This window comes from Bacillus sp. FSL L8-0167, from assembly GCF_038630295.1.
Lineage (GTDB): Bacteria > Bacillota > Bacilli > Bacillales > Bacillaceae > Bacillus > Bacillus safensis.
Window position 1 is genome coordinate 1,785,499 of sequence record NZ_CP152027.1, and the last position, 922,746, is coordinate 2,708,244.

Genomic DNA, 922,746 nt, shown 5'->3' on the forward strand with positions numbered 1-922,746 from the left:
AGAAAAGTAGAAGGCATTTCAGAGGTCCGAGATGAGACAGACCGTACTGGGCTTCGAATCGTAGTAGAGCTGAAAAAAGAAGCAGATGCAAATGGTGTGCTGAATTTCTTATATAAAAACTCAGATCTGCAAATCCCATATAACTTTAATATGGTAGCGATACATAATCGAAGACCGACTTTAATGACGCTGACAACTATACTAGATGCATATATTGCCCATCAAAAAGAAGTGGTGACGAACCGCTCAGCGTACGAGCTTCGAAAAGCGAAGGAACGCCACCATATTGTCGACGGCTTAATTAAGGCACTTTCCATCTTAGATGAAGTCATTGCCACAATCCGCTCCTCTAATGATAAGCGTGATGCAAAGAACAACTTGATGGCGAAATATGACTTTACAGAAGCACAATCAGAAGCGATTGTTTCACTCCAGTTATATCGTTTAACGAATACAGATATTACGCAATTAAGAGACGAAGCAAGAGAGCTAGATGTGCGCATAGCAGAGCTTGAAGACATTTTAGCGAACGAGAAAAAGCTGCTGAAGGTCATTACAAACAGCCTGAAAAAGCTCAAAAAGACATATGCTGATGAGAGAAGATCCGTTATTGAGGAAAAAATCGAAGAAATTAAGATTAACCTTGAAGTGATGATCGCATCAGAGGATGTTTATGTGACAGTCACGAAGGATGGTTACATCAAGCGAACAAGCCAGCGCTCCTATGCTGCCTCTAACGGTAAGGACTTTGGCATGAAGGATACTGACCGTTTGATTCATCAGTTTGAAATGAATACAACGGATGTTCTTCTGCTGTTTACGAATAAAGGAAGCTACATTTATTGTCCTGTTCATCAGCTGCCAGATATACGCTGGAAAGACATGGGGCAGCATATTACGAATATCATTTCGATTGATCGCGAGGAATCAATCCAAAAAGCCATTCCAATAAAAGAATTTGATGAAACATCATATCTTTTATTCTTTACGAAAGGCGGAATGGTGAAGAAAACAGAGCTTCTTCAATATAAAGCGCAGCGTTATTCGAAACCGCTTGTCGCCTTGAACCTAAAAGGTGACGATGAACTCGTCGATGTTCATGTCACAACAGGACAGCAGGAATTGTTTATTGCAACGAAAAATGGTTACGGTTTGTGGTTTGATGAAGAAGAAGTAAGTGTTGTTGGACCGAGAGCGGCCGGCGTCAAAGGAATCAATTTGAAGGAAGGGGACGAGGTAGTCTCTGGCCAGATCATCGATTCGAAAAACGATGTCCTTGTGCTCACGACACAAAGAGGGGCTGTAAAGCGAATGAACCTCTCTGAGTTTGATAAAACATCAAGAGCGAAACGCGGGGTTCTTATGCTGAGAGAATTAAAGAAAAACCCGCACCGTATTGTTGCTGTGATCGCTGCATCTCTGCACGATACACTTGAAATAGATACAGAAAAGGGTACAACGATTCCGCTTGAAATCTCTACTCTAAGAGCAAATGACCGTTATAGCAATGGATCGTTTATTGTAGATGAGGAAGAGCAGGGAGAAGTGACTCATGTCCTTCTGACGCCTGAACGTGTGCCAGATGACAATAAATAAGCAAACGAAAACCCCCTGCCAGTCGCAGGGGGTTTCTTTTATATACGGATCTTTTAGCTCTCGTGGTTGCCAAACATGCTTGAAATGGCGTGCACTACTTCAATTCCTTGGTAGACGAAAAGAGAAAGTGAAGTGACAGAGAATAGACCTAGAATGAAAATTCTTAAGAAAAATAACATCGTGTAAAACCTCCCAATTTTTGTTTTGATTTAGATGGTTGGGTTAAACACGAGCTAGTCGGAAATAAGAAGATTGGTAGAACACTGCAAGTAAATGCTTCTTTTTCCGGTCAAATCGATCAGTATGAGTGATGCGTGCAAATCCAGCTGTCATACTGCCAATAATCAGCAGTGCTGTAAATGCGGCAAATACTGCGCTCACATGTTTTTGTTTCTTTTCATCGCCCATTGTCTGAACGATTTTCATTTCATGTGATTCTTGATCGGCAACCACCTTTGCATGATGGTATACCTGAACGGAATGAGGCATTGAGAACAAATGAAAACTTGCAAGTGCTATGCATAAAACACCTAATTTTAATAGCATATTTTTTTTCATTTTTCTCACCCCTTCCTGGTTATTTTCATGATCTTACCACGTTTTCAGTTATTTGAAAAGTCTTATTTTTTTACTTTCCCTCTTTAAAAAAGCGATAAACATCAGGACATCTATAGGACTGTTTCACTTCATGAAAGGTTTCAATTTTATTTTTTAAATTTAAAAAAAGTGCCATGATCATGGATCAGACACTTTTAGTGAGCTTGTAATGAATGCGGTTTTGCTACAGCTTTAGTAAAGATTCCTGCAATACATATGGCAAATAGAACAAAGATAAAGGCATGAAGCAGTCCTACTTGATTGGCAAGCAGCCCTAATATAGGAGGACCGGAAAGGGAGGCTGTGTAACCAGATAAGGTCACAATACTGACGCGTTTGACAGCGTACCGGCTATCATCGCCAGCTGCAGAAATGGTCAGCGGAAAGCCTAAAGATGCGCCAAGTCCCCATAAAAAGATCGATATCATACATACAACAAGTGAAATTTTTAAAATGACTAAGAATAGGCCGGCAGCTGCTGATAAAATCGCAACTCTTAGCAATAACACTCTGCCAAAGCGATCGATCAAACGTCCGCTGATCAGTCTACCACTAATCATGCCGCACAAAAACAAAGCATAGATGACTGTACTCATGGAATGTGAAACTTGGTAGCCATCTACCATTGCAAGTGGAATCCAATCATTGGCCGAGCCTTCGACAAATGCAAGACATAAGGCGATCATCGCAAGAGATATCGTTCGTTTGTTCAGCCATGCCGTTTGACTAGACTCAACTGTATCGAGCTGCTTCTCATGCTGATCCTTTCCTGTCCCATGCGGGATAAACCGTGTACAAATCAATATGCTGAGGAACAGCAGAAGGGCAATAGCGAGAAGGTGTATCAATACAGAGATGCCTAGATGGATAAAAAGAATACCAGCACCTGCTCCAATTAAAGTCCCAATACTAAAGGAAGCGTGCAATATAGGCAGAATGGTTTTCTTGATGCTGTATTCAATCTCTGTTCCTTCTAAGTTCATCGCTACATTACACATGCCAGAGCCTGCGCCAAAAAGAAAAAGACCGGCAGTGACGACAAAGATAGAAGAGAGCGTTGAACCAATGGCAAGAGTAGTGAATCCAAGGAACATCAAAAAAGCACTGATCACAATCGCCACTCGGCCGCCTTTTTTGCGGACGAATACATTTGAAAGAACAAGCCCAACAATTGAACCAACAGATAAACCGAGTAAAATAAGTCCCATTGTTCCTGTGTTTGCTTGTAATAAATCTCTCACTTCCGGTGTCCGTGAAAACCATGTAGAAATGGAGATTCCAGACATCGTAAAGATCACAATAATTGCTTTATACCACTTTAATTCCATCTAATCCCTCACATTTAAAGATATATATGTTATTGAACAAATCTACTCGATTATAAATGAGACTTGCTGATTCGTAAATAACTTGCTGGAGGAACAAGGTCAATTCTAGTCAAAAGAAATCATTCCTTCCCAATTCTTATGATGAGAAGGTAAAATAAACATAAAGGGGGCGGTAGGATGTAATCATATCGCATCGGTATAAATAGAAGGGAGGAGGAGATCAACATGAAAAGTGAAAAGGAAAAAATGATCCAAGGAGAACATTATGTATCTAGTGACCAAACACTGATCGCAGATCGTGAAAGAGCCAGACGATTGACATACGCATATCAGCAAACCAATCAGCAAGAAAAAAGAACATCCATTTTAAAGGAATTATTAGGCGCTTGCGGAAATGATGTCGTTTTTGAAGGAAGACTGCAGTGCGATTACGGATACAATATCGAGATTGGTGATCATTTTTTTGCAAATTTTGATGCAGTATTTTTAGACGTTTGCAAAATTACCATTGGACATCACTGTTTATTAGGTCCGAATGTACATATTTATACGGCTGGACACCCGCTTGATCCGATAGAACGTGCAAAGGGCATTGAATTCGGAAAACCAGTCACCATTGGAAACCATGTATGGATTGGCGGCGGTGCTATTATTAATCCAGGTGTCACAATTGGCGACAATGCTGTCATTGCATCTGGTGCCGTTGTGACAAAAAGTGTTCCAGCAAACGTGGTGGTTGGCGGAAATCCTGCGAAAATCATTAAATATCTTGATGAATCAAAATCTGGCGAATAAACGGCAGATTTTGATTTTTTCTATTTTGTCTCAATAAGATAAGTATACTCAATTATGAGACAAAAGAAATTCGTTTAATACTTAACTTCCTAGAATATATATTATGTAAACTAGGAAATGAGAATACATATTAGCGTCATTCCATTATTTGAATCTCCATCCCCCATGATGTTGTGATATAGAAAAATCCAAGAGGGCTCAGCTCTCTAACTTTAACATCAGGCTGTTCTGCAAAATATTTCAAAGCCTCTTCTATATTGGTCACTGTAATAGCTAAATGAGCTACACCGATATCACTCGGTTTTAGGTGAACATTCTGTTGATCTGGCGTCGACCATTGGACCAGTTCGATCTTTCTACCGCCGTATTGCAAAAATGCCGCCCCTTCTACAACTGAATGATCGTGAACCCCAAAGTATCTTTTAAAACTATCGTCTTCAAAGTGCATCCGTCCTGGCCGGAACAAGACTTCAAAACCCAAAATATTAGTGAAGAATTCAACTGCTGCTTCGATATCGGGTACTACAAATCCTGAATGCTCTATTGTGCCTTGAAAAATTGTATTTTTCATATCGCTAAACCCCTTTGATTTTTTTGGAAGTAAACGATTAATTATAAAGTAGTATTTAATGCAGCTATATAACACAAGCACCGATGATGTTGGCACTACTACAAGATTTAGAACAACAATACCTAAGCCTTGAGATACTATATGATTTTTTTGTAATTTCTATCTTTTTTGATTATCCATTAAAATTTACATGTTCCATCTGAACAATAATCATCGAGCGACGACTCTAATTTATGCTCTTCAACCTTAGCATTCGCGTACTCTTCTTTCCAAACCTGTTGTAATGTTTCTAAAAATACTTCGCTAGGTTGTGCTCCTGAGATGACATATTTATCATTCACTACGTAAAAGGGAACGCCCTGAATCCCAATTTTTGATCCCTCGGCTCTATCAGCTGCAATATTCTCGCTATATTTATCATTTGCTAAAACATCCAAAGCTTCGTTGCCATCAAGACCTATTTCACTTGTAAGTTGAGCAAGTGTTGCGTGATCACCGATATCTAGTGAATCCGTGAAATGAGCTTTCAAAATACGCTCCATAAACTCCCGTATCTTCCCTTTCTCTTTTGCATAATAAGAAAGACGAAGTGCATCATATGAATTCGTGGGAATCATTGTATCAAATTGATAATCTAATTCAACATCTTTTGCTTTCTGTTTCAATTGATTGTTCAGTACTTTTGCTTTTTCATATGGGACACCATGCTTGGAGGATAATACTTGATGGATATCCATTCCTGTATTTTTTTTCGCATATGGATCTAATTGGAAATGACGAAATAAGACTTCTACCTCTTCTTTATATTCAAACTGTTCTAACCCTATTTCAAATTGACGTTTGCCAATATAACAAAACGGACAAACAAAATCAGACCAAATTTCTACTTTCATCATATGTTCCCCCTTTATGATTTTGATGAATGTGCGAGGGGGATTATGTTAATAAACATCTTTTTAACTAATCCCACCAAAGCTCTTTTTTAAAAAGTTCGTGCTGCCGCTTTTGCCTTTTCAATTGCTACAGCAACAACTTCTTCTTTCTTAGTTGGATCATAGTCAATACCTTCAACAAAAATCGTTGGTTCCACTTCAATTCCAACAAACTTTAGCGCACCTCTCACGTAAGAATCGGAATGTTCCATTCCAATTGCCTGCGAATAAAATCCTCCCATTCCATGAATATGGATTGCTTTTTTTCCTTTCATCAATCCTTCTGGACCTTCTGCTGTATATTTAAACGTTTTTCCAGCACTCATGATTGTATCAAAATAGGCTTTTAATAATGGTTGGATTCCTAAATTCCACATTGAAGACTGAATGATGTATTTATCTACTTCCATAAATTGCTTTGTGAAAGCATTCACTGCTTCTATTTTTTGTGCTTCAACATCTGTTAGCGCTTCGCTACTTCTTAACTTCTTTTGTCCAGTTAAAAAATCAGCATCAATTAATGGAACATTTGCATAATAGACATCTACTTCTATTATTTCATCCGTTGGATTTACTTCCTTATATTCATTGATAAATGCTCTAGCAACTTGCGTACTTCTTGATTGTTCCTCACTTTGGGGTGTTCCTTTAACAAATAATACTTTTGACATGATCATTTCCCCTTTATGATTTTGATGAATGTTTTTTGTTCCTAAACACTTTTTGAATACTTATTAAAAGAATTTACACGTTTCATCTAAACAATATTTTCGGTATGATTCCTATAATTTTTGCTGAATCAACACCCTCACACAAAAAGCTGAATTAATGATTATAGACAATGGGCATTTTTCCGATTAATTGGCTTTGCCTAGCGGCGTCATACATGAGTTTAGCGACATTCTCCTTTGATACGGACATTTTAGCTGGCTGATCGCCGAATGAATAACCGTAAGATTGCCCTTTGTATTTGATATTAGGATTAATGATTCGAACGACTGTCCAATCCAGGTTTGATTGTTTAATCAGTTCTCCTATCTTCTTCATTTCGGCATAACCATTTGGCATGAAAAGTTTAGGCAGTATTCTCGGCAGTATCGTCGATAAGCTTTTCTTATCGTCTTCAGATTGCAAGGCTGGCGTCGCGAGTGTAATCAACCTTTTTTTGGTGAACTTCTTCATCGCTTTGACAATCCGGTTATGTCCGTCGGCAATCGGTGTGCCTTTTCGTTTTCGCGACAAATCAATCCCAGGGCCTAAGGTGCTTATCACGACATCAGCTTCTGAAACTGCCGTTTCAATAGCTGAATTGTTCGTTAGTTCCCCCGTTACAATGCGTAAATTCGAATGCTTTTGCTTGATTTTCTCAGGGTTTCTAACATATACCGTAACGAAATCTCCGTTTTCTAATGCAAACTGTGTTAAAAGTTGACCGATTGCACCAGTTGCCCCAAAAATAGTGATGTTCATGGTCTTCTATCTCCTTTTGTTATTCTGAATGATCACAATTATTTCCTTGATCAAAACTTTTTCGTAATAACATGTGTTATTTAAGCAACGCGCGTTGTATAATTTGATGATAAGATGAAAAAGAATAATAAACAATAACCAAAATAGCCAATATGTTGTTTACGCAACACTTCTATTGTATTGTCGTTTTTAAACACCATATGAACCCTTAAAAGGAGAAGAAAAAATGATTATGCCAAAAAAAGATCCAAGAACACTTCGTACAAGACAATTGATTGTAGACTCTTTTCTTTCGTTAGCTAGTGAAAAAGATTTCAACAATATAACGGTACGTGATATCACAGAAAAGGCTACTATTAACCGCGCTACATTTTATGCGCACTTTGACGATAAATTTGATTTATTACATTCTACAATCACCAATACATTTACAGACAAATTGAAAAAAAGATTAAATGATCACGATGGATTCAATGAAAAAGTCATTGCAAATATTTTTCTAGCCATGTGTGATCATCATAAAGAGCTAAGCGAATTATGTCCTAAAGGTTATAATTCTTTAGGAACGATTATAGAAAGTAAAATTAAAGAGGAGTTACAGAAGCTCATAGCTGATCTTGTGCTAAAAGGAACTGAAAATACGATTGAATTAGAGGATAAACAATTGATAACAATCCTATCTACTATGCTAAGTTGGGGGATATACGGAGCTGCATACACATGGAATAAGGATGGTAGACCTATTTTATCAGAAGAGCTAGTGACTAAGACCCTGCCTATCTTTAAAAATGGTATGAGTAAGTATTTTCTTTAATGAATATCAATTATTTTCAGCTATTTTAAAGTAGCCTTTATTAATAAATTACGCAACAAATCGTTATTAGAATAAAACAGTTGCTGTAATTGGCAGTGGGCATTCTGCTGTTAGCACTCTGTTTGAGCTGGCAGAGCTAAAAATACCTCTTTTAAATTTCAAAAACCTCTACGACCTTCTCAATAAATTAAATCGGTCGTAGAGGTTGGGCCTTTTTGGGCTTCCTTGATTTGTTACCGAATTTGTTGGTACTGTAAATCAAATATTCTGTGATATTTCTTTTAAAAATTGCTTTCTCTTTTCATCAGTTGTTAAGTTAACTCCCGAAAAATGAATCCATTTGGTGTCTTCATTTTTAATTCCCAAGTCAGCAAGAGTTCTGTTAATAAAAACGCTTTGAATCGCATTCCCGCCTTCAGATTCTATATAATCCTTATCTGTTGTAGATGTTGAGATGACGGTTGTTTTTTTTATATTTGTCAATAAACCTTTTAAAGCCCCAGTGTTTTTATCTTCCAAGAATGCGAAACCTCTTAACATGACTTTATCAATAAATCCTTTTAAAATTGCAGGTAAATCCCACCACCAGACAGGAAATATAAATATTAATTCAGTTGACTGACTTAATTTCTTTTGATAATCCTTAACTAATTGATAAGGCGTTTCTCCTTTATGAAAATACTTCAATTCCTCAGCTGAAAAAACGGGATTGAACCCATCTTTATATAAATCGATCACTTGAAATGGTTCTCTCTTTGTTTCTAGATTTTCTGTAATGGAAGTCAAAATGGCATGATTATAGCTTCCGTCCCAAGGATGTGCATAGACAATTGTTTTCATGATTCATTCACCCTTTTTTATTATTTTTCATCATATTTTGATGTACATTCATTTTATTGTATGCTATAACGTACTACAAGTACGGTAATTAAAGTGCGATACTAACCTAAAGGAGAGTGTAAAATGACCGAAGAATCCTTTACAGCTCATGTTGATCTAAAAGAAACTGGATTTGGGTACACTTTATCATTAATTGGTGGGAAATATAAGATGACGGTACTGTATGCTTTATATGCAAACAATGCTCCTATTCGCTATAATCAGTTGAAACGAATGCTTGGGGCAATCTCTTTTAAAACATTAACCAATACACTAAAAGAACTTGAAGCAGATCAGTTAATTAATCGTAAAGAATATCCTCAAGTGCCTCCAAAAGTAGAATATAGTTTATCGGAAAAGGGATTATCATTGATACCTGTATTAGATGAGATTTGTTATTGGGGAGAAGAACAAATGAAAATGAAATAGTTAGGCTGGGAAATCTTTCTCCTCAAAGCTGCAACTACAGCTACTAAAATAAGTAACCAACCGATTAACATTCGTTTAGGCTTCATAAAAGCAAAGTTTCCTAAGTTATATAAAAATTTAGCCATTCACTTACTCCTTTTTCATCGAATTCATGATATTCACCTCTTTATTCTACGCAATGAAATAGTGAAGTAAAATTGTACTTTTGGGCAAAAGGGATTGTACATTCAGGCAAGAAAAAGAGCATCTCTCTTGAGATACCCTTCATATATATATTGAAGATCTGGCATATGACAACATATCCTCTTCCTATATAAATCCCAATATCTCATTTTGTTGATGCGCTAGTTCCATTCCCTCTGCTAGATAGAGAGCGTTCATTTTATCTATATCATCATCTGGCCAATGGCGGATCAGTTGACGCAATCTAGCTGCAACGGTCTGACAAACATCTGGTGATAAGCAGCTATCAGAATCGGGCTGTTCCAACAATGGGATGATGTCATCTTGGTAGTTTTTAAAGGGTATTTTCCCACCAAACCCCTCCATATCATCTAAATACATACCAATACAAGCAGCTAACCTTTTTCTAAAACCATGGAAGTCACTGTATGACCAATGTGCTTCGCAATGAGTAAAATCCAAACCCATGAAACATTCCTCCGATATCAAGTTTGGGTTATTTTGATTTAATTCCTGCACCACAAAGAGGTATGACGATTGTTTCTTTTGATTTCTTTTTATATTTCATGTAGCCAGCAAAATTGACTGCAGATGTCACTTCCACATAAAATCCTTTCTCACTTAGTTTAGAGCGTGCATTCAATATCTCTTCTTCTTCAATATCTATAAATGTGCCATTGGTATTTTGTACAGCTTCTAGAATTTGTTTGGAGCGCGCCGGTGCAGCAATGGCTATCCCTTCTGCCAAGGTTCCTGTATTCGTAACAGGCGATGCTGATTCTTTCGCATTTTGATAAGCTTTCACAAGAGGTGCACAGTTTTTCGCTTGTATGGCAATGATTTTCGGTATTTGATGAATCAAACCATTTTCAAATAACTCTTTAAAACCATAATACGCACCTAGGAGGAGAGTACCGTTTCCAACTGGAATGATTAAAACATCAGGTGCTCCTTTTAGTTGCTCATAGATTTCATAGGCGTATGTTTTTGTTCCTTCAAAAAAATAAGGGTTATAGACATGACTTGCATAAAAAACCTTTTCATTGTCTACTGCTTTTTGTGCCGCAGCTGCAATGTCCTCTCGCGTCCCGTGAATTTCTTTAATCGTTGCGCCATGGGCTTTGATTTGAGCGACTTTTTTTGGTGAAGTGTCATCGCTTAGATAGATGTCACAGGCGATATCGCAACGTGCTGCATATGCTGCAATCGCCGTTCCTGCATTCCCACTACTATCAGCAATCACCTTTGATACCCCTAATTCTTTTGCATGTGTCATCAACACAGCGGCTCCTCGGTCTTTAAAGGATAATGTCGGCATCATATAATCAACTTTTACATAAGTGTTTGGCTCATTAGGATCTAAAACGATTAACGGAGTTTGACCTTCACCCATTGTCACAGATTCCCAAGTCTTAGAATCTTTTGAAAATGGCATGGTTTCAACATAACGCCATAAGGAGTTTGGGTAGTGATTCCAAGCCTCTATATCTATTTTAGGGGTATCTTTCACCAGATTTAATACGCCGTTACAATCACATTTCCATAAAGTTGGTGTCATCTCATACTTTTTGCCGCAATGGTTGCAAATCAATTGATTCATCAATCATCAGCCCCTTTAAATAATTTTTTATATGAAATATATTTTTTTATATAACATGGGCAAAAAAATAATCTAAATATAAGAAATAGCATCAATTTCAATTTTGAAACCAAAATGTAATTCATTCGTTGGTACAACAGTCCGTGCTGGTTGATGTTCCCCGAAAAATTCAGTATAAACCGCATCTACTTTGTCCCATAGTTCAATATCCGAAATGTATAATGTCATACGCAAAATCTTTTCTTTTTTACTTCCGGCTGCTTCTACAATCATCTCCACATTCTTAAGCGTTTGTAATGTCTCTTCTTCAATGGGGCCGAATTCTTTTTCTCTCGTTTCTGGATTGATGGCAAATTGTCCTGAAACGTAGACCGTGTTTTGATGAATGGTTGCGAATGCATAGTGTCCGTTGGATTTTAGATTCCCTACCTCAAGGATACTTTTCATTTCGTTTTCCCTTCATTCGATTTATGTTTGATCTCATCCAAATAGCTGTAGACAGTGACTTTAGAAATACCTAACATAGAAGCGACCTTTTCAACAGATCCTTTCATTAAAAAAATCCCCTTTTCATCCATGAACCTTATTAATTCAATTTTTTCATGACGTTTCATAACTGGGTGGACACTGTTTTGAATGATCTGTTGAATCAATTGATCTACTATTCCTTCCACATTATCAAAATCATCATTTGGTGTTGTTTCATTCTCTTGAACTTCAACTTTTGAAGAAAGAAAAGTATCCATAAATTGCTGCATTTGATTCAAAGCTTCAACATCAAAATTGATACAGAATGCTCCAACCACCTTTTTCTTAGAATCACGAATTAATGAAGTCGAAGAACGAATGGTACGGTTGTCTTCTGTTTTAAATGTATACCCAGCAAGATAATCTTCTTTAAAATCTTCTGATTGTAATACAGTCTTGACTAGATGATCAAATGATTGACCGATTTCTCTTCCTGTCACATGGTTATTTACTGTAAACATGACAGATGCTTGAGGGTTCGTTAAATCATGAATCACTACTTCACAATTTGGTCCAAACATTTTTGCCGTAGATTTTGCTAAAGGAATATAGCTCTCTAATAAATTCTTCGTATTTTCCATGCCTAAGCACCTCATTTGTTTATTCCACTAGATTATATAATTTTTTATATATAAAAACAATATATAGATTTTTTTATATATGTTGAAAAGGTTGAGAAAATATAAAAAAAGCAGCCATTGACTGCTTTTTGCTCGTGCTCCTTTCTAATTGATTTCTTACTGTATTCCATACAAAATGACTTCAATTCCCCACCTGAACCGTTCCATTGATACGGTATCACCTGCAAACATTTCTTCTTTTAGGCTATGGATGAAAGAAATGCCGTCATCGTATGCATCTCCTCTTCTTTATGGAAATCGTTTAAAGCTACATCACACTTATATTATAACGAACACTGTTCGTTTAAAAAGTTTATTTCACGATTGTGTGTTTTAATGAAAAGAAACCAATCGTCCGCCATCATATGATACACTCCAACTAGGAATGTGATAACGATGATTCTTGAATCAGTCGTTTCCATTGTTCTAATTCTGAGTGTAAGAGGTGTTTCTATGAATAAATTATTGGCAACGTTGATATTAGGATTGGGCTTTAGTGGTGCGGCTCTCATTCTTTCTGTCCCTTTGTTATTCAAGTCCAAACCAGAACAATTTGAGCTGGTGTTTACTGCTGGATCAGCGGGCGCTTTCGCAGTATTCGCTGTCTCGTGCCTAGTTATTCGAAAACAATTCATTCGCTAAAAAACCTAAACACAATTGGCCATTAGAACAACAAGTCCAATTAATCCTGCTAGTTGACCCATCAGATGTACGTTTTTTTATGGAGAAGGAACTTCCGCGAGAGCAGTATCAAATGAAAGAAGTGCTGGGAGAACTCTATTTTACAACTTCAACATAAGGAGAATGACGATAGTACACTTATTACAGATAGATTTTAAGATGAAGGGTCCTTTCGGTGATGAAATGGCAAAAGAGTTTTCTGATTTAGCGAAAAGTATAAATGAGGAAGACGGATTCATATGGAAAATATGGACGGAGAATCCGGAGAAAAATGCTGGCGGAATCTACTTATTCGAAACAAAAGAAGCAGCTGAAAACTATCTCGATATGCATTCTAAAAGAATCACTAGCTTTGGAATAACAGACATTAACGCTAAAATCTTTGACATCAATGCTCATCTTACTCATATCACAAAAGGTCCATTAAAAACTCATCAAGGTTGACACTCGAAAAAAAGAGCGGCTGATGGCTGCTCTTTTTTTGTTGGGATTTTATCGATTCATCCACTTTACATTTTCTTTTTTCTCTTCATTGACGACGAGCTGGAAAACATCAGGCCTTGAATAATGACCTACTACATCGAAGTCAAATTGACTAGAAGAAATATCACGCAAATCAAGATCAGCCAGCAGTATCTCTTCTTGACCATAGACAGGTTCTTTTATATATTCGCCTAACGGACCGACGATTGCACTTCCCCCTCGGCACATTTCATCAGGAGAAGATGCTAATTCTTCATAGCAGGCTAAATCTTTAGGGTACATCTCTTTATTCACATATTGATTACAAGATAGAACGAAGCACCGGCCTTCTGCGGCAATATGGCGAATCGTAGATTGCCATAGCTCCCTGGAATCTGCCGTAGGGGCTATATAGATTTGGACACCTTTTGCATACATCGCTGCTCTAGCTAATGGCATATAGTTTTCCCAGCAAATTAAAGCGCCTATTTTTCCATACGGTGTATCGAAAACCGGCAGTGTGCTGCCATCCCCCTCTCCCCATATGAGTCGTTCAGAACCTGTCGGCTTTAGTTTACGGTGCTTTCCAAGTAAGGCTCCATCTGGTCCGAAAAACAATACGGAACAATATAAGGTCCCGCGACTTGATTCATCATCTCTTTCAATGACACCAATGACGAGGTAGACACCAGCTTTGCGGGCTGCTTCTCCTAATCTGTCTGTCGTTCTACTTGGAACTGGAACTGAATTTTCTAAGTAACGAAGCCAGTCCTTTCTTCCTTCTGGAGAACGGCTTCCTACTGTGGCGCCAAAAGCTAGTCCTCTTGGATAAGCAGGTATAAAAGCCTCAGGAAAGACAACAATATTGGCTCCTTTTTCTCCGGCCTCAAGTGTTAACGAAATGGCTTTTTCAGTACAGGCTTCTCTATCCATAATGACAGAAGCAGCTTGCACAACAGCAACTCTACATGTTGACATCTTAACCCCTCCTTAGTCTTAGTGTAAAAACAACCGATTATAATGTACAATATATCATCATCATAATGAGTATGCATTATTGGAATAATGGGAGGATCAAATGAACATACGGGACTTTGAAATTTTTAAAACGATTGCGGAATGTGGAAGTTTTTCAAGAGCAAGTGAAAAGCTTTTTATTGCCCAGCCTTCCCTTTCTAAAACCATTCAAAAATTAGAGAAAAAACTGGGTGTCATCCTTTTCGATCGGTCAAATCGAATTTTCAGGTTAACGGATGAAGGACAGCTTGTATATGAAAAAGCGATTACGGTGCTGCAGCAAATGAATGAGTTGCAAATGGAGCTGGGTGATACAGAAACGCATATTCGCGGCCATTTAAAGATCGGACTGCCGCAAGTGATTGGAACCTTTTTCTTTTCGAAAGTGGCAAAAGCTTTTACTAAAAAGCATCCAGATGTGACGCTTGAAATGATTGAGGAGGGCGGCTTGCATGTAGAAAAACTCGTTGAGAATGGCGAAGTAGATGTTGCCTTTGTTGTCATACCTGCGCAAAGTCATGAATTAGAAGAACAACTCATTTTTGAAGCGCCGTTTGTGGCTTGTTTACCAAAAAATCACGCTTTAAAAGATGAACAACAGCTCTCACTCGAACAGCTTAAAGAGGATAACTGGATATTGTTTGATTCTTCATTTGCGTTGAGTCAAGTGATTTTGGAAAGCTGCCGTAAGGAACATTTTGTTCCCAAAATCGCTTACAGCACAACACAATGGGATTTATTGATGACATTAGTTCGTGATGAACTAGGAGTGGCGATCCTTCCAAGTCCTTTAACGAACATGTACAAAGAGGACATTTGTGTAAAACCAATTAGCAGTCAATATATTCCCTGGAAAATTGGAATTGTCGTGAAGAAAGATCGTTATAAGACACGTGCTTTGAAAGCTTTTTTAAAAATCGTCGCGGATATATATTCTAGGGATCAAAAATAGAAACAAATAAAAAATGATCCTTCTTGTTTTCTACCATGTAGAAACTGAAAAAAGCCTAATTCCAAGGCTTTTTTTCATTTTATATGCTGTTATCTGACCATGATAGCACCTGTCAGCCATGCAATAGACATGAGAACTAAACATGTGAGTATGGACCATTTAAGGGCGAAACGTACGTATTCGGCAATATTCAGCTTGAGCATTCCTGTTAATAGAATTGTAGCAGGTACCAGTGGCAATAAGAAATGGGCAGCTTGTGTCAAAACGACTGTTCGCACAATTTCTATTGGTTCAATTCCGTAAGCTTGAGCGGTACTTGCAAAGATTGGAACGACTCCGAAATAAAAGGCATCATTGGACATAACAAATGTAAAGGGAATGCTGATTAAACCCACAATGATAGGGAAAAATGGCCCCCAAGCTTCAGGAATAATTGAAACCAAGTTTGAGGCGATAGAATCCACCATTTTTGTGCCTGATAATATCCCTGTAAATGCCCCGCCTGCAAACACGACAAGTAATACTAACAAAGCGTTGCCACCGTGATCTTTAATTCTACATTTCTGCTGTTCCAGGGTAGGATAATTGATGAGCATAGCTACGACGACAGCAATTAAAAATAAGATCGCCGGCTGCATAAGATCTAATATTAATGCAGCCATTACAGTAACAGTTAAGGTTAAATTCACCCAAATCAACTTTGGCCGTTTAACTGATTCATCTTGGTCAAAAGCTATATTCGCAGATGATTCTTCATTCGCTACAGCAGCTTCCTTAAGATCAACCACACCTAATCTTTTTCTTTCCATCTTTCCTAGAATAAAGGAGACAAGTAAGACCCATAAAGAACCTAAAATTAATGTTGGTATAAGGGGAACAAAGAAGTCCGATTGACTAAGTCCGAGCACTGATAATGCCCGAATTCCAGGTCCTCCCCACGGTGTAACACCACACACGACGCTAAAAGCAAGCATCGAAATTGTCGCTAAAACAAGAGGATTCATCTTTAATTTCTTATATAAAGGTAGCATAGAAGAAATGACAATAATAAAAGTTGTCGTACCGTCCCCGTCTAATGCTACTAAAAGTGTTAGAATTGCTGTCCCAACTGCTACCTTTAAAGGATCTCCTTTAACTGTTTTTAATATTTTTTTAATTAAAGGATCAAACATACCTGCATCAATCATGATCCCAAAAAATAAAAGTGCAAATAATAGAAATGCAGCTGAAGTCGCTACAAGCTTAATTCCCTCAAGCATCATGTCGTCTACAGTTGTCACAAATCCTCCAATAATAGCAAAGATAACTGGAATGATGGTTAAAGCCGTGAACGATGATAACCGCCCTGACATAATAAAATATGTAAAGACTGTTATCATCGTTACCCCAAGTATTGTCAACATGTACGTTCCCCCTTGCATTCTCTTATTTCCCAAAGCTGGCCGTTTTGATAACGCTTACAAAAAATGTTTAAGTGTGAAATATATCAACTCTATTCCACACTATTTACGATCACAGATCATTTGGCCTCAGTATAATGAAAGAATCCTGAGCCCGTTTTTACCCCTAGTTTGCCAGCTTTCACATATTTTCTTAGTAAAGGACATGGTCTGTATTTTTCCCCCAACGTTTGATGCAAATATTCCATATTTCTCAATCTCGTATCCAAACCGACTAAATCTGCCAACGCAAGCGGTCCCATCGGATGGTTTAATCCTAAGTTGATCGCTTTATCAATATCCTCTGCGGAGGCAACTCCTTCCTGTAACATATTCATTGCTTCATTTCCAATGAGGCAGTTCATACGGCTAGTAATAAATCCTGGAAACTCGTTCACTTCTACTGTTTCTTTCTTCATTTTTGTTCCAATGTCTCTTACAAAGTCCACGGTTTTTTGTGATGTATCCAGTCCTCTGATCACTTCAATTAACTTCATCTTATGAACAGGGTTAAAGAAGTGCATAGCGATCACTTTGTCTGGACGGCCAGTTTGCGCACCAATTTCTGTAGGGCTCATTGTAGAGGTATTCGTTGCTAAAACTGTTCTAGGCGGGCAGAGTTTATCGAGCTTTTGAAATACATCTATCTTCACGTCCATAATCTCTAATACTGCTTCAATCGCGATATCACAATCTTCAACAGCTAATGTTAAATCTGAATGAAAAGTAAGATTTTCTAAACATGTCTTGATATCTTGTTTAGAGATATATCCCCGCTGTTCACTTTTAATGAGTTCTTGTTGAATATAGTTTTCTGCTAATGCGAGCGATTCAGTATTGATATCATGTACTGCTACAGAGAACCCATTGAGGGCTGCTACATAAGCAATCCCTCTGCCCATTGTTCCTGAGCCTATAATCGCCATCTTAGTCATAGATTTACCCCCTTCTAAACTTGTAAATTTTCAAAAATCGTCGTAATCCCTTGACCTCCTGCAATGCATAAAGTCACCAAACCATATTTTTCTCCCCGGCGTTCCATTTCATGAAGTAGTTTTGTAGTTAAGATTGCTCCAGTCGCTCCTATTGGATGACCAAGGGCGATCGCTCCGCCATTGACATTTACTTTTTCTATGTCTAAATGCAATTCTTTTATAACAGCTAAAGCTTGCGCAGAAAAAGCCTCGTTTAATTCAATTAATCCAATGTCATCTATTGTTAAATGACACATTTCTAATGCTTTTATTGTTGAAGATACTGGGCCAATTCCCATGATGTCTGGGGCAACTCCAGTGCTTGCCTGCCCAATAATTTTTGTTTTAGGCACGAATCCTTTTTCCATCGCAATGGTTTTATTCATCATAAGTACGGCAGAAGCTGCATCATTTCTTCCGCTTGCATTACCAGCTGTTACTGTACCATCTGTTTGAAATACGGGTTTCAACGCTGATAGTTTTTCCATAGTCGTATTGCGGGGATGCTCATCTGTTTCAAACAAGAAGACGTCTTTCTTTCTCTTGACCTCATATGGCACAATTTCTTTCAGAAATACGCCTTTTTCTATTGCTTTTCTTGCTAATTCTTGGCTTCGAAGAGCAAATTCATCTTGTTCTAGCCGATCGATTTTGTATTTTTTGGCTATATTTTCAGCTGTAGCACCCATTGTGAGATGTCCGTAATCTTCAATCGGCTGTGAATAAGGCTGGCTTTCGGTATTTGGGTCAAGTAATAAGCCATTTCCTGCACCATATCCATATCGAGCATTTCGTAAATAGTAAGGAGCTGTGCTCATACTTTCTGCGCCGCCTGCAATCACTACATCGCTCAAACCTAATTTAATTTGCATGTCAGCAGTATTAATGGATTGTAAGCCTGAACCGCATTGTCTGTGAATTGTATAACCTGGTATATGAACAGGCAGTCCTGCCCTTAGTAATGAAAGGCGGGCAAGGTTAGAGGAATCTGCGCTTTGCTTTGCTTGACCCATAATGACTTCGCTCACTGCATTTGGATCTAGCTTGGCACGATGCAGAACTTCCTTTATCACTTTTGCAGCTAAGAAATCTACTAGTTCCGAACTTAACGCTCCGCCTAGCTTTCCAATAGGAGTTCGAACGGCTTCTACGATCACGACCTCGTTCATTTATTTTTCGCCACCTTGTTTATAATTCTTTATAGAAAGTAGGTTTTCGTTTTTCTAGAAACGCTTTCGTACCCTCATGTTTTTCATCCGAACTAAATAAAATGGTTTGAGCAAATTTTTCTAACATCGAAGCAGTATGAAAGTCTGCATCTTGTCCTTGATTCACCACCATTTTAGCGAGTTTGAGTGCTAAAGGACCCTTCGATAAAAGTGAATTGATGAATCCGTCTAATTCAGATTTCAATTCACTAACATCTACAGCTTTCGTTACGAGACCGATACGTTCTGCTTCTGCCCCATCAACTAACTTTCCCGTTAAGATCATCTCTAGAGCGCGGCCCTTACCGATCATTCTTGTTAATCTTTGAGTACCACCTGCACCAGGAATAATACCTAGGTTCAGCTCTGGCAAGCCTATTTTTGCTTGGGTTGAGGCAATTCTTATATCACATGCTAAGGCAAGCTCACAGCCTCCACCTAAAGCGTGACCATTTATGACAGCGATGGTCACTTTATTGGATTGTTCAATTTCTTGATACATTTTTTGCAGTCCCGGCATGAGCGCTTCAAGCATTGTTCTCTCATGTAATTCTGTGATATCAGCTCCTGCTACGAACGCTTTGCTGCCTGCACCTGTGATCACAATGATCCTCAAATGCTCATCCTGCTCTAATTCGTATAAGGCTTTTTGCAGTTCTTCAATGGTCTTTTTATTTAAAGCATTTCTAACCTCTTGCCGATCAATCATAATCGTTGCGACGTACTTATTTCTTTCAACTTTTATGTGCTGAAACAATTCCTTCACCCTCTATCAAAAATGGTGGAAATTCTGTAGACCTTTTGAAAGCGCTATTATTTGGAAGCGTAAAGACATTCTATTTTCCTTTCCAAACTGGCTTTCGTTTCTCAAGAAAGGCTTGCGCTCCTTCAATTCGATCTTCACTTTCATATACATTAGGTCCGATATCCAGCTGCAAAGCTTGGAATAAAGGGACATCCATTGTCTTCCATATCGTTTCTTTGATTCTCTGTACAGAAAGGGGCGCACACTCGCAAATTTCTAGTGCTAGTTCAGTGGCTCTTTCTAATAAAAGTTCTTGATTTTCTAATATTTCATCGACTAAGCCTATCCTTAGAGCCTCTTCAGCTGTTACTAATTTACCCGTATACAACATGTTAGCTGCAAAGCTGGGTGAAATGAGTTTAGGTAATATTGTCGCTCCAAAGGTAGCACCCATTCCTCTTTTCGCCTCTGGCATTCCCAGCTTGCAATCTACAGTGGCAAGACGAATATCACTTGCCAAGGCGATTTCACAACCCGCTCCAACAGCTACACCATTCATGGCACATATGACAGGTTTATACGTTTCGATAATGGCGTTAAACAATCTCCCTCTTAAAGGTTTCTTCTTAAAAGCCTCTGGATTTTCTTTTGCTTCCTTTAAATCCCTGCCGCTGCAAAAAGCTTTATCTCCTTTCCCAGTTAAAATAAGAACACGAGCTTTCGAATCGCTTTTAAAATCCTCTAAATATTCCAAAAATAAATCCGACATGATGGAATCGATTGCATTTCTTTTTTCGGGTTTATTTATATAAAGGTAGGCGATTTCACCTTTTTTTTCATAATGGATTGGTTTCAATTGATGAACCTCCTATCAATGTTATTTTCCAATAAAGTTTGGTTTTCTTTTTTCTTTAAATGCTGCGACACCTTCCTTGTGATCCTTTGTTTCTTTGATAATCGCATAATGAGAGGAAATTAAATCAAGTGCAGGCTCTAATTCCATATTTCGAGAGTACTTCACGGCTCTTTTTGTCATCTTAATCGCAATTTGAGGTCCGTTAGCAATTTGTTCAGCTAACTCAATTGTTTTTTGCATAAACTCATTCTGAGGATAAACATGGTTGACAATCCCTAAGCTCAAGGCCTCTTGTGAGCCGATAAAGTTTCCAGTCCATAATAATTCAAGGGCTTTTGCTTCACCTACAATTTTCGGAAGAAAGAAAGCGCCTCCATCTCCAGGTATAAGTCCTACTTTTACATACCCCTCACTCACCTTTGAATCATCAATCATTGTACGAATATCGCACATGAGAGCCATATCTAATCCTGCTCCAACTGCTGGCCCATTAATTGCAGCGATGATCGGTTTATCAATATCTCTTAAGGCAAGAGGAATGCGGTGAATATTTTCCCAAAGTTTATTTTTATTGTTTAGAGGTGTTGGATCTGATTTCATTCCGCCCACATCTCCGCCTGAACAGAAGGCATTACCTGATCCCGTTAGCAAAATCACATGAACGTCATCGTTTTCTTTAGCACTTTGAAGAGCAGCTACCCACTCATCGATCATTTCTTTATTTAATGCATTTTTCTTTTCTGGACGGTTTAATGTAATCGTTTGAACATGGTTTTGAATTGCCGTTAAAATGGTTCGTTCCATTTTGATGCCTCCCTTAAACGCATTAGTTTTTGTTTGTCATTTCTTCTTTGGAGCGAATGACTTTCTTATGACGCAAATCCTGTAACTGTTCATGATTCATCCCTAATAGTTCTTGTAAAACTTCATCTGTATGTTCGCCAATTGCAGGCGCTGCAAAGACTTTTTCTAGCGGAGAAGCCGATAATCGAATAGGTGAGCCAGGAACTTTGATTTTCCCCTCTTTTGGACGTTCAACTTCTTGAATCATTCCTCTGTATTTTAGGTGAGGATCGTCTGCTACCTCAGCGATCGATTGAACAGGTGCATGAGGAACGTTTGCTTCTATTAAAGCATCTGCAATATCCATCTTCTTTTTGTTAGAAGTCCAGCTTGTCACGATCTCATCGACAATGTACGTATTGGCTGAACGATCGATATTTGTTTGAAAACGTGGATCATCTAATAATTCATCTTTTTCCATCACCTTCAGTAATGACTGCCACTGACGATCAGCTACACAGAGTATAGCGATATAACCATCTTGTGTCGGATAGACATTGTAAGGAGCCGTTGCCATCCCGCTATGTTGATTTCCTGTTCTTTCTGCCACTTTTCCCCCTTGGCTGTAGAACGCTCCTAGTGCAGATGCTAGTGTTGGATAGATTGTATCGTGCATAGATACTTCTACTAGCTGACCCTTCCCAGTGCTCTCTCGCTGATAAAGAGCTGTTGTAATTCCTCCAAATAAATGAATGCCCCCGAGGAAATCACATATGGCTGGTCCTGCTTTGACTGGTGGTTTATCTGCAAATCCTGTGGTCGCCATCACGCCTCCCATTGCTTGAACAGTCAGATCCATTGCTGGCCTGGCGGCATAAGGACCATCTAAACCGTAGCCTTTACCTGACGCATAAATAAGGCGAGGATTGATTTCACTCAAGACGTCGTATCCTAAACCGAGCCGTTCCATCGCGCCGAGCGAAAAATTTTCTACTAAAACATCCGCTTTTTTCACTAATTCAATAAATACTTCTTTTCCTTCTGGAGACTTAAGATCTAATGATACGCCTAACTTATTTGAATTCAGCATCAATAACTCATGACAGTCTCCTTTTCTCCTTACACGCAGGTTTTCTCCTTTAAGCGGTTCTATTTTAATAACCTTAGCGCCTTGATAAGCTAACATGAGTGAACAATAAGGTCCGTTGTAGATTTGACCTAAATCTAAAACAACAATATCTTCCAATGCCTTTTTCATCATAATCCTCCTATCTTAGTGATGAAGCTGTTAAGTGTATTTTCACGTTATGCCGATAATCGGATTATATTTCCGATAATCAGAATTTTAGCACGAGAATTGATGGTGTTCAATAAAAAGTTTGACAATTCTGTTTATTTGTTTTGATTTTATTTTTTTGAAAAAATAAGAAACTCCCTCGAATTACTTATATCAGTAAGTAACTAGAGGGAGTTTCTATAAAAAACGATATTTATATTATCATATGAAGAGAATAAAAATGATTGGTCGTATTGCACATCCGTTAAGAGGGTGTAGCCTCTGTTTTTTCTACATGACGTTCTATCTCCAGTGCTGCTTCTTTGGCAAGTTGAGCAAAGTACTCAACAGTGTCATCTTTTTTTCGATAAGTAGGGCAATGTATAGAGAGACCTGCAAGAATGTGTCCTTCTTGAGACAGAATGGGCACAGCGACATTTAGCGCGCCTTCATTTACTTCTCCTTCTGTATAGGCAAACCCCTTAGTTTTTATTTGATCTAAATCTTCTTTTAGTCTATCAATCTCTATCTCATATTTGGACGACAATCTTCGAATCATCAGTTCTTGCTGCTTATGATCCATGAATGCAAGTAATACCTTCCTGGATGCTCCTTTATGAATAGGTTTGCTTAATCCGATAGGTCTTGAAAATTTAACATCATGAGGGCTTTCGATAGATGCAATACATACGCCCTCTTTCGTCACTGGATCCATGATATTTAAACTGACGGTTTCTTTCGTCTTTTGAGCAATATCTTCTATAAAGGGCATCGCAATTTCACGAAGTTCTGGGATGGGATCTGCATAAATTCCTAATTTATAAGCATTTAACCCAAGTCTTATTTTTCCGGTTGATGTATTCTTAGTGAGATAGCCGCATTCCATTAAAGTATTTACTAAACGAAAAGTAACAGTAGTTGATATACCCATTTTTTCTGTTATTTCTTTTACAGTAAATTCTTTATTTACTTTATGAAAAAGGTCTAGAATATGCAGACCTCTGCGTAAAGTTTGGGAGGTAGATTTATCAGTCATAAAAAAGCTCCTTTCCGTTCTTTCCTGATAGCTTTATTCTAACTTTAGATTCTAAATCCCTCCAGTGAAAAATTGCCTTTCTTCACTCGACCATCTTTTCAAGCTTGTATAAAAGGGGAAATCTCAGCTAGATCACTTTCTGCTCGTTTTCTTAATCAAGTCCACGCCATCGTATGACAGACTTTCCACATGTACAGGCTTTTGCAGAATGTAATGATCAAAAAAGGTCCTCGTATAGTCTGTGACAAGATTCCGCATCTCCATTGCATCGCGTTCGCCTCTCAGTTCTTCGTTCACACCGGTAAACACGATGTCGCAATAATCTAAATGTGCAGCATGGTCAACAGAGAAATAATAGGTTTCCATGCTATTGTTAGCGCCAATGATCGCATTCATATGATAGTTAGGCTCAGAAAACAGCAGTAAAAAGGGTTTTTTCAGATCGCTGTCAAGAAGACCGAAGGCACCGCTATCGAGGCCAATCCCGCAGGCGAATCGGTCGTCATCCCGGCAAACAATCGCTGTCGTAGGCCCTCCGTAAGAATGTCCGACTATGCCCATGCCGGCGTCAAGCAGCAATCTGCCATTAAAGATGGAATGGAGTTCCCCAGCGTCTAGTTTGTAAAGATAATCGGCTGCATACCTTACATCCTCTGCCTGTAATTCACTATATTTAGTTAACTGATGAAGTATTGGTAGTGTAAGGACGTTACGGCATGTCTCAATGGCAGTTTCATCGTCTGGCTGCATCGTCATCTGACCAGCCAGCGCCATCATTTCTGGATCTTCAGAAAACGCCATAATGTCATCTGAAAAATCCTTTGATACATTAAACAGGCGTCCATCTTTACACTTATACATCGTGCTATTCTGATGACCGATACTGACGACAATGTACCCCATGCTTGCAAGGTCTGTACAGATCACTGTCCCCCATTCTGGAGAACCGCCCCCGCCGCAAACATAGAATAACACTGGATAGCGTTCTTCCTTCCCGGAAAGAGCCAGGTCGTCGTAACAATACGTTTGAATATCGATAGAGAAAAAATCCTTTTCCTTCATATACTCTGTGACAAGCGGCTGGTCATGCAGCATTTCGTATACTTCAGGAAACATGTACGTTGATGGGGTCTTCCCTTCATTGCTATCAGACGGATAGTATACAAATGCGGTCAGTTCTCTTTTTGAGTGATCAGATGCCGTGTACTCTAAATCCATCTGTGTGCGTCCGGCAGTATAGCTGCCGATTGGTTCTGGGAAAGCGTCATACCTTTTCATTCTTTTGTTCCCCCTTCTTGATTTAAAATGAATGTGAAATACACATTGTGATATAAGCGCTTTTCAAAACGATGACCGCTCTCTTTATGTTTCTAGCTTTATGATATAATAACTTGTCAGTGCCAAACGCTTAGTGAAACCGAAATGAACTTGCTGGAAGGTATTCATCATTGGAAAAGATTCTGAAGAAATGATAGGTGATCACAATGAGAAGGCTTGAGTCTGGAATGTCAGTAGACAACGAAATATTTTCTGATATTGTCAGGTATGAACATGAAACAATAAGCGCAGCGACGATCAACAACTCGAATGTTCATTCACCTATATTTTGGAGCTGTCACCTGCGTCATCTTGTATTTGATACGTGTGATCTAACGAATGCGAGATTTTTTGCAGGTAGTACGATCGAGCATTGTACGTTTATTCGTTCCGATTTGCGTTCTGTTGGAATTGCTAGAGAAGAGGCTGTTTTTACGAATTGCGAATTCTCCTCCTGTGATATGAGAGGAATGACATTGGAAAATGCTGCGTTTATCAACTGTACATTTTATCAATGCAGGTTTAATGACCGCGTTTTACAAGCAGCGAATATCGTAAATTGTACCTTTACCGGTAAGCTGGTGGATATAACGTTTGAGGGAAATGGTAAACAAAAGCTGATTGCCAATTTTGAAAACTGCACCCTTGACGGTGTTTGTTTTAAAGGCTGTGACCTATCGCAATGTATTCCGCCAGCATCCAAAAACCATCTATATGTTGAAGAAATCTCCGCGCGTGTCAAATCTGCATTGACGAAGATAAATAATGACTGTCAACTTTCTGACGAGGATCGCAAAGTACTGGTACGCAGACTGCGCAAGCTTGAGCATATGGAACAATATATTTTTAACACGGCGCAAATGGAGAAAATACATGGAGCTGTTTTTGTGGAGCGATTTTTCAGTTATTTAGAATGCAATAAAGAAAACACTTGATGCTTGCTGCATCCCTCTTCCTGCTAAGTCTAGGTCGTATATCAACTTCGAGTATATTTGAGTGGAATGAGTTCTCCAATTTTCACTTTGACTAGTCCGCCATCTATTTCTATGATGACAAAACATTCTGGTCCGAAATCTGAAATGAGCTCTCTGCAGATGCCGCAAGTTCTATATGGACAGCCGAGATCATTTCTCCTGTTTTCATGCGGATAGCGGCTCCTACATGGTGTTTATCCTCTTCATAAAGGCTCATAATCTTCTTTTTTGCTTCGTCTATTAACTCTACATCTTTTGGAGTAAGATCAAATGTGTGCATTGTGTTCCCTTCGCCCTTCTATGCTCGTTTTGAATGTACTGATCTATTATACCAAACTTCAGTTAATGGGCGGTTCCGCAAGATGAAGAATGGGTACAAAAAAGCTGATTTTTTGACCATCAGCTTTTTCGTTATGCTCTTTTATAGCGGGCATACATATATCGAATGATTTTTGTGATGACAGAGGTACACATGCATAAAAAGGTCATCACCACGACCCAATACATATTTGACATGTCAAACCCAGTATAGGCAAATATGAAAATAGTGGAGACTGCAAATGTGATGATAAGAACGATGTAAACTCGCTTAAAGATGCAGTAGCCAACAATCCCCCATATCAAAGATAATAAAGGCAATGTAAATAAGATCAGCGCCATGGGATTGAGAAAGAAAGCACTCATCATGTCACTCTCCTTTTATGAACCGGTGAAGAACCGAATATGTATCATATTAATAGGAAATTAGCACGTTGTAAACAAAAATTGGAATTTAAGGAATATTTAATCTGAGGTGAATTGACATTCCGAATGTATGTCATGTTGAATGGAAAAAGACTGCTTTCAGTAAGCAGCCCATTTCGCTAAGCTTTCAAATATTCAAGCCGGAGCATTTTGATATGTGAAAAGAGAATCTAACTATTTATCACCTGAATGATTTTTTCCTGAGCGTCTTGTGCCTCAGGGATTGGCATGACGACAAATACATGCAGCATTTCTGGATAAACAAAGGTTTTCATGTCAATTCCTTGTTCTGCTAGTTTTTCATCAAGCTTTAGTGCATCTGGATATAAAATATCATGTGTTCCAATAAAATGAGTGATCTTCGCAAGACCGTTAAAGTCACCGTGAATTGGACTGATTAATGGGTCAGTTACCTTTTTATCTGCTGCCCACATTTTTGTAATGACATCTATTCCTTCTGGCGCTAGAATGGGATCTTTATCGGCATATTCAAATATAAGAGGATTGCTTAAACTCATATCAACACATGCAGATAATAAAATGATATCCTTCGGCTGCGGCAGATCTTCCATCTTTAAGAGGTGCGCAAGGCCAAGAGAGATATTTCCGCCCGCTGAATCACCCATGATCGTTAATTGATCGGTACTCTCAACCGTTTTTAGTATTTCTTTATATAGATTTAAGATTTTCGGATAGGTATCTTGGTAGCTGTAATGAGGTAATTTAGGGTAAATAGGAGCGATCACTTTGGCGTTAAGGGACCTAGCCAATTTATCCATGTACCACCAATGGAAATCGAGAGGCTGGTTTACCCAGGCACCACCATGTATATATAAAATCACCTTTTGTTTTTGCGACATTTGGTCATTCAATGTGAAAACCTGCATTCCTTCGAAAGACTGCTCCTTTATCTCACTCTTTAATTTCACATCGTCTCCGATTGCATAAGGCTTTATATTTTCTATTTGAGACAGAAGTTTTTTGGTTTTTTCGACACTAGCAAAACTTTCTTTATTACTTTGGGACGTGAATAATGTTTCAAATTGAATACTTTCTTCAGAACGTTCTCCATTAAAAATGTCGACACTCATTTTGTTTTCTCTCCTTTAAGCATATATGTTTATTCGTCATCCTGATTCATCATACGAAATGATTTGAGATACACTTGTACTTCTTTCTCAGGAGTCTTTAATAAGTTAGATAAAAGGTCTTGTATGAGACGGAGACTGTTAATTTTCTTTTCAATTTCTTCATGTTTTTGATGTACAATTCTTTTTAAAGTATCAGGTTCTATGTCTTGACTCAGCATTTCCAATATTCCTTTTATTTCCTTTAGTGAATAACCCAATGATTTGGCATCTTTGATCAATTGAATTTTCACGATATAATCTTCTGTGTATAGTCTATAACCGTTCGAACGGCGTCTAGGGACAGGTAAAATGTTGTGTTCTTCATAGTAACGAATTGCGGCAGGGCTTATTCCTGTTTGTTTGGCAAGTTCTCCTCTAGTCATCAACTCAAGTCGTTACTCCTTTTTCGTGATTTTGTCTTTCTATATTTACATTATAAAGGTTGAAGGATACTTCAAGGTCAAGATACGTTTTCGTAAAAAACAAAACACCATCGCATGCAGCCGGTTAAGGCGCCCCGCGATGGTGTTTTACATCATTCAATCTGCTTTTATAGATCTTCCCCATTTGATGCGATTACATTTTTGTACCAGAAGAATGAGTCTTTCCGGTAACGATTCAGTGTACCGTTTCCTAGGTCGTCTTGATCCACATAAATTAAACCATAGCGTTTAGTCATTTGAGATGTTCCGCAGCTGATTAAATCAATGCAGCCCCAAGGTGTATATCCCATTAAGTCAACACCTTCTTTTACGGCTTCTTTCATCTGTTCAATATGTTTTTTCAAATAATCAATTCGATAATCATCGTGTACTTTTCCGTCTTGTGTCAATGTATCCCTTGCACCAAGTCCATTTTCACAAACAAATAAAGGCTTTTGGTATCTGTCATACAGTTTAATTAATGAAATGCGCAGACCCATTGGATCGATCGGCCAATCCCATTGTGATAATTCCAAGTGTTCATTTTTAATCGGACTGTCAAACGTACCCGCTAGCTCAGCTGCATCTTCACGTGCTTCTGCTACGTGGGACATATAATAGCTGATCGCAACAAAATCAACAGTGCCCTCTTTTAAAATTTGTTCATCCTGCTCTTTAATATCAAGCTTGATTTGATTATCAGCAAAGTATTTCACCATGTATGTTGGATATTCGCCTCTAGCTTGAACATCAGGATAGAACATATTCAATTGATTCGATTTAACTGCCTGCAGCTGATCCTCTGGTTTTGTTGTTTTTGCATAGGCTTCAATCTGGTTAATCATACAGCCAATTTGGACATCTGGAATGATTTCCTTCGCAGCCTTCACTGTTAAGGCACTTGCCACAAATTGATGATGAGATGCTTGGTAAGCAGCTTGTAATTTATGGTCTACTAGATCCTCTAAAATTCCAGCACCTGTATAAAGGCTGTTGAGGTTCATATTCATTTCATTAAACGTAATCCAGTACTTCACTTTGTTTTTATATCTTTCTAAAATCGCACGTGCGTATTTTTCGAACAATGGGACAAGCTCTCTACTCATCCATCCATTGTATTTCTCTGTTAAAGTAATCGGCATTTCATAATGAGACATCGTTACTAGCGGTTCAATTCCATATTTCGCACATTCATCAAATACTTTATCGTAAAAAGCCAATCCTTCTTCATTCGGCTTGTCCTCTAAATCTGTTGGAAAGATTCTTGCCCATGAGATAGACAAACGAAAGACCTTAAATCCCATTTCTGCAAACAGTGCAATATCTTCTTCATAACGATGATAAAAATCAATTCCGCGTCTTTTTGGGAAATCAAATGCATCAGGATTTTCCTTGTACTTGTTTAGTTCAGCTGAACTAACATCGAATGTAAAGTTGTTCACTTTTCCTTTTGCATATGGATCTTTATATGCAGCGAAGTCTGAAGTTGACAGCCCTTTTCCGCCTTCTAAATATGCACCCTCTATTTGATTGGCAGCGGTTGCGCCACCCCATAGAAAATTATCTGAAAATCCTTTTTTTAATTCTTTCATTTCAATCATCCCTTCTATTATGATTAATGAATAAGCATTAAGAGTTTATTTTCTCCTGCGTTGACATAAGAGTCACCTGTATAGATAACATCCAGGTACTTCGAGGAATTAGTGACAATAATAGGTGTCACGACATCTAATCCTTTTGATTGAATTCCTTCTATATCAAATGATAATAAATGATCCCCGATGTTGATTTCATCTCCTTCTTCCACCAATACCTCAAAGAATTGACCATTTAGGCTGACGGTATCAATCCCTACATGTATTAATAATTCAACCCCATCATCTGAAACCAAACCTATTGCATGTTTAGTAGGTGTAACGGTCACTACTTTTCCGGAAAACGGCGCTTGTACCACCCCCTTATCAGGCATAATCGCTACTCCCTTGCCCATCATTTCGCTTGAAAAGACGGCATCATTTACGTCAGATAAAGGAACGACTTTACCAGTTATAGGTGCTTGTACTTCATAAGGATTTACTTGTCTCACAGCTTGTTGATTGACTGCATTTTCTGGATTTTTAGATGGCTTTTCCTGTTTTTCCGGCTGACCTTCATCCTTTGTGGCAGGTTCCTTGAAGCCAAGAAACATAGTGGCAAGCAGTGAGACCAAAAAGCTCAGCGCTATTCCAATTAAAGCCAGCTGGAAATTATTTGTGCCTTTCATAATGTAAGTTGGCAGAGATGTCATTCCTGGAATTGAAAATGCTGTCGTTTTGACAGAGAATAAACCATAAAAACATCCGCCAACTGCGCCGCCTATTAATGAAGCATAGAAAGGCTTTTTCAGTCTCAGTGTTACTCCATAAATGGCTGGTTCTGTAATTCCAAAGAAACTCGGAAGCAATGTTGATAACGCCAAAGACCTTGTTTCTACTCGTTTTGTGCGAATGATAACACCTAAAACGGCACCTGCTTGTGCCATATTGGCAATAAAGTTCATCGGAAGCAGCATGACATCGTAACCAACTTTTTCAAAGCTGGCAAACGTGCTTGGGAAGAATGCGTAATGCATCCCAGTTAGCACAATTAAAGGCATGAGGCCTCCCATTAATAAACCTGCAATCGGTCCAGCAAAATGGAATAAAGAAGTGAAAAAGATCTCTAAATATTGACCGAAAACGTTCCCAATAGGCGCTATGAAAGCTAGTGTAAGAGGCGCTGTAATCATTAAGCTCAGTACCGGTGTAAATACGATACTTAAGGATTTTGGAATCACTTTCGTCATCCACTTATCGATAAAGCTAAGAAGCAGCACGCCTAAAATAATCGGTAAGACAGAAGAAGTATAATTATTTAATGGAATACTCAATCCTAAAAAACTAAGTGGATCTGCCCCTTTTGCTGCCCCTTCCACCATTGTCGGATATAATAAAATCCCAGCAAGTGCCATCGCGAGAGATTCTCGTGTTTTAAATTTCTTCGCTGCAGAATAAGCAATGAGGAAAGGTAAAAAGTAAAAGACAGCATTTGAAAAGATTTGAAGTACAGCATAGGTAGAGCTTTTTTCCGTCATCCAGCCTAAACTAACGAACAAAGCCATGATCCCTTTTATCAATCCACTACCAACAATCGCCGGCAAAATCGGTGTGAAAATTCCGCTAATGACATCGAATACGACTTCGATTGGATTCATTTTTGACGTATTTTTAGCAGGAGTAGAATCATTGCTGCTCTCACCAATCAGATGGTCGATTTCCTCATAGACTTCTGCAACTTTTGCTCCAATAATGACTTGGAATTGTCCGCTTTGGAATTGTGCTCCCAGCACACCGTCTACTGTTTTCAGTTCATCTACTTTCACCTGTTTTTCATCGTTGATATTAAATCTCAGCCTCGTAATACAATGCCAGCTTTGAGATATATTGCCGGTTCCACCGATTAATTTGATAATTTCTTGCGCCAATTCTTTGTTTCCCATGTCTTCACCCCTTCATTTTCACAAAAAAAACCTAAACAAAATCCACCATTAGAAAGACTTCTAAATGGAGATTTGTTTAGGTTAATGCTTTTTCATAACACGCCTAAAAGAAATCATTTATTCTGTTGATGTTTCTTTGTAATCCTTTCAATATGAATGACTAGAAAAACCAGTTCGTCTTCAGTGACATTCCAATTGAATTCCCGCTTTAACATTTCTTTAATAATCAATCCGCATGCATAGCTCTTCATATAACGATCCTGAATTAATTCCTTTAATGAATCATCCATCTGCTGCGGCGGTTGATTTGTTTCTTGTCTGACAATAAAATATCTCAAATGAGTAATAAACCTCGAATAATCTATCGATGATTTATCTAATACCATCTCGAAAATGTTTTGAATAATCTTAACGATTTCCTTCGTGAGATGGGTCATTTTGATGGTATCTCCCATAGACTGACCATCTATTTGAGCGTTTACAAAATGAAGGGCAATGAGTGAAGCCTCTGTATCTTGAAAAGTAATCCCCATCATTTTTTGAATAATTTTAAGTGCTTTTTTCCCAATTTGATATTCTTGAAAATATAGATGTGGAATTTCCCATACAATAGGGTTTTCATACTCCATTTTTTCTTGATGCCTTTGAATTGAAAAAGTCAGATGATCAGATAGCGAAAACAGCAAGCTAGAACCTAATTTTTTATTCAACATCTCTTCGCCCATATGAATGATTTTTTCAGTTAATAAAAGAATATCAGTTGGGATAGCGGCAAGTTGAGATTCTAATGGAGACGTCTGATCAGAATAAAATGTCTTACTGACAGCGCTCTCATCAAGAGTATCACCCTTTTTCTTCTTAAAGCCTATTCCTGTACCAAAAACAACTACTTCATTTTGAGTGTCTGTTAGAGCTAATACGATATTATTGTTTAAAACTTTAACGACGGTGAACATCTTCATCCCACCTTACCTAAAACTGCTAAAAAAGCATAAAAAAAACACCAAAATCTCAGCAAACAACGTACAAATGTACAACATGTTTACCTGACTTGGTGGTGCCTGATGATATCAGTAACACTCCTGCATCGGTTACGATTTTATTGTAAACACAGGATAAACCAAAGTCAACTATTTTTTTCGGTAAAATAGATTTAAATACCTATATTATAGTATGTCGTTTATAAATTATTTTAAAAGGTAAACATTTTTAAGGTTGCTGTAAGGTTCAGATTAATACGGATTAAGGTTGAGGTAGTACAATGTGTTTGTAGTGAATAAATCATAGAGGTGAAACGTTATGAAAGGAAATAAAGTCTTGTCATCATTATGTTATTTCAGTATCTTTTTTGCACCATTTTTGTTCCCAATTATCGTCTATTTTTTAGGTCAGGACGAAGTGAAATATCATGCGAAAAAATCATTATGGACCCATGTCATACCTTATTTGATTTTTGGTATTGGCATCCTTGGTTCAGGTTTACTTGGTATGAAAGATATCAGCCATGCGGGGCCTTTTTTAATTGCGACATATGCAGTGACATTCCTTGTTGCCATCTACTTCTTCATTTGGAACATTGTTAAAGGCATCAAAGTATTTTCAGAATAAATAATAGGTAAAAAAACGGTTCTGTTGTTGATCAGAACCGTTTTTTTGTCTATTTTCATGCTGGTAGTTGGATATCAATTGTTGTTCCTTTCCCTATACTGCTGCGGATCGTGATGTCCCCGCCGTGCTTGACGATAATATCCTTTGCAATGGCCATCCCAAGACCAGAGCCAGCATGTGAAACTCCTGTATTCGTCCCCCTGTAATAGCGGTCAAACACTTTTTCCAGCTCTGCCTCTTCTATTCCTCTGCCGTTGTCTTTAATCGTGATATGGGTTTTTTCTTTTTGTTCAAGCTGTACAATGATCGTCACATCAGAATCATTGTGAACGAGGGCATTTAAAATCAGATTGGTAACCGCTCTTCGAATGAGGATTTTATCAATATTCAGCATGAGCTTGTCTTCATTCGTTTGAAGCTCAATCGTCTGATCTGCATATCTTGAATCGTTTAAAATATCAATTAACGTTTCCCGCAGCAGTGACACAATGTTGACCAGCTCTTTATTGAGCATTACGCCGTTATTTTTCAGCCTTGTCGTTAAATTCAGATCCTCCATGACATCTTTGATATATAATGATTTATTCTCAATGATGCCCGCGTAATGTCTGATGTCTTGCTTTGAAAGAGGATACTTTGGGTCTTTCATGATTTCTGCATAGCCTTGAATAGAAGCGAGCGGCGTTTTAATATCATGAGAAATATGGCTGATCCATTCTTCCCGCATTTGCTCTAGTTTGTCTTTTTCTTTTTTGCTTGAAGCGAGCTGCTCTGATAAGTGATTGACATTATAGAAGACATCTTTATAAATTCCTTTAGCAGGCAGATTTGTCGTGTAATCTCCGTTTGCCAGCCGCTGGATGCTATGAATGGCACGGCCGAGCGGTTTTGTGAGCTGCCGGCTGAATAAGTAACCAATGAGTAATGCTATGATGGCATCAATTGATAATAAAATCATCGTCCCGATATTGAATCTTGTTACTAAATCCTTCGTGTCAAACGAGAATAGGTATTTTCCGATGGAAGGGTCTTTAAAACCGATAAAGTAGCTGTATTCTTTGCCCTTTACTTTTTTTCCGCCAGCATAAATGGTCGATAATAATTGCTTATCTTTATATTTATGTAAGTTCACGATTTCTATCGGTGTATATTTGTTCTTTAATCCTTTAGGTGCTTGCGCATGATACACGTTTTGGCCATTTTCGTCTAAAATTTGAATCCATGCATTCTGTTGTTTTAAGGCTTTCTGCCCTTCTTTGTTTACGGTCATTCCTTGATCAGAAAAAGAGATGTATTGTTCAAATGATCTTGTGAAGGTTTCGGGCGTATTTTCCTCGTTATGCTGGCTGTTTGCCTGAAGTACGAGCCAAATCATAAATACGAATAAGTTGATAAAGACCGTGATAATGGTCACGATAATGACAGAGACCATATACCTGCCTGTTAATCGCCATTTCATCCTTACGCATCCTTTACAACAAATTTATAGCCAAGCCCTTTGACTGTGACGAGAAACTCTGGTGTGGACGGGGAATTTTCTATTTTTTCCCGAAGTCTTCGGATATGAACCATCACCGTATTGTCAGAACCGAAGAAGTCTTCCCCCCAAACAGTTTGATAAAGCGTTTCTTTACTGATGATGCGGTTCGGGTGCTGCAAGAAGTAGGTCATCAGCAGAAGCTCTTTCGGCGTGAGCTCAATGACCGCGCCATTTTTCTTCAGTTCTGCTTGCTGCTCGTTTAACTCAAACGGCCCTTTTTTGATGACGGGATCCGCTTGAGATGACTGCAAGTATGAGAGCCGTCTTAGCTGCGCTTTCACCCGGTAGGCGACTTCCTTTGGACTGAACGGTTTTGTAATGTAGTCATCCCCGCCGATGGCAAGACCTACAATTTTGTCTGTTTCCTCTCCCTTTGCTGATAAAAAGATAATCGGAACATGGGAGGTCTCTCTAATTTGTCTGCAAATATCATAGCCTTCACCGTCTGGCAGCATAATATCAAGTATGACAAGATCAGGCTGTTCTTGGTGGAATTTCGTGAGCCCATCACGGGCAGTTGAAGCTGTTATAACGCGATCAATGCCTTCTCTTGTTAATACTGTGTTGATTAATTCCAAAATTTCTTTTTCATCATCGATCATTAATACTTTGCTTTGATGCTTTGGCATACATTGATCACTCTCCTGAAGTCATTGCCATTATTATACCCAATGTAAGAACATAGTGAAAAAATCAACTTCCTATTTGCATAAAAAAAGCCAATTTTCTTTTGAAATGAGAAAATTGGCTTTTGGTGATTCAATTGATTCTAGCGTTTGACTACAAATGTTGTCACACTTTGAGCCGGGAGATGAGCCCAAAATTGATTACCTGATATATTTAAGTCTGTACCGGGCTGAAGGTTGCTGTTGCTGCTTGTAATCCATCTTGATGCTTGCGAAGCAGTTCCATTTTGCATTACAAAGTGCTGATTGACTCCTGTATTGTTTTTGTTAATCGCGACAATAACAACCTGATTGTTTCCTTTGTAGGCAGATACGAAAACATTTGGTTCAGGACTTTTCGTTGCATCAATTCTGACGTATCCTGGGCGTACAAACTTGGAGAAATGCGCCATGTTGTAACCGCGTTTACTGATCAGGCCATCTTCCTTCATAGGGCCGTAGGATCTGCGGATGTACCACCAAACATATGCCTGAAAGTCCCCTTCTACCATCGAATGGTGAATATGCTCTGAAACCCCTAATGCCTCAGGCCAGCGGTCCGCTGAATTGTTATCGCTATTCGGGTAGTAGACCTCTGTCATCCAAAGCTCCTTCCCCCCTCCTTTTTGTTTGAAAAGAGGATATGGAAGCTGGCTGATTTGGGTTCCGTACAAATGGGCTCCGAGAATGTCCATATTTCTAAGCGCTTGCGGATCATTTAAGATAGGATCTGATATATTTTTAAGGTATTGAAAGGATTCTGGCGCAATCACGCGGGCATTAATGGAGCCGGCATTTTCTCTCATGAAACGCAGGATTTCCTGAGGAGTCCACCATGTCCATTCATGTGCATAATCAGGCTCGTTTTGTACTGATATCGCATAGAGATTGACGCCATTATTTTTCATATACGTCACAAAATCGTTCAGATGCTGAGCATATGCAGCGTATTGATTGTATCTCAGCCGCTTTGCAGTTGTACCATTACGGTTGAAAGTCTCGACCATATGGCTTGGAGGATTCCAAGGTGAAGCGATCACTAAAGCTCCATGCTCTATTGCTCTTTTGGCTGTGGCGACCTCTCTGTGCCAATTATTTCTGTTCTCATCTACAAAAATTCTTAGAATGGAAAACCCTAACTGATTCTGCCCATTGCCAAAGGCGGTTTCCCTTTGAGGTGCGGTCAAATCACCAATCCAAGCCGGATGGTTCATTCCGCCAAAGCCGCGAATCACTTGTCTTTCTGCATTGATATTAATATTGGCATCTGCTGCTGAAACTTCAGTTGCGCCAGGTCCGATGAACATGACAGACAGCATGGTGAAGCAGATCAATAAAGTACAGATTGTTTTTTTGATCATTGACATCAAATTTTTCCACTCTCCTATCATTTTCTCATCCTTTGTTATTGAGTAAACCGCCAGGAATCAAACTGAAATAGGTTTGCACCTGTTCCAGTAAAGACAAAAAATACGTTGTGCACGCCAGCTGCTCCGTTTACTGTCGTTTCTACTTCTCGCCAATTGTTTGTTCCGCCTGTGGAAGGGACATTTAATGTTCCGACGAGTCTGCCGTCAGGGCTTCCGAGGCGTACTTCTATTTTTCCGCCTGTATTTGATGCTACATTCGCTTTAAATGTTCTTGCGCCGTTTGATCCGAAATCGACGTTACTGGCAGCCACCCAATCTCCGTTTTGAATGTTTGTGACATGCTGGTTATTGACCGGTCCGCCTGGAGCTGAAGAGGCCTCTGTCAAAATGCGTCCATTCCATGCAAATGTTTCAGCTTCTACCCGCTGATAAGGATTCAGGTTGGAAAGCTGTTTGACCCCTTCAAAATTGGCTGCAACCTCTCGAAGGGAGCCGTCAGCATTATGCACAAGCTTATTAATATGCGGAGATCTGTAGCCTTTTCCTGCCCCGTATAAAGCAGAGCTGACCGTTTGGGTATGATACACGACATACCACTCGTTTTTAAAATTGAACACCGCATGATGGTTGTTACCGCCTCCGCCAAAAAATGCACCCGGATTTTTCAGGAAATGCCCTCTATACGTAAATGGACCCATCGGACTTGAGCTCGTCATATAACCGATCTCACCAGGTGGTTTATCTGCTGGGTGGGAGCCGCCAAAGTTGATGCAATAGGAATAGTAATAGGTTCCGTTATACTTATGCATCCCTGAGTCTTCAAACATAAATGGAGCATCAATGGTCGAGGCGCTACTGGCAACACTTGTCATATCAGGCCCAAGTTTTAAGACTCTTGCTGTTTTAGGATTGGCCCATTGTCCCTGCGTTGGATTAGAACCGCCTGGAACGCCTCCGCCGGCATATAAATAACCAGTGCCGTCATCATCTACAAAAACGGCTGGATCAAACAGCCATACCACCCCGGACATTCCTGGTGTATTTGGCGTGACAAGCGCTTTTCCGATAGGATCTGTCCATGGACCGATTGGGGAATCTGCTGTCAGAACCCCAATCCCTCCGCCGCTGTTCGCGAAATAAAGGAAAAATTTATCCTTCCCATTGATTTTTTTCACCGCCGCTGATGGAGCCCAGGAAGCACCTGCCCATTTAGCAATCCCTTTGCCTCCATTTGCCCCATTTGCACCGGCTACTGGAATCGCGCCATGATCTGTCCAGTTCACCATATCTGCTGAAGAGATGACGAAGACCCTATTCAAATTGGCAAAAGAATTATCTTTAATCGTACCGTTGCTGTGATATTCATAGTCATCACTCGACATATAAATGTACACTCTTCCGTTATAGGTGAGCGCAAACGGATCAGCGCCCAAGTGGTGGTCTATGAGCGGGTTTGCATTTCCTACACGTTTTGCAATTGTTGTGCTTGCCGCACTCGCATCATATACCGGTAAACAACTCAGTACCAAAGCAAAAATCAATAAACCAACGCCGCACTTCATCCTCGTCCTCATCGTTTCATTTCCTCCTGTTTTCATCTTCCTAATATTGGGGTTTAGGCCCAATTTCAAAATATGTTGATAGATACTGATGAAGAATGAATAGAAAGAATGATTTCTAGTGCAAATCCTTGCTGTAATCATGATGAAAACCCTTACTTTTTGACTAGAAGACAACAAAAAATGCAGTTCTCCTTTTGGAACTGCATTTTCTAAGTTAATTGATGAGTGTTGATCACATATAACGAGCGGTCACCATCTTCTTTCTTGTGTAAAACTCCACTCCGTCTGTTCCATTGGCGTGCAAATCCCCGTAGAAAGAATCCTTCCAGCCGGAAAACGGGAAAAATGCCATTGGTGCGGGAACACCGATATTGACGCCGAGCATCCCTGCTTCAATATTTTCGCGAAATTCTCTGATGCTTGATGCACTGTCTGTGTACAGGCAGGCACCGTTCGCAAATTTTGATTGATTAGACAGGTCGATCGCTTCTGTCAGTGAAGAGACACGAACTATTGATAAGACTGGGGCGAAAATCTCGTCCTGCCAAATTTTCATTTGATTTGTCACATGGTCAAAGATCGTTGGTCCAACGAAATACCCTTTTCCATTTGTTTCGTGATCTTTCCTGCCATCTCGAATGAGACTTGCGCCTTCTTCAATCCCTGACTGAATGTATTGAAGCGTTCGCTCCTTATGTTCCTCTCGAATGACTGGACCAAGAAAGACCTCTTCATTTATTCCGTTTCCAATGACAAGCTTATTCGATTCATCAACTAATTTTTGAATGAGATCATCTGCCACTTCTTCTTCCACTGCGACAACGGCCGCGGCCATGCAGCGCTCTCCTGCTGATCCAAAGGCAGCACCAATGATTTGTTTCGTTGTCGCGTCTAAATCTGCATCTTTGAGGACAATGGAGTGATTTTTTGCTCCTGCAAGTGCTTGGACACGTTTGCCATGCTCTGTGCCTTTTTTATAGACGTATTCTGCAACTGGCTGAGAGCCGACAAATGAAATGGCTTTGACCTTTTGGTGTTCAAGCAGACCATTGACGACATCATGAGCTCCATTGACAATGTTAAGAACCCCTTTTGGAAGACCAGCTTCTTCAAATAATTCGGCTAATCGTGCGGCAAGAATCGGCGTGCGCTCTGAAGGTTTTAAAACAAACGTATTTCCGCAGGCAATGGCAAGCGGGAACATCCAGCAAGGAACCATCATCGGAAAGTTAAATGGTGTAATTCCGCCGATGACGCCAATTGGATAGCGGTACATGCCAGATTCGAGTCCAGATGCGATATCTGGTAATTGTTTTCCCATCATTAAGGTTGGTGCACCAGCGGCAAATTCGACACATTCAATTCCGCGCTGCACTTCTCCTTTTGCTTCTGTGATGCTTTTTCCGTTTTCAATCGTTACGAGTTCAGCCAGCTCATCCCATTTGTCAACGAGTAACTGTTGGTATTTAAATAAAATGCGTGCACGGCGGGGAACGGGAGTTTTCGACCAAGTGGCAAATGCTTCTTGTGCTGCCTGTACCGCATGTTCGACATCTTTTTTTGTTGAAAGCGGCACTTCTGCGATGATCTCGCCAGTAGCTGGGTTATATACTTCCTCTGTTTGACTAGTTTCTGCCTCAATCCATTGTCCGCCGATATAATTTTTCAACGTTTGTACATCTGTTTTGGTCATGTTCCCTCTCTCCTCTTTGTTAAAGAATGTCATGCTTAAAGGGTGTGTATGTATCGTCATTGTCTCATCTAACGGGCATTCATCTGTATACACTCTTTGTCAAATCAAACGGCAGTTTTGGTTTACGTTGTGATAAACATTTTAGTCAGGCTCTTGTTCAACACAGATTGGTTTGTTTGTGACATTTAACACTAGAATACCGAAATTTCATGATGTGTTTTTGATTAACTATTGGGTAACTTTAGAAAAATCATAATATTAAAATGGGTCTCAGTCAATCCTCTTTTTGCTTCATAAGAAAAACCTGATGCGCGGTGCATCAGGTAGAGGCTGGTTCATTTCTGTTATTTGGTTGATGCGGCATATTGATTTGGTTCTATATAATTTGGCAGCATCTCACCATGTTCTTCAATGAGTTCATCGCATAATTTGATGATGTCATCAATCGACAGTTCAGCACTTGTGTGTGGATCTAGTAATGCCGCTTGATAAATGTGTTCTTTTTTCCCGCTGATTGCTGCTTCAATTGTCATCAGTTGTGAGCTGATATTGGTTCGATTGAGTCCAGCCAATTGTTCAGGTATTTCTCCGACATAGCATGGCATGATACCGCTCCGGTCTGCAACACACGGCACTTCGACACACGCTTTTTCAGGCAGGTTGTGAATGAGCCCGCCTGTGTTCAGCACATTCCCGGCAAATTTAAAGGGAACGTTCGTTTCGATCGCTTCAATGATACGTGAACCATATTCTTTAGAGCGGGTATGTGTGATCTGTGTGTTCCCCACTAGATCATGCTTCATTGTATTCCAATTGTTGATTTGTTCCTCGCAGCGTCTCAGGTATTCATCGAGCGGAATGTTAAACTGACCGATTAGTTCTGGGTACCGTGATTTGATGAAATATGGATGGTATTCGGCATTGTGCTCTGAGGATTCTGTGACATAGTAGCCGAATTTATCCATCAGTTCAAAACGTACCATATCATGATGCCTCGATTGCTGCTTTTCTTTTGCCCGTCTTTTGATTTCTGGATACAAGTCTTTTCCGTCCCGTTTTACCTCTAATAACCATGCCATATGGTTAATGCCGGCAATTTTTTCTTCAATGCCTTCATGTTCCATTTCAAGAGATTCAAATAGGTCCTTTGTACAGACTTGCACACTATGACAGAGACCAATCGTTTGAACCTGAGTATAGCGCAGCATCGCACCTGTCAGTGTGGCCATTGGGTTCGTGTAATTTAACAATAAAGCATTTGGACAAACCTCTTCCATGTCCTTTGCAAATTCCAGCATGACAGGAATCGTTCGAAGGGAGCGGAAGATGCCGCCGATCCCAACCGTATCCGCAATCGTTTGTCTTAATCCGTATTTTTTTGGTATTTCAAAATCAATGACAGTACTTGGCCGGTAGCCTCCAACTTGGATGGCATTGATAACATATTTCGCATCCTTTAAGGCTTCTTTCCGGTTGTGATAGGACTGGATGGTCACATTTGCACCGTAATTTGCTTTTAAATGCCGGAGCATCGTTTCTGATTCTTTCAGCCGGTTGTGGTCGATATCATATAATGCGAATTCAAAGCCTGCAAGGGCGGGAACAAACAGACAATCTCCTAATATATTTTTAGCAAACACGGTACTCCCTGCACCGATAAATGTAATTTTAGACATAGACGACTCTCCTTTTTACATCTATATTGGGCTAGCCTTTGACAGAGCCTTGTGAAAGCCCTGCGATAAAATATTTTTGCAAAAGTAAAAACATCGTGACCATTGGCAGCATCGCAATGAGTGCAGCTGCCCCAACGAGCTGAAGCTGATGCTGATTTTGACCAAAAAAATGGGATAAGGCGACTGTGAGTGTATGCATCTCTTTATCTTGCAAAAAGAAGATAGCAAATTGATAGTCGTTCCAAATATACACGCAGGCAATAATTAATACAGAAGCGGTAATGGGCTTCAGAAGCGGAAAAACGACTGTGAAAAAAACTCTGAGTGTCCCTGCACCATCAATACGGGCAGCTTCTTCAAGCTCCTTTGGAATTGTCGACCGGATAAAGCCTGCGTATAAGAAAATTGTCAGCGGCAAAAAAGCAGCCACATTATTTAAAACAGCAATTTGATAGGTGTTCATCATCCCGATTTGAACGACCATTTTATAGAGCGGGACAAGGGCTGTAAGCGGTGGAATGACCATAATGGCAATAAATAAAACATAGACTGCTTTATTCAGCTTTGTGTTCCTTCTTGCAAGCGGATAGGCTGCAAGAGATCCAAAGATAATGAGCAATACAGCGGAACTGAACGTAATGATCACTGTATTCAAAAAGGACTGGCCAAGCTGAGCCTCTGTCCATGCTGTGCGGAAGTTTTCAAGATGCAGTGCTTTCGGAAACAGCCATTTTGAACTGAAATCTCCTATCCCCTTTAATGATGTCGTCACCAAAATATAAAATGGAATGAGGTGCAGCAATGTGATCAATAGTGCGAGGAAGGAGTAGCATCTTTTCTTGCGTTTATAGGCGTTATCCATCACACCTCAGTCTCCTTTCGTTTGAAATAAATCAGCGCTGCGACACTAATGACAAGGATGATGACCGCCATGAACACCCCTTGCGTCGCTGCATAGCCTGCATCCTGGCGTTTGAAGTACAGATCATACATAAAGGTCGACATGGATTGCGAGGAATCTCCAGGTCCGCCGCCCGTGAGTGCCACAATGACATCAAAGAGCTTGAGCCCGCCAATGACATTCAGTACAACATTAATGGTGATCGACGGCATAAGCAGCGGCAATGTAATCCGCCTGAATTGCTGGAAGCTCGATGCGCCGTCTAATTGAGCCGCTTCATAATAATCCTTAGGAATACTTTGAAGTCCTGCTAAATAAATGATCATCGCAATCCCGACGAATTGATATGTGTTGACAAGCACAATGATCCATGTGTTGAATTGCGGGTTGCCGAGCGCATTTATTTGATCAAATCCAAAAAGCGTCACCACATCATTTAAGGCACCGCCTTGGTAAGCAAACACAAAATACCAAATATAGCCCATCGCAATCGGGCTGATCATGACAGGTAAATAGATGACCGTTCTTGTGATGGCTTTCATCTTTAAGCTTTGATTTAATAAAAGAGCATATCCAAGTCCGATGATATTTTGTAAGACAGTGCTCCCGATTCCATAGAGAAGCGTGTTTTTGACAACAAGCCATGTCGCTTGATCCTGAAGCAGTCTTTGATATTGCTCAAGACCAATCCATTGATAAGTTTGTGAGAAACCGTTCCAATTCGTAAAAGAAAGCTGAATGCCGTTTAAAAAAGGATAAATGATAAAGGTACTGACGACGAGAACAGCTGGCATGTACATCCACCAAAGTGATGAATTCTGGCGTTTTTGTATCTTTTGTTTTGGTAAAGAGGTGAATGCGGCGGGCTGTTTTGCTTTTGTGATGTCATTCATTGGCTTCACTCCTGTTTCAGCATCCATCGGCTATTGTTTTTTCAAACGCTTATATTCCTCTTCCATTTTCTTTGATAACTGTTCTGGTGTGATGGAGCCTGCTAATAATTCTTGACCGGTTGTTGCCATGACCGCCCACATTCCGCTTGGTAAGTATTTTCGATCGAAATACGGTTCAATCTTCACCTGTTCGTATTGATCGTAAAATGCAGAGTAATAGTTTTTCGCTTTCACTTGTTTTAGAGCTGTTTCAGAGGATGTGCCCTCTGCGATTTTTTTTGCGTTTTCAGGTTTTGCTAAAAAATCGATGAATTGTTTTGCTTCTTTTAGATGCTTAGAGTCTTTCCAAGCAGCAACAGTAAAACGTTCTCCGCCAATCCAGCTTTGTTCATCTCCTTTATGAATGGCTGGAACAGGCATCGTGCCTACTTTGATCGATGAATTCAGCTCTGTTGCTTCAGGTCCTAAGGATCCTCCGACAAAGGTGAAGGCGATTTTGTTTTGTGCCATGAGTTCAGGCGCTTGAGAGAGTTTCGCTGTCAGGACATCCTTGTTTAAAAGGTCTTGATCCTTCAGATCTTTCATGAATTGTGCAAGCGGTGTATAGAGAGACCAATCAAATGATCCGTTTTCAAGTTCCTTTCCGTATTGATGCTTTTGATCGGTGATTAATAAAGGCGTCGCCAGCTCATCAAAGACTTGGGCAATATTTGAGTTATCTCCTCCTGGTATCCAGAGCGGCACAACATCTCCTTTGCTCTTTTCTTTCACTGTCAGCAAAGCAGATTTTAATTCATCAAGTGTTCTAGGGACTTCTATGCCATATTCCTTTAATAGATTGGCATTAAAGCTAAGCCCGTCTTTTGCTTGATTCAGCGGGTAAGCGTACACTTTCCCATCTTGGTCTTTTAAAATTTGGTCGAGTGAAGGATCAAGCTGTTTGACCCAATCCATCTCTTTTAAATCAGCCACATACTCGCTATAGCGCAGTTTGGCCCAGCCATGTGTATCAAACAGGTCTGGCATATCGTTTGCTCCCATTTTGACGCGGATCATATCTTCATAGCTGTTGCCTGGAAAATTAGCATCGATTCGAATCTGCTCATGCTTCTTCTCAAACTCACGAATGACTTCTTCAAACGCTTTTCTTTCCCCGCTGTTGCTCATTGTTGAAAATAGCGTCAAGGTGACCTTTCCATTTGCTTCAGATGAGCTGTTATTACCGCAAGCAGACAAAATCATGGTCAAGAAAATGGCTGCAGTCAGCAGCATGATTTTTTTATTCATGGTTTCCTCCTTTTGATCACTGAAAATTCAGACGATTATCGGTAGAATTCATGCAGTTGCGGAAACAAAGGAAGTCCATTATACTGGAATTCTATTCTTTTCAAAGAGATAAGAGAGCATAGCGGCAGGCTGCCTTGTGTTCAGCATGATCTGGCCATCATGCTAAGCAGCTTGCTTTCTGCTTTTTTGTCTCTTTTTTGTTAGCTGAAATCTATGGTTCACCCCCTTTCATGGATGAGACATGTACTGCCTCGCTCGATGAGTGTTGTTGGAACGACGACTTTCAGAGGAAGTTTTCTTCCGTTTATTCTCTCAAGCAAAAGCTTCAGACCGACTTCCCCCATTTCTTCTGTATATACTTTGACGGTCGTAAGCGGCGGGCTTGAAAATGAAGCGGCTTCAATGTCATTAAACCCAACAATGGATACATCTGAAGGTACGTGTAGACCGGCTTCATGCAGAGCGCGCATTGCGCCGATTGCCATAGAGTCACTTCCAATGAAAAAGGCTTGCGGCAGTTTTCCCTTTTTGATCGCTTGCTGCATAAGCGTATAGCCTTCTTGCATGGAGTATTCACCAATGTGGATGTCTTCCATATGAAGAGCGCCCGTCTCCTGCATTCTTTTCATAAACGTCGTTTGTCTTTCGTCCTCAATCACAGCATTACCTTCGAAATAATGCTCCCGCTCTTTCCCGCCAATATAGCCTAGATGTGTATAGCCGAGAGATTGCAGATGACGAATGGCGCGATCTGCCGCTCTGACAAAATCCACATGTACACAATCATACAAATCTTCATCCGCATAATGATTGATAAAAACAATGTGTTCCATTCGATTTGTCATTTTTTCAACCGTATCGGGGCTGATTCGTCCAATGACGATCAAGCCGTCAATTTCCTTTAGCATCGTCCCTTTATCCATGCTTCTTAGGCGAAAGGTATGGAGAGTGGACAGGCCTTGTTTGGCATATTCTTTTTCAATTCCTTTTCGAATCGATGAAAAAAAGGGATCATTTAATTCTTCGTCAATGGATTGAGCGACAACGACACCGATGACTGGGGATTCAGATGGGCTTTTTTCTTCTGCTTGATCGGCTTTTCTTGCTCTCACTGGGGTATAGTTTAACTTCTTAGCAATGTCGAGGATGTTTTGTCTCGTTGTGTGTGAAACGGCAAGCGTTTGATCGCCATTTAACACACGGGATACAGTGGAAACGGACACTTTTGCATCATGAGCAATATCTTTGAGTGTGGTCATAGGCAAACTCCTCATCGTTATTTGACTAAATATTTACTAAAGATATTTGAAGGATAACACATAAATAAAGCGCTTTCAATTATGAATTTTTGATTTTTATTTTGTTTTTGGGTAAGTTTTGGTGAATGAATTGTGTTTTAGTAAAATTTGCGTAAAAAAAGAGGATGGTTTTCATCCTCTCTTTTACTAACGTGATTCGATTGAGGCTGTTTCTTTTGCAAATATTTGCTTCATTCTTTCCCAAGCAGTGTCGAGTTCTTTATGAAGTCCAAATAAACCTGAGGTGCCGATGATGTAGATCTCATTTCCAGCCTCAGCAAGCAGCCGGAACGTGCTCTCATTACAAGAGCCGTCTACTTCAATTGAAAACGAGTATCCTTCGTGTTTTTTGATATCTTTCACCTGTTTAATTTTCTGAAGCATTTCTTTAATAAAAGGCTGTCCGGCAAAGCCTGGATCGATTGTCATGATCGTCACTCTGTCTATTAAATGAATAAAGGAATCTAATGCTGCAACAGGTGTGGCGGGATTTAGAACAAAGCCAACCTCACATTTTCTTTGGTGAATATGGCGTATGATTCGAAAGGCATCTTTTTGCACGACTTCTGGGTGTAAACAAATCATCGTTGCGCCTGCATCAATACATGCATCGATTAAAAATTCCTGCGGATGTTCGGCCATTAGATGAACATCAATCGGTAAATTTGTCAGTTTCCGAAGCTGTTCAATGAAAAAGGGTGATAACGTAATATTCTTCACATAATGCCCATCCATCACGTCGACATGGTACCGGTCTGCTCTCGTGTTGAGAAGATGAATTTGTTCACGGAAATGCGTTAGATCCATGCACATCAGTGAAGGTGAAAAAACGGCTGTCATTCTCAGGCTCCTCCTTTTTACAGTTGAAATAAAAACTTGATCAATCCAATCAAGATTCCGATGATACCAAAGTCTGTATCTCCAAACGTTGTCCCTTCAAAGCCAAGGGTTCCTAACACAGGTAATAAACAAGCAGGTAAAAAGGAAAGAAGCAATCCATTTACAAAGGCCCCAGCGACAGCCCCTCTAACCCCTCCAGTTGCATTGCCATACACGCCTGCTGTAGCACCGCAAAAAAAGTGCGGGACAAGACCAGGGACAATGACAGTTAAACCAAACAAAGGTAAAAGAAAAATGGATACGATACCTCCTGCAAAGCTGCATAAAAAACCGATAATGACCGCATTTGGCGCAAATGGAAAAACGGTTGGCGCATCAAGTGCTGGCTTTGCCCCCTTCACGAATCGATCGGCAATCCCTTTAAATGCAGGCACGATCTCGCCAATGGCCATCCGTACCCCTGCTAAAATAATGTACACACCAGCAGCAAACGTAATCGCCTGAATGAGAATGAAGACAGCGAAGTTCGTGCCCCCGCTAATTTGTTCTATATAAGGAATTCCTGCAAACGGTGCAATTGCAAAGAACAGTAAAGCCATCGTAATCGAAATGGCAACAGATGTATCTCTTAGAAAACCGAGTGATTTAGGCACTTGAATGGTTTCCGTTGATTTTTCAGGAGAACCAACCCATTTGCCGATCATTCCCGCAGTAAAATACCCGAAAGTACTGAAGTGTCCGAGCGCGAGATCATTGCTTCCGGTGACTTTCCTCGTAAACGGCTGAAGGATTGCGGGTGCAATGACCATAGCTGCACCTAATATCATTGAGCCAGTAGAGATGAGCAGCCATCCGTGCAGGCCGGCTGTCGAGAGAACGACGGCGAGCATAGCCGCCATATACAATGTGTGGTGACCAGTCAAAAAGACGTATTTAAAGGGTGTGAATCTTGCAAGTAACAAATTGACCAGCATACCAAAAATCATGATAAGTGCTGTCTGTGTACCGAATTCCTTTTGAGCAATGGCTGCCATAGCATCTGTATTTGGGACAACCCCTTGAATGTGAAAGGCTGCTTCAAACATCTTTCGAAAAACCCCGAGTGAATCAGAGACTACTGTAGCGCCCGCCCCTAATATTAAGAAACCCATGGTTGTTTTCAAGGTGCCTGACACAGTGTCTGCAGCTGATTTTTTCTGTAAAAGTAAACCGGCTAGTGCAAACAAACCGATGAGAATGGCAGGTGTGCCCAATATATCGTTCATGATCAGTTCTATCATGATGTGAATCCCCCTTTTTCATGACTTAAATATGTTGACGAAGGACGTCTTTAATGGCTTCCTGGTCTAACAAATTGTTTAAGCCAGCCACATTTCTTGTGCCGTCATTCAGCTGGTCAATAATATCAGCTGCTCCGATATAAAGGTCTGCTTGTTCATTTTTACTTGTACTGAGATCGGTATGATCCACTTCAGCTTTAAGACCTAATTCTTCTAATGCTTTTTTGACATTCATTTCTACAATAAAGCTGCTTCCTAACCCGTTTCCACATACAACAAGAATTTTTTTCATTTTCTTACTCCTCCTTTATACTTGTGAAAATTGATCGATTAGTTTTTGAACGGATGCTAAATCTTCTGCTTCAATCAATTGTTTCGTCCGTTTCTCTTCACTTAACAGCATGGTCAGCTGTTTGAGTGCTTTCAGGTGGGTCATGCTGTCAATAGCCGCTAGCACTATGACGAGCCGCACCTGCTTTTTTCCATCCTTTGAAAACGAAATGGGCTGTTTGAATGACATGAGTGTCATGCTCAATTTGTTCACGCCGTCCTCGGGCCTTGCATGTGGAATGGCCACTTGTGGTGCAATGACAATATAAGGACCATTTTGAAGAACAGACTGTATCATGGCTTCTACATAACTTGGTTTAATAGCATGTTGATCAAGTAAAGGCTGCGCCGCTTTTGTAATCGCCTCTTGCCATGTGTCTGCTGTTTGGTGGAGCTTGATGGTTTGTTCTGTTAATAAATCATTTAACACTGGATTCCACCCTTTCTGATAGGATACATATGTGGGATAAAGCAGCTCCCTAATATCATGAAGCAGTGCTTGTTTATTTTGTACGATGGTATGCTGCTGAATGATGTTAAATAAAGCGTTTACATGCTTCTCTTCAATCTTCGTTTCTGAGCCTTTCCCGTATTGAAGTAATGTTTTTTTCTCATAGGCAGTTAAAATAGGATGAACGAGATGAACTGGTTTTCCTTTAAACGAAATAGGTGTTGTGGACACAACGAAATCTGCATCAACGGCTGTTAATTCTTCATATGCACGCTTTGATAACAGTCCGCGTACTTCAATGTAGCCAATTAATTCGAGAAGCTGAGTTTTCAGCATGTTACTTGTGCCGATTCCTTCTCCGCAGACAATGTATACAGAACGCCTGACAATGGATGAAATTCCTTCTCTTCTCATCCAGCTGCCAAAATGCATGGCGAGATATGCAATTTCATGGTCACTCAACTTTGAACAGGCCACCTTTTCTAAATGACAAGCAACTTTTTGAGTGATTTCAAACACTTCTGGCTGTGCCTTTTTTATAGAATCCGTCAATTCATTGATGATACCAATGTGATAGATGAGCCTGTAATAAGCTGGAATTAAATGCATTGTCAAGTTTTGCTCCAATGCTTTTGGTTCTTGAAAGGAAATACAAGCATATCTCTGAAAGTCAAATATCATTTGTCTGGCGATCGTGCGAATGAGATGTTCTTCTGGTTTTTTAATTGATGGAAGTTTTTGTTTTTTGGCACTGAGCCATAAGGTGCTAAGAAAATAGATCTCATCATCATGAACAATGAGACTGGCCTCTTTTTGAATCTGCGCCATGAAACGAATAGCAGCCAAGCATTCCTCTGTTTCCTGCAATGTTCGCTTTTCTTCGTTTGAAATGTGTACAGCATGCCCCAGCTTCATCCGCTTGAAGTAGAAAAAGAGATCCAAAGAGAGCTGTTCCAGCATCTCATCTGCAAATTCAAGCTTAAGTTCTTGTTCTGACTGCTGGAGGAGATGGTGTACCCGTTTGGATGAAATAGGTCCCTTTAACCAAAACGACGGAAACGTTTTTTCGTTTTTTATCATGGTGCGAATGAAATGTATATAAGGTTTGAGTGCCAATCGAATGGCCCTTTCGTCTCCTGATATGACATAGCCGCTTGCTGATTGATAGCGGAGTGTGATCTCCTGCTTTGAAAGCGCTTCTTTTAGCTGTTTCATATCCTCGAGCAATGTATTTCGGCTCACCTTTGTCATCTTCATAAAATCATCAATTCTTAGGCAATGCTCGCTGCATGCAATGGATAAAAGCAAAATGGCCCTTCGTTCCTTTACACATGGTTCATAATCGTGACCAATAAGAATGGTATCAGCTTTTTGAATAATGACTTCTTTTTCATGAGGGTTTAAATAATAGCCAAGTTGGCCTTTTCGCTGCACACCACTAAGCTGATGAGTTTCCAGCCAGCTGTTCATTCGTTTGATTTCAGCGTAAACGGTTCGAGTCGAGACATTCATTCGATTCTGTAAATCTTCTATTGATAGAAAAGATGTCGTATGAAGCAGCATAGATAGTAACGTCGTGCCCCTTTTGGTTAAGTACAGTTGGAATTCCTCCCTTCTTCCCTTAGGTTATAAGTTTAATCAACTCACATGCATCAAAGAAGCCCAAATGTCTTCAGCACGTGCTGTGCAGCGATTGTGTGCTCTTTTCATAAGAAAAACACACTATAAGGCTTATATACAAAGAGTCTTTTGTCTTTTTTACGTGTTTAAGGAGCAATAAAAGCAAAAAACCTTGATTGGTATAAAGCCATTCAAGGTTTTTTCACTTCTTATCATTTTTTATTTTTCCTATACGTGACGATCAAAATTATTTGTTGTTTAAACTAAATCCGAAATCCAAATAGTTTTCAAATGAAAGACAGATACACCAATCCCCTTCTAATGATATAAAGTAGTGATGCTGTGGGATATCTAAAAAATAGACTAGTAACTCTTTTAAATGTTTTAATTCAAACTGGTACCCAAACTCTGTAAGGTTATCCCCTATGTAAATTACTTGTAAGTCATTAGCTAAATATTTTTCTTTTAATTCAGTTATAAATAGAAGAGCATCAGAAAGTAACGATTCATTATTTGAGCTCTTACTATGGTGTTTATTGGTTTGTAACCAATTTATTTTTGAAACAGCAAAAACAAATTTTTGTTCTATTAAATCTAAATAAATTTCTGGATTTTCATGTACTTTGACATATTTAAGTAGGTCTTTTAATTCCAAATCCTTTATTAGATCTTCATCATAAGAATTCAATAAAATGAACCCCTTTATCTAAATGTATTTATTTAACTACCTTCTTGTCAAAATTCATAGGAATCGCTGTGAGGTCTAACCAGCATTGATTATGGACAATATAGGAGGAGTCTCTCTTGTAAACCTTCCAAGATTTCTACAGGCATTTCCCTGACCTTGATATCATCGCCTAGGAAAAATAGCCAATTTGTTATTTCGGTTATTTCTTCTGAATGATTAACATCGATAAAAGTCTTTAAAATGGCTGTAGTTTGGTAAGGATTCGTATAAGAAATTGACATTTTGAAAGGATGGTATTTTTTGAACTGTGCAATTGCCTTTGGACCAAGTTCAAGGACAAGGTTGATTACTTCCTCCTGTTTACTTAGTTTTTCTAAAATCTTTTTCCTGCTTAATCTATTTTTTGTAGAGCATGGTTCTACATCTGTGAGGTTGTCGACAGGCAAAATCCGTTTCTTCTCTTCCTTTAAATCAAAGCCTTCAATCAGCCAAAGGCTTTTTTCACGATAAAGATTCAAGAGGTAAATAGGATAGGACTTTATCACGTTCTCCTCTCTCATGGTAATCAGTAAATATCGATCCAAAATAAGCAGTTGGATTAATTTTTCTAACATGGGATGAGGGAGATCTGTCAAATCAAGCAGATCAGGATTATTTGGATTAGTCCCTTCAAATAGCAAGAGGCGATTTAACAGAACAAGGTCATCTTGCTGGGTTTCTGAGATGAGTCCTAGTAATTTTTCAGCTAAAGACTGGCGACTCTTTAAATAAGGGAGTTGTTGGTTTCTTGTGGCCATAAAGGCAATAAAAAGAGCTTTAATCTCATTATCGGTAAAACGAACAGTTGGCAGGACGGAATTGTTCATCACAAAATACCCCCCGTCCCTTCCGACTTCTGCGACAAGCGGCATCCCCATAGCTTCAATTTCTCTGATGTCTCTAATTGCTGTCGAACGAGAGATATTAAATTCTCTCATGATTTCAGAAATTGTAAAGTTGGCGCGGTTGTTGATATACCGCATGATGGTATTAATCCGTTCAACTTTTTTCATCTGGCCCCCCTAAACAGTATCATTTTTTGACATGGTTTAAGCCTATTATATATTTATCAAGTGAAAAGAAAAAACATTTGATCAATTTTTCAAAAGGATGTGTAGAATATGACAGATTATATACTAGAACAAAAAGACAGCTTTCACGTGTTAGGTATTGGAACTGAACTTAAGAGTCATTACACAGACTATGCGGGCATAACGAAGGAAAAAGCAGACTTTTGGCAAGCAGTCAACCAAGAAGGTAAGCTTGACACCTTAAAAGCCATTGCCTCAAATGACTATATTTTTATCGTAAACGAAGCTATAAATAACAAGCTGATGCATTATGTCGGGGTCATGACAGAGGAATCGTTACCAGAAGCGGACAGAGTGATTCAATTTCCTAAAGGGGAATATCTAATCGTTAAAGGGGAAGCTAAAACCGCTGATGACTTGCATCAAACGCTTACTGGTATTGCATTTGGTCAAGTCTTGCCTGAAGCAAAGAATTTCGCCTATGTTGGTGGACCAAATGCAGTGGTAGAGATGGGGCAGCGTAACGGCTTATTACTTGGTGAGATGTGGATTCCTGTTGTACGAAAATAAGAAGGATATGGAGGGATAGAAATGGCCTATATCGTTGATTTTAAAAATGTGTCTACGATTGGTTTAGAGTCTTCACCTGTAGCAGACGCACTTGCTGGCTTACGAGCGAATGAGGCTCGTTACTTTATGAACAAATATAAGCATGAATTGACAGTATTACCTGCCAGCGAAAGTCAGGAGACCCTTGATTATGTGAACCGAGTGTTAAAAGAAGAACGTGAACTAGAGTTTGCAGCCAAACCTTTAGAAACGGCAAGTTTTCAAGTAGAAAATATCAAATGGACCTACGTCTTTTATGAAGATGGTCTTGCAATTAACGTCCTGTATACAGTGGATGACCCGAAAAAACGTGCTGTTGGTTTTAAGCTTTCTGAAGGGATGGAAGTACCAAAGGAATTAGAAGGGAAATTTAAATTTGCTAGGCAGAAGTCTAAACTAGCTGGAACGATTCGTGGGTCATTTTTTAAAATTAAAGGGGAATATTGAACTCGAATTTGTGAATCTGATGAAACAAATAAATTAAAATTATTTCCCCCTTCTAAACAGAGCAGCATTCTCTATGCATTATTAGAGGATGTTTTTCTGTTTATTGTACCAACTTTATTTTCTTATGAAGAAGTTATACGATGAGGTCGATCCCCTTTTGGTCGTTTTTTTAATTTGAAGTCCAATAACACAAAAAGACTTGTAAGGCATTAAGCCAATCAAGTTTTTTTTGCGTAATCTCATTAAAAACGAACTAATTTGAATTCATCTTTGAAAGAAAGTCTTGAAAAATTACTTTTACTAGTGAATTCTCAGTAGTAGCCACTACATGATTTACACGTTCTAAAATTTGAGGATGCTTCAATATCAATTTCTTTCCTTCTTCAATTGGGAAACTTCTCAATGTATCAATACAAATCTCAAATAATTCTTTATCATTAGTATTCAACAAATCTATTAAAATATTTAACTCATATTCATTGCACTCATTATCCAGGCAATAAGCAATTTTACGCTGCCACTCTATTGGTTTATTAAGCACCTGATTTGATAGTTCTTCCCAGTCATTTAGGCTAAAATCAGAGAGTATCTCACTAGCCATCAAACACCCGTCATCATACCATGAATCTACTGTTGTATCAACAGATAAAAGATTATCTAATTCTCTAAACATATTGAATCCCCTAATTATGAAATTACTCTGAGGACACATTCGAGTACCTACAGCCCCAAAAATTGATCATAAACGAGTAAAACTGAAGAAACTAGCGATGTTAATTTGTTAGTAATTAAGTATCTACTATTTTATTTCCACCAGTTGGATGTAATTTCTTTCAAATGAAATTCTATAAAATCAATCACTTTGGTATAGTCATCCGAGCTGAATTCCTGAATAGGATTGTCCCAATCTGTATTTTTAACTATTAGAACAATATAGTTACCATCAGAAGATAAATCGGGATACCACCCTAAATCCAACGTTATTGATGATTTCTCATGATAAAGTTGTAATAAACTTTCAGTGAACATAAACCATCTATCATCTTCTGTTTCTAACTTTTTAGGGTCAATTTCCCTGAAATTATTATAACGTACAATCCAACCTTCAGTTATTCTTAAAGGATGAATGTTGAATACAGGGACTTCGAGTTTTATATTTCTTCTCATTATTCTCCAACTTATTCATAAATTTGATAGTAATTTAAGTCCTAATTTATTATTTAGCCTATAAATTATCAATTAGAATTGTCTTTAATCATTCTACTAATTTCAATACTTAGTTGCTCAACTATTTTCAGAGGTTGCTTCTGTCAATTGGCCAATCTATATTTTTCAAAAACCTTCCTTAACACCTCGCTAATAGTTTTCTTATCCTGAGGATACTCTGTAATGTACGTGTTACAGGCGTGCTCAAGATAATAGTAGAATGTCTGATAATCAACAATAACCTCATCATCATGAAGTGCAAATAGTACTCCATGAAAGGGCTCCTCGTCGGGTTCCAGATCATTTGGAAATGTGCAATCCACATCGTTAATTCCATAACCTACCCCCGTAGATAAATGCTGAACAATATTTACAAAGCTATCATCAGTAATGGCATTGAAAAAAGCCACCACAGGAAAGTGTTCATCTCTTAACATTTGAGTTTCTAAAATTTTTTTTAACATACTATCTGAATCCTCCTACCTATAATTCAGGATAAAACGAGGTCACTGCCCCATCCTTATCTGTATAACCTCTCCATTTTATACCTTGTCCATCATAACCTTCCCATTCTCTCCCTAAAACACCCTTTGAAGAAGCATTATTTACAGCTTCTTTTCCTCGTTTAATAAAATCTTCATCAGAAATTAACTTAGGATCATAAACAGTTTTATCAAATGGCTTTGCTTTCCATCCAATTTTTTGACCTGTTTTAGCATCTAAAGAAGGAACTTGGTAAGTTATTTTTTCCACTCCTGGCAAAGCATCATGCTTCTTAACATTTAATATATTTACATCATTTTTCATAAATTCATCTTTGTTATGCGCCCCACCAATTCCTCTTCTCCTTGGAACATTGGGATCAACTTTTCTTATATGATCTTCTAAGCTAGATGAGAACTTAACTTTTTCCCTACCCGTAATTCCCATCTTCCCCCGAAAGCCTTTCGCCCCAAACGGCAAAAGCATCCCCAGAGCCGCGTTCATACTCGCTTCCTGCTGTTCTTTCGAGATCTTATTTCCAAACATGTCTCGGCCTGTGATCGCTTCGCTGAAGCCGTTGGTGGCAGTGAGGCCATATAGTCCTTTTTGAGATGTTTTTAAGGCGTCAAAGGATTTTTGTGATGTCTTATAGATGTCAACTGCCCTGACTGCGGCTGATGTGGCTTGAGTCGTTTTATAGACGGCCTTTCCGCCTTTGAAAATGCGGCCTGCCCAGCCAACGATAGGGATGTAGCCGGCTGCAGCCATTCCTCCTGCAGCGACTCGCTGGCCTGCGGTGAGTTCCTCCCCTGTGATTGGATCGACGCCTGTTGCGGCACGTTTTGCATCGTTCACACCTGTTAGTTCATTGACAATATTTCCGCCATAATCCAGGGCTTTTTCATACCAAGGGCGGTTGGCGAGGGCTTCTTGTTCCTTTGCGATCTTGCGGGCTTCTTCTTGTTCTTTTTTGATTTTCAGATATTCAGAAGTTTGCTTCTCAATATCGCTTTTTGCCTTGTAAATTTCGCTATTTTGATACGCTTTCTTATCAAAATTCATAGGTGAAATCGCTTTTCCGTCATTTGTCGCATTCATCATTTCAGCATACAATGCCATTGTAGCTTGCTGCTCCGTCTCTGACAAAGCATATTCATCTTTTAAATTTTGATCAAGCTCTCTTAGTTCTTTGACCGTCTTTTTTCGTTCATCTTCCGCATCTTCTATTTTTTCATCAAAGGTTTGGCTATCAAATACCTCTAGGGAAATGAGGTCATCAATGTCTTGAAAAATCGTTTTGAGTGCCTTTTTTTGATCCTTCACAATGCTTTTGGCATTCTTGATGCCCATATGTACTGCGTTGTCTAAAAAGTGTTCTTCTACAAAGGTATCGCCGCCAAAGCTCGTATCATCCAGTGTCCCAGAAAGACCTTCATGAAAGGCTTTTTGCTTATCAATGAAGCTGATAAACATGTCTACATTTCCAGCGAGCTCTTTATAAAAGCTTTTAATGTTATCGGCACCTTTCCCAGTAAAATCATCACCGAGATTGGCCACACCTTGTAATGCCTTTTTTAAATCCACCATTTGTTCGCGGAGTTCCTGGTAGTGTTTTGCCCTTGTGTCCATGGCACTGGTTAGTGCTTTTGCATCAAGTATCTTCCCCAGCAGAATTCACTCCTTCCCATTCATTGACAAGGTCAATTTTACCAATAAAAATTTTGTCATTAAATAGGAATATTGATACAAAAAACAGTACTTATTATGTAAATGAACAATGTTTCAATAGAATACTTTAGCTCCACTTTTGTCAGTAATAATTATGATGCGATATTTAGAACATCTTTTAAATAAATATTTTTTTAAGCTACTTCATTATAAAATTGTTATAGAGCACTTCCATGGTAAGGAAGATGTCACTAGTCGAGGCAATCCCTACATGAATTAGGAATGCACTTAGAAAAAGCACACCCGCATCAGTGTACTTTTTACGATTTAGACTTCAGCAATTGCAGCTCTTGCTCCATGATATCTGCTGCTTCTGTTATAAATTGAATAATTAAATCTAATTCTTCTGCTTTGTATTCGTTTGTAAGCTGTTTAGTTGATGCTGATAAGGATTGGAAAAGTTCTTTCACTTGTGATTTTCCTGCTGTTAGTGGGACAATGATGACTCTTCGTTTGTCCTTTGGGTCCTTTTCTCTTTTGGCGTAGCCCGCTTTTTCAAGCCGGTCAATGAGAGCTGTGACTGCACCTGAGCTAAGGCCTGTTTTTTCACTTAATTCCCCCGCTGTGAGGGGGCCGAGTTCGTTTAAAAGATCGGCGGATTTGAGATCTGTTGGAAAAAGGCCGAGCGATTGAGCGGCCGCTTGGTGGAACAAGACGGTTCGTGTGGCGAGGCGCCTCATTGTATGGATGATCTGGGCTGCTCTGTCTTCAGCCTCGTTCTTTATTGACAACTTGTTCTCCTCCCTTTAAAATCAATTTATCTTGATCATCAAGATAAATGTTCTCTTACTTTATGGTTAAGTTGATCATAGCAAAAATAATGAGAGAACGTAAGCAGGAGGTAAATGAAATGAATCATGTGGATAAAGGCAAGGCATCCACTCGCTTTGTTGTCATCGGTTTGCTGTTAGGGATTTTTATGGCAGCGATGGACAATACCATTGTTGCAACAGCAATGGGAAGCATCGTAGCAGATTTAGGCAGTTTTGATAAATTTGCTTGGGTGACGGCTTCTTATATGGTGGCAGTGATGGCGGGAATGCCGATTTACGGAAAGCTTTCTGATATGTATGGTCGAAAGCGTTTTTTTCTGTTTGGACTTATTTTCTTTTTAATTGGATCAGCGCTGTGCGGTATCGCGCAAACGATGGATCAGCTCATTATTTACCGAGCCATTCAAGGGCTTGGGGGCGGTGCACTTCTTCCGATCGCATTTACGATTATCTTTGACATCTTCCCGCCTGAAAAGCGCGGAAAAATGTCTGGTATGTTTGGAGCAGTCTTTGGTTTATCAAGTGTACTCGGACCGCTTTTAGGTGCTATTATTACGGATTCGATCGGCTGGCATTGGGTTTTCTATATTAATGTGCCAATTGGTATTGTCAGTGTCTTCTTGATCGCCAGATACTATCAGGAATCGCTTGAACATCGTAAGCAGAAAATCGACTGGTCAGGTGCTATTACACTTGTCGTTGCGGTTGTCAGCTTAATGTTCGCGCTTGAGCTTGGCGGTAAATCTTATGCTTGGGATTCGGTGCAAATCCTCACACTTTTTGCTGTGTTTCTTGTGTTCGGTACGATCTTCTTTATTGTCGAGCGTAAAGCTGAGGAACCGATTATCTCATTTTGGATGTTTAAAAATCGATTATTTGCAACATCTCAAATTTTGGCGTTTTTATATGGCGGGACATTTATTATTCTTGCTGTCTTTATTCCTATTTTCGTGCAGGCTGTGTACGGTGAATCTGCGACAAGTGCAGGGTTCATTTTAACACCGATGATGATTGGATCAGTCATTGGCAGTATGATTGGCGGAACGATGCAGACGAAAGTGCCTTTCAGACGTCTTATGACTATTTCTGTCATTTCATTTTTCGCTGGGATGCTGCTGCTTGCCAATATGTCACCAGATACAGCAAGACTGTGGCTCACACTCTTTATGATGATATCAGGCTTTGGCGTCGGGTTCAGCTTCTCCCTTCTGCCGTCAGCTTCAATGAATGATCTTGAGCCGCGCTACCGAGGCAGTGCAAACTCGACCAATTCATTTATGAGATCACTTGGAATGACGCTCGGTGTAACGATTTTCGGGACGATTCAAACCAATGTGCTGACAAATCGTTTAGCTGATGCCTTTAGCGGAATGAAAGGAGCCCCTTCTCAAGTAGGCGATCCACAGGCTATTTTCCAAGAAGGTGCCCGCTCACAAATTCCGCCTGATATTTTAAATAAAGTCATCGATGCGATGTCACAAAGTATTACGTACGTATTTTTGCTTGCATTATTCCCTATTGCACTTGCGGCGATTACGGTCGTATTTATGGGAAATGCACGGGTACGCACATCTAATGAAATGAAGGAAAACGAATAAAGGGAAAAAGCAGAGCGATAGCAGCTCTGCTTTTTTTCTTATTGATATAACGGATGGGCTTTGCCCTCACTGCCAACGATTCGTATTTTCGACTGGACCATGTCTTTCGCTGCTTGTTTTGCTTTTTGTAAATACATACGTGGATCTAAGCTTTCAGGTTCGTTTGAGAAATGATCACGTATTGCTTCGGAATACGCATTTTTCAGTTCAGTTGAGACATTCACCTTTGCCATACCAAGTGCAACGCATCGCTTGACATCCTCATCTGGTACAGCGGAACCACCGTGCAGGACAAGTGGTACATCGACCAGCGCTGCAATTTCTTCAATGCGGGCAAAGTCAATATCCGGCACCCCTTTATAAATGCCATGGGCAGTACCAATCGCAGGCGCTAAAGTAGGCACCCCAGTTTCTTCTACAAATTGGCGGCATTCTGATGGAACGGCTTTTTCAGCATCCTTTTCGTCGACGACGATATCATCTTCTACGCCGCCTACCTTGCCTAGCTCTGCTTCGACATTTACACCGACTTTTAAGGCAAGATCTACGACTTCTTTTGTGCGGCGTACATTTTCTTCATATGAGTGCATAGATGCATCGATCATAACGGATGTATATCCAGCTCTGATACAGGTGAGAATCACATCAAAGTCTGTGCAGTGATCCAGGTGAAGACCGATTGGGATTTGATATTGATCAGCCGCCGCCTTCACTGTATCTGCAATCGCTTTTGCTCCAAGAGATTGAACCGTTCCAACCGTTGTTTGCAAAATCACAGGTGACTTTAATTCTGCAGCAGTTTCGAGCACCCAATAGATACTGTCAAAGGAGTGTACATTGAATGCCACAATTCCGTATTTTTCTTTTTTCGCAGCCTCAAGCATTGGTGTTGTTGAAAGTAAAGGCATGATCAAACATCCTCTCTAGTTAAAATATCCGTTTCTAATACAGCAAGCATGTCTTCATTTGTTCTTGTTTCCAGCAGTTTTTGTCGTTTCGCTTCATCCATTAAGCCTCGTGAAAGGGCAGAAAGAGCCTTTAAATGAGTGGTCCCTGCTTCATTTTTTGGGATCAGTAAGGATAAGAAGAAAAAGCAAGGCTTCCCATCAAAAGCGTCCCATTCAATTCCTGTTTCCGTGCGGACGATCACAAGTGCTGGTTTCGTGATGGCGTCTGTTTGTGTATGCGGAATGGCAAATCCATCTTGAAATCCGGTTGTACTAAGTGCTTCTCTTTCCGCTAAGCCTTTTTTGACATCCTCTGGTGAGGTGCAAACACCTGCTTTGTAGGCAATGTCAGCAATGGCTGCGAACACGCCAGCCTGTGAAGAAGCTGTTTCGTGAAGATTCATATAGATATGTTCCATCATTTCTCCTCCTCCGTTTTAAACTGCGGGGTTGTCTATTTTTTTACGGTAAAGTCCGTAGAGAATCGCACCTACGAGTGAGCCGATTAGTATGGAAAGCACCCATTGGAATGCACCTGTGACGACCGGAAGAACAAGGAATCCACCATGCGGAGCTGGAACCTGTACGCCAAACAAATATGTCAATATAGCAGAGATGGCAGAGCCAAACATGATAATTGGCAGGACAACGACCGGGTTTTTGGCCGCAAATGGGATGGCTCCTTCTGTAATATGTGTCGCTCCTAGAATATAGTTGATTGCCCCTGCATTTCGTTCTTGTGGCGTGAAATGTTTTCGGAAAATCGTTGTGGCAATCGCAATGATAAGCGGCGGTGTGATACATGCTGCTGACACACCTGCCATGAAGTAAAGGTTACCTTCTGCAAGTAAAGCCGTTCCTGTGACATAGGCTGCTTTGTTAAAAGGTCCTCCCATATCAAATCCACACATCGCTCCAACAATTAAACCTAAAAGCAGTGGATTCGTGGATTGTACAGATGAGAGAAAATCCATTAGGGAATTATTTAGCCCTGTGATTGGGACTAACAACGGGGTCATGACAGCCCCAATTAAGAAAATACCGATGACAGGATAGATGAAGATTGATTTTAATCCATCAAGTGATGCTGGTAATTTTTGAAGCAAGAATTGAAGCAATAAAATGATATATCCTGCTGCAAAACCTGCGATAATACCGCCTAAGAATCCAGCACCTCCATCATTTGCAAGGAGACCCCCTATAAATCCGACGACCATCCCCGGGCGTCTAGCGATCGAATCAGCGATAAATGCTGCTAAAATTGGTACCATTAAGCTGAAGCCAAGTCCGCCAATGCTTTTCAAATAGGCAGCAAATGGATGATACGTTTCGTGCTTAGGATCAGCAGAGTAGATACCAAATAAGAAAGAAAGGGCAATTAAGACACCGCCTCCAACAACAAATGGGAGCATGTGTGATACACCGTTCATTAAGTGCTTATAGATCGTGTGTATCCATTTATTTGCCGACTTTTGTTGAGCTGATGTAGGAGCAGATGTTTTTTCTGTTCCAGAAGCTCTTCCTTTCACTTGATGAACGGGGGCATCTCCATTGATAATGCCTTGGATCAGTTCATTTGGCGTGCGGATACCCTTCGCTACAGGCACTTCAATCAGTGGTTTGCCGTGAAAACGATCTGTATGCACATCTTTATCGGCTGCCACGATGACCCCATCTGCTTCCATAATGTCTTGATCAGTTAAAGCGTTTTCAATTCCTACTTGACCATGCGTTTCGACTTTAATGTCGACCCCTAGCTGCTCAGCAGCGATTTTTAAAGCTTCAGCTGCCATAAATGTGTGTGCAATACCTGTTGGACAGCCGGTTGCAGCGACAATTTTTTTACGGCTCATGTGTAATTCCCCCTTATATCTTCTGAATGTGTACTTGCTCAATCAATGAATCAATATCATGTAAATCACTTAAGCCTTTTGAAAACGCAGTGGATGCTCCCGTTGCAATGCCGTAGCGTAAGCATTCTTCAGGCGAATGTCCTTCAAGATGTTTACTAAGAAAAGCTGCGAGCATTGCATCTCCAGAACAAGCTGTGTTTACGACAGTGCCTGTTGGTGCGTTTCCTTTAAACACTGCGTCCTTCGTAATGAATAAAGCCCCTTCTCCCCCGCGGGAAATAAGCACTTGCTCTGCACCCATCTCAATGAGTTTCTCTCCTGATTGAATGAGTTCTTTTTCTGACAAAGGATGTGTTTTACCGAAAAAAGCAGCAATTTCTTCTTCATTCGGTTTTAGTAAATACGGCTTGTATTGAAGTGTTTCAAGAACTGCTGCTGAGCTTGTGTCTAAAATGAACTTGACCTTCTGTTGATGGCAAATAGCTGCTACTTCTGAAAAAATGCTGGCAGGAACGCCTTTTGGCAGACTGCCTGACATGATGAGGATGCCTCCCTGCGGGATAGCCGCAATTTTCTCACGAAAGGCGTGAAGCGCTTTTTCTTCAATTGCAGGGCCCTGATTCACGAGCTTGTATTCTTCTGTCGTATTGATAAAAACATTAATTCGTGTGATTCCTTCAACCGAGATAAAATCGGTCTGAATGGAGAGATCCTTTAAAGATTGTTCAATATAAGAGCCTGAAAACCCAGCGATAAATCCTAATGCAGTGCTGGTGAAGCCATATTTCTTTAGCATAATTGACACGTTCACGCCTTTTCCATTCGGCTGATAATCTTCATCTTCCGTCCGGTTGACTGCATTTGCCCGCATTTCTTTTAATGCAATATATAGGTCAATAGCAGGATTTAAGGTGCATGTATAAATCAATTGGTTTCACCTTCTTTCTTTTCTCTAAAGAAAGTATCTCATACGATTCAGTGAAAATGTTTTCAGAATGTGTAAAGGTTTTCATGAGAAAAAACCTTCCAGATCAAAGTCTCGAAGGCTTTCTTATTGGTTATTTCATTCGGATCACATAAGCGTCAAGTAAAATGCGGGCAATGACATGAAGAGACAGGCGGGATCTCACTTCATAATCTGGGAAGAAAGATTGTTCCCCTTTATATCCGACTAGTGTCATATCTGATATTTTGCTTAATGTAGAATCTATTCTTGTCGTAAGCGTAATAGTTGTGACTTGCTTCATGCTGAGGTTTTGACATGCTTCAACAAGCTCAGCTGTTTCGCCATTTAATGAAACAAAGATGGCAAGCTCACTTTTATCAATGTCTCGCGATTTCAGCCGAATGATATTCGGATCGTCGTGTACTTCACATGTTTTCCCGATGAGCTGTAATTTGATGGTCATCTCTTTGGCGATCATCTCTGAGAAGCCCCTGCCGAAAATATAAATTTTGTCTGCATTATGTATTTTTTGAACGGCATCTTCAATTTGTCCAATACTTTGCAGCTGTATCGTTTTTAAAACCTCTTCTTCATTTTTCCGAATTGCTAGTTTGATGTCTTCATCAATATTTTTGAGCTGGTCGCTTGCATCTGTCATTTTCTTTTCTTGTTTCAATCGATATTTAAAGGATGTATAGCCGTTATAGCCAATTTTTTTCATCAGCCTGACTATCGTGGCCGTTGAAACATTGGCTCTTTCGCTTAAAGTGACAATGGATAAGGTGGAGATATCCTCTAAATGCTGGTGAATATAATTGAGTAAATATCGTTCTGTTTCACTTAACGTTTGATATACATCACTTGGGATGTTAAATAATGATTCATTCAATTCGATTCCCCCTTATTCATTTCATACTATAATTAAATGCCCAATAAAAACAAGATGATTCTTTTGTCATGTATTTAAATAAAAGGCGAAAATGAGTGAAATTTTATTTTTGACATAAACTAAGGAAAAGTTGTGTCTATGTGAAAGGAGCTGATCCGTATGCTTCATCTTTTGTTTTTTCTGATCCTTCTCTATGTCGTTTATGTCTTTTTGACCGCATTTGTTTTGTTTTATTTACCGATCCAAAAAACATGCAAAGAACATTGTATCTATAAAGCCTCTTCGATCTCAGGAGACGATCAGGGCACAAATCAAGTGATGCTTCTTGACGATGGATTTGAGTCTGGTCAGGCCAGAATCCAAATGATTCGTGAGGCAAAGAGGATGATCCGCCTAAGTTATTATTCCATTCAAAAAGGAAAAACAGCCGAATGGGTACTAGGTGCTTTAATTGAAGCTGCTGATCGAGGGGTGAAAGTTCAGCTGCTTTTAGACGGCATCTGCCACAGTTTGCGTGGACCGCTGAAGCATTTACGATATGCCGTGGCAAATCACCCGAACATGGCCATTCGTTTTTATGAGCCCTTTAGGTTATTTAAGCCATGGACGTGGCATAACCGCCTTCATGATAAGCTGCTGCTGGCAGATGGCCGAGTGGCTGTGATGGGCGGAAGAAATATCGGTGATAAATACTTTGCAGATCAGCCCCCGAAAGATTTTGCATTTGACCGCGATGTGCTGCTTTATAACGACAAAAAAGGAAAAGTATTAGATGAAATGGAGCAATATTTCGTTTATTTATGGAATCATGACTTTACGAAAAGAACAAAAGCTGTGTTCTCCAAACAAAAAGCAAAGAAAGGCTTAAAACTAAGAAAGAAACTGCTTAGATCCTATCAGGAGGCAGTGCATGCGAAAGAACCTTTTGTGATGTCGTCCTTTAATTGGGCAGCAGATGGCACCTCAGTAAAGCAGATTGCATTTTTTACAAATCCTGTGGAGCGCTTCAATAAGCGTCCTCTTGTGCTCAAAAAACTAAACGATCTAGCCCACCGGGCAAAGCGTTCTGTGCTCATACAGACGCCTTATGTCATCCCAACACGACCCATGAAAGACGGCCTCACTCCCTTAGACAGCGGAATCCAAACGACAGTTGTTACGAATTCTCTTACAGCGACGCCAAATCCGTTAGCTTTTGCAGGTTACTTAAGCACGAAAAAGGAACTGATGAAAACAGGCGTTCATTTGTACGAATATGAAGGCCCGTATTCCATTCATGCGAAATCAATGGTCATTGATGATTATTTAAGTATTATTGGCACATATAATTTAGATGCGAGGTCTAGTTTTTTAAATACAGAGTCAATTTTGGTCATTGATAGTGCCCCTTTTGCGCTATCACTTACTCAGGCAATAGAAGGTAAAATTGCCTATAGTATACTTGTCGCGAAGGACAAAGCAGCCTATAAAGCGCAGTCCTATGGGCAGAAAAAAAAGCCTTTGATGAAAAGGCTCCTTTTAAATGGTTTATCCGCGATCACTGTTCTATGGCGGCGGTTGATCTAAAGGGCAGCTTACTCTTGTGGCAGCCCTTTTTCTTCTGATTGATCCTCTTCTGCTGACTCCAATTTGGTCAATTTAAACACTAGGATCCCCGCAACAATTACAATGACACCTAATAGTTTTGCGGGAGAAAATTCCACTTTCTCTAACCCAAGCCAGCCAAGCGAATCGAACAAAAGCGCAGAACCGAGCTGTGAAATCAGGACAATCGAGATTCCATAAGTCGGACCAAGACGTTTGATACTTTGAACGAGGCAGATGACCACCCCTACTCCAATGGCTCCGCTCATCCAGTACCACGCTTCCATATGTCTTAATTGAAACATGCCGGTTCCTTCTAGCAAAAGACCCATCAAAAGTGAAGCAATAAAGCCCATACCTAGAACGAGAGTGGTCGTTGACCAAGAGCCTGTCTGCTCATTGACCTTACTGTTAAAAATGGTTTGTAAGCTGACGAGTGCGCCAGCCGTGATGGCTAATCCTATTCCTATAATCATGTCTGAATCCCTTCATTTCTTCTATTCATAAATGTTTCGCTCCGCTATTTCTAAGAGTCCTTCCCGGTCAAGAATCGTAATCTTCCCTCTTCGCCTCTCTATCAGCCCTTTTTCACAAAATTGCTGAATCACCCGGTTAATATGACGGTAGCTTGTACCAATTAAGCTCGCCGCATCAGTAAGACGAAGTGCGCTCGCGCTGTTATCCCCTGTTAACACAGACAATAAGTAGCTTGCAAGCCTGACCTCTACAGGATATAAAAGGTGGAAACTCAAATCGTTTGATTTCGTATAAAATTTGTTTGTGATGCCCTTTAGTAAAAAGGTTAAAACGCGGGGGTCATCCTTCGCATGGCGCATGAGCGCTTGATGAGAAATCCTTAGCATATGTACTTCTGTGACAGCCTCCACTGTATTGACCATATCAGTCTGCTGAACGTATTCAATATCTCCAATCGCTTCAAGAGGATGTTTAAAACAAAGAATAAAGGTCTTCCCTTCTTTTGTGGTGGTGAAAATCTTTAATTTTCCTTTTACTAACAAGTACAAGTGCTCCCTCTGATCTCCCTTTGAACAAATCAGCTCACCTTGCTCATAGCGCCATAAGCTGACGTGTGATATGAGTTTCTGATGAAAGACGGTTTCTAATTCATGTGCCTTGAGATAAGAGGAAAATAGAGATTCATCATGAAGCTCCTCCATCTGACGCCCTCCTTTATAGCTTTAAAATGATGACGCCTGCGATCATCAATAGAATTCCTGCATAATGCGGCCATTTCATTCTCTTCTTCTGTACACCAAACCATCCTTTTGCATCGATTGCAAAGGTAAATGCAAGCTGTGCAATGAGTAAAGCAGCGATGGTCAGTGTGACACCGATCATTTGAATTGCAGTGACTTCATTGAAAATAATAATGGCTGCAAATGCACCGCCTACTATATAAAGCGGCTGCACCTTTCGATATTCCCTGAAGTGTCCGTCACGTACGATCAGTAAAATGATCAGTGCAATAATAAAACCGGTCAGCTGCGTGATGGTTGCCGCCTGCCATGTCCCGATATCCTGGCTGATTCTTGCGTTTGCTACGCCTTGCAGTGTAATACAAGCGCCTCCTAATAAAGCGAAAATAACACCTTTCATTCGTTCAAATGCTCCTTCTTTTTTCAGTCTAGTTCCATTAAATGATAGATGCCCTGATGTTGAAAAGGACATATGTCCCACTTTGCGTATTATATCAGAAACTTTTTCTTTTGCAGTTTCATCGTTTTAGATTTTTCACAGTGGGTACAGTTTTATATCACCTGAAAACAGAATATTGAATGGAATCACATATAAAAAGGAGACATGTCAGAATGAGAAATCAAGAGAAACATTTTATTAACGGAGAATGGATCGCATCAACAGGAAACGAAACGACGGAAGTCATCAATCCTGCTACAGAGGAAGTCATTGGCACCATTAGTTTAGGAACAAAAGAAGATTTAGATAAGGCAGTCAAAGCTGCTCGTGCCGCCTTTCCTTCTTTCTCAAAAACATCTCGAAATGAACGCGTAAAGATGCTGGAAAACATTGTGCGCGGCTACGAAAAGCGTAAGGATGAACTGATAGAAGTCATGACACAAGAGCTTGGTGCACCGCTGAAAGTATCAGAAGAGGTTCATTACAAAATGGGATATGAACATTTTTCTAAAGCAGCGGAAGCACTTAAATCGTATACATTTACTGAGGACCGCGGCGGACACACCATTATAAAAGAAGCGATTGGTGTCAGCGGATTGATTACACCTTGGAATTTCCCAACGAATCAAACATCACTTAAAATCGCGGGTGCCATTGCAGCAGGCTCGCCAGTTGTCTTAAAGCCTGCGGAAATTACACCTTTTGCCGCAATGATTCTTGCAGACATCATTGATGAAGCAGGCGTACCAAAAGGCGTCTTCAACCTAGTAAACGGAACTGGTGACGTCATTGGTGACGGCATTAGCTCACATCCTGATATTGATTTTGTTTCATTTACGGGATCGGGTGCTGTCGGCTCTAAAATAATGGAAAATGCTGCAGACAATATTAAGAAAGTGGCTCTTGAGCTTGGCGGGAAATCCCCTCTTATCGTCTTAGATGATGCAGATGTGGATGAGGCAGGCGAAACAGCCGTTCATCATATTGCGATGAATACAGGTCAAGTATGTTCCGCAGCTACACGTGTGCTGATTCCTGAATCAATGAAAGACGCATTTGAAAAAGCGCTGCTGAATGCTCTGCCTAAGTTTACAGTTGGTGATCCGAGAGAAGATCACGCCACTGGCCCGCTTGTGTCCAAAAAGCAATGGGATACCGTGCAGTCTTATATTGAAAAAGGAATTGAAGAAGGTGCTAATCTGCTTGCTGGGGGAACTGGTAAGCCGGACGGACTAGACAAAGGATATTTCGCCAAGCATACTATTTTCACAAATGTGAAAAATGATATGACCATTGCGCAAGAGGAAATATTCGGACCCGTCATGAGTGTGATCACATATAAGGACCTTGATCATGCCCTTGAGATTGTCAATGATACAGTGTATGGCCTTGCTGGCTATGTGGTTGGAAAAGATGAAAAAACATTAAAATATGTAGCTGAACATATTCGTGCCGGTCAAATTACCATCAACAATGCCGAAACAGATTACTTTGCCCCGTTTGGCGGCTTTAAGCAATCTGGTATTGGAAGAGAATGGGGAGACTTCGGAATCGAGGAATATTTAGAAGTGAAAGCTGTAATGGGACTTCCAACAGCATAATTTGAGAAAGGAGAAAAACCTTAGGGTTTTTCTCCTTTTTCTTGATAGAAAGAATCTGCCCCTGCTCCCCTACTTATCCATCATGATGTGATATTTTTTGACCGTTGCTTTAGGAGGAAACGATTCTTGTAACTCATCAAACCAAACCTCAATCGTTTGACCCTGTGACAGCTCTTTAGAATCTACTTTTGTTAAATCAGAACATAAAAAAGTGATTGGGGTTTAAAGTGGTGCCTATAATAATGATCGTGAACTCACTTTTCCACTAATCCCAAAATTACTTTAACCTCTTTAATATGATCTAATTCATAGAACATAAAAAATTCAGCTTCTTTTCGATTTGGAGATTTCATTAAAATCTCGAAACGGTCAGAATAATGAACACAAGAAATTACCTTCCAATTCATAGCTCTTCTCTTTTGCATTTGTTTATAATCCTCTTGAAATTTTTCCTCTCGTTTTAATTTCATGTCATATATTTCATCAATTAAATTGAAAAGTTTATTTGTTTTGGAAACATCAATTCTTCTACTGAGAAGAACAATAAAAACACAAAACAATATACTTAAAGCGATATTCAGATAAGTATCCATTATATTTATTGAAATTTCATCGAAAGCATTTTGCAATTTCGAATCGTTAGTTTTGTGCTTTTTAGTAATAAAATCTAATCCATAGTTAAAATATGAATTAAAGTAAGAGTTCAAAAATAAAAATGCTGGCACAATTGTTATTGTTATAATAGAAGCTTTTGTGGAAAAGTTGGCAGCTCTCTCGTATTTATCTTTCGCATAAATTCGAAGATCTGCAATTTGTCTCAGATTTAATTTTTCTAGTTCCTGTCTTTGGATAGATACATTTTTTATTAATTTAAACTTAACTTTTGGATCTTCCAAATCTCTAATAATACTCATATTTCCTCCTTGACAGAATAAATTAATTTCACCTTGCAAAGGTATTAGAAATCTTAATCATGACAATCAATATTATATATTTTACTTAATGGCAAACTTTCGGTAAAGTTCAAATTGAACCTATATATATAATTCCTATCGAATTAATCTATGTTTATATTCCTTGTGAGGTGGATATCGTTGCAACTTCATGTATTGAACAGTCCGTTTAGTCAGGAGCAGGCAGAACTGCTTAATCAGCTGCTTCCGACTTTAACAGATCAGCAAAAAATTTGGCTTACCGGTTATTTATCAGCACAGGCAGCTTTAACCGGATTAGAAAATACTGCCCAAACCCCTTCTCCTTCTGCTGCAGCACCAGCGCAGCCTGTCAGTAAAGATGTGACCGTGCTTTATGGCTCGCAAACAGGCAATTCTGAAGGGTTAGCAAAAAAGACAGCGCAGCATCTTGAAGAGAAAGGTTTTCAAGTGACGCTCTCTTCTATGTCAGATTTTAAACCAAATAGTCTGAAAAAAATAAACAATTTATTGATTATCGTCAGCACACATGGCGAGGGAGATCCGCCTGATAATGCCCTTTCTTTCCATGAATATGTTCACGGCAGACGTGCACCAAAGCTTGATCATTTAAGCTTTTCTGTCCTATCACTTGGTGACAGCTCTTACGAATTCTTCTGTCAAACAGGTAAAGAATTTGATGAGCGCTTAAAAGAGCTTGGCGGAACGCGTCTTTTCGATCGAGTGGACTGTGATCTTGATTATGATGAGCCGTTTTCTGAATGGCTTCAAGGGGTGGCATCTTCACTTAGCGAAGGCGGAGCCGCAGCAGCCCCGCAGGAATCAGCGGAAGCAAACACTCAAACAGCTGCATCTGAATACTCAAGAACAAATCCTTTTTATGCTGAAGTGCTTGAAAATATTAACCTAAATGGCCGCGGTTCTAACAAAGAAACCCGTCATTTGGAGCTTTCTCTTGAAGGTTCAGGACTTGTTTATGAGCCGGGTGACAGCCTTGGTATTTATCCAACAAATGATCCAGCGCTTGTTGATGAACTGATCAAGGCATGCGGATGGGATGCAGAGGAAACCGTAACCGTTCATAAAAACGGCAACACGCTTCCTTTAAAGGAAGCACTCACCTCTCATTTTGAGATTACTGTCTTAACAAAACCTCTTCTTCAAAAGATGACGTCCTTTACAAAGAGCGAAGCCTTGCAGGCCCTTTTAGAAGAAGGAAACGAAGAAAAGTTAAAAGCATATATAGCAGGAAGAGATTTAGTAGATGCTGCTCGTGATTTCGGTCCTTTTGAAGGAACAGCGGCAGACTTCACTGCCATTTTAAGAAAAATTCCGGCACGCCTTTATTCCATTGCAAGCAGCCTTAAAGCAAATGAAGAAGAAGTTCATTTGACGATCGGTGCTGTGAGATATGATGCTCACGGAAGAGAACGTCAAGGTGTCTGCTCAATCTTATGTGCGGAGCGCTTAGAGCCAGGTGATAAGCTGCCTGTTTATATTCAGCACAATCAAAACTTTAAGCTTCCTGAAAACCCTGATGCACCGATCATTATGGTAGGACCAGGCACAGGCATTGCGCCTTTCCGTTCCTTTATACAGGAGCGCGAGGAAGTCGGTGCAGACGGAAAGTCATGGTTGTTCTTCGGTGATCAGCACTTTGTGACGGATTTCTTATATCAAACCGAATGGCAAAAGTGGTTAAAAGATGGTGTGTTAACGAAAATGGATGTGGCTTTTTCAAGAGATTCAGAGGAAAAAGTATATGTCCAGCATCAAATGAAGAAACAAAGTAAAGAATTATTCGAATGGCTGGAGCAAGGTGCCTATGTATATGTCTGCGGAGATGAAAAACATATGGCGCATGATGTTCATGATACCCTTCTATCAATCATCCAAGAAGAAGGTGCGATGAGCAAAGAGAAAGCTGAAAGCTATCTAGCCAACTTGCAGCAGCAAAAACGCTATCAGCGTGACGTATATTGATTGAATGCTTGAAAGAAAGGAGCTTTTACTTACATGGTGAAGACAGCATTAACAGCGCCGGATGGACCTCCGAGCGACGTAGAGGAAATCAAAGAAAAAAGTGATTATTTACGGGGTACATTAAAAGAAGTGATGCTTGATCCGATTTCAGCGGGTATTCCTGATGATGATAACCGTCTGATGAAGCATCACGGCAGTTATTTACAGGATGATCGTGACCTGAGAAATGAACGGCAAAAACAAAAGCTTGAGCCTGCCTATCAATTTATGCTGCGCGTCCGCCTGCCTGGCGGAATCGCTACATCCAAACAGTGGCTTGTAATGGATGAGCTTGCTCATAAATATGGAAACGGTACGTTAAAGCTGACAACTCGTGAAACCTTTCAGCTTCACGGTATTCTAAAATGGAACATGAAAAAGACCATTCAAGACATTCATTCCACTATGCTTGATACGATCGCTGCTTGCGGCGATGTGAACCGTAATGTCATGTGTACGTCAAATCCTTATCAATCAGAAGTGCACCATGATGTATACGAGCTCGCCAAAAAATTAAGTGATGACCTGCTTCCGCAAACAAGAGCGTACCATGAAATTTGGCTTGATGAGGAAAAGGTAGCAGCAACGCCTGATACAGAGGTTGAGCCGATGTATGGTCCACTTTATTTGCCAAGAAAATTCAAGATTGGTGTGGCGGTCCCTCCTGCTAACGATATTGATGTGTTTTCGCAGGATTTAGGCTTCATTGCGATTATTGAAAATGATCAATTAGTCGGTTTTAATGTCGCGATTGGCGGTGGAATGGGCATGACTCATGGTGATACAGCGACCTATCCTCAGCTTGCAAAAGTAATTGGCTTTTGTACACCGGAACAAGTTGTAGAGATTGCCAAACAAGTAATCACCATTCAGCGGGACTATGGAAACCGTTCGGTGAGAAAAAGTGCCCGCTTTAAATATACAGTGGACCGCCTCGGTCTTGAGAATGTAAAAGAAGAGCTTGAGCGCCGCCTTGGATTTACCCTATTAGATGCAAGAGATTATCACTTCGATCATAACGGTGACCGCTATGGCTGGGTAAAAGGCATCAATGGCAGATGGCATTATACGATGTTTGTAGAAGGCGGACGCATCACGGATTACGATGACTACCCGCTGATGACAGGCATTCGTGAAATCGCAAAGATTCATACAGGTGACTTCCGCTTAACAGCGAATCAAAATTTGATCATTGGAAACGTCACATCTCACAAAAAGAAACAAATCGAGCAGCTCATTCAGGAGTTTGGTTTGTCAGATGGACAGCAGCACTCTGCACTGCGCCGCAGTTCAATGGCCTGTGTTGCTCTTCCGACATGCGGCTTAGCAATGGCAGAGGCAGAACGCTACCTCCCGCGCTTGATTGACAAAATTGAAGAGATTGTCGAAGAAAATGGCTTAAGTGATAAAGAAATCACGATTCGTATGACTGGATGTCCAAATGGATGCGCCCGTCATGCGCTTGGTGAAATTGGCTTTATCGGGAAATCACCTGGTAAATACAACATGTATCTTGGCGCTGCGTTTGATGGCAGCAGATTAAGTAAACTGTACCGAGAAAATGTAGGAGAAGAAGACATTTTAAACGAGCTTGGCTCTCTTCTCCCCCGCTATGCAAAAGAACGCGAGGAACATGAACATTTCGGTGATTTTGTGATTCGGGCAGGTATTGTAAAAGAAACAACAGATGGCACGAATTTTCATGTGCAATAAAAAAGACAGGATGCTCTCCTGTCTTTTTTTATGGATTTTGTTTTCTTTTCAAGTATTCGCAAATGCTGTTATACACATCAGGATTATCTAGAGACGAAAGATCTGGTGAATGCTGCTGTTCATAAGCTCCTTTTAATAAACGACGGACGATTTTTCCGTTTCTTGTTTTCGGTAAAGCTGAAATGAGATGAATTTCCTTTGGTGTGAGCGCTTTTCCCGCATATGAACCAACATGTATTTTGAGCTCTTGAATGAATGCTGCTTCTTCGAAAGACTGTGAACTTGCCACAATGAAGCAAACTAGTGCTTCTCCCTTCACCTCATCCTTTACTCCAATCACAGCAGCCTCATGTACGGCTGGATGCCCGACAAGAATGGATTCAATTTCAGCTGGGCCAATGCGTTTACCAGCTGTATTAATGACATCATCCGATCTGCCCGTGATATGGAATGCGCCATCCTCTGATTGCATCACCCAATCACCGTGCGTCCACACCCCATCAAATCGTTTAAAATAGGTGTCTTCATATCGCTTCGGATCTTTCCAAAACCCACATGTCATGCCGACCCACGGCTTTTTCACAACAAGCTCTCCTACTTCATTCAGGACGCTCTCTCCTGCCTCATTATACACATCTGCCGCCATTCCTAAGATTGACGCATTAAAAAGGATCGGTTTGATTGGGCGAAGCAGCGTACTTCCTACAATTCCGCCAGAAACCTCTGTTCCCCCTGAGTAATTTAAGATCGGAATGTGCTTTTGACCAATGGTGTCAAAAAGCCATTGCCATGGTGCTTCATTCCACGGTTCACCTGTAGAAATGATGGCTTTCACGTGCGGCAGCTCAATGTCTGAAAGGTTTTGCTGCATCGCAGATCGAACAAAAGTAGGTGAAAGTCCAAAATGGGTGACTTTTTGCTCGTGGATGAATGACCAAATGTGCTGTTCATCTGGATAATCGGGGGCGCCGTCATATAAAACAATTGCAGCTCCATTGATCAAGCCGCCAAAGACGAGAAAGGGCCCCATCATCCATCCCATGTCTGTGAGCCAAAACAAACGGTCTCCTTTTGAAACGTCCATACAAAGACCGGCATCAAAAGCTGCTTTTACAGGAAAGCCTGCGTGTGTATGGACAGCTCCTTTGGGTGTACCGGTTGTTCCAGAAGTGTATAAGATCATAAGAGGATCTTCATTTGAAAGATAAGTCGTTTCACTCATTGGTTCTTCTTTTAACAAATCGTTTAGCTGAATATCCTCTTTATATCCAGTAGGAGAGGAAGCATGTACAATGACTGTTTGGACAGTCTTGGTTTTGTCGATTGCTTCTGCCGCACATTCACGCATGTTGATCGTCTTTCCCCGGCGCGTCACGCTAGAGCCTGTGACGACAATGGTTGCACCTGATGCACGAATACGTACGGCAAGAGGTTCACTTCCATAGCCAGAAAAAACCGGGCTAAAGATGACACCAATCTTTGCAAAGGCAAGCATGACGGCAGCCGTTTCCGGAAGCATCGGCATATAAATGACCGCCACATCCCCTTTTTGTACTCCCTTCTTCAAAAAACCAGCAGCTAGACGATTGACATTTTCCTGAAGTTCGAGGAACGTCCATCTTCTCTCTTCTCCCGCTTCATTTCTCCAAATCACAGCTGGTTGATGCTGGGTTTCTTCATTCTCTGCCCATTTGTCAACAGCCGTTTCGACCACGTTGAGCCGGCCGCCTTTATACCAATTGGGCCACATGAATGAATCTTGGCCTAATGCGGCTTCATACGGCTCCTTCCACACGATGCCGACCGCCTTTTCGGCTTCTCTCCAAAACCAATCGGTGCGCTCGATACTAGCTTGATAGAACGCATCATAAGTAGAAAAACCAAGTGAATGCATCCATTTGTAAAGGCGTGTTTGTTTCATCATCTGCTCTTCGGGTATCCACGCTGGTTTTAGGTTCATCATGAGGCCGCCCCCTTTAGACCGGATAAACCGGGTGTTTTCGTCTTGTAAATGTCATCTCTTTAGAGGTATAGGCTTGTAATCTATGACAAAGCTCATCTCGCAAATGGTCAAATGGGATGACACCATCGACAATCATTTCAGAGGCAAGCTCATATATATTCATATCTTCCTGGTATTCCTTGCGTTTCTCTTGAATAAATGCTGCTCTTTCCTCAGCAGGCAGTTCGGCAATTTTATTCGCATAGACAGCATTTACAGCGGCTTCTGGCCCCATGACAGCAATTTGCGCAGATGGAAGAGCGAGACAGCAGTCCGGTTCAAAGGCTGGACCTGCCATTGCATATAAACCTGCACCGTATGCTTTACGAACAATGACGGATATTTTCGGAACTGTTGCCTCTGACATGGCGGAAATCATTTTCGCCCCGTGCCTGATAATGCCTGCTTGTTCCACTTTTGTTCCGATCATAAACCCCGGTATATCGGCAAGGAAAAGGAGTGGAATATGAAAGGCGTCACATAGCTGAATAAACTTGGCGGCTTTGTCGGCTGAATCATGGAATAAAACGCCGCCTTTTACCCTCGGCTGGTTGGCAATAAGACCGACAGGCTGACCATTCATACGGCCAAAGCCTGTGATCAATTCTGCGGCAAACAGTTTTTTGATTTCAAAAAATGATCCTTCATCAATGAGTAAATCAATGAGCTGATACATATCAAAAGGGGTATTCTGCCCCTTAGGGATAAGGTCTTGGAGGGTGATCTCTGATGGTTTAGGTGCGATTGCGGCTGCCCGTTTTGGTTTTTCTGTATAGTTGGCAGGCATGTAAGTTAAATAAGTGCGGGCGGTTTGAATGGCTTCTTCCTCTGTTTTTGCTAAAATATCGCCGCATCCAGAAATGCTGCAATGCATTTTTGCCCCGCCCATTTCTTCAAGTGATACTTTCTCTCCAATCACCATTTCGGCCATTCGCGGTGAGCCTAAGTACATTGAGGCATTCCCTTCGACCATGACGACGATGTCACAAAAAGCAGGAATGTAAGCACCTCCGGCTGCCGAAGGACCAAATAGTAAACAAATTTGCGGAATACGTCCAGACAGCTTCACCTGGTTATAAAAAATGCGGCCTGCACCCCTTCTGCCTGGAAACATGGCGATTTGATCGGTGATTCTAGCACCCGCAGAGTCAACTAAATACAGCATTGGGCAGTTGAGCTTTTCGGCTGATTCCTGGATTCTAATGATTTTTTCTACCGTTTTGACGCCCCATGATCCTGCTTTGACGGTAGAATCATTTGCCATGACACAAACAGTCTGCCCATTCATCCGCCCTGTCCCTGTGATAACACCATCTGCTGGTAAATGTTTATTTTGACACTCGGCAAACATGGCATCCTCAATGAAAGAATCTTCATCTAATAACAATTGGAGGCGGTCACGGACGAACAATTTTCCTTTTTCTTTGTTTTTTTGATGGTATCGCTCAGCCCCGCCTTTTACAATCCGTTGTTTTTTCAGTTCATATTCTTCGATCATACCCATTCCCCTTTCTTGCTACCTGCCTCTGTATTGAGGCGTGCGTTTTTCTTGGAAGGCTTGAAGACCTTCCGTTCGATCTTCTGTCTCAATGAGCCGTAGATAGGCTTCGTATTCCTTTGTCAAACCTGTATGCAAATCGTGATCAAGGCTTGATTGAATCGCTTGTTTCGCTTCTTTTAAGGCAAGCGGGCCATTTTTGATGATTTGTTTTGCAAGAGAGATGGCCTCGTTCATGAGGGAATCTGCTAAAGAGATATGCTCAATGAGCCCGATTTGAATGGCTTCTTCTGCTTGTAATGATGCGCCTGTGAAAATAAGTTCTTTTGCTTTACCGAGTCCAATGAGGCGCGGAAGCCGCTGTGTCCCTCCGGCTCCTGGTATGATAGCTAGTCCTGTTTCTGGCAGGCCGAGTCTTGCTCCGGCTCGTGCAATGCGGAGATCACAAGCGAGCGCGAGCTCAAGTCCTCCGCCTAGTGCGTGTCCGTTCATCACTGCAATGACAGGTACAGGAATGGATTCAATCTCGATAAACGTTTGCTGAATCGAGAGAACAGCTCCTTTCGCTTCTGCTTCTGTCATCAATCGTCGTTCTTTTAAATCTGCTCCAGCACAAAAGACTTTTGAACCGGCTCCTGTAATGAGCAGACAGCGAATGCTTTCATCGTGTTTGATTTCTTGAATGATTTGATTGATCTCCTCCAGCATTAGAGCAGATAGGGAATTCGCTTGTTCTGGCCTGTTTAAGGTCATGATGCCGATCTGTTCATCTTGTATCGAAAAATGGACCAATGATGTCATGTTATTCATCCTTTATGAAGTAGTCTGAGAGTGAAAAGCGCGTAAACAGTGACTAGGCAGGGTTCGATCTACTTTTGCTTCAATCCATTCTGCCGCTTTAATTAATGCAGGAAGGTGAATATTTGTCTCAATTCCTAGTTTTTGAAGCATATGCACCACATCTTCTGTCGCCACATTTCCGCTGGAACCAGGTGCATAAGGACATCCGCCAAGCCCGCCGCTGGAGGAGTCAAATATGGTAATCCCTGCTTTTAATGCCGTATAAATATTGGCAAGAGCCATCCCCTTCGTATCATGAAAATGAAGAGCGATTTTATCAGCAGGAAAACGTTCAAGTAAAATGTCTAAGCGCCTTTCTACTTGAAGCGGATGGGCTTCACCGATGGTGTCACCGAGAGATATTTCATCAATGTCATAAGAAAGCAAAATATCCGTTAACCGAAGGACTTGATCCATTGGCACTTGTTTTTCATACGGGCAGCCAAACACAGTGGAAATATACGCGCGCGTGTTTTTTCCTGCTGCTTTTAAATCAGCTGTCATTTGTTTGATAACAGGAAGTGTTTCATGGATGGATTGATTCATATTTTTCTTGTTATGTGTTTCACTCGAAGAGATAAACATAGCGCCTGTGTCAAGATTGGCTTCAAAAAAATGAGCTAAGCCTTTTTCATTGGGAATGAGTGCTGCATAGGTGATGTCGTCTTTTTTGTTAAAGGATTGGGTGAGTTCTTTGGCATCTTTTAAGGCTGGAACCCATTTAGGATGAACAAATGATGTGACTTCAATATAAGGGAGCTGGGCTGCTGCGAGCAGGTCAATCCACGTTCGCTTCTCGTCTGTGTCCAGCCAGACTGATTCATTTTGCAGTCCGTCCCGCGGGCCGACCTCCCTGATAATCACACTCTTTGGTAATGTCATCTGGCTCCCTCCTATTCTGTCAGTTCTAGAAGAACCTCTCCTTCATCGACAAACTCTCCCTCTGCCTTATGCACTTTGCTGATGGTTCCGGTCTCTTCAGCAACGATCGGAATCTCCATTTTCATTGATTCTAAGATGGCAACCTCCTGTCCTTTTTGCACTTCATCGCCTTGTTTCACAAGAAGCTTCCATAAGTTTCCGGCCATTTGAATTGTGACAGTTTTCATGAACGGTTTCCCTCCCTTTTTTTCATGAGAAAATCGGTTGTGATGCTGCCTTGTAAGAAAGCAGAAGATCCGGCCATTTCCCTTAAAAGCGGTAAGTTGGTTTTGATCCCTTCTATTTCATATGCTTGTAATGCCTCTTTTAATCGTTCTATTGCAAGTTTTCGCGTATCACCGTAAACGATCATTTTCGCAATCATAGGATCGTAAAAAGGGGTAATGAGGCTTCCATTTGTCACACTTGACTCATGACGGATATACGGAGCTTCAGGTGTGGAGAGCCGAGTGATTGTTCCTGGTGATGGATAAAAGGTGACGGGATCTTCCGCATAAATTCTAACCTCGATGGCATGACCAATTTGATGAATATCTTCCTGATTAAAGGAAAGCGGCTCACGTGCAGCGATTTTCAGCTGCTCCTCGACAAGGTCAATGCCTGTAATTTCTTCTGTGACAGGATGCTCTACTTGTAATCTCGTGTTCATTTCTAGGAAATAAAATTGTTGATGCTGATCGACTAAACATTCAATCGTTCCTGCATTTTCATACCCAATCGCTTTAGCTGCTTTGACGGCCATCTCCCCCATTTGATGTCTCACCGATTCATCGAGACAGGCGGCTGGTGCTTCTTCAATGATTTTTTGATGTCTTCGCTGGAGTGAACAGTCGCGCTCAAATAAGTGGACCCCATGGCCGAAGGAATCAAAAAGGACCTGAATTTCAATGTGACGCGCGTTTTCAATGACCTTTTCCATATACAGCGTCCCATCGTTGAAAAAGCTTTTCGCTCTTTTTTGATTCCCTTCAAAAGCCCTGTACAGCTCATCGTCATTTTGCACGAGCTGCATGCCAATTCCTCCGCCCCCGCTTGATGCCTTGAGCATGATCGGATAACCGAGTGACTGCGCTTGACTGACCCCTTCTTCTGCATCATGCAGCGGAGCTGAAACGCCTGGTACAATGGGGATACCTGCTTGAGCCATCGTTTTTCTTGCTTCAATTTTATTCCCCATTCGCTGAATGACTTGTGCGGATGGGCCAATAAAGGCGATTCCTTCGCTGTGGCAGCGTTCTGCAAAGGCTGCATTTTCTGATAAGAGGCCATATCCTGGGTGGATGGCATCTGTATTTGTCTGTTTGGCTGCCCTAATGATTGCTTCCATGTTTAAATAGCTTTCAGATACTTTCGCGCCTCCAATCGGATAGGCGCTGTCTGCTTCTTGCACATGAAGTGCATGTTGATCTGCTTCTGAATAAACGGCGACGGTGTAGATCCCGAGCCTTTTACACGTTCGAATAATTCGCCTGGCAATTTCGCCTCGATTTGCAATCAGTACTTTTTGAAACATCGCTGCCTTCACTCCTTTATTAGATCAAGCGCCTGCTTTTTCAGACGAAATTTTTGAATCTTCCCTGATGCAGTCATTGGATACTCGTCAGTGATGAAAAAATATTTAGGAATTTTGTAGCGTGCCATTTGCGACTGACAATAGCTGGTGAGTGTCTCAATCGTCACCGCCCTGCCTTGCTTGAGCCGAATGAATGCGGCGGCTTCTTCTCCATACGTCTCGTCAGGTATACCAACGACCTGTGCATCAAGAATGTCCGGATGAGTATAAAGAACGTCCTCAATCTCTTTTGGGTATACATTTTCCCCGCCTCTAATGATCATATCTTTCAGCCGTCCTGTGATTTTCACATAGCCGTCCTCATCCATCTCTGCTAAATCACCCGTATGAAGCCAGCCGTCCTGATCAATCACTTCATTTGTGGCTTCTTCATTTTTATAGTAGCCTTTCATCACATGATAACCTCTTGTACACAGCTCTCCTTGTTCTCCTCTTGGTACTTCCTCCGGTGTGCCTGGAACGGTGATTTTCACTTCGATGTGAGGAAGCGCCCGGCCGACCGTTTGAACCCGCCTTTCAAATGAATCATCCGTTCTTGTTTGGGTAATGACAGGAGAGCTTTCGGTCTGTCCGTAGGCAATCGTGAGCTCCTTCAATCCCATTTGTTCAATGACGGCCTTCATCACATGAGATGGGCAAAGAGATCCTGCCATAATGCCCGTTCGTAATGTGGACAGATCGTATTGGTGAAAATTCGGATGGTCGAGCTCTGCAATGAACATTGTCGGGACGCCGTGAAGGACGGTGCACTTCTCTTTTTCTACGGTTTGAAGAACTCGCTCTGGGTGGAAGGATTCAATTGGAATGATCGTTCCTCCTTTTGTGAGACAAGCAAGCACGCCAAGAACGGATCCAAAGCAATGAAAGAAAGGAACAGGGATACACATTCGATCCTTTTGGGTAAGCTTCATACAATCTGCGATTTGGCTGGCATTGCAGACAATGTTTGTATGGCTGAGCATGACTCCTTTTGGATAGCCGGTTGTGCCTGAAGTATATTGCATATTAATGACATCATCAGGCGCAAGCTCATCCATTCGTTTCTCCCACTCATGATCCTCTGTTCTTTTAGCAGCTGCTTGAATACTATCCCAGCTGCGCATGCCCTTTGGCGTGTGCTCGCCAATATAGACGACACTTTTTAAATAAGGAAAAGATGAGGATGTGATCTCACCTTGATGAGCGTTTTGAAACTCCGGTATAAGTTCTTCAAGCATTTTGACATAGGATGTCTCTTTAAACCCGTCTACGATAAACAGCATGCTGCTATCAGAGTGCTTGAGTAAATAAGCGAGTTCTTGTGATTGAAAGTTTGTATTTACGGTGACGAGAACGGCTCCAATCGACGCGCAGGCGAATTGCAGCATGAGCCATTCGGGTACATTGGGCGCCATGATGGCGATATGATCGCCTTTTTGAACACCTAATGCCATAAGACCTTTCCCGGTTTCCTTGACTTCTCGATAAAACGCTTCATATGAAAAACGTAAGGAACGTTCTGGATACACAATGGCTTCATGTGCTGGATGCTGCTCCATTTTCCCTTTTAATAAGGAACCGATCGTTTGTGGATGAATCGACATCATGGCTTTCCTCCTCCATTGATGGTAAGCGTTTTCATTATCGGATTACGCTAACAGTTGTCTTGCGATGACTAGACGCTGAATTTCAGAGGTCCCTTCTCCAATTTCCATTAGCTTCGCATCTCTCACAAGTCGTTCTACACCACATTCTTTCATGTAGCCTGTTCCCCCGTGAATTTGAACAGCATCAAGACTTGCTTTTGTCGCCATTTCAGAAGCGAAAAGCTTGGCATAGGCAGCTTCTTTTGTAAACGGCTTGCCGTGATCTTTCAGCCAAGCGGCTTTCCAAACCATTTGTCTGGCGAGCTCTATTTGCATCGCCATATCTGCCAGCTTAAACTGAATCGCTTGGAAGGAAGAAAGGGTCTGCCCAAATTGCTTTCTTTCTTTTGCATGCGAGAGCGAAGCATCTAGTGCAGCTTGTGCGATACCAACTGATAACGCAGCAATTGAAATGCGTCCCCCGTCTAATGTATATAAAAATTGCTTAAAGCCTTTCGCTGGGTCTCCTAAAATATTCTGGGCGGGTACACGTACACTGTCTAAAATGATTTCTGCTGTATCTGATCCGCGCACACCCATTTTGTCATATGGATTTGTAATGGACAGCCCTTTTTGCCCTTTCTCCACAATGAAGGCGGAGATGATTGGGCGGCCGTTTTCATCATAATCCGAGACAGCAGTGACGATAATGGTTCTGGCAAAATTGGCGTTTGTGATCCAGCATTTCTCCCCGCTGATGACATATTCTTGTCCGTCTTTGACCGCTTTTGTTTTTGTCCCTTTTGCATCTGACCCTGCATTTGGTTCTGTTAATCCAAAGGAACCGAGTGCTGTTCCAGATGCCAGCGGGACAAGATGATCCATCTTTTGCTCCTCTGTACCGAAATAATAAAGCGGGCTTGCGCCTAAGGAAACGGCTGCAGCATAGCTAAGACCTGTACTACCGCACTGTTTGCCGATTTCTTCTACAGCCAGTGCATATGATATCGTATCTCCACCTGAGCCTCCGTATTTCTCTGGAAAGGGGATGCCCATAAAGCCGAGCTCCCCCATTTTTTGAAACGTTTTGACTGGGAATACGGCCTGTTCATCAATGGTTTGAGCGAGTGGTGCAATTTCTGCTTTGGCGAAATCTTTGACCATCTGGCGGATCATTTGTTGTTCTTTCGTTAATTCAAAATCCATCTTGTTTCCCCCTTTGGCTCTTTTCTATCATATTTATTAATCAAGCAGCTGCTTCATGCCAAGCTTGATTGAATTCAGAAAATTAAAACAAAAATAATAGAAAAAAAGCATGATTGAAGAAAAATCCTCATTCATGCTTTTTTTCTATTATTTCACTATTTTTGTAGAAGGCTTGCTTTCGTGATGAAGACGATTAAGAGCCGTAATCTTGTAAGTATCCATTTTCTTTTGATTGACTGGGAGGTCTTTGATCGTTGTTATGGCGCCTTTTTCTTTTCTGACTGTTTGCAGTAATTCGTATGTTCCTTTATTTGTTAATCGATAGACTGCATAATAGGATACGGTAGAATGCGGATCATTTTTGATTTGTAAAGCCGCACCATCCGCTGTCTTTTTCACAGATTGAATGATTGGTTTTTTAGGTACTTTCTGATGAAGCCAAGGCATTTCTGGAATGAGAGCTGGTTTGCGGTATGACTCTTCTATCAATCGATCCTTTACATTCAAAGGGTTGCGATTGAGATCCTTCAGGCTGAAATGCATGCTTCCCTGCACGAGCTGTGTCTGCCTGTTCAGCTCAATCTGCCTAAAATATTCTTCCGGATCAGACCAAGCAGGATCACTGTTTTGATTAATTTTATACGCCGCCTGACCAATGTACAGGTGAACCGGCTCCCCTTTCACCTCATTTGACCACCATTTCGTCAGCACATCATAAGCGGCAGCTTGAAAGCCGATGCTCCAGTAAATTTGCGGAGTAACATAATCAATATCGTGCTGCTGAATCCACTCTCTTGTATCAGCATACAAATCATCGTAGTTGGTCATTCCTGCTGTGGTGTTTGAACCAGTCGGGTCATCTTTTATGTTGCGCCATACCCCGAATGGACTAATACCAAATTTCACATACGGTTTCTCTTTTTTAATGGTGTCATTGATTTGCTTCACGAGCTGGTTCACATTATCTCTTCGCCAATCTTCTATATGAGTAAATGCTTTTTTTCCATATGTTTCATACGTTTCTTGATCTGGAAACGGGACACCAGCTATTTTATTAGGGTAAAAATAATCATCCATATGAACCGCATCAATATCGTAGTTTTTCACAACTTCTTCTATGCCGCCTACAATGAAGTCCTGGGCCTCAGGAATGCCTGGGTTGTAATAAAGCTGATTACCATACGCAATCGTCCAATCAGGATGCTCTCTTGCGGGGTGATCGGCAGACAAACGGCTGAGATCAGTATGATTCATTGTGATTCGGTAAGGATTAAACCAAGCGTGAAATTCAAGGCCGCGTTTATGAGCTTCTTTGATCATAAACTCAAGCGGATCGTACCCAGGATCTTTCCCTTGTGTTCCAGTCAAATATTCTGACCACGGCCCGTATGCTGAAGGATAAAAGGCATCTGCTGTTGGTTTAATTTGCATAATGACGGCATTCATATTCATCGCTTTGATCTCATCTAACAAACGAATAAACTCTTGTTTCTGCTCTGCTACGGGCAGCCCTTTCTTTGAGGGCCAATCTAAGTTATAAACCGATGCAATCCATACCGCGCGCATCTCTCTTGTGCTCTCAAGCTTTCCTTTTGGCACTGGGCGAGCAGCTAGACTGCTAGAAGGAATCAATAAAAATACAAACATCAACATCAGTGTTAAAACTGTCATACTGATCTTTTTCAGCATGTTTTGCATCACCTCACCTTAAGTTTATTCCGCTTTTTGTGATGGAATGCCAGCAGATGGTGTGAGCAGAATGTTTTTCATTTCATTGAGCTGAGCTTCAGGGACTTTGCAGGCTTCAATTAAATACTGCTCTGCACTCCCGTATGTCTCCAGCATTTCGTGCAGCACATCTTCAAGATAATCTTGCTGCACACCGACAAGCGGCTGAATTTGTTCTTTTGACACCCGGTATAAACTCATCAATCGGACAAATCGTTCCTGCCTTCTGACGAGCATTTGCACGCCTTCATTGGAACGCATATATTCACTTAAAACGACAGCCAGCGGTACACCTGCTGTTAACTGAATCAGGGCAGATAAAAAACCTGTACGGTCCTTGCCACTCGTGCAGTGAAGCATCAGCGGGTAATGGCTTTGATCTGAAAGCAGTGTGAACAGCTGCCGAATCTCTTCTTTACGCTCTGTCAGCATGCTTTCATATAACTCTTTCATGATCGGTGTAAATGAGAGAGACTTCCCTTCTGTTACCAGCATACGAAACATGGTCCATTTACTCGGCATCTTACTGTCAGGCTGCATCGGAATATGAACGATTTTGTCGTGTTCCTTGATCTTTGCTGGATGTGATTTACGTTCTGAGGCTGTACGGAGGTCGCAAACGGTTTGAATCCCAAGTGCTGAGAATATCTCGATGTCTTGTTTCGTCAAACGGGATAAGTCTGCGGATCGATAAATCATTCCCTTTTTGATCACCATCCCATCTGTTGTTTGAAGTCCCCCTACTTCTCTAAAATTCGCAAGCTTTGAAAATGGGTTGTTTGATTGATTCATAGAAGTGAAAGTTCCTTTCTGGTTTCTTTCTTTTTTCTATCATACGCTTTTATATCAAAGGAGAAAAGAGAATCAATTGGCCTAATCCCAGTAAGAGAATTTATTGGTATAATGGAAAAAGGACATTCGGATTGATTGGAGATATGAAGTATGATAAAAACAAAACGGATTCAGCAACTCAAAGAGTATGTATTTGACCGGGAATCTGCCTCACTTGATGAGCTTGTGGCGCATTTTGGTGTCTCAAAAAACACGATACGCCGAGATGTACAGGCATTGGTCGAGTCTGGCGTGCTCAAAAAAGTGTATGGCGGAGTGGCTGTGAACCATTCAACGTTAGTGGTGTATCAGGAGCGAAAGACCCGTCAGCTCAGTAAAAAGCAATTGATCGGTCAGACGGCTGCCGCTTTTGTGGAAAACGGGGATATGATTTTTATTGATTCTGGTACGACAACGCTTGAGATGCTCCCCTATTTGACTGAGAAACAGGTGACCATTGTGACCAATAATGTGGATTTCATTACACAGGCGATGCCTTATGAAAATCTCACCATCTTTTCCACTGGCGGGATGCTTGAAAGAAAAACGAATTCTTTCGTTGGCTATCAAAGTGTTGAGCGCTTAAAAGCTTACAATGTCAATAAAGCCTTTATCGCATCAACTGGTTTATCCATTGATCACGGCGTCACGAATTCGTCTCCGCTTGAAACCGATATTAAAAAGACGCTTGTTCAAAAAAGTGCCAAAACCTTTTTATTAGTGGATGATAGCAAATTCGATCATTACGCCTTGACCACGTTTTGTGATTTGCACGAGATTGATATCGTCGTGACCAATCAGGAGCCAAATGAAGATTATCTTCAATATGGAAAAGAGCATGATGTACGGTTTGTCACACCTTCATCAAATGAATAGATGGACAAAAAAACGGCTCAGGAATTTGAGCCGTTTTTTGATTCATTGATTTCAAGCTGCATGATCATACGGAATAAAAATCGATACACGGCCGAGATGACGTCAATGAAAGCCGTATCTTCGTGGATATCCTCAAGCTCAAGAAGCTGCAAATTCACATCAAATAAGCCATCTTGTCCATTAAATTGAAGCTGAGCACCATTTAATGGCGATAGCATGTCCTTTAGAATATTCGTGTCTTTTTTAGGACGTTTTAAACCGAATAGGACGGTATACGTTTGAAACACTTCATCCCATTCAATGGCCAAGCCATCCACTTTCACGACATCAAACCACTTGGATTCGATATAAATGAATTCTTTTTGATGTTTTTTCACATATGTAAGCGGTGTGTTTAGAAATGAGGCGTTTTCTGTTTGAATCATGTTCTCTGATTCCTTGTCTACACGCTCTATATATACATCGCCAAAACGGGCTTCTTCTTTTATTCTCGCCCCTTCTAATGTCCAATTGCGGCGCGCCGCTTCATCATATTCAAAGTCGGTCAGCGCCTGTCCTTCTTTTAGTAAGTCTTGTAAGCGATTTTGCAGTGACATGGCTATGTCTCCTTTCTTCTCCTTCATGTGTGTTTATTATTTTAGCATAACTCATGAAAAGAAAGATATGTCCCAGCATATGATGGTATGATAGTGTCAAAAGAAACATCTCGGAGGGGTACGTTTTGCTCACAATGACACTGGCAGAAAAAATCGTAGATGAGGTTAAAAAGGTGCTGACTGAGGAAATCATCATCGCACAAACAAACGGCACCATCATTGCAGCAACAGATCCAGCGCGCGTTGGACAATTTCATGAAGGAGCGTATCTGACATCTTTTGAAGGACAGAAACGAATTCTCACAAAGGATGACCAGCAGCACATGAAAGGCGTCAAAGCTGGCATCAATCTGCCTATTTATTTTAAGCAAGAGGTCATCGGGGTCATTGGAATGACAGGAGATCCTGTACATGTGTCTCCTTTTGGCGAAATATTAAGAAAAATGACCGAGCTGCTTATTCATGAACATGAATTTTTTCAAGAAACTGAAACGGATGAACGTCAGCTCGAAGCGTTTGTATTCGACTGGCTTCATCTGCCAGAGACAGCGATTGATCTCACTGAAAAAGCGTCGCGGCTTCAGCTTGATATCAATAAGGAGCGCGCAGTTGTCCTGATCGATTGTCAGGATGAATCGTTTATGAAGCAGAATCAATACAAAGAATTGAAGGAAACGCTGCATCTTACTATGCAGGAGATCATCGTCCGCTGGGGGCATGCCCGTTTTTTGCTCATGCTGCAGACAACAGCAGATGATCGTAAAGCCTTGCAGCAGCGCCTGTTTCACATCCATGCCTCCCTTACGGCGCAGGGCACACAGGGGGTTTTGATTGGAGCAGGAAAACCAGCAGCTGCTCATTTGATGAAGCAATCCTTTCAACAAGCCTTTCGAGCATTAAAAATGGCACATGCTGATACACCGATTGTATTTGATGAAGATTTAACGCTTGAACTTTTTATGGAGGAAGTGAGTCAGGAAACAAAAGAAGTGTTTCTTGATCGAACAATCGCCCCTCTTCTCCCCTATCCTGAATTAGTGAAAACATTGAGGGTGCTTATGACATCAGATTGCTCATTGAAATATACAGCAGAAGCGATGCATGTCCATATCAATACACTGCATTACAGGCTAAAACGCATCCAAGATTTAACGACACTTGATCCAAAGCGTATGCAAGATGCAATGCTCTTTTATTTAGCCTTCATGTTATTAGATCATGATCCAAAAAAACGAAGCGAACAGCCCGATATTTTGTAGAATCGTCCATAGGCATGAGGCGATTCTTTTTTTATACTGAAAGAAACGATACGTCTCATCAATAGGAGTTGAATGCGTATGTTACATTCTGAATTTTTAAATCAATTAAAAAAGATTGTCGGTGCTTCTTACATGCAGGACAGTAAAGCCGATCGGCTTGCCTACTCTTATGATGCAACACCAAATTTTCAGCATATGCCAGATGTCATCGTAAGCCCGCATACGGCTGAGGAAATCCAGCAAATTGTCCGGCTCTGCTCCTCATATAACATTCCGATCGTGCCAAGAGGATCAGGAACGAACCTTTGTGCAGGCACATGTCCCACTCAAGGCGGACTTGTGATGCTGTTTACAAGAATGAACCAATTAATAGAAATAGATGAAGAAAACCTGACAGCAACGGTGCAGCCTGGTTTGATCACACAGGAACTCATTCGCCAAGTAGAGGCGAAAGGCCTCTTCTATCCACCTGATCCAAGCTCTATGAAAATCTCTACATTAGGCGGAAATATTAATGAAAATTCAGGTGGTCTCCGGGGATTAAAGTATGGAGTGACGAGAGATTATGTACTTGGACTTGAAGTCGTTCTGCCAAACGGTGACATCATCAAAACAGGCGGCAAGCTTGCAAAAGACGTGGCTGGGTATGATATGACCCGTTTGTTCGTAGGTTCAGAAGGAACGCTCGGGATTGTCACTGAAGCCACGCTGAAGCTTTTGCCGCTTCCAGAAACAAAACAAACGATGCTTTGCTTATATGAAAGTTTAGAGGAAGCCGCCGCTTCAGTGTCGGCGATTATTGCAGAGCGTATCATCCCCGCCACATTAGAATTTATGGATCAGCCGACTTTGGAAGTCGTTGAAGACTTTGCAAAAATCGGTTTGCCGACTGACGTTCAAGCGGTGCTGTTAATCGAACAAGACGGCCATCCTGAGGCGGTTACCTGTGATATGCAGCGCATCGCAAAAGTGTGCCAGCAGCACGGTGCAAAAGAAGTGAATATCGCACATTCTGAAGAAGAGGCCAATGCCCTTTTAACAGCGAGACGATCTGCTTTATCAGCTCTCGCCCGGTTAAGTCCGACGACCATTTTAGAAGATGCCACAGTCCCCCGGTCTGAAATTGCCAGCATGGTGCGGGCGATCGAAGACATTGCGAGAGAGTACGATGTGAAAATCTGTACATTTGGTCATGCAGGTGATGGCAATTTGCATCCTACTTGTGCAGCAGATGCAAGAAATGAAGAAGAAATGAAACGGGTGGAAGAAGCCTTTCAGGCCATTTTTGAAAAAGCAGTCTCACTTGGCGGCACCATTACGGGTGAACATGGCGTAGGTCTTATGAAAGCCCCTTACTTAGAACTAAAGGTTAAAAAAGAAGGCATTGCGGCAATGAAAGCGATCAAACAAGCGCTTGACCCGGAAAATATCATGAACCCTGATAAAGTGCTTGGAAAAGCCGCAAGAAAGCGGGTGGTGGTCTCATGAGTTCTAAACAAACAGAGATTCAGCAAGCATTTCAGCAGCAAATGGACGAAAAAGAGCTGCTCAATTGCATGCGCTGCGGATTCTGCCTTCCTTCCTGCCCGACTTATATTGAATCTGGTCAACAAGAAACACACTCTCCCCGCGGCCGAATTGCTTTAATGAAGGCGGTGAGAGAAGGCGTCATTGAGCCAGATGAAGATGTCGAGCATTCACTGAATCTTTGTCTTGGCTGCCGTGCATGTGAACCGGTCTGCCCTTCCGGCGTTAAATATGGACGGTTACTTGAAGATGCAAGAGACATCATTCAGCAGCACAAAAAACAATCCATCCCTGTCAAACTTATAAGACGTGTAGTGTTTAAAGGTCTCTTTCCTTCACAAAGCCGAATGCGGAAAGCGGCAGGACTTCTTCGATTTTATCAAACATCTGGTCTGCAAACGGCAGCCCGCAAAACTGGCATGCTGAAGGTGCTTCCACCGCACTTACGCCTGATGGAACAGGCGCTTCCAAAGGTGCCGCGTCAACAGAAAAGCCGTTTGACGGAATACAAAGCCGCCGGCCCAGCGAGAAAACGGGTCGCCTTTTTTACTGGCTGTTTAATGGACACCGTTTTTTCCAGCACAAACGAAGCGACCATCCAGCTTTTGCAGCTGGCAGGCTGTGACGTCATCGTCCCTCCTATTCAGACGTGCTGTGGAGCGCTCCATGGCCATAGCGGTGAAAAAGAACAAGCGAAACAGTTAGCAAAGCGGAATATTGAAGCTTTTGAAGAGATAGATGCGGATGCCATTGTCATGAATGCGGGCGGTTGTGGCGCTTTTTTAAGTGATTACGATCATTTGCTTTGCGATGATCCGGATTTTCAAAAGCGAAGTGAAGCCTTCTCAAAGAAAATCACGGATATATCAGACATTTTAGTGGAGCTGGAATTTCACCGCCGCATGCCGCTTGCTTTGCCAGAGCAAGTCATCACCTATCAAGATTCTTGTCATTTGCGGAACGGAATGGGTGTACAGCATGCGCCACGGGTGCTGATGAAGGCCATTCAGGGTGTATCATTTAAAGAAATGAAGGATGCGGGCCGGTGCTGCGGCTCAGCTGGTATTTACAACATTTTGCAGCCAAAGATGTCGATGCAAATTTTAGATCATAAAATGACAGAAGCCAGCCAAACAAAGGCGGCTGCCATTGTTACATCTAATCCAGGCTGTCAGTTGCAAATGGCAGCAGGCATCAAACGCTCAGGGCACTCGCCGAGCATGCGCGCGGTCCATTTAGCTGATTTATTATTAGAAGCCGTTCTATATGGAAAAAAAGCGTCCAGCCCATCAAGCTGAACGCTTTTTTTCATGCATATCTTTAGACAATTGGTTAGATAATAGAGGCAAATCGCCGAAGGAGCTGGTTCAAATGCTGAAGAAAAACAAACAACAAAAGGACCCGAATTCAGTATTTGAAGCATTGTCACGTTCTGCTGATTTTACAAATGAGCTGTCTCGAAATGGAGATTTTCTGTATAGGACTTCCTTTTTTCGTTCATTGATTAATGGACATCTTCTACATGAACAAATTCTCCCCACCCTCAAACAAATGCATCTGACACCCACTCTTGAAGAGTTGAAAGAACGAATTCCCATTGAGCAGGCTGTCATCACGAGCGATCTTCAAAAAGTGGAAGAAGCCCTTCACCGGGGCAGCATTGCCATTAGACTTGAGACAGACTGGGGCGAAACGCTTCTTTTGCCGATTGAAGAAAAGAAAGGCAGACAAGTAGGTCCGCCTGAGATTGAATTTGGGATTATTAGTGCACAGGAAGCATTTGTAGAGTCTTTAGATACCAATTTGAATTTAGTCAGGCGGCGGCTGCCAACGCCTAACCTGAAAGTTGAGGAAAAGACGGTTGGTACGCTGTCTCAAACAAAAGTAGCCGTGTTATATATTGAAGAAATCGCCAACCCGGAAAACATCGAAACGGTTCTTCAGCGAATTGAGGACGTTAATTATGATCAGATTTTAGATGCGAATTACCTTGCTCAAATGCTTTATGATGTGTCCAATACGATCTTTCCGTTGTTTTTGAATACAGAAAGACCCGACCGCGTGTCTTCAGGTTTATCAGAAGGGAAAATTGCCATATTAGTGGATGGTTCGCCTCATGTCTTGCTTGCCCCGACTATTTTACTTGAGTATTTTTCCACTATGGAAGACTATAATATGTCATGGATTGCGGCTTCTTGCTTTAGGCTGTTGCGCATATTTGCTGTGATATTTTCCATTTTTGCGACACCTTTATATGTAGCCGTTTTAACCTTTCATTATGAGCTGATCCCAAAGGATTTATTAGAAACCATTGTGTCCTCGCGCTATCTTGTGCCATTTCCTCCGATCATTGAGGCACTATTTTTAGAGATTTCGATTGAATTACTAAGAGAGGCTGGATCCAGGCTTCCGACAAAGGTAGGACAAACACTCGGGATTGTTGGCGGGATCGTCATTGGACAGGCGGCGGTGGCAGCGGGCTTAACAAGTAATATCCTGCTGATTATTGTGGCATTGTCTGCTCTAGCTTCCTTTGTCACCCCGATCTATAAAATGGGAAATGCCATCCGGCTTTTGAGGTTCCCTTTTCTATTTGCAGCACAGGTTTGGGGAGCCTTAGGAATTTCACTGATGGGCGCTTTTCTGATCACCCATTTGATGAAATTAACCTCTATTGGGCAGCCATACCTTGAACCCATTTATCCACCTCGTCTAGCTGATTTAAAGAGCAGTTTGATTCGCCCTCAGCTTCGCTTTTTGAATAAAAGGCCGGATAATTTACGCGGACAAAATAGAACCATTCACCAGCCAAAGCCTAAGCAAGGCCGGAAGGGGAAAAATGATTTTTATGAATAAGGAAGTGAAGGCATGAGCTCTTCTTCTGTCAAAGAGAAATTTCAAATATCCCCTTTTTTTGTGTTTTTTCTCATTAATGCCAATCAAGTAGGTGTCGGCATTTTAAACTTTCAAACGAACCTTGTCCGTTCCATGAATAATGACGGATGGATCGCCATTCTAATTTCTGGCATCAGTGTCAATGTGATGATCTTTCTGATTTACTTGATGTTTAAAAAGGCTCCTTCGGATGAATTTGTTCATATTACAAAATTCGTGTTTGGTAAATGGATTGGGCAATTATTCAATATTCTCTACATCTTATACTTTTCATGTTTGTCGCTTACTGTCCTCGTCCATTATATGGATGTAATCCATGTGTGGCTGTTTAAAGAAATTCCGGGTTTTTTGTTTGCTGCTGTACTGCTTGTGCTAGTGTATTACATTCATACCGGCGGCTTTAGAACCATTGCAGGATGGGCGTTTTTTAGCATTATACTCACATATTGGATGACGTTTATTTGCTTTTACGTCATGAAATATAGTCACATTCGCTTTATGTTTCCAATGTTTGATCATACATTCTCGCAGCTGGTAATGGGTCTCAAAGATGCCTCCTTACCCATGTTTGGTTTTGGAACGCTGCTTGTCTATTATCCCTTTATTAAAAAAGCACAAACGTCACAAAAATTTGCCCACATGGGAGCATTATTCACGACATGCTTAAATTTACTTGTCTTTCTCGTATCCATTGCGTATTATTCGAGTGCTCAGCTTAAATTAACAAAATGGCCAACATTGACGTTAACAAGCATTGTGAAACTTCCCTTCATTCAGCGCTTTGAATTTATTGAAGTGTCTCTTTGGCTGCTTCTTATTATTCCAAATATCGCAATTCCATTATGGGCAGCGAGCCGAATGGCGAAACAAGTATTTCATACAAGCCAGCGCGTCAATTTAATCGGTCTCAGCATTCTCATTCTGATCATGTTTTCGTTTTTTGCCGGTGCAACTTCTTTTGAAACCTTTAATCAATGGGTGGAATATAGCGGATTCATTCTGATCTATGGATTGATTGTCTGTATGGTCATTGGACTGATGCTGAAAAAAAGGTGGGTGAAAAAACGAACATGAAACAGTATGTACTCATAGGTCTTATGTTGTTTAGTCTTTTGTTAACTAGCTGTGCACAGCCCCGGCTATTAGATGAATTAAATATCTCTCAGGCGGCAGGATTTGATTTAATGGAAGATGGCGAAATGAAGGGCTTTTTTGTCTTTCCCGTCTTTAAAAGTGAAGAGCAAGGCAGCTATCAAATATTAAGTGCAAAGTCAAACACGATTAGTAATATCCAATTTCTCGTGTCAGAAAAATCGCCTTTTCCGGTGGTTATGGGCCAGGTGCTCGTTATTTTAGTCAGTGAAAAGTTAGCAAAAGAAGTCGGCATGATCGATTTAATGAATTACATTTATCGTGATCCTATTATTGGTTCACGCCAAGTGTTTGCGATTGTTGGCGGAGAAGTCGAAGAATTATTATACACAAAAATGAATCAAACGAACTTAAATATAGGTGTATATCTCTCTGATCTGTTAGCGCAAAATATGCGAAATGGCAATGAGCCGGTCACAAATCAGCATATTTTTATGAATCAGATGATGGCAAAAGGGGTCGATGCTTATCTCCCTTACATTGAAAGAACAAGCAATGCCATCAAGGTCTCGGGCGTTGCTCTATTTGATCAAGAAAAAATGGTGGGTCATATTCCAGGAGAAGACACGTTCACATTTAAAGCGATGATTGAAAATCATAAAAATGGCATCTATGAGTTTCAATTGCAAGATCGAGCGAAGACTCATGTTGTCATTGAAAATATCAAATCACATGTGTCTTACCAGATCAAACCGACGAAAAACCTAACAAAAAAGCCTCATATCACGATTGATATCAAACTAAAAGGCGAATTGAAAGAATTCATGAAGTCCAAAAAAATCGATAAACCGAATATATTGGACCAAGTCGAAAAAGAAGTTGAAAAACGTATCACTCAGCAAGGAGAAGATCTTGTACAGTCCTTTAAAAAGCAAAACATAGACCCGCTTGGACTGGGCCTTAGATATAGATCAAAAGACAAGGCAATGACACCAGAAAAATGGCAAGACATTTATCCTGATGCGGATGTAAAAGTGAAATGCCGCATGAAAATTGTTCAAACGGGAGTCAGCCAATAAAAAGGCTTATTCAAATATGTCTTGTTTGTTCTCCAAGATTTTGGACACTTTCATTTTCACTCGTGGAACCTGATCTTTTTGATTAACATCATGTAAAATCTTCTCTACTTCATTTTTATCAGTTTTAAGGATTTTAGGTGAAAATTGTTCCACTAGGGCCGGTCTATTTCCTGCACAGTTTGCCATTGTATCTAGTGCAATTAAGCTGAAAGACCTTCCTTTGTTTAGCCAAGATTTCATTCTTTCCCAGGTTGGACAGCTGACGGCTGCCAGCCTTCCCCACTGATCGTGAAAATGGGTGCAATTTGACTCCATCCAATCCAATATTTTGTGAGAACGGAAACGGTGCAGGCAAATAAAAGCCTCTAACGGCAATTCTTTTTCACTGATCGATTTCATTTTTTTCAATATATGGTGTAATCCCTCATCTTCTGGCAAACAGCTGGCTGCTGCCCACAAAAGCGGATAAAGGAATTCTTCGTCCGCCTGATCCAAAAGTTCCCTTACCCATTCAGCGGCAACTGTACCTAGAACATCAGCTGCGATTTCTAACATTCGTGATTTCACTTCGGCATGCTCCGTTTCATAAAACCTACTATGAACAGAATCCAAGATTTTTTGCCGGTCGTGCTGTTTCAGCGCATCGATGACATCATCCTCAAGAAACCATCTAGTAATTGAAAAGTCTATTAAAGACGCCAAATCATGCCTAACGACGTGTAATGTTGGTGCTTTCTCACTTTTGGTGACGATGACGTCCTTCTCTGATTGGAAAGCCTGTCCGTCCTCTCCATAAAAATCATCGTGCAGTAAAAATTGGTTAGGAGAATGGAGAACGGAGAACGGCTAAGTGATAAGGCTGTTTCGGTTCATCAGACGCTTCTACAACATTCATTTCGTTTTTTTGACAGGCGTCACATAAAGTAGTTGTCCCCACCATTTTCACTTCCTTTTACTGCTAATGATTGTCATTCGAGAAAGAGCGGAAACCATTTGAGCATAAGTTAATATAAAGATTATTCTTTCTACATTGATCCATGTTGAATCAATTGAAAAAATGACAATATTCTAATCTTCATCCTTTACATCGGGGTCTTCCGGAATCGGTTCATTTAAGATCTCTTGGACGAGCTCTTTATATTGTTCGAGCTGCTTTAAATGCGTTTGAAACTGCCCTTGATAAATAAGATAAGATTCCCCGTCAAATACGTAACGGATCTTTTTTTGCTGGATTAATTTTTTAATATACGCTTCTGATACTTCCAAGTATTCAGCTGTTTCTGCAATTGTTAAATACATGTTTGTGCACCACCCGTTCGTTTCATCTAGCAAATTATATCATGTTCTGCTGAAAAAACGGATGCAGCCTATTCTTTTATGGTGACTATTTTTCACATAGCAAGTAGATCGTCTAAATGCCGGCAAATATGGTATGATAAAATCTGCTAGACGAGAGCTTTTTAACATAGACTTGATGAAAAAGCCAGGTTCAGTGGTGTCTGTATGAGCCGCAAGCCATGCTGGCATATATAGAAAGCATACTCATGAGAAAAGCAAAACAAGCATAGGCTCTTATAAGGATGCTTGAAGAAAAATCGTATTTAAAGGCAGAGTGAAATGAATGGGAACCTTTTTTAATGAAATTTTAACCTGGCTGACAAGCCTTGGTTATGTAGGTGTAGCACTAGGGCTGATGATTGAAATCATTCCGAGTGAAATTGTACTTGCCTATGGCGGATATATGGTGTCAACAGGCACAATTGGTTTTGTAGGAGCTGTGATTGCCGGCGTCATCGGTGGTACGCTCGCCCAGTGTTTTATTTACTGGATCGGTCTGTACGGCGGAAGACCTTTTTTAACAAAGTATGGAAAGTATTTGTTCATCCATGAACATCATATCGCGACTGCAGAGCGCTGGTTTGACCGGTATGGAACCGGTGTAGTCTTTACCGCCCGCTTTATCCCTGTTGTCCGTCATGCCATCTCGATTCCAGCGGGTATTGCCAAGATGCCTTTTTTGAAATTCGTTTTCTTGACAGGATTAGCTGCCATCCCTTGGTCTATCTTATTTATCTATCTTGGCATGCAGCTTGGGACAAAATGGGATCATATTCAAAGTGTTGCTCATGCTTATACAACCCCTATTATGGTCATTGCCATTGTCCTGATTGTTCTCTACTTTGTACTCAAAAAAATTCGGACGAATCGAAAACGGACAATCTAACCAAAACGCCTTTCACTGATCTGGTGAAAGGCGTTTTTTTATGAGTGTGCTGATTGTTTTTCCATATATCGGGATAGCTCTATTATCATTGCACCCATTCTCTCAAGTGACGGGGCAAGAATTCGGTCTATTCCCTCTTCTTTTAAAGCTTCAGCAGTGACTTTCCCGACGGCTACTGCAAGCACGTGCTGCTCGAATAATGCTTGCAATTCTTCTTTTCTTCCCCATTCTGCAGCTAGTTTGAAAAAGGCGTGAACTTGGACAGCGGTTGTAAAACAAACGGCATGTACTTGTCCATCTTTCATTTCTTTCAGCAGCGTTTCAGCTGCCTCTGGTTCAGGAGGTGTGTGCTGATATGGTAAAAGCGGCAAAACATCTGCCCCTTTTTCATGTAAAAACTGAATGAGAGCTGGTGCATTTTCACCATGAAGCTGCACCATCACACGTTTGCCTTGAAATTCCTTGTCTTCAAGCTTTGAAATCAAGTCACGAACTGTACCGTCTTCATCAGAGAGCTCAGGCTGAATTCCGCGTTTTTTCAAAGCAGCAAAGGTTTTGTACCCTCTTGAAGCAATATGGGCATTTGATAGAATGTTCATAAATTCTTTACCAAGCTGCAGCTCTTCTGCACTCTCAATCAATGTATCTGTACCGATGCCTGTTGTCAAGATCACCCAGTCGGCCCCTTGTTTCACAAAGGTTTCTATGCCTGGCTTTAATTCCTCTTTGGCTAAAAATACGGTTCCTTGAAGAGAACGAATAACGGCTTGTCCCCCTTGCTTTTCGACAAGTGTACGCATTTCTTCTGTTTTTCTCGTTCCACAAATGGCAATCGTTTTTCCAGATAAGCCCTTCCTCATTTTATCCCTCTTTTTCTATCACATTTGATATGTATTAAATATAGATTTATTTGGAAGACGATGCAAGTGTCTACTAAAAAAGAGCTTGACGTTTCTATCGAATTCGAGTATCTTTTGTAAGTGCAAATTGTAGGAGGTCATTATGGAAAAACAGAATGTTCAAGCAATTCGATTATCAATTGCAGACCCAACACCACTTGGTTTGTTTGGTTTAGCAATGGTGACGCTCGTTGCGTCCTCACAAAAACTAGGAATCACAGATGGCACTTCCCTTATTTTACCTTGGGCTATCTTCCTTGGAGGAATCGCGCAGCTGATCGCGTCCATACAAGATTCAAAGCATCATAATATTTTTGGAGCCACTGCTTTTGGCGCATTCGGTCTTTTCTGGATGGGCGTTGGAACAACTTGGCTCATTCAAGCCGGCGTTTTTGGGAAAACGCTTGCGGGAGCAGCAGATCCAAAACAGTTAGGTTTTGCGTTTATTGGTTATTTGATTTTCAGCTTGTTTATGACGATTGGTGCAATGGAAACACATAAAGTATTATTTTTGATTTTCGTCTTTATTGATTTCTTATTCATTGGTCTTTCCCTTAGCACTTTTGGTGTGATGTACGATGTGACTCATACCATGGCTGGTATTGCGGAATTGATTATTTCCCTGCTTTCATTTTATGGTTCTGCAGCTGTTGTCCTTAATACACATTTTGGCCGTATTGTTCTGCCAATCGGACAACCATTTCGCATTTTTACAAAAGCTTAAATAAAAAAGAACTGCTCTGTGCAGTTCTTTTTTTATGTTTATTTTTCTTGTGCCTCTTGAAAGATCTCTCCGATGATTTCATACGAACGCATTCTTTCTTGATGATCGAACATATCAGAATTAATCATCACTTCATCTGCTTGTGTAGCTTCAATAAAGGCTTCTAATTCTATTTTTACTTTTTCTTTATCCCCAATGATAGTCGAGCTTAATTGTTCATCCACCATCGCCTTTTCATATGGACTCCAAAGACCGTCCATGCTGTCGACAGGCGCCTTCAGTTTTCCTGGTGTGTTGCGAATGAGACTTAAAAACCGCTGATAATGAGAGGTTGCCAAGTATTCAGCCCGTTCTGTTTGATCTGCAGCAAAAACCGTCACACCGACCATGGCATAAGGCTCTTTTAATACATCAGAAGGTCTAAATGACTGTCTGTACAACTCTAACGCAGGAATTGTATTTTTAGGTGAGAAATGTGCTGCAAAGGCAAATGGTAATCCAAGTTCTCCTGCAAGTCTGGCGCTAAAACCACTTGAACCAAGGAGCCAAATCGGAATGTCCAGACCTTCTCCTGGAACAGCTCTTACATGTTTTTTAACCTGACCGGTCGGCTTGAAATATTGACGAAGTTCTTCAAGCTGCTCTGGGAAATCTTCTCCGTTATGAAGATTACGTCTAAGCGCTCTTGCTGTTAACTGATCCGTCCCTGGTGCTCTGCCAAGACCTAAATCAATTCTCCCTGGATACAATGTCTCAAGTGTGCCAAATTGTTCGGCAATGACAAGTGAAGAGTGGTTTGGCAGCATAATCCCGCCAGATCCTACTCGAATTTTTTCGGTTCCTCCCGCAATATATCCAATTAAAACAGACGTTGCAGAGCTCGCTACCCCTTCCATGTTATGGTGTTCTGCCAGCCAGTATCTATGATAGCCCCACTTCTCCGCCTTCTTTGCTAAATCCATACTACGATCAAAAGATTCTTTAATGGTACCTCCTTCTGTCACTGAGGATAAATTTAAAACGGAATAGGCTTTGCCTTGTAAAACTGATTGACTCATAAATGATGTCCCCATTTCTGTCAAAAATCATACTATTTTATACTTTCAACACCATAACACAAATTCATGAAAGATTTAAATGATTTGATTCGATGATTTTCGAAATGATGATTTCCTAGGTTTTACTTCCAATTTGAAAATTTGCACATAGAATGAAATATCAATTCTAGGAGATGGGCAATTTGTACAATCAATTCGAACACAAATGTCCCTTTTGCGGTAAATACCATGAACAGCCTCATTACAAAAGATCACGTCATGACCGTCCTCGAAAAAGAGACTGTCCATTCATTAAACAAGAATATCCAAAACAAAAGATATCTCAAGGGAATCAACCTTGCCAGATTGCAAAAGGAATAAAACATTCAAAACCAAATCAAAGAGCTGGACCAAGAGGCCCAGCAGGTCCCCCTGGACCAACCGGACCTACTGGACCTGCTGGCGGGTTAACCGGCGCTCTTCCTTTTGATCCCTCACAATCACAAGATTATGATGCAGGGCAAGTGGTCACGTTTAATGGCAGTACTTACATTGCCAATGTTGACGATCCATCAGGAATACCTGGACTCTCCCCCGACTATACCCTTTTGGCTGCTTCTGGAGAAACTGGGCCTACGGGGCCTACTGGGATCGGATTAAGTGGTGTTGAAGCCTATGATCCTGTTATGGCAACAACATATTCAGTAGGGCAAGTGGTCACTTATGGTGGTGGTACGTATATAGTGGATTCTGCACCACCTTCAGGTACGCCAGATACGTCGTCAGATTACACACTTTTAGCAGCACCAGGTGAAACTGGGCCTGCAGGCGCTACGGGTATTACTGGATCTACCGGTCCTACTGGTGCCACCGGTATCACTGGAGCTACCGGATCTACCGGGGCCACGGGGATTACTGGAGCTACCGGTCCTACTGGTGCGACAGGGATTACTGGATCAACTGGCTCTACCGGTGCCACGGGCATCACTGGAGCTACTGGTCCTACTGGTGCCACGGGGATCACCGGTTCAACCGGATCTACCGGTCCTACTGGTGTTACTGGTATTACTGGATCAACTGGCTCTACCGGCGCTACGGGGATCACTGGAGCTACCGGACCTACCGGGGCCACGGGCATCACTGGACCAACTGGTCCTACTGGTGTGACGGGGATCACTGGAGCTACTGGCGCTACTGGCGCCACGGGCATCACTGGTTCTACTGGACCTACTGGTGCCACGGGGATCACCGGTTCAACTGGACCTACTGGTGTGACGGGGATCACCGGTTCAACCGGATCTACCGGTCCTACTGGTGCCACGGGGATTACTGGAGCTACTGGACCTACCGGCGCTACGGGGATCACTGGAGCTACCGGTCCTACGGGTGCGACAGGGATTACTGGATCAACTGGCTCTACCGGCGCTACGGGGATCACTGGATCAACTGGACCTACTGGTGCCACCGGTATTACCGGATCTACCGGTCCTACTGGTGTCACTGGTATTACTGGACCAACAGGTCCTACTGGTGTGACGGGGATCACTGGAGCTACCGGTCCTACTGGTGCCACGGGCATCACTGGATCAACTGGACCTACTGGTGCCACCGGTATTACCGGATCTACCGGTCCTACTGGTGTCACTGGTATTACTGGACCAACAGGTCCTACTGGTGTGACGGGGATCACTGGAGCTACCGGTCCTACTGGTGCCACGGGCATCACTGGAGCTACTGGTCCTACTGGTGCCACCGGTATTACCGGATCTACCGGTCCTACTGGTGCCACGGGCATCACTGGAGCTACTGGACCTACTGGTGCCACGGGCATCACTGGTTCAACTGGACCTACTGGTGCCACGGGCATCACTGGAGCTACTGGTCCTACTGGTGCGACAGGGATTACTGGAGCTACCGGTCCTACTGGCGCCACGGGGATTACTGGATCAACTGGACCTACTGGTGCCACCGGTATTACCGGATCTACCGGTCCTACTGGTGCCACGGGGATCACTGGATCTACCGGTCCTACTGGTGCCACGGGCATCACTGGAGCTACCGGTCCTACTGGTGCCACGGGCATCACTGGAGCTACTGGTCCTACTGGTGCGACAGGGATTACTGGAGCTACCGGTCCTACTGGCGCCACGGGGATTACTGGATCAACTGGACCTACTGGTGCCACCGGTATTACCGGATCTACCGGTCCTACTGGTGCCACGGGGATCACTGGATCTACCGGTCCTACTGGTGCCACGGGCATCACTGGAGCTACCGGTCCTACTGGTGCCACGGGCATCACTGGAGCTACTGGTCCTACTGGTGCGACAGGGATTACTGGAGCTACCGGTCCTACTGGCGCCACGGGGATTACTGGATCAACTGGCTCTACCGGCGCTACGGGGATCACTGGAGCTACCGGGGCCACAGGGGCGACGGGCATCACTGGATCAACTGGACCTACTGGTGCCACCGGTATTACCGGATCTACCGGTCCTACTGGTGCCACGGGGATTACTGGATCAACTGGCTCTACCGGCGCTACGGGGATCACTGGATCTACCGGTCCTACGGGTGCGACAGGGATTACTGGATCAACTGGCTCTACCGGGGCCACGGGCATCACTGGTTCTACCGGTCCTACTGGCGCCACGGGCATCACTGGAGCTACTGGTGATACAGGGGCGACGGGCATCACTGGATCAACTGGTCCTACGGGTGCCACGGGCATCACTGGAGCTACTGGTGATACAGGGGCGACGGGCATCACTGGATCAACTGGTCCTACTGGTGCCACCGGTATTACCGGATCTACCGGTCCTACGGGTGTCACTGGTATTACTGGACCAACAGGTCCTACTGGTGTGACGGGTATCACTGGATCTACCGGTCCTACGGGTGCCACGGGCATCACTGGAGCTACTGGACCTACTGGTGCCACCGGTATTACCGGATCTACCGGTCCTACTGGTGTTACTGGTATTACTGGATCAACTGGCTCTACCGGCGCTACGGGGATCACTGGAGCTACCGGACCTACCGGGGCCACGGGCATCACTGGACCAACTGGTCCTACTGGTGTGACGGGGATCACTGGAGCTACTGGTGATACAGGGGCCACGGGCATCACTGGAGCTACTGGACCTACTGGTGCGACAGGGATTACCGGAGCTACTGGTGATACAGGAGCCACGGGCATCACTGGACCAACAGGGATTACTGGATCAACTGGCTCTACCGGGGCCACGGGCATCACTGGTTCTACCGGTCCTACTGGCGCCACGGGCATCACTGGATCAACTGGCTCTACCGGGGCCACGGGCATCACCGGTTCAACTGGACCTACCGGTGCCACGGGGATTACTGGATCTACCGGACCTACCGGGGCCACGGGCATCACTGGTTCTACTGGACCTACTGGTGCCACCGATATTACCGGATCTACCGGTCCTACTGGCGCCACGGGGATTACTGGATCAACTGGACCTACTGGTGCCACCGGTATTACCGGATCTACCGGTCCTACTGGCGCCACGGGCATCACTGGATCAACTGGTCCTACGGGTGCCACGGGCATCACTGGATCAACTGGACCTACTGGTGCCACCGGTATTACCGGATCTACCGGTCCTACGGGTGTCACTGGTATTACTGGAGCTACTGGTCCTACTGGTGCGACAGGGATTACTGGAGCTACCGGTCCTACTGGCGCCACGGGGATTACTGGATCAACTGGACCTACTGGTGCCACCGGTATTACCGGATCTACCGGTCCTACTGGTGTCACTGGTATTACTGGACCAACAGGTCCTACTGGTGTGACGGGCATCACTGGATCAACTGGCTCTACCGGTGCCACGGGCATCACCGGTTCAACTGGACCTACCGGTGCCACGGGGATTACTGGATCTACCGGACCTACCGGGGCCACGGGCATCACTGGTTCTACTGGACCTACTGGTGCCACCGGTATTACCGGATCTACCGGTCCTACTGGCGCCACGGGGATTACCGGATCTACCGGTCCTACTGGTGCCACCGGTATTACCGGATCTACCGGTCCTACGGGTGTCACTGGTATTACTGGACCAACAGGTCCTACTGGTGTGACGGGTATCACTGGATCTACCGGTCCTACGGGTGCCACGGGGATTACTGGAGCTACCGGTCCTACTGGTGCCACCGGTATTACCGGATCTACCGGTCCTACTGGTGCGACAGGGATTACTGGTTCTACCGGTCCTACTGGCGCCACGGGCATCACTGGATCAACTGGTCCTACGGGTGCCACGGGCATCACTGGAGCTACTGGTCCTACGGGTGCCACCGGTATTACCGGATCTACCGGTCCTACGGGTGTCACTGGTATTACTGGAGCTACTGGTCCTACTGGTGCGACAGGGATTACTGGAGCTACCGGTCCTACTGGCGCCACGGGGATTACTGGATCAACTGGACCTACTGGTGCCACCGGTATTACCGGATCTACCGGTCCTACTGGTGTCACTGGTATTACTGGACCAACAGGTCCTACTGGTGTGACGGGCATCACTGGAGCTACTGGACCTACTGGTGTGACGGGGATCACTGGAGCTACTGGACCTACTGGCGCCACGGGCATCACTGGATCAACTGGACCTACTGGTGCCACGGGCATCACTGGAGCTACTGGTGATACAGGGGCGACGGGCATCACTGGATCAACTGGACCTACTGGTGCCACCGGTATTACCGGATCTACCGGTCCTACTGGTGCCACGGGGATTACTGGATCAACTGGCTCTACCGGCGCTACGGGGATCACTGGAGCTACCGGTCCTACTGGTGCGACAGGGATTACTGGATCAACTGGCTCTACCGGCGCTACGGGGATCACTGGATCAACTGGACCTACTGGTGCCACCGGTATTACCGGATCTACCGGTCCTACGGGTGTCACTGGTATTACTGGACCAACAGGTCCTACTGGTGTGACGGGTATCACTGGATCTACCGGTCCTACGGGTGCCACGGGGATCACTGGATCAACTGGACCTACTGGTGCCACCGGTATTACCGGATCTACCGGTCCTACGGGTGTCACTGGTATTACTGGACCAACAGGTCCTACTGGTGTGACGGGTATCACTGGATCTACCGGTCCTACGGGTGCCACGGGCATCACTGGAGCTACTGGTCCTACTGGTGCGACAGGGATTACCGGAGCTACTGGTGATACAGGAGCCACGGGCATCACTGGACCAACAGGGATTACTGGATCAACTGGCTCTACCGGGGCCACGGGCATCACTGGTTCTACCGGTCCTACTGGTGCCACCGGTATTACCGGATCTACCGGTCCTACGGGTGCCACGGGGATTACTGGAGCTACCGGTCCTACTGGTGTCACTGGTATTACTGGACCTACCGGTGCCACGGGTATTACTGGACCAACAGGTCCTACTGGCGTGACAGGTGTCACTGGGGCTACTGGAACAGGTGGTTTTACAGATACAGCACTTTATGCTGCTAATAGTTCTGGCCCTACCATCGTTACTGTAGCAGGAGGAACGAATATTCCTTTGCCAAACTTTCAAAATATTACTGGTTTTACAGCAAACGGCACTAGTACTGTTTTTACCGTTCTGCAAACTGGTAAATATTATATTACGTATCAAATCAACACCACTACAGCTCTTTTGATTAATACACGTTTGCTTTTAAATGGAACAACTACTATTTCTGGTTCTGTTCAATCACCTGTTATCTCAACTTCATTAATCAACAACACTGTTATTGTTAATTTAACAGCTGGTAATACCATCTCACTGCAGTTTTTTGGGGCGGTTGTCACAGCTATTTTAGTTGGCGGAGGTGGTGCTGCTGGAGCAGCCTTGACCATCATACGTCTTAGCTAAACTAAAAAAAGAAAGGCTTTTTCAGCCTTTCTTTTTTATGTCTTCTATTACATTTATACACTGTTCAATATCATACGATTGCAAAAGATGAAAAATAGATTGGATGATTGAAAACTCTAAATTCCACCATTCTAATAACTGCAGTTTTTCGATTATTTCGGATGAAAATCGATATTTCATGAGCTGCTGGGGATTTCCTGCGGCAATTGCATATGGCGGCACATCTTTTGTGATCACACTATTTGCCCCGATCACGGCCCCGTTTCCTATACGTACTCCTGACATAATCGTCGCACCATATCCAATCCATACGTCATGTCCAATATGAACATCTCCCTTCGATTTGGGATGTCCTTTAATGTCGGCAGCTTCTTTGAAAATTTGATTAAACGGATACGTTGTGACCCAATCTGTACGGTGTTCCCCGCCTAGAAAAATTTTCACTTCGTTTGCGATGGAACAAAACTTCCCAATATTTAATGTCGTTCCTTCCCCCCACGTCAACACTTGGAAATCTGGTCCGGCATAAGAAAAGTCACCGATATTGTACGAGCTCAGTTCACTTCTTTGATTCAAAAACATAGAAGATCCGGCCTCCTTAAAGTGAGAGATCTTCGTATGTATATGCTGCTTTAACCCTTTACATTATGATTGAACAAGCGCTACAATTTGTTTTTTCTTCCATACGAGCTGATAGTAGCTGTATTGGAGGAGTAAGTTTACAAAGAAAGCTGCAGGGTAGCCAATCCATATTCCTTTAATGCCAAGGGATGTATAGTGTGATAGCACATAAGCGACTGGTACTTCTACAAGCCAAATGGAACAAATACTAAAGATCGTCGGCCAAAGAACCGTCCCGCTTGCTCTCATTGTGGCTGCAACAATTTGGGCCGTTCCAAAAATGAGATAGCTCCATAATGTAATGACGACCAAACTATAGGCAATGTCTATCGTCTTAGGATCTGTTAAAAAGATAGATAAAATCTGCGGTGCAAAAATATAAACGAAAATAATGATACATCCGCCTATGGCAAAGTTAAGACCTAACCCAATTTTAATGACATCTTTCAGTCGATTCATATTTCCTGCGCCAATGAATTGAGCTGCAAAGATCGAGACCGCAATGCCAAGGCTCACTGCCGGCATCTGCACATAACTCACGACTTGATTGACAACACCATAGGCAGCTGTTGCCTGTGATCCATAATCGTTGACGAAAGAAATAACGGCAATTTCTGATAAAGAAATGAGGATCATATTAATGCTTGATGGGATACTGAGCTTTAATAACGTTTTTAATAGATCTCCTTTCATCAATAAATGCTTTCTCACCGACGCATCAATGCGAAGCGGGTGCTTTGTCTTATATAAGTAGATGTGTAGAATGATAAATGTCACAATTGTTGAAATCACAGAAGCATACGCAGCGCCGTATAAGCCGAATGCTGGCAGTCCCAGCCATCCAAATAATAAAATGGGCAGCATCAAAATATTCGTTGCCGTACTAATCATTAAGAAATAAAATGGCGTTTTCGAATCCCCTGTCCCTCGCAAGAAGGTCGTATAAACAAAATAAAGAAATAAGATCGGCATTGAGATGAATAGAATTCTAGCATAGCCCGCACTTTCCTCCACGATATTAGCGGGTGTTCCCATAAGGTTTAAGATGTCTGTTGCGAAAAAACCTCCAATGATCGCTAAAGATACTCCGATCAAAAAAGTGAATGAAAGCGTTGTGCCAATAATTTCTTTTAATTTCTGTTCATTTTTTGCTCCATACGCTTGTCCAATAAGGATCGAGCTTCCCGATCCAATTCCAATGGAAAAAGAAACGAGTAAAAAGAAAAGCGGAAAGAATGCAGAAATGGCAGCTACTGCATTCTCTCCAATCCATCTTCCGACAAGAACAATAGACACTAATTGTCCGATCGATTGCAAAATATTACTTAGCAAAAGCGGGATGAGAAAAATGGACATGGTTTTTACTAAAGATTGATTATTATCTAACGTCATGATGGTTCTCCTTCTCTCTCTAAATCTAAAGATTCTCAGCTAGTATGCTGACAATACGGTCTTCTATCTCTTTCCCTTTTTCGTCATCAACAAGGTGATTTAATAAGATGGAAAAAGCGAGCGTTTTCCCGCCCTGCGTGTCAATATATCCAGAAAGTGTGCTGACCGTTGTTAACGACCCTGTTTTTGCACGTACTTTTTCTAGTGTAGCTGGTTCCTTCAATCTGTTCCTTAACGTTCCCCCCACCATTCGTTCACTTGCCCCTGCTAAAGGGAGCGCATGTTCATAGGTTTTAAACCATTTTTCCTTTTGAATGTTTGTCAAAAATAAAGTGAACTGGTTAGCAGAGACAAGGTTAATAGGTGATATGCCCGATCCGTCACGCAGCACTGCAAGCGAAGGATCGATGCCAAACGCAGGAAGCCGTTCATTCATGACGTCCAGCCCAGCTTCAAAGCTCCCTTTGTTCTTCACTTTTTTCCCTAGTTCCTTTAGCAAAATTTCTGCATGGGTATTGTTGCTTAATTTCATCATAGGAACAAGCAGCTCTGATAATGGCATCGATGTATGGGAGGCAATTTTTTTGGCTTTTTTAGGAACTTGTTTTGATTTCAGCGGTCCCTTTACTTGAATCCCTTCCGCCTTTAACGCTCGTTTCATTAAGTCTAAAGCATAGGCGGACGGATCCCATAAAGCTACCCATTGTTTAGATGAGCTCGCTTTAACCGGAATAGTCCCAGTCAACGTAATCTTGTTGGTTCCGTGAGAGCGCTTAAAAGAGATTTTCTTTTTTTCACCTTCTGGAACTGTTTTCACTTGATTGATGACTTGAGCGACATCCGTCTTTGGGATCATATCATATGCGGCTTTCTGTCCTGCTCTTTTTCCTGGTTTTACTTCGAGAATCACGGTCCCTGCATCATAATCTTGATTCGGTGAAGCCGTGAGAGCAGAAATTTGTGCCCCGTAATATTGATCCTCATCACTCCAAGGCAGGTCAATGGAGTATCTCGTGTCATCAAACCAAGTGTCATCTGCCGCAAGCTGCCCGCGAATGGTATGTATTCCGGCCTTTTTGACTTGTTTGGCAAGTGCTGCAAAATCCTCCTCTAATAAAGCCGGATCGCCGGTGCCGCGAAGATAAAGGCTGCCATGTAGCGTTTTCTTTTGAATGGAACCATCCATCCAGATGTCTGTAGGGAATGTGTGTGTTTCTCCAAGTATATCAAGTGCGATGGCTGATGTGAGCAGTTTCATATTAGAAGCAGGAGTAAGACGAATATCGGCTTGATGTTCATAAAGAAGAGAGGTGTCAGAAGTATCGCGGACGCTGATGCCAGAGATCGCGCCCTCTAAATCAGGTGCTGTTCGTATGAATTCGTCTAAAGCTGTCATCCATTGAAGTGAATCGTCACGAGCTTTGAGTTGTTCATCTTTCGCTGAAAAAGGGAGAAATAAAATCGACAGGATACATATTTGTAAAAACATGAGCTGTGAAAAACGCTTCACGCAATCCCTCCTTTTTGTTGCAGCCAATTTTAGAAGAATATGTTCATTATACACAAAAGAACGTTTGTTCTCAAAGGTTTTTTAAACAGAAAAGTCAGCTTTCTTTGACGAAAACTGACAAGCCCCTTACCTCTTTTCTGGATTCCAGCCATCGGTTCCGCGAAGAACAGCCTGAACCGTGATTTGACTTGCTTCATTTTGGGTTAAAATGGTTGACCATTTTACGCGGTTTGCTGGACTGCTTCCCGCTCCTGTCGATCCAAATTCTTTATATCTGGCCGTTCTTTCATTGTCACGGTTATCCCAGTTATGCCATCCCTCTGCTTTCACATGATCCATCCATTTTTGTATGAAGGAATGTTACAGCCGAATGAGGTCTCCACGGACGTCCTAAATAAACCGATTGCGCAGCTGCCGTCCCCTTTTTCAGCGTAGAATCCATGAATACATAGCCGTACCTTTGCGCTTCTGTTGTGGATGCTGCAGTAATATACCCATTTCCAAGGCTTTTTATTTCAGCTCTTTTAAACACAGCTGTGGCTGATCCAAAAATAAAATCGACCGTGCCCTCAATATAGCAATTTTCATAATATTGCCGCCCTGTGCCTGTTGCATAAAGTGTATCTTGATAGCCTAACACGCGTATTTGCTTGAACACAGCCCGGTCGCCAGACACATACAGCGCAACTGCCTGACCAGCATGTCTGCCAGCTGTATTTTGAAAGGTGATATTTTCTGCATAAAAATCGTTTGCACGAATCATTGTGCTTGAGCTGTTTGTTGTACTCCCAGTGCTTGCGTTTGTATCATCATACGTAAGGATCGTCTTGTGCTGGTTTTCGCCAATAAAGGATACGTGTGGTTTATTTTGCGGAAGCAAAATTTTTTCTTTATATACGCCATTTTTAATATAGATCGTTGCCGGTTGTTGATTGTTTGCTGGAATCGCATCAATGGCAGACTGAACGGTGCGGTATGTACCGCTTCCCTTTTGATCAACGACAAGAACGCGGTTATGCCCGGCTTCTGCTGCTTGAAGTGAAGCGAAGTCAAAAAGAAAGAAAGACAAGACCATAACAATCCATACGTTTCTATATTTCATCACATATCTCCTCCTCATTTTGTGAACGTTTTCATCATTCTTTTTGATCCTATTCCATACACGCACAAAAAAACACCCACGTTTTTATGTTGTGGATGTTTTTTTAGACTTTTCATATTGCATCGCATAAATCCCTTCATTTTCAATCCATTCACAAAATAGAACGTCTCGATAAGAGGAAATATGCTGCTTTTTTAATTGCTTATTCAGCCAGGATTCATCAAAGCCGGCTTCTTGTAAATCATCTTTTAAGATTTCGCCGTCAATAATAAATGTTCTAGGCAATTTCACTTCTTTTCCCTTCACGTTCACATCTTCTGCTGTGGCTGGCGCGTATTTCATTTTCGGAAGAACACTGACAGAACCGTCCGTTTCCAAAATGGCATATTCAATTTCATTCAGTGCAAAATGGCCTTTTGCGCGAACCAGTGTCTGCAGCTGATTGATATCAAGCATATTCTTCTTCAACCGATTGTAGTGAATCTTCCCCTTATCAATCACAAGAGTAGGTCTTCCTTCTAAAAAAGCGCGAATGGATTTAAAGCGCTGTGAAAGCCATTCAACTGTATAAATAAGTACGCCCCATACCGCAACAGCAAATAAAATGTGCTGAATCCTGACTTCTGGGTCAAAAATGGCGTTTCCGACCATTTCGCCTAAAATTAGTGCAGAAATAAAATCAAACGGTGTGATTTGTGCAAATTGTGTTTTCCCTAATAATTTTGTAATAAAAAATAAAGCGAAAAATCCGATTAAGAGTTCAATCAAAATATTAACGAACGGCACAAAAATTCCTTCCTTTCTTGCTGCATTTATATACAGCATATACATGAAAGGAAGGATCTAAACCATTTATGAAGGCAATAAAATAAAGACATTGTCCCCTTCAACGAATGTTTCATATGTTTTAACGCATCCGTGATCTGGTGCTTGCACGTTTCCTGATGAAAGATCAATTTTCCAATCATGCATTGGGCAGAAAACGTGATTCCCGCTGACCATGCCTTCAGCCAGAACGCCGCCTTTATGAGGACAGCGATTTTCAATGGCTTTGAACTGCTTATTAGAGGTTTGAAAAACAGCTAATTCAAGTGTACCGGCTTCAACTGTTTTACCTAGCTGTAGCGGAAAATCTGATAGGGTGCCAATGTGAACTTTAACAACTGAAACTGTCATATGATCTCATCCCTTCAATTGATTTATACGGAAGCCGTCGCTTTTTGAAATAATTGTCTCGTGTCTTTTTGACTCTCGCGAAGCTCCTGCCAAGGCTCTTCATATGTTGAAAGCGCAATGTCCATTCTTTCGATTAAGGCTGCTCGTTTTTCATCATCCAGGAGTACTGATTGAATATGATCTAACCCAAGTCGCTCAACCCAAGCAGAGGTTCTTTCTAAATAATTTGCCGTTTCTCTGTAATATTGCAGGTATGCTGCGGCCATTTGCTCTACTTCTTCTGCTGTACTGACCTTCATTAATAAATCTCCAGCCCGCAGGTGTGTGCCGCCATTTCCGCCGGCGTACAATTCAAACCCCCCATCTATCCCCACAATACCGAGGTCTTTAATTCCGGACTCTGCACAGTTTCTCGGACAAGCAGAGACGGCCATTTTTACTTTATGCGGTGTCGCAAGACCTTCAAATTTCTTTTCAAGTGCAATTCCAAGAGCCATGGAGTCCTGCGTGCCGAACCTGCAAAATTGTTCTCCAACACATGTTTTAACTGTTCTTAAAGATTTTCCATATGCATAACCCGATGGCATATCTAGATCCGCCCACACTTTAGGTAAATCTTCTTTTTTGACACCTAGAAGGTCAATACGCTGACCGCCAGTCATTTTCACAAGCGGTATTTCATATTTGTCGACGACATCGGCTATTTTTCTCAAGTCATTTGCATTGGTGACGCCGCCGTACATTCGCGGAACAACTGAATAGGTGCCATCGTTTTGAATATTGGCGTGCATGCGTTCATTTACAAAGCGTGAGCTCTTTTCATCTTTGTATTCAAGTGGATGAAGCATGCCTAAATAATAATTCAGTGCAGGGCGGCATTTTGAACAGCCCTCTTCTGTATTCCAGTCAAGTACATTCATCACTTCTTTGACATGCTGCAGCCCTTTCTCTTTGATTTCATGAATGACTTCATCTCGTGAAAGGGTAGTGCAGGCGCAGATGGTTTCTTTTTGGGCTGTCCGGCTTGCATCCTCACCTAGCGTATGCCAAAGAATCTCTTCGACAACAGGCTGACAGCCTCCGCAAGATCGTGAGGCACTTGTACATTGCTTGACTTCCTGAAACGTTGTTAAGCCTTCTTTCTGAATGGCTTCCACAATCTGCCCTTTTGACACGCCATTACAGCCGCAAACGATATGGTCGTTTGCCATGCTGTCAATCGTGCTTTCTTGCGCCGGATCATTGGAGGTTAAGACAGATACCTTCTCCATATCCGACATATCTATTCCTTCTTTAATGTACGAGAATAAACGAGGTCCGTCGCTTGTTTCTCCAAACATGACGGCGCCTACTAATCGGTTTTGCTGGAAGACGAGTTTTTGATAGATGCCTTTTTGTTCGTCAAAAATCTTAATCGCTTTTTTCTCATCGTTTTCAATAAAATCACCAGCTGAAAATACATCAACTCCTGATACTTTCAGCTGTGTTGACAGAACAGAGCCTTCATATGGAGCAGGGTTCAAGCCGCATACATGCTTGGCAAGTACAGTCGCTTGATCGTATAAAGGAGCAACTAATCCGTACGTTTGTCCCCTGTGTTCCACACATTCTCCGACGGCATAAATGCCCGGGACACTTGTTTCCATAAAATCATTGACGATAATCCCACGGTTCACTTCAAGCCCGCTTATTTCTGCAAGCATTTTACTTGGTTTAATTCCCGCAGCCATGACGACTAGGTCTGTCTCAAGTGTAGTGCCGTCTGAAAATGATAATCCTTCTACTCTTGTATCTCCTAAAATCTCATTTGTCTGTTTTCCTAACAGGAATTTCATCCCCTGTTCTTCTAATGCTTTTTGAAGAAGCTGGCCTGCAATAGGGTCTAGCTGGCGTTCCATTAAATGAGAGCTGAGGTGGATGACATTCACTTCCATGCCTAAGTTTAATAGACCGCGTGCTGCTTCAAGCCCAAGGAGTCCGCCTCCGATGACTGCTGCTTTTTTGTACATAGTAGAGGCATTGACCATTTCCTCAGTGTCTTGCAATGTACGAAAAGCCGTCACGCCTTTTTTATCACTCCCTGGAATTGGAAGGATGAATGGAAGTGACCCTGTTGCTAAAATCAATCGGTCATAATGCACGGTCCGTCCTTGATCACTGGTGACTGTTTGGTTCTCTGTATCGATCTTCACTATGGTCTCGTTTGTAAACAGCTGAATATCATGCTTTTGATACCAGTTCCAATCGTTTAACGTAATATCTTCGACCTTCGTATCCCCTTGAAGCACTTTCGATAAAAGAATTCGGTTATAGTTAGGATGCGGTTCAGTCCCAAATACCGTCATGTCGAAACGTTCGCCGTCTGTTTTTAAAATGTTTTCAAGGCTTCGAATGCCGGCCATACCGTTCCCCACTAATACGAGTTTTTCTTTCATGATAAAACACCCCTCATGTGATCATTTTTTAGAAAGTACCATAATCTAAACATAGATGGAAAATACATGTTAAAATTTCTCACATAGTTTTTCATTCACGCCGGCTGACAGCTGTACAGGACAATATTTAAAGCCTGGCATTTTACTTTGCGGATCTAGTTGATCATCAATTAATTGATTAATTGATTGATGTTTGCTCCAGTGAAATGGAACAAATACGGTATCTTTTCGAATGGTGTCTGATATGCGGCATCTGATGATGACACTTCCTCTTTTTGACTTGATGGTCACGAGCTCCCCGTGCTGAAGTCCATACGTTTTCGCTGTGTCAGGGTGAAGCTCTGCATATGCTTCAAACTGTCTGGCAACAAGAGAGGTGCTCCTTCTTGTTTGAACGCCTGTTTGGTAATGAGCCATCACCCTGCCGGTCGTTAAATAAAGAGGGTATTCTTGACTGACGGGTTCCTTTGCAGCCTTTTTTCCATGTGTGACAACGGCAAACTTCGCTAAACTGTCAGAATGTGAGAATGCATGTTCAAATAATCTTTCAGTTCCCGGGTCTTCTAAATGAGTACAAGGCCACCTTATGCCTTGTTCCTTCCTCAGCCTTTCATAGGTTATGCCTGAATAATCAGCCTTTGCACCTTTCGTTACGGCTCTTATTTCCTCAAAGATCTCTTCTGCGGATGAAAAGGAAAAATGGCTGCCTTTTCCTAATACAGCTGCTATTTCACAAATGATTTGCCAATCGTGCTTTCTTTGGTGTTTAAGTGGATATGTTGCTTCTCTAAGCGTAACGCGCCCCTCTATGTTTGTCACGGTACCTTCATCCTCTAAATATGACGAAGTCGGTAAAATTACATCTGCCAGCGCAGCTGTCTCAGACATAAATAAATCAACGGCAACAAAAAAGGACAAGTTCTTGATGGCTTGCTGAATCAAGTGCGCGTTCGGCCCTGACTGGACAGGGTTTGAGCACATTAAAAAGAGCGCTTTGATCTCACCTGCCTCCATTTTTTCAAACATCTCAAAAGCAGACACGCCCTTTCCTGGGAGTTCTTTTTCATCAATGTTCCATCGTTCAGCCATTTCTTTTCTGTGAGCAGGGTTTGAGATATCTCGATATCCTGGAAGCTGATCTGCTTTTTGCCCATGCTCTCTTGCTCCCTGGCCATTTCCCTGGCCGGTTATTGCGCCATAGCCGCATCCAAAGCGGCCGATCTTCCCAGTAACAAGCAGAATATTCAGGAAATTACGCACAGAGGCTGTACCGTCTATTTGCTGCTCAATGCCTCTTGCTGTAAAAATCATGCCTGTCTTTTCTTGTGCGAATTTCCTTGCTATTTTCTGCATCACATCAATCGTCACACCGGTTTGCTCAGCAATGTCTGGCAGGGAGATGCGTGAGATATGCTCCTTTAGTTCTTGGAAACCTGACGTTCGTTGATGAATAAATGATTCATCGATTAAATGCTCATGCATCATGATGTGCAATATGCCGTTTGCCAGTGCGGCATCTGACCCTGGTTTTAGGCTGACATGTAAATCGGCTAATTGGGCCGTCGGAGTTCTGCGCGGATCAATGACGATGAGAAATGCGCCATTGTTTTTCGCCTCTTCGATGTAGGGCAGGAAGGTTGGCTGACATTCCGCTATATTCGTTCCAACCAATATCAACACTCGTGCATGCTTGATGTCGCTGAGAGGAAAGGTCAGGCCACGGTCAAGTCCGAATGTTTGATTTGCGGCAGTTGCTGCCGAAGACATACATAGTCTCCCGTTATAATCGATGTATTTTGTTTTCAGCGCCACTCTTGCAAATTTCCCGAGTAAGTACGCTTCCTCATTTGTAATTGATGCGCTTCCGTACACACTGATCACATCATGGCCATGTGACAGCTGAAGGGATTCTATGTTTGTTTTGATTTCCTCAAGAGCCTCCTGCCATGTCGCTTTTACAAACTGTCCGTTTCTTTTGATCAGCGGGTGATTCAGGCGATCTTTATGAAGCGCGTGCTGGTGTGCATGCTGTCCTTTCATACAAAGTCTTCCGTGCGAAGTTGGATTGTGTACGCCAATCGTTTGGTAGCGTGTTCGTCCTTCCACATGCTGCTCGATTAACTGCATTTTGCACTGCATACTGCAAAAAGGACATTGGGCTGGGAACACTCGCTTTTGTTCTTCCTGCTTTGATTTTTGCTGGGCATATTGTAAAAAAGATTGACTCATACCTTCACATCCTTATGACTTACATTTTCTTGTCTGCTTTGGTCAAATTGCGCACAGAGCTCTTCTCTTATTTCCTCATCAAGCAACTTTTCTCGAATAGAAATGTTTCCATGCCGGGAAAGCCAATCGCCAATAGATTCTTGAAAGTAAGCATTTTTCCTATACTCTTCAAGCAGCGCTTTAAAAAGTGGGATAAGCTCACTTGAATGAGCCAAGGTGTAAAAAATCTGGCCTCCTATATAAATGTTCCATTCACCCAGCTGCTTTTTCAGACAGATGTCATCAATTAGAGCAAGTTTACACGTGCAGGAAGCACCGGTGATATGAATGGAGGTGACAGCTGGTAAAAGTGTATCTTCCACTTGTCTTTCCAGCTCTATCACAAGTGACGTGACTGCTGGATCACTGCAGTCGCATGAAAGGATATGAGATAGTCTTCTTTTCTCATTGGGCATAATTGGCCAATGTTTTTTGACGATTTGTGCCGCCTGTTTTGACACACCGATAAGCCGTATTCGTTTATGCTTTGTCAGCTCTGCCTGCTCAATCAGCCTGTTCTCTAACAAAGAAGTAATGATTTTCAAAAAATCCAAATCAAGCCGGCCTCCATATAATTGAGGAATCAACATGTCTTCCTGCTCAGCAGCGCCGATTTTTTCCACCGATCCTTGAAATTGCTCGAGATAGTATTGAATGGCCGGCCGGCAGATGCCGCAGCCGTGATTCGTTTTCCATTGAAAATGTCTTCTTATTTCTTCAGCATTCACCGGCTGCTGCTTTTTAATAAACGAAAAAATGGTCTGCTCATCTACTTCTGTACATGGACAATAAAAGGCCTGCAATTCCGTTTGTTCATGTGATGATAACTGGCAGCAAGCACGGACGAGCTCTTGACACCCGCCGCACCCGGTTGCTGCCCCTGTCTGTTTTTTCACCTCTTCGAAGTTTGTCAGCTGATGAACCGAAATGCTTTTTAAAATCGCCCCTTTTGTAACGGTTTGACATTGGCAGACTGGATCTTCCATTTTTAATGAATCTAGTGGGGATGCTTGCTTTTCATAAAGGGATTTCATGACCACACTTTTATCACGTCCCACTTTCACATCTTGCAAAAGCTGATCGGCATGCTCCAGCTCTCCGACGAATAAAATGCCTGCCAGCGCCTCACGTTCAAAGACGAATTTTTTATATACCTCTTGCTCTTCATCTAAATAAGTCACAGCTGACATAAACGGAGAATGATGTTCAATACATCCAGCAGAATAAATCGGCAAATCAGGTACTTTTAATTTTGTTGAGTAAATGGGCTTGGGTGTATGTGTGATTTTTTCCCCTAAAAGATGCTTAGCGAGCACGCTTGCTTGTTCATAAACGGGCTGAACAAGACCGTGCACCATCCCTTTGTGCTCTGCACATTCTCCAATCGCATAAATATTTGGGATATTTGTCTCCATCACGTCATTGACAACAATGGCTTTTCTCGTGTGTATGCCATAATTCTCTGCAAGCTGTATATTCGGACGGATACCTGTTGTAAAAACAACAAGATCAGCCTCCACGCTGTCGCCATTTTTCAATAGAACGCCTTCTACCCTCTCACCGCCTAAGCATGCAATGGTATGGGCATTTGTTTTCACCTGAATCCCTTTTCGTATAAATTGTCGCTGTAATAATCCGGCGGCTGTTTCATCTAATTGTCGCTGCATGAGCCGCTCCGTATGATGAATGATGGTGGTTTCCAGCCCCGCAATCTGCAGACCAGCTGCCACCTCCACACCAAGCACGCCGCCTCCGATCACTGCTGCTTGTTGATAATGCACCGCATCCGCACAAATGGCCTCATAATCATCAATTGTCCGAAAAGCGTATATCCCTTTTTTGGACACACCCTGAATAGGAAGAAAATTCGGCGATGAACCCGTTGCAATGACGAGCTTGTCATAGGAAATTTCCCGGCGCGCATCTGTCATGACACATTTTCGATTTGTATCGATATGTATAACTGATTCTCCTTTGTACAATGTGATGTCATGCGCGGTGTACCATTCTTTATCCTTTAGTTCAATTTGAGCTAATGATTCGCTTTTTTGTAGAATGGGCGAAAGTTTTATTCGATTGTAGGCAGAGTGCTTCTCTTTTCCAATGACTGTTATGGCGTAATGTTCTGGCTGCTTTTGAATGATCTCTTCGATACATTTCATACTCGCCATGCCGTTTCCGATAAACACAAGTTTGCGTTTTGCCATCTGAAATCAACCTTTCTAAGCCTCTTGCTCGAGCACATTGTATGGATTGATTATGGCACACACTTGTAAAAAAGTGTTTATTCATGTCAATTTTTCTCACATAATACTTTCATTACATAAGTGAACTCGCTATCTTTAAGTCAGAAAATTCAATAGAGGAGGCGTTTTATGAAACTCTCAGAATTAAAATCAAGTGGTCATCCTAAGACATTGTTTGGTTCCTTTTTATATTTCGATGTGAGCTTTATGATCTGGGTTTTGTTAGGAGCGCTGGGTGCTTTTATTGCGCAAGATTTTGCTTTATCAACCGTAGAGAAGGGCATGATTGTCGCCATTCCAATTCTATCTGGTTCTTTTTTTCGGATTGTGCTCGGTTTATTCACCGATCGAATAGGACCTAAAAAGACTGCAGTGATGGGAATGCTCTTAACGACCATTCCGCTCATTTGGGGGTTTATCGCTGGTACAACCCTTTCAGAGCTCGTACTGATTGGGATTTTGCTTGGAGTAGCAGGAGCAAGTTTTGCTGTTGCTTTGCCAATGGCAAGCCGCTGGTATCCTCCTCACTTACAAGGAGTAGCTATGGGGATTGCAGGCGCGGGGAATAGTGGAACACTGATCTCCACATTATTTGGTCCAAGGCTTGCGGAGATTTACGGGTGGCATGCCGTAATGGGGCTCGCTCTGATTCCGTTAAGTCTTGTCTTTTTGTTCTTTATTTTCACTGCAAAAGATGCACCAAATCAGCCCGCTCCTCAGCCGATTCGGTCGTACTTTTCAGTATTTCAAGTGAAATCGACATGGTTTTTCTGTCTGCTTTATGCGATCACATTCGGAGGGTTTGTCGGGCTTTCCAGTTTCCTCAGTATTTTCTTTGTGGATCAATATGGGGTTTCGAAGATTCATGCTGGTGATTTTGTGACCCTTTGTGTGGCGGCAGGCAGCTTCTTTCGTCCTGTGGGCGGTCTCATTGCCGATAAAATAGGTGGAATGAAAGTACTGCTTGGATTATTCGGAATCATCGGCATCTGCTTAGGGGGAGTGAGCAGTCTTCCAGCTTTACCTGTGGTCATTGCGCTTTTGTTTGCCGGGATGATGTGTCTTGGGATGGGGAATGGCGCTGTTTTTCAGCTGGTGCCTCAAGTATTTCATAAAGAAATTGGGATTGTGACCGGAATTGTTGGGGCTGCTGGAGGCATTGGCGGATTCTTTTTACCTAATATTCTTGGCAGTTTAAAAGAATTGACTGGCTCATATACGTTTGGCTTTTTGACCATTTCTCTTTTTGTTCTTATTGTCTTCCTCTGTTTAGTCGTATCGCAGCTTAAACGTAAAAAAGTGTTGATCAATCATACCATTTCTGAATCATAAAAAGCCATGACCACACGTTGGTCATGGCTTTTCTTTATATTGTAACACCCTTTGTTTGACCTATTTTGGCAGAACCGAACTCCCCATTAAATAACGGTCTACCTCGTGCGCCACTTGTCTGCCTTCATTAATTGCCCAGACAATCAAGCTTTGCCCGCGTCTTGCATCTCCCGCTGCAAATACGCCTTCTACATTTGTTGTATATTCCCCATATTTTGCGTCAATGCGATTGTTTTTGCTGTCCACGCCAAAGTGTTTCACAAGCGGCTGTTCAGTTCCCTCAAAACCAATTGCAATAAAGACGAGCTGAGCAGGCCATACCTTCTCTGTTCCTGGAATCTCATGAAATTCAAACTTCCCTTGTTCGTTTTTCACCTTTTCCATTTGAATGGTATGAAGCTCTTTTAATTTCCCATTTTTATCTGCCACAATTTTTGTGGTTTGAATTGAATATTGACGCGGATCTTCTCCGAATTTGGCTTGTGCTTCTTCATAAGCATAATCCAGCGAGAAGACATAAGGCTGTTCTGGCCACATGTTATCCCCTACACGTGTATCCGGAAGCTTTGGATGCTTCCCGAATTGAACAACACTTTTTGCTTTTTGGCGAAGTGCAGTTGCAACGCAGTCTGCACCTGTGTCTCCTCCGCCAATCACAATCACGTCTTTTCCTTTTGCATCAATGAAGTTTTTGTCTTTAAATCCTGAATCAAGCATGCTTTTCGTTGCCAGGGTTAAATAATCCATCGCAAGGTGAATCCCTTTTGCTTCCCGGCCTTCAATCAACAGATCACGCTGCTTTTGTGCACCTGTACAAAGGATAACGGCATCAAACTGCTCTTTCAGTTCATCTGCAGTAATATCCACACCGATTTCTGTGTTCGTCACAAAGTCAATGCCTTCTTGTCTTAGAAGTTTGACTCTTCGCTCGACCACTTCTTTATCGAGCTTCATATTCGGAATCCCGTATGTCAGCAGTCCGCCAAGGCGGTCAGAACGCTCGAACACTGTTACAGCGTGCCCTGCTTGGTTTAATTGATCAGCACTTGCAAGTCCTGCTGGTCCTGAGCCGACAATGGCAATTTTCTTCCCTGTACGGCTTGAAGGGATTCTTGGTGTGATCCATCCATTTTCAAAGCCTTTATCAATGATCGTACGTTCGATATTTTTAATCGAAACAGCTGGATCATTAATAGCGACTGTACATGACCCTTCACAAGGGGCAGGACATACTCTCCCAGTAAACTCAGGAAAATTATTTGTTTTTTGAAGTCTTTCGAGAGCTTCTTTCCATCTTCCGCGATAGACAAGATCATTCCACTCTGGAATTAAATTGTAGATCGGGCAGCCAGACACGCCGCCCCTGATCTCCATCCCAATTTGACAAAACGGTGTTCCGCAATCCATACATCTAGCGCCCTGCTTTTTCAATACGTCATCTGTATAAGGAGCTGAATATTCTTTCCAGTCATTTTGACGAGTGAGAGGGTCACGTTCATTTGGCTTTTCTCTTTTATAATCCATAAAACCTGTTGCTTTGCCCATTGTCCTCTCCCCTTTCTTAATGAGCGAGGGCTGCTTTTTGCCCGTTTGCCGTTTCTTGATTTTTCGGTTTTGTGTTTGCTTCAAAGGCAAACATCACCGCTTCTTCATGACTGAGGCCCGCTTGTTTTTGTTCTTCGATGCTTTGAAGCATCATTTTGTAATTTCTCGGAATGACTTTGATGAATTGATCCTTTTCTTGCTCCCAGTTTTCAAGAAGTGCTGCTGCTTTTGAGCTGTTTGTATAATCAAGGTGTTCCTTGATCATTTGTTTCACTTCTTGTTCTTCTTCATGATCTGTGAGCTTTTCAAACATGATCATTTCCATATTGCACATTCTTTTGAACTGTTTTGCATCCGATGTATGGATGTAAGCCACACCGCCAGACATACCTGCACCAAAGTTTTTCCCAACGTCTCCTAAAATAACGACACGTCCGCCAGTCATGTATTCACAGCCGTGATCTCCGATTCCTTCAACAACCACATGTACACCTGAATTACGAACAGCAAATCGTTCACCAGCACGCCCGTTAATATAAGCTTTTCCGCTAGTTGCGCCGTAAAATGCGACGTTTCCTACAATGACGTTTTCATGTCCATTTTGTACAAAATGATCAGACGTTTTAACAGCAATTTTGCCTCCTGAGAGTCCTTTGCCGATATAGTCATTTGAATCACCTGTTAAATAGAGAGACATGCCCTTTGGCACAAATGCGCCGAAGCTTTGTCCAGCTGAACCAGTGAATCTTAGTGTGATGGTATCCTCTGGCAAGCCCTCTTCCCCGTAGCGCTTAGACACTTCACTGCCAGTAATGGTTCCGGCCACACGGTTGATATTGCGAATGTTCAATGATAGATCAACCGGTGTTTGATGATTCAGCGCTTCTTGCACATAAGGAAGGATTTCATTCATATCCAGCGATTCATCAATTTTATGATTTTGCGGTGTTCTGAATGTCCGCGCTCCTTCTGGCTGATAAAGCAGTGTTTCAAGGTTTAGCTGGCCTGCTTTCCAGTGAGCTTTTGCTCGTTCACTGACCGCTAGGACGTCCGTGCGTCCGATTAATTCATCCATTGATGTAAAGCCGAGTTCCGCTAAGATTTCTCTTACTTCCTCTGCAATAAACATCATGAAGTTCACAATGTGATCGGGGTTACCCATGAATTTTTTGCGGAGCTCTGGATTTTGTGTGGCTACACCGACTGGGCAAGTATCTAAATGACATGCTCTCATCATCACACAGCCCAGCACGACAAGTGGAGCTGTCGCAAAGCCATACTCTTCTGCTCCTAAAATCGCAGCCATCACAACGTCGCGGCCAGTCATTAACTTTCCGTCTGTTTCAAGAACGACTCTCTCGCGAAGACCATTTAACACAAGGGTTTGATGCGCCTCTGCCAATCCAAGCTCCCAAGGAAGTCCTGTGTGTTTAATACTCGTTTTCGGTGAAGCGCCTGTACCGCCGTCATAACCACTGATGACAATGACATCCGCAGTTCCTTTTGCTACACCTGCTGCAATCGTGCCAACGCCGGCTTTAGATACAAGCTTGACACTGATGCGTGCATCACGGTTCGCGTTTTTCAAATCATGAATCAGCTGTGCCAAATCCTCAATGGAATAAATATCATGATGCGGCGGTGGTGAAATCAATCCAACACCTGGCGTAGAACCACGTACATCGGCCACCCAAGGATACACTTTATTTCCTGGCAGCTGTCCGCCTTCTCCAGGTTTTGCTCCTTGCGCCATTTTAATTTGCAGTTCATCTGCATTGACCAAGTAATGACTTTTCACACCAAATCGGCCAGAAGCGATTTGTTTAATTGCACTTCTGCGGTCATCACCATGTTCATCTACTGTAAAGCGGGCAGGATCTTCTCCGCCTTCTCCGCTGTTACTTTTACCGCCAATTCGGTTCATCGCAATCGCAAGTGCCTCATGCGCTTCTTTACTTAAAGATCCAAATGACATGGCACCTGTCTTAAAGCGGCGCACGATGGATTCAGCAGATTCAACCTCTTCCAGACGAACCGGCTTTTGTTTTGGCTGAAATGCAAACAAGTTTCTGAGGAAGCCGATTCTTTCTTCATCCGCTGCTTTTGTATATTGTTTAAATAGATCGTAATCTTCATTACGGCATGCCCACTGGAGCGTATGGATCGTTTTTGGATTAAAGGCATGATGCTCTCCATTTTTTCTCCACTGGAATTCACTGCCTGATTCAAGTGTCTGGTCAGTTGCTGCTTGATACCCTGCTTCATGGCGAAGTTTTGCCTCATGAGCAATGGTGTCAAGATCAATTCCGCCAAGCTGAGAAGCTGTTCCTGTGAAATACGCTTGAATGACGTCTTCACTAATCCCGACTGCTTCAAAGATTTGCGCGCCTCTATAGCTTTGCACAGTGGAAATCCCCACTTTGGACATGACTTTGACGACACCTTCTGTCACGCTTTTACCAAACTTTGTAACAGCTTCATCAAAGCTGATCGAAATCGCTTCGTCTGCAATCAGCTGTTTATACGTTTCATAGACAAGGTAAGGGTGGATCGCATCTGCCCCGTAGCCAATTAGTGCGGCAAAATGATGGACCTCTCTCACCTCTCCAGATTCAACGATCAGACTGACCTTTGTCCGCAGGCCTTGACGCACAAGATGCTGATGAAGTGCACTTAGCGCAAGAAGTGGTGGAATCGGTACTTTTTCTTCTGTCATTTCACGATCTGAAAGGATTAATAAAGAGACACCTTCTCTGATCGCTTTTTCCGCCTCTTCAAACATCGCATCCAGTCCGCGCTTTAAATCATCGGTGAAAAGTGTATGGATTGTTTTGCTTTTAAAGGCATTATGAACAATCGTTTTCAAGCCGTTAAATTGCCCGCTCGTTAAGACCGGTGTATAAAGTTTAATTCTTCGGCATGAATATTCATTCGGATGTAAAATATCGCCTTCGGCACCTAACCAAGTCATGGTTGATGTCACGAGCTGCTCACGAATGGCATCAATCGGCGGGTTCGTGACTTGTGCAAACAGCTGCTTAAAATAATGAAAAAGAGACTGCGCACGATCTGATAACACAGCAAGCGGTGTGTCACTTCCCATTGAACCGATTGGATCCTTGCCTTCCTCTAGTAAAGGAATTAAATACTTTTGAATGTCTTCATACGTATAATGGAACGCACGCTGACGCGTCAATAAATCATCCATTATACTAGAATTTTCTGAATTTTCTTCCGAGCGATTGACGTGGACCATTTCTTCATCGAGCCATTTTTGATAAGGCAGTTCATTCGCAATGGTCGATTTCACTTCTTCGTCAGAAATAATTCGTCCTTCTTCTAGATCAATGAGCAGCATTTTACCAGGCTCAAGTCGATCTTTATACTTAACATCTTCTTCATTTGTGTCGATTACGCCAACCTCAGAAGAGAAAATGATATGATCATCATTCGTGACATAATATCTTGCCGGTCTTAATCCATTTCGGTCTAAGATGGCCCCGATTTGTTTCCCGTCCGTAAAGGAAATCGCTGTTGGTCCATCCCATGGCTCCATGAGAGAACTATGGTATTCATAAAATGCCCGTTTCTCTTTCGACATGTGCGTGTTTTCCGTCCAAGGCTCAGGAATCAGCATCATTGCTGTATGAGCAGGTGTACGGCCTGCAAGCACAAAGAATTCAAAGGCATTGTCTAAAATGGATGAATCACTTCCGTCTGCATTCAGCACTGGCAAAATCTTGTCTAAATCGTCTCCGAAAGCTTCAGATACGAATTGTTGCTCTCTTGCTCTCATCCAATTGATGTTCCCTCTTAATGTGTTGATTTCTCCGTTGTGAATTAAGTAACGGTTTGGATGGGCTCTTTCCCATGTAGGAAATGTATTTGTACTAAATCTTGAATGGACAAGTGAAAATGCAGAAACAAATGTTTCATCCTGTAGATCAAGATAAAAAGCATCGACTTGATCTGATGTTAAAAGCCCCTTGTATACGATGGTTTGACTCGACAGGCTGACAAAGTAAAATTGTTTTTCTTCTCTTGTTCCCCAGTTCTCAGCCTGTTTACGGATGACATATAATTTTCGTTCAAATGACAAACGATCTGTGATCTTGTCGTTTGCTCCGATAAAGACCTGTCTCACAACCGGACAGCTCTTCGCTGCGACAGTACCAATTTTTCCTGGATCGACAGGAACCGTTCTCCAGCCAATTAATGTTTGGCCTTCTTGTTTAATGAACCCGTTGATTTTCTGTTCGATGGCTTGACGCGTTTTTTCGTCATCATCTTTTGAAAAGAAGACCATTCCTACCCCGTAACGGCCTTTTTCAGGAAGTGCAAATTCTTTGCAGTTCTTTCTAAAGAAAGCGTCTGGCAGCTGTACCATTAAACCGGCACCATCACCTGTATACGGATCACTGCCTTGCCCGCCGCGATGATCAAGCTGGCACAGCATTTGTAATCCCTTTTTGACGATGCTATGTGTCGCCTCCCCTTTTAAATGGGCGTACAGTCCGATTCCACATGCATCATGTTCAAATTCAGGACGGTAGAGACCTTGTGGTTGTGGTAGTTGATTATAAGTCATCGTTTCTCTCCCCCGTTTAAAAGATCCGTTTTTTCACAGTAATAAAATCTCACAAACTCTGTAACTTATTTTAAGTTTTCAAATTGATATAAACAATATATAATTTAGATCAAAACAATCTCTTTTTGAGATAGATGGGTGTGAAGTGCAAAAATGGAGCTTCGTCAGTTACGTTATTTTGTAGAAGTCGCAGACCGTGAACACGTGTCAGAAGCGGCTGAAAACTTACATGTTGCCCAATCTGCCATCAGCCGGCAGATTGCGAATTTAGAAGAAGAACTTGGAGTGGCCTTATTCGAACGAGAAGGACGAAATATCAAATTAACGAAGATCGGCAGACAATTTTTAGAGCATGTCAGAACTGCACTCAAAGCCATTGATTATGCGAAAGAGCAAATTGATGAATACTTAGATCCGCACAAAGGAACGGTGAATATTGGCTTTCCTACAAGTCTAGCAAGCCAAGTACTCCCTTCTGTCATCTCCGCCTTTAAGCAGGAATATCCAGAGGTCGATTTTTTACTTCGTCAAGGATCCTATAAATTTCTCATTGAAGCGGTCAAAAATCGAGATATCGATCTCGCCTTTTTAGGACCCGTACCGACAAACGATTCTCAAATAGAAGGAAATATTTTGTTTTCCGAGAGCATTTATGCCCTTTTACCGGTTAGCCACCCCTTTAGTGGACAAAGAAGTATTCATTTAAGTGATTTAAGAAAGGATCATTTCGTGTTATTTCCTGAAGGGTATGTGCTGAGACAAATTGCGGTTGATGCTTGCAAGCAGGCAGGCTATGAGCCTACCATTTCATCTGAAGGAGAAGATTTGGATGCCATTAAAGGTCTCGTATCTGCAGGTATGGGCGTTACCTTATTACCCGAAAGCGCCTTTTATGAAACAACACCGCGATTTACAGTGAAAATTCCGATCGATTTCCCTCAAGTGAGAAGAACGGTTGGAATTATTGCATCTAAAACGCGCGAAATGTCTCCTTCTGCCCATGATTTTTATGTGTTTGTGAAGGATTTCTTTTCTAAAATTGAACAATATAAATAATTCACTAAAACAAGACATTTCATTTGTAGAAATAATCCCACTTTGTATATGATGGGTTACAGAACAAAAGACTATATGGAAGAAAGGTATTCATATGAAATCAATTTTATCGTTTTTAAAGCCGTATCGGCTGTCCGTTGTGTCCATTGTCATTCTCACCTTTTTAAGCAGTATGCTCCAGCTGTATTTACCGACGTTAACAGCAGATATCGTTGATGTCGGTATCGTCCAGGGAGATATTGCTTACATATGGAAGGTTGGCGGCTGGATGGTGGCTTGTTCTTTACTCGCCATTTTGCTCACCATTTGGAAGTCTTACTTGTCATCAAAAACAGCACTTGGCTTCGGGCGTGATATGAGAAGACAGCTGTTTGTGCATGTCGAACAATTTTCATTAGAAGAATTTCAAAAGATCGGCACATCTTCCTTTATTACGAGATCAACAAATGATGTGAAACAAGTCCAAGATGTGACGATTATGATTTTACAAATGATGACGCGGGCCCCGCTCATGCTTGTGGGTGGAATTATTTTGGCTGTTTCCAGGGATGCTGTCCTGTCTCTTATCTTTTTAGCAGCCCTCCCCCTTCTTGGCGGATTCATCTATTTAGTGTCAAGAAAAGCCATCCCGCTATTCGGCCAGCTTCAGAAAAAAACAGACCGGCTGAATTTAATTATGCGGGAATCTCTTTCAGGCATCCGCGTCATTCGCGCCTTTAACCGTGTGGATGATGAAAAGGAGCGATTCCAAGAAGCCAACACGTCCTATAAGGATACTGGTCTTAGAGTCAACCGATTAATGGCTTACTTGTTTCCATTTATGCTGATTATCATGAACTTCACGAATATCGGCATTGTCTGGCTTGGCGCAAACCGAATTGATGCCGGAGAAATGGAAGTTGGAAATCTCATTGCCTTCATTCAATATGCGATGATGATTTTAATGGCACTTATTATGCTGTCGATGAGCTTTATTATGGTCCCAAGAGCACAAGCATCAGCTAAACGCATGAATGAAGTGTTAAACATGGAACCAAAGATTAAAGACAAAGAAGAGTCTATCACTGACCTTCACGAGCCCGCCCAATCCATTCGCTTTGAGGATGTGTCATTTTATTACTCAAATGCTGAGAAACCAGCCGTTCAAGGTATCACGTTTGAAGCCAAAACTGGTGAAACAACAGCCATCATCGGAAGTACGGGTTCTGGGAAAACAACGCTTCTTCAGCTGATGACGCGCTTTTATGAAGTGACAGAAGGCCGGATTACACTAGATGGTGTAGACATTAGAGAGCTGCCTCAAGAGAAACTGAGAAACCAGATGGGCTATGTCTCTCAAAAAGCTGTTCTATTCAGTGGAACCATTGCCGAGAATGTACGCTTTGGCAAGCAGGATGCAAGCGATGAAGACATCTGGCAGGCGCTGCGAACTGCGCAGGCCGAAGAATTTGTTTTGCAAAAAGATGGCGGAATTGATGCAGAAATTGATCAAGGTGGTTCCAATCTATCCGGCGGCCAAAAGCAGCGGCTTTCCATTGCAAGGGCGCTAGTGAGAAAACCATCATTCTATCTGTTTGACGATAGCTTTTCAGCACTTGATTACAAAACAGATGCAAAGCTGCGGGCATCATTAGAAGCAGAAAAAGCTCATGCAGCCCTCATCATTGTGGCTCAACGAATCAGTACAGTGAAGCATAGTGATAAAATCATTGTACTTGATGAAGGAAAAATTGCAGGTATCGGAACACATGAACAATTAATAAAGGATAATCTTGTATATCAAGAGATTGTCGCATCTCAGGAAGGTCAGGAGGTGAGCGAGGATGAGTAAGAAAATGTCTTCTGGCATGGGCCATAAAGGCGGCCACCCTAAAGGGCCAGCCGCAAAACCGAAGGAATTTAAGAAAACACTGCTTCGTTTGACAGGCTATTTAAAACCAAGGAAATTTCAGCTGATCATCGTCCTTATTGCAGCGATTGGTTCAACTGTCTTTAACGTCATTAGTCCAAAGCTGCTTGGGGATGCCACCTCTTCCTTATTTGACAGCTTTACGAATGGAACAGGCGTTCAATTTGATGTCATTTCACGAATTCTTTTGCTGCTTGTCGTGCTGTACGTCGTTGCTTCCCTCTTTTCATTCGTTCAGCAATATGTCATGGCTGGTGTCTCTCAACAGACCATTGCTGAATTACGGCAGGAAGCAAATGACAAGCTCACACGTCTCCCCCTTCGTTATTTTGATAAAACAACCCACGGGGACACACTGAGCCGTGTGATGAATGATATCGATAATATTAATACATCGCTTCAGCAGGCGCTCACCCAAGTGATTACATCTGTGATTACAGTCATTGGGATTGTCGTCATGATGCTCTTCATCAGTCCGCTGCTTACGTTGCTTGTTTGTTTGACGCTGCCACTCAGCCTGTTTGCGATTCGCGGCATTACGTCATTTTCTCAAAAGCATTTTAAAGCGCAGCAAAAAGAGCTTGGGACGATCAATGGACATATTAATGAGATGTTCACAGGACATCAGACTGTTCGTGCGTATGGCTACGAAAAGAAAGCAATCGATACATTTGATGAATTAAATGAAAAGCTGTATGAATCTTCAAGGAAAGCGCAGTTCATTTCTGGTTTAATGATGCCAATGATGACCTTTATCGGGAACCTTGGCTATGTGGCAGTCAGTGTAGCCGGCGGGATTCTTGTCATAAACGGGAATATCCGTGTCGGGGATGTGCAGGCGTTTATCCAATACACGCAGCAAATGTCTCAGCCGCTTGTGCAAGCATCAAGTGTCGCAAACTTAGTTCAATCAGCGATCGCGTCTGCTGAAAGGGTGTTTGAAATCCTTGATGAAGAAGAAGAAAGTACCGAAGAAGATGCGGCAATTGATCTTGCATCACTCTCAGGTGATGTGAGCTTTGAACAAGTTCAATTCGGATATGAAAAAGATCATCCGATTATTAAAGATTTGAATTTAGATGTGCAAGAAGGTCAGACGGTTGCCATTGTCGGGCCAACAGGTGCAGGAAAAACAACCATCATCAATCTTTTAATGCGTTTTTACGAATTAGATCAAGGCTCCATACGCATTGGCGGTGTCAAAACAACTGACCTCAGCCGTCAGCAAGTACGAGACTTATTTGCGATGGTTCTTCAGGATACGTGGCTCTTTGAAGGAACGATTTACGACAACATTGCCTATGGCAGGCAGAATGTTTCCAAAGAGGATGTCATCAAAGCCGCCAAACATGCCTATGCAGATGATTTCATCCGCACGCTTCCAGATGGATATGACACACTCTTAACAGAAGATGCCGGCAACCTGTCACAAGGTCAGCGCCAGCTGTTAACCATCGCCCGTGCCATTTTATCTGATCCAAAGATCTTGATATTAGATGAAGCAACAAGCAGCGTGGATACACGGACAGAGATGCATATTCAAAAAGCAATGAATGAATTGATGAAAGGCAGAACGAGCTTCGTGATTGCACACAGACTTTCAACGATTAAGGATGCAGACCTTATTTTAGTCATGAAGGATGGAAGCATCATTGAAAAAGGATCGCACAGCGAACTCTTAAAACAAAAAGGCTTCTATGCAGACTTATATATGAGTCAATTTGCCGAAAATCAAGTGGGATAACATCAAAAAAGAGGATAGACACGCATGTCACATGCTGTCTATCCTCTTTTCAATTGTCATCTGCTCGCTTCTTCACTTTTACACTGAGCTTCGTTATATACTCTGCTTCATCTTTAGACATGAGCGAATGAAGTAAATACTCCTCAAATACATCTCCATCCAGCATCATGCCCTCTTTCTCGATTTCATCTAACAAATGCGAATAAGCAGATTCGATCTGATCAAATGTTCCTTGATCATACATCACCGCATAGAGCCCGCCAGGTTTTTTGACTGCCCCCGGGCCATCCATTCGGCAGAACAGCTGATCTGACTGATGATAGTGCCGCTTACGGAACTGCTCCTTTTTTAAGACAGAACCATTTGCCGCAGCCCCTTTTATGCCAACTCCCTTTAAAAATTCCCCTACAATACGTGATATTTCTTCTACAGGTGTATTGAAGTCGATCGGGTTTGATGCACTTAGTACAACGGGTTCTTCTGGCAGCTCTTGAAACAGGACCTCCCCTATTTTCACATTTGCTAATTCAAGTGTCGTCTCCATCACCCGCATAAGAAAAGCCTGGATGTCTTGAAGCTTTTCAATCTCTTGTTTGACCTTTTTTATTTGGTCGGCCGCTAGGCTTTGCAGTCTCTCGTGGGAAGGTTCTGTGAAATATTGTTTTAACTCTTTGATCGGAAATTGAACAGCTCGCAAGGATTGAATCGCAATAAAATGGTCAAATTGCTCAAGTGTATAGTAACGGTACCCATTTTTATGCACACCAGCCGGCTTAAATAAATCGATTTTATCATAATACAGAAGCGTATCTTTTTTGACATCAAATAGCTTGGCAAATTCTCCAGTGAAAAACGTTTTTTGCACATCATTGATCATGATGAAGACTCCTTTCTTGACTATGGAGTAACTCCATCCTTTATCATAACATGCAGAAACACCACTACGCAGGGAAAGGATAAGAAAATGAACAAAATAACTCAACATGAAGTGACATTAGCACATGCAAATAAAGAGGACTTCCCTTCTATGAAAAAAGAGCTTCAGAAAGCTTTTACAGCTGGCGTGATCGACGCATTTGGCGATGCGCAGGATGGACCGATTCCTCCAGATGAAGTGATTGATGAATCTTTTCATTCCAATGACCACATTGTTTATCATATTATGCTAAATGGTGAAAAGGCAGGCGGCGTTGTGATCAAAATCAACCAAGAGACACATCACAACTCGGTTGATTTGCTATACATTTCATCATCCTTTCACGGCCGGGGCATTGGTCAGGCAGCATGGAAAGCCATCGAGGCGCAATATCCAGAAACGATTGTATGGGAGGTTGTGACTCCATACTTTGAAAAACGCAACATTCATTTTTATGTCAATAAATGCGGTTTTCAAATAGTTGAATTTTATCACTTACACCATCCAGATCCAAACGCACATCATGAAGCACATCACGGCAATGAACCTTTAGCACCTGAGGAATTTGAATTTTTTAAATTTGAGAAGGTCATGAAGAAAAATTGTGCAAACGTAGGATAACGTGTATTTCTTTTAAATAAAGTTAAAAACACTACCTCATAAAAAGGTAGTGTTTCTTGAATCTTTCTAGCTTCTAATCTGACCGTCACCACACAGAAGCAGCTTAGTTGTCGTAAGTGCAGGAAGTCCCATTGGCCCTCTTGCGTGCAGTTTTTGAGTAGAGATGCCGATTTCAGCTCCATAGCCAAGTGCACCGCCGTCTGTAAAGCGAGTCGATGCGTTATGATAAACAGCCGCCGCATCTACTTCGTTTAGAAACGTGAGTGCATTTTTTTCATCTTCTGTCACGATGGCTTCTGAATGTTTTGTGCCGTACTGATCGATATGGCTGATTGCTTCCTCAATTGAATCGACTACCTTTACTGCAAGATCCAGACTTAAATACTCATCTGTCCAATCCACTTCTCCAGCAGGAACCGCGTTTGAGAAGTAAGACTCTGCTGCCTGGTCGCCATGTACAGTGACACGATGCTCCTGCAAAGCTTCATTTAATGAGGCTGCATTCTCTTTCAGCCAATCGCGATGAATAATCAGCGTCTCAAGTGCATTACATACGGCCGGACGATTCGTTTTCGCATTGATCACAATCTCAATGGCTTTTTTCACATTCGCGGTTTGATCAATATAGACATGACAGTTTCCTGTCCCTGTTTCAAGCACTGGGATAGTGGATTCTTCTACCACTGTTTTGATTAAGGAAGCTCCGCCTCGCGGAATTAAAACATCGATCCATTCTTTTAGTTGAAACATCGCCTGAACCGATGAACGATCTGTTTGTTCAATCAATTGCACCGCATCACGAGGAATCTTTGTTTGATCCAATGCTTCATGGATCACACTGACAATGGCTTTGTTGGAAGAAATAGCGGAGGAACCGCCTTTTAAAATCACTGAGTTGCCTGCCTTAAGGGCAAGGCCTGCTGCATCGACAGTGACGTTCGGTCTCGCTTCATAGATCATCCCGATCACACCGAGCGGTACTCTTCGGCTTTTCACGTGTAAGCCGTTATCAAGAGTCCATTCATCCAATATTTCTCCAACAGGATCTGTTAATCTCGTCACAAGCCGCAAACTTTCAGCAAACTCGTGAATTCTTTCTTCATTTAACATTAATCGATCCATGAGTGCCTCTGAGAAGCCCTTTTCTTTCCCAGCATCTAAGTCCTTTTGATTCTCCTGTAAAATAAAGCGGCTGTTTTGCTCTAATGCTTCTGCCATTTTAAGAAGCGCGTCATTTTTTTCCTCTGTCTGAAGTAAACCGAGTTTTTTTGAAACATGCTTTGCTTTCTTCGCTTTTTCTTTGACCGATGTGACAACTTCAGCTGTCAGTGTCATGGAATTCCTCCCTTTTGGTTAACAAACTGGAATCGATAAATCTAAATGACAAACAAATGCTTCTAGATCGACGACATGCACGATTTCATCTTGTAACAAGTCACTCTTACGTGCGAGTTCATCTGATGCATAATTCACAACGCCAAGCCCTATTTCTCTTTTATCTTGATCTAAAATACGGACCACATCGCCTTTTTTAAATGAACCTTTCACATTGACAATCCCATCAGAATCAAGACTTCCCTCACGGTGCATGAGAAATTCCTGTGTTTTCTCTTGAACCACGATCTCACCCTTTGGCCCAGAATGAAAGGCAATCCACTGCTTCTTATAATTGAGTGGCGCTACATTTTCGTCAGCGGTAAAATAAGTGCCGTCCTCTGTCCCATTGATCGCTTTGTCTAAAATGTGAGGCGTATCTGCTTTTCCTAAAAAGCCGTTGATCCCTGCGGCCATTGATATTTTAAAGGCATCGAGCTTTGATTTCATTCCGCCTGTACCTACGCTGCTTCCTGCGTCTCCAGCAGCTGCTTCGATGTCTTCTGTGATGTCTGTCACTTCAAGAATTCTCTTCGCATTTGGATTTGTATGAGGATTATCTTCATACAAGCCATCAATATCAGATAAAATAGCAAGGAAATCCGCATCAATGAGTCCAGCTACTTTTGCAGACAATGTATCGTTGTCTCCAAACTTCAACCGATTGATCGTCACTGTATCATTCTCATTAATAATTGGGATGATGCCTCGATCCAATAACACGTTCATTGTGTTACGCACATTTTGATAGCGCGTTTCATCAGAAAAATCACTTCTTGTGATTAAGAGCTGTGAAGCAATATAACCATGTGATAAAAATAAAGTAGAATATGATTCCATTAATAGCCCTTGCCCAATTGAGGCAGATGCCTGCTTTTCCGGCAGTGTTTTGGGTCTATCGATAAATCCTAGTTTTCGGTAACCAGCTGCAACCGCACCAGATGAAACCAAAATGACTTCGTGTCCTTCATCTTTAAGTTTCACAATTTGATTGACGAGGTTTTCTAGTTTTTTCAAACTAATCTCACCTTGAAAGCTAGTAAGAGAGCTGCTTCCGATTTTCACAACAATTCGTTTTCTCTCTTTATCTGCGTACACCTAATCACTCCTGTACCTGAGCTCTATTTATATAGATACTTTTTGTTTTTGCTGATTGCTTATCTCTTTTGAACGATTAGCCGCATGTTTGACAGCCTGCTTGATCGCTTCTCCCCCGCCAAAATCATCTAATGCATTCAGTCCTGCAGCAGTTGTTCCATTTGGTGACGTAATTTTCTCTCTTAGGACAGAAGGATTTTCCTCTGTTTCTTGCAGCATTTTTGCCGCACCGAGGAGTGTCTGCGCGCCAATTTGGCGAGACAATTCCTTTGATAAACCTGCCTCTTCTCCTGCTTCTTCGATTCTTTCCATTAAGAAATAAAAGTAGGCGGGCCCGCTTCCAGCAATTCCAGTGAAAATATCCATTTGCTCTTCCCGAATGGTATAGACTTCGCCCATTTCAGACAAAAGAGCCTGGCTTATGCTCATATGGTCGTTTTTCACGTAACGTCCAGCAGATAAAGCAGTCGCTGACGCCCCGATCGTACTTGATGTATTTGGCATGACCCTCATAACAGGCTGGCCTTCATGCAGCATGTCTTCAATATACGATAGCTTAACACCTGCAAGGACAGACATGATGAGCTGATCTGGCTGAATACGAGGTTTTAATGATTCAAGGGCTGCTTCAGCATCCTTTGGCTTCATGGCCAGGATCAACATATCCATTTCTTCAAAAGGAAATGAATCCATTGCGGCTGTTTGGATGCCGTATCGTTTCGTTAGTTCATTCAATCGAAGTTGATTTTGTCTGTTTGTTGCGTAAATTTGGCCTAGCGGCATCTGTCCTGATCGCACAATCCCTGCGATCATTCCTTCCGCCATAGAACCTGCTCCAATGAAAGCAACTTTCTTTTGATCAATGATATTGATCCTCTCCCTTGTTCGCTTTTTGTTCGTGTTTTTCGCACGTTAGTAATCGTAACATGATGAGAAATCGTGTCAAGAAAGAGCCAGCGTTTTTCAAAAGTCCCGAATGCATGGCCGGCAGCTTGCTGCAAGTATGTTAGCCGTGTTTTTCAAATACAGCATTTTAGATCAAAAGAACTATGATCATTTGAATCATAGGACCCTTTCGTTCGACTGAATTCACCATTTTATTTTTGGTTTCGGTGACTTCAATTCTATTTTTTAGAAAGCGCTCTCATTTTAATGACTTTCTATTTTCCTATATGGTGAATGTGCTTGAATCTTTCGATTAGACTATTGACATATTTTAGAAAACATGTCCGTTGAAATGATATTTTACTGGTGATACCGTGAAAGAGAAATCATGTGAAAAAGGAGCGTTCATAATGAAAGTGAAAGAAAACTATGTCAATGTGATTCCAATGAAAGAAATCCGTTCTACCGATGACCTTCTTTTCCCATTCCCTATTTACAATGAGCTGCGTGCAGAGAGTGATATTAGATATGATGAGACAAGAAAGTGCTGGGATCTTTTTCGATATGCGGATATTCAGTCTGTTCTAAAGCAGCCTAAAGTGTTCTCTTCACAGCGAGGAAGAAGCACGTCTAAAACAAGTATTTTAACGATGGATCCTCCAAAACATACAAAGATGAGAGCGCTTGTGAATAAAGCATTCACCCCAAAAGCGATCAAGCAATTAGAAGATAAGATCAAAGACCTGACACATGATCTATTAAATCAAGTAAAGGATCAACGTACGTTTGATATTGTGCAAGATTTAGCAGCTCCCCTGCCAGTGATGATCATCGCTGAGCTTCTCGGTGCAGAGGTGCAGGACAGAGAGCTGATTAAAAAACATTCTGATGCCCTTGTGGCAGGTGCTAAGGATGAATCAAAGGAAGCCATTCAGGCTGTTGTAGATATGCAGAAACGCGCTGAAGAGGAGCTGTCCATTTATTTTGCTCATTTGATCAAAAAAAGAAAAGAAACACCTGCTGATGACTTGATCTCGCTTCTCATTCAAGCGGAAATCGATGGAGAGCGTTTAACCGAGAATGAACTGCTTGGCTTTTGTATTCTATTACTCGTTGCAGGCAATGAGACAACGACCAATTTAATAACCAATGCCGTACGACTGCTGACAGAGCAGCCGCATATTGCTGAATCAGTTCGGCAGGACCCCTCTCTTATTCCTCAATTGACTGAGGAAACGCTGCGGTATTATCCGCCTGTTCAAGCCATTGGCCGAATCGCCGCAGAGGATGTTGAAATTGCAGGCGCGCACATTCAAAAAGGAGACTACCTCATCAGCTGGGTTGCTTCAGCAAATCGGGATGAACAGAAGTTTGAAGATCCAGATACGTTCCGGCTTGACCGAAAATCAAATCCGCATATGAGCTTTGGATTTGGCATTCATTTTTGTCTCGGTGCACCGCTTGCCCGGCTTGAAAGCAACATTGCGCTTGACGTTTTACTCCAAACGTTTCAAGACATCACCTGCGCTACAGATCAGCTAAAACCTATTCAAAGCACGTTTGTTTTCGGGATAAAAGAATTTCCTGTACATGTCACCCGTTTTTAAAAGTCCCTTTTTCAGGGGCTTTTTTTCATTTTCTTCAATTCATCACCTCTTTCTTACCTTCCACCTCCGAACATGCTAAAATAAAGTCCATACAAAGTGATAACGGAATGAAGAAAGGAAGCCAAAAACTCATGACCGATTATACAGCGATGAAAGACGGAATATTCAAATCAGTTTGTTCGTTAGATTGCCCGGATCAGTGCGGTCTTTTAATACATAAAGAAAATGGAAAGATCGTGAAAGTGCAGGGAGATCCGGACCACCCTGTCACACAAGGAAACATATGCAACAAAGTGCGTAATGTCACAGCCCGTTTATATGATGAAAAAAGGCTGACCACTCCTTTAAAACGTGTTGGCCAAAAAGGCGAAGGTCAGTTTGAACCGATTACGTGGGAAGAAGCCATTGAAACCATTCGTCAAAAATGGACAAAGCTGATCGAAGAAAAAGGACCAGAAAGCATTCTGCCTTACAGCTTCTATGGGAACATGGGCAATCTCAACGCAGAAGGAATGGACCGCCGCTTTTTTTATCGTCTTGGTTCAAGCCAGTTAGACCGGACGATCTGTCAGTCAGCAGGAACGACTGGCTATAAATATACAATGGGCGCAAGCATTGGGACAGATCCTGAAGACACCATTCATACGAAACTATTTATCTTTTGGGGCATCAATGCTGTGTCGACCAATATGCACCAAATCACCTTGGCACAAAAAGCGCGAAAGCAAGGAGCTAAGATTGTCGTGATTGATGTTCACAAGAACCAAACCGGCCGGATGGCAGATTGGTTCATTCCGCTTCGGCCTGGTACTGACAGTGCGCTTGCACTTGGCATCATGCATGTCCTTTTCAAAGAGGAACGTACAGATGAAGCCTTTTTAGAGGCTTACACGGTCGGCCATAAAGAGCTGCGCGAGCATGTAAAGCAGTATGATCCAGACACGGTTGAGCGCATCACAGGTGTCCCTAAAGGCGACATCATTACACTTGCAAGAATGTACGCTGAGACATCACCCTCTCTCATTCGCATTGGGAATGGTTTACAGCACCATGATAATGGCGGGATGAGTATTAGAACCATTTCCTGCCTCCCTGCCCTGACTGGTCAATGGCTGCACAAGGGCGGCGGAGCAATGAAATCAAACTCTTCTTTTCTCAGCTATAATGAACCAGCTCTTCAGCGGCCGGATTTATTAAAAGAACGCACGCCTAGATCATTTAATATGAATCAGCTGGGCAGCGTGCTGACAAGCGCAGAGCCTTCCGTTGATTCTCTCTTTATCTACTCGTGCAACCCTGCGGTTGTGACACCTGAAGCGAATAAAGTCAGAGAAGGTTTGATGAGAGAGGATTTATTTACAGTGGTTCATGATTTATTCCTGACAGAAACAGCGGCGTATGCAGACATTGTCCTGCCGGCGACATCAGCCTTTGAAAATGAGGATTTCTATACATCATACTGGCATCATTATATTCAAATTCAGGAGCCAGTGATAGAACGCTACGGAGAAAGCAAATCCAATACTGAAGTATTCCGCCTGTTAGCCCATGCGATGGGCTTTGAAGATGAAGCCTTCCGCGAGACAGATGCTGAACTGATGGAACAAGCTCTTCATCATCCAGAAAATCCGCATTATGAGGACATTTCATACGAGGCATTAAAAGAAAAGAAATGGATCAAAGCAAAACGTGGACCTTTCCAGGAATTAAAGCTTCAAACCCCAAGCGGGAAAATTGAGCTTTATTCTGAACAAATGAAAAAAGACGGGTATCCAGCACTTCCAACCTATGTGCCCCTTTATCAGGAAAGCGATTATCCGCTTACCTTTATACCGGGACCGAACCATAATTTTCTGAACTCCACCTTCTCACTTCATGAAAAGCATCAAAAGCTTGAGAAATTTCCGAAGCTTCACATGAATGAACAGGATGCAAAGGAAAGAAAAATTGAAGATGGTGACATGGTGCGTGTGCTAAACGACCGAGGAGAGTGTGAGCTTGTCGTGTCAGTCGGTCAAAATGTATTATCTGGTGTTGTGGTCAGTCAAGGATTATGGGCAGATCAAAAAGGCAAAAAGCATTTAGTGAATGGATTAACACCTGATCGATTGGCAGATATGGGCGGCGGCGCGACGTTCTTTTCTGGCAGAGTGGAAGTTGAAAAATTATCATAGAAAAAAGCCAGCCGTTTTTTGCTGGCTTTTTTCATATGCTTTTATCGAATCATCAGCTGATTCGTCATGACATTCGCACTTCCGTTGCTTCGGTAGCCTTCTACAGTTAATGCTGTTTCATACATTTTTCCCATTGGCATGCCTAAGCTTTCCCATTTTTTAAAATGCTCACTGACGGAGACAGTTCCGCTTGTGCGTTTTGTTTGACGTACACTCCAATATTGTTTGAAGGTAGCGTCTCCAATGATAGAAGGCTGATTGACACGGAGCGTTTCATATATGTCATATGTGCCTCCATCGGCATAAAATGATCCTTTATACGTTCCTGTTGGACGATATGTGCCCCATGACTCAACAATGTAGTATTCAGCTAATGGAGATTGTGTCCAGCCATAGACACATAAATAGGAATTCCCGCCCGGGTTAAAGGCTGCGTTGTAGTTGATGGAGATGTTGCCAAGTTGATGATGAGTTTTAGTGGAATCAAACTTCTTTCCTTTTCGAAATAAGGCATTTCCAATATTGTTCCAGCTTGCACTAAATGCCCCGCCGTTATTGAGTGTCATCGAGGTATTTCCGTAATCCTTCCATAATTCAAAATCGTATCCGCTGTGTGTCCCTATCCTATTATCATAAATCGTTTCCGCATGAGCTGGCACAGCCGTCAGTGTCAGCACAAATCCAATACACATCACAAACAACAGCCTCAATCTTTTCAATTTCATTTTCCATCCCTCTCCTTTTTTCATCCGTATTGTTCTGTCATCCCTAAGGTGAAAAACCCATCACCTCCTTTCATGCAGCCCTTTCTGCTAGATGGAACGATACTGCTTTAACCCGGCATGGATGTCTTTTGTTTGTGTATAAATCCTTTGATACAAATGAAATAGATCGGCATATACTTCTGCGTGCGGCTGATTTGGCTCATAAACAGCAGCTTGATGGATCAACTGATGTGCACATACTTCAAGTGACGGATACCATTCGCAGCCAACTGCGGCAAGCATCGCTGCACCTAAAGCGGGCCCTTGTTCATTGTCTAACTGGATGACTTCAGCCTGAAAAATGTCTGCTTGCATTTGAAGCCATGTCCGGCTTCTCGCACCGCCGCCAATAGATACAATAGAATCTATGTTTTTTCCTGCCTGCCGGAATAATGCGATAGATTCATTTAGCGAAAAGGTAATTCCCTCTAAAACAGCTCTGACAACATGTGCCCTTTCATGCCTGCTGTCTAATCCAATCAAGCTGCCGCGAATGATCGAATCCGCATGAGGTGTTCTTTCCCCAACTAAATAGGGTGTAAAGAGCAATCCTTTCGCTCCTGGTGCAACATGAGCCGCACCTTCTAAAAGTGACTGAAACGATTCCTCAGGAGCCAGTAAGTGTTTTGCCCAGTTCAGGCTATATCCTGCTGAAAGGGTGACACCCATTGTGTAAAAAGCGTCTTTTTTTGCATGATGAAACAAATGCAAATTCCCTTGAAGCTCCCTTTCATGATCCTCTTCATAGGAAAGAATGACCCCAGATGTGCCGATACTGCATAACGTGCGGTCAGAGGACAAGATGCCAGCACCAATTGCTCCGCAGGCATTATCTGCCCCGCCGGCAAAAACCTTTGCGCCTTCTTTCATCCCAACTTCACGTGCAATGTGCGGCAAAAGTGTACCAACCTCTGCCTCTGATGTGACAAGCGGCGGGCAAATGTGAGGAGAAATATCAAACGCCTGACAAATCTCCTCACTCCACGTCTGTTCACCGATATTTAACAGCAAGGTGCCAGCCGCATCAGAATAATCCATATGGACTGCGCCTGTTAAACGAAATCTGACATAATCTTTTGGGAGTAAAAACATGTCGATTTGCTGATCAATATGTGGTTCATGTTCCTTTACCCATAATAATTTTGGCAGTGTGAATCCTTCTAACGCCTGGTTTTTTGTGATCTTTTGCAGCCGGTCTCCCAGCTTTTTTGTCATGTGCGTACATTGTGCTGTCGTCCGTGTATCATTCCATAAAATTGCAGGGCGGAGCACTTCGCGAGATTCATTTAATAGAACTAATCCATGCATCTGGCCGGAAAAGCTGATGCCTTCAACTCGTCTTGAATGAACAGGCTGCTTTGCCATCAGTTCTTTCATCGCAGCCATTGTCTGCTTTACCCAATCCTCGGGGTGCTGCTCACAATATCCAGGCTTCTCTTGAATGAGGCGGTACGGCTTAGAGGCTTCGCAGCACACCTTCCCGCTCTCATCCACTAATATCGCCTTGACCCCGCTTGTTCCAAGATCAATTCCCATCACATATTTCATGTTTTCACTCCTTCAAAACAGGTCCACCTCTTCAATTAATCTTCTAACAAGTATTGATTTAAACGGGCTTTCAGCTGTTCCTCTCTTCCCGATTCGTTTCTGATCAAAGGATGTTTCAGCGCATATTCTTCTAATGTATGAAAGTTTGCCTTTCCTTCTGAAATATCACGTCCAATTCCTTCAGAAAAGCTGCGATACCGGTGCTTTATAACATCTTCAAACACACGGTCTTCTATGAGTCTATGAGCGACCCGCAGTCCTTTTGCGAATGCATCCATCCCGGCAATATGGGCATATAAAATATCTTCAAGTTCAAAGGAAGCTCTTCTCACTTTTGCATCAAAATTGAGACCGCCAGTCCCTAGACCGCCATTTTGCAGAATTTCATACATGGCAAGAGTTGTGGCATACAGATCGGTTGGAAATTCATCTGTATCCCACCCAAGAAGCGAATTTCCTTGGTTTGCATCAACAGAACCGAGCAGCCCATGAATTCTTGCGACACGTAATTCATGCTCAAACGTATGGCCGGCCAGTGTCGCATGATTGGCCTCGATATTTAATTTGAAATGGGAATCTAATCCGTATTGTTTTAAAAAGGCGATGGATGTCGCTGCATCTGTGTCGTATTGATGAGTGGTTGGTTCCTTTGGTTTTGGTTCGATTAAAAATTGGCCATTGTACCCAATTTCTTTTGCATAATCAACAGCCATATGCAAGAAAGCCGCCATGTGATCAAGCTCTCTTTTCATATCTGTATTGAGCAGCGTATCGTACCCTTCTCGTCCACCCCAGAAAACATAATTTTCTGCACCGAGTTCTTTGGCGGTTTCAATGCCTTTTTTGACCTGTGCGGCCGCATAGGCAAAGACATCTGCATGACAAGATGTCGCTGCACCGTGTACAAATCTAGGATGCTTGAACATATTGGCCGTGTTCCACAGCAGCTTGACACCGCTTTGCTTCATGTATTCTTTCATTCTTTCTAAAATGATGTCTAATTGTTGATTGGTCTCTTGAAGCGTCTCTCCCTCTGGCGCGATGTCACGGTCATGAAATGAAAAATACGGAACATCCAATAGGTCAAAAAGCTGAAAAGCCACTTCCAATCTAGCTTTTGCTAAATCCATTCCGCTATAGGAGTCCCATGCTCTTTGCATCGTCCCAGTTCCAAACATGTCTGTTCCATCAGCAGTCAATGTATGCCAATAAGCAACTGAAAAGCGCAGGTGGTCTTTCATTGTTTTTCCGCCAATCACTTCGCTTGGATTATAGTATTGAAAAGCGAGTGGATTTTTTGATTGTTTTCCTTCATATTGAATTTTGCCGATTCCTTCTAAGCTGTATAACGTTTTCATATTTGATTTGGTCATGCTTCATTCCTCCTGAGTACACTTTGTAAGTTTATTCAACAAACTAATGATCAATCTATGAAAAAATCACTTTGAATTTTCCATATTTTTTAGTTTTTTAAAAATATTTTCGTTATAATAAAGTTAAAATCATTTATCTTACTAAATACATGCTGAAAAAAGCAGCTCTTCTCAACTTAATCTAAAGACGAAACAAATGGAGTGGATAACGTGGATATCGCTGATCAGAACTTTGTAAAAAAAATAAATCAAAAACTATTATTAAAAGAAATTCTCCAGCATGCGCCCATTTCGAGAGCAAAATTATCTGAACGCACTGGATTAAATAAATCGACTGTTTCTTCTCAGGTAAGTACGTTAATGAAAGAACATCTTGTCTATGAAATCGGTCAAGGTGAGTCTAGCGGCGGGAGAAGACCGGTTTTACTAATGTTTAATAAACGTGCTGGCTGCTCCATTGGGATCGATGTCGGCGTTGATTATGTCAATGGCATATTAACTGACCTTGAAGGGTCCATTCTTTACGAAGAGCAGATCAAGCTCCCACCCAGCTCTCCTGAGGTCACAATACGTAAATTAATTGAATTAATACAGCAGCTCATCTCACAAATGCCCTCTTCCCCATACGGGCTCATTGGCATTGGCCTATGCATACATGGTTTAGTGGATGCAGGTGAACAAATCGTGTTTACGCCTCATTCCAAATGGAAAAATGTTGATCTGAAAACCACGCTGCAAGAGACATTCCAAGTACCGATCTTCATTGAAAATGAAGCAAATGCCGGTGCATATGGTGAAAAAATCTTTGGTGCCGCTAAACATTATGACCATTTGATCTATGCAAGCATCGGCACTGGCATCGGGATCGGAATCATCATCGATCATCATTTATACAGAGGAGCGTATGGCTTTTCTGGTGAAATGGGACATATGACAATCGATTTTAACGGACCGACATGCAGCTGCGGGAACCGTGGATGCTGGGAATTGTATGCTTCTGAGAAAGCCTTGTTTCAGTCTCTTCAAACAGATGATCAGCACATCTCCCATCAAGACCTGGAACAGCTGGCCAAGTTAAATGATATGAAAACGCTCAATGCCCTGCGCAACTTTGGCTTTTACCTTGGTGTCGGTCTCACAAACGTCCTGCATACCTTTAACCCGCAAGCCATTATTTTAAGAAACAAAGTGATCGAATCACATCAGGCGGTTCTACATGTGATTGAGGAGGAGGTATCCTCGCGAATGGATACGCAATTCAGCTCACATGTAGAGCTGCTCCCTTCATCATTAGGACACAATGCGCCAGTGTTGGGGATGACATCTCTTGTCATAGAAGCTTTTCTGCAAGATGCCACCCTCACAACATGACCTATTTGTTTTTCAAAAAGAGACAGCTCGTAGCGAGTTGTCTTTCTTATTCGTCTGTTTCCTCATAGCGAAAATAGTGAAAATCAGCAGGAAGACGCTCGCCGCTCGTATCTTGGCACTGCATACCGACAAATGCCCCTGTAAAAAACCCCCCGCCTCGAATAAAATCATCGGATAAATGGATGGATTCAAGCGGTACATCAATTTCCTTCCACTCTTTCTGATCAAATGAATAAGAATATTTATATGTCTCTTTCCGAACGGTCACTTTTAAATAGACATAAGTGACCTCCTCTGGAATGATGATTTTATGTGCCAATGGCTGAGAAAAGGCAAGGTTTTCACAGACAGATAGTTCAAGCGTGCGGCCAAGTTCCTCATCATATGTCACCTGGAGTGCTGTCCAGTTTTCCGTATTATAATAATTCACAAGACCAGCTGATTGCTGAAAGTTTTCTGGGAAGAACGAAACAGCTGTCTCTGCTTCAAAATAAAAGCTTTGCCAGCGTCTTGCAACAAATGCTTGGGTAAACTTAGACGTTAAAGATTCGCGGCCGAATAACCTTAAATGCTGAGGTTTCTCCGTTAACGAACCAATCTGATCGGTAAACGGAATTCTTAATGTTTGGAAGTGTCTATTTAGTGTTGATTCTCTAAATTCATCGACTGTATGATAGGTTGGTGCAAAAACCTTTTCTTCGATCTTTGGCGCTTCAACCTCAAGCGTCCCCTCCTTTCCGCCTACAACATAAGGCCAGCCATCCTTCCATTCAAGCTTTTGTAACGCTGTTTCTCTTCCTAAAGGACACCAACCTCTCTGTTGAAAAATAGATTCCTTGTTTGATTGAATCGGACGGCCAGTGAGATGAGCGAGATACCATTCATTTGTATGCGTTTGAACGATTGAAGCATGCCCGCATTTTTGAAGCGGATGTTCAGGCGCGTGGAAGGCACTTAAGATCGGGTTATCAGGATGAACCTCATAAGGCCCTTCAATATGCGAGGAACGGGCGATCGTTGCTGCATGCTCATACCTGGTACCTCCTTCTGCCGTTAATAAATAGTAGTAGTCACCGATATGATACAGATGCGGCGCTTCTGTCAGTTTAATCGGTGTGCCTTTAAAAATGACCTTCCTTCGACCGATGAGCTTCTTTTCAGCCACACTATATTCCTGCAAGGCAATACCTGCAAAGGAATGATGCTTTTCTCTATGGTCCCACAGCATATTTAAGACGTATTTCTTCCCGCTTTGATCATGGAATAAAGATGGATCAAAGCCGGAGCTGTTGAGCCGGATCGGTTCACTCCAATCGCCGTCCACTTCGCTTGCCGTGACCAAATAATTATGACCGTCTTTAAATGGACCATCCACTACTTTGATATCTGAATAAATAAGCCAAAACTGCCCATCCGCATAGCTTAAGCACGGCGCCCATACTCCGCCAGAATCAGGATTTCCCTTCATATCCAGCTGCGACGTTTTTTGCAAAGGACGCGCAGCAAGGCGCCAATGGACGAGATCCTTCGAATGATAAATTTGTACCCCTGGGAACCATTCAAATGTAGAGACGGCCATATAATAATCTTCTCCAACACGGCAAATACTTGGATCGGGGTTAAACCCTTTGAGCACTGGATTGGTAATCTTCATTGAACTTCCTCCTCTTTCAGAGACCTACATTTTAAAATCGTCCATATGATCGAGATACACTTTGTCTCTATTCTCAAGCTCCCGTACGACTTTTTTATGTTTTTCTTCATCTAGGTTATAAAAATTAATATCCACCATCGCTAAAATCAGTAAGCATACAGGAATCACCGTTGTCGTGATTAAAATGCCCAGTAAAGCTTCTGGTGTTTGCATTTGGTTGGCAACATAGCCAAAGCGATCGAGTACAAGCCCTGGCACAATCCCGCCTAATGCCATCCCAAATTTAAAGAAAAATCCGATGATGGCATAGATGAGCCCGCCCATTCTTTTTCCTGTTTTATATTCGCCATATTCAACGGTTTCAGGAATGAGCGCCCACATGTAAGCACCGGCTGTAATACTTCCTGCAGCTGCGACAAGCCTGAAAACAAGTATTAAAGTGACTTGACTCGGCGGTATCACAAGTAATGCAAGAAGACCTACAATATTCAGCAATAATGAATAATTCAGCAGCTTTTTCTTTCCTAACAGCTTGTGCAGTTTTGGAATAAAGGGCAGCACCATTAATGCTGGCAGACTGCCAATGAGTCCGTACCATTTCACTAAATCTTCTCTGCCAAGGTTATACGTCACATAATAGATCCCAACAGAGTTACTGATCGAATTCACGCCAAAAATAATAATAAAGAAAATGCTTAATACAACAAGCGGACGATTGACACGTAACTGCACAAAGATATCACTGAACTTAATTTTTTCCTCCGGCTTTTGAAGCGTGACACGTTCATTCGTGCTTTTAAAACAGAAAATAAGTAATGCACCGCCAAGAACGCCGAGAAAAGCCATCGTCATCTGCCAGCCGAGGGCTGTATTTCCTGTTTTATCACTCAAAAAAGTCGCAAGAAAAGGAACAAAAAAAGCAACAACTAGACCTCCGAGATTAGCAAAAAGCATACGAACAGACGTAATACTGACAACCTCTTGGTTATTTCTTGTCATTGCTGATGTTAAAGCACCATAAGGAACATTGATGAATGTGTATGTAAGCGATAAACCAACATACGTGATGTAGGCATAAACGAGTTTACCCATTTCAGAAAGATCAGGTGTTGTAAAGCAAAGAATAGCAAGTACTACAAAAGGAAACGCACCGAATAACAAGTAAGGTCTGAACCTGCCAAAACGGCTGTTCGTTCGATCCACCAATGCACCAATAAACGGATCTGCAAGCGCATCAATGGCGCGGACAACTAAAAACATCGTCCCTGCTGCCGCCGCTGATAAACCATACACATCTGTATAAAAAAATAATAGATACGTAGAGACAGTTGCATAAATTAAGTTACATGCGAAATCTCCTGAAGCATATCCCACTTTTTCAGACATACGAATCTTTTTTAAATTCTCACTTACCATGAGCTTTCTCCCTTCTTCTCTTAGCCTCTTCTAACGAACAGATGATGGAGGGCAGCAGCAGTCAATGCGAAGAATATAAAGCGCTTTCAATTTGTTGTAAAAATGAAGCTGAACATCTGATCTTTCAGCTTAGCCCACATACGCAGCAAATGATTTGAATGACGGAATCATCCCCTTTAATGGTCGGATCATCACTTGGAATTCATCTTAGTTTATCGACTAAACAAACTAAGATGAATTCATTTTATAAAATCTGATCTGACTTTTCAATATTTTTCGAAAAAATAATCCAAATAATTGATTTCTTGTCATTTTTCCGGCTGAAATGACGTGAAAAACTGAAGTGAATCATTTAATGGTTGCAATTCAGCTCATCCCATGCTATATTTATCAAGCGATGAGCTGAATTGTGTAAGTCGGGTAACATGTCTCCTTGAGACACACACGAATGTGGCGTGTGGTTATTCCGCCTCAATACGCAAAAGACATCTTCTCAGGAAGATGTCTTTTTTCTTATCCTATTTTTGTTCCATTTTCAACAGGCTCATCTGTGGCTAGTAAAACCACGTCTTCTTTTGACGGCATGCCCCCTAAGACAAGCACTTCTGATTTGAACCCTGCAATTCTTCTTGGCGGAAAATTGACGACTGCTACGATTTGTCTGCCAGTGAGATTCTCAGCCGTATAACGTTTTGTCAGCTGAGCACTGGATTGCTTTAAACCAATCTCTTCACCAAAATCAATCTTGAGTTTCAATGCAGGAACTCTTGCCTCTGCAAAGAATTCTGCTTCAATGATCGTTCCAACACGAATATCTAACGCCAAAAACTGTTCAATATCTGCCATCTGTTTCTCTCCTCTTCTTTCAAGGGTAAGTTCATTTACTAGAGTCATCTATTGTTTTTTTCATTGTAGCACATTCATTTCGTAAAAAAGTGAGTCAAAAAGCCGATTCACGGCAAAAACCACCCTTTAGTTTACATAATGTTTTTATCGTCGTGTATTAAATGTTTGCATCCTGAAAATGAATTCAGTAAAATGGCAAATAATCCTACTGCTTCCTCCCAAATATATTGGGGAGGGGTTAACACTTGTTTACATTATCAGATATGTGGACATTTTGCTGGTCGTTTTTCGTCATTCTTCCTATCGTTGCCATCTTGCATCAGCTTGGCCATATTATGGTCGCATGGATGTTTGGCGCAAAGGTTTCTTTTGCTCTTGGCAGAGGCAAAAAAGTATTGAAAATAGGCGTTGTTGAAATTAGACGAATCTATTTTCTAGATGCATTTTGCCATTATGAAGAAATGAGGAAAAATAACCGATTCTCGCACATTCTTGTCTACCTAGGCGGATCATTATGCAACCTGCTCAGTGTTCTCATACTGAATACAATGATCGCCAATGATATCCTGCCAGAACATCAATTTTTCTATCAATTTGCTTACTTCTCAGTCTACTATGTATTTTTTGCACTGCTGCCAGTCCAGTATGCAGATCATCATCCGAGTGATGGGCAAGCAATTGTGAACATCATTCGGCACGGTGAACCATGTGACATCATTGATTAACAGGATGGCTTCCCGCTGTTAATTTGATAATGAATCGTTAAAAAGGGAATACCGAATAGCTTCATTTGATGAACCGCTGTGAGACTTTTATCTGTCTCCGGCTTCATATGAAAGCTTTCTTCCATTGGCAGTTTCATGGTGATAAAAGGTGTATGCAAATACAACCCTTCGTCACCGGTACTGCCTTTTGGACATGCACTTTTTAATAGAAAGTCTTCCTTTTCATTAAAAGGTTTTAAAATGGCGGTCAGCTGAGAATATGGAAGCGGCAGCGCAATATTCATATAGCCGGCAGTCGCATCGTGATGATGAGCATAAAGTGCAAAAAAAACCTGCTCCCCCTTTTCGTTATAACGAATCCACGCCCTGACATTCTTTCGCTCTTCTTTACGATGTTGAAATGCAGTCAGACGCCCCTTCATTTCATACGGCTTACGAGATGTTCCCAAATAGAGCTGGCCTAGTTTCTTAAAAATGGGCTGAAGTAAAAAAACAAACGGCCTCACCCACCAATGAAAACAGACTGCTGCTTTTAACGTAAACGCCATCGGATTCTCATAAAACCTTCGAATCACAGGTGACACCCTTTCAGCTGAAAATGTCGTTCCATTTAAATCATCAAGTGAATTGACTAAACCTAGGTTCTCTCGATCACCCATTCTTTCCTTTTGAAAAGAGATTAAATGAAAACGGCCATGCACTTTTGATATCGGAAAGTGCTTCTGCTTCAATTGATCCTTTGGCCCTTCGATCAGCCATCCAATCAAACCTGGTAAAATCACAAAAAAGGCATTAATACTGCCATGAAACCAAATCATCTGATCAATGCTGATGTAGGTCACGCGCATGAGCATGCCAGCGGAATAAAGAAGAGATAGCACGATTGTTCCCATTAAGACGCAGCTAGAAAACACAATCAGCACTTTTGCCACAGTCGATCGAAACCTTGTTTTCATACAAAGAATGCCGTACAAGTAGAGGGCAATGACATATAGCGTGACGCTGAACGTATCAAATAGACGGGAGAAGCTAATCCCAACAGCGATCATCACAGGCGACAGCAAAATCACCCAGCCTGCCGCTTTGTATAAAGCTGTCTCTTTTTCTCGATTTCTCCCTAATAATCCATAGAAAAGCGGGATAAAAAAAGCCGAGTAATGAAAATGAATAGCGGTCAAAAGCACGATGATTGGTGAAAAGGTCATTACCTGTATATCTGCCGTGTACAGCCAAAACCAAAGCCCTCCTAAAGCGAGATACATCCATGCACCACCCGTCATCAATTCATGAAGTGGAAAGATTCCCCTTTTCAGCAAACGAGTACAGCCATATAACGCCAAAAGAATCGTATACAAAAACCATCCCGATGCAAACAAGGCAGAATGATAGATGAATGCAGCCGTTGCACAAAGAGCAGCTAATGGAAAGGCTTTCATTAAAAAGCCGAGCAGTATCCACGGCTTACTCTCCCTCTCTTCCTTCACAAAAAAGGCTAAAACTGCAGGAAGGAAAAACAGAATCGCTATCAGTACAAACAACTCTGCTAACGGACCTGTCATTAAACGGGTGGCGATAAACCAGCACATAAAGAGGAAGCTTGATATCAAATGCCATTTATTCATCATGAGACATCACCCTTTCAGTAAACCGGCCTTTATATGTAAAAAGGGTCCCAAACAGTCGATTTTTCACATGCACATCAATGGTATACTCACCCGCGTGCTCGTCGTAGCCTTCTGTGACATCTGACACACCGTAAAGCCATGAAGGCAGCGGCCACTCACGTCCTAACATCAACAGCTTCTGCCGGCCGGATTGAATGTGAAGGAACCCATGCTTTGTTACTGTAAAATGAAGCTCTGACATAAGAAGTCTAGGCTTTCCAAAATAGTCTAGTACTTTATGACTCTTCTGATCAATGATCATATCTGCATCAAAGTGACGTTCCTTCTTTGGGAAATAAAACGTACGGAACCAGTGCATGCCTTCCTCTCCCTTATTTGTCATAAAGGGTTTATTGACAATTCGGAAGGGAATGTTTTTTCCTCTCTCAGGGAAAAAACAGTGAAAGAGTGGACCAATTTTGAAGAAAAATCGAATGAGCCTCGTTCCGCCGCCTATTTCCTCCATAGTGCCTTCAGCGGTAAACGCACGGTTGTATCTTTCTTTTAATTTTGGATGAAGCTTATCGTAATCCTTTACTTGATGACGATGAACGACCATGTCTACCTCCCCTTTTTCGTTTGATCGAGAATACGTCTATACAATCTTTTAAATTAATCATTCCTGCAATGGATAGGATCAAAAATGCACTCATCACAAGCGGCTCATGGAGTGTCGTTTGGGGGGATAGGATCCCGATACAAAGCATCAGCAGCAGAAACACACTTTGAAGAATGAACAAATATTTCTTTGATAGCTTAGGTATCAGCCATGATACGCCTATAAAGGCATAAAACAACCGAAATCCGGTGCTATGATCAAAAGCAGAATGTGAAAAAGGAATAACCGCTTGGCATAGCCAAACGATGGCAAACAGCAAACAAATTCCATAATGGGCAAGTGTTCTCTCCAGTAACAACCGAGGGTGCGTACCCTTTTCAAGCCACGTCTTTAGTGCGCCAAAACTAAAGGCCGTCATAAGCCCCATCATCGGGCGAAAAAGAAATCGATCTGCCCACGCCCATCCTTTTCCTTCTTTCGGTTCATAATCAAATTGCGTTTGAAACACAATATGATCGTTTGTTTTCACATATTTCCAATAGCCGCCGCCTTCTTTGATAAAAGACAACGGGTGTGACGATTTGAATTTAAGTGAGGATGACCTTTCATTTCGTTCATCCATCATTCTAGTTCGATATGCTCCTGTCCCTGTGACACTTACACCAAATCCAAGATGCTTTTCATACAAAAAGGTTTGGGGCTGTTCATCTTGAGGTCCATTTAATGAAATGGTTGAAAAACGCAAATCCCACTGTTCATGAAGCTTTGGATTTTGCGTATATTCCCATACTTTCTCTAAAGGTGCATGAATGGTTGTTTCCACATAAACAGGCTTTCTTTTCATCTGCCTCTACTCCTCTATGTGAATTATTTCACATAATAAGCATACCATGTTTCACAAAACTGTCAAATCTTTATTCGTTTTCTCTCAAAAAAATGGTTCCAGAAGGATGCTTCTCTATGCTATCGGTTCACTGTAAAAAAAAAAGACCTGTCAAATAGACAGATCTTCTTTTTGCAATACACCTGTGATATAGAGCCGAACCGCATAGCTCACACTTTCTTCAAGCTGTTCTTTTCGTTGGAATCCCTTTTTATTAGAAATATCACCGAAGCCGTGCAGTAAGCTTCTCAGTCCTCTGACGACATGTGTCATTTCCTCTTCCTTTACACCAAAGCGTGACATGATGGTTTGGACAAACTGAACAAGGCGCTCTGCTGCAATACGTACTTCTTTTTCGTTCATATGTGAAAAGGCAGCTTCATAAAGACCTGGGTGTTCTCGGACAAATTGCACATATTGTCTGGCAAAGGCTAAAACAGCTTCTTCTTTTTCCAGCCCCTCTGTGACTTGCATCCCTTCCTCACAAAGCATGGAGAGCCCCTTTACTGCGAGTGCTGCCTGAATCTCATGAAGGCCGGATACATGATTATAAAGAGAAGGCGGCCTGATATTCAGTCTTTTAGACAATGTAGCAATAGTCAAAGCGGAGAAGCCCTCTTCATCAACAAATGCAGCCGCTGTATCCATAATTTTTTCTTGTGTAATTCCCATTCTTGGAGACACGGTTTACTGCCCTCCTTTTTTTAGCTGGTGCTGTCTTTTTTTAACGGCAGCTTGAAGCTTTTCATGAGGCTCTATGATAAGGTCACCATGTCCTGCAGCAAGACAGGATATGCGCAGCGCTAGTAATTTTTCAGCGCTTTTTAATGCGGTTTCTGCATCCCATGTGGCAAAAGCCGGGAACGGGAAGCTCCACCGAAACTCACCCGTTACTGATAAGCCGCCTTTTGTCACAAGTGCATCCCCTGCAATGACAACTCCTGACCTTTCATCGTATAAAGAAATGCTGCCAGGTGTATGCCCTGGTGTTGCAATCACTTTGAGCGGCCCAATCTCATCTCCTTCTTCAACAAGCACATCTGGTTTTGTATAAATATTTTTCATAAAACTGCCTTTGATTTTTTGCTGAGGTTCATCAGGGAGCAAGGAAAAGTCACCTTCAAAAAGGCGTGCATCACGTTTTGATAAATAGACAACTGCCTCTGGAAAAGCCTTCTTCACCTCATCTAATGCGCCGATATGATCCATATGGCTATGAGTGAGAATAATCTTATGAATTGGTTTGTTCTTTTTACGGGCAAATTCGATGATCGAGTTCGCCGCCATTTTTAAAGCAGCATCAATTAAGATGAGTCCTTCCTCTTCCTCAAAGACATAGCAATTTACCGGAAATAATCGCGGCATCAATGTAAGCTGGTGCAGACGGTCAAAAGTTGTTAATCTCATGATTGCCCTCCTAAAACTAATATCCTTAGTTTTATATTAACTAATGGTATTAGTTTTAGCAATCATTTTTTCATCAACCGCAATATAAATATCAATTTGCGCTTCTTTTGGATCAATAGATCTTTCATCATACCATTCAAAATCACCTGTATAAGTGCGGTATTGACGCTGATCCCACGTCCAAATCTTGTGCCATGTTTCAAGCACGACCTCTTCAATCGGTCCTTTTCTCGTTTGAAATCTTGCGTAGGTGGATGCAGGAATCTCTTTTACATGTTCGATCTGCTGATCCGCAAACTCTCCAGCTGTAAATAAATAAGAACCATGTTCATCTTTTTCATAATCTGAATACAGCCCTATGACTGGAGCTTGTCCCCCATGTAGCTGCTGCGCAAAAAAATCCTGCCAAAGCGGTGCAATCTTACGCTCTTTTGTTTTCTCTATTTCATTTGTTGTTCGAACAGACAACCCTTTGACCCATTGTTTCTCTAATGTGACGATATCGTACATACATTCTCATCTCCTTTTCTCCCATCATATAAAAAGAAACCTGACAACAGTGTGTCAAGTTCCTAATCGCTTCATAAATTGTTTTAATTGGAGATCAAATGCTTCCTTGATGTGCTGCGGTGAAAGAATGTCGGCGTCCGGTCCTAAATGGAATAGGAAACTGTGCAGCCAATCATCTTGCGACACAGTCAATGTTGCCAGATAGGTTCCGTCTGAACATATGATCAATTCGTTCTCATCCACCCATTCCTTCACTTTGCCAACTGATGCTTCCGTTAACCTAAGCGTGAGCGTTGTGACTGAAGGTTCTTCATGCCAAGAGTCATTCCAAGGCTTCTCTTCATTTTTGATTCTTTTCGGCCTGAAATATGCTGAAATGGTGATGAGGTCTGTCATTCTGGTCAGCTTGAATAGACGAAAATCATTTTTCACACAACAAAACGCATACAAGTACCAATGCCTTCCTTTTAAGACAAGCGTATAAGGCTCCACTTTACGTGGAAGTGTTTCACCTTTTGCGTTGCGATAAGTGAATTGAATGAATTGATGCGCGGAAGCAGCTGTATGGATCAGCTGAAGCTTCTTTTCTGCCTGGCTGTCTTTCCCCCAGGAGCTTAAATCAATAAAGACATGGTGCTGTTTCTCGCTTTCATCGCTTTTTGGCGGAATGAGAGATTTGATTTTTTTCAGTACATGTTCACTTTCTTTAAAGGAGTATGCACTCGTCATGCTTTCAAGGGCTGTTAAAATCAGCTCAATGTCATCATCGGTAAATAATTTTTTCTCTAAACGATAGTCGTCAACAAGTGAAATGCCTCCACCTGCTCCTTGGGTTGTCACAACAGGGATTCCCGCTTGATTGATGGTATCAATATCACGATAAATGGTCCTCACACTCACTTCGTGAAGTTCAGCGAGGTCCTTCGCTTGTACTTGCTTTTTGCTAATGAGCAGCATCACAATAGACAAAATACGATCAATTTTCATGACTTTTCCTCTTTTTCATAAATGTAGGTTTTGATTTGATAAAAAAAGAAAGAATGGTAAAGATAAGGAACAGCCAGCATCGTTTACATCCCTGCACATGCAGGAGGAGGTTGCATCATGACACATCACGTGTGGCAGTTATTCATCATTGGGAGCATTATGCTGATCTGCATCATCTTTCGAATGAACCGAATGAGACGCTATCAGCTTGTGCGCCCGATCAGTCTTTTGATGAGAATGTATGTATTTGGACTCACTGCCCTTATTCTCTTATTAGAAGGCTGGCAAAATCACAGCATTTTCATCTACGCCGCTATTGGTATGCTCTTTGGAAGCAGTCTGGCCGTTCATGCCTATGAGACGATCCGCATGAAAGAAGAAAATGGCCGTCTTTATGTGAAAACGAGTAAATGGATTGAAAGCTTCATTTTATGCCTATTTTTATCTCGACTTAGTTTTAAGCTGGGTGAACTGACGAACCATTCGCTCACAAAGATTGGTGTCGTTGAACTGTATCAGCATATTGTGAGTGATGATGCCCTGACCATGCTCAGCTTTTTTCTGTTAGCTGCTTACTATGTTGTTTTTTCTTATCAAATGATGAAAGCAGGTAAACGAACAGCACATACGCATCATGCGTAAAAACCTTCCTATTTGAGTAGGAAGGTTTTTATTAGTCATGCTGTGCATGATGAATCATTTGTTCAAGCACTTCCATCACATGCTGATCTTCAGGGCTGTAAAAAATCGATGTCCCTGCTCGTCTAGATTTCACGAGACGAAGGTTTTTTAAAAAACGCAGCTGATGAGAAACAGTTGATTGCATGAGATTCAGTGTTTCTGCGATATCATTTACCGAGTATTCACCTTGAGACAGCAGGTGCAGAATACGAATACGTGTCGGATCAGATAAGGCTTTAAACGTTTGGGAGACAAGAAATAAACTTTCTTCATCCAGCTCCATCCGTTCCTGTTCTTGATTTGTATTCAGTTCTTCCTTCATTTCGCTTCACCTTTCTTGTTAGTCAAATCACGACTTATTCTATGTATCATCATATACTAAAACGTCCGGCGTGCAAAGCGGGCACACTTTAGAAAAAAGATTTATTCAAATAGCATTGACACTTGGTAGCATTCTTTTTAAAATGAGCATTATTTATTCATTTTTTTAGAGGAGCTGATAGGCAAATTGACTGAAGAGCCAAGACTAAAACGCAGCCTGACTGTCTTTCCACTTGTTGTGATCGGGCTTGCTTATATGGATCCACTTGTCGTATTTGATTCATACGGCATTGTTGCTCAGCTGACGAAAGGACACGTCGCTGCAGCTTATATATTTACGTTACTTGCATTACTATTGACAGCGCTTAGCTATGGGAATATGGTGAAGGCTTTTCCAAAAGCAGGATCTGCTTATACATATGCGCAAAAAAGTATTCATCCTCATGTCGGCTTCCTTGTGGGCTGGACACTTTTACTGGATTATTTATTTCTGCCTATGGTGAATTTTGCGATCGGTAGTGCTTATTTAACCGCAGCCTTTCCTGATGTACCTCATTACATTTGGATCATCATACTTGCTATCGCCATAACGACTGTCAATGTCATCGGTATACGGCTTACAGCCAACATTACGGCGCTATTTGTGACGTTTCAGGTCATTGTCGCCGTCACCTTTGTTGGGTTTGTTATTTATGGGCTCACACAAAACACTGGCAGTGGAGCGTTATTGTCAGCCCGGCCTTTTTATTCAGCGAGCTTAGATCCAGCGCTTATTTTTTCAGGAGCGACCATTTTATGTTTCTCCTTTCTAGGATTTGATGCCATTTCGACGATGTCTGAGGAAACCATTAAACCAAAAAAGACCATTCCGCTTGCCATTTTCTTAACAGTTGCGATTGGAGGCGTACTGTTTACTTTGACGTCTTATTTTTTGCAGCAGGTGTTTCCAAATTTTCAGCAGTTCAAGCATCCTGATGCAGCCTCACTTGAAATTGCAGAATTTGTGGGCGGCGCATTTCTCCACTCGTTCTTTTTAGCAGGCACAATGGTGGCTGTCATTTCTTCCTCCTTATCGTCACATGCGAGTGCAGCAAGGCTTTTATATGCAATGGGAAGAGATCAATCGTTACCGAAGCGTTTCTTCGGGTATATTCATCCGAGATTAAAAACCCCTGTTTTTAATATTTTATTAATCGGAGCTTTCTCCTTAACCGCAGTCGTTGGCGAACTTGAAGTCATTTATTCCTTTATCAGCTTCGGCGCGTTAATTGGATTTACCTTTGTGAATTTGTCTGTTTTTGCGTACTTTTTCGTCAGACAAAAACAAAGAGGTGTGCTGAATACATTGAGATATGCAGTGATCCCTCTATGCGGGACGGCGTTTTGTCTTTGGCTGTTAACGAGCATCAGCACAAATGCATTAATCATTGGCATGATGTGGCTGATTATCGGTTTTGTTTATTTCTGCTTCAGGCTGAAAACACGACCTGAATTTACGTTTGGATATGATTGATTATAAGGTTTTCACTTGGTATCCTGCACAGGATATGGCATAATAAAAAGGCTGTACTTCCCTTTTAAAAGCGGGGCAAAACAGGGGTGAACTGACCTTGAAAAAGAAAAAAACAGGATGTTTTGCCATTTCAGGCTGTTTCACGATTTTTCTCTTTGTTTTCGTATTAGCAGCCATTGCCATCTCCTTTAATCAAAAGGAGTTAAAAAAGCTGCCGATTGATACGGAATCAATTGTTTTGTCGAGATTGGATGATTACAAACCGCTTGTAGAAACAGAGTTAAGAGATCAAGATTTAGATCAGTATACCGGGTTAATCCTCGGTATGATGTATCAAGAATCAAAAGGCAGAGGCGGAGATCCAATGCAGGCCTCTGAATCTCTTGGTTTGAAACGAAATGAAATCAATGACCCTCAGAAAAGCATTAAACAAGGAGTCCATCATTTTTCGACTATGTACAAGCATGGGAAGAAAAAAGGCGTTGATTTGGAAACCATTATTCAAAGCTATAACATGGGAATCGGCTATATTGATTTTGTTGCAAAAAACGGGGGAAAACATTCCGAGAAACTGGCAAAGCAATACTCCAAAAAGCAAGTGAAACGAAACCCCAAGGTCTATACGTGCGGCGGCAACAAAGATAACTTCCGCTATCCGTATTGCTACGGTGACTTCACTTACGCTGAAAAAGTAAAAGAAAAAACGAAAACAGTTGAAGAAAAGATGAAATTGGCTTCTTCATCCACACCATCATCGTAAAAAAGCACTTCCTTGACGGAAGTGCTTTTCATTTTATCGCTGCTCTTTCCCAATTTCCGGGAGGATCGTTTTTGCTAAATGCTGGTCCATTTCCTCATATTCATCATAATGAATCGTTTCATACAGCTCTTTCCTCGTTTGCATATCCCCAAGTATCCCCTGCTGCGTTCCCTTTTCCATGATTTCTGTAAATAAACGCTCATACGCTTTTGCAGCGACTCTAAGTGATGACACAGGGTAAATGACCATTTGAAAGCCAAACATAGAAAATTCGTCTGCATGATAATAAGGCGTCTTGCCAAACTCCGTCATGTTTGCAAGGAGCGGCCCTTTAATATTACTTGACGCATGCGTGAAGTCCTCCGCTGTGATGAGTGCCTCAGGAAAAATAGCGTCAGCTCCTGCTTCTACGTAAAGATTGGCCCGGCGGATGACATCCTCCATTCCATTTACGGACTTTGCATCGGTTCTCGCAATCACCAAAAGCGTTGGTGCCGCTTGTTTGATGGCTTTGATTTTTGCGACCATTTCTTCTACTGGAACGAGTGATTTCCCGTTTAAATGCCCGCATTTTTTCGGCATTTGCTGATCTTCAATTTGAACAGCTGCCACTTTGCTCTCAACCATTTCTTTTGCCGCTCTTGCTGCATTTAAAACACCGCCATAACCTGTGTCCATATCGACCAAAAGCGGCAGCTGGGAAGCTCGAATGATCTCCTTCGCTTTTTCTGCCATTTCTGTTGAATGGATCATGCCGAGATCAGGCAGTCCTTTGCTGGCACAAAAAGCGGCACCTGATAAATAGAGCCCTTGAAAGCCCATTTTTTTCGCATAGAGCGCAGACATTCCATCGTGAACGCCTGGAATTTGAAATAAAGCTGATTTGTTCATTTGTTCTTTAAAGGCTGCGGCTAAATCAGCCTGACTTCTTTCTTCATTCACGATCCACACGCTAGCTCCCCCTTATATGACGAATAAGTCCATAAATGCTGGTACTGTTGTTGTTTTTAATTGATTTGGATTTTGGCAGAGTGACACAATTTGATCCACTTGCTTTTGTGGAAATCTTGTCTTTAAATGATAGACCCATTTCTTTTCAAGCAGCGGAATGCCTTCCTGTCTTCTTCTGCGATGACCAAGCGGGTATTCAATTTCAATTCGGTCTGTCATCGTCCCGTCTTTAAAGAAAATTTGTACACAGTTTGCAATCGATCTCTTTTTCGGATCTAAATAATCCTCTGTATAACGTTTATCCTCTTTCACAATCATTCGATCACGAAGACGATCAATGGCTGGATTTTGCGCCGTTTCTTCTTCATAATGGTCAGCTGTCAGTTCACCATAAATCAGTCCAATGGCTGTAATATACTGCAAGCAATGATCACGGTCTGCCGGATTGTAAAGCGGCCCTTTCTTATCAATAATCCGAATCGCTGACTCATGTGTCGTAATCTCTACCCGGTCAATTTCATCTAAACGATCTTTTACAGCGTCATGCAGCATCACAGCCGCCTCTGCAGCTGTCTGTGCATGAAATTCAGCAGGATAAGCAATTTTGAAAAGAACATTTTCTATGACGTATGATCCAAGGGGCTGGGCGAGCGTAAGTGGTTTTCCTTTCATAAGAACATCTTCAAAGCCCCACTTCTCTGCACTGAGGGGCGTTTGATAACCCATTTCTCCTTTACGTGTCATCATTGCCAGTCTCACTCCGCGGCTTGTTGCGTCCCCTGCTGCCCATGATTTCCTCGATCCTGTGTTTGGGGCGTGGCGATACGTCCTAAGCGGGGAATTATCAACAAACGCTTGTGATAAAACATGCTGGACCTCTTCCTTTGTTCCGCCAAGCATTGCACACACAACTGCACTTGTTGCCACTTTGACAAATAACACATGGTCCAATCCATTTCGATTTAGACAATTTTCTAAAGCAAGGACACCTTGAATTTCATGTGCCTTGACGATTGCATGCAGTACATCATTCATCGTTAGCGGCTCTTCTCCGTTTGCAAGGCGTGTTCTGCTGATATAATCACTTACAGCTAATATTCCGCCTAAGTTATCTGACGGATGCCCCCACTCCTGTGCAAGCCACGTGTCATTATAATCTAACCAGCGGATCATACAGCCAATATCAAAAGCCGCTTGAACGGGATCTAGCACAAACGAAGTGCCGGGAACTCTTGCTCCGTTAGGCACAACAGTTCCAGGTACGATAGGTCCAAGGTGCTTCGTACATTCTGGAAAATTGAGCGCCAGCATTCCGCACCCGAGCGTGTCTATGAGCACATACCGCGCGGTTTCAATGGCCTCTTTGCTCGTAATTTCTCCGTCTACTGCATAGGCAGCGATTTCTTCTAATAGCTGATCTGTTTGATTGACGACTGCTGTTTTGTTCATGTTCATTCCCCCGTTTTTCCATCATCATTTGAAACCTTTAATCCTCTTGGCCCTAGATACCGGACTCTCGGTCTAAAAATGCGATTATGCAAATGCTGTTCAATCACATGTGCGGCTAATCCGCTAGCTCTTGCAGCAAAGAAAATGGGTGTATAAAGTGAAATGGGGATTCCGAGCACGTAATAAATCGGTGCAGCATAATAATCAAGATTTGGATAAAGGTTTTTCTGCTCTTTCATGTATGCCTCTCCTGCTACACACATGTCATATAGTGTTGTATCTCCCTTTGATTCCGTAAGCGTTTTCAATGAGCGTTTTAAAAGAGCGGCTCGCGGGTCCATTTTTCTCATGTATACCCTGTGGCCAAAGCCCATCATTTTTTCTTTTGCGGCTAATTTTCGTTCAATGAGCGCAAGAAATCCTTCTGTTGTTTTTCCTTCAAGAAGCATGTGCATGACAGCTTCATTTGCTCCTCCGTGGAGGTCACCTTTTAATGAAGAGATCGCTCCAGTAAAAGCACCATACATGTCAGAATGCGTGGATGCAATCACTCTAGCCGCAAATGTTGAATTCGGTAGCTCATGTTCGCTATATAATGTGAGTGTTTGGTCAAAAGCGGTAATTTCGTCTTGTGCCGGGGTGCGTCCTGTTAACATGGATAAAAAGTTTTCAGTGTAGGATTTGGACTGATCTGGAGAAATAGCGGCGTCTTTTGTGAGAATATAATAGCTTCCAGCAACAATGGCCGGCAGCTGGCCTAATAATCGAACTGCACGCCTTACTTGGCACGCTTCAGATCGATCATGTAATGCGTCATCATACCCTGCAAGAGCAGATAAGCACGTTCTCATCGCATCCATAGGGTGAGTGGTTTTTGGCAGATTCGTTAATATGGTTTGAATGGTTGGATGTAAGCTCGTTTGTGAGGATATATCTTGCTGAAATTGGTGATATTCCATCTGATCTGGTAATCTTCCATAAATAAGCAGATAGGCTGTTTCTAAATATGTCTTGTTTTGTGCCAGCTCAATGAGGTCGTACCCGCGAATCACAATTTCCTCTTGCTCCACATCTAAGTATGATATGGATGTTTCGCTTGCCACAATGTCTTCAAGCCCCGGTTTATACTGCAATTGTTCAGTCATCATATAACCCCCGTTTCGTCCAATTGTTGATCTCCAAACGAGCAAACGGCCAAAAATGATGTGAATCTATAGATGGGAAGATACCGTGCTAGTCGGATACCCAATTTCCATTCTATCCAAAGCACTTCATCTTGTAAATAAAAGAACGTATGTCCAGTTGGACATACGTTAGCTGTAATATGGAGAAATCATGATATAGACAATGACGCCAGTGAGACTAACATAGAGCCAAAGCGGCATCGTCCAGCGGGCAATCTTACGGTGACGCTCGACCTGCATCTGTGCGCCTCTAAATAGTGTAATCAGTGCAAGCGGTACAATAATAGCTGAGAGTACAATATGTGTAATCAAAATAAAGAAGTAAATCGGACGGATGATCCCTTCTCCTCCGAAGTGTGTATCAGCTGCCATTGAATGATATGTCACATAGGAAATTAAAAAGACAAGTGTTGTTGAAAATGCAGCAAAGATAAATCGTCTATGTGCTTTAATGTTCTTTTGTTTAATCATAATGAGTGCTGAAAGTAAGAAGATAAACGTAAAGCTGTTCATCACGGCATTCAGTAACGGCAGAAATGTAATATCCAGATGACTAAATTTATCTGTTTTTGGCATTAAAAATAATAAAGCGATTAATCCGTTTATGGCAATTGTTAAAATGACAACAATGCCGGTGAAATTTTTCGGTTTTTGATTCTGTTCGTTCATGTTTGAAAACCTCTCTTTATTAGTTCCGACTAAGAGTATGTTATTTAACTTTCTCTATAAAGTCAATGAATTCGCTGTCTTCGTCGAATTTTAGACAAACTTGCCGATTACTGGCGTTTTAACGGGTTGAAAGATTCATCCACTTCCTTTAAAATTGGAATTTATGTGATTTTTATCATTTCTTATATGAAAGGAGTAATGGACTTGTCAATCTTACAGGAAACACCCAAAGATGTGAAGGCGTTAGAGCAAGAATTACAGCAATTGCAGTTCCAAATGTATCGAATGCAAGAAAATATGAAAGATATTTCGAAAAAGGCAAAGATCATTGGCATTGATCAGGCGAAAGAAGATGAATGGATGATTGTCTCTGCCATTGAAAATGCTGATACATGTAAAATCATGCTGACTGATTGTGAAAAAGCTTTTCGCGGACAATCTGATTTTTCCTTAATTGCGGAATATCCTGAAGAAGGAAAGATTCATATTGCTGATATAAAAGGCCCTCCCGATAATGGGTACGGCTCAATCTGTATGAAGCATTTAAAAGAAATCGCAAGAGAGCAGAACATCCCAGTCATCACAGGTGACCTCGTCAAAAGAGATTGGAATCATGTGGACCGCTTGATTCATTTTTATGAAAAGCATCAATTTGATGTCCAAATCAATTGGAAAGAACAAAGCGGAGAAATTTATTGGGTGGACAGCTAACGACAAAAAACCAGCGTGTAAGATGGAATATACGCTGGTTTTTGTCGAAAATGCAAATTTTTCTGAAAAATGTGTGTTTTTTTGACCAAAAAAAGGGTACAATAAAAGCATCAGGCCGCCACCTGATGCTTTCTTCCAAAAAACAATAAGTTACTAGTTAAGTACTTTTACTTTGACTGATTTTACGCCCCAATTTTTTGCTTGGGATTTGCTTGGTACATGAACATCAATTTTGTTACCTTTAATTGCGCCGCCAGTATCTGCTGCGATGGCTTCACCGTAGCCTTCAACATAAACCTTACTTCCTAATGGAATGACATTAGGATCTACTGCAATCACTTTCGCATTTGGGTTTTTGTTTAAGTTTACCCCTGTTGCAGTGATACCTGAGATGCCACCATCATTTGCTGTATAAGCCGTAGCCGTTACAGTCATTTCTTTTTGTACACTTTGACTAGCAGAAGATGATTCTGCTTTAGCTGTTTCCTGTTTAGGAGCAGCTTTTTTCGGTGCTTCCTGTTTAGGAGCAGCTTTTTGTGTTGTTTGCTCTTTTTGGACAGGCTCCTGTTTTTGTACAGGCTCTGAGCTTACCGGAGCTGAGCTTTGACCAGCAACACTTAGTGTTGAACCAATCATAATTATATCTGAGTTTAAGTTATTCCAAGACTTAATATCGCTAATTGACACATTGAATTTTTGAGCGATTTTCCAGAGGCTGTCCCCCTTCTGGACTTTATACTGCTCCTGAGTTTTCTCTTTTGAAGAGATTGTCAATTTATCACCTACATAAATCATGTCTGTAGATAAATTGTTCCAACCCTTTAGGTCCTTTAGAGACACATCATTTTTTTGAGAGATTCCCCAAAGTGTATCACCTTTCTTCACAGTGATTTCCTTTGCAGAAGCTTGCTGTGCTCCAAATGCTGTTGTAGAGATTGCTGCAACAGCAACCAAGGACATAATAGTCTTCTTCATAAAGTAAATCCTCCCTTGTTAGCTTTTTATGGCGGCTAACGAGTGCTATCGTAACATATGTAAATGTCAATTCAATAACAAAACGATATGTTTTAGATTACAGTTCCTTTACATGAAACATCTCTCTCCATTGGTAAATCAGACCACAAAACAGCTCGATTACCCACCATATCAAGGTTTTGAAAGGATCAGAAACCTCCTGTTGAAAACGTGTCCAAACGCAGCGAAAAAAATTTATTTTTCTTCTTCAACCTCTTTATTTTTTTCTTTTTCTATAAATAAACGGATTTCTTCTAAAAAAACATCCCCGTATTTCTCTCTTTTTTGAGCTCCTATTCCCTTAATATGGAGAAGTTCTTCTTCTGTTTTAGGCTGAACGGCTGACATTTCCTTCAAGGTTTGATCAGAAAATACAACAAATGGCGGAACACCCTGCTCTCTCGCCAGCTTCATTCTCACCGCTCTCAGCTGCTCAAATAATGCATCGTTTTCTTGAATCGCCTCTCTTTTCACTGCCTGTTTTTTATACACAGCCTCTTGCCCGACTAACACTTTCTTTCCTTTATGTGTCACTTTTAATGTTGGGTAAGCTCCTTCAGACATGTGCAAATACTCTTCTGTAATTAAAAATTCGATGAAATCACTGATTTGCTGGGCTGATTGCTGCTTCATTAAAGCGTATGTAGGAAGACGGTCGAAACCGAGGTCAAGCACTTTTTTATTTTTAGAGCCTGCCAGTACTTGAGCAATCATCATTTTTCCAAACCGCTCGTTCATTCTAACCGTACACGATAAAACCATTTGCGCTTCTCGAGTGACCTCTTCACGCTCTCTTTCATCAAGGCAATTGCTGCATTTTTGGCAAGGGGTACTTGCTGATTGATCAAAGTAGTCCATCACAAATTGCTGCAGACATTGCTCAGTATGACAGTAATCGACCATTTGCCTTAGTTTAAGCAGTTCATGCTGATAGCGCACTTCATCCTCTGTTGACTGTTCAATGAGGAATCGCTGCATTCGTACGCCCTGCGGCGAGAACAGTAAAATGCATTCACTTTGGAGCCCGTCTCTGCCGGCGCGTCCAGCTTCTTGATAGTAGCTTTCAATATCCCTTGGAATTTGGTGATGAATCACAAAACGGACATTTGATTTATTAATTCCCATGCCAAATGCAGATGTAGCGACCATAACCTGGATGTCATCATTTAAAAACAGGTTTTGCTGCTCTTCTCTTACATTGTCATCTAACCCGCCATGATAAATGCCAGCTTTGATCTTTTGTTTCTTTAGCCGATTGTAAATGTTTTCGGCTTCTTTTCTTGTAGCAGTATAGATAATGCCGGACTCAAGTTTATTTTTCTTCATATAATGTGTGATAAAGCGGTCACTATTTTCTCCTTTGACCACCTGAAAAGATAAATTTTCTCTAGCAAACCCAGTAAAAATGGTTTCTTCTTCGTTCATGCCAAGCTGTTCACATATATCTCGGTGGACCTTTTTCGTGGCTGTAGCAGTTAATGCGACAATCACTGGTCTTTTTGTCAGCTGATTTAAGCATTCTTGAATAAAGCGGTAGCTTGGCCTAAAATCATGCCCCCACTCAGATATACAGTGCGCTTCATCAATTGCAATTAAAGGGATAGTTAACCGATCAAGCAGCTGAAAAAAACGCTCATTTTGTAAACGTTCAGGTGTGATATAAAGCAGCTGATATTCCCCATCTTCACATTTTTTCAGCCTTTTATTCATTTCAGCTGCGGAAAGTGTGCTGTTTAAAAAGGACGATCGTATGCCCATCTCATTTAGCGCATCGACTTGATCTTTCATTAAAGAAATTAGCGGGGATACAACGATCGTTGTTCCTTCCATCATCAGGGCAGGAATCTGGTAGCAAACCGATTTCCCTCCGCCTGTCGGCATAATACAGACGGTATCCTTCTGTTTGTTTACAATCGATTCAATGGCTTGTTTCTGTCCCTGCCTAAATGCGTCAAAGCCAAAGTATTGTTTCAGGAGTGCTTCTGCTTGTTCTAACATCCAATTCCCTCTCCGTCTTTTGTTTTGTCTATTTTAACATACATTCATGCCTCTTCCGGCCGACTGTGCAATTTCGTTTTTTCACAAAATAAAAAGCCATTTTCCGCAATGGAAAATGGCTTGAATCATCCTAGGAAAAGCTGCGGATGCCGTAATCTAAGTAAGAAAGTTTTAAACCACCACTCCTCAAAGTGGGTGTTTGCAGAAACGTTCCTGTCTTCCTCGCTAAGGAGGCATGACATTCCGGCTTCAATATAAAACTCCCTATTACAGCTTAAAGGTTAAAACTTAATTAACATTACGCGCATCGCAGCCTTTAAACTATATTACACGAAAGTTTATTAAATTTCAAGAGATCTTTTTTCTATGAAATACTCATGTATACAAGTTATTTGTTCATGTGTACATAAGAAAAAATTATTCTGAAAAAATTTAACCTTCGCTTATGATCCTATTTTTCCTCATCTACATCAACATCCTGCTCTTCCTCTAATCTTTCATACGTATCTGAATGCATCTGATCCATTGTTTCTCTATTTGTTAAATCGCGCATTTGATCGGAGAATGAACGGTCAAATTCGTTTGGATCTTGAGTGGTTTCTTCATTTTTCTTTGCATCGATTGAATAACGTGTATATGGAACTGCTTTTAAACGCTCGTATGGAATCTCTTTCCCCGTTTTCTCACATATCCCATATGTTCCGTCTTCCATTCGTTTCAGTGCTGCATCGATTTCACCTTCAAGCTGATCATCGACCTGATCCAGCGTTTGTTCTGTCATACGGTCTAAATAGATGCTCCCATGATCAGCGATATGATTTCCAACACCATTTGAAATCTCACTCGATTCAACGAGCATCGATTCTTCTTTCTTTTTTGATCCCTTCACATCTTCTTTTAATTGAATCAATCTTTCGTATAAATCAGCTTGTTGTTCTTTCGTTAAGCCCACGGTCAATCACTCCTTTCTCATTACCTTCCCGCTGAAAGGGAAAAGAAAACATCAAAAAAGCCGCCGCCTCTTTGGCAGCAGCTTTCTTTTCTTACAGATGGCGAAGTGCTTCTTCTACTGATTTTCCGCCTTTCATCAAGTCGAAGGACTTATTTTTCACATTGGATTCTGTTAAGCTCTCCACAAGAACAATGGCTACGTCCTCTCTTGAAATCTCGATGTTTTGATCATCTGGAATATGTTCGGCAGCTTCAATCTTTCCTGTCTTCTCCTCATGCAGCAAGGCACCTGGGCGGACAATCGTATAGGAAAGACCAGACTGTCTTAAGTGCTCATCGGCTTTTCTTTTTGCTTCATAATAGGTTTCCATACTTCCTTGCCCTTTTCCTTGGTTCGGATCATCTGCATTATAGGCACTAAGCATAACAAAATGCTGGATGTTTTCTTTTTTCGCTGTATCAACGAGGCGTTTTGCACCTTCTTGATCGACCGCAATGGTCTTATCTGCCCCTGTTTTTGAGCCTGAACCAGCTGCAAAGATGACAGCGTCTGCTTGTTTTACAGCATCTGTCACATCTTTTTCAAGATCACCGATGACAGGTGCTGCACCAAGTTCCTTTAGTGCATCAGCTTGTTTTTCATCTCGAATGAGAGCAAGCGGCTCATGTCCTTTTTCTTTTAAATAACGAACGACAAGTCTGCCTGTATGTCCATTTGCTCCTGCAACTAACACTTTCATTGTTCATTCTCCTTTCTGTATCTGTTTCATCTTTATCCTTTTTTGCTATCATTCAAACACTTAAGCAGAAAAAAGCCCTTCCCATCAGATGGGAAGGACTTAGCAATGTGCGATCTATAAAAATAAGAACGAAGAATGAGAAAAGTGCATATGATCTATGTAATCGCAAGATTGATCAGCAAAGATGTTTTGTCAAAATGGCTTGCACATCACTCAAATCCGTCTCTTTGGAAAAGTCGAGTTCAAATACTTTTGAGCTTGTGACAAGCAGCATACCTGTGTCCTGATCAAACACGCCAGCTTCTTGTATGGCAAAACTTTCAATTGATCGATACGGCAAGGAGACCCTGACTTTCTTCTTAGAAAATACGCGGTTATCGCCAAAGATCAGTCGTTTATTGGTAAAGCAAATTTGGTCGTGACGCAGTCTGTAAACAGCCTCAATTCTTTCCCCTTCAATCAATAAGGATTCGAATTTCTTATCATTTTGTTTACTGACAGAAAAAATACCCACGTAAACCCCCTCTTCCTGCATCAAATTCCTTTATGACAAAACGGCCACACGGCTCTGTGGGTACGTTTTATTCTCACTTATAGAATACGCTATAAATGGTCGTTATTCCATTACGAATAGATTAAATTTCATTTAACTTTTTCTTTTTGATCCGATGCTCTTTCCTCTACTTATTTAGACTGTTAAAGCAGGAAAAAAGTTTCAGTTCTTTTCGAGAAAAAATGCTGCTTCATTCCAATAAAAAAACAGTGATTATGCAAATCACTGTTTTTAAATGACTATTCGTCTTTTGGTGTATCAATGGTTCCCTCGGCATACACGTCGGAAATCTGTTCAAGCGTAATTGCCATATCAGCGTCCTCATGTTCATGCCAAGCATGTTGACTTTTCTGCTCGTCATTTTGCTGCTTTTTCATCATCATCACCCTTTACTGTTTTTCTTAGTATGAGTGATGGTCCTCAAAATCATTCAGCTGAAATATCTTCGAAATACTCCTTGTAATACCCGCCTACTTTACCCGTATTGTCAACGACAAACAGAAATTCTTCTGTTTCATTTTTCACTTCATATGTGCTTCCAACCGTTAATGCCCGATCGACCATATATTTTTTCGCATTTGTATGTACACATTTTACTTGTTTTAACGTTTGAGCCGTTTGCCAGTTTTGATGGATCATGATTTAAAAACTCCTTTTTTCATCTATACATTTATTGTAGCCAAATTTTCGCGAAATGCAATGAGTGTTATGGATTGCTTTCAAACATGTCGTGTAATATGATTAATGTATACGTTTACATCTTTGTGCGTATAAAGTTTCGTTGCATGTCCGCTTTTCCCACCTAGAACTCGCAGAAAACAATCCATATCTTTAAGGAGGTTTGTTTATTTATGAGCTCTACAACACTTCAAATTAGTTCAAAACTCGAATCTTTTCTCCATGGGACGAAAAAACTCTACATTAATGGTCAGTTTGTCACAAGTCACGATAACAAAACCTTTGCTACTCCTAACCCAGCCACAGGCGAAACCCTTATTGATGTTTATGAAGCAGGTGCAAAAGATATTGATGAGGCAGTAAAAGCTGCAAAAAAAGCCTTTCATGGTCCTTGGCGCTCCATGTCTGCCGCTGAACGCGCCCGCCTCATGTTCAAGCTTGCTGATTTAATGGAAGAAAATCAGGAAGAGCTTGCACAGCTAGAAACTTTAGATAACGGAAAACCAATTAATGAAACAACAAATGCAGATATCCCCCTCGCTATAGAGCACATGCGCTATTATGCGGGCTGGACGACAAAAATGAATGGACAAACCCTTCCTGTCAGTCAAGGATATTTTAATTATACCCGACATGAGCCGGTTGGTGTTGTAGGACAAATCATCCCATGGAACTTCCCTCTGCTCATGGCTATGTGGAAAATGGGCGCCGCACTTGCAACAGGGTGCACCATCGTTTTAAAGCCAGCCGAACAAACTCCACTCTCTGCTCTTTACTTAGCAGAATTAGTGGACAAAGCCGGCTTCCCAGAAGGCGTGATTAACATCGTTCCTGGATTTGGCGAAACAGCCGGAGAAGCCTTAACTGATCATCCTGACGTGAACAAGCTGGCCTTCACAGGGTCAACAAGTGTTGGGAAATTAATTATGGAGAAAGCGGCTAAAACCATTAAGAGGGTCACATTAGAGCTTGGCGGAAAATCACCGAATATTATTTTACCTGATGCCGATTTAAAGAAAGCCATTCCAGGTGCTTTAAATGGCGTCATGTTTAACCAAGGCCAAGTATGCTGCGCGGGTTCCAGAGTCTTTGTTCATCGGAGCCAATATGATGAAGTGGTCGATCAAATGGCCAAATATGCAGGATCCCTCAAGCAAGGCGCTGGTCTTCATCAAGATACGCAAATTGGACCTCTTGTAAGTAAAGAACAGCACGAACGCGTGTTAGGCTATATTGAAAAAGGTAAATCCGAAGGGGCAACAGCCGTTGTCGGGGGCGATTGCCCTTATGAGGCTGGCTATTTCGTCTCCCCTACTATTTTTAAAGATGTAGAAGATGAAATGACCATTGCTAAAGAGGAAATCTTTGGACCTGTCTTATCTGCCATTCCTTACGATTCCATTGATGAAGTGGTTGAACGAGCCAACCAGTCTGAATATGGATTAGCAGCAGGACTTTGGACAGAAAACTTAAAGCATGCCCATGATATCGCTGCACGTCTTGAAGCAGGAACGATTTGGGTCAACTGTTATAATGTCTTTGATGCCGCCTCCCCGTTTGGAGGATATAAGCAATCAGGTCTTGGCAGAGAAATGGGATCATATGCCCTTAACAACTATACAGAAGTCAAAAGTGTATGGATTAATCTCCAAGACTAATGACGTCAAGAAAGCCGGTGACCGTGTCATCGGCTTTTTTGTGTTTGCATGTGACAGGCCGGCACCTGAATATAGTATGAAAGGAAAGGAGCATGGCCGCATATGCAAGATTTTAAATTGAAAGTAAACGAATTTATTGAAGAATTGAACATGCAAATGCAGCGAAGACAACGAGAAGATGGCGCCTTTGTTTTCTGCTTTGAAGGTCCAATGATGACAAATGCTTTTTTGATTATGCTGTTAAAGGCTGTCGGCGATTCGGATCAGGCTTTGGTTCATCAATTAGCAGAAGCAATACGCGAAAAACAAAATGAGGATGGGTCTTTTTCTTTGTATCATGATCAAACGGGACATGTAACAGCCACTGTGCAGGGCTATTGCGGAATGCTCGTTTCAGGCAGGTTTCAACAAGATGAGCCTCATATGGAAAAAGCAGCGCAATATATTCGATCAAATGGCGGATTAAAGAACGTTCACTTTATGACAAAGTGGATGCTCGCCGTCAACGGCATGCACCCTTGGCCGTACTTCTATGCACCACTTTCCTTTTTACTCATCCCTACATACTTTCCGCTTCACTTCTATCATCTTAGTGCATATGCAAGAATTCACTTTGTGCCAATGATGATTGCACTCAACAAACGATATACTTCTCATGAGAAATTTCCAAGCCTAGCACACCTTGATGCAAACATGTCTAAGAATCCATTTGACTGGTTTATGGCAAGAGAAGAACGTTCCACTCATCACTTTCTGACTTACATGCGATCGTATACAGCACTCGACAGCCGGCTGGACTTTTTCGGATATGAAGCAGCAAAGCGATATATGTTTGACCGCCTCGAAAAAGATGGCACACTGTACAGCTATTTAAGTGCAAGTATTTTTATGGTCTATGCACTGATGAGCCTTGGATACTCCCCGGGACATCATCTCATTTTAAAAGCAGTCAAAGGCATGAAAAAGCTAGTCACAAACTGTCAGGGCAGAATGTATGCAGAAAATTCCACATCCACAGTTTGGGATACAGCACTTGTCAGTTATGCTTCTCAAAAAGCTGGCAAAAAACAAGAAGACCCAGTCATCACAAAGTCTTTCTCATACTTACTGAACCGGCAGCAAATGAAGAAAGCAGACTGGGCGATCCATAACCGGCATGCTGCTCCGGGAGGCTTTGGTTTTTCAGATATCAACACGAATAATCCTGATTGTGATGATACGCAAATTGTCTTAAAAGCCATTCCTCGAACGTACGCACCAGTTCAGTGGAATCGAGGATTCAATTGGCTTCTTTCCATGCAAAACCGTGATGGCGGGTTTTCTGCTTTTGAAAAAAATCAAGATCACTTCCTGCTTCGACATCTGCCGCTTGAATCTGCGGAGGATGCAGCTATTGATCCATCGACTCCCGATATTACAGGCCGCGTGCTTCATCTCATGGGTCTTGAAGAGAAAAACATGTCACCGCCTATTCACAGGCAAAAAGACCAATGTGTCAAATGGCTCCTAAATCATCAAGAGAAAAATGGATCATGGTTTGGCAGATGGGGTGTTTGCTATATTTATGGAACGTGGGCAGCATTAACAGGTCTAAAAGCTGCCGGCATCCCCTCCACCCATCCTGCTGTCCAAAAAGCATGCCGATTTTTAAAGCAGATTCAACGAGAAGATGGCGGCTTCGGAGAATCATGTAAAAGTGCAGAGGTAAAAACGTATGTCCCCCTCCCGTTTGGCACAGTGGTTCAGACGGCTTGGGCAGCAGAGGCACTTTTACAATATGAGAAGCCCGATGACAAAACGATTTTAAAAGCCATCTCATTTTTGATCCATCATCAGCACACGAGTGAAGCCTTGCACTATCCAGTAGGCATTGGCCTGCCAAAGCAATTTTACATCACTTATCATAGCTACCCATTTGTCTTTCCGATGATGGCTTGTTCCACATTTTTAGAAGAAATGAGGCGTAAGAATGAATAAGGAAGAGTACCGTTTGCAGCTCAAAGAGTGGCTTAGCTCCATTCAACCCGCGATTCAAGATGACAACATCCGTCAGAAAGTAGACCATTTATGGTTCTCAATGGATGATGAACATTCCAGTGAACAAGAGTGGTACGAACTGGCAGAACGTATTGCTGAGGACATGAACCCACAAGAAGACATGCGAGAGGTAGCAGCTGGAAGTCACAAGTTACCTCCTCTCCCTTACCGGTATGATGCACTAGAACCGTTTATTTCAAAAGAAATTATGTATTTGCATCACCAGAAGCATCATCAATCATATGTAGATGGTTTGAACCAAGCTGAGCTTGCATTAAAAAATGCAAGAAGAACCAATGATTTTAAAATGATTAAGCATTGGGAACGGGAGCTTGCCTTCAATGGTGCGGGGCACTATTTACATTGTATTTTTTGGTTTTCCATGAGTCCTTCAGGAAAACGAAAGCCCACTGGACAAATGCTTCGTCTCATTGAACAATCGTTTGACAGCTATGATGCATTTAAATCTCAATTTTCAGCAGCGGCCAAACAAGTAGAGGGTGTTGGCTGGGCCATTCTCGTATGGGCGCCCAGATCTCAGCGATTAGAGATTTTACAAGCAGAACGCCATCAATTTTTGTCACAATGGGACGTGATCCCCCTTCTAGCCCTTGATGTATGGGAGCACGCCTACTACCTTCAATATCTGAATGAAAAAGCGAAATACGTAGATCGTTGGTGGAGTGTAGTCGACTGGCGTGAGCCAGAAGCTAGGCTTAAGCAGGCACAACAAGTGAGATGGACCCCTTTTTAAAACGATGCTCCATATAGGCCAATGCTTATATGGGGTATTTTTAGTTTACATAATTTTATTATTAACACCTTTATAAAGAATGGGTTGTTTTTTCAGAAAATTCGTTTAAAATAGGAAAGATATGTGAGGAAAGTGAGATGAAGCAATGAATGAACATTCTTTTAACCATTAGTCAATTTGCAGGAAGAACCTTTGCAATCTGGGTCATTATCTTTGCATGTCTTGGATTTACTTTTCCTGACGTATTTTCTCAGATTGGACCGTATATCCCTTTTTTATTAGGTGTCATTATGTTTGGGATGGGGCTTACGTTATCTGGTGAAGATTTTAAGGAGCTTTATCGTAAACCTCTCTATGTGTTAATCGGGGTTTTGGCGCAGTACACACTCATGCCGCTGATCGCCTTTCTATTAGCTTACGGATTACGGCTGCCATCTGAAATTGCTGTAGGCGTTATTCTTGTGGGCTGCTGCCCGGGCGGTACAGCATCCAATGTCATGACCTTCTTGGCAAAAGGCAATATGGCATTATCCGTAGCGGTCACAACTATATCGACCCTTCTTGCTCCCTTTTTAACGCCTCTCTTTATCTATATTTTTGCAAGATCATGGTTACCTGTATCACCGGAGGCATTATTTTTGTCCATTGTCCAAGTTGTGCTAATTCCTATTATCCTAGGTGTTATCGTTAAGGTATTTTTCAAAAAACAAGTAAACTATGCAGTTCAAGCATTGCCGCTTGTATCTGTTGCTGGAATTGTGTTGATCATTGCAGCGGTTGTCAGTGCAAATAAAGAGCAGATTCTTCAATCTGGATTACTGATATTTGCCGTTGTTATATTACATAATGGACTTGGTCTCTTATTTGGTTACCTGATCGCAAAGTGGTGCAGAATGGATATTCCTTCTCGTAGAGCGATCTCGATCGAAGTAGGCATGCAAAACTCCGGGCTCGGTGCAGCGCTAGCAACAGCACACTTCTCACCGCTCGCAGCCGTACCAAGTGCAATTTTTAGTGTGTGGCATAATTTATCTGGTTCCTGGCTTGCGACGTATTGGTCAAAACGAGGACAACATGACAGTGAAAAGAAAAAAAGCTAGCACCTTAACAGGTGCTAGCTTTTTATAATTGAAGATTAACCTTCAAGTAATAGCTGCTCAGGATCTTCAAGCAGATTTTTAATCGTAACGAGGAATCCAACTGCTTCTTTACCATCGACAATACGGTGGTCATAAGAAAGAGCTAAATACATCATCGGACGGTTCTCAAAACGTTCTTCATCAATCGCCACAGGACGAAGCTGAATTTTATGCATCCCTAAAATTCCAACTTGCGGACTGTTTAAAATCGGAGTTGATAGCAGAGAACCAAATGTTCCGCCGTTTGTGATCGTGAATGATCCACCTTGTAACTCATTAAGAGACAATTTGTTATCTCTTGCTTTTTTCGCAAGATGACCAATTTCTTTTTCAATCCCCGCAAATGACAATCTGTCTGCATCACGGACAACCGGTACGACAAGTCCTTCGTTTGCAGCAACAGCGATGCCGATGTCATAGAATTTCTTCAAGACAAGCTCATCACCTTGAATTTCTGCGTTAAGCAGCGGATATTTCTTCAGTGCTGCTACAACTGCTTTTGTAAAGAAGGACATGAAGCCAAGCTTGACATCATTTTGTTCTAGGAAGGCATCTTTACGACGCTTTCTTAAATCCATCACAGCTGTCATATCGACTTCATTAAATGTCGTCAGCATCGCAGCCGTTTGTTGAACTTCAACTAAACGTTTTGCAATTGTTTGTCTGCGGCGTGACATTCTTTCACGTTCAATAGGCTTTCCTGTTTGTTCAGTTTGCACCGCAGCATTTGCTTTTGGCGCGGCTTTCGGTGCACTTGCAGGTGCTTCATTCTTTTGATAAGAAGCGACATCCTGCTTTCGTACCCTGCCCAGCGGATCTACGGTTGGAATCTCAGATAAGTCTAACCCCTTCTCTCTCGCTAATTTTCTAGCTGCAGGAGAAGCGATAGTTCTGCCATTACCAGCTTTCGGCTCTTCTTTCACTGCTTCTTCTTTTTGAGCAGCTGCCGGTTCTTCTTTCGAAGCTGGTGCAGAAGCTTGCTCAGGTGCTGGAGCTGCGGACTCGCTTCCGCCAGCTTCACCTGCTGCAATCGTTCCGATGACCTCTCCAACTTGTACAGTGTCACCAGAATCTTTCAGTACTTCTTTTAATACACCAGATTCTTCAGCAGTCAGTTCGACATTGACTTTATCTGTTTCAAGTTCCAGCAGGTACTCCCCCTGCTCCACATAATCGCCCGGCTGCTTTAGCCATTGAGCAATCGTTCCTTCCGAGATTGATTCCGCTAATTCAGGTACTTTAATTTCCGCCATTTTTCATTTCCCCCTTAGTTTTTGCGAGTCAAGCTATCAGATACAATTCGTTCTTGTTCTTTTTTATGCACAGTTGGATCACCCTCAGCCGTACTTGAACGTCTTCTTCGGCCGATGTAACGTACTTTTACTTTTTCAGGTGCAATTTCACGTAAATATGGCTCAATGTATCCCCAAGCTCCCATATTTTGCGGTTCTTCTTGCACCCATACGATTTCTTCTAAGTTTGTCAGCTTTGTTAAAATTCCTTTAATATCTTTGGCTGGGAACGGATATAGCTGTTCCACTCTTGCAACGTGAAGCCAATCTTTCGGCTCTTCCATTTGAGTAAAACGATCACTAATATCAATGGATACCTTCCCGCTAGATAGCACGAGACGCGATACTTTTTCGTGATCATGTACAAGACCCGGCTGTTCAAGAACTGGACGGAACTGTCCATCTGTTAATTCTTGGACTTCAGACAATGTGTTCGGGTTACGAAGCAGACTCTTCGGTGTCATAATGACAAGCGGACGAATCTCTTCACGAAGCAGCATTTTCGCCTGTCTTCTAAGAATATGGAAATATTGCGCTGCACTAGTCAGGTTCGCAACTGTCCAGTTATTCTCAGCAGCTGATTGCAGGAAGCGTTCTGTTCTTCCACTTGAATGCTCAGGACCTTGTCCTTCATATCCATGCGGCAGCAGCATGACTAAACCTGATTTTTGTCCCCATTTTGCACGGCCAGCTGAGATAAATTGATCGAAATACACTTGAGCCGCATTTGCGAAGTCTCCGAATTGAGCTTCCCAAATCACTAACGTTTCAGGAGAATAGACATTATAACCATATTCAAACCCGATGACTGAGCCTTCTGACAGTGGACTGTTATGGACTGTAAACGATGCATTCGCATCACTTAGTTCATGAAGAGCAATAAATTCATCTCCCGTTTGACTGTCGTGAAGAACAAGGTTTCTTTGAGCAAAAGTACCACGCTCTGAATCCTGTCCGGTCATTCGAATTGGCGTACCGTCTTTTAATATAGATGCAAATGCGAGTGCTTCCCCAAGTGACCATTCTACTTTACGGTCATCTGTAAACACTTTTGCACGTTTTTCAAGGATCCGCTTCAGCTTACCAAATACTTGGAAATCATTCGGCCAGCTGATCAATTCTTCATTCAGCTTTCTGAGTACATCAAATTCTACTGATGTATCAACTGCTGGGAAGCCGTTTGATACAGGCTCTGGCAGTTCGATTTCTTGAATCGTATGCTCTTTCTTTGAAGGCACCTTTTTATAAGCTTCTTCTATTTTTGCTGTCACAGCCTGCTCGATTTCTTCACGCTGCTCTTTTGTCAAAAGACCTTCTGAGACAAGTTTATCTGCAAAGATATTCTTGACCGTTTTGTGCTTTCTGACCGCATCGTACAGCATTGGCTGAGTTGTAGAAGGCTCATCCATTTCGTTATGACCGTATCTGCGGTAACCGATCAAGTCAATAAGGAAATCCTTCTTGAAGCGTTTGCGGTATTCTACAGCCAGCTGAACAGCCGCTAAACACGCTTCTGGATCATCTGCATTGACGTGAACAATAGGGATCTCAAATCCTTTTGCAAGGTCACTCGCATATTTCGTCGAGCGGGATTCATTGCTTTCTGTTGTAAACCCGATCATATTGTTGGCAATAATATGGATGGTTCCGCCTACTTGATAGCCTACAAGTTGGCTTAAATTTAATGTTTCTGCCACAATTCCTTCTCCAGGGAATGCTGCATCCCCATGAATTAAGATGGCTAACGCTTTTTCAACGTCTTGAACTGGATAGCCTTTTTGAGTACGTGATTCCTGAGCGGCACGCGTGCTTCCTTCAATGATTGGATCAATGAACTCCAAGTGACTTGGGTTATTAGCAAGCGTAACTCTCGCACTCTTTGTATCTTCGTCTTTGATTTGACGGTCAGCTCCAAGATGGTACTTAACATCCCCTGTCCATCCGTAGCTGATGCCAATAGAGCCTTCTGATGGAACGAGCTCTTTATTTGGCGCATGCTGGAATTCTGAGAAAATGATCTCATATGGCTTTCCTAACACATGTGCTAATACATTTAAACGGCCTCTGTGTGCCATTCCAATGTTAATATTTGAAGTCCCTTGTGTAACAGACTCTGAAATAATTTCATCAAGTACTGGGACAAGTGCGTCTAAACCTTCTATAGAGAAGCGCTTTTGCCCAACAAATGTTTTATGAAGAAACTGCTCGAACTGCTCAACTTCTGTTAATCTCTTGAAAACAGAAACTAATTTATCTGCTGGTTTTTTCTTAAATAGTTCACCAGATTCAATTGATTTTGAGAGCCAGTTTCGCTCTTCGAAGTCATGCACGTGATCAAACTCAAATGAAATGGTACGTTTATACGTATTTCTCAAATGGTTAATGGCTTCTATGCCGTTTGAAATGTGTTTTGGTGCATCCGGACTAATAATAGATATCGGAATATTCTTGACATCTTCTTCTGTTAAACCGTACTCCTTTAAAGGAAACAGCTCTTGTAATTCCTTTTCTTTGCGAAGAGGATTGACGGAAGCATTTAAATGGCCATACGTTCTGATGTCTTCTGCCAGTTTAACGACTGATGCTATCTTTTGGATTTGTTCAGAAGTAACTACGCTATTTTCTTTTTTCCCAATTTCCTCCTTCATTTCACTCGGTGGTGCACCAAGTTCATCAAATATGCCTCTTAGATCTTCATCAACACTAGTAGGATCCTGGACATACTGATCGTAGAGCTCGAGCACATAGCCGAGGTTCGGACCATGAAATTCTTCCCAACTCAACGGTTGTTTCACATCATTTTGAAACATTTTGAACACTACCCCCAACTTTGATCATCAAGTGATTGAACACTATCTCGATATAACTTCCAGAACACAATGACCAAATTTATGTAATAAAACGCTTCCAATAATATTCTACCACTGTTTTGGATTACTTTCTACATTCTTTGTTCAATTAAAGATAAAAAATTCACAGAAAAACAAAAAATTTAAATCATTCCGAAAAATAATTTGAAGAAAGGGGCAAAACCTTATGCCCCAATGCTTTTATGCAGCAGTTTCTTCAGTAATGGATATAAAACATCTGGCAATGTATCGACATCTGGTACAAAAATGCTGAACTTGCCATACATATCTTGAATGGTTTTCATCTGTGCTTCTTCTATCGGCGAATTGGATAAAAACACATTGATCACCTCAATGCCCTTTTTCCTCGCTTCAAGAACTGCTTCATGTGTATCGACAATCCCATTTTGTTCGTAGCTGAACGCAGCTGGCTCTCCGTCTGAAAAGACAATCAGAAACTTTTGCTCTTCTCTTCGCTTTAAAATCATCTTTGTCATTTGGCGGATCGCATAGCCATCCCGGTTATCCTCTTCTGGCTCAAGAGACATAATAGAAGGCCCTGCGTCAAATAGAGAATCTTTGAACGACACAACTGTGTTGAAGTAGTTTGGCTGACTTGTTTCTGTTGCGTCGTTTGTATCTTCCCAAAACCCAACAATTTGATGTGGGACTTGCACGGATTTTAACGCTTCATGAAAGAGAACAATGCCTTTTTTCGTCTCATCCATCTTGTCAAACATGCTCGCTGAACAGTCTACTAATAAGGTGAAAACAGCATCAATCTGAGAAGACGGTGCCTGTTTTTTATAGAAAAGACGCGGGTTAGACTCTGTAAAGTAGCGAATCAGCTTTTTACTGAGACGTCCTGCATGAAGGTCTGTTTTAGGCCATGATTTTTTATGTTCAAGTGTTTTTTGGATCATTTGTTTTAAGCGTTTCTGATAAGGCTCAATTTCCTTCGCATGCTGCTTGTAGGCATCGATTTGTTCTGGCTTAGGAGGATCTGGTGAAATCATGACTGGAAACGCATATTTGTTTTCTTTTCCATTCTCATGACCATCTGCTCCGCTTTCTTCACCTTCAGCCTCTTCCAGCGCTTCAAGCTTTGAATAATCTTTTCGGTGTGTTTGCTTTGCAGAGCCTTGGACAGTACCGAGTGCCTGATCTCCGTCATCACCTTCTCTTGCCGCATCCTTACCAAGATCACTTTTACCGCCGTGCTCTAAATCAAATTGAAGGAAGCTTTTGGATGGCGCTTCGGTTTCTCGATGCCACACTTCCATATACTCTTGGTGAATGTCTTCATCGCCTTCTTTTTCTCGGTCGACTTTGATGTCCTCACTTAATGTAGGTTTTCTTTTTAAGTCATGGAACAGCGGTTCTTTTGCCGCTTGTTCATAGTCCAATTCAGGGAAGAAAAAGTACGTATTCAGCATATCCTTTTCAAGCAGTTCATCGAACCCTTCCATCAATTCTTTGACAATAGCTGCGATGTCTGCAGTTGAACCCGCATCATATACACGTTCAAGACTTGACTCAATAAACGGAATCATCGGGTTGATCTGCTCATGAAGAGGCGGAATCTCTTCGAGCGGAGAATCAGCTGTCAGCTTCAGATAAATCGCACAAAAGAGTGCATCTGTTAAAATACTTCGTTCTTGGTTAATCGTTAATTGTGTCTTAAAGTGACGCCGGTACAGCTCTCTTCTTCGTTTAAATACCTTTTTTGTTCCTGGGCGGTCATGCTTAATCCGCTCTTCAATCCGGATATCTTCAAACAGCATAAACAATTGTTTACATACATCAGGAATGGATAATGTATGAGCAAAGCGAATGATCTCCTGAAATACCGTAAGATCACTATAAACCGTGCCTACTGCACGAAGGAACACATCACTTTTCAGCCCTGCTAGCATATCTTCTTGTTTACGATCATCCCAAAAATGACTGATGAAAATTTTCTTTTCAAACGGTTCATAGTAGGACTGCACACCGTATTCAAGCTCGACATCATCACTTTTTGCTAACGTTTTGGCTAAATCCGTTAATTCCATAAATAAAAATGAATCGATTCTGCTGTCATTAAATTTGATGAATTTCAAAAGTTAGAACCTCACTCGAATAATGTTTGGGCGATATTTCTTACCGCTGCTTTTTCCCGGTCATCTTCCAGCTTTTCAACAATGCCTCGTTCAACGGCACGAAGCGGCGGGATGTATTGCGCAAGATCACAAGTATCTAGAAGCGCGCGGATGGATGCTGCTTCTTCACTCACCTGTCCGTTATGAGCTTGTGTAATAAGGTCTGATGAGAGCTGAACGAATTGATCAATTAACCGCTCATCCTTTAAAACAGATTGAGATTGCAGTACATCTTTCAGGATACCGCCGCCGATATATGGAACGTCAATGACCACAAAACGGTTTTTTAACGCTTCATTTAGAGGCACTGTGCCGACATATCCTTCATTGATTGCCGCAATGACCCCAAAGCCTTCTTCTGCTTTAACAACCTCACCTGTAAATGGGTTTGTCATCATTTTTCTGTAATCGAGTACACCATTTAAAATAGGCAGTGTTTCTGGCTTCGCCATGTTGATTTCATCAATATATAAAAGATGGCCTTTTTTCATTGCTTTTGTCACAGGTCCTTCAATGAATTCAATCGAAGCCACCTGACCATCATTGTGGATGGTTTTATAGCCAATCAAGCTTTCAGCATCAAGATCAACCGAGCAGTTCACACTGTGCATCGGCTGCTGAAAGAAAGCGGATAATGTTTCTGCTAGTTTGGTTTTACCTGAGCCGGTCGGTCCCTTTAAAAGAACGTTTTTTCCTAGTGCTAATGCAATCATGGCATCTTGAATGATAGAAGTATCCTGTGATTCATAGCCGCCTGTTCCAATAAGTGGACGAAATTCTTCTTCCAGCACTTTTGCTTTTGCTTTAATCATTGCTTGAATTTCTTCTGGGAGTGATTGTTCGTTAAACATGTATGATTAATTCCTCTCTTCGATCATTTTCCTCACCAAGTATACTAAAAAAACCTTTATGCACTCAATACATAAAGGTTAGACTTCTGTTATTTTGCCATTTCTTTTGTTATCGCTCCGCAAGCGATACGTTTTCCTGAGTTACCAGAAGGGTTACTTAAGTAATCATCTGCTTCTGCATGAATGATAAAGCTTCGCCCATTTTGATCGATTAATTGATTCGGGCCTCCCTTTAACATCACATCTGGTACATTCACGACAACATCAATTTGTCCATCTGCTCCTACCTCTAAATTAGGCATATCTCCAGCATGGTGCCCCTTTGGATTGTCAAAACCATGCTCTCTATGGGTTGGATTAAAGTGAGCTCCTGCCGTTTCAAAATCTGGCGTTTCACATATTCCTGTTTCATGAATATGAAAACCGTGAGGACCTGGTGGCAGCCCTTTCGCTTTCACATGCAGATCCAGCCCATTTTCTGAGGACTCTCTTATTTCAATGCTTCCTATTTTTTGCCCGCTTTCGTTTATGAGTGGCGTCGTGACTGGTGCTTGTTTAGGTGCTGAAACTTCGCTTGTTTCTTCTGTCGTTTCTTTTTTTGGCGGTGCATGACATGCTGATGCGGTAAAGATCAAACATATCATGATCATCCACACTGACTTTTTCATTTATGACTGCCCCCTTTTGTTATCAGTATGGACAATCACAGCAGCAGGCAAACAAAAAAAGCCGAAAATCGGCTTTTTTTAGAAGAAACGTTTTGCACCTAAGTAGGCTTTTTTCCAATATGGGTTGCTTAAGTTCGAGATTCCTACTCCATTGTCACTTGCATGAAGGAAATCTCCTCCGCCAAGGTATAGTCCCATATGAGAAGGGCCTGCTTTGTACGTTGTAAAATAAACAAAATCTCCAACTTGTGGTGTGCTTACAGGAGTCATCATATTCCAGTAGCCAGCTGTGCTTAATCTGGATACAGATGAAACTTTGTTAATGAGATAGTAAACAAAGCCGCTGCAGTCAAATCCTGCTGGTGTATTACCGCCCCATCTGTAAGGAACGCCTGTCAGCTTTTTCCCCTCTTGAATCATTGTCGTGATCTTTGCATTCATTGGTACATCATTTTTGTTATTGTCGACTGGCTTTGTTGAACCGTTAGACGTAGAGCCATTCGATCCAGTTGAACCGGAAGCTGCACCATTGATTTTTAATACTTGTCCAATTCTAAGCACATCACTTTTTAAGTTGTTGGCTGTGCGGATTGATTGAACCTGTACTTTGAATTGATTCGCAATTTTCCATAACGAATCACCTGATTTTACAGTATAAGATGTTGTTTTCCCGCTAGAAGACTGGTTACTGTTTGAATTGCTTGGTTTAGTAGGTTTCGGCTGACTTGGTTTTGATGCAGCCGTCCCTTTTACTTTCAATACTTGATTCGGATAAATCATATCAGATTTTAATCCGTTCAATGTTTTGATTTCACCAATCGACATATTTAGCGAATTCGCAATTTTCCAAAGTGAATCCCCTAATTTAACCTTGTATGTACTTGATGATGAACTATTTGAATTCGTTGTCTTATTGCTTGAGCTGGAATTTGAAGATGAGTTTGAATTTGATGACTGGTTTCCGCTCGTCTTCGTGCTGCCAGATACCTTTAGCTTTTGACCAGGACGAATCAGGTCGCTGTTTAAGCTGTTTAGGCTTTTTAAGCTCGCAACTGACATTTTATGATTTTTTGCAATCAGCCATAAAGAATCGCCAAGCTTTACAGTATAGCTGGAAGTCTTTGAAGCACTTGATTTCGTTGCTTTTGACCCTGTTGATGAACTGGATTTCTTGCTTTTTTCGCCAGGAATTTTCAAGCTTTGTCCTGCAAAAATCATTGTCGTTTTTAATTGATTAAGAGATTGAAGCTCCGAAATACTTGTATTGTACTGTTCGGCAATCTTCCAAAGTGAGTCACCGCTTTTCACCTTGATCGTCTGTGCTTCTGCCGGTGCAGCAAACACAGCTGAGCCAGCGATCGCTGAAACTGTGAGTCCGGTTACTACTTTTTTCTTCATAGAGGAATCTCCGCCTTTCATGATTTTGTTCAATAAGACTTATGTACTAGTTTTGAGTTTAGCATTTAATGGTTCTGCTTCTCTTGCACTATTTTATCTTTATTTCTATTATATTACTCGACATGAAGACGTTGGGCAATAACAAATAGGCTAAAGCAGCCAACTCAAAATGCTAAAATAAAGCCATATCGTTTCTATCGGCTGTTTGTTGTATTTATAAACATTTTTTAAGGAATTTTTAAGTTGACGTTTAGAAATTTGTCAAAACAAGCACGCTGCTAGTTTCATAGTTCTATTCTACATGACAAATTTTTCTGTATCAAATGACTTTTTACTTAATTGGCTGATTTTTCTCCGCAAATAAAAAAGCATCCTTCCGAATGAAGAATGCAGCGTTCGTTATTATTTTCTTATTTCCGGATCTTTTACGGTAAGCGGGTAAAGCACGCCTTCTTTCGCAAACGACATTTTTCCCGTTTCTTCTGACACGACAAGAACAAGTGCATCGGTCATACCAGAGAGTCCGATCGCTGCCCTGTGCCTTGTGCCAAGCGAAGGACTCACTTTTTCCGATGTAAGCGGCAGCACATTTGCAGCAGAGACAAGTGTATTTTCTTTGACTAAAAGAGCACCGTCATGCAGTGGATTTCCCGGATAGAAAATGCTTTCTATTAAGGAAGCACTAATTTTCGCATGAAGGTTTGTCCCTTTTTGAATAAAATCCTCAACCTCATCGCGTCTTTGGATCACAATGAGTGCTCCATGCTTTTGTTTTGATAAATTCTCAATGGCTAAAGAAAATTGAGCAAATCCTGGTGTGAATTCTTCCATATACGCTTGTAAATAAAACGACGAGGCCTCTGCATGCATTTCATTAAACTGATCATGCAATGCTTCGAGATCACAAAGTAAACACTGCTCTGTTTCATCAAGAGAATCAATGATGTCACTTGCATCCTTTGTAATGTTCATCAAATGTGTTCTCATCCCGGCTTTAAATATCACTTCTTCGTTCGTCCGATGGATCATCTGACTTTTCCCTCCTTCTTTCGCTTGTTGTTATAAAATAGCAAATTTTGCACATTCTATTTGTATGGAGGTGAGCTTAATATGACCATTCAGAAAATCATTCAATATGCTTGCAGCATTTTAGGTGTTGTCAGTCTTTCTTTTATTTATGCCCAAATGTTTAAAAAAACGAAGCCATCTAAGAAAAATAATCCGACGGAGAATTGATTTTTTTACATAGCGTGGTATAATTCCTCTCGTTATTTCTGTTCAGAGAGGAACTTATAATGAGAGAAACGAATAGCATTCGAGCAAAGCTGACACTATTTTTAACCATTTTGATTCCGATTTTAATTACCCAAGCAGGTCTTTCGCTTATTACCTTTTTAGATACGGTGATGTCTGGAAAAGTGAGTGCAGAAGACCTTGCGGGTGTTGCGATCGGTTCTAGTATTTGGACACCTGTTTATACGGGACTTGCCGGGATTTTGATGGCCGTTACTCCGATTGTGGCTCAGCTGATGGGCGCTGGGCATAAAGAAGATGTTCCCCGGGCTGTCTTTCAGGCGATCTATTTGTCCTTTCTTTTAAGTATCGCTGTGATTGTGATTGGTACGATTAGCGTTCCTTACATACTAGGAGGACTTGGACTCGAGCACTCTGTAGAGGATATTGCCCGGCATTTTCTCAGCTTTCTTGCTTTTGGCATCCTCCCGCTGTTTGGTTATTCGGTTCTACGGTCATTTATTGATGCATTAGGGAAAACACGTGTGACAATGTTCATCACGCTCACAGCACTTCCTATTAACTTTGTTTTAAATTACGTATTTATTTTTGGGAATTTGGGCTTTCCAAAGCTTGGCGGTGCGGGTGCCGGTCTTGCATCTGCAATGACGTATTGGGCGATTTTCATCATGAGCATTTGTATTGTCATTAAAGCAGAACCATTTGCCTCATTTCGTTTGTTTCAAAAACTGCCTCGAATGAATATCTCCCGTATAGGGCAAATACTGAAAATTGGCCTTCCTATCGGGTTTGCGATCTTTTTTGAAACGAGTATCTTTGCAGCAGTGACGCTATTAATGGGTCACTTTGATACCATTACAATCGCCAGTCACCAAGCAGCGATGAACTTTGCTTCTATTCTTTATATTTTACCGCTTAGCATCTCAATGGCGTTAACGATCGTTGTTGGGTTTGAAGCGGGGGCTAAGAGGTATAAAGACGCGCAAAGCTACAGCTATATCGGCATTGGAACGGCGGTATTATTCTCATTATGTACGGCGGCCCTCATCTTGCTATTCAGACCAGAGATCGCTGGTTTATACACAGCTGAATCAGCTGTTTTACAAATGACACAGCACTTTTTGATTTACGCGATCTTTTTCCAGCTGTCAGATGCGATTGCTGCACCCATTCAAGGGGCTCTGCGCGGCTATAAAGATGTGAATTATACGCTCATTGCTGCTTTTGTCTCTTACTGGGTCATCGGTCTTCCTGCCGGTTATCTCATTGGCACATATACCTCCTTTGGGGCGTTTGGTTATTGGATCGGACTGATTGCCGGGCTTGCCGCAGGTGCCATCGTCCTCTTTATCCGTCTTAAGTTGATTCAAAAACGTCAACTTAGGCATGTATCGAATCACTAAATACAACACAAAAAAGCAGCTGACATAGATCAGCTGCTTTTTTGATTAATCATTCCAATGATACGTCCAGAAAATTTCTTCATCAAACCATTTTTGGACGACTGGTTCTTTGTTTTTCAGCTTTTGTTCAAGCTCTCTCAGCATGCCCTCTGTTTGCGTTCTATGCGCTCTCAGTGCATTTAATTTGATATCTGCCACATCTGTAATATCAATCACAATATCCGCATGTCCAAGTACTTCTTCTCTATTTTTCGTAATGGCCATGCAGTATGTGACAGGACGGTCTTCTTTTTTCTTGCGGTATAGAGCACGAATCACAGCTTCACCTGTCGCATCATGATCAGGGTGTACACCGTGTCCTGGATAAAACGTCACAATGAGTGTCGGTTTGACTTCATCAATGATGGTTTCCATCACATCTGCCAAATACTCGTCGTCTTCAAATTCCAATGTTTTATCACGCAGTCCAAGCATACGTAAGTCAGTGATATCCATTTCTTTGCAGGCATTGATTAATTCCTGTTTTCTTAATTCAGGAAGTGTTTCACGGTTAGCATATGTTGGGCTTCCCATATTTCTGCCCATTTCCCCAAGTGTCCCGCATGCATATGTGACGGGAATTCCGCGTTTTCTGCTTTGTGCAATGAGACCAGCAACCCCAAAGGATTCATCATCGGGGTGAGGCAGCATCACTAGTACATGTTCGTTCATGACTTGTCACCCTTTCTTCTACACCTGAAATGGTGTTTCACTAATTTGTAATGAGATCGCTAGTTTGCCGTCTGGCAAGTGTCCAGCTAATAGCAGTCGGCCTTGGTCATCAAACACATAATCGGTTAATCCTTCTGCGTAAATCCAGCCATCTTCTGTTTTCATTCCAATACGGTATGGACCTTGTCCTTTTATTTTCGCCTGTGAATAGACGACTTTCGCGTTGCGGATATACGCCACAACCGTCATATTTTGTTCATTTACATGAGCTGAATAAGAACCAGTTGTCGTTTCAAGATGAACGAAGACTGGACGATTTAAAAACGATTCAAGATGTGTTGTGACATCTTCCGTTTGAATTGGTTTCATGAGTGGTTCCTTCCTTCATTTTGAATTAATTCTCGCAGCTTTTTCGTATGTAAGCTGATCAGCTGCAGCTGATGATCATGCTTAAGCTCACTTTCTAAAATTCTCTCCACAGCAAGCACATACTTTTGGTGTAAGGATTTCCTCGCCCGCGGATGAGTTCGTGCATCGAGTAAATCATCACATATGGCCTCGTGTAAAGAAGACATATCATCAACATCAAGCTGACGATTTTTCCATAAAGATTGATAGGCGGCTGCAAGCTCATGAGCTGACGACATATGATCACCTCTACAGTTTTGTTAACAACTTATTATGACATGATCCGCCTGCAAAAAAAAGCAAACTGCTCGTTTGGCTTAATGAGAATTCGCTGTTTTTTTCATGCGTAATTGAGAGGTGGTAAACAGTAAAATCGCCACCCAAATACAAAGGAACGTCACAATTTTAGCTGCGGATAAGTGTTCGTGATAGACAAACAGCCCTAAAAACAGCGTAATTGTCGGTGCAATGTATTGCAAAATGCCCACTTGATAAAGTGGAATTCTTTTTGCGCCTTCTGAGAATAAAAGAAGTGGTACGGCTGTAAAAACGCCTGCAAAAAATAAGAGACCGAGCGACCCGAAGCTGTTAGGATTCATAGTCACCACAGGTTCTTTTAAGAAAAATAATAAGTACACAAGTGCAGCCGGTGCGAGAAGCAGCGTTTCAATCGTCAAACCAATCGCGCTCGTGAAGCTCATCCTTTTTTTGATCAAACCATAAAAGCCGAAGCTAAGGGCTAATAAGAAAGCAACGACAGGAAATGACCCGTATTGAACTGTTGAAAGGATCACCCCAAATGCGGCAATAAGAATGGCAATGGTTTGCCATTTATTTAGTCGTTCTTTTAAGAAAATAATCCCTAATAGAACGGATACAAGCGGATTAATATAATACCCTAAACTTGCTTCTAGCATAAGACCATGATTGACTGCCCAAATGTAGACATACCAGTTGACTGAAATTAAAATAGCAGATAAAAGTAATGAAAAAAATGCTTTACCATCCAGTATGAGACCCTTTACTGTCTGCATCGCTGGGCGGACTTGTTTTAAATACAAAAGAATACCGCACATAAACACAAATGACCATAAAATTCTGTGTGCTAAAATTTCGCCTGACGAAATATGTTCCATCAGCTTCCAATATAACGGGAATAAACCCCAGAGTGTAAAAGATGCTGCCGTGTAGAGAACACCTTTTGATTGCTGTTCGTTCAATGTAACCATCCCTTTCTAAATCTAACGTATATTATAGCACGCACGCAGGCGAATGGGCATATACTAATTCAGGGCATTTAGAAAGGATGATTCGCATGTTCGACTGGAACCGATTATTCCCTTTTCAAAAGCAGTTCTCAAAAGAAGCTTTAAAGAATTCAGATCCTAAAGACGTTGAGCAGTATGTCAATCAAGTCATGGAAAGTGTATTCGGCTCCAATTATCCTGCTCAGTTCCCATTTCAGGACCCGCTTTCTCAAAATCAAAAAACGAGAGAAACTGATGTCGAAAAAGAAAAAGAGCCAGAAGTCGAAGTGTTCGAGACGACTGATCATGTGTTTGTCAAAATTGAAATTGCTCGTCCGAACACAGAAAAAGTCAAAATCAAACATACAGCCAATCTGCTGTTTATTGATCATTTTCCTGAAGAAGGGACGCAGAAGAAAGTCGTCCTCCCTGCTGCTGTGAAACGAAAAGGAACGAAGGCGTCGTATCAAGATGGTATATTGGAAATTATGTTTTTAAAGCATGATGATCCAGGAATTTCTGAAATTGATATTCCATTATAAAAAGCCTGCTTTAAGAACGGAAGCAGGCTTACTCTTTTTTCTTAATAATATGGTGGATATCCGCCGCCATAAGGTGGTGGAGCAGGCGGTGGTGGCGGCGGGTAATATGGACGGGGATAATTAAAAATCGCACTTCCTAGAAATCCGCCAAGCAGTCCGCCGACTAAAGGAGCGCCAAAACCAAAAAACAAAGGGACTCTGGATTCATATGGCGGAATGCCAGGGGCGCCGCCTCGAAAATACGGAGTATGAGGGTACATGCATTTCTCCTCCTTTGTCATGTGCCTAACATCAGCATATTCATCAGGAGTCAAAATGTTTGGGCAAACCTGAAACTAGGCTTGCTCCTTTTTCCCGTGAGAGTCTGTATACTCCCCTGCCCACCGAGATACCTCATGAAACACATCATGCAACGCATTCCCTTTTTCAGTTAAACTGTAAATGACTTTGACAGGCGTCTCAGGCAGGACGGTCCGCTCTATAATCCCTTCTTGCTCGAGCTCTTTTAAGCGCTCTGCGAGCATTTTTTGACTGATCGACGGGATCGTGTCTGTGAGGTCTTTAAAACGCTTTGGTCCATCAAGCAATACATGTATAATGAGACCGTTCCACCTTTTGCCTAGGAGTAAAAAAGCTTGCTGAATGTGTGGACATAATTGGAATTCCATAAATTTCAGCCTTTCTTTTCATGATTGTTTGACAAACTAACGGTGTACAATTTAAAATAACTCTAGTTACAATAAGTAAGTTTCTCACTTTTTAGTTATTGTACCATATTATTTGCAAAAACGGGAGGAAATATCCATATGGCGACCGATCAAAAAACGATTGATATCTTAAAACAAAGAGCTTCAGTAAAAGAGTATGATACTTCTCATGAAATGACAAAAGAAGAGTTAACAGAGCTTCTTGAAATCACAACAAAAGCACCATCTGCTTGGAACCTTCAGCATTGGCATTTCACTGTTTTCCATAGTGCTGAAGCAAAAGCAAAATTACTTCCAATCGCTTACAACCAAAAGCAAGTATCACAGGCATCAGCTGTTATTGCAGTTCTAGGTGACCTTGAAGCTAACCAAAATGGCGAAAAAATCTACAGTGAACTGGCAGAACTAGGCTTCATTACTGAAGACATTAAAGAAACATTGATGACTCAAATCAATGGCGCATACCAAAGCGAGCAATATGCACGCGAAGCAGCGTATTCAAATGCTTCATTAGCTGCTATGCAATTAATGATTGCGGCAAAAGCAATGGGCTATGATACATGTGCAATGGGTGGTTTCAGTAAAGACGCGTACATCAAAGAATTCAATGTAAGCGGCCGCTACGAACCGGTTATGCTGATTTCAGTTGGTAAAGCAGCGAAAGAAGCTCATAAAAGCAATCGTTTCGACATCGAAGAAGTATCTGATTTCCTTTAAAAATTGGAAAAGCCTCAGCCTTTATGCTGGGCTTTTTTATTTGCTTTAAATATTATTTCTACATACTTTCTTTCACCTCCCCCCTCTTTACATCTTCACTCTTTCTCCTTTTTGAAGAATGAAAGCGTTATATTAGTATGATATTCACCAAAATGATTGTTTTTTCTGAAAATGGTCTTGTGATCTAATCTGACAACTGCTATTATTATGAAATTACAAAATATTCAGGAGGAAATCATGAACAAAAAATTGATGCTGGCACTACTTATCGCGATTCCATTCATCGGACAGCTCGCATTGCTGCCTTTTGCAAATCGCATTCATCCATTTGTCATCGGCCTGCCCTTTTTCCACTTCTGGCTCTTGCTATGGATTGTACTCACACCAATTTGCACATTTATCATTTATAAGATGCAACATTCAAATGGAGGAACTGACTAATGCAAGGAAATTTAACAGCTTTATTGATTACTGCAAGTATTATTCTCATCGTCGTGGTCATCGGATTTGCCGCTGGTCGTGACAAATCATCAAGACAGTCAGTAGAAGAATGGTCTGTCGGCGGAAGAAAATTTGGCGGACTGCTCGTCTGGTTCCTCGTTGGCGCAGACTTATATACAGCTTATACCTTTTTAGGGCTTACAAGTACAGCTTATACAGCTGGAAGCGTCGCTTTTTTCGCTATTCCTTATTCCGTCCTAGCTTATTTTATTGCTTATTTCTTTTTACCGAAACTATGGACTGTTGCGAAAAATCACAACCTTACAACACTTGCCGATTATGCACGTGAGCGGTTTGACAGCAAGCTGTTATCCAGTTTGATTGCGATTGTTGGAGTACTTATGCTGATTCCTTATATTTGTCTTCAGCTGAGCGGGATTCAAGATACGTTAACTGTCGCTGGAACTAGTTATATTAATGTGAATGCAGTTGTTATTATTTCATTTATTTTAGTTGCACTTTATACATTTTTCAGTGGTATTAAAGGTCCTACATATACAGCCATTATTAAAGATATTCTCGTTTGGGTGATCATGCTGTTTATGGTCGTTTCACTGCCGATCATTCATTTTAACGGCTGGACACCGATGATGAATACGTTAGCCAAAGAAGCACCTCAGCTTCTAACGATCCCTGAAGGCGGTCCTAAAGGCATTTTATGGTTTATTACTGCTTCAGGCGTTTCTGCTCTTGCTTTGTTTATGTGGGCACACGCAGCAACTGGGGTTTTTACAGCCAAAAGCGCAGATGCCATCCGTAAAAACAGCATGTTTTTGCCTCTTTATAATATTGTATTGATTTTGGTCATCTTCCTTGGATTTATTGCTTTTTTAGTCTTACCAGAAGATACAAATCCGAGATTTGCTCTTCTTCATTTAATTCAAACATCATATGGCGGCGTGATGCAGGGACTCGCCTATTCTACGATTGCACTGGCTTCCCTCATTCCATGCTCCATCATGGCCATTGGCGCATCGAATTTATTTGCCAATAATTTATACCGTGACTTAATTCATCCGAATGTGTCACCTAAAAGATTGACCATCATTACACGTTCGATGGTGTTTATCGTCATCGGACTCGCTCTTTTATTCGGGATGCTGTTCCCAACTGCACTTGTCACGCTTCAGCTCATTGGTGTTTCAGGAATGGTTCAAATCTTCCCAGCTATTGCCATCAGCTTATTCTGGAAAAAACAATCGAGAGAAGCAACGATTGCCGGGTTACTCATTGGAATCATCGTTACCTTTACAGCGAATATCTCACAAGTCACGTTCGGCCTTTATGAAGGTTTTCTTGGTTTACTAGCAAACGTCATCGTCATCTTGATTTTGAATCCATTCTTCCAAAACAAGGTCACATCCAATTCTGTCATGAATGATCTATTTGAAAAGGATCATGAAAAAACAGAAGCGCTCACAAACGAAGTGTAAGGATAAGAAAAAGCAGTCCCCTGATGAGGACTGCTTTTTTTATTTCATTTCTTTTTTCAAGACTTCAATGGCTTTTTTCATTTGTGTATCGTTGTTCTTTAGCTTATCTTGGATCTTTGTCATCAGAACGGTCGTTGTATCTCCTGTCAGAATACCGTCTGATTTAAGATCGTTGTCTGTTTGGAAGCTTTTGACGATAGACTGGAATGCTTGATCATACTCACCGTTTGCTTTTGCTTTGTAGCCAAGCGCTTGGAACATTTTTTGAGCTGCTTTGACTTCATCTCCATTGTCATTTAGCTCATATGATTTTTTCGGGCTTAAGTAAGGCAGCTTTGCATAACTCGGAAGAGCTGCTTTGACCTGTGGTTCGATACCTTTTTTGTGGATCCAAGAACCGTCTGGTGTCAGCCATTTTGCAATGGTTAACTTGACACTAGAACCATCATTATAGTTTTGCGCATTTTGAACAGTTCCTTTGCCAAACGTCTTTTCACCCACAATTTGAATGCCTGAAGATTGGTGCAGAGCCGCCGCCATGATTTCAGCAGCGCTGGCTGATCCTCCATTTACAAGGACAACTGCCGGCTGATGGACTTTGCGTTCTTTTTCAGCCTTGTACACTTGTTTCTTCCCTTTTTCTTCAACCTGCATGATGACTTTTCCTTTATCAATAAAGTCATTGCTCATTTCAATGGCTTCTGTCATGATGCCGCCTGGATTATCTCTCAGGTCAATGACAAAACCTTTTGCCCCTTTTTTCTCGAGGTCATCAATTGCTTTATCCAGCTCTTTCGACGTGGTTTCAGCAAAGGACGTAATTTGGATTTCTCCTATTTTGTCTTTTGTGAGTTTTGCATACACCGTTTCAAGCGGAATCGTGTCTCTTGTGATGGTCACATCTACATTACCGACTCCTTGACGATTGAGATGCAGCTTAACATCCGTTCCTTTTTTCCCTCTAATGAGAGAGACTGCTTTATTGACCGACATTCCTTTGGTGCTTTTTCCATCCACTTTTAAAATATGATCATGAGGTTTCAAACCAGCTTTTTCAGCAGGAGAGCCTTTAATCGGCGCGACAATTAAAATTTGTCCATCCTTCTCTTCTACTTGTGCACCAATTCCTTCAAATGAAGAAGAAATGGTATTGTTAAATCCTTCGGCTTCCTCCTGATCCATATATGTAGAGTATGGATCATCAAGTGATGCAATCATTCCTTGGATCGCACCATCTACTAGTTTTTGATCATCCGTTTTTTCGTAATACTCATCCTTTACCTTCGTATACGCAGCCATGAGTTTACTAAACTTCTCGTCTCCTGAGACGCTGACAGCACCTTGTTTTGTGATCACAAATGTAATCGCTGAGGACAGTGCAGCAGTCACCAGAATGGCTACCACGAACTTCATTTGTTTTTTCAAAAAAACACCACCTTTATCTCCTTTCATTATTATCAAGGACGATGCTTCATCCGTCAACCAAAGGATCAACTTCTATTTGAAAAGATAAGCCATTTGCCCCTCTATTGCATAATCTTTAGAGAGGAACAGGATAAGGAAAGAAGGGATTATATGAGTGATTATGTAGAAATGCTTGCTTATTTTGGCGTATCAGGTGCCCATCCTGGCGGAATTGAGTTAACAAAAACGATGATTGAGCATATAAAACTGCCGCCTCATGCACGAATACTTGACGCTGGATGCGGTACAGGACAGACCGCCGCCTATTTAGGAAATATAGGTTATCAGGTGGAGGCCATTGATACGCATCCATTGATGATTGAAAAGGCGAACCTGCGATTCAAACGGGAGGAACTACCGATCCGTGCTTTAGAGGCATCCATTGAGCAGCTGCCCTTTCCAGATCAAGCGTTCTCTCTACTCATCAGTGAATCTGTTTTAAGCTTTACCAAGCTGCGTGATGCACTAGCTGAGATCAAACGTGTGCTTGCTCCTGGCAGCCAATTGATTGCAAATGAAGCTGTGTTAAAAGCCCCTCTTACGCCTGAAGAGCTTGCAGCGGTTCGGAATTTTTACGGCTTCCACTCGCTCTTGTCGCTTGAAGAATGGAAGGAGCAGTTAACCGAAGCGGGCTTCCGTGACATTCAGATTCTCTCATTCGATGAACATATGGGGCAGGAGGAGCCGACAGAGATGGAATTATCTGAACACATACCCCCTTCTCTTTACGAAACGCTGCAAACACACTACGATCTCATTGGGGCACACCGAAAGCAGCTAAGTCACATTCTATTTGAATGTACCGTATAAAATGAGCGAATCTCCTATATGTTTTGTCCAAACTCTATGAAGTCTCTCGCATAGGATAAGAGTGAAAAGAGTTTGTCATAAGGAGGAAAAACATGGAGCGCTACTACAAGCTTTGTCAGCAGCACATGGGGAAAGTCGCTAGAATCACTGACCGTAATGGCAGAGTACACGTCGGACGCATTGAGCGTGTGACAAACCGTAAAGTTTATATTCGTCCAGTCGGCGGGTCTCGCGGAGGCTTTGGCTTTGGCTATTGGGGCGGATATTATGGCTGGGGTGCAGCGTATGGCATCGGCCTCGGTTTCATTACCGGCTTCGCATTAGCAGGATTGTTCTTTTTTTAAAAGAAGAATAAGAGAAGGCCTCCCGAATAGCTGGGAGGCCTTTAACTTGTTTAGATTTTCTTTACTTTGTTCATGTATTCTTCAAATGTTAAATCATGATCATGCATCGCTTTTGCGGCTTCTTTTCCCACATAGCGCAGATGCCACGGCTCATATTCGTATTTCGTAATGTCTTCTTTTCCTTTTGGATAACGGATGATAAAGCCATATTTATAGGCGTTTTTAGCCACCCATTTGCCATCTGGTGTTTCACCAAACTTTTCAGAGATCTCAAAACCGGCACTTTTTGAGGAAATGTCCATGGCTAAACCTGTTTGATGTTCACTTTCGCCTGGTAAAGCGACTGCTTCTTGTGCTTTTTCTTTGCCTTTTAATTTGACCTCACTATCAAAAATGACTTTTTGACGGTCATAGGAGCGATAGCCAGATACTGCAGCAAGCTCGAAGTTTTCCTTTTTTGCACCTTTGAATAACTTCTCAAGCGCTTCCGCTGCTTCTTTGCGGATATATCGCTTTTCAATATCTTCCGAAAAAGAGAATTCTACTTTTGGTACAACGAGATCAGAAGGTTTATAGGTTCCTGGTAATGCATATTCTTTGTTGACAAGTGCTAGCACATTTTCAGGATTTTGAATGGTTTTCAGACCGCTCACAACCTTGATGTCATTGAAATATTCACTCTTTAACGTCAGCTCTTGATTCGATGAATCTGCCTTATCGTTTGAGTTGTGCTGGGGAGATGAACTTGCTGCGTTTTTTTGTTCGTTTGTTTTGTTTGAGTCAGATGTACCGCTTTTTTGATCCAGCAACTGGCAGCCTGATAGCGCGGCTGTCAAACCAAGAATCGATGCGATTGAGAGTATTTTGTAGCTTTTCTTCATGACATACCTTCCTTTTGCTCTTCTAAAAAAATAAAGATGCGCTACATTGTAGCACACCCTTTATACTATTATAAAACGGAGTCTAGCGCAATTAAGATCATTTCATCAAACGTTGTTTGACGCTCTTCAGCTGTTGTTTCTTCTCCTGTTAGAACGTGATCACTCACAGTCAAAATTGATAACGCTTTTCGATCAAATTTTGCTGCAAGAGAATAAAGAGCGGTTGTCTCCATTTCGATCGCTAGGATACCATATTGAGCCATGAGCTCAAGTGGTTTTTCATTGTAAAATTGGTCTGCTGTAAATACATTTCCGACACGTACAGCGACATTTTTTGCTTCTGCCGTGTCGTAGGCTTTCTTGAGCAGGCCAAAATCAGCGCATGGCGCATAATCAATCGGTCCAAATGCCACACGATTCATTTGTGAATCTGTTGATGATGTCTGGGCTAAAATGACGTCACGTACATTGACATCTCTTTTGATGGCTCCGCAAGATCCAACGCGAATTAAGTTTTGAACATCATAGCTTTGAATGAGTTCATTCACATAAATCGAAATAGACGGTACGCCCATCCCAGTGCCCTGTACAGAAACACGTTTTCCTTTATAGGTTCCAGTATAACCATACATTCCGCGCACTTCGTTATAGCACTCAACATCTTCTAAATATGTATCTGCAATATATTTCGCACGCAGCGGATCGCCTGGCAGCAATACCGTTTCTGCAATTTGTCCTTTTTCTGCTCCAATATGTACACTCATTTTTTAGCCTCCACTTACGTTTACTATGTATTTTATCCTATTTATTATAAACGATTGAGCTAAAAAAAGAAAATACCAGCTGAATCTCAAGCTGGCATCATCAATCATCTATTTAACTTATCGTCATCATTCGTTCACTGCGTTTCCACCCTGCCGGAGAGAGCTGATAATAGCACTTCCCCTTTTTCTTATCATCAATCACAACAATATCACCTGTTGTGATAAACCGCGCATTGTAATCATTAGGGACTGTATCATGTACATTAAATGTCGAGAATGCTTTTTCCAGTACATCAAGGTGTGTTCTGCCGCCAATCTTTGTCCGGTACACAGGCAGATGCCCGCTTGCAGCGCCATATTCAGGTGTCTGATAAATGGTTAAGTGAAATGCTGAAGGTTTCTTTTGAAAAAATCTCAACGTCAATTGCATTCAAATCCCTCCCCTTTTATATAAAATTGGCTGGGATCTGTCAATTTCCTTCTTCTATTTTTGTCGAATGACAGGCAATCTTTCGTCAATCTTTTTACAAATGAGAAATAAAGCGAGTCCTATCGCAAAGCCTCCTGCAACATCTGTCAAATAATGCACCCCGATATACATCCGGCTGATGCCAATGGCCAGAATGCAAAGCCCTGTGATCAAATAGACGATTTTTTGTCTTTCTTTCAGCCATGGGATCATTTCAACTAATAGATAAGCCATAAAAGGGTATATGGTGGCTGCATTCATCGAATGTCCGCTCGGAAAGCTGTAATACGTTTCACCTACAAGGTGATCAAAGGCCGGACGCTCTCTAGCAAACAGCCCCTTTAATTCATGATTGATTGTTTTTTCTGTGAGATATAGTAGAAAAAGCATCATGATAGAGTAGTAGCGCTTATACATAAACAAGACCACACTAAAAATGAGCATGATTGGAACGAGCAGCGCGCTGATGCCTAAGTCCGTCAAAGCCAGCATGACATCATTTAAAAAAGGGAGTCTGATGCTTTCAAACCATAAGATGATCTGGTTGTCCAAATCTTGAAAAGCCCCAGATACCATGAGCGCAGCAATGGCGCCAAATAAAATGAAAAGATATAGGATGTACACGCGAAAGATTCCCCTCCCTCTCTCTTCAGAATCTCTTCAAAGTATAGTACCTACCACGCCTCTTCTTCAACTATCATTGCTTTTTTCAGCATATATTCAAATGTAATGTCGGCCAGCTCAAATGTTTCAAGCTCAGCAGGTATGTACCCTCTTTTGATCAGCTCCACGTAGAAGAACTCCGCAATTTCCTCTGTATCAATCACCAAATCTGCTTCTTTCATTGCATTCCGCCTCCTTTTTTATGATGTATGAACGCCGGCTGTTTTTTATTACAGTTTGTCATAATGGCTCATTCCATACATATAAATGCAGTAAACAAAAAGAAAAGGGGCTTGAGGCAATGAAATGGTTAAGCATATTAGATGGAGAAACTTTTGATCAGGTGATGGGCCGTATCTTGAGGGGATGGTTTTATGTGATTGCATTTTTCTGTGTGCCTTATTTTTTATTCGTGTTAGGACAAGTCTTTCTTTAACCAAAATGTTCGTGTAAACTTTCCAAAATAAAATCCATCATATCCTTATATTCTGGATCTTTGAAAAATTCATAGAGAATTTTATAATCGTTATAAATATCAAGAAGCTCATCCACTATAGATACAGCCAGAAATTCAAGTGAAGATTCGCTTTCTTGTTTCTCTTCCAGCTGCAATAGAGCCGTTTGGACCATATCTTCTTCTAACTCTTTTGAGGTTTCTCCGACGTAATGCACAAAAAGAAGCTGATGAACAAACTGGTCCATCTCATATTTTCTTAGGACAAGCGTTAAATCTTCCTCTTCTGTTTCCAGCCACTCTCCGTCTTTCAGCCTCGTGAGTTCGTAAATGACATCTTCCCAGCCATCTTCAAGGTAGCGCCAAATTTCAGTCCGATGACCGATGATTTTAAACAGCTCTTTTCCGTAATCTTTTACATATACAACATCGCCAATGAGGAACTCATATTCAATGTCCAGCTTTTCTGTATCGACAATCACTCCGCTATACTCATCGTAAAGCTGAAGTGATGTTTCAAAATAAAGCACCTCATTATGATTGACCTCATATAAATAGTGCTGGTCAATTTGATGGACTTTTGTAATCGTTCCGACTGTGCCGTACATGACAACGACGACAATATCCCCTACTTGATATTTTGGTGCTTTCGCCTTCATTCTGTCTCCCCCTTGCCCGACTTTTGGTCTTAACGTATCGTATGCCGGCGCAAGGAATTCTGCATGGGCAACCACACCATGCAAAACGCCATTTTATTTCTCATGAAAAAACCGCTTCTCCATCCGGATAAGCGGTTGTGTGTTATTTTTTTTTGACTTCTACTTCGTATTGCTCAAACGCTTCGTCAAATGTTGTCATTGAGCTTAAATAATCACCATTTAATTCTAAATAAGCGCACAGCTCATGATAATCTGTGGAAGCTTTAGGAAAGCTGTGATCCTCGTACGCAGCATTTGCGAAATGGCTGATTTCATCTTTCGGTTTTGGATGTCTGAACTTCATTAAATAATGGTAAAACGACTTCACCTGTTTTTCCCTCCGCGACACACTATTTTGTTGTTATATTATACAGCAATTTGATGACTTGTATAGGCAGAGGTACAACTTATGATGAAAAGTCAAAGTAATTTCGTTTTAATAACCGCTCCATGCTCATTAATTCTTCATAGGAGATTTTTTCTGGAAGTTTTGTCTGATCCACTAAAATTAATTGATCTTCAATCTCTTTGACCGTCTCATCCTTTTGATAGGTCATCCCGCAGTGCGTGCAGGAAATGGATGGCGTTTCGATGATTTCAATTGATTGTGTGCCCGTGATCAGTTCCCAATAGACTGTTGTCTGCTCCGCATTTGCTTTATTTTCCTCACACCAATCACATGTCAGCAAGGCTATTTCTCCTCCTTTACGGTTTGTTCTTTTTTGAGCTGCGCTTGATATTTCTTCTCTTTTAATTCATCTCGTTTTTCACGTTTGTTTTTAAGTGTGTCGTGCTCAGGATTTGTCTCATATGCTTCTCTACGTTTCATTCGGCTTAAATTCTCAGGCGTAAACGATCTCGCTTCATCCTCTAATAGTGCGGTAATACCAATTGCCGGTTCTTGTTTCTCTTCATAAATTTCATTAAAATACGCATCTGCCTGGCCTGCGACGTAATGCTCTGGTTCTGGATAAGAGGTGATGACACCTTCAAAGTTACGAAGGACGACTTTGTCAGGGCTTTGCGATAATAAATAATTTGGCTGTAAAGCAATTTTCCCTCCGCCTCCTGGCGCATCTACTACAAAGCTTGGTACTGCATAACCACTCGTATGTCCTCTTAAGCCTTCAATGATTTCAAGCCCTTTTGATACCGGCGTTCTAAAGTGGCCAATGCCCTCAGATAAATCACATTGATAAATATAATATGGTCTGACCCGAATCTTCACAAGATCGTGCATCAGCTTCTTCATAATCGGCACACTGTCATTAATACCTGCAAGGATGACGGCCTGATTCCCTACAGGAACACCGGCATTCACAAGACGTTCGCACGCTTCTTTTGCTTCTTTTGTGATTTCAATACTTGTATTGAAATGGGTGTTCAGCCAAACTGGGTGATATTTTTTCAAAATCTCGCACAGCTCATCTGTAATACGCTGCGGAAAGACAACCGGCGCGCGGGTTCCAATCCGAATGATCTCAACGTGCGGAATATCCCGTAAGTTTTTCAAAATGTATTCAAGCACTTGATCATTGATTAACAGCCCATCTCCGCCAGAAATTAACACGTCCCGCACCTCAGGTGTTTCTCTAATATATCCAATTGCAGCATCTAACTGCTTTTTCGGCACACCCATACCAATCTGGCCGGAAAAACGTCTTCTCGTACAATAACGGCAGTACATGGAGCACTGATTTGTCACAAGAAACAGTACACGATCTGGATATCGGTGCGTGAGCCCCGGGACAGGTGAGTCCTCATCTTCATGCAGCGGGTCTTCCAGATCATATTTTGTTTTATGAAGCTCTTCTGCAATTGGCACAGATTGCATACGTATTGGACATCTTGGATCGTCTGGATTCATCAGTGAGGCATAGTAGGGTGTAATGTTGAGTGGAATGGTTTTAGTGGAAATCTTCACCCCTTCTCGTTCCTCTTCTGTTAAGTTTACGATTTTTTCTAAATCCTCAAGCGTTTTCACAGTATGCGTCAGCTGCCAAATCCAGTCGTTCCACTTTTCCTCAGGTACATCCTTCCAAAGCTCAATGTCCTTCCAGTGACGTGCCGGTTCATACAATTTCTGATTCATATCCATTCCCCCTATCAGCATTCACTTTATACTATGCAAGTTATGTGCCAACATGGGAAAATGCCCCTATTCTTTACAAAAGGAGCTTTTACCCGTCATATTCAATTGGATGTTGTGCCTATATTTCGGCATCTGCATATTTCTTTAATTTATATTGCAGCGTTTGTCGAGGAATTTTTAAAGCAGCGGCGGTTTTTTTAATATTTCCATTATGCTGATGTAAAGCTTCTTGAATCAATGTTTGTTCAAATGAAGACACTTGATTTTTTAAGGAGGATTCAGATGTTTCTTTTTCCAGCTTTTGCTCACGTAAATGAGCCGGAAGGTATAGAGGGATGATCTCTTCCGCTTCCTTTGGCATCATCAACACGGCATGCTCTATCGTATGTTTTAATTCTCTAACATTCCCAGGCCAGTGGTGCGCCATAAACAATCGTTCCGTTTCTTCAGAAAGGCGTGTAACGTTTTTTGAAAACTGCTGATGATAGGTTTGAATGAAGTAGCGGGATAGCAGCGTGATATCTTGCTTTCTTTCACGAAGCGGCGGGATATGAAAAGATGATACATGCAGTCTATAAAATAAATCTTCTCTTAAAATTTGCTTTTTCACTGCTTCGAATGGGTCCATATTGAGCGCAGTAATGAGCCGAACATCCACTTGAATGGATTTTGCGTCACCGATGCGGCGGACAACGCCATCCTCTAACACACGTAATAATTTCGTCTGCAGCGTGAGCGGCATCTCTTGCAGCTCATCAAGAAAAAGTGTGCCCCCATCAGCTAATTCGAAAAGTCCCTTGCGATCAAGCGCGCCCGTATAGCTCCCTTTGACAGATCCGAACAATAAACTTTCAAGTAATGATTCTGGGAGTGCTGCGCAGTTTTGCGGAATGAACACTTGATTTTTCCGGTCAGATTCATGGACAATGGCTTGAACGAGCACTTCTTTTCCTGTCCCTGTTTCCCCGTAGACAACAACTGATGATGGATAAGCAGCTGCTTTTTTTGCCCTTTCAAGCATTTCTTTTAAAAGCGGATCATTTGTTAAAAATGAAGCAAAATCATGCATTTGTACGGCCTCAGCCGCGTCTTGTGTCCGCTTTTTTTGCCCTAACCGATTGGAAAGAGCCGACAGCTTTGATACATCTTTTGCGACTTCGACCGCGCCTATTAACTCGTTATCTTCGATAATAGGCAATGTCGTGTTCACTGTTTCAATCCTTTCTCCATTTTTATTCAAATAGGTTTGCAGCGAATGATAAATGGGCTTTCCTGTTCGCAACACATGCATGAGCGTACTTGTTTTTTCAGTTAAAGAGGGATACACATCAAGGATGTACTTGCCAATCACCTCTTCTTTTTGTAAAGAGTCAAACTTAGCGGCATTATGATTGTAAAAAATCGTCATCCCTCGATCATCTACAACGTGAATGGCTTCATCAATAGCTTCTAAAATCAATTCAAACCAATCTGCTCTTTCGACAACCTTCCCCATTCTTTCCCCCTCACTTTCAGTGCCAAAAAACCGGCATCAATTGCCAAGTTTTCAGCGGCTTGATCATTTCTTAAAGGTTCCTGTCCTTTTCATGTTTCGCTTTTTCCTTTCTACTTCCTGCAATCATTGCGAAAAAAGCACCCCTCTTATGAGGAGTGCTTTCGTCCGGATGTTTGATAAAGAGACATATCGAATTCTTGCAGCGATTCCCTATACAGCGGCACAATCGGCTTTCCTTCCTGAAAAAACGCAAATTGGGATGGGTACAGCTTAATCGGCTGATGATAAAAAGCAAATCGCTTCACGACCTCAGGATCAATACGGCAAAAGGCATAATGCACAAGTAAATAAACATCTTGTTTCCATTTAAACAGGCGCCTGTTTGGCGGACTGAAAACTGGAGAAGCCTGAATTATGCTGCCATCCTCAAATGCCTGAAGCTGATCATTTGAAATCGTATAGATCTCCTTAGGGTGAAACTGAAAATATTGCACGTCACGTTTTGAAGCAAACCGTCTTTTTTTCTGATCTTCAATATAAAAGAACGTTTTCCCATTATCTGCGGTAACGACTGTATAATTGGGTACTGCCAGCTTCTCTTTCATTTCATATTTCATCTCACATAACAGCGGAACACGGATCGCACGCCTGTTCTTTTCATTGATCCAGCGTTTTTCAATTCCATGAAGTTTCCCGTCTGCGATTTGATAATAATCTCCTTCTTTTTCAATGACCGTTCCGTCAATTAAATCATACGGCATACTCGAAAACAGATGATGAAAGGAATGGGGCGTTTTATACGTTGTATCCAGTACATCTTTTAATGGAAAAAACGCAGCGAAATGATTCAGCCTCATCCAAAATACAGAATCTGCATGATGCCAGTGCTTTGGCTCATCATCCCAATATTGTCCGTATTTTTCATAGATCAGTGGAAGCAAGCAGCTTCTGTGCATGACCGAACAATGGTCCACTTGAAAGGACGCATGCTCTAAGATTTGATCTGCTTCTCGAATAAAACTCATCGTTTCCACTAAATGCTGATCAACATGCACGACCCGCTGCGAGGAATACACAATATCTATGTGAGGCTTCGACCGAAAAACATCCACCATTTTAAGCAAACGATCTTGATGGTACATGGTATCATCGGTTAAATAACAAATGAGCTCACCTGTTATACGGGTTAATGCTTCATTAATAAGCGTCGCATATCGTGCGGTTAACAGCCGTTTTGCTGGATGAACTGTGTGCGAATACAGCTGAATGCGTTCATCACTTAAATAGGGCTGGATCTTTTGAATGGTGCCCTCTTCTGAGCCATCATCCATAATCAAAAGCTCCCAATGCGGATACGTTTGTTCTAGCATACTCTTTAGCACACGATCAATGAAATCTGGTTTATTGTAGCTTGTTAAAATCACCGATACTTTCATGATCATTATCCTTTTTGATTAGATTAAAAAGCCCCCCAGCTGACAATGTTCACATAAGGAACACTCACTCTTAGCTGATTTGTCGCGTTTTTAAAGACCGCTACCGTATCAAACAATTGCACGACAACCACGTTTTGAAGTACATCTCCATTAACTAAATGAACACGCGGCACCGGAATGCCAAGCTCAAGCCATGGACGAAGTAATTCTTTGATGTCTGACACATTCTCATCATCACTTTCTTCTAAAAGGCGAAGAAGAAGTAAAATCAAGATGACTTCAAGCACTCCTTCCGACTCTAGTAATTCTTCGTTCCAACCATCTAATAATTGTTCAAATTCCATTCATAATCCCTCTCTCTTCACATTTAATCTTTACTAGAGTATGAGAACTGCTTCATTTAGCCTCAGCATTTGAAAACATTTTTAAAAATGTGTGAACTGATTAATTGAAAAAAAGAACAAGGAATCAGCGTTATGCTTATGCCAAAAAAAATGAATGGCATATACATAGGGGTGAGTTTGAATTGATGAGGAAAGGATGGGGAAAAAATGAGCGAAAAGCGTGCTGAATTAAAAAAGGAACTATTGAAAGTGTTTTTCAAACCAATTACTCATGCATTAACAGCTAATCTCGAAGAAGGAGGAGTTCAAATGGAAGAAAAATTGAACGATTTATTAAGTGAAGTGGCAGCTGAGGCATCACCTTCAGATTCTGCTACAACACTCGATGTATCTCAGCCAGCAAGATGGATCTTTGCAAGACTTGCACCAGGAACAGTCATTAGCATTGTCACTGACTCAGGAGATTTAATTGGGCCAGTTCAATTTGTATCATTCGATGCTTCAACAGGCGTTGTATTTGTTACACAAGAAAGCTCTGTCACACCTACAGGCTCAGCAACGACTCTATTAGATGTAGATAAAGTTGAAAGTGTTACATTCACTTCTTAATGTGAGAGGATCATCATGAAGCTTCTTTATATCAGTTCTGGCTACGGCGGAATCTATCACATGTTTGATCAATGGGTAGAAGAAAGCTTCATTGATTCCCCCTTTTCATGTGTAAAGATTGATAGAGAATCTCTACCCACGAACATGCACAAAATCCGGACATTTTCTCCGGATTTTGTTTTGATGATGATCGGTGATCATGTTCCGAAAGATGTGCTTCATCAATTCAAACAAGAAAAAATCCCGATTGTTCTTTGGATGACAGAAGATCCCTTTTATACAGATGTGTCAGCTGCTTGCGCACATGAAGCTCAGCTTATATTAACGATTGATGAAGGGGTTTTGCCATTTTATAAACAATTAGGCGCTGATCATACGCACTACTTTCCCATTCCGGCAAATACACGTGTCTTTCAGAAAAATGAATCGCCAGAAGAGATGTGCACGTATGACATTGCACTCATTGGCTACCCTTATCCCAACCGCATCAAAGCCATCGATACACTCTTGCAGCAAAACAAATGGCGTATTCTCGTTGCAGGTAAGGAATGGCACCGTCACTTAAACAAATCACGGAGACATTATCGTGATTTCACACTCATAACGAATTGGCTGAGTCCTCAGCAAATGGCGGACATTTATCAGCAGACAGCGATTGTCCTGAATCCGCATAGGCCGGCTCAATTTGCGTATAACAAAAACAAAGCCATGATTCAAAATATGAGCCTCAATAACAGAGCATTTGACATTGCTGCAACTGGGAGTTTTCAATTGACGGATCTACCTCCGCCGCCTGCTTTTTCAAGCTTTGCTTTTTACAAAGATGAGGACGATTTGATAGAACAGGTTGAATACTATGGATCAAATGCAGGTGAAAGAAAGACGGCCGCACTGAACAACTACGAGCAAGCCGTTCGCTGGAATACATTTGATACGATGCCACAAAGGCTTTATGACATTGTAAAAAGCGCCCTATAACTGGGCGCTTTTTCTCGTTGAATGCCAGCTTATGCATGATCTTCCGCATCTCGGTGAGCTAATAAGATTTTCTCTGCCTCTTTCCGGTCTGCCTCCTGTTTCACCACAAGCGACCGCGTGCGATCCATCATATAAGCTCCGACAGATCCTTCTAAAAAGGAATGAATGCATTCTTTTGCATAATGAGCATGAAAAGCATATACCGCACCATTTAGCCGGCCATACGTATATGGCTGCTCATGCTTTGGCATGAAAAAGTAATGATTGTCCTTATATAAAGTAGCTTCATTGTTTTCATGCAGTGTCCAAGTTTCATTTGGGTTTTCTAACGCCTCTGTAAAAGATGCGGTGCAGTCATATCCCCCTTCCACTAAAAGCTGCAAGCACTTCTCGATATCTGCCGGCTGTCTTAGAGGAGACGATGGATGCAGATACAGCACAATATCAAAGGTTTTTCCCTCCCGCTCTAAATAAGCAAGCGCATGCTTCACAGCTAACAGTGACGGCGTTTGTTCTGTCACATGTGTGCTTGGCAGTTCAATCACATTTGCTCCGTAGTGAGATGAAATGATTTGCGTATTGACATCCTCTGAGGAGACGATGACTTCATCTAATTCAATCATTTGCAGTAACGGCTGAATGGTCCAATAGATAAGCGGCCTCTCTGCCAATATGCGTATGTGTTCATCATGCTGGCCGTCGTGACTTCTAAATGCAGGTATCATAGCTAAAATACGATTTCCCCTATACATGTCTTCTCTTCTCCCCTCGCGCACAGCTCCCTTACCATTTTCTTCCCGAGCTGACCGCAGTACTGAAGTATTCAGGTCTCTCGTTTTTCTAGTTGATCTCTTATCTCTCCATATTCTATTAAGACGACTAGCAGATGGTTATAATTTGTTCACCTAATTTATGCATGAAGTGGTTCTTTTCCTCAAACGAATGCCGCTCTTTCACATATGATGCAAAGTAGAGAAATGAGAGTTGGGGGATTAGATATGTCCAAACAGATAGAAACGACTTTGAAGACCTTTTTTCGTGACAAAACGATATTGGTTACAGGCGGTACGGGGTCAATCGGCCGGCAAATCGTGAATAAATTAACAAGTTGCTCTCCAAAGAAGATAATCGTCTTCAGTAAAGATGACAGCAAACAATACATGATGAAAAATGAGTACGCAGAACATCCAGAAGTCGTATTCGCTTTAGGAGATGTCCGGGATGCAAGCCGCGTGAGACAGCTCGTCAAGGGTGTGGATATCATTTTCCATGCAGCGGCCTTAAAACAAGTACCCACTTGTGAAGATAATCCGTTCGAAGCCGTTCAAACGAATATCATCGGCGGACAGCACGTCATTGAAGCCGCCCTCGAACATGAAGTGAGTCATGTCGTCAACATTTCAACTGACAAAGCGGTTTCTCCGACGAATGCCATGGGTGCAACAAAATTGATTTCAGAAAAACTATTTTTCCAAGCAAACGAAAGTATTCCGAATCAAAAAACCAGGTTTTGCTCTGTACGCTTTGGCAATGTGCTTGGATCTAGAGGTTCCGTTATTCCGATCATGCTCCAGCAGCTATTAAATGAAAAACCTTTGACCGTGACTGATCCTCATATGACACGTTTTTTTATGTCTATTGAAGAGGCTGTTTCCCTCACACTTCAAGCAGCAATTATGATGAAAGGCGGCGAAACCTTCATTCTCAAGATGGAGTCCTTACAGCTTGCCGATCTTTTAAAAGCGTTTCACGAATATGCCGCTCAAATCAATGCTCAATCTCCAGATGTTCTTGTAGTCGGAAAAAGACCTGGCGAAAAGCTTCACGAGGAGCTCACATTCCCGCACGAAGCAGATGCACTGTTTGAACATGAACAATTTTATGCCATTTTACCAAGACCACATTTGCACCCTGCCTTTCAAAAAGTCGACTTAACGAATTACACCTCAAAAGAAGCACCGCTCATTACAAAAGAAAAGCTGTTCCACATCATTGAACAATTACATCATACACATCATAAAAAATAAAAAATCGTCACACGGAAGCAGCTGCTTTCCATGTGACGATTTTTAGATGGATCAATCAAATAGATGTTTCAAATCCCCGTAGCCTTCTTTTTCAAGATCATCCTTTGGGATAAACTTTAAAGCGGCTGAGTTAATACAATACCGAAGACCGTTTGGCCCTGGGCCATCAGGGAAAACATGACCTAGATGAGAATCAGCTGTTTTACTGCGAACCTCTGTCCGCACCATTCCATGACTCGTATCAACCTTCTCTGCTACTTCTTCCTCTTCAAGCGGTTTTGTAAAACTTGGCCATCCGCAGTGGGCATCAAACTTATCTAAAGAAGAAAAAAGCGGCTTTCCTGAAATGATATCCACATAGATACCTTCTTCTTTATGATCCCAAAATTCATTTTGAAATGGCGGCTCCGTGCCATTATTTTGCGTGACTTCGTACTGCATGCGGTTTAATTCTTTTATACGCTTTTCTTTTTCATTTGCCATTATTTATCACTCCAATGGGACTCAATAAAACCGGCTCTGCCCGAACCGACATGATATCGTTCGTAGTGCATTTTGTTTTTCTTATAATAATGCTGATGATATTCCTCTGCTGGATAAAAAGGACCTGCGTCTAAAATTTCTGTAACGATTGGCTTTTTGAAAATCCCGCTTTGGCTCAGCTGCTCTTTCGATGCTTCTGCTAGCTTTCGCTGCTCGTCATGATGAACATAAATACCTGTACGGTAAGATTCCCCTCTATCGCCAAATTGCCCCCCATCGTCTGTTGGGTCTATTTGCTGCCAATACAGCTCTAGCAGCTTCTCATACGGGAACACGTCAGGATCAAACGTGATTTGAACCGCTTCTCTATGTCCCGTTGTATTTGTACATACTTCCTCATAGGTCGGATTCACTGTATGTCCGCCAGTATACCCTGATTCAACTTTGATAATGCCCGGCTGTTCATCAAAAGGTTTAACCATACACCAGAAGCAGCCTCCTGCAAATGTGGCTAATTCTTGTTTTTCAGACATATTAGTGCCCCCTTCATTTAAAAAATGGTATCATCATATTATAACATGATAAAAAATAATGAAAATGATACGACTTGTCTACCTAAAATAAAAGAAAGCATTCTGTCGTATCTTTAAAATATAATGGGGGTTTAATGATTGGAACAAAGAAAACAAATGATGTACGAAATGGACACTTTACTGAGAACCGTATTTAAGCAGATCCGTTATGAAATTAACAGCCTGCTCGAAAACGAATTATCTCGGAATGAATTTCTTATTTTAAATCTGCTCCGTGAGCAAGGTGCAAAAAAAGTAACGGAATTCGCTTCCATTCTTGGAGTGTCAGCAAGTCATATTACCGCTGTGACTGACACACTCGTAGAAAAAGGCTGGATCACCCGTATCCGCTCAAAAGAGGACCGCCGCATCATCAAAATCCACTTAACCGATAAGGGTAAGGAAATTACTGAGCATTTTGAGAAAAAGAAAACCGAATACTTTATGGAGCGATTTGAATCATTTGATGACGAAGAACTAAAAACAATGATCAAATTATTTAAAAAGCTGGATAAAAGTCAAAAGGATTAAGCATAGATTTTAGCGCTCAGGACATGCTACGGATAAAAAGAGGTGGAACAAACCATGACAAGCCCTTATCTTTGTCCAAACTGTAAAACAAACAGAACGCGCTTTAATCTCATTGAGCAGCTTTCAGAACCTGTAAAGCTTGATCCAGCAACAGGAGCAGTTGTTGAAAGATACGAAGGAGAACAGCTGTCTCCTTTTCACTTGAGCTATCAAGGTCCTCAAATGAAAGTCCAGTGCGGTGTTTGTGGTTTAATTGAGGATGAAAAAACGTTCATTAAACTAGCTGAATATCATCAATATTCTTCTCCTTCTTAACATGCCGGCCTGACGGAAAACGTCAGGCTTTTTTCTATGCTTCTTTTGCCTATACAGATCGTCTTTTTCATGCATACGCTACAAAAAACACCATTGCATGAGAAAGAAGGGATTGATGACATGCAGCAGCTCTTTTATCATGACTTTCCATATCGGCCATTCGCTGACACCTACGAGCATCTTCAAAGCAGCCCTTCATCAAAAGCCTTTATTCGATTATTTCACGCTGCACCAGATCTCAGTGAGCTCGCTGTTTATGTGAACCGGAAGCAGATAATGAAACCAATGCCTTACAGCCATTTGACCGCTTATATGGAGTGGGATGAGGGAATGTATGAAATAGAAGTGTTCAAACTGGCTACAAATGAGAGAATTCTTCATTCCCGCATTCGATTTAAGAGCGGCGAGGTCTACACATTATGTATCACAGGTGCCCGTGCAGGCTTTGCACTCTTGACTGAGCAGCAGGCTACTTTGATCAAGCAAGATGACCTGTCAGCACTTACATTTGTACAGCTGTCTCCGGACCTTCCTTCTATAGATATATACGAACGAGACCATGGGGTTATATCGAAGGAGCTTGATTATGTAAACAGCACCCACATTCATCATTTCTCCCCGAACAAATATCATTTTGAATTGAAAGCCGCCGGCACTCAAAGTGTACTGCTTGATATCCCAAAAGTTCATCTGCAAACAAAGCGTGCATACCTGATTCTGCTTCATGGTTTTGCTAACGGAGATCCTGAACTTATGGCAAAGGTGGTCTTGTCTCGGCAATTATAAAAAAGAGCCTTTCCTAAAGTGGAAAAGGCTCCTTACGAGACATCTTCAGCTTTTTCTTGCTTTTGAAAATCAAAAGCAAGAATCATCGTGCCTAGAAATAATGCACAGTAGGCAATATTTAAGTAAAACTGATCGATATTTTCTGCTTTTAAAGCATTGGCAGCTGTTATGCCAAAGTACGCAGCAAATAAAAACGACAGTAAACTAAAATATTGATAGACTCGCTTCATGATTTCACTCCTGACTCACACGTTCTATTGCTTTGGATGATAATATGAGAATTCAATTTCATCGTTCTGCAGATCAATTTTATTTGCTTTCACATACATATCATTCGTCAGCGGCATTTCTGAAAGACGCACTTCAACCGTTTTTTGATCCGGTTTTACATGAACGAACTCTGGCAGCTCATAGAACTGACCCATGTAGCTTAAAACAAAACTAATCGGAATGCTCAATTGTCCAATTGAAAAGTCATCCACTTTCAAAAGCACATCACCATTATCTTCAACAGTTGGCGTAAATGAGACGTTTGCATCAATCGTTGAAGAGAAAGCTTTAATTGCGCCTGTTACTTTCACATCTTGATCGATTGCTACATGAAAGTCTGGCATATCATTTGATCCTTGATTTTTCAAATAATCATTCACAAAGCTGGTGAGTGATTCCTTTGAGCTGGATATATTAAAAGCATATTCGCTTTTCACTTCTTTGGTTGAAGCGGATTGACCGCCTGGCAGCAGCATCAAAATACCGCAGCCAATCACAATCAATAGATTGATTGCAAGTAAAATAAAAAATAAGCTTTTCCATTTTTTCATCTGTTTCACCCTATTCCTTCGGCAGTCCTTCTTTTTTCACTTCGGAGAATAAACGATTTGCCATAAGAGAGTACCCCTTTTGGTTTGGGTGGAAATCATCTTCTGCCAGTAATTTTTCATCAGAACCTTCTTCAAATAAATCTGCTACATTGATCATATCCGCATTGCCGTCTTTTTTGAGTTCCTTTTTGGCAGCGGCATTCCAGTCTTGAACGACTTCATCAATATCTCGCAGCTCAGACAAACTGAATTTAAAAGGATTGTACATGCTGACATACATGATTTTCGCATGGTCATTCTGTTCTCTCAGTTGAGCAAGAATGGTTTTAAAGCGCTCTTCAAAAGGACCTTGCTCTTTTTGAAAAGGAGCAAACGTCAAATTAAGCACATTTTGACGGACAACATGCATGAGATCATTCCCGCCGATCGTAAAGAAAATATAGTCAGCGTCTTTCAGTCCGTCCTGCACCTTTTTTTCTTTTAATCTTTTTAATAAATCTACTGTTCTACTGCCTTTAATGGCATAGTTTTTTAATGTGACAGACTGCACGCCGTCCACTGCTTCTATCTTGTCACGGGTTATGCCTGCATAGCCTTTTTTATCTTGATCTCCGATTCCTTCTGTTAAGGAATCTCCAACCGCTGCGATGGTAATATGTTCTTTTACTTTTGGTGTGTCTTCTAGTTTATCCTTTATGCCAGCCTCTTGCGCGGAACATGCAGAAAGAACAAAAGCTAGAGACATCACAATCAAAATCAAACGAGCCTTCAAACGATGATGTCCCTCCTTTTTCTGATTAAAAAAGTGTATCATGTTTTCGCCCATTTGAACATCCTTATGCTAGCTTCGGTTCAGCGTTTTGATGTCCTTGATGATATCATCATAAGGTGTGTTTTGCACGCCATCATAATTTTTCATCACTTTCCCATCTTGATTGACAAGAAAAAACAGAGACTGATGAATCACTTGGTCTTCATCTTCAGGTTTTTTTACAATGGTTTTAAAGCTTTTCATTGCGAATTTTTCAATTTCTGACTGTGAATACCCAGTGAGAAAATCCCAATTTTTAAAGGACAATGGATAGGCTTTTGCAAATTCCTTTAGCTTTTTCGGTGAATCGACCTCTGGGTCCACGCTAAAGGAAATGATATGCGCATCCAATTTTTCTTCTTTTAACCGTTTTTGCAGCTCTGTCATATGAGCAGTCATCGGCGGACAAATCGTTTCACAGCTTGTGAAAATAAAATCAGCTACCCATACTTTCCCCTTCAAATCATCCAATGACACCTTTTGGCCATCTTGGTTTTCAAACTCAAACGGCTCTATTTGATAATTTAAAGCATCCTTGATTTGCCCATTTGAACATGAGACTAAAAGAAGCACGCTTATCGTCATAAGCGCACCAAGTAAGGCTCCCCTTTTTCTATACATGATATGTCCATCCCCTTTTTCTATCAATCGGTATAAAAAGTAAAGCCTATTGCGCCCTTTCCGGTATGACAAGAAATAATCGGTGTTGTGTAGGCGATGTCAATCAGTGCTTCAGGTGTGTGGTCAAGTAGCGCTTTTTTTAGCTTTTCAGCGAGTTCTAATGCATCTGCATGTGCGATCCCAATGGCTTGAACTGTTTTTCCCTTCACCGCCTGTACATACTGTTTTGTCAGATGGCGGACAAGCGCAGAGTAGCTTCTCACATTCGCTTCTGGCGTATATACCCCGTCTGTCAAGCTGGCAATTGGTTTGATGTGAAGAAGTGAGCCGATCAGCGCCTTTCCTCTTCCGATTCTGCCGCCTTTGACGAGATTTTCTAATGTATCGATCGTGACATATAGCTTTGTTTGAAGACGGATTTTATCTAATTCTGTGATAATATCTTCACGGCTTGCACCCTTTTTGGCTAGTTCTGCTGCTTTGACGACTTGAAATCCTAATCCATAGGAAATAAAATTCGAATCAATCACCGTGATATTTCCATCTACCATTTTCGAAGCGCTTTCAGCAGTTTGAACAGTACCGCTCATACCACCAGTTAAATGGATACTGATCACTTCGCTTCCATCTGCCGTCAGCTTTTCATATAATTCGACGAATTGACCGATCGCAGGTTGAGACGTTTTCGGCAGTTCCTCAGCGGCCTCCATTTTTTCAATAAATTCATCTGGCTGTATATTCACCCGGTCAATATAATCAACTCCGGAAATGGAGATATTGAGCGGAATCACGTGAATAGAAAGTTCATTGATTTTTTCTTGCGGAAGGTCCACAGTTGAATCTGTTACAATTTTAATTTGTTTCACTATCGTCTCATCCTTGCTGTCTTAGTCTTTACTTATGATATTACCTTATTTCCTGCACACTTGAAAACAACTGACCTAACGTTTTTGAAATTGTCACATTTTCTTCTTGTCACGAAAAAAATCCTTGCCAAACTGAGCAGCAGCCATTTCAAAATGGCTGCTTCCCCCTTTTGACAAAGATTCCTGCTTACGCATTGTGTTTCAGTGTAGGCTCCTGATAGATCTGTTCATATGTGCTCCACTTGACGTTACGTTTCACATCCTCTCTGAAAGAGTACACAGTTCTCTTTCCTTTAGATACATAGACTTTTTTCAAGAAAGCTTCAAGTCTAAAGGTGAGCATGAAACGATACGTCTCATCTCCCTTTAGAACAGGGACTTCTGTTACCTTGATCTGAGCTCCATCCATCCGTCTAAAACATATTGTTTTGAGCAGCACAAACGATCAATCCTCTTTTCCAATTATCTGTTAAGCCTAAATAAATAGGTGGAATAAATCTTGATCTTTATTCACTTCAACATAGTGAAAGCCTTTTCTATCCATCCGCTCAATCAGCGCTGCATAGTCATCTCTTTCTTTCAATTCGATGCCGACTAGCGCAGGACCTTTGCTTCGGTTATTCTTTTTCGTATATTCAAAGCGTGAGATATCGTCATTTGGCCCTAACACTTCATCTAAAAATTCACGAAGCGCTCCTGCTCTTTGCGGAAAATTGACAATAAAGTAATGTTGAAGCCCTTCATAGATCATCGAGCGTTCTTTGATTTCCTGCATTCTGCCGATGTCATTATTTCCTCCACTGACAATACAGACAACATTTTTCCCTTTGATCTCCTCGCGATGGGCATCTAATGCTGCGATTGGCAATGCGCCTGCCGGTTCTGCTACAATCGCACATTGATTATACAGCTCTAAAATCGTTGTACACACTTTCCCTTCTGGTACAAGACTGATTTTATCGACAACAGACTGAAGCGATGTAAACGTCTTTTCGCCAATCCGCTGAACCGCTGCTCCGTCTACAAACTTATCAATCGAATCAAGTGTCACAACCTCGCCCTTCTCATGCGAGGCATGCAGTGAAGCTGCGCCAAGCGGTTCGACTGCAATGATTTCGGTTTCTGGTGAGATATTTTTGATATATGTACCAACACCAGATAACAGACCTCCACCTCCGACACTTGCAAATAAAAAGTGAGGCTCCACTTCGATATCATTTAAGATTTCGACAGCAGTCGTTCCTTGTCCTGCCATCACATCCAGATCATCAAACGGATGGATAAATTCGCGCTTCTCTTCATCTCCGCATTTTACGGCTTCATGATACGAATCATCAAACGTATCTCCGGTTAAGATAATTTCAACATATTCTTTTCCGAACAGCTCCACTTGTGATACTTTTTGCCTTGGCGTCGTAGCAGGCATAAAGATTTTCCCGTGGATGCCTAAATATTTACAAGAATAGGCAACACCCTGTGCGTGATTTCCTGCACTTGCACAGACAATGCCATTTTCTAGTTTATCTTTTGGAAGCTGGCTCATTTTATTAAAAGCGCCTCTTAATTTAAAGGAACGAACTACTTGAAGATCCTCTCTTTTTAAGTAGACATTACATTCATATCGTTCAGAAAGTCGCTCATTTTTTTGAAGTGGTGTATGAATGACTACATCCTTCAAATTTTGATGGGCTTTTAAGATGTCTTTCACTTGAATTAGCGTATTTTCTTTGAGCAACGGTTTCATGTACAAGATCCTTTCTCTTTAACCTTATTTAATTTGTCATTATAACATGAATATTCAAAAAATAAACCAATAGATCATGGATCCATCATAAATTTTATAAACTTTTTCGTTTTCCTGTACATTTGTTTTAATTGGGTGTTACAATTGAACCAATTAGAACCACAAAGAAAGGAATCACCCAATGGCCACTCAATCATTCGCATCTATCTATGGTGATCATCAAGATATCAAGCATGCAATTCATCTGGCAAAACAATTTTCGAAAAACGAACAGCCGGTCTTGATAACAGGAGACATCGGCACAGGCAAAACGCTATTCGCCCAAGAAATGGCGAACGTATCACACGCATCACTGACACACATGTATTGCCCCATCTTGAATGAAGAAACCTTACAGAAAGCCTTCATAGAAAAAAACAATCAAATTCTTTATTTAGATGAAATCGGTGCATTAAGTATTTCTATGCAGCACCAGGTCTTTCACTTTCTAGAAACGTCACCTGCAACAAAAGTAATCGCTTCTTCGTCTTTATCAATAGAAGCACTCAGGGTTTCTTCTACCTTTTTACCCGAGCTGTTTTATCGTCTGAATGTTCTTCATTTGGCCCTTCCAGCTTTAGCCGAACGAAAAACAGATATTCCTGTGTTAACAAATGTTTTCTTTCAAGAGCTGAACATGGCACCTGATATTGATCCAAGTGTTTGGGAAGCCTTGCAGCAGTATCCATTTGAAGGAAATGTCCAAGAACTCAAAAATATCGTTCATTACGCTGCGTCCATACTCGAGGGCCACACGGTATTTTTACATCATTTACCGCCCTTTGTATTAGCACCTCTTCCCTCAGCCGTGAAAGGTAAAAAGGAAGAACACCAGCTCACACTAATGGAAAAACAAGAGTTTGTTTTCTTGCTGGAAGCCATTAAATCTCTCAATGAAAAAGGAGAAGCAGCCAGCAGGCGCATCTTGTCTGAATTAAGCAAACAAGGAGACATCCCGCTGACCCCTCAGCAGGTGCGAAACCGCTTAGATGATCTTGAGAAAAAAGCATACGTGACGAAAGGAAAAGGCAGGGCCGGAACGAAGATTACACTTGAAGGTCTTTCATTCCTGAAGTCGCTTGATGGTTATATACCGGTTCAATAAAAGGAGGACATCCATTGTTTACTGTAAAAGAAGAAATTGCAAACGCCATTACACATGGCATAGGTGTTATTTTATCCATCCCAGCCATTGTGTTTCTCGTCTTATTCGCTGTTCAATACGGCACTGTCACAGACATTATCAGCTTTTCGATATTTGGTGCATCCATGCTGCTGCTTTATTTAAGCTCAACCCTGCTTCATAGCATTCGGCACAAAAAAACAAAAGATATTTTTGAAATCCTTGACCACTCGGCTATTTATGTATTGATTGCTGGTACATATACACCCTTTTTACTTGGACCACTAAAAGGTGCACTCGGCTATACGCTCCTTGCCATTGTATGGGCGCTTGCTGCTGGTGGGATTGTCTTTAAAATCTTTTTCGTCAAACGCTTTATTATCGTATCTACCCTTGTCTATTTATTAATGGGCTGGATGATCATCATCGCCATCAAACCGCTTTATATCCAATTAACAGGTGCAGGATTTGGCCTCTTACTGTTAGGCGGCATATTATATTCAGTCGGAACCATCTTTTATATTTGGCGGAAAATTCCCTATCATCATGCGATTTGGCACAGCTTTGTTCTTGGCGGCAGCGCATCGATGTTCTTCTGTATTTTATTCTATTGCGTAAACATTCCTGCTGCATAGAATGAAAAAACCAGCATCCACTATTCGGATGCTGGTTTTTTCTATGCACGTTTTTGTGCGTAATCACTGATCATGACAGGAGCTTTAATATGAATATCGACATTAACAGGACGCAGTCTTTTCACGATCTTCCCAGTTAAAAGACGATCCGTTCCGCTAGTTTCAATTGGTACAAGCGGACAATCGTATTCTTCAGCAAGCGCCTCTGCAATATGACGATACGCTTCTGAAAGCAATAGACTCTGCCCAGACACGATTCTTTCCTTTGCTTCTTCTAATAAGACCTCATCCGTTTGATTCTGATGGATAACCGCCATTTTTTTGAGCCATTGTTTTAAAATCGGATACCGAAAAAGCTTCGGCTTTGCCATGAAAGCAAATGGCTTCTCAAGGTGGCCGATCAATAATGTCGTCGTGACTGGATTCAGCTCTTTTGTGACATAAATAACCGGGCCATCTGGCAGCTTCTTTTGCTGATGAATGGTCATGACTGATCCTGATTGATCAATACATCCCCGGGAAAACCTTTTTGCATGCTCATGAATGAGATGCATTCGTTTCGTATAGGAAATGCGTGGATCCGTTAATTCATGATCGTACAAATGCCTCATACTTTTTAAAAAGGATACAACAACATAAATCGTTAAAAACCAATAACGAAACAACCGTACTCCTCCTACTCACTTATCCTTTTTTGTCATATACGACAAATTCATAATTGTAGGGGTTCTTTTCGTCACGATGGCCTTTTTCGCGTGATACAATCGTCCATTCATCTTCATTGTAATACGGGAAATAGCGGTCTCCTTCAAACGCATGGTGAATGTGCGTGATATAGAGACGATCAGCATATGGCATCATTTCTTCATACAGCTTAGACCCGCCAATGATAAATAGCTCTGTCTCGCTTTCCCCAATTGCCAAAATATCAGCAATTGAATGAACAACCTCGCATCCTTCTGCTTTAAAAGAAGAACTTGTGGTCAGCACAATATTTCGGCGGTTAGGCAGCGCTCGTCCAATCGATTCAAAGGTTTTTCTGCCCATGACAATCGTATGACCGCCTGTGACTTTTTTAAAATACGCTAAATCTGCTGGTAAATGCCAAGGCATTTGATTATCTAGACCAATGACTCTGTCTTCTCCTGTCGCCGCAATCATGGAAATCATACACTGACTTCTCCTTTTATATGCGGATGCGGATCATAGTTCTCAAGCACAAAATCATCAAACGTAAAATCAAAAATGCTCTTTACATCTCTTGTAATACGAAGCGTAGGAAGCGTGCGTTCCTCGCGCTCTAGCTGCATTTTCACCTGTGGAAGATGATTTTGATAAATATGAGCATCTCCGAGTGTGTGAATAAACTCTCCTGGCTCAAGATTTGTGACTTTGGCAATCATCATCGTTAGAAGGGCATATGAAGCAATATTAAATGGCACGCCTAAAAAGATATCTGCCGATCTTTGATATAGCTGGCAGGAAAGCTTCCCGTTTGATACGTAAAATTGAAATAGACAATGACAAGGAGGCAGCGCCATTTGATCAATTTCCCCCGGGTTCCAAGCGCTGACGATCAGTCGTCTTGAATTCGGGTTGTGCTCAATATCATGAATCAGCTTTGTGATCTGATCCACTGTCTCGCCGTCTCCGCTCGCCCATGATCTCCACTGTGCACCGTATACACGGCCCAGCTCTCCATTTTCATCTGCCCATTCGTTCCAAATGCGGACACCATTTTCTTGAAGATATTTGACATTTGTATCACCTTTTAAAAACCAAAGCAACTCATGAATGATCGATTTCAGGTGTAATTTCTTTGTGGTTAAAAGAGGAAATCCTTCCTGTAAATCAAATCTCATCTGGTAACCGAACGTGCTGATTGTACCTGTACCCGTTCTGTCACCTTTTTCATCCCCGTGCTGTAATACATGACGGCATAACTCTTTGTATTGTTTCATTTTTTTCATCCTTTATTTATGTTCTTGTTGTAGTTTACCTTATTTCGGCTTTTCTTGAAACCAAAAAAACATGCCTGCATGATGAGCAGACATGTTTTTCTTTTTATGCTTGATTCACTCGTTCCTGCTCTTCATCCTTAATATCTTGGTGTGAGTGAGCAATGCGGCTTGCAGCTGCTGCGGCAAGTGCAGCGACTAGGTCATCAAGGAAAGTATGCACTTCACCTGGACGGCCTTCATCTAATTCACGAATAATACCAAATTTCTCTTTATCTAAATAACCGAAGTTGGTCAAGCCGATTGATCCATATACATTGACAATGGAAAGCGGAATAATCTCATCAATTCCATATAGCGGCTCATCTGTTTCAACTAAGTGCTGTAAAGGTTCTGGCAAGAGCTTTTTTTCTGCCAGCTGATCAAGGGCAAGTCCTGTTAAAACTGCATGGACAATTTCTCTTTTATTCAGCACTTTTTCAACATTTTCAATACAGACACTAAGTGGAAGGTTTGGATGATATTTTTCTTGGAGCTTCAGCACAATGTGTGCGATATCTTCAATTTTCACTCCGCGATCGTTTAACATTTGTTTTGTAATCTGCACCATTTCGTTCATTGTATATTTTTTCAATTGGCATGACATCTCCTTCTAGTGGCTCATCCAGCTCGGCGGGGTGTTTTTGTCCCAGTAAATATTACCGAGTTCGTGATGTGTCTGGAATCCATCTTCTGCTGTATGGTAATGAAAGTTAAACCAATATCCGCTGTGAGGCGGCTGATCTCTTCTGACATGAAAACGGAGCAAATCTTCTCCGGTCTTGCGGTTGTAAATGTGGAAGATTTTTTCGCCATTTCCGCTTGAAGGCTGATCAGTTAAAACAACATCTTGAAATTTTTCGTCATCTTTGAAATTTGTTAAATAGTCGGTTAACACTTGTTCAATCTTCGGCTGAATCTCTTCTCTGTACTCGTCCTCAATGACAGGTGTGATTTTACGGCCAAATTTGAGAAAGGATTGATTTTCTGCACTTGACAGCACCTCTTGCTTATATTGCTCAAAGGGGTCTAACTGTTCTTTGCTTTCCTCTTGCGTTAGTTCCCAGCTGCGCATTTCATCTGATGTATCATAAACAGCTGTATAAGGCGTTTTATCAGATGAAGAAAGTTCAGAGGGCTTGTCTGTCATCAAAGCCGACGGAGGAGAGACTAAACCAAAAGTTGCAATCGTAAAGAGCGCAACAAGCGTTTTTCTCATCCACATCTTCATGATATCTAATTCCTTCCATAAGTTATCATACTGCTATTCTAGCATATAATGAATTTTCAGTCATTCAATTTGGTCACCGATTTGAGACTTTCTTTTTCATAATAAAACGTTTACAATGGCAGTAATGACGACTAAAATTTGGGAGGAATGGGTATGCTTGAAGGTTTTTTTATTACGGCTTCCTTGCTGACATTATTTTATTTTGTCTATATGGAGATTACAGATTAAAAGCCCTGAATAAGGGCTTTTTTAGATGATTGACAAGGAATTAAAAAGAATTGTCTGCACACCTGAACCTTTAGCGAGGGCTTTTTTCTTTCTCAATATATCCATAATGAAATTGGGCTGTTTTTCGTTTTAAAACGTGAAATTGATAGGATTCTGCTAGAAATCGGGTGCTTTTCCAATGATCTTTTAAAACCACTCTTTTTCTCGCCACTCTCAGCGCTTCTTGGACGGCTGTTTCGTGGTCAAAGTGGTGCTCTGCCGCATGACGGAGCGGTGCGATACTTGCAGATTCTTGAATCGTCTCCTCAAACATCGGGTCAAAATAGACGACATCAAATGATTCATCAGAGAGCTTTTTTAGCTGCTCGATACTGTCTCCACTTACAACAGATATCCGGTTCATCGCTTCATCTGCCTCTCTTACCCCTGTCTCCCATGTGTTTAGTCCTTCTCGCACTAGCAATGCTGTCATCGGACTCTTTTCGATACCGACGACCCTTCCATTCGCACCTACTCGCAGGCTTGCTGTAATGGCATCTGATCCTAGGCCAAGCGTACAATCTAAAAAGGAATCGCCCGGCTGAAGCTGCGTGGCTTCGATTAAAGGATCCTTTTCCCCGCGCATGAGCCGCTTCACCCTGAACATCGCTGAGCTTGGATGGAAGAAGAACTTTTCACCATTTGGCTGATACCATTCAAATCTTTCTTTCCCCACAACAAGGACATCTCCTCGTTTCATCGCAAGCTGCTTGACGGATTGTTTGCGCCTTTCTACATACTCACCATGTAAATCCTCTGCAAGGGCTTTTGCTGTTTCAATTGTTTGTTCATTTGCTCTAAAGCTTGTTGTGATAAGCATGCGGTTCCTCCATCATGATCAAGAAAAAATGCCCTGACTTGATCACAGGACATTTCAACATGTGTATTAGCAATGTTTTTCAAATGCAGATAAGACGTTGTTCATGATGTCTTCCATTTCATGACCTTCAATCTCGTCACGCGGAATAAAATGAACGAGTTCATTTCCTTTTAAAAGTGCCATAGATGGAGACGATGGCTCTTCGCCTGTGAAGTATTCTCTCATTTTTGCCGTTGCTTCCCTGTCCTGACCAGCAAAAACTGTGACAATTCGATCTGGAGTTTTTTCTGCCTTCATCACAGCTTGAGTAGCAGCTGGGCGTGCTAAGCCGGCAGCGCACCCGCATACAGAATTAACAACTACAAATGTCGTTCCTTCTGCTTCTAGCATCGTTTGTTCTACTTCTTCTTCCGTTGTTAGTTCTTGAAATCCTGCACTTGTCAGCTCTTGACGCATCGGTACAACGAGCTGGCGCATGTATTCTTCATATGCCATTGACATAAAAAAGCCCCCTCTATAATCCTTATGTTGTGAATAAAGGATACTATAGAGAGAGCCAATTTTCAAATGTTCGATATCAGATTAAATTTTCATGATTCCGCCTGTATTGGCTGATGTCACAAGTTTTGAATATCTAGCAAGATAACCCGTTTTTACTTTTGGCTCAAAGCCTTTCCAGTTTGCTTTTCTTCTTTCCCATTCTTCCTCTGGAACATCTACGCTTAAAATGCGCTGTTCGATATCGACAACGACATGGTCACCATTTTCAACAAATGCAAGCGGGCCGCCCTCAGCTGCCTCTGGAGAGACGTGCCCAATAGACAATCCGCGAGAAGCGCCGGAAAAACGTCCGTCTGTAATTAAAGCAACCTTTGGTCCAAGTCCCATGCCGACGATTTGTGAAGTAGGTGCAAGCATTTCAGGCATGCCAGGTCCGCCTTTAGGTCCTTCGTAGCGAATGATGACAACATGTCCTGCTTCTACTTTTCTATTAATGATACCTTCAAGGGCTTCTTCCTGGGATTCAAATACGATCGCAGGCCCCTCGTGGCGTGTGATCCCGTCTTGTACCCCGCCCGTTTTAATGATGGCTCCATCTGGCGCAAGGTTTCCAAATAAAACGGCTAAGCCGCCTTTTTCAGTAAATGGCTTGTCAATTGGATAAATGACGTTATAATCTTTTACCTCATGCCCCGCAATGTTCTCGCCAAGCGTTTTCGCAGTGACAGTCATTGTATCTAAATGAAGAGCTCCTTCTTTTTTAGACAATTCATTTAGTGCCGCTGTAACACCGCCTGCTTCATGTAAATCCTCAATATAAACGTCTGAAGCTGGAGCAAGTTTTGATAAATGAGGCACACGTTCTGCTACTTCATTGATACGTTCAAGTGAATATTCAACACCTGCTTCATTCGCAATTGCCAATGTGTGAAGAACGGTATTGGTTGAACCACCAAGTGCCATATCTAATGCAAATGCATTATCAATTGCTTTTTCAGTGACAATATCCCGTGGTTTAATATCTTTTTTGATGAGCTCCATGAGTTGTTTTGCAGACTTCTTCGCAAATTCTCTTCGTTCTGGTGATGTCGCCAAAATCGTTCCATTTCCAGGAAGAGCGATCCCGAGTGCTTCCGCTAAACAGTTCATTGAGTTAGCTGTAAACATACCTGAACAAGATCCGCAGGTTGGACAGCCAAACTGCTCTAATTCATTTAATTCCTCTTCATTGATTTTACCTGACTGGTATGCACCAACGCCTTCAAACACAGAAGAAAGAGAAATTTTTCTGCCGTCACTTGTTCTACCCGCTTCCATCGGTCCCCCGCTCACAAAGACAGTCGGGATATTCACGCGCATCGCTGCCATCATCATTCCTGGTGTGATTTTATCGCAGTTAGGAATACAAACCATTCCATCAAACCAATGAGCAGATACAACGGTTTCTACAGAGTCCGCAATGATTTCACGGCTTGGCAATGAATATCTCATCCCGATATGACCCATGGCAATTCCATCATCGACGCCAATCGTATTGAATTCAAATGGCACTCCGCCAGCTTCACGAATGGCTTCCTTCACAATCTTCCCGAATTCCTGAAGATGGACATGTCCTGGGACAATATCAATATAGGAATTACATACGGCAATAAATGGCTTGCCGAAATCCTCATCCTTTACCCCCGCCGCTCTTAGTAAGCTTCGGTGAGGTGCTCTGTCGATTCCTTGTTTAATCATGTTACTGCGTAGTTCTGCCATCTGTTTAAAAAGCCTCCTATACTACAAGTCTTGTTGACTGCATGATTTTGAGTTGATTTTATTTTACAAATTTTCTGTTTATTTAGCCACCTATGAATGACCGATGACTAACATGGCTGCTGAAGCAAGCGCTCAGCAAGGTTCGTGTCATAAAATCTGACCTCCAATATTCTATATTGGTACTACTATATAGAGTTTTTTCGCATATTTCAACAATATTCAAAATAATTTTTCTAAAAAAATTTTTCTGTCTATCATTTTTAGAAAAACAAGCTGCTTTTCATTGGCAGCTTGTTCATCTTTCTCATCATTCTGATGAATTCTTTCTACTTTCTGTCATTTGCTTCCATACAGAGCCTTTTGCTTCTTCTCCATGCTCAATGCGCTCAATCGCCATTTTCACTTGAAGACTGACTTCAAACTCAGGGTCTTGCTCTGCTTCTTTTAATGCTTCAAGTGCCGTTTCGTCCCCTTCTTCATAAAGAAACATAGCTGCACGCCAGCGGACGAGCTTACTCGGGTCCTTTAATGCTGCGATCATGGCTTCGATAGCACTCGGGTCACCAAGGTCAGAAATACAGTCACCAGCCGTTCTGCGGACCGTCACTGTTTTGTCTTCGAGCCCTTTATATAAAATAGGCAGAATGGCAGGATCTTCAATCATGCCAGCATTCACAACGGCTTGTCTGCGAATAGACGTTTTGGGATCCTCCATTGCTTTCATTAAAACAGGTATATCCTTTAGCTCTGGCTGCATTTGCTCTAAATGGGCAAAACGTTTTTTCCAATCTTCCTCTTGCAGCATGTCTTCTGTTACATCATATGCCTTTCGGTTCACCTGTCTATCTACAGCTTCCTGCCCTTCTTTCACTGCCTCTGTTAAGCGGGCTAAACGCTCATCATCATAGGCTGCTTGCAGCTCCTCTGTGACTTCCTGACCGATATCAGCAAATTCTCCAAAACGAACGCCGTGTTCCTTCCAGACACGTTCAAACACGACATTGTCTGAGCTGCTTCTAAGCTTTAAAATGGCTGCTTGAAAACGTTCAGGCATGCCAAACCGCTCTTCTCTTTCACCGTCTGACAGTTTGACCTGCATTGGAATCCCATTAAACATTTGGACAAACACTTTCACTTCCCCAAATGTGTCATCGCCTGACTGCGATCCTTCCTGAAGACCTTCTGTTTCTTGTCCAAAGGCTTCTCTAACCTGTTGTAAAATACCCTGCCAGTCAAACTTTGCATTTCGCTCAACCGCTAAGAAATCTGCAACATGATAAACCCCTTTTACACCTTCAATGCTTAAAATACGCTTGATCATTTCTGGCGCTTCGTCTTTTTGATCCTTTTTGTAGTTGTTGCTTTTACCGCCAGCAAGTGCTTCTGTCAAAATTACCTTCATGGTATTCGGACTTGGCGTTGGTTCTATAGCTGTTATTTTCATTGATATATCCTCCTTACACACATAAAGACCCTACTCATCTGTAAGGCCGCATTCTTCTTTCCACTTCTTGATAAATAAACTCATCAATTCATGCCGCTCATCAGCAAGCTGCTTTCCTGCATGAGTGTTCATCAAGTCTTTTAATTTGAGCAGTTTTTCTTCCATATGCTTTAGCACAGAGCCCTGCTGCATGTCCTCTGTATAATGGGGCTCACCTGTTGCGCCAGCATACGTAAACACTCTAGCGATACCGCTTGCTCCTATCGCATCCAGCCTATCGGCATCTTGAACAATGGCCCCCTCTAACGTCATTGGCCTAAACTGCTTATGCCGATGACGAAAAGACATCGTTGTAATGATGTCCATGATATAGCGGACATCCCGCGTGTCCAATTCCCACAAAAGGAGCTGGTTCTCAAGCTGCTTTTCAGTGACCTTCCATTCACTTGACAGCTTTTCATCAATGACATCATGTACAATCGCTGCCATCTCGATGATAAATAGAGAGCCGCCTTCCTGATTTGCAATACGGACGGCAAGCTGGCGCACACGAGCAACATGAGCCGCATCGTGTCCAGTCGGTTCATCCTTCAGCCTGTCTGAAACAAAGGAGGCAGCTGCCTCCAATTGTTTTCGCTGCATGACTGTCAGCATCTTATTTGTTGAGCAGAGCGATGATTGAGCTTTCTAATTCTTTTGGTGGTGTTTTCGGCGAGAATCGTTCAATAACTTCTCCGTCTTGGTCCACGATAAATTTTGTGAAATTCCATTTCACTGTTTTTGTCCCAAGCACACCTTTCGCTTGACTTGTTAAATGCTTGAACAGCGGGTGCGCCTCTTCGCCATTGACATCTACTTTCGCAAACATAGGGAAGGTCACTCCATAATTCAAAGAACAGAATTCTTGAATGGCTTCTTCTCCTTCTGGCTCTTGGTTCATAAATTGGTTACACGGAAATCCTAAAATTTCAAGGCCCTTTTCATGATATTGATCATATAACTCTTGTAATTGTTTAAATTGAGGAGTCAGCCCACATTTGCTTGCTGTATTTACAATAATGAGCACTTTTCCTTTATAATCTGCCATTGATTGTTCCTGACCGTTAATGGTCTTGACCTGAATATCATAAATTGACATCTCATAGCCTCCTAGGATTCACTTTTTCCTATCGTAACATGCTTCTTTTAGAAAATCGCTTTTTATGCTCCCGTTTAAAAGAGTCCTGTTACACTGCCGTCTTCTAATAAATCCATTTTAAGAGCCGCGGGTTTTTTAGGTAATCCAGGCATTGTTAAAATGCTTCCGGTTAAGGCTACAATAAACCCTGCTCCTACAGACGGCTTTAACTCTCGAATCGTAATGGTAAAGCCTTTAGGTCTGCCGATTAAAGCTGGATCATCCGAAAGAGAATATTGTGTTTTTGCCATACAAACCGGTAAATGAGCCCAGCCGTTTTCTTCAATGGCAGCCAGCTGCCTTCTTGCTTTAGTTGTGAGCGTGACCCCATCTGCCCCGTAAACCACTTTGGCCACTTTAGATAACTTTTCTTCGATGGAATCATTCTCTTCATACAAATAGGTAAAGTTGTTCTTTTTCTTTTCAATGAGTGCTGCTAGTTCCTCGGCAAGAGCTGTCCCGCCTTCGCCTCCTTCTTCCCATACATTCACGGCTTTGACTGGATGGCCATGTTTCTCGCACCAATCTTCTATCGCTTGAATCTCTTCTTTTGTATCCGTCATAAACCGGTTTACCGCGACGATATATGGAAGTCCAAAAGCTTGCACGGTTTCAATATGCTTTTCTAAATTATGTATACCTTCTATTACGGCGTGTGCATTCTCTTCTTTGAGTTCGGTTTTCTTCATTCCGCCATGCATCTTTAATGCTCTCACTGTCGCCACAATGACAACTGCACCAGGTTTGAAATCCCCAGCTCTTGTTTTAATGTGGAGGAATTTTTCTGCTCCAAGATCTGCTCCGAATCCTGCTTCTGTTACGACATAATCAGCTAATTTTGCTGCCATTTTGGTTGCAATTAAACTATTGCATCCATGTGCAATATTAGCAAAAGGACCGCCATGGACAAGGGCTGGGGTTCCTTCAATCGTTTGAACAAGGTTTGGTTTGAGTGCATCTTTTAAAAGTAACGTCAGAACACCTTCATATCCAAGTGCTCCCACTGTGACTGGCTCGCCTTCTTGATTATAGGCAACAACAATAGAAGAAAGACGTTTTTTTAAGTCGTTTAAGTCTTCTGCTAAACAGAGGATCGCCATCATTTCGGAAGCCACTGTAATATCAAATCCGTCTTCTCTAGGATACCCATTTAACTGACCGCCAAGTCCGACAACGACCTGTCTTAATGCACGATCGTTTAAATCAAGCACCCGCTTCCACACAATGCGCCGCGTGTCGATGCCGAGTTCATTTCCGTGATGGATATGGTTATCAATAAATGCAGATAAGGCGTTATGTGCAGATGTAATGGCATGAAAATCCCCTGTGAAATGAAGATTGATTTCTTCCATTGGCAGCACCTGTGAATATCCTCCGCCCGCTGCACCGCCTTTAATTCCCATTGTAGGACCTAATGATGGCTCACGCATCGCAATGATCGCTTTTTTGCCAATTTTTTCGAAGGCTTGACCAAGGCCGACTGTTACCGTGGATTTCCCCTCACCTGCTGGCGTAGGGTTAATCGAAGTGACAAGAATCACGTGTCCTTCTTTTTGTTTCTTTAAACGGTCAAAAATAGTCAAAGATATTTTCGCTTTTGTGAAACCATAGCATTCTAATTCTTCGTCATGTATTTGCAGCTTTGCTGCGATGTCTTGAATCGGTCTCAGCTTAGCCTTTTGGGCAATGTCAATATCAGATAAATGCTTTGTGATCATAACAAAATGGCCTCCTTTTTTTACAGAAACAGCATTCTTTTTTGCTCTATTTTTCATTGTAACATAATTGAAACATTGAAATATCGCCAGAAAGTTCCTATAATGAAGTGAAATTAGCTTTGGTTCAGGGGGTGGCGAGTTGCCTATTAACATACCAGTTCATCTGCCGGCAAAACAAATACTAGAGAGCGAAAATATTTTCGTCATGGATGAGACAAGGGCATTCAAGCAAGATATCCGTCCTTTGAATATCGTGATCTTAAATTTAATGCCAAAAAAAATACAAACTGAAACGCAGCTGCTGAGAATGCTCGGAAATTCTCCTTTACAAGTGTACTTCACGTTTTTGATTCCAAGTACACATACACCGAAGAATACGTCGAGAGAGCATCTAGATGAATTTTATACGACCTTTGAATCGATCCGCCATAAAAAATTTGATGGAATGATCATCACTGGCGCACCAATTGAGCACTTACCTTTTGAAGAAGTTTCTTATTGGAAAGAGCTGCAGGACATTTTGGACTGGAGTAAAACCAATGTAACGTCTACCCTTCATATTTGCTGGGGTGCACAGGCAGGTTTATATCACCATTACGGGATTGAAAAAATCAAGCTTCCCGAGAAAAAATTTGGTGTATTTGAGCATATTGTGAAAGAGAAAAAAGAAAGATTAGTCAGAGGTTTTGATGAAGTATACTATGTCCCACATTCTAGGCATACAGATATTAATACAGAACAATTAAAAAACACGCCGAATTTGAAAGTCTTGAGTATGTCTGAAGAAGCGGGTGTTTGTTTAATTGTTTCAGATGATGATAAACAAGTATTTTTAACTGGACATCCTGAATATGATACAGATACATTGATGCAGGAATATGAAAGAGATTTGTTGAAACATGATACAGTCCAAAAACCTGTCCACTATTTTATAGAAGATGGTGACACATTAATCCCAGTAAATCGCTGGAAAGCCCATGCAACCTTATTGTTTATGAATTGGCTAAATTATTATGTTTATCAAGAAACACCATACGTTTGGGAATAAAATAGACTGTGGTCTGATGATAAATCGTCAAAATGTGTTAAAATACAAATGGCTCTGTCTTCCATTATCAATTGAATCTGTTTGTTTTTTAAAATTAGTTTAATTCTTTCGTAACGAATGATATGCTCTAACTGTTTATATGTTATCTTTATGTATATGTAGACCTATGAGATTAATAGTTTTCGTACGAAGTTTTGTTGTTGTTGATTACATTTGAGGTGAATATTCTTGAATACCAATAAAAAAATATTAATCTTGACCGCAAATTATGGAAATGGACATATGCAGGTAGCAAAAACACTGTATGATGAATGCAAATCCCAAGGGTTTGAACATGTTGTAGTTTCTAATTTGTATCAAGAATCGAATCCCATTGTGTCAGAAGTGACTCAATATTTATACTTGAAGAGCTTTTCCATTGGGAAACAATTTTATCGCTTGTTTTATTACGGTGTAGATAAAATTTACAATAAACGCAAATTTAATATTTATTTAAAGATGGGAAATAAGCGTCTCGATGAATTAATTCAGTTACACAATCCGGACATCATCATTATTACATTCCCGATGATTGTTGTACCAGAATACCGAAACAAAACAGGTAAAGTGATTCCGACTTTTAATGTCATGACAGATTTTTGTCTCCATAAGATTTGGGTACATGAAAACATCGACCGATACTATGTTGCAACCGATTATGTGAAACAAAAATTAGTGGAAATCGGCACACATCCAAGCGATGTCAAGGTGACAGGTATTCCTATTAGACCACAGTTTGAAGCAGACGTGCCAAAATCGATGATCTATAAGAAATATGGATTATCATCAGATAAAAAAGTTCTTCTCATCATGGCCGGTGCTCACGGTGTACTAAAAAATGTGAAGGAATTATGTGAGGCGCTGCTTCTCGACAGTGAAGTACAAATTGTTGTTGTATGCGGAAAGAACGCCGCGCTGAAACAATCGCTTAGCGTTCTTGAACAAGCACACCCAGATCAATTGAAGGCGCTTGGATATGTGGAACAAATTGATGAATTGTTCAGAGTAACAGATTGTATGATTACAAAACCAGGCGGCATTACTTTAACAGAAGCAACTGCAATCGGTGTCCCGGTCATTCTTTATAAGCCTGTCCCTGGACAAGAAAAGGAAAATGCTCTTTTCTTTGAGGATTATGGTGCTGCCATTGTCATTAACCGACATGAAGACATTTTAGAATCTGTGACCAACTTGCTGCAGGACGAAGAAAAATTAGAAACAATGAAACAAAACATGAAAAAACTGCACTTAAAACAATCTTCTCAAACCATTTTGGAAGATATCGTTGAGCAGTCAGATCTCATCATGAATAACAAAACATATGCTCGCGCATTATCATAAAAAGGTGTCCGTCATTGACGGACACCTTTTTCCTCACCCTTGATTTCCATTTGTTGTGTATACTTCTTCAAACGGCTGAACGACAACAAAGCCGCTTCCGGTAAACTTCATTTGAATGGACTCTCCGCTTCCCCTGCCAATAAACGTTTTAAAGGAAACATCTGTCACAAATTCAGTTTTTAAATCCCCTGACCACGCAACAGTCGCATTCGGATCTGTATAAACAGAATCACCCGGCTGAACAATGAGTGTCAGCGGCTCATAATGACTTGTGATTGCAACTAAGCCCGCCCCTTCTAATTTGACATTAAATAATCCACCTGCAAGCATACCAGATACTTTTTTCATCAATTTGATATCCCAGCGGACAGATGGTTCAAACGCAAGCAGGTCGTTTCCATTCACAAAAATGGATTCTCCTTGAGCCAAACGAAGAATCGAGATTTTTTTACCTTGATCTGCCACGTATAATTTCCCATCACCTGTCGCCTTCATTAGTGAGGTGCCTTCTCCTGAAAGCATTTTTTTGAACATCTTGGAGACGCCGTGCTCAAAAACACCTTCACGTTCAAATTTGATTTTCCCTCGATAGGAAACCATGGAACCCGTTTTTGCCCAAATCGTGTCAGTCAAATTAATTTCTAAAAGTCTTGGTGTTTCAAGTTCGAAGACCCCTTCTCCTTTATCTTCTTGCTGCGTATTCTGAACAAATTCTTCAAGTGTATAACGATTCATGATTGCACCTCTTTCTGTATTTTTTTTATATACGGACAAGCTGCACGTGAGGTTCCGAAAACGTTTTATATTTCATTGTTATTCACCAAAAAAACAAAAAAATCAAACATTCTGCTCAAAATTTGGCTCGCCTGCTTGACGCTTTACTTTTGATGGTGTATAGTGGAACCATCATTTAACAACTGCAAAGTCGTTAGGTGATGAAAATTTTTTTTAGTATGCCAAAAGGTGTGCTACAGTACTAGGAGGAAAAAGCAATATGCAAAACGGTAAAGTAAAATGGTTCAATAATGAAAAAGGTTTCGGCTTCATTGAAGTTGAAGGCGGAGACGATGTATTCGTTCACTTCACAGCTATCGAAGGTGACGGCTACAAGTCTTTAGAAGAAGGACAAGAAGTTTCTTTTGAAATCGTTGAAGGTAATCGTGGACCTCAAGCTGCAAACGTAACAAAAATCTAATCAACTAAATCAATGATGAAACGACAAAATAAAGAGAGGCATATGCCTCTCTTATTTGATTTTCAGCTGAATTTCAATTGCTAAAATATTTTGCTTCAGTCGTTGTTCAATTTCAGAAATATCTTTTTCGAGAAAAGGTCTTCCCTTCTTTGCTACATCTACTAGCTGCTCTAGATCGCTGTATACCTCTTGAAATGTTCGATGTAATACCGTTTCGAAATCCTTATTATCCATGCCGGCCTTCCCCTTTTCCTCTATTATCCGTCACTTAGTCAAAAAGTAACTCAACCAAAACTTTCTATAGTTATATCGGCTCATTTTTCAGAATATGTTCTCTTTTTACACATTCTATCCGTTTTTTTTCATGAGCGGATGTTTGAGCAGGGAAAACCGGGGCGGCAGCCGCTTACTTTTTAAGCAGCGTCTGTCCGTATTCTTTTATTTTCTCTCCTACTGTGCATTGCTGAATACAAAAGGAGTGGGCGTATTTTTTTCCATATTCTTTTCGAAAGTGCTTCTTAATCAAACAATCTGAACAATACGTGTCTTGGAGATCCGTCAATTCTTGTACTGCTGTTTTTTTATCCACATTATTCAGCTCCGTCTGCTTCTAATTTCAATTTACTTTCAATTGGAACGTCTGCAAGCATCTGCCTTGCAAGCTGATCCGCTTCTGCATTTTGTTTACGATCGATGACTTCATATGTTGGCGTAAGCCTCAGCTCCTTTAAAGCCGCTTCAATCCGGTCGAGCCATTTGTTATGTATATCATCATAACAAGGCCATTCTCCTTTTAACTGATTCATGACAACAAGTGAATCGCCTCTAATCGTGACAGAATTTCTGCTTGCTCCAAGGTCTTTTAAAGCTTTGACAGCCTCAAATAAAGCTGCATACTCTGCTTCATTATTGGTGATTCCTTGGAAGGGCTGATTTTTTCTCAAACGATAAGCATCTTCTCCGAGCTTATAGTAAACGACAACCCCAAGACCAGAGTCGCCTGTTTCTTTGTGAAAACTTGCATCAAAATAGACCTGAAGCTGATCAGGTTCAAGCTTTAGTTCTTCATTTAGCTTTTCAAGTTCTTTAATAGACCACATCGCCCCTTTTTCATCTTCAAATGATAGGAGTGACTGTGGTTCTTTTTTATCGATATGTTTTGCTAAAATCAAGGCCTCTTTTAGCTCCATCCAATCTTCTTGGAAAAAAGCAATGGACCCAATCGATTTCACTTTCATTGTATAGTGTGCTCTTAATTTCATTGATCACATCGCCTTCCCGTACTTTTAAGGTAAACGTTCGTTATGCTATAATCAAAAAGTTACATTTCACAATGAGAAAGGAAGTTCATGTCACTTGTTTAATGAAGGTATTTGGATCTTATTTGCGATCATTAATTTTATCATTGTTCTTCTATTTTATAAAGGATTTGGCAAGATGGGCCTTTTCGTCTGGATTGGCTTTGCGACGGTTGCTGCAAATTTACAAGTGGTCAAAACCGTTGAATTGTTTGGCTTAACGGCAACACTTGGAAACATTTTATACGGCAGTGTATTCTTTGCAACGGACGTATTGAATGAAAAATATGGACAAAATGAGGCGAGAAAAGCTGTCTGGATTGGTTTTGCCACTCTTTTAACACTAACCGTTGTCATGCAGGAGGCTTTACTTTTCCATCCCGCTCCATCCGACATTTCTCAAACATCCCTGGAAACCATTTTTGGCTTTATGCCAAGGGTCGCACTTGGCAGTCTTGCTGCTTATATCATCAGTCAAATGTTAGATGTTTATGTATATTCGTTTATTCGCCGGATATTTCCTTCCGATGGTGCGCTCTGGGTGCGCAACGCTGGAAGTACGATGATCAGCCAGCTGCTTGATACACTGATCTTCACAACAATTGCCTTTCTTGGCACCTATCCATTTCATGTATGGATCGAGATCTTCATCACGACTTATGTGATTAAATTTATCGTCGCCGCGATTGCGACACCATACGCGTATGCAGCGAAAAAAATGGTTCCGCTTGATGAAAGGGTGAAATAAATTGCCAGCTGAAATATACATTGATGGTGCTAGCGCAGGTAATCCGGGTCCTTCTGGCATCGGCATTTTCATTAAATATGATGGAAAGGCAGAATCTTTCTCGATTCCTCTTGGATCAATGAGCAATCACGAAGCAGAATTTTCCGCTCTCATTGAAGGGATGAAAATCTGCGTAGAAAAAGGACTGCGATCCGTTTCGTTTCGAACAGATTCACAGGTAGTTGACCGTGCAGCCAATGCAGGATTTGCTAAAAATCCAGCCTTTCAGCATTTTATAAAAGAGATGATCGAGCTTCAAAGCCAGTTTGATTTATTTTTCATTAAGTGGATTCCAAGCAAGGAAAATCATGTAGCTGATCAGCTCGCTAGAAAAGCGATTCACCTTTCTAAAGGATGAATCGCTTTTTTTCGGTTATGCTAATGTATGAGGTGATACTGATTGGATAAAGAAAATAAAGGTCGTGTCACAAATGGGACAACGCCTCAAGGTGATGCGCAAACAAAAGATAAGCAGCCACTATCTCAGCTCGAAAATAGAGCGAAGAAAAGCAATACAAAAAGATGAATTTAGGGATCAGCTTAGCTGATCTCTATTTTACTTAAACGATTCACCATCGGTTCAATTCCTTTGATTTGATGGTATCGCAGCATGGCAGCAGCCCGTTCTTGATTGATGTTCACCTTCGTCTCATCAATTGGACAGCTCAGCGGGACATCACATTTGATCTCTGCCAATAAACGAGAAAGCTTCAAATCTTCTAATCCTGCTTGCATTTTCTTTTGCTGGGCAGCCGTTAGTTCATGAACATTTTCTAATAATCCGTCAATGGTTTGATATGTTTGAATAAATTTTAATGCTGTTTTTTCTCCGATTCCTTTGACGCCTGGGTAATTATCACTTGAATCCCCCATAAGTGCTTTCATATCGATCAGCGCCTTTGGAGAGATGCCCATTTCCTCTTCAAATAAAGCTTTAGTATAATGTTTATAGTTCCCGATTCCTTTTTGCATTAGAGCAACCGTCACTTGTTCATTCAATATTTGCAGCAAATCTCTGTCCCCAGTTAGGACAGTCACACGTGCTTCATTCTGATAGACTGCCGCCAGCGTGCCGATACAATCATCTGCCTCAAAGCCCTTTATACCAACGTTTACAATTCCTAGTTCTTCTGTCGCTTCCTTTGCTAAATCGAATTGCGGAATAAGCTCGACAGGTGCCTCTCCTCGATTTGCTTTATAATCTTGAAACAATTCATTTCGGTATGTTTGGCTTCCCATATCCCAGCAGCAAACAATATGGGTTGGCTCAAATGTTTGAACAGCGGTTAATAAATGCTTCAAATAGCCATTTACTCCATTCGTCGGGACACCGTGATCATTTATCATAAAATTTCGATGGACAGCCGTTGCATAAAACGATCTGAATAGAAGCGCCATGCCATCAACAAGCAATACGTGTTTATTCATTCTTATAAACTCCCTTTTTCAAAACAATACTCCTATTCTATCATAGAACATAGAATTCGACATAAAAAAGGCGCCTTCTTCTTTTGGAAAAGAAGTGGCACCTGGAGATTACTTTTGACCGTATTGCATTTTTTTCGATTCTGCTTCTGCGTAGGACGGCATCTCTTTTTGTTTAGGGTGACGCTCATCCTGCTTTTTTGCATGCTGTTTTTTTTCCATCATCATTCCCCTTTCTCGGTTCACTTGTTAAGATGACCAAAAAAGAGAAAGTTACTCTTTACTTCTGTTTTCGTTCGACATACTCCCTGACCATATCAATCGTGACATGCTTACGCAGCGGAACAATTCCGCCTCGTGCAAGCTCATTCATCTTCGAAGTAATTTCATTGATCTCGTCAGTTGTAAATGGCTCGTTTTGCTCACACTTCAAAACAGCAGTCTCTATTGCCTGCTCTCTTTTCTGCTCAAGCGCAAGAAACGACTTGATATGAGCATTCTGTTTTTGTGAATGTGCGGAAATTTCTTCGTGTACGCTCGTCATTTTTTATCAACTGCTTTCTTTTTATATAGTCTATCATGAATCAAATGGTTTTCAACTGGTTCTTCCATTCATTTGTTTGCTTGTATACTTGTTCTATCATCGCCTGCTCTTTCGCATCTGTCGTTAAGCTCATGATAAATGTTTGTTTTTGTTCACTCAGCTGCTTGAGCGCTTCTGTTTCATATCTTTTAGTAAAGGTCTTCACCATCATATCGTATCTGCTCTGTAGTTCTTCTTTTTCTTTATCTGCCCATTTCGTCGTTAACTGGAAAAGAACATCTCGAATCGCTTCTATAAACGCTGCCTTCCCGTTCTGTTCAAAGAAAGATTTCGCTGATTTTTGCTTCTTTAAGAGCGGCTCAAACGGCGTCAGGTCCGCTTCCACTTCAATTTGTTTCAGCTCGGCATTTTTCTCATCTGGCGGCGACAGCCGGAGAGAAAAGTAAGGATCTTCTGCACACGCAGCCTGTAATCCTTTCTCCCACTCCTCTTTGAAATATTGAGTGATAAACGATTCCATTCGAATATCAAGCGCTTTTATCTCCTGTACAAATTCAAATTCATAATCCTTTAGCGCCTGTTCAAGCGCTTTTTTCAACTCCTGTCTGAAGTCCCCTTGAGATATTCCAGGATAAAAGGCTGTCTTTAACAGATCATTAGCATAAAGTGACAAGCGCTGAACAATGTGGTAAAGCTGTTCGTGCAAGTCCTTTTTCACACTTTCTGTTACTAACTTAGATCGTTTAATATAGCTCATTTGATCAACGATCGCTTCATAGGATGTGTTTATCTTTTTCTTTTCTGCTTGCTTTTCATCTTCCGACTGATGCAGCGTCTCATGCAGCTTGTCAACTGTTCTACATAATGTACTAGCTTCAAAATACAGAAGCTCAATCGCATCTTTCGTTAATTCTTCCTCAATAAAATAGTCGAGCTGTGTTCTAAGCTGTGCATACTGGTTATAAGGCGACTGTCCCTTTCCTTCGATCTCTTCCTTACTCGATACGTGATGAAGGTTTGGATGCCGGATGCCTTCTTTTGTGAGCTCATTTTTCACATAGTCAAAGACGGTTTCAAGCTCTGCTTGATCCTTTGCGAGGTCAGCTGCATTGATAATAAAAAACATTTTATCCATGCTAAATGAATCTTTTACAAGCCCGAGTTTACGTAAAAATGACCGGTCTGCTTTTGAGAAAGAATGCTGGTAGTAAGTTAAATAAAGAAGGGCATCAGCATCCTTCATATATTGAAAGGCAATCTCTGTGTGACGTTTATTCATACTGCTGGCGCCTGGTGTATCAACAATCGTCAGTCCTTTATCTGTTAAAGGTGTACTTAAATAGACCGTCACTTCCTTCACCACACAAGAAACAGCCTCTTCCGCCACATATGGCTTTAATTCTTGCAGGGTGACATTGAGCGGCGTTTGTTTTTGAATCGAATCACGGAACTTTTCATGAGCGTTTAAAAAATGGTCAACAATGATGCGGTGATCCTGTTCAAGCTCTCTTTTTTTCAGCGTTCGCTCGAGTTTCGCTTGAAACGTATCTCCCTTTTCTTCTGTTATAGAATAACCGAGAATTTGATCGAGCTCCTCTAATATTTCCTGCTCGGTTTTGAACACCACTTTCACACTTTCATGCGGATGGTCTTCTGTCGGCCGCGTCAGCTTATTGATCGTGGCCGTCGTTGGTGTAGGAGATGATGGCAGCACCTTTCTCCCAACAAGGGCATTGGCAAACGAAGATTTCCCCGAACTAAAAGCACCGAATAAGGCGAGTGTAAATTCCTTCGCTTGCAGCCGCTTTGTTCGTTTTTCAAAAGACTTTCTTTGAGACTCAAGCGCGTTTAATGGCATTAACATTTGAGAAAGCTGCTCAAACTGGCCAATCGACTGCGCTGTCGTGATGTGCTGTGATTGACGCATTTGATCAAGCTCTGTCTGCTGATTTTCTTTCTCGATTTCTTCCGTATGAGTTGACGTTTGATGCTGCTTTAGCTCGTCATGCTGTACACAATGTTTTTTCGCATAAAACCAATCTTCTTCAACCTGCTCATTTGTTCCGTTTTGCCATATATCCCATATATGTTCAATATCTCTTCTGATGTGATCATTTTTTTCCATGTATTGCTCCAGCGCTTGGAGCTCCTGAGCTGCCTGGGTCCATTTTTCTTGGTGCTTTCCCTCTTCATTCATGAGCTGGGTTTTCAGCATCTCGGTCATTTGTTCAATCAATGGTATTGCTTTCTGTTTCGTCTGTCTTTTCAGTGCTTCACCCGCATCTTTTGCATATTGCAAAACGTATTCATTTGAAAATGTCGCACCGTGATGGATCACGTTTTCAAGCAGTGATTCTTCTACAGGTGTTTCAAATGCCATCACTTGATTTAATAGCTCTTCACCAAGCTGATGTTTCTTGACTTCTTTTTTGAGCAGCTCAGCAATATGCCAGTCTACTTCTGCTTTCATTCTTGCTTTGACATCTGCTAAGAACTCGTTCGCCCGCTTTTCTTTTTCCTGCTCGGTTTTATTTTTAGCGAACAGCAGACCTACCTTAAAGCCAGGTGCTTTCGATTCAATATAATCACTTGCGAGCTCCCTCATTTTAAATGGGGTTAGATTTGCATTTTTTAAAATGTTCTCGACTTCAGAAGACACTTCATCTTCTAACTGTTTTGCTCCATTTTCAATGAAGCTGCTTCTCGCTTCAAGTTCCTTCACTTCTTTTCTTTTTTCTTGAAGCTGTAAATCCAGATCCTCTTCCTGCAGCTCTTCTTTTAATGAGTCAATATGTTCTTTTAAAACATGCTCTATTTTCTGCTCGGTATAGGCGCGAAGCGATGCTTTCGGCAATGTTTGTAATTCTTGCAGTTTCTCGATTAAACGAATCATTTCGTTTCTTGGATGCGATTCATCGGTTACAGATGTAAAGTATAGATGTTCTTCTTCAATGCCTTCTTTTTGAAGCATATCAACTACTTGATTTTTGTAGTCTTCAAATGCTGTCTCATGCTCATCATGTCGATCGACTTGATTGACGATGAAATAAAGATTTGGCACTTTCTCTTTAATGGAGCGAATGAAACGAATGTTTTCCTCAGAATGAACATGGTTGTAATGAACGACATAAAAAAGAGCATCTGCTTGATGAAGAATAGACGCAGCAGATAAAAAGTGAGCATGATCCGTTGAATCAATTCCGGGTGTATCAATCACTGCTACCTTTTCTTCCAGTCCTCTATAGTCCCCGCTAATTTCCACCATTTCAATCTGTTCTCCATCCTTACAAAAACGCTGAACTGCTTCTTTATCATAAGAACCGCTCATTTTTGCAAAGCGGCCATCTGAGGTGTGAAGCTTTACTTCACTCTTCCCCTTCCTCACGACGACCAAGTTGGCACTTGTTGGAATTGGACTCGTTGGCAGGATGTGATCATGAAGCAGATGATTCACAAGAGATGACTTTCCAGCTGAATAGTGGCCGGTAAATGCGATATACACTTCTTCTTCTGCTTCCTTTTTGATAATTGATGCAAGTTTGGCTGCGCGTTCATGATCATCCCTTTTAAGAAGGCTTTGATATAAAGCACCTGTAGTTTGAACGAGCGAATCTCGAATAGACAAGTCTTCCATGACGATAAACCCCTTTGTTTTTAGAAAAGTCAGTTATGTATGTGATACCATTTTACACAAAATGAAGAGATTTTTCTTCTGATCTGAGGAAATAAAAAAAATCTGCTTCCCGATCAGTCGCAATTGACTGCGATCAGGAAGCAGATTTTTTAGAGACACCTTTTAATACGAAGCCAATTAATAGGCTGTATACACAGACCGTACCGAGTAAGAAAACCATTGTCATGTGATCACCGTCCATCCTTCGTGATTGAGAATGCTTATCATTAATGAAAGTGTATCACAATTGATAATGATTTTCAATATTAATTTAACAAATACTGATTGAGCGCTTTCTCTTCTGTTTGAATTCTCACACCCATCATCCATGCATTTAAACATGTGAACAAAATGGCGGTAAAATAAGCATTAAACAAAAGCGGGATCAGCAAAAGCTCAATCGCCACCACGACATAGTTAGGATGCTTTAACCAGCGATAAGGTCCTTTTTTCACCATCATCGCATTTGGTACAACTAAAATCTTTGTATTCCAATACGTCCCAAGAGAACATAATGCCCAGTATCGAATCACCTGTGCGGCCAGCAGGAAAACGAGAAGCACAAGAAAATAGCGCGACGGCGGCCTGTTTAACCCCCATACCTCAACCATAAGTGAGACAAAAAAGCCCGCATGCATAGCGACCATATAAGGATAATGACTTGCACCAAATTCAATGGCACCGATCGTTTTTACTTTCTTTTCATTTCTTTTAGCCACAAGCATTTCAATAAGCCGCTGACAAACGAAGAAACCAATGACGAGCCAAATGATCATGATTAGACCTCCTCCCATTTCATGAGCAGCAGCTCTGAGGAAAAGCCCGGACCAAGCGCTCCGCAAAGACCCATATCTCCCGCTTCAGCGGATTGATGTTCAAGATAATGTTTGATCACATACAAAACTGTGGCAGAGGACATATTCCCGTGTTGTTTAAGTACCTCTTTTGATGAAAAAAGTTGATCCTCTTGTAAGGATAGACTTTCAATATAGGCGTCAATCACTTTTTTTCCTCCAGGATGGGCAAGAAAAACTGATAGATCTTCTGCCGAATACCCTTGCTGCTCTAAAAATTGATCAACCTGCTCTTTTAACCAGCCGGAAATAATGGAAGGAATGTCACGGGAGAAAATAACCCGAAATCCGTCACTTGTAAATTCCCAGCCCATTACATCCTCAGACTCTTTCATTGTGACGGATTGTGTACCAATCACTTTAGGGACTGTTTTTAGATGGGTATATTCTGATACACCTTTTTGTCCAGTTAAGAGTAATGCTGCTGTCCCGTCTCCGAACAAAGATGTCCCGATTAAATTGCTTTTTGATTGATCTTGCGGCTGGAAAGTTAAACTGCACAGTTCACAGGCGACAACCAGCACCTTTGCTTCTGGAAATGCCCTTATGTATTCGTAAGCACGGGACAACCCTGCCGCTCCGCCCCCGCACCCTAATCCCCAGATCGGCACTCGTTTCGTATAAGGCGAAAAAGGAAGAACATTCATCAGTTTTGCATCAAGACTTGGTGTCGAAAGTCCGGTGCTTGAAATAAAAAACAATGCATCGATCTCTTCAAACGGAATCGGTTTTTTCAGGAACGCCTTCTCATGAAGACAGTGTATGACCGCTTCTTTTGCATGAGCCAATGCTTTTTCCAAATAGAGATTGTTTTTCTCCTCAAAAGAGTGGTGCGTCTGATACCATTCAATTGGCTGCACAAACTGTCTGCTCTCGATTTCTCCGTTTTGAAAAGCTCTCAGCAGCCGGTCGATATCTTTAAACGATCGTTTAAATTGGGATCTAGCAAAATCAGCCGCCTTTTTCTGATCCACATGATGTTTTGGCAGACTCGTTCCAACAGAAAGAATGTACGCCATCGGCTTCACCTCTTTTTTCGATTAATATCCCCTATCGAAAAAAGGATATACATGCCAAAACGTCACAATTCAGTCAAAATATTTTCCTCCGGCTAACTTTTTGTCTTGACGACAATTGATAAATATTGGATAATATAGGTGAAAACATGATGTAGTTTTCCTCCTTCACAGGTTCGTTCTAAGCCAAGCGAACCTGCTTTTTTTATGCAAAAAAACACCTCTAAAAGAGAAGTGTTCAGAACGTAGACACCCCCCCTTTACTTATACAACACTTTCATACGGAATCTCCCTTTCGCTTCGAATTAATGGTCAAATCTGCTGCTATCTTAGCGTATAAATATTAACGTTTCGATCATTATTCAGAATGATTTTATTTAAACATGAATGGATCACCTTTTTTTGCTGATCAACACAAAGTAACAACCATAAATTTCTAATTCATTTGAATTTTCTATATAAAAAGGATTTTTTCCACTATATATTTAATCAATATGAGTACCAGGAAAAACAGTGAAAAAAGAAAGAATCTACAACATGGTTCGGCTCAAAATTTAATTGACTGGAGTGATTGTAATGAAAAAGGTTTCCAAAAAAAAGACACCCTACAACACGATACTTCTCTCAAAGGTAATTGGTTTAGTGCTTCTTACACTGTTTCTCTTTTTTATCTGGGATATGTCTAAACCCCATTTGCAGGCGACCAATGGGCAAGCAAAAAATGCTGCCAGCAGTGACTTCCGTGACACAAGCATCAGTCTGAAAGCAAAAGATCAGTCTACAAGAACATTGGATACACATTTTAAGACCAATCCAAACCAACAGGCAACGAATAAAACAGTCTTTTTAACATTTGATGATGGTCCTTCTGCTACATCAAATCAGCTGTTAAATGTATTAAAAGCACATCACGTGAAGGCGACGTTCTTCATGCTTGGACCGCAAATCCAAGCACACCAATCAGCTGTGAAAAGACTTTATCAAGAAGGACATCAATTAGGTCTTCATGGCATGACGCATGATATAAACCTCTTTTATCAGAACAGCGAGTCTCCAGCAAATGAAATGATAGAAGCTCAGCGTATTCTTGCCTCTGTTACAGGCGTCTACAGCCGTCTTGTAAGAACCCCCTTTGGCAGTGTTCCAAATTTAACATATCATCAAAAAGTACGTTTAAACCAAAATGGCTTTATTTACTGGGACTGGACGATTGATAGTCTTGACTGGAGATATAAAAACTCACAATATGTTCCAGAGGTATTGAATCAATTGCAAATGTTTGAGAAAAATAAACCATGGGAACCAAAAGTTATATTAATGCATGATCAACCCTCTACCACAAACTATTTAGATAGCCTGATTATACAGCTAAAAGCAAGGGGCTATACATTTGCAGTCATTAACGAAACAATGCCGCCGGTACAACATTAATAGTGCTAATCACAAAAAGCCCGTATCCAAAAGATGCGGGCTTTCAGCTTGTAGACAAACCCTCACACGCTCCTTCCTAGGATCCTAGGACTTCAAAGGTTTTTTATCAAGCTAAAAAGAAGACAAAGAGCTAAAATAAAAGGTCATTTTAGCTCTTTGTCCATAATCTGAACCGCCTCTCCAAGAGAGGGGTTTACATAACAGATTGCTTAGGTTCTTCTACCAGGTCATGCCCGGCTTCTTTTTTAAAAGGAATCATGTGATAAATAATATGAAGCAAAATAGCGGTAAAGCTTCCGGCCACAATGCCGTTACTTGTTAATAATTTAATCGAATCTGGCAGATGCTCAAACATTTGCGGTACGACAGTAACTCCTAAGCCGATTCCCACGGAGCAAGCGACGATCAGCAAGTTCTCCTGCTTTGCAAAGTCCACGCGCGAGAGCATTTTAATACCGTATGCAATGACCATGCCAAACATGGCAACCATTGCACCGCCAAGGACTGACTTTGGAATAATCGTCGTAAAGGCAGCGATCTTAGGAAAAAGACCAAATAACATGAGCAATGCCCCTGTGACGACAATGACTTGGTTTTTCTTGACTCCTGTTAACTGGATCAATCCAACGTTTTGCGAGTAGGCTGTGTATGGAAAAGCATTAAAGATTCCGCCTAATAACACAGCAATCCCCTCTGCCCGATAGCCTTTAGCCAAATCCTTCTCTTTTAATGGCCGGTTTGTTAAATCACCTAGTGCGAAATAAACGCCTGTTGATTCAACTAATGACACAATCGCAACTAACGTCATGGTCATGATCGGTGCAAATTCAAAGGTCGGCATGCCAAAATAAAATGGCTCAATCATGCGGAAAACCTGAGCGTTTGCCACCTCAGCTGTTTCCACTTTCCCCATAAACGCAGCAACTGCTGTCCCAAGAAGAATACCGATTAAAATGGCGATCGCCTTCATAAATCCTTTCGTGAATCGATAAAGCAGTACAATGATAAACAGTACAAGGAAAGCGAGTCCTAGATTTTCAAAAGAACCATAGTCTGCACTTCCTTCTCCTCCTGCCATATTGTTCATTGCTACAGGAATGAGGGTGATACCAATAATGGTGACGACAGAACCTGTGACAACGGGCGGGAAAAATTTCACAAGCTTTCCAAAGAAAAATGAAAGAAGAATGATAATACATCCTGAAGCGATAATACTTCCATAGATAGACGAAATCCCATACTTAGAGCCAATCGCAATCATAGGCGAAACCGCAGTAAATGTACAGCCTAATACAACAGGCAGACCGATCCCAAAGAAGCGGTTTTTCCATACTTGAAGCAATGTAGCAGCCCCGCACATGAAAATATCCGCCGAGATTAAGTAAGTCAGCTGTGCAGGCGTGAGCCCGAGCGCATCTCCAACAATGAGCGGTACAAGAACAGCACCGGCATACATCGCCAGCACATGCTGAATACCCAGTGAGAGCGTTTTGACTTTTTTAGCGGTACTCATGATTGTACCTCCCGTACAAACGTGACTTTCCCTTCCTCAAGTGATTCAATACGTGCGAGGGACTCAACGCGGTAGCCCATTTGCACAAGCGCATTTCTTCCAGGCTGGAATGATTTTTCGATGACAATGCCAAATCCGGCTACTTTTGCCTTCGCCTGCTTTGCAATTGCAGCAAGTCCTTTCGCAGCTTCACCATTCGCTAAAAAGTCATCGATGATTAACACACAATCATTTTCACTAAGATGCGTATTTGAGACAGCAATCGTGCTTTCTACTTTTTTCGTAAAAGAGTACACACTGGCTGTTAACAGGTTATCCGTTAATGTGAGTGATTGACGTTTTCTTGCAAACACAACAGGTACTTGAAGAGCAAGCCCAGCCATCACAGCAGGTGCGATGCCAGAAGATTCGATTGTGATGATTTTTGTAATGCCATCGTGCTTAAATAATCTAGCAAACTCTTGCCCGATCTCATGCATTAACACAGGATCAATTTGGTGATTTAAAAAAGCATCTACTTTTAACACTTGATTTGACAGAACGATTCCTTCGTTCTCAATTTTTTGACGTAACAATTCCATCATTCTTCCCCCTAGCATAATTGGCAAACATTCAATTTTTGGCATAAAAAAAGCATTGCTGTCCATGAGGAGCAAGCAATGCGAAAACGATCAACGGATCTTCAGCTCAAACAAGAGCTGTTTCATTTTGCTCACTCATAGTCGGACCTTATCGGTGTCCGGTAGAAACTTGCGTGCCATCATCACGCGATTATATGAGTGTTATAGTGTTCAAATTATAACAAGATTTCAGACGCTTGGAAAGCACTTTTCTAGAAAAATACCGAACTTAAATAATAGATCAGAACAAAATGTTCGTTTTTAGAATATTCAAGCATCAAAAAAGCACCCCTCTCATGAAAGGGTGCCCTTCTTTTATGATAAATACAGTTTTGTATATTTATCTGTTAAGTAGTCGATTAAATATTGAACATTTAATTCTTCGCCTGTTGCATCTTGAATGATTTCAGATGGCTTTTTCCGTTTTCCATGCTGGTGAACATGTTCCGTCAGCCATTCTTTTATCGGTGCAAAAGACCCATTTTGAATAAGCTCATCAAAATTTGGTAAATCTTTGATCATTTGCTGCTTTAATTGCGCTGCATACATATAACCAAGAGCATATGAAGGGAAATAGCCAAAGCTTCCATCAGACCAGTGAACATCCTGCAAGATACCGAGTGCATCATTAGGAGGCGTAATGCCAAGATACGCTTGATATTTTTCATTCCAAAGTGCAGGCAGATCTTCAACTGCTACTTCTTCATTGAAAATCGCTTTCTCAATTTCATAGCGGATGATAATGTGAAGCGGATACGTCAGTTCATCGGCTTCAATTCGAATGTAAGTCGGCTTCGATTCATTCACTGCATGCACAAAGTCTTCTAAAGAAACATCTTTAAATTGCTCAGGAGAAGCTTCTTGCAGCTTTTGATAATACGTTTTCCAGAAATCTTCGTGTCTGCCGATAAAGTTCTCAAAGAAAAGAGACTGTGATTCATGGATTCCCATCGAAGTCCCATCACATAAAAGTGTTCCGCTCAGTGCTTCATCAATGTTTTGCTCATAGATCGCATGACCACATTCATGAATCGTTCCAAAGATCGCCATTCGAAAATCATGCTCATCATAACGGGTCGTAACACGTACATCGCCTCTGCTTAACGTTACAGCAAATGGATGAACTGTTGTATCCAGGCGGCCTGCGTCAAAGTCATATCCTAATTCTTTTAAGAAAAAGAGACTCAATTCCTTTTGTTTATCGATTGGGAAGCTTTTCGATAAAAATGAAGTATCCGGCTTATTAGGTGAGGCTTCGATTTTTTTCACAAGAGGAACAATAGCGTCACGAAGTGCACCAAACTTTTGATCAAGCTGTTCAACCGTCATATCTGGCTCATAGTTATTGAGCAGCACATCATAAGGCGTTTTTTTCACGCCCCAATATTGGATGAAACGCTTGTTAAAGTCAATAAGCTGTTTTAAGTATGGTGCAAAGAGTGAAAAGTCTGATTTCTCCCTTGCTTCTACCCAAACATGCTCCGCTTTTGATTGTAAAATCGAGTATTCTTTAAATTCTTCTTTCGGAATTTTACTGTTTTCATCATACTCTTTTTGTGATAATTCGAGCGCCTTCTGTGTATCTTTTGACAGCTCATCTCGGTGTTTGTTTAATGCGTGAAGAAGATCTCTCATTTCGTCAGAAGTCTTCATATTAAAAATATCACTTGATAATTGACCGATCGTTTCAGCTCTAAAATCCGCACTTTTTTTAGGTGCTTGTGTTCTAGAGTCCCAGTAAAGTAAATGGAGCGCCTCTGTATAATGGGCGATTTTCCCTAGTAATTGATAAAACGCTTTCTCAGTTGCTTCAAGACTCATGCGTTTGTTCCCCCAATCAATAAAATATGTATGTACGTTTCAAGGCTACTTCAATGAATGTTCTTTTGTCAATGAAAAAGGAGGATACACCGTGGTATCCTCCTCATTTGCAAGTTTTCAGCTATTTAAGATGTGATGATGGGCTTCACTGGCAGGACGGATTCAATTTTACTTTGAAGCTTAGTATCTTCTTTACGATCAAAGTAAATATGAATGCTTCCTGCGTCTTGGCTTGTCCGGATCAGTCTTCCGATACCTTGGCGTAAGCGAAGCAGCATATACGGAAGGTCAACTTCAGCATGTGCATCCTTTGCTTCATTCCGTTTCGCTTCAAATACCGGATCATGCGGCGGATAAGGAAGTCCCCAGATGATCACATTCGTTAATGATTGACCTGGAATATCAAGCCCTTCCCACAGATGAACAGAGCATAACACGGATGTTTCATCTGCTTGGAACTTTTGAACAATCGTGCTGATTTCCTCGTCTCCCTCAAAATATACGTCAAACGGCAGTGATTCATTTGATGCTTCAAGCTGTTTTCTAAAGAAATGAAGTTCATCAAATGAAGGGAAGAGAATCAGAGATCGTCCTCCATTTTCTTTCAGCTGAGTCATCACTTGCTGTGCTTTTGCCTCTTGCTCAGCGAGCTGCTGAATTCCATGGAAATAAATCTTCATTTGTTCATCGTAATCATACGGCGAAGCGACACTCATTGATAAGTAATCTTTAATCCCAAGACTTTCAGCTAAATAATCAAAGGATTGATTCTCAGACAATGTAGCGGAAGAGAAAATATATGGTCTTTTTTGCGAGAATACTTTTTCGCCAAGCACCTCTGCAACCGTCTTTGGCATCACAACAAATGTTGTATCTAATTCCTGTTTTTCCAGCCAGCTAATGGCATTTTTTTGATAAAGCGATAAAGAATACGCCATTTGTTCAATGTATTCTTCCACAACAGATAATTCGTATTGATCGATTGTATACATCTCAGATTCAAACACGAGCGCTTCTCCGATTTTTTCAAGCAAGTCACACAATTCACTTGCAGAACGCTTCACCTCATCGACACGCCCAATTTCAAGCCGGTGCGAGCCTTTGACTTCTTTGGCATGTGTTTTTAAGAGATAAAAGAACTCATCGTTTGTTGCAAGTGCATCTTCAACAAGCTCTGCAAATTCTTCGCGTATGTCGTTTTGCAAAAGACGTTCCAAAAATGTTTCGAGCGTTGATTGCTTCACTCGGTACGTTAACGCTTTTTGTGCGGCAAACTCGAGAAGATGTCCCTCATCAAATACGACGGAGCTATGCTCAGGAAGCAGCGGAAGCTGGCCCTCACGTTTCCGGGATTCCTTCGTCCACACATGCTCCATGTAAAAATCATGTGAACAGATGATGAGATCTGTCGCTTTCCGGTAATGATCTCTTGATAAATTCAAACCACAGCGATGACGCATATCGCACGTCAGACAGTCCTGAAACGAGTCATAGCCAATTCGTGACCATTCATCATTTGATAACTCCGGATACTCTTTTCGATCGCCATACGGATAAAAGGTTTGCATGCCATGTGATTCATGAACAAATGAAGGCAGTGATTCATAAATATCGAGCCACTTTTCATCATCTTCACGCTGCATCGTTTTCTCCAGCTTCTTTAAGCATAAATATTGATCATGCGATTTACTTAATCTCGCATCTATTTGAATATCAAGGTGATTGGCAATTTTATAGATATCACCTTCTTGTTTAACGAGCTGTTCAATTAACGTTTCGTCTGCACATGCAATAATCGCAGGCTTCCCTGTATACCTTGCATATGTGACGGCAAATAATAGATAGACGATAGTTTTGCCTGTGCCTACCCCAGCTTCGGCAAACATCACACTTTTTTCTTTAAAGGCTCTTTCTAGTTGAAAAGCCATAAATATTTGTTCATCTCGAAGATCAAAGCCCTTTTCTGGCAAAATGTCATAAAACACATCACCAATCCAGTTGCCCAGTTCTTCGTAAAAATTGTGTTCTTTTGATAATGAAAAAGGCAAACGAGATGCTGTCACCTGCTTCAACCCCCAACTTTTGAATCATTCAGACATTCAATAGTACCATTTACGCTGGGGAAAAACAATCTTTTTTTATGAGCGCAGGCGATGTTGATAGCTTTCCTTCATTAAAAATGCATGCTCAGAACGTTCTATGTATGCCTGAGCCAGCGCCAAATCTTCGATGGCTGCCGTAAGCTGAGCAGATTGTCCACCTTCATGCCCTTCTATTTCTTGAGCAGTCGAATTGAGTGCTTTTTGGATTAACTGAATTTGATCATAATGAATCATGAAGACACCTCTTTTTTTAAAATCAAGTTCAGTTTATTCCGCCACGCGAGGAGTTATACCTTTTCAGCATAAAAAAGCCGCACCTTCTTTCGGTGCGGCCATTTATTACGATTCGGTTGGTTGCTTTCTAGGCGGGCGTTTTCCCCAATATTGATAATAGTCTGTTTTAATAAATCCATTAAACAGCTTTCTCTTTTTCGTCGCTTTTCTTCCGAAGCACTCTTCGAATTTTTCGTGTGACGTTAAGATGTAAATGGACCATGTATCTAGGTTCTTAAACGCTTCACCCATTCCTTGATACATTTTTTCAACAGCTGGTTTATCACTCAGTCGTTCACCATAAGGAGGATTTCCAACAATCACACCGTACTCTTCTTTTGTTTGAAAGTCTTTTACTTGCATTTGTTTGAACTCAATCAGTTCACTCAGTCCTGCTTCTTCTGCATTCATTTTTGCGATGTCCACCATACGATGGTCGATGTCACTTGCGATAATGCGGAGCGGCTGATCATAGTTTGCTTTTTCTTCGACTTCCACACGCGCTTTGTTCCATACGTCTTCACCGATCCATTCCCATGATTCAGACGCAAAATCTCGGTTAAATCCTGGAGCAATGTTTTGTCCTATCATCGCCGCTTCTATGGCGATTGTTCCTGATCCGCAGAAAGGATCAACAAACGGACGGTCAGGTGTCCAGTTCGTTAATAAGACGAGCGCAGCAGCAAGCGTTTCTTTAATAGGTGCTCCGCCTTGATCCATGCGGTATCCGCGTTTATGAAGACCTACACCAGATGTATCAAGCGTAAGAACCGCTTTATCTTTTAAAAGAGCGATCTCGATTTTATATTCAGGTCCCGTCTCTTCAAGCCATTCAGACTGAATGTTGTAGGAGGATTTAAGCTTTTGAGCGATGGCTTTTTTGACGATGCGCTGGCAGTCAGGCACACTGGCAAGCTGAGATTTCACAGATTTCCCGATGACAGGAAACGTACTGTTTTTTGGTAAAAAAGCGGCCCAGTCAATCGCTTTCGTTTGTTCAAAAAGCTCATCAAATGTTTTTGCCGAAAATTCAGCAACTTGTACCTTGATCCGGTCTGCTGTACGCAGCCAAAGGTTTGCACGGCAAATCGCAAGAGCATCCCCCTTGAAAATCACTTTTCCGTTGTCGACTGTGCACTCATAGCCAAGGTCTCTTACTTCTTTTGCAACAATTGCTTCAATTCCCATTGGAGCTGTTGCGATGAGTGTATAGGTTTTCATTGATTTATCACCTGTTTTCTCGTCCTTTTATGTATTCAAGATAAAAGCTCTCCATATGTTGAAATAGGAGAGCTTTGTTTCATCATGTTTATGATAACGGATTTAACGTTCTGTAAGCCATGTTTTGTTCCATCGTACTGCAAACGGCAAATGCCTCGTACTCAGGTGGTAATCATCTATCTACAGAATTCTCTGTCCTTCTCTCCGTTTGGTTCCTTTGAGAAAGTTCCCCTACCAAGTTTGGGTTTCTCGCTCGAGGGGTTTACCGCGTTCCACTCTCACCATTTCTAGTGAGACTTCGTCACTGTGGCACTTTCAAGGATACTTTGCCATATCCTAAAAAGGACGTAGGCATTTTTCCTGCCGTCAGCCTTTCCCAGGCTGCCCTGGCTTATTTTTTCGCCAGGCACGAACACTACGGGCATCTCAGCACCGTGCGAGCATGGACTTTCCTCTGCAATGCCCTAAATAGCATTACAGCGATTACCCGAACGTTAATCAATAAGCGTTATTATAAACGACAATGACATCTGACACAAGCTTTTTCAGCAAGACTCAATCATAAAGTTTGCTGCCGAAAACGTGTTTCTCAAGGTTCGATAGTCTTTTTAAAATATCAAAGTTTGTTGTATTAGACTGTGCAGGCTGTCTTTTCCCTTGTTCAACAGCTTCTTCAAGCTGTTTTGACAAGTGGAGGTTTTCTTGTTGAAGTTTTTCGATTTCTTGGTTGAATGTCTCATAGTCTTTAATGACCATATCTAAAAATTTATCGACTTCTTCTTGTTTGTACCCTCTGACACCTGTTTTAAATTCTTTTTCTAAAATTTCTTTCGCAGAAAGCTTTACTTTATCAGCAAGCATCTTTTTCACCTCATATCGTGAATTCATAGTATATTTTTTCAGAAATACGTGACGTTGTCAAATTTTCTCTTGCTTTTAATCAAAAAACGGATCTTCCGCCTCGACCTGCGCTCTTAGATCATCCATCGTGATATACATAATGGGGTAATCGGTATAGGCTTCCGCCTCCCTGATCATATACTTCGGCGATCCCTCATGCTCGGAATCATATAAGACGAGAAGACCATCTGTTTTTTCAATAAAAAAGCGATTCTTTTGTTTAAATTGTGCCGGACTTTCGTACGGTCTATGCGTGACACTTTCTACAAAATCGGCCTGTGCAAGAATTCCTTCATACAACTCTTTGTTTTGTTCATTCCAGCGCTCTTCCTGTTCATAAAATGGCGTAATGACTGCAAGTTTTAACGCTGGATATTCCTCCTGAAGCTCAAACACCACTTCGGCTGTCCAAATTTCTGCCCCAAGCTGCCCTGATATGAGCACCCATTCCAGACCTTCTTCGATAAGGGCTGTCAGCCTTTTTTGAAGCTCCGCTTTTATGTATTGAAGTGCAGGCTCGTCTTGTTTGAATATCCCAAGCTCAAAGGGCTTGTACCCTGTGACAGCAATAATTTTCATTTTTTCACCTGCTTTTAAAAAATGGGACTTATAAAAGTCCCATTCACTTTATCTGTTACAGCAAGGTCCACCGCAGTTAAAGTGTTGATGTGTTGTCGGGTCCACCTGAGAAAACGTATGCGGGAAGTAGTGAACATGTTTGAAATTATGGTGGTGAACATTTGTCACATGCTGCGGGTGGATATGCGGCACAATTGTTGTTGACTCGCTGTGTGTACAGCAATGATTCGTCGGATGAACAATTGGCTGTGTAACATTCGGATGGCAATGATGGTGATGATGGTACATGTAGCATTCCCCTCTCCTTTATTTTCTTACATTAACAATGTATGAATTAAGAGGTGTACATGTACTAATGCATTAACCTATTTTAAAAGTTGGCAAGAAAAATATCTTTATAGTTTGAAAACACAAAAGCGACCAAAATGACCACAAGAAAAAACAAGTAGAAAAGACCCTTATACATGCTATACGCTCCTCATTCAATATCTAACGTTATTTTACAGGATTCGCGGACTTTCTACAATAAAAGTGCTAAACAATTTTTATTTTCGGCCGAGAGCCGAACGTTGTCATTTTTTGCGCTTTCCCGGGTAATAATATTTCATTGCCCAGCTTTTCTCAATAGCCGTTTTTTTCGCTTCTCAAGCTCTTCCGTGTCTCGCTCGCTTAACGATGAGAAAGATAATAAAGATTCCGTGATGGAAAGAGCTGACCTTGCATCTTTTTGGCGATGCTCTTTACACTTCGCAAGCTCTATACCCGCTTTTAATGCTAAATGGACATCACTTGATTCAAATAATGTTTCCCAAATTCGAACTGCTTCATCCCACTCGTTTAGCCGTTTATATTGTAAGGAGAGATCAAAAGCCGCCTGATTGGCATGTTCAAAATCAGCACCTGTTAATTCCCGCAAATGCTTCGTAGCTTCCTGTACATCACGATGCGCAAGATGCCACCTAGCCAGCGCGTATTTCTCATCGTGCTCCTTTACTGCATCCATAGATAGAATTTTTTTGGATAGATGAATGTAGAGGCTGATTAACGAAAGGACGTCTAATTCATTATGAGTCAAAATCCCTTCAATGAGCTTCGGTTTTTGTTCCTTTAAAAAGTGAAAATAGATCATCGGTGCCAAAAAACCCGGTGTGTCTCCTTCCCGGTGAACGTGCAGCTCTTCTTTTTCAACCACAGACAGCGCCATTCGTTCATATTTATGCTTCCACAACCGTCTTGACCCATGCAGAAGATCAAAGTGGCCAAACTCTGGAAGCGCAGGGATTTGATCTCTCAACAAAGTATGTCTCGTTTTCACTTGCGGCCAATCGAATGATTTTCCATTATATGTAACGAGTGATTCTACGTTCACTTCATCGAGAAAGCTTTTATAAAGAGCCGCTTCATTTCCCGGATTTGTGAGCAGGTGCTGTTTCACCACTACTTTGTCAGCAAAAACCCGCGCATGTCCTAGCAAGAAGATCATATTTCCCGTTCCGCCAGATAATCCAGTTGTTTCTGTATCAAAGAAAAACAGTTCATGCGGCTTGTAACCTTTAGCCGATAGAGAATGCTGGATGCTGCTTTTGTTCCATGCCTCGATGATCTTTGGCAGTTCCGCAAACGAGTAGAGTCCATGCTTATCATCTAATGAATAGGTGACTTCTCGAATAAGACAAAAAGAATCCTCAAAGTGATAAGGAGCTGTTCCCAACTTCTCCCATTCCTTTAAAAATGGAATGTTTTCGGTCGTCACAGGCTGAGGTTGCCCTTCCACTGCTTTTTGCCGTTTTTCGTTTGGCTGGTTGTGCGATAGGTGCTTCTTCATTCGATTTAATTTCCCTTTTAAAGACATGAGTAGGTATCTTCCTCCTTCCCCTTAAAATACAGACATCAATTCAACAATGCTGCTTTTTCCGCTCACCTCTTTCATTTCCATGCCAATGCAGGATGGACAGCCGTTCTCACAGCGGCACCGCTCTATCAGCTGAATGGCTGCACCTGCTATTTCATCGAAACGAGCTTGGACTTCTTTGCTTAAACCGATTCCGCCAGGGTAATGGTCATATAAAAAGACTGTCGGTTTACCGGTATGTGCCGCTTTAATTTGTGAAACAACATGAATATCTGAGCGGTCACACATCACAAAAGCAGGTACAATGTGCTGAAGAACATTTGCGATGCCAAGCAGCAGCTGTTCAAGTGTCTTCTCTTCAAATCTCCGCTCTGCCTCGTGTAATTCAAACCAAGCAGCACTCGTATGAATTTCTTCTTCCGGTAAGTGAATCGGTCCAGACCCGATATTTTCACCAGTACTGAGCCGGATTTTTTTGAAAATTGTAGGCATTGCGTTGACAGTCACATCACCGTAGTGAACAGATACAGCTTCTTTCTCTGTCGTCTGATCGATTTCCAGTACCTTGAGCTGAACAGCTAAATTCGCATCTGTATAGTATTCTACATCTACTTGTTTCACATAAGCCTTCAGATGCTCGTAATCTAGCTTTTCTACTTGATACTGAACCCCTTCATGTAAATAAATCGCCTCATCATGTAGCAGTGTCATTGCACTGAATCGATCCATCTCTCCAATAATCCGAACATTCGCTACGTCGGATTGATCCACAATCACCACATTTTCTTGGCTTGCAGATCTCAGGCTGATCCCATGCGCTGGGAACGATTGATCTGACCAATAATACCGGTTCCCGCTAAAATGAAGAACCCCTTCCTCATGTAAGTATTGCAAAATGTCTTCTACTTCCATGCCGCCAAACTGTTCATCCGTCCGAAATGGCAGCTCGTAGGAAGCACATTTTAGATGATCCACTAAAATAATGAGATTTTCAGGATTGATTCTGGCTGCTTCAGGCGGTCTATTAAAGAAATATTCAGGGTGTCTGACAATATATTGATCAAGGGGTGAGGAACTTGCTACCATGATAATGAGCGCCTCCTCATGACGCCTTCCAGCACGTCCTGCCTGCTGCCATGTACTCGCTACACTGCCAGGATACCCCGTCATAATGCATACCTTTAGCTGACCTATATCTACCCCTAATTCTAGTGCGTTCGTGCTGACGACACCTAGAATGTCTCCTTCTCTTAACCCCTTTTCAATCACGCGGCGCTCTTTTGGCAAATAGCCTCCGCGATACCCGCGAATCGATTTTGGACCGATTTCTTTTTTCACAAGCTCTTGAATATGACTTAAAATCACTTCTACTCGTACCCTGCTTCTAGCAAAAACGATCGTTTGAATTTTTTCTTTTAAAAATGTTTTAGCCAATTGGTTGACGACAGTGGCAGCGCTTTGTCTAATATTTAATGGTTTATTCACCACTGGCGGGTTATAAAACACAAAATTCTTTTTACCGCTGGGCGCTCCGTTTCGTTCAATAAGATGCACTTTGCTCCCTGTGAGCTGCTGCGCCAGCTCTTTTGGATTCGCAATCGTTGCGGAAGTACAAATGAAAATCGGATCACTTCCATAAAATGCACAAATTCGCTTTAATCTTCGAATCACATTGGCCACATGACTGCCAAACACACCTCGATATGTATGAAGTTCATCAATGACAATATACTTCAAATTCTCAAACAAGCTGACCCATTTCGTATGATGAGGCAAAATAGCTGAATGCAGCATATCTGGGTTTGTGATGACAATATGCCCTGCTTGTCTGACTCGCTGCCGAATGGCCGGGGAGGTGTCCCCGTCATATGTTTCACTATGAATCGGAACATCCATCTCGCGGATGATCTCGTTAAGTTCACTCTTTTGATCCTGTGCGAGCGCTTTTGTTGGGAATAAATAAAGAGAGCGGTTTGTCTGGTCTTCTGCGATCGACTGAAGAACAGGCAGATTGTAGCAAAGCGTTTTACCTGAAGCTGTTGGTGTAACCGTTACTACATGCTCACCATCCATTACTCGTTCAAAGGCTTCTTTTTGATGAATGTACAGCTCTTTCACGCCTCGTTTTTCAAGCGCCTTTTTTAGCCTGTCGTCCACTCTTTCAGGAACGGGAGAGGTCTGTGCAGGCTTTGCTTCAATTTCATGCCAATGCTCTACCTGTTCGTCTTTCTTTAATTCTTCTATCAGTTCATTCATTGTTTTCTTTTTCATATTGCGTCCACCTCTCATTCTAGTGTACCGAATATTTGTTTGCATGACTAGGCGGCAATTTTTTGATGCGGACTTATGAGCAAATACTTTGAACTGTTGTAACAATATCTATTACACTTCTAAAGTGAAATGATTTTATCAAGGAAGAAGATGATCAGATTGAAAAACGAATTTAAGCCTTTATTTGAACCATTTACGTTTCCAGGAGGCGCTTCTATTGATGGCCGGTTAGTCGTTGCTCCAATGACACACTTCGGTTCTCATGACGACGGCACCATTTCAAAAGACGAAATTGACTTCATTACAGCTAGATCAAGTGAAATGGGCATGGTGATTACTGCATGTGCGAATGTGACTCCAGATGGGAAGGCATTTGAAGGACAGCCTTCTATCGCAAGAGATGAAGATATCCCTGGCCTGAAAAAACTGGCTTCAGCTATCCAGGCAAAAGGAACAAAAGCCATCATTCAAATTCATCACGGCGGCTCTCAGGCTCTCCCTCATTTAGTTCCAAACGGTGATGTGGTTGCGCCAAGTGATGTGTTCAAAGATGGAAAACAAATTGCACGCGCTTTAAAAGAAGAGGAAATTACGCAAATTATCGACTCCTTTAAAGAAGCAGCAAGACGAGCGGTTCAAGCAGGGTTTGACGGCGTGGAAATTCACGGGGCAAACGGTTATTTATTACAACAATTTTACTCACCGCATAGCAATCAGCGTACAGATCAATGGGGAGGAAATGAAGAAAAACGTCTAGCTTTCCCTATTGCTGTTGTAGATGCAGTTAAAGAGGCCATCAAAGAACATGCGGCTAAACCGTTTATCTTTGGATACCGGTTATCTCCTGAAGAACCAGAAACACCTGGTTTAACAATGACAGAGACGTTTACATTAGTGGATGTTCTCAAAACAAAAAGCCTCGATTATTTGCATATCTCTCTAATGGAGATTGGCTCTAAAGCAAGACGAGGCGCAGATTCTAATAAAACTCGTATGGAACTGCTAAAAGAACGCTGCGGCGATGCTCTTCCGCTTATTGGAGTAGGCAGTGTCATTACAGCTGAAGATGCACTCCATGCTTACAATCAAGGGATTCCTCTCATCGCTGTCGCACGAGAGCTGATCGTCGACCCAGATTGGGCTAAGAAGATTAAAGAAGGCAGAGAACAAGAGATTGAAACCGTCATTAAACGCAGCCAAAAAGACAAGTATCTCATTCCAGAAGGATTGTGGTCTGTCATGGAAGCAAGTCAAGGCTGGGTTCCGATGGAGGATTAATGTCCTCAGCACAATAAAAAACTACCCTATCAGTGGGTAGTTTTTTCTATTCATGGATTATTTCATTTTCACTGTAAAGAGCTTGGACATCTGCTTTTCTACAGAGCCTTTTGGTTCTTTATCAAGTCGTTCGATAAGGTCACCATTCATAATCACAATCGGTGTCACTGTACTTGATGCTTTCTCTTCAATCAGTTCTAAATCACATGTAATAAGAGGATCACCGATTTTCACTTTATCCCCTTCTTTCATGTGGGCTTCAAATCCTTCACCATTTAACCCAACTGTTTCAAGTCCGATATGAATCAGAAGCTCAAGCCCCGAGAGTGTTCGAATGCCAATTGCATGTTTTGTATGGAAGAGCTGAATGATTTCACCCTCTACTGGAGACACAATCGTCCCACTTTTTGGTTTTACTGCTACGCCGTCTCCCATCATCTTTTGAGAAAAGACGGGATCTGGTACATCAGTCATATCCATTAACTCTCCATCAACTGGAGAATAAATGACTTCTTCCTTTACATCATCTTGTTTTTTTCCGAAACCGAATAATTTTTTCAGCAATGTCAATTTGCTCCCTTCAAGCTTTGCTTCCTAAATCTATTTCGTGTATGAAACTTTACGCCCATACACCTTGCTTCATTCAACACTATTTAATCATAATTTTTTCCTCTCATCAATTGATAACCGCCTGAGCCCCCTCTGCATAGGCTGTAGATGAGAGGTGATTCAGATGAAACATGAAGGCGAAAAAAAACATGAAATGCTGGCAAATGAAGATATGCTATATGAAGCGATTGAACAATTTTTTGCATCCTCCCCGTTTCACGAGATATTAAATAGTGCAGAGGCACTCATGACCACATCGCATTCACTTGCATCCATTACGACCGGTGTGACAGAGGATGAACAGAATGTGTATATCGAGATTCAATTTCCAGACCATTTTGTCGAAGGAGACATTGCGCTAGAAGTAAAAGCCCAATATTTACACTTATCAGTACAGGAAAAAATCAAAACAGATACGACTTCTTCGTATTCAAGCTTTACCAAAACCATTTTAATGCCGGCAAAAATAGATGAAACGAAAATGAAGAGTGTGTGGAAAGATCAATCGCTTCATGTGTCTGCGCCAAAGCAAACAACCCAATAGATCAATCTATTGGGTTTTAGCTATGCTTTAAAAATGCTTGTAAATCCTTTCGCCAATGAGCCTACTTGATTCATTGTACTCATCATTTGGCCAGCTGTATCAAACATTTTGTTAAAATCGTATTGCCCATTCGTCTTTTTGAATTGTGACAGCACACTTTTAAATTGAGATGGCTGCTGTTTTTGCGGCCTTGGCAATGGATAAGGGTTCATAGGCGGCTGCATGGGCATCATACCTGGAGGCTGCTGCATTTGGGGTGGATTCATCGCTTCTGGCGGCTGTAAAGGCGGCACGTTTTCTTGGTATCCATAAGGCGGCTGATAAACAGTAGATGGTGCCTGATTCATTCCCCCTCCACCTTGATACGGCGGCATGAAATAGTCTGGAGGCTGCGGAGGCTGCTGCTGCATCTCTGGATACGGAAAAGGCCTTTGCTTGAATTGATTGAATTCATAAGGCTGCTGGTTTGAATAAGGGAACATCTATCTCGCTCCTCTCGCTCTCAACACATATTGATGACACTCATATATTATGACCAAGAGCAGAAGATGTGCCTAAAGAAGCCATAAGAAAAACGCAGCATCATGTCTTTAGCTGCGCTTTTTGATTTCTTCTATTAAAAGGTTCAGAGTGTAAACCACTGACTCAACTAAATTTTTTACACGGGGTGCGTGCTGTTTACCAAAATAAGATTGCAGGACAACCTCTTTTCCATTTTCTTTTACGGCTTCAAGCTGTTCTTGGTGTAAATATCTAGGTTTGGCCTGCTCAATAAACGAGATGGCAGCGGTGAGCCACTCCTCCATTTTCTGATCAAATGTAACAACGGCCGGCTGAATATCCGTATAAAAATCATACGATGGGTACTCCTCTTCAGCCTTTCCCTTTTGGTACTGCTCATACGCTTCTTCGATCCATATTCTCAAGTTTTGTGTATGTTCAAGTAATGTTTGATTATCCAAAGTGTTCACCTCTATGAACCATCCTATCAAACGTTTACCTATTGCTCAAATAGAAAAGCTATCCGGCGTGATATGCCGGTCTTGCTGCCAGTTTATACTCGGCTGCATGAAGCTTCACTTCACAGTCCTTTACTTCTGATTCAAGCCGGTCAATCATTTGTTCTTGCTCTTCTATCGCTGCACGTTTCGTCTGCTTCACAGCTAGAGACAGCTCTTCCTCTACCGCATCAATTTTTCGCTCGATTTCCTCTAACAACTGCATAATGGATTCTTTTGATACAAATTCGCTCATCATCAGATTCCTCCTTTATCGTCTCTCGTTACATTCTCTTTTCTTTCTCACCCTCCTTCACACATGACAAAACTAGAAGCAAATCGCCAATCTAAGTGTAGATAAGCGCTATTTCTTCCTTTTCGACAGATGCTTGTCCTTCTTTGTATGATTGCGTCCGATTGTGTAAATTCTAAAGACAAAAGGAGGTAGATTTCATGAAAAAGCAGCCAGCACCAAAAGAGCAAAAGCCAAAAGGGAAAGAAAACAGTCCAGATCAGCTGGATAAAAAGCTCGGCGGTCCTAATCGTCCATCTACGTAAAAAAAGCAGGCACCCCCTGCTTTTTATTTATGCAAAAAATAGTGCTCTAATGAGAAAAGAAAACGAAGCTGTCTTTTTTTATGAAAATACCAGTCGGTCAGCTCAATCTGCTTTGGCAGCGGCTCTGCCTCAAATAAAGATGGACTCAATTTCTTTTGAAACCAATCTTCCCTTTGATCGTCTAATGAATGTGTCATCACCGGATAAACCGTCCGAAGAAAAGGTGTTGACCTTCTAGCGATCCCTAAAAACGGTTCAAAATCAAACCGAGACCCCGTATGCGGCACGGTATGCAAAAAATGATAAAAATCCGAAAACAAATCGGCTCGAAATAATAGTTTCGCTAATTTTTTACCTAATGTAATGCGATCCTTTACATTGGAAAACTTCCGTATGGTTAAGCCGTACAAATGCCCGTCCACCGTTGGAAAAACAACGGTTTGGAAATGTCCCCACTCGCTGAAAAGATATTGAATCGAGTGAAAAACATTCTTTTTCAGAAGAGGATTTTGTATAATAGGAGATTGTATAGTATATTGTTCATTTATGATGAGTGCATAAAGCAGACGCTCTGTGTCACGCTTTAGCCAGAAGCGTTCCCACTCAGCGCTCATAAACCGAGACACGGAGAAATAAGGAAGCAGATGAAACAAAGGTTGACTGCATCGCTTAGACCATTCGTACAAAAGAAGCTGAGGGTAAGCATCCGAAAAGATCAGCCAATTCGCTCTTTCATATGCTGTGAAAAAAAGGTGCCCCTGCTGATCCGTTAAACCTGGATGGAAGAGCTCGCCTTTTAAATCCGTCATGGACCACCCAGCATTTCTCGAGACAAAGGAAGCGAGCAGCGACCATTTCATCTCTGGATGCCGGTCATAAAAGCGCTTGTAAGCATTTGTCCTCGTCAGGTTGTCTTTATTTTTTGCTTTCGTTTCACGCAAAATTTGCTGAGTGATGATATGCTCTTCTTGGGACAACATGGTGATCTCTCCAATACAAAATGCATTAAAAGGAGGCTGAAACTTGATGATTCGGTATCCAAACGGAAAATCGTATCAGCCCATACAACAAATTGGGACAAAAAAAAGAATCAGCGGCGAATCCTCTTATAGTAACCGCGGGATGACGCTTGAGGCTGATTTAAATGAAACAAACCAATACTATTTGGTCAACGGGATCGCAGTCATTCATAAAAAGCCTACCCCAGTTCAAATTGTGAATGTGGATTATCCAAAAAGAAGTGCTGCTGTCATTAAAGAAGCCTATTTTAAACAATCATCCACAACAGACTATAACGGGGTGTATAAAGGCCGCTATATCGATTTTGAAGCAAAGGAAACCAAAAGCACTACCTCGTTTCCGCTCAAAAATTTCCACGACCATCAAATTGAGCATATGAAACAGGTTGAAAAGCAAGGCGGTATTTGTTTCGTTATTATATCCGCTTTTGGCTCCGTTTATTATTTGCCCGCTTCAGATCTCTTTTTCTTCTGGGAGCGGCAGAAAAAAAACGGCCGTAAATCCATTAGCAAAGACGAATTAATGGAAGCTGGCCACATAATGACACTTGGATATTCGCCAAGAATTGATTATATTAAAGTAGTGGAGACACTTCATTTTTCGGATGAAAGCAAGCAGCAATTACGTTCGAAAAAGGTTTAACACGAAAGGTTGAGATGTGATGTCTGATCAATTTACAAGTCGTGAACAGCGACGTAAAGCAAGTCAAGAAAACAATAAGAAGCAAAAGAACAAAAAAGGCAAAAAGAAAGCAGGTCTATTTAAAAAAATATTTTTATCTTTACTCGTGATCGGTCTACTTTGTTTAGTTGCCGGAATCACAACTTTTGCCGTTTTTGCATCAAGCGCTCCTTCTATTGATGATAGTAAGCTTAAAACACCATACTCTTCAAAGCTTTATGATAAAGACAAGAAAGTGTTTGCAGAAGTTGGTGCAGAAAAAAGAACGTATGTCTCGATAAAAGATATACCCGATGTGGTAAAAGACGCGTTTATTGCGACTGAAGATGCACGTTTTTATAAGCACCACGGGATTGATCCAATCCGTATCGGCGGTGCCCTTGTCGCAAACGTTGAGGACGGCTTTGGTGCTGAAGGCGGAAGTACCATTACACAGCAGGTTGTGAAAAACTCCCTCCTAACCAATCAAAAGACGTTAAAACGGAAAGTACAGGAAGTATGGCTCTCTATTCAGCTTGAGCAAAAATACTCTAAAGATGAAATTTTAGAAATGTATTTAAACCGGATTTTCTTCTCTCCTTATGCTTATGGAGTTGGGAAAGCAGCTGAACAATTTTTCGGAGTCACAGATTTAAATAAACTAACCGTTGCACAAGCTGCTACACTTGCAGGTATGCCGCAGAGTCCTTCTGCCTATAATCCAGTGAAACATCCCGAGGCAGCGGAAAAACGCCGTAATATCGTTTTAAGCCTTATGAAAAAACAAGGCTACATTTCAGAAAAAGAATATGACGTTGCAAAAGCAACCCCTGTCAGCAAGACAGTTGTTTCAGCTAGTAAATATAAGAGCCAAAACTCTAGTAAGTACTCTGCCTACATTGAAGAAGTGATGGAAGAAGTACAGAAAAAAGCCAAAGTGGATGCATCAACTGATGGATTAAAAATCTATACATCACTTGATCGAAATGCACAGGATCATCTAAATGATATCATCAATGGAGATTCAGTTGGATTTACGAAAGGGATGCAGGCGGGTGTCACCCTGCTTGATACGAAAAATGGTGAAATACGCGCCATTGGCGGTGGACGTGATGTACCAGCAGGCGGCTTTAACTATGCGACGGATGCAAAACGCCAGCCAGGGTCCACAATTAAACCGATCTTAGATTACGGCCCAGTCATTGAAAACAAAAAATGGTCCACATATCAGCAAATTGATGATGCACCATATACGTACTCAGATGGTACACCGATTAACAACTTTGACAGAAGACATTTAGGTAAAATGTCGATGAGAAGTGCTTTGGCACAATCGCGTAACATCCCTGCACTTAAAGCATTCCAAGAAGCTGGTTCAGCCAATGCCGCTCAATTTGCTAATAATTTAGGCATGGACTTACCTTCTGATATTCCAGAATCTTATTCCATTGGTGGATTTGAAGATGGTGTGTCTTCATTAAAAATGGCAGGTGCATTTAGTGCATTCGGTAATAACGGATACTATAATGAACCGCACGCTGTTACATCTGTTGAATTTAATGATGGGACAAAGCTTGACCTTACGCCGGACTCAAAAGCAGCAATGAGTGATTACACAGCATTTATGATTACAGATATGCTGAAAACTGCTGTCCAATCTGGTACTGGTACACTTGCACAAGTACCGAACGTTCAAGTAGCTGGTAAAACAGGTACAACGAACTTCACACAAGATGTTATTAATAAACACAATATCCCTTCTGGCGGTGCGAAAGATTCGTGGTTTGTCGGTTATACGCCGCAATATACAGCAGCCGTTTGGACTGGAATCGGTAATTCAAAAGATGCAGACGGCAAAATGTGGCTGAATGATTACGAGCAGCGTGTTGCCAAAATCGTCTTCCAGCGATTAATTTCTCAAATTGATGATGGAAGCGGCTCATTTGAAAAACCAGACAGTGTCGTTGAAGCTACGGTTGAAAAAGGATCCGATCCAGCAAAATTAGCCGGACCAAATACACCAAGTGACAAGAAGACAACAGAATACTTTGTTAAAGGAACGGTACCAACAAAAGTCTCTGACACATACGAGAAAAAAGAAGCCGATAAGCCTTCTGATTTAAAAGCGGTGTATGATGAAGAGAAAAAATCCATCACACTGACTTGGGGCTATTCTGACGACGCTGATGCTACATTTAATGTCAAGCAAGCAGTTGATAATGGCGGCTATAAAGAGATTCAAAACAGCTCTGCTAAAGAAGCGGTCATCTCTGATGTGAAGCCTGGCTCCACATATAAATTCCAAGTGACAGCCACTGTAGATGATGTCACGAGTAAAGCGGCATCTACCTTCCTCACCATTAAGGATGACGCAGATGAGGAAGAAAAAGCGGATGATGAGAATAAAGAAGAAGAAGAACCGCAGCAGCCTGACGACGATCAGACAGACCAAACTGACGATAACAAAAATCAGCCCCCTGGCACTGATGAGCAAAAGCCTGATGACAAAAAAGATCAAGATAAGGATAAGGATCAGGACCAAGGTGGAAATACAGAAAACGGAAATAATGGTTCTTCAGATAATGGCTCAGACAGTACAAATGGGAACAGCAACTCGCAAACTGATAATAAAGATAAAAAGAAAGATGATGAGAAAGCCAACTCTCAAAGTTCCAATTCGCAATCAAATGCTACTTCTCGAAAAGAAGATGAATAATAAAAAAGCACTTGCCTCCTATGGCAAGTGCTTTTTTTAACGCTGCTGTTTGATTTTTTTAAGTGCTTCATATTTTCCATACTGCTTTTTTAATTCCGTGTATAGCTCGTCCAATTGAATAAAGCAGTGATATTGAGTTGGTTTTAGCAAGATGAACTCTAAACGTTCCGTCCAATTAATCGGAGCAACAGGAAATGTCTCTTGCTTGATATGTTCCCATTCAAACGTTTGGACACTCTCCCCTTTGATCCAGTAAAACATCGCAATCATACTGACGATTCCTTGCAGCATATCATCTTCTTCACAGCGGGATTTTCTTGTTTGGAAACGAGGAAGCATTTTTTCTTTTAATTCGTCCCACAGCTCAAACATCACAGGAACAAATTCTTCAGTTTCCTGCCATGGAAGCTCGTCTGTTAAAGGTTCTGAAGATAGATCATATGCGAGCGGATTGGCCCTCAGTATATCTACTCGATCACCTTTAATCTCTACCTTTTTTTCTTTTAGCTTTTCGACATATGAGGTGAAAACAGCTGCCCCGCTCATGCCAGCTTCACCAATCCTTTTTTCAGCCTCTTCTGCCCTTCTCTGCACATATCAAGAAGCGGACACGATTCGCACTGCGGCCGCTGCGCCTTACAATGATATCTCCCAAAAAAGATCAGGCGGTGATGCGTCACAGACCAATCTTCTTTTGGCACCTTTTTCATCAAGGTTTGCTCTACTTCAAGCACAGAATCTTTCCAGCGGCAGATGCCTAGACGTTTACTGACTCGTTCTACGTGTGTATCTACTGCTATTGCCGGTACACCAAAAGCGACCGAAACGACGACATTTGCTGTTTTCCGGCCAACCCCAGGAAGCTTAACAAGCTCATCCCGGTCCTTTGGTACTTCACCGCCATATTCTTCAATCAGCATTTTGCTCAATTTTTGAATGTTTTTAGCCTTATTTCGATAAAGACCAATCGAGCGAATATCTTGCTGCAGTTCTTCAAGCGGTACACTTAAATAGTCTTCTGGTGTTTTATATTTTTGAAAAAGCGTTTTGGTGACCTTGTTTACAAGCACGTCTGTACATTGAGCAGAGAGTGCAACAGCAATCACAAGCTCAAATGGATTGTCATGAACAAGCTCACACTCAGCCTCTGGAAACATATCTCCTATAATATCTAAACACTCATTGATTTGTTTTTTTGTTAACATGCCTTCTCCTTTATTGGTTATTGTTCCAGCCAATTATAAAAAGGAACTTGTCGTTTATAAGTGGACGTCTCTTCTTTTGAAGGCGGCGTTTTCTGCTGAGAACGGAAATGCTGGCTATGCTCTTTTGCTTCTTCCGCTGTTTTCAGCCCTTTCTTTTTCCACTCAAATAAAATTCGATCAATATAACGGAAATTTAATTTCCCTGATAAAACGGCTTCTCTTAGCGCCAGCCGAATCATCTCAGTATCATGATGGTCTTGATCCATCCAGATCGAAAGTGTTTCTCCTTCAAGAGGAGACAGCGGTCTGCCGAATTCATCTTCAAATAAAGCATATAAAGATTTTTCAGCCTGCACATGATGTTTTTGCGCTTCTTTCGCCTGTTTTGCTTCTAAAAAGTCATACAGCACGCCCCATAAAGGTTCTACTGAATAGCGGTCATGCTGAATACCAGACCTGTCTTCAAATGGCTGAATCGAGATAAATCCTTTTTGAATGAGATGCTGAACCATATACGCACACTCTTCCGCTGAAATGGTCATGCCTTGAGAAAGCTCTTCAAATGTTTGGAAGAAAACGCCTTGTTCTTCATTCATTTTAATTTTAAGCATCACCATCATCTGTGATTCATTCAGTCCTAACTGCTCATAATGAGCAATCAGCAAATTAGGCAAAGTTGTCGACCCCATTTGCTGCATATTAATAAATTGCTGTCTATTCATCGGATACACCTCTTCATTTTAAGTATATCACGTTTTATTTCACGTGCCCCTCTAAAAAGACGTTTGAAAAAGCCTCCATTTGTTGGAGGCTTTCACGTCTTAAGGGTATAAACGGTTTAATAATCTTGGGAAAGGAATGGTTTCACGCACATGCGGCGCTCCGCTAATCCAAGCAACTGTACGTTCAAGTCCAAGACCAAAACCTGAATGCGGTACAGAACCGTATTGTCTTAATTCTGTATACCATTTGTAAGTTTCCTGATCAAGCCCATGTTCTTTCAATCTTGCTTCAAGAAGCTCTAAATCATGAACACGCTCAGAACCGCCAATAATCTCTCCGTAGCCTTCTGGTGCAATCAAGTCTGCACAAAGGACAACATCTTCACGATCCGGTGCTGGCTGCATATAAAACGGTTTTAATGATGTTGGGTAATGAGTGATAAACACTGGTTTATCATAGCTTTCGGCGATCGCAGTTTCGTGAGGCGCGCCGAAATCATCTCCCCATTCGATATCATCAAAGCCTTTTTCCTGCAAGAATTTAATCGCTTCATCGTAAGTGATGCGCGGGAATGGTGCTTTGATCTTTTCTAATTTTGCTGTATCACGGCCTAGTGTTTGCAGCTCCACTTTACAGTTTTCAAGTACACTTTGAACAACATGAGACACATAATTTTCTTGATACTCAAGGTTTTCATTGAATTCGACAAAAGCCATCTCCGGCTCGATCATCCAAAACTCAATTAAATGACGTTTTGTTTTAGATTTTTCAGCTCTAAATGTTGGGCCAAATGAGAATACTTTTCCGAGTGCCATTGCTGCAGCTTCCATGTAAAGCTGCCCGCTTTGAGAAAGGTATGCATCTTCATCAAAATATTTCGTAGCAAACAGTTCCGTTGTGCCTTCAGGTGCACTTCCAGTTAAAATTGGCGGATCTACTTTCACGAAACCTTCTTGATGGAAGTATTCATATGTAGCACGAATAATTTCGTTACGGATTTTCATAATGGCATGCTGTTTTTTAGAACGAAGCCATAAATGACGGTGATCCATTAAGAATTCTGTTCCATGCTCTTTTGGTGTAATTGGATAATCTGTCGCTTCATGAATCACTTCAATGGATTTCACTTGCAATTCAAAACCTAGCGGTGAACGCTCATCTTTTGTCACTTGACCTGTTACATAGACAGATGTTTCTTGAGTGACTGATTTCGCAAGCTTAAAGACTTCCTCTTCCACTTCTGCTTTTACTACGACTCCTTGAATAAAGCCTGTCCCGTCACGCAGCTGCAAAAATGCAATTTTTCCGCTTGAACGTTTATTGGCAATCCATGCGCCGATGGTTACTTCTTGATCGACGTGTTTGAACACTTGATTAATCGTTGTTTTCAACATAATTCCCTCCAAAGCCAGAAAGAAACTCACCTATTTGGCAGGTGTGAATCTTTTTTCATACATTTTATTATAACCGTTCTAAATCAGCATGGTCAACGCAAGACAGGAGAAACTACGGTGTTAAATTTTTTTCCACGTGTCCTGTCGAGAAGTCGACATAGCTGAAGCTATATTGATTGTTCTCATTTAAGTATGTCACTTCCCAAAGAAGTACGTCACCTTCTCTCGCTAATTTGACTTCTTTTAGCTTAGAGACTGTGTTCTCCTTTTGAACGGCTTGTACTGCTTGATTCGAGGTAATGCCTTCTTTTGCTTTTTTTGCGATCACTTTTTCTTTTTTGCTGGCAGGAACCCAAACGTAGGTCGTTTCATTCTGTTTGTTTTTCCCTTCAACAATAAATTGTTTTTCTTTCCCGACAAAGGTTTCCACTTGCTCCACTTGTACGATGTTTGCTTGTTCTTTTGCTCGTTCGATCGCTGCTTCATGCCCTTGTTCTCTTTGCCCCATGGCAATTTGATAAATCCACGTAAAGCTGATGATGCCAATAAGCAGAACGAGAGCCACTACAGATGAAATAATCCAGACTATTTTTTTCATGTCAAGCTTCCCCTATGTGCGGTATATCGTAAATACCGCTTGATTTTGGTCTTCTTGATCTAATGCTAATCCAAACATAAGATCTTCTCTTTTAAGCGTTCTGTTCAATAAATCAACGATTTTGTACAGGTCTTCTGAATGTTTAATTTGAACAGTTGAAAGTACCTCTATTTTACTTTCCACTTCTAATTCCTCCTCGGTACGTAAATATTGTTAGTCATACTTTTCTGCACGGGAACCGATACTATTTTTACAACGGAACACAAAAAGCCGTTACGATAAATTAACTCCAAACCCACACCAGCTAAAGGCCGCTTATGACAGCGGCTTTTCGTTGTTAAGGTTTTCTATATACGCCTCAAGTGACTCTTTTGACATCTCGTGAACCGGCGCATGAGGGAGTGATTCTAAAAATAGTTTTCCATATGAAGCGGTTTTCACTCGGCGGTCTAAAATCAGCAATGTGCCTATGTCTTTTTCAGAGCGCAACAAGCGTCCAGCTCCTTGCTTAAAGGTTAACACAGCTTCTGGTAAAGCGACGGCTTTAAACGGATTTTTCCCTTGTTTTTTTGCTGCATCACATTTGGCTTCAATAAGCGGAGAATCAGGCGGCCTGAACGGAAGACGTGCCATGATGACTGTTGTCAGCTCTGCGCCCGGAAAATCCACACCTTCCCAAAAACTACCCGTACCAAGTAAAATGGCCTGTTTTGCTAATTTGAACATTTTCGTTAATTTTACGGGGCTTCCGCCTGTTAGACCTTGAGCAAAAAGGGCTGACTGCATCCCTTCTGTTTTTAGCTCTTCATAGACTGCTTTTAACATCTCATGTGAATTAAACAAAACCAATATTTTTGCATGCTGCTGCTTTTCCATGATCTTAATATATCGTGCGGCTTGCTTTACATAATCTCGTTCATCACGGTTTGTAATCGGCGGCATGTCTGCTGGAACAATGACCTTAAGCTGTTTTTCAAGTTCGAAAGGTGAATCAATTTGCACGAGATGAGGGTAAAAATCTTGCAGGCCAAACCGTTCCAAGCAATAATCAAAACGGTGATTAATGGTAAGCGTCCCTGATGTGAGGACAACACTCTTTTTGTTCATAAAGAAACGGTCAGCCAAAAGCTCCCCAGTATCTAACGGCTGTGCATGCATAAAGACAGCGTTTTTGGCCCCTTTTGCATCAATTTCAATCCAAACCGTTTCATCGCTTTTCGGTTCAAAGATAAACCGGTACAGTGTACTGCAAAAAGTATGCATAAACGACATGACTTGGTCGTATTCCTCTGCTTCAAAGGCAAAGTGTTCTGTCAGCTGATCACTTTTTTGAAGAAGCTCATTTTTTTGCTGTTCATACAGCTTCTCACAAGCAATTAACAAGGAACAAAGCTTACTTGCCGTTTCTTTAATCCGTTTCCACTGAGCATGCTTTGAATGATGACGTACTCTATGAATGAGACGATTGATGTCGGCTTTTGGTTTTGTCCTTTTCACAAATGAATGGACGGTGCTAAAGAAAGCATCACTTTCCATTTGAAGCTGATTGAGATACTCATCCATTTCAATAAAGGTGTCTGTCTGTAACCCTGCATGATGAAATCTCTTTTTCAGTTTCTTTAACAATCCGCCTTGCAAGGAGCCAAGCTGTGTTAACTTCGCGTGAAGCTGGATATAAGACGCACTATCCCCTAGGGTTTCATTGGCTGTTTTCTCAAATTGATGGGCTTCGTCTATCACATATACGTCAGCATGCTGAAAGATAGACGATGCCTCCGTTTGTGATAAGAGCAGACGATGATTCGTTAAAATTAAATCAGCTGTTTTTGCCCTTTTTTTAGCGCGCTCATAAAAGCAATACTCTTTAAAACGACGCTTTTTCGATGTAAACGGCATATGCACACAGGAAATGCGGTCTTTTATATTGGCAGCTCCTGACGGTAAATTCAGTTCAGATAAATCACCTGTTTCTGTTACAAGGAGCCACATTAAAATTTGCGCCTTCGTTAAGACGACATCATAGTTATCATCTTCCTCATGAAGCACATGCTCAAACTTATCTAAACAAATATAATGCGCCCGACCTTTAAATACACAGGCAGCAGGCTCAAACGGGAGCAATTGATTCAACATCGGCACATCACGCTGAAGCATTTGCTGCTGCAAAAGTATGGAATATGTACTAATAATGACAGGTTTTCCTGATTTCCTCGCTTCTAGAGCAGCTGGGATGAGGTAAGCGAGCGTTTTCCCAATACCCGGTGCCGCCTCAATTAATGCATAGGCTCTTTCATGAAACACATCTCTCACTTTATTCATCATTGTAAGCTGTCCTTCTCTTACCTCATAGCCTTCTACCGTTTGCGGAAGCTTCTTTTTGATTTCCTCAAACAGCTGTTCATCATCTTCACCTACTGAATGTGTCGCCCTACTGATAGAATTGGTGACATCTTTTACAGCAAAAGAGCCGACTTCCACCAAAGAATCTTCCCGGCTAGCATGACTTGTTTCAAGCTGCTGAATTAAAAGTCCTATATCACTTAGGAGATAAGAGGATAATCTGCGCAGCTGCTTCAGCACAATTTTCGGTGTATGTTTTAATTGATGTAATAAAGTTAAAAATAACATGGCAGTAACTTCCGCATCACTATCCGCCCTATGCGGGTGGTCATGTGGAAGCATGAGCTCTTCACTTAATTCAGTGAGCTTATAACCTTCAAGCTCAGGATAAAGAATTCTAGAGATCTCAACTGTATCAATTGCTAGCACATCCAGCTCATTTTTCCCGCATGCTTTTAGTTCATCATTTAAAAAATTCAAGTCAAAATGAACATTGTGCGCAACAAAATAAGCACCCTGTATGAGATCATATACCTCTTGGGCAATATCCTCAAAAAACACCGCATCCTCAACCATGTGCTGCTGAATGCCTGTCAGCTGTTCAATAAATCCAGGGATTGCTTTTCCCGGGTTCACATATTTTGAATACCGTTCGACAATTTGTCCATTTTCAATGACCACCGCAGCTATTTGAATGATTTTATCACCCTTTTTAGGTGAATTTCCGGTGGTTTCAATATCAACGACAACAAACCTTTGATCGGTCATAAAATGGACACCTCAATTCCTCGTTTCACCCTGAAGTGAAACACACTCTGGACAAAATAGATGAAACAGAACAGCCTCTCTTCTGAAACTGTTCTGTTTCCATGGAGCTTGCGTTATAAAATCGTTCTCGCAGGCTCTTGCCCAATCATTTGTTCAATTTGATTTTGTTTATTTAACACGACCACTTTTGGTGTATGTGTCTTTGCTTCTTCTTCTGACAGCATCCCATAAGCGATAATAATGACTTCATCCCCTGGCTGAACGAGTCTCGCCGCCGCCCCATTTAGACAAATGACACCGCTCTTTCTTTCGCCGGGAATAATATATGTTTCAAGTCTTGCGCCATTATGATTATTGACAATTTGTACTTTCTCATTTGCCATCATACCTGCCGCATCAAGTAAATCTTCGTCAATTGTAATACTTCCCACATAATGTAAGTTTGCTTCTGTTACCGTTGCTTTATGAAGCTTAGATGTCATAAAGGTTCTATACATGTTTTTCACCGCTTTCAGGAACATGGAAAATCACATTATCAATCAGTCTTGCCCGTGAAAATTTCACCGCAATCGCCATAATGACTTGACCTGTTAACTGCTCAAGCGGCTCAAGTTCTGGATATGAGTAGATCTCAATATAATCAATTTCTCCGCACGTCTGAACAAGTTCCTCTTCAATCAGCTGGTATACACGACTGACATCACGTTCACCTTTTTCAACAGCTGACCGTCCTTTTTTTAATGCGCGGTATAAAGCGGGTGCTTCTTGTCTTTCTTTTTCTGACAAGTACACATTCCTTGAGCTTTTCGCTAAACCGTCTTCTTCTCTGACTGTCGGTACAGATACAAGGTGAAGATCAAAGAAGAAATCCTTGATCATCGCATCGATCACAGCGACTTGCTGTGCATCCTTTAGTCCAAAGTAGACATTTGTTGGTGACACAAGATGAAACAGCTTTGTGAGCACAGTGACAACGCCGTCAAAATGTCCTGGACGTTTTTTTCCGCATAAGACATCCGTCCGCTTTTGAACCGTCATCGTAATAGATGGTTCATTTTGGTACATTTCCTTCACATCAGGTGTAAATAAAATATCCACCCCTGCTTGTTCTGCAAGACGCTGGTCTCTTTCCATATCCCTTGGATAGGATTCAAAGTCTTCATTTGGTCCGAATTGCAAAGGATTGACAAAAATACTCATCACGACAATGTCATTTTGACCTCTTGCCTCTTTCGCAAGCGTCAGATGTCCTTCATGAAGAAAGCCCATCGTTGGGACAAAGCCGATGGAATGCTGGTTTTCTTGATGCTGCTTAATTAATTCTTTTAGCTCGTGAATATGGGAGACAACGTTCATTTTTTGATTCCCCCATATAAGCCATCAAGGACTTCTTCTTTGATATGAAACGTGTGCATGTCCTCTGGAAATGTGCGTGCTTTTACTTCTTTCGTATATTGAATGAGCGCTTCTTCTAAAACAGTATCAATTTGCGCGTATTGTTTCACAAACTTAGGTGTTCTAGACACCCCGTATCCTACCACATCATGGTAAACGAGAACTTGTCCGTCTGCCTCAGCTCCTGCACCAATTCCGATCACAGGAATCTTCAGCATGTCGGTAATTCGTTTTGTCAGTTCGCCAGGTACGCATTCCAGCACAAGTGCGATCGCTCCGGCTTCCTCACATTTCAAGCTGTCTTCAATCAATTTTTGAGCACTTTCGTGGTCTTTTCCTTGCACTTTATACCCGCCAAGTACACCAACTGATTGAGGTGTGAGGCCTAAATGACTGACGACAGGAATTCCGCCTCTTGTTAAAGCTTGAATGGATTCAAATACTCCATCTCCGCCTTCTAGCTTTAAGGCATCGGCACCGCTTTCTTGCATGATGCGTGCTGCATTTTTCATTGTTTCTTCTAACGAATAATGGTAAGACATAAATGGCATATCAGTCACAACAAATGTGTCTTTTGCGCCTCTTTTCACTGCTTTTGTGTGATGGATCATATCATCCATCGTGACTTGAACTGTGGAATCTAGTCCAAGTACAACCATCCCAAGTGAATCACCAACTAAGATCATGTCGACTTCCGCTTTTTCCGCTTGCTTTGCAGCTGGATAGTCGTATGCGGTCAGCATCACAATAGGTTCGTTTTGTTCTTTCATTTTGAAAAAATCTAGCTTTGTCTTCATTTGTTCCTCCTCATTCTGGAGAGGAGATGGCTAGCCTCACATCACATGCTTTGATTTCTCATGTGCGGCGAATCATCCCTCTGTCCAAGTCCCTTAGGATCAAGGCAGAAATTTATCGAATTTTTCTTCCTAACAGGTACAGTTCTTTGCAGATACTGCCCACACGAAGTATATCAAAAATGCGCCGGGTGTTCCACTCAAGTTGACTTGATCTCAATGTCTGCGGAGTAGATTTTTTGGATACCGTCCTCTGTTTCAAGCAATAAAACACCTTCTTCATTGATGCCAAGCGCCTTCCCCGTATATTGCCCATTGACGGTGCGGGCAACAATATGTTGACCGATCGTCATCGCAAACGATTCCCATAATTGTTTAATCGGCGCAAATCCTTGCTTCATGTAATCGTCATACCTTTTTTCAAAAGTGGACATCATCTGTTGTATGAGTGCAGCCCGATCCACTTTTTCATTCAGTTCCATTCGCAGACTTGTGGCGACATCCTTTAGTTCATCCGGGAAGTCATCAGCTGTTTGGTTCACATTAATGCCCGGCCCAATGATGACCGCATGAACCTGGTCAGCTTCTGCTTTTAATTCAGTCAGAATGCCAACGACCTTTTTTCCATTCAACAAAATATCGTTTGGCCATTTAATAGATGGATTGAGTCCTGTTTGCTGCGCAATCGCTTCTGCGATGGCTACAGATGCCAAAAGCGTCATTTGCGGCGCTTTATGCAGCGCGATCTCAGGCCGGAGAATAAGACTCATCCAAATGCCTGTCCCATTTGGTGAATGCCACGTTCTTTGAAGACGCCCTTTTCCGTTTGTCTGATGATCGCTGACAACGATTGTGCCGTGGGGCGCACCTTCATTGACAAGATCATGGGCAATCAGCTGAGTGGAAGCGACTTCTTTCTGAAAGTAAATATGCCTGCCGAAGCTCTCTGTTTCCAGACCAAACAGAATTTCGTCCTCACTAATTTTGTCCGGTTTACGAAGCAGACGGTATCCTTTTCTTCTAACTGCTTCTACCTCATACCCCTCTTTTCGCAAGTCCTCCATATGCTTCCACACAGCTGTTCGGGAGCAGCCAAGCTCATCACAAATCTGCTGACTTGAGACAAAATCCTGGCTGGATTCTGTAAATAGTTCAATTAATCGTTTTCTAATTGCGGATCGCATGCTTTAAGCCACTCCTCTATGGCTTCTTTTCGGTTTTCTAAACGGTTTTGCAAAACAGCTTTTTTCACAAAATTGAGCTCCTCTGCAATCCATTTCCCAGACGACTTTTGCCGAAATGCCATTAAATCTTTTCCTGAAACAGCGAGGTCTTGGAGCTTTTTAATCGGCAGTGCATCATAAGAACGCTTCGCTGCCTCCAGCTCATCAAAGAAAATGCGGCGCTCATGTTTTAGCTGTGTGATCTTCAAACTAGATAAGAGCACGTGTTCACCAGCTTCAAACATGGTTTCCGCATCCCAGTCACAATCAACGTATTGACTAATAGCTACTGCGTCTTTCAAAAGCTTCGTTGACAGCTTCCATTCTTTTAAGAAGGCCGCAGCCTCCGCTTCATCTAGGCCGAGCAAATGGATGAAAGCCCCCCATACCTCTTCTAGTCCATCCAGTAAATAATATGGAAAGGCTTGAAAGGATTTATTAAGACGCTCCTCTTTGAGACCTGGCAATTCTTCATATAATTTGGTTGAAATGAGTACTTGAATGGCCTTCTCACAATGACGGCCTTTTAAAAGCTTCTCCATTTCAATCTTTTTGCGCTCAACTGATATGTTGGCAAGCAGATGCTTATCCTTTTTCATAGCTTCAGCCGTTTCATCAGCGAGTTCAAAGCCAAGCTGGCTTAAAAAACGGACAGCTCTCATCATGCGAAGCGCATCTTCTTGAAAGCGGCACGCAGGATCTCCTACGGTTTGAATTCGTTTCCGCTTAATATCCTGTTTTCCACCTACATGATCAATAATTTCCCCATTTATATCCATGGCCATCGCATTAATCGTTAAATCTCTTCTTAAAAGATCTTCCTTAAGCGACGTGATAAACGCCACTTCTTTCGGTCTGCGAAAATCTTCATATTCTGATTCCGTTCGAAACGTCGTGACCTCATAGCTGACACCATCATGCAACACAATGACAGTGCCATGCTCCTTACCGACATCTACTGTTTTTTCAAATAAAGACTCAACCTTATCAGGTGTTGCATCTGTCGCAATATCGATATCGCCGATTTCCCGTCCTAATAGAACATCTCTCACCGCTCCGCCGACAAAGTAAGCCTGATGCCCATGCTCGTGCAGTGTATGTAATATAGGGATCGCATGTGTGAATGGTTCATTCATCTTCATCATCACCTTCGATCAATTCTACGTAAAGCTTCTCATATTCACTCACAATCTTATCAGAGGAGAAATGAGCCTGAACACTAGACTGTGCTGCCGCTGACACTTTTTCATGAAGCGCTTCGTCTTTGAGCAGAGACACTGCGTGCTTTGCTGCTCCATCTATATCGCCGAGCGGGACAAGAAACCCTGTTTCTCCATGTGTAATGACCTCTGGAATACCGCCGACATCCGTACCGATACAAGGGACACCGCATGCCATTGCTTCAAGAAGCACTAGCCCAAAGCTCTCCTTCTCCGAAAGAAGCAGCTTCAAATCACTTATTGAATAAAGCTCCTCAACCTTCTCTTGCTTGCCTAAAAACAATACGCGGTCTGTCAGTCCTAATTTTTTCACGAGTTCACATACAACCGATTTCTCAGGACCATCACCAATGAGCAGCAGCTTTGCCTGCACCTGTTCAGAAATCTTTTGAAACACATGAATCACATCATGCACTCGTTTCACCTTTCGAAAGTTTGATACATGGATGATGACCTTTTCGTTCGGTAAAAGACCATAATGTGTCTTTAACAAATCGTGATCTTCACGCAAATACACCCGTTCATCAACAAAATTATGAATCGTATCAATTTTTTTATCTGGTTTGATGAGATCGTACGTCTGCGCAGCTAACGAATGCGACACCGCTGTTACGCGGTCCGATGATTCGATGGCGAACCGGATCACTTCTTTTAATGATGGATCATAGCCTAAAACCGTAATATCCGTTCCATGAAGCGTCGTAACGACTTTCACAGAGTGTCCAGTCATTTGTTTGGCTAGAAACGCACAGACAGCATGCGGGACTGCATAATGCGCGTGAATAATATCAAGCTTTTCTCGTTTTGCGACTTCTGCCAATTTACTTGCCAGCGCAAGGTCATAAGGCGGATATTGAAAAACTGCATATTGATTCACATCCACCTCATGAAAATAAATATTCGGATATACTTTATTAAGCCTAAACGGAATGCTAGAGGTAATGAAATGAACATCGTGCCCTTTTTCAGCTAAACGTTTTCCAAGCTCCGTGGCGATAATGCCTGAGCCGCCGACACTTGGATAACAAGTAATTCCGATCCTCAGTTTTTTCATAATTACCCCCCAAGTAAGTCATCGTCTATCAAAAGTGGTTTCTTTGTGATAAACCCTTCTGCATAAGCTTTGTTGACTTCTCTTCCATACATAGACTCTCTCATTTTGACAAAATCAATATAACCGTTCACAAGAGGTGTCTCTACTGAGTTTGCCGATTTAACAAATTGGCTTTTATACGCGTGCAAGCTATCAATTTTTTGGTGCATTTCCTCAGAAATATCGATCACAAAATCTGGACGATGGTGCCCATTAATCATGTAATAATACATTTGGCTTATTTTATGCGCTGGCTGCTTGTATGAATCTTCAAATTTATGTATACCTGCAGAAAAAGCGGCCTCTTCTACAAGTGAGCCCGCATGGCCATGATCTGGATGCCGATCTTGGTGGTACGGAGCGAAAATCAGTTTCGGTTTGTATGTTCGAATCACGCCTGCAATTTCCTTCATCGCTTCGTCGTTTAGATAAAGCCCTCTATCTGGCAGTGTAAGCTGGATTCTCGCTCTGACACCTAAAATAGCGGCGGCGGCTTTTGCTTCTTCTTTGCGGCTCTCTACTGTTCCATTTGAAGATAATTCGGCCTGGGTCAAGTCGCAAATCCCGACGCGCGCCCCTTTTTTTACGTATTTTGCAATCGTTCCGCCCATTCCGATCTCTACATCATCGCTATGGGCACCGAATGCAAGGATATCAAGTCGTTTCATTTGTTCCTCCGTTTTTTGCTACATCTCGAAAATCAAACGTACCTTTATTTAAATTCCTGACTAAAATTTCAGCAGTTCCCATATTGGTGGCTAATGGAATGGTATACACATCGCAAAGCCGGATGAGTGCAGATACATCCGGTTCATGCGGCTGCGCAGTTAGCGGGTCTCTAAAAAAGAGCACAAGATCCATTGCATTATCAGCAATTAAAGCACCGATCTGCTGATCTCCCCCAAGTGGTCCTGATTGGAAACGATGAATGGGAAGCCCCGTCGCTTCTTTCACTCTCAAACCTGTTGTCCCTGTTGCGTAAAGTGTATGATCTGCCAAAATATCACGATACGCGGTGGTAAACTGAATCATGTCACTTTTTTTCTTATCATGAGCGATTAAAGCAATGTTCATCAGGAATCCACTCCTTATTAGTCGATGATATTTTCTAAACCATAAACGAGCTGATCAATGTGCATGACCTGCTCTACTGAAAGCTTCACGCCTGACATAAAGGATGCACGGTTATAAGAATCATGACGAATGGTGAGCGTCTGTCCGTCCATTCCAAACAGCACTTCTTGATGTGCAATCATACCAGGAAGTCTCACGCTGTGCAGACGGATACCATCATAATCGGCTCCTCGTGCCCCTTCGATTAATTCTTTCTCTTCTGGATGTCCCTGCTTTTTGCTTTCTCTTACTTCTGCAATCATTTCAGCCGTTTTTAAGCCCGTACCGCTTGGGGCATCTAGTTTTTTATCGTGGTGAAGCTCAATGATTTCAACGTCAGGGAAATAATTCGCGGCCATTTTGGCAAATTTCATCATTAAGACCGCACCGACAGCAAAGTTTGGTGCAATAATACAGCCTATGCCCTTTTCTTCTGTTAATTGCTGAAGCTCTTTTAGGTCATCTTCTGAAAATCCAGTTGTTCCTACGACTGGACGCACGCCATGTTCAAGTGCTTTTTTTGTATGTACTTTCCCGATTTCAGGTGTTGTCAGATCAATTAATACATCTGGTGCTGTTTCTGAAAGACACACATCAATATCCGTATAAATCGGTGCATTAGATGTCGTATGAATCACATCAGATAATTTTTTTCCTTCATGCGTGTGATCAAGTGCGGCCACCAGCTCAAAATGGCCTGTTTCTTCCGCCAGCTTCACAGCCTCTATCCCCATTCTTCCTCTTGCTCCAGCGATTACTACTTTGATGGTTTCGTTTGTCATCGTCTCTACTTCCCTTCTTTTTTCGTCCAGCGGTCTTTATCTCTTGTATTGAATTTATGCATCACACGATCATGTGCTTCTTCTAGTGAAATATCAAGTGAATTAGCGAGGCATGTTAACACAAACAAAACATCGCCAATTTCTTCTTCCATGCTTTTTTCTGTTTCCGTTGTTTTTTTCGGCTTTTCTCCATAGTAATGGTTAACCTCTCTTGCCAGCTCCCCTAATTCTTCTGTCAGGCGGGCCATCATCGCAAGAGGGCTGAAATAGCCTTCTTTAAATTGTCCTATGTAATCATCTACTTCTTGCTGCACGTGACGCAGCGTTTTTTCTTTCGTCATGAAGCTCATCCTCCTATCCATCTCTTACATGTTAGCGAAATCATAAATATTTGACAAATGTTTAAGACTCAGTTTGCTTGTTTCTCTCCCATACCATATAATATTATCGCTGTCTAAGCAAAAAAAGGAGTGGTCTCTTGCTAAAAGAAATTCGTCTTAAAAATATCGTATTTATTTTAATAGGATCTGCGATTTTTTCTTTCGGTCTTGTTCATTTTAATATGCAGAACAATTTGGCGGAAGGCGGATTTACAGGTATTACACTGCTTTTATATTTTCTATTTCACATTGACCCATCTATTTCAAACCTTGTCTTAAACATTCCGATCTTTTTTATAGGCTGGAAAATGCTTGGCAGAACGATGTTTACTTATACAATTGTAGGAACAGTGAGTCTTTCTGTCTTTCTTGCCATCTTCCAGCGCTTTCAAATACATATGCCTCTCCAGCACGATTTAGCCTTAGCCGCCCTCTTTGCAGGTGTATTTATCGGAACAGGCCTCGGGATCATCTTTAAATTCGGCGGTACAACAGGCGGTGTGGACATCATTGCAAGACTGATCAACAAGCATTATCAGGTGGCAATGGGACGAACGATGTTCATCTTCGACGCATGCGTCATTACCATCTCTCTGACCTACTTAAATTATAAAGAAGCGATGTATACACTTGTCGCAGTGTTTGTTGCTGCGAAGGTCATTGACTTCATGCAGGAAGGCGCTTACGCTGCCAAAGGCGCCATGATTATCTCTGAAAAAGATGACATCATTCAAAAGAAAATCACGGATGAAATGGAGCGCGGTGTCACCATCTTAAAAGGGGTCGGTTCCTATACGAAGCAGGAGCGCAACGTCCTTTATTGCGTCGTTCCGAAAAACGAGCTTGTCCACCTCAAAAGTGTCGTGACCTCAGTCGATCCTCATGCGTTTGTATCTGTCAGTGACGTGCATGATGTACTCGGTGAAGGCTTTACATTAGATGAACACAAAAAGCCGCTCAATCCACATTAAAAAAGAAGCACCAGTTTTGGGCTTCTTTTTTTATGATTTAGGATAATCAGCCTGACGTTTTTGTTTCTTTTCTTTTTCGGCACGATATTTCCGAAATCCAACATACGTTAACGTTAATAAAATGATACTCCCGGTTGTTAGGATGACCCATAAAAGCGATGGATCAGCTTCATCTTCATCGATGTGAGCAAACACACTCGATAAATCCTCTTCCAGCTTCGTGAGACGTTCAAGCTTTGTCCCACTTGATGCTTTTAAAAACTCACCTTGCTCAATTACTTCCATGTGCTGCTTAATCGTCTGGAGCTTTTCAGGCGAAATATCAATGGTTAAACTTGGATAGATCATATCGTATAAAGAAACCAGCTCATTCCAAGTTTCATAAAATGTCGTCGATTCTGGATCTTTTACTTCTTTTTTCAAAGTAGGAAAAGACCCCATAATGGGCTTCTCCAGCGAACCCCAAAGAGGCTCAGAATCCGACTGGATCGCATCAAGCAGCATTCTAAATTGAGAGGCATAACGAAGCTTTTCACGCTCATTCAATTCTTCCTGCGGCAGCCCTTTTATCATATCTTGATAGCCAAGTGTAATTTGCCGAATCTGCGTATTCGTCAAAGTTCCACGCCAATTCTCAGCTTTAAATGTCTTTTCAACATACAATGCGACTTGTAACGCCTCATCATATTTAGCTTGTCTCGTTAATTGAAAGATGGAATCTGATAGTTCCGTTAATTCTTGCAGCGTGTTAGCAGCTGTTTCCTCACCTTTGGCAACTGCTGGCTGTAATACGAGAAAAAATAATAGAATCATCGCGATTGGCTTTCGTTTCATGCAAGTCCCTCCTAGCCCTTCTCCTTACAGCGTATGAAGAAAAGGACAAGGTTAGACCAACATTGTTAAGGGAGTTCCAGCTTGACCGATTTTTTCGATAGAACGAGATAATACGAAACAAGAAGAACCGCAATACTTAGCCAAAACGTCACGTAGCCGATCTCGTTTGAGTAAGCAGACAGCATAGAATAACGGGGCATCATACCAAATACATAATCAATTACATCATTATGTAAGATCCAAATGCCTGCTACCACGAGATGACGCATTTGAAAACGATAATATGGCGCAAACAATACAGCCTGAACCGCCATCGCAAAGTGAGACCCAATCAGCATGTATCCTTCCCACGGAAAATCATCAACAGATAAAAGCACAAAGATATTCATTCCTACCGCCCATAACCCATATTTAATCAAGGTCACAAGAGCAAGTGCTTCAAAATAAGGAGCATTTCGTTTCATCAAAAACGCAAGTAATACAAATAAAAAGAAAAAGCTGGCCGTTGGACTGTCTGGTACAAAAGCTAAAAAGACAGCCGGTGTCTCTACGAGCTGCGGAATATACCAATAGTAGCCGTACACAGTGCCAAGGAAATTGATCATAAGCACCAGCACAAGCATGTAGCGCGTCGCTAGCAAATATTGAATCCATCTCATATGTCTCTTCACTCACGATCTGTTAAAATCAGAAAAAAGCTGACAGCGCCAGCTTTTTCTCTTTTGAGTATATCCTTGTACTTGCATTTAAACAACTGAATTATTTTGATTTGACCTCAGATAAATATTTAGAGAGCTTCTCGAGTTCTTCATCACTGCCTTTAAAAACACCCTTCGGCATGTTGCCTTTACCTTCTACAGCGATTTTAGCGATCTCTTCAGGCGAAAGACCGTTGTCAACAAGTGACGGTCCAGCTGCTCCGCCCTGCATGTTATCCCCATGGCAGGAGATACATGTCTGCTCTTGATAAATTTTATACTCTTCAGCTGAAGTATCAATCTCTGCTTCTTTCTTAATCTCACCTTGTTTTGCCGCTGCTTCCCAATCATGAGTTGCAACAGACTCCCACGTTAAATATGTTGCTGCGCCGACTGCAAGAATCATCATCCCGACTGCAATTGGTCTTCTATACGGTCTGCGTTCTGGACCTGAATCAAGAAATGGTGCGAGCAAAAGTGCACCAAACGCAATTCCAGGCATAATCATCGCGCCGACGACAGTGAAGTTTCCTGCAGCAAATTCATATTTTAATAACTGGTACAAAAATAGGAAATACCAGTCTGGCAGCGGAATATAGCCAGTATCTGTTGGATCAGCCATCCGCTCAAGCGGAGGCGCATGAACAACAGTTAGGACAAGAAATCCAATTAAAAAAACGGCACCTACAAGCCATTCCTTTAAAAGAAAGTTCGGCCAAAAGGCTTCTGTTTTTCCCGGATATTCGGAATAGTCTTTAGGTATGTTAGGTTTTCTTTCTGCCGGTATTCTGGAATCTCCGACAAACTTCATCCCTTTTCCCCTATGCAAAGTCATCCCCTCCTCATTGAACATTCATCAAACGCAGCATTTTAAAGCGGTCCAGAAATTCCTTGCTTACGAATCATAATAAAGTGGGCAGCCATCAGCCCAAATAATGCCGCTGGCAAGAAAAAGACATGGATAGCGAAAAATCTCGTCAGCGTTTGTGCCCCTACAATGTCAGGATGACCTGCAAGCAGCGTTTTGATCTCTTTACCAATGAAAGGTGTTGCTTCTGCTATTTGAAGACCAACCTTAGTCGCAAACAGCGCCTTCATATCCCATGGTAAAAGATAACCTGTAAAACCAAGTCCAAGCATCACAAAGAAAATGAGCACACCAACAATCCAGTTCAGCTCTCTAGGCTTTTTATACGCCCCTTGGAAAAAGACCCTTAGCGTATGTAAAAACATCATCACAATAACTAAACTCGCACCCCAGTGGTGCATCCCTCTGACAATCTGGCCAAATGCCACTTCATTTTGCAAATAATAGACAGATTCCCAGGCATTTTTAATATCCGGCACGTAATACATCGTTAAAAACATGCCCGAAAGGACTTGAATGACTGTCACAAAAAACGTTAAACCGCCAAAACAATACACAAAAGCGGAGAAATGATGTGCTGGGTTGACGTGCTCTGGCACCTCGTGATCCGCAATATCTCTCCATATTGGTGTAATGTCCAGCCGCTCATCTACCCAATCGTAAATCTTGTTAAGCATCGTTACCCTTCCCCTTTCGGCACAGCTTTTCCAAGATAGAGGTATCCGTCCTTCACTTGCTGCTTATAATGGTCAAGCGGTGCAAGCGGTGGAGTTCCGGGTACGTTTGTACCATCCTTGTCGTACAGCCCATAATGGCACGGGCAGAAAAATTTGTTTGGATTTTTCGGATCACTGTTCCAGTTCACTGTACATCCTAAATGTTTACAGATTGGCGATAAAGCGACAATTTCATCCCCTTCTTTGTACACCCATGCTGACCTAGATTCCTTTGACTCGTACCATGCATCTACTTGATCAATTTTAAAGTCAAAGCGCTTCGGTTCCTTTGTCAGTTCATCTACACTGACAACTTGAACCATATCCTGATCCTCTGTTCCTTTTAGCACAGGGTCAAGCGCAAAGCGAACCATAGGCATGAGCATTCCAGCGGCCATAAATCCCCCCACGCCGGTCAACGTGTAATTCAAAAATTGACGCCTGGACACTCCATGTCTCTTCTCGCTCATTTTTTTCTCCCCCCCTCAGGTCGTCAGCTACTTTATAACTGAATTAGAAAAAATTTCATAAAACTAGGACACCCTCATAATATATCAATCTATTCACAAGGTCAACATCCTAAAAAGCTATGTACAATGCAAATGTAAGGGTTTTTATGAAGGGTTCCATTTTTGTAACAAAAAGTTCAAAATTTGTTCTACACTGTCTTGAATCACTTTTTGCTTTAATTCAACCTTCAAATGCTCCAGCGGAACCGGCTTGAGCAAAAATAGCGATTCACTGATCTCAGTATGCTCTTTCCACTGGTGATCAGATGTGATCAATACGACATGCTGAAAATGATCTTTGAGCGACTGCTTCATTGTGAGTATGTCTTCTTGTTTCCGGTCACTCACTTCCAAATATGTATGTGGCGGAAAAAGAAAAACCCGCCCTTTTAACTGTCTTTCAAGTTCATCTGCTACAAGAATAGTAAACTCTCCTAAAGACACGGTTTGTTTCATTTGATCGGCATCAATCCCAACTAATGGAATGATAGCGGTATCAATGTAAGCTTTAGATTGCAAAAAGCGATCCGCGTCCTCTGCTTGAAACTTCATCAATTTCCCCTCTTTCATGACATAAGCCCTGCCTGTATAGGGCAAGGCTTATTCGCTCAGTTTATGACAATAGGCTTAATTCTTTTGCCAGCTTATTAAATGTTTCTTGATCATGACGGTCAAGTGCTTCATCTATCTCTTTCATGAGCCGTTCTTTTTGGAAAGTTGCGATTGAGTGCTCAAGCACTTTCTCAGCAAGATCCTTATCTTTTTCGTTCTCATAAAGATCCTTTGGAATATGAGGATTTGTTTCAAGAACAGCTGCATATTCCGGCGAACGATAAGCAGAACGGAAATTCAATTGAATAAACAAATCCTGCTGTTTATTCAAACGAATATCATGAAATGACTTTTCAGCATCTGTCGTCATGATGTTTTCTTTATAAAATCTAAAGGGAACTTCATCCACACAGTGTGTTGACATGATGATTCCCCTTGGGCAAAATTCTGCTTGCTCTACAAAATGAACCTTTTCCATCAAAGAGTCGTGACTCATTAAATAATTTAATATCCAAACACACTCTCTTCGCTTTAGCTGATAATGGTTTAAGAACCACCGGATAAATTCCTTTTTTTCATTGACAGAAACAGGGGTCTGCATGTTATTCCCTCCTCTATCGTAAATTAAATTGCTATACATGAATTATTCAACAAACCAGTTCTTCATTCCTGCAAACTATAAGGAAATTTCGTCTTCAATTCTTAAAATCGTTTCTTCAATTTCTTCATTCGTGCCATCTTTCTCTAGAACTTTGCGTAATAACGGCAATGCTTCTTTTTGTCTGCCCTCTTCTAAAAGGAACGAAGCGTATTCATATAAAAAGTCACGTTCCTCATCAAAATCAGGCAGGGCAAGCTTGAAATACTCGGCAGCTTCTTTGTATTCTTCTCGCCCGACAGAAGCAGATGCAGCATACCAATTCCATTTTGGATCATCTTCCCCAAAGCTTTTAACCTCTTTAATAACATCCAGAATTTCATCAAACAGCTCTTCATTTAAATAGATCGCCAGCAATGTTTGAACTGCTTCAATATAACCCGGATCGAGAGCAAGTGCTTCTTGAAGCAGTTTTTTCGCATCTTCTGAATTCCCATTTTTCAAATCAATCTTGGCACCATATAAATATAATTCTTTGTTATACTCATCAACTTTAATACCCTCTTTTACTACCTCTAAAGCCTCGTGATATAGTCCTTCTTCCTCATAACTTTTCGCTAAAGGCATATAAAGTGACGAATAGGAGGGATCAATATCTTTCAGTTCTGTAAGCTGCTGAATGGCTGTTTTCGTTCTGCCAGCCCTCATTGCTGTAAATCCGTAGCCAAAAAGAGTATTCGGGTCTGCTTGATCTTTTACTGCCTTTTCATACCATTCAAGTGCATCCTCAAATTCTCCAGCTGTGCTGAGCGATTCAGCGAGCCGCTGATACACATTGACACCGCCAACCTCATGCTGTTGATCTGCCACTTTGTAGAAATAATCGGCCGCTTTCTTTGAAAGACCTTGAGAAAAATACAACTCACCTAATGCAAAATCGATGATGGCTTCATTCGGAAGTAGTTCTTTCGCTTTTAAAAGCTTTTGTTCACTGACTTCAAATAGTCCTTGCATTTGATACAAATCTGCCATTAACAATAAACTCTCTGGGTACGCATCATCATCTTCAGGAATCGTTTCTAATACTGCAATCGCCTTCTCTTCATCATCAGAGTCAATCAACAGCTCTGCATAAAAACACGTTAAACCTGTTTCCTCTGGATATAAATCATGTAAATCACTGATGAGATTCCGTGCTTTATCGATATCTCCCCAATCATAATATAATTGAGCCGCTTGCGCCTTTTCTTCATCATGCAAATGCTTCTCTGCTTGAGCAAGTGTTTGGAGTCCTTTTTCAGTCTCACCCGCCTCAACTAATTTTATGGCTTCTTGTAATGAACTATTCAAATCAAACCGTTCCTTTCTGTTTCCAAAAACCTAAACTATTGTTACTTCATATCATAATCGACAGGTACACATCCAGCAAATATGTTGCTCTTTTAAAATGAACCCATTTTTGTGTTTTAAAGACTGTTTTTCATTTCATCCTATACGAAACTGATGATTTGTAAACTGCAGACACTATTTTTATCGGACAAAATGTTTTTTTTCAAGGTTTCACCTTGAGACAAGCTATGCTATATTTCTGACAAATATGCAAAAGGAAAGAAAAAGCCTGAGGACCTCCTCAGACTGTTTTCGTTAAATATTCAATGTGTTCAAAGAAATTCGGGTATGAGACACGAACAGCATCTGTATCTTCAATCTCAATGGCTTGCTTTGTCACACATGCGGCAATTCCCAGCATCATACCGATACGGTGATCTCCGTAGCTTGAGACGACTGCGCCGCCTTGAAGCGTAGTTTTACCATGAATCTTCATACCATCATCTGTTGCTTCAATATCAGCACCGAGTTTTTTAAGTTCTGATACGACTGTATCAATTCGATTGGTTTCTTTAACTTTTAACTCAGCAGCATCTTTAATGATCGTTGTTCCTTCTGCTTGGGTCGCAAGAAGCGCAATAATCGGAATTTCATCGATGAGTCTTGAAATCATGTCACCAGAAATTTCAATCCCTTTTAATGATGAAGTAGAAATCGTTAAATCACCATACGGTTCTCCGCCTTTGGCATCTACTTCATTAATCTCAAGGTTTGCACCCATAAGTTTCAGCACATCAATAATACCTGTTCTTGTTTTGTTTAACCCGACATTTTTTAAGACAATCCGGCTGTTAGGAACGATTGATCCAGCTACAAGGAAAAATGCAGCTGAAGAGATGTCTCCTGGAACAAATATATCTGTTGCTGTTAATGTCTGGCCGCCTTCAATGGAAACACTTTGTTCATCTTCATCTAGTTTTACACCAAACATAGAGAGCATTCTTTCTGTATGATCTCTTGATTTATGAGGTTCAGTTAAAGTCGTTGTTCCCTCTGCTTGAAGTCCAGCTAAAAGGACAGCCGACTTAATTTGTGCACTTGCCACCGGGGACTCATAAGAGATTCCTTTTAAATGACCGCCACGAATAGACAGTGGTGTAAACTCGCCATTTGCTCTGCCGTCTATTTTGGCTCCTAGTTGTTTAAGCGGACCCGTCACACGTTTCATTGGTCTTTTGGCAATACTCTCATCACCGATTAGTGTACTGTGAAACTCACAACCAGCTAATATTCCCAACATTAATCGAATGGTTGTACCAGAATTGCCAACATCGAGAATGTCAGACGGCTCCTTGAGCTCTTTCAGTCCTTTACCATGAATGACAACATCTGTCCCTTTTTGTTCAATTTCAACGCCCATCTTTCTAAAGCAATCAATCGTACTTAAACAGTCAGCTCCAGGAAGAAAGTTTTTCACTACTGTGGTCCCTTCAGCAATTGCACCAAACATCACTGATCTATGTGAAATAGATTTATCACCTGGGATATGAATTTCTCCATTCATAGGAGCATTTTTATGAATTTTCATGTTTGTCACCTCAGTCAGCATAAAATGTATCGTAATTCGCTCTATTTTTTATACAGATTTCTGCACGCTTGCGGTCGTCGTCTGTTTGAAAACTAATGCGTAAAATCCCATTAATGTCTTCCCGCGTCTCAATAATACGGATATTTGTAATACTAATGTTTTCACTTGCTAGATGCCCTGTAATCTCCGAAATGACCCCAGGGTGATCCGGAACATCGACATACAGATCATAAAAAGCAGGAATGGCTCCTTTTTTCCTTAGAGGAAGTCCATCGCGATATTCCTTAGCATCTTGAAAATAAGAGAACAATCCTTCAGCATCTTCTTGCTCTACGAAGGTTTCAATGCGGTTAATCTCTTTTTTCCATTCATGGAATCGGTCTAAAATCTTGTGTTTATTGTGCAGCAGGATATCCCTCCACATTGCAGGATTGCTTGAAGCAATTCGTGTGATATCACGAAAGCCTCCAGCAGCAAACCTTTTAACAAGTGGGAATTGTTCTTCAAAATGATGTGCTTGATGCACAAGGCTGGCTGCAACAATATGAGGGAAATGGCTGATAACACTTGTCACAGCATCATGTTCTTCTGGTGTCATTTCGATGAAATGAGCATGTGTCCCCTTTAACAAATCCATCAACCGATCAACAGCTTGACGTTTTGTTTCCTTTGCAGGCGTTAAAATATAGAACGCATTTTCAAATAAAAAGTCTTTCGCTGCAATAACACCTGACTTATGAGAGCCTGCCATTGGATGTCCACCAATAAATTGGTACTGCTCAGGCAGCGCTTTTTCAGCAAAATGGACGACCTTTTGCTTTGTGCTGCCGACATCAGTGATTGTGAGCTCTCTTTCAATTCCAGAGTCTGCAATATCACTAAGCATCTTTATTGTTTGCTGGACAGGAGTTGCCAAAATAATGGTCGAAGATTCTTCTAAACCAGCCAAAAACGAATCAGCTGTTGCATCAATAATTCCCAGCTTTGTTGCAGCAACCATTTGTTCTTTGGAAACATCAAATCCTACAATTTTTTTATGAGGATGCTCTTTTTTAATTGAGAGTGCAATAGATCCCCCAATTAAACCGAGTCCAGCGATTAATATTGTTTCGTTTGCATCATTCATATTCATCACCTGATTTTTCGCGAAAATTAAACAACCTATTTCAACAGCTTATATGTATTGAGGTTGGTACAATGAAAGCCATATCCTGCCTTAGGATATGACTTTCTGGTTATGCTACGCACGAATGCCTTGCAGTAAATCGGCAAGTGTGCTTAGAATGTCTTCATTTTGCTCTTTTGTTCCGACGGTAATACGTAAAGAAGTCGGAAAACCAAGTGCTTTACCGGAACGAACAATGTAACCTTTTTTCAATAATGCATTGAACAATTCATCGGCATCTCTTTTAAAATCAATCAGCACAAAGTTTGTTTGAGATGGATAGATATATAGTCCAAAACGGTCAGCAAAATCTTGATATTGCTTGAGACCTGCTTCGTTTTTCTGTCTGCATGATTGTATGAAATCTTGATCTTTGATCGCTGCACGAGCAGCTGCTTGAGCGATACGGCTGGTATTAAACGGCTCTCTCGCTGGTTCAATGGCAGTAATCAGCTCTTCTGATGCAATTCCGTAGCCTACTCGAAGCGCTGCAAGTCCATATGCTTTAGAAAACGTTCGAAGTACAATGACATTTTGATAATTGTGTAATAAAGATAAACTGTTTGGAAAATCTTCTGCACGAACGTATTCAAAATACGCTTCATCTAGTACAACAAGCACGTGAGCTGGCACTTCATCTAAAAACGCCACAATCTCAGATTCTGACAAATGATTTCCTGTCGGGTTATTTGGATTACATACCCAGACAACCTTCGTGTTTTCATCGATCGCATCCAGCATGCCCTTCAGATCGTGAGCTCCTCCTTCTAAAAGAGGCACTTCTCGAATTTCAGCATGTTCAATCACTGCATTGTGACGGTATTGCGGAAACGATGGAGATGGGATGACGGTATTTGTATGTTGGTCAAGGAATGCTCTCGCAATAATTTGCACAAGTTCATCTGAGCCATTCCCGAAAATTAATTGTTTTTCACTTACTTGAAGAAACTCAGCAAGCTCCGTTCTTAAACTTGCGCTGTATCCATCAGGATAAATCGCTAGATGTTCGAGCTCGGCTTGTATTGCCTCTCTTGCATGTACAGAACATCCAAAAGGGTTTTCATTTGAAGCCAATTTCACAATTTTGTCTAATTGATATTCTTTTTTGACCTCTTCAATTGGTTTCCCAGGTTGATACGGTTTTAGCTGTTTTAATTGATCTTTGATTTGCAAAATGTTTCACCTCATTTGAATGAATAGAGGGGACTAAATGTTTTTGCATATGTTTCAAATTCTCTTAAAGCCTCTTGACGTGTATCACTTGCCAGCAATTGTTCTTGAAGCTCTTCAATTTTTTTCACAAGTGCACTTCCGACAACAACACCGTCACTCAGTTTATTCATTGAGTCTACCTGCTCTCTTGTTGAGATGCCAAAACCGACAGCAACCGGTATGTGACTCAGCTGTTTCACTTGTTGAATAAAATCTGTAATTGACGCGTCAAAGGATTGCCTGACACCTGTTACACCAAGAGATGAAACACAATACACAAAACCTTCTGCCTGCTCTACAATGTTTACTAATCGTTCCTTGCTTGTTGGTGCAACGAGTGAAATATATGAAATGCCATGTGTTTGACAGTTCTTTTGCAGCTCGCTGCTCTCTTCAAACGGCAAGTCGGGTGTTAAGAGTCCCGAAATATGATTTTTGCGCAGTAAAGCGAAAAAGTATTCTGTGTCTAATTGTAACACAGGATTATAATACGTAAATAGAATTACAGGAATTTTTACTCCGTTTTTTTTCATCTTCCCTGCTAATTCTATCGCTTTTACGATATTCATGCCATGATTTAGAGCTCTTTTGGAGGCTCTTTGAATGACAGGACCGTCTGCTAATGGATCGGAATAAGGAACACCGAGTTCAATCGCATGTGCACCGGCTGCTTGAAGGGAGACAGCTAAATCAATCGTAATGTCTTGTGACGGATCTCCCGCTGTGATAAATGGGATAAATAATTTTTCGCCTTGCTCTAATTGAAACGTGATCATTTTGTTTTTCCCTCACTTTCAAGCACGTTCATTAATGTATGCACATCCTTATCGCCTCTTCCTGACAGGCAGACAAGAACAATTTCATCTTCATTCATCGTCTTGCTTACCTCAAACGCCTTGGCTAACGCATGTGCAGTTTCAATTGCTGGCAGAATTCCTTCTTTTTCAGTCAGCAGCTTTAGTGCATCTAGTGCTTCTTGATCTGTCGCACTCACATATTGAACCCGCCCGCTCGCATGTAAATATGCGTGCTCTGGTCCAATTCCCGGATAATCTAAACCAGCGGAAATCGAATATGGCTCAATAATTTGGCCAAATTCGTCTTGGATTAAGTATGTCAAAGACCCGTGGATCACACCTTTGGTTCCTTTCGTGATGGTTGCAGCATGGAGCGGCGTATCGATTCCTTTTCCAGCTGCCTCTACACCAATGATATCTACCTCTTCATCTAAAAATGCCCGGTACATTCCAATGGCATTACTTCCGCCGCCAACACAGGCAATGACTTTATGAGGAAGCCTTCCTTCTTTTTCAAGCAGCTGCTCTTTTGCTTCATTACCAATCATCCGCTGGAACTCACTGACGATTTGAGGATACGGATGAGGGCCTACAACGGAGCCAATCATGTAAAAATGATCACTGCAGTGCTGAACCCAATAGCGGATAGCTTCGTTGGTTGCATCTTTTAGTGTGCCATTCCCGCTTGTGACAGGTATGACTTCAGCGCCAAGCAGCTTCATCCGAAAGACATTGAGTGATTGTCTTTCCACATCTTCTTTTCCCATAAATACCGTGCAGGATAACCCGAACTTTGCGGCCACCGTTGCAGCAGCTACTCCGTGCTGGCCCGCGCCTGTTTCCGCGATGATGTTTGATTTCCCCATTTTTTTCGCAAGCAGGGCCTGACCAAGCGCATTGTTAATTTTATGAGCACCCGTGTGGTTTAAATCTTCTCTTTTTAAATAGATCTTTGCGCCGCCGAGGTATGCTGATAATTGTTCAGCATATGTAAGCGCAGTTGGTCTGCCTGAATAGTTTCGAAGTAGTGATACATATTCTGCTTGAAAAGCAGGGTCTTCTTTTAATTCACGAAATGCCTGCTCGATTTCTGCAAGTGGCTGCATGAGCGTTTCCGGGACAAATTTCCCTCCGAATTCTCCGTATCTGCCAATCTCATTTGGATATGCGTACATCATTTAACATCCTTTCTTCGAGCGCTTCGATCTTAGCGCTGCTTTTCTTCCCGTTTTCTTCTATTCCGCTTGAAAGATCGAGCGCTTCTGGACCATAGGCAAGGAGCTCTGCTACCGTTTCTGGTGTGATACCGCCTGCAATTATGCAAGTTTTCTCCAGCCGTTTTGCGTGCTGAACGTATGCAGGCACCGCCTCCCAAGTAAATGCTGTTCCAGAGCCGCCTCTCATCCCTTTTACTTTCGCATCAATGAGGAAGCCATCGACAACAGGGGCAAATGCCGTCATTTTTTCAAGCGTGTTTGTGATATTGGATTCGTGGTGGAACACTTTCCAAACGACAGCCCCTGTTTGTTGTTTGATTTCTTTAGCGTCATCCTGCGTTTCGTCTCCATGAAGCTGTACGATATCTAAAGGTATATGTTTTGTGATCTCACACACTTTTTCGATCTTTTCATTTACAAATACACCGGCAATTTTTTTCTCACACTTTGTTTGAATGAGCCATTGTTTCACTTGATCTGGCTGGACTTGTCTTTTACTTGGAGCAAAAATAAATCCAATGGCATCTGCGTGAGATTGCGCAATACATTCCACATCGCCTTGTGATACTGCTCCGCAATATTTTAAGTAAGGCTTCATCCTGTTCATTCTCCAAACAATGTTTGAACGGCTTTTTCTTGTGATTGTTCTCTCATTAATGATTCTCCTACAAGAACTGCACCCGCTCCATGTTCCTTCACAAAGGTCAGATCATCAAATGTTTGAATACCGCTCTCACTCACTAGTAAGACATCGTTTGGAACGAGGGGTGCGATCTCTTTTGTTTGTTCAACTGTTGTTGTAAATGTATTTAAATTCCGGTTGTTCACTCCAATGATTTCAGGGGTAAACAACTTCAAAATATTTTCCAGTGTATCTGCTGCATGTACTTCGACAAGGACATCTAGGCCTTTCTCTTTCGCTTCAGCATAGAGCTCGTGCAGCTTTTGCGGCTCAAGTACTTCTCCGATTAATAAAATGGCATCTGCTCCTATACGTCTTGACTCTTCTACCTGTATGGAGTCAATGATGAAATCTTTTCTTAAAATTGGACGATCTACGTGTTTTTTAATGAGGGATAAGTATTCGTTTTTCCCTTGAAAGAACGGTTCATCTGTTAAAACAGATAAGCAATCAGCATTTGATTTTTCGTAAGCTTTTGCTGTTTGTAAAGGATCAAAATTCGGTTGAATGATTCCTTTGGAAGGAGACGCCTTTTTCACCTCCGCAATTAGACCAATTGAGCGATGAGGATTCATGAGTGCTTCTTTAAATGATCGTCTTTCAAAGTGTCCATCCACTGGTAACTGCAATGTTTGGATATGTTCTTTTTTGCGGGCAATGATTTGATTAAGCATAGATCTCTTCCTCTCTCGTTTTTTGTTTTAATCGAGCCAATTGTTCTTTGGCTGCGCCGTTTTTAATTGTTTCAATCGCTTTTAATGTCCCGGCCATGAGGCTTTCTGACTTCCCTGCGACATATAAAGCCGCTCCAGCATTCAGGGCTGTAATATGAAGCGGCGCCCCTTCTGTTTGATGATTCAATATATTCTGAATCAATTTAGCACTCTCTTCCGGTGATTGGACCTGAATATCTGATAAATATCCTTTTTGCAGCCCAAAGTCTTCTGGATTGAGTGTATATTCTGTCATGACATCTTTTTTGAGTTCAATCACATATGAATTTGCTGTAATCGTTAATTCATCCAGCCCATCTTCTCCGCAAACAAACAGCACATGTTCTGGCTCTAACGGTGCAAGGGCTTTTGCCATTAATTTCGCCTTTTCCTTTGAGTAAACGCCGATGATTTGCTTTTTGGCTTGCATTGGGTGGCAAAGCGGGCCTAATAGATTAAATACCGTCCGGAAGCCGAGCTGCTTGCGGACTGCGGCTACTTGTTTCATAGATGAATGATACAATGGGGCAAATAAAAAACCCATGTTTTTCTCTTGTATTTGTCTTCTTGTTTCTTCTGGTGTGGATTGAATATGAATCCCAAGACACTCAAGTACATCGGCACTCCCGCTTTTAGAAGAAACTGATCGATTTCCGTGTTTGGCGATTTTGGCTCCAGCAGCGGAAGCGACAATGGCGGCGGCAGTTGATATATTAAAGGTGGAGAGTCCATCGCCTCCTGTGCCGCAAGTGTCAACAACATCAAGCGATCGTTCCATTGGTGCTGCATTTTGCCGCATAGCTTTCACAAAACCCGTCATTTCTTCAGCGGTTTCTCCTCTATGCGCTAAAATCGAGAGACTAGCAGCGACTTCAGCATCTGTTAAAAAGCCGCTCATCATATCATGCATGAGTTTATTTGCTTCATTTTCTGATAGAAAGCCTCCATTAACAAGAGCTGATAGTCGGTGATTCATCCTGCACACTCTCCTTTTCTGAGAAAATATGTTCCGCAAGCTGAATGGCTTTCAAAAGTGCTCCTGCCTTGTTACAAGTCTCTTCCCATTCATTTTCTGGGACAGAATCAGCCACAATGCCGGCGCCTGCTTGTATAGAAGCGGTCTGATTTTTGACGCTCATCGTACGAATGGTAATACAGGAGTCGATATTGCCGTCGAATCCAATATAGGCAATACAGCCGCCATACGTTTCTCTTGGCTCAGGCTCCATTTCATTTAATAATTGCATCGCTCTTATTTTTGGGGCACCTGTTAATGTGCCTGCAGGGAATGCGGACATGAGCGCATCGACTGGATGTGTATCCCGCTTTAGCTTTCCAGTCACAATGGAGATGATGTGCATGACATGTGAAAAATTCACTACTTTTGTAAAGGTAGGTACGGATACACTGCCGTATTCTGCCACACGGCCAACATCATTTCTGGCAAGATCCACTAACATGTAATGCTCGGCTTTTTCCTTTTCATCTTCAAGCAGCTCTTTTGCTAGCTCAGCATCCTCTTCTATCGTTCTTCCTCGTTTTCTTGTGCCAGCAATAGGATGAATTTCTAAATGCCCATTTTTGGCATGGATTAATCGTTCTGGCGAGCTGCCGACTAAATCACGATCTTTTAATTTCATAAAATACATATAAGGAGATGGATTCACAATCCGAAGCACGCGGTATAATTCAAATGAACTCACTGACACAGGGATATCAAAGCGCTGCGAGAGTACGCCTTGAAAAATGTCACCCGCTCGAATGTATTCTTTTATTTTTTCAACATCTTTTAGAAATTGCGCTTTTTCATAGGTTGACGTCACATGTTCAAAGGACGGCGGCTCATTCATATTCCCTGATAAAATCAGTTCTTTCATATCAACCTTTGAATGAAGCTTGTGAATCATCTGTTCAAGCTGTTTTTGATTTTCTTTGTAAGCGCGTATTTTTTCGTCTTCTGTTTCATGTCCGGTTAGCTGGGTGTACTGGATAAAATGAACATGATTTGTTTCATGATCAAAAGCAATCATCGTTTGGCAGACAAATAATGTGCAATTTTCTGCCAGCGATGCGCTGCGGTGAGGCCTGACAGAAGGTTCAATGTTTGGGATTAGATCGTAGCTTAAGTACCCAACAGCCCCGCCTGTAAATGGGATATCAATATCTGGCGTTTTGATTTGATATTGCTCTTTCATCCAATCCAGCAGTTTTTTCAGCTCTTGCTTTTGCATGACTTCCTGCCCCGCAGCATCACGTGCAACGTATTTGTTTTGGTCATCATGTAAGGTTAAAAACGGATGCAATCCAATGAAGGAATATCTCGACCAGCTGGAAGACTCATCTTTGCTTTCTAGCAAATACACAATATCTTGTTTGAGCTTTTCAACAATTTGAATCGGTGAGAGCGTATCGACTGTAATGGTTTCAACAATTGGGATCGTTTTGTAGGACTCACTATCCTTTAAAAATTGAGTCAGGTTTGATTGGGAATTCATAAGCACACTCCTTAAATGGGATTAAGGAGAATGAGGGGACATATAGAGGGTTTGTATGAGTATACAAAATAAGCCTAAAAGAGGGTTACTCTTTTAGGCAGTATGATTAAATAGAAGTATCGTATCTCTGCTCAACTCTACTCATCTCAACTACCCTAGTCTCATTCTCATCTTCTCTAAGCTTGCAATGCCGTTTACACCTGTGTGTAAACTTCGGCTGTTCATATCGTATTATAATTCCTTGTTTTTTGTCAACTGTAAATCAGGGCGAAGCGTCACAGCTTCTTCCAAGTATACATGCTGTATGTCTTCCTGCTTTGTATCTGTCTGGACAGTCATTAAGACACGAATACATTGCTTTAAACCGCCATCAATGTCCAGTTCCTGCATACAAGTAACCGGTACATATGTCCATCCTTCAAATTGACGAAGTGCTTTTGCCGGAAAAACGGAGTGAATATCTTGTGTAGCTGAAATCAAGATCTGCACGACACGTTCTGGATCTACTTGGTTTCTTGAAATGATCGCTTCTAGCAGCTGTTTCGTTTTATTTAACACTTCTGTTTCTGTATCTTCTATCACAGTTGTAGCCCCACGTATCCCGCGAAACATCATAGACATCCCTCCTCCCGTTTCCATTCTTCGAGCCAGTAGTGCAGCTCATCTTTTGTGAAAGACTGTAAGGTGACGTCTCCAACCTGTTTTAATAAAACAAATTGAACACTGCCGCCTCTTGCTTTTTTATCACCAATCATCCGGTCAACAAATGTTTTCGTGGAAATATCTTTTGTGACTTTGACCGGGAAACCGAGCTCTTTCATCCACTCTTTTAGTTCCAAACGATTAAGGCTGAGCCCCAGCTGCTTTTCGCTCACATACAGCGCAAACTGCATGCCGATTGCAATGGCATCTCCGTGCGTGATGGCGCCATATCCATACTCTGCTTCAATGGCATGCCCTAGTGTATGGCCTAAATTCAAAAATGCACGCACACCTTGTTCTTTTTCATCTTCTTGAACGATTGACGCTTTGACTTGAATGCCTTGATACAGCATATGTGCCAGCTCGCTTTTTGATAAATCCGTCAAAGAACGAATGGACATGAGTTCTGATAAAAATTCTTCACTTGAAATCAGTGCATGTTTGATGACTTCTGCAAAGCCTGATCTTCGTTCAATTTGAGAGAGGGTCTCAAGCATACTAGTATCATAGATCACAGCTTTCGGCTGATGAAACGCACCGATTAAATTTTTACCGAGCGGATGGTTGATCCCTGTTTTCCCGCCAACTGCACTATCATGTGCCAGCAGCGTCGTCGGCACTTGGATAAAATCAATGCCTCTCATATAAGTGGCAGCAGCAAAGCCAGCCAAATCTCCAATCACGCCTCCTCCCAGCGCAATGATGCAGGAGGAACGATCAAGCTGAAATTGAATGGCTTTCGTATGAATATGCTCAAATTCGGCAAAGGATTTTGACTGCTCTCCGCTTGGCACAACCACTTTGTTCACAGGCCACTTCTGCTGAAGTAAGCGAACCATCTCATCCCCATAAATGGCATCAACAGCTGCATCTGTGACGATTAAGAGCTTCGTATAGGAATGCCCAGTGGAAGTTATCAAGTCGACGATATTGCGTTTAATCCCATCACCGATAAATACAGGATAAGTGGCTGAAGACGTCTTAACTTCCAGTGTTTTCATTAAAATTCCCTCTGAAGCTGGCGCATTTTCTCAACATTTTCTTTAATGCGGTCGATTTGGTCAAGGCCAAACTGCTCCACAACTGCATTGGCAATTTCCCATGCAACGACTGCTTCTGCAACAACACTTGCAGCAGGAACAGCACAGCTGTCAGATCGTTCAATACTTGCAGAGAAAGGTTCTTTTGTTTCAATGTCAACGCTTTGAAGCGGCTTATAAAGCGTTGGGATTGGTTTCATAACCCCTCTTACGACAATTGGCATACCGGTTGACATTCCGCCTTCAAGACCACCTAGGCGATTTGTTTTTCTCGTATAGCCCTTTTCTTCATCCCAGATGATTTCATCATGGACCTCACTGCCGTTTTTAGAGGCTGCCTCGAAGCCAATACCGAATTCAACCCCTTTAAAAGCGTTGATACTAAGTACAGCGCCCGCAAGCTTGCTGTCCAATTTACGGTCGTAATGAACATAGCTGCCAACCCCAACCGGCATCCCTTCAACGATGACTTCAACAATTCCGCCAATTGAATCGCCGTTTTTCTTCGCTTCATCAATTGCATCCATCATTTTCTGACCTGCTTCACTGTCATAGCAGCGAACAGGTGATTCTTCTGTTACCTTCTGCAAATCTTCAATAGACTCATATGCTGTATGAGCTGCTTTCACTCCGCCAATTTCAAGAACGTGGCCAGCTACTTTAATCCCTAGATGTGCCAAGATTTGTTTGGCAACTGCGCCTGCTGCTACGCGAACAGTTGTCTCGCGGGCTGATGAACGCTCTAAAACGTTTCTCATATCACGGTGTCCATATTTGATCGCCCCATTTAAATCCGCATGTCCTGGTCTTGGACGGGAGATTTGACGCTTCATTTCACTTTCTTCTTCTTCCGTGATCGGCTCTGCCCCCATCACCTTTGTCCAATGCTTCCAGTCGTTGTTTTCAACAACAAGTGCGATTGGGGAACCTAATGTTCTTCCGTGGCGAACACCACTTAACACTTTCGCCTGGTCTTTTTCAATCTGCATTCTTCTTCCGCGGCCATGACCTTTTTGTCTTCTAGCCAATTCATAATTGATGTCATCCTGCTCTATGTAAAGTCCCGCTGGAACTCCTTCAATAATTGTGGTCAGTTGTGGACCATGTGATTCACCTGCTGTTAAGTATCTCATGACTCAATCTCCCTTCATCGCATTAACGCTTTTAAGTAAAAATATAATAACACACTTGCTACTAAAAAGTCAGCTACATACCCTTCTTTTGATAAAAGAAAGTATCAGCAGATGTCAGTCCAAACTTTTCTGGGTGAAAAATTTGCTCTGTAGAACCAACAAATAATACGCCATTTTGTTTTAAACTGCTGCTCATTTTTAAGTAAATTTCTTCTTTTGCCTCTTCAGTAAAGTAAATCAGTACATTTCGGCAGACGATGAGGTCAAGCTGTTTTTCATATGGATCTGCTAAAAGGTTGTGCTTCTTAAATTGAATATGCTTTCGAACCTCATCCTTCACAGTGTAAAATGAAGAATCTTCTTTTGTGAAATATTTTTGCTTGATATGATCTGGCACCTCTTGCAGAGAGCGTTCATGATATCTGCCTTTTTGAGCTGACTGCAGAACTTTATCATCAATATCAGTTGCAATAATTTGGAAGTCTTTCACAAGAGGATGGCTTGACAGCAGCATGGAGAGTGTATATGGCTCCTCTCCTGTCGAACATGCTGCACTCCAAATCTTTAAGGTGCCGCCATTTTTCGAAAGCAGCGGCAGAATTTTTTGATCAAGTACTTCCCAGCGCTGATAGTTTCGGTAAAATTCTGACACATTTATCGTCATGCGGTCCATCGTTTCATCTAATAATGCTCTATCCTTTTCAAGCGCGGCCGCGAATGCTTCAAAATTTTTATATCCTTTTTTATCATAAAGTGATGTTAATCTCCGTTTCATTTGTGCTTCTTTATATAAATTCAGATCAACCCCGGTTAGTTTTTTCCATTTTCCAACAAATACTTGATATGGATCCATCAATGTCCTCTCCTGTCTCATCTATCTTTGTCCTAGTATAGCTGTTTTTATCGAAAATTTGTATCTTCTCATGCGAAATTTCGTGCAGAAAGTTCAATATAAAAAAAAGCCAAAGTGCCCATTAGATGAACACCTTGGCTTGAATCTTAATAAATCCAGCTTGAGATGGTTTGATCCCAGCTTGTGAGTTCTTCTTGTTTGAAGAATAAGTTAATTTCTCTTTCAGCACTTTCTGGTGAGTCAGACCCATGGATAATGTTTTTCCCAACAGTCAATCCATAGTCTCCTCTTATTGTTCCTGGAAGCGCTTCCTTTGGATTTGTTTTGCCGATAATCTGTCTTGTTACGTCTACTACCTGTTCACCTTGCCATACCATTGCAAATACAGGTCCTGACGTAATAAAGTCAACCAATTCCCCGAAAAATGGTTTTTCTTTATGCTCTCCGTAATGTGTTTCTGCTACTTCCTTTGGAATACTCATTAGTTTTGCACCAACAAGCTGAAGCCCCTTTTTTTCGAATCTTGACACAATGTCACCGATTAATTGTCTTTCCACACCATCAGGTTTGACCATAAGAAATGTTTTGTCCATATACGTTTTCCACCCCGTCGTTATGTATGTATAGGCTTACATTGTTACAAAGTGATCGTATCATTTTTTTTTATAATAATCAATTTTTGACAAAAAATTTCACAAAAAAACCAATCAACATCACGTTGATTAGAATTTTCGTTTCCCAATATATTTTGCAATGGAGGCAAGTGACGTTCTCGCTCGTCCTCGAGGAAGTTTGTCGAGCTGTTCAAAAGCTTTTTTCAAATACATTTCACTTACTCGAATCGAGCGGTCGATCGCATCTGTTTGTTTAAGGCTTTCAATGACAGGCTCCAGCTGCTTCTCCGTCGTTTCACTATTGATCAGCTTCAATTGGCCTTCTAGTGTCGGATTTTTCAGTGCATATAAGACTGGGAGTGTGACATTCCCTTGTAAAAGGTCTCCTCCGACAGGCTTGCCCAGCTCTTCTTCAGTTGATGTGAAATCAAGGACATCATCAATGATTTGATAGGACATGCCGACATAGTATCCAAACCAATAGAGGGCTTTATGTGTTTTTTCATCTGTTCCTGCTGCAATGGCGCCTAATTGACAGCTGCCTGCAATGAGCAAGGCTGTTTTTCGTTTGATTCTTCTTAAATATGTACGGAGGTTTTGATCCATATTATATTTATCTTTCACTTGCTCTATCTCACCAAGACAAAGCTCAACAACCATTTTTGACAAAATTTCATGTGCCATTGGGTGATTGATTTTTGTCATGTATTCAAGTGATCTCGCAAACATATAATCCCCTGTGTACATGGCAATTCTGTTATCCCATTTTGCCTTTATCGTTGGTTTGCCTCTTCTCAGCTCTGCATCATCAATGACATCATCGTGAACAAGTGATGCCATATGAATCAGCTCGAGGGCAACGGCAACATATTTAATTTTATTAATGTCATAGTCACCAAACATGCCTGAAAGGAGAACAAAAACGGGGCGGATTCGTTTTCCGCCCGCTTGCAGCAAATGAAGACCTGCTTCACTTAACAATGCATAATCAGAGCGAACGGTTTGTTCAAGCTCTTTTTCAATTATATCGATATCATGATTTAAAAAAGAGATCATTGCTTTTAGTTTCATTATCTTCACCCAAATATCGTTTATTCAAAGCTTCTTTCCGATATGTGTTGCTGCTACACCGCCTGTAAATGGATGATACGAGACATCAGACAACCCGGCCTCCTCGAACAGAGCCGCCAGCTCTTTCATGCCAGGGAACGTTTTGGCTGATTCTTGAAGCCATGAATACTCCTGATAACTTTTGGCAAACAGTTTACCAAAGAGCGGCATAATGTATTTGAAATAGATGTAGTAGCCCTGTTTAAAACCGATCATCTCAGGCTGTGATGTCTCAAGACAGACAACCATTCCGCCAGGCTTCACTACTCTTGTCATTTCCTTTAGCACCGTTAAATAATCAGGAACGTTTCTAAGTCCAAAACCGATGGTGACATAATCAAATGAGTTGTCTTCAAAAGGAAGCTCCATCGCATTGCCGTGAAGCAATTCAATCTGATTGTAGCCCCCAGTCTTCACCTTCGTTTCTCCAACACTCAGCATGTTTTTACTGAAATCAAGGCCTTTGACCTCGCCTTTTTCTCCAACAGCATCTGCAAGCGCAATTGTCCAATCGGCTGTCCCGCAGCATACATCTAATGCTTTAGAGCCTTTTTGCACATTCATGAGCTTCATTGTTTTATCGCGCCATTTCTTATGCTGTTTAAAGCTGATGACAGAGTTCATTTGATCGTAGTTTTTATAAATTTTTTCAAATACACCGTGTACTCGCTGTTCTTTTGATTGCTGCATGACTTACCCTTCTTCCACTTTCTGATGGTACGCAGGCTCATTTTTCATATGATCCAAGCGATTTAATAGCTCTTTTTGAACGACCGGAGATGACACAAGATGCTCCTCGATCGGTCGTTTGGCCTTTTCATAGCCTTCATTCTCAAAGTTGTCAAAACACGAATAGGCGTCCGTATAACGATCGTTCAAAAAAAGTTTTAAATGTTTGTCATTTTCTGCTTGTTTCATGAAGCGTTTATAAACAAGAAAACGACTTGCAATCTCATTCCAATGCGTTAATTGAAAGTGCTCAGAAATCCTTTGGAAAAGCGCAGATTCAACTGTAGCTACACTTTTGTAAAAGTGCGCTGCATCTTGAATGGACCGGTCATACAGTCTAATTTTATGTTCATTGATCTCTTTGATCGCCGTAGCGAGCGTGCGGATCATATAAATGTCTTTCATGTCAGAGAGAAGAGAATAATAGAGACCACTGAAATAGTCTCCTGCCAGGATGGTCAGCTGACGATTTTTGAATTCGTCTTGCTTGATGGCTGCAGCAGTTGTGACTTCGTCATGGGTATCAAGGGCAATTTGCACAAGCATCGCCGTTAAAATATAATTTTCTTTTTTCTCTGCATCAATTTGAGCTTCTTCAAACATTGCATGAAAAAGAAGGAGCTTATCTTCATCGATGAGTGGTGCGCGTAAATGCTTCGCCAAATAAGGATGAGAAAGCTTTTTATTTAATTTTATATTTAGATTAGATAAAATTCCGTAGATGTCTTGCAAAGATATCACCCTTGTCCCAAAAATTACAGTTTCATATGTAGACCTGCACATTGTATAGAGATTTATTATACCATATCAGCTCTCACTTTTATGCTATCAAGTGCTACAAGTTCTTTATTTCTTTGCTTCGCTTTGAATTTCGCCGAAGCTTGTTTGAATGACAGCATCGCCTCTTACTTTGATCGCTGACGTATGCTCAGTAAATTGTGCAATGATCACTTCACCTTTATCGAGTTTCTCGGAATGGTGAAATCTTGTATCAGAGCCTCTTGTTAGGCCGATGACGTTTACACCATTATCAATGGCTTTAATCACCACAAAATCAGATGCTTTATTTTCACTCATTTTGTTCACCTTCCATCTATTGAATTAGTCGTTTTTAATAAAGGAAAGCACTTCTGCTCTTGCGGCTGCGTCATTTGCAAATGTGCCGCGGACGGCTGAGGTCACTGTTTTAGCGCCTGGCTTTTTCACTCCGCGCATCGTCATACACATATGCTCTGCTTCAACGACAATCATCACGCCATGCGGATTAAGTGTTTCCACCATACTATCTGCAATCGTTGATGTAATGCGTTCCTGAAGCTGCGGGCGTTTTGCCACGGCTTCTACAGCTCTTGCCAGCTTACTAAGTCCCGTTACTTTTCCTCCGCGCGGAATATAAGCGACATGGGCTTTCCCGTAGAAAGGCACAAGGTGGTGTTCACACATTGAATGGAAAGCAATATCTTTTACAAGGACGAGTTCTTCGTGGTCTTCGCCAAAAATGGTTTTAAAATGTTCTTTTGGATCTTCATTTAATCCCGAGAACACTTCTTCATACATTTTTGCGACTCGTTTTGGAGTATCAAGAAGTCCTTCACGATCCGGATCTTCTCCGATTGCTTTTAATATATCGCGTACTGCGTGTTCGATTAATTCTTTATTTATTTCACTCATGTATTATATCCTCCAAAGGCGATTACATTTCATTCAGATTCTAGCACACTTCAGATCCTAAAAGCAAAGGAGAGCGTTCTAAACGAACCTTTTGATTCAAAAGGAAAAGCCCCTTATGAAAGGGGCTTTTCTAGACCAGTGTGAAACTGTATATGTATAACTCCTTCAACAGGATCATTACACATAACGATTATTTACCTGCCACCGCGTCTTTAAGTGCTTTACCTGGTTTGAAAGCAGGTACTTTGCTTGCAGGGATTTCGATCTCTGCACCAGTTTGTGGGTTACGTCCTTTACGAGCTGAACGCTCACGTACTTCAAAGTTACCAAAACCAATAAGTTGGATTTTGTCACCATTTTTAAGTGCATCTAAAATTGTATCAAAAACAGAATCAACTGCTTTTGTCGCGTCTTTTTTAGATAACTCGCTTGCTTCAGCAACCGCGTTAATAAGTTCTGTCTTGTTCATGCCTTTCACCTCCTCCCAAAAATATGCATTCAGTAGATTGTTATCATTTCTTCACAATTCATCTTCTTTCTATACCCTTTTTCAGAAAAAAAGAGCGTCTAGAAAGCGTTATACATGGCTTTTCATTAGAAAACATCTCTTTGAAGGAATGTTTGTCCAACAAAGTGAAGATTTTCTGTAAGTAGATTAACACATATGAAATACCATATCAAGCATTTTAAAGGGAAGAATCCTTATTCGTCAAGGATTAAGGGCACTTTTACGAACGAATATTCCTAATTTCAGCCTGAATCTGACTAATCTTTATACAATTGTCTTTTTATGACTCATTCTACACGCAAAAAAAAGACCCCATCAATGAGAGGTCTCACTTGCTATAAAATAATCGCGATCAAACCGCCTGATCCTTCGTTGATGATTCTTTCAAGTGTTTCCTTCAGCTTATATCTTGCGTTTTCCGGCATAAGAGACAGCTTCGCTTGAATGCCTTCTCTGACAAGGGAGCTGAGGGAGCGGCCAAATATATCTGAATTCCAAATCGAAAGCGGATCATCTTCAAAATCTTGCATTAAGTAGCGGACGAGCTCTTCACTTTGTTTTTCTGTTCCGATAATCGGTGCAAATTCACTCTCTACATCTACTTTGATCATATGAATAGATGGAGCGACCGCTTTTAATCTCACACCGAATCTTGATCCCTGCCTAATGATTTCTGGCTCATCTAAACTCATATCGGACAACGCTGGCGCTGCAATCCCGTAACCAGTCTGCTTCACCATTTTTAATGCGTCTGATACTTGATCATATTCTGTCTTAGCATGAGCAAAATCTTGCATCAGCTCTAGAAGATGGTCTTTTCCTCTAATTTCTACACCAACCACTTCTTTTAAAATATGATCATATAGATCATCTGGCGCATACAGGTCAATCTCTGCAATCCCCTGACCCATTTCAATTCCTGCTAAACCCGCTCTTTCGATAAAATCAAATTCACTGAATTGACCAACGACACGGTCGACATCTCTTAATCTTTTAATATCCTTTACAGTTTCCTTTACTGAATCCTGATAGCTTTCTCTCAGCCAGTGATCTTCTTTTAGCACCATCACCCAGCTTGGCAGGTTCACATTCACCTCTAGGACTGGGAATTCATATAATGCTTCACGAAGAACGCTGAGTACGTCTTGCTCTCTCATACTTTCTACGCTCATGGCGAGTACTGGAATATCATACTTTTGGCTAAGTTCCTGCCGGAGCGCTTCTGTTTCAGGATGATATGGCCTCACAGAGTTAATGACCATAATAAACGGCTTTCCAACCTCTTTGAGTTCATCAATCACACGTTCTTCAGATTCAATATAATCATGTCTTGGAATTTCTCCAATGGAACCATCTGTTGTAATCACTACACCTATTGTTGAATGCTCTTGAATGACCTTGCGTGTACCAATTTCCGCTGCTTCATGAAACGGGATTGGCTCTTCATACCACGGCGTATTGATCATTCTTGGGCCATTTTCATCTTCATACCCGCGCGCACCAGGGACAGTATATCCCACACAATCGACAAGTCTGATGTTGACATCAAGGCCGTCACTCACGTGAATTGATGCGGCTTGATTCGGTACAAATTTTGGCTCTGTGGTCATAATGGTTTTTCCTGCTGCGCTTTGCGGCAATTCATCCTGTGCTCTTGCACGATCTGCCTCATTATTGATATTCGGGAGCACCACGAGCTCCATAAACTTTTTAATAAACGTAGATTTCCCTGTACGAACAGCGCCAACGACTCCTAAATATATATCGCCTCCTGTTCGTTCAGCGATATCCTTGAAAATATCGACTTTTTCCAAGTGATCCCCTCCCGGACTTGCTATCCTCGTTTTCAAATGAAATACTCTATTCTTCAATCAAACTGTGCTTGAAAGGTGTCTGGACAATATATGTGTATGACGTTGTCCTATTTGAATATGACACCTTTTTGTTTTGAGAGTAAGTTTAGCCATAAAAAAACCTTTCTCCTCATTTATATGCAGAGGAAAAAGGTTCATTCTTGTTTATGACGTCTTTTTTTCTAAAAAGGCAGGCTCACCTTTTTTGTTGATGGTATATGGGACAGAAAACGCGGGTACAAACGGGGTTTCCTGCCAATATACATCCTGAATGTTTTCACCTGGTTTCAGCTTTTGCTTCGTATTCTTCAAAATATGAGCAAAATCACTGCGGTAGTCCACATAGATGTCACCGTTTGATGAAATCAGTAATGGGAGGGAATTCCCTGTCACAGGACTTATCACCGCAATCGGCGATTTTAATCCTAGTTTTTTTTCATTTAACGTATATAAATTGGCTGATACGACTTTGCCGTATGGCGGATATGTATGTTCATCTTGATACACCTTGATTCTAAGCCGTAATTCATTGATGGTCTGCGTCATTTTGACATCAAGCAGTTTCACAGTGGGTTTCTTTTCGACGTCTGTGAGGACATAAATATATTCGCCCCCGCCTTCATAAGATGTAGACGGTACATCGTGTAAATATCTTGGTGACAAGCGCTTAAAGTCGATGACATATTTCTGATAAACCGGCGTGTCTGCTTCTTTTGTTTCTATAGGCAGAAGACCATTTGTTGCTTTTTGAAATTCCTCAATCGCTGTCTGTACACTTTGCAGCTGCTCTTCGTATGGCACCCGGTTCTCAGCTTTGCGATTCTCTGGATACAGACATCCTGTTAATAAAATAAGTGCTAACAGCGTGACACTGACTTTTGCTTTGATCATCACATTCTTCCTTTTTCTTTATTCATTAACCGGTCCGCTAATGACAACTAAAAACACAATGATACCTGATATAAGCATCAAGCTGTACGCAACGGTCGAGGCCGTTATTTTAAGAAATTTGCTTTTCAGCTTAAACCTGCTGAAATAAATGGTTACTACGGCTAAAAACATGAGCCCCATTGAACCAAGCGCAAACCACATCTTGATTAAAGCAAAACTCATCGTGCCTGTCCCCCTTCAAAACGAACGAATTGTAAGCGTTTATATTTCATTTTAAACCAAAAATAAGGTAAATATCAATCATTTTTCCAATCATTCAGAAAAAAGCGCATAAAAAAACTGAAGCAAAGAGGGGGACTCTGCTTCAGTCATTGGATCGACTATTTTCCTCATTCTGTAGAGGCAAAGCTCTATTCAAACTTCATTGCTATGTTATGCAAGTCTTCCCCTTCTTGCATCCTCTACATGCCTAAGTTCAGTCTTTCCTTTTATTTTGTTTGGTTTTCAAACATGTTCACAAGGTCTTCCATCTCATGTGTTTTCACACGTGCCATCAACGATTCTACAGCATCGTCAACCTTTTTCCCTTCAAACAGGACGCCGTAAAGAGCCTCTGTAATCGGCATGCTGACCTTGTATTCTTTTGAGAGCTGATAAGCGCCTTTTGTTGTGCGGACGCCTTCGACAACCATGCCCATTTTTTCAAGCACTTCTTCGAGCTTGTATCCTTTACCGAGTAAATTCCCGCAGCGCCAGTTACGCGAATGAACACTTGTACATGTCACGATCAAATCACCAACGCCTGTTAATCCGGCAAATGTAAGGGGATTCCCTCCCATTTTCGTGCCAAGACGTGCGATTTCAGCAAGTCCTCTAGTGATAAGCGCCGCTTTTGCATTGTCACCATATCCAAGTCCGTCTGTGATACCAGCCGCAAGAGCAATGATATTTTTCAATGCGCCGCCAATTTCCACCCCAATCACATCAGGGTTGGTGTACACTCTAAAATGATTGTTCATGAACAAATCTTGAACAAATTGAGCTGCTTCAATGTTTTCTGACGAGACAGTGACAGTTGTCGGATGACGCAGACCTACTTCTTCTGCATGACTCGGCCCTGATAGGACAACGACAGCCTCTCTTTTCTCAGATGGAACTTCTTGTTCAATCATTTGAGAAATTCTAAGAAGTGTATCTGGTTCAATTCCCTTACTGACATGGACAAATGGCACCTTCGATGAGATCAGCTCATTTGCCTGCTTCAATACCTCACGAATGGCCTTTGTTGGCACAGCGACAATAACCGCCTCTGTCCCCTCTAAAGCCTGCTTCATATCGGTTGTCGCCTGAATAGACGCTGGCAGTTCGACATTTGGCAAGTAATCATGATTTTCATGTTTCTCATTGATTTGATCAATGAGCTCTTGTCTATGTCCCCACATGTGTACATCATGATGATTATCAGCTAATACAAGCGCAAGAGCTGTTCCCCAGCTGCCTGCTCCAAGTACTGAAATTTTCTTCATCCTGCTCACCCTTTTTATTTTCTCGCTCTCGCAAATATTTTAATCGGTGTTCCTTCAAAACCAAATGCATCTCGAATGCGGTTTTCTAGAAAACGCTCATAAGAAAAGTGCATAAGCTCTGGATCGTTGACAAACACAACAAAGGAAGGAGGCTTAATGGCCACCTGTGTTGCATAGTAAATCTTTAGGCGCTGTCCATTATGGGTCGGCGTTGGATTCATCGCCACCGCATCCATGATGATATCATTTAAAATATTGGTTTGAACGCGCATTGCATGGTTTTCGCTTGCTGTGATAATAGACGGCATTAATGTATGAATTCTCTTTTTCGTAAGAGCAGACATAAACAAGACAGGTGCATAATCAAGGAACTGAAAATGCTCGCGGATGTTTTGCTCAAATTCCTTCATCGTGCGCTCATCTTTTTCAACAGCATCCCATTTGTTCACAATGATGACAACAGCTTTACCAGCTTCGTGTGCATAGCCCGCAATTCGTTTATCCTGCTCAATAATGCCTTCCTCGCCGTCAAGTACAACAGCGACAACATCAGAGCGGTCAATGGCTTTTAATGCACGAAGTACACTGTATTTCTCTGTTGTTTCATATACTTTCCCTTTTTTCCTCATACCTGCTGTATCGACAATGACAAAGTCACGCTGATTGTACGTAAACATCGTATCGACAGCATCTCTTGTTGTACCAGCAATGTTGCTGACAATGACGCGGTCTTCTCCGAGCATCGCATTCACTAAAGAAGATTTTCCTACATTCGGGCGGCCAATTAAGCAGAACTGAACAACTTCTTCAGCATATTGCGTATCCGGTAAGTTCTTAAAGTGTTCTGCCACTGCATCAAGCAGATCACCAAGACCTAATCCGTGCGTTCCAGAAATCGGAAACGGCTCGCCAAATCCGAGTGCATAAAAGTCATACACATCGCTTCTCATTTCAGGGTTGTCCAGTTTATTGACAGCAAGTACAACTGGCTTTTTCGTACGATATAAAATTTTTGCGACTTCTTCATCCGCAGATGTCACGCCATCTCGGCCATTCACCATAAAGATAATGACATCCGCTTCATCCATTGCGATTTCTGCCTGATGGCGAATTTGCGCCAAGAATGGCTCATCTCCAATATCAATTCCACCAGTATCTATTAAATTAAAGTCATAATTTAACCATTCAGCAGAGCTATAGATTCGATCTCTTGTTACACCAGGTGTGTCTTCTACAATCGATATTCTTTCGCCTGCGATTCGATTAAAAATTGTAGATTTTCCAACGTTGGGCCTTCCAACAATGGCTACGACAGGTTTACCCATAGTACCCTTCCTTTCAATCCAGCCGCGATTCAATATGTTCATCATCATGTTTCAACCGGGATTTATAATTTTCATTCAGTTTTATGAAATAAACCCTTCAAACATGAAGGGTTCAACTTATATATTATATCAATTTTTAATCAGACCACAATGAATAACTTAAAAATGTTTGACAATCAAGTAAAGATCTTCTCCAATGCCGTGTGCAATTCCATCTAAAATGGCCTCTAAATTCATGGCATACATGTCGAGCTCTTCTTTATTTTCACAGAAAAAAACCGCTGTTCCGCCAATGACCCGCTCTTTATTAGTTGTCGCCACAGCCAATATAAATTGTTCAATGGTGTTCGCCATATCTCGTTACCTCACTTTCTTTTTAATGAAATCTGTCGGCATTCTAATGGCATTTTCTAAAATAGGCACCTCTTCTAATACACGGACAGCCAAATCTTCACGCTGCCATTGCGGTAATATGAACACACCAAGTGTACCGGTATTCAGATCACGTTTTGCGAGCGGACAGAGCGATGGTTCACCAGAATCGCGGTACACGCCAAGCACGTTTGATAAATCAAATAAAATGGCTTGCCGCTGTCCAAGGTTGGCAATCGTTGTAGCAGAGTTGAAATTTTTCGGTGTCAAAATAAAGCCCATCCCATGTTCTAAAATGAGTTTTTGCTTTTCAGGCAGCCCGATATTCATAATGTATATATCATTCACATAAAGCCCTGCCCCATCAAAGCGAAGTTCCCCTTTTTGAATGCTGACGATATCCTTTAATTGACTGCCTGACATTAATAGCTTTGCCATGAAAAAACAAAGAATACCGACTACTGTTCCAACAACAAGCGAGAAGAAAATACAGGCTGTCGTTGTAATAAGTGCAGTGAGAATGGCAATATAATTTCGACTTTCAAAGGCAATGGCAATGCCTTCTATATATGTACTGCCTCGTGAGACAAGCTCATACGAATCCATTTGGGTTAACGTATTTCTTTCCATATTTCGGACATCTCGAAATTGTGTGGCTGCCAAAGTGAGAAAGGTAATCGCTGTAAATTCCTCCTGAATTAGTGCAGGCATAATGATCGCACCTAATCCTGACGCAATAAAACCAAGTGCAATGTGAATCACTTGTCCATGAATATACGTCGGGTATTGCCGGTAATCCGTTCTTAACATGTAAAGTCTGGCCGCCATCCCAAAGATGACACCAATAATCACAGGAAACGTATAGTCTGTCATGTTGATTTTGCAGCCCCTTTTACTGATTTTCTTGATGAACGGGCGTTTAAGAGCTTTTCAAGCTGATCGACACCTAATAGGAAGACCGCTCCTTGTACAACGAAGGAAAGAAAAGAGAGATCCCCTAGGACAATTGATGATGTGAGGCGGTGAATCGTCAGCGCATAAAGGGCTTCGCCGAGACATACTGACATCATCCATAAGGTGATTCTTTCCGTTAACGGCTGTCCATATGTCATACACATTAAGATCAGCAGGGCAAATACGACCCAATCCACCTTTATTATCGTGAACCAAACAGGGTCATATAATGCAAACATCATAAAAAAGGCATACGCACTCACCATCGAGCCCAATTGCATGATTCTCATCATTCGGTAACTAGGCCTATATATGACGAAAGCAGCACATGCATATAAAAAAGTCATCAAGAATCCCGCATTGATGCTCATATCTAAAACGGATATCATGATATGACTGAATATAATATGGACAAGTACACAGATGCCCAGCACGCTGCGCCACAAACTTTTTTCCATGATAAATGTCACCATAATCCAAACGAACCATATAGACCAATAATAGTACAAAGCCTCCAACGCCTCATCACCTCAATTACATTATGGGAAAATCTCCAATTTTTAAACATGCGGATCGTTACCGGCTCTGTATGAAATAAACAAGAGGTGACACCCTAATAACCTGAGGAGGGATACATTATGGGAAAAGATAGACAGGAAAAACGTTTAAAGGCGTCAAAAAGAGTGGAATCTGACCGCGATCAATCCATTCATCATAAAGGTGCAACAGCATTAGAAGGTCCAGAAAGCGCTCGAAAAAGAAATCAATAAAAAAAGGCATGTGATAATCACATGCCTTAGATTTATTGACAAAGGGCTAAAATGTTCTTTATTTTGGATCTTTGTCTTCTTTTCAGCGTGATAGAAAACCTTTGCAGCCCTAGGAAGGGCGAGTACCGGGGCGGAGCGAATTTGGCATTCGTGAGCACCGGCACGCAGGACTGACACCGAATGCGAGGGTTTGTCTACGCGCTGAGGCATGTGATATCACATGCCTCTCTGACTATAGTACGTTGTGTCAACGCCTCTTTCTTTGAGCCAATGACTTGTTTCCCCTGAGATCACAACTTGAGCCTGTCTCAGTTCTTCAATCGTCTTCACGCCAAGCACTGTCATCATCATCTTGATATCTTCTTGAAGTTCCATGATATCTTCGATGAGGCCGCTTTCTCCTCCACTGGTCAATGATTTTAAGAAAAATCCAGCTAGACCAGCAGCAGATGCGCCAAGAGCCATTGATTTGGTTACATCAAGAGCATCTTGAATACCTCCGGAGGCTAAAATCGTTTGACTCTGAAAGGCTGTATGTACTTCAGCAAGACTCGCTGCAGTTGGAATTCCCCATTGATCAAAATAACGAAGTGCTTTTTGGCGTCGGAGATTTTCAATCTTGGAGAAGTTCGTTCCACCAAATCCGCCTACATCAACGGCTGCAACCCCAGTATGGAACAACTTTCCTGCCGTCTCCTTGCTCATGCCAAACCCGACTTCTTTTACAACAACAGGCACACCAACAGATTCAACGATCGCTGCAATCCGCTCAAGCGCCCCCCTGAAATCGCGATCGCCTTCAGGCATGACAATCTCTTGGATGACATTCAGATGAATTTGGAGCATATTCGCCTCGAGCATGTTGACTGCTTCTTGAGCTTGCTTCATTGTCGCTTCACTGCCTAAATTCGCAAAGACAATTCCATCCGGATTGACTTTACGAACGACTTCATATGTTCGTCTTTCTTCTTTATCTTTCAGTGCAGCCATTTGTGATCCAACTGCTACTGGGATATTGGTCTCCTTCGCTGCGATCGATAAAGAGCGGTTGATCTCATAGGTGGACTCTCCGCCTCCGCCAGTCATTGCATTGATAAAAATTGGCGAACCGAAAGTCAGTCCGCCAATTGTCGTTTGTGTATCAATTTGTGATGTCGCAAGATCTGGTAAACTGGCGTGAACGAAGGAAACATCATCTAAACCTGTTGCTGCATGCTGGCCAGTGGACAACGCATGCTCAATATGCTGCTTCTTTCTTTCTGCTCGCGTCAATTTTGATCACCAAATTATTTTAGTTTATTGAGTTTATCGCCGATCAGATCACCAAGCTGGAATCCGCTTGTGTTTTCTTCTTTCGCCTGATATTGACGATAATCCTCTTCGATTTGTTTTTCAGGATTTTCTTCTAAATCACGGATGCTTAGTGAGATGCGCTCTTCGTCTTCATTCACATCAAGCACTTTCACTTTCACAGTCTGCCCTTCTTCAAGGACTTCTTGCGGCGTGCCGATATGTTTATGAGAGATTTGGGAAATATGCACAAGTCCTTCTACACCTGGCAGAATTTCAACAAATGCACCAAAGCTCACAAGACGTTGAACGGTTCCTTCAAGCACATCACCTTGTTTTACCTTTTCACCAATTTGGCTCCAAGGTCCTGGTAATGTTTCTTTAATAGATAGTGAGATACGTTCGTTATCACGATCAACAGCAAGTACTTTGACCTTGACTTCCTGTCCTTCTTCTACTACGTCAGATGGCTTTTCAACATGCGCATGGGATAGTTGAGAAATGTGAACTAATCCGTCAATGCCGCCAATGTCAACAAATGCACCAAAATCAGTAAGCCGCTGCACTTTACCATCAATCACACTGCCTACTTCAAGCTTTTGCAGGAAGTCTTGCTTTTTGTCTAATTGCTCTTGCTCAACGACTGCACGGTGCGAGAGAATCACGCGATTTTTTTCGCGGTCAAGTTCTACCACGACTAGTGAGAGTGTTTTCCCTTTGTAATCTGTGAAGTCTTCTACATAGTGTGCTTCTACAAGAGATGCAGGAATAAATCCGCGCACACCAATGTCAACGACAAGACCACCTTTTACAACGTCTTTTACTTCAGCTTCAAATACTTCTTTTGTTTCAAACTTTTTCTCTAGGTCTTCCCAAGCGCGGTCTGCATCAACAGCACGTTTAGATAAAATCAAAGCATCGTCTTCGACCTTTGTTACTTTAAGCTCTAACTCGTCGCCATCTTTCACGACATCTGATGCTTTTTCAACGTGAAGACTTGATAATTCACTGATTGGGATGATACCAGGTTGTTTCACATTGACGATATCTACATTGACATGCTTGTCCTCAACTTTAGAAACAATCCCTTTCACTACATCTCCAACCTCTGGTACCTGAACATCGATTTGATTCATTTCCTCTGTCATTTCGATAACCTCCTTGGTCCAAACCTACACAGCTTAGTTAAAACGACTGGGCGAATATGTGTCTTAAGCATGATGATTGCCAGCCGAATATGTATTATAGAAACATTCAAATCAATATAATTGCTTGAATGATCAATAAAAATAGTATTAGTATAAACTTCTAATAAAAGATCTTGTTTGTCAAGAGATAAACCTCTAACTTATAAAAGTTTTCTAAAATTTCTTACTGTTTCTCCACGCGGTCTGCTGCATCTAAAATTTTCCCTGCCACCTCTTGAATAGAAAGGGAAGTGGTGTCAATTTCAATGGCGTCATCCGCTTTCTTCAAAGGTGAAACTTCGCGCTCAGAATCAAGCTTATCGCGTCTTGCAATCTCTTCGATCAACTGATCGTAATTGACATCGTAGCCTTTTTTCTGATTCTCTTCAAAGCGGCGTTTTGCTCTTTCTTCTACTGATGCAAGCAAGAAAATTTTCACTTCAGCATCTGGAAGTACATGAGTACCTATGTCTCTTCCGTCCATAACGACGCCGCCTCGTTTGCCAAGCTCTTGCTGCCTGCGGACCATTTCTTCCCGAACAGCTCTGTGCTTTGCAACAACCGATACCTGGTTGCTTACGCGGTCTGTGCGAATATCCTCTGTGACATCCGTATTGTTTAGATGGACTTTTTGACCCTCGTCTGTTGTTACTAGTTCAATGACCGTTTTTTTCAGTAAAGAATCAAGTGCCTGTTCGTCTTCAAGGTCTACACCTTGATTGAGTGCCGCAAGTGTAATCGCGCGGTACATAGCACCTGTATCAATATAAATATATGATTTTTTGGCTGCGACAATTTTTGCCACAGTGCTTTTGCCTGCTGCTGCAGGACCGTCAATTGCAATAGATAATTTCTTTTTCATAATACCTCTCCTTGATTGAATCTCCCTTATGAATTGTAACACGATCACCGCTCAAACGGGGGAATTTTCTATCAATCCTTCTGCTTAAACGTTTCAATCCATTCTTTAATACTCATGTTATTCACACCCTCATACTGGACGACTTTTGACAAAAAAAGCTCTCCTTTCGTCAAATGAAGTGTAATCTGAACAGTTAGCAATAAAACAAGCTGAATGAGCACCACTTTCAATAACCATCTTTCCATTGTCTTCATACAAAAAGCCTCCACGCTAGATTCTTTCCTCTCTAGTATGGAAGCTTTTTACACCCTTTATTCTTATGCTTTTTTCACACGTGTTAAAAGCTGCTGCTGGAAGCAGTATTTCATGATGTGCTGCTGGTGATCACTTGTGATCTCTGAAAACTCCATGATCGCTCTTGTTTTGCCGGACTGTTCATCTTGATATACTCGATTCATCTCTGCAACCGCTTTTATTTTCACGGGCTCTTTTAGGGGAAGTTCAAACTCTGTGACCACTTCTCCATATTCTTTCAATGACACGCCCTCTGGAACAGAAATTGCTACGCCGCCAGCACTCATATTCACAATAAACGTTTCAAAGGCTTCTTCATCCGTTTGCATAATGGTGGCTTTGACCATCGTATCCACTCTCAGATATTCTCTTCGCTGAAGCCGAATCATTTTTTCTTTTGGCGGAATGGAAATAACAATCATCGGGATATCTTCTTTTCTTTTTCCGATGACTTCGCTTGTACATTTGTATGGAATTTGGTTTTCGTCAAAAAAGAAGACGGTGATTTCTGTTTGCTGGTTTAAGTAGATGGTGCGTCCCGTTTCTTTATCAGCTGGATAATTAATGCAAATATCATCGTTATTATTTTCCAAAACTTTCGATTTTGCTGTTTTCACTTCTTTGTTCTCATTGACATATTCAATTGTGATTGCATCCCCTATTTGTAACATTCCTCATCACTCTTTTCATCTGTGAAATCGTATCCTCTCCTATATTAAACCATGTCTAAAACAAAAGGAAAAGACTTATTAGCCTTTTCCTTGTTTCCTTTTCTATAGGTCTTTATATATAGGTTCTGCGTTTTTTAGTTTATCTACTCGTTCTTCTTTTCCAGTATCTGCATTAATGAACATGCGATACGTATCGTTTTTTATCGTTCCGAGGAACTCATAGCACAGAACTTCCTCTGACATATCATTTTGCACAATCGCTAAATGAGTATCTTCGATCTTTACATGCTGATTTAATGTTTTCTTCGCTTCTTTTTGCGAGATTTTAGGTGATTTAATGTCACGTGTTTTATGATTCGTTAAATAATCCTTCGCTGAAAACCCAACAACCTCACCATCGTCCAATGCGACTTTCATGCGTATGCTATCTGGATAAAGCAGAACATTTTTCTGAAGAGGAACATAGGTAAATACACCGATATTATCAAATTGTGCACTTTCATCTAAATGGAACGATTCTGTATCAAACCCTTGCTTCTTTAAAAAGCTGAGTGCTTTTTCTGATGCATCATTTAAACTGATTTTCTGTTTTTTCACGTCACGATTCTGAAGAAGGTAAACTGGGTGTCCTCCTTTTTCAGTTAAGTCTAAATAAAAGTTTGCATGGCTGTCTGGATCAGACATCGATAAGCTGTACACGTCGCGATTGGTTTTGCTGCCGCTTTTTCTCACTTTAAAATGTTGATTATGGTCAGGTGTGAATTGCTGTGCAATGCGGATCGCTTCTTTTTTTGAAATCTTATCGCCTTTTAAATGATTGTATCCTTGTGTTTCTTTTTCTGTGGACACATTTGTAGGCCCAAGATCGACATCTGCAAATGCATCTGCATTTCTCTCGACTGTTTTCAGCCCGTCAATGATGGTGTTGTCGTTCTTTCGATCGCCGTCAGCGAGCGCCATTTCAACATCCATCCATTTTAAGTTTTTATTAAGTACGAGGTGCTGCACTTGTCTAAGTTCGTTTTGGATATCTGACGCTTGATTATATAGAGCTGTAATGGTTTTGTGTGTATCTTTATTTAATGGTTCATCTGATAAAGATTTGACTGATGATTTGTAGCTAAAGTCTCCGACATTCGCCAGAAATTCTTCCGTTTTATTAAAAGGCATCAATGTAAGCGGGAGCTGGCTGACATTGTTATGCGCTTCTGATGACATTCTCCATACATCTGCAAGTGCTGGTGAGATGGATGTTTGGCTGTTCATCGCAAGTGTTGCGCCCAGTTTGTCATGCAGCTGATCCACCTGATACGTTAAATCGTGGAAGGCTCTTTGGTAGTTGTTCTCAGCATGAAGCAGGACGGCGTCTTTTTCTTGATGTTCTTTATAGCCCCAGTAACCTGTTGAGATGACAGCAATTCCTAAAATAGCAATCAATATTCCTCTGATCATTTATTTACACCCCTTTTTATTCGCAGAATATATGTTTCCCGATTCGTTTAATTTGTGGTCTTCCCCAAATCCATGGACTTGTTGCTGTATCAGGATTAAAGTAATAGATGGCGCTTTCAGATGGATCCCAGCCATTGATTGCATCAAATACAGCTTTTTTTGCCGTTTCATCTGGCGTCATATAAAATTGCCCATCTGCTACAGCAGTAAACGCAAGCGGTTCAAAAATGACTCCTGCGATCGTATTTGGAAAGGTCGGATTGTTCAAGCGGTTTAAGATAACGGACGCGATGGCCACCTGTCCTTCATACGGCTCACCTCTTGCTTCACTGTAAACAGCTTGCGACAAGAGCTGAATGTCATTACTAGAAAAACCACCAGGCATGTTGGCTGCTGTTTGTTTTGGTGTTTGATTTCCCTGCTGGCTGCCTGACTGATTGCCGGACTTCCCAGATGATCCACTTTGACTTTTTTGATTTTCTTTTGTACCTTGGGCTGTCTTTTTTTGCGAGCCTTTTTGCGCAGGAGCCTTTGTTTGCTGATCAAGAGGCTTTCCGCCATAATGGGTAAACTGGTTCCCTTGCTGCAGCTGTTTTTGAACAAACTCTTTGTAGTATTTCGTCTTTTGAACTAATAAGTTTTTTGTTTTCTCACCTACAAGTCCATCGACCTTCTTCATGCCAAATTGGTTTTGAAAGTTGCGAACGGCCCAGTACGTCCCCCAGCCATAGACGCCATCGATTTTGCCATTGTAAAACCCATTGTATTGGAGCCGCGCTTGCAGCTCGACTACATCTTCTCCTGTTGCCCCGCGCTGGATGACTTGGCCGGTGAATGCTTCACTTTTACTGGCTGTCAAAAGTGAAGACGCAAGAAGAACGATTGAGAAGATAAGAACAATTTGTTTCATGAAACGAGCTTTATCCATATTTGATCCTCCTGTACTTTTGATGTTTGAATATATGTTTCTTCCGATCCCTATTTTTATACATTCAACACAGGAGAGAATTGGATGGAAAAGACAAAAAAACGCCCTATAAACAAATAGGACGTTTTCCAAATTAAATTTGCACCATTTTTACCGCACGGGCTTTTTTTGCTTTCCTTAAACCAAACCACCATAAAAAAATCATGAACGGCACCATGATATATCCCCAGTTTTTCATCCCTAATAGAATGAAATCATACAGGCCGTGAAACAGCACAGGGAGCGTTAAAGAAAGGATCAGCCATTTGCGCTGCTCTTTTTTATCAGAGAAGCGGGCTTTTCCGATATAAAATCCCATCACAACACCAAATAATGCGTGACTTGATACAGGTAATAAAGCACGGGTAAACGCATATTCGACCCCGTGGCCGACTAAGTAAAGGATATTTTCAAGTGTTGCAAAACCAAGTGAGACACTCGTTCCATACACAATTCCGTCATAGTGTTCGTCAAACTGGGCATGTGCATAAACGCTGACCATTAAAATAAACCATTTTAATGATTCCTCTAAAAAGCCCGACGTCACAAATGAAATCAAGATAGGATTTGTTGCAATATTTTCCTCTTGAAGGACATATTGAATAAACATGGTTGGAAACACAAGTATGACACCTAGCATAAAAGATCTGATGACCATGTGAACCGGCTCATTGTCGTACTGATCTTTCAAATAAAAATAACTTAAAAGTGCGATGCCGGGAGCTAAACCTGCTGAGATGATTGCGATCATAACCAGACCTCTTTCCCTACATTATCCTTCATTATCGTACCATGATTTACCCTTTTTTTATATGACTCGGGCCCATTTTTCTAAAAATACCTTTCTATATAATCCCAATTTATAAAAAAAAAGAACCGAACCCCTTTGAAGGATTCAGTTCTTTTTTTATCCGTTAATTCTTTTTTTGATTTCTTCTGCAATGAGTCCGCCATGAAATCTTCCATTTTCGATAAAAATTTCATTGGCATTATTTCCAGCTGCAATGACTCCTGCAATGAAAATGCCTTCAACATTCGTTTCCATCGTCTCTTCATCAAATGCTGGACGGCCTGATTCTTGGTCAATCGTGACACCCATTTTTTCTAAGAAAGAATGATCTGGGTGATAGCCAGTCATGGCAAATACATAGTCACTTTTCACTCGATCCGTTTGATTTTGCTGGTTTGTGAAGATCACATCTTCTTCTGTGACTTCTTTCACCTGCGCACCAAACTCCATTCGAATCGTTCCATTACGGACAAGCGCTTCAAACTCTGGTAAAATCCAAGGCTTGATGCTGGATGAATATTCAGTTCCTCTATACAGCACAGTGACTCTGCTTCCGCATTTCACAAGTTCTAACGCAGCATCAACACTGGAGTTCTTCCCGCCGATCACCGTCACATCTTTATCAAAATATGGATGTCCTTCTTTAAAATAGTGATATACGTGGGGAAGGTCTTCTCCTTTGACGTTCATATAGTTTGGATGATCATAGTAGCCAGTCGCAATGACGACGTAATCACATGCATAGTCGTCTTTTGATGTATTCACCGTAAAACGGCCATCTTGTTTCGTCACGGCGTTTACTTTTTCAAAAGCATGCACACGCAGTTTTTTTCGTCTGACGACCTCTCGGTAATAGGAAAGCGCCTGAATACGAACGGGCTTACGGTTTTCAGTAATAAAAGCAACATCACCGATTTCAAGCTTTTCACTTGTACTAAAAAAGGTTTGATGTGTTGGGTAATGATAAATACTGTTCACGACATTCCCCTTTTCAATCACAAGTGCATCAATCCCAATTTGCTTGAATGCAATGGCAGCTGATAACCCGCATGGGCCGCCTCCTATTATGATCGCTTTTTCTTGTTTCATTTGTTCCACTCCTGTCATTTCACTGCAATAACAATTGCTGGGCTGTTTGATTCTTTGTTCCATTCCATAAAAAAATCTCCTATTTAAGGATAGGAGATTTTAAGGCGCGATGCAAATCAGCCGCTTAAATCCAGCCTCTGAATCGAGAAGCTTCAGCCATTTTACGTACACCGACCATATATGCAGCAAGACGCATATCAATTCGGCGGTTTTGCGCCATTTCATAAATATTATTAAATGATTTCACCATCATATCTTCTAAACGAGTTTCAACTTCTTCTTCTGTCCAGTAGAACCCTTGGTTATTCTGAACCCATTCAAAGTAAGAAACAGTTACACCACCCGCACTCGCAAGTACGTCTGGAACAAGCAGTACACCACGATCTGAAAGAATTTTGGTTCCTTCCAGCGTCGTTGGGCCATTTGCTGCTTCTACGACAATTTTGGCTTTAATGTTTGCCGCATTATCTTCTGTGATTTGGTTTTCAATGGCTGCAGGTACTAAGATATCACAATCCAGCTCAAGCAGCTCTTGGTTTGTAATTGTATCGTTAAATAGTTTAGTGACGGTTCCAAAGCTGTCACGCCGGTCAAGCAAGTAGTCAATGTCTAGACCATCTTCATCGTATAATCCGCCGTACGCATCTGAAATTCCTACGATTTTTGCTCCAGCATCATACATGAATTTAGCTAAGTAGCTTCCTGCATTTCCGAATCCCTGTACGACAACACGAGCCCCGTTAATGTCAATTCCTTTTTTCTTCGCCGCTTCTTTGATGCAGATCGTCACACCTTTTGCTGTTGCAGTATCACGTCCGTGTGATCCTCCAAGAACAATTGGTTTTCCTGTAATAAATCCTGGCGAGTTAAATTCATCAATTCTAGAATATTCATCCATCATCCATGCCATAATTTGAGAGTTCGTAAACACGTCTGGTGCTGGAACATCTTTTGTTGGTCCAACGATTTGACTGATGGCGCGAACATAGCCGCGGCTTAGTTTTTCAAGCTCTCTGAATGACATTTCTCTTGGATCACAGATAATACCGCCTTTTCCTCCGCCATAAGGAAGATCCACAATTCCACATTTTAAACTCATCCAAATTGAAAGCGCTTTTACTTCTTTTTCCGTAACGTTCGGGTGGAAACGGATTCCGCCTTTTGTTGGACCGACAGCATCATTGTGCTGTGCGCGGTAACCAGTGAAAATTTTCACCGATCCATCATCCATACGTACTGGAATTTTGACCGTTAATAGACGAATTGGCTCCTTCAGCAATTCATACACTTCCTGCGGATACCCTAATTTGTCTAGCGCTTTATGTATGACGGTTTGAGTTGACTTTAAAACATCTAGCTTATCTTCTGCGTTATGAGCGGCGTTTTGATCGGCTGCCATTAAAATAAACCCCCTAGAAATCTTTCATGATCTACTGCTCCCTTTCAAGCAATAGTATACACCTTCGTACTGGTAAAGCAAAGGTAAAAAGCGTTTTTTATCAAAATAAAATATCAGCGTTTATAAATATAAAAAAGGATATAAAAAAATACTGTTGTTTCATCACAACAGTATTAAATATAATAGAAAAAAGTGATTAAAAATACATTTGAATCGTTTTCACAGCATCTTCTTGCATGATCACTTTTCCATATTCTTTTAGCCGGTGAATGGTGAGTGTCGTAGGTGAACCAAACTCTGCTAAAATCGAAATGACTGTATCAGCAGATAATTCTCCAACATCATCCAGGCTGAGGTAATATTGACCTTCATAATGGTAAACTGTACCCCCTAAAAGTCCAATACGACTTAAACTATGGGACAGTTGAATCACATCTTCAAACGAGGCAAATTGATAGAGCACATGCTTACTCTCGTCGAGCTTGACTTGCATCTCAATGTAATCTTCATCAAACTCATCATCAGCATCTTCCTGCTGACTCTTTGTGACAATGACGACCATCCCCTGCGCCTGAAGAGAAAATACTTCAACAGCAATCGGTCCATTCGCTTCAAAACCGAGCTCCTGATTCGCTTCGTTCATCATGTCTTTAAACAGCTGATGGACTTTGAACGAATCTTTCCAAAGGTCTTCTTTCGTAAGACCTCGGTCTGTCAGGTCATCTAGTGTGAGAAAAATTTTGATTTTATTATAATTCAGACGCTCCAGTCGCATAACGTTCCCTCCTGCCTCTTCTAAACACACATCATACTGTAGTATATGAGATGATGAGTCATAGGTTCTTAATTTTGTATTCAGTTTACACTGTGTCAAGACGGAAGACAAGCACGAAGCTACGCTTACGGTGACTATTATGGAAAATATTGAGGGTGCCGCAAGTTAACGCGTTTTTAGAGGCATTAAATAGATCAGATGGGTTTCTGGTTCTGCTCCGAGACGCAAGGGAATTTTTGTTGTTCCGTAGCCATTACTAATGAGAAAGAACGCACCTTTGACCTGGCCTGTTCTTCCTTTTTCATACGGTCCAAATTTCCCAATTCGGATCTGTCCCCCATGCGTATGACCGCTCAGGACAAGATCGATTCCTTCTTCTTCACTCATCAAATGATGTACATCTGGATTGTGTGATAAGAGAATATTGACATCATCTTTCACAAACTCAGGCCGTATCGCTTCATAATCTGCTTTTTCAAGCCGAATATCATCAATTCCTCCAATTTTGATTCGCTGCCCTTCGAAATTCCATACAGCCGTTTCATTTTGCAAAGTCGTGACATCGTATGCATGAAGAATTTCTTTAAACCTTTGCTGGTCCAGCTCATGATCATTATTTCCCCAGACAAAATAAACCGGCGCAATTCTTGATAAACGTTTCACATTTTCTTCAATCCTTGCATAGGGTACACCTTTTTCTGCTAAATCTCCGCCAATCATAATCACATCTGGCTCTTCCTGTCTGATTTCTGCTAATAAAGTGTCACTGATGAGACGTCTGTGTGTATCAGAAATAAAGAAAATGACAGCAGGCCGGTCTGATTGAAGTGCTTCTATTGTAAAGTAATGCTTTTTGATGTTGTTTTGTTTTGCCGTTTTCACCATTTTTGCCGTTACACACACACCTGTTGTAACAGCCGCAATGGCGGCAGTAAATCCGATGGCATATTTCATCACAAATGGCTCCCTTACATATCTTTCTTTCATAAGACGCTTGAATGAAAAAAGACGTTTCAACTGTTAAACGTCTTTTTTTCTCATTTATTTACTTTCATAATAGAGATTAATGTCGTATTGCTTCTGCATATAGTGAAAAACCGTCTCGCGCTCTTTCCACTGATTTGATTGCGGCCATAAATCTGTGCTTTTTTGTATAATTTCACATCGAAGCCGATGATATTCATCCTCAGCCTTTTCTTCTTTTTTCTTATAGTAATAAGAGGCGTAAAAAGCAAAGACTTCAGCCATGATCCAAAACAGAAAAACTTCATGACCAAGCAGTGTGGCAATCATGGCTTCCGGCTGAAGCGAGCCGCCTCCCGCATTTGCCGTGATCACAAAATAAAACAAAAGAATGGCCAGCGATAGAAGGGCTGTCCATTGCCATCTTTTGCACTGCTTGGCAAAGCCCTCATATTTTTGCTTTCTTTTGATCAATGTTTCCATCATTTTCTGTGTCGGCTGATCCATATATCGGCTGATTGCGTGCAATGTCATCACATACACCCTGTCCCTTTTTTCTACATATGTATGTGCGTGCTTCTTCATTCATGTCAGGTGATTAGTTTTCTAGTGGAATATTCAGCACTTGACCACTGTATACGCTGTTACCTTTTAAGTGATTATAGGCTCTAATTTTCTCTTCACCCGAACGGTTTTTGTAATACTTCATTGAAATTCGATACAGGTTTTCCTCTGGACCAACAGTGTGCTGCACAACACGGACTGGCTTTTCTTCCTGCTTCTTTTTCTCTTCGGCTTCTTTTCTTTTTTTCTCTTCCTGCTGCTTTTGCAAGGCTAGCTGCTGCTGTTCACGCTTTTTGGCAGCTTCAGCTCTCTCGCGTTCTTTTTCTTTCGCTGCTTGTTCACGCTCTTCTTTCTCTTTAGCTGCTTTTTCTTTTTTCTTCTGTTCAGCTTTTTCTTTCGATCGTTGTTTTTCTTCCTCTTTCTTTTGCTTCTCATCATCAGACGCATCCGCTTTATCAGCGCTTGAGTCATTTTTTGTTTCGGCAAGTGCTGACGGGACTGGGTCTGTGTCAGCACTTGATGTAGAATCAATATTATATACATCTTGATTATTATTATGGTTGATTTCCTTTGATGTGTAGTAGATCAAAAGGAAGAACACCGTGACGACAATAATAGGAAAGATAATAGCCAGTGTTGTAAACAATGGATTGCGCACCTTTTTCGTGCGCTGCTTTTTATATTCATGGAAATCTTCTCGTGTAGGAAAGAGAGAGTCATCTGAAGGCTCTACTTCTTCTTCAAGAATTTCCTCTACATCATCATGGATGTTTGTCAGCTGCTCCTTCTTTCTCTTCATTCTCGACATTTCTTCCATGTTCATCCCTCCCCCTATATTTCAAACGAATTTGACAAGCAAAGACTAAGTCAATGACAAAATGGGTCATGACAGGAACAAATAAATTCCCCGTCCACTCGTATAAAAGTCCTAAAAAAATACTAATAGAAACCACAAGGATAAACAAGAGTATTTTTGATAAGTAGCGAAAGTGAAGGAGCGCAAACACAATACTGGCAATTTCCAGTCCAAATTGCTGCTGGACGATCCCTCGGAATAGAATTTCCTCTGAAAAGGCGATGAGCAGTGTTAACCAAACAATATGCGGGATGCTGCGGTTTTTGAACATTTTTTCATTTAATCCGCCATCATCATACATATGAGCAGGAAACACCTTCATGACAATCGCATCCACAATGATCACAACCGCAGCGCCGCCAATTCCATAGGTCAGTATCCGCGCATCTTGGATCTCCCAAAGAGATGTGAAATCTGTCCAATGATCGAACATAAATATACCTAGTAAAAAGGAAATGACCAGCATCAGCAGCTGCGTGAAATACAGCTGTTCTACCACTTGTCGATCGGTTAATTTTTCGATGATCCGGCGATGTTGTTCAATCAATGCTGCGCCTCTTTTGTCAGATGAAACATACGATCCAGCACGGTCTTCCAGTGTTTCATTTCATTCAGCTCCAATGGTTGATCTTTTTTTTCATAATCAGACAGGTCAAGTCCGCAAGAAGAGCAGCAGCTGCCAGAGGATGCGCTCTCTGTTTGATCAAGCTGTTCGTAAAAGTATGATAACAGAGATTGTCTAAAGCAGCCATGATCTGTGATCCGCTCCTTAAATTGCCACACTTTTCTCAGTTTTTCTGTTTGTCTGTCCTGCAATTTCTCTTTCAGTTTCATCAGGAGCACACGCGGCTCGTCAGACTGATACATCCTGTAATAATGGATCAGCATTCTTGCACGTGTCTCCTGAAGCCCTGATTCCATCAATTGTTCACGTAATTTCTTTTCATCATTTGTCTGCATTTGTGTCAGCCTTGCTAAGAAGAAATCAATTTCTGGCTCATCAAAGCCCTCTGCTTGTATTAAATGCTGTTGAATGTCCGCATCCTCTTCTGTATATAAAAGAATGCTGATACTCTTTTTCCCGTCCCGTCCTGCTCTTCCAATTTCCTGCATAAATGCTTCAATTGACTGCGGCGGGCTCATATGAATAACAAATCGTATATCTGCTTTATCAATTCCCATTCCAAAAGCACTTGTACAACAAATAAGATCAAGCTGTCCGCTGATAAATTGCTGCTGAATAAGCATACGGTCTCCTGCATCCATCCCGCCATGGTAATACTCTACACGCTGATGGGTTTTTTGTTTCATAATGAGCGCCATATCTTCTGTCATTTGCCGGGTTGGGCAATAAATCAGACCGGGGCCCTGCAAATATTCAACAAGCTCAATAGCCCGTTTTTCTTTTGCTTCTTTCGTTTCGTGCGCTTCTTTGACTAAAGCGATGTTTGGCCGGTTGACAGAATGGATATGAAAGTCTGGATGCTGCAATCTTAACGTTTGTACGGTATCTTTTAGCGTTTGTTTTGTTGCAGTTGCCGTCAGTGCTAAGGCGACAGGATGACCTAACGCTTCTCTCCATTCTCCCAGCTTGGAATATTCCGGACGGAAATCATGCCCCCATTCGGATATACAATGGGCTTCATCGACGACGAACAGACCAATATGCATCGATTTGAGCTGTTCTAGCAGCACCTCTGTCATTAATGCCTCAGGGGCGACGAATAAAAATTTATATGATGGCAAATGCCGAATGATATGTCGTCTCTCCTGAAAAGACAATGTGCTGTTCAGTGCCGCCACTCGTTTTTCTCCGCGCATTTTCATTCGTTCGACTTGATCCTCCATAAGCGATAACAGCGGCGAAATAATGAGAACTAATCCATCTGTCATATAGCCGGGAATTTGATAGCAGATGGATTTCCCGCCGCCAGTAGGCAGCATGGCCACCGTATCCTTTTGATTCAGTACACTTTGAATAATGTCCTCTTGACCCGTTTTAAATGAGTCGTAACCAAAATATCGCATGAGCGTCTGATGAAGCTTATCCATTTGCTTTCACCATCCTTGTCAGAGCCAATCGTATTTGAAAATAAGTAAATGGATGTTCGAGTTTTTCTTTAATCAGCTTCATCTTATTTGTTTGAAGCTCTCTGGCTACTGCATGAATGGCCTGCTGCTCTTCTTCGCTCACATACGGCTCTATTGAGAAGCTCGGTTCATGTATGGAAAGCTCGACAATATGGTCTTCGATCGTTGCCTTTTTTAAAGAGCGAATGTGAGCAATTTGATCAATATCAAAGCCTTTTTGCACAAGCTCGAGCGTTTTGTGCGTAGAGGTTGTCAGCACGCGTTTGAATTCAAGGTCACCTACGAGCTTTTGCATGAGCTGCGTCTCACCTTTTTGGGCAGCATGAATAAAATAATGGAGGACATTCCAAAAAAGCAGGTACACATACCACACATCTTCTTTTAGCCACTCTGCCATTTGCTGATACGTAAGCCCAATTCTTTCATTTGAAGTCAATGAATAAACAAATATCAGCGCCTCTTGATCACTTATACGGCTAAGGAGCTTTTCGAGTTCATGATGCAGCTCTTCCGATAGCTTATTCTTCTCGTGATGCTGTTTTAAGAAGGATTTCGTCCAGCTCTGTACAGATACATCTCTTTGTATTGGGACATATTGATGCGATCCAGCCAGATGGTGAGACAGCACTTGTACAAGTAATGAGAGCCTCATCCATAACACCTTTGCTTTATCATGATATTTGGCACCATGAAAATAAGCGGGCATCGGTTTTTCTGAGAAATACTGGTTTAGCATTTGCTGTCCTGCATCTGTAACAATGAATGTCTCCCCTGTTTTTTTGATGTAGTGCTTTTCGTCAAGCTTTATAGTAGAGCGATTCAGCTGATCCCTCGTAAACCCCGGATAACAGCCGAAATACTTTGAAAGCTGAAACAAACTGGCATCCTGTATGGTTTGTGATGATTTTTTTCCTTTAAAAAGATGGTAGACAGCACTTATGGAGCGTTCGCCGTTCAATTTATATACGCTGTCCATTAACATGACATCCAAGTAATGAAGAGTCATTCGCCAAAGCACCTGTCTTCCTGACAAAATTCGAATATTTTCTCCCTTTATTTTAACAGATTTCATAGAAGAAGAAATGTTTAAACTCAATTTGTGGGGGAAAGTTATGAACAAACCCTTATGTGATAAGCATTCTCAATCACTTTACAGTTGAAATGTGAAATTAAAATCATTACAATAAGGTTTGAGGAAATTGTTTTTTATCGGTGAAACTAAAAAGGTTAGACCATTTGTTCCATCGAACAATCTGGGAGGTATTTTTTTAACATGGCAAAATATACAATTGTAGACAAAGACACATGTATTGCTTGCGGCGCATGCGGTGCAGCTGCTCCAGACATTTATGATTATGATGATGAAGGCATTGCATTTGTTACGCTTGATGACAACCAAGGGACTGTAGAAGTTCCAGAAGTACTTGAAGAAGATATGCTTGATGCATTTGAAGGATGTCCAACAGATTCAATCAAAGTTGCGGACGAATCTTTCGATGGTGACCCGCTTAAGCATGAATAGTATAAAAGCCCCTTATACAGGGGCTTTTTTTATATTAACTATTTTGAAGTCGTCGTTTATTTTCAAACCATGGACGCATTTTCACAAAAATGAGACTAAACACGATGGTAATGATGATTCCTTTAATAAAGTTAAATGGTAAGATCCCTGCTGTAATGGTCGTCTTGAGCGCATGATCGGATAGTTCTGGCGCGTTTAAGAACCATGTGTAAGCTGGCAGGAATAAGAAGTAATTTAAAATACTCATCATCACAGTCATAAGCAATGTACCCGTGATCATAGACCATGCCATCCCTTTTGCTGATTTGATTTTTTTAAACATAAAGGCGACTGGCAAGATAAATAGTGTGCCTGCAATGAAGTTCGCAACTTGCCCAACTGGAACGCCGGACATACTGCCTTGAATGAGGTAATGCAGTACATTTTTTAATGCCTCAACAGCAATCCCTGCACCCGGTCCATAAATTAAAATCGCAATAATTGCCGGGATATCACTAAAATCAATTTTCAAATACGCTGGAAGACCCGGGAAAGGAAAATCCAATAAAATTAACACAAACGAAATACTGCTGAGCATACTGGTAACAACTAAACGCTTTACTTTACTTTGATTCAATATTCTCTCTCCTTTTCGATCAAATCTTTCGAAAAGAGGATTGTTCCATTTTAGCCACAAAAAAACCGCCCTTGAAAACAGGAGCGGGGAAATTGGGCTAGACAAATAAACGTGTGAACATCAATGTTTTCAACGTTTATGAACCTCCATCTTCTCCCATCCAGACTATACTGTCGGCTTCGGAATCACACCGAATCCTGCCAAAAAGGCTCGCGGGCTTAGAGACTATGCTCATCACCGCCGGTAGGGAATTACACCCTGCCCCGAAGATTGATCATTATTCAATTCGACATCATTATATATGATATATGAGCATTTGTACAGATAAAAATCTGAGCAAATTCATCAGTTTTAAGAAATCGTAAAAAACACAAAAATTATAATGACAAATGCGCAAAAATTGGTTATCTTTTGTTTAAAGGTGTTCATTCTTTATAAAGACACAAAGAAATGTTCGTGTTTTCTTTTTCACTTTACTGCTTTAATTTGATTGACACAGTGAAAAGGAATATGGTAAATTATCAGATATTTATGACGTTTATTTTAGGAGGAAATCTTACGATGTTTCGAGTATTAGTCTCAGATAAGATGAGCAATGATGGTCTTCTACCACTTTTAGAATCAGATTTTGTTGAAATTGTCCAAAAAAATGTAGCAGAAGCAGAAGATGAATTACACACGTTTGATGCCTTACTTGTCAGAAGTGCCACGAAAGTAACGAAAGAGCTTTATGAAAAAATGACTTCATTAAAAATTGTCGGCCGTGCCGGTGTGGGAGTAGACAATATTGACATTGATGAAGCGACCAAACACGGCGTCATTGTGATCAATGCACCAAACGGTAATACGATCTCGACAGCTGAGCATACGTTCGCTATGATTTCATCACTTATGCGTCATATTCCGCAAGCCAACATTTCTGTCAAATCAAAAGAATGGAACAGAGGTGCATATGTTGGTGCTGAGCTTTACGGAAAATCTCTTGGGATTGTCGGCTTAGGCAGAATCGGAAGTGAAATCGCGCAGCGTGCAAGAGCATTTGGCATGACAATCAACGTGTTTGACCCATTTCTCACAAAGGAACGTGCAGAAAAAATTGGCGTCAATGCGAAATCACTTGATGAAGTACTCGAAGTATCAGATATTATTACTGTACATACGCCATTAACAAAAGAAACAAGAGGACTTCTCAATAAAGAAACGATTGCAAAAACGAAAAAAGGTGTTCGCCTTGTAAACTGTGCGCGCGGCGGCATTATTGACGAGGCTGACCTTCTTGAGGCACTTGAAAGCGGCCATGTCGCAGGAGCTGCACTCGATGTATTCGAGGTAGAACCGCCAACTGATAATCCGCTTGTGGATCATCCACATGTCATTGCAACTCCGCATCTTGGTGCCTCTACAAAAGAAGCACAATTAAATGTAGCGGCGCAAGTATCTGAAGAAGTCCTTCAATTTGCAAAAGGTCTTCCTGTCATGTCATCTATTAATCTACCAGCGATGACAAAAGACGAGTTCAAAAAGATTCAGCCTTATCATCAATTTGCAGGAAAACTTGGACGTCTTGTCTCTCAATCAATGAGAGAACCTGTAAAAGAAGTAGGCATTTCTTATGAAGGCTCTATTTCAAAACTCGAAACATCCTTTATCACAAAGAGTCTTCTGTCAGGCTTTTTAAAAGAGCGTGTTGATTCGACTGTGAATGAAGTAAATGCTGGAATGGTCGCAAAAGAACGAGGCATTAGCTTTAGTGAAAAAATTTCTTCCAGCGAATCTGGTTACGAAAACAGTATTTCCATTGAAGTCAAAGGTGATCTTTCAACCTTTACTCTAAAAGCGACTTACATCCCGCATCTAGGGGAGCGCGTTGTTTCTATTAATGGTTTTAATATTGATTTTTATCCAGATGGACACCTTGTCTATATCCAGCATACAGATGCACCTGGTGTGATTGGAAAGGTTGGACAGATTTTAGGCGACCATGATGTCAACATCGCCACAATGCAGGTGGGACGTAAAGAAAAAGGCGGCGAAGCCATTATGATGCTTTCTTTCGACAAGCATCTAGAGGACGAAATTGTGAAAAAATTAACTGAAGTGCAGGATATTCTTTCTGTCCGCCTGATTGATCTATAAAAAACAGTGATAAACCTCATGCTTTGCATGAGGTTTATTTTGTTGAAACCATTAAACGGTCTCCTGTTCGAATGAGATGAGTCGTCAGCTCATTGATCTTTTTCAATTGTTCCACAGTCATTTCATGCGCCTTTGCTATCGACCAAAGGGTATCCCCTTGTTTAATGACATATGTATTTTTTTCATGTCCATTTACATGAAGAGCCGGCTCTTGGAAACGTTCCACAGCAATCATTTTGAGCGGATCTACCGCATCCTTTTTGCTGACTGACCAATTGCCACGATGTACTTCAAAATGCAAATGAGTGCCTCTGGAGGCTCCTGTGTTGCCAATTATGCCAATCGGCTGTCCCGCTTGTACATGGTCACCCTTTTTCACAAAACGCTCGTGTAAATGAGCATAGACGGTTTCGTATCCATTTGGATGCTGAATAAATATAACTTCTCCATATGTAGCCGATACATACGAACGCGTGACCACACCTTCACTTGCAGCAAAAATGGATTCTCCTTCTGGCGCAGCTATATCTAATCCCTTATGCGAGCCGCCCCTTGTCCCAAACAAGTCAGTGACTTCTCCTTTCACTGGTTCCACCCATTCGTTTGTCTTCTGCGCATGGGCAGATGGCGCTAAGATCAAGAGCAAAAAACAGCTGGCACCTATGAAGCAATACCTTTTCATCAGTGACTCCCCTTTTTTGAGGTTCTTTTCATGACAGCTTAGTATACAGCAAGAAGACCCTTTTCTATACATCAAAAAAGAACGCATTGAAATGCTTGCGTCCTTTAACGATCTTTAATGACAACTGGATTCGGCAGGGCCGGTACCTCTATTGGTTCATTTAATTCATATGGTCCTACTTGATCTGTTCCTTCATATTGAATGGTGACATCTGTAAAACCAAAATCTTTCGCTGTGAGCAGCAGACCTTCAATGAGTAGAGTATGATCAATTGAGTCCGATAATTGTGCTGATGCTCCAAACGTGATGGTTACATGCTTACCTTTTGATGTCACTTCTTTAATGGGTTCTTCTTTAATTAATGGTTCAAGTCCAGAATCACTCGTGCGTTTCATGGCCTCTACAGCTTCTTCATAAGAAGAATAATGTGTTTTGGAGGGCACCAAAAAAGTCCCGCTCTTATTTTCTAGCACGTAATAAGCTTTCTTCGTTTGTTTATCAATTGATATCGTGCCAATGCTGCTAGCCCCTAATTGAAGATGAGAGCCTTTGACTGATTTGACTTCCACTTGTTTATACCTGCTCCATTTGAGCGTTTCTTTTACCATATCTTTAAATCGATTGGCTTCCTTTATCGTATCAAGGGACAAATCATTTTTTAACTGAAAAACAAGTGTATTCCCATTTTCACGAAGGTCCACCATCTCAAGATAAGATTGAAGAGGCTTTGTCATTTCAGGCAGCTGCACCTGTTCATATGTGTTCATCATTTCCTGCAAATGGCCATGATCATTCTCTTTTTCAATACTTATGGGAACCACTTGAGATGTTGATTCATCTATGTATGCAACCGTCATATACTTTTGCTTGTCTTCATGAAAAACAACGTGTGTGGTACCATTTGCCTGTTTGACGGGCTCTAATGTGGCATTTGCCTGTCCTTTGTCAGCACTTGAGTCCATTTTTATCTGTTTATGCTGTTCTTGAGCAGCCGGCTGAAATAAATGAGGAGAAATTAAAAACGCCATAAATAAAACCACAACGGTTGCCACCGCCGGACCGATCCATTTGACACTTTTCTTTTTCTTCCCGCTTGCCATCAGCACCTGCTGGTATATCTGCTTAGATGAACGGTTGTCCTCCACCTTTGGAAGCTGACTTAGTAACACCTTGATTCGTTCTTCGCTCCAATCGGACCTGTTCGTTTTCATTCACTAGCTCCTCCTTCAAAAGCTCCATATGTTTTCGGAGCACTTTCAGGCCTCGGTGCTGCGTTGTTTTGACTTTGCTTTCCGAGAACTTTAGCGCCTTTGCCGTCTCCATGATTGAGTAGCCCTGGATAAACCTTAAAATGATGACAGCTCTTTGATCAATCGTGCAGTGATCAAGCGCGGCATAAATTTCTTTAGTATTTTCATCCTGTACAGCCAGTTCGTCTGGGAGCAAGTCTGGGTCTTTTACATCCTGCTTATCCCAATCAAACGTGCCGAGTACCCGTTGTCTAATGGTTTGCTGCTTGCGAAACCAGTCAATCGCCACATGCCTTGCAATTGAAAACAGCCATGTTTTCTCGCTGCTTCTTCCTTCAAAAGTTTTATATGAGTGAAGTACCCGAATGTAAACCTCCTGTACGAGATCCTCTGCCTGATTTTTATCTTTAACCATATAAAATAAAAACTGGTACAAATCTTGATGGTACGAATCATATATTTTTTGAAAGGTTTCATGCATAGGAAACCCCTCCGTTCACTTATTTTTGTCGAGTGACTCTTATAAAACGTTACATTACAACTTTATGACAAATATATTACAAGTTCGACAGTTTGGAAAGGGCTTTTTGTTTAACTTCTCCTTAAAAATTTTAAAATAGAAAAAACACTTCATTTTCTTTACGAAAAGAAGTGTTTCTCATGTAACAAGATTCTTCGTCAAGATTAGACGAGTTCCTGCTTTTTTCTCGGAATATAGAATGTGAAGTGTGTACCTGCCCCCGCTTTGCTGTGAGCATGTATAGAGCCTTGATGCGCCTCGATGATGTTCTTCACAATCGCAAGGCCAAGTCCAGTACCAGAACGCCCTCTCGTCCTTGCTTTATCGGCTTTATAAAAGCGTTCGAAAATAAAGGGCAGATCCTCTTCCGGAATTCCGCTCCCCGAATCTTTTACATCCATTTTCAGTCCGTTTTCCACCGATTGAACCGAGAAGTGAACCTCGCCGCCCTCTGGTGTATGACGAATAGCATTATCAATGAGATTCGTAAACACTTGCTCAATCTTATCTGGATCGAATACAAAGTGCGGTTCATCCACTTGAATATCATACGTAAGGTCGATTTGTTTTTCTTTCGCAATCCCGAGAAACTTACGGAAGATCTTCTCTGTCAGCTCTTCCGTATCTGTTGATTCAAGATTCAGTGTAATATGACCTGCTTCCATTCTCGCTAGATCTAGAAGGTCATTCACAAGACGTCCCATTCGAAGTGATTCATCATAGATAATTTGCGCAATCTCTTTCTTTTCCTCTTCTGATCCCGCAATATCATCTACAATTGCCTCACTGTACCCTTGCAGCATGGCAATTGGTGTACGAAGTTCATGACTGACATTGGCAATGAAGTCTTTTCTCAGTTTATCAAGTCTTCGTTCCTCCGTCATATCACGAAGGACTGCAACTGCTCCCCTGACATCCTGCTGATTATACAGCGGAGACATGAGAAGAACCCAGGTACGCCCTTGCAGCGTAACTTCGATCATTTGCTCTTTTTCTGTGCTGACAGCTGTATGAAATAGCTCGCGCGCTTCTGGCGGCAGTTCATCTCCATCCTTGATCTTCATATTTTGCTCGTAATACCATGCCTGCAAAAATCGTTCTGCAGGAGGATTTGTCATCAAAATCGTTCCATCAATATTGATGGTGATGACGCCATCAGCCATACTGCTTAAAATATTAGATAAATGTTCTTTTTCTTGATTTAAGGCTGTGATATGGAATTTAAGCTGCTTCCCCATTTGATTAAAGGCGATTGCCAGTTCTCCAATTTCATCTTGCGTTAAAATAGGAATCTTTGTATCAAATTTCCCTTTCGCCAAATCTTGTGCACCCTCTCTCATCTTTCTGAGAGGATAGGTGACACGTGTTGACAAGAAGAAAGCGAATATAGTGGTCAGTACAATCGCAATTCCGGCGGCTAAAAAGATGTAGCGTGTCGTATGTTTCGTTGTTTGTTCTACAGCGAGGAGTGATTGAGAAAGAAAGACCATGCCTTTTTTTCCGTTCGCCTCGTATGGAACACCGACTACAATCCGTTCATCTTTTCGATTGCCTGCATCAGGTTCTGCACGTTTACTGATTTTTTTACGATCTTTCAGTGCTTGATTTAAATCGTTGTCCGCTTCAATTTGTTTCTTTGTAATCGCAGGAAGCTTCCCGTCTTTTTCAGACGAATACCACTCTAGCCCGTCCTCTTGGATGATCGCAATACTCGTCAATTTGTCAGCGAGTTCTGATGTAATCGACCTCGCAAGCGATTGATCCTCATGGCTTTCTAAAATGACCGCTACTTTGTTTGCCATTTGTGTTAAATCAGATTTTGCTTCTTCTACATGATAATTCTCAATGAACTCTAAAAGAAGCACAGTTAAAATAGATAAAACGATCAAGACGAGGAAAAGAATGGTTAACCATAGCTTTCCTACAACACTTTTCCACAGTTTCATTCAGCGCCGACCTCAAATTTGTACCCGACACCCCATACAGTTACGATTTTTTTCGCTGCTTCTGGTGACACTTTATTCAGTTTTTCACGAAGTCGTTTGACATGAGTATCAACTGTTCGTAAGTCTCCAAAGAATTCATATTGCCATACTTCTTTTAGCAGCTTTTCTCTGTCATAGACCTTATCTGGTGTTTTTGCAAGGAAATATAAAAGCTCATATTCCTTCGGCGTGAGGCTGACTTCTTTGCCATCAGCCGTCACTCTATGTGCATCATGGTCAATAGAAAGATGAGAAAACACAAGAACATCCTTTGTTGTTGTCCCAGTATTCAAATAAGACGTTTGAGACGATCTTCTGAGCAATGCCTTTACGCGTAAAACCACTTCACGCGGGCTGAAAGGTTTGACGATGTAGTCATCCGTTCCTGCCTCAAATCCTTGAACACGGTTGGCTTCTTCTCCTTTTGCCGTCAGCATAATGATTGGAGTCGCTTTTTTATCTCGAATTTGATTACACACTTCGATTCCATCTGTACCAGGCATCATTAAATCGAGCAAAATGAGGTCGTAATCGGTTTGAAGCCCTTTTTGAATCGCTTCATCTCCATTTTCCGCTTCATCGATTTCATAATTTTCACGTTCTAAATACATTTTTAAAAGGCGGCGAATTCTTGCCTCATCATCTACGACTAATATTTTCGTTTGAGTTGTGTGTTCCATTAGACAGTCCTCCTGCTTTCTCCGTTGTTACATTCATTTTAACAAAAAGCCGAATTGAATCATAAAAGTTGGCTTTTCCTTGTGATTATGCGTAAGAATGAAGCCCCGCAATGACAAGGTTAACAAAGATGAGATTAAACATAATAATGGCGAAGCCGATCACAGCAAGCCATGCGGACTTTTCACCATGCCAGCCTCGCGACAAGCGAAGATGAAGATAGGCAGCATAAAAGAGAAACGTAATCAATGCCCATACTTCCTTCGGGTCCCAGCCCCAAAACCTAGTCCATGCAATTTGCGCCCAGATCATGGCAAAGATCAGCCCGCCTAACGCAAATACAGGGAAACCAATCGAAACAGCCCTATACCCAATTTCATCGACTAAATCTAGGTTCACCTGTTTCACTAACGGTTGAAGCAGTGCGCTCAGTCGTTTGCGAATGATCAATCGAATGAGTCCGTATATAATCAGCCCTACGCCAAATGACCATAACACTGTATTGACCTTTCTACCTGAAAAAACAGGCGGCAGCTCAACAAACGGTTCCAAACGATCTTCCGTCACAAGCTCCCCTTTATGAGGTCCGACAAGAGCTGGGAGCTCATAGACCATCTCACTTTTTTCTTTATTTTTATCAATCCAATTAAATGTTGCTTCATATCCTGTCATTCTAAAGATAGACGTAACAGCGATAAATGCAAGTGTGACCACAATCATAAACATGACAAGCTCTAAACCAAACGTCTTCTTCCCTGGCTTTGTTTGATCCACATGCTTTAGTAGAAAGATGACACCTGCCACAAAGCTGATGGCTAAAATGGCTTGGCCAAGTGCTGCTGTTGTCACGTGAATATAAAGCCAATTACTTTGAAGTGAAGGAATCAGCGGTGAAATATCTGATGGGAACATACTTGCATAGGCAATAATCAATAAAGCGATTGGAAGTGTAAATAAACCAAGTACAGACACTTGATACACAAAATATAAAATGATGAATGCAAGCACCAGCATCATGCCAAAAGCCGTTGTGAACTCAAACAAATTACTGACAGGTGCATGACCAGATGCGATCCATCTTGAAATAAAATAGCCCAACTGGCTCAAAAAACCGATGATGGTAAGCGTAATGCCAATGAGTGCCGCCTTATTTCTGTGCGGTCCTTCTTCTTTCTTTTTTCCCTTAATGGCACCACCAAAAAAAGGAACTGCCGCTAAATAAAATAGAAAAGCTGCAAATAACAGATTTTCACTGACTGCCGCCATCTAATCCTTCCCCCTTGCTTTTGCTGATACTTGTTGTATCAGGCAGTTCTTTTTGATCAACTGGCTGTTTGATGCCACTGCCGTGCAGTAACACACCAAGATCGGACTTTAAGCCGAACCAGTTTTTGTTTGTATGTCCTGCCACCAATACTTTTCCATCCTTTGCCGACAGCCAGATTCTTCTATGCTGCCAATACATCCCCTGCACGACACCGATCATGAAGATGATTCCGCCTACTATGAGCACGCCAAGTGTTAAATCCTTTCTCACTGTTAACCCTGTGACGTTTTTCGTTTCGACCCGATCAAACTTCATTTTATATAGATTGTTATCAGAACCCTCTACTGTCTCTTGAATGGCGACAAAGCTTTTTTCACCTTTAGGTTTTTCAGGAGAAATCATTTCAAACACGAAAGCAGGATTATTCGGATTCCTTGTTTTCGTACTTGGCGTTCCATCATCGTCAAAATAAAAATCAGGCAGATAGCTCATCACCTTGACTTTGTAACCGCTACCAAGATCATATTCTGACTTAGGCTCCAGCAGATTAATCTTCACTGTACCGAAAGATTTTTCTGTATCTTTACGAATCAGCTGAAAGACCATTTGATCGAGTTCATTTTGTTTAAAATCCACTTGATATAATGAGAAATTGTCAAACTTGAGCGGTTCATTTACTTTGATATCGTGTTCTGTTACCTGCTTCAGCTTGGGCTTTTCACCAAATACAACTTCTCCTTCACGTTTGTATAAAATGGCATCCGTTTTATAGCTTTTCACCACTTGACCATCGCCAGCTTTTTCAATGGCATTCTCAAACACTTCTTTTTCATTTCCAGTTTCATAGCGATCAATTGAAAACGCATTATTTTTCAAGAAGTATTGACCATCCGTACCTGGAATTGGTGCAGTTTCCCCTTCTCTGACCCAAAGCGTTTCATCCACGTACATGCCCGGGACAAACCGGAGCATCGCTCCAATGAGAAAGATGATTAGTCCAATGTGATTGACGTAAGGTCCCCAGCGTGAAAAACGTCCTTTTTCGGCTAAAATATGCCCATTTTCTTCTCGCACGCGGTAACGCTTTTGTTTCATTGCTCTTATGATGCCTTCATATGTATGCTGATCTAATGTTTTGTCTGTCTCGCTAAACAGACGCTGTCTTCTCATAAAGCCTTCTTTTTTGATAACCCCTTGGTTTTTGAGTGCTCGATAAAGAGGAATAACGCGGTCGAGACTGCAAATGACAAGGGAGATTCCGATTGATGCGACAAGAGCTAAAAACCACCAAGAATTATAAAGATCATGGAATCCAAGTGTGTAATACAGCTTGCCAAACGATCCATATTGCTCTTCATAATACGTGGAAGCAGATGCACCTGGCGGAATAAATCGCTCCTGCGGAAAAATCGTTCCAAGCGAAGAAGCGAGCAGTGTAATGACAATCAGCCACACACCCACTTTAACGGAAGAAAAAAAGTTCCATACTTTATCAACAATCGTTTTGTTGTATGTTTGCGAGCGTCTTGCACTGCCGTCATATCTCATATCAAGCAGCTTTGAAGAGTTTTTCTCTTTAGCCGCAATGGGATTCCCGCATGATTCACATAGAACAGTACCGATTGGATTAATATGTCCACACTCGCACTTTACCTCTTTCATTCTATGACCCCTTTGGTTTAATCAAATTCATATATTCATAGACATTACGTTCTGTCATCGTTCCCTTTATGACTTTGATTACCTTGCCTTCAGGATTGATTAAAAATGTGGTTGGCAGCGGCGTAATATCATATGCCTCTGTCACTTGACGATCTTTGTCCATGGCAACAGGAAAATTCACGCCATAGGATTCCATAAAATTTTTCACGGCAATCTTGGATTCCGCAACATTGACTGCAACAATTTCCACACCGCGATCCTTGAACACTTCATATTGATTCGCCATATAAGGAAATTCTTGTTTACACGGTCCACACCATGTACCCCAAAAATTAAGAAAGACACCTTTGCCTTTTAAGTCCTTTAACTCAATCCGATCCCCATCGACAGATTGAAGGACAAAGTTTGGCGCAATAGATCCTTCTTTGACTCGATCCTGTTTGGCAAATACTGAGTTATACATTGTATAACATAGTGCCGCTAGCATCACGAGGAGAATGCCCGTCCGTATGAAAAACCGTCTTTTTTTCATCTGAAGTACCCCTTCCCCATAGACATTCAGGTAAATTATAGCATTCTCCTTCTTTTGATGCTTCTTCATTTTTTGAAGTTTATGTGAAAATTAAAAAGCGCTTTTCCCATGATCGGCAATTGCTCTCAGGCGCTTTACTTCATGCGGAGACAATTCTCTGCGGTCTCCTGGTCTCATACCTTCAATATGAAGGAACGAATATTGCTCCCTTTTTAGCTTTAACACATCATGTCCAATCGCTTCAAACATGCGGCGCACCTGTCTGTTTCTGCCTTCGTGAATGGTTAATTGAACAATACAAGTTTGCTTTCGTTTATCAATAGAAAGCATTTTCGCACGAGCAGGTGCTGTTTTTTTATGATCTAACATGATCCCTTTTTCTAGCTTTCTAAGCAGTTCCTTTGAAGGAATGCCTTTTAGCTTCGCTGCATACGTTTTATCAATTTCGTATTTCGGGTGCATGAGCTTATGGGCAAATTCCCCATCATTTGTAATTAAAATCAAACCGCTCGTATCATAATCTAACCGGCCGATTGGATAAAGACGCTGCGGGACATCATCAAAGAAATCTGTGACGACCTTGCGTCCTTTATCATCCTCGGCAGCCGAAATGACGCCGCGCGGTTTATAAAGCATAAAGTAAACCGGTTCTTCTCTTTCAAGCTTTAATCCATTGACTTCAATTTTATCTGAAGAGCCCACCTTCACTCCGAGCTCTGTCACTGTTTGACCATTAACGGTAACTCGTCCTTCTTTAATTAATTCTTCAGCCTTTCGTCTTGAAGCGACGCCGGCATGTGCAATTACTTTCTGTAAACGTTCCATTTGTCTTTCACCTCATGTACTATCTTACTTGCTTGACTTAAAACAAACAAGCATTCGTGGAAAAATAAGCGTTTCGTCTGTCTAATTTCAGCTAAAAAGCGATTTTCCATCCATGAAATACAAAAAAGCGCCTGATTAGGCGCCGCTAAATAACAAACTGACGATAATGACAGATGCAATGACACCAATGAGATCTGCTAACAAACCTACTTTCAGCGCATCTCCCATTTTTTTAATACCGACTGCTCCAAAATAGACCGTTAAAATGTAAAGGGTGGTGTCTGTTGACCCTTGCATGACAGCTGCAAGCTGGCCAATAAAAGAATCTGGGCCATACGTCGCTATCAAGTCTGATGTCATTCCAAGTGCAGCCGTTCCTGATATCGGACGAATAAACGCAAGCGGCACCACTTCTGGCGGGAAACCAATCGCTGTAAAGACTGGTTTTAATAGTCCCATAACAAAATCAAGCGCACCTGACGCACGGAATATCGTAATGGCTACAAGCATACCGACTAAATAGGGAATGATTGAAAAGGCAATTTGAATGCCCTCTTTTCCTCCCTCCACAAATGTTTCATAGGTTGGTACCTTTTTAATGGTTCCAGCAATCAAAATTCCTGCGATGATCAGTGGTATCAAAGCAAGTGACAGCCAGTTAATAAATGCCACAAGATCACCCCCGCCTGCTTCTGCGATAGTGGAAATAACGATCGATGATAATTGCACCGATTCCTGAAATGAGTGTTGCTAAAATGGTTGGCCCTACAATGTCTGTTGGCTGATCTGCCCCATAGGTCATTCTTATTGCAATGACGGTTGTTGGCACAAGTGTGATAGAGGATGTGTTGACCGCTAGAAATGTAATCATAGAACGGCTTGCTTCATTTTTCCCGCCGTTTAATGATTTCATCTGCTCCATCGCCTTAATTCCAAGCGGTGTAGCGGCATTCCCGAGACCAAAGAAATTCGCCATGAGATTGGACAAAATATACCCCATTGCAGGATGATTAGGCGGAATATCCGGGAATAGCTTTGAAATAAAGGGCCGGCACAATTTACTAAAGAAATTTAACAGCCCTGCCTCTTCGGCAATCTTCATAAGCCCGAGCCAAAAAACGAGGACACTAATCAAACCAATTGAAATAGTAACCGCTTCTTTTGAGCCTTTAAATACAGCCTCGTTCACTTCCTGCATCGTTCCATTAAACATCGCATAGACAAGACCGATGACAGTGAGAAATACCCAAATTAGATTGACCATGAAGATCCGCCTATAGATGTCTGAAAGACAGACTTAAACATTTCTTGGAAACTTTTTTGAGGCATGCGGTTTCGTTTATTTTCATAAAAGATCGGTAATTGCTCGATCACCTGTCCATCTAATAAAATCGTCATTTTTCCGACAACATCTGGGATGGTTTCGGCGTTTTTTTTCCATTTCTTTTTTGGAGCGAGCATTTCCGTTTCAATTTTCACAAGTTTTTTTTCATCTTCATTTAAAAAATAGTCCACATCACGCTTGATAAACGCTTTTTTTTCGTAAAAGGTCCCTTTTAACGAAGCAAGCCTTCCTTTTTCAGCAAGCACATACGTTTTATAGTGATCAAATGCATATTCAAACATAGAGATATGATCCTTCCAGTCGTCCGGCGCATTAATGGTCACAGCGATCAGCTCGGCATCACCTTTTGCAGCGGTGGAGACAAGTGTTCGTTTTGCAAGCTTTGTATATCCTGTTTTCCCTCCAGTGGAATATTCGTATAAACCGGTGAGCAGCTTGTTTTTATTTTTCCAATAGCCTTCCATTGTCTTCGCTTTATAGAAAGTTGTACCGGCAATTTTTTGATATTGTTTATGCTTCATTGCGTATTTTGTTAGGATCGCCATGTCATAGGCTGATGAATAATGATTTTTATGATCATCGAGTCCGTGCGGATTTTGAAAATTTGTATTCTCCATTCCTAGTTCAGCCGCCTTTTGATTCATCATAAAAATAAAGCCTTCTAAGCTGCCGCCAACATGCTCTGCAATGGCAACAGCTGCATCATTTCCAGAACGCAGCATGAGCCCGTATGTCAAATCTTCTAAGCTCACCTTCTGCCCTTCCTTTAAATAAATGGATGACCCCTCTGCCCCAATCGCACGTTTTGATACTTTAACGGTATCTTTCATTTTTCCTGATTCAATGGCTAATACAGCCGTCATGATTTTTGTAATACTGGCGATTCTTCTTTTTTCGTGCTCGTCCTTTCCAAATAGGACTCTGCCTGACTGTCCATCTATTAAAATGGCGCTTCTTGCACTCACTGATAATGAAATGTCTGCTTTGGCATGTGAAGAAAAAGGCAGTAAGAGTGTAAATAGAAGAAGGACTGCTGTTCCAATTTTTAAATAGGGCATGTTCATTCACGTCCTTGTCCGTTTTGTACAAGTGTATGCTCAGCTGAAAAAGTTATGATGCCTCGTCCATAAAAAAAAGCGCCTCTACATGTAGAGGCGCTTCTTCAAGTTGCTTATACCATTTTCACTTGCTGATGAGATGCCGTATATTCCAGCTCTTCTCTCATCGCTAAAAAGTCTTTTTCTAATGAAGAAAATAATTGTTTCATATCAGCGGATACTTCATGGTGAAAGACAATGCTGCTTTTTCCTGTATAGGCCGATCGGCTGTCTTCATACCATGTATCCTTTTTTGGCGTGAAAAATTCTTCAATGCATTGATGATAAATACGGTGAAGCATCTGCTGTGCGGCCTGCTGCGGGAATGTCTGCTGCTGGCCCATTTTCCTGCAAACTGCTGCTGCATCCTCGCTGTACACTGCAAGCTTCCGTAATGTACTCAATATGTCACAATAATAGGCTTCCGCTTCGGGGTTTAATCGTTTCAAGCTTGATAAGGTGGCTTCGTTCAGAAAACCATTCATTTCAATTGCAACCTTTGATAAAAAGACGCCTGCTTGATCAACTTGAGCCTTTACATTCATATGTGCCATTTGTTTCGTGTTTACCTTCCCCTCATGGCTTTGTCACCATTTTATCTGTCATCAAAAGATTTTAGACCTAAAATCTTTTTTATATTTTATCATACATTTTTCCTTCTTTTGAACTATTTTATGTCTTCAAATGTTTGATTGAAGTTTTCAAAAAATAGATCAGCCTCTTCTTGTACCCCGTCTGCTTCCACATTTTCTGGAAGCGGCGGTAATTCATCTAAGGCTTTTAAGCCAAATTGCTCTAAAAAGGTAGGGGTTGTCCCATAAAGAATCGCTCGTCCCGGACCATCGGCACGTCCTACTTCACAGAGCAGTGCTTTGGCTACTAAGCTATGAAGTACCCGCTCTGATTTGACTCCTCTAATCTCCTCTACCTCACTGCGTGTAATCGGCTGTTTATAAGAAACAATGGCAAGCACCTCCAGCGCTGCCTGCGACAAACCCTTGGATGGTGTCTCGACTAATTTTTTTAAATACATGCTGTATTCTTTTTTCGTCAGCAGCATATATGAATCTGCATATTCAATGAGCTCAATCCCTCGTTCTTGTTTTTGATATTCTTCCTTTACGGAAGACATAATGTCGAGTAATACCGACTCATCTACTTCAAGAACAGACATGAGCTGTTTTCTTGTTAAGCCTTCGTCACCTGCTGCATACAGCAGCGCTTCTAAGATGGCTTTCCAATTCACGATATCAAGCGTCATGAATCGTTTCACTCCCTATGATATAAATGTCTTCAAAGTTCCCTTCCTGCTCTAACATGATTTGATGACTTTTCATCAATTCGAGAACAGCAAGAAACGTCACGACAAGGTGCTCCTTTTGATCATGCTGAAATAGAGTCATGAAATTGGTCCGCTTTTTTGTTTTTCTTAAATGGTTCATAATCTCATTCATTTTGTCTTCAATCGGGATTTCTTGTCTTGTAATCCTTGATGGTGCTGGTTTCGTTATTTTCTTTCGATTTAATACCTTTTGGAACGCACCTAACATATCATACACCGTTACGTGTAAATTTGTGTCCTTCGCTTCTGATTCTTTTGCAAATTCGCTTAAATCACTCGGTGGTTTTGTAAAGGCATTTTGCCTTTCTTCTTCGCGTTCCTTTAGTTCTTGTGCTGCATTTTTATACTTGCGGTATTCAATCAATTTGCCAATCAGCTCTTCTCGAGGGTCTTCTTCCTCTTCGAGCAGGTCTTCATCAAACAGCTCTTCCTCTTGTTTCGGAAGAAGCATTCTGCTTTTAATACTCAGGAGGGTTGCAGCCATGACCAAATATTCGCTCGCAACATCGAGCTCAAGCTCCCTCATCGTGTGGACATATAATAAATACTGCTCCGTAATTTTAGCGACGGGAATATCATAAATATCAATTTCCAACCGGTTAATTAAATGCAAAAGCAAGTCCAAAGGACCCTCGAACGAATCTATTTTCACCTGATATTCCAGCATCTTTTTCTCACCATTTCTACTGTCTTCTAAGTACCGTTTCACCGGCTAACCTTTAGTATAAGACAGGATAAAGCTCTCGTCCAATATAATTTCGGCCATAATGCCTTAGGCAAATCAAGAAAAACAGTGGATCCGCCCATACCAATAAGGGCATTTATACATAGAATACCATTGTAATCAGAACTGATGAAAAAGGAGGCCGTATCATTATGGGAGATGGCTATAACTTCGGCGGAGGATTCGCGCTTATTGTCGTGCTTTTCATCTTGCTGATCATCGTTGGCGCGGCTTGGGTTTATTAAAGAAACAGAGCGTCCTTTTCACTAAAGGGACGCTCTTTCTTCTTTTCTTTTCGATATGTTAGACTGAGAGTGGAAAAGGAGATGACCGCTGTGTATCCTGAAGCGTACGTGGCTTTTTTACACGAATTTCATACGACAAGAGATTATTTTGAGTGTCATGAAATTCTAGAGGAATATTGGAAAGAAGATCCCCCTGAGCAGCGCAAAGAATATTGGGTCGGGCTCATTCAGCTCGCTGTTGCCTTGTATCATCAAAGACGGGGAAATGGAAAAGGAGCAAAACGGCTCATTTCTAACAGTCTTCATTTGTTAGAAGCAAACCGTTCAGTATTATCGAATCTCGGTCTGGATGATGAGGCATTTCTGATGCTTCTGAGAACGCTGAAAAAGAAAATGGATGAAGATATGCCCTATGAGAGTGTGATGCTGCCGATCAAAGATGAAGCACTTCTTTCTTTATGCCAAGAAATGGCCCAAAAAGAAGGACTGCTCTTTGGACAGGAGAGCAACTTATCCCATACATTTTTAATCGAAAAACATAGACTCCGTGACCGGACAGAAGTTTTGCTGGAACGAAAAAAGCAGATTGAACGTAAAAAAAGCAGAGGACTGTAGCCTCTGCTTTTACATGTGTGATATTTAATTTGATTCGCTGTGACACTTATGAAAGAAGCCTTGCGTTAATTCATTTGGAATGAGTGTTTTGGTTTTAAATATTTCTTCCACGGCTAAAACCATTTCCTTGCCGATTCCTTGATCACGATGGGATGGATTCACACTAATATGCTCAATTTGTACTTGGTCGTCTGTTTTGAGCACACCAATAGCACCTACAATATCCTCGCCATCTTTCCATAGGAACAGCTGCCGATCTTCATCCATTTCATATGACTTCATCGTCTGCTGAAGCTGTTTGACGTCTTTCTCACCCGGCATAAAGGACAGAAGTCCCATGGCAATTTTTTCAAAAGACCTCTTGTAACGAATTAACATATATACCCCTCAATATTCAAATTATCCTAATTTCCAGCAAATGTCTTATGATTCATTTGCTCATCACACATTATAAACATTTTTATACCGTTTTTAAACTCTTTTTCACTAAATTAAGAGAACGTTCGATTGAGATTCGCCATTTCAATAGCAGCAGCAGCCGATTCGCTGCCTTTATTTCCTGCTTTTGTACCAGCTCTTTCAATGGCTTGTTCAATAGATTCTGTTGTGAGTACACCAAAGATAATCGGTACCCCTGTTGACATAGCACTCTGAGCAATTCCTTTAGCAGCTTCATTACAAACGTAATCATAGTGAGTCGTTGCGCCTCTGATCACGGTTCCAAGTGTGATGACTGCATCATATTTTTTGGTTTCTGCTAATTTTTTTGCCATGTACGGGATTTCAAAAGCGCCTGGTACCCACACAACATCGATATCATCACCATTTGCTCCGTGTCTGAGTAATGTATCTTCTGCTCCATCTAACAGTTTACTTGTAATAAAATCATTGAATCTCGCTACAACGATTGCAAATTTTAGTCCTTCTGCTACTACATGACCTTGTATTGTATTCATATGTTGATCATCCTTTTTTGTGATTTTTATTTTGTTTCAATAGCGGCTGTTCGATTGTTGTTTAAATATGTCTGTAATGCTTCGATTGTCAGCATCTTTAAATCATGCTGTTTTTGGATCTCCTTTAGTTCAGGGACGCGCGCCATTGATCCATCTGCATTCATAATTTCACATATGACACCCGCTGGCTCTGAGCCTGCCAGTTTAGCAAGATCAACCGCCGCCTCTGTATGACCCGGTCTTTCTAGTACGCCGCCCTCTTTTGCAATAAGCGGAAAAACATGACCTGGACGGGCAAATTCGTCTGGTTTTGCGTCTTTATTTAACATGGCCAGCATGGTCGTGGAGCGCTCAAAAGCACTAATACCAGTTGTCGTTGTCACATGGTCGATGCTTACTGTAAATGCTGTATGGTGTGCATCCGTATTATGTTCAACCATTGGATGCAGATTCAGGTGTTTTGCGATCGACGCATCGACTGGCGTACAAATGAGGCCTCTTCCATGTAAAGCCATGAAGTTAATCACCTCAGGTGTGGCATGCTCAGCAAGTGCCACAAAGTCTCCTTCATTTTCTCTGTCTTCATCATCCACTACGATAATGATTTCTCCTTGTTTAAGGGCATTTACTGCCTCATCAACGGAATGATACATACAATCGCCTCCTAGAATCCGTGCTCTTTTAGAAATGATGGGGTCAATCGAGATGGCTGTTTTTCGCTCTGCTCTTTTGTTAAAAAGCGATAAATGTATTTACCGATCATGTCACACTCTATATTCACGATATCCCCCATAGATTTAGTCGGGAAAATAGTTCCTTCAAGCGTGTGAGGAATAATAGAGACTGTGACATGTGAATCTCGCAAATCGAAAATGGTCAAGCTGACACCATCTATTGCGATCGAACCCTTTTGGGTGAGCATATCTGTGAGGGTCTTGTTCATCTTTAAATCATAGTAAATGGCATTACTCTTCTTTTCTATCCGGGTAATGACAGCCGTTCCATCAACATGGCCTGAGACAAAGTGGCCGCCAAATCGTCCATTTGAGGACATGGCTCGCTCTAAATTTACTGGACTGCCTTTTGTCAGCTGATCCAGCGATGTGGCTTTGACCGTCTCTGGCATCACATCTGCCGCGAACTGTTCTTTTGTGAAGCTAGTGACTGTGAGACATACTCCATTAATGGCGATACTGTCTCCGAGGTGAACATCTTCCAGCACACGGCTGCATGTAATGACAATTTCCATGGCATCTGCTGACTTTTTACTTAATGACTGAACGGTGCCAACTTCTTCAATTATCCCCGTAAACATGTGATCCTCCCTTTCGTTTCATTTGTATTTCTCACTTTTAAAAAAAGCGATGTTAGGGACATGTGATCGATTGAGCACCTTCGTCGCTTTTTATGGTCCATACAAGGTAGATGAGGGATCACCTAATAAACACTGCATGCAGTCTATTAACGACAAAATCATACAGAAAGCCCCGGAAAAAATTCCGGGGCTGTGGTTTTTTTGCATCAGAAATAAGACTATGATCAACAAATATTTTTCGTTCATAGCTTTCTTTATCCTTCTCCCATCCAGACTTTCACTGTCGGCTTCAGCTTTTCACTGAATCAACCGTTAATAAATTAACGGGTCACGGGCTGTAAAGCATTTGCTTTATTACCGTCGGTCGGGATTTTCACCCTGCCCCGAAGGATACAATCGATATTTAGCTGTCCTTAGGGGCTATTATAGCGATCCTTGTTGTCAAATGCAACAATCAAGATTTCTTCACAAAAAAAGCCTCCTTATAGGAAAGGAGACATGTTAATTGACGACTTTTACAACTTTTATCAGCCCATCTATTCTTTTTTCATTACTAAAGTAGGCTTTAATACGATCTCCTTTTTTCAGATCGGCCACATCATCTTCAAATTTCTTACCATTAAAAATGATTTTTGTGCCATTCTTCGCTTGACCGTAATATTCATCTCCATCAATTTTCGTAATGGTATATTCATAGATGGTGTAATCTTTATCATTATTTGTTAAGCTTTCGCCAATAGCTGTTGGCACATCTTCAATTTTCATGCCATTCATGTATAAATAACCTGCGCCTAAACAAAGCAGTAAAACAAATAAGATCGCAATTTTTAATTTAATTTTCCCCATATTTAGAACCTCCATCATCTGCACTTCGCCTATTTGTATGTTTTATTCCTTCTTTTATTGAAATAAAACCAAAAAAGCTGATTTTCATTAATGGTTACTTATATAACGATTCAGATGGCCCTTTGGTTCCACCTCTTAATCATTACATATGATACGAATATGCGTTCTTTATTAAGGGGGTCTTTTTCCTATTTATTAGTTCGTAACACACCATACTGCAAGCTTTTCATTATATTCTTTTTTCGAGTGCGAATAAGTCTTCCTCTAACAATTGTGACCGCTGAACAGCGATGCTGCGGCTGTCGCGAACCCCTTGATTATAGTAGTAGCTTCCAAGGTTTTTTGTGATAAATTCTAGTATATTAATGGCTGCTAATTCACCAATCTCTTCTTCTCGTTCTTCGGCAAAATAATACTGAATAGCCATCGTCATTTGATTTCTCTCTTCTTTTGTGAGTGGTTTCAAAGTCTCCCCTTCTTTCTTTTCGCTTTCTACATTTGCATTCTGGATGTGCTGGAGCCCGCGCGAATACGAATGTTTGTTCTCTTATCATATCATAAAAACATATTCTGTGCATGACTGCCCTATAAGAAAAAGCGTATTTTGATGTAATGGATCAAATACGCTTTCACTATGCTGTATGATTTTTTCACGGAAGCTGTCATAGCGTGTTGTCCATTTTATTTTAAAATGGATAGGATCGTCGCTACAGAATGATCTACGAATGAACGCTCTGGACGTGACTTCATGAGGACGGTAAGCCCGATGAAAGAAACGACCATTGTCTGTGCTAAGGCTTTAGCATTCAAGCTGCTTTCAAGCTCACCCGAGCGAATACCTTGCACAATCTTTTCTTCAAATATGACCGAAAGATACATCTGATGCTCTCTTGTCAGAATTTCAAATTTCTCTTCGTGTGGAGCAAGTTCCACTATCGTATTAATGCAAAAACAGCCTTTACTCGGGCCATCCCTATATTCCTCTTCCACTACATCTGTAAATAATGTATGAAATGCTTCCTTTACAGATTGATTGTTTTGAAGTTTTGTTCGAATACGGGCTGCATGCTGCTTTGTATATTTGCGTAAGGCAGCCTCAAATAACTCCTCTTTATCTCCAAAGGCTGAGTATAAGCTTGGCCGCTGTATTCCCATTTTTGCAGTCAAATCGCTTAACGTTGTAGCTCTATATCCCTTTTCCCAAAAAAGCACCATTGCATCATCCAACGCTTTTTCCTCATCAAACTCACGCTGTCGAACCATCATCAATTCCTCTTTTCAACAATAAAATCATTTCATGATAACATTACCAATCAGTACATTATAATTTTATTTTATTCACGTAAAATTGTCAAACTACCTTTCTGCTTTCAAGATTAACATAGAATAACTGGAATAAATCTTGACTTTAAAACATTTTGTTGGTTATCCTTAACAGGAATCATTTTATACCGATTAGTATATTATACTTTTTAGTACAAAAAAGAAGGGATGTAATGAATGGTTAAAGATAAAATGACTCCAAGAGATCATCCTGATATGAAAACGGCTCATTTTCGAATAAAGCCTGGATCAAAAATGACTCACTATATGGCACTACTTTTTGCAGCATCGTGCGGGATGGCTGTTGCAAACATATACTTCGCACAACCGTTACTAGATTCACTGGCAGACGAGTTCGGTATCACGTATTCATCCATCGGTATTGTCATTACGATTACTCAGCTTTGTTATGCAGCGGGGCTGCTACTGATAGTACCACTTGGTGATCTGTTGAATCGACGCCGGCTCATCATTGGTCAGATGCTTTTATCTGTGCTTGCCCTCATTCTAGTCGGCATTGCTCCTATCATCGCCGTCCTATTTCTAGGATTAGCAGTGGTCGGACTGCTCGCTGTAGTCACTCAGGTACTCGTTGCGTTTGCAGCAAGTTGGGCTGCTCCAGAAGAGCGCGGCCGTATAGTCGGCTTGGTGCAAAGTGGAATTGTAATCGGTATTCTTCTCGCCCGGACCTTTGCCGGTGTATTAACCGATTTTGCTGGCTGGAGGTTTGTTTATCTTGTTTCTACCGTCATCATGCTTATCCTGACTGGCGTATTGTTCCGAGTGCTCCCGCATGATAACAGCAAAAGAGAATCATTATCCTATGCTGATCTGCTTCGTTCAATGTTTACATTGTTTATACAAGAACGAATTCTCCGCATCCGTGGGATTCTGGCTCTTCTGATTTTTATTGTCTTTGGTACGTTATGGACTTCACTCGTGCTGCCTCTCAGTACAGCGCCATACTCTCTTTCACATACTGCTATTGGCGCATTTGGTCTTGCTGGGGCAGCCGGAGCGTTAGGAGCTGCTCGGGCTGGCAGCCTTGCTGATCGAGGTTTTGGACAGTTCACAACCGGTATAGCCCTTGTCCTCTTATTCATTTCATGGTTTTTCATCAGTTTGACTGAATATTCACTTATTGCATTAGTCATTGGCATTATTATTCTTGACCTATCTGTGCAGGCAGTACATGTGACCAATCAGAGTATGATTTTTACAGTACGGCCTGAGGCGAGAAGCCGGCTTACTGCCGCTTACATGATTTTTTACTCCATCGGAAGTGCGACCGGTTCAATTGTTTCAACCAGCATATACGCAGCCTATGGCTGGAGCGGAGTATGTCTTTTTGGTGCCTCTATCAGCGCTTTAGCCATTTTGTATTGGCTCATCACCTACCGCATAACGAAACAAATCACGGTAGAATCAGAAACAAAATAAAAAAACACCGCGATTAAGCGGTGTCTTTTATTGTTGACAAAGGGCTAAAATGAACTTGATTTTAGCCCTTTGTCTTCTTTTCAGCGTGTTTGAAAACCTTTGAAGTCTAGGAAGGGCGAGCACTGGAACGGAGCGAATTTAACATTCGTGAGTACCGGAGCGCAGACCTGACACCGAATGCAAGGGTTTGTCTACACGCTGAAACACCGCGATTAAGCGGTGTTTTAGATTAAGCATCTACAACTTCAACTTTTTCCATGCCTTGGCCTTGCTCCATATCAAGTACAGCCTCGATACCAGATGTTACCTTGCCAAAAACAGTGTGAACACCGTTTAAGTGCGGCTGCGGGTCATGTACGATAAAGAATTGGCTGCCGCCTGTGTCTTTACCAGCATGCGCCATTGATAATGAACCTCTTTCGTGCTGATGTGGATTTCCTTCTGTTTCACATTTAATTGTGTAACCAGGACCACCCGTTCCATTACCGTTTGGGTCGCCGCCTTGGCTGACGAAACCTGGAATCACGCGGTGGAATTTCAATCCATCGTAGAAGCCTTCATTCGCTAATTTTTCAAAGTTTGCTACTGTACCTGGAGCAGCCTCTGGGTAAAGTTCAAACTCAATTTTCTTTCCATTCGTTAATTGTATGTATCCTTTTTTCGCCATTTTTCACATTCTCCTTTCAGGTTAAACAACGCTCATTATAGCACATTTTCGGTGATGTTAAACATCCCCTGCTCTTCGATTGTCATTTACCTCTTAACTGATGATTGATAAAATAGGGTTGCTTGATTCTTTTTTCCTAATAAAATGATATTTGACTAAATGACATGTCTTCATTTATTGGAAAAGGAACACATCTTAAAAAGAAAATTGAAACGTCGAGCCAATTTGTTACGTCTATATGATGGAGTGCACTTCAACACGTGTACTCAAAAGATGAGTTTCTCTTGAAAGAGGAACGCTTTCGACTTGAAGGAGGTCAACATGTTTAAAAAAATGATGCTTGGTATGATGGCAGCGCTCCTTTTCCTAATTGGTGCGCCAAAAGTCAGCTTAGCGGATGCAGCTGTCGGCGATGTCATCGTCACACTCGGGCAAGACCTAACACCGGCTGATCGCCAGAAGGTGCTTGACGAGTTGAACCCACCTGAAAATGCGACAAAAATTGAAGTAACCAATAAAGAAGAGCACGAATATTTAGGAAAGTATATCCCTCGTTCTTCTATCGGGACGAGAGCATTATCATCTTCATCGATCACCATTGAAAAATCAGGTACTGGTCTGACTGTGGATACACACAACATCAAGACCATTACAGATGAGATGTATTTAAATGCTTTAATGACAGCAGGTGTCAAAGATGCCAAGGTTGTCGTGACTGCTCCATTTGAAGTATCTGGTACAGCCGCACTGACGGGCTTACTAAAAGCGTATGAGGTGTCAAGCGACAAAGCCATTCCAGAAGATGTGAAGCAGGTGGCAAACGAAGAGCTTGTGACAACTTCTAAATTGGGTGACTCTATCGGAAAAGACAACGCTTCTGCCCTTATTGCAAAAATCAAAGATGACATTGCAAAAAATGGTGTTCCTAAAACCACAAAAGAAGTAGAAGAAAAAGTGGATCAGGCTGCTTCTGATTTGAACTTAAATCTGACGCAGGATCAAAAAGATCAGCTTGTCTCGCTATTTGATAAAATGAAAAACATCAATATCGATTGGAATCAAGTAGGATCTCAAATTGATAAAGCAAAAGACAAGATTACTAAATTCATAGAATCGGATGAAGGGAAAAACCTTCTTCAAAAGATTTGGGATTTCTTTGTCTCCATTTGGAATGCGATCGTTTCTGTATTCACTGGAGGAAAATAATTCATGAAAAAAAGCTGCCTGAACACCAGGCGGCTTTTTTAAGTAGATGATTTCACTTTTGATTGATACGGTAAATCAAGTTTGACAATGTCCTCATATGTTTCACGCTCAACCACAAGCTGCGCTTCCCCGTCTTCTACAAAAACAACAGCTGGGCGCGGGATACGGTTATAGTTGTTTGACATACTATAGCCGTAAGCTCCGGTACAAAAGACAGCTAATAAATCCCCTTGTGATAATTCTGGCAGATCGATATCCCAAATGAGCATATCTCCGCTTTCACAGCATTTACCGGCAATTGAAACCGTTTGATCATGCGTTTGGCTCATTTTGTTGGCACTTGCGGCTTCATATTTCGCTTGATATAAAGCTGGACGAATGTTATCACTCATTCCGCCATCTATCGCCACATAATCGCGGATGCCAGGTACATGTTTTGATGATCCGATCGTATAAAGAGTCGTCCCTGCATCTCCTACAAGAGAACGGCCTGGTTCTATCCAAATCTCTGGCATATCAAACTCATAGCGGGCAACGTTCTCTTTCACAGCTTGGATAATTTTCTCGACATATTCTGTTGCAGGAAGTGGTTCATCCTCTTCTGTATAACGAATCCCAAAACCGCCGCCTAAGTTTAATACTGTAGAAATAAAACCAAATGATTCTCTCCATTCATCCAGCTTCAAAAAGATTTTATCTGCTGCAAGGACAAAACCAGCCGTATCAAAAATTTGTGAACCGATATGACAATGGACTCCTAAAAGCTCGATGACTTCTGATCCAAGCACTTGTTTCACCGCTTCATCTGCTTGTCCATTGTGAAGATCAAAGCCAAATTTTGAATCCTCTTGACCTGTCGTAATGTAATCATGCGTATGCGCTTCGACACCAGGCGTGATGCGGAGCAATACTTTTACTTTTTTTGACAGCTCTTGACCAAGCTGTTCAATGAGCTTCATTTCATAGAAATTATCCACAACAATACAGCCGATCCCATGCTCTAAAGCCATTTTTAATTCTTCTCTGCTTTTATTATTGCCATGGAAATGAATTTTTTCTACTGGGAATCCAGCGCAAATGGCTGTGTGAAGCTCACCGCCTGATACGACATCAAGAGATAATCCTTCTTCTTTGGCAAGCTGAAACATAGCGATGGAGGAAAATGCTTTACTCGCATATGCTACCTGCGCCGTTAATTCTTCTTCTATAAACGCTTTTTGAAAGCTTTTTGCGCGCTCCCGTATTAAAGCCACATCATATACATAAAGTGGTGTCCCATACGTTTCAGCTAAAGAAACGGCATCAACACCACCAATTTCTAAATGACCGAGTTCATTTTGTCTGCAAGTGCCGTGTAAATACAATGTCATTCCCTCTTTCTCCGCTTCGGCTGAAAAAAGGCAGCTGCGTGAGCTGCCTTTTGCCGTGTCTCAAAGTTAAAAATACAATATCACAATCTTCAGCCACTTTCAATGAGCGTTAAGAATTTGGCGGAATTTTTGATCTGTTTTGAGGGTGAACGATGCTCGGCCTTACTTTTGAGCCAGGAACAGACGTCCGAATTAGCACTTGCCACAAAGCCTTCCCATTAAAAGGAATGAACGGCCACATATAAGGCGTCTGCAATGAACGAATGGATGTTAAATAAATGATTAACAACGTAAAACCAATGATGAGTCCATTCAGCTTAAAGATCGCTACTAGTGCTAGGATGATGAGCCTTACAATCTTATTGGCGACACTCAGTTCATAGCTTGGCGTTGTAAAGGTACCGATCGCTGCCAGCGAGACGTATAAGATGACCTCTGGTGTAAATAAACCAACATCAATGGCGATTTGTCCAATTAAAACAGCCGCGATCAGCCCCATGGCGGTCGACAATGCGGTTGGCGTATGAATCGCAGCCATCCTTAAAAATTCCACCCCGAAATCAGCAAGAAATACTTGGAGAATCACAGGGATATGAGAAGGTTTGTTAAATCCAATATAGCTTAAATTGTCTGGCAGGAGATTTGGTTCGAGGATAAAAAGAAACCAAATCGGCAAAAGAAAGGTAGAACATAAAATGCCTAAAAAGCGTACCCATCTTAAGAATGTACCAACGGCAGGTGCCTGGCGGTATTCTTCTGCATGCTGAACGTGGTGAAAAATAGTGGTTGGTGTAATGATGACACTAGGGGATGTATCCGTAATGATGATGACATGCCCTTCTAATATGTGGTTAGCGGCGACATCTGGACGCTCGGTGTAACGCACTAGCGGAAAGGGATTATATCCTTGCTTAATAATAAATTCTTCAATCGTTTTATCAGACATCGTCAGCCCATCGACTTTGATTCCTGATACTTCTTTTTCTATAATATCTACTAAGTCAGGGTCTGCAATATCTTCAATATAGCAAACACAGACATCCGCTTTTGAACGTTCGCCTACTTTGAGCATTTTGTATCGCAGCTTTTCATCCCGTACTCTTCTTCGAATCAGCGCTGTGTTTACAATAATGTTTTCAACAAAGCCGTCCCTTGCTCCCCGGACCACCTTTTCTGTATCCGGCTCCTCAGGCATTCTGCCAGGATAGCTTCTAACATCAATGATAAAGGCGTAGTTTTCACCTTCTACAACGACTGCTACAAGCCCAGACAGTACTTGATCCACTGCTTCATCCAGCGTTTCTACCTTGGACACCTGCTGATTGACAAGGCGGTTCTCGACTACATGTGCAAGATCATCTGATTCAGGTTCGTTGTCATTGATTTCGATTAGCTCTTTTAATAAGTAGATGACATACTGTGTATCACACAATCCGTTTACATAGTAAAGCTGGATTTCCTGATCGTGTATATAAATTTTCCGAACACCAAGGTCAAAGCTGAGACCCATCCCGACATTTTCCTTGAAGTAATCTTCATTTTTCTTCGGGTCTCGGTACACGTTTACCTTGTCTTTCTTCATGGTAACCACTCCTTTCTAGTATTAATTCCACTGCTTTCATCGTGATTGGAGATCCCTTGCTCAGATCATCTTTTCGTCCCATCTTGCCAATATCTCCAATCCCGACAACTAACGGAAGGTTGAGGGAGTCAAGGCAATACACTGTATCCCCGCTCATTTTATGGGGCTCCATTTCGGGAAGACCGTGTTTGTCGACACCATATTCTGTCAGTTCACCTTCCCGGTCAATCGAGACATGAACCTTTGTCCATTCTGCTTGATGCGTCTTGGATGCAACTGCGATCGCACCAATAACTTCGATTTCAGGGTGGCGCGCCACATGTTTCATCGCCGTCTCCCCTGTTCCTTCACCTGTCAGACCAGAATCATCAAACATCACAAAGACTGGATCATACGGCGTTTTTAAAATCATCTGAACAAGTTCAGGTCCTGTCCGTTTGCTTGGATTTCCTTTTGAGCTGGAAATACATCGTCCGCCGACGTTTTTAGCAGCAAGCTCTATAGTTTTGGCAGCATATATATCTCCGTCTGTCACTAAAATGACTTTCCGTCTTTGCCCCATATTCGGTTATCCTTTCGGTTTAAAGATAAGTGCGACAATAAATGAGAATAAAATCGCAGCTGATATTCCAGCAGAGGTTAATTCAAAAATACCGATACCGATGCCGATGAATCCATGTACATCTGCCTGATGCATTGCCCCATGAAGCAAGCTATGACCAAAGCTGACGATTGGTACGGTGGCGCCCGCACCTGCAAATTCAATAAATTTATCATAAATACCGAATCCATCTAAAATGGTACCCGCTACAACAAAAGTAGTCATGACATGTGCAGGCGTGAGTTTAAGTACGTCTAGTAAAAGCTGGCCAATGACGCAAATAAGTCCGCCTGCCACAAAAGCGATAAGATAATCCATTAGCTCTCTCCTCCTGCACGCTCAAATACGACACCGTGCGCAATGGTTGGAATGGTCTCTTTTTGCTGAACCATCATCGGGCTGAGTAACGCCCCGGTTGCCACAACAAGTACTCTTTGCAAATTCCCTGCTTTCATTTCTTGAAAAATATGACTAAATGTCACAATAGCTGAACAAGCACAGCCGCTGCCTCCTGCGAATACGTTTTGGTCGGGTGTATAGATAATTAAACCGCAATCATCGTGCTTTCGCCCAAGCTGAATGCCGTCTTCTTTCAGAAGATCCTTTAAGATCGGTGAACCAATGCCTGATAAATCACCAGTTAAAATCAGATCGTAATCATCTACTGTTCTTCCTAAGTCTTCTAAATGCTGCTTGATGGTGTCTGCCGCTGCCGGTGCCATGGCCGATCCCATATCAAATGGATCTGTAATGCCAAGATCCATGACCCTGCCTACTGTTGCGCTTGTAATTTGAATGTCAGAGATTTCTTGGCTGATAATAACGGCTCCGCTTCCTGTCACTGTACTTGTTGCTGTATCGGGCTTTTGTCCGCCGTATTCTGTCGGATTACGAAATTGGCGTTCTGCCGTCGCATTATGGCTGCTTGTCGCTGCAATGGCTCTATTTGCAAAACCGCCATCAATGAGCGCTGACGCAATGGCAACCGATTCCATTGAAGTCGAGCATGCCCCAAACAAGCAAAGAAACGGGATCTTCAGCTCTCTTGCCACATAGTTTGCAGTGACGTTCTGATTGAGTAAATCTCCAGCCAGCAACAGGTCAATATCGCTTTTTTGCAAATTTGCTTTTGATAAAGCGGTTGATATCGCATCATCCATGAGCTTCCTTTCAGCCATTTCCCAATTCTTTTGATCACAGTGCATTTCATCGTACGTTTTATCAATTAAATGGCCAATCGGGCCTTCTTTTTCTTTCGGTCCTGCAGCAGTTCCTTCTGCATTGACATAAAGCTTGTGCTCAAATACCCAAGATTGTTTACCTGTTAGTTTCACCTTTCATTCCTCCTACGAAAACATCTTTTCAAAGACGTATCGAATGATCCCTACGACATATGCGGAAACGACACCAAACACAATGACGTTCCCAGCGAGTTTAAACATATTTGTGGCAACACCTAAAACAAGCCCTTCACTTTTATGCTCAAGGGCAGCACTTGTCATACTGTTAGCAAAGCCTGTCACTGGTACAGCTGATCCGGCTCCAGCAAACTGGCCGATTCTATCGTAAATACCGATACCCGTTAATAGAGAAGAAATTAAAATGAGGGTTGCCACCGTCGGATTCCCTGCTGTCTTTTCGTTAAAATCAAAAAAATGGATATAGAAATTTTGCAGCCCCTCACCTATCAGACAGATTAAGCCGCCAACTAAAAACGCCTTGATGCAGTTGATGACATAAGGAGGTTTGGGCTGATACGTTTTCACCTTAGATGGATAGTTCTCTTTTAAACTCGACACGTGTTGTTCCCTCCAATTTCTTAAATATAAATAAGCCAATGAAATAGTGAACCAAATACCTTTCCTAAGACGATGGCCATGAGCAGCAAAACAATTTTCCCGTCCATTCCAATTCTTTTCGTTAATATAGGAAGTACATTTAATACTTCAGTGAGTGCAGCTGCAAGCATGCCGACAAAGATACCTGATAAAAGACCGACCGGCAGTGCCAGCCATTTGGTTAAATGCAGATGTATTTGACTTAAGGTGGCCCAGCCGCCAACGACCGCCCCGCTAATGACAGCCGCCTCGTACCCTTGTATGAAGCGCTGCGTTTTGGTTAATTGCATTAAGCGGGGAATGATGCCAAGCACTGTAAGAAATGCCACAAATCCTGCTCCGACCGTTAAACCGCCGCCAAGTCCAACGAGTACGACAAACAGCCATTTACCGATCATGGATATCTTTCAATGTTTCTTTATTTTCGTTGAGTGCGACGTAATGATCGAGATCAAGCTGATATTTAAACATTTCCACCTCGAGCGGACTTGGTTCTTCATTTAAACGCTTTTTAAATACATGATTGAAAAACAAAATCATGCCAAAGCCGAGTCCAAAGCTATATGGAATTTGTAATAAATACGGATGCTCAACCGTTTTTCCAGTGATCATTTCATATAGACGGATATGAACGAGCCGCATACTGACATCCTCGTGGAAATTCATAATGGCAAGGGCCGCTCCGACAAATAATAAGAGCCATACAAACACAAATAAAACGGGAGAAAGCTGGCGTTTGCCTGTATCAATTTCAACAATAGCTTCAGAGCCGCCGACGGTTTGAATGTCGATATCCGGCCACGTTTTTTTGATCGTTTTGACGACATGCATGATATCAAGTACGGCGATGTGACGATCCTTTTTGCTGACATGATACACCGGCATTTTGCTAAGCTTTTGCACAGCAAACTCATCACCAGTGATTTGGGCGATATCCTCTAAATAAATGAGCTGATCAATACCAGTTTTGATTCGATGGCGCAGCCGAATAAAGATTTGTCCGTCCATCCAAGTCACTTCCTATACGATGGGTTAAAAATAGTATGTGGTGAAAAATGGTTCTCATACTGATAGAACTTGATTTACCGGTAATTACCACACAAAAAAAGCCAGCCGAATTGGCTAGCTGTCTTTTTGATCCATTTGCATTTGGATTTGTTTTAAAATTTTCTTTTCAAGCCGTGAGACTTGTACTTGTGAAATGCCAAGTCTTTCTGCAACCTCAGATTGTGTCTGATCTTTATAATACCTTAAATACACAATGAGTTTTTCCCGTTCTTCTAATTCCTTGATCGCTTCTTTCAGTGCGATTTTGTCAAACCATCTTTCCTCAGAATGATCAGCAATTTGATCAAGCAATGTAATCGGATCCCCATCATTTTCATACACCGTTTCATGAATGGATGATGGGGAGCGCACCGCTTCTTGGGCGAGGACGACATCCTCTGGTGTGATATCAAGATATTCAGCAATTTCCTGAACGGTCGGCATTCTTCCATGAGACTTAGACAATTCATCCCTTGCCCGCCGAATTTTATTTCCGAGTTCCTTTAGTGACCGGCTGACTTTGACCGTTCCATCATCCCGAATGAATCGTTGAATTTCACCAATGATCATAGGAACGGCGTACGTTGAAAACTTTACATCATATGACAAATCAAATTTATCAACAGATTTCAGCAGTCCAATACAGCCAATCTGAAACAGATCATCTGGTTCATATCCCCTATTTAAAAAGCGCTGAACAACGGACCAAACAAGACGCATGTTTTTTTCTACGAGGAGGTCTCTTGCTTGCTGATCACCGTCTTGGCTTTTTTTGATGAGCTCTTTGACTTCATCATTTGACAGCTGGGCTTTTTTAGCTTGCTTTTTTACCTCCACATCCATATGAGCAGCTCCTTTAATTACAAAGCGCTTTGCTTTTTGATAGATGCTTTGTTAAACGGATGGTCGTGCCCATTTCTGGTGATGAGTCCACCATGACATCATCCATAAAATTCTCCATGATGGTAAAGCCCATTCCAGAGCGCTCTAAGTCTGGTTTTGTTGTAAAAAGCGGCTGTCTTGCTTCCTCAAGATCTGTAATACCCATACCTTCGTCACGAATGGTAAGATAAACGACATGGTCATCTAGCGTGACATGGATATGCACCTTTCCATCTGGATTCCCATCATAGCCATGGATGATGGAGTTTGTCACTGCCTCAGATACAACGGTCTTGATTTCTGTTAATTCATCTAAAGTCGGGTCAAGCTGAGCGATAAACGCCGCGACTGTCACCCTTGCAAACGATTCATTCTGGCTTAATGCCGAAAAAGTCAGGTTCATTTCATTTCTCATGATGCCACCCCCAATGTTTGCAAAGCCGTTTGCTCAGAAGGCTCCATCCGAATGATTTTAAACAAACCAGACATATCAAATAACCGGTTCACCGCTGGCGAGATGGCACAGACGACCATTTCCCCGCCAAGCTGCTTAATTTCTTTATATCTTCCTAAAATCACTCCGAGTCCAGAGCTGTCCATAAACGATAAATCAGCCAGATTCAGCACAATGTGGCGAATGTCCTCTGTTTCCAAATAATTCGTCACCTTTTGTCTCAATGTTTCTGCGGAGTGATGATCGAGCTCTCCTGTTAACCGAATGCAAAGTACACTCTCTTTTACTTGAAAATCAATACCAAGGCTCATTTTTTTATTCCTCCTTGCTCTAATTTCGGATAAAGAATGTTTCTCTTTTATATGAAGTAAATCCTTCACCATGACAAAACTAGTGACCATTCGTCACATTTAGATGTTCTTTTCTTTTCTCATAGCAAAAAGACTGCCAATTACAGCAGCCTTTCGCCTTTTATTTCCATTTCACAAAATCAGCCATTGCTCGTTTGAAGAAAGTCCAAACGCCTGCCTTTTCCATTCCTTCTTTTGCTTCTACAGGGCTTTCATGCAGCACTTTTCCGTCTTTTTTCAAGACGATCGTACCAAGTTCCGTTCCTTTTGAAAATGGAGCTTTGACATCATGAGACAATTTGATTTCTTTTTTGATCTGATCCACATTTTCGCCTTTTTTCGTTAAAAGGGATATCGGTTCAGAAGTAACGAGCTGAATGTTTTTCTTTTTCCCTTTGCTCACTTTGACCTCCGCCACATCTTGCCCTCTTTTGTAAAGCGGATGAGTCGTATATTGACTAAATGCGTAATCTAACATTTTGACTACCTGAGCATTTCTGTCTTTCGGAGTGCTTGCGCCAAAGACAACCGCAATGACGCGCATGTTGCCTTTTTTAGCAGATGCAGTTAAACAGTATTTCGCTTCACCTGTAAAACCGGTTTTTACCCCATCGACCCCTGGATAAAATTTAATCAGACGGTTTGTGTTGACAAGCCAGAATTTTTTATCTGTGTTTTGCCGTAAATAGTCTTCGTAGACACCTGTGAATTTGGTGATTTGTTCATATTTCAACAGCTCTTTTGCCATTTTTGCCATATCGTGAGCTGTGCTGTAATGGTCTTTTTCAGGAAGTCCTGTTGGGTTTTGAAAGACCGTTGAGGTGAGGCCAAGCTCTTTCGCCCTTTTGTTCATCTGCTCAACGAACTGTTCTTCAGATCCTGCAATATGCTCTGCCATGGCAACTGAAGCATCATTTCCTGACGCAATCGCAATGCCTTTCAGCATTTCTTTCACGGTCATTTCTTCTCCTGGTTCAAGGAAGATTTGTGAGCCTCCCATGGACGCTGCATAGTCGCTCGTTCTGACCTTGTCTGTCATTTTTAGTTTACCCTGATCAATGGCTTCCATGATGAGAAGCATCGTCATGATTTTGGTCATACTTGCGGGTGCAAGCTTTTCATCGCTGTTTTTATTGTAAAGCACCTTTCCCGTGTCTCGTTCTATTAAGATCGCTGATTTGGCTTCGTGTGCCAATTCTGATGTTTGTTTTTCTCCTGGTTTTTCAATCTTTTCTTTTGCTATCGCTGATGGTGAAACCATTGAGATAAGGATCATTAAAATAAACAATGCACATATATGACGTTTCAAGTGGCAGACCTCCATTATCGTAATCCTTTCTATTTTTTCCTCATATAGGCTGTTTTATTCAGAGATCGTATGATTGCAAATAAAAAAAACCTTCTGCTTGGGTAGCAGAAGGCTTCTGGACACATGCTATGAAAGTTGTTTGACAATGTCTTTTACTAAATCAAGAAAACTTGCTTTCACTTTTTCCGTTACTTCGATCACTTCATCATGAGACAGCGGCTGATCCAAAATACCAGATGCCGCATTGGAAATGCATGAAATGCCAAGTACTTTGATTCCCGCATGACGCGCAACAATGACTTCTGGAACAGTCGACATTCCGACCGCATCTGCTCCAAGTGTTCTTAAGAAACGAACTTCAGCAGGTGTTTCATATGAAGGCCCTGTCATCCCTGCATAAACCCCTTGCTGTACAGATATACCTAAACGCTGGGCTGTTTCTTCTGCAAGTGCCATTAGTTCTTTATCGTACGGTGCAGACATATCAGGGAAGCGAACGCCTTGACTGTCATTTGGGCCAATTAATGGATTGGTTCCCATCATATTGATATGATCTGTGATCAGCATGAGATCTCCTGGGCGGAATGACGTATTCACACCGCCGGCTGCATTTGTGACAATGCATGTGTCAATGCCAATTTCTTTCATCACACGGACAGGAAACGTCACTTGCTTCATATCATATCCTTCATAGAAATGAAAACGTCCTTGCATAGCGCAAACGACAGTGCCTTTCAGCGTTCCGATCACGAGCTGCCCTGCATGTCCCTCTACTGTTGAAACAGGGAATCCAGGAATATCTTCATATTTTATTTTGATTGGATTTTCAATCTCATCTGCTAAAATGCCAAGTCCTGATCCTAAAATGAGCCCAACTGTTGGTACATATGTCGATGCTTGTTTAATGTATGCCGCCGCTTCTGAAAACTGTGCTCCCACGAAATTTCCCCCTATTTGAGTTTAGATAAAAAGCTTGTTCCGTATTTTGGCATCGTTGTCTTGAAATTATCTGCAACGGTTGCCCCAAGATCAGCAAACGTTTTTGCTGTTGGCAGTTCATTTGCTTCCTGATGCTTTTTGCTGTAAGCAATGAGCGGAACATATTCTCTTGTATGATCTGTTCCGTGATGAACTGGGTCATTACCATGATCTGCTGTGATCACAAGAAGGTCATCCTCTTTCAACAGGTCAAACACTTCAGGAAGACGTGCATCAAATTCCTCTAGTGCTTTTCCATAACCCTCTGGATCTCTTCTATGTCCGTAAAGAGCGTCAAAATCAACAAGGTTTAAAAAGCTGAGTCCTGTAAAGTCTGTTTTAAGTGTATCGACCAGCTTGTCCATTCCATCCATGTTTGATTTTGTTCTAAGAGATGATGTGATACCCTCGCCGTCATAAATATCAGAAATTTTTCCGATCGCAATGACATCGAGTCCATCATCTTTCAGTTCATTCATGACTGTACGGTCAAATGGTTTTAACGCATAGTCATGACGGTTTGGCGTTCTAACAAATGCGCCAGGCTCTCCGACAAACGGACGAGCGATAATCCGACCAACCATATATTTTTCATCTAATGTGAGTTCACGGGCAATTTCACAAATACGATAAAGTTCATCTAATGGCACAACTTCTTCGTGCGCAGCAATTTGCAGCACAGAATCCGCAGATGTATAAACAATTAAATCGCCTGTTTTCATGTGCTCTTCGCCAAGCTCATCTAAAATTTCCGTACCAGACGCAGGTTTATTTCCAATAATACCTCGGCCTGTTTTTTCTTTTAGTTCATTTAATAGTTCATCTGGGAATCCTTCTGGAAAGACTTTGAACGGTGTGTCTATGTAAAGACCCATGATTTCCCAGTGTCCTGTCATTGTGTCTTTACCGTTTGATGCTTCTTGCATTTTTCCATAATACGCAAGCGGTTTTTCATCCGCTGGAATTCCTTTGATTTCTTTAATATGACTCAGCCCAAGCTTCGCCATATTCGGCATATGAAGCCCGTTCATTTTTTCAGCAATATGTCCAAGTGTATCTGCACCTACATCATTAAAATCAGCAGCATCTGGTGCTTCCCCAATTCCTACTGAATCCATGACGACGAGGAAAATACGTTTATACTGATAATCAGGCATTAAAAAGCGCCTCCTTCAATATTCTTGTCTTTTGACCTTACAAACAGTGAGAGGTCAGACATCTCAAGTATAAACCGTTTACAAGCCAGTTGACAACCATAAACGGTGTAAACATGAAAAAGCATGACACCCGTTCACTGTGTCATGCTTTACTTATGCCCTTGGATGGAATTTGTGATACACATCTTTCAGTCTTGTTTTCGTCACATGTGTATAAATTTGTGTTGTCGAGATATCGGCATGTCCGAGCATTTCCTGTACAGCTCTTAAGTCCGCACCGTTTTCAAGCAGGTGTGTAGCAAATGAATGTCTGAGCGTATGAGGCGTCAGTTCCTTTTGAATCCCTGCTTCGATGGCTCGTTTTTTCAAGTTCTTCCAGAAGCCTTGACGCGACATTTTTTTTCCATGATGATTGAGAAATAGGGCATCGGACGGCTGTTTTTTTAACAGCTTGCTTCTTCCCTTTTCGATATATTCTTCAATTGCGCTTGCAGCAGCTTCACCGATTGGCACAATACGCTCTTTTCTTCCTTTTCCAAAACAGCGGACAAAGCCCATTGTGAGGTGAACATCGGCAAGGGTCAGATCCAGCATTTCACTGACGCGAATCCCCGTTGCATATAAGAGCTCAAGCATTGCTTTGTCTCGGTAGTCAAAGGGAGTGTGCTGATTTGGTGTATCAAGCAGCTTTTCGACCTCCCCTAATGATAAAACTTTCGGTAAAGTCCGCTCTGTTTTTTGCGTTTCAATGTTCCATGACGGGTCATTCGTTGTCACTTTTTCCCGAAGCAGAAATTGATGAAAGGAACGGATCGATGATAGATGCCGTACAGACGTTTTACTCGATTTCCCTTCCTCTTTTAGCTGCTTTAAATAATGAATGATATGCAGACGCGTGACATCGCTAATATCCGTCAGCTGTTCATGTGTCATTAAAAAAGACAAGTAGTTCTGTAAATCTCTTTTATAAGAAACAATGGTATTTTCAGAGAGTCCTCTCTCTACGGTCATAAAATGAATAAAGTCGGATAATTGATCGTTCAATGATTTCTACTCCCCGTTTTGATAAAAATAAATCAATCGGTCTTGCCAATTTTCTTGGTTCGGCTGATCCATTTCCATCACTTTAATTGCTGCACCCTCTGGTTTATCATAACGATGGTAGCTTTCATATTCTGAATTTATCCATATCATAGCATAATAGAACAGGACGGTAAAACCAGTGAACAAGATAAATACTTTGATCACTTCACCTGTTGTTTTGAGCCATTTTCGCATAAACTTCAAGTCCTTTCTCACCTTCTCATTACTTCAGCATATGCCAGGTGGGACAAGGAATATACAGCGAAAATGCAAAAAACCTCTTCATCTTAAATGAAAAGGTTCCAATTCGGATTATTTGCCGGATTCATCATCATGACACCGGTGGCAAATACCATGGAATGTCAATCTATGATCCTTAATTTTAAATTTCCAGTCACGTTCAATAATCTCTTCGACATCTTCTAATAAATCATCTTCTATCTCATCGACTGTTCCGCATTCCATGCAGACAAGATGATGATGGAAGTGAGCGGCTCCTTCTTTGCGAAGATCATATCGCGAAACGCCGTCTCCAAAGTTAATTTTATCAACAACTTTCAGTTCAGTGAGCAATTCTAACGTCCGATAAACAGTAGCAAGACCAATTTCAGGAGACTTCTCTTTTACGAGGAGGTATACATCTTCTGCACTTAAATGGTCTTCTTCATTCTCAAGCAGTACTCTTACTGTGGCTTCACGCTGTGGCGTGAGCTTGTAGCTGGAAGAATGAAGCTGCTTCTTAATTCGATCAATCCTATTTTCCATTGACTTTCCCTCCTACGCCACATTACTTGATCATTATATCAAATGATGTGCTGAGAGCCAACTATAATCATTTTAAATTGATAAATAAATTGATTATTAATTAATAACAATTATAAAAGAACACCTGCCAGCTTTTTCATCAGCATGAATGATATGTACGATTCAAAAAAAGACGACAGTGCAGCAAGCGCTAAAATCATCAGCAGAACAGATGCATACCGGCCAAACCACTGGACGGGTGCTTGACTGATGGTTTTTTTCATGAAGAGCTGTCCAATGAGCCGGATGGAAAACGCAATCGCACAAGTGCCAATCACTAAATAGGCTGGAATGAGCAAAATGTTTTGCGGAAGCACCGATACAAACGAGAGAAAAAATCCACTCAGCCCCATTTGATTCACGAGAAAACCAACAGTAAACCCAACAACAATTCCTTTTAAAAAGATCATGAGAAAGATGAGCGGCAGACCAACGATGGAGATTCCAAGTATCCACATAAGGCCTAAATATTTCATATGATGCAGGAAGCTTTGTAAAAACATTTCTTTTGATTCTGCTGCTTTCTCATTTGTCAGCTGACCAAAAAATTGATTTAAATAATAGAATAAATCCTCTTTCTGGCTGAATGTCATGCTATTGACAATAATCGCCCCGAAGATCACACCCATTAAAAAGAGTACAGAGACAAATAAATAAATCGAGAGATGATCTTTTACGTGCTGAAGAAGATGCTCCTTCCAAGACTTTTTCCGCATGTGTCTTCCTCCCAAATAGTAAGGTTACTAGATTCTATGAGAGAGATTACGAAACATGACAGTTTTATCGAAAGAAAAAAGAGAAAGCAGCCTGCTCACTGCTTTCTCTTTTTCATTTATCGAGCGGCTTTTTGTACGTTCACAAGCCCGGCACCGTAATAAAAAGGTTCTCCAAGCTTTGTCGCCGTTTTTGACAGTCTCTCGCGTACTTCATCGTTTGTCAGATTCGGATGTTTTGATAGAATGACAGCCGCAGCGCCCGCTACATGCGGTGATGCCATTGACGTTCCGCTCATGTAGCCATATTCGTTATGAGGAATGGTGCTCAGCGTTGAAACGCCTGGTGCTGAGACTTCCAGTTCTTCGCCAACAGATGAATCAAAAGCTCTTTGCTTTTTTTGGTCAACAGAGGCAACCGCCATCACGGAGCTGTATTTAGCCGGATAGTCAATCGTATTGAGAGAGCCATAGCTTCCTTCATTCCCTGCAGAAGCCACAATGAGAATCCCTTTATCATACGCTCGATCTACCGCTTCTTTCAGCGCCTCAGATTCACTTGCTCCCCCCATACTAATATTGATGACTTCCATGTCATTCTCAATGGCCCATTCAATCCCTTTTATGATCCAGCTATAGTAGCCGTCACCATTTTCATCTGCCACCTTGACAGCATAGATAGAAGCTTTTGGTGCAACACCCACGACACCTACCTTATTATCTAATGCTGCAATTGTGCCTGCCACATGCGTTCCATGTTTATGCGGATCAACAAACGGATCAGACTCTGCCGGTACAAAGCTCACCCCGCCGGTGACATGTAAATCCTCATGTTTGCCGTCGATGCCGCTGTCAAGAACGGCTACTTTGACATTCTGTCCAGCGTATCCATGTTTATGTACCTTTTGTGCTTTGATGCTTTTGACGCCGTATGGAATCGTTTGAGCGCTTGTTTTTGCTTTTTGGTCTTCCTCGATAAAGGTCACTTCTTTTGCTTCATTCAGTTTCTTTTTCGAAGTCTCATTCAGCGACACTTTCATCATATCTATTTGCTCTATTGATTCTTTCACATGCCCGCCAGCTTCTTCTACAAGCTGTTTTTGTGTTTTGTCTTGAACGGAAGAAGAAAAGCCGATCATGTACTCTTTTTTTGTTTGCTCCTTTGCAGAAATATCTGACGCGCCAAACATGACGGATGTCACAAGCACACTTGCCATACAAAGCCCTGCTCCAAATGACTTGACGTTCACGATACTCACTCTCCCTTTCGTTTCTTTTTGTCATTTAACTACATATTTAGACAAAAAGAAACGACCGTTTGTCCTATTTTTTAAATTTTTCCATTTATTTGATCTAGTTGTCACAAAAAAGCAAAATAAAAATGCTTATGATCCTCTTGATAGTGATCATAAGCATTTCGTCCTTTATGTTTCTTCATCATATGCTGCAAGGCTTCCTGTTTTGTTTTTGTCTTCCTTTCGTGTGTGCTAAAATGCGGCATGTTTCCTCTCGACAGTTCTGGATTTCGGCTCTGCTGCCTTTGGATATGCTCTCGTTTTTTCTTTGCTTTGCTTTTTCCCATTTGGCAAAACCCCTTTCGTTGACGTTATGATACACGATGTTACATAAAAAAGATAGACGTAAAAACGTCTATCTTTCTGTTTTCACCATATCAAGATGCGGAATCCCATCTTCATCATAAACATCTGAGACAGCCTTGAAACCAAATGATTCGTAAAATGACTTCAGGTAGGCTTGCGCCTGTATTTTGACACTTGTTTCACCTAGTTCACTAAGCTTTTCCAAAGCCTTGATGAGCAGCAGCTTTCCATAGCCTTTTTTCCGCCCGGCCTGCGTCACAAGCACGCGGCCGATGGACGCCTCCTTGTACATGATCCCGTTTTGGAAAATTCGGCAATAAGCCACAATCGTGCCGTTCTCTTTTGCGATGAGATGAAGCGCCTCTTGGTCCCGGTGATCAATTTCAGGGTAAGGGCATGTTTGTTCTACAACAAACACGTTGACTCTTTCCATGAGAATCAAGTAAAGATCCTCTTTTGACAATTGTTCAAACGTTTGACATGTCCATTTAATGTGACTCATGATTGATATCCACCTTACCGTACACTCCGCCTCCACCAGCGATCAGTTCGACTTCGCCCTTCCTTGCTTTGATGATGTAGCCCGCTGTCTTTTCTGGCAGAACGGCTTTTAGTTCTTGTTCTGTTGCTTGATGTAGAATATTCATCTCTGTGTGAAACACGGCTTTTAGCTTCTCCAGCGTTTTTGGTCCAACACCCGGAATAAACTGAAGCGGGAGCTGATGAACATAAGGAGGTCTCGTTCCTTTTTCACTTTCTTGGTCAGCAAGCTCTTTTAAACGTTCACTTACTCCTTTTGTCATCCGTGTATGTCCGCATACATGGCACTCTTCTTGATCTGGTGCGTGAGGTCTAACCCCGCATTTCTCGCAGGTCGTATGATAATACTTCCCAAGCCGCGGAGCAAGTCCATAATTTCCTGTGACGGCTCTGCCATCTTTTTCTTCAAGAGCTAGCTTGAATTCGGCAAAAGAGGCATGATCCATTTTGATTTTTGTATATTCCCGCGCGATTTTTCCTAAAGAATGAGCATCTGAATTCGTTAAAAAAGGATACCGGTTCAGCTCACTCAGCTGGGACGCCATTGACGTATCACAGCTAAGACCAAGCTCAACAGCATCAATAAGGTCAGGATCAAATACTTCCGTCAAAGAAGTGTTGACCCCTTTGCCGTATAGACTTTTATGAGGCGTGAATATATGAGCAGGAATAAACAATCCTCCCAGCTCCTTAACCTTGCGCTGAAGTGTTTTCCCATCAACATAGAGGCGCTGTGAACTCAAATGCACATTTTTCATATGAAGCGAAAGCCATGCGGAAAACTCAGACATTTTGTGTAGTGTGGGCATAAATGCCAGCACATGAATCGGACCCTTTGAATGGTCATCATTGATTTCTAATTCACTGCCTAAAAGGAGCACTGTCTCTCCAAATGATAAACCGCCGTCATTTAGTTCCGTGTACCTGCCTTCCTCTACACCTTCTATTAATTCTTCTAGGACTTCTGGAGATTGTGCATCAATCACACCAATCATCCCCATCCCTTTACTTTCTGCTGCTTCAATAAGAATTTGGTCAATTGTCAGTGACCTTGCACCTGTAATTTTGACAGCTCTGCCTGTTCTTGTTCTGCCAATATGGATATGGATGTCTGCAAAAAATTCCTTCATTTTGTTGACTCAAGTACCTCTTGCAGTTGTAAGTACTGAATGGCATAGGCTGTTTTTGCATCATAAATATGCTGCTTTTCAATGAGGTGCAGAGCTTCTTCTAATGAAACTTCCATTACTTCGACAAATTCATCTTCATCCAGCTCTCTTTTTTCTTCAAGCGGAACTAGCTGATCTGCTAGATAGATGTGAACAATTTCATCTGCAAAACCAGGTGATGTATAAAAGGCCGTCAGCTTTTGAAGCTGCTGGGTTGTATATCCTGTTTCTTCTTCTAATTCTCTTAATGCTGTATGTGCCGGCTCTTCCCCTTTTTCTAGTTTTCCGGCCGGAATTTCAACGATGGCTCTCTCTAGTGCTTTACGGTATTGTTTGACCAAGATGATTTTATTTTCGTCTGTACGTGCAATGACGGCTACTGCACCAGGATGTTTAATGATTTCGCGTTTGCCTTGTTTTCCGTTAGGCAATTCTACATCTTCAAGAACCAAATCAATGATTTTTCCGTTGTATAATTCTTTCGACGATAATGTTTTTTCTTCAAAGTCCTTCAATTTTGTCAGCTCCTCGTTCTACTTTCACTTTTTACTTCATTTATTTTAACATAGATGATTTAAGAGAAGCGAAAAGCGAAACGTTTGCTTCAATACGCCATTTGAAATCACCTAGCTTGAATTCCTGATTTTTTTCACTTAATGTGAAGGGATAGGAGTGTGATGGAATTGAAAAAAAGACGAATTGGCACCTCAGATCTCTTAGTGAGCGAGGCGGCACTAGGATGCATGTCTCTTGGGACTGAAAAAGAAAAAGCGCTCTCTTTATTAGATGAGGCCATTGATCTCGGAATTAACTATCTGGATACAGCCGATTTATATGATTTTGGGACAAATGAGGAAATTGTCGGGGAAGCCATTAAAAACAGACGGCAGGATTTGATTTTGGCGACAAAAGGCGGCAACCGCTTTGAAAAAGGCAAACCAGGCTGGGACTGGGACCCTTCAAAAGCGTACATAAAGGAAGCAGTAAAACAAAGCCTCAAGCGGCTTCAAACAGATTATATTGATTTATATCAATTGCACGGAGGCACGATTGATGACCCCATTGATGAAACGATTGAGGCTTTTGAAGAATTAGTAGAGGAAGGCGTTATTCGTTATTATGGCATTTCATCTATCCGTCCAAATGTCATTAAAGAATATGCCAAAAAGTCCAATATCGTAAGCGTGATGATGCAATATAGTTTACTCGACCGCCGCCCAGAAGAATGGTTCTCTCTACTTGAAGAACAAAGCATTAGTGTCGTCGCAAGAGGTCCTTTAACGAAAGGATTATTAACTGAAAAGCCACTTTCTCAAGCAAGTGCAGCGATTCAAAAAAACGGCTATCTTCAATATTCATTTGAAGAGCTTCAGCAGATCATTCCTTCTTTAAAGAAAGTCGCTTATGACCTATCACTCACTGAACTGTCCATTCAGTATATACTGAAACATTCTGCGGTCAGTTCCGTTGTATTTGGTGCAAGCTCAGTGGATCAGTTAAAAGAAAATATAGCAGCAGCAAATGCACGTTCATTAAGTGACCAAGAAGTCAAAGCATTAACTTACTATACAAAACCATCTGTGTATGAAACGCATCGGTTCAAATAACAAAAAAGATCACATGATGTGATCTCTCAGATTGTAGAAGAACTCATGTTTTTCTACAATCTTTTTATTTTAGCGTATGTATGATGCTAGTGTTTCTCTATTAAAAATGAGGAGGGGCTAAAAGCCCCGTTGTCCTTATCTTGCACTTTCATAATATGCATAATTTCCAGATTTTCCTTTAAGATAAAATGTAGTACCAAAGCGACTGAAACTATTTGCAAAAGAACCATTATCTGAATACATACATAGTCGATTACTTGCGCCTTTAAAAGGGGTTACAGAACAATCTACAATTGAAGTAGCCTTTGTACTCAAATCAGCATTCGTTAAATCATTTGTTGCAAGAGCTTGTCCAGAAACAGGTAAAAGCAATCCTAAAGATAAAGCGACTCCAGCCATTGTTTTTCTCAATTTCATGTGAATCATCTCCATTACCAAATTTTGTAATACACCTTCATTATAAGGAGAATGATCCTCTATCAAAAGGGTCTTAATAACCATATTTTCAATAAAAAGGAATTTAAATAATTCAATACTCACCTTTTTACTTCTATCTTAAACATAAGTTATGGGATTTCGTTTCGTTTGACTGTAAATATCATACTGTCACGATTCTGAAATGAAGCGATGTGAAGGGGGAAGAAGTGCTTTTCTTTTTAAACACTTCTATGTTTCTGCTGTGGATCTATCTTAAGAAAAAAAGAGAGCATCATCGCCCTCTTTTTTAGCTTTTATACTTTCTCCAGTCTAAATGGCTTTCATCTAGCAGCTCTGAAAAACTTTTGTTTTTTTCTTTTTCTTTCTGCTGCCGAAGGAGGTCTTGTCGTTTTTGTTCTTCTCTTTTTTCTGTCTCGACGGCAAGGTTCTGCTTCATTTGAAGAAGCTGCTGTTTGACATCATCGTTTATGCCATCCTTTAATTTCGCTTGATCTTGTTTGGTCTTTTTCATTGTGCCTCTCTCCTTTTGACTTAGTGTATCATCCGTTTTATTTTCTGAGCAAGAGGCACGCCAATCTCCCAAGATGTGGTATGATCTTCATAGAAAAAAACCCAGAAAGGAAGAATCGGCTAGATGAAGAAATGGATCGCTATATTTGCCTTCATATTATGTCCACTCGCTGCAATCGGTATTTTTTTCACCAATAAAATGATGTATATTCGAAAATTAACGGATGAAGAGCTCATCAAACGAGAATCAGATGGAGGCCATTATCAACACGAGGAATTTCAACAGCTTAAAAAAGAGAAAGTGTGTATTCCTTCAGCATTTGGTTATGATCTCCATGGCTATTTTGTGCCGTATCCCCATACAACACGAACAATCGTCCTTTGCCACGGTGTTACAGTCAGTTTGATTAACTCCGTTAAGTATATGAAATTATTCCAAAAGCTCGGATGGAATGTGATGCTTTATGATCATAGAAGACATGGAATGAGCGGCGGGAAAACCACAAGTTATGGATATTATGAAAAAGAAGATCTAGCAAAGATCGTAAAGTGGCTCAGACAAAAACTCGGAGAAAGTGCCATCATTGGGATACACGGAGAATCAATGGGTGCAGTCACGACCTTGTTATATGCTGCAAAGCCGGAAGCAAACGCCAATTTTTACATAGCAGACTGCCCTTTTGCTTCTTTTGAGGACCAGCTTCTTTATCGATTAAAAACAGATTTTCGCCTTTCAGGAAAATGGATTCTTCCACTAAGTGATCAAGTGTTAAAATGGCGGGACGGATACCGCATCCGGCAAGTTTCCCCTCTTGATGTGATCGATCAGGTGAAAGAACCTGTACTTTTTATTCATAGCCGCCATGACGACTATATCCCCTGTGAGCAAAGTCAGCAGTTATATACTCGAAAAAAGGGTGACAAACAGTTATTTATTGCGCCACACGGTGCGCATGCAATGTCTTTTAGCGAAAATAAGGAAGCTTATGAGCAAGAAATTCAAGCATTTCTTCAAAGATTTGAATTGAATGAAAATAAAAGAGGAGAATGAACAGCAGTTCGTCCCCTCTTTTTGAGCTAACTTATGCGATAGTCACCACTGTTGTATGGTGTCTGCCCGCAAGCTCCATATGGCTCTCTTCCGATTGCTGCTGACTCATGACCGATAATCCTGCAGTTGCTGCCAATAAAAGAACTATCAAACTCGTTTTCATATAAATGACCCCCATTTTGGATTTTTGATATGGCTTGAATTTTCCTTTCGTAAAACCGGGTAGATACTTCAAACAGTCCAAGCTCATTGTAATAATGAGCCGCATCAAGTGCCAATTCCTCAATATCTGGGTATAAGCGCTTGTCCTCGAGCAGGTCTAATGTATCGTCTATGATTGTTATGTCTGCATCAACGTACAATGCTTTTAAGAATTGAAATTTGCAGATGTAAATTTCATCTTCTAATTCACAGGCCTTCATAATACCTTGTTGATAGAGGGTTAATGACTCTTCTATTTGTTTTTGTTTAAACAGGATTTGTGTCAGCATAAATAGTGGGTCTAGAGAGCGATTAAGATGGGTTAAATTCTCCTTTTCAAACACTTCAATAGAGTCTTTCAGATAACGCCTTGCTTCCGCAAGATCGTTCATTTGATAATAACAGTTACCTAAGTTGAAAAGGGCCGAACCTATGACTCGAGGGTTTCCAATTGAGCGTGCTCGCTTTAGAGCATTTTTAAAGTAGGGCAATGCATGTTCATAGCATTTCAAATCATCATAGTTTGCACCAATGACAAATTCACAGTGGATGATTCTCAGCGTGTACGTTCTGTAGGCAGAATACGTATCTAACGCTTGCAAGGCATAGTGCATCGAAAAGTGGGTTTGTTTCATGTGGTAGTAAATTTCTGCTAATTTAAAGTAAAATTCTGCTCTTTCTATATCATCTGATATGAGATTGAGCTTTTTTTCTGCTGAGCGGTAATAAGCAATGGCACTTAAATAGTTTCTCTGTTCAAATTCAAACATTCCTGTGAAAAAATGAACATAGTATTCAAGCATATCCGTTAATTTCGTTTGTGAATGTTCAATCGTTTCTAGCAAATTCTTAATCTCTTCATCATTCGAGGCTTTCTTTGCCGGTTCAAAATATTCAAGCATCACCTTGTGGCGAAAATCCATCAGCTGGTAAAACAATAATAAGTTTTGATCCTGCTCCATCTCCAGGATTTCCTGCTCGATCTCCGCCTTCAGCTTCTCTGCTTTCATCACATGAAATCCGCAAATCTGCCTATACCATTCGTTTATTTTGATTCCAACCTGAGGCGATGACAGCTTGAGCTTCAATTCACTTTAGCACCTCCCTTCTCATATACGATACATGTTGTATTCTATCACATTTCCTCGAATGGAAGAAATATGAAAAGTCATTTTTCGCAAAGTTTTCGGTATCCCGCAATAAACGCTGCAAATGCCTATTTTTCGGCATTTACAGCCATTATTTTTTTATTTCCAGCTTGCTCATTTTGTCGAATTGTTTGTTGAAAAACGGGTTTTTCCGTTCTCAAAAGCTCATTTTCCGGATTAGACAGCCATACGGTGTGATGAGATGATGAACGCACGAAAAAAACCCTTTCGAAAAAGGGCTTTTATAATACATCTGTTACTTGGTCCATATTCTCTTTGATCCAATTGACAGCTAAATCGAGCGTTGGAAATTCTTCTGTTTCAAATGTGACTTCATCTTGAAGAAGCCAAACGTCCTTTTTCACCGAATCCATTCCACCTATTGACCAGTGCAAAAGGCTATAGGGATGATTGTTATTTAAAAACGACACCCATGTTTTATTTTTTGCCGTATTTTGTATTGCTTTTAGCTTTTGATCCACTACATTTCCACCTTACTTTACAAGTATACCCATTCTCGGGCTGAGTATTTGTTGAGGACTTTTCAACATGAGTGTGTTGGCTTTTTCGTTAAAATCAATCGTCATTTCCTCGTCAAAAAAGACCTTTTGTGCTGTGTGTATGTACAGCTTAAAGAGCTGATTATGCTTGAGTTCTTCCCATTCGCCTGTTCTTTCGCCTGTGAGCCAAATCATTGGGACACCGCTTACCGCACAGCCGCACCCATCTGAATCATATCGAAGGAGCAGTTCTTTTGTTTCATGCCCTGCTTGTTGTTTTGTAAGGAACGCTGCTGCTGGTTCTGTTATATGAATATACATGCCGAACATCCTTTTTTCGTTGATTGTTACATTGTAACATATCAGTCATCAATTAAACATGTTCACGCCCTGTCAGCTCTTATGTCTGATCATTTGTCTTTAACTGGTCTGACCAATTGTACGCTTCTTGTTCAATTTCTTTAATGAGCTCATCTTTTCCTTTGATATAACTTGCCATATCTTCAGGATAGGCTTTTGCCAATTGACGCTTTTTATCTGCATAGACTTTGGCACGGTCAGGTGCAGCTTTTAAATAATCTCGGAACACCAAATGCCTTTTTACATCATCATGTCCGGCTTCATAGGCGTGAACGTGATGTGTTCGGTTCAAGCCGCCTTTTCTAAAAAAACGTCTTCCCTTGAGTCCATTTTCTCCGAGCGGTTCATATCCAAGCTGGCGAAACAGATGGTTACACTCATCTAAGCTGCTGATATGCTTCACCTCTAGCAAGATATCAATAATTGGCTTAGCCGCCATTCCTATGACTGACGTACTGCCAATATGGTGGCCATATACCCAGTTGTCGCCAACTATCTTTTTCAGCTTGTCATGCTCATCTTGAAATTGTTTTGGCCAGCTCGATTGGTATTCAATCACTTCCACCTTTCGAAGCATCAAACGTTCCATCTTTGTTAACATCAGATTGTTTTCCACCTGCAAACGGGCCTTCTGTTTAAACCCTAATTTTTCATAAAGCTTGATTGCTGGTGTATTTGCCTCTGCTGTTGTGAGCTCGATTGTTTTTTGATGCTGGATAATGGATTGCAGGAGCGCTGTCCCGATTCCTTGATTGACATGATGTGGGTGCACAGCTAACCGGCTGAGGATGATCCGATCGTCATGCAGTTCATATGAAGCGATCCCTAACAAATGCCCCTCTTTTTCAAATCCTATGAAAATCTCATCTGTTTCTATTATGTCTTTAACCGTTTCTTTTAAGGGCGGTAAATCTTGATAGCCAATTTGTTCTGCCTCCCGCTGATATGCGGCTAATTGTATATGTAACAGCTCTTTTGCTATTTCTTTATTTTTTTGATCCAGTCTGATGATCATGCTTTCGCCTCCAGCTTTTTCACAAATAGCACCCGGTCTTCATGAATGCCGTCGTAATCTGAAAAAACTGAAATGCCATCCACTGTTTTATCTCCCTTTTCTATCTGAAAACCGAGCTTTGTATGGTAAGCAATCGAGACTTTATTGACAGGAGCTGTGATGGCCTTAATCGTCGTTCTTCCTTCCTTTTCAGCCGCTTCATAAAACGCTTGATAGAGAATTTTACCAATCTTTAATTTCCGGTGGTCTGGATGTACCCCGACAAAGTGAATATACGCTTCATCTGAATGTGATTGCGATAAAAAACCGACTAAAAAGCCGATCAGTTCACCTTTTTCAACAACAACAAAACTTGTTTGCTGAAAATGTTCGAAAAATAGCTTTGGCAATTTTGCGCGCAAATCTCTGCCTCCCCACCAGCTTTGAATGACGGATGTGACCGCATAAAAATCTGACGGTTTTACTTGACGTATCATGATGACCTCGCCCCTTTTCATTTTTAGCTGTACCGCTCTTTTTTCACAAAAAATCAACTGTTTCAATAGTCTACCTGTCTGATCAATTGTTTGTAAAGGTGATGTATCAGCCTTTTTTCCTTTCAGCTTTGTTGGTTCTTCGTTCTTTCGCTGTCATCTCCTTTTAAATCTTCACACTTATTTCAAAAAGTTCACTTTTTGTGCGAAAGTTTTATTCTTTTGTTATGTTAAGATGGATCATATAGGAAATGGAACAAACGTTTATTGGAGATGATGATATTGGTTTGGATTGTTACTTCACTTGTTGTGTTTAGTCTTTTAAAGCTGCTTGTCACTTCGCTGCCTTCGGGTGTTGTTGAACGCCTTTTTAGTCGTTATGCGGTGCATGCAAAAGTAACAAGTGATCAAACAACGATGACGTTTCAAGGACGTCCACTCGATGATCAGCAAACATCTGAAATTATTCAACATTTTAATGATGCGATCTTTATTGAACGCTACTATATTTACCCTGGTGACGAAGAGCGTTTTCTTCATCCACAGGAAGGACCGGCGCCGCTTACCATGCAAACAAAGCTTGGCAAGCATGATGTAACCCTTTATCTGTATCATTACGATGACCACGTGGATGTGGTGCGGCAGTTTACCCATAAGCCTAAGAAAAAACTAACGGCCTATCGTTTGCGTTCTGAGCCGCTCCAAACATCCAACAACTTGGCACATGCTTAAAATGACTCATTTTACCCAGATGAGACGAAGTGGAGACACTTCGTCTTTTTTGTATGGATTTACACTCTTCTCTTTGAATGATTTACCAGTATCAATTTCACCTTCTGGCGGTTAAAATGTATACAGAACATACGTTCTAAGAGGTGAAAATCATGAATGAACGAGCCATTCTGCTTGTGGATATGCAGTCGTTTTATGCGTCAGTCGAAAAAGTGGAGGCTCCCCATTTGAAGGATGTGCCGCTCATCGTTTCAGGAGATCCCGAGCGGCGGAGCGGGGTCGTACTTGCGGCCTGCCCGCTCGCTAAAAAACGGGGCGTACAAAATGCATCAAGATTATGGGAAGCAAAGGAGAAATGCCCTGAAGCCGTCGTTGTACGTCCACGTATGCAGCGCTACCTTGATGTCTCTGTCATGATGACAGAACTGCTGGAACAATACACAGATCTTGTCGAACCCTATTCAATTGATGAACAGTTTCTCGATATTACGGGGAGTGTGACACTACTCGGTTCACCCCGCGAGATCGCTCAAAATATACAAACGACCATTATGAACCAGACGGGCATTTACGCACGTGTTGGTATTGGTCCTAATAAAGTGCTCGCTAAAATGGCCTGTGACCATTTTGCTAAAAAAAACACATCTGGCATCTATGAACTTCGTGCAGACCGGGTTGCGGCTGATTTATGGCCGCTTCCGGTTGGAAAACTATTTGGCGTCGGCAAACGAATGGAGCACCATTTAAAACGAATGGGCATCAGTACCATTGGGACGCTTGCTACTTATCCGTTAGACCGGCTAAAAAAACGCTGGGGAATCAACGGGGAGCTTCTGCAGCGAACTGCTTTAGGACACGACCCTTCCCCGGTCACTCTTCACACACATGATCAGCAAAAAGCGGTTGGGCATCATATGACCCTTCCCCATGATTATGCGTCCTTTGAGGACATCAAAGTCGCCCTTCTTGAATTGAGTGAAGAAGTGGCAAGACGTGCGCGCTTTAAGCATTATGTTGGGCAAACGGTGTCTGTTGGCGTAAGAGGCGCTGATTTTTCTCATCCGACTGGATTTCATCGACAAATCAAGCTCCATTCACCCACACAGTACGGGACAGATATTGCAGAAGCAGCTATTCAGCTATGCCAGCAGCACTGGGACGGCCAGCCCATTCGCAGTGTAGGTATTACTCTCTCGCAGCTGCAGCCTGACAGCCAATATCAGCTGAGTTTATTTGATCACCATTTAAAAAAAGACAGACTCAGCAAAGTATTTGATGCCATCCATATGAAGTATGGACCTGCTGCACTCTTGCACGCCTCGTCACTAACAAGCGCAGGGCAGGCGTATCACCGCGCCGAAAAAATTGGTGGACATTACAAATAACGGAGGCGAAAAGCCATGAATCCCAATAAATTAACACCTGGATACAACATCATGTGGGAATCAAGCCGAATGATGCTCCCAGAGCACCGTGAACAGCTGCTTGCTCAAAAACGAAAGAAAAAAGAATACACGCCTCCTCCGCTGAGCACTGATCAGCTAGAGGAAATGAATTTTTTGATCACACAGTCGATTACAGAGGATCAAGCGATTTGCGTGACATATGCTGCAGCAGGTATGAAACAGCAGTTTTGGGGCTGGGTGAAAGCCATTCATTATGAAACCCGGCGCATAAAAATCGTCAATGATGAAGATGTTCTCCACCTGTCCTTGCAGCAAATTGTCGCGATTGATCTTGATTAAATGGTCTTTAAGTGACCATACGAATCAGAAGATCTAAAAGACATAGAAGCATCGGCAGAAAAAAACATGCTCTCCAAATTTGCGAGCTATTTGGGGCTCCTCTGTCCTATGGCGGATGTCTCCTCCATCAAATTGTGTATTTAATTTGCACAATTTTTCATGTATGATTGGAACATCTTAACACTCAGGGGAGAAACAGCATGAAAAATAACTTACGTACTTTACATCCACTTAGTTGGACGATCATCATCGGCACCATATTCGGCCGAATGGCGACGTCCATGAGCATTCCTTTTTTGGCCGTTTATTTGACACAAGTCAAAGGGGCTTCAGCTTCTTCAGCTGGGTTAATCATTGCCGTCAGCTCCCTTATTGGGATCGTGGCGAGTTTTTACGGCGGCTATGTTTCTGACCGAATCGGCAGGAAAAAGGTCATGCTTCTATCCATCTTCGGCTGGACACTTGTCTTTGTTGGCTTTGCGTTTGCAGATGCCATTTGGGTCTTCTTTCTCATGAACGCTTTAAATGGACTGTGCCGGGCACTGTTTGAACCGACGTCTAAGGCACTCTTATCCGATGTCACCCCATCAAGTATTCGGTTGTTTGTTTTTAATTTACGGTATACGGCCATTAATATCGGGGTGATCTTCGGCCCGCTGCTTGGCTTATATCTAGGATCATCGAAAACAACATTTCCATTTCTTGTCGCTGCCTTCATTTATTTGTTATATGGATTAACACTGGCCTGGCAATTTCAGAAGCATCCAGTTGCTGCTCCAGAAAGTACGAAACAAATCAGCGTCAAAAAAGCCCTTTCCATTATCCAAAAAGATACGGTCTTTAGCATCATCCTCATCGGTGTTACCTTATGTTCGTTCGGGTATTCGCATTTAAGCTCAACGCTGCCTCAATACTTATCAGCGTCACCTATGATTGAGGATGGTCCTAAACTGTTTGGATATCTTTTATCTTTAAATGCAGTGGTTGTCATTGTTGTACAATATCCGCTCATCATGATTGCGAAGCGCTACTCCACCATTTTGTCGCTGACCACCGGGAATATTCTTCTTGCCGGCAGTTTGTTTGCCATTGCTTTTTCACAGAGTCTCGGCATGCTTGCTTTCATCATTGTCGTGTTTACGATTGGGGAGGTTCTGCTGTTTGCGATGATGGATCTTTTTGTAGACAATATTGCAAAGCCTGAAGTGAAGGGATCGTACTTTGGGGCGATGGGATTTTCTCAGCTCGGCAGCGTCATCGGACCATTTGTCGGCGGACTGTGCATTGACTATTTTGGCGCAGCCCATCCCCTCTCCATTTTTACGGTCTTGTCAATGATCACCATCGCAGGCGTTCCATTTTTACTCATTGGATATTACCGTCTAAAAAAGCGATCGGCAGCAGCCATAGCTGTTAAAGTAAGTGGAGATCATTAAAAAAACCGCTCTTTCGTTTGAGCGGTTTTTTCTTTATACCCGGCGGATGGCGATCTCTTCCACCTTGTGCTGATCCCCTTTTTTCAAAATGAGATCAGCTCGATATTTTGTCGGTAAAATATTTTGATATAAATTTGGGCGGTTCACGGTATTCCAAATCGTGCTTGCCATTTGATCTGCCTCTTCATCCGTCAAATCTTTATATTGATGAAAGAAGGATTCAGGGTCTTGGAAGGCTGTTTCCCTGAGCAAACGAAATCGTTCTTTATACCATGATTGAATTTGCGTTTCAGCGGCGTCTACATAAATCGAAAAATCAAAGAAATCTGATACAAACACACGCGGTTCATCCTTCAGATCATCCAGCGCTGGTGATTGGAGCACATTGATTCCTTCAATAATGACAATATCCGCATCCTCTACTGTTTCATACACCCCTTCTAGCCGGTCATAGGTCAGATGCGAATATACCGGGGCATGCACAGTTTGTTTACCTGATTTTAATTCATTCAAAAAAGACAGCAGGGCTTTGACATCATAGCTTTCCGGGAAGCCCTTCTTTTCCATCAGCCCTCGATCCTTTAATTCTTTTTGAGGATATAAAAAGCCATCTGTTGTCACAAGACTCACCTTCAGCCCATCTCCAAGCCTCGATAAAAGCGTTTCAATGATACGAGCCGTTGTGCTTTTCCCGACAGCTACACTTCCAGCAATCCCAATTAAAAAGGGAATTTTGGCATGGTGCGGGTAGTTTAAAAAGGCATTCACATGCTGGTTTTTTTGTTTTTCTGCAAAGACATGTAATGTCAAAAAACGAATAAGTGGTATGTAAATATCTCGAACTTCTTCCAGCGATAAATAGTCATTTAACCCTTGCAGCGCTCTCGCTTCCTCTTCTGAAACAGATACCGGCATATATTCTCCAAGAGCTGCCCAAGCCTCTCTCGTATGGCGCGTGTATAGCGTATTAAAATCTAGTCTCGTGTCACTCAAAGTCTTTCCCACCAATCTTCACTAAACTCGTAACCCAAAAAGACGATAATCCGATTGTAGCTTAAAATGAAGGCGCTGTCTTTATTTTTCAACGAAAGTTTACTTCTTTTGCAAAAAAAAGCATTAAAAAAAGGAATATGAGGGTAAATAAGAGTATTCAGTACGATAGATAGAAGGGAGCAAACCAAATGAAATATGTGATGATTGGCGGAGACGCAGCAGGAATGAGCTGCGCTATGCAAATATATAGAGAGGATCCAGATGCACACATTGTTGCTTTTGAAAAAGGAGAGATTTTCTCATATGGACAGTGCGGACTCCCCTATTTGATCGGCGGTCTCATTGATCATCACAGAAAGCTGATCGCACGCAGTGCTGAAACCTTTCGCGAGAAATATGGAATTGACGCCAGATGCTTACACGAAGTGACCTCTATTGACCCAGAGCAAAAAACAGTGTCGGGTCATCATACGAAAACAAAAGAACCCTTTACAGAAAGCTATGACCGCCTCTTAATTGCGACAGGAGCAAGCCCTGTCACACTGGATTTAGACAGCCAGCCATTAGAAGGCGTACACGTATTAAAAACCATCCCGCATGCGCTGTCCATTTTAGACCATTTAAAAAAGGACGTCACACATGTCACGATCATTGGCGGTGGATATATCGGCCTTGAAATGGCTGAAAATTTAAAAGCGCTCGGAAAAAACGTACATATCATTCAGCGGGGAGCAGCACTCGGCCCGGGCTTTGACTCCGATATGGCAAAACACCTTAAAGAAGAGGCTGACGCCAAGGGCATTCACGTATCGCTTGGAGAAACGGTACAGCAATTAGAAGGCAAGTCACATGTCACAGCTGTTATTACAGACAAACAAACCATTCAAACAGATATGGTCATCATGGCCATCGGCGTCACTCCGCAAACCTCCTTTTTACATCATACAGGAATCAAGCGCCTTCAAAATGGCGCTATTGCAGTAAATCAATACATGCAAACCAATATAAAAGACATTTATGCTGCCGGTGATTGCGCGGCGACCTACCACCGCATCAAAAAATCACTGGATTATATTCCGCTTGGCACAACTGCGAATAAACAAGGGAGAATCGCAGGATTTCATATGACAGGAACAAACCGGGCATTTCAAGGCGTGACTGGAACAGCCGTCATGAAATTTATGGACGTGACAGCGGGACGAACAGGCTTATCAGAAAAAGAAGCAAAAGAGGCAGACATTCCTTTCTCCGTCATCACCATTGATAGTACAGATCACGCGAAGTATTACCCAGAAGCGCAGAAAATGAAAGTGAAACTGATTTACAGAAGCGATGACCGTACCTTGCTTGGTGCCCAAATCATCGGCAGAAACGGTGTAGATAAACGGATCGATATCGTGGCGGCTGCCCTTTACCAAGAGCTGACCATAACAGATCTTGAAGATTTAGATATTAGCTATGCACCGCCTTTTAACAGTGTATGGGACCCGCTTCAGCAAGCGGCAAGACGGATATAGAAAGTGTCACAATGAAGCCTTACCTCAAAAAAAGAAACCAGTTCAAAACCGGTTTCTTTTTTGTTACTTTTTCATCATCGCTTTTCGTGCTGCTTTTTCAAATAAAAATGGGAATAACTGATACAATTTGCTGCCAGCGTTCATCCAGCCGGGCAGATTAATCTCTCTCTTTTTCGTCATCATGGCAGATACGACCTTCCCTGCCACCTTGTCCGCACTCAGCATCATAAAATCAACGTTCTTCACATATTCACCGCTGCGGTCAGCGATGGTAAAGAAGTCTGTGGCAATTGGTCCTGGGTTGACTGTCGTCACGTGAATGCCTGAGTCTGCCAGCTCCATTCTGAGGCTGTTTGAAAATCCAAGAACGGCATGCTTTGATGCGGAATAAATAGCTGATTTGGGAGTTGCAATCTTTCCTGCCTGGGATGCGATATTGATAATATGTCCCTGCCCTCTTTGTTTCATCTCAGGGATGACCTTTTTCGTGCAGGCGATTAAGCCAAACACATTCACCTCAAACATCGACACCATTTCCTCTATGGAGGCATCTTCGACGAGATCGAATACGCCAAAGCCGGCATTGTTGACCAAAATATCGACCGGCCCCACTTCTTCATACGCGCGATCAATGTCCTCAAGCTGGCTGACATCAAGCTGAGCGATGTGACACACCCCGCCAGCACTCATAATTTTCTCTTTCACACTAGTAAGCTTTTCCACTCGTCTTGCTGAAATAATGATCTCTGCGCCTTCTTCTGCTGCCAAGTACGCCATTTTTTCACCAATGCCCCCAGATGCGCCAGTAATCCAAACCCTTTTTCCTGTCAATCGCCCCATGCGTTTCACTCCTTAGTTTGCTCTGTAATAGACGATTCCGTCTTTTTGCATTTCTTCAATTTGCCCAGCCTCTAAGAGCACATCCAGCTGACCGACTGTCTCAGACATCGTTAAAAACAAGGCCTCTTCATACATCACAGGAAATAGCTTGCGGCAAAGATGAAAGGCCGTCATTTCTTTTTGTTTAAGCAGCTGATACATTGTATTTGCTCGTTTCTCTTGTTTCTTAAATCTTTCTTCAATCAATTCATGGTGGGACGTGATGAGCTGACCGTGTCCTGGATAAATCGTCTTGATTGGCAGACGCAATAACCGATTGAGTGATGCTTTATATTGAAGCAGTGATTTTTGACGTTCCTCGCCTTCATACGGTGCTTCCATTAACGGATTTGAAGAAATGGTCGTCAAAAGCAGGTCGCCGCCAATAAAATTCCCCGTTCTTTCATCTAAAAAAGAAAGATGAGATTGTGCGTGTCCGGGTGTTTCCATCACAAGGAAGTGTTCATGCCCGCTTAAACGATCACCTTCTTTAATGATCTCATCTACATGTGAAGTACAAGAATATGTATAAGATTGCTTCACCATTTTTTCACACTCATTTTGCCGAAGCGGGACACCTAACTGCTGAAAAAAAGGAATCATAAAGTCCACTTGGCGCTGCTTAAAGACTGGATCCTGACTAATATACGGCTCATTTAGCTGGTGTCCGATCACACGGACATGAGGTTTCATCAGATTTAACAGACCGACATGATCTGCATGATGATGGGTCAGCACCACTTGATCAATATCGTCTATCGATAAACGATGTTCCTTTAATTGCGTGACAAAAGCATGCTCTGCCTCTTCTGTCATCGGACCGCAATCTACTAAGGTGACGGCCTCTCCTTTTAATACATATGCATGCACATCCCCAACGGCAAACGGCGTCGGGATGGATAATTGAATGATGTTTTCTTTCACTTTTATACGTCATCTCCTGCTTTTTGACTCATGATTGTGGGTACTTAAGCCTTCATACTTCATTGTATCTTGCAAAAGGCAGACTGTCATGCGGTTTAGATGGGCAATTTTTTAAACTGCCCTATTGACATAAACTTGTCCATCGTTGCATAATGAACAACAAATATATGATGCGCGGGTGACAAGGATTAGTAAGCAAAATAACGATGCAAGAGAGTGAGGTCCGCCGGCTGAAAGACTTCACCATCCTCTTATTTGCTGAACCTGCCCTTTGAGCTGTTAGGCAAACCTAAACGTTTCCCGCGTTAAGGGACTAGAGCTGAGTATGCAGGTTTGCATGCTAATTGAGGGTGGTACCGCGAAAAACCTTTCGTCCTTTTCAGGCGAGAGGTTTTTTTATTTTCTACAAGGAGGAGCAGCTTATGAGTAAAATTGGATTTATCGGTGCAGGCTCAATGGCAGAGTCTATGATCAAAGGTTTATTAAAAAGCGGAATGATGTCGAATGAAGATATCATTGTTACAAACAAAACGAATGAAAAACGATTAGAAGAATTACAGGTACGTTATGGGGTCAAAACGGATTTCGCTCGGTCCTTTATTTATGAAGAAACGGATATTCTCGTTTTTGCCTTAAAACCGAAGGATGCAGAAAGCGGAATTTCTGAAGTTCAGCCTCATTTACATGGACAGCTGATCATTTCTATTTTAGCTGGTATTTCCATTGAAACGATTCAACACTATGCTGGCGGAAAGACAGCAGTCGTTCGTGCGATGCCAAATACATCAGCGGCGATTCAGCAGTCAGCAACAGGTATTGCCGTAAGTCATGAAGTGACAGAGGGGCAAAAGAAAAAAGCCGTCGAGCTGTTTGAAACAATCGGGCATGTCACAGTATTAGATGAATCGCAGCTAAATGCTGTGACAGCCATCGCAGGCAGCGGCCCAGCCTTCATTTATCATTTGATTGAAGGAATGGAGCGAGGAGCTTCGGAACTTGGAATGGACCAAGCAACTGCGAAATTACTCATTTGCCAAATGATTGCAGGCGCCGCCAATATGCTTCAAGACAGCGGAAAAGAGCCTGCCCAACTGCGCAAAGAAATTACAAGTGAAGGCGGTACAACAGAAGCCGGCCTGAACACACTGGCTGCCTATCAATTTGAAGAAGCCGTTGTCGATTGTGTCAAAACAGCCACTAAACGCGCAGCAGAATTAAACGAAATGTTTTCAGCAAGCACGTATAAATGAAATTGAAAAGCACCTGTTTTGATGACAGGTGCTTTTTCACATATGACCCTCTATTTTTTCTCGCTGGCCACTGGGTGTGAATTGCGTGATTCACACTTCGGTTCTTTCTGTTCTTTACTAGAAATAGCTTGTTCTAATAAAGAATCACGTGCCTGATAAAAATTCACATCAACTAATAATTCTTGATGCTTCACTTTAGCACCTCCTCATGTAGATGATTCACTCATTGACATGATGGCTTTGATTTGATCCAGATGATGTTGTTCATGTAAAGCGATGGTTTCAGCTAATATTTGGACGGTCATCACTCCTTCTTCCGGATGCAGGCCTGATTGTTCCCAAATATCTTTTTCTAATAGCCGAAGCGTGTTGTTTCTTCTCTCTTTCATCCGTTTGATCAATGCTTTGATATCGTCAGCGTTATACCATTCATACGCTCTTTCTTTCACGTATATTTCAGGATCATACGATTGAAAGGGCGTGTGATCATCTGATATCGCTTGCTCTATCCGCTCTGACCAGACTTCTTCTGTGTCATACAAATGCCCGGCGAGCTGCTTAATTGACCACTTCCCCTCCCCCAAAGATTGATCCAGTGTGTAATCATCACAAGCCTTCACTATTTTCTCTAGTTCACTCATACTTTCCTGAAGCGATGTGATGATGTCTGTTTTTGTTAATTTCCCAGTTTCCATTACGCAATTAACGTCTCCTTTACAGTGAATGCATTTCTACTTTTGATTTATCTTGATGCTTTCCTTTTAGTAGCAGTAAGCTGTTCATCAAACCTGCTACTATCACAAGCCCTGCCATCCCTATAGCGATGACATGTATAGGAATCAAATCTCCGATAAATGCCATGAGGATAAACCCACTAATATAAAATATGCGTGATAATGCAAGACCTGCTGAAAACACACGGGCTCTTAAATGACTGCTTGCATATGTCATAATATTAGTAGAATACAAAACTTCGATTGGGCTATATAATAGATTGGCTAATAAAACAACAATCAAAAATCCAATAAAAGTCGTTTGTTGATACGACAATGCATGTAATATCGCAAGCAATATAACCGCTAATGTAGACCACCTTTTATAAAATTGAAAGGAGAATTTCACTTTTTTGAAGTACGCTGCAAGTGTAAGTCCACCGATAATTTGCCCTAGTCCACTAATTGTATGACCAAGCCCCAAGCCAAAATTCCCTTCTCTTGCCACTTCTAAAATATACAGACTAAATAAAACATAAACGATGCTTAAAGCAAACTCTCTTGACATCAATATCCATATGGCGCTTTGAATTTTGGGTGATCCCTTGATTTCTTTAATTCCTTCTTTAAAACTTTGAACATATGACACATACTCTTTTTTTTCAGACGCTTCTTTCGCTTTAATTGGAATTAACAGCATAGCTGATAATAAAAATGTCAGCGCATCTACTAAATAAATTGTGGAAATTGACCAAATTTCTGTCACCAATCCGCCTAATCCTGTCGCAATGAGCATCGATGCGCTAAAAGATGTGGCCAGTATACTATTCCCCTTAGAAAGCTGCTCCTTATCAAGGATTTCAGGTATCATAGATGAACGAGCAGGCAGATATATACCAGAGAAAGCACCATTTAACGCTAATAATAAATAAAGGATAAACGGTGTAACATTCATTGTGACAACTAAAACAAACCCTAGTCCAATGATAAAACGTGCCACATCTGCGAATATCACAACTTTTTTGTAAGAAAACTTATCTATAATTGGGCTCAAAAGCATGGATGTTAAAATGAGAGGGAGCATGGAACAAATAAATAGAATGCTTAGATGGGTCGCTTTCCCAGTAAGTTCATAAATTAAACCAATCGTCGCTATCGTTCTAAACCAATCTCCAAAAGCAGATAAGTTTTGCCCAATAAAGAAACAGACAAAATTTTGATCTTTGAATAGAGATGTCGTTTCTTTCTTTGAAACCATTAGAGGAGCACCTCAGTCGACTCGTACCAGCCTAACTCTTTTTGCATAAACTCCACGGCTTGATCATAATTTTTTCTCTCTTTTTCTGGTATAAGATCAACTAAGATCGCCGGATACCATGGCTTCGCTTCTTCTTTGATTACAAAATATTGCTCCGCTTCTTCAACTACTCCTTTCATTATGAGTAGTTGTAGTTTACGATAGATTTCCTCACGCTTTGGCATTCGATTGAGATGCGTTTTTTCTATTTTCATTGTTTTAGGGAAGAAGACGAGTCTTCTATCAAAAGCATGATATTCTCTAGATTTAACAATAGGTAATTCTTGATTCGTCAGGCTTTCGATATACTTTTGCGTATTTCCTTCATTTGACCATATCATGCCTTGCATGTAGGAGATCGCTCCTGTTCCCAAACCAATATATTGATCTTCATATCCCCCGTAAATCACTTCGCCATATTGAAAACGTTTATTCTGATGCTCTGGAGCCATAAACGTATACACATAATTTTGATGCCAGCCATTCTTTTTTAAATGACGATATAATGTATCACTAAACTCAAATTTTTCTTTAGAATTTGGCGGCATTGGCACCTTGCCTTTGTTAATTTTTGATAACCACCCCTTCGAACAAGCAATATATTCTAGTGGATACGTATCAATACTTGTGCTTCCTAATGACATCACTCCATTTATGTCCTCTATCATCTCTTCTTTCGTTTGTCCAGGCAGCTGATAAAGCAAATCAATGTTATAAGATTGGAAATGACGTTTCATTAAGTCCACAGTCTGAGAGATTTGATCAAAACTAGCCGTTAAGTTAAACATTTTCCGATAGTGTTCATTTAATGTTTGGACACCAAAGCTCCCTCTGTTGGCTCCACCTTCAGCCATAGCAGCCACTCTTTCTGGTGTAGCTGTTTTTGCTTCACATTCAAATGTCCATTCATAATCAGCAGATAATGAGAAATTTTCTTTTATAGCGGTCGAAAGTCGATAGATTAGTTCTGGGGGCATTATGGAAGGAGTACCTCCACCAACGAACACCACATCAAACGTCATTTTTTGGATATTAGGGGATTGGGATAAGATACGCATCTCATTGATTAAAGCATCTATATACTTTCCGATAATGGGCTCATATTTCGTAGATTTAATAAAAGGACAAAACGAACAGATCGTATCGCAGAAAGGGATATGTAAATATAAAGCGTTTTTCCCTTTTTGAAATGTTCGTTCTTTCTGAATGAATTCTGTCACACGAGATTGTGCTCCTTCTTGGCTCGCTTGGCCAAAAAAAGGATAAAGAAAATTCCATAAAGACGGATGCTCATCATAATAACTTTTCATATTTGACAATTCTCTCACCCAACTCTCGTCTATTTTTATCCCACATACAAATTCACAGAGAAGCTAAGAAAATCACTTCTCTGCGAAACACTCTTTTCAGTAAGTATTGATTCCATTCATTAGATTGCAATCCACTCGTTACGCTTCATTTTCATCACCTCCTTTTAATTAGATAAATTGTAACTTAATTACATAATTGATTATAATAGACTTTTCTGAATATTTCAATCATTTTCACTATTTTTTGTAAGGACTATTGTTTTATATACAATTTACGCATGAAACTTTTGGTATAACCATGAAAATATAGACTGAACATTCACAACCAAAAGCCCTATCATTAAGATAGGGCTCTTCATTACATCTACTTACTTTTCTCTAATAAAGCATGAATCGTTGATTCTAATAATTCTGGCAAAATGCCAAAAGAGAACGGGACGTGTAGCCGCTCTGTCCATTTGTGCGGGTCCTTTCCTAGTGGACCTACGTTGATGACTGGAACGTAAAGGGCTTCCTTTTCTCCTTGCGGTAAAGAATAGCCTTTTTGGTAAAGCGGCATATTGGTTGTATAATGACCTACTTCCTGCTTTTCGAGCTGTAAGTAACTTAAATCAGACAATCCCGGGAAATATTTCACTTCCTCTACTTCAAGTCCATATACCTCTTTTGCCTCTTTTTGAATCTTCTTGAATGTCTTCTGAATATGCGTATCTTCTGTTGAGGACACCGAAGGGTAAAATGGCGGACTATAAAATAGAACAATCAGCGGTCCTTCTTCCTTACATAGTGTCGTCAGCTCCGAGACAATTTTCGTTGAAAAATCACGATCTCCAAGTTCACCTCGGTTGGCGAATGCATAGTTGACAATGCGCTCGACTTCCTGTTCACCAGAGCGATCTGCGGCTTTTTGATACAGCTCGTGATATGTGAGAACCGTCACCTGAGTGTCTATTGGTGTAAAGTGTTTAAAGCGCTGAAAGTCAGCTGTTTTCTGCCGAAGATTTGCCTCGATTTGGTCTGCTGCTTGTTTCGCAGTTTCATAGAGAAGTCCGTGCAGTTCTTCACTTGAACGTTTCATCATGAGCACATTAAATAAAGATACGGCTGTGTGAGGTGTTTGAACGGAATAGGCTTCTTTCAAGTCCTTTTGCATTAAGTTCGTTGGAGGCGGCGTTACTTCACCATCTACTTCCTCACAATAGTCACTATTGAGCTCTAACAGCCGGTTTAGTTCAGATACCATAAAATTCGCATTTAAGCCTGAGAAAGGCTCTCCTACATGCGTTTCGATCCCTTTACAGAAAAATCCGGCTAATACCTTTCCTATACTGCCTGTATACATATAATGATGTTCATCCCCTGGATACTTTTCAAACATGGGCTCACTGTTTAAACACGCAGTATAGTCAAGGTCATGCTTTTCTTTAAGCTCTTTTAGCTTCGGCACAGCCTCAAGCATTCCTTGTGAATTTACTTCCTCATCAGGAACTGTGACGAGCAGGACATTTCCATCAAATGTTCCTGTCATCGCTCTTTCCAGCATAGAAAGATGTACGGTGAGACCTGCTTTCATATCCATGGCCCCTCTTCCAAACAGCCAGTCGCCTGAAGCAAGGTCCTCTCTTGCCCTCTTTGGAAGAAGCTCACTTTTTTGCGAAAAGGAAGTCATTAACTCTTCAGGCTTGCATGCCATGTTTTGAAATTCGCCGTAATCTTCTGTATCGACTACATCAAAGTGACTAAGAAGCAGCACGGTACGCTGCAGCGTACTTCGCTTCACAAGTGCCGTTAAATAATACCGGCCATCTTTCATCGGATGCAAAGCCAAATGATCAGGGTTCTGCTCAAAATAAGGCCGCTCCCTCAGCAAATAATATAAATATTCCGCTAACGCGACTTCTCCTGTTGTACCTGATATGCTTTCATACTGCATAAGAGCTGTCAGGAGCTCCTTTCGTTCACTCTCTTTTTGCCATTTCATCCGTTCTCCCCCTTTGATGTCTCTATCTCTCCATTATACAAAAACGTGTATAAAAGCTATATTCTTTGAGCACCTTTTATGACGAAAGTTTGAATGGCTGTTATAATCGGCTATACAATTCCATGAGGAGGCGAAGGTATTTGGAAACAAAACTCTTTTCACCTTGGACATTAAAAGGTGTTACACTGAAAAACCGCATCGTGATGTCCCCGATGTGTATGTATTCATCCTATGACCGTGATGGGAAATTACAGCCTTTCCACTTCACACATTATATTTCCCGTGCACAAGGTCAGGCTGGTCTCATCATGGTGGAAGCCAGTGCTGTATCTCCCGAGGGAAGAATTAGTGATCAAGACCTCGGGATTTGGAGCGATGAGCACATTGAAGGTTTCGCTTCATTAAACGAACAAATCAAAGCATACGGAACGAAGACAGCCATCCAGCTAGCCCATTCAGGACGTAAGGCTGAACTTGATGGAGACATTCTTGCACCATCAAGCATCCCATTTGATGAAACATCTAAAACCCCTGTCGAGATGTCTGTTGACCAAATCAAAGATACCGTTCAGGCGTTTCAGGATGCAGCTGTACGGGCAAAAAAAGCGGGTTTTGACATCATTGAAATTCATGGTGCACATGGCTATTTGATCAATGAATTTCTTTCACCGCTGGCGAACCACCGAACAGACGACTATGGCGGTTCACCAGAGAACCGTTATCGTTTCTTAAGAGAAGTCGTAGATGCAGTCAATACCGTATGGGACGGACCTTTATTTGTCCGTGTGTCGGCTTCTGATTACACGACAAAAGGACTTGATATTGCAGATTATATTGGGATTGCCACTTGGCTCAAAGAGCAAGGTGTCGACTTAATCGATGTCAGCTCAGGTGCTGTCGTACAGGCGAAAATCAATACATTCCCCGGCTACCAAGTCACATTCGCAGAGAAAATAAAAGAAGGTGCCGGCATTCAAACAGCTGCTGTCGGTCTCATCACATCTGGTGTACAGGCAGAGGAGATTTTACAAAATCAGCGTGCGGATTTGATCTTTATTGGCAGAGAGTTTTTACGGGATCCATACTTCCCAAAAACAGCTGCTCAAGAACTCCGTACATCCATCGAAAGCCCGCGTCAATATGATCGCGCTTGGTAAAAGCTCTTAGGAAAAAAGGTGTCTATTTTTCGAAATAGGCATCTTTTTTGTTTTTAAGAGAAACATATCTGCCTTTTGTGCCGTCTTTTAGCTAAAGAACTGCTTAGAGGAGATGGAAGAATGAATTCGGTAATGATTGAAAAAATGTATCATATAGATGGACACCACTTTTATACAAAACATCGTCAAGGCAAAAGGCAAGCCACGATTATCTTTGAAGCAGGCTACGGCATTTCTAGTGATACGTGGTCGAATATGGCACGTGATATTGACCCAGAGCTTGGGGTTTTCTTATACGACCGTTTAGGAAATGGAAAGAGCAGTGAGAGTGGTGAAGGAAGAACCTTGCATGACCTCGCTGATGATTTAGATGCGCTGCTGAAAGAAGCCAATATTCAGCCGCCATTTCTTATTGTCGCTCACTCATTTGGCTCTCTTGTCAGCCGGTTATGGGCAAGCCGCAGAGGAGATGATGTCATTGGCATGGTGCTGTTAGACCCAGCAAGCGAGGAGCAAGAGCAGATGATCCTGCCGCTTTTATCAAAGGAAGAACGCACTTCATATATGGCGCAGTTTACAGCAGAATGTACGCATGAGGACTTTCAGCAAATGTTAAGCACAATGAAAGAGGAGCAAACTCATTTTGGAATGATGCCGCTTCTTGTCATTTCATCAGGTAAGAGCCGATTGTTTCACCCAGCTCATGAAGCTTGGCTCAGACTTCATAAACGCATGCTGTCTTTGTCATCCCAAAGCGGATGGATTCAGGCGCAAAACAGCTCGCACTATATTCATCATGATGAACCGCATATTGTACAGCTTGCTATCTATGATGTATGGTGCGCAGCCAAACAACCTGTCTCCTATTACCAAACTGCTAATTAAAATAAAAAACTCCTTGACCCGTTATGAGTCAAGGAGTTTCTTCTATTTATGCCGTTGGAGCAGATTGACTTTTTTCAGAAAGCAGCTTTTCAATGCTGACAAGCTGAACACATAATGTAAAGATGTCAATCGCTTGCTCTAGTTCTTCAAGAGCCGGGAAGGTTGGTGCAATGCGAATGTTGCGATCAAGCGGATCTTTTCCATATGGATATGTTGCACCTGCACCTGTCATTGTGACACCTGCTTCTTTTGCTTTTTGCACAACAGCTTTTGCACAATGATCAAGTGTATTTAAACTAATGAAATATCCGCCATTTGGCTTGTGCCATTCAGCGATGTCTTTCCCGCCAAGTTTTTCGTCAAGAATGGAAAGAACGAGGTCAAATTTTGGCTTAATGATCGCCGCATGCTTTTTCATATGTTCCTTCAAACCTTCTGGATTTTGGAAGAAACGAAGATGTCTTAGTTGATTGATTTTGTCTGGTCCGATCGTTTGAATCGATAATTGCTTTTGAGTGAAGCTCACATTGTCAGGGCTAGACGACATCAGTGCAACACCTGAGCCTGGAAATGTAATTTTAGACGTAGATGCAAACATAAACACACGGTTCGGGTATCCTGCCTCTTCAATTGCTTGAAAAATATCTTTTAACGTATCAGGTGTATCCGTTAGATGGTGGACTGCATATGCATCATCCCAAAAAATGCGGAAGTCGTCTGCTTTTGTTTTCATTGAAGCTAGGCGGTCAACGACTTCATCTGAATACGTAATGCCGTCTGGATTGCTATATTTCGGTACACACCAAATGCCTTTAATCGCTTCATCTTCTGCGACCAATTTTTCTACCTGATCCATATCAGGTCCATCAGCCTTCATATCGACCGTGATCATCTCTATGTTAAATAGCTCACAAATGGCAAAATGACGGTCATACCCTGGGCTTGGTGCAAGGAATTTTACCTTTGGCAGCTCTCCCCAAGGAGTTTTGCTGTCACATACGCCGTGAGTCATCGCACGTGCAATGGTATCATGCATCATATTCAGGCTAGAATTACCGCCGATGATGATTTGTTCTGGCTTTAAATTGAGTACTTCTGCAAAAAATGTCTTCGTTTCAGGAAGGCCTGTCAAGCCGCCATAGTTTCGCACATCTGTGCCATCTTCAGCTGTCATTGCATCCTTTGATGTCACAACATCGAGCATGCCCATAGACAAATCGAGCTGTTTTGGTGAAGGCTTCCCTCTAGACATGTCTAAGTGCAAGTTTTTACTTTTGTAAGTTTCATACTCATTTTGTAGTGCCACATATAGGTCATTCAATTCTGCTTCACTTAATGCTGTAAAACCGCTCATCTTTGATTGTGCCTCCCGTATTCTTCATAGTTTAATTCGTCATTTGTTTTTTCTTCACCATTTTACCACTACCTGAAAAAGAGCGTCATCATAAATATCAAAAAAATCACACAACTTTTTTTGACGATTCATCCAATTTTTACAGGGTGCGTTCAATGGGGAAAGAAGAGAAATCATGTGCAGCTTCTGTCAGCGGGAATATATCGCGGGCTTCTTTCAACAGTTGTTTCAGTGCCTCTTCTCCTTGGTAACGTGCACTTATATGGGTCAAAATGAGCCTTTTTGCGCCCGCTTCCTGTGCTGTTTTCGCTGCTTGTTCTGTTGTACTGTGATAATAATTGTAGGCTAAATCTGCATCTTCTTTACCGAATGTTGCTTCATGGACTAACACATCCGCATTTTTGGCAAGCCTTGTTATATTCTCGCACAAACGGGTATCTCCTGAAAATGCAACGATTCTCCCTTTTTTAGGGGGTTCCAAATAATCGGTTCCATCAATGGTTCTTCCATCTTCGAGTGTCACGGTTTCCCCATTTTTCAACTTCTGATACAAAGGTCCAGGTTTTACACCGATTTCTTTTAGGTCTTCGGCTTTTAATGAACCAGGCATATCTTTTTCCACAACCCGATAGCCGTAAGCTGGAATCCCGTGAGAGACTCTTCTTGCTTCTACTTGAAAGGTATCATCTTCAAAGACGATCCCTTCGTCTATTTCTATGATATGCAGCGGATATGTCAAATGCGTTTGTGTAGCTGAAAGTGTTGCATTCACAAAGGCCTTGATGCCCTTTGGTCCATAGATCGTCAATTCATCCTCCCCGCCTTGAAAGGATCTGCTGCCAAGGAGTCCCGGAAGGCCATATACATGATCACCGTGCATATGTGTGATAAATATTTTCTCGATCTTTCTCGGTTTAATCGTTGTATGTAAGATTTGATGCTGCGTCGCTTCTCCGCAATCAAAAAGCCACACTGCATTTCTTTCTTCTAAAAGCTTTAGCGCTGTGCAAGTGACGTTTCTTGTTTTTGCAGGTATGCCTGCACCTGTTCCTAAAAAGAGCAGTTCCATTACTTTTCCTCCTAAAGCCGGTATACAATATCTTCATTCATTTAGAATACATGAAGACAAGGTAAATGTGAATTCAGCGGAATTATTGAAAAAAGTGAAACGAGAGCAGAAAAAGTCGAATCAAATGTTTGCTTTACGAACAATGAAGCTTTAAAATAAAGAAAATGTACATACATTCTCGGTTTTTACAACAATGCTACGAATAAAGTGAGGTACTTCTCGTGAATACAGAAACTAACAACCCTAAAGCAGTCATTGTCATTTTTGGCGCAACAGGAGACCTTGCCAAACGCAAGCTCTACCCTTCTATACATAGACTTTACCAAAGCGGAAAGCTAGGTGATCAATTCGCTGTTGTCGGAGTTGGACGCCGCCCGTGGTCTCATGAGGACCTCAGAGCTGTGGTAAAGGAATCTGTTTCTTCTGATGATGCAGAAGCGAAAACAGAGGAATTCATTTCACATTTCTATTATCACGATTTTGACGTATCAAGCCCTGCTTCCTATCAATCGCTAAACACGCTTTTAACAGGCCTTGAAGATACGTACAGTATTCCAAATAACCGCATGTTCTATTTAGCTATGGCACCGGAATTTTTCGGAACGATTGCGAAGTTCCTAAAGAGTGAGGGCGTATCAGAAACAACCGGCTGGTCACGACTTGTCATTGAAAAGCCATTTGGGCACGATCTGCCAAGTGCCAAGACATTAAATGAAGAAATTCGTGATGCATTCACAGAAGATCAAATTTATCGTATTGACCACTACCTTGGTAAACAAATGGTTCAAAACATTGAAGTCATTCGCTTTGCAAATGCCATCTTTGAACCACTTTGGACAAACCGCTATATTTCAAACATTCAAATTACATCCAGTGAATCCTTAGGGGTTGAAGACCGGGCTCGATATTACGAAAATTCTGGTGCACTAAGAGATATGGTCCAAAACCATATGCTTCAAATGGTTGCCCTTTTAGCAATGGAGCCGCCAATTAAACTGAATACAGAGGAAATCCGCAGCGAAAAACGGAAAGCACTGCGCGCTCTTCGTCCTTTCTCTAAAGATGAGGTCGATCAATTCTTTGTCCGCGGTCAGTATGATACTGGTACGATGAATGGCAATGTCGTTCCTTCTTATCTGGAAGAGCAAAATGTTGACCCGAACTCAAACACAGAAACATTTGTGGCAGGGAAACTGCTGATTGATAACTTTAGATGGGCCGGGGTGCCATTTTACATTCGGACAGGAAAACGGTTAGAAAAGAAATCTACTCAAATCGTGGTTCAATTTAAAGACATTCCCATGAACCTGTACTATGGAAACGGAAATGCCATGCATCCAAACTTACTCGTCATTCATATTCAGCCAGATGAAGGCATCACCCTTCACTTAAATGCTCGCAAGCTGGATGGCGGCACATATGCGAAACCGATTAAGCTCGACTACCAAACAAACTATAACGACATCATGAATACACCAGAAGCATATGAAAAGCTGATTCATGACTGCTTGCTAGGCGATGCGACAAACTTTGCTCACTGGGATGAAGTGGCACTTTCTTGGAACTTTGTTGATCCGATTTCTGAGAAATGGGCAGAAAGCAAAACATTAAAACCAAACTATCCTGCTGGTTCTATGGGACCGAAAGAAGCTGATGAGCTTCTAGAAAAAGATGGATACCATTGGTGGAATATATAAAATCATATGAAAAAAGAGCAGTCTCCCTTGGGGGTTCTGCTCTTTTTTTAACGTCCTGTTTTCGTTATTTCAACCGTTGAAAAGTCAAATTTATCATAGCGATGATGGCTAAATGAATATTCAAACGGCTGCCCTGCGTTTAAATAAGCAACCTGCTCGACTTCAAGCACAGGATCTGTGGGGTCACACCCTAAATACTGCTGATCCAGCTGATCTGATTTAGCCGCTCTAATTTTCTTGTGCGCTCCTGCTATTTTTAGATGAAGCTGATTTGAAATGTAGCCATAGATAGAACCCAGTAGAACTTCTTCATCTATGCCCTTAATGAGATTAACAGGCATAAACGTTTTTTCTAATACATAAGGCTCTTCATCCACAAGACGGAGCCGGATGATATCATAAATAGGTGTGGTTGAGTCAATAGATAGATGGGCTGCCACCTCTTCGCTTGGAAAATGGACATCAAAATGAATGATTTGAGTCGTGACGTTTTTATCTGCCATGACTTTTGTGAACCCTTTATTTTCATGGCCTGATACATTGATTGCCCCTTGATTGAGCGCTGCCTTTACAATAAATGTACCGTGGCCTCTTTTTCTAAAGAGCAGACCTTCTGCAACGAGAAGATCGAGCGCACGTTTCATTGTCATTCTGCTGCATTGAAATTCGGCGGCAAGCGAGTTCTCATCTGGAATGGGTTGATCTTCTGGATAATATGCTGTTCCTATTCGTTTTCTGATTTCTTCTGAAATGAGTTCATACTTCTTCATCTCACACCACCAACTGACTTGTTTTTTCATAGCGCTTTATTCTAGATGGAAATATGGCGTTTTTTAGCCTTCCTCTCATTTTACACTAAGGGATGTGAGCTTAAAAGGTGCCAGCCATTTTTGTTTCATCCACTTCCCGTCACATAAGAAAAATACCTGCTCTTTTCAAGGAAAGAGCAAGTATTTTGATTAAAAACCGTTATTCTTTGAAACGGATTGAAACCAGTATCCGCTTTTCTTAATCGTTCGTTTCCCGTCTTTTTGAAGATCGACTGAGACAAATCCATAACGATTTTTATATGCATTCGACCAGGACCAGTTGTCCATAAAGGTCCATAGATGATAGCCTTTCACATTGCTTCCTTCTTGAATGGCTCGATGAACCCATTTGAGATGCTCAGAAATAAAGTCAATGCGGTAATCGTCATGAATCATTCCTTCTTCATCCTTAAACCGCTCTTCTCCTTCGACACCCATGCCATTTTCAGAAATAAAACATTCAATATTATCATAGTCTGTTTGGACTTTTTTCAATATGTCATAAATGCCCTTTTCATAGATTTCCCAGCCTCGATACACATTCATTTTTCTTCCCGGCATCTCAAAAGAATCAAAATAATGGTTCGGCATAAATGGTGCTTGAGGGTGCGGCATATGCTCTTTCGCTTTCACTCTTCTTGGCTGATAATAGTTGATGCCAAGAAGATCAATCGTATTCTCTCGAATGAGCTCAAGGTCCCCTTCTTCCATACTTGGCATAAAGCCTTCTTTTTTTAAGACTTCTACTAGCTTTTCCGGGAAATGCCCCTTCACCGCAGGATCTAAGAAGGAACGGTTAAAGAAAGCATCGGCCATCTCTGCTGCTTCTACATCGCGCGGATGCTGGCTTCGCGGGTACGAAGGAGTCAGGTTTAGGATGATGCCAATCTTACCGCCTTGCTGCAGCTTTTTATAAGCCGCAATCGCCTTCGCATTTGATAAAAGTTCATGAAAACCGACCTGTACAGCCTTTTGGAAATCGACTTCGTTTGGATAATGAAAGCTATACATATATCCGCCTTCTACAGGCACAATCGGTTCGTTATGGGTAAACCATTTTTTCACCCGGTCACCAAATAATTGGAAGCATAATGCCGCATAGCTGACATAGTCGTCGACCACCTGTCTGTTCACCCAGCCGCCCTTCTCCTGAAGCGCCATTGGCATATCGAAATGGTATAGGTTCACAAATGGCTCGATATCATGTGCAATCAGTTCATTGATCACATCATTGTAAAAAGACACCGCTTCTTCATTGACGGCACCTGTTCCTTCAGGTAAGAGGCGTGACCATGAAATCGACAGCCGAAATGAATTGTGGCCAATTTCTTTCATGAGACGGATATCCTCTTTATATTTTCGATAAAATTGGGATGTCACGTTCGGCCCTACGCCATCAAAAAAACGAGTCGGCTCTTGTTCAAACCAATGATCCCAAATGTTCGGTCCCTTTCCATCGCCGGGGACGCTCCCTTCTGTTTGCGTCGCAGAAGCAGAAGATCCCCACCAGAAACCTTCTGGGAATGTATATGATTGCTTGTTAGTTTCCATCGACATGTATTGAGTCTCCTTCGCCTTTGATATTTGCTGCCTTCGTTTTTTCTGTTGTCGTTATTTTTTCATTTTTCACATTCATACGGTCAATAAACTTCAGGAACGGGAACCAAATGACAAACACAATCATTAGGTTAAACAGCTGAAGCAGACCGCCCGCTAATGAATTTGTTGCCATCATTCCGCTAATAAAGATCGGTACTGTCCATGGGATATTCACGCCTGTCGGCGGCGGTACAATGCCTGATGCCATCGCAAAATAAGTAATACATGTAATGACCATTGGCGCCAAAATCCACGGAATGAGAATAAGCGGATTCATGACAATCGGTAAACCGAAGATAATCGGTTCATTGACGTTAAATAATCCTGGTCCTAAGCCAAGCTTGGCTACTTGTTTTAATTGCTTACTTTTCAGGAAAATTAAAATCGTAAACACAACAGCAAGCGTCATACCGGTTCCACCCATTCCAACCGTATAAATTTCAATAAACTGCTTGCTGATGATATTAGGAACCTCACCTGTTTTTGTATAGCTTTCTAGGTTTTGTATGGACAATGTATTCCAAATCGGATCCATGACAGAGTTGATAATAATTTGGCCATGGAGCCCAAAGAACCAAAGAATTTGTATAAAGAAAACAGCGATCAACGTCGGAATAATACCGCTTCCAAGACCGACAAGCGGCGCCTGAATGGCATGATAAATCAAATCATGCATATTTGTTTTGAAGCCTTGTGTAATGATGATATTAATAAATAAAAAGGTTGTAAGTGTCAAAGTAGCCGGGATCAGTGCAGCAAAAGACTTGGAAACAGCTGGCGGAACCCCTTGCGGCATATTGATCACAAATTTCTTCTGGACAAAATAACGATAAATTTCAGCAGACAAAAAGCCTGTGATCATTCCTAGGAACATCCCCTTTGCACCTAAACGATCAACTGGGATAACGCCTGCAATCGTTGCACCGCCTTCTTGTTCTAGTAAAAATGGAGTTAGAAGCAAGAAAGAGGCTAAAGCAATCACGCCGCCAAAGACAGCTTCTACATCATAGCTTTTTGATAAATAGTAGCCGATCCCAAATACAACAAACACACTCATAATGCTGATGGTCGCACTCGGTGCGATATTCAGTGCAGACTGGACGCCTTCCAGTACGGTTTTACTCATGATTTTATCTAAAAATGGCAAATTCATCAGCACAACCATAATGGAACCAAAGATGGTGAGCGGGAACGCAAGCATAAAGGCATCACGTAAAACGCCTAAATAGCGGTTGTTGTTCAATCTCCCAGCAATCGGAACCAAAATGGCACTTATTTTATCAAACATTGGTTTCCCCCCTTGTTTACACCCTTTATTGTTTAAGCGATTGGAATATCGGCAGGAGCTCTCCCACAAGCTCCTTGATGGTAATGGTCGACATTAAGTGATCTTCAGCATGCATGAGCAGTAAGGAAAAGGATGCCCTTTCTCCGCCTGCCTCTTTCTGCACGAGTTGAAAATGGATGTCATGTGCAAGCCGTAAATCTTCTTCCGCTTCTTTCATAAGACCAAAAGCTTCTTCTTCTAGACCTTCTCGATATTGTTTAAGAGCCTGAAGCAATTTGCTGCGTGCATTCCCGCTGTGTAAGATCAATTGAAAGCTCACTTGTTCCTCCGTGAGCCCTTCGAGTGTTTTCTTTTCCATCCTTTAAGATTCCCCCATCAATGTAAGTGCCTGTTCATACGCTTTTTGTCCATCGGCAAGCCCGTATGCCTGCATATCAATGACCTCTACCTCAATCCCGTATTTTGTTGCTTCTTTTTGAAGGTCTCCTTTTAAAAAGCTCATTTGCGGTCCGATTAACACAACATCTGCATTCGCCATTTCTTTTTTTGCTTGATCTTGACCAACTGCCCAAATTTCTGCTTCGTCCCCGATTGAATCGGCATGTGCTTTCATCTTTGTCACTAGTAAACTCGTAGACATTCCCGAACTGCATGCTAATAAAATACGTTTCATTTCTCTCACCCCATTGTTGTAATAAAAGCGCTTCCAATTAATATTATATAATTTTATTTTTAAATGTCTAGACATTTAATTTCATTTGTCTGTATTTAATGTAAAAAAGAGCTTATTTTACGCTCGTTCAGATTGTTGACAAAGGGCTAAAATGCTTGATTTTAGCCCTTTGTCTTCTTTTCAGCCTGATAGAAAACCTTTGCAGCCCTAGGAAGGACGAGCACAGGTGCGGAGCGAATTTGACATTCGTGAGTACCGGAGCGCAGACCTGACACCGAATGCGAGGGTTTGTCTACACGCTGATTTGTCTTCATTGTCTTATCCTTTTCCTGCCTGGAACCCAGGATACTTTGTCATGCCGCCGTCTACATATAACGTCAGGCCTGTGACATAGCTCGCCTCTTTTGATGCCAGCCAGACAGCACATGCTGCCACTTCTTCCGGCTTTCCAATATAACCGATTGGAATCAGCTCAATCACGCCTTTTTTCAATGCTGGATCATCGAATTTCTCCGCATTAATCGGGGTATCAATGGCGCCTGGTGCAATACTGTTTACACGGATTTTTTTAGGGGCATATTCAAGCGCCAATGTTTCTGTCAAAAGCTTTGCGCCTCCTTTACTAGCTGCATAATGGACAAAATGAGGCCAAGGAATTTGCTGATGAACCGACGACATATTAATGATCGAGCCTTCTATCCCATGGTCTGTCATATACTTCAGTGCATCACGGCACCCTAGAAACATGCCTGTTAAATTGGTAGACATTACTTTGTTCCAATTATCCAGCGTCATTTCTGTAGAGGGTACTTCATTTTCAATGCCTGCGTTATTGATCATCACATCAAGACTGCCAAATGTATCAACAGCTTTATCAATCATCGCCTGCATATCCTCTTCCTTTGATACGTCTCCCTTGATTTTCACAGCCTGTCCGCCATGTTTTTGAATATCTGCAATGGTTTCATCCGGATTTTCTTTATCGGAGAAGTAATTGATCACCACATTGGCTTTTTCTTGTCCAAATCGGCGGGCCATCGCTTGACCAATCCCTGTACCTGCACCTGTTATCAGAACTGTTTTTCCTTCTAAATCTGGATACATTCGTGTAACCTCCTATTTTGTAAAGCCTAGCAGTACACCGCCTGCAATAATCATCAAGCAGCCTGCAATGACAAAGCTTGTTCTAGATGCTTTCTCTTTTAATAAGTAAATGCCGCCTAGTGTTGAGATAACAATCCCTGTTTGTGACATCGAAAAGCTTACGGCTACGCCGATTAATGGAATGGCCAAAAGCAGACCAAGATTTCCTGTTGACCAAACAAGACCGGCAATGATATTTCTAAACGTATATTTACTAAATGGGTCCTGCTTTAAACTAATCGCTAAGGATGAAAGCAGCATGCCGACGGATTGCGGGACAAGTGCAGACCAGCCATCAATATCAAACCATCTTAAAATAACGACATATCCGACGTAGCCAACGGTTGAGATGAGCAGAATAATGATCCCTTTTTTAAAATTGCCTCTGCCATCCCCGCCGCCATTCTTTTTTTGACCGAGCGATGTCATCACAACACCTGCAATAATCAGTAAAATGGCGCAAGAACCAATGAGTATGACCGTCATCGTCTGCCATTCTTTGAAGACCATGACACCAAATAGCGTTGTGCTCACAAGCTGCATGCCCGTTGATAAAGGAACCGCTTTAGATACACCGAGAAAAGCAACACTTGAAAGCTGATTCATTTGTCCAATACTCCAGAAGATGCCTGAAATGACGGAAACCGCAAAAATAAGCGGTGTCAGCTCTGGCATTTTGATGAAAAACGCTGCAATCGAAAATAAAAATGCGCCGAGCGTAATGCCGAGGGTTTGCTGATACGCATTCCCGCCTAGTTTGACACTGATGAGAACAATACTTCCCCAAAATATCGCTGGGAGAAGTGCATATAAAATGCCCACTTCTATCCCTACTTTCTTGTCTTTTTTACATAGCATCCCTCTTTTTCACATTTTTAGCCGAAAAGATACAAACAAAAAAACCTTACCAAAGGTAAGGTTTTTCAGTCGTTCTCTATTTATTTCATCCATTCAGTATGGAATACGCCTTCTTTATCTGTGCGCTCATACGTATGTGCACCGAAATAGTCACGCTGTGCTTGAATTAAATTCGCTGGAAGGACAGCTGTGCGATAGCTATCAAAGTAAGCAAGTGCACTTGAGAATGAAGGAACAGGAACTCCTTGTTCCACTGCAAGTGAAATGACTTTACGAAGTGATGATTGATAGTTTTGAGCAATATCCTTAAAGTATGGATCAAGCAATAGGTTTTTCAGTTCAGGATTACGGTCATATGCTTCTTTAATTTGTTGTAAGAAGGCTGCACGAATGATACATCCGCCGCGGAAGATCATCGCAATTTCACCGTATTTTAAATCCCAGTTATATTCATCAGACGCTGCTTTCATTTGCGCAAAGCCTTGTGCGTAAGAGCAGATTTTACTCATGAATAGGGCTTTTCTAACCGCTTCGATCAGCTCTTGTTTATTCTCAGCTGATTGCGCTGGCTCAGGACCTTCGATCAATTGACTTGCTTCCACACGCTCATCTTTCATTGCAGAAATGTAGCGCGCAAAAACAGATTCAGTAATGATTGGAAGCGGGACACCTAGATCAAGTGAGCTTTTGCTTGTCCATTTTCCAGTTCCTTTTTGACCAGCTTTATCTAAGATCACATCCACAAGCGGCTGGTTTGTTTCTTCATCCACTTTTGTGAAAATGTCAGCTGTAATTTCGATTAAATAGCTGTCAAGCTCGCCCTTATTCCACTCTGAGAATACTTCATGAAGCTCCGCTGCTGACAAACCAGCAACATGCTTCAAGATAAAGTATGATTCAGAGATCAATTGCATATCTCCGTACTCGATACCGTTATGAACCATTTTGACATAATGTCCTGCTCCATCTGGGCCGATATACGTTGTACAAGGCTCGCCATCTACTTTCGCAGAGATCGCTTCTAAGATTGGTTTCACTAGCTCATGCGCTTCTTTTTGACCGCCTGGCATGATGGAAGGGCCTTTTAGCGCGCCTTCTTCACCGCCGGAAACACCTGTACCAATGAAGTGAATACCACTCTCTGCAAGCTCTTGGTTACGTCTTTGTGTATCCTTGTAATATGTATTTCCACCATCAATTAAAATGTCACCTTTCTCTAGGTGAGGAAGTAATGATTGAATGGTTGCATCTGTTGCTGCACCAGCTTTTACCATTAATAGAATTTTACGCGGTGTTTCAAGCGACTGAACAAATTCTTCGATGCTGTATGTGCCAACAACGTTTTTTCCTTCTGCTTCTTGAAGAAACTCTTCTGTTTTGCTGCTAGATCTGTTATAAACGGATACGGAGAAACCGCGGCTTTCAATATTGAGGGCAAGGTTTTTCCCCATAACGGCTAGTCCAACCACACCGATTTGTTGTTTTGACATAATTCTGACGTCCCTTCTAACACACTATATTGATTACTGCTGAAATGATGTACCCTTTGAAATTACCACAACATCACCTCTTTTATCAAGTTTTCAGGCTAGTCATTTCCTCTTTCGTCCTGAAAAAAATCTTTATTAAAACTTGTCCCGCTTGTTTTGCTCTCTTTTTCCTTAATGGTGACCCCTCTTTGCACCAATGACTTTCCATATTTTTCTTTCAGTCCATCTAAAATGGTTTGGAGAGGCTCTTCTTTTGCATCTTCTGTATATGAAAATAAATCAAGCTGTTTAACTGCTGCTTTTCGTTCGACAAGGTCTGTCCCCGTCACACCTAAGAGCCTCACTGGCTGGTCATTCCAATGTTTAAGGAATAACTGCTTTGCCGCTTCAAATATATCTTCCTTTCGATCCGTTGGATTCGTAAGCATGACACTTCGCGTGATATTTTTCCAGCTTGCATACCGAATCATGATGAGCAGACGATTTGCCATTACTTCTTTTCTCCTTAACCTTGCACTCACAGATTGTGACAGCTTATCAATTAACGTGACAAGTTCATCTGAATCATCCGAATCATGAGGCAGAGTGGATGAATTGCCGACGGATTTAAATTCGTATATTCTTTCTGGATCCACGATGCCGTCATGTTCACCATTCGCCTTTTGCTTTAATCTCGGTCCATTAATGCCAAGCAATTCTTTTAGCGTATACTCATTCGCTTTCGCTAAGTCTTCAATAGTATGAATTCCGATTTTTTTTAATTTATCTGCCGTTTTTTGTCCAACCCCGTGCATATCACCAGCAGGGAGCGGCCAGAGCATGTTCGGAACATCTCGTTTACGCAATATGGTGATGCCCATTGGCTTTTTCCAATTAGACGCCATTTTCGCTAAAAATTTATTCGGTGCAATGCCGATACTTGAAGGTAGCATCAGCTCCTCTACAAGCCTTGTTTGAATATCATGAGCCGTTTTTACCGCATGCTCGGCATATGGTGTATGCGTTAAATCAATATAGCCCTCATCAATCGATACAGGTTCGACTAAATCACTGTATTCTCTTAGTATTGTAAACATCTCTTGTGAGGAGCTGCGGTATCGGTCAAAGTTCGGTGTGCGGACAATGAGTCCCGGACATAGCCGCTTCGCCTCCCATAAGGGCATCGGGGGCTTCACACCTAGTGCTCTTGCCTCGTAGCTGCACGTCACAACAATCCCTTTACGCTCTTTTGCATTTCCGCTGATGGCTAAAGGTTTCCCCCGCAAAGAAGGATCATACGCCATTTCTACATTGGCATAAAAAGCATTCATGTCTATATGAAAAATAATATTTGACATTGGCATAACCCCATTTTCTTGTCTACCTGTATTTTGATCAGCTGTTTCCTCATATATCAAACATGATGGATCCCTTTTATGCTCAATTATACATTGATTTATTTCATCTTTCCTCAAAAAAACCTTCTCTAAAAAAGAGAAGGTTCCAGATTGTTGACAAAGGGTTAAAATGATCTTGATTTTAGCCCTTTGTCTTCTTTTCAGCGTGATCAAAAACCTTGGCAGCCCTAGGAAGGACGAGCATCGGAGCGCAGGACTGACACCGAATGCGAGGGTTTGTCTGCGCGCTAGGTTTCACGTTCATTTACACTTTTTCTTCAAGTATACCATGTTGATATTGAATGTCCTCATATGTGAATACTTCATTTTTTTGAGGATATAATTGTTTCACAACCGAAGTGGGCTGTTGATTAAAATTCATACTCAAACTTTGATTGGAGTAGTGTCCAGCCGGATCAATATAATACTTGTAATCAATGACTCTTTCTACATCAATTTCAGCGTAAGCAATTCCTTCCGTTTCAGCTGGAACCATATCACTGATCGGTTCCCCATCCGGCCCGTAAATGCACGTATGCCCGCTCTTAAATGTTTCAAAGTAATCTCTTTGCTCCTGCGTTAAGCAAATCATCTCTTTCATTTCTTCCGTATATATAGATGAAGTCATCAGCACAAATGTCTGTGTCGCGATGGCATAATATCTGCTTGAAATTTCATCGTCAAAATAACCTGGCCAAGAGGCTACATGTACCTGCTCATTTTGGGCATTCATCGCCATAAGATCAAGTGGAACTTGATGCTCCCAGCACATTAATCCGCCAAGGTTTCCAATGTCAGTTTGAAACACCGGCATCATACTTCCACTTCCGTCCCCCCAAATGAGTCTTTCTGCTACAGAAGCTCTCATTTTCCGATGTTTTCCAATTAAATCCCCATTCGGATTAAACCAAAGCTGAGCTAAATAGAGAGATCCGCCATCTTTTTCACTGCATGATATACAAACGTACGTTTCATTTCTTTTTGCTGCCTCACTGATTTTTTGAATGGCTAAGCTAGGGATTTCAACTGCATTTTTATATAATTCATGATAGAACTTTCTTGTGTATTCTGGATGACCAATAAAAGCAAACCAAGGATAACCAGGTAAAAATGCTTCTGGGAATGCCACAAGCTTTGCACCATTTGAAGCTGCCTCGTCGATCAGTTCACATGATTTCTCAACGGTTGCTTCCAAATTTAAGTAGACAGGTGCTGCTTGTACCGCAGCTGCTCGAAACTTTGGGTAAATACTTGTCATATTCAAAACCTCCATTTCTTTTCATCCCCCTCATTATAGGATAGGAAATATGAAGTTTGGATGACATTTACTATTTTATACAAAATAAGGAATTTTATTTAATAGAGAAAACACGTGGTTCTGTTAGACATTTAACCATGTGTATAGTACACTGTGAGTAATGAAATGGATGTGATAATCATGATTATTGATACATTCAATGAAGTCTTTTTCCTTGTTGAATTCTTTACGATTATTCTTCCAGCGCTGACGGCCATCGGCATTGCGTTTTTACTAAAAGACTGCCGTATGAACGAACACCTTGGTGGACATCGTTTGGAAGAGTTGGACGCATCTTGCTTGAATCGAACAGACTTTCTGTTTATCATATATGATCGCATTACAACTTGGATTAGTAAAGTCATTCGAATGAAAAGATCATCTAATGATGATGAAGACCATTCGCTTCCTCTCACTAATTAAATTTTTTAATCATGAGGAGGAAACGAATTGAAACGTTTATTGACTGTTTTTACGACTTTATGTTTGATGATGATTGCGTCACCTGCATTTGCAGCGAGTGCGCAAACGAATACGAGCTCTGATGGGTTTTTCCATCATTATTTTGTTCAGCCTTTTTCTGAGCTGATCATTTGGCTTGCGAACTTTTTCCATGATGATTATGGTTTATCCATTATGTTCGTCACCTTGATTGTCCGCCTGCTGATTTTCCCGCTTTTTGCGAATCAATTTAAGAAGCAAAGAGTCATGCAGGAAAAAATGGCACTGGTGAAACCTCAGATTGACCAAATACAAAGCAAATTGAAGAAAACGAAAGATCCTGAAAAACAAAAAGAACTGCAAATGGAAATGATGAAAGTATATAAAGAGAACAATGTGAACCCGCTGGCAATGGGCTGTCTGCCTATGCTGATTCAAATTCCAATTGTTCTTGGCTTTTACTCAGCGATCCGCTCAACACCTGAGATCGCAACTCATACGTTCTTATGGTTTAACTTAGGACAAACCGATTTATTGGTGGCAGTCTTTGCAGGGGCTATGTATTTCTTGCAATTTTATGTCACGCAAAAATATGCAAAGCAATCAGGCACCCAGACAGAGGCTGCGCTGAAGCAAGCGAAAGTAATGGGCATGATTTTCCCAATCATGATGCTGTTTCTTTCAATTAATGCACCCGCTGCTCTTCCTTTATACTGGATGACAAGCGGACTACTACTCACGATTCAAACGATTATTTTAAATGTCATGTACCAAAAATCAAAAACGAAAGCTGCGGCTAACGAACAAGCCAAACCAGCTGCTGAATAAAAATAAACCCCTTATCTTTAGATAAGGGGCTTTTCATTATGCCAACTCTTCTTTCAACCGGTCTGGCAATTGATCGAGGTCCTCAATTTTCCCAAGGAACTTATTTGGGTCCACTTGTAAAATCATTTTGTTTTCTCTCTCCACAACGCCGAAGAAATATTCAGAGGCCTTCGTGTTCATATGAAATGGCTTGATCTCGCTCTGCTCGATATCGATGATATCTTTTGCATCTGAGACAAGACAGCCAATCATTTGATCGTTAACTTCAAATAACAGCACCTTTGACTGCTCGTTCACATCAAGAGGCTTTCCGTGAAGCATCACGCCTGTATCACTGACAGGAATGACCTCTCCTCTTAATGACATCAGGCCTTTAATTTCTTTTGGAAGATTCGATACTTCTTGTAAGTAAGGGACCTTTTCAATCGAACGAATATGCTCTACACTGATGCCAAACTCCTCTTGTCCCACCTGAAAAATAATAATCTTTTGCGTGCTCACAGAGTCTCCTGCCTTTACGATGGATTTGTCGTTTCTTCGATAATGGCGAGAACCATTTCAGCTGTTTTGACTAATTCTTCAATCGGCATTTTCTCATTTTTCGTATGAATATCTTCATATCCAACAGCTAGGTTGACAGTTGGGACGCCGTTGCCTGCAATGACGTTTGCATCACTGCCTCCGCCGCTCGTCTGCAGTTCTGAAGGACGGCCAATTTTTGCTGCCGCTTTTTTCGCCACTTCTACGACTTGATCGCCGTGTGAGAATTTGAAGCCTGGATACATGATGTCAATTTGTACATCGGCACTTCCGCCCATTTCTTTAGCGGTTTTTTCAAAGGCTTCTTTCATCTTCGCTACTTGAGCTTCCATTTTTGCTGGTTCTAAAGAGCGTGCTTCCGCCAAAATATCGACTTGATCGCACACAATATTCGTTTGTGTTCCGCCTTCAAAACGGCCGATATTCGCCGTTGTTTCTTCATCAATCCGGCCAAGCGGCATGCTGGCAATTGCTTTTGATGCAATGGTAATCGCAGACACACCTTTTTCTGGCGCGACACCTGCGTGAGCAGTTTTTCCGTAAATCGTTGCGCGTACTTTTGCCTGTGTTGGTGCAGCTACGATAATCGTACCAACCTTGCCATCTGAATCAAGGGCATAGCCGTATTTCGCTGTCATCAAATTCGGATCTAACGCTTTTGCTCCAACAAGTCCTGATTCTTCACCTGCTGTGATCACAAATTCAATTGTTCCATGCGGTAAATTTTTCTCTTTCAGCACGCGGATCGCCTCAAACATAGCAGCAAGTCCTGTTTTATCGTCAGCGCCAAGAATCGTTGTTCCATCTGTTTTCACATAGCCGTCCTCAATGACTGGTTTTACGCCATTCCCCGGTACAACTGTATCCATATGAGAAGTGAAATAAATCGTATCTGCCTCTTGATTTCCTTCTAATGTGCAGACAAGGTTGCCTGCGCCGTGGCCTGTTACCGCTTTTGAATCGTCTTCAACCACTTTTAGACCAAGCTGCGAGAATTTTTCTTTTAGGACTTCAACAATTTTCTCTTCGTGTTTTGTTTCTGAATCAATCTGAACTAATTCTAAAAATTCATCTAGTAAGCGTTTTTCATTGATCATAATGATGCTCCTCCTCTTATAGCGGCATGTTGCCATGCTTTTTTAACGGTCTATCTTCTTCCTTACTGCGAAGCACATCAAATGAGCGGATCAATCGCTCTCTCGTTTCAGCCGGCATGAAAATATCGTCTATCAGACCTGCCTGAGCCGCTTTCCATACACTTGGTTTGTTCTCAGTCTCGCGCGAAGCAGGATGAACGATTTCATCTGCGAACGTTTTCCCCATGACATCAATTTCGGCCTCTGGCCATGCATAAACAAAGTCAGCGCCTAAGCCCTTGCTATTCATCGCGACATATGCACCGCCAAACGCCTTTCTTAAAATCACAGTGATTTTTGGAACGGTTGCTTCAGCGTACGCATATAAAAGCTTTGCACCGTGGCGGATAATTCCCGCATGCTCGGCTTTCTCCCCTGGTAAAAAACCAGGAACGTCCACAAGAGTTAAGATCGGAATATGAAATGCATCGCAAAATCGAATAAACCTGGCCGCTTTATCGGCCGCGTCAAGATCAAGGCTGCCTGCCAGCACCTTTGGCTGATTGGCAACAACACCAATGGAAGCTCCTTGTAGTCTGGCAAAACCAGTGACAATATTTTTTGAGAAACAAGGCTGCGTTTCAAAGAATGAGTCTGGATCGGTTATCGCTGTCACCACTTGTTTGACATCATAGGTGCGGGATGGATCCTTTGGCAAAATGCTGCCTGGATCAGCGGTATCTTGCTTTCGTGCTTCAGCCTGCATGAGAGCCTGCTGTTTCGTTGGTATGTACGTTAAAAGAGTTCGAACCGCTTTTAACACTTCCTTCTCATCTTCCCCAGTATAGTGCACATTTCCGCTTGTCTGATGCTGAACACTTGCACCGCCAAGACGGTCAGGACAGACCGTTTCTCCTGTTGCCTTTTCTATTACTTTCGGACCAGTTAAAAACATATGAGCTGTTTGGTCTGTCATGAAGACAAAATCAGTCAATGCAGGAGAATAGACTGCACCTCCAGCACATGAACCTAAAATAACAGATATTTGCGGGATTAGACCAGAGTACAGCACATTCCGTTTAAAAATCTGTCCGTATCCTTCTAATGATACCACACCCTCTTGAATTCTCGCACCACCTGAGTCTTTTAGACCGATGACCGGCATCTGATTCTTAGCTGCCAGATCCATTAAAGAGGTAATTTTTTTGGCATGCATTTCGCCTAATGAGCCCCCATATACGGTTGCATCTTGTGCATAAACACAAACGGGCTTACCGTGAATGAGTCCCGTGCCAATGACGACGCCGTCACCAACATGCTCTGACAGACCGCCTGTTGCAAATGACTGAATTTCCATCAAGCTGCCCTCGTCAAGAAGTTCGTGCAGTCGCTCTCGAACCGTCAGCTTTCCTTTGCTTCTGTGAGCTGCTGCTCGTTTTTCGCCGCCGCCCATTAACGCTTTCTTCCGCCATTCGGACAAGTCATTGAACGATTCATTCATCGCTATGTTTCTCTCCTTTCAAGGACCCGCACAATTCAAATAACACACCTGACGTTTCTTTAGGTGAAATAAATGCAATCTGCTTTCCGCCGGCGCCCATCTGTGCTGTTTTTTGGAGAAGCTGCACGCCAAGGTGATCGAGACGGCTAAGATCCATTTGAATGTCATCTGACTTTAACGCAATATGATGGAGCCCCTCTCCTCTTTTTGTTAAAAAGGTATGTAGTTTACTGCGGGCTGAGATGGGCTCAATTAATTCAATGTGCAGATCATCAAGTAAAGCGAAGGACGCTTTAATCTCCTGCTCAGGAATCTCTTGTATGTCTGAAAAATGCCAGTTAAATAGCTGATGAAGCGTTTGAGATGTTTCTTTAATAGAAAAGACGGCAATGGCAATATGATCGATTTGGTTCATCCGTTCACTTCCTTTGCTGATCACTTGTCGCATATGAAAAAACCAGATAAAATAAAGACAAGTGCGCTTGTCGCAAAAATCTTCGGTTATAGGGGTGCGATATGTCTCAAAAATTCATGAAATTTATGGTATTGCTTATGATTAGCCTGCTGTTAGTTTCTTCACTTTTAGCAGGAGCAGCAGCCTTTTTATAAGGTTTGAATAAAAGCAGACAAGCAGGTGATTCGCGATATCAACGAATGGCCTGTTTGTCTTTGGCAAGCTTTTCAAAGGAATCGCTTGAGGTTGTAATCCATACCTTTGTACCAATTGGAAGCTGATCAAACAATCGCTCTACATCTTGATTATGAAGCCTTACACAGCCTGCTGTGATAAATTTCCCAATCGAAGTTTCATCACTCGTTCCGTGAATTCCGTAGGTTCTGCCATCTGTTCCTCGTGCATCGAATCCAATCCATCTTCGCCCAAGAGGATTATTCTTTGCACCGCCTTCAATATTTTTTCTTCTGTAATAGGGATCTTTCGCTTTGATCATAATCGTAAATTCACCTTCTGGCGTTAAATCTGCTGTTTTTCCTGTAGAGGCAGGATATACTTTTTGAATTTTCCCTTGATCAATAAAGGCAAGTTCATTTGTTTGTTTATTAATAATGACAAATGGGTCACCTGGCAGCGGGTTTTGTCCAAGCGGCCAGATTGGTGAAAGGGACATGGTCAGTACGGTATAAAATAAAAGACGCATAGGCTCCTCCTTTTTCATTAGATTGACCAATGAAGGAGGAACTCATGCGTCTCTATTCTTTCATCCCTTTAAAATAGCTTTTCAGTACTAAATATTGTTCCATTTCACCAAGGAAATGAAAGAGTGCCGCTCTTGCCTCAAATTCTTCTCGTGTTTGCGGGAGCGGAAGTGCATCGAACTCTTCTTTCATATCAATGAGACGTCTTAAAAACTTATGCGCTGTGTTCCCTGGGTGAATATGTTCGCGTAAGTCTCTAATGTATTCTGCAATGATTTGTCCATGCTCCGTTGTGACGGAAATCGACGTAATTTTAGGCAACACACGCTCAATGATTTCAAATTGCTTTTGTCTCATGTTGAAGTAATGGTAATACAGGTTTTCATGTCTTAATACATGGTTTTCAACATCACGATATGCAAGAGCTTTCGCTTCTTTGATCAATTGATGTGTCTCTGGTATTTCTTTTCCTGTCCAGTCTTGTTTCCCTGTCATTAAGTATTGCTCGATTTCCTCAAAGATTTTAGCAAAGTTGGCTTCAATCTGTTCGCTGTAGCGTTTGAGCTTTTTATCAACACTTGGCATATAGAGGTTCATAATCAGCGCTACCCCAACACCAATGGTAATCAGCAGCAGTTCATTCCAAATGAGATGCAGGGTAATCCCGCCAGACATGTATAAATGGAGGATAATGACTGAACTTGTGACAATCCCTTCTTTAATTCGAAGCAGAACCGTTGTCGGAATAAAGACAAGCAGCATCAAACCGATCACAAAAGGATGATACCCAATCAGATCGAAAAATAAATAAGAAAATAAAATGGCAAGACTGCAAGCTGCAAAGCGGGCTCCCGATGCTAACAGGGATCTTTTCTTTGTCACCTGAATACACAGGATCGTAATAATCCCGGCAGCAGAATAATTTTGCAAGCCAAACAATTGTGCAATATAAATAGCGATCGCTGTTCCTAATGCTGTTTTCAGCGTTCGGTAGCCGATTTTAAACATGATGTGATTCACTCTTTTCTGTCTTGTTTCCATTCACTTTTGTGAAATGATGAACTTTTTTTACTTTCCCCATTATAATCAAAAAAAGAAGGAGATGTTAAGTCTCCTTCTCTTTTTCTTTATAATATTTTTTGTAAGAAGTCTTGCGCACGCTGTGAAGACGGTGATTCAAAAAATTGTACAGGGTTTGCATCCTCTACAATTTTCCCATCATCCATAAAGATCACGCGGTCAGCCACTTCTTTTGCAAAGCCCATTTCATGTGTGACGATGACGAGTGTCATTCCAGATTGAGCCAGCTCTTTCATGACCTCTAATACTTCCTTGACCATTTCTGGATCTAGGGCTGACGTTGGTTCGTCAAACAGCATAATGTCTGGTGTCATCGCAAGCGCACGCGCAATCGCCACACGCTGCTTTTGACCGCCGGACAAACGGTTCGGGAAATCATCTTTTTTCTCTAAAAGCCCTACCTTTTTGAGCAGGTCTTCAGCTTGTTTGATGCTGTCTTCCTTCGATTGATTCTTCACATTCATTGGCGCATACGTGATATTTTCCAGCACCGTTTTATGCGGGAACAGATGGAAATGCTGAAACACCATTCCGATGTTCTCACGCACTTTTAGTGCATTCGTTTTTGGGTTGGTGATTTCGGTGTCCTTAATCGTAATGACACCAGAAGTCGGCTTTTCAAGTAAATTGATGCAGCGAAGGAACGTCGATTTTCCTGAACCAGATGGTCCAATGACCGCAACAACTTCCCCTTCTTTAATGGTGGTGTCGATCCCCTTTAAAACTTCATTTTTACCAAAAGATTTTGTGAGTTTCTCTATTTTAATCATTTGATTTTAACTTCCTTTCCACCGATTTGCCGACAAAGGTGAGAACAAGCACGATGACATAATAGATAAGACCCGCAAAAATAAGCGGTTCAAGATAATTATACGTAACGGCCCCTGCTTGATAGGCTCGTCTCATGACATCCCCCAGTCCGATGACTGTTACAATCGCTGATTCTTTTGTCAGTGTAATCGTCTCATTCACAAGTGCAGGTGAAATATTTTTAAACGCCTGTGGAAGCAATAAGTCCTTCATCATTTTAGCATAAGGGATGCCTAAAGCAACGGCCGCTTCTTTTTGACCTTTATCAATGGCATTAATACCCGCACGAATAATTTCAGATACGTATGCCGCCGAGTTGAGTGAAAATGCCGCTACAGCAGCCCAGTATTGGTCGATTTGAAACCCAAGAAGCTGAGGCAGACCAAAATAAATAATGAGCAATTGAAGCACAAGTGGTGTGCCTCGGAAAATTGACGTATAAAAATCTGCAAGCCAAATGAGCGGTTTAAACACACTAATTTTACAAAGCGTTAATAAAATTCCTAAGATAAATCCAAGTAAAAGGGACACCAATACTATAGAAAGCGTGACCTTAAGTCCTTCTAGAATAAAGGGCATCTGAGGTATTACATCTTTAAAATCAAACATGACATTCTCCTTTTTTCTGCCTTCATACAAAACAGGAAAAAAGTTCAACATGAGTTGAACTTTTCAGCGCTTTTCTACTTGATTTTCTTGAATGACGCTGATCCTTTTTCCTGACTTACTTTTCATCAGCAAACCATTTTTTAATTAATTTATCAAGTTCGCCATTATCTTTCATTTCATTTAATGATTTATTGAATTTCGCTGTTAAGTCGCTATTTTTCTTGAATGCAATGGCTGAACCTTCGTTTGAGCTGTTCAATCCAAATGCTTGGAAGTCTTTTTCCTTTTTCAAGTAACCAGCAGCTACTTTATCTTCAATTATGGCTGCATCAAAACGGCCTGCTTTAATCTCTTGAATGATATCAGAAATTTTATTACGGTCTTCAACTGTTAGATTATATTTCTTTTGCAGTCCATTTGCTTCATCCTGTTGAATAGAACCTAATTGAACGCCGACTGTTTTGTCTTTTAAATCTTTCTCTGCCTTAATACCGCTAGATTTCTTTGATACAACCAAGTTTTTAGCATTGTAATAAACATCAGAGAAATCAACTTGCTTTTTACGTTTTTCTGTAGGTGTCATTCCTGCAAGGACAATATCAGCTTTGTTTGTTTTGAGGGCTGATACAAGGCTAGCAAAGTCCATATCTTGAATTTCTAGCTTGTAGCCGTTCTTTTTCGCTAGTGCTGTTGCAAGATCTACATCAAAACCGACAATTTTATCTCCGTCTTTTGATTCAAATGGCGGATAATCTGCTGATGTTGCCATCACGAGTGTCTTGTCATCTCCTGATGCGTTTGAATTATTAGAAGAAGTTCCGCATGCTGCGAGTGCAGCTGCAAGACCAGCTGTCATAAGTAATAATAACCACTTTTTCATATGATGATGCCTCCCAGTATTTAAAATCATGTATTGATTTGAATATTTATTCACTATAATGTATTTTAAACACTTTCTTTTTAAGATGCAATAGTATTTTGCTAAAATTATTTTGATTCTATTGTCTTATAAAACAAAAAGCAGACCGATCTAAAGACCGGACTGCTTTATATTTATTCATTCAAACGTCATATGTTAGATTTCTTCGCAATGCTCATCAAAAGCGGCTTGTAGTTTTGACACGACTTCCATTGGCTCATGCCCTTCAATTTCATGACGCTCGACCATTTTAATGATTTTTCCATCTTTTAATAAGGCAAAGGATGGTGAAGATGGCGGGAAGCCTTCAAAGTATTCACGAGCTCTTGCTGTTGCCTCTTTGTCCTGCCCAGCAAACACTGTCAGCAATTGATCTGGACGCTTATCGTAATGAACAGAATAGCCGGCAGCTGGCCTTGCAATACCGCCTGCACAGCCGCATACTGAATTCACCATGACAAGTGCCGTCCCTTTTTTAGTCAGTGCTTCGTCTACTTCTTCAGCTGACGTGAGCTCAGTGTAGCCTGCCTGCTTAATTTCTTCTCTCGCTTGTTTTACAATATCATTCATAAATAAATTAAAATCAATATTCATGTCCGTCCACTCCTTTTGCGTACCATAACCATTTTAACTCCATCATATCAAGGAAAACGCCTGCGGGCAAATGTGTTGTCTTATCCGCCGCCTCTTTTTCCGAACCTCGTTTATGAGCTGTCAAATTGGGGAAAAGTGATGATAAAGAGAAGAAAGGGAGAACTGCGTGATGGCACAATTCAAAAAAGCGATGCTCATTTATAATGGAAATGCTGGACAAAAAAACATGGAAAAAACACTCGGTCAAACAGTGCCTCTTCTTTCTCTACATATTGATGAACTCATTTTGAAACCAACAAAGCAGCCAAATGATGCTTATGATTTCTGCCGTCAAATTGATGAGACGGTGGAATTGCTCATCATATTAGGCGGAGACGGTACCGTGCATGAATGTATGAACGGTATTGGCGGCTTAGAAAAAAGGCCCGCTGTAGCGATATTACCAGGCGGGACATGCAATGATTTTTCTAGAACACTAGGTATTCCTCAACAAATGCAAAAAGCCGCTCAAATGATTGTAGACGGCAAAGAGAAAAAGGTCGACTTAATCAAAGCAGAAGATCGATACGTGTTAAACTTTTGGGGAATTGGGCTGATCGCAGACACGTCCAACAACATTAACGACAAGGAAAAAGCCGTACTTGGCAAAATCAGCTACTTCACAAGTGCCCTGCGCACCCTGCAGCAAACAGATCCTTTTCACGTACGCATTGAGACCGAAGAGGAAAGCTGGGAAGAGGAAGCTGTCATCGTTCTTGTCATGAATGGACATTTTATCGGTACAAATAAAATTGATTTGCCTCATGCAGCCATTGATGATGGAAAAGCTGAAATTTTAATTTGCAGAAATACGAGTTTCTCTGCTTTAAAAGAAATCTTCTCAATGAACCGTGAAGAGCTGGAGGATTTCACCGGCGATCTGTCTCTCATTCAAGCGTCCAGTATTCGTATCCACACAAAAGAGGAAATGGATGCTGATACAGATGGTGAGGTTTATATGACGGCCCCCTCTTCTTTAGAAGTGTTAAAACATCATTTGACCTTTATTGTTCCAGCAGAATAAAAAAACGCCCGATATCATTTTGATTCGGGCGTTTTTTTGATATAGCGTCTGTATAAATATTCAAGTGCATATCCGAGCAGCGTCCCGGCGAGAAGTGATATTCCTAAAAAGCTATTGGCTGCTCCTTTAAACCCGCCGACAATCAGCAGACAGTACACGATTTGAATGATTGAAACGATCGATATGATAAGCAGTAATCGTTCAGGATGATTGCGTGATTTAGAAATGTATCGCAGAAAAGCGAAGGCAATCGCTGTGATAAACATGAGACCAATCGTGAGAAAAGCAAAAAAATCTAGTCCAGACATATCATCGCTCCTTTCTCCTAGATGTGGAAATCCCCCTCTCATGCCGGGAGGGGGAAAATAATGTTTTAATAAACAGATGTCTGCTCGTCGATGCCTTCAAGGATTTGTTTAATTCGTTGAAGAAATCTGCCGCATACAAGACCATCTAGTACTCTGTGATCTAATGAGAGACAAAGATTGACCATGTCTCTTGCCGCAATCATTCCGTTTACGATCATTGGACGCTTCACGATCGATTCTACTTGTAAAATCGCCGCTTGCGGATAATTAATGATTCCCATAGATTGTACCGAACCAAATGATCCCGTGTTGTTGACAGTGAAAGTACCGCCTTCCATATCACTTTGCTTGAGCGTTCCTTGTCTCACCTTAAACGCAAGCTCATGAATTTCTTTGGCAATGCCCTTAATGGTCTTTTCATCCGCATCCTTAATGACTGGAACAAAAAGCGCTTCATCTGTAGCGACAGCAATCGAAACATTGATTGCTTTCTTCTGCACAATCTTATCTCCGGCCCACATACTGTTCATTTCAGGGAATTCCTTTAAGGCCTGAGCCACTGCTTTGACAAAAAACGCAAAGAACGTCAAGTTAAAGCCTTCTTTTGCTTTAAACTGATCCTTCAGCTGATTTCTTCTTGTCACTAGATTTGTCACATCGACTTCCATCATTGTCCATGCATGCGGAATTTCATGTTTGCTTCTCAGCATATTGGCGGCAATTGCCTGACGGATCGGCGTGACTGGCAGCTCAACATCACCAGGCATAGAAGGGACAGCAGGCGCCGCTTTTGCTTTAGATGACTGCGCAGGCTCCGGTTGAACGGCAAGTTCATTGACAGGTGCTGTCTTCTCTTTGACGCCGCCGTTTTCAATAAGCTGCAGCAAATCTTTTCTAGTAATTCGCCCGCCTGCTCCCGTACCTTGAACAGCCGCTAAATCAATGCCATGCTCATCTGCTAAACGAAGAACGGCTGGAGAATAACGTTTCTTTTGACTTTGATTCTCATTTGTTTGATCTGCTTCAGGCGCTTCACTTTGCTCAGGTGCTTCTTCTTCTTTCACGCTCTGCTGCTCGCTTCCTTCGACTTCAATTTCACAGAACACTTCTCCTACTTGCAGCGTTTCGCCTTCCTCAGCCGATAGCTTTGTAATCGTTCCTGTAAAAGATGACGGGACTTCTGCGTTCACTTTATCCGTCATGACTTCCGCAATCGGATCGTATTTATTCACATGATCGCCAGGTGAAACGAGCCATTTGCTAATGGTTCCTTCTGTTACACTTTCACCTAGCTGAGGCATTTTCATTTGTTCAATTGCCACTTTGAAACCCTCCTCTTTCTTAAAACGCCGCCAGCTCTCTCATTTCAGCTTCTACCTTATCCGGGTTGACCATGAAGAATTTCTCCATTGTCGGCGCATAAGGCATTGCCGGAATATCTGGTCCTGCGAGGCGTTTGATTGGTGCGTCTAAATCAAATAAGCAATGCTCCGAAATGATCGCCGCAACCTCACTCATGATGCTGCCTTCTTTTGTATCTTCCGTTAATAGAAGCACTTTCCCTGTTTTAGAAGCCGCTTCTATAATCGCTTCCTGATCAAGCGGGTACACTGTTCTCAAATCGAGAATATGAGCGGAAATGCCGTCTTTTGCAAGGCGGTCTGCTGCTTGCAGCGCAAAATGGACACAAAGGCCATATGTAATGACCGTGATATCATCGCCTTCACGCTTCACATCTGCTTTTCCAATCGGAAGAGTGTAATCCTCTTCAGGCACTTCTCCTTTAATCAGGCGGTATGCACGTTTATGTTCAAAGAACAATACAGGATCTGGATCACGCACTGCAGCCTTTAAAAGACCTTTGACATCATAAGGTGTAGAAGGCATCACAATCTTCAAACCAGGCTGGTTAGCAAAAATAGCTTCGACCGATTGTGAATGATAAAGTGCCCCGTGTACTCCGCCCCCGTAAGGTGCGCGGATGACCATTGGACAGCTCCAATCATTATTTGATCGGTATCTAATTTTTGCAGCCTCTGAAATGATTTGGTTGATTGCAGGCATAATAAAATCCGCAAATTGCATTTCTGCAATTGGGCGCATTCCATACATCGCTGCCCCAATACCTACACCCGCAATGGCTGATTCTGCAAGAGGTGTATCCATGACGCGCGCTTCTCCAAATTGCTCGTAAAGACCCGCTGTCGCTTTAAATACGCCGCCTTTTTTCCCGACATCCTCTCCGAGCACAAACACTTTCGGATCTCGCTCCATTTCTTCTTTCATCGCCAGTGTAATGGCGTCTATATATGACATAACAGGCATTTTTCTTCCCCCTTACTCCGCATACACGTAACGAAGTGCGCTTTCTGCCTCAGCATAAGCTGCGTTTTCCGCTTCATCAGTAGCTTCGTTTACGATTTGCATAATTTCTTTTGTCATCTCTTCTTTCATTTCAGAAGTCATGACCTTTCCTTCGATTAAATACGTTTCATATTGGATGAGCGGATCTTTCTTTCTTGCTTCGAGCACTTCTTCTTTTTCTCGATAGCTTGAATCATCGTCATCACTTGAATGCGCAGTTAAACGGTAAGAGATTGTTTCAATCAATGTCGGACCTTCACCTCTAGCCGCACGGTCTCTCGCTTCTTTGACAGCGGCATATACTTCAAGCGGATCATTTCCATCAACAGTTACGCCAGGCATCCCATATCCAACCGCACGATCTGAAATGCGTTCACAGGCTACTTGTTTGTCATATGGCACGGAAATCGCATACTTATTGTTTTCACACATGAAAATAACAGGCAGTTTATGCACAGCAGCAAAGTTTGCGCCTTCATGGAAATCACCTTGGTTTGATGAGCCTTCACCGAACGTAACAAAGCTGACAAAGTTTTTCTGCTCTAATCGTCCAGCAAGGGCAATTCCCACCGCGTGAGGAACCTGCGTTGTGACAGGTGAGGACCCAGTCACTATTCGATTTGCTCTTTGCCCAAAATGCCCTGGCATTTGTCTTCCGCCTGAGTTTGGATCGTCTTGTTTTGCGAAACCAGACATCATTAAATCTTTTGCTGTCATCCCAAAAGCAAGGACAACCCCCATATCACGATAGTAAGGTAAGACGTAATCTTCTTCTCTATTAAGAGCAAATGCAGCGCCGACTTGCTGCGCTTCCTGCCCTTGACAAGAAATGACGAATGGAATTTTCCCGGAACGGTTTAAAAGCCACATCCGTTCATCGATTTTTCTTGCTAGAAGCATTGTTCTGTATATATCAATTGCTTGTTCATCTGATAATCCTAATTCCTGATGACGCATGTTACTCATCATGTTTCCCTCCTTGATTAAAAATGGATCGCCTTCCCGTCAACAGCAAGGGCTGCCTCGCCAATCGCCTCTGATAAGGTCGGATGCGGGTGTATCGTCTGCCCCACTTCCCACGGGGTTGCATCAAGTACTTTGGCTAATCCAGCTTCAGATATCATATCTGTTACATGAGGACCAATCATATGAATTCCTAAAATATCATCTGTCTTTTGATCGGCAATGATTTTGACGAATCCATCAGACTCCCCGTACACAAGCGCTTTTCCAATCGCCATAAATGGAAATTTCCCTATTTTGACTTCAAAGCCCTGCTCTTTTGCCGCCTGTTCAGTGAGTCCAACACTAGCGGTTTCTGGGTGAGAGTAAACACATTTAGATACGAGCGTTTCATCGAGCGGCTTTGGATCTTTCCCAGCCATATGTTCAACAGCAATCATACCTTCGTGAGAAGCCACATGTGCCAGCTGAAGCCCGCCGATGACATCTCCTATTGCGTAAATATGCGATTCTTTCGTTTGATAATGTTCATTCACGACAATGCCTTGTTTTTCGGTTTGGATGTCCGTGTTTTCAAGACCTATGCCTTCGATATTAGGTACTCTGCCGACTGAAAGAAGGAGTTTTTCCGCTTCAAACGTCTGCATGTCTCCATCCTTTTCTGCTTGAATTGTCACGAGATTTCCCTGCTTTTCTACGCTATCTGGCAGTACCTTCGCATTTGTCACAAAAGTGATGCCTTTTTTAGATAATAGCTTTTCCATTTCTTTAGAAATGTCATGATCCTCTGTTGGCAAAATGCGGTCTGCAAATTCAATCACAGTGACGTTCACACCAAAATCATTGAGCATGGAAGCCCACTCGATTCCGATCACTCCGCCCCCCACAATCAGCATCGACTGCGGAAGCTCTGGCAGTTCAAGTGCATCATCTGAAGTGAGGATGTGTGTTCCATCTGCTTCAAGCCCTGGCAGCACACGCGGTCTTGATCCTGTCGCGATGATAACCTGCTTTGGAATGAGCATTTCATTTTCCTCTCCATTTGCCATTTCTACGGAGATCGTTCCTGGCATTGGCGAAAAGATAGATGGGCCAAGAATACGGCCGATCCCTTCATATACATCAATTTTTCCTTGTTTCATTAAATGTTTGACGCCGCCTGCTAGTTTTTCGACGATCTCTGTTTTTCTTTTCTGCACATTGGCAAATTGTAAGGCAACGCCTCCTGCCTCAACACCAAAATCAGCTGCGCGTTTGACGGTTTGATAAACTTCTGCACTTCTGAGCAGCGCTTTAGACGGGATGCAGCCTTTATGAAGACATGTTCCGCCGAGCTTTTCTTTTTCTACAACTGCTGTTTTCAATCCAAGCTGTGAGGCACGGATGGCCGCTACATAGCCGCCTGTGCCTCCACCAAGAATGACGAGGTCATATTCAGTTGCCATGACTTGTCACTCCTTTCTTTTCCTGTTGATCATTTGGGTATTCTTTCGGTGATTCTTCTTCTTTTAAAATACGAAGCGCACCTTCTGCTAACGATTGCAGCTCATTTTCACCTGGAAACACCACAACATCTGAAATCCAGTCAATATAGCCGCGAATACTTGACGTAATTTGTTTGCTGTACGCAAGTCCGCCTGTTAATACAATGGCGTCAACTGCTCCTTTTAAGACAGCGCTAGCCGCACCAATTTCCTTGGCAATCTGATAGCACATTGCTTCATAAATGAGCGCCGCCCGCTCATCACCCGCTTCAATCATGCGTTCCACTTTCACAGCGTCTGTCGTGCCAAGATAGCCCGCAAGCCCGCCTTCACCAATAATGCGTTTGAGCATTTCTTCTTGGGTATACTCCCCCGAAAAACAAAGATTCACAAGATCACCTGTCGGCAAGGTTCCCGCACGCTCTGGGCTGAAAGGACCTTCGCCATGCAGACCGTTATTCACATCGATGACTTTTCCTTTTTCATGAACACCAATGGTGATACCGCCGCCCATATGAGTAATAATCATGTTCAAATCTTCGTAACTTTTTCCAAAAGAAGCCGCTGTTTTTCTTGCGACCGCTTTTTGATTTAATGCATGAAAGATGCTTTTTCTTTCAATCGTTGGCAGCCCTGAAATACGAGCAATTGGTTTTAGTTCATCCACTACAACTGGATCGACAATAAAGGCTGGGATATTCAGGCCAAGTGCAATTTCTCTCGCGATGATTCCACCAAGATTGGATGCGTGCTGGCCGGCATATCCTTCTTTTAGGTCTTCCACCATTTGCTCATTGACTTCATATGTGCCTCCTTCAATCGGACGAAGGAGGCCGCCGCGCGCGCAAACTGCATCAAACTTTGAGATGTTCATCCCCTGTTCATGCAGTGTTTTCAAAATGGTTTCTTTACGGAATGAAAATTGATCAATGATATGAGGAAACTGCTTTAATTCCTCATCTGTATGTCTTAGTGTCGTTTCAAAAATAGAACGTTCATTATGAAACACACCGATTTTTGTTGAAGTAGAGCCAGGATTAATCGTGAGAATACGCCATTCTTTTGTCAGCAAAAACAAAACCTCCGTTTCAACTCATTCTTCAATTTAGCGACGGCTTAAAATATGTTGACCATTTTGCAAGAATTGACTTCTTGATTTGCGCATTCTTTCAATTCTCTCTTCAGCCAATCGGTCTGCCGCTTTATAAGTTGGAATGGCATCACGGTTTGAAATTTCAATTACACGTTCAATATTTTGATAAATGCCTTCGACTTTTTTCATCGCACGATCTGCATTATAGCCATAAAGCTCATCAGCAACGTTAATCACACCGCCTGCATTGATCACATAATCAGGAGCATATACAATCCCCATTTCATGGATAAGGTCACCGTGATGCGTTTCTCTTAGCTGGTTATTTGCAGCACCTGCAATCACCTTTGCTTTTAACTTAGGAATGGTCACATCGTTAATGGTTGCACCAAGTGCGCACGGTGCATAAATATCACATGCTTGATCATAAATATCGTCAGGGTCGACTGCTTTTGCGCCGAAGTCTTCAACAGCTCGCTTGACAGAGTCTTTGTTGATATCTGTGACAATGAGCTGCGCGCCTTCTTCATGCAGATGTTTACACAGGTTGTAAGCGACATTTCCAACACCTTGGACGGCAATTGTTTTTCCTTCTAATGAATCGGTCCCAAATGCAGCTTTGGCAGCGGCTTTCATCCCTTTGTATACACCGTAAGCAGTGACGGGAGACGGATTTCCAGAAGAACCAAATGCAGGAGAAATCCCTGTGACAAAATCGGTTTCTTCATGAATGAGATCCATGTCTTCTACCGTTGTACCGACATCTTCTGCCGTAATATAGCGGCCATTCAGCCCTTGAATGTAACGTCCAAATGCACGGAACATTTCTTCATTTTTGTCTTTTCTCGGATCGCCGATGATGACCGTTTTTCCGCCACCAAGATTAAGTCCTGCTGCCGCGTTTTTATAAGTCATTCCTCTTGCTAGACGCAGTGCATCCTCAATGGCTGCTTCTTCGTTTTCATACGTCCACATTCTCGTTCCGCCTAGTGCCGGCCCAAGTGTTGTATCATGAATCGCAATAATCGCTTTTAAGCCAGACTGCTCATCCTGACAAAATACAAGCTGTTCATAATCGTATCGTTCCATATATTTAAAAAGTTCCATCGTGTTATTCCTCCTATTACTTCCGCTTAATTTGATGTACAGATGGCAAGCGCAATTGAATAAAGCTTACTTTCGGCTGAATCAGATCGGCTTGTTAAAGCAATCGGCGCCTTCGCTCCTGCCACCACAGCTCCCACCTTTGCATGTGCAAAGTAGATGAGAGATTTATAAAGAATGTTCCCTGCCTCAATTGTTGGCACAAGCAAAATATCTGCATGGCCGGCTACATCACTCGTAATATTTTTATGAGAAGCTGCCGTTTGAGAAATGGCATTGTCTAAAGCAAGAGGCCCATCAATCAGGCAGCCAGAAATTTGCCCCCGCCGATTCATTTGTGCAAGACTTGCCGCAGTCAAAGTTGAATCCATTGCCGGATTTACGACCTCCACCGCAGACAATACTGCAACCTTCGGCATGTCGTTTCCGACAGCTTTTGCTACTTGAACAGAATTGATCGTAATCTCTTTCAGCATATTTAAATCGGGCGCGATGTTCATCGCAGAATCTGTGACATAAATAAAGCGGTCAAAGCCCGGCACTTCAAATGCCGCGACATGTGATAGGACACTCGCTGTCCTGAGCCCATATTCTTTATTCAGTACCGCTTTTAAAAGAACGGCTGTCGGGACATGCCCCTTCATCAAAATATCTGCATGCTTCTCGCTCACTGCCTGCACGGCAATTTTGGCCGATTCTTCGGGAGTATCTGAATGAATAATATCTATCCAGTCCTCATTGATTTCATGCTGCTTCACTAGCTCCTTCAGGTTGCGTTTGTTCCCAACCAGGAGAAAGCGAGCGACCTTTCGCTTAATTGCCATCTTGATGGCATGAAGCACTTCTTCGTCTTCTGCATGAGCCACAGCCGCCGTTTTATTCTGCAGCTGGGCGGCTTTCATAATCAGATCGTCAAGCTTCATATATGCCCACCTTTCCTTGTGCTCGGTTCATGTTTTATATGCAAGTTCCGTGCCAGTTTGAAATGCAGTGAAAATGAGGCAATTTGCATGACATTCGTGCAATCTTTTGCAGGTTACATGCATTTTATTGCATGCTATCTTTTGCAAGTTGATATTTATCCATTTTATAGTAAAGGTTCCGAATGCTGATCCCTAACGTTTTCGCTGTTTTCGTGCGATTGAATTGATGCTTTTCAAGGGTTTGTTTAATCAGCTGCGCTTCAAATGCCTCAACAGCATCAGAAAGCGTCTCTCCCTCAAATTGACTGACAGCCAGTTCCTGCTGCTCTTTTTCTTCCTGATCTTCTGACTCCATGAAAGAAATATGCCCTTCATCAATCCACTCTTCTTGCGGGTTCAAAAAGATCATGGCTCGTCCAAGTACATTTTCAAGCTCTCTTACGTTTCCAGGCCACTTATATGATCGCAGTCTTTTGAGTGCCTGTTCCGTTAACCCGCTCACGTTCCGTCCATAGTCTAAATTGATCTTTTGGATGAGACGTTTGCTTAACGAGTCAATATCCTCAAGACGCTGCCTTAGAGGCGGGATGGAGATCGGGTATCTGTTCATTCGATAATATAAATCTTCTCTGAACTTTCCTTCCGCCATCGCTTTTTCAATATTGACATTTGTCGCCGTGATCACACGAACATCGACTGGTATGGCCTTTGTTCCGCCTACTCTTACAATTTCTTTCTCCTGCATCACACGAAGCAGTTTCGCCTGTGTACTTGGCGTCATTTCACCAATTTCATCTAAAAAAATGCTGCCTTGGTTTGCCTCTTCAAACAGCCCTTTTTTCCCGCCCCGCCTTGCACCAGAGAACGCTCCTTCTTCATAGCCAAAAAGCTCTGACTCTAAAAGGGTCTCAGATAAGGCCGCACAGTTGACCCGTACAAAGCGATTATATTTTCGGTCACTTTCATTGTGAATGGCGTGCGCAAACAGCTCTTTTCCAGTACCTGATTCTCCCCTGAGTAAAATCGTGGCTGGCGTTTTCGCGCCTAGCTTTGCCTGCTCAAGTGCCACAAGCATTTGCTCACTTTCTCCAATGATGTCTTCAAAAGTGTACTTTGCTTCAAGTGTCCGGATGAGCTGCCTTGCTTTATTTAATTCATTCGTGAGTGATTGAATTTCTGATACGTCATGAATGACCCCGACACTGCCTTTTAAAATGCCATCAACAATGACTGGCGCTACGTTGACAATCACATCTTTTTTATTCGGTCCGACTTTCATTCTGACGCCTCGAACTGGTCTCCTTGTTTCCAGTACCTTCAAATGCATGCTTTCTCCTTCAGAAATATCTGCACCTGCTGGTTTCCCCACAACTTCTTTATCTGTTAATCCAGTCATTTTCGTGTATGCCCGGTTGATTAAGATCCCTTTTCCCTGCTCATCAACAACCGATATGGCTTCATCCGACGATTGAATGATCGCCTCCAGCATCGTTCGTACTTCTTTAAGATTGGTCACTTCCTCCGCAAGCTCAACGGCATCTGTAATATCTTTAAAAATGGATAAAGCACCTAGCATTCTCCCCGCGTCATCAATAATTGGCAAACGCGTTGTCACAATTTGTATTTGCTGATTCAGAAATTGTTTTTGATTAAATTCTGGCTCTCTCGATCTTAAAATGTCGGGAAGCTTTGTATTTGGGATCACTTCTCGTATATGACGGCCAATCGCATCTTTTTGCGAGCATCCAACCATTTTGGCCGCTGATCGATTAAACAGGACGACTTCTTCATCCATGTTTATAAAAATCATCCCGTCATTCGTTGCATTAAAAATGCGGTCATGCTTATAGGTTTGTTCCTTTAATATTTGAATCAGCTGCTGTTTTTCTGACATTAATTCTGATATGACGTAAGCCATTGAACTTGGAACAATGACTGCGTGCTCTGGCTTTTTTTCAATCAGTTCTTTCAGCACTGCTGAACTGCCTGTTGTTTCAATGATGATATCAATGTCATCTTTTATGTATTCTTTCCAATCCGTTGTCGTCTCAATTCCATTCTTTTTCGCTTCTACCATCCCCGGTGCCTCAAGATCAAGGTCGGCGATCGCAATGATTTGAATCGTATTTGTTTTCAGCAATGTTTCAAGCAATGCTGATCCACCTTGTCCTGCACCGACAATCAAGACTCTCTGCATCCCGTTACCCCTTTATATGAAAAAATTTGCACACCATATTTTTCCGTTGCAAAAAATTGCACAACTCTTATATTACCACGTTTTCCTTTCTTGACAAAATATTTTTTGAATTAGACAATGGAAGTAAATGACGTTTAAGGGGACATTTGATGGGGAGAATACTTGCACTAGTGATTATTTTAATACCTGGCGCGCTTGCAGCACTTGGGATTAAGCTGCTGCGTGACACTGTTTTCGGCATCATCATTGCACCATTTCCATATTTATGGCTGCAAGGAATTGCAGGGTTGTTATTTTTAGGGGGTGGTCTTTATGTAGTGGCTGGCTTTATTTTATATAGAGACCGTAAACGAAATAAAGTGACTGCTCGCTTTAAGCAGAGATAAAACGTGAAAAAAGACCCGCTGATTTAGAGCAGGTCTTTATTTCATTTCTTCTCTTATTTTCACGGCTCGATCAGGAAAATCAGTGAAGATGCCATCGACACCTAAGGAAAACATGTTTTTCATTTGCTTTTCACTATTTACTGTAAACGGCCTGATCACTTGCTGAGCGGCATGGAGTGCTGACACCACCTCTTTGGTCACGCCGGCACCCTTTATATTAGGATGGTAGCCTCTTGCTGGTACTGTTTTTATATACATCTCCGGCTGATGGATCACATCCATTGTCAGAACAGCTAGTTCAACATGCGGCATCAGTTTGTGAAAAAGAGCTAAACTGCCGTGATGAAACGATGAAACAAGTACACGATCTTCTATTTGAAAATGCTCGATTTGCTTTTTTACTTTCTCTTCGATACCCGGATATCGATAAATGGAGTTTTTCAGTTCAATATTGATGATGAGTGATGATTGCTGCGTCACTAGCTCTAATACTTCCTCTAAAAGAGGAATGGATACAGCACCGGTTTCTTCGTAGAAAGAATGACTCGCATCTCCTGCTTTTAATTCTTCATATGTATGGTCTTTTACTAAACCTTTCATGTTCGTTGTTCTGTTCAGTTTCTCATCGTGAATGACAGCAAGTCTTCCGTCTTTCGTCAGCTGAACATCCAGCTCAATTCCGTCAGCTCCCGAAAGAAGTGCATGCTCGAAAGCTATCATGGTGTTTTCAGGATAAATGCCTTTAAAGCCTCTGTGTGCAAAAATTTTCGTCATAGGTCACCTCTAAATATGATACTTCCTTTCATTATGACGTGTCTTTTTTCGTTTTTCCAGTTTTGAGCGCATAAAAAAACCTCTTCTGATTCATACGAAGAGGTTGACAGATAAATTCGATCACGTAATCGCTCTGATGGCTTGCTCTGTCGTCTCTGCGTCAAGAGCAAAAAGGGAAGAAACAACTGCGACTGCTGTAACAACGGTTACACCTAACAACAACTTTTTCATAAGATAACCTCCACTTTCTTTTGAAGTATTTGTGCATCGAATTTCTTTTCAAGAAAACGAATGGCATTTTGATAATCATTTCGTTCCTTGAAGTATTTCGATATTTGTTCAGACAAATCCTCAAGCTCCACATATAATCTATTTTTTTCTATGTAGTCTAATTTTTCTGAGAATACGTCTGCTGCCCCACTATTCTCGCACATCAAATCCAAAATTTCAAATTTTACTATATATTCATTATTTTGGATATCACAACTATACAAAATACCCTCTTTAATATATTCCCTCGCCTCTTGATCTCCTAAATGAACCAAGGCATTGGCCAGAACATATAAAGATTGGATGTAATAATGGCTATTGTCACGGTGAATTTGAATGCCCATCCCTTTTTTGGCATAATGTGCGCTTTTTTCATAATCATGCTTTGCATAATAAAGAACCGCTAAATTGTGATAGCATTTCCCAATGAGCACTTCATTGTTAATGCGCTTACTTTTCTCAAGTGCTTCTTTATACTTTTTCTCTGCTTCATCGAATTGGAACAAATCAATACAATTACTTGCATGTAAAATTAAGCTGTCAATCGCCTGCGCTGTGTATTCTTCATGCGCTTTGAACGTATCGATGGCTTTTTTAATATGATTAATGGATATGAAATTTTGTTTCAGTTCGTAATAGATCGAAGCAACCTTATGGTGAAAAGTTCCTACTTCCAGGTCTTCATTCACACGTTTTAGCCGCTGTTCTGCAATTTTGTAAAAGCTAATGGCTTCATCATACTTTTTCACATATGCAGCATATTGGCCTTTGTAAAAGTAAAAATAAAAATTAATAATGTCATCTGCCTTCTCATCGAGCGTTCCGACACTTTTCATAATTTGATTGGCTTTTTCAATATTTCCAAGTAACATTTCATGTCTGCCGTCAACAAGCTGATAATAAAGGAGAACTTCACGGTCTTCATCTGTATTTTTTAGCAAATTCTGAATTTTCTCTTTATAGACAGCAGATTTTTCTAAGTCATTCTGAGAAATGACCCTCGTCCACTTGCTAATTTCGTTCGCTACCTCAGCAGAGTGGATTTTCAGCTTTCCCATAACCTCACCCTCTTCTTTTCATTATTATAGCATAGTAAAAGAATGTGAAAATTATTAAATTCGACAATGGGAATATTCAGTTCAAATGGCACAATCTCTAAGAAGCCAGTGACTTTAAAACGCCAACCAATCAGGTCAATAGAAATAGAACTTTCGATCTCGTTTGCTTTAATTACCAAATCCATGAGACCTTTTCCTCTCATCCTTTTTCTTACGAATGAGCGTTTTCTTCTTCTATTTTGAAGACTTCATGATCAATTGGCGCAGCTGATTACCACTACTTTATGTCTTTTTTATTTTTTTCATGCTTTATTTTTCATTTTATTCTGAAAATAAAGCAGCCCGTTTGTCCAATTTAAATATTAAGATGATTTTATCAACCTAACCAATTTTTGACAACATCTTTCAAAATAAAAAAACGTCTCAATGAAGAAACGTTTTTTCATGAAAAAGATACTAGCTTGCTCTATGCTCTAATCGCAAACGATCAGCTACCATGGCAATAAATTCTGAATTGGTTGGTTTCGCTTTTGACATGCTGACAGTATAACCAAAGAGTGAGGAAATGGAATCAATGTTTCCTCTGCTCCAAGCGACTTCAATGGCATGACGAATCGCTCGTTCTACCCTGCTGGCAGTCGTGTTAAATTTCTTTGCAATGTCTGGGTACAACACTTTAGTAATGCTTCCGAGAAGCTCAATGTCATTGTACACCATAGAAATCGCTTCTCTTAAGTATAAATAGCCTTTAATATGAGCGGGCACGCCAATCTCATGAATAATGGTCGTAATGCTCGCATCTAAGTTTTTACGTTTCGGTTCAGGTTTGTTACGAAGAACACTGTTTTGGATTGATGAAGAGCGATGGGTAACTTGTGTGCCGTTTCCACTGACTTGACGAATATGACCTACTAGGTTTTCCATATCAAATGGCTTTAAAATGAAATAGGATGCGCCCAAATCAACTGCTTTTTTCGTGACATCTTCTTGTCCAAATGCCGTTAGCATAATCACACTTGGCTGTTTTGTCATTTCATTGTTTTCACGGAGGCGTTCTAGTACAGCAAGACCGTCTAAATGAGGCATAATAATGTCTAAGAGGAGAACGTCGGGCTCTTTATCTTTAAATAATGTCAGGCATTCCTGACCATTATACGCCACGCCAAGTACTTCCATATCTTCCTGTCCCTCAATGTACTCTGTCAAAAGGCCAACAAGCTCTCGATTGTCATCAGCTACACACACTTTAATTTTCTCCACGTTCTTTCCTCCCCAATGTCGATTCCTTTAGTCTTTTGCATTTCTCTTCTGAGTGTTCAATTCGACAAAACCATGCTATCCCCTTTAAAAAACTTTAATTTTCCGAATAATAGAGCATTATCTAGCTTTTTCTACGTTTTTCTTAACGAATCGACGATTATTGCAATTTGACAACAAGCTTTTTTCCATTTTGTCGAAAAATCTCTTTTTCCTTATTTTATAACATGATGGAAGAGAAAGAAAGGGTAGAAAAAAACTGCCGGAAAATTCGCGGCAGTTTGATGATCAGCTTGCTTTTTTGTTTTTTTGATAAAGGTCGATTCCTGCTTCTGACAGCATCCATTCAATGTGTACGCCGTACCCGCTAGTCGGATCATTGACGAATACGTGTGTGACAGCTCCAATGACTTTGCCATTTTGGATGATGGGGCTTCCGCTCATTCCTTGGACGATTCCGCCCGTTTTGCTTAAGAGCCGCTCATCTGTTACCTTTAATACCATTCCTTTAGTTGCTGGGAATTTCTGCGGTGTTGTGCTGACAATTTTAATATTAAACTTCTCCACTTTATCATGATCCACAACGGTTAAAATTTCTGCTGGGCCTTCTTTTACTTCATTAGATAAAGCGACTGGAAGTGGTTTATCTGCTACATGATTTTCAAGCTTTTCGGTTAACGTACCAAAGATACCAAAAGGGCTGTTGCGGGAGATATCTCCTATTGTTTTTCTTTCGGAAGAGAATCTCGCCAATTTTTCTCCAGGATTGCCTCCTGTGCCTTTTTCAATCGATGTCACGGTTGATCTAACAATTTCACCATTGTCGACAACAATTGGTTTTTTTGTATCCATGTCAGAAATCACATGCCCAAGGGCACCATATTTTTTAGATGAAGGTTCAAAAAAGGTCATCGTGCCGATTCCTGCTGCAGAATCACGAATGTAAAGACCAATTCGATAGATGCCTTCACTTGCATCTTTTGCGGGTGTTAATGTTGTTTGAAAGGTTTTATGATCTCTCTTTATGAGCAAACGAAGCGTTTCACCCGTTTTCCCTGCTTTCTGAATAAATGGGGTGAGGTCATTCATTTTCTCCATTTTTTGACCATTGATTTCAATGATCATATCCCCTGATTGAATGCCTGCGGCTTCACCTGGTGATTTTTTGCCGTCTGCTGTTGTGATTTGATGAAAACCTACAACGAGAACTCCTACAGAGTGGAGCTTGACGCCAATGGATTGTCCTCCAGGAATGACTTTTAATTCAGGGAGAACGTCAACTTTTGTTTTCTTAATAGGAAATCCTTTAAAATCATAAACAATTTCGGCTTTTCCCGCCTTTTGTCCTGTAATATCCAGCTGATTCTTTTTCTCTGAAAAGCTAAAGGCTGGTGAAGAAGCATTGGCTGACGCTTCAATCGATGTGTCAATTGAGTGCTTTTGTTTTTCAAATACAGCAACATTTGTTGGAATGCTGATGTACTCCTTCACTATGCTCATAAACCCTGTACTTATTAAAGAAACAAGGAGAATCACACCAATGGCTTTTCTCATCTTTTCGGGCATTCATTTTTCACTCTCCTCGCTCCTTACCCACACCAGAACACTCATGTTTTGGCTACATCTTTACTTTTGCCTTCTTCGAGAGGATTTATAACCGGCAGCTTTAGAAAATGATTGGATAAATTGATAAAAGAAAAAGACGATTTTATGGGTATATACGCCGGCTTTTACACAACATAAAAAAAGGCAGCTGATGATTCAGCTACCCTGTTGTTTTGACATCATTTGCTTGGTGCAATAGTTCTTTTGCGTGCTGTTTTGTCAGCTCAGTCACTTCCACACCGGCAATCATCCGGCCAATTTCACTCACTTTTTCTTCATGACTTAATGGTTTGACACTCGTCAGTGTTCTGCCCGCTTTCGAGCGTTTAGAAATGAAGAGATGCGTGTCAGCCATTGCGGCTACTTGAGGCAGGTGTGTAATACAGAGCACTTGTGATCCAGACGCAACTTTGTAAATTTTCTCAGCAATGGCTTGTGCCACTCTGCCGCTGACACCTGTATCAACTTCATCGAAAATAATGGATGTGACGTCTTGTTTAGCTGAGAAAATACTCTTCACAGCGAGCATGACACGTGAAATTTCTCCACCTGAGGCTACTTTCGATAAAGATTTCATCGGTTCGCCTGTATTTGTAGAAATGACAAATTGTGCTTGGTCGATTCCATTTTTCCCGAGCTGGACAGGTTTTCCGTCTAATAGCGGACAATCAGTGCTGCCAAATGGCGCATATCGAACAGAAAAAGCTGTGTCAAATGATGACTTCTCCATATACAAATCCTTGAGCTCTGTTTGAATTTGCTTTGCTAGCTTTTTGGCCCATTTTTTACGCAGCTCCGAAACGTTAAGTGCTTCCAGCAGAGCATCACGGCTCATCGCATCTAATTTATTTTTGAGCGTCTGCAGATGGCTGTCTCGATTTTGGATTTGATCTATTTCTTCTTCAATCTTCGCCGCATACTCCAAAATTTCCTCAACGGTTGTGCCGTATTTTCGTTTTAACTGCTTCATTTCATTCAGCCTGGACTCAATAAAATCAAGACGAGCCGGATCAAATTCTAATTGATCCAGCATGCTTCGCATTTGGAAAGTTGAATCCTCTAATAAGTAGTAGGAGTTCGACACTTGTTCAGATAACTTTTTCAAATCATCGTTGATTTCAGACACCTGCTCAAGCTCGCTTGAGGACATACCAACCCAATCTAGTCCTCCTTGCTCATTACGCAAAGCGTTGTACGCGTTTTGGAGTGAAGAATAGATTTTTTCGTAGTTGCTGATTTGATGTCGCTCTTCCTGAAGCCTCTCATCTTCCCCCAGCTCTAATTGTGCCGCCTCAATCTCCTCTAGCTGAAATTGCAGTAAATCTAAGCGGTGCACCATTTCCTGCTCATTCTCAGACAGCTGCCTGAGCTTTTGAGCCGTCTTCATATATTGATCATATGCTTCTTGATACTGCAAGAGAGCCGGTGCAATTTCTTCTGCTCCAAATTGATCGAGCAAATGCAGATGATTTTCATCTTCCATGAGCAGCTGGTTATCGTGCTGTCCATGTATATCAAGCAAAAGCCGTCCTACTTCCCGTAAAAGTGAGATGGTGACAAGCTTTCCATTAATCCGGCAAATGCTTTTCCCGCTGTTGTTAATATCACGGCGGAGGATCATCATTTCATCTGATGCGTCAATTCCCTGCTCTTCGCATAGAGCAAATACAGGATGATCGGCTGGTACAAGAAAAAGCCCTTCCAGCTCTGCTTTTTTTTCACCGTAGCGGACAAATTCAGAGGAACCTCTTCCTCCCACGAGAAGTGAGACAGCGTCAATCATGATGGATTTTCCGGCACCTGTTTCCCCCGTTAGAACCGTTAGTCCTTTTTCAAATGAAACCGTTAACTCTTCAATGATTGCAAAGTTTTTAATGGTTAGTTCTGCTAACACTCATTTGACACCTCTTTTAGTAAACCTGATTCTTTATAGAAGCTCTAAAATTTTGCTCGAAACTGTCTCTGTATCATCTGGGGTGCGGCAAATGATTAAAATGGTATCATCCCCGCAAATCGTTCCCATAATTTCTTCCCAATCTAAATTATCCATTAAAGCACCAATCGCCTGAGCATTACCCGGCATTGTTTTAAGAACAATTAAATGACTGGCAGCATCCATTTTAATAAATGCATCCATTAGGGACCGCTTCAGCTTTGACAGCGGATTAAACCGCTGATCCGCAGGAAGACTGTATTTATATGTTCCATTGTTCGTCGGAACTTTCACTAAATGTAATTCTTTAATATCTCTAGAAACGGTCGCTTGTGTGATGTTATATCCATCGGCTTTCAAAATATCGACCAATTCATCTTGTGTTTCGATTTCTTGGCTCGCAATGATTTCTCTAATTTTAATATGCCTTTGACCTTTATTCATATTTGACCCCCCTAGGCGTTTTATTCTCAGTTTGTCTTTACGTTCTATGTTATATGATGCACAGTTCAAAAAACAAGCATTACGTGAGATACGGCCAATTCTTGTCTTTTGACCATGTAAAAAGGAATAATAGCGAGCTATTATTCCTTTTGTTTCAATGATTTCATGTGTCAGCCGGCTCAGGGCTGTTTTTCTTTTCTTTCAATACAGAATGGGCTTCCTTCACGACCTTCTCAAGTTGTGAAGCAGGAAGTGCCGCATTTTCTTCTTGATCAGGATGAAGCACTAAATGAAGCAGAAATTCAATATTTCCATCTCCACCAGTGATAGGCGAAAATGATACATCCTTTACATCATAACCTTCTTTTGCAGCAAATTGATTCATCTCTTCTAGTACACCAAGGTGGACAGAGGGCTCACGCACGATGCCTTTTTTCCCAACAAGCTCTCTGCCTGCTTCAAATTGAGGCTTGACGAGCGCAATACAGTCACCACCCGGCACAAGAATATGCTTTAAAGCCGGCAGAATGAGTTTGAGTGAGATAAAAGATACATCAATCGATGCCACTTCTGGCAACCCTTCAGTAAAATCAGCTGGGACGGAATGGCGGAAATTGGTGCGCTCCATGACGATGACCCTGTCATCCTGCCTTAATTTCCACGCAAGCTGATTGTAGCCAACGTCTACAGCATATGATTTGACTGCTCCATTTTGAAGAGCACAATCTGTAAATCCGCCTGTGGATGAGCCAATATCAATCAGCAATTTCCCTTTAACTGTCAGGTCAAATTCTTTGAGCGCTTTTTCGAGCTTTAACCCGCCGCGGCTTACGTATTTGAGAGGATTCCCTTTCACTGTGAGCGGTGTATCACGAGCAATTTTCTCTCCTGGTTTATCCAAACGGTTTTCATTTGAGTAAACGATCCCTGCCATGATGGCACGCTTTGCTTTCTCTCTTGTTTCCATTAGTCCTTGTTCGACTAATAAAACGTCAAGTCGTTCTTTCTTTGATGTCATGATCCAATTCCTTTTCTTGGTGCTGCTGGAAGCAGGTCACGTAAAGTCTCAGCAACATGTGCTTTCGTCAGTCCAATTTCTTCAAGCAGGGCATCAACACTTCCATGCTCAATAAATTGATCTGGGATACCCATGCGTTCTACTTTGATATGTGATGCTTTCTTGTCGTGTAGATATTCTAATACGCTGCTGCCAAACCCGCCTTGGAGCACGGCTTCTTCAATCGTTAAAATCGGAATCCCTTCAGAAAGAATGTCGTTTATCATCGCTTCATCAAGCGGCTTAATAAACCGAGCGTTGACGACACGAATTGATTTCCCTTCTTTTTGAAGTTCCTCAGCTGCTTGCAGCGCCATTTTAATCGTCGTACCGAATGTTAAGATGACGGCATCCTTCCCTGGGCGAAGAACCTCCCAAGATCCAATCGGAATGGTTTTGAGCTGTTCATCCATTTTCACACCAAGCCCATTTCCGCGCGGGAAACGCATGGCAATAGGACCGTCATCATACTGAATGGCTGTATTGACCATGTGCTGGCCTTCATTTTCATCCTTCGGCATCATGAGCACCATATTCGGCATATGACGCATGAAGGCAATATCAAACACACCTTGATGCGTTTCTCCATCAGCACCGACAAGACCCGCACGGTCAATTCCGATAAAAACATTAAGGTTTTGGCGGCAAATATCATGCAGCACTTGATCATAAGCTCTTTGCAGGAACGTTGAATAAATCGCTAAAAATGGCTTCATATCCTGCGTCGCAAGCCCAGCTGCCATTGTGGCTGCATGCTGCTCAGCGATCCCTACATCAAACATTCGCTCAGGAAATTCCTTTGCAAAGCCTTCAAGTTTTGAGCCAACAGGCATCGCAGGCGTGATGGCCACAATTCGCTCATCTTTCCGCGCCAGCTTTCTGACTGTTTCACTGACAAGACCACTCCATGACGGTGCAGCTGCTGCTGGTTTTACAAAATCACCTGTATCAATTTTGTATGGACCTGTGCCGTGCCATGTCCCAATTTTATCGGATTCTGCCGGCTGATAGCCTTTTCCTTTTTTCGTGATGACATGCAGCAGAACAGGACCTTTTGTTTTCTTTGCATATTCAAGGTTTTCAAAAAGATCTTCATAAGAATGTCCATCAACAGGACCTAAGTATGTGAATCCCATTTCCTCAAAAAACATGCCAGACACTAGTAAATACTTGAGGCTGTCTTTAATACGCTCTGCTGTAGCAGCAAGCTTTCCGCCAACAGCTGGGATCCGCTTGAATAAATATTCGAGCTCGTCCTTTACCCATTGGTACTTGCCTGCTGTTCGCAGTCTGCCAAGCATGGTGTGAATTGCACCGACGTTTGGTGCAATACTCATTTCATTATCGTTTAAGATGACGATCATATCTTTCTTTTCATCACCGATATGATTCAGAGCTTCAAGAGCCATACCTCCGGTTAATGCACCGTCTCCGATAATCGGCAGGATATATTCATCTGTCCCTTTAATATCCCGCGCGGCCGCCATTCCCATCGCGCCAGATAATGAGGTTGAGCTGTGGCCTGTTTCCCAAACATCATGCTCACTTTCATTTCGTTTAGGAAAACCGCAAAGTCCTTTATATTGACGAAGTGTATCAAACTCCGCCCCTCTTCCAGTTAACAGCTTGTGAACATAAGACTGATGTCCAACATCCCAAAGGAATTTGTCTTTCGGGCTGTCAAATACTTTATGAAGGGCAACCGTGAGTTCAACGACACCCAGGTTCGGACCGATATGCCCGCCAGAGTTAGCCAAGGACTCAATTAAAAACATGCGAATGTCAGCACTAAGCTCCTCTAATTCTGCATTTGACATTCCTTTTAGAAACGTTGGATTTTTTATTGATAAAAGATCCAATCAGGATCAACTCGCTTTCAACAAAATTTCTATCTACATATATAATGCCTTATTCCTATGAAAACCAAGCGGGAATAAGAGTTGTCTCATCATGATAAACTGTTTACAGTTTACCACAATTGCTCGAAGACCCTCAAATCTAGGCTGTTTTTAATGATCTCTTGAGGCGATCAGATCACATAACTCATGCAGCAATTGCTGCTCTAATTCAAGATTTGAGACAATTTCTTTTGCACGTGTGATGTGCTCGTGCAGCTTTTCTTTTGCTCCTGAAAGCGTTAATAAAGAAGGATATGTCGACTTTTCATTTGCTGTATCAGAGCCGACCCGTTTTCCTATTTTTTCTTCGCTACCTTCGAGGTCTAAAATGTCATCACGGATTTGAAAAGCAATGCCAATATGATAGCTGAACTCTCTTAGTTTTTCGATATCGTCATCTGATGCTCCTGCCAGCATTGCACCTGCTGTGACGCTGAATGTGAGAAGCTTTCCTGTTTTCCGGGCATGAATGGATTCTAGTTCAGCAAGCGGGACTTGCTTTTGCTCTGCTTCCATGTCATCAAATTGACCGCCAACCATTCCTAGTGCACCTGCTGACCGCACAAGCTCATCTACGATTCTGAGCTTTTGGTCAGGAGAGACGCTGCTAGATAGCTGCGATGTAATCAGACGAAAGCTTTCCGTTAAAAGTGCATCACCAGCGAGAACCGCGGTTGCTTCCCCGTATACTTTATGGTTGGTCGGCTTTCCTCTGCGAAGGTCATCATCGTCCATGCAAGGAAGGTCGTCATGTATCAATGAATACGTATGAATCATTTCTACAGCACAGCCAACCGGTATGCCATCTTCTTCGTTTTTTCCGTAGGCATGTAATAAAGCAAGAACGAGAACAGGACGTAGTCTTTTTCCTCCAGCTTTAAGAGAGTAAAGCATCGAAGATTTTAAGTCTTCTGGAATCTTCAATTCCTGAACATATGTAAATAAATACTCTTCAATGGCCTGTTTTCGTGTTGTTAAAAAATCCTGCAAATTACTTGTCACCAGCATCTGCCTCCTTCACCGAGAAAGGAGCCAGTTCACCGTCCTCTTTTAAAATGAAATCCATCTGCTTTTCAACGTGCTGTAATTTTTCATGACAAAGCTTTGAAAGTGTCATGCCTTCTTGAAAATAATGAATGGCTTGCTCAAGTGGTACATCTCCTTCTTCGAGCTTTCCAACGATCTCCTCAAGACCTTTCATCGCTTCTTCAAATGTCATTTGTTCTTCTTTTTGTTTATTTGATTCTGTCATGATGATTGCCCCTCCTTCTCAATAACCTCACAAATCAGCCGTCCATCTTTCATGGTGATAGCCAGCTGATCTTTCGTATCGACTTGGTTTACACTTTTAATCAGTTCATCGTCTTTATAAGCTAAACTATAGCCTCTTTCCATCACTTGAAGTGGATTTAATGCATTTAGTTTACCAAGAACAGATTGGAACTGCGAATGAATTGTTTTCATTTGCACATTCATGCTGCGGATGAGCTGTTCTGTTTCATTGGCGTGACGTTTTTTCGCCTGAAGCAGCTGCTCTTTTGGATGAAGCGGCTTCAGCCTGTATGTCTGGCGGTCTAGTTGACTGCGTTTTTGTTCAATTTGTCTCGTCAGCTGTTTTTGAAAACGGTCAAATACCAAATCGAATTGCTGCTCTTTTTGCTCCTGCAAACGTTTTGGAAAACGGAAGGCATAAGAGGATTGCAGCGCCACAAGACGGTCTTTCGCTTGTGAAGTTCGATTCTTTACGGCCCTTGTAAGCCGAATATCGATGGATTTGATTCGTTCTATTAAATCGGCTGTGCTTGGAACAGCGAGCTCGGCTGCTCCTGTTGGTGTGGGTGCTCTCATGTCTGCAGTGAAATCACTGATCGTAAAGTCCGTTTCGTGCCCTACTGCAGAAATGATTGGAATGTCTGATGCGAAGATCGCTCTTGCGACAGCTTCTTCATTAAAGGCCCAAAGTTCTTCGATCGAACCGCCTCCTCTTCCGACAATCAAGACATCACAGAGCTGTTTTTCATTTGCTTCTTTGATCCGTTCTACGATTGAACGGATGGCATTTTCACCTTGGACAAGCGCCGGAAGCACAATGATTTTCGCCTGCTGATAGCGCCGGTTAATCGTTGTGATGACATCTCGAACAGCCGCTCCTGTTGGTGATGTAATGACACCAACAACCTCTGGATATTCAGGAATTGATTTTTTATAGCGCGCATCAAATAAGCCTTCACTTGCCAGCTTTTTCTTCAGCTCTTCATAAGCGAGATGAAGAGCACCAACACCATCAGGCTGCATTTCTTTTGCATATAATTGATAGTTGCCGCTTGGTTCATAGACTTGAATCCCGCCGCGTACAAACACTTTCATTCCGCTTTTTGGTGAAAAAGGCAGCTTTGCTGCGGAACGCTGAAACATGACAGCTTGCATGCGTGCGTTTTCGTCTTTTAAGGTGAAGTACACATGACCTCTTGAATGAATCTTCACATTGGATAACTCACCTTTGATCCAAATATCTTCTAAATGCGGATCAACTTCAAATTTTCTTTTTATGTATTTTGTAAGGGCTGTGACCGTCACAAAGGCTTTTTCACTCATGACGTATTCCTCCTCTTCAAAAACGCACATTCATCCACCGGCAGCATGCAGGTGGATGAATGGATAAAGCTTATGCTAATGTACGTTTTGCTGATTTAACCGTATTGTGTGCAAGCATGGTAATCGTCATTGGACCGACTCCGCCAGGGACTGGTGTGATATAAGAAGCTTTTTCTTTCGCTTCTTCAAAATCAACATCCCCAACAAGCTTCCCAGTATCTAAACGATTGACTCCTACATCGATGACAATTGCGCCTTCTTTGATTTGGTCAGCTTTAATAAAGTTTGCTCGACCGACGGCAACAACTAAAATGTCCGCTTTTAACGTATGTTCTGAAATATTCGCCGTTCTTGAATGGCAATAAGTAACCGTTGCATTTTCGTTTAACAGCAATTGTCCCACTGGTTTCCCGACAATATTGCTGCGCCCTACAACAACCACTTCTTTTCCAGAAAGACTGACACCCGTTTTGTTCAGTAATTCAACAATGCCTGCTGGTGTACAAGGTAAGAATGTATCTTCTCCAAGCAGCATTTTCCCGATATTTAATGGATGGAAACCATCTACATCTTTCTCAGGTGAAATACGTTCAATGACGGCTTTTTCAGAAATATGTTTTGGCAGTGGAAGTTGAACAAGAATCCCGTGGAATTGATCGTTCGCATTGTACTGATCAATCAGCTGAAGCAATTCTTCTTCTGTTAAAGAAGCATCTAAATGATCAAGCTGAAAGTGCATGCCCATTGCTTCTGCTGCTTTTTTCTTCCCGCGTACGTAAGAAAGTGAAGCCGGATCATCACCGATTAGAATAACGGCAAGACCAGGTGTGACTCCTTTTTGTTTTAGCTCTTCTACTTCTTTTGCTAATTGTTCACGCTTTTCTTTTGCTGTTTCTTTCCCATCGATGATTGTTGCTGTCATGTCGAATCCTCCTATTGCTGCTTTAGGTCGTTTTTAATGTTCGAAAGTACACCATTTACAAATTTCGGTGCTTTATCATCGCCGAATAATTTGGCGAGTTCAATCGCTTCATTCATTGAGACACTAACTGGGATGTCTTCTTGATACACCATCTCGTACACAGACAGCCTTAAAATGGCTCTGTCTACGTTTGCAATACGATCGAGTTTCCAATTCACTAGATGCTGTGAGATCATGTCATCAAGCTTGTCCTTTTGTTCAAGCACACCGAAAACCAGTTCCTCGAAAAAAGGATCTGATTCTTGTTCATCCAGCGCATGTGTAATGGCCTCTTTCGGATCAATATTGCTCACATCAATTTGAAATAATGTTTGTAGCGCCTTTTCTCTTGCAGTTCTTCTTTTCATTATTTACTCCTTTAACCACTTTATCCGCTTGTCGTTAAGCCATACAGAGATCATAACATATTTTGACCGTGGTCGCACCAAGATCCATGCGAGCTGTGACGAAAAACGAATCAATCAACGTGTGATTATCAATATTCGGAAATTACTCAAAAATGGGCTTTAAAAAACCAAAGAGGCAATGCCTCCTTGGTTTCACTTGAACCCTTTTTACATTTCTTGATCTACTTCAGCCTCAGGTGCTTTTGTATCAAATTGAATGCCAACGACATGAATGTTAATTTCATTAATTGTTAAGGCAGTCATGTTCAAAAGGGTTTGACGGATATTTTCTTGTACAGCAGTGGATACCTTTGGAATGGATAGGCCAAATTCAACCACACAATACACATCGATTGTGATGCCTTCATCAGAGACATCTACTTTTACACCTTTACGGTGATTTTTCTTACCAAAGCGTTCTGCTACATCAGCAGCGAAATTGCCGCGCATTTCGGCAATGCCTTCGACTTCTGAAGCGGCGATCCCAGCAATGACTTCAATCACTTCTGGTGCAATTTGCACTTTTCCCAATTGATCTTCATCAAGGTTCATTTCAAGCAAATTGTTTTCTGACACGATCATTCACCTCCGAAAGCTGTGATTATTTCATGATTTGGTATGTTTCTAAAAACTTCGTATTAAAGTTACCGCTCACAAATGTTTCATGCTCGAGCAATCTAAGGTGGAATGGAATCGTTGTGTAGACTCCTTCAATGACGAATTCTTGAAGCGCCCGTTTCATTTTTGCAATCGCTTCTTCTCTTGTCTTACCATATGTGATCACTTTTGCAATCATGCTGTCATAATATGGCGGAATCACATAGCCCGGATAAGCGGCAGAATCAACTCGTACACCTAAACCGCCTGGCGGAAGATACATTTTAATTTCACCAGCTGAAGGCATGAAGTTTTTCTCTGGGTTCTCTGCATTGATACGGCATTCGATCGCCCAGCCTTCATATACGACATCTTCTTGTGTAAGTGAAAGCTTCTCACCTGATGCAACCTTGATCTGTTCTTTGATCAAGTCTACACCTGTGACCATTTCTGTCACAGGATGCTCTACTTGAATACGAGTATTCATTTCCATGAAGTAGAACTTCTCTTCATTATAATCATAAATGAATTCGACTGTTCCAGCACCTGTATATTCAACAGCTTCTGCTGCTTTTACGGCTGCTTCACCCATTTGCTCACGGATGTCTGCATTTAGTGCTGGTGATGGCGTTTCTTCAAGAAGCTTTTGCATTCTTCTTTGGATCGAGCAATCACGCTCTCCTAAATGAATCGTATTGCCATGCTGATCTGCAAGCACTTGAATTTCCACATGTCTAAAGTCTTCAATGAACTTTTCTAAATAGACACCAGGGTTCCCAAAGTTTTGCGCCGCTTCCTGCTGCGTGATGGTGACTCCGTTAATAAGCTCTTCTTCTGTACGAGCCACGCGGATTCCTTTACCGCCTCCGCCTGCAGTTGCTTTAATAATCACAGGATACCCAATACTAGCTGCTGTTGAAACAGCATCATCAAGATCTTTTACAATTCCTTGAGAACCAGGGACGATCGGAACGCCTGCATTCTTCATTGTTTCTCGCGCGACATCTTTCGTTCCCATTTTGGAAATCGCTGACGCAGTTGGTCCAACAAAGATCACATTACATTCCTCGCAAAGCTCTGCAAAGTCTGCATTTTCTGCTAAAAAGCCGTATCCTGGATGGATGGCATCTGTTCCTGTTAATTTTGCTACGCTGACAATATTTGTGACATTTAAATAACTATCTTTAGAAGCAGTCGGTCCGATGCAATATGCTTCATCAGCCATTTGTACATGCAGCGCATCACGATCCGCTTCAGAAAATACCGCAACAGTTTCAATTCCAAGCTCTTTACAAGCGCGGATAATTCTAACTGCGATTTCTCCTCTGTTTGCAATTAATAGCTTTTTAATCATGATCGTACTCCTTACTCTGCTTTCACTAGAAAGAGGGGTTGTCCGAATTCTACAAGCTGACCGTTTTCAGCTAATACTTCGACGATTTCACCTTTTACTTCTGCTTCGATTTCATTAAACAGTTTCATCGCTTCCACGATACATACAACAGTGTTTTCCTTCACCTTGGAACCTGTTGTCACGTATGGATCTGCTTCTGGTGAAGAGGAAGCATAAAATGTGCCAACCATTGGGGATGTGATTTTATGCAGATTTTCAGACGCAGCTGCCTCTTGTGCAGGGGCTTCGGTCTGAGCTGGAGCTTGTGCTGTAGGAGCTTGTTGAGCTGGAGCTGCTTGGACAGGAGCCACTGGTGCTTGTGCCGCAACTTGCTGAACGACTTCTTTATTTTTCTTCAGTTTGATTTTTGCACCTTCGTTTTCGTACGTAAACTCATCGATAGTAGAGTCGTCAATTAATTTAATCAGTTCATGAATTTCTTCGATTTTTAACATGGATTTGCACCCCTATGTATGGATTTATCTTTTTATTATAGGCTAGTACTAAAAGTACATACTATAACCATCTTACAGGAGGATTTCAATGAATTCAACTACTATTGTGGCAAAGCGCCTCGCGAAAGCACCTTGGAGGGGGCGTCAAGCCGCATCAAAAAACGCCCTTTTCCGCAAAGGGCGCCAGTTCTTTTTTATTGATTAGTGGGCTCGAAAGTGACAGCTACGTTATCAAGACCTCTCATTTCTTTTGTGACCATATCAATAATATCGGCCGCTTGAGATTTTGATTTTTTATCAGAACGAACCGTGATACTCACTTTATCTCCTTCAGCACTTACGAGCGCGTCTTTATAGCCTTTTGTTTTGATCAAGGTCTCAAGCTGACGCTCAGTTCCTTCTGCTTCACTGAGCGCTGTCATTTGATCGTATGCTTCACTTTTTTCTTGGGCTGTTGCATCGTCACTGGAGACAATTTCGTTGTATTCTTCGCGCTGCTTGCTTCGTTTATCTTCAAGCTCTAGTCTGTATGTTGTAAAAAGCTCATCGTCTGTTTGCTCTGACACAGCCTTTCCTTCTTCACCGCTTGTTTCGATATCCTCTTGTTTGCCGTTTGTTTCTTTGTCAGTGGATTTCTTATCAGTACCTTTTTCCGTTCCTTTATCCGTCCCTTTTTCTGTTTCAACCTTTTTCTCTTCAGTGCCTTTTGATTTCGTATCTTCTACTGTCACTGCATTTTCACCCTGTGGAGACATGATATAGTACACACTTAATACGACAACTAAACTTAGCATCGTTAATAGCCAAACCGTTTGTTTTTTTAACATCATTCCGAATCCTCCTTAATTTTTTTAGGGGCAACAGCCACTCTATGGCTCGGTACATCAAGCACTCGTGTAACCGCTTCAATGATGGTTTTCTTTATTTGAACGTTGTCTACTCCTTGAGCAACAACGAGGACACCTCGGATTTCTGGTTTTTTCGTTTGAACAACGACTGGTGTTTCTTCATTGCCATTTTTAATGATGACGACTTCTTCTTCCTTTGTTTGATCGGTGACACTTCGCACGCCGCCTTCTTTATCTGTTTCCTCGGTCGTTGTACTTTTATTGGATTTGTTTTTTTCAAACACTTTTAAAGAAGTTGCATCTACATTGACCACGATTGATACATCCTCAACGCCGATAATGGTCTCTAAAATTTCTTTCAGCTGATTTTCGTATTCTCTCTCCACGTCCTCAATTGAATTCTTTGGTTTACCTGAGGACGCCGGTTTGAATACCTCCTGCTCTTCTGAGGATGTTTTTTTAGAAGCAGGAACCGCAGCTTGTTGTTTGCTTGATGGCGGTGACAAGATCTGACTGACTAACATGAAAGATACGCCGATAATGAATACAAGCAGCAAGTAATGGTGCTTCGTTAATTTGGGTTTCCCTTCACCTTTTTCAGGCGGCTGGAAGAATGATTTCAGCTTTTGTTTCCAGTCCTTGTTATTCATGATCTGCTGCGTCACCTCCCTCAATGTTCAGCGCGATGTGCTCAGGACTCGTATTCCAAACATCAGCAAGTGTCTCTTTCACCCTCGTGATCTCTTTGCTAGAAGATCCAGCGCTTTCCTCCTTTTGCTTGGAGAGATCAATGTCCACCTTTGCCACCGTTTCTACAGCATCACCTGTGAGCGGGGAAAGAACTGCTTTGATGCGAAATTGATCCGCCTCCATATTCTGATCCAGATGCTCCTCATCAGCCAGCACTTCTACGTGTTTCATTTCATAGCTCTCCTTCTCCAGTGGCTCCTTTGCGCTTTTTTCTAGTTGGACAGCCATTTGCTTTAAAATATATGCACGCTGAGAGGCTTGTATTTCTTTTTTTTCTAAATTCATCTGATTTTTTATTTCTTCTGACTGCGCTTCTTCCTTCCCTTTCATCAATTCTGAAAAAATTTGATCAGGATCTGCTCGAAATAAAGCAAAAATCGGATTGAGCATGACCACGATGAGCAGCAGGCTGACGACCATTTTTGCATACTTTTGCATGCTCGAATTGGGAAGCAGAAGATCAATAACAATCGCAAATAAGATAAAGAGAATAATACTTGTGATCCATTCCGTGAGAAAACTCAAAAGGTGTCCCCTCCTTACTTCATCATCATGGTCAGGTTACCCGCAGTGATGATGACGGTAATGCTTAAAAAGAACATGAGCGACACAACAGCAAGTGCGGCAAATATATACAGCACACTTTTTGAAATGACATCAAGACAGCTGATGATGGGTCCGCCTCCTAACGGCTGAAGGATGGCAGCAGCAAGCTTATAGATAAGGGCTAACGAAAGTACTTTAATCGCCGGGAAAGCGGCAATTGAAATCAAAATGGCAACCCCAACTAGTCCGACTGTATTTTTGAGTAAAACAGAGGCGCTGATCACGGTATCGGTCGCATCTGTAAACATTCTGCCTAGGACAGGGATGAAGTTTCCGGTAATGAATTTGGCTGTACGAAGAGCGATTCCATCCGTAACGGCCGCAGATGCACCCTGAACGGAAATGACGCCGAGAAAAACGGTTAAAAAAACGGCAAGCCCGCCAATTGCCACATTTCTTAACAGCTGGGCAAGCTGGGTGACCTTGTATTGTTCGGTCAGCGTACTGATAATGCTCAATATTGCAGATAAAAAGATGAGCGGGAGAACGACATACTGAATGAAAACACCGCTCGTGTTCATTAAAAATAAAATAACGGGATGAAAGAATCCGGCTGAGACAAGCCCGCCTGATGAAGCAATAAGCGCTAGTAAAAGAGGAATAAGAGCAAGAATAAAACTGGTCATCGTTTGAATGGCTTCTGTGGCATAAGAAATCGCCACATGAAAGCTGTTAAGTGCAATAATAATCAGCACCATATAAACAAGAGCATATGCGACTTTGCTGACGGTGCTTTGTTCAAAGGCATTTTGTAAAAGCTGCAAAAGCGAACAAAAGATGGTGAGTAAAATCAGAGTACCTAGGAGCTTTCCGTTTGCAATAACCTCGTGAAATAAGTAATGTACAAAGGCTTTCAGCCATGTTTGGGGAGACAGCTCTTTATCGCCGTCAATCATTTCCTTCACTGTGCCCTTTTGGCTCTCTGGCAAAAAGCCGCCATACTCGTCCAAAATGGTTTCCCAAAAGTCACTGATGGAATGAAGCTCAAGTGCATCAGCCTGTCCATTCGCCACTTCCTGTGCTGCTGGCTGTTCATTAGATAAAGATTCTTTTTCTTCTGCCCCTGCATGCGGAGCAATCAGCCAAAAGAAAAGCATCAATCCCATTACAGCGGTCACCTGTTTCATTGTCATCACCTCTTTTCATTTACGTCATGGACGGGATCATTCCTAAGATCGTCTCAATGATGACTGTTAAAATTGGGACTGCCATCACCAAGATGAGAATCTTGCCGCCTAGCTCTATTTTGGATGCAATGGCGCCTTGTCCAGCATCCTTCGTCAGCTGAGCGCCAAATTCCGCAATATAGGCAATGCCAATGATCTTCAATATGGTTTCAACATACTTCATATTGACGCCGGCACTTGCTGCAATTTTTTCAATCATCGAGATAATGGCATAGATTTGATCAATTAAATAAAGAAAAATGACACATCCGGTAAACACAACAAGCATAAAGGCGAAGGTTGGCTTTTGTTCTTTGACGATTAATGCTAAAAAAGTAGCGATTAAACCAAGTCCAACAATTTGTATGATTTCGATTTGTAAGCCCTCCCCTATCCTTGAAATAGAAATACGGCTTTAATCTTTTTAAACAAATCGTCTACAATGGTTGCCACCATAAACAAAATGTAGATAAACCCAAGCAGCGTCACCCACTGAGCGTACTCTTTCTTCCCCATTTGGTCTAAAATCGTATGGAGAAAGGCCACGACGATGCCTACTCCGGCAATTTGAAAAATGACGTTTACATCAACGCCCATGCTCTCGACTCCCTTCCTCTCACATCAATAAAAGAATCAGTAGTAATCCGCTTAAAAATCCGAGGCTTCTGACCATTTTTTCATTTTTCGCTTGGGCGATTTCAGCTTCTTTCTCCTCTGATTCCAAATGACCTAAAGCAAGCCTGATATACTTTTGCTGAGAAGTGACATCATGCTGGCCAAGTGTTTCTCCAAAGTGTTTCAGCGCCTCATATTCGCCTTTTTTCAATACGGTTTTTTTCCAAACATCCTCAAGACTTTCGTTCCATGCATGACGTGCAGAAAAGGTCCCCACTTTCAGCTTTTCTGCAAATTGTTCAAACAGCTGATTCACAGGTGGACCTACCTGCGCTGCAATTTGCTCTGCCGCCCGTGCTAAAGGGGTTTGACCATACATAATTTCAGCTTCAAGAGACTGGAGAGCAAACCGCAGCTGCCGAATTTGTTTAGGTCTGTCGCTATATCGTTTGGCAAACTCGAATCCTCCCCATGTCGTGGCCGCGACAATGAAAATAGCGCCAATGAGCTTTAACATACGTCCACTCCCCGCCTCCATTTCATCTCTTGGCCGTCCCCGCCGTACATCCGCCCGATCGTGCCAGGCCCATTGTTTCGATTTAATTCAACATATCGTTCAAACACACGAAGCTCCCATAACGGTTTAAATGAAGGTCGTTTATATACATCTTCAAGTGAATAGCCATGAGCTGAGACGATGATGCTGACTCCGGCATGAATCGCTTCTAAAAGTGCCTCTACATCCTCACTTTTTCCGATTTCATCGACAATCATGACCTCTGGGCTCATAGACCGAATCATCATCATCAACCCTTCAGCCTTTGGACACGCATCGAGTACATCAATCCGGTGGCCAAAATGGTGCTGCGGCACCCCTCTGATACATCCAGCGATTTCAGAACGCTCATCAATAATGCCTGTTTTTCTAGGAGGAATGGTTTTTGTGCCTGTACTAGCAAGACGTGCTATATCCCGGAGCAATGTGGTTTTTCCCGTTTGCGGGGGACCGATGATGAGTGTATTGTGCCAGTGCTCTTCATATAAATAAGGAAGAAAAGGAAGCGCAATTCCGATTTTTTCTTTGGCAATGCGGATATTAAATGAAGAGATATCTCTTAACCCTTTGACGAATCCGTTTTCAACGATCACCTTTCCTGCAAGTCCCACCCGGTGTCCGCCAGATATGGTGATATAGCCCTGTTTTAGCTCTTCCTCAAGTGTGTACATGCTGTAATTGCTCAGCCTGCCTAATAGCTGAGACGCATCTTCCCAGGTGGTGTGATAAGAAAGGAAACGTGGTTTTCCTTCCTGCATCAATTCGATAGGACGATCCGTGCGAATGCGGATTTCTTCTATTTGCGCCCATTCTGCCTCTTTCAGCAGCCTGAGTTCTTGTCCAATCGAGTGCGGGAGAATATCCAACAAACTCCGCAACGAATTCCCCTCCTTTTTTTCTTCTCTAAAATGTATGATGTGAGCCGTTAATTATGCCAAGCCGTTTCACTTATAGATCCCAACAAGAATAAACACGACACCAATGAAAATGAACACGAGCTTTGCATAGGATAGCTGCCCGGCAATTTGATAGATTCCAATCGTCATCGTGATAATAAAAATGAGCGGCCCGATGATTGCCAATATACTATTGATGACTACCGCTTTCCGTACATCATTTGTGATTAAAATAAGGATGGCTGCAGTCAGTTCAATGGCGGCGGATAAGAATCTCATGCCTGCCATTGCAGCGACTGACGGGTGTAGACCTGGGAGAAATTGTTTCATATAGAACCTCCAGCTTTTTTTACACTATATGCTTGACCAGCTGGAAGTAGTCTTGTTTTTCAGGAAGGAAGAGAGATGAATGAGAGAATTGAGAGTAGGCCTGCCTTGAGGAATCATTCTTCCAATAAAAAAAGACTGTAAACACGAGGTTTACAGTCTTTTTTCGTTCATTACGCTCTTGAAACGTATGAGCCGTCTGATGTATTAATCACTAGTTTATCTCCTTGGTTCACAAAGAAAGGAACGTTGACGATTAAACCAGTTTCAGTTTTTGCAGGTTTTGAGCCGCCTGATGTTGTGTCACCTTTAATACCAGGCTCTGTTTCTACTACTTCTAGTTCTACTGTGTTTGGAAGTTCTACTCCAAGTGTTTCAGCACCGTACATCACGATTTGAACAGACATATTTTCAAGCAAATATTTCAGCTCATCTTTAATTTGTGCTTCACTTAGTTCAAGCTGTTCATAAGAACTTGTATCCATGAAGACGTGCTGATCGCCATTTGCATACAAGTATTGCATTGTTTTTGTTTCGATTTGTGCTTTCGCTACTTTTTCGCCTGCGCGGAATGTTTTTTCTTGAATGGCACCTGTACGCAGGTTACGCAGTTTCGAACGAACAAACGCTGCGCCTTTTCCTGGTTTTACGTGCTGAAAATCCACTACTCTCCAAATACCGCCGTCCACTTCAATTGTCAGGCCAGTACGAAAATCGTTTACTGAAATCATTTTGTCATCCTCCTACATTTCACCATCATAATATGATAAGTTCTTTCGGTGAGTGGGTCAATCGTTTATTGCCGTCAGCTGTCAGGACAATATCATCCTCAATTCTCACGCCGCCGACATCTGGCAAGTAAATCCCCGGCTCAACTGTGACGACCATTCCCTCTTCTAAGACGACCTCTGATCGTGAGGAAAGGCCTGGCGCTTCATGTACTTCCATACCTAGCCCGTGCCCGGTTGAATGCCCGAAGTATTGACCATAGCCATACTTTTCAATGATGTCTCGTGTGATGCGATCAGCTTCTTTTCCTGTTAAGCCTGGCTTGATTCTATCCACACCAATGTTTTCTGCTTCTAATACGATATGATAAATTTCCTTTAGCTTGTCGCTTGGTGTTCCGACTGCAATCGTTCTTGTCATATCAGAACAATAGCCTTTATAGTAAGCACCGAAATCGAGTGTCACTAAATCACCAGATTCAATCACCTTTTCACTCGCTCTTCCGTGAGGCAGGCTTGAACGAACACCTGAGGCCACTATCATATCGAATGAAGATCCTTCAGCACCTTCTTTTCTCATGAAAAATTCAAGCTCGTTCATGACAGCAATTTCCGTCAGGCCCGGCTTGATGTAAGTGAGAATATGATCAAAGGCGTGATCTGCAATCTTCGCAGCTTCCTCTAATATCTTAATCTCTTCACTAGACTTAATCAAGCGCAACTTTTCAACTGATTCAGAGACTGGAACAAGCTCTATACCGCCTGCTTTGGCTGCGTACTGCTGGTACGTGGCAAATGTCATATGGTTTTGTTCAAACCCAAGGCGTTTCACTCCAAATTCCTTTGCCGTTTGAGCAGCCGTTTCCACAATGTTTCCTTTATGTTCAATGATGTCATAGCCTTTGACTTGATCCTTCGCTTGCTCTGTATAGCGGAAGTCCGTGATAAAAGCTGCCCGGTCCTTTGAAACGACAGCAAGACCGGCTGATCCGGTAAAGCTGGTCATATATTGTAAATTAAAACTGCTTGTAATGACAAGGCCATCGATCTCTAATTCACTTAAAAGTGTTCTTAGTTTTTCAAGTTTCATGATACTGCTCCCCCTTCACTGACTAAATAACGAATCGCCAATTTATACCCTTCTAAGCCAAGCCCAACGATTTGCCCTTGGCATACTGGAGCAAGTACAGAATGATGGCGGAATTCCTCTCTCTTATGAACATTTGAGATATGTACTTCAATGACTGATAAAGAAATACTTGCAATGGCATCTCTCAGCGCATAGCTGTAGTGGGTAAATGCACCCGGGTTAAACACGACACCATCGTACTGATCTTCTGCTTCATGGAGCGCATCAATCAAATCCCCTTCGTGATTTGATTGAAAGAACGTTAATTGGATGTTTGCTCGTTCTGCAAACTGGAACAAATCCGTCTCTAAATCTGTCAGCGTCTTACTTCCATAAACAGCAGGCTCTCTTTTGCCAAGCCTATTTAAATTGGGTCCATTTAGTACAAGAAAATGAGGCATATGACCACTCCTTCACCCTAATTCAATCTATATCGAGATCTGTTTCTTTTTCCTTAGAAACCTTTCGTTTCCAAAAATATTTTATCATATGAATAGGTGATTTACACTTTATTCTGTCTTTTTCCCGAGTGCCCTCGCAAGCTTCTGACTCGTCAATTCATTATATTCAAACGAAATGCTGTACCCGACAAACATGCCGTATAAAATATATAGGCAAAATGTCGTGACAATGGTGCTTTGCTGCAACTCTTGTACTTGCTTTACATCTGGGAAAATGGGATTAAATACGTAAAAAACGAGCAGCCATAAAAGCCCGCCATATACTAAACCCATCCAAAAGCCTTTGATCCTTTTTAAAAGCCCAAAATAAATAAAGGCGGCTCCAATCGATAAAATTCCTAACAGCACAATACTGATAAAAGTACCAAGTCCTCCCTTTTTCCATTCTCCAAGCACAAATGGCTGAAGCAGCATATTGGGACTCACCTCTGAAAAATGAAACACATGGGTCAGAAACCCGATAAAGCCCCAAAAAACACCGCCGACAAAGCCTGTAGCAGCCGCTCTTGCCACAAGTGATGTCGTTTGCACGGACTGATTTTTTTCTTCTTGGTTTTTCTTTTCATCACGTTTCATTTGTGAACACCTCCAGCAAGTAGTATGTCCAAAATGTCATGAAAAAAAAGGATTTCCATGCGTGAGTGTAAAATTTTTAAAACAGGGTATACTGGCTAAAAAGAGGTAGATAGAATTCTAGTAGATAATCGACCTGTGAGCTAGTGATTTCCCCTCATTTCCTGTACAATAAAGGTATAAGGAAATGCATGTAAATTACAGGAAACAGGCAGGTTGATGAAATATGTCCAATCAAACAAAACCTCCAGCTTATGGAGGGCAGGCAGTTGTCGAAGGTGTCATGTTCGGTGGTAAGAAGAACTATGTGACAGCGATTCGGCGAAAGGACCAGTCCATTGAGTTTTTGAAGCTTCCCCGGACCTCCAATAAACGAACCGCCTTTCTCAAGAAAATCCCCTTTGTCAGGGGTGTTGCTGCACTTGTTGAAGCAAGCGCAAACGGCAGTAAGCACTTAAACTTCTCCAGTGAGCGATATGACTTAGATCCTTCTGAAGATCATACTCTTGAAAAAGAACAAAAAGGCTCGAAATTATCCATGATCTTCGGCATTGCTGTGATCGGAGTTCTCTCTCTACTCTTTAGTAAATTTGTCTTTACCCTGGTACCTGTCTTTTTAGCAGAGCTTGTGCGCCCCATCTTTTCAGGGAATTTCGCACAAATCGCAGTGGAAACATTCTTCAAATTGATCCTTTTATTAGGCTATATTTACTTTATTTCCATGACCCCTTTAATTAAAAGAGTATTTCAATATCATGGGGCAGAACATAAAGTCATAAACTGCTATGAACAGAACCTTGACATCACAGTGGAAAATGTCCAAAAGCAATCCCGCCTGCATTATCGATGCGGCAGCAGCTTTATTTTATTCACTGTCATTGTCGGGATGTTCGTCTATTTACTCGTACCGACAGATCCTTTATGGGTGAGAGTTCTGAACCGCTTGGCACTTATTCCGGTTGTTCTGGGCATTTCATTTGAAGTGCTTCAGCTCACGAACAAACTCCGAGAAGTGCCTGTGCTTAAAGTGCTTGGCTATCCTGGCCTTTGGCTGCAATTGCTCACAACAAAAGAACCTTCTGACGATCAAGTCGAGGTAGCCATTGCAAGTTTTAATGAACTTCTTCGTTTAGAGGAAGCGTCACTGAAACAAGCGTCAGATTCTGCTCATCAAGTGATCTAACTTATAAATCCGGTAAATTCCTTCGGAGGTGGACAGTTATGAATCGCCGAGTACATCCTGCTTTTACCATTATTTTCGCTTTAGGTGTTTTGGGGTTTGTGTACTTACTCACAACGAACCCAGGCAGACTTTTTACCATGCTGCTGTCTGTTGTGATCGTTGGAGCGGCTCTATTTTTCCTATTTAGATGGCTGATGAATCGAAGAACTGGAACAGAGGGAAATCTTTATCGTAAAGCAGTCAAACAATCAAAACGTCGCTACCAGCAGCCTAAACCAAAAACGAAAAGCCAGATGAAAAATCGGGTCACTCATCTGCGAAGCGTGCCGACTGACCACAAGTCTAAGCCCGTCCTTCTCAAAAAGAAAAGCCAAACACATTTGACTGTGATTGAAGGCAAGAAAAACAAAAAGAAGAATCGCGCCTTATTTTAAAATGTCCAGCTTTTTAAAAATTGCTCGGCCTTCTGTCTGCCTAGATCGACGAGCGCCTTTTTCTTTTCTGTCATGAGTTGAAAATCAGTGGCAATGACGTGTTCTACAGGAATAAAAATAATATGACGTTCGTGTTTTGTGGCGATATGTCTTTCGTCATGAGCACCACGCATCGTTTCAAAAAGAGCGCCAAACAGTTCAAACGCATTGCGGATGGAGTGTTGAGGGCGTTCTTTTTCGTTTGGCGTTAATGTGACACCGACGAACGGTCTTTTTTTCTCTTCAGCAAACAGCCATATTGGAAAATTGCTCAGCACTCCTCCATCTACAATGGTACAAATGCCTTTTGATGACTTCAGTTTGACAGGTTCGAAAAAATACGGCAGGCTGCAGCTCATTCGAATGGCCCTCGCAACGGAAAACCGCTCTGGATTTAAGCCGTATGAAGGAAGGTCGTCTGGCAGCACAAGGATTTTTCCATTCGTTAAATCGGACGCAACGATTTTCAGCGAATCTTTTTTGAGGTCTCCAAACACGGTGACCCCTTTTCGTTTTAGCACATCGGTCAGCCATTTTTCCAGCCGGTCTCCTTTATAAAGACCGAGACGCCAGTAAATGGATACCCACCTGAGCATTTTAAACGGGATGAATTGACATCTCCTATCAAGCAATTGATGCTCATCCATTTCGTCTAAAAGCGTGCGAATTTCCTGGCTTGTAAAACCTGCTGCGATGAGTGAAGCAATGATTGCTCCAGCACTTGTACCAGCAAGACGGACAAATTGAAATCCTCTCGCTTCAAGCGCTTCATAGGCACCTGCAAGCGCTGCCCCCTTAATGCCTCCACCTGAGAACACACCATCTATCTTCATCAAGGAGCCCCCTTTGATTTCACGCTAATAATAGTGTAGGAGCTTTTGCTTTCAATTAGAACTTTAATCAAAAAGGACACCCATGCTGAGGGTGTCCTTTTTGATTAAGATTCTTGATTTGTTTGTTCGTTTTTCTTTTGAATCGCTTTCAGCTGAACAGATCGCTCATCGTTTTCTTCAAAAAATTGAACGAGATCGCCGATGCGGTCAATGCTGTTCCAGCTGAGATGATGTTCAATGCCTTCTACATCATCATAAATTTTCTCTTCATCTACACCAATGATTCTTAAAAATTGCTCTAGCAGTTCATGTCTGTATACGAGACGTTTTCCAATTTTTTTGCCTTTCGGGGTTAAAATTAGACCACGATACTTCTCATAAATGAGGTATTCATCTTTATCTAGCTTCTGAACCATTTTTGTTACAGAGGAGGGATGGACAGCGAGTGCTTCTGCAATATCAGAGACTCTGGCATATCCTTTATCTTCTATCAGCATATAAATTTGTTCAATGTAATCTTCCATACTAGGTGTAGTCATAAAACCCCTCCATAATGCACCTTTACTTAATAATCAACCCAATTCTACACCATCGTTCATTAAAAAACAAGGAGTGTCCATCGGCTTAACGCTTGTAATTCCAATCATCTGAGGCATATTTCGTTTTGGCGAGATGATGGACAAACGCTAATTCTTCATCTGTCAGCTCATAAGGTTCAAGCTCAATATTTAATCCTTTTTCAAACCCTCTTTTAAACGCAGCACGCGCATCGTCTATTGTACATGTTCGGTCTGAGATTTCATTGATGGCAACCGCTTTGTTTTTAAAGCTTCGCTGCATCCGCTCTCTCACCCGGTCGTTTGGATAAAGGAACAAATCGAACAATTTGTCCTCATCAAGGTCAATTAAAATAGATCCATGCTGGAGAATGACACCTTTTTGTCTCGTCTGAGCACTGCCCGCTACCTTTCTGCCTTCTACAACAAGCTCGTACCAAGAAGGGGCATCAAAGCATACAGATGATCTTGGGTTCTTTAAGCTTTCCTTTTCTTTATCTGTACGAGGAATGGCAAAATACGCATCGAGTCCCAGCTCTTTAAAGCCCTCTAAAATGCCTTCTGAAATAACGCGGTACGCCTCTGTCACCGTCGCTGGCATTTCTGGATGTTCCTCTGACACAATCACGCTGTAGGTCAGCTCCTGGTCATGAAGTACTCCCCGTCCTCCGGTTGGTCTGCGGACAAATCCAAGACCATATCGCTTGACGGCTTCTAGGTTGATTTCTTTTTCAACGTTCTGAAAATACCCAACAGATAATGTCGCCGGATCCCATCCATAAAAGCGGATAACAGGCGGGATGAGCTTCTCGCTATGCCAATAAAGCAAGGCTTCGTCCATTGCCATGTTAAAGGCAGGGTCTTGGTTTCCTGAATCAATGAAACACCATTTCTCTTTTTGCATATAAAATCCCTTCTCTTTTACGTAGTCAATGTTAGATGATGGTGGTGACCACCGGTTTTCTCTCTTCATCAGTCTATCAAATAGGGACGGAATTGAAAATAATTCTTACCATTTATGATGACAAGTTTCTTATGCTTTACTATAATAGTATTTGTCTAAAACGTACCATCAGACAGGCTACTGTGCTGATGCTCAAGAAGGAGTCGAGTTGTATTGTCAATATTCAACTATATCGTCCTCTCACTTTGTGGACTTTTCGTTCTTTATTCCATCGGCAGCTACATTTATCAGCAGCGCATTATGAAAACGCTGACGGAAGAAGAATTTATTAAAGGTTACCGCAAAGCCCAGCTCATTGATGTGAGAGAGCCAAATGAGTTTGAAGGCGGACATATTTTAGGGGCAAGAAATATCCCCCTTTCCCAGCTAAAGCAGCGCAAAAATGAAATACGTCCTGACAAGCCTGTTTATCTCTATTGTCAAAATAATTTTAGAAGCGGAAAAGCAGCTCAAACTTTACGTAAAAACGGCTGCCGTGAGATTTATAATTTAAAAGGCGGTTTTAAAAAATGGGGCGGCCGCATTAAAACGAAGAACTAACTAAAAAGACTCTGGGAGCATGATTCCCCCTGAGTCTTTTTTCTTTATTTTCTTTCAAAAACGAGAACTGGATTCCGTGCGGCCTTTGTTTCATCCATACGTTTGACAACCGTTGTATGAGGCGCTTCCTGCACCACTTCAGGATTCTCTTCTGCTTCTTTCGCTATCTGAATCATTGCTTCGATGAATGCATCAAGTGTTTCTTTTGATTCTGTTTCAGTCGGTTCAATCATGATACATTCCTCTACATTGAGCGGGAAGTAGATCGTTGGCGGATGGTAGCCGAAATCAAGTAATCGTTTGGCAATATCCAGTGTCCGCACACCTAATTTTTTCTGACGTTTACCTGAAAGGACAAATTCATGCTTACAGTGACGATCAAACGGCAAATCATAATGAGCACTTAAGCGGCGCATCATATAGTTCGCATTTAACACGGCATTATCGGTTACAGCCTTTAAACCGTCTGGCCCCATAGAGCGGATGTACGCATAAGCTCTGACGTTAATGCCAAAGTTGCCATAGAATGGCTTCACGCGCCCAATTGATTCTGGACGGTCATGATCAAAGTAAAAACGGCCTTCCTTCTTCACAAGCACTGGCTTTGGCAAATAAGGAATTAATTCCTTTTTAACGCCAACAGGACCTGAGCCAGGACCTCCGCCTCCGTGCGGGCCTGTAAAGGTTTTATGAAGATTTAAGTGGACAACATCAAATCCCATATCTCCTGGTCTTGCTCTGCTTAAAACAGCGTTCAAGTTGGCTCCGTCATAATAAAGCTTACCGCCCGCTCCGTGAACGATTTCAGCCATTTCTAAAATATTTTCTTCAAAGAGGCCTAGTGTATTCGGGTTTGTAAGCATTAAAGCAGCTGTTTCTTCATTAACAACGCGGCGTAAATCTTCTAAATCAACAAGCCCGTTTTCGTCAGATGCGACGGTAATGGTTTCAAATCCAGCGACTGTCGCAGATGCCGGGTTCGTTCCATGAGCAGAATCAGGCACAATGACTTTTGTACGCTGATGATCTCCCCTTGCTTCATGATACGCACGGATCATCATGAGTCCCGTCCACTCGCCATGTGCTCCTGCCGCAGGCTGTAATGTCACAGCGTCCATTCCCGTAATTTCTTCAAGATGTTCACCTAAATCGTATAGTAATTCTAATGCACCTTGCACAGTGTCTGCCTCTTGTAGCGGATGAACCTGTGAGAACCCTGCAAGCCGTGCAACCTTTTCATTAATCTTTGGATTATATTTCATCGTGCATGAGCCAAGAGGATAAAATCCGGAATCAACCCCATGATTGCGTCTTGATAATGCTGTATAATGACGCATAATATCAAGCTCAGATACTTCAGGAAGCTCAGCATCCTCATCACGGATGTACGTCTCATCAAATAAAGACGGGATCTCCTGTTCAGGTACATCTAAATCAGGCAGGCTGTACCCAATTCTTCCTTCTTTAGATAATTCAAAAATAAGCGGCTGATCTTGTTTATTCATGGCGATCCCCCAATTCCTTGATAAACGTATCAATTTCTTCTTTTGTTCTTAGCTCTGTCACGGCTACAAGCATGTGCTGCTGAAGCTCTGGGTAGTCTAGCCCCAAGTCGTAGCCGCCGATGATTCCTTTTTCAAGCAATCGTTTATTGGCTTCTTTCACAGGCTCCTGTAACTTGATCACAAATTCATTGAAATGAGCTCCTTCTACATCCGCCTGCAGTCCATATTTTTCTGCCTGCGTCTTGGCATAATGGGCTTTTTGCACGTTTTGATAGGCGATATCTTTTATGCCTGTTTTCCCTAGTGCCGTCATGGCAACAGAAGCAGCTAATGCATTTAATGCTTGGTTTGAGCAAATATTTGATGTCGCTTTATCTCTTCGAATGTGCTGTTCACGCGCTTGAAGGGTCAGGACAAATCCACGAACACCATTTTCATCTTCTGTCTGCCCGACTAAACGACCTGGCACTTTTCTCATCAACTTTTTCGTCACGGCGAAATATCCGCAGTGAGGTCCGCCAAATGCAGCCGGGATGCCGAACGGCTGCGCATCACCAACGACAATATCTGCCCCGAGTTTTCCAGGAGGCGTCAATAGTCCGAGTGCGAGGGGATTGCTAGAGACAATGAACAGGCTTTTTCCTTTATGTGCAATGGGTTCAATGTCTTTTAACGGCTCGACTACACCAAAAAAGTTTGGATATTGCACGAGAACTGCTGCTGTATCATCGCAGACCGTCTTTTCCAATGCAGCTAGATCTGTCTGCCCTTTTTTCGCAGGCACTTCAACAACTTCAATGTTTTGTCCTTTGGCGTATGTTTTCAGCACCGCTCTTGATTCAGGGTGAACCGTTTCAGAAACAACCACTTTTTTCTTCTTTGTATGTCCCGCAGCGAGCATTGCCGCTTCAGCAAGTGCCGTCCCGCCATCATACATCGAGGAGTTGGCAAGATCCATACCCGTCAGCTCAGCAATCATTGTTTGAAATTCAAAGATCGCTTGCAATTCACCTTGCGAAATCTCCGGCTGATAAGGTGTATACGCAGTATAAAATTCAGAGCGTGAGATCACATGATCGACAATGACAGGCTGATAATGATCATATACACCTGCACCAAGAAACGATGCATAGGAAACTGTATCCTTATTCTTTGCAGCTAGTCGGGATAATTCCCTGACAAGCGCTGTTTCAGATGCGGCTTCTTTGATGTTGTATGCTCCTTTGAATCTAACTTTCTCTGGGATATCTGAAAAAAGCTCATCAATCGACTGAACGCCGATGACATCCAGCATTTCTTTTTGATCTTGCTCTGTTTGCGGCAAATACCTGTGCTTCATCCTCTATTCCCCCTCGTTATTTGGCTCTTTTATAAAATGGTGTTGCGACGATTTTGGCTTTTAGACGTTTTTTGCGAACTTGTACTTCCACCTCTGCCCCAAGCTCCGCCACTGAGGTTTCGATCAAAGCAAGCCCGACATTTTTCTTTAATGTTGGGGATTGAGTGCCCGTTGTCACAATCCCAACCTGCTTTTCTCCTGAAAAGACTGGATAATCTGTACGCGGTATCCCTTTATCGATCATTTCAATGCCGACAAGCTTTCGTTTCAGTCCCTCTTCTTTTTGTTTTTTAAGTGCAGCTTTTCCGATAAAATCAGCTTCTTTATCCGTTTTGACAGCAAAACCAATGCCGCCTTCTAATGGAGAGATATCCTTTGTCAGCTCCTGGCCATAAAGCGGAAGTCTTGCTTCAAATCTCAAGGTGTCACGTGCACCGAGTCCGCATGGAATGAGTCCTTTTGGCTGCCCCGCTTCTAATAAAGCTGACCAAAGGTGGACCGCATCTTCTGACTGGCAGTAGATTTCAAAGCCGTCTTCACCTGTGTAGCCTGTTCTGGAAACGAGCACTTCTTTATTTGCGACCTCAGCTTTTGATAAAAACGTAAATGGCTTAAGCGATGTCACCTCTTCATCTGCCACCTCTTTGATGATGTCAGCTGCAAGAGGTCCTTGAAGCGCTAGCAAGGCGGTTTGATCAGAAATATTTTTGATCAATACATCATCCTTCTCTTGGTGCTTCAATAGCCAATCCACGTCTTTATCGATATTTGATGCATTGATGACAAGTAAATAGTGATTCTTTTCTTTTTGGTAGACGAGCAGGTCATCTACCGTTCCGCCATCTTCATAACACATCGCTGTATATAGTGCCTTACCGTCTGTCAGCTTAGACACATCATTGGTTAATAACCTTTGTAAAAATGGAAGGGCATCTTGACCTTTGACGTCCACCTCACCCATGTGAGACACATCAAAAAGCCCTGCTTTTGTTCGAACAGCTTCATGTTCTTCTTTAATGGAAGAAAATTGGACAGGTAATTCCCAGCCCCCGAAGTCAATGGTTTTTGCGCCAAACGTTTCATACGCATGAAAAAGCGGTGTTCGTTTCAACATCAATCGTTTCCCCCTTTTTTCTTACAGTGCAAATGCAAGCTGAATTTTCAGAAAAAAATCACAGCAAAAAAGGACAGAGCGCTCCCTTTTATCAAAAAGAAGTCTCTGTCCTTGCACCTGAAAGTTTACAGCACAATATCCTTGTGCGTTTTCCCCTTTGGTGGTTTGCTAAAACCCTTAAGCAAACACTCTCCAGAGTTGCGTCCGGTAAGAGTACTTTTGCCTGAGAGATTCACTGAATCATTCAGCTTGCTCCTTCGGCGCCTGCCAGTGCAAAATAACCGCCAAGTCTCTCCCCATACCATCATCCGCTCATATTTTTCACATTTATTGGACATACTATCAAAATGGGTGACTTATTTTCTAGATCACTTATCAACATCCTACCATTAGAATTGGATGAAGAGCAACAGAAAAATCATTAACATTTTTAAAACAACCTTTCGATATCGTTCGCTTTTATTCATATATCTAGTCTTTTAGAGACCTCTTAAAAAATGAAGCGTTTAAAAACAGAACAATTTTATCAGACCCTACTAGAAAGAAAGGCAGGCGACCACATTGAATATTCAAACGATTTTTGATCAGGAATGGGCAAATGAATTTCAGCAGCGGCTTTCAGCAGACGGCCCCTGGGCGAACTGGGATATGTATCGTTTAGCGACGCAGGTTCAAAAAGTCACAGCCATTGATTCATTCGAGGGGCTGCAAGCTCCCGCGCACCTGCCTGCATTCACACCTTTAAAGCACCAGCTCGAAGTAGCCAGAAGAGTCGTAGAAGAAATGAATGGGAAAGCCATTCTAGCAGATGAAGTGGGACTTGGAAAAACCGTAGAAGCAGGACTCATTATCAAAGAATACATGATTCGTGGACTTGCCAAAAAGATTCTCATTCTCGTCCCCGCCTCCCTTGTGTCTCAGTGGGTACAGGAGCTGCGGACGAAATTTTATATTGATGCTGTTGAACAAAAAAAGAGCTATGTGTGGGAGCAGTGTGACGTTGTGGTTTCCTCCATTGACACAGCCAAAAGACAGCCGCATCGAGACACGATTTTATCGATTGCGTACGATATGGTCATTATCGATGAAGCACACAAACTGAAAAACAATAAAACGAAAAACTATGAATTTGTGAGAAACCTGAATAAGAAGTTCTGCCTGCTGCTGACAGCGACACCTATTCAAAACCGGATCGGAGAAATATTTAATCTCGTTTCCCTTCTGAAGCCAGGCCACCTAGGGAATGAACATCAATTTAAAGATCTCTTTGCCAAAAAGGACTTGCAGCTTGAAGACCATGACCGATTAAAACAGCTCGTCAATAAAGTGATGATTCGAAACCGAAGACAAGACACAGGCATCGAGTGGACAAAACGGCATGTCAAAACGATTTCCATTGATTTCTCTCCGACAGAACAAGCATTGTATGATGAAATCTGCAAGCTAAAAGAGAATCCGTCTTATACAAAGCATATGTTTTCCATTATGACCTTGGAACGAGAATGCTGTTCAAGCCGTGAAGCAGTTTATATGACGATTAAAAAAATGCAGGAAGAAGAAAAGCATATTCTCGGATCTTCTGCTATAACGCAAATCATGGAGAAAATCAATCAAGTGGAGCAAAACTCAAAGGCGCTTGAAGTGGTCAAACTCATTCAGCAGTTAAATGAGAAGGTCATTATTTTCACCGAATACCGCGCCACACAAATTTATTTACAATGGTTTCTACAGCAAAATGGCATCAGCTCTGTGCCATTTCGGGGCGGCTTTAAGCGGGGCAAAAAAGATTGGATGAAAGATTTATTCAGAGAACGGGCGCAAGTGTTAATTGCGACAGAAGCTGGCGGCGAAGGGATCAACCTTCAGTTTTGTAACCAAATCATCAACTACGACCTCCCGTGGAACCCGATGCGTTTAGAACAGAGAATTGGACGTATCCACCGCCTTGGCCAAGAGCGGGATGTGCACATTTACAATATGTCAACAAACGGAACAGTTGAAGAGCATATTTTAAAGCTTTTATATGAGAAAATTCAGCTGTTTGAAAACGTCATAGGCGATTTAGATGATATTTTAACGAGAATTGATATTGAAGATGTCGAAACAAAGTTGCATCAAATCCTCTTCCAGCATGAATCAGGCGGAGACATGAAAAAGAAATTAACCCAGTTTGCTTCTTATTTAACTGAAGCACAAACACCACTTTTAGAAAAAAGACAGCAGGGCTCATAAAGGAGAGTTGATCAATGGAGCAGCATGACATTCACACCTTTCTTCTCCGTTTTTTCAAGGCGAATCAATGCAGCATATTAGAAGAAAGTGCAGGACATATGACCGTACAGCTGACAATCGAAATGGATAAATTAATTATGAACCGTCCTTTTTATTGGCACTGGCTTGAAAAAACTGGCGGTGTACCTGAACCGCGGCAGTTGACATTCATCACAGATCAAAAAAAAGCGGGTGATACGACCAGTGGTGAATTTATCCATTTCGGCTCCCCACGGTTATTTCAAATATTTGAGGCGGTCAAAGAGCAGGGCCGTTTTATCCGGCTGTATGAACGAGTCAGCCCGCTCACGAACAACCAGATCGCCCTTGAGCCATGGCTTGGTCTCAATGTAAAAATCTCTTATCTGGCAGACCGGAAGAAGGATAAGCTTTTATCATTAGGCCTTCATCTCATTCGAGGAGAAGTCATTGAACAATTTCAAGAGAAGCTGGAAGCTCGTGAGCTGTCATCTCAAATTCCCGATTATTGCTTTACGATGAGTACAATGATTAAGCCAGAAAGCGGAATCAAACGGCTCTACAGCCTCATGGAGCGTTATGCCCATGAAGAGCCAGATGACTGGGCAGTGCGAGCCGTTCAAAAATGGAAGGAAGACTCCGAACTTTTAAACCAATTTTATGAAGGGACTTCAGACACATCTGTAGAATATGAAATAGAAAGACAAGCACTTAAAACTTTATATGAACCAAAAATCAGTCTAACGATTGAAAATGGCGGACTTTTTTACTTACAGCAAAAAAGAGGAGGTTGACTCATGGTCCCCCTCCCCTTTTATGTGACATACAATTTTCGATCAGTCTAAAGCTAAGTTTGTCTGTTTGTATTGGGCGGAAACATGACGCAAGCAAACTATGAGGTCTTACCACCTATGTCTTTCCCTTTCATGCGTTAAGTGCCTGAAATACATGATTCAGTATTTTAGGAGGGTATTTGTATGGAAAAGAAAACGAACAAATTAGACAGTGAATGGATTCAATTATTACGCGAAGCTCGCAAGGCAGGACTAACAGTTGAAGAAGTCCGTCATTTCCTCAAATCAAATGAAAAGTCCTCTGAGTCTCCCCCTCTGGTAAGAAGTCATTCTATCAAACCTTTCTGAATGTGCTATAATATCGAAAGGAAGGTGATGACATTGATTGGCCAGCGTATTAAACAATACCGCAATGAAAAAGGCTACTCACTATCAGAACTGGCCGAAAAGGCTGGGGTAGCGAAGTCTTATTTAAGCTCAATAGAAAGAAACTTGCAAACAAACCCCTCCATTCAATTTCTTGAAAAAGTCTCCGCTGTTCTGGACGTCTCGGTTCATACACTTTTAAACGAAAAAGATGAAACCGAATACGATGGTCAATTAGATAGTGAATGGGAAAAACTAGTTCGAGATGCAATGACATCAGGGGTTTCGAAAAAGCAATTTCGTGAATTTTTAGATTATCAAATCTGGAGAAAAAAGCAAGAAGAGGAGTAAAGCGCACGTTTTAGCGCATACTCCTCCAATTGCTATGCAGACCTTGATATCAGCCTAAAGACTGGCTTTATTTTTTATCTTCGCTGTGTGCTTTTTCGTTTTCTTTCACGTAGCCTTTTTCATCCGTATGCTTTTTTGGATTGATCGTTAAACCATTCCACTGAGTCGCTTCGAAGGAAAGATCAATTTGAATCGCATCGCCTTGGTATTTATTTTGGATATAGTGACCAGCTTTATCCTTCGTCTGGTCATTGATAAATTCAATGATCATTTCCACTTTATCGTAATCAAACGGATTCTTTGGAATGCCGTCATACTCTGGAGCCACTGTTCCATCAACAGTTGCTACATTAATTTTCCCACTTTCATGTAAAAACTTCTCATCGACGGCATGACGAAGCTTTTCAAATGCGGTCTGATCCTGTTTTGACGTTAATTGATGCAAGTCAAGCAGGTTTGCATGGTCTAAAATAATATTTTTCGGATAACCATTTCCACCTTCGGCTCCAACCGTAAGAACACTCACCTGAAACTGGCTGAGAAATTCTTCAGCTGTATTTTTACCGCCATTCTTCGCGGAAGATCCATCTGTAAACTGGCTATAATCAAGACTCATCAGCACTTGGTTTATCGCTAATGATCCCTTATTATCAAAATGAAATTCTTTCTTGATCCGATCACCAGGTTTTAAGTTCGCAAGGTTGATGGCGCCGGAGTTCTCTTTAGCAGATAAATCCAGCTCTCCTGTCGAGTAGACCGCGTTTGCCTTTTCAATATCATTAAACGCCGCCCATGTTCCCCCGCCAATTAATGCAAGACCTAAAGCCCCTGATAATACACCTAAACGAATTGATTTCTTCATTGCCATGAATAATAAACCCCCTAATTTATTGTTTTATTGAAACCTGATTAGGTTACAAACGATTTAAGCTTGTTCCTCTTTCATATGTACATCAGCCGTGTGTCTACGATGTTTCGCTGCGCCCACAAAATGAATGGTTGAATAAACGAGCAGCATGACACCTGGTATGATAAGGAGTAAAGCAGTTCCAGCAGATGTCCCTGCATACGAAAGAAGCTTACCCGCATAAGGAATGTTCACTCCCATATACTGCGCAGTTACCTGATCCGCTTTTACCAGCGTGCCGTCCTGATACATATTGTTGTCACCCTTCGTCTCAAACGCTTTATATGCACCCTTTCCCTTCACCCCAACAATGCGGTGGGTCACAAAGGACTGATCCTGCTTTGTTTGAAACGTAATAATATCTCCTTTTTTGAGCGTCTCAGGTGAGGCGACCTGTTTTACGACAATCAGTGACCCAGCTGAAAATTCTGGTTCCATCGAACCTGATAATACTTGCTTCAATTGATAACCGAAGATCTGAGGTTCTCCTCCTGTTGTTCTTGATGACAACACGACAATAATAGAGGCTATCATTACCGTGAACACCATCACATAAAGAATACTCCCAGACATCTTCATCCATTTTTTCATAACCCCTTCTCCCCTTCGCCTATCATTTTTTCACTTTAAAAGACAGCTCCATTCAGGACGCCTTTTCTTGACACTTTGAGAGCACCATCGGTTTAGACCAAAAGTACGCCTGATCAGATGCGCCAAACCCTTTAGGATAATAGATTTTAAATGCATAGCTTCCATTTGTTTTTGCTTTATCTGACGTGACAGTCGCTGTTTCTTGCGACAACAGGGACTTTATGGAGCCCTTTTCAAGAATATGACCATCTTGTAATGGCTTCTGATCATTTCCTATTTTATGTAATTCCCACTTCCATTCAGAGTGCGCAATAGGCTGTCCACTATTTTTTAGTGTCATGCTCAGTTTTTGAGGTGCGCAGACTGTTCCTTCGATCATCGTTTGATCGATAAGCTCCAATTGACTTTCATCCCATTTTTTAGGCTGACAATGCTGATCTGTCTGTTCAAAATTTTCACATGTTTTCATGACAAAGTTTTTGTGCTCGACATCGTTAAAAGAAGCATTTGTTGGTGTCATGATGGAAGACGTCAAAATCAAACAAATGGCACAAAAGAGTACAAAGAGCGACTGTTTCATTCATTCCTTCAACTCCTTGAACTTATGTTCTTTAAAAAGAACGATTATATACAGTATAAGGAAATACCTATAAAACCCAAAACGTCAAATTAGTCCATTTTGTTCTTAAACAAGAACCATTACGAGAAAATTCTCCCATTTTCTCATTTTTTCACCATATTCAATATTTTTTTGTGTGACATTTGTACTTCTTAAAACTTACATAAAAATGTAGGATTTGGTCAGGATATGAAGAGGTGAGGTGATGTTAAGTGCAATATGGAAAAATCATAATCATGCTCAGTTTACTGCTGAGTCCTATGATGCTAGAGTTCAAACCCGTTGATGCGAGAGGTTTGACTGCCGCCGCAGATCAATGGGAAACGCGGGCAGTCAAAGAAGCAAAAAAAAGATACCCGCTAACGCAAGTATTATTTAAACAAAAAGTATGGGACCGCCACCGCGATAAGGAATCTGTGAAGCAGTATCATATTACCTTAAAAGACCATACAAAGGAATTTGGGGTGTTTGTCACCATTTCCTATAATCCTTACTCAAACAAGGTGAATAAAGTGATTGTTGTGGAGGAATACAGCTAAAACGGCATAGAAAAACCGCCTGCTGGGCGGCTTTTTACTTTCGTTGATGGCGCTGGCGTTTTTTAAGCATCATGGATAAGCCAAACGGCAGAACCCCAAATAAACGCTGTGAAAACGGCGGTTTCGTTTCTATTTTTTCTTGTTTGTGTTCCTTCCGTTCGTCACGTGGTGTATTCATATATTTAATGATTTCCTGCGTCATATATTTTACATAGTCATTTGTTTTCAAGCACTTTCACCTCTTCTTCCTTCAAGTCTTACCAGGAAGAGGATGATTTTATACACTGGCTAATCAGGATTTGCCCATCTCATGATTTCACCGGTCTTCCAATCCAGCATCAGTTCACGCTCATCGGATAAACCATCTTTTGTTTTCACCTTCACCAAAACAAGGACAAGTTTTTTCTTAAGATCGCATTTCATCCGCTTCAATGTCACACGGCCTTCTTCAGTATCAATATGGGTTTTCTGTTCCGCACAAATACGTTCTACTGTGCTGGCAGCTTCACTCACACCCACCCTAAAAAGCTGCTGTTTTTTATAAAAAGAAATCGTAAGCTCTGCACTTTTCAGTTCTTTTTGAAACCCCATCGTTATCGCCCCTAGGATCAAGAGAAAAAATAAAATCGCCGCAAGTACATGCGGATAGATAAACCCTTCCTCCCTTTTCACGATTTACGAACCACTCCTTTATATGTGAAAAAAACGGCTTCATACACTTTACCAGATCCATCTGTGACTTTTAGAATCGCTCTATGCTGACTCGTTCTCACGTGAAATTGTTTCACCTTGTGCAATAAAGGAAGATGTCCAGCCTGATCCGTTCGTTTTCGAAGCATTTCTTGGTATGGCTCAATTGTTACCACTCGCCCTTGATCAGAAATATACTCTAACACTTTTCCTCCTTTCACTGATTTGACAGCTTCTGCACGACTTAATTCCTCATCTAATTGCAGGACAGTCTGTTTCCATTCCATTTGGGAAAATCGATTGATGTCTTCAAATGGACGAGCTTTCTCAGCTGCTGAAAAGATCAGCCCACAGCCAAAAGAAAGAAATAGAAATAGCTGCAGCTGCCACAAAGCTTGTAAAAGGGTAAAAGCTTTGTCATCGCTCCACATGCCGAAAGCATATGGTCTCTTTTTTTTGTACTTTGTATGAAACACATCCCTTCTGTTTACGCCAATTGAAAACATATGTGATCTCGCCTCTCTTCTTTTTGATGGAAGATGTTGTCCCATTTATGAACGCTTCATTCATCTGTTCATGTAAAACCTGATAAGCTTCAAGCTTGGCTCTCACTTCCTTTTTCCCCATCATGAGTTTTTCATAGGCTGGCATGAGCACTAGGGCAGCAAATAGAAAGAGATGACAGGCAAACAGCGTCTCAAACGTACTAAATCCTCTATTGTTTTTGAACATGAATTCGCCCGCTTCCTAAATAAATCGTCAGTTTATACGATTGACTGCCAAATTCGACAATGAGAGATCCACCGCTGCTTGGATGTCCCTTTGCATTAAAATAGATACCTTGCGAGAATGTAGAAGTTTTGATGCTGCCCTTTTTATGCTGATAAGAAGCAATGACTTCGTTACTCTTTTGATCTATTACCTGATAAGATACATGCGGCGGATGGATCTCAACATGCACACGTGTTTTTTTGATAAATGCAGTATATGATGCCAATTGAAGATCTTGTTTCATGATGTTTACTTGCCTTTTTGCTTCAGCGTTTTCTATTATATTAGGGATTTTCCCTCCCATGATCGACAATACAATCGATAAAACAAGTAAGATCATCAGCTGTTCAAACAGGGTAAAACCCTTCTCATGTAAAAATAATTTATTCATGCTTCACGTTGCCGTTTTGAATGACAATCGCTTTTCCATTAGGACAAGTTAATCCTTTTTTGACATAACCTTCTTTTTCTAATTCAGCTAAAGATGGCGTCTTCCCATCATGCTCCAATTCATATGCCATCACTTGTGTGCTGACCATTGATTTAAGCCCTTCACAGCCCTTTGCCTGAATAGCTTGGTGATGACGTGTAATATTCGGTATGGTAATGAGTAAAAGAATGGATATTACAAGCATGACTATTAACATTTCTAACAGGGTAAATCCTTTATCATTCATGTCTCTGTCCTCCTTCTTACACTTGCTCCATTAGTTGATACATTGGTAAAAGAATAGATAAATACACGATGAGTATAAGAAGTGCTGTTATCCCATAAATAACTGGCTGCAGCCAAGAAATCCATTTTTCAATTTTTAGCTCTGCATTCTCTAATAGAAATTGGCTGTACGTGTACATTTCTCTCGCAAGCATTCCGCTGGCTTCACCATGTTTGATAATGGCTGCAAAATGTTTTTCGAAAAAAGGAGACACGCTTACTTGATGGGCCATGCTTTCTCCTTTTCTTAACTCTTCCATCATTTGTTCACCTATTTCTTGAAGAAAAGGCAGGTAGCTTTGCTGTTTAAAAGCTTGCAAACCTTCGTACATCGATAACCCAGCCTGAAGCAGTCCGCTGAGCTGAAGAGAAAAAAGGTACGTATGCATCAGCTGCATCCCTTTATATAAATAAGGCAGCTTACTCATCACCCTCAATTTCTCAAGGGTCGACTTTTTCCTAAAAAAAACAGCATAATATCCAATAAGACAGATACACAGACAACTAGTGATGAGCAGAAAAGCATGAAGGAATTGAAATAGTCCGAACATCCCTTGAATCAGCCAAGACATGCGGGTATCCATCGATGAGTACAAAACAGAAAATTGAGGAATGATCATTTGCTGAACGAGTACCAGCACGACCAAAACCGTGAAGATGAGGAAAAGCGGGTAACGTAACATACGTTTAAACGTGTCTAACTGTTTGATTTTTTTCTCTAAAAAACGGGCGCTTTGTTCTAAAGCACGGGCTAGACTGCCATGCTTCTCAGAAAAACATAGTATAGCGATGACTTCCCTCTGAAAATGGAGTCTCTCCAGCACTACATAAAAAGGCTCGCCTTCGTGCAGCCACTGAATACCTAGTTTTAATTGCTGCCGCTGTTGTTTTGATAACTGGATATTCACCATCACTAATGCCTCAATCAATGTATATCCAGCCTGAATTAATTGAGCCAGTTTTGATAGGCATTCAGCTTGATCCTTTTTAGACCATACTTTAGAGGCTCGCTTCTTCATAAACCCAGCGATGGTAAGTGTTTTTTGATAAATAGCCGAGTGCCACTCCTTTACGAATTAATCTTTGCAGTGTTTCATATGACGAGTGAGCATATTCTCCTTTAGCCTCCTTGATACACTCACCAAGCTCTTTTCCGAACAGCAGCTCAAATACATTTGTTCGTCTGATCGGTCGATTTAATTTACAGTAAAGCTGACATCTTTCTCCGCAAAAAGGACAGGTGAGCTCGATTAATCGCTGGGCAGCAATCGCAACCATTGTTTGTTCAAGTTCATTCATCGTCACACCAAATTCAAGCATGCGGTAAAGGGCTCCTTTTGCATTTTTTGCATGGAGCGTACTCAATACTAAATGGCCTGTCAGTGCTGCTCTAATCGCCGTTCTGGCCGTTTCAGCATCTCTTATTTCTCCTAGCACAATCACATCTGGATCATGTCTTAAAATAGCGCGTAATCCAGCGGCATACGTGATGCCGGCTTTTTCATTCACTTGAACCTGCAGCACTTCTTCATTCCTTGTTTCGACAGGATCTTCAAGGGTAATAATATTTCGGTTAAAATTCTTTTTTGCAAACTGAATCAATGAATATAGTGTTGTTGTTTTCCCTGAATTTGTTGGCCCAGTAAATAAAATGAGTCCATGCGAGTGGTTTAAAAAGGATAATAATCTGGCTGAGGCTTTCGGAAATAATGATAGATGTTTTATTTTCGGAACATGATCCTGCGGTAAAATTCTAATCACTAAGCTCTCATCATTCACTGTCGGCAAGGTAGACATCCGAATAAACACTTGACCGTTTCTTAGCATCACAGCTAGTGAGCCATTTTGCGGCCTCCTTTTTTCCCCGATATCCATAGAAGATAAAAACTTAAAATGTGCAATAAGCCTCTCTCCGCTTTTTTTATCAATGGTTCGCTGCTGGATTAAATCTGAATCAACACGAAATGACACCGAAGCTTCCTTTTCTTTTGGCACAATATGCACATCAGAAGCCCTCATGCGGCATGCTTCTTCTAGCAGCTCTTGCCTTAAATATTCAATCCCATACAAGTGGATCACTCCTTTCTCTGATCACATTGTAGAATGGCGGAACGTGAATGACAAAAGAGCAATTTATGATTTTAATGACTAAACAATGATGAAAACCCTCAACTCACGATGCATTACATCATTTTTTAGAAAAGAGCATATAAAAAAACCTGACTTTTACAAGTACAGGTTTTTTGGTCATGATGTGGCTTCTTGCGGCTGCTCTTCAAAGATACGAAATCCTCTTTTTTCTAACGCTTTTGCAAGGCTATGCTCAGTATTTACTTTTGAGAAATCAATGCCGAGTTTCACTACAGTTTGAGCGATCTCTGGGCGGATGCCTGAAATAATCGTCTCAATTCCTAGCAGCTTCGCACTATCGACCACTTTAAACAGCTGATAAGCCACCATCGTATCAACAACGGGAACACCAGAAATATCAATAAATAAGTGTGTTAGACGCAGTCTTGAAGCCTGTTCTAGTACGGACTCCAGAATGATTTTGGCCCGGTACGTATCGATTTCCCCAATCAGCGGCAAAATCCCAATTTCCTTTGATACTGGAATAACTGGGGCACTTAGCTCTTGAATCATCTCTCTTTGTGCATTCAGCTGACTAAGTGTCACGCGGTCATATTCTTCTGATAAACGCTCAATCATGTCATCAAATGTGGCGTGAAAGTGCTGATTCCACTGACACACATCTTGCAGCGTCACTTCAAGCTCTGTTTCTTGGGTGAATGTCTCAATTCTCGAACAGAAAATGTGGCGGAAAATCTTAAACTGTCCAATGATTTCATATAACGGCACCTCGTGCACTGCTCGATCACGTGCAATATCAACAGACCACTTTTTCAAATGGTTTTCTACTTTGTCAGACAGTGTCACAAGCGTGGCTGCAATGGTTTGAATAAACGCTGTGTTCTGTTCCTTCAGCTTCTTTTCCGTTTCCTCTGAAGCATGTTTAGAATATAATGAGCCTTCTTCTGTTCTTGTTTTTAGCCATTCTTCGGTCATGACAGGGGCTTCTTTTAGGATAAATTCGTATAATTGCTTTGATTTTTCATTTTTCATTTATTTCTTTCGCTCCTTTTTCACTAAAACTCGTGACATACAACTTTTATGTATAAATGACCGCAGATGGTGAACAATAACATTACACGTTTGATATTGGGCTATAGCCAAGTGGTAAGGCAATGGACTTTGACTCCGTGATCGTTGGTTCGAACCCAGCTAGCCCAGTTCAGCACAAAAACGAAGACGGCTGAAGCTTGTTTCAGCTGATCTTCGTTTTTTATTAGGATACCGATTGATGAATCGCTTTCTTCTTTGATATTTTCATAAGTTCTCCGGGATTATAGCCGACCACTAATTTATTCCCATCAATGATGATTGGTCTCCGGAGCAGCTTTGGTTTTTCAATGAGAAGCTGTAAGACCTCGTTTACTTTTAAGTCATTAATATTTAAATTTAAGCTTTTAAAAGCCTGACTTCGTGTGGCTAAAATTTCATCCATTCCCTCTGTTGTTAAAGAAAGAATCTTTTTTAATTCATCTAGTGTTGGCGTTTCTCTGAAAAGGTGACGCTCTTTAAAATCAATTTGATTCGCCTTTAACCAATGTTTTGTTTTGCGGCAAGACGTGCAGCTCGGGTATGAATAAAAAGTAATGTCACTCATTAGTCTTCCTCCTTAGGTCGTTAACCTTTTCTCTTATGGAGTAAGTACCCTCATGTTTTTCGGCATAAACACTTTTTCATCATTTTTTCAAAAAAATTTTTTCTGCATTCAAAATAAATTGTTCACATGATGTCAAAAATGTAAATGTTTACATAACAAGTGATGATCAGCTATAATATGAATCAAAGGGGTTTTTATGGGGAGGGAAAGAAATGAATCGCATGTTCCGCGTGCTTGGCTTTTGGACGGGTATTTTTGCTGTCATGTTCTATTTAGGACATATGAAAGATGCATCGCTGTTATTCTTCGGTCAAACCGTTCTTTTTGTATTTTTATCCTACTTGAATTTATCCGAAAGAATGTATATTTACATTTTCGGAGCGTACTTGACGATTTTCTTTGCCGGATTTACATATTATTCGATTTTCATCATGGTTCCCGGTACCGGACATTAATTGAAAAAAGCATCTCTATAAAAAGAGATGCTTTTTTTCATACGTTTAAAGAGAAAATCCATTAATAAACGGATTTTGCTCCTGCTCCGTCAGCACAGTCGTTTCCCCGCCATGTCCGCTTAAAACAAGAGTTGATTCTGGCAATGACAATAATTTTTGATGGATTGATTGTAGCAGCACTTCCTGACTGCCGCCTACTAAATCTGTTCTCCCGATGCCGCCTTCAAATAGCGTGTCACCAGAAATAACAAATCCCTCTTCCGCCGAATAGTAAGACACACTGCCAGGTGAATGCCCTGGTGTATGGAACATTTCTAATGTAAACGACCCAATTTGAAGCGTTCCTTCTGACGTAATCAATTTTTCAGCTTCTTTGACCGTAATTCCATTCCCAATCAATCGAGCTGAACCGTTTAATTCAGCGTTCGTGAGCCATTCTTTTTCATTTTCGTGTACATACAGCGGCACTCCCCACTCTTCGCGCACCTCATCTGACGCGCCAATATGATCAAAATGAGCATGTGTCAATAAGACAGCAAGCGGTGTAAGCTGTTTTTCTTTTACATAGGAAATCAGCTTTTGCGCTTCACCGCCTGGATCAAAAATTAAGCATTCTCCCTGCTCATTTTTCCAAATATATGCGTTCGCTTGTACATAGCCTAGTGGCATTCTTCTCCAATTCATTTTCATCACCTACTTTATTCATTCTTTTTTATTATGAAGGCTATTCAATAAAAATTCAAACAATCGTCAACTGGAATCTACTCGACAAGCTTTATGAAAACGGTTAAAATGAAAAGAAAGGAAATCAAGGGGATTGATGACAAAGGGGGACTTTCACATGATGCTCGTCATTATTTTTGGTCTAGTCACGATTTTAGCTGCGCTCGGCATCTATCGCTCACTAAAAAAAGTGAACGTACTTGCCATCGCTTTTGCAGGCGCTACATTTTTGGTTTTTGGATGGTTCACTGTCATGACCATCATCTATAGCGGTTATCCAACCGCACATTAAAAGCCTGCTTATAGCAGGCTTTCAGACTGTTGACAAAGGGCTAAAATGATCTTTATTTTAGCCCTTTGTCTTCATTTCAGCGTGATAGAAAACCTTTGCAGCCCTAGGAAGGGCGAGTACCGGAGAGGAGCGAATTGAAACATTCGTGAGCCCCGGAGCGCAGACCTGACACCGAATGCGAGGGTTTGTCTACACGCTGAAAGCCTGCCGATAGCAGGCTTTTTTATTGATTTAAATGCTTATTCACGCTTTCTAATTTGCTTGTAAGTGTTGTGGTTTGATCCCGTCTGTCATCGATGCGAATATTGGTCGCTACTCGGTGCAATCCCTTTTCAAAAGGGGCTTCATGAATGCGCTGAATGACCTCAAATAAAACGGATAATTCGCCTTCAATTAACGTATTCATCGGTGTTAATTGATATTTGATTTTCCCTTCTTGTTGAAAGCCTTCTAAAATTCTTTGTACATCTGCTACATAAGCACTGACACTTGGTGTTTCAGTGCCTATCGGAATGATGGTGACGTCTGCTATAGCCATAATTTTTCCCCTTTCCATTAAATTCTCATGTTTTCTCGTCCTCATTGTAACCTATCCTCATTCAATCATGCCATGCTTACGTTGCGTTTACGGCAGGTTTGTCTCGTTCTATCGTCAAATCCGCTCTCTCTACCTTCCCGATCTTTGTAAACAGAAGCAGGCATATACCTGAAGCAGCTTCAATGATGCCGCCGGCCGCTATGACATACCCAGATCCAAATATTGTTGCCATATAGCCGCCAAGGAGGGCACCTAACGGAATCATTAAGTAGGAAATCATGTTGATGATCGCATACACTTGCGGCTGATCCTCTGCCTTTACTGACAATTGAATCATCGTATGTTCGGGTACGTTAACTGCACTAATTGCTGCTCCTAAAGCAAAAGCTGATATAAACACAAGAGGCAACAATGCGTTCATACCTGTGATGAAGAAGGCGATTCCATCAACGATCCCAGCGCCTATAAACAGCAATCCATACCGATTCACTTTTATCTTTGTCAAAACAAACCCCATCAAAAATGCGCCTAGTGCAGTTGTGACTTTGATGAATGAATAGACGACCGGTCCACTATGTAAGTCTTCCGTTAAATAAATAACAGACAATGCTTCCCATGGTGCCGCAGCAAAGTTTGAGCAGACACAAAAAATCGCTAATGGAAACAAAATATGGTGGCTTCTAACAAGTGAAAAACCTCGAATTAATCTTTTGCCGTAAGATAATCCTTTTTTGGCTTTATCGATGATGACGTCTGTTTGATATGAAATCATGAACACCAATAAAGCGGACAAAAGATAAAGAGGAATGATCACAAGCATTGTATAACCTACGCCTGCAAATGCAATCATGACACCACAAATCGTGACCGTCACAAGTCTTACTACATGACTTGCTGATTGGATGGTTGCATTCGCTTTTTGTATGAGGTCCTCATGGACAAGCTTTGGAATAATCGATACAGATGCCGGTTCATAGGAACCTCCTGTCGCCGAATGCAGCAGCATACAGCCAATGATGAGTGCTAATGGGGTGAAACCATAAAAGTAACTAACCACGATCACAAGAATAATCGCTCCTCGTGTTAAATCAGCAAAGCACATCCAGAATTTCAATTGATGCGGCTTCATCATGGGCGTAATAAATGGCCCAACAATCGCTTGAGGGACAAAGCTGACCGCAATAAAAAAAGCTGTCCCTATGGCCCCTTTCCCTCCTAGTACTAAAAGCCACAAGATGGTGTTGAAAGATAAACTATCAGCCGTAATTTTGCACATTTTAGAAACAAATAAATAAGTAAAATTTCTTTTCCACAGGCTTTGAGCACTCAATAGTCGACATCTCCCTAAATCATATCCTTTTTTTTACATCCATATCTTTCACAATAGCTTACAAGGAGACCTTCGTCAATTGCTTCAACATTGTTTTTATTGACCATAAGCAATTGATTGTTTCTCAGAATATGAAAAAGCACCAGACAGGTGCTTTTAACACTTACACGCTTCCCACAAAAGCCGCTTTGTTTTTTCATAGATCGAATCAAATTGAACCATGGAAAGAGGATTTTTCCCTAGACCAAGCTCGACTGTATAGCCCTCATTATGAAATTGATAAATAAACCAATCGCGATAGCCTGCATAGCTGTCGAGATATTGGATCGGTTTGTAGCCGCTCACTAGTTCGAATCGTTTGACCGTTTCTTTTGAGATGGCTGGCTCATGGCCAAGAAACCCCCAATAGATCTCTTCTCCTTGTGTATGAAGGGCGATCAGCCGGTCAAATCGTTTTCGCAACGCAAGATTGGCCATCGCTTTCGCTTCTGGTTCTGTTAATGGCTCGCGCCCAGGATAATCACGGTAGGACGGTGCCTTCGCCTGATGACGATAGTACTCGATCTCCCAATAAGCAGGGAACTGATTGTTTAAATCCACCCCTCGAATATTTGCTTTCCATTCCCGGTAATCGGAATATCCACCGTTTAGCAGAGTGAATTCTTCACGATGAAGACCTAGTGACTCCGGTCCATTACGTACCAAATCGACTCCATCTGGATTGACCATTGGCACGATGGATAAAGCGGTGGTCTGCAGGATATGAACCGCTTCATAATGTCTAGCCTGAACCGGGTCAGACGCTGCTAAGCAAAGCGATTTCAACCATTTTAATAAAACAGACGTCGTGATCCATTCATTTGCATGAAATGAGGCATTGAGATGAATAGAATGTAAATGCTGAACAGGCTCTGTTCGGATCTCATAAATAGGTGTATCAAGCACTGAATGGCCAATGACGCTGATATGAAGAAAAGGAAATACGGCTTTCAAGCGGCTCAGCTCTTCTTCTAATTGAGCGCTATCATATTCAAATGTTCCATTGATCCAATCATCGGATTGCTGCAGTCTGTAAGGTGCAATAAATCTCTGCACATCACCTATCGAATCAAATACATGGACTCCTTCTGGAAGTCTATATCCTGGTAAAAGAAGCTCATCAGTGCTTGTTTGATTTGATAAATGAAAAGCCGCTTTTCCTATGCCAAGCTGCTTTGCCACAGCATCCCTCCCTGCTTCATCCAGCTGCCATTCAATTTTTCCAAACGACGTTGTCTTCATTTACATCCCTCCTCTCATACTATATGAGCCGGAAGGCAAAAAAAGAAAACCCCTGCTTCTAAAAATAGCAGAGGTTTTTTCATCTATTAGGACGCCTTTTTCAGCTCCGTTTCACCTTCTTTTTTGGATGGTGAATGGTCCGGGCTGTTTCGATCATAAAATCTAAGGAGATCCCCGTAGATGATTTGATCAGAGAACTGAAGCTCCTGCTTCGCCTTCTCTTCATAAGACTGACACACGTTTTTATCATCTGCTGGCTCGCCTGTTTCTTTATTGTAGCAAACACCATCTGTAAAAATGCTGTCTTTCGTAATAAAGCTTCCATCACGGAGTACTGTAAAGTCATTCTTATCTTTCGATAAAAGGTCATGACCAAATTGAATTTGTTTACTTGTATCAATCCCTAGAAGATTGAGTACAGTTGGGCGGATATCGACCTGACCGCCTACCGTATCAATTTCTTTTGGATGTTGATCTGTCACCCCTGGAATGTGTACAACAAACGGGACTTTTTGAAGCTGTACTTCTTCAAATGGCGTAATCTCTTTATTTAAAAATTGTCCCATGGCTTCGTTATGGTTTTCAGAAATTCCGTAGTGATCCCCATACAAAACAAAAATGGAGTTATCGTATAACCCAGCTTCCTTCATCTTTTTAAAGAAAAGCTTAAGGGCTTCATCTTGATAACGCACTGTAGGGAAGTACTTGTTCAGCGTTTTGCTCTTTGAATCATATTCATCAATGAGCTTATCTTCTTCATCTAAATCAAAAGGGAAATGGTTCGTTAATGTAATCAATCTCGTATAGAAAGGCTGCGGGATCGATTTCATTAATTCAGCGGACTGCTCAAAGAACGGACCATCTTTCAGTCCCCAGCCAACTGAGTTTTCTTCATTCACATCAAATGATTTAATATCAAAGAACTTATCGTAGCCAAAGCTATCGTAGATAAGGTCACGGTTCCAGAAGCTTTTGTTATTCGCATGAATAACAGAAGAGTGGTAGCCCTCATCCTTTAACAGCTCAGGTGTCGCTGTAAACTCATTACTTGGATTTGTGAAGAACACAGCCCCTCTTCCAAGTGGATAAAGAGAATTATCTACAATAAACTCTGAATCAGATGTTTTCCCTTGACCTGTTTGGTGATAAAAATTAGTAAAGTTATAGCTCTTCTTGATCAATTTGTTTAAAAACGGAGTAATTTCTTTCCCGTTTAATTTTTCATTGATCACGAAACTCTGTGTAGATTCAAGTGATACAAGAATGACATTTCGTCCTTTTGCTTGACCAAATGTCTTTTCATTACGGTCCGTTTGATTTGCGCTTACATAGTTTTCAATTTCAGTTAAGCTATTACTGTCAGCAAGAGCTCGTTGGGCGGACTGCTTCGATTGCAATACCCCGTCATAAATATGGAAGTTATATAAGCTGATATTTTTCACCAGCATCTCACGGTCAAATGAGCGAGTAAGGAGTTCTGGTCGTTCTGTTTCAGCTAAACCAAGGTTAAAGAAGAATGTAGCTGCCACAAATAAGTAATAGGCCGCTCGTTCTTTTCGTGAAATTGTGACATCTGTTCTAAAGGAAGGCTGTTTTTTATAGAGCCAAATTAAAATGATGATATCAACAAACATCAGTAAATCGACTGGTTCAATTAAAGAGGTAATACTTGACCCGAGGTCACCCATATTGTTTGTTTGAAATAGGACGGGGATGGTTAGAAAATCACTATAGAATCGATAAAACACAATGTTGGCTAACAAAACGAATGTTAGGATAAAGCTTGTCACGATGATATATCGATTGCGGTTTTTTTCTTTAAAAAATAAACCGATACCGAAGATAAACAAGAGAAAGCTAAGCGGATTAATAAACAGGATAAACTCCTGCATGAAATTTTCAATTTTAATATTGAAGCTAGATTTATAGATAACATAGGTTTTGACCCACATCAGCAATGTCGCAATCAGTAAAAATGAAATCGCCTTTAATCTATTCTTTCGCATTGTAACCTCCTTATGCTAAGCGCGCACCCAGGCTCTGGATATACCCTAATTATTGGTGCTTCTAGAAAAATAACTAAAGTATATCTTATCCTGTATATGATGGAAAATCAATGTCTTTTTCCTCATGACAAACTTATGAATATGCTAAACATCCAATTTCATGCCTATCTATCGCTTTTTTTAATAAAAATGACATCATTATGACTTTTTTGTTCAAGACAGCCATTTGGTTTTTGCCATCCATGCCCCGCCGATAACACCCGCATCGTTTCCGAGTGATGCAATTACCACTTCAACATCGTCAGCGCAAGGCGGGAAAGCATGTTGTTTCACAATGCGCTCTACTTTACTGCGAAGAAGCTCACCTGCTTTTGAAACACCGCCGCCAATTACAATTTTTGTTGGGTTTAAAGCACTAGCAAGATTCGCTAGGACAAGTCCAAGATGTGTCGTCACTTCTTCTACAACACGCATTGCAAGATCATCTCCGTTTTCTGCCGCTTCAAATACATTCTTTGCCGATAGCGAAGCGAGCTTGCCAAGTGAAGATGTATGCTGCTCGGTTTCTAATTTATCCTTTGCAATCCGGACGATGCCAGTTGCAGATGCGATCGTTTCAATACAGCCTGTTCTTCCGCAGTTACACGGTGCACCTTGAAATGGAACAGCACAAATATGGCCAATTTCTCCGCCAGCTCCTGTTTCCCCTTGAACAACTTCACCGTTGACGATGATGCCGCCGCCAACCCCTGTTCCAAGTGTGACCATCAGGATATTTTTTGCGCCATCGCCTGCCCCCTTCCACATTTCACCGAGTGCAGCAATATTCGCATCATTTTCAATGACAGATGGAAGTCCCGTCTCTGCCTCTAGGTGATCTTTCAAGGGGTAGTTTGTCCAGCCCAGATTCGTTGTTTTATAGACGATGCCAGATACCTTATCTACAGGTCCAGGTGCACCCATTCCGATCCCAATAAGTGCTGATTTCGGCATACTGATCTCAACCAGTTTATGGTCAATTGATTTGGCAATATCGACTGTGATCGTCTGCCCGGATTTATCCGTAGGAATCTCCCACTTATGCTGAATTTCACCATATAGATTAATGAACGCAAGCTTAATTGTCGTACCGCCAAGATCAATACCTACAAACCAATCCCCTGTCATATGCCCTCCACCTTCACATTGTTTTTCGATTTAATTTGGCTAGCTCCATTTGAAGAATCGTCATTGCGTTTGACCATTCGGTCCGGTCAATGATGCCTGATGTATACATTTCCTTCAATTCGTCTGCCATAAATTCTAATTCTACTTCACGATCTCCGAAATACACATAATTTCCAAATCTCATGAGCAGCTGCTGTACATCATATAACGTTTTCATTGTTTCCACCATTTCTTCTCATCAACAGTTAGGATAAGCGTATTCATAAATGCGCTTTCAGTCAAGTCATTCAACGTGTTTGACTATTTTCGATATATTGTTTCAGCTTTAAAAATTGATCATTTTGAGGATCTTGTTTTAACGCTTTCGCTAATAGATCCTCTGCTTTCGCTGTCTCTCCTTTTTCTACGTATAAAAGCGATAAATGATACAGTTTATTTGGATCATCTGGATCTTTTTCAAGCGACTTTTGTAAAAATTGAATAGCCTTATCAAGTCGGCCCTGCTGCGCTTCCGATAGTGCATAGATATGAAGTGCCTCAGCTGATGCATCTTTATCGTGCACATATTCCTCTAGTCGTTCACTTGCTTCGCTGTACTTTTTCTCATCAAATAAACTCGCTGCCTCACTTGCTGCCGCTGCTTCCTTTTGATTGTCAGAATGAAACCCTGTATACAATCCAAAACCGCCAATAAAGAGCAGAGCAGCACTCGCAAGAAGCATTTTGACAGGCTGCACCTGTTTAGGCAGACGGACTGCTAATGCGGTGAAAAAACCGCCAACCAGGCCGCCAAGATGCCCTGCGTTATCAATACCTGATACAGTGAAGCCTATTCCTAGGTTAATGAGGATAATGACAATAATATTTGTCCCCATCGTCCGAAAGAAAAGCTTTCGATTTGAGATGGCTAAATATAACAGTGCGCCTAAGCAGCCAAAGATCGCGCCAGATGCGCCGGCTGCAATTGCCGTATTAAACACAAAGCTCGCTATGGAGCCAAAAATGCCGGAAATGAAATAGATGAGCAAAAATCTTCCCGACCCATAAATTCTCTCAACAGCCGCTCCAACGGACCAAAGAGCAAAAGTATTAAAGAGTAAGTGCGTCAAGCCAATATGTAAAAACATTGGTGTCATCAGGCGCCACCATTCACCCTCTAAGATCAGCACATTATTTTTAGCACCAAATGCTGTTAAAGTTGCGGTATTGGTACTTCCGCCTGACAGCTCAAGTAAAAGAAACATAACCACTTGGACAGCGATCAGCAAGTAGGTAAAAATGGGTCTGCCATTTTGAAACACGGCCCGTTCTCGTTCTCGCTGCTTTTCCTGATCATCAAATGCCTGAAGCACGTTCCTTTTCAGCTGCATGGCATCCTCAGCTGTATCTTCCTTCGCTTCTTCTACATTTACTGCAAGCGATGTATTCAGCCATTTTTGCAGTTCGTTTACATCGTTTTGAAGCGTGTCTGCATTGAGTAATACAGGAGTAACTGTCACCTTATTCTCTTTTTGCGGCTGACCGTTTAGGTCTTCCCAATCATCTACTGGAACATCAGATGTAAATTGCAGCTGCAGGAGATGAAGAGATCGTTTACGCATAGCTTCTCTCAGCTGATTGATCCGATATGTTTGCTCCTCGATATCTCGAACGATCTCCTGCCTGAAATTCACATCTTTTCTATATAGACGGATAAGATCATAACCTGAGTTTCGTGGTGCTTCAAAAAATATTTCATCTTCTGGGTACGGACTTTGAATCATCTCGTATCCTTTTTGTCTTAGTTCATCAACAACTCGCCAAAATAAACTATCTATGACATTCATACATTCGCGCTCCATTTTTTACATTATTATAGCAAGAATCGTTCTTATCCGCATTTCTAAACAAAAAAATCCCGGCTTTTGCGGGATTAGAATGCTTGGCGAATAAATTTCGTCCGAAAATATGGGATTTTCATCAGCCATTTAATCAAAAAGTGCCGGACTTGATTTTGGCCTAAAACCAAATTCATGAGCCGATAACGATTTTGCACGAGAACGAATGCAAATAGTGTGAACACAATGCTCCAAATCATTTTATTCATCCATATTCCCTCCTATGTTCGTATCGTGGCTTAAATAGTATTTGTTTATGCATGAACCATCGTTTTTATCGCTTAAAAGGTTCCTTTCATAAGCAGGCCTTCACAATCTAATCCCTTGCTCTTTTGATTGAATATAATAGACCTCTCCGCACTCTGATTGATCATAAGAAACGTCAAATTGATGAAGGTCGATTAGTCCCCATGAAAGTATGAGGCAGCTTACAATTCTGCTCTAACTCCTCCACCTTGTGCGGAAAGTAACTGTCGTATGGATTTGGCGTATAAACATATACAGCGTCTAAACAGGGTCATGTTCGTGAATACAAATCCAAGTTTGGTATGGCTTTTCAAAGCCTTCTAGCTGTTTTAGCAGCCTATAATATAAAGCGATATGAGCTTTGATATGCTCTCTTCTTATTTTTAAGCTATTTCCCCCGACTCCAAAAAAATCAAGGTGCGTATGCCAAAAATAAAACCATGAATCACGATCAAGTTTTAAGTCACAAGTATTTACTTCCTCCCACATATGACGGAAGTATCTTTTCTTTCCGCGAAATTTTCTCAAAACATATCCTCCGTCAGCTAAAATGCCTTTTAATGAAGAATGTTGATTGCTATCTTTCTTGTGACTTTTGATCACAAACAAGACCTTCGCTCAACACAAAAAGCCCGTTCTTACGTATAAGCAGCGGACTTTTATTTTGGATATATGGTACCTTTCTCACTGACCATGATTGAGACCGGAATGTCGTGCGTTTCAGCCGGAATATGCTCAGTTTGCTGTACTGTCAAGCAAAGGGCAAGCGTTTCGCCGTGATAGTCAGCTAAGTAGCGGTCATAATAGCCGCCCCCATATCCGATACGGTAGCCTTGTCGATCGAAGCACACACCAGGCACAATGATCAAATCGATTGATTCTTTAGATGCAGCAGCCGACGCCAGAGGGTCTGGCTCTATTAGCCCAAAGTAGCGGGATATCATTTTCGTTTCCGATGTATATTCATAAAACGTCATCTCTTTTGTTTCCGGAAAACAGGTGGGTACACATACTGTTTTCCCCTCCTGCCATGCTTTTTTAATTAGAGGCATTGTCGGTACCTCTTTTCCTCTAGACATGGTGAGTGCAATCGTATCCGCTTGTTTCCATGCTGACAGTTGAAACAAGTGCTCATGAAGTAAAGCGGTGCTTCGCTTGAATTCCTCGGCACTCATCTGGTCCAGCTTGGCTAATGTTTGAAGACGAAGCTCTTTTTTCACACAGATCATCTCCCATCATAAAAAAACAGCAGGAAAATTCCCTGCTGCTTACTTTGTTTCACGATGTAAAGTTTGTTTTTTATCACGTGAGCAATACTTTTTGAATTCAACGCGATCTGGATTGTTTCGCTTATTCTTTTTAGTAATATAGTTACGCTCACCGCATTCAGTGCAAGCTAGAGTAATATTTACGCGCATGTTTTTCCCTCCAAACTAAAATCAATTCACATTCAGACCTAACTATAATACCACTTCTAGCTTAGGAATGCTAGAATGTTTTTTCACCAATTTGAATTTCAGTCAATCCCGTCCGCGTTCTGATCCATATCACACGGTCATTTCATGAAAAATGGCCTGCTCCCCTATAAAACCTCAATCTTTGTCGTACTGTATACATGAGGAACCCTCTTTTATTTTGACAGCGAGCAAGATTTTCATACTCGTTTTTCATATAAAAAGAAAAAAGATGAAAAAAAGGTGATTTTTTCAGCAATTCCTTTTGAAACTAGCTTTTTTATGGTATAAAAAAGAAGGGTCGAAAACTGTCTGAAACAATCATGAAAGCCTTTTATGGCTTTCAGCATTAAAATATGAATAAAAGGTGATGAAACATGGAAATTGCAATTATCGGATTGCTTGTTGTCAGTATCGTACTGATCGCATTCTCATATTTTCAAAGAGAGCCGATTAAAGAAGTCGAGCAGGAACTTGAAACACTTCAACTATCTGCAATGCAAGAAATCTATAAACTGAAAAAGAAAATGAAGGTTCTTGAAGAAGAATTGCTTGAAACAAACATTGTCGTCCGCAAACATTCAGAAATTGATCCATCTATCGCAAGACAAATCATTTCAAAGCATCAAAATGGCATGTCTCCTGAGGCCATTGCGCGCGCTGAGCATGTATCTGTAGATGAAGTCAACATGATCATTAAAGACAACGAGAAGGTGCTTGTATGACGAAAAAAAGCATCCAAACGTTTGCGGCAGGTATGATTCTTGCAACTGGTGTTCTGGCGATCGTTTTTTTCCTCACTGGAAAAGATGAAGCGGCGGCTGATACAGCCACAAAAGAAACGCTCGCAGCGAAAGTAACAGACACTGATGTGAAAAACTATTTAGACTCTAAAAAAGAAGTCTCCGTCAGCCGTGAAACATATCAGCAGCTTCTTGATTATAAAGAAAAAGCACTGAAGGCAAATGAAGACGGCGATTCTAAAAATGATAAAGAAACATCAGACAAGCCTAAAGGCAAATCGGTCAAATTTGTTATTAAAAACGGGATGAGCACAAGTGATGTTTCAGACATGCTTGAAAAGGACGGAATTATCAACTCGTCTAAAGATTTTAATGATTACGTAATTGACGCCGGCTACCATAAAGAAATTCGTGCAGGCAAGTTCAATTTAAAAACAGGGATGACGTTTAAACAAATCGTCAAAGCCTTAACAAAATAACAGCAAAAACCCCCATGGCGGCGCTGACCTCCAGGGGGTTTTTGTTATCCAAATCGACCAGATATATAATCATTTGTTCTTTGATCATTTGGCTCAGAGAACATCACATTCGTATCATTGACCTCAACAAGCTCTCCCATTAAAAAGAAGGCTGTTCTATCTGATACCCTCGCCGCTTGCTGCATGTTATGCGTCACAATGGCAATCGTGTATTTCTCTTTTAATTTCATAATCAATTCTTCAATCTTTAATGTTGAAACAGGATCAAGCGCTGATGTTGGTTCATCCATTAGTAAAATATCTGGGCTTGTGGCAATAGCTCTTGCGATACAAAGACGCTGCTGCTGACCGCCGGAAAGACCTAATGCAGGCGCACTTAAACGATCTTTCACTTCATCCCAAAGGGCAACATCACGAAGCGCTTTTTCAGCGATTTCTTTCAATTGCTGCTTGCTCTTCACGCCATGAATTCTTGGTCCGTAGACGACATTATCAAAGATTGACTGAGGGAATGGGTTTCCTTTTTGAAAGACCATCCCGACGTTTTTACGCAGTTCCACTAGATCAACGCGGCCTTTTAAAATATTGTCGCCGTTATACATCATATCTCCAGTGATTTTCACACCTGGCACTGTTTTGACCATAAGATTTAAGGTCTTGATAAACGTTGACTTCCCGCAGCCGGACGGACCGATAATTGCTGTGACTTCATGCTCTCTAATGTCTAAATCAATATGCTTCAGTGCGTGATGCTGTCCGTACCAAAGGTTCATATCATTCACACGAAACACTTCTTTTTTGGCTGTTTCAGTAGCTATTGCATTCATCAAAATCCACCCGCCTTATCCAAATCGACCATTGATATAGTCTTCTGTTTTTTGCTGCGCAGGACGTGTAAAGATACGTTCAGTGGCATCATATTCTACTAGATCACCGTTCAGGAAAAAAGCTGTATGATCAGATACACGTAACGCTTGCTGCATGTTGTGTGTCACAATGACGATCGAATAATCATTTTTCAACTCTGATAATAACTCTTCAATTTTTGCATTTGAAATCGGGTCTAGGGCAGAAGCGGGTTCATCTAATAAAAGAACGCTGGGCTTCATCGCAAGTGTACGCGCAATACAAAGGCGCTGCTGCTGACCACCGGATAATGACAAAGCCGAGCGGTGCAGACGATCTTTGACCTCATCCCAAAGCGCTGCTTTTGTTAAGCTTTCCTCTACCGCATCATCAAGCACTGATTTTCTTTTTTCCCCCGCATACTTTAACGCATGGGTAATGTTATTGTAGATCGATTTAGGAAATGGGTTTGGTTTTTGGAAAACCATGCCGATTTCTCTTCGTAAATTCACCACATTAATGCGGTCATCCAAAATATTAAGCCCTTCGTACATGATCGCCCCTTCACTTCTCGCACCTGGGATCAAGTCGTTCATGCGGTTAATGCTGCGTAAAAAGGTTGATTTCCCGCAGCCAGATGGGCCGATTAATGCGGTAATTGCGTTCTTCTCAATTTCAAATGAAATGTGATTGACTGCTCTTTTTTCACCATAATAAATGCTTAAATCCTGCACCTGTAAAATCTGTTCCGCTTGAAGTGGAGCCTTTTTTGCTGCAATCTCTTTTTTTTCTGCTAGCATTTGAACCATATCCCCTTCACACCTCTCTCACATTATTTTGACGTAAGCTTTTTATGAATAAATGAACCAAGCCATCTAGCTGCTAAGTTGAATACTAAAACTGAAAGCACAAGTACGGCTGATGCACCATTTGCAATGGCCTCTGCATCTGGAATGATTCCTTGTGTATTGACGTTCCATATATGAACGGCTAATGTTTCTGCCGGTCTAAAAACATTCAGCGGTGACGTATCAGAAAATGGACTCCAGTTTGTAAAATCAAGACGCGGTGTGGTGAGGCCTGCTGTGAAAAGAAGCGCTGCTGCCTCCCCGAAGACTCTTCCTGATGCTAAAATCGCACCGGTAATAATAGAAGGAATCGCTCCTGGAATCAGGACCGTCTTCACTGTATGCCATTTCGTCACACCAAGCGCTAGTGATGCTTCCTTTTGATCCTTCGGTACAGAGCGAAGCGCGTCTTCTGTCACCCTCACCATCACTGGCAGGTTAAACACCGTGAGCGCAAGAGCTCCTCCGATGATCGTATAGCCCCAGCCTGTTAAATTGACAAACATGAGTAAACCAAACATACCAATGACAATAGAAGGAAGTGAAGACAGCACTTCAATACATGTGCGAATAAAATCAGTGACTTTGTTTTGAGGCGCATATTCAGCCATGTACACTCCGCCGCCGACACCAAGTGGTACTGTGATCAGCATTGTAATAAACAAAATGTAAAACGAGTTAAACAGCTGATCCCTAATACCGCCGCCAGAGCCAATTGCACTTGAGCGGGTTGTCAAAAAGTCGAAATTTAATTCTTTTGCACCGTTGAAGATGATATAAGAAAACAAACCAACTAGGATCGCCGTAATAATGGCAGCACATAATCCAAAAACAAACGTGGCAAAACGATCGGTCATTTTGCTATTCATTAAATCTTCCTCCTAGACGACAAGTATCTGATAATGAGTATGAACATAAACGATACAACTAGAAGGACAAGCCCCATTGACCAAAGTGTATTGTTTTCAACACTTCCATACGTTGTGTGACCCATGTTTAACGTAATAATGGTTGTTAATGTACCAGCTGTATCCATAATGCTCTCTGGTAAATTACGCGTGTTTCCAATGACCATCTGAACGGCAAGGGCTTCTCCAAATGCTCTTGCCATCCCAAGAACGACTGCTGTCATTAATGTTGGAAGAGCTGCTGGTACAAGTACACGTCTAATCGTTTGCCATCTTGTAGCGCCAAGTGCATACGATCCCTCACGTAAGCTTTTTGGAAGGGAAGCCATAGCATCAGTTGCAATGGATGTAACGGTTGGCAGAATCATAATAGACAGGACAATCGTTCCTGCTAACACGCTATGCCCTGAGCCGCTTGACTTGAAATGTCCGATAAACGGCACCAATACTGTAAGACCTATGAATCCGTAAACAACGGATGGAATCCCTACAAGCAATTCAATGACTGGCTGGAGAATTTTCCGGCCCCATGCAGGTGCAATTTCTGTCATAAAGATCGCTCCTGCGATGCCTAGCGGCGCTGCAATAAGTGCCGATAGAAGCGTGACGGCGATCGATCCAAAAATAAAAGGAAATGCGCCGTACTCCGGGTTTTCTGCTGTTGGGTTCCAATTGAAACTGGTTAAGAACTCAATTGGGCTTACACCATTTACGATGAAAGATTGTAAACCCTTAATGCCAAGGAAGATGGTGATGGCGATGGATACTGCAATCATTAAGAATGCGCAGAATTTCACCAAAATACTTCCTCTTACTTCATCCATTTGCCTATTTTTCTTCGAGCTGATCAGCCGATCGCTCGCTTCTGTATGTTCTATCTGCTTCATCTTTTTCTACACTCCTATGAATGTCATAAAAGGAAAAGTGAAATGCTCCACTTTTCCTTCATCAGCAATTCAAGACCTCTTACTTATCTGATTGTTTGCCTGTTGCGTCTCTTTCTACTTTCATATTAGAGACTGAGATGTAGCCTTGGTCTTTGACGATTTCTTTTTGTACTTCGTCACTCATAAGGTAATCTAAGAATTGTTTTGTTAGACCTTCCGGCTCACCTTTTGTATAAGAGTGCTCGTATGCCCAAATTGTATATTTACCGCTTTCTACATTGCTTTCTTCTGGTTTCACACCATCAATGCTAAGCGGTGTAATTTTGTCATCTGTTAAATAAGAGAATGCTAGGTATCCAATCGCACCTGGTGTTTCTGCAATCAGCTTTTTCACTGTGTTTGAAGAATCTTCTGTGATTCCTTCTGCAGGTGTTGCGCCGTCAAGTGCATATTTCACAAATGTGGCACGAGTTCCTGAAGAATCAGGTCTGTTGACAAGCGTGATTTTTTGGTCTTTCCCGCCAAGCTCTTTCCAGTTTTTGATTTTACCAGTGAAGATTTTTTTCAATTCGTCCTTTGTGATGTCTTTGACACCCACTTCAGGGTTTACAGCTGCGGCCATTCCAACAACTGCTACTTTGTGGTCTTTTAAAGCTTTTGCGTCGATTCCGTCTTTCTCTTCAGCGAATACATCTGAGTTCCCAATTTGCACAGATCCTTCTGAAACTTGAGAAAGTCCTGTTCCTGAACCGCCGGCTTGTACTTGAATATCGGCTTTTGGATGTTTATCCATGAATTTTTCTGCTGCCGCAAGAACTAAAGGCTGCATCGCAGATGATCCTGAGATGGTAATGGAACCTGATGCCTCATCTTTGTTTGAAGCATTTCCTTTACTGTCTTTTGAATCTCCGCTTGAGCTGCTGTTTCCGCATGCTGTGACGAATGCTAACAATGCGATAGTAAGGAAAGTAAGCAGCCATAATTTGTTCTTTTTCATTTCAAGAATACCCCCTGAATAATTTGTCCTACGAGTAATACATTAAAGGTTCTTTATTAATTTCGTTTAAATGGAATGTTAAGGTTTTGTAAATGTCGAAGTTTTGTAGAGAAATTGCGGCGTTTTTTATGAATTTTGTCAATTTATATCGAAATTTTTGAAGAAAACGTAAAAAAACGCCCACAAAAAGTGAGCGTTTTTACCTATGAAAGGTCTAGTTATTTGTTTCTGCTTCATTTTCAATTTTGTTTTTGTTTTTCGCCTGTGTATCATTGCTTTCCTGTTTTGATTTCAGTTCAAAGTACTTATCTAATACTTGTTCACCAATATCATTTGTAATTGGATAGCGCTGGTTGTAGTCTTGATACACCCATGGCACGACAACGGAAATGGCCACTTCTGGATTATCAGCAGGCGCATACGCAACAAGAGTTGTGTTATACGTCGGTGTACCGCGCTTGCTTTTAATTGGACCGTCATAGAATGATTGAGCGGTTCCTGTTTTGCCAGCTGGATTATACTTTTTGTTGCCAAAGTTTGAATAGGCTGTCCCTCTTGGGTTCTGCATCACAAGCTTGAAGCCTTGCTGGACACGCTTGATTTCATCACTTGTCATGTCTAGCTTATTCAATACATCCGGTTTGACGGATTCCGTTACAGCTCCAATGCCTCGCTGCGGATCTGGCTCTCTCACTTCTTTAACAAGCTGCGGACGTAAACGGTACCCGCCATTTGCAATGGTTGAAACGTATTGCGCCATTTGCAGCGGTGTAAACGTATCATACTGTCCAATCGCATAGTCAAGTAAGAGCCCCGATTGTGTAGACGTTCCTCTGTAGCCCGTTGCTTCGTTTGGCAGGTCAATACCTGTTTTGACGCCAAGGCCAAATTTACTAAAATTGTAGCGGAACGTATCAAATGCTTTCGGATCAATTGGGAGCGGCTGATTCTTACGATATTCGCTTTTCCCAATGGCGATCGCTGTTTTGAACATATACACGTTTGATGAACGCTCTAGTGCTGTTAAATCATTAATGAGTCCCATATTTTGATAGGATTTCTTTGGCGGTGACTGGGCGATATAGAGAGGTTCATCGTATTGGGTACTTCCAATATGAATAGCGCCTGTTTTATATCCAGTCAGTACAGTGGCCCCTTTTACGGCTGATCCCATCGCATATGAGGATGTCATCGTTCCTAATGAGTAGTCATCGAATTTGTATTTTCCGTTTTTGTTTGAAATCTGCTTACCCGCAACAGAGAGAACCTCTCCATTTCTCGGGTCCATCATGACAACAAATGCGCGGTCAAGAAGCTCAGTTCCCCCTCTTTGTTTCGCACTTCTCAAGTTCTTTTCAATAATTTTTTCAACTGCTTTTTGCAGCTGAATATCAATTGTAAGCACAAGGTCTTTCCCGCTCTTACCTTCTGTTAACACTTTAGAGCTTGTGACATTGCCCTGTTTATCAGTTGTACTCTGTTCTTTTTCCTTTTGGCCCTGCAGGACATCTTCATATTGATATTCGAGATAGCTTTTTCCTACACGGTCATTTCGGCTGTAGCCGAGTGATAGATAATGCTCAAGAAGTGACTGCGGAAGACCTTCATCACTCGAAGACACACTGCCGAGCATACTGCGGAGCAGTCCTTTATACGGGTAGCTGCGTGACCAGTCTGTCGTCACATCAACACCTGGCAGCTCGTCCAAATGCTCAGAGACGTAAGCAATTTCTCTTGGCTTTACATCTTCATTTTTAATAAATTGAGGCGTAAGTGCATAGCCTCCATCCATCTGCCTTTTAATGGCAAGCACTTGTAAATCTTTTTTCGTCAGTTGATTTAATTCCTTGTCTGTGATGCGTTTTAGCTGAAGCTCATATAGTTTATCATCAGAGACCTTATCGTCACCCTTTAATTCTGATTCTTTTTGAACAAGCTTTTTCGCTTCATTCGGATGCGTTAAGATCCAGAAATCTTTTTTGTCACGATCTGTGATTTTTTTCGTACTCACATGAATCATATCCGCTAATTTTGATGCCACTTTGAGCCGCTCTTCTTGTGAAGTCGTCGAGGTTCTCGTATATGTAATGGCATTCAGCGCTTTATTGCTGACAATCGTATTGTAGTTTCGATCATAAATTTTTCCGCGCGGAGCAGACGAGCTGACATTCACATCCTCTTGTTTTTCTGCCTGCTTTTTATAATCTTCTCCATTGACAATTTGCACAAACCCGAGTCTAACGACAACGCCGGTAAAAATAATAAAGGCAGCTAAAAATAATAAATTCAGCCGGATCGGAAGTGTTTTGCGCCCTTCCTTCGCGTCTTTTTTGTTTTTCTTGTTTCTCATCACATCACCTTTTCTATCAAGAAAGAAATGGCACCCCTTTTTGTGTATAAAAGGTGCCATCATCATTTTAGCGGTTTTTCTATCATTTATCTAGAAATTTGATGTTCCATTGGTAAGAAATTTTACCTTTCTCCCTTAATAAGGTTCGTTTGAGAAACTGGCTTTTGACCGTCAGCCTCTTTCATATCAGCTGTTTTTTCTTTCAAATGAATATCTTTTACAAAGTAATAAATGAGGGTGTGCCCCGCTCCGAGCACAACAAGTGATGCAGGGATTCCGAGCTCATCACCTAGTAAGGTCACAGACAGCAGGAACAAAACAATCGAACAAATACGGCCGGCATTTAAAAATAGCTCTCTGACCACAATATATTCAATTCGGGCCTTTCTGGCGTACCTTGCATGGCCAATGACATCATATGTTAAGGATACATAAGGAACAAGCAGGAGCGGATATCCTATTGCAATGGCTACCGCATACATCAGAAGTGATACATAGGACAAGTGGAAAACGATTAAAAACAAGGCGCCGTATAAAATCATCCCGCCAAGCATGATGGCCTTCTTCCGCCACTTTTTCTTAATCAAACGTGTAGCGAAGAAATAAGTAAAAAAGGCAACACCTGAATTCACTAAACCAAACGTCCCGAGAGCAAGCTCACTGTTTGTTGCAATAAACACGAAGACACTGATTAAGAAGACAAAGACCCCTTCACGAAGCCCTTGAAAAAAGTGAGCTGTTGTAATCCTACGCCAATTCTCATCTGCATGACGTTCTTTCCAAATTTGTTTGATCATAAATTTGCCTTTTGACTGCCTTCTTTTGAGGAAAAAGCTCATCACAACCGCTAGTGAAAACAAAAAGAGCGATAATGTGAAAATGACGGTGTAGCCTGTATCATCCGTTAACTGAGAAATGACAATTCCCGCAATGAGCGGACCGATCATGCCGGCAGTTGAGGAAAGCACCCCAAGAAATCCATTAAAGAAATCTCTTGTTTCAGGCTCAGTGATCTCAAAGGTGAGTACGTTAAAAGCAAGCCAGTAAAAACCATAGCCGATCCCAAGGACACTTCCCAATAAAACTAGCCGTGCGGCCGCTTGTTCTCCTGCCATTAAGACAATTAAATAAAAAGCAGCTAAAAAGATGACACCGAAACGAAGGACAAACGCCCGGTCTATTTTTTTTGCGAGCCGGCCAGCGAATAAAAATGTAATGGGCTGAAGCACAACAATGGCCAAATTATAAATCGCAAGATCTGTGAATTTCCCAGACTGTTTCCATAAGTACACATTTACAAACGTATTCGAAAGCGCAATGGCAAGTGCGTATAACCCGCCAATCGTGAGGAGGAGCAATAAATCTTTTGTAACATCCATGTCCCCGAACATTTTCTTTAATCTGCTCATACCATTCATTCTCCTTTTCTACACAATAGTCTGTCTCATCAAAAGGCAGATATGTAAAAAAAGGAGGGAAAATATAAAAAGACCTGCTTCTCTAAAGAGCAGGTCTTTTCAAATCAAATGATTTATTTAGCTTCGCTGTAAAGGCGAGCTACTTCATCCCAGTTCACAACATTCCAGAATGCTGAAATGTAATCAGGACGACGGTTTTGGTAGTTTAGGTAGTAAGCATGCTCCCAAACGTCTAGTCCTAGAATTGGCGTTTTTCCTTCAGTTAAAGGAGAATCTTGGTTTGGCGTGCTTGTGATTTCAAGTTTTCCGTTGTTCACAACAAGCCATGCCCAACCAGAACCAAAGCGTCCTGCAGCTGCTGCAGCGAAATCAGATTTGAATTTTTCAAATCCGCCTAATTCTTTTTCGATTGCATCTGCAAGTTCACCAGTTGGTGCGCCGCCACCGTTTGGTGAAAGAAGCGTCCAGAATAATGAGTGGTTCGCATGTCCTCCGCCATTGTTACGTACAGCTGTACGAATGTTTTCAGGCACTGAGTTTAAGTTAGCCACTAGCTCTTCAATTGATTGATCTTCAAGAGCTGATACACCTTCGATTGCTTTGTTTAAGTTTGTTACATATGTGTTGTGGTGTTTTGTGTGGTGAATCGTCATTGTTTCCTTGTCGATATGTGGTTCTAATGCATCGTAAGCATATGGTAATTCTGGAAGTTTAAAAGCCATGGTTAAATTCCTCCTTAAAATGTATGTACTGAAATGCTTCCTTTGTAAGTCAGCAATTCACCCTACTCAAAGAGTATCAAAAGAAACAGCTTGTTTCAACGTTATTGCTCATGTTCTGAAACATTTCAGTGTTTATTTTGTATTTAGCCCTTTTGAAAAAGTTTTAAACACCCTTTTTCAACTTAACGAAGGACATAAAATAAAAAGATGCCAAGCATCAGCGCTTGAATCAATCCTTTTGCAAAAACACCTGATACAAATCCAATTAATGAGCCTAATCCGACTTTCACACTCGTCTTCAGATCTTTTTGATGAACAAGGAGCTCTGCAATAACACTCCCAAGAAATGGACCAATAATAATTCCTGCAATGGGTATCACAAAAGGACCAGCTAATAACCCAATGGTGCTTCCCCAAATAGCTGCCTTGCTGCCGCCAAAGCGCTTTACCCCAATCAGGTTTGAGACATAATCTGCCGCAAATAAGACGGCAGTAAACATGGCTTGAATAAGCCAGAACGTCAGTGTAAGCGGCTCGAAGCTAAAGAAGAAACCATATAGAATAAATCCGAGAACCATAAAGACTACACTCGGGATAATTGGATAAACCAGTCCAACAAACGCAATGATAAATGCACAGCCAATCAGTATCCAATACAAAATGTCCAAGACCCTGCCGCCTCCTTTTATATGCTGTATACATTATGCCTCATTCCTTCTATCTTAACCAGTGATGAAGGCCATACTTGTACTTGATGGATAGACATTGATACAATATGAGAAATAGAAAAGAATGTAGGAAGTGAATGGGTATTGAACGTATTTAATCTATTGTTAAAAGGAATTTATTCACCAAAAGATATTGCTAAAGCACGCTTTACAGGGATCGGTAAAGCAATTTTATTCATTTTTATCCTTTCAATCATCGCAGCAGTTCCTCAGGGCTATCATATGAGCCAAGAGATCTCGAATGCGATGTCAGGATTTCAGCATGTGATCAAAAAAGATTTACCCGACTTTTCAATTGAAAAAGGAAAACTTCAAGCGGATCAAAGTGCACCAATAGAAAAAGAAGAAAACGGCATCACGATCATCTTTGATCCTGCTGAAAAAATAAAAGCAAGTGAGCTTGAATCAAAGCAAACGGCCATCGCTTTATTAAAGGAAAAAGCAGTGATTGCCATTGATGGGCAAATGACAGATATCCCCTACCAGCTTCTTGGCGGAACGCTGACAAAAGATGAACTCGCCCGCGTCACAAATCAGAACCAAGCGATTATCATCCCTGTGATCTGTGTACTGCTATATCTATCAACTGCGGCTCTCATGTTTATCAGCGCAACATTCCTTGCGATGCTTGGTACATTTATTAAACGAATGCAGCAAAAAGAGCTGTCTTTCCAAATGCTTTGGAAGCTCTCCGCTTATTCACTCACATTAACAACGGTCTTTTTCGCCATTATGAGTGCATTAAACACGCCTGTTGCAAACTCATTTTTATTAAATTGGGTCATTAACTTTATCTTTTTATATCTTGTTGTTAAAGAAATTCCTGCAAAAAAAAGCAAATGATCCACCCAACAAGGATTTGTCTACACAATGAAAGCTCCCCCGTCTTGGAGGAGCTTTTTATGTATGTTCATGCTAGGACTCATCTGGATGGATGATCGCAAACAAATAGTGATCCTCCCATACTCCATTAATCTTTACTTTTTTACGATTTAGTCCCTCATGTTCAAAACCTGTCTTTTCAAGTACACGAATGGAACCCTTATTACTCGGCTTTACTCCAGCCTCAATACGGTGGAGATTCAACTCAAAAAAGGCATATTCAATGATTAAGCGAATGGCTTCTGTCATATATCCATTTCCGCCCTGCCTTTGATCGAGTACATACCCGAGCCAAGCTCCTTCTATCGGACCTCTTACGACAGAACTTAATGAGATCGTCCCAATTAAGGCATCGGTTTCATTTAAGAAAATACCGTGCATGTAAGATTCATCTTGTGCACTTTTTTGCCTACTCCGCTGAATTCGCTCAATTTGGCGAGGTAACGTGAAGAAATCATCTTTGATTAAAGGTGTAAATTCCTGAAAATATGAGCGGTTCTCAAGCTCTAATGTTAACAGTGATTCTGCATCATTTTCTGTTAGTGTTCTCACATATATATGCTGACTAACCTTCTTCATAAAATCCCCCCATTATTATTTTATCATACTGGCCATATGAGGTTGCTCTCCTATTTACTACACCAACGACCCAAGAAGTTTTTATTACAAGACATACTAGGACTAACTAGAACCATCCTTTCCAGCTTTTCTCCTCTTTTTGGTTCTATCATTTCAGGACATGCATAGACTGAAGTAAACTCTTAAAAGCGGTGAGTAAAATGCGGCGAATTCTTTTTTTACTAATCAGTTTGTTTGTCCTCTTTATTATCTTTTTTGATTTAAAAAATGGAACCATTCCTGTTGAGGAAAACCCAGCTGTCCCAGCAAGTGCCCTTCAAACAGCTGAGAAAAAGACATATAAGAACGTCACTGTAAAACAAGGTGAAACGGTCCTCTCCATCGTACATACAAGCAAGCCGCTTGATGACGTCATTAAAGATTTCGAGGAGCTGAATCAAGGTGTTAAAGCGAACGAAATCAGAGCAGGCAGCACATATAAGTTTCCTGTCTATAAGAGATAAAACGTTAATTCCTTGTCATTCATACAAAGAGACTGTTACAATATGAACTGTAAAACACGACGTACACGGCAAAGGATTGCTTGTACACTAAGGAGCGATTGACAAGTGAGTGAAGTCACACATCGTACTAAAACGCGTCCCGTCAAAGTGGGACCTTTAACTATAGGTGGAAATAATGAGGTTGTCATTCAAAGTATGGCAACAACCAAAACACATGATGTCGAAGCGACAGTCGCTGAAATTAAACGTTTAGAAGAGGCAGGCTGTCAAATCGTGCGTGTCGCATGTCCAGATGAGCGTGCAGCAAATGCAATTGCGGACATTAAAAAGCAAATTAACATCCCGCTTGTTGTGGATATTCATTTTGACTATAAGCTTGCCCTGAAAGCGATTGAAGCAGGCGCAGACAAAATCCGAATCAATCCAGGAAACATCGGAAGAAGAGAAAAAGTCGAAGCGGTTGTCAAAGCAGCAAAAGAAAAAGGCATTCCAATCCGTATTGGCGTAAACGCTGGTTCATTAGAGAAAAAAATTCTTGATAAATACGGCTACCCAACAGCAGATGGTATGGTCGAAAGTGCACTGCATCACATTAAAATTTTAGAAGACCTAGACTTTCATGACATCATCGTCAGTATGAAAGCATCTGATGTAAACCTTGCAATTGAAGCATACGAAAAAGCGGCTAAAGCCTTTGATTATCCTCTTCACCTTGGGATTACAGAATCAGGTACGTTATTTGCAGGTACAGTCAAAAGTGCAGCTGGACTTGGCGCTATTTTGAATATGGGAATTGGGAACACACTCCGTATCTCATTAAGCGCTGACCCAGTTGAGGAAGTAAAAGTAGCACGTGAATTGTTGAAATCATTTGGTCTTGCATCAAATGCAGCAACACTGATCTCCTGCCCAACTTGTGGACGAATTGAAATTGACCTCATCAGCATTGCAAATGAAGTCGAAGAATATATTTCTAAAATCAAAGCACCGATTAAAGTAGCTGTTCTCGGCTGTGCTGTTAACGGTCCAGGTGAAGCACGTGAAGCGGATATCGGTATCGCAGGCGCAAGAGGCGAAGGCTTATTGTTCCGTAAAGGTGAAATTGTTCGTAAGGTACCGGAAGAAACAATGGTCGAAGAACTGAAAAAAGAAATCGATAAAATCGCTGAAGAACATTATGCGAAAATGGAAGCTGAAAAAGAAAAACAAGCGAATGCCTAACAAAAAACGCCTGACGTCATAGTCAGGCGTTTTTTGTTCTTATTAAAAGAACGGGGTGATAAATATGCCTAGGATGACGGAAACAATTCCGATCCCAATTGACCACGCGCCAAGCGCATGTGCTCCTTTTCTTCTTGCAATATAACCAACGACGATTGCCGCTACCCCTAATAGCACCGGCAAGACAAATAATGAGATAATCGCAATCGCGAGTGCTGTATAGCCTATCCCTTTACTGCCTGAATCGTCACCTGCTTGGTCACGTCCTCGTCTATCTTCTCGATCTCTTGAAGCTTGATATGGCTCTGCAATTTCAGCAGCTGTTTCCTCTAAATAGCCATCATCATTACTAAAATGTGTATCGATTTCACGATCATTTCTTCTGAAATCCTCGTCTCTTTCCATGATCAATTCCCCCTTTTGGTTAATAGAAAGGAGCTTTTTTAGTATGAGCAAATATGTCTGTTTCATGATTGCTAAAACTTGCTGGAATTGTGAATTGATTATGTTACACTTTAAGAGTATAAAAATGAGGAGTGTGGGCATGTTACGTTTAGGAATTGATATTGATGGTACAGTGACGGCACAGGACACCTTTGTCCCCTACTTAAATGAGTCGTTCCAATGTGCCATGACACTAGATGATATGACAGAGTATGATTTGACGAAGCTTTTAAAGATTTCTCAAGAAGAATTTTGGGGCTGGATGGATCAGCACGAGCCTCTTATTTATAAACAGGCAATGCCTGCTGAGGGTGCAAAAGAGATCCTCGACGAAATGAAGCAGCAGCACAGACTGATTTATATTACAGCAAGAAGGCAGCAGCATTCGGATATCACCTACAAGTGGTTTCAAGAACATGACGTGCACTATGATGCTATTGAGCTGGTTGGCGGTCATCATAAGCTGGAAGCCGTTCAAAAGCACAAAATTGATGTATTTTTTGAAGACCATCATGGCAATGCCACAATGATTGCAAAAGAGGCTGACATCCCGGTTATACTTTTCAACTCCCCTTATAACCAGATGCCAATTGACGACAGAATTATACGCGTAAACAACTGGCAGGAAGCATCTAAGTGGATCAAACAATACGAGCAGCGTCTGCAAACTGCTTATTAATGTAACTGAGCACCGAAGCGGAACAAACCCGAGGAATAGTCTACACGCTGAAGCCGATACATTTAATGTATCGGCTTTTTTAATGGAGCAAGCTGCCCTTCTTTCATGAGGAAATGGTAAAGTGCCCCCTTCATGCCTGCCTGATTCAAGTAGCAGCAAGTTTCCAGCTTCACCTGAATGTTCTTCCATGCATGCAGTGTATGTAAATGTTTTTCAATGTTTTGTAATAAATCTGGTCTTGCACTTACGCCTCCGCCAATGAGGATTTTCTCCGGGTTAAGAACAGTCGCTACATTGTAAACGCCTATGGCTATTCGCTTGTACCATTGATCCACCAGCTTCTCAATGGCCGGATCATGCTTCGCCTTTTCAAAAATTTCTTGACCGTCTATTTGAGTACTTTGCGGTATTCCTTGCTTTTCTTTATAGCTCCGAATTAATCCAGCCGTTGAAGCGCTGCTGTTAAGAGTTGTAAACTGGCCATTTTCCGTCTCTGTCAGCATCATGCCGAATTCACCACCGCGGAAGGATGCACCGCGCACAAGCTGACCATTAGCAAAAATACCCCCGCCGACACCCGTGCCAATTGTCATACAAATAAAGCTGTCACAATCTTTCGCATGACCGCTGTATTTTTCTGCGAGAGCTGCACAGTTCGCATCATTCTCCACTTCTACACGAAGAGACGTTTTCTCTTCTAAAAGTGCTTTTACATTTTGACCATTTAAGGCGATGATGGCCCCTGCAAATTCTGTATAACCTGATTCACTGTCCACAAAGCCTGGTAGACTGATGGCGATACCGCTGACATTCGTCATCCTTTGATATTCCTTGACCACATCTGCCATGGCTTCTAAAAACGGTTCAAGCTGCCGGCAGTTCGTCTGATAGTCACCGCTAGAGACCAGCTTTCCATCCTGGTCCATTAATCCATGTTTCGTTCTGGTCCCGCCTACATCAAACACGACATAATAGGCCACTTTTACCCCTCCCTTTACTTCAAAATGTAGTACCTTGATCTCATTTTAATGAAACAGCCTCCCTTTGTAAAACGTTTTCAAAAGAGAAAACAAAAAAGCCAGCTCCAGGGCTGGCTTTCTCATGAGTGAACTTCCTTCGGTTCGCAGGAAGGACACGTTCCATATATTTCAAACTTATGTCCGCTAATATGATAATCCTCTAAATCGGCGTCGAGCTTGTCCATAGGGCAGGCATCGATCTCTTTTGTTTTCCCGCATGTAAGACAAATAAAGTGATGGTGATGATGGGAAAATGAACATTTAAAACGGAATAGTTTCTCCCCTGACAATTCTGTTGTTTCTAATATTCCAAGGTCTTCATATAGTGACAAGTTTCGATAAATCGTATCAAAGCTGAGACCAGGGTAGTCTTCACTTAGTGCCGTCAGCACATTTTTAGCCGTCAAGTATTTATCAGAATCAGAAAACAATTGAAGCATGTCTTCACGTTTGCTTGTATATTTGTAGCCTTTTTCCTTTAATAAATCAAGCGCTTCTTGTACGTTCATGTTGATTCCCCCTTCTGAATTTCCCAATACTAATACACCCGATTAAAATCAAGATAGACAGCATCACAATGGTTCCGCCTGGCGCTAAATCAAGATAATAGCTTAAAATCAATCCGGCCAATACAGACAATTCACCAAATAAGATCGAAAGGAAAATCGCCTGTTTAAATCCTTTGGCAATGCGGATACTTGCTGCAACAGGAAGCGTCATAAGCGCCGACACAAGCAGTGTACCGACGATACGCATCGATGCCGCAATGACAAGTGCAACGACTAAGATAAAAATAAAATGAATCCATTTTGCTGAAATACCAGAAGCCTTTGCATGCTCTTCATCAAAAGAAAGCAGAAACAATTCTTTATATAAAAGCACAACAACTAACACAACAACGAGTGAGATCCCTACAATAATCCAAAGATCAAGTCTTGAAACCGCACTGACACTTCCGAATAAATAACTAAACAAATCTGTATTAAAGCCATTCGCTAGTGAAATGAAGATGACGGAGATCCCAATACCCCCTGATAAAATAATAGGAATGGCAAGCTCCTGATAATGCTTATACACTGAGCGCAGGCGTTCAATAAACAATGAACCCGCAACAGAAAAAGCCATCCCTAAGTAGAGCGGGCTTACCCCTGTCAAAAGGCCAAACTTTTTATCAAGAAATAGACTTGCGGCAATACCGGCAAGTGATACGTGACTGAGGGCATCTGCAATAAGCGAGAGCCTTCTTACGACAATAAATACACCAAGTAAGGGCGCAATAAAACCAATCAGTATACCTGCGATAAACGCATTTTGTAAAAATTCATAATGAAAAAATGGAAATAGCATTATTCATGTCCCCCATGATGGTGATGGTCGTGATGAATCACTTGAATGTCATGCCCGTAAAATTGGGATAGCGCCTGATCATCCATTGAATCAAACGCTTCTGCATCTCCGTGGAAATGCAGTGTCTGATTTAAACAAGCCACATGGGTGACTTTATCAGAAACGGTGCCAACGTCGTGTGTGACGAGAATTAAAGACATTCCTTTTTCTTTGTTCAATGTTTCGAGCAGCTGATAAAAGCCTTCTACTGTCCGCTGGTCTACTCCAACCGTGGGCTCATCCAAAATGAGCAGCTTTGGCTGGCTGACAAGCGCACGGGCAATAAATGCACGCTGCTGCTGTCCGCCAGAAAGCTCACCGATGTTTTGATGCTTTAAATCTTGTATGCCAACTGAGCGAATGGCATCTTCTACTTGCCATTTATCCTGCTTGCTCATTCGTTTAAACAAACCAATTTTCGCGGTCAGTCCGCTTGCGACGACCTCATATACAGAAGCAGGGAAACCCGTATTAAAGCTATTCGCCTTTTGAGAAACAAATCCAATTTGATCCCAGTCTCTAAATTTTGAAACAGGCGTGCCAAATAGCTTTAATTCACCTTGCTGCGGTTTAATGAGCCCAAGCAGGCATTTTAATAAGGTTGTTTTACCAGAACCATTCGGTCCAACAAGTGCTAGAAAGTTTCCTTCCTCTACTGTTAAATGAATGTGATCAATGACATTTCGCTGTCCATACGAGTACGAAATGTCCTTCATTTCAATAATTGGCTTTGCCATGAATCTTTCCACCTTTAATCAATATAAAAAGAATGATTACGATTTATACAACAAAAAGAAAATGGCTTTTGCCATTTTCTCTGTCCATACATACATTTCATTATATAAAAGAAAGATAAAAAAGTAAAATAAAAGCTAATGAATGGCTGTTTTGAATTTACCGCCTTTTGTTTCATGCGTATCCATAATCGTGATAAATGCTTGATCATCAATTTCAAATACAATGGATTTCAGCTTTGTAATTTCAAGCCTTGTGACAACGGCGTAGATGACATCTTTTTCTTCATCTGTATAGCCGCCTTTTCCTCTCAGCTTTGTCGTTCCCCTGCCGAGTCGATGCAGAATCGCATCTGAAATTTCATCATAATAGTCTGATACGATAATCACAGCTTTTGTTTCATCAAGCCCTTGAATAACAGCATCAATTGTTTTCATTGCCAAATAATATGTCATGACAGAATACATAGCCTGCTCTGGTCCGAAAACAAAGCCTGCCCAAATAAAAATGAACACATTGACGATCATGACAAACTCACCGACGGAGAAAGGAATTTTTTTCGTCAGAAGAATTCCCAAGATCTCTGTTCCATCCATTGAACCTCCATTACGGATGACAAGTCCAACACCAAATCCAAGTAATAGCCCTCCAAATACAGTGGCTAAGATCGGCTGTGTTGTAAATGCCTCCACATGATGAAGTGAAGATTCAATCACGGCTAAGCTGACAATCCCAATCACAGTGGAAATCAGAAAGGTTTTCCCAATATGCTTGTATCCTGATATCATAAATGGAATATTTAAAATGACAACAATCGTCGCAAAATTTATAAACGGGTTATCTGTAAAGAGATAATCCAAAATAAGCGAAATGCCGATGATGCCTCCATCAATAATATTGTTTGGCACTAAAAATAATTCAATGCTGACTGCTGCACATGCAGCTCCTACTAGAATCAGAAAAATTCTCAAAATAAAATGAGGCACTGATTCCTTTCTATGCTGTTTACTATTTGCCATACGTTCTCCCTTCTACACATGTTAAATTTTCAATGAACATTTTATTCACTTTACTATTTTATCATTTCACAGAATAAAATAAAATTTTTTGCACATTTTCCGTTTTCGCCCATACATTGTTACAGAGGGGAGGAATGGAATTGATTTTAATTCAAAAAATTGTCCTGCAGCGGCTCAATCAGATCACAGCAAACGATCTGTTAAGGTATGCGAAACAGTACGGCGTCAGTTTAACGTCTCATCAAGCTGCTGAGGTTGCCAAACTCATGAACGGGAAAAACATCAATATTTTTAAAGACTCAGAGCGTAACCGGCTTCTTAAGCAAGTGGAAGCGATTACTTCTAAACAGACAGCACAGACTGTGAATGATTTGTTTAACCAGTTTACAAGTTAAGCAAAAAAGGGCCGCATTTAGCGGCACCTCAACATGTTGCATCCTTTTTTACTGACCCGTAATTTTATCTAGTAAGCCTTCATCAAATTGCTTTTCTTTCAGCATCGCAATTTCGAATTTGTAAGGTGGTTTTTTGTTCTTTTTATCTTCACCTACATAAGGCGTTTCTAGAATTTTCGGCACATCTTGAAGCTGCGGATGATGCACAATATAGCTCAGTGCATCGAAACCAATTTCACCAAAACCGATATTTTCATGTCGGTCTTTTCTTGCGCCTTGTACGTTTTTACTGTCATTAATATGAAGAACTTTGATTCGGTCAATACCGACGATTCGGTCAAATTCTTCTAATACACCATCAAAGTCACTCACAATCGGGTAACCAGCATCATGCGTGTGACACGTATCAAAGCAGACAGAAAGAGCTTCGTTATGTGTCACTCCGTCGATAATTTGGGCAAGCTCTTCAAAGCTTCTTCCGCACTCTGATCCTTTTCCTGCCATTGTTTCAAGTGCAATTTGAACCTCTTGACCTTTTACAATGACTTCGTTTAAACCTTCAATGATTTTTTGAATCCCTGCTTCTGCCCCTGCTCCGACATGCGCACCCGGGTGGAGAACAATTTGTCTTGCTCCCAGCGCTTTTGTACGCTCAATCTCAGATCGAAGAAAGTCTACACCAAGCTCAAATGTCGCTGGATTCACTGTATTTCCAATATTGATAATATACGGAGCATGCACGACGATATCCGTCATGCCATGCTCTTTCATATGCGCTTGTCCAGCTTCAATATTCAGGTCTTCAATTTTTTTGCGGCGCGTATTTTGCGGTGCACCTGTATAAATCATAAACGTATTCGAACCATAAGAGGCAGCTTCCTCACTCGCTGCAAGAAGCATATGTTTTCCGCTCATGGATACATGTGAACCAATCTTTAACAATGTTTCCCCCTACTTTCCATTACGCTTTGACTTTCTACGTTCCTGTCTTTTGATTTTATCCATCTCACGTGTCATTTTCTTTTTATATCCAGGTTTGACGGCTTTCGGTTTTCTCACAAGACGTTTTGCTTTTTCTTCAATTTCATTCGGGGCTTTTTTGCGTCTTTGACGCTTCAGACGGTCATCTGCATCTCGCCATTCGCCATGAACAATGGTTTTGTTTTCAAATACAACGCCCATTTTCTCAATTTGAATGAGTGCATCCTCATCAGCCAGCTCATAAATGGTCATGGCAATTCCAGAAGAACCAGCACGAGCTGTTCTTCCAACGCGGTGCACATAAAAATCAAGATCAGATGGAAGTTCATAGTTAATCACGTGGCTGACGCCTTTGATGTCAATCCCGCGTGCTGCAAGATCAGATGCCACAATATAAGTGAACTCCAAATCTTCAATTTGTTTCATGACTTTTTTACGTTCGCGCGGCGTTAATCCGCCATGAAGCACACCGATTTTCATTCCTTTTTCTTGTAGGAATGCGGCGATTTCATCAACAGTTGTTTTTGTATTGGCAAAAATGATTCCTAAATAAGGCTGTACATTCGTCACCATTTCATGGAGCAATTTTAATTTATCACGCTGTTTAGACGGAACTAAAATATGCTGAATGTTTTCAGCTGTAATCCGTTTTGGTTCAACATGCGCATACTTTGGATTGTCCATATATTTCTTCAAGAAAGGCTTTAGTTTTTCTGGAATGGTTGCAGAGAACACAAGCATTTGCAGCTGTTCTGGCATTTGTGCACCAATACGGTCCACATCTTCTAAAAATCCCATATCCAGCATTAAATCAGCTTCATCAATAACAAGAGAGGTCGCTTTATAAACATTCAGCGCCTGCTCATGAATGAGGTCAGCAATACGTCCAGGTGTGCCGACAACCAAATGCGGCTGGTTTTTTAGCTTTTGAATTGATTTCTGCTTGTCCGTTCCGCCAATGTAAAGCTTTGCTTTGATCTCTTCTTCTGGAGAAGCATTCTTTAAAATCGTTTGAGCTTCTTTGAAAATTTGATTGGCTAATTCTCTTGTAGGTGCAGTAATCACCACTTGTACCTGTTCTTTGCTTGGATCAATTGAATGAATCAGCGGCAGTAAGTAGGCATGAGTTTTTCCTGTTCCGGTTTGTGACTGGCCAATCACGCTTTCTCCTTTTAAAACAGCAGGGATGATTCTTTTTTGAATATCAGTCGGCTCATAAAAGCCTAGTTCATGAATAGCATCTATAATAAAAGGCTTTAATTCATATGTCGTAAATTTCGTTTCTTTCATGTTTTCACTCCTTAAGGCAATGCCTTTTTGCTCATCTCCTCATTATAGCTGATTTTCAGTAAAAAAACCATGTCCGCTTTTCCTACAGGAAACCAATTGGTGCTTCCTTGCATAACCTATGAAGAGAAAGAGAATGCAGTAAGGGAGGTACAAGTATGTTAGGGCAAAGGCCTATGGGCGATTTTCAGCCGCGCCGTCCCTCACGCCGGCACCTTGGAAATGGCGGACAGCCCGGAATGTTTCAAAGAGGGCAGCAGCCTCCTATCCAGCAGCCTTTTCAAGGGCAGGGCAATCCATTTCAGCAAATGATGCCTCGCTCCCCGTCTGTACAGGGAGGCGGTTTACCCGGGATGGGCGGTATTCCAGGAGGTGAGAGCCGTGCACTAGGCGGCGGAGCAGGAATTAAAGGCATGCTCTCTAAATTTCTTCCTGGCGCAGGAGGAGCTGGAATCTCTGGAGGTGGTGCGGGATTACAAGGAATCCAGAGCTTCACAAATCCTGCAACCCTCTCAAGCATGTTAGGAAATGTTCAAAAAGTGCTCGGGATGGCGCAGCAATTTACGCCAATGATTCAGCAATACGGTCCTTTAGTGAGAAATTTGCCTGCGATGATTAAACTGTACAGCCAGCTTGGCAGTGCGGATGATGATGAAGAAAGTGCAAATGATGCTGATGCAGAATCAGCGGAGACCAGCGCGGAAACAGAAGTGCCCGAGGAAGAAGCACAAACTGACGAAATAGAAAAAAATAAAGAACCAGAAGACATCCTCGTCAAAAAAACAGCACCTCACACATCACCTGCTCCTCAAGCAAAACCGAAAAAAAGATCTGGCAGTTCTGTTCCAAAACTATATGTCTAGTGATCTTTTAACGGCGAAGTGTTCACTGCGTATAACAATCTTTGATATATACGCTTACTTTGGCTATAATGGAAGCAAGAGAATGATAAAAAGCCGTTTTTTACGGCTTTTTATATTGTTCTTCTCTAGCAGCACTTCCCTACAGGAGGACGAATAAATGAATGTAATTAAAATATCGCCGCGTGGCTATTGCTATGGCGTTGTGGATGCAATGGTCATTGCTAAAAATGCCGCACTTGATAAGAACTTGCCACGCCCAATTTATATATTAGGTATGATTGTGCACAACAAACATGTCACTGATGCCTTCGAAGAAGATGGCATTTACACACTGGACGGACCAAACCGCTTAGACATTTTAAAGCAGGTTGAAAGCGGAACAGTCATTTTCACGGCTCACGGCGTTTCTCCTGAGGTTCGTCAAATCGCAGAAGAAAAAGGCCTTGTCACCATTGATGCGACCTGTCCAGATGTAACGAAAACTCACGAACTCATTTCAGAGAAAACAGCCGATGGCTATGACATTATTTATATTGGGAAAAAGGGTCATCCTGAGCCAGAAGGAGCTGTCGGAGTAGCCCCTGACAAGGTACACCTTGTCGAAACAGAAGCTGACATTGAGGCACTCGATTTAACATCAGAAAAACTGCTTATCACGAACCAAACGACCATGTCGCAATGGGATGTCCACGACCTGATGGAGCTGATTAAAGAGAAATACCCTCACGTCGAGTATCATCAAGAAATTTGTCTTGCGACACAGGTGCGTCAGGAAGCAGTATCGCAGCAAGCTGGCCAAGCCGATTTAACCATTGTTGTCGGCGATCCAAAAAGTAATAACTCTAACCGTCTCGCACAAGTGTCAATGGAGATTGCCGGAACGCAGGCTTACCGTATTGGCGACTTAAGTGAACTCAAGCTGGAATGGCTGCAGGGCGTCAAAACCGTTGCCGTTACTGCTGGTGCTTCAACACCAACACCTATTACAAAGGAAGTCATTCGTTTCTTAGAAAACTATGAACCAGATGATGAAACGACTTGGAAGATTGAACGGACTGTTCCCCTTTCTAAAATTTTACCTCGCGTCAAAACAAAGAAATAAGAAAACGTCAGAGCATATCCGCTCTGACGTTTTTTGTTTACATAAATTGAAATGGGTTTGTGTTTGATTCAGAAACAAAGAGCTGTACGTCATATTTTTTATCCGCACACAGCGATTGAAGCTTCGCCTTTACGCCCTCTTTCATAATTTTTTCAGCATAATGCCCCGGGTCCACAACGTTCAGCCCTAGCATCATGGCATCGTGCGCAACATGGAAATAAAGGTCTCCTGTCACATACACATCTGCACCCATTCTTTTTGCTTGATGGATGTATTTATTTCCGTCTCCGCCAAGCACCGCCACTTTTTTCACAACAGCGTCTTGGTCTCCTACAAAACGAGCACCATTCACATCTAGCTTCGTTTTCACAAATTGTGTGAAATCTCTCAGTGTCATTGGCTCATTTAGCTCTCCAATACGGCCAAGACCTTTTTGAATAGGAGGAAGATCTGTCGTGTGTACACTATAGGCGACTTCTTCATAAGGATGTGCTTTGATCATTTCGCGAATCACTTGTTTTTCTATACTTGCTGGGAAAATGGTTTCAATCCGCACTTCTTTCACAAATTCTAATTGACCCGACTCACCAATAAACGGCTCAGCTTCTTCTGATGGCAGAAAGCTGCCTGTCCCTTCATTTGAAAACGCACAATGGCTGTAATTGCCGATATGGCCGGCGCCCGCATTTCCTAAAGCTGTCCGGATGGCCTCTTCAAATTCCACTGGGACATACAGAGCAAGCTGTTTGATTGGATCTTCGTATGTCGGCACTAACACTCTTGTTTCTTCAAGCTCTAAGGCCTCAGCAAGCAGGTCATTGACTCCGCCATCAGCTACGTCTAAATTCGTATGTGCCACATATACCGCAATATCATGTTTGATGCATTTTTCAATGATACGTCCAGCCGGCTGATCCGTCGCTACATGTTTTAATGGACGGAAAATCGGCGGATGGTGGGCAATAATAAGATCCACTTTTCGCTCGATCGCCTCATCTACTACATTCTCTAATACATCCAAGGTAATCATCACATTGGTTACTTTTTTATTTAAAGTCCCAATCTGAAGACCAATTTTATCCCCTTCCATGGCGTATGCCTTTGGTGAAAATTGTTCAAACAATTGGATGATTTCATGCCCGTTTACTGTTTTAGCCAACAGTCAAAACCTCCTTTAGCATCTTTATTTTCGCATTCAGCTCTTCAAGGCGTTCTTTATTTTCTTCTGTCCGCGCCGCCTGCTGAATTTGACTTTCTATCTTCTCCATATGCTGAAGCTCTTGCATCCACTTGCGCCGGAAGACGTCATTTTGCTCTTTCGCAAGAAACGGTCCAACCAGCATGCCTGCTTCAAGTGACATTCCTTCATAGGCTTTATCTTTATCGCCTTTTTCTGCAATGATGATTTCGTATATTTTGCCGTCCTCTTCTAAAATGACTTCATCTATCAATTCATACCCCTCTTGATAAAGCCATAAACGAATATGATGGGCATGGATATTCGGCTGAAGAATGAGCCTCTCATGGCCTGCGAGCTTATGCCTTCCTTCATTTAGAATGCTTGCGATGAGTGCCCCGCCCATACCTGCAATCGTCACTGCATTCACTTCGCCTTTTTCAATGACTTCAAGGCCATTTCCTTTTCTGACCGAAATTTCTTCATCTAATTCAAGTCTATGTACTTGCTGCTGCGCCGATTGAAGCGGTCCATCGGTAATTTCACCAGCAATGGCTTTCACTGCTTTTTGATGCAGGATCGCATAGCATGGCAAATAGGCATGATCTGAGCCGATATCAGCGAAGACTGCCTCATCTGGTAAAAAGTCTGCGACTTTTTTTAATCGTTTCGATAAATTCATTTCATTCATACGTATCACTACTTTTCTTTAATGTTCATACTTGTCTATCTTATATAAATTATGGACTTTTTAAAAGTCGTTTTCAAATGAAAAAAGCTCTTCTTTTGAAAAAGAGCTTTTTGTGTAAGATTATTTAATTTTAGACACCCATTCCGCCATTTCATCGAGCTTTTCATTTGGAATCAGCCCGCCTGGCATCCCGTTGCCGCCTTCTTGGATTTTCTTCTTGATGTCAGCTACTTCAAGCTTGTCTCCAACACCTTTTAATGCAGGACCTGCGCCGCCTTCATAGTTTTCCCCGTGACAGCTTAGACAGTTCTGCTTATACAATTCTTCCGGCGTTGCATTTGCTGTCTCTTCTTGCTTTTGCTCTTTGCCCCCAGAGGCAATTTTTTCTTCATCTTTCAGCCCCTTCATTGATAAGAAAAAAGTGAGTCCAATACCTAAAATGGCAATCAATAAAAATGGTATAAGTGGATTCCGTTTCATTTCTTTCATCCTCCCCTTTGTGAAAACCCCTTTGAGACTATGCAAACAATTCTAATTCTACTTTAATTTTACAAAAAGTAAACGAATTATGATACAAAACTTTGGTCAAGTTCACAGATTAGACAAAAATGATTCAAGATGAGAAATGAAGCCTTCAGCACATTTAGATGTATTTTTTATACATCTTTTCTCTAAGAACGTTGCAAATTCATTTGTTATTCAGTAAAATATAATCAGATTGAAAAAAGCGTTTTCATTTTTGATAAGAAAGAACGGATCTCTTTCAAGATCCGTCCGGTTTCTACTCTAAGAAGTCTTTTAATCGTTTACTTCTGCTTGGGTGTCTTAATTTACGAAGAGCTTTCGCTTCAATTTGTCTGATACGCTCTCTTGTTACGCCGAACACCTTTCCAACCTCTTCTAACGTGCGAGTTCTTCCGTCGTCTAGTCCGAAACGTAGTCTTAGCACATTTTCTTCACGGTCCGTCAGCGTGTCTAATACATCTTCAAGCTGCTCTTTTAAGAGTTCATACGCAGCGTGGTCAGATGGAGATGTCGCCTCTTGGTCTTCGATAAAATCACCAAGATGCGAGTCATCTTCTTCACCAATAGGTGTTTCTAAAGATACAGGCTCTTGCGCAATTTTAAGAATCTCTCTTACCTTTTCTGGAGTTAAATCCATGTCTTCAGCAATTTCCTCAGGCGTTGGTTCTCTGCCTAGGTCTTGCAGAAGCTGTCTTTGAACACGGATCAATTTATTAATCGTTTCCACCATATGAACCGGAATCCGGATTGTTCTCGCCTGATCGGCAATCGCACGTGTGATCGCCTGTCTAATCCACCAAGTCGCATATGTTGAGAATTTATATCCTTTGCGGTAATCAAACTTCTCAACCGCCTTCATCAGACCCATGTTTCCTTCTTGAATCAAGTCAAGGAACAGCATACCACGACCGACATAGCGTTTCGCAATGCTGACAACGAGACGAAGGTTCGCTTCCGCTAATCTTCTTTTTGATTCCTCATCGCCCTCTTCGATCTTTTGAGCATACGTAATTTCTTCTTTAGCAGATAACAAATTGACGCGTCCGATTTCTTTTAAGTACATACGAACAGGATCATTGATTTTGACACCTGGTGGTACGCTTAAATCATTCAGGTCAAATTCTTCTTCTGCTTTAGCCAGCTGCTGAACATTTGGGTCTTCTGTCTCTTCGTTTTCACTAATGAGCTCTACACCCTGTTCGCCTAAGTATTCATAGTATTCATCCATTTGGTCTGATTCAATTTCAAAGCTAGACATACGCTCTGCAATTTCTTCGTATGTTAAAACGCCCCGTTTTTTACCCGTTTCAGTGAGCTTATCTCTCACCTGTTCAAAGGTTAATTCAGTTTCGGTTTCGTGGGCTTGTTTATCAGCCATTATGGATCCCTCCTTCCAAAGCTTGCAACGAATTCTAAAGTAACTTGCGATTTACTTCCGCCCTGCTTTTCTCTCTCTATCAAACAGATGACGAAGCAAATAGGAAATAAAATAAATAATGATGAAGGCAAGATGCTTGCGGTCTTATGCTCCTCCCGTAAAGGATTCATTGCCAGCCGTAAGTCCTGTCATTAATAATAGACGTATTACTTCAGCGAACGGTTCAACTGAATAATTTCTTTTGCAAGTGTTGCCGCTTTGAAGAAATCTTTTTGCCTCTCCGCTTCTGCACGTTCTAGTTCTTTTTCCTTTATCATTGACAAATTCCGATGATTCAACACTTTTTTTACATAATCACTTAATTCAGCTTCACTTAGCTCGTCTCCGACTTGAATCATCAATATATCCGTCAACAACTGATTCATGACATCATCTTCTATCCGGTTCATCAGGTGCTGCGGCGTTGGTTCTTTGCCTTCTTCATACAAGGCATAAATGTACGTTGCCAGCGCCCTGTGCGAATCTATATTAAATTCAATCCCGATTCTGTCAAGTACTTTGCGGATCACGTCATCGCTTTTTAACATATGAGCAAGCAGCATTCGCTCTGCATTTTCATATGCCGGCCGCAGACGCTTTCTTCTCACTTGTGTTGACAGATGTGCACGCCGTTTTTCAAGCCCGTTTTCTTCCTGCGTGCTTTTGGTTTCTTGCCGCTGCTGTTTTTCAAACAGCTCCAGTTGTTCTTTTAATGAATCAAGTGAGATCGAAAACTCCCCAGCAAGCTGTTTCATGTAAATCTCTTGCTCCAAAGAGCCGTTTAACCGGCTGATTTCTCGGAGAACCTGCTTCATATAAGTAAGACGGTCTCCTTCATCTGATAAGTTTTTTCCTCTTCGGAAAAAATTCATCTTAAACGTCATTAATGTCACACTTGCATCTATGATGTCATTCCTAAATTTCTCGCCGCCATATTTACGAATGTAATCATCTGGATCAAGTCCATCTGGTATCATGGCAACGCGAACTTTACATCCTCTTTTTCCAAGCAAATCTGATGCTTTCATGGTCGCTTCGTATCCGGCCGTATCAGAGTCATAGCAAAGGATGATCTCTTCTACGTTCCGCCTGAGAAGCTTTACGTGCTCTTCTGTAAGAGACGTACCCATTGTTGCAACACTTTCACCGACACCTGATGTAACAGCTGAGATGACGTCTGCAAATCCTTCAAAAAGAACCGCCCGTTCGCGTTTGCGAATATGCATACGTGCGTCATGAAAGTGATAAAGCAGCTTACTTTTATGAAAAAGCGGCGTTTCAGGACTATTCATATATTTAGGCTGCTGATCACCAAGCGATCTTCCGGAAAAAGCGATGACCGTTCCATGATGATCATGAATGGGAAACATGACACGATCTCTAAAGCGGTCAAAAAAGCCTGTGCCGTTTTCACGTTGAATCAAAAGACCAGCCTTCTCCATCATCACAGGATCAAATCCTCGTTTTTCTAAAAACTTGGTCACGAAATCCCAAGAATCAAGAGCATATCCGATCTCAAACTTGGCAATTGTTTCATCCGTAAAGCCTCTGGACCGTAAATAATCGAGTGCGTTTTGACCTTCCTTTGTATTTACCAGCAAATGGTGGTAAAATTTCTTAAGAAGCTCATGGGCCTCAATCATTTTATGATCTGCAGTGTCCTCTTGCTGAGAGGAACTCATCTGAGCATTCGCTACCTGATCAGGCAGATCAATATGGTACTTATCAGCCACATGTGAAACGGCTTCAATAAATGAGTAGCCTTCCATTTGTCTGAGGAAAGAAAACACATTGCCTCCTGCACCACAGCCGAAACAATGGAAGATTTGCTTATCTGCTGAAACAGAGAATGAAGGAGTATTTTCACCATGGAATGGACAAAGACCGAAGTAATTTCGACCTTGCTTTCTAAGCTGTACGTATTCTCCAATCACTTCGACAATGTCTGCGTTTTTTTGGATCTGCTCCAAAAGTTCATCTGGTATACGTTTGCTCATCCTAATAACACTCCGTCGTACATTATTCGCCTTTTAATTTAAAAATCCTTCATGATTCGACAGGATTTTTTGTAGTTGCGCCATAAATCGCTTCTTATCCTCTTCTAAAAGCTTTTTGGGACCTTTTCCGTATACACCTTTTCTTCGCTGTTTGCTAGAAACATGCCTGCGTTCCAAATCAAAATCAATTGTTTCGTTTGTGTACATTCGTCCTCTTTCAGACAGAACAATGACCTGTCTCGGAAGCAGTAAGGAGGCAAGACCAATATCTTGGGTGACGACAATATCATGTGCGGCAGCTGAGTTTGCAATGACTAAATCCGCTGCTTCCTTATGTGTATCTACAAACCGCCAATCTTCAAGTGGAGATCTTTTGGTTTGAAAATGCTCATATGAAGCAATGAATGTCACTGGTACTTGAAATTGAGATGCGACAGAAAGGATTTCGTCTTTTACAGGACAAGCATCTGCATCGACATAAATCGTCCTCTCTTTTTTACGTTCATTCAGGTGACTAATTCTCCATCCCTCCACCTTATTCCTGCTTTAGAGAAGCAAAAAGACCATACTTTTCCCCCATAAAGCAATCAACAGTAAAACTCATTTTGTCGAAAAGTTATGTTCAGAATCACTTGACTTCTGCCAATATTAGTTTATTCGTTCTTGACTTAACTTAAACCTAAAATCAATCATTTTATCACAATTTTTTATTATAATACAAATGCAGCAAATATGCCATTGTTTTTGTTTACCCGTTTCCCACCATAGGAAAAACCCAGGAGGAGCATCCTGAGTTTATTCGGAACCTCTTTTGGTCAGCATTTGATGAATAACATTTGCCGTTTCCTCAACTGCTTTATTCGATACATCAACGACTTGACAGTTAATGCGGTCAACCACTTTTTCAAAATACTCTAGTTCCTCTTTAATCCGCTCAATGTTCGCATAAATAGCGCGATCATTTAAACCAAGAGATTTTAAACGCTCTTTGCGAATATGATTTAGTTTGTCTGGACTAATTTTTAAACCGATACATTTCTTCGGATCAACTGAAAATAACTCTTCTGGCGGATCAACTTCAGGTACAATTGGAACGTTCGCTACCTTCAGCCGCTTATGTGCCAAATATTGAGATAATGGTGTCTTGGACGTGCGTGATACACCAATGAGCACAATATCAGCCTTTAGAATACCTCTTGGGTCTCTGCCGTCATCGTATTTCACAGCGAACTCGATGGCTTCTACCTTTTTAAAATAGTCCTCATCTAATTGACGTACACGACCCGGCTCATGTTTCGCTTCATTTCCATATGCCGTTTCCATTTTATCAATGAGCGGACCGATGATGTCATAATAAACGACACCGTTTGCTTCTGCTTCCTCGATTAAGAATTGGCGCATTTCTGGCACAACAAGAGTAAAGCAGACGATCCCATTATCTGCTTTCGCCAGTGAAATGACTTCTTTAATCGTACCAACATCTTCTACATACGGGATTCTTCTAATATTTGAATGGTCTGATGAGCCGCCATCAAATTGGCTAAGTGCCGCTTTGACCACGAGCTCTGCCGTTTCTCCAACTGAATCTGATACCACAAAAATTACGCGATTACTCATAACATCCCCTCGCAGTCTTCTGTCATTAGATTATTTCGTTCTCCGATAAGCTGACAAGTATTTTCGTCATATTTGTTTTCGTAATTCTTCCGACCACTTCAAAGCCTTTATCCGTATCTTTTATCACAGGAAGTGCATCTATTTGCTTTTCAATCAAGTGCTTCGCCACATCCATAATGAAATCTTCCTTGCGGCAAACGGTGATGTTCGGCATTCTTGTCATAATAATATGGACAGGGATAGATGGAAGCTCCTGTTTCCCTATACTTGCGCGAAGGAGGTCTTTTCTGGATAACACGCCTGTTAAAATAGAGTGATCGTCCACAACGAATAATGTGCCCACATCCTCTAAAAACATCGTACAAATCGCATCATAAACCGAAACATTCTCATGTATTACCACTGGAATGGATTGAAAGTCTTTCACTTGAAGTTTTTTCAGCTTATCTGCGAGAAGCTGCGTGCCTGTTTTTCCTGTGAAAAAGTAGCCGACCCTTGGTCTTGCTTCTAAAAAGCCTGACATTGTTAAAATGGCTAAATCCGGTCTGAGGGTCGCCCTTGTTAAGTTCAGCCGATCGGCGATATGCTCTCCAGTGATCGGACCATTCTCTTTGACAATCTGTAAAATCTGCTCTTGCCGTTTATTTAACTCGATTGTACTCACCACCTTTAAATAGAGAGAGCGAAATCTTTATTTTATGTATATCATTTTCATAACTCATCATATTATAGCGCATCTTTGTCCGAATGAAACAAAAATCCACTCAAAAACCTTGAATTAAATGAGTAAAAAACGATTGCCCTTCGGAAAAGGCAACCGTTCTTAGGTATTTATTTTACAATTAAATTGTTCATATTCGCAAATGATTGAATGACTTTGGCTAGTTTGACCATTTGTGCTAAACGATTTCGCTTCAGTTTTTCATCATCCGCATGAACCATTGTATGATCGAAATAATGAACAATCGGTGTTTTTAACGTATCCAGCGCCTCAAGTGCCAAGCTGTATTGTCCTGCTGCTACATGTTCCTTTACAGCTTTCTCTACTTGCTGATACGCCTCAAACAGCTTTTGCTCATGTTCATTTTCAAACAGTTCAGGCTGAATCTCTGCATCTTCCCCTTTTTTACTGATTGAAATGACGCGTCCCAATGCTTCAGCCGTTTCTTTGAAGCTTTCTTGTTTCACACTCTCTTCAAGAACAGCTGCTTTTTTGACGACTGCATATGGCTCAATATTTTCAACATCCAGCACTGCATCAACAACATCATGGCGGATATGCTCTGCTTGAAGAACATATTTTAAACGATGCGTTAAAAATTCAATCAGAGCAGCTTCATGTTCTGCCTTTACTTGTGCAAGTGCTAGCAGCTCTTTAAATGAAATATTCCAATGACGGTCGAGCAGGATTTGAACGATACCGCTCGCTTGTCTTCTAAGTCCATAAGGGTCTTGAGAACCCGTTGGGATCACATCAATTGAGAAGAATGAACAAATAGAATCAAGCTTATCTGCTACTGCCACAATCGCACCAATCAAAGTGGATGGCGCCTCGTCACCAGCAAAGCGCGGCATATAGTGCTCGTTGATGCTTCTTGCTACTTCTTCATGTTCACCAAGAGCTCTTGCATATTTCTCACCCATGATTCCTTGTAATTCTGGGAATTCATAGACCATTTGAGTCACAAGGTCAAACTTCGAAATACTTGCTGCTCTCGCCACACGTTTAGTGGTTTCGTCATCTGCTCCGACATGCGCCGCTAGACGGGTTGCAATGTCTGTCACTCTCTTCAGCTTGTCGCCGATTGTTCCAAGTTTCTCATGGAATACCACTTTATCAAGCTTTTTAATATTGTCTTCAATCACTAGTTTTTCGTCTTCTTTATAGAAGAATGCAGCATCTGATAAACGCGCACGAAGTACTTTTTCATTCCCTCTTGCGACATTTTCGAGCGCCTCACTGTTTCCATTTCTGACTGTAATAAAGTGCGGCAATAATTCCCCTTGCTCATTTTTTACAGGGAAGTAGCGCTGATGCTCTTTCATTGTCGTCACCAATACTTCTTCCGGCAATGCAAGAAACTCTTCTTCAAAGGAACCAGACAGCACAGTTGGATATTCTACAAGGTCGTTCACTTCTTCTAAAAGTTCAGGATCAACAGGAATGACCCAGCCTTTTTCTAAAGATAGCGCATCTAGCTGTTCAGTAATGAATTGTTTTCTTTTCTCTGAGTCTGCAATCACAAATTGATCGCGCAAAGTTTGTTCATAGGAAGCAGGTGTGTCAATGCTGGCTGTCGTTCCAAGGAAACGGTGTCCTCTAGTCTCACGGCCGCTTTTCACCCCAGCAATTTCAACAGGTACAATCTCTTCTCCAAATAAACAAACAATCCATTTAATCGGACGGATATAGCGTAAATCCTCGCTTCCCCATCTCATGTTCTTTGGAAAACTTAATGAAGCGGCGATTTCACCTAACGCTGGCAGAAGGTCTTTGACTTGCTTTCCTTCTTGAAACTTTTGGACATGGACATAATCCACTCCTTTGATCTCTTTGAAATAGAGATCATCTGTTGAAGCACCTTGTCCTCTTGCAAAGCCTTCAGCTGCTTTTGTCCAATTGCCTTCAGCATCTTGGGCAATCTTTTTAGCTGGGCCTTTTGCTTCTTCTTTGATGTCTTCTTGTTTTTCTGCGACACCTTTCACAAGTACAGCAAGACGTCTAGGTGAGTTAAATAAAGAAGTCTCTTCGAATGAAATATTTTGCGTTTCAAACCATGCTTTTACTTTCTCACCCAGCTGCTTTGTGCTCTCTGGCATGAAACGAGCCGGCATCTCTTCTAAGCCGATTTCAAGTAATACATCTTGTTTATTCATGAGAAGCCGCCTCCTCTTTTAGCATAGGGAATCCCAGTTTTTCGCGTTCTTCATAATAGGTTTTGGCTACTTTTCTTGCTAACTGACGCACTCTTCCGATATAACCAGTTCGCTCAGTCACAGAAATAGCACCCTTTGCATCGAGCAGGTTAAACGTATGAGAGCATTTGAGGACATAATCGTATGCCGGGTGAACAAGCCCTTTGTCCATTTGGCTATGTGCTTCTTTCTCATAGGTTGTAAATAGCTCGAACAGCATGTCAGTATTAGATGTTTCAAATGTATAAACAGAGTGCTCGTATTCAGCCATTAAGAATAAATCTCTGACCGTAAATCCGTCTGTCCATTCAAGATCGAAGACATTTTCTTTGTCCTGGATGTAAGAAGCAAGACGTTCAATACCGTATGTGATTTCAACAGAAACGGGCTTACATTCTAAGCCGCCGACTTGTTGGAAATACGTGAACTGCGTAATTTCCATCCCATCAAGCCATACTTCCCAGCCAAGTCCTGCACAGCCAAGAGATGGATTTTCCCAGTTATCTTCCACAAAACGAATATCATGTTTCAGCGGGTCAATGCCAAGTGCCTTCAATGATTCAAGATATAGCTCTTGAATATTGTCAGGTGATGGCTTAATGATCACTTGAAATTGGTGATGCTGATACAATCTATTTGGGTTTTCTCCATATCTGCCATCAGCCGGGCGTCTTGAAGGCTCTACATAAGCTACCTTCCACGGCTCTGGGCCGATGCTTCTGAGGAACGTGTATGGACTCATCGTTCCGGCACCTTTTTCTGTGTCATACGCCTGCATTAATACGCAGCCTTCATTTGACCAATGCTTTTGCAACGTCAAAATCATGTCTTGAATATTCAATGATTGCACCTCCATCTTTTCTAGACCAACCGCTATGTATGGCGGGTGGGATGAGAACCTTGTAAGAGAACACAAAAACTCCCGTCTCTATGCTCGCAAGGTTCTTGCAAACATAGGGACGAGAGTTTTTCCCGCGGTTCCACCCTATTTGCTGGTGTAGTAGCACCCAGCCGCTTTGTTTTACGTTGCTCAAGAATGCCTTTCGTTACGCCTCCATCCTTAGCTCACACCGCCCTAAGGTCGCTTTTATGGATTTTACGTAAGTACTTCTTTCTGTCAATGCAACATATTTTATCTTAGATGATCTTACAAAAAGTCATGGGAGATGTCAACTTTTGTTTTCCCCGCCCATTAGCTTTTTCATGGATTCCATCTGATTCATGAATTTTTTTGATTTTAAATAGAGGCCGGAATATTCGTCATAGTAGTGATCAAGCACTTGACGAATTTCTTGTTTCGTCTGCTGTTTCACATCAACCTGACCAAGCCTTGATAAATCAAAATAATGAAACAAACGGAGCAGCCTTGCAGCTGCGGGGGATAAGGGCAGTTTATATGGATCTTTCGAAAAACAATTTTGGCAAATGAAGCCGTTATCTCTTATTGAGAAATGGAACTGCCCTTCTTTTTGACCACAGTGCACACATTGATCAAGTTCAGGCTTCATCCCCATCACTGATAACATTTTGACCTCTACGATAAATAAAATAATATCAGCATCTGTACCTTCGTTGAGATGACGCAGAGATTGAAGCAGAAGCTCAAACAAATAAGGGTTTGGCTTTTTTTCTTCTGTCCCTTTATCCATCAATTCCGTCATATATGCGGCATATGCGGTCAGAAATAAGTCTTCCCGAATGGCCCGCATACTTTCAATCATTTCGCCTTGCTGGAGCGTTCCAAGTCCTGTTGATGATTGGATCAGGAAGGTTCCGTATAAAAACGGCTGGCTTATGGCTGACAGGCGGCTGTTTGATTTTTTTGCGCCTCTTGCCATGACACCAATTTTCCCATGTTCTCTAGTGAGCAGCGTGACAATTTTGTTTGTTTCGCCATAATCTGTTGTTCTAAGGACGATTCCTTCACTTTTAATGAGCATTTGTCTACACTCCGAGCATTGGAGGGGGTCAAGAATTATAAGATTGGAAAATCAAATCGTGCTATCTCTTCTTCAAGTACATCGGGTCTTTCCAGGTTCTCCTTTTCTAACTCTTTGAAAAGCAGATACGTGTCAACGCTTCCTGTTTGTGAAAATACGTTCCATGTAAAATTCAACATAAAAACCCCACCTTTCTTTATTAGAAGCAGCAACGCTACATCCAACATATTAATTTTATCTTGACCAGGCTACCTCCATTTCATGATAAACAATTTTTACTAATCGAACCGCACCATTGTCAGATTTGCTGACAAATGCAGCGATTTTTTAATATTCGTCTTCTCTAAATCCAAAATCACGCAGGTGAGTGGATTTATTACGCCAGTCCTTCTGAACTTTGACCCAAAGCTCTAAATACACTTTTGAGCCTAGAAGTGCTTCAATATCTCTGCGCGCTTTTTGTCCCACTTCTTTTAACAAGCTGCCTCGTTTACCAATGACGATCCCTTTTTGCGAATCACGTTCTACGACAATGGTCGCCGCGACATGGATCTTGCCATTTTCATCTGGCTTAATCGATTCAATCGCAACCGCAATACTGTGCGGAATCTCTTCTCTCGTTAAATGCAGCACTTTTTCACGAATTAATTCAGAAATAATAAACCGTTCTGGATGATCTGTTATTTGATCTGCCGGATAAAATTGAGGGCCCTCTGGTAGATAACCTTCAATCTGCTGAAGAAGCGTGTCGATATTGTTTCCTTCAAGAGCTGAAATTGGCACAATTTCCTTGAATGGGTAACGTGTGCGGTATTCATCAATTAAAAGGAACAGTTCATCTGGATGAATTTGGTCAATTTTATTAACGACTAGGAACACCGGTGTAGATGTTTGCTTTAGTCGTTCAATGATGAATTCATCACCTTTGCCATAGCCTTCCTGTGCGTTAATCATAAACAAGATCAGGTCGACTTCCTTCAGTGTATTTTGAGCCACCCTCATCATAAAATCACCAAGCTTATGCTTAGGTTTATGAATCCCCGGTGTATCGATAAAGATCGTTTGTGATGTGTTTGTTGTCAGAACACCTTGCACTTTGTTTCGCGTCGTTTGGGGCTTATCGCTCATGATGGCGATCTTTTGTCCAATGACACGATTAAGAAAGGTTGATTTCCCTACATTTGGTCTTCCAATAATTGATACAAATCCTGATTTGAAGCTTTCGTTAGTCATTTAAATCCTCCGGTGAAAATGCGCCTGGCAATAGTTCGTTTACTGTTGTTTCGTATATATGTCCTTTTAAGTTCGTTAGAATCACTGGCATATCAGGTGCACATAGCTCTGAAATGACCTGTCTGCATGCGCCGCACGGCGAAACAGGACGGTCTGTATCAGCCACCACTGCTAACATTTGAAAAGATGTAATGCCTTCTGAATAGGCTTTAAAAAGTGCTGTTCTTTCCGCACAATTACACATACCATATGCTGCATTTTCAATGTTGCAGCCGCCATACACTTTTCCATCATTCGACAGTAATGCTGCACCGACTTTGAATTTAGAATAGGGTACATATGCAAAATCTCTTGCTTTGATTGCTTCTGAAATCAACTCTTGTTTGTTCATTCCTAGTTCCCACTTTCAGAAGAAATGGTACCACTGTCACATTTATATTTTACATAATTCACGTGACATTTTCACGCCCATTTCTAAAAATGTTAATAAATAGTAATATTGTTCTATTGCATGATCTTCGGTAAGAAGATGATCAACCCAATCATAACCGAAATCGCGGCGTAAACGCAAACAGCGCCTGCCGCAGCGTCCTTCGCTCTCTCTGCAAGCGGGTGCCTTTCTTCTGTCATCAGATCCACTGTATGTTCAATGGCTGTATTGACAAGTTCAAGCGCAAACATCCCCCCGCAAAGAAGAAGAACGATCAGCCATTCAAATGGGTCAATGCGGAACCAAAAGCCGCAGATCACCACGATGATGGCTGCGACTGTGTGAAATCGAAAATTCCGTTCATTCAAGAAAGTTCGCCATATTCCTCTAAATGCATAGTAAAAACTCCGAAAAAAACGGGCGAGCGGCCTTCTTTTCTTACGATGATCTCGAAAGGCCATAATCATCCAAGATTTTTGTCTGTTTGGCGAACATTTCTTTTTCATCTTCCTCTGTCATATGATCGTACCCGAGCAAATGGAGGAAGCCATGAATCGTTAAGAATCCAAGCTCTCTCATAAAGGAATGTCCATATTCCTCTGCCTGCTCTTTCGTTCGATCCACACTAATGATAATGTCACCAAGTACAGGCGGGATATCATCTGCTCCAATGATTTCAATCTCCCCTTCTCCTTCTTCCTCAAGTGCAAAGGAGATCACATCCGTTGGTGCGTCTTTTCCGCGGTATTCTTTATTGATTTGATGAATCTCTTCATTCGAAACGATCGTCACTGATACTTCCGCTTGATCCTTGACCTCAAGTTCGTCTGCAGCAAACTGAAGAAGCTTTTCCACTTCTTCAAGCTGCTCTTTTGATACTTGTCCTGTTTCATCTATTAAATCGATTAACAATGTCATTTACTTCACCTTCTGCTTCGGGGCATCTGGATATTCAATCCGAGAATGGAAAATCCCCTTTAATGTTGTACAAATCGTTTGGCTGATAATATTTAATTCTTTAAATGTGAGGTCACATTCACTAAATTGCCCGTCCTGCATTTTATCTGAAATAATGCCTTTGACAAGCTTTTCAATCCGTTCTGGATTTGGATTATGCATGGAACGAACCGCCGCTTCAACGCTGTCAGCCACAGAAATAATCGCTGCTTCTTTTGACTGCGGCTTTGGACCAGGGTAACGGAATTCTTCTTCTGTCACCTGATCATCACGCTCTTTCGCCTTATAGTAAAAGAACTTTAAAAGAGACTTCCCGTGATGCTGTTCGGCAATGTCGACAAGTTCTTCAGGAAACTTCTTTTCTCTCAGCATATCAGCGCCATCTGTCGTATGGGCAATAATAATATTTTTACTCAGCTGAGGAGAAAGCTTGTCATGCGGATTATCAATGTTCATTTGGTTTTCGATAAAGTATTGCGGTCTTTTCGTTTTCCCAATGTCATGATAATAAGCGCCGACCCTTGCTAAAAGACCATTTGCGCCGACTGCTTCACATGCAGCATCCGCTAAATTCGCCACCATGACACTATGATGATATGTACCTGGTGTCTCGGTTAAAATCTTTTTGAGCAGCGGATGATTTGGATTGGATAATTCAATCAGTTTCATTGTGGAAAGAATACCAAACATGCTCTCAAAAACAGGCATTAACCCAATGACCAAGATAGATGATGCAAACCCTGACACAATCGCCATCATGAGGTTCACACCGATTTCAAGCCCTGATGGTGAAGAATTTTGGATGAGTGTAATGGATAAAACCACAAGTACATTCACCAAAGCAACCAAAAGCCCAGCCTGCAATATTTTTGATCTTGCATTATGTTTTCTTAAAAATAAAATACCCGCCATCCCGCTCATCAGATAATAAGCGCAGATCACATAGTTAAAGACGCCGGTTACTCCTTGATTAAACATCATACTGCCGCAAAGAGCAAATACAAGACCGGAGAAGATCGCCAGCCGCTCATTAATGAGCAGCTTGATCAGCATCGTGCCAAGTGCCACTGGCACGACATAGCCTATCGTCGTATACTTCGTTTCCTGGAAGAGGCTGAACACTTCCATGATAATTAATATAATCGTGAAAATAAGCGAGTAAAGCAGTAACGACTTATTCTTATGGACAAGCGATTTTTTCCTCGATTCAAGGGAATGAACAATCGCTGCTAAGAAAAGTCCAATTAATATGAGAAGACCACTTACAGGCTTAAATAAATTTGAGCTGTTTAACAGACCCGTGAGTTCTAATTTGCGATAAACTTCCCGGTCAATGAGCTCTCCTTCTTCAACTAAGATTTGCCCCTGCTTAATTTGCACAGGCTGAATATTGTCAGCCGCTTCCTGTCTTTTCTTCTCTGTTGCCACTGGGTCAAATACATAGTTTGGAATGATCGCAAATTCACCGATTTCTTTCGCCGCATTTAAGTATTTTGATGGAATCGAATTGTTTTTAAGCTCTGTTTTGACTTGTTTTTTCTCATCTTGTAATTTCGCTGCTGTGATTTCTTTACTCATCAGTGAATTCACCACTGTGATGATGGAATCCTTAGTAAATGAGAGATTTTCATCACTTGCTTGGAGCAGTGCTTTGATGGATTGATCCGAAACAGCTTCCTGCATATCTGTTGTGAGCTTTTCTTTGACACGCTTGACCATTTCTTGATCTGATGGCGCGTTCTCTTTATCATCAGCTGCTTTCTTCTCTTCTTTAATGGCTTCAAAGAGGGATGAGATGAGGTCTACGCGATTATCAGAATACGCTTTTTTGAGCGTATATTGATCTTCTACCTGATCTGTTGCTTCTTGTTTCTTTTCTTCTGTCGCTTCTTGATCATCAACGGTTGACGGAGAATAGATGGTCTGTTCGCTCACTGAAAATAAATCTAAGTCGAGCGATTCAGGCTTTACATGGAAGAAGAGCACCACGAATAAAATGGCTGCTAAACCAGCGTACAGCAAAACATTTAAATAACGTGAGCGCTCCATTTTCTGAGGTTCTTTTTTAGACAGCAGTCTTTTGCGCTTACTGCCTTTTTGATTCTTTCTCAAGGAAAGTACCTCCTTTTTTACTTTAAACCACGATCGAAACAAAATGACCCGATGAAGACGATCGGGTCACTCAGTTCATTTTTGCTTTTCGTATGCGCCAATGATCTTCGCCACAAGCGGGTGTCTGACCACATCTGTCTGGTCTAATTCAATAAATGAGATGCCCCTGATCTCCGCAAGCATGTCCTTTGCAGCTGCAAGACCTGACTGCATGCCCTTTGGCAGATCAATCTGTGTAATATCTCCTGTAATGACCATTTTAGAGCCAAACCCAAGTCTCGTCAAAAACATTTTCATTTGGGCAGGTGTTGTATTCTGCGCTTCATCTAAAATCACAAATGCATCATCAAGCGTCCGGCCTCTCATATAGGCAAGGGGCGCTATTTCAATCACGCCGCGCTCGATTAAACGTTCCGTATGATCACTGCCAAGCACATCATGCAGGGCATCATATAGTGGTCTTAAATAAGGATCTACTTTTTCCTTTAGATCGCCTGGTAAAAAGCCAAGACTCTCTCCTGCTTCAACAGCTGGTCTTGTCAGGATTATCCGTTTCACATGTCCATTTTTCAGCGAATGGACCGCATTGACGACTGCCAAATACGTCTTCCCTGTACCAGCAGGTCCAATTCCAAAGACCAGGTCATCTTTTTTCATCGCCGCAGCATATTCACGCTGGCCGATTGTTTTCACCCTGATCGACTTTCCTTTGGCATTTTTCGTAATTTCATCTTCATACATATTTTCAAAATAATTCAGCTTGTTTTTTTGCGCCATTTTAATGGCATAGACGACATCCCGTTCAGATATCTCAATTCCTTTACGGATGAGATGTAAAAGAGATGTGATCAAACGGCTTACTGTATCTCTCGATGCTTCCTCACCAGAAACATACACTTTTTCTCCACGCGTAATAATGGAGACGTTCAGCTCGTTTTCCATTAGTTTCAGATAAGCATCTTGATTGCCAAATAAAGCAATCGCTTCGTTTGGACTATCCAATTTTTGTTGAATCTCAAGTAAATGTTCTGTCATTCTCTAGTCTCCCTGAACAATAGGTGTTGGTTGAACAATATCTTCTATTACTTGGTAAAGGATGATTAACTTAACTTTACCATTCCCTGTTGTCTCGTGCAAAACTTTTTCACTTTTCACCTCTCCTGTTTGACCTAGCTTCTCTTCTAATTCTTTTTTACCCATTTTAATCCCTGCTTGAACCGCTTCTTTATTTGTGTATTCGCGATTTATTTTCTCACTTTCGCGTGTAATTTCCTTTTCATAAGAGAATGGGAGCTGCATGTTTAAGAAATGAAGCGGATGAACTTCTGTTTCTGTTTTTGGCTGCTTAAAATCATCCTTTTTAAAAGAAAAGCCCCAAAATGGCAGTGAGCCTCCAAATGCGGAGAGCTTGTGCTTTGTCTTCATTTTACCCGTAAAAACGTCAAAAGATGTTCGAAGAGGGACAGAAACTTCTGAACGATACCACGTTTCACCATAGATTTTCGCTTTGGCTCCTACCGTTTTTTGCTGATCTTCACTGCCAATTAGTCCAGAGACAAGCATCTGTCCTTTCTTTACATGTTCATCAACCGCGGCAAGCGGCTCCCCTTTTTCTACATACATTCTCGTGATGACAGCCTTTTTCTTGGCGACGATATGCTGAGGACTCGTGTATTTTTCTTTTTCAGGTTCATTTTTTTCCACAACTTTCATTTGAAAGGTTGTTCCGTTTAGTTCTACGCCGACCCATGTGATGCTTTGAATATTGGTTGTCAGGGATTTTTGAATTTTTTCAGGTGTTCCCATTAGAAACTGAAAACGTCCTTTTTGCACCCCAATGTCGTCTAAATGCTTTCGCATTTGATGTTCAGTTTCTGGATTGGCTCCTTTAATATCGATTTTCCATACCATGTTTGAAAGCGCCAATATCGTCACTAGAAAGCATACAATCCCAAGGGTAAATCCGATATTCTTCCTTGACCATAGGAGTAGAAATGGAAAGCCCTTTTTTTGATGAAATGAACATGTCACGTCATGATGTCTGCGTACCTTTCTGAAGGCATGTACATCTGATAAGCGAATAAATAAGCGCACGCTGTCTTGACGGCGGCTCACTTGAAACATTGTGATCCCCTGCCTCGTGCACTCATTAATGAGCCGCTCAATGCCATTTCCTTTGATCTCCACTTCCACTCTGCCAATAAAATAGGCGAACCATTTATTCTTCACGCTTCTCCCCTCCGTCAGTTAAGAATCAATATAACGGACCTCATCGATTTTCCCTTCCAATAAAATCTCTTCTGGCAAAATCGTTTTAATCACAAAATCTTTCCCTGAAATAATGCATTGTCCCTGTTTGAGCATCAGCCTTACCTCTTGATCACTGAAAAGCAAAAGCCCTTTATGGTTCTCTATGTAAATGTGGAGTCTGCCAACCATCGTAATACGGGGAAGATCCATCATCACGTCTGGAGGGATTTCAAGTGTTCTTGTCAGCCATGCTTTAATTCGATTTTTTCTTTTTCCCATTCAATAAGAACCCCTTCCCACCTCATGTGTATGAGATCAAACTGAAAGATGGTGAGACTGATGAGAAAGCCTCTATATCATCCTATTCCTCAGGGGTTCATATCATGCTAATGAATCCCGTAAAATAGCCAGTGGACGATCATGTATTTAAGAAGTGCTCTCAATGATGAAGAAGTACGAATAATGAAAAATAAAAAAGCCTCATGAAGAGACTTTATAAATGCAGTTAAGAGTGCTACTCAACTACTGTATAATCATCTGTTTTGAGAAAGTCATACTTAATACTGTGAACCTTATAAATATCTGTTTTGACAATATCTATACACTCTTGACTAAATAAAACTACGTTTAATCCATCACTTAAAGAACTATTAAAAATCATACCCTCATAACCAACGGATTTTATAACTTCAGTAATAAATTGAGTTGGTATATACTCCAAATATGATTCATTTGGAGAGATTGGTTTAGACATTTCATCACTAAGATTGTCAAAGAAAGCAATTTCACTCATAACAGTTTCAGATTGCTCAGAATTTATAACCTTAAACAAACTCATTTGAGAAGAATAAGAGAAATCCATAGTTAAAATATTATCCATTAATTCAAAATCACCAATTGTCACTTCTGCCCCACACCACGGTCTCACTTCTGCTATAGCTGTCTCTTTTTTATTTGCTAAATAAAGGTAGCGTATACCATCAGGATTTGCTCTGCCCATCCTCACCATATCTAGAGGCGGCATCCCCATATCAGATAAGTTAGCATCAAATGGAATCGAGACATTTTTATCGCCACTGCCTATTCTAGCCCGATAAAAAATCTCACCTTTTTCTAAAATTTTTGAGTTCCTACTTTTTTCCTTAAATAATGTCTCAATTTCTAGTGGCAGTCTATTGATAAATCGATGCTCATGTTTAATGTTTTCTCTAAATTCATGCCATTTTATAATCAAATGTTCAAAATCAATCTTAATGACATAATACTCTTTCACATCCAGGTCATAATTAGCGCACAATCTTTTAATAAGGTCATTATCGAAATTGTATTCAAATAGTCCCCAATCAATACTTAATATGTAAAAAAGATCTTTACTTCTTCTAATTGGATGCATTTCATAAATATTTTTTAAAAATTTAAATAATTTAGAGAATATTTCATTATCTAAATAAATGCACTTTGTATCTTTCATCTGGCAAAAATCACAATTGCTTAAGAATCCATTAGAAGTTATATAATTTTTAAATTGCTTGTCAACAAAGCAATTAGAACAACACTTATCCATAATTCCGTCCTTTCTTATATCATTAAAAAACGGTATGAATATATCATACCGTTTTTCTTTATCGTTTCATCGTTCTGTGCGGCTTTTTCGCGCGCGGCTCTCCAAATACTTCTCCAAGGATCATTCCTTGAACAATTGTATCTTGGTTCAGCTTCTCAATGAATTTTGGCCTCATTTCAGCAGATGCAGCCTTTGGCCTTGTCAGCTCTCTTTCAAGCGATTGGAACTCTTTGTTCAGCTCGTTTTTTCTTTCTTCCATTTCGGCAAGTGTAGCCGTATAGCGATCTTGTAAGGACTGAGAAGTTTTTTTCTTCATCCCGCCATGATCATGCACATCGCCGAAATCGTCCAGCTGATCGGTCACGACTGGATCTGGACTTGTTTGCTTTGTTTGCTTTTGGGGCACCTGCTTACGCTGAGGAGCGGGCTTCTTTTGCTGATTCTGCTCTTCGTTCTCCTCTTGTTTGCCGATCTTCCCAAAGACGGCAGAGATGATACCGATGATAATCGCAATTAGTAGCGGATTTTCAAATAGAATGTCCAATGGGCTCCCTCCTTAAAGCGTGAGAGGATGCTTATTTGTTTTCATTATCAGATGGACCTTTTGTCATTTTGCCAAATGAATCTCTCATATCCGTATCAGCATCGATATTCTTAATGTTCATGTAGTCCATGACACCAATATTGCCTTCACGTAATGCTTCAGCCATTGCAAGTGGTACTTCAGCCTCTGCTTCTACGACTTTCGCGCGCATTTCTTCAACTTTCGCACGCATCTCTTGTTCTTGTGCAACAGCCATTGCGCGGCGTTCTTCTGCTTTCGCCTGTGCAATGTTTTTGTCTGCTTCTGCTTGGTCTGTTTGCAGGATCGCCCCGATGTTCTTACCGATATCAACATCTGCGATATCAATTGAGAGAATTTCAAATGCAGTACCTGAATCTAATCCTTTACCAAGAACCGTTTGAGAAATCATATCAGGGTTCTCAAGAACCTTTTTATGATTATCTGATGAACCGATTGTAGAGACAATCCCTTCACCTACACGGGCAATAATTGTTTCTTCCCCTGCACCACCGACAAGTCGGTCGATGTTTGCACGAACTGTAATACGTGCTTTTGCTTTGACTTCAATCCCGTCCATCGCAACACCAGAGATAAATGGTGTTTCAATGACTTTAGGGTTTACACTCATTTGAACTGCTTCAAGTACATCACGGCCTGCTAGGTCGATGGCTGCACAGCGGGCAAAGTTCAATTCGATATTCGCGCGTTGAGCTGCAATTAATGCGTTCACAACTCGGTCCACGTTACCACCTGCAAGATAGTGGCTCTCCAGCTGGTTAATCGTCACATCAAGACCTGCTTTATGTGCTTTGATGAGCGGGTTGACCACTCGGTTTGGAATCACTCGGCGCAGTCTCATTCCTACAAGTGTAAAAATGCTCACTTTTACGCCAGCCGCTAGGGCAGAAATCCACAGCATCACCGGTACAAAAGTGAAAAAGATCGATAGAACAATCAAACCTGCTGCGATAATCACAAATAATAGTAAAGTAGATGGATCCATTTTATTCCTCCTCTAAAATCAGTATATCTATACTTTCCTCACGACAATGCGTGAGCCTTCCGCTTTCACAATTTTTACTTGTTCATCTTTATCGATAAATGCACCTTCTGACACAACATCAATGCGCTCATCTCCAAGTACGATCGTACCAGATGGACGAAGTGCAGTGGCTGTCACTGCGATTTGTCCAACAAGATCCTCTCTTGTTTCATTTGAGACATAACCGCTTTCCTTATTGGTTGAATCGGTTAAAATGAACTTTTTAAAGAATTTCATACGTTTCCCCAACACCTTTGTCAATAAAATAACTGCTATGGTTGAAACAGCAGTGGCAATCAAGATGGAAATCGCCATTTCTGTAAAGCTTCCAGCTGCTAAAAATAAGCTGACAACGACACAGATCAGTCCAATGACACCTACGATTCCCCCTGGCAAAAACAATTCCAGAATGATGAGTGCAATCCCTGCTAAAAACAGGAACAACGTCTCATATCCTGCAAAACCTGCCACGAGATGACCATAAAAGAATAGAAGAAGCGCTGTCACTCCCATGGTGCCCGGGACCCCAAAGCCAGGAGAATAGAGCTCAACAACTAACCCTAAGCTTGCAATGGATAAAAGGATTGGAATGACAATTGGGTGCGTAAGAAAACGCGCAACCTTTTCAGCAAAGCTCACTTCATCGTATTGAACAGAAGCGTCTTGTAATTTCAGCTTCTGAAGCAAGTCATCCATATTTTTTGCTTCCCCTTCTGCATACCCGAATTGAAGCGCACGGTCTGTATTGAAGGTGAGCAATTCTCCTTTTGGTGCACCGGCTTCTTTTGCGTCTATATCTACATCTGCCATGGCAAGAGCATACTTTGGATCACGCCCCTGCTTTTCGGCAGCATCACTCATTTCAGCAAGCCATAGAGATTCAGATTTTTGATCGGCAGCATTGCCTTCTCCATCGATGATCGCAGCAGCCCCCATCTTTCCATTCGGGGTCATATAAATTTGATCGGCATTTAGCGCGATGAAGGCCCCTGCTGAAAGCGCTCTATGATTGACAAACGCTGTCACTGGGATATCGGAAGCACGAATCGTATCTGCGATCTCAAGCGCTGCATCAACTGCACCACCTGGTGTATTGATGTCGAGAATAATATGCTTCGCCCGTTCCGACTTTGCCTGCTCAAACGATCGTTCAATGAATTTAGAAAGTCCTTTTTCTACTGTATCTTCAATTGGGATAACATGAACTTTCTGATCTGCTGATTTCGCGGTCAATTGAACCCCTAATAACAAGCATATTATAAAACAACTGAAGAGAGCAATAGAAATTTTTATTTTTTTCATCTATTTGGTGATCCCTCCTCTCTTTCTTCCATTTTACCGTTCCTTTACATACGTTACAAATGTATCATAGGTTTCATTTTTATATGACAGAATCACGAGGGCATAAAAAAAGTATCCTTCTAACAATAGAAGGATACTTTTTATTGAGACAGCTGCTCGCTGACAAGTCTGTTAATGACAGCTCCATCAGCTTTACCTTTTACTTTTGGCATAATAGCGCTCATGACTTTACCCATGTCAGCCTTCGAGGAAGCACCTGTTTCAGCGACCGTTTCTTTCACGATCGTTTGCAGTTCTTCTTCAGAAAGCTGTTCAGGTAAATAAACGTCTAATATGTCAATCTCTTTTTGAACTTTATCTACTAAATCTAAGCGATTAGCTTTCGAAAATTCACGGAGGGAGTCTTTACGTTGCTTAATCTCGCGGGAAAGGACGGTTAGTTCCTCATCGCCGGTCAAACTGTCTTTCTTAAGCTTAATTGCTTCATTTTGCAGCGAAGCCTTTACCATACGAATGACAACAAGCTTGTCTTTCTCACGGTTTTTCATCATAAGCTTCATATCAGAATTTAATTGCTCAAGAAGACTCATAAAATCCACCCTCTTTAGAATTTACGTTTTCTAGCAGCTTCAGACTTTTTCTTACGCTTTACGCTAGGCTTTTCATAAAATTCACGCTTTCTTGCTTCTTGCAATGTTCCAGTTTTGGATACACTGCGTTTAAAGCGACGAAGAGCATCTTCAAGCGATTCGTTTTTTCTAACGACCGTTTTTGACATTCTCTTTCCCTCCCTCCGAATACACCAATCGACTGCATTAAAAAAAGATATACATGCAAAACATGTACCTAGACATTATAATATAAGCCTAGTGTGAGGTCAACTAAGTGATTTGGAAATATATTTTCGTCATGAGCAGGTAGACAAGTCCATATATTCATTGGTAAGAGGAGGACTTTTCTATGATGGCGATCATTTATTTTTGTGCACTTATTTTCATTTTTTTATGGTCAATGGGTTTGCTGAGAAAAGGATTAATGGCGCTTGCGTCGTCTCGTATTGAGAAATCACTTCTTCTCTTTACAGATCACCCGGTCAAAGCATTCTTGGTCAGCATTGTGTTTACAGGGGTTCTACAAAGCAGTTCTGCTTTTATGGTCATCGTCATTGGCTTTGTCAGTACTGGCATTCTCTCTTTTAAAAAATCGATCCCAATGATTCTTGGAACCAATATCGGCTCCACGTTTACGACAGAATTTATCGCCATTAAAATGGACGTATTCATGTGGGTTTTGATCATAGCCGGTCTTGTATGCATTCTTTTTGGCAGGACATCTTTTAGACATGCAGGAAAAAGTTTATTTGGGCTCGGGATGATCTTTTTTTGCATACAAGGCTTTTCAAAAATTGCAGGGATGATGACAAGCCAGCCTGAGACATTGCGTTTTCTTGAAATGATGCAGCATTCAGACTGGACAGCGCTGCTTTCGGGTACCATTTTCACAGCAATTGTTCATTCGAGCTCAGTCTGTATCGGTATTTTAATGGGATTTATGAATGAAGGAACTGTGGCACTTCAGGAAGGCATCAGCTTTGTGTTGGGGTCCAATATTGGGACATGTATTACGGCTGTGATGGCTGCGATATCCGGCGGCTACGCAGCACGTCAAACGGCTTATGCACACGTCGTGTTTAATGTGCTTGGGGTTCTTTTATGCCTGCCGTTTCTCGCCCTGATTACAGAGGTTGTCGCCCTTCTCGCAAGCTCTCCTGCCCAGCAGATTGCGCATTTCAGCCTGCTGTTTAATGTGGCAAGCTCTCTCCTCTTCTTTCCGTTCATACGCCCTTTTCACAGATTGATCTTGTGTCTCATGCCGAATCAGTCAAAATAAAAAAACCGGCTTGCCCTTTTGGCTGCCGGTTTTTTTATCTATTATGAGGTCATTCTCACTTTGTCTGGCTGCACATCATCGCTGATGCGAACGAATTGTCCTTCGTTATAAGGATAGCCCGCTTTCGTAATTTTCACTTTGACCAGACGGCCGATCATGTCCTCTGTCCCTTCAAAAACAACTTTCATGTAGTTATCGGTATAACCAACATAAAGATTGTGGTTTCCTTCTTGTTCTTTGAAGGATTCTTCCGGAATAATCTCTAGCACATCACCTTCGTATGCTGATGCATACTCTTTCGCAAGCTGGTCAGAAAGAGCGATCAAACGGTGGACACGTTCGTTTTTCACATTCTCATCCACTTGATCTTCCATTCTTGCAGCAGGGGTACCTGTACGTTTGCTGTAAGGGAATACATGCAGCTCAGAGAATTGATGATCTTTGACAAAATTGTACGTTTCCAAGAACTCTTCTTCTGTTTCCCCAGGGAATCCAACGATTACATCAGAGGTGACAGCAAGTCCCGGCAATGCTTTTTTCAGCTTTGTTAAACGCTCTGCAAAGAATTCCATCGTATATTTACGGCGCATTCTTTTCAGCACAGTATTTGAGCCAGATTGAAGCGGGATGTGTAAGTGTCTGACAATTTTATCTGACTGATCAAGCACTTCAATCACTTCATCTGTAATTTGACTTGCTTCAATAGATGAAATACGGATTCGTTTTAAGCCAATAACACGTTCATCTAATTCTCTCAGAAGCTTTGCAAAGTTATAATCCTTTAAGTCTTCTCCGTATCCGCCTGTGTGAATACCTGTCAGCACAATTTCTTTATAGCCCGCATCAACAAGCTGCTGCGCTTGGTTGATGACCTCTTCTGGATCACGAGAACGAAGAAGTCCGCGTGCCCAAGGAATAATGCAGAATGTACAGAAATTGTTACAGCCTTCTTGGATTTTTAATGAAGCGCGCGTTCTGTCTGTGAAGGCAGGAACATCAAGTTCTTCAAACACACGTGCTTTCATGATATTGCCAACCCCGTTGATCGGCTGTCTTTCTCTGCGGTATTCTTCAATATAGCCTAGTAATTTATGTCTGTCCTGTGTTCCAACCACAATATCAACACCAGGAATCGCCATGATTTCTGCTGGTGATGTTTGCGCATAGCAGCCTGTTACACAAATGACACCATCCGGGTTATGGCGAATGGCTCTTCTAATGACTTGGCGGCTTTTCTTATCGCCTGTATTCGTGACCGTACATGTATTAATGACATATACGTCTGCTTTTGATTCATACTCTTTTCTTTCATAGCCAGCTTCTTTAAACAGCTGCCAGATCGCCTCTGTCTCATAGTGGTTGACCTTACAGCCAAGTGTATGGAACGCTACTGTTCCCATCATGATTCACCTCTTAATAACTCTGTTTGATAAGATATAGCAGAAAGCGCATATAAAGGAGCAGTTTCTGTTCTTAAAATGCGTGGTCCAAGCCCGCAAATGACTGCACCAAGCGTTTCAAGCTCTTCAATCTCCTTTTCTGCCAAACCGCCTTCAGGGCCAAAAACCACTAGCAAGGTTTGTCCGCCTTTCATCTGTTGAAGCACAGTTTGAAAGCGGCTTTGCTCTCCTTCTTTCGATGATTCTTCGTATGCAACGACACATTTATCGAATTCACCAGCTAATTGCGTCAGCTCTTTAAACGTTGATACTGAATAAACACGGGGAATGATATTCCGGTAGGACTGTTCGGCTGCTTCTTTCGCGATTTTCTCCCAGCGCTCTCGTTTTTTATGGGATTTTTTTTGGTCAAGCTTTGTAATAGAACGAGCCGCTTGAAACGGAATAAAAGCACTTGCGCCAAGCTCTGTGCCTTTTTGGATAATGAGCTCAAGCTTATCTCCTTTTGGAAGACCGCTTGCAATCGTCACCCTAATCGGAAGTTCTCTGTCTTGATTTGTCCAGCTTTCAAGGTGGCAAATCACTTCTTCCTTTGTTATTGTATCAATTTTACTGAGCGCTTCAAAGCCGTCTGTTGTTAAACAAAGGATTTCCTGCCCTGCTTTCATCCGCATGACATTGGAAAGATGATGTACATCTTCACCTTTTATAACGATGGCTCCCTTTAACGTCACTTCTTCTTTCGTGAGGTCGATAAAATATCGTTGCATACGTGTCCTGACACCTACTCGCTTTATTTTTTCGCTATAATGCTGACCCAATCTTCCATTGACAGCACTTCAACAATGTCAAAACCCGCCTCTTCTAATGCTGTTTTGACCTGTAATTTCTTTTGTCCAATGATGCCTGATGTAATGAAATAGCCATCTTTCTTCAATAGGTCATAGGCTTGATCTGTAAAGCGCAAAATCACTTCTGCCAGAATGTTGGCGACAATCACATCACGCTCACCTGAAATTCCATCAAGCAAATTGTTTTGTTTGACCGTCACTTGGTTACTTACACCATTTAATTCGATGTTTTGCTTCGCACTTTCTACCGCAACGGTGTCGAGATCAAAGGCTTGAATGTCCTTTGCACCAAGCATCGCTGCTGCCACACTTAGAATTCCAGAGCCTGTTCCAACATCAATCACCGTATCGTTTTCCTTCACGTAGCGCTCAAGCGCCTGAATGCAAAGGACGGTTGTTGGATGCGTACCTGTTCCAAATGCCATTCCAGGGTCCATTTCAATAATCAGTTCATCAGAATGAACTGGTGTATATTCTTCCCACGTTGGAACGATGGTGAATTTTTCAGAGATTTTCACAGGATGATAGTATTTCTTCCATGCGGTTGCCCATTCTTCTTCATTTACTTCACAAATTGACAGTGTATTGCGCCCAAGGTCAATATCGTATAGAAGAAGGTTGTTGATGGCTTCTTTGATCTCATCTACCGTTTCCATCAAAAAGCTGTTCATTGGAAGATAGGCTTTCACAATGACACCTTCATCTGGATAGTCATTCGGATCGAGCTGGTAGATCTCACCGTATACATTTTCACGTTCCTTGACTAAATCAAGCGGGTCCTCAATCACGACACCACTTGCACCTGCTTCATGCAAAATATTGGTGATCGGTTCCACCGCTTCATTTGTTGTATGGACGCTAATTTCTGACCACTTCAATACTACCAACTCCTTATCCGTCTTACTCGCCTTTAAATGCGCGTTTTACCTTATCGAAAAAGCTCATTTCTTGTTCGTCTGGTTTATTTCCGCTCACTTCAGCAAATTTTCTAATGATATCTTTTTGATTGTCTGTTAAATTTGTCGGTGTGACGACACGTACAACGATATGCTGATCGCCTTGGCCGTAGCCGCGTACATTTTTCACACCTTTTCCTTTGAGTCTAAACTTCGTGCCAGTTTGAGTGCCAGCAGGAACTTTTAATTTTACTTTTCCGTGTAATGTCGGCACTTCAATTTCGTCACCTAATGCAGCCTGCGCAAAGGTAAGCGGCATCTCGCAGTAAATGTCATCTCCATCACGTTCGAAGAATTCATGCGCACGCACATGGAATACAACGAATAGATCGCCTGGAGGTCCTCCATTTACGCCTGGTTCACCTTGCCCAGACACTCTGAGCTGCTGGCCATCATCAACACCTGCAGGGATCGTCACGTTAATTTTCTTACGCTTACGCACTTTGCCAGAGCCGCCGCATGTTGAACATTTATGATCAATTTGTTTCCCTGTTCCGCTGCAGTAGTTACATACTCTGCGGTTGACCACTTTACCAAACGGAGTGGATTGCTCAACATTTAATTGACCAGAACCGCCGCAATGTGAACAGGTTTTTGCCTGCGTACCAGGCTTTGCACCTGATCCATGACATGTCTCGCAAGATTCTTCACGAGGGATTTCAATGGTTGCTTCTTTTCCAAATGCCGCTTCTTCAAACGAAAGCGTCATTGTATATTGCAGGTCCGCTCCTTGGCGCGGTGCATTTGGATCTCTTCTTCTGGCTCCGCCGCCAAAAATACTAGAGAAGATGTCATCAAAGCCGCCGAAGCCGCCAAAGTCTCCTCCTCCGCCAAAACCGCCGCCGCCAAAGCCTTGGTTTGGATCGGTATGACCGAACTGGTCATAATGCGAACGTTTTTGATCATCAGAAAGGGTTTCATAGGCTTCTTTTACTTCTTTGAATTTCTCATCTGAGCCAGCTTCTTTATTAATATCAGGGTGATACTTTTTTGAAAGCTTGCGGTATGCCTTTTTGATTTCGTCCTTTGAGGCGCTCTTACTTACGCCAAGCACTTCATAGTAATCACGCTTACTCATCTCTTCACACTCCCGATTTTCTCACATAAATACGATTGTATCATTTTGATTTAACCTTTTTCAATTCCTTTCATCGTTGAAAAGAAAAAAAGTCAAAGCCAAGAGATCCTGACTTTGACTTTCTGACGAGTACGTTTCAGCAGTCCTTTTCAAAAGTAAAGGTGATTATTTTTTCTCTTGATCGTCGTTTACTTCTTCGTATTCTGCATCCACTACATTGTCATCTGCTTTTTGAGCACCTTCAGCGCCTTCTTGCTGAGCTTGTGCTTGTTTTGCAGCTTCTTCATAGAGCTTTGTCGTTAATTCTTGAACGATTGTTTGCAGCTCATCTTTTTTCGCTTTGATGTCTTCAAACTCGCCTTTTTCGATCGCAGCTTTTAGCGCATCTTTCGCGTCATTTGCTTTTTTCACTTGCTCTTCATCGATTTTGCCTTCTAGATCTTTTAATGTTTTTTCAGTTGTGAACACTAATTGATCTGCTTCGTTGCGCACTTCGATTTCTTCTTTTTTCTTCGCATCTGCTTCAGCATTTTCTTCTGCTTCTTTGACCATTTTTTCGATCTCATCATCAGAAAGACCTGAAGAAGATTTGATTGTGATGTTTTGCTCTTTGCCTGTACCCATATCTTTCGCACGTACGTTGACAATACCGTTTTTATCGATATCAAAAGATACTTCGATTTGCGGTACGCCGCGTGGTGCCGGCGGGATATCAGTCAATTGGAAGCGGCCTAATGTTTTGTTATCTGCAGCCATTGGGCGCTCACCTTGCAGGACATGGATATCTACAGCTGTTTGGTTGTCAGCAGCTGTTGAGAATACTTGAGATTTACTTGTTGGAATTGTTGTATTGCGTTCAATCAGCTTCGTGAATACGCCGCCCATTGTTTCAATTCCTAAAGAAAGTGGTGTTACGTCAAGAAGAACAACGTCTTTGACATCTCCTGTGATCACTCCACCTTGGATGGCTGCACCAAGTGCAACTACTTCATCAGGGTTTACACCTTTATGAGGCTCTTTGCCTGTTTCTTTTTTGATTGCTTCTTGTACTGCAGGAATACGAGTTGATCCACCAACAAGGATGACTTTATCAATCTCACTAGCAGATAAACCAGCATCTTTCAGTGATTGACGTACAGGTGTCATTGTACGCTCTACAAGATCTGCAGAAAGCTCTTCAAATTTAGCACGCGTTAACGTTAATTCAAGGTGAAGAGGACCTGCTTCTCCAGCTGTGATAAATGGCAGTGAGATTTGTGTAGAAGATACACCAGAAAGATCTTTTTTCGCTTTTTCAGCAGCATCTTTTAAACGCTGAAGCGCCATTTTATCTTTAGAAAGATCAATGCCATTTTCTTTTTTGAATTCAGCCACTAGGTGATCAATGATGACTTGGTCAAAATCGTCTCCACCTAGACGGTTGTCCCCAGCAGTTGAGCGCACTTCAAAGACGCCGTCTCCAAGCTCAAGGATCGATACGTCAAATGTACCGCCGCCAAGGTCGTATACAAGAATCGTTTGATCTTCTTCTGTTTTATCTAAACCATATGCAAGTGCAGCTGCTGTTGGTTCGTTGATGATACGTTCTACTTCAAGACCAGCAATTTTACCAGCATCTTTCGTTGCTTGACGTTCTGCATCGTTGAAGTAAGCAGGAACTGTGATAACAGCTTTTGTTACTTCTTCGCCAAGATAGCCTTCAGCGTATGATTTAAGATGCTGAAGAATAATCGCAGAGATTTCCTGCGGCGTGTAGTTCTTGCCTTCAACTTCTACTTTATAATCAGTACCCATATGTCTTTTAACAGACATGATCGTGTTCGGGTTTGTAATTGATTGACGTTTTGCTACTTCACCCACTTGGCGCTCTCCGTTTTTAAAAGCGACAACAGATGGTGTTGTACGTGCTCCTTCAGCGTTAGCAATGACTTTTGGCTCGCCGCCTTCAAGTACTGCAACACATGAGTTTGTTGTTCCTAAGTCAATCCCAATGATTTTACTCATATTCGATGACCTCCCATTATGTAGTTATTGATTTACTTTTACCATTGATGGACGAATAACTCGGTCTTTGAGTTTATAGCCCTTTTGCAATTCTTCTACAACGATATTTGAATCGTAGTTTTCATCTTCAACTTGCATGACGGCTTGATGAAGGTTTGGATCGAACTCTTTGCCGACAGCTTCAATTGGTTCTACGCCTTCATTTTTCAACGCTTCTACCAGCTGGCGGTAAACCATTTGCATTCCTTCTAACAAACTTTTCGTCTGCTCATTGTCTGGATCAATTCCAAGCGCTCTTTCAAAGTTATCAAGAGCTGGGAGAAGATCACTGACAACATGTTGAGAACGATATTTTTGCACGGTCTCCACTTCAGTTCGAGCACGGCGTTTATAGTTTTCAAAATCTGCTTGAACACGCAGAATTTTGTTTTCTTTTTCATCTAGAAGCTGCTGCAATTCATCGATTTTTTCTTGGAAGGCAGACTGTTCATCATTTGTTACTTCCTCAGTATCTGCTTGAACTGCTTCTTCTTGTGCTTCAACCTCTGCTTCTTGCTCAGGTGTCTGTTTTTCTTCTGACATTGTGTTCACCTCCCTCAAAAGATTCAAAAATACGAAGGGGCTGTGCCCCTATCTTTTATCACCCTACTCATCATACAAATTGGAAAGTGCGTTTGACAAGTCTTTTGATACATGATGCAAGAGACTGACAACCCGCCCATAATCCATACGGGTTGGACCAATGACGGCAATGGAGCCGAGTGATTTTTGATCAATCGAATAAGTAGCTGTGATTAGGCTACAGTTCTCCATCGCTTCCAAATTGTTTTCTGAACCGATTTTAATGGTGATTCCTTGCTGATTTGGATGAAACAGCTGCATGACATCATTCTTTTGCTCAATAAGCATCATGAGTGAGCGGATGCGGTCAATGTCATGAAACTCCGGCTGATTCAACATATTAATCTTCCCGCCAAAGAAAAGTTTTGATTCATTTTGAGTCGATGTAAATGTATTGCCGAGCGCATCTAAAATATGATCATAATCTTTTAAATGCGTACGAAGAAGCATCACAACTTCTTTATACATTCTGTCCTTCAGCTGATCCATCGGGACTCCGGCTAGGCGGCTGTTTAAAATATTCATCAGCTTCTCAATATCGGAGACATCGAGATGCTCAGAGAAGGTAATGGTTTTGTTTTCAACATGTCCGCTGTCTGTAATCATGATCGCCACTGCTTTGTTTGGCTGAACAGGGACAAGCTGAATTTGCTTTAATCGATTTTCACTTAGCTTTGGACCAAGCACAATCGATGTATAGTTTGTGAGATCTGATAAAATTTCCGCCGATTTTTGAACTGTCTTTTCCAGCTCAAAAATTTTCTCCTGAAAGGCCGACTGGATGAGCACAAGCTCTTTAGACGACAGTTTTCGCGGAGAGAGCAAATGATCTACATAATAACGATATCCTTTTTCGGAAGGAATTCTTCCTGATGAAGAATGGGTCTTTTCAATAAAACCAAGTTCCTCCAAATCAGCCATTTCGTTTCTAATCGTCGCAGAGCTGAATGTAATGTCTTCTTTTTTAGAAAGAGTCCTTGATCCAACTGGCTGCGCCGAACGAATAAAGTCATTAATGATGACTTGCAGAATCAAAAGCTGACGATTTGTTAACATCATCATCACCCCTGTTAGCACTCTCTTTCAACGAGTGCTAATTGTATAAACAAAATTACCAAACTCAAATTAAAATGTCAATTATAACTCACCGAGAAACGCTTGAAATACTTCATTGCCTAACAATTTTCCTTTTCTTGTTAAACGTATCCCCATGTCATCTTTTACAATGAGGCCTTTTTCTTCTAAATCTTCAAGAACAGTGGAAAAAAGTGCTTCTGGTGCAGCACCATATTTTGCTTGGAAATCAGCGCTTTTCACCCCTTCGATTTTTCGAAGACCCAAAAACATTTCTTCTTCTATTTGCTCTGCTTTTGTGACCTGATGTGTTTCCTTATACGGGAACCCAGTTTGGTCAATCAGCTCCAAATAATGTTTCACCGGCCCTGCGTTCACATTTCGGATGCCATCTACATACCCGTGTGCGCCTGCACCAAAACCAAAGTAATCTTCATTGCTCCAATAAGTCAGGTTATGCTGGCTTTCAAAGCCAGGTTTGGCGTAATTGCTAATTTCGTACTGCTTTAATCCATGGCGCTCCATTTCATCCATCACAAGCTCATACATTTCAGCCTCACGTTCTTGCGGCGGTAAATGAAGTTTTCCTTTTTGCATTAAGTTGTAAAAAACGGTTTTCGGCTCGACGATGAGTGAGTAAACCGAATAATGCTCTGCCCCCAGCGAGAAAGCCGTCTCAAGTGAATTCATCACATGATGCTTTTCTTGATGCGGCAAGCCAAACATGAGATCAAGGCTAATATTGTCAAATCCAACCGCTCTAGCTCGCTCAAAGGATGTAAGGACATCCTTCTTTTGATGAACTCGTCCAATTTTCTTGAGCAAATCGTCTTCAAAAGTTTGAACGCCAAAGCTCAGCCGATTCACGCCGGCTGCTTTAAGCACATGCAGTTTCTCAAGCGATAATTCGTCTGGGTTTGCTTCTACTGCAAATTCAATCAGGTTTTTTGTCGGCCTTAATACGCTGTGAATGCTGTTCATGAGCTGGTCTAGCTGACTGACAGTCAGTGATGTCGGGGTTCCCCCGCCAATAAAAATCGTCTTTAGTTCCTGCTCGCCTTTTTGCTCGATCGTGTGCTGCATCTCTTTCTCAAGAGCGGCTAAGTATTCGTCGACTGGCTGCGTTTTGATGAAAAATTTATTGAAATCACAATAGTGGCAAATATGCTCACAAAATGGAATATGAATGTATGCTGCTTTCATTTGTTGACACCTTCTTTACAGGTAAAGAGCCGCAGTTTATCGCTGCGGCGTCTTTGTTTGTTATCGACTATAAACGTCAAGGCAGACATTGTAAAGCAGGCAGCCTTGAGGATGTTATTTTTTTGGTGTGCTGTCGTCCATCTTCAGCACGGCCATAAATGCTTCTTGCGGGACTTCAACAGAGCCCACTTGCTTCATGCGCTTTTTCCCTTCTTTTTGCTTCTCAAGAAGCTTTCTTTTCCGGGAAATGTCTCCACCATAACATTTAGCAAGTACGTTTTTACGCATCGCTTTAATGGTGGAACGAGCAACGATTTTTTGACCGATTGCTGCTTGAACCGGTACTTCAAAGTGCTGGCGTGGAATCAATTCTTTTAGCTTTTCTACGATGATCTTGCCTCGTTCATATGCATAATCACGGTGAACAATAAAGGAAAGGGCATCGATTTTTTCGCCATTCAGCATGATATCCATCTTCACCAGCGTCGAAGGACGATAGCCAATCAGCTCATAATCAAAGGACGCATAGCCTTTTGTGTTGGACTTTAGCTGATCAAAGAATTCGTATACGATCTCTGCCAAAGGAATTTCGTACACAATGCTCACGCGGTTCGCATCAAGATACTGCATATCAATGAAATTCCCGCGTTTTCCTTGGCAAAGCTCCATCACAGAGCCTACATAGTCATTCGGCACCATCATTGTGGCTTTTACATACGGTTCTTCAATTCGCTCAATCTTTTGCGGATCAGGCAGATTGGATGGGTTATCTACGACGATTTTTTCTCCATCTGTCATATATACATCATAAATAACACTTGGCGCTGTCGTAATCAGATCAATTTTAAATTCACGTTCAATCCGTTCTTGGATGATTTCCATATGAAGCATTCCAAGGAAGCCGCAGCGGAAACCGAAGCCAAGTGCTTGGGATGTCTCTGCCTCATATTGAAGTGAAGAATCATTTAATTCAAGCTTTTCTAACGCTTCTCGTAAATCGTTGTATTTCGCTGTATCAATCGGATAAAGTCCGCAGTATACCATTGGGTTTAGCTTTCTGTATCCTGGAAGTGCTTCTTTCGCAGGGTTCTCCGCGCTTGTGATCGTATCCCCTACACGTGTATCACCGACATTTTTAATTGCAGCGGTTAAGTAGCCAACATCTCCAACGGTGAGTTCGTCTGTTGGCATGGCTTTTGGTGTGAAAACGCCCACTTCTAGTACTTCAAATTCTTTCCCCGTCGCCATCATTTTAATTTTCTGACCAGGTCTGACGGTTCCTTCAACAATTCGTATGTACGCAATAACGCCGCGATACGCATCGTAAAGAGAATCAAAAATAAGGGCTTGAAGTGGTGCTTCTGGATCTCCAGCGGGAGCCGGCACCTTTTCAACGATTTGTTCTAAAATATCCTCGATTCCAATACCCGCCTTAGCAGAGGTGAGAACAGCTTCAGACGCATCCAACCCGATGACATCTTCAATTTCTTCTCTTACACGCTCAGGCTCTGCACTTGGCAGATCGATTTTGTTGATAATCGGAAGAATTTCTAAGTTGTTATCAAGAGCTAAATAAACGTTCGCAAGTGTCTGTGCTTCAATTCCTTGTGCTGCATCTACTACGAGAATCGCACCCTCACAAGCAGCTAGGCTTCGAGATACCTCATAGGTGAAGTCGACATGCCCTGGTGTATCAATCAGGTGCATGATATATTCTTCTCCATCCTTCGCCTTATACTTCAGCTGGACAGAGTTTAATTTAATCGTTATGCCGCGTTCACGCTCTAAATCCATGGAATCAAGCAATTGTTCTTTCATTTCTCGCTGCGTAATCGCCGCCGTTTTTTCCAAAATACGGTCCGCCAATGTGGATTTCCCATGGTCAATATGGGCGATAATGGAGAAATTTCGAATTCTTGATTGCCGTTCTAATCGTTTTTCTTTATCTGTCACAATCTATCACTCCTACTATAAAACGCGGGTTGCGCTAGGTTAGATTATATCAATAGGGCTGTAAAGATTCAATCGAAATCAAGAAAAGCCGCTTATTGGTCAGCGGCTTTGATCAAAAGGGTGATATCTCATGAAATTCGCTTATTTCCCATTCACCCAATCATAAAGAGAACGGGCTGCATGTGTCATGCCATCAGACAGGGCTTTTCCTGCCTTGGAAAAGGCATTAAAGCCCTCTATTTCCTCCAGCTGTTTTTGTTTTTCGGCAAGATCCTTTTCTGTAACAGCCGTTCCTAAGATAGAAGCTTCCTTCTCTTCATTGTCGTTCATTTGAATGGAGAAAGCTCCTTTTAATTGCGGATCATGGTAGCCCTTCATTTGCAGCATGCCATTATTCGCTTGCTGCATTCCTAAAAAGACACCAAACAGCAAGACCAATCCTAAAATAATGGTTTTTCCAATAAATGAGCCCATATCCGTCACCACCTTAAGAGCGTTTTTTCTCATCCTTTGCTTTGCCGTCAACCTTTTCCGCGTCCCAGAAAATGTCGCTGAATACATCAGCTGCCGCATTGGATGCATTTCTCAATTCTTCCATATTATTATCTACTCCACCAAATTCTAAAAGAAGGGCTTTGTCGGATAAATCTTGATTATAGATTCCATTATCGCCAATTTCTCCTTTGGCAAACACACCGACACTAAGACCTTTATATTTTTTCTCCATCAAATGGTGGAACTCTGTCGCAAGCTTTAAGTTTTTCTCATAGCTTTGATTCTTCTTCCCAACAACAAACGCAATTCTCGCATATTTTTTCCCTTTGATTTCGACAGTCGTATCTTTCTTTCTTCTTGAGTCCCGGTGAATATCAATTAAATAATCGAGGTCATCATTTTTCGCTAAGGCTTCTTTCACGACCAATCTTGATTCATTATAAGACTGCGGATACTTTAATCCTTTTTTTAACAGTCTTTTTTCAATTTCCGTTTTGTCGACTGTATTGCCGATTCCTTGCTGATCAAGCGCCTTTCCAAACATGTCGCCGACAAGGGTGACATTCACTTTTGAGTGCCGTGCATTATTTGGATTCGTTTCTCCTTTTAAAAATGGTAAATATGATTCCGTATTATGTGTGTGATAAATGTACACAGCTTTTCGTTTTCCTGTTGACCGGTCCGGTTCTTTGGCAGGCTTTTTCGGCGTATCATCATCGAGCTTGTCCAGCTCAGCCAAATTTGCTTCTTTTTCATCTTGGATTACTTCACTAGGCGGCGGTGATTCCATTGGCATGTTGGTATAATCTGTTCCTTCACCCGCTAAGATGATTTTTGTATCAAAATGTTCAAATCCTGGGAGCTCTCTTCCTAGGAAACTGCGCGGGTCTTCTAAATTAATACTGGTTGCAAGCTTCAGTGACAGCCCAGAGAAATGAAATCCTTTTTGAGCTTCTGGAACTGCTGAGGCGAAATATTGGTTTTCCATGCCCATTAATGTGGCAAAAAATGCGCCAGAGAGCTCATCTGCTACACCATATAACGAGGCTTGCGGCCTCAGCTCGGGTTTTAAAGAGGTCAAAGCCCCTGATATCACAAACACCACAACAAGAGAGGCAATAAATAAGAAGATGCTTTTTACTACTTTCGTTCCATTAATCGCAACGACCAACTGTCGAGGACGGCGGGGTCTTTTTTTCATGATTTACTCCCTCCAGCACGCTTTCTAGTAATTACACTATGAGCGAGCTAGAGAAAGTAGAACCGATTAATGATTATATGAACCCATGTTATCTTGAGTGATTTTTTGATGAAGCGCTGTGTTTAATCCGTTGGCAAGTACGTTTGCCATATCATCAATGAATGTATCGACTTCCTTAGGCGTGACCATTAAATTTTGCCCCAGGGGCGCAAGCACTTCGTGGATCAGCTGCCTTTTCTCTTCTTCAGGAAGGGTTCCTACGATGCCTAAGAATGATTGACGCGTTTCTTCATCTGGCAAGTCCTCTTCGTTAAGCACTTTTTTCTTCCCGAATGTCAAACCAGCCGGCACAAGAGAGCGGGATGGTCTATCATCTTTTAGTTCTCTACCAAAATGCTTTAAGACATAATCAATTGTGTCACTTGCAATGGTTACTGCATCCACCACTGTCGGAACGCCAATCGCAATCACTGGAATTCCCAATGTTTCTTTGCTTAATTCTTTTCGCTTATTCCCTACACCAGAGCCGGGATGGATACCTGTATCAGAAATTTGAATGGTTGTATTCACTCGTTCCACCGCACGAGCAGCAAGGGCATCGACCGCGATGACAAAATCAGGCTTAGACCGCTCGATCACGCCTTGGATAATGTCACTTGTTTCAATACCGGTCAGTCCCATCACACCAGGTGACAAAGAAGAAACCGGGCGATAGCCTTCCTGAACATTTTCCGGCTGCAATTCAAAGAGATGGCGGGTTACAAGCAGGTTTTCAACTGTGAGAGGACCTAGTGCATCTGGCGTAACATTCCAGTTTCCCAGCCCTACTACAAGGCAGCTTGCATCAGCCTGAATGCCTCGGTCTTTTAAAAACTGAGCAAAATGATGGGCAAAGACTTCAACGACTTTTTCTTGCATCTCAGAGTCTTTCTCCCGAATGCCTTGTGCCTCAAACGTCAAGTATGTCCCTGCCTTTTTGCCGGTCAGCTCCTCCCCTTCTTTCGTGATTTCCACAGTACGTATGCGGATGCCTTGCTCTTCTTTTTCCTTTTCGACAATCCCTTGGATCCCGTCCTTTTTGACGACATTCGGATCGTTCTCTTGTTCTAGTATCTCTTTTGTTTCAACAGCGAGGTCTGTCCGGATTTGATAAACGCTTAAATCAAGTTTCTGTTTCTCCATAAAAAGACTCCTTCCACCAAGTAATTAACAGTAGTCTTTCCATCTCTTGAAAGAAACATTCGAGTACGTCATCAATGAAAAATACTTTACATTTATATTGCATTCTAAAGGTGTGTTTGATAGAATACAATTTGTTCTATTGTGAAGATTTAACCTTAAGACAATTGTGTTTAGGTTGTATCTTAGGAGGTGAAACACATGCCAAATATTAAATCAGCGATCAAACGTACAAAAACGAATAACGAACGCCGTGCACATAACGTAACAATCAAGTCTGCGATGCGTACTGCGATTAAACAAGTTGAAGTTTCTGTAGCTAACAACGATGCTGAGCAAGCAAAAGCTGCTCTTGCTTCTGCTGCAAAACGCATTGACAAAGCCGTTAAAACTGGTCTTGTACACAAAAACGCAGCTGCGCGTTACAAATCAAGACTTGCTAAACAAGTAAACGGACTTTCTGCATAATGCTTGCAACGCCTCAGTGATGAGGCACCTGTTTAACTGTACGTCCGTCCTGACCGGCCGAGCCTTAAGGACAGACTGGCAATTATACATCTAAACAAAAACGACCCTCTTTTTAGAAGGTCGTTTTTTTATGTTCAAGCGCCTAACAAACGAAGCAGGAACAATTCTAACAGCAGCTGCTTGTCCTTTTTACCGGTTTTCATTTCATAATCAATCGTTGAAAGCTCTTTGACGATCTGCTTGAGCTCTTCTTCTGAAAACAGTCTTGCCTGATCCATCGCAAGTTTGACCCGAAACGGATGGACTTTTAGATTTGAAGCAATTTGTTTTTGTCCATATCCTTGCTGAGCGAAGTACTTCGTCTGCAAAATCAATCGAAATTGAGTTGAAATGAGTGCTAATATTTTAATGGGTTCCTCATTTTGCTTCAGCAGGTCATAAAACATCTGCATGGCCTCAGAGCGGCGTCTGTTTACGATTTGATTAATCAGCTCGAAAATATTTTGCTCTAAGCTTCTTGCAACGAGCTGATTGACATCTGCTAACTCAATTTCCTCCCGCTCTCCAATATATGTACTTAGCTTCCGAACCTCTTGGAATAGAGAGGAGAGACTCCCGCCGCATAGCATCACAAGCTGCTCAGCCGCTTCAGATGTAATCGTCTTTCCTTCTGTCTTCACCAGTGTGATGGTGAAATCAGTTGTTTCTTTTGGGTTTAACTCTTTCGCCTCAACGACAGCAGCTTTCTTTTTTAGCAATTTGGTGATTTTCTTACGCTCATCCAGCTTTTCATATGGTGCCAATAACACGAGAATGGTATAGGGCGCTGGCTTTTCTAAATAAGCTTCTAATACAGAAAGCTCATGCTCAATCTTTTCCTTTTTCTTTTCAGCTGTAAGAAAATAAGGATTCTTGATCACGACGAGACGTCTTTCTCCCATAAACGGAAATGTTTCTGCATCCGTCACAGCCTGTTCAAGCGGCACTTCTTCCATATCGAAGACGGAGTAATTAAAATCCTTCGTTTCTTCGTCTACTACAGCTTGTCTCAATTTAGCAGCGGTTTCTTGCAGTAAATATGTTTCTTTCCCATATAAGCAATAAACGGGATGGATATCCCCTCGTTTTAAATTGTTCCATACATCAAAGACCATCAATTGAATCCCTCTCTTTCACTTCCTCCTCTATCCTAAAGTGTGTGAAGACATTAGTAAAGAGGAAGCTGAAAGTGCCGCCTCCTCATTTATAGTAAACGTCCGGCGCAAGCTCCCGGGTCAGCCTGCTGTCAGACGATATTCATAAAATGATCATAAAATGGAAAACGGTTACTTTACCTTCTAGCAATTCCAAATGAGTTCAAGTATACTAAAATTAGCCAGGAGGGATGAAAATGAATGAATTTGAAAAAAATGTTCAAAGCAAGCGGAATGATGTGACCGACTCAGCTGTTGGTTTTATCGTCACATTCGGATTTTTCGCCTCAATGTTTATTTTGGCAACCATTATACACCTCGTTGGATCTTAACTTCATGAAGGTTACATGACTGCCGTTTTGGCAGTTTTTTTATTGAGTTTGTAAGATATCATATGGAGGGTGTGTGTAAAACGTTCCTTCCTCATCGAGAAATTCATACGTCACGCTCCCGTCGGTATCTGTACGATACACCTTCATTTGCTGGTCCTTTAATTTTTTCAAAACTTCCTGATGTGGATGCTGATAACGATTGCGTTCACCTGCTGAAATGAGTGCATGTGAGGCCTTGAGATGCTGAAGCCATTCTTCGCTTGTTGACCCTTTACTCCCGTGATGTCCAACCTTTAAGATATCTGCCCGCAGATGAGGAAAGGCTTCTATCATGTCTCGCTCCCCTTCTTGTTCAAGATCTCCAGTGAGCAGAAACCGCTTCCCGCCTAGAGTAAATGTCAAAACGAGTGAATCATTATTCTTAGTTGTAACCCGATCACGCGATGGATGAAGGACCTGAAATATTTGCTCTCCAATCTGAAGCTGATCTCCTCTCTCTAATTCATCAATCATAATCCCTTGATCAGCTGCTTCTTTTAACAGCTCCGCATCCTCTGGACTCCGCGCAAAGCCTTTTGGAATAGCCAGCCGCTTTACTTTATTTCGTTTGATTAAACGAGCTGCTTCTCCCATATGGTCTTGATCCGCATGTGTAAGAATAAGAACATCAAGTTTTGCTATTCCTTTAGAATGCAGAAACGGGATCAGCGTTTGATCACCGATCGTAGACACCTTACGTCTTTTTTTCCACGGTTCTTCTTCAAAAGAAAGTCTGCCTCCTGTATCCACAAGCAGGTGCCCCTTTCGATAGGGCAGCTGAATAAACAAACTATCCCCCTGTCCTACATCCAGCATTGTCACTTCCCCTTTTTCGAGAAAATTCGGGGTGAAATAGTGTGCACTCAAGACACCAATAAGAAAAAGGATCGGCAGTGCATAGGATTTCACAGAAGTTTTGCTCTCCATCACAAATAACAGAACAATTAAGGCGCTCACCTCAAGCAGAATATGCCACCAAGCAGACTTCATAAAAATCAAGTTGAATTCATCAAAAACAGCCATATAGGCTGACAATTGATGACTAAGCTGAATCACCGAATCAAGCAACTGAAACAATGTTTGTCCAAGCGGAAGATAAATGATAGTGAGAATAAAAAAGAGTAAGGACAGCGGCATAACGACCGTCGTATATAAAGGAACAAATATCATGTTCAAAGGTACGCTCAGTAAAGAGAATTGATGAAAATGATATAAAAGAACAGGAAGTGAAGCAAGCTGTGCAATAAAGGAAATCAGGAATAATTGCATGACTGAACTTTTTGCTTTTGATAAAATCCTAGTCGATAACAAAATAAAAAACGTGACCGCGAATGAAAGCTGAAATCCGATATCAAATAAATAAAGAGGATGAACCGCTAATAAGAGTAAAAACGTTGCACTTAATACCACAGCAGAAGGCTGTTTCATTTCTTTTGGCAGACTAGTCATCACTAAATAGATTCCTGCCATGAGGCAAGCTCTTAAAACAGATGGTGCAGCACCTGTCAAACAAGCATAAATTGGAAGAAAACATAAGAGAAGAATACGTGCTGTCTCTCTTGTCACGCCTGCACGAAGGAGACACCAAAATAAACATGCAAGAAGCGTTTGCACATGCAATCCTGAGATCGCTAGTAAATGAATAATGCCGAGCATTTGATAATCTCTTAATGTGTCAGGTTCTATCAACTCACGATCGCCAAAAATTAGTGCCTGTACAATGCCAACAGAGTGTTTAGGCACATGATCTTCTAAAAATTTCAAACCTTTTTGCCTTATCACTTGAAGAAAATAGGAAGACCCGTCTTTTTTTGTACAGTTTTTGATCGACTGTGGCAGAAAAATGGCGTCAATGCCTTTTGATTTTAAAAATTGATCGTATTGAAACCCGTTAGGAATGGTTGCTTGCTTTGCTGGACGAACATCACCTGTCATGTGACAGCTCATACCAGGTTCTACCTCTTTTAATGCCTCTTTTTCACGCTCTGTTTGAATTGTATAAAAAGTGGCTAGTTGTTCATGGTCTGTTGAAACAGTCGCTGAAAAACGATTGCCATCTGTTTTCGGAATACTTTCAATCACAACGGAACCAGATAGGAATTTTTCTAGTACGGGTTGATCCGTTTCAAGAGACTCATGAATCATAAAAATGAGTATATAGACAGCACCGCATAGGCTGACCATTAAAAAGAGCTGAGGCATATTTTTCAGTAGGCTGAGAAGTAATATGATGAGAAGAAAGAGAAGGAAATACATATGAAGATGATATGCAGCCAGAGCAATTCCAACAGCTGCTGAAATTGCCCCAAACGGCAAATATTTAAACATAGGAAGTAAATAATTGATTCGCCTTCTCATGCATATCGCGAATTTCTGTTTCGCTAAGTCCTGATTCACTCAGCTTCCCAATTAAATCTGCAACAAAGGCCAATTTTTCTTGATTTTTTAAGTCGATGATCATTTCATCTAATTCAACTTGCTCTGTTTGAACACCCGCCTGCTCGAATAAATCAATCGCATATGGATGATTTTTATAATCCTTTGCATAGTACACTGTTCGTATGCCCGCTTGAATGATGGCTTTACAGCACTGTAAACAAGGAAAATGTGTGACATATATTTCAGCATCAGCTGTAGGTGCACCAAATTTGGCACATTGTAAAATAGCATTCATTTCCGCATGGATGGTGCGAACACAGTGATGATCAATGACATAGCACCCTACATCCGCACAATGAACATCACCGGCAATGGAGCCATTATACCCCCCTGCAATGATGCGCTTGTCCCTTACGATGGTCGCCCCAACAGCTAACCGCTCACAGGTGCTTCGTAAAGCAAGCAAATGGCTTTGTGCCATAAAATATTGATTCCATGAAATTCTTTCCACGAGCTGATCCCTCCAGAATGATGGTTGATATTAAGTGTACATGCCTTTCTTCTCTAACGTCAATTCTACTTCACGGTCAATTGACTTTTCAGCCGTTCAATCGTCTTTTCCCCAAAACCTGAAATGTTCCGCAAGTCTTCAATTTGTTGAAATTCTCCGTGTTCCTCTCTATACATTATTATAGCTTCGGCTTTAGCTGGTCCTATGCCGTTAATGGTTTGCAATTCGGCTGCATCGGCCTGATTGACATTCACACCTTCACTCTTTTCAACGCCCGTTGATGCGTCAGCTGATGCTGTTTGCGCCTCTCTTTCCGCTTCCCCCTGCTTCCGAACATAAATCATCATACTATCCTCTAATTTAGCTGCTTGGTTGATTTCAATCGAGTCTGCTTTGCTGGTAAAGCCTCCTGCCCTTTGAATCGCTTCCTCTACCCGAGCATCAGATTGAAACGTATAAACACCTGGCTTCCTTACAGCTCCTTTGACCTCTACAAAAATCGTCGATGGCTCTTTTTCTGTCTTTTCTTGTTTGTCTTCTAATGTGACTTGTATGTCTTTATTTTCCTTCAATACACTTGGCTCTCTGTTGCCCTCTCCTTTTCCAGTGAAAAAGAAGAAACTGAAGATGATCACGACTATGAGTCCAGCGGCGATATAAAGACTGTATTTTTTTAATGAAATGAGTCGTTTCACTTACTCACGCTTCTTTCAATCATATTTTTCTACTGCTCAACATACTGTTTAGAAGATAACAGATCCAATGCGTCTAAGGAGGGAGAACGTTTGAATATAGGGTTAATCGGTACAGGAAACATGGGTACCATACTTACTGAGGCATTTATTGAATCAAAGGCAGTCAATCCCTCATCGATTACTATTACAAACCGAACCATTGAAAAAGCGTTCAATATAAAAAAGAACCATCCAGAGCTTGAAGTAACGAAACAGCTTTCAGGGGCTGTCACGAATAAAGATTTCATTTTTGTTTGTGTCAAACCACTTGATATTTATCCACTGTTAAAAGAGCTGAGCCCTCTTTTAACGGAGCAGCAAACCATTGTCATCATTACAAGTCCGGTTCATCCTGAACAGCTTCAGGATATCGTTCCTTGTCAAACAGCCAGGCTGATTCCAAGCATTACAAACCGCGCTTTATCAGGCGCATCACTTTTAACTTTTGGTTCATCATGCAATGCCGCGACGAAAACTGCGTTAAGACAGTTAGCTTCGTGCATTTCAACACCTATCGAGATCCATCATTCGATTACAAGAGCGGCTTCCGATATTGTCAGCTGCGGACCTGCTTTTATCAGTTTTCTCGTTCAGAAAATGATTGAAGCGGCCGTAGAAGAAACGGATATTTCCAAAGAAGAAGCCACCACCTTATCAGAGGATATGCTTGTTGGACTTGGCCGATTGATTGAAAAAAGAGTCTATACCCTTCCGACACTGCAAGACAAAGTATGTGTGAAAGGCGGCGTCACTGGTGAAGGCATTAAAGCACTTGAAGCAGGGGTGCAAGATATGTTTCACCGTCTCTTTCAAAACACCCATGAAAAATTCGATGAAGATCTAGAGGCGGTTGCGCATCAATATCCGCCAAGCGTGTTCACTGATGATCGCAGAAATTAATCATCTTTGCAACAAGCGAAAAAAGGGTTTTAAAAAACCATCGTTCTATTAAACGATGGTTTTTGGTTTCTTAGCTGAGATGAAATACCTTTCGGCGAATTCACCGGGGGCTTCATTTGTAAAATCAGCAGTCACTTCTATTTGTTCAAAGCCAGCTGACTCAAGGAACGCTGCATATGTTTCAAATGGAAATGTGCGCTGTTCATGTGTCTCATCATAACGCTGATACATGTCTCCGTCTTTTACAAAAAAGCTTAAATCATGAATGACCGAATACATGTCATCCCCTTTATCACTCTGCCAAATATAGCTGATCTCTTCATCTTGATCTGCATAAGTCGAACCCGGGAATACCTCTTCCATTTTATAAGGCGTATGAACATCAAAAAGTAAAACCCCATCTGCCTCTAAAAGCTGAAACATGTTTTTAAAGGTTTTTTTGACGTCATTTTCGTTTTTTAAGTAATTCAAGGAATCACAGCAAATAACAGCTGCCTGGAAGGCTTGCTCAAAGCCCGTAACCTCTCTCATATCTTGATGTAAAAATTGAATCGACTGCTTTTTCGCCTGCGCTTTTTGCTGCGCGAAGGCCAGCATTTCTTCACTGAGGTCAATTCCTGTGACCTTGTGGCCCTTTTCAGCTAACCGAAGAGAAATCTCTCCAGTTCCACAGCCTACATCGATGATGGCAGCATTCGGCTTCATATACTGCTGGATCCACTGAACCCATTCATCATAAGGTGCATGTGTCATGAGCTCGTCATACACACCTGCAAACCCTTGATAAATCATGAGTTAATGCCAAGTGAAAGCGTTTCTCTCGGCGCATCTCCCCATAGCTTTTCTAGATTGTAGTATCCTCTTTCTTCTTTGTGGAACACATGGGCAATGACATCACCTAGGTCAATCAATACCCATCTTGCTTCATCAAAGCCTTCCATCTTCTTCACTTCGATTCCGCTTTCCTCTGCAAAATGTTTTACTTCTCTTGCAATGGCTTGCACTTGTTTATCAGAATTCCCGTGACAAATGAGAAAATAATCTGCAACAAGTGAGATTCCTTGCATATTAAGGGCAATAATATCCTCAGCCCGTTTATCATCGCATGCTCCTGCTGCGACGTTTAAAATTGATGATGAATCCATCCAAATTCCTCCTTAGTTGTTCTTATGCACAAGCGAGTTGTAAGTAGCAAGCGTATCTGGAAAGACTGGCTGATTCTTTTTCATTAGAAAACTGATGGTGTTTTTTAATGATTGGATCAGTGCACGATCTAGATCATGTTCTGCTAATTCCCTTACTTCTTCGACACCAGGGAAATGACGTCCTGGTTCAATATAATCTGCGACATAAATGACTTTTTCAAGTAAGGTCATGTCTGGTCTGCCGGAAGTATGAAATTCAATAGCTGTTAACACATCTTGATCATCAATTCCAGCTTCTTTTTTGACCAAATAGGCACCAACCGGGGCGTGCCAAAGCTCGGGCGAATATTCAAGCAATAAAGGGTTCATCTGTTCTTTTTGGATAATCCCCTTCATTTCTTCTTTTGGTCTAAATTTCGCATAATCATGAAAAATAGCGGCGATCTCTGCTTTTTTCACATCTGCACCGAACCGTTCCGCTAATGAAATGGCTGTCTCCATGACTCCGAGTGTATGTGTATATCTATGCTCTGTTAACTGCTCTTTGACACAGTTCAATGCTTCTTCACGATTCATATAAATGATGCTCCTTTATATAACGCTCAACAGCTTTCGGAATCAAATAATCGACAGGGTTCCCCTGCTCTATTCGCTGCCTAATCAATGTCGATGATACATCAAAAGCTGGAACATCTGCAAATAAAACAGGATATCCCGTACTTCCAACGTAACCCGGCCTTTTCATCCCAATAAAGGTGATCATTTGAAGCAAATCATCGATCCGATGCCATTTTGGCAAATACTCGACCATGTCCGCTCCTATCATAAAAAAAAACTGATCTTCTGGATGACGCTTCTTTAACAGATCGACTGTATCTACCGTATAAGACGGACCCTCCCGCTCCATTTCAATGAGCTCGAGCCGAAAATATGGATTTGACTGAATCGCCGCCTCCACCATTTTTATCCGGTGATGACTATCTGCTCGTTTCCGTCCAGTTTTATGAGGAGGCATATGGTTTGGGATAAACCAAATTTCATCAAGCCCCACTTGAATCCGCACCTCACTTGCCATCAGCAAATGCCCGTTATGGGGAGGATCAAACGTACCGCCGAACAACCCTATTTTTTTCATATCGCATCCACCTTTACGGCAGCTTAATTTGTTTATTTTCCTTAGATTCTTTGTAAAGGACAATCACATTTCCGATCGTTTGAACGAGTTCAGCCTTTGCACCTTTTACAAGTGCTTTCGCAACTTCCGTTTTGTCCTCGTCGCAATTTTGCAATACGCTGACCTTTAACAGTTCTCTTGCTTCAAGCGCCTCGGAAATTTGCTTGACCATATTGTCATTCACCCCGCCTTTTCCAACTTGAAAAATAGGTGATAAATGATGTGCTTGTGCACGTAAAAAACGTTTTTGCTTACCTTTTAACATGGTGTTCCTCCTAATTTCTCTATAACAATTGACTTCATTTTTCCGGCGTCAGGTGTAATGCCTGTCCACAGTTCAAAGGCTCTTACTGCTTGTCCAACAAACATGCCAACCCCATCCACTGTTTTCAAGCCTAAACCTGCTGCTTCACTGAGCAGTTTTGTTTCTATTGGATTATACACAATATCACAAACGACCGCTGTTTTTTTTGCGTTCGCTAAAGAAATCGGGGTTTCTTCAACATTCGGATACATGCCGATCGAGGTCGTATGGATGATGACATCATATTCCCCAAGCCGCTCTTCCGCTGCATTTAATGTGATTGCTTGAGATGTGATTTTCCCCTCTGCACTTTCAATTAAAGCTTCAGCTTTTTCAATGGTGCGGTTCGTAATATCAAAGCTCTTCGGTGCATACTGAGCAATTGTCGTATAAATCGCTCTTGCCGCTCCGCCAGCACCAATCAAGAGAAATGACAGCTCTGATAGCGGCTGATCCAAGGCTTCAAGCAATGAATGAAGAAAGCCTTCTCCATCTGTATTGTACCCAACGAGCTGACCCCCTTCGAGCCTCACCGTATTGACGGCACCGAGGCGTTCAGCTGTCACATCAATTTTGTCGAGGTACTGCATGATTTCTACCTTGTGAGGAACAGTGACGTTAATGCCGCTGATTCCTAACGCTTTCATGCCGCTAATCGCATCTTTCAGGTCATCACTTTCTACTTGAAAGCCATGATAATGTCCATCAATTCCAGCGTCCTTTAGTGCTGCATTATGAATATCCGGAGACATTGAGTGGCCAACAGGGTTACCGATTACTCCGTATAAAGGTTTCAAGGTCTCTCCCCCTTTGAACATTTAAATTAACGAACGTCTCATAAACACATGAACGCCTTTTGGCGCATAAACTTTGATTTGCTTGCCCGCATCATTTGCAGTAACCCAGCCTAAACCTGAAAAGACGATGTCCATTTTTGGCTGATCAATGGTAAAGGTATGCGGAACGAGCGGCGGGAAATCTTCCATTCCCTCTTTTGATGGCGGTGACAAGAGTTCCCCTGCATGTTTTTCATATAAATCATCTGCGTTCTCCAGCTTTGTCCGGTGAATGTTCAGCTCATTTGGCATATAGCAGACAAATGATGTTCTGCCGCCTTTTACGTAATCAAATCGAGCCAGTCCGCCAAAATAAAGCGTTTGTGCTTCATTTAATTGGAACGTTCTCGGTTTCAATTCTTTTTTCGGCGTTAAAATCTTCAAGTCATTTTTGCTGACATAGTGCGCCATTTGATGGCGGTTGATGATGCCCGGCGTATCAAATAAAGCAGACCCGTCATCAAGCGGAATTTCAATCGCATCAAGTGTAGTACCTGGATATTGGGATGTAGTAATAACGTTCTCTTCGCCAGATACTTCTTTGATGATTCGATTGATAAATGTTGATTTTCCAACATTCGTACAGCCGACAACATAGACATTTCTTCCCTCGCGGTAATGATCGATCGCTTCCATCACCTCAGGCACACCCTGGCCTCTGCTTGCACTGATTAAGAAAACATCGATAGGATTTAATCCGTTTTCTTTTGCTTCCCGTTTCATCCAATGAATCAGACGATCTTTTTTCACGGATTTCGGTAAAATATCCACTTTGTTGCCGACAAGTAAAATCGGATTACCGCCGACAATACGGCTCAGTCCATTGATCCAGCTTCCGTTAAAGTCAAAAATATCAACGACCTTCACAATGAGAGAATCTGTCTCTCCAATGCTGTGCAATATATTTAAAAAGTCGTCCTCTGTTAAAGAAACATCTTGAATCTCATTGTAGTTCTTTAACCTAAAACAGCGCTGACAGATCACATCTTCTTTCAATAGAGATGCTGCCGGCGCATATCCTAATTGATCTTTATCTTCCGTCTGAATGGCTACACCGCAGCCAATACAAACAACCTTTTCCATTATTACTCTTCCTCCCACTGAATGTGGCCCTTACGCTTTAAGGCTCCTAAAATTCTGCGTTCAATCTGCCTGTTAAACTTTGTGAAAAATCCGTCCGAGGCAGCAACAGGAACGACCAAAATCGTATGGAAGCCATGACGATTCCCGCCAAGAACATCTGTCATGAGCTGATCTCCAATGACAACCACATCTTCTTTTTTCAACTGCATATCAGCGACTGCCTTATTAAAGGCTCTTCCCATAGGCTTTCTCGCTTTATAAATAAACGGAATATGAACCGGTTCAGAAAAAAGCTTGACCCTTTTTTCATTATTGTTCGATACAATCGTCACTTGTATCCCGTGATCTTTCATTTCTTGAAACCATTCAATTAAGCGCGGTGTCGCACTTGGACGGTCCCATTCTACTAGTGTGTTATCTAGATCGGTAATAATTCCTTTTACATTTCGTTCTTTTAATTTTTGCGGTGAAATGTGGAAAATACTTTTCACAAATTCATCCGGTAAGAAATACTTCTTTAGCACAATTTGCACCCTTTCTTCCATTGGTTTTCAGCGATTGTGTCGAATCAAATCACAATTTGTCTGTCTATCGAATACAATGAAAAAGTTTTCGACATATGATGAGGACCTTCAACAGGTGTGGATAATTTTACACACATTATCCACCTATATTCCATCACGCTTTCATTCAATTATAAACACTCTACCCACAAGTTATCCACTTAACCATGTGGATAACAGAACGATTGTTCTTGTTTCCCATTCATGGTAGATTAAAGGTACTTCAAAGACAGTCGATCAACCTATGATGATATGTCTTTTCCTCAAATTTTATGCCAACTTTTTCAGGGGAGGTGTTTTTCCCATCATATGGGTTTCTAGTATGAAAAAGCTGTCAGATGATTTACTTATAGAATCGTATTATAAAGCAAATGAAATGAACTTAAATCGCGACTTCATTGAATTAATTGAGACAGAAATGAAAAGACGTTCGCTCGGGCATATGCTCTCTGTTTCCTCTTAATTCCATATCACAGGAACCATGCCTCCCGAGCACTCTCCTTTTTTAAACTCAGGTGACTGATATTATATCACTTGCGCTATAGGCTTACTACTATTTTCCGTAAAAAACACCCCTTCTGATGAAAGAAGAGGTGTCTTAATTGCAAGGCTGTTCATTCCAAAACCATAACCCTCCGCCTACGACTAAAATGACCACAAGGAACACAACAAGAAAAGCGTAACCGATTCCTGCTCCTTGTGCTGGATAAGGCGAACACGCAGGGTAAGGATAAGGACATCCCCACATATCAGTTACCTCCTTCTAGGAAGATATACTGTTAGACTATGCTGGATGGATGGTCTTGTTTAGGCAGATGGCCATCATTTAAAAATGTTTGATGACATCACGCTCTTTGATTTCGTTATAAATAATTCTCGCCCCTTTTGGTGTCATATGATTGCCAGAAGGGTCGATCAAACCTGATTGAATCAGGGCATGATCACTATCTTCTCCAGCTTCTCGGATGAAAGCTTTCCAGTTGTCGACAAGCGGCACCTGCTCATCATTCGCTACTTCTCTGATGATATCATTATAAGAGTTTTGCCAGGCTCTTGCCCCGCCTCTCCCGGCAAAATAAGATGACTTATATCTAGAGTAATAATACAAGCCCTTTTTCCCGCCTTCTACAACAGGCACACAGGTCATGAGAATCGGGGTTATGCCTTCTTTTCTACTTTCAGAAACAAAGTAGATTAAATTTTCTTTAAACCGTTTTTTCGTCACTCGGGGATGTTTCCCGTCTAAAATCGCCGCATCATTCGTGCCGAACATGATGAGGACGTAAGTTGGTTTCTGTTTTAAAATATCCTGCTCAAAGCGAAGTTTCGCGTCTTCAGTCGTCTGCCCGCCAATACCTGCATTCTTCACTTGAATTTGGCCGCGCTCGACGTTTTTCATGAGATTCACCCATTTTTCAGATGTTGGATAATCTCGAAAGTCCCAGTTTGATCCTCTTGTATTGCTGTCACCAAATGCAATGACGCTTTCTTGTACTGGCTTAGAGCAACCAGCAGCAACACATAGTAGGATAAAAAGGAAAACATATTTCTTCACAACATTCACCTCCAAAAGCCCTCTTCATATATTAAACGACAAGACTTTTGGTTTCAATGAATGAATGTTTTTGACGAATGCTGCCTATTGCAGCTGAACAGGCATATATGCTTTGTCATGGTGCAGCAGTTCACTTACTTTTACAAATTCATAGCCCCTCTTCTTCAACTCAGGAATCACTTGTTTCAATGCTTCTACCGTTTGCTTGCGATTTCCTCCGCCATCATGTAAAAGGATGATATCGCCGCCTTGAATATGATCAATGATTCGGCTTGCAATTTTACGTGCGCCTGGTCTTGACCAGTCCTTCGGATCTTGCGTAAAGGACCACATGACCACATCGTACCCTTGCTTTGATAGAATGCGGAATGATTTCATTGTTAAGCGTCCACCAGGAGGGCGAAATAATAAGGGACCGCCAGGCTGGAGTGAAGCGATATGAGCCGCTGATTCTTTTAATTCCCGCTTGATCTCCTTTGACGACAAAAGGTCAAAATACGTATGATTCATCGTATGATTGCCGAGTTCATTCCCCTCGTCCACAATCCGTTCTGCGATCATTGGATATGTATGAATTCGGCTCCCTATCACAAAAAAGCTTGCATTCACTTGATGGTCCTTCAGCACATCCAATATTTGATTTGTATACACTGGATGAGGTCCATCATCAAAGGTGATCGCAATCTTTTTCCGTTCCGCTCTCACATCCCAAAAGGCACGTCCCGTTTTTTCAAGATCGACTCGTTTTAATGTACGTGCCTCTATTTTATTAGGAATAAAAGCACATAGCAGCCATATACACATCAAGATATGCAGCCCTCTCATTCGACCGCCTCCTCCACCGAACATCATTACCGATAAATTGCCCGCTTTCTCATCAATTCATGCTCATATCCGCTTTTTTTTAAATAAAAAAAGCCGGCCATATTGGCCCGCTCTTTGTTTCACGTTTGGTTTCTCTCTTCAACTGTCGAACGTTGCTTAGAATTCATACAGACACTCTCCTTCTTGGATTTGATTTTGAGCCCATAATAATTTCTGATAATACTGGTTGGACTTCTTGTATTGTTGAGAGGCTTCTAAGGCTGTCGCAATTTCTAGTGAGATATCCTCTATATAAGAGTATAGGCTAAGTTTTTCCAAATAATCAATGGTTTTTTGCAGTTGGTCTTCATTGATTTCCTGAACATATAAAGCATCCAGGTACTCAAACATATGACAGAACAGCTGGTCTTCATGCTTCTTTGCAGCCAATTTCCCATCTTCTAATATGCGCAGGGCATCCGCTTGTTCATTCTGTCTAAAAAGCAGCTTCGCCAGCGTATAGAGCGTATGCGGAAGCGTTGGAAGCAGCTCTTTGCGGGCAAGATCAGCAGATTCCGTTAAATATCGTTCCGCTTCCTCTCTATAGCCAAGCTCACCATAACATTTTCCTAAATTATAGAGCGCTGAACTGTATATGCGCGGGTGATCAATTTGAGATGCGAGCTGTTTTGCCTTTTTTAAATGAGGCAGTGCCCGGTCTTTTCGTTTTAAATCTTGATAATTTCCTGAGATGACAAAGAGACATTGAATGATGCGAATGGTATACGCATCATGCTGATCGTATATTTCCAGCGCCTTTAAAATATGGTGCATGGAGACATGTGTTTGTTTCATGATATAGTAGGCTTCTGCCACTTTAAAATGAAACTCTGCCTGCTCAATATCATCAAATACCATGGACAGCTGCTTTTCTGCGACTCGATAATATTTGACTGCTTCTAAATATTCTTTTTGACTAAATTCATGCATGCCACGAAAAAATGCATGGTAATAATGCAGCATATCAGATAACTCATGATTGGAGTTTTCGATTTTATCGACTAGATTAGATACTGAGAAAGGTTGATATTTTGAAGGGTGTATATAGTCAAGCATGATTTGGTGCCGAAAACACATGAGCTGATAATAAATCAGTAAATGCTGGTCCTCTTCCATCTGTTCAATTTCCGCTTCAACTTCCGCTTTCAAGATTTCCGCATCTGGAACACTGAACTGCCGTATCATTCGATACCATTCATTAATTTTCATACCTACATGTGAAGATAGAACCTTCCCCATGTTCCGAAAAAACCCCTTCCTTTTCGGTCTAATATTACATATTTTAGCACGCTTCTTGACCGCCAAGCACCGCAAAGAAACCGCAAACATATGAGGGGAGCTGTAAAAAGAGACGAACATTTTTCGAAAAACATGATTTTTTCATCGTACAGACACAGACAATCCCCCCTTCACATACATTTGAGGATATAGGCAGCGGCCTAAACATGGTGGAGGTGAAAATCGTGGCAGGAGTATTTACAGCGATGGGATTGATGGTCAAAGAATTGGTGTTTTTAGTGTCCTATGTCAAAAACAATGCCTTTCCACAGCCCCTTTCGGGAGATGATGAAAAAAAATACTTAGCCCTCATGGCACAGGGTGATGAACATGCAAGAAACATGCTGATTGAACATAACCTTCGGCTCGTCGCCCATATTGTAAAGAAATTTGAAAATACCGGGGAAGACGCTGAAGACCTCATCTCCATCGGGACGATCGGACTCATTAAAGCCATCGAAAGCTATTCCTCTGGAAAAGGAACAAAGCTGGCAACGTATGCGGCGCGGTGTATTGAAAATGAAATTCTCATGCATTTACGCGCGCTCAAAAAAACGAAAAAAGATGTCTCCTTGCATGATCCCATCGGTCAGGATAAAGAAGGCAACGAAATTTCATTAATCGATGTCTTAAAATCCGAAAATGAAGATGTGATCGACACCATTCAGCTCAACATGGAGCTTGAAAAAGTAAAGGAGTATATTGACATTCTCGACGGCCGAGAAAAAGAAGTCATCGTCGGCAGGTTCGGCCTTGATTTAAAGAAAGAAAAAACGCAGCGGGAAATAGCCAAAGAGCTTGGGATATCGCGGAGCTATGTGTCACGTATTGAGAAGCGCGCGCTGATGAAGATGTTTCATGAGTTTTACCGGGCGGAGAAGGAGAAACGGAAAAGGGAGAAGGGGAAGTGAAAATAAATTTTCCTAACTTCTAACAAAAACAGACCTCACTAGGTCTGTTTTTTATTTCGGCAATAAGCTACTGTCTCTCTGCATTTCTTTTGATAATAGCTGCCGCCTTAGCCCTCAAGAACAGTGGCAAGATTTTGGTCATGAACTAAGGCGTGAAGGAAATCAATTCATTATGCTCCACTATTTAGAGTACTGCAGGAAATGATGGCAAAGCGATTTGCATATAAGTATTGTATTCTGCATTAATGCTTAAAAAATTTAAATACGAAAAAATAAAATATGATGCTTCGTGTATTCTTGCTAATCAATTTTTTTGAAGAGAAAAAGGCTCTGTTAAAAGTAAATGTTGATATTTGATACCTGTCAGAAAGCTTAGTATAATCAATACAAGAACAAACATTCGGGATATTAGAAGTATGAGGAAGGCGTTTAGTAATTTGTTAAAACACATTGATAAACTACCGCTTACCCAAAAGAACAACTTGCTGCAAGAGACCCTATAAACGTAACAGTTTCCAAGGGTCATGTTATGAAAACAAGGTTGATAGTATGATTGGTTCTAAACTGACACCAGATCATGTAGATTGTGTCGTTTAATTCAACAAGAATATTTTTCAGAGATAGCAGTACTTAAACAAACAATTTAACTTTGGAGTGATCATAATGATTAAGTTTTTTGAGTACAACTGGCAAGTTAGAGACGAATGGGTTAACTGGTGTCATCAACTAACAACAGAAGAGTTGTTACAAGACCGCATAGGTGGAGTGGGGAGTATTTTATACACTCTTTTTCACATTATCGATGTTGAATATAGTTGGCTCCGTGGTATTCAGGGTAAAGAAGACGTGGTATTGAATTTTGATGATTACAAGTCTCTGACGAAGGTAAAAACTCTCTCATCTACTTTACGACATGAAATCGTTGAAATTTTAAAGTTTCATTTAGATGAAAAACAAGATCGAATAGTAACAGTTCCTTGGGATGAAGATGAATACACTAAAAATGAAATATTACATCATATAATTGCCCACGAAATTCACCATATCGGTCAACTTTCTGTTTGGGCAAGAGAAAAAGAATTAACACCTGTATCTGCTAATTTTATCGGTAGAAAGTTAAAATCAGTACATTCTTATGAAAAGTAAGGTCAGTTAAAGATCCATTCATTTATTCCACTATGCCATTTTCTTTTAAAAAGCACTCAAATAATTGCTGACCTTTCTCTTCGATTTGAGCATCTTCAATTGAATATTCCCCAATGAATAAGCCTAAATGATTGTATTCCTCATAACTCTTTAAGAGATTCAACCCGTAACTTTTTTGATCAAAAAACAATAACCATCTTCCTGTTTCTAAACTCTTAAAAAACACGCCTTCATAATCACAACCTTGTTCATAATATCCTACATGTACATGCATACTCTAACCTATGTATTCTTTCATCTGTACACACTTTTATCTTGCTCCCTTAACTTTCATATCTTGCTGAAAATCAATATTCCTTAACTCAACCCAATCAACAAAATCAGGTACCGTTTTTGTCGTCAAAAAGTATTGGACGATTTGATAAGCCTGATTGCGGTCGACATAGCTGCACGATGGCACATGCAATGGTGATCCTGCTATGAAATGCTCGATCGTTTCGATCTTTTCTGCCTTTTGAAAAGGGACTAAACAATCTGGATATCTGATGATAAAGAATCCATACGGCTCAGTATAAAAGAAAACTAGAGTCTCGCATTCCCAATCTTCCTCTATCTCAATGGAAGATTCCCCGTTACCTTGTTTCCAATACTCTTCACCCTCCTGAAAGAAGATCTTTTTCATGAATTCTTCTCCCGGATTTTCTACTGGAGCTCCTGTAGGCCCGTAGTATAAAAACATCAATATCGCTCCTTCATGCCTATATCAATTTGGATTTAACCAATTGTTCTATTCCCCTCAAAATCATAAAAAGCTTGTGTTTGCTGGTTTAATTTTAGCATGTGAGATAGCTTTGGGTTTAGCTTTTGAAAGGTTTGAGTGCTGACCCATTTTACTTCTTCAATATCCTGATCCGGATCTAGAATGTTCATCTCTCCTCCGGTGATTCTCGCAAAGAACGTAATGATAAGCGCATGATGTTTTTTATCTTGAAAGAACGCTTCTCGAACCGAATGAAGTTCATTTACTTTGACAACATACCCTGTCTCTTCTTTTACTTCACGGATGACAGCCTGCTGCAGGTGTTCACCTTTTTCCACAGCACCGCCCGGAAGTTCCCAATATCCCTTTACATTCTTGACTGTTAATAGATTTCCTTCCTCATCATAAATAATAGCTGAAACCACGTCTACTCGTTTCAAATAAATCCCCCTCAACATTCTCCATTCAATTGCCGAATATATGGCACGAACTGTTCATTTTATACATTCTTATTATACTGTATTAGTAGTCAGCGATTGGAGGCCAGAGCATGTGGATGATCAACATTTTACTTATTGTACTCACAAGATTTACAAGAAATATCGTTTCTCTTTTGAGACAACTCAAAGCGTCAAACGAGAAAATCATTCAACTGTTAGAACATCAAAAACCGAAAAAAACACCTCACGCAACCGGAGGTGTTTACAATAGGAGAAATCTTATCGTTTTTCATCAAACAACATATATCTAATTCGCCGAATATAATGAAGCGCAATATGACCGAGACATAAAATAAGCCCAATCATCGCAAGGATATAGATGGGCAGCATCAAACCAGGTACATAGTTTACGACAAATCCCAAACTAAACGCTGTCAGCATATATATGCTGATCAACCTCATCAATACCATTCGAAGCCCTCCCTTTCTACAATCACTTTAACATATTTTCCCTTCATTCTCATAATTGGCTTTAAAAAAGATGCGAATCCATTAAGACTTGCATCTTTTTTACGTATTCAATTCACCTTTTTCGCCCGGGCTTCCTTCCACTGCTCAAGCTCCGAGACTGTTAGTAATTGAAATCCTTGTTTGGTCAATTCTTTGATGATCGTGACAGCTGCGTTTGCAGAGGTGTCATAGATGTCGTGCATTAAGACGGTTTCTCCGCTAGACGCATGTGTAAGAATGTAGTTGGCGACGTATTGGCTGTTGCGATATTTCCAGTCTTCAGGATCTACGTCCCAAAGTGTGACTTTCATGTTGACAGCCGCGTTGATCTGACTGTTTGTTCCACCATATGGCGGTCTAAAGTGAGTCGGTGTGAACCCGCCTGCTTTTTCAATGATTTGCTGTGTATCTTCTACTTGTTTGATAGCTTGTTTTAATGGCAGTCTTGTGAGTAAAGGGTGGTTATAGGAATGATTTCCGATTTCATTTCCACCTTTTCTGATTTCACCCAGCATATCAGGATAATATTGAACCCTGCTTCCTAATACAAAAAATGTCGCATGTCCTTTGTTTTCTTTTAAAGCTGTTAAGATTTTTGAGGTCGTTGATGGATTTGGTCCATCATCAAATGTAAGGGCAATGGCTTTTTGATTTGGGTTGAATACTCCCTGTTTTGGCAGTTTTACGATCTTTCTTTTTGCGATCGGTTCTTTTTTCTCGTTTTTGTTCTTTTCTTTATTGATGTATTCTGGCTTTAACATGCCTTTAAGCAGTGTTTTCTTAATCGCCAGCTCTTGAGGGCCTTGTTTGTCTGGTGCAATTTGCCCTGCTGGGAAGTAGAATTCAATAAAACGATCTTTGATGGCAAAATACTGATAATGCTCTGCTTTAGGAGACGTTCCTTGTTTGAGCAAATGCTCGTTTTCAGCAAGAGAGCGATCTTTTTTCAACTCCTCAAATGTCATTTGAGACAGTTTTTGCAGACTTTTTTTCTTTGATAAAAATAGATCATCAATTGATAAAAACTGCTGTTTCTTGAAATCAAAATTGAATATCTTCGTTTCATGTGCGCCTTTTACTCCGCCTTTCCATTCATATGTATTGAATTTGATCGCAGCAGTTTGTTTGGCATAATGAGTAATCTCGTAATCTATGTTTAATTCGTATCGATGATCTTCATCGACATCACTTGCTTCACTAAACGATGTTTTGAATTTGTCCAGCGCTGTTTCTGCAAATCTTTTCATCTCTTGATCTAGCTTTTTTTGATGAAACACAGGATAGTTCACAGCATATCTCAAGTATCTCCCGTCATTCACGAGGGTCACAATTTCAACTTCTTTATAGCTCGCATCTGGTTCTACCTTCTTCTTCTCTGTCCCGCTTGCCTGCTGATTATGATAAAACGCAGCGATTCCGATGATCATCGCAAGTCCGCATAGGACGAGACTGACTTTCCATTTCATTGACACAATGATTCTCCTCTCGTGATGCCGTCATGCCTGAATGACGTGTGTTTGTAGGATAGACTTTGCATGCACCCTTTTTAGTTTGCAAATCACATAACTGTCACATTTTCGACACATTTTTAGAGAGGAATAAAAAAAGGACTTGATTTCTCAGTCCTTTGATTACTTTTGCATATATAGTTGAAATAATTTCGTTTCTTCATCAATGGAACGCGCTCGATCAAATGCCGCTCTGACCGTCTTTGTATTGTTCATGAGCTCGTACAGCATGGTCAGCACAAAAATAAATGCTGCATTCCCATCGATGTAATCGTCCGGTGCCGTATAAGATGTAGCTCCTGACTCTAAGAAAGCATCTGCTAAATTTTTCTCTCCTAGTGTGCAGCCTGTAGAGATGACATGAACTCCTTTTAAGGAGGCATACCGCTTGATTTCATCCACTCCAAAGGCAGTATCTCTAGGCTCCTCATCTTCGTAAACATCTTCCCCTAATTCAGGCATGATAAATGCTCCTTCTTCACCGTGAAACGATAAAAGAAGGTAATCTATTTCACCTCTAGCTCTACCAGATAACACATGAATCAGATCATTCGGTCTTCCGATCCAATGCATATCGACTTTCACGCCGAAGTTTTCAAGTGCTGCACGCAGGGCAAAAGATTCCAGCTCACTATTGGGTCCTGCTGCTAATATGATACGCATGGCCTGTTGATCCACTTCTATCTCCTCCAGACTATGATAAAAATAAAACCATTTTTTCCTCATCTGCATATGTATCAGCCCATTTTAGCGCTTTTTCTTCGACAGCGTACGACTCAAATCCAACGGAGCGATAGAGGCGCTTGGCTGAGTGATTAGTTGTCACCACTGATAAATACATTTGCTCGATATCCTGCCGTTCTCGCGCAAAGGAAAGAGCTTTTGTCATCAAGGCCTGGCCTGCTCCTTCTCCGCGGGCACTAGGTGTTACATACATCGCTGTCAGATTCGCTCGGTGCTTTAACTTCTGCAAGGTTTCTTGGATGAGCGTGACTGCCCCCACAAGCTGCCCTTGATGAAAAGCGCCAAAAGTCCACATAGATTGGGCCGAATCAAAACGCGCTTTATATTTGTCCTTTGTATTGATTTGCTCTTCCTCATAGCTCATCGCAAAACCCTCTGGATTTAATCGCAGTGCTTCTAGTCTGAGTGCTGCATATTCTTCAGCATCATCTGGTGTTAACAATCGAATATTCAGAAAACCGCCTCCAAAAGAATGATGGATACTTCCAATTTTATCTTGAAAGAAGATTTTGATCAAAGGATATTGGTCCCTCTGCACATATCTCTTTACCTATATGCAAATTAGACTCGCTTTCCCACCTGTAAAAACAAGGTATTTCAGATCATGTTTACGTGTTTTATTCTAGCAAAAACGATTCTTTTCTCACTTATCTTTTCACCTTTTTTATATTAATCTATAACTAATTCATGAAAAAAATGAAAAAAAAGGATTGCGATAAACTAAAAGATATCTTAAGATAAAATAGTAATAAAAATACAAAAAAGGGAGGAATTTGATATGACAGAAACAAGAAATGAAATCAAACTACATGTTCTTTTTGGTGCTTTAGCAGTAGGATTCCTTATGCTAGCTCTTTTTTCCTTCTCGCTACAAATGCTGCCCGTTGCTGATCTAGCAAAAGAATTTGGTATTCCAGGCAGTGTTGCAGCTGTTGTTCTGAACGTGGTTGAAGCGGGCGGGGCTGTTACAACAATTGTCTCCATTTTAACTGCTGTAGGATCAGGTGGTCTTTCTCTCATTGCAGCGGCTGGTAAAGAGACAATTCGTCAGTACCTTAAAAACGAAATTAAGAAAAAAGGCCGTAAAGCTGTTATTGCTTGGTAATTCAATTTTATGACCCAATAGAAGGAGACTTTGTTCTCCTTCTATTTAAATTTTTATGCAGGTGAGAAGATGTTATATCCATTATTATCACTACTTCTATCAATTAGAATGAAACAACAATATTCAAATCTAGCTCAGTTTATAATACGCAGGGTTTCATTTTTCAAATCGTTTTCTTCTAAACAATACATATTATTTTCTTGCATTCTTGATACTTTATTCGGATGCCTGATTGTATTCGTTATTTATTCATATCTTTACTCTTCGGTCTATCAAATAGAATGGGAAAGTGCTTTTGTGATATTTTTGTTCCTTTTCTCTATTGTCAAAGGAATTGAATCTTATAGAAGAACGCATATTCTTCCTTTTGAAGAGTTAATACAGCTTGCACCTGTTTCCGCGAGACGCCTTTTTCAAACGCTTTTATTTTCAGAGTTGGTATGGCTTCTATTTACGAGCTTGAGTACTTATTTGATTTATTTTCTCTTTCAATATTTCATTGCTCAAACACATGACTGGATATTTTGGTTGAAGCATCTCAATGTTTTATTGACAGGCTTCTTACTTTTTATCGTCAGCAATAAGATATTTGGTGCTTACATCTATAACATTGTCGTAAAAAAAATTGGGATCATTCGTGTTCTTTTTTTCGCAAGCATCTCTTTACTTTTCTTCTTATTCGGAAGGGTTCTAATATCGAACGTTGTTTTCCCTTTTTATCACACCTTCCGACAACTTTTTCAATCAATTTCTTCGCTTGCAGAAGATGCGTTTTGGATTACACTTTCAAACAACTTGGTGTCTTTATATCAGAATAATCTTCAGCAAATCCATCATGCTTTATTTTCACAGGATTCGGTATTTCTACAATTTCTAGCGCTTTTTACTTCACCTGTCACATTTTTCGTGGTGATATTAGCTGCAACACTCGTCATGAAGACTCCTGTTCGCTGGATTCCGACTGGGAAAGAGCATGATCAAAGCTCAAAACATTTTAGAGATTTATATTATTGGTACTTTCAAGCACTTGATAAAATTCAGGGCTCGCTGTTTCAAAAGAATATGTTGATTCAAAAAGACCTTAAGGTGTTAAAAGAAAAAAGGTGGCTGCTGTCTAAAGAGTTTTTTAATTATATGTTCATGTCATATGAAGCCTTCTTCTATGTCGGGGTTATGACAGGTTTGATCTCGCTTATTGATCATCAAGCTTTGCAAATTCAGATATTATTCACATTAAATGTGATGATTTTAGCTAATCAAACATATGAAATGAGAATGCTGACCCCTTCTATATTCTCTTTGAGTGCTGAAAAAAAGAATATTTGGCTCTATGAGCTTTCTCAAACATCTCTTATGCAGTTTTTCTTATCAAAAATCCAGTTATTTTATTGTTTATTTTCTATACCATCACTCTTTCTACTTTTCATTAATCTATCAATCATAAGTGTATATCACCTTTTTGATGTTCAGATGCTCATTCAATTGGTGGCATTGGGGATTGGCTTTTACATTTTTCCATTGATTCAGCTGTATTTGTTTCCATTCACAACAAAATTCAATTTTATTCACGAGCATGAAATAGGGACAACCAATGAAGAAATAGAAGTTATCGATAAAGGACAGGCCTTTGCAAGGAATTTTCTCGTGTTGCCTTTCATGTACTATATGATCTTGACCTCTTTTCTACCTATTTTGCAGCATTCTACAAGTCTCATAAGCGTTCTGTTTGCTTTATATTTTGTGATCGTTTCAGTGATTTGCTGGGTGTTATGCCGCAAGACCATCTATAAAGGGATTGAATATGTTGAAAAAAATAAGATGTTTTATATCGGAGAATAGACTGATTCTACGCCTCGGTTACCTCTACGCTGCTATCTTTATTGCAGCTGTGCTAATCGGAAGCCTTCTTCCTTATGATCAGATTCCTTATCTTAAAAAGGATGAAGAGATGTTTTTTCTATCTATTTTCTTAAACAATTTACAAGTTGGAATGGCGATATTAGGCATTGGAGCTTTTACAGGCGGCATCATGTCTGCAGGCATTCTCTTTTACAACGGCTACATTATCGGCAAACTCGTTCAGTATTTGATTGTCAATCACGAAGCGCAGCAGCTATTCACAGGACTCCTGCCTCATGCTTTCGTAGAAGTCCTTGGTTTAATTCTGTTTTCAATCGTCAGCTCTTATCCTTTTATTTATCTTTATCGATTTATAAAAGGAGAAACAATTGAATTAAAAAAACTGACCCTAACTGTGCTTCAATTGATTTTTGCAGCAGCCATTCTTTTATTCATGGCATCTCTTTTAGAGCAATACGTTAGCCATGTACATCTACCATAGAAGAAAGGAGAATGTGGTTCCATGGAGCTACTTCTACGACCTAAGCAATTTTTCAATCAGAATCAATCAATTAAAACCATTGTAGGACTTGTCTTACTATCATTATTTGTGTCGACTGTTTTTTTAACATTTTTTATTATTGATTTGTTAGTAGATGAACCTTTATCCACTGGGAAACAACTTGCCAGCATTGTTTTCATCTTTTTGCTGACAATACCGCTTTATTTCATTCTAAATTTTCTCAGTACTGTCCTAACTTCTATTTATATGTATTTTTTTCATAAAGCTTTTATTTTACGCAAAATGTATCTTGTTATTTTGGTTTATAATGCATTTCTTTTATTAGTGAATAGTGCAGCGATCTATTGTGTGATGGTGTTACAATTAGATCACTATTTTCTCTTGATTCAAATAGTTTCCTTCTTATTCAATTTATATCTTTTACGCATCCTTTATGATGGAATTATTTACTATGCTGAAGGATCCAAAAAAGCTGCCTTAGCAACTGTGATCTTGTATATGCTGGTGACGACTGCGTTTGTTATTGGAGGATTCATCAATGGCTAAACTTCAAGTGTCTCAGCTATCTTTTCGCTATGAAACAACAGAAGAGAATTCTCCCCTTCTCGATCATGTGTCATTTGATCTGAAAGAAAGTGATCGAGCTTGTATTATTGGAAAGAACGGCAGCGGTAAATCGACACTTTTAAAGATCATCGCAGGTCTGCTTCCTTCAGCATCAGAAACGATTTTACTTAACGAGCAGCATCACCCTGGAACCGCTCAATATAAAAGTCTGGTAGCATACATCCCAGATAAACCTTTAGTCTATGATGCGCTCACTGGTTTCGAGCATATGGAGCTTATCCAGTCTTTATGGAAAATGAAAAAGTCGGAAAAGGTTTTATACAAAGACACCTTTCTATCGCTTTGTGATACATTTGATTTAACTCATGCCCTAAAAATGCCTGTCAAACAATATTCATTGGGCATGAGATATAAACTTTTCTTTAATTGTATGGTGGCAAGATCTCCAGAGCTGATCATTCTTGACGAGCCTTTTACCTCTCTTGATGAAGCCTCTCAAATACAATCGATTTCTTTATTAAAAAAAGAGTTCTCTCATCGATGTGTTTTATTTACAAGCCATCAGCGCTACCTTTATTCAGAGTTAGGAAATCGTTTCTTCCAGCTGGATCAGGGACAATTAAATGAAATGGAGCATTAGACATACAAAAGGCATCCCATAAAAGGATGCCCCTTCATTACCACTTACAGCGCTTCACCGGACGGCAGCAAGGGTTTTTAATATCACTGCCGCAATCGTATTCTTCTACAATATACTCGTTGTGAGTCGATTCAGTGACCGGATAGTAGTTTTCGATTCTTTTGATGTTTTTATTGACGTTTGTGATATGCGTTGGATGAATTTTTCTGATCGTTTGTTCATTCGTTCTTGTGTTGACAATTTGACGTGTGGGGAAAACAACCGTTTCGTCTCCTCCTTGGTTTCCTCTGCGAGGTCCAAAGAAGAAATCATCTAATCGATTTCGGCTCATCTTAACACCCCTTCAAGTTGTCTTTCACTTACACTCTATCGTATGTCAGAAGCACCTTTCGTGATTAGATGCATGTCTATTTTTAAAAAAATCCACTTTCTATCTATTTTTCTCTTTCTTTACAAAAGGACAATTTTAACATATTATACAAATGATATCTTAGGAAGACAGGTCATCCATGAAAACAAAACATCAGCTCTTTTTATTCAATGAATTTTTCCACTCATTATCAAATAAGAGGTGAACGATATGATCAACACGACACAGCCATTCGAACGAAACAAGCTAGACATTGCACTTGAACTAACTCAATTACATCTGAATCAATATCAAACAAACCATCCTGATCAGCTGAGTGAAATTTACGCGAAATATTACGCACTGCTTGAAGTGCTGGATTTGTCTTCCTATGATCAATTGATTGATTTACTGCCAAATGAGCTCAAACAGACGCTTGAGTAAAAAACCATCTACCCACATGGGATAGATGGTTTTCTTAAATTTATACACGTGCAGCCATATCGGTTTCGATTTGCTCTAAACTTCTTCCCTTTGTCTCGACTAGCACAAAACGGGTGAATAACAGCCCGATTAAGCAGATGACTCCGAATGAGGAGAAAATGACCCCAAAGCTGAATTGATCAGCCAAAATAGGGAAAACGAGTCCAACTGCTAACGATCCGGTCCAGTTAAAGGCAGAAGAGATACCTGCTCCGATGCCTCTGACAGAAAGCGGGAAGATTTCGCCGATGATGATCCAAGTGATCGGTGCCCACGAGAAGGCATAGCACAAAATAAAGCAGCAAAGTGAAATCAATGTCACCCAGTTTAAAATTCCTTCACTAACGCCAAGTGCCCCTAATGCGGCTGGAGCAAAGAAAGAAAGGGCCATGCCCGATCCCCCTACGGTGAGAATCGTTCGGCGGTCGAAGCGGTCAACAAATTGTAAAAAGATCACGGTCGTGACGACGAAAATGACACCGACAATGACTGTAAAACCTGCGGCGACCTGCGGCGCAAGACCTACATTCCGAGCGATACTCGTTGCATAATAGACAATGGAGTTCGCGCCTTGAATTTGCTGAAGGGTTGCCATTCCAACCCCAATGAAAAGAGCCATTCGGAATTTCTTTTGAAACAATTCACGAATTCCCGAGCGTTCTTCTTTGGCGACTTCTAAAATTTCCTGCATTTCTGATTCGATTTCTTCACGGGAAGAACGCAGTGATCCTAATACTTCCCGTGCTTTATGAGCCATTCCGTGTTTAATCAAATATCTCGGAGATTCAGGGAGCTTCAGCATCCCAATATAAAGCACGATCGCAAATAAAGCGGCACTTCCCAGCATCCAGCGCCAGCTGTCCGGGATGGGTTCAAACACAAACGCGACAATATAACTGAGCAATAGACCAGTGACAATCATGAGCTGATTGAGTCCAGATAATTTCCCGCGGATTTTAGCAGGAGCGATTTCAGACATATAAGCCGGAACCAAAGATGAGGCTGTTCCTACTGCTGTCCCTAAAAAGATTCGAGCGATGGTGAGTGAAATCTCTTCTGGTGCGACAGCTGATCCGATCGCCCCGACAAAAAAGATAACGGATGAGACCAAAATGAGTTTTCTGCGGCCAAATTTATCCCCTAAGAGACCGCTTAAGATGGAGCCAATGATGGCCCCGCCCATTAATGAAGAGACAACGATTCCAAGCCATAATGGGCTGAGCTGAAATTCTTCCTGAATATGTCCTTCCGCCCCTGCAATAATCCCAATATCATATCCAAATAAGATGCCTGCAAAGGACCCGAAAAAGAAGATAAATTTGCTTGACACTTTTTTCTCCAAGTGGATGACCCCCTCACTTAATTAACCGCTTTCATTTCACCCGGTGCTTCTACTGTAACCAGTAGAAGACCTTTCCCCCTTCTATAAAACCACATATTCTGCATTGACTAGCTTTGCAAAGTGAACAATTTGATCAACCTTTAAATTGAGAGACACGACTGTATGATGGCCCCCGCCTTCTTTAATCCATGCTTTGACGCCATCCTGAAAATTCGGTTTGATTTTCCACAATACACGCGCAACTGGTAAATGAGGTGCTGCTTCCTCTGGCTCAAAGGCTTCGACTTCTTGTATGAGCCATTTGAAATGTGTTCCAAAATCCGCTATAGAGACAACGACACCCTCGCCTGCTTTTCCATCAAACACAAGACGTGCTGGATCTTCCCGGTTTCCGATCCCAAGTGGAGATACGACAATGACAGGTTTTGTATGGGCGAGCGCTGGATCTACTTCCAGCATATGAGATTGCAGCACTGCTTCCTGCCCAGATGTCATTTCATACGTGTAGTCCTCCATAAACCCAGTGGATTGATGATGACTCATCACCTTTAATAAGCGGTCCAGTGCGGCCGTTTTCCAATCACCTTCCCCAGCAAAGCCGTATCCCTTTGCCATCAGTCGCTGTACCGCAAGTCCAGGCAGCTGCTTCATCCCATGTAAGTCTTCAAAGTTTGTTGTAAAGGCATTATAGCCGCCTTCATCTAAGAAACGTTTGATGGCGATCTCATATCGCGCCTGCACCTTGACACTTTTTTCCCACTCTTCAACTGAATACGTTCCATAATTCACATCATATTGCGTTAAATACTCAGCAAATAATGCATCTACCTCTTCTTCTTCTACTGCATTTACATATTCGACGAGATCGCCTATTCCAAAGTAGTCAACGGTCCATCCTAATTGAATCTGCGCTTCGATTTTATCGCCTTCTGTCACGGCTACATGCCGCATGTTGTCGCCAAACCGGGCTACTTTGATGTGAAAGCTCTCATGATAGGCAGCCGCAACATCCATCCAATCCGCAATTTGCTGCTGCACTTCCGGCTTTGACCAATGACCGGTCACAATTTGGTTTTGTTTATTTAAACGTGCATTAATATAGCCATATTCTCTGTCTCCATGTGCGGATTGGTGGAGATTCATATAGTCCATGTCGATCGTGTCCCACGGAATCTTTTCATAATATTGTGTAGCAAGATGCAAAAGAGGCTTTTGCAAAAGACTGGTGCCGCGTATCCACATTTTTGCTGGAGAAAATGTATGCATCCATGTCATCACACCGACAACTTCATCGCGATAATTGACCTCTTTCATAAGCTTTGTGATTTGATCGGCACTGACAGCCAGGTCCTGCAAGATCACTGGATAAGGAAGTAAACCGCTCTCATTTAAAGCATCCGTCATCTTTTGTGCATCTGCTTTTACTTTTTTCAGTGCTTCATCACCATATAAATGCTGTGACCCAACGATAAACCAAAACTCTTTTTTCAGGCTTGTTAACATAAATATCCCTCTTTTCTTTATCTTGAAGGTTTTTGTCCGTAATACGCATGCTTTCCATGTTTTCTTAAGTAATGTTTATCTAAAATTCGCTGCGGCAATGGCTCCGCAAATTCGTTCAATTGCTTGGCAAAAAGATTCATCTTGGCGACTTCATCTAAAATCACACTGTTTGTGACCGCACTTTTAGCATCCTTCCCCCATGTAAATGGACCATGCCCTTGAAGCAATACACCCGGCACCGCCATCACATCTAGGTTTCTTTTCTCAAACGTTTCGATGATCAGCCGGCCCGTTTCTACCTCATAACCCCGATTGATTTCTTCTTCTGTTAGAAAACGAGCGCACGGAACGGCGCCGTAAAATGTATCGGCATGTGTTGTGCCCATTGCTGGTAAATCAAGTCCTGCCTGCGCCCAAACGGTTGCCCACATGGAATGGCTATGTGAAATGCCGCCAATTTCCTCAAAGTGTTTGTAAAGAACTGCATGTGTAGCTGTATCTGACGAAGGACTCAATTCTCCTTCCACCACTTCACCATCAAAGTTCACCACGACCATATCTTTTGCTGATAGTTGGTCATACGCTATGCCGCTCGGCTTAATCACAAACAAACCACTGTCACGATCACATGCACTGACATTACCCCATGTAAATTTCACAAGTCCGTATTTTGGCAAATCTAAATTTGCTTGATACACTTCTTCTTTTAAGCGATCTAGCATACCGTCGTCACTCCTTTCTTTGGCATGAGATGCGCTACTGCCGCTTCTTCAATCGCAAGACCTTCTTGATAGCGCTTTAAAAATTCGTCAAAGCCTTTGACATCGAGTGGATCAGGCTCCATGAGCTCTTCTGATGTATGGGCAAATACTCGATGAGTGAGAAATTCAGCCAATGTTTGCTGCTGCTGATGGATCATATATGAAGCAAGGACAGCCATCCCAAACGCACCGCCTTCTCCCGCTGTTGAAACGACTGATACAGGTGTATTCAGCGCTGCGGCAACCATTTTTTGTCCAACGAGCGGTGTTTTAAATAATCCCCCATGCCCTAGTAAGCGGTCAATCACTACATGTTCCTGTTCCTTTAACCGGTCCATGCCTATTTTCATTGCACCAAAAGCGGAGAACAAATGGGTTCGCATGAAATTAGCGAGGTTAAAGCGGCTTTCAGGAGACCTGACAAAAAGAGGTCTTCCTTCTGGCAGTCTCGTAATATTTTCACCAGAGTAATAGCCATAGCTTAAGAGTCCGCCGCCATCTCGATCTGCTTTTAAAGCTTGCTGCAATAAGGATTCGTATAACCTTTCTGACTCCACTTGCAGGCCAAGTGCTTCAAATGCCTCTCTGAATATATTCATCCAAGCGTTTAGGTCACTTGTACAGTTATTCGCATGAACCATGGCAACTGGCAGTCCATCCGGCGTCGTGACAAGATCCACTTCTGGATACACACCTTTTAGATCCTGCTCCAGCACAATCATGGCAAAAACCGACGTCCCAACAGAAATATTCCCGGTCCGTCTTTCTACACTGTTTGTCGCCACCATTCCCGTTCCAGCGTCACCTTCCGGCGGGCAAAATGGAATGCCTGGCTGCAAATGTTTTCCTTGATCTAAAATGGCTGCTCCTGCTGCCGTTAACACGCCAGCCTCCTCACCTGCTAAATAAACACGCGGCAGAAGATGACGAAGCTTCCACGGATAGCCTTTTTCTGCAATCAATGCTTCAAATTGCTGGAGCATTTCTTCATTGTAGTCCTTCGTTTGTTCGTCAATTGGGAACATCCCTGACGCATCGCCAATACCAATGGCCTGCTTTCCGGTTAACAGCCAGTGAATATATCCTGACAAAGTGGTCATATATTCTAATCGGGATAGATGTTTTTCATCTTCTAATACCGCTTGATACAAATGGGCAATGCTCCATCTTTCTGGAATATGAAATTGAAATACGTCTGTCAGCTTTTGACTCGCCTCGATGGTCGTTCCGTTCCGCCATGTTCGGAACGGAACGAGAACCTCTCCTGTATGATCACATGCCACATAGCCATGCATCATCGCTGATACCCCGATTGAGCCAATGGTTTGAATGGTCACACCATACTTTTGCTCGGCCTGTTCTTTCATCTCTCGATACGCCACTTGCAGACCTGTAATGATATCAATTAAGTTGTACGTCCATATTCCATCTTGGAGAAAACTTTCCCATTCATATGCACCTTGTGCAATTGGCTGAAATTCCTCATCTATTAAAATCGCTTTAATTCGTGTTGAACCAAATTCAATGCCTAAAGATGTCCGTCCTTCTTTCAAGGCTTTGGCCGTCTCTTTGTGATCCACTCTACGTTCACCCCCATTTTTGATAGCGGTTTCAATTTTCTTTTTCTAGATTCATTGATTCTCTGGTACAATCACAATATAATATTTGTACGTACATATGTCAATAATAAATATAGTTGTACATACATAATGCGGCAAAAACTTTCATTTTTTCTGAAGGGGTCATAACAGAAAAGGGAAGCGCCTGTTTTTGATCCGACAACCATGTTAAAATATGTCCATACAATTTCTTCTCAATCCGAGTAGATGATCAACTGAGAAAGAAGTGAAACGATGAAAAAGAAGTACCAGATCATTATTGATGATATAAAAAGCAAAATACTCACAGGGGATTATCGGATCGGGGAGCGTATTCCAACCGAATCAAGCCTGCAAGACATGTATCAAGTGAGCAGACATACAGTTCGAAAAGCCATTTTGGAATTGTCCAGCGAAGGATTTTTGCGCAGCGAAAAAGGTTCAGGCACATTTGTGACCAATCAATATCAAACAAAACCTGCGGGACATGCACATATGAAAACGATTGGTGTCATTACAACATACATATCCGATTACATTTTTCCTTCTATCATTCGAGGCATTGAAAGCCGTTTAAACGAAGAGAACTATTCCTTGTTACTGGCAAGTACAAATAACGATGTTGAGCAGGAGAAAAAAGCGCTTGAAATGATGCTGTCGTTTGGTGTGGACGGACTTATCGTCGAGCCGACGAAAAGCAATTTATATAACCCAAACATCTCGTACTATTTATCCTTTAAAGAACAGGATGTACCGCTCATTATGATCAATGCCTATTATGAGCAGTTAGAGGTTCCTTTTCTCTGTTTGGATGATGTGAAGTCCAGCTATTTAGCCACAAAAGAGCTGATCACCTCTGGACATCAGCAAATTGGGCTTATTTCAAAAACAGATGATTTACAGGGAAAATATCGGATGAAGGGCTATATTCAGGCGCTAGGTGAAGCGAAGCTTAATTTCCTGCCTGAGCATGTGCTTTTTTTCGATACAGAATCGAAGCAGCATTTAGGGGAGCAAATTTCCACATTCCTGATGGCGCACAGGCATGAGCTGACTGCCCTTGTTTGCTATAACGATGAGGTGGGTTTAGAAGTAGCCAATGTATGCAGCGAAATCGGGCTGTCCATTCCAGATGATCTCTCGATTATTGGACAGGATAATTCATATATCGCCCAGAAAAATGCCCATGTGAAGCTGACAACACTGACCCATCCTCAGGAGCAAATGGGCCGTGATGCAGCAGACTGGATGATTAAAAAAGTACAAGGAAAAAAGAATCTCCCTGATCAAACGTTTTACGAGCCTGAATTGGTTCCAGGTGAAACGATCAAACGAATAAAATGAGCCCCTACTCCAAGTGGCTCATTTTATTTTAGATTCCAGCATATCCAGCAGATCATACGCTATACGATCGGGAGAGTCTTGCGTGATTCGATTACGGTAGTTGGATAAAACGACCACGCCTGTTTTTGAATGCGGGCGGAAGCCCATGAAACTGGAGAATCCAGACGTCGCCCCATTATGGCAAATGAGTCCTGTGTCATCGATGACCCAGCCGAGTCCCATTGACATGTTCCTGCCCATATCCCGTCTTGGTTCATGCGTGATTTTCCAAAAAGAATCCGCATCTGCGTGTAGATGGCTAGAGAGAAATGACAATAAATCTGTGATGGTCGAGCGAATAGCGCCAGCTCCTTGATAGTCAAGCATATGAAGCGGCGGAACCTCTTTTCCATTTTCCCGATGCCCTAAGATCATCTTTGCTTCTACATTATCCTTAATCGTAATAAAGGTACTTGATAGATGAAGCTCATCCACGATATATTCCATCAATAGCTGTTCATATGTTTTGTGACGAGACCAGCCCATGATTAAACCAAGCAGACCCATACCCACATTGGAATAACGAGATGGAAAGCTTTTTGGCTGATTCCACTTTTTCGAATTTAACAGTTTCATTAATTCATCGAGTGAATACTGACAGAACATATCTCTTCTCACTTTAGGAAGGAAGCATAGCTGCAAATCTTTAAGAAGACGATGCGGAGGAAGACCAGACGTATGGGTTGCCAGCTGCTCTATTTGAATGGGGTGATTCTTTCGAATGTGAGGACAATACAGAGAAATCGAATTATCGAGTTTCATCTGCCCTTTTTGCATCATGCTTGCCAATATACTTGTCGTAAAGACTTTTGAAATCGAGCCAATCTCAAAAATGACATCCTCTGGCTGCACTCGCTTTTGTATAGGGTGATCCCCGAAATGAAAGACATGCGTTTCCCCTTGATGAATCAGTCCGATCACAAGCAGCGCCTCCTTCTTTTTCTCTGTATAAGAGGAAGCGATTCTCTGTACTTCTTGTTTGAGCGTCATTCATTCTCATCCTTTCTCTTCGTTTTGATGTGGGATCAATTGATCAAGCTTTTCATAAATCGATGTCAATGTGGAGATCTCATCGAAGGATAATGCTGAATAATATTTTTCAATAATCGCAAGCTCTACCTTACGCATATTCTCAAGGTACGTTTTTGCCTTCTCAGAAAGTTCAACATGCAATTCCCTCCGGTTATTCGGGTTAATGCTGCGGCGAATCCATTCTTTTTTTTCAAGCGTGTTTAACAATTGACTCACTGCACTTTGAGTGATGCCTAATTGCTGGGCAATTTGAATAGGAGAACTTCCCCCTTTCTGCTCAATAAAATTCAGTACAATATGCTGCTTATCGGTTAACTCATCTACAAATAATTCTTCAAACTCTAATCGGAGCTTTTGATGGATGCGGGCTTCGATATTGTTTAGCTCTTGAATCATAGCTGTTTTGGATGTCACTTTTATCACCTTCATAATTAAGATAACTTAAGTATAAAGCAACCTTTATATTAAAACAAGAAAAAATCCCCATCTTTTAGAAAGATAGGGAACTTGCCTATTACGCTTCTTCTTTAGGGGTAGGCACCGCACATACGCCATCTGCACATGCTGCTTCAAATGAATTGGCAGACGCTTTCTCTGCTTGAGCTGCTTCCTCTGTCCAAGCTGTTTCAAGTGCGCGCAGGAACGTATCGGCCGGCTGCGCACCTGCAACTGAATACTTGTCATTGATCAAGAAAAACGGAACAGCATTGATACCAAGCTGTCTCGCTTCTTGTTCATCTTTTCGGACATGATCGGTAAATGCTTCGCTGCCCAAAACTTGCTGTACTTCCTTCTCATCAAGACCTGCTTTTTCTGCAATTTGTAAAAGGGTTTGACGATCACCAACATGCTTTCCATTTGTAAAATACGCTTGAAACAGTTCTCCCATGACGAAATCGCCTTTCCCCATTTGACCAGCATATTGTGCCAATCGATGAGCATCAAAGGTGTTGGTCAACACGAGCGCATCAAATTGAAAATCGATTCCTTTCTCTTTGCCGGCCTGCTTCACCTGCTCATTCATCGCCATGGCCTGGCTGCGGCTCATGCCATATTTTTTGACGAGCATATCATGAACGTCATGATCGACTTGAGCAGGTGCGTGGGGATCAAGCTCAAAGCTTTTAAACTCGATCTCTACCTGGTCCTTCTCTGGGAATTGTTCTAGCGCTGTTTCCAGCTGTTTTTTTCCTATATAACAAAAAGGACAGGCGATATCTGACCAAATTTGTACTTTCATGTTCATCTTCCTTCCGTGCTTGCACTTTTTCTTTAACGATGTAACTATTATAGTTACATCAAATCGGTTATGTCAAGATTCTGGGCTTGATTGAAATGAAAAAGCCTCTCCTTTTAAGAAAGGAAAGGCGTTGAAAATGACTATTCTAAATTTGCATGGTGACCGTACATTGTATGTGTATCGAGCTCTTTCATTTCCATTAACCGCAAAATGACCGCATCGTATGTCAAAAGAAGCAGCTGCTCAAATAGTGAACCCATTGGCTGAATGGTATGATGACTTCCTTCCTGTTGATCCTTTGGTGCACCTGACAATAAGATGATTTCATCTGCTAGATCAGCTATTGGTGACTCAGTTGAAAGCGTGAAAGCTGCCACTTTTCCGCCAATTGCTTTTGCCTTTTTTGCAAGGACAAGCAAAGACTCTGTGCGACCAGAGCCGCTCCCCACAATCAAGAGATCCTCTTCTGTAAAGGAAGGCGTATTCGTTTCTCCAATGACATAAGCCTTGACGCCAATATGCGTAAGTCTCATCGCAAACGATTTTCCCATCAAACCAGACCTGCCTGCACCTGCCACAAAGACTTTTTGTGCAGATAAAATACTTGTGACCAGGCGCTCTGCTTGTTCGTCTTGAATGGCTGGCGAATGCTCAGAAAGCTCATTTAAAATGGCCTTCACATAGTCGCTGGTCTTCATGATTGTGCGATCAGCTGCTTCATTTGTGCCGCTACTTCTGCTTTATTGTCCTGGCTTGCGATACCGCCGCCGACAATGATTAAATCAGGGTTTAATTTCACGACTTCAGGTAACGTATCAAGCTTAATTCCGCCTGCAATCGCTGTTTTTGCCTGCTTGACGACTTGTTTAATTGTCATAAGGTCAGCAAATGAGTTTTGACCAACCGCTTGCAGGTCATAGCCTGTATGCACACAAATATAATCGACTCCAAGCGCATCCAGCTCTTTTGCACGGCCTGCGATATCTTTGATGCCAATCATATCAACTAAAATTTGTTTTCCTCTTGCTTTTGCTTCTTTCACCGCTCCTTGAATGGACATATCTTCTGCCGCTGCAAGAATGGTGACGATATCTGCTCCTGCTTCGGAGGCCTGCTGCACTTCATAGCCGGCAGCATCCATAATTTTCAGATCAGCGAGTACACGTAAATTCGGAAAAGCCTGCTTGACTTCTTTTACAGCACGAAGCCCTTCGTTAATCACAACAGGTGTCCCAATTTCGACCACATCAATGGATGCTTCTACTTCTTTGATCAGCTCAATTGCCTCTGGTATATTCACTAAATCTAATGCTAATTGTAATTTCATCAACTTTCACTCCCGTTTTTCATCTCATCTTCAAGAGCTCCGCGGATGATGCATCTTGAACGATGAAATGAGTATAACAACAGGATGGACGCAATCCAAGTACGCACTTTTTTTTTACATACTATACTTTTCCGCATATGGTTACAAAAAAGATACTGTCTTTTGGCCAGTATCTCAGCGTAAAGACAAAGGGCTAAAATAAAGTTATTTTAGCCCTTTGCCTACAATCGGTCATCTTTCTATTTATCATCTTTTAAAAAATTACTGTCGAGATACTGTTTTCCCCAATCATACATCGCCTCTAAAATCGGCATTAAGCTTTCTCCTAGTTCTGTGAGAGAATACTCAACCTTTGGCGGGACGACAGGATAAACCTCCCGGTGCACAATGTGATCTTCCTCTAATTCTCTTAGCTGATTGACAAGCATTCTTTGCGTAATCCCAGGCATTAACGACTTTAACTCACCAAAACGTTTTGTCCCTTCTCTGCCAAGGTGCCATAAAATCAGCATTTTCCACTTACCGCCGATAATATTCAGCGTCAGCTCTTTTTCGCAATTGAATACTTTATTTTCCATTCGTGATGACAACAACATACACTCCTTTAATTTCAAACCATTTACGCTTTATCATATACTGCGGCAAAATGAATTGCCCAAGCATACGGTCTTCGTTATTGATTTTGTTTTTTGACAAAAGCCATCACAGCCTCTGTCATTTTTTGTGCTTCTTTTGGCGCTCTGTCTGATCCAAACCATTTGTTCAGATCACTATGGCTTAACGTATGAACCCGAAAAACAAACCGAGAGCCTTTATCATGATTTAGTTTTTCTGCAAATCGGTACACCTCAGGATTTTCCCAGCCCGTGACCAAATAGACAGGAGGTACATTCGCTTGATTCATATAAGTGACAGGTGATGCCTTTGTCCAATTTTTCTCTTGTTTGCCAAAGACTTTTTTGTACGATGGGATGGCTTGTATAAATTGATTGAGGTTTAACGGCCCATCTAAAATCACGATGGAATTAATCGCTTTTGGCGACAGCCCCACACGTTTTAAGTAGGTCGAATCTGTGGCAACCAGCGCCGTCAAATGACCGCCCGCTGAGTGACCCATGACATTGATTTTTGATGAATCAATTTGATATTCATCCGCATGATCCTTTACCCATTTAATGGCGTTTGCCGTATCATCTGCCATCTGCTCATAGTTGGCATCAGGGTGAAGCCTGTAATTCATTGAAACAAACACATACCCTTGACCTGTAAAATAATCAGCCTTTGAAGCGACTCTATTCTTATCGCCGCCTGTCCAGCCGCCGCCATGGAGATAGATTATCACAGGATGCTTCTTCTTTTTGTATTCATCTTTGCCCTTTGGCATATACATATCGAGTGTTTGCTGTTTGTTTTGTGTGTCTGCATAATGGATATTGGTTGTCGGCTTAGGCTGGTTGAAACGGAACACAAAGAATGCGCATACCAATAAACCAGCGATGACCGCCGCAAATAAGAGCCATTTCATGAATCGATTCAATGTCATTGCACCTTTCTATGTTTGGGATGGGGAAGCACGAGTTTCAGCAGATATGTAGATAAACTAGCACGAAACTAAATTCATATGGGATGTGCAGAGCAATACAATTGATCAAGTCGTAAGATTCATTATACTCCTTAAAGTGGTGAAATTCATTGATTTGCTCTAGAGGGTTGACATCGAAATCAAGAATTAGATTCTGGATTTTTCATCTAAAAACCATGTCATAGTTTATCCTCCAAGAGGTTATTGTATAAATGCAATGATTCGTTTTCTTGTTTCTTCATGGTACTGGACATAGGAATGTAATAAAGGATACGATTCAAGGACGTGTTGAAATGATTTGATTTGAGGGTATTGCTCTTCAAATGACTGACGCAGCACGTTTAACTGTTTTTTTGGAATTCGTTTATGATCGATCACATAACTTAAGCTGCCTGTCACAAGAGTGAAAAATTCATAAAAATCATCGGACCACATACCAGTTTCCTCCTCAAAAAATACGATATCTTCTGGATAAGTGGAATGAAAACAATATTGATAGCGCTGCTTCAAATCATTGATTAATGCTGTTTTATCTTGGCTGATGTTCATGGCCTTATGCTCCTTTTATATATAGACATTACTGATAATCATTTCTTTGTCTATCATTAGTAATTGATACTTCCTAATTTAAACCACAAGTACCATTACGGATAATTTGATAGCAATTGACTGAAATATTCATTGAATGTTTTTTGATCCTTCAATAACAGTTCTAACCAACTTGCTAAATCAGGATGATCCAGTGGTTTCCATCCTTCTTCTAATAAAATATTTTGGGAACACTCTTTTTTTGATACCATACCTATTATACAAATTTCCATATCTCTATCTGCCCAAATCGCCCACTGCAAAGAACGGGATAACCAAACCACTATGTTTGAGTTCGTAATTATATTATCAGCTATAGAACCTTTTGGGTGCATCCATAGTGCATTTACATAATCCTCACCTGAAATGTTCACACTCGCTTTCAGCCAATGATAATAACCAAACTCCTTCAAATAGTAATCAACTGGATCTGGCTTAAGGATTGCGGTCAAAAATTCTCTATCACGTGTTGAATTTGATAACTCCTTGATTGTTGGTAAAATATCATCACTTAATGCCCAATCAAACTCTTGAAACAAAAAACAATCAAAATTCTTACGGAAGACTTGCTGTGGCAGCCCTTTATTTTGATCAAATACATGATCCACTAAATTCTGATAGAACCTGAATTCTTTTTCTGAACGAACAAATAAGTGCTCAGGCTGGTTCAAGCAAAAAGCCTCCTTCTCATGTGATATCACTATCATTTTCCTAAAACTAACCCATATATCATCATCTTATCAAAATATCCCCTTTTATATATAAAAAAGCACCCTAAACGGATGCTTCCATCAAATGATATTTTTTCAAAATACGATAGGTAATTTCTTTTGCTTTTAGTCCGGTGCCTTCGATATTTGTGGCGAAAATGTAGGTTTTGTTTTCATGTTTGATGAAGCCTGCGTACCAGCCGATGCCTGAGCCGGAGCCTGTTTTTCCGTATAGGGTGGCATGTTTCTCTTCTTCTTGTATCATCATTCGTTTGACGGTTCTCATGACAGACAGGTCAAATGGAAGACTTTCTTCATATAGCTGTTTGAGGAAATGGACTTGTTCTACTGGAGAAAGTTTCAACGAACTGCTTAACCAAAATTGATCGATTCCGCCAGATATGTCTTCGTTCCCATAATGAATGGCTTTCACCCAATGATTCATGCGTTCTTCTCCGATGTCACGCGCCATGGCTTGATAGTACCAGACGACTGAATCTCTCATGCCAGAGCCCAGTGTATGATCCTTATTCCAGTTATCAATCTCTCTTTTCACTCCGTCCCAATATTTGATGTCGTATTCATCTCTCACTGCGCCTGTTTGGAGTCCGATGAGGGCATTTGCCACTTTAAATGTCGATTGTGGGGCAAATCGCTCGTTCGCTCTTTTTTTGTTATACACCCATGGCGATTTTTCTTTTACTTCTTGGATGACAAATGTGCCTTCTCGGTCTTTCATGAATTCATCTACTGACCAAGCTGGAGATGTTCCCTCACTTGATGAAGGCTGGCCGATACAAAATGCCATCAGCATGATGGTGCAAAACAGCCATTTCATATGCTTTTTCTTCAAAAAAATCGCTCCTTTTCCTATGATTTGTATCGATTGTAGCATGCCTGAGTGATGAGACATAAGGTACGCTTGTCCTCTTTTCTGCCAAATAAAAAAAGCCGGTTTCATCCGGCTTTTTGATCATATTAGCTTTCTTTTTTCTCTTCAATGGCCTGCTTCGCAATTTTTGAAATCGTCATATCATCCATTGGCGGGTTATGGAGCCCAGCCCGGATATCTCGATAGTAACGCTGAAGCGGACAGCCAAGGCTCAAGCTTTTTGCACCGACTAAACGCATGGCTTTATCGACCACTTGCAGACTATGATTAACGACTGTATGCTTCACAGCACCGAATTCATTGATTAACAGCTCTCTTTTCTCAGGCTTTTCATACAATGTTGTCGTTGAATAGATGACGTGGCGTGCTTGCTTTAGTAGTAAATCAATTTCGCCAATCAGTGTTTGGACATTCGGCAGGTCACTAATCGTTCCGCTGATACTGTTCGGTGAATGTGTGATGGCATACTGTACAGCATAGTCTCTTGCCGCTTGTGCAATTCCTAAATAGCAGGAAGGAATATGGGCGATCCAAGGGTTTAACGTACCGCCCCGAGGTCCTTTTTGCACTTCAACAAGCATATCATCTGATACCACAACTTGATCTAAGATTAAATCATGGCTTTCTGTTCCTCTCATGCCGACAACATCCCATGTTTCTTCTATAGAAACACCTTCTGTGTCACGGTGAATTAAGAAGAATCCCATCGCCTCTTTTTCTTCGATCCATACGCCGACTAAAAAGTATGTGAGAGCTGGTGACATTGTTGTGAAAATTTTACGTCCATTGATCACCCAGCGATCACCTGATTTCATCGCTGTTGTCCCAGGCTTGCCGCCTCTTGTTGGGCTGCCTGTCTGCGCCTCACTCACAGCGCGGTTGACAAGGGCGCCCTTCTTCACTTCTTCCGCAAAGAATTGCAGCTGCTTCTCATTCCATAGTTTCTTTTCATAAATTTCACCAACAACTCCTTGGTGCCACCCAATCGATAAGGCAGTCGCTCCGTCCATGCTGCCAAGCGTTTCTTGAAATAGAACCATATCTGTTACAGATTGACCCCCGCCTCCATATTCAGCGGGAAGAGACAGGGCTGTATATCCCATGTTTACTAATGATTCGATATTCTGTTTAGGAAAATAAGCGCCTTCATCATGTTTTTTTGCGTTTTGTTCAATCGTTTCACGAAGAGATTCCAGCTGATTAAGCCATGTTTTTTGAAAATCGGTATCGACAAATAATGCTTTAGACAAAACGTATCCAACTCCTCTGTTTCTCACAATCTATGATATCTCATTTTTCCAATCGGAATGAATAAAACACACTTTACTTATAGGATTTAATGTGTTAAATTTTATCAATATTAAGTACATCTGTCAAAGGAACGTGATGCTTTTATGATCTCAGCTACTAATCTACATAAATCTTATGGGCAGACCCATGTGTTAAAAGGCATTGATTTCACCGTACAAGAAGGTGAAGTGGTCGCAATTATTGGACCGAGCGGATCAGGAAAAACAACACTTCTCCGCAGTTTAAACAGCCTCGACATTCCAGACAAAGGAGAGCTGACTGTTGGAGAAGCCACGATTCAATTTGAACGATATCATAAAAAAGATCTTTTAAAACTAAGGCAGCAATCTTCCATGGTATTTCAGCATTATCACTTGTTTCAAAATAAACGAGCACTTGAAAATATTACAGAGGGATTGATTGTGTCCCAAAACATGTCTAAAAAAGAAGCTGAAAAGGTTGGAGAGCAATTTTTAGCGCGGATTGGACTGCTTCATAAAAAGGATGCATTTCCGAGTGAATTATCTGGCGGTCAGCAGCAGCGGATTGGAATTGCCCGCGCTCTTGCGATGAATCCTGCGGTGCTTTTGTTTGATGAACCAACGTCCGCACTTGACCCAGAGATGGTCGGAGAAATCCTTGAAATGATCAAAGATATTGCGAGCCAAGGGATGACGATGGTCATTGTGACGCATGAAATTTCGTTTGCAAAGGACGTAGCGGATACCGTGATCTTTATGGCAGATGGGGAAATCGTTGAAAAAGGCTCCCCAGAAGACGTCCTCATGAAGCCGCAGCATGAACGAACGAAACAATTTTTATCTAGGATTCATCGCGGAATGTGGCAAGGATCGGAGGAAGACATATGAAGCAAAAGACAGCATTCATGACAGCTGGTGTCCTTCTGATTCTCCTCTCCCTGATTGGCTGCAGCAGTGTGAAAACAACAACAGATGATGGAAAACAAATTGTGAAAGTCGCACTGAGTGCAGAGGTCAATCCACCCTTTTTAGCCACAAATGACCGAAACGAACCGATTGGCTATAACATTGATTATTTAAATGAAGTGGAAAAAAGACTTCCACACATACATTTTGATTACATCTTTGGCGAGGAAGAATCCAATTTAATTGGTGTTGGCGCAGGGAAGTTTGAAATGGCAGCTAATTGGTTTTTCAGTAACCCTGAACGCGAAAAACGGTTTCTTTACCCTCAAGTTCCATACGGCTATTCGATGACAGGATTAATTGTGAATAAATCAAACCGGGATATTCAATCGCTTGATGATATGACATCAAAAAAGCTCGCTCCTGTCAGTCCCAGCGGCGGATTGCGTTCCATATTAAATCAATATAATGAAGAACATGATCCAGATATTCCGCTGACAACCATTGAAAGCCCTTCAAATGAACTCAACTTAAAGCGCGTTGAAAGCGGACGGTCTGATGCGGCTTTTATGAATATTTCGACCTTCGATACCATACAAAAGCATCTCAACCTAAAGGTCAAAGTTGGCGGCATTGTGTCAAAGGAGCCGATTTATCTTGTCTTACAGCCGAGTGAGAAGCAGCTTGCGGCAGATTTGGACCAGGTCACACAAGAGATGATTGATGATGGAACACTTCCTAAGCTTGCGAAAAAGTGGTTTGGGGTTGATTTCTTTCAAGATATTGACTACATCTCAGAGCAAGGCTATCAATATGAAGAAAGGAAGGAAGCGTCATGACGTTTACAGCTGGAGATTGGCTGCGAATTTTTTTACAGGTGCTTGAACGCCTGCCACTCACTTTTCTCATTATTGCGGTGTCATTGTTTTTTGCCATCCTAATAGGGCTCTTATTTGCATGCATTCGTATAAAACAAATCCCAGTGCTGAAGCAATTGGCTGTTATCTATTTATCTTTTACACGAAGTACGCCATTAATTGTTCAGTTATTCTTAATTTATTTTGGACTTCCTCAGCTTTTACTTGTGGCAGGAATTCAAATCAATCATTGGGATCGTGTGTTATTTGTGATGATGACGTTCTCTTTACATACGGGGGCTTATTTATCTGAAGTTTTTCGCAGTGCGTATTCGTCTGTTGGGAAGGATCAGCTGGAAGCCGCCTACATTGTGGGGATGACAGATACACAGGCCTTGATCAGGATCATTATCCCGCAGGCCTTTCTCATTGCCCTGCCAAACCTCGGAAATTACACCATTGATCTTGTGAAAGACACGGCGATTGCCTTTACGATCGGACTCATCGATATTATGGGACAGGTGAAGATCATCTTAGGAAATAACTATGGAATCGGCATGTTTGAAGTGTATGTGATCATTGCGATTGTGTACTGGCTCATTTGTATGAGCATTGAACTAGTCACCATGCTGCTTGAAAAGAAATTTGTAAAAGGCCGTACCAGTCTGTCACGTTAAGGAGGCGATTTGATGCAAACCATTGATATTCCATTTGCGATTGACCAAGTACCACATATTCTAAAAGGTGTTCCTTTCACCTTATTAATTGCTCTTGTTTCCATGGCTGTGAGTCTTGTGATCGGATCTGTTTTTGCTTTCATTCGCCTCTTTCGCATCCCTGTACTCAGACAGCTCGTTACGCTATACGTCTCCTTTTTTAGAGGAACGCCGCTTATTGTTCAACTGTTCGCTTTCTTTTATGGGCTCCCTTTTCTTCTAACCAGTATGAGCGGCACATTCGGACTGACCTTTCATCCAGATATGGTCTCCCCTTTAGCTGTGGCTCTTATTACCTTCAGCCTGCATTCAGCCGCTCATTTAACAGAGGTGGTCCGAAGTGCACTTCTGGCAGTAGACAAAGGGCAGCTTGAAGCGGCAAAAATTGTAGGCATGACCACACGTCAGGCGATGATACGCATTATTTTGCCGCAGGCATTTGTTGTGGCCTTACCAAACCTAGGCAATCAGCTCGTTCAGTTATTAAAAGCGACATCTCTTGCGTTTACAATTGGGGTACTCGAAATCATGGGTATTTCCCGGATCATTGCAAATGACGGCTATCAGTTTTTAGAAACTTATCTCGTCTCTGCTTTGATCTATTGGCTGCTGAGCATTGTCTTTGATTTAGCCTTTGCATTATTAGAGAAACGTGTCAGTGTATACGGAAGAACTCTCGGACGTTAAAAAGTCGATCAGGCCCAAAAACCTGATCGACTTTTTTATTCACCCTTTTTTGGTGTGTTAAACAGCTCTTTTGGCGCGGGTTTGAGCTTTGGTGCAGAGCCAAATACGACAGGTGCAGAAATATATCTGAACTCTCCTTTTCCATCCATGCTGCGGCCATGTGCCCATCTGCCTTGCTTACTTTCTTCCCCTCTTGAGAAGTTAAACAAGTCATAGGATACTTGCTGTTTTTCTAGTGAACGAGGGAAGGTGGTTGGTACGACGACATCTCCTTCTCGCTCTTCTAATTCTTTAATTGCGGCAAGCCACATATTTTGATGGTATGTATCACGAGCAATGAGGAAGGAGAGCATATCTTTGACGCCGCGGTCATCTGTCATTTCGTAAAGTCTTGTGACCTGAAGGCGGCCCTGGGCCTCTGCATTTAAATTGGCTCTGAAATCCGCCATTAAATTTCCGCTTGAAATGATGTATTTGGCATTCCACGGGTATCCTTGACTATCCGCTGCCATTGCCCCTAAACCTGCAACAATCGCATGCTGCGGGTTCATTCCGCCCATGACAGCTGCAAGTGCAGGATCACTTTGGTACGCCTCTTCTTGTTCCTTAACTGGTGCATTATCAAGTAAACGCGCAATCATCGTTGCCAGCATTTCGACATGACCAATTTCCTCTGTTCCTACGTCAAATAATAAATCCCTATATTTTTGATCTGCCCGGCAATTAAAGCCTTGAAATAAATATTGCATCATCACGCTGATTTCACCATATTGACCGCCTAATACTTCTTGTAATTTCTTTGCATACACCGGATCCGGCTTTGAGGGCTTTGCTTCATATTGCAATTCTTTGATGTGATAAAACACGATGTCATCTCCCTTATCAAAAACATCTTTTCACTTATCACTATTCGACCGCAGCTCCCTTTATGAAAATGATCTGAATACATAAAAAAAGAGAACGGCTTATGCCATCCTCTTTGTTATCTTACTTATTCAGCACTGACTAAAATTTTCACTTGATCTTTTTCATTGATTAATGCATGGAAGCCATCCTCGATCACATCATCCAGCTTGATTTTTTTCGTGACGAGTGTATCTGCAGAGAAATAGCCTTTTCTCATTAAGTTTAATACAGATGGGAATACGTCTCTGTAGCCGATAATTCCTTTTACTGTACGTTCTTTAATGACAATGTCATTCGGCATAATTTCCGCGCCTTTTTCCCAAATGCTTACAATGACTGTTTCGCCTGAAATTCTAGTTGATTGGATTGCTTGCTTCAATACAACAGGTACACCTGTCACTTCAAAAGAAACATCGACGCCACCGTTTGTACGGCGAGCAATTTCTTGAACGACATCTTCATACTGAGATGGATCTACAATGATCGCTCCAAGCTCTTTTGCTTTCACTTGGCGCTCTTTTGATAATTCAACTGCATAAATATCAGTAGCACCAGCTGCTTTTAATGCTTCAATGACAAGTAAACCGATTGGTCCGCAGCCAAACACAGCCGCTGTATCCCCAGCTTGTACTTTACTAGAACGAACCGCATATAAAGCAACTGCAGAAGGCTCGACAAGCGCGCCTTGCTCATATGAGATTTCGTCTGGTAATAAATGAAGTAATTCTTCATCGACTGATACATATTCAGAGAATCCACCGCCGCCTCCGGCAAGCCCTAAAAAGCCCATGTTTTCATCTAAGTTATAAGCACCTTGATGTCCGTGAGTTGCAAAAATAGGTTCAACAACCACTCGGTCGCCTACTTTGTAATTGCTCACGCCTTCTCCTACTTCAACAACTTCACCAGAGAACTCGTGTCCCAGTGTAACGGGTGCTTTTTCTTTTGTAAGTGGATGAGGTTCATTCACAGGAATGAAGATCGGTCCGCCTAAATATTCATGTAAATCACTACCGCAAATGCCGCACCATTTTACTTTCAGTTTCACTTTTCCTGGAGCAACTGTTGGTTCATCAATTTCCTCTAGTCGAATGTCCTTTTGATCGTGCCAGCGTAGTGCTTTCATTTGTAAGACTCCTTTTCTCATCAATTTAATTAACTTACTTAAATAATGATAACATAATTTTTTTAATTTTCTAAGTAGGATGCACTATTTTTTTGGCAGTCAATGGACGAAAGATGACAAAACATAGCAATAGACAGATAAGAAGCATACATAGACACCCGATGATGACGGAAATTCTGATCGATAGAATATGAGCGAGTCCGCCGAATATTCCTGTCATGGTCATCGTCAGAATGGCTTCAACCAAAGCATAAAAGCTGGCTACCCTCCCCATCACCTCTACGGGGATATTTGTTTGATAGAACGTCATAAAACCTGTATTCGCAAATGCTAAAAAGAAGGCTAATATAAAAAATCCACCGGCGGCTGCAACTAGACTGCTGGAAAATGCATAAATAAGATAGCCAAACGCCACAAACAAACTGCCGATTCCAAGCATCAGCGAAACTGACAGCCTTTCGACAATGACCGAATTAAGACTTGCCCCTGCGATAATACCCGCTCCAGCTATACTGACAAGAAGGCCATATTGTGTATCAGTCAGCATCAATACTTCTTTTGCAAAGGCTGTTTCAAGTGAGTCTATGGCCGTAGGAAGGACCGATATCGCGGCACTAAATAATAAATATACCGTCATGATCTGGCGTGATGTCAGACTAAAACGCAGAACAAGCTTTGCATCCTCTTTTAACATTGAAAGGGAAAACCGCTTTTGGGCAGCATCTGTTTTGACCAAATTCGGTAAACACATCGTTAACAAAGCAGATATCAACAGGCAGATCGCATTTACATAAATTGAAAGCACAGGAGTCCCGATGAGAAAGAGCAGACCTGCTGCTGCGGGCCCAAGTAAAAATCCACCGGATTGTAATAAAGAGCGAATGGCATTAAACCGTTTTCGGTTATCCGCCGGGATTAGTCCTGTCATATACACCATCGACGCTGGATGAAACATCGCTTGTGCCATCTGTATGAAAAACACCATGACATACAGGATGATCAGATGTCCTGAAAATAAGGCAAAAGGGATGCATGCAATGAGCAGAGCACGGGTAATATCTAAACTGATCATCACATTCCGCTGATTCAGCCTGTCAATCAAACTGCCGGACCAGCTATTGGTCAAAAGAGCAGCAGCCGGTCTTAGTAAATAAACTGCTGTTACAGCAAGTACAGAGCCCGTTTCTTGAAAAATAAGCAGATGGAGAGCAATCATATAAATCCATTCTCCTATGTTCGCGATCCCGATGGCTCCAAGCAAAATACTCATATCCCGCCAATGTTTTTTCATCATGGTCCCCCCTATTTGTCATAAAAAAATCCCGCCCCCAAGACATGTCTGTCTTGAGGACGGGATTTACTCCGCGTTGCCACCTCAGTTCATTCATCTGTTGCCAGATGAACCTTAGCGGGTGATCATTCACCCTTCTCTGTAACGGGAGAAGTTCGCTGCACCACCATCCGAGGGAATTCGGTGCAAAGCTAAGAGGCTTGGTTCCATCATGCTTCCCAGCTCCTTCTCAGCTTCACGGAGTTCTCTGTGTGGGGCAGCTATGATGTACTCTTCTCTATTTGCGCTGTGTCTTTTTTTCATCACGATCTTCAGCTGAATTGTTACATATTGTACTGCGCCTCGATCGAAGCGTCAATATTTTTTTCATGTTAATCCGCATAAATCATTTTTCTAGTCATGCCGCCATCAACAACCAAATCTGTGCCGGTCACAAATTGATTGTCTTCATCAGTTAAATAAAAACAGGCTCTCACAATATCCTTTGGCGTACCCACTCGATTGGAAAGATGCTGCTGATGGTCAATTTCTCGAAGACTTTTCTCATCTTTCGTTTCAATCCATCCAGGGGAAATGCTATTTACCGTAATGTGATCCTGACTAAAAGAAACTGCCAAGGCATGAGTAAGCGAGGAAATGCCGCCTTTTGATGCAGCATATGCTTCTGTATAGGGCTCTGACATGGCCGCACGGGTAGAGGAAATGTTCACAATGGAACCGCCGTTTGGATTCTCTTTGATATAACGTGCTGCTTCTCTAGCACATAAAAAAGTTCCTCTTACATTTGTATGCAGCACATGATCCCATTCATCAACCGTTAATTCATAAGGCGATGCTGTGCACATGACGCCGGCATTGTTGATGAGAATATCAATCGTTTTGCAGTGCTCCGCCGCAAACGACATTAAGCGCTGAATATCCTTCTCCTGTTTCACATCTGTTTTAATGAAATAAACTTCACAGGACTCTTTTCTCAGCTGCTCCTCCAAACGCTTCCCCTTCTCTTCATCTATATCCGCAAGCACCACACGCGCCCCTTCTTTTGCATAACCGCAGGCGATCGCTTCACCAATACCATTGGCTGCGCCTGTGATGATGACGGTTTTATGTTGAAAATTCATCATTCATCCAATCCTTTCTCCATGAGATGTTGTCGTCTATCATATCATTTTGAGGAATCTCGGCACAAAGCTGAATTTGTATGACTAGATCAACTGATCAAAGAGGATCACCTGCTTCGTAAAATTGAGCAGTAATTGATTTTTCATTTATCGTAGATAAAGTAAAAACATATTATAGCGAAATCAGAGGTCCTCCATCTCTTGATTTGTTGTTATTTAGAGTCTAATTGAATATATAAAATGATTAAGATTTAGGAAGTAGGATGTTGTTCTTGTCCCATTTCCATTTCATTCGTTTTTTTAACGTCTTTACTTTCAAAGAATAACAAAAGCAACTGACTCGAAACATTTTCGTTTAATCTTCAGTTAAACGACCATTTTGCCAAAGCTGTTGATAATACGGATGAGTTTTTTGTAATTCTTCATGTGTGCCTTGACCTGACAAGCGTCCGTCTTCAAAGACAAGGATTTGGTCTGCACTTGTAATCGTGGATAACCGATGGGCGATAATGATGGTCATCCGGTTTTTCGTTAACGCTTGAAGAGCAAGCTGCACTTCACGCTCTGATTCGTTATCTAAGTTCGATGTCGCCTCATCAAGTAATAGGATTCTCGGATTTCGTAAAATCGCACGAGCTATCGCAATACGCTGTTTTTGACCACCCGAAAGCTTAATACCTCCTTCACCAACCTCTGTATCGAGGCGTTTATCCAGCTGCATGACAAAATCATAGGCATAGGCTGCTTTTAATGCGGCAAGTACCTCTTGTTCACTTGCTCCATTCGTCCCGTACATGACGTTGTCACGAATCGTTCCGTTTAATAACGGTGCATTTTGACTTACATAGCCAAACAGCCCACGCCACTCTGTTAAATTAAATTGCTCAATGTTTTCTTTGCCATACAATATCGCACCTGATGACACGTCATAAAAACGTTCAATAAGGGAGAACATGGTCGTTTTCCCGCCACCACTTCGGCTGACAAAGGCCGTTGTTTCATTTGGCTTTAACGTAAACGTCATACCTTTTAACACGTACTTTTCGTTGTACTTAAACGACACATTTTCAAAAAGAATCGGCTGTGACGCAGCAGTTACCGGTTTACCGTCTTGGACTTCACGCTTCTCATCTAGAGCCTCGACAATACGCTCTGTTGCGCCAAGTGTTTTTTGTAAATCAGTAAAGAATGTCGCCATTTGTGTAAATGGCATAATAATTTGTACTAAATAAATCATGATTGCCACAAGCTCGCCAGAACTAATGGCACCTGAAGCAACCTGTGAACCGCCATACCCAAAAATCGCAATGATCACAACCATCATGAGCAGCGTCATAAGTGGTGAAAGAATCGCAACAATTTTTGCTTCTTTTAATCCGTACTTGTACAGCTGCTGAATTTGCTTTTCTCCGCCTGCTAGCTCTTGCTGCTCTGTTTGCGAAGCTTTCACAAGGCGAATGTTTGTTAAAATTCTCCCTAATCGTCCGCCAAATCCTGCCAACTCATCTTGATTGGCTTTCGAAATCGCGTACATTTTTTCCCCTAGCGGATACGTCACAAAAATTGTGAGTGGTACGGCGATCAGTAGCAGCAGCGTCATTTTCCAGTCAATCCATAGTAAAACAACGATTGCACCGAGTATCGCGAAAAGCCCCGATACAAACGATACGAGCTTTTCCGTTACAAACTCCTTTACGACGTTTGTATCCTGCGTAATTCGACTCATCGTTTCGCCAGATTCATGTGCATCGTAATATGTTAATCGTAAATGCAGCATATGCGCCCATACTTCTGTTCGTAAATTCGCGACAATTCCTTCACCTAAACGACGCATCATATAAAATGTAACCGCACTAAGCATCGCCTGTACAATTAAAACACCAATGACTGGTAAGAGTGACGTTAATGCAAAACCAGTATCTGAAATTTGGTTAATAAGCTTCATTGTGAGTAGTGGCACAGCAAGTCCTGCTGCCACCTCTACGATACTTATAAAAAATAAGAGAACTAATTGACTATTCGCCATTTGACTGCGCTTCATCAAAATCCAAAGCTGTGAGATTTTCCCTTGCATTATGATTCACTGCTCACTTTCGTCATGACCTTTTCAAAACGGAAAAACTCATACTCTTCATCCGATTCCGGCTCTTTGCCTTCAACATTAGGTCCTGGGTTGCCTTGGTGATAAAACTCAACAATTTTAAAGCCGCATTTATTCACGTAAAAATGAATATTACGCTTTTCAAAATATGGTGTGTGCAGCTCCCAAACCTTCGTCTCTGGGAACGCTGCTTCTATCGCTTCCCACATTTTAGTTCCAAGACCTTTGCCATGTGCATTTGCCCTTGTATACAGGAAGTCCACTTCGTTTCGCTGGGTTTCGTTATTCATTTTCAATACGACACCACCAATTCTTTCGGCGTTTAGTAAAAGTTGACGTACAACCGATTCTTTAGCAGTAAGTGAATGATTGAAATCTTCCTCAGACGGGATTGGTCCCATTTCTGCCGGATCTTCCGCATCTGTAAAACGATCTTGTAACCCTTTCGTAAATGCCTCTAGTAATTCTGCCTTAAATGCTGCTAGCTCGTCCTGCGGTACAGGTGCTAACGTCATTTGTTGATTTAGTTTTGTCATTTCTAAAAAACCCTTTCTTTTAAACTGATTAAAATATTCGACCAACTGTTAAAAATAGCTCACTATAATGGCCTAGACTCCGTATTTTCGAATCCAACCTTCCGCCTTATTACTCCATTTCATTGAAAAACCCAACCATTTACCAAGCCAAGTTCGTAGTAGTCGAATGTTAGGTCATGTTAAGTTCACAAGAAATAGTGTAAGGTATGGAGTAACTCTAGAGTAAAGAAAGAAATAAAAAATATATTCGAAGAAATAATTATCAGCTAAACCTCTTATGTAAAGCGACGAGAAAATAGGTTGGTCGGTACCAACGGAGAAACTTTACGAGCAATCTACGCCATTTTTTTAAAAAACTTGGGATTAAAATACGGTATTGTGTATGCAAAAGGAGATGACTTAAATGAGGAGTCTGGAGATGTGAGTTGCCTATTTGTCGCCTATATGACCGTCAGCAAGAATGAAACCAGCTGGGTTCTATGAGATTATTTATCATCAAGGACCTTATGAAGAAACCTTAGAAAGTATCTCTTTCGTTGATATGTATTGTATATTCAATGTGAATTCCACAATAAAGAGCCGTCCCATTTATGGAGCGGCTCTTTATTGTTAAACATTTATCGAGAAACCAATACCATTGGCTGCGCCTGTGATGATGACGGTTTTCCCTTTAAAATGTAGCATATGATTAATTTCTTTCAATGACTCGTATGAATGATTTACTTTTACCCTTTCCTGAAAAGAACAATCCAGTCATCCACCTCTATTGATTCTATCTGATCCTCTGTCATGTTCAATCTATAATATTGCTTTATTTTCTCGTTAGCATCTAACATGTATTTTGTAACGATCTCTTCTTCCTTTAAAGTTTTCGTTGTTCGCTTGACCCATTCTTGAAAAGGGTAACGTTTTTTTCGTTCCATTGATCTTACTTCTTTTATTCCCTCTTTATAAAACAATTCCCGCCATTGTTCTGTAGATAGACAGGACACATGACTTGGGTCTCTCAATCTTTCCAGCTCATTGATAAATAGTGCAAGCTCTTCATCATTTGGCGAAACATTATCAATAAAGAAAAACAGACCATTTGGCTTTAATACGCGAGATGCCTCTTTGGCAAACTGTTGAGGGTGCGGGAAATGGTGTGCTGCAATTCGGCATGTGACCACATCAAATGTGCCATCTAAAAAAGGAAGGCTTTCTGCATCCGCTACTACATAAAAAATTTGGGGATACGCTTTTAAATGAAGTGATGTATGAGAAAGCATCTCTTTCGTTAAATCCGTCGCAAATACTTGATTCACATATGGAGCCAATGCTTTTGCGGTATGCCCGCCACCAGTTGCTATATCGAGGACGATCCAGCTTTCTTTTGGAGCTGTCCATTCAACGATTAGATCCAGGTCTGCTCCCTTTGCATGAGTTTGACTCGTCACATACTTTTCTGCATTTCTCCCAAATTGTTCTACAACCCTTCTTTTGGCTTGATCTGAATTCATCTAATTCCTCCCCTTTGAAATGGATTTGTATAGTCTATGTGATTTTCCACAATAAAGAGCCGTCCCATTTTATTGAGCGGCTCCTTTCATGTTAAAAATTATCGAGAAAGCATCCCGTGCGGGTCAATGACAAATTTCTTCGCCACACCCGAATCAAAGTCACTATATCCTTTAGGGGCTTGATCAAGGTCAATGACGGTCGCATTGACGGCTTTAGCGATCTGTGCTCTGCCGCTTAAAATGGATTTCATTAGACTGCGATGATATTGCATAACAGGGGTTTGACCTGTCACAAAGGTATGAGCTTTCGCCCAGCCAAGTCCAATTCGCACTTTCAGAGAACCGACTTTTGCATCGGCATCCACTGCTCCTGGATCTTCTGTGACATAAAGCCCTGGAATTCCAAGCTTGCCGCCAACTTTGGTAATATCCATAATCGTATTTAAAACAGTTGCTGGTGCTTCTCCCTGGTCTCCATGACCTGAAGCTTCAAAGCCGACACAATCGACGGCACAATCAACTTCTGGCTCCCCTAAAATATTCGTGATTTGTTCGCCGATTCGATCATGTTTTCGTAGATTGATCGTCTCACAGCCGAAGCTTCTTGCCTGTTCCAGTCTTTGCTCATTCAGATCTCCAACAATCACAGCAGATGCGCCAAGAAGCTGAGCCGAATGTGCTGCTGCAAGACCTACCGGCCCAGCACCTGCAATATATACGGTCGAACCAGGCTTTACTCCAGCCGTATAAGCACCATGAAAACCTGTCGGGAAAATATCGGAAAGCATCGTGAGATCAAGTATTTTTTCCATCGCTTGATCTTTGTCTGGAAATTTGAGCAGCTGAAAATCTGCATATGGAACCATGACATACTCGGATTGGCCGCCAACCCATCCGCCCATATCTACATATCCATAGGCAGAGCCTGGGCGGTCCGGGTTTACATTTAAGCACACATGGGTTTTTTGTTCCTTACACATGACGCAGCGTCCGCAGGCAATATTAAACGGAACGGACACGAGGTCCCCTTTTTGAATAAACTCCACATCTCGCCCAACTTCCACGACTTCACCTGTAATTTCATGACCAAGGACAAGCCCTTCAGGTGCAGTCGTACGCCCTCTCACCATGTGCTGATCACTTCCGCAAATATTCGTCGTCACTACTTTTAAAATGACGCCATGCTCACATTTGCGCCCCACATTGGCTTTAGGTACACCCGGGCCGTCTTTTAAGACCAAATCAGGGTATCCAATATCCTCAACTGCTACTTTTCCTGCTCCTTTATAAACGACACCTTTGTTTCCCGACATGATTTCATTCCTCCCTTTTGTTTAAAAATGAAGTCTCTACAATTTTCTCTATTTCTTAAGCAATTTCCTTCTTCAAACAGCACATTATGTGAAAAAGAAGGAGGCACATGTCTATGTGAGAAAGAAAAATGTGTCTTCCAGCGAAATAAAAAAGAAAATATTGAAAAAAAAGCTAAACTTTTGCAGAACGGTGTCGATATAAGAAATAAGCCAGACAGGTATCCTTAATCGACAAACAAATTCCTTATATATACTATCATTCCTTACACACCTGGCTGGCGCCTATATCACATACAAAAGGCTCTTCATAAGAAGAGCCTTTTTTTATTTTTACATTCGATTGCAGGCAAAGAGGCTCCTCTGACAAAGAGCCTCTTTTTTGAGTGCTTGTTCATTACCTGGGAAATATTTTCATCATTTTAAGGCTTTGATACAAATGTATGTATCATAGTGATAAACCGAGACTTCTCTAAAGTGATATGCTGAAAACAGACGGCTGATCTCTTCTTCACTGTACGATGAAAAAGATGTTGACCGTTTTTGTTCGTTGATCAGCTCCTGCTTTTGGAAGGATAAAAATACTTCTCCATCCACTTGAAGGACGCGGTACACTTCCTTCATGACTTGCTCAATATCCTTCAAGTAATAGATCGTCTGCACCGTAAATAATTTATTGAATGATCTGTCTTCAAAAGGTAATTGCTCAGCCTTACCAAGCGTAATAACGGCTTTGTCCTGTTCCGCAAGCTTCTTATGTTTTCTTTTTGCATATTTAATCATATGACGAGAGGCATCCACTCCATATACTTTTCCGCGGTCAAGTTTTTCAGCTACCTTTGATAAGGTGATGCCTCTTCCAGTCCCAATTTCTAAAATTCGGTCATTTTCTTGTATATTTAAGAGTTGAAGCGTCCATTCATTGATATTATGATGATTTTTTTCCATATAGCGGGCAACCCATTTTGAGAACAAGCCTTTTGGTTCCCTCATTTGTTTTCCAATCCAGCTTTGAATCAATGTTAACACCTGCTTTTCACCAGTAAATAAACTATTTACAAATTTTCTTACTTTTCATATCGGCTCTCACCTAACAAAAATTAAGACCTAGTCCTAATTTATTTGTCTTTTATAAGACGCTCCTTTTCAGAAAATGTTTCGCAGAAAGTGAAAATTATTTTTTAACTTGAATAGGCGTTTTCATTATTTGTGCTCAGATTGATTTCGTTTTCTGCATGAGCTGCATAATTTATAAATGTATCTTGATTAGATAAAGGTGGTGCTAGATTATGGGCTTTGGCGGTTATTCTGGAGGCTACTGCGGTGGCTACGGTGGCGGTTTTGCAGGCGGATTCGCATTGCTTGTTGTACTGTTCATTTTGTTGATCATCATTGGTGCAAGCTGGATTTGCTAACGTAAAAGGAGCAGGAAACGTCATGGTTTCCTGCTCCTTTTCTTTAATACCAATAAGTCCGGTACTGATACATATAACGTCTGAGCATTTCCTCTTGCTCTCTTTGCATGCGGTATGGATTGCCGTATCCGTGCTTTAAGGAATGCGGAATAGATGCATACCCGTGCCCCACAGACGGAAATCTCATATATGGTGACATCGACATTCATTGATCACCTCACAATCACCTTTTACGGTATCATATGTGCAGGTGATCAATGTGGAGCGTGTCTAAACCTGGTCCTTCTCCATCGTATAACAATCAAGCATGGCTAGCATCATAAACATGTCAATCTCCTCCTTTTCACATTTTTCATTTCCTGTTTTAGTTCATATACTTTAGTTGTTTCTGTTTCATTTCTTCATAAATTGTTTCGACTTCTTGTTCGTAAAGAACGGTCTCAATGTCCTTGTATTTCCGCTTAATCGTCAAAGTAATAAAAAATAAATGGATTGTCATATACGCTCACCTCCCTTCAGTTCGCAGCACGCGAAATAGCCCGCAGATCTTCTTTATCAGTTGACCTGCGGGCACACAAAAATGCAGATCAAAAGACAGTGTCTTCCAACCTGCAATGGATGATACGTGTGAAATCCTCGTTTACTTAAACAGTTTTGAAGCGTGCACCGTATAAGGCAAAGGAAGGACACGAACTCTTCCACAGGCTGATGACATGATGAAATTGTTGGTTGAATTGATCACAAGTAGATACGAATAACATATTCTTCAGCCTCCTTTACGTTTTTTTTTAATTACTTTGTAAGTATATCCAGCAAGCACCATTTTGTAAACCTGTTTTTAGTCATATAGGTGATTTTTGTGTTTTTGACTAAATTTCTACAGTTATTCTTGTCCGATTATCCAATACAATAAAAAAAGCCTCCTCAGGCAAATGAGGAGGCTTTCGAATTAATCTTCATCTAATTCTTGCAGTTTCTTTTGAAAGAAAATCGCGCGTTTAACACAAACAAAAGCTGCTAATAAGAAAACACAATCTATTCCCATCATCAGCATTTTTGGAGATGCTTCGATGTGCTGGTTCGGTAAGATCGTACCAATATATAAAAAGGTGCTGACAGCAAGCAAAATAAAAGCGTACTGCTTGTAATCTGTCACTAAATCACTCCACTTTTTCTTCACTTGTTTCACCTTCCAGTTATCAATGTCTATTCATAGCTTAACATAGTGAGAGAAAGCGAGGAGCATGTAAATCTATCCATTCGCCAGTGCGCTTAGTCCTTGCTTGATATCATGTAGTAAATCATCCACATCTTCAATTCCGACAGAAATACGAATTAAACCATCTGTGATGCCAAGCTCCTCCCGGCGGTCTTTTGGAATGGACGCATGGGTCATCCGGGCAGGGACAGAAATTAAGCTTTCAACCGCTCCAAGGCTTTCTGCGATTGTAAACAGCTTAAGCTGGCTTAAAAATACATCGACATGTTCTTCTTTTCCAATATCAAAAGAGATCATGCCGCCGAAGCCGGATGCTTGTGTTTTCGCAAGTTCATGTCCAGGGTGAGTATCGAGACCTGGATAATAAACACGTGTGACGGCTGCATGTTGCTTTAAAAACTCAGCGATTTTCTGTGCATTTTGTTGATGTGCTTCCATTCTTAGTCCAAGCGTTTTCATCCCTCTCATGAGAAGCCATGAATCCTGCGGTCCAAGAATTCCGCCTGTCGAGTTTTGAACAAAGTGCAGTTCTTCTCCAAGTTCTTTTGTCGCTGTGACGACAAGCCCGCCTACAACATCACTATGGCCGCCTAAATATTTAGTCGCACTGTGCAAGACAATGTCTGCGCCATATTCAATCGGCTTTTGGAAATACGGTGTGAAAAATGTATTGTCGACAATCATCAAGATGTTGGCTTCTTTTGTCAATTCGCTGATGGCTTTTAGATCCGTCATTTTGAGTAAAGGATTGGTTGGTGATTCAATGTAAACGGCTTTTGTTTCAGGTAAAATGGCTTTTTTCACTGCTTCAGGATCACTTGTGTCAACAAAGGTTGCAGTAATGCCAATGCGGTTTAGCACCTTTGTGATGACGCGGTAGGTTCCGCCGTACACGTCATCTGTCAGGACAATATGATCTCCGCTGTTAAACAGCATCATCACAGCCGTAATGGCTGCCATCCCTGAACCAAATGCGTAGCCGCTTGCTCCTCCTTCAAGATCACGAATGACTGTTTCCAGTGCAGTTCTTGTTGGATTTGCTGTTCTGGAGTATTCATACCCCGTATGTTCGCCTGCTTTCGGCTGCTTATAAGTACTCACTTGATAAATCGGCACAGACACGGCGCCTGTTCTTTCATCACCCGTTGTTCCGCTGTGAATCATCATTGTTTTTGGTTTCATGCTATTTTCCTCCCTCATAAATTCCTTTACTTAAATATCGCTCACTGCTGTCAGGAAAAATGGTGACAATGACTGTCCCAGGTGCTGCTTTCTTTGCTTCCTCTAAAGCGGCAAATAAAGCGGCACCAGAAGAGCTGCCGATGAGAACACCTTCTTTTTCAGCTGCTTCTTTCACCATTCGAAACGCATCATCATCACTGACAGTGTAAATCTCATCGAATAAAGCCTGCTCCATATAATCTGGGATAAATTCAAGGCCAATTCCTTCCGTTCTATGCGGGCCCGGGTCCCCTCCATTTAAAATTGATCCTTCAGGCTCCACAACCACTGTTTTTAACGCCTGATGCTGCTCTTTTAAATAGGCGGCACACCCTTGAAAAGTCCCGCCAGATCCTGCTCCAGCCACGAATACATCGATATTCCCTTTTAAGTCGGACCATAATTCGGGACCGAGTGTTCTATAGTAAGTCAATGGATTTACTTGGTTTTTAAATTGTAAAACACAATAGGCATTGTCAAGGCTTGCCTCTAGTTCAAGGGCTCGATCAATCGCACCCTTCATGCCTTCTTTTCTCGGCGTATGAATAATTTCTGCACCGAGCGCCTTCATCAGCTGTTGTTTTTCTTGACTAAAATGTTCTGGTACACAAAAAATGGTCTGCAATTGATGCTTTCTTGCACTTAGGGCAAGCCCAATTCCTGTGTTTCCAGCAGTCGCTTCAATAATAGTTCCGCCTGGACGCAGTTTGCCAGATGCCAATGCTTCTCTGATGAGCATATCACCTAATCGATCCTTAATACTTCCACCTGGATTCATCATCTCAAGCTTTGCATACACCTCAACGCCTTTTGGGATGCCAATCCCTGACAGCTTTAAAAGCGGTGTGCGGCCAATTAATTCAGTAATATCCTTTATGACAGCCATATGATTCCCTTCCTTTGCATGGAAAAGAAGGGGGAAACCCCTTCTTTTATTGTGTTTGCTTTATCATACGCAAGACAAGGTCGGTTGAGTGAATCGCTGCTTGCTCAAGGAATTGATCAAAGGAGATATTGGATTCTTTCCCTGCAATATCCGATAGCGCACGAACGACAACAAATGGCGTACCAAAGAGCTGGCAGACCTGTGCAACGGCTGCGGCTTCCATTTCCACCGCATATAGCTCTGGAAACTTCTCTCTCACAAACGCTACACGATCCGGATCATTCATAAACGAATCTCCTGTTGCAATCGTTCCTTTTGCCACTTGAATATGATCAATTTCTAAAGCAGATTCTTCTGCCAGCTTCACAAGCTTGTCATCTGCAATGAAAGCAGCTGGAAGTCCCGGCACTTGTCCATATTCGTAATCAAAGATGGTCACATCTACATCATGATGTCTCACATCAGTAGAGATGACAATATCACCTACATTTAATGAGTGGTGAAAACCGCCAGCAGATCCTGTATTGATCACATAATCTGGCTGAAAGCGGTCAAGCAGTAATGTTGTGCTGACCGCTGCATTTACTTTTCCAATCCCTGATTTTAATAAAATCACTTCTTTATCTTCATAAACACCTGTTGTAAATTCACACCCGGCGATGTTTTCTTGTGTAGCATTTTTTAGTTGATCTCTTAAAATCGTCACTTCTTCTTCCATTGCACCTATAACTGCGATTTTCAAATCAAAAACATCCTTTCATTCCCTTTTCTTCGCTTCTACGATCCAAACAAAATCATTCATTTGATGAAAGGATGTGCTAAAACCTTCTTCTTCAAAGATTTGCTTTAGCACATCAATGGATGGATAATATTCCGTTTCTAAATCCTCTGCAAGCTGATCGAACCCTGCGGCTCTCGCTTTGTCGATCTGAGCTTGATGTGCTGCTTGATTTTGAAACATTGTATCAGCAAAAACTATTTTACCATCTGAGTGAAGGATGTTGCTATAGGTGTGAATGGCTTGTTTTTTTTCTTCATCCGTTAAATGGTGGAATGCATATGAGCTGACGATCGTATCTGGCTCAAAAGGCGGCGCTGGAAATGATAAAAAATCCCCATCATGAAATAGATCTGGCAGTCCTTTTTGAAGAGCCGCTTTCTTCATGGCATCTGATGGTTCAACACCAAACACGTTTTTATCAGCTGCAAGGAGCAGCGCTGTTAGATTCCCCGTACCGCTTCCAAACTCAAGAACATCTTGGCCTGAACGGCGGGCAATTTCTTTTAAAATAGCCGGATACCGGCGAAACACTTCTCTATACTGCTCGTCATGACCACTTACCGTGTCGTCATAAGAGTCGGCCCAATGATCAAATAAAGAAAGAAATTCGCGTCCCATTTTCTTTCCCTCCACTTTATCTATTTATTCCTATGCGTATAGTATGTTTTATTCCATCGAACAGTTCCTATCCTACCACAACTTCTGTTTCTTTCCTACTAAAAAATACTGGGAGAGACAGAAAAACATTTGCCCTCCTGAGGGAGAGAGATTAAGATGAATGAAGAGTATAGAGAGGTGAATCAAATGGATTTTCAGCTGGATTTTTTAAAGGATAAAATAGAATTTTTTGAAGCAACATCTTTAAAAGAACTTGAACAAAAGATCCAAAAACAAATTGAACATAATCAGGCGATTCTGCTGACCGTTCATTCTGTCAGTCATCAAACGACTGTGATCGATGAGCGGATTTTGTATACAGCAGTTGTTCATTTTAAAGCAAATGTTTAAACAAAAAAGATAGCATATCTGCTATCTTTTTTTCATGTTCATCTTAATTTTTCAACCTTCACAGGTTTCCAGCCTTTTTCATCTACCCACGTAATTTCCACGCGGTAGCGTTCACCTGTTGTTTTATCACGGATGGTTCCTTTTGCATCTTGAGGACCTCCGTTATTTCCTAACCAAAGAACGGTCATTTGATCTTCTGAAATTCCTGTCGCATAGGACATGGCTTTGATCATTTCTTTCCAGTCTTTTGAGCTGGAATCATAGGTTGCTGTATGTGAACCGGATTGCTCTGTTCCTACAGGCTCCCAGTCATCATTTTCGTATGTTTTGTCTACATCACTCGTTTTGCCGCCATCTGTTTCTTTGGCGTCTTTTAACGCATCTTTATTAGGCTTTTCTTCATCATCTGTCTTCTTCGTTTCGTCGTCTTGATCAGATGAATCATCTTTTTTTGCATCTGAATCATCGGATGTGTCTTTCTTTGGATCTTTCACATCTTCTTGTGAGTTTTGTTTATTTTCACTTGTTGCAGGTGCCGTTTTTGATGGCTCTTTCGCTACATCTGGATCTTTCGGCTTATTAAAAATTAACAAACTCGATGCGACAACCAAAATAAGCACCACAACGATACCAATTAATATGTTAAGCACCATATTTGCCTTTCTGCGCTTATCACGATGTTCAAATCGAGAATTTCTACTCAAAATCTCTGCACTCCTTTGCCTCTGTTCCCTAAGTCGTTACTATTCTAACATGTCATGAAGGGATGTTCTATGTCTGTTTCTTTTCAATTTCATTGACCTTTTTTACAATATCATAAAACGCATCATTTGTCTTAGCCCGGCCACTTGTCTCATCAAGGTGAACAACAACAAGGGCGTATTTTGGTTTTTCTACCGGAAAGTATCCAGCAAACCACTTATGATAAAGCGGATTCCCCTTTTTGTCTTGACTGCCGGTTTGGGCAGTACCTGATTTTCCTGCTACATCGTATGGCAAATCTTGAAACCTTCTTCCGGTTCCCTTGTCAGAGGTCACCACCTGCCTTAAGAATTTTTGCAGCTTTTGAGCTGTATAGCGGTCAATGCTGCCCCCTTCAGGCCGTTTGTTTTGAAAGGACAGCATCGTTGTTCCGTTTTGATACAGCACTTTTTCTGCGATTTTCACTTCTTTTCGTTCTCCTCCTCTTGCGATCGCAGCCATCATATTCGCGATTTGCAGAGGTGTCGTTTTGACATTTTTTTGTCCTATTGCGGTTTGTGCAATGGCTTTTTTGACATGCTTGTCTCTTTTATCTCCCCACACACTGCCTGTTTCTTCACGATCAAACTGTTTGAAGTGCTGCTTATGATAGACATCCCCTTCCCAGCCAGCTCGATCTATGAGTCCAAGCTTTGCAGCCGTCTTTTCGATGATTTGATCATCAGTTTGAATGAGCTTTCCAGCAAGTGCCGCAAAGGTATAATTGCAGCTCTGCGAGAAACTGTCCGTCAGATTCAGCACTTCCTGTTTTCCTTCAGGCTCTCCATATAAATTCTTTCGACAGTCATACATGGTTTGTGGCTGGTCAAGGTTTTTTTCGATTGCTGCGGCAAGTACAGCTGTTTTAAAGACAGAGCCTGGAGCAATCGCTGTCAGCATGTAATTTCTTGCCTCATGCCGGTTTTTGCTTGTGACATTTGGGGTACTTGCCATTGCCAGTACACTGCTGCTTTCAATGTCGAGCAGAACGGCACCGCCTTTTTCAACGCCTTGGTCTTTGAGCACCTTCTCCATTTCAGCCTGCATGTCTTCATCTATCGTTGTCTGTACCTGAAGTGGATAAAAGGAATGAGCTTCTGCTGTATATTTGACGTCCATACCGAACAAAGGGTTTCCCCTTCCGTCCACATGATATAACAATTTTGTGTCTTGTTCGGGTAATAGAAATTCGTCAAAGGTGCTTTCCAGCCCAAATGTGCCGATTTCAGTACGTATGGAAAGCTCTTTTTTGTCAGGATAACGCTTTCTGAGTAGTTCTGGATTTTCGCTTGTGAAACCTAATGTGTGGAGGGCAAGTCTTTTTTTGTCCTTCTCTTTCATATATACGCCGTACACACCTGAATATTTCATATCATTGATGTCTTTCAGTTTTTTTTTCGTGATGTCATCTTTTAAAATGAGAGGTTTTTTCGTTTCTGTTAACTGTTTTTTGAGTTCATCCTCTTCCATCTCAAGAATAGAGGCGGTTTGGTGTAAGCGTGGAAGATCATATTGCAGGAAAGGAAATAAGATAACCGCAGGCTGTTCTTTTGTAAGAAGTGCTTGACCGTTTCGATCTAAAAACTCACCGCGCCCGTCTGAAATAACGACTTCTTCTGTTCGCTGTTTGACACTTTCTTGTATTAAATTGATATCAAGCTTTGAAAACGATTCTGTGAAGAACAGCTGAATTTCTGCCAGTCTCATCAGAAGACCGAGCAATAGTATAAAAATAATCGCACCTGTCCATTGAATTCTTCTTTTTTTGCGCATAAAAACACCTCGTCCCTATTGTGGACGAGGTGTTTACCTGATAAACGTGATTATGAAATTTTTACAATTTGGACGAACATTTCTCCGCCAGGTGTTTGAACGGTTACTTTGTCGTCTACTTGTTTACCTAAAAGGCTTTTTGCAATAGGTGAATCGTTTGAAATCTTGCCTTCGAACGGATCAGCTTCTGCACTTCCAACAATTGTGTAAGACTCTTCTTCCCCATCTGGTAATTCAACGAATGTCACCGTTTTACCAAGTGAAACCACATTTGAGTTTCCTTCATCTTCGATAATTTTAGCATTACGAATCATATTATCAAGCGTTGTAATACGGCCTTCTACAAACGCCTGCTCTTCTTTAGCAGAATCATATTCCGAGTTTTCAGAGAGGTCTCCAAAACTTCTAGCGATTTTAATACGCTCTACAACCTCTTTACGTTTAACCGTTTTCAAATATTCAAGCTCTTCTTCTAATTTACGTTTTCCTTCTTCTGTCATTGGAAATACTTTCTCTTGTGCCATGAATCATTCACTCCTTCTATTAATCCTCATCATACAAACTTTCTGCACGTGAGTGACGACTGAAATATACAAGAATGAGGACATGTTCAGGCCCTCATTCCTTCTGTACCATATTCGTAAAAGTCCATCTTACATGGCGTCCCTTTTAGATGCAACTATTATGCCTTTTATTAGACAGGACCACTCGCAGCGGTCTAAAATCGCACAAACTGTGGAAAGGCACAGGAAGCTCCTGTACCTCGTTCGGCCATTTCGATCATATGTAGAAGAATAACTTATCCATTCTCCATCTTCCAATACATAATATGGTCAGTGTACGATATGTCTATGCTATATTATTACAAAATTGCATTTTGATCAAGAATTGTTTGAAAATTTGTGATGATTTGTGTGTCGTTTTTTTAATATACTTTTTCAACTTCATTCTTTCGCTATGTGGTAGTGATTTCTCCATCTCTTCTTTTCTTCATTGTTTTCTTATCATATCAAACCCTTAAGATTTTTTCCGAGAATGCTGCTTTAATAAAAGTTTCACATATAATTAACAAATATCAATAAGGAAATATTTGGTTTTCACTGAATTTTATCAATGAAAGACCAAATACATGCTAGGGAGTGTTTTAAATGAACATGAAGAAAACAATTGTTTCTGTTCTATCCATCTCTACCTTATCTTTTTCACTAATGGGCATGGCTTCAGCCAAAGAAACAGCGGATTTCACAGTCAATAGCTGCTCCTCGGGATTTAAAACATTAGATGTAATTTCGATTCAAAATTACGATTTACCTATGAGAGTTGGTGAGCAATGCTCAGTCTATAATGCTGCAGCAACACGTTATTGGACAGATAACCAGAGTGTTGCTTCTGTAAGCTCTAGTGGGCTAGTGACCGCTCATTCACGTGGCGATGCCACTATCACTCTTTATAAAGGAACGTCTGTCTTAGGACAAGTTTTTGTGAGAGTTTGGTAAGATGATGCTGAAAAGACCTTTACAATGTAAAGGTCTTTTTCTTCTCCACCATTTACTCTGCTCGGTTTTGAAGAATCGTTTGAATTTTTGTCACCATTAAGTCTATCGCCACATGGTTTTGGCCGCCTTCTGGGATGATGATATCGGCGTATCGTTTCGTCGGTTCAATGAATTGATTATGCATCGGTCTGACAACAGATACATATTGTTCAATCACAGAATCGATCGACCGGCCTCTTTCCTTCGTATCGCGTAAAATACGGCGGATGATGCGAAGGTCTGCATCTGTATCAACATACAGTTTAATATCCATTAAATCTCTCAAACGTTCGTCTTCGAGCGCAAAGATACCTTCAACGATAATGACATCCTTCGGCTCAACATGAACCGTCTCTTCTGAACGTGTGTTTAGTTTAAAATCATATATTGGTTTTTCAATGGATTCATACCTTAAGAGCTGTTCCAAATGCTCAAACATCAGGTCATTGTCGAATGCAAGTGGATGATCATAGTTCGTGAGCAGGCGCTCTTCAAATGGCATATGACTTTGATTTTTGTAATATAAGTCTTGCTGAAGCATGAGGATGGAATGTCCTTTAAATTTTTCATAGATCGAATTGGTGACGCTCGTTTTACCTGAACCCGAGCCGCCAGCAATACCAATGACAACTGGTTTACTCCTCATGTGGCTGTTATTTCCCCTTTCTCATCATGTTGCTAGGGTATACTTTTTGATCAAGCTTGAATTTGACGATTTGCAGCGGATGACGAGCAGCATCTAGTTCATTTCCTTTTTCATCCCAAATCGTTTCAATTTTGCATGTGAAATTCTCAATTTCTGGTCCGAAGAATTCGACTTCGTCGCCTTGCTTAAAGAAGTTACGCTGCTGCAATGTCACGATTTGTTCTTTTTCATCATAATGAAGAACAAGACCTGCGAAATCAAATGTCGTTTTCTTCCCATGGATGCCAAACATTTGTTCATCCGTTCCTGGTACGCCTTCGAAAAAGGCTGGTGCTGTGTCACGGTTTGCACATTTATCTAATTCATCTAACCATTCCTGCTGAATGACAAAATTGTCTGGATCAGCACAATACGCATCAATGACTTTGCGATATACACTTACAACAGTGGCAACATAATGAATGGATTTCATCCGTCCTTCGATTTTTAAGCTGTCAATTCCCATTTCGATCATTTGAGGAATGGATTCAACAAGCTTCAAATCTTTTGGACTCATTGCAAATGGCGCATCTTCCTCACCAAATAAAGGCGCTTCCTCAGAACCTTCTAGTTTATAAAGATCATAATCCCAGCGGCAGGACTGGCAGCAGCCTCCGCGGTTAGAATCTCTTGCCGTCATATGGTTACTGAGCACGCAGCGGCCAGAGTATGCGATACACATCGCACCGTGAATGAATGTTTCGATTTCAATATCGACCTTTTCTTTCATTTCTCTAATTTCTAGCGCACTAGTTTCACGTGCGAGCACCACACGCTCAAGCCCTTCTTCCTTCCAAAACTGAACAGCTTTCCAATTTGAAAGAGATTGCTGTGTGCTTAAATGGACTTCAAGCTTCGGTGCAACACGTTTACATGTTTCAATGATCAGTGGATCAGCTACAATAATGCCTGCTACTCCAGCGCCTTCGATCCCTTGAAGGTATTCCTCCAGCCCGTCCATGTTTTCATTGTGAGCGAAGATATTTGTTGTCACATAAATGCGTGCACCATATTTGTTTGCAAATGCGACACCTTCTGCCATTTCTTCAATTGAAAAGTTATCTGCATTTGAGCGAAGTCCAAATTCTTTCCCGCCAATAAAAACAGCGTCAGCTCCGTAATGTACAGCAATTTTCAGCTTTTCCAAGTTTCCTGCGGGTGCAAGCAGTTCTGGTTTTTTTGTAATGACACGTTTCCCATCAATCATTTCAGAAATACCATCTTTCAATAATGCCATTTCCTCTGCCTCCTCTTATCTTAATAAACCGTTTCTTTAAAGAAGAACCCTGTATCAATCGAACGATTCACTGGCTGAATCTCTTCAATCCGCTTCACCCAGTCTTCTTTCTGATCTTCATACGCGTCTTTGTCAGTCGTTAGTAAATCAATTGCTTTTCTATAAAGTGATGTCACCTCTGTCATATAAGAAAGTGACTTTAAAATTCCGTCAATTTTAAATGAGTCAATGCCTGCGTCAACAAACTCTTCTAATTCGTCAATCATACACACATCATTTGGACTCATAATATGTGTCCCGTTTGCATCCTCGAAAATAGGGTATTTGTTTTGACGCTCTTGGTCATGCAGGAATAGCCCTTCCTCCATATTTCTGCCTTCGACATCCATTTGCTTGCCCTGGTATTCAAAGTAGTTGCCGATGAGCGTACGTTTTGATTGAAACATACATGTCATGCCATGGACTTGAATTTCAATCTCCACCTCAGCATTTTCTTTGATGTCGATCACACTGTCCATGTTCAGCTCTTTAGCAAGAACAGCACGCAATGCGCCCTTTCTGCCCCAATAGTTACAAGTGTAATAGTTGGTTCCAGTCGTTTCTGTACTCCAGTGAAGGTTCAGTTTCACCCCTGTTTCCTTTGCGGCCATGATCACGGCCGGGTCTCCAAAAACGACGCCGTCCACGTTTAATGAATCGAGAAAGGTTAAATAATCTCCAAGCAGCTGCACGCGGTCATTATGAAAAATCGCATTCATCGCCACATACACTTTTTTGTGATGGGCATGTGCAAGCTCTACCGTTTGTTTCACATCTTCTCTTGAAAACTCACCTGCAAGACGAATACCGTATGTTTGTTCGCCTATTAAGAATGCATCAGCTCCTGCCTCAATTAATGGCAGTACGTCTGACACGCTGCTTGGCGTCACAAGCAATTCTGGTTTCTTCATGATTGGTCACCTCTTTTTGTACTAATGGCGATCCCGTCTCCAACTGGAATAATGCACGTTTGGAAATCAGGGTTTGACATGAGCCATTGATTGTATCGATCAATCTTTCCAATTAATTGTTTTTTTCGTTTATCTTCAATTTCTTCTTCATAATTTGTCGCCACTAAGCCTTTAAATAAGACATTGTCTGTAATAATCATTCCGTCATGAGCGAGCATCGGTTCAAACAATTCAAAAAAACGCTTGTACTGCCCTTTTGCGGCATCAATAAAGATCACATCATAGGGCGCCATCGTTTGGACCGTTTTAGCCGATTCCATCGCATCACCAAAAAACACGTGTATTCTTTCTTTTAACTTTAATTCCTCAATGTTCCGTGTCGCTTCTTCATAGCGCTTTGCATTGCGCTCAATCGTATAAATCTCAGCATCTGGCAGAGCTGTTGCCATTCGAATGGCGGAATAGCCAATCGCTGTCCCGACCTCAAGAATTTTCTTCGGCTTTTTCATCGAAAGCAGCTGCAATAAAAGCTCGATGCTCACCTTTTCCATAATTGGCACATGATGCTCCTTTGCATATATCTCTAATTGAGCGATTGCATCAGGACTTGGGTGAATTAAATGTTCAATATAATCATTTATTCGATCATCTTCGATAGTCATTATCTGTCTAGCTCCTTCATGACCTGAAAAAGAAGAGTCCTGCCTATTGCAGCTCTCTTTCTCGTCAATCTTTCGTTCATCTAAGTAAAAACAACCCGATATATTTTACCACAAAGAAGTGGTAATTGCGAACCTATAAAATGGATATTCCAACGAAAAAAACTGCAGGCAATCTCATATTGTCTACAGTCTTTTTCGATTCACTTGTACGTTAATTGCTGCCTGTGATGTATTTCGCTTTTGCTTTATTATGCTCATTTAACGTTTTCGTAAATACGACTTCGCCATTTTTCTTCGCAAGGAAGTAAACGTAATCCGTTTTCTCTGGATGCAAAGCGGCTTTCCAAGAGGATTCACCAGCATTTGCAATAGGTCCAGGCGGCAGCCCTTTGTTGTTATACGTGTTATAAGGAGATTTCACTTTTAGGTCTTTGTAATACACGCGGGATTTATGCTCACCAAGTGCATAAAGAACGGTTGGATCAGTTTGAAGCGGCATGTCCTTTTTCAACCGGTTATAGAATACACTTGAGATTTTTGCCCGATCTGTCTTTTCTGTTGCTTCCATTTCAATCAGTGATGCCATCGTTAACACATCATGTATGGACATGTTTCTTTTTTTCATGTCTTTTTCATACGTTTTCACGTATTGATCTGTTTGTTTAATCATCGTTTCAATGATCGTTTCGAGCGATTCATCCTCACGATAAAATGGATACGTAGCAGGGAATAAATAACCCTCCAACGGATGTTTCACCTGTTTTCCATTCACATGTGATGTCACGGTTTTCGGATATTTTTTCATTAGTGTTTGAATAAAATCAGGATCATCCAGCTTCGCTTCAACTTCCTTCGCTGAAAAATTCGTCTGATTTGCAATAATGGCTGCAATATCAGACAGCTGTCTTCCCTCTGGAATCACAAGCTGAAAGGCGTAATCTGTCCCGCCAGATGTCAGCTTTTTGATCAGCGTGTCTGCGTCCATTGTTTGTTTTAAATGAAAATATCCCGCTTTAAAGCCGGACGCCTTTTTGTATTTTGCATAATAAGTAAAAATCGCGTCATTCGAAATGAGCCCATTATCTTTTAAAATGCCTGCAATTTCGCGGACAGATGTCCCATTTGGAATATGAATATTAATGGTTTGTTTACTTTTTTGATCGACCGGTCCGAGTGCTGATTTAACATATAAAAAGCCTGATAATGCTGCAATGATGATGACAGCAAGGACAGATAACAGGACGATCCCCATTTTTCTTTTGAAGAATGGTCGTTTCTTTTGTTCTGAAAACATGCATGGCCCTCCTCACATCTAGCTTTTATAGTACATGATTCGACGGAGTTCGGCAATTCCTTGCTTATGCATGTCATGACAGAACTTGACATAACACGGCTAAACCAATGCCGCCACCACTTCCAATAGCAGCCATGACATAGCTTCCATTCGGTAAGGCGCGCCCTTCATAAAATAATCTCACCATCATAGCAGCTCCTGACGCGCTGTAAGGATGCCCAAGGCAAAGTGCACCGCCTCTTCTATTGATCCGGTCATATGGTATCCCCAGCGTCCGGGCAATAAGTGCAGCTTTCAGCGCAAACGCTTCATTGATTTCAAATAACGCCACTTCCTCTGCCTTGATGTTCTCTTGATGTAAAAGCTTCTTGATCGCATCAATTGGTGAAGCAGCTGGAAAATGAGGATGTATCGCTGTCACAGCACTTCCGGCATACCGTAGCATCACCTTATATCCACTTGCTTCCGCTAGCGATCTTTCCATCACAGCGACGGCGGCTGCTCCGTCTGCTTCCTTACAGCTATTGGCGGCGGTCACAGTTCCTTTTCCCGGTAAAAATACAGGCTTTGCCCGCTTGATCAGCTTTGCCATTGGTCTTATTTTAGCAGCCGCTTCATCTATGTTCATCCCGTCAATCGAAACGATTTCTTCTGAATATGTACCATGTGTGAATGCTGCTAAACTTCTTTCCCAGCTTAAAAGGGCATAGTCATCTTGTTCTTTTCTCGTGACAGAAAATGCCGACGCGGTCAGCTCTGCTGCTTCTCCCATATGCGGATCTCCTATCCGCTCCGGTGAAAAGCGTGCTCTCTCTTTCATTGGTGAGCTGGAAATGCTCTCAGTCCCGCCAGCGATATACATCGTGCCCTCCCCCGATTGAACCATGACGCAAGCTGTTCGGATCGCTTCAAGACCCGAGGCACACTGCCTGTCAATTGTCATACCGGGAACGTGTAAAGGAAGACCTGCTTCTAATGAGGACAGACGGGCCATATTTCCACCGCCTCCGACGACATTGCCTAATATGACGTCATCCGGCGTCCTCATCTGAGACAAATGCCGAATAAGGGGAGCGGCTAATTGCTCTGGGCGATAATTTTTCAGCATCCCATTTTTATCACCGAAGGGTGTTCGTTTTGCTTCTACGATCACTGCTTGCATGACAATTGCTCCTCCGCCCACTTTTTTATGCTCGCGCGGGCTATTTTTCCGCCGGATGTTTCAATCATTTGATCAATCACAAGCCATTTTTTTGGTACCTTGTAGGCCGCCAGTTTTTCTTTAACAGCTTGTCGAACCGCCTTTATTTGCGGCACTTGCTCCAGTATGGCAACAGGGATTTCACCCCAATATGGGTCAGGAACGCCAACCACAATCGACCGTTTGACCTCTGGCTGTTCATTTAGCACACGCTCAATTTCCTCTGGGAAAATATTCAGTCCTCCATAGACAATCATGCCATTCTCACGACCGCTCATATACAGATAACCGTCTTCATCCAGCCCTCCCATATCGTAAACTGTCAGCCACTCCTCCGGCGGTTTCTGCTCATGCAAGTATCCTGAAAACGTCATTGGGCTCTTTACATAAATTCTCCCTGTTTCATTTGGCTGACAGACAGATTGATCGGGCCGCCTTACTTCTACTTGAATGGAGGAGAAAGGCCGTCCAACAGAAGTAGGTTTTTGCATAAAGTCATTTGAAGACAAATAAGAGACAAAACTTAACTCTGATGTGCCATAAAAATCAAAAAAAGTGACATGTGGATAGTTGATCACGAGCTGTTCTTTTGAAGAGATGCTCCAATCTGCTCCCGATGACATGACAAGAAGTGGATTGTCTTCTCTAAAAGCTTCGATTTGTAGTAACGTTTCTGTCATTGTTGGGACAGTATACATCACGGTGATATCACCTGTCTCTAAGGCTTTCTTCGCTTTTACTGGCACAAATTTTTCTAAAAGCGTCACTGTGCCGCCAAAGTATAATGTACTAATAGCACCATATAAAAAGTGAGAGGATAAGAGTGTACCTAATATAAGAGCATGATCTTGATGAGTGATTCCAAATGAAGCAGTGGTCATTCGAAAGCTCTCGATCCAAGACTGCTGACGCCTAATAAAGGCTTTCGGTGAGCCCGTTGATCCTGACGTAAACCCCATATAAAAGACAGGATTCTTCTCGGTATCGCAGCTGTTATATGGACTGTCTGTGAGAAGGCTCATTCTTTCCTTCCATTCTGATAAAGAAAGAAGCGGCATGTCCACGCTTCCCTGTTCAAATCTCTTTATCAATCGATCCTCTATAATGGCGAGATCCGCCTCACTTAACAGGAGCTTTTCGACACATTCTTCATGACTCCATCTCGGATCAAGCGGAACGGCTGTCCATCCTGCATAAGCAGCGCCCGCAAATATTTGCAAAAAAGAAGCACCATTTGATAATAAAAAAGCGATTCTTTTTTGCTGATGAACCGTTCCTTGTAACCACTGTGCTGATCTCTGCACACGTTCATACCAATCTTGATATGTAATGCTTTCTTGCTCATCTATGATGGCAATCTGATCTGGTTTCATTTCTGCATGTACTGCATAGCTTTCCGTTATTCTGTTCAAACTGCACGCCTCCCTTTATGCAGATCCCTTTTTCGATATGACAGGGCCTGTATGATTTTGACCGTAAAGACAGCACACATTCCCGCTTTGATGAGATCGCCTGGAAGATAAATCAAACTAAGGAAAGTCGCCTGCGAGACCTTCATATGCATCATCATGGCTTGAAAGGGGATACCGCACATATACAAAATCACAATACTGCAAACCGCATAGATCACAAAAAGACGCAGTGCGGTTACTTTTTTCAGCCGGTTCACCCATAAGCTGATCATGAAGGCAGCAGCAGGATAAGCAAGAAGAAAACCACCGCTTGGACCAAAAAAGACCCCTATCCCGCCTCTCCCGCCTGACAAAAGAGGTGCGCCTGCTGCCACAACCAAAAGAAAAAGACATAAACTGATTAGTGCTTGTTTAGGCTTTAACAGCCCGCCAGCAAGCAAAAGACCTGCGGTTTGCAATGTAATCGGTACAGGTGTAAATGTAAGTAAAATCGGCGGGATTAAGCCTAACATCCCGATGACCGCTGTCATTAACGCTATTTGCATCATATCTTGTATTTTCAATCTCCATGCCCCTCACTCAATTTATTGTTAAAAACAGAGTAAAAGGTACAATTCATTATGTCAACATAAAATAAAATAAAGTTAACATATTAATCGTAAAAAAAGACCTGTGAAGAAAGATCAAGAAGATCTGTTCACAGGCCTTTTATTTGTTCTATTCTTCGTCTTCTTGATCTAAGAACGTATTTAACGTTTCTTCAATCATGTCCCATTCTTCATCCGTTTCAATCGGCTCTAGCTCGCCATCTTCACCGTCTTCGTTCGGTGTAAAGCTTGATGCATGAATTTCAATTTCCTCATTGTCTTGCTCAGAAATTGGGTAGTAAAGGACATAAGATTTGTTAAAATGGTCGCTTTCAAAAGTAAATAGTACTTCGCAAAGCTGTTCATTTCCATTATCATCAACGATTGTAATTTGCTTTTCTCCGTGTTCCATTTGATTCACCTCATTTTAATTTAAGCTGTCTAAATATCCTTGCAGGATCATAACAGCCGCCATTTTATCAATGACTTTTTTACGCTTTTGTCTGCTCACATCTGCAGAGATGAGCATTTTTTCCGCTGCCATTGTTGACAGACGCTCGTCCCAAAGCACAACAGGAACATTGTACGTGTTTTCTAGCACTTTCGCAAATGATTGGCTGGCTTCGCCTCTAGGACCGACCGTGCCGTTCATATTTTTTGGAAAGCCAAGTACAATTTTATCCGCTCCAAATTCTGCAACGATCTCAGACAGGCGGCTGAGACCAAAGTCTCCGCCTGCTTCATCAATTTTAATGGTTTCAATCCCTTGCGCTGTCCAGCCCATTTCATCACTGATCGCAACACCAAGGGTTTTCGTGCCTAAATCTAAGCCCAGAATTCTCATGTTTTACGCCTCTTTATGTGTCTCTAAGTACGATTTAACCAATTCCTCAATTAATTCGTCTCGTTCTAGTTTACGAATTAGGTTGCGTGCATCCTGATGTCTTGGAATATAAGCAGGGTCGCCTGACAGCAAGTATCCGACAATTTGATTGATCGGGTTGTATCCTTTTTCTTGGAGTGCGTCATGAACTGTAATGAGCACTTCATTCACATTGGTTTCAGCTGAATCATCAGAGAAGTTAAACTTCATTGTCTTATCAAATGAACTCACTGCTTCTTGCACCTCTCTTCCAACATTCTACTAGCAAGCTTTTTTCTAACCGCTCATCTAATACCATTATTCTACACTACATCGCCTGATTATAAAACGGATTTGACAGATTCTTCGACAGTTGCCAGTGCTTCTTCAAGCTTTTCTGGTTGTTTTCCGCCTGCTTGTGCCATGTCTGGACGTCCGCCTCCGCCTCCGCCGCAGATTTCAGCTGCCTGCTTCACAAGCTTTCCTGCATGAAGACCTTTTTCGATCACGTCTTTTGTCACTCCTGCTGAAATGTTTACTTTTCCGTTTTGAACGGCTCCCAGGACGATGACAGCTGATCCTAATTTAGCTTTTAAGTCATCAACCATTGTTCTTAAATGGTTCATGTCTTTAGCATTTACTTTTTCAGTTAATACTTTCACTCCGCCAACTTCTGTCACTTTCTCTAAAATAGAGCCTGCTTCTGCTTGGCTTAATTTCGCAAGGAGAGATTCGTTTTCTCTTTGAGCCTCTTTTAAATCTGCCTGTAATGAAGCAATCCGTTTTGGTACATCCTTCGTATTTGACTTCAGCTCACTTGCTGCCTGTTCTAAAATCGCCAGCTGGTCATTTAATTCTTCATAAGCGCCTTTACCAGTCACAGCTTCAATACGGCGTGTTCCAGCACCAATACCCGACTCAGACGCGATTTTAAACAAACCGATTTCCGCAGTGTTCTGCACGTGACAGCCGCCGCATAGCTCGATGCTGTAATCACCCACTTGGACAACACGGACAATATCGCCATACTTCTCGCCAAAGAGCGCCATTGCACCCATTTCTTTTGCTTCAGCAATTGGTTTCAGATCAATAGCAACTGAGATGCCTTCCCAAATCTTTTCGTTCACGATTTTTTCAATCTGAGACAATTCTTCTTTCGTCACTTGTCCAAAGTGAGAGAAATCAAAGCGAAGTCTGTTTTCATTCACCAATGACCCTGCTTGGTTCACGTGGCTGCCTAATACATCTTTCAGCGCCTGATGCAGAAGGTGTGTCGCTGTATGGTTTTTCACAATGCCTTTTCGAAGAGCTGATTCCACTTCAGCAGTGACCTCGAGACCTTTTTGAGCCGTACCGCTTACGACGACTCCTTCATGGACATGCTGACCGTTTGGTGCTTTTTTCACGTCTTTGATCTCAATGATGGCTTCTGCACTTTTTAGTGTTCCTTTATCCGCTACTTGTCCGCCGCTTTCCGCATAGAAAGGTGTTTCATCTAACAAGATTTGCACCGTGTCTCCTTCATGTGCTTCAGAGACAAGTTCACCATTTTGAAGCAGTTCGATAATGCGAGTTTCCGCAGTTAAATTTTCGTAGCCAACAAAGGTACTTTCCACTTTAATATCGCCTAAAGCGCCGCCTTGAACCTGCATACTGCCGACATCTTGTCTCGCATTTCTTGCCCGTTCACGCTGCTTCTCCATTTCCGCTTGGAAGCCTTCTCGATCAACTGTCATGTTTTCATCTTCTGCGTATTCTTCTGTCAGCTCGACAGGGAATCCATACGTGTCATACAGCTTAAATACATCTTCACCTGAAATTTGTGAACTGCCTTTGTCTCTTTCTTTTTTGATCACTTCTGACAAAATCGCTAACCCTTCGTTCAGTGTTTCGTGGAAACGTTCTTCTTCGTTTTTGATGACTTTCGCAATAAATTCTTCTTTTGCTTGTACATCTGGGTAGAAATCCTTCATGATCTCAGCAACAACTGGCACTAGATCATACATAAACGGACGGTGGATATGAATCGTTTTTGCATAACGCACAGCGCGGCGCAGCAAACGTCTTAATACATATCCGCGGCCTTCATTGGAAGGAAGCGCACCGTCACTTACAGCAAAGGCAACTGTCCGGATATGGTCAGCAATGACTTTAAATGCTGTATCTTTTTCCTTCGCCAAACCATAGCTTTCTCCAGAAATGGTTTCGACTGCACGAATAATCGGCATGAAAAGGTCTGTATCGAAGTTCGTTGGCACATTTTGAATGACAGATACCATTCGTTCAAGGCCCATCCCTGTATCAATGTTTTTCTTCGGAAGCGGTGTGTATGACCCATCTGGATTATGGTTGAATTCAGAGAACACGAGATTCCATACTTCTAGATAACGCTCGTTTTCCCCGCCTGGATATAATTCTGGATCGTTCATGTCGTCACCGTATGATTCACCGCGGTCATAGAAAATTTCTGTATTCGGTCCGCTTGGGCCCTCGCCAATATCCCAGAAGTTTCCTTCAAGGCGAATAATACGTTCTTCAGGCACACCAATTTTATCTCTCCAAAGAATATATGCTTCTTCGTCCTCTGGGTGGACTGTCACAGATAACAAATTCGGATCAAAACCAATCCACTCTTCACTTGTGAGGAATTCCCACGCCCATTCAATGGCCTCTTCTTTAAAATAGTCACCAATAGAGAAGTTGCCAAGCATTTCAAAGAACGTGTGATGGCGTGCTGTCTTCCCTACATTTTCAATATCATTCGTACGAATCGATTTTTGCGCGTTGCAAATACGCGGATTGTCAGGTACGACGCGGCCATCAAAATATTTTTTTAATGTTGCCACCCCACTGTTGATCCATAAAAGTGTCGGATCGTCATGCGGTACAAGTGACGCACTCGGTTCTACAGCATGTCCTTTTTCTTTAAAAAAGTCTAAAAACATTTGACGTACTTGAGCTGAAGTTAAAGTTTTCATTCAAAAATCCTCCCTTTTCATTCATCAATCTCCACACAAACGAAAAAACACCCCGCCCTATGCAAGCACAAAACGACTTACACAGGGACGAGATGTTCTCGCGGTACCACCCTGATTATAGACAAATTCGTCTATCACCTTCACATCCGATAACGCCGGAAGAGAGCGGCAGTGTTTATCTGCACTCGGGACTAGCTTCCGTTAAAGGTCTGATAAGGCTTTTCACAGCAAATAAAGCCTCTCTCTGCAACAGCTTTTTAACGTACTCGGGTCCGTCATTGAATTTCAATATGTATGAATCGAAATTATTATAGACAACTCGGCTCGTCTTGTCAATGAACGCTTCGTCTCATCAGGATATATTGCACAATGATCACCCTGATAATCGCAGCTGCTGGTACGGCTAAAATCATCCCAATTAAGCCAAACAGCTCCCCTCCTGCAAGCAAGACAAGCATAATGACGACAGGATGCATATGAAGACTTCGCCCTACAATGATCGGACTGAGGACATTGCTCTCTAAAAATTGCAGCACCGCTACTGTGATCAATACAATGATGACCGATTTCACTGAGATGGTAAACGCTATAAAGATGGCAGGAACTGCGCCAATTATCGGTCCAAAATACGGAATCACGTTCGTTGCTCCTATCAGCATGCCAAGAACGAGCGGATACGGGATATGGAAAAGCCAGAGCACAATGGCTGCTGCACCCCCGATTAAAGAACAGACAAGCAGCTGCCCTCGAATATAATCACCAAGCGATTCATCCACTGCTTTGACAAAGGCATGCCCCCTCTTCCTAAATGATGGCGGCGTTAAATACCATGCCGCCCGCTTCATCGTGTTCATGTCTTTTACCATATAAAAAACAAGAAAAGGGATGAGTGCTGCAACTAAAACGTAATCAAATAAAACTTTACAGCTAAGAATCATCCGCTCAGCGCTATTGGCTGCATATGTCTCCGATTGAACAATGAAGCGGTCCAAGCGGTCGTGAAGTCCGTCAGGCCAGTGGCTCGTATGATGATGAATATGTGATAAAGCGCCATTATACGTTTCCGCGATGACAGGAATTTGTTCTGACAGCTCATTTAACTGTGCGATCATAACAGGCGCTCCTTTATAAACCGCAAAACCAATCCCGCCAAAAAACAGGACATAGATGAGTAAGAGACTGATTGTTCTCGGCAGCCCTCGTGCATGCAGTCTTTCGACAATAGGATAAAGCAGGTAAGAAATAAAAATGGCGATGAGAAGCGGAATGAGAACCGCCTTCAGCAATACAAAAACAGGCATCCATAACTCGTCGAGCTGCAGTAAAATGAGCAAGGATGCAAGGACAAGCAGGACCCCTGCAGCATATATCAGAAATTGGATCGGACGTTTCTTCACCTTTTTCACCTCTTTTCTTATTGTTTAACCATTTTCTGCAATTATCCACGTAAATAAAATTTGTCCTAACTTTGTTAAAAATGAATACACATGAAACATACAGCTCCATCCAAAGTCACTGTTTGCAGTAAAATCTCGTCAGAAAATATTCCATTATTTACTTCTTTTTACACAAGTTGTGCTAGAATCCACTTTAGCTTTAGCCAATGAAACACAAGAGGAGGTTCTTCATGATCACATTCGAAGAAGTCAACAAGCATTATGGCCAGTTCCATGTACTTAAGGACATTAACCTACATATTCAAAAAGGGGAGGTTGTTGTGATCATCGGTCCTTCAGGGTCTGGTAAAAGCACGATGCTCAGGTGTATCAATCGTCTTGAAAGCATTGATGCGGGAAAAGTTCTCGTCAACCAAGTGTCTGTTCAGCATCCGAAGACCAACATTAATCTTGTCAGGCAAAATATCGGCATGGTCTTTCAGCATTTTCACCTCTATCCGCATAAGACGGTGCTTGAAAACATTATGCTTGCGCCGATGAAGGTCAAAAAAGTGAGCAAGGAAGAAGCAAAGGAAACAGCTGAATTTTATTTAAATAAAGTCGGCATTCCTGAAAAGGCAGACACCTACCCTTCACGACTCTCTGGCGGACAGCAGCAGCGCGTTGCCATTGCAAGAGGGCTTGCGATGAAGCCGGAGGTGATGCTTTTCGACGAACCGACATCTGCACTTGATCCAGAGATGATCGGCGAGGTATTAGATGTGATGAAGCAGCTGGCCCGTGAAGGCATGACCATGGTTGTCGTCACACATGAGATGGGCTTTGCCCGCGAAGTGGCCGACCGCATTGTCTTTATTGATGAAGGCAGAATTCTTGAAGAATCAACACCGGCTGCATTTTATGAAAAACCGCAAGAGAAACGTGCTCAATTATTTTTAAGCCGTATATTAAATCACTAGGGGGGAATGGTTTGATGAAAAAAATGAAACGCTTTGGCCTGATGCTCTTTATGACTTGCTGCATTGCCGCTTTGGCTGCTTGTGGATCGACTGAAAAAGGGTCAACTGAGGCAAAACAAGGAAGTTCTTTAGAAACCATTAAGAAAGACAAAAAAATCATTTTCGGTGTAAAAAATGACACACGTTTATTCGGTCTAAAAAATCCGAGCAGCGGTGATATTGAAGGATTTGATATTGACATTGCAAAAGCCATCACAAAGGAAATACTCGGCGATAAAGGAAAAGCAGAATTCAAAGAAGTCACATCTAAAACGAGAATTCCTTTACTTCAAAAAGGAGATATTCATGCGATTGTTGCGACCATGACAATTACAGAAGAACGTAAAAAAGAAGTCAATTTCTCAGATGTATACTTTGAAGCAGGACAATCACTGCTTGTGAAAAAAGGAAGCGACATTCAATCCATTGATGATCTTAAAAAAGGAACGAAGGTACTGGCCGTAAAAGGCTCTACTTCTTCTCAAAATATCCGCGAGAAAGCACCTGAAGCATCCGTATTAGAATTCGAGAACTATCAGGAGGCTTTTACAGCATTAAAATCAAACCAAGGGCAAGTGCTGACAACTGATAATGCGATCTTATTTGGTATGGCAGATGAGGATTCAAATTATGAAGTGGTCGGCGGCACCTTTACAGATGAGCCTTATGGCATTGCTGTGAAAAAAGGAGATCAAGAATTAACAGATGCGATCAATAAAGCCTTAAAAACGTTAAAAGACAATGGAGAGTATGACAAGATTCTTAAAAAATGGATCAAAGAATAGCATTTGATTCGTCAAGATCAATGCCTCAGGTGAGCCGCTCCTTGGCTCCCCTGTTAATCAGGAAGGAAGTGAACTGATTGCTGCGGTTTTCCATTCTCACTGAAAATGTTCATCTTTATTTAGAAGGCTTTAAATATACCATTGGTGCAAGTGTCATTGCTCTGATTGGAAGCTTTTTGATCGGTACACTCATTGCCATTATGAGAATAGCGCCACTCAGGCCGCTCAACTGGTTAGGGACGGCTTACGTGGAATTTATTCGGAATATTCCGTTATTATTGATCACCTTTGTTTTCTTCTTTGGTTTACCAGTGCTGGGTATAGTAGCAGATGGTTTTACTGCTGGAACGATCGCTCTTGCCATTTATACCTCTGCCTTTATTGCTGAAGCCATTCGTGCAGGGATACAAGCTGTGCCGCTTGGACAAATGGAAGCAGCCCGTGCTTCAGGTCTGTCATATGGCGGGACGATGCGGTATATCATTTTGCCGCAGGCGATTAAAATCGTCATTCCCCCTCTTGGGAATCAATTTATTAACCTTGTCAAAAACTCCTCTATTTTAGGTGTCATTGCAGGGTTTGATCTTATGTATCAGGGAGACCTCATTGCGTCTAGAACATTTGTGACGTTTGATGTCTACATCTTTGTCGCCATGTTCTATCTGCTATTAACCATTCCGCTCAGTCTAGGTGTTGGTTATTTAGAAAGAAGATTAGCAAGAAGCCACTAGAAAGGAGGAAACATCATGGATTTTATAGGTGCCTACCAGCCTGATCATCTCGCCTTTTTACTTGAAGGATTTGCTGTCACCTTAAAAGTGGCTTTTATTTCCATCATTTTGAGCTTTATCATTGGATTAGTCGTTGGCACATTGCGGTTCGCTCAAATTCCGGTTTTATCAAAAGTGCTTGCGGTTGTTGTAGAAACCATTCGGAACCTGCCGCTTTTACTGATCATCTTTTTCACATATTTTGCATTGCCTGAAATCGGCATCAAGCTGAGCATCACAGCCTCTGCTATTGCAGCTTTAACCGTGTTTGAATCTGCGATGCTGTCAGAAATTATTCGGAGCGGCCTTAAATCAATTGATAAGGGCCAGATCGAAGCAGCCAGGTCTTCTGGTTTAACCTATATTCAAACATTGAAAATGATTATTATGCCGCAGGCTCTGCGCCGAATGGTGCCGCCAATTGTCAGTCAGTTCATATCTCTTTTGAAAGATACGTCGCTTGCTGTTGTCATTGCGCTTCCAGAATTATTACATCACGCACAAATATTAAACGGTCAAAGCCAATCCTATTTACTGCCGATATTCCTATTGGCAGCTATGATGTATTTTGTCGTCAATTTCAGCTTATCTATTCTTGCAAGACGATTAGAATACAGGCAGGCATAAAATGAACATCCGCTCTTGACGGATGCCTCAGCGTATAGACCGGTTTGCGATCACGCTGAAAAAAACAAAGGGCTAAAATGAAGATCATTTTAGCCCTTTTTGTTTACATCATTCTCATAACACGTTTTCTTAGCTTTTTCATATCCCGCTTTGATGGCATATCATATCGGCTTGCAAAGTGATATGCGAGTGCACCTGCACCAAGCGTTAATAGTGAAGAAGTCATTTTGCCCATTCGAAATTCCCCCTTAACACTTATAATTGAATTGAACGTTCATCGTCACTAAACAGATCATCTAAGCTGCTTAGTGTCCCGTCTTCCTCCACTTGGTGTGTAGATATTTTGCCTTTTGACAGCGTCAATTCAATAAAACAGCCCCAGCAATAATATTGATTGACCCCAATTTTTCCGATGTCTTTACATTTGCAATTTGGGCAAATGAGCATAATCAGCACCTCTTTACGTTCGGTTTAGAACCAGTGCTTCCTTTTGAACGTTCATCAAGGTTCCGGCAGCCTGCAGCTGTTTCCGAATCCCTGATAGCTCTGTAAAGAAGCCGTCCGAGAGTTCATATGCTACGATTGTGCCCGAATTTGAGCAAAAGTATACATCTTCCAAAATGCCTAAATTTTCACCATCAGGCGACTGCATCATTTTCTTTTTTAATTTTGAAAATAACAAGAATGGAGCAGAGGAATCCATGCCCACTCCCTCCTGACAGCTCACATACAAACCTTTATCTGTCAGCTGATCAAAAGCAGAGAATGGAACGAGTGCACAGTCTTTCTTTTTCCCCTCTAACACATATCCTCCGCAGCTGCCTCCGGCTAAAAAGCAAATATCTTTTATGGAACCAAGTGATTGGGACAGCTCATCTGTATAGATCGTCATTCCTTCAAGTTCTCGGCATGTTCTCAAAATGTGCTCAACCACCTTTTGCGGAACAGTCTTATCGTGTGCGTTTGCTTCATGACTCATACGAAGAAATGGCTTCCATGAACAGAATGGGAGAAGTTCTTTTCATACTAAAAGGCTTCCATATGGAAGCCTTCTACTCATGCATAAAATCAAATGGAGTGATTCCCTCCATGCCAATATTTGCGTCATGTACGCTAAACGGAAGCTCTTTTTGGAGCGCTTCAAGTTCTGCATCCATGATTTGTTCGGTTTGCACTAGCCGCATCGTTAAGGACGTTTGTCTAAGGGAATCCTCATTGTTTTTCACACCCCATTCCAGCGCTGATTCCTCGCCGCACAGTATTAAAAACTTTTTACTGCGTGTAATGGCTGTGTACAGCAGATTCCGCCGAAGCATTCGGTAATAGCTCCTGACGACTGGCAGCACAACAATCGGGAATTCACTTCCTTGTGATTTGTGAATGGAGCAGCAATAAGCATGTGTAAATTGATGAAAATCCTTTTTTGTAAAGGTGATTTCATTCCCATCAAAGGAGATCACGGCCATGTCTTCTTTTTCTGTATTTTCTTTTGCATAAAAAATCGAGACAATTTCGCCGATATCGCCGTTAAAAATGTTGTTCTCCGGCTGATTCACAAGCTGAAGCACCTTATCACCTGTCCGGTACACCACATCACCAAACGGGATTTCTCTGCCTTTTGGTTTTTTAGGATTCAAAATGTGCTGCAGCATTTTGTTGAGCTCATTGATGCCTGCTTTTCCTTTATACATTGGTGCGAGCACTTGAATGTCCTTTGCCGAAAATCCTTTTTGAGCAGCATTGCTGACAACTTTCTCAATGACTTCTTTCATTTGATCAGCTGAACACCGAATGAAGGACCGATCCTTTGAGCGTGCAGTAATATCCTTTGGCAGCACACCATTTTTCATATCATGTGCCAGTTCAACAATGGTTGAGCCGTCTGCCTGCCGGTAAATATCTGTCAGGGTAACAGCCGGCACGGCTTTTGAGGCAAGCAAATCCCGTAAAACTTGGCCTGGTCCGACAGATGGCAGCTGATGTTCATCTCCTACCATAATCACTTGGATATGATCAGGAATCGCTTTAAACAAATGATTCGCCAGCCAAATATCCAGCATACTTGATTCATCAATGATGACAAGCTTTCCTTCAATCGGCTGTTCCTCATCATGCGAGAAGCCCTCCGAACCGTTCCAGCCTAGCAGCCGGTGAATGGTGACAGCTGGAAGCCCTGTTGATTCTGTCATCCGTTTAGCCGCCCGTCCAGTTGGTGCCGCAAGCACAAATGGGAAGGATTCATCTTTTTTATAATCACTCGGATCAAGAGAAACACCGTGAAGATCACTGTAAAGCTCGACAATTCCTTTAATGACCGTCGTCTTCCCTGTTCCAGGCCCGCCTGTTAAAAGCAGCATCGGGGACATGAGTGCCTTTTGAATCGCTTCCTTTTGTGTCGGTGCATATTGGACGCCTAACCGCTCCTCCAGCTCGCCAAGTGCTAGCAGGAATTCTGATTCAGGAAATTGATCTGCATATTCTGTTTGGGAGACGATTTTTTGAATGCGTTTGGCGACACTTTGTTCTGCATAAAATAAGGATGGATGATAGCAGCGGTCGTCTTCAATGATCATTTCTTTTCCTTCGCCAAGTGCAATGATCTGATTGGCAACATCCATTTCAGTCACTTTGTAATCATTGCCTGTTTGGTTGAGCAGTTTGCGGGTTTCGACGATCAAATCTTTCGTTTGTATGTACGTATGACCGTCCTGTAGACTGGCTGTCTCCACTGTATATAGCAAGGCGGCGCGAATCCGCTCTGGGTCATTACCTGAGATGCCTGTTCTAGCACCAAGCTCATCCGCCTTAATAAATCCGATTCCCTCGACATCCTTGACAAGCTGATAGGGATTTTCCTCGATTTTCTGCAGCGTTTCACTCTCGTATACTTGGTAAATCTTCATGCTGAGCTGCGGACCAAAGCCATACTGATTCAGGCTGATCATGATTTGTTCCAGCCCTTGATGCTCCTGAAGCGCTGCGGCCAGCTTATCCGCCTTCTTTTTTGATAAGCGCGGTACATCATACAAAACAGCTGGGTCACGCATAATCTTATGAAGCGTCTGATTGCCAAGCTTCCCGACGATTTCTTCAGCCGTCTTTTTCCCTATCCCTTCAAATAAATCACTTGAGAGATAATGTATGATTCCTTGCTTCGTTGTTGGTACTTCCTTTTGAAAATGAGTGGCCTGAAACTGTTCACCAAATTTCGGATGGCTTGTCACTTTGCCATAAAAGGTGTAGGTTTCCTCCTCATGAAGTGCTGGGAAGTAGCCTGTGACAGATGCTGTTTTTTCCTCTAAGTTTTCCGATGTTTCAATGACTTTTACCTTTAACACCGAGTATAAATTACTTTCATTATGGAAAATAACGGCTTGAATGGTCCCCTTTAAAAACGGTTCGTCCTCAAGCTTCATTTGATCTGGATGTTCCTGCACAGGTCTTCCCTCCTTCCATCTATTCTGCCTCTTGAATCAGCTTTTGCGCATGTAGTGCCAGCATATGGTCAGGCTGCACGTCAATGGCTTTACCCAGCATCTCAAGTGCTTCGTCTTTTTTCTCTAAGTACGCATACGCAACACCTAAATTATAAAAGGCATCTGCATGCTGCGGATCACGCGTGATGACTTCACTAAAAGTTGTCACCGCTTCTTCCAGCATGTGTTCATTGGCTAAGCACATACCAAATTGGAATCTTGCTTCATTATCTTCTTCATTTAGTTCAACGGCACGCTGAAGATACGGCATCGCAAGCTTTGGCTGCTCTAATTTGATGAGCGTCTGCCCAAGCATATAAAACAAATCACTATTTTCCATGCCCGCTTTTAGTGCTTGTTCAAAGTAGTCTTTCGCTTTCATAAAGTCTTCTTTTAACGTATACACATTTCCTGCTCCATAATAGGCTGCAGCTGCGGTATGATCAAGTTCAATTGCTTTCTGAAAAAAGTTTAAAGCGCGTTCAAATTCATTGATACTTGAAAGTAAGTTCGCAAAGTTAATATATGGAACCGGGTCCTTCGGGCTTTCTTCGATCGCTTTTGTAAAAGCTTCAGCTGCTTTTTCGATATTCCCTTGATTCAAGGCTTCTATGCCGATTTCGTTATAATTCATTCGCTCTCTCATCCTTTCATTAAAAAACCTCAACAGCGACGTTGAGGTTTTGAAACATGCTACACATACGACAGCTTTTGACCATCTTTGAAGACATCGTCAATTGTACCGCCGCCAAGACATTCGTCGCCATCATAAAAAACAACCGCTTGTCCCGGGGTAACAGCACGAACAGGTTCATCAAAGATCACCATCGCTTCTTGCTCACCTGTCATTTTGACCTTCACATGGTGATCTTCTTGACGGTATCTGAATTTTGCTGTGCAAGTTAATTCACCGTTTTCTCCGACAATATGAGGACGAGTCCAGCTGATATTAACAGCTGAAATGCTTTCAGAGTATAAAAGTGGATTGTGGAAGCCTTGTTCAACAAACAAGATGTTTTTCTCCAAGTCTTTTCCAACGACAAACCAAGGATCACCGCTGCCGCCAATGCCAAGTCCTTGGCGCTGACCGATCGTGTAATACATCAGTCCATCGTGCTCCCCTTTTACTTCTCCGTCCATTGTCTGCATCACACCAGGCTGTGCAGGCAAATATTGACTGAGGAACGTTTTAAAGTTTCTTTCTCCAATAAAGCAGATACCTGTTGAATCTTTTTTCGCTGCTGTTGCGAGCTCTGCTTCTTTTGCCAATTCACGAACCCTTTTTTTCTCTAAATCACCGATTGGGAACATGACTTTATCAAGTTGTTCCTGTGTCAGCTGATTTAAGAAATACGTTTGGTCTTTGTTTGCATCAAGACCTCGCAGCATTTTGACTTCATCACCAGTTCGATCAACACGAGCATAGTGTCCTGTTGCCAAATAATCCGCACCAAGTGAAAGTGCATGCTCAAGGAATGCCTTGAACTTAATTTCTTTGTTACACATGACATCTGGGTTTGGCGTTCTGCCCGCTTTATATTCATCAAGGAAATATTGAAACACTTTGTCCCAATATTGCTTCTCGAAATTCACTGCATAATAAGGGATTCCAATTTGGTTACATACGCGGATGACATCCTCATAGTCTTCCGTTGCTGTGCAAACACCATTTTCATCGGTGTCATCCCAGTTTTTCATAAATATGCCGATGACATCATAGCCTTGCTCCTTTAACATAAGAGCGGCAACTGATGAATCGACTCCTCCGGACATACCGACCACAACTCTTGTATCTTCTGGTCTTTTTGTCATCTTCATCAACTCCAATTTCAATGAAACAACATGCGCGTTTCGTTCTTCAGGTGCTTCGCTGTTTCATTTTTCACACACGAACAAAAGGAAGCATTTATTTGGCTAGGCGTTTGACAACAGCCGCTATCTTATGTGCCGCCTGCTTCACATGATCCTCTTCATTCCCAAGACCGAAGCTTATTCTGACTGAGGATGTCAGCTCTTTTGCTTCTTCGCCATACATGGCGCTTAACACGTGCGAAGGAAGGACAGATCCAGCCGTACATGCCGATCCGCTTGAAACAGCAATTCCTTCCATATCTAAATTCACAAGCAGCGATTCAATGGAGACGCCCGGGAAATGAACATTTAAAATGTGCGGCAATGTCTCTTTCGGATGTCCATTGATAGAGAAATTGAGAGATTCCTCTTCGAATACTTGCAGCATGGTTTCTTTGAGCTTACCATAATGCATCGCTTTTTCTCTTCTATTTTGCTTCGTTAATTGAACAGCTTCTGCAAGCCCAACAATTCCTGCCACATTTTCAGTGCCGGCACGGCGCTTTCTTTCTTGTTCGCCTCCGAATATTTGCGGAGAAAGTTTCACGCCTTCGTTTACATATAAAAAACCTGTTCCCATCGGACCATTCAGCTTATGGCCAGAAGCAGATAAAAGATCAATATGGAGATCTGCTGCATCAATGGGCACTGTGCCAAACGCCTGCACTGCGTCTGTATGAAAATGAGCAGTGTGATCACGCAGAAGTTCGCCAATGGCTTTGATTGGCTGAATCACACCTGTTTCATTATTGCCGTACATGACGGTCACAAGAATCGTATCATCTCTCAATGCTTGTTTTAATTGATCAAGATGAATCAATCCTGTTTCGTCCACATCTAAATATGTCACTTCAAATCCTAGTTTTTCTAGGCGTTCACATGTATGCAGCACCGCATGATGCTCTGTTTTCACTGTGATGATATGTTTTCCTTCATGCTGTCTTGCCATGGCAACACCTGTAATTGCCAGGTTGTCCGCCTCGGTTCCACCGCTTGTGAGGATGATCTCCTGCGGTTTACAGTGTAATTCTCCTGCAATGACTTCTCTTGCTTCATCGAGCCACTTTCTTGCCTCGCGCCCATATGAATGAATACTAGAGGGATTGCCAAATATCTCTGTAAAGTACGGCATCATCTTGTCCACAATACGCTGATCCATCGGCGTTGTGGCCGCATGATCTAAATAGATTCGTTCCATTTCCGGTACACCTCTGATCTAAATATAGAACATATACGAGTCTTGATCCCCGTCATCTGTGTAGCTTGCCAAGTCTTCAAGAGTTGTATTGTCTAGTACGTCTTTTACTGCATCACGAATACGAATCCATAGTTCACGCTTTGCTGGTTCTTCGTTTTCGATGACTTCAACAGGACTAATGGGTCCTTCTAATACACGAATAATATCACCTGCTGTGATCTCGTTTGGTTCATGTGCAAGAACATAGCCGCCATACGCTCCGCGGATACTTTTTACAAGACGGGCATTGCGGAGTGGTGATACAAGCTGCTCTAAATAATGCTCAGACAAATCATTGTTTTGAGCGATTGATTTTAATGATGTAGGGCCTTCGCCATGTTTTTTGGCTAATTCGATCATGATCGTCAGACCATATCTGCCTTTAGTTGATATTTTCAAGTTAAACACCTCTGCGTTTTCTATTCTATGTCATCAATTATTTTTCTGATTTCATATACGCCGATATATAGACCAGAAGCAATTATATCATACTTTCAGCCAACTTTCATTTACGGGTTCTGAGCATGATAGAAGGACGAATCTCTTTTCTATTTGAAGAAATTTCGGTACTCTATACAAACAAGACATTGCTATAGGAGAGATAATTATGAAACCTTTAGCGTACCGGATGCGCCCAAGTCATATTGAAGACATTATTGGGCAGGAGCATCTTGTTGGAGAAGGTCAAATTATTAGGCGAATGGTCGAGGCAAAACATTTATCCTCGATGATTTTATACGGACCGCCAGGCATCGGCAAAACATCGATTGCAACCGCGATTGCTGGCAGTACAAGTATTGCTTTTCGAACGCTGAATGCGGTCATTCATAACAAAAAGGATATGGAAGCTGTTGCCGCTGAAGCGAAAATGAGCGGCCAGGTGATCCTTATTTTAGACGAAGTCCACCGGCTTGATAAAGGAAAGCAGGATTTTCTTCTTCCTTATTTAGAAAATGGCATGATCATTTTAATTGGGGCAACGACGGCTAATCCCTACCATGCGATCAATCCTGCCATTCGAAGCCGGACACAAATATTCGAGCTGAAGCCGCTTGAAACAGAGCAAATCAAAGCTGCGTTAACAAGAGCCTTACAGGATGAGCATCGAGGGCTTGGCGGCTATGAGGTGACAGTGGACGATGAAGCGATGAATCATTTTGCCAATGGATGCGGAGGAGACGTGCGTTCTGCTTTAAATGCACTCGAGCTCGCTGTCCTATCGACAAAAGCTGATGAGACAGGGCATATCACAATCACTCTTGCCGCAGCAGAAGAATGTTTACAAAAAAAGAGCTTCTCACATGACAAGAATGGTGATGCTCATTATGATGTCCTCTCGGCTTTTCAAAAATCCATTAGGGGATCTGATACAGATGCGGCGCTGCATTACCTTGCCAGACTGATCGAAGCAGGAGACCTTGAAAGCATTACAAGGAGATTACTCGTGATGGCTTACGAGGACATTGGCTTAGCCAGTCCGCAGGCAGGCCCCCGCGTGTTAAGCGCAGTACAAACAGCAGAAAGAATCGGTTTCCCAGAAGCACGAATTCCACTGGCGAACGCAGTGATTGAGCTGTGTCTTTCTCCTAAGTCTAATTCGGCATATAAGGCGATTGATGCGGCACTTGGTGACATTCGTACAGGGAAAATTGGAGAAGTTCCAGTTCATTTAAAAGATGCTCACTACAAAGGCGCCACAGCACTTGGAAGAGGCGTCGATTACTTATACCCGCATGATTACGAAAACGGCTGGGTGAAGCAGCAATATTTACCTGATCCGTTGAAAAACAAGCAATACTATGTACCGAAACAAACCGGAAAATTTGAAGGTGCATTGAAACAGGTCTATGAAAATTTAAAACGCCAGAAATAAGAAAAGCCCCCTGCATGTTATAGCAGGCGGGCTGTTTATTTATCCTTCACACGTGTAATTGGAATATCTTTTAAAAGCTTCATAATGACATGACCACCCATGATCAGTCCGGCAACAGACGGAACGAATGCATTGGATGATGGCGGCATTTGTGCCTTGCGAATCTTCGCTTCATCATTTCCAACTTCTTTTCTGACATCTTCACGAATAACAATCGGACTTTCATCAGAGAAAATGACTTCAATTCCTTTACGAATCCCTTCCTTACGCAGACGTGTTCTCACAACTTTTGCTATAGGATCGGTATGCGTTTTTGAAATATCATCAATTTTGAAGCGTGTCGGATCTGTTTTGTTCGCAGCTCCCATACTTGAAATGATGTTCACACCTCGTTTCAGACACTCTTTCATTAAATGAATTTTATAGTGAATGGTATCTGAGGCATCAATGACGTAATCAAGCGGATGCTCAAAAAATTGCTCGTATGTTTCCTCTGTATAAAACATCTTCAGCGCAACAACTTCACATTCTGGATTAATATCAGCGATTCTCGCCTGCATTAAGTCAACCTTTGGCTGGCCAACTGTTGATAGCAATGCTGGAAGCTGACGATTTACATTTGTAATATCAATATCATCTTTATCAACAAGAACAATACGGCCAACGCCTGAACGAGCGAGTGCCTCTACTGCGAATGAACCAACGCCGCCCACACCAAGCACTGCAACTGTACTGTTTTTTAGTATATTTAAGCCTTCCTTGCCAATGGCAAGCTCGTTTCTTGAAAACTGATGTAACAAGTGCCTCACTCCACCTTTATTTAAAATGAATCGAAAGAATCATATCATATTCAGACTTCTCCGTCATCCTTCTCTAAAAGAAAAAAACACAAAAAAGTCCCGATGACGCCGCCAGCATTTCCTTCGTTTTGAACCCCGCACCATGCAGGTGGGTGCTTTCTTCCTGACTTTATAAGTCCTCTAAAGAGGCATTTATGCAGAAAGGAAAGGCAAGCTCCCGTATAAAAAAATGTTCGGTCAAAACTAGGTAACCACCGTACGTATCAGGACTTTATTTATTATTGATGAAAGCATATCATAGGCATATTTCTTTTTCAAGCGTTTACATACCTATAAACATGCGCCTATTTTACTGTTTTACTTTTGTTTTAATCGCTAAACTCAGCTCATCAAGCTGCGCCTCGCTTACATGGCCAGGGGCATCTGTGAGAACGCAGCTCGCACTTGCCGTTTTTGGGAATGCAATCGTATCTCTTAAGTTAGAGCGGCCTGCAAGCAGCATCACTAAACGGTCAAGACCCAGCGCGATTCCGCCATGCGGAGGAACACCATGCTCAAACGCATCCAGCAGGAAGCCAAATTGTTCGTAAGCTTCTTCTTTTGAAAAACCAAGTAAGCCAAACATTTTTTCTTGAATGTCCTTTTCGAAAATACGAATAGAACCTCCGCCAAGCTCGTAGCCATTCAGCACAAGATCGTAAGCCTGTGCCTTCATGTCTTCCGGGCTTGTTTCAATTAATTCAAGATCATCGCGAACTGGCATTGTGAATGGATGATGGGCAGCATAGAAGCGGCCTTCTTCTTCATCTTTTTCAAGCAGCGGCCAATCGACAACCCATAAGAAATTGAATACAGACTCATCGATCAGTTCAAGCTCTTTACCAAGTTTTAAGCGAAGTGCACCAAGCGCATCATGGACAACAGACGTCTTATCTGCAACAAAAAGTAAAAGGTCGCCTTCTTCAACTTGCAGCTGTTCTTTTAATTCAGCTTGCTTTGCTTCATCAAAGAATTTAGCGATCGGACCTTTTAATTCAGTCCCTTCTGCTTTTAGCCAAGCTAGACCTTTTGCACCGTAGTTCGCTGCAAATGCACCAAGTGCATCAATGTCTTTTCTTGAGTAGTTCGCTGCAGCCCCTTTTACATTGATCGCTTTCACAGCTCCACCATTTTTCACAGCTCCGCTAAACACTTTGAAATCGGAGTCTTTTACCGTGTCTGAAATGTTCACTAGCTTCATCTCAAAGCGTGTATCCGGCTTATCAGATCCATAAGAATTCATCGCTTCATCGTATGTCATACGAGGTAATGGCAATGTAAGGTCTACACCTTTGACATCTTTCATCACCTTCGCCATCATCTCTTCAGCAAGCGTCATGATGTCCTCTTGACTCATAAAGGACATTTCAATATCGACTTGTGTAAATTCCGGCTGACGGTCAGCACGCAAGTCTTCATCTCTAAAACAGCGGGCAATTTGATAATAACGGTCCATTCCAGAAACCATCAGCAATTGTTTAAATAATTGCGGAGATTGAGGCAGTGCATAAAATTCTCCCTCGTGTACACGGCTTGGAACAAGATAGTCACGCGCACCTTCTGGGGTACTTTTCGTTAAAATTGGTGTTTCAATGTCTAGAAAGCCGTTGTCGTCCAAGAAATGGCGGAATGCTTTTGTAACTTCATGTCGCATTTTCATTGTTTCAAACATTGCAGGGCGGCGAAGATCCAGGTAACGATATTTTAAACGAACATCTTCTGATACCTCATCTGCTTGATCTGAAATCACAAAAGGAGGAGTCTTCGCTTCATTTAAAACGGTGACCGTTTCGACTTGAATTTCAATTTTGCCCGTTTTTAAATTTGGGTTGATCGTTGCTTCTTCTCTTGCAACAACCGTTCCTTTAATATCAAGGACATATTCATTACGAATTGATTCTGCTGTCTCAAGCGCCTCTTTTGATAGGTCTGGATTGAAGACAACTTGTACAATCCCTGTACGGTCGCGCAAATCAATAAAGATTAATCCGCCTAGGTCACGCCTTTTTTGAACCCATCCTTTTAATACAACTGACTGACCGATTTGGTCTTCTGTTACTTCTCCACAATAAAAAGTTCTACCAAACACAAACATTCCACTCCTTCTTTACGCTTTCTGGTGGGCCTTCAACATTTGAATCAGCTCATCAAGCTTCACTTCAATTTGTTCACCCGTTGTCGTATCTTTCACATTCACAATTTGCTGCGCAAGCTCATCTTCACCAAGAACTGCAATAAATTTGGCTTTTAATCGATCAGCCGCTTTAAATTGTCCTTTTAGTTTCTTCCCTGTATAGTCCATTTCACTTGAGATACCTTCTTTTCTCAGACGGTTTAATAATGAAACAGAATAATCCTTCGCTTCATCTCCGAGAGCAGCAATGTATAGATCAATACCATCTTGCAGAGGAAGCTCAATTCCTTCAGCATCGATCGCAGATAAGAAACGCTCAATACTCATCGCAAATCCGATACCTGGTGATTCAGGACCGCCAATTCCTTCAACGAGCCCATCATAACGGCCGCCGCCGGCTAATGTTGTAATCGCACCAAAGCCTTCTGCATTACTCATGATCTCAAATGCTGTGTGATTGTAGTAATCAAGACCGCGTACTAAATTTGGATCAACGACATACTCAATGCCTATATCCGATAAGTATTGTTTAACCTTTTCAAAATAAGTCCGCGATTCTTCATTTAAGAAATCTTGAATGGATGGAGCTGTTGCCATCAATTCATGATCACGATCCTTTTTACAATCAAGAATACGAAGCGGATTTTGATGTAAACGCGTTTGACAGTCGTGACAGAATTCCTCAATTCTTGGCTCAAAGTGCTCGACCAGTGCTTTGCGGTAGTCTGCACGGCTCTCTTTGTCACCAAGGCTGTTAATGACGAGCTTTAAGTTGGAAAGACCTGCTTTCTCATACACACTCATCGCAAGCGAAATGACCTCAGCATCAATGGCAGGATCTTTGGAACCAATCGCTTCTATCCCAAATTGATAAAATTGACGATATCTTCCTGTTTGCGGACGTTCATAGCGGAACATTGGTCCGATGTAATACAGCTTTGTTGGCTGAGCAGGCTGTGCAAACAATTTATTTTCAACATAAGAACGGACGGTTGAAGCTGTTCCCTCTGGACGAAGTGTGATGCTGCGTCCTTTTTTATCTTCAAATGTGTACATCTCTTTTTGAACGATATCAGTTGATTCGCCTACTCCCCGTGCAAACAGCTCTGTATGCTCAAAAATCGGTGTGCGGATTTCTTTGTATTGAAAGGCTGCACATGTATCTCTCGCAATTTGTTCAACATACTGCCAGCGTTCTGACTCTCCAGGTAAAATATCCTGTGTGCCTCTTGGAATATTAAAACTCATTTTTCGTCCTCCTACGACCATCATTCATTTTTTATGTGGACATATAAAAAACCCCCGCCTCTACTATGTGTATAGTAGGGACGAGAGTTATACCCGTGGTGCCACCCTAGTTGGAACATGATCCAGCCATGTTCCCGCTCAAATCCTTAACGCAGATTCACGTTCTCCGCCTATTGACTCATTTTTAGAGCGTTCAGCAGGAAACCTACAGAGTGTTCTTTCGTGATAAATGCCATGCGGATTCGCTTTCAGCCTAAGGCGATTCCTCTCTGCTCACGCAATTTACCCTACTATTCTCTATCATCAGTTCCACATTTTAAATTTTCAAGTGTGTTGATTTATATTATAATAAGGTCGGTGCTGCCACTCTGTCAACCCTTGCCGTGCCTCTTTTTCTTTTCCAGCTCTTCTTTTGACGTACATCCGTATTCAGATGCGGTCTCTTCAAGGAAGCCTGGCTGATCCATTTCGTCGTGCTGCCAGCGGTCGATATCACGATGTCCATTATATTGCACTCGTCCTAATTTTCTGCTTAATCTCATGTTTGTACATCCTTTTATATCACATTTTTATTTAGTATAAACAGATTGATTCATTTTTATTAGGGAAACTGCAAGGAATTCATCCACTACATAACGAATTAACATTCATCGGTTTTACAAGGGAGGGGAAAACACCGTTTTGAATCTGAAAAAACACAATCAAATGATGATGCTGCTTACTTGTTTTGTTCTCATCGCGAGTTCTTTGCCTATGACACATGCTACAGCACAAACAGATCAAGCTGTTGTCGCAACAGATGAAATCAATGTGAGAACGGGCCCTGGTTTAAGCTATGGAATTGCAGCTGTTGTAAAACGCGGCGAAAGCTATCCCATTCTCACTGAACAAGGAGAATGGGTGCAGATCCAATTATCAAACGGACAAAAAGGCTGGGTCGTCTCATGGCTGATTACCACATCATCCGGCGCTCAAAAATCCGCGAAGCCAAAGACGCAAGGTCAAAGCACGGCTGGAGGCAGTACAATTACATCAACAGCTTCCGACCTTCGCATCCGGACAGGCCCCGGGACTTCCTATCAAGTGATTGGTACTTTCCCGCAAGGTGCTACCGCTAAAAAGCTCGAGACAAGCGGCGAATGGACGAAAATTTCGTATAAACAAGCAGAAGGCTGGGTTCACTCTGATTATGTTTCAGGGGGGCAGAAAACTTCTCAATCAAGCTCCGGCGAGTCCTCTCGCTCTAACCAGACAGGCACAGTTGGCGTATCGAGCTTGAATGTAAGGCAATCGGCCGCACCAAATGCACAAGTCGTCGCTTCACTTGCCCGCAACACACAGATCACCATTTTGCGAGAGCAGAACGGCTGGTATGAAATTGAGGGGAAAGGCGTAAAAGGCTGGGTTGCAAGCTATTACATTGTCACAGGCAAAGGAGCAGGCTCTGCACCTGAAAAGAGTTCATCCTCTTCGACTTCTGAACAAAAAGCGTACATTGTCTATGATGGCACCAATATTCGAAAAAGCGCTTCTACCTCTGCTGGGATTGCAGAAAGAGCAACAAAAGGAGCTGCCTATCAAATCGTTCGGACGCAAGGTGACTGGTACGAGGTGACACTATCAAACGGCGGAACTGGCTATGTGGCGAGCTGGGTCGTTCAAACGAAGAAAAATAGCAGCGACGCGCCAAGACCTCAGCAGGATTCATCGTCTGGAACTGGTTCTTTAAAAGGGAAAACGATTGTTCTTGATCCTGGTCATGGCGGAAAAGACAGCGGCACAATCGGCGCAGATGGTGCTTTTGAAAAGAACATCACCATCAAAACCGCCAATTTACTGGCAGGCAAATTAAGGGCTTCTGGTGCAAATGTATATTTAACAAGAAGTGATGATACCTTTATCAGCCTTCAATCAAGGGTGGCAACATCTCATTACCGAAATGCAGATGCATTTATTAGTCTTCATTACGATAGTTTTATGGATCAAAGTGTTAGAGGAAGTACAGCGTATTATTATCAAGCAGCAAAAGATCAGCAATTAGCGTCAAGCGTTCATTCAGAAGTTGCAAAACGCTCTCAAATCCCTGATAAGGGTGTCAAATTCGGAGATTACTTTGTTTTAAGAGAAAACAAACGCCCTTCCCTTTTATATGAACTCGGGTATTTAAGCAATCCTCAGGAGGAAGCGATCATTTATAGCGCCTCTTACCAAGAACGAGTCACAGAAGGAATGACTGAAGGATTAAAACAATATTTCCGTTAAAAAGAAAGAGGCCGCTGCGCCTCTTTTTTGTTTATCCGCAAAAGAAAAAGACTCTAAACAAACTCCCGCACGAGTTCATCTACAGTCTAAAGAGAATCTATTCTTTGCTGTCCATCAAGATCGTGACTGGTCCTGAATTGGTCAATGTCACGTCCATCATCGCACCAAAACGGCCAGTTTCGACATGGATGCCTTTTTCTCTAAGGGTTTTATTGAAACATTCATAAAGCGAGTTGGCTGCATCCGGCTTGGCGGCTTTCATAAAATTCGGCCGTCTGCCCTTTCTCGTATCACCATATAGGGTAAATTGTGATACAGACAGAACGCTTCCTTTTATGTCCAATAATGAACGATTCATTTTCCCATTTTCATCTTCAAAAATACGTAAATGTGCAAGCTTTTCAGCTAAGTAAAGCACATCTTCTTCTGTATCTTCGTGTGTGACACCAACAAGCACCATATATCCTTCGTTGATGGCACCTGTGATCTCTTCTTCTACCTTCACAGATGCATTTGTCACACGCTGCACAACAAGCCTCATAGACGATATACTTCCTTTCTAATTCATGAATCGGCGAACAGAGTAAATGTCTTTGATTTGTTTAATGCGTTCGACCACTTTGTGCAAGTGATTAATATTTTGGATAAAGATCGCCATATGGATCGTCGCCACTTTGTTACGATCAGACTTCCCAGAAACAGAGGAGATGTTCGTTTTGGTTTCGTTGACTGCTTGTAGCACCTCATTGAGTAAGCCGCGTCTATCATATCCTAATATTTCAATTTCTACATTGTATTCTTTACGGTTTTGAGCAGGCTGCTCATGCTCCCACTCAACAGGAATTAACCGCTCCTGCGCTTCTCCTGTCTTCACGTTCGGACAGTCGTCGCGGTGAACAGATACACCTCGGCCCTTCGTAATAAAACCGACAATGCTATCGCCAGGAACAGGATTACAGCACTTAGATAAGCGGACAAGCAGGTTATCAATTCCTTTGACCCTTACGCCAGCTTCCCGTTTTTTCCCGTGATACGTCTTTGGCTCCACCGTCACTTCTTGAACGGTTTTCTCTTGCTCTTCTTGATCTCTTTGTTTTCTTTCTTTTTCCGTTAAACGATTGGCGACCTGCAGTGCAGTAATGCCGTTATATCCAACTGCTGCATACATGTCCTCTTCGTTTGAAAAATTAAATTTGTCAGCCACTTTTTGCAGGTTTTCAGCGGTCAAAATGTCTTTGACATCAAACTCAAGGTTTTTGATCTCTTTCTCCACGAGCTCTCGGCCTTTTTCGACATTTTCTTCACGGCGCTGTTTTTTGAAAAACTGTCTGATCTTGTGCTTCGCTTGGGAAGTTTGGGCAAGCTTGACCCAATCCTGACTTGGCCCGTAGCTGTGCTTTGATGTCAGAATTTCAATAATGTCACCTGTTTTTAGTTTGTGATCGAGCGTGACCATCTTGCCATTGACCTTGGCACCGATCGTTTTATTCCCAATTTCCGAGTGAATCCGGTAAGAGAAATCAATCGGAACTGAACCCGACGGCAGTTCAATGACATCTCCTTTTGGCGTAAACACAAACACCATATCAGAGAAAAGATCAATCTTTAACGACTCCATAAATTCTTCTGCATCTGTGGATTCGTTTTGAAATTCAAGAATTTCTCTAAACCAAGAGAGCTTCTTCTGGAAGACCGCTTCTTCCGTTGATTCTGCTGACTCTTTGCCTTCTTTGTATGCCCAGTGTGCCGCAATCCCGTATTCTGCGATTTCATGCATTTCCACTGTACGGATCTGAACTTCAAGCGGATCGCCTTTTGGTCCAATCACCGTTGTATGAAGAGACTGGTACATGTTCGGCTTTGGCATCGCGATATAATCCTTAAACCTGCCTGGCATCGGCTTCCAGCATGTATGGATAATCCCGAGCACAGCATAACAGTCTTTAATGCTGTCAACCAAAATACGAACGGCAAGCAGATCATAAATTTCATTAAACTGCTTATTTTGCAAGACCATTTTGCGATAAATACTATAGATATGTTTTGGTCTGCCGGAAAATTCAGCCTTGATGTTCACCTCAGACACGCGGTCTTTCACTTCATTGACAACCTCGTCCAAGTATTCCTCTCGTTCCGCTCGTTTGCGCTTCATCAGATTCACAATCCGGTAATATTGCTGCGGATTTAAATAGCGGAGTGCTGTATCTTCAAGCTCCCACTTAATCTTTGAAATCCCTAATCTGTGCGCAAGCGGTGCAAAGATTTCAAGTGTTTCATTTGAAATTCTCCGCTGCTTTTCCTGCGGAAGATGCTTGAGCGTTCTCATATTATGAAGACGGTCTGCCAGCTTAATCAAGATCACGCGGATATCCTGCGCCATTGCAACAAACATTTTTCGATGGTTTTCGGCCTGCTGTTCTTCTTGTGATTTATATTTAATCTTCCCGAGCTTTGTGACACCATCAACAAGCATTGCTACTTCCTCGTTAAAATGCTCTTTTAAATCCTGTAATGTCACATCTGTATCCTCAACTACATCGTGCAGGAAACCGCCTGCAATGGTTGATGGGTCCATTTCAAGATCAACAAGAATACCCGCCACTTGAATTGGATGGATAATATAGGGCTCACCAGATTTCCGGTATTGCTCCTTGTGTGCATTTTCAGCATATTCATATGCTCGCTCTATAAATTGAATATGTTCAGCGGACAGGTATTCTCTTGCCTTGTCAATGACCTGCTGCGCCGTTAAAACTTGTTCGTTCGCCATGGAATCACCTTTTTAAATGAAAACTGTATTGTAGTTTATTATCAAGAAAAATTCGATAGATGTAAAGAGAAGAAGTCCGCTAAAAGATTTTTGATAGGAAAAAAGCACCCTTCTTACTGAGTGCTTTTTACGAAAACTCCATTAGTATTGCATTAACGTCATGATGTCGTAGCCGTCAAGCTTCTTTCTGCCGTCCAGATACGTCAGTTCAATCAAAAATGCAATCCCTGCCACAACGCCGCCTAATTCCTCTACAAGCTTAATGGATGCTTCAATTGTTCCACCAGTCGCAAGTAAGTCATCAGTAATCAGGACACGCTGACCAGGACGAATCGCATCTTTATGAATCGTTAATACATCTTTACCATATTCCAAGCCGTAATCGACTTTAACGACTTCACGAGGAAGCTTTCCTTCTTTACGAACCGGTGCAAAACCTACACCAAGTGCGTATGCTACAGGGCAGCCAATAATGAATCCACGCGCTTCAGGTCCAACAATGAGATCAATGTCTCTTTCCTTCGCGTAATCAACGATTTGATCCGTTGCATAACGGTACACTTCGCCTTTATCCATTAACGTTGTAATATCTTTAAATTGTACACCTTCCTTTGGGTAGTCAGGTACAACTGTCACATATTGTTTTAAATCCATCTTTTCCTTTTCCTCCTCGTACGTCAAAGCACAGGTGAGACTTCGCTCATCATGCTATTCAGCCATTCCTTCAGCTCTTTAGCTGAGGAATATGTTAGTGTTTGATCGAGTTCCATCAATCGTTGTTTTGCTGTATAGGATGCTGATGCCGTTAAATCTTTTTTAGGGGCATCAAGTACTATTGACAGCACACCATTCTCTATTTTAACAAAACCGAGTTCAAAAAACACCTTTGTCATAAAAATGATTGTATCTTTTGTCCAGCCTCTATGTTTGGCAAGGTCCATTCCTTGTTCTTTGATAGGAAAACTTCCCCGTTTAAACAAGAACCCATAAAACCATTTGAATTGGTCACGGCTTGGGAAAGAGGACATAAAATGATCTTCTTTTCTTTGAAAAACCGTATAAATTCTGGCAGGCTTTTGATTTTCTAAAAGCTGCTTCAGCAATTGCTCATCTGCGGGAACATCCGCAAAGACCACATATTTGCCCTGTACATCAAACGTTGATACATTTTCTGCATGAACATGATGAATGGGGATATCGACGTCCTGTTTTGTTGCTTCATCAAAACAGACAACCAAAGATTTTTCTGAATCAAGCGTCGAAACTTTCTTCTCCCAATCCTTTTTCCCGCGCAGATCAAACAGCTGCCATTCATCAACTCGTGCATCTTTTAGCATCAGCTGGGGCTTCTTCCGGTTATTCCATTCATTGACGGACATTTCTCCAATCACGGAAATGCGGCTTCCTGGAACAATTTCTTCTTTTAATTTCCCTTGGTGAAAACCGACACAGTCAAGCAGCTTGTCTTCGTCTTTCAGAGACATTTTAATATGGTTGTGATTTGCCCCAATCGTTCGGATATCTTCAAGCTTCGCATCTTCAATCATAATGAACGGTTTTGGGTTTGACATACCGAATGGTGACAGCATCCCCGCTTCCTCAATCGCTTCAACCGTCAATTCGTCTACCTTGCATACTGCATCGACCCGCTGTATTGGAATAAAATCTTCTTCCGTCAATGTTTCATTTGCATATTGATTTAATCTTTCCCTTAGTAAAGCGACATCATCCGCTCGAAGTGTCATCCCTGCTGCCATCGGGTGCCCCCCGAAATGCGGCAGGATGTCGCGGCATTTGCTTAGATGGAAAAACAGATCGAAGCCAGGAATACTCCGGGCTGATCCTTTTGCCATTTGCGTCTCTTCATCTATTCCAAGCACAATCGCCGGACGAGAAAAAGTATCCGTCAATTTAGAGGCAACAATTCCGACAACGCCCGGATTCCAGCCAGCTTTCGCTACAACGATCGCAGACTGGTCATCACCTGTCTCTTCCACCATTTGAATGGCTTCTTCTGTGATCGTACTGACAATCTTTTGACGTTCTTTATTCAGTTCCTGTACAAAACGAGCGAGCTCTTCTGCTTCATCCTTATCCTCAGTCATCAGAAGATGAACGGCAGGATCTGCCTGTTCAATTCGTCCTACAGCATTCAGCCTTGGCGCAATTTGAAAGCCGACCGTTTCCTCATTGGCTTCTTCTAGAGTGGCTCCCGCTTCTTTCAATAACGCTTTCAGCCCCGGTCTATTCGACTGCCGAAGCTGTACAAGGCCTTTTTTGGCGAGCCACCTATTCTCATCATGAAGCGGTACAAGATCCGCGATTGTCCCGATTGCTGCAAGATCTAACAGCTGTACTGGCAGCTTCCCAAGCAGTGCATGCGCCACTTTAAACGCTACGCCTACACCAGCAAGTTCTTTAAAGGGATACTCACAGCCAGGCTGCTTAGGATGGACAATGGCAAGTGCCTCAGGCAGCTCCTCACTTGGTTCATGGTGATCTGTAATGATCAGGTCTAACCCTATTTCTTTTGCAATACGTGCTTCATTTACAGCAGCAATGCCTGTATCGACCGTGATGACAAGCGATGCTCCTTGCTCCTTGATATATCGAAATGCCTGTTCATTAGGCCCATAGCCTTCTTTAAATCGATCTGGAATATAAAAGTCTACTATCGCAGACCGCTCTTTTAATGTATGTAAAAGTACAGACGTACTTGTCACACCATCTGCATCATAGTCTCCGAAGATCACAATCGATTCCTGCTCTTCGATCGCTTTGTTGATGCGCTCTACTGCTTCTTTCATTCCTTTTAATAGAAATGGATCATGAAATTCGGCTTTTTGATCAAATAAAAAAGACCTCGCCTCTTCTACTTCTTCAATTCCTCTTTTTACGAGAAGCGATGCAGTCAGCGCTGAAATATTCAGATTTTCAGAGAGTGATTTCACTTTTTCTTCGCTTGGATGTTCATATTCCCAGCGCATTTTGGATAATAACATAAATTCACCCCTCAACCACACTATTATACTAGAGTGGCCTGAGGGGTTTCAATTTTTATTTTATGAAATTGTGCTGGAAGATTATTTTTCCTTCCGGTCAAATGATGCTGGCTGTTCTTTTAAAGGCGTGACATGAGATTTCTTTTGAAGATCTCTGTCTGCCTTTTTCGTCGCCGCAGCAGGTGCAGCGGCTGCACGCTCAGCTTTTAATGCTTTTAGTTCACGTTTCAGTTTCACAATTTGGAAGATCCCTGCAAATGCCACAATCAGCCCGCCCATTAAAACTGAACCGATAATGACAAGGATCAGCGGCCATTCAGCCGTTCCAAATAAGTAGTGTACCTCGACAGGCCGTACATTAATCACGGCAAATACTGAGACAATTAATACGAAAATAAATGCGAGTATGATGGTCCATTGTTGTTTGTTCATCTACATATCCCCCAAGCTTTTTCTTTTATTCTTCCCTTTTCGCTGCCTTTTTTAAACACCGAAAGAAAGCAGTGGAAGAAAACCTATCAGCATGGGCATCATCAGCTGCTGAGTTTTTCTTTAATCAGATTCTTTAATTCTTTTCTTTCTCCAGAAATGACAAGGGTATCCCCTTCTTCGATGATGGTATCTGGTCCTGGATTTAAAATCTTCTCATGTGATTTTCTCACAATGGCGATGACTGTTACTTGATAGTTTTGGCGAACATTGAGGTCACCGATGCTTCTTTGAACAGCTGGTGCATTCTTTTCAATTTTAAACCATTCAATCACCAGTTCATCAATGGCTACCTCTACGGTTTCAAGCGCTTTCGGCTTATAGACCATGCCGCCTAAAATAGCCGCAATTTGTCTTGCTTCTTCATCGTTTAGCAGGATGCCAGAAATCGTTTCTTCATGGTCGTCCTCCTGAAAATGATACATTTCTCTTCTGCCGTCATCATGTGTAATGATGGCAAGCTTCTCATTATTTCTTGTGATCATTTCGGCTTTATGACCGATACCTGGCAGTTCAGTTTCCCGAACCTTCATAACAGCCCCTCCAATGAATAAAGCCAAATGCCTAAACAGACACTTGCTTTCTATACTGGTCTAAACGTAAGTCATTATAGCAAAAGACCATTTTAAGATCAATGAAACCCGAAATGTTTTTTCGAATCATCTTATTTTCAGAAAAATCGATAGAAAAAGACTGCCGAAAAAGGCAGTCTTTCTAGATTAAATATCTTGATCTGTATCAATCTTAGCTGGTTTTTTCAGCTCACGGCCTTTCCACATCAGCCAAATTTGTGCCGCGATATAAAGGGATGAGTACACCCCTGTTAATAAGCCGACAAGTAAGGCGATGGAGAAGTTTGTAATCGACGCTGATCCGAAGATAAGCAGTGCGACAACAACGACAAGTACAGTCAGCACCGTGTTGACAGATCGCGTAAAGGTTTGCTGTAAGCTTAAGTTCACAATGTACGATAGATCTTCAATGGTTTTCGGTTTACGTTTCTTCATTTGCTCACGAACCCTGTCGAAGGTAACGATCGTGTCGTTGATCGAGTACCCAATGACCGTGAGGATCGCGGCAATGAAGGTGACATCCACCTCTAAGCGCGTGATACTAAAGAAGGCGACAATAAAGAATGCATCGTACAGCAGTGAGATAATCGCCGCAATCGCCATCTTATACTCAAAACGGACGGATACATATAAAATGATCCCAATGGAAGCAATGATGACGGCATATAGCGCATTACGGGCAAGTTCTTTTCCGACAGTCGGTGATACTGTACTTACATTCGGCTCAGTGCCGTATTTATCTTTGAAGTAATCCTTCACTTCAGCGATTTTTTCTTTGTTCGGCACCCCGACAAATCGAGCAGCTGCCTGATTTTCTTTTTGCCCCGACAGCACAACACTGTCTGCTTCAAGACCAAGCTTTTTAAAGTCTTGCTCTACTTGTGCAGTTGTCAGCTTGTGATCGCTTTGAACATCAATTCTCGTTCCACTAGCAAAGTCAATACCAGCATTGAGCTTGAAGATCGAAAGGACGATGATTCCCGCAATAGTAACAGCTATGGAGAAAATCATAAAGCCTTTACGTTTGCTGACGAAATCCCATTTATCAAATGGCGTTTTCGGTTCGGTATTTTCTGTTGTTTCGTGGATACTCATGATGTCTTTTTTGCGGACACCAAACCAGCCTTTTTTGCGGTCGAGCGCACGGCTTTCTACAAGCAGTCCAAGAAGGAATCTTGATAGGAATACAGCCGTGATAAAGCTTGTTAAAATCGAGAGGATGAGCATTGTTGCAAATCCTTTTACAGAGCTTGTCCCGAAGAAGAACAGCACTCCGCCGGCAATAATACTTGTTAAGTTTGCATCAAAGATGGTCGCAAATGATCTGCGGTTCCCTGATCTGAAAGCAGAACGGACAGATTTGCCGAGCTTCAGCTCTTCTTTGATCCGTTCATAAGTAATAATGTTGGCATCAACAGCCATCCCTACCCCTAGAATAAGTGCGGCAATTCCAGGCAGTGTCATGACCGCGCCCATCCAGTCAAACACTTGCAGCGTAATGTAGATATAGGCTGATAGTGTGATGACAGCTATAAGACCAGGTAATCGGTAATAAAGCAGCATGAATAAGAAGATAAATGCGATTCCTACTATTCCTGCGAACACTGTTTCGTTCAGTGCTTGTTCACCAAACTGTGCACTCACAGATGTGGAATATTTTTCTGTTAATTTTACTGGCAATGCCCCGGCATTTAAAATACTTGCGAGGTCTTTTGCCTCTTGGACAGTAAATTTCCCTTCAATTTGTACGTCACTGCTGTTAATCTCTTGATTCACATTTGGTGCAGATACATACTTGTGGTTTGATTTTGAGACTTCTTTTTTGAAGGAATCTCCTTTGTGATAATCAAGCCAAATGACAAGCTGGTTATTCGGCGCCATCGCTGCTACTTTTCTTGTGACGTCACCAAATTTTTTCGCATCCTTTAGTTTAACCGTCACAATTGGCTCATTCGTTTGACTGAATGTTTGTTTTGCACTGTTTTCGACTAGGTCAGCCCCGTTAAGAAGTTCTTTATCATTCGTATCTCTGAAGGATAGCTGTGCTTCAGTGGAAAGAATCTCCCTAGCTCTGTTTTGATCTTTTACCCCTGCTAGTTGCACACGGATACGATTATTGCCTTCAATCGAGATGTTCGGCTCACTTACACCTAGCACATTGGCTCTTCGGTTTAAAGCCTCCACTGTACTAACGAGAACACTATTTGTGATCTTGTCCTCTTTTTTCACTGGATGTACATCATACAGGACTTCAAATCCACCCTGTAAATCCAGCCCTAGCGTCATATCTTTCGCAACAGGCTTTGTCAGTAAGCCCACGCCAGTTCCGATTAACAGAACCACTAAGAAAAACGCAAGAATGCGCCCTTTTTTCATTATGTATTTCCTCCTTAAACACCTGAATCCATTAAGATGGCTTATTTCAACAGTTCATCAAGCATATTCTTGCCATCTTCACTGTCCAAAAAAGCAGACGTTTTAAACGACTGAACGGTTGCATAGTTCATAAATTCGCCTATTTTCACAGATAAAATATCTGCAACCATTTCATGAATCGGATACTCTTGTTTTTTCTTCCACTTCTTATTCTCTAAGTATGACCATAATTCCTCTAAATCTACATCTTTATAGCCCAAAACGATGAATTCTTCAAGCTTACTGAACAGAAAAGGCTTTAAATGGTCTTTGTATATAGCAGCTGGGTGTTGTGTCATTGCGTAGCTCCCCCTTTTCAGTTTTTTATCGAGAGACTTGTCATGCTTGGACGATATACACGCATATCTTATTGTATATGATTCTATGTCGTTTGAGAAGGCAGGTGATCTGTGATTTGACGAAGCAAACGTTTTTAAAGGGGACCATTATTTTAATTTTAGCAGGTTTTATCACGAGAATATTGGGTTTTGTCAATCGAATTGTCATTGCGAGGTTCATTGGCGAAGAAGGGGTCGGGCTTTATATGATGGCTGCACCTACCTTTTTTCTCGCCGTGACGCTCACACAATTCGGACTGCCTGTCGCCATTAGTAAGCTTGTCGCAGAAGCAGAAGCCCGGGGTGACAAACAGAAAACAAAACGTATTCTGGTCATGTCCCTTGCGATAACAGGAACACTCAGCCTGATATTCACGCCGCTCTTTTTATGGTTTGCGCCCATCATGGCAGAAAATATGCTGACTGATCCTAGAACGGTCTATCCACTGCTTGCCATTACACCCGTCGTACCAGTCATCGCCATTTCCAGTGTGTTAAGAGGCTATTTCCAGGGCAGACAGCAGATGAGCCCGCTTGCGATGTCTCAAGTTCTAGAGCAGGTCGCAAGAATTTCACTAGTGGCAGTATGTACAACGGCTTTCCTTCCTTACGGGATTGAATATGCGGCAGCAGGTGCGATGATTTCATCTGTGATTGGAGAGATGATTTCACTTGCTTACTTACTGATCGCCTTCCGCTATAAAAAGACGATTCGTATTCGAAAACGATTTTTTAAGGCGATTCATGACGGGAAGGACACGTTTAAACAGCTGATGAGCATTGCCCTGCCAACAACAGGCAGCCGTTTTATCGGGAATATTTCGTGGTTTTTAGAGCCGATTGTTGTCGCGCAAAGTCTTGCCATTGCTGGTTATGCAGCTGTAGAGGCGACAAGGCAGTACGGGGAGTTGACTGGTCTTGCCCTGACCCTTTTGACACTGCCTAGTTTTATTACGTATTCACTCTCCACTGCATTAGTTCCGGCGATCAGTGAAGGAATGGAGCAGAACAAACGTAAAACGGTCGAATACCGGCTGAAGCAGGCGATGCGCCTTTGTTTACTCAGCGGAGGCATTTCATGTATTATTCTTTTCGTTTACGCAGAAGATTTAACACTCTTTATGTATGGTTCATCGCACGCGGCCATTTATGTGAAATTCATGGCGCCATTTTTCCTTCTTTATTATTTTCAAGGGCCCCTTCAAGCCGTGCTTCAAGCACTCAATTTAGCTGGTGCGGCGATGACCAACAGCCTGATAGGTGCAATTGTGAAAACAGGGATGATTTTTGTCCTTGCTTCCCAGCCTGGCTTTGGCATTATGGGCGCAGCACTTGCGATCTTAATCGGCATCATCCTTGTCACGCTGCTCCATGCGGCAACTGTCGGAAAGGTGCTGCCTATTCATTTACCATTAAAGGAATATGGACTATGCGTCCTTGTGATTATCGGTACAGGGGCTGTCAGCCTTTGGCTGAAATCTCAAGTAGACGGACTCTTTTCTGCTCCTATTGAACTTGTGACACTCATTTTTGTTACGTGCACGCTCTATGTCATTCTATTAATCTGCCTAGGGCTAGTGAAACGAGAAGAGCTGCGCCGCATCCCGTTCATTGGGAAGCTGTTTTAGCTCATCTCTTTTTGATCACTTCATCTTTCAAATCAATATAAAATGTTTTTTGATTAAAGCTGCAGTAAGAGATTTGATCGATATCATGATAGCCTCTTTTAGCAAGCTCATCTTTCAGCCACTGTTCATTTTGATTGATTTGCTTAAGGTGGTCATGCTGCACGACACCGTCCGCAACAAGTGGAAGCTCAAGCGCTGCATGTTTGCGCTTGTTTTCTTTTTCGACAACGGCGAGCTTTCCAGACGGCTCTAAAATGGCGTAAGAGACATCCTGAATGCTGTCGATGTTATTTTCTCTTAATTGAATGAGAAGGTCATCAAAATTGTATCGCTGTTTTCTCATTGCACCCTCGTCTATTTTCCCATTGATGATGAGCAGGGCCGGTTTGCCGTCAAGAAAGCGCCGGACGCCTTGGAATTTCAGTGAGAGGTAAGCAAGTGTGATTTGAATGAAGGTTAACAGCAGGATTGGCCATACCGTATGTAACATGTGATCCTCTACTTCTTCTATGGCGAGAACCGCAATTTCTGCGATCATCATAAAAATGACTAAATCTAAAATGCTCAGCTCGCCAATTTCCCTTTTGCCCATTAAGCGAAATATAAACCAAATAAGAAAATATAAAATGATGGTTCTCATGGAAATGATCAAGATATCCTGCATGTGATGTAAACCCTCCTTCTCCAACATAGCTTGTGTCAAAACACTTTATTTATGTAGAAAAGAAACGTCTGAAACATGTCTATTTTTTCTTCACTGTGAATACATTTTAGTAAAAGACAAGCTTCGTTCAATTGGAGAGGAGACGAATCTACATGCAGGAAACGAAACATATTGGAAAAGGCATTTTATCCGGCTTAATTGCCATTTTTGTCGTGATGGTTGTCACAAGTTTACTTGTGTCGCTCATGCTTACATTCACAAGTATGCAGGAAACATCATTTAAATGGATGATTATGATTTTGTCCTTTGCTGCCCTTTTATTAGGAGGCATCATTTCTGGAGGGAAAGCAAAGGAGCGTGGCTGGCTGATTGGTGCGGTCACGTCTATCATTTTTTCCCTCACTGTATTTCTATTTCAATATTTGGGATTTGGAAAAACGTTTTCACCAGAGCAGTTTATCTATCATGGAGCATTTTTAGGCATTTGTATGCTGGGGGGAATGATTGGCGTCAATCTTCGAGGCAAATAAAAAAAGAGCGGTTATATCGCTCTTTTTTTTATGGCTATGTATCAGAGGATTAGCCTTTGTCAGCTAATTCTCTAATAGCACGACGATCGAAAGTTAAACGGTTGTTTTCGCTTGTTTTGATGACCACTTTTGATTCATCAATTGAGTCGATTTCACCGTGTAAACCACCGATTGTGACGATTTTATCGCCTTTTGATAAAGATTGCTGCATCTGACGCACAGCTTTCTGTTGCTTTTGCTGTGGACGGATTAACAAGAAGTAAAGCACAGCAAACATGACAACAATCATAATGATTGAACCCATACCACCATCCATTCTATTTCACCCCTTTCTAAAGCATTGTAAAGCCTTTCGTTTATGCGTTAAAAGTTTTTCGCATTCGGTTTGTTAAAGCCGTAACGCTCAAAAAACTCTTCTTTAAAATCACCTAAACGATCCTCACGGATAGCTTCTCTCACTTGCTCCATTAATTTTAACAGAAAATGAAGATTATGATAAGTTGTTAATCGAATTCCGAACGTTTCATTTGTTCTGATGAGATGTCTAATATAGGCGCGTGTATAGTTTTTACATGTATAGCAGTCACAGTTTTCATCGATTGGTCTAAAGTCACGCTCATATTTTGCATTTTTCACAACAAGACGGCCTTCACTTGTCATCAAGGTGCCGTTTCTTGCAATTCGCGTCGGCAGTACGCAGTCAAACATATCTACACCGCGAATGGCGCCGTCTATTAAGGAGTCTGGTGAGCCGACACCCATTAGGTACCTCGGCTTGTCTGCCGGTAAAAATGGTGTTGTGAACTCTAGTACACGATTCATCACATCTTTTGGTTCCCCTACAGATAAACCTCCGATGGCGTAACCTGGGAAATCAAGTGAAACAAGGTCTTTTGCACTTTGTTTTCGAAGCTCTTCGTATTCTCCGCCTTGGACAATCCCAAACAGCCCTTGATCCTCAGGACGCTGGTGCGCTGTTAGACAGCGCTCTGCCCATCTGCTTGTCCGCTCCACAGAACGTTTCATATAATCGTACTCTGCAGGATACGGCGGGCATTCATCAAATGCCATCATAATATCAGAGCCAAGTGCATTTTGGATGTCCATGGCTTTTTCAGGAGATAGGAACAGCTTGTCTCCGTTTAAATGATTACGGAAGTGAACGCCTTCTTCTTCAATTTTTCTAAATTCACTCAATGAAAAAACTTGGAATCCGCCTGAATCTGTTAGGATTGCTCGATCCCAGTTCATAAATTTGTGCAGACCGCCTGCTTCCTTTACGATATCGTGACCTGGACGGAGCCATAGGTGGTACGTATTGCTTAAGATGATGCCTGCATCCATAGCCTTTAATTCTTCAGGCGCCATTGTTTTGACTGTAGCCAGTGTACCTACTGGCATAAATACAGGTGTTTCAAAGGAGCCGTGCGGTGTATGAACGCGGCCAAGACGTGCACCTGTCTGTTTACATGATTTAATGAACTCATAACGTATCGGTAATTGCGACAAAAATGAGCCCTCCTGTCTTTGTTGTATGATGTTATTGAATCAGCATGGCATCGCCAAAGCTGAAGAATCGGTATTCCTCTTTAACAGCCTCATTGTACGCTTTAAGTACGTGCTCTCGTCCAGCTAATGCGCTGACAAGCATAATTAACGAGGATTTTGGCAGATGGAAATTCGTGATCATGCCGTCAATTGCCTTGAATGTGTAGCCAGGGTAAATAAAGATCGACGTCCAGCCGCTTGAGGCTTTGAACTCACCATCATGTGCACTTGCAATGGTTTCAAGCGTTCTTGTTGACGTTGTGCCGACTGAAATAATCCGCCCGCCTTCCTTGCGAATGCGGTTAAGCTCATCAGCTGTTTCTTCATTCATTTCATAAAACTCTGCGTGCATTTCGTGTTCTTCAATACGTTCTGCACTTACCGGACGAAATGTGCCAAGCCCTACGTGCAGCGTAATGAAAGCAATGTGTACACCTTTCGCTTTCAGCGCATCCAGCAGCTCGGTTGTAAAGTGGAGACCGGCAGTTGGCGCAGCAGCGGAGCCAACCTCTTTTGAATAAACGGTTTGATAGCGTTCACGGTCGTCAAGCTGCTCTTTAATATATGGAGGCAGCGGCATTTCACCAAGGGATTCAAGCACTTCATAAAAAATGCCTGTATATTGAAACTCGACTTTTCTTCCGCCATGTTCCATTTCCTCTGTGCATACTGCTTTGAGCCTTCCATCACCAAACGTGATAACCGTCCCTTTTTTCACCCGTTTGGCTGGTTTGACAAGTGTTTCCCAGTTGTCTCCCTCTTCTTGTTTCAATAGAAGCAGCTCTAGTTTGGCACCTGTATCCTCTTTCATACCAAACAGACGTGCAGGCAGAACGCGCGTATTGTTTAGAACGAGACAATCGCCCTTTTGAAAATAATTGATGATTTGTGAGAATGTATCATGTGTAATCGCACCCGTTTGTTTGTTTAAGACCATCAGTCTTGATGCATCTCTTTTTTCAAGCGGCACTTGTGCAATCAATCTTTCTGGTAAATCAAAATCAAATAGTTCTAGCTTCATTTCCTTCACCTATTCTGTAGTTAACTAGTTAACGTTATTTCATCCGTCCAAAGATATTAAGTAATATGGTTAGTACGATGCTAATGACAATGCATGTAATGACAGGAAAAAAGAACGTTACATTTCCTTTTTTCACAAAAATATCACCTGGAAGCTTACCAACCAATTGAAATACTAATCCTGCGGCAAAAAGGACACCACCTAAAATCATTAATATTTTAGGGAATTCAGTCACGAATCGGAACCTCCATTTGAAAATGTTCATACGCTTCTCTTGTGACGACCCGCCCTCTTGGTGTTCTTTGCAGGAAACCAATTTGCAGTAAGTACGGTTCGTACACATCTTCAATCGTATGTGATTCTTCTCCAATTGTCGCTGAGATCGTATCAAGCCCAACAGGACCGCCTCTAAATTTTTCGATCATACTTAAAAGCAGCTTATGGTCTATATGATCAAGGCCAAGCCTGTCGACTTGAAGACGCTCTAGGGCATCTTCCGCAATATCCTGCGTAATGGCATGATTCCCAAGCACCTGCGCAAAATCTCTTACTCTTCTGAGCAAACGATTGGCAACCCTCGGTGTTCCCCGGGAACGTCTCGCAATCTCTTCAGCAGAGCGAATATCGATCCCAATCTCAAACAGCTCGGCTGTTCTTGCCACAATGTGAGCCAAATCTCTTTGTTCATAGTATTCCAATCTTGCATGTACCCCAAACCTGTCACGAAGCGGCGCTGTTAACAGCCCGACACGGGTTGTTGCACCTACAAGCGTAAATGGCGGTAAATCAAGCCGTACAGAGCGTGCTGTATCTCCTTTTCCAATGACAATATCTAAACAAAAGTCCTCCATTGCTGGGTACAGCACTTCTTCAATTGAGCGCTGCAAGCGGTGAATTTCATCAATAAACAATACATCACCTGGCTCAAGAGATGTTAAGATGGCCGCCAAATCACCAGGACGTTCAATCGCTGGTCCTGACGTTGTACGCAGCTGAACATTCATTTCATTGGCAATGATCGACGCAAGCGTTGTTTTCCCAAGTCCAGGAGGTCCATATAAAAGGACGTGATCAAGCGTTTCCTGCCTCATGCGGGCAGCTTCAATAAATACGCTGAGGTTATCCTTTACTTTTTGCTGACCGATATATTGGCTAAGTGTCTGTGGCCGCAGACTTTGCTCAATGGCTGATTCATGGTTGTCTGCTTCAGTTGAGACGAGCCGTTCATCCATGAGACATCACCCTATTTCAACATTTTTTGTAAAGCTTTTTTCACATATTGATCGGTTGTGAGATTCTTTTCTTCTTTTAATAATGGAAGAACCTTTTTGATTTCACGATCACCGTATCCAAGGACACTTAAGGCTTCAAGCGCTTCATCTAATGCAGTTTGCTGCGTTTCGACCTGAATGTGGTCCTCGTGATTAAATAAGTTGCCAATCATTTCTGGCACCACATCTGCAAGTTTGCCTTTTAGATCCAGAATGATTTGGCGTGCTGTTTTTTTGCCCACCCCAGGGAATTTAATCAGGAACGCTTCATCTTCACGTTCTATCGCTGAAATGACAGCGCCAGGATCCCCGGAAGCAAGAATGGCGAGAGCGCCCTTTGGCCCAATTCCTGTGACATTTAACAGTTTTGTGAACAGCGCTTTTTCTTCTCGTGTTTGAAAACCGTATAACGAAAAGGCGTCTTCCTTTATGTAATGATACGTATAAATCGTTTCTTGTTTATTTACTCGATAGATAAACGGGTTTGGGGTATAGACTTGATATCCCACTCCGCCGTTTTCAATGACAACATATTGCGGGCACACATAATCAATGGTCCCTTTTACAAACTCTATCACCGTTTTCACCTCTTTGACTGTTCTTCATTGTAACATAAATCGAAGAGAAAACCGCAATAAAAGTTAACATACGTTCGCTCAGTACATTTTTATGATGAAACCACGAAAAACAGCTTGCGGCCTTCACACCAGCAAGCTGTTACACGCTTTAAAACGATACTTCATTTCGATAAGGCTTCATGACTTCAAGCACATGCTCAAATTCATCCTTTGTTCGAAAAGGAATGCCTTGCTCAAGCTGCTTTTCCACATGACTTTCTAAACGGGACGTATCAATTTGAAAAAAGAGATGAATAGGCTCCGCCCAGCCGTCAGGCCTTCCATGAAACGTAGAAATCACACCGTCCTCTGATAATCCGATATATCCATTTGCTTTACTTAATGGAGAGATATCATCAATTTGCTTTCTAAAAAGGGCAAAATCCTCTTTTTGTTCTACGAGCGTCCAGCCTTTATACTGCGCCCAGAATGTGTCTTTGTCTTCTAATGATGCCCGGTGTCTTTCAATACTCACATCGCCGTCTAGATAGACTTTTTCAAGCTGGACGGTAATAGAGTTTGACTGCTTTTGCAAGTGTTCTTTCCCTTCCATATCCGCAGCAAAAAAAAGCACACTTGTCATGATAAGTCCTGTAACGAAACATTTCATCTTCACTTTCACTATTTACACCTCTTTAGAACATGAGATCGATGCATGACATATGTAGTTTGACCCATTTTTCTAAACATTAACCAAATCGATCATTCAAATGTATGGTAAGAGTCTTTCGTTGTATCCTTCATTCGTAAATGTTATGTTTTATACAATCCATTGCTTTATCGAATGACACGGTTTTTTCATCATTCGTTTTTCAGCCGCATAAACTGAAACCAAAGAAGGTGAAGTCAATGTCAGATGTCAAAAGATTAGCCGAATCGATTCAATATCATGAAGAGAAACGTTTTCATAAGCTTGCCTATAAACCGGCAGAGCTTGAACTGTGCGGCAAAGGAAGAAGTGCCTATGTCTTTTTATACAAAAAAGACGGCAAGAAAATGGCACTAAAAGTCTTTTTCCCTTCTTATCAGCATATTGCCCGCAAAGAGGCTGCCATCTACGAAAAACTTTCTGGTTCGTCTTACTACCCTGAGATTTATGAGTCTGGGGATCAGTATATTTTAATGGAATATATTAAAGGCTACACATTCTATGAATGCCTTACAAAAGGAATTCCTATTAAAAAACAAATGATTGAACAAGTCGATGATGCGCTGGAGGAAGCGCGCGAGAAAGGATTGAATCCTTCTGATATTCATCTGCGCAATTTGATCTTAACAAAAGAAGGACGGATCAGGGTCATTGACGTTGCCAGATTCACGCAAACGAAAGCATGTCATCAATGGGATGATTTAAAAGCCGCTTATGCCTATTACCAAAAACCTTTTTTCCCTAAAAAAGCACCGCGTCTGTGGCTTGAAGTCATTGCATATTTGTATAAAAAGAACTGGCTGTCCCGCGGGCAGCTTAATAATCGAAATGATTTTTCTGCATAATGAAAGCCGCTCTCTTTGAGCGGCTTTCTGCGTTATTCTGTTTCTACATGGATACTATTGACGTTTAATAGGTTAATGATTTCATTATTCAGCTTAAACCAATGATTGGCTTCTTCAATTTTTTTATACACATCATAGGTAGCTGGACGTTTGAGCTCGAAATCAAGCACTTCCCCATTGTTCATATGAAATGTTACCTTAAATACTTTCATCATAAAGATCACCTTCCACTCTTCTTGTTCGCTGGTCAAATAGATCAGCTCTTTTCATTCATTCTCTATTCAACTCGTTTCCCCTCCTTGTTTCCATTCAAACCCAAGAAGTTTAAATTTTGTTTAAATTCACACAACATATCTATCTCTCAGATCTGCAAAGAAGTATATTGATTAAAAAGGAGGCTGCCCTTAATGAAGCAGAAAAAGAAACGAACATCTCCCGAAAAACAAACAGTCTTTTTTCATTTAACAGATGCTCTCATTCCAAGTGTGGACATGCTGGCATATGCAGCAAAGGCATTTTTTCACCTTTTAAGAAAAGCCTTCTCAGCCGTTTGATAAAACCCCGCACAGCATGCGTGCGAGGTTCTTTTTTTAGGGCTGATAAATTTGACTTCCCTGACTGACAAACTCCTTCGCCTTCTTTTCCATCTCTCTTTTCACTTCTTCAGATTGATTGCGGATATCATGAGAAATTTTCATACTGCAAAACTTCGGTCCGCACATCGAGCAAAAGTGAGCGGTTTTAGCGCCTTCGGCAGGCAATGTTTCATCATGGAACGCCAAGGCTCTTTCTGGATCAAGTGACAGGTTGAATTGGTCCCGCCATCTAAATTCAAACCTCGCTTTCGATAAAGCATCATCGCGCTTTTGAGCAGCAGGATGTCCTTTTGCTAGATCAGCGGCATGTGCCGCAATTTTATAGGCGATCACGCCTTCTCTCACATCTTCTTTGTTCGGCAGACCTAAATGCTCTTTTGGTGTTACATAGCACAGCATGGCTGTTCCGTACCAGCCGATCATGGCCGCACCGATTGCGGATGTAATGTGATCATACCCCGGCGCGATATCTGTTGTAAGAGGCCCTAACGTATAAAATGGTGCTTCCTTGCAAATGTCCATTTGCTTGTCCACATTCTCTTTGATTTTATCCATTGGGACATGTCCGGGCCCTTCAATCATTACCTGCACATCATGTTTCCAAGCGATCTCTGTTAATTCACCTAACGTTTCCAGCTCTGCAAACTGCGCCTCATCATTGGCATCAGCAATCGAGCCTGGTCTAAGTCCATCTCCAAGTGAAAAGGCGATATCATATTTTTTCATAATTTCACAAATGTCTTCGAAGTGAGTGTAGAGGAAATTCTCTTGATGATGAGCAAGACACCATCTTGCCATAATTGCACCGCCTCTTGAAACAATTCCAGTCACCCGATCGACTGTAAGCGGAATATATCTTAACAGCACGCCCGCATGAATTGTGAAATAATCTACACCTTGTTCTGCTTGTTCAATTAATGTGTCCCTGTACACGTCCCACGTCAAATCTTCTGCGACTCCATTCACTTTTTCAAGGGCCTGATAGATAGGAACGGTTCCTACTGGGACTGGGCAATTCCGAATGATCCATTCTCTCGTTGTATGAATATCCTTTCCAGTAGACAGATCCATCATTGTATCTGCCCCCCATCTGATCGCCCATGTCATTTTTTCAACCTCTTCATCAATGGATGACGTGACAGCTGAATTACCAATATTCGCATTGATTTTGACATGAAAATTCCTTCCGATAATCATTGGTTCACTTTCTGGATGGTTAATATTCGAAGGAATGACGGCTCTTCCGCTCGCTACTTCCTCTCTAACGAACTCAGGGCTTAGCTCTTCTCTTATTGCGATAAACTCCATTTCAGGCGTAATGATGCCTTTTTTGGCATAATGCATTTGCGTCACGCGCGCTCCTTGTTTCGCGCGGAGCGGCTTATGATGAAAATCAGTTTGGACAGAATGGAAGGACTCCTTCTCTCTTGAACGATATCCGTTATCTTCCGGTTTTACATGACGCCCTTCATAGCTTTCTGTATCTCCTCTTTCTTCAATCCATGCTGCCCTAAGACGCTTTAATCCCTTTGTGACGTCAATATGAACGTTCTCATCAGTGTACGGTCCACTCGTATCGTATACACGGACTGGTTCATTTTTTATGCCGCCCGCCTCTGTCACAGTATGTGAGAGCGCAATCTCTCTTTTCGGCACTAAGATATCGGGCCTTGATCCTTTCTCATACACCTTTCGGCTGCCGTCAAAGCTGGATAATAATGATTGGTTGGATGGGACACTTTTCTTTTCCTTCATTTGCTGTTCTCTCCTTTTCTTCTTGTCACCGGACAGGATGGAATCAGCACCAGCAAAAAACCAGGCTCTATTGAAAGAACCTGGTTTCGTCGTCAGAAATAAACATGCATATCATTGATAGGATACATGCATCATCTTCAACTTCCCCACGCTGGTACGAGCCAGATCAGGTCCAAAGGGTTAAGAAGCTTATGCTACTCTCTCAGCCCATTTACGGGCACCCCTAGTCACTTTTATTGATTTCCACATCAGTGTAGCATAGAGACATCATGAAAAAAAGAGAATTCAGGAAAATAGTTCCTTTCCCCTACAAGCTTTATGGATTATATTGATATACAGATTTCTATACATGATCTGTCTCTCTCATTTCAATTAAATCTGAAATAATCGTTGATCCTTTTCTCCTATTATGTATAATTAATCTAAACGGAGAATTTTTATACAATTTATTCAAAGGAAGTTCTAGTCGATTGCAAACATTTCTCACATTTATCGTCGTAGGATTCTCAATTGCTCTGCCTGTTGGAGCGATCACGGTTGAAATGACAAAACAGGGACTCAAAAACGGATTCTTTCATGGTTTAACTGTCGGAGCAGGCGGTATGACCATAGACTTATTACTTATCTTGGCTTTATATGCTGGATTTGCTCAGTTTTTATCTTTGCCGTTTGTTCAAATCCCGCTCTGGCTGATCGGAGCTGTATTTTTAATGATTCTCGCATACGACTCCATTAAACACGCGGATCAAGATATCCATTTAGCAGGAGAAAAGGTCAATAAATCATTCGCAAAAACATATCGAAACGGCTTGCTCGTGGCGGTATCTCCTGGAAATCTTGTGTTCTGGGTTTCTGTTTTTGGTGCTGTACTTGCGGATGCGTATACAAAAACAGATTCATCTGAATTTATGCTGGCTGCCGGCGGTATCTTGGCAGGGATTTTCCTTCATGACATCGGTCTTCTCACACTTGTATCGTTAACAAGAAAAGTGATGAATCGGACGATGATCAAGTGGACATCCATTATTGCTGGTATTTTATTACTAGGGTTTGGCTGTTATTTCTTTTACGAATTTTATATAGGCATCAAGGTTTATTTTTAAGAAAAGGCTAAAGTTCGTGATGAACTTTAGCCTTTTTGTGTCAAACTATCGGGTCATGCCTGTTTGGCCTGTTTCAAATTGCGTTCTTCTCATGTCTCTAAAGCGTGTGAATGCACCTTCATCTTTTATGACTTGTACTGCTCTTCCATCCGCATAACGAGTCGCTGCTTCTTCTACTTGTGATACGCCTTCTGACGTCAGGCGGCCATCTGATTTAATGGCAATATACACATTCTCATCCGTCACCATGACTTGAGAGTCTGCCACGTGATTCATTTTATTGATGCGGTTGGCAATTTTTCTTGAACGCTGGATGTTCTCTTGTTTATCGTAGCCTGAGAACGACATTTGATTATGATAGTTCATATCTCCATGACTGTAGCGTCCATCTCCACCTGTGAGAGGCATTCGATCATCAGCTTGAGGACGTGTACGGTAATCAACATTTGTTGTATTTCTCCCGTTCATTCCCTCCATGAGTTCAGAAACTGGTCCTTGATGATCTTGGTTGTTGTCTTCCGCTCGTTGATTTGAATGATAACCAACCGGCTGGCCTGATTGATTATGACGTGTATCGACACCTGCGTTATTATTTGCACCACATGCCGTTAAACCAATAGGAAGAAGCACTAATGCGATTGTTTTTTGCCATTTTTGTCTCAAACGAAAAACCCCCTGTACAAATTCAATCTCATGAGCGCGAAACAGGCTCTGTTTTAGCATGTACAGTTAGGAAAAAAATCAAGCTGTCAGTTATAAACAAAAAAAGGAACGATTGAGATCGTTCCTTCTGTCATTAATCTTCTTCCTCTTCCTCCGGCCTTGCAAAAACGGATTGACCTGGATATGGCTGCATATAAGGCTGAGCTGGATAAGCCCCCATTTGGCCATAAGGAACAGGATTCGGATCATGTCCTGGCCAAGGCTGATGATGCTTCATGCCATCATCGCATCCGCAGTCTCCCTTTCCATATGCTAGATTTGAAACATTTGGATAAAACCCTTGATTTGCGTTAGCATTTGCGTTGGCGTTTGAATGCATATGGTGATGCCAGTGATGTCCGTCGTTTGCATGGTGCTCATGATTCTCTCCGTAGTAAGCTGGCGCTTGATACGCAGGATAATACGGATGAGCCGGGTATGGATATGGCATCATATGATGATGATAATATGGCTGGATTGGATAACATAGGCCTGATCCCGGTAAAATTGGCGATGCCGGCACCATTTGCTGCGGATATGGATACATCGCCGGCATGTAATGACCATAACCAAAATAAGGATCATATGGTTCATGATGATGGTGCTGATGATGATGCTCGTTATTTTCAGCCACTCCCCCTACCGCTGCCCCTCCCATATTTGGCATTTGCGGGAAGTTAGGAAGGTTCGGATAATTGCCATGCTCCATGTCTTTTCCCTCCTCTTTTTGATGCGGAATATGAATAAACGGATCATACCCCTTCGCCACTTCTTCTTTTAGATGACCTTTATTTTCATGATGAAAATGATCCTTGTGGTCTATATGTTCCTTATTTTCATGATGAAAATGATCCTTGTTATCTTTATGGTCTTTATTTTCGTGATGAAAATGATCCTTGTGATCCTTTTTGTGATGAACGTGATCTTTTTTCTCATGATGATCTTTTTTGGGAGGAGGCGTGAATGGCTGATAGAGATTGGTCTGATAATAGTTCACATCGACTTGCGGAAAAACTGGCTGCTCGATCTTTGGCACTGGCGGTACATATGGTACCGGTTCATTTGGCTTTTCCTTCGGTTTCGTATCTTGCACTTGCACAACATCTTTTGGCTTTTCTTTCACATACGGATGTTCTTTCGTTTTTGGCATTTCTTTTGCTTTGTGATGATCTGTTTTCACAGGAACACCACTAGATGGAATTTTAATCTTCATACCCGGCATGATCAAATCAGGATTACTGAGCTGTGAATTTAGTTTTTTCAATTCTTGAAAGTCGACTCCGTATTTCTTTGAAATTTTCCAAAGGGAGTCTCCTTTTTGCACAATATGAATTTTCAACGTTTTCCCCTCCTATGCAAAACGTGAACGTAACGGTTATGTCAGAAGTACAATATGTTTCAACATAAATTTATGCCTATTTACAAGCCGATATGATAAAAACTTGTTTTCTGATAGGAGGGGCTGATTCATTATTTAATGGTGAGCATTTTCTTGAGTGCAAGCAATGCGTCTTTCGTGATGTCTTCATTGACCTGTATCAACCCGGCCGGCTGACCCTTCTCAATGCTTTCAAGTGACCATAACAAATGAGGCAGATCAATCCGGTTCATAGTCAAACATGGACACATATCTGGGTTAAGGGATTCAATTTGTTTATCTGGGTGCTGCGCTATGATTCGTTTGACTAAATTCATCTCTGTTCCAATCGCCCATTTGCTTCCTGCTGGTGCCTGTTTGATCGTATCAATAATAAATTTCGTTGAACCTGCTAGGTCAGAAGCCCTTACGACCTCATGCGTGCATTCAGGATGGACAAGAATTTGAATGTCACGGTCTTTTTTTCTCATTTCTTCTATATTCTGAACGGTAAACTTCTCGTGTACGGAGCAATGGCCTTTCCATAAAATCATCTTAATACGAGAAAGCGGCTGATCGGTGATGAGCTTTTCTTCTATCTGATCCCACACAGCCATTTCTTCTAGCGGAATACCTAAATCAAAAGCCGTATTACGCCCTAGATGCTGATCAGGGAGAAACAGAATCCGCTCTTTTTGTGTCAGTGCCCACTCGAGTACTTTTTTAGCGTTTGACGAAGTAACAGTCGCCCCGCCATGCTTGCCGACAAATGCTTTAATATCTGCTGTTGAATTGACGTACGTAAGCGGAAGTATTGTATCCCCAAACAGATCAGTGAGCTGCTCCCATGCTCTGTCTGTTTGTTTCATATTCGCCATATCTGCCATTGAACAGCCCGCCCTCATATCTGGCAAAACGACGCTTTGATTCTTGTTTGACAGCATATCTGCCGTTTCTGCCATAAAGTGAACACCGCAGAACACAATGTATTCAGCCTCGTGATTGTCGGCAGCAATTTGTGCCAGCTGCAATGAATCTCCTGTGGCATCTGCAAATTCGATGACCTCATCCTTTTGATAATGGTGGCCCGGTATAAAAAGCTTTGAACCAAAAGCCCGCTTAATTTCTAACACTCGCTGCTTCATCTCATCATCAGAGCGGTTTTTATATTCATCTGGCATCATGACTGCATGTTGATTGGCTAATACATTAAGCATGGACATGAGTTGTTCCCCCTTTATGACTGAATTCCATATTCATACTAAAATCAAATGCTGGGGCTGAATGAGTCAGAAAACCAAGTGAAATAAGATCGACTCCGGTCCCCCTGTAGCTTGGCAATGTCTCTAACGTGATGCCCCCTGAAGCCTCTGTCAGAATGGACTCTGGCGTCATTTGTTTAAAACGTTTTACCTCGTCCGGAGAGCAGTTATCAAACATGATGACATCCGCTTTTGCTTCAATGGCTTCCATTAGCTGCGTTTCTGATTCAATTTCCACTTCAATTTTCACCATATGACCGGCATATGCTCTTGCTTTCTCTACAGCTTCACGGATAGAACCGCATGCGGCAATATGATTATCTTTAATCATCACCCCATCCGATAAGCCAAAGCGATGATTCTTACCACCGCCTGTCTTTACTGCGTATTTTTCTAACATACGCAAGCCGGGTGTCGTTTTTCTCGTATCACAAATCGTAATAGACGGGTCACCTAATCGCTGCACCGCCTCATGTGTTAAGGTGGCAATACCTGTCATTCGCTGCAATAGATTTAAAATGACCCTCTCTCCCTTTAATAAGTCGTTGACTGGGCCCTTTATTTTCGCCAGTACAGCGCCTGAATGAATCCAATCACCTTCTTGAAAAAACAGCTCAGTTTGAATCTGTTCATTCAACAGGCGGTACCCTGTATCAATCAGTTGTGACCCTGCCAATACACCAGATTGTTTCGCAATGATAAGAGCTGTTCCTTTCTTGTCTCCAAAGATGGCATCTGCTGATACATCTCCAAAGCCAATATCTTCTGTGAAAAAATGAGTGAGCATTTGTTTTAACTGTAAACGTTCCATTTGGCACCGATCCTTTCATTTTTCATAATGTGAATGTGGCCTTTTTCATGAACAATCTGCCTGCCCCGCCAAAACGCATCACTCCGCTCTGGATAATCCATTCGATAATGGCCGCCTCTGCTTTCTGTACGAAGTAATGCAGATTTAGCAAGGCAAACCGCTAATGCCCATTGATTGCTTAATTCGATCTGTTCATTTGTGATATCCTTCACATTAATTTGCTGAAAATTGACATGTTGCAACGAATGAAGCAAAGTCTGCAAGCCTTTTTCATCTCTCACAATGGCCGCAAATGTAGTCATCCATTGTCTCAGCTGAGCTGTTGAAATCATTGGGACCATCCATATTTCTTGAATAGAAAAAGGTGGACTTGTTTCTTTCAGTTTAGGCAGCTGTTCAATTCTCTGTGCCGCTTTGCTGCCTAACACGAGACCTTCCAGAAGAGAATTACTCGCCAATCGATTCGCACCGTGTAAGCCAGTGCAGGCCGCTTCTCCAATGGCAAATAGTGCTGGAACAGTCGTTTCTCCATATTCATTCACGCTGATACCGCCCATTAAAAAGTGCATACCTGGGGAAATTGGCAGCCTGCCGCTTGCCATATCGACGCCTGCACGCTGGCACATCTGAGCTATGGCCGGAAAACGAGCTGAAAAATGCGGAATATCATGGATGTTAAGATACAATTGATGACCTAATTGCTGCTCATGAAAAATCGCTCTAGCGACCACATCTCTAGGTGCTAAATCAGCTTGCGGGTGAATATCTTTCATGATCCGCCTGCCTGTTTCATCTTCTAAATAAGCTCCCTCTCCCCGTACTGCCTCTGAAATGAGACCAGCTGCTTTTCCCGCGATTGTTAAAAGAGTAGGATGGAATTGAACAAATTCGAGATCCACTAATTGCGCCCCGGCTCGATAGGCCATCATCAGTCCGTCTCCTGTTACAGAAGGATCATTTGTGTTTGTCTCATATAGGGAGCCGCAGCCGCCAGTTGATAAAACAACGGCATCTGCGGTCATCGTATGTACGTGTCCTGTCTCGTCTTTCCATACAACACCCGTACATGTCCCTTCATGAATCAATAGATCAATGACATGATGATATTCGTATAAATGAATATGTGTGCCGAGCTGACTTTTCAGGAACTGTACAAGGGTTTTGCCTGATTGATCCCCTCCCGCGTGCAAGATGCGATGAGTGGTATGTGCTCCCTCTTTGCCTAATTGCGGCTCTCCCGCCTCATCTTGATCAAATGGACAGCCTTCTGCTACGAGCTGCTCCACAAGATGTTTTCCAAGTTTCACGATTTCTTGTACGGTTCTTTCATCATTGTGATCACAGCCGGCAGCTAGTGTATCTTGCACATGCTGCTGAACTGAATCATGTGCTGAAAAGGCAGCAGCGATTCCTCCTTGTGCCAGCATGGAATTACTAGATGAACATTGTTTTTTTGTCATCATGATGACCTGGCAGCTTTTAGAAATGGTTTTTGCAAAGGAAAGCGCTGCAATGCCTGATCCCACCACAATAACTTTTTTGATTGATGACACCATCGCCCCTCCTGTCATTTACACCTGTCTTGACACATATCATTACACAACACTAAAATAAATACAAGAAAAAATTTTCACACGGGAGATGGATGGGTTGGTTTATTTAGATTACGCAGCTTCTACACCTGTTTCAGAGGAAGCGCTGCATGTTTTTGAGCAGCTGAGTAAAAATTTCTACGGAAATGCAAGCAGTCTTCATGATGCCGGGGGAAAAGCAAATGACATATTGACTTACAGCAGACAATCACTCGCTGCCATGATCGAGGGTGAACCAGATGGAATCTACTTTACAAGCGGTGGAACTGAATCCAATCTCCTTGCGATTCAATCGATCATCAATGGACTGCCAGCACATCAACAGCATGTCATCACAACTTCAGTTGAGCATCCTTCTGTTCATCATGCAGTTAGCAGCTTAGAGCGTCTTGGCGTAAAAGTCACGATCATTGAACCGAATCAGGATGGAATCATAACAAAGGACATTCTCAAAAAAGCATTATTGCCTGAAACAGGGCTAGTATCTATTCAGCATGCTAATTCAGAAACAGGAATTATCCAGCCGCTTGCTGAATTAGCCCCTCTTTTAAAAGAAAGGAACATTCTTTTTCATACAGATGCTGTGCAAACATTTGGAAAGATTCGTGTGTCCATCAAAGAACTTGGAGTCGATGCTGTGTCCATCTCAAGTCATAAAGTGTATGCTCCTAAAGGCGCTGGTGCTGTTTATATGGGCACTCATGTTCCTTGGAAACCTTTATATACAGGTGCAGTTCAGGAAAATGGCTTACGTCCAGGGACAGTGAACGTTCCGTGTATCGGTGCTTTTGCTGCCGCAAGTGAACAAACGATGCTTAGGCTGGATGAACAGCATAAATTAGATGAGCAGCTGCGTGATTATTTTCTTCAGCAGTTAAAAATAAGACAGCTGCCAGTTCGTACACTTCAGGACAATGACAACCGCCGCACGCTGCCTCATATTATTGGTTGTTTTTTTGAAGGGTTTGAAGGACAATATGTAATGTTAGCATGTAACCGGCATGGGATTTGTCTTTCAACTGGAAGCGCATGTGCTTCTGGCTATCACCATCCTTCCCCTGCTGTGAAGGCATTGCGTGTATCAGATCGTGATGCCCTTCAATTTATTCGACTATCATTTGGATGGCAGTCATCAAAAGAGGACATCGATCAGCTTTTGCATACATTTGAGCATTTGCAAAAGGAGAAGAAGGGAGCTTAGGACGTGGAGCAAGAGAGGAAACTCATTGGCGAAGAAAGAAGAAACGCCATTTTAGAGTGGCTGAAAGAAACAGACACACCGCTTACTGGAAGCTTTTTAGCTAAAAAGGCGGCTGTCTCTCGGCAAGTCATTGTACAAGATATTTCATTATTAAAAGCAAAAAACGAACCCATTATTGCCACAAGCCAAGGCTATGTGTATATGGCAGCGCAGCATGCGCCAGAAAGAGAAATTGAACAAATCATCGCCTGCAAGCATGATCCTGCTCGTACAGAAGAGGAACTGACCTTAATTGTAGACTTTGGTGTGACGGTGAAAGATGTGATCATTGAGCACCCTGTTTATGGTGAACTGACGGCCTCTATTCGCGTCAGTACACGGAAACAAGTCGCTGATTTTGTGCATCATATTTCTAACACCGGCGCTTCCTACTTGTCAGAACTAACAGACGGCGTGCACCTGCATACTCTCACTTCTTACAGCCAAAAGCAGCTTGACCAAGCCATTCAAGCGCTGGATGATGCTGGGTTTTTAATAAAAGACTAAAAAAATAGTGTCCTGCACGGGACACTATTTTTCATTCGTTAATTCATATGTTTGATAGCTGCCGAGCAGCTTAACCTCACAGCCAATCGCCTCTAATTCTTGAATCGCACCAGGAACGAGGACATCATCCATTTCTTTTTCAATATCAATAATAAATAAATAATGTCCAAGACCTGTTTTTGTCGGACGAGATTCAATTTTTGACAAGTTGAGATTCCGCCAAGAAAAAGCAGACAGCACGCGGTGCAATGCGCCTGATTGGTCATCCTTAGGCAGACTGACCACAATGGTCGTTTTTGGCTTTGATGAGAAACCAGAATTCATTGGGAACGATGCGTTAGGATCTTTATGTAAAATCACAAAGCGTGTATGGTTGTGCGGATAATCATGAATGTCTTTTTTCGCAATCGTCAAACCATACGTTTGTGCGGCAATTTCATTAGCAATAGCCCCGACAGCTTCATCTGGATGCTCACTGATGTATTTTGCTGCATAGCCTGTTGATTCCACTGGCCGATGAGGAATATGAGGGTACTGCTTTTTCAGAAATTGATGACACTGGGCAATCGCGTGAGGATGTGATTGAATGACATCTAACGTCTCCCAGCTCTCGGCTCTTGATGGGTGGACAAGCAAATGCTGCCGAATTGGTGCTGTCATTTCCCCCACAATGGACAGCGCTTCTTCATGAATTAAATAATCAATCGTTAAGTTCACAGAGCCTTCGAGTGCATTTTCAAGTGGAACGACCGCCAAGTCGACTTCGCCCTTTGACACAGCATCCATACATTGCGGAATCGTTGCATAGGCACGCTGCACCGCATCTTTTGGAAAACAAGAGCATACGGCCAAATGAGTAAATGTTGCCTCTGGTCCAAAATAACCTACAGTTAATTGCTTCATCTGCTATGATCTCTCCTTTTACGCCCCGGAACCTAAAATTTCGACTTTTTCGACAAATTCAAGCTTTCTTAATTGATTCATGACGGTGTTGATATCATCTGCCATACCAGCTGTACTAATTGATAAGGTGACATTCGCTCTTCCTTGCAGCGGAATCGTTTGGTGAATGGATAACACATTACAGCCAGAGTCAGCCACAATTTGAAGCAGTCTTGATAAAGCCCCAGACCGGTCCTCAAGGTGGAAAAACAATGTGATGATCTGCTCTTTCACCATTGTATAAAATGGAAAAACAGCATCTCGGTATTTATAAAAAGCACTGCGGCTTAAATCCGCTTTTTGAACAGCATCGGCAACTGAATCCGCTTTTTTGCGATCGAGAAGCTTTTTGACTTCAAGCGTTTTTCGCATCGCATCTGGAAGTACATCCTCTCTTACTAAATAGAACGTTTCTTCTTTCACCTGTTTTCTCCCCTTTTAAAAACGGGAGAGCCCATGGTCTGGACCCTCCTTTTGATCAATCAATAAATTCGAATTCAAATTCAAGCAGACGAATGATGTCGCCATCTTTTGCTCCGCGCTCACGCAAGGCATCATCGACACCCATTCCGCGCAGCTGTCTAGAGAATCGTTTAACAGATTCATCTCTTGAGAAGTCTGTCATCTTAAACAGACGCTCAAGTGCTTTACCCGTTAAGACAAATGTGCCATCAGGATCTCTAGAGATCTCAAATGGTGCATCGCCTTCATCAAACCTGTACATCACGCGGTTATCCGACAGCTCCTCTTCATTATAGAGCGGGAATTCCGGTGTTGTTTCAAGCTGATTGGCGATTTCAAATAAGAGCTCACGAAGCCCTTCTCTTGTGATCGCACTAATCGGGAACACTTTATAGTCATCCGTTAATTTTTCTTTAAATGCCTCTAGATTGTCAGCTGCATCTGGCATGTCCATTTTGTTCGCAACAATGATTTGCGGACGCTCATTCAATCTCATATTGTACTGCTCAAGCTCTTCATTAATCGTCACGTAGTCTTCGTATGGGTCACGCCCTTCAAGTCCAGACATATCAATGACATGGACAATGACACGTGTACGCTCAATATGACGTAAAAATTGATGACCTAAGCCAACGCCTTCGTGCGCTCCTTCGATCAGTCCTGGCAGATCCGCCATAACAAAGCTTCGGTTATCGTCTGTTTCAACAACCCCCAGGTTCGGTACAAGCGTTGTAAAATGATAATCCGCTATTTTTGGTTTCGCAGAAGAGACAATCGAGAGCAGCGTTGACTTCCCGACACTTGGGAAACCAACAAGTCCAACATCTGCAAGTACTTTTAATTCTAAAATGACGTCACGTTCTTTACCTGGCTCACCGTTTTCAGACAGCTGTGGTGCAGGGTTTGCTGGTGTTGCGAAGCGTGAATTCCCACGTCCGCCACGTCCGCCTTTGGCAATTACAGCCCGCTGCCCATGCTCTGTCAAGTCAGCTAGTACTTGTTCCGTCTCTGCATCTGTCACAACCGTACCCGGCGGAACTTTGACAATCATTTCTTCCGCATTTCGGCCATGCTGGTTTTTACTCATTCCGTGCTCGCCGCGGTCAGCCTTGAAATGGCGCTTATAACGAAAGTCCATTAACGTTCTGAGTCCTTCGTCTACTTCAAATACAACATCTGCACCATTTCCGCCGTCGCCGCCTGCTGGGCCGCCCTTTGGTACATATTTTTCACGACGGAACGCCACCATACCGTTTCCGCCGTCACCGCCTTTAACATACACTTTAACCTGATCTACAAACATAACTTCCTCCGTTTCTCTGCATCACATATCTCGTTCTTGCCTCAAACAAAGCTCAATCATGGACTCATGAGGCGTCACATGAAATTGCGTTATACTCATACATGGATAGTTTGCGTAATGAAACGCATTTAACGCATCCAAACTTGTTAATTTTCCTTTGAAATCAAAATATAAGATCACATCATTTTCTTCATGATCTGTTTGGAACGTGACCGTTAAATGATTTTCAGTTTTTTGGCAAACTGATTGATCGAATATCGAAAACAACTCCTGTGATACCGTTAGCAGCTGCGATTCATATGCTGATAAGTCTCGGGTTTCACCAAGCACTTCATATTCTAAGGTGATAAAATGCGACTCCCAATTAAATGTTAGAAAGTAATAGGCCAATTGGGGAATTTTTAAATTTGAGAGTTTGGATTCATGCTGTGCTTCAATGACCATTTCTTCTATAATTTCAAACACGCGGTCATATTTTTCTAATGTCAAGTTGCCTTTGATCAGCTGTAATTTATTCATCCAGTCGTGTCTCGAACGACTGAGCAGATCAATCAATTCATTTGTTAATGCAACGTGAGTTAATTTTTCATTTTCTTTACTTGGTATCTCTTCCATTATCGCACTCCCAATCGTTTGGTCTCTCTTTTAGGAGTCTTATCATCAATATGTCTCCCTGAATTATAACAGAGAAGACAGCATAGAAAAACACTAGTTATGTGAGGAAAGGTTGTTTTTTCTGATTGTATAGGAGAAAATGAGGCAAAGTCAGCAAACGTTCTTTGATATTTATGGAGTGCATCTTCTTTTATCATCTTCGGTACTGCTTGTAAAAAGTGAAAAAAACTCCAGTCAATGACCGGAGTTTTTAGCAATTATTGTGCCGCAGGATATACGCTCACTTTTTTACGGTCACGACCGAAACGTTCGAATTTAACTGTTCCGTCGATTTTAGCGAAAAGAGTGTCGTCGCCTCCGCGTCCAACGTTTTCACCTGGATAGATTTTCGTTCCACGTTGACGATAAAGGATAGAACCACCAGTTACGAATTGACCATCAGCACGTTTAGCGCCTAAACGTTTAGACTCAGAGTCACGTCCGTTCTTTGTAGAACCTACCCCTTTTTTAGATGCGAAAAATTGAAGATCTAATCTAAGCATGAAGTTCACCTCCTATTTTTTTGTTGATATTCTCACATAATCGTGATAATCTCGTTCAATTGTCTCCAAGGAAACGACCATGCCTTCTAAAAGCAGCTGGGCTTTTTCAAAGGATACTGGATCTGTATCAGCCGGCAGTTCAAAAGAGAAGTAGCCGCCTTCTTCACCAATATCAAGCAGTGGGTCCAATCCTGTCAGTGCAATAATTGAATTGACTGAGCCGAAAACAACAGCAGATACACCTGCACAAACGAGATCCTGACCTTTTTCAGCAAACTCGGCATGTCCAGTCATCTGAAAAGACGTAATGCTTTCATCTGCTGAAGACCGAGTAATGGTTGCTTTGATCATATCACTCACACGCCTTAAGCGTTGATTTTTTCGATAACAACTTTAGTGTAAGGTTGACGATGACCTTGTTTCTTGTGGTTGTTTTTCTTCGGTTTGTACTTGAACACAGTAATTTTCTTACCGCGACCTTGTTTTTCAACTTTAGCCGTTACTGTTGCTCCAGCAACTGAAGGGTTACCCACTTTGACAGTGTCTCCGCCGACAAACAATACGTTTTCGAAAGTTACTGTTTCACCTGCTTCAGCAGCTAGTTTTTCAACATAAACAGTTTGACCTTCTTCAACTTTTACTTGTTTACCACCAGTTTCGATAATTGCGTACATCTCTGCACCTCCTAATAAACTCAGACTCGCCGAATACAGGGGGCCATAGGCACTTTACACCTGCTCCGCGCGGTTGTAGCACGGGTGCTACATATCCATAACATTAAAAAATATATCAAACTAGACGCAGAATGTCAATGTATTTTCACCATTAGTACGGTAAAAGAAGCTCTTCCATTGAGGAGGTGGTTCTGCGATCTGAAAAATACGCATGGAGCAGTTCATTTTCATCAAGCTGGCTCATCTTCACGCCATCTCTTTCAATAATAATCGGATGTTTGCAGCCCCTTTGAAATCGTGCCATCACTTCGTATACTTTTTCCTCTGCACTTGCTCTCAGCGGAATCAGTTTTACTACCTTTTGCTCTTTTTTACCGTAATACCGTTCTAGTAAAAAGCGAACCCTGACGTAATGCCGCTGCCTGTGCTCCATCACGAGTGAATAAGCTAAAAAAGTGAGCAGCACCCAGCCATTGAATTGCAGCGGTGCAAACAAAAGTAACCCTCCTGTCAATAGACCGAAAAAGACAAGTGAGCCTTTTATTGCTAGGGCATGTGCACGTTGGAAAGGGTAAAAAACGGATAAGAGCAAAAAGAATAATTTTCCGCCATCAAGCGGCCAAACGGGCAAAAGATTCACAAGAAAAATCGCCATATTATAAAAGGTAAACATCGTAAAGACGTCATGCGAGATAAGAGAAGCCTCCATGAAAAGCCATGCCATGAGCTGGAGCGGTACATGCTGAAGCGGCCCGCACAAAATTACCGCCAGCTCTTCTTTTAACGGACGGTTTCCATGTTCCTCTACTTCCACCGTTCCGCCAAATGGCAGTAAAAAAATCCGCCGAATGCGCCAATGATAATAGCAGGCAGCCGCTGCATGTCCAAGTTCATGGACACAGACGATGATAAGCAGACAAAGCAGCGGCTTAATTTGGCCTGACAGAACCGCAAACGCCATCACAATCCACAGCAGCGGATGGATATGAATTTTCGTCAGCATGAGCAGCCATCTATTCAAAGGTCATCACCTGAATAGGATCGATAAATTGTTCATTTTGCTTAATGGCAAAGTAATACGTGCCCTTCCCTTGATCATCAAGCGAAATCTGGCCAATTTTTTCACCCTTATCGACAAAATCGTATAAGGCCACATCCGCTTTCTTTAATTGACCGTACCAGCTATAGCTGTTATCTGCATGCTGCACCACCACGGTAAGCCCTGTATCGCTTTTCTTTTTCACCTCAACCACATAGCCTTCCTTCATACTATCTATGGCTTCAGCGGATGTCTCCACTTTGACACCTGCTCCATTTTGCGTAAAGGATTCCTGCACTTTACCAGAGGCAGGAACAGCCAGTTCTTGATTCGCTTGTACGTCCTTTTGGCCATCTTTTTTCTCTGTTAAAAAGGCCAGCGGATGTCCAACTGTTTTTTCAAACCAGCGGTTAGCAGCAGCAAATTGAAAATCTTGCTCAAAGGTCTGAGTAATCATCGGCTTCAGCTGCTGAAACGGACCTGTCTGACCTTTAAATGAAATGGCTGCAATCAACACAAGGGACGCTGATAATAAACATTTAAGCACAAAGGTATTCGGGTTAAATAAGGGATGACGATATTTCTTTGGCTGATGGGACGCCGGTTCATAGGAGGTCGAGCCAGAATGCTTTTCTTCCTCTGTCAGCATAACCCATGGCGGGATATCTTCTTTTTTCTTGAAAGCCGTCTTCTTAGGGAGAGCAGCTGGCTGCATCGTTTTGCGGCGCTGCGCGATTTTCTTTCGGTACTCGTCCACTCTTTTCATGAGATCACCCTTTACATACAAACAGTTTGTACATTTTATGTGACAACCCCATCTGATATGCAACAAAAAGACCGATTCTCATCGAATCGGTCTCAGCGTGCAGAGAAACCCTCGCATTCATTGTCGGTCTGCGCTCCGGTACTCACGAATGTCAAATTCGCTTCGCAAAGGCAGCCGCCTTTCCTGACTGCAAAGGTTTTCTATCACGGTTCAGTGATTATGCTCTTACACCAAAGAATGCTTTCAGCTTTGCAAACATTCCCTTGTTTTCTTCTTCAAAAGATTGAAGCGGTACTGATTCGCCTAGTACGCGGCGGGCAATATTGCGATAGGCAATCGATACTTTGTTTTTAGCATCCATGACAATCGGTTCACCATTGTTTGAAGCCTTAATCACATCATCATCATCTGCTACGATGCCAAGTAGATCAATCGATAAGTGATGTACCACTTCATCTACATCCATTGAATCGCCATTTTTCGCCATGTGTGTACGAATACGGTTGACAATCAAACGAGGCGGTTCGATATCTTCTTGTTCTAACAAACCGATGATTCGGTCCGCATCTCTCACAGCTGAGATTTCAGGCGTCGTCACGACAATAGCCTTGTCTGCACCGGATACAGCATTTTTAAAGCCTTGCTCAATTCCAGCAGGGCAGTCAATGACAACATAATCAAAGTCTTGTTTCAATGATTGAATTAATTCTTTGATCTGTTCCGGCTCTACAGCCGTTTTATCGCTTGTTTGAGCAGCAGGTAAAAGATACAAAAGATCCTCGAAACGCTTATCTTTTACAAGCGCTTGGTGAATTTTGCATCTTCCTTCTACTACATCGACTAGATCATAAATAATGCGGTTTTCAAGCCCCATCACGACATCCAGATTCCGAAGGCCGATGTCAGTATCAACTAGACACACCTTTTTCCCTTGAATTGCTAGTGCTGTGCCTAAGTTTGCAGATGTTGTTGTTTTGCCAACGCCGCCTTTTCCTGAGGTAATCACAATAGCCTCGCCCAATTTCACATTCCTCCCTCAAGCCTTGTCAGATTAGGTCTTATATGAGCCAATTGCTGCAGGCGTTCAATGATCATATTGCCATCTATATCTAAATAAGCACATTCCATTTCATTTCCATCTTCTTTTTGGTCTGGTGCACGGTTAATAACTTGTGCGATGCGAAGCTGTGTTGGAATCATATGTGATGCCGCAATAACAGCCTGTTTGTTGCCATTACATCCAGCATGCGCCACACCTTTTAATGCGCCAAGTACAAAAATATTTCCCCCTGCGCGAATCGTTCCGCCAGGATTGACATCTCCTATTAATAAAAGATCTCCTTCGACATACAGCACCTGTCCAGAGCGTACAATTTTTGCTACAGAAGTAATTTCAGCCTCTGCTTTTAATCGTCTCGCCTCTTCAGTTGACATGACGTCACTTTCAATGGAGTGGATAACGAGATGTTCATTTTCAGACACCGCTTCGGTCAAACGTGTCTCCTGATCCTCTGTTAAATAACGAAAACCAAGCTTAATATGCACATTGACCTTATGTCCTTCTCTTCCATCTGTATATTGCTCAAGTAACAGAACCTCTCGCAAGCCAGAAAGAAGGTCATCAAACGAACAGTCATCATTTAACTGTAATGTTAATCCGTTTTTTGTGCCTTTTATCGTCACATATTGCTGTTTTTGAGTTTTCAAGATGCTCACCTCAACAACATACTCATTTCGCCGTAATTGGACAAACTCCTGCTTTTATTCGTCGATCAGTTCTTGTTTCACATGGGTGAAAAAGAGCCTTAGCGGCACAACAAGTATGAGAGACGCAGCAGTATTTAAAAGAATCGTTGGAATAAAACGTTCGATGACATACGTATAAAACGGCATAATCCCTGGTTGAATTGTCGCTTGAACGCCGTATACATAAAACTCCATCACGGAAACAGCAATAATCGACAGAAAGACGACAACTAACATATTCGTTTGCAGAACTTTAAAGGCTTTTGCTAACAAATAGCAAAGCGCCCCAAAGCCAAACATATGAACTCCAAGTATACCTGTATATGAAATATCATATAAAAGTCCAAAGATAAATCCGTAAATCACACCATATTTTTGATTCACAAAAGCAGTCATAAATACAAGTGCGAGTAAAATGAAATGAGGAGCTAAAATTTGATTCTCTGAAACAAATGGGAGCTTCACTAAATCAACAAAAATGCTGTCAAATACGAAGATAAACAACATGACGAAAGCAAGAAGGACACGTTTCACGAGCCTTCCTCCTTCGTCAATTCAGATGCATCTGCTGTACTTGTGCTGCGATTCACCACAATCACGCGGTCTAAATTGTTGAGTTCAGCCGCTGGTTCTACGTAAATGATCTTTGTCAGGCCGTAATGGTCTGGCTCAATTTCACTCACCTTACCAATCGTTAAGCCTTGCGGGAATACGCCCCCTGCTCCAGATGTTTCAACAAGATCTCCTTTTTTGACATCCCCATCTGCATCGGATTTCAGAATATTCATAGTCAGCATTTTTTTCTTGCTGTCATAACCGTTAATGATTCCATTGAGTTCTTCTTTGCCCTTTTTCGCATAAATTTTCGTTGAAATTCTATTATTTTGGTCAGTAGAGCTTAGCAACCTTACAGTCGAAGTAAAATTGTTGAGCTTATCACTTTCAATTTTCCCAATTAACGCACCACTCTCATTTGTGACCGCCATATCTTTGTCCACGCCTTGTTTTTTCCCTTTATCAATCATCACAAAGCTATCCCAAAGAGATGGGTTTCTTGCGATAACAGTTGAGAGAATTGGCGTGTAGTCACGAATAGAGTTCACATAGCCAAGCTGTTTGCGAAGCTTTTTGTTCTCATCTTCTAGTTCTTGAAGTTTCGCCTCATATTGGGTTTGTCCATCAAGTTTTTTTCGAAGACGCTCGTTTTCATCATATGTGTTCTTTAAATCTTGTACGTTCCCATAAATACCGGCAATAAATTGTGATGGTTTATGAAAGACACCTTGAAAAAAGCCTGTCGTATCCCCCACTAATTTTTCCGGCCATGAAGCACCTCTGCCGCTTTTCACTGAAAAACCAATCATGGCCACCAGTACGATGACACAGACAAGGAGCAACATTAATCTTTTATTCATAAAAAACTGCGGCATGTCTTACACCTCTTTAATTACGACCGATTATCGATTATCTTTTGATTTTCCTTTGAACAAGTGAATATGTTCTAGTGCTTTCCCTGTTCCGATTGCCACACAGTCAAGCGGGTCTTCTGCAATAATGACTGGCATTTTCGTTTCATCACTAATGACTTTGTCAAGATTACGAAGCAATGCACCGCCTCCTGTTAAAACAATTCCGCGGTCCATAATATCTGCTGCCAGCTCAGGCGGGGTTTTTTCAAGAGTCATTTTTACTGCATCGACAATTGTTTCCACCGTATCGCGAAGCGCTTTTGCAATTTCTTCTGCCGTAATAGAGATTGTTTTTGGCAGACCTGTTAAAAGGTCACGGCCGCGAATGTCCATCTCATCATGTACATCAGGCTGCGCAGAACCGATTTCCATTTTAATCGCTTCTGACGTACGATCACCGATCATTAGGTTATACGTTTTACGGATGTAGCTGCTGATCGCATCATCCATCTCATCTCCTGCCACGCGGATTGATTGTGATGTCACAATGCCGCCAAGAGAAATAATCGCTACCTCTGTTGTACCGCCGCCAATGTCCACAACCATACTTCCTGTTGGCTCCCATACAGGCAGGTTAGCACCGATTGCCGCAGCAAATGGCTCTTCAATCGGGTATGCGTCACGTGCACCAGCTTGTCTTGTTGCATCAATGACTGCACGCTCTTCTACAGCTGTAATACCAGATGGTACACATACCATGACGTAAGGTTTACGAGCAAAAAGCCCTTTGCCTTTTAATGCTTGATTAATGTAATATTTCATCATTGTTGCTGTCGTCTCGTAATCTGCAATGACTCCGTCTTTCATTGGGCGTAATGCCACAACATTACCAGGTGTACGGCCAATCATGTTTCTAGCATCATTTCCGACTGCCACTATAGACTTCGTATCAGTTTCCAAGGCTACGACCGAAGGTTCTCTCACAACAATGCCTTTTCCTTTAATAAAAACAAGCGTATTCGCTGTTCCAAGATCTATTCCAAGGTCTTTTGTACCAATTCCAAACATATGTATGTATCTTCCTTTCTTAAACCAAAATTCCCTTAGGGAAAAACTCATAAACTCTATTATATCGTAAAACATTGAAAAAAAAAGTGTTACAAATACCCTTTTTCCTTCAAACTCACAAATTTTTGATCACCTATGACAAGATGATCAAGCAGCTGTATTCCAATCAGCTGTCCACATTCAAAAAGTCGCTGTGTGACTTCAATATCTTCCCTGCTCGGCGTCGGGTCTCCAGATGGATGGTTGTGCACACATATAAATGAAGCAGCCGAACGTTTAAACGCCTCTTTGAAAATTTCACGCGGGTGAACGATGGATGAGTTAAAACTTCCAATAAACACAGTATGTTTATGAAGAACTTGATTTTTTGAATTGAGATAAAGACAAACGAAATTCTCCTGTTGTAAAAACCTCATATCTTCCATCACATATTTTGCCCCATCCTCTGGTGTGCGGATCACATAGCGGTTGTCCGTCGTTTGATGGTGTAATCTAGTGCCGAGTTCTAAAGCAGCTAATAGAGAGACCGCCTTCGCCTTTCCAACTCCTCGAATCTTCGACATTTCTTCAATTGAGGCTTCTCTTACAGAGCGAAGACCGCCAAATGTTTGCAGAAGTCTTGCAGAAATTTGGAGAACTGATTCCTTTTTTGTGCCTGTCCTTAAAAGAATCGCAACAAGTTCATGGTTTGACAGACTGCCGGGACCATATTTCATAAATCGTTCTCTCGGCTTTTCATCTTGAGGAAAATGCTTTAGCAACATAGGGAAATCGTTCATGATGCCCACTCCTTTTAGATTCCTTCCTGTCATCAAAAAGGGGTGATTCCAAATGTTTCGAGCACTCTAACTGTTTTGGCAATAGGGAGACCGACAACGGAAAAATAATCACCATCTATTTTTTGAACAAACAGTGCGCCTTTTCCTTGAATGCCATAGCTTCCCGCTTTATCAAGCGGTTCTCCCGTTTCGATATAGCGGTCTATTTCATTTTGCGCAAGTGTCCAAAACGTCACTTCTGTTTGTTCATAAAATGTTTCTTTTCTATTCTCTGACTGAATCGTGACACCCGTCAAGACTTGATGTGTCTTTCCTGACAATAATTGAAGCATTGAGGCCGCTTCTTCCTTGTCTTTTGGTTTCCCAAGACATTTGCCGTCAATTGCAACAATCGTATCTGCACCAATAATCACAGCTTCGGGATATAATCTTTGAATATCACTTGCTTTTTGTTCTGCCAACCATTGGACGTTCTCTGCAGGAGAAAAGTTTCGATTTATTTCTTCTTTTAATTGACTTGCTTGAATGTCATAAGAAAACCCTGCTAGATCAAGCAATTCTTTTCTTCTAGGGGATTGAGATGCGAGAATCAGTTGGTTCATGTTTGTTCATCCTTTCAGGGTTTAGCCTAAGAAGTAAGATACCCATTCATCCTATCAAATGTACATCTTACCGACAATTTACGAAAATTCATTTTTCATATTCCTTCATCATTATGTTGGATGCAAAAGAAAAAAACTAGTCATTTTTTGACTAGTTTGGTTTCTTAAAATATGATTTTACGTATTTAATTGATCAAGCAGTGCCTGCTGAGATTTCCACCCGTTTTCAGCAGTAGGTTCATTTAACAGCTGCACCGCTTTCAGCAAACTGCTTTTAGCTGGTGCGTCCGTTGTTTTGGCACTTTCAAGCTCAGAGATCAGCTGCGCAACGTCCTTTTGATCCACATCATCCCCTGCAATGACCTTAGAGGATAAAACAGATGCCTTTTCTATTAAACTAGTCAGCTCCTCCGGTACTTGAAATGAGAGCTCCTTGCCTCCCCACGCCTCAAAGTGCTGATCAATCAGCTTCTTCCCAACAGCACTTGTCATGCCCTGTTCTGTCGCAAGCCCGGCAATAACATAATAGCCATCATCCATTGAGACCTTTTTCCCCGCATATCCTGCTTCTTTTAAACTGCCAACTAATTCATCTGCTCCTTTTTCAGAGGAAAACTTTCCAGCCTGTACAACATATGTTGAAAAGCTGCCAGAGGCGCTTTTTTCATCTTTATTCTCTTTTGATTCATCAGCAGTATCTGCTGGCGGCGCATCCCCGCCTGCTTTCATTGATGATTGATTTCCGGAAGCTGAAACGCTGATATCTCCCCCTGATGGATTCTGATTACCATCTTGACTTAAGCTAAGTGCAAACACACCTAGGCCTGTCCCAAGAACCACTGCAAACACAATCGTTGTCATCACTCTCTTAAACGGGCCGCGGTTTTTACCGAACTTCTGATCAAAGGAGCCTTTTTTCTTTTGATAAGGTGTGACGACCTTTGGATCAGAATGATAAATATGATCAGCTGCATCATCCCACTGGAAATCTTCTTCTTTCGGTTTAGCCGGTTCTTCCTCGGAAGCAGCAGTCTCCAGTTCTGACTGCCTTTTTTCCTCCCAATTCGAAAACGTCACTTGATCATCCTCTTGTTGTTTTAGCGGCTGATGGTCATCTTCATGAAGCATTTCTTCTTTGCCATTAATATTGACTTTTAACCCTTGTTTTTTTGCCTGCCTTTTTTTCACTGTCATTCCCCGCTTTCTGACATTGTTTGTAAGAAAGACCTTTTTGTCCAATGAATCAGCGCGAATGTAACCCGTCCTTCTTTCTGTTTCACACTTTAACATAGCGGATAAAAAAAAGAACAAGACTTTTGTCGGCAGGGAAAAAAAGTGTTCGCCAATTTTTTCAACCGGTCGACCCGGTGAATGAGAGCATGACATGAGCTCCATAGAGATACAGCCAAAAAGAAAAAGAGATCGCAGGAACAAAGGGAAATGGCTCATCTATTCGAAAGGAAAAAACCTTCGCATAGACGATTCCAGCGATACACGAGAGGAAAAGAATGAGAAGGAATGGCTTGAATCCTAAGCAAAATGCAAGCACTCCGAACAGCTTGATATCAGCTCCGCCCATGCTATTTGGCTTGAGACGATCTAAACTATAAAACAAGAGAAAGCAAAAAAGAAGCGAAGCCGCTCCTTCCCACCAAATAAGAAGAGGTTCAAGCGTGCGGTATATGACGAAAAGAGGGAAAAAGAAGAGAAACAGCTCGTTTGGCACCCTCATATAAAGGAGATCGCTCACGACAGCAATCACAAATAAACTACAAAGAATCACAAGAAAAAGACCTTCAAACGAAATACCAGCGATTCTATACATGAGCAAAAAAAGACTGCCTGACAGCAGCTCAATCAGTGGATATAGCAAAGACAGCCGAGTGCCGCAATGTTTACAAGCCCCCCTCAATAATGCATACGAAACTAGCGGAATCATCTCGCGCAAGGAAAGCGGCTGTTTACAGGCTGTGCAGTGAGAACGAGGAAAAAGAATAGACCGCTTCAGTGGCAGCCTTTCACCAACTAGATGAAAGAACGACCCCATGGTGATGCCTGCAAGAAACACAAAAATGCCTATCATATATTGTGACCCCTTCCGAGAATAAGATAGACCAGATTTTACCACGACCGTATTCATTGAGCACATAGCGAAAATATGATTTTACTTCCCTTCTGCGTATCAAAAGAAAAAAACGCAAGAGGCATTGAAGCCATTTGCGTTTTTTTGTTACCCGATCATACGATTTCGTATATCTGAAATAAAATAAAGAGAGCCTGTCACAAGAATCACCGCTGAAGGATCATCACTTTTTTTCTGAATGAACTCAAGCACTGTACGAGGGTCATCATCATACGACTTTGCGTCTAAATGACTGCATACATAAAGCTTTTCAGCTGATTCGGCTCTTGGAAAATCAAATGAAACAAAATGGATAGAAGAACTAACGGCTTCAAGCTTTTGAATCATTTGCTTGTACGGCTTATCTTTTAAAGCACTAAAACATATATGCACCTGTTTACTAGAAAAATGAGCTTGCACAGTTTCAATTAAACGGTCGATCCCTTCTTCATTATGAGCACCGTCTAAATACACTGAAGGATGATCTTTGACTTTTTCAAACCTTCCAGCCCAAACTGCCTGCCGAATGCTTTCATATATTTGCTCTTCTGTCACGCTAATATAGCCTTCTTGCTCCAGCCATTCAATGAGTAAAACAGCAAGGGAAGCATTTTGCCTTTGATGCGTTCCAATTAATCCTGTTTCAAGCTGAGGATACCGCATTTTTGATGTGCGTAACGTGAATCGTTCACCTGTTTCTGTCGGCTGCTGCTCATCAAAGATACAAGTATCATGTAAGGAAATACATTCGGCATTCTTTTCTTTGGCTGTGTTTTGAATGACAGCAAGAGCTTCAGGCTGGTGAACTGCCGTGATCATCGGAATACCCTCTTTGATAATGCCTGCTTTTTCAGCTGCAATTTGTTCAAGTGTGTCACCTAAAATGGCCATATGATCATGACCAATCGACGTAATCGCTGTTAAGATAGGCACAGCAATATTTGTAGAATCAAGCCTTCCGCCAAGCCCTGTTTCCAAGAGGACAAAGTCTACTTGGTGCACATGAGCAAAATAAGCAAATGCACACGCTGTAATGATTTCAAATTCTGTCGCTGCGCCAAGCTCAGTTTGATCTAATTCATCAACAAGAGGCTTGATTTCATTCACCAAACTCAGCCATTCTTCATCCTCTATAGGCGCTCCGTTCACGCTGATTCTTTCATTGAACGTTAGTATAAATGGGGAGGTGAAAGTTCCGACAGAATAGCCGGCTGCCTGTAAAACAGAACGCGTAAACGCAATGGTTGATCCTTTACCATTTGTACCTGCAACATGTATTGCTTTTATGCTTTGTTCCGGATTGCCTAGTCTGTTCATCAGCCATTTCATTCGTTCAAGACCCGGTTTTACACCAAAGGCCAGTCTGCTGTGAATCCACTCAATCGCTTCATGATAGGTTGTAAACAATGTCATCTCTCATTTCATACGAAATTTTCAAAAAAGACGACTCCATTTCATTAGGAGCCGTCTTTTCAACCTTATGCTTTCAGCTCTTCAATACGCTTTTGAACAGCTTCGCGTTTTGCGACATAATCACGTTCTTTCGCACGCTCTTCTTCTACGACACTTTCAGGCGCTTTTTTCATAAAGCCTTCGTTGCCAAGCTTTTTCTGTACTCGTTCCACTTCTTTTGTCAGCTTATCAAGCTCTTTTTGCAGACGTGCAATTTCTTCATCCAAGTTGATTAAGCCTTCAAGCGGCAGAATGAGTTCTGCTCCAGAAATAACAGCCGTCATCGCTTTATCACTAGCTGGAACATCTGTGCCAATTTCAAGAACACTTGGGTTCGTGAAGCGCTCAATATATGAACGATTTTTCTCTAAACGTTCCTGAACATCAGACGTAGATGCTTTAATGTAAAGCTCAACTTGTTTGCTCATTGGCGTGTTCACTTCACTGCGAATGTTACGAACAGAACGAATGAGTTCAACAAGCAGCTTCATATCAGCAGAAGCTTGTTCATTAGAAAGCTCCGGCTTCACTTCAGGCCATGCCGCTACAGTAATGGACTCACCTTCATGCGGTAGATGCTGCCAGATTTCTTCTGTTAAGAACGGCATAAACGGATGTAGAAGCCTCATCGTTCGATCTAATACATACGCAAGGATCGAACGAGTCGTTTTCTTCGCCGCTTCGTCTTCACCATAAAGCGGAAGTTTCGCCATTTCAATGTACCAATCACAGAAATCATCCCAAATGAAGTTGTATAAATGTCTGCCCACTTCACCGAATTCATACTTGTCAGCAAGCTGTGTGACACTTTCAATCGTTTCATTTAAGCGTGTTAAAATCCATTGATCAGCAACTGATTTTTCCCCTGATAAATCAAGCTCATCATACGTTAAACCATCCATATTCATTAAAGCAAAACGGGATGCGTTCCAAATTTTGTTCGCAAAGTTCCAAGTGGATTCAACCTTTTCAAAGCTAAAACGAAGATCCTGACCTGGTGAGCTTCCAGTCGCTAAGAAATATCTTAATGAATCCGCACCGTATTTGTCGATGACCTCCATTGGATCAATTCCGTTTCCGAGCGACTTACTCATTTTACGTCCTTGTTCGTCGCGGATGAGCCCATGAATGAGGACATCTTTAAACGGTTTTTCTCCTGTGAATTCAAGACCTTGGAAGATCATGCGGGATACCCAGAAGAAAATGATGTCATAGCCTGTTACAAGCAGATTGGTTGGGTAGTAGCGCTTGAAGTCTTCACTGTCTGCATCTGGCCAGCCCATTGTAGAAAACGGCCAAAGTGCTGAACTAAACCATGTATCAAGCACATCGTTATCCTGTTCCCAGTTCTCAATATCTTCTGGTGCTTCAAGTCCAACGTATACTTCTTTCGTTTCTTTATGATACCAAGCCGGGATGCGGTGTCCCCACCATAGCTGACGAGAAATACACCAGTCACGGATATTTTCCATCCAATGTAAATATGTCTTTTCAAATCGGTCTGGAACAAATTGAACTTGGTCGTCCCCTTTTTGCAGATGAATGGCTTCGTCTGCCAGCGGCTGCATTTTCACAAACCATTGTGTCGATAAATACGGTTCAACGACAGCTCCACTTCGCTCACTATGACCAACTGAATGCATGTGGTCTTCAATTTTGAACAAAATGCCTTCCTCTTGTAAATCCTTCACAAGCTGTTTGCGGCATTCGAAGCGGTCCATCCCTTTATATTGCAGTGCATTCGCATTCATTGTGCCATCTTCATTCATGACAAGAATACGCTCTAACCCATGGCGGTTTCCAAGCTCAAAGTCATTCGGGTCATGAGCAGGTGTAATTTTCACAGCACCTGAACCAAACTCCATATCGACATAGTCATCACCGACGATTGGGATTTCACGGCCTGTAATTGGTAAAACCACTGTTTTTCCAATCAAATGCTGGTAGCGTTCGTCATCAGGGTGTACGGCTACGGCTGTATCCCCCAGCATAGTTTCAGGTCTTGTTGTCGCAATTTCAATTGAACCTGTTCCATCTGAAAGCGGATATCTCAAGTGATAAAACGCACCTTGAACATCCTTATAAATCACTTCAATATCAGAAAGTGCCGTTTTCGTTGCTGGATCCCAGTTAATGATGTACTCTCCGCGATAAATAAGCCCTTTTTCATACAATTGAACAAACACTTGGCGAACAGCTTTATTCAGACCTTCATCTAAAGTAAAACGCTCACGGGAGTAATCGAGGCCAAGGCCCATTTTCGCCCACTGGCTGCGAATAAAATCTGCATATTCTTCTTTCCACTTCCACGTTTCTTCTACAAATTTCTCCCGGCCAAGGTCATACCGGCTTACGCCTTCTTCGCGAAGCTTTGCCTCGACTTTTGCTTGAGTCGCAATACCGGCATGGTCCATACCTGGAAGCCAAAGAACGTCATAGCCCTGCATCCGTTTCATACGTGTCACGATGTCTTGTAGTGTAGAATCCCATGCATGCCCAAGATGCAGTTTTCCTGTCACGTTTGGTGGAGGAATGACGACTGTATATGGATCTTTCGTTTTGTCATTTTGTGCTTCGAAGAATTTCCCTTCAAGCCAGTACGTATAGCGGTCTTTTTCAATCGCATTTGGATCGTACTTTGTTGGCATTTCTTGATTATTTGTTCCCATTTGTGTAACCTCCACATTTTTTCGGCTGATGAAACATAAAAAAAGCCTTTCCATCCTTATAAAAGGACGAAAAAGCTTTTTCGCGGTACCACCTTTTTTCACGAGACACATATACGTGTCCCATACACTCTAAAGGATAACGGGGTTCTCCCGAATTTCTCTACTTGTTCATTCAAGAAATTAAGCTCACAGGCGACCTTCCAAACAAGTACATCCTAGGAAACCTTTCAGCTCTTGGTTTCCCTCTCTTTAGGGTCTTGCTCGTACTCTTCCTGATCCACGCTTACGATATATCACGTTCATCAGCACATACTCATCTTTTATTAATATTACTAAATGCCTTTTGTTTTCGTCAATCATCTTTTCCGCTTTTCTTCTTCTTTATACAAATTGGGCAGGCACCCTTCGCCCTTTTGCCCATATGATAATAACAAAATGAAGAAGGAGGGCGTTTGATTTGAAGAAGATCAATCCTTACACACTTCCCCCCTGGCTGAGACAAATTCGGGCAGTTGCTTCCCAAGTCGTTCTCCCGATTGCTATATTTCAAGGATTTCGTACGATCATTTTCCCTACGACATTTGACGTCCTCATTCTAGGTATTCTTATTTTTCTCGCCTGTGCCTTTCACCTTGATTGGTTTTAAAAACTCATCATTATGTACCTGCCCATATAAAGCCAACGCAGCATAACCTCGTCATTCCGCCGATGACGAGGCACTTTGTTCTTCTTCAAGCCGTCTAGCCTGCTCAATCTCGTGAATCTTCATGACAGTCGGCTCTGAATTTTTCATCTGCCAATACGCTCTTAACAGCTGCTGGCAGCTTTCCATTTCATCCTGCCCGCCTGCTTCATAGGCTTTTACCGTATCAAACAGACCTTGCGGATAAGCGAGGTAGCTTAGGAATAAATGCAGTTCTTCCTCCCGAAGAGGGTTTCCTTTTTGATACGTATAAAACAAGGAAGTGCATTCAGGACAAGACGTGGGATAGGTTTTGAATGTCCGAAAGTAAAAGGTCAGAAGATCATAAATGGGGGCGGCTTTTTTAGACCGCTCAAAATTGGTGAAATGTCCTGTCCCTACATCATTATACAAAAAGTGATGGATCGATAGCTGTCCATGATTTAGCACAACACGCGTTGTCTCTTTGTCTATCATTTCTTCATGCCAATCTTCTAAACGTTCAAGCGCAAATTCACTAGCAGACATCGCCTCTGAAAAATACATAGCAGCGGCCAGCTCAAATGGCGACATATACCACGTTTGTTCTGCCCGCTCTATGAATCGTTCATACATGTCTTTCTCTGTTTCCCATTTGGTCTTGATTTGTGTGTAATGTGCTTCTATCTCTTGCGCTGTGATATCCATCATGACTTCAGTCCGCTTATGAAGTCTTGCAATCTCTTGAAATAAATATTCATGCTTATCGTCCTGCTCTTCTCTCTTTTCATTCGTCAGCCACGGCATCAAATAGTATGCATACTGGCTTTCCCGATGACTTGAGAAAAAGGAACCGCTCTTCGTCCGATAAATCGGCACAAAGGAGCGATAGCCCTTTGATTCCAGTTCAAGCATTTGTTCTGTAAATTGCATATGCCGGCTGGCTTTTACTCGTTTCAGAGCAAATACACCCTGCTTTGTATAGACCTTGATGACAGCAGGACTGACAGGTTCAATATATTCAGCCTCAAGCCCGTATTCGTATAAGACAGATTGGATTTCATCCACGTTCACTCACCACATTTTCTCGGTCAGTCATCGCTTGCTATGCATTGCTTTTTTGATATTCAGGAATATAAAGAATCTGCCCTTCCTCAAGCTCCGCATCCATCGATAATGAGTTTGTGCGAAGAAGCTGCTGCACATTCAACTGATATCTCTCACAAATACGATCGACCGTATCTTCTTGCTGAACTATACATATTTTCATGCGGGAAAAATCTTCCTCCTCCTGCTTAGCGAACAGCTTTGTTAAATAAAGAGAGTTCTCACTGCCAGACGTTTCTCTCACGTCTTCTTCAAGCTCCTCTTCTTCTTGAGCTGACTCATATATTTTAGGTGCTTCCCGTTCATATAAGCGCCCGAGCTGATATTCATCATCGTGCGCCTCATGCTCAGGTTCCACTTGATCAGCAGGTGTTTCAAAAGCCGGATACGACTGTACCGTTTCTTCCTGCTCTTCAGCAGCTTCCGGATCCTTTCTCACTTCCACTTCAAAGAACGGATCTTCTCGGTCCTCTTCTTCTAAAAGCTTTGGCGGTTCAAAAAATGGCGGTTCCTGCACCTGAGCTTCAGGAATAGATCGATAGCCAGACGCCACCGCTTCTTCTTGGTTATTAGGCTGTTCCAGCTCTTCTTGTTCTTCTAATTCTTCCGTTTCTTCGGGCGTTTCTTCGGGCGTTTCCGCTACCTCCCTCACCAGCTCTATCTTAATTTCTTCTTCCTCTTCTTGTTCTTCTTGTTCTTCTTGTTCTTCCTGTACTGCCTGTTCCTCTTGCTCCGCGCGCGTGTCATGTTGGAATACAGGCTGAATCTCATCATGCTCACGTTCTTCGCTTTGCAGCTCTTCTTGTTCTTCTTGTTCCGGCTGCAACTGATAATCGTAGGCCATATCGCCATAATCCTCTTCAGGACGATGGACAAATTCATATGGCTCCTCTACAGGCGCTTCAGGCGTTTCCTCGTCTAACAAGCCCTCAATGGCTAAATCAGCCTGAATGGTGAGCAAACGATTCTCTGTCAGCTGGTAATCAAACGCATCAATAAACACAAACACATCATTTAAATGACTAATTTTGTTCTTCGGAATGGTGATATCGACTGGAAATTGATGCAGAAGCTCCGCCGTTCCGTCTTCTCTGACCTTTACCTCATCTGCTTCCCTGTATGTTGGAAAGGAACTCAATTCACCCAATAGCTCCTCTTGATTTATGTTGTATTCTCCTGTTAGCTCGAGTGAACCTCTAATGGAAACATAATCATTCACTTCTTGAACGAGAATGTCAGGGTCGAGAGAAATTGACAGCAGCTCACTGACTTCCTGTCCGCTTTTGAAATAAATGGATTCTTCTACCGAAAACTGTAATCGATTGTTTTGAGACAAGTCGGTGTCCTCCTTTCATCTAATCCTTAAAAAATAAAATTAGATGTCAATACAGTTGTATGAGGGAAGAAGTGAAAATATGATTGGTTTTCTCCAATGCAAAAAAGCCGATATGTCCCCATATCGGCCTTTTGTTTTATCGACGTAGTTTTTGAAAAACCTTTTCCACTGTCTCAATCGTATATTCGATGTCTTCATCTGTATGAGCTGTTGACAGGAATAGTCCTTCAAATTGAGAAGGCGGGAGGAAAATGCCGTGATCGGCCATTTCCTTGTAAAATTCAGCGAATAAAGCAAGATCAGCTGTTTTCGCTTTGTCATAATTGATCACTTCTTCATTTGTAAAGAAGAATCCGATCATGGAACCCGCACGGTTAAACGTTAATGGAATTCCGTATGCTTTTGCTGCTTTCGAAATACCTTCTTCTAAACGGTCACCTTTTCGTTTAAACTCTTCATAAGACTCAGGTGTCAGCTGTTTTAGGGTTTCTAAGCCTGCTGTCATCGCAAGAGGGTTACCAGATAACGTTCCTGCTTGATAAATTGGACCACTTGGCGCAATTTGTCTCATAATATCCGCTCTTCCGCCATAAGCACCGACCGGAAGACCGCCGCCAATGACTTTACCAAGGCACGTCAGATCAGGTGTGATGCCAAAATAGCCTTGCGCGCAGTGATAATCCACGCGGAAGCCTGTCATGACCTCATCAAAAATAAGTAATGATCCATATTGCTCCGTGATGTCTCTCAGTCCTTGCAAGAAACCTTCTTGCGGAGGGACAACCCCCATATTTCCTGCAACCGGTTCTACAATGACACCCGCGATATCGTCTCCAAATTCTTGAAAAGCAACTTGAATGCTTTCTAAATCATTGTACGGTACTGTGATTGTGTTGCTTGCAGTCCCTTCAGGAACACCAGGACTATCCGGCAGTCCAAGCGTCGCCACTCCAGAACCCGCTTTGATGAGCAAAGAATCACCGTGGCCATGATAGCAGCCTTCAAATTTCACAATTTTATTTCTGCCTGTAAAACCGCGAGCTAGACGAAGTGCACTCATCGTCGCCTCTGTACCAGAGCTGACCATACGAATAACTTCGATGGAAGGAACCCGTTCTGATACAAGTTTAGCTAATTCATTTTCAACTAACGTAGAAGCACCGAAGCTTGTCCCATTTTCCGCTACTCGCTGAATGCTTTCAACAACACGGTCATTCGTATGTCCTAAAATAAGCGGTCCCCATGATAAGACATAATCGATGTATTCATTTCCATCAATATCATAGATCTTGGCGCCTTTGCCTCGTTCCATAAAAATCGGGTCTGTGTTGACTGATTTAAATGCACGCACAGGGCTGTTGACACCACCAGGCATTAATTGCTGTGCTTCTTCAAATGCTTGCTTTGATTTTTCATAGCTACGTCCCATTTCAACGTCCTCCTGTCTATCCGTTCTTTATTCTGAGAGCCATTTTGCTGCATCTTTTGCATGATACGTAATGATGAGTTCTGCTCCTGCACGTTTCATGCTTGTCAGCATTTCAAGAACAAGCTCTTTTTCAGAAATCCAGCCATTTTGAGCGGCGGCTTTCACCATCGCATACTCTCCGCTCACATTATAAGCAACAACAGGGAGTGTAAATTCATTTTTCACATCACGCATAATGTCTAAGTAAGAAAGAGATGGTTTGACAATCAAGAAGTCAGCTCCCTCTTCTACATCAGATTGCGCTTCTCTTAGAGCCTCTAAACGGTTTGCAGGGTCCATTTGATATGTTTTACGATCTCCAAACTGCGGTGTACTATGTGCCGCATCACGGAACGGACCGTAAAAAGCACTTGCATATTTCACCGCATATGACATGACAGGTACATGAATAAAGCCTGCTTCATCAAGTGCCTCACGAATGGCAACAACAAATCCGTCCATCATATTTGAAGGCGCGATGATATCTGCACCTGCACGCGCTTGGCTGACAGCAGTTTTCGCTAATAGCTGAAGAGATTCATCATTTAAAATTTCTCCATCTTCAACGATTCCGCAATGTCCGTGATCTGTATATTGGCATAAGCAAGTGTCTGCAATGACCACGAGCTCTGGGAAATGCTTTTTGATCTCAAGCGTTGCCCTTTGAACAATGCCATGGTCGTGATACGCCTCACTGCCTACATGATCTTTATGATCCGGCACACCAAATACAATGATCGATTTGATGCCAAGATCAACAAGCTCTTGGACTTCTTCTTTCACGAGGTCTACAGAAATGTGATATACACCCGGCATTGAAGAGACTTCTTTTCGTACATTTTCTCCCTCTACAAAAAAGATCGGGTAAATGAAATCAGATGGTCTTAAAAAGGTTTCTCTGACTAATTCTCTCATTCCTGCGCTTGTCCGCAATCTGCGGTGTCTGTTAAATTTCATCAATGGTTCAACTTCCTTTCAGATAAACGGCACATTAAATCTAGCATTCCGTCTATCGTATAAGTATCTGGGGTTTCAGAAGAAATCCCGTATTGATGCAGTGCCTCTTTTGTCAGAGGACCGATCGTCACAAAACAGGTGTCAGATGCAGCCAGCATCGCTGCGTCTGGTTCCATCACATGCATAAAAGAATGAACAGTGGATGAGCTCGTAAATGTAATAAAATCAAATGATTGCTTTGTCATTGCTGATTTGAGAGCAGCAATTCCTTCCTCATCCTTGACTGTTTCATATAAAATCCATTCTTTTACCTCTATGCCGAGCGGAATGAGGGTCTCTTTCACCACATCTCGTGACAGATGCCCTTTTGCTACAAACACACGCTCTCCTGGGCGTACATGATCAAGTAATGCATCTGCCAGCTCTTCCGCTATAAATCGTTCTGGCACCACATCTACCTTCAAGCCGTGCTGCTCAAGATAGGCAGAGGTTTTCTCTCCTACAGCAGCCACTTTCAAATGGGTTAAGCTCTTATGTAAATGATGGTCTTTTATGTAATTCAGAAAAAAAGACGCACCATTCACACTCGTGAAAACAAGCCATTGGCTATTTTGTAAGTCCTTTAAAAAGGCCTGCGCTTTTTCTTTTGTGAGCGTAGCCTCAAACCGAATAAGAGAGGTTAAAACCGCATGGCCGTTCAGCGCTTCGATCTTTTGCTGAAACACGCCCGCTTGACGTTCATTTCGAGTGACAAGCACCGTCTGTCCGTAAAGCGATTTGCCTATGCTCATTGAGACAGATCCTTTTTCACCTTGTCGATCAAATCCTTTGCTCCCTTATCGGCCATCTGCTTCGCACACGCTGTTCCTATGGCTTCAGGGTCAGTGCCTGTGACGGTTTCTCGAATAATCGTGTGCCCATCAGCAGATGCAACAAGACCTGTTAGTTCAATTTCATTATGCTCATTCATCGTTGCATAGCCGGCGATCGGCACCTGACAGCTTCCATCCATTTGTTTGAGGAAGGCTCTTTCTGCGAGGACCGTTTTCTTCGTATATTCATTCGTAAATTGGGCGAGAAGCTTAAGCAGCTCTTCATCATCCCCGCGGCACTCAATCGACAGCGCGCCTTGTCCAACGGCAGGAAGGCACGTCTCAGGAGATAAGAATTCCGACACGACCTCTTTGCTCCATCCCATTCTAGACAGACCGGCGGCCGCTAAAATAATGGCATCATACTCTTCATTTTTCAGCTTTTCCAATCTTGTATCAATGTTTCCTCGAATCCATTTAATCTCAAGATCTGGTCTCTCCTGAAGAAGCTGGGCGCTGCGCCGTAAGCTGCTCGTTCCCACAATTGCGCCCTTAGGCAGTTCGCTGAGACTCAGATGATCCTTCGAAATAAGTGCATCCCGCACATCTTCACGCTCAGGAATACAGCCAATCACTAAACCTTCCGGAAGAGCAGCCGGCATATCCTTCATGCTGTGCACCGCCATATCGATGTCATGATTCAGCATCGCCTGCTCGATCTCTTTAACAAACAGTCCTTTTCCGCCAACCTTAGATAAGGTCACATCTAAAATTTGATCACCCTTTGTCACAATTTCTTTTATTTCAAAAGAATAAGAAGGGTTTAGTTCAGACAGCTTTTGAATGACCCATTTTGTTTGTGTAATTGCCAGCTTACTTCGTCTAGAACCTACTTTAATTGTACGCAATACGTCTTCCTCCCGACAATGCCTTTAAGACTCATCATTATTGAAACCAATGAAAGGTTGATAAGCTACCAAGCAGAAAATAATTGATCATCAGCACAAGAAATGAAGCGACATTCCATAGTGCTACGATTTTGCCCTGCATATTTCTCACCAATCTGATATATAAGTAAAATCCGTATAAAAACAGCATAATAAACGAACCAAGCACCTTTGCATCTGTCCAGTACAACGTATCATACGAAATATATGCCCAAATGATGCCAAGAATTAAACTAAGCAAGAGCATTGGCACACCAATAATGTTTAATACGTACGCCATATGATCGAGCTTTGATAAGTCTTCAATTCTCAGAAGCCATTTTCCCCATTTTTTCTTTTTCAGTAAACGATATTGAAAGAGATAAAGCAGTGAAAACGCAAATGAAAGTGAAAAGGCACCGTAGGATAAAATCGCCATCGTAATATGAATCACGAGCAGTTCACTCGTGAGCTTCCCCGTTAGTTCTGCTGAATGGAGGTCAGATGGTGTAAAGGTGTGAATCGCCATCATGGAAAAACCGATCACATTTGTAAAAAAGACAATAAATTCAACACGCAATACCTTTGTGAGGACAAGAGAAAGTGTCACAAGCACCCACGTATAAAAATATAACCCCTCTGCTACATTCAACACAGGGAATCGGTCTGTTTCCATCATAATATAGAACATGTAGACTGTTTGCAGCAGCCAGACAATAGAAAGCAACCAGAAAGCCATTTTTCCAGCCTTCCGGTTGTGTTGAAGAAAATCTATGAAATAGAACAAGACACTTAGTGCATAGATTAAGATCGTCGCTTCATTGAGTCTCGCTACAATGGATTCCATCATCGCTTAATCACTCACTGGCAACTGTAGCAAAGCCTTGTGCCATATTTGGTTTGAACAGCTGAAATGATCCTTGCTCCACCTGTGCAGATTCGACCTTTTGCTCTTCATCTTCAACCTGTAAATCAAAGATTTCTTTAAAGAGTAAAAGCTTTTCCTCTGCATTCGGCTCCGCGGCAATTTCTTTTGCCTTTAAGATAGGATCTTTCAGCATTTGGTTGATGATGCTTTTCGTATGTTTATTTAACAGCTTCATTTCACGGTTTGTGAGGTTTGGAAGCTTCCGCTCAATACTCTGCATCGTATCGGCTTGAATTGTAAGTGCCTTTTCTCTAAGGGCAGAAATGACCGGAACAACACCTAACGTATTCAGCCATTGCTTAAATTCCACAATTTCTGCTTCAATCAGAAGCTCAACCTGCTCAGCCACTGCACGGCGCTCTTTTAAGTTGGCAGCCACGATGCCTTCAAGGTCATCAATGTCATACAAAAAAGCACCTTCTACTTCAGAAATAGCTGGATCTAAATCACGGGGTACAGCAATATCCACCATAAATAGAGGTCTGCCCTTCCGTTTTTTATTCGCACTTTCGACCATTTCTTTTGTAATGACAAATTGTTTCGCACCCGTTGAGCTGATTAAAATGTCCGCTTCGGATAATGTTTTTTCTAATTGGTTTAAGCTCTTAGGCTCTCCTGAAAAACGACCGGCCAATTCCTTTGCTTTTTCAAACGTTCGATTGATGACCGTTACTTGGCCGATTCCTTGACCTTGAAGGTTTTGAGCCGCCAGTTCGCCCATTTTGCCCGCACCAAGAATCAGGACATGCTTATCAGAAAGACGTCCAAAGATTTTTTTGGCAAGCTCAACAGCTGCATAGCTGACAGATACGGCGTTAGACGCAATATCTGTTTCCGCATGAGAGCGTTTTGCAACGGTTACCGCCTGTTTAAATAAATAATTGAAAACGGTACCAATGGTCTTCTCCTCTTGAGCTACTTTAAAGCTGGAGCGTACTTGACCGAGTATTTGCGTTTCACCAATGACCATGGAATCAAGTCCACAGGCCACACGGAATAAATGCTCAACCGCTCCATCGTTTTCATAGAACTTCAAATATGGAGAGACATCTTCCTTTTCTAAACCGAACCAATCAGCTAAAAATCTTTTTATATAAAACCGTCCAGTATGAAGCTGATCTACTACTGCGTAGATCTCTGTTCGATTACATGTTGAGATGACGATATTCTCTAGAATGCTTTTTTCTTCTTTAAGCTTGGACATCGCTGTTCCGAGCTCACTCGGTTCAAAGCTCAGCTGTTCCCGTATCTCAACAGGGGCTGTTTTATAATCTAAACCCACAACAAGAATATGCATAACTTCAGCTTGCACCCCCAACGCCCTGTCTAATTTATAATAATTACAATATAGAATTTATTATTTATAATGATTATAACATATATTCATTTTTAACTGGATAAAAATTGTGAACAGATTTCAAAAATGTTGTGATATAGTAGAAAAATGTTCGACACTGTTTATGCCATATCATCACTTCAAGCAATTTACCAGATTTGGCGCGTGCGGACAAATGATCTGCTTAAAAGAAGGTGACATCTTTGAAGAAGAAATCCATTTTGCTGCCGCTTACTTTACTGGCTGTAGCGCTATATGCCATTCTCTCAGGAGGTCAATTTGACATTTGGAAGGATCAAGAGAAATGGTATACACTTGTACTGCTTTTTGGTCTCGCTTTTTTATATCAAGGAAAGAAGGAGCAAGAAAGCGCTCATGTGTTTATCGGTATGCTTATGACAGGCCTTTCGCTACACTTTATTCTTCAGCCTAAATTGGACCACTGGCCAGACACATTTACAATGATTGTGTTCATCGTAGGACTTGCACTCTTTGTGAAATCATCTCAGAAAAAAGAATATCGTATTGAAAGTGTTGTGCTGATCGCACTCGGTCTGTTCCTTTATTTCTTTCAGCAAATTACAAAACAGCTAAGTTCCCTTTCGATTCCTACTTCCGGCTTTGAATTGTACTGGCCTTATGTACTGATTGCTGTCAGTCTCCTCTTATTATTTTTAAAAAGGAAATAACTTATACAATAAAAAAGCATCTGCTCATCGCAGATGCTTTTTTTAACCGTTTACTTTCGCAAGGATCGCATTCCAGGCTTCGTCTTTTCCCTTTTTTGTTTCAGAAGAGAATAAGATGAGTTCATCTGATGGGTCAATGTCGAGCGTCTGTTTGACGACTTTCGCATGTTTTTCCCATTTGCCTTTTGGAATTTTATCCGCTTTTGTTGCGATGACGATCACGGGAACTCCGTAATATTTAAGGAATTCATACATGTTCACATCGTCTACTGATGGCTTATGGCGCAGATCCACAATTTGGACAACTGCTTTTAATTCTTCACGCATTGTAATATACGTTTCGATCATTCTACCCCAGGCTTCACGCTCTGTTTTTGATACTTTGGCAAAGCCGTAGCCCGGAACGTCCACAAAATGGAGCATATCATTAATAATGTAGAAATTAAGCGTCTGGGTCTTACCTGGTTTAGAAGACGTACGCGCTAAATTTTTACGATTAATCAATGAGTTGATAAACGAGGACTTTCCAACATTTGATCGTCCAGCAAGCGCGATTTCAGGCAGCCCGCCGCTCGGGTACTGCTCTGGTTTCACCGCACTAATGACGATATCTGATTTTGTTACTTTCATCTTCCCTCTCCTACTAACGCTTTCTCAAGCACCTCATCTAAATGTGAGACCGGAATAAAGGTTAGTCCTTCTCTCACACTTTCAGGAATATCATCAATATCCTTCTCATTGTCCTTTGGAAGAATAATGGTTTTCAATCCTGCACGATGTGCGCCCAATGCTTTTTCTTTTAGTCCGCCAATCGGAAGCACTCTTCCTCTTAACGTTATCTCTCCTGTCATACCAACCTCTTTTGACACAGGACGTCCTGTGAGTGCTGATACAAGAGCCGTCGCAATGGTGATACCAGCTGATGGCCCGTCCTTTGGAACCGCACCCTCTGGAACATGGATATGAATATCGTGCTTTTCATTAAAATTAGGATCAATGTTCAGTTCATCTGCTTTGGAACGAATATAACTGAATGCCGCCTGTGCAGATTCTCTCATGACATCACCAAGCTTACCTGTTAACAAGAGCTTGCCTTTACCAGGCGAGAGTGATACCTCAATTGATAAGGTGTCTCCGCCAACAGTCGTATACGCAAGTCCTGTGACAACCCCCACTTGGTCTGTCGTTTCAGCCTGACCATAACGGTAAAGTCTTTTTCCGAGAAATTCAGATAAGTTCTTTTCCGTCACTGTGATGCGTTTGCGGTCTTCAGCCACAATCGCTTTTGCTGCTTTCCGGCAAATGGACGCAAGCTGACGCTCTAATCCACGAACACCCGCTTCTCTTGTGTAATAGCGAATCGTATCATAAATCGCGGCTTCACGAAGCTGCAAGTTCCCTTTCTTTAATCCGTGCTCCTTTAGCTGCTTCGGCAGAAGATGGTCTTTCACAATCTCTGCTTTTTCAACCTCTGTATACCCTGCAATCGTGATAATCTCCATTCTATCACGAAGTGGACCTGGAATGGTTGCTAAATTGTTGGCAGTAGCAATAAATAACACCTGCGATAAATCAAATGTCTCTTCAATATAGTGATCGCTAAAGTTGTGATTTTGCTCAGGGTCCAGCACTTCAAGCATCGCAGAAGACGGATCACCTCTAAAATCAGAGGACATCTTATCGATTTCATCTAAAAGAAACACTGGATTCATAGTGCCTGCCTTACTCATCCCGCGAATGATACGGCCTGGCATCGCCCCTACATACGTTCTTCTATGTCCACGAATCTCAGATTCATCACGCACACCGCCAAGAGAGATGCGGATAAACTTTCGGTCAAGTGATTTAGCAATCGATTTGGCAAGTGACGTTTTCCCTACCCCAGGAGGTCCTGCTAAGCAAAGAATCGGTCCTTTTAATGAATTGGTCAGCTTCTGTACAGCAAGGTATTCAAGCACACGTTCTTTGACTTTCTCCAGCCCATGATGCTCATCATCTAAAATTTCACTTGCAAGTTTTAAATCTAGACGATCTTCTGTATAAATGCCCCATGGAAGATTGATCAGCCAATCAATATAATTTCGAATGACAGAGCTCTCCGCAGAGCTTGAAGGAATTTTTTCATAACGGTTCAATTCTTTTAACGCCGTTTCACGAACAGAATCCGGCATGCTGGACTCTTCAATTTTAGACATTAATGAACTGACTTCGCCTGTTTTTCCTTCCTTGTCTCCAAGCTCCTTTTGAATGGCTTTCATTTGTTCACGCAAATAATATTCTTTTTGCGTTCGTTCCATTGAACGTTTGACGCGCTGTCCAATTTTCTTTTCAATTTCCAGCACTTCTTTTTCATTGTGGATTAAGCTGATGACGCGATTCAGACGTTTTTTGACATCCACTGTTTCCAGCACTTCTTGCTTGTCCTTTAACTTGAACGGCAGGTGAGAAGCGACGATATCTGCCATTCTCCCCGGTTCTTCAATATCAGTCACCGTTGCATATGTTTCAGCTGAGATTTTTTTTGAAATTTTTATGTACTGATCAAAGTGATCTAACAAAGTGCGCATGAGTGCTTCTGCTTCTGCGTCTTTTAATTCTTCTTCTGCCAATTCTTTAATATCGACGGACGTATAGTCCTCAAGCTCCACGTATGATTCGATCTGCGCTCGATTTAAGCCTTCAACGAGTACACGAATCGTTCCATTCGGCAGCTTCAGCATTTGTTTGATTTTTGTGTAGGTGCCGACTTTGAAAATTTCCTCTTCACCTGGTTCATCTATTGAAATTTCCCGCTGTGTTGCTAGAAAAATCATATGATCGTTCATCATCGCCTGTTCTAAAGCTTGAACAGACTTCTCGCGTCCAACGTCCAAATGCAAGACCATTGTTGGATAAACAAGCAAGCCTCGCAGTGGAAGGAGCGGAACATTCTTTTTGATTTCATCTGCCATGTTGATTGACACCTCCGTCACTAGTATGAATCATTATAATATACCTGTTTCAGTCTTGTACAATGTAAAAGACTTGAGAAATGATGATCTTACCGTAGTATACCCTTTCTTTTTATCTTGAAAAAGAAAAAAAGATCTATTTCACTAAAAAATCCCCATATGTGATGGGGATTAAACAGATTTTCTTTTCATTTCCTCTTCTAGTCCATCTTTCTTCTCGTCTGGCGGGTTGACCAAACACTGATCCAGCACCTCTTGGAAGTGCTTCACAGGCACAATGGTGACGCCTTCAATCTCTTTTAAGATCGACTGCTGGTTGTCATAAGGAATAATCACGGTTGTGGCACCAGCCTGCTTCGCCGCCTTAATCTTCGGTATCACACCGCCGATCGGCTTCACCTGACCCTGCAATCCGATTTCACCTGTCATCGCTGTCAGATGATCAATCGGGATTTGATGAATGGCAGAGAAAATCGCCGCCGCCATGGCAATCCCAGCAGACGGTCCATCAATAGGGGCACCGCCTGGAAAATTAATATGGATGTCATATTCATTTGTCCGTATGCCCAAGTTTCTCAGCACTGTTAATACATTTTCAACAGATCCTTTTGCCATACTTTTTCGTCGAATAGATTTAGACTGACTGCCAATGCTTTCTTCTTCTGCAATGCCTGTAATGTTGATACTTCCTTTTTCGAGTGCCTTACATATATTCACTTCAATCTCGAGCAAGGCTCCGCTGTTTGGTCCGTAGACAGCCAGACCATTCACTACACCGACTTTTGGCTTTTCCGGTACTTTTTGTTCATATCTTGGTGTCAGCTGGCTTGAATGAATGACCCACTCGACATCGGCGATCGTGATGTCTTTTCGGTTTTCTGTGACGGCCATTCCAGCAGCGATCTGCACCATATTGACAGCTTCACGGCCATTTTTCACATATGAGGTTAACAGGTTCAGCCCTTCATCACATAATTCCTTTTGGATTTTCTGGACAGCCTTAGCAGCGACAATTTTCAGTTCATGCTGGTCAAGGTCCTTAAAGAAAATTTCCAAACACCTCGATCGAATCGCTGGTGGAATTTCTTCAGGTGTTCTTGTCGTGGCACCTATCAATCGAAAATCAGCCGGAAGTCCATTTTGAAAAATGTCATGAATGTGATTCGGAATTTGAGTGTTTTCCTCACTGTAGTAGGCACTGTCTAAAAATACTTTCCGATCTTCAAGGACTTTCAGCATTTTGTTCATTTGAATCGGATGCAGTTCCCCAATTTCATCGATAAACAGAACCCCGCCATGCGCATGCGTAACGGCTCCTTGTTTTGGCTGCGGAATGCCTGCCTGTCCCATCGCTCCCGCCCCTTGGTAAATCGGGTCATGCACGGAACCAATGAGCGGGTCTGCGATGCCCCGTTCATCGAACCTTGCGGTTGTGGCATCGAGCTCTACAAATACCGCATCTTTCTTAAACGGTGAATCAGCATGACGTTTCGCTTCTTCCATGACAAGACGGGCAGCGGCTGTTTTACCAACACCCGGGGGTCCGTAGACAATGACATGCTGAGGATTCGGTCCGCACAGCGCTGCTTTTAGAGCACGAATGCCGTCTTCCTGCCCTACAATATCTTGAAATCCCTTTGGCCGGACTCTTTCTGATAAAGGCTCACTCAGCTTGATTGACCGCATCTTTCTGAGTGCTTCCATTTCTTTTTTTGATTCTTTGTCTATCGTCACCTTTTGTGTGCGCTGATTTCGCAGTAAGTTCCAAAAGTACAGCCCGATGACGATACCAAAGAACAGCTGTATAAATAATACGATTCCTGTCCAGCTCAATCGGTGCTCCCTCCTTCATCTATCGTATGTATTGGTTTCTTTCTGCTAGTATTTCCTAGAGCTGGACGGAATAAACACGTCTTCTACGATAAATAAAAAACTCCTGAATCAAAATGATTCAGGAGTGATAACTTCTCTTATGCAGATGTTTTAGTATCCTTGTTGACGACTGTGCCATCCTTTAACACAAGACGCGGCGGCTCACCATCAGCAACCGTTGCACCAGTGATGACACATTTTTCAATATCATCACGAGATGGAAGGTCAAACATGACATCAAGCATGATGCCTTCAATGATCGAGCGAAGACCACGAGCCCCTGTTTTACGCTCAATTGCTTTTTTCGCAATTTCGCTAAGAGCATCTTCTTCAAATTCAAGCTCTACATCGTCAAGCTCAAGCATTTTTGTATATTGCTTAACAAGCGCATTTTTAGGCTTCGTCAAGATTTCTACAAGTGCCTTTTCATCTAACGGCTCTAGGCTTGCAATAACCGGCAGGCGGCCGATGAATTCTGGAATTAAACCGAAGCGAAGCAAGTCTTCTGGCAGTACTTTTGATAGAAGGACTTCTTTTTCAAGATCTTCGACTTTATTTTCCGCACCGAATCCAATTACTTTTTGACCTAAGCGGCGTTTGATGATTTGCTCAATCCCGTCAAAGGCTCCTCCACAAATGAAGAGGATGTTCGTCGTATCAATTTGAATGAATTCTTGATGCGGATGCTTACGTCCACCTTGAGGCGGTACACTAGCGACTGTTCCTTCAAGAATTTTCAAAAGGGCTTGCTGGACGCCTTCCCCAGATACATCGCGAGTGATAGAAGGGTTTTCTGATTTTCTTGCTACTTTATCGATCTCATCGATGTAGATAATGCCTTTTTCCGCTTTTTCTACATCATAATCCGCTGCCTGGATCAGCTTTAGTAAAATATTCTCTACGTCTTCACCAACATAACCTGCTTCAGTTAATGATGTAGCATCTGCGATCGCAAATGGAACATTTAAAATACGTGCAAGTGTTTGAGCAAGTAATGTTTTACCGCTTCCTGTTGGTCCAATCATAGAAATATTACTTTTCGAAAGCTCAACATCATCAATCTTGCTGTTGGAATTGATCCGTTTGTAGTGGTTATACACCGCTACAGCTAAGGATTTTTTCGCATTGTCTTGTCCGATGACATATTCATCAAGAATCTCCCGAATTTCATGAGGCTTCGGAACATCCTTGAATTCAACTTCTTCCTCAGTGCCGAGCTCTTCTTCAACTATTTCCGTGCAAAGCTCGATACATTCATCACATATATATACGCCAGGTCCTGCGACCAGTTTACGCACTTGATCTTGCGTTTTTCCGCAAAACGAGCATTTTAATTGACCTTTTTCCTCGTTGAATTTAAACATTCTTTCACCCCTTATTCTTCTTCACTTGCCTGTAGCTAACAGTCAGCTACCTTTCTGGGTCCAGTATGTATGCATTTTACCATACTTTCCTAAAAGACGGTAACGATGTGTTTCTAACACTGCACATTGAGATATGTATGACAGAAAGATGCGACTTACACTATCGTTTCCAAAAGAAGCGATGATAAGTCAAAAATTGTACAAAACAAGGCACGAGTCACTCGCGCCCTGTTTTATTATTATGCACCATATTAACGGTTTTCTACAAGAAAATCAATTGCTTTACGAACTTTTAGATCTTCTTTCATTGCTTCAGTAGATCCGATCGCTTGTTTGATATTTTCAATTGGCATGTTGTATGCTTCAGCCATTTTTGAAAGTTCTTCTTCCACTTCTTCGTCAGACACTTGTAAGTTTTCTGCAGCAGCAATTGCTTCAAGTGTTAGGTTAGATTTTACGCGTTTAGCAGCATCTTCTTTCATTTGCTCTTTCAGCGCATCTTCATCTTGTCCAGAGAATTGGAAGTAAAGCTCAAGGTTCATTCCTTGCATTTGAAGACGTTGTTCGAATTCTTTCATCATGCGGTCTAGCTCTGTGTCAACCATCGCTTGTGGGATGTCAACTTCCGCATTTTCAGAAGCTTTCGCAACTAGCTCTTCACGAAGTTTTCCTTCTGCTTCGTTTTCTTTTGCTTCTTCAAGACGTTTCTTCGTTTTTTCAGTTAATTCAGCAAGCGTTTCTACTTCTTCATCAACATCTTTAGCGAACTCATCGTCAAGTGCTGGAAGTTCTTTTGCTTTGATTTCATGAATTTTCACTTTGAATACAGCTGGTTTACCTGCAAGGTCTTCAGCGTGGTATTCTTCTGGGAATGTAACTTCTACGTCTTTTTCAGCGCCAGCTTCAAGACCAACTAATTGCTCTTCGAAACCTGGGATGAATGAACCAGAACCAACTTCAAGAGAGTAGTTCTCAGCTTTTCCGCCTTCGAATGCTTCTCCATCAACGAATCCTTCGAAATCAAGAACAACTGTATCGCCGTTTTCGATTGCGCCTTCTTCTTTGACAACAAGCTCTGCTTGACGGTTTTGCATGCCTTTTAGCTCTTCTTGTACATCTTCATCAGTGACAGCTGTGTCGTCTTTTTCTACGTTAAGACCTTTGTAGTCACCAAGTTTTACTTCAGGCTTCACAGTTACTTTTGCAGTGAAGATTAAGCTTTCGCCTTTTTCGATTTTCTCAACATCGATTTCAGGGCGGTCAACTGGCTCGATACCAGCTTCGTCGATTGCTTTTGGATATTCAACTGGAAGAAGAATATCTAATGCATCTTGATAAAGAGATTCTACACCAAAACGCTGCTCGAAAAGACCACGTGGTACTTTCCCTTTACGGAATCCAGGAATCGATACTTGCTTAACCACTTTCTTAAATGCATCATCAAGTGCTTTGTTAAATGTTTCAGCGTCAACTTCTACAGTTAGAACGCCTTCGTTACCTTCTTGTTTTTCCCATTTTACTGACATGTGTGTTTCCCTCCAAAAATCTATTCAGATTGTGCGTTGCTCCATTCTAAAGCATCATAAAGACTTCGTCCAATCAAAAACCACGCACTCCGCTAAGAAGCTTGCATTATGTATACAACATTTGACTTGATTATACATATCGTCTTTCAACCGTTGGAATCTGACAACTGCACTATATATGCACAAATACAACCATTATATTATAACATAACAAGTCCGTCTTTCAACTAAATCGACAAATTACAAATAAGAAATTTCTTCAATATCTTTCAGCATTGTGCAAGCTTCTCTCAGCTCTCGTTCGTTAAATTCATACAATAAATGCAATTCTTCGAGTTCAATCTCGATCCCATGCATTTCATAGCCGACTTTATGAAGTGCCGCTGCCCAAAGACTCGGATCTGTGTACTTAGGAAGAAATGGATACAGCACAAATAAGTGCCGGCGCCATAACTCTTCCACGCCTTGGTAAAGGGTCGGATTCTCATTGCCGAGCGTGTCATCGAGCATACGAAGCACTTGCTGGAGAAGCGGCATCTGCTCTGGCTTTACAGCCTCAGAAGGAATAAGGGTTAAAGAATCACCGAATTTCGTCACATGAACCGGCTTTGCCACATCATGATCTGCCAGAAGCTGCAGGATCATTGATTTGACCAAAGGGTTCCCATCAGGGTTTTGTAAGATGGTATTTAATAGACCCATGTGCGGTGTAATATTCCGGTCTTTCAATGAATGAATGTACTGGACCTGTTCTTCCGGACGCTTCAGCATATCATCTATGTTGACCTCACTTCCGGCGTCCTCATCTTCATCTAAAATCTCTTCAGGTGATTCGATCATTTTTCTGCTAAATTCGAGCAGCTTGTAAAAATGCTCCGCGCTTTCTGCTGGAAGGTGGTTTTCCTCGAGCACAGCCTCAATCGTCTGTTTGACTTCTTCATATTCTTTCAGCTGAATTAAGATCGTCATATACACTTGTAGCACAGTGAAATAGTGACCATATCCTTCATGCAGCATTTTTTCACAAACACGCTTTGCATCCTGCAGCTCACCCAGCTCCAGAAAACAAATGGCCATTCCGAGGTGAATATCGGATTCTTCATCGTCATCATACGATTTTGCTTCTGAAAACAAGTGAAGCGCCTCTTGATACTGTTTATCTTTTAATGCTGCCATTCCTTTTTCAATCAGTCTTTCTTTCAGACCAGGAAACAAAATGACATTATCTTTCTTCTTGTCATGCTTCATGCTTACGTTCCTTTCGGGCGCATATTTTTTATCAGTTTACCAACGAAGATTAGTAAACACAAGTAACGAGAGGTTTTCATGCAAAAAAGAAGCCGTCACACCTCGGGCGGACAGCTTCTCGTTGCTTAAGTGCGCAGCCAGCTGCTGCGCTTTTCTTCAAATGCTTGAATGTCATCTTCTAATAGTAATGTTAATGAAATCTCATCATAACCATTCAGGAGCATTTCTCTCCAGTGAGGGTCGACTTGAAAAGGGGTGATATTCCCTTCGTGATCTTCTATCTGCTGTTTTTCAAGATCAACCGTCATCTCATACCCTTTGTTCTCATATGACGCAGCGAAGGTTTTCCACACATCATAATCAAGGCGAATCGGAAGCATCCCATTTTTAAAGCAGTTTTGATGAAATATATCTGCGAATGATGGTGCGATGACAATTTTAAAGCCATAATCATCAAGCGCCCAAGGAGCATGTTCCCTAGATGATCCGCAGCCAAAGTTCTCCCCTGCGATCAAAATGGATGCTCCTTCATAGATCGGCTGATTTAGTTCGAAATCTGGATTTGGGCTGCCATCGGCTAAATAACGCCAGTCGAAAAAGGCAAAGCGGCCATATCCTGTTCGTTCGATTCTTTTTAAAAATTGCTTCGGAATAATTTGATCTGTATCTACATTGATACGGTTAAGCACAGCGGCTTTCCCTTTATGAGTGACTAAAGGCTCCATCTATGACAACTCCTTACACGACTGTTTTCTCTTGATTAAACTTCCTGACATCGACAAAGCGGCCATGTATCGCAGCCATTGCAGCCATTGCCGGGCTGACAAGATGCGTTCTCGCACCCTTCCCTTGACGCCCTTCAAAGTTACGGTTTGATGTGGACGCGCAGCGTTCACCCTCCGGTACCACATCGTTATTCATACTAAGGCACATACTGCAGCCTGATTCTCTCCATTCAAATCCTGCTTCAAGGAAGATTTCATGAAGACCTTCTTTTTCTGCTTGCAATTTGACACTTTGAGAGCCAGGCACCACAATCGCTCTGACATGATCTGCTACTTTTTGTCCTTCAATCATAGAAGCAGCTTGGCGTAAATCAGTCATTCTTGAGTTCGTACATGAGCCGATAAAGACATGCTCAATTGTAATATCTTCTATACGCTGATGCGGATGGACACCCATGTATTCGTAAGCACGAATCGCTTCTTTTTGATCATCTTCTTGTGCAAAGTCCTCAGGCCCTGGGATCGATGCATCCACAGGGAGTACCATTCCTGGGTTAATTCCCCATGTAACCATTGGTGAAATCTGATTTCCATCTAATACAATGGTTTTATCGTAGGTTGCACCTGGATCTGTTCTAAGTTCTTCCCATTCTTTAATAGCTGCTTCGAAGTCTTCGCCCTGCGGTGCATATTTGCGGCCGCGGCAATATTCGAAGGTGACTTCATCAGGTGCGATCAATCCTGCTCTTGCACCTGCTTCAATCGACATATTACAAACGGTCATCCGCTCATCCATCGTCATGTTTCTGAATACTTCCCCAGTGTATTCAATGACATAACCTGAGCCGAACTTCACGCCGTGCGCACCAATGACGGCTAAAATGACATCTTTGGCGGTTACCCCTTTTTGAAGCTTTCCGTCTACTCTAATTTCTAGCGTTTTCGGACGCTGCTGCCAAAGTGTTTGTGTAGAAAGTACATGTTCAACCTCACTAGTACCGATCCCAAAGGCAAGTGCACCAAACGCGCCGTGAGTTGATGTATGACTATCTCCACAAACGATTGTTTTCCCCGGAAGTGTCAATCCAAGCTCAGGTCCAACGACATGGACGATTCCTTGGTCAACACTGTGAAGGTCAGCAAGACGAACGCCAAATTCCGCACAGTTGCGCTCTAAGGCACTCACTTGCTTTTTAGCAATCTCATCTTTGATCACAAATCGATTCACAGTTGGGATGTTGTGATCCATCGTCGCAAACGTGTTTTGAGGTCTTCTCACCTTGCGCCCTTTTTGTCTTAATCCTTCAAATGCTTGAGGTGATGTCACTTCATGCACCAAGTGCAGATCAATATATAAAAGGTCTGGTTTTCCCTCGCCGCTTTTGACTACATGCTGATCCCATATTTTTTCGATGATTGTTCGAGGCATAACCCTTTTCCTCCCTCTACCTAATTCCACAAGATTCTATTTACACAATGGTTTGCACGCGCTGCTTGAGTGCGTCTACAACCGCATTAGTGATTTCTTCAGTCGTTTGATAAGTTCCCTCTTTTGCTGCTAAATCTTTTGTTCGTTTGCCAGAGGCAAGAACAGCTTCGACAGCTTCTTCTATTGCAGCCGCTTCTTCTTCTAATGCAAAGGAAGTTCTAAGCAAGCTTGCTGCTGATAAAATGGTTGCCAGAGGGTTTGCAACGTTTTGCCCCGCAATATCGGGTGCTGAACCATGAATCGGCTCATATAAATGAAGGCCTGTGCTTGATAAACTAGCAGATGGCAGCATGCCGAGTGATCCAGTAATCATAGAAGCTTCGTCACTTAAAATATCGCCGAACATATTCTCTGTCACAATGACATCAAATTGAGCGGGCTTGTAAATCAGCTGCATGGCAGCATTATCGACGAGCATATGCTCAAATTCAACTTCTGGATATTGGGCAGCAACTTCTTCTACCGCATCCCGCCATAGTTTACTAGAAGCAAGAACATTCGCTTTATCCACAGACGTCACTTTTTTCCGTCTTGTTAACGCCATATCGAACGCTTCTTTTAATACGCGGACAATTTCTTCCTTTGTATAAAGGAGCGTATCAACGGCAGCTTCTTTTCCTTCATCATCCGTATAGCGTTCGCTTGGTTCACCAAAATAGAGACCGCCTGTTAATTCACGAACGATGACGAAATCGACTCCGTTAATGTGATCCTGTTTTAACGGAGATGCCCCGCTTAAACTATCGAACACCTTTACAGGGCGGATGTTTGCAAATAAGTCCAGCTGTTTACGAATGGCGAGCAGGCCTTTTTCTGGACGAAGCTCTGGCGGGTTTTGATCCCACTTTGGTCCGCCGACTGCTCCTAATAAAATCGCATCAGCGCCTTTGCATACATCTACTGTTTCCTTTGGAAGCGGGTTATTTTTTTCATCTATTGCGATACCGCCAATTAGCGCAGTTTCAAATTCGAATTCGTGTCTAAATTGAGCCGCTGTCTCTTGAAGGACTGCGACTGCAGATGTCACGACTTCCGGTCCGATTCCATCGCCGGGCAAAAGTGCAATTTTCTTTTTCATGAGAACCTTCCTCCTTTCCTATGAAATCGCGTGATGTTTCTCAATTTCAATCAGATTTGATTTGAAGATTAAATGCCTGTTCACTGCATTGACGTAAGCTTTTGCCGATGCTTCAAGTACATCTTGCGCTACACCGCGTCCTGCTGTTTCTTTTCCTTCTATTGAAACAGTGACATATACTTCTGCTAGTGCATCTCTGCCTTTTCCATTTGATTGAATGCGGTAGTCCAGCAAATGAATTCTTTCTTCCATACAGCGCTCAAGCGTGTTGTACACAGCCTCTACACTGCCTGCACCTGTAGCTGCTTCTTGAATGACTTCCTGTGTTTCTTGATTTTTCAGAGAAACTGTTGCTGTTGGCATTTGTTCTGTTCCATAGTGCACTTGCAGACTTTCAAATTCATAGCCGATTTTTCGGTCTGCTACTTTTTCTTCTAATATAATAGAGATCAAATCATCATCTGTAATTTCTTTCTTCTTCTCTGTCAAGTTCTTGAAAGTCTCAAAGAATTTATTGATTTCGTCTTCCGTTAGTTTAAAGCCTAGTGTTTTCATGCGGTCTTTAAACGCGTGTCTTCCGGAGTGTTTTCCAAGGACAAGCACATCTGTTGTCACACCGACAAGCTCTGGAGAAATAATTTCATAGGTTGTTTTTTCTTTGAGGAAACCATCTTGGTGAATACCTGATTCATGTGCAAAAGCGTTGTTTCCAACGACTGCTTTATTACGCGGCACAATCATTCCTGAGTATTTGCTCACTACATCACTTGTACGCTTAATTTCATTCAATTGAATCGTTGATTCGACCTGGTAAAAGTCTTTTCGAATATGAAGAGCCACTGCAATTTCTTCTAACGCGGCATTTCCAGCGCGCTCGCCAATTCCGTTGACAGCCGTTTCAATTTGATCTGCTCCATTTTCAATGGCAGCAAGTGAGTTTGCCACAGCCATTCCTAAATCATCGTGACAGTGAGCGGACAAGTTGACGCGGTTGATATTTGGAACGTGTTCCTTCATATATTTAAAGATATTTCCGTACTCTTTTGGCGCTAGGTATCCAACTGTATCTGGCAAGTTAATGACACTCGCCCCAGCGTCAATCACCTTTTCTACAATTTCTGCCAAGAAAGCAAGATCTGTACGGCACGCATCTTCTGCTGACCATTGGACAACTGGAAAACGTTCTTTCGCATATTTCACCATTGCGACAGCCTGTTCTACGACTTCTTCACGTGTTTTCTTGAGTTTATGCTTCAGGTGAATGTCAGAAGTGGCAATAAAGACATGAAGCCTTGGCTCCACTCCATCTTTTAATGCTTCCCATGCAGCATCAATGTCACCTTTCACACATCGTGCAAGACCAGCAACAGAACAGTTTTTAATCGTTCTTGCAATTTCTTGTACGCCTAAGAAATCCCCTCGGGATGAAGCGGGAAATCCCGCTTCAATGATATTAACCCCAAGGCGCTCAAGCTGCTTTGCAATGATTAGCTTTTCTTGTGCATTTAAGTTCACTCCTGGAGATTGCTCTCCATCTCGAAGTGTTGTGTCAAAAAAATTAATTTTCCGCACCGACGCTCACCGCTTCCTTTTTCTTTCCTTGTTTAACGAAAGGCATCATTTCACGAAGCTTTCTACCAACGATTTCAATTTGGTGCTCATTTTCATTTGCATTGATTGCATTGAAACGCGGACGATTCACTTGGTTTTCAACAATCCATTCTTTTGCAAATGTTCCGTTTTGGATATCAGTCAAAACAGCTTTCATTGATTCTTTTACTTTTGCATCCACAACACGTGGTCCTGATACGAAGTCACCCCATTGTGCTGTATCAGAGATTGAATATCTCATGCCTTCTAAGCCTTCTTCATACATAAGGTCAACGATCAATTTCAGTTCATGCAGACACTCGAAGTATGCAAGCTCTGGCTGATAACCAGCTTCTGTTAACGTTTCGAATCCTGCTTTTACTAATGAAGTAAGACCTCCACAAAGAACTGCCTGCTCACCGAATAGATCCGTTTCTGTTTCTTCTTTAAATGTTGTTTCAAGAACGCCCGCTCTTGCTCCACCGATTGCTTTTGCATAAGCAAGTGCTTTGTCTTTCGCTTGGCCAGATACATCTTGATAGATAGCAAATAGGGCAGGTACACCAGCGCCTTGCTCATATGTTCTTCTCACAAGATGTCCTGGACCTTTCGGAGCTACAAGATACACGTCTACGTCACTTGGAGGAACAATTTGATGGAAGTGAACGTTGAATCCGTGTGCGAATACAAGTGAGTTGCCAGCTTCTAATTGATCTTTGATTTCTTCATCATATACTTTCTTTTGCTGCTCATCTGGAAGTAGTACCATGACTACGTCTGCTTGTGCTGCTGCTTCTTTTACTGTAAATACTTGATGACCGTCTGCTTGTGCTTTTGTATAAGATCCGCCTTTTCTCACGCCGACGATCACATCTACGCCGCTTTCTTTTAAGTTCAATGCATGTGCATGACCTTGTGATCCGTAGCCAATGATCGCTACCTTTTGACCATTTAATACGTTTTCTTGAATATCACCGTTATAATATACTTTTACCATTTGACTCTCTCCTTTTGTTTAGACAATTGAAATTGTTTTATTTGTTTGCGGCTTTTGCTGATTATCTCTCGCAAAGGCCGTGGTGCCAGTTCTGGCGACTTCTTTAATGCCGTATGGCTTAAGTAATTCAATGAGTGCTTCAATTTTTGAAGACTCACCTGTCACCTGAATGACGACACTCTCTCTGCTTACATCTACAATAGAAGCTCTAAAAGGTTCAATGACTCCTGTGATCTCCATTCTTGATGCTGGTGCAGATACGACTTTTATCAAAGCCAGCTCTCGCTGAACGATTGATTGGTTTGTAATGTCTGTTACTTTCAGAACATCGATTTGTTTGTTCAGCTGTTTTGTCAGCTGCTCGATGTCTTTCTCCTGGTCTACATGGACGACGAACGTGATGCGTGATACATCTTGAATCTCAGAATGGCCGACCGTAATGCTTTCAATGTTGTAGTGTCTTTTGGTAAAGAGGCCTGTGATTCTGTTCAGTACGCCTGATCGATTTAATACAGTCAACACAATAATTCTTTTCAAGGTTTCACCCCCACCATCTCATGAAGTCCTTTCCCCGGTGCTACCATCGGGAATACTTTTTCATCTCTCGCTACATTGACATCGATGAAAACAGGCTCTCTAGAGGTTAAGGCTTCTTCAAGCTTTTCTTTCGCCTCTTCGTCTGATGAGATTCTGATTCCTTTAATGCCATAAGCTTCAGATAATTTGACGAAGTCTGGCTGCTCTGAAAATTTAGAATGTGAGTAGCGTTCTTCGTAGAAAATTTCTTGCCATTGTCTTACCATTCCAAGGCTGTGATTATTGAGTACAATCACTTTGACTGGAAGGTTCAGCTCACGGATAACGGCAAGTTCTTGCAAGGTCATTTGGAAACCTCCGTCTCCTAAAATTGCCACAACAGTTGCCTCTTGATCAGCCAGCTGAGCGCCGATGGCTGCTGGTAATCCGAAGCCCATTGTGCCAAGACCTCCAGATGTGACCCACTTATCTGCATTTTCAAATGGATAGAACTGCGCCGCCCACATTTGATGCTGTCCGACATCAGTTGCGACAATGGCTTCACCTTTTGTGAATTGATGAATGTATTCAATCAGCTTTTGAGGCTTAAAGCCTTCTGCTTCGTTTTCAACGTACCAGAGTGGATATTCTTCCTTCCACTGATCTAATTGATTTTTCCATTCGTCTGATTCCCCTTGCTTCCCGTCCTGCTTGATCAGCTCTTCAAGAACGAGCTTACTGTCTCCAACTACCGGGATATGGGTATGAATGTTCTTGCCGATTTCCGCTGGGTCGATGTCAATATGAGCCACCTTCGCATGTTTCGCAAAATGATTAAGGTTGCCTGTTACCCTGTCATCAAATCTTGCTCCGATTGAAATGAGCAGGTCACATTGATGAAGAGCCATGTTCGCTGCATATGTGCCATGCATACCAGCCATCCCTAGGAAAAGAGGATGCTTTGCCGGGAATCCGCCAAGTCCAAGCAATGTATGAGCGACTGGGATTTGCTGCTGCTCTACATACTGTCTTAATTCTTCAGATGCTTTGCCATGAAGAACGCCAGCTCCTGCTAGAATAACTGGTTTCTTCGCTCTGCTGACAGCTTCTACTAATTTGCGAATTTGCAAATAGTTTGGCTCTACTTTTGGCTGATAACCAGGTAAATCAATTGGCTGATCATATTCAAACGTTCCTTCAATGCCTGCGACATCTTTTGGAATATCAATCAAGACTGGACCAGGTCTGCCTGTTGTTGCGATATGGAACGCCTCTTTAATGACACCCGGTAATTCCTCTGGATTTCTTACCTGATAGCTGTGCTTTGTAATTGGCATTGTGATGCCGAGTACATCAGCTTCTTGGAAAGCATCCGATCCAATGACTGACGTTGCCACCTGCCCTGTGAATACAACAAGGGGAAGTGAATCAATCATCGCATCTGCAATTCCTGTCACAAGATTTGTCGCTCCCGGCCCTGATGTGGCAATGACAACACCCGGTTTACCAGATACTCTTGCATATCCTTCTGCTGCGTGAATCGCTCCCTGCTCATGTCTTGGCAGGACATGAAATAAACCAGAATCGTAAATTTTATCGTAGATTGGCAAAACCGCTCCGCCCGGATAGCCGAAAATGACTTCTACTTTTTCTCTTTTGAGTGCTTCAATTAACATGAGTGCACCGTTCATCGTTTGTGGTGCTTTTGATTTTTCCGTCTCCATTTGTACATTTGTCCCCATTTGATTTCCTCCTCTTTGTCTTGCTTCAGTCAAGTCCTTTCACCCTTTTCTATTCAAGATAGAGATATGAGACCATATAAAAAAGCCTTCTCACCCCACAATGACACTACTTTTCACTAGGTCAAAGGGGCGAAAAAGCTTTGTTTTTCGCGGTACCACCCTTGTTCACGGCAAACCCTGCTGCCGTCTCATGGACATCTTTCGTCCATTTTGGTAACGAGTGAGCAATGTCACTCGGTCTGCCCTACTATCATTTCAAGCAGACACTCAGAGGTGAGTTCACTTTAGAAAGTAACACCGGTTTCCAGCTAGCACCGGCTCTCTGTAGATACTGACTCTAAAGCTACTAGTCCTCTTCAACGTTTATCGATATCTATTTAGCTTGCATGAATGTTTTCATCTGCAAAAACGACTTTTTCTCCTTCTTCAACCACTCGCTTGCGGAATTGTTCAAGAAGTTTGTTTGTGTGGAACCCAGGTTTCCCTTCACCGATTGTACGGCCGTCAACTTTTACAACGGCGATGACTTCGGCTGCGGTTCCTGTTAGAAATACTTCTTCAGCTGTATACACATCATGTCTTGTGAATGGTTCTTCTTTCACTTCGTAGCCTAAGTCTTCTGCAATCTCCATGATGGCATTTCTTGTGATGCCTTCAAGTGCGCCGATATAACCTGGCGGTGTATAAAGCTTGCCTTTTTTATAAATAAACACGTTGTCTGCAGAACCTTCCGCCACGTACCCTTGATCGTTCAGCATCAGCGCTTCACTCACACCGGCCATATGGGCTTCGATTCGGACAAGAATGTTATTCAAATAATTTAATGATTTCACTTTTGGGCTAAGGACATCTGGACGATTTCGTCTTGTTGGAACCGTCACAATATCAATACCCGTTTCATATAGGTGCTTTGGAAAAATGGCCAGCGGCTCTACAATGATCACTGTATTGGCTCTCCCGCAGTTGTTAGGATCTAATCCAAGATCACCTGCTCCTCTTGAGACGACAAGGCGGATATAGGCATCCTTTAGGCCGTTCCTTTCAACTGTATGAATCATTTTCTCCGTGAGTTCCTCAAGTGAATATGGAATGTTCAGCATAATGGATCTGGCGGAATCATACAGGCGGTCTAAATGTTCTTTCATTCGAAAGATATTTCCGTTATATACGCGAATCCCTTCGAACACACCGTCGCCATATAAGAAGCCATGATCGTAAACTGAAATTTTCGCATCCTCTTTTTTCACGAGTTCATCGTTTAAAAAGATCCACTGTTCCTTTTGGTCTTCCATTTTCAGTGAGCACCCTCTCTTTCAAACAAAAAGTAGTTGAATTTTCAGACACTTTATATTGAAGTGTCTCTCGCTTGCACTGCGTGTTTGTTTAGCTTTTGTTGAACCCATCTTACGCCGCTTTCCATACAGTGTCAACAGCATTTTTAAAATTATTAGACAATTTAGACTAATCAAAATTAAATGTATACGCTTACACCTTTGCTAGACAAGGAATGAAAAAACTTAAAATTTTTTGTATTTTTTCTTCAATTTATTTACTTTACATGAACGCTTTTCTTTTGAGAAAACTTTTGTGATATTTTTTCACATGATTTTTGATGAATATTGTGAGATTTCAATGACTTGGTTTTTTCTTTTGACATGCCTTTCTAAAGCGTTTTCCTATGAATTTATGATAGAATGAGAGCATCTAATAGAAGGAGGGCAATACATGGCTAACATCAGAGGTTATATTGGTACGTATACTAAGGGAGACAGTAAAGGTGTTTATACGTTTACATTAAATACGGACAAACAGCAGATTGAGCAAGTAGAAGTCGCTGCTGAACTTGAAAATCCTACATATTTAACCGTGTCAGAGGATCAAAAGTTTGTTTATGCTGTTGTGAAAAAAGGATCACAGGGCGGCCTTGCTGCGTATCAAATTGATTCAACAACAGGCAGACTTCACTTCATCAACCAAGAGCTTGCCGATGGAGCTTCTCCTTGCCACGTCAGCGTAGACAGTCAAACGAAAACGGCGTATACAGCGAATTATCATAAAGGGACAGCAGAGATGTATGAAATCGATGCTGAAACTGGCTCAGTGATCCGCACGCTCTCACAGGCGCAGCATGAAGGAGCTGGCCCTAACGAAGATCGTCAGGAAAAACCGCACACTCACTTTATGGGTCTCACGCCAGATGAACAATTTGCAGTAGCTGTTGACCTTGGAACAGATGGAATTTATACGTATAAGAAAGAAGACGGCAAACTTGAGCTTGCTCATACATTTGAAACAAAGCCTGGCAGCGGACCTCGTCATATCACATTCCACCCAACGAAACCTGTGGCATATGTAATGACAGAGCTAAGCTCCGAGGTCATTGTGCTTCGTTACTTTGAAGATGGTCATTTTGAAGAGATCCAAACAATCGCGACCATTCCAAGCGATTTTACAGAGAACAATCAAGGCAGTGCCATTCATGTCTCTTCAGACGGACAATTTGTTTATGCAGGAAATCGCGGTCATGACAGCATTGCGATTTTTAAAGCAGATGATGACGGCCAATTAAGCCTAGTCGAGATTGCTTCTTCTGAAGGAAACTGGCCTAGAGATTTTGTGCTTGATCCAACAGAAGAATTCCTCGTCGGTTCAAACCAAGAATCTAGCAATCTTGTCTTATACAAACGCGACAAAGAAACAGGACGCCTCACTGTCTTACAATCAGACATTACCGTCCCTCATCCAGTTTGCGTGAAATTTTTAGGGTAAAGAAAAAAGCCTCCAATAACGGAGGCTTTTCTTTATGCAGACGGCATACCGCCATCCTCAAGCTTTTGATCAATCAGAGACGTATCCGTTTTTTCACCGAACCATTTTGACAGCCTGTCTTTTGCTTTCCCTTTCACATCATCATCAATGTACATTGCTACTTGAAGCAGAGCAAATGTGATGGCTCCTAAATCATCTGTGTAGCCGACGCCAATCAATGTATCCGGAATGAGATCAAGTGGAAGGATAAAATAGCCGAGTGCTCCAATAATCAAGGTCTTTGCTTTGACCGGCACTTCGGGTTTTTGCAATGTATAGTAAAGTAATAGCACAGCATAGACAAGAGAGACACCAGCTTTTTGTGCCGTCTTTTTTAACTTTTCCCAAAAGGCATGATCATTAAAATGCTTCTTTGAACGCTTTAATAGTTCTTTTTTCTCAGAACGATTCATCATATCGCCTCCATCTACAGCATAGCCCTTTTCCCTCAGTTATACAAGATATCCGCTGATTCGACAAACAAAAAGCAGCAGAAAGCTGCTGCATTCTACTGCTCTTTGTAAAACTTTTCAATTGCCTTATCGATGTACACCCATCCTTTATAAGACACATGAATCGTATCTTTAAAGAAATATGGATCGTACTCATGCTTAGTCAAATCCGCGACTTCATACCCATTATCTCGAATTTGACGATTGATTTTTTCATAATAACCTGTACGGCCTTCTTTCGGAAAACCGGTGTAATCATACCACTTTCCGTTGACAGGAATCGTCACAAACAAAGGCTTCGCCCCTGCCTGTTTTAAAATATCCAGCATGATTTGAAAATCTTTGTATTCTGGTGATTCCGCATAAGAATGACCTTCACGGGAATCCTTCATCTTTTTCATAATCGGTTTCAGCTTGTGGTCAAACAGTTTTTGGTTAATATAAAACGGGTTGTCCCCTGCTCTTTTCGCACCAAAAATGCTCGCTTCTTTTTCAAGCTCAGCCCATGTTTTTCCTTTGACTGAAGGAGACGGTTGAAGCTTGCGCTCATGCCCCGATCCAATCGTATAGTACATGTCTTTCTTTTGAAGCATACCATAATACATTTTCGCAATAGGAGAAATCGCGCCATAAGCGAACTTGTTCCCAGATAGCTCTGCTTTAAAAAGCTCTGTAATCACCATGTCGTTTTTGACTGCTTTAAACTTCATGATTCTTTTAATCAGTTCTTTTTTCACAGTTGGATCAATTTCTTTATTATAGGCGAGATTCAGCGCTTGAAGCGCTGAATAGTTAGGTGCAAAGTGATTCTCGTCAGATCCCCATTTCACAAACCACTGCGGAGACACGATAAATACAAGCTTCTTCCCTTTTAATTCATCCATATGCGCTGCGAAGTTCATCGCATGAATTAATGATTGCGATCCACCTTTTCCAATAAGATAAGGTGTAAACCCTTGAGGATTCTCATGAAAGAAATTCGAAGGGTGATATGGATCAAAACGTGATAGTTCAGAAGATCCATAGATCGGCAAATAAGTTGGATCTTTTAGCATTTCATCTTGTAAATAGAGCCCTTGAAACATCCCTGGATCTAATTCTGTGGCTGACTTTTGTAATTTGTCTTTTGGGATCATGTGTGAGAGCCATGCATTTGGTACAAGAAGAACACCAATGAATAGAACAGCCGCTAAAATAAGCGGCCCAAAAAAACGCTTTTTCATTACTTCATCTCTGCCAGCTGCTCAGCAATATGATTCGGCGTATCCCACACATCACGATCGAATTCTGTAATCGGAACAGTGATTCCGAGTTGACTTTCAATTGCCATAAGCAGTTCTACTGTACCAAATGAATCAAGAAGACCTTCTTCAAAAATCGCAATTTCTGGATTTTCTTTCACAACGTCATCCTGACAAACCTCTGCAATAATACCGTATACTTGATTTTTAAATTCCATAATTTTCTACTCCCTTAATCATTAATGATGAAATGGTTTTCCTGAAAAAATATAAAATCCGAAACAAATCACATGGAATGTAATAATGATCGACACAACCATTGTGACCTTATTATCCGGCCACCACTTGTGCTTTTTATTCCATTTCTCAAATAAATTGTAACCGGACATGACAACTGCATGATATAGTCCGTAAATAATATATTGAAGGGCAAGACCATGCCAAGCACCCATCAATAGAAAGAGGACAAAGTACCCAATATTTGATACAGCCATTCGGTTCTTGATCCACTTCTTTTTAGTCATAAAGAACACAAATCTCATAAACACGTAGTCTCTGAACCAGAAGGACAGGGACATGTGCCAGCGATTCCAGAAGTCTTTAATGTTTCGGCTGATAAACGGTTTATTAAAGTTCTCTGGTGATTTAATCCCCATAATATAACTCACACCTACAGCAAATGCTGTATATCCAGCAAAGTCAAAGAACAAATACATGCTGTAAGCATACATATATGTTAACTGTTGAACAAAGTGACTGCTGCTAATGTGATGAATATTCATCAGAATATATGTGTGAATCAGATAGCCAATAATGAACTTATATAAGAAGCCAATAAAAATTTTATGAATACCGGCATATAGAAGATCACTGTATGCTTCTTTTTCAGGCGGCGTATCCATATCCTTTTCAAATCGGCGGTAACGGTCAATCGGACCTGATGAAATCGTCGGGAAAAAGACAATGAAATAGACCAAACGGTGAATCGGAATTTTCTTCTTAATCAAGCCGTCTCTTGTCTCAATAATTAACTGAACACCTTTAAATGTTAAGTACGAGATCCCCAAAAAGCTCAGCCAGTTCATTGGCGCCGGCTGGTGCGGCTGATGAGTTAAAAAGAACGGTAAAATCTTAGACAGCACAAGCGGCAAAATAGATGCCACCACTGCTGCATAGAAAACAGATGCCTGATTCGCCTTTAACCGATATGCAAGGTACAGGCGGATGATGAAGACTTGCCACACCGTGAACAAGAAGAGCAGCAGCGCGCCATGAGCATCCTTTGAGAAAATAAGTGCCAGCGCCACCACCGTTGCAAACATGTTGTAGCCCTGCATTCTTTTGCCGCGAAGACCAAGAATGATCGTCGGCAAAAGAAGAATACCAATTAGAATGAAGAAAAAGAATGAACTAAACGGAATCATAGAAGAACCTCTTTCGCGATTCTCTTACGGTCAACCTTCCCGTTTGGCGTCATGTACAGCTGCTCAAGATAAACAAATTTTCTTGGAATCATGTACGCTGGCAGTGAATCCGCCATTTCCTTCTTAATCGCACTTGTCAGCTGATACTCTTTTTCAAATGAATGAGCTGCTGGAACAATCGCTGCAATCAAGTACTCGACATGACCGTTTGGCTGGAATGGCACAATCACACAAGCATTGACATAGGTTGTCTCGCTCACATGATACTCAATTTCTTCAAGCTCCATCCGATATCCATGAAGTTTAATTTGATAGTCGAGACGGCCATGGCACGTAATTAATCCATCCTGCGCCACACCTGCATCACCTGTACGGTAAGCAGGACGTCCTTCGTATTCAAAGAACACTTTATCTGTCAAGGCTTGTTCACCTAAGTAGCCTTTTGTGACGCTTGGCCCCACAATGACAATTTCGCCTTTTTCACCATCAGGAAGTGTCTTGCCTTCTTCATCTAAAATGACGATGTCTGTATCCTGTTTGGCATAGCCTACTGGTAAAGAATCGTGCTGATCAAGAATCGCCTGCGTCACTTCAATCGATGTGATCGCAACAGTTGCTTCAGTTGGACCATACGTATTAAAGACCTGCGCCTTTGGAAAACGCTCAAGAAGTGCACTTGCTACAGCTACAGGAAGCGCCTCACCGCAGAACAAGAAAACTTTCAGCTCTGGTAAAAGCTCCCCTGTAAAGGAAGGATCCATTAAGCACATTTGCACAAAAGAAGGGGTTGATGTCCACACTTCAACGTCAGATTGACCAAGTGCTACAAACATATCCTTTGGCTTATTCACAAGATCTTTCACTAAACAGTAAAGCGTGCCGCCTGATTGAAGGGCTGGATAGAGATCCATCACTGATAAGTCAAAAGAAAATGGTGCTTGATTTAAGAATGTGCGTCCTTCACCAATTGGGAAGTCACGGCACATCCACTCTGTAAAGCTTTCTAAATTATTGGCTGTTACCTGAACGCCTTTCGGTTTTCCAGTACTGCCAGACGTATAAATAATGTAAAAAACATCATCTTGTTGAACCCACTGCGTGGATGGCGGTGCTTCTTTTTCAAGTGCTAAAAGCGATGCCGCACTTTTCACTTGAATGTGTTCTTCTACATCTAATACATTCTGCTCATTTGCACAAATCAATAGACTGGCTTTTGAGCTTTCAATAATTGAGACGATACGCTCGACAGGTATTGAGATATCGACCGGAATATACGGTCTGCCTGATTTCACACTGCCTAAGAAAGAAATCAGCATCTCTGGCTCCATATGACCGTATACAATGACAGGTTCACTGCCAGCTGCGACTGCATCGATCGCACCAGCCATTTGGTCTGATAAATGCCAAAGCTCATCATATGTGATCGACGCGTGTTGAGAAACAAATGCTGGCTGTGTTGGTTTTGTTTGCTGGTATTCATGAATCGTTTGTAATAGTTTCATAATTTAATCTCCAATTAAAAATCGTTGTAAATGAATGATCCCGTATTTGCTGTGTGGAATCCGTAAATAAAGAACAATAATAGCAAAATAAGTAAGTAAAAGCTTGTATATCCTATCCATTTTACAGACTTATTTTCTGATAGCTTTTTGAATAGCATATTGATAACCTCTTTTCTTTTGACACTTATAGAGACGCATGACTCATTCAAAGAGTTTCATATCAAACCATAAAAATTTTAAGAAATGCTAAAAAAATGTCGAACCTTGGAACGTCTCTTTTGAGCAAAGCTGTCTTATTGTAACAAAGATTTAATGTATTTGAAATGAAATTCGATCTTAAATTTGCCTTAAAATTGCTGAAAGCTGTCGAACTAACGCAAAAGCCATCTAGTTGGACTAGATGGCTTTGATTTTAATTACTTCTTATATTTATTGACTTCGTACATGAGAATGTTTTTGAACACCACATAATCCTTTTTACTTTCAAAGGGGCCTTTGTTGTTGTCATGCTCATCAATTTCATAAAAACCTGGTCCTTCACCTGCATCACGTTTTTTGTACCAGGATAGGAAGGCGTTGACTTCTTTCATTGAAAGGTCATACTCTTTCTGTAAGCCATTGACCATTGTTATGTGAGAAGGGCATCACCGTCTTCATTTGTTGCATCGTCTTTTGGTGGTGTGGTTGGTTCTTGGTCTTTGTCTCCTGGATTTGTAGAATCATCTTTTGGTGGTGTTGTCGGTTCTGAATCTTTGTCACCGGGTGTGTTTGATGGAAGTTCCAAGTCTTTTAAAGAAATAGAGATAACTGATTTATAGTTTTTATCAGCAATATCAGTATAATTCAAGTTTATATTATATTTACGTCCTCCTATTACATATAACATATCCCCTATAATAACTGATGAAGCACCAACACGTATATCATTGTTAGGTACAACTACTTTCACCATTTCTTCTTTTTCAGCATTATAGACATATAATCTATTAGGTGAAATGCCTGGTAAAATCATATTATCTTTATAAGTAACTCCACTCAGATATACTTTTTTGAATCCTCCTTTTTTGGCGGACCAACTCTCATTAGCAGCATCAAATTCAAAAATTTCACTATTATTGTTTTCTCCAATAATATAGAACTTCCCTTTCAAAACTAAACCAATTGCTCTTTGTGTTTTAAATGATGGTGAAGCTTCCTTTTTCCATTTGTTTTCTGTTAGATCATAACTAAAAAATTCATTGCCACCTAATACATAAATTTTATCTCCCATAACACCAGCTTGAACATTATAAGCACCTTTAGAAGGACTTTCAAAAGGAATATCAGTTAAAACTTCCCACTCATCTTTTTTTGTATCATACACTTCAAATTTATTGAAGGATTTTTGGTGATTTCCTGCTAGAACATAAATTTTAGACCCCACAACAACAGATGCTGCTCCCCCTCTCCCACTAGGAATATCTTTCCTTTTCGTCCATTGGTTAGTAGAAGGGTCATATTCTACTGTTTCATTAAGAGCATTATAGCCACCAACTACGTATATTTTCCCATCTACAGCATTAGCTACAGCTCCCACTCTTGCTGTTGGCAAATCAGCTAATTGATTCCATTCATCCTTAGCCGCATGTATCATTTGAACTGACTGTGTGAATGAAAGAATTACTAGTAACATCATGACGAACCATTTTTTCAAAAAAAACACTCCCTTTTCATTATCTTACTTCTTCATTATCGGAGTGTTTTTTTATTTTTATAGAATCATTGATCTTTTTAAAGAGAAATTAATAGAAAAAAGCACAGGAAAAGTGACTTACTAGAGAGTCGCTTAAAATAATAGGTTCAATCAAAAGCTGCCTAAGTCTATAATCAAAGAACAATAAAAAAACCCATGATTTCATGAGTTTCACATCAGTCCATTATTAGAAAATCCGTCACAAGGCAAGCGGGTTCTCCATTTTCATCCAGCCCCCAAAAGCTTGGGTACATCCCGTCACCGAATCCTGTCGTAAACATGGCAATATCCACTTTGTCATGGAAGCGGGTGACGAGCCAGTCCCACGTGTGCTTGTAGTTTTGCTCAAGCGCTTCTGCAAATTCCTCGTAAAGATAAAAATCATTGTCCTCTTTATATCGCTTATCCTCATAAGCTTGAAGATATAGTGCTGCCTCCGCATCCATGAAACAGCCCATTCCCGTATTCACACCGTAACCTAAGAACTCGTCTTCTTTCAAATGTTTGAGTTCCTGCCCTGCTCTTGTGGCGAGCTCCCATTCTATTGCTTGCTCGTTTGTAATTCTTGATGATTGCATAGGCTACTCGTTCATCTCCGCTTTCCAACCGCTTAACTACCAATATAATAGGATATTTTCCTAGAGTAACTTTCCTCGTAAACGATTGGTCCCCTTCTGAAACAAAAGGATCACAGGCAACAATATGACCGCTCGTGATCTCGATATTTCCGATCTGTTTGGCGAATAATTGATCACCTTCTTGACTGCTTGTTGTCTCTCATTTTTATATAACAAGTTTGTTTGATTGATGTTGTACAAGTGATCTTTCTTCTTTCAGCATTTTGGGCTCTAATTCTTAGTCGATATTTAGTAATATATATAAAAATCCTTGAAATAGTTATGTATATCTAGAATTTTATTGCCAATCTTCTTATAGTCTTCTTCTTTCTGTAACATTCCCTCCAGTTCAACAATTTTTCTTGCCAAGTCTTTTGGTAATATTGAAATGTATTTGTATATGTAGCCGGACAGTATTTCCTTAGTATCATTTCTGAAAACGCTGAGATTTTCCGTAGTTATACTAGAAGCGTCCATAGCTTTATTAAGATAGTAATTAGTGTGTTCATGTAGTAATTTTTCACTATCGTAATCTTCAGATTTAATTCTTTCTACATCTCCCTTTATAGAAAAATATATGTTAGATAAACACACTGTTCACTCTAAGTGTTGCACACCAATGGTATAAAATGCTTCTTCTTTTGTTTCCCTCCCCTCAATTTTCTTTTGGGTATTGTTCACAAGTATTGTAATAAAGATGGCAGTCACAGGTATGAGTAGGAAATCCACAATTAAATTAGGTAATATACTATCTAACCACTGTGAACAGTTGTACCTATTCATAAACACTGCTGTAAGTATAGCACTTAGAAAAAATGAAAGAGCAGCAATCCACTTATACTCTTTAGGTATATTTAAGTGTTTGTATTTTCTCCTTATAAAAAGTGTTAAGTAAGTTATGACTAGATATATTCCAATAATTATCGTTAAACTTAATAACTCATTGCCTGGAAAACATGAAGCAATACCATTCATAATAATTTCCCCTTTTTATTGAACTTCACATTAGAACAATATTGCAAGCCCTAGTCAAAGTAAATACCAAAAATTACGATACTGTGTTTTGTTTCAGTTTGTTTTATCATTTCTATCTTCTCTTAAAATAAAGTAATATATCAATTATGATTAGGATGTTAAAATTCCAATAAATTTTCAATTGAGATGTCAACTTTATATATTAGTATCGGCCATTCCATTAATCAACAGTTTTCATTAGGAATTATATTGCTGAAAATTTATTGCATTTGATAAGTGAGTAACAAATATGTAAGCGTGTCCACGGGGCATTTTGATAAATTCTAAATTGTTTGTTCTCTTTTTTCCACAAATATTATAATCGAACATAGAAAAAGACACTTTTCTAAATAAAAGTAAAGCGCCTTCGTTTTATATATTATTATTATTTTATTAATCATAAACATGGATTGTTGCCATATCTGTATTCAATCCATCTTCTACATCATTTAACAAATTTTCTATAGAATATCGTATTTCCTGAAGTCCAACCTTATCTATTATATAATCTGCTAATTCATCCTTATTGTTTATAGTACCTCCTTTTGGCCGAACATTATAAAGCCTATTTAAACTACCTGTAAATAAATCTGCTGCTTGTATTAACCGACTCAATTTTGAATCTAGTGGAACATAGCTATTAAGTACTAGATCATCTCCGTATTGTTCTTTAAATTTGCTACTTAGTAATTCAGAAAACTTACTAATGTTATAAGTATTGTCATTATCATCTCTATCTTTGAAATAATTTATTTGCCTTGGTAGCACCACTCTTCCAGTTAGAATTTCATGTTCCATACCTTTAATTGTTAATCGATAGAATAAATCATTTATTATCTCATCGATAGGTGTCGATAGTTTGGATTTGTTCACTGCGATCGCTCTAAAACTGACCATTGCGGAATTATCCAGCAAAACCTTAAAGAATTCTTTGTATAATCTTAGTTCATCTCTATTTTTATTATTTAAATTCTTAAAATGAAACTCTTCTGGAAACCTAATATTTTCTTCTTTAGCTTTTTTTGTCCACTCTATTAACTCATGATTCAATAAACCATTATGTCTGTCATCTAATGCCCATACACTTCCTATAATTATATATTCGCTGTCTTTACCTGTCTCATCAGCATAAAGATGCATAATAGGAACTGTTGGTTTGTCTAATAAGGCCGCTTCCTTTTCAATTTCTTCACGTTCTCTTCTAATTTTTCTAGTTCTCTCATCTGATAAGAACAATTTGTATTCATTTTGGATTTTCGCTCTTGCTCTTACCAATGAACTTAACCTTTCATATTCATACATTTTCTTCAAATCTACTTGTTGGGAAATATGTCCATGAAATTCTTCCCAAAATTTTATTTGCAGTGTAATATCTGACTTTCTTGCTTCAGGGTATTTGTTTAGTATTTTAGCAACCTTTTGCCTTAAAGTATTTGTAAGTCCAGATTGCACAGCGGTTATTAAAGCTTGTGCTTCCTGTCTTTTCCTCTCCTCTATAACTGGATCGATTACTTTTTCTTGAATTTCAATTTCTTTTTTATTTGAATAATTCATAGAAAATAGCCCCCTATATTCAAAAGTAATTATGTTATTACTCTAAAATTTAATTTCTTTCCAACTATTTTGCTAATCGAGAAATCCAAATTTTATGTTCCACTTCTATTTAGACAAAGTCTAAATCGTTAGACTCCAATAAGAAATAGTGTTCAGTATTTTCGGGATAATAAATTTAATCTCATTTTCCTTGATAAATTCATCAAAAATCTTTCAAGTTTGCCATAATAGAATTGTGTTTTATTGTATATAAACCTTCCAAAATGTTTTTTGATTTGACTATATTATCAACTCCTACCTTTATATCGGCAGGAAAAGAGCACACAGAACTATTCTCGAAAATTGTCGATCGACAAATCAATTTTCACCTTTCTCTTTCCTAGCCTGGACTTGCTCAAATGTTCTTAACATTGAGACAGCAACACTTCTGGCTCTTTTTCCTTTAATTACTATTCTTATAATGAAAATAAGTGATATAGCTGTGGCAACTAAAGCTAAAGCTTTACTTGCATTAACATTAAATGCCATATTGAAATATACAGCCACTAAAGGGACAAATGCTGGATAGTACTTAGAGACCTCTCTTATGTTCTCAATATGGGCAAACCTCGATATTTTCTGAATATGTGTAGATAACATCTTCTAACTCCATTAATTTCTTTGAGTATATTTCATTATCTAATTTCTTAATTTTCTCATTCTGTCTTTTATTTTTAATTACACGTTTCTTTCCTTTACCCAAATCTACTTACTTCTTGATTTTAATATCGGAGAAAATTGATAAAGTTGAGGTGCTTGCAAAATTTGTCGAACGAATCCTATAACTCGCTCGAGTAAGAAAGAATATATTAAATTTCAGAAAGTTATACTTCTCCGTCCCACCTTCCATCATTCAGTCATAGCTCCCTGATCTTTTCTCCTTCAAACTTGTGTGTTGACGTTTCTATTGCATACTCACGTTCCTCAAGTTTCCAAAGACGTTTAAACAATCTTTATTCCTTCATATCCATGCACTTAATTCAGATTAGCTCTCTCCTTTGCTATCTTTTAGTAAATTGCCTCGATGCCATGTTGAGCAATCCACCAGGACCCATTTTGATAGCTTCCTTGATACAAAAACAGGGAACGGAAATACTTAAAAATAAATCCGCTCCCAAAACCCTGTTTTGAAGTGAGTTGCGAACTTAAGTTCCAATGAACAAAAAAGCCTGAAATCCTTTATTAATAAGGGTTTCAGGCTCTTTTAATAGTACGTCCCAGGAGAGATTCGAACTCCCGACCGACGGCTTAGAAGGCCGTTGCTCTATCCTGCTGAGCTACTGGGACATGTTGTTATGTAGTGTGCTGTGGTGTAATACCTCAGCGACAAGATTTATTATATTACTATTGTTCTTTAATGTCAACGGTTTTTCGAAAGTTTTTTCATAAGGGGCAAATGCTGCACCCTTATGAAATACCTTCCAATGTGACAGTGTTTTCGAGGTCTTGTATTGCAAGACCTTCGTCCGTGAAAAACTGTACGTTTGCTTCGCTTCCATCTAGTGTCAGTATAGCATAGCTGCGCTCTTTTCGCACTCTTGGCAGGTGCACGCTGCCTGGGTTAATGAGCAGTTTTCCTCTGAGCAGTTCACTGCCTGGGATGTGCGAGTGGCCAAAGCAGATAATGTCTGCGCCCAGCTCTTCTGCACGGTAGTAGACTTGAAGTAAGGATTGTTTGATGCCATGCAGATGTCCGTGAGTGAGAAATAGTTTTCCGCCTCCATCAAGTGGGAGCAGGAGCTCTTCTTCAAAATCGCCCATAAAGTCACAATTTCCTTTGACGACTTTGTATCCTTCGAGTGCCGGGTGGTTCGTTTCGAGTTCTGAATCTCCGCAGTGAATCATCATGTCAACTTCAGCCGCATGCCGTTTGGCAATGGTTTGAAGTTCGTCTGTGAGTCCATGACTGTCACTAATGATGAGTATCTTCATGGCTTCATTCCCCCTTATTCATTTGCGTCTAGCAGTGATGAAAGCTTTTGAAGCGCGACCGCTCGATGGCTGATCTTGTTTTTCTCCTCTGGTGATAATTCGGCCATCGTCTGGTCTTTGTCTTTGACGATGAAAATCGGGTCGTATCCGAAGCCGTTTTCGCCGATCGGTTTTTCAGCGATGAAGCCTTCTACTGATCCTTCTACCGTCTTTGTTTCTTTTCCCGGTATGCTGACAGCAAGGGCACATCTGAATCTGGCTGTGCGGTCTTCTTTTTCAATGCCTTGAAGTTCGCTCAGCACTTTTTCCACATTCTCCGCATCGTCTTTATGCTCACCTGCGTATCTCGCTGAATACACGCCAGGTTTTCCGCCCAGATAATCAATTGACAGACCGGAATCGTCTGCAATGACCATTTCACCTGCTTTGGCTTGAATGGCCTCCGCTTTGATGATGGCATTTTCTTCGAAGGTTTGTCCTGTTTCTTCAATTTCTTCAGTAAAGCCAATGTCTGCTAGTGTTTTGACCGTGAATCCTTTTGGCTCAAGAATGGCTTTGAATTCTTTCGCTTTACCCGCATTGTGCGTTGCAATGATGGCTGTTTTCATCCTGATCAAACCCTTCTCTTTATTCGATGACTTCTCCTGTTAGTGCTTTTTGCTTTTCGATTAATTCTTTGATGCCCTTTTCGGCTAAATCAAGCAGTCCGTTTAGCTGTTCTCTTGAGAATGTCGCTTCTTCGCCTGTTCCTTGAAGTTCAACAAAGCGACCAGCGCCTGTCATAATGACATTCATATCTACTTCAGCAGAAGAATCTTCTTCATAGTTTAAATCTAACAGAAGACCTTGCTGAGAATCAATTCCGACGGATATCGCCGCTAAATAATCAGTAATCGGGTTTTCTTTGATGACTCCTTCAGCCCGCAGCTTTTGAATCGCAAGTGTCATGGCAACAAAAGCACCTGTGATGGATGCTGTGCGTGTGCCGCCGTCTGCTTGAATAACATCACAATCAATCCAAATGGTGCGTTCGCCAAGCTTTTCTAAGTCAACGACTGCGCGGAGTGCTCGTCCAATTAAACGCTGAATCTCCATAGTGCGTCCTGTGACTTTTCCTTTAGATGATTCTCTTATCGTTCTTTGTGCAGTTGCTCTTGGAAGCATGCTATATTCTGCTGTGATCCAGCCTTTTCCTTCTCCTCTTAAAAAAGGAGGTACGCGGTCTTCGATCGATGCGTTACAAATCACCTTCGTATTTCCCGCTGAGATTAAGACAGAGCCTTCTGGGTGCGTGATGTAGCCTGCCTCTATTTCAATTTTTCTCAATTCGTCATATTGTCTTTCATCTAATCTCATGTTTTACCTCCGTTACGATATACATTCCTCGCGAGTGCCAGCGGGGTTCTCCTACTAACTTTGACAACCTCAGCTCGTTCTAATCGCTTGGAATAAAAAAGAGGCAGCGAATATGCATGCCTCTTTTTCTCCATTATATCAATGTGTGACGTTAAAAACTACCTGTATTCACTTGTTCTGGTCGTGAAACCGGCTTTGTGAGTTCTGCTCCTTTTTCGTTCACAAGCTCAGCCTTGCCGTTCACCTTGACAGATACGCTTTTGACGTCCGGCAGCTCGGTTAATGTGAGCACAATGCTATCAAGAACTTTTTGTGAAATGACCTTTTTCTTTTCATCTGCACTGCCAAAAATGGATTCGTTGAAATCAAGTGTCACATGGCCATCTTTTACTTTTGGTACATCATTCAGCTTCACATCTTGATCGAAGTCTGTAAGCAGATGGCTTTTTTTGCTTGGTCCAGAGACGAGCTCATCAATCGCTGCAGTAATCGGATCATCCTCGTCTTTTGGCGCTCTTTTAGTCACCGGAACATAGTACGTCTGTTCATCAGATTCAGCTAAATAGTAAACTGTCACTGGCTTTGTCGCTGTCATATCAGCAGCAGCCTCGTGCTGGATATTAATACCGTCTTCTCTGCTTAAATCATCTGAGATAGGTGTACCGTTCACAGGCATTTCTTTTAGTTCATGTCCATTCATCTTCAATTTGACTTTGGCTATGGAATCAAACTGTGTTAACGTCCAAGTAACAGATTGCAAAATGCGCTGCTCGTCTTCTTTTTTATAGTTTTTAAATTCATTTGAAAAATCGACAACCGCCGTTCCGTCTTTAATATCGACAGATACGCTCGTATCCGCTGGCAAAACTGCTCTGAATCCATTCGGCATTAAGTTCGAAATAGGCCCCCCATCCACGAGATATTCAAGGGTTTGTTTGGCACTCCCTTCATTTTTCGGCAATGGAATGGATTGAGATACGACATACCCGTTTTTATCTATTAAATATAATTCTCTCATGACCGTATCTGCCTGCTTCTCTTCTTTTCCTTCTTTGGCTGTTTGTTTATCTTCTTTATTTTCTTTCACATATGTGACGTTTTGTGGCGGGTCAATCTCTGTTTTCGCTTGGTCTGTTTGAAACAATCCGCATCCTGACAAAAGCATGGCTGACGCGATACACGTAACAGCTGCTGTAGATCCTTTTTTCAGCATACTTCACCCTCCTCTAGTAGTTTGTACTACTATGTATACGAGCTCCCCCAGAGGATTAGACCCTTTTCATAAAAAAATAACCCACTTCAAATAGAAGGGGGTTATTGCTGATAGATGTGTTCAAGTGACACGGTTTCGACCTTCCCTGGCAGGTAGCCAAACCAGTCACGAGCGATGTTTTGAAAATTTTGCTGCTGCCCTGTTGTGTAAAATGTATGGACAGGTGCTTCTTTAGAGGTATTTAACAGCCCTTTATATGAAAGAATCGTACTCGCTTCTCTCGCTGTCTCATCCCCTGATGAAATGATGCTGACATCACTGCCCATAAAGCGCTGAATCGGCTCTTTTAAAATCGGATAGTGTGTGCAGCCAAGAATAAGTGTGTCAATTCCTGTCTCTTTCATCGGTTCAAGGGAATCTTTCACCACTGCCTCTGCTGTCTGATCTAAAAACGTACCGCTTTCCACAAATGGGACAAGAAGCGGACACGCCAGACTTTGAACAGTTAGACCTGCTTTTAGTGACAGCAGCGCTTCTTTGTATGCCTCGCTTTTGATCGTATTGACTGTGCCAATAACGCCAATATGCTGGTTGTTCGTCACTTTAATTGCTGTACGGGCGCCAGGCTGAATGACGCCAATAACCGGAATATCAAGCGTTGCTTTAATTTCATCCAGTGCGATCGCTGTTGCTGTGTTGCATGCAATGACGAGCATTTTAATATGGTGGTGTTTTAATAAGTAGTGTGTCATTTCCCATGTATATTGAAGAACTTCTTCTTCTTTCCTTGGGCCATATGGACATCGTTTTGTATCGCCTACATAAATGATTTTTTCTTTTGGCAGTTGTCTCATGATTTCCTTTGCAACGGTTAAACCGCCGACGCCGGAATCAATGACGCCGATTGGTTGATCCAACAAAATCGCCTCATTTTCTTTTCATTTGCTGCTGTAGTTTCGTTAAGGATTGGTTGAAAACGATGGCTTCTTCTTCTGAGAAAGCCTCTAGAAGTTCACTGACGTATTCTTGGCGTTTAGCAATCACTTCTTGAATGATCCGCTCGCCTTCAGGCAATAAATGAATGCGAACCACGCGGCGGTCAGATGGATCTTTCACCCGTTCGACAAGTTCACTTTTTTCCATTCTATCAATTAAATCAGTGGTTGTACTGCAAGCCAAGTACATCTTTTGTGACAGCTCGCCTATTGTCATATCTCCAAATTCATAAAGCCACTGAAGCCCAATGAATTGTGGAGGTGTAATCGTATATTGATTCAGGATTTCTCTGCCTTTTTGCTTAATAATTGCGGCAATGTGACGCAATGATTTTTCAATCTCTGCAACATGGCCTGACTCATTCGTTTCCATTTAATTGATACCTCACTATAGCATCTCACTTTGATTAAAACGTACATGTCTATTTTCCTCGTTTTTCAAAGAAAATGCAAGAAGAGACTCATGGAAACCATATAGAAATAACCGGTTCCTTCCCGATATGGAAGGAAAACCGGCTGACTTTAGAGCTCTAGCTCACCCATACGCAGAAGCTCGACTACAGCCTGTGAACGGCCTTTGACTCCTAGCTTTTGCATGGCATTCGAAATATGATTTCGAACAGTCTTTTCGCTAATAAAAAGCTCGCTTGCAATTTCTTTTGTTGTTTTATCTTGGACGAGCAATTCGAATACTTCTCTTTCTCTTTTGGTTAATAGCGGCTTGGATTGAAACTCTTTCTCCTTCAAGTATTGTAACCCTCCTTGCTAAGGTGAGAGCTCTAGTCTCTATAGAATGGGATTCTGTATAGTCGAGATATCATATGCCGGGTGCCTGAGGTAGGTGACGTTAAAATCAAGAAATCCCGCATATCAGCGTCCAATTTCTGCGCTTTCATCCACGCAAAAAAGGACGAGTCTCCTCCCTGAGACATCGCCTTTTTTTGCGTGGTATTTAAAAGATTGAAATGGCGCCTGTTAACAATGCAATAAGTGTTGTAAAAAGGGCAGTTAACACGGTCCATAGCAGTGCATATTTTTGCAAATCACCAATATCTTTGTTCAGCATACTGACAAGCAGCAGTGTTGAAGCGACAAGCGGACTCAGTAAGTGGACAGGCTGCCCTATGATAGAGGCACGTGCAATTTCCACCGGATCAATCCCGTAAGCTGCGCCGGCTTCAGCCAGGATTGGCAGTACTCCGAAATAGTAAGCATCGTTTGAAAGCACAAATGTAAATGGCATACTCGTCAAAGCCACAATCAGCGGGAAAAATGAGCTGTAGGAATCCGGAATCATGTAAATGACCAAATGGGCAATGGACTCAACCATTTTTGTTCCAGAAAAGATCCCTGTGAAAATCCCTGCTGCAAATACAAGTGTGATAACCGTTAATGCGTTGCCTGCATGAGATAAAATTCGCTCGCGCTGATCTTCAACCTTTGGATAGTTGATCATCAGAGCGATGACAAATCCAATTAAAAAGAGTACAGGAATTGGTATGATATCCATGACGAGTGTGACCATGACAGCAACTGTAAGGAAGAAGTTAATCCAAATCAGATTCGGTCTCTTGATATCGGCTACTCCATCTTCAATTGACGCAGCCAATTCAGGAGAAATGGACGGCTCTTCTTTGTACTGAATCTCTGCAATCCCAATCCGTTTTCTTTCTTTTTTCCCAAGTACATAAGCAGTAAAAAGTATAAAAAGACCGCCTCCAACCATCGTTGGGAGTAATGGAATGAAAAATTCGCCTGCATCTAATCCAAGCGCCGCGATTGCACGAGTAGCCGGACCGCCCCATGGCGTCATTCCGCTCATAATTCCTAATGATAATAATGAAATTGTTCCTAAAATTAATGGGTTCATCCCGATTCTTAAGAAAAGTGGCAGCATCGCTGATACGGTAATCATGTACGTTGTTGTTCCGTCACCATCTAATGCAACAAGCATAGACAAAATTGCTACCCCAAAAGCAATTTTGACAGGATCACCTTTTACTATACGTAGAATGAGTTTAATCAGAGGATCAAACAATCCAGCATCCAGCATGACACCGAAGAATAAAATCGCAAATAACAATAAAGCAGCTGATGGTGCAACAGTTTTCAGTCCATCAAGCATCATGTCCCCTAACCCTTTGTTAAAGCCGCCGATCAATGCAAATATGATAGGTACAACGGTTAGAGCCACCACCGGATGCATACGTTTTGTCATAATGAGAAATGTAAATGTCAAGACCATCAAGATCCCTAAAATAGCTAGCACTTTATATCCCTCCATCCTCTTCTTTACATGATCTGCAAGCGCCCCCTTGCACTTGCGATCTATATGTTAGCGCTTTCTATTTCAAGGATATAATAGCTTTTTTTATAATGAAAATATCGATTTTTTCGTTTATTCAATAAATTTCTTTTATAATCAACCTTGCTGATTTCTTAAAAACTCAATGAACGCTTTCACCACAGACAAATGAAGTGAGTCTGGCTGGTACATGAGCCATGTATCTCTTAAAACAGGCTGTCCATCTTTATACGAAAGTCCTTTTACAAATAACTCATCACTTGGTCTGAGGCAAATTTCTGGGACAATGGCATAGCCTAAACCATGCTTCACCATCTCTTTTGATGTATCCTGACGGTCTGTCTCCATCGTGACAAGCGGAGGCATTGTGAATGTTTCCTGCCACCATCTGTTAATCAGCCGTTTTAATGAACTGTCTGTATGATAGTCAATGAGCGGCAGATTCGGGAGATCCTTTAGCTGAATCTCTGATTTTGAAATAATGCAAAGACGCTCTTTATCAAGCAAAAAACGCTCTCCATTCCAGTCATAATCACCTCTTAAAATCCCTAAATGCACACTTGATGTTCCTAATAAATCCATTACCTTTGTGCTCCATCCTGTGTTGACCATAAATTGAACATGTGGATACTGCTTAGAAAATTCTTTTAATATTTCTGGCAGTTTATATTGGGCAAAGTTACTTGAGACCCCTAACCGGATCGTTCCTTTGACCTTTTTTTGCATATTGAGCATGCCATCTTTCGTTTGCTGCAGCTGTTTGAGCATGTCATTTGCGTATTTAGCCAAGTATTCGCCCTCTGATGTAAATTCAATTCCTCGTTTTCTTTTAAAGAAAAGCTTCATATCAAACTCCTCTTCAAGCTGTTTCAATCGATAGCTTAAGGCAGGCTGAGAGACAAATAATTTTTCTGCCGCTTTTGTGATGTTCTTTTCTTCATAAAGTACCTTTAAAAACCGCCAATCTTTTTCATCCATTGTATGCCCTCCTTTTTTACTAATTATAAAATATTTTTATTGATTTCTCTTAAAATAATGTATTTAACTTATTTCTTATTATACTTTACCATTTTGGTTAGATAAACAGTTCATTAAAAATTGAGGGTGAGAGTCATGAGAAAAGTTCCAATCACAATCATGCGAGGCGGTACAAGCAAAGGGGTATTCATTCACGCAAACAATGCACCATATGAACACGATGAGCTCGAGGCATTTCTATTAGACATTATGGGCAGCCCTGACCGGCTGCAGGTCGATGGGATCGGCGGCGGTAATTCTTTAACAAGTAAAGTGGCCATTATCGATAAAGCCACACGCCCGGATGTGGATGTGAACTATACATTTGCACAGGTCAGTATTAATGAGAGATATGTCGACTTTAAAGGAAACTGCGGGAACATCTCATCAGCCGTTGGACCGTATGCGATCATTAAAGGACTTGTTCAAGCAGTTGAGCCCATTACGACTGTACGTATCCTCAATACCAATACAAATAAAGTCATTACGGCAGAGGTCGAAGTTGAAAATGGGGAAGTAAAATTTGAAGGACAGGCAGAAATTCCAGGCGTAAAAGGAACCGGTTCTCCCATTTATTTATCCTTTGAGAAACCTGAAGGCGCTGTCACAGGTAAAACCTATCCGACTGGAAACAAAATGGATACGATTCAAACAAAGTTTGGGGAGATTCCAATCTCGATCGTTGACATTGCAAATCCAATTGCCTTTATTCGCGCGAAAGATATTCAATTAAAAGGAACTGAATTACCTGAAGAGTTTACAGATGAATTACTGGATGATTTAGAAGAAATTCGTTCTCTCGCTGCTGAAATGTGTCACTTTGCACCAAAAGAAATGGCCACATTACAGTCTCCAGCTGTTCCAAAGCTTGCGCTCATCAGCGAGCCTGCTGATTATGTAGATACAAATGGAATCTTGAGACGAGCAGAAGATATGGACATCATCGTTCGTATGCTATCAATGCAAAGACCACACCAAGCACTTGCCATTACTGGCTCTGTCTGCGTGACAACCAGCTGTTTCTTGGATGAAACGCTTCCTTCTCAGCTGTTCCAAGGTCAAGATGACACCCTTCGTATTGGGCATCCTGCCGGGATTATGCAAACGGAAATTGACATCTCTCAAAACAGAGTCAAAGTCATTCGAACGGCAAGAGAAATTCTAGACGGAGTTGTTTTCACAAAACAAGACTATGTGATTCAGCCTCATATTAAAAGAGAAGCTTAAAGCAGACGATGTTCTCGTCTGCTTTTTTTAATGCTGAAGCGGTGCATCTATATCTCCGGCAGAATGAGCTTTTATCTGCCCTTTCTCATCTTTGAGCTGGAGATGACCGTAGCGGTTGACTCCGCAGCAAATGCCCTCTTCCCATGTTTGTTTTTCACGGTCTAACGAGATCCGCAGCGGTTTATGAAGACGATATAACCGTTTGTTATAGAGGGAAGTGAGTGCTTCAAACCCTTCATTCTTCCAGCGTGTATGATATTTTTCAAAAGCTGCCGCAAGTTCCTTCACAAGCTGATCAGCTTTTACCTCTGTAAGCTCTGATAGGCAAATGGTTTTGTACGGAACATGCTCTGGCTTTGTCTTCACATTGATGCCAACCCCGATATAAATGGCGGTACGGTCCGCTTCAATCAATGTGCCTGATACCTTTGCTTCATTGATGAGAATATCATTTGGCCATTTGATCGCCAGCTGATCCTCGGCCCTGATGAGAGGTTTGAGTACATCGTAGATCGCTAGTGCCGTCAGCGGAGCGATCGTTGACTGGGTGGAGAGTTCTTCTGGCGGCAAAACTGTCATGGTCACAGCGACATTCCCTGCAGGCGTTTCCCACGGTCTCCCTAGCCTGCCTCTTCCTGCTGTCTGCTGATGTGCATAGACAGCAAATGAAGGTTTTTCTCCTTTTTGCAAAAGCCTTTTTGCTTCATTGTTTGTACTATCAATGGTGTCATATTGAAAAATCTTCATGTGTTCTCCTTTTGTTTCTTCTTGATATGATCCTTTTATTATAACAAAATGAAGCTTACACGATGATGAGGGCTCTATGTTATTTATTTCGTTGAGCTTGAAATGTCTCTTTTTCTTCCTCTGTAAATGGGACAGATGCGCCTGTTTCTTTATTAATTTGCACCATGGTGACTGAGCCGGTAAAGCATGGTTCCTGCTGCTCGTTTTCTCCTAAATAATGAAGGATGAGTGAGCTTGATCCGACTTTTTCTGGCTTTACATACACACGAAGCCGCTCCCCTATCTCCACCTGTTTGATGTAATCACATTGCAGGTTTGCCACGACTGTAATCGTCTCTTTCACTCGTTTCATTCGTTTATCAACAATTCCCGTTTTTTGAAAAAAGGCAATCCGTGCTTCTTCAAAATATACAAAAGGGGTGACATTGTTCATATGGCCAAACATATCCGTTTCTGAAAAACGGACAGTCGTTTCGACATAAAATCGAAAGGATGCTCTCCATTCTTCAAACGGTTCTTCAATATATGACGGAAGTCTCACTTCATCATCTCCTTATTCATCAATAAACGCCTCTCCCATATTGGAAGAGGCGTTTATTTTGTGTTCCATCCAGCCTCTTGTAAACACTCATCATGATTGGCAAAGAGGACTGAATGTGATGTTATTCTGCGTGATCGCTTCCGAAGAAGTTACGGAAAGCTTGTAATGTTGTATCTCGGTTAAGTGCTGCAATTGACGTTGTCAGCGGGATTCCTTTCGGACAAGCCTGCACACAGTTTTGAGAGTTCCCGCAGTTCGCAAGACCGCCGTCTCCCATAATTTCTTCTAGACGGTCAGACTTATTCATCGCACCTGTCGGATGTGCGTTAAATAGACGAACTTGCGAAAGCGGTGCAGGGCCCATAAAGGAAGACTTATCATTTACGTTTGGACAAGCTTCAAGGCAGACACCACATGTCATACATTTAGAAAGCTCATACGCCCATTGACGTTTTTTCTCAGGCATTCTTGGTCCAGGTCCAAGATCATATGTGCCATCGATCGGCACCCATGCTTTTACTTTTTTCAAGGAGTTGAACATGCGGCTTCTATCAACCTGCAAGTCTCTCACGACCGGGAATGTCTTCATCGGCTGAAGACGGATCGGCTGATCTAACTGGTCAATCAAGGCTGTACATGACTGGCGCGGTTTTCCATTAATGACCATGGAACAAGCTCCGCACACCTCTTCAAGACAGTTCATGTCCCAGTTGATCGCCGTTGTTTTTTCACCTTGTTTATTGACCGGGTTACGTCTAATTTCCATGAGTGCGGAAATGACGTTCATATTTGGGCGGTAAGGGATTTCGAATTCCTCATCATAAGGCTTTCCATCTGCTGTATCTTGACGTGTGATAATGAATTGAATTGTGTTTTTTTCACTCATCTTATTTCTCCACCTTTTTCTTCGAGTAATCTCGTTTACGAGGTGCAATTAACGATACATCGACGTCCTCATAGTGGAATGCAGGCTTTTGATTTTTCCCTTTGAACGTAGCCATCGTTGTTTTAAGGAATTCTTCATCGTTTCTTTCAGGGAATTCCGGTTTATAGTGTGCGCCTCGGCTTTCATTCCGGTTATAAGCCCCGATCGTAATGACTCTTGCCAGCTGAAGCATGTTGTCAAGCTGACGTGTGAAGGCAGCGCCTTGGTTGCTCCATGATGCGGTATCATTGATGTTGATCTTCTTGTAGCGCTCCATTAGTTCTTCGATCTTCTGATCTGTTTTTAAGAGTTTGTCATTGTAACGAACCACTGTCACGTTATCCGTCATCCATTCTCCAAGCTCTTTATGAAGCACGTACGCATTTTCTGTTCCGTCCATGCTGAGGATGTTGTCCCATTTCTCCTGCTCTTTCTTCACGGCACTGTCAAATAGTGCAGAAGAAAGGTCTTCCGCAGATTTTTCAAGACCGCTAATGTACTTCACCGCATTTGGTCCAGCGACCATTCCGCCGTAAATCGCAGAAAGAAGTGAGTTTGCACCAAGTCTGTTTCCGCCGTGCATTGAGTAATCACATTCTCCGGCAGCGAATAGACCTTTGATATTCGTCATTTGATCATAATCGACCCATAATCCGCCCATTGAGTAATGAACAGCTGGGAAGATTTTCATCGGCAGCTTACGCGGGTCGTCACCCATGAATTTTTCATAGATTTCAATGATTCCGCCAAGCTTAATATCAAGCTCTTTTGGATCTTTGTGAGAAAGATCGAGATATACCATGTTCTCTCCGTTGATGCCAAGCTTTTGCTCGACACATACGTCAAAGATTTCACGCGTTGCAATGTCACGCGGTACAAGGTTCCCGTATGCTGGGTATTTTTCTTCAAGGAAGTACCAAGGCTTCCCGTCTTTATACGTCCAAACACGTCCGCCTTCACCACGAGCCGATTCACTCATGAGACGAAGCTTGTCATCTCCTGGGATCGCTGTCGGGTGAATTTGAATGAATTCTCCATTTGCATAATGCGCACCTTGCTGATAGACGATGGACGCAGCAGATCCAGTGTTAATCATGGAGTTCGTTGATTTACCGAACACGATTCCAGGACCGCCTGTTGCCATGATGACTGCATCTGAACGGAAGGATTCAATTTCCATTGTCGTCAAGTTCTGCGCGACAATCCCGCGGCACACTTCCTCGTCGTCTAAAACAGCGCCAAGGAATTCCCAGCCTTCATATTTCGTGACAAGTCCTGCTACTTCATAGCGGCGAACCTGCTCATCCAGTGCGTATAATAGCTGCTGGCCTGTTGTAGCTCCAGCAAACGCTGTACGGTGGTGCTGTGTTCCCCCGAAACGGCGGAAGTCCAATAATCCCTCTGGTGTTCTATTAAACATAACACCCATACGATCAAGTAAATGGATAATGGACGGCGCTGCTTCACACATTGCCTTTACTGGCGGCTGGTTGGCTAAGAAATCTCCGCCGTATACCGTGTCATCAAAATGCTCATAAGGTGAATCCCCTTCACCTTTTGTATTAACCGCTCCGTTGATTCCGCCCTGTGCACATACAGAATGCGAACGTTTCACAGGTACGATTGAAAATAGTTGAACAGCTGTTCCCGCTTCTGCTGCTTTAATAGTTGCCATGAGACCAGCTAAGCCGCCTCCGACAACGATGATGCTAGAATTACTCATTGTAGCCCCTCTCCCTCTTCTACTAATCTATTTCCTCTTAAACAAAAGCGAAAATTGCTCTTAGCCCTACATATGAAAGCGCTATAAATATACCTAATGTCACATATGTGGAGATTCGTTGTGAGCGTGGTGAAACAGTAATTCCCCAGCTGACAGCAAATGACCACAAGCCATTAGCAAAGTGGAAAATAGTAGATAAAACGCCGACAATATAGAAGCCTAGCATAAATGGAGAGCTTAAAATATTCGCCATCATGTCATAGTTGACTTCAGCTCCAAGCTGAGCTTGAATTCGTGTTTCCCATACGTGCCAAGAGACAAAAATCAATGTGATAATACCTGAAATCCTTTGCAGTCTGAACAGCCAGTTTCTTAAGTAACTGAAGCGAGACGTGTTGTTTTGTGCCGTAAAGGCTATGTACACCCCATAAACAGCATGATAGATCAGTGGTAAGAAAATCACGAACAGCTCAAGTGCATATCTGAAAGGAAGCTGTTCCATAAAGTGTGCAGCTTTGTTAAACGCCTCAGGTCCATTCGTCGCAAAGTGGTTAACCACTAAGTGCTGTATTAAAAATAGACCGACCGGAATGACGCCAAGCAAAGAATGCAATCTCCGATAAAAAAATTCTTTGTTCCCCGACATTACTTTACCCCCTAGTAAAAAAAGTGCAATTGCTTGAAAATTGTCTTACCCCCGCTTCTTTCAATTGTAAGCACTTTATTCAAATTTATTGACAATTTCATTTTACTCCTATGTCAAAAAAGCGTCAAGAAACCGCGTACATAAATTAAAATTTTCCGAAATTTAAAAGTTTTAAATCAAAATTCGTTTTACTACAATAAGAATTTCTTAGACTTCAGGGAAAACTCTGTCATCATATGCCCACATAAGCTATAATAAATTGTTGAAAGAGGGGAGCCGTACAATGAATAAATTCGAATCTAACTTAGAACAGCTAAAAGAAATTGAAGTCAATGGATTTGCCTACGAGCTGATACGCGAAGTTCTGCTGCCTGATATTCTTGGTCAGGACCATTCATCTATGATGTATTTTGCGGGTAAACTGCTTGCTCGTAAATTTCCTCAAGAGTCATGGGAGAAGATCCCCGAATTTTTCCATGATGCCGGATGGGGGACTCTCACAATGGTCCATTCGAAAAAACAGGAAATTGAGTTTGAGCTCGAAGGTCCACTAGTATCAAATCGACTCACCTATCAAAAGGAGCCATGCTTTCAGATGGAAGCGGGTTTTATTGCTGAACAAATTCAGCTTCTGAATGAGCACGTGGCTGAATCCTATGAACAAGTGAAAAAGCGTGCTGAGAAAGTCATTTTAACCGTTAAATGGGATTTAAGAGACCCTAGCTAATACTCTTGATAAAAGGCGCGGACTTCAGGTCACGCCTTTTTTATATGTCTACATCTATCATAGCATACTTAATGAATGGGTTTACGCCCGTTTCAGCCGATTCCATATAGAAAAAAGAGGTGACTCTCTTTCATGAGAGCACCTCTTTACCTTTTTAAGAATGAGCAGCGGCGCTCACCTTTGATAAATCAAACGCATCATGCAGCGCTTCAACCGCTTTGACCATATCATCACGGCCGACCACTGTTGAGACTTTGATTTCAGACGTACTGACCATTTTCACTTGAATGTCTTTTTGCGCTAACACAGCAAACATTTCAGCAGCTACGCCTGGGTTTGAGACCATTCCAGATCCCACGATGGATACTTTCGCTAATTTGCTTTCTGTCTCAATCTGCTCGTAGCCAAGCGCCCCCTTATATTCTTCTAATACTTCAACTGTTTTGGACAAATCATCCGTTTTGACAGAGAAAGAGATCGACGTCTGATTGGTGCTTGTGACAGACTGAATGATGATATCAACATTGATATTCTGTTTCGCAAGCGTCGTAAAAATGGTCGATAATGTTGTTAAACCGCTTGAAAGCCCGCACACAGTCACACGTGTAATCTGATCTTCAAATGCAATGCCTCTGACGACTAAATTTTGTTCCATGGATGATTCCTCCTCAATTAACGTACCCGATTCATTTTCAATACTAGAACGGACTTCTAGCGGGACTTGATAATTTTTCGCAAATTCAACAGCTCTTGGATGCAGAACGCCAGCTCCTAAATTAGCCAGCTCAAGCATCTCATCGTATGAAATGCCTGCAAGTTTCCGCGCAGATGGTACATAACGCGGATCTGTTGTAAACACTCCTGGTACATCTGTGTAAATATCACATTTATCAGCTTTTAGTGCGGCAGCCAGTGCCACAGCTGTTGTATCTGATCCGCCGCGGCCAAGAGTTGTGATATGTAAGTCATCTGCAATTCCTTGGAAGCCTGCCACAACAACAACTTTCCCCGCACTTAATTCCTCTTTTATTCTTGATTCATCAATGTCCACGATTCTTGCATTTCCGTGTACATGCTCTGTTTTCATACCAGCCTGCCAGCCTGTAAAGGAAATGGCATCATAACCTCTTCTTTGGAGCGCCATCGCTAATAATGAAATGGTCACCTGCTCACCAGTTGCGAGCAGCATATCCATCTCTCTTTTGCTTGGATCGTCTGTGAGTTCTTTCGCTAAGTCTACTAGAACATCCGTTGATTTGCCCATCGCTGATACAACCACAACCACATCATGTCCTGCCTCGCGTTCAGCGATCACTCTCTCTGCGGCATTGCGAATTTTTTCTGCCGACCCAACGGAAGTTCCGCCAAATTTTTGTACAATTAGTCCCATGTCTACCACCCTTTTTCAAAAGTTCACGTGTGAGAGAAGAGGCAGCTTTGGAGACTGTCCGCTCACTGCAAATAAAAAAGCAATGAGAGAACAAATCTCCCATTGCTTTAAAATCATCATTAAACGATGCAAACAATGAGATAGCCCTCCAAGAAATGAATTCTTGACAGCCCTACATTTCTTCAATGTACAGCCAGCGAATAAAATGAGTGGATTTTATTCACTTCGGCGACGCTCCCCTTTCAGCCCTCTTCTTAGATCCCATCGATCTCCGAAGGCTTACTCTTGAAGTTCGCACCTCTATCTTCAACAAACAACACGTTCATTTATTAAATTAGTCACATCTTAACAGACTTTTGGTAAAAGTACAATCTATTTTTTTAATGCTTCCATTAAAAGTTCAGCCGTCTGTTTTGGAATGCCAGCCTCCTGAAAGTCTTGGATAGAGGCTTCTTTCATCTTTTTCACAGAGCCAAAATGTTTGAGGAGCTGCTTTTTACGCTTCTCTCCGATACCCGGTACATCGTCTAAAATAGACTGGAATGCATTTTTTCCGCGCAGCTGCCGGTGAAAGCTAATGGCGAACCGGTGCACTTCATCTTGAATGCGCTGCAATAAGTAAAAAGCCTGGCTATTCCGCTCCAGCGCAACAATTTCAAGTGTATCTCCCATCATGAGATTCGATGTCCGGTGTTTTTCATCTTTTACAAGACCTGCGACCGGGACAGACAGATTCAATTCATTTTCAAGCACATCGATGGCTGCGTTGATCTGTCCTTTTCCTCCGTCAATTAAAATTAAATCTGGCAGCGGCAGTTCATCCTTTAACACGCGGGTATATCGTCTTCTAATGACTTCACGCATGGATGCATAATCATCTGGCCCTGAGACAGTTTTAATTTTGTATTTTCGGTATTCCTTCTTATAGGGTTTTCCGTCCTGAAAGACGACCATGGCAGAAACCGGGTCTGCCCCTTGAATATTTGAGTTATCAAATGCCTCGATTCTGTATGGCATATAAATATTAAGCGCATCCCCGAGCTGTTTCACCGCACCAATTGTCCGCTCTTCATCACGCTCAATGAGCGAAAATTTTTCTTTTAAGGCGATTTTGGCATTTTGATGGGCAAGTAAAAGTAAATCCTTTTTCTTTCCTTTTTTCGGCTGGTGAACGTTCGTCTCAAGCAATTGCTCAATCATCTCTTGATCGACACTGTCAGGCACCAAAATTTCCTTCGGCAGAAAATGGTTGTTCTTTTCATAAAATTGCCCCATAAACGTGAGGAACTCTTCCTCAGGGTCCTGATACATAGGGAACAGGCTGACATCACGTTCAATTAATTTCCCCTGTCTGATGAAGAAAACTTGGACACACATCCAGCCTTTATCATAGGCATAGGCAAAGACATCTCGATCTGATAAATCACTCATCGTCATTTTCTGTTTTTCCATCGTTGAGTCGATATATGCGATTTGGTCTCTTAGTTCTTTTGCCCGTTCAAACTCTAAATTTTCAGCAGCTTCCTGCATCTTTTCGGTGAGTTCTTTTTTAATTTGCTGATGTCCTCCGTTTAGAAACCTTGTGATTTCATCCACGAGCTGCTTATTCGTTTCCTCGGAAATGTCATACACACATGGCGCAAGACATTGCCCAAGATGATAATAAAGACAGACGCGGTCAGGAAGGGTGGCGCATTTTCTCAGTGGATATAAGCGGTCGAGCAGCTTTTTCGTTTCTCGAGCTGCTTGTACGTTTGGGTATGGACCGAAATATTTCCCTTTGTCCTTTTTTACATTGCGGGTGACGATCAGCTTGGGATGGCGTTCATTCGTAATTTTTATAAATGGATACGTCTTGTCATCCTTGAGCATGACATTGTATTTTGGGTCATATTTTTTGATTAAATTCAGCTCTAAAATGAGCGCCTCGATATTAGAAGAGGTGACAATGTATTCAAAGTCTTCAATTTCACTGACAAGCCGCTGCGTTTTGGCGTCATGTGATCCAGTGAAATAAGAGCGCACCCTATTTTTTAAAACCTTTGCCTTTCCTACATAAATGATCGTATTTTGTCTATCTTTCATTAAGTAACAGCCTGGTTGATCCGGCAGGACTGACAGCTTTTCTTTGATTAGTTTGTTCATCTTTTCATCCGTCCTTGTTTTCCTCTTTCACTCCTTCTAGTGTATCACGAACATTTGTTTTATACCATGTTGAAAGAAAAGCGGCTCTCGTCTTTACGAGAACCGCTTCAATGATTATGCCGCTTGGACATAGATCGGTTTATAGATGTTTGTTGACAAGCTCAGCAAGTGCTTCTTTTGGTTTGAAACCAACAGAAGTTTCTACAACTTCACCGTCTTTTAAAACAAGAAGTGTCGGGATACTCATAACGCCGTATTTACCAGCAGTTTCTTGGTTATCGTCTACATCAATTTTTACAATTTTCATTTTGTCGCCCATTTCTTGATCAAGTTCTTCAAGAACTGGAGCAATCATTTTACAAGGTCCACACCATGGTGCCCAAAAGTCTGCAAGAACAACACCTTCTGCAGTTTCTTGTGAAAATGTTGCGTCAGTAGCTTTTACGATTGCCATTATTCATTCCTCCAATGTAAATTATGCTTTTTAGTATAGCATCTACCAATGTGACTTGCGAATGAAATGCTTACGAATCATTTTTTAGGAAATGAATTAAAAAACAAACCGTATAATCGCACCAATAACAACAATCGCACCGATGATCATAAGAATGGTTCTAAGCATATGACATGACACCCTTTCCGCTTCATTTACAATGTATGATGCCCCAACATTCTTCTCATCAAACATCGAAATATGCAATTAAGCGAGGTCGACAGTTATCATGACCACTGACATTGGCGGCAGCTCCACCGTTAATTCGCCGGACTTTACAGCCATTTGCTCAAAGTCTTTTGGCTGAACAGAATGAGGATCATCGAATGTATTATGGGCATTCATGCGATCAGCCGTCAGTACACGTCCAGTGACTTTCGTTTGTTCTTCAATCCCTGCAATGGCAAGGGATATCTCTGTTTGTTCATGCGGATTCAAGTGACAGTAGCTAATATGCATCTTACCTGATGAACGCGAGGCTGACACACTGACCTGAGGAATTTTTTCACCTCTTCGTTCATACGGCGGTGAAACGAACTCCACTTCAAGCGCTTCTTCCTCTTGATGCACTTGAAACATGTGAAATACATGATACGTAGGTGTCAGAAGCATCTTTTCGTCCTTTGTTAATACCATCGCTTGCAGCACATTGACCGTCTGAGCAATATTTGCCATATGAATCCGCTTGCAATGGCGATGAAAAATATGAAAATGGAGTGCGGCCACAAGGGCGTCTCTTAGTGTGTTTTGCTGATATAAAAACCCAGGATTTGTCCCTGGCTCTGGGTCATACCATGTCCCCCATTCATCAATAATCATCCCGATTCGCTTGTCTGGGTCATAACGATCCATGATTTCTCCATGGTCTTCGACAAGCCGTTCCATCTCATAGGCCTTTTTCAGCGTGATAAACCATTCATCCTCATCGAATTCAGTCGCTGATCCTTTCTTCTCCCATGTACCCGGTACGGTGTAATAATGTAAACTGAGCCCATCCATCCACGGTGCGGCCCGCTCCATCAATACCTTCGTCCAATTCACGTCATTAGAGTTCGCGCCGCAGGCGATTTTGTAAATACGCTGCCCTGCAAACTCTCTTACGTACGTCTGATAGCGTTTATATAAATCTGCATAGTATTCAGGCGTCATATTCCCGCCGCAGCCCCAGCTTTCATTGCCTACACCAACATAGGTCAGCTTCCAAGGCTCTTGTTTTCCATTTTGAATGCGCCAGTCTGACATAGGTGTCCCTTTTGGAAATGTCATGTATTCGACCCAATCGGCTAATTCTTGAACAGACCCGCTTCCCACATTGCCGCAAATGTAAGGTTCACATTCAAGCAGCTCACACAATGCCATAAATTCATGCGTACCAAATGCATTGGATTCAACAGTACCACCCCAATGGGTGTTGACCATTGGCTTTCGTTCACTCAGCTCACCTACACCATTTGCCCAGTGATACTCGTCTGCGAAGCAGCCCCCCGGCCACCTCAGCACCGGAATATGTAATGCTTGAAGGGCCTTCAGTACATCAGTACGAATCCCCTCAATATGATCAATCTCTGAGTCTTTTCCTACCCAAATCCCGTCATAAATCCCTCTTCCTAAATGCTCTTGAAAATGCCCGTAAATGTGTTTAGAAATGCGTCCGATCACGTCATTGACTTTTACTGTCCCCTTCACTTGTCAACCGCTCCTTTTCTTCTTAATAACATACAAAAAAACCCAGAATACCTAGGCATTCTGAGTGTATGAGCGTTACGAGTGGATATTCATCTTTTTTAACTCTTCATTCAAAAGCGGTACCACTTCAAACAAGTCACCAACAATTCCATAATCGGCGATTTTGAAGATTTCCGCTTCTGGGTCTTTGTTGATGGCCACAATGACTTTACTGTTAGACATTCCCGCTAAATGCTGAATCGCTCCTGATATCCCGCATGCAATATAAAGATCAGGTGTGACGACTTTTCCCGTTTGACCAATTTGCAGGGCATAATCACAATAATCAGCGTCACAGGCTCCGCGCGAAGCTCCGACTGCTGCCCCCAGCGTCTCAGCGAGTTCATTCAGCGGTTCAAAGCCTTCCTTGCTCTTAACCCCGCGCCCTCCAGCAACAATGACCTTTGCTTCGGATAAATCTACACCTTCTGACGTTTTTTTAATGACTTCCTTCACGATCGTCCGAAGGTTTTGAATGTCGACAGAAACTGGTGTGACTTCTCCGCCTCGTGACGTATCCCGCTCATGTGGTGCCACGTTATTTGGCCGGATGGTTGCTAGAAGCAGACGGTCTGTCGAAATGACTTTTTCGAAGGCTTTTCCAGAGTAAATCGGTCTAGTGAAAACAAGATGTTCACCGGTAACGCTTACATCAATCGCATCTGAAATCAAGCCAGTCTGGAGACGTGCGGCTATTTTCGGCGACAAGTCTTTTCCGATAGATGTATGGCCAAAGAGCACAGCATCTGGATCAACTTGATCTAATATGGCTTGAAGCGCCTGCGCAAAACCATCTGACGTATAATATGAAAGGTGCGGATGCTCCACAATCATGACATGATCCGCTCCATAGTAAAGCAGTTCATCTGCTAGGCCTTTGACGTCATCCCCTATTAACACGCCAATGACCTCGCCGCCCTCTGCCACTTTGTGAGCGGCAGCAATGGCTTCAAATGTCACATTTCTTAATTTACCGTCACGACTTTCTCCAAGTACAACAACTTTTTTACTCATCTTCAAGCTCCCCCTTGTTCTCGTGATATCGTAAAGTGGATGTTTAGATGACTTTTGCTTCATTTCTGAGTAGATCTGTCAGTTCTTTGACTTGATCCTGAAGCTCGCCGCTCAGCACCTTGCCACCCTCTTTTTTCTCCGGTAAGAAACGTTCAATTGTTTTGATTTTATATGGTACATCGTCTTCATCCAGATCTAAATCATCAAGCTCCAATTCTTCTAAAGGCTTTTTCTTTGCCTTCATAATGCCTGGTAATGATGGATAGCGAGGCTCATTGAGTCCTTGCTGAGCTGTGACGACAAGCGGGAGTTCGGCAGAAATGACTTCCACATCCCCCTCTGCATCTCGTTCAATCGATACAGAGCCGCCGTCAATTTGAATACTTGTTATCGTAGTCACATATGAAAAACCGAGTAATTCAGCAAGACGCGGGGCTACCTGTCCAGAGCCGCAGTCAATTGCTACATTCCCTGCTAAGATCAAGGAAGCCTCTTTGTCTTTTAAATAGTGATAAAGAATGGTAGAAGCTGAATATTGGTCCCACTCTTCTAAGTCATCTTCGACGTTTAACAAGACAGCTTGATCACAGCCCATAGCAAGCGCTGTTCTCAGCTGTTTCTCTGCATCCTCACCGCCAACTGTCACAACGGTCACTTCTCCCCCGTGCTCATCGCGAAGCTGAATGGCTTCTTCAATGGCATACTCGTCATAAGGATTAATAATGAACTCTGCTCCATCTTCTTGAATTGCACCAGACTGAATCGAAATTTTCTCTTCCGTGTCAAACGTACGCTTCATCAAAACAAATATATTCATTTATTTCTCCCCCTTGTGTCGTACTTATCCTTTATTCCCCTTTAAAGTTCGGTTTGCGCTTTTCGATAAAGGCCTGAATGCCTTCTTTGGCGTCATTTGATTGGAAAACCTCACCAAATTTTTTGGCTTCCAGCTTCATTCCGCCGTCATATGAATACAGTTTTGTTGCGTTCAATAAATCAAGCACATATTCAAGTGATTTAGGGCTTTTTGCGGCAAATTTCCCCGCAAGTGTTTTGGCCGCTTCGAGCGCTTCTTCCTCTGTTTCTGCCAGCTTTGTAACAAGGCCGCACGTAAATGCTTCTTCACCTGTAATCGGTTCAGCTGTTCCCATCATTTCAAGTGCTTTAGCAGAACCAACGTAGCGCGGGAGGCGCTGCGTGCCGCCGAATCCTGGAATAATGCCAAGATTTAATTCCGGCAGTCCAAGCTTTGCATCTTTTGTTGCGATTCGGATATCACAAGACATGGCAAGCTCAAGGCCTCCGCCTAATGCTGCTCCATGAATCGAGGCAATGACTGGCTTTGGACACTGTTCAATCCGTTCAAAGACTTGCTGTCCTCTATCAGCGAGGCTTGCATAATCAGACTCTTCCTGTAAAGTCGTAAATTCTTTAATATCAGCACCTGCTGAGAAGAATCTGCCTTCCCCGTGGATCACAATCGCTCTTACTTCCTCATTCTGTTCGAGCTCTTCGAACATGTCATTAAGCTCAGTGAGCAGCTGAGAGGATAAGGCATTTGCAGGCGGGTTCTGAATCGTGATGAGCGCTGTCTGTCCTTCATGATGTAAGCTGAGTATTTTTTCCATGTCAATCATCCTTTTTCACATTGTCTTTAGGATTGATGTATTCCGTTTAACAGCAGATCATGTACATTTTCTGCGAGTGCAGGCAGATCATACTTTTGATCATTCATGACCCATGTTGTTGCGGTTTCATCAATCGTCCCAAATACCATTTGTCTCGCTAAGCGGACATCTAAATTTTGTCTAAATTCTCCTGTTTTCTTTCCTTCTGTTAAAATAGACTCGAGCATATTTAAATACCCTTTTAGCACCTCATTGATTTTTTGCCGCAGCTCAAGGTTTGACTGCCTGAGTTCAAGCTGTGTCACAAGAGCCAAATGATGATTCTGCGCCAGCATGCGAAAATGCTCCTCAATCAACAGTAGAAGCTTTTCTTTGGCAGATGGCTTCTTTTGGATATCTGTTTCCATCCGTTCGATGAATTGTCCCATTTTTTCTTTGAACAATGAGATGAGAATATCCTCTTTGTTTTTGAAATAAAGATAAATGGTTCCGTCTGCCACCCCTGCTTGTTTCGCAATCTTTGAAACTTGTGATTGATGATAGCCGTTCTCCGCAATCACCACAACTGCTGCATCAATAATTTGCATGTACTTCGGTCTTTTCTGCTTCAATGTGCTTCGTCCCTTTCTAAATTGAATGAGCATTCATTCATAACTTTATGTTAAAAAGAAACGGGTGATTTGTCAAGAGATCTTCTTCTTTCTTTTCAACCTTTATCATACCAGAGCAGACTGTCATCATTCAAATCATCCGGCCGCTCGACCGGATGATGAAGGTCGTTATTTCTTCAATTGATCGACAGGTGTCTCAGATGATGAAGCTTGCTTTCTTTTTTCTTCTTCAATTAATACTCTGCGCAAAATTTTTCCGACAGCCGTTTTAGGCAGTGATTCTTTAAATTCATACACGCGCGGTACTTTAAATGAAGCAATTCTCGTTCTGACAAAGCGATCGAGTTCATCCTCTGTTAAATAAGCATCCTTTTTCGGCACAACAAACGCTTTTACTGTTTCTCCTCTATAAGGATCTGGTATGCCTGCGACAACGGCTTCTTGTACAAGCTCATGCTCATAAAGGGCTTCTTCGACCTCTCTTGGGTAAATATTATAACCGCTCGCAATAATGACATCTTTTTTCCGGTCAACGATATAGAAAAAACCGTCCTCATCCATATACCCAATATCTCCAGTGAAAAACCATCCGTCCCTTAATACAGCTGCTGTCTCCTCTGGCTGATTCCAATAGCCTTTCATAATTTGCGGCCCTTTGACGATAATTTCTCCGTGCTCATACGGCTCTTTAAGGCCACCCGTTTCCTCGCAATAAATGCCTGCGTCTGTCCCAGGCCACGGACAGCCAATGCTGCCTGTTTTGTTCGCTCCCCATAAAAAGTTAGAATGGGTCACTGGCGAAGTTTCTGAAAGACCATACCCCTCAACTAAACGCCCTCCTGTTAATTTCTCAAAGCTCTGTTTGACTTCAACAGGAAGAGCCGCCGAGCCGCTTAAACATGCAGTGATGGACGACAGATTATACTTTTCAATGTTCGGATGATGCAGCAAGGCAATATACATGGTGGGTGCACCTGGAAAGAGTGTCGGTTTCTGTTTTTCAATCGTTTTGAGGGTATCAGCTGCGTCAAATCGCGGAAGGAGAATCATTGAATGCCCTTCTTTCACAGCAAGGTTTAATACGGTCGTCATTCCGTATACATGAAAAAACGGAATGATGCCAAGGATTCGTTCTTTTCCTCTTGTCGTTTTATACATCCAAGAAGCGCACATTTCAGTATTCGCTAAAATATTTTCATGCGTCAGCATGACCCCTTTTGGTAAACCAGTCGTTCCGCCTGTATATTGCAAAACAGCGACATCCTCTTTCGGTTCAAAGGCAAGAGCCGGAATCTGTTCTTCTGACGATTCTTTCATAATTTGTGAGAAGTGATGAATGGTCTCGCTTTTCTCTACTTGGATGACCATTTTATTTTTTCTTTTTTGGACGATAGGAAACAGAATGTTTTTCGGAAATGGTAAATAATCCTGCAGTTTGGTGATGATCAAGTGCTCCATACTTGTCAGCGCTTTCATTTTATAGGCCTTTGGATACAATAAATCCAGTGTAATCAGCACTTTTGAGCCGCTGTCCTCCATTTGATATGCCAGTTCTTTCTCCGTATAAAGCGGGTTCGTTTGAACAACGATGCCGCCTGCAATTAAAACAGCATAATAAGAAATGACAGATTGAGGACAGTTTGGCAGCATGATTGCTACTCTGTCGCCTTTTTTCACGCCAATTTTCATCAGGTGACCAGCTAGTTTCAATGCTTCTTCCTGGAGCTGTTCATAGGTGATGTTTTTTCCTAGAAAATGAATGGCTGTATGCTCAGGTGCAGCCTCTGCGGAGCTGAATAAGTAAGATTGTAACGTCTCATTTGGAATGGTGAGTTCGCGGGGAATTTGATTCGGGTAATGCAGAAGCCAACGTTTATCTGACTGCATAAAAACCCTCCTTCCTGAACTTTCGTACTATTTTATTATAGCAAACTTTTCCTTAAGGCAGTTTTCTTTTTTCAAATAGAGCTTGGTTCCATGGCATCTTTACTTCTTTGCCGGTGTTTCGATCGATGCTCTTTTTCCTTCATGATGCCACTGTTCATATAATCCACCGATTGCACGAAATGACTCATTTACTCTCTCCACGATCTGTTGATGGATACTCGGGTCATTAGGTAAATGCGTCTGGATGTTGTCGACTTGATACTGCCTCATCATATCTATGTAGACTGTAAGAAAGATTGTGTCTTCTAAAATCCAGTAAATGACTTCATCCGCCGCTTTTGTTCTTTTATGCAGCATTTGGATTCCTCGTTCATATTGAATAAGAATATAGCCACTCGGATCGATTTGAATATAAGGGCTCAAATCATCAAAAAATCCAGTCGTTTGAAATGGACGTGCAATATACGGTTCGTATATGTCTCTTGGCAGGGAAGTCATTTGGAGACAAGTATCAATTCGCTTTATGAGTTCGTCTTTTTGCAGAATTTGCTTCATGTGATTCACCGCCTTCTGGTGAGATAAAAGCTGCCAAGGAATCCCTGACAGCTTTCTCACTTTGTCTTCTTCATTTCACAGGAACATGTAAACGGCACCAATGACCGCAAAAGTGCAGGCAACTACGATTAATACTTTTGCTAGCTTTTCCATGTCGTCTCCTTAAATGCCGGCTGCTACTACATAAGACAGCCCAACTGAAATAATGAGTGAAATAAACCCGACCGCTCTATTATCATTCTCAATTTCTTTGTCTACTTTAAATCGTGGTGTTAAAAATTCAAAAATGAAATAGCTGACAAGCAGCATCACAAAGCCGTATACGCCCCATCCAATCATTTGCAGAAGGGAATTGTGCTGTGCGATAGAATGCTGAAACACATTCGCAATCCCAAAAATCTTTCCGCCTGTTGCCATGGCAACAGCTAAGTTCCCCCGCTGGATCTCTTCCCAGTTTTTATAGGAGGTAACGAGTTCAAAAATGGTTAGAAATAAGACAAGACATAGGACGGCCACGCTGTAATAGGCGGCAATTTCCACAAGTTCATTTTCCCAAAAGGCTTTCATGCGTTTTCTCCTTTTTACTTTAATTCGACGATGGTAACGCCTGATCCTCCCTCGCCTTGTTCCCCAAAACGAGCATTTTTCACACTTCGGTGCTGTTTCAGTAATTCCTGAACCCCTTTTCTAAGGGCGCCAGTTCCTTTTCCGTGAATGATTGACACACGCGGATAACCAGCTAAGACAGCATCATCTAAATATTTCTCGACTCTGCTTAAGGCATTTTCATAACGCTCTCCCCTTAAGTCAAGTTCAAGCGATACATGATAGTCTTTTCCTTTGACTGCCGTAATGGCTTTCTCCTGCTTAAATTCAGGTGCTGATTTGATAAATTCCATGTCTTTTTCTTTTACTTTCATTTTCAGAATGCCCATTTGGACACTCCATTCTTTGTCACCTGTTTGTTCAAGCAGCGTTCCTTTTTGCCCGAAGGTGAGCACTTTCACTTCGTCGCCTGATTTTAGCTGTCTTGCTGCTTTTTTCACTGGCTCTGGCTTTTTCTTCCGGTCAAACTCAGGGACTGCTTCTTCAAGACGCTTTCTCGCATCGATGAGTTCATGTTCTTTAAATGATCGATGCTCATTTTTTATCGAACGAAGCTCTTGAATGATGTCTTCTGCTTCTTTTGAGGCTTGTTCAATTTTTTCTGCCGCTTTTTTTTCAGCTTCTTCAAGCAGTTTGTCCTTTTGCTCATTCCATTCAAGAATTTGTCTCTGCAATTCTTTATGAAGCTTTTCTGCTTCTTTTCTATAGACTTCTGTCTCATGCAGCTCTTCTTCTGCTTGTTTCTTGCTATCTTCTAATGAAGCAATCATTTGGTCTACTTCATTATGCTCGGCATGCATATCCGCTTTTGCACGGTCAATGAGGTGATCTGGCAACCCAAGACGTTTAGAAATTTCAAATGCATTACTTCGTCCGGGCACACCGATGAGCAAGCGGTACGTTGGTGATAAGGTTTCAATGTCAAACTCCACGCTCGCATTTGTGACACCTTCCCGGTTATATCCGTAAGCCTTCAGCTCAGGATAATGGGTCGTTGCGATGACGCGTGCATTTGTTTGATGCACTTCATCTAAGATACTCATGGCCAGCGCGGCACCTTCTGCAGGGTCTGTTCCTGCCCCTAATTCATCAAATAACACGAGTGAGTTAGATGTCAAATTCTTTAAGATATCTACAATATTGACCATATGAGATGAGAACGTACTCAAGCTTTGCTCAATAGATTGTTCATCTCCAATATCAGCAAAGACTTGGTCGAATACAGCCACTTCCGAGCCTTCTTCAACTGGAATATGAAGGCCTGCCTGCGTCATCAGCGTAAGAAGACCAAGCGTTTTCAAGGTAACTGTCTTACCCCCTGTATTTGGGCCAGTAATAACGATGGTTGAAAAATCTTTGCCGAGCTCAATGTCATTTGCCACAACCTGATCCCTAGGCAATAGAGGATGTCTTGCCCGCTTTAAATAAATCTCCCCTTGATCATTCACAGCAGGCTTTGTGGCTTTTTCTGCCTTTGCATATTTGGCTTTAGCAAAAATAAAATCTAACGTCTGAAGCTCTTTTACATTGTGAAGAAGTTCCTCAATGTGTTCTGACACGCTCGCTGTCAGCATTTGGAGGATCTTTTCGACCTCTTGTTTTTCTTTTAAACGGGTTTGCTGCAAGGTGTTATTTAAATCCACGACCACTTGCGGCTCAATAAAAAGGGTTGCCCCAGATGATGATTGATCGTGAACAATTCCGCCGTAATTCGAGCGGTACTCCTGCTTTACCGGAATCACAAACCGATCATTACGAATGGTGACAATCGTGTCTGACAGCATTTTTGAAGCAGATTGTGAGCGAATCATGGATTCTAATTTATCTCGAACTTTTGATTCTAATGAACGTAATTGCGTACGTATTGTTCGTAGCGCCGGAGTTGCGTGATCAAGCACTTCTCCATTATCACCGATACAGCTTTCGATTTCTTTTCTGACTTCAGGCAGTAATATCAGCGTCTCTGCATATGTATGAAGGCGAGGTATGTCTACACCATCTTCATACAGGGACGTGAGAAAGTGCTTCATATTTTTCGCAGTGTATAACAGCGCTGCAATTTCCATGAGCTCAGATGGGCTTAATGTACTGCCGATTTCTGCCCGTTTGACTCCGCGTCTAATATCCGTCAGCCCGCCAAATGGCGCAGATCCCTTTAAGCGGATGACATCCTGTGCTTCTGCTACCTCTTCCAGCAAATGCTGAATGGTTTCTATATCCGTCAGCGGCGTTAAATCCTGCGCTCTTTCTTTTCCTAATGAGGATGCGGTATAGGACATGACTTTTTCTTTTACTTTATGAAATTCTAATGATGCTAACACTTTTTGTTGCAGCATGGTCCAGCCTCCTAACGACTACCTGTCACGCGTTAAAAACTTTTTGATCTCGTTTAGAGAAAAAGTATTCACGACATTTGCTTTTGGTGTCCAGCCTTTTCTTGCAGCTGTTACACCAACTTCCATATGATCCAGCATGGCGATATTGTGCGCATCTGTATTGATCATGATGTTCACACCTGCTTCGTTTGCTTTCATTAAATGCTCTGTTTTCAAATCCAGTCTTGACGGGTTGCTGTTGAGCTCTAGTGCAGTTCCCGTTTTCTTCGCAAGCTCTATGAGCTGATCTATATTTAAGGCATAGCCGTCCCGTCTGCCGATCAAACGGCCTGTTGGATGTGCAATTAAATCCACATGCTGATTCCGCAGGGCATTTTCAAGGCGCTCCATAATGACTTCTTCCGGCTGAGAAAAGCTCGAGTGGATAGACGCAATGACAAAATCCATGTCTGCTAAAAAGTCATCATCATAATCTAATGATCCATCCGGGAGAATATCCATTTCGACCCCTTTGAAAATGTGAAAATGCTCGAATTCTTGATTCAGCTTGTCAATTTCTTTTGCTTGCAGACGTAAACGTTCTTTTGTTAAACCGTTTGCTACTTTTAAATATTGCGAGTGGTCTGTAATCGCCATGTATTCATAGCCTTTTGCGATACATGCCTCTGCCATTTCGCGAATAGAAAATGCGCCGTCACTCCATGTCGAGTGCATATGAAGGTCGCCTTTGATATCTTTTAACTCTACAAATTGCATACTTTCTTTATACGTATCAATCTCCGTTCCGGTTTCACGAATTTCTGGCGGAATAAGCGGAAGTTGAAAATGCGCATAAAAAGCAGCCTCGTCTTCAAACGTTTTTACTTCTCCAGTTTCAATTGTTTCCACACCATATTCACTAATACGCTCTCCGCGTTCCTTCGCCAGCTGACGCATGCGAATATTGTGATCTTTTGAGCCAGTGAAATGGTGCAGCGTTGTTGCAAATTGGTCTGTTGTCACAAGCCGGAAGTCTACACTGATCTCAAAATCAAGGGCAAGAATGACAGATACCTTCGTATCACCGCTTGCAATGACGTCTTTGACATCATCAAGTGCAACGAGCTGCTCTCTGACTTGTTCAGGATCGCTGGTCGCAATGATATAATCTAAATCTTTGACAGTTTCCCGTGCACGTCTTAGACTGCCAGCTCTAGAAAAACGAATAATACCCTTCATCTGTTCAAGCGCATGATCAATCCGCTCTGCCACATCTAATGCAAAGCCAATTGGCAGTCGTTCTGGCTGCTTTCCGGCCTCCTCAAGAGCTGCGAGAATCTTTTCTTCGGTTTTTTTACCGAAGCCTGCAAGCGCTTGTACTTTTTCCGCTTCACATGCTTCTTTTAATGACTGGGCATCATGGACACCAAGCTCTTGGTAAAGCTTCGCAATCTTCTTCCCGCCAAGCCCTTGCAACTTTAAGAGCGGAACAAGTCCTTCAGGCACTTCCTTTTTTAATTGTTCGAGTGTTTCTGATTGTCCTTTTTCGATATACTCTGTGATCACAGCAAAGGTTCCTTTTCCAATGCCGGGTAATGCTAATAGATCATCTATTTGAGAAAGGCTGCGGTCGTCTTGTTCCAGTGCCGCTGCTGCTTTACGAAAGGCAGAAATTTTAAAAGGATTATCTCCTTTTAGTTCCATATATACTGCAATTGTTTCAAGAAGTTTGATAATATCTTTTTTATTCATCTCTCATCCTCCAGCCGCTTTGGCATCTTCCTATATAAATATACAAACTTTCCCTTCATCCTACAACTTTCTGTCATGGAATGAGAAAAAACTTCTCCAGAAAAGGAGAAGTTTTTAAACTCCATACGTCGACCATAGGTCTTTGACAAGACCGGACAGGTAAGGGGTGTTGTTTACGATCACATCTGCTAACATTGATTTGCTCATCATTGTTTGGAGCGCATCTACTGGAAGTAATGCAGCGACAAACAATAGAATAAACACAAATAAATAGGTTTCCAGAAATCCTAAAACACCGCCAAGCAGTTTGTTCACCTGTTTAATCACAGGTATACTTGCAATGGTTGTGAGCAATCCGCCAATGATGGCGAGCAGGATTTTGGTCAAGATAAACAGAATGATAAACGCAATGGTATTATAATAAGCTGTTTCTAGATTCCCGCTAAAGAAAGCGAGCTGCGGTTGACCGCCGCTAAAATTAGGTGACGGAATCCACGTAAGCTGTGGTGCAAGTGACTGATAAAACATGGAAGCCACTAAGATAGAAACAACAAAGCTGATCAATTTAATAAATTGAAGAATAAACCCGCGTTTTAGACCGACAAGCGTTCCCATAAGAAGCAAAAACAAAATGATGATATCGATCACGGTAATTTCATTCCTTTTCTTTTAGCTGAATCTCTAATTTTTCGTATTGCTCTTTTAATTTCAAGTAGTCGTGGACGACATTGACTGCTGTCAGTACAGCTAATTTGTTTATATCAAGATATGGATTTTTTTCATTTATTTCTCTCATTTTATCATCAACAATTGACGCAACATGTCGCATATGCATCTTCGTTTCTTGTCCGATGATCGTATAGGACTGTCCGTAAATCTCAACTGTTGTTTTCGTTTTACCGCCGTCAGACAACGTTTCTCCTCCATTCCACGAGAATCCTAGTCTCTATCATAACATGTTTAGACATTGAATGGAAAGACGAGCCCTTCCCTGTTATGGTACACTTTAGAAATCAATGATATCAAGGTAAAAAGGAGTTATCCACTGTGCCCCAATCCGTTTTAAAAGCAACATCAGAAGACCTCAAAAAGATGAAGAGCGCGTATGCGCACCATTTAACAGACAATTTGCCGCCAGGCGCCCTCTTTCAAGCAAAAGTCCCTGGCTGTACGATTACAGCCTATCGATCTGGAAAAGTATTGTTTCAAGGACAAAAGGCAGAAGCTGAAGCCAGTCAATTCAGCCACTTGCAAGCAGCTGATACGAAAAGTCAAAAATCACCTGCTGTTACAAAATACAGTCCGCCGCCCGGCATTGCTTCCATGTCGGTCATCGGTTCAGATGAAGTAGGTACAGGTGATTATTTCGGACCGATCACAGTCTGTGCGGCCTATGTTGATGCCAGCCAGCTTGCTTTAATGAAAGAGCTTGGCGTAAAAGACTCAAAAGGGCTAAAGGACCCGCAAATTATCAACATTGCCAAGGATCTCATCAAAACCATTCCGTTCAGCCTTCTCGTTCTCCGAAATGAAAAGTACAATACGATGCAGGAAAAGGGCATGAGTCAAGGAAAAATGAAGGCACTGCTTCATAACCAAGTCATCACCTCTGTGCTAGAAAAACTGGACGGACAGCAGCCTGAAGCCATTTTGATTGACCAATTTGCAGAACCAGGGATTTATTTCAAACATCTTGCCGGGAAAAAAATCATCCGGGAGCGGACATATTTTAGTACAAAAGCAGAAGGCATCCATTTGTCAGTCGCTGCAGCTTCCATTATCGCAAGGTACGCCTTTTTAATTGAAATGGACAAATTATCACAGGCTGCAGGCTTTGACATCCCAAAAGGAGCCGGTCCTCATGTAGACAAGGCCGCCGCCAAGCTCATCAAGCTGCACGGTGAAGATGCTTTACGTCAATTTACAAAGCTGCATTTTGCCAACACACAAAAAGCGAAAAAAATGCTATAAAAAAAGCTAGAGCCCATGAGGCCCTAGCTTTTTTTCCTTTAACCGCGTAAGACGGCTTGATACGTATCTTCTAGTGCTTTCAAAACTTTTGTATGAACAGCTGTAACTTCTTCCTCGGTCAACGTTTGTTCAGGATTTAAATATTGAAGAGAGAATGCAACAGATTTTTTGCCTTCTTCCATATGTTCCCCTTCGTATACATCAAATACAGATAGGTCTGTGAGTAATTGACCGCCTGCTTCATAGATCACACGCTCCAGCTGTCCGCTTGAGATATGCTGATCAACAACAAGTGCAATATCTCTTGTCACAGCAGGGAATCTCGGAATCGCCGTATATTTCATATCCTTCGTTTCAGATGTCATCACATCTGTTAAATCAAACTCGAAGACATACGTTTCTTTTAAATCCAATTCCTTTTCAACGACTGGATGCAGTGCGGCAACAAAGCCAATGACTTGACCATTTAAGTGAACATCTGCAGTTCGCCCTGGGTGAAGACCCTCACGCTCTGCTTGAACATAAGTGATTTGGCCTGACACACCAAGCTTTTCGAACAATCCTTCAGCAATTCCTTTCGCTACATAAAAATCGACGGCTTTTTTCTCGCCCTGCCAAAGATTTTTATGCCATAAGCCTGTCAGCGCACCAGCGACATGTTCTTTTTCCACTGGTTTTGCCCCTTCAGCTTCTGCTAAGAAAACAGAGCCCGTTTCATAAAATCCAAATGAATCAGCTTGTCTTGCCAAGTTATATGCAACAGAATCAAGTAAGTTTGGCAGAAGACTTTGTCTCAACACACTGCGTTCCTCACTCATTGGCAGAGAAAGTCTCGTTTCATAGGCTGGATGCAGTGCAAAAGCTGTGGACTTATGCTGATTCGTCAATGAATACGTAATCGCTTGAGAAAGTCCTGCCCCCTCTAAGAAACGTCTTACCTTTCTGCGCTTCACTTGGTATGGCGTGAGACCGCCAACGGTGCCAGCTGTTGCAGGCAGTGTAGATGGAATATTATCGTAGCCGTATAATCTTGCCACTTCTTCAATGAGGTCTTCTTCAATCGTAATATCCATTCTGCGGGAAGGAACTGTTACGACAAGAACATCATTTGATTCGCCCACTGTAAAGCCTAATTTGTTGAAAATCTGAATCATATCTTCTTTTGAAATGTTCATTCCAAGCACCTTGTTCACACGCTCAGTTGATACGTGGATGACATTCATACTTGCTTCAAGGTGGTTTTCCTCAACTGTACCGCTTAGCACTTCGCCGCCTGCATACATGCTGATCAATTGAGCTGCTCTTTCTGCTGCCGGCTTCGTACGCTGCGGATCGAGTCCTTTTTCAAATCGTGTGCTTGATTCACTGCGAAGTCCTAAGTCTCTAGATGTTTGACGGACTGTTTGACCGTTGAAATATGCCGCTTCTAAAAGAATCGTCGTCGTCTCATCACGCACCTCTGATTCAAAGCCGCCCATGACGCCTGCTACCGCGTGCGCTTTCGTTCCATTCGTGATGACAAGATGCTTTGATGATAATGTACGCTCTTGCTCATCCAGTGTTTGAATGATTTCGCTGTCAGACGCTTTACGAACGACCACCTGCTTTGAACCAAAGCGGTCATAATCAAAGGCATGAAGCGGCTGGCCGTATTCAAGCAGTACAAAGTTTGTAATATCCACAACGTTGTTAATTGGACGGATGCCTGCATTCATCAACCTTGTTTGCATCCAAAGCGGTGCTGGTCCAACCTTTACATTTTTAATGATCTTCGCAGCATAAAGTGGATTCGCTTCTTGATCCTCAACTTTAACAGAAATATAGTCTGCTGCTTTTTCGGAAGAAGTGTCATGTGCTGTATCAGGAAGCTTGATGTCTCTTCCTAAAATGGCGGCAACTTCATAAGCCACACCCAGCATATTCAGGGCATCGGCACGGTTTGGTGTTAAGCCAAGCTCAAGTACCGCATCATCTAATTGAAGAGCTTGAAGGGCATCATCTCCTGGTTTCACGTCGTTCGGGAAAACAAAGATGCCTTCTGCATATTCCTTTGGTACAAGCTTGCTTTCTACACCTAATTCTTGCAGAGAACAAATCATGCCATGAGACTCTTCACCGCGCAGTTTTGCTTTTTTAATTTTAAAGTTGCCAGGAAGGACTGCGCCCACCGTTGCGACGGCCACATACTGTCCTTTCTCCACATTCGGAGCCCCGCAAATAATTTGCACTGGTGCGTCTTCGCCGATATCAACAAGACATTTGTTTAATTTATCTGCATTCGGATGCTGTTCACGTTCAATGACGTATCCAACGACAACTCCTTTGATGCCTTCGCCTTTATATTCAACGGCTTCCACTTCAATTCCGCTTCTTGTGATTTTTTCTGCTAATTCAGCCGGCTTGATGCCTTCTAAATCGACATAGTCTTCTAACCATTTATATGAAACAAACATGTTGATTTCCTCCTCTTAGTCCTGCTTGAATTGCTTTGTGAATCTAATGTCATTTGTGTAGAAATGGCGAATATCATCAATGCCGTATTTCAGCATCGCAATCCGTTCCACACCCATTCCAAAAGCAAAGCCTTGGTAAGTTTCTGGATCAAACCCGCTCATTTTCAGGACATTCGGATGAACCATTCCTGCACCTAAAATCTCAATCCAGCCTGTTCCTTTACATACAGAGCAGCCCTTCCCGCCGCATTTAAAGCAAGACACATCGACTTCGACAGATGGTTCTGTGAATGGGAAAAAGCTTGGACGCAGTCTAATTTCACGATCTTCACCAAACATTTTTCTTGCGACTGTCTCCAGTGTTCCTTTTAAATCACTCATGCTAATATTGTGATCGACGACAAGCCCTTCAATTTGCATAAATTGATGTGAATGAGTCGCGTCATCACTGTCACGTCTATATACTTTCCCAGGACAGATGATCTTCACAGGACCTTGTCCTTTATATTTCTCAAGTGTACGTGCTTGTACTGGTGATGTTTGTGTTCTCATCAGTGTATCTTCGGTAATATAGAAGCTGTCCTGCATATCACGTGCCGGATGCTCCTTTGGGAGATTCAGTGCTTCAAAGTTATAATAATCCGTTTCCACCTCAGGACCTTCCTCAACGGTATAGCCCATGCCAATAAATAAATCTTCAATATCTTCGACAACTATCGTTAATGGATGTCTTGCTCCCATTTTGATTGGACTTGCCGGTAAAGTAACATCGATCGTTTGAGAAGCAAGTTTTTTCTTCACTTCTTCTTTTTCCAGCTGTTCATTTTTTTCAGCAATGGCACCAGCAATCTGCTCTCTTACTTCGTTTGCGAGTGCACCCATTTTCGGTCTTTCTTCTGCGGAGAGCTTGCCCATTCCGCGAAGTACTTCTGTAATCGGTCCTTTTTTCCCTAAGTATTGAACACGAATGTCATTGACCTCTTTGAGCGAGCTAGCTGCTTCAACCTTCGCTATCGCCTCTGTTTCAAGCTGTTTTAACGTTTCTTGCATGAGTGTAATCCTCCTTTTGATATACAAAACCGCTCGGATAAACGGCTGTTTGATCGTTTGAAGACAATAAAAAAACTCGTTCCTCCATAAAAGAAGGGACGAGTTGTGGTCGCGGTACCACCCTTGTTAAGCACAAATGCATGTGCGAATAAGCTTCATTGACATAACGGAATCAAACGAATCCGGTTCACCTTTACGCAAAGCCTGCGGTCCCGGTGACAACTCCAGAGGTGAATTCCTGTTTCAGCATTCCTTAAATGCACTTTCAGTCTACGATGCATTCTCCCTAAAAGGCCGCTTCTTGAAACAATCTTCCTCTATCATGGTTTTTAAAATATTACTTTCATTATAGTGAAAATGAGCACTTGATGCAACACTATCCGCGCAAATGATAGACAAGAACAGCTGCTGCAACAGCGACATTTAATGATTCTGCCTGCCCATACATTGGCACATATAAATTTTGATCTGTCATTTGCAGAATCGCTGGATCAATACCTGCTCCCTCATTTCCAACAATTAATGCAAACGGACCTTCTGCCGTTACGCTTCTATACTCTTTCGCATCTTTTAAGGCACTCCCGTATACAGGTATGCCTCGTTCTTTCAGTTCGGTGATCGCCTGTTGAAGGGTTTGCTTTAAGATAGGCAGGTGAAAATGAGACCCTTGTGCCGAACGGAGCGTTTTTCCGTTAAACGCATCAACTGTTCCTTCTCCTAAGATCACAGCATCAAGACCAGCGGCATCTGCTGTTCGAATGAGTGTGCCTAAATTCCCCGGGTCCTGCACTGCGTCTAATAGAAGAATTCGTTCAACCTTCTTTTCTTCAAAAACAGGAACTGTACAGACTGCGGCAATGTGCTGAGGCGTTTCCGTTTCTGTCATGGCAGAAAAGGCCTCTTCGCTCAGTTCATAAAGCTCAATGTCAGGCTGGATATGAGAAGGAAGCATATCGGGCGAGGTGACCATTAATTCCTTCACGATCCCGCTCTTTAATGCTTCTTCGACTAAATGTATTCCCTCAACGAGAAACAGCCCCGTTTTCGTTCGTTCTTTTTTCGTATGGAGCTTTTTCCACTGTTTAATGTTTGTGTTTTTAGCTGATTCTATATATTTCAAGCGACGTTAACTCCTTTAATTATCATGAATTTATTATATCTCATGCTCACTACATAATAAACCTGTCTTTGAGACAGAATAGGGCTATTACCATCAAAAAAGGAGTGTGGGCAATGGATTTTAATTTAAGAGGCGCAGTCATTCAAAACATTACTGGCCATAATCAAGAACAGCTTGAACATACGATTTTAGATGCTATTCAAAGCGGCGAGGAAAAAATGCTGCCAGGCCTTGGCGTGTTGTTCGAAGTGCTATGGCAAGAAGCATCAGAAAACGAGAAAAATGAGATCCTTGAAACATTAGAGCAAGGCTTAAAGCCTCAGCAGCAGCAATAAAAGAAGCCGGTTTGCTTATATAAGCAAGCCGGCCTTTTTCCTTTAGCCAGTGATAGGCGTTTCCATTCGAAGGGCTGGATCACGCCAGATTTCGACCCATTTTTTTATCGCAAACACAATAATCACAAAACCTAAGATCAGCATGATGATCGACAGCACCGCATTCAGCACGCTGTAACCGGATGCTTCAGGATTGAGATATACATTTGCTACCATCCAATAGCCTGCATAATTCACCGTCACATATAAGTAAGCAAGCGGAATTAAACAAGTCAGCATATATCGTCTTTTATCTGCAATTTTTAATACAACGGTTGCCCCGATGATCAACCCAACCGAGGCCATTAACTGATTTGAAACCCCAAACAGCGCCCAAATAGACCCGATGTCCCCTGAGTAAAGTAAATATCCCCACATAAAACAAGCAAGCGCACTTGCAAACACCGAACCAGGTATCCAGTCAGTTCGTTTAAGCGGTTTATATGCTTCACCTAAGAAGTCTTGAATCAAATAGCGTGCCACACGTGTCCCCGCATCAATAGCAGTTAAAATAAAGACAGCCTCAAACATAATGACGAACTGGAAGAAGTAAGAAGCCAAATGACTAAAGAACGGAATCCCCGTAAAGATATACGCCATCCCTACCGCTAATGTTACGGCACCACCCGTTCTTCCTTCTAAGTCAAGGCCGATTTCCTTACTCAGCTGCGGAAGGTTTTCGACACTCATACCGAGTGTGCGGAACACTTCTGGTGTACTGTTTATCGCAAAATAATCTCCTGGATGCAGAGCAGTAGCCGCAATTAAAGCCATAATCCCAACTAAGCATTCCACAAGCATTGCGCCAAACGCAACAGGCTTCATATCACTCCATCGGTCCAGCATCTTAGGTGTTGTCCCTGACCCAACAAATGCGTGGAAACCAGAAATGGCACCGCAAGCAATGGTAATCGAAATAAATGGCCAGACAGGACCAGCTAATACAGGTCCTCCTCCATTCACAAACTCTGTAAACGCGGGGAATTGAATGGACGGATTCACGACAAAGATACCAGCAATCAGCGCAATGAATACACCAATTTTCATAAAACTACTTAAATAGTCCCTCGGTGCAAGCAGCAGCCAAACTGGCAGAGCCGCAGCAAAAAAGGCATAGATCGGCAGGGCAAGAGCAAGCGTTTTTGTATCAAGTGTTAAAAAATCACCTAGTGCCGTTCCTTGAATATTTGGACCAAGGAATACCCCAAACATCAGCAAAATAAATCCCGCAGATGTCGCCAGCTTTAAATTGCCTGTTTTTTTATAATACAGACCAACCCCCATCGCAATCGGAATCGTGATTCCAACTGCAAATGTCCCCCAAGGGTTACGTTCTAAAGCATGAAGCACAACCATAGACAAACCTGCCATTGTGATTGTAATAATAAACAGCATCGCAAGCCCTGTACAAAACCCGGCAACAGGTCCCAGCTCTTCCTTCGCTACCTCTGATAATGATTTCCCCTTTTTTCGCATCGATGCAAATAAGACGACTAGATCATGTACAGCTCCGCCTATGACTGCTCCAATTAAAAGCCAAAGGAGACCAGGTAAATACCCAAATTGAGCGGCTAAAATCGGACCCACTAACGGACCAGCAGCTGCAATGGCAGCAAAGTGATGCCCAAATGTGACCCATTTATTTGTCGGCACATAATCTTTCCCGTCCTCTAGTGTGTGAGCCGGTGTAGGATGATCATCTGTGACCTTTAATACCTTGACCATCATAAATGTGCCATAAAGACGATAGGCAATCGCTAAAATACACATAGATCCTATGACAATTGTAACCGCATTCATTTAACCATCCCCTTTGTATAAACAATTTGTTACAAATATAACATAAATTGATTGATTTTTCTTTCTTTTAAAACCAAGTTGACAAATAAGAATAATATGTTTATTCTTAAGGTAGCTTCACCTACTTCCATAAACTCTCTTTTGACAGGGCATTCTATGGCTCTGTCCTTTTTATTGCTTTCATCTTACAAAAATAAACGCTCGATCACATGTGCCTTATTCACTAGGAAACATTCTCCTCTTTTACTGAAAATAGTTCTTTTGACTCACTTTGAACACACCGTTCATTTCCTGGGAAATTCAATAAAAAAGCCTTTCCCCTGTACTGAGGAAAGGCTTTCTTACTTAAGAACCGTACGTAATCTGTTCAACGGTTTTTTGATCAAGTCTTTTGATCACTTCTGTTAAAAGCTTCACTGCATTTTCATAATCATCTCGGTGAATCATTGCGGCATGGGTATGAATATATCTGCTCGGAATTCCGATAGATAGTGATGGAACACCATGGCCTGTTAAATGAATACCGCCAGCATCTGTCCCGCCGCCAGGCATTGAGTCATATTGATAAGGAATGTTCAGTTCATCAGCTGTTTGGACAACAAAATCACGAAGCCCTTTATGAGAGACCATTGAAGCATCAAATACAACAATCGTTGGGCCTTTGCCAAGTTTGCTAGTTGCTTCTTTCTCAGTGATGCCCGGTGTATCTCCTGCTACACCTACATCAATGGCAAATCCAATATCGGGCTGAATCGTAGCCGCTGCTGTTTTAGCTCCGCGCAGGCCTACTTCCTCTTGGACAGTTGCGACGCTGTAAGCAATATTCTCATGCTGAGCATTGTGCAAATTTTTCATGACATCAATGGCGACTGCACAGCCAATGCGGTTGTCCCATGCTTTTGCAAGGAGCATTTTTTCATCATTCATGACTGTAAACTCAAAGTAAGGAACGATTTGATCTCCAGGCAGCACGCCCCACTCCATTGCCTGTTCTTTGCTTGACGCCCCAATATCAATAAACATATCCGTAATCTCAATTGACTTTTTACGAGCTTCAGGTGACAAAACGTGTGGTGGCTTTGAACCAATTACCCCTGTGATCTCTCCCTTTTTCGTCACAATGGTGACACGCTGGGCGAGCATGACCTGTGACCACCAGCCGCCGACTGTTTGAAAACGAATGTAGCCTTTGTCATCAATTTTTGTCACCATGAATCCTACTTCATCTAAGTGACCAGCGAGCATAATTTTAGGTCCGTTAGCGTTTCCTTCCTTTTTAGCGATCAAGCTGCCAAGGCGGTCTGTAGAGACTTCATCTGCATATGATTCTATGTATGTCTGCATGACTTTTTTGACATCACGTTCATTTCCTGGAATCCCTTTTGCATCCGTTAGGTCTTTCAGCATAGTTAATGTTTGATCGAGCTTTGTCATTCCATTTATCCTCCTTTATCTTCATGGTGCATTCTTATTATACAAAACCTCTTTCGTTCAATACGATCTTTTTATGAATATTTTTTCGTTTTACGAAATATTTTTTTAAAAAAAGTTGAAACCTTTTGGCGTTTTCATTCGTAGTACATCAGATAACGGTATTGGAGGTGCATCCTGTCATGTTTGTAATCCTCATGAGACTAGCTCTTGTTGCACTGCTTGTCTACATCTTCTACATGGCGGTAAAATTCTTCTCAAATCCGAGAAGAAAGCTGAAACAAGCACAATTAAAAGAAGGCTTTTATTTTATGGACGAACAGCAAAATGCGCGCAAAAATTTTAATTTCGTCTATAAAGGTGTCTTGTTTGAAGGGGAGAAGCATGTTCCTTCTAAGGATCATCCTCTGTTTGTCCACTCCATTTACGTTTGGACGGAGTCACCTGAGAAGCTGAGTGAATTTACATTAGAAGACTTTGAAAAACTGGAGGAAAACATTATCGAGCGTTATCCTCAAACAAAAATTGATTGGGATCAGCCCATAAAAAAAATCAAACAAAAAAAAGGAGCAGACACGCCGTCCTAATGGCGTCTGCTCCTTTTTCAAATAACTTGGATATATCCCAATAGGATCAACTGCAAAATAATTAATAAAGGCATGCCGATTTGAAAGGCAGGATGCTTTGTTTTATGCCGGAAATACTGCATTCCTAGATACGACCCGGCAGCGCCAAAAAGAACCGCAGCACTCCATAAATGCGCCTCTGAAATTCTCCATTTATGTGCTTTGGCGCGGCGTTTGTCTTCACCCATGAGAAAAAAGCCATAGCCATTCACCAAAATAAGCAGCAGGATCAAAGCCATATTCATTCATTTCACCTCACATGATGAGAAAAAAAGATCACCCCTCGAAGGAATGATCTTTTATAGAACTTACTTGTCTAGTTGTGCTTTTGCAGCATCAGCAAGCTGATTGAATGCATTTATGTCATTCACAGCAAGGTCAGCAAGCATTTTGCGGTTTACTTCGATACCAGAAAGCTTTAAGCCATGCATTAAACGGCTGTAAGAAAGACCGTTCATACGAGCTGCAGCGTTGATACGAGTGATCCATAGTTTACGGAAGTCACGTTTTTTCTGACGACGGTCACGGAAAGCGTAGTTTCCAGATTTCATCACCTGTTGGTTTGCTACTTTGTATAATCTATGTTTTGAACCGAAATAACCTTTTGCTAATTTAAGAACCTTTTTACGACGCTGACGCGACACAGTTCCGCCTTTTACTCTTGGCATTGTAATTCCCTCCTATGATTCCTATTCCAAATTACTTAATGTTTGCAAGTTGTTGTTTGATACGTTTGAAATCTCCAGCACTTACGATTGCACTCTTACGCAATTTACGTTTTTGCTTTGTAGATTTGTTAGCGAACAAGTGACTTGTGTACGCATGAGAACGTTTAAGTTTACCAGAACCTGTTTTTTTGAAACGTTTAGCAGATCCGCGGTGAGTTTTCATTTTTGGCATTGGATGTTTCCTCCCTCTGTTACTTTACTTTTCGACTTTTGGTGCAAGCATGAGGAACATGCTGCGTCCGTCCATCTTAGGTTTTGTTTCTACTGTTGCTACTTCAGCGCAGGCTTCAGAGAAACGGTCTAACACGCGCTGTCCGATTTCTTTATGCGTAATCGCACGGCCTTTAAAGCGGATAGAAGCTTTCACTTTATCTCCCTTTTCAAGGAATTTGATTGCATTACGGAGCTTCGTGTTAAAATCATGTTCATCGATTGTCGGGCTCAACCGAACTTCTTTTAAGCTAATGATTTTTTGATTCTTACGTGCCTCTTTTTCCTTCTTCTGCTGTTCGAATCGGAACTTACCATAGTCCATGATTCGGCAAACAGGTGGTTTTGCATTTGCAGCAACTAACACAAGGTCAAGATTGGCTTTAGCAGCAATTTCCAGAGCTTCCTGGCGGGTTTTAATCCCAAGCTGATCGCCATTTTGTCCGATCAAACGAACTTCACGCGCACGAATACCTTCATTAACTAATTGATCTTTGCTAATAGTGAGCCACCTCCATGAGATTTTGAATTGAGTTCACAATTCATTTGACCATTTCGTTGTATGTTTTACAGGCAAACAAAAAGTGTGGGCATATAAAACACCCACACTGCGAACATTTGCATGAAAAAATAAATGTACGGTCAACCTGTCAACTACAAACATGTGTCAATCAGGTGAGAAGCGGGTGCTTCTGCTTGTGATATCTATTCAATTCGTTAATTATTCTACACAATTTTCATTCGTCCGTCAAGTAACCGAACTCTTGAAACAACTTTTTCAGTTTAACATGATGAGACGAATTGGGCAAGACTTTTTCACACAATGACGCCATCAAAGAATCAACTGCATAAAGATTGGGATGACGATAACGGTCACAACTCCTACGACCACAACGGCGATACTTGCCATCGCTGCTTCTACTTCTCCCATCTCAATTCCAACAGAAACCCCAAGCGCATGTCCTGATGTACCAAGTGCAAGACCTTTTGCCACTGGGTTTTTAATGCGAAATAATTTTAAGAAGAAGGCACCTAGTGCATAGACAATGACTGCGTTAAATATGACTGCAAAGGCTGTGATATCTGCGATTCCGCCAATATCCTTTGCAATCGGAAGAGCAATCGCTGTTGTCGCTGCTTGTGGAAGCATGCTTTTCATCACAGCCGCATCTAAATGAATCCCTTTCGCTACGAGATATACGATCGTAATGGAACAAAGTGAACCGACAAAAATAGCGGATAAAATTTGCCACCAATATTTTTTAAGCAAGGCTCTCTGCTTATAAAGCGGGATAGCGAAAGCAATCGTGGCAGGCTCTAAGAAAAATTTGATAATCTTGCCGCCCTCATTATAATCTGCGTAGGAAAAACCGCCAACTTTCAAAAATAAAATGCCCAGTACCATCGCCACAAACAGCGGAGTGAACAAGAAGAAACCTTTTGATTTTTTAAATAAGAATGTCCCTATTCCAAAGGCGACCAATGAGACGACAATGCCAAAGTAAGGACTCATTGTACTTGTACCCATTTTGCATCTCTCCTTTAATGCGTACTTGAAGCTGGTTTATTTGAATGAGAAGGAGCAGATTTACTCTCCTTTGTCTCTTTACGTTTCTGCGGTCTTTCTGATAATTGCATGAGAAGCTGCGAAAACAGCCCTGTCGCTGCAAGTAGCATAATGGTTGCAATGATAATGACGCCGACTACTTGCACACCTACTTCTTGCATGACACCTAGTGATTGAATGACTGAGATTCCAGAGGGAACAAATAGAAAGCTAATGAGTCCTGTCAATGATGTACCTAATTGCTCCACCTGCTCCAGTTTAACGATTTTCGTTGTTAACAAAACAAATAATAGAACCAAACCAATGACGGATGCGGGCATCGGAATCGGTAAATACATTGAAATGAGATTAGAAACAAACATTACGGTTGCAAAAATAAATGCTTGAGATAGAAATCCATATACTTTCGTGGCACTCATGCCGCTTCACCTCTTTCTTCGACTGCCCTCAGTATAAGGCATGAAATAAACGAATGAAGCGTTTACAATAAAACTCGCTGGATTCAATGACTGAAATGCAAAAAACGAGTATTGAAATACAAACAAAAAAAGCCCTCCTACTCTAGCAGGAGTGACTTCTTTAATTCTTTGGCATATGTGCGGCTGACAGGAATGATCGACCCGTCTGTCATATGCAGATTATACGTCGAATTAAACCACGGCTGTACTTCTTTCATATGAGAGGTATTCACGATATAGCTGCGATGAACCCTCATAAAGTAAGCCTCAGGAAGTTTCTTTTCAATGACCACAAGCGGTTCTGTGACCTCATACATGTGATCCTTTGTTTTCACGACCTTTTTCCCCTCGCTGAGTCCAACATACATGATCTCTTCAACTTGCAGGATCACAATTGAGTCATCGACTGAGATGGCTAATTTTTGCTGGCGGGGCGCTTTCTCATCTGACAGCTGGCGCTCTTGCGTCTCAACAGATTTCCACTTTTTAAACTTTTGAATCGTCTGGAGCAGCCGCTCTTCATCAAATGGTTTTGTTAAGTAATCAAGGGCACTTACCTCAAACGCCTTCAGCGCATATTGATCAAAGGCAGTCGCAAATACAACCGCTGGCGGATCAGACATCCGGTTGAGCCTTTTGGCAATATCAAATCCGTTCTCACCAGATAAATCAATGTCTAAAAAGAGCAGATCCGGCTTATGATCGACCATCCGGTCAAAAGCAGATTCTATATTTTCTGCTTCCTCTATTTGAACATCCTCTTTCGTTCTTCGTAATAAGTATTTTAATTCATCTCTTGCTAACACTTCATCATCTACGATTAATACTTTCATCAACGAGAATCATCCTTTTTTACATAGTCCATCGGAATGCGAAATGAGATGTCAGTGCCTTTGTCACTATGAATGGATAAAGCGGCTTGTCTGCCAAAAATCCCTCTTAACCGCTGATCTAAATTAAAAAGGGCTGTCCCTGTTCCTTCTAGTGATTCGACAGGCGCTTTTAATAGCTGAGCCATCTTGTCATCATCGATCCCTTGTCCATTATCTGTCACTTTCATATAAACATGCCCATCTTTCATCAAAGCAGATACGATGACTTCACAATTCTTTTGATGTTTAGGAAAAGCATGTCTCACTGCGTTTTCAACAAGCACCTGAAGCACAAAGGGCGGAATCATCACCTGCTCCAGCTCCTTTTCGATTTGAAAGGTCACATGGTATCTATTTGGAAACCTTGCTTGTTCGAGTGATAAATATGCCTCCACATGCTGAATCTCCTTCTGCATTGGAATCAGCAGCTGGCGGGCGCCTTGCATATTTGAACGGAAATAAATACTTAGCTGAAGCAGCAGCTTCCTTGCCATCTCCACATTGGTTCTGCATAAAACAGAGATGGTATTAATAGCGTTAAATAAAAAGTGCGGGTTCACTTGTGCTTGAAGTGCTTTGATCTCTGCATCTTTTAAGAGGCGGCTTTGAGTTTCCGCCTCCCCCAGCTCAAGCTGTGTGGAAAACAGCATCGCCAAACCTTCTGCAAGCTCCTCTTCCACCCTGCTTAATCCGACCGGAGAATTGAAATACATTTTTAACGTTCCAATCGTTTGACCGTTAGAAGTGAGCGGCAGCACGATGGCCGCTTCAAGAGGGCAATGGGCGACTGAACAATTGATTTCGCCCTTCGAATGTGCCTTCATAATCTTGCCGCTCATCAAGACCTGTTTCGACAGCCCTGTAATCAGGCTTTTAGATGGAATATGATGATCTGTTCCATCTCCGACATGCGCTAAAATCTTTTCTGTGTCTGTTAAGGAGACCGCATCTGTTTCAGTCAACCGATGAATGATCTCCGCCACACTTTTACATGACTGTTCATTTAACCCTTGGCGGAAAAAAGGCAGTGTTTGATCGGCGATCGAAAATACACGATGTGTCTGCATCGCTTTTGCCTGCTCTTCTTGCCGAATGACTGACTGTAAAATAGATAAAAAGATAAAGCTGCCGATTCCATTCACAAAGATCATCGGCAGGGCGATGATACTGACAAGCCCCCATGCATCCGCAAATGGCTTTGCAAACAGAAGGATAATGATCATCTGTAATGATTCCATCGCCACCCCAAAAAGAGCTGCTTGGCGAGGTGTCACCATTCGATTCCTCCGCTTAAACCTGCTGCCGACATAGCCTGCAATGACACCCGCTAAAATGGAAGAAATCGCACAGCTGAGCGCGGTGCTTCCTCCTAAGGAATAGCGATGAATTCCAGCTAAAAGCCCTGCGCCAATCCCTACAAACGGCCCCCCGATTAAACCTCCCATTTCGATCCCCATAATTCTCGTATTGGCGATAGAGCTTGACGAGCCAAGGTGATAAGAAAACTCATGATTCATGACAATTTGCTGCTGAATTTCAATTCCTGTGTAATTGCTGATAATACTAAAAGAAGCAAAAATGAAGACAAGAATTGCCTTTTTCCGAAACCCTTGATTATGTAGCAATAGATTGCGAAAGCCCTTCACATGGGCAAGCACAAATCCTAAAATAACGATGATCCCCACACGCTCGATCATCATGATAATTAAATGAAGCAAACCGGCCACCTCAAATGATGTATGTCATATCTACTGTCTTTCTATTCTATCATGTGCGGTCAATGATCAAATATCTCTCAAATCTTTTCTTTATTGCCCTCTTCTTCTATTGTAAAATGAACATGAGCCTGTCACTTGCAATTGAAGGTAACACATACATAACAAGGGAGAAGATCATGAAAGCCGTATTTTTCGATTTAGATGATACTTTGCTTTGGGATGAAAAAAGCATTCACACAACTTTTCAGGAAACTTGCCGGGAAGCGGAAAAGAAATATGGACTTGATCCAGAATCGTTTGAACAGATTGTACGTGAAGAAGCAAGAAAGCTGTACTCTTCCTATGAAACATATGATTATACTGTCATGATCGGCATTAATCCTTTCGAAGGACTGTGGTCGAATTTTAGTGAACCGATTAGCGAAGGCTTTCAAAAGCTGAACGCCCTTGCACCTGAGTATCGCAAAAACGCTTGGACCAATGGCTTAAGGGCAGCGGGAATTGACGATGAGGCATTTGGACAATATTTGGCTGATTTCTTTGCAGCAGAGCGCAGAAAACGCCCATATGTCTATGAAGAAACATACCCTGTTTTAAACCGCCTGAAAGGCAGCTACGAATTGCTCCTTTTAACAAACGGAGATCCTAGCCTTCAAAAGGAAAAACTGGCAGGTGTTCCTGAGCTTGCCCCTTATTTTAACGAAATTGTGATTTCAGGAGACTACGGGAAAGGCAAGCCTGATCCGGGTATCTTTGAGCACTGCCTTCAGCTGTTAAACTTAACAAAAGACGAAGTGATCATGGTTGGAGATAATCCGAAAACAGATATTCTCGGCGCATCTCGCGCTGGCATCCAAACCGTTTGGATCAATCGCCATGGCAAGAAAAACGAAACAGATGTGACGCCTGATTATGAAATCAAAGACTTACATGAATTGTTTGATATATTAAAATAGAACAAAAAAACACCCTTCTCCTGACGACGAGATTGGGTGTTTTTGTAGTCTTAGAGCTATATGATTGCCGCTAGACTTTGCGCTTGCCGGTCTAAGCCGCGTGCTGCTTCTCCTACAATGATGAATTCCTCACTTGCCTGCTTTACAAGATCCCGGTTAGTAAACACGGTTGTCTTTGCCCGGCTTGTTCCGCTGCTGACTTTCTCTACTTCTGCATGAATCGCCTTCACGTATTGATCTACCTTGACGATCGCTTCTTTTGAATTTGTCGCTAGCTTTCGAATTTCTGCTGCCACTACACTAAAGCCATTTCCATAGGAACCCGCATGTGCCGCTTCTATTGCCGCATTTAAGGCGAGCAGCTGGGTTTGTGAAGAAATGCTGTTAATGCTTGCAGCAATGGAGCTGATGGACTCTACCTGCTCGGTTAATCCTTTTAGCAAGCTCATATTTTGATCGGTTTCGTTTGCTATATGATCAAAGGAGGCATTGACACTTTGACTATGCTGAATGCCAACTTCTGCTCGTTCCATTAATTTTGCAGACATCTCCTTTAAGTCTTCTACGACTTGCTTCATTGTATGTTCTCTCTCCGTAATATCTGTCGCCACTTTCACAACACCTACTACAGTCCCTTCTTCATCTCGAACAGGTGAATATGTCGCTTCAAGCCATAAGCTGCTGCCGTTTTTCGTGATCCGCTGCACTTTTTCTTGAAAAACTTGACCTTCTCTCAAACGCTTCCAAAACATGTGATAGCTTGTGTGTTCTGTAATATGCGGAGGACAGAACTGTCTATGTTGAAGACCGATCATCTCTTCTTTAGAATATCCCATGGCTTTTGCAAAAATATCGTTCACCCATAGAACTTGACCTGTCACATTAAATTCAATCATTGCCAGCGAGTGCTCTAATGCGCGAAGAACAGCTGATTGCTCCAATACATGTGACGATAAATTGTTTGTTGTTTGCATCATCGCTTTCATTCCCCCAATTTGTCTCGAACCAATAGTACATACTTACCCTTACTTTTGTACTATCTAAACGTCTCTTTTTAGGAATTGGATCACTAGTGAAGGTGTTTTCCAAAAAGAAAAAAGCCAGTGACCTAAAGAGAATCACTGGCTGTGCTTATTATTTCTTTGCTTCTGCTACTGCATGTTTCACAAAGGCTTCAAGATCCATTGTTTCTGAATCTTGTTCCCCGTACTTTCTTACATTGACAGCGCCATTTTCTGCTTCTTGATCTCCGACGACAAGCATGTACGGAATCTTTTGCATTTGCGCTTCTCTAATTTTGTACCCAATTTTTTCATCGCGGCTGTCAAGCTCTACACGAAGGCCTTCAAGCTGCAAACGTTCTTGTACTTTTTTCGCATAGTCTAAATGAACAGACGGTGAAACTGGGATGACTTGGAATTGTACAGGTGCCAGCCATGTAGGAAGGGCTCCTTTGTATTCTTCAATTAAGAAGGCAACGAAACGTTCCATTGTAGAAACAACGCCTCTATGAATCACGACTGGACGATGGTGCTTTCCATCTTCTCCGATATATGTGAGATCAAAGCGTTCTGGAAGTAAGAAATCAAGCTGTACAGTGGATAATGTCTCTTCTTTTCCAAGAGCTGTCTTTACTTGTACATCAAGCTTCGGCCCATAAAATGCCGCTTCGCCTTCTGCTTCATAGTAGTCGTGACCAAGCTCGTCCATTGCATCCTTCAGCATCGATTGTGCTTTATTCCACATCGCATCGTCATCGAAATACTTCTCAGTATCTTCCGGATCACGATAAGATAAGCGGAATGTGTAGTCATTCAAGCCAAAGTCTTGATACACTTCTTCAATTAAACGAACTGTACGGATGAACTCGTCTTTGATTTGATCTGGACGAACAAAGATGTGTGCATCGTTTAATGTCATACCGCGAACACGCTGAAGGCCGGATAAGGCACCTGACATTTCATAGCGGTGCATTGTACCAAGCTCTGCAATACGAATTGGCAATTCGCGATAGCTGTGCGGCTCGTTTTTGTAAATCATCATATGGTGCGGACAGTTCATCGGACGAAGAACAAGATCTTCGTTGTCCATTTCCATTACTGGGAACATGTCTTCTTGATAATGCGCCCAGTGTCCTGATGTTTTATACAATTCAACACTTGCAAGAACTGGTGTGTACACATGTTCATAGCCAAGACGCACTTCTTTATCGACAATGTAACGCTCAATGACGCGGCGGATTGTAGCGCCTTTTGGCAGCCAAAGCGGAAGTCCTTGACCAACCTTTTGGGAATTCGCAAACAGTTTCAGCTCTTTTCCAAGTTTACGGTGATCGCGTTCTTTCGCTTCTTCCAGCAGACGTAAGTGCTCATTTAAATCTTCTTTGCTGAAGAAAGCTGTTCCGTAAATACGCTGAAGCATTTGGTTGTTACTGTCGCCTCTCCAGTATGCACCGGCAAGGCTTAACAGTTTAAACTCTTTGATTTTTCCTGTAGACGGCAAATGAATCCCGCGGCAGAGGTCAAAGAATTCCCCCTGCTCATAAATCGTCACAGCTTCGCCTTCTGGAATCGCCTCTAACAGTTCAAGCTTTAATTCATCACCAATCGCTTCAAAGCGCTTTTTCGCTTCTTCTCTTGATACTTCAATTCGCTCAATTGGCAGATTGCTGTTAATGATTTTCTTCATTTCTTTTTCAATCTTTGGTAAGTCTTCAGGTGTGATGGCAACATCGATGTCCACATCGTAGTAGAAGCCATTTTCGATGACAGGACCTACGCCAAACTGAACGTGATGCTCTTTTCCATAAAGGCGTTTGATCGCCTGCGCTAGCAAATGTGCTGTGCTGTGGCGCATAATGTCGAGTGCTTCTTCACTTTTATCTGTGATGATCTCGATTGTCCCACTTTCTAATAGCGGCGTACGCAGATCTATTTCTTTACCGTTCAATTTACCGGCAAGTGCTTTTTTCTTTAGGCCCGGGCTAATTGATGCCGCGATGTCTTCTGTTGTAGCTGTTTTGTCAAACTCCTTGACTGCTCCATCTGGAAATGTTAGTTGAATTTGTTCTGACATCTCTGGTCACTCCTTTTTTTGGCAATATAAAAACCCCGCCCCCTGGAAAGGGACGAGGTTGAATAAACGGAATCGTGGTTCCACCCTTTTTCCCGTACTTGCAGCTTGCTTTTTCATAAGCAAATACGGCTTGTGTTTCGATAACGGGAATTCCCGTCAGCCATTACTAAAATGTTCACAGCTGATGTTCAAAGGTGGTAAAGCAAATGGTCCTCTGCTAGGAAGCTTTCAGCCGCGGCTTCCCTCTCTTTAAGCGGGTGTTCATTTGTTCATGTCCTTATCAATACGGTCTCTGTATGAAGTTACACCGTATTATAAAACGTTTTTTCGTGAAAATCAAGAAAGCTTTTCACTTTTCTTTTCGAAATGGTCATGTACAAATTGAACATTCTGCTCTTGGAATGAATGAGACGGGAACACCTCGACCCTTTCTTGAAAAATATTTTGAATGGTTTGCACCATCGAGTGACCTGTATCATTTGTAAACAGGTCAATTTTTTGCGGTGCAATGGAGACAAGCGGTGCAATCAGCTGCGAATCAATATACATTGGATGCTCTCTTACAAACTGTCTGTCTATGTATTGTTTTTGATCACGCTCAGAAGCGTAGCGAAATTCCCAAATCACCAGGCGGTCCTGATGCACAACATGTACTTTTTCGAGCCTAGGCTCTCTTGCCATCACATAGTCTCGAAGCGATTGAATGAAGTTTTGATACTCTTGCTCCATTTTGTATTCTTCAATGGACACTTCAACATAGTTCTTCAGCCTTCGGTCATACTCTGACAGCCTAAATGTCATAAATGAACCAATTGAAAAAACACCTTGCTGTAAAGAAATCGCTTCAAGCTCCTTTTTTAAAAGGGCTTCTCTTGACGGGTCTTGCTGAATGCCGGGAATATCATCTAAGTCCCCGTTCATGATACTGTGAGCGATGGAAAGAATTTGGTGCTGCTCTTCGGGATCTTTAAACAAATAGGTGTTTTCAAGGATGCTGCGCATGCGCTCATTTTCTTTGCATTCCAAAAAAAAGTGAACCAATAATGGCCGCACAATGTGCTCAAGTGCTTCTTCGGATTCCTTCGCCTCTATGAGAAGCCGGTCTTTCCCTTGTTGAATTGACATGTGATGCCGACTGTCTAAGTGTTCAGCAAGATGTAAAAAAGCGGCGGTATCATATTCATCTTCAAAGATTATTTCAAGCATGTTTGTCCCCCCTAACGACATCTGTTACATATATATGGGGGGAACATAAAAAATAGACGCCTAAAATAAATCAGGCATCTTTCTTTTTAAAATGAGTGGAACAGAGATAAAGATCAAATAAATCAAACAAACAACCGCTAAGGCGGCATAATTGCCGCTGACAAAGCTTGAGCCGAGAACATTTAACGCAATTGTACCCGGTATTAAGCCTAAAAAGGTGGCTGTCACAAATGCACGATAATTTGCACGTGAAGCAGCTGCCGCATAGCTGACAAAATCAAAATGAATCGGTGCAATACGCAATAACAAAATATAAAGAAATCCATGCTCCTGAATACGGGACGTCACCGCTTTCAGCTTCCGGCTGTTTGATTCCGTTTCCTTCTTTTTTGCTCGAAAGGTTGAAGCAATCATGAAGGAGCCTGTTGCCCCGGCTGTCGCTCCAATGAGGGCATAAATCGTCCCAAGGACACTGCCGAATGCCAAACCTGCCGCAAGCGAAAAGACCGTAATCGGGACGAGAACAAACGGGCGGAAAAGAGATAAGAAAAGAAAAACAAAGGGAGCCAGCATTCCAAATTGAAGCACCCAATTCTTCACATCTTTCAGCGCCAGCTGAAGATGCTGTTTATTCAGCCACCACAGCGCAGCAGCAAGAATGCCAATCACAAGAAAAAGCAGCCATTTTCTTTTGTTCATTTCATTTGCTCCTCCTTCAGGTGACATACGCTTTTATAAATGACGGCGGTTTTCTCCTTCGAGCAAGACAGGCTCTGCTAAATAGAGAATCCGTTCCATTAAACGAGCGGCTTTGACCTCTTCTTTTTCCCCCCGCTGTGAGTACGTAAAGTGATGCTTTAGCTCATTTGGTGAGAAATTAGAAGAGAAAAATGTCGGCAGCTGCTCTGCCATACGGTATTGTAAGATCGTACCGAGCAGTTCATCCCGCACCCAGCTTGTCATCGATTCTGCCCCAATATCATCAAGCATTAAAATAGGAGTGGATTTAACCATATTCAGCTTTTCTTCTAGCGTATGATCAGCTAATGAATTTTTTAACTCTCTTACAAATTCAGGAACGTAAACAAGGAGAGATGGGTATTCTTTTTCCGCTAGCTGCTGCGCAATAGCTGCTAGTATATACGTTTTTCCTACTCCAAACTTTCCGTGTAAATACAAGCCTTTTCCTTTTCCAGTCTCATCATAGCTTTGGAGGAATTGACCTACTTTTTGAATGACCTCTTGTCTTCCCACAACGTTCAGATCAGCGAACGTCGCTTGAAGGACATTTTGCGGAATATACATGCTTTTCATCAGCTCTTGCTGTTTTTTCTGTCTATCGAGCCGCAGCTTGACCAGGCAAGGGGAATATTCAATATCAATACTCTGACCTTTGATCACAAGCTTCGGGTGATACCCATCTAAAATGGCATTGACGTTTTCGTCATCTAAGCAGTAAGAGCAGCCCTTCGACTGCTGCACATATTCAAAGAGCCGGTTCAAGCTGCGATTGATCATGTCTTCATGTATCTCTTCTTGATGCTTCTGTAAAAATGCCTTCACATCTTCATCAGACAACACACTTTCTTTAATCTGATTGTATCTCACGCGAAAATCTACTCGTCCTTTTAGCTGTTCAAATGAACGACCGATCGGTTTCATCCCATCTCACCTCACCTTAATGTGCATTGTACTTTTTCATATTTTTAAACTGATCTAACAGTTTTTCTTTTTCTCGTTCAAGGTCTTCTGTAGACAGATTGTCCGTTTGCTCTTTTGCCGGCTGTTCTTTTGTTTCGGTTTCTTTCATCCAGTCAGGCAGTTTCTCTTCCCGGACGACTTTTCCTGAACCATATGGGCTGCGCTGCTTTTTCTGCTGCGCCCACTCTGTCATTTGTCTGTTCTCTTCTTTGGCAATTTTCATGGCCGCAGCAACGGTTTTGATTTTCTTTCTCACCCAATGAGCGGCGATTTTTTGCATATATGCTTTCGACAGCTTCATATCTGTTTTGAGTAATGTATAGTAGATGAGAACATTCATGACACCTGGCTCTAGCTGCTGCTCGATCATGATATCTTCGACAATTCTTAAGTCGGCATATGTTGGCTCAATGCCATCTGCCATGTCTTTTAGCAGCTCCCTAGGCGAAATATGATCTAGCTTTTCAATCAATTTTGCATCTGGAGTATCTGCCGCCTGCGTCTTTGAAGCATCTTGGCGCAAGTGTCTTGGCTGTTTTTGATCAATCAGCTTTGGCTGTTCGCCTCTGTATTCAATTTGGTACCAGTCTCTTGCTGCTTTTCTCAGCTCTTCTGTTGAGATCATTTGATCCGAACCGCATGCACCTGCTACAATATTTTGCATTTGAAGCGGGGTGATGCCGTATACAACAGCTAACTTCTTAATTGTTTCTTTTACCTGCTTTGTCAAAGCCTTTCTTGGAATCATCATGTCAGACATACCCGCTAATAATAGATCGAAATCAAAGGATTTGTCCGAGAGCGGTGCCGGCTGACTCGATCCAACGGTCACATATTCATAGCCTTGATCAAGCGATGACGCCTGATGAATTTCTTCTGTCATCTTGCGCTCGCCTGGCTGCAATACGTGAAACACTTCTTCAAATGACCGTGAAATATTCTTTGCTTCTGCAGGAACACCCGGATAAGAGAAATAATCGCGAAGCTGCATATATTTTGCTTTTTCTACACGATGGTACAGCAGGACATTCAGCATACCATCTTGGAAAAACTCATCTGGTCTTAGCGGCGGTACAAGCTCATATGTAAACAGTCTGCCTTCTTCCGTTTCCTGTTCATATGTGCGGAGTAAGCCGATCGCTTCAAGCTTTAAACGTTCCTCAAAAATATCATTTAAATTCGTTTGCAGCATGACCATGAGCTGCCGATGAGGTGCAGGTTTCCCCCACATACGATTTTGTTCCAGCTCTCCCCACAGCGTCATGTATAAGCTGAAAGCGGACATGCCAATAAGCGGCTGATATAAAAGAGTGATGAGCTGTCTATCGATGTCACCGAGCAATGAAGCGCTTTTGACGACATACGGATCGACGGCTAGCACTTCCTTCCAATGCTCTGTCATATGCTGATCCTCCCCATGAATTGCGATTGTTTCCATTGTACACTCTTTTTGCGTTTTACGCTTTACGCAGGAAAAAGAGCATGAAGAATCTCCAGCTCTTTTTAGCGTTCTTTCTTTAATAGGTCTTTTAATTCATCAATAAAGACATTAATGTCTTTAAACTGCCGGTAAACCGAGGCAAACCTGACGTAAGACACTTCATCAATTTTCGCCAGCTCGTCCATGACCATTTCACCTACAAGCTCGCTTTTCACTTCTGACATGCCTTGATTGCGCAGTTCTTTTTCAATATTAAAGCAGACATCCTCCAGCTGCTTTAAAGCGACAGGACGCTTTTCACACGCTTTGATGAGTCCTCTCAGCATTTTTTCGCGGCTGAATTCTTCTCGAATCCCTTCTTTTTTCACCACAATCAGCGGTAATTCTTCTAATTTTTCAAACGTCGTAAAGCGATATTGGCAGCTTTCGCACTCTCTTCTACGACGGATGGATTTCCCTTCATCTACTGGTCTTGAATCAAGCACCCTTGTGCCAAGGTGCTGACATGTGGGACATTTCATTTTATCAGCTCCGATCTATTCTTGGAAGTTGTTTGTCTAGTTCATCATAAAGCGACAGAACGGTCTTTTGACTATAGCCGAAATCTGTTGGCAGGGCCGTTTCTGTTGTTACATTAAAATCGACAGCTGTTTCAAAAGGACGAATTGAAATAACAGTCGCCACGAGAAAGGCTTTTTTCGGCAATCGTATGTTTGCGCTGATTTCACCTCGTTCTGCTGAAACAGATGTCACTTGATAGGAATCGCTTTGGGAAAGAATGGTTTCCACCGCTTGAAAAACTTGTGCATTCGTCGATTGGTAGTAATGGCTTTTCAGTTCTGACACTAGATGCTCGTCAGATGTTTCTGTATGGTTTGACATGAACCGTTTAAACTTTTGTCTTAAAGTCATACACGTATCCCCTTTGCCATAATGCCTCTTTCTTTATTTTATAAAAAAAACCTTTGTTTTCCTAGAACAAAAGTATAGACAAGCTGGGGAATGTTGGATTTTTTATCAAAAAAAATATAAAAAGGAGCATAACACAAAGGCATTCAATGCTTTTGGCCAGCTCCCATTGCAATCTTTTTTATGTTTACAGTGCTTTGGCTTGTGCCTGTTTTACTTGTACAGGTCCCATGCCTCGAGGAATTTCGATGTTTTCTCTTGTTTCAGCACCTAATTCATCTCCGATATGATCTGCTGCAATATTCGGATCTAGGTCACCGCAAGTATAAACATCTATGCTCGCATAACCATGTTCAGGAAAGCTGTGAATTGTCAGATGAGATTCAGAAATAATGACAACTCCACTTACTCCTTGAGGTGCAAATTTGTGAAAAGCAACCTCTCTTACCTCAGCTCCTGATTTCAAAGCTGCATTTACAAACGTTTTTTCAATAAAATCCATGTCGTTCAGTTTATCACAGTCGCATCCCCATAGCTCGGAGATAACGTGACGTCCGATTGTTTCCATCATGGACCCCCCTTTAAACAAGAATGAAAGAGTGAAGTTCTAAGCAGCCGGACCGGACATATACCACGGGGGAAAGTTAGTCCTAAGAGGTCCTAACCCTTTAAGTATACCCGAATGAGTCTGCGAACAAGAAGTTCACGAAAAATAGTATACTTTGTTTAGACCCATTTTGCAAGCTGTGTTTTTAGTGGGATTTTCTCTCATTTCTTGAAAAGGGACGATCGTCTTCTTCATTTCAAACAGCAGACAGCTCTTTCATCTGTGCGCCGACAAACTTTACAAGGTCAACCACTCGGCATGAATAACCCCATTCATTGTCATACCATGCAAGAACTTTCACTTTTCTCCCTTCCATTACCATCGTTGTCAGTCCATCAACGACTGCTGAATAAGGGTTTGTGTTAAAGTCCGTAGAGACAAGCGGCTCATCTGTGTAATCTAAAATACCGGCAAGAGATGTTTTAGATGCATTCGAGAAGGCTGCATTGACTTCTTCTGCTGTGACATCTTTTTTCAAGTCAACGACAAGATCAACCATCGACACATTGGAAACTGGTACGCGGAGTGCAAGTCCATGTAATTTCCCTTTCATGTGCGGAAGCACTAAAGAAAGCGCTTTAGCGGCACCCGTCGTAGTTGGAATAATGGACTGAGCACATGCTCTTGCCCGGCGCAGATCCTTATGCGGGTTATCGATATTTTTTTGATCATTTGTATAAGCATGAACCGTTGTCATTAAACCATTGTCGATGCCAAATTCATCATCTAACAATTTCACAACTGGTGCTAAACAGTTTGTTGTACAAGATGCGTTTGAAATAATGACGTGCTTTTCAGGATCAAGATCATCCTCATTGACACCCATCACAATCGTAATGTCTTCATTTTTACCTGGAGCTGTTAGAACGACTTTTTTCGCTCCGGCATCTATATGGCCCATCGCTTGTTCTTTTGAATTAAATTTACCTGTTGCTTCAATGACGATATCAATCCCAAGCTCTCCCCATGGAAGCTGCTTCGGGTCTCTATTATTAAGCAAAAGAACTCTTTTGCCATTCACAATCAAGGCGTCATCTTCTGCTGTCACATCACATTCGTAACGTCCATGATTTGTATCATATTTAATTAAATGTGCTAGCGTTTCGGCAGGATAGCTTGCGTTCACCGCTACAATTTGAATTTGATCATCAAGCATTGCTTTTCTGAAGACCATGCGTCCAATTCTGCCAAACCCATTGATCGCTGCTTTTACCTTCATGAACAGGTCACTCCTCTATTATGTGTTATACTCAATAAATTTATTTATGAAATTAGTATATCACATTAGAATGTAATTGCCAGTATATAAACGTATATTTTCTAAAAAGGGCTGTTCTTTTCTAAGGAAATCAGAATAAAGCATAAAAAAAGAAGAGTACGTGTATGTACTCTTACTTATCTGTATGTTCCCATTCATTTAATATGTTCTGCAATTGCTTTCTAATAAACGCGAGATCTTGTGTGTTCTCTATCACGCGGTCTGCTTTTTTGCATTTCTCCTCAAGAGGCTGCTGAGAGTGAATACGATTCAGCGCTTCTTCCTCGCTGAGGTCATTTCGATTCATGAGCCGCGACAGCTGCAATTCGGGTGTTGTATACACCACAATGATGCGGTCGACGAGACTTTCCAGCTGACTTTCAAATAAAAGCGGGATATCGAGGACGACGAAGGTTTCCTTCTGACTAACCCCTTCATCTCTCTGTTTGAGCATTTCTTTTCTCACTTCAGGATGAACAATCGCATTCAGCTGCTTTCTTTTCTCTTCATCAGAAAAAATGACGGCTCCTAGGTGCTGTCGGTTCAGCTCCCCATTTGGCAGGAGAACATCCTCACCAAAGGTTTGAACGATTTGTTGAAGAGCTGGTGTTCCTTTGGCAACTGCTTCTTTTGCAATGACATCTGCGTCCACGACCCTGATGCCCTGCTCTTTTATCATTTGCGAGACGGTGCTTTTTCCACTAGCAATCCCGCCTGTTAATCCAATGACAAGCGTCAATTGATTTCCTCCTTTACAGCTTCCACACTCCAATTAAAATGAGCAGAAGCCCTGGTAAGCATGCAAGTTTATCGATCCAGCGCCAATTGGCCAAGTAATGACCGGAACGGAGCCCGATACACACAAAAAGTGAGCTCATCACGGCCACAGTGATACTCATGACAATTGGAGAAAAGCCTAGAATCGCAGCGCCAATCCCTGCGCCAAATGCATCAATGGATAAAGCAATCCCAAGAAGCACCGCTTCTATTCCATTGATCGTCCCAGAACGGTCAATATCTGCACTTGTCGGCTTTCGCAAAATTTGAATGACAAGACCAAGCGATTGCACTTCCACATTGAGCAATGTCTTTTCATGAAGGAGCAAATCACGCTCTTTCGCTGGTTTGTAAAATTGATAAAGGACCCAAAGTCCAATGGCGATTAAAATGCCTCCACCAAGTTTATCTGTCACTGAGACAGGGAGGAATGTCGTCAGCAGGCTGCCAATCAGCATGGAAATGAGCAGCACAATCCCTGAACAGCACGCAATAATGACAATCGCTTTAAATGGAATCTTCATTTTACGAAGTCCATACGTAAATCCTACAGAAAAGCTGTCAATGCTGACTGCAATAGCTAAAAACAGGAGCGAAATCGAAATCATACCTGAACTCTTCCTTTCTGTTCATGCAACGATGATCAAGAGTCTCTAGGCGTCCTTAGACTCTTCTTCACTATATGAAGAGCAGGTGGGCTGTGTGTCAGTCTACACCTTGCTGAAAAATGAATGTTTTTTATCGTATGCACAGCAAAAAGGAAGCATGCTGATGGCTGATTTTTATTGAGGACGCTTTTGGCAGGTCACACAAAAATGAGTGCCGCGCCCTCCGACTACTGTTTTCTCAATGATGCTTCCGCATGTTTGACAAGGCTCTCCCCGCCGGTCATACACAAGAAGCTGCAGCTGAAATGTTCCAATATCACCTTGTGAATTGATATATGAGCGAATCGTGCTTCCTCCTGCATCTACCGCTACTTGAAGTGTATCGATAATATGCCTGTGAAGCACTTTGCACGATTCAAGGCTGAGCTGATTCGCTTTTGTTTCTGGATGAATGCCTGCTTTAAACAAAACCTCATCTACATAAATATTACCTAGTCCCACGACAATCTTTTGATCAAGCAGCGCTGTTTTGACCACACGGGAAGTTTTTTCCAATTGCTCCCATAAATATTCCGGAGTGAATTGATCATCAAAAGGCTCATACCCCAGCTGCGAGAGCGGGAGTTCCTTTTCTTCTTCACCCGGATGAAATAAATGCATCGTGCCAAATTTACGCACATCATGATACCGAAGCTCAGTACCGTCTGTAAACGTAAAGACGACGTGTACATGTTTATCGTATGGCTCATGCGCTTCATGTACACGGTATTTCCCTTCCATCCTTAAATGGGAGACCATTACGTAGTGGTCTAAATGAAAGAGCAGGAACTTTCCTCTTCTTTCAATGGTTTGTATCGTTTCTCCTACCATCCTTCTTGCGAACTCTTCCGGCTCCCCAGGACGTTTGATGATATTTGGCCATTTGATATTGACCGTTTCAATCGTCTTTCCTTCGACTAACCGCTTGAGTGTGCGCCGGACGGTTTCAACTTCTGGTAATTCCGGCATGCTCCTCGCTCCTTTTTCTCTCTCTATTATTTTGCGTCGTACCAAGATGGCCCTGAAGCAAAATCTACTTTTAGCGGCACATCTAGCTGAAGTGCATTTTCCATGACTTCAGGAACAATTTTTTCGAGTATGGCAATTTCTTCTTTCGGCGCTTCGAAAATCAATTCATCGTGCACCTGTAATAAAAGATTTGCCTGCAAGTTTTCTTCTTTTAATTTACGCGCCATATCAATCATGGCCTTTTTAATAATATCAGCTGCACTTCCTTGGATCGGTGTGTTCATGGCTGTTCGTTCGGCAAAGCTTTTGATATTAAAATTACGGCTTGTGATATCCGGGATATACCGTCTGCGTTTGAGAAGCGTCGTGACATATCCTTTTTGTTTCGCTTCCTGCACGATCTCTTCCATATAGGTTTTCACGCCTTTAAAGCTTGTTAAATAGCGTTCGATAAAGGCAGCTGCTTCTTTTCTTGTGATCCCAAGGTTTTGAGATAACCCATAATCACTGATCCCATATACAATACCGAAGTTGACAGCCTTGGCTTGTCTTCTCATAGAGGAAGTCACTTCTTCTTCTGAGACATGGAACACGTCCATCGCTGTCTTCGTGTGAATATCCATATCTTGCGTAAACGCTTCGATCAAATTCTCATCCTGAGAAATATGAGCGAGTACACGCAGCTCAATTTGTGAATAGTCAGCAGCAAACATGAGCCAGCCTTCTTTTGATGGAACGAATGCTTGTCGAATCTTTCGTCCTTCTTCTAAACGAATTGGGATGTTTTGCAGGTTTGGATCTGTTGAGCTTAGTCTTCCTGTTTGCGTGAGCGCTTGATTAAATCGTGTATGCACTTTATGGGTATCCTTGCGCGTTACTTTCATTAAGCCTTCCACATAGGTCGATTGGAGCTTTCCAATTTGGCGGTAATGCAGAATGGACCGAATGATCTCGTGCTTATCTTCAAGCTTTTCAAGAACATCCGCAGATGTCGAGTAGCCCGTCTTTGTCTTTTTAATAATCGGCAGTCCTAATTTTTCAAAAAGAATCACGCCAAGCTGTTTAGGAGAATTGATGTTAAATGTTTCACCTGCTAAGCGGTGAATGGTTTCTTCATATTCTTTCAGCTTTTTCGTTAACTCTTCACCCATCTTCTCTAGGCGCTCAATATCTACCTTTACCCCAAGGGATTCCATTTCACCTAGGATGAGGGCAAGCGGCAGCTCTAAGTCTTCATATAGTTCATGCTGATCATTTTTTTCTAACGCTTCAAGTGTTAAATCATGCAGAGCAGAGATCGCCGCTGCTTTTCGTCCAAGATGTTCCTTCAGTTCATCTTCAGGTGGAATCGCCTGCTTTGCTCCTTTTCCGTACACTTTTTCATCAGAAAGAGCGATGTTAAGACCATATTCCTTCGCCACACTTGCGACGTCCTCATACGATTTCTGAGGGTTGACGACATAGGAAGCGAGCAGGACATCGTTATCGACACCTTTTAGATCGACATCATGCCATCTGAGGGCGACAACTGCTCTTTTTGAATCAAAGACCCATTTCTTCTTCGTTTCATCCTGTACCCATTGTTTAAATGCGTCTGATTGAAGCGCATCTTCTTTCGTGATAAAAAACGCACCATTTTCATTATGGATCGCAAACCCAATCAAATCTGCTTCATGATAATTATCTCCAAGCTGCTCTACCACAAGAGCAGCTTGATCTGTCAGCATCTCATCCGTTACTTCGGTCATTTTTTTCACTTCTAATGCTTCTACTTCGACCTGTTCACCTGTTTCTGGTGCTTCTCCTAGACGCTCTAGCAGCGTTTGAAAGCCTAGTTCTTTATAAAGAGAGATCACTTGATCCATATGAGGACCTTCATATGCGAGATCCTTGCTTGATACATCAATTGGCGCTTCTACAAGAATCGTTGCGAGTTTTTTACTCATCACCGCTTGCTCTTTATATTCTTCAAGCTTTTCTTTGAGTTTTTTACCGCTGACTTCGTCAATATGTTCAAGCAGGTTTTCAACCGTTTCAAACTGCTTTAACAATTTAATCGCTGTTTTTTCACCTACACCCGGCACCCCTGGGATATTATCTGAGGAATCTCCCATCAAACCTTTCATATCGATGATTTGATCTGGGCGCAGGCCATATTTCTCTTCAATATGAGCCGGTGTGTAATATTCTACTTCTGTAATGCCTTTTTTCGTAATTGCCACCGTCGTATGGTCTGTTGAGAGCTGCGTTAAGTCCTTATCTCCTGAGAAAATTTTGACTTCAAAGCCGTCTTTTTCTGCCTCCACAGCCAATGTCCCGATAATATCGTCTGCCTCGTATTGAGGAAGCTCGTACCTTTTCACCTGATAGGCATCTAATAACTCACGGATGAACGGCATTTGTTCTGATAGCTCTGGCGGCGTTTTTTGTCTTCCGCCTTTATATTCTTTAAATGTCTCGTGGCGGAACGTTGTTTTTCCCGCATCAAATGCGACAAGCATATGGGTTGGCTTCTCGTCCTCGAGCATCTTCATTAAGATCATCGCAAAGCCGTAAATGGCATTTGTGTGGACGCCTTTATCATTTGATAATAGCGGCAAAGCAAAAAAGGCTCGATATGCGAGACTGTTTCCATCCACTAGTACTAATTTCTTTTTGTCTGTCATGTTTTAATCCTCCATCGGCTGAGCCATTTCAGCCGTCTCTTTCACACATTGTATCATCATTTTATCAAAGTTTATTTTGAAAAGAAAATAGTCGAACCTGCATAAAAAAAGGGACAAAAACAACAAGTGTTTTCGTCCTTACAAAATTGGCTCCTTGGATGAAGGGGTTCCTATTCATCCTACCAATGATTGTTTAACTAAACATGAATCCATTGTAAAGATCATGTAAATTTTAACGCGACTTTCCTTTTTTCCCTATTTTGATTTCAGGCTCACTGTAAAAGTCGTTCCTTTACCTTGTTTGCTATGGACCGAAATCGTCCCTTCATGCGCCTCCACAAGGTGTTTGACGATGGCAAGACCAAGTCCTGTACCGCCTGAATTTCTACTTCTATCTTTATCAATTCGATAAAATCTCTCAAATATTCTTGGAATCTCGCTTTTCTTCATGCCGATTCCTGTATCTGCTACATCAAATTCATAGGCGCCTTTCCGCGGTCTTGCCGAAATGGTGACACTCCCTCCCTCTGGTGTATAGGTAAGGGCATTGTTCACGAGATTGAGGAAGATTTGTTTTAACCTCAGCGGATCTGCCATCACATAGACAGGCTCTTTCGGGATACGCACTTGTAGTTGAATGCCTTTTTCTGCAGCCTTTTGTTTTAAAAGGACTTCAATCTCTTGAATGATTTCTGTCGCATTGGCGTCTTGAATATTCAGTTTGAAATGCTGCTGCTCGATTTTGGAAAGATCGAGTAAATCTTGAATGAGTGTTTCGAGACGGACACTCTCTTTTAGAATGATGGAAAGGAATTGTGTCAGCGCTTCTTTGTCATCAATCGCTCCATCAAGAAGAGTTTCGGAGAATCCTTTAATCGACGTAATCGGTGTCTTTAACTCGTGAGACACATTGGCGACAAAATCTTTTCGCATCTGCTCCAGCTGCTTTGTTTCTGTCACGTCATGAAACACAAGGACTATTCCTTTCCATTCATCGTCTGTACTTAAAATGGGAACACCATCCACCTGGAAGTAGCGCCGTTCAATGTCAACGGCCAGGCGTAAAAACTTCCGCACCTTCGTTTCTGTCATGAAAATTTCGTCAATCAGCTCAATAATTTCTCCATGTGTAAATGCTTCATGATACAGCTTGTGCATGTAAATATGCTTTTGCACCTTAAACTGCTTGCGGAAAGTTCGATTGACTAGGTTAATATACCCCATCTTATCAATCAAAATAATCCCTGCTCCGATGTTTTCAATGACTGTTTGCAGACGGTCTCGCTGCATCTCCCCAGTGCTTGTCATTTCTTGAAGGCTTTCTGCCAGGCGCTTCATTGATGTATTAAGCTCACTTGTTTCAATGATGAGCTCTTCATAATGATTGGTATCATAGTTCCCGCGTTCCAGCTGTTTGGCTACCTTTGTGGCATAATCTATCGGTTTTACATATTTCATCGACATGCGGTATCCAAAGAAAACGATAATAATAATCGCCGTTCCAAGACAAACGGCTAATGCGAGCCAAAGCTGGCCGTCAATTTCATTTAAAGGCTGGAATGACGCATGGAGAAATAAATAGCCTGCCGGTTCGTTTTGTTTCAGGATAGGGACTGCATAATGAAACAGCGCATCCTTTTCTTCCTCAATGACGACTCCTTTTGTTTGAAGGCGTTCATTGTTCAGTGTGTTTTGAATGATGCCCCTTTGCTCCGCTTGACCTGTTGTATGTATGATATTCCCCTTCAGGTCCACAATTGACGCATTCATATCGAGATGCTGCTTTGCCTGATTGAGGATCTCCTTGTTCTGCTTCGCCTGCAGATCATCACCATCCATGGAAGAAAGAAGAAAGCTCGATTCATTTTCCATTCGTTCCGTTAATTTAGTTTCATAAAAAACATGGAACATGTGATCCAAAAAAAGGCCAAGTGCAACAAACACAATAAAAAGGAGAAAAATAAGTCCCGAAAACAGGCGGGTTCGAATTTTACTCATTTGGCTTTGGCTCCTCCAATTTGTAGCCTAAGCCGCGAATGGTTTTAATGTATGTTGGTTTTTTCGTATTCTTTTCAATTTTGTCCCGCAAGTGGCTGATATGTACATCCACAATACGAGTGTCACCTGCAAAGTCATAATTCCAAACGGCACTTAGCAGCAGATCACGTGTGAGGACACGTCCTTTATGCTTGGCCAAATAAAGCAGCAGTTCAAATTCCTTCGGCGTAAGCTCTAGGCGTTCTTCTTGGAAGTAGACTTCGTAGTGTTCTGGTAAAATGCGCAGTTCACCAATTTTGATTTGGTCTGCAATGACCTCTTCCTTCTCCTCTTGCGCGGGGACAGGCTGAGATTGCTGCGCTCTTCTCAAGATGGCTTTTACACGAGCACCCACTTCTCTAGGACTGAATGGCTTTGTCATGTAATCATCGGCTCCAAGTTCAAGACCGAGCACCTTATCAAATTCATCGTCCTTTGCTGTCAGCATTAAAATAGGGAACATCATTTTTTGAATTCTCAGTTGTTTGCACACTTCAATACCGTCCATTTTCGGAAGCATTAAATCTAATACAATGAGATCAGGCTGTTCACTTGCTGCTTTTTCAAGCGCTTCTTCCCCATCTCTTGCTGTGACGACATCATAGCCCGCCCTTTCAAGGTTATAGCTTAGAAGTGTTACAATTGATTCTTCATCATCCACAACTAATATTTTTTTATTCATGTTGTGCCTCCAATTAGTGATTTCCCCTGCATCCGTTTTTTTGTATCTTATGTGAAAAGCGAGAAGTCATGCTTTCTCTTTCATTTTAACGAAAGCTTAACAAGAGGACAATTTAAAATTTCGACAAGATTGGTTTTGTAAACAAAAAGAAGGCCCCTCATAAGAGAAGCCTTCTTTTTTTCATATTAAGATAATACTTTCATGACGTTCTTAACAGATTCAACAGAACGGTCAAGCTGACTTCTTTCTTCTTCTGTCAGCTCAAGCTCAATGATCTGCTCAAGTCCGTTTCCACCTACGATTGTTGGTACACCAAGGTAAATGCCTTCGTAGCCATATTCACCTTCAAGGTATGCAATCGTTGGGATCACGCGGCGCTGATCTTTTAAAATCGCCTCAACCATTTCTACTAGTGAAGCAGCAGGTGCATAATAGGCACTACCGTTACCTAATAGGTTTACGATTTCGCCGCCGCCTTTTCTTGTTCTTTCAACAATCGCATCAATACGATCTTTTGGAATCAATGTTTCCAGCGGGATACCGCCTGCGTAAGAGTAACGAACAAGCGGAACCATGTCATCGCCATGTCCACCAAGCACAAAGCCCGTCACATCTTTGACAGATAGGTTTAATTCTTGAGCAACAAACGTACGGAAGCGTGCTGTATCAAGAATGCCCGATTGTCCAATGACTTTTTCTTTTGGTAATCCTGATTCTTTATAAACGGCATATGTCATTGCATCAACAGGGTTTGTTAACACAACAATAATGGCTTCTGGAGAATATTTAACGATTTCGCGTGTCACGCTGCGCATGATTTTTTCATTTGTTGACACGAGATCGTCACGGCTCATTCCCGGCTTTCTTGCAATTCCTGCCGTAATGACCACGACATCAGAACCGGCTGTATCTTCGTAGTTAGAAGTGCCTGTAATGTTCGCATCGAAGCCTTGAACAGGGCTTGCTTCCAGCATATCAAGAGCTTTCCCTTTTGTTGGGTTCTCAAGCTGCGGGATATCAACTAATACGACATCCGCTAATTCTTTTTGAGCCGTTAGAAATGCTGTAGTTGCTCCTGTAAAACCTGCTCCGATGACAGATACTTTTTTACGCTTGTTTGCCATTTCCTTTTTCCCCTTTAACTTTAAAGTTTAAGAATCAAGACAAGTTTTTGATGAGCTCGTCAGCAAACTCAGAACATTTCACTTCTGTTGCGCCATCCATTAATCTAGCAAAATCGTATGTGACGACTTTAGATGCAATTGTTTTTTCAACAGATTGAATCACTAGATCAGCTGCTTCCTGCCAGCCAAGGTGCTCAAGTAAAAGCACGCCTGATAGAAGAACAGAAGATGGATTCACTTTATCAAGACCAGCATATTTTGGTGCTGTTCCGTGAGTCGCTTCAAAAATAGCGTGTCCTGTTTCGTAGTTGATGTTTGCACCTGGTGCGATACCAATTCCACCAACTTGTGCTGCAAGTGCATCAGAGATGTAATCTCCATTTAAGTTCATTGTAGCCACAACATCGAACTCAGCTGGACGAGTTAGGATTTGTTGAAGGAAAATATCTGCAATGCTGTCTTTGACAATGATTTTGCCAGCAGCTTCTGCTTCACTCTGCGCTTTGTTTGCCGCATCTTTTCCATCTTGTTCTACAATACGATCATATTGTGCCCATGTAAAGACTTTGTCGCCAAACTCTTTTTCAGCCACTTCGTAGCCCCAGTTTTTGAAGGCACCTTCTGTAAATTTCATGATGTTTCCTTTGTGAACAAGCGTCACAGATTTACGGCCTTGGTCAATTGCATATTGGATAGCCGCTCTGACAAGACGGGATGTTCCCTCTTCAGAAACTGGCTTGATTCCGATACCTGACGTTTCTGGGAAACGGATTTTATTCACACCTAATTCGTTTTTCAAGAAGTCAATTAACTTCTTCACTTCGTCTGAACCTTTTGCATACTCGATACCTGCATAGATATCTTCTGTGTTCTCACGGAAGATCACCATATCTGTGTCTTCTGGACGTTTCACAGGAGAAGGTACGCCTTTGAACCAGCGAACTGGACGTAAGCATGTGAATAAATCAAGCTCTTGTCTAAGTGCCACGTTTAATGAACGGATTCCTCCGCCAATTGGTGTTGTTAGTGGTCCTTTAATCGCAATTAAGTATTCACGAATGTCTTCAAGCGTTTGCTCAGGAAGCCACTCTCCAGTTTTATTGTAAGCTTTCTCACCTGCATATACTTCTTTCCAAGTGATTTGCTTTTCACCTTTATATGCTTTTTCTACAGCTGCTTCAAGTACTCTTGATGCTGCCTTCCAAATGTCAGGACCGATTCCGTCCCCTTCAATAAACGGGATAATTGGATTATTTGGTACATTCAATACGCCGCCAGTAACTGTAATTTTTTCGCCTTGTGACAATGATATTACCTCCCAGGTTATGTAGTGAATATTTGAAACTTCTTGGCTTGATGTCTGCAAACAAAGAAGTTTTTCACGTGATTCGTTTTTTTGTTGATATGGAGGCTGATTGGCCTTTTGAAATCAGCCCCCGCTTATTCTATAAACATTAGTCTCTTTCACTGATCGGAACAAAGGTTTGAAGATCAGGTCCAATGTAGTCAGCTCTTGGACGGATAAGACGGTTGTTGTCATATTGCTCTAGAATGTGAGCAATCCATCCAGAGAATCGGCTGATCACGAAAATTGGTGTAAACAAGTCATGATCAATCCCAAGACTGTGATATACAGATGCAGAATAAAAATCAACATTTGGTGGAAGATTTTTCTCTGATGTCACGATTTCCTCTGCGCGAACAGACATTTCATACCATTTCGGCTCGCCAGTGAGGTTTGTTAAACGCTGGCTCATTTCTTTTAGATGCTTTGCACGCGGGTCACCTTGACGGTATACACGGTGGCCAAAGCCCATAATTTTTTCTTTCTTCTCTAGCTTACCATGAATATAGGAATCTACGTTTTCAACTTCGCCAATTTCTGAAAGCATCTTCATCACGCCTTCATTAGCGCCGCCATGAAGCGGTCCCTTCAGCGCACCGATAGCCGCTGTCACACCAGAGTAGATATCTGATAGTGTAGCAACACATACACGTGCTGTAAATGTCGATGCGTTTAATTCATGATCCGCATGCAGAATAAGTGCCTTATCAATGGCTTCAATTTCTACTGGTGATGGCTCTTCGCCATTTAGCATATACAAGAAGTTTGCAGCATAGCTGTATTCTTCTTTTGGCTGTACAGGCTCAAGCCCTTTGCGGATGCGTGAAAACGCAGCGACTAGTCCAGAAATTTTCGCCTGTAAGCGAATCGCCTTTCTGTAATTCGCTTCTTTGTCCATAATCTCTGATTCGTCATCAAGTAAACCTAGTAAAGATACTGCTGTACGAATCGCAGACATTGGATGAACCCCATCAAGCGAATAAGATTTAAAATGCTCAATGATTTCTTGCGGAATCTGAGCATTTTCATTGAGCTGCTGTTTTAATTCACTCAGCTCCTGCTCATTCGGCAGCTTTAAGTGCCATAACAGGTAGACAATTTCTTCGAATGTAGCTTTTTCAGTTAAATCATCGATATTGTACCCTACATAAGTAAGAGTATCATCAATAATTGAGCTTACGGATGAAGTTGTTGCCACGATACCTTCAAGACCTCTTGTTGCTGTCATGTTCAATCTCCCCTTTTTAAAAAGATTCCCCTTCGTTGCAGAATTCTCACTTTTTGAAAGCGCTATCCAATCCGGATAAGATAGCAGGCTCAGAAAAGAAAATGCTTACATTTACCTATACGGTTAGAGCGCTTTTAGCCTCATATCTCTTGTGTGATCAATGAGTTCAAAATTAAGCCTATTCCCATTATAAACAATAATCAGACATTTGTTAAATGTTTAACTATAATTTTTTTTGATATTTTTTTTTCCAGTCTCCCATATCAGGCATGGAATAAAGGGATTTTGCTTCTTTTAATATATTTAATTATGTTTTTTTGCAAAAGCTCACGCAAGAAAAAATTTAAAAAAGAAAGTGGCAGGAACCACTCTCTTTTCACCCGCTGAAAAATTTCACAGCCTGCATCGCCAAATAAGCAATCCCAGCCCCGATAAGCGGTCCAACTGCCACACCTTTAAATAAGCTGACTGCCAAAATGGTACCGAACACAAGCGCTGCCGTAATATGCGGATCATTTTCGAGTAGCACAATTCCGTTTTTTGCAATTAATGCTACTAATATACCCGCTCCAAGAGCTATCCAAGCATAGGAAGATTTCATCGCTTCTCCAAGCTGCTTAAATCCAATGTCACCTGTTGCAATCGGGACCAGAACTGCAATGGTAATAACGGTGACCCCCCAATTAATGCCTTTAGATTGGAGAACCGGGAAAATTTTTTGATCCAGGCCAATCAGCTTAATCGCGATCAGCACAGAGACTGCTACAATTAACGAATTGTTTTTTGCAATAAGTGCAATAACGAGTAAAAGAACCAAAAACAAATTTGCTTGAGTAAACATACGCCGCTCCTTTCTTTCTTTTTATTGCGACCTTTTCATATTACTAATCTTTTTGAATAAAATGAAGTATCGGACATGCTTGTTTTTTGGAGGGGATTGTGTGAATCACGCCTATGTGGCCATTTTTCTTCGAAGTTTGATGATGATCAGCATTGCTGTTTTTGCGGTTGTCTTTTTATATCAGTCTTTTCCGTTTTTATATCCTTTTTGGATCGCCCTTATCGTGTCTTGTTTAATTCATCCTGCCGTCTGCAAAATCGAAGAGATCACCGGGATGCCAAGAGGATTTGTTGTGGTCATTGTGCTCTTGCTCTTTTTAGTCGCAGCCGCCGGCTTAATGACGCTTTTAGTTGCGGAAATCATTTCAGGAAGTGCTTATTTGGCAAAGGTGCTACCCCGTCATCTTGATCAAATGATTGGGATTGTAGAGCAATTTTTCACAGACAAGATTCTGCCTTTATATCATGATGTGACGGCCCAATTTAATACGCTTCAAGCAGGTCAAAAGGAATCGATTTTGGGACAAATTCAAGCACTTGGTGATGAAGCGGCCGCAAAAATCGGGTCTTTTCTTTCAAAAACATTCGAGCTTATTCCGGCTTTTTTAGGTCTTTTGCCTGATGCAGCAGCCACACTGTTATTTTCTGCTCTGGCGACTTTTTTTATCACGAAAGATTGGTTTACGTTAAAAACATATGGCTCACGTATCTTTCCCGCAAAATGGATGCAGCATACACGCGCTATTTTATCTGAAATCAAAAAAGCCATTACCGGCTTTATGAAGGCTCAGCTTCTGCTTGTTGCCATGACGATTGGTATTGTATTGATTGGACTCATCATTTTAAAGGTCAAGCATGCCTTCGTTATCGCTCTATGTATCGGGCTCGTCGATTTACTTCCATATATCGGGAGCGGCACTGTTTTTCTACCGTGGATCATTTATTCTGCTATGACAGGAAATCTTTCCCTCGCCATTGGACTGGGCATTTTGTATATTGTCGTCCTCATTCAAAGACAAATATCAGAGCCAAAAGTTTTAAGCAAATCCATCGGGCTTAATCCTTTAGCAACGCTTGTGGCGCTATTTGTCGGGTTAAAATGGTTTGGTTTTCTAGGACTTGTGGTTGGCCCTGCTGCCCTTGTCGTGTGGCAGGCATTCCGTAATGCAGGAGTTTTCAGAGATATTTATGAGTACATTCGGTATGGAATGCAAAAATAAAGAGACCTTCAGCTGAAGGTCTCTTTAACGAATGATCGTGTAGCGGTTGCGATTAGACATGTTTCTAAGCCAGCGTTCAAAGAGCGGCTTGATTCCCTTTCTCGTCACCGGAATGAGCAGCAAAGCCCCAATGAGATCCGATAAGAAGCCTGGAATGAGCAGCAACAGACCTCCGATTAGAATACAAAAACCATCGACAATCGCTCCCCCTGGCATCTTGCCATATTGTAAATCTCGCTGCACTTTTTGGAAGGCTTCTATACCTTGTTTTCTTGCAAAATAAGCACCTAAGGCACTTGTCAGCACGATGAGCAGCATGGTTGGCAAAATGCCAATGATTTTACTTGAGATTAAAAATAAACTAATTTCCACCGCAGGGAACAGAATTAATAATAGTAGAAAATATTTCTTCAACCATATCACCTCATGGGGTATCTTTCATCGAAAGCTGTTTACTTTTTTTAGTGTAACATAAAAAAAGAGAGGAGTCAGACAACTCCCCTCTAGTATGATTTAAAGGACGCTTGCACGGCCTTTGTAGATCGCTCCGCGTGCTGGATCTACTGTAATCTCTTCGCCTTCTTTTAATAGTGTCGTTGCGCTGTCAAGACCAACAATCACTGGAATGCCGAGGCTTAGTCCAACAACTGCTGCATGGCTTGTTAAACCGCCTTCTTCTGTGATAAGGGCAGATGCTTTTTCTAAAGCTCCCATCATATCACGATCTGTGCAGTTTGCAACCAGGATCGCACCATCGTACATTTTTTCTTCTGCTTCTTTTCCGCTTTGTGCAATGACAACCGGTCCAAATGCAGATTTACGGCCAATACCTTGACCTTTCGCAATGATGTCACCGACAACATATACTTTCATTAAGTTCGTCGTACCTGTTTCACCAACTGGCACACCTGCTGTAATCACGATTAAATCGCCGTGTCTTACATAGCCTGTTTCAATTGACTTTTCTACTGCATTCTCAAGCATTTCATCAGTAGATGTCGTTTTTGATCCGCTCTTTGCAAATACACCGAATACGAGTGAAAGCTTTCTCGCCACTGATTCGTTTGCAGTAACTGCTACGATTGGTGCTTTTGGTCTATATTTTGAAATCATTCTTGCTGTATGTCCGCTTTCCGTAGGCGTCACAATTGCTGCTACATCAAGCTTCATTGCTGTATGTGCAACAGATTGACCAATCGCGTCTGTAATGCTGACTTCTACTTCTTCGCTTCTGCGAGAAAGAATGGCTTTATAGTTTAGTGCTTCTTCTGAACGTGATGCAATGTTATGCATTGTTTGTACGGCTTCTACTGGATATGTTCCTGCTGCTGTTTCACCAGAAAGCATAATCGCATCTGTGCCGTCAAAAATAGCATTTGCCACGTCACTTGCTTCCGCACGGGTAGGACGTGGGTTACGCTGCATGCTGTCCAGCATTTGAGTCGCTGTGATGACAGGCTTGCCTAAACGATTGCATTTTTTGATCAGCATTTTTTGGACAAGCGGTACTTCTTCAGCCGGGATCTCTACACCAAGATCTCCACGCGCAACCATTAAACCGTCAGATACCTCAAGGATCTCGTCGATGTTATCAACACCCTCTTGGTTTTCAATCTTAGGGATGATTTGAATATCAGTCGCATTGTTCTTTTCAAGAAGCTCACGAATTTCAAGAACATCAGAAGCTCGTCTCACAAAAGAAGCTGCGATGAAATCGACGCCTTGTTCAATTCCAAACAGAATATCATTGGCATCCTTTTCTGTAATACCTGGCAGGTTCACACTGACGCCAGGTATGTTGACGCCTTTTTTGTTTTTGAGCGTGCCTGTATTCATGACTTTAGTGACGATTTCTTTGCGGTCCTTGTTAATTTCTTTTACTTCTAAACCAATCAGACCATCATCTAATAGAATCGTTGAGCCTACTTCTACATCATGAATTAAATCTTCGTATGTCACACTAATTTTTTCCGTATTTCCAACAATGTCTTCCATACTCACGATAAGATCAGCACCAGCGACTAGCTCAATTGAGCCGTTTTCAACTGTACGTGTACGGATCTCTGGACCTTTTGTATCTAGAAGGATCGCAATGTCCTTGCCTAATGTTTTACCTGCTTTACGTATGTTTTCAATGCGTGCACCATGCTCTTCAAAATCCCCATGGGAGAAGTTGAGTCTGGCTACATTCATTCCTGCTTCAATCAATTCAGTCAGCTTTTCAATGCTTTCACTTGCTGGACCGATTGTACAAACGATTTTTGTCTTTCTCATTACTGTTCCTCCTAAGGTCTTCTCGTTTTATATAGAGAGCTCTTGTGAAAGTCGGTACATATTTTTATCGACTGTATGTTTTTTATCTAAGATTTCTAAAATATCGTGATGAACGAGTTCATTGCTTTGAATGCCTACACAGCGTCCGCCTTGTCCTTCGAGAAGAAGCTCGACTGCATATGCTCCTAAACGGCTTGCCAGTACACGGTCAAACGCACTCGGAGAACCTCCGCGCTGAATATGCCCTAAGACAGATACACGTGTTTCAAGGCTTGTCTCCTCTTCAATCCGCTTACCAAATTCAACACCGCTGCCTACGCCTTCTGCAACGATGATGATACTATGCTTCTTGCCGCGTTCGTGACCTCTTCTTAACCTAGCAATAATTTCGTCCATGTCATAGTCTGCTTCAGGAATCAAAATAGATTCGGCTCCGCCCGCAAGACCTGACCAAAGAGCAATATCACCAGCATGTCTTCCCATTACTTCCACTACGTATGTACGTTCATGAGATGTGGCTGTATCACGAATTTTATCAATGGCATCAATGACAGTATTCAGTGCTGTATCAAAGCCAATAGTGAAATCAGTACCTGGAATATCGTTGTCAATCGTGCCTGGAACACCTACACATGGAAAACCGAGCTCTGTTAATTTCTTCGCTCCCATAAATGACCCGTCTCCACCAATGACTACAAGTCCTTCAATACCGAATTTTTTTAAGTTTTCAATTCCTTTTTCACGACCTTCAACTGTCTTGAATTCAGGACATCTTGCCGTGTAAAGTTTTGTTCCTCCACGATGAATGATATCGCCTACTGAACCTATTTCGAGTTTCTCAATTTTACCGTTAATTAGACCTGAGTATCCATTATAAATACCGTAAACTTCAACATTATGGTAAATTGCTTTCCTTACAACTGCGCGCACAGCTGCATTCATTCCTGGGGAATCCCCACCGCTTGTTAAAACTCCTATACGCTTCATCTTTTTCACCTCAGAGACCATATATGAATTAAACATACCATTTCCACTGCTTGAAAACAATCATGAGCAAATTTGGATGTTTTCAATACGAATTTCTAAAACCGTACTTATTATACAATTAAATAAACCGTTTTTAAACAAAAGTTAAGAACGTCATGAAAGCAAATCTCTCTGAAATATGTGAAGGGAGTTGCTATAAACCTTATCATATCAAGGTTTTCAGACGTTTCAAATTTTATGAAAACAAAAGAAAATTATTTTCAAATAGCGCTTACATGAAGTCGGTTTTCATGAAAAAAGATGAAAAAAAATAAACGCCAGCCAAAATGGCTGTACGTTTATTTAGTTTACCCCAATATATTGATTTTCAATCGATACTTTCCCGATTGCTTTATATTTTTCATATCTTTGTTCGACTAGTTCTTCAGGTGTTAGTTTGAGCAAAGATGTAAGTGACTGTTTTAATGTTTTTTCCATGTAAGCTGCTTGTTGTTTCACGTCTCGATGTGCTCCACCTTGCACTTCTTTAATAACATCATCTATAATATCTAATTCTTTTAGGTCTGGAGCGGTAATTTTCATTGATTCTGCAGCTTTTTTCGCAAGTGATGAGTCCTTCCAGAGCAGCGCTGCTGCACCTTCAGGTGAAATCACTGAATACGTTGAGTTTTCTAGCATGAATAGGTGGTTTCCTACGCCTAAGCCTAGTGCGCCGCCGCTTCCGCCTTCTCCAATGACAATACAGACAACTGGTACACGAAGTCCTGCCATTTCAAATAGGTTTTTCGCAATTGCTTCACTTTGTCCGCGCTCTTCAGCTGCTTTACCAGGATAAGCTCCTTTTGTATCAATAAAGCAAATGATCGGGCGATTAAATTTATCTGCTTGTTTCATCAAGCGCAGCGCTTTACGATAGCCTTCTGGATGAGGCATTCCGAAATTACGGCGCAAGTTTTCTTTTGTATCTTTACCGCGCTGATGGCCAATAACAGTGACAGGAAGCCCTTTAAACGTGGCAATTCCTCCAACGATCGCTTCATCATCACCATAAAAACGGTCACCGTGACATTCGAAAAAGTTGTCAAACAGCTCTTGAATGTAATCGAGAGTTGTTGGGCGCATCGCATGCCGAGCAATCTGCACTCTGTCCCACGGCTTTAAATTTGTATAAATGTCTGCTTCAAGCTTGCTCAGACGTGTTTCAAGGCGCTCAATTTCTGCACTTAAATCCATTTCTGAGTTTTGTGTGAACTTTTTCAGTTCATCAATTTTCGCTCGAAGTTCAATGACAGGTTTTTCAAATTCTAGTTCTCCAGCCACTCTCGTTCACCTCCTGTGCTGTGTAGTGCTAAGATTCGGCCTAGTGTTTCTTTCATTTCTGCACGATGGATGACAGCATCAAGCTGTCCATGCTTCATTAAAAATTCAGCCGTCTGGAAGTCCTCTGGCAGGTCTTCACGAATCGTTTGTTCAATGATTCTTCGTCCTGCAAAACCAATTAAAGCACCAGGTTCTGCAAAATTGTAATCACCGAGAGACGCAAAACTAGCTGATACACCGCCAGTTGTTGGGTTCGTCATCACAGAGATAATCAAACCTTGATCCTCGCTGAACAGTTTTAATGCTGAACTTGTTTTTGCCATCTGCATGAGACTAAGAATTCCCTCTTGCATTCTCGCTCCGCCAGATGCAGTAAAGATAATAAAAGGCACCTTGTCCGCTTTTGCTTTCTCGATCGCCAGCGTGATCTTTTCACCAACAACGGATCCCATGCTGCCCATACGGAACGTGGCATCCATGACAGCAATCACAGCACTTTGGCCTTCAATTTCACCTTTACCTGTGACAATGGCTTCATTCAAAGATGTCTTTTCTCTGTCTTTCTCAAGCTTTTCTTCGTAGCCTGGGAAACCGAGCGGGTTTGCTGAAATGAGGTGCCCGTTAAATTCTTCAAATGTGCCTTCATCTACAAGGCTTTCAATACGCTGTTTTGCATTCATTTGCAAATGTCTGCCGCAATTCATACAAACACGTAAATTTTTATCTAGTTCTTTGGTGAGCATTATTTTTTTACATTGCGGACATTTGGTCATGATGCCTTCAGGCACATCTTGACTTGCCTGTTCAGAGGGTACAGATGCATATTTTTTCTTTTTACTGAAAATATTCTTGATTGACAAATGACTACCTCCCTTTTTGAAGGGTTTTTTCTTTACACGCACATCCACTATTATAGGACATGTCATAACTGTACCGAAACTATTGTACTTTTTTTGTCAAACGCTGTCATCCTTCATTCAATTTTTTCAGTGGGGAATTGATGAGAAATGAGTATGTGTTTGGGGCGCTGAGCAGTTGATATGTTTGAATTGTGAACGTCTACAAAAAAATCTCATTCCGGATGAAAAATTTTTCGCATAAGAGAGGAAATGGTGCACGTTTTTCCTCCAATTTCAGAAAGAACGTGCACACTTTTCCAGTTGATTATTCGCCGATAATCGTTAATTTTCTTGTTTTTTCAGCGACAGCTTCTGGGTCGACCTTGATTCTTGCAACGCCAGTTTCCATTGCTGCTTTTGCCACCGCTTTTGCTACCGCTGGTGCTACGCGTGCATCAAATGGTGCAGGGATGACATATTCAGCTGACAATTCTTCATCTGAGACAAGAGACGCAATTGCTTCAACAGCTGCGATTTTCATTTCTTCGTTAATGTGAGTTGCACGTACATCTAATGCTCCGCGGAAAATTCCTGGGAATGCCAGTACGTTGTTCACTTGGTTCGGGAAGTCAGAACGGCCAGTTCCTACAACACTTGCACCTGCTGCATGTGCATCTTCTGGCATGATCTCTGGATTTGGATTAGCCATAGCAAAGATGACAGGATCTTTTGCCATTTTTCCAACCATTTCTTTTGTTAAAGCGCCTGCTACAGAAACCCCGATAAAGACGTCTGCACCTTCAATGACTTCTTCTAATGAACCTTCTTTGCGGTCTTGGTTCGTGAATTTAGCTACTTCGTTTTTCACTGCATTCATACCGTTCGGGCGGCCTTCGTAAATAGCACCTTTCGTATCACACATAATGATATCACGTACACCGAAATGATAAAGAAGCTTGATAATCGCAATTCCTGCTGCCCCGGCGCCGTTTGCCACTACTTTGATTGAAGACATGGATTTTCCAGATAGCTTCAGTGCATTCACAAGTCCTGCTACTGTCACAATGGCTGTTCCGTGCTGATCATCGTGGAAAACTGGAATGTTTGTCTCTTTTTTCAAGCGCTCTTCGATGATAAAGCAGTTAGGTGCTGCAATATCTTCAAGGTTCACACCGCCAAAAGTCGGCTCAAGAAGCTTCACTGTTTCAACGATTTTGTCAACATCGTTCGTTGCAAGCGCGATTGGGAAAGCATCTACGCCTGCAAAACTTTTGAATAATACAGCTTTCCCTTCCATTACTGGAAGAGATGCTTCTGCGCCAATATTTCCAAGCCCTAAAACAGCGCTTCCGTCTGTGACAACAGCGACCATATTGCCTTTCATTGTATAATCATACACTTTGCTTGTGTCGTCATAAATATCTTTACATGGTTCTGCAACACCAGGTGAATAAGCCAAGCTCAAGTCTTTCGCATTTTTCACTTGTACTTTTGATTTTGATTCGAGTTTGCCTTGATTCTCTTTGTGCATATGTAATGCTTCTTCTCTTAATGACATGTGATGAACACTCCTTCAAGTGGAAAATGATTTAATGATTTGCTAAGTTGATAAGCACATACTGGCAGTTTTAAATACACAGAATCTTTAAAATGATAACACAATAGGTGAATTTGTAAAACATATTCAGGCGATTTGTCATCATTTAATCACAACGTTTTGTTCACCGAGCAGCTCTTTTAACTGGAAAATCACAGCATGATTTGCATGAACTTTGTATGCATCTGGAAGTCTCATCGTCTTTTTTTGCTTCTCATAATACAAATAGACATCTGCTTCTCCGCTGTGCATCGAGAGGACTCGTTTTACTTGCTCTAGCAGCTCCTGCGTATGATTCTCTTCTTTGACCCGAATGTAGACAGACTCTTTTCTTTTTGCGTCCATCTCTTCCAGCAAAGCAGCTTCTTGCACGATGATTTGACTGCTGTCATTTCTGACCTCTACTCTGCCTTCAACATAAAGCATGGTGCCCTCCTCAAGTAAGGGGGACAGCTTTCTAAATTGCTCTGGAAAGACGACGCCTTCCATTTCTCCCGTTTCATCCCCAAATGTAACAAATGCCATCGATTGTCCATTTTTTGTCCGAATCGATTTCACTTTTGTCAAAAGACCACCCATTGAGATTTTACGCTTTATATAGGAAGAAAGTCTGATGATTTCCACTGCACCATTCTCTCTTAAGCGGTCTCGGTACGCTTGTACTGGATGATTTGATAAATATAATCCGAGTGCCTCTTTTTCAAATTGCAGGAGGTCAACAAGCGGCATTTCTTCTATCTCCGCATATTTTGGCTTAATGGAGAAGGTTGTATCCCCAAGAAAGTCAAGCTGATCCTCTGGATTTAAAAATGACACGTGGTCTAACGCAATATCTATCGATGCTAATAACGAAGCACGATTGGGATAAAATTCATCCATCGCTCCTGAAAAAATGAGCGCTTCAATCGTTTTTCGGTTGACACTCTTTGGTGATACTCTTGCGCAAAAATCAAATAAATCTTCAAACGGCTTTTCCTGTCTTGCTCTGTATATATCCTTTACAGCTGACACTCCGACATTTTTGATCGCTCTTAAGCTGTAGCGGATCTCCCCTTTTTCAACCGTAAATGGAAACTCACTCTTATTAATAGAAGGCTTCAACACAGATATCCCTTTTTCCTTCGCCTCATAGAAATATTGAGCAACTTTGTCTTCATTTCCAATTACACTCGTTAAAAGACCGCACATAAAATATAACGGATAATGCGCTTTTAAATAAGCAAGCTGAAAGCCAATCATGCTATATGCAACAGCATGGCTTCTATTAAAACCATAGTTTGCAAATTTGACGATTAAGTCATAAACGTCATTTGCAATGTTAACAGGATACTCCTTTTTTAGGCATCCTTCAACAAAATGGCTTCGCTCTTCATCAAGGACCTTTTTATCCTTCTTCGAAACAGCTCTTCTTAATAGATCTGCCTCGCCCAGCTGAAAACCAGCCATCTTCGCTGCAATCAGCATGATTTGCTCCTGATAGACGATGACCCCATATGTATCCTTTAATATGTCATACAAATCAGGATGAGGATAGGAGACCTTGACTCTGCCATGCTTTCGGTCGATAAAAAGCGGGATATTTTCCATTGGACCTGGACGATAGAGGGCATTGACCGCCACGATATCTTCTAAACTAGACGGCTTCAGGCGTCTCAGCACCTGTCGCATTCCCTGTGATTCAAGCTGGAATATTCCAGTTGTATCTCCGGCGGATAACAATTCAAACGTTTTCTGATCCTCGTATGAAATGTCACTAAAGTTAATGTGGACGTTTTCCTGTCTTTCAATCTGGTTTTTAATGGATTCAATTAATGTTAAGTTTCTGAGCCCTAAGAAATCCATCTTTAAAAGTCCAAGGTCTTCTAAATAATTCATTGCGTACTGCGTTAAATACACACCTTCATGGCCGTCTTGAATCGGAACGACCTCTGTCAGCGGCTCTTCGCTCAGCACAACGCCAGCTGCATGTGTCGAGGTGTGTCTTGGCAAGCCTTCTACTTTTAAAGCCGTTTGGAAGACCTTTCGAAGCTCTTCGGATTGCTGAAGCATCGTTTTTAATTCAGAAGATGCAGTCACCGCTTCTTTCAGCGTCGTTCCTGGCTTTGATGGAATCAGCTTGGCAAGACGGTCCGCTGCTTTTGAATCAATTCCCATCACACGTCCAACATCCCTTAAAGCAGCTTTTGCTGCAAGTGTTCCAAACGTGACAATTTGCGCCACATGCATGTCTCCGTATTTGTCTTTTACATAAGAAATGATTTCATCTCTTCTCGTATCGGGGAAATCAATATCAATATCTGGCATACTGATCCGCTCTGGATTTAAGAAACGCTCAAATAAAAGACCGTGACGGATCGGATCGACATCCGTAATAAACAGAACATAAGCAACAAGTGAACCCGCTGCTGATCCCCGTCCAGGGCCTGTGACAATCCCTTTGTCATGCGCATACTTCATAAAATCCCACACAATGAGAAAATAATCACTGAAATTCATTTTTTGGATAATGCTCAGCTCATATTCAAGCCTTTTAACATACATGTCATTTGAAGCAATCTTTCTTTGCTTCATCCCTTCTGCGCACACTCTGCGTAAAAACTGATCTGCTGTTGATTGATCAGGAGTTGGATAGGATGGAAGTTTTGTCTGCCCAAGATTTAAATCGACTTCACAGCGGTCTGCAATCTCCACCGTTCTTGTCAGCAGCTCTCGATCATCTCTATACCATTCCAACATTTCATCAAAGGATTTGAAATGCTTTTCTCCTCGGTCTTCCTCTATCTCTGAAAGCTGCTTACCTGCTTTAATCGCCTTTAAGCACGTATAAGCCATTTTGTCTTCTCGATTGATATAGTGAACATCACCCGTCGCAACAAGAGGAATGTCCGTACTTTGTGAGACGTCCCGCAGTTTGCCGGCGAGCGATTCGTCCTGCTGAAATGGCTGAAGTGCGATATACACATGTCCCTCGCCGAATATATGCTTCAATTGTTTGGCGGCTTCACGCGCTTCTTCTAACTGATCATGCTGCAAAAGCGTTTCAATATACCCAGATGCGCCTGGTGTGATGGCAATGAGCCCGCGGTGATAGCTTTTGAGCCATTTCTCTTTCAATCCGGCTTTTGATTTTGATTTCAGCACACTGCTGATTTTGATCAGGTTTTGATAGCCTTCATTGTTTTTTGCAAGGAGTACCAAGGGATAAGCCTCTGTCTCTTGTTCATCTATGAAGACAGAAGCTGTTAAACCGATAACCGGCTTGATGCCATGTTTTTTACATTCCTTATAAAATTCAACCGTGCCATACATCACATGGTCATCGGTAAGAGCGAGCGCCTTGCAGCCAAGTTCTTTTGCTTTCAGCACAAGCTCCTTTACTTTAGCTGCACTGCTTAACAAGCTGTATCCACTGTGGACCTGAAGATGAACATAAGACATGCTTAATCCACTCCTTTCGTCTAAAGTCATTCTTTCATTATAAAACGCGATGCGATGAGAAACAAATGTTCTTTCTTTTCTGTCCGTTCATACTTGTCCAGCACACGCCATATATTGAATAGAGTGAGGTGGACAAAATGGATGTGAAGGAAGCTTTTATTCCGAATTTTATCAGCTGTTATTTTATCGCCCTTGGGGTCATTTTGGGTGGTGCTATCATAGGCGGTGTTGGTGCGTATTTATCTGGTCAGCCGCCTTTATCCATTATTACTAGTCTTGCCAACCGTTTAAAGATTTGGGCGCTTGTCGCCGCTATCGGTGGAACATTTGATGCTGTTTATAGCTTTGAACGAGGCATTTTCGAAGGAAACACGCGTGATATTTTTAAGCAGATTTTATTAATTATCTCTGCCATGGGCGGTGCACAAACGGGGTATCTCATTATTACGTGGCTCACCCAGGAGCATGTGTCATCATGAGGGTGCCGGAGCTGTATAAACGCCCAGGCTGGCAGCGTTTTTTTGCAGGAATGATGTTTGGTGCGATTGTAAGCTGGCTCATTTTTCTCTTTACATACGGAACCTTTCAGGAAAAGCAAGTGACACTGCTGAGAAGCCAGCAGCATCATATGGACAGTCTGAAAGAACAAATCACACTCTATCGGGAAGATTTGCATAAGTTAAATGAGGATAATAAGAAGCGGCTGCTGATTCAAAGCGTAGATGTTCATCTCGTGAATCGTGAGCAGTATAAAATCCCAGAGCCAGATACGCTAAAGTTTGAAGATCAGGTCAAGGAGGATATCTCAGAAGTCATTACAAAGGATATTGAAAGTGTCTATAAAACAAAGGAATTACTAAAACGGACAGTGGAAAATAAAGAATATACCATTCGGGAAAAGGCATATCGCGCGAAAGTGACAGAGCTGACAATTTATACGAAGCTTTCACTTGAAGTACGTATTTCATTTGCTGAATAAGGAGGTTGTGGAATTTTTATGAATTTCTGCCCTCAATGATCGCTTTTCACGCTTCATTTTTATACACTAAAAGTAGAACGAAATCTTAAATAGAAAGAGGTGAGGACAATGGAGGTTTACAGCTATCGTCAAATGGCACGAGACAAAGCAAGCCGGATCAAAGACGGCATGTGCGCCTATGCTGAGACAGAAATGATGGCTCATTTAATTAAAAAAGAATTAAAGCATCAAAATCTCCAAGCCTATGAAGATTCAACAGACATCGGCTCCTGGTTTATCCCTGTATGCAAGTAACCCTTTTCTCCATGACAAAAAAGAGAGAAGGGACTTAAGTATCCCTCCTCTCTTATGATGATGATTTACATACTTCCTCTAAATCACGCAAAATCTCATCTGCTACTGCCCAATCATAAATGGACGCACCGGCTGCAAGCGGGTGGCCGCCGCCATGATATTTTTTCGCAATGGTGTTAATGACGACTCCTTTAGAGCGGAATCTAACACGAATCTGATCGTTTTCTTCCACAAAAAAGACCCATGCCTTAATGCCTGCAATATTTCCTAGTGTCCCAACAAGCTGTGAGGCTTGCTGCGCTGTTGTTTGGAACGATTCCAAAATTTCACGCTTAATGAAAACAGATGCAACCCCGTTCTCTGACAAAGAAATATGTTGAAAAATATAACCATTTAATTTCACGACATTCAAATCTGTCTCATACAATTGATTGAAAAGATCTGAAGATGAAAATGGATATTCGATGAGTTCACCTGCATATTTGAGTGTCTTTTTCGTTGTGTTTGGGAAAAGGAAGCGGCCTGTGTCTCCTACAATGCCGGCATAGATCAATTCAGCCGCCTTTGTATTCAGCTGATATCCTTCTTCTTTCCCCTCTAAGTACAATTCATAAATCATCTCGCTCACAGAGCTTGCCTCTGTATCCACCCAAAGCAAATCACCATAAGGATCTTCATTTGGATGATGGTCGATTTTCATCAGCTTATCGCCCTTTAAATAGCGCTGATCATCGATTCTTGCTTGATTGGCCGTATCACAGACAATGACAAGGGCCCCTTTATACACGTCGTCTGGTACCTCATCGAGTTCATATAAAAATGAAAGGGATGGCTCAGGCATTCCTGTCGCATAAATATTTTTTTCTGGATAGGTGGCACGCAAGATTTCCGTAAGGCCGCACTGCGATCCATACGCATCAGGATCTGGTCTTACATGTCTATGGATGATGATGGTGTCATATAATGATATGGTTCTAATCAGTTCTTTTTTCATAAAAACTCCTTCTCATGCGATACTCTTTTTATTATTAAATCATAATCTATCGTGACGGAAAAGTGAGGAATAGACAATTTATTCTAGTAAGCAAGCCTATTTACGTTTAAAATAGGGTTGTAACCACTTACAATGGAGGCTTGGCACATGCTTGTTTTGATTGTGTTTATTATTTGTTCTGCCATGTTTTATTTATACTACAAAGCAAAAAATGTCCGGACGAACCGGCCAGTCGAGAAAAAATTCTGGTCGGCGAAATCCAGTATGGCCCTTGGCTGCTTTGTCCTGCTCTTCGGTGTGAATCAATTATTTTTAAACCGCTCGTCACTCGCATTTGTCATCGGATTTATTTTTGTTGCCGTCGGTATCGGCAGTACGTGGGCTGGGTATAAAGCCTACAAGCATTACCTTCCGCTCTTCTTAAAGGAAGGCGAAAAAGATCACGCGTAATAAGGAAAGGGGCGACATAAGTTCGCCCTTTTTATCATTATCCCCTCTCCATCAGCTGCACCATCAGCATCGCTTTGCCTACGATATTCGATTGGTGATAAACCTCCACTTCCAGCTTTCCAAACTTGCGTCCTACTTCTAAAATATTCGGCTTAATCTGGATTGTGGATTCCATTTGGACCGGTTTTAAGAAGTAGACAGAAAGACTCTCGACGATCAGTTCGCCCTTTTTATGAGATTTTAAGAAGCGGTTGGCAGATTCGATTAAAATTTGTGTGAACACCCCATATGAAATGTTTCCAAGCTGATTCGTCATTTGCGGAGTGACCTCGTATTGATAAACCGCATCTGCTTTTGGTTTTTCTGTATCGGTTTCTTTAAACCCTCTTGAGACAACATCATCCAGCTTTTCTCCGACCTGCGGCTGCTTTTGAATCATTTGGAGAGCCTTGAGCACATCCTGACGGCTGATCATACCGATCAACTTCGCATGATCATCCACAACTGGCAGCACCTCAATGCCTTCCCACACCATCATTTGTGCAGCTGAGGCGACAGATGTCTTGCCAATGACCGTCAGCGGATTTTTCGTCATCACTTTTTCAATCGGTGTGGAGCGGTCATGCCCCGCAATATCCTTTGAGGTGAGGATTCCATGAATCTTCATTTGATCATCTGCGACCGGGAAACGGCCGTGGCCAGTTTCATAATTCTTTTCATACCATTTTTCAAGCTTATCCTCTGGTGATAAATACACGGTGCGTTCAATCGGCGTTAAAATATCTTCTACAAGCACAATTTCTTTTTTAATTAATTGGTCATAAATGGCTCTGTTAATGAGGGCCGCTACGGTAAATGTATCGTAGCTTGTCGATAAAATCGGCAGCTCCAGCTCATCTGCGAGCTGAATGATTTCATCATCTGTTGAGAATCCGCCTGTGACCAGCACAGCCGCCCCTGCCTCTAATGCCTGTCTGTGGGCATTGATTCGGTTTCCGACGATGAGCAGGTTGCCAGCAGCCGTATAGCGCATCATTGCGTCCAGCTCCATCGCTCCAATGACAAATTTGTTTAACGTTTTATGTAATCCGGCGCGTCCTCCAAGGACCTGGCCATCAATGACATTGACCACTTCTGCATATGTCAGTTTTTCAATATTTTCTTTTTTCTTTTGTTCAATTCGAATGGTGCCGACTCGTTCAATGGTACTGACGAATCCTTTATTTTCAGCATCTTTGATGGCCCGGTAAGCGGTGCCTTCACTCACTTTCATTTCTTTCGCTATGCGCCGGACAGAGATTTTCTCCCCGACATCTAATGAATCAATATACGATAAAATTTGCTCATGCTTTGTCGCCAATCCCGTTCACCCTTTTTGTTTTCAGCGTTTTCATCTATGTTTCATTATAAGGGCAGGAGGCTTTTAATAGCAATTTGTCTTTTCTTTCAGCAGATGAAGGCAAATAAAAAAAGCCGGCATTTGTGTGCCAGCTTTATTCATATGAGGATTAAATCTCGATTGATTCCCCGCTGTTTAACACATGCCCGACGCCGCCATGCAGGCTGTCTGCAAATGCATGCGGATCCTGTTCAATTGGCGGGAATGTGCTGTAGTGAATCGGAACGACCTGTTTTGCCCGCAGCCATTCTGCTGCGATTCTTGCATCCTCCGGTCCCATCGTGAAGTTATCACCAATTGGAAGGAATGCGAGCTCAATATGATTCAGTTCACCGATCAGCTTCATATCTGAAAAGAGTGCAGTGTCTCCAGCATGATAAATGGTTTTGCCCTCTGCGGTAAATAAAATACCTGATGGCATCCCTGTATACGTAATTGTCTGTGCCTCTTCATCAATGACAGCTGAACCATGGAACGCTTGCGTGAGCTTCACTTTACCAAATTCAAACTCACGGCCGCCTCCAATAGAAAGCGGGTGCGTTTTCACCCCTTGCCAGCTTAAATACGTGGCAAGTTCGAAAGGCGCGACAACAAGTGCATCATTGTTTTTAGCCATTTCAATGGTGTCTCCGATGTGATCTCCATGTCCATGTGTCAGTAAAATGACATCCGCTTTCACATCTTGCGGTTTGATCTCTGTGTGCTTATTTCCATTTAAAAATGGATCAATCCAAATATGGTATCCGTTTGTTTCAATGTGTACAACTGAATGTCCATGATATGTAGCTTTCATGTGAGTATATCCACCTTTCAATTTTTGATCTCATATCATTTATTCCCTCTATAAAAAGCTGAAAAACTTAATGCCTGTGAATCACGTTAAGACCACCTGTTGCTTCAATGACGGTCCCTGTAATAAGATCTGAACGGTCATCGCATAGAAATGAGATGATACGTCCTATATCCTCTCCAGTGCCAGACCTGCCTATCGGCGTTTCATCATCTTTGATTTGACGGGCTTCCTCTATTGTCGATTCTTTCATGTCTCCAACGATTTTGCCTGGACACACCATATTGGCCGTGATGCCATTTTCGGCTTCTTCAATCGCAATGGTTTTCGTCAATGACGCAAGGCCCACTTTTGCCGCTCCAAAGGCTGATCTGTGCATCCAGCCTGGCGCATGGTCTGCACCTTGGAAGCCATAAGTGATAATGCGGCCAAAGCCTTGTTTTCTCATCATTGGGATGACCATTCGGAACAAATGGAATACTGCTGATAGGTTGCCTTCCATCATTTGATACCATTCATCCTCAGAATAATCAGCCAGTTTTTTTCGTTCAAAAATATAAGGGCCAGCATTGTTAATCAGGGCATCAATCCGCCCAAATCGCTCTGCTGCCAGCTCTACCATGTTTTTTAAATCTTCTTTTTTTGTCACATCACCTTGGACAAATTGAAGCTTATCTTCGTACTGCTGTAGTTCTTCTTTCATCTGCCGGACAGCTTCATCATCACTTCGATAATTCACTGTCACAGAATACCCCATATTCAGTAAAGACTCGGTGACTTTCCGGCCAAGTCCTTTAGAACCCGCTGTTATTAATGCGTGTCGCACACAATCTCCTCCTAAAGCAAAGGTTGCAAGTTCACGTGTTTCTTTTGTTATCTTTACTTTACTATAAACCGGCATCTGGCGCACTTATGAACCCTTTATCGATATGAGTCAAACAGTATAGGGTGATTCATCCACTTTTTCAAATCCCATGAGCCATGGATATCGAGCAGCAGCGAAACAAAACGATAGCATTCTCTCACCTCATGAAGCTCGCGAGGAAGCGGGCAAATTTCTTCATAGCCCAATTGAACATTGCGGGCAGCTTCTTTCGTCAAAAGGTATTCCAATGCAATAAAATCAAACGCAGCTGGTCCATATACGACATATTCTGTATCAACTAAACTCATCACTTGATCATCATTTTCAATATATTGAGACGGATCTAAATCAATTAAAATAAGACTGGCTGAATCAGGTGTCCTTAGCTTTTCGATCTTTTGCAGCACAATTTCTGCATAACAGTGAAATTCAGGCTGATCAGCGTAATAGCGGTCTATGAGTTTGGATACAGCCTTTTTTAACACAGCATGGAATTCTCTCAAATGCTTCTTTTCAGCTCCGTAGACTGCACCAAAAAAGTCAGTACGATATGAATGAAGTTGTGCTAGTTTCCTCCCATAATCCTTATAAAAGTCTGATGAACGTCCCTCAAAAGATGTACAAGGTGTTCCTTCTACTTTTTCCATTACATAAAAATGTCTCCCTGCCTTCTTCACTTTACGAACAACTTCTGGAATATGAAAGGAATTCATATGAGACAGCTTTTGATTGATTTGATCGATATGCTCTTGTACAGTACGGTCATCTACTCCATAGATCATCTTGATCCCAAACACAAATTCACTTTCTTCTCTTGCAGTTTTAGGAGATTTGACTACATATTCCGTTTTATCTTGTAAGGAGATCAGCCACACATCATTAACCCGTCCGTCATATTGTTCTCCTAACGTTTTCACTGATACGATTGGTTGATGAAACAAAGCCTCAAGCGTTTTCTTCATGATCTGCTGTCACTCCCTCTTCTGCTTGACGCAGGTATGCTTTCATTTCTCCAATGATCATCAATCTCCTTTTTCCATGACAAAAAAACCATCCGTATAAACGAATGGTTTTGATAAGTTATGCCAGGCAGGCTTTTGCTTTTTCTAAAGCGAGCTGAATTTGTTTGAATCCAGTTCCGCCTGCACTTGTTCTTTTTTCAACAGCAACATATGGGTCAAGAACTGTGTAAATGTCTTGTTCAAAAAGTTCGCTTGCTTCTGTAAATGTTTCAAAAGGAAGATCACTTAGATAGATGCCTTTTTGAATACATGTATACACAAGCTTGCCAACGATTTCGTGTGCTTCACGGAATGGCATGCCTTTTTTCGCAAGGTAGTCTGCCACTTCTGTCGCGTTTGAGAAATCTTCTTTTGTTGCCTTTTTCATGACATCTTCGTTCACTGTCATCGTTTGAATCATGCCTGTAAAAATTTGCAGGCTGCCAGCGATGGTTTTCACTGTATCAAACATGCCTTCTTTATCTTCTTGCAGGTCTTTGTTATACGTAAGCGGCAAGCCTTTCATAATCGTGAGAAGCCCCATCAGGTTGCCATACACGCGGCCTGTTTTCCCGCGGATTAATTCAGCCATATCTGGGTTTTTCTTCTGCGGCATCATGCTGCTGCCTGTTGCATACGTGTCATCGAGTTCAATGAATTTAAATTCTTGCGAGCACCATAAAATGATTTCCTCACAAAAACGTGAGAGGTGCATCATCACAAGACTGCTATTAGATAAAAACTCTAAAATGAAGTCCCGGTCACTCACACCATCGAGGCTGTTTTCGTAAATGTGGTCAAAGCCAAGCTGCTCTGCTGTATATTCACGATCAATCGGGAATGTCGTTCCTGCTAACGCTCCGCATCCAAGTGGAGACACGTTAATTCGCTTTAATGAATCTTGAAAGCGCGCTTTGTCACGCTCAAGCATCCAAAAATAGGCGAGCATATGATGGGCAAACGAAATAGGCTGTGCACGCTGCAGGTGCGTATATCCTGGAAAAATTGTTTCAACGTGCTGTTCTGCCTTTTCTACAAGAACCGTTTGAAAAGAAGAGATCAGCTCAATAATATGCTCGACTTGGTTATTCAAATATAAGTGCATATCGGTTGCAACCTGATCATTCCGGCTTCTCGCTGTGTGCAATTTGCCGCCAAGCGGACCAATCTCATCAATGAGCATTTTTTCAAGGTTTAAATGAATGTCTTCATAATCGACTGAGAATTCCAGTTCATCCGCCTCTGCCTTTTTCATGAGCGTATTTAGTCCGTCTTTGATGGCAGCGGCCTCCTCATCGCCGAGGATACCGCATTTATTCAGCATACTTGCATGAGCAAGGGAGCCGGTCAAATCTTCTTTGACTAATTGTTTGTCGAAATGAATGGACGCGCCAAACTCATCGACCCATTTTTCTGGTGTTTTTTGAAATCGGCCTCCCCAAAGCTTTTTCATGCTTTAACCTGCTCCTTTTTATTCACGATGCTGTTTACTTTTGTCGGTAAGCCCCAAAGGTTAATAAATCCTACAGCTGCATCATGATCGAATTCGTCTGCTTTTGTATAAGTTGCTAGATTTTCATCATAAAGTGAATATGGTGATTTACGTCCTTCTACAATGGCATGACCTTTAAATAGTTTCACACGTACAACACCCGTTACGTTCTGCTGTGTTTCTTGTAAGAATGCATCTAGTGCTTCTTTAAGCGGTGAGAACCATAAGCCGTTGTATATTAATTCAGCCATTTTTTGTTCAACGATTGGTTTAAAGTGTGCCACTTCCTTGACAAGCGTTAAGTCTTCAAGCTCTTTATGTGCTTTAAGAAGTGTGACAGCACCTGGGCACTCGTACACTTCACGGGATTTGATGCCAACAAGACGGTTTTCAACGTGATCGATTCTGCCTACACCATGCTGACCAGCGACTTCATTTAAATGAAGGATGAGATCAGATAATGAATATTGGATGCCATCAATCGCTGTCGGTTTTCCTTTTTCAAACGTGATCTCAATGATTTCAGGTGTGTCAGGCGTTTTTTCAAGTGGATTTGTCAGATCGTATGCACCCTCTGGCGGCGCAGCCCAAGGATCTTCTAAAATGCCACATTCGTTACTTCTGCCCCAAAGGTTTTGGTCGATTGAATATGGGCTGTCTAAGTTAATCGGGATTGGAATACCGTGTTTTTGTGCATAATCGATTTCTTCATCACGAGACCATTTCCATTCACGCACTGGTGCAAGAACTTCTAGGTCTGGGTTCAATGCTTTAATGGATACTTCGAAACGAACTTGGTCGTTCCCTTTTCCAGTACATCCATGAGCAACTGCTACTGCATTTTCTTTTTCTGCCACTTCCACTAATTTTTTTGCAATAAGCGGGCGGGATAGTGCAGATACTAGTGGATATTTCCCTTCATACATTGTGTGTGCTTGTAATGCAGTGAGCGCAAACTCTTCAGCAAATTCTTCTTTTGCGTCAATCATGTATGATTGAACAGCTCCGACTTGAAGTGCTTTTTGTTGAACGAATGCTAAATCTTTTCCTTCACCTACGTCCAGGCAGCAAGCAACGACTTCGTATCCTTGCTCTTGTAACCATTTAACTGCAACAGAGGTATCAAGACCTCCGGAATATGCTAATACGACTTTTTTATTTTGTGACATGATTGAAAAGCTCCTCTCGCTTGTTTTGATTCTGTGAATGTTTTTGCATAAAAATAAGTTTTAATTTATAAACATGCATTTAGTATGTATACACTGTAACAAGGAAAAATTGTTTTTTCAACCCCTTTATGAAAAAAACTCTGCCAAATTTTCTTGGCAGAGTCATTTTGGGCTATTTTTGATCCTTTTCAAGCTCTCGTAAGACATGAGGAAGCTCTGGAATCACGAGTTTGGTCATGGCTAAACGAACGGCTCCGGTAGATCCCGGCGTGGCAAAGACAGCCTTTTGATTGACGACCCCTGCCGTTGCCCTGGATAAAATAGCAGCTGAACCTATGTCTTCTGTATAACTGAGCATGCGGAAGATTTCGCCAAAGCCAGGCAGTTCCTTGGAAAAAAGAGGGGTGATCGCTTCAATGGTCACATCCCTTGCAGCAATCCCTGTGCCGCCATTTAACAAGACGGCATCTATTTTCGGTTCGCTTGTTCCTTCCAGCACAGCGTCTTGAATCGATCCTATATCATCTTTTACAATATCGTATGCAAGAACAAGATGTCCCTGTTCTTTGAGCAAATCAATCATCAGACGGCCGCTTTTATCTGTATCTTTCGTTCTTGTATCACTGACCGTAATGACTTTCACATAAAGCCTTTCTTTCGCCTCACGTTTATGTTCTGTCACGCTCATCTTTCGCACCGCTCCCTTTTGCTTCGTATTGGACAACATTATAGCATGCTGCTTTTAACAGAAAAAAGCTCTTTTCCTTATTGGAAAAGAGCTTCTCAAACTTGATTACGCTAAACGCATAACGTCTCTTGCAATCATTACTTCTTCGTTTGTAGGGATGACAATTACTTTTACAGGTGAGTGCGGGTAGCTGATGAATGCTTCTTCGCCTCTCATGTTGTTTAGGGATGGATCCCAGTAAACGCCCATGAATTCTAGACCACGAAGTACACGTGCTCTTACTTCTGAACTGTTTTCACCGATTCCAGCTGTGAAGATGATCGCATCTACGCCATTCATTCTTGCTGCATAAGAACCGATATATTTATGAATACGACTCGCAAAAATATCAAGAGCAACTTCTGCACGGTCGTTTCCTTCTTCTGTTGCTTCTTCGATATCACGAAGGTCACTTGACAGACCAGACACACCTAAAAGACCACTCTTCTTATTCAAAGTAGAAAGCACTTCTTCAGCAGTATGTCCTGTTTTTTCCATAATAAATGGAATAAGGGCAGGGTCAATGTTACCAGAACGTGTACCCATTGCAACACCAGCAAGTGGTGTAAAGCCCATAGATGTATCGATTGATTTTCCGCCTTCAACTGCTGCGATACTCGCACCATTTCCAAGGTGGCAAGAAATCAGACGAAGCTCTTCTAGTGGACGGCCTAATAGCTCTGCTGCACGCTCTGTAACGAACTTGTGGCTTGTCCCGTGGAATCCGTATTTACGAATACCAAAGTTTTTGTAGTAGTCGTACGGAAGGCTGTATAGGTAAGACTGCTCTGGCATAGTTTGGTGGAATGCTGTATCGAACACAGCAACCGCTGGTACGTCAGGCAGAATTTGTTTGAATGCTTTGATTCCTACAACGTTTGCAGGGTTGTGAAGTGGTGCAAGCTCTGAAAGCTGATCAATGTCATTGATCACTTCATCAGTTAAAAGAACAGAATCGCTGAATTTCTCTCCGCCGTGAACAACGCGGTGTCCTACGCCATCAATTTCATTAAAGTCTTTGATGATGTGAAATTCAGTTAGTTTTTCAAGCAGCATTTTGACCGCTACTGCGTGATCTGGAATATCTGTCACTTCTGTTTTCTTTTCTCCATCTACAGAGATCGTGAAGATACTGTTGTCCATTCCGATTCTTTCAACAAGCCCTTTTGTTAAAACGGTTTCTTCTGGCATGTCGAACAATTGGAATTTAAGAGATGAGCTTCCTGCGTTGATTGCAATAATTTTGGACATTACTGTCGCTCCTTTTACTCAGTTGTTATATAAGGTTTCACGTTTTTTCCGGTGCTATATTCAACCTGTTTGACGGGTCTTTTATAGTTTAACGATAAGTCCGAAAAATATCTGACTTTTTCATTTAAACATTGAAAACTTTGCATTTCAAGTGTACCTTCAAACTGTTATCGCTTACATCAATAAGTCGTTATTTTCTGAATAGTAAAATAGCCAGAAATCACTCTGGCTATTGTTTCGTTTCTTTTTCTTCTATAAACCACTGGTCTAGTTTTCTCATCACACCGACCATTGCTTCCTTCTGTGAGAAAGATGGAAGATTGGCAAACAGCATTCGTTTTGGTGCTTCCAGCCCTTCTTTTTTCTTTTGCATCACAAATAAGCTTTTGGCGTGTTTTTTATCCTTAAACATGGACACTGGCAGCTGAATTAACGCATTCATATACGCATGATCTTTGATGAAATCCTTTAATTGTACGCTCTCTTTTCCTTCAAACAAATCATTTGGAATGATGAAGAATAAGAAGCCGCCTTCTTTTGTGTAGCGAAGGCTTTGTTCAATGAATAAATAATGGGCAAAGGCATGTCCTTCTTTTGCCTTTAATTCAAAGTCTGCTGCACGCTCATCATTTGGATAATAGCCGACTGGGAGACTGCATACAGTGACATCTGCCGGTGAGATCAGAAGCGGCTCAAGACTGTCCTGGTGGAAAAGCTCAACTTCTTTCTCCTCTAAATTCGCCTGCGCCCAAGCAATTTTAATGAGCACATCATCAATTTCAGATGCAAAGCCGCGTTTTGTTTCTGCAGTGAGATTATTTAAAACAGCAAGAAGTAAGTTTCCTGTTCCCGCTGCTGGATCAAAGACTACAAGCTCTTTTTGACCATCTAAAAATTTGTTCACCAAATAGCTGACAAACAGTCCAATCGTATCTGGTGTCATCTGGCGATTTGGATGAGAAATATCCTTTTGACCTTTCAATACGGCGAGCTGAAACGCTTTACGAATCTGCTCATGATCATAAGAAGCAAAAACTGCTTTCTCTATCAAATCCTTTAATAAACCGTTTCGATCATTTGCTTGGAAAAAGGCTTCTCCTGCTTCTGCCAATGCTTCAATATAAGAAATGCTCTGTTCCTTTTTTAATCGAATAGAAGCTGTATCGAGCAGTTCAAAAATCGTACTTACTTGATCTTTCTGCAATGCTTTTCTCTCCTCGCTTTGTTAAAAGCTATATGTTCTCATTGAAAAGAGCCCCAGGATGAAGCCGGAGCTCTTGTCGATGCTGCTTTTATAACAGTGATTTTGCAGCTTCAATGGCTTTTTCATAATTTGGGTGATTCGTTGCTTCACTTACGTATTCAGTGTAAACCACTTTTCCGTTAGGGTCTAATACGAAGACTGCGCGCGCCAATAAACGCAATTCTTTCATATACACTCCGAATGCTTCACCAAATGACATATCTCTGTGATCAGATAATGTTTCGACATTTTCAATTCCGTTTGCTCCGCACCAGCGTGCTTGTGCAAATGGAAGGTCTGCACTAATCGTATAAATATTGACAGGACCTAAACCCGCTGCCTCTTCATTGAAACGTCTTGTTTGTGCGTCACACACACCTGTATCAATAGAAGGAATCACTGAGATGATCGTCACTTTTCCTGCTAAATCAGAAAGTGAAACTTCTCCAAGTGAGTTCGTTAATACCGTAAAATCAGGAGCCTGCTCGCCTACTTTTACTTCATTTCCTACAAGCGTGACAGGACTTCCTTTAAATGTGATCGATGCCAAAACAATTCCTCCCTTTTCAAATGTATGGTTCTATCATAGTAGAGAAAGCAAAAAACTGCAAAGCCTAATCGTCCATTTTGCAAAAAAAGTTAACTGCAGCGCAGCTAACTTTTTAAAGGTCTATGTCATCTAGTTTTCGTTCTTTGTGACGGTGCTCCCGCTCATCCTTCTTAAACATGTGCTGAAGACGTTCAATTGCTTGAGGAGCAGAATCCAATATTTTATCGAGCAGATGGGTGTGTTCATCCAAATGAAGCATTCGAACTCCGTTTGTTCCTACAATTAAGAAGGCGATTGGTGTAATCGACACCCCGCCGCCGCTTCCGCCGCCAAATGGGAGTCTCGGCTCTTTTCGTTCCTGTTCATCAGAACGCTTTTCTTTCTTTTGGTTCCCGTTAAATTCACTGCCGCCGGCTGCAAATCCAAAACCAACCTTTGACACAGTGAGAATGACACTGCCGTCAGGGGTTTCGACTGGATCGCCGATGATTGTATTCACATCTATCATTTCTTTTAAGTTTTCCATCGCTGTCTTCATGAGACCTTGGATTGGATGATCTGCCATTTTCGGGTTCCTCCTTAAACAGATGATTCATTCTTCGTTGCTTGAAGAGAGGCACTTTTTCTCGCCTTTCTTCCTTTTAACCAATGGACAAGTAAACGAATGGCTGCAAGCATAGCATGTCCAATACGGAAATAAGCTATACATGTAAACTGAGTCTGTGACACATTGTGTTGAAAGGCCGGAATGACTTCATATATCGGTTTATGCTTAAAGGTGAGATGCTCCTGCATAAAGGCAAGCAGCGCTCCTTTAACTGACCATACACCGCCGGCTGCTACACCTGTTAAAGCGGCGTCTTGAAAGCCGATCCATGTCGACCAGTGAAACGAGTCAATCTTTACGTGGATGAAGAACTTGCGCATGATCCGGTTTAAATCGACAATCTCTTTTGTGATGCGCTCCATTTGATGAAGGATCTGCTTCATATCACGTTTTCCTACTTTTTTATGCATCGATTCTTTTTCGTGATCAGGCGTTTTGGCGCTCTTCATTTTCTTCTCACGAATATCAATCGTTTGGTCTTCTGGATTGATCCTCACCATCGGAATCTCTTTTTTGAGTCTGACCAATCCATAGAAGGTGATGACCTTCAGTGCAATGTGGTCATTGTCGTTTGTATGCGAATAGTCCAGCGAAATGGTTACTTTCATGAAAATCAACAAGATCACAAGAAACAAAAACGCTGCGATCCAAACGTAAAGCACTGTGCTCACTTCCTCCATAACAAATGATGCTTCCCCTACGATTATGGCTCTCATTCTGGATTTTATACCCAATCAACAAAAAAGAGTTTGACCGTTACGGCCAAACTCCCTCTGATTATACGTTTGATTCTATTTTTTCATATAAATGTTCATGGACGACCACCGTATCGGCAAAGTAATCATGAACCCCTTGCTTTTTCGGTGAGAACCCAACGATAGCATAGAGAATAAAGATCGTATTAATGTAGCGTCCTACAATCTCTCTAAAGAAAATAACATCCCATGCCAGCTTCTTCTCAGGCTGAAGTGAGACCACTTTAATCCCAAACACCATCTTGCCAAGTGTTTGTTGAAAGATTTTCGTCATGATGGCGAAATAAAGGAGGAATACAATCGTCGTTGTGACGGAAAATGGAGAAAACCATCCCCCTCCTTTGGACCAGCCAAACAGACTAAAGATTGGAGAAACCGTCAAATGGTTTACACCCCAGACGACGAGCCAATCAAGAATAAATGCCCAAAATCTAATCCAAAAACCTGCAAACGCCTGTGCTTCAATTGAAGCGCGCTTCACAAAGGCCGGCTTCGATTCTTCCTCTTGGCTGCGGCTTTCGCTTACTTCATCGAATGTAGAATCCATCTATGATCCCTCCTTTATTTTGAATAGAGATACATCGGTTTAGACCCATTTGAGCCAGCCAGTGTTTCTTTTAAATTCAGAAAATCAATTTCGCTTTTAAAGAGCTTGCTTGCACTCATGTTGAAAAGAGAGTTCCAGCCAAAGCTTTGAGAATAGCTGACCACTGTTGCTCCTTTTAAGCCTTTTTCATTTTTCTTCATCGCTTTTAATGCATCTTCATAATACCCAAGCTCATCGACTAATCCGTTCGATTTTGCTTGTGTCCCGTCATATACCCGGCCGTCAGCGATTTCCTTGACTTCCTGTTTTGACATACCGCGACCTTCAGAGATCACTTTGACAAATCCTTCATAAGAGTTGTCGACCATGCTTTGCATGATGTTGCGCTCATCTTTTGTCATATCACGGTTTGGAGACATGATATCTTTGAATTTCCCGCTCTTAATCGTTTCATATTTAATACCCAGATTATCTGCGAGCTTTGAATAATTCAAGCTTTGCATGATGACACCTAACGATCCTGTTAATGTTTCAGGTGAAGCAAAGATTTTCTTCGCTGGAGTTGACACGTAGTAGCCGCCTGAAGCTGCCATTGATCCCATAGATACGTAAATCGGCTTCTTCGCTTTTTTCACTTCTTCTAATTTTTTATGTATTTCAGCACTTTCATAGACACCGCCGCCAGGAGAGTTTACGCGCAGAAGTACACCTTTTACAGAAGCATCCTCTTTCGCTTTATCTAGTTCCTTGAGGAATGCACGATGATCATAACCTTCTCCGCCTAATAGGCTCGATGCGCCGCCATTATCTTGAATGGTTCCATTAATCTCAAGAACAGCAATCTTGCCTGCACCGCTGCCATTCTCTAGTACCTTCTCTTCTATTTCATCCCCGAATTGATAACTCATTTTATTGTCATTGAAGCTATCGAACAAGGCCATCGTGACACTAATTACAATTGAAAATCCGAAAACACCAAGTGCAATAATTAGTGCTACCCATCTTTTCGCATTCATCTTTTTCTCCTCCTTTTTATCTCACTTCATTCATACGAATGCCCACACGAAATGTTTCACAGGAATTGTGGTTTTTTTACATTTCATGTAGGCATATGATAGCACCTCTTTTAAATAACGATCAACTTTACATCGTCTACTTAGACATGCGCATGACGAAAAATTGGCTTTTTTATCCTCTCCCTGCACCTAATAGGCTAGATCTTCACCGCAACGAAACACCTAAACCATTCTTTCATGAGAAAACGGCTATTCAATTATGCTCAGAATTCAGCCATTTCAAATCACTCACATCGACTCATTTCTCATAAAGCAATCCGATCATCAGATGGTTCTTTCTAAAATTTTTACTTTCATATGAAAAAAGTGTAAAATGTGAGCAAGGGTTTTCATGTAAGCCCTTTATCATTGAAATTTATTTTTGACAGCAAAGGGGAGAACGTCAATGACAGACAATCGTCGCAATGTATTTTTCTTTTACAAAAAAGATCATGAATTGGATGGACACATTTCTTCTCTCGAGAAGCTCGCTACTGATCAAGGCTTTCACGTCGTCAAGCGTGCAGAGGATGCCCACATTATTGCTTCAATTGGCGGGGATGGCACATTTCTTCAAGCAGTACGTAAAACAAAATTCCGGGATGACTGCTTGTATGTAGGGGTATCAAAATCAGAGAATACGCACCTATACTGCGATTTCTCGTTAGAGCATTTTGATAAAATGATTGATGCCATGAATACTGAACAGCTTGAAGTGAGAAAATATCCGATCATCGATGTAAGCGTTGACAGCACAAACCAGTTCCATTGCTTAAATGAACTGTCAATCCGCTCCAGCATTATTAAAACATTTGTGATCGATGTGTATATAGATGATTTCCACTTTGAAACTTTTAGAGGCGACGGCATGATTATTTCCACTCCGACTGGCTCAACGGCCTACAATAAATCCGTGAGCGGCGCCGTGGTTGATCCGATGCTTCCTTGTATGCAGGTCACAGAACTTGCATCGCTGAATAACAACTCTTACCGTACATTAGGCGCTCCTTTCATCTTGAGCAGTGACCGCAAGCTGACGCTGAAGGTAGTGCAGGATGGAAACGATCATCCAATTATCGGGCTTGATAACGAAGCACTCGGCACAAAACACGTCAAACAAATTGACATTGGCCTTTCAGGAAAAGTCATTAAAACGGTGAAATTAAAAGACAACTCTTACTGGGAAAAAGTAAAACGAAGATTCCTTTGAGAATTTGTCCGCACGCTGAAAGCTCCTTTACGGGGCTTTTTTCTATGTTTTTTCATTCACGGTCATGGTTATGGTATGATGTCACAAGTATGAATGTACGAAAAGGAGAACACGATGACATTACAACATTTTGATCAATATCCATTAAGTGATGAATTGAAACAAGCGTTAGAAGCGCTTCACTTCCATACACCTACACCTGTTCAGCACGAGACATTATCAATTGCTTTTTCAAAGCAGGATTTAATCGTCAAATCTCAGACTGGGAGCGGCAAGACTGCAGCCTATGGTCTGCCGATTTGTGAAATGGTTGATTGGGCTGAAAATAAACCTCAAGCCCTCATCCTCGTTCCAACACGAGAGCTCGCCATGCAGGTCAAACAAGACCTCACAAGCCTCGGGCGATTCAAACGAATCAAAGCCGCGGCCATTTATGGAAAAGCCCCTTTTCAAGCGCAGAAAGTAGAGCTTTCACAGAAAAACCATATTGTGTGCGGGACACCAGGCCGCATTTTGGATCACCTTGAGAAAGGCACCCTTTCTTTAGAAAATCTCAAATTTTTCGTGTTAGATGAAGCGGATGAAATGCTGAACATGGGATTTATCGATCAAGTCTCTTCTATTATTCAGTATCTGCCGCCAAAGCGCATGTCGATGCTGTTTTCAGCGACAATGTCTGATGACATGAAGAAATTGAGCGAACAGTTTTTACAATCACCCAAAGTCATTGAGATCGCACGTGAAGAAACGTCTGTACAGCAAATCACTCACACCGTGATTGAAACAGAAGAAGAATCGAAATTCTCCCTTCTTCAGCGTACGATCGTCATTGAAAATCCAGATAGCTGCATTATTTTCTGTAATACACAAGACCGGGTGAATGAACTCACGCTGAAGCTGGACGAATGGGATGTGCCCTGTGACAAAATTCATGGCGGCATGAGACAGGAAGACCGCTTTGATGTGATGGATGAATTTAAAAAAGGTGAATTCCGTTATCTGATCGCAACAGATATAGCAGCCAGGGGAATTGATGTCAGTGATATGACGCATGTCATTCATTATGATCTTCCTTATGAAAAAGAGCGCTATATTCACCGGACTGGCAGAACAGGCAGAGCGGGGAAAAGCGGGAAAACGATTGCGTTTATGACAAAGAATGCAAAGCCGCTTATTGATGAATTAAAGCAGGATGCCGGCATAGATTTTCAAACTCAGCCTTATCCGACAAAGGAAGAAGCAGAAAAGCATGTAGAAAGCTTTGAAGAAAAGATTGAAACGCCTATTCAAAAGGAAAATAAACAGGCAGGCGTTGAGAAGGATATTATGAAGCTTTATTTTAACGGCGGAAAGAAAAAGAAACTGCGGGCTGTTGATTTCGTTGGGACCATTGCCAAAATAGAAGGCGTTGCATTCGATGACATTGGGATTATTACGATTCAAGACACAAAAACATATGTCGATATTTTAAACGGCAAAGGCCCTCTTGTGCTGAATGCTATGCGCCACACAACCATTAAAGGCAAGCAGTTAAAAGTACATGAAGCTCGTTCATAAAAAGTAAAGGCCCAGCGCCTTTACTTTTTTTATTGATGAGAAATAAACTCAAAACCGTGATCCCATCAGCCTTTTTGAGGTCAAACATGACAAATGTCATATTGAATACATGATGGGTGCTACTATGAGTATGACACCTTTCCTTCTATACTTTGAAGAAGAAAGAAACGGAAAGGACTTGAACGTTCATGACGACTTCAACAAACACACAGCAGCAAGCCTCTTTAAGAAAACAAGTTGGCCAATTCTCTGGTGCTGATTCAAAAAAAAGTATCATTCAACTCTTTAATACATTCATTCCATTTTTGGGGCTTTGGTTTCTTGCCTATTATAGCCTGAACATCTCCTACCTTTTAACCCTCTTTTTTGCGGTAATTGCAGCTGGTTTTTTAGTACGTGTCTTTATTATTTTTCACGACTGCTGCCATCAATCCTTTTTCAAACAGAAGCCGCTGAATCACCTGTTCGGTTTTTTAACGGGCGTACTCACCCTTTTCCCTTATCTTCAATGGCAAAGAGATCATTCAATTCACCATGCCACAAGTAGTAATTTAGACAAACGAGGTACTGGCGACATTTGGCTCCTGACAGTCAAAGAATATCAAGAAGCATCAGCATGGACAAAATTTCGCTACAGATTTTACCGTAACCCTTTTGTGATGTTTATTTTAGGTCCGATCTTTGTCTTTCTCTTAAAAAACCGTTTCAACGTCAAAAATGCACGTAAAAAAGAGCGCTGGAACACGTATTTCACAAACGTGAGCATCATTGCGCTAGCAGCTGCAACGTGTCTTCTTTTTGGCTGGCAGGAGTTCCTGCTTGTCCAAGGTCCAATCTTCCTGATCTCAGGATCAATCGGTGTATGGCTGTTTTATGTTCAGCATACGTTTGAGGATTCTTACTTTGAAGCAGATGAACATTGGAATTATGTGCAGGCAGCGGTAGAAGGCAGTTCTTTTTACAAATTGCCAAAGCTTCTCCAGTGGTTAACAGGCAATATCGGTTATCACCATGTCCATCATTTAAGTCCGAGGGTACCGAATTATCACTTGGAGCATGCACATGATCATAGTGAGCCGCTTCAAAATGTTCCAACCATCACTTTAAAAACAAGTATTGAATCAATGAAATTTAGACTTTGGGATGAAGAAACGAAAGCATTCGTTACCTTTAAAGAAGCACGGCAATCTAAGAAGATGCCCGCACCTGTCATTAAAGGAGACATTCTAAAGAAAAATGCATAATTGGTGCAAGCTCTTTCTTACACTAGAAGGAGCTTGTTGTCATTTACAGGATGCAACCATAAGTTGAATTTGATAAAGTAAGGAAAAAGAACGAAAACGGAAAAGGTGGCACACGGATGAAAAAACAGTTTAAAATTCAAAAGTTGCATGGAATTTCTCCCTATATATGGGCCATTTTTTTCATCCTGCCCTTCTATTTTATCTTTAAGACACCTTCGACTTTAGGTATTGTGATCGGCATTATTTTGAACGTCGTCTTTTTCGCTGTGTATCGTTTTGCCTTTGTCGCAAAAGGCTGGTCTTTATATGTCTTCGGTCTTTTATTGATCTGTATTTCAACTGGTTATGTGATGCTCTACAGCTATATTTATTTCGCTTTTTGCATCGCCTATTTCAATGGGCATATTAAAAGAAAAGTACCTTTTTATATCTTATACTATATTCATCTAGGGAGCGCTGCTATAGCGGTGAACTTTAGTTTGATCTTAAAAAAGGGCTGGTTTCTCACACAAATTCCTTTTGTCGTGATCACCCTGATTAGTGCCATTCTTCTTCCTCTCAGCATTCGGAGCAGGAAGGAACGTGAACGGCTTGAGGAGAAATTAGAATATGCCAATGAACGGATTGCTGATCTTGTGAAGCTTGAAGAAAGGCAGCGCATTGCACGCGACCTGCATGACACCCTTGGACAAAAGCTTTCTTTGATCGGGTTAAAAAGTGATCTTGCCCGTAAACTCGTGTATAAAGACCCTGAACAGGCCCGTGCCGAACTCAAAAGCGTCCAGCAGACCGCCAGAACGTCTCTCAATGAAGTACGGAAGATTGTTTCCTCCATGAAGGGGATCCGAATCAAAGAGGAAATGTCGAACATCGAGCAAATTCTCGATGCAGCTGGCATTGAGTTGATCTATGATGAAAAGGAAGCACCGAAACACATCTCACTTCTGAACGAAAACATTGTGAGCATGTGCATCAAAGAGGCGGTGACAAATGTCGTCAAACATAGTGACGCGACTGTTTGTAAAATCACCATTCACCAAAAATCAAAGGAAGCCATCATCACCGTTGAGGACGACGGAACATTTAAAGGCGACTATCCGCCCTCTCAAACGAAGGGTCACGGCCTTTTAGGCATAAGAGAAAGATTGGAATTTGCAAATGGCCGCCTGCGTATTGAAACAAAAGACGGGACAAAGCTCATTATGAGCATTCCAAATGATTCAGCAGCAAAAGAAAAGGAGGGGATGAAATGATCAACATCTTTATCGCAGAAGATCAGCAAATGCTGCTTGGTGCACTCGGTTCACTTCTCGATTTAGAAGACGATATGACGGTTGTTGGGAAAGGTACGAACGGCCAAGATGCCATCGATTTTGCCAAAACACACCCTGTTGATATTTGCTTAATGGATATTGAAATGCCGGGAAAAACCGGGCTTGATGCAGCGGAAGAGCTTAAAGGATCAGATGTGAAAATCATCATTTTAACGACCTTTGCCCGCTCCGGTTATTTCCAAAGGGCGCTAAAAGCTGGCGTCAGCGGCTACATGCTGAAAGACAGCCCAAGCGAGGAGCTGGCAAGTGCCATTCGCAGTGTGATGAAAGGGAAAAAAGTGTACGCACCTGAATTGATGGAAGACTTATATAGTGACGAAAACCCTTTAACGGAGCGAGAGAAATCGGTTCTTGAACTCGTCGCAGATGGTAAAAACACAAAAGAAATTGCAAAAGAACTCAGCATTAAAAGCGGCACTGTCCGGAACTACATTTCCATTATTTTAGATAAGCTGGAAGTGAAAAACCGCATCGAAGCCATTACACGATCAAAAGAAAAAGGCTGGTTTAAATAAAAAAAAGATCAGGACACATGCTGCCTTGATCTTTTTTTATCGAAAATCCCCTCTTTATTTTTTTATCACCAGCTATCAAAATGTCATTGACAACAGCCCACAGTTCTATGATATGATATCCAAGTGATAATAATTATCATTATCACTAATACAACCAATATCCGGCTTATGTGCCGATTTCAAAGGAGTCTACATTCATGAAGAAAATATTGTTCCCTCTGATGCTCATCTTTGTACTTGCATTGAGCGCATGTGGCAATAGCAGCAGCTCTTCCTCAAATAAAGGAAATCAATCCACATCATCAGACAAAATTACATATCAATCTGAAAATGGGCCTGTGAAGCTGCCAGCGCATCCAAAACGTGTTGTTGTGCTCGGTTCTTACACAGGGAATGTCATGTCACTTGGTGTGAACCTTGTCGGCGTTGACTCTTGGTCCAAAAAGAATCCGCGTTTCCAAAAGAAATTAAAAAATGTTGAAGAAGTATCTGATGCAAATGTAGAGAAAATCATGAAGCTAAAGCCTGATGTCATCATTGGCTTAAGCAATACTAAAAATGTAGAAAAGCTCAAAAAAATCGCACCAACCGTTTTATTTACGTATAACAAAGTTGATTACCTTCAGCAGCACATTGAAATTGGAAAAGTATTAAACAAAGAAAAAGAAGCAAAAGCTTGGGTTAAAGATTTCAAAAAACGCGCAGCTGAAGCTGGAAAAGAAATCAAAGCAAAAATCGGCGAAGATGCAACCGTTTCTGTCTTTGAAAGCGGCACAAAAGATCTTTACGTCTTTGGAGATGCATGGGGCCGCGGAACAGAAATTCTTTATCAAGCCATGAAACTGAAAATGCCTGAGAAAGTAAAAGAAAAAGCATTAAAAGCCGGCTACTACGCGGTTTCACAGGAGGTCATCCCTGAATTTGCAGGAGACTATATGATCATTAGTAAAAACAGCGAAATGGACAATTCCTATCAAAACAGTGAAATTTACAAGTCCATCCCGGCTGTCAAAAAACATCGTGTGTATGAAGCCAATGCAGAGGAATTCTATTTTAATGACCCACTCACACTTGAATTCCAACTATCATTCTTTAAAAAGCACTTTTTAGGTAAATAAGCTGAAGCAAGGGACCTCTTCCCTTGCTTTTTTCTTGTCTGCTTCTAGCGGCAGGGACTTTTTTCCGCTACAATGACAACAAGCGAATACAAAAAGTGTGGTGCTGATTTTGTTTAAGATTCTACTGATTGAAGATGATACAACCCTCTTCCAAGAAATCAAAGAACGTCTAGTCAACTGGTCCTATGATGTCTATGGGATTCAAGATTTTCATCAGGTGCTGCAGGAATTCACGTCTGTCCAGCCTGATCTCGTCATTATTGATATACAGCTGCCAAAATACGATGGCTTTCACTGGTGCCGGATGATTCGGCATCATTCAAATGTTCCGATCATCTTCCTCTCCTCAAGAGACCACCCTGCTGATATGGTCATGTCGATGCAGCTCGGAGCCGATGATTTTGTGCAAAAGCCCTTCCACTTTGACGTACTCATTGCCAAAATTAGTGCTGTTCTTCGCCGCGTGCATGATTATAATGCAGAACCGGCCAGCCTAAAGGTATGGTGCGGCGCTGCGATTGACCTAGAAAAAAACACCGTAACAAATGATCACGGTGAGGTTGAATTAACGAAAAATGAGTTATTTATTCTCAAGGAATTGATTCAGCATAAAAATCATATCGTCAGCCGTGAATCACTCATTCAAGCATTGTGGGAGGATGAACGGTTTGTCAGTGACAATACACTGACTGTAAACGTCAACCGCCTCAGAAAAAAACTAGACGAGATCTCCCTTGGCGCCTTCATTGAGACAAAAGTGGGTCAAGGCTATCTTGCAAAGGAAAAGGATGATCAATGATGCTGCAAGCATTTTTAAAAGAACGAAGAAGCTGGATTCTTTTCTTTCTTAGTTTGCAGCTCCTCATTCTGTTTGTTGCTTATTTGGATACGACCATTCCAATCGCTTCTCTTTTTTATATTGTGCTATTGTCTACATTTCTCATGATTGTCTTTCTCTTTTTTCGATATCGAAAAGAAACGGCTTATTATGAGAGGCTCAAAGAATGGGATGATGACATTGAACATCAAATGCGGCTAACCCCCTCTTCCCCATTTGAGCAGCTCATCCATGATGCGACGTCAGAGCAAATTGCACGCTACCGGCGGATGGCAGCAGAGCAGAAAATCGCTCTTGAAGAAGAAAAAGATGAATTGCTCTCTTGGATACATGAGGTCAAAACACCGCTTACAGCGATGCGTTTAATGATTGACCGCTTAACAGATCAGCCGCTGAAATCAAATATGACGTATGAGTGGCTCAGAATCCATTTATTACTTGATGCCCAGCTGCACCAAAGCAGAGTACGTCATATCGAAAATGATTTATTCATTGAAAAGCTGGACCTGCAAAGCATCATAGCGAAAGAAATCAAGGCTCTCCAATCATGGTGTATGCAAAAAGGAATCGGCTTTGAGCTGACGCTGGAGGAACGTACCGTATTAAGTGATATAAAATGGTTATCCTTTATGATCAGACAGGTACTCACAAATGCAGTCAAATACAGCCATTCTTCCGATATTGTCATTGAAAGCAAGCAAATAGATGAAAAAGTCATGCTGACGATCACAGATCAAGGCAGAGGAATTGATCCAAGAGACATCTCTCGTATTTTTGAAAAAGGCTTTACCTCAACAAGACATCACAATGACACCGCCTCAACAGGAATGGGGCTCTATTTAACGAAAAAAGGAGCAGACGCTCTTCAGATCACGATCGAGGTCAACTCCACGATAGATGAAGGTACAACCTTCACCTTCATCTTTCCGAAAAAGAATGATTTTGTTCATATTGCGAGCATGTAGCAATCGCAATCTCTTCGCGGCTGTCAAAACTTGCGCGAAGAGATTGCGGTGGTTTACTTAGGAAATACTCCCCGCTTCTTGGCGAAAAACATCTCCCATCTGTCTCCGTCTATAAATACTTAAGATCAGCCCAACAGCCATCATTTCTAGAAGAATATGTGAACCTCCATAACTCATGAAAGGCATAGACACTCCAGATAAAGGCAGAAAGCCAAAGTTTGTGAAAATGCTTAAGAGACATTTTGCTGCAAACACAGCGGCTAAACCTGTCATGACCATTTTGCCATAAGCCATTTTCACTCGTTTTGCTGTATGAAATACTCTGTAAATAAAGATGACAAACAACATGAGCGCAATGAGCCCTGCGAACCAGCCAAATGAATAAATGATATATGTAAACATCCAATCCGTGTGAACTTCTGACATGGCATAAGGGGTGATCTGAAGCCCGTTTGAGCTGAATTCATGAACTCTATAAAAGGAAAGGTGCCCATCTGCTTGAAAAAGAGAAAATAATTCAACCATCAGATATAAAATGCCTGCTGCTGTCAGCATAATGATTTGCCATAAACTTGCGCTAGACACATACATCACGGTTAAGCACATGACCAGACAGATAACGGTCGCAGGAAGAAAACCAATCGTACTGATTAAAATAATCGGTAAAGCCATAATCCCTACTCCAAGCCAAGCTTTGAGCCCATTCTCCCAACTCCAATTGTGAAAGATACCTGCTAAAGAAATAGCTAGAAGAAAAGGCATAATCTCAGTCAAATTTATTGATACATCACTTATTCTTAAAAAAAGTATACCGTTCACTCTTGCCCCGAACATCATCGAAAAAATCAGCATTCCGAGTGTCCCAATGTATAAATGCCAAGAGTATTTCAATAAGCGCCGATAATCGAATGAAAACAAACCAAACATAAGCACTAGACCCACTAAATAAAAGGCAAGGCTTTTATAAAAAATGTTCATGTTTTGAAGATTTGTAAAATCTGAATGAAACTGCAAAAAGTACATCACAAACAGCCCGCAAAAACAAGTGGCTAACACTAGAAGAATCATTTTAAAATCCATTTGGGTTTTATGAGTTTCATGAAGCTGCATTCCAAGAATTTCCGCATCACCAATTTGGTTCAACGCTTGATCTACCGCCTCTTCTTCAGACACCCCAGCATTCATTGCTTCCTCTTTTAGTGTGTATAAATGATCCATCAGTTCAAGCTTTACACTCGAATGAACATCTTTATTTTTAATTCGTTTACATACACTTTTGACATACTTCTCGAACTTTTTATCTAATCCCATGCGATTTTCTCTCCATTCAAAACGCCATCAACTGCATGTTTAAATACTTTCCATTCTTCTTTCTTTTCCTGTATCAATGCTTTCCCTTGTTCATTGATTTTGTAATACTTTCTTTTCCGGTTGCCACTCCCTTCGCCCCAGTAAGAGATAATGAATTCTTTCGCCTCCAAATTGTGCAAAATAGGATAGATTGTCCCTTCTTTAAAACTGAAAATCCCTTCCGACTTCGCCTCCAATTCTTTAATCATTTCATATCCATACATTGGTCTTTCATTTAATAAGCTTAATATAAGGGTAGATGTACTTCCCTTTAGAAGCTCTTTACTCACTTTCATTCTTAGTTACCTCCAATACATAGATTTACTATGCATATATTCAATATGCATATCATACATGAATAAAATGACCATGTAAAGCTTCCAAACAACATCATGACATGAAAAATCAGAGAAGATTGATACATAAGAGTAAAAAACAGATAAAATAAATGGGGAAAGAAAACTCATCCTGATAAGAAACTGGTATACATACAATTTGTTTAAAAAACAGGCATGTGACAACAATGTCACATGCTCGTCTATTTTGTTCGCCAAATCGAAGGACGTCCAGCAGGCTTCTTTTTATACTAGAGATATCAATTAAAAGAAAAAGGGGTTCAGCAAATGAACATTTTAGAAGCTCGCAAAATTTATAAAAGCTATGGAAATAAATTCAACAAACAAGAGGTGCTGAGCGGTATTGATTTGAACATTGAAGCCGGGGAATTTGTCAGTATTATGGGGCCATCAGGCTCGGGGAAAACAACCCTTCTGAACGTATTGTCGTCTATCGATCATGTGTCCAGCGGATCCATTCGTATTGCAGATGCTGAGATGACGCAAATGAAGGATCAGCAGCTTGCGGAATTTAGAAAAAAGCAGCTTGGCTTTGTTTTTCAAGATTATAATTTACTTGATACACTCACGGTCAAAGAAAATATTCTTTTGCCTTTATCCATCTCCAAAACACCAAAAAAAGAAGCTTTTGAACGTTTTCAGCAGCTCGCAGAAGACATGGGGATTTATGAACTAAGAGACAAATACCCGAATGAACTCTCTGGTGGACAAAAGCAGCGGACATCGGCGGTGCGTGCCTTCATTCATGAACCAAGTCTTATTTTCGCTGATGAACCTACAGGGGCACTTGATTCCAAATCTGCATCTGACCTGCTCAACAAGCTGCAAGATTTCAATCGTAAACGAAAAGCGACCATTGTGATGGTGACACATGATCCTGTCGCAGCCAGCTATTCAAGCCGCGTCATTTTTATCAAGGATGGACAGATTTATACACAGTTGAATAAAGGCGCTTTAGAAAGAAAAATGTTTTTCGAGGATATTATGAAAACGCAAGGTGTCTTAGGCGGTGTGAAGCATGAACATTAATCAGCTCATCTTCCGTAACCTGAAGAAAAATTTGAAGAATTACTATTTATATGTGTTTGCTCTCGTGTTTAGTGTCGCGCTCTATTTTTCCTTTGTCACCTTGCAGTACTCACCAGCACTTGATGATGTAAAAGGCTCCATTAAGGGCGGTGCGGCGATCAAAGCCGCTTCTGTACTACTCATTGCCATTGTTGGGATCTTCCTGTTATATGCGAACAGCATTTTTATTAAACGCAGAGGGAGAGAAATAGGCCTCCTTCAGCTCATTGGCATGACGAAACAAAAAATTGCCAAACTGCTTAATGCAGAAAATTTTATTCTATACGTATTCTCCATGGGTGTTGGCATCATAGCTGGATTTATCGGTTCAAAACTCATGCTGATGGTGCTATTTAAAGTAACCGGCGTCAGCGCCATCGCCAACCTGCACTTTTCAGGCAGGGCCCTTTTACAGACACTTATCGTCTTTTTCATCATCTATGGATTAATCATGTTAAGAAATAGATGGTTTATTAATAGACAGACCATTTTATCTTTGTTTAGAACAACATCTTCGACAGAACAGCGTGTGAAAAAGATCTCTGTGTTTGAAATCATCATTGGGGTTTTCGGTATTGTCCTGATCAGCTCAGGCTATTATATTTCTTCTAAGCTTTTTACCGGGTCATATACGTCGATGCTTGAGTTACTTTTAGCCATGATTTATATTCTAGCCTCTGTCATCATCGGTACCTTTCTTTTTTACAAAGGCTCTGTTTCTTTCATTGCCAATATCGTACGTAAAAGAAAAAATGGCTATCTCGCCATTCATGAAGTGTTATCTTTGTCATCCATTATGTTCCGGCTAAAATCAAATGCACTGCTTTTAACGATTATTACAACCGTATCTGCACTTGCCATCGGTTTGCTGGCTCTTAGCTACATTTCCTATTACTCAGCAGAAAAAACCGCTGAGCAGCAAATTCCAGCTCATTTCGTCATGGGCTCAGAAAAAGAAGCAGCAACCTTCACTCGTGCACTTTCTGACAAACATATTGCTTATGATCAAAAGCAGGTCAAAGTGATTCAAGCAAAATTTGATGCGAAAAAAATCATGGATTCAGAGTTGAAAAATATGAATAATGATCCAGGCGTATTGACACTGCCTGTGATCAGTGAGAAAAACGCACCAAATATTCATGTGGAGAAAAGCGAAGTGATTTTAAGCGGCTACAGTGATCTATTAAAGAAATTCATGCCGATTCAAAGCTCAGGCGATGTGAAGCTTCTCATCAAGGAGCCTGTTGATTTGAAAGTCATGGATATGAAGAAAGATTATCTCATTTCTTACAACTTCACTTTTGGCGGTCTGCCTGTTGCCGTCGTGAGTCAAAATGTTTTTGAGGAGCTCGACAAGCAGAAAGATCCAAAGCTGCAGCTTGAGAATAGCCAATATAACGCAGTTAATATAAAAGATGATAAAAATCTTGAACAAGCAAATAGCGTGTTTACATCTTTAAAACTAAGTGACAAAAGCATGTCTCAATTAGCTTCAGCTCAGCAGCAAAAACAAACAATAGGACTAATGATGTTTGTGGTCGGATTTTTAGGTCTCAGCTTCCTTGTCACATCAGGCTGCATTTTATACTTTAAACAAATGAATGAAAGTGAAGAGGAACAAAGCTCCTACACGATCTTGCGTAAGCTTGGTTTTACTGAGAAGGATCTATTAAAAGGCATCCGGCTTAAACAGCTGTTTAACTTTGGGATTCCGCTCATCATCGGATTGCTGCACAGCTACTTTGCTGTACAATCAGGCTGGTTTTTGTTCGGCGGAGAATTGTGGACTCCAATGCTCATCGTCATGTCGATTTACACTGCCCTCTATTCTGTCTTCGGATTTCTGTCTGTCCAATATTATAAAAAGGTCATTAAAGAATCCTTGTAATCAATTCCCCATAGGCATCGCCTATGGGGTTATTTTATTTACGAAGGTGTTGATTCAAACTTGTGTGATAAAATATGGTCTCTTGCTGCATAAGCTTTTCGTTTGACCTCTTCTAGATTCACACCGACAAGCTTTCCGTTTTGTTTCACGGCTTTTCCAGCCACATAAACAGAATCAACATTTGAAGGGTGTGCCGTTTGGACAACCGCGCCAGCCGGATCTGTCATCGGCAGAAGATTCATGCTTGTCCGGTCGATTAGGATGAAATCAGCTTCTTTCCCAGGTGTAAGCGACCCAATTTTATGATCGAGCTGTAATGCACGAGCGCCATTGATCGTCGCAGCCTCAAGCATTTGATGAGCAGACAGCCCAAGTTCAGGCCCCGGCATGATCCCATCCATTAACAACGATTGATTTTGGATCGCGCGCTCTGCTTGAAGTCCGAATTTCATTTGGGCAAACAAATCTCCTCCTGTCGCTGTCACTACGTCTACACCGAGCGTTGGAAGAACACCTTGTGCAATCGCAAGTCCTGTGACAGGATAACCGTGACCCATCATCATTTCAATTTCAGGGGTAATGGATATGGAGCTTCCGCTGTCTGCCAGCATCTTCATTTGATCCGCATCAATTGCATTAATATGCACCATGTTCAAATCCGGTCCGAGTAACCCTGCTTTATGAAGCCGCTCAATCGATCGATCCTCCGCTCCCCAATTCCCAAAGCCGATGTGCATACTGCATAGAGCATCTAGAGACCGGGCTGTTTCAATTTCAAATACCGACGTCTCCCATGAAGAAAACTCTGGTCCACGAATCGCAAGTCCCATTGTTAAAAGCTGATCTGATGATTGAAAATGCGCTTTTTTCACACGTGCTGCGTCCTCCATATTGGTGAGCGTACTCTCTCTATCCCAATATTCAGCATCTCCAGAGGAACCAAAAGCAAAAACAGCTCGAATACCCGCATCTTTTAATCCTTCAATGAGCTCTTCTGTATGATCCATTGAATTGATCATCGTCCAGTCTAGAAATGTGGTCACGCCTGCATCTAAAGCCTCTAATGCCCCTAAATAATTGGCGATTCGATCGTCGGATGGGCGTCTCATCGATCCATAGTTGCCATAATAGATTTTGCTCAAATATGTCTGCAAAGACCAATCTGTTCCTATGCCCCGGATGACAGACTGCCACACATGCCGATGTGTATCTACAAGACCTGGCATGATGACCATATCAGATGCATCAACAATGTCAGCATCACTTACTTCAATTGAAGGTCCAACTTCTAAAATATGTTTCCCTTCAATTAATAAATCTCCCTTTTCAAGAAAACCTAAAGATGGATCCAGTGTTAAAAGAGCTGCATCTTTAAACAATGTTTTCTTCATCCATATCCCCCTTTTCAAATGACGAGGATGAGTGACCCCGCCTCAATGTCATTTTAAAACATAACAGGATCAAATTAGAAGAAAAGTGACTTATCTCAACATATGAAGAGCAGACGTTTCTGAAATAGTTCTTTCGATCATCCCAAACTCAAAGAATTTCATAGGTTTGATTCCGATATATTGTAAGACTGCTACACTTCCAACATAAAAAAAGCGCAGGATCATTACGTCCAAACGCTTCTTTGTTTGATTCTCTATGTACCTTTACACAATCAATTGATACGCAATGTATAACGCAACCAGCCAGATCATGACCGCTGAAGCCTTATTAATACGGTTCATCCATTTGCCGTTTGTATCTAACTTTCCTAACATCTTCCCTAAAAGGGCGAGCCCAATAAACCATAACCAGGACACGATGATACAGGCAAGTGTAAACGCCAGATTTTCTGCTCCGCTATATTGCAGCGAATTCGTACCAATGACACCAATCGTATCGAGAATCGCGTGGGGATTTAAAAGAGAAACTGAACAAGCAAATAAAATTTGTTTTCTTGCAGGCATTAATTTCTGCTTCTCTTGATCCCCTGCTGATGAGCTTGTGTTCCATACAGACCATCCCATATAAACTAAAAAACAGAAACCAATGATATAAAGACCGATTTGCAGCACTGGAATGGTAAACACCACAACAGAAACACCTATGACAGCTAAAGCAATTAAAAGTGTGTCACAAAGAGCAGCCGTGATGACGACAGGCAATGCTCGATATAATCGAGGCTGCAGCGCTCCTTGTTGAAATACAAATACATTTTGTGCGCCCAAAGGTAAAATGAGACCAAAGGCAAGTACAATTCCATGAATGATCGCAATGGACATCTACTAACATTCTCCTTTTTCAGCAATTCCTACACATTTTAACATAAAACATTATGCTCACTTTCAACGAATTTGATTTTCCATACAAAAAAGCGCTGGATGCTTCCATCCATACGCTTCTCACTTCTTTATGATTGACCTTTTCGTGCAAGCTCTCTTTCTCTCAGCTCTACACGGCGAATTTTCGCTGACGGTGTTTTTGGCAGTTCGTCAATGAATTCGATTTCTCTTGGGTATTTGTATGGTGCTGTTGTGTTTTTCACATGTGTTTGCAGCTCTTTGATCAATTCATCACTTTGCACAGTTCCATCACGAAGGACGACGTATGCTTTCACGATTGATCCTCTGATTTCATCCGGGCTTGCCACAACTGCACATTCCTTCACTGCTGGATGCTTGATCAGCGCATCCTCTACTTCAAACGGTCCAATTGTATAGCCTGAGCTGACAATGATGTCATCTCTGCGGCTTTCAAACCAGAAGTACCCATCTTCGTCTTTTTTCGCGCGGTCACCCGTAATAAAGTAATTGCCGCGGCGCTGCGCCTTTGTACGCTCTTCGTCTTTATAGTATTCCTTAAATAAAGCCGGCGTTTCAAGATGGACCGCAATGTCACCAATTTCTCCAGGTGCGCAGATGTTTCCATCCTCATCAATGATGTCTACTTCGTTGCCAGGGGTTGGTTTTCCCATACTGCCTGGCTTGATGTCCATTCCTTTTAGCACCCCTACGAGCAGTGTGCTTTCAGTTTGGCCATAGCCGTCTCGTACTTCTATATCGAAATGCTTTTTGAATGTATCAATGACTTCACGGTTCAGCGGCTCTCCCGCAGAAACAGCACTATGCAGCTTTGGCAGCTCATACTGACTTAAATCATCTACTTTTGCCATAAAGCGATATTCTGTCGGTGTACAGCATAGGACATTGATTTCATTTTTTTGAAGCAGCTCTAAGTATGTATTTGGATTGAATTTCCCTCCATACACAAAGCCTTCTGCTCCACTTCCTAACACAGATAAGAGGGGGCTCCACACCCATTTTTGCCAGCCTGGTCCTGCTGTTGCCCATACTTTATCTCCTTCACTAATGGAGAGCCATGCTTTTGCAGCTGTGCGTAAATGTGCATACGCCCATCCGTGTGTATGAACAACCCCTTTTGGGTTCCCTGTTGTACCTGATGTGTAGGATAAAAACGCCATGTCTGTGCGCTTTGTATCTCCCAATTCAAGTTCGTTTGATTGCTCTTCTTTTTGCGCTAGAATGTTTCTCCAGCCATGATCGTTTTCACCGATTGAGAATGTTTTAAAATCGTTTGGCTGTTTGGTTCCGTCGAACGATTGAATGAATGAAGAGTAAACGATCGCTCCCTTTGCTTCTGCATGTTCAATTCGATAATCTATATCTTTTGCACGCAGCATTTCTGAACAAGGAATCACGACCATTCCTGTTTTCAAAATCGCTAAATAAATGCTGTATGCCTCGAGCATGCGCGGCACCATCACAATGATTTTATCGCCTTTTTTGAAGCCTGCTTTTAATAAAACATGTCCAATTTTATTTGCCTCTTCCACTAATGCTGCATACGTCACATGCGCTTCGTGGCCATTGCCGTCCTGCCAGTGCAGGGCCATTTTCTCCTTGTCATGACTGAACGCTTCAATCTCGCTGACTAAGTTATATTGTTCTGGTGCAATTAAGTCTTCTCTTTTCATGGTACAGCTCCTTTTAGCCTCTTTCTTATGAAACGAAACATGTTTCAATTTACCTATTTTAACACTCATAACTGAAAAATGCTTGAATTAGGACCTACTCCTAGTATTATGCCATAATTTTTTTCATCCGTCTTCTTTTTTAAAAATATTCTAACTATTTATATGTACAAAAAGAAAAGAGCGGGAAGGATCCCGCTCATAAGCCATAGCTTTTAAATTGTGTGTCTTAGAAAGATCCGCCACCCATATGTTGTTGAGCGTAAGATACAAGACGCTTAGTGATTTCTCCACCAACTGATCCGTTAGCGCGAGATGTAGTTTCTGCACCAAGGTTTACACCAAATTCAGAAGCGATTTCGTACTTCATTTGGTCGATAGCTTGTGCAGCGCCTGGTACTAGTAATTGGTTAGAACTGCTTTGTCTGTTTTGTTGAGCCATGTGTTCTCACCTCCTTGTGAATATAGAATGTGTAGAAACACATGACTTCATGCGATTGATTTTATGGTAATTATTATGAAATTATCGTTTTAGAATAAATCAGCGAATTCGTCTGCTGCTTTCTTTTCATTTGTCACAATAATTGTTTCAATTTGCTCTACTGCCTCGTCCAGCATCGGCTCGAAATCAGCAAAGCTTTCGTAGCGTTCTACCTTCTCAAGCTTTGGTTTTGTTTTAGGGGACGGCGGCGTAAAGATCGTACAGCAATCCTCGAAAGGCTGAATGCTTGTATCGTATGTGCCAATTCTTCTCGCTTCATCAATAATGTCATTTTTATCGACAGCAATGAGCGGGCGGATAATTGGTGTATTGGTCACATGGTTAATGGCATACATGCTTTCAAGTGTCTGACTTGCCACTTGACCAAGGCTTTCTCCGGTAATAATCGCAAGGGCATCGCACTTTTCTCTTATTTTGTCAGCTATTTTCAGCATCATTCTTCTTGTTGATGTCATCGTATAGTTTTCAGGTACTTGTTTGTGAATCAGCTCTTGAATTTTTGTAAAAGGTACGATGTGAAGCTTCACTTCGCCTCCATATGCTGCCAAGCATTCTGCAAGATCAATGACCTTTTGTTTGGCACGTTCACTTGTATACGGCGGACTAAAGAAATGCACAGCTTCAATTTCAATTCCGCGTTTCATTGCTTGATAGCCGGCAACCGGGCTGTCAAAGCCGCCGGAAAGCATGAGCATCGCTCTTCCGCTAGAACCGACCGGCAGGCCGCCTGCACCTTTAACATCTTTAAATGTAATGTACGTTGCGTTCTCTCTGATTTCTATGCGTAAATGCACATCCGGCTGTTTCACATTGACCGTTAAGTTTTCCGTATTCCTTAGAACATGTCCGCCAATTTCACGGTTCATTTCATTTGAATCAAGTTCAAATTGTTTATAAGAGCGTTTCGTTGAGACTTTAAATGTATTTCCTTGTTCATACACTTCCTGTACCGCTGTTAGTGCCGCTTCTTTAATCGCATCTAGATTCGTCTCACATTTAACCGCAAGACTAAAGCTCTGAATGCCAAATACACTTTTGAGCTGTTCTGAAATTGGTTCAGGGTCTTCTCCGTTCAGCATAATCGTGATGCGGTCTCTATCAGATGCAACCTTTAATGCTTCAAAATCCTTTAGGACGAATCGAATGTGCTGTCTTAGTTTTTCAATAAATTTCTTTCTATTCTTCCCTTTTGTTGAGATCTCACCAAAACGGACTAAAATATGATCATATTTCATGCTGTTATCTCATTCCTTTTAATTTTTTCACACTTTGTGCGATCGATGTGATGATTTGCGGCGTTAGCTCTGGTCCTTGTCCATACGTCAAGCTGATTCTCATACTGCTTTTGGCTACTTCCTCTGGTTTTCCCATTGCCAGCAGGACACGGCTTGGCTCTTTTTTCTTTGCTGAGCAGGCAGAGGTTGTAGAAACATATATGCCTTCTTTTTCAAGCATATGGAGGAGGACCTCAATTTGAATACCCGGCACTGAAAAATTCACAATGTGCGGCGCACTTTGCGCCCTCGGTGTATTCATCACAATACCTTCTACCTCTCCAAGCTGTTTTTGCAGCTGCGTTTTTAAGTTCAGCATCTCATTATGATACTTGTCAAGCTGTTCAAATGATTGTTTCATGGCTTTTGCTAAGCTGACAGCTCCAGCAGGGTTTTCAGTACCTGAACGAAGTCCTAATTCCTGCTCTCCCCCAGTAATGAAAGGGGCGAGAGTGACATCTTTCTTTAAAAAGAGTGCTCCAGTGCCTTTTAAACCATGAATTTTATGGCCTGACATCGTCAAAAGGTCTACATCCAGCTGTTTATTGAGTGCTACCTTGCACATTCCCTGCACCCCGTCGACATGAAAAAGTGCGTTTTCGGCATGCTCACGAATGATGCCAGCAGCCTCTTCAATCGGCTGGATGGCACCGGTTTCGTTATTGACGTGCATCATGCTGACAAGCACTGTATCAGGGCGAAGCACTTCTTTTAAATGAGTCATATCTGCATGGCCATGCTCATTTACTTGAATATAGGAGATGTCAAAGCCAAATAACGCCTTCAGCTGTTCAAACGATTCAATAACAGAAGGATGCTCAATTGCTGTGGTCACAATATGCTTGCCCCGGTTCATTTTGGCAAGTGCTGCCCCTTTAATGGCAATGTTATTCGCTTCTGTTGCACCAGAAGTAAAAATAATCTCATATTGTTTCAAGCCCGTGTAGTGAAGCATTTGTTTTCTCGTTTCATTTAACAGCCGGCTTGCATCAATTCCGAGCTGATGAAGCGAAGATGGATTTCCAAAATAACGTTCACTCACTTGCTGATATACTTGTAAAACCTCAGGGTACGGTTTTGTGGTTGCACTATTATCAAGATACATCATGGCGAAACTCCTTATCCTCTTGCGTTTAACTAATATGATCCGAATTCCCTTTTATTTCAATATAAAGCGGTATATTGACAACCTCATCAATTCACTATATCATGCATAGTGCCATTGTCATATTTTTTCCTAAATTGACAGAATATTTAAACATGGCGGAAAAATAAAATAATAGGGGGATAACCTTATGAATAATAAGTTAAGTCAAACAGACACATTAGCCATCGGCTTAATGTTGTTTGCACTCTTTTTCGGCGCAGGCAATATGATATTCCCTCCTGTACTTGGACAGTACGCAGGTGAAAACGTATGGCTTGCGATCGGTGGATTTTTACTGACAGGAGTTGGACTTCCGCTCTTAGGTGTCATCGCCGTTGCCCTGACAGGAACTGGTGCAAAAGGGCTTGCTGACAAAGCTCATCCTACATTCGGTACCATTTTCACCGTCATTTTATATTTATCCATTGGGCCTTTCTTTGCGATCCCTCGTACTGGAACGGTTTCTTATGAAATTGGGCTGGCGCCGTTTCTGTCTGAAGCGCAGTCTGAATCATGGATTCCATTATTCTTGTTTTCGATTGCTTTTTTCGGCATTACCTATGCTCTTGCTTTAAATCCATCGAAGCTTGTTGACCGAATCGGTAAAATTTTAACACCAATTTTACTCGCTGTCATTGCTTTAATTGTGATCAAAGCGATCGCGACACCAATGGGTGGAATTGGCAGTCCGCATCCAACCTATGAAGGAAGCCCGCTGTTTACCGGCTTTTTAGAAGGCTACAAAACGATGGATGCTCTTGCTTCAATCGTTTTCGGAATTGTCGTTGTCACGGCTGTGAAAGAGCGTGGTATGACAGAACGAAAATCGATTGCCGCAGCCTGTATTAAAGCAGGGCTTGTCGCAGCTGCTGGACTAGCTCTTGTGTACATATCACTCGCTTATGTCGGAGCGTCAAGTCCTGAGGCAACAGGTATGGTCGGGGCAAATGAAGGCGGAAAACTCCTTTCGCTTGCGGCGAACTTTTTATTTGGTTCTGCTGGTAATATTGTGCTAGGGGCTGCGATTTTATTTGCATGTTTGACCACAAGTATTGGACTTGTTTCATCCTGTGGGGAATATTTTTCTTCGCTATTTCCACGCTTTTCTTATCGCACAGTAGTTTTAGTTGTATCTTTATTCAGTACAGTTGTAGCAAACCTTGGACTAGCGCAAATTATTTCGCTCTCTGTTCCAGTTCTTGTTGCGATTTATCCGTTAGCCATCGTGATCATTCTCTTATCTTTTCTCGATCGCTGGATCAACGGAAGACGAATCATTTATATCGCTTCACTCATTTTTACAGGTATCTTTGCCGTAATCGACGGCTTAGTGGCAGCGAAGATTCCTCTTGGCGGATTAAATAAAATTTTAGAAGCTACTGTTCCTTTATACAAACTTGGGATAGGCTGGGCTATCCCTGCCGTACTTGGAGCCATTATCGGTCTTCTTATTTCTTTATTTACGAGTCCACCTAAACAGCCTGCTTAATCAAGCATCAAAACTAAAAACATCCCTTTCCATAAGAGAAAGGGATGTTTTTTTATGTTCTTCATATACTAAAATAGAAAAATTCATGACTTTTGTATGAAAACACATGTTGACATCAGGCGTACATCCTTTATAATTAGTGAATGTTAATGAAGAACCGTTTTAGCAGCTAATTAACAGAATATTTCAACATAATATTGGAGGCTTTATATTCAATGAAGGCAACATTGTCGACGAAAGATACGATTATTATAGGTTTTATGTTATTTGCTTTATTCTTCGGCGCCGGAAATATGATTTATCCACCAGAGCTTGGGCAATATGCCGGAACAAATGTATGGAAAGCAATGGGCGGATTTTTATTAACAGGTGTCGGTTTACCTCTACTCGGGATTATTGCAATTGCTTTAACAGGGCGTGATGCAAAAGGACTTGCAGATAAGGCTCACCCAGTGTTTGGAACAGCATTCACCGTCATTTTATATTTATCCATTGGACCGCTTTTCGCTATTCCGCGTACAGGAACAGTTTCGTATGAGATTGGGGCATTACCATTTTTATCAAGTGTACCAGCTTGGCTGTCCCTTCTTTTATTTACACTCGCCTTTTTCGGTATTACTTATTACCTTGCTTTAAATCCAACGAAAATCGTGGATCGTGTAGGGAAAATATTAACACCGATTAAATTTACGATCATTTTTATTATCATTGTTAAAGCCATTTTGACACCGATGGGCGTCATTGGTACACCAGATGTATCTTATAGCAACGGATCGTTTTTCAAAGGATTTTTAGAGGGCTATAAAACGATGGATGCTCTTGCTTCTATTGTATTTGGAATTGTTGTCATCAACGCGATTAAAGGGCGCGGTGTGACAAGTAAAAAGGCACTGGCTTCTGCTTGTATCAAAGCGGGTTTGATTGCAGCTGCTGGATTAACCTTCGTTTACCTGTCACTTGCGTATCTAGGCGCTTCTAGTACACATGCCATTGGATTCGTTGGAGATGGAAGCAAAATCTTGGCTCAGTCTTCTCAGTTCCTTTTCGGAAGTCTAGGAAATATTGTGTTAGGTGCTGCCATCACAGTCGCTTGTTTAACAACAAGTATCGGTCTTGTCACATCATGCGGAGAGTATTTCTCAAAGTTACTTCCTAAGCTTTCTTATAAAATGGTCGTGACACTTGTTACATTATTTAGTTTCATTATTTCTAACTTTGGACTTGCTCATATTGTTGCTTTCTCTGTTCCAGTCTTAACAGCGATTTATCCGCTGGCGATTGTGATCATCGTTCTATCACTTGCTGATAAATGGCTTGGACATAGAAGACCTGTGTATGTCCTCTCGTTAATTTTAACAGGGTGCGTCAGCTTATTTGACGGCTTAGCAGCAGCAAAGCTTCCAATCGGTCCAGTAAAAGACATTTTCCAAACAGTGCTGCCTTTTTATGACCTTGGCATTGGCTGGCTTGTCCCTGCGATACTTGGGGTCTCCATTGGGTTCGTGATCTCACTTTTCACTTCTTCTGCTTCAGAAGAACGCCAGAAACAGGCATCATAATACAAAAAAAGCTGAAGTCCTATCAATGGACTTCAGCTTTTTTATTGATGCTGATATTCTTTTTCGTGCTGAGCTAATAGCTTCTGAACGGCTCCAGGTGATGCTTTTTCAACAGCTGATGCTGCTACATCAAATGAACCATTATAATCATACGCATAAAATCTTCGCTCTGCCTCTTTTAATTGTTCTGAAAGAATATGATTTTGGCTTCTAAAACGATTGCCATATTGAATGATTCGTTCAATTTGATCCACTTTAGTGAGCATTTCTTCCGTCTCATTCACAGCATGTCTCACTGTGTCAGAGGCTTCTTTTAATTGCTCATTCACAGCTGGCATGTTGAGCGGCAGGTTCTCCAGCTGCTCGTGCACTTGCTGAATCATCTCCTGCGCTTTTTCAGCCTGCTCTTTCATATCAGCAGGTATACCTGGAATATTGCTTTTTTGCAGCTGACGCACTGTATCTGTCAGCATCGTTTTGAGCTCAGCCAGTGTTTCTCTCGCTTGCAGCTCTTCTTTTCTTAATGATTGAAGATGATCCTTAAATGTATCATGCAATGCTTTTGCATCATCGATAAAGGTCTCAAGCTGATTGATTTCATTCATTAATAATGAATATGCGACATGGTCACGATCCAGCTTCTCGCGAATTTGTTTCATGAGCTTTTCAATTTCTTCTAAGCGTTTTTCGAACGCCTTCTGTTGATCAAGCTCTCCAGCTGTCAGTTTGTAGCTTTCTTTTACAAGAGCTGTTTCTGCCTTTGTTTGGGTGTGATCCTGCTCTAGCTTTTCAAACGCTTCCGTCAGCTCAGGCATTTTGCTTTTGATTTCCTGACCTGCTTCTACTTCCGCTTCCAGCTGATCATACAGCGTCTGAATGGCATCATCAATCATTTGGAGAATGCTTGATGCCTCATCCAGATTGAGTTCATCAATAAGCAGTTTTTCCGCACGGGTCAGCTGTTTGTTTAAATTCTCAAGCTCTTTAGTGATCTGGATGTGTTCGAGCTTGTAGCCTTTGTCTGTCATTTCTTTATATCCGTCTTTCAGCTTCGTCAGCTGGCCTGGTACGGTTTGTTTGCAGTCTGCAATGAGCTTCGGTACATCATTGATATACAGCTGAAGCTGATCGAGTCTGCGGTCTTGCTCAAGCAAAATCTTTCTTGCTTTCATATAGTTGCCGTTTTCTGTCTCTTCCTCGTACTGCTTGATCCCTTCCCAGGCTTCATCTAAGTCCTGCTCCATTTTGTCATAAAGGGTGCCGTATAAATGGCTGTACGCAAGCAGATTTTTTCGAACTGTTTGATATTGTTCTTTGACCTTTTCAATGTCCTTGCGATTTTGCTCCTCGCTTGTGACAAGGTCTGCAATCTCTTTTAAAATGTCTTCAATGTTCGAATCAGCAGCACTCAGCAAGTCCTCAATGTGCGTAAGAACCTGCTTGGCTTTGGAGAATCGATATTTATCAGAATACTCTTCTGCATCATATAATAGCTCCTCTACCTTTGGAAGATGGGCTGTGACGATATCGTCCCACTCTGCACGCCATCTTTCAAAAAATTGCTCTGTTTCTCCGGTCATTTTTAAATGTTTGATCTTTGAAATTTCTTCTACAATTGATCTGTTTAAAATTTCAATTTTCCATGCTTCCAATCGGTCAATCTCTTTATATATATTTTTTCGCAGGAAATAACCGACTGAAAACAAAGCAAGCAAAATGACAATTAAACCGATGATTAACTCCATAATGAGCCCCCTTGTTGTGATCTAAGTGATGTCAGGGTAAAAGTGTCCCGAGTAGACCTGAGAACCCTTTCGTGTCCGCTTTGCATTTGTTTTTTATAAGCAGGATCGTATGTTTTCCAATACCATCCATTCACGGTTTTATGTATGTTTTTTCAAGAAAGTATTTGTGCGCTTTCTATCATTTGATCACACGTATCAATGTGACCTGCTTTTATGTATGCGGAAGCTGTCGTTTTCATTGTTATTATGATACCATGTAACCAGCATTTTTGGTCATGATTTTTCATTATTTTCGCTGATAAACATCACGTTTTTCAAAATATCGACAAGAGGTGACGACATGCTGAAACAAGATGCACATCTACATACACCGTTTTGCCCGCACGGTTCGCTTGATTCTTTTCATTCTTATATTGAAAAAGCCATCAAAAAGGGATTTGATTCCATAACCTTTACCGAGCACGCCCCGCTGCCTCCATCGTTTCAAGATCCAACACCTGAGCAGGATAGTGCCATGAAGCGCCAAGACCTTGAAGCGTATATAACGAAACTGGCTCAGCTGAAACAAGAATACAAAGGACAATTAATAGTAAAAACTGGGCTTGAGGTTGACTTTATCAAAGAGTATGAAGAGGAAACAAGAACCTTTTTAGACTGCTACGGTCCAGAACTAGACGACGCCATTTTATCTGTTCACTTTCTTCCTGCTGGCGATGATTATATTTGCCTTGATTTTGACGAGCATGCCTTCCAGCAGCTAATAAGCATCTATGGCAGCATCGAACAGGTCTATCAAAGCTACTATGACCAAATTCATTCTTCTATTCTATCATCTTTAGGCCAGTATAAGCCAAAGAGAATCGGTCATATCACCCTTGTCCAGAAATTCAAACAGCTTTTTCCATATGAAATGTCACCTGAACTTTGTCAAAAGGTCACCCTTTGCCTTGAAGAAACGGCAAAAAAAGGCATGTCCTTAGATTTTAATACATCAGGTCTTCGTAAAACATATGCCAGAAGTATCTATTTAGATCAATGGATGATTGAGCTTGCAAAAAAGAAAAAAATTCCGCTCATATTCGGCTCTGATGCCCATCAAGCGGAAGATCTCGGATATGCGTATGATCAATTCGAGGACATCATGAGGTTCAGATGAGAATCTAGTGCCGGCTCTTTTGGTTCTAACAAATAATGAAGCGAGCGGCTCAGCTCCTTAAAGTACATTTGATAGAAATACGGCTCACTTGGGTTCAAATAAAGCACCTCTGTTAAATATTGCGGCTGTAAATATGGCATCATGAGAAGTGATTTAAGCTGAATCATAAAGGATGCGAGTGAAAGCTGCTCACAAATGACATGGGTGCTTTTTCCTTTTTCAATGATAAGCTGAAACAAATATTTTTCTTTCGTTAAATATGTCGACATGATTTCTCTGATGAGTGTCGAATCAATCGTCACCTCCCGATAAACGAAACGGGTTAATTGACGGTGCTTGTGCTGATAAGATAAAATATCAAAAACCACATGTAGTAAGCATTCTTTTGCATGACGGGTTTCCATGTGATGGAGATGTGATTCAATCATGTGAATGTAACCTTCATAAAAATCGGATACGAGCTGCTCAAGCAGCCCTCCTTTTCCTTGAAAGTAATAAGAAATGTGGGCAACGTTGACGTTTGCTTCCTTCGCAATCTCACGGACAGAGGTTCCAGAAAATCCTTTTTGGTTAAAAAGTCTGATGGCAGCATCCATAATACGGTCTTTTGTTTGCACGGTTGTTGATGTTTTCATCCGCTCACCCCTCTTCATGTGTACATACTTCAAGATGAAGGCGGAAGTTCCTTTTACAATTGCTCGACAAATCCCACATGCGAGACGCAAGTTATGTATTTTTAAGATAGAAAGTAGGAGATTTTCATGTTTCATGTCGAAAAACAGTCTGGCGATCCTTCAAAAGACTATCAATTGCTTGTCAAACAGGTAGAAGCCATTACAAATGGTGAACCTGATCTGATTGCCAACTTGGCAAATGCAGCTGCGCTACTCTATCACTCACTTCCTGAAGTCAATTGGGCCGGGTTTTATTTAGCAAAGGGCGGCGAGCTTGTGCTTGGACCATTTAACGGACTGCCTGCATGTGTGCGCATCCCTTCTGGAAAAGGCGTTTGCGGTACAGCCTTTGCGACAGGTGAAGTGCAGCGTATCGCTGATGTCCATGCATTCCCTGGACATATTGCCTGTGATGCCGCATCGCAATCTGAAATAGTCATTCCGCTCAAGGTCAATGGACAGATCATTGGGGTACTCGATATTGACAGCCCTGTGAAAGACCGCTTCAGTGAAGTAGATGAGACCTACCTTATTCAATTTACAGAAATTCTCCAACAGGCGTTATCCGTCTCTACGGATGCGTAATCATGCAGAAAAAGCAGGCACATTGTCTGCTTTTTTATGTTTCTTTATATAATGGAGAACGTCACCTCTGCCTCTAAATAGGTTGACTTCTCCTATCCAGCGTCATATAATAGAGTTTGTGTGAAATATGGCAGCCTTTTTGTTCGGCTTTTTTGTATCATTTTGTTCCTTCTATATTATGAAGGTGCATCTTGTAACTCCCTGCTGCTGGAGCGAGGATGCATGAAAACATAATGACGAAAAAGAGGAAGAACAGACGGTTTTTATTTTTCACAAATAAAAACAATAAGGAGGAGTCACATTATGGCTCGCTATACAGGTCCAAGTTGGAAGATTTCCCGCCGTTTAGGCATTTCATTAAGCGGAACAGGTAAGGAACTTGAAAAACGCCCTTACGCTCCAGGCCCACATGGTCCAGGACAACGCAAAAAACTATCTGAATACGGTTTACAATTACAAGAGAAGCAAAAGCTTCGTCACATGTACGGTGTCAACGAACGTCAATTCCGTACACTATATGACAAAGCTGCTAAACTTCCTGGTAAACAAGGTGAAAACTTCATGATCCTTCTTGAAACTCGCCTTGACAACCTAGTATACCGTCTTGGCCTTGCTCGTACTCGCCGCCAAGCTCGTCAGCTAGTAAACCATGGTCACATCCTTGTTGATGGAAGCCGTGTAGACATCCCATCTTTCTCTGTGAAACCAGGTCAAACGATTGCTCTTCGTGAGAAATCTCAAAACCTTGCAGTAGTGAAAGAATCAGTTGAAGTAAACAACTTCGTTCCTGAATACCTTTCTTTCGATGCTGAAAAGCTTGAAGGAACTTTCACTCGTCTTCCAGAGCGTTCTGAATTAGCGCCTGAAATCAGCGAACAACTAATCGTTGAGTTCTACTCTCGTTAATTTCATTACTTCTCTAAGAGAGAGCAAACAAACCCTAGATCCCTTGATTGTTCAAGGATTTCTAGGGTTTTTTGTATGTTCTCAATTATACATGAAATCATTTGAAGTCATCTTCCATTTTCAACACTTATTTTCCCCGGCTGCCTGCTCCATTCTTACTTCAATCAAACCTGTCTCTATTTTTATATACAAATATAGGAAGTATTTCATTGAAGTGCCTTTTTTCTATTGGTACAATCATAATAGATGACATATCAGTCGTATGGTCTTCTATAGTACTTAGATGGAGGAGTTCCATGTATAGTATCACGATTATTCTATTCTTACTTTTAACCTTATCAGTGATTGCCTATTCTCTTCTAAGAAAAAAACAGATTATCGATGAGCCGCCCAATAGATTTGCTGCAAGTCTGTTTATCTTTCTGCTCTTTTTTTCTATCTGCTTTGTGATCGCGGTTCCAAGTGTATTCCTATACATCACTGTTTTAGGCGTGAATTTTCTTTTTGGAGAAACCATCACGTATGATTCGTTTTTTTCTTTGATCTCTTTCTCTTTGTTAGTGAGTGTTATCGTCGTTTTTTGGTCACCTGTCCTTCTATTCATAGGAAAAGGACTGGCTTATCTCCTTAAACTTCCTATATGGCTCACTTATACTTTGGAATGGGTGAGTTCTTGGATCGTTTTACATCTCTCTATCAAGTATGTCCTTTACTTAAACTTAATGAATGTATCGATAGGGGATTCCGGCGTATTGATTTTATCATTCTTTGTCAGTTTTTTATTTATTGAGATTGATCTCGTTTACTCACGAAAGAAACAACGAAAACAATCGCTGGACACATATCATTAGCATGAAAAAAGCTCCTAGATCTCTTTCTAGGAGCTTTCAAACTTTTATTCTTGACTTGTCCATTTTGCGATGAGCTGCTCTGTTGACATGACAGTCGCAAATTCATCATGCAGGGTTGCAAGTGAGAGCCGGTGGATCGTTTCTGGGTCAAAATATGTACCATTTTGATCTGTTAGTCCAAAGGCGGCTGTTGCATCTGAGATCAGATACGTATCAAAGCCAAGATTTCCGCTCATTCTTGTGGTTGTTGATACGCAGTGAGGGGTTGTTAATCCTGCGATGACGACCGTGTCAATCTGGTTTGATCTTAGATGTTCCTCTAAGTTAGTACCAATAAAGCTGCTGTTGACTTTCTTTTGTATCACCATTTCTTCCTCTAGCGGTTTAGCCATATCTTTGAAAAGGTGCCCTTCATTTGCTGGATGAAATACAGAGTCCGGATTGTCGGATGTATGCTGAATATGAATCACTTTCCAGCCTTTCTCTCTCCAAAACGTTAATAGCCGGCTAATATTCTCCTCTGCCTCTAGGTTATTGCGTTCTCCCCATTTTTCATGCTCGAACGCTTTTTGTACATCTACAATGATGAAAGCCTTTTGATTCGTTTTCACAAACGCCCACCTCCGAAAATTCTCATTCACTACATGTAGTGTAAGGAATGGCGATCGTTTTGTACAAGTTTTTATTCAGCTATGTACGGTGGTCTGTTTCTGTATCATCGTTTTGCCACCCTTTTCAATATCTCTAGCTGCCATATGCCAGCTGACATCAAAAAAGACAGCATATGCCGCTGTCTTTTTTCGTTTTTTAATTCGTATTTTGTCCTCCGCCGTTCAGTCCTTCTTTAATATACCCTTTCACTTGGCTTGAGGTTAATAGACCGATATGACCAACGCCATGGATCAGGATGTTTCTTGCGCCAATTAAACGAGAGAGGCTGTTGACGACAATAAGATCTGCTGAGCTATAGACGGATGTGTAAAGAATTTTTTGATTTGGATCTGTGCCTGGTAATGCTCTGCTTGAAACGAGTCCGTTTGCTCCACCAATTGTGACAACGTTCTCAATTTTATCGCCGCCATCTAGATTCTTGATATAGTATAGCGTGTTCGCTCCACCCATACTATGAGCCACAATATCTACTTTTTTGGCACCCGTTTTGTCTAACACATCTTTGACGAATCTCGATAGACGCGGACCATTGTTGCGGTTATTTCCTGTTTTGTCTATGAAATCAATAGCATATAATTGGTTTCGATCCCAGCCTTGTGTGGCCAAATAACTTTTAATAGAAAAAAAGTTATAAGAGGCACCGCCAATGCCGTGCACCATCACAACCGGATTATGCTCAGCCGCCTTCGCCTCTTTCGGCTGGATAAACGCCATTGAACCAATCACCAATGCAAGCGCAATGAGAATTTGCAAACTCCTTTTCTTAACAAACATCACTTTCATTCCCCCTTATTCATCTTATACGACTCTATTTTATACAAGAAAAATATGTCAGAAAAGTGAACAAGGTAATGTTTATGAGATGATTTTACAAAAATATAAATAATCAAAAAGCACCTTGGACTTTTTTAAATTAAAACAAAAAGACTACGAGAACCACTTTCTTTCATATATAATGTCAATAGACAAAAGGAGGTTCTACTAGATGCTATTTACTCAAACACCTGCACCACCCTACTACGCCGCGATTTTCACATCAAAACGAACAAATGTCGAGCAGAAAGAATACGCTGCTGCTGCTCAAAAAATGGAAGAATTAGCGAAAGATCTAGATGGGTTTCTTGGAATGGAAAGTGTACGAGATGAACATGGTGTTGGAATCACTGTCTCTTACTGGGATTCATTAGAATCCATCAAAGAATGGAAAGCACATACAGCACATCAGCGTGTTCAAAAAAAGGGGAAAAAAGATTGGTATGAATCCTATACAACCCGAATTTGTAAGGTAGAACATACTTATACAAACAAAGATTCACTCCTTGAACAAGAAGCAGACGCATGAGCTGCTTCTACATAAAAAAGAAAAACACCTCAATGTATACGAACATTTGAGGTGCTTTTCCATGATGCTTACTGTTTCATACTTTATTTATACGTCACGAGGAAGTATTTCTTTTTCCCTCTTCTTAAAACGGTAAATTGGTTTTCAATTCGGTCGTCAGCGGAAAGAACATAATCTTTATCTGTTTGTCTTTCTCCGTTGATGGAGACAGCACCATTTGTAATATCTTCACGTGCTTGACGCTTTGATGGAGACAGCTTTGATTCCACAAGGATATCGACTAGTGTTAATTCTTCTGTGCTGCTTTTCTCCATTGATGGAACATCCTTAAAGCCTACTTTCACTTCTTCAGCTGTAAGAGATTTGATCTCACCTTTGAATAGCGCATTTGAGATGTTAACAGCCTGTTCTAGTGATTCACGGCCATGTACAAGTGTTGTCACTTCCTCTGCTAGACGGCGCTGCGCTTCACGCTTTTCAGGTGCTGTTTGTACTTTTTCTTCGTACGATGCGATCTCTTCTTTTGATAAGAACGTAAAGTATTTTAAATATTTCACGACATCACGGTCATCTGTGTTGATCCAGAATTGGTAGAACTCGTATGGAGACGTTTTTTCTTTATCTAACCAGATGGCGCCGCCTTCTGTTTTACCAAACTTTGTGCCGTCTGCTTTTGTGACAAGCGGCATCGTCAGACCAAATGCTTTTGCCCCTTCTGCTTCAGACTTACGGATCAGCTCAAGTCCAGATGTGATATTTCCCCACTGGTCACTTCCGCCAATTTGCAGCTTACAATTTTCATTTCTGTAAAGGTTTAAGAAGTCTAAAGACTGCAGGATGACGTAGCTGAATTCTGTGTAAGAAATCCCTGTTTCGATACGTGAGCTCACGATATCTTTTGCCAGCATGAAGTTTACACCGAAGTTCTTACCAATATCACGAAGGAACGTGATAACATTCATTTGGCTGATCCAGTCGTAGTTATTCACGATGACGGCTGGATTCTCGCCTGCTTCAAAATCAAGAAATTGAGACAGTTGTCCTTTGATTTTTTCTGACCACTGTTCGACGATTTCTGCTGGGTTGAGTGAACGTTCTGCTTTCTTGAAGCTAGGGTCGCCGATTAGTCCAGTTGCGCCGCCAACAAGAGCAATCGGATGATGACCTGCTTCTTGGAATCTGCGTAATGTTAAAATTGGCAATAGATGACCAATGTGTAAGCTGTCAGCTGTCGGATCAAAACCGGAGTATAGTTTGATTTTTTCTTCTGCTAATAATTTTGTTAAACCTTCTTCATCTGTTTGCTGCTGGATTAATCCTCTGAACGATAGCTCTTCCATCAATTGACTCATTTCCAAATCTCCTTTTTTTACAATTCAACAAAAAAACGCCCCTTCGAATGAACGAAGGGACGATATATATCGCGGTACCACCCTGCTTAAAAGACAAAAAATCTCGTCTTTTCACTTACACTGATAACGGACAGATCCGTTCTTTCACTAATCAGGGCATGCTCCTTTTCGTAAAAGCGGTTCGTGAGGGTAATTCGAATATCTCTTTGTACTGACTCGCACCAGCCGTCAGCTCTCTTCAACAGGGAAAGATCATTCTACTGAATCTCAGTCAAAACCTTTTCATATTCAACTAATGTCATTTTTAACACACTTTTGATATCAAGTCAACTGATGAAAAAATTTAATCTTCCATTGTCGAAAGGTCGCCAGCAGGTAAATTCAGCTCCCACGCCTTTAGCACACGTCTCATAATTTTTCCGCTTCTCGTTTTCGGTAGTTTGTCTTTAAACTCAATTTCTCGCGGTGCCGCATGTGCTGCGAGTCCTTTTTTCACAAATGTACGAATCTCTTCTTTCAGCTCATCTGTCGGCTCATATCCGCTTCTAAGCGCTATAAATGCTTTAATAATTTCACCGCGGACCGGATCTGGCTTTCCAATGACACCAGCCTCCGCAATAGCTGGATGTTCGACCAGTTTACTTTCCACCTCAAATGGACCGACCCGCTCTCCTGACGTCATGATGACATCATCGACACGTCCCTGGAACCAAAAGTATCCGTCTTCGTCCATATAAGCTGAATCTCCTGAAACATACCAATCTCCCGGCATAAAGTAAGATTCATATTTTTCAGGATTGTTCCAGATCGTATGCATCATAGAAGGCCAGCCTTTTTTAATCGCAAGGTTGCCCATCCGGTATGGCGGAAGTTCATTTCCTGCATTATCAACAATCGCTGCTTCTACGCCTGGAATCGGTTTTCCCATCGAACCTGGCTTGATGTCCATGCATGGATAATTACAAATCAGCTGTGCTCCGGTTTCTGTCATCCACCAAGTGTCGTGAATCCGTTTGCCAAAAACAGCATCTCCCCAGCGGATGACTTCTGGATTAAGCGGCTCTCCCACACTTAAGACATGGCGGAGCGAGCTGAGGTCATATTTTTGAATGAGATCATCCCCTGCCCCCATGAGCATTCTAAAGGCGGTCGGGGCACTGTACCAAACGGTTACACCGAGTGATTCAATGGTTTCATACCAAGTATCAGGATTAAACCGGCCGCCTAAAATCACATTCGTTGCCCCATTTAACCACGGTGAAAAAATACCGTACACTGTGCCTGTAACCCAGCCTGGATCAGCTGTACACCAGTAAACGTCATCCTCTTTCAAGTCAAGCACCCATTTACCAGTCTGACCTTGCTGGACCATTGCACCATGGACATGAAGCACACCTTTTGGCGTCCCAGTAGATCCTGATGTGTAATGAAGCAGGAAGCCGTCTTTTTCATCCATCCATTCAATCTCAAGCTCCTTTGCTGCCTCCTCAAACGCCTTTTCATAGTGAATTGTCCGCACGCCATCGACGTCTTCGTTTTCACCGCCGACAATGATGACAGATTCAAGCTTCGGAAGCTCTGCAAATGGAATTCGCTCAAGCAAATCTGGTGTTGTCACGATCACCTTTGCCTCACTATTTTCTAAACGGTCTTTGACGGCACCTTCCATAAATGCCTCAAATAATGGGCCAACGATCGCTCCAATTTTAACTGCACCAAGCAAAAGAAAATAGAGCTCAGGTGATCTTGGCATAAAGATAAACACGCGATCCCCTTTTTCTACATGTGCCTTTTCTCTGAATAGATTCCCCGCTTTGTTTGTGTTGATTTTCATATCCCTGAACGTATACTTTTCATCCCGCTGTGAATCTTTGTAGTGAAGCGCCACCTTGTTCTGACGAAACGAGTCCGCATGTCTGTCAATCGCTTCATAGGCTGCATTTATTTTTCCTGTTTCATACCAGGAGAAGTTTTTTCTAGCTTCCTCCCATGAAAAATCTTTGTATGCCTGCTCATAATCATTTAAATGATAATCCCCTTTTACTGATGGTAGCGTTTCCAATTTCATCAAACAGTCCCCCTTTGCATACGTTTACAATGACCATTATAGTATAGATGACTTTTTTTCTCAATTTTTAAAAAACTTCTGATGAAACCGTTTTAATTATTGCAAGTTTTAAGATAGAATAGAGACGACTCACTAGAATTAGGGGCGGTGGATACGTGGAGCATCCTAAAACTTATTATTCAAAAACCATTGAGCGAGAAACAGGTTCCATCCTGGTTGAAGGACCGGTACCTGCATCAGAGCTTGCGAACTATACGTTTCATGAAGGACTAACGGCATTTCGCACGCCTGAGGAACAGAAACAAGCACTTGTTGAAATAGCAGATCTTCCAGAAGGACGTATTATCATTGCAAGAGCGAATGAGCTTGTCGTAGGCTATGTCACGTATTTGTATCCTGATCCACTTGAGCGCTGGTCAGAGGGCAAAATGGACAATTTAATTGAGCTTGGCGCGATTGAGGTCGCTCCTCCATTTAGAGGATGCTCACTTGGCAAGCATTTGCTTGATGTGAGCATGATGGATGAGCAAATGGAGAATTACATCATCATTACAACTGAATATTACTGGCATTGGGATTTAAAGGGGACAAAGAAAAACGTTTGGGAGTACCGCAAAATGATGGAGAAAATGATGAACGCAGGCGGTCTTGTCTGGTTTGCAACAGACGAGCCAGAAATCAGCTCACATCCAGCCAATTGTTTAATGGCCAGAATTGGGAAACATGTGAGTCCTGATTCGATCGAGCGTTTCGATCGTCTTCGCTTCCATCAGCGTTTTATGTATTAACGTTCAATTCGTTTTTTTGGCAAAGGGGATTGGTAAACAATGATGATTGAACAAATTATGGAGCGTGATGTGATCACGCTGCGAAAAACCGATACGATTGAAGAAGCCATTCAAAAAATGAGTGCACACCACATCCGGCATATCCCGATCGTATCTGATCAAGGGTCTGTCATTGGGATGGTGACAGATCGGGATATTAAAAATGCCAGTCCAAGTATTTTTGAAACAGAGAAAAGGAAGCTCTTTATTCAGCGGCCAGTAGAAGAGATCATGGTATTAGAGACGATCACTGCTCACCCGCTTGATTTCGTTGAGGAGATATCAAGTGTCTTTTTTGAGCACGGAATTGGCTGTCTTCCAGTGGTGAGACGCGGCAAGCTTGTAGGCATTATCACAAAAACAGATCTGCTTCGTACGTTTGTAAGACTGACAGGTGCAGATCAGCCTGGGTCGCACTTAGAGGTTGAAGTGGAGCAGATGACAGAAAGCCTCGCAGATATTACAGCCATTTTAAAGGAGCAGCATATTCAAATGCTGAGTGTGCTCGTGTACCCGCATGCCAATGAGGCATCTAAAGTGCTCGTATTCCGCCTTCAAACCATTCATGCAGATCATGTGACGAAGCTGATTCGCGCAAAAGGCTATAAAGTGCTCTGGCCTATGGAGCAGACGATCAAATGAAGGAAGCGACCTTTGTTTTTTCACCATCTTTTCAAACGTACCAATTTAACCAAGATCATCCCTTCAATCAGCTTCGTGTCTACTTAACTTATGATCTACTTCAAAAAATGAAGACGTTAACAGAGGATGAAATCGTTGCACCGCGTATGGCTACTCTGGAGGAATTAAAGCTCGTCCATACAGCAGATTATATCCAGGCTGTGCAGCGGGCAAGTGAAGGAAAGCTGTCTACGGCAGAGGGTGAACGGTACGGTCTTGGCACTGAAGATACACCGATGTTCGCAGGCATGCATGAGGCGGCATCTCTCCTTGTTGGCGGAACATTAACAGCGGTTGACCAAGTGATGCTCGGTCATTCGCAGCATGCCCTCAATCTCGGCGGCGGGCTTCACCACGGATTCAAAGGGCGTGCATCTGGCTTTTGTATTTATAATGACAGCTCTGTGGCGATTCAATATATTCAAAAGACATATGGCGCTAGAATTTTATATATTGATACGGATGCTCATCACGGCGATGGTGTCCAGTTCAGCTTCTATGACGACCCAGAGGTATGTACGGTGTCCATTCATGAAACGGGACGCTACTTATTCCCTGGAACCGGACAAGTACAGGAAAGAGGCCACGATAAAGGCTATGGCTATGCTTATAATATTCCACTAGATGCATTTACGGAAGATGAATCGTTTCTCGAAGCATACCGAACAGCAGTGACTGAGATTGCTGCTTTTTTTAAACCAGATGTGATTTTGACGCAAAACGGGGCAGATGCACACTACTATGACCCGTTAACTCATTTATCTGCCACCATGAAAATATATGAAGAAATTCCTAGACTTGCTCATGAGCTTGCACATCAATATTGTGACGGCAAGTGGATCGCTGTTGGCGGAGGGGGATATGATATTTGGCGCGTCGTTCCAAGAGCGTGGAGCCGCATTTGGCTTGAGATGAAAGGCATTACACCGCCAGATGAGCTCCCTCAGGACTGGATTCAGGCATGGAATAAGCAATCGCCTGTTACCCTTCCACCTACATGGAAAGATCCTGACGATTTATATCCACCGATCCCAAGAAAAGCAGAAATCACAGAAAAAAATGCACAAACAGTAGAAAAAGCACTTATGCCTGTTAGAAGAGAAAAGAAAAAGGCATAAGAAAAGCAGGCTTTCCCTCATGAGGTAAGCCTGCTTTTTTTGTTTTATTTTGTTGATTGTCTTTCTTCAATTCTGTGCGGAAGCTCAACAATTTGATCGTCCACTTGTTCTTTGTTCATCAGCTTTGTGAGCAATCTCATCGCAACAGCACCAATATCATATGTCGGCTGTACAACTGTTGTCAGCTGAGGACGCACCATGAGAGAAAGTCTTGTGTTATCAAAGCCAATCACTTCTAAGTCTTCAGGAATAGATACCCCTCTGTCTTGTGCTCCATGAATGACACCTAGAGCCATTTCATCTGTAGCTGCGATAACAGCTGTCGGCTTGTCAGACTGCTCAAGCAGATGAGCAAGTGCTTCAATTCCAGAATCATACGAGTAATCGCCTTCAGCGACGAGCGTATCGTCAAACGCTATGCCCGCTTCTTCAAGTGCTCGCTTATAACCTGCAAGCTTTCTCACGGAATTAATTGGTTCTGACATTGGACCAGAAACAAATGCAATTCGTTTATGTCCTTTTTCAACTAACAGCTGAACTGAGTCATAAATGGCCTGCTCATAGTTGATGTTGACGGATGGTGTTTGAGCCTGCTCTTCAACAGATGCTGCAAGAACAATCGGCACAGGAGAGCGCTTAAATTCTTCCACATGCACATCTGTGATATTTCCGCCCATAAAGACAATTCCGTCTACTTGTTTGCCGAGCATCGTATTTAACAAATGAAGCTCTTTATCTGTATTTTGATCTGAGTTGCTCAAAATAATGTTGTATTTATACATCGTAGCGATGTCTTCAATACCGCGTGCTAATTCCGAATAGAAGATACTAGAAATATCAGGGATGATGACCCCGACTGTCGTTGTTTTTTTACTTGCTAGGCCTCGAGCCACTGCATTCGGACGATAGCCAAGGCGGTCAATTGCTTCAAGCACCTTTTTTCTTGTTGTTGGTTTTACGTTTGGATTACCATTTACTACGCGTGATACCGTTGCCATACTTACATTTGCTTCTCTTGCTACATCATATATTGTAACATTATTCACATAAATCACTCCTTCAAATACACTTCATATCTATAGCATTCACCAATTGGATAGAGACATGTCAGATACGAGGAAAATAATATCCTATTTGTCATTAAAACGATGAAAAGAGACACATAATTTTTCAATCTACATCAAAATGACATTCTTTTATGAAATTATACACGTTTTTTTGTCATATGAAAACGTTCCCTTTCTTTTTATAACTAAATTAAACAAACTTTAATCAGCTTGTTACCTGTAAATTGAATCATATTTCATAAAAAAACATTGAGAACGCCAGCTATGACAATGATCTTAGCAGATTCTATCGAATTTTAAAAATGAAAACATTGTGAACAAGCACTTTTTAGGGTTGCAATGTGCTTTCTTCCTTTCATTCCCAAACTCCATGGTATTTCTCCATAAAAAAACCGCCGGGCAGTTATCCGGCGGCTATTTCTATCTATGATTACGCGTGAATATTCACAAGTGGTCTTAACGCATCTAACCATTTTTCGAATTGTGGAATGTCCATTTGCTGCGCTGAGTCAGACAGTGCAACAGATGGATCTGGATGTACTTCTGCCATGACACCGTCTGCTCCAATCGCAAGAGCTGCTTTTGCTGTTGGAAGGAGAAGATCTCTACGTCCAGTTGAGTGCGTCACATCAACGAAGACTGGTAGATGTGTCTCTTGTTTCAAGATTGGCACTGCCGAGATATCTAGTGTATTTCTTGTCGCTGTTTCGTATGTGCGGATACCGCGCTCGCAAAGGATGATTTGATCATTTCCTTGGGCGATGATGTATTCAGCTGCATTGATGAATTCTGAAATGGTCGCTGCAAGACCGCGTTTTAAAAGAACTGGTTTCTTCACGGAACCGGCTTCTTTTAACAGCTCGAAGTTTTGCATGTTACGTGCCCCAATTTGGATAACATCGATATGCTCAATCGCTTCTTCAATATGAGCAGGATTGACAATTTCACTAATGACAGCAAGACCGTATTCATCCGCTACACGCTTTAGAATCTTTAGACCGTCTACACCAAGTCCTTGGAAGTCGTATGGACTTGTGCGAGGTTTAAATGCGCCACCACGAAGTAGTTTTAATCCCTGCTGTTTCGCTGCTGCCGCTACTTCTGCGACTTGCTCGTAGCTTTCAACGGCACATGGTCCAACGATGAAACGCTGTTTTCCATCACCGATCGCTTCCCCATTGATATTCACGATTGTGTTTTCTGGCTTTTTCTTACGAGAAACAAGAAGTGCTTTGCTGTGGTCATCTTCTTGAAGCTCTAGACCTGCTTTGAAAATCTCTTTGAAAATATGCTGAATCGTTGAGTTTTCAAATGGCCCATCATTTTCTTCAAGAATTTGGTTCAGCATTGTGCGCTCTCTGACAGGATCATAACGGTTGACACCTTGCGCTTCTTTTGCTTTTCCAATTTCTTTGACAATGTTTCCTCTTTCATTGATCAGTTTTAGAATTTGAAGATTTAGTTCATCTGCTTGCTGCCTCAATTTTTCTAGTTCATTGTTGCTCATTTTTGTCATCCTTTCCTCTGCCTACTCTCGCTTTTTATTTTTTCATTCTTGCATGATAGGGTTTATTATAAACAAAGATTTCGGAATTGTCACGAAAATTTTCTTTATTACCCAAACGCTTTTAAGCGATAAAGTATTGTATGTAAGATTATAGCATACTTTTCGTTCAAGTAAACCTTTTTTATAAAAAAAACGTCAGCCGCTGCTGACGTTTCTTTCTTTTACAGATTATGTTCAAGCGCTTCTTTTGTAATGCTTGAGTGAGAAGCATGCCATTTTACTTTTCCACCGCTAAAGACGAGTGCCTGCGGACTTTCGTGCTTTACACCTGATTTTTCAGCCACGTAGGATGAAAGCTCTCTCGTGTTTTGAATTTGCAAGAAATACGTTGGCACGTCTTCATGTGCAGACGCAAATGCTTCAAACTCTTGAAAAGCCGCTTGGCTGATCGGACATGTCAAACTGTGCTTAAAAAAGACAAAGGTCCCATCTTGATTCGTTAGTTGATCAAACTGTTCTTCTGTTTCAATGAGTTGTTTTGACATGATGTTCTCCTTATTCACTTCGAGCAGTGAGAGTTAGCCTTTAGTAGATTGTTCTACTTTTTCTTTGACATCTTTGATGCCATCTTCAATTTCTGATTTTGCTTCTTGTGCTCTTACTTTTGCTTCATCTGCTACATCAGATGCTTCGCTTGCCAAATCCGCTGCCGCATCTTCTGCTTCATTTTTCACATGATTAGCTTTTCCAGCCGCACGCTCTTTTATGTCTTTCACTTTGTCTAAAATCTGGTTTGACTGCTCTGCTACAAGCTGAGACAATTCAGACGTTTTATCTTTTGCAATCGTCACATATTCAGTGCCTTTTTCTTTTGCATCTGTTGTGAGCCGGTCTGTTTTTTCTTTTAACGCATTCGCTTGGGTGTTCAAATCATCGCGAAGCTCTTTCCCTGACTTCGGTGCTAAAAATAATGCTGTTGTTGCACCAACAATTCCACCAATAAGTGTTCCGATCAAAAAGTCTTTGCTATTGATTCCGTCTTTGCTCATGATTATTCCTCCTATGCGAATATGGTTTATTTTTGATGTTTACGCTGTTTCCATTTTTTATAAATTTCAAGTGCTGCGTTACTCCAGCTTACCACATCCGTCACTTTTTCTTGATTTCTTTCAACGGATGAAGAAACCGCACCAGCTGCCTGCTTTATGCTTGTATTAAATTGGTTGATCGAGCCGCCAATTCCCTGCACCGCATCCACAACTGTGTTAAGTTTTGCTGATTTGTCTTGAATATCTTCAGCAAGCTGATTCGTCTTATGTAGCAACTGTGCTGTCTCTGTGGTGATGCCTTGCATCTGACCTTCAAGACCTTCTAAAGTTGATGCAACATTCTTTAATGTCAGCTGTAAGGATTTTAATGTTTTGGACAAATAGATGACAAGAATGAGGAAAGCAATTGCGATCAGTGCAACGCTTAGATATAGAATAATAATCATCTGATACCGATACCTCCTTTGCTGCGGGCATATTCAATTCATTACCCTCTCGTTGTATCATTCAAACATCGCCTAGAATGACCGATTGAATAATAATTCTACACTTATTCGCTAATTCCTGTCCACAGCGAACGAAAAAAAGCGCCGCATGTTGACACATTTAGCCCTTTTGTCACATTTTATTCAAAATAAAAAAAGTGCCGTGTGAAACGGCACTTTTTTAAAGCATTTATACAGCGACTTTTTCATAAGCACGCAAATACTTCTGAATGTCTCCTGCTCCCATAAAGATCAGAATCGCATCTTCGTGCGTTTTCAGCACAGATGTATCTTCTTCCTCAATTAATTGGGCCTGCGGGATTTTTTCTCGTAAATCTTCAATGCTCAGCTTCCCAATGTTTTCACGGGCTGAACCGAAAATATCACAAAGGTAGACATAGTCGGCTTTCTTTAGACTGTCAGCAAATTCACTTAAGAATTGCTGTGTACGTGTGAACGTATGCGGCTGGAAGACAGCCACAATATCACGGTCCGGATATTTTTGGCGAGCTGCTTCAATCGTGACTTCAATTTCAGTTGGATGATGTGCATAATCGTCAATTAAGACCTGCTCACCGACCACTTTTTCATTAAAGCGTCGTTTCACACCGCTAAATGTCGTTAATGCGCCTTTGATAAGCTCTACATCAATGGACTCATAGTGACATAATGCAATGACAGCTAACGAGTTGAGGACATTATGATTTCCGTAGGCAGGAATGTAGAAGGTATCATAAAACGTATTGCGTACAAATACATCAAATGTGGTACCTTCCGTATTTTTCACAACATTGCGTGCTTGGAAATCATTTTCTTCGTTGAAACCGTAGTACACAACAGGTACCTTCGCTTGAATCTTTGGCAGATGCTCATCATCACCGCAGGCAATAATGGCTTTTTTCACTTGAAGCGCCATGTTTTGAAACGCATCAAACACGTCATCAATATCCGAGAAATAATCAGGGTGATCAAAATCAATATTGGTCATGATCGCATAATCTGGATGATAGCTGAGGAAGTGTCTGCGGTATTCGCATGCTTCAAAAACAAAATACTCGCTGTTTTCTTTCCCCATTCCAGATCCATCACCGATTAAGTACGAAGTAGGTTTGGCTGCCTGCATGACGTGAGCAAGCAGTCCTGTTGTCGATGTTTTGCCATGAGCACCAGTAATCGCAACGTTTGTGAATGAATCCATGTATTCTCCAAGGAATTTATGGTAACGAATGACAGGAATCCCTTCAGAAAGGGCGCGTTCAATCTCAGGGTGTGTATCAGGGAATGCATTTCCTGCGATGACCGTCATCCCTGGCTGGATATTATCTGGGTCAAATGGTAGAATTTTAATATTTCGTTCTTCTAATGCTTTTTGTGTAAAGATATGTTTTTCGATATCCGATCCTTGGACAGTATACCCAGTATCATGAAGAATTTGGGCCAGTGGACTCATACCTGTCCCTTTTATTCCAACAAAATGATAAACAGTCATAATTGTACCTCCAACAAACGTCTATCTGACTTACAGTATATGACGCTCATTTCAATTTGCAACTTGTGATTTTTGCCTCTAGCTGATCACAGATCGCAGCTCCAAATAAAGATTTTTTCCGATCTTCCTATTCTAATCAATATTAACTATGATTAGTATCCGACAACTTTCCCATTTCTAACACCTGTTTCCGCTTATTTTACATAAAAAAGCGTTCTAGCAGACATGCGAAAAGCGTCCAATTACAAAATTGCACCTATGTGCTATCATACCATGTTTATGAAAAAAATGAAGTGGTTTGTTTAGATCAACTGTTCTAAGTCACTCAGTGTCATGAGCACTTCTCTTGGCTTACTGCCTTTCGCACCAGAGATCATGCCCTCGCGCTCCATCATGTCAATCAACCTGGCTGCACGGTTGTAGCCAATTCTAAATCTTCGCTGCAAACTTGATGTACTAGCGCTATTCTGCTCGATGGCAAAACGGCAGGCATCCATAAACAATTCATCTTCGTCTGTAATCGCAGAGCCCTGCAGCATGAGTTCCTCCTGTTCAAAAAGGAACACTGGCTTGCGCTGCTTTCTCACATGTGCCACCACTTGATCAATCTCACGGTCTGATACAAAGTTCCCTTGCAGCCTTGTCGGTTTGCCGGAGCCATTTTCTAAGAAGAGCATGTCTCCTTTTCCGAGAAGCTTTTCTGCACCTGCCATGTCAATGATCGTTCTTGAATCCACCTGACTTGAAACAGAAAATGCAATTCTTGTTGGAATATTAGCTTTAATGAGACCTGTAATGACATCAACAGAAGGTCTTTGTGTCGCAATCAATAAGTGAATGCCGCATGCTCTTGCTTTCTGCGCAATTCGGCAGATGCTTTCTTCGACTTCATTTGGTGCGACCATCATTAAATCAGCCAGCTCATCGATCACCACGACGAGATAAGGCAGTTTTTCTCCCATTTGTTTTTCTTTCACAAGCTCATTGAATCGTTTAATTTCTCTCACGCCAGAGTGTGCAAATAGTTCATAGCGTCTTTCCATTTCATCCACTACCCATTTCAGAGCAGCAGTTGCTGTCTTGGCATCGGTGATGACTGGACTCACAAGATGCGGAATGTGGTTATACGGCGCTAATTCAACCATTTTAGGATCAATTAAGAGCATTTTCACTTCATCTGGTGATGCTTTAAACATTAAGCTCACTAAAATCGTATTAATGCAGACGCTTTTTCCTGAACCAGTGGCTCCGGCAATTAAGCCATGCGGCATTTTTTGCAGATCAACCACGACAGGCTGGCCTGAAATATCTAATCCGAGTGCCGCTGTTAAAGGAGATGGATTGTCTCTAAACGCACTGCTTCTGATCATTTCTCTTAAGAACACCATTTTACTGTGCAGATTTGGCACTTCGATCCCGATCGTGTTTTTCCCTGGAATCGGGGCTTCAATTCGAATATCCTTTGCGGACAAACTAAGTTTAATATCATCTGACAGGTTCGTGATTTTGTTCACTTTGACACCTGGTTCTGGATGTACTTCAAACCTTGTCACAGAAGGTCCCTGTGTGACGTGAACAACACTAGCTCTTACGTTGAAATTTTTAAGTGTCGCATTGAGCAGCTCAGCCCGCTCTTTCACCCATGTGCCGTCCTCTTCTTTTTGAGCTGGCGGTACGTCTAAAAGGGCGAGACTTGGAAAAACATACCCTTGTGTATCGGCTGCTTTCTTTTGTCCTTGCACGCGCTGATCGCTTTTTAACATCATGACATTAAACGGAACCGTAGAGGTTTGCCCGCTTGTGCGTTGTGGCTGCGGAGATGTCTGTTTTGGTTCTTCTTTCTTGACTTCATGCGTTTGTTCTTGCTGCTCTGTCTGCTCTATAACCGTTTCTGCCGCTTCAGATGCAGTTTGTTCCTCTGTTACTTGTTCTACTGGCATCACTTGATCTTCTTCAATTTCAGCTTCTTGGACCAGCTGATCTTCCTGCAGGTCATGTTTGACTGGCTCAGCTTCTTCAAATGCTGCCGCAGGCGCTTCTTCTTGTTTGTCTTCTATTGGATCAGCCGCTAGTTCTTCCACCGGTTCTGCTGAAATGTTTTCTGTTAACGCCGCTTCTTCTGATGGCATGTCTACTTCCATTTCAATCGCTGGCTGCGAAGGTTCCGGTGTTTCGAAGGTCAACATGTCTATTTCCTCAGTATGATCTTCAAACTGATGGACAGGCTCGTCCTTAATTTCTTCTTCATCACCGGAGACAGTCTGTTCCGGCTCAGACTCAACGGGCTGCTTCTGATAGACTTCTGCTTGCTGCTTATGTACATCAGCTTCATGATGATCTTCTGGCTCGTTTTCTTCTTGCTGGACGAACGGCTCGTCAGTTAAACGTTCCATCGTCGTTTGAACATGATCTTGATAAGCGAGTTCTTCTTGCAATGTATGCGGGGTTACTGCTGGCTCTTTGTCCGTTCTCTCTTCTGCTGACGCTGAAGCCATTTCCTCGATACGTTTTTCTTTCTGTATAGACGGGATGTTCATTTGCTGTCTGACATTCCGTTCACGCTCTGCCTCTTCTGATAACAGTGTGACACGCTGCGCCGTTTCTTCTGCTGATTTCCTTTGAACTGAAGCTGTTTCTTCTTTTGCATCTGCCCGTTTTGGACGCATATCCTGATGATAGCCATAGATCGGTGATGGAATTTGCTCTGGCTTGAATGGCTTTTTATTTATATCAGGCTGAAGCGTTTGTTTAGGCTGATAGGTTTTCTCCTTTGCCTTTGGCTGGCTTGGTTTCACGCGTCTTCTCTCCTGCTTCACTCCATCACGCTGGGGTTCATCTGGAACGAGCGGAAAGCGAAAGTTCCCTTTTGGATATTCATAATACACTTTCGTATCTTCGATTTTTTTATATTCTTTATGCGGTTCAAAAGCTGTCTGCTTTGGTGCAGCTAGATCTTCTTCAGGTCTTGCAGCTTTTTCTTCTTTCTTTTCTTCTCCTAAAAATACACTGAAAAATTTATCTAACCAACTCATCATTTATCACTCACTTTAACTCCCCTTACGTTTTCTTGGGCGATTTTTAGTATACCATTGCTTTTTCATGCAGAAAAGCGAGAAAAGTGCCGCTTTATGCTGTTCATGCTGTTGTAGATGAAAAAAAGTCACTAAGTACGTACTTAGTGACTTTTGGTATAACACATTCTTCGCTCCTATGTGCCCGTTTATGGGAGGTTACGCTTTAAAGGGTTCGCCAGCTTGATGGCTTCCATCTAAAACAAGAATCCCTTTTTCAGCAGGTGCGTCTGGAAGATCTAACTCTTTTGCAGAACAAATCATACCGCTTGATGGAACGCCTCTTAGCTCAGCATCTTTGATGACCATACCGCTTGGCATCACTGCACCGACCTTCGCCACCACAACATATTGGCCTTGGTCAACGTTTGGTGCACCGCACACGATTTGTAAGGTTTCATCGCCCACATCAACTTGGCAAATGTTTAATTTATCTGCATTCGGATGCTTTTCTTTTTCCTTTACATAGCCGACAACAAATTTTGGTGATAGATCCACAGTCAACGTTTCACTGACACCGTTACGGTTTAAAATTTCATTGATATCTTGAACAATGGTTTCAGAAAGCGGAACAGATCCGTTTTCTTCAATTTTCATGTAAGTGGACGCATTGAAGATATTAAAGCCTGTTGTTTCTTTTGTTTCTTGATTGAAGATTCGTACAACATCTCCAAACGTCTCATGACCTACTTCTTCTCTCGTCACATCTTTCAATGAAATAAGGAGTGTGTCGCCTACACCTTCTGCATTATAAAAAACGTTCATTCTTCAAAATTCCCTTCTACTGCTGTTTTGGTCTGCTTTTTGCAAGTATAAAGATCGGTTCAAGCTTACCCTCGTCATATAAAAATGACAATGCGGTAATCGGAACCGTGCCGCTGGCGAAGAAGCTCATCGACATCTGTCCTAAAATATCATAGCCTGAATCATTGCGAACATCTGCAATGATGAATACATCTTGATGGGGAACAGAAATTGCCATCTGCCCTTCTATTTTTTGCGCGTATTCTTGTAATAACGATTCATTTAAAAGTCTGCTGGCGTCATACCCGTCATTTGCACGGAAGAAATAAAACCGGTTGCCTGCCACTTCATCCATTTTCACTACTGTTTCTAGAGAACGGACGTTGAAGCTTGCAGTTTCTCTGATTCGCTCTTTTGTCCAGTTTTCCTTTTGGAGCATCTTTTCATCAATTAGTCGGTAGGTGCTTCCAAGGTCAAGCGCATAGTAGATTCTCGTTTCTGCTGTATGCTCATCAAACACGAGCGGAATCCCATCACTTGATGCCTCAGGAAAGGAAGTGGAACGAATGACCGGATAGATCTGCTTTTCTTTTCCTGAGATGTGCTGCGCTTCGCCTTTCATGGCACTCAGCGCTTCTTTCACATAATAGACGATCTCATCGATTGTTTCATCAGGCTTTACTTCCCACTTTGCAATAATTGGCGGGAGTTCTAGTGTGATGCCTTTGCCTGTTTGTTTATCTTCAATACGAAGCGTATCTTTTTCCCGGTCAAACTCGTGTGACCAGCTGTCGTTCGTCAGACGGCTTTTGAGTTCATTCGCAAGCTGTCTTGATGTCATTTTTGCCATCGTTTTAGACTCTCCTTTCGTTATTTAGAAAGAGAATCTGTTAAAAATGCTTCAATCTCTTCCTTTGTCTTACGATCTTTGCTGACAAAGCGGTTAATCTCTTGTCCGTTTTTAAAGACTAAAAAGCTAGGAATACCGTAAATTTCCCACTCTGCACAAGTGTCAATGAACTTGTCTCTATCGACATAGAAGTACTCAAATTCTGGGTAGTTTGCTTCAAGCTCTGGCAAGAATGGCTCAATAAATGTGCAGTCCGGGCACCAGTCAGCCGAAAATAGCAATACGGTTAAGTCTTCTTGAATCACTTTTTGTAATTCTTCGTTTGATTCAATTTTTTTCATGTTTCATTCCTCCAGTTTGTATGGTTAAATCTCCGAATTGTATATAGCCTTTCTTTCTCATCCATTCTGATACTACCAAACTAATCACTGCCGGGCCAACGATATGCAAGAGAGCGATCGCCAGAAATACAGATGGATGAAACCCCATGACGGTCAGCGTCATGAGTTGTCCAACAAGCCCGCTCGTTCCCATTCCCGCTCCTGCCGCATTATTGACCATCCCAAAGCCAATAATACCAATTGGCGCGAGAATCAGACCAGCAATTGTCGGCGGAATCAGGATGAGGGGGTTTTTCACAATGTTCGAAAGCTGCAACTTTGACGTTCCAATGCCGACAGCCGCAAGACCGCCAAAGCGATTTTCTCTAAAGCCTGCAGCGGCAAAGCCGACCATTTGAGCACAGCAGCCAATCGTTGCAGCACCAGCAGCTGACCCGCTTAAGTCAAGCATGAGCGCAAGTGCAGCACTTGAGATCGGAGAACTGAGAGCAAGTCCAACAATGGTCGCTACCAGCATGCCCATGATCAGCGGGCTTTGATCTGTCCCCCACATGATGAGCCTGCCGAGCCCTGTCATCATGGCTTCAATTCCAGGTCCGATTAGGGCAGCGGTGAAAAAGCCAGTGATAATGGTGACAAGCGGCGTTAAAATAATATCAATTTTTGTCTCACCACTGACCAGCTTGCCGAGTTCCACACCAATTAATGCTGCGGCAAAGCTTCCAGCAGGCCCCCCAAGCTCTGCTCCTGCAGCGCCTGAGACAACACTTGCAAAAATGATCAAGGGAGATGCATGTAAACGGTACGCAACCGCTACGCCGATCGCCGGTCCCATGAGCCCCATGGCAAGGGTTCCCATTTTAATGATGAGTGGAAGTGATAACAGACCGCCTGCTGTTTTTAAAATCAGTCCTACCACTAATGTAGCAAATAGACCTAAAGCCATATAAGAAAGTGCATCAATGAAATACACCTTTGGCGAAAGGGAGATCCCCTTTCTTTTTAAATAAGTCATCAACGTCGTCTTCCTGCTTTCTCATAGGAAAGACGAAGAGGCCTGTCCTTCCCATTATATGTAGTATTCTTGCGATGAAAAATAGTCTCTACCATGAATATCATAATCATATTTTTTTTGCTTTATCAAGCACTTCTTGTGTAACATGAAAAGAAACAGGACAAACCTTTACTAAGTTTGTACAAAAGGAGGAGATCGTTATGCAATTAACTGTCTATTTAGCTGGAGAAATTCATAGCCAGTGGCGTGATGAAATCAAGGAGAAAAGCCAATCTTTGAAGCTGCCGGTGACATTTGTCGGTCCAATGGAAAATCATGACCGCTCAGATAACATCGGTGAGGATATTTTAGGTGAGCAGCCGAATGCCATTTTCAAAGATGATGCAGCTTCTGATTTGAATAATTTCCGCACTGAAATTTTATTAAACAAAGCAGATGTCGTCATTGCGCGCTTTGGTGAGAAATATAAGCAGTGGAACACAGCCATGGATGCATCTGCTGCGATTGCAAAAGGGAAACCTCTTATTTTAATCCGTCCAAAAGAGCTGCACCACCCGTTAAAGGAACTCTCAAACAAAGCAAATATCACTGTGGAAACCGTAAACCAAGCGATCAAGGCGTTATCTTATGTGTTTGAACAGCAATAAGAAAAAAGGCTGCTCTCATTGAAGAAGCAGCCTTTTTCTATTCTATTTATACTTGTTGGTAAATAGAATCCACTGTACTTTGATCACAATTTTTGACAAGGCGGACAATTAACTCTTTTGCCGCTGCGTAATCGTCCACATGCAAAACAGAATGACTTGTATGAATGTAGCGTGCGCAAACCCCAATGACAGCAGAAGGCACACCTTGGTTTGAAATATGAACACGTCCAGCGTCCGTACCACCCGGTGATACGAAATATTGATATGGAATGTTGTTTGTCTCAGCAGTATCAAGCACAAAGTCTCTCATTCCGCGGTGCGTAATCATTGTCCGATCAAAAATACGCAGAAGTGCACCTTTTCCAAGCTGGCCGAACTGTGTTTTGTCACCTGTCACATCGTTTGCAGGACTCGCATCTAAAGCGAAGAAAAGATCTGGCTGAATCATATTCGCAGCTACCTCAGCTCCTCTAAGCCCAACTTCCTCTTGAACAGTTGCTCCTGAGTACAGCTGACATGAAAGTGATTCGTCTTTTAATTCTTTTAATAATTCAATTGCAAGGCCGCAGCCATAGCGGTTATCCCAAGCCTTCGCTAAAATCTTTTTTGGATTCGCCATTGGGTTAAAAACCGTTGCAGGAACGATTTGCTGTCCTGGACGAACGCCAAGCTCTTTTGCCTCTTCTTCACTGTCTGCACCAATATCAATAAGCATATCTGACGGCTTCACAGGTTTGCTTTTTTGTTCTGGCGTGAGAAGGTGAGGAGGTGTACTAGAGACGACACCAGGAATTGGCCCGTGATCGGTATGGACGTCCACACGCTGCGCCAGCATGACTTGACTCCACCAGCCGCCAAGTGTTTGAAAACGAATCATCCCGTTTTTCGTAATCGATGAGACCATGAATCCGACTTCATCCATATGACCCGCTACCATAATTTTCGGTGCGTTTTCCGGTCCCTTGCGTACGCCAAACACTCCGCCAAGACGGTCTTGAATGAGTTCATCAGAATATTTCTCAAGTTCCTTTTTCATAAAAGCACGCACATGGTGCTCATTTCCTGGAGTTCCCTGTAATTCTGTTAAATTTCGGAAAAGCGACAATGTTTCTTCGTTCATTCTACAGTTTACCTCGTTTCTATGTAATGACCATATATATTCCTATAAAAATAACACTCACTTTATACTATAAGAATTCTTTCGGTTTTCCAAGTATCTCTCCAGAAATTTTGAATATGCTTTCAAGTATTCGGATTCCTTAACATCGTTGGACAAGTTTTGTATAATGGAAAAAACAGCAATACGGAGGTGCAGCACGTTGAAGTTAAAACATGTTCTGATTGGTGCGAGTATTGGCGTAGCCGCTGCAATTGTTGCAAAGAAAGTATTTTTCCCTACGTATATCTCATCTGAAAAAGCATTAAAAATTGTGAAATCTGCTTTTAAACAGCGCGGCCCGATTGATGGCTCTTGGATTTATACTGTACCAGAACCGTATACCGTAAATGGCGAAACGATTGATGTATACAAATCTGGCATTACCCGCTCTGCCTTTGGTGAGCTTGAACAGTATGAAGTGATGATTGATGCCAAAACTGGCATGATCGTGGATGTAATTGATTCTGTTGCTTGATCAAGAAAGCTTCGCAAAGACATGTCCTTGCGAAGCTTTTTTTATATGGCTTTGATTTTTTTGTAAACAGGATGCCACATAGCGTCCTGCACAGCCTGAATGAGATCATCAGGCGTTTCTTCTGCAATTCCTTCATCAATTGCTGCCTGCGCCACACGGACGGCTACTGTCGCTGAAACGGTTCGAAGCTGATCGACACTTGGCAGCATCGCTGCACCCGGCTTCCCAACATTGACCATGCTTGCAATGGCTTCAGCACTCGCAACAAACATACTGTCTGTCATGAGGCGTGCTTTTGACACAATTGTGCCTAGACCAAGGCCTGGGAAGACAAGGGCATTATTCGCTTGTCCAATTTCATATGTGACACCGCCATATTCGACAGGATCAAATGGACTTCCCGTTGTCACAAGGGCACGTCCTTCAGTCCACTCGATCAGATCTTGCGGCTTTGCTTCTGAAAGAGGTGTCGGATTCGACATCGGTAAAATCGCAGGACGCTCCACGTGTGACGCCATTTCTTTTACAATTTCCTCTGTAAATGCTCCTCCGACCGTCGAAGTGCCAATTAAGATTGTTGGTTTCGCCTGCTTGACGACCTCTAATAGATCAATCGAATGCTTTGGACCATTACGGGCATAATCCTTTACTTCGTCAGAGCGCCTTGCATACGGCTTTTGAAATGGCTGAATGTCAGGTGAATCATCTGTGAGCAGCCCCGTTTTATCAATACACCAGAAATGATCATAGGACTCCTCTTCTTTGACTCCATCTCTGACAATGGCATCACGGATTTGCTCGGCTATGCCAATACCTGCCGTACCCGCTCCAAAAATGACAATACGGTGATCTTTCAGCGGAACCTTCGAAGCTTTTGCACATGCCAGAACTGCAGCAAGTGAAACGGCGCCAGTCCCTTGAATGTCATCGTTAAATGTACAAATACGGTCCTTATATTTTTCCAATATCGCACGTGCATTCTTTGTCCCAAAGTCTTCCCAGTGAAGGAGGGCATTTGGGAAAGTAGCGCGGGCAAGCTCGACATATTGATCAATGAACTGATCATAGCGCTCTCCTCGAACGCGGGAGTGCTGGTTTCCAACATAAAGCGGATCATTCAAGAGACTTTCCTGGTTCGTTCCGGCATCAAGCACTACTGCCAGCACGCGGCTGGGATCAATGCCTGCTGCAGCTGTATAAACAGCAAGTTTTCCAACTGAAATGGCAATCCCGCCTACACCCCAGTCTCCAATGCCTAAAATGCCTTCTGCATCCGTTGCAACGATTAAGTCGATTGATTCATCGACACCATAAGAGGCAAAAATCTCCTCCATGCCTTCCAGATCATCAATCGATAAATACAGCCCTCTCGGCTTTCGATACTCATGGCTATAACGCTGAATAGCCGTTCCTACAGTCGGCGTGTAGACAATCGGAAGCATTTCCGCTAAGTGCTCATTTAATAGTTTGTAAAAAAGCACTTCGTTTCTGTCATGAAGTGATGTTAAATACACATTTTTTCCCAGTTCATCCGGCTGTGCCTTAAATTGCTCATATGCACGCTTTGCTTGATCCTCTAAGGTTAAGACCTTAGGCGGAAGGAATCCCTTTAAACCGAGCTCCTCCCGCTCTTCCTTTGTAAATGCAACCCCTTTGTTTAAATAAGGGACTGACATGACTTCCAACCCTCTTAATGGTGTTTCGATCACATCACCATGTACACGATAAAATTGGTTCACCTGCACTCTTCCTTTCACAAGTTCATTTTGTCGTTATTTTGTGTGAAAGGCGAATAAAACATACAGATGATCTTTTATCTTCCTGTTTCTCTTTTGATGTCGTGTGTGATCTGCCCATCTTCGTCCCATTTTACAGCACGATAAATGGCATCATGATAAAACAAGTACCATGCATTTTTTTCTTCAGCATATGCCTGCCACTTTTGCTTGGCTGGAATCGAGGTCATTGGGTAATCATCATATGCCAGAACCCAGAGTGGATTTTTATGAGCGTGTGTTGGCATGATATCAGCTAAATGAATCGCTGTTTCGCCCTCACTTGTGAGCGTTAAAATACTATGACCATTGCTATGGCCGCCTGTATGATGCAGCTCGATTCCTTCTGTCACTTCGATGCTTTCTTCAAATGTGACCACTTGGTCTGCCACAGGCTCCCAGTTTTCTTTCCAATATGTATTTCTTGAGCGAATGTTTGGCGCTCTCATTTCATCCCATTCGATTTTCGATGTGATGATTTTTGCCTGCTGAAAAACAGACACGAGCTTATCGCCTTCACGTTTTGTTAATCCGCTGGCATGATCGAAGTGCAGATGTGTCATCAATACGTAATCAATATCTGATGGGCGCAGGCCAAGCGCCGCTAGAGATTCTTCCAATTTGGTTTCCTCTGTCACGCCGTAATTGCGTTTTTGTTTATCTGTCAGCTTCCCTGATCCGATGCCGGAATCCACTAACAGATGAAGACCTTTCCACCGAATGAGAATTGGATCACATCGTAATTCAATTTGATTGCGGTCATTTACCGGGTATTTTTTTGACCATAATGGCTTTGGCACGACACCAAACATCGCTCCGCCGTCCATGTGCGTATCTCCCCCGTTTAACCAAAACAGTTCCATTTCACCTATTTTCATTGTCTCCATTGCTGTCATCCCTCCTTTTTCTATCGTAGCAAATACAGCCAAAAATCGCATGCACCAATCTTTTCATAAAAAAAGCCGGCTGCCATTTTTCTTTGCAGCCAGCTTGATGTCACTTGTTATTCTGGGAATTTGACTTCTGATCGATAGATGGGTTGTCCCATAGACGAGAATTTCTCTTCATATTCAGTCATCACGTTTTCTTCTAAGCCGTCCTCATGTAAATCTAGGCTGACATACGTTAAAAGAAGGCCATATGCAGAAAAACTTTTTAAGGAATATTCAAATAACCCGCGGTTATCTGTTTTGAAATGTAACTCACCGCCTGGACGGAGTATATGTTCATATCGCTCTAAAAAGGTTTTAAACGTCAATCTGCGCTTTTCGTGTCTTGCTTTTGGCCACGGATCAGAGAAATTCAAATACACCCGGTCAATCTCATTTTCCGCAAACACATCTGTCAGCGTCTCAGCATTGATGTTCAAAAGCTTTACATTTTCAACATCTGTCTCTTTGATTTTATCTACTGCCGTCACAATAACACTTTTAAATAATTCAATGCCAATATAGTTGATATCAGGATGAAGCTTGCCCATTCCAGCAATAAAGCTCCCTTTTCCTGTCCCAACTTCGATATGGATTGGATGATCATTTCCAAACAGCTCATGCCATTTCCCTTTATATTGCTCGGGACTTGCTAAAGCAATATGAGCATTCTCAGCTAAGTAATCATCCGCCCATGGTTTATGTCGCATTCTCAATTTGATACACCTCTATTTTCTTTACATTTTATCAAGATACCATGAAACATAAAGACCCGCAAGACAGCATCTTCTATGTCCATATAAAAAGACCAGCCCTTCGCTTGAGCTGGTCTGCCGCATGTATAAATTGGACGCTGAATGCACAGTTTAACCTCATAAATGACACGCAGGAAAGGAGCATTTGTATGGGTTTAAACCGTCAACATCAGCTTCAATTAATCAAAGATATTTTAACCGATCACCAGCTGGATTGCTGCGGGACTGTTGCAGAATATGAACAGGTGGGACGCGTGATTCAATTAATGCTGGCAAAAGAAGATCTGGATGCCGACATTCGTCAGCTGTTAACAGATATTTATGATTACAGCCAAAAGGGCACCTCTGTCAGTTCAATTGATGCACATATTGAGGAGCATCAATCACATCTGTCTGAGTGGGTCGAGAACATTCCACTGTCTTAATGGATGTTTAACCGTTTTAAGAGTGCATTTAGCTCCGCTTGCACTTCTTTTTGCGCCTTTTCATTCCCTTTTCGTTTATGCCAAACGACAAACGATACGGTTTCAGCGAGCACGTACCACGCCATGCGCTTTCGCAAATTGTCCGTCAGCGGGGCGCCGTACATAGAGAGCCAGCTTTCCCAGTTCTCTTCCTCAACATAATGGTATAAAAGCGGTCCAAGATCAATCGCTGGGTCTGCAATCATCGCCCCATCCCAATCGATCAAATAGAGCTGGTTTTCATCTGTCAGCAGCCAATTATTATGATTGAGATCGCAATGACAGACGACCTTGTCCTCAAAATGGACAGCCTCCACATGCTTCTCTAAATACTGGATGGCACGCGAAATGTCTTGTGAATCAATTTGCTCGTTTAATATGGACTGTTTCAGATGCATCAGAATGGATTCTGGGTCTAGAGAGTGCTTCTCTAATCGTTTCAGCATATCGAGCAATTCTTTTGATGTATGAATTTTTCTTAGCTGCTCTGCTACAGGACGATCATTCATGTCCTTTGGCTTCAGCTCTCTGCCGCTCAGCCAGTGCTGTGCAGTAATCACATCTCCATTTTCCATCCGTTTTGTCCAGACAAGCTTCGGCACAATGCCTTCAGCTGACAAAACCGCAAGAAACGGTGACGTATTGCGTTTTAAAAATAGCTTTTGGTCATTGTGTGTTGCGAAGTACGCATCTCCCGTAGCGCCTCCAGCCGGAGAGATGTGCCATTCGCTACCTAATATTTGTCCCAACCAGTTCATATCAATTTTCAACCCATCATTTCTTAAAATATTTTAAATCTTGCTTTTTTAGTCGACAAAATTCAGCCGATTGAGGATCAATTGGCTGTTTCTTTTTTTATTTATATGATCATAAAAACAAAAAGGACAGCTATTGAGAATGAGATGCTAAACAATAGCCGTCCTATAGATTTTATCGTTACCTTCTTATACTCGTCAAGCAAAACTAAAAAATCAGGACAAGAACCTTACGAAAAAGAAGGCTTTTTTCATGGTTCTTTGACTAAGGATATACCGCAAGTTATTTAAGCACGTAATTTTAAGGATCGTTCACTTGCCTTTACAAAGACAGGCGTTGCGCCGATCACTTCTCCATCTGCGTGAAATAAGATTTTTTCATCTGCTTCTAAAAACGCTTCCTCATGCTGAAACAGGGTAACCCCCTTCATCCCAAGGTGCTTTCGGAACACCATCGCGCTTAGAAACAAGAGGACTTTGAATGGATTCAAATCTGTGACAACCAACGTTTGAAAACCTGGCTGCCTCGCACTCACTTCCGGTGCCGCTTCCAGCCCTCCCCCGTAATACGGGTGATTGCAGACGATCACAAACCACACTTGGCGAAAGACTTTCTTCTCATTTTCAATAAATAACGCAAGATCAAACGGCTTAAACGACCATAAAGAATGGAGAAATGACAGAGGGTAGATGATAAAGCCAAGCCCCAGCCGTTTCAGCCACTTTTTCCCTCTAAAATGCACCGTTTTCCTCAGTACATGTGCGTCAAACCCCGCACCGATATGATTGAGAAAGAGAACAGATTGCGGACTTTCGGCATGATCTTGAAAGGAGCCGAGAGAAAATGTTTTGGTGAGCATTCTCTTTTGCTTTCTCACTTCTTTTAGAACATCATGACGATGGATACCGAGACCCTTCGCAGCATCATTCCAATGACCAGCAGGGACAAAACTAAGCTGCACATGATCGATTTCCTTTAAGCCATTCAGTACTTCATGAATGGTGCCGTCACCGCCAATAACAATCAAGCGCTTCAGCCTGTCATCCTGCATGGCACTGATTTGTCTTGCCAAAACTTCTGCATGGCCTTCATGCTGGGTGAGAAATGATCGATAAGAGACCTCCACCTTTTGTAATTCTTTCTCTATGCTCCTCCATGTGCGGAGTCCTTTTCCATGTCCTGCTTCTGGATTAACGATAAAGTACCATTCATTCATATATTAGCTCCACTCAGGTCTCATTTTTCGTGACCTTCCATCATGCCTTTAATCGAGCCATTCCTGTCTTCTTTTGCTGTCTGATTCACCATAAGCAAGCAATGCCTTTGTCGCCTTAAATTGCTGATGCTTTGTCGGCGCCGTATTTTTCCGCTGCTTTTCAAACCACTCTTCTGCCTTCTTCTTATCGATAACCTCCATCCCATATGGAACTTCAGGTAAATCAATATAAGAGGTTCGGCTGATGAGGATTTTTTTCACAGGAAGGTCTACACCACTTTGCTGTAAGATCTTTGACACGACGGTGCCAGATCGCAAAAGGCTTGCACAAGGATTCAAGACGGACTGAACAGCTTTCCCAGTCGCCCGTTTTTCCCAAAAACGTTCCTTCGTTCCGATATAGACGCTGTCTGGCTCAGCCTCTAAGAAAGATAAACAGATCACTTCGAGCGGCGTGATGAGTATCGGACATAATTCCATCTCAGCTTTTTGAATGAGCAGCACCGGCTTGTACATCACAAAATAAGAATCCGGAAGCTGCCTTGCAAGCATCCGCAGCTTTTCATCATACCGAATATGATGGGAAACGGTTGAAATATGTGAAATCGTCGAACTCGCCCATTTTAATTGCACTTCAAAGAGATGATCCTTAAAAAAGTGAATCAGCTTCGTTTCATCGGTAGGAACGTTTCTGAAAACCCCTTGCTCTATATCTGTCGGCTCGTTAAAAAGACTCAGGTCCCGTTCCTTTTTCATATCGGCTTCTTTTTGCTTTCTCTTTAAGGAGAATTTCTTTCTCTTTTCTTCCTCTTGTTCTGGCGCTTGTTGAGGAATTTGATCAAACGGTTGCTGCGCCTCCTCTTTTGAAGCCTTTTTTAACTCGTCCCATCTTTGTTTTTTCAACCGATTGAATTGATTGATATAGTGATGCGGGTCTTGTTCATATCGTGATATATAATCTTGAATTTTGATAATTTGCGCCATCTGCTGCTCACTCCAACTTCTAGAATCATTTATGTAGTGTAAATTGTTTGATTGCGTGATAACGAGGGGTTTCCTTCGGACGTATTTCAAATAAAGTGATACGAGAAACCTCCATCACATATGGCTCTTTGCGTAAAGGTGCTTGCTTTTCATAAGGGTCATCCGCATTCCATTTGCGCGCAATCGTCATATGCGGATGAAACGGTCTCTTTTCAACAGGGTGTCCTGCTGACAAGACGGCTTCCTTTACCTTTTCTCTTAAGTGCATGAGCGGCTCACTTTCATGAGGCTTTGCAAAAAAGACTCTTGGGCGTTCCTTCGCACCAAACTGCCCTACCTCATTCAGCTCTAGTGGAAATGCAGACGCTTCATTTGAAAGGATGTCAAGCAGGTGAATGATCTTTTTTAAACGTTCTTCTGGAATGGCGCCTAAAAAGATAAGGGTCACATGATAATCATGTGGTGCTGTCCATTTTTGAAAGAACAGTCCGCTCCTTTGATCAATGTCTTGTTTGATTTGATGCGCAAGTTGTTCAGGGATGTGAATCCCTATAAAATAATGACGGCTTTCTGACACAATATCACCTGTCCTTTTTTAACAAACTTTACGAATCCCCATTGATGATAGTATAACTAAAGAAATGCGGAATGAGAAGAAAGGGTGTCATCTGATGAAAGTTGCACAAAATATAGCTGAGCTGATTGGCGATACACCGCTTGTCAAATTACAGCGGCTCCAGCCAGAAAATGCGGCGGCTGTTTACTTAAAGCTGGAATCATTTAATCCGAGCGGAAGTGTAAAAGACCGCGCGGCTTACAATATGATCATTGAAGCAGAAAAACAAGGGAAGCTCACAAAAGGAGCAACCATTATTGAGCCTACGAGCGGGAATACAGGGATTGGTTTAGCCATGAATGCCGCCGCAAGAGGCTACAAAGCCATCCTTGTCATGCCTGATACGATGACAAAGGAAAGAATCAATATTTTGAAGGCATACGGGGCGCAGGTCGTCTTAACCCCAGGAGAAGAAAAAATGCCAGGCTGCATCCGTAAGGCTGAGGAACTGGCTGCTCAAATTCCTCACAGCTTTATTCCCATGCAATTTGACAACAGGGCGAACCCAGATGCGCATAGAGGAACAACAGCAGTCGAAATTATGGAAGCTGTGAAACAACTTGGACAGCCACTTGGAGCCTTTGTCGCAACAGCTGGAACTGGCGGTACTATTACAGGAACTGGAGAGGAATTAAAAAAAGCATTCCCTCATTTAACCATCCGTGTGGCAGAGCCTAAGGGCTCCCCTGTCTTATCTGGCGGGAAACCTGGGAAGCATAAGCTCGTTGGCACAAGCCCAGGATTTATCCCCCATATTTTAAACGAGCACGTCTATGATGACATCGTTCAGGTAAGTGACGAAGATGCGTACCACATCACACGGCAGCTCGCTCAGCTTGAAGGAATTTTAGTAGGCCCATCCTCTGGGGCGGCTTGCTATGCAGCCATTGAAACAGCCAAGCAATTGCCGGCAGATCAAATTGTGATCTGTATGACAGCAGATACGGGCGAACGATACTTATCAAGTGATGTTTTTCAAGATTAAAAAAGGAACAGGGCGATGAATCCCTGTTCCTTTTTCTTCGTTTATTGGTTAAGATGCTTTGACAGATTTCACCTCAGCCTGCTCCCCTGTGACAAGTAAAGCCTGTTCATCAGTAAGCGGACATAAATCAAGCGTCTGCTGATGCTTCTCTGTGATTTGCTGCGCAGCCTCGCCTAAATAGGTATTGTGCATATGCGGTACTGGATAGCGGCTTATTTCATTGAAAGCTTGATATGATGAAAGCTCCGGTGCCTTCTTTTGATCATCCATCAGAGAGATATATTCAATGCTTGGCGCCATGATAATACTCCCAGCAGACTCTCCGATGTACAGCTTGCCGTTGTTGATTTCTTCTTTCAACACGTCATCGAGACGATGCTTTCTTAATTCCTGCAATAAATAAAACGTGTTGCCTCCTGACACGTAGATCACATCATTTTGTTTGATCATCTGCGAGATCTCTTCAGCGGACTGTTCATCTATCTGCACAGTCTCAAGCTGCATCCCTAATTGCTGAAAGGCTTCCTTCGCTGCCTCTACATAGTGCGTGACTTCTTCTACAGCACTTGCCGTTGGAAAGAAAGTCACGTGCTTTCCTTTTAATGATTCCCCCGCAAAGTCAGATAAGAGAGAATAGCTGTCTTTGAATGAAGAGCATAAGAACATTTTTTTCACTATGAATCCCCTCTTCTCTTTTCCATTTCTATTTTGCTAATTCATACATAGCTTGTGCGTAAAGAGCAGCTGCTCTCAGTAAGTCATCAATTTCAATATATTCATCCTTTTGATGGGCGCAGTCTGGCCTGCCAGGAAATAAAGGTCCAAAGGCAACGCCTGCTTCTAAAGATCTTGCATACGTTCCTCCCCCAATGGCAATAAGGGTTGCAGGATCTCCCGTTTGTTCCTCATATACCCGCTGCAAGGTTTTCACAAGCGGATGATCTTTTGAGACGTGATGCGGAGGGCTGTCTTCGAATTTTAGAACGGACGCCCCTTTTATGCTTTCAATTCCTTTTTTGACGTCCTTGCCGTCTGCTGTTACTGGATAGCGGACATTTAACCCTAGCTTTGCTTCCTCATTCTGTTTAAAGCGGATTGTCCCAACATTCAACGTCAAATCTCCACTAATCTCATCTTTGCAAGCAATTCCCAGCTTTTGTCCTCTTGTATCTTGATCAAATAAAGCGTTGATTTGGGAAGTAAAGGCAAGTCCCTGCTCATCTAATTCGTGTCCGCATAAGAAATTCGCCATATGAATGCCCGCATTTGTCCCATGCGCCGGCTCCATGGCATGAACGGATACCCCTTTTAATGTAAAATGCAGTCCATCCGCCGTGTTCTTTACCTCACCAGATAATTGGTGATCAGCAAGATAGGCTTCGAAGGCTGTTTTTAATGATTCAGCATCGTGTTCCTGTGCAGCAGTCACAGTAGCAGCTGCCTCATCTGGTACCATATTGAGCCTCATACCCGATGTAAATTGCTTCAGCGTATAGCGCGGATGATTCGCTGTTTGTTGATATGTAAATGACACAACCGCATCAATGATCCCTTTTTCCGCATGAATAATCGGAAAATCGGCATCTGGTGCAAATCCAATTTGCGGCATTGGCTCATGCTTGAAATAATGATCCACACAGCGCCAATCACTTTCTTCATCTGTTCCAATGATCATGCGGATTTTTTTCGACAGCTGCAGACCAGAATCTTTTAAGATCTTCAGCGCATAAAATGCCGCCATGGTTGGGCCTTTGTCATCAATAGCCCCGCGTGCAAAGATTTTATTTTCTCTGATGTCAGCTGAAAATGGCGGGGTTGTCCAGCCGTCACCAGCAGGCACCACGTCCACATGGCAAAGCACACCTACAATGTCATCGCCTTCCCCATATTCAATATGACCCGCATAGCCGTCGACATTCTTGACTGTGAAGCCTTCGTCTTCCCCTTTTTTCAGCATATACTGCAGGGCATCATCGACTTTTTCACCAAATGGCTTTCCTTCTTTGCCGCCTTCTTCATCAAGGACACTTTCAATTTGTAAAAAAGATTGTGTGTCCTTGATCAAATCGTCTTTTTTTCGTATTACTTCAGCTTCCCAATTCATTTTTCCATTCCTCCTTGAAAAAAGGTTGCAATCCACCCTTAAAACGAATATTATATTAATTGTTTTGTAATAATGTTCGTAAATGGAGGATTTTATGTTTCAGTTAAAAGAAAATCAAACCAACATAAAGAAAGAAATAATCGCTGGTATGACGACATTCTTTACTATGGTCTATATTGTTGCCGTCAACCCGGGAATTCTTTCAAAAGCAGGTATTCCTTTTGACCAAGTCTTTACTGCAACAATCATCGCTGCTGTTGTCGGTACGCTCTGGATGGCACTATTTGCAAACTATCCGATTGCCATTGCACCAGGCATGGGGCTGAATGTCTATTTCACCTTTACCGTTGTCGGCGGTGGCGGCATCAGCTATCAAACAGCGTTTAGTGCGGTATTTGTTGCTGGTATACTCTTTATTATTTTATCGTTAACATCCCTTAGAAAACAACTGATTCAAGCCATTCCAGATAATTTAAAGTACGGCATTACAGCAGGAATTGGGCTTTTTATTGCATTCATCGGCCTCCGTCAGTCTGGGATCATCGCTGCTGATCCAGAAAACCTTGTGAAGCTTGGCAATTTAAGCTCGCCTGTTGTCATTTTAACGCTTGTCGGCTTAATGATTTCGGTTATTTTAATGGTTCTGCAAATAAATGGTGCACTGTTTATCGGTATGTTAGCGACCACATTGATTGCGCTCGCAACAGGCCAGCTTCATTTCCCTAAAATGCTGATGGACATTCCTGCACTGCCTGAAGGCATGCTGATTACAAATCCAATCTCTGCCTTTGGTGACGTGTTCTCTCATCATTTGTATGCTGTCGTCTTCTCCTTCTTACTGGTGACGATTTTTGATACAACAGGCACGATGATCGGCGTTGCAGAACAAGCCGGATTAATGAAAAATGGCCAGCTGCCAAAAGTGCGCAGAGCCCTGCTCGCTGACTCGGCTGCAACGACGGTTGGTTCTATGTTTGGTACAAGCCCAACCACTGCTTATATTGAATCATCATCAGGAGTTGCTGCTGGCGGAAGAACTGGGCTGACGTCTCTAACGGTCGCTGCATTGTTTATTGTGGCATTATTTTTTGGCCCGCTCGTTCAAGCGATTTCTTCTTTACCATCCATCACATCACCTGTTTTAATCATTGTTGGCTGTTTGATGATGAACTCAGTGTCACGCATTCGCTGGAACGAACTAGACGAAGCATTCCCTGCTTTTCTTGTCATTCTTTCGATGCCGCTGACTTCTAGTATCTCTACCGGGATTTCACTTGGATTTATTTCATATCCGCTTGTGAAATTGGCGAAAGGGAAATGGAGAGAAGTACATGTGCTTGTTCTCATCTTTGCGGTCTTATTTTTCATTCAGCTCTTTTTCTTAGAAGGATAACAGAAACAAAAAAGGCACATCCTCACATGGAATGTGTCTTTTTGCTTTTCACTGAATTTTTTATTTTGTAAATTTTCTGTGTTTATTTTTCGGACATTTGAAAATGTCAGCTCCAATCGCATCCCTTATCATTATTGGGTTGTAACCGGATTCAAATCATGATATATACCATATTTCATTTCATGAAGACAAGTTTAAAAACACGTAAAGTTGACTTTTTGGTGGAACTAGATGCATAATAACGTGTATAATAGAATAAAACATTAACAAACACGAACATTTACCATTGTTGCATGTCCTTATTTCGCAGTTTTAGTGTAGTAAGTTGTGGTTAGTCAAGTCCATCCGATCTTATTGATAGGGAGTGGTTTTTTGAAACCTTCAACAAACCGTATGATGACTCGAATCAAATCAGTCTATATGTTCATTCAAGAGAAAGGTCTTGTGACGACACAAGAGCTGGTTGATGAATTCGGGATCACACCTAGAACCATTCAAAGAGACTTAAACGTGCTTGCCTATAACGATCTTGTTCATAGTCCAAGCAGAGGCAAATGGGAAACAACGAGAAAAAAAGTAAAAATATCATCTTAAGCGTATAATGAATTGTCCATATAACAAAAAGAACCGGCGATATGCCGGTTCTTTTCTTTTACAAATTGTTGACGAAGGGCTAAAATGATTTTTATTTTAGCCCTTTGTCTTCTTTACAGCGTGATAGAAAACCTTTGAAGTCTAGGAAGAACGAGCACTGGCGCGGAGCGAATTTAACATTCGTGAGCACCAGCGCGCAGGACTGACAAAGAATGCGAGGGTTTGTCTACACGCTGAAGAACCGGCGATATGCCGGTTCTTTTCTTTTGTTCTTACGTTATTCACGATTCATTAAGCTGTCTAATTCTTCATCCGTCAATTCACGGTACTCTCCAGGTGCTAGATCTTCATCTAAAGAGACAGCCCCCATCGAGAGCCTTTTTAAAAAGATCACTTCATTTCCCACCGCTTGCGCCATCAGCTTCACTTGATGGTACTTCCCTTCAGTAATCGTTAAACGGATGCGTGTATCTTCGTCTTCATTCGCATCTACTTCCACCTTCGCCGGCTTCGTGTGATAATCATCTAAGATGACAACGCCCTCTTCAAGACGCTTAATGTCTTGATCTCCTAAAGGATATTTCAAATGAACCTCATACGTTTTTGGCACATGCTTTTTTGGAGAAAGTAATTGATGAGCAAGCTGTCCATCATTTGTGAGGAGAAGGAGACCGACCGTATCCTTATCCAGTCTCCCCACAGGGAATGGCTCCCTTGCGATATCCTCCGGCTCAAGTAAATCGACAACCGTTTCATCCCGCAGATCTTCAGTTGCTGAGATCACCCCGTCTGGCTTGTTCATCATTAAGTAAATGAATTCTTTATATTCTACACGCTCTCCGTGTACGAGCACTTCATCATTTGATGGATCAACATGATCTTTCACCTGCTTTGCCACTTCTCCATTCACTGTGACCGCCCGGGCCTTGACAAGCTTTTTCACATCTTTTCTTGAACCAAAGCCGCTGTTAGCAAGTAATTTATCAAGCCTCATGAATATCTACCTCTTCTTAACTCTTTTTTCTTAAAAATTTCGGCATACGGCTGCCAAGTACACGCTCTAGTAATCCCACCTTATAAGACAAGAACATATACACACCGCCGCCAGTGATCATGGAAATTAAAATGACGATACCCGCTTGTACAATTCCGCCTTCATAAGAAATCACTTGGCTCACAAGTTGACTTGTCAAATATGCCACGACAGCCATGATCGCCGTTAAAATACCAATGAGAATAAAACGTTTGAAAATTCTGCGGAACGAATAGCCGGCATGGCGTTTAATCATGATAAACATATACAAGATGGACGCACTGTAGCCTAATGCTGTTGCAAGTACAGAACCATTTCCTTGCAGCCAGCTGATCAGCGGGATGTTCAGAACCGTTTTAATAATGATCCCTAACAAAAGACTGACGATGGCAAATTTTTGTTTGTTAATCCCTTGCAGAATCGCTGCATTAATGGTGAATAAAGAAAACAATAATGCAACAGGTGCATACCAGAACAAAATGGAGATCCCAATCTCAGGATGAACAGACGGATAGAAAAACCAATAAACCGGTCCAGCCAATGCTGAGATACCAAATGATGCAGGAAGCACGAAAAATAAAATGACTTGCATCGTCTGATCAATTTGTCTATTGAGCAGCTTGTAATTACGTGCTGTAAATGATTCCGTTATCGTCGGAATCAAGGTTAAGCCAAACGCTGTTGCAAGTGACACAGGAATCATCACGAGCTTCGGTAAATATAACGTCACAATGGACAATACCGCTGTACTAATATCCTGATGTCCTGATGCAATCATGGCTCTGTTAATTGTGTTTGTATCGATATAAGAATAAATTGGAATCGCAAGTCCAACAAATACATACGGCGCTGCATAGCTAAACAGCTCTGTAAACATTTGCTTATAAGATAATTCAGAGTGAGCGCCTGTATTCGGCTGCATAGCTAAGAGCCGGTCTTTCCGTTTCAGCCAATATAAATAAAGCGTGAATAAACCGCCAAATGCACCGATCAGTGCGGCAAATGTTGCATATCCGACAGCAATGACAAGCCCGCCGTCAAGCACCTTTAAAATAATAAACGTCGCCGTTAATAGGAAGATGATTCTGACAAGCTGTTCAATCACTTGGGAAACAGCTGTCGGTCCCATCATGGAGTGTCCTTGGAAGAACCCGCGTACAAGACTCATGATCGGTACAACCAAAAGACCTAAGCTGACCATTCGAATCACATATACTACTTGATCGACAGTCAAACCGCCTGTTTCATTTGATCCGCCAAGCTGAATTTTGGCAAAAATCGGTGCGGACAAATATAAAATAGAAAAGGCGATAATCCCGGTGACAAGCATGACCGACATACCCGCCCTGAACATTTTTCTTGTTGTCTCATAATCGCCGATCGCATTATATTTGGAAACAAATTTTGATACCGCTGTTGGAAAACCAAGCGTAGCAATACTTAAAAAGATCGTATATTGATTGTATCCATATTGGAATAGCGCTCCACCAGTAGCTCCAACCATTGCGCTAAATGGAATTAAATAAATCATACCAAGAATACGAGAGAGATACGTCCCTATCGTTAAAACCAACGTACCACGAAGCAGTTTATTAGACATGCGCTTAACCACCATTTTTCTAATGAATATTCAACTTAACTATTTTACCACATCAATTCAATACACAGGTAACAAATCCAATACGGAAGTCACAAAACCAATCAATTCATATTTCAGCCTTCCCTAATCTTCGATATAATAGAAAAATGACTGAAAGTAGAAAGAGGAATGTAACATGAAACATTATGATGTCATTGTCATTGGCGGCGGACCTTCTGGGCTGATGGCCGCGATTGCATCAGCAGAGCACGGTGCGACTGTTCTGTTAATTGACAAAGGAAACAAACTTGGCAGAAAGCTGGCCATTTCTGGCGGCGGACGCTGTAACGTCACCAATCGCCTTCCAGTAGAAGAAATCATCAAGCATATACCCGGAAACGGCCGTTTTCTATATAGTGCATTTTCTGAGTTCAACAACGAGGATATTATTTCGTTTTTTGAAAACCTTGGCATTGAACTAAAAGAAGAAGACCATGGACGTATGTTCCCTGTCTCAAACAAAGCACAATCTGTTGTGGATGCCCTTCTAGACAGGCTCCGCGCCCTCAATGTCACCATTCGAACGAACGAAAAGATTAAAACGGTTCTGTATCAAGACGGACAAGCAGCTGGAATTGTTACAAATAATGATGAAAAAATTTCAAGTAAGGCTGTCGTCATTGCTGTCGGCGGAAAAAGTGTGCCGCATACCGGCTCTACTGGCGACGGCTATGCATGGGCAGAAGCAGCGGGTCATACCATTACAGAGCTCTTCCCAACAGAGGTACCGGTCACATCCGATGAACGATTTATTAAAGAAAAAGTGCTTCAAGGTCTTTCTTTAAGAAGTGTGGCTGTCAGTGTTTTAAATAAAAAAGGGAAACCCGTCGTCACACACGTCATGGATATGATCTTTACTCACTTTGGTTTATCAGGTCCAGCTGTTCTTAGATGCAGTGGATTTGTTGTGAAGGAATTGAAAAAACAGCCGAGTGTACGTCTTCAAATTGACTTATATCCGAAGCTGAATGACGAGGAGCTGTTCCAAAAGCTTCATCGCGACCTAAAAGATGAACCGAAGAAAGCCATTAAAAATGTCCTCAAGTCTTGGATGCAAGAACGCTATTTATTGTTTCTGTTAGAACGGAACGGGATTGATCCACAAGACACATTCTCTGGTCTAGCCAAGGATAAACTGCGTGCATTTGCCCATGATTGCAAACATTTTATTGTGCATGCAAATGGTACGCTATCCTTGGACAAAGCGTTTGTGACAGGAGGCGGCGTTTCTGTGAAGGAAATTGAACCGAAGAAAATGGCGTCTAAAAAAATGCCCGGTCTTTATTTCTGCGGAGAAATTTTAGACATCCATGGCTACACAGGCGGCTACAATATCACATCAGCACTTGTGACAGGCAGGCTTGCCGGCATGAATGCTGCACTAGAAGCAAAGGAGAGAGATCAATGATCAGACGTGCATTACCGATTGTTCTTGCGGTCGTTATCAGTTTGACAGCTGCTGTTTTCTTGAAGCTGTCCATTACCCCGTTAAAAGTCGCCATTGTTTTGGCGTTTACCATTTTCGCAGTATGTTTAAAAGAATATGTCTACCGTCTTCGTAAACGAATTGAGGAGAAATCGTCTTCCCATATCGATAGTTGATAAATGGAAGCAAAACATGTTACGGTAAAGTAGAGGTCGAGTGAGAAGCTCGCCTCTTTTTGTTTGAAATAAGTTGAGTTAGGGGATATTAAGCGAAGTCCTCTGCTTAAACGTGTAGAACAACAGGAGAGTGAGATGGTGTGAAAAACGTATCAAGTGTATTTTGGATTGTGATTGCGATCACATTTGTTGCCGTGATGTGGGGAGCGTTTTCTCCAGACACATTGCAAAATGTCACAGATCAAATTCAAACATACATTACAAATGACTTTGGCTGGTATTACTTGTTAGTGGTATCACTGCTTGTCGGCTTTTGTCTATTCTTTATCTTTAGCCCAATCGGTAAGATTACGCTAGGAAAACCCGGGGAAGAGCCTGAATTTGGTTTATTTTCTTGGTTTGCTATGCTATTTAGTGCCGGTATGGGAATTGGTCTTGTTTTTTACGGAGCAGCTGAACCGATCAGCCACTATGCTATTCAGTCACCAACAGGAGAGACTGAAACAGCTCAGGCCTTCCGCGATTCCCTTCGCTATACATTTTTCCACTGGGGGCTTCATGCATGGGCTATTTATGCCATTGTTGCACTTTGCATTGCTTACTTTAAATTTAGAAAAGATGCACCTGGCTTAATCAGTGCAACGCTGCAGCCCGTTTTAGGAAATAAAATTCACGGATGGATCGGTAAAACCATCGATTGTATTGCGGTATTTGCAACTGTGGTTGGTGTTGCAACAAGCCTAGGATTAGGCGCGGCACAAATAAATGGTGGATTGAATTACCTTTTTCATATTCCAATTGCCTTTAGCACACAATTGATCATTATTATCATTGTGACAGTGCTTTTCCTTGCATCTGCTTTAAGCGGGATTGGAAAAGGCATTAAATACTTAAGTAATATCAATATGGTATTAGCAGCTGTTCTGATGTTTTTCTTACTTTTGGTAGGTCCAACTGTTTTTATCTTAAATTCTTTTACTGATTCGATTGGACAATACTTATCCAATATCGTTCAAATGAGCTTTCGTCTATCTCCCAATGATCCTGAAAAGAGAGAATGGATTAATGGATGGACGATCTTTTATTGGGCATGGTGGATTTCTTGGGCTCCATTTGTCGGGATCTTTATCGCTAGAGTGTCACGCGGGCGGACAATTCGCGAATTTTTAGTGGGTGTCTTAGTCGCTCCTTCCATCCTAGTATTCCTATGGTTCTCGATTTTCGGTGTATCTGCAATGGACTTACAGCAAAAGAATATTGTCGATGTTGCAGGTCTTTCAACTGAAACGATGCTCTTCGGTGTACTGCATGAATATCCGCTGGCGATGATCACATCGATACTGGCACTCATTTTAATCGCCGTATTCTTTATTACATCGGCTGATTCAGCTACATTTGTGCTTGGAATGCAGACAACCTACGGATCATTGAACCCTTCTGGCAGTGTCAAAGTCAGCTGGGGCATTATCCAATCGGCTGTTGCTGCTGTACTTTTATTTTCAGGGGGACTTGAAGCCCTGCAAAATACAGCCAAGCTCGCAGCCTTACCGTTCTCCGTTGTCATTATATTGATGATTGTCTCGCTGTATAAATCACTAAATGATGAACGAAGAATCATCAAACAAACCAATCAAGTCAATAAACCAAGAAGTCCAAGAGTAAAAAAAGCATAATCGCAAGCGAGAAAAAGCCGTTCCTTATCCGAACGGCTTTTTTCTATATATACAATTTAAGATTGTCGCGAGCTTGACGATTCCTTTAAAATAGTGATGAATCATCACTTTCTACATAATGGAGGTTTATATGACGTTACCTACGTTCAAGTACAACCCAGATCCAGTTTCGTTAAACGTGATCAAAAAAGAGCATACGACATGTCCTGTTTGTGAGAAAGTAAGAGATTATGTGTACCATGGCCCTTTTTATACTGTGGAAGATGTGGAGGGAATTTGTCCTTGGTGCATTAAAGATGGATCAGCAGCGAAAAAATACAATGGAACCTTTCAAGATGATGCAAGCTGTGATGATGTCGATCAAGAGGAATATATAGATGAGCTGATCTTCAGAACGCCAGGCTATCGCGGATGGCAGCAAGAATATTGGTTAAGTCATTGCGGAGATTTTTGCGCAATCGTCCAGTATGTCGGCTGGAAAGAGATTGTACATCTAGAGGAAGAACTCGCCGAGGATATCGAAGACATTTGCAGCGGCGAAGGATTAACAAAAGAGAACCTAAAGCAATGGCTCGTCAACGGAGGAGACTTACAAGGCTACCTCTTTCAATGTGTTCACTGCAACAAGCATCGTTTATATATTGACGCCAGCTAACCAAAGAAAAAGGACCCTTCAAGCAGGTCCTTTTTTGAAGCCGTCTATTTTTTATATAAAATGAGTGCAGAAAAACAGTAGAGCTGTTCCCCTCCCTGCTCACAGATCACCGCTACATTATACTTGATGTCAATGATTTGGTCGTCATCCATTCCTTTTAAAAAATGATTGATTTCACTCTGCAAATCTTTCTCATGCTCTTCATCAAATACAGCTACCTTTAGCACCTATGCCACTCTCCCTTCTCTCGCTACTCTATCTTTATGCAAATAGAAAGAGGCATATGAACAAAAAAACCTTTCATCGTTAAGATGAAAGGCCTTCTATTTACAGCTTCGGTTTTGTTTCTCCTGTCCAAGCAAGCATCCCGCCAACGACATTTGTCGCTTGGTAGCCTTGATCTTCTAGGTAATAGCAGACATTTTCACTACGTTTACCAGAACGGCAAATAATATAATATTCCTGCGTTTGATCGAATACATCCAGCTTCTCAGGGATATCGCCCATTCGAATGTGGATGGCTTCCGGGATCATCCCTTCTGCTACCTCTTCATCCTCACGTACATCGATAAGCTGAATGGCGTCTTCCTGCTCCAGCTTTTGTTTTAATTCTTCTATTGAAATTTCTTTCACTGACACGACTCTCATCTCTCCTTTTCATTACGGTGACACCATTATAGCAAATGATTCACTTCACTGCGTATTCACCCGCTTTGATTGAAGGAAAGACGGCAGCCGCTTCTTCACTTCGGCTGTCTCGTGCTCAATTTCAAACTCTACCTTTTTAAAGACTTGATAGGCCAGCCACATATGACCATAGGCGAGTATGCTCACACTGAAAAACGGCACGATTCCCGGTAAATAAGCAAACAGAACAAACAGCACAGCCGAGAAAACAAGCATAGAGAGTGTATATTGCAAATATGAGATACCGAGCAGAAGAGAGAATTTCAGATAGAGACGTTTTTTCCAATCGTAATGCGCAAGCAGCGGAAAAATATAAAATAAGCTCACAATAAACAGAAAACCAAAAATATATATAGCAAAGCGAAGCACATGTAAGAGCCAGCTCGCCGGATAGATATAAGCAAGGTCGACATAAATAATCGTTCCAATGATGAATAGCACCACTCCAATGATGTTAGAGCGTATAAACTCCTCCCTGAATACCTTCCAAAAAGTGCGGAATACATTGACCTGCTCATGCCCTTGAATCCACTTTCTCATCACGGAAAATAACGCAGTGGTCGCAGGCATCAAGCCAAATACGCCAAGCCCCAGGATGGTGAACAAAAGCCATAACAAATTCGTATAGGCGAGCCTCATCACCCAATCACACATCCTCAGCATTCTGCTCATTGAACCATCATGATCCATCTCCTTCCCCTCCTCTCTTTCTCTTTACACCGTCTCTTTATGGAACAATTCATCGATTTCAATTGGGCGCTTTTCTGCGACAGAGCGCCACATGCCTTCCCCAAGAGCAATCGAATAAGCACCAGCCTCTGCTCCTGCTAAGATGTCATAGTGAATCAAGGGATCTTTTCCTATAAATAAATCAGCCAAAAGCAGAGGATCTCCTCCGCCATGTCCGCCTGGCTGCTTTACGACTTCAATCGTCTCCTTTGATCCAAACATCGGGTAATAAGAAATTGTTTGTTCTGGGAATTGAAAAGGAATTCTTGATGGCACATGAAACTCATTTGTTTCAATACGCCCCTTCGTCCCATTAATGGCAAGACGATAGCCTTCATATGGGGCTGAGAATTGAATCGAATAGCTGAGCAAAGCCCCTTGGTCATAAGCGACTGACGCCACATAAGTATCCTCAATATCAATTTCCTGATCAAAAATGCAGGCATCAGGGCGATAGTTTGAGTACTGCTGCGTTTGCTCCTGACCGGATTCAATATGGTCGTCCTCCACCTTCGAGCGCTCAACCCGCGGATTCCACCTTGCTTCATAGTGACATATATCCTTCACATGACATGTTCCGCAAAATCTATTTTCCTCCCCCTGCAAGGGATTCCAAGTGCTTTCGCTGCCGTAATAGTTCAGCGCCCCGTAAGCAAATACTTGCTTCGGCTTTTGATCAATCCACCAGTTGACCAAATCAAAATGATGCGTCGACTTATGAATGGACAGCCCGCCAGAAAATTGACGTGTGCGATTCCACCTTTTGAAATAACTAGCACCATGGTACGTATCAATGAGCCAGCTCAGTTCAACAGATGTGACCCTTCCAATTTTCCCGTCTAAAATAAGTTCTTTTACTTTTCGATGGAAAGGATTGTAGCGATAATTAAAGGTGACCGTGACCTTCCCTTTACTTTCCGCCTCTTTTTCCATCACTTTTTTGGCGTCTTTTGCTGTTGTCACCATCGGCTTTTCAGTGATGACATCTAGATCATGGTCAAGTGCCTGCATGATATATGTGACATGGGTGTCATCCCTGCCTGCCACAATGACGATATCTGGCTTTGTTTCCTTGACCATCTGATCAAATGCATCTTCATGAAAAAACGAAACGCCCCGGAGTGATGGAAAACGCTCCTGACAAAGTGTATACCGCTGATGATCTATATCTAGGAGTCCTGTAATCCGATAATGCTCATTGAAATCCTCTGTGAGCGGTTTAATAAACATATTGAACGCACGATGGCTCAGCCCGCAAATCACGACCCGTTTCACATTCCCCACCCCATTTTCTATTGGTTTTCACGAAGCTGTTTCATAAGAGACAGCGCCTCTTCCGTCTTATCAGCATACACGGGAATGAAAGCGACCATATCTCGGTGTAATTGAAAGGTATAGCCGTTGAGTTTTTTCTTTCCTTTATTGATTTGAACTGCATAATCGACCGTTTTCCCTGTCTTTTTGTCCTCGACCGTATATGGTCCTGCTGCTTGTCCGCCTATTTCCATCTCTTCAAGCAGCTGAAAGCTTTCAGGATCATCATATGTTCTGAACATTTCTTCTGGAACAAGCATCACGTCCCCCTCTTTTGAGGTAATTTCAACAAGAAGCTTTTCAGGAATCGCCGGAAAGATGTGGACGCTATACGTCTCTTGTTCCGGCTGAAAAGCCTTCTCCACTAATTGATCCTTCATCCCCTTTGACATATCAGAAAAAATCAGGACATCGATCCCGTTTGTTTTCCCCTGACAGGCAGATAAACAAATGGCAGCGATGAAACTGATGAGCCATACGGCGGCTCTTTTTTGCCACCTCATGCCTTTTGAAAAACAGACAGCTTTTCTAGCTCAGTTAACGCCATAATAAAAGCGCCTGCCCCGTGCAAGTCATTAGTGCTCCGCTCTCTTCCAACGTAGTAATCATAAAATCCCGCAGATGTTCCAATACAAATATCATTGATGGTAAAATCACCATTTTCTTTCTCAGCCGTCTTATGCTGAATCAAGCCTTGATATGCTCTGACCACATGATCAACATAACGGAGGCTCACATACCCTTCATTCATGGCCTTTGCCATGGCATACATGAATAAACACGATCCCGAGCTTTCAAGCCAATTGTCACTGTGATTTCCTTTATCAATGATTTGATGCCAGAGACCTGTCTTTTGATCCTGGTACTTTGCCACACTTTCCAGCATGTCTGTCAGCGTTTCCTTCCACACCTTCCGCCTTTCATGATGCTCGGGCAGATCCTCGATCATATCTGCTAATGCAAGGACATACCAGCCAAACGATCTTGCCCAAAACTCTGGGGAACAGCCGGTCTTTTGATCAGCCCATGGCATCGTTTTCCGTTCATCCCACGCGTGATAATACAGACCTGTTTGTTCATCTTTCGTATGCTTTCTCATGAGATGCTCTTGATGGATGACCATATCCACTAGTGACTCTTCACCTTTAAGCTGAGCATACTTTAAGGCAAAAGGACCGCCCATGTAGAGACCATCCAGCCACATTTGATAAGCATAATTGTCTTTATGCCAAAATCCGCCCTCAGACGTGCGGTTTAGCGTACGATATAGTCCGCGCAGCTTCTCCGCCGCCAGCACATACCGCTTCTCTCTCGTTCGTTCGTAAAGAGGGAATAAAATGAGTCCTGCTTGAATGGCATCAAGCTCATCCCTGCGAAATAACAGATTACCGTACTCATCAATGAGGGAGTCCGCATAGTTTTTCACATAATCGAAATACGCCTCGTTCCCTGTTGCCTCATATAGCTTCATGACCCCGCAAAGGAAAACGCCTTGATGATAATGCCACCTTCCAGCTGGCGGCAGCTCAATTGGTGTATACGCTTTAATAATGGTTTGTGCTAATTTCTCTGCATGCTCAAGCGGTGATCCCTTTTCAATCGATAAAGTCATTCTTCCTCATCTCCTTTTTTAATAAATACCTTCTTCCCCGAATTTCTTCGCTAAACGGTTTGCCAGCATGACCAAAATAAGTCCAACAGCTGCTTTAAATAAACCAACAGCGGTACTATAGCTGAATTGTCCTTGCTTAAGACCTGCTGTATAGACGTACGTATCAAAAATCTCCGCTACTTCCCGGTTCGTTGCGTTCAGTAATAGATAGACATGCTCAAAGCCAAGCTCAAGCGTATCACCGATTTTTAAAATAAGCAGAACCACAATGACACTTTTAATGGCAGGAAGTGTGATGTGCCACATTTGTCTCAGTCTTCCGGCCCCATCCATTTTTGCTGCTTCATATAGCTGCGGATCTACTGCTGTAATCGCCGCAAGGTAAATGATTGTTGACCATCCTGCTTCCCGCCAGATGACCTGTAAAATGTACATCGGTCTAAACCATTCCTGACTAAGAAGGAAGTTAATCTTTTCTCCTCCAAAGAAAGCAATCAATTCATTCATTAACCCGCCATCTACTGTTAACAAAACAAAAGATAAGGACACGACAATCACCCATGACATGAAGTGAGGAATATAAATCATCGTCTGTACAAATTTCTTAAACAATGCCAATCTCACTTCGTTTAAAAGAAGCGCTAATAAGATCGGAATTGGAAAGAAAATCACGACATTCATGGCAAATAAAATTAGTGTATTTTTTAATAAGATGAAAAATGTTGGTTCTGTAAACAATCGAATAAAGTGTTTGAAGCCAACCCACTCACTGCCAAGAATGCCGAGAAACGGCTGGTAATCTTGAAAGGCAATGATGAGCCCCCACATTGGCACATATTTAAAAACAATAAAATAAATGAGCCCCGGCAAAATCATTAAATACAAAAACTTTTGACTTAGCAATTGATTAAGTAAGCGCTTTCTTTTTTCACTTTTCAAAGCTGCCGCAGGCACACCCTTGGCAGTGACATCCTCTGTTTTCATTGATAAAGCCTCCCCTCATGCGAATGCATGTGTTAACTGTATCTTAAGGATGAAAAATCCGTCTACAATCATATCAACAGATCATATTTTCATAGGTGATGCTGATCAAAACGTTACATAAAACATAAGAAAATGATCCTAATCTCAGAAAATGATTATTGACAAACCTACCAGATTTTTGGATTAATAAATTAAGGGGAAAAGATTGTTTTGTTTGAAATGGGGGGTTTTATGAAAAGAAGGCAGTACAAATTTTATTACAAGCTAGTGACGTTTTTTTTCATACTTAGTACGATTCCTGTTATCATTGTCGGCATTTTTTCTTATCAGCATTCGCAAAAAACAGCACTTGAAAATATCTCAAATGAAAAGCTCGACAGCGTCAAACAAACGCAATCCAATATTGAGCATATTTTAAAAACTGTTGATCATTCTCTCACTCACTATGTCAGTTCGCCGCCTCTCCTTCAAACACTGGCAGAACCTTTAAATCCAGACCAATTTCAGCTTTATAATCAAGTACAGCAGGAACTGAACTACCTGCAAACCTTTGACACCGATCTTTCCAATATTACACTCGTCAGTAAAATGGAAGACTGGTACATGAACAATTCGGGGCTTTATCATGTCACAAGCGAAGACCAAGAAAAAGCGCTGACCTCTTACCTCAATATACCAAGTCACTCCAGCTGGGCACTTGAAGAGAATAATCCACTTGTTGCGACAAAAGAAGGAAAAGCATCCTTTTGTAAGTACAATGTGAATTTAATCAAACAACTGCCTATGAACAGCGTTCAAAAAAAGGGAATCGCTGTCGCCAGCATTCCAAGCTGCGTAATTGCTGATAACATGCCTGACTTCTCTCAATCAGATAGTATGTTTGTCATCGATACCAACGGAAAAGTGCTGCTACATAACCGCAAAGAACAAATTGGTGAATCGCTGAAACATCAGGATTTCGTCAAGCATGTGCTCTCACTTGAAAAACGATCAGGGCAATTTGATATGAAGATCGACGAACTCAACTATCAAATCACATTTCAAAAATCAGATTATAATGAATGGACGTACCTATCCTTTGTTTCTATTCCAGAACTTAAGCAGCAAACGAAATCAATTGGGTGGATTACCTTTATTATCTGCACTATTTTGTTAGCGCTTTCATTACTATTTTCATGGTTTGGTTCCAGACACTTTTATAAACCAATCCGCTTATTATACGAGTCATTTGCACGCAATGAATCATTTTTGCAAAAACAGCCTTTTCAAAATGAATTTGAGTTGATTGAATCGAGTATTAAACAAATGAAGGATCAAAACAATGATTTAGAGGAACGGATTGAGCAGCAAGTGACACACTTACAGCAATACTTTATGGTACGGCTGCTGCTTGGAAAGCTGACAGATGAAGAAGTTAACAACCGGTTCCAAAGCTTAGGCTTTCCTCAGGGCTGGTCTCATTTGTCTATGCTTGTGACCCAAATCGATACGTTAAAAGGAACACCTTATGAAAAAAAAGATGCTGACTTGCTTTTATTTGCGATCAATGGACTGATCGAGCAGATTATTCCGCAAGAGGAGCACCTTCAGCCAACCGTTGTCAATCAGCATCAAACGACGATTATCCTCAACCACTCAAAGTCAGATGAAGAGTTTACTGAATATTTAAATCAATTAGCAGAAAGCATTCAGCAGCGTATTGAAGAAGAGCTCGGTTTATCGATCAGCATTGGGATCAGCCGCCAGTTTAAGGAACTCACGATGGCAAAACATGCTTACATTGAAGGAAAAGAAGCCTTAAAATACAGACTCAAAGCAGAGAAAAAGTCCATTATCTTATATGAGCATATCCAGCAAGGAAAGACGTTCAAAACCCATTTTCCAAAGCAGCTGCAGCATGATTTATTTGATGCGATGAAAGCTGGCGATCAAGGCAAAGCGGATCACTATTTACATGTGCTCCTGCAATCCATTTTTTCTAAAAATGCAGGACCCCACGAATACCATATCGCCCTCGCTCGTTTCTTAAACAATTTAATTGAGCTGATGCATTTGCTGGGCATTGAATTATTTGAGGTTGAAGATAACAAAATGCTCTATGATACGATTTTTGAATTTAAAACCTTTGAAGATACGGAAGCATGGCTGAAACATGAAATCATTCGGCCAATTATTGACCAGCTTGCTGCACGTGAAGACTCACAATACAAAAACATCTCAGAAAAAATCATTCATATCATTCATCAAGAATTCGACTCAGATCTCACATTGGATGAAATCGCCACCCGCCTGCATTACAATCCCAATTATTTAAGCAGCATTTTCAGAAAGGAAATGGATATCTCCTTTAGTGAATATCTCTCTTCCTACAGACACCATGTCGCTAAAAACTGGCTTGTAGAAACCGATATGTCCGTCAAAGAAATTTCGGAAAAACTGAAATATAAAAACCCGCAAAATTTCATCCGATCCTTTAAAAAGCTGGAAGGTACAACTCCTGGGAAATACCGCGACCAGAAAAAAGGCATGTAAGACAAAGAATCCCGCTCTCACAAGAAAGCGGGACTCTTTTATTTAAACTGTTCATTTAAGATGCTGTCTTCCAGCACGGAAAGCGGCTCTCCATACACACGTTCAATATGAGCTGCTCCCCAATCGCATAGCGCATTGAGAATTCTTTCGAGCGACTGTCCGTATTCACTTAATTCATATTCCACTTTAGGCGGCACCTGTTCATAAACAATCCGGTTAATGACCCCATCACTTTCAAGCTCTCTCAGCTGCTGCGTGAGCATTTTTTGTGTGATGTTTGGCATGAGCCGCTTCAATTCGCTCGTCCGTTTTTTCCCGTGTGTCAAATGACATAAAATCACACACTTCCACTTTCCGCCTATGACCTCAAGCGTTGCTTCTACAGAGATATTATATTTTTTCTTTTCCATCGAATGTTCACTCCTCTTTGTACGAACAGGCACTTTTTAGTACCTATATTACAAAAAAGTACGTACTTTTTTTTTCGTCATCTATGTTAGATAATAACTCTTGCCGATCGGCTTCGTCTATCAAAATGTCATCACAGAAGGATGTGAACTTACTTATGAAGAAAAAGCAAAACCATTTTGCTCTTCTCGCACTAGCGATTAGTGCTTTTGCTATAGGAACAACTGAGTTCATTAGTGTCGGTCTTTTGCCAATGATCTCAGAGGACTTTGGAGTGAGCGTCAGTCAGGCAGGCTGGACTGTCTCTTTATATGCACTTGGTGTGACATTTGGCGCGCCTATATTGACTTCCCTTACTTCCACGATGAAAAGAAAGACATTGCTTTTGCTCATTATGCTCGTCTTTTTGATTGGTAATACACTTGCCACCATTGCCCCGACTTTTTCAGTGCTGTTAATCGGCCGGGTGATTTCAGCCTTGTCCCATGGAATCTTCATGTCCATCGGCTCTACGATTGCTGCAAGCCTTGTCGTGAAAGAAAAACGGGCAAGCGCCATTGCCTTTATGTTCACTGGTTTAACAGTAGCGACTGTGACAGGTGTGCCATTCGGGACATTTCTTGGTCATGAGCTCGGCTGGCGAACATCATTTGGTGTGATTGTGATCATTGGTCTGATCGCACTGATATCCAACTATTTTCTTGTGCCGTCTCAATTAAAGCAGGGGGTGAAAACATCTTTTAAAGATCAAGCTGTCCTATTAAAAACAAAGAGAATTTTGCTTTTATTCGTCATTACAGCCACAGGGTATGGAGGAACCTTTGTCGTCTTCACGTATTTATCTCCTCTCTTGCAGCATGTGACAGGTCTTGCGCCTGGGGCTGTGGCCTTAATCCTGCTTTTATACGGAATCACGATCGCAGCCGGAAATGTCATTGGCGGAAAAGCTGCTAATGAACAGCCAATGAAAGCACTGATCTATATGTTTATCATCCAAAGCATTATCTTGTTTATCCTTAGCTTCACTGCTGGATTCACAGTGTTAGGCATTGGAACCGTCATTCTGATGGGACTGTTTGCTTTCATGAATGTACCTGGGCTGCAAGTAGCCGTCGTTGACTTTGCAGAAAGATACACACCCGGAGCGGTCGACGTCGCATCTGCTATGAATATCGCTGCCTTTAATGCCGGTATTGCCATCGGCTCATTTTTAGGAGGCATCGTGACAGATACACTTGGTCTTGTGCATACAGGCTGGGTCGGCGGCATCATGGTCCTCATCGCAGCCATTCTTACGATGATCAGTTATCAAATGGAACAAAAAGAACAAACACAAACCATTTAAAGGAGTTTTTATGATGGAACATTTACAAAGTACAAAAACATTAAACAATGGGGTCCTCATGCCAGGCTTTGGCCTTGGTGTATTCAAGGTGGAAGATGGAGCAGAATTAGTTGATGCTGTCAAAACAGCCATTCAATTAGGCTATCGCAGTATTGATACAGCGGCTATTTATGGAAATGAAGAAGGTGTTGGACGAGGCATACAGCTTGGTTTAGCAGAAACAGGACTGCGCCGCGAGGATATCTTTGTCACATCAAAAGTGTGGAATGCCGATTTAGGATATGAATCTACCCTAAATGCATACGAAGAAAGCTTAAAAAAGCTTCAGCTTGACTACCTTGATCTGTATTTAATCCATTGGCCGGTTGAAGGAAAATACAAAGAAGCTTGGCGTGCACTGGAAACCTTGTATCGTGAAGGAAAGGTCAGAGCCATCGGAGTGAGCAACTTCCAGCCGCATCACCTAGACGAACTATTAAAAGATGCAGACATCAAACCAGCGATCAACCAAGTAGAATTTCATCCAAAACTAACGCAGGAAACACTCTCTACGTATTTGAACTCTCATGGCATTCAAATGGAAGCTTGGTCACCGCTGATGCAGGGTGAACTGCTGCATCACCCGCTGATCACAGAGCTCGCAGACACATACGGTAAAACACCTGCTCAAATTATTTTGCGCTGGGATGTACAAAAAGGTGTCATCACCATCCCAAAATCAACGAAAGCACATCGTTTAAAGGAAAACGCTGATATATTTGATTTTGTCTTATCTGATGAAGATATGAAACGTCTTTCTGACTTAAATGAAAACAAACGTATCGGTCCAGATCCAGATAACTTCGACTTTTAATGAAAACACCCCCGCTTTTTTGCTTTGCGGGGGTGTTCCTATTGGTCATTTTGATTTTTTAAAGGAAGCTTCATATTCTTCTATGATTTTATTCCCACCATTGGATTTCCACTTCTCTACATCCTTCTGAAATTGATCTTCACTGATGTCTCCAAGAATGAACTTATACGTCGCATCATCGATGATTTTCTTCAATTCGTTTCCACGCTCTGATGCTGTTTCTGAATACAGGCTTTCAGCAGGATTGGCAACGATGATGTTTTGATTGTCTTCTTCTAGCTCTTCATATTTAGAACGAACTGCATCCCCTTTATTTTTCAAGTAACGTTTATCAATTCCTACAAGACTGACAAGCGGCTGTACATCTGTCTGCCAGCTTTTCACTTGGCTTTCTTCCCTGACAAATGTATTTCCTTCTTCTTTCTTATAATGCTGGCCATCTATACCGTACGTCATGAGACCATATACATCTTCTTCGGCAATGCGGTCAAAGAAGGCCAAAATCCGCTTTAATTCTGCCTCTGATTTCACGCTTGTTTTAGGGAATGCGAAGATGCCATTATGACCACCTGATGCCCACACACGTTCTTTGCCATCTGGGCCTTTGATTCGGTTGATAATATCTACTTTCATGTTTTTATCTGTCGCATCATCTCTCAGGTTCACGGCATCTACCATATTTCCAACATAGATGCCTGCTTTTCCTTGTGAGAATAATTCCTGCTGCTGTGTTTTGCTTGTCACTGGGAAGTCTTTGTTAATATAGCCATTGTCGCGCAGCTTTTTCATGTATTTCATTGTATTCATGTACTCATCTGTCATAAAGTCTGGCGTGAATTTCCCGTTTTCTTCTTTCCAGTCTGTGGGCATTCCTTCATATGAACCAAGTGTTTTAAATGCGCCATAAATTAAATCGTTCCGATCCGTAAAGCCAATTGTATCCGCTTTTCCATTTTGATTCGGGTCTTTTTCAGTAAAGGCTTTGGCTACTTCATATAGACCATCCAATGTTTTTGGTGTATCCAAATTTAAATTTTCAAGCCAATCCTTTCGAATGACAATCCCTTGTCTTGAAAGTGGTCTCTCTCTATAGATGCCATAAAGCTTCCCGTCTATAGAGGCGTTTTTATTAATCAATTCGTTCATCTTACTTAAATTTGGATAATCCTTTAAATACGGACCGACTTCCCAAAACATGCCTGATCTGAACGCATTAATCGCAGACGAATTTTTAATGTCTTGAATCGTCACAATTTGCGGCAAATTCCCTGCTGCAAGTGCGGAATTTAACCGATCTTCCTTCACAGCATCAGGCACCCATGTAATATCAAGCTCTGTATTTGTGAGCTTCTCAATCTCTTTTAAAACGGAATCCTTCGGCGGCTGCTGATGATATAAAATCGCCATCCATGTCAGCTTTACCTTTTTGTCTAAATCAACCTTCTCATCTGATGAGTTTGCCCCTTTACTTGAACACGCTGACAGAATACCGCTTGCTGCAAATAACAGGACAAACGCAAGCAGCCATAATTTCTTTCTCCCCATAAGATCCCTCCGTTGTTCCATCTTTTTAACCCTTTACAGAACCTAGTAATGCCCCTTTGTTGAAATGCTTTTGAATAAATGGATAGACAAGCAGAACCGGAATGGTTGCCACAACGATCACAGCCATTTTAATCGTCTGGTCTGGCGGTGGTGTGGATGAGCCCATATCCGACATATCTCCCTGCATTCCGCTTGAGACAATGACAATCTGTCTCAGCAGCACCTGAATCGGCCACTTCACTGAATCATTTAAATACAGAATGGCAGTCATATACGTATTCCAATACGTCACGGCATAAAAAAGTGAAATGGTTGCAATGGCTGGCAAAGAAAGTGGCAGCACAATTTTAAAGAAAATCCCTAAATCGTTACAGCCGTCCATCTTCGCTGATTCCTCAAGACTTGCTGGTATGTTTTGAAAAAAGTTTTTCAAAATGATTAAATTGAACGCATTGATTGCAACCGGTAGAATAAGTGACCAATACGTATCAAGCAGACCAAGTGTTTTCACCACAATAAACGTCGGAATCATCCCTCCGCTAAACAGCATCGTGAAAACAACGAGAAACATCAGTGTTCTCCGGCCTTTTAGCTCCTGGCGAGACAGACCGTATGCCATAAGCGAGGACAAAAACATGCTGACAGCTGTTCCAACGAGCGTCACAAGAATGGACACAATGAGGCTGCGATACACAATATCTGTAGAAAAAATATACCGATATGCCTCTAAAGAAAACGTCGTCGGGAACAAGATAAACTTCTTCGTGATGACCTCTTCTACTGTTGCAAAAGAGGCGGCAATGACATGGATGAACGGAAGCACACATATTAATGCGAACATGAGTAGAAAAGAGTAATTAAATAAATTGAACAATCGGCCTTTAATAGAACGATCTATGTTCATCACGCCCTTTCTTTGAAAGCGTTATCATTTCATCTGAAAGTAAGCTGCAGCCTGTGACGATATCGTGATTAAAATGTAACAAACGGGGGAAGAAAGCGTCTATAATCATTTTGACAGACCAACTGGATAGATCATATCAGCCGTGCTTTTATGCTCATGAAACAAAAGAATAAGATCATTAGCTCATGACATGATTATGCCCTATGCTTGATCATCGTCTCCGAGGATCTCCGTCGTATTGACATCTGGTTCATAGCCTAACTCCTGCTTCGTTTTCTCAATAGACCACGGCTTTTCTTCATTCTCTGATACAGCATAATAGGTCCCAAAGGGAATATCTGATTCAATCGCTGCCTTTATCATACCTGCAAGATCCTCGTGTGACAGCAGAGTTCTTTTTGTTCTTTGCTTTTTGTGCAATGCCGTCATCTCATCTGTTACAACTGTTCCAATTCTTAAATTGATGACAGACATTCCCGATTGATCGTGGAACAAACGTCCCAGCTGTTCGGAAGCAAACTTTAATATGCCATAGACATTTTTAGTCGCAGGCACATCGTCAGTTGTAATCTGCCGCCCAAGTAAGGAGCGTCCATCCTCTTCATAACGATCCGTCACATGGTTGCTGCTTGCAAAAATGACTTTTCGAATTCCAAGCCTCGCGGCTGAACGAAACATATAATAAGTACTCCTCCAAAAAATATCAGTCATTTTTGCAAATTCTTCATGATCCATCACATCATGCGTCATGTCCATGTTTAGAAGATGCAAGATGACATCTGTATCCCGCGGAATTGCCTCATATACATTCTGTTCATTCGCTGCATCGGCTAAAATGACTCCTTCTACACAGCTTGTTAGATCAATAATCGTGACGCTGTACTCATCAGAGAGCGCTTTTGTTAAAAGACGTCCAATCACACCGCATCCGCCAATGATGGTGATTTTTTTCATCTGTCTCCTCCTTTCTTTTGACGTAGTATGTCCAAGCATTTCTTGATTACAGCCACTTTTTCAAAAATCGTGTCGCCTCGTGACGCATAGCGGCTGTTTCAAAATGACCTGCATGAAGACGGGTAAGCTGATATCGTTCTTTCAATGAAGCAGCTTCATAGGTTTGACTCAATACCTTTTGAATCCTTCCAACGCCTTCAGCAGGCGTGAGCTGATCAAGTTTTCCAACTAAGCTTAAATGCGGTCTTGGAAAAATCATTTCTTGAATGTCCGCTGCTGTAAAATGCTTCGCCAAGCTCGGTACATAGTAATAAAAGCCATGTCTGTCCAAATTGTTCGTTTCAATTAATGTATGATGGTCCACCTGTGCACAAAGATCAATACACACACTGACCCTCTCATCAAGTGCAGCCGTCCACCAGGAAAGAAGACCGCCCATTGACATCCCAAAGACAGCTAACCTGTCCGCCAGCACATCAGATCGAGACAGCAAATAATCAATCGCACACATACTTTCATACAGCATCATGCCCCACATCACTTTTCCTGTTAAAAGCATTTCCTTAAAAATTTCACTTTCTGTTCTTCCTCTTCTCTCACCAAACCCTGCATGATCAATGGCCAGTACACTATATCCTTTAGACGTAAACTCTTTTGCATATGAAGGCGTTTGCAAATAATGAGCACCTTTTAACAGCTCGTCCTTCCCATTCACGTAATTCCCGCCATGTGAATGCTGGAACAGTACAACGGGTCTTTTTTTCACCGTATCCTTCGGTTTCACGAAATAAGCAGGGACTTCCTCTTCACCATTCATGGAGAGAATGAGCGTTTCCACTACATATGATTCACGTTCTTCCATTTTTAACGTATAAGCCTCCACGCGATGACGTTCTGGCATTTCTCCTAACAGACTGAGCAG

952 protein-coding genes, 2 tRNA genes, 3 other RNA genes, 5 pseudogenes, 6 riboswitches and 8 other annotated features (2 of these 976 cut by a window edge) are annotated in these 922,746 nt (G+C 41.7%); of the genes and pseudogenes, 197 read left to right on the forward strand and 765 right to left on the reverse strand.

What is annotated here, in order from left to right:
- Window positions 1–1,596: the 3' portion of a DNA topoisomerase IV subunit A gene (gene parC / locus MHB66_RS09135; protein ID WP_046311218.1), read on the forward strand. Its footprint begins 843 nt before the window's first position; only the last 1,596 of its 2,439 coding nucleotides appear in the window; its start codon lies off the left edge, out of view; its stop codon occupies window positions 1,594–1,596.
- A 53-nt stretch (window positions 1,597–1,649) separates the two neighbouring features.
- Here the strand turns inward: parC and MHB66_RS09140 are convergent, their stop codons facing one another.
- From MHB66_RS09140 to MHB66_RS09150, 3 genes are all read right to left on the reverse strand, one after another.
- A complete protein-coding gene (locus MHB66_RS09140; protein ID WP_255222231.1) occupies window positions 1,650–1,775 on the reverse strand; it encodes a hypothetical protein in 126 nt (41 codons plus the stop codon).
- 43 nt (window positions 1,776–1,818) lie between these two features.
- Window positions 1,819–2,154: a hypothetical protein gene (locus MHB66_RS09145; RefSeq protein ID WP_034283456.1), complete on the reverse strand. Its 336-nt coding sequence runs from the start codon at window positions 2,152–2,154 to the stop codon at window positions 1,819–1,821.
- A 194-nt stretch (window positions 2,155–2,348) separates the two neighbouring features.
- Window positions 2,349–3,521, reverse strand: coding sequence for an MFS transporter (locus MHB66_RS09150; protein WP_046311220.1), 1,173 nt, complete (start codon window positions 3,519–3,521; stop codon window positions 2,349–2,351).
- A gap of 225 nt (window positions 3,522–3,746) precedes the next feature.
- Here MHB66_RS09150 and MHB66_RS09155 point away from each other — a divergent pair, with 225 nt between their 5' ends.
- On the forward strand, window positions 3,747–4,316 hold the full coding sequence (locus MHB66_RS09155) for a sugar O-acetyltransferase (protein WP_046311223.1): 570 nt from the start codon (window positions 3,747–3,749) through the stop codon (window positions 4,314–4,316).
- A 136-nt stretch (window positions 4,317–4,452) separates the two neighbouring features.
- Here the strand turns inward: MHB66_RS09155 and MHB66_RS09160 are convergent, their stop codons facing one another.
- From MHB66_RS09160 to MHB66_RS09175, 4 genes are all read right to left on the reverse strand, one after another.
- Window positions 4,453–4,887: a VOC family protein gene (locus tag MHB66_RS09160; RefSeq protein WP_046311224.1), complete on the reverse strand. Its 435-nt coding sequence runs from the start codon at window positions 4,885–4,887 to the stop codon at window positions 4,453–4,455.
- 179 nt (window positions 4,888–5,066) lie between these two features.
- Entirely contained in the window at window positions 5,067–5,780 is a 714-nt protein-coding gene (locus MHB66_RS09165; protein WP_046311226.1) for a DsbA family oxidoreductase, read from the reverse strand.
- Window positions 5,781–5,869: 89 nt separating this feature from the next.
- A complete protein-coding gene (locus tag MHB66_RS09170) occupies window positions 5,870–6,490 on the reverse strand; it encodes an NAD(P)H-dependent oxidoreductase (RefSeq protein ID WP_046311228.1) in 621 nt (206 codons plus the stop codon).
- Window positions 6,491–6,644: 154 nt separating this feature from the next.
- Window positions 6,645–7,289, reverse strand: a complete 645-nt coding sequence (locus MHB66_RS09175) for an NAD(P)H-binding protein (protein ID WP_046311230.1) — start codon at window positions 7,287–7,289, stop codon at window positions 6,645–6,647.
- Between the two features lie 226 nt (window positions 7,290–7,515).
- On the opposite strand from MHB66_RS09175, the gene MHB66_RS09180 reads away from it, so the two are divergent.
- Window positions 7,516–8,103, forward strand: coding sequence for a TetR/AcrR family transcriptional regulator (locus tag MHB66_RS09180; protein WP_046311232.1), 588 nt, complete (start codon window positions 7,516–7,518; stop codon window positions 8,101–8,103).
- A 258-nt stretch (window positions 8,104–8,361) separates the two neighbouring features.
- On the opposite strand, the gene MHB66_RS09185 is transcribed toward MHB66_RS09180, so the two are convergent.
- Window positions 8,362–8,943 (reverse strand): NAD(P)H-dependent oxidoreductase, encoded by a 582-nt coding sequence (locus MHB66_RS09185; protein ID WP_046311235.1) that lies wholly within the window; start codon window positions 8,941–8,943, stop codon window positions 8,362–8,364.
- Between the two features lie 123 nt (window positions 8,944–9,066).
- On the opposite strand from MHB66_RS09185, the gene MHB66_RS09190 reads away from it, so the two are divergent.
- A complete protein-coding gene (locus MHB66_RS09190; RefSeq protein ID WP_046311236.1) occupies window positions 9,067–9,411 on the forward strand; it encodes a helix-turn-helix domain-containing protein in 345 nt (114 codons plus the stop codon).
- 309 nt (window positions 9,412–9,720) lie between these two features.
- Here MHB66_RS09190 and MHB66_RS09195 read toward each other — a convergent pair whose 3' ends face one another.
- The 4 genes from MHB66_RS09195 to MHB66_RS09210 all read right to left on the reverse strand — a co-directional run bounded on the left by MHB66_RS09195 (window position 9,721) and on the right by MHB66_RS09210 (window position 12,303).
- Window positions 9,721–10,062: a hypothetical protein gene (locus MHB66_RS09195; protein ID WP_046311238.1), complete on the reverse strand. Its 342-nt coding sequence runs from the start codon at window positions 10,060–10,062 to the stop codon at window positions 9,721–9,723.
- 28 nt (window positions 10,063–10,090) lie between these two features.
- Entirely contained in the window at window positions 10,091–11,194 is a 1,104-nt protein-coding gene (locus tag MHB66_RS09200) for a threonine synthase (protein WP_046311240.1), read from the reverse strand.
- 72 nt (window positions 11,195–11,266) lie between these two features.
- Window positions 11,267–11,641 carry a RidA family protein gene (locus MHB66_RS09205; protein ID WP_046311242.1) on the reverse strand — a complete coding sequence of 125 codons (375 nt, stop codon included), beginning with the start codon at window positions 11,639–11,641 and terminating at the stop codon, window positions 11,267–11,269.
- Window positions 11,638–12,303: a helix-turn-helix transcriptional regulator gene (locus MHB66_RS09210; protein ID WP_046311244.1), complete on the reverse strand. Its 666-nt coding sequence runs from the start codon at window positions 12,301–12,303 to the stop codon at window positions 11,638–11,640. The genes MHB66_RS09205 and MHB66_RS09210 overlap by 4 nt, the downstream gene beginning before the upstream one ends.
- Before the next feature lie 492 nt (window positions 12,304–12,795).
- On the opposite strand from MHB66_RS09210, the gene MHB66_RS09215 reads away from it, so the two are divergent.
- Both MHB66_RS09215 and MHB66_RS09220 read left to right on the forward strand, forming a co-directional pair.
- Window positions 12,796–12,984, forward strand: a complete 189-nt coding sequence (locus MHB66_RS09215) for a hypothetical protein (protein WP_046311248.1) — start codon at window positions 12,796–12,798, stop codon at window positions 12,982–12,984.
- Between the two features lie 168 nt (window positions 12,985–13,152).
- Window positions 13,153–13,467: a monooxygenase gene (locus tag MHB66_RS09220; protein WP_046312265.1), complete on the forward strand. Its 315-nt coding sequence runs from the start codon at window positions 13,153–13,155 to the stop codon at window positions 13,465–13,467.
- Window positions 13,468–13,515: 48 nt separating this feature from the next.
- Here MHB66_RS09220 and MHB66_RS09225 read toward each other — a convergent pair whose 3' ends face one another.
- Window positions 13,516–14,463 (reverse strand): carbon-nitrogen hydrolase family protein, encoded by a 948-nt coding sequence (locus MHB66_RS09225; protein ID WP_046311250.1) that lies wholly within the window; start codon window positions 14,461–14,463, stop codon window positions 13,516–13,518.
- 100 nt (window positions 14,464–14,563) lie between these two features.
- Between MHB66_RS09225 and MHB66_RS09230 the strand changes: the two genes are divergently transcribed.
- Window positions 14,564–15,454 (forward strand): LysR family transcriptional regulator, encoded by an 891-nt coding sequence (locus MHB66_RS09230; RefSeq protein WP_046311252.1) that lies wholly within the window; start codon window positions 14,564–14,566, stop codon window positions 15,452–15,454.
- A gap of 89 nt (window positions 15,455–15,543) precedes the next feature.
- Here MHB66_RS09230 and MHB66_RS09235 read toward each other — a convergent pair whose 3' ends face one another.
- The 9 genes from MHB66_RS09235 to MHB66_RS09275 all read right to left on the reverse strand — a co-directional run bounded on the left by MHB66_RS09235 (window position 15,544) and on the right by MHB66_RS09275 (window position 25,049).
- Complete coding sequence (locus tag MHB66_RS09235) at window positions 15,544–16,857, reverse strand: citrate:proton symporter (RefSeq protein WP_046311255.1); 1,314 nt, start codon at window positions 16,855–16,857, stop codon at window positions 15,544–15,546.
- 116 nt (window positions 16,858–16,973) lie between these two features.
- Window positions 16,974–17,828 carry a 3-hydroxyacyl-CoA dehydrogenase NAD-binding domain-containing protein gene (locus MHB66_RS09240; RefSeq protein WP_046311257.1) on the reverse strand — a complete coding sequence of 285 codons (855 nt, stop codon included), beginning with the start codon at window positions 17,826–17,828 and terminating at the stop codon, window positions 16,974–16,976.
- A 14-nt stretch (window positions 17,829–17,842) separates the two neighbouring features.
- The gene (locus MHB66_RS09245) at window positions 17,843–19,036 is read right to left on the reverse strand and encodes a thiolase family protein (RefSeq protein WP_046311259.1); all 1,194 of its coding nucleotides are present in this window, start codon (window positions 19,034–19,036) and stop codon (window positions 17,843–17,845) included.
- Between the two features lie 19 nt (window positions 19,037–19,055).
- On the reverse strand, window positions 19,056–19,841 hold the full coding sequence (locus MHB66_RS09250; RefSeq protein ID WP_309935616.1) for an enoyl-CoA hydratase-related protein: 786 nt from the start codon (window positions 19,839–19,841) through the stop codon (window positions 19,056–19,058).
- 70 nt (window positions 19,842–19,911) lie between these two features.
- On the reverse strand, window positions 19,912–20,676 hold the full coding sequence (locus MHB66_RS09255) for an enoyl-CoA hydratase/isomerase family protein (protein ID WP_041117558.1): 765 nt from the start codon (window positions 20,674–20,676) through the stop codon (window positions 19,912–19,914).
- A gap of 21 nt (window positions 20,677–20,697) precedes the next feature.
- Entirely contained in the window at window positions 20,698–21,480 is a 783-nt protein-coding gene (locus tag MHB66_RS09260; RefSeq protein WP_046311261.1) for an enoyl-CoA hydratase-related protein, read from the reverse strand.
- Window positions 21,481–21,502: 22 nt separating this feature from the next.
- Window positions 21,503–22,717: a CoA transferase gene (locus MHB66_RS09265; protein WP_046311264.1), complete on the reverse strand. Its 1,215-nt coding sequence runs from the start codon at window positions 22,715–22,717 to the stop codon at window positions 21,503–21,505.
- A gap of 283 nt (window positions 22,718–23,000) precedes the next feature.
- Window positions 23,001–23,771 carry an IclR family transcriptional regulator gene (locus tag MHB66_RS09270; RefSeq protein WP_046311267.1) on the reverse strand — a complete coding sequence of 257 codons (771 nt, stop codon included), beginning with the start codon at window positions 23,769–23,771 and terminating at the stop codon, window positions 23,001–23,003.
- A 132-nt stretch (window positions 23,772–23,903) separates the two neighbouring features.
- A complete protein-coding gene (locus tag MHB66_RS09275) occupies window positions 23,904–25,049 on the reverse strand; it encodes a choline esterase (RefSeq protein ID WP_046311270.1) in 1,146 nt (381 codons plus the stop codon).
- 206 nt (window positions 25,050–25,255) lie between these two features.
- Here MHB66_RS09275 and MHB66_RS09280 point away from each other — a divergent pair, with 206 nt between their 5' ends.
- On the forward strand, window positions 25,256–26,023 hold the full coding sequence (locus MHB66_RS09280; RefSeq protein WP_046311273.1) for a pentapeptide repeat-containing protein: 768 nt from the start codon (window positions 25,256–25,258) through the stop codon (window positions 26,021–26,023).
- 41 nt (window positions 26,024–26,064) lie between these two features.
- On the opposite strand, the pseudogene MHB66_RS09285 reads toward MHB66_RS09280, so the two are convergent.
- From MHB66_RS09285 to MHB66_RS09315, 7 genes and pseudogenes are all read right to left on the reverse strand, one after another.
- Window positions 26,065–26,342, reverse strand: a pseudogene (locus tag MHB66_RS09285) (hypothetical protein).
- 131 nt (window positions 26,343–26,473) lie between these two features.
- Window positions 26,474–26,746: a DUF2651 family protein gene (locus tag MHB66_RS09290; protein ID WP_046311276.1), complete on the reverse strand. Its 273-nt coding sequence runs from the start codon at window positions 26,744–26,746 to the stop codon at window positions 26,474–26,476.
- A 230-nt stretch (window positions 26,747–26,976) separates the two neighbouring features.
- Window positions 26,977–27,897, reverse strand: a complete 921-nt coding sequence (locus MHB66_RS09295; RefSeq protein ID WP_046311279.1) for an alpha/beta hydrolase — start codon at window positions 27,895–27,897, stop codon at window positions 26,977–26,979.
- A 29-nt stretch (window positions 27,898–27,926) separates the two neighbouring features.
- Window positions 27,927–28,319, reverse strand: a complete 393-nt coding sequence (locus MHB66_RS09300; RefSeq protein WP_046312269.1) for a MerR family transcriptional regulator — start codon at window positions 28,317–28,319, stop codon at window positions 27,927–27,929.
- A 167-nt stretch (window positions 28,320–28,486) separates the two neighbouring features.
- Window positions 28,487–29,950, reverse strand: coding sequence for a glycoside hydrolase family 1 protein (locus tag MHB66_RS09305; RefSeq protein ID WP_342490578.1), 1,464 nt, complete (start codon window positions 29,948–29,950; stop codon window positions 28,487–28,489).
- A 23-nt stretch (window positions 29,951–29,973) separates the two neighbouring features.
- Window positions 29,974–31,875, reverse strand: a complete 1,902-nt coding sequence (locus MHB66_RS09310; RefSeq protein WP_046311282.1) for a beta-glucoside-specific PTS transporter subunit IIABC — start codon at window positions 31,873–31,875, stop codon at window positions 29,974–29,976.
- Window positions 31,876–31,988: 113 nt separating this feature from the next.
- Window positions 31,989–32,831, reverse strand: coding sequence for a PRD domain-containing protein (locus MHB66_RS09315; RefSeq protein ID WP_046311285.1), 843 nt, complete (start codon window positions 32,829–32,831; stop codon window positions 31,989–31,991).
- A gap of 343 nt (window positions 32,832–33,174) precedes the next feature.
- On the opposite strand from MHB66_RS09315, the gene MHB66_RS09320 reads away from it, so the two are divergent.
- Window positions 33,175–33,483 (forward strand): DUF4870 domain-containing protein, encoded by a 309-nt coding sequence (locus MHB66_RS09320; protein WP_041109292.1) that lies wholly within the window; start codon window positions 33,175–33,177, stop codon window positions 33,481–33,483.
- A gap of 55 nt (window positions 33,484–33,538) precedes the next feature.
- Here MHB66_RS09320 and MHB66_RS09325 read toward each other — a convergent pair whose 3' ends face one another.
- From MHB66_RS09325 to MHB66_RS09400, 16 genes are all read right to left on the reverse strand, one after another.
- Window positions 33,539–34,942, reverse strand: coding sequence for a HAMP domain-containing sensor histidine kinase (locus tag MHB66_RS09325; RefSeq protein ID WP_046311289.1), 1,404 nt, complete (start codon window positions 34,940–34,942; stop codon window positions 33,539–33,541).
- A 2-nt stretch (window positions 34,943–34,944) separates the two neighbouring features.
- On the reverse strand, window positions 34,945–35,652 hold the full coding sequence (locus MHB66_RS09330; protein WP_034283500.1) for a response regulator transcription factor: 708 nt from the start codon (window positions 35,650–35,652) through the stop codon (window positions 34,945–34,947).
- Window positions 35,653–35,792: 140 nt separating this feature from the next.
- On the reverse strand, window positions 35,793–37,058 hold the full coding sequence (locus tag MHB66_RS09335) for a glucuronoxylanase (protein ID WP_046311292.1): 1,266 nt from the start codon (window positions 37,056–37,058) through the stop codon (window positions 35,793–35,795).
- A 35-nt stretch (window positions 37,059–37,093) separates the two neighbouring features.
- Complete coding sequence (locus tag MHB66_RS09340) at window positions 37,094–38,632, reverse strand: glycoside hydrolase family 43 protein (RefSeq protein WP_046311295.1); 1,539 nt, start codon at window positions 38,630–38,632, stop codon at window positions 37,094–37,096.
- 220 nt (window positions 38,633–38,852) lie between these two features.
- The gene (locus MHB66_RS09345; RefSeq protein WP_046311297.1) at window positions 38,853–40,313 is read right to left on the reverse strand and encodes a CoA-acylating methylmalonate-semialdehyde dehydrogenase; all 1,461 of its coding nucleotides are present in this window, start codon (window positions 40,311–40,313) and stop codon (window positions 38,853–38,855) included.
- 344 nt (window positions 40,314–40,657) lie between these two features.
- Window positions 40,658–41,989, reverse strand: a complete 1,332-nt coding sequence (locus tag MHB66_RS09350; protein ID WP_046311299.1) for an alpha-glucosidase/alpha-galactosidase — start codon at window positions 41,987–41,989, stop codon at window positions 40,658–40,660.
- A 31-nt stretch (window positions 41,990–42,020) separates the two neighbouring features.
- Window positions 42,021–42,851, reverse strand: a complete 831-nt coding sequence (locus MHB66_RS09355) for a carbohydrate ABC transporter permease (RefSeq protein WP_046311302.1) — start codon at window positions 42,849–42,851, stop codon at window positions 42,021–42,023.
- The gene (locus tag MHB66_RS09360) at window positions 42,851–43,783 is read right to left on the reverse strand and encodes a sugar ABC transporter permease (protein ID WP_046312271.1); all 933 of its coding nucleotides are present in this window, start codon (window positions 43,781–43,783) and stop codon (window positions 42,851–42,853) included. Before MHB66_RS09360 ends, MHB66_RS09355 begins: the two co-directional genes overlap by 1 nt.
- A gap of 30 nt (window positions 43,784–43,813) precedes the next feature.
- Window positions 43,814–45,070, reverse strand: a complete 1,257-nt coding sequence (locus tag MHB66_RS09365; RefSeq protein ID WP_046311304.1) for an extracellular solute-binding protein — start codon at window positions 45,068–45,070, stop codon at window positions 43,814–43,816.
- Between the two features lie 218 nt (window positions 45,071–45,288).
- Window positions 45,289–46,329 (reverse strand): LacI family DNA-binding transcriptional regulator, encoded by a 1,041-nt coding sequence (locus MHB66_RS09370; RefSeq protein ID WP_046311306.1) that lies wholly within the window; start codon window positions 46,327–46,329, stop codon window positions 45,289–45,291.
- Between the two features lie 186 nt (window positions 46,330–46,515).
- On the reverse strand, window positions 46,516–47,208 hold the full coding sequence (gene alsE, locus MHB66_RS09375) for a D-allulose 6-phosphate 3-epimerase (protein ID WP_034283513.1): 693 nt from the start codon (window positions 47,206–47,208) through the stop codon (window positions 46,516–46,518).
- 17 nt (window positions 47,209–47,225) lie between these two features.
- Window positions 47,226–48,488, reverse strand: a complete 1,263-nt coding sequence (locus MHB66_RS09380; protein ID WP_046311308.1) for a PTS ascorbate transporter subunit IIC — start codon at window positions 48,486–48,488, stop codon at window positions 47,226–47,228.
- 25 nt (window positions 48,489–48,513) lie between these two features.
- The gene (locus MHB66_RS09385; protein WP_024425192.1) at window positions 48,514–48,780 is read right to left on the reverse strand and encodes a PTS sugar transporter subunit IIB; all 267 of its coding nucleotides are present in this window, start codon (window positions 48,778–48,780) and stop codon (window positions 48,514–48,516) included.
- 15 nt (window positions 48,781–48,795) lie between these two features.
- Window positions 48,796–50,868 carry a BglG family transcription antiterminator gene (locus tag MHB66_RS09390; protein ID WP_152649301.1) on the reverse strand — a complete coding sequence of 691 codons (2,073 nt, stop codon included), beginning with the start codon at window positions 50,866–50,868 and terminating at the stop codon, window positions 48,796–48,798.
- Between the two features lie 268 nt (window positions 50,869–51,136).
- Complete coding sequence (locus MHB66_RS09395; protein WP_046311314.1) at window positions 51,137–51,577, reverse strand: hypothetical protein; 441 nt, start codon at window positions 51,575–51,577, stop codon at window positions 51,137–51,139.
- An 89-nt stretch (window positions 51,578–51,666) separates the two neighbouring features.
- A complete protein-coding gene (locus MHB66_RS09400; protein ID WP_034283523.1) occupies window positions 51,667–52,629 on the reverse strand; it encodes an HTH domain-containing protein in 963 nt (320 codons plus the stop codon).
- A gap of 108 nt (window positions 52,630–52,737) precedes the next feature.
- On the opposite strand from MHB66_RS09400, the gene MHB66_RS09405 reads away from it, so the two are divergent.
- Both MHB66_RS09405 and MHB66_RS09410 read left to right on the forward strand, forming a co-directional pair.
- Entirely contained in the window at window positions 52,738–53,217 is a 480-nt protein-coding gene (locus MHB66_RS09405) for a GyrI-like domain-containing protein (RefSeq protein ID WP_046311316.1), read from the forward strand.
- 21 nt (window positions 53,218–53,238) lie between these two features.
- Window positions 53,239–53,703: a hypothetical protein gene (locus MHB66_RS09410; protein WP_034283526.1), complete on the forward strand. Its 465-nt coding sequence runs from the start codon at window positions 53,239–53,241 to the stop codon at window positions 53,701–53,703.
- Window positions 53,704–53,956: 253 nt separating this feature from the next.
- Here the strand turns inward: MHB66_RS09410 and MHB66_RS09415 are convergent, their stop codons facing one another.
- The 5 genes from MHB66_RS09415 to MHB66_RS09435 form a co-directional block, all read right to left on the reverse strand.
- Window positions 53,957–54,376, reverse strand: a complete 420-nt coding sequence (locus tag MHB66_RS09415; protein ID WP_046311318.1) for a hypothetical protein — start codon at window positions 54,374–54,376, stop codon at window positions 53,957–53,959.
- Window positions 54,377–54,507: 131 nt separating this feature from the next.
- Window positions 54,508–54,870: a hypothetical protein gene (locus tag MHB66_RS09420; protein WP_034283531.1), complete on the reverse strand. Its 363-nt coding sequence runs from the start codon at window positions 54,868–54,870 to the stop codon at window positions 54,508–54,510.
- 143 nt (window positions 54,871–55,013) lie between these two features.
- Entirely contained in the window at window positions 55,014–55,373 is a 360-nt protein-coding gene (cdiI, locus tag MHB66_RS09425; protein ID WP_235362245.1) for a ribonuclease toxin immunity protein CdiI, read from the reverse strand.
- Between the two features lie 19 nt (window positions 55,374–55,392).
- A complete protein-coding gene (locus MHB66_RS09430) occupies window positions 55,393–57,063 on the reverse strand; it encodes a T7SS effector LXG polymorphic toxin (RefSeq protein WP_268748711.1) in 1,671 nt (556 codons plus the stop codon).
- A 317-nt stretch (window positions 57,064–57,380) separates the two neighbouring features.
- Entirely contained in the window at window positions 57,381–57,800 is a 420-nt protein-coding gene (locus MHB66_RS09435; RefSeq protein ID WP_046312274.1) for a MarR family transcriptional regulator, read from the reverse strand.
- A 170-nt stretch (window positions 57,801–57,970) separates the two neighbouring features.
- On the opposite strand from MHB66_RS09435, the gene MHB66_RS09440 reads away from it, so the two are divergent.
- Window positions 57,971–59,491, forward strand: coding sequence for an MDR family MFS transporter (locus MHB66_RS09440; RefSeq protein WP_041117607.1), 1,521 nt, complete (start codon window positions 57,971–57,973; stop codon window positions 59,489–59,491).
- A gap of 38 nt (window positions 59,492–59,529) precedes the next feature.
- Here the strand turns inward: MHB66_RS09440 and MHB66_RS09445 are convergent, their stop codons facing one another.
- The 5 genes from MHB66_RS09445 to MHB66_RS09465 all read right to left on the reverse strand — a co-directional run bounded on the left by MHB66_RS09445 (window position 59,530) and on the right by MHB66_RS09465 (window position 64,126).
- The gene (locus MHB66_RS09445; RefSeq protein WP_041117609.1) at window positions 59,530–60,399 is read right to left on the reverse strand and encodes a class II fructose-bisphosphate aldolase; all 870 of its coding nucleotides are present in this window, start codon (window positions 60,397–60,399) and stop codon (window positions 59,530–59,532) included.
- Window positions 60,400–60,401: 2 nt separating this feature from the next.
- Complete coding sequence (locus MHB66_RS09450; protein ID WP_046311326.1) at window positions 60,402–60,860, reverse strand: fructose PTS transporter subunit IIA; 459 nt, start codon at window positions 60,858–60,860, stop codon at window positions 60,402–60,404.
- Window positions 60,861–60,875: 15 nt separating this feature from the next.
- Window positions 60,876–62,291, reverse strand: a complete 1,416-nt coding sequence (locus MHB66_RS09455; RefSeq protein WP_046311327.1) for a PTS fructose transporter subunit IIBC — start codon at window positions 62,289–62,291, stop codon at window positions 60,876–60,878.
- A gap of 13 nt (window positions 62,292–62,304) precedes the next feature.
- Window positions 62,305–63,219 carry a 1-phosphofructokinase gene (gene pfkB, locus MHB66_RS09460; protein ID WP_024427779.1) on the reverse strand — a complete coding sequence of 305 codons (915 nt, stop codon included), beginning with the start codon at window positions 63,217–63,219 and terminating at the stop codon, window positions 62,305–62,307.
- Window positions 63,220–63,349: 130 nt separating this feature from the next.
- A complete protein-coding gene (locus MHB66_RS09465) occupies window positions 63,350–64,126 on the reverse strand; it encodes a MurR/RpiR family transcriptional regulator (RefSeq protein WP_034284000.1) in 777 nt (258 codons plus the stop codon).
- A 159-nt stretch (window positions 64,127–64,285) separates the two neighbouring features.
- Between MHB66_RS09465 and MHB66_RS09470 the strand changes: the two genes are divergently transcribed.
- Window positions 64,286–65,692 carry a phospholipase D family protein gene (locus MHB66_RS09470; protein WP_046311330.1) on the forward strand — a complete coding sequence of 469 codons (1,407 nt, stop codon included), beginning with the start codon at window positions 64,286–64,288 and terminating at the stop codon, window positions 65,690–65,692.
- An 8-nt stretch (window positions 65,693–65,700) separates the two neighbouring features.
- Here MHB66_RS09470 and MHB66_RS09475 read toward each other — a convergent pair whose 3' ends face one another.
- From MHB66_RS09475 to MHB66_RS09485, 3 genes are read right to left on the reverse strand one after another with little or no spacing between them, the layout of a single operon-like run.
- Window positions 65,701–66,186, reverse strand: a complete 486-nt coding sequence (locus MHB66_RS09475) for a DMT family transporter (RefSeq protein WP_034284003.1) — start codon at window positions 66,184–66,186, stop codon at window positions 65,701–65,703.
- Window positions 66,187–66,207: 21 nt separating this feature from the next.
- Window positions 66,208–66,888, reverse strand: coding sequence for a cyclic nucleotide-binding domain-containing protein (locus MHB66_RS09480; protein WP_041117620.1), 681 nt, complete (start codon window positions 66,886–66,888; stop codon window positions 66,208–66,210).
- A gap of 13 nt (window positions 66,889–66,901) precedes the next feature.
- Complete coding sequence (locus MHB66_RS09485; RefSeq protein WP_046312276.1) at window positions 66,902–67,327, reverse strand: DMT family transporter; 426 nt, start codon at window positions 67,325–67,327, stop codon at window positions 66,902–66,904.
- Between the two features lie 212 nt (window positions 67,328–67,539).
- Between MHB66_RS09485 and MHB66_RS09490 the strand changes: the two genes are divergently transcribed.
- Window positions 67,540–68,967 (forward strand): aldehyde dehydrogenase family protein, encoded by a 1,428-nt coding sequence (locus MHB66_RS09490; RefSeq protein ID WP_342490549.1) that lies wholly within the window; start codon window positions 67,540–67,542, stop codon window positions 68,965–68,967.
- A gap of 254 nt (window positions 68,968–69,221) precedes the next feature.
- Here the strand turns inward: MHB66_RS09490 and MHB66_RS09495 are convergent, their stop codons facing one another.
- Window positions 69,222–69,881: a hypothetical protein gene (locus tag MHB66_RS09495; protein WP_046311337.1), complete on the reverse strand. Its 660-nt coding sequence runs from the start codon at window positions 69,879–69,881 to the stop codon at window positions 69,222–69,224.
- Window positions 69,882–70,061: 180 nt separating this feature from the next.
- Between MHB66_RS09495 and MHB66_RS09500 the strand changes: the two genes are divergently transcribed.
- Window positions 70,062–71,882 (forward strand): assimilatory sulfite reductase (NADPH) flavoprotein subunit, encoded by a 1,821-nt coding sequence (locus MHB66_RS09500; RefSeq protein ID WP_046311339.1) that lies wholly within the window; start codon window positions 70,062–70,064, stop codon window positions 71,880–71,882.
- 33 nt (window positions 71,883–71,915) lie between these two features.
- On the forward strand, window positions 71,916–73,634 hold the full coding sequence (gene cysI, locus MHB66_RS09505) for an assimilatory sulfite reductase (NADPH) hemoprotein subunit (RefSeq protein ID WP_046311342.1): 1,719 nt from the start codon (window positions 71,916–71,918) through the stop codon (window positions 73,632–73,634).
- 28 nt (window positions 73,635–73,662) lie between these two features.
- Here the strand turns inward: cysI and MHB66_RS09510 are convergent, their stop codons facing one another.
- From MHB66_RS09510 to MHB66_RS09555, 10 genes are all read right to left on the reverse strand, one after another.
- On the reverse strand, window positions 73,663–75,597 hold the full coding sequence (locus MHB66_RS09510) for an AMP-binding protein (RefSeq protein WP_046311344.1): 1,935 nt from the start codon (window positions 75,595–75,597) through the stop codon (window positions 73,663–73,665).
- Window positions 75,598–75,610: 13 nt separating this feature from the next.
- Window positions 75,611–77,134, reverse strand: a complete 1,524-nt coding sequence (locus tag MHB66_RS09515; RefSeq protein ID WP_152649302.1) for an acyl-CoA carboxylase subunit beta — start codon at window positions 77,132–77,134, stop codon at window positions 75,611–75,613.
- Between the two features lie 18 nt (window positions 77,135–77,152).
- Window positions 77,153–77,935, reverse strand: a complete 783-nt coding sequence (locus tag MHB66_RS09520) for an enoyl-CoA hydratase (protein WP_046311349.1) — start codon at window positions 77,933–77,935, stop codon at window positions 77,153–77,155.
- A gap of 12 nt (window positions 77,936–77,947) precedes the next feature.
- On the reverse strand, window positions 77,948–78,856 hold the full coding sequence (locus MHB66_RS09525) for a hydroxymethylglutaryl-CoA lyase (RefSeq protein WP_046311352.1): 909 nt from the start codon (window positions 78,854–78,856) through the stop codon (window positions 77,948–77,950).
- A gap of 11 nt (window positions 78,857–78,867) precedes the next feature.
- Window positions 78,868–79,083 carry an acetyl-CoA carboxylase biotin carboxyl carrier protein subunit gene (locus MHB66_RS09530; protein WP_034284022.1) on the reverse strand — a complete coding sequence of 72 codons (216 nt, stop codon included), beginning with the start codon at window positions 79,081–79,083 and terminating at the stop codon, window positions 78,868–78,870.
- Window positions 79,080–80,429 carry an acetyl-CoA carboxylase biotin carboxylase subunit gene (locus MHB66_RS09535; RefSeq protein WP_046311354.1) on the reverse strand — a complete coding sequence of 450 codons (1,350 nt, stop codon included), beginning with the start codon at window positions 80,427–80,429 and terminating at the stop codon, window positions 79,080–79,082. The genes MHB66_RS09530 and MHB66_RS09535 overlap by 4 nt, the downstream gene beginning before the upstream one ends.
- 8 nt (window positions 80,430–80,437) lie before the next feature.
- Window positions 80,438–82,075, reverse strand: a complete 1,638-nt coding sequence (locus tag MHB66_RS09540) for an AMP-binding protein (protein WP_041117637.1) — start codon at window positions 82,073–82,075, stop codon at window positions 80,438–80,440.
- Window positions 82,076–82,117: 42 nt separating this feature from the next.
- On the reverse strand, window positions 82,118–83,260 hold the full coding sequence (locus tag MHB66_RS09545; protein WP_034284029.1) for an acyl-CoA dehydrogenase family protein: 1,143 nt from the start codon (window positions 83,258–83,260) through the stop codon (window positions 82,118–82,120).
- A 147-nt stretch (window positions 83,261–83,407) separates the two neighbouring features.
- Window positions 83,408–84,949, reverse strand: coding sequence for a family 10 glycosylhydrolase (locus MHB66_RS09550; protein ID WP_046311356.1), 1,542 nt, complete (start codon window positions 84,947–84,949; stop codon window positions 83,408–83,410).
- Window positions 84,950–84,973: 24 nt separating this feature from the next.
- Complete coding sequence (locus tag MHB66_RS09555) at window positions 84,974–85,780, reverse strand: tyrosine-protein phosphatase (protein WP_046311358.1); 807 nt, start codon at window positions 85,778–85,780, stop codon at window positions 84,974–84,976.
- Between the two features lie 150 nt (window positions 85,781–85,930).
- On the opposite strand from MHB66_RS09555, the gene MHB66_RS09560 reads away from it, so the two are divergent.
- On the forward strand, window positions 85,931–86,695 hold the full coding sequence (locus MHB66_RS09560) for a DeoR/GlpR family DNA-binding transcription regulator (protein ID WP_046311360.1): 765 nt from the start codon (window positions 85,931–85,933) through the stop codon (window positions 86,693–86,695).
- A 17-nt stretch (window positions 86,696–86,712) separates the two neighbouring features.
- Here the strand turns inward: MHB66_RS09560 and MHB66_RS09565 are convergent, their stop codons facing one another.
- Entirely contained in the window at window positions 86,713–87,291 is a 579-nt protein-coding gene (locus MHB66_RS09565; protein WP_034284037.1) for a hypothetical protein, read from the reverse strand.
- Window positions 87,292–87,416: 125 nt separating this feature from the next.
- Here MHB66_RS09565 and MHB66_RS09570 point away from each other — a divergent pair, with 125 nt between their 5' ends.
- From MHB66_RS09570 to MHB66_RS09595, 6 genes are all read left to right on the forward strand, one after another.
- Window positions 87,417–88,550 carry a sugar diacid recognition domain-containing protein gene (locus MHB66_RS09570; protein ID WP_046311362.1) on the forward strand — a complete coding sequence of 378 codons (1,134 nt, stop codon included), beginning with the start codon at window positions 87,417–87,419 and terminating at the stop codon, window positions 88,548–88,550.
- Window positions 88,551–88,628: 78 nt separating this feature from the next.
- Complete coding sequence (gene glcD, locus MHB66_RS09575; RefSeq protein WP_046311365.1) at window positions 88,629–90,038, forward strand: glycolate oxidase subunit GlcD; 1,410 nt, start codon at window positions 88,629–88,631, stop codon at window positions 90,036–90,038.
- On the forward strand, window positions 90,035–91,375 hold the full coding sequence (locus MHB66_RS09580) for a (Fe-S)-binding protein (protein WP_046311367.1): 1,341 nt from the start codon (window positions 90,035–90,037) through the stop codon (window positions 91,373–91,375). The genes glcD and MHB66_RS09580 overlap by 4 nt, the downstream gene beginning before the upstream one ends.
- 73 nt (window positions 91,376–91,448) lie before the next feature.
- Window positions 91,449–92,933 carry a spore germination protein gene (locus MHB66_RS09585; protein WP_046312277.1) on the forward strand — a complete coding sequence of 495 codons (1,485 nt, stop codon included), beginning with the start codon at window positions 91,449–91,451 and terminating at the stop codon, window positions 92,931–92,933.
- A gap of 12 nt (window positions 92,934–92,945) precedes the next feature.
- Entirely contained in the window at window positions 92,946–94,046 is a 1,101-nt protein-coding gene (locus MHB66_RS09590) for a GerAB/ArcD/ProY family transporter (protein WP_041117651.1), read from the forward strand.
- Window positions 94,043–95,143 (forward strand): Ger(x)C family spore germination protein, encoded by a 1,101-nt coding sequence (locus MHB66_RS09595; protein ID WP_046311370.1) that lies wholly within the window; start codon window positions 94,043–94,045, stop codon window positions 95,141–95,143. Before MHB66_RS09590 ends, MHB66_RS09595 begins: the two co-directional genes overlap by 4 nt.
- A 6-nt stretch (window positions 95,144–95,149) precedes the next feature.
- On the opposite strand, the gene MHB66_RS09600 is transcribed toward MHB66_RS09595, so the two are convergent.
- Both MHB66_RS09600 and MHB66_RS09605 read right to left on the reverse strand, forming a co-directional pair.
- Window positions 95,150–95,710: a hypothetical protein gene (locus tag MHB66_RS09600; protein ID WP_235362249.1), complete on the reverse strand. Its 561-nt coding sequence runs from the start codon at window positions 95,708–95,710 to the stop codon at window positions 95,150–95,152.
- Window positions 95,711–96,211: 501 nt separating this feature from the next.
- The gene (locus MHB66_RS09605; RefSeq protein WP_034284049.1) at window positions 96,212–96,442 is read right to left on the reverse strand and encodes an excisionase family DNA-binding protein; all 231 of its coding nucleotides are present in this window, start codon (window positions 96,440–96,442) and stop codon (window positions 96,212–96,214) included.
- A 322-nt stretch (window positions 96,443–96,764) separates the two neighbouring features.
- On the opposite strand from MHB66_RS09605, the gene MHB66_RS09610 reads away from it, so the two are divergent.
- Complete coding sequence (locus MHB66_RS09610) at window positions 96,765–97,367, forward strand: DedA family protein (protein WP_034284052.1); 603 nt, start codon at window positions 96,765–96,767, stop codon at window positions 97,365–97,367.
- A gap of 38 nt (window positions 97,368–97,405) precedes the next feature.
- Here MHB66_RS09610 and MHB66_RS09615 read toward each other — a convergent pair whose 3' ends face one another.
- Window positions 97,406–98,227 (reverse strand): uroporphyrinogen-III synthase, encoded by an 822-nt coding sequence (locus tag MHB66_RS09615; RefSeq protein WP_046311372.1) that lies wholly within the window; start codon window positions 98,225–98,227, stop codon window positions 97,406–97,408.
- Window positions 98,228–98,369: 142 nt separating this feature from the next.
- Between MHB66_RS09615 and MHB66_RS09620 the strand changes: the two genes are divergently transcribed.
- Entirely contained in the window at window positions 98,370–98,990 is a 621-nt protein-coding gene (locus MHB66_RS09620) for a GPR1/FUN34/YaaH family transporter (protein ID WP_024425703.1), read from the forward strand.
- 38 nt (window positions 98,991–99,028) lie between these two features.
- On the opposite strand, the gene MHB66_RS09625 is transcribed toward MHB66_RS09620, so the two are convergent.
- Window positions 99,029–100,048 (reverse strand): LLM class flavin-dependent oxidoreductase, encoded by a 1,020-nt coding sequence (locus MHB66_RS09625; RefSeq protein WP_046311375.1) that lies wholly within the window; start codon window positions 100,046–100,048, stop codon window positions 99,029–99,031.
- 173 nt (window positions 100,049–100,221) lie between these two features.
- On the opposite strand from MHB66_RS09625, the gene MHB66_RS09630 reads away from it, so the two are divergent.
- On the forward strand, window positions 100,222–105,924 hold the full coding sequence (locus MHB66_RS09630; RefSeq protein ID WP_342490550.1) for a hypothetical protein: 5,703 nt from the start codon (window positions 100,222–100,224) through the stop codon (window positions 105,922–105,924).
- A 21-nt stretch (window positions 105,925–105,945) separates the two neighbouring features.
- On the opposite strand, the gene MHB66_RS09635 is transcribed toward MHB66_RS09630, so the two are convergent.
- The 9 genes and pseudogenes from MHB66_RS09635 to MHB66_RS09675 form a co-directional block, all read right to left on the reverse strand.
- The gene (locus tag MHB66_RS09635) at window positions 105,946–106,506 is read right to left on the reverse strand and encodes a CatB-related O-acetyltransferase (RefSeq protein ID WP_046311380.1); all 561 of its coding nucleotides are present in this window, start codon (window positions 106,504–106,506) and stop codon (window positions 105,946–105,948) included.
- Window positions 106,507–106,569: 63 nt separating this feature from the next.
- The gene (locus tag MHB66_RS09640; protein ID WP_046311382.1) at window positions 106,570–107,937 is read right to left on the reverse strand and encodes an MATE family efflux transporter; all 1,368 of its coding nucleotides are present in this window, start codon (window positions 107,935–107,937) and stop codon (window positions 106,570–106,572) included.
- Between the two features lie 25 nt (window positions 107,938–107,962).
- The gene (gene dacB, locus MHB66_RS09645) at window positions 107,963–109,447 is read right to left on the reverse strand and encodes a D-alanyl-D-alanine carboxypeptidase/D-alanyl-D-alanine-endopeptidase (RefSeq protein WP_046311384.1); all 1,485 of its coding nucleotides are present in this window, start codon (window positions 109,445–109,447) and stop codon (window positions 107,963–107,965) included.
- A 126-nt stretch (window positions 109,448–109,573) separates the two neighbouring features.
- A pseudogene (locus MHB66_RS09650) lies at window positions 109,574–110,549 on the reverse strand (pectinesterase family protein).
- Window positions 110,550–110,633: 84 nt separating this feature from the next.
- Window positions 110,634–111,335 carry a DUF421 domain-containing protein gene (locus tag MHB66_RS09655; RefSeq protein WP_046311386.1) on the reverse strand — a complete coding sequence of 234 codons (702 nt, stop codon included), beginning with the start codon at window positions 111,333–111,335 and terminating at the stop codon, window positions 110,634–110,636.
- A 66-nt stretch (window positions 111,336–111,401) separates the two neighbouring features.
- Window positions 111,402–111,725: a nitrite reductase small subunit NirD gene (gene nirD / locus MHB66_RS09660; RefSeq protein ID WP_024422642.1), complete on the reverse strand. Its 324-nt coding sequence runs from the start codon at window positions 111,723–111,725 to the stop codon at window positions 111,402–111,404.
- Between the two features lie 23 nt (window positions 111,726–111,748).
- Entirely contained in the window at window positions 111,749–114,160 is a 2,412-nt protein-coding gene (nirB, locus tag MHB66_RS09665) for a nitrite reductase large subunit NirB (protein WP_080943454.1), read from the reverse strand.
- Window positions 114,161–114,229: 69 nt separating this feature from the next.
- Window positions 114,230–116,389 (reverse strand): molybdopterin oxidoreductase family protein, encoded by a 2,160-nt coding sequence (locus MHB66_RS09670; protein WP_046311391.1) that lies wholly within the window; start codon window positions 116,387–116,389, stop codon window positions 114,230–114,232.
- Complete coding sequence (locus MHB66_RS09675) at window positions 116,386–118,635, reverse strand: FAD-dependent oxidoreductase (RefSeq protein WP_342490551.1); 2,250 nt, start codon at window positions 118,633–118,635, stop codon at window positions 116,386–116,388. The genes MHB66_RS09670 and MHB66_RS09675 overlap by 4 nt, the downstream gene beginning before the upstream one ends.
- Before the next feature lie 168 nt (window positions 118,636–118,803).
- On the opposite strand from MHB66_RS09675, the gene MHB66_RS09680 reads away from it, so the two are divergent.
- A complete protein-coding gene (locus tag MHB66_RS09680; protein WP_034280687.1) occupies window positions 118,804–120,006 on the forward strand; it encodes a nitrate/nitrite transporter in 1,203 nt (400 codons plus the stop codon).
- Window positions 120,007–120,066: 60 nt separating this feature from the next.
- Here the strand turns inward: MHB66_RS09680 and gltD are convergent, their stop codons facing one another.
- Together gltD and gltB are read right to left on the reverse strand one after the other, a co-directional pair.
- Window positions 120,067–121,551, reverse strand: a complete 1,485-nt coding sequence (gene gltD / locus MHB66_RS09685) for a glutamate synthase small subunit (protein WP_024428371.1) — start codon at window positions 121,549–121,551, stop codon at window positions 120,067–120,069.
- A 16-nt stretch (window positions 121,552–121,567) separates the two neighbouring features.
- Complete coding sequence (gene gltB, locus MHB66_RS09690; protein WP_046311398.1) at window positions 121,568–126,139, reverse strand: glutamate synthase large subunit; 4,572 nt, start codon at window positions 126,137–126,139, stop codon at window positions 121,568–121,570.
- Window positions 126,140–126,292: 153 nt separating this feature from the next.
- On the opposite strand from gltB, the gene MHB66_RS09695 reads away from it, so the two are divergent.
- From MHB66_RS09695 to MHB66_RS09705, 3 genes are all read left to right on the forward strand, one after another.
- Window positions 126,293–127,195 carry a LysR family transcriptional regulator gene (locus MHB66_RS09695; protein WP_046311400.1) on the forward strand — a complete coding sequence of 301 codons (903 nt, stop codon included), beginning with the start codon at window positions 126,293–126,295 and terminating at the stop codon, window positions 127,193–127,195.
- A 94-nt stretch (window positions 127,196–127,289) separates the two neighbouring features.
- The gene (locus MHB66_RS09700) at window positions 127,290–129,026 is read left to right on the forward strand and encodes an ABC transporter ATP-binding protein (RefSeq protein ID WP_046311402.1); all 1,737 of its coding nucleotides are present in this window, start codon (window positions 127,290–127,292) and stop codon (window positions 129,024–129,026) included.
- On the forward strand, window positions 129,019–130,848 hold the full coding sequence (locus tag MHB66_RS09705) for an ABC transporter ATP-binding protein (RefSeq protein ID WP_046311404.1): 1,830 nt from the start codon (window positions 129,019–129,021) through the stop codon (window positions 130,846–130,848). Before MHB66_RS09700 ends, MHB66_RS09705 begins: the two co-directional genes overlap by 8 nt.
- A gap of 49 nt (window positions 130,849–130,897) precedes the next feature.
- Here the strand turns inward: MHB66_RS09705 and MHB66_RS09710 are convergent, their stop codons facing one another.
- Window positions 130,898–131,725 carry a MerR family transcriptional regulator gene (locus tag MHB66_RS09710; protein WP_046311406.1) on the reverse strand — a complete coding sequence of 276 codons (828 nt, stop codon included), beginning with the start codon at window positions 131,723–131,725 and terminating at the stop codon, window positions 130,898–130,900.
- An 87-nt stretch (window positions 131,726–131,812) separates the two neighbouring features.
- Between MHB66_RS09710 and MHB66_RS09715 the strand changes: the two genes are divergently transcribed.
- A complete protein-coding gene (locus MHB66_RS09715; RefSeq protein WP_046311408.1) occupies window positions 131,813–132,385 on the forward strand; it encodes a GNAT family N-acetyltransferase in 573 nt (190 codons plus the stop codon).
- 66 nt (window positions 132,386–132,451) lie between these two features.
- On the opposite strand, the gene MHB66_RS09720 is transcribed toward MHB66_RS09715, so the two are convergent.
- From MHB66_RS09720 to proC (MHB66_RS09730), 3 genes are read right to left on the reverse strand one after another with little or no spacing between them, the layout of a single operon-like run.
- Window positions 132,452–133,720 carry a glutamate-5-semialdehyde dehydrogenase gene (locus MHB66_RS09720; RefSeq protein ID WP_046311410.1) on the reverse strand — a complete coding sequence of 423 codons (1,269 nt, stop codon included), beginning with the start codon at window positions 133,718–133,720 and terminating at the stop codon, window positions 132,452–132,454.
- Between the two features lie 18 nt (window positions 133,721–133,738).
- Window positions 133,739–134,857: a glutamate 5-kinase gene (proB, locus tag MHB66_RS09725; protein WP_046311412.1), complete on the reverse strand. Its 1,119-nt coding sequence runs from the start codon at window positions 134,855–134,857 to the stop codon at window positions 133,739–133,741.
- Window positions 134,858–134,884: 27 nt separating this feature from the next.
- Window positions 134,885–135,730 carry a pyrroline-5-carboxylate reductase gene (proC, locus tag MHB66_RS09730; RefSeq protein ID WP_080943455.1) on the reverse strand — a complete coding sequence of 282 codons (846 nt, stop codon included), beginning with the start codon at window positions 135,728–135,730 and terminating at the stop codon, window positions 134,885–134,887.
- Between the two features lie 422 nt (window positions 135,731–136,152).
- Here proC (MHB66_RS09730) and MHB66_RS09735 point away from each other — a divergent pair, with 422 nt between their 5' ends.
- Together MHB66_RS09735 and MHB66_RS09740 are read left to right on the forward strand one after the other, a co-directional pair.
- Window positions 136,153–137,349 (forward strand): cytochrome P450, encoded by a 1,197-nt coding sequence (locus tag MHB66_RS09735; RefSeq protein WP_046311416.1) that lies wholly within the window; start codon window positions 136,153–136,155, stop codon window positions 137,347–137,349.
- Window positions 137,350–137,480: 131 nt separating this feature from the next.
- Complete coding sequence (locus MHB66_RS09740; RefSeq protein WP_046312279.1) at window positions 137,481–139,523, forward strand: molybdopterin oxidoreductase family protein; 2,043 nt, start codon at window positions 137,481–137,483, stop codon at window positions 139,521–139,523.
- A gap of 41 nt (window positions 139,524–139,564) precedes the next feature.
- Here the strand turns inward: MHB66_RS09740 and MHB66_RS09745 are convergent, their stop codons facing one another.
- The 3 genes from MHB66_RS09745 to xylA form a co-directional block, all read right to left on the reverse strand.
- On the reverse strand, window positions 139,565–140,248 hold the full coding sequence (locus MHB66_RS09745; protein WP_034280656.1) for a glycoside hydrolase family 11 protein: 684 nt from the start codon (window positions 140,246–140,248) through the stop codon (window positions 139,565–139,567).
- 87 nt (window positions 140,249–140,335) lie between these two features.
- Window positions 140,336–141,835 (reverse strand): xylulokinase, encoded by a 1,500-nt coding sequence (xylB, locus tag MHB66_RS09750; protein WP_046311418.1) that lies wholly within the window; start codon window positions 141,833–141,835, stop codon window positions 140,336–140,338.
- 35 nt (window positions 141,836–141,870) lie between these two features.
- Window positions 141,871–143,208, reverse strand: coding sequence for a xylose isomerase (xylA, locus tag MHB66_RS09755; RefSeq protein WP_046311420.1), 1,338 nt, complete (start codon window positions 143,206–143,208; stop codon window positions 141,871–141,873).
- A gap of 210 nt (window positions 143,209–143,418) precedes the next feature.
- On the opposite strand from xylA, the gene MHB66_RS09760 reads away from it, so the two are divergent.
- Window positions 143,419–144,579, forward strand: coding sequence for an ROK family transcriptional regulator (locus MHB66_RS09760; RefSeq protein WP_041117672.1), 1,161 nt, complete (start codon window positions 143,419–143,421; stop codon window positions 144,577–144,579).
- 46 nt (window positions 144,580–144,625) lie between these two features.
- Here the strand turns inward: MHB66_RS09760 and MHB66_RS09765 are convergent, their stop codons facing one another.
- The 3 genes from MHB66_RS09765 to csaA form a co-directional block, all read right to left on the reverse strand.
- Window positions 144,626–146,233: a glycoside hydrolase family 43 protein gene (locus MHB66_RS09765; protein ID WP_046311422.1), complete on the reverse strand. Its 1,608-nt coding sequence runs from the start codon at window positions 146,231–146,233 to the stop codon at window positions 144,626–144,628.
- A 24-nt stretch (window positions 146,234–146,257) separates the two neighbouring features.
- A complete protein-coding gene (locus MHB66_RS09770; protein WP_046311424.1) occupies window positions 146,258–147,649 on the reverse strand; it encodes an MFS transporter in 1,392 nt (463 codons plus the stop codon).
- Window positions 147,650–148,162: 513 nt separating this feature from the next.
- Window positions 148,163–148,495 carry a chaperone CsaA gene (csaA, locus tag MHB66_RS09775; protein ID WP_034280640.1) on the reverse strand — a complete coding sequence of 111 codons (333 nt, stop codon included), beginning with the start codon at window positions 148,493–148,495 and terminating at the stop codon, window positions 148,163–148,165.
- 245 nt (window positions 148,496–148,740) lie between these two features.
- On the opposite strand from csaA, the gene MHB66_RS09780 reads away from it, so the two are divergent.
- Entirely contained in the window at window positions 148,741–149,220 is a 480-nt protein-coding gene (locus MHB66_RS09780; RefSeq protein ID WP_024422662.1) for a hypothetical protein, read from the forward strand.
- Here MHB66_RS09780 and MHB66_RS09785 read toward each other — a convergent pair.
- From MHB66_RS09785 to MHB66_RS09815, 7 genes are all read right to left on the reverse strand, one after another.
- Window positions 149,217–150,842: a YndJ family protein gene (locus MHB66_RS09785; RefSeq protein WP_046312281.1), complete on the reverse strand. Its 1,626-nt coding sequence runs from the start codon at window positions 150,840–150,842 to the stop codon at window positions 149,217–149,219. The two genes, MHB66_RS09780 and MHB66_RS09785, sit on opposite strands and share 4 nt — an antisense overlap.
- Complete coding sequence (locus MHB66_RS09790) at window positions 150,835–151,443, reverse strand: DUF4166 domain-containing protein (protein ID WP_046311439.1); 609 nt, start codon at window positions 151,441–151,443, stop codon at window positions 150,835–150,837. The genes MHB66_RS09785 and MHB66_RS09790 overlap by 8 nt, the downstream gene beginning before the upstream one ends.
- On the reverse strand, window positions 151,406–152,287 hold the full coding sequence (locus MHB66_RS09795; protein WP_041117674.1) for a membrane protein: 882 nt from the start codon (window positions 152,285–152,287) through the stop codon (window positions 151,406–151,408). Before MHB66_RS09795 ends, MHB66_RS09790 begins: the two co-directional genes overlap by 38 nt.
- A gap of 150 nt (window positions 152,288–152,437) precedes the next feature.
- Window positions 152,438–153,010 (reverse strand): TetR/AcrR family transcriptional regulator, encoded by a 573-nt coding sequence (locus MHB66_RS09800; RefSeq protein ID WP_034280632.1) that lies wholly within the window; start codon window positions 153,008–153,010, stop codon window positions 152,438–152,440.
- Window positions 153,011–153,013: 3 nt separating this feature from the next.
- Complete coding sequence (locus MHB66_RS09805) at window positions 153,014–153,733, reverse strand: MBL fold metallo-hydrolase (protein ID WP_046311442.1); 720 nt, start codon at window positions 153,731–153,733, stop codon at window positions 153,014–153,016.
- 36 nt (window positions 153,734–153,769) lie between these two features.
- Window positions 153,770–154,243 (reverse strand): GyrI-like domain-containing protein, encoded by a 474-nt coding sequence (locus tag MHB66_RS09810; RefSeq protein ID WP_046311448.1) that lies wholly within the window; start codon window positions 154,241–154,243, stop codon window positions 153,770–153,772.
- Between the two features lie 54 nt (window positions 154,244–154,297).
- On the reverse strand, window positions 154,298–155,230 hold the full coding sequence (locus tag MHB66_RS09815) for a YafY family protein (RefSeq protein ID WP_046311450.1): 933 nt from the start codon (window positions 155,228–155,230) through the stop codon (window positions 154,298–154,300).
- Window positions 155,231–155,347: 117 nt separating this feature from the next.
- Here MHB66_RS09815 and MHB66_RS09820 point away from each other — a divergent pair, with 117 nt between their 5' ends.
- Complete coding sequence (locus MHB66_RS09820; RefSeq protein ID WP_046311452.1) at window positions 155,348–155,872, forward strand: hypothetical protein; 525 nt, start codon at window positions 155,348–155,350, stop codon at window positions 155,870–155,872.
- Between the two features lie 31 nt (window positions 155,873–155,903).
- Here the strand turns inward: MHB66_RS09820 and czrA are convergent, their stop codons facing one another.
- Complete coding sequence (czrA, locus tag MHB66_RS09825; RefSeq protein ID WP_024422670.1) at window positions 155,904–156,233, reverse strand: Zn(II)-responsive metalloregulatory transcriptional repressor CzrA; 330 nt, start codon at window positions 156,231–156,233, stop codon at window positions 155,904–155,906.
- A 186-nt stretch (window positions 156,234–156,419) separates the two neighbouring features.
- Here czrA and MHB66_RS09830 point away from each other — a divergent pair, with 186 nt between their 5' ends.
- Both MHB66_RS09830 and MHB66_RS09835 read left to right on the forward strand, forming a co-directional pair.
- A complete protein-coding gene (locus tag MHB66_RS09830) occupies window positions 156,420–157,745 on the forward strand; it encodes an APC family permease (RefSeq protein WP_046311455.1) in 1,326 nt (441 codons plus the stop codon).
- Between the two features lie 97 nt (window positions 157,746–157,842).
- Complete coding sequence (locus tag MHB66_RS09835; protein ID WP_041117684.1) at window positions 157,843–158,505, forward strand: lysozyme family protein; 663 nt, start codon at window positions 157,843–157,845, stop codon at window positions 158,503–158,505.
- Window positions 158,506–158,538: 33 nt separating this feature from the next.
- Here MHB66_RS09835 and prpB read toward each other — a convergent pair whose 3' ends face one another.
- The 4 genes from prpB to MHB66_RS09855 form a co-directional block, all read right to left on the reverse strand.
- Window positions 158,539–159,456 carry a methylisocitrate lyase gene (gene prpB, locus MHB66_RS09840; protein WP_046311457.1) on the reverse strand — a complete coding sequence of 306 codons (918 nt, stop codon included), beginning with the start codon at window positions 159,454–159,456 and terminating at the stop codon, window positions 158,539–158,541.
- A 12-nt stretch (window positions 159,457–159,468) separates the two neighbouring features.
- Window positions 159,469–160,905: a bifunctional 2-methylcitrate dehydratase/aconitate hydratase gene (locus MHB66_RS09845; RefSeq protein ID WP_046311459.1), complete on the reverse strand. Its 1,437-nt coding sequence runs from the start codon at window positions 160,903–160,905 to the stop codon at window positions 159,469–159,471.
- A 2-nt stretch (window positions 160,906–160,907) separates the two neighbouring features.
- Entirely contained in the window at window positions 160,908–162,050 is a 1,143-nt protein-coding gene (gene mmgD / locus MHB66_RS09850) for a citrate synthase (RefSeq protein WP_046311463.1), read from the reverse strand.
- 168 nt (window positions 162,051–162,218) lie between these two features.
- On the reverse strand, window positions 162,219–162,758 hold the full coding sequence (locus MHB66_RS09855; RefSeq protein WP_024422676.1) for a DUF420 domain-containing protein: 540 nt from the start codon (window positions 162,756–162,758) through the stop codon (window positions 162,219–162,221).
- Window positions 162,759–162,956: 198 nt separating this feature from the next.
- On the opposite strand from MHB66_RS09855, the gene MHB66_RS09860 reads away from it, so the two are divergent.
- Window positions 162,957–163,469 carry a GNAT family N-acetyltransferase gene (locus MHB66_RS09860; RefSeq protein ID WP_029708157.1) on the forward strand — a complete coding sequence of 171 codons (513 nt, stop codon included), beginning with the start codon at window positions 162,957–162,959 and terminating at the stop codon, window positions 163,467–163,469.
- A 153-nt stretch (window positions 163,470–163,622) separates the two neighbouring features.
- Here MHB66_RS09860 and MHB66_RS09865 read toward each other — a convergent pair whose 3' ends face one another.
- The 8 genes from MHB66_RS09865 to MHB66_RS09900 all read right to left on the reverse strand — a co-directional run bounded on the left by MHB66_RS09865 (window position 163,623) and on the right by MHB66_RS09900 (window position 169,364).
- Window positions 163,623–164,444 carry a 3D domain-containing protein gene (locus tag MHB66_RS09865; RefSeq protein WP_024422678.1) on the reverse strand — a complete coding sequence of 274 codons (822 nt, stop codon included), beginning with the start codon at window positions 164,442–164,444 and terminating at the stop codon, window positions 163,623–163,625.
- Between the two features lie 234 nt (window positions 164,445–164,678).
- A complete protein-coding gene (recQ, locus tag MHB66_RS09870) occupies window positions 164,679–166,481 on the reverse strand; it encodes a DNA helicase RecQ (RefSeq protein WP_046311465.1) in 1,803 nt (600 codons plus the stop codon).
- Window positions 166,482–166,614: 133 nt separating this feature from the next.
- Window positions 166,615–166,800, reverse strand: a non-coding RNA gene (gene ssrS, locus MHB66_RS09875) — 6S RNA.
- Window positions 166,801–166,932: 132 nt separating this feature from the next.
- Window positions 166,933–167,433 (reverse strand): TraR/DksA family transcriptional regulator, encoded by a 501-nt coding sequence (locus MHB66_RS09880; protein WP_034280603.1) that lies wholly within the window; start codon window positions 167,431–167,433, stop codon window positions 166,933–166,935.
- A gap of 91 nt (window positions 167,434–167,524) precedes the next feature.
- Window positions 167,525–168,172, reverse strand: coding sequence for an SDR family oxidoreductase (locus MHB66_RS09885; protein WP_046311467.1), 648 nt, complete (start codon window positions 168,170–168,172; stop codon window positions 167,525–167,527).
- A 175-nt stretch (window positions 168,173–168,347) separates the two neighbouring features.
- The gene (locus MHB66_RS09890; RefSeq protein ID WP_024422682.1) at window positions 168,348–168,686 is read right to left on the reverse strand and encodes a PH domain-containing protein; all 339 of its coding nucleotides are present in this window, start codon (window positions 168,684–168,686) and stop codon (window positions 168,348–168,350) included.
- 278 nt (window positions 168,687–168,964) lie between these two features.
- Entirely contained in the window at window positions 168,965–169,102 is a 138-nt protein-coding gene (locus tag MHB66_RS09895) for a DUF4025 domain-containing protein (RefSeq protein WP_080701155.1), read from the reverse strand.
- Window positions 169,103–169,151: 49 nt separating this feature from the next.
- Window positions 169,152–169,364 (reverse strand): DUF6501 family protein, encoded by a 213-nt coding sequence (locus tag MHB66_RS09900; RefSeq protein ID WP_024422683.1) that lies wholly within the window; start codon window positions 169,362–169,364, stop codon window positions 169,152–169,154.
- A 212-nt stretch (window positions 169,365–169,576) separates the two neighbouring features.
- On the opposite strand from MHB66_RS09900, the gene MHB66_RS09905 reads away from it, so the two are divergent.
- The 4 genes from MHB66_RS09905 (at window position 169,577) to MHB66_RS09920 (ending at window position 174,952) form a co-directional block, all read left to right on the forward strand.
- Window positions 169,577–171,061, forward strand: a complete 1,485-nt coding sequence (locus MHB66_RS09905) for an aldehyde dehydrogenase family protein (protein ID WP_046311469.1) — start codon at window positions 169,577–169,579, stop codon at window positions 171,059–171,061.
- Between the two features lie 102 nt (window positions 171,062–171,163).
- Entirely contained in the window at window positions 171,164–173,038 is a 1,875-nt protein-coding gene (locus MHB66_RS09910; protein ID WP_046311471.1) for a prenyltransferase/squalene oxidase repeat-containing protein, read from the forward strand.
- Window positions 173,031–173,852 (forward strand): superoxide dismutase, encoded by an 822-nt coding sequence (locus MHB66_RS09915; RefSeq protein WP_034280588.1) that lies wholly within the window; start codon window positions 173,031–173,033, stop codon window positions 173,850–173,852. The genes MHB66_RS09910 and MHB66_RS09915 overlap by 8 nt, the downstream gene beginning before the upstream one ends.
- Window positions 173,853–174,001: 149 nt before the next feature.
- Window positions 174,002–174,952: a bile acid:sodium symporter family protein gene (locus MHB66_RS09920; RefSeq protein ID WP_046311474.1), complete on the forward strand. Its 951-nt coding sequence runs from the start codon at window positions 174,002–174,004 to the stop codon at window positions 174,950–174,952.
- Between the two features lie 35 nt (window positions 174,953–174,987).
- Here MHB66_RS09920 and odhB read toward each other — a convergent pair whose 3' ends face one another.
- From odhB to cdaS, 7 genes are all read right to left on the reverse strand, one after another.
- Window positions 174,988–176,244 (reverse strand): 2-oxoglutarate dehydrogenase complex dihydrolipoyllysine-residue succinyltransferase, encoded by a 1,257-nt coding sequence (gene odhB / locus MHB66_RS09925; protein WP_046311476.1) that lies wholly within the window; start codon window positions 176,242–176,244, stop codon window positions 174,988–174,990.
- A gap of 14 nt (window positions 176,245–176,258) precedes the next feature.
- The gene (gene sucA / locus MHB66_RS09930) at window positions 176,259–179,093 is read right to left on the reverse strand and encodes a 2-oxoglutarate dehydrogenase E1 component (protein WP_034280582.1); all 2,835 of its coding nucleotides are present in this window, start codon (window positions 179,091–179,093) and stop codon (window positions 176,259–176,261) included.
- A 224-nt stretch (window positions 179,094–179,317) separates the two neighbouring features.
- Window positions 179,318–181,234, reverse strand: a complete 1,917-nt coding sequence (locus MHB66_RS09935; protein ID WP_046311478.1) for a VWA domain-containing protein — start codon at window positions 181,232–181,234, stop codon at window positions 179,318–179,320.
- An 11-nt stretch (window positions 181,235–181,245) separates the two neighbouring features.
- Window positions 181,246–182,124: a MoxR family ATPase gene (locus tag MHB66_RS09940; RefSeq protein WP_034280579.1), complete on the reverse strand. Its 879-nt coding sequence runs from the start codon at window positions 182,122–182,124 to the stop codon at window positions 181,246–181,248.
- 89 nt (window positions 182,125–182,213) lie between these two features.
- Window positions 182,214–182,792 carry a superoxide dismutase family protein gene (locus tag MHB66_RS09945; RefSeq protein ID WP_034280578.1) on the reverse strand — a complete coding sequence of 193 codons (579 nt, stop codon included), beginning with the start codon at window positions 182,790–182,792 and terminating at the stop codon, window positions 182,214–182,216.
- Window positions 182,793–182,870: 78 nt separating this feature from the next.
- A complete protein-coding gene (locus MHB66_RS09950) occupies window positions 182,871–184,190 on the reverse strand; it encodes a peptidoglycan endopeptidase (RefSeq protein WP_041117706.1) in 1,320 nt (439 codons plus the stop codon).
- Window positions 184,191–184,592: 402 nt separating this feature from the next.
- Window positions 184,593–185,219, reverse strand: coding sequence for a sporulation-specific diadenylate cyclase CdaS (cdaS, locus tag MHB66_RS09955; protein WP_046311481.1), 627 nt, complete (start codon window positions 185,217–185,219; stop codon window positions 184,593–184,595).
- A gap of 81 nt (window positions 185,220–185,300) precedes the next feature.
- Between cdaS and MHB66_RS09960 the strand changes: the two genes are divergently transcribed.
- Window positions 185,301–185,426, forward strand: coding sequence for a hypothetical protein (locus tag MHB66_RS09960; protein WP_008359993.1), 126 nt, complete (start codon window positions 185,301–185,303; stop codon window positions 185,424–185,426).
- 59 nt (window positions 185,427–185,485) lie between these two features.
- The gene (locus MHB66_RS09965) at window positions 185,486–186,847 is read left to right on the forward strand and encodes an MATE family efflux transporter (protein WP_024428329.1); all 1,362 of its coding nucleotides are present in this window, start codon (window positions 185,486–185,488) and stop codon (window positions 186,845–186,847) included.
- A 45-nt stretch (window positions 186,848–186,892) separates the two neighbouring features.
- Here the strand turns inward: MHB66_RS09965 and bshB2 are convergent, their stop codons facing one another.
- The 4 genes from bshB2 to rarD form a co-directional block, all read right to left on the reverse strand.
- Entirely contained in the window at window positions 186,893–187,558 is a 666-nt protein-coding gene (bshB2, locus tag MHB66_RS09970) for a bacillithiol biosynthesis deacetylase BshB2 (RefSeq protein WP_041117710.1), read from the reverse strand.
- Window positions 187,559–187,576: 18 nt separating this feature from the next.
- Entirely contained in the window at window positions 187,577–187,927 is a 351-nt protein-coding gene (locus MHB66_RS09975; RefSeq protein ID WP_046311484.1) for a YojF family protein, read from the reverse strand.
- The gene (locus MHB66_RS09980) at window positions 187,924–188,205 is read right to left on the reverse strand and encodes a hypothetical protein (RefSeq protein WP_024428326.1); all 282 of its coding nucleotides are present in this window, start codon (window positions 188,203–188,205) and stop codon (window positions 187,924–187,926) included. Before MHB66_RS09980 ends, MHB66_RS09975 begins: the two co-directional genes overlap by 4 nt.
- A 78-nt stretch (window positions 188,206–188,283) precedes the next feature.
- Window positions 188,284–189,195: an EamA family transporter RarD gene (gene rarD, locus MHB66_RS09985; RefSeq protein ID WP_029705997.1), complete on the reverse strand. Its 912-nt coding sequence runs from the start codon at window positions 189,193–189,195 to the stop codon at window positions 188,284–188,286.
- A gap of 86 nt (window positions 189,196–189,281) precedes the next feature.
- Between rarD and MHB66_RS09990 the strand changes: the two genes are divergently transcribed.
- A complete protein-coding gene (locus MHB66_RS09990; RefSeq protein ID WP_034280567.1) occupies window positions 189,282–189,755 on the forward strand; it encodes an Hsp20/alpha crystallin family protein in 474 nt (157 codons plus the stop codon).
- Window positions 189,756–189,796: 41 nt separating this feature from the next.
- On the opposite strand, the gene MHB66_RS09995 is transcribed toward MHB66_RS09990, so the two are convergent.
- Window positions 189,797–190,015, reverse strand: a complete 219-nt coding sequence (locus MHB66_RS09995; protein ID WP_024422697.1) for a hypothetical protein — start codon at window positions 190,013–190,015, stop codon at window positions 189,797–189,799.
- A 75-nt stretch (window positions 190,016–190,090) separates the two neighbouring features.
- The gene (locus tag MHB66_RS10000; RefSeq protein WP_024428324.1) at window positions 190,091–190,423 is read right to left on the reverse strand and encodes a winged helix-turn-helix transcriptional regulator; all 333 of its coding nucleotides are present in this window, start codon (window positions 190,421–190,423) and stop codon (window positions 190,091–190,093) included.
- A 138-nt stretch (window positions 190,424–190,561) separates the two neighbouring features.
- Here MHB66_RS10000 and MHB66_RS10005 point away from each other — a divergent pair, with 138 nt between their 5' ends.
- The 3 genes from MHB66_RS10005 (at window position 190,562) to MHB66_RS10015 (ending at window position 193,113) form a co-directional block, all read left to right on the forward strand.
- On the forward strand, window positions 190,562–191,179 hold the full coding sequence (locus MHB66_RS10005) for a nitroreductase family protein (RefSeq protein ID WP_046311503.1): 618 nt from the start codon (window positions 190,562–190,564) through the stop codon (window positions 191,177–191,179).
- A 237-nt stretch (window positions 191,180–191,416) separates the two neighbouring features.
- Window positions 191,417–191,620 carry a DUF3311 domain-containing protein gene (locus tag MHB66_RS10010; RefSeq protein WP_024422700.1) on the forward strand — a complete coding sequence of 68 codons (204 nt, stop codon included), beginning with the start codon at window positions 191,417–191,419 and terminating at the stop codon, window positions 191,618–191,620.
- Window positions 191,620–193,113: a sodium:solute symporter gene (locus MHB66_RS10015; RefSeq protein ID WP_046311504.1), complete on the forward strand. Its 1,494-nt coding sequence runs from the start codon at window positions 191,620–191,622 to the stop codon at window positions 193,111–193,113. Before MHB66_RS10010 ends, MHB66_RS10015 begins: the two co-directional genes overlap by 1 nt.
- A 39-nt stretch (window positions 193,114–193,152) precedes the next feature.
- Here MHB66_RS10015 and MHB66_RS10020 read toward each other — a convergent pair whose 3' ends face one another.
- Window positions 193,153–194,538, reverse strand: coding sequence for a S41 family peptidase (locus tag MHB66_RS10020; protein ID WP_041117716.1), 1,386 nt, complete (start codon window positions 194,536–194,538; stop codon window positions 193,153–193,155).
- A 150-nt stretch (window positions 194,539–194,688) separates the two neighbouring features.
- On the opposite strand from MHB66_RS10020, the gene MHB66_RS10025 reads away from it, so the two are divergent.
- Window positions 194,689–195,387, forward strand: a complete 699-nt coding sequence (locus MHB66_RS10025; protein WP_046311509.1) for a class I SAM-dependent methyltransferase — start codon at window positions 194,689–194,691, stop codon at window positions 195,385–195,387.
- Between the two features lie 92 nt (window positions 195,388–195,479).
- On the forward strand, window positions 195,480–195,731 hold the full coding sequence (locus MHB66_RS10030) for a hypothetical protein (protein WP_024422704.1): 252 nt from the start codon (window positions 195,480–195,482) through the stop codon (window positions 195,729–195,731).
- Between the two features lie 50 nt (window positions 195,732–195,781).
- Here MHB66_RS10030 and MHB66_RS10035 read toward each other — a convergent pair whose 3' ends face one another.
- The 12 genes from MHB66_RS10035 to cgeC form a co-directional block, all read right to left on the reverse strand.
- Complete coding sequence (locus tag MHB66_RS10035) at window positions 195,782–196,612, reverse strand: M15 family metallopeptidase (protein ID WP_046311511.1); 831 nt, start codon at window positions 196,610–196,612, stop codon at window positions 195,782–195,784.
- Between the two features lie 68 nt (window positions 196,613–196,680).
- Window positions 196,681–197,376 carry a purine-nucleoside phosphorylase gene (deoD, locus tag MHB66_RS10040; protein WP_012010274.1) on the reverse strand — a complete coding sequence of 232 codons (696 nt, stop codon included), beginning with the start codon at window positions 197,374–197,376 and terminating at the stop codon, window positions 196,681–196,683.
- Between the two features lie 112 nt (window positions 197,377–197,488).
- Window positions 197,489–197,806 carry a hypothetical protein gene (locus MHB66_RS10045; RefSeq protein ID WP_034280548.1) on the reverse strand — a complete coding sequence of 106 codons (318 nt, stop codon included), beginning with the start codon at window positions 197,804–197,806 and terminating at the stop codon, window positions 197,489–197,491.
- A gap of 54 nt (window positions 197,807–197,860) precedes the next feature.
- A complete protein-coding gene (locus MHB66_RS10050; protein WP_046311514.1) occupies window positions 197,861–198,469 on the reverse strand; it encodes a phosphatase PAP2 family protein in 609 nt (202 codons plus the stop codon).
- Between the two features lie 50 nt (window positions 198,470–198,519).
- Window positions 198,520–198,690, reverse strand: a complete 171-nt coding sequence (locus tag MHB66_RS10055; RefSeq protein ID WP_065214722.1) for a YozD family protein — start codon at window positions 198,688–198,690, stop codon at window positions 198,520–198,522.
- Window positions 198,691–198,940: 250 nt separating this feature from the next.
- Complete coding sequence (locus MHB66_RS10060; RefSeq protein ID WP_024422708.1) at window positions 198,941–199,621, reverse strand: hypothetical protein; 681 nt, start codon at window positions 199,619–199,621, stop codon at window positions 198,941–198,943.
- Window positions 199,622–199,763: 142 nt separating this feature from the next.
- Window positions 199,764–199,988 (reverse strand): YozE family protein, encoded by a 225-nt coding sequence (locus MHB66_RS10065; RefSeq protein WP_024422709.1) that lies wholly within the window; start codon window positions 199,986–199,988, stop codon window positions 199,764–199,766.
- A 79-nt stretch (window positions 199,989–200,067) separates the two neighbouring features.
- Window positions 200,068–200,349, reverse strand: coding sequence for a YokU family protein (locus MHB66_RS10070; RefSeq protein ID WP_012010281.1), 282 nt, complete (start codon window positions 200,347–200,349; stop codon window positions 200,068–200,070).
- A 2-nt stretch (window positions 200,350–200,351) separates the two neighbouring features.
- A complete protein-coding gene (ablA, locus tag MHB66_RS10075; RefSeq protein WP_034280543.1) occupies window positions 200,352–201,752 on the reverse strand; it encodes a lysine 2,3-aminomutase in 1,401 nt (466 codons plus the stop codon).
- Between the two features lie 118 nt (window positions 201,753–201,870).
- Window positions 201,871–203,247, reverse strand: coding sequence for a sigma-54-dependent Fis family transcriptional regulator (locus tag MHB66_RS10080; RefSeq protein WP_046311516.1), 1,377 nt, complete (start codon window positions 203,245–203,247; stop codon window positions 201,871–201,873).
- A 146-nt stretch (window positions 203,248–203,393) separates the two neighbouring features.
- Window positions 203,394–204,689, reverse strand: coding sequence for a glycosyltransferase family A protein (locus MHB66_RS10085; protein WP_041117728.1), 1,296 nt, complete (start codon window positions 204,687–204,689; stop codon window positions 203,394–203,396).
- Between the two features lie 17 nt (window positions 204,690–204,706).
- Entirely contained in the window at window positions 204,707–205,027 is a 321-nt protein-coding gene (gene cgeC, locus MHB66_RS10090; RefSeq protein WP_041117730.1) for a spore maturation protein CgeC, read from the reverse strand.
- 207 nt (window positions 205,028–205,234) lie between these two features.
- Here cgeC and MHB66_RS10095 point away from each other — a divergent pair, with 207 nt between their 5' ends.
- Together MHB66_RS10095 and MHB66_RS10100 are read left to right on the forward strand one after the other, a co-directional pair.
- On the forward strand, window positions 205,235–205,636 hold the full coding sequence (locus MHB66_RS10095; RefSeq protein ID WP_024422714.1) for a hypothetical protein: 402 nt from the start codon (window positions 205,235–205,237) through the stop codon (window positions 205,634–205,636).
- Between the two features lie 15 nt (window positions 205,637–205,651).
- Window positions 205,652–206,614 carry a DUF3880 domain-containing protein gene (locus MHB66_RS10100; protein WP_041117732.1) on the forward strand — a complete coding sequence of 321 codons (963 nt, stop codon included), beginning with the start codon at window positions 205,652–205,654 and terminating at the stop codon, window positions 206,612–206,614.
- A gap of 29 nt (window positions 206,615–206,643) precedes the next feature.
- Here the strand turns inward: MHB66_RS10100 and MHB66_RS10105 are convergent, their stop codons facing one another.
- Entirely contained in the window at window positions 206,644–207,366 is a 723-nt protein-coding gene (locus MHB66_RS10105; protein WP_046311519.1) for an acylneuraminate cytidylyltransferase, read from the reverse strand.
- Between the two features lie 246 nt (window positions 207,367–207,612).
- Between MHB66_RS10105 and MHB66_RS10110 the strand changes: the two genes are divergently transcribed.
- The gene (locus tag MHB66_RS10110) at window positions 207,613–208,641 is read left to right on the forward strand and encodes an SDR family NAD(P)-dependent oxidoreductase (protein WP_034280530.1); all 1,029 of its coding nucleotides are present in this window, start codon (window positions 207,613–207,615) and stop codon (window positions 208,639–208,641) included.
- A gap of 51 nt (window positions 208,642–208,692) precedes the next feature.
- Here MHB66_RS10110 and msrB read toward each other — a convergent pair whose 3' ends face one another.
- The gene (msrB, locus tag MHB66_RS10115) at window positions 208,693–209,124 is read right to left on the reverse strand and encodes a peptide-methionine (R)-S-oxide reductase MsrB (protein WP_024422719.1); all 432 of its coding nucleotides are present in this window, start codon (window positions 209,122–209,124) and stop codon (window positions 208,693–208,695) included.
- Window positions 209,124–209,657: a peptide-methionine (S)-S-oxide reductase MsrA gene (gene msrA / locus MHB66_RS10120; protein ID WP_024422720.1), complete on the reverse strand. Its 534-nt coding sequence runs from the start codon at window positions 209,655–209,657 to the stop codon at window positions 209,124–209,126. Before msrA ends, msrB begins: the two co-directional genes overlap by 1 nt.
- 138 nt (window positions 209,658–209,795) lie before the next feature.
- On the opposite strand from msrA, the gene MHB66_RS10125 reads away from it, so the two are divergent.
- The 3 genes from MHB66_RS10125 (at window position 209,796) to MHB66_RS10135 (ending at window position 211,328) form a co-directional block, all read left to right on the forward strand.
- Window positions 209,796–210,227 carry a MarR family transcriptional regulator gene (locus tag MHB66_RS10125; protein ID WP_007500780.1) on the forward strand — a complete coding sequence of 144 codons (432 nt, stop codon included), beginning with the start codon at window positions 209,796–209,798 and terminating at the stop codon, window positions 210,225–210,227.
- 54 nt (window positions 210,228–210,281) lie between these two features.
- Window positions 210,282–210,542 (forward strand): hypothetical protein, encoded by a 261-nt coding sequence (locus MHB66_RS10130; RefSeq protein WP_024422721.1) that lies wholly within the window; start codon window positions 210,282–210,284, stop codon window positions 210,540–210,542.
- 69 nt (window positions 210,543–210,611) lie between these two features.
- Window positions 210,612–211,328 (forward strand): DUF4397 domain-containing protein, encoded by a 717-nt coding sequence (locus MHB66_RS10135; RefSeq protein ID WP_227001665.1) that lies wholly within the window; start codon window positions 210,612–210,614, stop codon window positions 211,326–211,328.
- Window positions 211,329–211,360: 32 nt separating this feature from the next.
- On the opposite strand, the gene ypmT is transcribed toward MHB66_RS10135, so the two are convergent.
- The 7 genes from ypmT to ilvA form a co-directional block, all read right to left on the reverse strand.
- Window positions 211,361–211,558, reverse strand: a complete 198-nt coding sequence (gene ypmT / locus MHB66_RS10140; protein ID WP_024422723.1) for a protein YpmT — start codon at window positions 211,556–211,558, stop codon at window positions 211,361–211,363.
- A gap of 24 nt (window positions 211,559–211,582) precedes the next feature.
- The gene (locus MHB66_RS10145; protein ID WP_024422724.1) at window positions 211,583–212,149 is read right to left on the reverse strand and encodes a YpmS family protein; all 567 of its coding nucleotides are present in this window, start codon (window positions 212,147–212,149) and stop codon (window positions 211,583–211,585) included.
- 10 nt (window positions 212,150–212,159) lie between these two features.
- Complete coding sequence (locus MHB66_RS10150) at window positions 212,160–212,921, reverse strand: SGNH/GDSL hydrolase family protein (protein ID WP_024428150.1); 762 nt, start codon at window positions 212,919–212,921, stop codon at window positions 212,160–212,162.
- Between the two features lie 69 nt (window positions 212,922–212,990).
- Window positions 212,991–213,545 carry an SCO family protein gene (locus MHB66_RS10155; protein WP_227001735.1) on the reverse strand — a complete coding sequence of 185 codons (555 nt, stop codon included), beginning with the start codon at window positions 213,543–213,545 and terminating at the stop codon, window positions 212,991–212,993.
- 59 nt (window positions 213,546–213,604) lie between these two features.
- Entirely contained in the window at window positions 213,605–214,447 is an 843-nt protein-coding gene (locus MHB66_RS10160) for a DegV family protein (protein ID WP_046311524.1), read from the reverse strand.
- A 187-nt stretch (window positions 214,448–214,634) separates the two neighbouring features.
- A complete protein-coding gene (locus tag MHB66_RS10165; RefSeq protein ID WP_024428147.1) occupies window positions 214,635–214,886 on the reverse strand; it encodes a YpmP family protein in 252 nt (83 codons plus the stop codon).
- A 36-nt stretch (window positions 214,887–214,922) separates the two neighbouring features.
- Window positions 214,923–216,191 (reverse strand): threonine ammonia-lyase IlvA, encoded by a 1,269-nt coding sequence (gene ilvA / locus MHB66_RS10170; protein ID WP_024428146.1) that lies wholly within the window; start codon window positions 216,189–216,191, stop codon window positions 214,923–214,925.
- A gap of 181 nt (window positions 216,192–216,372) precedes the next feature.
- On the opposite strand from ilvA, the gene MHB66_RS10175 reads away from it, so the two are divergent.
- Together MHB66_RS10175 and MHB66_RS10180 are read left to right on the forward strand one after the other, a co-directional pair.
- Window positions 216,373–217,335, forward strand: coding sequence for a sigma 54-interacting transcriptional regulator (locus MHB66_RS10175; protein WP_046311527.1), 963 nt, complete (start codon window positions 216,373–216,375; stop codon window positions 217,333–217,335).
- Between the two features lie 14 nt (window positions 217,336–217,349).
- Window positions 217,350–217,988, forward strand: coding sequence for a hemolysin III family protein (locus tag MHB66_RS10180; RefSeq protein WP_024428144.1), 639 nt, complete (start codon window positions 217,350–217,352; stop codon window positions 217,986–217,988).
- A 41-nt stretch (window positions 217,989–218,029) separates the two neighbouring features.
- On the opposite strand, the gene MHB66_RS10185 is transcribed toward MHB66_RS10180, so the two are convergent.
- From MHB66_RS10185 to MHB66_RS10240, 12 genes are all read right to left on the reverse strand, one after another.
- Window positions 218,030–218,653 carry an acyltransferase gene (locus MHB66_RS10185; protein ID WP_034280522.1) on the reverse strand — a complete coding sequence of 208 codons (624 nt, stop codon included), beginning with the start codon at window positions 218,651–218,653 and terminating at the stop codon, window positions 218,030–218,032.
- Window positions 218,654–218,672: 19 nt separating this feature from the next.
- Window positions 218,673–219,158, reverse strand: coding sequence for a type 3 dihydrofolate reductase (gene folA / locus MHB66_RS10190; protein ID WP_024428142.1), 486 nt, complete (start codon window positions 219,156–219,158; stop codon window positions 218,673–218,675).
- Window positions 219,155–219,949 (reverse strand): thymidylate synthase, encoded by a 795-nt coding sequence (locus MHB66_RS10195; protein WP_024428141.1) that lies wholly within the window; start codon window positions 219,947–219,949, stop codon window positions 219,155–219,157. Before MHB66_RS10195 ends, folA begins: the two co-directional genes overlap by 4 nt.
- Window positions 219,950–220,052: 103 nt before the next feature.
- Window positions 220,053–220,580 carry a phosphatidylglycerophosphatase A gene (locus MHB66_RS10200; protein ID WP_024428140.1) on the reverse strand — a complete coding sequence of 176 codons (528 nt, stop codon included), beginning with the start codon at window positions 220,578–220,580 and terminating at the stop codon, window positions 220,053–220,055.
- A gap of 18 nt (window positions 220,581–220,598) precedes the next feature.
- Window positions 220,599–221,216, reverse strand: a complete 618-nt coding sequence (locus tag MHB66_RS10205) for a YpjP family protein (protein WP_024428139.1) — start codon at window positions 221,214–221,216, stop codon at window positions 220,599–220,601.
- Window positions 221,217–221,514: 298 nt separating this feature from the next.
- Window positions 221,515–222,303: a class I SAM-dependent methyltransferase gene (locus MHB66_RS10210; RefSeq protein ID WP_046311530.1), complete on the reverse strand. Its 789-nt coding sequence runs from the start codon at window positions 222,301–222,303 to the stop codon at window positions 221,515–221,517.
- A 66-nt stretch (window positions 222,304–222,369) separates the two neighbouring features.
- Window positions 222,370–222,804, reverse strand: coding sequence for a BrxA/BrxB family bacilliredoxin (locus MHB66_RS10215; RefSeq protein WP_046311533.1), 435 nt, complete (start codon window positions 222,802–222,804; stop codon window positions 222,370–222,372).
- An 81-nt stretch (window positions 222,805–222,885) separates the two neighbouring features.
- Entirely contained in the window at window positions 222,886–224,562 is a 1,677-nt protein-coding gene (gene ilvD, locus MHB66_RS10220) for a dihydroxy-acid dehydratase (RefSeq protein ID WP_024422739.1), read from the reverse strand.
- Window positions 224,563–224,869: 307 nt separating this feature from the next.
- A complete protein-coding gene (locus MHB66_RS10225) occupies window positions 224,870–226,006 on the reverse strand; it encodes a conserved virulence factor C family protein (RefSeq protein WP_046311536.1) in 1,137 nt (378 codons plus the stop codon).
- A 30-nt stretch (window positions 226,007–226,036) separates the two neighbouring features.
- Entirely contained in the window at window positions 226,037–226,648 is a 612-nt protein-coding gene (locus MHB66_RS10230; protein WP_227001666.1) for an HD domain-containing protein, read from the reverse strand.
- A gap of 13 nt (window positions 226,649–226,661) precedes the next feature.
- The gene (locus MHB66_RS10235) at window positions 226,662–227,144 is read right to left on the reverse strand and encodes a glutathione peroxidase (protein WP_024428135.1); all 483 of its coding nucleotides are present in this window, start codon (window positions 227,142–227,144) and stop codon (window positions 226,662–226,664) included.
- 74 nt (window positions 227,145–227,218) lie between these two features.
- Window positions 227,219–228,901 (reverse strand): formate--tetrahydrofolate ligase, encoded by a 1,683-nt coding sequence (locus MHB66_RS10240; protein WP_046311538.1) that lies wholly within the window; start codon window positions 228,899–228,901, stop codon window positions 227,219–227,221.
- Window positions 228,902–229,040: 139 nt separating this feature from the next.
- Here MHB66_RS10240 and metA point away from each other — a divergent pair, with 139 nt between their 5' ends.
- Together metA and MHB66_RS10250 are read left to right on the forward strand one after the other, a co-directional pair.
- Window positions 229,041–229,949 carry a homoserine O-succinyltransferase gene (gene metA, locus MHB66_RS10245; protein ID WP_024428133.1) on the forward strand — a complete coding sequence of 303 codons (909 nt, stop codon included), beginning with the start codon at window positions 229,041–229,043 and terminating at the stop codon, window positions 229,947–229,949.
- Window positions 229,950–230,177: 228 nt separating this feature from the next.
- On the forward strand, window positions 230,178–231,329 hold the full coding sequence (locus MHB66_RS10250) for a diglucosyl diacylglycerol synthase (RefSeq protein WP_024422744.1): 1,152 nt from the start codon (window positions 230,178–230,180) through the stop codon (window positions 231,327–231,329).
- Window positions 231,330–231,362: 33 nt separating this feature from the next.
- Here the strand turns inward: MHB66_RS10250 and MHB66_RS10255 are convergent, their stop codons facing one another.
- Complete coding sequence (locus MHB66_RS10255) at window positions 231,363–232,064, reverse strand: AIM24 family protein (RefSeq protein ID WP_024428131.1); 702 nt, start codon at window positions 232,062–232,064, stop codon at window positions 231,363–231,365.
- A 259-nt stretch (window positions 232,065–232,323) separates the two neighbouring features.
- Between MHB66_RS10255 and cspD the strand changes: the two genes are divergently transcribed.
- Entirely contained in the window at window positions 232,324–232,524 is a 201-nt protein-coding gene (gene cspD, locus MHB66_RS10260; protein ID WP_003215784.1) for a cold-shock protein CspD, read from the forward strand.
- Window positions 232,525–232,575: 51 nt separating this feature from the next.
- Here the strand turns inward: cspD and MHB66_RS10265 are convergent, their stop codons facing one another.
- The 3 genes from MHB66_RS10265 to MHB66_RS10275 all read right to left on the reverse strand — a co-directional run bounded on the left by MHB66_RS10265 (window position 232,576) and on the right by MHB66_RS10275 (window position 233,786).
- On the reverse strand, window positions 232,576–232,758 hold the full coding sequence (locus tag MHB66_RS10265; RefSeq protein ID WP_008346368.1) for a hypothetical protein: 183 nt from the start codon (window positions 232,756–232,758) through the stop codon (window positions 232,576–232,578).
- Window positions 232,759–232,930: 172 nt separating this feature from the next.
- On the reverse strand, window positions 232,931–233,113 hold the full coding sequence (locus tag MHB66_RS10270) for a zinc-finger domain-containing protein (RefSeq protein WP_024422748.1): 183 nt from the start codon (window positions 233,111–233,113) through the stop codon (window positions 232,931–232,933).
- 1 nt (window position 233,114) lies between these two features.
- Window positions 233,115–233,786 carry a ribonuclease H family protein gene (locus MHB66_RS10275; protein WP_024428130.1) on the reverse strand — a complete coding sequence of 224 codons (672 nt, stop codon included), beginning with the start codon at window positions 233,784–233,786 and terminating at the stop codon, window positions 233,115–233,117.
- Window positions 233,787–233,880: 94 nt separating this feature from the next.
- Here MHB66_RS10275 and MHB66_RS10280 point away from each other — a divergent pair, with 94 nt between their 5' ends.
- The 3 genes from MHB66_RS10280 to MHB66_RS10290 are packed head-to-tail and all read left to right on the forward strand — an operon-like array spanning window position 233,881 to window position 235,135.
- A complete protein-coding gene (locus tag MHB66_RS10280; RefSeq protein WP_024422750.1) occupies window positions 233,881–234,570 on the forward strand; it encodes a queuosine precursor transporter in 690 nt (229 codons plus the stop codon).
- Between the two features lies 1 nt (window position 234,571).
- Window positions 234,572–234,967, forward strand: coding sequence for a reverse transcriptase-like protein (locus tag MHB66_RS10285; RefSeq protein ID WP_024428129.1), 396 nt, complete (start codon window positions 234,572–234,574; stop codon window positions 234,965–234,967).
- Between the two features lie 42 nt (window positions 234,968–235,009).
- Window positions 235,010–235,135, forward strand: coding sequence for a hypothetical protein (locus MHB66_RS10290; protein ID WP_003215584.1), 126 nt, complete (start codon window positions 235,010–235,012; stop codon window positions 235,133–235,135).
- A 14-nt stretch (window positions 235,136–235,149) separates the two neighbouring features.
- On the opposite strand, the gene MHB66_RS10295 is transcribed toward MHB66_RS10290, so the two are convergent.
- The 6 genes from MHB66_RS10295 to MHB66_RS10320 all read right to left on the reverse strand — a co-directional run bounded on the left by MHB66_RS10295 (window position 235,150) and on the right by MHB66_RS10320 (window position 242,124).
- Window positions 235,150–236,037 carry a 5'-3' exonuclease gene (locus tag MHB66_RS10295; protein WP_024428128.1) on the reverse strand — a complete coding sequence of 296 codons (888 nt, stop codon included), beginning with the start codon at window positions 236,035–236,037 and terminating at the stop codon, window positions 235,150–235,152.
- Between the two features lie 277 nt (window positions 236,038–236,314).
- Window positions 236,315–236,578 carry a YpbS family protein gene (locus MHB66_RS10300; protein WP_024422753.1) on the reverse strand — a complete coding sequence of 88 codons (264 nt, stop codon included), beginning with the start codon at window positions 236,576–236,578 and terminating at the stop codon, window positions 236,315–236,317.
- Window positions 236,579–236,618: 40 nt separating this feature from the next.
- Complete coding sequence (locus tag MHB66_RS10305; protein WP_046311544.1) at window positions 236,619–240,212, reverse strand: dynamin family protein; 3,594 nt, start codon at window positions 240,210–240,212, stop codon at window positions 236,619–236,621.
- Window positions 240,213–240,345: 133 nt separating this feature from the next.
- Window positions 240,346–240,453, reverse strand: a complete 108-nt coding sequence (fbpC, locus tag MHB66_RS10310) for a Fur-regulated basic protein FbpC (RefSeq protein WP_306299200.1) — start codon at window positions 240,451–240,453, stop codon at window positions 240,346–240,348.
- Between the two features lie 64 nt (window positions 240,454–240,517).
- The gene (locus tag MHB66_RS10315) at window positions 240,518–241,027 is read right to left on the reverse strand and encodes an isoprenylcysteine carboxylmethyltransferase family protein (protein ID WP_046311546.1); all 510 of its coding nucleotides are present in this window, start codon (window positions 241,025–241,027) and stop codon (window positions 240,518–240,520) included.
- A gap of 2 nt (window positions 241,028–241,029) precedes the next feature.
- Window positions 241,030–242,124 (reverse strand): 3-oxoacyl-[acyl-carrier-protein] synthase III C-terminal domain-containing protein, encoded by a 1,095-nt coding sequence (locus tag MHB66_RS10320; RefSeq protein ID WP_046311549.1) that lies wholly within the window; start codon window positions 242,122–242,124, stop codon window positions 241,030–241,032.
- Window positions 242,125–242,697: 573 nt separating this feature from the next.
- Between MHB66_RS10320 and MHB66_RS10325 the strand changes: the two genes are divergently transcribed.
- A complete protein-coding gene (locus tag MHB66_RS10325; protein ID WP_046311551.1) occupies window positions 242,698–243,552 on the forward strand; it encodes a polysaccharide deacetylase family protein in 855 nt (284 codons plus the stop codon).
- A gap of 193 nt (window positions 243,553–243,745) precedes the next feature.
- Here the strand turns inward: MHB66_RS10325 and pbuX are convergent, their stop codons facing one another.
- The 12 genes from pbuX to MHB66_RS10385 all read right to left on the reverse strand — a co-directional run bounded on the left by pbuX (window position 243,746) and on the right by MHB66_RS10385 (window position 256,704).
- Window positions 243,746–245,065, reverse strand: coding sequence for a xanthine permease PbuX (pbuX, locus tag MHB66_RS10330; protein ID WP_046311553.1), 1,320 nt, complete (start codon window positions 245,063–245,065; stop codon window positions 243,746–243,748).
- Window positions 245,062–245,646 (reverse strand): xanthine phosphoribosyltransferase, encoded by a 585-nt coding sequence (gene xpt, locus MHB66_RS10335; RefSeq protein WP_024422759.1) that lies wholly within the window; start codon window positions 245,644–245,646, stop codon window positions 245,062–245,064. The genes pbuX and xpt overlap by 4 nt, the downstream gene beginning before the upstream one ends.
- A 118-nt stretch (window positions 245,647–245,764) precedes the next feature.
- Window positions 245,765–245,864, reverse strand: a riboswitch (purine riboswitch).
- A gap of 136 nt (window positions 245,865–246,000) precedes the next feature.
- Window positions 246,001–247,506, reverse strand: coding sequence for a carboxypeptidase M32 (locus tag MHB66_RS10340; protein WP_024428121.1), 1,506 nt, complete (start codon window positions 247,504–247,506; stop codon window positions 246,001–246,003).
- A gap of 125 nt (window positions 247,507–247,631) precedes the next feature.
- A complete protein-coding gene (locus MHB66_RS10345) occupies window positions 247,632–249,569 on the reverse strand; it encodes an ATP-dependent DNA helicase (RefSeq protein WP_046311556.1) in 1,938 nt (645 codons plus the stop codon).
- A gap of 75 nt (window positions 249,570–249,644) precedes the next feature.
- On the reverse strand, window positions 249,645–249,842 hold the full coding sequence (locus MHB66_RS10350) for a hypothetical protein (protein ID WP_024428119.1): 198 nt from the start codon (window positions 249,840–249,842) through the stop codon (window positions 249,645–249,647).
- Between the two features lie 105 nt (window positions 249,843–249,947).
- Window positions 249,948–251,102: a class I SAM-dependent RNA methyltransferase gene (locus tag MHB66_RS10355; RefSeq protein WP_024428118.1), complete on the reverse strand. Its 1,155-nt coding sequence runs from the start codon at window positions 251,100–251,102 to the stop codon at window positions 249,948–249,950.
- A gap of 108 nt (window positions 251,103–251,210) precedes the next feature.
- Window positions 251,211–251,597, reverse strand: an RNA gene (rnpB, locus tag MHB66_RS10360) — RNase P RNA component class B.
- Between the two features lie 60 nt (window positions 251,598–251,657).
- Window positions 251,658–251,963, reverse strand: a complete 306-nt coding sequence (gene gpsB, locus MHB66_RS10365; RefSeq protein ID WP_012010336.1) for a cell division regulator GpsB — start codon at window positions 251,961–251,963, stop codon at window positions 251,658–251,660.
- A 75-nt stretch (window positions 251,964–252,038) separates the two neighbouring features.
- Window positions 252,039–252,581, reverse strand: a complete 543-nt coding sequence (locus MHB66_RS10370) for a DUF1273 domain-containing protein (protein ID WP_046311559.1) — start codon at window positions 252,579–252,581, stop codon at window positions 252,039–252,041.
- A gap of 48 nt (window positions 252,582–252,629) precedes the next feature.
- Window positions 252,630–252,869: a CotD family spore coat protein gene (locus MHB66_RS10375; protein ID WP_073206049.1), complete on the reverse strand. Its 240-nt coding sequence runs from the start codon at window positions 252,867–252,869 to the stop codon at window positions 252,630–252,632.
- A gap of 316 nt (window positions 252,870–253,185) precedes the next feature.
- Window positions 253,186–254,433 (reverse strand): ribonuclease H-like domain-containing protein, encoded by a 1,248-nt coding sequence (locus tag MHB66_RS10380; protein WP_046311561.1) that lies wholly within the window; start codon window positions 254,431–254,433, stop codon window positions 253,186–253,188.
- 24 nt (window positions 254,434–254,457) lie between these two features.
- On the reverse strand, window positions 254,458–256,704 hold the full coding sequence (locus tag MHB66_RS10385; protein WP_046311563.1) for a DEAD/DEAH box helicase: 2,247 nt from the start codon (window positions 256,702–256,704) through the stop codon (window positions 254,458–254,460).
- A 159-nt stretch (window positions 256,705–256,863) separates the two neighbouring features.
- On the opposite strand from MHB66_RS10385, the gene MHB66_RS10390 reads away from it, so the two are divergent.
- Complete coding sequence (locus MHB66_RS10390; RefSeq protein ID WP_231122787.1) at window positions 256,864–257,982, forward strand: NADH-dependent flavin oxidoreductase; 1,119 nt, start codon at window positions 256,864–256,866, stop codon at window positions 257,980–257,982.
- 57 nt (window positions 257,983–258,039) lie between these two features.
- Here the strand turns inward: MHB66_RS10390 and MHB66_RS10395 are convergent, their stop codons facing one another.
- Window positions 258,040–258,546 (reverse strand): PTS glucose transporter subunit IIA, encoded by a 507-nt coding sequence (locus tag MHB66_RS10395; RefSeq protein ID WP_046311568.1) that lies wholly within the window; start codon window positions 258,544–258,546, stop codon window positions 258,040–258,042.
- A gap of 169 nt (window positions 258,547–258,715) precedes the next feature.
- On the opposite strand from MHB66_RS10395, the gene MHB66_RS10400 reads away from it, so the two are divergent.
- Window positions 258,716–259,135 (forward strand): Hsp20/alpha crystallin family protein, encoded by a 420-nt coding sequence (locus MHB66_RS10400; RefSeq protein WP_034280483.1) that lies wholly within the window; start codon window positions 258,716–258,718, stop codon window positions 259,133–259,135.
- A 20-nt stretch (window positions 259,136–259,155) separates the two neighbouring features.
- Here the strand turns inward: MHB66_RS10400 and MHB66_RS10405 are convergent, their stop codons facing one another.
- The 3 genes from MHB66_RS10405 to MHB66_RS10415 form a co-directional block, all read right to left on the reverse strand.
- Window positions 259,156–259,617: a YppG family protein gene (locus MHB66_RS10405; protein ID WP_034280480.1), complete on the reverse strand. Its 462-nt coding sequence runs from the start codon at window positions 259,615–259,617 to the stop codon at window positions 259,156–259,158.
- 108 nt (window positions 259,618–259,725) lie between these two features.
- Entirely contained in the window at window positions 259,726–260,106 is a 381-nt protein-coding gene (locus MHB66_RS10410; protein ID WP_224426683.1) for a YppE family protein, read from the reverse strand.
- A 49-nt stretch (window positions 260,107–260,155) separates the two neighbouring features.
- Window positions 260,156–260,389: a DUF5446 family protein gene (locus MHB66_RS10415; protein WP_224426684.1), complete on the reverse strand. Its 234-nt coding sequence runs from the start codon at window positions 260,387–260,389 to the stop codon at window positions 260,156–260,158.
- 197 nt (window positions 260,390–260,586) lie between these two features.
- Between MHB66_RS10415 and sspM the strand changes: the two genes are divergently transcribed.
- Window positions 260,587–260,691, forward strand: coding sequence for an acid-soluble spore protein SspM (gene sspM / locus MHB66_RS10420; protein WP_024422772.1), 105 nt, complete (start codon window positions 260,587–260,589; stop codon window positions 260,689–260,691).
- A 23-nt stretch (window positions 260,692–260,714) separates the two neighbouring features.
- On the opposite strand, the gene MHB66_RS10425 is transcribed toward sspM, so the two are convergent.
- Entirely contained in the window at window positions 260,715–261,671 is a 957-nt protein-coding gene (locus MHB66_RS10425; protein ID WP_046311571.1) for a DUF2515 domain-containing protein, read from the reverse strand.
- Window positions 261,672–261,717: 46 nt separating this feature from the next.
- On the opposite strand from MHB66_RS10425, the gene recU reads away from it, so the two are divergent.
- Both recU and MHB66_RS10435 read left to right on the forward strand, forming a co-directional pair.
- Window positions 261,718–262,353, forward strand: a complete 636-nt coding sequence (gene recU / locus MHB66_RS10430; protein WP_034280474.1) for a Holliday junction resolvase RecU — start codon at window positions 261,718–261,720, stop codon at window positions 262,351–262,353.
- A 19-nt stretch (window positions 262,354–262,372) separates the two neighbouring features.
- Complete coding sequence (locus tag MHB66_RS10435) at window positions 262,373–265,087, forward strand: PBP1A family penicillin-binding protein (RefSeq protein ID WP_046311574.1); 2,715 nt, start codon at window positions 262,373–262,375, stop codon at window positions 265,085–265,087.
- Between the two features lie 36 nt (window positions 265,088–265,123).
- Here MHB66_RS10435 and MHB66_RS10440 read toward each other — a convergent pair whose 3' ends face one another.
- From MHB66_RS10440 to MHB66_RS10520, 17 genes are all read right to left on the reverse strand, one after another.
- Window positions 265,124–265,633: a YpoC family protein gene (locus MHB66_RS10440; RefSeq protein WP_046311577.1), complete on the reverse strand. Its 510-nt coding sequence runs from the start codon at window positions 265,631–265,633 to the stop codon at window positions 265,124–265,126.
- A complete protein-coding gene (gene nth, locus MHB66_RS10445; protein WP_034280464.1) occupies window positions 265,630–266,292 on the reverse strand; it encodes an endonuclease III in 663 nt (220 codons plus the stop codon). Before nth ends, MHB66_RS10440 begins: the two co-directional genes overlap by 4 nt.
- Window positions 266,293–266,309: 17 nt before the next feature.
- The gene (locus tag MHB66_RS10450) at window positions 266,310–267,014 is read right to left on the reverse strand and encodes a DnaD domain-containing protein (RefSeq protein WP_046311580.1); all 705 of its coding nucleotides are present in this window, start codon (window positions 267,012–267,014) and stop codon (window positions 266,310–266,312) included.
- A 99-nt stretch (window positions 267,015–267,113) separates the two neighbouring features.
- A complete protein-coding gene (gene asnS, locus MHB66_RS10455) occupies window positions 267,114–268,406 on the reverse strand; it encodes an asparagine--tRNA ligase (RefSeq protein WP_152649303.1) in 1,293 nt (430 codons plus the stop codon).
- Between the two features lie 115 nt (window positions 268,407–268,521).
- Window positions 268,522–269,007, reverse strand: a complete 486-nt coding sequence (gene tseB / locus MHB66_RS10460) for a cell wall elongation/penicillin-binding protein regulator TseB (RefSeq protein WP_024422779.1) — start codon at window positions 269,005–269,007, stop codon at window positions 268,522–268,524.
- Window positions 269,008–269,019: 12 nt separating this feature from the next.
- Window positions 269,020–269,190, reverse strand: a complete 171-nt coding sequence (locus tag MHB66_RS10465) for a YpmA family protein (protein WP_065214698.1) — start codon at window positions 269,188–269,190, stop codon at window positions 269,020–269,022.
- A gap of 132 nt (window positions 269,191–269,322) precedes the next feature.
- Complete coding sequence (gene dinG, locus MHB66_RS10470; RefSeq protein ID WP_046311585.1) at window positions 269,323–272,115, reverse strand: ATP-dependent DNA helicase DinG; 2,793 nt, start codon at window positions 272,113–272,115, stop codon at window positions 269,323–269,325.
- Between the two features lie 113 nt (window positions 272,116–272,228).
- A complete protein-coding gene (gene panD / locus MHB66_RS10475; RefSeq protein WP_024422780.1) occupies window positions 272,229–272,612 on the reverse strand; it encodes an aspartate 1-decarboxylase in 384 nt (127 codons plus the stop codon).
- The gene (gene panC, locus MHB66_RS10480; protein WP_046311587.1) at window positions 272,605–273,471 is read right to left on the reverse strand and encodes a pantoate--beta-alanine ligase; all 867 of its coding nucleotides are present in this window, start codon (window positions 273,469–273,471) and stop codon (window positions 272,605–272,607) included. Before panC ends, panD begins: the two co-directional genes overlap by 8 nt.
- A complete protein-coding gene (gene panB, locus MHB66_RS10485; protein ID WP_024422781.1) occupies window positions 273,468–274,307 on the reverse strand; it encodes a 3-methyl-2-oxobutanoate hydroxymethyltransferase in 840 nt (279 codons plus the stop codon). Before panB ends, panC begins: the two co-directional genes overlap by 4 nt.
- 197 nt (window positions 274,308–274,504) lie before the next feature.
- Window positions 274,505–275,488 carry a biotin--[acetyl-CoA-carboxylase] ligase gene (locus MHB66_RS10490; protein WP_046311589.1) on the reverse strand — a complete coding sequence of 328 codons (984 nt, stop codon included), beginning with the start codon at window positions 275,486–275,488 and terminating at the stop codon, window positions 274,505–274,507.
- Window positions 275,461–276,663, reverse strand: coding sequence for a CCA tRNA nucleotidyltransferase (locus tag MHB66_RS10495; RefSeq protein WP_046311591.1), 1,203 nt, complete (start codon window positions 276,661–276,663; stop codon window positions 275,461–275,463). Before MHB66_RS10495 ends, MHB66_RS10490 begins: the two co-directional genes overlap by 28 nt.
- Entirely contained in the window at window positions 276,656–277,801 is a 1,146-nt protein-coding gene (gene bshA, locus MHB66_RS10500) for an N-acetyl-alpha-D-glucosaminyl L-malate synthase BshA (protein WP_046311593.1), read from the reverse strand. The genes MHB66_RS10495 and bshA overlap by 8 nt, the downstream gene beginning before the upstream one ends.
- A 2-nt stretch (window positions 277,802–277,803) precedes the next feature.
- Entirely contained in the window at window positions 277,804–278,508 is a 705-nt protein-coding gene (bshB1, locus tag MHB66_RS10505) for a bacillithiol biosynthesis deacetylase BshB1 (protein ID WP_046311596.1), read from the reverse strand.
- Window positions 278,495–278,914 carry a methylglyoxal synthase gene (gene mgsA, locus MHB66_RS10510; protein ID WP_024422786.1) on the reverse strand — a complete coding sequence of 140 codons (420 nt, stop codon included), beginning with the start codon at window positions 278,912–278,914 and terminating at the stop codon, window positions 278,495–278,497. Before mgsA ends, bshB1 begins: the two co-directional genes overlap by 14 nt.
- A gap of 17 nt (window positions 278,915–278,931) precedes the next feature.
- Window positions 278,932–279,735 (reverse strand): 4-hydroxy-tetrahydrodipicolinate reductase, encoded by an 804-nt coding sequence (gene dapB, locus MHB66_RS10515; protein WP_034280443.1) that lies wholly within the window; start codon window positions 279,733–279,735, stop codon window positions 278,932–278,934.
- A 5-nt stretch (window positions 279,736–279,740) separates the two neighbouring features.
- Window positions 279,741–280,076: a nucleotide pyrophosphohydrolase gene (locus tag MHB66_RS10520; protein WP_024422788.1), complete on the reverse strand. Its 336-nt coding sequence runs from the start codon at window positions 280,074–280,076 to the stop codon at window positions 279,741–279,743.
- 137 nt (window positions 280,077–280,213) lie between these two features.
- On the opposite strand from MHB66_RS10520, the gene MHB66_RS10525 reads away from it, so the two are divergent.
- Window positions 280,214–281,086, forward strand: coding sequence for a YitT family protein (locus MHB66_RS10525; protein WP_024422789.1), 873 nt, complete (start codon window positions 280,214–280,216; stop codon window positions 281,084–281,086).
- Between the two features lie 30 nt (window positions 281,087–281,116).
- Here MHB66_RS10525 and ypjB read toward each other — a convergent pair whose 3' ends face one another.
- From ypjB to MHB66_RS10705, 36 genes are all read right to left on the reverse strand, one after another.
- Window positions 281,117–281,920, reverse strand: a complete 804-nt coding sequence (gene ypjB / locus MHB66_RS10530; RefSeq protein WP_046311598.1) for a sporulation protein YpjB — start codon at window positions 281,918–281,920, stop codon at window positions 281,117–281,119.
- Between the two features lie 65 nt (window positions 281,921–281,985).
- Complete coding sequence (locus MHB66_RS10535) at window positions 281,986–282,579, reverse strand: DUF1405 domain-containing protein (protein WP_024428102.1); 594 nt, start codon at window positions 282,577–282,579, stop codon at window positions 281,986–281,988.
- A 100-nt stretch (window positions 282,580–282,679) separates the two neighbouring features.
- Window positions 282,680–283,447, reverse strand: a complete 768-nt coding sequence (locus tag MHB66_RS10540; protein ID WP_024422792.1) for a menaquinol-cytochrome c reductase cytochrome b/c subunit — start codon at window positions 283,445–283,447, stop codon at window positions 282,680–282,682.
- A gap of 41 nt (window positions 283,448–283,488) precedes the next feature.
- Window positions 283,489–284,163: a menaquinol-cytochrome c reductase cytochrome b subunit gene (qcrB, locus tag MHB66_RS10545; protein WP_003215804.1), complete on the reverse strand. Its 675-nt coding sequence runs from the start codon at window positions 284,161–284,163 to the stop codon at window positions 283,489–283,491.
- A gap of 2 nt (window positions 284,164–284,165) precedes the next feature.
- Window positions 284,166–284,672: a ubiquinol-cytochrome c reductase iron-sulfur subunit gene (locus MHB66_RS10550; protein WP_007500911.1), complete on the reverse strand. Its 507-nt coding sequence runs from the start codon at window positions 284,670–284,672 to the stop codon at window positions 284,166–284,168.
- A gap of 144 nt (window positions 284,673–284,816) precedes the next feature.
- Window positions 284,817–285,263: a YpiF family protein gene (locus MHB66_RS10555; RefSeq protein ID WP_034280438.1), complete on the reverse strand. Its 447-nt coding sequence runs from the start codon at window positions 285,261–285,263 to the stop codon at window positions 284,817–284,819.
- A 61-nt stretch (window positions 285,264–285,324) separates the two neighbouring features.
- On the reverse strand, window positions 285,325–285,864 hold the full coding sequence (locus MHB66_RS10560; protein WP_008344562.1) for a ReoY family proteolytic degradation factor: 540 nt from the start codon (window positions 285,862–285,864) through the stop codon (window positions 285,325–285,327).
- Window positions 285,865–285,939: 75 nt separating this feature from the next.
- Entirely contained in the window at window positions 285,940–287,211 is a 1,272-nt protein-coding gene (locus MHB66_RS10565; RefSeq protein WP_342490552.1) for a tetratricopeptide repeat protein, read from the reverse strand.
- Between the two features lie 280 nt (window positions 287,212–287,491).
- Window positions 287,492–288,778: a 3-phosphoshikimate 1-carboxyvinyltransferase gene (gene aroA, locus MHB66_RS10570; protein ID WP_034280435.1), complete on the reverse strand. Its 1,287-nt coding sequence runs from the start codon at window positions 288,776–288,778 to the stop codon at window positions 287,492–287,494.
- A gap of 10 nt (window positions 288,779–288,788) precedes the next feature.
- Window positions 288,789–289,904 (reverse strand): prephenate dehydrogenase, encoded by a 1,116-nt coding sequence (locus MHB66_RS10575; protein ID WP_034280434.1) that lies wholly within the window; start codon window positions 289,902–289,904, stop codon window positions 288,789–288,791.
- 114 nt (window positions 289,905–290,018) lie between these two features.
- Window positions 290,019–291,116: a histidinol-phosphate transaminase gene (gene hisC, locus MHB66_RS10580; RefSeq protein ID WP_024422797.1), complete on the reverse strand. Its 1,098-nt coding sequence runs from the start codon at window positions 291,114–291,116 to the stop codon at window positions 290,019–290,021.
- An 11-nt stretch (window positions 291,117–291,127) separates the two neighbouring features.
- Window positions 291,128–291,931, reverse strand: a complete 804-nt coding sequence (trpA, locus tag MHB66_RS10585; RefSeq protein ID WP_046311603.1) for a tryptophan synthase subunit alpha — start codon at window positions 291,929–291,931, stop codon at window positions 291,128–291,130.
- Window positions 291,928–293,127, reverse strand: coding sequence for a tryptophan synthase subunit beta (trpB, locus tag MHB66_RS10590; RefSeq protein ID WP_046311605.1), 1,200 nt, complete (start codon window positions 293,125–293,127; stop codon window positions 291,928–291,930). Before trpB ends, trpA begins: the two co-directional genes overlap by 4 nt.
- Window positions 293,108–293,776: a phosphoribosylanthranilate isomerase gene (locus tag MHB66_RS10595; RefSeq protein ID WP_046311607.1), complete on the reverse strand. Its 669-nt coding sequence runs from the start codon at window positions 293,774–293,776 to the stop codon at window positions 293,108–293,110. Before MHB66_RS10595 ends, trpB begins: the two co-directional genes overlap by 20 nt.
- Complete coding sequence (trpC, locus tag MHB66_RS10600; RefSeq protein ID WP_046311610.1) at window positions 293,773–294,525, reverse strand: indole-3-glycerol phosphate synthase TrpC; 753 nt, start codon at window positions 294,523–294,525, stop codon at window positions 293,773–293,775. Before trpC ends, MHB66_RS10595 begins: the two co-directional genes overlap by 4 nt.
- Window positions 294,518–295,540: an anthranilate phosphoribosyltransferase gene (gene trpD / locus MHB66_RS10605; protein WP_046311612.1), complete on the reverse strand. Its 1,023-nt coding sequence runs from the start codon at window positions 295,538–295,540 to the stop codon at window positions 294,518–294,520. Before trpD ends, trpC begins: the two co-directional genes overlap by 8 nt.
- Window positions 295,512–297,059, reverse strand: coding sequence for an anthranilate synthase component I (trpE, locus tag MHB66_RS10610; protein ID WP_046311614.1), 1,548 nt, complete (start codon window positions 297,057–297,059; stop codon window positions 295,512–295,514). Before trpE ends, trpD begins: the two co-directional genes overlap by 29 nt.
- Window positions 297,060–297,290: 231 nt before the next feature.
- Entirely contained in the window at window positions 297,291–297,674 is a 384-nt protein-coding gene (gene aroH, locus MHB66_RS10615) for a chorismate mutase (protein ID WP_024422804.1), read from the reverse strand.
- The gene (gene aroB / locus MHB66_RS10620; RefSeq protein WP_034280427.1) at window positions 297,671–298,762 is read right to left on the reverse strand and encodes a 3-dehydroquinate synthase; all 1,092 of its coding nucleotides are present in this window, start codon (window positions 298,760–298,762) and stop codon (window positions 297,671–297,673) included. The genes aroH and aroB overlap by 4 nt, the downstream gene beginning before the upstream one ends.
- Window positions 298,762–299,934, reverse strand: coding sequence for a chorismate synthase (gene aroC / locus MHB66_RS10625; protein ID WP_024422806.1), 1,173 nt, complete (start codon window positions 299,932–299,934; stop codon window positions 298,762–298,764). The genes aroB and aroC overlap by 1 nt, the downstream gene beginning before the upstream one ends.
- A gap of 73 nt (window positions 299,935–300,007) precedes the next feature.
- Complete coding sequence (locus MHB66_RS10630; protein WP_034280426.1) at window positions 300,008–300,787, reverse strand: protein-glutamate O-methyltransferase CheR; 780 nt, start codon at window positions 300,785–300,787, stop codon at window positions 300,008–300,010.
- A gap of 146 nt (window positions 300,788–300,933) precedes the next feature.
- Complete coding sequence (gene ndk / locus MHB66_RS10635; RefSeq protein WP_024422808.1) at window positions 300,934–301,380, reverse strand: nucleoside-diphosphate kinase; 447 nt, start codon at window positions 301,378–301,380, stop codon at window positions 300,934–300,936.
- Between the two features lie 129 nt (window positions 301,381–301,509).
- Window positions 301,510–302,472, reverse strand: a complete 963-nt coding sequence (hepT, locus tag MHB66_RS10640) for a heptaprenyl diphosphate synthase component II (RefSeq protein ID WP_024422809.1) — start codon at window positions 302,470–302,472, stop codon at window positions 301,510–301,512.
- Window positions 302,473–302,496: 24 nt separating this feature from the next.
- Window positions 302,497–303,201 (reverse strand): demethylmenaquinone methyltransferase, encoded by a 705-nt coding sequence (locus MHB66_RS10645; RefSeq protein ID WP_034280425.1) that lies wholly within the window; start codon window positions 303,199–303,201, stop codon window positions 302,497–302,499.
- 3 nt (window positions 303,202–303,204) lie between these two features.
- Window positions 303,205–303,972 carry a heptaprenyl diphosphate synthase component 1 gene (locus MHB66_RS10650; RefSeq protein WP_041117831.1) on the reverse strand — a complete coding sequence of 256 codons (768 nt, stop codon included), beginning with the start codon at window positions 303,970–303,972 and terminating at the stop codon, window positions 303,205–303,207.
- 114 nt (window positions 303,973–304,086) lie between these two features.
- Window positions 304,087–304,317, reverse strand: a complete 231-nt coding sequence (gene mtrB, locus MHB66_RS10655; protein ID WP_008344541.1) for a trp RNA-binding attenuation protein MtrB — start codon at window positions 304,315–304,317, stop codon at window positions 304,087–304,089.
- Between the two features lie 24 nt (window positions 304,318–304,341).
- The gene (folE, locus tag MHB66_RS10660; RefSeq protein ID WP_003215789.1) at window positions 304,342–304,911 is read right to left on the reverse strand and encodes a GTP cyclohydrolase I FolE; all 570 of its coding nucleotides are present in this window, start codon (window positions 304,909–304,911) and stop codon (window positions 304,342–304,344) included.
- A gap of 190 nt (window positions 304,912–305,101) precedes the next feature.
- Window positions 305,102–305,380 (reverse strand): non-specific DNA-binding protein Hbs, encoded by a 279-nt coding sequence (gene hbs / locus MHB66_RS10665; RefSeq protein ID WP_003215863.1) that lies wholly within the window; start codon window positions 305,378–305,380, stop codon window positions 305,102–305,104.
- Window positions 305,381–305,754: 374 nt separating this feature from the next.
- Window positions 305,755–307,233, reverse strand: coding sequence for a stage IV sporulation protein A (gene spoIVA, locus MHB66_RS10670; protein WP_008344534.1), 1,479 nt, complete (start codon window positions 307,231–307,233; stop codon window positions 305,755–305,757).
- A gap of 204 nt (window positions 307,234–307,437) precedes the next feature.
- Entirely contained in the window at window positions 307,438–308,163 is a 726-nt protein-coding gene (locus tag MHB66_RS10675) for a hypothetical protein (RefSeq protein WP_046311618.1), read from the reverse strand.
- A gap of 18 nt (window positions 308,164–308,181) precedes the next feature.
- The gene (locus tag MHB66_RS10680) at window positions 308,182–308,385 is read right to left on the reverse strand and encodes a DUF2768 domain-containing protein (RefSeq protein WP_041117835.1); all 204 of its coding nucleotides are present in this window, start codon (window positions 308,383–308,385) and stop codon (window positions 308,182–308,184) included.
- Between the two features lie 266 nt (window positions 308,386–308,651).
- Window positions 308,652–309,689: an NAD(P)H-dependent glycerol-3-phosphate dehydrogenase gene (locus tag MHB66_RS10685; RefSeq protein ID WP_024428086.1), complete on the reverse strand. Its 1,038-nt coding sequence runs from the start codon at window positions 309,687–309,689 to the stop codon at window positions 308,652–308,654.
- Window positions 309,690–309,703: 14 nt separating this feature from the next.
- Window positions 309,704–311,014 carry a ribosome biogenesis GTPase Der gene (der, locus tag MHB66_RS10690; RefSeq protein ID WP_034280419.1) on the reverse strand — a complete coding sequence of 437 codons (1,311 nt, stop codon included), beginning with the start codon at window positions 311,012–311,014 and terminating at the stop codon, window positions 309,704–309,706.
- Window positions 311,015–311,173: 159 nt separating this feature from the next.
- Complete coding sequence (locus MHB66_RS10695; RefSeq protein ID WP_008344527.1) at window positions 311,174–311,368, reverse strand: hypothetical protein; 195 nt, start codon at window positions 311,366–311,368, stop codon at window positions 311,174–311,176.
- 6 nt (window positions 311,369–311,374) lie between these two features.
- Window positions 311,375–312,259 carry a YIEGIA family protein gene (locus MHB66_RS10700; RefSeq protein ID WP_024422816.1) on the reverse strand — a complete coding sequence of 295 codons (885 nt, stop codon included), beginning with the start codon at window positions 312,257–312,259 and terminating at the stop codon, window positions 311,375–311,377.
- On the reverse strand, window positions 312,256–312,798 hold the full coding sequence (locus MHB66_RS10705; protein WP_034280415.1) for a hypothetical protein: 543 nt from the start codon (window positions 312,796–312,798) through the stop codon (window positions 312,256–312,258). The genes MHB66_RS10700 and MHB66_RS10705 overlap by 4 nt, the downstream gene beginning before the upstream one ends.
- A 180-nt stretch (window positions 312,799–312,978) precedes the next feature.
- Between MHB66_RS10705 and MHB66_RS10710 the strand changes: the two genes are divergently transcribed.
- A complete protein-coding gene (locus MHB66_RS10710; RefSeq protein WP_064497540.1) occupies window positions 312,979–313,110 on the forward strand; it encodes a YpzI family protein in 132 nt (43 codons plus the stop codon).
- Between the two features lie 216 nt (window positions 313,111–313,326).
- Here MHB66_RS10710 and fni read toward each other — a convergent pair whose 3' ends face one another.
- From fni to MHB66_RS10795, 17 genes are all read right to left on the reverse strand, one after another.
- A complete protein-coding gene (gene fni, locus MHB66_RS10715) occupies window positions 313,327–314,382 on the reverse strand; it encodes a type 2 isopentenyl-diphosphate Delta-isomerase (RefSeq protein ID WP_046311620.1) in 1,056 nt (351 codons plus the stop codon).
- A 14-nt stretch (window positions 314,383–314,396) separates the two neighbouring features.
- Complete coding sequence (rpsA, locus tag MHB66_RS10720; protein ID WP_024422818.1) at window positions 314,397–315,548, reverse strand: 30S ribosomal protein S1; 1,152 nt, start codon at window positions 315,546–315,548, stop codon at window positions 314,397–314,399.
- A 223-nt stretch (window positions 315,549–315,771) separates the two neighbouring features.
- Window positions 315,772–316,449, reverse strand: coding sequence for a (d)CMP kinase (cmk, locus tag MHB66_RS10725; RefSeq protein WP_024428083.1), 678 nt, complete (start codon window positions 316,447–316,449; stop codon window positions 315,772–315,774).
- 71 nt (window positions 316,450–316,520) lie between these two features.
- On the reverse strand, window positions 316,521–316,703 hold the full coding sequence (locus MHB66_RS10730) for a DUF5359 family protein (protein WP_342490553.1): 183 nt from the start codon (window positions 316,701–316,703) through the stop codon (window positions 316,521–316,523).
- Window positions 316,704–316,766: 63 nt separating this feature from the next.
- Entirely contained in the window at window positions 316,767–317,414 is a 648-nt protein-coding gene (locus MHB66_RS10735) for a flagellar brake domain-containing protein (RefSeq protein ID WP_046311623.1), read from the reverse strand.
- Window positions 317,415–317,516: 102 nt separating this feature from the next.
- Window positions 317,517–318,866, reverse strand: a complete 1,350-nt coding sequence (gene ypeB, locus MHB66_RS10740; protein WP_046311625.1) for a germination protein YpeB — start codon at window positions 318,864–318,866, stop codon at window positions 317,517–317,519.
- Window positions 318,867–318,882: 16 nt separating this feature from the next.
- Window positions 318,883–319,794 (reverse strand): spore cortex-lytic enzyme, encoded by a 912-nt coding sequence (gene sleB / locus MHB66_RS10745; protein WP_046311626.1) that lies wholly within the window; start codon window positions 319,792–319,794, stop codon window positions 318,883–318,885.
- Window positions 319,795–319,927: 133 nt separating this feature from the next.
- Complete coding sequence (gene prsW / locus MHB66_RS10750; RefSeq protein WP_024422824.1) at window positions 319,928–320,584, reverse strand: glutamic-type intramembrane protease PrsW; 657 nt, start codon at window positions 320,582–320,584, stop codon at window positions 319,928–319,930.
- 156 nt (window positions 320,585–320,740) lie between these two features.
- The gene (locus MHB66_RS10755; RefSeq protein ID WP_046311631.1) at window positions 320,741–321,712 is read right to left on the reverse strand and encodes a YpdA family putative bacillithiol disulfide reductase; all 972 of its coding nucleotides are present in this window, start codon (window positions 321,710–321,712) and stop codon (window positions 320,741–320,743) included.
- A gap of 124 nt (window positions 321,713–321,836) precedes the next feature.
- Entirely contained in the window at window positions 321,837–323,111 is a 1,275-nt protein-coding gene (locus MHB66_RS10760; protein ID WP_007500982.1) for a Glu/Leu/Phe/Val dehydrogenase, read from the reverse strand.
- A 196-nt stretch (window positions 323,112–323,307) separates the two neighbouring features.
- Window positions 323,308–323,886 carry a genetic competence negative regulator gene (locus MHB66_RS10765; protein ID WP_024428080.1) on the reverse strand — a complete coding sequence of 193 codons (579 nt, stop codon included), beginning with the start codon at window positions 323,884–323,886 and terminating at the stop codon, window positions 323,308–323,310.
- Between the two features lie 165 nt (window positions 323,887–324,051).
- Window positions 324,052–324,840, reverse strand: a complete 789-nt coding sequence (locus tag MHB66_RS10770) for a metallophosphoesterase (RefSeq protein ID WP_046311634.1) — start codon at window positions 324,838–324,840, stop codon at window positions 324,052–324,054.
- Between the two features lie 87 nt (window positions 324,841–324,927).
- The gene (locus MHB66_RS10775) at window positions 324,928–325,383 is read right to left on the reverse strand and encodes a DUF2663 family protein (protein ID WP_046311636.1); all 456 of its coding nucleotides are present in this window, start codon (window positions 325,381–325,383) and stop codon (window positions 324,928–324,930) included.
- Window positions 325,384–325,447: 64 nt separating this feature from the next.
- On the reverse strand, window positions 325,448–326,230 hold the full coding sequence (locus MHB66_RS10780; protein ID WP_046311639.1) for a LysM peptidoglycan-binding domain-containing protein: 783 nt from the start codon (window positions 326,228–326,230) through the stop codon (window positions 325,448–325,450).
- A complete protein-coding gene (locus MHB66_RS10785; RefSeq protein ID WP_024422830.1) occupies window positions 326,175–326,816 on the reverse strand; it encodes a CPBP family intramembrane glutamic endopeptidase in 642 nt (213 codons plus the stop codon). The genes MHB66_RS10780 and MHB66_RS10785 overlap by 56 nt, the downstream gene beginning before the upstream one ends.
- Window positions 326,813–328,321: an ATP-dependent DNA helicase RecQ gene (locus MHB66_RS10790; protein ID WP_046311641.1), complete on the reverse strand. Its 1,509-nt coding sequence runs from the start codon at window positions 328,319–328,321 to the stop codon at window positions 326,813–326,815. The genes MHB66_RS10785 and MHB66_RS10790 overlap by 4 nt, the downstream gene beginning before the upstream one ends.
- On the reverse strand, window positions 328,314–329,366 hold the full coding sequence (locus MHB66_RS10795; protein ID WP_046311643.1) for a helix-turn-helix domain-containing protein: 1,053 nt from the start codon (window positions 329,364–329,366) through the stop codon (window positions 328,314–328,316). Before MHB66_RS10795 ends, MHB66_RS10790 begins: the two co-directional genes overlap by 8 nt.
- A gap of 267 nt (window positions 329,367–329,633) precedes the next feature.
- Between MHB66_RS10795 and MHB66_RS10800 the strand changes: the two genes are divergently transcribed.
- On the forward strand, window positions 329,634–329,882 hold the full coding sequence (locus tag MHB66_RS10800; protein ID WP_008361239.1) for a ferredoxin: 249 nt from the start codon (window positions 329,634–329,636) through the stop codon (window positions 329,880–329,882).
- 34 nt (window positions 329,883–329,916) lie between these two features.
- On the opposite strand, the gene MHB66_RS10805 is transcribed toward MHB66_RS10800, so the two are convergent.
- Window positions 329,917–330,498, reverse strand: coding sequence for an ECF transporter S component (locus MHB66_RS10805; RefSeq protein ID WP_034280389.1), 582 nt, complete (start codon window positions 330,496–330,498; stop codon window positions 329,917–329,919).
- 144 nt (window positions 330,499–330,642) lie between these two features.
- Window positions 330,643–330,773: riboswitch (FMN riboswitch) on the reverse strand.
- A 286-nt stretch (window positions 330,774–331,059) separates the two neighbouring features.
- Here MHB66_RS10805 and serA point away from each other — a divergent pair.
- Complete coding sequence (gene serA, locus MHB66_RS10810) at window positions 331,060–332,634, forward strand: phosphoglycerate dehydrogenase (protein ID WP_046311646.1); 1,575 nt, start codon at window positions 331,060–331,062, stop codon at window positions 332,632–332,634.
- Window positions 332,635–332,668: 34 nt separating this feature from the next.
- Here serA and MHB66_RS10815 read toward each other — a convergent pair whose 3' ends face one another.
- The 15 genes from MHB66_RS10815 to MHB66_RS10885 form a co-directional block, all read right to left on the reverse strand.
- The gene (locus MHB66_RS10815) at window positions 332,669–333,316 is read right to left on the reverse strand and encodes a M23 family metallopeptidase (protein ID WP_046311648.1); all 648 of its coding nucleotides are present in this window, start codon (window positions 333,314–333,316) and stop codon (window positions 332,669–332,671) included.
- A gap of 104 nt (window positions 333,317–333,420) precedes the next feature.
- A complete protein-coding gene (locus tag MHB66_RS10820) occupies window positions 333,421–334,527 on the reverse strand; it encodes a hypothetical protein (RefSeq protein WP_046311651.1) in 1,107 nt (368 codons plus the stop codon).
- A complete protein-coding gene (gene sigX / locus MHB66_RS10825) occupies window positions 334,439–335,047 on the reverse strand; it encodes an RNA polymerase sigma factor SigX (RefSeq protein WP_024422837.1) in 609 nt (202 codons plus the stop codon). The genes MHB66_RS10820 and sigX overlap by 89 nt, the downstream gene beginning before the upstream one ends.
- Window positions 335,048–335,250: 203 nt before the next feature.
- Complete coding sequence (locus MHB66_RS10830) at window positions 335,251–337,032, reverse strand: ATP-binding protein (protein ID WP_046311653.1); 1,782 nt, start codon at window positions 337,030–337,032, stop codon at window positions 335,251–335,253.
- The gene (locus MHB66_RS10835; protein ID WP_003215596.1) at window positions 337,029–337,751 is read right to left on the reverse strand and encodes a response regulator transcription factor; all 723 of its coding nucleotides are present in this window, start codon (window positions 337,749–337,751) and stop codon (window positions 337,029–337,031) included. Before MHB66_RS10835 ends, MHB66_RS10830 begins: the two co-directional genes overlap by 4 nt.
- 85 nt (window positions 337,752–337,836) lie before the next feature.
- Complete coding sequence (ccsB, locus tag MHB66_RS10840) at window positions 337,837–339,015, reverse strand: c-type cytochrome biogenesis protein CcsB (protein ID WP_041117853.1); 1,179 nt, start codon at window positions 339,013–339,015, stop codon at window positions 337,837–337,839.
- Window positions 338,999–340,678, reverse strand: coding sequence for a cytochrome c biogenesis protein ResB (locus MHB66_RS10845; protein WP_034280384.1), 1,680 nt, complete (start codon window positions 340,676–340,678; stop codon window positions 338,999–339,001). Before MHB66_RS10845 ends, ccsB begins: the two co-directional genes overlap by 17 nt.
- Before the next feature lies 1 nt (window position 340,679).
- Complete coding sequence (locus MHB66_RS10850; RefSeq protein WP_041085967.1) at window positions 340,680–341,210, reverse strand: thiol-disulfide oxidoreductase ResA; 531 nt, start codon at window positions 341,208–341,210, stop codon at window positions 340,680–340,682.
- Between the two features lie 90 nt (window positions 341,211–341,300).
- Window positions 341,301–342,035 (reverse strand): 23S rRNA pseudouridine(2605) synthase RluB, encoded by a 735-nt coding sequence (gene rluB, locus MHB66_RS10855; RefSeq protein WP_024422842.1) that lies wholly within the window; start codon window positions 342,033–342,035, stop codon window positions 341,301–341,303.
- 135 nt (window positions 342,036–342,170) lie between these two features.
- Window positions 342,171–342,707 (reverse strand): spore maturation protein, encoded by a 537-nt coding sequence (locus MHB66_RS10860; protein WP_024422843.1) that lies wholly within the window; start codon window positions 342,705–342,707, stop codon window positions 342,171–342,173.
- A 4-nt stretch (window positions 342,708–342,711) separates the two neighbouring features.
- On the reverse strand, window positions 342,712–343,299 hold the full coding sequence (locus MHB66_RS10865; RefSeq protein ID WP_034280382.1) for a nucleoside recognition domain-containing protein: 588 nt from the start codon (window positions 343,297–343,299) through the stop codon (window positions 342,712–342,714).
- Window positions 343,287–344,438 (reverse strand): D-alanyl-D-alanine carboxypeptidase family protein, encoded by a 1,152-nt coding sequence (locus MHB66_RS10870; RefSeq protein ID WP_034280381.1) that lies wholly within the window; start codon window positions 344,436–344,438, stop codon window positions 343,287–343,289. Before MHB66_RS10870 ends, MHB66_RS10865 begins: the two co-directional genes overlap by 13 nt.
- 113 nt (window positions 344,439–344,551) lie before the next feature.
- Window positions 344,552–345,031: a YpuI family protein gene (locus tag MHB66_RS10875; protein WP_034280380.1), complete on the reverse strand. Its 480-nt coding sequence runs from the start codon at window positions 345,029–345,031 to the stop codon at window positions 344,552–344,554.
- A 113-nt stretch (window positions 345,032–345,144) separates the two neighbouring features.
- The gene (scpB, locus tag MHB66_RS10880) at window positions 345,145–345,738 is read right to left on the reverse strand and encodes an SMC-Scp complex subunit ScpB (protein WP_024422847.1); all 594 of its coding nucleotides are present in this window, start codon (window positions 345,736–345,738) and stop codon (window positions 345,145–345,147) included.
- On the reverse strand, window positions 345,728–346,486 hold the full coding sequence (locus MHB66_RS10885; protein ID WP_046311657.1) for a segregation/condensation protein A: 759 nt from the start codon (window positions 346,484–346,486) through the stop codon (window positions 345,728–345,730). Before MHB66_RS10885 ends, scpB begins: the two co-directional genes overlap by 11 nt.
- A 209-nt stretch (window positions 346,487–346,695) precedes the next feature.
- On the opposite strand from MHB66_RS10885, the gene MHB66_RS10890 reads away from it, so the two are divergent.
- Window positions 346,696–346,788, forward strand: a complete 93-nt coding sequence (locus MHB66_RS10890) for a YjcZ family sporulation protein (RefSeq protein WP_012010430.1) — start codon at window positions 346,696–346,698, stop codon at window positions 346,786–346,788.
- 90 nt (window positions 346,789–346,878) lie between these two features.
- Window positions 346,879–347,403, forward strand: coding sequence for a DUF309 domain-containing protein (locus MHB66_RS10895; RefSeq protein ID WP_024422849.1), 525 nt, complete (start codon window positions 346,879–346,881; stop codon window positions 347,401–347,403).
- Window positions 347,404–347,427: 24 nt separating this feature from the next.
- On the opposite strand, the gene MHB66_RS10900 is transcribed toward MHB66_RS10895, so the two are convergent.
- The 7 genes and pseudogenes from MHB66_RS10900 to MHB66_RS10930 all read right to left on the reverse strand — a co-directional run bounded on the left by MHB66_RS10900 (window position 347,428) and on the right by MHB66_RS10930 (window position 351,783).
- The gene (locus MHB66_RS10900) at window positions 347,428–347,781 is read right to left on the reverse strand and encodes a GNAT family N-acetyltransferase (protein WP_024422850.1); all 354 of its coding nucleotides are present in this window, start codon (window positions 347,779–347,781) and stop codon (window positions 347,428–347,430) included.
- A gap of 113 nt (window positions 347,782–347,894) precedes the next feature.
- Window positions 347,895–348,359, reverse strand: a complete 465-nt coding sequence (gene ribE / locus MHB66_RS10905) for a 6,7-dimethyl-8-ribityllumazine synthase (RefSeq protein WP_029706184.1) — start codon at window positions 348,357–348,359, stop codon at window positions 347,895–347,897.
- Between the two features lie 74 nt (window positions 348,360–348,433).
- A pseudogene (gene ribB, locus MHB66_RS10910) lies at window positions 348,434–349,012 on the reverse strand (3,4-dihydroxy-2-butanone-4-phosphate synthase); the annotation flags it as partial.
- Between the two features lie 11 nt (window positions 349,013–349,023).
- Window positions 349,024–349,674, reverse strand: coding sequence for a riboflavin synthase (gene ribE / locus MHB66_RS10915; RefSeq protein WP_024422851.1), 651 nt, complete (start codon window positions 349,672–349,674; stop codon window positions 349,024–349,026).
- A 253-nt stretch (window positions 349,675–349,927) separates the two neighbouring features.
- A riboswitch (FMN riboswitch) is annotated at window positions 349,928–350,069 on the reverse strand.
- A gap of 106 nt (window positions 350,070–350,175) precedes the next feature.
- On the reverse strand, window positions 350,176–350,520 hold the full coding sequence (locus MHB66_RS10920) for a hypothetical protein (protein ID WP_008344451.1): 345 nt from the start codon (window positions 350,518–350,520) through the stop codon (window positions 350,176–350,178).
- Between the two features lie 229 nt (window positions 350,521–350,749).
- Window positions 350,750–350,986, reverse strand: coding sequence for a DUF2164 family protein (locus tag MHB66_RS10925; protein ID WP_046311660.1), 237 nt, complete (start codon window positions 350,984–350,986; stop codon window positions 350,750–350,752).
- 215 nt (window positions 350,987–351,201) lie between these two features.
- Window positions 351,202–351,783 (reverse strand): TetR/AcrR family transcriptional regulator, encoded by a 582-nt coding sequence (locus MHB66_RS10930; protein WP_041117862.1) that lies wholly within the window; start codon window positions 351,781–351,783, stop codon window positions 351,202–351,204.
- A 276-nt stretch (window positions 351,784–352,059) separates the two neighbouring features.
- On the opposite strand from MHB66_RS10930, the gene MHB66_RS10935 reads away from it, so the two are divergent.
- The gene (locus MHB66_RS10935) at window positions 352,060–353,283 is read left to right on the forward strand and encodes an MFS transporter (RefSeq protein WP_231294002.1); all 1,224 of its coding nucleotides are present in this window, start codon (window positions 352,060–352,062) and stop codon (window positions 353,281–353,283) included.
- A gap of 229 nt (window positions 353,284–353,512) precedes the next feature.
- Here the strand turns inward: MHB66_RS10935 and MHB66_RS10940 are convergent, their stop codons facing one another.
- Window positions 353,513–353,950 (reverse strand): peptidylprolyl isomerase, encoded by a 438-nt coding sequence (locus tag MHB66_RS10940; protein ID WP_008359679.1) that lies wholly within the window; start codon window positions 353,948–353,950, stop codon window positions 353,513–353,515.
- Window positions 353,951–354,271: 321 nt separating this feature from the next.
- Here MHB66_RS10940 and MHB66_RS10945 point away from each other — a divergent pair, with 321 nt between their 5' ends.
- Window positions 354,272–355,156: a DUF1002 domain-containing protein gene (locus MHB66_RS10945; RefSeq protein ID WP_024422856.1), complete on the forward strand. Its 885-nt coding sequence runs from the start codon at window positions 354,272–354,274 to the stop codon at window positions 355,154–355,156.
- Between the two features lie 38 nt (window positions 355,157–355,194).
- Here MHB66_RS10945 and lysA read toward each other — a convergent pair whose 3' ends face one another.
- From lysA to MHB66_RS11060, 23 genes are all read right to left on the reverse strand, one after another.
- Window positions 355,195–356,520, reverse strand: a complete 1,326-nt coding sequence (gene lysA, locus MHB66_RS10950; protein WP_034280367.1) for a diaminopimelate decarboxylase — start codon at window positions 356,518–356,520, stop codon at window positions 355,195–355,197.
- 115 nt (window positions 356,521–356,635) lie between these two features.
- Window positions 356,636–358,117: a spore germination protein gene (locus tag MHB66_RS10955; protein WP_087975842.1), complete on the reverse strand. Its 1,482-nt coding sequence runs from the start codon at window positions 358,115–358,117 to the stop codon at window positions 356,636–356,638.
- The gene (locus MHB66_RS10960) at window positions 358,062–358,670 is read right to left on the reverse strand and encodes a stage V sporulation protein AE (RefSeq protein WP_046311665.1); all 609 of its coding nucleotides are present in this window, start codon (window positions 358,668–358,670) and stop codon (window positions 358,062–358,064) included. The genes MHB66_RS10955 and MHB66_RS10960 overlap by 56 nt, the downstream gene beginning before the upstream one ends.
- A gap of 6 nt (window positions 358,671–358,676) precedes the next feature.
- Window positions 358,677–359,027, reverse strand: coding sequence for a stage V sporulation protein AE (gene spoVAE, locus MHB66_RS10965; protein WP_024422860.1), 351 nt, complete (start codon window positions 359,025–359,027; stop codon window positions 358,677–358,679).
- Window positions 359,027–360,043: a stage V sporulation protein AD gene (gene spoVAD / locus MHB66_RS10970; RefSeq protein WP_034280361.1), complete on the reverse strand. Its 1,017-nt coding sequence runs from the start codon at window positions 360,041–360,043 to the stop codon at window positions 359,027–359,029. The genes spoVAE and spoVAD overlap by 1 nt, the downstream gene beginning before the upstream one ends.
- 12 nt (window positions 360,044–360,055) lie before the next feature.
- Window positions 360,056–360,508 (reverse strand): stage V sporulation protein AC, encoded by a 453-nt coding sequence (spoVAC, locus tag MHB66_RS10975; protein ID WP_034280360.1) that lies wholly within the window; start codon window positions 360,506–360,508, stop codon window positions 360,056–360,058.
- Between the two features lie 20 nt (window positions 360,509–360,528).
- Entirely contained in the window at window positions 360,529–360,945 is a 417-nt protein-coding gene (locus tag MHB66_RS10980; RefSeq protein ID WP_034280358.1) for a stage V sporulation protein AB, read from the reverse strand.
- The gene (locus MHB66_RS10985; RefSeq protein ID WP_024422863.1) at window positions 360,935–361,555 is read right to left on the reverse strand and encodes a stage V sporulation protein AA; all 621 of its coding nucleotides are present in this window, start codon (window positions 361,553–361,555) and stop codon (window positions 360,935–360,937) included. The genes MHB66_RS10980 and MHB66_RS10985 overlap by 11 nt, the downstream gene beginning before the upstream one ends.
- Before the next feature lie 114 nt (window positions 361,556–361,669).
- A complete protein-coding gene (sigF, locus tag MHB66_RS10990; protein ID WP_024422864.1) occupies window positions 361,670–362,437 on the reverse strand; it encodes an RNA polymerase sporulation sigma factor SigF in 768 nt (255 codons plus the stop codon).
- A gap of 13 nt (window positions 362,438–362,450) precedes the next feature.
- Complete coding sequence (gene spoIIAB, locus MHB66_RS10995; RefSeq protein ID WP_024422865.1) at window positions 362,451–362,891, reverse strand: anti-sigma F factor; 441 nt, start codon at window positions 362,889–362,891, stop codon at window positions 362,451–362,453.
- Window positions 362,888–363,241, reverse strand: coding sequence for an anti-sigma F factor antagonist (gene spoIIAA / locus MHB66_RS11000; RefSeq protein ID WP_024422866.1), 354 nt, complete (start codon window positions 363,239–363,241; stop codon window positions 362,888–362,890). The genes spoIIAB and spoIIAA overlap by 4 nt, the downstream gene beginning before the upstream one ends.
- Before the next feature lie 160 nt (window positions 363,242–363,401).
- Complete coding sequence (locus tag MHB66_RS11005) at window positions 363,402–364,589, reverse strand: D-alanyl-D-alanine carboxypeptidase family protein (RefSeq protein WP_034280356.1); 1,188 nt, start codon at window positions 364,587–364,589, stop codon at window positions 363,402–363,404.
- Between the two features lie 126 nt (window positions 364,590–364,715).
- Window positions 364,716–365,528: a purine-nucleoside phosphorylase gene (locus MHB66_RS11010; protein ID WP_046311669.1), complete on the reverse strand. Its 813-nt coding sequence runs from the start codon at window positions 365,526–365,528 to the stop codon at window positions 364,716–364,718.
- An 11-nt stretch (window positions 365,529–365,539) separates the two neighbouring features.
- Entirely contained in the window at window positions 365,540–366,724 is a 1,185-nt protein-coding gene (gene deoB / locus MHB66_RS11015) for a phosphopentomutase (RefSeq protein WP_041117869.1), read from the reverse strand.
- Between the two features lie 153 nt (window positions 366,725–366,877).
- On the reverse strand, window positions 366,878–367,768 hold the full coding sequence (xerD, locus tag MHB66_RS11020; RefSeq protein ID WP_041117871.1) for a site-specific tyrosine recombinase XerD: 891 nt from the start codon (window positions 367,766–367,768) through the stop codon (window positions 366,878–366,880).
- A 6-nt stretch (window positions 367,769–367,774) separates the two neighbouring features.
- Window positions 367,775–368,002: a YqzK family protein gene (locus MHB66_RS11025; protein WP_034280782.1), complete on the reverse strand. Its 228-nt coding sequence runs from the start codon at window positions 368,000–368,002 to the stop codon at window positions 367,775–367,777.
- Between the two features lie 117 nt (window positions 368,003–368,119).
- Complete coding sequence (gene fur / locus MHB66_RS11030) at window positions 368,120–368,572, reverse strand: ferric iron uptake transcriptional regulator (RefSeq protein WP_003215577.1); 453 nt, start codon at window positions 368,570–368,572, stop codon at window positions 368,120–368,122.
- Window positions 368,573–368,682: 110 nt separating this feature from the next.
- Entirely contained in the window at window positions 368,683–369,327 is a 645-nt protein-coding gene (gene spoIIM, locus MHB66_RS11035) for a stage II sporulation protein M (protein ID WP_024422873.1), read from the reverse strand.
- A gap of 116 nt (window positions 369,328–369,443) precedes the next feature.
- Window positions 369,444–370,574 (reverse strand): S8 family peptidase, encoded by a 1,131-nt coding sequence (locus MHB66_RS11040; RefSeq protein ID WP_080943459.1) that lies wholly within the window; start codon window positions 370,572–370,574, stop codon window positions 369,444–369,446.
- A gap of 110 nt (window positions 370,575–370,684) precedes the next feature.
- Window positions 370,685–370,906 carry a hypothetical protein gene (locus MHB66_RS11045; protein WP_034280349.1) on the reverse strand — a complete coding sequence of 74 codons (222 nt, stop codon included), beginning with the start codon at window positions 370,904–370,906 and terminating at the stop codon, window positions 370,685–370,687.
- A 68-nt stretch (window positions 370,907–370,974) separates the two neighbouring features.
- Window positions 370,975–371,427 (reverse strand): GNAT family N-acetyltransferase, encoded by a 453-nt coding sequence (locus MHB66_RS11050; protein WP_046311672.1) that lies wholly within the window; start codon window positions 371,425–371,427, stop codon window positions 370,975–370,977.
- A complete protein-coding gene (locus tag MHB66_RS11055; RefSeq protein ID WP_046311674.1) occupies window positions 371,414–372,595 on the reverse strand; it encodes a TIGR00375 family protein in 1,182 nt (393 codons plus the stop codon). Before MHB66_RS11055 ends, MHB66_RS11050 begins: the two co-directional genes overlap by 14 nt.
- The gene (locus tag MHB66_RS11060) at window positions 372,592–373,149 is read right to left on the reverse strand and encodes an NUDIX hydrolase (RefSeq protein ID WP_046311676.1); all 558 of its coding nucleotides are present in this window, start codon (window positions 373,147–373,149) and stop codon (window positions 372,592–372,594) included. Before MHB66_RS11060 ends, MHB66_RS11055 begins: the two co-directional genes overlap by 4 nt.
- 168 nt (window positions 373,150–373,317) lie before the next feature.
- On the opposite strand from MHB66_RS11060, the gene MHB66_RS11065 reads away from it, so the two are divergent.
- Window positions 373,318–374,241, forward strand: a complete 924-nt coding sequence (locus tag MHB66_RS11065) for an aldo/keto reductase (protein WP_046312285.1) — start codon at window positions 373,318–373,320, stop codon at window positions 374,239–374,241.
- A 135-nt stretch (window positions 374,242–374,376) separates the two neighbouring features.
- On the opposite strand, the gene MHB66_RS11070 is transcribed toward MHB66_RS11065, so the two are convergent.
- Window positions 374,377–374,781: an antimicrobial peptide LCI gene (locus MHB66_RS11070; RefSeq protein WP_231293918.1), complete on the reverse strand. Its 405-nt coding sequence runs from the start codon at window positions 374,779–374,781 to the stop codon at window positions 374,377–374,379.
- A gap of 184 nt (window positions 374,782–374,965) precedes the next feature.
- A complete protein-coding gene (locus tag MHB66_RS11075; protein WP_024422881.1) occupies window positions 374,966–375,190 on the reverse strand; it encodes a YqkE family protein in 225 nt (74 codons plus the stop codon).
- Window positions 375,191–375,313: 123 nt separating this feature from the next.
- On the opposite strand from MHB66_RS11075, the gene MHB66_RS11080 reads away from it, so the two are divergent.
- Entirely contained in the window at window positions 375,314–376,240 is a 927-nt protein-coding gene (locus tag MHB66_RS11080) for an alpha/beta hydrolase (protein WP_046311680.1), read from the forward strand.
- Window positions 376,241–376,266: 26 nt separating this feature from the next.
- Here the strand turns inward: MHB66_RS11080 and MHB66_RS11085 are convergent, their stop codons facing one another.
- From MHB66_RS11085 to MHB66_RS11105, 5 genes are all read right to left on the reverse strand, one after another.
- Entirely contained in the window at window positions 376,267–377,529 is a 1,263-nt protein-coding gene (locus tag MHB66_RS11085) for a tetratricopeptide repeat protein (RefSeq protein WP_046311682.1), read from the reverse strand.
- A 302-nt stretch (window positions 377,530–377,831) separates the two neighbouring features.
- Entirely contained in the window at window positions 377,832–378,071 is a 240-nt protein-coding gene (locus tag MHB66_RS11090) for a YqkC family protein (RefSeq protein WP_034280334.1), read from the reverse strand.
- A 12-nt stretch (window positions 378,072–378,083) separates the two neighbouring features.
- The gene (locus tag MHB66_RS11095) at window positions 378,084–378,410 is read right to left on the reverse strand and encodes an iron-sulfur cluster biosynthesis family protein (RefSeq protein WP_024428050.1); all 327 of its coding nucleotides are present in this window, start codon (window positions 378,408–378,410) and stop codon (window positions 378,084–378,086) included.
- Between the two features lie 79 nt (window positions 378,411–378,489).
- Window positions 378,490–379,464, reverse strand: a complete 975-nt coding sequence (locus MHB66_RS11100; protein ID WP_034280332.1) for a GNAT family N-acetyltransferase — start codon at window positions 379,462–379,464, stop codon at window positions 378,490–378,492.
- Window positions 379,461–379,940 carry a GNAT family N-acetyltransferase gene (locus tag MHB66_RS11105; protein ID WP_024428048.1) on the reverse strand — a complete coding sequence of 160 codons (480 nt, stop codon included), beginning with the start codon at window positions 379,938–379,940 and terminating at the stop codon, window positions 379,461–379,463. The genes MHB66_RS11100 and MHB66_RS11105 overlap by 4 nt, the downstream gene beginning before the upstream one ends.
- 279 nt (window positions 379,941–380,219) lie before the next feature.
- Between MHB66_RS11105 and MHB66_RS11110 the strand changes: the two genes are divergently transcribed.
- The 4 genes from MHB66_RS11110 to MHB66_RS11125 all read left to right on the forward strand — a co-directional run bounded on the left by MHB66_RS11110 (window position 380,220) and on the right by MHB66_RS11125 (window position 383,850).
- Window positions 380,220–380,669 (forward strand): YfmQ family protein, encoded by a 450-nt coding sequence (locus MHB66_RS11110; RefSeq protein ID WP_024422888.1) that lies wholly within the window; start codon window positions 380,220–380,222, stop codon window positions 380,667–380,669.
- Window positions 380,670–380,821: 152 nt separating this feature from the next.
- A complete protein-coding gene (locus tag MHB66_RS11115) occupies window positions 380,822–382,054 on the forward strand; it encodes a DNA polymerase IV (RefSeq protein ID WP_046311686.1) in 1,233 nt (410 codons plus the stop codon).
- A gap of 15 nt (window positions 382,055–382,069) precedes the next feature.
- Entirely contained in the window at window positions 382,070–382,414 is a 345-nt protein-coding gene (locus MHB66_RS11120; RefSeq protein WP_034280328.1) for a YolD-like family protein, read from the forward strand.
- Window positions 382,415–382,614: 200 nt separating this feature from the next.
- Entirely contained in the window at window positions 382,615–383,850 is a 1,236-nt protein-coding gene (locus MHB66_RS11125; protein WP_024428045.1) for an MFS transporter, read from the forward strand.
- Window positions 383,851–383,883: 33 nt separating this feature from the next.
- On the opposite strand, the gene coaA is transcribed toward MHB66_RS11125, so the two are convergent.
- Complete coding sequence (coaA, locus tag MHB66_RS11130) at window positions 383,884–384,843, reverse strand: type I pantothenate kinase (protein ID WP_024428044.1); 960 nt, start codon at window positions 384,841–384,843, stop codon at window positions 383,884–383,886.
- 188 nt (window positions 384,844–385,031) lie between these two features.
- Here coaA and MHB66_RS11135 point away from each other — a divergent pair, with 188 nt between their 5' ends.
- On the forward strand, window positions 385,032–386,360 hold the full coding sequence (locus MHB66_RS11135) for a CoA-disulfide reductase (RefSeq protein ID WP_034280326.1): 1,329 nt from the start codon (window positions 385,032–385,034) through the stop codon (window positions 386,358–386,360).
- Window positions 386,361–386,423: 63 nt separating this feature from the next.
- On the opposite strand, the gene MHB66_RS11140 is transcribed toward MHB66_RS11135, so the two are convergent.
- Both MHB66_RS11140 and MHB66_RS11145 read right to left on the reverse strand, forming a co-directional pair.
- The gene (locus tag MHB66_RS11140) at window positions 386,424–387,200 is read right to left on the reverse strand and encodes an SDR family oxidoreductase (RefSeq protein WP_034280324.1); all 777 of its coding nucleotides are present in this window, start codon (window positions 387,198–387,200) and stop codon (window positions 386,424–386,426) included.
- Window positions 387,201–387,212: 12 nt separating this feature from the next.
- Window positions 387,213–388,163 carry an MBL fold metallo-hydrolase gene (locus MHB66_RS11145; RefSeq protein WP_046311689.1) on the reverse strand — a complete coding sequence of 317 codons (951 nt, stop codon included), beginning with the start codon at window positions 388,161–388,163 and terminating at the stop codon, window positions 387,213–387,215.
- 422 nt (window positions 388,164–388,585) lie between these two features.
- Here MHB66_RS11145 and proC (MHB66_RS11150) point away from each other — a divergent pair, with 422 nt between their 5' ends.
- On the forward strand, window positions 388,586–389,413 hold the full coding sequence (proC, locus tag MHB66_RS11150; protein WP_046311691.1) for a pyrroline-5-carboxylate reductase: 828 nt from the start codon (window positions 388,586–388,588) through the stop codon (window positions 389,411–389,413).
- Window positions 389,414–389,463: 50 nt separating this feature from the next.
- Here the strand turns inward: proC (MHB66_RS11150) and MHB66_RS11155 are convergent, their stop codons facing one another.
- The 5 genes from MHB66_RS11155 to MHB66_RS11175 all read right to left on the reverse strand — a co-directional run bounded on the left by MHB66_RS11155 (window position 389,464) and on the right by MHB66_RS11175 (window position 394,714).
- Entirely contained in the window at window positions 389,464–389,607 is a 144-nt protein-coding gene (locus tag MHB66_RS11155; protein ID WP_155267113.1) for a hypothetical protein, read from the reverse strand.
- A 12-nt stretch (window positions 389,608–389,619) separates the two neighbouring features.
- A complete protein-coding gene (locus MHB66_RS11160; protein ID WP_046311693.1) occupies window positions 389,620–390,108 on the reverse strand; it encodes a DinB family protein in 489 nt (162 codons plus the stop codon).
- A gap of 19 nt (window positions 390,109–390,127) precedes the next feature.
- Window positions 390,128–391,384 carry an MFS transporter gene (locus tag MHB66_RS11165; protein WP_041109711.1) on the reverse strand — a complete coding sequence of 419 codons (1,257 nt, stop codon included), beginning with the start codon at window positions 391,382–391,384 and terminating at the stop codon, window positions 390,128–390,130.
- The gene (locus MHB66_RS11170) at window positions 391,384–392,733 is read right to left on the reverse strand and encodes a radical SAM protein (RefSeq protein ID WP_046311696.1); all 1,350 of its coding nucleotides are present in this window, start codon (window positions 392,731–392,733) and stop codon (window positions 391,384–391,386) included. Before MHB66_RS11170 ends, MHB66_RS11165 begins: the two co-directional genes overlap by 1 nt.
- 364 nt (window positions 392,734–393,097) lie before the next feature.
- Window positions 393,098–394,714 (reverse strand): M20/M25/M40 family metallo-hydrolase, encoded by a 1,617-nt coding sequence (locus MHB66_RS11175; RefSeq protein ID WP_046311698.1) that lies wholly within the window; start codon window positions 394,712–394,714, stop codon window positions 393,098–393,100.
- Window positions 394,715–394,854: 140 nt separating this feature from the next.
- On the opposite strand from MHB66_RS11175, the gene namA reads away from it, so the two are divergent.
- Entirely contained in the window at window positions 394,855–395,871 is a 1,017-nt protein-coding gene (gene namA / locus MHB66_RS11180) for an NADPH dehydrogenase NamA (protein ID WP_080943460.1), read from the forward strand.
- Between the two features lie 120 nt (window positions 395,872–395,991).
- A complete protein-coding gene (locus MHB66_RS11185; protein WP_046311700.1) occupies window positions 395,992–396,756 on the forward strand; it encodes an alpha/beta hydrolase in 765 nt (254 codons plus the stop codon).
- 46 nt (window positions 396,757–396,802) lie between these two features.
- On the opposite strand, the gene MHB66_RS11190 is transcribed toward MHB66_RS11185, so the two are convergent.
- Together MHB66_RS11190 and rnz are read right to left on the reverse strand one after the other, a co-directional pair.
- Complete coding sequence (locus tag MHB66_RS11190) at window positions 396,803–398,110, reverse strand: aminotransferase class I/II-fold pyridoxal phosphate-dependent enzyme (protein ID WP_046311703.1); 1,308 nt, start codon at window positions 398,108–398,110, stop codon at window positions 396,803–396,805.
- A 139-nt stretch (window positions 398,111–398,249) separates the two neighbouring features.
- Window positions 398,250–399,179, reverse strand: a complete 930-nt coding sequence (rnz, locus tag MHB66_RS11195) for a ribonuclease Z (RefSeq protein ID WP_046311705.1) — start codon at window positions 399,177–399,179, stop codon at window positions 398,250–398,252.
- A gap of 221 nt (window positions 399,180–399,400) precedes the next feature.
- Here rnz and zwf point away from each other — a divergent pair, with 221 nt between their 5' ends.
- Entirely contained in the window at window positions 399,401–400,876 is a 1,476-nt protein-coding gene (gene zwf, locus MHB66_RS11200; RefSeq protein WP_046311707.1) for a glucose-6-phosphate dehydrogenase, read from the forward strand.
- 47 nt (window positions 400,877–400,923) lie between these two features.
- On the opposite strand, the gene MHB66_RS11205 is transcribed toward zwf, so the two are convergent.
- The 10 genes from MHB66_RS11205 to MHB66_RS11250 all read right to left on the reverse strand — a co-directional run bounded on the left by MHB66_RS11205 (window position 400,924) and on the right by MHB66_RS11250 (window position 411,370).
- The gene (locus tag MHB66_RS11205; protein ID WP_041117910.1) at window positions 400,924–401,646 is read right to left on the reverse strand and encodes a GntR family transcriptional regulator; all 723 of its coding nucleotides are present in this window, start codon (window positions 401,644–401,646) and stop codon (window positions 400,924–400,926) included.
- 189 nt (window positions 401,647–401,835) lie between these two features.
- Window positions 401,836–403,242 (reverse strand): glycoside hydrolase family 1 protein, encoded by a 1,407-nt coding sequence (locus MHB66_RS11210; RefSeq protein ID WP_046311709.1) that lies wholly within the window; start codon window positions 403,240–403,242, stop codon window positions 401,836–401,838.
- Window positions 403,226–404,572, reverse strand: coding sequence for a PTS cellobiose transporter subunit IIC (gene celB, locus MHB66_RS11215; RefSeq protein WP_034280299.1), 1,347 nt, complete (start codon window positions 404,570–404,572; stop codon window positions 403,226–403,228). Before celB ends, MHB66_RS11210 begins: the two co-directional genes overlap by 17 nt.
- Window positions 404,573–404,597: 25 nt before the next feature.
- Window positions 404,598–404,930, reverse strand: a complete 333-nt coding sequence (locus MHB66_RS11220) for a PTS lactose/cellobiose transporter subunit IIA (protein ID WP_041109730.1) — start codon at window positions 404,928–404,930, stop codon at window positions 404,598–404,600.
- Window positions 404,931–404,933: 3 nt separating this feature from the next.
- A complete protein-coding gene (locus tag MHB66_RS11225) occupies window positions 404,934–405,245 on the reverse strand; it encodes a PTS sugar transporter subunit IIB (RefSeq protein WP_024422905.1) in 312 nt (103 codons plus the stop codon).
- A 318-nt stretch (window positions 405,246–405,563) separates the two neighbouring features.
- Window positions 405,564–406,349 (reverse strand): SDR family oxidoreductase, encoded by a 786-nt coding sequence (locus tag MHB66_RS11230; RefSeq protein WP_034280292.1) that lies wholly within the window; start codon window positions 406,347–406,349, stop codon window positions 405,564–405,566.
- Window positions 406,350–406,361: 12 nt separating this feature from the next.
- Window positions 406,362–407,210 (reverse strand): GRP family sugar transporter, encoded by an 849-nt coding sequence (locus MHB66_RS11235; protein ID WP_034280777.1) that lies wholly within the window; start codon window positions 407,208–407,210, stop codon window positions 406,362–406,364.
- 116 nt (window positions 407,211–407,326) lie between these two features.
- Window positions 407,327–408,736: an NADP-dependent phosphogluconate dehydrogenase gene (gene gndA, locus MHB66_RS11240; RefSeq protein ID WP_034280291.1), complete on the reverse strand. Its 1,410-nt coding sequence runs from the start codon at window positions 408,734–408,736 to the stop codon at window positions 407,327–407,329.
- Window positions 408,737–408,834: 98 nt separating this feature from the next.
- Window positions 408,835–410,079: a DNA polymerase IV gene (locus MHB66_RS11245; protein ID WP_046312288.1), complete on the reverse strand. Its 1,245-nt coding sequence runs from the start codon at window positions 410,077–410,079 to the stop codon at window positions 408,835–408,837.
- Window positions 410,080–410,377: 298 nt separating this feature from the next.
- Window positions 410,378–411,370, reverse strand: coding sequence for a carbon-nitrogen hydrolase family protein (locus MHB66_RS11250; protein WP_046312289.1), 993 nt, complete (start codon window positions 411,368–411,370; stop codon window positions 410,378–410,380).
- A gap of 180 nt (window positions 411,371–411,550) precedes the next feature.
- On the opposite strand from MHB66_RS11250, the gene MHB66_RS11255 reads away from it, so the two are divergent.
- Together MHB66_RS11255 and MHB66_RS11260 are read left to right on the forward strand one after the other, a co-directional pair.
- Complete coding sequence (locus tag MHB66_RS11255) at window positions 411,551–411,832, forward strand: hypothetical protein (protein ID WP_024422910.1); 282 nt, start codon at window positions 411,551–411,553, stop codon at window positions 411,830–411,832.
- Between the two features lie 66 nt (window positions 411,833–411,898).
- Window positions 411,899–412,678, forward strand: a complete 780-nt coding sequence (locus MHB66_RS11260; protein WP_046312291.1) for a membrane protein insertase YidC — start codon at window positions 411,899–411,901, stop codon at window positions 412,676–412,678.
- 36 nt (window positions 412,679–412,714) lie between these two features.
- Here the strand turns inward: MHB66_RS11260 and MHB66_RS11265 are convergent, their stop codons facing one another.
- Genes MHB66_RS11265 through mce form a run of 4 tightly spaced genes read right to left on the reverse strand, consistent with a single transcriptional unit; the run spans window position 412,715 to window position 416,210 of the window.
- Window positions 412,715–413,179, reverse strand: coding sequence for a chemotaxis protein CheW (locus tag MHB66_RS11265; protein WP_024422912.1), 465 nt, complete (start codon window positions 413,177–413,179; stop codon window positions 412,715–412,717).
- A gap of 14 nt (window positions 413,180–413,193) precedes the next feature.
- Window positions 413,194–414,315: a tripeptidase T gene (locus tag MHB66_RS11270; protein ID WP_041117918.1), complete on the reverse strand. Its 1,122-nt coding sequence runs from the start codon at window positions 414,313–414,315 to the stop codon at window positions 413,194–413,196.
- A gap of 16 nt (window positions 414,316–414,331) precedes the next feature.
- Window positions 414,332–415,795 (reverse strand): acyl-CoA carboxylase subunit beta, encoded by a 1,464-nt coding sequence (locus tag MHB66_RS11275; RefSeq protein WP_111926475.1) that lies wholly within the window; start codon window positions 415,793–415,795, stop codon window positions 414,332–414,334.
- Window positions 415,788–416,210 carry a methylmalonyl-CoA epimerase gene (gene mce / locus MHB66_RS11280; protein ID WP_046311715.1) on the reverse strand — a complete coding sequence of 141 codons (423 nt, stop codon included), beginning with the start codon at window positions 416,208–416,210 and terminating at the stop codon, window positions 415,788–415,790. The genes MHB66_RS11275 and mce overlap by 8 nt, the downstream gene beginning before the upstream one ends.
- Window positions 416,211–416,311: 101 nt before the next feature.
- Here mce and prli42 point away from each other — a divergent pair, with 101 nt between their 5' ends.
- Complete coding sequence (gene prli42 / locus MHB66_RS11285; RefSeq protein ID WP_149126490.1) at window positions 416,312–416,404, forward strand: stressosome-associated protein Prli42; 93 nt, start codon at window positions 416,312–416,314, stop codon at window positions 416,402–416,404.
- A gap of 38 nt (window positions 416,405–416,442) precedes the next feature.
- Here prli42 and MHB66_RS11290 read toward each other — a convergent pair whose 3' ends face one another.
- The 6 genes from MHB66_RS11290 to MHB66_RS11315 form a co-directional block, all read right to left on the reverse strand.
- Window positions 416,443–416,952, reverse strand: a complete 510-nt coding sequence (locus MHB66_RS11290; protein WP_034280283.1) for a L,D-transpeptidase — start codon at window positions 416,950–416,952, stop codon at window positions 416,443–416,445.
- Window positions 416,953–417,004: 52 nt separating this feature from the next.
- Complete coding sequence (locus tag MHB66_RS11295; RefSeq protein ID WP_046311717.1) at window positions 417,005–417,958, reverse strand: aromatic acid exporter family protein; 954 nt, start codon at window positions 417,956–417,958, stop codon at window positions 417,005–417,007.
- 119 nt (window positions 417,959–418,077) lie between these two features.
- Window positions 418,078–418,800, reverse strand: coding sequence for an amino acid ABC transporter ATP-binding protein (locus tag MHB66_RS11300; protein WP_034280282.1), 723 nt, complete (start codon window positions 418,798–418,800; stop codon window positions 418,078–418,080).
- Entirely contained in the window at window positions 418,793–419,449 is a 657-nt protein-coding gene (locus MHB66_RS11305) for an amino acid ABC transporter permease (RefSeq protein ID WP_046312293.1), read from the reverse strand. The genes MHB66_RS11300 and MHB66_RS11305 overlap by 8 nt, the downstream gene beginning before the upstream one ends.
- A 115-nt stretch (window positions 419,450–419,564) precedes the next feature.
- Window positions 419,565–420,329, reverse strand: a complete 765-nt coding sequence (locus tag MHB66_RS11310) for a transporter substrate-binding domain-containing protein (protein ID WP_041086095.1) — start codon at window positions 420,327–420,329, stop codon at window positions 419,565–419,567.
- A gap of 195 nt (window positions 420,330–420,524) precedes the next feature.
- A complete protein-coding gene (locus MHB66_RS11315; RefSeq protein WP_024428021.1) occupies window positions 420,525–420,962 on the reverse strand; it encodes a BrxA/BrxB family bacilliredoxin in 438 nt (145 codons plus the stop codon).
- Window positions 420,963–421,131: 169 nt separating this feature from the next.
- Between MHB66_RS11315 and MHB66_RS11320 the strand changes: the two genes are divergently transcribed.
- Window positions 421,132–422,025 (forward strand): YegS/Rv2252/BmrU family lipid kinase, encoded by an 894-nt coding sequence (locus tag MHB66_RS11320; RefSeq protein ID WP_046311719.1) that lies wholly within the window; start codon window positions 421,132–421,134, stop codon window positions 422,023–422,025.
- 14 nt (window positions 422,026–422,039) lie between these two features.
- On the opposite strand, the gene MHB66_RS11325 is transcribed toward MHB66_RS11320, so the two are convergent.
- The 9 genes from MHB66_RS11325 to MHB66_RS11365 all read right to left on the reverse strand — a co-directional run bounded on the left by MHB66_RS11325 (window position 422,040) and on the right by MHB66_RS11365 (window position 432,461).
- A complete protein-coding gene (locus tag MHB66_RS11325; RefSeq protein WP_024428019.1) occupies window positions 422,040–422,333 on the reverse strand; it encodes a YesK-like family protein in 294 nt (97 codons plus the stop codon).
- 65 nt (window positions 422,334–422,398) lie between these two features.
- Complete coding sequence (locus MHB66_RS11330) at window positions 422,399–423,655, reverse strand: dihydrolipoamide acetyltransferase family protein (RefSeq protein WP_046311720.1); 1,257 nt, start codon at window positions 423,653–423,655, stop codon at window positions 422,399–422,401.
- A 19-nt stretch (window positions 423,656–423,674) separates the two neighbouring features.
- Window positions 423,675–424,658, reverse strand: a complete 984-nt coding sequence (locus tag MHB66_RS11335) for an alpha-ketoacid dehydrogenase subunit beta (protein ID WP_024422925.1) — start codon at window positions 424,656–424,658, stop codon at window positions 423,675–423,677.
- Window positions 424,659–424,670: 12 nt separating this feature from the next.
- Window positions 424,671–425,663: a thiamine pyrophosphate-dependent dehydrogenase E1 component subunit alpha gene (locus MHB66_RS11340; RefSeq protein WP_034280276.1), complete on the reverse strand. Its 993-nt coding sequence runs from the start codon at window positions 425,661–425,663 to the stop codon at window positions 424,671–424,673.
- Window positions 425,664–425,680: 17 nt separating this feature from the next.
- Entirely contained in the window at window positions 425,681–427,105 is a 1,425-nt protein-coding gene (lpdA, locus tag MHB66_RS11345; protein ID WP_046311722.1) for a dihydrolipoyl dehydrogenase, read from the reverse strand.
- A complete protein-coding gene (gene buk / locus MHB66_RS11350) occupies window positions 427,095–428,222 on the reverse strand; it encodes a butyrate kinase (protein WP_152649304.1) in 1,128 nt (375 codons plus the stop codon). Before buk ends, lpdA begins: the two co-directional genes overlap by 11 nt.
- A 27-nt stretch (window positions 428,223–428,249) precedes the next feature.
- Complete coding sequence (gene bcd / locus MHB66_RS11355) at window positions 428,250–429,344, reverse strand: branched-chain amino acid dehydrogenase (protein WP_003215658.1); 1,095 nt, start codon at window positions 429,342–429,344, stop codon at window positions 428,250–428,252.
- 26 nt (window positions 429,345–429,370) lie between these two features.
- Window positions 429,371–430,264: a phosphate butyryltransferase gene (gene yqiS / locus MHB66_RS11360; protein WP_041117935.1), complete on the reverse strand. Its 894-nt coding sequence runs from the start codon at window positions 430,262–430,264 to the stop codon at window positions 429,371–429,373.
- Window positions 430,265–430,388: 124 nt separating this feature from the next.
- Window positions 430,389–432,461 carry a sigma-54-dependent Fis family transcriptional regulator gene (locus MHB66_RS11365; RefSeq protein WP_034280272.1) on the reverse strand — a complete coding sequence of 691 codons (2,073 nt, stop codon included), beginning with the start codon at window positions 432,459–432,461 and terminating at the stop codon, window positions 430,389–430,391.
- 149 nt (window positions 432,462–432,610) lie between these two features.
- On the opposite strand from MHB66_RS11365, the gene MHB66_RS11370 reads away from it, so the two are divergent.
- Window positions 432,611–432,847, forward strand: coding sequence for a DUF2627 domain-containing protein (locus MHB66_RS11370; protein ID WP_024422931.1), 237 nt, complete (start codon window positions 432,611–432,613; stop codon window positions 432,845–432,847).
- 36 nt (window positions 432,848–432,883) lie between these two features.
- Here MHB66_RS11370 and MHB66_RS11375 read toward each other — a convergent pair whose 3' ends face one another.
- The 30 genes from MHB66_RS11375 to MHB66_RS11520 all read right to left on the reverse strand — a co-directional run bounded on the left by MHB66_RS11375 (window position 432,884) and on the right by MHB66_RS11520 (window position 458,209).
- Complete coding sequence (locus tag MHB66_RS11375; RefSeq protein WP_041117937.1) at window positions 432,884–433,621, reverse strand: glycerophosphodiester phosphodiesterase; 738 nt, start codon at window positions 433,619–433,621, stop codon at window positions 432,884–432,886.
- Between the two features lie 227 nt (window positions 433,622–433,848).
- Window positions 433,849–434,949: a Rap family tetratricopeptide repeat protein gene (locus tag MHB66_RS11380; RefSeq protein ID WP_024422933.1), complete on the reverse strand. Its 1,101-nt coding sequence runs from the start codon at window positions 434,947–434,949 to the stop codon at window positions 433,849–433,851.
- Complete coding sequence (locus MHB66_RS11385; RefSeq protein WP_024422934.1) at window positions 434,937–435,134, reverse strand: hypothetical protein; 198 nt, start codon at window positions 435,132–435,134, stop codon at window positions 434,937–434,939. The genes MHB66_RS11380 and MHB66_RS11385 overlap by 13 nt, the downstream gene beginning before the upstream one ends.
- A gap of 271 nt (window positions 435,135–435,405) precedes the next feature.
- Entirely contained in the window at window positions 435,406–436,209 is an 804-nt protein-coding gene (spo0A, locus tag MHB66_RS11390) for a sporulation transcription factor Spo0A (RefSeq protein WP_024422935.1), read from the reverse strand.
- A 285-nt stretch (window positions 436,210–436,494) separates the two neighbouring features.
- Window positions 436,495–437,772, reverse strand: a complete 1,278-nt coding sequence (spoIVB, locus tag MHB66_RS11395; RefSeq protein WP_046311727.1) for a SpoIVB peptidase — start codon at window positions 437,770–437,772, stop codon at window positions 436,495–436,497.
- 199 nt (window positions 437,773–437,971) lie between these two features.
- On the reverse strand, window positions 437,972–439,705 hold the full coding sequence (gene recN, locus MHB66_RS11400; RefSeq protein WP_041117941.1) for a DNA repair protein RecN: 1,734 nt from the start codon (window positions 439,703–439,705) through the stop codon (window positions 437,972–437,974).
- A gap of 33 nt (window positions 439,706–439,738) precedes the next feature.
- Window positions 439,739–440,188, reverse strand: coding sequence for a transcriptional regulator ArgR (argR, locus tag MHB66_RS11405; protein ID WP_024422938.1), 450 nt, complete (start codon window positions 440,186–440,188; stop codon window positions 439,739–439,741).
- A gap of 163 nt (window positions 440,189–440,351) precedes the next feature.
- Window positions 440,352–441,206, reverse strand: coding sequence for a TlyA family RNA methyltransferase (locus MHB66_RS11410; protein WP_041117943.1), 855 nt, complete (start codon window positions 441,204–441,206; stop codon window positions 440,352–440,354).
- Window positions 441,203–443,104, reverse strand: coding sequence for a 1-deoxy-D-xylulose-5-phosphate synthase (dxs, locus tag MHB66_RS11415; RefSeq protein WP_041117945.1), 1,902 nt, complete (start codon window positions 443,102–443,104; stop codon window positions 441,203–441,205). Before dxs ends, MHB66_RS11410 begins: the two co-directional genes overlap by 4 nt.
- A gap of 150 nt (window positions 443,105–443,254) precedes the next feature.
- Window positions 443,255–444,145, reverse strand: coding sequence for a polyprenyl synthetase family protein (locus tag MHB66_RS11420; RefSeq protein ID WP_041117947.1), 891 nt, complete (start codon window positions 444,143–444,145; stop codon window positions 443,255–443,257).
- A complete protein-coding gene (locus MHB66_RS11425) occupies window positions 444,135–444,395 on the reverse strand; it encodes an exodeoxyribonuclease VII small subunit (protein WP_003215880.1) in 261 nt (86 codons plus the stop codon). Before MHB66_RS11425 ends, MHB66_RS11420 begins: the two co-directional genes overlap by 11 nt.
- Window positions 444,392–445,738 (reverse strand): exodeoxyribonuclease VII large subunit, encoded by a 1,347-nt coding sequence (xseA, locus tag MHB66_RS11430; RefSeq protein ID WP_046311730.1) that lies wholly within the window; start codon window positions 445,736–445,738, stop codon window positions 444,392–444,394. Before xseA ends, MHB66_RS11425 begins: the two co-directional genes overlap by 4 nt.
- Window positions 445,739–445,808: 70 nt before the next feature.
- Window positions 445,809–446,660, reverse strand: coding sequence for a bifunctional methylenetetrahydrofolate dehydrogenase/methenyltetrahydrofolate cyclohydrolase FolD (folD, locus tag MHB66_RS11435; RefSeq protein ID WP_024422943.1), 852 nt, complete (start codon window positions 446,658–446,660; stop codon window positions 445,809–445,811).
- 11 nt (window positions 446,661–446,671) lie between these two features.
- A complete protein-coding gene (gene nusB, locus MHB66_RS11440; RefSeq protein WP_012010530.1) occupies window positions 446,672–447,067 on the reverse strand; it encodes a transcription antitermination factor NusB in 396 nt (131 codons plus the stop codon).
- Between the two features lie 207 nt (window positions 447,068–447,274).
- Complete coding sequence (locus MHB66_RS11445; protein ID WP_034280262.1) at window positions 447,275–447,682, reverse strand: Asp23/Gls24 family envelope stress response protein; 408 nt, start codon at window positions 447,680–447,682, stop codon at window positions 447,275–447,277.
- A 25-nt stretch (window positions 447,683–447,707) separates the two neighbouring features.
- A complete protein-coding gene (accC, locus tag MHB66_RS11450; protein ID WP_024422945.1) occupies window positions 447,708–449,057 on the reverse strand; it encodes an acetyl-CoA carboxylase biotin carboxylase subunit in 1,350 nt (449 codons plus the stop codon).
- A gap of 11 nt (window positions 449,058–449,068) precedes the next feature.
- Window positions 449,069–449,551, reverse strand: a complete 483-nt coding sequence (accB, locus tag MHB66_RS11455) for an acetyl-CoA carboxylase biotin carboxyl carrier protein (RefSeq protein WP_034280261.1) — start codon at window positions 449,549–449,551, stop codon at window positions 449,069–449,071.
- A 194-nt stretch (window positions 449,552–449,745) separates the two neighbouring features.
- Window positions 449,746–450,378: a SpoIIIAH-like family protein gene (locus MHB66_RS11460; RefSeq protein ID WP_046312295.1), complete on the reverse strand. Its 633-nt coding sequence runs from the start codon at window positions 450,376–450,378 to the stop codon at window positions 449,746–449,748.
- Window positions 450,378–451,049, reverse strand: coding sequence for a stage III sporulation protein AG (gene spoIIIAG, locus MHB66_RS11465; protein WP_034280258.1), 672 nt, complete (start codon window positions 451,047–451,049; stop codon window positions 450,378–450,380). Before spoIIIAG ends, MHB66_RS11460 begins: the two co-directional genes overlap by 1 nt.
- Window positions 451,042–451,674, reverse strand: a complete 633-nt coding sequence (gene spoIIIAF, locus MHB66_RS11470) for a stage III sporulation protein AF (protein WP_034280256.1) — start codon at window positions 451,672–451,674, stop codon at window positions 451,042–451,044. Before spoIIIAF ends, spoIIIAG begins: the two co-directional genes overlap by 8 nt.
- Window positions 451,675–451,688: 14 nt before the next feature.
- Window positions 451,689–452,882 carry a stage III sporulation protein AE gene (gene spoIIIAE, locus MHB66_RS11475; protein WP_041117953.1) on the reverse strand — a complete coding sequence of 398 codons (1,194 nt, stop codon included), beginning with the start codon at window positions 452,880–452,882 and terminating at the stop codon, window positions 451,689–451,691.
- A 19-nt stretch (window positions 452,883–452,901) separates the two neighbouring features.
- On the reverse strand, window positions 452,902–453,315 hold the full coding sequence (gene spoIIIAD, locus MHB66_RS11480) for a stage III sporulation protein AD (protein WP_087978339.1): 414 nt from the start codon (window positions 453,313–453,315) through the stop codon (window positions 452,902–452,904).
- Complete coding sequence (gene spoIIIAC / locus MHB66_RS11485) at window positions 453,312–453,518, reverse strand: stage III sporulation protein AC (RefSeq protein WP_003153142.1); 207 nt, start codon at window positions 453,516–453,518, stop codon at window positions 453,312–453,314. The genes spoIIIAD and spoIIIAC overlap by 4 nt, the downstream gene beginning before the upstream one ends.
- Window positions 453,519–453,537: 19 nt before the next feature.
- Window positions 453,538–454,053 carry a stage III sporulation protein SpoIIIAB gene (gene spoIIIAB, locus MHB66_RS11490; protein WP_046311733.1) on the reverse strand — a complete coding sequence of 172 codons (516 nt, stop codon included), beginning with the start codon at window positions 454,051–454,053 and terminating at the stop codon, window positions 453,538–453,540.
- Window positions 454,047–454,970, reverse strand: coding sequence for a stage III sporulation protein AA (gene spoIIIAA, locus MHB66_RS11495; RefSeq protein WP_046311735.1), 924 nt, complete (start codon window positions 454,968–454,970; stop codon window positions 454,047–454,049). Before spoIIIAA ends, spoIIIAB begins: the two co-directional genes overlap by 7 nt.
- A gap of 66 nt (window positions 454,971–455,036) precedes the next feature.
- Window positions 455,037–455,318, reverse strand: coding sequence for a YqhV family protein (locus MHB66_RS11500; RefSeq protein ID WP_024422953.1), 282 nt, complete (start codon window positions 455,316–455,318; stop codon window positions 455,037–455,039).
- 170 nt (window positions 455,319–455,488) lie between these two features.
- Window positions 455,489–456,046: an elongation factor P gene (gene efp, locus MHB66_RS11505; protein ID WP_024422954.1), complete on the reverse strand. Its 558-nt coding sequence runs from the start codon at window positions 456,044–456,046 to the stop codon at window positions 455,489–455,491.
- A gap of 25 nt (window positions 456,047–456,071) precedes the next feature.
- The gene (locus MHB66_RS11510) at window positions 456,072–457,133 is read right to left on the reverse strand and encodes a Xaa-Pro peptidase family protein (RefSeq protein WP_046311737.1); all 1,062 of its coding nucleotides are present in this window, start codon (window positions 457,131–457,133) and stop codon (window positions 456,072–456,074) included.
- Window positions 457,130–457,573 carry a type II 3-dehydroquinate dehydratase gene (aroQ, locus tag MHB66_RS11515; RefSeq protein WP_034280247.1) on the reverse strand — a complete coding sequence of 148 codons (444 nt, stop codon included), beginning with the start codon at window positions 457,571–457,573 and terminating at the stop codon, window positions 457,130–457,132. The genes MHB66_RS11510 and aroQ overlap by 4 nt, the downstream gene beginning before the upstream one ends.
- A gap of 108 nt (window positions 457,574–457,681) precedes the next feature.
- Window positions 457,682–458,209 (reverse strand): YqhR family membrane protein, encoded by a 528-nt coding sequence (locus tag MHB66_RS11520; RefSeq protein WP_034280245.1) that lies wholly within the window; start codon window positions 458,207–458,209, stop codon window positions 457,682–457,684.
- Window positions 458,210–458,432: 223 nt separating this feature from the next.
- Between MHB66_RS11520 and MHB66_RS11525 the strand changes: the two genes are divergently transcribed.
- Together MHB66_RS11525 and MHB66_RS11530 are read left to right on the forward strand one after the other, a co-directional pair.
- Window positions 458,433–459,389 carry a DUF1385 domain-containing protein gene (locus MHB66_RS11525; RefSeq protein WP_041117957.1) on the forward strand — a complete coding sequence of 319 codons (957 nt, stop codon included), beginning with the start codon at window positions 458,433–458,435 and terminating at the stop codon, window positions 459,387–459,389.
- Window positions 459,390–459,427: 38 nt separating this feature from the next.
- A complete protein-coding gene (locus MHB66_RS11530; RefSeq protein WP_034280242.1) occupies window positions 459,428–459,823 on the forward strand; it encodes an SA1362 family protein in 396 nt (131 codons plus the stop codon).
- Here the strand turns inward: MHB66_RS11530 and MHB66_RS11535 are convergent.
- The 3 genes from MHB66_RS11535 to MHB66_RS11545 form a co-directional block, all read right to left on the reverse strand.
- On the reverse strand, window positions 459,820–460,695 hold the full coding sequence (locus MHB66_RS11535) for a patatin-like phospholipase family protein (RefSeq protein ID WP_024422960.1): 876 nt from the start codon (window positions 460,693–460,695) through the stop codon (window positions 459,820–459,822). The two genes, MHB66_RS11530 and MHB66_RS11535, sit on opposite strands and share 4 nt — an antisense overlap.
- Before the next feature lie 104 nt (window positions 460,696–460,799).
- Window positions 460,800–461,234 (reverse strand): transcriptional regulator MntR, encoded by a 435-nt coding sequence (gene mntR / locus MHB66_RS11540; RefSeq protein ID WP_024422961.1) that lies wholly within the window; start codon window positions 461,232–461,234, stop codon window positions 460,800–460,802.
- Between the two features lie 85 nt (window positions 461,235–461,319).
- The gene (locus MHB66_RS11545; protein WP_034280239.1) at window positions 461,320–462,156 is read right to left on the reverse strand and encodes a biotin/lipoate A/B protein ligase family protein; all 837 of its coding nucleotides are present in this window, start codon (window positions 462,154–462,156) and stop codon (window positions 461,320–461,322) included.
- Window positions 462,157–462,375: 219 nt separating this feature from the next.
- Between MHB66_RS11545 and MHB66_RS11550 the strand changes: the two genes are divergently transcribed.
- Window positions 462,376–462,756: a rhodanese-like domain-containing protein gene (locus MHB66_RS11550; protein WP_024422963.1), complete on the forward strand. Its 381-nt coding sequence runs from the start codon at window positions 462,376–462,378 to the stop codon at window positions 462,754–462,756.
- 44 nt (window positions 462,757–462,800) lie between these two features.
- Here the strand turns inward: MHB66_RS11550 and gcvPB are convergent, their stop codons facing one another.
- From gcvPB to gcvT, 3 genes are read right to left on the reverse strand one after another with little or no spacing between them, the layout of a single operon-like run.
- Window positions 462,801–464,261, reverse strand: coding sequence for an aminomethyl-transferring glycine dehydrogenase subunit GcvPB (gcvPB, locus tag MHB66_RS11555; RefSeq protein WP_041106844.1), 1,461 nt, complete (start codon window positions 464,259–464,261; stop codon window positions 462,801–462,803).
- On the reverse strand, window positions 464,254–465,600 hold the full coding sequence (gene gcvPA / locus MHB66_RS11560) for an aminomethyl-transferring glycine dehydrogenase subunit GcvPA (protein ID WP_046311742.1): 1,347 nt from the start codon (window positions 465,598–465,600) through the stop codon (window positions 464,254–464,256). Before gcvPA ends, gcvPB begins: the two co-directional genes overlap by 8 nt.
- A gap of 16 nt (window positions 465,601–465,616) precedes the next feature.
- The gene (gene gcvT, locus MHB66_RS11565; protein ID WP_046311744.1) at window positions 465,617–466,714 is read right to left on the reverse strand and encodes a glycine cleavage system aminomethyltransferase GcvT; all 1,098 of its coding nucleotides are present in this window, start codon (window positions 466,712–466,714) and stop codon (window positions 465,617–465,619) included.
- A gap of 201 nt (window positions 466,715–466,915) precedes the next feature.
- A riboswitch (glycine riboswitch) is annotated at window positions 466,916–467,022 on the reverse strand.
- 253 nt (window positions 467,023–467,275) lie between these two features.
- On the opposite strand from gcvT, the gene MHB66_RS11570 reads away from it, so the two are divergent.
- The 4 genes from MHB66_RS11570 to sinR all read left to right on the forward strand — a co-directional run bounded on the left by MHB66_RS11570 (window position 467,276) and on the right by sinR (window position 470,475).
- Window positions 467,276–468,946, forward strand: coding sequence for an SNF2-related protein (locus MHB66_RS11570; protein WP_034280230.1), 1,671 nt, complete (start codon window positions 467,276–467,278; stop codon window positions 468,944–468,946).
- Between the two features lie 14 nt (window positions 468,947–468,960).
- Window positions 468,961–469,758, forward strand: a complete 798-nt coding sequence (locus tag MHB66_RS11575) for a YqhG family protein (protein WP_034280228.1) — start codon at window positions 468,961–468,963, stop codon at window positions 469,756–469,758.
- 183 nt (window positions 469,759–469,941) lie between these two features.
- Window positions 469,942–470,106, forward strand: a complete 165-nt coding sequence (locus MHB66_RS11580) for an anti-repressor SinI family protein (protein WP_075623492.1) — start codon at window positions 469,942–469,944, stop codon at window positions 470,104–470,106.
- Between the two features lie 33 nt (window positions 470,107–470,139).
- A complete protein-coding gene (gene sinR / locus MHB66_RS11585; RefSeq protein WP_024422969.1) occupies window positions 470,140–470,475 on the forward strand; it encodes a transcriptional regulator SinR in 336 nt (111 codons plus the stop codon).
- Between the two features lie 67 nt (window positions 470,476–470,542).
- On the opposite strand, the gene MHB66_RS11590 is transcribed toward sinR, so the two are convergent.
- The 3 genes from MHB66_RS11590 to tapA are packed head-to-tail and all read right to left on the reverse strand — an operon-like array spanning window position 470,543 to window position 472,553.
- Window positions 470,543–471,343, reverse strand: a complete 801-nt coding sequence (locus MHB66_RS11590; RefSeq protein ID WP_034280222.1) for a TasA family protein — start codon at window positions 471,341–471,343, stop codon at window positions 470,543–470,545.
- 57 nt (window positions 471,344–471,400) lie between these two features.
- Window positions 471,401–471,973 (reverse strand): signal peptidase I, encoded by a 573-nt coding sequence (locus MHB66_RS11595; protein WP_034280218.1) that lies wholly within the window; start codon window positions 471,971–471,973, stop codon window positions 471,401–471,403.
- Between the two features lie 52 nt (window positions 471,974–472,025).
- Complete coding sequence (gene tapA / locus MHB66_RS11600; protein ID WP_046311747.1) at window positions 472,026–472,553, reverse strand: amyloid fiber anchoring/assembly protein TapA; 528 nt, start codon at window positions 472,551–472,553, stop codon at window positions 472,026–472,028.
- A gap of 299 nt (window positions 472,554–472,852) precedes the next feature.
- Here tapA and MHB66_RS11605 point away from each other — a divergent pair, with 299 nt between their 5' ends.
- Window positions 472,853–473,131, forward strand: a complete 279-nt coding sequence (locus MHB66_RS11605) for a DUF3889 domain-containing protein (protein ID WP_061109527.1) — start codon at window positions 472,853–472,855, stop codon at window positions 473,129–473,131.
- Window positions 473,132–473,165: 34 nt separating this feature from the next.
- Here the strand turns inward: MHB66_RS11605 and MHB66_RS11610 are convergent, their stop codons facing one another.
- From MHB66_RS11610 to MHB66_RS11650, 9 genes are all read right to left on the reverse strand, one after another.
- Window positions 473,166–473,360 carry a YqzE family protein gene (locus MHB66_RS11610; protein ID WP_046311750.1) on the reverse strand — a complete coding sequence of 65 codons (195 nt, stop codon included), beginning with the start codon at window positions 473,358–473,360 and terminating at the stop codon, window positions 473,166–473,168.
- Between the two features lie 59 nt (window positions 473,361–473,419).
- On the reverse strand, window positions 473,420–473,803 hold the full coding sequence (comGG, locus tag MHB66_RS11615; protein ID WP_041117969.1) for a competence type IV pilus minor pilin ComGG: 384 nt from the start codon (window positions 473,801–473,803) through the stop codon (window positions 473,420–473,422).
- Window positions 473,800–474,327 (reverse strand): competence type IV pilus minor pilin ComGF, encoded by a 528-nt coding sequence (comGF, locus tag MHB66_RS11620; protein WP_259407219.1) that lies wholly within the window; start codon window positions 474,325–474,327, stop codon window positions 473,800–473,802. Before comGF ends, comGG begins: the two co-directional genes overlap by 4 nt.
- Entirely contained in the window at window positions 474,239–474,553 is a 315-nt protein-coding gene (comGE, locus tag MHB66_RS11625) for a competence type IV pilus minor pilin ComGE (protein ID WP_041106865.1), read from the reverse strand. Before comGE ends, comGF begins: the two co-directional genes overlap by 89 nt.
- A complete protein-coding gene (gene comGD, locus MHB66_RS11630; RefSeq protein WP_046311754.1) occupies window positions 474,537–474,983 on the reverse strand; it encodes a competence type IV pilus minor pilin ComGD in 447 nt (148 codons plus the stop codon). The genes comGE and comGD overlap by 17 nt, the downstream gene beginning before the upstream one ends.
- Window positions 474,976–475,269 (reverse strand): competence type IV pilus major pilin ComGC, encoded by a 294-nt coding sequence (gene comGC, locus MHB66_RS11635; RefSeq protein ID WP_024422977.1) that lies wholly within the window; start codon window positions 475,267–475,269, stop codon window positions 474,976–474,978. Before comGC ends, comGD begins: the two co-directional genes overlap by 8 nt.
- Before the next feature lie 16 nt (window positions 475,270–475,285).
- Window positions 475,286–476,326, reverse strand: coding sequence for a competence type IV pilus assembly protein ComGB (gene comGB / locus MHB66_RS11640; RefSeq protein WP_046311756.1), 1,041 nt, complete (start codon window positions 476,324–476,326; stop codon window positions 475,286–475,288).
- The gene (gene comGA, locus MHB66_RS11645) at window positions 476,307–477,377 is read right to left on the reverse strand and encodes a competence type IV pilus ATPase ComGA (RefSeq protein WP_041117979.1); all 1,071 of its coding nucleotides are present in this window, start codon (window positions 477,375–477,377) and stop codon (window positions 476,307–476,309) included. Before comGA ends, comGB begins: the two co-directional genes overlap by 20 nt.
- 177 nt (window positions 477,378–477,554) lie before the next feature.
- Window positions 477,555–478,430 (reverse strand): STAS domain-containing protein, encoded by an 876-nt coding sequence (locus MHB66_RS11650; RefSeq protein ID WP_024422979.1) that lies wholly within the window; start codon window positions 478,428–478,430, stop codon window positions 477,555–477,557.
- 97 nt (window positions 478,431–478,527) lie between these two features.
- On the opposite strand from MHB66_RS11650, the gene MHB66_RS11655 reads away from it, so the two are divergent.
- Window positions 478,528–478,598: transfer RNA gene (locus MHB66_RS11655), tRNA-Gln, on the forward strand.
- A gap of 55 nt (window positions 478,599–478,653) precedes the next feature.
- Here MHB66_RS11655 and MHB66_RS11660 read toward each other — a convergent pair.
- On the reverse strand, window positions 478,654–479,034 hold the full coding sequence (locus MHB66_RS11660; protein WP_007501232.1) for a Spx/MgsR family RNA polymerase-binding regulatory protein: 381 nt from the start codon (window positions 479,032–479,034) through the stop codon (window positions 478,654–478,656).
- Between the two features lie 212 nt (window positions 479,035–479,246).
- On the opposite strand from MHB66_RS11660, the gene MHB66_RS11665 reads away from it, so the two are divergent.
- Window positions 479,247–479,489, forward strand: coding sequence for a DUF2626 domain-containing protein (locus tag MHB66_RS11665; RefSeq protein WP_003217440.1), 243 nt, complete (start codon window positions 479,247–479,249; stop codon window positions 479,487–479,489).
- Between the two features lie 45 nt (window positions 479,490–479,534).
- Here MHB66_RS11665 and MHB66_RS11670 read toward each other — a convergent pair whose 3' ends face one another.
- Window positions 479,535–480,173 (reverse strand): MBL fold metallo-hydrolase, encoded by a 639-nt coding sequence (locus MHB66_RS11670; protein ID WP_046311761.1) that lies wholly within the window; start codon window positions 480,171–480,173, stop codon window positions 479,535–479,537.
- A gap of 157 nt (window positions 480,174–480,330) precedes the next feature.
- On the opposite strand from MHB66_RS11670, the gene MHB66_RS11675 reads away from it, so the two are divergent.
- Complete coding sequence (locus MHB66_RS11675) at window positions 480,331–480,504, forward strand: DUF2759 domain-containing protein (RefSeq protein WP_003217333.1); 174 nt, start codon at window positions 480,331–480,333, stop codon at window positions 480,502–480,504.
- 223 nt (window positions 480,505–480,727) lie between these two features.
- Here the strand turns inward: MHB66_RS11675 and MHB66_RS11680 are convergent, their stop codons facing one another.
- From MHB66_RS11680 to rpmG, 11 genes are all read right to left on the reverse strand, one after another.
- A complete protein-coding gene (locus MHB66_RS11680; protein WP_024427984.1) occupies window positions 480,728–481,042 on the reverse strand; it encodes an MTH1187 family thiamine-binding protein in 315 nt (104 codons plus the stop codon).
- Window positions 481,043–481,118: 76 nt separating this feature from the next.
- A complete protein-coding gene (locus MHB66_RS11685) occupies window positions 481,119–482,372 on the reverse strand; it encodes an MFS transporter (protein WP_046311764.1) in 1,254 nt (417 codons plus the stop codon).
- A gap of 156 nt (window positions 482,373–482,528) precedes the next feature.
- On the reverse strand, window positions 482,529–483,653 hold the full coding sequence (locus MHB66_RS11690) for a M14 family zinc carboxypeptidase (protein ID WP_046311766.1): 1,125 nt from the start codon (window positions 483,651–483,653) through the stop codon (window positions 482,529–482,531).
- 86 nt (window positions 483,654–483,739) lie between these two features.
- The gene (locus tag MHB66_RS11695; protein ID WP_046311768.1) at window positions 483,740–485,659 is read right to left on the reverse strand and encodes an LTA synthase family protein; all 1,920 of its coding nucleotides are present in this window, start codon (window positions 485,657–485,659) and stop codon (window positions 483,740–483,742) included.
- 213 nt (window positions 485,660–485,872) lie between these two features.
- Entirely contained in the window at window positions 485,873–486,826 is a 954-nt protein-coding gene (locus MHB66_RS11700; RefSeq protein WP_025092968.1) for an ROK family glucokinase, read from the reverse strand.
- 13 nt (window positions 486,827–486,839) lie between these two features.
- The gene (locus tag MHB66_RS11705; RefSeq protein WP_008342322.1) at window positions 486,840–487,043 is read right to left on the reverse strand and encodes a YqgQ family protein; all 204 of its coding nucleotides are present in this window, start codon (window positions 487,041–487,043) and stop codon (window positions 486,840–486,842) included.
- A 70-nt stretch (window positions 487,044–487,113) separates the two neighbouring features.
- Window positions 487,114–488,652 (reverse strand): rhomboid family intramembrane serine protease, encoded by a 1,539-nt coding sequence (locus MHB66_RS11710; protein WP_046311772.1) that lies wholly within the window; start codon window positions 488,650–488,652, stop codon window positions 487,114–487,116.
- Window positions 488,653–488,738: 86 nt separating this feature from the next.
- Window positions 488,739–488,912: a hypothetical protein gene (locus MHB66_RS11715; protein ID WP_162176177.1), complete on the reverse strand. Its 174-nt coding sequence runs from the start codon at window positions 488,910–488,912 to the stop codon at window positions 488,739–488,741.
- A gap of 298 nt (window positions 488,913–489,210) precedes the next feature.
- Complete coding sequence (locus MHB66_RS11720) at window positions 489,211–489,552, reverse strand: hypothetical protein (RefSeq protein ID WP_235362331.1); 342 nt, start codon at window positions 489,550–489,552, stop codon at window positions 489,211–489,213.
- A 56-nt stretch (window positions 489,553–489,608) separates the two neighbouring features.
- Entirely contained in the window at window positions 489,609–490,169 is a 561-nt protein-coding gene (locus tag MHB66_RS11725) for a 5-formyltetrahydrofolate cyclo-ligase (protein ID WP_046311774.1), read from the reverse strand.
- 48 nt (window positions 490,170–490,217) lie between these two features.
- On the reverse strand, window positions 490,218–490,367 hold the full coding sequence (rpmG, locus tag MHB66_RS11730) for a 50S ribosomal protein L33 (protein ID WP_008360061.1): 150 nt from the start codon (window positions 490,365–490,367) through the stop codon (window positions 490,218–490,220).
- A 413-nt stretch (window positions 490,368–490,780) separates the two neighbouring features.
- Here rpmG and MHB66_RS11735 point away from each other — a divergent pair, with 413 nt between their 5' ends.
- Together MHB66_RS11735 and MHB66_RS11740 are read left to right on the forward strand one after the other, a co-directional pair.
- The gene (locus MHB66_RS11735; RefSeq protein WP_024422989.1) at window positions 490,781–491,128 is read left to right on the forward strand and encodes a hypothetical protein; all 348 of its coding nucleotides are present in this window, start codon (window positions 490,781–490,783) and stop codon (window positions 491,126–491,128) included.
- On the forward strand, window positions 491,125–491,625 hold the full coding sequence (locus MHB66_RS11740; protein ID WP_034280176.1) for an endolytic transglycosylase MltG: 501 nt from the start codon (window positions 491,125–491,127) through the stop codon (window positions 491,623–491,625). The genes MHB66_RS11735 and MHB66_RS11740 overlap by 4 nt, the downstream gene beginning before the upstream one ends.
- A gap of 44 nt (window positions 491,626–491,669) precedes the next feature.
- Here MHB66_RS11740 and pstB (MHB66_RS11745) read toward each other — a convergent pair whose 3' ends face one another.
- The 9 genes from pstB (MHB66_RS11745) to MHB66_RS11785 all read right to left on the reverse strand — a co-directional run bounded on the left by pstB (MHB66_RS11745) (window position 491,670) and on the right by MHB66_RS11785 (window position 501,269).
- On the reverse strand, window positions 491,670–492,452 hold the full coding sequence (gene pstB / locus MHB66_RS11745; protein ID WP_034280173.1) for a phosphate ABC transporter ATP-binding protein PstB: 783 nt from the start codon (window positions 492,450–492,452) through the stop codon (window positions 491,670–491,672).
- Between the two features lie 15 nt (window positions 492,453–492,467).
- Window positions 492,468–493,271, reverse strand: a complete 804-nt coding sequence (gene pstB, locus MHB66_RS11750) for a phosphate ABC transporter ATP-binding protein PstB (RefSeq protein WP_170825867.1) — start codon at window positions 493,269–493,271, stop codon at window positions 492,468–492,470.
- Window positions 493,272–493,303: 32 nt separating this feature from the next.
- On the reverse strand, window positions 493,304–494,188 hold the full coding sequence (pstA, locus tag MHB66_RS11755) for a phosphate ABC transporter permease PstA (RefSeq protein WP_046311778.1): 885 nt from the start codon (window positions 494,186–494,188) through the stop codon (window positions 493,304–493,306).
- The gene (pstC, locus tag MHB66_RS11760) at window positions 494,188–495,114 is read right to left on the reverse strand and encodes a phosphate ABC transporter permease subunit PstC (protein WP_342490554.1); all 927 of its coding nucleotides are present in this window, start codon (window positions 495,112–495,114) and stop codon (window positions 494,188–494,190) included. The genes pstA and pstC overlap by 1 nt, the downstream gene beginning before the upstream one ends.
- Before the next feature lie 79 nt (window positions 495,115–495,193).
- Window positions 495,194–496,111: a phosphate ABC transporter substrate-binding protein gene (locus MHB66_RS11765; RefSeq protein ID WP_046311780.1), complete on the reverse strand. Its 918-nt coding sequence runs from the start codon at window positions 496,109–496,111 to the stop codon at window positions 495,194–495,196.
- Window positions 496,112–496,325: 214 nt separating this feature from the next.
- Window positions 496,326–498,461 carry a penicillin-binding protein 2 gene (locus MHB66_RS11770; protein ID WP_046311781.1) on the reverse strand — a complete coding sequence of 712 codons (2,136 nt, stop codon included), beginning with the start codon at window positions 498,459–498,461 and terminating at the stop codon, window positions 496,326–496,328.
- A 122-nt stretch (window positions 498,462–498,583) separates the two neighbouring features.
- Window positions 498,584–499,870: an MFS transporter gene (locus MHB66_RS11775; RefSeq protein ID WP_046311784.1), complete on the reverse strand. Its 1,287-nt coding sequence runs from the start codon at window positions 499,868–499,870 to the stop codon at window positions 498,584–498,586.
- Between the two features lie 122 nt (window positions 499,871–499,992).
- A complete protein-coding gene (gene sodA, locus MHB66_RS11780) occupies window positions 499,993–500,601 on the reverse strand; it encodes a superoxide dismutase SodA (protein ID WP_007501264.1) in 609 nt (202 codons plus the stop codon).
- Window positions 500,602–500,783: 182 nt separating this feature from the next.
- Window positions 500,784–501,269: a DUF456 domain-containing protein gene (locus MHB66_RS11785; protein WP_024427974.1), complete on the reverse strand. Its 486-nt coding sequence runs from the start codon at window positions 501,267–501,269 to the stop codon at window positions 500,784–500,786.
- Window positions 501,270–501,413: 144 nt separating this feature from the next.
- Here MHB66_RS11785 and MHB66_RS11790 point away from each other — a divergent pair, with 144 nt between their 5' ends.
- A complete protein-coding gene (locus tag MHB66_RS11790) occupies window positions 501,414–502,172 on the forward strand; it encodes a DUF1189 domain-containing protein (RefSeq protein ID WP_041117993.1) in 759 nt (252 codons plus the stop codon).
- 72 nt (window positions 502,173–502,244) lie between these two features.
- On the opposite strand, the gene MHB66_RS11795 is transcribed toward MHB66_RS11790, so the two are convergent.
- Entirely contained in the window at window positions 502,245–502,790 is a 546-nt protein-coding gene (locus MHB66_RS11795; RefSeq protein WP_046311786.1) for a GNAT family protein, read from the reverse strand.
- Between the two features lie 200 nt (window positions 502,791–502,990).
- Between MHB66_RS11795 and MHB66_RS11800 the strand changes: the two genes are divergently transcribed.
- Both MHB66_RS11800 and ispG read left to right on the forward strand, forming a co-directional pair.
- Window positions 502,991–503,293, forward strand: a complete 303-nt coding sequence (locus tag MHB66_RS11800) for a hypothetical protein (protein ID WP_039180007.1) — start codon at window positions 502,991–502,993, stop codon at window positions 503,291–503,293.
- Between the two features lie 105 nt (window positions 503,294–503,398).
- Window positions 503,399–504,514, forward strand: coding sequence for a flavodoxin-dependent (E)-4-hydroxy-3-methylbut-2-enyl-diphosphate synthase (gene ispG, locus MHB66_RS11805; protein ID WP_024423001.1), 1,116 nt, complete (start codon window positions 503,399–503,401; stop codon window positions 504,512–504,514).
- Between the two features lie 42 nt (window positions 504,515–504,556).
- Here the strand turns inward: ispG and MHB66_RS11810 are convergent, their stop codons facing one another.
- Window positions 504,557–504,919: a DUF308 domain-containing protein gene (locus MHB66_RS11810; RefSeq protein ID WP_024423002.1), complete on the reverse strand. Its 363-nt coding sequence runs from the start codon at window positions 504,917–504,919 to the stop codon at window positions 504,557–504,559.
- 139 nt (window positions 504,920–505,058) lie between these two features.
- Between MHB66_RS11810 and MHB66_RS11815 the strand changes: the two genes are divergently transcribed.
- Window positions 505,059–505,637, forward strand: coding sequence for a nucleotidase (locus MHB66_RS11815; RefSeq protein WP_046311790.1), 579 nt, complete (start codon window positions 505,059–505,061; stop codon window positions 505,635–505,637).
- 62 nt (window positions 505,638–505,699) lie between these two features.
- Here MHB66_RS11815 and MHB66_RS11820 read toward each other — a convergent pair whose 3' ends face one another.
- The 5 genes from MHB66_RS11820 to MHB66_RS11840 all read right to left on the reverse strand — a co-directional run bounded on the left by MHB66_RS11820 (window position 505,700) and on the right by MHB66_RS11840 (window position 509,796).
- Entirely contained in the window at window positions 505,700–506,617 is a 918-nt protein-coding gene (locus MHB66_RS11820; protein WP_034280152.1) for an ROK family protein, read from the reverse strand.
- A 119-nt stretch (window positions 506,618–506,736) separates the two neighbouring features.
- Window positions 506,737–507,165 carry a Fur family transcriptional regulator gene (locus tag MHB66_RS11825; protein ID WP_003217433.1) on the reverse strand — a complete coding sequence of 143 codons (429 nt, stop codon included), beginning with the start codon at window positions 507,163–507,165 and terminating at the stop codon, window positions 506,737–506,739.
- The gene (locus tag MHB66_RS11830; protein WP_034280150.1) at window positions 507,143–508,003 is read right to left on the reverse strand and encodes a metal ABC transporter permease; all 861 of its coding nucleotides are present in this window, start codon (window positions 508,001–508,003) and stop codon (window positions 507,143–507,145) included. The genes MHB66_RS11825 and MHB66_RS11830 overlap by 23 nt, the downstream gene beginning before the upstream one ends.
- Window positions 508,003–508,779 (reverse strand): metal ABC transporter ATP-binding protein, encoded by a 777-nt coding sequence (locus MHB66_RS11835; protein WP_024423006.1) that lies wholly within the window; start codon window positions 508,777–508,779, stop codon window positions 508,003–508,005. Before MHB66_RS11835 ends, MHB66_RS11830 begins: the two co-directional genes overlap by 1 nt.
- A gap of 135 nt (window positions 508,780–508,914) precedes the next feature.
- Entirely contained in the window at window positions 508,915–509,796 is an 882-nt protein-coding gene (locus MHB66_RS11840) for a YitT family protein (protein WP_024427967.1), read from the reverse strand.
- A 140-nt stretch (window positions 509,797–509,936) separates the two neighbouring features.
- Here MHB66_RS11840 and MHB66_RS11845 point away from each other — a divergent pair, with 140 nt between their 5' ends.
- Window positions 509,937–510,191 carry a DUF2624 domain-containing protein gene (locus MHB66_RS11845; RefSeq protein ID WP_034280148.1) on the forward strand — a complete coding sequence of 85 codons (255 nt, stop codon included), beginning with the start codon at window positions 509,937–509,939 and terminating at the stop codon, window positions 510,189–510,191.
- Between the two features lie 48 nt (window positions 510,192–510,239).
- On the opposite strand, the gene MHB66_RS11850 is transcribed toward MHB66_RS11845, so the two are convergent.
- Window positions 510,240–511,133 carry a deoxyribonuclease IV gene (locus tag MHB66_RS11850; RefSeq protein ID WP_041117997.1) on the reverse strand — a complete coding sequence of 298 codons (894 nt, stop codon included), beginning with the start codon at window positions 511,131–511,133 and terminating at the stop codon, window positions 510,240–510,242.
- A gap of 9 nt (window positions 511,134–511,142) precedes the next feature.
- A complete protein-coding gene (locus MHB66_RS11855; RefSeq protein WP_034280145.1) occupies window positions 511,143–512,462 on the reverse strand; it encodes a DEAD/DEAH box helicase in 1,320 nt (439 codons plus the stop codon).
- A 155-nt stretch (window positions 512,463–512,617) separates the two neighbouring features.
- Between MHB66_RS11855 and vrrA the strand changes: the two genes are divergently transcribed.
- Together vrrA and MHB66_RS11865 are read left to right on the forward strand one after the other, a co-directional pair.
- Window positions 512,618–513,322, forward strand: a complete 705-nt coding sequence (gene vrrA / locus MHB66_RS11860; protein WP_046311792.1) for a VrrA/YqfQ family protein — start codon at window positions 512,618–512,620, stop codon at window positions 513,320–513,322.
- A gap of 157 nt (window positions 513,323–513,479) precedes the next feature.
- Window positions 513,480–514,424 carry a 4-hydroxy-3-methylbut-2-enyl diphosphate reductase gene (locus MHB66_RS11865; RefSeq protein ID WP_034280141.1) on the forward strand — a complete coding sequence of 315 codons (945 nt, stop codon included), beginning with the start codon at window positions 513,480–513,482 and terminating at the stop codon, window positions 514,422–514,424.
- Between the two features lie 37 nt (window positions 514,425–514,461).
- Here MHB66_RS11865 and MHB66_RS11870 read toward each other — a convergent pair whose 3' ends face one another.
- The 26 genes from MHB66_RS11870 to rpsU form a co-directional block, all read right to left on the reverse strand.
- Window positions 514,462–515,583 carry a Nif3-like dinuclear metal center hexameric protein gene (locus tag MHB66_RS11870; protein ID WP_046311794.1) on the reverse strand — a complete coding sequence of 374 codons (1,122 nt, stop codon included), beginning with the start codon at window positions 515,581–515,583 and terminating at the stop codon, window positions 514,462–514,464.
- Window positions 515,576–516,292 carry a tRNA (adenine(22)-N(1))-methyltransferase TrmK gene (locus MHB66_RS11875; protein WP_041118000.1) on the reverse strand — a complete coding sequence of 239 codons (717 nt, stop codon included), beginning with the start codon at window positions 516,290–516,292 and terminating at the stop codon, window positions 515,576–515,578. Before MHB66_RS11875 ends, MHB66_RS11870 begins: the two co-directional genes overlap by 8 nt.
- Before the next feature lie 120 nt (window positions 516,293–516,412).
- On the reverse strand, window positions 516,413–516,772 hold the full coding sequence (gene cccA / locus MHB66_RS11880) for a cytochrome c550 (protein ID WP_034280134.1): 360 nt from the start codon (window positions 516,770–516,772) through the stop codon (window positions 516,413–516,415).
- 301 nt (window positions 516,773–517,073) lie between these two features.
- Window positions 517,074–518,195, reverse strand: a complete 1,122-nt coding sequence (gene rpoD, locus MHB66_RS11885; protein WP_008342392.1) for an RNA polymerase sigma factor RpoD — start codon at window positions 518,193–518,195, stop codon at window positions 517,074–517,076.
- A 206-nt stretch (window positions 518,196–518,401) separates the two neighbouring features.
- Window positions 518,402–520,231: a DNA primase gene (dnaG, locus tag MHB66_RS11890; RefSeq protein ID WP_024423015.1), complete on the reverse strand. Its 1,830-nt coding sequence runs from the start codon at window positions 520,229–520,231 to the stop codon at window positions 518,402–518,404.
- A 33-nt stretch (window positions 520,232–520,264) separates the two neighbouring features.
- The gene (locus MHB66_RS11895; RefSeq protein ID WP_024423016.1) at window positions 520,265–520,765 is read right to left on the reverse strand and encodes a YaiI/YqxD family protein; all 501 of its coding nucleotides are present in this window, start codon (window positions 520,763–520,765) and stop codon (window positions 520,265–520,267) included.
- Between the two features lie 261 nt (window positions 520,766–521,026).
- Window positions 521,027–521,848: a pyruvate, water dikinase regulatory protein gene (locus tag MHB66_RS11900; protein WP_008342399.1), complete on the reverse strand. Its 822-nt coding sequence runs from the start codon at window positions 521,846–521,848 to the stop codon at window positions 521,027–521,029.
- A 25-nt stretch (window positions 521,849–521,873) separates the two neighbouring features.
- Window positions 521,874–522,512, reverse strand: a complete 639-nt coding sequence (locus MHB66_RS11905) for a helix-turn-helix transcriptional regulator (protein WP_024423017.1) — start codon at window positions 522,510–522,512, stop codon at window positions 521,874–521,876.
- A 167-nt stretch (window positions 522,513–522,679) separates the two neighbouring features.
- Entirely contained in the window at window positions 522,680–524,725 is a 2,046-nt protein-coding gene (gene glyS, locus MHB66_RS11910) for a glycine--tRNA ligase subunit beta (RefSeq protein WP_046311797.1), read from the reverse strand.
- Window positions 524,718–525,605: a glycine--tRNA ligase subunit alpha gene (gene glyQ / locus MHB66_RS11915; protein WP_012010611.1), complete on the reverse strand. Its 888-nt coding sequence runs from the start codon at window positions 525,603–525,605 to the stop codon at window positions 524,718–524,720. The genes glyS and glyQ overlap by 8 nt, the downstream gene beginning before the upstream one ends.
- A gap of 328 nt (window positions 525,606–525,933) precedes the next feature.
- Window positions 525,934–526,704 (reverse strand): DNA repair protein RecO, encoded by a 771-nt coding sequence (gene recO / locus MHB66_RS11920; protein WP_034280128.1) that lies wholly within the window; start codon window positions 526,702–526,704, stop codon window positions 525,934–525,936.
- Between the two features lie 35 nt (window positions 526,705–526,739).
- Window positions 526,740–526,883 (reverse strand): YqzL family protein, encoded by a 144-nt coding sequence (locus MHB66_RS11925; RefSeq protein ID WP_003217288.1) that lies wholly within the window; start codon window positions 526,881–526,883, stop codon window positions 526,740–526,742.
- A gap of 148 nt (window positions 526,884–527,031) precedes the next feature.
- Window positions 527,032–527,937 carry a GTPase Era gene (gene era / locus MHB66_RS11930; protein ID WP_046311799.1) on the reverse strand — a complete coding sequence of 302 codons (906 nt, stop codon included), beginning with the start codon at window positions 527,935–527,937 and terminating at the stop codon, window positions 527,032–527,034.
- Window positions 527,930–528,328 (reverse strand): cytidine deaminase, encoded by a 399-nt coding sequence (locus MHB66_RS11935; RefSeq protein WP_008356263.1) that lies wholly within the window; start codon window positions 528,326–528,328, stop codon window positions 527,930–527,932. Before MHB66_RS11935 ends, era begins: the two co-directional genes overlap by 8 nt.
- A 113-nt stretch (window positions 528,329–528,441) precedes the next feature.
- Window positions 528,442–528,828 carry a diacylglycerol kinase family protein gene (locus MHB66_RS11940; RefSeq protein WP_024423020.1) on the reverse strand — a complete coding sequence of 129 codons (387 nt, stop codon included), beginning with the start codon at window positions 528,826–528,828 and terminating at the stop codon, window positions 528,442–528,444.
- Window positions 528,806–529,285 (reverse strand): rRNA maturation RNase YbeY, encoded by a 480-nt coding sequence (gene ybeY / locus MHB66_RS11945; protein WP_024423021.1) that lies wholly within the window; start codon window positions 529,283–529,285, stop codon window positions 528,806–528,808. Before ybeY ends, MHB66_RS11940 begins: the two co-directional genes overlap by 23 nt.
- The gene (locus MHB66_RS11950) at window positions 529,286–531,373 is read right to left on the reverse strand and encodes an HD family phosphohydrolase (protein ID WP_170825875.1); all 2,088 of its coding nucleotides are present in this window, start codon (window positions 531,371–531,373) and stop codon (window positions 529,286–529,288) included. It abuts the gene before it with no gap.
- 138 nt (window positions 531,374–531,511) lie between these two features.
- A complete protein-coding gene (locus MHB66_RS11955) occupies window positions 531,512–532,471 on the reverse strand; it encodes a PhoH family protein (protein WP_046311804.1) in 960 nt (319 codons plus the stop codon).
- Between the two features lie 3 nt (window positions 532,472–532,474).
- Window positions 532,475–533,665: a sporulation protein YqfD gene (gene yqfD, locus MHB66_RS11960; protein WP_041118008.1), complete on the reverse strand. Its 1,191-nt coding sequence runs from the start codon at window positions 533,663–533,665 to the stop codon at window positions 532,475–532,477.
- Window positions 533,666–533,683: 18 nt separating this feature from the next.
- On the reverse strand, window positions 533,684–533,965 hold the full coding sequence (gene yqfC / locus MHB66_RS11965) for a sporulation protein YqfC (RefSeq protein WP_046311806.1): 282 nt from the start codon (window positions 533,963–533,965) through the stop codon (window positions 533,684–533,686).
- Between the two features lie 235 nt (window positions 533,966–534,200).
- Window positions 534,201–535,250, reverse strand: coding sequence for an RES family NAD+ phosphorylase (locus MHB66_RS11970; RefSeq protein WP_046311808.1), 1,050 nt, complete (start codon window positions 535,248–535,250; stop codon window positions 534,201–534,203).
- A 58-nt stretch (window positions 535,251–535,308) separates the two neighbouring features.
- Complete coding sequence (locus tag MHB66_RS11975) at window positions 535,309–535,794, reverse strand: hypothetical protein (protein WP_046311810.1); 486 nt, start codon at window positions 535,792–535,794, stop codon at window positions 535,309–535,311.
- A gap of 31 nt (window positions 535,795–535,825) precedes the next feature.
- A complete protein-coding gene (floA, locus tag MHB66_RS11980; protein ID WP_024423026.1) occupies window positions 535,826–536,818 on the reverse strand; it encodes a flotillin-like protein FloA in 993 nt (330 codons plus the stop codon).
- A 27-nt stretch (window positions 536,819–536,845) separates the two neighbouring features.
- Complete coding sequence (locus MHB66_RS11985; RefSeq protein WP_034280117.1) at window positions 536,846–538,159, reverse strand: nodulation protein NfeD; 1,314 nt, start codon at window positions 538,157–538,159, stop codon at window positions 536,846–536,848.
- A 140-nt stretch (window positions 538,160–538,299) separates the two neighbouring features.
- The gene (locus MHB66_RS11990; protein ID WP_034280115.1) at window positions 538,300–538,749 is read right to left on the reverse strand and encodes a GatB/YqeY domain-containing protein; all 450 of its coding nucleotides are present in this window, start codon (window positions 538,747–538,749) and stop codon (window positions 538,300–538,302) included.
- A 14-nt stretch (window positions 538,750–538,763) separates the two neighbouring features.
- Window positions 538,764–538,937: a 30S ribosomal protein S21 gene (gene rpsU, locus MHB66_RS11995; protein WP_003152957.1), complete on the reverse strand. Its 174-nt coding sequence runs from the start codon at window positions 538,935–538,937 to the stop codon at window positions 538,764–538,766.
- Between the two features lie 182 nt (window positions 538,938–539,119).
- Between rpsU and MHB66_RS12000 the strand changes: the two genes are divergently transcribed.
- Window positions 539,120–540,049: a Na/Pi symporter gene (locus MHB66_RS12000; RefSeq protein WP_046311814.1), complete on the forward strand. Its 930-nt coding sequence runs from the start codon at window positions 539,120–539,122 to the stop codon at window positions 540,047–540,049.
- 41 nt (window positions 540,050–540,090) lie between these two features.
- Here the strand turns inward: MHB66_RS12000 and mtaB are convergent, their stop codons facing one another.
- From mtaB to gpr, 12 genes are all read right to left on the reverse strand, one after another.
- Entirely contained in the window at window positions 540,091–541,449 is a 1,359-nt protein-coding gene (gene mtaB / locus MHB66_RS12005) for a tRNA (N(6)-L-threonylcarbamoyladenosine(37)-C(2))-methylthiotransferase MtaB (RefSeq protein WP_024423030.1), read from the reverse strand.
- Window positions 541,449–542,219 carry a 16S rRNA (uracil(1498)-N(3))-methyltransferase gene (locus tag MHB66_RS12010; RefSeq protein ID WP_024427953.1) on the reverse strand — a complete coding sequence of 257 codons (771 nt, stop codon included), beginning with the start codon at window positions 542,217–542,219 and terminating at the stop codon, window positions 541,449–541,451. The genes mtaB and MHB66_RS12010 overlap by 1 nt, the downstream gene beginning before the upstream one ends.
- Before the next feature lie 23 nt (window positions 542,220–542,242).
- Window positions 542,243–543,178 (reverse strand): 50S ribosomal protein L11 methyltransferase, encoded by a 936-nt coding sequence (prmA, locus tag MHB66_RS12015; RefSeq protein ID WP_046311816.1) that lies wholly within the window; start codon window positions 543,176–543,178, stop codon window positions 542,243–542,245.
- Window positions 543,179–543,200: 22 nt separating this feature from the next.
- Window positions 543,201–544,334 (reverse strand): molecular chaperone DnaJ, encoded by a 1,134-nt coding sequence (gene dnaJ / locus MHB66_RS12020; RefSeq protein ID WP_024427952.1) that lies wholly within the window; start codon window positions 544,332–544,334, stop codon window positions 543,201–543,203.
- 165 nt (window positions 544,335–544,499) lie between these two features.
- Window positions 544,500–546,338: a molecular chaperone DnaK gene (gene dnaK / locus MHB66_RS12025; RefSeq protein WP_041086261.1), complete on the reverse strand. Its 1,839-nt coding sequence runs from the start codon at window positions 546,336–546,338 to the stop codon at window positions 544,500–544,502.
- A gap of 24 nt (window positions 546,339–546,362) precedes the next feature.
- A complete protein-coding gene (gene grpE, locus MHB66_RS12030) occupies window positions 546,363–546,920 on the reverse strand; it encodes a nucleotide exchange factor GrpE (RefSeq protein WP_024423035.1) in 558 nt (185 codons plus the stop codon).
- 63 nt (window positions 546,921–546,983) lie between these two features.
- Window positions 546,984–548,015, reverse strand: a complete 1,032-nt coding sequence (gene hrcA, locus MHB66_RS12035) for a heat-inducible transcriptional repressor HrcA (RefSeq protein WP_003217350.1) — start codon at window positions 548,013–548,015, stop codon at window positions 546,984–546,986.
- Window positions 548,016–548,096: 81 nt separating this feature from the next.
- On the reverse strand, window positions 548,097–549,236 hold the full coding sequence (gene hemW / locus MHB66_RS12040) for a radical SAM family heme chaperone HemW (protein ID WP_046311818.1): 1,140 nt from the start codon (window positions 549,234–549,236) through the stop codon (window positions 548,097–548,099).
- Between the two features lie 114 nt (window positions 549,237–549,350).
- The gene (lepA, locus tag MHB66_RS12045; protein ID WP_024423038.1) at window positions 549,351–551,189 is read right to left on the reverse strand and encodes a translation elongation factor 4; all 1,839 of its coding nucleotides are present in this window, start codon (window positions 551,187–551,189) and stop codon (window positions 549,351–549,353) included.
- 141 nt (window positions 551,190–551,330) lie between these two features.
- A complete protein-coding gene (locus MHB66_RS12050; protein ID WP_024423039.1) occupies window positions 551,331–551,663 on the reverse strand; it encodes a YqxA family protein in 333 nt (110 codons plus the stop codon).
- Window positions 551,664–551,676: 13 nt separating this feature from the next.
- A complete protein-coding gene (locus MHB66_RS12055) occupies window positions 551,677–552,885 on the reverse strand; it encodes a stage II sporulation protein P (RefSeq protein ID WP_046311822.1) in 1,209 nt (402 codons plus the stop codon).
- A gap of 66 nt (window positions 552,886–552,951) precedes the next feature.
- The gene (gene gpr, locus MHB66_RS12060; protein WP_024423041.1) at window positions 552,952–554,067 is read right to left on the reverse strand and encodes a GPR endopeptidase; all 1,116 of its coding nucleotides are present in this window, start codon (window positions 554,065–554,067) and stop codon (window positions 552,952–552,954) included.
- 198 nt (window positions 554,068–554,265) lie between these two features.
- On the opposite strand from gpr, the gene rpsT reads away from it, so the two are divergent.
- On the forward strand, window positions 554,266–554,532 hold the full coding sequence (gene rpsT, locus MHB66_RS12065; protein WP_024423042.1) for a 30S ribosomal protein S20: 267 nt from the start codon (window positions 554,266–554,268) through the stop codon (window positions 554,530–554,532).
- Between the two features lie 134 nt (window positions 554,533–554,666).
- Here rpsT and holA read toward each other — a convergent pair whose 3' ends face one another.
- Complete coding sequence (gene holA, locus MHB66_RS12070; RefSeq protein WP_046311824.1) at window positions 554,667–555,686, reverse strand: DNA polymerase III subunit delta; 1,020 nt, start codon at window positions 555,684–555,686, stop codon at window positions 554,667–554,669.
- Between the two features lie 236 nt (window positions 555,687–555,922).
- Here holA and MHB66_RS12075 point away from each other — a divergent pair, with 236 nt between their 5' ends.
- Entirely contained in the window at window positions 555,923–556,057 is a 135-nt protein-coding gene (locus tag MHB66_RS12075; RefSeq protein WP_012010638.1) for a YqzM family protein, read from the forward strand.
- A 39-nt stretch (window positions 556,058–556,096) separates the two neighbouring features.
- Here the strand turns inward: MHB66_RS12075 and MHB66_RS12080 are convergent, their stop codons facing one another.
- The 3 genes from MHB66_RS12080 to MHB66_RS12090 all read right to left on the reverse strand — a co-directional run bounded on the left by MHB66_RS12080 (window position 556,097) and on the right by MHB66_RS12090 (window position 559,681).
- Window positions 556,097–558,424, reverse strand: coding sequence for a DNA internalization-related competence protein ComEC/Rec2 (locus MHB66_RS12080; RefSeq protein ID WP_046311825.1), 2,328 nt, complete (start codon window positions 558,422–558,424; stop codon window positions 556,097–556,099).
- Window positions 558,417–558,986 carry a ComE operon protein 2 gene (locus tag MHB66_RS12085; protein WP_024423045.1) on the reverse strand — a complete coding sequence of 190 codons (570 nt, stop codon included), beginning with the start codon at window positions 558,984–558,986 and terminating at the stop codon, window positions 558,417–558,419. The genes MHB66_RS12080 and MHB66_RS12085 overlap by 8 nt, the downstream gene beginning before the upstream one ends.
- Window positions 558,987–559,051: 65 nt before the next feature.
- Window positions 559,052–559,681: a helix-hairpin-helix domain-containing protein gene (locus MHB66_RS12090; RefSeq protein ID WP_046311827.1), complete on the reverse strand. Its 630-nt coding sequence runs from the start codon at window positions 559,679–559,681 to the stop codon at window positions 559,052–559,054.
- 90 nt (window positions 559,682–559,771) lie between these two features.
- Here MHB66_RS12090 and comER point away from each other — a divergent pair, with 90 nt between their 5' ends.
- Window positions 559,772–560,620 carry a late competence protein ComER gene (gene comER / locus MHB66_RS12095; protein WP_024423047.1) on the forward strand — a complete coding sequence of 283 codons (849 nt, stop codon included), beginning with the start codon at window positions 559,772–559,774 and terminating at the stop codon, window positions 560,618–560,620.
- Between the two features lie 48 nt (window positions 560,621–560,668).
- Here the strand turns inward: comER and MHB66_RS12100 are convergent, their stop codons facing one another.
- The 8 genes from MHB66_RS12100 to MHB66_RS12135 are packed head-to-tail and all read right to left on the reverse strand — an operon-like array spanning window position 560,669 to window position 565,686.
- Window positions 560,669–561,412 carry a class I SAM-dependent methyltransferase gene (locus MHB66_RS12100; protein ID WP_041106941.1) on the reverse strand — a complete coding sequence of 248 codons (744 nt, stop codon included), beginning with the start codon at window positions 561,410–561,412 and terminating at the stop codon, window positions 560,669–560,671.
- The gene (gene rsfS / locus MHB66_RS12105; RefSeq protein ID WP_046311830.1) at window positions 561,409–561,765 is read right to left on the reverse strand and encodes a ribosome silencing factor; all 357 of its coding nucleotides are present in this window, start codon (window positions 561,763–561,765) and stop codon (window positions 561,409–561,411) included. Before rsfS ends, MHB66_RS12100 begins: the two co-directional genes overlap by 4 nt.
- A gap of 12 nt (window positions 561,766–561,777) precedes the next feature.
- Window positions 561,778–562,341, reverse strand: a complete 564-nt coding sequence (gene yqeK / locus MHB66_RS12110; RefSeq protein WP_034280084.1) for a bis(5'-nucleosyl)-tetraphosphatase (symmetrical) YqeK — start codon at window positions 562,339–562,341, stop codon at window positions 561,778–561,780.
- A complete protein-coding gene (locus MHB66_RS12115) occupies window positions 562,331–562,900 on the reverse strand; it encodes a nicotinate-nucleotide adenylyltransferase (protein ID WP_034280081.1) in 570 nt (189 codons plus the stop codon). The genes yqeK and MHB66_RS12115 overlap by 11 nt, the downstream gene beginning before the upstream one ends.
- Before the next feature lie 13 nt (window positions 562,901–562,913).
- Entirely contained in the window at window positions 562,914–563,204 is a 291-nt protein-coding gene (yhbY, locus tag MHB66_RS12120; protein WP_008342507.1) for a ribosome assembly RNA-binding protein YhbY, read from the reverse strand.
- Window positions 563,198–564,040 carry a shikimate dehydrogenase gene (aroE, locus tag MHB66_RS12125; protein WP_046311834.1) on the reverse strand — a complete coding sequence of 281 codons (843 nt, stop codon included), beginning with the start codon at window positions 564,038–564,040 and terminating at the stop codon, window positions 563,198–563,200. Before aroE ends, yhbY begins: the two co-directional genes overlap by 7 nt.
- 21 nt (window positions 564,041–564,061) lie before the next feature.
- Entirely contained in the window at window positions 564,062–565,162 is a 1,101-nt protein-coding gene (gene yqeH, locus MHB66_RS12130; protein WP_034661381.1) for a ribosome biogenesis GTPase YqeH, read from the reverse strand.
- Between the two features lie 2 nt (window positions 565,163–565,164).
- Window positions 565,165–565,686 carry a YqeG family HAD IIIA-type phosphatase gene (locus MHB66_RS12135; protein ID WP_008356191.1) on the reverse strand — a complete coding sequence of 174 codons (522 nt, stop codon included), beginning with the start codon at window positions 565,684–565,686 and terminating at the stop codon, window positions 565,165–565,167.
- A gap of 361 nt (window positions 565,687–566,047) precedes the next feature.
- On the opposite strand from MHB66_RS12135, the gene MHB66_RS12140 reads away from it, so the two are divergent.
- Entirely contained in the window at window positions 566,048–566,188 is a 141-nt protein-coding gene (locus MHB66_RS12140; protein ID WP_003217327.1) for a sporulation histidine kinase inhibitor Sda, read from the forward strand.
- A 135-nt stretch (window positions 566,189–566,323) separates the two neighbouring features.
- Here MHB66_RS12140 and MHB66_RS12145 read toward each other — a convergent pair whose 3' ends face one another.
- The 4 genes from MHB66_RS12145 to MHB66_RS12160 form a co-directional block, all read right to left on the reverse strand.
- Window positions 566,324–566,473, reverse strand: coding sequence for a hypothetical protein (locus MHB66_RS12145; protein ID WP_162842499.1), 150 nt, complete (start codon window positions 566,471–566,473; stop codon window positions 566,324–566,326).
- Window positions 566,474–566,551: 78 nt separating this feature from the next.
- Complete coding sequence (locus MHB66_RS12150; RefSeq protein ID WP_235362264.1) at window positions 566,552–567,280, reverse strand: GDSL-type esterase/lipase family protein; 729 nt, start codon at window positions 567,278–567,280, stop codon at window positions 566,552–566,554.
- Between the two features lie 84 nt (window positions 567,281–567,364).
- Window positions 567,365–568,105 (reverse strand): polysaccharide deacetylase family protein, encoded by a 741-nt coding sequence (locus MHB66_RS12155; protein WP_046311839.1) that lies wholly within the window; start codon window positions 568,103–568,105, stop codon window positions 567,365–567,367.
- A gap of 156 nt (window positions 568,106–568,261) precedes the next feature.
- Entirely contained in the window at window positions 568,262–569,383 is a 1,122-nt protein-coding gene (locus MHB66_RS12160; protein WP_024427938.1) for a tetratricopeptide repeat protein, read from the reverse strand.
- 221 nt (window positions 569,384–569,604) lie between these two features.
- On the opposite strand from MHB66_RS12160, the gene sigK reads away from it, so the two are divergent.
- Together sigK and MHB66_RS12170 are read left to right on the forward strand one after the other, a co-directional pair.
- Window positions 569,605–570,333 (forward strand): RNA polymerase sporulation sigma factor SigK, encoded by a 729-nt coding sequence (gene sigK, locus MHB66_RS12165; protein WP_034738387.1) that lies wholly within the window; start codon window positions 569,605–569,607, stop codon window positions 570,331–570,333.
- Between the two features lie 663 nt (window positions 570,334–570,996).
- A complete protein-coding gene (locus tag MHB66_RS12170; RefSeq protein WP_034280063.1) occupies window positions 570,997–571,479 on the forward strand; it encodes a DinB family protein in 483 nt (160 codons plus the stop codon).
- A 22-nt stretch (window positions 571,480–571,501) separates the two neighbouring features.
- Here MHB66_RS12170 and MHB66_RS12175 read toward each other — a convergent pair whose 3' ends face one another.
- The 7 genes from MHB66_RS12175 to MHB66_RS12205 form a co-directional block, all read right to left on the reverse strand.
- Window positions 571,502–571,753, reverse strand: coding sequence for a DUF3986 family protein (locus MHB66_RS12175; protein ID WP_046311842.1), 252 nt, complete (start codon window positions 571,751–571,753; stop codon window positions 571,502–571,504).
- A gap of 36 nt (window positions 571,754–571,789) precedes the next feature.
- Window positions 571,790–572,218, reverse strand: a complete 429-nt coding sequence (locus tag MHB66_RS12180; protein ID WP_046311844.1) for a hypothetical protein — start codon at window positions 572,216–572,218, stop codon at window positions 571,790–571,792.
- A 35-nt stretch (window positions 572,219–572,253) separates the two neighbouring features.
- A complete protein-coding gene (locus MHB66_RS12185; protein WP_034280057.1) occupies window positions 572,254–572,679 on the reverse strand; it encodes an NUDIX hydrolase in 426 nt (141 codons plus the stop codon).
- A 279-nt stretch (window positions 572,680–572,958) separates the two neighbouring features.
- On the reverse strand, window positions 572,959–573,150 hold the full coding sequence (locus MHB66_RS12190) for a hypothetical protein (protein WP_034280052.1): 192 nt from the start codon (window positions 573,148–573,150) through the stop codon (window positions 572,959–572,961).
- A gap of 107 nt (window positions 573,151–573,257) precedes the next feature.
- Entirely contained in the window at window positions 573,258–574,661 is a 1,404-nt protein-coding gene (locus MHB66_RS12195) for a polysaccharide deacetylase family protein (RefSeq protein WP_046311848.1), read from the reverse strand.
- 159 nt (window positions 574,662–574,820) lie between these two features.
- A complete protein-coding gene (locus MHB66_RS12200) occupies window positions 574,821–575,375 on the reverse strand; it encodes a hypothetical protein (protein WP_034280049.1) in 555 nt (184 codons plus the stop codon).
- Between the two features lie 16 nt (window positions 575,376–575,391).
- The gene (locus tag MHB66_RS12205; RefSeq protein ID WP_231122780.1) at window positions 575,392–575,958 is read right to left on the reverse strand and encodes a GNAT family N-acetyltransferase; all 567 of its coding nucleotides are present in this window, start codon (window positions 575,956–575,958) and stop codon (window positions 575,392–575,394) included.
- A gap of 261 nt (window positions 575,959–576,219) precedes the next feature.
- Between MHB66_RS12205 and MHB66_RS12210 the strand changes: the two genes are divergently transcribed.
- From MHB66_RS12210 to MHB66_RS12230, 5 genes are all read left to right on the forward strand, one after another.
- Window positions 576,220–576,546: an uberolysin/carnocyclin family circular bacteriocin gene (locus tag MHB66_RS12210; RefSeq protein WP_034280046.1), complete on the forward strand. Its 327-nt coding sequence runs from the start codon at window positions 576,220–576,222 to the stop codon at window positions 576,544–576,546.
- A 528-nt stretch (window positions 576,547–577,074) separates the two neighbouring features.
- Window positions 577,075–578,385, forward strand: coding sequence for a hypothetical protein (locus MHB66_RS12215; RefSeq protein WP_240491069.1), 1,311 nt, complete (start codon window positions 577,075–577,077; stop codon window positions 578,383–578,385).
- Window positions 578,348–578,887: a stage II sporulation protein M gene (locus MHB66_RS12220; RefSeq protein WP_231122778.1), complete on the forward strand. Its 540-nt coding sequence runs from the start codon at window positions 578,348–578,350 to the stop codon at window positions 578,885–578,887. Before MHB66_RS12215 ends, MHB66_RS12220 begins: the two co-directional genes overlap by 38 nt.
- A gap of 21 nt (window positions 578,888–578,908) precedes the next feature.
- Window positions 578,909–579,454: a hypothetical protein gene (locus MHB66_RS12225; RefSeq protein WP_034280043.1), complete on the forward strand. Its 546-nt coding sequence runs from the start codon at window positions 578,909–578,911 to the stop codon at window positions 579,452–579,454.
- On the forward strand, window positions 579,447–580,115 hold the full coding sequence (locus MHB66_RS12230) for an ABC transporter ATP-binding protein (protein WP_041118047.1): 669 nt from the start codon (window positions 579,447–579,449) through the stop codon (window positions 580,113–580,115). Before MHB66_RS12225 ends, MHB66_RS12230 begins: the two co-directional genes overlap by 8 nt.
- Before the next feature lie 37 nt (window positions 580,116–580,152).
- Here the strand turns inward: MHB66_RS12230 and MHB66_RS12235 are convergent, their stop codons facing one another.
- A complete protein-coding gene (locus MHB66_RS12235) occupies window positions 580,153–580,446 on the reverse strand; it encodes a spore coat protein (RefSeq protein WP_024423071.1) in 294 nt (97 codons plus the stop codon).
- A gap of 249 nt (window positions 580,447–580,695) precedes the next feature.
- On the opposite strand from MHB66_RS12235, the gene MHB66_RS12240 reads away from it, so the two are divergent.
- Window positions 580,696–580,908, forward strand: coding sequence for a hypothetical protein (locus MHB66_RS12240; protein WP_024427922.1), 213 nt, complete (start codon window positions 580,696–580,698; stop codon window positions 580,906–580,908).
- Window positions 580,909–580,948: 40 nt separating this feature from the next.
- On the opposite strand, the gene MHB66_RS12245 is transcribed toward MHB66_RS12240, so the two are convergent.
- The 4 genes from MHB66_RS12245 to MHB66_RS12260 all read right to left on the reverse strand — a co-directional run bounded on the left by MHB66_RS12245 (window position 580,949) and on the right by MHB66_RS12260 (window position 586,133).
- A complete protein-coding gene (locus MHB66_RS12245; protein WP_034280034.1) occupies window positions 580,949–582,289 on the reverse strand; it encodes a sugar porter family MFS transporter in 1,341 nt (446 codons plus the stop codon).
- Window positions 582,290–582,370: 81 nt separating this feature from the next.
- On the reverse strand, window positions 582,371–583,792 hold the full coding sequence (araA, locus tag MHB66_RS12250) for an L-arabinose isomerase (RefSeq protein ID WP_046311851.1): 1,422 nt from the start codon (window positions 583,790–583,792) through the stop codon (window positions 582,371–582,373).
- Window positions 583,793–583,809: 17 nt separating this feature from the next.
- Window positions 583,810–584,514: an L-ribulose-5-phosphate 4-epimerase gene (locus tag MHB66_RS12255; protein ID WP_046311853.1), complete on the reverse strand. Its 705-nt coding sequence runs from the start codon at window positions 584,512–584,514 to the stop codon at window positions 583,810–583,812.
- Window positions 584,508–586,133 carry an FGGY-family carbohydrate kinase gene (locus MHB66_RS12260; protein WP_046311855.1) on the reverse strand — a complete coding sequence of 542 codons (1,626 nt, stop codon included), beginning with the start codon at window positions 586,131–586,133 and terminating at the stop codon, window positions 584,508–584,510. The genes MHB66_RS12255 and MHB66_RS12260 overlap by 7 nt, the downstream gene beginning before the upstream one ends.
- Window positions 586,134–586,406: 273 nt before the next feature.
- Between MHB66_RS12260 and MHB66_RS12265 the strand changes: the two genes are divergently transcribed.
- On the forward strand, window positions 586,407–587,495 hold the full coding sequence (locus tag MHB66_RS12265) for a GntR family transcriptional regulator (RefSeq protein ID WP_025092855.1): 1,089 nt from the start codon (window positions 586,407–586,409) through the stop codon (window positions 587,493–587,495).
- A gap of 18 nt (window positions 587,496–587,513) precedes the next feature.
- On the opposite strand, the gene MHB66_RS12270 is transcribed toward MHB66_RS12265, so the two are convergent.
- The 11 genes from MHB66_RS12270 to MHB66_RS12320 all read right to left on the reverse strand — a co-directional run bounded on the left by MHB66_RS12270 (window position 587,514) and on the right by MHB66_RS12320 (window position 596,155).
- Window positions 587,514–588,524: a serine hydrolase gene (locus tag MHB66_RS12270; protein WP_046311857.1), complete on the reverse strand. Its 1,011-nt coding sequence runs from the start codon at window positions 588,522–588,524 to the stop codon at window positions 587,514–587,516.
- A gap of 6 nt (window positions 588,525–588,530) precedes the next feature.
- A complete protein-coding gene (locus tag MHB66_RS12275) occupies window positions 588,531–588,980 on the reverse strand; it encodes a MarR family transcriptional regulator (RefSeq protein WP_052470354.1) in 450 nt (149 codons plus the stop codon).
- 100 nt (window positions 588,981–589,080) lie between these two features.
- Window positions 589,081–589,806, reverse strand: coding sequence for a DsbA family oxidoreductase (locus MHB66_RS12280; protein ID WP_046311861.1), 726 nt, complete (start codon window positions 589,804–589,806; stop codon window positions 589,081–589,083).
- 140 nt (window positions 589,807–589,946) lie between these two features.
- Entirely contained in the window at window positions 589,947–590,504 is a 558-nt protein-coding gene (gene hxlB / locus MHB66_RS12285; RefSeq protein ID WP_046311863.1) for a 6-phospho-3-hexuloisomerase, read from the reverse strand.
- Window positions 590,501–591,133 (reverse strand): 3-hexulose-6-phosphate synthase, encoded by a 633-nt coding sequence (hxlA, locus tag MHB66_RS12290; RefSeq protein ID WP_024423080.1) that lies wholly within the window; start codon window positions 591,131–591,133, stop codon window positions 590,501–590,503. Before hxlA ends, hxlB begins: the two co-directional genes overlap by 4 nt.
- A gap of 239 nt (window positions 591,134–591,372) precedes the next feature.
- On the reverse strand, window positions 591,373–591,729 hold the full coding sequence (locus tag MHB66_RS12295; RefSeq protein ID WP_029708013.1) for a winged helix-turn-helix transcriptional regulator: 357 nt from the start codon (window positions 591,727–591,729) through the stop codon (window positions 591,373–591,375).
- 77 nt (window positions 591,730–591,806) lie between these two features.
- Window positions 591,807–592,676, reverse strand: a complete 870-nt coding sequence (locus MHB66_RS12300) for an alpha/beta hydrolase (protein WP_034280011.1) — start codon at window positions 592,674–592,676, stop codon at window positions 591,807–591,809.
- A 240-nt stretch (window positions 592,677–592,916) separates the two neighbouring features.
- Window positions 592,917–593,264, reverse strand: coding sequence for a YxiJ family protein (locus MHB66_RS12305; RefSeq protein WP_046311866.1), 348 nt, complete (start codon window positions 593,262–593,264; stop codon window positions 592,917–592,919).
- 95 nt (window positions 593,265–593,359) lie between these two features.
- Window positions 593,360–593,974, reverse strand: a complete 615-nt coding sequence (locus MHB66_RS12310) for a hypothetical protein (protein ID WP_041118069.1) — start codon at window positions 593,972–593,974, stop codon at window positions 593,360–593,362.
- Between the two features lie 103 nt (window positions 593,975–594,077).
- Complete coding sequence (gene blaBPU, locus MHB66_RS12315; RefSeq protein WP_034280751.1) at window positions 594,078–594,866, reverse strand: BPU family class D beta-lactamase; 789 nt, start codon at window positions 594,864–594,866, stop codon at window positions 594,078–594,080.
- A gap of 125 nt (window positions 594,867–594,991) precedes the next feature.
- Entirely contained in the window at window positions 594,992–596,155 is a 1,164-nt protein-coding gene (locus MHB66_RS12320) for an acyl-CoA dehydrogenase family protein (protein ID WP_034280002.1), read from the reverse strand.
- Window positions 596,156–596,299: 144 nt separating this feature from the next.
- Between MHB66_RS12320 and MHB66_RS12325 the strand changes: the two genes are divergently transcribed.
- The 4 genes from MHB66_RS12325 to MHB66_RS12340 are packed head-to-tail and all read left to right on the forward strand — an operon-like array spanning window position 596,300 to window position 599,342.
- On the forward strand, window positions 596,300–597,064 hold the full coding sequence (locus MHB66_RS12325; RefSeq protein ID WP_024427908.1) for an amino acid ABC transporter ATP-binding protein: 765 nt from the start codon (window positions 596,300–596,302) through the stop codon (window positions 597,062–597,064).
- Complete coding sequence (locus MHB66_RS12330; protein WP_046311868.1) at window positions 597,061–597,921, forward strand: amino acid ABC transporter substrate-binding protein; 861 nt, start codon at window positions 597,061–597,063, stop codon at window positions 597,919–597,921. The genes MHB66_RS12325 and MHB66_RS12330 overlap by 4 nt, the downstream gene beginning before the upstream one ends.
- Window positions 597,918–598,616: an amino acid ABC transporter permease gene (locus tag MHB66_RS12335; RefSeq protein ID WP_046311870.1), complete on the forward strand. Its 699-nt coding sequence runs from the start codon at window positions 597,918–597,920 to the stop codon at window positions 598,614–598,616. Before MHB66_RS12330 ends, MHB66_RS12335 begins: the two co-directional genes overlap by 4 nt.
- Before the next feature lie 12 nt (window positions 598,617–598,628).
- Window positions 598,629–599,342, forward strand: a complete 714-nt coding sequence (locus tag MHB66_RS12340; RefSeq protein WP_046311872.1) for an amino acid ABC transporter permease — start codon at window positions 598,629–598,631, stop codon at window positions 599,340–599,342.
- 35 nt (window positions 599,343–599,377) lie between these two features.
- Here MHB66_RS12340 and MHB66_RS12345 read toward each other — a convergent pair whose 3' ends face one another.
- The 4 genes from MHB66_RS12345 to MHB66_RS12360 form a co-directional block, all read right to left on the reverse strand.
- A complete protein-coding gene (locus tag MHB66_RS12345; RefSeq protein ID WP_024427904.1) occupies window positions 599,378–600,208 on the reverse strand; it encodes a manganese catalase family protein in 831 nt (276 codons plus the stop codon).
- 125 nt (window positions 600,209–600,333) lie between these two features.
- Window positions 600,334–601,374 carry a 2,3-butanediol dehydrogenase gene (locus MHB66_RS12350; protein WP_024427903.1) on the reverse strand — a complete coding sequence of 347 codons (1,041 nt, stop codon included), beginning with the start codon at window positions 601,372–601,374 and terminating at the stop codon, window positions 600,334–600,336.
- A 70-nt stretch (window positions 601,375–601,444) separates the two neighbouring features.
- Window positions 601,445–602,665, reverse strand: coding sequence for an MFS transporter (locus tag MHB66_RS12355; RefSeq protein WP_024427902.1), 1,221 nt, complete (start codon window positions 602,663–602,665; stop codon window positions 601,445–601,447).
- 371 nt (window positions 602,666–603,036) lie between these two features.
- Entirely contained in the window at window positions 603,037–603,786 is a 750-nt protein-coding gene (locus MHB66_RS12360; protein WP_046312303.1) for an SDR family oxidoreductase, read from the reverse strand.
- Window positions 603,787–603,807: 21 nt separating this feature from the next.
- Here MHB66_RS12360 and MHB66_RS12365 point away from each other — a divergent pair.
- Window positions 603,808–604,004, forward strand: a pseudogene (locus MHB66_RS12365) (IS5/IS1182 family transposase); the annotation flags it as partial.
- Between the two features lie 137 nt (window positions 604,005–604,141).
- Here MHB66_RS12365 and MHB66_RS12370 read toward each other — a convergent pair.
- The 5 genes from MHB66_RS12370 to MHB66_RS12390 form a co-directional block, all read right to left on the reverse strand.
- The gene (locus MHB66_RS12370) at window positions 604,142–605,860 is read right to left on the reverse strand and encodes an ABC transporter ATP-binding protein (protein WP_046311874.1); all 1,719 of its coding nucleotides are present in this window, start codon (window positions 605,858–605,860) and stop codon (window positions 604,142–604,144) included.
- Window positions 605,860–606,423 (reverse strand): GNAT family N-acetyltransferase, encoded by a 564-nt coding sequence (locus MHB66_RS12375; protein WP_046311876.1) that lies wholly within the window; start codon window positions 606,421–606,423, stop codon window positions 605,860–605,862. Before MHB66_RS12375 ends, MHB66_RS12370 begins: the two co-directional genes overlap by 1 nt.
- Window positions 606,424–607,148: 725 nt before the next feature.
- Window positions 607,149–607,922 (reverse strand): class I SAM-dependent methyltransferase, encoded by a 774-nt coding sequence (locus MHB66_RS12380; protein ID WP_046311880.1) that lies wholly within the window; start codon window positions 607,920–607,922, stop codon window positions 607,149–607,151.
- 98 nt (window positions 607,923–608,020) lie between these two features.
- A complete protein-coding gene (fdhA, locus tag MHB66_RS12385) occupies window positions 608,021–609,235 on the reverse strand; it encodes a formaldehyde dehydrogenase, glutathione-independent (RefSeq protein ID WP_024423097.1) in 1,215 nt (404 codons plus the stop codon).
- 414 nt (window positions 609,236–609,649) lie between these two features.
- A complete protein-coding gene (locus MHB66_RS12390) occupies window positions 609,650–610,252 on the reverse strand; it encodes a class I SAM-dependent methyltransferase (protein ID WP_034279979.1) in 603 nt (200 codons plus the stop codon).
- A gap of 320 nt (window positions 610,253–610,572) precedes the next feature.
- On the opposite strand from MHB66_RS12390, the pseudogene MHB66_RS12395 reads away from it, so the two are divergent.
- Window positions 610,573–610,647: pseudogene (locus MHB66_RS12395) on the forward strand (YjcZ family sporulation protein); the annotation flags it as partial.
- Between the two features lie 43 nt (window positions 610,648–610,690).
- On the opposite strand, the gene MHB66_RS12400 reads toward MHB66_RS12395, so the two are convergent.
- From MHB66_RS12400 to MHB66_RS12430, 7 genes are all read right to left on the reverse strand, one after another.
- The gene (locus MHB66_RS12400) at window positions 610,691–610,846 is read right to left on the reverse strand and encodes a hypothetical protein (RefSeq protein WP_223251019.1); all 156 of its coding nucleotides are present in this window, start codon (window positions 610,844–610,846) and stop codon (window positions 610,691–610,693) included.
- A gap of 165 nt (window positions 610,847–611,011) precedes the next feature.
- Complete coding sequence (locus MHB66_RS12405; protein ID WP_065214597.1) at window positions 611,012–611,146, reverse strand: YrzI family small protein; 135 nt, start codon at window positions 611,144–611,146, stop codon at window positions 611,012–611,014.
- A 450-nt stretch (window positions 611,147–611,596) separates the two neighbouring features.
- Window positions 611,597–611,827, reverse strand: a complete 231-nt coding sequence (locus MHB66_RS12410) for a YrhC family protein (RefSeq protein ID WP_034279976.1) — start codon at window positions 611,825–611,827, stop codon at window positions 611,597–611,599.
- 72 nt (window positions 611,828–611,899) lie between these two features.
- Window positions 611,900–613,048 carry a bifunctional cystathionine gamma-lyase/homocysteine desulfhydrase gene (locus MHB66_RS12415; protein WP_034279973.1) on the reverse strand — a complete coding sequence of 383 codons (1,149 nt, stop codon included), beginning with the start codon at window positions 613,046–613,048 and terminating at the stop codon, window positions 611,900–611,902.
- A 1-nt stretch (window position 613,049) separates the two neighbouring features.
- On the reverse strand, window positions 613,050–613,973 hold the full coding sequence (locus MHB66_RS12420) for a cysteine synthase family protein (RefSeq protein WP_046311884.1): 924 nt from the start codon (window positions 613,971–613,973) through the stop codon (window positions 613,050–613,052).
- A gap of 46 nt (window positions 613,974–614,019) precedes the next feature.
- Window positions 614,020–614,715: a 5'-methylthioadenosine/S-adenosylhomocysteine nucleosidase gene (gene mtnN / locus MHB66_RS12425; protein WP_046311886.1), complete on the reverse strand. Its 696-nt coding sequence runs from the start codon at window positions 614,713–614,715 to the stop codon at window positions 614,020–614,022.
- A gap of 15 nt (window positions 614,716–614,730) precedes the next feature.
- Window positions 614,731–615,372, reverse strand: coding sequence for a class I SAM-dependent methyltransferase (locus MHB66_RS12430; RefSeq protein WP_046311888.1), 642 nt, complete (start codon window positions 615,370–615,372; stop codon window positions 614,731–614,733).
- A 186-nt stretch (window positions 615,373–615,558) separates the two neighbouring features.
- Here MHB66_RS12430 and MHB66_RS12435 point away from each other — a divergent pair, with 186 nt between their 5' ends.
- Window positions 615,559–615,762 (forward strand): YrzA family protein, encoded by a 204-nt coding sequence (locus MHB66_RS12435; protein ID WP_024423103.1) that lies wholly within the window; start codon window positions 615,559–615,561, stop codon window positions 615,760–615,762.
- Window positions 615,763–615,800: 38 nt separating this feature from the next.
- Here MHB66_RS12435 and MHB66_RS12440 read toward each other — a convergent pair whose 3' ends face one another.
- From MHB66_RS12440 to greA, 3 genes are all read right to left on the reverse strand, one after another.
- Entirely contained in the window at window positions 615,801–616,466 is a 666-nt protein-coding gene (locus MHB66_RS12440; RefSeq protein WP_046311889.1) for a YrrS family protein, read from the reverse strand.
- Between the two features lie 67 nt (window positions 616,467–616,533).
- Window positions 616,534–618,276 (reverse strand): penicillin-binding protein 2, encoded by a 1,743-nt coding sequence (locus MHB66_RS12445; RefSeq protein WP_046311891.1) that lies wholly within the window; start codon window positions 618,274–618,276, stop codon window positions 616,534–616,536.
- A 50-nt stretch (window positions 618,277–618,326) separates the two neighbouring features.
- The gene (gene greA, locus MHB66_RS12450) at window positions 618,327–618,800 is read right to left on the reverse strand and encodes a transcription elongation factor GreA (RefSeq protein WP_008358505.1); all 474 of its coding nucleotides are present in this window, start codon (window positions 618,798–618,800) and stop codon (window positions 618,327–618,329) included.
- A gap of 624 nt (window positions 618,801–619,424) precedes the next feature.
- Between greA and MHB66_RS12455 the strand changes: the two genes are divergently transcribed.
- Entirely contained in the window at window positions 619,425–619,772 is a 348-nt protein-coding gene (locus MHB66_RS12455) for an Ig-like domain-containing protein (RefSeq protein ID WP_046311893.1), read from the forward strand.
- 52 nt (window positions 619,773–619,824) lie between these two features.
- Here MHB66_RS12455 and udk read toward each other — a convergent pair whose 3' ends face one another.
- The 13 genes from udk to MHB66_RS12520 all read right to left on the reverse strand — a co-directional run bounded on the left by udk (window position 619,825) and on the right by MHB66_RS12520 (window position 633,076).
- Window positions 619,825–620,457, reverse strand: a complete 633-nt coding sequence (gene udk, locus MHB66_RS12460) for a uridine kinase (RefSeq protein ID WP_024423106.1) — start codon at window positions 620,455–620,457, stop codon at window positions 619,825–619,827.
- Between the two features lie 7 nt (window positions 620,458–620,464).
- A complete protein-coding gene (locus MHB66_RS12465; protein ID WP_024423107.1) occupies window positions 620,465–621,733 on the reverse strand; it encodes a U32 family peptidase in 1,269 nt (422 codons plus the stop codon).
- A 20-nt stretch (window positions 621,734–621,753) separates the two neighbouring features.
- Entirely contained in the window at window positions 621,754–622,683 is a 930-nt protein-coding gene (locus MHB66_RS12470) for a peptidase U32 family protein (RefSeq protein WP_046311896.1), read from the reverse strand.
- Window positions 622,680–623,345 carry an O-methyltransferase gene (locus MHB66_RS12475; RefSeq protein WP_039180249.1) on the reverse strand — a complete coding sequence of 222 codons (666 nt, stop codon included), beginning with the start codon at window positions 623,343–623,345 and terminating at the stop codon, window positions 622,680–622,682. Before MHB66_RS12475 ends, MHB66_RS12470 begins: the two co-directional genes overlap by 4 nt.
- A gap of 211 nt (window positions 623,346–623,556) precedes the next feature.
- Entirely contained in the window at window positions 623,557–624,639 is a 1,083-nt protein-coding gene (mltG, locus tag MHB66_RS12480; RefSeq protein WP_046311898.1) for an endolytic transglycosylase MltG, read from the reverse strand.
- 73 nt (window positions 624,640–624,712) lie between these two features.
- Window positions 624,713–625,801: an acetyl-CoA C-acyltransferase gene (locus tag MHB66_RS12485; protein WP_041118097.1), complete on the reverse strand. Its 1,089-nt coding sequence runs from the start codon at window positions 625,799–625,801 to the stop codon at window positions 624,713–624,715.
- Window positions 625,789–627,213 (reverse strand): acyl-CoA synthetase, encoded by a 1,425-nt coding sequence (locus MHB66_RS12490; protein WP_046312306.1) that lies wholly within the window; start codon window positions 627,211–627,213, stop codon window positions 625,789–625,791. The genes MHB66_RS12485 and MHB66_RS12490 overlap by 13 nt, the downstream gene beginning before the upstream one ends.
- A gap of 35 nt (window positions 627,214–627,248) precedes the next feature.
- Window positions 627,249–627,815 carry a biotin transporter BioY gene (locus MHB66_RS12495; protein ID WP_041118101.1) on the reverse strand — a complete coding sequence of 189 codons (567 nt, stop codon included), beginning with the start codon at window positions 627,813–627,815 and terminating at the stop codon, window positions 627,249–627,251.
- Window positions 627,816–627,969: 154 nt separating this feature from the next.
- The gene (locus MHB66_RS12500; protein ID WP_024423112.1) at window positions 627,970–628,251 is read right to left on the reverse strand and encodes a DUF1292 domain-containing protein; all 282 of its coding nucleotides are present in this window, start codon (window positions 628,249–628,251) and stop codon (window positions 627,970–627,972) included.
- 15 nt (window positions 628,252–628,266) lie between these two features.
- Window positions 628,267–628,683 carry a Holliday junction resolvase RuvX gene (gene ruvX, locus MHB66_RS12505; protein WP_024427871.1) on the reverse strand — a complete coding sequence of 139 codons (417 nt, stop codon included), beginning with the start codon at window positions 628,681–628,683 and terminating at the stop codon, window positions 628,267–628,269.
- A gap of 3 nt (window positions 628,684–628,686) precedes the next feature.
- Window positions 628,687–628,953: an IreB family regulatory phosphoprotein gene (locus MHB66_RS12510; protein WP_008358522.1), complete on the reverse strand. Its 267-nt coding sequence runs from the start codon at window positions 628,951–628,953 to the stop codon at window positions 628,687–628,689.
- 89 nt (window positions 628,954–629,042) lie between these two features.
- Window positions 629,043–631,679 carry an alanine--tRNA ligase gene (gene alaS / locus MHB66_RS12515; protein WP_041118103.1) on the reverse strand — a complete coding sequence of 879 codons (2,637 nt, stop codon included), beginning with the start codon at window positions 631,677–631,679 and terminating at the stop codon, window positions 629,043–629,045.
- Between the two features lie 80 nt (window positions 631,680–631,759).
- Window positions 631,760–631,967: a binding site (T-box leader), on the reverse strand.
- 44 nt (window positions 631,968–632,011) lie between these two features.
- Entirely contained in the window at window positions 632,012–633,076 is a 1,065-nt protein-coding gene (locus MHB66_RS12520) for an AI-2E family transporter (protein ID WP_041118105.1), read from the reverse strand.
- 230 nt (window positions 633,077–633,306) lie between these two features.
- On the opposite strand from MHB66_RS12520, the gene MHB66_RS12525 reads away from it, so the two are divergent.
- From MHB66_RS12525 to MHB66_RS12540, 4 genes are all read left to right on the forward strand, one after another.
- On the forward strand, window positions 633,307–634,035 hold the full coding sequence (locus tag MHB66_RS12525) for an amino acid ABC transporter ATP-binding protein (RefSeq protein ID WP_024423116.1): 729 nt from the start codon (window positions 633,307–633,309) through the stop codon (window positions 634,033–634,035).
- A 14-nt stretch (window positions 634,036–634,049) separates the two neighbouring features.
- Window positions 634,050–634,859, forward strand: a complete 810-nt coding sequence (locus MHB66_RS12530) for a transporter substrate-binding domain-containing protein (protein WP_046311901.1) — start codon at window positions 634,050–634,052, stop codon at window positions 634,857–634,859.
- A gap of 77 nt (window positions 634,860–634,936) precedes the next feature.
- Window positions 634,937–635,590, forward strand: a complete 654-nt coding sequence (locus MHB66_RS12535; RefSeq protein WP_024427868.1) for an amino acid ABC transporter permease — start codon at window positions 634,937–634,939, stop codon at window positions 635,588–635,590.
- A gap of 15 nt (window positions 635,591–635,605) precedes the next feature.
- On the forward strand, window positions 635,606–636,256 hold the full coding sequence (locus MHB66_RS12540) for an amino acid ABC transporter permease (protein ID WP_024427867.1): 651 nt from the start codon (window positions 635,606–635,608) through the stop codon (window positions 636,254–636,256).
- 103 nt (window positions 636,257–636,359) lie between these two features.
- Here MHB66_RS12540 and MHB66_RS12545 read toward each other — a convergent pair whose 3' ends face one another.
- The 8 genes from MHB66_RS12545 to MHB66_RS12580 form a co-directional block, all read right to left on the reverse strand.
- Entirely contained in the window at window positions 636,360–636,491 is a 132-nt protein-coding gene (locus MHB66_RS12545; protein ID WP_003216198.1) for a YrzQ family protein, read from the reverse strand.
- 20 nt (window positions 636,492–636,511) lie between these two features.
- Window positions 636,512–636,703, reverse strand: coding sequence for a hypothetical protein (locus tag MHB66_RS12550; RefSeq protein WP_003216308.1), 192 nt, complete (start codon window positions 636,701–636,703; stop codon window positions 636,512–636,514).
- A 13-nt stretch (window positions 636,704–636,716) separates the two neighbouring features.
- Window positions 636,717–637,235, reverse strand: a complete 519-nt coding sequence (locus MHB66_RS12555) for a PRC-barrel domain-containing protein (protein WP_051582016.1) — start codon at window positions 637,233–637,235, stop codon at window positions 636,717–636,719.
- A 73-nt stretch (window positions 637,236–637,308) separates the two neighbouring features.
- Complete coding sequence (locus MHB66_RS12560) at window positions 637,309–639,693, reverse strand: ATP-dependent RecD-like DNA helicase (RefSeq protein ID WP_041118108.1); 2,385 nt, start codon at window positions 639,691–639,693, stop codon at window positions 637,309–637,311.
- Window positions 639,694–639,712: 19 nt separating this feature from the next.
- On the reverse strand, window positions 639,713–640,366 hold the full coding sequence (locus MHB66_RS12565) for a tetratricopeptide repeat protein (protein WP_034279920.1): 654 nt from the start codon (window positions 640,364–640,366) through the stop codon (window positions 639,713–639,715).
- A 59-nt stretch (window positions 640,367–640,425) separates the two neighbouring features.
- Window positions 640,426–641,544, reverse strand: coding sequence for a tRNA 2-thiouridine(34) synthase MnmA (gene mnmA, locus MHB66_RS12570; RefSeq protein ID WP_024423123.1), 1,119 nt, complete (start codon window positions 641,542–641,544; stop codon window positions 640,426–640,428).
- A 94-nt stretch (window positions 641,545–641,638) separates the two neighbouring features.
- A complete protein-coding gene (locus tag MHB66_RS12575; protein ID WP_046311904.1) occupies window positions 641,639–642,781 on the reverse strand; it encodes a cysteine desulfurase family protein in 1,143 nt (380 codons plus the stop codon).
- An 18-nt stretch (window positions 642,782–642,799) separates the two neighbouring features.
- Window positions 642,800–643,219 carry an Rrf2 family transcriptional regulator gene (locus MHB66_RS12580; protein ID WP_024423125.1) on the reverse strand — a complete coding sequence of 140 codons (420 nt, stop codon included), beginning with the start codon at window positions 643,217–643,219 and terminating at the stop codon, window positions 642,800–642,802.
- Between the two features lie 208 nt (window positions 643,220–643,427).
- Here MHB66_RS12580 and MHB66_RS12585 point away from each other — a divergent pair, with 208 nt between their 5' ends.
- Window positions 643,428–644,693: a replication-associated recombination protein A gene (locus MHB66_RS12585; protein WP_025092426.1), complete on the forward strand. Its 1,266-nt coding sequence runs from the start codon at window positions 643,428–643,430 to the stop codon at window positions 644,691–644,693.
- Between the two features lie 35 nt (window positions 644,694–644,728).
- Here MHB66_RS12585 and MHB66_RS12590 read toward each other — a convergent pair whose 3' ends face one another.
- From MHB66_RS12590 to MHB66_RS12610, 5 genes are all read right to left on the reverse strand, one after another.
- Entirely contained in the window at window positions 644,729–645,493 is a 765-nt protein-coding gene (locus MHB66_RS12590) for a tRNA threonylcarbamoyladenosine dehydratase (protein ID WP_046311906.1), read from the reverse strand.
- A gap of 92 nt (window positions 645,494–645,585) precedes the next feature.
- Window positions 645,586–645,766, reverse strand: a non-coding RNA gene (gene ssrS, locus MHB66_RS12595) — 6S RNA.
- Window positions 645,767–645,842: 76 nt separating this feature from the next.
- Entirely contained in the window at window positions 645,843–647,621 is a 1,779-nt protein-coding gene (gene aspS, locus MHB66_RS12600; protein WP_024423128.1) for an aspartate--tRNA ligase, read from the reverse strand.
- An 18-nt stretch (window positions 647,622–647,639) separates the two neighbouring features.
- Entirely contained in the window at window positions 647,640–648,914 is a 1,275-nt protein-coding gene (hisS, locus tag MHB66_RS12605) for a histidine--tRNA ligase (protein WP_046311910.1), read from the reverse strand.
- A 73-nt stretch (window positions 648,915–648,987) separates the two neighbouring features.
- Window positions 648,988–649,227, reverse strand: a binding site (T-box leader).
- A gap of 58 nt (window positions 649,228–649,285) precedes the next feature.
- On the reverse strand, window positions 649,286–649,456 hold the full coding sequence (locus tag MHB66_RS12610; protein ID WP_003216250.1) for a YrzK family protein: 171 nt from the start codon (window positions 649,454–649,456) through the stop codon (window positions 649,286–649,288).
- A 139-nt stretch (window positions 649,457–649,595) separates the two neighbouring features.
- Between MHB66_RS12610 and MHB66_RS12615 the strand changes: the two genes are divergently transcribed.
- Complete coding sequence (locus MHB66_RS12615) at window positions 649,596–651,176, forward strand: SH3 domain-containing protein (protein WP_046311912.1); 1,581 nt, start codon at window positions 649,596–649,598, stop codon at window positions 651,174–651,176.
- Between the two features lie 97 nt (window positions 651,177–651,273).
- Here the strand turns inward: MHB66_RS12615 and dtd are convergent, their stop codons facing one another.
- The 8 genes from dtd to MHB66_RS12655 form a co-directional block, all read right to left on the reverse strand.
- Window positions 651,274–651,717, reverse strand: coding sequence for a D-aminoacyl-tRNA deacylase (gene dtd / locus MHB66_RS12620; RefSeq protein ID WP_034279904.1), 444 nt, complete (start codon window positions 651,715–651,717; stop codon window positions 651,274–651,276).
- An 18-nt stretch (window positions 651,718–651,735) separates the two neighbouring features.
- Entirely contained in the window at window positions 651,736–653,946 is a 2,211-nt protein-coding gene (locus MHB66_RS12625; protein WP_034279902.1) for a bifunctional (p)ppGpp synthetase/guanosine-3',5'-bis(diphosphate) 3'-pyrophosphohydrolase, read from the reverse strand.
- Window positions 653,947–654,087: 141 nt separating this feature from the next.
- Complete coding sequence (locus MHB66_RS12630; protein WP_034279900.1) at window positions 654,088–654,600, reverse strand: adenine phosphoribosyltransferase; 513 nt, start codon at window positions 654,598–654,600, stop codon at window positions 654,088–654,090.
- A 23-nt stretch (window positions 654,601–654,623) separates the two neighbouring features.
- Complete coding sequence (recJ, locus tag MHB66_RS12635) at window positions 654,624–656,948, reverse strand: single-stranded-DNA-specific exonuclease RecJ (protein ID WP_046311915.1); 2,325 nt, start codon at window positions 656,946–656,948, stop codon at window positions 654,624–654,626.
- A gap of 81 nt (window positions 656,949–657,029) precedes the next feature.
- Entirely contained in the window at window positions 657,030–657,380 is a 351-nt protein-coding gene (locus MHB66_RS12640) for a lipopolysaccharide assembly protein LapA domain-containing protein (RefSeq protein WP_034279896.1), read from the reverse strand.
- A 101-nt stretch (window positions 657,381–657,481) separates the two neighbouring features.
- Entirely contained in the window at window positions 657,482–657,970 is a 489-nt protein-coding gene (locus MHB66_RS12645) for a cation:proton antiporter regulatory subunit (protein WP_041115109.1), read from the reverse strand.
- Window positions 657,971–658,156: 186 nt separating this feature from the next.
- Window positions 658,157–660,385 carry a protein translocase subunit SecDF gene (gene secDF / locus MHB66_RS12650; RefSeq protein WP_034279892.1) on the reverse strand — a complete coding sequence of 743 codons (2,229 nt, stop codon included), beginning with the start codon at window positions 660,383–660,385 and terminating at the stop codon, window positions 658,157–658,159.
- A 41-nt stretch (window positions 660,386–660,426) separates the two neighbouring features.
- Window positions 660,427–660,723: a post-transcriptional regulator gene (locus MHB66_RS12655; protein ID WP_003216788.1), complete on the reverse strand. Its 297-nt coding sequence runs from the start codon at window positions 660,721–660,723 to the stop codon at window positions 660,427–660,429.
- A gap of 116 nt (window positions 660,724–660,839) precedes the next feature.
- Between MHB66_RS12655 and spoVB the strand changes: the two genes are divergently transcribed.
- Window positions 660,840–662,390: a stage V sporulation protein B gene (gene spoVB, locus MHB66_RS12660; protein WP_046311918.1), complete on the forward strand. Its 1,551-nt coding sequence runs from the start codon at window positions 660,840–660,842 to the stop codon at window positions 662,388–662,390.
- Between the two features lies 1 nt (window position 662,391).
- Here spoVB and MHB66_RS12665 read toward each other — a convergent pair whose 3' ends face one another.
- The gene (locus tag MHB66_RS12665; protein ID WP_034279889.1) at window positions 662,392–663,054 is read right to left on the reverse strand and encodes a DUF421 domain-containing protein; all 663 of its coding nucleotides are present in this window, start codon (window positions 663,052–663,054) and stop codon (window positions 662,392–662,394) included.
- A 152-nt stretch (window positions 663,055–663,206) separates the two neighbouring features.
- Here MHB66_RS12665 and MHB66_RS12670 point away from each other — a divergent pair, with 152 nt between their 5' ends.
- Window positions 663,207–663,584 (forward strand): TIGR04086 family membrane protein, encoded by a 378-nt coding sequence (locus MHB66_RS12670; protein WP_034279887.1) that lies wholly within the window; start codon window positions 663,207–663,209, stop codon window positions 663,582–663,584.
- A gap of 49 nt (window positions 663,585–663,633) precedes the next feature.
- On the opposite strand, the gene yajC is transcribed toward MHB66_RS12670, so the two are convergent.
- The 7 genes from yajC to MHB66_RS12705 all read right to left on the reverse strand — a co-directional run bounded on the left by yajC (window position 663,634) and on the right by MHB66_RS12705 (window position 668,651).
- Window positions 663,634–663,900 (reverse strand): preprotein translocase subunit YajC, encoded by a 267-nt coding sequence (yajC, locus tag MHB66_RS12675; protein ID WP_008360993.1) that lies wholly within the window; start codon window positions 663,898–663,900, stop codon window positions 663,634–663,636.
- A 47-nt stretch (window positions 663,901–663,947) separates the two neighbouring features.
- A complete protein-coding gene (gene tgt, locus MHB66_RS12680; protein WP_024423141.1) occupies window positions 663,948–665,093 on the reverse strand; it encodes a tRNA guanosine(34) transglycosylase Tgt in 1,146 nt (381 codons plus the stop codon).
- Between the two features lie 31 nt (window positions 665,094–665,124).
- Complete coding sequence (gene queA / locus MHB66_RS12685) at window positions 665,125–666,153, reverse strand: tRNA preQ1(34) S-adenosylmethionine ribosyltransferase-isomerase QueA (protein ID WP_046311920.1); 1,029 nt, start codon at window positions 666,151–666,153, stop codon at window positions 665,125–665,127.
- Window positions 666,154–666,187: 34 nt separating this feature from the next.
- Entirely contained in the window at window positions 666,188–666,388 is a 201-nt protein-coding gene (locus MHB66_RS12690; protein ID WP_012010741.1) for a DUF2905 domain-containing protein, read from the reverse strand.
- On the reverse strand, window positions 666,381–667,385 hold the full coding sequence (ruvB, locus tag MHB66_RS12695; RefSeq protein ID WP_024423143.1) for a Holliday junction branch migration DNA helicase RuvB: 1,005 nt from the start codon (window positions 667,383–667,385) through the stop codon (window positions 666,381–666,383). The genes MHB66_RS12690 and ruvB overlap by 8 nt, the downstream gene beginning before the upstream one ends.
- A gap of 11 nt (window positions 667,386–667,396) precedes the next feature.
- Complete coding sequence (gene ruvA, locus MHB66_RS12700; protein ID WP_024423144.1) at window positions 667,397–668,002, reverse strand: Holliday junction branch migration protein RuvA; 606 nt, start codon at window positions 668,000–668,002, stop codon at window positions 667,397–667,399.
- Between the two features lie 148 nt (window positions 668,003–668,150).
- Window positions 668,151–668,651: an intercompartmental signaling factor BofC gene (locus MHB66_RS12705; RefSeq protein ID WP_046312308.1), complete on the reverse strand. Its 501-nt coding sequence runs from the start codon at window positions 668,649–668,651 to the stop codon at window positions 668,151–668,153.
- Window positions 668,652–668,890: 239 nt separating this feature from the next.
- Here MHB66_RS12705 and MHB66_RS12710 point away from each other — a divergent pair, with 239 nt between their 5' ends.
- Window positions 668,891–669,535, forward strand: coding sequence for a serine/threonine protein kinase (locus tag MHB66_RS12710; RefSeq protein ID WP_034279877.1), 645 nt, complete (start codon window positions 668,891–668,893; stop codon window positions 669,533–669,535).
- A 32-nt stretch (window positions 669,536–669,567) separates the two neighbouring features.
- Here MHB66_RS12710 and MHB66_RS12715 read toward each other — a convergent pair whose 3' ends face one another.
- Window positions 669,568–669,750, reverse strand: a complete 183-nt coding sequence (locus MHB66_RS12715) for a hypothetical protein (protein WP_008342761.1) — start codon at window positions 669,748–669,750, stop codon at window positions 669,568–669,570.
- A 192-nt stretch (window positions 669,751–669,942) separates the two neighbouring features.
- Between MHB66_RS12715 and MHB66_RS12720 the strand changes: the two genes are divergently transcribed.
- Window positions 669,943–670,089 (forward strand): hypothetical protein, encoded by a 147-nt coding sequence (locus MHB66_RS12720; protein ID WP_180951406.1) that lies wholly within the window; start codon window positions 669,943–669,945, stop codon window positions 670,087–670,089.
- Window positions 670,090–670,125: 36 nt separating this feature from the next.
- Here the strand turns inward: MHB66_RS12720 and thiC are convergent, their stop codons facing one another.
- Window positions 670,126–671,886, reverse strand: coding sequence for a phosphomethylpyrimidine synthase ThiC (thiC, locus tag MHB66_RS12725; protein ID WP_034279875.1), 1,761 nt, complete (start codon window positions 671,884–671,886; stop codon window positions 670,126–670,128).
- Between the two features lie 126 nt (window positions 671,887–672,012).
- Window positions 672,013–672,121, reverse strand: a riboswitch (TPP riboswitch).
- 235 nt (window positions 672,122–672,356) lie between these two features.
- Between thiC and MHB66_RS12730 the strand changes: the two genes are divergently transcribed.
- Window positions 672,357–672,989, forward strand: a complete 633-nt coding sequence (locus tag MHB66_RS12730) for a LysE family transporter (RefSeq protein ID WP_041115101.1) — start codon at window positions 672,357–672,359, stop codon at window positions 672,987–672,989.
- Window positions 672,990–673,034: 45 nt separating this feature from the next.
- Here MHB66_RS12730 and MHB66_RS12735 read toward each other — a convergent pair whose 3' ends face one another.
- The 5 genes from MHB66_RS12735 to nadB form a co-directional block, all read right to left on the reverse strand.
- Complete coding sequence (locus tag MHB66_RS12735; protein ID WP_024423149.1) at window positions 673,035–673,652, reverse strand: YhcN/YlaJ family sporulation lipoprotein; 618 nt, start codon at window positions 673,650–673,652, stop codon at window positions 673,035–673,037.
- Window positions 673,653–673,785: 133 nt separating this feature from the next.
- Window positions 673,786–675,030 carry a SafA/ExsA family spore coat assembly protein gene (gene safA / locus MHB66_RS12740; protein WP_046311923.1) on the reverse strand — a complete coding sequence of 415 codons (1,245 nt, stop codon included), beginning with the start codon at window positions 675,028–675,030 and terminating at the stop codon, window positions 673,786–673,788.
- A gap of 131 nt (window positions 675,031–675,161) precedes the next feature.
- The gene (gene nadA / locus MHB66_RS12745; RefSeq protein ID WP_217008784.1) at window positions 675,162–676,271 is read right to left on the reverse strand and encodes a quinolinate synthase NadA; all 1,110 of its coding nucleotides are present in this window, start codon (window positions 676,269–676,271) and stop codon (window positions 675,162–675,164) included.
- A complete protein-coding gene (gene nadC, locus MHB66_RS12750; protein ID WP_046311927.1) occupies window positions 676,258–677,121 on the reverse strand; it encodes a carboxylating nicotinate-nucleotide diphosphorylase in 864 nt (287 codons plus the stop codon). Before nadC ends, nadA begins: the two co-directional genes overlap by 14 nt.
- On the reverse strand, window positions 677,103–678,677 hold the full coding sequence (gene nadB / locus MHB66_RS12755) for an L-aspartate oxidase (protein ID WP_046311929.1): 1,575 nt from the start codon (window positions 678,675–678,677) through the stop codon (window positions 677,103–677,105). The genes nadC and nadB overlap by 19 nt, the downstream gene beginning before the upstream one ends.
- An 85-nt stretch (window positions 678,678–678,762) precedes the next feature.
- Here nadB and MHB66_RS12760 point away from each other — a divergent pair, with 85 nt between their 5' ends.
- Both MHB66_RS12760 and MHB66_RS12765 read left to right on the forward strand, forming a co-directional pair.
- Window positions 678,763–679,914 (forward strand): IscS subfamily cysteine desulfurase, encoded by a 1,152-nt coding sequence (locus tag MHB66_RS12760; protein WP_046311930.1) that lies wholly within the window; start codon window positions 678,763–678,765, stop codon window positions 679,912–679,914.
- Between the two features lie 3 nt (window positions 679,915–679,917).
- A complete protein-coding gene (locus tag MHB66_RS12765; RefSeq protein ID WP_024423154.1) occupies window positions 679,918–680,460 on the forward strand; it encodes a transcription repressor NadR in 543 nt (180 codons plus the stop codon).
- Window positions 680,461–680,484: 24 nt separating this feature from the next.
- On the opposite strand, the gene pheA is transcribed toward MHB66_RS12765, so the two are convergent.
- From pheA to MHB66_RS12865, 20 genes are all read right to left on the reverse strand, one after another.
- The gene (pheA, locus tag MHB66_RS12770; protein WP_034279853.1) at window positions 680,485–681,363 is read right to left on the reverse strand and encodes a prephenate dehydratase; all 879 of its coding nucleotides are present in this window, start codon (window positions 681,361–681,363) and stop codon (window positions 680,485–680,487) included.
- Window positions 681,364–681,381: 18 nt separating this feature from the next.
- Window positions 681,382–681,825 carry an ACT domain-containing protein gene (locus MHB66_RS12775; protein ID WP_008342790.1) on the reverse strand — a complete coding sequence of 148 codons (444 nt, stop codon included), beginning with the start codon at window positions 681,823–681,825 and terminating at the stop codon, window positions 681,382–681,384.
- A 55-nt stretch (window positions 681,826–681,880) separates the two neighbouring features.
- A complete protein-coding gene (obgE, locus tag MHB66_RS12780) occupies window positions 681,881–683,167 on the reverse strand; it encodes a GTPase ObgE (protein WP_046311932.1) in 1,287 nt (428 codons plus the stop codon).
- Between the two features lie 21 nt (window positions 683,168–683,188).
- Window positions 683,189–683,782 carry a sporulation initiation phosphotransferase B gene (locus MHB66_RS12785; protein WP_046311934.1) on the reverse strand — a complete coding sequence of 198 codons (594 nt, stop codon included), beginning with the start codon at window positions 683,780–683,782 and terminating at the stop codon, window positions 683,189–683,191.
- 257 nt (window positions 683,783–684,039) lie between these two features.
- Entirely contained in the window at window positions 684,040–684,324 is a 285-nt protein-coding gene (gene rpmA, locus MHB66_RS12790; RefSeq protein WP_003216586.1) for a 50S ribosomal protein L27, read from the reverse strand.
- Window positions 684,325–684,336: 12 nt separating this feature from the next.
- On the reverse strand, window positions 684,337–684,675 hold the full coding sequence (locus tag MHB66_RS12795) for a ribosomal-processing cysteine protease Prp (protein WP_034279847.1): 339 nt from the start codon (window positions 684,673–684,675) through the stop codon (window positions 684,337–684,339).
- A 14-nt stretch (window positions 684,676–684,689) separates the two neighbouring features.
- A complete protein-coding gene (gene rplU / locus MHB66_RS12800; protein WP_003216781.1) occupies window positions 684,690–684,998 on the reverse strand; it encodes a 50S ribosomal protein L21 in 309 nt (102 codons plus the stop codon).
- 12 nt (window positions 684,999–685,010) lie between these two features.
- Window positions 685,011–685,083 (reverse strand) — a sequence feature (ribosomal protein L21 leader region).
- A 66-nt stretch (window positions 685,084–685,149) separates the two neighbouring features.
- Complete coding sequence (locus MHB66_RS12805) at window positions 685,150–686,019, reverse strand: M50 family metallopeptidase (RefSeq protein ID WP_046311937.1); 870 nt, start codon at window positions 686,017–686,019, stop codon at window positions 685,150–685,152.
- Window positions 686,012–686,803 (reverse strand): M23 family metallopeptidase, encoded by a 792-nt coding sequence (locus MHB66_RS12810; RefSeq protein ID WP_046311940.1) that lies wholly within the window; start codon window positions 686,801–686,803, stop codon window positions 686,012–686,014. The genes MHB66_RS12805 and MHB66_RS12810 overlap by 8 nt, the downstream gene beginning before the upstream one ends.
- Before the next feature lie 217 nt (window positions 686,804–687,020).
- Window positions 687,021–687,824: a septum site-determining protein MinD gene (minD, locus tag MHB66_RS12815; RefSeq protein ID WP_017358134.1), complete on the reverse strand. Its 804-nt coding sequence runs from the start codon at window positions 687,822–687,824 to the stop codon at window positions 687,021–687,023.
- A gap of 2 nt (window positions 687,825–687,826) precedes the next feature.
- Window positions 687,827–688,510: a septum site-determining protein MinC gene (minC, locus tag MHB66_RS12820; RefSeq protein WP_046311942.1), complete on the reverse strand. Its 684-nt coding sequence runs from the start codon at window positions 688,508–688,510 to the stop codon at window positions 687,827–687,829.
- Between the two features lie 54 nt (window positions 688,511–688,564).
- Entirely contained in the window at window positions 688,565–689,083 is a 519-nt protein-coding gene (gene mreD, locus MHB66_RS12825) for a rod shape-determining protein MreD (protein ID WP_046311943.1), read from the reverse strand.
- On the reverse strand, window positions 689,080–689,979 hold the full coding sequence (mreC, locus tag MHB66_RS12830) for a rod shape-determining protein MreC (protein WP_034279831.1): 900 nt from the start codon (window positions 689,977–689,979) through the stop codon (window positions 689,080–689,082). The genes mreD and mreC overlap by 4 nt, the downstream gene beginning before the upstream one ends.
- 27 nt (window positions 689,980–690,006) lie before the next feature.
- Window positions 690,007–691,026 carry a rod shape-determining protein gene (locus MHB66_RS12835; protein ID WP_007501538.1) on the reverse strand — a complete coding sequence of 340 codons (1,020 nt, stop codon included), beginning with the start codon at window positions 691,024–691,026 and terminating at the stop codon, window positions 690,007–690,009.
- Between the two features lie 89 nt (window positions 691,027–691,115).
- The gene (gene radC / locus MHB66_RS12840; RefSeq protein WP_046312310.1) at window positions 691,116–691,790 is read right to left on the reverse strand and encodes a DNA repair protein RadC; all 675 of its coding nucleotides are present in this window, start codon (window positions 691,788–691,790) and stop codon (window positions 691,116–691,118) included.
- A gap of 47 nt (window positions 691,791–691,837) precedes the next feature.
- The gene (locus tag MHB66_RS12845; protein WP_046311944.1) at window positions 691,838–692,407 is read right to left on the reverse strand and encodes a Maf family protein; all 570 of its coding nucleotides are present in this window, start codon (window positions 692,405–692,407) and stop codon (window positions 691,838–691,840) included.
- A gap of 177 nt (window positions 692,408–692,584) precedes the next feature.
- Window positions 692,585–693,601 carry an SPOR domain-containing protein gene (locus tag MHB66_RS12850; RefSeq protein ID WP_227001676.1) on the reverse strand — a complete coding sequence of 339 codons (1,017 nt, stop codon included), beginning with the start codon at window positions 693,599–693,601 and terminating at the stop codon, window positions 692,585–692,587.
- 157 nt (window positions 693,602–693,758) lie between these two features.
- Window positions 693,759–694,490, reverse strand: coding sequence for an A24 family peptidase (locus tag MHB66_RS12855; RefSeq protein WP_046311945.1), 732 nt, complete (start codon window positions 694,488–694,490; stop codon window positions 693,759–693,761).
- Window positions 694,491–694,637: 147 nt separating this feature from the next.
- Window positions 694,638–695,942, reverse strand: coding sequence for a folylpolyglutamate synthase/dihydrofolate synthase family protein (locus MHB66_RS12860; protein ID WP_046311946.1), 1,305 nt, complete (start codon window positions 695,940–695,942; stop codon window positions 694,638–694,640).
- Between the two features lie 65 nt (window positions 695,943–696,007).
- The gene (locus MHB66_RS12865) at window positions 696,008–698,650 is read right to left on the reverse strand and encodes a valine--tRNA ligase (protein WP_046311947.1); all 2,643 of its coding nucleotides are present in this window, start codon (window positions 698,648–698,650) and stop codon (window positions 696,008–696,010) included.
- 59 nt (window positions 698,651–698,709) lie between these two features.
- Window positions 698,710–698,939, reverse strand: a binding site (T-box leader).
- Between the two features lie 168 nt (window positions 698,940–699,107).
- Between MHB66_RS12865 and MHB66_RS12870 the strand changes: the two genes are divergently transcribed.
- Window positions 699,108–699,296, forward strand: coding sequence for a hypothetical protein (locus MHB66_RS12870; RefSeq protein ID WP_003216497.1), 189 nt, complete (start codon window positions 699,108–699,110; stop codon window positions 699,294–699,296).
- A 51-nt stretch (window positions 699,297–699,347) separates the two neighbouring features.
- Here MHB66_RS12870 and ysxE read toward each other — a convergent pair whose 3' ends face one another.
- From ysxE to hemA, 8 genes are all read right to left on the reverse strand, one after another.
- Window positions 699,348–700,379, reverse strand: coding sequence for a spore coat protein YsxE (gene ysxE / locus MHB66_RS12875; protein ID WP_046311952.1), 1,032 nt, complete (start codon window positions 700,377–700,379; stop codon window positions 699,348–699,350).
- A 37-nt stretch (window positions 700,380–700,416) separates the two neighbouring features.
- Window positions 700,417–701,754: a LysM peptidoglycan-binding domain-containing protein gene (locus MHB66_RS12880; protein ID WP_046311953.1), complete on the reverse strand. Its 1,338-nt coding sequence runs from the start codon at window positions 701,752–701,754 to the stop codon at window positions 700,417–700,419.
- A 136-nt stretch (window positions 701,755–701,890) separates the two neighbouring features.
- Window positions 701,891–703,183, reverse strand: a complete 1,293-nt coding sequence (hemL, locus tag MHB66_RS12885) for a glutamate-1-semialdehyde 2,1-aminomutase (RefSeq protein ID WP_024427834.1) — start codon at window positions 703,181–703,183, stop codon at window positions 701,891–701,893.
- Window positions 703,184–703,210: 27 nt separating this feature from the next.
- A complete protein-coding gene (gene hemB / locus MHB66_RS12890) occupies window positions 703,211–704,179 on the reverse strand; it encodes a porphobilinogen synthase (protein ID WP_029706177.1) in 969 nt (322 codons plus the stop codon).
- Entirely contained in the window at window positions 704,179–704,970 is a 792-nt protein-coding gene (locus tag MHB66_RS12895) for a uroporphyrinogen-III synthase (protein ID WP_046311954.1), read from the reverse strand. Before MHB66_RS12895 ends, hemB begins: the two co-directional genes overlap by 1 nt.
- Complete coding sequence (gene hemC / locus MHB66_RS12900; RefSeq protein ID WP_024423173.1) at window positions 704,967–705,899, reverse strand: hydroxymethylbilane synthase; 933 nt, start codon at window positions 705,897–705,899, stop codon at window positions 704,967–704,969. The genes MHB66_RS12895 and hemC overlap by 4 nt, the downstream gene beginning before the upstream one ends.
- A 37-nt stretch (window positions 705,900–705,936) precedes the next feature.
- Window positions 705,937–706,767 carry a cytochrome c biogenesis protein gene (locus MHB66_RS12905; protein ID WP_024423174.1) on the reverse strand — a complete coding sequence of 277 codons (831 nt, stop codon included), beginning with the start codon at window positions 706,765–706,767 and terminating at the stop codon, window positions 705,937–705,939.
- Between the two features lie 7 nt (window positions 706,768–706,774).
- The gene (gene hemA / locus MHB66_RS12910) at window positions 706,775–708,142 is read right to left on the reverse strand and encodes a glutamyl-tRNA reductase (RefSeq protein ID WP_034279810.1); all 1,368 of its coding nucleotides are present in this window, start codon (window positions 708,140–708,142) and stop codon (window positions 706,775–706,777) included.
- 242 nt (window positions 708,143–708,384) lie between these two features.
- Here hemA and MHB66_RS12915 point away from each other — a divergent pair, with 242 nt between their 5' ends.
- A complete protein-coding gene (locus MHB66_RS12915) occupies window positions 708,385–708,870 on the forward strand; it encodes a hypothetical protein (protein WP_034279808.1) in 486 nt (161 codons plus the stop codon).
- Window positions 708,871–708,912: 42 nt separating this feature from the next.
- On the opposite strand, the gene yihA is transcribed toward MHB66_RS12915, so the two are convergent.
- From yihA to ilvE, 14 genes are all read right to left on the reverse strand, one after another.
- The gene (gene yihA / locus MHB66_RS12920; RefSeq protein WP_024423177.1) at window positions 708,913–709,500 is read right to left on the reverse strand and encodes a ribosome biogenesis GTP-binding protein YihA/YsxC; all 588 of its coding nucleotides are present in this window, start codon (window positions 709,498–709,500) and stop codon (window positions 708,913–708,915) included.
- Window positions 709,497–711,821: an endopeptidase La gene (gene lon, locus MHB66_RS12925; RefSeq protein WP_046311955.1), complete on the reverse strand. Its 2,325-nt coding sequence runs from the start codon at window positions 711,819–711,821 to the stop codon at window positions 709,497–709,499. Before lon ends, yihA begins: the two co-directional genes overlap by 4 nt.
- Window positions 711,822–711,992: 171 nt before the next feature.
- Window positions 711,993–713,654 carry an ATP-dependent protease LonB gene (lonB, locus tag MHB66_RS12930; RefSeq protein WP_024423179.1) on the reverse strand — a complete coding sequence of 554 codons (1,662 nt, stop codon included), beginning with the start codon at window positions 713,652–713,654 and terminating at the stop codon, window positions 711,993–711,995.
- 137 nt (window positions 713,655–713,791) lie between these two features.
- Entirely contained in the window at window positions 713,792–715,057 is a 1,266-nt protein-coding gene (gene clpX / locus MHB66_RS12935) for an ATP-dependent protease ATP-binding subunit ClpX (protein ID WP_024423180.1), read from the reverse strand.
- Between the two features lie 251 nt (window positions 715,058–715,308).
- Complete coding sequence (gene tig / locus MHB66_RS12940; protein ID WP_034279803.1) at window positions 715,309–716,583, reverse strand: trigger factor; 1,275 nt, start codon at window positions 716,581–716,583, stop codon at window positions 715,309–715,311.
- 240 nt (window positions 716,584–716,823) lie between these two features.
- The gene (gene ddcA / locus MHB66_RS12945) at window positions 716,824–717,831 is read right to left on the reverse strand and encodes a DNA damage checkpoint antagonist DdcA (protein ID WP_046311957.1); all 1,008 of its coding nucleotides are present in this window, start codon (window positions 717,829–717,831) and stop codon (window positions 716,824–716,826) included.
- Between the two features lie 125 nt (window positions 717,832–717,956).
- Entirely contained in the window at window positions 717,957–718,556 is a 600-nt protein-coding gene (leuD, locus tag MHB66_RS12950) for a 3-isopropylmalate dehydratase small subunit (protein WP_046311959.1), read from the reverse strand.
- A gap of 13 nt (window positions 718,557–718,569) precedes the next feature.
- On the reverse strand, window positions 718,570–719,985 hold the full coding sequence (gene leuC / locus MHB66_RS12955; protein WP_025092482.1) for a 3-isopropylmalate dehydratase large subunit: 1,416 nt from the start codon (window positions 719,983–719,985) through the stop codon (window positions 718,570–718,572).
- A gap of 40 nt (window positions 719,986–720,025) precedes the next feature.
- Window positions 720,026–721,123, reverse strand: a complete 1,098-nt coding sequence (gene leuB / locus MHB66_RS12960; RefSeq protein WP_046311962.1) for a 3-isopropylmalate dehydrogenase — start codon at window positions 721,121–721,123, stop codon at window positions 720,026–720,028.
- Window positions 721,124–721,141: 18 nt separating this feature from the next.
- Entirely contained in the window at window positions 721,142–722,695 is a 1,554-nt protein-coding gene (locus MHB66_RS12965) for a 2-isopropylmalate synthase (protein WP_046311964.1), read from the reverse strand.
- Window positions 722,682–723,710: a ketol-acid reductoisomerase gene (ilvC, locus tag MHB66_RS12970; protein WP_046311967.1), complete on the reverse strand. Its 1,029-nt coding sequence runs from the start codon at window positions 723,708–723,710 to the stop codon at window positions 722,682–722,684. Before ilvC ends, MHB66_RS12965 begins: the two co-directional genes overlap by 14 nt.
- Window positions 723,711–723,728: 18 nt before the next feature.
- Window positions 723,729–724,247, reverse strand: coding sequence for an acetolactate synthase small subunit (ilvN, locus tag MHB66_RS12975; RefSeq protein ID WP_007501584.1), 519 nt, complete (start codon window positions 724,245–724,247; stop codon window positions 723,729–723,731).
- Window positions 724,244–725,968, reverse strand: coding sequence for an acetolactate synthase large subunit (ilvB, locus tag MHB66_RS12980; RefSeq protein ID WP_025092480.1), 1,725 nt, complete (start codon window positions 725,966–725,968; stop codon window positions 724,244–724,246). Before ilvB ends, ilvN begins: the two co-directional genes overlap by 4 nt.
- Before the next feature lie 122 nt (window positions 725,969–726,090).
- Window positions 726,091–726,337: a binding site (T-box leader), on the reverse strand.
- A gap of 8 nt (window positions 726,338–726,345) precedes the next feature.
- Window positions 726,346–727,260: a branched-chain-amino-acid transaminase gene (gene ilvE, locus MHB66_RS12985; protein ID WP_024427825.1), complete on the reverse strand. Its 915-nt coding sequence runs from the start codon at window positions 727,258–727,260 to the stop codon at window positions 726,346–726,348.
- Window positions 727,261–727,693: 433 nt separating this feature from the next.
- Between ilvE and MHB66_RS12990 the strand changes: the two genes are divergently transcribed.
- A complete protein-coding gene (locus MHB66_RS12990) occupies window positions 727,694–728,737 on the forward strand; it encodes a lactonase family protein (protein ID WP_046311969.1) in 1,044 nt (347 codons plus the stop codon).
- Between the two features lie 32 nt (window positions 728,738–728,769).
- Here the strand turns inward: MHB66_RS12990 and MHB66_RS12995 are convergent, their stop codons facing one another.
- The 22 genes from MHB66_RS12995 to MHB66_RS13100 all read right to left on the reverse strand — a co-directional run bounded on the left by MHB66_RS12995 (window position 728,770) and on the right by MHB66_RS13100 (window position 747,130).
- Entirely contained in the window at window positions 728,770–729,189 is a 420-nt protein-coding gene (locus MHB66_RS12995; protein WP_034279788.1) for a YkvA family protein, read from the reverse strand.
- A gap of 95 nt (window positions 729,190–729,284) precedes the next feature.
- Window positions 729,285–730,451: a D-alanyl-lipoteichoic acid biosynthesis protein DltD gene (gene dltD / locus MHB66_RS13000; protein ID WP_046311971.1), complete on the reverse strand. Its 1,167-nt coding sequence runs from the start codon at window positions 730,449–730,451 to the stop codon at window positions 729,285–729,287.
- Entirely contained in the window at window positions 730,451–730,687 is a 237-nt protein-coding gene (gene dltC, locus MHB66_RS13005) for a D-alanine--poly(phosphoribitol) ligase subunit 2 (protein WP_024423191.1), read from the reverse strand. Before dltC ends, dltD begins: the two co-directional genes overlap by 1 nt.
- Before the next feature lie 21 nt (window positions 730,688–730,708).
- A complete protein-coding gene (gene dltB, locus MHB66_RS13010) occupies window positions 730,709–731,893 on the reverse strand; it encodes a D-alanyl-lipoteichoic acid biosynthesis protein DltB (protein ID WP_046311973.1) in 1,185 nt (394 codons plus the stop codon).
- Window positions 731,890–733,395, reverse strand: a complete 1,506-nt coding sequence (gene dltA / locus MHB66_RS13015; protein ID WP_046311975.1) for a D-alanine--poly(phosphoribitol) ligase subunit DltA — start codon at window positions 733,393–733,395, stop codon at window positions 731,890–731,892. The genes dltB and dltA overlap by 4 nt, the downstream gene beginning before the upstream one ends.
- Window positions 733,396–733,409: 14 nt before the next feature.
- Entirely contained in the window at window positions 733,410–733,559 is a 150-nt protein-coding gene (locus MHB66_RS13020) for a teichoic acid D-Ala incorporation-associated protein DltX (RefSeq protein WP_024427820.1), read from the reverse strand.
- Between the two features lie 252 nt (window positions 733,560–733,811).
- The gene (locus MHB66_RS13025; protein ID WP_235362274.1) at window positions 733,812–733,985 is read right to left on the reverse strand and encodes a galactose oxidase; all 174 of its coding nucleotides are present in this window, start codon (window positions 733,983–733,985) and stop codon (window positions 733,812–733,814) included.
- 38 nt (window positions 733,986–734,023) lie between these two features.
- A complete protein-coding gene (locus tag MHB66_RS13030; protein WP_235362276.1) occupies window positions 734,024–735,088 on the reverse strand; it encodes a kelch repeat-containing protein in 1,065 nt (354 codons plus the stop codon).
- Window positions 735,089–735,303: 215 nt separating this feature from the next.
- Window positions 735,304–735,705: a DUF4241 domain-containing protein gene (locus tag MHB66_RS13035; protein ID WP_046311978.1), complete on the reverse strand. Its 402-nt coding sequence runs from the start codon at window positions 735,703–735,705 to the stop codon at window positions 735,304–735,306.
- Window positions 735,706–736,341: 636 nt separating this feature from the next.
- On the reverse strand, window positions 736,342–736,719 hold the full coding sequence (locus MHB66_RS13040; protein WP_046311982.1) for a hypothetical protein: 378 nt from the start codon (window positions 736,717–736,719) through the stop codon (window positions 736,342–736,344).
- 432 nt (window positions 736,720–737,151) lie between these two features.
- Window positions 737,152–738,312, reverse strand: coding sequence for a DUF3800 domain-containing protein (locus MHB66_RS13045; RefSeq protein ID WP_046311985.1), 1,161 nt, complete (start codon window positions 738,310–738,312; stop codon window positions 737,152–737,154).
- Between the two features lie 357 nt (window positions 738,313–738,669).
- A complete protein-coding gene (locus MHB66_RS13050) occupies window positions 738,670–738,951 on the reverse strand; it encodes a hypothetical protein (protein WP_052712401.1) in 282 nt (93 codons plus the stop codon).
- Window positions 738,952–739,564: 613 nt separating this feature from the next.
- Window positions 739,565–739,638: transfer RNA gene (locus MHB66_RS13055), tRNA-Arg, on the reverse strand.
- Window positions 739,639–739,758: 120 nt separating this feature from the next.
- Window positions 739,759–740,283, reverse strand: a complete 525-nt coding sequence (locus tag MHB66_RS13060; protein WP_041115066.1) for a metallophosphoesterase — start codon at window positions 740,281–740,283, stop codon at window positions 739,759–739,761.
- 14 nt (window positions 740,284–740,297) lie between these two features.
- The gene (locus MHB66_RS13065) at window positions 740,298–740,900 is read right to left on the reverse strand and encodes an XTP/dITP diphosphatase (RefSeq protein WP_162860205.1); all 603 of its coding nucleotides are present in this window, start codon (window positions 740,898–740,900) and stop codon (window positions 740,298–740,300) included.
- A gap of 10 nt (window positions 740,901–740,910) precedes the next feature.
- Window positions 740,911–741,639, reverse strand: coding sequence for a ribonuclease PH (gene rph / locus MHB66_RS13070; RefSeq protein WP_046311987.1), 729 nt, complete (start codon window positions 741,637–741,639; stop codon window positions 740,911–740,913).
- Window positions 741,640–741,790: 151 nt separating this feature from the next.
- On the reverse strand, window positions 741,791–742,852 hold the full coding sequence (locus MHB66_RS13075; protein WP_034279767.1) for a GerMN domain-containing protein: 1,062 nt from the start codon (window positions 742,850–742,852) through the stop codon (window positions 741,791–741,793).
- 101 nt (window positions 742,853–742,953) lie between these two features.
- Window positions 742,954–743,772: a glutamate racemase gene (racE, locus tag MHB66_RS13080; RefSeq protein WP_152649305.1), complete on the reverse strand. Its 819-nt coding sequence runs from the start codon at window positions 743,770–743,772 to the stop codon at window positions 742,954–742,956.
- Between the two features lie 7 nt (window positions 743,773–743,779).
- A complete protein-coding gene (locus MHB66_RS13085) occupies window positions 743,780–744,220 on the reverse strand; it encodes a MarR family transcriptional regulator (protein WP_034279763.1) in 441 nt (146 codons plus the stop codon).
- 149 nt (window positions 744,221–744,369) lie between these two features.
- The gene (gene gerE, locus MHB66_RS13090; protein WP_003184172.1) at window positions 744,370–744,594 is read right to left on the reverse strand and encodes a spore germination transcription factor GerE; all 225 of its coding nucleotides are present in this window, start codon (window positions 744,592–744,594) and stop codon (window positions 744,370–744,372) included.
- A 205-nt stretch (window positions 744,595–744,799) separates the two neighbouring features.
- Complete coding sequence (locus MHB66_RS13095; protein ID WP_046312318.1) at window positions 744,800–746,116, reverse strand: citrate:proton symporter; 1,317 nt, start codon at window positions 746,114–746,116, stop codon at window positions 744,800–744,802.
- 153 nt (window positions 746,117–746,269) lie between these two features.
- Window positions 746,270–747,130, reverse strand: a complete 861-nt coding sequence (locus MHB66_RS13100; protein ID WP_024423208.1) for a LysR family transcriptional regulator — start codon at window positions 747,128–747,130, stop codon at window positions 746,270–746,272.
- Window positions 747,131–747,265: 135 nt separating this feature from the next.
- Here MHB66_RS13100 and MHB66_RS13105 point away from each other — a divergent pair, with 135 nt between their 5' ends.
- Complete coding sequence (locus tag MHB66_RS13105) at window positions 747,266–748,396, forward strand: PrpF domain-containing protein (RefSeq protein ID WP_046311992.1); 1,131 nt, start codon at window positions 747,266–747,268, stop codon at window positions 748,394–748,396.
- Between the two features lie 27 nt (window positions 748,397–748,423).
- On the opposite strand, the gene MHB66_RS13110 is transcribed toward MHB66_RS13105, so the two are convergent.
- The 5 genes from MHB66_RS13110 to MHB66_RS13130 form a co-directional block, all read right to left on the reverse strand.
- A complete protein-coding gene (locus MHB66_RS13110) occupies window positions 748,424–749,143 on the reverse strand; it encodes a biotin--[acetyl-CoA-carboxylase] ligase (RefSeq protein ID WP_046311993.1) in 720 nt (239 codons plus the stop codon).
- Window positions 749,144–749,222: 79 nt separating this feature from the next.
- A complete protein-coding gene (locus MHB66_RS13115) occupies window positions 749,223–749,684 on the reverse strand; it encodes a thioesterase family protein (RefSeq protein WP_044335316.1) in 462 nt (153 codons plus the stop codon).
- A 121-nt stretch (window positions 749,685–749,805) separates the two neighbouring features.
- On the reverse strand, window positions 749,806–750,570 hold the full coding sequence (gene sdhB, locus MHB66_RS13120; protein ID WP_046311996.1) for a succinate dehydrogenase iron-sulfur subunit: 765 nt from the start codon (window positions 750,568–750,570) through the stop codon (window positions 749,806–749,808).
- Window position 750,571: 1 nt separating this feature from the next.
- On the reverse strand, window positions 750,572–752,332 hold the full coding sequence (sdhA, locus tag MHB66_RS13125) for a succinate dehydrogenase flavoprotein subunit (protein ID WP_034279746.1): 1,761 nt from the start codon (window positions 752,330–752,332) through the stop codon (window positions 750,572–750,574).
- A gap of 37 nt (window positions 752,333–752,369) precedes the next feature.
- The gene (locus tag MHB66_RS13130) at window positions 752,370–752,978 is read right to left on the reverse strand and encodes a succinate dehydrogenase cytochrome b558 subunit (protein ID WP_024423213.1); all 609 of its coding nucleotides are present in this window, start codon (window positions 752,976–752,978) and stop codon (window positions 752,370–752,372) included.
- 283 nt (window positions 752,979–753,261) lie between these two features.
- Between MHB66_RS13130 and MHB66_RS13135 the strand changes: the two genes are divergently transcribed.
- Window positions 753,262–753,705 carry a YslB family protein gene (locus MHB66_RS13135; protein ID WP_024423214.1) on the forward strand — a complete coding sequence of 148 codons (444 nt, stop codon included), beginning with the start codon at window positions 753,262–753,264 and terminating at the stop codon, window positions 753,703–753,705.
- A 154-nt stretch (window positions 753,706–753,859) separates the two neighbouring features.
- Here the strand turns inward: MHB66_RS13135 and MHB66_RS13140 are convergent, their stop codons facing one another.
- From MHB66_RS13140 to zapA, 15 genes are all read right to left on the reverse strand, one after another.
- On the reverse strand, window positions 753,860–755,095 hold the full coding sequence (locus MHB66_RS13140) for an aspartate kinase (RefSeq protein ID WP_034279740.1): 1,236 nt from the start codon (window positions 755,093–755,095) through the stop codon (window positions 753,860–753,862).
- A 133-nt stretch (window positions 755,096–755,228) separates the two neighbouring features.
- Window positions 755,229–755,406, reverse strand: a riboswitch (Lysine riboswitch).
- A 61-nt stretch (window positions 755,407–755,467) separates the two neighbouring features.
- Window positions 755,468–757,240 carry an excinuclease ABC subunit UvrC gene (gene uvrC, locus MHB66_RS13145; protein ID WP_024423216.1) on the reverse strand — a complete coding sequence of 591 codons (1,773 nt, stop codon included), beginning with the start codon at window positions 757,238–757,240 and terminating at the stop codon, window positions 755,468–755,470.
- 139 nt (window positions 757,241–757,379) lie between these two features.
- Complete coding sequence (gene trxA / locus MHB66_RS13150) at window positions 757,380–757,694, reverse strand: thioredoxin (protein WP_007501629.1); 315 nt, start codon at window positions 757,692–757,694, stop codon at window positions 757,380–757,382.
- A 246-nt stretch (window positions 757,695–757,940) separates the two neighbouring features.
- Complete coding sequence (locus MHB66_RS13155; protein ID WP_046311999.1) at window positions 757,941–759,419, reverse strand: alpha-N-arabinofuranosidase; 1,479 nt, start codon at window positions 759,417–759,419, stop codon at window positions 757,941–757,943.
- Window positions 759,420–759,494: 75 nt separating this feature from the next.
- Complete coding sequence (locus MHB66_RS13160; protein ID WP_046312001.1) at window positions 759,495–760,472, reverse strand: electron transfer flavoprotein subunit alpha/FixB family protein; 978 nt, start codon at window positions 760,470–760,472, stop codon at window positions 759,495–759,497.
- A gap of 43 nt (window positions 760,473–760,515) precedes the next feature.
- The gene (locus MHB66_RS13165; protein ID WP_046312003.1) at window positions 760,516–761,289 is read right to left on the reverse strand and encodes an electron transfer flavoprotein subunit beta/FixA family protein; all 774 of its coding nucleotides are present in this window, start codon (window positions 761,287–761,289) and stop codon (window positions 760,516–760,518) included.
- Between the two features lie 31 nt (window positions 761,290–761,320).
- Entirely contained in the window at window positions 761,321–762,100 is a 780-nt protein-coding gene (locus MHB66_RS13170) for an enoyl-CoA hydratase (protein ID WP_034279724.1), read from the reverse strand.
- A gap of 26 nt (window positions 762,101–762,126) precedes the next feature.
- Window positions 762,127–762,711 (reverse strand): TetR/AcrR family transcriptional regulator, encoded by a 585-nt coding sequence (locus MHB66_RS13175; RefSeq protein ID WP_024423221.1) that lies wholly within the window; start codon window positions 762,709–762,711, stop codon window positions 762,127–762,129.
- Between the two features lie 168 nt (window positions 762,712–762,879).
- On the reverse strand, window positions 762,880–764,598 hold the full coding sequence (locus tag MHB66_RS13180; protein ID WP_046312006.1) for an AMP-binding protein: 1,719 nt from the start codon (window positions 764,596–764,598) through the stop codon (window positions 762,880–762,882).
- Window positions 764,599–764,697: 99 nt separating this feature from the next.
- Window positions 764,698–765,153 (reverse strand): immunity 63 family protein, encoded by a 456-nt coding sequence (locus tag MHB66_RS13185; protein ID WP_034280732.1) that lies wholly within the window; start codon window positions 765,151–765,153, stop codon window positions 764,698–764,700.
- Window positions 765,154–765,315: 162 nt separating this feature from the next.
- Window positions 765,316–765,720 (reverse strand): DUF350 domain-containing protein, encoded by a 405-nt coding sequence (locus MHB66_RS13190; RefSeq protein ID WP_008345990.1) that lies wholly within the window; start codon window positions 765,718–765,720, stop codon window positions 765,316–765,318.
- 14 nt (window positions 765,721–765,734) lie between these two features.
- Window positions 765,735–768,092, reverse strand: a complete 2,358-nt coding sequence (locus MHB66_RS13195; RefSeq protein ID WP_034280729.1) for an endonuclease MutS2 — start codon at window positions 768,090–768,092, stop codon at window positions 765,735–765,737.
- Between the two features lie 21 nt (window positions 768,093–768,113).
- Window positions 768,114–769,826 carry a DNA polymerase/3'-5' exonuclease PolX gene (gene polX / locus MHB66_RS13200; protein WP_046312008.1) on the reverse strand — a complete coding sequence of 571 codons (1,713 nt, stop codon included), beginning with the start codon at window positions 769,824–769,826 and terminating at the stop codon, window positions 768,114–768,116.
- 114 nt (window positions 769,827–769,940) lie between these two features.
- Window positions 769,941–770,474, reverse strand: coding sequence for a CvpA family protein (locus MHB66_RS13205; RefSeq protein ID WP_046312011.1), 534 nt, complete (start codon window positions 770,472–770,474; stop codon window positions 769,941–769,943).
- A gap of 7 nt (window positions 770,475–770,481) precedes the next feature.
- The gene (zapA, locus tag MHB66_RS13210) at window positions 770,482–770,739 is read right to left on the reverse strand and encodes a cell division protein ZapA (protein ID WP_012010831.1); all 258 of its coding nucleotides are present in this window, start codon (window positions 770,737–770,739) and stop codon (window positions 770,482–770,484) included.
- Window positions 770,740–770,873: 134 nt separating this feature from the next.
- Here zapA and rnhC point away from each other — a divergent pair, with 134 nt between their 5' ends.
- Window positions 770,874–771,797: a ribonuclease HIII gene (gene rnhC / locus MHB66_RS13215; RefSeq protein WP_034279708.1), complete on the forward strand. Its 924-nt coding sequence runs from the start codon at window positions 770,874–770,876 to the stop codon at window positions 771,795–771,797.
- A 38-nt stretch (window positions 771,798–771,835) separates the two neighbouring features.
- Here rnhC and pheT read toward each other — a convergent pair whose 3' ends face one another.
- The 3 genes from pheT to MHB66_RS13230 all read right to left on the reverse strand — a co-directional run bounded on the left by pheT (window position 771,836) and on the right by MHB66_RS13230 (window position 776,420).
- Window positions 771,836–774,250, reverse strand: coding sequence for a phenylalanine--tRNA ligase subunit beta (gene pheT, locus MHB66_RS13220; protein ID WP_046312014.1), 2,415 nt, complete (start codon window positions 774,248–774,250; stop codon window positions 771,836–771,838).
- A 15-nt stretch (window positions 774,251–774,265) separates the two neighbouring features.
- The gene (pheS, locus tag MHB66_RS13225) at window positions 774,266–775,300 is read right to left on the reverse strand and encodes a phenylalanine--tRNA ligase subunit alpha (RefSeq protein ID WP_034279699.1); all 1,035 of its coding nucleotides are present in this window, start codon (window positions 775,298–775,300) and stop codon (window positions 774,266–774,268) included.
- 376 nt (window positions 775,301–775,676) lie between these two features.
- The gene (locus MHB66_RS13230) at window positions 775,677–776,420 is read right to left on the reverse strand and encodes an RNA methyltransferase (protein ID WP_046312017.1); all 744 of its coding nucleotides are present in this window, start codon (window positions 776,418–776,420) and stop codon (window positions 775,677–775,679) included.
- 113 nt (window positions 776,421–776,533) lie between these two features.
- Between MHB66_RS13230 and sspI the strand changes: the two genes are divergently transcribed.
- A complete protein-coding gene (sspI, locus tag MHB66_RS13235) occupies window positions 776,534–776,755 on the forward strand; it encodes a small acid-soluble spore protein SspI (protein ID WP_024425725.1) in 222 nt (73 codons plus the stop codon).
- A 42-nt stretch (window positions 776,756–776,797) separates the two neighbouring features.
- Here sspI and cstA read toward each other — a convergent pair whose 3' ends face one another.
- Window positions 776,798–778,594, reverse strand: coding sequence for a carbon starvation protein CstA (cstA, locus tag MHB66_RS13240; protein ID WP_046312019.1), 1,797 nt, complete (start codon window positions 778,592–778,594; stop codon window positions 776,798–776,800).
- A gap of 345 nt (window positions 778,595–778,939) precedes the next feature.
- Window positions 778,940–780,028 (reverse strand): M42 family metallopeptidase, encoded by a 1,089-nt coding sequence (locus MHB66_RS13245; RefSeq protein ID WP_024425723.1) that lies wholly within the window; start codon window positions 780,026–780,028, stop codon window positions 778,940–778,942.
- Window positions 780,029–780,207: 179 nt separating this feature from the next.
- Between MHB66_RS13245 and MHB66_RS13250 the strand changes: the two genes are divergently transcribed.
- Window positions 780,208–780,612 (forward strand): hypothetical protein, encoded by a 405-nt coding sequence (locus MHB66_RS13250; protein WP_024426127.1) that lies wholly within the window; start codon window positions 780,208–780,210, stop codon window positions 780,610–780,612.
- A 17-nt stretch (window positions 780,613–780,629) separates the two neighbouring features.
- Here MHB66_RS13250 and MHB66_RS13255 read toward each other — a convergent pair whose 3' ends face one another.
- From MHB66_RS13255 to MHB66_RS13290, 8 genes are all read right to left on the reverse strand, one after another.
- Entirely contained in the window at window positions 780,630–780,896 is a 267-nt protein-coding gene (locus tag MHB66_RS13255; RefSeq protein WP_034279690.1) for a DUF1294 domain-containing protein, read from the reverse strand.
- A 63-nt stretch (window positions 780,897–780,959) separates the two neighbouring features.
- The gene (rplT, locus tag MHB66_RS13260) at window positions 780,960–781,319 is read right to left on the reverse strand and encodes a 50S ribosomal protein L20 (protein WP_046312022.1); all 360 of its coding nucleotides are present in this window, start codon (window positions 781,317–781,319) and stop codon (window positions 780,960–780,962) included.
- A 31-nt stretch (window positions 781,320–781,350) separates the two neighbouring features.
- The gene (rpmI, locus tag MHB66_RS13265; protein WP_003216324.1) at window positions 781,351–781,551 is read right to left on the reverse strand and encodes a 50S ribosomal protein L35; all 201 of its coding nucleotides are present in this window, start codon (window positions 781,549–781,551) and stop codon (window positions 781,351–781,353) included.
- Window positions 781,552–781,575: 24 nt separating this feature from the next.
- Entirely contained in the window at window positions 781,576–782,091 is a 516-nt protein-coding gene (gene infC, locus MHB66_RS13270) for a translation initiation factor IF-3 (RefSeq protein ID WP_024425720.1), read from the reverse strand.
- A gap of 70 nt (window positions 782,092–782,161) precedes the next feature.
- Window positions 782,162–782,293, reverse strand: a sequence feature (ribosomal protein L20 leader region).
- Between the two features lie 128 nt (window positions 782,294–782,421).
- Complete coding sequence (lrgB, locus tag MHB66_RS13275) at window positions 782,422–783,117, reverse strand: antiholin-like protein LrgB (protein ID WP_024425719.1); 696 nt, start codon at window positions 783,115–783,117, stop codon at window positions 782,422–782,424.
- A gap of 14 nt (window positions 783,118–783,131) precedes the next feature.
- Window positions 783,132–783,575, reverse strand: coding sequence for an antiholin-like murein hydrolase modulator LrgA (gene lrgA, locus MHB66_RS13280; RefSeq protein ID WP_024425718.1), 444 nt, complete (start codon window positions 783,573–783,575; stop codon window positions 783,132–783,134).
- 137 nt (window positions 783,576–783,712) lie between these two features.
- A complete protein-coding gene (locus tag MHB66_RS13285; protein ID WP_034279687.1) occupies window positions 783,713–784,450 on the reverse strand; it encodes a LytTR family transcriptional regulator DNA-binding domain-containing protein in 738 nt (245 codons plus the stop codon).
- Complete coding sequence (locus MHB66_RS13290; RefSeq protein ID WP_034279684.1) at window positions 784,447–786,204, reverse strand: sensor histidine kinase; 1,758 nt, start codon at window positions 786,202–786,204, stop codon at window positions 784,447–784,449. The genes MHB66_RS13285 and MHB66_RS13290 overlap by 4 nt, the downstream gene beginning before the upstream one ends.
- Before the next feature lie 176 nt (window positions 786,205–786,380).
- On the opposite strand from MHB66_RS13290, the gene MHB66_RS13295 reads away from it, so the two are divergent.
- Complete coding sequence (locus MHB66_RS13295; RefSeq protein WP_034279681.1) at window positions 786,381–787,160, forward strand: HAD family hydrolase; 780 nt, start codon at window positions 786,381–786,383, stop codon at window positions 787,158–787,160.
- A 56-nt stretch (window positions 787,161–787,216) separates the two neighbouring features.
- Here the strand turns inward: MHB66_RS13295 and MHB66_RS13300 are convergent, their stop codons facing one another.
- The 20 genes from MHB66_RS13300 to MHB66_RS13395 form a co-directional block, all read right to left on the reverse strand.
- Window positions 787,217–788,137, reverse strand: a complete 921-nt coding sequence (locus MHB66_RS13300) for a methyl-accepting chemotaxis protein (protein WP_046312026.1) — start codon at window positions 788,135–788,137, stop codon at window positions 787,217–787,219.
- A gap of 157 nt (window positions 788,138–788,294) precedes the next feature.
- Complete coding sequence (gene thrS, locus MHB66_RS13305) at window positions 788,295–790,235, reverse strand: threonine--tRNA ligase (protein ID WP_024426134.1); 1,941 nt, start codon at window positions 790,233–790,235, stop codon at window positions 788,295–788,297.
- A gap of 45 nt (window positions 790,236–790,280) precedes the next feature.
- Window positions 790,281–790,528 (reverse strand) — a binding site (T-box leader).
- 43 nt (window positions 790,529–790,571) lie between these two features.
- On the reverse strand, window positions 790,572–791,441 hold the full coding sequence (gene ytxC, locus MHB66_RS13310) for a putative sporulation protein YtxC (protein ID WP_046312028.1): 870 nt from the start codon (window positions 791,439–791,441) through the stop codon (window positions 790,572–790,574).
- A gap of 60 nt (window positions 791,442–791,501) precedes the next feature.
- Entirely contained in the window at window positions 791,502–792,140 is a 639-nt protein-coding gene (locus MHB66_RS13315) for a TVP38/TMEM64 family protein (protein WP_342490555.1), read from the reverse strand.
- Between the two features lie 33 nt (window positions 792,141–792,173).
- A complete protein-coding gene (dnaI, locus tag MHB66_RS13320) occupies window positions 792,174–793,103 on the reverse strand; it encodes a primosomal protein DnaI (RefSeq protein ID WP_034279671.1) in 930 nt (309 codons plus the stop codon).
- Between the two features lie 16 nt (window positions 793,104–793,119).
- The gene (locus MHB66_RS13325; RefSeq protein ID WP_046312325.1) at window positions 793,120–794,544 is read right to left on the reverse strand and encodes a replication initiation and membrane attachment family protein; all 1,425 of its coding nucleotides are present in this window, start codon (window positions 794,542–794,544) and stop codon (window positions 793,120–793,122) included.
- Between the two features lie 101 nt (window positions 794,545–794,645).
- Window positions 794,646–795,104, reverse strand: coding sequence for a transcriptional regulator NrdR (nrdR, locus tag MHB66_RS13330; RefSeq protein ID WP_003216720.1), 459 nt, complete (start codon window positions 795,102–795,104; stop codon window positions 794,646–794,648).
- Window positions 795,105–795,108: 4 nt separating this feature from the next.
- Entirely contained in the window at window positions 795,109–795,495 is a 387-nt protein-coding gene (locus tag MHB66_RS13335; RefSeq protein ID WP_046312030.1) for a hypothetical protein, read from the reverse strand.
- A 184-nt stretch (window positions 795,496–795,679) separates the two neighbouring features.
- The gene (gene speD / locus MHB66_RS13340) at window positions 795,680–796,060 is read right to left on the reverse strand and encodes an adenosylmethionine decarboxylase (protein WP_003216492.1); all 381 of its coding nucleotides are present in this window, start codon (window positions 796,058–796,060) and stop codon (window positions 795,680–795,682) included.
- Between the two features lie 235 nt (window positions 796,061–796,295).
- Complete coding sequence (locus tag MHB66_RS13345; RefSeq protein WP_046312033.1) at window positions 796,296–797,318, reverse strand: glyceraldehyde-3-phosphate dehydrogenase; 1,023 nt, start codon at window positions 797,316–797,318, stop codon at window positions 796,296–796,298.
- 172 nt (window positions 797,319–797,490) lie between these two features.
- Window positions 797,491–798,096 carry a dephospho-CoA kinase gene (gene coaE, locus MHB66_RS13350; protein ID WP_046312035.1) on the reverse strand — a complete coding sequence of 202 codons (606 nt, stop codon included), beginning with the start codon at window positions 798,094–798,096 and terminating at the stop codon, window positions 797,491–797,493.
- Between the two features lie 13 nt (window positions 798,097–798,109).
- On the reverse strand, window positions 798,110–798,742 hold the full coding sequence (gene ytaF / locus MHB66_RS13355) for a sporulation membrane protein YtaF (RefSeq protein ID WP_034279660.1): 633 nt from the start codon (window positions 798,740–798,742) through the stop codon (window positions 798,110–798,112).
- Window positions 798,743–798,916: 174 nt separating this feature from the next.
- Complete coding sequence (gene mutM / locus MHB66_RS13360) at window positions 798,917–799,750, reverse strand: DNA-formamidopyrimidine glycosylase (RefSeq protein ID WP_034279657.1); 834 nt, start codon at window positions 799,748–799,750, stop codon at window positions 798,917–798,919.
- A 26-nt stretch (window positions 799,751–799,776) separates the two neighbouring features.
- Window positions 799,777–802,416, reverse strand: a complete 2,640-nt coding sequence (gene polA, locus MHB66_RS13365) for a DNA polymerase I (RefSeq protein WP_046312038.1) — start codon at window positions 802,414–802,416, stop codon at window positions 799,777–799,779.
- Window positions 802,417–802,671: 255 nt separating this feature from the next.
- On the reverse strand, window positions 802,672–804,414 hold the full coding sequence (locus MHB66_RS13370) for an ATP-binding protein (protein WP_046312040.1): 1,743 nt from the start codon (window positions 804,412–804,414) through the stop codon (window positions 802,672–802,674).
- Window positions 804,407–805,135: a response regulator transcription factor gene (locus MHB66_RS13375; protein ID WP_024426141.1), complete on the reverse strand. Its 729-nt coding sequence runs from the start codon at window positions 805,133–805,135 to the stop codon at window positions 804,407–804,409. The genes MHB66_RS13370 and MHB66_RS13375 overlap by 8 nt, the downstream gene beginning before the upstream one ends.
- Window positions 805,136–805,320: 185 nt before the next feature.
- Window positions 805,321–806,259, reverse strand: a complete 939-nt coding sequence (gene mdh / locus MHB66_RS13380) for a malate dehydrogenase (protein ID WP_008356047.1) — start codon at window positions 806,257–806,259, stop codon at window positions 805,321–805,323.
- Window positions 806,260–806,293: 34 nt separating this feature from the next.
- The gene (icd, locus tag MHB66_RS13385; protein ID WP_024424789.1) at window positions 806,294–807,565 is read right to left on the reverse strand and encodes an NADP-dependent isocitrate dehydrogenase; all 1,272 of its coding nucleotides are present in this window, start codon (window positions 807,563–807,565) and stop codon (window positions 806,294–806,296) included.
- Between the two features lie 148 nt (window positions 807,566–807,713).
- Window positions 807,714–808,832, reverse strand: coding sequence for a citrate synthase (gene citZ / locus MHB66_RS13390; protein WP_024424790.1), 1,119 nt, complete (start codon window positions 808,830–808,832; stop codon window positions 807,714–807,716).
- Window positions 808,833–809,208: 376 nt separating this feature from the next.
- Window positions 809,209–809,673 carry a DUF441 domain-containing protein gene (locus tag MHB66_RS13395; RefSeq protein ID WP_024424791.1) on the reverse strand — a complete coding sequence of 155 codons (465 nt, stop codon included), beginning with the start codon at window positions 809,671–809,673 and terminating at the stop codon, window positions 809,209–809,211.
- A gap of 100 nt (window positions 809,674–809,773) precedes the next feature.
- Between MHB66_RS13395 and ytvI the strand changes: the two genes are divergently transcribed.
- Window positions 809,774–810,892 carry a sporulation integral membrane protein YtvI gene (gene ytvI / locus MHB66_RS13400; protein WP_046312044.1) on the forward strand — a complete coding sequence of 373 codons (1,119 nt, stop codon included), beginning with the start codon at window positions 809,774–809,776 and terminating at the stop codon, window positions 810,890–810,892.
- 24 nt (window positions 810,893–810,916) lie between these two features.
- Here the strand turns inward: ytvI and MHB66_RS13405 are convergent, their stop codons facing one another.
- The 7 genes from MHB66_RS13405 to dnaE form a co-directional block, all read right to left on the reverse strand.
- A complete protein-coding gene (locus tag MHB66_RS13405) occupies window positions 810,917–811,306 on the reverse strand; it encodes an FxsA family protein (protein WP_024424793.1) in 390 nt (129 codons plus the stop codon).
- A gap of 99 nt (window positions 811,307–811,405) precedes the next feature.
- Complete coding sequence (gene pyk, locus MHB66_RS13410) at window positions 811,406–813,166, reverse strand: pyruvate kinase (protein ID WP_024426143.1); 1,761 nt, start codon at window positions 813,164–813,166, stop codon at window positions 811,406–811,408.
- 27 nt (window positions 813,167–813,193) lie between these two features.
- Window positions 813,194–814,153 carry a 6-phosphofructokinase gene (gene pfkA, locus MHB66_RS13415; RefSeq protein WP_024424794.1) on the reverse strand — a complete coding sequence of 320 codons (960 nt, stop codon included), beginning with the start codon at window positions 814,151–814,153 and terminating at the stop codon, window positions 813,194–813,196.
- 342 nt (window positions 814,154–814,495) lie between these two features.
- Entirely contained in the window at window positions 814,496–815,473 is a 978-nt protein-coding gene (gene accA / locus MHB66_RS13420) for an acetyl-CoA carboxylase carboxyl transferase subunit alpha (protein ID WP_024424795.1), read from the reverse strand.
- A complete protein-coding gene (gene accD, locus MHB66_RS13425; protein ID WP_034279640.1) occupies window positions 815,458–816,333 on the reverse strand; it encodes an acetyl-CoA carboxylase, carboxyltransferase subunit beta in 876 nt (291 codons plus the stop codon). The genes accA and accD overlap by 16 nt, the downstream gene beginning before the upstream one ends.
- A 304-nt stretch (window positions 816,334–816,637) precedes the next feature.
- Window positions 816,638–817,870, reverse strand: coding sequence for a malic enzyme-like NAD(P)-binding protein (locus tag MHB66_RS13430; protein ID WP_025092260.1), 1,233 nt, complete (start codon window positions 817,868–817,870; stop codon window positions 816,638–816,640).
- A gap of 141 nt (window positions 817,871–818,011) precedes the next feature.
- The gene (gene dnaE, locus MHB66_RS13435; protein WP_034279637.1) at window positions 818,012–821,347 is read right to left on the reverse strand and encodes a DNA polymerase III subunit alpha; all 3,336 of its coding nucleotides are present in this window, start codon (window positions 821,345–821,347) and stop codon (window positions 818,012–818,014) included.
- 137 nt (window positions 821,348–821,484) lie between these two features.
- Between dnaE and MHB66_RS13440 the strand changes: the two genes are divergently transcribed.
- The 3 genes from MHB66_RS13440 (at window position 821,485) to MHB66_RS13450 (ending at window position 822,620) form a co-directional block, all read left to right on the forward strand.
- Window positions 821,485–821,826, forward strand: a complete 342-nt coding sequence (locus tag MHB66_RS13440; protein ID WP_024424798.1) for a YtrH family sporulation protein — start codon at window positions 821,485–821,487, stop codon at window positions 821,824–821,826.
- Window positions 821,823–822,326, forward strand: coding sequence for a sporulation membrane protein YtrI (gene ytrI, locus MHB66_RS13445; RefSeq protein WP_003216226.1), 504 nt, complete (start codon window positions 821,823–821,825; stop codon window positions 822,324–822,326). Before MHB66_RS13440 ends, ytrI begins: the two co-directional genes overlap by 4 nt.
- 108 nt (window positions 822,327–822,434) lie before the next feature.
- Window positions 822,435–822,620 (forward strand): hypothetical protein, encoded by a 186-nt coding sequence (locus MHB66_RS13450; protein WP_046312048.1) that lies wholly within the window; start codon window positions 822,435–822,437, stop codon window positions 822,618–822,620.
- A gap of 52 nt (window positions 822,621–822,672) precedes the next feature.
- Here MHB66_RS13450 and MHB66_RS13455 read toward each other — a convergent pair whose 3' ends face one another.
- On the reverse strand, window positions 822,673–823,614 hold the full coding sequence (locus tag MHB66_RS13455) for a bifunctional oligoribonuclease/PAP phosphatase NrnA (RefSeq protein WP_046312050.1): 942 nt from the start codon (window positions 823,612–823,614) through the stop codon (window positions 822,673–822,675).
- 147 nt (window positions 823,615–823,761) lie between these two features.
- On the opposite strand from MHB66_RS13455, the gene MHB66_RS13460 reads away from it, so the two are divergent.
- On the forward strand, window positions 823,762–824,064 hold the full coding sequence (locus MHB66_RS13460; protein ID WP_003216665.1) for a YtpI family protein: 303 nt from the start codon (window positions 823,762–823,764) through the stop codon (window positions 824,062–824,064).
- 37 nt (window positions 824,065–824,101) lie between these two features.
- Here MHB66_RS13460 and MHB66_RS13465 read toward each other — a convergent pair whose 3' ends face one another.
- The 14 genes from MHB66_RS13465 to sppA all read right to left on the reverse strand — a co-directional run bounded on the left by MHB66_RS13465 (window position 824,102) and on the right by sppA (window position 837,476).
- Window positions 824,102–825,424 carry a CBS domain-containing protein gene (locus tag MHB66_RS13465; RefSeq protein ID WP_034279630.1) on the reverse strand — a complete coding sequence of 441 codons (1,323 nt, stop codon included), beginning with the start codon at window positions 825,422–825,424 and terminating at the stop codon, window positions 824,102–824,104.
- A gap of 148 nt (window positions 825,425–825,572) precedes the next feature.
- On the reverse strand, window positions 825,573–826,256 hold the full coding sequence (locus MHB66_RS13470) for a metal-dependent hydrolase (protein ID WP_041115017.1): 684 nt from the start codon (window positions 826,254–826,256) through the stop codon (window positions 825,573–825,575).
- Between the two features lie 67 nt (window positions 826,257–826,323).
- Complete coding sequence (locus tag MHB66_RS13475) at window positions 826,324–827,079, reverse strand: SDR family oxidoreductase (RefSeq protein WP_034279624.1); 756 nt, start codon at window positions 827,077–827,079, stop codon at window positions 826,324–826,326.
- Between the two features lie 95 nt (window positions 827,080–827,174).
- Window positions 827,175–828,080 carry a phosphotransferase gene (locus MHB66_RS13480; RefSeq protein ID WP_046312052.1) on the reverse strand — a complete coding sequence of 302 codons (906 nt, stop codon included), beginning with the start codon at window positions 828,078–828,080 and terminating at the stop codon, window positions 827,175–827,177.
- Between the two features lie 118 nt (window positions 828,081–828,198).
- On the reverse strand, window positions 828,199–829,572 hold the full coding sequence (argH, locus tag MHB66_RS13485) for an argininosuccinate lyase (protein WP_024424805.1): 1,374 nt from the start codon (window positions 829,570–829,572) through the stop codon (window positions 828,199–828,201).
- Complete coding sequence (locus tag MHB66_RS13490; RefSeq protein ID WP_024424806.1) at window positions 829,569–830,780, reverse strand: argininosuccinate synthase; 1,212 nt, start codon at window positions 830,778–830,780, stop codon at window positions 829,569–829,571. Before MHB66_RS13490 ends, argH begins: the two co-directional genes overlap by 4 nt.
- Window positions 830,781–830,952: 172 nt before the next feature.
- A complete protein-coding gene (locus tag MHB66_RS13495) occupies window positions 830,953–831,468 on the reverse strand; it encodes a MogA/MoaB family molybdenum cofactor biosynthesis protein (protein ID WP_024426150.1) in 516 nt (171 codons plus the stop codon).
- A gap of 105 nt (window positions 831,469–831,573) precedes the next feature.
- Window positions 831,574–832,758, reverse strand: a complete 1,185-nt coding sequence (locus tag MHB66_RS13500) for an acetate kinase (protein WP_024424808.1) — start codon at window positions 832,756–832,758, stop codon at window positions 831,574–831,576.
- Between the two features lie 229 nt (window positions 832,759–832,987).
- A complete protein-coding gene (locus MHB66_RS13505) occupies window positions 832,988–833,962 on the reverse strand; it encodes a class I SAM-dependent methyltransferase (protein WP_046312055.1) in 975 nt (324 codons plus the stop codon).
- 88 nt (window positions 833,963–834,050) lie between these two features.
- Window positions 834,051–834,551, reverse strand: coding sequence for a thiol peroxidase (gene tpx, locus MHB66_RS13510; protein ID WP_024424810.1), 501 nt, complete (start codon window positions 834,549–834,551; stop codon window positions 834,051–834,053).
- A gap of 112 nt (window positions 834,552–834,663) precedes the next feature.
- A complete protein-coding gene (gene ytfJ, locus MHB66_RS13515; RefSeq protein WP_007501733.1) occupies window positions 834,664–835,116 on the reverse strand; it encodes a GerW family sporulation protein in 453 nt (150 codons plus the stop codon).
- A gap of 14 nt (window positions 835,117–835,130) precedes the next feature.
- Window positions 835,131–835,838, reverse strand: coding sequence for a DUF2953 domain-containing protein (locus MHB66_RS13520; RefSeq protein WP_046312057.1), 708 nt, complete (start codon window positions 835,836–835,838; stop codon window positions 835,131–835,133).
- Window positions 835,839–835,935: 97 nt separating this feature from the next.
- Window positions 835,936–836,460, reverse strand: a complete 525-nt coding sequence (locus MHB66_RS13525) for an RDD family protein (RefSeq protein ID WP_046312059.1) — start codon at window positions 836,458–836,460, stop codon at window positions 835,936–835,938.
- A 14-nt stretch (window positions 836,461–836,474) separates the two neighbouring features.
- On the reverse strand, window positions 836,475–837,476 hold the full coding sequence (gene sppA / locus MHB66_RS13530; RefSeq protein WP_046312061.1) for a signal peptide peptidase SppA: 1,002 nt from the start codon (window positions 837,474–837,476) through the stop codon (window positions 836,475–836,477).
- 445 nt (window positions 837,477–837,921) lie between these two features.
- Here sppA and MHB66_RS13535 point away from each other — a divergent pair, with 445 nt between their 5' ends.
- From MHB66_RS13535 to MHB66_RS13570, 8 genes are all read left to right on the forward strand, one after another.
- A complete protein-coding gene (locus MHB66_RS13535; RefSeq protein WP_034279604.1) occupies window positions 837,922–838,725 on the forward strand; it encodes an NAD kinase in 804 nt (267 codons plus the stop codon).
- Window positions 838,726–838,839: 114 nt separating this feature from the next.
- Window positions 838,840–840,282 (forward strand): DEAD/DEAH box helicase, encoded by a 1,443-nt coding sequence (locus tag MHB66_RS13540; RefSeq protein WP_041115008.1) that lies wholly within the window; start codon window positions 838,840–838,842, stop codon window positions 840,280–840,282.
- A 188-nt stretch (window positions 840,283–840,470) separates the two neighbouring features.
- Window positions 840,471–841,526 (forward strand): fatty acid desaturase, encoded by a 1,056-nt coding sequence (locus tag MHB66_RS13545; protein ID WP_034279598.1) that lies wholly within the window; start codon window positions 840,471–840,473, stop codon window positions 841,524–841,526.
- 116 nt (window positions 841,527–841,642) lie between these two features.
- Complete coding sequence (locus MHB66_RS13550) at window positions 841,643–842,779, forward strand: sensor histidine kinase (protein WP_046312065.1); 1,137 nt, start codon at window positions 841,643–841,645, stop codon at window positions 842,777–842,779.
- On the forward strand, window positions 842,776–843,375 hold the full coding sequence (locus tag MHB66_RS13555; RefSeq protein ID WP_041115006.1) for a response regulator transcription factor: 600 nt from the start codon (window positions 842,776–842,778) through the stop codon (window positions 843,373–843,375). Before MHB66_RS13550 ends, MHB66_RS13555 begins: the two co-directional genes overlap by 4 nt.
- Window positions 843,376–843,572: 197 nt before the next feature.
- Window positions 843,573–844,493, forward strand: coding sequence for an iron-hydroxamate ABC transporter substrate-binding protein (locus tag MHB66_RS13560; protein ID WP_034279589.1), 921 nt, complete (start codon window positions 843,573–843,575; stop codon window positions 844,491–844,493).
- Between the two features lie 109 nt (window positions 844,494–844,602).
- Window positions 844,603–845,292, forward strand: coding sequence for a response regulator transcription factor (locus MHB66_RS13565; protein WP_025092270.1), 690 nt, complete (start codon window positions 844,603–844,605; stop codon window positions 845,290–845,292).
- On the forward strand, window positions 845,292–846,296 hold the full coding sequence (locus tag MHB66_RS13570) for a sensor histidine kinase (RefSeq protein ID WP_041115005.1): 1,005 nt from the start codon (window positions 845,292–845,294) through the stop codon (window positions 846,294–846,296). The genes MHB66_RS13565 and MHB66_RS13570 overlap by 1 nt, the downstream gene beginning before the upstream one ends.
- Before the next feature lie 57 nt (window positions 846,297–846,353).
- On the opposite strand, the gene MHB66_RS13575 is transcribed toward MHB66_RS13570, so the two are convergent.
- Both MHB66_RS13575 and MHB66_RS13580 read right to left on the reverse strand, forming a co-directional pair.
- Window positions 846,354–847,607 (reverse strand): FtsW/RodA/SpoVE family cell cycle protein, encoded by a 1,254-nt coding sequence (locus tag MHB66_RS13575; RefSeq protein WP_041115004.1) that lies wholly within the window; start codon window positions 847,605–847,607, stop codon window positions 846,354–846,356.
- Window positions 847,598–847,942, reverse strand: coding sequence for a PadR family transcriptional regulator (locus MHB66_RS13580; RefSeq protein ID WP_041115002.1), 345 nt, complete (start codon window positions 847,940–847,942; stop codon window positions 847,598–847,600). The genes MHB66_RS13575 and MHB66_RS13580 overlap by 10 nt, the downstream gene beginning before the upstream one ends.
- A gap of 327 nt (window positions 847,943–848,269) precedes the next feature.
- Here MHB66_RS13580 and MHB66_RS13585 point away from each other — a divergent pair, with 327 nt between their 5' ends.
- On the forward strand, window positions 848,270–849,031 hold the full coding sequence (locus MHB66_RS13585) for an ABC transporter ATP-binding protein (RefSeq protein ID WP_041115000.1): 762 nt from the start codon (window positions 848,270–848,272) through the stop codon (window positions 849,029–849,031).
- The gene (locus MHB66_RS13590; RefSeq protein ID WP_041114998.1) at window positions 849,021–850,958 is read left to right on the forward strand and encodes an ABC transporter permease; all 1,938 of its coding nucleotides are present in this window, start codon (window positions 849,021–849,023) and stop codon (window positions 850,956–850,958) included. The genes MHB66_RS13585 and MHB66_RS13590 overlap by 11 nt, the downstream gene beginning before the upstream one ends.
- A 38-nt stretch (window positions 850,959–850,996) precedes the next feature.
- Here the strand turns inward: MHB66_RS13590 and MHB66_RS13595 are convergent, their stop codons facing one another.
- The 6 genes from MHB66_RS13595 to MHB66_RS13620 form a co-directional block, all read right to left on the reverse strand.
- Entirely contained in the window at window positions 850,997–852,349 is a 1,353-nt protein-coding gene (locus MHB66_RS13595) for an amidohydrolase family protein (protein WP_041114996.1), read from the reverse strand.
- Between the two features lie 264 nt (window positions 852,350–852,613).
- Window positions 852,614–853,228 (reverse strand): LysE/ArgO family amino acid transporter, encoded by a 615-nt coding sequence (locus tag MHB66_RS13600; RefSeq protein ID WP_041114994.1) that lies wholly within the window; start codon window positions 853,226–853,228, stop codon window positions 852,614–852,616.
- A 128-nt stretch (window positions 853,229–853,356) separates the two neighbouring features.
- Window positions 853,357–854,940 (reverse strand): acyl--CoA ligase, encoded by a 1,584-nt coding sequence (locus tag MHB66_RS13605; RefSeq protein WP_041114992.1) that lies wholly within the window; start codon window positions 854,938–854,940, stop codon window positions 853,357–853,359.
- Window positions 854,941–855,166: 226 nt separating this feature from the next.
- Complete coding sequence (locus tag MHB66_RS13610; protein WP_024424829.1) at window positions 855,167–855,379, reverse strand: alpha/beta-type small acid-soluble spore protein; 213 nt, start codon at window positions 855,377–855,379, stop codon at window positions 855,167–855,169.
- A gap of 89 nt (window positions 855,380–855,468) precedes the next feature.
- Window positions 855,469–856,674 carry a tRNA uracil 4-sulfurtransferase ThiI gene (thiI, locus tag MHB66_RS13615; protein WP_041114990.1) on the reverse strand — a complete coding sequence of 402 codons (1,206 nt, stop codon included), beginning with the start codon at window positions 856,672–856,674 and terminating at the stop codon, window positions 855,469–855,471.
- Between the two features lie 4 nt (window positions 856,675–856,678).
- Entirely contained in the window at window positions 856,679–857,821 is a 1,143-nt protein-coding gene (locus MHB66_RS13620; RefSeq protein ID WP_041114988.1) for a cysteine desulfurase family protein, read from the reverse strand.
- A gap of 187 nt (window positions 857,822–858,008) precedes the next feature.
- Here MHB66_RS13620 and brnQ (MHB66_RS13625) point away from each other — a divergent pair, with 187 nt between their 5' ends.
- Window positions 858,009–859,349, forward strand: a complete 1,341-nt coding sequence (gene brnQ / locus MHB66_RS13625) for a branched-chain amino acid transport system II carrier protein (RefSeq protein ID WP_041114986.1) — start codon at window positions 858,009–858,011, stop codon at window positions 859,347–859,349.
- Between the two features lie 215 nt (window positions 859,350–859,564).
- On the forward strand, window positions 859,565–860,908 hold the full coding sequence (gene brnQ, locus MHB66_RS13630) for a branched-chain amino acid transport system II carrier protein (RefSeq protein ID WP_046312068.1): 1,344 nt from the start codon (window positions 859,565–859,567) through the stop codon (window positions 860,906–860,908).
- Between the two features lie 41 nt (window positions 860,909–860,949).
- Here the strand turns inward: brnQ (MHB66_RS13630) and ezrA are convergent, their stop codons facing one another.
- A complete protein-coding gene (ezrA, locus tag MHB66_RS13635) occupies window positions 860,950–862,653 on the reverse strand; it encodes a septation ring formation regulator EzrA (protein WP_046312071.1) in 1,704 nt (567 codons plus the stop codon).
- A 340-nt stretch (window positions 862,654–862,993) separates the two neighbouring features.
- Here ezrA and hisJ point away from each other — a divergent pair, with 340 nt between their 5' ends.
- Window positions 862,994–863,809 carry a histidinol-phosphatase HisJ gene (hisJ, locus tag MHB66_RS13640; protein ID WP_024426168.1) on the forward strand — a complete coding sequence of 272 codons (816 nt, stop codon included), beginning with the start codon at window positions 862,994–862,996 and terminating at the stop codon, window positions 863,807–863,809.
- Here hisJ and refZ read toward each other — a convergent pair.
- Window positions 863,779–864,444, reverse strand: coding sequence for a forespore capture DNA-binding protein RefZ (gene refZ, locus MHB66_RS13645; protein WP_024426169.1), 666 nt, complete (start codon window positions 864,442–864,444; stop codon window positions 863,779–863,781). The two genes, hisJ and refZ, sit on opposite strands and share 31 nt — an antisense overlap.
- Before the next feature lie 126 nt (window positions 864,445–864,570).
- On the opposite strand from refZ, the gene MHB66_RS13650 reads away from it, so the two are divergent.
- The 3 genes from MHB66_RS13650 (at window position 864,571) to MHB66_RS13660 (ending at window position 866,825) form a co-directional block, all read left to right on the forward strand.
- Window positions 864,571–865,068, forward strand: coding sequence for a GAF domain-containing protein (locus tag MHB66_RS13650; RefSeq protein ID WP_046312074.1), 498 nt, complete (start codon window positions 864,571–864,573; stop codon window positions 865,066–865,068).
- A 303-nt stretch (window positions 865,069–865,371) separates the two neighbouring features.
- Window positions 865,372–865,974 (forward strand): 30S ribosomal protein S4, encoded by a 603-nt coding sequence (gene rpsD / locus MHB66_RS13655; protein WP_024424838.1) that lies wholly within the window; start codon window positions 865,372–865,374, stop codon window positions 865,972–865,974.
- A gap of 296 nt (window positions 865,975–866,270) precedes the next feature.
- Window positions 866,271–866,825 carry a hypothetical protein gene (locus tag MHB66_RS13660; protein ID WP_342490556.1) on the forward strand — a complete coding sequence of 185 codons (555 nt, stop codon included), beginning with the start codon at window positions 866,271–866,273 and terminating at the stop codon, window positions 866,823–866,825.
- 44 nt (window positions 866,826–866,869) lie between these two features.
- On the opposite strand, the gene MHB66_RS13665 is transcribed toward MHB66_RS13660, so the two are convergent.
- Window positions 866,870–867,436: a cysteine hydrolase family protein gene (locus tag MHB66_RS13665; RefSeq protein ID WP_046312078.1), complete on the reverse strand. Its 567-nt coding sequence runs from the start codon at window positions 867,434–867,436 to the stop codon at window positions 866,870–866,872.
- 196 nt (window positions 867,437–867,632) lie between these two features.
- Window positions 867,633–868,274: a triacylglycerol lipase gene (locus MHB66_RS13670; protein ID WP_117603436.1), complete on the reverse strand. Its 642-nt coding sequence runs from the start codon at window positions 868,272–868,274 to the stop codon at window positions 867,633–867,635.
- 208 nt (window positions 868,275–868,482) lie between these two features.
- Here MHB66_RS13670 and MHB66_RS13675 point away from each other — a divergent pair, with 208 nt between their 5' ends.
- Window positions 868,483–868,839 carry an antibiotic biosynthesis monooxygenase gene (locus MHB66_RS13675; RefSeq protein ID WP_046312082.1) on the forward strand — a complete coding sequence of 119 codons (357 nt, stop codon included), beginning with the start codon at window positions 868,483–868,485 and terminating at the stop codon, window positions 868,837–868,839.
- An 83-nt stretch (window positions 868,840–868,922) separates the two neighbouring features.
- On the opposite strand, the gene tyrS is transcribed toward MHB66_RS13675, so the two are convergent.
- Window positions 868,923–870,191 carry a tyrosine--tRNA ligase gene (gene tyrS / locus MHB66_RS13680; protein WP_024424846.1) on the reverse strand — a complete coding sequence of 423 codons (1,269 nt, stop codon included), beginning with the start codon at window positions 870,189–870,191 and terminating at the stop codon, window positions 868,923–868,925.
- 52 nt (window positions 870,192–870,243) lie between these two features.
- Window positions 870,244–870,475: a binding site (T-box leader), on the reverse strand.
- A gap of 59 nt (window positions 870,476–870,534) precedes the next feature.
- Window positions 870,535–872,259 (reverse strand): acetate--CoA ligase, encoded by a 1,725-nt coding sequence (acsA, locus tag MHB66_RS13685; RefSeq protein WP_025092287.1) that lies wholly within the window; start codon window positions 872,257–872,259, stop codon window positions 870,535–870,537.
- Between the two features lie 155 nt (window positions 872,260–872,414).
- Here acsA and MHB66_RS13690 point away from each other — a divergent pair, with 155 nt between their 5' ends.
- The 3 genes from MHB66_RS13690 to MHB66_RS13700 are packed head-to-tail and all read left to right on the forward strand — an operon-like array spanning window position 872,415 to window position 874,885.
- Entirely contained in the window at window positions 872,415–873,047 is a 633-nt protein-coding gene (locus MHB66_RS13690) for a GNAT family N-acetyltransferase (RefSeq protein ID WP_034279534.1), read from the forward strand.
- A gap of 39 nt (window positions 873,048–873,086) precedes the next feature.
- The gene (locus MHB66_RS13695) at window positions 873,087–873,728 is read left to right on the forward strand and encodes a CBS and ACT domain-containing protein (RefSeq protein WP_034279532.1); all 642 of its coding nucleotides are present in this window, start codon (window positions 873,087–873,089) and stop codon (window positions 873,726–873,728) included.
- Entirely contained in the window at window positions 873,725–874,885 is a 1,161-nt protein-coding gene (locus MHB66_RS13700; protein ID WP_046312086.1) for an acetoin utilization protein AcuC, read from the forward strand. The genes MHB66_RS13695 and MHB66_RS13700 overlap by 4 nt, the downstream gene beginning before the upstream one ends.
- Window positions 874,886–874,929: 44 nt before the next feature.
- Here the strand turns inward: MHB66_RS13700 and ccpA are convergent, their stop codons facing one another.
- The 11 genes from ccpA to MHB66_RS13755 form a co-directional block, all read right to left on the reverse strand.
- On the reverse strand, window positions 874,930–875,931 hold the full coding sequence (gene ccpA / locus MHB66_RS13705) for a catabolite control protein A (protein ID WP_034279529.1): 1,002 nt from the start codon (window positions 875,929–875,931) through the stop codon (window positions 874,930–874,932).
- Window positions 875,932–876,382: 451 nt separating this feature from the next.
- Window positions 876,383–877,459 carry a bifunctional 3-deoxy-7-phosphoheptulonate synthase/chorismate mutase gene (locus MHB66_RS13710; protein ID WP_034279528.1) on the reverse strand — a complete coding sequence of 359 codons (1,077 nt, stop codon included), beginning with the start codon at window positions 877,457–877,459 and terminating at the stop codon, window positions 876,383–876,385.
- A 221-nt stretch (window positions 877,460–877,680) separates the two neighbouring features.
- A complete protein-coding gene (gene ytxJ, locus MHB66_RS13715) occupies window positions 877,681–878,004 on the reverse strand; it encodes a bacillithiol system redox-active protein YtxJ (RefSeq protein WP_046312088.1) in 324 nt (107 codons plus the stop codon).
- A 33-nt stretch (window positions 878,005–878,037) separates the two neighbouring features.
- Window positions 878,038–878,508: a YtxH domain-containing protein gene (locus MHB66_RS13720; protein WP_034279523.1), complete on the reverse strand. Its 471-nt coding sequence runs from the start codon at window positions 878,506–878,508 to the stop codon at window positions 878,038–878,040.
- 26 nt (window positions 878,509–878,534) lie between these two features.
- A complete protein-coding gene (locus MHB66_RS13725; protein ID WP_024424855.1) occupies window positions 878,535–878,954 on the reverse strand; it encodes a DUF948 domain-containing protein in 420 nt (139 codons plus the stop codon).
- Between the two features lie 229 nt (window positions 878,955–879,183).
- Complete coding sequence (murC, locus tag MHB66_RS13730; protein WP_046312090.1) at window positions 879,184–880,482, reverse strand: UDP-N-acetylmuramate--L-alanine ligase; 1,299 nt, start codon at window positions 880,480–880,482, stop codon at window positions 879,184–879,186.
- A gap of 302 nt (window positions 880,483–880,784) precedes the next feature.
- A complete protein-coding gene (locus MHB66_RS13735; RefSeq protein WP_052712402.1) occupies window positions 880,785–883,517 on the reverse strand; it encodes a DNA translocase FtsK in 2,733 nt (910 codons plus the stop codon).
- A 195-nt stretch (window positions 883,518–883,712) separates the two neighbouring features.
- Complete coding sequence (gene ytpR / locus MHB66_RS13740; RefSeq protein ID WP_024424858.1) at window positions 883,713–884,318, reverse strand: YtpR family tRNA-binding protein; 606 nt, start codon at window positions 884,316–884,318, stop codon at window positions 883,713–883,715.
- A 16-nt stretch (window positions 884,319–884,334) separates the two neighbouring features.
- Window positions 884,335–885,147, reverse strand: coding sequence for a DUF1444 domain-containing protein (locus MHB66_RS13745; RefSeq protein ID WP_034279516.1), 813 nt, complete (start codon window positions 885,145–885,147; stop codon window positions 884,335–884,337).
- A 20-nt stretch (window positions 885,148–885,167) separates the two neighbouring features.
- Window positions 885,168–885,488 (reverse strand): thioredoxin family protein, encoded by a 321-nt coding sequence (locus MHB66_RS13750; RefSeq protein ID WP_024424860.1) that lies wholly within the window; start codon window positions 885,486–885,488, stop codon window positions 885,168–885,170.
- Complete coding sequence (locus tag MHB66_RS13755) at window positions 885,475–886,503, reverse strand: PTS sugar transporter subunit IIC (RefSeq protein ID WP_046312093.1); 1,029 nt, start codon at window positions 886,501–886,503, stop codon at window positions 885,475–885,477. Before MHB66_RS13755 ends, MHB66_RS13750 begins: the two co-directional genes overlap by 14 nt.
- 200 nt (window positions 886,504–886,703) lie before the next feature.
- Between MHB66_RS13755 and MHB66_RS13760 the strand changes: the two genes are divergently transcribed.
- Window positions 886,704–887,150, forward strand: a complete 447-nt coding sequence (locus MHB66_RS13760) for a YtoQ family protein (protein ID WP_024426182.1) — start codon at window positions 886,704–886,706, stop codon at window positions 887,148–887,150.
- A 46-nt stretch (window positions 887,151–887,196) separates the two neighbouring features.
- On the opposite strand, the gene MHB66_RS13765 is transcribed toward MHB66_RS13760, so the two are convergent.
- Entirely contained in the window at window positions 887,197–888,270 is a 1,074-nt protein-coding gene (locus tag MHB66_RS13765) for a M42 family metallopeptidase (RefSeq protein WP_046312095.1), read from the reverse strand.
- 199 nt (window positions 888,271–888,469) lie between these two features.
- On the opposite strand from MHB66_RS13765, the gene MHB66_RS13770 reads away from it, so the two are divergent.
- Window positions 888,470–888,784 (forward strand): PepSY domain-containing protein, encoded by a 315-nt coding sequence (locus MHB66_RS13770; protein ID WP_003217759.1) that lies wholly within the window; start codon window positions 888,470–888,472, stop codon window positions 888,782–888,784.
- A gap of 41 nt (window positions 888,785–888,825) precedes the next feature.
- Here MHB66_RS13770 and MHB66_RS13775 read toward each other — a convergent pair whose 3' ends face one another.
- The 3 genes from MHB66_RS13775 to trmB form a co-directional block, all read right to left on the reverse strand.
- Window positions 888,826–890,523 carry an NAD-dependent malic enzyme gene (locus tag MHB66_RS13775; RefSeq protein WP_046312096.1) on the reverse strand — a complete coding sequence of 566 codons (1,698 nt, stop codon included), beginning with the start codon at window positions 890,521–890,523 and terminating at the stop codon, window positions 888,826–888,828.
- 74 nt (window positions 890,524–890,597) lie between these two features.
- Entirely contained in the window at window positions 890,598–891,446 is an 849-nt protein-coding gene (locus tag MHB66_RS13780; protein WP_034279506.1) for an MBL fold metallo-hydrolase, read from the reverse strand.
- A gap of 116 nt (window positions 891,447–891,562) precedes the next feature.
- Window positions 891,563–892,204, reverse strand: coding sequence for a tRNA (guanosine(46)-N7)-methyltransferase TrmB (trmB, locus tag MHB66_RS13785; RefSeq protein ID WP_046312098.1), 642 nt, complete (start codon window positions 892,202–892,204; stop codon window positions 891,563–891,565).
- Between the two features lie 188 nt (window positions 892,205–892,392).
- Between trmB and MHB66_RS13790 the strand changes: the two genes are divergently transcribed.
- Window positions 892,393–892,668: a YtzH-like family protein gene (locus tag MHB66_RS13790; protein ID WP_024424867.1), complete on the forward strand. Its 276-nt coding sequence runs from the start codon at window positions 892,393–892,395 to the stop codon at window positions 892,666–892,668.
- Here the strand turns inward: MHB66_RS13790 and MHB66_RS13795 are convergent.
- The 4 genes from MHB66_RS13795 to thpR all read right to left on the reverse strand — a co-directional run bounded on the left by MHB66_RS13795 (window position 892,665) and on the right by thpR (window position 896,240).
- Window positions 892,665–893,465, reverse strand: coding sequence for a phosphotransferase family protein (locus MHB66_RS13795; protein WP_024424868.1), 801 nt, complete (start codon window positions 893,463–893,465; stop codon window positions 892,665–892,667). The two genes, MHB66_RS13790 and MHB66_RS13795, sit on opposite strands and share 4 nt — an antisense overlap.
- 284 nt (window positions 893,466–893,749) lie before the next feature.
- Window positions 893,750–894,679, reverse strand: a complete 930-nt coding sequence (locus MHB66_RS13800) for a YegS/Rv2252/BmrU family lipid kinase (protein WP_034279500.1) — start codon at window positions 894,677–894,679, stop codon at window positions 893,750–893,752.
- Window positions 894,680–894,727: 48 nt separating this feature from the next.
- Window positions 894,728–895,663: a hypothetical protein gene (locus MHB66_RS13805; protein WP_024424870.1), complete on the reverse strand. Its 936-nt coding sequence runs from the start codon at window positions 895,661–895,663 to the stop codon at window positions 894,728–894,730.
- A 25-nt stretch (window positions 895,664–895,688) separates the two neighbouring features.
- Window positions 895,689–896,240: an RNA 2',3'-cyclic phosphodiesterase gene (thpR, locus tag MHB66_RS13810; protein ID WP_046312102.1), complete on the reverse strand. Its 552-nt coding sequence runs from the start codon at window positions 896,238–896,240 to the stop codon at window positions 895,689–895,691.
- A 91-nt stretch (window positions 896,241–896,331) separates the two neighbouring features.
- Here thpR and cysK point away from each other — a divergent pair, with 91 nt between their 5' ends.
- Window positions 896,332–897,264, forward strand: a complete 933-nt coding sequence (cysK, locus tag MHB66_RS13815) for a cysteine synthase A (RefSeq protein WP_185907636.1) — start codon at window positions 896,332–896,334, stop codon at window positions 897,262–897,264.
- 48 nt (window positions 897,265–897,312) lie between these two features.
- On the opposite strand, the gene MHB66_RS13820 is transcribed toward cysK, so the two are convergent.
- Both MHB66_RS13820 and pepV read right to left on the reverse strand, forming a co-directional pair.
- Window positions 897,313–897,939: a Type 1 glutamine amidotransferase-like domain-containing protein gene (locus MHB66_RS13820; RefSeq protein ID WP_046312106.1), complete on the reverse strand. Its 627-nt coding sequence runs from the start codon at window positions 897,937–897,939 to the stop codon at window positions 897,313–897,315.
- Between the two features lie 28 nt (window positions 897,940–897,967).
- Window positions 897,968–899,368 carry a dipeptidase PepV gene (pepV, locus tag MHB66_RS13825; RefSeq protein ID WP_046312107.1) on the reverse strand — a complete coding sequence of 467 codons (1,401 nt, stop codon included), beginning with the start codon at window positions 899,366–899,368 and terminating at the stop codon, window positions 897,968–897,970.
- 94 nt (window positions 899,369–899,462) lie between these two features.
- Here pepV and MHB66_RS13830 point away from each other — a divergent pair, with 94 nt between their 5' ends.
- Complete coding sequence (locus tag MHB66_RS13830; RefSeq protein ID WP_041114957.1) at window positions 899,463–900,761, forward strand: NCS2 family permease; 1,299 nt, start codon at window positions 899,463–899,465, stop codon at window positions 900,759–900,761.
- Window positions 900,762–901,133: 372 nt separating this feature from the next.
- Window positions 901,134–901,355 carry a DeoR family transcriptional regulator gene (locus tag MHB66_RS13835; RefSeq protein WP_008356419.1) on the forward strand — a complete coding sequence of 74 codons (222 nt, stop codon included), beginning with the start codon at window positions 901,134–901,136 and terminating at the stop codon, window positions 901,353–901,355.
- Between the two features lie 277 nt (window positions 901,356–901,632).
- Here MHB66_RS13835 and MHB66_RS13840 read toward each other — a convergent pair whose 3' ends face one another.
- Window positions 901,633–902,349, reverse strand: coding sequence for a pseudouridine synthase (locus MHB66_RS13840; RefSeq protein WP_046312109.1), 717 nt, complete (start codon window positions 902,347–902,349; stop codon window positions 901,633–901,635).
- 16 nt (window positions 902,350–902,365) lie between these two features.
- Window positions 902,366–903,988, reverse strand: a complete 1,623-nt coding sequence (locus MHB66_RS13845; protein ID WP_041114952.1) for a polysaccharide biosynthesis protein — start codon at window positions 903,986–903,988, stop codon at window positions 902,366–902,368.
- A 175-nt stretch (window positions 903,989–904,163) separates the two neighbouring features.
- On the opposite strand from MHB66_RS13845, the gene MHB66_RS13850 reads away from it, so the two are divergent.
- The 4 genes from MHB66_RS13850 to MHB66_RS13865 all read left to right on the forward strand — a co-directional run bounded on the left by MHB66_RS13850 (window position 904,164) and on the right by MHB66_RS13865 (window position 907,957).
- Window positions 904,164–905,435, forward strand: a complete 1,272-nt coding sequence (locus MHB66_RS13850) for an NAD(P)/FAD-dependent oxidoreductase (RefSeq protein WP_041114950.1) — start codon at window positions 904,164–904,166, stop codon at window positions 905,433–905,435.
- Window positions 905,432–905,629, forward strand: a complete 198-nt coding sequence (locus MHB66_RS13855; protein ID WP_024424878.1) for a hypothetical protein — start codon at window positions 905,432–905,434, stop codon at window positions 905,627–905,629. Before MHB66_RS13850 ends, MHB66_RS13855 begins: the two co-directional genes overlap by 4 nt.
- A 140-nt stretch (window positions 905,630–905,769) precedes the next feature.
- The gene (locus MHB66_RS13860) at window positions 905,770–907,302 is read left to right on the forward strand and encodes a BCCT family transporter (protein WP_046312112.1); all 1,533 of its coding nucleotides are present in this window, start codon (window positions 905,770–905,772) and stop codon (window positions 907,300–907,302) included.
- Between the two features lie 130 nt (window positions 907,303–907,432).
- Window positions 907,433–907,957, forward strand: coding sequence for a CbrC family protein (locus MHB66_RS13865; RefSeq protein ID WP_328215392.1), 525 nt, complete (start codon window positions 907,433–907,435; stop codon window positions 907,955–907,957).
- A gap of 44 nt (window positions 907,958–908,001) precedes the next feature.
- Here the strand turns inward: MHB66_RS13865 and MHB66_RS13870 are convergent, their stop codons facing one another.
- From MHB66_RS13870 to MHB66_RS13900, 7 genes are all read right to left on the reverse strand, one after another.
- Complete coding sequence (locus tag MHB66_RS13870) at window positions 908,002–908,184, reverse strand: sporulation protein Cse60 (protein ID WP_024424881.1); 183 nt, start codon at window positions 908,182–908,184, stop codon at window positions 908,002–908,004.
- Between the two features lie 100 nt (window positions 908,185–908,284).
- Entirely contained in the window at window positions 908,285–908,596 is a 312-nt protein-coding gene (locus MHB66_RS13875) for a rhodanese-like domain-containing protein (RefSeq protein WP_034279473.1), read from the reverse strand.
- 54 nt (window positions 908,597–908,650) lie between these two features.
- Window positions 908,651–909,334, reverse strand: coding sequence for a YesL family protein (locus tag MHB66_RS13880; RefSeq protein WP_046312117.1), 684 nt, complete (start codon window positions 909,332–909,334; stop codon window positions 908,651–908,653).
- A gap of 24 nt (window positions 909,335–909,358) precedes the next feature.
- Window positions 909,359–910,648 (reverse strand): Gfo/Idh/MocA family oxidoreductase, encoded by a 1,290-nt coding sequence (locus MHB66_RS13885; protein ID WP_046312120.1) that lies wholly within the window; start codon window positions 910,646–910,648, stop codon window positions 909,359–909,361.
- Between the two features lie 17 nt (window positions 910,649–910,665).
- Window positions 910,666–911,190 carry a hypothetical protein gene (locus tag MHB66_RS13890; RefSeq protein ID WP_046312122.1) on the reverse strand — a complete coding sequence of 175 codons (525 nt, stop codon included), beginning with the start codon at window positions 911,188–911,190 and terminating at the stop codon, window positions 910,666–910,668.
- Window positions 911,187–912,299, reverse strand: a complete 1,113-nt coding sequence (locus tag MHB66_RS13895; RefSeq protein ID WP_046312126.1) for a glycoside hydrolase family 105 protein — start codon at window positions 912,297–912,299, stop codon at window positions 911,187–911,189. The genes MHB66_RS13890 and MHB66_RS13895 overlap by 4 nt, the downstream gene beginning before the upstream one ends.
- A gap of 18 nt (window positions 912,300–912,317) precedes the next feature.
- Window positions 912,318–913,283: a sugar ABC transporter permease gene (locus MHB66_RS13900; RefSeq protein ID WP_024424886.1), complete on the reverse strand. Its 966-nt coding sequence runs from the start codon at window positions 913,281–913,283 to the stop codon at window positions 912,318–912,320.
- Between the two features lie 231 nt (window positions 913,284–913,514).
- Here MHB66_RS13900 and MHB66_RS13905 point away from each other — a divergent pair, with 231 nt between their 5' ends.
- A complete protein-coding gene (locus MHB66_RS13905) occupies window positions 913,515–915,815 on the forward strand; it encodes a helix-turn-helix domain-containing protein (RefSeq protein ID WP_034280716.1) in 2,301 nt (766 codons plus the stop codon).
- Window positions 915,816–915,853: 38 nt separating this feature from the next.
- On the opposite strand, the gene MHB66_RS13910 is transcribed toward MHB66_RS13905, so the two are convergent.
- Complete coding sequence (locus tag MHB66_RS13910; protein WP_003217763.1) at window positions 915,854–916,225, reverse strand: winged helix-turn-helix transcriptional regulator; 372 nt, start codon at window positions 916,223–916,225, stop codon at window positions 915,854–915,856.
- Window positions 916,226–916,380: 155 nt separating this feature from the next.
- Between MHB66_RS13910 and MHB66_RS13915 the strand changes: the two genes are divergently transcribed.
- Both MHB66_RS13915 and MHB66_RS13920 read left to right on the forward strand, forming a co-directional pair.
- Window positions 916,381–917,568 (forward strand): MFS transporter, encoded by a 1,188-nt coding sequence (locus MHB66_RS13915; protein WP_046312130.1) that lies wholly within the window; start codon window positions 916,381–916,383, stop codon window positions 917,566–917,568.
- Window positions 917,569–917,578: 10 nt separating this feature from the next.
- Window positions 917,579–918,421, forward strand: coding sequence for an aldo/keto reductase (locus MHB66_RS13920; RefSeq protein WP_034279459.1), 843 nt, complete (start codon window positions 917,579–917,581; stop codon window positions 918,419–918,421).
- A gap of 45 nt (window positions 918,422–918,466) precedes the next feature.
- Here the strand turns inward: MHB66_RS13920 and MHB66_RS13925 are convergent, their stop codons facing one another.
- The 4 genes from MHB66_RS13925 to MHB66_RS13940 form a co-directional block, all read right to left on the reverse strand.
- A complete protein-coding gene (locus tag MHB66_RS13925; protein ID WP_046312133.1) occupies window positions 918,467–919,966 on the reverse strand; it encodes an extracellular solute-binding protein in 1,500 nt (499 codons plus the stop codon).
- 25 nt (window positions 919,967–919,991) lie between these two features.
- A complete protein-coding gene (locus MHB66_RS13930; protein WP_087976618.1) occupies window positions 919,992–920,852 on the reverse strand; it encodes a carbohydrate ABC transporter permease in 861 nt (286 codons plus the stop codon).
- A gap of 219 nt (window positions 920,853–921,071) precedes the next feature.
- On the reverse strand, window positions 921,072–921,824 hold the full coding sequence (locus MHB66_RS13935) for an NAD(P)-dependent oxidoreductase (RefSeq protein WP_046312135.1): 753 nt from the start codon (window positions 921,822–921,824) through the stop codon (window positions 921,072–921,074).
- 46 nt (window positions 921,825–921,870) lie between these two features.
- Window positions 921,871–922,746, reverse strand: partial view of a dienelactone hydrolase family protein gene (locus tag MHB66_RS13940; RefSeq protein ID WP_046312137.1) — the 3' portion only. 27 nt of this gene lie beyond the right edge of the window; the window shows 876 of its 903 coding nt (coding positions 28–903); its start codon lies beyond the right edge, outside the window; its stop codon occupies window positions 921,871–921,873.

What these genes read in the sequence shown, in the direction of transcription:
- MHB66_RS13605 (WP_041114992.1), bottom strand. Translation starts at nt 854,940, where the DNA reads ATGAAAAGAGAAGACTTAATTGCACCAGAACAATATAACTTAGTCAGC.
- MHB66_RS09515 (WP_152649302.1), bottom strand. Translation starts at nt 77,134, where the DNA reads ATGATCGAAGAATATGAACTGAAAAAACAACGGATTGTAAAAGGCGGG.
- udk (WP_024423106.1), bottom strand. Translation starts at nt 620,457, where the DNA reads ATGAGGAGTAAACCAGTTGTCATTGGTATTGCTGGCGGCTCGGGTTCA.
- MHB66_RS09405 (WP_046311316.1), top strand. Translation starts at nt 52,738, where the DNA reads ATGACAGATTATATACTAGAACAAAAAGACAGCTTTCACGTGTTAGGT.
- MHB66_RS10980 (WP_034280358.1), bottom strand. Translation starts at nt 360,945, where the DNA reads ATGATCGGTAAATGGCTGTTTGTCGTACTCGTTGGACTTGGCGGCGGT.
- MHB66_RS12575 (WP_046311904.1), bottom strand. Translation starts at nt 642,781, where the DNA reads ATGGAACGAATCTATTTAGATCATGCGGCCACAACGCCGATGGATCAG.
- MHB66_RS09180 (WP_046311232.1), top strand. Translation starts at nt 7,516, where the DNA reads ATGATTATGCCAAAAAAAGATCCAAGAACACTTCGTACAAGACAATTG.
- MHB66_RS10870 (WP_034280381.1), bottom strand. Translation starts at nt 344,438, where the DNA reads ATGCCCTATTTAAAAATTGGAACAGCAGTCCTTCTTCTATTTACACTC.
- MHB66_RS09545 (WP_034284029.1), bottom strand. Translation starts at nt 83,260, where the DNA reads ATGGATTTTGAATTAACGAAAGAACAACAAATGATCCGCCAGATGGTC.
- cspD (WP_003215784.1), top strand. Translation starts at nt 232,324, where the DNA reads ATGCAAAACGGTAAAGTAAAATGGTTCAATAATGAAAAAGGTTTCGGC.
- MHB66_RS12420 (WP_046311884.1), bottom strand. Translation starts at nt 613,973, where the DNA reads ATGGCTGTCATAAAGGATATTACTGAATTAATTGGCCGCACACCGCTT.
- MHB66_RS13525 (WP_046312059.1), bottom strand. Translation starts at nt 836,460, where the DNA reads ATGGATTCTACATTCGATGAAGTAAGCGAAAGCCGCAGCCAAGAGGAA.
- dnaJ (WP_024427952.1), bottom strand. Translation starts at nt 544,334, where the DNA reads ATGAGTAAGCGTGATTACTATGAAGTGCTTGGCGTAAGTAAGAGCGCC.
- ilvB (WP_025092480.1), bottom strand. Translation starts at nt 725,968, where the DNA reads ATGGGGACAAATGTACAAATGGAGACGGAAAAATCAAAAGCACCACAA.
- MHB66_RS13135 (WP_024423214.1), top strand. Translation starts at nt 753,262, where the DNA reads ATGAATAAATTCGAATCTAACTTAGAACAGCTAAAAGAAATTGAAGTC.
- MHB66_RS12655 (WP_003216788.1), bottom strand. Translation starts at nt 660,723, where the DNA reads ATGACACAACACCCAGCTGCTATATACAAAGACCATTTAAAGCCTTTT.
- MHB66_RS09790 (WP_046311439.1), bottom strand. Translation starts at nt 151,443, where the DNA reads ATGGTCGTTCATCGTCATCAAGTAAAGGATTACGATAAGCTTCATCCA.
- MHB66_RS09705 (WP_046311404.1), top strand. Translation starts at nt 129,019, where the DNA reads ATGAGTAAGAAAATGTCTTCTGGCATGGGCCATAAAGGCGGCCACCCT.
- MHB66_RS10045 (WP_034280548.1), bottom strand. Translation starts at nt 197,806, where the DNA reads ATGCAATTGACGTTGAGATTTTTTCAAAAGAAACCTTCAGCATTTCAC.
- MHB66_RS10370 (WP_046311559.1), bottom strand. Translation starts at nt 252,581, where the DNA reads ATGAAAATTATTGCTGTCACAGGGTACAAGCCCTTTGAGCTTGGGATA.
- ribE (WP_029706184.1), bottom strand. Translation starts at nt 348,359, where the DNA reads ATGAATACAATACAAGGTCATGTAGTAGCAGAAGGACTAAAATTTGCA.
- MHB66_RS13490 (WP_024424806.1), bottom strand. Translation starts at nt 830,780, where the DNA reads ATGTCACAAAATAAAAAAGTCGTATTAGCATATTCCGGAGGTCTTGAT.
- MHB66_RS10030 (WP_024422704.1), top strand. Translation starts at nt 195,480, where the DNA reads ATGGAGCGCTACTACAAGCTTTGTCAGCAGCACATGGGGAAAGTCGCT.
- ypjB (WP_046311598.1), bottom strand. Translation starts at nt 281,920, where the DNA reads ATGAAACGAAAGCCAATCGCGATGATTCTATTATTTTTTCTCGTATTA.
- spoVAE (WP_024422860.1), bottom strand. Translation starts at nt 359,027, where the DNA reads ATGGATTATCTTATCGCTTTTGTGGCAGGCGGACTTATTTGCGTCATT.
- cysI (WP_046311342.1), top strand. Translation starts at nt 71,916, where the DNA reads ATGGTGAAGACAGCATTAACAGCGCCGGATGGACCTCCGAGCGACGTA.
- MHB66_RS09410 (WP_034283526.1), top strand. Translation starts at nt 53,239, where the DNA reads ATGGCCTATATCGTTGATTTTAAAAATGTGTCTACGATTGGTTTAGAG.
- MHB66_RS09185 (WP_046311235.1), bottom strand. Translation starts at nt 8,943, where the DNA reads ATGAAAACAATTGTCTATGCACATCCTTGGGACGGAAGCTATAATCAT.
- MHB66_RS12540 (WP_024427867.1), top strand. Translation starts at nt 635,606, where the DNA reads ATGGATTTTATAGGTGCCTACCAGCCTGATCATCTCGCCTTTTTACTT.
- MHB66_RS13790 (WP_024424867.1), top strand. Translation starts at nt 892,393, where the DNA reads ATGGGTTTAAACCGTCAACATCAGCTTCAATTAATCAAAGATATTTTA.
- thiC (WP_034279875.1), bottom strand. Translation starts at nt 671,886, where the DNA reads ATGAAGGAAAAGAAAAGTGTCCCATCCAACCAATCATTATTATCCAGC.
- hemA (WP_034279810.1), bottom strand. Translation starts at nt 708,142, where the DNA reads ATGCATATTCTTGTTGTGGGTTTAGATTATAAAACAGCCCCTGTTGAG.
- trpA (WP_046311603.1), bottom strand. Translation starts at nt 291,931, where the DNA reads ATGATCACGTTTCAATTAGAGCAAGGCGAAAAATTATTTATCCCATTT.
- yihA (WP_024423177.1), bottom strand. Translation starts at nt 709,500, where the DNA reads ATGAAAGTAACAAAATCAGATATCGTCATTAGTGCGGTGAAACCAGAG.
- gcvPA (WP_046311742.1), bottom strand. Translation starts at nt 465,600, where the DNA reads ATGAAGCACAGGTATTTGCCGCAAACAGAGCAAGATCAAAAAGAAATG.
- MHB66_RS12760 (WP_046311930.1), top strand. Translation starts at nt 678,763, where the DNA reads ATGGATGGGTTGGTTTATTTAGATTACGCAGCTTCTACACCTGTTTCA.
- MHB66_RS09895 (WP_080701155.1), bottom strand. Translation starts at nt 169,102, where the DNA reads ATGAAAAAGCAGCAAAATGACGAGCAGAAAAGTCAACATGCTTGGCAT.
- hemB (WP_029706177.1), bottom strand. Translation starts at nt 704,179, where the DNA reads ATGAAATTTAACAGACACCGCAGATTGCGGACAAGCGCAGGAATGAGA.
- glcD (WP_046311365.1), top strand. Translation starts at nt 88,629, where the DNA reads ATGTTACATTCTGAATTTTTAAATCAATTAAAAAAGATTGTCGGTGCT.
- MHB66_RS12300 (WP_034280011.1), bottom strand. Translation starts at nt 592,676, where the DNA reads ATGACATTGAATCGATTCATGAAATGGCTCTTATTTGCGGCGGTCATC.
- rsfS (WP_046311830.1), bottom strand. Translation starts at nt 561,765, where the DNA reads ATGGATTCATCATCAATTTTAAACGTCGCAGCAGGAGCATGCGATGAT.
- MHB66_RS09860 (WP_029708157.1), top strand. Translation starts at nt 162,957, where the DNA reads ATGGACTTGTCAATCTTACAGGAAACACCCAAAGATGTGAAGGCGTTA.
- MHB66_RS11830 (WP_034280150.1), bottom strand. Translation starts at nt 508,003, where the DNA reads ATGCTATTTCCATTTTTTCATTATGAATTTTTACAAAATGCGTTTATC.
- MHB66_RS10890 (WP_012010430.1), top strand. Translation starts at nt 346,696, where the DNA reads ATGGGAGATGGCTATAACTTCGGCGGAGGATTCGCGCTTATTGTCGTG.
- mdh (WP_008356047.1), bottom strand. Translation starts at nt 806,259, where the DNA reads ATGGCAAACAAGCGTAAAAAAGTATCTGTCATCGGAGCAGGTTTTACA.
- yhbY (WP_008342507.1), bottom strand. Translation starts at nt 563,204, where the DNA reads ATGTTAAAAGGTAAGCAAAAACGTTTTTTACGTGCACAAGCACATCAT.
- MHB66_RS10130 (WP_024422721.1), top strand. Translation starts at nt 210,282, where the DNA reads ATGACAAGCCCTTATCTTTGTCCAAACTGTAAAACAAACAGAACGCGC.
- prsW (WP_024422824.1), bottom strand. Translation starts at nt 320,584, where the DNA reads ATGATCGCAATCATCTCAGCAGGTTTAGCTCCCGGCATCGCACTTTTA.
- MHB66_RS09625 (WP_046311375.1), bottom strand. Translation starts at nt 100,048, where the DNA reads ATGAGTCAATCAGTTTTACAAGGCAAAGCCTATTCCGTTTTAAATTTA.
- MHB66_RS10205 (WP_024428139.1), bottom strand. Translation starts at nt 221,216, where the DNA reads ATGAAGATGTGGATGAGAAAAACGCTTGTTGCGCTCTTTACGATTGCA.
- MHB66_RS13085 (WP_034279763.1), bottom strand. Translation starts at nt 744,220, where the DNA reads ATGGAAACGAATGAGTCAGGCCATGTTGCAGAGATTGAAAAATCATTG.
- MHB66_RS13935 (WP_046312135.1), bottom strand. Translation starts at nt 921,824, where the DNA reads ATGAAAAAAATCACCATCATTGGCGGATGCGGTGTGATTGGACGTCTT.
- ruvB (WP_024423143.1), bottom strand. Translation starts at nt 667,385, where the DNA reads ATGGATGAACGGCTCGTCTCAACTGAAGCAGACAACCATGAATCAGCC.
- MHB66_RS09145 (WP_034283456.1), bottom strand. Translation starts at nt 2,154, where the DNA reads ATGAAAAAAAATATGCTATTAAAATTAGGTGTTTTATGCATAGCACTT.
- cdaS (WP_046311481.1), bottom strand. Translation starts at nt 185,219, where the DNA reads ATGATCCATCGGACGAACGAAGAAGTGATATTTAAAGCCGGGATGAGA.
- MHB66_RS12360 (WP_046312303.1), bottom strand. Translation starts at nt 603,786, where the DNA reads ATGAATTTTCAACATAAAACCGTCATCATCACAGGCGCAGCCAATGGT.
- MHB66_RS11125 (WP_024428045.1), top strand. Translation starts at nt 382,615, where the DNA reads ATGAAAAATAACTTACGTACTTTACATCCACTTAGTTGGACGATCATC.
- MHB66_RS09440 (WP_041117607.1), top strand. Translation starts at nt 57,971, where the DNA reads ATGAATCATGTGGATAAAGGCAAGGCATCCACTCGCTTTGTTGTCATC.
- msrA (WP_024422720.1), bottom strand. Translation starts at nt 209,657, where the DNA reads ATGTCTGAAAAACAAGAATTAGCCACATTTGCAGGAGGCTGCTTCTGG.
- MHB66_RS09945 (WP_034280578.1), bottom strand. Translation starts at nt 182,792, where the DNA reads ATGAAAAAGTCAGTGTGGATGATCATGATATGTTTGATCTTTACCGCA.
- hbs (WP_003215863.1), bottom strand. Translation starts at nt 305,380, where the DNA reads ATGAACAAGACAGAACTTATTAACGCGGTTGCTGAAGCAAGCGAGTTA.
- ypmT (WP_024422723.1), bottom strand. Translation starts at nt 211,558, where the DNA reads ATGAAGCGAGTCTATCAATATTTTAGTTTACTGTCGTTTTTATTTGCT.
- MHB66_RS10800 (WP_008361239.1), top strand. Translation starts at nt 329,634, where the DNA reads ATGGCAAAATATACAATTGTAGACAAAGACACATGTATTGCTTGCGGC.
- celB (WP_034280299.1), bottom strand. Translation starts at nt 404,572, where the DNA reads ATGTTTGATAAAATAAGTGCCATTTTGGTTCCGATTGCTGGGAGATTG.
- MHB66_RS09300 (WP_046312269.1), bottom strand. Translation starts at nt 28,319, where the DNA reads ATGACTAGAGGAGAACTTGCCAAACAAACAGGAATAAGCCCTGCCGCA.
- MHB66_RS11460 (WP_046312295.1), bottom strand. Translation starts at nt 450,378, where the DNA reads ATGTTAAAAAAACAAACGGTTTGGCTATTAACGATGCTAAGTTTAGTT.
- MHB66_RS09445 (WP_041117609.1), bottom strand. Translation starts at nt 60,399, where the DNA reads ATGCCTTTACTTTCAACAACACCAATGCTTGAGGCTGCGAAAAAAGAA.
- obgE (WP_046311932.1), bottom strand. Translation starts at nt 683,167, where the DNA reads ATGTTTGTAGATCAGGTTAAAGTGTATGTTAAAGGCGGTGACGGCGGA.
- MHB66_RS09670 (WP_046311391.1), bottom strand. Translation starts at nt 116,389, where the DNA reads ATGAGTCAATCTTTTTTACAATATGCCCAGCAAAAATCAAAGCAGGAA.
- MHB66_RS13580 (WP_041115002.1), bottom strand. Translation starts at nt 847,942, where the DNA reads ATGAAAGTGAGTAAAGAGCTTCTAAAGGGAAGTACATCTACCCTTATA.
- MHB66_RS12645 (WP_041115109.1), bottom strand. Translation starts at nt 657,970, where the DNA reads ATGAAGGTTCGGGAAACTGAACTGCCAGGTATCGGTCATAAAGCCGAA.
- mtrB (WP_008344541.1), bottom strand. Translation starts at nt 304,317, where the DNA reads ATGAGTGAAAATAAAGCATCTGATTTTGTGGTGATTAAAGCCATTGAT.
- MHB66_RS11255 (WP_024422910.1), top strand. Translation starts at nt 411,551, where the DNA reads ATGATTATTGATACATTCAATGAAGTCTTTTTCCTTGTTGAATTCTTT.
- MHB66_RS09435 (WP_046312274.1), bottom strand. Translation starts at nt 57,800, where the DNA reads ATGAGGCGCCTCGCCACACGAACCGTCTTGTTCCACCAAGCGGCCGCT.
- MHB66_RS11210 (WP_046311709.1), bottom strand. Translation starts at nt 403,242, where the DNA reads ATGTCGATGGAAACTAACAAGCAATCATATACATTCCCAGAAGGTTTC.
- MHB66_RS09520 (WP_046311349.1), bottom strand. Translation starts at nt 77,935, where the DNA reads ATGACATCATTGGTCCATTTTTCGATACAAGATGAACAGATCGGCATC.
- MHB66_RS10300 (WP_024422753.1), bottom strand. Translation starts at nt 236,578, where the DNA reads ATGACGAGCGTACACGAAGAAATTTCCGCACATTCACAAAAACAGAAT.
- MHB66_RS13735 (WP_052712402.1), bottom strand. Translation starts at nt 883,517, where the DNA reads ATGATGAGTTGGTTAGATAAATTTTTCAGTGTATTTTTAGGAGAAGAA.
- ytpR (WP_024424858.1), bottom strand. Translation starts at nt 884,318, where the DNA reads ATGAACGTTTTTTATAATGCAGAAGGTGTAGGCGACACACTCCTTATT.
- MHB66_RS13700 (WP_046312086.1), top strand. Translation starts at nt 873,725, where the DNA reads ATGAAGGAAGCGACCTTTGTTTTTTCACCATCTTTTCAAACGTACCAA.
- MHB66_RS11575 (WP_034280228.1), top strand. Translation starts at nt 468,961, where the DNA reads ATGGAGCAGCATGACATTCACACCTTTCTTCTCCGTTTTTTCAAGGCG.
- ytxJ (WP_046312088.1), bottom strand. Translation starts at nt 878,004, where the DNA reads ATGTCAAAACAACTCATTGAAACAGAAGAACAGTTTGATCAACTAACG.
- MHB66_RS10770 (WP_046311634.1), bottom strand. Translation starts at nt 324,840, where the DNA reads ATGAAATATGCCATCGGATTTACTGCCGCCATTGCGGCTGTTACAACA.
- MHB66_RS11410 (WP_041117943.1), bottom strand. Translation starts at nt 441,206, where the DNA reads ATGACATCAAAGAAAGAACGACTTGACGTTTTATTAGTCGAACAAGGA.
- MHB66_RS11775 (WP_046311784.1), bottom strand. Translation starts at nt 499,870, where the DNA reads ATGAGCAGATTAAAGAAAATGTTCGGGGACATGGATGTTACAAAAGAT.
- MHB66_RS10700 (WP_024422816.1), bottom strand. Translation starts at nt 312,259, where the DNA reads ATGACAGACTATACGTTTCCTGTGATTATTGGTGTCATCTTTGGGATG.
- MHB66_RS12455 (WP_046311893.1), top strand. Translation starts at nt 619,425, where the DNA reads ATGAACATGAAGAAAACAATTGTTTCTGTTCTATCCATCTCTACCTTA.
- MHB66_RS11080 (WP_046311680.1), top strand. Translation starts at nt 375,314, where the DNA reads ATGAAGAAATGGATCGCTATATTTGCCTTCATATTATGTCCACTCGCT.
- MHB66_RS11940 (WP_024423020.1), bottom strand. Translation starts at nt 528,828, where the DNA reads ATGGCCTTTCGAGATCATCGTAAGAAAAGAAGGCCGCTCGCCCGTTTT.
- MHB66_RS09325 (WP_046311289.1), bottom strand. Translation starts at nt 34,942, where the DNA reads ATGAAATGGCGATTAACAGGCAGGTATATGGTCTCTGTCATTATCGTG.
- MHB66_RS10920 (WP_008344451.1), bottom strand. Translation starts at nt 350,520, where the DNA reads ATGGGGAAAATTAAATTAAAAATTGCGATCTTATTTGTTTTACTGCTT.
- rarD (WP_029705997.1), bottom strand. Translation starts at nt 189,195, where the DNA reads ATGGTTACATTGAACGAACAGCAATCAAAAGGTGTTCTCTACACGGCA.
- MHB66_RS11055 (WP_046311674.1), bottom strand. Translation starts at nt 372,595, where the DNA reads ATGAAGGAATTTTTTGCAGACATCCATATCCATATTGGCAGAACAAGA.
- yajC (WP_008360993.1), bottom strand. Translation starts at nt 663,900, where the DNA reads ATGGATGGTGGTATGGGTTCAATCATTATGATTGTTGTCATGTTTGCT.
- MHB66_RS10820 (WP_046311651.1), bottom strand. Translation starts at nt 334,527, where the DNA reads ATGAAAACGAACAGGTCCGATTGGAGCGAAGAACGAATCAAGGTGTTA.
- ddcA (WP_046311957.1), bottom strand. Translation starts at nt 717,831, where the DNA reads ATGAAGCATGACAAGAAGAAAGATAATGTCATTTTGTTTCCTGGTCTG.
- MHB66_RS10315 (WP_046311546.1), bottom strand. Translation starts at nt 241,027, where the DNA reads ATGATCATTTGGCTCGTCATTGGTTTCTTCGTTTGTCAGCGGCTTATT.
- MHB66_RS10685 (WP_024428086.1), bottom strand. Translation starts at nt 309,689, where the DNA reads ATGAAGAAAATTTCAGTACTTGGAGCAGGCAGCTGGGGAACAGCTCTT.
- MHB66_RS10435 (WP_046311574.1), top strand. Translation starts at nt 262,373, where the DNA reads ATGTCTGATCAATTTACAAGTCGTGAACAGCGACGTAAAGCAAGTCAA.
- spoIIIAG (WP_034280258.1), bottom strand. Translation starts at nt 451,049, where the DNA reads ATGAATAACAAGGACTGGAAACAAAAGCTGAAATCATTCTTCCAGCCG.
- MHB66_RS11160 (WP_046311693.1), bottom strand. Translation starts at nt 390,108, where the DNA reads ATGGAAACTGGGAAATTAACAAAAACAGACATCATCACATCGCTTCAG.
- MHB66_RS09510 (WP_046311344.1), bottom strand. Translation starts at nt 75,597, where the DNA reads ATGATGAACCTAAAACCAGCGTGGATACCCGAAGAGCAGATGATGAAA.
- ribE (WP_024422851.1), bottom strand. Translation starts at nt 349,674, where the DNA reads ATGTTTACGGGGATAATTGAAGAAGTTGGCACCGTTCAGTCATTAAGT.
- MHB66_RS12340 (WP_046311872.1), top strand. Translation starts at nt 598,629, where the DNA reads ATGCAAACCATTGATATTCCATTTGCGATTGACCAAGTACCACATATT.
- spoIIIAC (WP_003153142.1), bottom strand. Translation starts at nt 453,518, where the DNA reads ATGGGCGTTGATGTAAACGTCATTTTTCAAATTGCCGGAGTAGGCATC.
- MHB66_RS12255 (WP_046311853.1), bottom strand. Translation starts at nt 584,514, where the DNA reads ATGCTAGATCGCTTAAAAGAAGAAGTGTATCAAGCAAATTTAGATTTG.
- MHB66_RS11310 (WP_041086095.1), bottom strand. Translation starts at nt 420,329, where the DNA reads ATGAAAAAGTGGTTATTATTACTTATGACAGCTGGTCTTGCAGCTGCA.
- MHB66_RS09170 (WP_046311228.1), bottom strand. Translation starts at nt 6,490, where the DNA reads ATGTCAAAAGTATTATTTGTTAAAGGAACACCCCAAAGTGAGGAACAA.
- MHB66_RS09640 (WP_046311382.1), bottom strand. Translation starts at nt 107,937, where the DNA reads ATGACGTTAGATAATAATCAATCTTTAGTAAAAACCATGTCCATTTTT.
- MHB66_RS10935 (WP_231294002.1), top strand. Translation starts at nt 352,060, where the DNA reads ATGAAAACGGCTCATTTTCGAATAAAGCCTGGATCAAAAATGACTCAC.
- MHB66_RS11325 (WP_024428019.1), bottom strand. Translation starts at nt 422,333, where the DNA reads ATGTCTGGACTAGATTTTTTTGCTTTTCTCACGATTGGTCTCATGTTT.
- nadC (WP_046311927.1), bottom strand. Translation starts at nt 677,121, where the DNA reads ATGGAACGTTTACAGTTAAAACAAATGCTCACTCATTTTTTCACAGAA.
- MHB66_RS10960 (WP_046311665.1), bottom strand. Translation starts at nt 358,670, where the DNA reads ATGGGGCAAAGACGGAAAGTCATTTTAGTGACAGACGGAGATATATAT.
- MHB66_RS09720 (WP_046311410.1), bottom strand. Translation starts at nt 133,720, where the DNA reads ATGACACTGACAGCTGAAGTTGTCACATCGGTCAAAGAAAAAGCGAAG.
- lrgA (WP_024425718.1), bottom strand. Translation starts at nt 783,575, where the DNA reads ATGAGTGCCACGAAAGTATATGGATTTCTATCTCAAGCATTTATTTTT.
- MHB66_RS11335 (WP_024422925.1), bottom strand. Translation starts at nt 424,658, where the DNA reads ATGCCTGTTATGTCATATATAGACGCCATTACACTGGCGATGAAAGAA.
- MHB66_RS10795 (WP_046311643.1), bottom strand. Translation starts at nt 329,366, where the DNA reads ATGACTCTTCATTACTTGGATGTCATGTTAATGGACAGCGTATATAAA.
- MHB66_RS11370 (WP_024422931.1), top strand. Translation starts at nt 432,611, where the DNA reads ATGGGGAGAATACTTGCACTAGTGATTATTTTAATACCTGGCGCGCTT.
- MHB66_RS09810 (WP_046311448.1), bottom strand. Translation starts at nt 154,243, where the DNA reads ATGTACGATATCGTCACATTAGAGAAACAATGGGTCAAAGGGTTGTCT.
- pstB (WP_034280173.1), bottom strand. Translation starts at nt 492,452, where the DNA reads ATGAATGCAATAGCTACTGAAACAGCCAAAAAAGAAGTGTTTCGTGTG.
- MHB66_RS09745 (WP_034280656.1), bottom strand. Translation starts at nt 140,248, where the DNA reads ATGAAATTGAAAAGATTGAGGCTGTTGTTTGTGATGTGTATTGGATTT.
- MHB66_RS11245 (WP_046312288.1), bottom strand. Translation starts at nt 410,079, where the DNA reads ATGCCAATGTCAAATATTATTTTTCATATAGACATGAATGCTTTTTAT.
- MHB66_RS09960 (WP_008359993.1), top strand. Translation starts at nt 185,301, where the DNA reads ATGACCATTCAGAAAATCATTCAATATGCTTGCAGCATTTTAGGTGTT.
- MHB66_RS11680 (WP_024427984.1), bottom strand. Translation starts at nt 481,042, where the DNA reads ATGGCTATAGCAGACGTCACCATCATTCCGATAGGCACTGAAACACCA.
- MHB66_RS09205 (WP_046311242.1), bottom strand. Translation starts at nt 11,641, where the DNA reads ATGAAAAGTATCCTTGAGGTAGGGAATCTAAAATCCAACGGACACTAT.
- MHB66_RS13620 (WP_041114988.1), bottom strand. Translation starts at nt 857,821, where the DNA reads ATGATGTATCTTGATAATAGTGCAACCACAAAACCGTACCCTGAGGTT.
- MHB66_RS10865 (WP_034280382.1), bottom strand. Translation starts at nt 343,299, where the DNA reads ATGGTCAATCTAATTTGGGTATTTCTCACTGTCATCGGTCTTGTCTAT.
- leuD (WP_046311959.1), bottom strand. Translation starts at nt 718,556, where the DNA reads ATGGAGCCTTTAGTCACTCATAAAGGGAAAGCCGCTGTGCTTAACCGT.
- MHB66_RS12050 (WP_024423039.1), bottom strand. Translation starts at nt 551,663, where the DNA reads ATGGGCTCATTTATTGGAAAAACCATTATTTTAGGATTGGTCTTGCTG.
- MHB66_RS13250 (WP_024426127.1), top strand. Translation starts at nt 780,208, where the DNA reads ATGTTTGTAATCCTCATGAGACTAGCTCTTGTTGCACTGCTTGTCTAC.
- MHB66_RS09470 (WP_046311330.1), top strand. Translation starts at nt 64,286, where the DNA reads ATGCTTCATCTTTTGTTTTTTCTGATCCTTCTCTATGTCGTTTATGTC.
- MHB66_RS10535 (WP_024428102.1), bottom strand. Translation starts at nt 282,579, where the DNA reads ATGAGATGGATTCAATATTTGCTAGCGACGCGCTACATGCTTGTGCTG.
- MHB66_RS13910 (WP_003217763.1), bottom strand. Translation starts at nt 916,225, where the DNA reads ATGGAAAAGAAAAAATATAATATCTCTGTAGAAGCAACGCTTGAGGTC.
- rpoD (WP_008342392.1), bottom strand. Translation starts at nt 518,195, where the DNA reads ATGGCTGATAAACAAGCCCACGAAACCGAAACTGAATTAACCTTTGAA.
- mtaB (WP_024423030.1), bottom strand. Translation starts at nt 541,449, where the DNA reads ATGGGAACAGTAGCGTTCCATACACTTGGCTGTAAGGTCAACCACTAT.
- MHB66_RS09565 (WP_034284037.1), bottom strand. Translation starts at nt 87,291, where the DNA reads ATGTCACTGCAAAATCGCTTACAAGACTTACTAAAAGAAGGACAGGCG.
- MHB66_RS11710 (WP_046311772.1), bottom strand. Translation starts at nt 488,652, where the DNA reads ATGAATGTCATAGATAGTTTATTTTGGCGAGTTGTTGATGAACTAAGA.
- MHB66_RS12140 (WP_003217327.1), top strand. Translation starts at nt 566,048, where the DNA reads ATGAAAAAGCTGTCAGATGATTTACTTATAGAATCGTATTATAAAGCA.
- ytxC (WP_046312028.1), bottom strand. Translation starts at nt 791,441, where the DNA reads ATGCTTGAAATAATCTTTGAAGATGAATATGATACCGCCGCTTTTTTA.
- MHB66_RS10225 (WP_046311536.1), bottom strand. Translation starts at nt 226,006, where the DNA reads ATGAAAATAACAGCTATAGAACCAACGCCAAGTCCGAATACCATGAAG.
- hemL (WP_024427834.1), bottom strand. Translation starts at nt 703,183, where the DNA reads ATGGGACGTAGCTATGAAAAATCAAAGCAAGCATTTGAAGAAGCACAG.
- xylA (WP_046311420.1), bottom strand. Translation starts at nt 143,208, where the DNA reads ATGACCAAATCAAATATGAAAACGTTATACAGCTTAGAAGGAATCGGC.
- MHB66_RS12305 (WP_046311866.1), bottom strand. Translation starts at nt 593,264, where the DNA reads ATGAACATCAGCCAAGATAAAACAGCATTAATCAATGATTTGAAGCAG.
- MHB66_RS13460 (WP_003216665.1), top strand. Translation starts at nt 823,762, where the DNA reads ATGCTTGTTTTGATTGTGTTTATTATTTGTTCTGCCATGTTTTATTTA.
- MHB66_RS09785 (WP_046312281.1), bottom strand. Translation starts at nt 150,842, where the DNA reads ATGAATAAATGGCATTTGATATCAAGCTTCCTCTTTATGTGCTGGTTT.
- MHB66_RS10415 (WP_224426684.1), bottom strand. Translation starts at nt 260,389, where the DNA reads ATGAGCGAATTTGTATCAAAAGAATCCATTATGCAGTTGTTAGAGGAA.
- MHB66_RS13105 (WP_046311992.1), top strand. Translation starts at nt 747,266, where the DNA reads ATGAGAAAAGTTCCAATCACAATCATGCGAGGCGGTACAAGCAAAGGG.
- MHB66_RS09535 (WP_046311354.1), bottom strand. Translation starts at nt 80,429, where the DNA reads ATGTTTCAAAAAGTACTGATTGCAAATCGAGGCGAAATTGCCAGGCGA.
- MHB66_RS13100 (WP_024423208.1), bottom strand. Translation starts at nt 747,130, where the DNA reads ATGGATGAAAAAGATTGGCGGTTTTTAAAGGTACTTTATGAAGAAAAG.
- MHB66_RS12190 (WP_034280052.1), bottom strand. Translation starts at nt 573,150, where the DNA reads ATGGTATTGATGAGGTTGATCAGCATATATATGCTGACAGCGTTTAGT.
- dltA (WP_046311975.1), bottom strand. Translation starts at nt 733,395, where the DNA reads ATGAAACTATTACAAACGATTCATGAATACCAGCAAACAAAACCAACA.
- deoB (WP_041117869.1), bottom strand. Translation starts at nt 366,724, where the DNA reads ATGCCTGATTATCAGTATAAACGTATTTTCCTCGTCGTCATGGATTCA.
- MHB66_RS12810 (WP_046311940.1), bottom strand. Translation starts at nt 686,803, where the DNA reads ATGAAAAGAGTGGACGAGTACCGAAAGAAAATCGCGCAGCGCCGCAAA.
- MHB66_RS13370 (WP_046312040.1), bottom strand. Translation starts at nt 804,414, where the DNA reads ATGAGTAAAATTCGAACCCGCCTGTTTTCGGGACTTATTTTTCTCCTT.
- MHB66_RS10680 (WP_041117835.1), bottom strand. Translation starts at nt 308,385, where the DNA reads ATGAGTTTTGCTTTAATCAAGATGTGGTTTGCGCTTGGTTCAATGGGG.
- MHB66_RS09805 (WP_046311442.1), bottom strand. Translation starts at nt 153,733, where the DNA reads ATGAGATTAACAACTTTTGACCGTCTGCACCAGCTTACATTGATGCCG.
- recO (WP_034280128.1), bottom strand. Translation starts at nt 526,704, where the DNA reads ATGCTCATTAAAAGTGAAGGAATCGTCCTTAGAACAACAGATTATGGC.
- MHB66_RS13050 (WP_052712401.1), bottom strand. Translation starts at nt 738,951, where the DNA reads ATGTTATCTACACATATTCAGAAAATATCGAGGTTTGCCCATATTGAG.
- MHB66_RS13540 (WP_041115008.1), top strand. Translation starts at nt 838,840, where the DNA reads ATGACATTACAACATTTTGATCAATATCCATTAAGTGATGAATTGAAA.
- MHB66_RS10755 (WP_046311631.1), bottom strand. Translation starts at nt 321,712, where the DNA reads ATGAAACAAGAAAAAGCGATCATAATAGGAGGCGGCCCATGCGGGTTA.
- MHB66_RS13805 (WP_024424870.1), bottom strand. Translation starts at nt 895,663, where the DNA reads ATGGCGCAAATTATCAAAATTCAAGATTATATATCACGATATGAACAA.
- MHB66_RS11510 (WP_046311737.1), bottom strand. Translation starts at nt 457,133, where the DNA reads ATGAAACTTGAAAAACTAAGAACACTTTTAAGTGAATTAGAGATCGAT.
- MHB66_RS10695 (WP_008344527.1), bottom strand. Translation starts at nt 311,368, where the DNA reads ATGGCGAACACCATTGAACAATTTATATTGGCTGTGGCGACAACTAAT.
- MHB66_RS10340 (WP_024428121.1), bottom strand. Translation starts at nt 247,506, where the DNA reads ATGAGTCTTGAAGCAACTGAGAAAGCGTTTTATCAATTACTAGGGAAA.
- MHB66_RS13745 (WP_034279516.1), bottom strand. Translation starts at nt 885,147, where the DNA reads ATGGCAAAAATGACATCAAGACAGCTTGCGAATGAACTCAAAAGCCGT.
- gcvPB (WP_041106844.1), bottom strand. Translation starts at nt 464,261, where the DNA reads ATGAATAAACAAGATCAGCCGCTTATTTTTGAATTATCTAAAGAAGGA.
- MHB66_RS10760 (WP_007500982.1), bottom strand. Translation starts at nt 323,111, where the DNA reads ATGGCAGCCGATCAAAACGCCGCTCATAACGCAGAAGATAAGCTAGAT.
- MHB66_RS12145 (WP_162842499.1), bottom strand. Translation starts at nt 566,473, where the DNA reads ATGTGGGGATGTCCTTATCCTTACCCTGCGTGTTCGCCTTATCCAGCA.
- rpmA (WP_003216586.1), bottom strand. Translation starts at nt 684,324, where the DNA reads ATGCTTAGATTAGATCTTCAATTTTTCGCATCTAAAAAAGGGGTAGGT.
- panB (WP_024422781.1), bottom strand. Translation starts at nt 274,307, where the DNA reads ATGAAGACAAAGCTAGATTTTTTCAAAATGAAAGAACAAAACGAACCT.
- MHB66_RS10425 (WP_046311571.1), bottom strand. Translation starts at nt 261,671, where the DNA reads ATGTTGTCCCAAGAAGAGCATATCATCACTCAGCAAATTTTGCGTGAA.
- MHB66_RS09530 (WP_034284022.1), bottom strand. Translation starts at nt 79,083, where the DNA reads ATGAAAACTGTCACAATTCAAATGGCCGGAAACTTATGGAAGCTTCTT.
- brnQ (WP_041114986.1), top strand. Translation starts at nt 858,009, where the DNA reads ATGAATAATAAGTTAAGTCAAACAGACACATTAGCCATCGGCTTAATG.
- MHB66_RS12565 (WP_034279920.1), bottom strand. Translation starts at nt 640,366, where the DNA reads ATGAATTATAACGAAATCGGCATAGAAGCCTTGAATCAAGGGAATATC.
- MHB66_RS13500 (WP_024424808.1), bottom strand. Translation starts at nt 832,758, where the DNA reads ATGTCCAAAATTATTGCAATCAACGCAGGAAGCTCATCTCTTAAATTC.
- MHB66_RS10085 (WP_041117728.1), bottom strand. Translation starts at nt 204,689, where the DNA reads ATGATCATGAAAGTATCGGTGATTTTAACAAGCTACAATAAACCAGAT.
- MHB66_RS09350 (WP_046311299.1), bottom strand. Translation starts at nt 41,989, where the DNA reads ATGTCTAAAATTACATTTATCGGTGCAGGGAGTACCGTGTTTGCTAAA.
- sspM (WP_024422772.1), top strand. Translation starts at nt 260,587, where the DNA reads ATGAAAAAGCAGCCAGCACCAAAAGAGCAAAAGCCAAAAGGGAAAGAA.
- MHB66_RS10025 (WP_046311509.1), top strand. Translation starts at nt 194,689, where the DNA reads ATGAGTGATTATGTAGAAATGCTTGCTTATTTTGGCGTATCAGGTGCC.
- tapA (WP_046311747.1), bottom strand. Translation starts at nt 472,553, where the DNA reads ATGAAACAGTCGCTCTTTGTACTCTTTTGTGCCATTTGTTTGATTTTG.
- MHB66_RS10645 (WP_034280425.1), bottom strand. Translation starts at nt 303,201, where the DNA reads ATGCAGCAATCAAAAGAACAGCGAGTACACGGTGTATTTGAAAAAATT.
- MHB66_RS09715 (WP_046311408.1), top strand. Translation starts at nt 131,813, where the DNA reads ATGAACAAAATAACTCAACATGAAGTGACATTAGCACATGCAAATAAA.
- MHB66_RS11545 (WP_034280239.1), bottom strand. Translation starts at nt 462,156, where the DNA reads ATGCAAAAAGAGAAATGGTGTTTCATTGATTCAGGAAACCAAGACCCT.
- rpmG (WP_008360061.1), bottom strand. Translation starts at nt 490,367, where the DNA reads ATGCGCGTAAATATTACTCTAGCTTGCACTGAATGCGGTGAGCGTAAC.
- MHB66_RS09900 (WP_024422683.1), bottom strand. Translation starts at nt 169,364, where the DNA reads ATGATCCATCAAAACTGGCAAACGGCTCAAACGTTAAAACAAGTAAAA.
- gcvT (WP_046311744.1), bottom strand. Translation starts at nt 466,714, where the DNA reads ATGTTGAAACGAACACCGCTTTTTCATGCGTATGAAACGTTTGGCGCA.
- MHB66_RS10945 (WP_024422856.1), top strand. Translation starts at nt 354,272, where the DNA reads ATGTTTAAAAAAATGATGCTTGGTATGATGGCAGCGCTCCTTTTCCTA.
- MHB66_RS12330 (WP_046311868.1), top strand. Translation starts at nt 597,061, where the DNA reads ATGAAGCAAAAGACAGCATTCATGACAGCTGGTGTCCTTCTGATTCTC.
- spoIIIAB (WP_046311733.1), bottom strand. Translation starts at nt 454,053, where the DNA reads ATGTTAAAGCTCATTGGCGCTATTTTCATTGTCGCGGCCACGACATGG.
- gpr (WP_024423041.1), bottom strand. Translation starts at nt 554,067, where the DNA reads ATGGAGAAACAGAAACTTGATTTAAGCGTTTATCAAATCCGGACAGAC.
- MHB66_RS12710 (WP_034279877.1), top strand. Translation starts at nt 668,891, where the DNA reads ATGTCAGATGTCAAAAGATTAGCCGAATCGATTCAATATCATGAAGAG.
- trpB (WP_046311605.1), bottom strand. Translation starts at nt 293,127, where the DNA reads ATGTACGCATATCCAAATGAGATTGGCAGATACGGAGAATTCGGAGGG.
- brnQ (WP_046312068.1), top strand. Translation starts at nt 859,565, where the DNA reads ATGAAGGCAACATTGTCGACGAAAGATACGATTATTATAGGTTTTATG.
- MHB66_RS13245 (WP_024425723.1), bottom strand. Translation starts at nt 780,028, where the DNA reads ATGACAAAGCTCGATCAAACATTAACTATGCTGAAAGACCTAACGGAT.
- mce (WP_046311715.1), bottom strand. Translation starts at nt 416,210, where the DNA reads ATGAACCAAATCGATCATATTGCCATTGCCGTCTTTTCTATTAAAGAA.
- MHB66_RS09555 (WP_046311358.1), bottom strand. Translation starts at nt 85,780, where the DNA reads ATGAATCAATCAAACAACCCATTTTCAAAGCTTGCGAATTTTAGAGAA.
- lrgB (WP_024425719.1), bottom strand. Translation starts at nt 783,117, where the DNA reads ATGGGTACAAGTACAATGAGTCCTTACTTTGGCATTGTCGTCTCATTG.
- comGB (WP_046311756.1), bottom strand. Translation starts at nt 476,326, where the DNA reads ATGAAGAAGCGAGCCTCTAAAGTATGGTCTAAAAAGGATCAAGCTGAA.
- MHB66_RS12720 (WP_180951406.1), top strand. Translation starts at nt 669,943, where the DNA reads ATGAAGCAGAAAAAGAAACGAACATCTCCCGAAAAACAAACAGTCTTT.
- MHB66_RS10060 (WP_024422708.1), bottom strand. Translation starts at nt 199,621, where the DNA reads ATGAAGGCGAAAGCACCAAAATATCAAGTAGGGGATATTGTCGTCGTT.
- MHB66_RS09245 (WP_046311259.1), bottom strand. Translation starts at nt 19,036, where the DNA reads ATGAACGAGGTCGTGATCGTAGAAGCCGTTCGAACTCCTATTGGAAAG.
- thrS (WP_024426134.1), bottom strand. Translation starts at nt 790,235, where the DNA reads ATGTCAGAACAAATTCAACTAACATTTCCAGATGGAGCAGTCAAGGAG.
- MHB66_RS11700 (WP_025092968.1), bottom strand. Translation starts at nt 486,826, where the DNA reads ATGACAGGGGATTGGTTTGTAGGTATTGATCTTGGCGGTACGACAATT.
- MHB66_RS13190 (WP_008345990.1), bottom strand. Translation starts at nt 765,720, where the DNA reads ATGAAAGCCTTTTGGGAAAATGAACTTGTGGAAATTGCCGCCTATTAC.
- pheT (WP_046312014.1), bottom strand. Translation starts at nt 774,250, where the DNA reads ATGTTTGTTTCATATAAATGGTTAGAAGACTATGTCGATTTAGAAGGC.
- MHB66_RS09275 (WP_046311270.1), bottom strand. Translation starts at nt 25,049, where the DNA reads ATGAAAAGGTATGACGCTTTCCCAGAACCAATCGGCAGCTATACTGCC.
- rplU (WP_003216781.1), bottom strand. Translation starts at nt 684,998, where the DNA reads ATGTACGCAATTATCGAAACTGGTGGTAAACAAGTAAAAGTTGAAGAA.
- queA (WP_046311920.1), bottom strand. Translation starts at nt 666,153, where the DNA reads ATGAAGCTAGAACTATTTGATTTTGATTTACCAGAAAGATTGATTGCA.
- MHB66_RS10765 (WP_024428080.1), bottom strand. Translation starts at nt 323,886, where the DNA reads ATGCGACTGGAGCGTCTGAATTATAATAAAATCAAAATTTTTCTCACA.
- spoIIM (WP_024422873.1), bottom strand. Translation starts at nt 369,327, where the DNA reads ATGCGGAAAAAGTCTTGGAAGGAGCATCTTCTTCAGCACGTAAAAGAT.
- MHB66_RS12405 (WP_065214597.1), bottom strand. Translation starts at nt 611,146, where the DNA reads ATGACAATCCATTTATTTTTTATTACTTTGACGATTAAGCGGAAATAC.
- mnmA (WP_024423123.1), bottom strand. Translation starts at nt 641,544, where the DNA reads ATGACAAAAAGACCAGAAGATACAAGAGTTGTGGTCGGTATGTCCGGA.
- argR (WP_024422938.1), bottom strand. Translation starts at nt 440,188, where the DNA reads ATGAATAAAGGTCAAAGGCATATTAAAATTAGAGAAATCATTGCGAGC.
- MHB66_RS11205 (WP_041117910.1), bottom strand. Translation starts at nt 401,646, where the DNA reads ATGAAGAAGTATGAACTCATTTCAGAAGAAATCAGAAAACGAATAGGA.
- pstA (WP_046311778.1), bottom strand. Translation starts at nt 494,188, where the DNA reads ATGAATAGCAAAATGACCGATCGTTTTGCCACGTTTGTTTTTGGATTA.
- MHB66_RS10850 (WP_041085967.1), bottom strand. Translation starts at nt 341,210, where the DNA reads ATGAAAAAAAGACGGTTTTTCATACGGACGGGCATTCTCCTCGTGATG.
- MHB66_RS12850 (WP_227001676.1), bottom strand. Translation starts at nt 693,601, where the DNA reads ATGACAGTGAAAAAAAGGCAGGCAAAAAAACAAGGGTTAAAAGTCAAT.
- MHB66_RS09950 (WP_041117706.1), bottom strand. Translation starts at nt 184,190, where the DNA reads ATGAAGAAAAAAGTAGTAACCGGACTCACAGTTTCAGCGATCGCTGGC.
- floA (WP_024423026.1), bottom strand. Translation starts at nt 536,818, where the DNA reads ATGGATCCATCTACTTTACTATTATTTGTGATTATCGCAGCAGGTTTG.
- MHB66_RS09215 (WP_046311248.1), top strand. Translation starts at nt 12,796, where the DNA reads ATGAATAAATTATTGGCAACGTTGATATTAGGATTGGGCTTTAGTGGT.
- MHB66_RS09450 (WP_046311326.1), bottom strand. Translation starts at nt 60,860, where the DNA reads ATGATGGAACATATCTATATGAATCTTCACGAAACAGCTTCTTCACAG.
- MHB66_RS13890 (WP_046312122.1), bottom strand. Translation starts at nt 911,190, where the DNA reads ATGAGGTGGCAAAAAAGAGCCGCCGTATGGCTCATCAGTTTCATCGCT.
- MHB66_RS11500 (WP_024422953.1), bottom strand. Translation starts at nt 455,318, where the DNA reads ATGAAACAATTTCTCCCAGGTCTACACCCGTCAGTCGCTGCAATGGCA.
- MHB66_RS12470 (WP_046311896.1), bottom strand. Translation starts at nt 622,683, where the DNA reads ATGAAGAAACCAGAATTGCTTGTGACGCCAAGCAGCGTGTCAGACGTA.
- MHB66_RS12445 (WP_046311891.1), bottom strand. Translation starts at nt 618,276, where the DNA reads ATGCGCAAAAAAAGAAGAATTCAATGGACAGGTGCGATTATTTTTATA.
- MHB66_RS09920 (WP_046311474.1), top strand. Translation starts at nt 174,002, where the DNA reads ATGAACATTCTTTTAACCATTAGTCAATTTGCAGGAAGAACCTTTGCA.
- MHB66_RS10735 (WP_046311623.1), bottom strand. Translation starts at nt 317,414, where the DNA reads ATGTTACAAATAGGGGATGCAATCACAATTGAATATGTCAATGAGAAC.
- MHB66_RS13570 (WP_041115005.1), top strand. Translation starts at nt 845,292, where the DNA reads ATGCTGCAAGCATTTTTAAAAGAACGAAGAAGCTGGATTCTTTTCTTT.
- hepT (WP_024422809.1), bottom strand. Translation starts at nt 302,472, where the DNA reads ATGAAACTAAAAGCAATGATCTCTTTTTTAAATCATGATATCGATATA.
- MHB66_RS13395 (WP_024424791.1), bottom strand. Translation starts at nt 809,673, where the DNA reads ATGTTTACTCAAGCAAATTTGTTTTTGGTTCTTTTACTCGTTATTGCA.
- MHB66_RS11045 (WP_034280349.1), bottom strand. Translation starts at nt 370,906, where the DNA reads ATGGGAAAAAGCAAAGCAAAGAAAAAACGAGAGCATATCCAAAGGCAG.
- spoIIAA (WP_024422866.1), bottom strand. Translation starts at nt 363,241, where the DNA reads ATGAGCCTTGGTATTGATTTTCAAGTAAAAGAGAGTGTACTTTGCATT.
- MHB66_RS11170 (WP_046311696.1), bottom strand. Translation starts at nt 392,733, where the DNA reads ATGAAAAGTTATTATGATGAGCATCCGTCTTTATGGAATTTTCTTTAT.
- MHB66_RS09995 (WP_024422697.1), bottom strand. Translation starts at nt 190,015, where the DNA reads ATGTACCCTCATACTCCGTATTTTCGAGGCGGCGCCCCTGGCATTCCG.
- MHB66_RS10900 (WP_024422850.1), bottom strand. Translation starts at nt 347,781, where the DNA reads ATGTTAATTCGTTACAAGAGGTCTTTTGAAAAAATTGCCATGGGACTT.
- MHB66_RS13075 (WP_034279767.1), bottom strand. Translation starts at nt 742,852, where the DNA reads ATGCTGAAAAAAGGATCTACAGCAGCTGTTACGTGTATCGCGTCAGCC.
- speD (WP_003216492.1), bottom strand. Translation starts at nt 796,060, where the DNA reads ATGGAAACAATCGGACGTCACGTTATCTCCGAGCTATGGGGATGCGAC.
- MHB66_RS10560 (WP_008344562.1), bottom strand. Translation starts at nt 285,864, where the DNA reads ATGCAGACCCCTGTTTCTGTCAATGAAAAAAAGGAATTTATCCGGTGG.
- MHB66_RS09150 (WP_046311220.1), bottom strand. Translation starts at nt 3,521, where the DNA reads ATGGAATTAAAGTGGTATAAAGCAATTATTGTGATCTTTACGATGTCT.
- MHB66_RS10375 (WP_073206049.1), bottom strand. Translation starts at nt 252,869, where the DNA reads ATGTACCATCATCACCATCATTGCCATCCGAATGTTACACAGCCAATT.
- MHB66_RS13550 (WP_046312065.1), top strand. Translation starts at nt 841,643, where the DNA reads ATGAAAAAACAGTTTAAAATTCAAAAGTTGCATGGAATTTCTCCCTAT.
- MHB66_RS11955 (WP_046311804.1), bottom strand. Translation starts at nt 532,471, where the DNA reads ATGACAGAACATTTACTTGAGATTCAACAAAAATTGGATAGTCCAAAC.
- nusB (WP_012010530.1), bottom strand. Translation starts at nt 447,067, where the DNA reads ATGAAAAGAAGAACTGCAAGAGAAAAGGCGCTACAAACATTATTTCAA.
- MHB66_RS13925 (WP_046312133.1), bottom strand. Translation starts at nt 919,966, where the DNA reads ATGGGGAGAAAGAAATTATGGCTGCTTGCGTTTGTCCTGTTATTTGCA.
- lon (WP_046311955.1), bottom strand. Translation starts at nt 711,821, where the DNA reads ATGGCAGATGAAATCAAAAAGAATGTTCCGCTCCTTCCACTGCGAGGC.
- MHB66_RS13140 (WP_034279740.1), bottom strand. Translation starts at nt 755,095, where the DNA reads ATGGGACTAATTGTACAAAAATTTGGCGGAACTTCCGTTGGGTCGGCA.
- MHB66_RS10095 (WP_024422714.1), top strand. Translation starts at nt 205,235, where the DNA reads ATGAGCGAAAAGCGTGCTGAATTAAAAAAGGAACTATTGAAAGTGTTT.
- ndk (WP_024422808.1), bottom strand. Translation starts at nt 301,380, where the DNA reads ATGGACAAAACATTTCTTATGGTCAAACCTGATGGTGTGGAAAGACAA.
- rpsD (WP_024424838.1), top strand. Translation starts at nt 865,372, where the DNA reads ATGGCTCGCTATACAGGTCCAAGTTGGAAGATTTCCCGCCGTTTAGGC.
- MHB66_RS11715 (WP_162176177.1), bottom strand. Translation starts at nt 488,912, where the DNA reads ATGAATAAAATGATTTGGAGCATTGTGTTCACACTATTTGCATTCGTT.
- MHB66_RS09160 (WP_046311224.1), bottom strand. Translation starts at nt 4,887, where the DNA reads ATGAAAAATACAATTTTTCAAGGCACAATAGAGCATTCAGGATTTGTA.
- MHB66_RS09965 (WP_024428329.1), top strand. Translation starts at nt 185,486, where the DNA reads ATGAGAGAAACGAATAGCATTCGAGCAAAGCTGACACTATTTTTAACC.
- mreC (WP_034279831.1), bottom strand. Translation starts at nt 689,979, where the DNA reads ATGCCGCAGTTTTTTATGAATAAAAGATTAATGTTGCTCCTTGTCTGT.
- MHB66_RS11105 (WP_024428048.1), bottom strand. Translation starts at nt 379,940, where the DNA reads ATGATACGTCAAGTAAAACCGTCAGATTTTTATGCGGTCACATCCGTC.
- MHB66_RS11665 (WP_003217440.1), top strand. Translation starts at nt 479,247, where the DNA reads ATGAATCGCATGTTCCGCGTGCTTGGCTTTTGGACGGGTATTTTTGCT.
- sigX (WP_024422837.1), bottom strand. Translation starts at nt 335,047, where the DNA reads ATGCATGAAACCTTTCAAAAAATATATGATTCGTACCATCAAGATTTG.
- MHB66_RS09385 (WP_024425192.1), bottom strand. Translation starts at nt 48,780, where the DNA reads ATGAAAAAAATTCTTGTTGTATGTGGAAACGGGTTAGGAAGCAGCTTT.
- MHB66_RS11675 (WP_003217333.1), top strand. Translation starts at nt 480,331, where the DNA reads ATGATGCTCGTCATTATTTTTGGTCTAGTCACGATTTTAGCTGCGCTC.
- MHB66_RS12795 (WP_034279847.1), bottom strand. Translation starts at nt 684,675, where the DNA reads ATGATCAAAGCAACCATTACTCGGTCTTCAGCAGATGAAAGCATTACG.
- MHB66_RS13895 (WP_046312126.1), bottom strand. Translation starts at nt 912,299, where the DNA reads ATGACTTTATCGATTGAAAAGGGATCACCGCTTGAGCATGCAGAGAAA.
- MHB66_RS11580 (WP_075623492.1), top strand. Translation starts at nt 469,942, where the DNA reads ATGGAAAAGAAAACGAACAAATTAGACAGTGAATGGATTCAATTATTA.
- MHB66_RS11705 (WP_008342322.1), bottom strand. Translation starts at nt 487,043, where the DNA reads ATGAAAACGTTATATGATGTACAGCAGCTGCTCATGAGATTTGGAAAT.
- MHB66_RS12585 (WP_025092426.1), top strand. Translation starts at nt 643,428, where the DNA reads ATGAAACCTTTAGCGTACCGGATGCGCCCAAGTCATATTGAAGACATT.
- MHB66_RS09990 (WP_034280567.1), top strand. Translation starts at nt 189,282, where the DNA reads ATGTTCGACTGGAACCGATTATTCCCTTTTCAAAAGCAGTTCTCAAAA.
- dapB (WP_034280443.1), bottom strand. Translation starts at nt 279,735, where the DNA reads ATGACAAACGAAACCATCAAAGTAGTAATCGCTGGAGCAAGAGGAAGA.
- MHB66_RS12990 (WP_046311969.1), top strand. Translation starts at nt 727,694, where the DNA reads ATGGCTAACATCAGAGGTTATATTGGTACGTATACTAAGGGAGACAGT.
- MHB66_RS09940 (WP_034280579.1), bottom strand. Translation starts at nt 182,124, where the DNA reads ATGTTTAACGAACAATCACTCCCAGAAGAAATTCAAGCAATGATTAAA.
- MHB66_RS13660 (WP_342490556.1), top strand. Translation starts at nt 866,271, where the DNA reads ATGTATAGTATCACGATTATTCTATTCTTACTTTTAACCTTATCAGTG.
- MHB66_RS10175 (WP_046311527.1), top strand. Translation starts at nt 216,373, where the DNA reads ATGGCCACTCAATCATTCGCATCTATCTATGGTGATCATCAAGATATC.
- MHB66_RS09475 (WP_034284003.1), bottom strand. Translation starts at nt 66,186, where the DNA reads ATGATTATAGGAATAGGATTAGCCATCACGGCTGGCGCACTCGTCAGC.
- pstB (WP_170825867.1), bottom strand. Translation starts at nt 493,271, where the DNA reads ATGCTAGCAGAAAAAAAAGAGATTGCAGCAAAAAAGGCTCCACTTCAA.
- MHB66_RS09605 (WP_034284049.1), bottom strand. Translation starts at nt 96,442, where the DNA reads ATGTATTTAACAATTGCAGAAACAGCTGAATACTTGGAAGTATCAGAA.
- MHB66_RS12640 (WP_034279896.1), bottom strand. Translation starts at nt 657,380, where the DNA reads ATGAACAAACAACAATGGACCATCATACTCGCATTTATTTTCGTATTA.
- MHB66_RS12545 (WP_003216198.1), bottom strand. Translation starts at nt 636,491, where the DNA reads ATGGGCAAAATGACTTCTTCACTATTAACGCTTGGTGCAGGTGCACTC.
- MHB66_RS11810 (WP_024423002.1), bottom strand. Translation starts at nt 504,919, where the DNA reads ATGGAAAGAGACGAGGATTTCAGAAGAAATGATCGTGAAATCGATACA.
- MHB66_RS09175 (WP_046311230.1), bottom strand. Translation starts at nt 7,289, where the DNA reads ATGAACATCACTATTTTTGGGGCAACTGGTGCAATCGGTCAACTTTTA.
- MHB66_RS10350 (WP_024428119.1), bottom strand. Translation starts at nt 249,842, where the DNA reads ATGATTCATTATGATCAAATTCAGTTAATCCAAAAAGCACTCAATTCG.
- MHB66_RS13765 (WP_046312095.1), bottom strand. Translation starts at nt 888,270, where the DNA reads ATGAACGAAGAAACATTGTCGCTTTTCCGAAATTTAACAGAATTACAG.
- MHB66_RS09595 (WP_046311370.1), top strand. Translation starts at nt 94,043, where the DNA reads ATGAAACAGTATGTACTCATAGGTCTTATGTTGTTTAGTCTTTTGTTA.
- MHB66_RS12170 (WP_034280063.1), top strand. Translation starts at nt 570,997, where the DNA reads ATGATTAAGTTTTTTGAGTACAACTGGCAAGTTAGAGACGAATGGGTT.
- MHB66_RS10550 (WP_007500911.1), bottom strand. Translation starts at nt 284,672, where the DNA reads ATGAGCGAGAAGAGACATGGAGTGTCCAGGCGTCAATTTTTGAATTAC.
- MHB66_RS12230 (WP_041118047.1), top strand. Translation starts at nt 579,447, where the DNA reads ATGGCTAAACTTCAAGTGTCTCAGCTATCTTTTCGCTATGAAACAACA.
- MHB66_RS13430 (WP_025092260.1), bottom strand. Translation starts at nt 817,870, where the DNA reads ATGTCATTAAGAGAAGAAGCATTACATATGCACAAAGAGAATCAAGGC.
- comGD (WP_046311754.1), bottom strand. Translation starts at nt 474,983, where the DNA reads ATGAATAAATTATTTTTACATGAGAAGGGTTTTACCCTGTTTGAACAG.
- pheS (WP_034279699.1), bottom strand. Translation starts at nt 775,300, where the DNA reads ATGCAAGAAACGTTAAAACAGCTTGAAACAGAGGCGATAGCGAAGGTT.
- MHB66_RS09485 (WP_046312276.1), bottom strand. Translation starts at nt 67,327, where the DNA reads ATGAAAGGTGTTATTTTCGCTTTATTAGGAGGCGCTTGTATTACACTG.
- dnaG (WP_024423015.1), bottom strand. Translation starts at nt 520,231, where the DNA reads ATGAGCAAACGTATACCAGATGAACTTTTGGAGCAGATCCAAAAAAAC.
- MHB66_RS13780 (WP_034279506.1), bottom strand. Translation starts at nt 891,446, where the DNA reads ATGGAGACAATGAAAATAGGTGAAATGGAACTGTTTTGGTTAAACGGG.
- MHB66_RS11290 (WP_034280283.1), bottom strand. Translation starts at nt 416,952, where the DNA reads ATGCGTCTTTTATTTTATACCGTACTGACCATGTCCCTTTCACCAATC.
- MHB66_RS12715 (WP_008342761.1), bottom strand. Translation starts at nt 669,750, where the DNA reads ATGATGAAAGTATTTAAGGTAACATTTCATATGAACAATGGGGAAGTG.
- mltG (WP_046311898.1), bottom strand. Translation starts at nt 624,639, where the DNA reads ATGTTTTCAGAACAAAAGAAACGACCATTCTTCAAAAGAAAAATGGGG.
- nirB (WP_080943454.1), bottom strand. Translation starts at nt 114,160, where the DNA reads ATGAAAGAAAAACTCGTATTAGTGGGGAACGGTATGGCCGGCATTCGA.
- MHB66_RS13830 (WP_041114957.1), top strand. Translation starts at nt 899,463, where the DNA reads ATGTTTCAGTTAAAAGAAAATCAAACCAACATAAAGAAAGAAATAATC.
- odhB (WP_046311476.1), bottom strand. Translation starts at nt 176,244, where the DNA reads ATGGCGGAAATTAAAGTACCTGAATTAGCGGAATCAATCTCGGAAGGA.
- MHB66_RS09915 (WP_034280588.1), top strand. Translation starts at nt 173,031, where the DNA reads ATGAATAAGGAAGAGTACCGTTTGCAGCTCAAAGAGTGGCTTAGCTCC.
- MHB66_RS12855 (WP_046311945.1), bottom strand. Translation starts at nt 694,490, where the DNA reads ATGATAGGCATTTTTGTGTTTCTTGCAGGCATCACCATGGGGTCGTTC.
- MHB66_RS13595 (WP_041114996.1), bottom strand. Translation starts at nt 852,349, where the DNA reads ATGAAGAAAACATTGTTTAAAGATGCAGCTCTTTTAACACTGGATCCA.
- folE (WP_003215789.1), bottom strand. Translation starts at nt 304,911, where the DNA reads ATGAGTGAAATAAATAAAGAATTAATCGAACACGCAGTACGCGATATA.
- MHB66_RS11795 (WP_046311786.1), bottom strand. Translation starts at nt 502,790, where the DNA reads ATGAAGAAGGTTAGTCAGCATATATATGTGAGAACACTAACAGAAAAT.
- MHB66_RS09495 (WP_046311337.1), bottom strand. Translation starts at nt 69,881, where the DNA reads ATGAGTATTATTAGAGATTTGGAAGATCCAAAAGTTAAGTTTAAATTA.
- MHB66_RS13165 (WP_046312003.1), bottom strand. Translation starts at nt 761,289, where the DNA reads ATGAATATATTTGTTTTGATGAAGCGTACGTTTGACACGGAAGAGAAA.
- MHB66_RS11530 (WP_034280242.1), top strand. Translation starts at nt 459,428, where the DNA reads ATGAATCGCCGAGTACATCCTGCTTTTACCATTATTTTCGCTTTAGGT.
- yqeK (WP_034280084.1), bottom strand. Translation starts at nt 562,341, where the DNA reads ATGAATCGTGAAGAAGCATTGAACTGTGTCAAAGAGCAGTTAACAGAG.
- MHB66_RS13795 (WP_024424868.1), bottom strand. Translation starts at nt 893,465, where the DNA reads ATGAACTGGTTGGGACAAATATTAGGTAGCGAATGGCACATCTCTCCG.
- MHB66_RS13755 (WP_046312093.1), bottom strand. Translation starts at nt 886,503, where the DNA reads ATGACTTATTTAAAAAGAAAGGGGATCTCCCTTTCGCCAAAGGTGTAT.
- MHB66_RS12375 (WP_046311876.1), bottom strand. Translation starts at nt 606,423, where the DNA reads ATGACAAAACTAAATCAACAAATGACGTTAGCACCTGTACCGCAGGAC.
- MHB66_RS10240 (WP_046311538.1), bottom strand. Translation starts at nt 228,901, where the DNA reads ATGATCACAAAGCATTTATCTGATATTGACATTGCCCAAAAGGCTAAG.
- MHB66_RS13905 (WP_034280716.1), top strand. Translation starts at nt 913,515, where the DNA reads ATGAAAAGAAGGCAGTACAAATTTTATTACAAGCTAGTGACGTTTTTT.
- leuB (WP_046311962.1), bottom strand. Translation starts at nt 721,123, where the DNA reads ATGAAAAAGAAAATTGCACTTTTGCCCGGCGATGGAATCGGACCGGAA.
- polA (WP_046312038.1), bottom strand. Translation starts at nt 802,416, where the DNA reads ATGACAGACAAAAAGAAATTAGTACTAGTGGATGGAAACAGTCTCGCA.
- MHB66_RS13845 (WP_041114952.1), bottom strand. Translation starts at nt 903,988, where the DNA reads ATGTCTAATAAACTGCTTCGTGGTACGTTGGTTTTAACGATAGGGACG.
- MHB66_RS09620 (WP_024425703.1), top strand. Translation starts at nt 98,370, where the DNA reads ATGGAAAAACAGAATGTTCAAGCAATTCGATTATCAATTGCAGACCCA.
- MHB66_RS10320 (WP_046311549.1), bottom strand. Translation starts at nt 242,124, where the DNA reads ATGGCGTACATTCTTTCTGTTGGAACGAGTCTGCCAAAACATCATGTG.
- MHB66_RS10730 (WP_342490553.1), bottom strand. Translation starts at nt 316,703, where the DNA reads ATGAAGACAATGGAAAGATGGTTATTGAAAGTGGTGCTCATTCAGCTT.
- MHB66_RS09305 (WP_342490578.1), bottom strand. Translation starts at nt 29,950, where the DNA reads ATGAAAGAATTAAAAAAAGGATTTTCAGATAATTTTCTATGGGGTGGC.
- MHB66_RS12485 (WP_041118097.1), bottom strand. Translation starts at nt 625,801, where the DNA reads ATGCAAGCAGTGATCGTAGAAGCAAAACGAACACCCTTCGGTGATAAA.
- MHB66_RS11225 (WP_024422905.1), bottom strand. Translation starts at nt 405,245, where the DNA reads ATGAAACGTATTTTATTAGCATGCAGTTCGGGAATGTCTACGAGTTTA.
- MHB66_RS12995 (WP_034279788.1), bottom strand. Translation starts at nt 729,189, where the DNA reads ATGAATCGTTCTGAGAAAAAAGAACTATTAAAGCGTTCAAAGAAGCAT.
- MHB66_RS09585 (WP_046312277.1), top strand. Translation starts at nt 91,449, where the DNA reads ATGCTGAAGAAAAACAAACAACAAAAGGACCCGAATTCAGTATTTGAA.
- MHB66_RS09845 (WP_046311459.1), bottom strand. Translation starts at nt 160,905, where the DNA reads ATGAACAAAACAGCAGTCGTCAATCAAACAGATCAGCTATTAGAAGAA.
- MHB66_RS10875 (WP_034280380.1), bottom strand. Translation starts at nt 345,031, where the DNA reads ATGGCACATATGAATGTAAAGGCTCAAGTTGATCAAGCAGGCGTCTTT.
- MHB66_RS09910 (WP_046311471.1), top strand. Translation starts at nt 171,164, where the DNA reads ATGCAAGATTTTAAATTGAAAGTAAACGAATTTATTGAAGAATTGAAC.
- bcd (WP_003215658.1), bottom strand. Translation starts at nt 429,344, where the DNA reads ATGGAACTTTTTAAATATATGGAACGATACGATTATGAACAGCTTGTA.
- MHB66_RS13900 (WP_024424886.1), bottom strand. Translation starts at nt 913,283, where the DNA reads ATGAAAACAGAGGATGTCACTGCCAAGGGTGTGCCTGCGGCAGCTTTG.
- pfkA (WP_024424794.1), bottom strand. Translation starts at nt 814,153, where the DNA reads ATGAAGCGTATAGGAGTTTTAACAAGCGGTGGGGATTCCCCAGGAATG.
- MHB66_RS13160 (WP_046312001.1), bottom strand. Translation starts at nt 760,472, where the DNA reads ATGAGTAAAAAAGTTGTTGTACTTGGAGAAAGTCGTGACGGTAAATTA.
- MHB66_RS11315 (WP_024428021.1), bottom strand. Translation starts at nt 420,962, where the DNA reads ATGAATATTGATTTTAATTTATTTATGAATGATATTGTAAAACAAGCG.
- MHB66_RS13865 (WP_328215392.1), top strand. Translation starts at nt 907,433, where the DNA reads ATGACGTTACCTACGTTCAAGTACAACCCAGATCCAGTTTCGTTAAAC.
- MHB66_RS12475 (WP_039180249.1), bottom strand. Translation starts at nt 623,345, where the DNA reads ATGACTATCGAAGATGATCGAATAAATGATTATATTGAACATTTAATT.
- MHB66_RS11590 (WP_034280222.1), bottom strand. Translation starts at nt 471,343, where the DNA reads ATGGCAATGAAGAAATCAATTCGTTTAGGTGTATTATCAGGGGCTTTA.
- vrrA (WP_046311792.1), top strand. Translation starts at nt 512,618, where the DNA reads ATGTTAGGGCAAAGGCCTATGGGCGATTTTCAGCCGCGCCGTCCCTCA.
- MHB66_RS12355 (WP_024427902.1), bottom strand. Translation starts at nt 602,665, where the DNA reads ATGAAAAAACATTGGCGGGATATGAGTATTTTGCTTGGAGCCATCGGG.
- MHB66_RS10985 (WP_024422863.1), bottom strand. Translation starts at nt 361,555, where the DNA reads ATGGACGGACAAATCTTTATTCGGCTGCGCCATCGAATCAAAACTGGT.
- MHB66_RS10155 (WP_227001735.1), bottom strand. Translation starts at nt 213,545, where the DNA reads ATGACGATAAGCGTGCTTCTTTTAGTCTCATGTTCAAATGGGCAAATC.
- nadB (WP_046311929.1), bottom strand. Translation starts at nt 678,677, where the DNA reads ATGGTGTCATCAATCAAAAAAGTTATTGTGGTGGGATCAGGCATTGCA.
- MHB66_RS09580 (WP_046311367.1), top strand. Translation starts at nt 90,035, where the DNA reads ATGAGTTCTAAACAAACAGAGATTCAGCAAGCATTTCAGCAGCAAATG.
- sspI (WP_024425725.1), top strand. Translation starts at nt 776,534, where the DNA reads ATGGATTTTAATTTAAGAGGCGCAGTCATTCAAAACATTACTGGCCAT.
- thiI (WP_041114990.1), bottom strand. Translation starts at nt 856,674, where the DNA reads ATGAAATATGATCATATTTTAGTCCGTTTTGGTGAGATCTCAACAAAA.
- MHB66_RS13575 (WP_041115004.1), bottom strand. Translation starts at nt 847,607, where the DNA reads ATGGGATTAGATAAAAAGTTCGAGAAGTATGTCAAAAGTGTATGTAAA.
- MHB66_RS11520 (WP_034280245.1), bottom strand. Translation starts at nt 458,209, where the DNA reads ATGAAACGTGATGAAAAGAAAAACCAAGAAGAAAAAAATCAGTCCGTG.
- MHB66_RS13130 (WP_024423213.1), bottom strand. Translation starts at nt 752,978, where the DNA reads ATGTCGGGGAACAAAGAATTTTTTTATCGGAGATTGCATTCTTTGCTT.
- MHB66_RS09235 (WP_046311255.1), bottom strand. Translation starts at nt 16,857, where the DNA reads ATGTTGACAATACTTGGGGTAACGATGATAACAGTCTTTACATATTTT.
- rpsT (WP_024423042.1), top strand. Translation starts at nt 554,266, where the DNA reads ATGCCAAATATTAAATCAGCGATCAAACGTACAAAAACGAATAACGAA.
- MHB66_RS09155 (WP_046311223.1), top strand. Translation starts at nt 3,747, where the DNA reads ATGAAAAGTGAAAAGGAAAAAATGATCCAAGGAGAACATTATGTATCT.
- MHB66_RS09735 (WP_046311416.1), top strand. Translation starts at nt 136,153, where the DNA reads ATGAAAGTGAAAGAAAACTATGTCAATGTGATTCCAATGAAAGAAATC.
- nadA (WP_217008784.1), bottom strand. Translation starts at nt 676,271, where the DNA reads ATGTCCATGCTTAATGTATTAGCCAATCAACATGCAGTCATGATGCCA.
- MHB66_RS11250 (WP_046312289.1), bottom strand. Translation starts at nt 411,370, where the DNA reads ATGACAAGTATTTACCCAAAGTTTCGAGCAGCTGCGGTACAAGCAGCA.
- alsE (WP_034283513.1), bottom strand. Translation starts at nt 47,208, where the DNA reads ATGACAGCCGTTTTTTCACCTTCACTGATGTGCATGGATCTAACGCAT.
- lpdA (WP_046311722.1), bottom strand. Translation starts at nt 427,105, where the DNA reads ATGGCAACTGAATATGACCTCGTCATTCTTGGTGGAGGCACAGGCGGC.
- MHB66_RS12265 (WP_025092855.1), top strand. Translation starts at nt 586,407, where the DNA reads ATGAAAAAGAAGTACCAGATCATTATTGATGATATAAAAAGCAAAATA.
- MHB66_RS12845 (WP_046311944.1), bottom strand. Translation starts at nt 692,407, where the DNA reads ATGAACCAACTGATTCTCGCATCTCAATCCCCTAGAAGAAAAGAATTG.
- MHB66_RS13610 (WP_024424829.1), bottom strand. Translation starts at nt 855,379, where the DNA reads ATGGCTCAACAAAACAGACAAAGCAGTTCTAACCAATTACTAGTACCA.
- MHB66_RS11735 (WP_024422989.1), top strand. Translation starts at nt 490,781, where the DNA reads ATGGAAATTGCAATTATCGGATTGCTTGTTGTCAGTATCGTACTGATC.
- MHB66_RS11970 (WP_046311808.1), bottom strand. Translation starts at nt 535,250, where the DNA reads ATGGATAAGTGTTGTTCTAATTGCTTTGTTGACAAGCAATTTAAAAAT.
- MHB66_RS09740 (WP_046312279.1), top strand. Translation starts at nt 137,481, where the DNA reads ATGACCGATTATACAGCGATGAAAGACGGAATATTCAAATCAGTTTGT.
- MHB66_RS13585 (WP_041115000.1), top strand. Translation starts at nt 848,270, where the DNA reads ATGAACATTTTAGAAGCTCGCAAAATTTATAAAAGCTATGGAAATAAA.
- MHB66_RS12785 (WP_046311934.1), bottom strand. Translation starts at nt 683,782, where the DNA reads ATGGAAGAGATACCAAGTAAAGAAAATGAAAAATTAACTCACGTTGCA.
- sppA (WP_046312061.1), bottom strand. Translation starts at nt 837,476, where the DNA reads ATGAATGCGAAAAGATGGGTAGCACTAATTATTGCACTTGGTGTTTTC.
- MHB66_RS09630 (WP_342490550.1), top strand. Translation starts at nt 100,222, where the DNA reads ATGGGCAATTTGTACAATCAATTCGAACACAAATGTCCCTTTTGCGGT.
- MHB66_RS09455 (WP_046311327.1), bottom strand. Translation starts at nt 62,291, where the DNA reads ATGAGCCGTAAAAAAATTGTCGCTGCAACCGGCTGTCCAACAGGTATT.
- dltC (WP_024423191.1), bottom strand. Translation starts at nt 730,687, where the DNA reads ATGGAATTTAAAAATCAAGTATACGGTATTATTGCAGAGGTTTGTCAG.
- MHB66_RS12210 (WP_034280046.1), top strand. Translation starts at nt 576,220, where the DNA reads ATGACAGAAACAAGAAATGAAATCAAACTACATGTTCTTTTTGGTGCT.
- MHB66_RS10035 (WP_046311511.1), bottom strand. Translation starts at nt 196,612, where the DNA reads ATGAAGAAAAGCTACAAAATACTCTCAATCGCATCGATTCTTGGTTTG.
- MHB66_RS11095 (WP_024428050.1), bottom strand. Translation starts at nt 378,410, where the DNA reads ATGTATATTCATATAACAGAACCAGCAGCAGCGTTCCTTACAAAACAA.
- MHB66_RS12325 (WP_024427908.1), top strand. Translation starts at nt 596,300, where the DNA reads ATGATCTCAGCTACTAATCTACATAAATCTTATGGGCAGACCCATGTG.
- alaS (WP_041118103.1), bottom strand. Translation starts at nt 631,679, where the DNA reads ATGAAAACTTTAACTTCAGCTCAAGTACGTCAAATGTTTTTAGACTTT.
- MHB66_RS12630 (WP_034279900.1), bottom strand. Translation starts at nt 654,600, where the DNA reads ATGGATTTAAAACAATATGTGACAGTTGTACCTGACTACCCAAAGGAA.
- sleB (WP_046311626.1), bottom strand. Translation starts at nt 319,794, where the DNA reads ATGGATAAAGCTCGTTTCATGAAACAAATTGTTCTTATCTTCTCAATC.
- MHB66_RS10015 (WP_046311504.1), top strand. Translation starts at nt 191,620, where the DNA reads ATGCAAGGAAATTTAACAGCTTTATTGATTACTGCAAGTATTATTCTC.
- ruvX (WP_024427871.1), bottom strand. Translation starts at nt 628,683, where the DNA reads ATGAGAATTCTGGGCTTAGATTTAGGCACGAAAACCCTTGGTGTTGCG.
- MHB66_RS13495 (WP_024426150.1), bottom strand. Translation starts at nt 831,468, where the DNA reads ATGAGCGTGACAGAACATAAACGTGAGGCGAAAGAAAGGCTTTATGTG.
- MHB66_RS11135 (WP_034280326.1), top strand. Translation starts at nt 385,032, where the DNA reads ATGAAATATGTGATGATTGGCGGAGACGCAGCAGGAATGAGCTGCGCT.
- MHB66_RS11800 (WP_039180007.1), top strand. Translation starts at nt 502,991, where the DNA reads ATGCGGCGAATTCTTTTTTTACTAATCAGTTTGTTTGTCCTCTTTATT.
- MHB66_RS10325 (WP_046311551.1), top strand. Translation starts at nt 242,698, where the DNA reads ATGAAAAAGGTTTCCAAAAAAAAGACACCCTACAACACGATACTTCTC.
- csaA (WP_034280640.1), bottom strand. Translation starts at nt 148,495, where the DNA reads ATGGCAGATATTGAACAGTTTTTGGCGTTAGATATTCGTGTTGGAACG.
- MHB66_RS10135 (WP_227001665.1), top strand. Translation starts at nt 210,612, where the DNA reads ATGCATACGCTACAAAAAACACCATTGCATGAGAAAGAAGGGATTGAT.
- MHB66_RS12350 (WP_024427903.1), bottom strand. Translation starts at nt 601,374, where the DNA reads ATGAAAGCACTACGCTGGCACGATCAAAAGGACATTCGACTAGAGGAA.
- MHB66_RS13035 (WP_046311978.1), bottom strand. Translation starts at nt 735,705, where the DNA reads ATGCAATCATCAAGAATTACAAACGAGCAAGCAATAGAATGGGAGCTC.
- mutM (WP_034279657.1), bottom strand. Translation starts at nt 799,750, where the DNA reads ATGCCGGAATTACCAGAAGTTGAAACCGTCCGGCGCACACTCAAGCGG.
- MHB66_RS12240 (WP_024427922.1), top strand. Translation starts at nt 580,696, where the DNA reads ATGATCAACACGACACAGCCATTCGAACGAAACAAGCTAGACATTGCA.
- ilvC (WP_046311967.1), bottom strand. Translation starts at nt 723,710, where the DNA reads ATGGTAAAAGTATATTATAACGGTGATATTCAAGAAAACGTATTAAAT.
- MHB66_RS09975 (WP_046311484.1), bottom strand. Translation starts at nt 187,927, where the DNA reads ATGAAACCAATTCAAACGGAAGATGTCACAACACATCTTGAATCGTTT.
- MHB66_RS09280 (WP_046311273.1), top strand. Translation starts at nt 25,256, where the DNA reads ATGAGAAGGCTTGAGTCTGGAATGTCAGTAGACAACGAAATATTTTCT.
- acsA (WP_025092287.1), bottom strand. Translation starts at nt 872,259, where the DNA reads ATGAAATTGGAAACGCTACCATCAGTAAAAGGGGATTATCATTTAAAT.
- MHB66_RS13555 (WP_041115006.1), top strand. Translation starts at nt 842,776, where the DNA reads ATGATCAACATCTTTATCGCAGAAGATCAGCAAATGCTGCTTGGTGCA.
- aroH (WP_024422804.1), bottom strand. Translation starts at nt 297,674, where the DNA reads ATGATGTTTCGCGGGATACGTGGGGCTACAACTGTGATAGAAGATACA.
- msrB (WP_024422719.1), bottom strand. Translation starts at nt 209,124, where the DNA reads ATGGCAAATGAAAAAGAAAAGCGTATAAAAGAATTAAACCGCATGCAG.
- era (WP_046311799.1), bottom strand. Translation starts at nt 527,937, where the DNA reads ATGACTAACGAAAGCTTCAAATCAGGATTTGTATCAATTATTGGAAGA.
- MHB66_RS11535 (WP_024422960.1), bottom strand. Translation starts at nt 460,695, where the DNA reads ATGAAGATAGATGGTGTGTTCTCAGGTGGAGGCATTAAGGGGGCAGCG.
- MHB66_RS09290 (WP_046311276.1), bottom strand. Translation starts at nt 26,746, where the DNA reads ATGAGTGCTTTCTTTCTCAATCCCATGGCGCTGATCTTATTTACATTG.
- MHB66_RS09610 (WP_034284052.1), top strand. Translation starts at nt 96,765, where the DNA reads ATGGGAACCTTTTTTAATGAAATTTTAACCTGGCTGACAAGCCTTGGT.
- MHB66_RS10010 (WP_024422700.1), top strand. Translation starts at nt 191,417, where the DNA reads ATGAACAAAAAATTGATGCTGGCACTACTTATCGCGATTCCATTCATC.
- MHB66_RS09490 (WP_342490549.1), top strand. Translation starts at nt 67,540, where the DNA reads ATGAGAAATCAAGAGAAACATTTTATTAACGGAGAATGGATCGCATCA.
- MHB66_RS09905 (WP_046311469.1), top strand. Translation starts at nt 169,577, where the DNA reads ATGAGCTCTACAACACTTCAAATTAGTTCAAAACTCGAATCTTTTCTC.
- MHB66_RS12905 (WP_024423174.1), bottom strand. Translation starts at nt 706,767, where the DNA reads ATGATGGAATCCATTGTAGCGAGACTCAATGAAGCGACGATCTTAATC.
- dnaI (WP_034279671.1), bottom strand. Translation starts at nt 793,103, where the DNA reads ATGAAACCGATCGGTCGTTCATTTGAACAGCTAAAAGGACGAGTAGAT.
- MHB66_RS11190 (WP_046311703.1), bottom strand. Translation starts at nt 398,110, where the DNA reads ATGAGCGGTTTTACAGCATTAAGTGAAGCAGAATTGAATGACCTATAT.
- gndA (WP_034280291.1), bottom strand. Translation starts at nt 408,736, where the DNA reads ATGTCAAAACAACAAATCGGTGTGGTTGGACTAGCCGTTATGGGGAAA.
- czrA (WP_024422670.1), bottom strand. Translation starts at nt 156,233, where the DNA reads ATGAAGGAAGAACTGAATACAAATCAAGAACAGGAACGGATGGAGCTG.
- MHB66_RS13840 (WP_046312109.1), bottom strand. Translation starts at nt 902,349, where the DNA reads ATGAGGCTTGATAAATTACTTGCTAACAGCGGCTTTGGTTCAAGAAAA.
- MHB66_RS11220 (WP_041109730.1), bottom strand. Translation starts at nt 404,930, where the DNA reads ATGGAAAAGAAAACACTCGAAGGGCTCACGGAGGAACAAGTGAGCTTT.
- araA (WP_046311851.1), bottom strand. Translation starts at nt 583,792, where the DNA reads ATGTTAACAAGCCTGAAAAAAGAGTTTTGGTTTATCGTTGGGTCACAG.
- MHB66_RS09480 (WP_041117620.1), bottom strand. Translation starts at nt 66,888, where the DNA reads ATGGAGGAGCTTCATGATGAATCTCTATTTTCCTCTTATCTCAAGGCA.
- MHB66_RS09310 (WP_046311282.1), bottom strand. Translation starts at nt 31,875, where the DNA reads ATGGGAAACAAAGAATTGGCGCAAGAAATTATCAAATTAATCGGTGGA.
- MHB66_RS12500 (WP_024423112.1), bottom strand. Translation starts at nt 628,251, where the DNA reads ATGGAACACGGAGAAAAGCAAATTACAATCGTTGATGATAATGGAAAT.
- MHB66_RS10215 (WP_046311533.1), bottom strand. Translation starts at nt 222,804, where the DNA reads ATGTCAATGGCATATGAAGAATACATGCGCCAGCTCGTTGTACCGATG.
- MHB66_RS11300 (WP_034280282.1), bottom strand. Translation starts at nt 418,800, where the DNA reads ATGATTAAAATAGAGAAACTCACAAAATCTTTTGGTAAAAATGAAGTT.
- comGE (WP_041106865.1), bottom strand. Translation starts at nt 474,553, where the DNA reads ATGTTCAAAAACAATAGAGGATTTAGTACGTTTGAGACGCTGTTTGCC.
- mntR (WP_024422961.1), bottom strand. Translation starts at nt 461,234, where the DNA reads ATGACTACACCTAGTATGGAAGATTACATTGAACAAATTTATATGCTG.
- MHB66_RS11950 (WP_170825875.1), bottom strand. Translation starts at nt 531,373, where the DNA reads ATGGAGCGCTCACGTTATTTAAATGTTTTGCTGTACGCTGGTTTAGCA.
- MHB66_RS11385 (WP_024422934.1), bottom strand. Translation starts at nt 435,134, where the DNA reads ATGGATTTGGTAATTAAAGCAAACGAGATCGAAAGTTCTATTTCTATT.
- MHB66_RS10930 (WP_041117862.1), bottom strand. Translation starts at nt 351,783, where the DNA reads ATGGTTCGACAGCGTGAGTTTGATGAGGAAAAAGCGTTGGATGATGCA.
- MHB66_RS12075 (WP_012010638.1), top strand. Translation starts at nt 555,923, where the DNA reads ATGAATGAATTTGAAAAAAATGTTCAAAGCAAGCGGAATGATGTGACC.
- MHB66_RS09140 (WP_255222231.1), bottom strand. Translation starts at nt 1,775, where the DNA reads ATGTTATTTTTCTTAAGAATTTTCATTCTAGGTCTATTCTCTGTCACT.
- MHB66_RS12860 (WP_046311946.1), bottom strand. Translation starts at nt 695,942, where the DNA reads ATGACATTGTTTACAACCTATCATGAAGCGATTGAGTGGATTCACAGC.
- MHB66_RS09765 (WP_046311422.1), bottom strand. Translation starts at nt 146,233, where the DNA reads ATGAAGATTACCAATCCAGTGCTCAAAGGGTTTAACCCCGATCCAAGT.
- MHB66_RS13325 (WP_046312325.1), bottom strand. Translation starts at nt 794,544, where the DNA reads ATGACAGAGCATTGGAAGGAAGTGCTAGCCGTCGATCCGTATGTCGTC.
- MHB66_RS10595 (WP_046311607.1), bottom strand. Translation starts at nt 293,776, where the DNA reads ATGAACAGGATGAAGCCTTACTTAAAATATTGCGGAGCAGTATCACAA.
- MHB66_RS11305 (WP_046312293.1), bottom strand. Translation starts at nt 419,449, where the DNA reads ATGTTTGATTTTAAAGATGTAATACCTCAGATGCCCTTTATTCTAGAA.
- murC (WP_046312090.1), bottom strand. Translation starts at nt 880,482, where the DNA reads ATGACTGTTTATCATTTTGTTGGAATAAAAGGGACAGGTATGAGTCCA.
- MHB66_RS13650 (WP_046312074.1), top strand. Translation starts at nt 864,571, where the DNA reads ATGTTTCATGTCGAAAAACAGTCTGGCGATCCTTCAAAAGACTATCAA.
- refZ (WP_024426169.1), bottom strand. Translation starts at nt 864,444, where the DNA reads ATGAAAACATCAACAACCGTGCAAACAAAAGACCGTATTATGGATGCT.
- MHB66_RS10450 (WP_046311580.1), bottom strand. Translation starts at nt 267,014, where the DNA reads ATGAATAGACAGCAATTTATTAATATGCAGCAAATGGGGTCGACAACT.
- MHB66_RS11695 (WP_046311768.1), bottom strand. Translation starts at nt 485,659, where the DNA reads ATGCGAAAGAATAGATTAAAGGCGATTTCATTTTTACTGATTGCGACA.
- radC (WP_046312310.1), bottom strand. Translation starts at nt 691,790, where the DNA reads ATGTTGCTAAAGCATTTTCCTCAAGATGAAAAGCCGAGAGAACGATTT.
- dtd (WP_034279904.1), bottom strand. Translation starts at nt 651,717, where the DNA reads ATGAGGCTTGTTGTGCAGCGTGTGACAAATGCATCTGTGAAGGTAGAA.
- MHB66_RS09330 (WP_034283500.1), bottom strand. Translation starts at nt 35,652, where the DNA reads ATGCCAAAGCATCAAAGCAAAGTATTAATGATCGATGATGAAAAAGAA.
- rph (WP_046311987.1), bottom strand. Translation starts at nt 741,639, where the DNA reads ATGAGATTAGATGAAAGACAATATGACGAATTGAGAAAAATTGAAATA.
- MHB66_RS12270 (WP_046311857.1), bottom strand. Translation starts at nt 588,524, where the DNA reads ATGACGCTCAAACAAGAAGTACAGAGAATCGCTTCCTCTTATACAGAG.
- MHB66_RS13600 (WP_041114994.1), bottom strand. Translation starts at nt 853,228, where the DNA reads ATGTCCATTGCGATCATTCATGGAATTGTACTTGCCTTTGGTCTCATT.
- trpC (WP_046311610.1), bottom strand. Translation starts at nt 294,525, where the DNA reads ATGCTTAATCAAATCATTGCCCGCAAAAAAGAACATATCCAAACATTG.
- trpD (WP_046311612.1), bottom strand. Translation starts at nt 295,540, where the DNA reads ATGAATCACCGACTATCAGCTCTTGTTAATGGAGGCTTTCTATCAGAA.
- MHB66_RS11935 (WP_008356263.1), bottom strand. Translation starts at nt 528,328, where the DNA reads ATGAACAAACAAGAGTTGATTTCAGAAGCAATCAAAGCAAGAGATTTT.
- MHB66_RS12335 (WP_046311870.1), top strand. Translation starts at nt 597,918, where the DNA reads ATGACGTTTACAGCTGGAGATTGGCTGCGAATTTTTTTACAGGTGCTT.
- MHB66_RS12465 (WP_024423107.1), bottom strand. Translation starts at nt 621,733, where the DNA reads ATGGCATTATTGAAAGATGGTATTTCTGAAATGATTGATGGGAAACGT.
- MHB66_RS11340 (WP_034280276.1), bottom strand. Translation starts at nt 425,663, where the DNA reads ATGAGTAACATGCGTCATCAGGAATTAGGATTATCAGATGAACAAGCA.
- MHB66_RS10520 (WP_024422788.1), bottom strand. Translation starts at nt 280,076, where the DNA reads ATGACGAAAGAAAAAACGCTGCGTCACGTGCAGCAAGAAGTAGATGAT.
- MHB66_RS10275 (WP_024428130.1), bottom strand. Translation starts at nt 233,786, where the DNA reads ATGAAATTAAGAGCACACTATACAATGAAAGTGAAATCGATTGGGTCC.
- proC (WP_046311691.1), top strand. Translation starts at nt 388,586, where the DNA reads ATGAGTAAAATTGGATTTATCGGTGCAGGCTCAATGGCAGAGTCTATG.
- MHB66_RS11275 (WP_111926475.1), bottom strand. Translation starts at nt 415,795, where the DNA reads ATGAATGAATCGTTCAATGACTTGTCCGAATGGCGGAAGAAAGCGTTA.
- MHB66_RS10675 (WP_046311618.1), bottom strand. Translation starts at nt 308,163, where the DNA reads ATGATCAAAGCAAAAGTCAGTGTCACGCTGTTAGCACTTATTTTATTA.
- MHB66_RS10790 (WP_046311641.1), bottom strand. Translation starts at nt 328,321, where the DNA reads ATGGATAAGCTTCATCAGACGCTCATGCGATATTTTGGTTACGACTCA.
- MHB66_RS11990 (WP_034280115.1), bottom strand. Translation starts at nt 538,749, where the DNA reads ATGAGTCTTCTTGAGCAATTAAATTCTGATATGAAGCTTATGATGAAA.
- qcrB (WP_003215804.1), bottom strand. Translation starts at nt 284,163, where the DNA reads ATGCTTAACAAGATTTACGATTGGGTAGATGAGCGGCTGGACATTACA.
- MHB66_RS13520 (WP_046312057.1), bottom strand. Translation starts at nt 835,838, where the DNA reads ATGGAGGAAGTGAGCACAGTGCTTTACGTTTGGATCGCAGCGTTTTTG.
- recJ (WP_046311915.1), bottom strand. Translation starts at nt 656,948, where the DNA reads ATGTTATTATCCAAAATGCGCTGGGAATATGAACATCCAAGCGAAGAA.
- MHB66_RS13750 (WP_024424860.1), bottom strand. Translation starts at nt 885,488, where the DNA reads ATGAAAAAAATTGAATCAAACGAAGAATTACAAAAAGTGATTCAAGAA.
- MHB66_RS11260 (WP_046312291.1), top strand. Translation starts at nt 411,899, where the DNA reads ATGATGATTGCGTCACCTGCATTTGCAGCGAGTGCGCAAACGAATACG.
- MHB66_RS09885 (WP_046311467.1), bottom strand. Translation starts at nt 168,172, where the DNA reads ATGAAAGTGTTAGTTGCAGGAGCAAATGGACATACAGGCAGACTTGTC.
- fbpC (WP_306299200.1), bottom strand. Translation starts at nt 240,453, where the DNA reads ATGGACGGTGATCACATGACAATGGTTTTCTTACTCGGTACGGTCTGT.
- MHB66_RS09710 (WP_046311406.1), bottom strand. Translation starts at nt 131,725, where the DNA reads ATGATCAATGATGTGCAAAAAACGTTTTTCACTGGAGAATTTGCCAAG.
- argH (WP_024424805.1), bottom strand. Translation starts at nt 829,572, where the DNA reads ATGAAAAAGCTTTGGGGAGGCCGATTTCAAAAAACACCAGAAAAATGG.
- MHB66_RS10575 (WP_034280434.1), bottom strand. Translation starts at nt 289,904, where the DNA reads ATGAATGATGCAAACGAAACAATATTAATCGCTGGACTCGGTTTAATT.
- MHB66_RS13545 (WP_034279598.1), top strand. Translation starts at nt 840,471, where the DNA reads ATGACGACTTCAACAAACACACAGCAGCAAGCCTCTTTAAGAAAACAA.
- MHB66_RS10230 (WP_227001666.1), bottom strand. Translation starts at nt 226,648, where the DNA reads ATGCAGCGAAAACAATTGGAGGCAGCTGCCTCCTTTGTTTCAGACAGG.
- MHB66_RS13720 (WP_034279523.1), bottom strand. Translation starts at nt 878,508, where the DNA reads ATGAGCAAAGACGGAATCAATAGCAAAGACTTTTTGATCGGAACACTT.
- MHB66_RS13725 (WP_024424855.1), bottom strand. Translation starts at nt 878,954, where the DNA reads ATGATTATTATTCTATATCTAAGCGTTGCACTGATCGCAATTGCTTTC.
- folD (WP_024422943.1), bottom strand. Translation starts at nt 446,660, where the DNA reads ATGACAGCAACAATCATCGATGGGAAAGAAACAGCAAAAGAAAAGCGT.
- MHB66_RS10835 (WP_003215596.1), bottom strand. Translation starts at nt 337,751, where the DNA reads ATGGAACACACAACTCAAACGAAAATATTAGTCGTAGATGATGAGGCA.
- bshB1 (WP_046311596.1), bottom strand. Translation starts at nt 278,508, where the DNA reads ATGAAACGACTTGATATCCTTGCATTCGGTGCCCATAGCGATGATGTA.
- MHB66_RS11025 (WP_034280782.1), bottom strand. Translation starts at nt 368,002, where the DNA reads ATGCGAAAATGGCTCAAAACAACAGGTGAAGTGATCAAAGTATTTATC.
- MHB66_RS10845 (WP_034280384.1), bottom strand. Translation starts at nt 340,678, where the DNA reads ATGAAAGAGGTAAAGTGCGAGTGTGGACATATTAATCCAATCGGTACT.
- MHB66_RS11765 (WP_046311780.1), bottom strand. Translation starts at nt 496,111, where the DNA reads ATGAAAAAGAACAAATTATGGCTGCTTACTTTCCTTACTATCGCATTG.
- der (WP_034280419.1), bottom strand. Translation starts at nt 311,014, where the DNA reads ATGGGTAAACCTGTCGTAGCCATTGTTGGAAGGCCCAACGTTGGAAAA.
- holA (WP_046311824.1), bottom strand. Translation starts at nt 555,686, where the DNA reads ATGGTCTTTGATGTATGGAACAATTTAAAACGAGGGGATATCCATCCC.
- hxlA (WP_024423080.1), bottom strand. Translation starts at nt 591,133, where the DNA reads ATGAAATTACAATTAGCATTAGATTTAGTGAATATACCAGAGGCAATT.
- clpX (WP_024423180.1), bottom strand. Translation starts at nt 715,057, where the DNA reads ATGTTTAAATTCAACGAGGAAAAAGGTCAATTAAAATGCTCGTTTTGC.
- sdhA (WP_034279746.1), bottom strand. Translation starts at nt 752,332, where the DNA reads ATGAGTAATTCTAGCATCATCGTTGTCGGAGGCGGCTTAGCTGGTCTC.
- pstC (WP_342490554.1), bottom strand. Translation starts at nt 495,114, where the DNA reads ATGAAGCAGATAGAACATACAGAAGCGAGCGATCGGCTGATCAGCTCG.
- hrcA (WP_003217350.1), bottom strand. Translation starts at nt 548,015, where the DNA reads ATGTTAACAAATCGTCAGCTTTTGATTCTGCAAGTCATCATTAATGAC.
- MHB66_RS10400 (WP_034280483.1), top strand. Translation starts at nt 258,716, where the DNA reads ATGAAACATGAAGGCGAAAAAAAACATGAAATGCTGGCAAATGAAGAT.
- MHB66_RS13470 (WP_041115017.1), bottom strand. Translation starts at nt 826,256, where the DNA reads ATGAAAGCTACATATCATGGACATTCAGTTGTACACATTGAAACAAAC.
- MHB66_RS11100 (WP_034280332.1), bottom strand. Translation starts at nt 379,464, where the DNA reads ATGATCATCAGACTGGATCAAAAAAATAAAGAAATAGCAAAAGAGCTG.
- cstA (WP_046312019.1), bottom strand. Translation starts at nt 778,594, where the DNA reads ATGAATGCGGTTACAATTGTCATAGGATCTATGTGTATTTTAGCGATT.
- MHB66_RS09525 (WP_046311352.1), bottom strand. Translation starts at nt 78,856, where the DNA reads ATGACATTACCAAAGAGTGTGATTATCAGGGAGGTCGGCCCGCGGGAC.
- xpt (WP_024422759.1), bottom strand. Translation starts at nt 245,646, where the DNA reads ATGGAATTGTTACGTCAAAAAATTGAGAACGAAGGAATCGTTCTGTCA.
- xseA (WP_046311730.1), bottom strand. Translation starts at nt 445,738, where the DNA reads ATGAGTGAAAAAGCCTTTGTGACGGTCACAGCCCTTACAAAATACATA.
- MHB66_RS11120 (WP_034280328.1), top strand. Translation starts at nt 382,070, where the DNA reads ATGAATCCCAATAAATTAACACCTGGATACAACATCATGTGGGAATCA.
- MHB66_RS10780 (WP_046311639.1), bottom strand. Translation starts at nt 326,230, where the DNA reads ATGGAAGAAATGTCGAGAATGAAGAGAAAGAAGGAGCAGCTGACAAAC.
- MHB66_RS13850 (WP_041114950.1), top strand. Translation starts at nt 904,164, where the DNA reads ATGAAACATTATGATGTCATTGTCATTGGCGGCGGACCTTCTGGGCTG.
- MHB66_RS10080 (WP_046311516.1), bottom strand. Translation starts at nt 203,247, where the DNA reads ATGGGGAAGGTTGTCGAAAGAGCAGATTGGTTTGAATTGATTTTAGAA.
- MHB66_RS09190 (WP_046311236.1), top strand. Translation starts at nt 9,067, where the DNA reads ATGACCGAAGAATCCTTTACAGCTCATGTTGATCTAAAAGAAACTGGA.
- nirD (WP_024422642.1), bottom strand. Translation starts at nt 111,725, where the DNA reads ATGACAGTTTCAGTTGTTAAAGTTCACATTGGCACCCTATCAGATTTT.
- hemW (WP_046311818.1), bottom strand. Translation starts at nt 549,236, where the DNA reads ATGAAAGCAGCATACATTCATATTCCATTTTGTGAGCATATTTGCCAC.
- MHB66_RS09980 (WP_024428326.1), bottom strand. Translation starts at nt 188,205, where the DNA reads ATGTCGTCAGCTCATGAGCTTGCAGCCGCCTATCAATCTTTATGGAAA.
- pepV (WP_046312107.1), bottom strand. Translation starts at nt 899,368, where the DNA reads ATGAATTGGGAAGCTGAAGTAATACGAAAAAAAGACGATTTGATCAAG.
- MHB66_RS11175 (WP_046311698.1), bottom strand. Translation starts at nt 394,714, where the DNA reads ATGAAATGGCAAAAAGAGAGTGAACGAAAGGAGCTCCTGACAGCTCTT.
- MHB66_RS13040 (WP_046311982.1), bottom strand. Translation starts at nt 736,719, where the DNA reads ATGAATGGTATTGCTTCATGTTTTCCAGGCAATGAGTTATTAAGTTTA.
- MHB66_RS12160 (WP_024427938.1), bottom strand. Translation starts at nt 569,383, where the DNA reads ATGGGGAAGGTTCTATCTTCACATGTAGGTATGAAAATTAATGAATGG.
- MHB66_RS13295 (WP_034279681.1), top strand. Translation starts at nt 786,381, where the DNA reads ATGAAAGCCGTATTTTTCGATTTAGATGATACTTTGCTTTGGGATGAA.
- uvrC (WP_024423216.1), bottom strand. Translation starts at nt 757,240, where the DNA reads ATGAACAAACTAATCAAAGAAAAGCTGTCAGTCCTGCCGGATCAACCA.
- MHB66_RS12490 (WP_046312306.1), bottom strand. Translation starts at nt 627,213, where the DNA reads ATGAAACCAGATCAGATTGCCATCATAGATGAGCAAGAAAGCATTACA.
- ablA (WP_034280543.1), bottom strand. Translation starts at nt 201,752, where the DNA reads ATGAATCAGAAATTGTATGAACCGGCACGTCACTGGAAGGACATTGAG.
- MHB66_RS11050 (WP_046311672.1), bottom strand. Translation starts at nt 371,427, where the DNA reads ATGAGTCACATTAAATGGACATGTCAAACGTTTGAACAATTGTCAAAA.
- MHB66_RS12225 (WP_034280043.1), top strand. Translation starts at nt 578,909, where the DNA reads ATGGAGCTACTTCTACGACCTAAGCAATTTTTCAATCAGAATCAATCA.
- MHB66_RS11825 (WP_003217433.1), bottom strand. Translation starts at nt 507,165, where the DNA reads ATGAACGTACAAGAAGCGCTTGATTTATTAAAGGAAAAAGGCTACAAA.
- MHB66_RS09360 (WP_046312271.1), bottom strand. Translation starts at nt 43,783, where the DNA reads ATGAATGACATCACAAAAGCAAAACAGCCCGCCGCATTCACCTCTTTA.
- ypeB (WP_046311625.1), bottom strand. Translation starts at nt 318,866, where the DNA reads ATGATCAGAGGAATATTGATTGCTATTTTAGGAATTGCTGTCATCTCA.
- MHB66_RS10295 (WP_024428128.1), bottom strand. Translation starts at nt 236,037, where the DNA reads ATGAATAAACACGTATTGCTTGTTGATGGCATGGCGCTTCTATTCAGA.
- MHB66_RS13375 (WP_024426141.1), bottom strand. Translation starts at nt 805,135, where the DNA reads ATGAATAAAAAAATATTAGTTGTGGATGATGAAGAATCAATTGTAACA.
- MHB66_RS09415 (WP_046311318.1), bottom strand. Translation starts at nt 54,376, where the DNA reads ATGTTTAGAGAATTAGATAATCTTTTATCTGTTGATACAACAGTAGAT.
- hisJ (WP_024426168.1), top strand. Translation starts at nt 862,994, where the DNA reads ATGCTGAAACAAGATGCACATCTACATACACCGTTTTGCCCGCACGGT.
- bshB2 (WP_041117710.1), bottom strand. Translation starts at nt 187,558, where the DNA reads ATGAACGAACATGTACTAGTGATGCTGCCTCACCCCGATGATGAATCC.
- MHB66_RS12235 (WP_024423071.1), bottom strand. Translation starts at nt 580,446, where the DNA reads ATGAGCCGAAATCGATTAGATGATTTCTTCTTTGGACCTCGCAGAGGA.
- accC (WP_024422945.1), bottom strand. Translation starts at nt 449,057, where the DNA reads ATGATTAAAAAGCTATTAATTGCAAACAGAGGAGAAATCGCAGTTAGA.
- MHB66_RS13335 (WP_046312030.1), bottom strand. Translation starts at nt 795,495, where the DNA reads ATGACTTTAAGACAAAAGTTTAAACGGTTCATGTCAAACCATACAGAA.
- MHB66_RS09210 (WP_046311244.1), bottom strand. Translation starts at nt 12,303, where the DNA reads ATGGAAAATACGAAGAATTTATTAGAGAGCTATATTCCTTTAGCAAAA.
- MHB66_RS12080 (WP_046311825.1), bottom strand. Translation starts at nt 558,424, where the DNA reads ATGTTTAAATATTTGCCGTTTGGGGCAATTTCAGCAGCTGTTGGAATT.
- aroQ (WP_034280247.1), bottom strand. Translation starts at nt 457,573, where the DNA reads ATGCCTCATTTTCTTGTACTAAATGGACCCAATTTAAATAGGCTTGGC.
- MHB66_RS11840 (WP_024427967.1), bottom strand. Translation starts at nt 509,796, where the DNA reads ATGGCAAATAGTAAACAGCATAGAAAGGAATCAGTGCCTCATTTTATT.
- MHB66_RS13855 (WP_024424878.1), top strand. Translation starts at nt 905,432, where the DNA reads ATGATCAGACGTGCATTACCGATTGTTCTTGCGGTCGTTATCAGTTTG.
- MHB66_RS09815 (WP_046311450.1), bottom strand. Translation starts at nt 155,230, where the DNA reads ATGAAAATTGATCGTATTTTGTCTATTGTGATGCTGCTCATTAGCAAA.
- prli42 (WP_149126490.1), top strand. Translation starts at nt 416,312, where the DNA reads ATGTCTCAAAAATTCATGAAATTTATGGTATTGCTTATGATTAGCCTG.
- MHB66_RS13450 (WP_046312048.1), top strand. Translation starts at nt 822,435, where the DNA reads ATGGAGGTTTACAGCTATCGTCAAATGGCACGAGACAAAGCAAGCCGG.
- cgeC (WP_041117730.1), bottom strand. Translation starts at nt 205,027, where the DNA reads ATGGAATTTGAACAATTATTAGATGGTTGGAACGAAGAATTACTAGAG.
- MHB66_RS10490 (WP_046311589.1), bottom strand. Translation starts at nt 275,488, where the DNA reads ATGCGATCCGCAATTAGAAAACGATTAATTGAACTATTTACAGAATCC.
- MHB66_RS09320 (WP_041109292.1), top strand. Translation starts at nt 33,175, where the DNA reads ATGAAAGGAAATAAAGTCTTGTCATCATTATGTTATTTCAGTATCTTT.
- MHB66_RS10830 (WP_046311653.1), bottom strand. Translation starts at nt 337,032, where the DNA reads ATGAAACTGTGGAAAAGTGTTGTAGGAAAGCTATGGTTAACCATTCTT.
- MHB66_RS09400 (WP_034283523.1), bottom strand. Translation starts at nt 52,629, where the DNA reads ATGAAAAAAGTTGAACGGATTAATACCATCATGCGGTATATCAACAAC.
- MHB66_RS12380 (WP_046311880.1), bottom strand. Translation starts at nt 607,922, where the DNA reads ATGAATTCAGATCAAGCCAAAAGAAGGGTTGTAGAACAATTTGGGAGA.
- MHB66_RS11815 (WP_046311790.1), top strand. Translation starts at nt 505,059, where the DNA reads ATGTTACGTTTAGGAATTGATATTGATGGTACAGTGACGGCACAGGAC.
- MHB66_RS11075 (WP_024422881.1), bottom strand. Translation starts at nt 375,190, where the DNA reads ATGAAAAAGACCAAACAAGATCAAGCGAAATTAAAGGATGGCATAAAC.
- MHB66_RS09295 (WP_046311279.1), bottom strand. Translation starts at nt 27,897, where the DNA reads ATGAGTGTCGACATTTTTAATGGAGAACGTTCTGAAGAAAGTATTCAA.
- MHB66_RS09270 (WP_046311267.1), bottom strand. Translation starts at nt 23,771, where the DNA reads ATGACTGATAAATCTACCTCCCAAACTTTACGCAGAGGTCTGCATATT.
- efp (WP_024422954.1), bottom strand. Translation starts at nt 456,046, where the DNA reads ATGATTTCAGTAAACGATTTTCGTACTGGCCTGACAATTGAAGTGGAC.
- MHB66_RS13170 (WP_034279724.1), bottom strand. Translation starts at nt 762,100, where the DNA reads ATGGAAAAAATACTCAGCTTACATCATGAAGGACAGACAGCGCTCATC.
- yqiS (WP_041117935.1), bottom strand. Translation starts at nt 430,264, where the DNA reads ATGAAGCTTGACGATCTGATTATGAAAGCCGCCCAGCTGCAGAATAAA.
- MHB66_RS13695 (WP_034279532.1), top strand. Translation starts at nt 873,087, where the DNA reads ATGATGATTGAACAAATTATGGAGCGTGATGTGATCACGCTGCGAAAA.
- gltB (WP_046311398.1), bottom strand. Translation starts at nt 126,139, where the DNA reads ATGACTTATAATCAACTACCACAACCACAAGGTCTCTACCGTCCTGAA.
- MHB66_RS09200 (WP_046311240.1), bottom strand. Translation starts at nt 11,194, where the DNA reads ATGAATCAATTGATTTGCAACCATTGCGGCAAAAAGTATGAGATGACA.
- MHB66_RS11740 (WP_034280176.1), top strand. Translation starts at nt 491,125, where the DNA reads ATGACGAAAAAAAGCATCCAAACGTTTGCGGCAGGTATGATTCTTGCA.
- MHB66_RS10630 (WP_034280426.1), bottom strand. Translation starts at nt 300,787, where the DNA reads ATGGATCCATATCAAGTATTTGTTGGAAAATGGAAAAAACTAACCGGG.
- MHB66_RS09615 (WP_046311372.1), bottom strand. Translation starts at nt 98,227, where the DNA reads ATGAGGAAGGGCTTATCTGGAAAAACGATTGCCATTTGTGGAACGAGA.
- MHB66_RS09315 (WP_046311285.1), bottom strand. Translation starts at nt 32,831, where the DNA reads ATGTTCACCGTCGTTAAAGTTTTAAACAATAATATCGTATTAGCTCTA.
- MHB66_RS12610 (WP_003216250.1), bottom strand. Translation starts at nt 649,456, where the DNA reads ATGAGATTAAGCAGAAAATTAGGACGAGTGCAATATAATGGACATCGT.
- MHB66_RS12835 (WP_007501538.1), bottom strand. Translation starts at nt 691,026, where the DNA reads ATGTTTGGAATTGGTACAAAAGACCTTGGAATAGATCTTGGAACAGCG.
- MHB66_RS09675 (WP_342490551.1), bottom strand. Translation starts at nt 118,635, where the DNA reads ATGGCAAAACGCAAACTTGTGTTTATCGGAAACGGCATGGCGAGTATG.
- ytfJ (WP_007501733.1), bottom strand. Translation starts at nt 835,116, where the DNA reads ATGGCAGATCATCCAATCCAAGGTCTCATGAAGACAGCGATGGAAAAC.
- MHB66_RS12525 (WP_024423116.1), top strand. Translation starts at nt 633,307, where the DNA reads ATGATCACATTCGAAGAAGTCAACAAGCATTATGGCCAGTTCCATGTA.
- MHB66_RS10265 (WP_008346368.1), bottom strand. Translation starts at nt 232,758, where the DNA reads ATGGATAATAAGGATTTCGAAACGGTATTACATCGAACATTTCAAGAG.
- MHB66_RS09340 (WP_046311295.1), bottom strand. Translation starts at nt 38,632, where the DNA reads ATGAGGACGAGGATGAAGTGCGGCGTTGGTTTATTGATTTTTGCTTTG.
- MHB66_RS11425 (WP_003215880.1), bottom strand. Translation starts at nt 444,395, where the DNA reads ATGACAGAATCAAATAAACAAAAAGAAGAACAAATGACATTTGAAGAA.
- recQ (WP_046311465.1), bottom strand. Translation starts at nt 166,481, where the DNA reads ATGTTAGAACAAGCAGAAGCACTCCTGAAACAATACTTTGGCTTTGAC.
- spoIIAB (WP_024422865.1), bottom strand. Translation starts at nt 362,891, where the DNA reads ATGAGAAATGAAATGAACCTGACTTTTTCGGCATTAAGCCAGAATGAA.
- ilvA (WP_024428146.1), bottom strand. Translation starts at nt 216,191, where the DNA reads ATGAAACCGTTGCTCAAAGAAAATACGCTAATTCAAGTGAAAGACATC.
- MHB66_RS11115 (WP_046311686.1), top strand. Translation starts at nt 380,822, where the DNA reads ATGAATGAACGAGCCATTCTGCTTGTGGATATGCAGTCGTTTTATGCG.
- MHB66_RS09855 (WP_024422676.1), bottom strand. Translation starts at nt 162,758, where the DNA reads ATGAACGAACAGAATCAAAAACCGAAAAATTTCACCGGCATTGTTGTC.
- citZ (WP_024424790.1), bottom strand. Translation starts at nt 808,832, where the DNA reads ATGACAGCAACAAGAGGTCTTGAAGGTATCGTGGCAACAACTTCATCC.
- MHB66_RS09380 (WP_046311308.1), bottom strand. Translation starts at nt 48,488, where the DNA reads ATGATAGAACTGATCATGAACGATATATTGGGCACACCTGCCATTCTC.
- MHB66_RS09795 (WP_041117674.1), bottom strand. Translation starts at nt 152,287, where the DNA reads ATGAAAAGAAAGCCTGTTTATGTGGAAACAACCATTCATGCACCTTTA.
- scpB (WP_024422847.1), bottom strand. Translation starts at nt 345,738, where the DNA reads ATGACGCTTGATATCGTGAATTGGAAAGCCATCTTAGAAGCGCTGCTG.
- MHB66_RS11650 (WP_024422979.1), bottom strand. Translation starts at nt 478,430, where the DNA reads ATGAAAAATGAAAAATCAAAGCAATTATACGAATTTATCCTAAAAGAA.
- MHB66_RS09695 (WP_046311400.1), top strand. Translation starts at nt 126,293, where the DNA reads ATGGAGCTTCGTCAGTTACGTTATTTTGTAGAAGTCGCAGACCGTGAA.
- rnz (WP_046311705.1), bottom strand. Translation starts at nt 399,179, where the DNA reads ATGGAACTGCTCTTTTTAGGAACAGGTGCAGGCATACCTGCAAAAACA.
- dnaE (WP_034279637.1), bottom strand. Translation starts at nt 821,347, where the DNA reads ATGTCTTATGTTCATCTTCAGGTCCACAGTGGATACAGCTTGTTAAGC.
- MHB66_RS12400 (WP_223251019.1), bottom strand. Translation starts at nt 610,846, where the DNA reads ATGTCACCATATATGAGATTTCCGTCTGTGGGGCACGGGTATGCATCT.
- MHB66_RS13800 (WP_034279500.1), bottom strand. Translation starts at nt 894,679, where the DNA reads ATGAATGAATGGTACTTTATCGTTAATCCAGAAGCAGGACATGGAAAA.
- rluB (WP_024422842.1), bottom strand. Translation starts at nt 342,035, where the DNA reads ATGGAACGTTTACAGAAAGTAATTGCACATGCCGGCGTCGCTTCAAGA.
- MHB66_RS12295 (WP_029708013.1), bottom strand. Translation starts at nt 591,729, where the DNA reads ATGTTGTTGTCATCACGAATGGAAAATAAAGTATTCAATTGCGAAAAA.
- pheA (WP_034279853.1), bottom strand. Translation starts at nt 681,363, where the DNA reads ATGAAGCAATTAACTGTAGGTTATTTTGGACCAGAGGCAACATTTACT.
- MHB66_RS12180 (WP_046311844.1), bottom strand. Translation starts at nt 572,218, where the DNA reads ATGTTTTTATACTACGGGCCTACAGGAGCTCCAGTAGAAAATCCGGGA.
- MHB66_RS10940 (WP_008359679.1), bottom strand. Translation starts at nt 353,950, where the DNA reads ATGGCGAAAAAAGGATACATACAATTAACGAATGGAAAGAAAATTGAG.
- MHB66_RS11855 (WP_034280145.1), bottom strand. Translation starts at nt 512,462, where the DNA reads ATGAAAGAAACGAAATTTACGACATATGAATTAAAGCCTTTTATTATA.
- rpsU (WP_003152957.1), bottom strand. Translation starts at nt 538,937, where the DNA reads ATGTCAAAAACGGTCGTTAGAAAAAACGAATCGCTTGAAGATGCTCTT.
- MHB66_RS13180 (WP_046312006.1), bottom strand. Translation starts at nt 764,598, where the DNA reads ATGCAGTCAGATAAACGTTGGCTTCTGCATTACCCGAATCAAATTCCC.
- ybeY (WP_024423021.1), bottom strand. Translation starts at nt 529,285, where the DNA reads ATGACATTGTTAATCGATTTAATAGATGAAACAGGACAAGTATCAAAA.
- MHB66_RS09420 (WP_034283531.1), bottom strand. Translation starts at nt 54,870, where the DNA reads ATGAGAAGAAATATAAAACTCGAAGTCCCTGTATTCAACATTCATCCT.
- accB (WP_034280261.1), bottom strand. Translation starts at nt 449,551, where the DNA reads ATGTTAAAAATCGAAGAAATTCATGAACTGATTAAATTAATTGACGAC.
- trpE (WP_046311614.1), bottom strand. Translation starts at nt 297,059, where the DNA reads ATGAATTCCCAATCAAACCTGACTCAATTTTTAAAGGATAGTGAGTCC.
- yqeH (WP_034661381.1), bottom strand. Translation starts at nt 565,162, where the DNA reads ATGGAAAAGGTTGTTTGTATTGGCTGCGGTGTAGCCATTCAGACGGAA.
- sdhB (WP_046311996.1), bottom strand. Translation starts at nt 750,570, where the DNA reads ATGAGTGAAAAAAACACAATTCAATTCATTATCACACGTCAAGATACA.
- MHB66_RS10710 (WP_064497540.1), top strand. Translation starts at nt 312,979, where the DNA reads ATGGGAAAAGATAGACAGGAAAAACGTTTAAAGGCGTCAAAAAGAGTG.
- MHB66_RS12865 (WP_046311947.1), bottom strand. Translation starts at nt 698,650, where the DNA reads ATGGGAACAAATAATCAAGAAATGCCAACAAAGTACGATCCAAATGCG.
- MHB66_RS12100 (WP_041106941.1), bottom strand. Translation starts at nt 561,412, where the DNA reads ATGATTTATCAAGGGTTTGCAGGTGTGTATGACGAGCTCATGACACAT.
- xylB (WP_046311418.1), bottom strand. Translation starts at nt 141,835, where the DNA reads ATGAAATATGTGATGGGAATTGATCTTGGAACAAGCGGGGTCAAGGCG.
- MHB66_RS12055 (WP_046311822.1), bottom strand. Translation starts at nt 552,885, where the DNA reads ATGAAAAAAAGACCCCGCCGTCCTCGACAGTTGGTCGTTGCGATTAAT.
- MHB66_RS11690 (WP_046311766.1), bottom strand. Translation starts at nt 483,653, where the DNA reads ATGAAGACAACGTCGTTTGGAAAAATTGAATGGCAGCTGGATGAAGCA.
- MHB66_RS09240 (WP_046311257.1), bottom strand. Translation starts at nt 17,828, where the DNA reads ATGACTAAGATGGCGATTATAGGCTCAGGAACAATGGGCAGAGGGATT.
- gltD (WP_024428371.1), bottom strand. Translation starts at nt 121,551, where the DNA reads ATGGGCAAAGCAACAGGTTTTATGGATTATAAAAGAGAAAAGCCAAAT.
- MHB66_RS10105 (WP_046311519.1), bottom strand. Translation starts at nt 207,366, where the DNA reads ATGTATAGGGGAAATCGTATTTTAGCTATGATACCTGCATTTAGAAGT.
- MHB66_RS09550 (WP_046311356.1), bottom strand. Translation starts at nt 84,949, where the DNA reads ATGCTGAAAAAGATCAGTATGACAGTTTTAACACTGATGTTGATGTTT.
- MHB66_RS13920 (WP_034279459.1), top strand. Translation starts at nt 917,579, where the DNA reads ATGATGGAACATTTACAAAGTACAAAAACATTAAACAATGGGGTCCTC.
- MHB66_RS11660 (WP_007501232.1), bottom strand. Translation starts at nt 479,034, where the DNA reads ATGAGTGACATTACTTTTTATTCATACCCGAGCTGCACGTCTTGCCGC.
- MHB66_RS09680 (WP_034280687.1), top strand. Translation starts at nt 118,804, where the DNA reads ATGAAACTCTCAGAATTAAAATCAAGTGGTCATCCTAAGACATTGTTT.
- pbuX (WP_046311553.1), bottom strand. Translation starts at nt 245,065, where the DNA reads ATGAGTACCGCTAAAAAAGTCAAAACGCTCTCACTGGGTATTCAGCAT.
- recU (WP_034280474.1), top strand. Translation starts at nt 261,718, where the DNA reads ATGATTCGGTATCCAAACGGAAAATCGTATCAGCCCATACAACAAATT.
- ezrA (WP_046312071.1), bottom strand. Translation starts at nt 862,653, where the DNA reads ATGGAGTTAATCATCGGTTTAATTGTCATTTTGCTTGCTTTGTTTTCA.
- MHB66_RS11165 (WP_041109711.1), bottom strand. Translation starts at nt 391,384, where the DNA reads ATGGTTTCAAAGAAAGAAACGACATCTCTATTCAAAGATCAAAATTTT.
- MHB66_RS11900 (WP_008342399.1), bottom strand. Translation starts at nt 521,848, where the DNA reads ATGAGTAATCGCGTAATTTTTGTGGTATCAGATTCAGTTGGAGAAACG.
- dltD (WP_046311971.1), bottom strand. Translation starts at nt 730,451, where the DNA reads ATGAAAAAGCGTTTTTTTGGGCCGCTTATTTTAGCGGCTGTTCTATTC.
- MHB66_RS10775 (WP_046311636.1), bottom strand. Translation starts at nt 325,383, where the DNA reads ATGACATTGCACGCAATCAGCCGATATATGGATCAGCCGACACAGAAA.
- comGF (WP_259407219.1), bottom strand. Translation starts at nt 474,327, where the DNA reads ATGTTTTCAATTGGCGTAAACAGAAGGGATGTGTTTCATACAAAGTAC.
- aroB (WP_034280427.1), bottom strand. Translation starts at nt 298,762, where the DNA reads ATGAAAACACTGGAAGTTAAGACGTCTTCAGCCACTTATCCTGTATTT.
- aroC (WP_024422806.1), bottom strand. Translation starts at nt 299,934, where the DNA reads ATGAGATACTTAACAGCAGGTGAATCACATGGTCCACAACTGACCACA.
- MHB66_RS09635 (WP_046311380.1), bottom strand. Translation starts at nt 106,506, where the DNA reads ATGTTTTTGAATCAAAGAAGTGAACTGAGCTCGTACAATATCGGTGAC.
- MHB66_RS11270 (WP_041117918.1), bottom strand. Translation starts at nt 414,315, where the DNA reads ATGATCAATGAAAAACGCTTACTAGATGAATTTTTAGAATTAGTTCAG.
- MHB66_RS10305 (WP_046311544.1), bottom strand. Translation starts at nt 240,212, where the DNA reads ATGGAAGACTTGTCTATTCGAGATTCGCTCGTTCAAACTACAGGTGCT.
- MHB66_RS12175 (WP_046311842.1), bottom strand. Translation starts at nt 571,753, where the DNA reads ATGCATGTACATGTAGGATATTATGAACAAGGTTGTGATTATGAAGGC.
- bshA (WP_046311593.1), bottom strand. Translation starts at nt 277,801, where the DNA reads ATGAAAAAACTGAGGATCGGAATTACTTGTTATCCAAGTGTCGGCGGC.
- MHB66_RS13060 (WP_041115066.1), bottom strand. Translation starts at nt 740,283, where the DNA reads ATGAAGATACTCATCATTAGTGACAGTCATGGACTCACAGACGAACTT.
- spoIVB (WP_046311727.1), bottom strand. Translation starts at nt 437,772, where the DNA reads ATGCCCGAAAAGATGAGAAAAGCCATTGGTGTGATTCTCCTTGTTTCT.
- MHB66_RS11875 (WP_041118000.1), bottom strand. Translation starts at nt 516,292, where the DNA reads ATGAATGAAATGAATTTATCGAAACGATTAAAAAAAGTCGCAGACTTT.
- MHB66_RS13300 (WP_046312026.1), bottom strand. Translation starts at nt 788,137, where the DNA reads ATGATGCAAACAACAAACAATTTATCGTCACATGTATTGGAGCAATCA.
- MHB66_RS11230 (WP_034280292.1), bottom strand. Translation starts at nt 406,349, where the DNA reads ATGTATCCAGATTTAGAAGGAAAAACAGTTCTGATAACAGGTGCAGGT.
- MHB66_RS12530 (WP_046311901.1), top strand. Translation starts at nt 634,050, where the DNA reads ATGAAAAAAATGAAACGCTTTGGCCTGATGCTCTTTATGACTTGCTGC.
- MHB66_RS09345 (WP_046311297.1), bottom strand. Translation starts at nt 40,313, where the DNA reads ATGACCAAAACAGATGTACAAACGTTGAAAAATTATATCGGCGGACAA.
- MHB66_RS10255 (WP_024428131.1), bottom strand. Translation starts at nt 232,064, where the DNA reads ATGAATCGTTATACACTTGAAGAATTTGTTCAGAATACGCAGCAAGAA.
- MHB66_RS13185 (WP_034280732.1), bottom strand. Translation starts at nt 765,153, where the DNA reads ATGAAGCAAATTCTGCAAAAAGACGAACTCATAAAGCGAATTGATACT.
- MHB66_RS13440 (WP_024424798.1), top strand. Translation starts at nt 821,485, where the DNA reads ATGGATGTGAAGGAAGCTTTTATTCCGAATTTTATCAGCTGTTATTTT.
- deoD (WP_012010274.1), bottom strand. Translation starts at nt 197,376, where the DNA reads ATGAGTGTACATATTGGAGCAGAAAAAGGACAAATTGCAGAAACGGTA.
- MHB66_RS10235 (WP_024428135.1), bottom strand. Translation starts at nt 227,144, where the DNA reads ATGTCAATTTATGATATTCAGGTCAAGACCATTAACGGTCAGGAACAA.
- MHB66_RS10000 (WP_024428324.1), bottom strand. Translation starts at nt 190,423, where the DNA reads ATGGAATTCCAATTATGTCCACACATTCAGCAAGCTTTTTTACTCCTA.
- grpE (WP_024423035.1), bottom strand. Translation starts at nt 546,920, where the DNA reads ATGTCAGAAGAAAAACAGACACCTGAGCAAGAAGCAGAGGTTGAAGCA.
- cdiI (WP_235362245.1), bottom strand. Translation starts at nt 55,373, where the DNA reads ATGTTAAAAAAAATTTTAGAAACTCAAATGTTAAGAGATGAACACTTT.
- MHB66_RS09225 (WP_046311250.1), bottom strand. Translation starts at nt 14,463, where the DNA reads ATGTCAACATGTAGAGTTGCTGTTGTGCAAGCTGCTTCTGTCATTATG.
- MHB66_RS12550 (WP_003216308.1), bottom strand. Translation starts at nt 636,703, where the DNA reads ATGCTCATTTGCCCAAATTGCAAATGTAAAGACATCGGAAAAATTGGG.
- MHB66_RS12115 (WP_034280081.1), bottom strand. Translation starts at nt 562,900, where the DNA reads ATGAAAAAAATAGGGTTGTTCGGCGGTACGTTTGATCCTCCCCATAAC.
- hxlB (WP_046311863.1), bottom strand. Translation starts at nt 590,504, where the DNA reads ATGAAGACCAGCGACTATGTGAAGGCCATTTTAAATGAGCTTTCTGAG.
- MHB66_RS13025 (WP_235362274.1), bottom strand. Translation starts at nt 733,985, where the DNA reads ATGAAAGAAGTCAACGCCTTCCTATCCTGGTACAAAAAACGTGATGCA.
- MHB66_RS13880 (WP_046312117.1), bottom strand. Translation starts at nt 909,334, where the DNA reads ATGGATCATGATGGTTCAATGAGCAGAATGCTGAGGATGTGTGATTGG.
- MHB66_RS10385 (WP_046311563.1), bottom strand. Translation starts at nt 256,704, where the DNA reads ATGAAAAAGAAAACAATGAATGAACTGATAGAAGAATTAAAGAAAGAC.
- MHB66_RS12000 (WP_046311814.1), top strand. Translation starts at nt 539,120, where the DNA reads ATGATGGCGATCATTTATTTTTGTGCACTTATTTTCATTTTTTTATGG.
- greA (WP_008358505.1), bottom strand. Translation starts at nt 618,800, where the DNA reads ATGGCACAAGAGAAAGTATTTCCAATGACAGAAGAAGGAAAACGTAAA.
- MHB66_RS13915 (WP_046312130.1), top strand. Translation starts at nt 916,381, where the DNA reads ATGAAGAAAAAGCAAAACCATTTTGCTCTTCTCGCACTAGCGATTAGT.
- MHB66_RS11140 (WP_034280324.1), bottom strand. Translation starts at nt 387,200, where the DNA reads ATGGGGCGATTGACAGGAAAAAGGGTTTGGATTACTGGCGCATCTGGG.
- MHB66_RS11185 (WP_046311700.1), top strand. Translation starts at nt 395,992, where the DNA reads ATGAATTCGGTAATGATTGAAAAAATGTATCATATAGATGGACACCAC.
- MHB66_RS12670 (WP_034279887.1), top strand. Translation starts at nt 663,207, where the DNA reads ATGCAGGAAACGAAACATATTGGAAAAGGCATTTTATCCGGCTTAATT.
- MHB66_RS10110 (WP_034280530.1), top strand. Translation starts at nt 207,613, where the DNA reads ATGTCCAAACAGATAGAAACGACTTTGAAGACCTTTTTTCGTGACAAA.
- MHB66_RS13590 (WP_041114998.1), top strand. Translation starts at nt 849,021, where the DNA reads ATGAACATTAATCAGCTCATCTTCCGTAACCTGAAGAAAAATTTGAAG.
- MHB66_RS10210 (WP_046311530.1), bottom strand. Translation starts at nt 222,303, where the DNA reads ATGCTTATCACAACAAGCTTTAGAGCAAATGAACAAACAATTGAAACA.
- serA (WP_046311646.1), top strand. Translation starts at nt 331,060, where the DNA reads ATGTTTCGAGTATTAGTCTCAGATAAGATGAGCAATGATGGTCTTCTA.
- MHB66_RS10815 (WP_046311648.1), bottom strand. Translation starts at nt 333,316, where the DNA reads ATGAAAAGGTATTGCTTCATAGGTGCCAGCTGTTTTTTGCTCTTGATC.
- MHB66_RS13760 (WP_024426182.1), top strand. Translation starts at nt 886,704, where the DNA reads ATGCAATTAACTGTCTATTTAGCTGGAGAAATTCATAGCCAGTGGCGT.
- MHB66_RS11770 (WP_046311781.1), bottom strand. Translation starts at nt 498,461, where the DNA reads ATGAGAAACAAGAAAAACAAAAAAGACGCGAAGGAAGGGCGCAAAACA.
- MHB66_RS10055 (WP_065214722.1), bottom strand. Translation starts at nt 198,690, where the DNA reads ATGAAAGAAGCAGATTTGGTGATTGATACAGAGGAAATTGCGGAGTTC.
- MHB66_RS09865 (WP_024422678.1), bottom strand. Translation starts at nt 164,444, where the DNA reads ATGAAGAAGACTATTATGTCCTTGGTTGCTGTTGCAGCAATCTCTACA.
- dinG (WP_046311585.1), bottom strand. Translation starts at nt 272,115, where the DNA reads ATGACCGATCAAAGGTTTGTTGTCGTTGATATTGAAACCACCGGAAAT.
- MHB66_RS09820 (WP_046311452.1), top strand. Translation starts at nt 155,348, where the DNA reads ATGACACATCACGTGTGGCAGTTATTCATCATTGGGAGCATTATGCTG.
- MHB66_RS12220 (WP_231122778.1), top strand. Translation starts at nt 578,348, where the DNA reads ATGTTGAAAAAAATAAGATGTTTTATATCGGAGAATAGACTGATTCTA.
- tig (WP_034279803.1), bottom strand. Translation starts at nt 716,583, where the DNA reads ATGTCAGTAAAATGGGAAAAACAAGAAGGTAACGAAGGCGTTCTAACT.
- MHB66_RS11525 (WP_041117957.1), top strand. Translation starts at nt 458,433, where the DNA reads ATGTCCAATCAAACAAAACCTCCAGCTTATGGAGGGCAGGCAGTTGTC.
- MHB66_RS13710 (WP_034279528.1), bottom strand. Translation starts at nt 877,459, where the DNA reads ATGAGCAACAATGAACTAGAAAAATTGAGGCAGCAAGCAGATGAACTA.
- cccA (WP_034280134.1), bottom strand. Translation starts at nt 516,772, where the DNA reads ATGAAACGGAATCCACTTATACCATTTTTATTGATTGCCATTTTAGGT.
- MHB66_RS11295 (WP_046311717.1), bottom strand. Translation starts at nt 417,958, where the DNA reads ATGTTTAAAATCGGCTACCGAACGCTGAAAACAGCATTAGGAACAGCG.
- dnaK (WP_041086261.1), bottom strand. Translation starts at nt 546,338, where the DNA reads ATGAGTAAAATCATTGGGATTGACTTAGGAACAACAAACTCATGTGTT.
- aroA (WP_034280435.1), bottom strand. Translation starts at nt 288,778, where the DNA reads ATGAAAATTCATAAAAATGCTCCTATGAATGGAGAAATTCATATCCCA.
- MHB66_RS09230 (WP_046311252.1), top strand. Translation starts at nt 14,564, where the DNA reads ATGAACATACGGGACTTTGAAATTTTTAAAACGATTGCGGAATGTGGA.
- MHB66_RS12010 (WP_024427953.1), bottom strand. Translation starts at nt 542,219, where the DNA reads ATGCAACGATATTTTATCGACCTCACGAAAGAAGAAGTGACGTTAAAG.
- MHB66_RS11925 (WP_003217288.1), bottom strand. Translation starts at nt 526,883, where the DNA reads ATGTTGAATTTTACATGGAACGTATTTTCACAAACAGGAAGCGTTGAC.
- MHB66_RS10195 (WP_024428141.1), bottom strand. Translation starts at nt 219,949, where the DNA reads ATGAAACAATACAAAGAGTTATGCCGTCATGTATTACAGCACGGGGAT.
- rpsA (WP_024422818.1), bottom strand. Translation starts at nt 315,548, where the DNA reads ATGACAGAGGAAATGAATCAAATCGATGTTCAGGTACCAGAGGTTGGA.
- ilvD (WP_024422739.1), bottom strand. Translation starts at nt 224,562, where the DNA reads ATGGCAGAACTACGCAGTAACATGATTAAACAAGGAATCGACAGAGCA.
- mmgD (WP_046311463.1), bottom strand. Translation starts at nt 162,050, where the DNA reads ATGACTGAACAATTGCAGTATAAACCGGGGCTTGAAGACATTGTGGCA.
- MHB66_RS09165 (WP_046311226.1), bottom strand. Translation starts at nt 5,780, where the DNA reads ATGAAAGTAGAAATTTGGTCTGATTTTGTTTGTCCGTTTTGTTATATT.
- rpmI (WP_003216324.1), bottom strand. Translation starts at nt 781,551, where the DNA reads ATGCCAAAAATGAAAACTCACCGCGGATCTGCTAAACGTTTCAAAAAA.
- MHB66_RS13255 (WP_034279690.1), bottom strand. Translation starts at nt 780,896, where the DNA reads ATGAATATGGCTTTGATCCTGCTGCTTATTTTGGTGAATGGCTATGGC.
- spoIIIAE (WP_041117953.1), bottom strand. Translation starts at nt 452,882, where the DNA reads ATGAAACAGGTGACCGCTGTAATGGGATTGATGCTTTTCTTTTGGCTG.
- MHB66_RS10100 (WP_041117732.1), top strand. Translation starts at nt 205,652, where the DNA reads ATGAAGCTTCTTTATATCAGTTCTGGCTACGGCGGAATCTATCACATG.
- yqfC (WP_046311806.1), bottom strand. Translation starts at nt 533,965, where the DNA reads ATGGGAAAAAGAAAAAATCGAATTAAAGCATGGCTGACAAGAACACTT.
- MHB66_RS09365 (WP_046311304.1), bottom strand. Translation starts at nt 45,070, where the DNA reads ATGAATAAAAAAATCATGCTGCTGACTGCAGCCATTTTCTTGACCATG.
- MHB66_RS12415 (WP_034279973.1), bottom strand. Translation starts at nt 613,048, where the DNA reads ATGAAACCAAAAACAATGATGATTCACAGCGGAACAACGGGTGATGAA.
- MHB66_RS09265 (WP_046311264.1), bottom strand. Translation starts at nt 22,717, where the DNA reads ATGAAAAAGGCATTGGAAGATATTGTTGTTTTAGATTTAGGTCAAATC.
- MHB66_RS13480 (WP_046312052.1), bottom strand. Translation starts at nt 828,080, where the DNA reads ATGAAGAAAACGCTTGAGGCTTTGTTTCATCAACCAATCGTATCAGTG.
- leuC (WP_025092482.1), bottom strand. Translation starts at nt 719,985, where the DNA reads ATGCCTCGAACAATCATCGAAAAAATATGGGATCAGCATGTAGTCAAA.
- cmk (WP_024428083.1), bottom strand. Translation starts at nt 316,449, where the DNA reads ATGAAAAAGAAATTATCTATTGCAATTGACGGTCCTGCAGCAGCAGGC.
- MHB66_RS09560 (WP_046311360.1), top strand. Translation starts at nt 85,931, where the DNA reads ATGATAAAAACAAAACGGATTCAGCAACTCAAAGAGTATGTATTTGAC.
- mgsA (WP_024422786.1), bottom strand. Translation starts at nt 278,914, where the DNA reads ATGAACATTGCTTTAATCGCTCATGATAAGAAAAAAAGTGACATGATT.
- MHB66_RS12430 (WP_046311888.1), bottom strand. Translation starts at nt 615,372, where the DNA reads ATGGGACGCGAATTTCTTTCTTTATTTGATCATTGGGCCGACTCTTAT.
- nrdR (WP_003216720.1), bottom strand. Translation starts at nt 795,104, where the DNA reads ATGAAATGTCCCACATGTCAGCACCTTGGCACAAGGGTGCTTGATTCA.
- MHB66_RS12555 (WP_051582016.1), bottom strand. Translation starts at nt 637,235, where the DNA reads ATGAGTCATGAAGCAAACGCACACGATAAGACTGTTCCGCAAAAGGTG.
- fdhA (WP_024423097.1), bottom strand. Translation starts at nt 609,235, where the DNA reads ATGTCGGGAAACAAAGGTGTCGTTTATAAAGGAGCAGGAAAAGTAGCA.
- MHB66_RS11670 (WP_046311761.1), bottom strand. Translation starts at nt 480,173, where the DNA reads ATGAATTGGAGAAGAATGCCACTAGGCTATGTACAAGCGAACGCATAT.
- MHB66_RS10440 (WP_046311577.1), bottom strand. Translation starts at nt 265,633, where the DNA reads ATGAGCGGGGCAGCTGTTTTCACCTCATATGTCGAAAAGCTAAAAGAA.
- MHB66_RS10705 (WP_034280415.1), bottom strand. Translation starts at nt 312,798, where the DNA reads ATGGAAAAAAGTTTGTGGCGCAGCGTGCTGGGCATCTGTGTACTTGTC.
- secDF (WP_034279892.1), bottom strand. Translation starts at nt 660,385, where the DNA reads ATGAAAAAAGGGCGCATTCTTGCGTTTTTCTTAGTGGTTCTGTTAATC.
- MHB66_RS12435 (WP_024423103.1), top strand. Translation starts at nt 615,559, where the DNA reads ATGGATTTTCAGCTGGATTTTTTAAAGGATAAAATAGAATTTTTTGAA.
- MHB66_RS11985 (WP_034280117.1), bottom strand. Translation starts at nt 538,159, where the DNA reads ATGAAAAAAATAAAAATTTCTATTGCTCTCTTCAGTTGTTTTATAATA.
- folA (WP_024428142.1), bottom strand. Translation starts at nt 219,158, where the DNA reads ATGATTTCCATGATTGCGGCGACAGGAGAAGACAGAGTCATTGGTCTA.
- ccsB (WP_041117853.1), bottom strand. Translation starts at nt 339,015, where the DNA reads ATGGCGGCAGTCAGTGAAAATCTGTTATTTGCAGCTTTTCTATTTTAT.
- MHB66_RS12625 (WP_034279902.1), bottom strand. Translation starts at nt 653,946, where the DNA reads ATGGCGAACGAACAAGTTTTAACGGCGCAGCAGGTCATTGACAAGGCA.
- MHB66_RS10355 (WP_024428118.1), bottom strand. Translation starts at nt 251,102, where the DNA reads ATGAAAACCTATACACTCATCGCAACAGCTCCAATGGGAATTGAAGCA.
- MHB66_RS09195 (WP_046311238.1), bottom strand. Translation starts at nt 10,062, where the DNA reads ATGGGTTTGGATTTTACTCATTGCGAAGCACATTGGTCATACAGTGAC.
- MHB66_RS10005 (WP_046311503.1), top strand. Translation starts at nt 190,562, where the DNA reads ATGGCGACCGATCAAAAAACGATTGATATCTTAAAACAAAGAGCTTCA.
- MHB66_RS13455 (WP_046312050.1), bottom strand. Translation starts at nt 823,614, where the DNA reads ATGAAAAAAGAACTGATTAGAACCATATCATTATATGACACCATCATC.
- pyk (WP_024426143.1), bottom strand. Translation starts at nt 813,166, where the DNA reads ATGAGAAAGACAAAAATCGTTTGTACAATCGGTCCAGCAAGTGAAAGC.
- MHB66_RS13345 (WP_046312033.1), bottom strand. Translation starts at nt 797,318, where the DNA reads ATGAAGGTAAAAGCAGCGATCAATGGGTTTGGCAGAATTGGACGCATG.
- MHB66_RS11595 (WP_034280218.1), bottom strand. Translation starts at nt 471,973, where the DNA reads ATGAAAAAATGGATGAAGATGTCTGGGAGTATTCTTTATGTGATGGTG.
- rplT (WP_046312022.1), bottom strand. Translation starts at nt 781,319, where the DNA reads ATGCCAAGAGTAAAAGGCGGAACTGTGTCGCGTCAGCGTCGTAAAAAG.
- MHB66_RS11375 (WP_041117937.1), bottom strand. Translation starts at nt 433,621, where the DNA reads ATGACGAAAATTTTTGCACACAGAGGCTTTAAAGGCATTTATCCTGAA.
- MHB66_RS09370 (WP_046311306.1), bottom strand. Translation starts at nt 46,329, where the DNA reads ATGACCACACTCAAAGATATTGCTCATGATGCAAAAGTGTCCGTTTCC.
- fur (WP_003215577.1), bottom strand. Translation starts at nt 368,572, where the DNA reads ATGGAAAATAGGATTGATCGAATTAAGAAGCAGCTTCATTCTTCCAGC.
- sodA (WP_007501264.1), bottom strand. Translation starts at nt 500,601, where the DNA reads ATGGCTTTTAAACTTCCAGAATTACCATATGCTTACGATGCATTAGAA.
- MHB66_RS09590 (WP_041117651.1), top strand. Translation starts at nt 92,946, where the DNA reads ATGAGCTCTTCTTCTGTCAAAGAGAAATTTCAAATATCCCCTTTTTTT.
- MHB66_RS11835 (WP_024423006.1), bottom strand. Translation starts at nt 508,779, where the DNA reads ATGGCAAAGCCAATTATTGAAATGAAGGACATTTCGTACTCGTATGGA.
- MHB66_RS12280 (WP_046311861.1), bottom strand. Translation starts at nt 589,806, where the DNA reads ATGAAAGTACAAATTTGGTCAGATATCGCCTGTCCTTTTTGTTATATA.
- sucA (WP_034280582.1), bottom strand. Translation starts at nt 179,093, where the DNA reads ATGTTTCAAAATGATGTGAAACAACCGTTGAGTTGGGAAGAATTTCAT.
- sigF (WP_024422864.1), bottom strand. Translation starts at nt 362,437, where the DNA reads ATGGATGTGGAGGTAAAAAAGCAAGCTAAAAAAGCCCAGCTGTCAAAT.
- comGC (WP_024422977.1), bottom strand. Translation starts at nt 475,269, where the DNA reads ATGAATGATAAAGGATTTACCCTGTTAGAAATGTTAATAGTCATGCTT.
- MHB66_RS10885 (WP_046311657.1), bottom strand. Translation starts at nt 346,486, where the DNA reads ATGCTGGAATATCAGGTGAAAATAGATTCGTTCGAGGGTCCTTTGGAC.
- panC (WP_046311587.1), bottom strand. Translation starts at nt 273,471, where the DNA reads ATGAACGTTGTCTCCCATATTCACGAGCTAAAAGAATTAATTAAGCAG.
- glyS (WP_046311797.1), bottom strand. Translation starts at nt 524,725, where the DNA reads ATGAATAAACAAGATGTATTACTTGAAATCGGCTTAGAAGAGATGCCG.
- MHB66_RS12370 (WP_046311874.1), bottom strand. Translation starts at nt 605,860, where the DNA reads ATGCAAGGGAAAATCTCACAGCTTTGGATTTTGATGAAGCGCAGTCAA.
- nth (WP_034280464.1), bottom strand. Translation starts at nt 266,292, where the DNA reads ATGTTAACAAAAAAACAAATCAATGAGTGTTTAGATATTATAGGAGAT.
- MHB66_RS13045 (WP_046311985.1), bottom strand. Translation starts at nt 738,312, where the DNA reads ATGAATTATTCAAATAAAAAAGAAATTGAAATTCAAGAAAAAGTAATC.
- MHB66_RS09260 (WP_046311261.1), bottom strand. Translation starts at nt 21,480, where the DNA reads ATGGAACGAACCATTTTAACGGCAATTCAAAACCATGTTCAAACGATT.
- tseB (WP_024422779.1), bottom strand. Translation starts at nt 269,007, where the DNA reads ATGAAAAAAATAGTCTGGATTATTTCATCTGTAGTGGCTCTCGTTCTG.
- hisS (WP_046311910.1), bottom strand. Translation starts at nt 648,914, where the DNA reads ATGAGTTTTAATATTCCAAGAGGCACACAGGATATTTTACCTGGAGAG.
- MHB66_RS12895 (WP_046311954.1), bottom strand. Translation starts at nt 704,970, where the DNA reads ATGAGCATAGGCAAATCGCTTTACGGACAGACGGTGCTTGTCACTCGA.
- MHB66_RS11605 (WP_061109527.1), top strand. Translation starts at nt 472,853, where the DNA reads ATGATGCTAGAGTTCAAACCCGTTGATGCGAGAGGTTTGACTGCCGCC.
- polX (WP_046312008.1), bottom strand. Translation starts at nt 769,826, where the DNA reads ATGAATAAAAAAGATATTATCAAACTTCTTGAAACAATTGCAGTATAT.
- MHB66_RS09355 (WP_046311302.1), bottom strand. Translation starts at nt 42,851, where the DNA reads ATGGATAACGCCTATAAACGCAAGAAAAGATGCTACTCCTTCCTCGCA.
- MHB66_RS12665 (WP_034279889.1), bottom strand. Translation starts at nt 663,054, where the DNA reads ATGCAGGATATCTTGATCATTTCCATGAGAACCATCATTTTATATTTT.
- MHB66_RS13560 (WP_034279589.1), top strand. Translation starts at nt 843,573, where the DNA reads ATGAAGAAAATATTGTTCCCTCTGATGCTCATCTTTGTACTTGCATTG.
- gpsB (WP_012010336.1), bottom strand. Translation starts at nt 251,963, where the DNA reads ATGCTTGCTGATAAAGTAAAGCTTTCTGCGAAAGAAATTTTAGAAAAA.
- MHB66_RS11320 (WP_046311719.1), top strand. Translation starts at nt 421,132, where the DNA reads ATGGCACAATTCAAAAAAGCGATGCTCATTTATAATGGAAATGCTGGA.
- MHB66_RS12155 (WP_046311839.1), bottom strand. Translation starts at nt 568,105, where the DNA reads ATGAGAGGGCTGCATATCTTGATGTGTATATGGCTGCTATGTGCTTTT.
- MHB66_RS11365 (WP_034280272.1), bottom strand. Translation starts at nt 432,461, where the DNA reads ATGCAGAGAGTCTTGATTGTCGGTGCAGGACAAGGTGGATCAGCATTG.
- MHB66_RS10380 (WP_046311561.1), bottom strand. Translation starts at nt 254,433, where the DNA reads ATGTCTTTAAAAGGGAAATTAAATCGAATGAAGAAGCACCTATCGCAC.
- ytaF (WP_034279660.1), bottom strand. Translation starts at nt 798,742, where the DNA reads ATGATTTCGATTTCGCTCCTGTTTTTAGCTATTGCAGTCAGCATTGAC.
- MHB66_RS13110 (WP_046311993.1), bottom strand. Translation starts at nt 749,143, where the DNA reads ATGAAGATTTTTCAATATGACACCATTGATAGTACAAACAATGAAGCA.
- MHB66_RS09540 (WP_041117637.1), bottom strand. Translation starts at nt 82,075, where the DNA reads ATGATGTCGATTCATCCACAAACGATCGGTTCCTTATTAAAAGGGAAA.
- MHB66_RS13535 (WP_034279604.1), top strand. Translation starts at nt 837,922, where the DNA reads ATGACAGACAATCGTCGCAATGTATTTTTCTTTTACAAAAAAGATCAT.
- MHB66_RS10145 (WP_024422724.1), bottom strand. Translation starts at nt 212,149, where the DNA reads ATGAAAAAATGGAAAAGCTTATTTTTTATTTTACTTGCAATCAATCTA.
- dltB (WP_046311973.1), bottom strand. Translation starts at nt 731,893, where the DNA reads ATGATTCCGTTTAGTTCATTCTTTTTCTTCATTCTAATTGGTATTCTT.
- MHB66_RS10555 (WP_034280438.1), bottom strand. Translation starts at nt 285,263, where the DNA reads ATGAAGTTTCAAGCAGAGGACGCGGATCGCTTTTTGCAATCTAAAGCT.
- MHB66_RS10405 (WP_034280480.1), bottom strand. Translation starts at nt 259,617, where the DNA reads ATGTTCCCTTATTCAAACCAGCAGCCTTATGAATTCAATCAATTCAAG.
- MHB66_RS09770 (WP_046311424.1), bottom strand. Translation starts at nt 147,649, where the DNA reads ATGGTAAGTGAGAATTTAAAAAAGATTCGTATGTCTGAAAAAGTGGGA.
- MHB66_RS11865 (WP_034280141.1), top strand. Translation starts at nt 513,480, where the DNA reads ATGAATGTAATTAAAATATCGCCGCGTGGCTATTGCTATGGCGTTGTG.
- trxA (WP_007501629.1), bottom strand. Translation starts at nt 757,694, where the DNA reads ATGGCAATCGTAAAAGCTACTGACGCAACATTTTCACAAGAAACTGCA.
- MHB66_RS12705 (WP_046312308.1), bottom strand. Translation starts at nt 668,651, where the DNA reads ATGAAATGTTTCGTTACAGGACTTATCATGACAAGTGTGCTTTTTTTT.
- MHB66_RS11380 (WP_024422933.1), bottom strand. Translation starts at nt 434,949, where the DNA reads ATGGGAAAGCTGAAAATCCACTCTGCTGAGGTAGCGAACGAAATTAGC.
- tyrS (WP_024424846.1), bottom strand. Translation starts at nt 870,191, where the DNA reads ATGAGTCAATTGATGGAAGAGCTATCGTTCAGAGGATTAATCCAGCAG.
- ytrI (WP_003216226.1), top strand. Translation starts at nt 821,823, where the DNA reads ATGAGGGTGCCGGAGCTGTATAAACGCCCAGGCTGGCAGCGTTTTTTT.
- MHB66_RS13315 (WP_342490555.1), bottom strand. Translation starts at nt 792,140, where the DNA reads ATGAACAAAAGAAAATGGCTGCTTTTTCTTGTGATTGGCATTCTTGCT.
- MHB66_RS10495 (WP_046311591.1), bottom strand. Translation starts at nt 276,663, where the DNA reads ATGAATGAACCATTCACACATGCGATCCCTATATTACATACACTGCAC.
- ilvE (WP_024427825.1), bottom strand. Translation starts at nt 727,260, where the DNA reads ATGGAAGACCAAAAGGAACAGTGGATCTTTTTAAACGATGAACTCGTG.
- MHB66_RS09700 (WP_046311402.1), top strand. Translation starts at nt 127,290, where the DNA reads ATGAAATCAATTTTATCGTTTTTAAAGCCGTATCGGCTGTCCGTTGTG.
- panD (WP_024422780.1), bottom strand. Translation starts at nt 272,612, where the DNA reads ATGTATAGAACCTTTATGACATCTAAGCTTCATAAAGCAACGGTAACA.
- MHB66_RS13675 (WP_046312082.1), top strand. Translation starts at nt 868,483, where the DNA reads ATGCTATTTACTCAAACACCTGCACCACCCTACTACGCCGCGATTTTC.